This is a genomic window from Bordetella sp. BOR01 (assembly GCF_019218885.1).
Taxonomy (GTDB): domain Bacteria; phylum Pseudomonadota; class Gammaproteobacteria; order Burkholderiales; family Burkholderiaceae_B; genus Bordetella_A.
In genome coordinates this window covers 396,952-1,315,611 of record NZ_JAHUWT010000002.1, presented here as the reverse complement: position 1 = coordinate 1,315,611, position 918,660 = coordinate 396,952, and the positions used below count along the sequence as shown (strand labels likewise).

858 protein-coding genes, 3 tRNA genes, 4 pseudogenes and 2 riboswitches (2 of these 867 cut by a window edge) are annotated in these 918,660 nt (G+C 64.6%); of the genes and pseudogenes, 417 read left to right on the top strand and 448 right to left on the bottom strand.

From position 1 onward, the window contains the following. The 3 genes from KW845_RS13970 to KW845_RS13960 all read right to left on the bottom strand — a co-directional run. On the bottom strand, positions 1-1,290 hold the 5' portion of the coding sequence (locus tag KW845_RS13970; protein ID WP_218369813.1) for an FAD-dependent oxidoreductase. It extends 78 nt beyond the left edge of the window; 1,290 of the gene's 1,368 nt are visible here — the first part of the coding sequence; its start codon is at positions 1,288-1,290; its stop codon lies beyond the left edge, outside the window. Between the two features lie 102 nt (positions 1,291-1,392). After that, the gene (locus tag KW845_RS13965; RefSeq protein ID WP_218369812.1) at positions 1,393-2,364 is read right to left on the bottom strand and encodes a tripartite tricarboxylate transporter substrate binding protein; all 972 of its coding nucleotides are present in this window, start codon (positions 2,362-2,364) and stop codon (positions 1,393-1,395) included. Positions 2,365-2,394: 30 nt separating this feature from the next. Then, entirely contained in the window at positions 2,395-3,084 is a 690-nt protein-coding gene (locus tag KW845_RS13960; protein WP_218369811.1) for a GntR family transcriptional regulator, read from the bottom strand. Between the two features lie 169 nt (positions 3,085-3,253). On the opposite strand from KW845_RS13960, the gene KW845_RS13955 reads away from it, so the two are divergent. Together KW845_RS13955 and KW845_RS13950 are read left to right on the top strand one after the other, a co-directional pair. Further along, a complete protein-coding gene (locus tag KW845_RS13955; RefSeq protein ID WP_218369810.1) occupies positions 3,254-3,946 on the top strand; it encodes a GntR family transcriptional regulator in 693 nt (230 codons plus the stop codon). A 19-nt stretch (positions 3,947-3,965) separates the two neighbouring features. Beyond that, positions 3,966-5,327 carry an MmgE/PrpD family protein gene (locus tag KW845_RS13950; RefSeq protein WP_218369809.1) on the top strand — a complete coding sequence of 454 codons (1,362 nt, stop codon included), beginning with the start codon at positions 3,966-3,968 and terminating at the stop codon, positions 5,325-5,327. Positions 5,328-5,367: 40 nt separating this feature from the next. Here KW845_RS13950 and KW845_RS13945 read toward each other — a convergent pair whose 3' ends face one another. The 8 genes from KW845_RS13945 to acnA form a co-directional block, all read right to left on the bottom strand. Next, positions 5,368-6,363 carry a tripartite tricarboxylate transporter substrate binding protein gene (locus KW845_RS13945; RefSeq protein WP_218369808.1) on the bottom strand — a complete coding sequence of 332 codons (996 nt, stop codon included), beginning with the start codon at positions 6,361-6,363 and terminating at the stop codon, positions 5,368-5,370. 73 nt (positions 6,364-6,436) lie between these two features. Continuing rightward, positions 6,437-7,813 carry an MmgE/PrpD family protein gene (locus tag KW845_RS13940; protein WP_218369807.1) on the bottom strand — a complete coding sequence of 459 codons (1,377 nt, stop codon included), beginning with the start codon at positions 7,811-7,813 and terminating at the stop codon, positions 6,437-6,439. Continuing rightward, a complete protein-coding gene (locus tag KW845_RS13935) occupies positions 7,810-9,195 on the bottom strand; it encodes an FAD-binding protein (protein ID WP_218369806.1) in 1,386 nt (461 codons plus the stop codon). The genes KW845_RS13940 and KW845_RS13935 overlap by 4 nt, the downstream gene beginning before the upstream one ends. 18 nt (positions 9,196-9,213) lie before the next feature. Further along, complete coding sequence (locus KW845_RS13930; RefSeq protein ID WP_370628226.1) at positions 9,214-10,176, bottom strand: Bug family tripartite tricarboxylate transporter substrate binding protein; 963 nt, start codon at positions 10,174-10,176, stop codon at positions 9,214-9,216. A gap of 203 nt (positions 10,177-10,379) precedes the next feature. Then, positions 10,380-11,369: a GTP-binding protein gene (locus tag KW845_RS13925; RefSeq protein ID WP_218369804.1), complete on the bottom strand. Its 990-nt coding sequence runs from the start codon at positions 11,367-11,369 to the stop codon at positions 10,380-10,382. A 10-nt stretch (positions 11,370-11,379) separates the two neighbouring features. After that, on the bottom strand, positions 11,380-12,099 hold the full coding sequence (locus tag KW845_RS13920) for an isochorismatase family protein (protein ID WP_218369803.1): 720 nt from the start codon (positions 12,097-12,099) through the stop codon (positions 11,380-11,382). 34 nt (positions 12,100-12,133) lie between these two features. Continuing rightward, complete coding sequence (locus tag KW845_RS13915; protein ID WP_218369802.1) at positions 12,134-13,507, bottom strand: dihydroorotase family protein; 1,374 nt, start codon at positions 13,505-13,507, stop codon at positions 12,134-12,136. Between the two features lie 26 nt (positions 13,508-13,533). Further along, a complete protein-coding gene (gene acnA / locus KW845_RS13910) occupies positions 13,534-16,188 on the bottom strand; it encodes an aconitate hydratase AcnA (protein WP_218369801.1) in 2,655 nt (884 codons plus the stop codon). A gap of 244 nt (positions 16,189-16,432) precedes the next feature. Between acnA and KW845_RS13905 the strand changes: the two genes are divergently transcribed. From KW845_RS13905 to KW845_RS13865, 9 genes are all read left to right on the top strand, one after another. Continuing rightward, complete coding sequence (locus KW845_RS13905; RefSeq protein WP_218369800.1) at positions 16,433-17,329, top strand: oxaloacetate decarboxylase; 897 nt, start codon at positions 16,433-16,435, stop codon at positions 17,327-17,329. Between the two features lie 199 nt (positions 17,330-17,528). Further along, on the top strand, positions 17,529-18,578 hold the full coding sequence (locus KW845_RS13900; protein WP_218369799.1) for an alpha/beta fold hydrolase: 1,050 nt from the start codon (positions 17,529-17,531) through the stop codon (positions 18,576-18,578). A gap of 91 nt (positions 18,579-18,669) precedes the next feature. Then, positions 18,670-18,954 carry a hypothetical protein gene (locus KW845_RS13895; protein WP_218369798.1) on the top strand — a complete coding sequence of 95 codons (285 nt, stop codon included), beginning with the start codon at positions 18,670-18,672 and terminating at the stop codon, positions 18,952-18,954. Continuing rightward, complete coding sequence (locus tag KW845_RS13890) at positions 18,944-19,264, top strand: hypothetical protein (RefSeq protein WP_218369797.1); 321 nt, start codon at positions 18,944-18,946, stop codon at positions 19,262-19,264. The genes KW845_RS13895 and KW845_RS13890 overlap by 11 nt, the downstream gene beginning before the upstream one ends. Before the next feature lie 7 nt (positions 19,265-19,271). Further along, the gene (locus KW845_RS13885; RefSeq protein WP_218369796.1) at positions 19,272-20,885 is read left to right on the top strand and encodes a PepSY domain-containing protein; all 1,614 of its coding nucleotides are present in this window, start codon (positions 19,272-19,274) and stop codon (positions 20,883-20,885) included. Between the two features lie 4 nt (positions 20,886-20,889). Then, positions 20,890-23,016 carry a TonB-dependent siderophore receptor gene (locus KW845_RS13880; protein WP_218369795.1) on the top strand — a complete coding sequence of 709 codons (2,127 nt, stop codon included), beginning with the start codon at positions 20,890-20,892 and terminating at the stop codon, positions 23,014-23,016. A gap of 171 nt (positions 23,017-23,187) precedes the next feature. Next, a complete protein-coding gene (locus KW845_RS13875) occupies positions 23,188-24,153 on the top strand; it encodes a tripartite tricarboxylate transporter substrate binding protein (RefSeq protein ID WP_218369794.1) in 966 nt (321 codons plus the stop codon). Between the two features lie 286 nt (positions 24,154-24,439). After that, positions 24,440-25,471: a biotin synthase BioB gene (bioB, locus tag KW845_RS13870; protein ID WP_218369793.1), complete on the top strand. Its 1,032-nt coding sequence runs from the start codon at positions 24,440-24,442 to the stop codon at positions 25,469-25,471. Beyond that, a complete protein-coding gene (locus KW845_RS13865; RefSeq protein ID WP_218370033.1) occupies positions 25,468-26,325 on the top strand; it encodes an EamA/RhaT family transporter in 858 nt (285 codons plus the stop codon). The genes bioB and KW845_RS13865 overlap by 4 nt, the downstream gene beginning before the upstream one ends. 68 nt (positions 26,326-26,393) lie before the next feature. On the opposite strand, the gene KW845_RS13860 is transcribed toward KW845_RS13865, so the two are convergent. The 3 genes from KW845_RS13860 to KW845_RS13850 form a co-directional block, all read right to left on the bottom strand. After that, entirely contained in the window at positions 26,394-26,759 is a 366-nt protein-coding gene (locus KW845_RS13860) for a glyoxalase superfamily protein (protein WP_218370032.1), read from the bottom strand. A gap of 35 nt (positions 26,760-26,794) precedes the next feature. Next, the gene (locus KW845_RS13855) at positions 26,795-28,153 is read right to left on the bottom strand and encodes an MFS transporter (protein WP_218369792.1); all 1,359 of its coding nucleotides are present in this window, start codon (positions 28,151-28,153) and stop codon (positions 26,795-26,797) included. 78 nt (positions 28,154-28,231) lie between these two features. Beyond that, positions 28,232-28,735, bottom strand: a complete 504-nt coding sequence (locus KW845_RS13850) for a peroxiredoxin (RefSeq protein WP_218369791.1) — start codon at positions 28,733-28,735, stop codon at positions 28,232-28,234. Positions 28,736-28,927: 192 nt separating this feature from the next. Between KW845_RS13850 and KW845_RS13845 the strand changes: the two genes are divergently transcribed. Continuing rightward, positions 28,928-29,347, top strand: coding sequence for a hypothetical protein (locus KW845_RS13845; protein ID WP_255592597.1), 420 nt, complete (start codon positions 28,928-28,930; stop codon positions 29,345-29,347). A gap of 40 nt (positions 29,348-29,387) precedes the next feature. Here the strand turns inward: KW845_RS13845 and KW845_RS13840 are convergent, their stop codons facing one another. Both KW845_RS13840 and KW845_RS13835 read right to left on the bottom strand, forming a co-directional pair. After that, positions 29,388-32,852: a DUF748 domain-containing protein gene (locus tag KW845_RS13840; protein WP_218369789.1), complete on the bottom strand. Its 3,465-nt coding sequence runs from the start codon at positions 32,850-32,852 to the stop codon at positions 29,388-29,390. Positions 32,853-32,956: 104 nt separating this feature from the next. Further along, positions 32,957-33,853 (bottom strand): LysR family transcriptional regulator, encoded by an 897-nt coding sequence (locus tag KW845_RS13835; RefSeq protein WP_218369788.1) that lies wholly within the window; start codon positions 33,851-33,853, stop codon positions 32,957-32,959. 145 nt (positions 33,854-33,998) lie between these two features. Between KW845_RS13835 and KW845_RS13830 the strand changes: the two genes are divergently transcribed. Genes KW845_RS13830 through KW845_RS13820 form a run of 3 tightly spaced genes read left to right on the top strand, consistent with a single transcriptional unit; the run spans position 33,999 to position 36,846 of the window. Continuing rightward, positions 33,999-34,790 (top strand): creatininase family protein, encoded by a 792-nt coding sequence (locus KW845_RS13830; protein WP_218369787.1) that lies wholly within the window; start codon positions 33,999-34,001, stop codon positions 34,788-34,790. A gap of 29 nt (positions 34,791-34,819) precedes the next feature. After that, a complete protein-coding gene (locus KW845_RS13825; RefSeq protein ID WP_218369786.1) occupies positions 34,820-35,800 on the top strand; it encodes a tripartite tricarboxylate transporter substrate binding protein in 981 nt (326 codons plus the stop codon). A gap of 32 nt (positions 35,801-35,832) precedes the next feature. Further along, positions 35,833-36,846, top strand: coding sequence for an asparaginase (locus tag KW845_RS13820; protein ID WP_218369785.1), 1,014 nt, complete (start codon positions 35,833-35,835; stop codon positions 36,844-36,846). Between the two features lie 55 nt (positions 36,847-36,901). Here KW845_RS13820 and KW845_RS13815 read toward each other — a convergent pair whose 3' ends face one another. Beyond that, on the bottom strand, positions 36,902-38,224 hold the full coding sequence (locus tag KW845_RS13815) for an LLM class flavin-dependent oxidoreductase (protein ID WP_218369784.1): 1,323 nt from the start codon (positions 38,222-38,224) through the stop codon (positions 36,902-36,904). Positions 38,225-38,662: 438 nt separating this feature from the next. Between KW845_RS13815 and moaC the strand changes: the two genes are divergently transcribed. The 5 genes from moaC to glp are packed head-to-tail and all read left to right on the top strand — an operon-like array spanning position 38,663 to position 41,600. Beyond that, complete coding sequence (gene moaC / locus KW845_RS13810; RefSeq protein ID WP_218369783.1) at positions 38,663-39,151, top strand: cyclic pyranopterin monophosphate synthase MoaC; 489 nt, start codon at positions 38,663-38,665, stop codon at positions 39,149-39,151. After that, positions 39,132-39,383 (top strand): MoaD/ThiS family protein, encoded by a 252-nt coding sequence (locus KW845_RS13805; protein ID WP_218369782.1) that lies wholly within the window; start codon positions 39,132-39,134, stop codon positions 39,381-39,383. Before moaC ends, KW845_RS13805 begins: the two co-directional genes overlap by 20 nt. Continuing rightward, the gene (locus KW845_RS13800; RefSeq protein WP_255592671.1) at positions 39,380-39,868 is read left to right on the top strand and encodes a molybdenum cofactor biosynthesis protein MoaE; all 489 of its coding nucleotides are present in this window, start codon (positions 39,380-39,382) and stop codon (positions 39,866-39,868) included. Before KW845_RS13805 ends, KW845_RS13800 begins: the two co-directional genes overlap by 4 nt. After that, positions 39,865-40,386: a molybdenum cofactor biosynthesis protein B gene (gene moaB, locus KW845_RS13795; protein ID WP_218369780.1), complete on the top strand. Its 522-nt coding sequence runs from the start codon at positions 39,865-39,867 to the stop codon at positions 40,384-40,386. The genes KW845_RS13800 and moaB overlap by 4 nt, the downstream gene beginning before the upstream one ends. An 8-nt stretch (positions 40,387-40,394) precedes the next feature. After that, complete coding sequence (gene glp, locus KW845_RS13790) at positions 40,395-41,600, top strand: gephyrin-like molybdotransferase Glp (RefSeq protein ID WP_218370031.1); 1,206 nt, start codon at positions 40,395-40,397, stop codon at positions 41,598-41,600. Positions 41,601-41,771: 171 nt separating this feature from the next. Here glp and moaA read toward each other — a convergent pair whose 3' ends face one another. Then, on the bottom strand, positions 41,772-42,884 hold the full coding sequence (moaA, locus tag KW845_RS13785) for a GTP 3',8-cyclase MoaA (protein ID WP_218369779.1): 1,113 nt from the start codon (positions 42,882-42,884) through the stop codon (positions 41,772-41,774). A 39-nt stretch (positions 42,885-42,923) separates the two neighbouring features. After that, positions 42,924-44,003 (bottom strand): substrate-binding domain-containing protein, encoded by a 1,080-nt coding sequence (locus KW845_RS13780; RefSeq protein ID WP_218369778.1) that lies wholly within the window; start codon positions 44,001-44,003, stop codon positions 42,924-42,926. A gap of 162 nt (positions 44,004-44,165) precedes the next feature. Here KW845_RS13780 and KW845_RS13775 point away from each other — a divergent pair, with 162 nt between their 5' ends. The 8 genes from KW845_RS13775 (at position 44,166) to KW845_RS13740 (ending at position 55,647) form a co-directional block, all read left to right on the top strand. Next, a complete protein-coding gene (locus KW845_RS13775; RefSeq protein WP_218369777.1) occupies positions 44,166-44,732 on the top strand; it encodes a formate dehydrogenase subunit gamma in 567 nt (188 codons plus the stop codon). Then, positions 44,729-46,297, top strand: a complete 1,569-nt coding sequence (locus KW845_RS13770) for an NADH-quinone oxidoreductase subunit NuoF (RefSeq protein WP_218369776.1) — start codon at positions 44,729-44,731, stop codon at positions 46,295-46,297. Before KW845_RS13775 ends, KW845_RS13770 begins: the two co-directional genes overlap by 4 nt. Positions 46,298-46,314: 17 nt before the next feature. Beyond that, the gene (gene fdhF, locus KW845_RS13765; protein WP_218369775.1) at positions 46,315-49,191 is read left to right on the top strand and encodes a formate dehydrogenase subunit alpha; all 2,877 of its coding nucleotides are present in this window, start codon (positions 46,315-46,317) and stop codon (positions 49,189-49,191) included. A 16-nt stretch (positions 49,192-49,207) separates the two neighbouring features. After that, a complete protein-coding gene (fdhD, locus tag KW845_RS13760; RefSeq protein ID WP_218369774.1) occupies positions 49,208-50,038 on the top strand; it encodes a formate dehydrogenase accessory sulfurtransferase FdhD in 831 nt (276 codons plus the stop codon). Between the two features lie 5 nt (positions 50,039-50,043). Beyond that, the gene (locus tag KW845_RS13755) at positions 50,044-50,298 is read left to right on the top strand and encodes a formate dehydrogenase subunit delta (protein ID WP_218369773.1); all 255 of its coding nucleotides are present in this window, start codon (positions 50,044-50,046) and stop codon (positions 50,296-50,298) included. A 108-nt stretch (positions 50,299-50,406) separates the two neighbouring features. Then, positions 50,407-52,068, top strand: coding sequence for an OFA family MFS transporter (locus tag KW845_RS13750; protein WP_218369772.1), 1,662 nt, complete (start codon positions 50,407-50,409; stop codon positions 52,066-52,068). 366 nt (positions 52,069-52,434) lie between these two features. Then, entirely contained in the window at positions 52,435-53,565 is a 1,131-nt protein-coding gene (locus KW845_RS13745) for a class I SAM-dependent methyltransferase (protein WP_218369771.1), read from the top strand. A 171-nt stretch (positions 53,566-53,736) separates the two neighbouring features. Further along, on the top strand, positions 53,737-55,647 hold the full coding sequence (locus KW845_RS13740; protein WP_218369770.1) for a bifunctional UDP-sugar hydrolase/5'-nucleotidase: 1,911 nt from the start codon (positions 53,737-53,739) through the stop codon (positions 55,645-55,647). A gap of 38 nt (positions 55,648-55,685) precedes the next feature. Here the strand turns inward: KW845_RS13740 and KW845_RS13735 are convergent, their stop codons facing one another. Further along, the gene (locus KW845_RS13735) at positions 55,686-56,216 is read right to left on the bottom strand and encodes a chromate transporter (RefSeq protein WP_218369769.1); all 531 of its coding nucleotides are present in this window, start codon (positions 56,214-56,216) and stop codon (positions 55,686-55,688) included. Beyond that, complete coding sequence (locus KW845_RS13730; RefSeq protein WP_218369768.1) at positions 56,213-56,788, bottom strand: chromate transporter; 576 nt, start codon at positions 56,786-56,788, stop codon at positions 56,213-56,215. Before KW845_RS13730 ends, KW845_RS13735 begins: the two co-directional genes overlap by 4 nt. Before the next feature lie 201 nt (positions 56,789-56,989). Here KW845_RS13730 and KW845_RS13725 point away from each other — a divergent pair, with 201 nt between their 5' ends. The 3 genes from KW845_RS13725 to hutG all read left to right on the top strand — a co-directional run bounded on the left by KW845_RS13725 (position 56,990) and on the right by hutG (position 59,449). Then, complete coding sequence (locus tag KW845_RS13725; protein ID WP_218370030.1) at positions 56,990-57,832, top strand: EamA family transporter; 843 nt, start codon at positions 56,990-56,992, stop codon at positions 57,830-57,832. Between the two features lie 66 nt (positions 57,833-57,898). Beyond that, complete coding sequence (locus KW845_RS13720) at positions 57,899-58,603, top strand: SDR family oxidoreductase (RefSeq protein ID WP_218369767.1); 705 nt, start codon at positions 57,899-57,901, stop codon at positions 58,601-58,603. A gap of 51 nt (positions 58,604-58,654) precedes the next feature. Then, positions 58,655-59,449: an N-formylglutamate deformylase gene (gene hutG, locus KW845_RS13715; RefSeq protein WP_218369766.1), complete on the top strand. Its 795-nt coding sequence runs from the start codon at positions 58,655-58,657 to the stop codon at positions 59,447-59,449. Between the two features lie 188 nt (positions 59,450-59,637). Here the strand turns inward: hutG and KW845_RS13710 are convergent, their stop codons facing one another. From KW845_RS13710 to KW845_RS13695, 4 genes are all read right to left on the bottom strand, one after another. Continuing rightward, positions 59,638-60,465 carry an anti-sigma factor gene (locus KW845_RS13710; protein ID WP_218369765.1) on the bottom strand — a complete coding sequence of 276 codons (828 nt, stop codon included), beginning with the start codon at positions 60,463-60,465 and terminating at the stop codon, positions 59,638-59,640. Position 60,466: 1 nt separating this feature from the next. Continuing rightward, complete coding sequence (locus tag KW845_RS13705; RefSeq protein WP_218369764.1) at positions 60,467-60,982, bottom strand: sigma-70 family RNA polymerase sigma factor; 516 nt, start codon at positions 60,980-60,982, stop codon at positions 60,467-60,469. Between the two features lie 19 nt (positions 60,983-61,001). Continuing rightward, the gene (locus KW845_RS13700; protein ID WP_218369763.1) at positions 61,002-61,382 is read right to left on the bottom strand and encodes a hypothetical protein; all 381 of its coding nucleotides are present in this window, start codon (positions 61,380-61,382) and stop codon (positions 61,002-61,004) included. Between the two features lie 119 nt (positions 61,383-61,501). Further along, on the bottom strand, positions 61,502-61,984 hold the full coding sequence (locus KW845_RS13695; protein ID WP_218369762.1) for a YajQ family cyclic di-GMP-binding protein: 483 nt from the start codon (positions 61,982-61,984) through the stop codon (positions 61,502-61,504). Between the two features lie 151 nt (positions 61,985-62,135). Between KW845_RS13695 and KW845_RS13690 the strand changes: the two genes are divergently transcribed. Then, on the top strand, positions 62,136-62,603 hold the full coding sequence (locus KW845_RS13690; RefSeq protein ID WP_218369761.1) for a CopD family protein: 468 nt from the start codon (positions 62,136-62,138) through the stop codon (positions 62,601-62,603). Between the two features lie 153 nt (positions 62,604-62,756). Here the strand turns inward: KW845_RS13690 and KW845_RS13685 are convergent, their stop codons facing one another. From KW845_RS13685 to KW845_RS13650, 8 genes are all read right to left on the bottom strand, one after another. After that, positions 62,757-63,731, bottom strand: a complete 975-nt coding sequence (locus tag KW845_RS13685; RefSeq protein ID WP_218369760.1) for a tripartite tricarboxylate transporter substrate binding protein — start codon at positions 63,729-63,731, stop codon at positions 62,757-62,759. 68 nt (positions 63,732-63,799) lie between these two features. Next, positions 63,800-65,029, bottom strand: a complete 1,230-nt coding sequence (locus KW845_RS13680) for a pyridoxal phosphate-dependent aminotransferase (RefSeq protein WP_218369759.1) — start codon at positions 65,027-65,029, stop codon at positions 63,800-63,802. Positions 65,030-65,066: 37 nt separating this feature from the next. Further along, positions 65,067-65,417: a RidA family protein gene (locus KW845_RS13675; RefSeq protein WP_218369758.1), complete on the bottom strand. Its 351-nt coding sequence runs from the start codon at positions 65,415-65,417 to the stop codon at positions 65,067-65,069. Next, a complete protein-coding gene (locus KW845_RS13670; RefSeq protein ID WP_218369757.1) occupies positions 65,414-66,337 on the bottom strand; it encodes an NAD(P)-dependent oxidoreductase in 924 nt (307 codons plus the stop codon). The genes KW845_RS13675 and KW845_RS13670 overlap by 4 nt, the downstream gene beginning before the upstream one ends. Positions 66,338-66,381: 44 nt before the next feature. Next, on the bottom strand, positions 66,382-67,128 hold the full coding sequence (locus KW845_RS13665) for a GntR family transcriptional regulator (protein ID WP_218369756.1): 747 nt from the start codon (positions 67,126-67,128) through the stop codon (positions 66,382-66,384). 18 nt (positions 67,129-67,146) lie between these two features. Then, positions 67,147-67,935, bottom strand: a complete 789-nt coding sequence (locus KW845_RS13660; protein WP_218369755.1) for an amino acid ABC transporter ATP-binding protein — start codon at positions 67,933-67,935, stop codon at positions 67,147-67,149. After that, complete coding sequence (locus tag KW845_RS13655) at positions 67,932-68,597, bottom strand: amino acid ABC transporter permease (protein WP_218369754.1); 666 nt, start codon at positions 68,595-68,597, stop codon at positions 67,932-67,934. Before KW845_RS13655 ends, KW845_RS13660 begins: the two co-directional genes overlap by 4 nt. Positions 68,598-68,611: 14 nt before the next feature. Then, complete coding sequence (locus tag KW845_RS13650) at positions 68,612-69,466, bottom strand: transporter substrate-binding domain-containing protein (RefSeq protein WP_218369753.1); 855 nt, start codon at positions 69,464-69,466, stop codon at positions 68,612-68,614. 181 nt (positions 69,467-69,647) lie between these two features. Between KW845_RS13650 and KW845_RS13645 the strand changes: the two genes are divergently transcribed. From KW845_RS13645 to KW845_RS13630, 4 genes are all read left to right on the top strand, one after another. Next, positions 69,648-71,309 (top strand): thiamine pyrophosphate-binding protein, encoded by a 1,662-nt coding sequence (locus tag KW845_RS13645; protein ID WP_218369752.1) that lies wholly within the window; start codon positions 69,648-69,650, stop codon positions 71,307-71,309. Next, entirely contained in the window at positions 71,306-72,634 is a 1,329-nt protein-coding gene (locus KW845_RS13640; protein WP_218369751.1) for an FAD-binding oxidoreductase, read from the top strand. Before KW845_RS13645 ends, KW845_RS13640 begins: the two co-directional genes overlap by 4 nt. Positions 72,635-72,664: 30 nt before the next feature. Beyond that, positions 72,665-73,405, top strand: coding sequence for an aspartate/glutamate racemase family protein (locus KW845_RS13635; RefSeq protein WP_218369750.1), 741 nt, complete (start codon positions 72,665-72,667; stop codon positions 73,403-73,405). Positions 73,406-73,483: 78 nt separating this feature from the next. After that, positions 73,484-74,173 carry a GntR family transcriptional regulator gene (locus tag KW845_RS13630; RefSeq protein WP_370628214.1) on the top strand — a complete coding sequence of 230 codons (690 nt, stop codon included), beginning with the start codon at positions 73,484-73,486 and terminating at the stop codon, positions 74,171-74,173. Here KW845_RS13630 and KW845_RS13625 read toward each other — a convergent pair. After that, entirely contained in the window at positions 74,170-74,814 is a 645-nt protein-coding gene (locus KW845_RS13625) for a TetR/AcrR family transcriptional regulator (RefSeq protein ID WP_218369748.1), read from the bottom strand. The two genes, KW845_RS13630 and KW845_RS13625, sit on opposite strands and share 4 nt — an antisense overlap. 291 nt (positions 74,815-75,105) lie before the next feature. Between KW845_RS13625 and KW845_RS13620 the strand changes: the two genes are divergently transcribed. The 3 genes from KW845_RS13620 (at position 75,106) to KW845_RS13610 (ending at position 76,532) form a co-directional block, all read left to right on the top strand. Further along, positions 75,106-75,423, top strand: a complete 318-nt coding sequence (locus KW845_RS13620) for a DUF4148 domain-containing protein (protein ID WP_218369747.1) — start codon at positions 75,106-75,108, stop codon at positions 75,421-75,423. Positions 75,424-75,502: 79 nt separating this feature from the next. After that, entirely contained in the window at positions 75,503-75,838 is a 336-nt protein-coding gene (locus KW845_RS13615; RefSeq protein ID WP_218369746.1) for a DUF4148 domain-containing protein, read from the top strand. 121 nt (positions 75,839-75,959) lie between these two features. After that, entirely contained in the window at positions 75,960-76,532 is a 573-nt protein-coding gene (locus KW845_RS13610) for a TetR/AcrR family transcriptional regulator (RefSeq protein WP_218369745.1), read from the top strand. Positions 76,533-76,571: 39 nt separating this feature from the next. On the opposite strand, the gene KW845_RS13605 is transcribed toward KW845_RS13610, so the two are convergent. Beyond that, the gene (locus tag KW845_RS13605; RefSeq protein WP_218369744.1) at positions 76,572-77,153 is read right to left on the bottom strand and encodes a TetR/AcrR family transcriptional regulator; all 582 of its coding nucleotides are present in this window, start codon (positions 77,151-77,153) and stop codon (positions 76,572-76,574) included. Between the two features lie 137 nt (positions 77,154-77,290). Between KW845_RS13605 and KW845_RS13600 the strand changes: the two genes are divergently transcribed. After that, the gene (locus KW845_RS13600; RefSeq protein WP_218369743.1) at positions 77,291-77,941 is read left to right on the top strand and encodes an HD domain-containing protein; all 651 of its coding nucleotides are present in this window, start codon (positions 77,291-77,293) and stop codon (positions 77,939-77,941) included. 15 nt (positions 77,942-77,956) lie between these two features. On the opposite strand, the gene KW845_RS13595 is transcribed toward KW845_RS13600, so the two are convergent. The 5 genes from KW845_RS13595 to KW845_RS13575 all read right to left on the bottom strand — a co-directional run bounded on the left by KW845_RS13595 (position 77,957) and on the right by KW845_RS13575 (position 83,202). Next, the gene (locus tag KW845_RS13595; protein ID WP_218369742.1) at positions 77,957-79,105 is read right to left on the bottom strand and encodes an alpha-hydroxy acid oxidase; all 1,149 of its coding nucleotides are present in this window, start codon (positions 79,103-79,105) and stop codon (positions 77,957-77,959) included. A gap of 8 nt (positions 79,106-79,113) precedes the next feature. Then, on the bottom strand, positions 79,114-80,097 hold the full coding sequence (locus KW845_RS13590; protein WP_218369741.1) for a tripartite tricarboxylate transporter substrate binding protein: 984 nt from the start codon (positions 80,095-80,097) through the stop codon (positions 79,114-79,116). A 111-nt stretch (positions 80,098-80,208) separates the two neighbouring features. Beyond that, positions 80,209-81,132, bottom strand: coding sequence for a fumarylacetoacetate hydrolase family protein (locus KW845_RS13585; RefSeq protein WP_218369740.1), 924 nt, complete (start codon positions 81,130-81,132; stop codon positions 80,209-80,211). Beyond that, the gene (locus tag KW845_RS13580; RefSeq protein WP_218369739.1) at positions 81,129-82,007 is read right to left on the bottom strand and encodes a TauD/TfdA family dioxygenase; all 879 of its coding nucleotides are present in this window, start codon (positions 82,005-82,007) and stop codon (positions 81,129-81,131) included. The genes KW845_RS13585 and KW845_RS13580 overlap by 4 nt, the downstream gene beginning before the upstream one ends. A gap of 31 nt (positions 82,008-82,038) precedes the next feature. Then, on the bottom strand, positions 82,039-83,202 hold the full coding sequence (locus KW845_RS13575; RefSeq protein ID WP_218369738.1) for an iron-containing alcohol dehydrogenase family protein: 1,164 nt from the start codon (positions 83,200-83,202) through the stop codon (positions 82,039-82,041). A gap of 134 nt (positions 83,203-83,336) precedes the next feature. On the opposite strand from KW845_RS13575, the gene KW845_RS13570 reads away from it, so the two are divergent. The 4 genes from KW845_RS13570 (at position 83,337) to KW845_RS13555 (ending at position 87,306) form a co-directional block, all read left to right on the top strand. Next, positions 83,337-84,254, top strand: a complete 918-nt coding sequence (locus KW845_RS13570) for a LysR family transcriptional regulator (RefSeq protein WP_218369737.1) — start codon at positions 83,337-83,339, stop codon at positions 84,252-84,254. Between the two features lie 137 nt (positions 84,255-84,391). Next, the gene (locus KW845_RS13565; protein WP_218369736.1) at positions 84,392-85,387 is read left to right on the top strand and encodes a tripartite tricarboxylate transporter substrate binding protein; all 996 of its coding nucleotides are present in this window, start codon (positions 84,392-84,394) and stop codon (positions 85,385-85,387) included. A 2-nt stretch (positions 85,388-85,389) separates the two neighbouring features. Further along, positions 85,390-86,472, top strand: a complete 1,083-nt coding sequence (locus tag KW845_RS13560) for an NADH:flavin oxidoreductase/NADH oxidase (RefSeq protein WP_218369735.1) — start codon at positions 85,390-85,392, stop codon at positions 86,470-86,472. 258 nt (positions 86,473-86,730) lie between these two features. Then, a complete protein-coding gene (locus KW845_RS13555) occupies positions 86,731-87,306 on the top strand; it encodes a transposase (RefSeq protein ID WP_218369734.1) in 576 nt (191 codons plus the stop codon). 708 nt (positions 87,307-88,014) lie between these two features. On the opposite strand, the gene KW845_RS13550 is transcribed toward KW845_RS13555, so the two are convergent. From KW845_RS13550 to KW845_RS13525, 6 genes are read right to left on the bottom strand one after another with little or no spacing between them, the layout of a single operon-like run. Continuing rightward, entirely contained in the window at positions 88,015-89,256 is a 1,242-nt protein-coding gene (locus tag KW845_RS13550; RefSeq protein ID WP_218369733.1) for a nitrate/nitrite transporter, read from the bottom strand. Positions 89,257-89,287: 31 nt separating this feature from the next. Beyond that, positions 89,288-90,034 (bottom strand): peptidylprolyl isomerase, encoded by a 747-nt coding sequence (locus tag KW845_RS13545; protein ID WP_218369732.1) that lies wholly within the window; start codon positions 90,032-90,034, stop codon positions 89,288-89,290. Positions 90,035-90,047: 13 nt separating this feature from the next. After that, the gene (gene narI, locus KW845_RS13540) at positions 90,048-90,734 is read right to left on the bottom strand and encodes a respiratory nitrate reductase subunit gamma (RefSeq protein WP_218369731.1); all 687 of its coding nucleotides are present in this window, start codon (positions 90,732-90,734) and stop codon (positions 90,048-90,050) included. Then, positions 90,727-91,452, bottom strand: a complete 726-nt coding sequence (gene narJ, locus KW845_RS13535) for a nitrate reductase molybdenum cofactor assembly chaperone (RefSeq protein ID WP_370628213.1) — start codon at positions 91,450-91,452, stop codon at positions 90,727-90,729. The genes narI and narJ overlap by 8 nt, the downstream gene beginning before the upstream one ends. A 13-nt stretch (positions 91,453-91,465) precedes the next feature. After that, positions 91,466-93,016, bottom strand: a complete 1,551-nt coding sequence (gene narH, locus KW845_RS13530) for a nitrate reductase subunit beta (RefSeq protein ID WP_218369730.1) — start codon at positions 93,014-93,016, stop codon at positions 91,466-91,468. A 15-nt stretch (positions 93,017-93,031) separates the two neighbouring features. Next, the gene (locus KW845_RS13525) at positions 93,032-96,790 is read right to left on the bottom strand and encodes a nitrate reductase subunit alpha (RefSeq protein ID WP_218369729.1); all 3,759 of its coding nucleotides are present in this window, start codon (positions 96,788-96,790) and stop codon (positions 93,032-93,034) included. Positions 96,791-97,222: 432 nt separating this feature from the next. Between KW845_RS13525 and KW845_RS13520 the strand changes: the two genes are divergently transcribed. The 6 genes from KW845_RS13520 (at position 97,223) to KW845_RS13495 (ending at position 105,127) form a co-directional block, all read left to right on the top strand. Continuing rightward, the gene (locus tag KW845_RS13520) at positions 97,223-97,852 is read left to right on the top strand and encodes a TetR/AcrR family transcriptional regulator (protein ID WP_370628212.1); all 630 of its coding nucleotides are present in this window, start codon (positions 97,223-97,225) and stop codon (positions 97,850-97,852) included. Then, positions 97,849-100,395 carry a PEP/pyruvate-binding domain-containing protein gene (locus KW845_RS13515; protein ID WP_218369727.1) on the top strand — a complete coding sequence of 849 codons (2,547 nt, stop codon included), beginning with the start codon at positions 97,849-97,851 and terminating at the stop codon, positions 100,393-100,395. Before KW845_RS13520 ends, KW845_RS13515 begins: the two co-directional genes overlap by 4 nt. A gap of 231 nt (positions 100,396-100,626) precedes the next feature. Continuing rightward, positions 100,627-102,717: a TonB-dependent siderophore receptor gene (locus KW845_RS13510; RefSeq protein ID WP_218369726.1), complete on the top strand. Its 2,091-nt coding sequence runs from the start codon at positions 100,627-100,629 to the stop codon at positions 102,715-102,717. Between the two features lie 112 nt (positions 102,718-102,829). Continuing rightward, positions 102,830-103,180, top strand: coding sequence for a VOC family protein (locus KW845_RS13505; RefSeq protein ID WP_218369725.1), 351 nt, complete (start codon positions 102,830-102,832; stop codon positions 103,178-103,180). Positions 103,181-103,189: 9 nt separating this feature from the next. Then, the gene (locus KW845_RS13500) at positions 103,190-103,756 is read left to right on the top strand and encodes a GNAT family N-acetyltransferase (protein WP_370628211.1); all 567 of its coding nucleotides are present in this window, start codon (positions 103,190-103,192) and stop codon (positions 103,754-103,756) included. A gap of 78 nt (positions 103,757-103,834) precedes the next feature. Further along, on the top strand, positions 103,835-105,127 hold the full coding sequence (locus tag KW845_RS13495) for a hypothetical protein (RefSeq protein WP_218369724.1): 1,293 nt from the start codon (positions 103,835-103,837) through the stop codon (positions 105,125-105,127). A 52-nt stretch (positions 105,128-105,179) separates the two neighbouring features. Here KW845_RS13495 and KW845_RS13490 read toward each other — a convergent pair whose 3' ends face one another. From KW845_RS13490 to KW845_RS13480, 3 genes are read right to left on the bottom strand one after another with little or no spacing between them, the layout of a single operon-like run. Further along, the gene (locus tag KW845_RS13490) at positions 105,180-105,764 is read right to left on the bottom strand and encodes a hypothetical protein (protein ID WP_218369723.1); all 585 of its coding nucleotides are present in this window, start codon (positions 105,762-105,764) and stop codon (positions 105,180-105,182) included. Beyond that, entirely contained in the window at positions 105,761-106,348 is a 588-nt protein-coding gene (locus KW845_RS13485) for a hypothetical protein (protein WP_218369722.1), read from the bottom strand. The genes KW845_RS13490 and KW845_RS13485 overlap by 4 nt, the downstream gene beginning before the upstream one ends. Further along, the gene (locus KW845_RS13480; protein WP_218369721.1) at positions 106,345-106,956 is read right to left on the bottom strand and encodes a hypothetical protein; all 612 of its coding nucleotides are present in this window, start codon (positions 106,954-106,956) and stop codon (positions 106,345-106,347) included. Before KW845_RS13480 ends, KW845_RS13485 begins: the two co-directional genes overlap by 4 nt. A gap of 183 nt (positions 106,957-107,139) precedes the next feature. Here KW845_RS13480 and KW845_RS13475 point away from each other — a divergent pair, with 183 nt between their 5' ends. The 3 genes from KW845_RS13475 (at position 107,140) to KW845_RS13465 (ending at position 110,057) form a co-directional block, all read left to right on the top strand. Beyond that, on the top strand, positions 107,140-108,249 hold the full coding sequence (locus KW845_RS13475) for a nitronate monooxygenase family protein (protein ID WP_218369720.1): 1,110 nt from the start codon (positions 107,140-107,142) through the stop codon (positions 108,247-108,249). Between the two features lie 9 nt (positions 108,250-108,258). After that, positions 108,259-109,077 (top strand): AraC family transcriptional regulator, encoded by an 819-nt coding sequence (locus tag KW845_RS13470; RefSeq protein ID WP_218369719.1) that lies wholly within the window; start codon positions 108,259-108,261, stop codon positions 109,075-109,077. A gap of 104 nt (positions 109,078-109,181) precedes the next feature. Then, on the top strand, positions 109,182-110,057 hold the full coding sequence (locus tag KW845_RS13465; RefSeq protein WP_218369718.1) for a DMT family transporter: 876 nt from the start codon (positions 109,182-109,184) through the stop codon (positions 110,055-110,057). 28 nt (positions 110,058-110,085) lie between these two features. Here the strand turns inward: KW845_RS13465 and KW845_RS13460 are convergent, their stop codons facing one another. The 6 genes from KW845_RS13460 to KW845_RS13435 all read right to left on the bottom strand — a co-directional run bounded on the left by KW845_RS13460 (position 110,086) and on the right by KW845_RS13435 (position 114,250). Beyond that, a complete protein-coding gene (locus KW845_RS13460) occupies positions 110,086-110,616 on the bottom strand; it encodes a GNAT family N-acetyltransferase (RefSeq protein ID WP_370628210.1) in 531 nt (176 codons plus the stop codon). A 9-nt stretch (positions 110,617-110,625) separates the two neighbouring features. Further along, on the bottom strand, positions 110,626-111,201 hold the full coding sequence (locus tag KW845_RS13455) for a helix-turn-helix transcriptional regulator (protein ID WP_218369716.1): 576 nt from the start codon (positions 111,199-111,201) through the stop codon (positions 110,626-110,628). 64 nt (positions 111,202-111,265) lie between these two features. Beyond that, positions 111,266-111,652 (bottom strand): DUF488 domain-containing protein, encoded by a 387-nt coding sequence (locus KW845_RS13450; protein ID WP_218369715.1) that lies wholly within the window; start codon positions 111,650-111,652, stop codon positions 111,266-111,268. A gap of 22 nt (positions 111,653-111,674) precedes the next feature. After that, positions 111,675-112,661 (bottom strand): glycerophosphodiester phosphodiesterase family protein, encoded by a 987-nt coding sequence (locus KW845_RS13445; protein ID WP_218369714.1) that lies wholly within the window; start codon positions 112,659-112,661, stop codon positions 111,675-111,677. Positions 112,662-112,668: 7 nt separating this feature from the next. Beyond that, positions 112,669-113,331, bottom strand: coding sequence for a thiopurine S-methyltransferase (locus tag KW845_RS13440; RefSeq protein ID WP_218369713.1), 663 nt, complete (start codon positions 113,329-113,331; stop codon positions 112,669-112,671). Positions 113,332-113,353: 22 nt separating this feature from the next. After that, complete coding sequence (locus KW845_RS13435; RefSeq protein ID WP_218369712.1) at positions 113,354-114,250, bottom strand: alpha/beta fold hydrolase; 897 nt, start codon at positions 114,248-114,250, stop codon at positions 113,354-113,356. A 78-nt stretch (positions 114,251-114,328) separates the two neighbouring features. Between KW845_RS13435 and KW845_RS29475 the strand changes: the two genes are divergently transcribed. After that, on the top strand, positions 114,329-114,952 hold the full coding sequence (locus tag KW845_RS29475; RefSeq protein WP_255592592.1) for a CGNR zinc finger domain-containing protein: 624 nt from the start codon (positions 114,329-114,331) through the stop codon (positions 114,950-114,952). Positions 114,953-114,961: 9 nt separating this feature from the next. Here KW845_RS29475 and KW845_RS13425 read toward each other — a convergent pair whose 3' ends face one another. The 3 genes from KW845_RS13425 to KW845_RS13415 form a co-directional block, all read right to left on the bottom strand. Then, positions 114,962-115,423, bottom strand: a complete 462-nt coding sequence (locus KW845_RS13425) for a hypothetical protein (RefSeq protein WP_218369711.1) — start codon at positions 115,421-115,423, stop codon at positions 114,962-114,964. Then, complete coding sequence (locus KW845_RS13420) at positions 115,398-115,790, bottom strand: phage holin family protein (RefSeq protein WP_218369710.1); 393 nt, start codon at positions 115,788-115,790, stop codon at positions 115,398-115,400. Before KW845_RS13420 ends, KW845_RS13425 begins: the two co-directional genes overlap by 26 nt. A 69-nt stretch (positions 115,791-115,859) precedes the next feature. After that, positions 115,860-116,441, bottom strand: a complete 582-nt coding sequence (locus tag KW845_RS13415) for a YceI family protein (RefSeq protein ID WP_218369709.1) — start codon at positions 116,439-116,441, stop codon at positions 115,860-115,862. 191 nt (positions 116,442-116,632) lie between these two features. Here KW845_RS13415 and KW845_RS13410 point away from each other — a divergent pair. Continuing rightward, positions 116,633-117,361: pseudogene (locus KW845_RS13410) on the top strand (aldolase); the annotation flags it as partial. Between the two features lie 8 nt (positions 117,362-117,369). Here KW845_RS13410 and KW845_RS13405 read toward each other — a convergent pair. Continuing rightward, positions 117,370-118,836: an amidase gene (locus KW845_RS13405; RefSeq protein ID WP_218369707.1), complete on the bottom strand. Its 1,467-nt coding sequence runs from the start codon at positions 118,834-118,836 to the stop codon at positions 117,370-117,372. A gap of 348 nt (positions 118,837-119,184) precedes the next feature. On the opposite strand from KW845_RS13405, the gene KW845_RS13400 reads away from it, so the two are divergent. Next, the gene (locus KW845_RS13400; RefSeq protein ID WP_218369706.1) at positions 119,185-119,640 is read left to right on the top strand and encodes a GNAT family acetyltransferase; all 456 of its coding nucleotides are present in this window, start codon (positions 119,185-119,187) and stop codon (positions 119,638-119,640) included. Here KW845_RS13400 and KW845_RS13395 read toward each other — a convergent pair whose 3' ends face one another. Next, on the bottom strand, positions 119,641-122,115 hold the full coding sequence (locus KW845_RS13395) for an NAD-dependent epimerase/dehydratase family protein (RefSeq protein WP_218369705.1): 2,475 nt from the start codon (positions 122,113-122,115) through the stop codon (positions 119,641-119,643). 174 nt (positions 122,116-122,289) lie between these two features. Here KW845_RS13395 and KW845_RS13390 point away from each other — a divergent pair, with 174 nt between their 5' ends. Continuing rightward, positions 122,290-123,606, top strand: a complete 1,317-nt coding sequence (locus KW845_RS13390) for a M20/M25/M40 family metallo-hydrolase (RefSeq protein ID WP_255592591.1) — start codon at positions 122,290-122,292, stop codon at positions 123,604-123,606. Positions 123,607-123,637: 31 nt separating this feature from the next. Here KW845_RS13390 and KW845_RS13385 read toward each other — a convergent pair whose 3' ends face one another. Genes KW845_RS13385 through KW845_RS13375 form a run of 3 tightly spaced genes read right to left on the bottom strand, consistent with a single transcriptional unit; the run spans position 123,638 to position 127,698 of the window. After that, positions 123,638-124,678 (bottom strand): HlyD family secretion protein, encoded by a 1,041-nt coding sequence (locus KW845_RS13385; protein WP_218369704.1) that lies wholly within the window; start codon positions 124,676-124,678, stop codon positions 123,638-123,640. 6 nt (positions 124,679-124,684) lie between these two features. Continuing rightward, positions 124,685-126,199 (bottom strand): MFS transporter, encoded by a 1,515-nt coding sequence (locus tag KW845_RS13380; protein WP_218369703.1) that lies wholly within the window; start codon positions 126,197-126,199, stop codon positions 124,685-124,687. After that, on the bottom strand, positions 126,199-127,698 hold the full coding sequence (locus KW845_RS13375) for an efflux transporter outer membrane subunit (protein WP_218369702.1): 1,500 nt from the start codon (positions 127,696-127,698) through the stop codon (positions 126,199-126,201). The genes KW845_RS13380 and KW845_RS13375 overlap by 1 nt, the downstream gene beginning before the upstream one ends. Positions 127,699-127,787: 89 nt before the next feature. On the opposite strand from KW845_RS13375, the gene KW845_RS13370 reads away from it, so the two are divergent. The 3 genes from KW845_RS13370 to sodC all read left to right on the top strand — a co-directional run bounded on the left by KW845_RS13370 (position 127,788) and on the right by sodC (position 129,521). Next, positions 127,788-128,414 (top strand): TetR/AcrR family transcriptional regulator, encoded by a 627-nt coding sequence (locus tag KW845_RS13370; protein ID WP_370628209.1) that lies wholly within the window; start codon positions 127,788-127,790, stop codon positions 128,412-128,414. 62 nt (positions 128,415-128,476) lie between these two features. After that, positions 128,477-128,869 carry a VOC family protein gene (locus tag KW845_RS13365; RefSeq protein ID WP_218369700.1) on the top strand — a complete coding sequence of 131 codons (393 nt, stop codon included), beginning with the start codon at positions 128,477-128,479 and terminating at the stop codon, positions 128,867-128,869. 121 nt (positions 128,870-128,990) lie between these two features. Next, on the top strand, positions 128,991-129,521 hold the full coding sequence (gene sodC, locus KW845_RS13360; protein ID WP_218369699.1) for a superoxide dismutase family protein: 531 nt from the start codon (positions 128,991-128,993) through the stop codon (positions 129,519-129,521). A 178-nt stretch (positions 129,522-129,699) separates the two neighbouring features. Here the strand turns inward: sodC and lon are convergent, their stop codons facing one another. The 3 genes from lon to KW845_RS13345 all read right to left on the bottom strand — a co-directional run bounded on the left by lon (position 129,700) and on the right by KW845_RS13345 (position 133,733). Continuing rightward, positions 129,700-132,039 (bottom strand): endopeptidase La, encoded by a 2,340-nt coding sequence (gene lon, locus KW845_RS13355; protein ID WP_218369698.1) that lies wholly within the window; start codon positions 132,037-132,039, stop codon positions 129,700-129,702. Next, positions 132,036-132,443 carry an Hsp20/alpha crystallin family protein gene (locus tag KW845_RS13350; RefSeq protein WP_218369697.1) on the bottom strand — a complete coding sequence of 136 codons (408 nt, stop codon included), beginning with the start codon at positions 132,441-132,443 and terminating at the stop codon, positions 132,036-132,038. Before KW845_RS13350 ends, lon begins: the two co-directional genes overlap by 4 nt. A 252-nt stretch (positions 132,444-132,695) precedes the next feature. Then, positions 132,696-133,733, bottom strand: a complete 1,038-nt coding sequence (locus tag KW845_RS13345) for an aldo/keto reductase (RefSeq protein WP_218369696.1) — start codon at positions 133,731-133,733, stop codon at positions 132,696-132,698. A gap of 241 nt (positions 133,734-133,974) precedes the next feature. Between KW845_RS13345 and KW845_RS13340 the strand changes: the two genes are divergently transcribed. The 7 genes from KW845_RS13340 (at position 133,975) to KW845_RS13310 (ending at position 141,106) form a co-directional block, all read left to right on the top strand. Then, positions 133,975-134,931 (top strand): tripartite tricarboxylate transporter substrate binding protein, encoded by a 957-nt coding sequence (locus tag KW845_RS13340; RefSeq protein WP_218369695.1) that lies wholly within the window; start codon positions 133,975-133,977, stop codon positions 134,929-134,931. A gap of 196 nt (positions 134,932-135,127) precedes the next feature. Continuing rightward, positions 135,128-135,916, top strand: a complete 789-nt coding sequence (locus tag KW845_RS13335) for a class II aldolase/adducin family protein (RefSeq protein ID WP_218369694.1) — start codon at positions 135,128-135,130, stop codon at positions 135,914-135,916. Positions 135,917-136,041: 125 nt separating this feature from the next. Then, a complete protein-coding gene (locus KW845_RS13330) occupies positions 136,042-137,001 on the top strand; it encodes a tripartite tricarboxylate transporter substrate binding protein (RefSeq protein WP_218369693.1) in 960 nt (319 codons plus the stop codon). Then, a complete protein-coding gene (locus KW845_RS13325; protein ID WP_218369692.1) occupies positions 136,998-137,966 on the top strand; it encodes an NAD(P)-dependent oxidoreductase in 969 nt (322 codons plus the stop codon). The genes KW845_RS13330 and KW845_RS13325 overlap by 4 nt, the downstream gene beginning before the upstream one ends. 73 nt (positions 137,967-138,039) lie before the next feature. Then, positions 138,040-139,083: a LysR family transcriptional regulator gene (locus KW845_RS13320; RefSeq protein ID WP_218369691.1), complete on the top strand. Its 1,044-nt coding sequence runs from the start codon at positions 138,040-138,042 to the stop codon at positions 139,081-139,083. Between the two features lie 238 nt (positions 139,084-139,321). Beyond that, on the top strand, positions 139,322-140,311 hold the full coding sequence (locus tag KW845_RS13315) for a tripartite tricarboxylate transporter substrate binding protein (RefSeq protein ID WP_218369690.1): 990 nt from the start codon (positions 139,322-139,324) through the stop codon (positions 140,309-140,311). Positions 140,312-140,332: 21 nt separating this feature from the next. Continuing rightward, entirely contained in the window at positions 140,333-141,106 is a 774-nt protein-coding gene (locus KW845_RS13310) for an aspartate/glutamate racemase family protein (RefSeq protein ID WP_218369689.1), read from the top strand. 36 nt (positions 141,107-141,142) lie between these two features. Here KW845_RS13310 and KW845_RS13305 read toward each other — a convergent pair whose 3' ends face one another. After that, the gene (locus KW845_RS13305) at positions 141,143-141,394 is read right to left on the bottom strand and encodes a hypothetical protein (protein WP_218369688.1); all 252 of its coding nucleotides are present in this window, start codon (positions 141,392-141,394) and stop codon (positions 141,143-141,145) included. Positions 141,395-141,581: 187 nt separating this feature from the next. Next, positions 141,582-141,788, bottom strand: a complete 207-nt coding sequence (locus tag KW845_RS13300; RefSeq protein ID WP_218369687.1) for a hypothetical protein — start codon at positions 141,786-141,788, stop codon at positions 141,582-141,584. A gap of 150 nt (positions 141,789-141,938) precedes the next feature. On the opposite strand from KW845_RS13300, the gene KW845_RS13295 reads away from it, so the two are divergent. Genes KW845_RS13295 through KW845_RS13280 form a run of 4 tightly spaced genes read left to right on the top strand, consistent with a single transcriptional unit; the run spans position 141,939 to position 146,271 of the window. Next, the gene (locus KW845_RS13295) at positions 141,939-142,679 is read left to right on the top strand and encodes a DUF3348 domain-containing protein (RefSeq protein ID WP_218369686.1); all 741 of its coding nucleotides are present in this window, start codon (positions 141,939-141,941) and stop codon (positions 142,677-142,679) included. A 10-nt stretch (positions 142,680-142,689) separates the two neighbouring features. Beyond that, the gene (locus KW845_RS13290) at positions 142,690-145,014 is read left to right on the top strand and encodes a DUF802 domain-containing protein (RefSeq protein ID WP_218369685.1); all 2,325 of its coding nucleotides are present in this window, start codon (positions 142,690-142,692) and stop codon (positions 145,012-145,014) included. Further along, on the top strand, positions 145,011-145,658 hold the full coding sequence (locus KW845_RS13285) for an OmpA family protein (protein WP_218369684.1): 648 nt from the start codon (positions 145,011-145,013) through the stop codon (positions 145,656-145,658). Before KW845_RS13290 ends, KW845_RS13285 begins: the two co-directional genes overlap by 4 nt. Beyond that, on the top strand, positions 145,651-146,271 hold the full coding sequence (locus tag KW845_RS13280; RefSeq protein WP_218369683.1) for a DUF2894 domain-containing protein: 621 nt from the start codon (positions 145,651-145,653) through the stop codon (positions 146,269-146,271). The genes KW845_RS13285 and KW845_RS13280 overlap by 8 nt, the downstream gene beginning before the upstream one ends. Positions 146,272-146,287: 16 nt before the next feature. On the opposite strand, the gene ampC is transcribed toward KW845_RS13280, so the two are convergent. Genes ampC through KW845_RS13265 form a run of 3 tightly spaced genes read right to left on the bottom strand, consistent with a single transcriptional unit; the run spans position 146,288 to position 149,420 of the window. Further along, entirely contained in the window at positions 146,288-147,457 is a 1,170-nt protein-coding gene (ampC, locus tag KW845_RS13275; protein WP_218369682.1) for a class C beta-lactamase, read from the bottom strand. A 38-nt stretch (positions 147,458-147,495) separates the two neighbouring features. After that, a complete protein-coding gene (locus tag KW845_RS13270) occupies positions 147,496-148,149 on the bottom strand; it encodes a PQQ-binding-like beta-propeller repeat protein (RefSeq protein WP_218369681.1) in 654 nt (217 codons plus the stop codon). 53 nt (positions 148,150-148,202) lie between these two features. Further along, positions 148,203-149,420 (bottom strand): helix-turn-helix domain-containing protein, encoded by a 1,218-nt coding sequence (locus KW845_RS13265; protein ID WP_218369680.1) that lies wholly within the window; start codon positions 149,418-149,420, stop codon positions 148,203-148,205. Between the two features lie 121 nt (positions 149,421-149,541). Between KW845_RS13265 and KW845_RS13260 the strand changes: the two genes are divergently transcribed. Further along, complete coding sequence (locus tag KW845_RS13260; protein WP_218369679.1) at positions 149,542-150,318, top strand: DUF899 domain-containing protein; 777 nt, start codon at positions 149,542-149,544, stop codon at positions 150,316-150,318. Between the two features lie 8 nt (positions 150,319-150,326). Continuing rightward, a complete protein-coding gene (locus KW845_RS13255) occupies positions 150,327-151,136 on the top strand; it encodes a DUF2182 domain-containing protein (protein ID WP_218369678.1) in 810 nt (269 codons plus the stop codon). Positions 151,137-151,142: 6 nt separating this feature from the next. Here KW845_RS13255 and KW845_RS13250 read toward each other — a convergent pair whose 3' ends face one another. Next, the gene (locus tag KW845_RS13250) at positions 151,143-151,760 is read right to left on the bottom strand and encodes an NAD(P)H-dependent oxidoreductase (RefSeq protein ID WP_218369677.1); all 618 of its coding nucleotides are present in this window, start codon (positions 151,758-151,760) and stop codon (positions 151,143-151,145) included. A 106-nt stretch (positions 151,761-151,866) separates the two neighbouring features. Between KW845_RS13250 and KW845_RS13245 the strand changes: the two genes are divergently transcribed. Continuing rightward, positions 151,867-152,475, top strand: coding sequence for a TetR/AcrR family transcriptional regulator (locus KW845_RS13245; protein WP_218369676.1), 609 nt, complete (start codon positions 151,867-151,869; stop codon positions 152,473-152,475). Here the strand turns inward: KW845_RS13245 and KW845_RS13240 are convergent. Next, a complete protein-coding gene (locus KW845_RS13240) occupies positions 152,408-153,403 on the bottom strand; it encodes a LysR substrate-binding domain-containing protein (RefSeq protein ID WP_218369675.1) in 996 nt (331 codons plus the stop codon). The genes KW845_RS13245 and KW845_RS13240 overlap by 68 nt on opposite strands. Positions 153,404-153,548: 145 nt before the next feature. On the opposite strand from KW845_RS13240, the gene KW845_RS13235 reads away from it, so the two are divergent. From KW845_RS13235 to KW845_RS13210, 6 genes are all read left to right on the top strand, one after another. Continuing rightward, positions 153,549-154,553, top strand: coding sequence for a tripartite tricarboxylate transporter substrate binding protein (locus tag KW845_RS13235; protein ID WP_218369674.1), 1,005 nt, complete (start codon positions 153,549-153,551; stop codon positions 154,551-154,553). Between the two features lie 7 nt (positions 154,554-154,560). Next, positions 154,561-156,084, top strand: coding sequence for an altronate dehydratase family protein (locus KW845_RS13230; RefSeq protein ID WP_218369673.1), 1,524 nt, complete (start codon positions 154,561-154,563; stop codon positions 156,082-156,084). 32 nt (positions 156,085-156,116) lie between these two features. Beyond that, positions 156,117-156,923: an aldolase/citrate lyase family protein gene (locus KW845_RS13225; RefSeq protein ID WP_218369672.1), complete on the top strand. Its 807-nt coding sequence runs from the start codon at positions 156,117-156,119 to the stop codon at positions 156,921-156,923. A 417-nt stretch (positions 156,924-157,340) separates the two neighbouring features. Beyond that, positions 157,341-158,522: a YXWGXW repeat-containing protein gene (locus KW845_RS13220; protein WP_218369671.1), complete on the top strand. Its 1,182-nt coding sequence runs from the start codon at positions 157,341-157,343 to the stop codon at positions 158,520-158,522. A gap of 126 nt (positions 158,523-158,648) precedes the next feature. Beyond that, entirely contained in the window at positions 158,649-159,644 is a 996-nt protein-coding gene (locus KW845_RS13215; RefSeq protein WP_218369670.1) for a tripartite tricarboxylate transporter substrate binding protein, read from the top strand. Between the two features lie 32 nt (positions 159,645-159,676). Continuing rightward, positions 159,677-161,278, top strand: a complete 1,602-nt coding sequence (locus KW845_RS13210; RefSeq protein ID WP_218369669.1) for a gamma-glutamyltransferase family protein — start codon at positions 159,677-159,679, stop codon at positions 161,276-161,278. 16 nt (positions 161,279-161,294) lie between these two features. Here the strand turns inward: KW845_RS13210 and KW845_RS13205 are convergent, their stop codons facing one another. Next, the gene (locus KW845_RS13205; protein ID WP_218369668.1) at positions 161,295-161,795 is read right to left on the bottom strand and encodes a MarR family winged helix-turn-helix transcriptional regulator; all 501 of its coding nucleotides are present in this window, start codon (positions 161,793-161,795) and stop codon (positions 161,295-161,297) included. An 89-nt stretch (positions 161,796-161,884) separates the two neighbouring features. On the opposite strand from KW845_RS13205, the gene KW845_RS13200 reads away from it, so the two are divergent. After that, the gene (locus tag KW845_RS13200; protein WP_218369667.1) at positions 161,885-163,042 is read left to right on the top strand and encodes an FAD-binding oxidoreductase; all 1,158 of its coding nucleotides are present in this window, start codon (positions 161,885-161,887) and stop codon (positions 163,040-163,042) included. 90 nt (positions 163,043-163,132) lie between these two features. On the opposite strand, the gene KW845_RS13195 is transcribed toward KW845_RS13200, so the two are convergent. Genes KW845_RS13195 through KW845_RS13185 form a run of 3 tightly spaced genes read right to left on the bottom strand, consistent with a single transcriptional unit; the run spans position 163,133 to position 165,498 of the window. Continuing rightward, positions 163,133-164,095, bottom strand: coding sequence for a tripartite tricarboxylate transporter substrate binding protein (locus KW845_RS13195; RefSeq protein ID WP_218369666.1), 963 nt, complete (start codon positions 164,093-164,095; stop codon positions 163,133-163,135). Positions 164,096-164,143: 48 nt separating this feature from the next. Further along, positions 164,144-164,773 carry an RraA family protein gene (locus KW845_RS13190; RefSeq protein WP_218369665.1) on the bottom strand — a complete coding sequence of 210 codons (630 nt, stop codon included), beginning with the start codon at positions 164,771-164,773 and terminating at the stop codon, positions 164,144-164,146. A gap of 5 nt (positions 164,774-164,778) precedes the next feature. Next, positions 164,779-165,498, bottom strand: coding sequence for a PIG-L deacetylase family protein (locus KW845_RS13185; protein ID WP_218369664.1), 720 nt, complete (start codon positions 165,496-165,498; stop codon positions 164,779-164,781). A gap of 96 nt (positions 165,499-165,594) precedes the next feature. Here KW845_RS13185 and KW845_RS13180 point away from each other — a divergent pair, with 96 nt between their 5' ends. Beyond that, positions 165,595-166,299: an IclR family transcriptional regulator gene (locus KW845_RS13180; RefSeq protein ID WP_218369663.1), complete on the top strand. Its 705-nt coding sequence runs from the start codon at positions 165,595-165,597 to the stop codon at positions 166,297-166,299. A 66-nt stretch (positions 166,300-166,365) separates the two neighbouring features. On the opposite strand, the gene KW845_RS13175 is transcribed toward KW845_RS13180, so the two are convergent. The 8 genes from KW845_RS13175 to KW845_RS13140 form a co-directional block, all read right to left on the bottom strand. Beyond that, positions 166,366-167,382 (bottom strand): 2-hydroxyacid dehydrogenase, encoded by a 1,017-nt coding sequence (locus tag KW845_RS13175; protein ID WP_218369662.1) that lies wholly within the window; start codon positions 167,380-167,382, stop codon positions 166,366-166,368. A 42-nt stretch (positions 167,383-167,424) separates the two neighbouring features. Beyond that, entirely contained in the window at positions 167,425-168,504 is a 1,080-nt protein-coding gene (locus KW845_RS13170) for an Ldh family oxidoreductase (protein WP_218369661.1), read from the bottom strand. After that, positions 168,501-170,183, bottom strand: a complete 1,683-nt coding sequence (locus tag KW845_RS13165; protein WP_218369660.1) for an ABC transporter ATP-binding protein — start codon at positions 170,181-170,183, stop codon at positions 168,501-168,503. Before KW845_RS13165 ends, KW845_RS13170 begins: the two co-directional genes overlap by 4 nt. Then, positions 170,180-171,109, bottom strand: a complete 930-nt coding sequence (locus KW845_RS13160; RefSeq protein WP_218369659.1) for an ABC transporter permease — start codon at positions 171,107-171,109, stop codon at positions 170,180-170,182. Before KW845_RS13160 ends, KW845_RS13165 begins: the two co-directional genes overlap by 4 nt. Before the next feature lie 2 nt (positions 171,110-171,111). Continuing rightward, positions 171,112-172,026: an ABC transporter permease gene (locus KW845_RS13155; RefSeq protein WP_218369658.1), complete on the bottom strand. Its 915-nt coding sequence runs from the start codon at positions 172,024-172,026 to the stop codon at positions 171,112-171,114. An 81-nt stretch (positions 172,027-172,107) separates the two neighbouring features. Continuing rightward, positions 172,108-173,619: an ABC transporter substrate-binding protein gene (locus KW845_RS13150; RefSeq protein ID WP_218369657.1), complete on the bottom strand. Its 1,512-nt coding sequence runs from the start codon at positions 173,617-173,619 to the stop codon at positions 172,108-172,110. Between the two features lie 247 nt (positions 173,620-173,866). Continuing rightward, complete coding sequence (gene kdgD / locus KW845_RS13145) at positions 173,867-174,772, bottom strand: 5-dehydro-4-deoxyglucarate dehydratase (RefSeq protein ID WP_218369656.1); 906 nt, start codon at positions 174,770-174,772, stop codon at positions 173,867-173,869. A 63-nt stretch (positions 174,773-174,835) separates the two neighbouring features. After that, the gene (locus KW845_RS13140; RefSeq protein ID WP_218369655.1) at positions 174,836-175,585 is read right to left on the bottom strand and encodes a FadR/GntR family transcriptional regulator; all 750 of its coding nucleotides are present in this window, start codon (positions 175,583-175,585) and stop codon (positions 174,836-174,838) included. Between the two features lie 144 nt (positions 175,586-175,729). Between KW845_RS13140 and KW845_RS13135 the strand changes: the two genes are divergently transcribed. After that, positions 175,730-176,734 carry an ABC transporter substrate-binding protein gene (locus KW845_RS13135; protein WP_218370025.1) on the top strand — a complete coding sequence of 335 codons (1,005 nt, stop codon included), beginning with the start codon at positions 175,730-175,732 and terminating at the stop codon, positions 176,732-176,734. 109 nt (positions 176,735-176,843) lie between these two features. Then, positions 176,844-177,473 (top strand): LysE family translocator, encoded by a 630-nt coding sequence (locus tag KW845_RS13130; RefSeq protein WP_218369654.1) that lies wholly within the window; start codon positions 176,844-176,846, stop codon positions 177,471-177,473. A 40-nt stretch (positions 177,474-177,513) separates the two neighbouring features. On the opposite strand, the gene KW845_RS13125 is transcribed toward KW845_RS13130, so the two are convergent. Further along, positions 177,514-179,061, bottom strand: coding sequence for an argininosuccinate lyase (locus KW845_RS13125; protein ID WP_218369653.1), 1,548 nt, complete (start codon positions 179,059-179,061; stop codon positions 177,514-177,516). A 343-nt stretch (positions 179,062-179,404) separates the two neighbouring features. Here KW845_RS13125 and KW845_RS13120 point away from each other — a divergent pair, with 343 nt between their 5' ends. From KW845_RS13120 to KW845_RS13070, 11 genes are read left to right on the top strand one after another with little or no spacing between them, the layout of a single operon-like run. Next, positions 179,405-180,142, top strand: coding sequence for a GntR family transcriptional regulator (locus tag KW845_RS13120; RefSeq protein ID WP_218369652.1), 738 nt, complete (start codon positions 179,405-179,407; stop codon positions 180,140-180,142). Continuing rightward, a complete protein-coding gene (locus KW845_RS13115) occupies positions 180,139-180,903 on the top strand; it encodes an ABC transporter ATP-binding protein (RefSeq protein ID WP_218369651.1) in 765 nt (254 codons plus the stop codon). The genes KW845_RS13120 and KW845_RS13115 overlap by 4 nt, the downstream gene beginning before the upstream one ends. Beyond that, positions 180,900-181,721 (top strand): ABC transporter permease, encoded by an 822-nt coding sequence (locus KW845_RS13110; RefSeq protein WP_218369650.1) that lies wholly within the window; start codon positions 180,900-180,902, stop codon positions 181,719-181,721. The genes KW845_RS13115 and KW845_RS13110 overlap by 4 nt, the downstream gene beginning before the upstream one ends. 17 nt (positions 181,722-181,738) lie before the next feature. Further along, positions 181,739-182,734 (top strand): ABC transporter substrate-binding protein, encoded by a 996-nt coding sequence (locus tag KW845_RS13105; protein ID WP_218369649.1) that lies wholly within the window; start codon positions 181,739-181,741, stop codon positions 182,732-182,734. Between the two features lie 38 nt (positions 182,735-182,772). Further along, positions 182,773-183,777 (top strand): zinc-binding dehydrogenase, encoded by a 1,005-nt coding sequence (locus KW845_RS13100; protein WP_218370024.1) that lies wholly within the window; start codon positions 182,773-182,775, stop codon positions 183,775-183,777. 14 nt (positions 183,778-183,791) lie between these two features. Next, positions 183,792-184,214 carry a PaaI family thioesterase gene (locus tag KW845_RS13095; protein WP_218369648.1) on the top strand — a complete coding sequence of 141 codons (423 nt, stop codon included), beginning with the start codon at positions 183,792-183,794 and terminating at the stop codon, positions 184,212-184,214. Positions 184,215-184,230: 16 nt separating this feature from the next. Next, on the top strand, positions 184,231-185,787 hold the full coding sequence (locus KW845_RS13090; protein ID WP_218369647.1) for a class I adenylate-forming enzyme family protein: 1,557 nt from the start codon (positions 184,231-184,233) through the stop codon (positions 185,785-185,787). After that, positions 185,774-186,850 (top strand): ABC transporter substrate-binding protein, encoded by a 1,077-nt coding sequence (locus KW845_RS13085; protein ID WP_218369646.1) that lies wholly within the window; start codon positions 185,774-185,776, stop codon positions 186,848-186,850. The genes KW845_RS13090 and KW845_RS13085 overlap by 14 nt, the downstream gene beginning before the upstream one ends. Continuing rightward, entirely contained in the window at positions 186,847-188,142 is a 1,296-nt protein-coding gene (locus KW845_RS13080) for an acyl-CoA thioester hydrolase/BAAT C-terminal domain-containing protein (RefSeq protein WP_218369645.1), read from the top strand. The genes KW845_RS13085 and KW845_RS13080 overlap by 4 nt, the downstream gene beginning before the upstream one ends. Beyond that, positions 188,139-188,897, top strand: a complete 759-nt coding sequence (locus tag KW845_RS13075) for an ABC transporter ATP-binding protein (protein WP_218369644.1) — start codon at positions 188,139-188,141, stop codon at positions 188,895-188,897. The genes KW845_RS13080 and KW845_RS13075 overlap by 4 nt, the downstream gene beginning before the upstream one ends. After that, positions 188,890-189,705, top strand: a complete 816-nt coding sequence (locus KW845_RS13070) for an ABC transporter permease (RefSeq protein WP_218369643.1) — start codon at positions 188,890-188,892, stop codon at positions 189,703-189,705. Before KW845_RS13075 ends, KW845_RS13070 begins: the two co-directional genes overlap by 8 nt. Before the next feature lie 76 nt (positions 189,706-189,781). On the opposite strand, the gene KW845_RS13065 is transcribed toward KW845_RS13070, so the two are convergent. Continuing rightward, positions 189,782-190,714 carry a CysB family HTH-type transcriptional regulator gene (locus KW845_RS13065; RefSeq protein WP_218369642.1) on the bottom strand — a complete coding sequence of 311 codons (933 nt, stop codon included), beginning with the start codon at positions 190,712-190,714 and terminating at the stop codon, positions 189,782-189,784. A gap of 211 nt (positions 190,715-190,925) precedes the next feature. On the opposite strand from KW845_RS13065, the gene KW845_RS13060 reads away from it, so the two are divergent. Further along, positions 190,926-191,939, top strand: coding sequence for an aliphatic sulfonate ABC transporter substrate-binding protein (locus KW845_RS13060; RefSeq protein ID WP_370628225.1), 1,014 nt, complete (start codon positions 190,926-190,928; stop codon positions 191,937-191,939). Positions 191,940-191,973: 34 nt separating this feature from the next. On the opposite strand, the gene KW845_RS13055 is transcribed toward KW845_RS13060, so the two are convergent. Together KW845_RS13055 and KW845_RS13050 are read right to left on the bottom strand one after the other, a co-directional pair. Beyond that, positions 191,974-192,438: a YaiI/YqxD family protein gene (locus KW845_RS13055; RefSeq protein WP_218369641.1), complete on the bottom strand. Its 465-nt coding sequence runs from the start codon at positions 192,436-192,438 to the stop codon at positions 191,974-191,976. Positions 192,439-192,462: 24 nt separating this feature from the next. Further along, the gene (locus KW845_RS13050) at positions 192,463-192,726 is read right to left on the bottom strand and encodes a hypothetical protein (RefSeq protein WP_218369640.1); all 264 of its coding nucleotides are present in this window, start codon (positions 192,724-192,726) and stop codon (positions 192,463-192,465) included. A gap of 208 nt (positions 192,727-192,934) precedes the next feature. Between KW845_RS13050 and KW845_RS13045 the strand changes: the two genes are divergently transcribed. Together KW845_RS13045 and KW845_RS13040 are read left to right on the top strand one after the other, a co-directional pair. Then, entirely contained in the window at positions 192,935-193,381 is a 447-nt protein-coding gene (locus tag KW845_RS13045) for an SRPBCC family protein (protein WP_218369639.1), read from the top strand. A 314-nt stretch (positions 193,382-193,695) separates the two neighbouring features. Next, on the top strand, positions 193,696-195,264 hold the full coding sequence (locus KW845_RS13040; RefSeq protein WP_218369638.1) for a TerC family protein: 1,569 nt from the start codon (positions 193,696-193,698) through the stop codon (positions 195,262-195,264). Between the two features lie 74 nt (positions 195,265-195,338). Here KW845_RS13040 and KW845_RS13035 read toward each other — a convergent pair whose 3' ends face one another. From KW845_RS13035 to KW845_RS13025, 3 genes are all read right to left on the bottom strand, one after another. Further along, the gene (locus tag KW845_RS13035; protein ID WP_218369637.1) at positions 195,339-196,889 is read right to left on the bottom strand and encodes an amidase family protein; all 1,551 of its coding nucleotides are present in this window, start codon (positions 196,887-196,889) and stop codon (positions 195,339-195,341) included. A gap of 109 nt (positions 196,890-196,998) precedes the next feature. Then, on the bottom strand, positions 196,999-197,523 hold the full coding sequence (locus KW845_RS13030) for a DUF1801 domain-containing protein (RefSeq protein ID WP_218369636.1): 525 nt from the start codon (positions 197,521-197,523) through the stop codon (positions 196,999-197,001). Positions 197,524-197,617: 94 nt separating this feature from the next. Next, a complete protein-coding gene (locus KW845_RS13025; protein ID WP_218369635.1) occupies positions 197,618-198,490 on the bottom strand; it encodes a GntR family transcriptional regulator in 873 nt (290 codons plus the stop codon). 157 nt (positions 198,491-198,647) lie between these two features. Between KW845_RS13025 and KW845_RS13020 the strand changes: the two genes are divergently transcribed. The 6 genes from KW845_RS13020 to KW845_RS12995 all read left to right on the top strand — a co-directional run bounded on the left by KW845_RS13020 (position 198,648) and on the right by KW845_RS12995 (position 204,032). Further along, positions 198,648-199,490, top strand: a complete 843-nt coding sequence (locus KW845_RS13020; RefSeq protein WP_218369634.1) for an amidohydrolase — start codon at positions 198,648-198,650, stop codon at positions 199,488-199,490. A gap of 35 nt (positions 199,491-199,525) precedes the next feature. Next, on the top strand, positions 199,526-200,896 hold the full coding sequence (locus tag KW845_RS13015; RefSeq protein ID WP_218369633.1) for an aldehyde dehydrogenase family protein: 1,371 nt from the start codon (positions 199,526-199,528) through the stop codon (positions 200,894-200,896). Positions 200,897-200,930: 34 nt separating this feature from the next. Next, positions 200,931-201,344 carry a cupin domain-containing protein gene (locus KW845_RS13010; RefSeq protein ID WP_218369632.1) on the top strand — a complete coding sequence of 138 codons (414 nt, stop codon included), beginning with the start codon at positions 200,931-200,933 and terminating at the stop codon, positions 201,342-201,344. Positions 201,345-201,379: 35 nt separating this feature from the next. Further along, positions 201,380-202,444, top strand: coding sequence for an isocitrate/isopropylmalate dehydrogenase family protein (locus KW845_RS13005; RefSeq protein WP_218369631.1), 1,065 nt, complete (start codon positions 201,380-201,382; stop codon positions 202,442-202,444). Positions 202,445-202,512: 68 nt separating this feature from the next. Then, the gene (locus KW845_RS13000) at positions 202,513-203,490 is read left to right on the top strand and encodes a tripartite tricarboxylate transporter substrate binding protein (RefSeq protein WP_218369630.1); all 978 of its coding nucleotides are present in this window, start codon (positions 202,513-202,515) and stop codon (positions 203,488-203,490) included. A gap of 131 nt (positions 203,491-203,621) precedes the next feature. Then, entirely contained in the window at positions 203,622-204,032 is a 411-nt protein-coding gene (locus KW845_RS12995; protein WP_218369629.1) for a lysozyme inhibitor LprI family protein, read from the top strand. Between the two features lie 42 nt (positions 204,033-204,074). Here the strand turns inward: KW845_RS12995 and KW845_RS12990 are convergent, their stop codons facing one another. The 7 genes from KW845_RS12990 to KW845_RS12960 all read right to left on the bottom strand — a co-directional run bounded on the left by KW845_RS12990 (position 204,075) and on the right by KW845_RS12960 (position 210,049). Then, entirely contained in the window at positions 204,075-204,461 is a 387-nt protein-coding gene (locus KW845_RS12990; RefSeq protein ID WP_218369628.1) for a hypothetical protein, read from the bottom strand. Positions 204,462-204,525: 64 nt separating this feature from the next. After that, positions 204,526-204,870, bottom strand: a complete 345-nt coding sequence (locus KW845_RS12985) for a hypothetical protein (RefSeq protein ID WP_218369627.1) — start codon at positions 204,868-204,870, stop codon at positions 204,526-204,528. Positions 204,871-205,030: 160 nt separating this feature from the next. Further along, complete coding sequence (locus tag KW845_RS12980) at positions 205,031-206,194, bottom strand: Xaa-Pro peptidase family protein (RefSeq protein ID WP_218369626.1); 1,164 nt, start codon at positions 206,192-206,194, stop codon at positions 205,031-205,033. A 43-nt stretch (positions 206,195-206,237) separates the two neighbouring features. Continuing rightward, positions 206,238-207,029, bottom strand: coding sequence for an ABC transporter permease (locus KW845_RS12975; RefSeq protein ID WP_218369625.1), 792 nt, complete (start codon positions 207,027-207,029; stop codon positions 206,238-206,240). Positions 207,030-207,032: 3 nt separating this feature from the next. Further along, positions 207,033-207,923 carry an ABC transporter permease gene (locus KW845_RS12970; RefSeq protein ID WP_218369624.1) on the bottom strand — a complete coding sequence of 297 codons (891 nt, stop codon included), beginning with the start codon at positions 207,921-207,923 and terminating at the stop codon, positions 207,033-207,035. After that, positions 207,913-209,013 carry an ABC transporter ATP-binding protein gene (locus KW845_RS12965; RefSeq protein WP_218369623.1) on the bottom strand — a complete coding sequence of 367 codons (1,101 nt, stop codon included), beginning with the start codon at positions 209,011-209,013 and terminating at the stop codon, positions 207,913-207,915. The genes KW845_RS12970 and KW845_RS12965 overlap by 11 nt, the downstream gene beginning before the upstream one ends. Positions 209,014-209,026: 13 nt before the next feature. Further along, the gene (locus KW845_RS12960; protein ID WP_218369622.1) at positions 209,027-210,049 is read right to left on the bottom strand and encodes a polyamine ABC transporter substrate-binding protein; all 1,023 of its coding nucleotides are present in this window, start codon (positions 210,047-210,049) and stop codon (positions 209,027-209,029) included. A 175-nt stretch (positions 210,050-210,224) separates the two neighbouring features. Between KW845_RS12960 and KW845_RS12955 the strand changes: the two genes are divergently transcribed. Beyond that, a complete protein-coding gene (locus KW845_RS12955; protein ID WP_218369621.1) occupies positions 210,225-211,121 on the top strand; it encodes a LysR substrate-binding domain-containing protein in 897 nt (298 codons plus the stop codon). Between the two features lie 19 nt (positions 211,122-211,140). Here KW845_RS12955 and hutI read toward each other — a convergent pair whose 3' ends face one another. Next, entirely contained in the window at positions 211,141-212,388 is a 1,248-nt protein-coding gene (hutI, locus tag KW845_RS12950; RefSeq protein WP_218369620.1) for an imidazolonepropionase, read from the bottom strand. Positions 212,389-212,490: 102 nt separating this feature from the next. On the opposite strand from hutI, the gene hutC reads away from it, so the two are divergent. From hutC to KW845_RS29725, 7 genes and pseudogenes are all read left to right on the top strand, one after another. Beyond that, positions 212,491-213,243, top strand: a complete 753-nt coding sequence (gene hutC / locus KW845_RS12945) for a histidine utilization repressor (protein WP_218369619.1) — start codon at positions 212,491-212,493, stop codon at positions 213,241-213,243. Positions 213,244-213,264: 21 nt separating this feature from the next. Further along, positions 213,265-214,947: a urocanate hydratase gene (hutU, locus tag KW845_RS12940; protein ID WP_218369618.1), complete on the top strand. Its 1,683-nt coding sequence runs from the start codon at positions 213,265-213,267 to the stop codon at positions 214,945-214,947. Positions 214,948-214,987: 40 nt separating this feature from the next. Then, positions 214,988-216,763 carry a histidine ammonia-lyase gene (hutH, locus tag KW845_RS12935; protein WP_255592588.1) on the top strand — a complete coding sequence of 592 codons (1,776 nt, stop codon included), beginning with the start codon at positions 214,988-214,990 and terminating at the stop codon, positions 216,761-216,763. 40 nt (positions 216,764-216,803) lie between these two features. Further along, a complete protein-coding gene (locus tag KW845_RS12930) occupies positions 216,804-217,790 on the top strand; it encodes a tripartite tricarboxylate transporter substrate binding protein (RefSeq protein WP_218369617.1) in 987 nt (328 codons plus the stop codon). A 13-nt stretch (positions 217,791-217,803) separates the two neighbouring features. Next, positions 217,804-218,808, top strand: a complete 1,005-nt coding sequence (locus KW845_RS12925) for an ornithine cyclodeaminase family protein (RefSeq protein WP_218369616.1) — start codon at positions 217,804-217,806, stop codon at positions 218,806-218,808. Positions 218,809-218,817: 9 nt separating this feature from the next. Next, positions 218,818-219,633, top strand: coding sequence for a phosphate/phosphite/phosphonate ABC transporter substrate-binding protein (locus KW845_RS12920; protein WP_218369615.1), 816 nt, complete (start codon positions 218,818-218,820; stop codon positions 219,631-219,633). 174 nt (positions 219,634-219,807) lie between these two features. Next, positions 219,808-219,852, top strand: a pseudogene (locus KW845_RS29725) (antitoxin MazE-like protein); the annotation flags it as partial. Positions 219,853-220,015: 163 nt separating this feature from the next. On the opposite strand, the gene KW845_RS12910 reads toward KW845_RS29725, so the two are convergent. Further along, the gene (locus KW845_RS12910; protein ID WP_218369614.1) at positions 220,016-220,915 is read right to left on the bottom strand and encodes a LysR family transcriptional regulator; all 900 of its coding nucleotides are present in this window, start codon (positions 220,913-220,915) and stop codon (positions 220,016-220,018) included. Positions 220,916-221,036: 121 nt separating this feature from the next. On the opposite strand from KW845_RS12910, the gene KW845_RS12905 reads away from it, so the two are divergent. The 3 genes from KW845_RS12905 to KW845_RS12895 are packed head-to-tail and all read left to right on the top strand — an operon-like array spanning position 221,037 to position 224,141. Further along, positions 221,037-221,813, top strand: coding sequence for an enoyl-CoA hydratase/isomerase family protein (locus tag KW845_RS12905; protein WP_218369613.1), 777 nt, complete (start codon positions 221,037-221,039; stop codon positions 221,811-221,813). A gap of 47 nt (positions 221,814-221,860) precedes the next feature. Continuing rightward, a complete protein-coding gene (locus tag KW845_RS12900; protein WP_218369612.1) occupies positions 221,861-222,826 on the top strand; it encodes a tripartite tricarboxylate transporter substrate binding protein in 966 nt (321 codons plus the stop codon). Next, positions 222,810-224,141: a CaiB/BaiF CoA-transferase family protein gene (locus tag KW845_RS12895; protein WP_218369611.1), complete on the top strand. Its 1,332-nt coding sequence runs from the start codon at positions 222,810-222,812 to the stop codon at positions 224,139-224,141. The genes KW845_RS12900 and KW845_RS12895 overlap by 17 nt, the downstream gene beginning before the upstream one ends. Before the next feature lie 32 nt (positions 224,142-224,173). Here the strand turns inward: KW845_RS12895 and KW845_RS12890 are convergent, their stop codons facing one another. Then, entirely contained in the window at positions 224,174-225,100 is a 927-nt protein-coding gene (locus KW845_RS12890) for a LysR family transcriptional regulator (RefSeq protein WP_218369610.1), read from the bottom strand. A gap of 141 nt (positions 225,101-225,241) precedes the next feature. Between KW845_RS12890 and KW845_RS12885 the strand changes: the two genes are divergently transcribed. From KW845_RS12885 to KW845_RS12865, 5 genes are all read left to right on the top strand, one after another. Continuing rightward, on the top strand, positions 225,242-225,658 hold the full coding sequence (locus KW845_RS12885; RefSeq protein WP_218369609.1) for a RidA family protein: 417 nt from the start codon (positions 225,242-225,244) through the stop codon (positions 225,656-225,658). 96 nt (positions 225,659-225,754) lie between these two features. Next, on the top strand, positions 225,755-226,903 hold the full coding sequence (locus KW845_RS12880; protein ID WP_218369608.1) for a polysaccharide pyruvyl transferase family protein: 1,149 nt from the start codon (positions 225,755-225,757) through the stop codon (positions 226,901-226,903). A 1-nt stretch (position 226,904) separates the two neighbouring features. After that, positions 226,905-228,320: an FAD-dependent oxidoreductase gene (locus tag KW845_RS12875; RefSeq protein WP_218369607.1), complete on the top strand. Its 1,416-nt coding sequence runs from the start codon at positions 226,905-226,907 to the stop codon at positions 228,318-228,320. A gap of 167 nt (positions 228,321-228,487) precedes the next feature. Beyond that, positions 228,488-229,462, top strand: coding sequence for a tripartite tricarboxylate transporter substrate binding protein (locus KW845_RS12870; RefSeq protein ID WP_218369606.1), 975 nt, complete (start codon positions 228,488-228,490; stop codon positions 229,460-229,462). A gap of 32 nt (positions 229,463-229,494) precedes the next feature. Further along, positions 229,495-230,568 (top strand): tripartite tricarboxylate transporter substrate binding protein, encoded by a 1,074-nt coding sequence (locus tag KW845_RS12865; protein WP_218369605.1) that lies wholly within the window; start codon positions 229,495-229,497, stop codon positions 230,566-230,568. Positions 230,569-230,591: 23 nt separating this feature from the next. On the opposite strand, the gene KW845_RS12860 is transcribed toward KW845_RS12865, so the two are convergent. Further along, complete coding sequence (locus KW845_RS12860; protein WP_218369604.1) at positions 230,592-231,494, bottom strand: LysR family transcriptional regulator; 903 nt, start codon at positions 231,492-231,494, stop codon at positions 230,592-230,594. Positions 231,495-231,660: 166 nt separating this feature from the next. Between KW845_RS12860 and KW845_RS12855 the strand changes: the two genes are divergently transcribed. The 5 genes from KW845_RS12855 (at position 231,661) to KW845_RS12835 (ending at position 238,720) form a co-directional block, all read left to right on the top strand. Further along, positions 231,661-232,857, top strand: a complete 1,197-nt coding sequence (locus tag KW845_RS12855) for an aromatic ring-hydroxylating dioxygenase subunit alpha (protein ID WP_218369603.1) — start codon at positions 231,661-231,663, stop codon at positions 232,855-232,857. A gap of 2 nt (positions 232,858-232,859) precedes the next feature. After that, positions 232,860-233,252 (top strand): hypothetical protein, encoded by a 393-nt coding sequence (locus KW845_RS12850; RefSeq protein WP_218369602.1) that lies wholly within the window; start codon positions 232,860-232,862, stop codon positions 233,250-233,252. Positions 233,253-233,737: 485 nt separating this feature from the next. Further along, positions 233,738-236,191 (top strand): carbohydrate-binding family V/XII, encoded by a 2,454-nt coding sequence (locus KW845_RS12845; protein WP_218369601.1) that lies wholly within the window; start codon positions 233,738-233,740, stop codon positions 236,189-236,191. A 110-nt stretch (positions 236,192-236,301) separates the two neighbouring features. Further along, a complete protein-coding gene (locus KW845_RS12840; protein WP_218369600.1) occupies positions 236,302-237,675 on the top strand; it encodes a cytochrome ubiquinol oxidase subunit I in 1,374 nt (457 codons plus the stop codon). Further along, positions 237,668-238,720 carry a cytochrome d ubiquinol oxidase subunit II gene (locus KW845_RS12835; protein WP_218369599.1) on the top strand — a complete coding sequence of 351 codons (1,053 nt, stop codon included), beginning with the start codon at positions 237,668-237,670 and terminating at the stop codon, positions 238,718-238,720. Before KW845_RS12840 ends, KW845_RS12835 begins: the two co-directional genes overlap by 8 nt. A gap of 39 nt (positions 238,721-238,759) precedes the next feature. Here the strand turns inward: KW845_RS12835 and KW845_RS12830 are convergent, their stop codons facing one another. Next, complete coding sequence (locus tag KW845_RS12830) at positions 238,760-239,740, bottom strand: membrane dipeptidase (protein WP_218369598.1); 981 nt, start codon at positions 239,738-239,740, stop codon at positions 238,760-238,762. Positions 239,741-239,748: 8 nt separating this feature from the next. Continuing rightward, complete coding sequence (locus KW845_RS12825; protein ID WP_218369597.1) at positions 239,749-240,543, bottom strand: alpha/beta fold hydrolase; 795 nt, start codon at positions 240,541-240,543, stop codon at positions 239,749-239,751. A gap of 283 nt (positions 240,544-240,826) precedes the next feature. Here KW845_RS12825 and KW845_RS12820 point away from each other — a divergent pair, with 283 nt between their 5' ends. Both KW845_RS12820 and KW845_RS12815 read left to right on the top strand, forming a co-directional pair. Beyond that, a complete protein-coding gene (locus KW845_RS12820; RefSeq protein ID WP_218369596.1) occupies positions 240,827-241,783 on the top strand; it encodes a tripartite tricarboxylate transporter substrate binding protein in 957 nt (318 codons plus the stop codon). A gap of 44 nt (positions 241,784-241,827) precedes the next feature. Beyond that, a complete protein-coding gene (locus KW845_RS12815) occupies positions 241,828-243,207 on the top strand; it encodes an MmgE/PrpD family protein (RefSeq protein WP_218369595.1) in 1,380 nt (459 codons plus the stop codon). Positions 243,208-243,266: 59 nt separating this feature from the next. Here KW845_RS12815 and KW845_RS12810 read toward each other — a convergent pair whose 3' ends face one another. Next, on the bottom strand, positions 243,267-244,667 hold the full coding sequence (locus KW845_RS12810) for an aspartate ammonia-lyase (protein ID WP_218369594.1): 1,401 nt from the start codon (positions 244,665-244,667) through the stop codon (positions 243,267-243,269). A gap of 180 nt (positions 244,668-244,847) precedes the next feature. Between KW845_RS12810 and KW845_RS12805 the strand changes: the two genes are divergently transcribed. From KW845_RS12805 to KW845_RS12760, 10 genes are all read left to right on the top strand, one after another. Continuing rightward, positions 244,848-245,864, top strand: a complete 1,017-nt coding sequence (locus KW845_RS12805) for a LysR family transcriptional regulator (RefSeq protein ID WP_218369593.1) — start codon at positions 244,848-244,850, stop codon at positions 245,862-245,864. Positions 245,865-245,973: 109 nt separating this feature from the next. Further along, a complete protein-coding gene (locus tag KW845_RS12800) occupies positions 245,974-247,155 on the top strand; it encodes a S9 family peptidase (protein ID WP_218369592.1) in 1,182 nt (393 codons plus the stop codon). Positions 247,156-247,372: 217 nt separating this feature from the next. Beyond that, positions 247,373-248,521: an aromatic ring-hydroxylating dioxygenase subunit alpha gene (locus KW845_RS12795; RefSeq protein ID WP_218369591.1), complete on the top strand. Its 1,149-nt coding sequence runs from the start codon at positions 247,373-247,375 to the stop codon at positions 248,519-248,521. Further along, positions 248,521-249,501, top strand: coding sequence for a PDR/VanB family oxidoreductase (locus KW845_RS12790; protein ID WP_218369590.1), 981 nt, complete (start codon positions 248,521-248,523; stop codon positions 249,499-249,501). The genes KW845_RS12795 and KW845_RS12790 overlap by 1 nt, the downstream gene beginning before the upstream one ends. 18 nt (positions 249,502-249,519) lie before the next feature. After that, entirely contained in the window at positions 249,520-250,806 is a 1,287-nt protein-coding gene (locus KW845_RS12785) for an amino acid ABC transporter substrate-binding protein (RefSeq protein WP_218369589.1), read from the top strand. 64 nt (positions 250,807-250,870) lie between these two features. Continuing rightward, the gene (locus KW845_RS12780; protein ID WP_218369588.1) at positions 250,871-251,755 is read left to right on the top strand and encodes a branched-chain amino acid ABC transporter permease; all 885 of its coding nucleotides are present in this window, start codon (positions 250,871-250,873) and stop codon (positions 251,753-251,755) included. After that, positions 251,752-252,753 carry a branched-chain amino acid ABC transporter permease gene (locus KW845_RS12775; protein WP_218369587.1) on the top strand — a complete coding sequence of 334 codons (1,002 nt, stop codon included), beginning with the start codon at positions 251,752-251,754 and terminating at the stop codon, positions 252,751-252,753. The genes KW845_RS12780 and KW845_RS12775 overlap by 4 nt, the downstream gene beginning before the upstream one ends. Beyond that, entirely contained in the window at positions 252,750-253,493 is a 744-nt protein-coding gene (locus tag KW845_RS12770; RefSeq protein ID WP_218369586.1) for an ABC transporter ATP-binding protein, read from the top strand. The genes KW845_RS12775 and KW845_RS12770 overlap by 4 nt, the downstream gene beginning before the upstream one ends. After that, on the top strand, positions 253,490-254,275 hold the full coding sequence (locus KW845_RS12765) for an ABC transporter ATP-binding protein (RefSeq protein WP_218369585.1): 786 nt from the start codon (positions 253,490-253,492) through the stop codon (positions 254,273-254,275). The genes KW845_RS12770 and KW845_RS12765 overlap by 4 nt, the downstream gene beginning before the upstream one ends. A 42-nt stretch (positions 254,276-254,317) precedes the next feature. Further along, on the top strand, positions 254,318-255,361 hold the full coding sequence (locus KW845_RS12760) for a hypothetical protein (RefSeq protein ID WP_218369584.1): 1,044 nt from the start codon (positions 254,318-254,320) through the stop codon (positions 255,359-255,361). A 66-nt stretch (positions 255,362-255,427) separates the two neighbouring features. Here the strand turns inward: KW845_RS12760 and KW845_RS12755 are convergent, their stop codons facing one another. The 3 genes from KW845_RS12755 to KW845_RS12745 all read right to left on the bottom strand — a co-directional run bounded on the left by KW845_RS12755 (position 255,428) and on the right by KW845_RS12745 (position 257,805). Further along, on the bottom strand, positions 255,428-256,051 hold the full coding sequence (locus KW845_RS12755) for a TetR family transcriptional regulator C-terminal domain-containing protein (RefSeq protein ID WP_218369583.1): 624 nt from the start codon (positions 256,049-256,051) through the stop codon (positions 255,428-255,430). A gap of 105 nt (positions 256,052-256,156) precedes the next feature. Continuing rightward, a complete protein-coding gene (locus KW845_RS12750; RefSeq protein WP_218369582.1) occupies positions 256,157-256,720 on the bottom strand; it encodes a peptide deformylase in 564 nt (187 codons plus the stop codon). A gap of 167 nt (positions 256,721-256,887) precedes the next feature. After that, entirely contained in the window at positions 256,888-257,805 is a 918-nt protein-coding gene (locus KW845_RS12745; RefSeq protein ID WP_370628205.1) for a LysR family transcriptional regulator, read from the bottom strand. Positions 257,806-257,980: 175 nt separating this feature from the next. Between KW845_RS12745 and KW845_RS12740 the strand changes: the two genes are divergently transcribed. The 6 genes from KW845_RS12740 (at position 257,981) to KW845_RS12715 (ending at position 266,241) form a co-directional block, all read left to right on the top strand. Beyond that, positions 257,981-258,958 (top strand): tripartite tricarboxylate transporter substrate binding protein, encoded by a 978-nt coding sequence (locus tag KW845_RS12740; RefSeq protein WP_218369581.1) that lies wholly within the window; start codon positions 257,981-257,983, stop codon positions 258,956-258,958. A gap of 42 nt (positions 258,959-259,000) precedes the next feature. Next, positions 259,001-260,998 carry a hydantoinase/oxoprolinase family protein gene (locus KW845_RS12735; RefSeq protein ID WP_218369580.1) on the top strand — a complete coding sequence of 666 codons (1,998 nt, stop codon included), beginning with the start codon at positions 259,001-259,003 and terminating at the stop codon, positions 260,996-260,998. Next, positions 260,995-262,680 (top strand): hydantoinase B/oxoprolinase family protein, encoded by a 1,686-nt coding sequence (locus tag KW845_RS12730; protein ID WP_218369579.1) that lies wholly within the window; start codon positions 260,995-260,997, stop codon positions 262,678-262,680. Before KW845_RS12735 ends, KW845_RS12730 begins: the two co-directional genes overlap by 4 nt. Before the next feature lie 14 nt (positions 262,681-262,694). Further along, positions 262,695-263,369 (top strand): FMN-binding negative transcriptional regulator, encoded by a 675-nt coding sequence (locus KW845_RS12725; RefSeq protein WP_218369578.1) that lies wholly within the window; start codon positions 262,695-262,697, stop codon positions 263,367-263,369. 49 nt (positions 263,370-263,418) lie between these two features. Next, positions 263,419-264,963, top strand: coding sequence for an acetolactate synthase large subunit (locus KW845_RS12720; RefSeq protein ID WP_218370019.1), 1,545 nt, complete (start codon positions 263,419-263,421; stop codon positions 264,961-264,963). Between the two features lie 126 nt (positions 264,964-265,089). Continuing rightward, positions 265,090-266,241 (top strand): metallophosphoesterase, encoded by a 1,152-nt coding sequence (locus KW845_RS12715; protein WP_218369577.1) that lies wholly within the window; start codon positions 265,090-265,092, stop codon positions 266,239-266,241. Positions 266,242-266,258: 17 nt separating this feature from the next. Here the strand turns inward: KW845_RS12715 and KW845_RS12710 are convergent, their stop codons facing one another. Beyond that, positions 266,259-267,170, bottom strand: coding sequence for a LysR family transcriptional regulator (locus KW845_RS12710; protein ID WP_218369576.1), 912 nt, complete (start codon positions 267,168-267,170; stop codon positions 266,259-266,261). 143 nt (positions 267,171-267,313) lie between these two features. Between KW845_RS12710 and KW845_RS12705 the strand changes: the two genes are divergently transcribed. The 12 genes from KW845_RS12705 (at position 267,314) to KW845_RS12650 (ending at position 278,512) form a co-directional block, all read left to right on the top strand. After that, complete coding sequence (locus tag KW845_RS12705; protein WP_218369575.1) at positions 267,314-268,045, top strand: aspartate/glutamate racemase family protein; 732 nt, start codon at positions 267,314-267,316, stop codon at positions 268,043-268,045. Positions 268,046-268,272: 227 nt separating this feature from the next. Continuing rightward, on the top strand, positions 268,273-268,986 hold the full coding sequence (gene pxpB, locus KW845_RS12700; RefSeq protein ID WP_218370018.1) for a 5-oxoprolinase subunit PxpB: 714 nt from the start codon (positions 268,273-268,275) through the stop codon (positions 268,984-268,986). Further along, positions 268,983-269,921, top strand: coding sequence for a biotin-dependent carboxyltransferase family protein (locus KW845_RS12695; RefSeq protein ID WP_218369574.1), 939 nt, complete (start codon positions 268,983-268,985; stop codon positions 269,919-269,921). Before pxpB (KW845_RS12700) ends, KW845_RS12695 begins: the two co-directional genes overlap by 4 nt. A 34-nt stretch (positions 269,922-269,955) precedes the next feature. Continuing rightward, entirely contained in the window at positions 269,956-270,771 is an 816-nt protein-coding gene (locus KW845_RS12690) for a putative hydro-lyase (RefSeq protein ID WP_218369573.1), read from the top strand. Positions 270,772-270,860: 89 nt separating this feature from the next. Next, a complete protein-coding gene (gene dctP / locus KW845_RS12685) occupies positions 270,861-271,979 on the top strand; it encodes a TRAP transporter substrate-binding protein DctP (protein ID WP_218369572.1) in 1,119 nt (372 codons plus the stop codon). Positions 271,980-272,042: 63 nt separating this feature from the next. Then, positions 272,043-272,603 (top strand): TRAP transporter small permease subunit, encoded by a 561-nt coding sequence (locus KW845_RS12680; protein ID WP_218369571.1) that lies wholly within the window; start codon positions 272,043-272,045, stop codon positions 272,601-272,603. Continuing rightward, on the top strand, positions 272,600-273,874 hold the full coding sequence (locus KW845_RS12675) for a TRAP transporter large permease (protein ID WP_218369570.1): 1,275 nt from the start codon (positions 272,600-272,602) through the stop codon (positions 273,872-273,874). The genes KW845_RS12680 and KW845_RS12675 overlap by 4 nt, the downstream gene beginning before the upstream one ends. A gap of 81 nt (positions 273,875-273,955) precedes the next feature. Then, positions 273,956-274,624: an RraA family protein gene (locus tag KW845_RS12670; protein WP_218369569.1), complete on the top strand. Its 669-nt coding sequence runs from the start codon at positions 273,956-273,958 to the stop codon at positions 274,622-274,624. A 16-nt stretch (positions 274,625-274,640) separates the two neighbouring features. Continuing rightward, positions 274,641-276,035 (top strand): amidase, encoded by a 1,395-nt coding sequence (locus tag KW845_RS12665; protein WP_255592581.1) that lies wholly within the window; start codon positions 274,641-274,643, stop codon positions 276,033-276,035. Positions 276,036-276,055: 20 nt separating this feature from the next. Further along, complete coding sequence (gene pxpB / locus KW845_RS12660) at positions 276,056-276,736, top strand: 5-oxoprolinase subunit PxpB (protein ID WP_218369568.1); 681 nt, start codon at positions 276,056-276,058, stop codon at positions 276,734-276,736. Beyond that, positions 276,733-277,743 carry a biotin-dependent carboxyltransferase family protein gene (locus KW845_RS12655; RefSeq protein WP_218369567.1) on the top strand — a complete coding sequence of 337 codons (1,011 nt, stop codon included), beginning with the start codon at positions 276,733-276,735 and terminating at the stop codon, positions 277,741-277,743. Before pxpB (KW845_RS12660) ends, KW845_RS12655 begins: the two co-directional genes overlap by 4 nt. A 10-nt stretch (positions 277,744-277,753) precedes the next feature. After that, entirely contained in the window at positions 277,754-278,512 is a 759-nt protein-coding gene (locus KW845_RS12650; protein ID WP_218369566.1) for a LamB/YcsF family protein, read from the top strand. A 27-nt stretch (positions 278,513-278,539) separates the two neighbouring features. On the opposite strand, the gene KW845_RS12645 is transcribed toward KW845_RS12650, so the two are convergent. Both KW845_RS12645 and KW845_RS12640 read right to left on the bottom strand, forming a co-directional pair. Next, positions 278,540-279,253 carry a class II aldolase/adducin family protein gene (locus KW845_RS12645; RefSeq protein ID WP_218369565.1) on the bottom strand — a complete coding sequence of 238 codons (714 nt, stop codon included), beginning with the start codon at positions 279,251-279,253 and terminating at the stop codon, positions 278,540-278,542. 38 nt (positions 279,254-279,291) lie between these two features. Next, complete coding sequence (locus KW845_RS12640) at positions 279,292-280,281, bottom strand: tripartite tricarboxylate transporter substrate binding protein (protein ID WP_218369564.1); 990 nt, start codon at positions 280,279-280,281, stop codon at positions 279,292-279,294. 230 nt (positions 280,282-280,511) lie between these two features. Between KW845_RS12640 and KW845_RS12635 the strand changes: the two genes are divergently transcribed. Further along, positions 280,512-281,594, top strand: a complete 1,083-nt coding sequence (locus tag KW845_RS12635) for a flavodoxin family protein (RefSeq protein ID WP_218369563.1) — start codon at positions 280,512-280,514, stop codon at positions 281,592-281,594. 58 nt (positions 281,595-281,652) lie between these two features. Here KW845_RS12635 and KW845_RS12630 read toward each other — a convergent pair whose 3' ends face one another. The 7 genes from KW845_RS12630 to KW845_RS12600 form a co-directional block, all read right to left on the bottom strand. Further along, complete coding sequence (locus KW845_RS12630; protein ID WP_218369562.1) at positions 281,653-282,606, bottom strand: 2-hydroxyacid dehydrogenase; 954 nt, start codon at positions 282,604-282,606, stop codon at positions 281,653-281,655. Positions 282,607-282,645: 39 nt separating this feature from the next. Continuing rightward, on the bottom strand, positions 282,646-283,611 hold the full coding sequence (locus KW845_RS12625; protein WP_218369561.1) for a tripartite tricarboxylate transporter substrate binding protein: 966 nt from the start codon (positions 283,609-283,611) through the stop codon (positions 282,646-282,648). Between the two features lie 138 nt (positions 283,612-283,749). Then, positions 283,750-284,328, bottom strand: coding sequence for an amino acid synthesis family protein (locus tag KW845_RS12620; protein ID WP_218369560.1), 579 nt, complete (start codon positions 284,326-284,328; stop codon positions 283,750-283,752). Positions 284,329-284,399: 71 nt separating this feature from the next. Next, the gene (locus KW845_RS12615; protein ID WP_218369559.1) at positions 284,400-285,350 is read right to left on the bottom strand and encodes a tripartite tricarboxylate transporter substrate binding protein; all 951 of its coding nucleotides are present in this window, start codon (positions 285,348-285,350) and stop codon (positions 284,400-284,402) included. Positions 285,351-285,384: 34 nt separating this feature from the next. Continuing rightward, positions 285,385-286,272, bottom strand: a complete 888-nt coding sequence (locus tag KW845_RS12610; RefSeq protein WP_218369558.1) for an NAD(P)-dependent oxidoreductase — start codon at positions 286,270-286,272, stop codon at positions 285,385-285,387. Between the two features lie 195 nt (positions 286,273-286,467). Beyond that, positions 286,468-287,370, bottom strand: a complete 903-nt coding sequence (locus tag KW845_RS12605) for a LysR family transcriptional regulator (protein WP_218369557.1) — start codon at positions 287,368-287,370, stop codon at positions 286,468-286,470. A gap of 47 nt (positions 287,371-287,417) precedes the next feature. Further along, positions 287,418-288,365 (bottom strand): LysR substrate-binding domain-containing protein, encoded by a 948-nt coding sequence (locus KW845_RS12600; RefSeq protein ID WP_218369556.1) that lies wholly within the window; start codon positions 288,363-288,365, stop codon positions 287,418-287,420. A 183-nt stretch (positions 288,366-288,548) separates the two neighbouring features. Between KW845_RS12600 and KW845_RS12595 the strand changes: the two genes are divergently transcribed. From KW845_RS12595 to KW845_RS12570, 6 genes are all read left to right on the top strand, one after another. Further along, positions 288,549-289,547, top strand: coding sequence for a tripartite tricarboxylate transporter substrate binding protein (locus KW845_RS12595; protein WP_218369555.1), 999 nt, complete (start codon positions 288,549-288,551; stop codon positions 289,545-289,547). A gap of 68 nt (positions 289,548-289,615) precedes the next feature. Then, positions 289,616-291,178: an FAD-dependent tricarballylate dehydrogenase TcuA gene (gene tcuA / locus KW845_RS12590; protein ID WP_218369554.1), complete on the top strand. Its 1,563-nt coding sequence runs from the start codon at positions 289,616-289,618 to the stop codon at positions 291,176-291,178. A 19-nt stretch (positions 291,179-291,197) separates the two neighbouring features. Then, positions 291,198-292,463, top strand: coding sequence for a 3-isopropylmalate dehydratase large subunit (locus KW845_RS12585; protein WP_218369553.1), 1,266 nt, complete (start codon positions 291,198-291,200; stop codon positions 292,461-292,463). 10 nt (positions 292,464-292,473) lie between these two features. After that, on the top strand, positions 292,474-292,989 hold the full coding sequence (leuD, locus tag KW845_RS12580) for a 3-isopropylmalate dehydratase small subunit (protein ID WP_218369552.1): 516 nt from the start codon (positions 292,474-292,476) through the stop codon (positions 292,987-292,989). Then, positions 292,989-293,987, top strand: coding sequence for a tripartite tricarboxylate transporter substrate binding protein (locus KW845_RS12575; protein ID WP_218369551.1), 999 nt, complete (start codon positions 292,989-292,991; stop codon positions 293,985-293,987). Before leuD (KW845_RS12580) ends, KW845_RS12575 begins: the two co-directional genes overlap by 1 nt. Before the next feature lie 19 nt (positions 293,988-294,006). Beyond that, positions 294,007-295,164, top strand: a complete 1,158-nt coding sequence (locus tag KW845_RS12570) for a 2-methylaconitate cis-trans isomerase PrpF family protein (protein ID WP_218369550.1) — start codon at positions 294,007-294,009, stop codon at positions 295,162-295,164. A 23-nt stretch (positions 295,165-295,187) separates the two neighbouring features. Here KW845_RS12570 and KW845_RS12565 read toward each other — a convergent pair whose 3' ends face one another. The 3 genes from KW845_RS12565 to KW845_RS12555 are packed head-to-tail and all read right to left on the bottom strand — an operon-like array spanning position 295,188 to position 299,035. After that, a complete protein-coding gene (locus tag KW845_RS12565) occupies positions 295,188-296,357 on the bottom strand; it encodes a mandelate racemase/muconate lactonizing enzyme family protein (RefSeq protein ID WP_218369549.1) in 1,170 nt (389 codons plus the stop codon). A gap of 19 nt (positions 296,358-296,376) precedes the next feature. Then, the gene (locus KW845_RS12560; protein ID WP_218369548.1) at positions 296,377-297,348 is read right to left on the bottom strand and encodes a tripartite tricarboxylate transporter substrate binding protein; all 972 of its coding nucleotides are present in this window, start codon (positions 297,346-297,348) and stop codon (positions 296,377-296,379) included. A gap of 49 nt (positions 297,349-297,397) precedes the next feature. Continuing rightward, the gene (locus tag KW845_RS12555) at positions 297,398-299,035 is read right to left on the bottom strand and encodes a GMC family oxidoreductase (RefSeq protein ID WP_218369547.1); all 1,638 of its coding nucleotides are present in this window, start codon (positions 299,033-299,035) and stop codon (positions 297,398-297,400) included. A gap of 292 nt (positions 299,036-299,327) precedes the next feature. On the opposite strand from KW845_RS12555, the gene KW845_RS12550 reads away from it, so the two are divergent. Beyond that, positions 299,328-300,806, top strand: coding sequence for an aldehyde dehydrogenase (locus KW845_RS12550; RefSeq protein WP_218369546.1), 1,479 nt, complete (start codon positions 299,328-299,330; stop codon positions 300,804-300,806). A 58-nt stretch (positions 300,807-300,864) separates the two neighbouring features. Here KW845_RS12550 and KW845_RS12545 read toward each other — a convergent pair whose 3' ends face one another. After that, the gene (locus KW845_RS12545) at positions 300,865-301,833 is read right to left on the bottom strand and encodes a tripartite tricarboxylate transporter substrate binding protein (protein ID WP_218369545.1); all 969 of its coding nucleotides are present in this window, start codon (positions 301,831-301,833) and stop codon (positions 300,865-300,867) included. A gap of 34 nt (positions 301,834-301,867) precedes the next feature. Beyond that, positions 301,868-303,328: a sulfatase-like hydrolase/transferase gene (locus KW845_RS12540; protein WP_255592578.1), complete on the bottom strand. Its 1,461-nt coding sequence runs from the start codon at positions 303,326-303,328 to the stop codon at positions 301,868-301,870. Positions 303,329-303,427: 99 nt separating this feature from the next. Here KW845_RS12540 and KW845_RS12535 point away from each other — a divergent pair, with 99 nt between their 5' ends. Both KW845_RS12535 and KW845_RS12530 read left to right on the top strand, forming a co-directional pair. Next, complete coding sequence (locus tag KW845_RS12535; protein WP_218369543.1) at positions 303,428-304,207, top strand: GntR family transcriptional regulator; 780 nt, start codon at positions 303,428-303,430, stop codon at positions 304,205-304,207. Positions 304,208-304,442: 235 nt separating this feature from the next. Beyond that, positions 304,443-305,252, top strand: coding sequence for an enoyl-CoA hydratase/isomerase family protein (locus KW845_RS12530; RefSeq protein WP_218369542.1), 810 nt, complete (start codon positions 304,443-304,445; stop codon positions 305,250-305,252). Positions 305,253-305,364: 112 nt separating this feature from the next. On the opposite strand, the gene KW845_RS12525 is transcribed toward KW845_RS12530, so the two are convergent. From KW845_RS12525 to KW845_RS12430, 20 genes are all read right to left on the bottom strand, one after another. Continuing rightward, the gene (locus tag KW845_RS12525) at positions 305,365-306,045 is read right to left on the bottom strand and encodes an aspartate/glutamate racemase family protein (RefSeq protein ID WP_370628224.1); all 681 of its coding nucleotides are present in this window, start codon (positions 306,043-306,045) and stop codon (positions 305,365-305,367) included. A gap of 30 nt (positions 306,046-306,075) precedes the next feature. Continuing rightward, positions 306,076-307,587: an FAD-dependent oxidoreductase gene (locus KW845_RS12520; RefSeq protein WP_218369540.1), complete on the bottom strand. Its 1,512-nt coding sequence runs from the start codon at positions 307,585-307,587 to the stop codon at positions 306,076-306,078. A 253-nt stretch (positions 307,588-307,840) separates the two neighbouring features. Next, on the bottom strand, positions 307,841-308,740 hold the full coding sequence (locus KW845_RS12515; RefSeq protein ID WP_218369539.1) for a LysR family transcriptional regulator: 900 nt from the start codon (positions 308,738-308,740) through the stop codon (positions 307,841-307,843). A 119-nt stretch (positions 308,741-308,859) separates the two neighbouring features. Continuing rightward, positions 308,860-309,552: a hypothetical protein gene (locus KW845_RS12510; protein ID WP_218369538.1), complete on the bottom strand. Its 693-nt coding sequence runs from the start codon at positions 309,550-309,552 to the stop codon at positions 308,860-308,862. A 55-nt stretch (positions 309,553-309,607) separates the two neighbouring features. Beyond that, a complete protein-coding gene (locus tag KW845_RS12505; RefSeq protein WP_218369537.1) occupies positions 309,608-310,657 on the bottom strand; it encodes an NAD-dependent epimerase/dehydratase family protein in 1,050 nt (349 codons plus the stop codon). 9 nt (positions 310,658-310,666) lie between these two features. Beyond that, the gene (locus KW845_RS12500; RefSeq protein ID WP_218369536.1) at positions 310,667-311,164 is read right to left on the bottom strand and encodes a hypothetical protein; all 498 of its coding nucleotides are present in this window, start codon (positions 311,162-311,164) and stop codon (positions 310,667-310,669) included. A gap of 43 nt (positions 311,165-311,207) precedes the next feature. After that, the gene (locus KW845_RS12495) at positions 311,208-312,176 is read right to left on the bottom strand and encodes a tripartite tricarboxylate transporter substrate binding protein (RefSeq protein WP_255592577.1); all 969 of its coding nucleotides are present in this window, start codon (positions 312,174-312,176) and stop codon (positions 311,208-311,210) included. Positions 312,177-312,253: 77 nt separating this feature from the next. Beyond that, positions 312,254-312,979 (bottom strand): aspartate/glutamate racemase family protein, encoded by a 726-nt coding sequence (locus KW845_RS12490; RefSeq protein ID WP_218369534.1) that lies wholly within the window; start codon positions 312,977-312,979, stop codon positions 312,254-312,256. Between the two features lie 70 nt (positions 312,980-313,049). After that, positions 313,050-314,792 (bottom strand): FAD-dependent oxidoreductase, encoded by a 1,743-nt coding sequence (locus KW845_RS12485; protein ID WP_218369533.1) that lies wholly within the window; start codon positions 314,790-314,792, stop codon positions 313,050-313,052. A 77-nt stretch (positions 314,793-314,869) separates the two neighbouring features. Next, a complete protein-coding gene (locus KW845_RS12480) occupies positions 314,870-315,877 on the bottom strand; it encodes a tripartite tricarboxylate transporter substrate binding protein (RefSeq protein ID WP_255592576.1) in 1,008 nt (335 codons plus the stop codon). 14 nt (positions 315,878-315,891) lie between these two features. Then, positions 315,892-316,716 carry an SDR family NAD(P)-dependent oxidoreductase gene (locus KW845_RS12475; protein WP_218369531.1) on the bottom strand — a complete coding sequence of 275 codons (825 nt, stop codon included), beginning with the start codon at positions 316,714-316,716 and terminating at the stop codon, positions 315,892-315,894. Between the two features lie 348 nt (positions 316,717-317,064). Next, positions 317,065-318,054 carry an NADPH:quinone oxidoreductase family protein gene (locus tag KW845_RS12470; protein WP_218369530.1) on the bottom strand — a complete coding sequence of 330 codons (990 nt, stop codon included), beginning with the start codon at positions 318,052-318,054 and terminating at the stop codon, positions 317,065-317,067. Further along, positions 318,051-319,184 (bottom strand): CaiB/BaiF CoA-transferase family protein, encoded by a 1,134-nt coding sequence (locus tag KW845_RS12465; protein WP_218369529.1) that lies wholly within the window; start codon positions 319,182-319,184, stop codon positions 318,051-318,053. The genes KW845_RS12470 and KW845_RS12465 overlap by 4 nt, the downstream gene beginning before the upstream one ends. Further along, complete coding sequence (locus tag KW845_RS12460; protein WP_218369528.1) at positions 319,181-319,834, bottom strand: 3-hydroxyacyl-CoA dehydrogenase family protein; 654 nt, start codon at positions 319,832-319,834, stop codon at positions 319,181-319,183. Before KW845_RS12460 ends, KW845_RS12465 begins: the two co-directional genes overlap by 4 nt. Positions 319,835-319,839: 5 nt before the next feature. Further along, the gene (locus tag KW845_RS12455) at positions 319,840-320,715 is read right to left on the bottom strand and encodes a 3-hydroxyacyl-CoA dehydrogenase family protein (RefSeq protein WP_218369527.1); all 876 of its coding nucleotides are present in this window, start codon (positions 320,713-320,715) and stop codon (positions 319,840-319,842) included. Beyond that, positions 320,712-321,887, bottom strand: a complete 1,176-nt coding sequence (locus KW845_RS12450; RefSeq protein WP_218369526.1) for an acyl-CoA dehydrogenase family protein — start codon at positions 321,885-321,887, stop codon at positions 320,712-320,714. The genes KW845_RS12455 and KW845_RS12450 overlap by 4 nt, the downstream gene beginning before the upstream one ends. A gap of 43 nt (positions 321,888-321,930) precedes the next feature. Next, entirely contained in the window at positions 321,931-322,677 is a 747-nt protein-coding gene (locus tag KW845_RS12445) for an SDR family NAD(P)-dependent oxidoreductase (protein WP_218369525.1), read from the bottom strand. A gap of 3 nt (positions 322,678-322,680) precedes the next feature. Further along, the gene (locus tag KW845_RS12440; RefSeq protein ID WP_218369524.1) at positions 322,681-323,451 is read right to left on the bottom strand and encodes an enoyl-CoA hydratase/isomerase family protein; all 771 of its coding nucleotides are present in this window, start codon (positions 323,449-323,451) and stop codon (positions 322,681-322,683) included. After that, complete coding sequence (locus KW845_RS12435; RefSeq protein ID WP_218369523.1) at positions 323,448-325,154, bottom strand: class I adenylate-forming enzyme family protein; 1,707 nt, start codon at positions 325,152-325,154, stop codon at positions 323,448-323,450. The genes KW845_RS12440 and KW845_RS12435 overlap by 4 nt, the downstream gene beginning before the upstream one ends. A gap of 40 nt (positions 325,155-325,194) precedes the next feature. Beyond that, positions 325,195-326,442, bottom strand: a complete 1,248-nt coding sequence (locus tag KW845_RS12430) for a CaiB/BaiF CoA-transferase family protein (RefSeq protein WP_218369522.1) — start codon at positions 326,440-326,442, stop codon at positions 325,195-325,197. 144 nt (positions 326,443-326,586) lie between these two features. On the opposite strand from KW845_RS12430, the gene KW845_RS12425 reads away from it, so the two are divergent. The 4 genes from KW845_RS12425 to KW845_RS12410 all read left to right on the top strand — a co-directional run bounded on the left by KW845_RS12425 (position 326,587) and on the right by KW845_RS12410 (position 331,718). Next, positions 326,587-328,296, top strand: coding sequence for a sigma-54-dependent Fis family transcriptional regulator (locus tag KW845_RS12425; RefSeq protein ID WP_218369521.1), 1,710 nt, complete (start codon positions 326,587-326,589; stop codon positions 328,294-328,296). Between the two features lie 275 nt (positions 328,297-328,571). Then, a complete protein-coding gene (locus tag KW845_RS12420) occupies positions 328,572-329,795 on the top strand; it encodes an ABC transporter substrate-binding protein (protein WP_218369520.1) in 1,224 nt (407 codons plus the stop codon). Positions 329,796-329,809: 14 nt separating this feature from the next. Beyond that, a complete protein-coding gene (locus KW845_RS12415; RefSeq protein WP_218369519.1) occupies positions 329,810-330,793 on the top strand; it encodes a tripartite tricarboxylate transporter substrate binding protein in 984 nt (327 codons plus the stop codon). A 22-nt stretch (positions 330,794-330,815) separates the two neighbouring features. Further along, a complete protein-coding gene (locus KW845_RS12410) occupies positions 330,816-331,718 on the top strand; it encodes an NAD(P)-dependent oxidoreductase (protein WP_218369518.1) in 903 nt (300 codons plus the stop codon). A gap of 16 nt (positions 331,719-331,734) precedes the next feature. Here KW845_RS12410 and KW845_RS12405 read toward each other — a convergent pair whose 3' ends face one another. The 8 genes from KW845_RS12405 to KW845_RS12370 all read right to left on the bottom strand — a co-directional run bounded on the left by KW845_RS12405 (position 331,735) and on the right by KW845_RS12370 (position 341,442). Then, complete coding sequence (locus tag KW845_RS12405) at positions 331,735-332,661, bottom strand: LysR family transcriptional regulator (RefSeq protein ID WP_218369517.1); 927 nt, start codon at positions 332,659-332,661, stop codon at positions 331,735-331,737. An 87-nt stretch (positions 332,662-332,748) separates the two neighbouring features. Continuing rightward, the gene (locus tag KW845_RS12400) at positions 332,749-333,960 is read right to left on the bottom strand and encodes an FAD-dependent oxidoreductase (protein ID WP_218369516.1); all 1,212 of its coding nucleotides are present in this window, start codon (positions 333,958-333,960) and stop codon (positions 332,749-332,751) included. A 34-nt stretch (positions 333,961-333,994) separates the two neighbouring features. Beyond that, positions 333,995-335,275 carry a TRAP transporter large permease gene (locus KW845_RS12395; RefSeq protein ID WP_218369515.1) on the bottom strand — a complete coding sequence of 427 codons (1,281 nt, stop codon included), beginning with the start codon at positions 335,273-335,275 and terminating at the stop codon, positions 333,995-333,997. A 22-nt stretch (positions 335,276-335,297) separates the two neighbouring features. Further along, positions 335,298-335,864 (bottom strand): TRAP transporter small permease subunit, encoded by a 567-nt coding sequence (locus tag KW845_RS12390; RefSeq protein WP_218369514.1) that lies wholly within the window; start codon positions 335,862-335,864, stop codon positions 335,298-335,300. 16 nt (positions 335,865-335,880) lie between these two features. Continuing rightward, positions 335,881-336,945, bottom strand: coding sequence for a TRAP transporter substrate-binding protein (locus tag KW845_RS12385; protein WP_218369513.1), 1,065 nt, complete (start codon positions 336,943-336,945; stop codon positions 335,881-335,883). Between the two features lie 27 nt (positions 336,946-336,972). After that, positions 336,973-338,697, bottom strand: a complete 1,725-nt coding sequence (locus tag KW845_RS12380) for a hydantoinase B/oxoprolinase family protein (RefSeq protein ID WP_218369512.1) — start codon at positions 338,695-338,697, stop codon at positions 336,973-336,975. A 1-nt stretch (position 338,698) separates the two neighbouring features. After that, positions 338,699-340,780, bottom strand: a complete 2,082-nt coding sequence (locus tag KW845_RS12375; protein ID WP_218369511.1) for a hydantoinase/oxoprolinase family protein — start codon at positions 340,778-340,780, stop codon at positions 338,699-338,701. A gap of 212 nt (positions 340,781-340,992) precedes the next feature. Continuing rightward, positions 340,993-341,442: a PA2169 family four-helix-bundle protein gene (locus KW845_RS12370; RefSeq protein ID WP_218370016.1), complete on the bottom strand. Its 450-nt coding sequence runs from the start codon at positions 341,440-341,442 to the stop codon at positions 340,993-340,995. 218 nt (positions 341,443-341,660) lie between these two features. On the opposite strand from KW845_RS12370, the gene KW845_RS12365 reads away from it, so the two are divergent. From KW845_RS12365 to KW845_RS12345, 5 genes are all read left to right on the top strand, one after another. Further along, positions 341,661-342,299 (top strand): LysE family translocator, encoded by a 639-nt coding sequence (locus KW845_RS12365; protein WP_218369510.1) that lies wholly within the window; start codon positions 341,661-341,663, stop codon positions 342,297-342,299. A 406-nt stretch (positions 342,300-342,705) separates the two neighbouring features. Further along, a complete protein-coding gene (groES, locus tag KW845_RS12360; protein ID WP_209156792.1) occupies positions 342,706-342,993 on the top strand; it encodes a co-chaperone GroES in 288 nt (95 codons plus the stop codon). Between the two features lie 33 nt (positions 342,994-343,026). After that, the gene (gene groL / locus KW845_RS12355) at positions 343,027-344,667 is read left to right on the top strand and encodes a chaperonin GroEL (RefSeq protein WP_218369509.1); all 1,641 of its coding nucleotides are present in this window, start codon (positions 343,027-343,029) and stop codon (positions 344,665-344,667) included. A 175-nt stretch (positions 344,668-344,842) separates the two neighbouring features. Continuing rightward, positions 344,843-345,763 carry a YihY/virulence factor BrkB family protein gene (locus KW845_RS12350; protein ID WP_218369508.1) on the top strand — a complete coding sequence of 307 codons (921 nt, stop codon included), beginning with the start codon at positions 344,843-344,845 and terminating at the stop codon, positions 345,761-345,763. A gap of 87 nt (positions 345,764-345,850) precedes the next feature. Then, positions 345,851-346,921 carry a DUF481 domain-containing protein gene (locus KW845_RS12345; protein ID WP_218369507.1) on the top strand — a complete coding sequence of 357 codons (1,071 nt, stop codon included), beginning with the start codon at positions 345,851-345,853 and terminating at the stop codon, positions 346,919-346,921. A 17-nt stretch (positions 346,922-346,938) separates the two neighbouring features. Here the strand turns inward: KW845_RS12345 and KW845_RS12340 are convergent, their stop codons facing one another. From KW845_RS12340 to KW845_RS12275, 14 genes are all read right to left on the bottom strand, one after another. Beyond that, on the bottom strand, positions 346,939-349,134 hold the full coding sequence (locus KW845_RS12340; RefSeq protein ID WP_218369506.1) for a xanthine dehydrogenase family protein molybdopterin-binding subunit: 2,196 nt from the start codon (positions 349,132-349,134) through the stop codon (positions 346,939-346,941). Positions 349,135-349,145: 11 nt separating this feature from the next. Further along, complete coding sequence (locus KW845_RS12335) at positions 349,146-350,141, bottom strand: xanthine dehydrogenase family protein subunit M (protein WP_218369505.1); 996 nt, start codon at positions 350,139-350,141, stop codon at positions 349,146-349,148. 5 nt (positions 350,142-350,146) lie between these two features. Then, positions 350,147-350,656 carry a (2Fe-2S)-binding protein gene (locus tag KW845_RS12330; protein ID WP_218369504.1) on the bottom strand — a complete coding sequence of 170 codons (510 nt, stop codon included), beginning with the start codon at positions 350,654-350,656 and terminating at the stop codon, positions 350,147-350,149. Positions 350,657-350,727: 71 nt separating this feature from the next. Next, positions 350,728-351,786, bottom strand: coding sequence for an Ldh family oxidoreductase (locus tag KW845_RS12325; protein WP_218369503.1), 1,059 nt, complete (start codon positions 351,784-351,786; stop codon positions 350,728-350,730). Further along, positions 351,783-353,285 carry a mannitol dehydrogenase family protein gene (locus KW845_RS12320; protein WP_218369502.1) on the bottom strand — a complete coding sequence of 501 codons (1,503 nt, stop codon included), beginning with the start codon at positions 353,283-353,285 and terminating at the stop codon, positions 351,783-351,785. Before KW845_RS12320 ends, KW845_RS12325 begins: the two co-directional genes overlap by 4 nt. A gap of 4 nt (positions 353,286-353,289) precedes the next feature. Next, positions 353,290-354,501, bottom strand: a complete 1,212-nt coding sequence (manD, locus tag KW845_RS12315) for a D-mannonate dehydratase ManD (RefSeq protein WP_218369501.1) — start codon at positions 354,499-354,501, stop codon at positions 353,290-353,292. Positions 354,502-354,566: 65 nt separating this feature from the next. Then, positions 354,567-356,105, bottom strand: coding sequence for a UxaA family hydrolase (locus tag KW845_RS12310; RefSeq protein ID WP_218369500.1), 1,539 nt, complete (start codon positions 356,103-356,105; stop codon positions 354,567-354,569). Between the two features lie 34 nt (positions 356,106-356,139). Beyond that, positions 356,140-357,006: a fumarylacetoacetate hydrolase family protein gene (locus tag KW845_RS12305; RefSeq protein ID WP_218369499.1), complete on the bottom strand. Its 867-nt coding sequence runs from the start codon at positions 357,004-357,006 to the stop codon at positions 356,140-356,142. A gap of 51 nt (positions 357,007-357,057) precedes the next feature. Next, positions 357,058-357,804: an SDR family oxidoreductase gene (locus KW845_RS12300; protein ID WP_218369498.1), complete on the bottom strand. Its 747-nt coding sequence runs from the start codon at positions 357,802-357,804 to the stop codon at positions 357,058-357,060. Between the two features lie 31 nt (positions 357,805-357,835). Then, on the bottom strand, positions 357,836-359,239 hold the full coding sequence (locus KW845_RS12295) for a TRAP transporter large permease (RefSeq protein WP_218369497.1): 1,404 nt from the start codon (positions 359,237-359,239) through the stop codon (positions 357,836-357,838). 20 nt (positions 359,240-359,259) lie between these two features. Further along, the gene (locus KW845_RS12290) at positions 359,260-359,895 is read right to left on the bottom strand and encodes a TRAP transporter small permease (RefSeq protein ID WP_218369496.1); all 636 of its coding nucleotides are present in this window, start codon (positions 359,893-359,895) and stop codon (positions 359,260-359,262) included. A 59-nt stretch (positions 359,896-359,954) separates the two neighbouring features. Next, positions 359,955-360,929 carry a sialic acid TRAP transporter substrate-binding protein SiaP gene (locus KW845_RS12285; protein ID WP_218369495.1) on the bottom strand — a complete coding sequence of 325 codons (975 nt, stop codon included), beginning with the start codon at positions 360,927-360,929 and terminating at the stop codon, positions 359,955-359,957. Positions 360,930-361,000: 71 nt separating this feature from the next. Beyond that, entirely contained in the window at positions 361,001-362,032 is a 1,032-nt protein-coding gene (locus KW845_RS12280; protein WP_218369494.1) for an L-idonate 5-dehydrogenase, read from the bottom strand. Further along, positions 362,029-362,733: a FadR/GntR family transcriptional regulator gene (locus KW845_RS12275; protein ID WP_218369493.1), complete on the bottom strand. Its 705-nt coding sequence runs from the start codon at positions 362,731-362,733 to the stop codon at positions 362,029-362,031. The genes KW845_RS12280 and KW845_RS12275 overlap by 4 nt, the downstream gene beginning before the upstream one ends. Before the next feature lie 182 nt (positions 362,734-362,915). Here KW845_RS12275 and KW845_RS12270 point away from each other — a divergent pair, with 182 nt between their 5' ends. The 3 genes from KW845_RS12270 to pyrF all read left to right on the top strand — a co-directional run bounded on the left by KW845_RS12270 (position 362,916) and on the right by pyrF (position 365,730). Continuing rightward, on the top strand, positions 362,916-363,311 hold the full coding sequence (locus tag KW845_RS12270; RefSeq protein ID WP_218369492.1) for a diacylglycerol kinase: 396 nt from the start codon (positions 362,916-362,918) through the stop codon (positions 363,309-363,311). A 287-nt stretch (positions 363,312-363,598) separates the two neighbouring features. Next, positions 363,599-364,906, top strand: a complete 1,308-nt coding sequence (locus KW845_RS12265) for an NAD(P)/FAD-dependent oxidoreductase (protein WP_218369491.1) — start codon at positions 363,599-363,601, stop codon at positions 364,904-364,906. 5 nt (positions 364,907-364,911) lie between these two features. Further along, positions 364,912-365,730 carry an orotidine-5'-phosphate decarboxylase gene (pyrF, locus tag KW845_RS12260; RefSeq protein ID WP_218369490.1) on the top strand — a complete coding sequence of 273 codons (819 nt, stop codon included), beginning with the start codon at positions 364,912-364,914 and terminating at the stop codon, positions 365,728-365,730. 60 nt (positions 365,731-365,790) lie between these two features. Here the strand turns inward: pyrF and KW845_RS12255 are convergent, their stop codons facing one another. The 12 genes from KW845_RS12255 to KW845_RS12200 form a co-directional block, all read right to left on the bottom strand. Next, positions 365,791-366,360, bottom strand: a complete 570-nt coding sequence (locus KW845_RS12255) for a CinA family protein (RefSeq protein WP_218369489.1) — start codon at positions 366,358-366,360, stop codon at positions 365,791-365,793. Then, on the bottom strand, positions 366,357-366,896 hold the full coding sequence (locus KW845_RS12250) for a phosphatidylglycerophosphatase A (protein WP_218369488.1): 540 nt from the start codon (positions 366,894-366,896) through the stop codon (positions 366,357-366,359). Before KW845_RS12250 ends, KW845_RS12255 begins: the two co-directional genes overlap by 4 nt. Before the next feature lie 3 nt (positions 366,897-366,899). Beyond that, positions 366,900-367,865 (bottom strand): thiamine-phosphate kinase, encoded by a 966-nt coding sequence (gene thiL, locus KW845_RS12245; protein ID WP_218369487.1) that lies wholly within the window; start codon positions 367,863-367,865, stop codon positions 366,900-366,902. 41 nt (positions 367,866-367,906) lie between these two features. Next, a complete protein-coding gene (nusB, locus tag KW845_RS12240; protein WP_218369486.1) occupies positions 367,907-368,413 on the bottom strand; it encodes a transcription antitermination factor NusB in 507 nt (168 codons plus the stop codon). Beyond that, a complete protein-coding gene (gene ribH / locus KW845_RS12235) occupies positions 368,385-368,912 on the bottom strand; it encodes a 6,7-dimethyl-8-ribityllumazine synthase (RefSeq protein ID WP_218369485.1) in 528 nt (175 codons plus the stop codon). Before ribH ends, nusB begins: the two co-directional genes overlap by 29 nt. Next, a complete protein-coding gene (ribBA, locus tag KW845_RS12230; protein ID WP_218369484.1) occupies positions 368,909-370,099 on the bottom strand; it encodes a bifunctional 3,4-dihydroxy-2-butanone-4-phosphate synthase/GTP cyclohydrolase II in 1,191 nt (396 codons plus the stop codon). The genes ribH and ribBA overlap by 4 nt, the downstream gene beginning before the upstream one ends. A 68-nt stretch (positions 370,100-370,167) precedes the next feature. Next, the gene (locus tag KW845_RS12225; RefSeq protein WP_218369483.1) at positions 370,168-370,950 is read right to left on the bottom strand and encodes a FadR/GntR family transcriptional regulator; all 783 of its coding nucleotides are present in this window, start codon (positions 370,948-370,950) and stop codon (positions 370,168-370,170) included. A gap of 78 nt (positions 370,951-371,028) precedes the next feature. After that, positions 371,029-371,898: a fumarylacetoacetate hydrolase family protein gene (locus KW845_RS12220; RefSeq protein ID WP_218369482.1), complete on the bottom strand. Its 870-nt coding sequence runs from the start codon at positions 371,896-371,898 to the stop codon at positions 371,029-371,031. A gap of 57 nt (positions 371,899-371,955) precedes the next feature. Beyond that, positions 371,956-372,648, bottom strand: coding sequence for a substrate-binding domain-containing protein (locus KW845_RS12215; protein WP_218369481.1), 693 nt, complete (start codon positions 372,646-372,648; stop codon positions 371,956-371,958). Between the two features lie 28 nt (positions 372,649-372,676). Continuing rightward, positions 372,677-374,848, bottom strand: coding sequence for a molybdopterin cofactor-binding domain-containing protein (locus KW845_RS12210; protein ID WP_218369480.1), 2,172 nt, complete (start codon positions 374,846-374,848; stop codon positions 372,677-372,679). Beyond that, positions 374,845-375,321 carry a (2Fe-2S)-binding protein gene (locus KW845_RS12205; RefSeq protein WP_218369479.1) on the bottom strand — a complete coding sequence of 159 codons (477 nt, stop codon included), beginning with the start codon at positions 375,319-375,321 and terminating at the stop codon, positions 374,845-374,847. Before KW845_RS12205 ends, KW845_RS12210 begins: the two co-directional genes overlap by 4 nt. A 25-nt stretch (positions 375,322-375,346) precedes the next feature. After that, on the bottom strand, positions 375,347-376,330 hold the full coding sequence (locus tag KW845_RS12200; RefSeq protein WP_255592572.1) for a tripartite tricarboxylate transporter substrate binding protein: 984 nt from the start codon (positions 376,328-376,330) through the stop codon (positions 375,347-375,349). 244 nt (positions 376,331-376,574) lie between these two features. Here KW845_RS12200 and KW845_RS12195 point away from each other — a divergent pair, with 244 nt between their 5' ends. The 7 genes from KW845_RS12195 (at position 376,575) to KW845_RS12165 (ending at position 383,620) form a co-directional block, all read left to right on the top strand. Further along, the gene (locus tag KW845_RS12195) at positions 376,575-377,390 is read left to right on the top strand and encodes an HAD-IIB family hydrolase (RefSeq protein ID WP_218369478.1); all 816 of its coding nucleotides are present in this window, start codon (positions 376,575-376,577) and stop codon (positions 377,388-377,390) included. After that, complete coding sequence (locus KW845_RS12190) at positions 377,387-378,202, top strand: IclR family transcriptional regulator (RefSeq protein WP_218369477.1); 816 nt, start codon at positions 377,387-377,389, stop codon at positions 378,200-378,202. Before KW845_RS12195 ends, KW845_RS12190 begins: the two co-directional genes overlap by 4 nt. Before the next feature lie 164 nt (positions 378,203-378,366). Then, on the top strand, positions 378,367-379,371 hold the full coding sequence (phnD, locus tag KW845_RS12185) for a phosphate/phosphite/phosphonate ABC transporter substrate-binding protein (protein ID WP_218369476.1): 1,005 nt from the start codon (positions 378,367-378,369) through the stop codon (positions 379,369-379,371). A 2-nt stretch (positions 379,372-379,373) separates the two neighbouring features. Then, positions 379,374-380,144 carry a phosphonate ABC transporter ATP-binding protein gene (gene phnC, locus KW845_RS12180; RefSeq protein ID WP_218369475.1) on the top strand — a complete coding sequence of 257 codons (771 nt, stop codon included), beginning with the start codon at positions 379,374-379,376 and terminating at the stop codon, positions 380,142-380,144. Beyond that, positions 380,132-381,004: a phosphonate ABC transporter, permease protein PhnE gene (gene phnE / locus KW845_RS12175; protein WP_218369474.1), complete on the top strand. Its 873-nt coding sequence runs from the start codon at positions 380,132-380,134 to the stop codon at positions 381,002-381,004. The genes phnC and phnE (KW845_RS12175) overlap by 13 nt, the downstream gene beginning before the upstream one ends. After that, a complete protein-coding gene (gene phnE / locus KW845_RS12170) occupies positions 381,001-381,825 on the top strand; it encodes a phosphonate ABC transporter, permease protein PhnE (RefSeq protein ID WP_218369473.1) in 825 nt (274 codons plus the stop codon). The genes phnE (KW845_RS12175) and phnE (KW845_RS12170) overlap by 4 nt, the downstream gene beginning before the upstream one ends. A gap of 151 nt (positions 381,826-381,976) precedes the next feature. Then, positions 381,977-383,620: a CYTH and CHAD domain-containing protein gene (locus tag KW845_RS12165; RefSeq protein WP_218369472.1), complete on the top strand. Its 1,644-nt coding sequence runs from the start codon at positions 381,977-381,979 to the stop codon at positions 383,618-383,620. A gap of 25 nt (positions 383,621-383,645) precedes the next feature. On the opposite strand, the gene ftsY is transcribed toward KW845_RS12165, so the two are convergent. Beyond that, complete coding sequence (gene ftsY / locus KW845_RS12160; RefSeq protein ID WP_218369471.1) at positions 383,646-384,812, bottom strand: signal recognition particle-docking protein FtsY; 1,167 nt, start codon at positions 384,810-384,812, stop codon at positions 383,646-383,648. 81 nt (positions 384,813-384,893) lie between these two features. Here ftsY and rsmD point away from each other — a divergent pair, with 81 nt between their 5' ends. Genes rsmD through KW845_RS12140 form a run of 4 tightly spaced genes read left to right on the top strand, consistent with a single transcriptional unit; the run spans position 384,894 to position 387,552 of the window. Further along, positions 384,894-385,475, top strand: coding sequence for a 16S rRNA (guanine(966)-N(2))-methyltransferase RsmD (rsmD, locus tag KW845_RS12155; protein WP_218369470.1), 582 nt, complete (start codon positions 384,894-384,896; stop codon positions 385,473-385,475). 57 nt (positions 385,476-385,532) lie between these two features. Continuing rightward, on the top strand, positions 385,533-386,039 hold the full coding sequence (gene coaD, locus KW845_RS12150; protein WP_218369469.1) for a pantetheine-phosphate adenylyltransferase: 507 nt from the start codon (positions 385,533-385,535) through the stop codon (positions 386,037-386,039). A gap of 59 nt (positions 386,040-386,098) precedes the next feature. Continuing rightward, entirely contained in the window at positions 386,099-386,350 is a 252-nt protein-coding gene (locus KW845_RS12145) for a YfhL family 4Fe-4S dicluster ferredoxin (protein WP_218369468.1), read from the top strand. Further along, positions 386,347-387,552: a benzoate/H(+) symporter BenE family transporter gene (locus KW845_RS12140; protein ID WP_218369467.1), complete on the top strand. Its 1,206-nt coding sequence runs from the start codon at positions 386,347-386,349 to the stop codon at positions 387,550-387,552. Before KW845_RS12145 ends, KW845_RS12140 begins: the two co-directional genes overlap by 4 nt. Positions 387,553-387,591: 39 nt before the next feature. On the opposite strand, the gene KW845_RS12135 is transcribed toward KW845_RS12140, so the two are convergent. Further along, complete coding sequence (locus KW845_RS12135; RefSeq protein ID WP_218369466.1) at positions 387,592-387,978, bottom strand: MOSC N-terminal beta barrel domain-containing protein; 387 nt, start codon at positions 387,976-387,978, stop codon at positions 387,592-387,594. Continuing rightward, the gene (locus KW845_RS12130; RefSeq protein WP_218369465.1) at positions 387,975-390,491 is read right to left on the bottom strand and encodes an AsmA family protein; all 2,517 of its coding nucleotides are present in this window, start codon (positions 390,489-390,491) and stop codon (positions 387,975-387,977) included. The genes KW845_RS12135 and KW845_RS12130 overlap by 4 nt, the downstream gene beginning before the upstream one ends. A gap of 158 nt (positions 390,492-390,649) precedes the next feature. Here KW845_RS12130 and KW845_RS12125 point away from each other — a divergent pair, with 158 nt between their 5' ends. The 6 genes from KW845_RS12125 (at position 390,650) to KW845_RS12100 (ending at position 396,537) form a co-directional block, all read left to right on the top strand. Beyond that, positions 390,650-391,699: an adenosine deaminase gene (locus KW845_RS12125; protein ID WP_218369464.1), complete on the top strand. Its 1,050-nt coding sequence runs from the start codon at positions 390,650-390,652 to the stop codon at positions 391,697-391,699. Positions 391,700-391,782: 83 nt separating this feature from the next. Continuing rightward, positions 391,783-392,235, top strand: coding sequence for a MarR family winged helix-turn-helix transcriptional regulator (locus KW845_RS12120; protein ID WP_218369463.1), 453 nt, complete (start codon positions 391,783-391,785; stop codon positions 392,233-392,235). 1 nt (position 392,236) lies between these two features. Next, a complete protein-coding gene (locus KW845_RS12115; protein WP_218369462.1) occupies positions 392,237-394,396 on the top strand; it encodes a TonB-dependent receptor in 2,160 nt (719 codons plus the stop codon). A gap of 204 nt (positions 394,397-394,600) precedes the next feature. Continuing rightward, positions 394,601-395,176 carry a PadR family transcriptional regulator gene (locus KW845_RS12110; protein WP_255592655.1) on the top strand — a complete coding sequence of 192 codons (576 nt, stop codon included), beginning with the start codon at positions 394,601-394,603 and terminating at the stop codon, positions 395,174-395,176. A gap of 42 nt (positions 395,177-395,218) precedes the next feature. Then, positions 395,219-396,043 (top strand): siderophore-interacting protein, encoded by an 825-nt coding sequence (locus tag KW845_RS12105; protein ID WP_218369460.1) that lies wholly within the window; start codon positions 395,219-395,221, stop codon positions 396,041-396,043. A gap of 11 nt (positions 396,044-396,054) precedes the next feature. Continuing rightward, positions 396,055-396,537, top strand: coding sequence for an NUDIX hydrolase (locus tag KW845_RS12100; RefSeq protein ID WP_218369459.1), 483 nt, complete (start codon positions 396,055-396,057; stop codon positions 396,535-396,537). A 26-nt stretch (positions 396,538-396,563) separates the two neighbouring features. Here the strand turns inward: KW845_RS12100 and KW845_RS12095 are convergent, their stop codons facing one another. Together KW845_RS12095 and KW845_RS12090 are read right to left on the bottom strand one after the other, a co-directional pair. Further along, positions 396,564-397,556 carry a tripartite tricarboxylate transporter substrate binding protein gene (locus KW845_RS12095; RefSeq protein ID WP_218369458.1) on the bottom strand — a complete coding sequence of 331 codons (993 nt, stop codon included), beginning with the start codon at positions 397,554-397,556 and terminating at the stop codon, positions 396,564-396,566. After that, a complete protein-coding gene (locus KW845_RS12090) occupies positions 397,553-399,472 on the bottom strand; it encodes a CocE/NonD family hydrolase (RefSeq protein WP_218369457.1) in 1,920 nt (639 codons plus the stop codon). The genes KW845_RS12095 and KW845_RS12090 overlap by 4 nt, the downstream gene beginning before the upstream one ends. A 153-nt stretch (positions 399,473-399,625) precedes the next feature. On the opposite strand from KW845_RS12090, the gene KW845_RS12085 reads away from it, so the two are divergent. After that, complete coding sequence (locus KW845_RS12085; protein ID WP_218369456.1) at positions 399,626-400,585, top strand: LysR family transcriptional regulator; 960 nt, start codon at positions 399,626-399,628, stop codon at positions 400,583-400,585. Positions 400,586-400,615: 30 nt separating this feature from the next. On the opposite strand, the gene KW845_RS12080 is transcribed toward KW845_RS12085, so the two are convergent. From KW845_RS12080 to KW845_RS12055, 6 genes are all read right to left on the bottom strand, one after another. After that, complete coding sequence (locus KW845_RS12080; protein WP_218369455.1) at positions 400,616-401,917, bottom strand: four-carbon acid sugar kinase family protein; 1,302 nt, start codon at positions 401,915-401,917, stop codon at positions 400,616-400,618. After that, positions 401,914-403,188 (bottom strand): ribulose-bisphosphate carboxylase large subunit family protein, encoded by a 1,275-nt coding sequence (locus tag KW845_RS12075; RefSeq protein ID WP_218369454.1) that lies wholly within the window; start codon positions 403,186-403,188, stop codon positions 401,914-401,916. Before KW845_RS12075 ends, KW845_RS12080 begins: the two co-directional genes overlap by 4 nt. Beyond that, on the bottom strand, positions 403,185-403,724 hold the full coding sequence (locus KW845_RS12070; RefSeq protein WP_218369453.1) for a VOC family protein: 540 nt from the start codon (positions 403,722-403,724) through the stop codon (positions 403,185-403,187). Before KW845_RS12070 ends, KW845_RS12075 begins: the two co-directional genes overlap by 4 nt. A 28-nt stretch (positions 403,725-403,752) precedes the next feature. Further along, on the bottom strand, positions 403,753-405,657 hold the full coding sequence (locus KW845_RS12065; RefSeq protein WP_218369452.1) for a TRAP transporter large permease subunit: 1,905 nt from the start codon (positions 405,655-405,657) through the stop codon (positions 403,753-403,755). Beyond that, positions 405,657-406,691 carry a TRAP transporter substrate-binding protein gene (locus KW845_RS12060; RefSeq protein WP_218369451.1) on the bottom strand — a complete coding sequence of 345 codons (1,035 nt, stop codon included), beginning with the start codon at positions 406,689-406,691 and terminating at the stop codon, positions 405,657-405,659. The genes KW845_RS12065 and KW845_RS12060 overlap by 1 nt, the downstream gene beginning before the upstream one ends. Before the next feature lie 96 nt (positions 406,692-406,787). After that, a complete protein-coding gene (locus KW845_RS12055) occupies positions 406,788-407,588 on the bottom strand; it encodes an SDR family NAD(P)-dependent oxidoreductase (protein WP_218369450.1) in 801 nt (266 codons plus the stop codon). A gap of 161 nt (positions 407,589-407,749) precedes the next feature. On the opposite strand from KW845_RS12055, the gene KW845_RS12050 reads away from it, so the two are divergent. Continuing rightward, positions 407,750-408,787: a LacI family DNA-binding transcriptional regulator gene (locus KW845_RS12050; RefSeq protein ID WP_370628201.1), complete on the top strand. Its 1,038-nt coding sequence runs from the start codon at positions 407,750-407,752 to the stop codon at positions 408,785-408,787. On the opposite strand, the gene KW845_RS12045 is transcribed toward KW845_RS12050, so the two are convergent. After that, on the bottom strand, positions 408,784-409,461 hold the full coding sequence (locus tag KW845_RS12045) for an ankyrin repeat domain-containing protein (protein WP_218369449.1): 678 nt from the start codon (positions 409,459-409,461) through the stop codon (positions 408,784-408,786). The genes KW845_RS12050 and KW845_RS12045 overlap by 4 nt on opposite strands. Positions 409,462-409,556: 95 nt before the next feature. Between KW845_RS12045 and KW845_RS12040 the strand changes: the two genes are divergently transcribed. Next, a complete protein-coding gene (locus tag KW845_RS12040) occupies positions 409,557-410,438 on the top strand; it encodes a LysR family transcriptional regulator (protein WP_218369448.1) in 882 nt (293 codons plus the stop codon). On the opposite strand, the gene KW845_RS12035 is transcribed toward KW845_RS12040, so the two are convergent. Further along, positions 410,435-411,622, bottom strand: a complete 1,188-nt coding sequence (locus KW845_RS12035) for an amidohydrolase family protein (protein WP_218369447.1) — start codon at positions 411,620-411,622, stop codon at positions 410,435-410,437. The genes KW845_RS12040 and KW845_RS12035 overlap by 4 nt on opposite strands. Positions 411,623-411,896: 274 nt before the next feature. Between KW845_RS12035 and KW845_RS12030 the strand changes: the two genes are divergently transcribed. Next, positions 411,897-412,874 carry a tripartite tricarboxylate transporter substrate binding protein gene (locus KW845_RS12030; RefSeq protein ID WP_218369446.1) on the top strand — a complete coding sequence of 326 codons (978 nt, stop codon included), beginning with the start codon at positions 411,897-411,899 and terminating at the stop codon, positions 412,872-412,874. Between the two features lie 74 nt (positions 412,875-412,948). Continuing rightward, positions 412,949-413,806 carry a TauD/TfdA family dioxygenase gene (locus KW845_RS12025; RefSeq protein ID WP_218369445.1) on the top strand — a complete coding sequence of 286 codons (858 nt, stop codon included), beginning with the start codon at positions 412,949-412,951 and terminating at the stop codon, positions 413,804-413,806. A gap of 58 nt (positions 413,807-413,864) precedes the next feature. Here the strand turns inward: KW845_RS12025 and KW845_RS12020 are convergent, their stop codons facing one another. Together KW845_RS12020 and KW845_RS12015 are read right to left on the bottom strand one after the other, a co-directional pair. Then, the gene (locus KW845_RS12020; RefSeq protein WP_218369444.1) at positions 413,865-414,536 is read right to left on the bottom strand and encodes an HpcH/HpaI aldolase/citrate lyase family protein; all 672 of its coding nucleotides are present in this window, start codon (positions 414,534-414,536) and stop codon (positions 413,865-413,867) included. Between the two features lie 85 nt (positions 414,537-414,621). Beyond that, entirely contained in the window at positions 414,622-415,494 is an 873-nt protein-coding gene (locus KW845_RS12015) for a TauD/TfdA family dioxygenase (protein WP_218369443.1), read from the bottom strand. Between the two features lie 177 nt (positions 415,495-415,671). Here KW845_RS12015 and KW845_RS12010 point away from each other — a divergent pair, with 177 nt between their 5' ends. The 3 genes from KW845_RS12010 to KW845_RS12000 all read left to right on the top strand — a co-directional run bounded on the left by KW845_RS12010 (position 415,672) and on the right by KW845_RS12000 (position 418,730). Then, positions 415,672-416,565 carry a TauD/TfdA family dioxygenase gene (locus KW845_RS12010; protein ID WP_218369442.1) on the top strand — a complete coding sequence of 298 codons (894 nt, stop codon included), beginning with the start codon at positions 415,672-415,674 and terminating at the stop codon, positions 416,563-416,565. A gap of 46 nt (positions 416,566-416,611) precedes the next feature. Beyond that, positions 416,612-417,586, top strand: coding sequence for a tripartite tricarboxylate transporter substrate binding protein (locus KW845_RS12005; protein ID WP_218369441.1), 975 nt, complete (start codon positions 416,612-416,614; stop codon positions 417,584-417,586). Positions 417,587-417,761: 175 nt separating this feature from the next. Next, the gene (locus KW845_RS12000) at positions 417,762-418,730 is read left to right on the top strand and encodes a LysR family transcriptional regulator (RefSeq protein WP_218369440.1); all 969 of its coding nucleotides are present in this window, start codon (positions 417,762-417,764) and stop codon (positions 418,728-418,730) included. A 63-nt stretch (positions 418,731-418,793) separates the two neighbouring features. On the opposite strand, the gene ychF is transcribed toward KW845_RS12000, so the two are convergent. The 14 genes and pseudogenes from ychF to KW845_RS11930 all read right to left on the bottom strand — a co-directional run bounded on the left by ychF (position 418,794) and on the right by KW845_RS11930 (position 432,137). Then, on the bottom strand, positions 418,794-419,885 hold the full coding sequence (gene ychF, locus KW845_RS11995; protein WP_218369439.1) for a redox-regulated ATPase YchF: 1,092 nt from the start codon (positions 419,883-419,885) through the stop codon (positions 418,794-418,796). Positions 419,886-420,121: 236 nt separating this feature from the next. Beyond that, on the bottom strand, positions 420,122-421,015 hold the full coding sequence (locus KW845_RS11990; protein WP_218369438.1) for a LysR family transcriptional regulator: 894 nt from the start codon (positions 421,013-421,015) through the stop codon (positions 420,122-420,124). A gap of 49 nt (positions 421,016-421,064) precedes the next feature. After that, positions 421,065-422,534, bottom strand: coding sequence for an FAD-dependent oxidoreductase (locus tag KW845_RS11985; RefSeq protein ID WP_218369437.1), 1,470 nt, complete (start codon positions 422,532-422,534; stop codon positions 421,065-421,067). A gap of 54 nt (positions 422,535-422,588) precedes the next feature. Further along, entirely contained in the window at positions 422,589-423,383 is a 795-nt protein-coding gene (locus KW845_RS11980; RefSeq protein WP_218369436.1) for an SDR family NAD(P)-dependent oxidoreductase, read from the bottom strand. Then, on the bottom strand, positions 423,380-423,967 hold the full coding sequence (locus KW845_RS11975; RefSeq protein WP_255592567.1) for a cysteine hydrolase family protein: 588 nt from the start codon (positions 423,965-423,967) through the stop codon (positions 423,380-423,382). Before KW845_RS11975 ends, KW845_RS11980 begins: the two co-directional genes overlap by 4 nt. A gap of 124 nt (positions 423,968-424,091) precedes the next feature. Further along, the gene (locus tag KW845_RS11970) at positions 424,092-425,114 is read right to left on the bottom strand and encodes a tripartite tricarboxylate transporter substrate binding protein (protein WP_218369434.1); all 1,023 of its coding nucleotides are present in this window, start codon (positions 425,112-425,114) and stop codon (positions 424,092-424,094) included. 145 nt (positions 425,115-425,259) lie between these two features. Continuing rightward, a complete protein-coding gene (locus tag KW845_RS11965) occupies positions 425,260-426,021 on the bottom strand; it encodes a CPBP family intramembrane glutamic endopeptidase (RefSeq protein ID WP_218370013.1) in 762 nt (253 codons plus the stop codon). A gap of 5 nt (positions 426,022-426,026) precedes the next feature. Continuing rightward, positions 426,027-426,623, bottom strand: coding sequence for an aminoacyl-tRNA hydrolase (gene pth / locus KW845_RS11960; protein WP_218369433.1), 597 nt, complete (start codon positions 426,621-426,623; stop codon positions 426,027-426,029). A 152-nt stretch (positions 426,624-426,775) separates the two neighbouring features. Further along, positions 426,776-427,399 (bottom strand): 50S ribosomal protein L25/general stress protein Ctc, encoded by a 624-nt coding sequence (locus tag KW845_RS11955; RefSeq protein WP_218369432.1) that lies wholly within the window; start codon positions 427,397-427,399, stop codon positions 426,776-426,778. 136 nt (positions 427,400-427,535) lie between these two features. After that, positions 427,536-428,486: a ribose-phosphate pyrophosphokinase gene (locus KW845_RS11950; RefSeq protein WP_218369431.1), complete on the bottom strand. Its 951-nt coding sequence runs from the start codon at positions 428,484-428,486 to the stop codon at positions 427,536-427,538. A 130-nt stretch (positions 428,487-428,616) separates the two neighbouring features. Continuing rightward, a tRNA-Gln gene (locus tag KW845_RS11945) sits at positions 428,617-428,693 on the bottom strand. A 1-nt stretch (position 428,694) separates the two neighbouring features. Beyond that, a complete protein-coding gene (gene ispE / locus KW845_RS11940; protein ID WP_218369430.1) occupies positions 428,695-429,636 on the bottom strand; it encodes a 4-(cytidine 5'-diphospho)-2-C-methyl-D-erythritol kinase in 942 nt (313 codons plus the stop codon). Positions 429,637-429,643: 7 nt separating this feature from the next. Continuing rightward, complete coding sequence (gene lolB, locus KW845_RS11935; RefSeq protein ID WP_218370012.1) at positions 429,644-430,252, bottom strand: lipoprotein insertase outer membrane protein LolB; 609 nt, start codon at positions 430,250-430,252, stop codon at positions 429,644-429,646. Then, a pseudogene (locus tag KW845_RS11930) lies at positions 430,252-432,137 on the bottom strand (tetratricopeptide repeat protein). The gene lolB and the pseudogene KW845_RS11930 overlap by 1 nt, the downstream one beginning before the upstream one ends. Between KW845_RS11930 and mutM the strand changes: the two are divergent. The 4 genes from mutM to KW845_RS11910 all read left to right on the top strand — a co-directional run bounded on the left by mutM (position 432,136) and on the right by KW845_RS11910 (position 436,206). Then, a complete protein-coding gene (mutM, locus tag KW845_RS11925; RefSeq protein WP_218369428.1) occupies positions 432,136-432,963 on the top strand; it encodes a bifunctional DNA-formamidopyrimidine glycosylase/DNA-(apurinic or apyrimidinic site) lyase in 828 nt (275 codons plus the stop codon). The pseudogene KW845_RS11930 and the gene mutM sit on opposite strands and share 2 nt — an antisense overlap. 143 nt (positions 432,964-433,106) lie before the next feature. Beyond that, positions 433,107-434,060, top strand: coding sequence for an MBL fold metallo-hydrolase (locus KW845_RS11920; protein ID WP_218369427.1), 954 nt, complete (start codon positions 433,107-433,109; stop codon positions 434,058-434,060). Positions 434,061-434,303: 243 nt separating this feature from the next. Next, positions 434,304-435,983, top strand: a complete 1,680-nt coding sequence (locus tag KW845_RS11915) for an FAD-dependent oxidoreductase (RefSeq protein ID WP_218369426.1) — start codon at positions 434,304-434,306, stop codon at positions 435,981-435,983. Positions 435,984-435,996: 13 nt separating this feature from the next. Next, complete coding sequence (locus KW845_RS11910) at positions 435,997-436,206, top strand: DUF2783 domain-containing protein (protein ID WP_218369425.1); 210 nt, start codon at positions 435,997-435,999, stop codon at positions 436,204-436,206. Between the two features lie 222 nt (positions 436,207-436,428). On the opposite strand, the gene KW845_RS11905 is transcribed toward KW845_RS11910, so the two are convergent. Beyond that, positions 436,429-437,328: a LysR family transcriptional regulator gene (locus tag KW845_RS11905; RefSeq protein ID WP_218369424.1), complete on the bottom strand. Its 900-nt coding sequence runs from the start codon at positions 437,326-437,328 to the stop codon at positions 436,429-436,431. 97 nt (positions 437,329-437,425) lie between these two features. Here KW845_RS11905 and KW845_RS11900 point away from each other — a divergent pair, with 97 nt between their 5' ends. Genes KW845_RS11900 through KW845_RS11885 form a run of 4 tightly spaced genes read left to right on the top strand, consistent with a single transcriptional unit; the run spans position 437,426 to position 440,736 of the window. After that, positions 437,426-438,082, top strand: a complete 657-nt coding sequence (locus tag KW845_RS11900) for an HAD-IA family hydrolase (protein WP_218369423.1) — start codon at positions 437,426-437,428, stop codon at positions 438,080-438,082. Positions 438,083-438,101: 19 nt separating this feature from the next. Further along, complete coding sequence (locus tag KW845_RS11895; RefSeq protein ID WP_218369422.1) at positions 438,102-439,094, top strand: tripartite tricarboxylate transporter substrate-binding protein; 993 nt, start codon at positions 438,102-438,104, stop codon at positions 439,092-439,094. Positions 439,095-439,138: 44 nt separating this feature from the next. Beyond that, on the top strand, positions 439,139-440,287 hold the full coding sequence (locus KW845_RS11890) for a DSD1 family PLP-dependent enzyme (protein ID WP_218369421.1): 1,149 nt from the start codon (positions 439,139-439,141) through the stop codon (positions 440,285-440,287). A gap of 41 nt (positions 440,288-440,328) precedes the next feature. Beyond that, the gene (locus tag KW845_RS11885) at positions 440,329-440,736 is read left to right on the top strand and encodes a RidA family protein (RefSeq protein ID WP_218369420.1); all 408 of its coding nucleotides are present in this window, start codon (positions 440,329-440,331) and stop codon (positions 440,734-440,736) included. 5 nt (positions 440,737-440,741) lie between these two features. Here the strand turns inward: KW845_RS11885 and KW845_RS11880 are convergent, their stop codons facing one another. Continuing rightward, positions 440,742-441,650 (bottom strand): LysR family transcriptional regulator, encoded by a 909-nt coding sequence (locus tag KW845_RS11880; protein WP_218369419.1) that lies wholly within the window; start codon positions 441,648-441,650, stop codon positions 440,742-440,744. Positions 441,651-441,795: 145 nt separating this feature from the next. Between KW845_RS11880 and hmgA the strand changes: the two genes are divergently transcribed. Together hmgA and fahA are read left to right on the top strand one after the other, a co-directional pair. Next, positions 441,796-443,097: a homogentisate 1,2-dioxygenase gene (gene hmgA / locus KW845_RS11875; RefSeq protein ID WP_218369418.1), complete on the top strand. Its 1,302-nt coding sequence runs from the start codon at positions 441,796-441,798 to the stop codon at positions 443,095-443,097. Positions 443,098-443,106: 9 nt separating this feature from the next. Further along, positions 443,107-444,420 carry a fumarylacetoacetase gene (fahA, locus tag KW845_RS11870; protein ID WP_218369417.1) on the top strand — a complete coding sequence of 438 codons (1,314 nt, stop codon included), beginning with the start codon at positions 443,107-443,109 and terminating at the stop codon, positions 444,418-444,420. A gap of 44 nt (positions 444,421-444,464) precedes the next feature. Here the strand turns inward: fahA and KW845_RS11865 are convergent, their stop codons facing one another. Continuing rightward, on the bottom strand, positions 444,465-445,199 hold the full coding sequence (locus KW845_RS11865) for a FadR/GntR family transcriptional regulator (protein WP_218369416.1): 735 nt from the start codon (positions 445,197-445,199) through the stop codon (positions 444,465-444,467). Positions 445,200-445,326: 127 nt separating this feature from the next. On the opposite strand from KW845_RS11865, the gene KW845_RS11860 reads away from it, so the two are divergent. The 5 genes from KW845_RS11860 (at position 445,327) to KW845_RS11840 (ending at position 449,971) form a co-directional block, all read left to right on the top strand. Beyond that, on the top strand, positions 445,327-446,157 hold the full coding sequence (locus tag KW845_RS11860; RefSeq protein ID WP_218369415.1) for an NAD(P)-dependent oxidoreductase: 831 nt from the start codon (positions 445,327-445,329) through the stop codon (positions 446,155-446,157). Next, positions 446,154-447,044 (top strand): SMP-30/gluconolactonase/LRE family protein, encoded by an 891-nt coding sequence (locus KW845_RS11855; protein ID WP_255592565.1) that lies wholly within the window; start codon positions 446,154-446,156, stop codon positions 447,042-447,044. The genes KW845_RS11860 and KW845_RS11855 overlap by 4 nt, the downstream gene beginning before the upstream one ends. 98 nt (positions 447,045-447,142) lie before the next feature. After that, positions 447,143-448,129: a TRAP transporter substrate-binding protein gene (locus KW845_RS11850; RefSeq protein WP_218369414.1), complete on the top strand. Its 987-nt coding sequence runs from the start codon at positions 447,143-447,145 to the stop codon at positions 448,127-448,129. Positions 448,130-448,247: 118 nt separating this feature from the next. Further along, complete coding sequence (locus KW845_RS11845) at positions 448,248-448,697, top strand: TRAP transporter small permease (RefSeq protein ID WP_255592652.1); 450 nt, start codon at positions 448,248-448,250, stop codon at positions 448,695-448,697. Then, positions 448,688-449,971, top strand: a complete 1,284-nt coding sequence (locus KW845_RS11840) for a TRAP transporter large permease (protein ID WP_218369412.1) — start codon at positions 448,688-448,690, stop codon at positions 449,969-449,971. Before KW845_RS11845 ends, KW845_RS11840 begins: the two co-directional genes overlap by 10 nt. Before the next feature lie 18 nt (positions 449,972-449,989). Here KW845_RS11840 and KW845_RS11835 read toward each other — a convergent pair whose 3' ends face one another. After that, positions 449,990-451,405, bottom strand: coding sequence for an FAD-binding oxidoreductase (locus KW845_RS11835; RefSeq protein ID WP_218369411.1), 1,416 nt, complete (start codon positions 451,403-451,405; stop codon positions 449,990-449,992). A 183-nt stretch (positions 451,406-451,588) separates the two neighbouring features. Here KW845_RS11835 and KW845_RS11830 point away from each other — a divergent pair, with 183 nt between their 5' ends. Together KW845_RS11830 and pgi are read left to right on the top strand one after the other, a co-directional pair. After that, a complete protein-coding gene (locus KW845_RS11830) occupies positions 451,589-452,992 on the top strand; it encodes a phosphomannomutase/phosphoglucomutase (protein WP_218369410.1) in 1,404 nt (467 codons plus the stop codon). 18 nt (positions 452,993-453,010) lie between these two features. After that, positions 453,011-454,576, top strand: coding sequence for a glucose-6-phosphate isomerase (gene pgi / locus KW845_RS11825; RefSeq protein WP_218369409.1), 1,566 nt, complete (start codon positions 453,011-453,013; stop codon positions 454,574-454,576). Here the strand turns inward: pgi and KW845_RS11820 are convergent. From KW845_RS11820 to coq7, 10 genes are all read right to left on the bottom strand, one after another. After that, complete coding sequence (locus KW845_RS11820) at positions 454,573-455,706, bottom strand: glycosyltransferase family 4 protein (protein WP_218369408.1); 1,134 nt, start codon at positions 455,704-455,706, stop codon at positions 454,573-454,575. The two genes, pgi and KW845_RS11820, sit on opposite strands and share 4 nt — an antisense overlap. Beyond that, complete coding sequence (locus tag KW845_RS11815) at positions 455,703-456,863, bottom strand: glycosyltransferase (RefSeq protein WP_218369407.1); 1,161 nt, start codon at positions 456,861-456,863, stop codon at positions 455,703-455,705. The genes KW845_RS11820 and KW845_RS11815 overlap by 4 nt, the downstream gene beginning before the upstream one ends. Continuing rightward, positions 456,860-457,975 (bottom strand): glycosyltransferase family 4 protein, encoded by a 1,116-nt coding sequence (locus KW845_RS11810; RefSeq protein WP_218369406.1) that lies wholly within the window; start codon positions 457,973-457,975, stop codon positions 456,860-456,862. Before KW845_RS11810 ends, KW845_RS11815 begins: the two co-directional genes overlap by 4 nt. Next, a complete protein-coding gene (asnB, locus tag KW845_RS11805) occupies positions 457,972-459,900 on the bottom strand; it encodes an asparagine synthase (glutamine-hydrolyzing) (protein WP_218369405.1) in 1,929 nt (642 codons plus the stop codon). The genes KW845_RS11810 and asnB overlap by 4 nt, the downstream gene beginning before the upstream one ends. 29 nt (positions 459,901-459,929) lie before the next feature. Next, on the bottom strand, positions 459,930-461,078 hold the full coding sequence (locus KW845_RS11800) for a glycosyltransferase family 4 protein (RefSeq protein ID WP_218369404.1): 1,149 nt from the start codon (positions 461,076-461,078) through the stop codon (positions 459,930-459,932). Continuing rightward, positions 461,075-462,439: a murein biosynthesis integral membrane protein MurJ gene (gene murJ, locus KW845_RS11795; RefSeq protein ID WP_218369403.1), complete on the bottom strand. Its 1,365-nt coding sequence runs from the start codon at positions 462,437-462,439 to the stop codon at positions 461,075-461,077. Before murJ ends, KW845_RS11800 begins: the two co-directional genes overlap by 4 nt. Positions 462,440-462,451: 12 nt before the next feature. After that, entirely contained in the window at positions 462,452-463,477 is a 1,026-nt protein-coding gene (locus tag KW845_RS11790; protein ID WP_218369402.1) for an SDR family oxidoreductase, read from the bottom strand. Positions 463,478-463,486: 9 nt separating this feature from the next. Then, entirely contained in the window at positions 463,487-464,761 is a 1,275-nt protein-coding gene (gene tviB, locus KW845_RS11785; RefSeq protein WP_255592563.1) for a Vi polysaccharide biosynthesis UDP-N-acetylglucosamine C-6 dehydrogenase TviB, read from the bottom strand. A gap of 101 nt (positions 464,762-464,862) precedes the next feature. After that, positions 464,863-465,957 (bottom strand): glycosyltransferase, encoded by a 1,095-nt coding sequence (locus tag KW845_RS11780; protein ID WP_218369401.1) that lies wholly within the window; start codon positions 465,955-465,957, stop codon positions 464,863-464,865. A gap of 714 nt (positions 465,958-466,671) precedes the next feature. Beyond that, positions 466,672-467,349, bottom strand: coding sequence for a 2-polyprenyl-3-methyl-6-methoxy-1,4-benzoquinone monooxygenase (gene coq7, locus KW845_RS11775; RefSeq protein ID WP_218369400.1), 678 nt, complete (start codon positions 467,347-467,349; stop codon positions 466,672-466,674). A gap of 116 nt (positions 467,350-467,465) precedes the next feature. On the opposite strand from coq7, the gene KW845_RS11770 reads away from it, so the two are divergent. From KW845_RS11770 to KW845_RS11760, 3 genes are read left to right on the top strand one after another with little or no spacing between them, the layout of a single operon-like run. Beyond that, a complete protein-coding gene (locus KW845_RS11770; protein ID WP_218369399.1) occupies positions 467,466-467,906 on the top strand; it encodes an OsmC family protein in 441 nt (146 codons plus the stop codon). Between the two features lie 38 nt (positions 467,907-467,944). Then, entirely contained in the window at positions 467,945-468,916 is a 972-nt protein-coding gene (locus KW845_RS11765) for a thymidylate synthase (protein ID WP_218369398.1), read from the top strand. A gap of 39 nt (positions 468,917-468,955) precedes the next feature. Further along, positions 468,956-469,450: a dihydrofolate reductase gene (locus KW845_RS11760; RefSeq protein WP_218369397.1), complete on the top strand. Its 495-nt coding sequence runs from the start codon at positions 468,956-468,958 to the stop codon at positions 469,448-469,450. 11 nt (positions 469,451-469,461) lie between these two features. Here the strand turns inward: KW845_RS11760 and KW845_RS11755 are convergent, their stop codons facing one another. Continuing rightward, on the bottom strand, positions 469,462-470,874 hold the full coding sequence (locus tag KW845_RS11755; protein WP_218370009.1) for a PLP-dependent aminotransferase family protein: 1,413 nt from the start codon (positions 470,872-470,874) through the stop codon (positions 469,462-469,464). A gap of 191 nt (positions 470,875-471,065) precedes the next feature. Here KW845_RS11755 and KW845_RS11750 point away from each other — a divergent pair, with 191 nt between their 5' ends. The 12 genes from KW845_RS11750 to KW845_RS11695 all read left to right on the top strand — a co-directional run bounded on the left by KW845_RS11750 (position 471,066) and on the right by KW845_RS11695 (position 486,993). Continuing rightward, positions 471,066-472,391, top strand: a complete 1,326-nt coding sequence (locus KW845_RS11750; RefSeq protein WP_218369396.1) for an aspartate aminotransferase family protein — start codon at positions 471,066-471,068, stop codon at positions 472,389-472,391. A 4-nt stretch (positions 472,392-472,395) separates the two neighbouring features. After that, positions 472,396-473,883 carry a CoA-acylating methylmalonate-semialdehyde dehydrogenase gene (locus tag KW845_RS11745; protein WP_218369395.1) on the top strand — a complete coding sequence of 496 codons (1,488 nt, stop codon included), beginning with the start codon at positions 472,396-472,398 and terminating at the stop codon, positions 473,881-473,883. 693 nt (positions 473,884-474,576) lie between these two features. Further along, positions 474,577-476,088: a M81 family metallopeptidase gene (locus KW845_RS11740; protein ID WP_218369394.1), complete on the top strand. Its 1,512-nt coding sequence runs from the start codon at positions 474,577-474,579 to the stop codon at positions 476,086-476,088. An 80-nt stretch (positions 476,089-476,168) separates the two neighbouring features. Beyond that, on the top strand, positions 476,169-477,734 hold the full coding sequence (locus KW845_RS11735; RefSeq protein WP_218369393.1) for an ABC transporter substrate-binding protein: 1,566 nt from the start codon (positions 476,169-476,171) through the stop codon (positions 477,732-477,734). A gap of 13 nt (positions 477,735-477,747) precedes the next feature. Continuing rightward, entirely contained in the window at positions 477,748-478,689 is a 942-nt protein-coding gene (locus KW845_RS11730; RefSeq protein ID WP_218369392.1) for an ABC transporter permease, read from the top strand. A gap of 2 nt (positions 478,690-478,691) precedes the next feature. After that, positions 478,692-479,591, top strand: a complete 900-nt coding sequence (locus KW845_RS11725; RefSeq protein ID WP_218369391.1) for an ABC transporter permease — start codon at positions 478,692-478,694, stop codon at positions 479,589-479,591. A 4-nt stretch (positions 479,592-479,595) separates the two neighbouring features. Further along, entirely contained in the window at positions 479,596-481,287 is a 1,692-nt protein-coding gene (locus KW845_RS11720; protein ID WP_218369390.1) for an ABC transporter ATP-binding protein, read from the top strand. Between the two features lie 35 nt (positions 481,288-481,322). Beyond that, complete coding sequence (locus tag KW845_RS11715) at positions 481,323-482,798, top strand: M81 family metallopeptidase (protein ID WP_218369389.1); 1,476 nt, start codon at positions 481,323-481,325, stop codon at positions 482,796-482,798. Between the two features lie 176 nt (positions 482,799-482,974). Continuing rightward, on the top strand, positions 482,975-484,900 hold the full coding sequence (locus KW845_RS11710) for a DUF945 family protein (RefSeq protein WP_218369388.1): 1,926 nt from the start codon (positions 482,975-482,977) through the stop codon (positions 484,898-484,900). Positions 484,901-485,068: 168 nt separating this feature from the next. Continuing rightward, positions 485,069-486,064 (top strand): NAD(P)-dependent oxidoreductase, encoded by a 996-nt coding sequence (locus KW845_RS11705; RefSeq protein ID WP_218369387.1) that lies wholly within the window; start codon positions 485,069-485,071, stop codon positions 486,062-486,064. 37 nt (positions 486,065-486,101) lie between these two features. After that, on the top strand, positions 486,102-486,782 hold the full coding sequence (locus KW845_RS11700; protein ID WP_218369386.1) for a Crp/Fnr family transcriptional regulator: 681 nt from the start codon (positions 486,102-486,104) through the stop codon (positions 486,780-486,782). A gap of 19 nt (positions 486,783-486,801) precedes the next feature. Beyond that, entirely contained in the window at positions 486,802-486,993 is a 192-nt protein-coding gene (locus KW845_RS11695) for a hypothetical protein (RefSeq protein WP_218369385.1), read from the top strand. A gap of 20 nt (positions 486,994-487,013) precedes the next feature. On the opposite strand, the gene KW845_RS11690 is transcribed toward KW845_RS11695, so the two are convergent. The 6 genes from KW845_RS11690 to KW845_RS11665 form a co-directional block, all read right to left on the bottom strand. After that, positions 487,014-488,846, bottom strand: a complete 1,833-nt coding sequence (locus KW845_RS11690) for a nitric oxide reductase activation protein NorD (protein WP_218369384.1) — start codon at positions 488,844-488,846, stop codon at positions 487,014-487,016. An 88-nt stretch (positions 488,847-488,934) separates the two neighbouring features. Then, complete coding sequence (locus tag KW845_RS11685; RefSeq protein WP_218369383.1) at positions 488,935-490,359, bottom strand: cbb3-type cytochrome c oxidase subunit I; 1,425 nt, start codon at positions 490,357-490,359, stop codon at positions 488,935-488,937. A 3-nt stretch (positions 490,360-490,362) separates the two neighbouring features. Then, on the bottom strand, positions 490,363-490,803 hold the full coding sequence (locus KW845_RS11680) for a cytochrome c (RefSeq protein WP_218369382.1): 441 nt from the start codon (positions 490,801-490,803) through the stop codon (positions 490,363-490,365). A 111-nt stretch (positions 490,804-490,914) separates the two neighbouring features. Next, entirely contained in the window at positions 490,915-491,175 is a 261-nt protein-coding gene (locus KW845_RS11675; RefSeq protein WP_218369381.1) for a cytochrome C oxidase subunit IV family protein, read from the bottom strand. A gap of 2 nt (positions 491,176-491,177) precedes the next feature. Next, positions 491,178-491,762 (bottom strand): cytochrome c oxidase subunit 3, encoded by a 585-nt coding sequence (locus KW845_RS11670; RefSeq protein WP_255592560.1) that lies wholly within the window; start codon positions 491,760-491,762, stop codon positions 491,178-491,180. Continuing rightward, positions 491,746-492,561 (bottom strand): CbbQ/NirQ/NorQ/GpvN family protein, encoded by an 816-nt coding sequence (locus KW845_RS11665; RefSeq protein WP_218369380.1) that lies wholly within the window; start codon positions 492,559-492,561, stop codon positions 491,746-491,748. The genes KW845_RS11670 and KW845_RS11665 overlap by 17 nt, the downstream gene beginning before the upstream one ends. 239 nt (positions 492,562-492,800) lie before the next feature. Here KW845_RS11665 and KW845_RS11660 point away from each other — a divergent pair, with 239 nt between their 5' ends. From KW845_RS11660 to ccmI, 21 genes are all read left to right on the top strand, one after another. Next, positions 492,801-494,483 carry a cytochrome D1 domain-containing protein gene (locus tag KW845_RS11660; protein WP_218369379.1) on the top strand — a complete coding sequence of 561 codons (1,683 nt, stop codon included), beginning with the start codon at positions 492,801-492,803 and terminating at the stop codon, positions 494,481-494,483. A 58-nt stretch (positions 494,484-494,541) separates the two neighbouring features. Then, positions 494,542-495,135 carry a NapC/NirT family cytochrome c gene (locus KW845_RS11655; RefSeq protein WP_218369378.1) on the top strand — a complete coding sequence of 198 codons (594 nt, stop codon included), beginning with the start codon at positions 494,542-494,544 and terminating at the stop codon, positions 495,133-495,135. Positions 495,136-495,172: 37 nt separating this feature from the next. Then, on the top strand, positions 495,173-496,048 hold the full coding sequence (locus KW845_RS11650; RefSeq protein ID WP_218369377.1) for an ethylbenzene dehydrogenase-related protein: 876 nt from the start codon (positions 495,173-495,175) through the stop codon (positions 496,046-496,048). Positions 496,049-496,083: 35 nt separating this feature from the next. Continuing rightward, positions 496,084-496,422 carry a cytochrome c gene (locus KW845_RS11645; RefSeq protein WP_218369376.1) on the top strand — a complete coding sequence of 113 codons (339 nt, stop codon included), beginning with the start codon at positions 496,084-496,086 and terminating at the stop codon, positions 496,420-496,422. Next, on the top strand, positions 496,419-497,594 hold the full coding sequence (locus KW845_RS11640) for a cytochrome D1 domain-containing protein (RefSeq protein WP_218369375.1): 1,176 nt from the start codon (positions 496,419-496,421) through the stop codon (positions 497,592-497,594). The genes KW845_RS11645 and KW845_RS11640 overlap by 4 nt, the downstream gene beginning before the upstream one ends. Continuing rightward, the gene (locus KW845_RS11635) at positions 497,578-498,054 is read left to right on the top strand and encodes an Lrp/AsnC family transcriptional regulator (protein WP_218369374.1); all 477 of its coding nucleotides are present in this window, start codon (positions 497,578-497,580) and stop codon (positions 498,052-498,054) included. Before KW845_RS11640 ends, KW845_RS11635 begins: the two co-directional genes overlap by 17 nt. Beyond that, positions 498,051-498,560: an Lrp/AsnC family transcriptional regulator gene (locus KW845_RS11630; RefSeq protein WP_218369373.1), complete on the top strand. Its 510-nt coding sequence runs from the start codon at positions 498,051-498,053 to the stop codon at positions 498,558-498,560. The genes KW845_RS11635 and KW845_RS11630 overlap by 4 nt, the downstream gene beginning before the upstream one ends. Then, entirely contained in the window at positions 498,553-498,996 is a 444-nt protein-coding gene (locus KW845_RS11625; protein ID WP_218369372.1) for an Lrp/AsnC family transcriptional regulator, read from the top strand. Before KW845_RS11630 ends, KW845_RS11625 begins: the two co-directional genes overlap by 8 nt. Further along, positions 498,971-499,471: an Lrp/AsnC family transcriptional regulator gene (locus KW845_RS11620; protein WP_218369371.1), complete on the top strand. Its 501-nt coding sequence runs from the start codon at positions 498,971-498,973 to the stop codon at positions 499,469-499,471. Before KW845_RS11625 ends, KW845_RS11620 begins: the two co-directional genes overlap by 26 nt. Before the next feature lie 122 nt (positions 499,472-499,593). Beyond that, positions 499,594-500,778: a heme d1 biosynthesis radical SAM protein NirJ gene (gene nirJ, locus KW845_RS11615; RefSeq protein ID WP_218369370.1), complete on the top strand. Its 1,185-nt coding sequence runs from the start codon at positions 499,594-499,596 to the stop codon at positions 500,776-500,778. 47 nt (positions 500,779-500,825) lie between these two features. Further along, a complete protein-coding gene (gene cobA, locus KW845_RS11610) occupies positions 500,826-501,671 on the top strand; it encodes a uroporphyrinogen-III C-methyltransferase (protein WP_255592558.1) in 846 nt (281 codons plus the stop codon). Then, the gene (locus KW845_RS11605; RefSeq protein ID WP_218369368.1) at positions 501,662-503,146 is read left to right on the top strand and encodes a cytochrome D1 domain-containing protein; all 1,485 of its coding nucleotides are present in this window, start codon (positions 501,662-501,664) and stop codon (positions 503,144-503,146) included. Before cobA ends, KW845_RS11605 begins: the two co-directional genes overlap by 10 nt. 10 nt (positions 503,147-503,156) lie before the next feature. Further along, positions 503,157-503,834 (top strand): cytochrome c biogenesis heme-transporting ATPase CcmA, encoded by a 678-nt coding sequence (ccmA, locus tag KW845_RS11600; RefSeq protein WP_218369367.1) that lies wholly within the window; start codon positions 503,157-503,159, stop codon positions 503,832-503,834. After that, entirely contained in the window at positions 503,831-504,502 is a 672-nt protein-coding gene (gene ccmB / locus KW845_RS11595) for a heme exporter protein CcmB (RefSeq protein ID WP_218369366.1), read from the top strand. The genes ccmA and ccmB overlap by 4 nt, the downstream gene beginning before the upstream one ends. 47 nt (positions 504,503-504,549) lie before the next feature. Next, the gene (locus tag KW845_RS11590; protein ID WP_218369365.1) at positions 504,550-505,305 is read left to right on the top strand and encodes a heme ABC transporter permease; all 756 of its coding nucleotides are present in this window, start codon (positions 504,550-504,552) and stop codon (positions 505,303-505,305) included. Next, positions 505,302-505,481 (top strand): heme exporter protein CcmD, encoded by a 180-nt coding sequence (ccmD, locus tag KW845_RS11585; protein WP_218369364.1) that lies wholly within the window; start codon positions 505,302-505,304, stop codon positions 505,479-505,481. The genes KW845_RS11590 and ccmD overlap by 4 nt, the downstream gene beginning before the upstream one ends. Next, positions 505,478-505,942 carry a cytochrome c maturation protein CcmE gene (gene ccmE, locus KW845_RS11580; RefSeq protein WP_218369363.1) on the top strand — a complete coding sequence of 155 codons (465 nt, stop codon included), beginning with the start codon at positions 505,478-505,480 and terminating at the stop codon, positions 505,940-505,942. The genes ccmD and ccmE overlap by 4 nt, the downstream gene beginning before the upstream one ends. After that, positions 505,939-507,912 (top strand): heme lyase CcmF/NrfE family subunit, encoded by a 1,974-nt coding sequence (locus KW845_RS11575; protein WP_218369362.1) that lies wholly within the window; start codon positions 505,939-505,941, stop codon positions 507,910-507,912. The genes ccmE and KW845_RS11575 overlap by 4 nt, the downstream gene beginning before the upstream one ends. After that, the gene (locus tag KW845_RS11570) at positions 507,909-508,448 is read left to right on the top strand and encodes a DsbE family thiol:disulfide interchange protein (protein WP_218369361.1); all 540 of its coding nucleotides are present in this window, start codon (positions 507,909-507,911) and stop codon (positions 508,446-508,448) included. The genes KW845_RS11575 and KW845_RS11570 overlap by 4 nt, the downstream gene beginning before the upstream one ends. Further along, positions 508,445-508,927, top strand: a complete 483-nt coding sequence (locus KW845_RS11565; RefSeq protein WP_218369360.1) for a cytochrome c-type biogenesis protein — start codon at positions 508,445-508,447, stop codon at positions 508,925-508,927. The genes KW845_RS11570 and KW845_RS11565 overlap by 4 nt, the downstream gene beginning before the upstream one ends. Next, positions 508,924-509,760 carry a c-type cytochrome biogenesis protein CcmI gene (gene ccmI, locus KW845_RS11560; protein ID WP_218369359.1) on the top strand — a complete coding sequence of 279 codons (837 nt, stop codon included), beginning with the start codon at positions 508,924-508,926 and terminating at the stop codon, positions 509,758-509,760. Before KW845_RS11565 ends, ccmI begins: the two co-directional genes overlap by 4 nt. A gap of 52 nt (positions 509,761-509,812) precedes the next feature. Here the strand turns inward: ccmI and gcvP are convergent, their stop codons facing one another. The 3 genes from gcvP to gcvT form a co-directional block, all read right to left on the bottom strand. Then, on the bottom strand, positions 509,813-512,686 hold the full coding sequence (gene gcvP / locus KW845_RS11555; protein WP_218369358.1) for an aminomethyl-transferring glycine dehydrogenase: 2,874 nt from the start codon (positions 512,684-512,686) through the stop codon (positions 509,813-509,815). A gap of 64 nt (positions 512,687-512,750) precedes the next feature. Next, on the bottom strand, positions 512,751-513,128 hold the full coding sequence (gene gcvH, locus KW845_RS11550; RefSeq protein WP_218369357.1) for a glycine cleavage system protein GcvH: 378 nt from the start codon (positions 513,126-513,128) through the stop codon (positions 512,751-512,753). A 60-nt stretch (positions 513,129-513,188) separates the two neighbouring features. After that, positions 513,189-514,289, bottom strand: a complete 1,101-nt coding sequence (gene gcvT, locus KW845_RS11545; protein WP_218369356.1) for a glycine cleavage system aminomethyltransferase GcvT — start codon at positions 514,287-514,289, stop codon at positions 513,189-513,191. Positions 514,290-514,371: 82 nt separating this feature from the next. Continuing rightward, positions 514,372-514,489: riboswitch (glycine riboswitch) on the bottom strand. Positions 514,490-514,526: 37 nt separating this feature from the next. Continuing rightward, positions 514,527-514,625, bottom strand: a riboswitch (glycine riboswitch). Between the two features lie 198 nt (positions 514,626-514,823). Between gcvT and KW845_RS11540 the strand changes: the two genes are divergently transcribed. From KW845_RS11540 to KW845_RS11510, 7 genes are read left to right on the top strand one after another with little or no spacing between them, the layout of a single operon-like run. Next, complete coding sequence (locus KW845_RS11540) at positions 514,824-515,114, top strand: 4Fe-4S dicluster domain-containing protein (protein ID WP_218369355.1); 291 nt, start codon at positions 514,824-514,826, stop codon at positions 515,112-515,114. Beyond that, the gene (locus KW845_RS11535; RefSeq protein ID WP_218369354.1) at positions 515,111-515,413 is read left to right on the top strand and encodes a chaperone NapD; all 303 of its coding nucleotides are present in this window, start codon (positions 515,111-515,113) and stop codon (positions 515,411-515,413) included. Before KW845_RS11540 ends, KW845_RS11535 begins: the two co-directional genes overlap by 4 nt. Continuing rightward, positions 515,404-517,947, top strand: coding sequence for a nitrate reductase catalytic subunit NapA (napA, locus tag KW845_RS11530; RefSeq protein WP_218369353.1), 2,544 nt, complete (start codon positions 515,404-515,406; stop codon positions 517,945-517,947). Before KW845_RS11535 ends, napA begins: the two co-directional genes overlap by 10 nt. Positions 517,948-517,982: 35 nt before the next feature. Then, positions 517,983-518,762: a ferredoxin-type protein NapG gene (gene napG / locus KW845_RS11525; protein ID WP_218369352.1), complete on the top strand. Its 780-nt coding sequence runs from the start codon at positions 517,983-517,985 to the stop codon at positions 518,760-518,762. Next, positions 518,759-519,691: a quinol dehydrogenase ferredoxin subunit NapH gene (napH, locus tag KW845_RS11520; RefSeq protein WP_218369351.1), complete on the top strand. Its 933-nt coding sequence runs from the start codon at positions 518,759-518,761 to the stop codon at positions 519,689-519,691. Before napG ends, napH begins: the two co-directional genes overlap by 4 nt. After that, positions 519,688-520,143 carry a nitrate reductase cytochrome c-type subunit gene (locus KW845_RS11515; RefSeq protein WP_218369350.1) on the top strand — a complete coding sequence of 152 codons (456 nt, stop codon included), beginning with the start codon at positions 519,688-519,690 and terminating at the stop codon, positions 520,141-520,143. Before napH ends, KW845_RS11515 begins: the two co-directional genes overlap by 4 nt. 13 nt (positions 520,144-520,156) lie before the next feature. Next, positions 520,157-520,774 carry a NapC/NirT family cytochrome c gene (locus KW845_RS11510; protein WP_218369349.1) on the top strand — a complete coding sequence of 206 codons (618 nt, stop codon included), beginning with the start codon at positions 520,157-520,159 and terminating at the stop codon, positions 520,772-520,774. A 16-nt stretch (positions 520,775-520,790) separates the two neighbouring features. On the opposite strand, the gene KW845_RS11505 is transcribed toward KW845_RS11510, so the two are convergent. The 12 genes from KW845_RS11505 to fabG all read right to left on the bottom strand — a co-directional run bounded on the left by KW845_RS11505 (position 520,791) and on the right by fabG (position 532,554). After that, positions 520,791-521,684 carry a ZIP family metal transporter gene (locus KW845_RS11505; protein WP_218369348.1) on the bottom strand — a complete coding sequence of 298 codons (894 nt, stop codon included), beginning with the start codon at positions 521,682-521,684 and terminating at the stop codon, positions 520,791-520,793. A gap of 20 nt (positions 521,685-521,704) precedes the next feature. After that, on the bottom strand, positions 521,705-522,319 hold the full coding sequence (locus tag KW845_RS11500; RefSeq protein WP_218369347.1) for a superoxide dismutase: 615 nt from the start codon (positions 522,317-522,319) through the stop codon (positions 521,705-521,707). Between the two features lie 63 nt (positions 522,320-522,382). Next, a complete protein-coding gene (locus KW845_RS11495; protein ID WP_218369346.1) occupies positions 522,383-522,862 on the bottom strand; it encodes a hypothetical protein in 480 nt (159 codons plus the stop codon). Positions 522,863-522,995: 133 nt separating this feature from the next. Beyond that, a complete protein-coding gene (locus KW845_RS11490) occupies positions 522,996-524,213 on the bottom strand; it encodes an NAD(P)/FAD-dependent oxidoreductase (protein WP_218369345.1) in 1,218 nt (405 codons plus the stop codon). 162 nt (positions 524,214-524,375) lie between these two features. Beyond that, complete coding sequence (locus KW845_RS11485) at positions 524,376-525,191, bottom strand: enoyl-CoA hydratase/isomerase family protein (RefSeq protein ID WP_218369344.1); 816 nt, start codon at positions 525,189-525,191, stop codon at positions 524,376-524,378. A 38-nt stretch (positions 525,192-525,229) separates the two neighbouring features. Beyond that, entirely contained in the window at positions 525,230-526,360 is a 1,131-nt protein-coding gene (locus KW845_RS11480; protein ID WP_218369343.1) for a CaiB/BaiF CoA-transferase family protein, read from the bottom strand. A 26-nt stretch (positions 526,361-526,386) separates the two neighbouring features. After that, positions 526,387-527,124, bottom strand: coding sequence for an IclR family transcriptional regulator (locus KW845_RS11475; protein ID WP_218369342.1), 738 nt, complete (start codon positions 527,122-527,124; stop codon positions 526,387-526,389). Between the two features lie 65 nt (positions 527,125-527,189). Then, positions 527,190-528,365, bottom strand: a complete 1,176-nt coding sequence (locus tag KW845_RS11470) for an acyl-CoA dehydrogenase family protein (protein WP_255592557.1) — start codon at positions 528,363-528,365, stop codon at positions 527,190-527,192. Beyond that, on the bottom strand, positions 528,362-529,129 hold the full coding sequence (locus tag KW845_RS11465) for a citryl-CoA lyase (RefSeq protein WP_218369341.1): 768 nt from the start codon (positions 529,127-529,129) through the stop codon (positions 528,362-528,364). The genes KW845_RS11470 and KW845_RS11465 overlap by 4 nt, the downstream gene beginning before the upstream one ends. Beyond that, the gene (locus KW845_RS11460) at positions 529,126-531,285 is read right to left on the bottom strand and encodes an acetate--CoA ligase family protein (RefSeq protein WP_218369340.1); all 2,160 of its coding nucleotides are present in this window, start codon (positions 531,283-531,285) and stop codon (positions 529,126-529,128) included. Before KW845_RS11460 ends, KW845_RS11465 begins: the two co-directional genes overlap by 4 nt. After that, complete coding sequence (locus KW845_RS11455) at positions 531,282-531,758, bottom strand: MaoC/PaaZ C-terminal domain-containing protein (RefSeq protein WP_218369339.1); 477 nt, start codon at positions 531,756-531,758, stop codon at positions 531,282-531,284. Before KW845_RS11455 ends, KW845_RS11460 begins: the two co-directional genes overlap by 4 nt. A gap of 43 nt (positions 531,759-531,801) precedes the next feature. Continuing rightward, a complete protein-coding gene (gene fabG / locus KW845_RS11450; RefSeq protein WP_218369338.1) occupies positions 531,802-532,554 on the bottom strand; it encodes a 3-oxoacyl-ACP reductase FabG in 753 nt (250 codons plus the stop codon). 202 nt (positions 532,555-532,756) lie between these two features. Here fabG and KW845_RS11445 point away from each other — a divergent pair, with 202 nt between their 5' ends. Genes KW845_RS11445 through KW845_RS11415 form a run of 7 tightly spaced genes read left to right on the top strand, consistent with a single transcriptional unit; the run spans position 532,757 to position 539,990 of the window. Beyond that, positions 532,757-533,722 carry a tripartite tricarboxylate transporter substrate binding protein gene (locus KW845_RS11445; protein ID WP_218369337.1) on the top strand — a complete coding sequence of 322 codons (966 nt, stop codon included), beginning with the start codon at positions 532,757-532,759 and terminating at the stop codon, positions 533,720-533,722. Between the two features lie 25 nt (positions 533,723-533,747). Continuing rightward, positions 533,748-534,731 carry a tripartite tricarboxylate transporter substrate binding protein gene (locus tag KW845_RS11440; protein ID WP_255592556.1) on the top strand — a complete coding sequence of 328 codons (984 nt, stop codon included), beginning with the start codon at positions 533,748-533,750 and terminating at the stop codon, positions 534,729-534,731. Between the two features lie 45 nt (positions 534,732-534,776). Continuing rightward, positions 534,777-535,634: a MaoC family dehydratase gene (locus KW845_RS11435; RefSeq protein ID WP_218369336.1), complete on the top strand. Its 858-nt coding sequence runs from the start codon at positions 534,777-534,779 to the stop codon at positions 535,632-535,634. A 19-nt stretch (positions 535,635-535,653) separates the two neighbouring features. After that, positions 535,654-537,195, top strand: a complete 1,542-nt coding sequence (locus KW845_RS11430) for an acyl-CoA synthetase (RefSeq protein ID WP_218369335.1) — start codon at positions 535,654-535,656, stop codon at positions 537,193-537,195. A 20-nt stretch (positions 537,196-537,215) separates the two neighbouring features. Then, complete coding sequence (locus KW845_RS11425) at positions 537,216-538,367, top strand: acyl-CoA dehydrogenase family protein (protein WP_218369334.1); 1,152 nt, start codon at positions 537,216-537,218, stop codon at positions 538,365-538,367. A gap of 34 nt (positions 538,368-538,401) precedes the next feature. Then, on the top strand, positions 538,402-539,559 hold the full coding sequence (locus KW845_RS11420) for an acetyl-CoA acetyltransferase (RefSeq protein ID WP_218369333.1): 1,158 nt from the start codon (positions 538,402-538,404) through the stop codon (positions 539,557-539,559). Between the two features lie 2 nt (positions 539,560-539,561). After that, on the top strand, positions 539,562-539,990 hold the full coding sequence (locus KW845_RS11415) for a Zn-ribbon domain-containing OB-fold protein (protein ID WP_218369332.1): 429 nt from the start codon (positions 539,562-539,564) through the stop codon (positions 539,988-539,990). Here the strand turns inward: KW845_RS11415 and KW845_RS11410 are convergent. The 3 genes from KW845_RS11410 to KW845_RS11400 are packed head-to-tail and all read right to left on the bottom strand — an operon-like array spanning position 539,987 to position 542,675. Beyond that, on the bottom strand, positions 539,987-540,796 hold the full coding sequence (locus KW845_RS11410; RefSeq protein ID WP_218369331.1) for an IclR family transcriptional regulator: 810 nt from the start codon (positions 540,794-540,796) through the stop codon (positions 539,987-539,989). The two genes, KW845_RS11415 and KW845_RS11410, sit on opposite strands and share 4 nt — an antisense overlap. A gap of 5 nt (positions 540,797-540,801) precedes the next feature. After that, the gene (locus KW845_RS11405; RefSeq protein ID WP_218369330.1) at positions 540,802-541,665 is read right to left on the bottom strand and encodes a carbon-nitrogen hydrolase family protein; all 864 of its coding nucleotides are present in this window, start codon (positions 541,663-541,665) and stop codon (positions 540,802-540,804) included. An 8-nt stretch (positions 541,666-541,673) separates the two neighbouring features. Continuing rightward, positions 541,674-542,675 carry a dipeptidase gene (locus KW845_RS11400; RefSeq protein WP_218369329.1) on the bottom strand — a complete coding sequence of 334 codons (1,002 nt, stop codon included), beginning with the start codon at positions 542,673-542,675 and terminating at the stop codon, positions 541,674-541,676. A gap of 150 nt (positions 542,676-542,825) precedes the next feature. On the opposite strand from KW845_RS11400, the gene KW845_RS11395 reads away from it, so the two are divergent. Further along, positions 542,826-543,809, top strand: coding sequence for a tripartite tricarboxylate transporter substrate binding protein (locus KW845_RS11395; protein WP_218369328.1), 984 nt, complete (start codon positions 542,826-542,828; stop codon positions 543,807-543,809). A gap of 6 nt (positions 543,810-543,815) precedes the next feature. Continuing rightward, positions 543,816-545,066, top strand: coding sequence for an FAD-binding oxidoreductase (locus KW845_RS11390; RefSeq protein ID WP_218369327.1), 1,251 nt, complete (start codon positions 543,816-543,818; stop codon positions 545,064-545,066). 34 nt (positions 545,067-545,100) lie between these two features. Here the strand turns inward: KW845_RS11390 and KW845_RS11385 are convergent, their stop codons facing one another. Further along, positions 545,101-547,362 (bottom strand): arginine/lysine/ornithine decarboxylase, encoded by a 2,262-nt coding sequence (locus KW845_RS11385; protein ID WP_218369326.1) that lies wholly within the window; start codon positions 547,360-547,362, stop codon positions 545,101-545,103. 186 nt (positions 547,363-547,548) lie between these two features. Beyond that, on the bottom strand, positions 547,549-547,995 hold the full coding sequence (locus KW845_RS11380) for a hypothetical protein (protein ID WP_218369325.1): 447 nt from the start codon (positions 547,993-547,995) through the stop codon (positions 547,549-547,551). 259 nt (positions 547,996-548,254) lie between these two features. Here KW845_RS11380 and KW845_RS11375 point away from each other — a divergent pair, with 259 nt between their 5' ends. After that, on the top strand, positions 548,255-548,677 hold the full coding sequence (locus tag KW845_RS11375; protein WP_218369324.1) for a VOC family protein: 423 nt from the start codon (positions 548,255-548,257) through the stop codon (positions 548,675-548,677). Further along, complete coding sequence (locus KW845_RS11370) at positions 548,674-549,138, top strand: GNAT family N-acetyltransferase (protein WP_218369323.1); 465 nt, start codon at positions 548,674-548,676, stop codon at positions 549,136-549,138. Before KW845_RS11375 ends, KW845_RS11370 begins: the two co-directional genes overlap by 4 nt. Here KW845_RS11370 and dcd read toward each other — a convergent pair whose 3' ends face one another. The 4 genes from dcd to apbC form a co-directional block, all read right to left on the bottom strand. Next, positions 549,139-549,705: a dCTP deaminase gene (gene dcd / locus KW845_RS11365; protein ID WP_218369322.1), complete on the bottom strand. Its 567-nt coding sequence runs from the start codon at positions 549,703-549,705 to the stop codon at positions 549,139-549,141. A gap of 84 nt (positions 549,706-549,789) precedes the next feature. Continuing rightward, positions 549,790-553,401 (bottom strand): translocation/assembly module TamB domain-containing protein, encoded by a 3,612-nt coding sequence (locus KW845_RS11360; protein WP_218369321.1) that lies wholly within the window; start codon positions 553,399-553,401, stop codon positions 549,790-549,792. Beyond that, complete coding sequence (locus tag KW845_RS11355; RefSeq protein ID WP_218369320.1) at positions 553,398-555,344, bottom strand: autotransporter assembly complex family protein; 1,947 nt, start codon at positions 555,342-555,344, stop codon at positions 553,398-553,400. The genes KW845_RS11360 and KW845_RS11355 overlap by 4 nt, the downstream gene beginning before the upstream one ends. A gap of 3 nt (positions 555,345-555,347) precedes the next feature. Continuing rightward, the gene (gene apbC, locus KW845_RS11350; RefSeq protein WP_218369319.1) at positions 555,348-556,436 is read right to left on the bottom strand and encodes an iron-sulfur cluster carrier protein ApbC; all 1,089 of its coding nucleotides are present in this window, start codon (positions 556,434-556,436) and stop codon (positions 555,348-555,350) included. Between the two features lie 98 nt (positions 556,437-556,534). On the opposite strand from apbC, the gene KW845_RS11345 reads away from it, so the two are divergent. After that, complete coding sequence (locus KW845_RS11345) at positions 556,535-556,810, top strand: hypothetical protein (protein ID WP_218369318.1); 276 nt, start codon at positions 556,535-556,537, stop codon at positions 556,808-556,810. 264 nt (positions 556,811-557,074) lie between these two features. Further along, entirely contained in the window at positions 557,075-559,150 is a 2,076-nt protein-coding gene (gene metG, locus KW845_RS11340) for a methionine--tRNA ligase (RefSeq protein ID WP_218369317.1), read from the top strand. A 4-nt stretch (positions 559,151-559,154) separates the two neighbouring features. On the opposite strand, the gene KW845_RS11335 is transcribed toward metG, so the two are convergent. The 3 genes from KW845_RS11335 to KW845_RS11325 all read right to left on the bottom strand — a co-directional run bounded on the left by KW845_RS11335 (position 559,155) and on the right by KW845_RS11325 (position 562,116). After that, a complete protein-coding gene (locus tag KW845_RS11335) occupies positions 559,155-560,699 on the bottom strand; it encodes a phospholipase D family protein (protein WP_218370005.1) in 1,545 nt (514 codons plus the stop codon). 64 nt (positions 560,700-560,763) lie between these two features. After that, positions 560,764-561,519, bottom strand: coding sequence for a sulfurtransferase (locus KW845_RS11330; protein WP_218369316.1), 756 nt, complete (start codon positions 561,517-561,519; stop codon positions 560,764-560,766). A gap of 69 nt (positions 561,520-561,588) precedes the next feature. Further along, positions 561,589-562,116 carry an META domain-containing protein gene (locus KW845_RS11325; protein ID WP_218369315.1) on the bottom strand — a complete coding sequence of 176 codons (528 nt, stop codon included), beginning with the start codon at positions 562,114-562,116 and terminating at the stop codon, positions 561,589-561,591. Between the two features lie 362 nt (positions 562,117-562,478). On the opposite strand from KW845_RS11325, the gene KW845_RS11320 reads away from it, so the two are divergent. Then, complete coding sequence (locus KW845_RS11320; protein ID WP_218369314.1) at positions 562,479-563,288, top strand: response regulator transcription factor; 810 nt, start codon at positions 562,479-562,481, stop codon at positions 563,286-563,288. 4 nt (positions 563,289-563,292) lie between these two features. Here KW845_RS11320 and KW845_RS11315 read toward each other — a convergent pair whose 3' ends face one another. From KW845_RS11315 to tssJ, 6 genes are read right to left on the bottom strand one after another with little or no spacing between them, the layout of a single operon-like run. Further along, complete coding sequence (locus tag KW845_RS11315) at positions 563,293-564,792, bottom strand: hypothetical protein (RefSeq protein ID WP_218369313.1); 1,500 nt, start codon at positions 564,790-564,792, stop codon at positions 563,293-563,295. Positions 564,793-564,823: 31 nt separating this feature from the next. Continuing rightward, positions 564,824-565,528 (bottom strand): type VI secretion system-associated protein TagF, encoded by a 705-nt coding sequence (gene tagF, locus KW845_RS11310; protein WP_218369312.1) that lies wholly within the window; start codon positions 565,526-565,528, stop codon positions 564,824-564,826. Between the two features lie 14 nt (positions 565,529-565,542). Next, a complete protein-coding gene (gene tssM, locus KW845_RS11305; protein WP_218369311.1) occupies positions 565,543-569,157 on the bottom strand; it encodes a type VI secretion system membrane subunit TssM in 3,615 nt (1,204 codons plus the stop codon). Continuing rightward, a complete protein-coding gene (locus KW845_RS11300; protein ID WP_370628200.1) occupies positions 569,154-570,437 on the bottom strand; it encodes a DotU family type VI secretion system protein in 1,284 nt (427 codons plus the stop codon). Before KW845_RS11300 ends, tssM begins: the two co-directional genes overlap by 4 nt. A 12-nt stretch (positions 570,438-570,449) precedes the next feature. Beyond that, on the bottom strand, positions 570,450-571,784 hold the full coding sequence (gene tssK / locus KW845_RS11295; protein WP_218369310.1) for a type VI secretion system baseplate subunit TssK: 1,335 nt from the start codon (positions 571,782-571,784) through the stop codon (positions 570,450-570,452). A 58-nt stretch (positions 571,785-571,842) separates the two neighbouring features. Then, positions 571,843-572,388 carry a type VI secretion system lipoprotein TssJ gene (tssJ, locus tag KW845_RS11290; RefSeq protein WP_218369309.1) on the bottom strand — a complete coding sequence of 182 codons (546 nt, stop codon included), beginning with the start codon at positions 572,386-572,388 and terminating at the stop codon, positions 571,843-571,845. Between the two features lie 230 nt (positions 572,389-572,618). On the opposite strand from tssJ, the gene KW845_RS29465 reads away from it, so the two are divergent. Beyond that, positions 572,619-573,842, top strand: coding sequence for an FHA domain-containing protein (locus KW845_RS29465; protein ID WP_255592554.1), 1,224 nt, complete (start codon positions 572,619-572,621; stop codon positions 573,840-573,842). Positions 573,843-573,860: 18 nt separating this feature from the next. On the opposite strand, the gene tssH is transcribed toward KW845_RS29465, so the two are convergent. The 12 genes from tssH to tssA form a co-directional block, all read right to left on the bottom strand. Further along, on the bottom strand, positions 573,861-576,536 hold the full coding sequence (gene tssH / locus KW845_RS11280; protein WP_218369308.1) for a type VI secretion system ATPase TssH: 2,676 nt from the start codon (positions 576,534-576,536) through the stop codon (positions 573,861-573,863). Between the two features lie 34 nt (positions 576,537-576,570). Next, positions 576,571-576,957, bottom strand: a complete 387-nt coding sequence (locus KW845_RS11275) for a DUF2195 family protein (protein ID WP_218369307.1) — start codon at positions 576,955-576,957, stop codon at positions 576,571-576,573. Next, positions 576,947-577,468: a DUF2778 domain-containing protein gene (locus KW845_RS11270; RefSeq protein ID WP_218369306.1), complete on the bottom strand. Its 522-nt coding sequence runs from the start codon at positions 577,466-577,468 to the stop codon at positions 576,947-576,949. Before KW845_RS11270 ends, KW845_RS11275 begins: the two co-directional genes overlap by 11 nt. Next, complete coding sequence (tssG, locus tag KW845_RS11265) at positions 577,465-578,538, bottom strand: type VI secretion system baseplate subunit TssG (RefSeq protein WP_218370003.1); 1,074 nt, start codon at positions 578,536-578,538, stop codon at positions 577,465-577,467. Before tssG ends, KW845_RS11270 begins: the two co-directional genes overlap by 4 nt. 71 nt (positions 578,539-578,609) lie before the next feature. Then, positions 578,610-579,269: a DUF3540 domain-containing protein gene (locus tag KW845_RS11260; protein WP_218369305.1), complete on the bottom strand. Its 660-nt coding sequence runs from the start codon at positions 579,267-579,269 to the stop codon at positions 578,610-578,612. Between the two features lie 42 nt (positions 579,270-579,311). Beyond that, positions 579,312-581,216 carry a type VI secretion system baseplate subunit TssF gene (gene tssF, locus KW845_RS11255; RefSeq protein ID WP_218369304.1) on the bottom strand — a complete coding sequence of 635 codons (1,905 nt, stop codon included), beginning with the start codon at positions 581,214-581,216 and terminating at the stop codon, positions 579,312-579,314. Continuing rightward, complete coding sequence (gene tssE / locus KW845_RS11250; RefSeq protein ID WP_218369303.1) at positions 581,216-581,776, bottom strand: type VI secretion system baseplate subunit TssE; 561 nt, start codon at positions 581,774-581,776, stop codon at positions 581,216-581,218. Before tssE ends, tssF begins: the two co-directional genes overlap by 1 nt. After that, positions 581,776-582,585 carry a type VI secretion system accessory protein TagJ gene (locus tag KW845_RS11245; protein ID WP_218369302.1) on the bottom strand — a complete coding sequence of 270 codons (810 nt, stop codon included), beginning with the start codon at positions 582,583-582,585 and terminating at the stop codon, positions 581,776-581,778. Before KW845_RS11245 ends, tssE begins: the two co-directional genes overlap by 1 nt. An 83-nt stretch (positions 582,586-582,668) precedes the next feature. Further along, positions 582,669-583,154, bottom strand: a complete 486-nt coding sequence (locus tag KW845_RS11240) for a type VI secretion system tube protein Hcp (RefSeq protein ID WP_218369301.1) — start codon at positions 583,152-583,154, stop codon at positions 582,669-582,671. Between the two features lie 52 nt (positions 583,155-583,206). Then, positions 583,207-584,709: a type VI secretion system contractile sheath large subunit gene (gene tssC / locus KW845_RS11235; protein WP_218369300.1), complete on the bottom strand. Its 1,503-nt coding sequence runs from the start codon at positions 584,707-584,709 to the stop codon at positions 583,207-583,209. A gap of 18 nt (positions 584,710-584,727) precedes the next feature. Beyond that, positions 584,728-585,282 carry a type VI secretion system contractile sheath small subunit gene (gene tssB / locus KW845_RS11230; RefSeq protein WP_218369299.1) on the bottom strand — a complete coding sequence of 185 codons (555 nt, stop codon included), beginning with the start codon at positions 585,280-585,282 and terminating at the stop codon, positions 584,728-584,730. 44 nt (positions 585,283-585,326) lie between these two features. Further along, entirely contained in the window at positions 585,327-586,373 is a 1,047-nt protein-coding gene (tssA, locus tag KW845_RS11225) for a type VI secretion system protein TssA (RefSeq protein ID WP_218369298.1), read from the bottom strand. 342 nt (positions 586,374-586,715) lie between these two features. On the opposite strand from tssA, the gene KW845_RS11220 reads away from it, so the two are divergent. Together KW845_RS11220 and KW845_RS11215 are read left to right on the top strand one after the other, a co-directional pair. Further along, on the top strand, positions 586,716-587,720 hold the full coding sequence (locus KW845_RS11220) for a DUF4105 domain-containing protein (protein WP_218369297.1): 1,005 nt from the start codon (positions 586,716-586,718) through the stop codon (positions 587,718-587,720). A 119-nt stretch (positions 587,721-587,839) separates the two neighbouring features. Beyond that, entirely contained in the window at positions 587,840-588,172 is a 333-nt protein-coding gene (locus KW845_RS11215; protein ID WP_218369296.1) for a four-helix bundle copper-binding protein, read from the top strand. Between the two features lie 14 nt (positions 588,173-588,186). Here KW845_RS11215 and KW845_RS11210 read toward each other — a convergent pair whose 3' ends face one another. The 9 genes from KW845_RS11210 to KW845_RS11170 all read right to left on the bottom strand — a co-directional run bounded on the left by KW845_RS11210 (position 588,187) and on the right by KW845_RS11170 (position 599,410). Continuing rightward, positions 588,187-589,644, bottom strand: a complete 1,458-nt coding sequence (locus KW845_RS11210) for an amidohydrolase family protein (protein WP_218369295.1) — start codon at positions 589,642-589,644, stop codon at positions 588,187-588,189. A 54-nt stretch (positions 589,645-589,698) separates the two neighbouring features. Further along, positions 589,699-591,363 carry an ABC transporter ATP-binding protein gene (locus KW845_RS11205; RefSeq protein ID WP_218369294.1) on the bottom strand — a complete coding sequence of 555 codons (1,665 nt, stop codon included), beginning with the start codon at positions 591,361-591,363 and terminating at the stop codon, positions 589,699-589,701. Further along, entirely contained in the window at positions 591,360-592,268 is a 909-nt protein-coding gene (locus tag KW845_RS11200) for an ABC transporter permease (RefSeq protein WP_370628199.1), read from the bottom strand. The genes KW845_RS11205 and KW845_RS11200 overlap by 4 nt, the downstream gene beginning before the upstream one ends. Before the next feature lie 7 nt (positions 592,269-592,275). Beyond that, on the bottom strand, positions 592,276-593,217 hold the full coding sequence (locus KW845_RS11195; RefSeq protein WP_218369293.1) for an ABC transporter permease: 942 nt from the start codon (positions 593,215-593,217) through the stop codon (positions 592,276-592,278). 9 nt (positions 593,218-593,226) lie between these two features. Further along, complete coding sequence (locus tag KW845_RS11190) at positions 593,227-594,789, bottom strand: ABC transporter substrate-binding protein (protein WP_370628223.1); 1,563 nt, start codon at positions 594,787-594,789, stop codon at positions 593,227-593,229. Positions 594,790-594,898: 109 nt separating this feature from the next. After that, positions 594,899-596,146 (bottom strand): D-amino acid dehydrogenase, encoded by a 1,248-nt coding sequence (locus KW845_RS11185; protein WP_218369292.1) that lies wholly within the window; start codon positions 596,144-596,146, stop codon positions 594,899-594,901. A 9-nt stretch (positions 596,147-596,155) separates the two neighbouring features. After that, entirely contained in the window at positions 596,156-597,832 is a 1,677-nt protein-coding gene (locus KW845_RS11180) for a thiamine pyrophosphate-dependent enzyme (RefSeq protein ID WP_218369291.1), read from the bottom strand. Next, a complete protein-coding gene (locus KW845_RS11175; protein WP_218369290.1) occupies positions 597,829-598,491 on the bottom strand; it encodes a TetR/AcrR family transcriptional regulator in 663 nt (220 codons plus the stop codon). The genes KW845_RS11180 and KW845_RS11175 overlap by 4 nt, the downstream gene beginning before the upstream one ends. Then, positions 598,478-599,410, bottom strand: a complete 933-nt coding sequence (locus tag KW845_RS11170; protein WP_218369289.1) for a hypothetical protein — start codon at positions 599,408-599,410, stop codon at positions 598,478-598,480. The genes KW845_RS11175 and KW845_RS11170 overlap by 14 nt, the downstream gene beginning before the upstream one ends. 200 nt (positions 599,411-599,610) lie before the next feature. Between KW845_RS11170 and KW845_RS11165 the strand changes: the two genes are divergently transcribed. The 4 genes from KW845_RS11165 to KW845_RS11150 all read left to right on the top strand — a co-directional run bounded on the left by KW845_RS11165 (position 599,611) and on the right by KW845_RS11150 (position 601,208). After that, positions 599,611-599,799: a DUF3008 family protein gene (locus KW845_RS11165; protein ID WP_218369288.1), complete on the top strand. Its 189-nt coding sequence runs from the start codon at positions 599,611-599,613 to the stop codon at positions 599,797-599,799. A 108-nt stretch (positions 599,800-599,907) separates the two neighbouring features. Continuing rightward, positions 599,908-600,309, top strand: a complete 402-nt coding sequence (locus KW845_RS11160; protein WP_218369287.1) for a RidA family protein — start codon at positions 599,908-599,910, stop codon at positions 600,307-600,309. Between the two features lie 18 nt (positions 600,310-600,327). Continuing rightward, a complete protein-coding gene (locus tag KW845_RS11155; protein WP_218369286.1) occupies positions 600,328-600,984 on the top strand; it encodes a DNA-3-methyladenine glycosylase in 657 nt (218 codons plus the stop codon). Positions 600,985-600,986: 2 nt separating this feature from the next. Next, positions 600,987-601,208, top strand: a complete 222-nt coding sequence (locus KW845_RS11150; RefSeq protein ID WP_218369285.1) for a hypothetical protein — start codon at positions 600,987-600,989, stop codon at positions 601,206-601,208. A 13-nt stretch (positions 601,209-601,221) separates the two neighbouring features. Here the strand turns inward: KW845_RS11150 and KW845_RS11145 are convergent, their stop codons facing one another. Then, on the bottom strand, positions 601,222-601,911 hold the full coding sequence (locus KW845_RS11145; protein ID WP_218369284.1) for a hypothetical protein: 690 nt from the start codon (positions 601,909-601,911) through the stop codon (positions 601,222-601,224). A gap of 193 nt (positions 601,912-602,104) precedes the next feature. On the opposite strand from KW845_RS11145, the gene KW845_RS11140 reads away from it, so the two are divergent. After that, positions 602,105-603,826 (top strand): Hsp70 family protein, encoded by a 1,722-nt coding sequence (locus KW845_RS11140; protein ID WP_218369283.1) that lies wholly within the window; start codon positions 602,105-602,107, stop codon positions 603,824-603,826. Between the two features lie 28 nt (positions 603,827-603,854). Beyond that, positions 603,855-605,180, top strand: a complete 1,326-nt coding sequence (locus tag KW845_RS11135; RefSeq protein ID WP_218369282.1) for a TonB family protein — start codon at positions 603,855-603,857, stop codon at positions 605,178-605,180. 22 nt (positions 605,181-605,202) lie between these two features. Here KW845_RS11135 and KW845_RS11130 read toward each other — a convergent pair whose 3' ends face one another. The 7 genes from KW845_RS11130 to KW845_RS11100 all read right to left on the bottom strand — a co-directional run bounded on the left by KW845_RS11130 (position 605,203) and on the right by KW845_RS11100 (position 614,632). Further along, a complete protein-coding gene (locus KW845_RS11130) occupies positions 605,203-606,879 on the bottom strand; it encodes a GldG family protein (protein ID WP_218369281.1) in 1,677 nt (558 codons plus the stop codon). Positions 606,880-606,904: 25 nt separating this feature from the next. After that, a complete protein-coding gene (locus tag KW845_RS11125; RefSeq protein ID WP_218369280.1) occupies positions 606,905-607,894 on the bottom strand; it encodes an ABC transporter ATP-binding protein in 990 nt (329 codons plus the stop codon). Then, entirely contained in the window at positions 607,891-608,880 is a 990-nt protein-coding gene (locus KW845_RS11120; RefSeq protein WP_218369279.1) for an ABC transporter ATP-binding protein, read from the bottom strand. The genes KW845_RS11125 and KW845_RS11120 overlap by 4 nt, the downstream gene beginning before the upstream one ends. Further along, the gene (locus KW845_RS11115; RefSeq protein WP_218369278.1) at positions 608,880-609,770 is read right to left on the bottom strand and encodes an ABC transporter permease; all 891 of its coding nucleotides are present in this window, start codon (positions 609,768-609,770) and stop codon (positions 608,880-608,882) included. Before KW845_RS11115 ends, KW845_RS11120 begins: the two co-directional genes overlap by 1 nt. Then, complete coding sequence (locus tag KW845_RS11110) at positions 609,763-610,707, bottom strand: ABC transporter permease (RefSeq protein ID WP_218369277.1); 945 nt, start codon at positions 610,705-610,707, stop codon at positions 609,763-609,765. Before KW845_RS11110 ends, KW845_RS11115 begins: the two co-directional genes overlap by 8 nt. A gap of 14 nt (positions 610,708-610,721) precedes the next feature. Further along, a complete protein-coding gene (locus KW845_RS11105; protein WP_218369276.1) occupies positions 610,722-612,287 on the bottom strand; it encodes an ABC transporter substrate-binding protein in 1,566 nt (521 codons plus the stop codon). A gap of 98 nt (positions 612,288-612,385) precedes the next feature. Continuing rightward, positions 612,386-614,632, bottom strand: coding sequence for a penicillin acylase family protein (locus tag KW845_RS11100; RefSeq protein ID WP_218369275.1), 2,247 nt, complete (start codon positions 614,630-614,632; stop codon positions 612,386-612,388). A 167-nt stretch (positions 614,633-614,799) separates the two neighbouring features. On the opposite strand from KW845_RS11100, the gene KW845_RS11095 reads away from it, so the two are divergent. From KW845_RS11095 to KW845_RS11080, 4 genes are all read left to right on the top strand, one after another. Beyond that, a complete protein-coding gene (locus KW845_RS11095; protein ID WP_218369274.1) occupies positions 614,800-615,537 on the top strand; it encodes a GntR family transcriptional regulator in 738 nt (245 codons plus the stop codon). Positions 615,538-615,645: 108 nt separating this feature from the next. Further along, entirely contained in the window at positions 615,646-616,911 is a 1,266-nt protein-coding gene (locus KW845_RS11090) for an aminotransferase class III-fold pyridoxal phosphate-dependent enzyme (RefSeq protein ID WP_218369273.1), read from the top strand. An 11-nt stretch (positions 616,912-616,922) separates the two neighbouring features. Then, positions 616,923-617,795, top strand: a complete 873-nt coding sequence (locus KW845_RS11085) for a transketolase (protein ID WP_218369272.1) — start codon at positions 616,923-616,925, stop codon at positions 617,793-617,795. Beyond that, entirely contained in the window at positions 617,792-618,766 is a 975-nt protein-coding gene (locus tag KW845_RS11080) for a transketolase family protein (protein ID WP_218369271.1), read from the top strand. The genes KW845_RS11085 and KW845_RS11080 overlap by 4 nt, the downstream gene beginning before the upstream one ends. Before the next feature lie 64 nt (positions 618,767-618,830). On the opposite strand, the gene KW845_RS11075 is transcribed toward KW845_RS11080, so the two are convergent. The 13 genes from KW845_RS11075 to KW845_RS11015 all read right to left on the bottom strand — a co-directional run bounded on the left by KW845_RS11075 (position 618,831) and on the right by KW845_RS11015 (position 633,773). After that, positions 618,831-621,182 carry a molybdopterin cofactor-binding domain-containing protein gene (locus KW845_RS11075; protein ID WP_218369270.1) on the bottom strand — a complete coding sequence of 784 codons (2,352 nt, stop codon included), beginning with the start codon at positions 621,180-621,182 and terminating at the stop codon, positions 618,831-618,833. Further along, positions 621,179-621,646, bottom strand: a complete 468-nt coding sequence (locus KW845_RS11070; protein WP_218369269.1) for a (2Fe-2S)-binding protein — start codon at positions 621,644-621,646, stop codon at positions 621,179-621,181. The genes KW845_RS11075 and KW845_RS11070 overlap by 4 nt, the downstream gene beginning before the upstream one ends. 79 nt (positions 621,647-621,725) lie before the next feature. Further along, positions 621,726-622,946 (bottom strand): beta-ketoacyl synthase, encoded by a 1,221-nt coding sequence (locus tag KW845_RS11065; protein WP_218369268.1) that lies wholly within the window; start codon positions 622,944-622,946, stop codon positions 621,726-621,728. Beyond that, a complete protein-coding gene (locus KW845_RS11060) occupies positions 622,943-623,278 on the bottom strand; it encodes an acyl carrier protein (RefSeq protein ID WP_218369267.1) in 336 nt (111 codons plus the stop codon). The genes KW845_RS11065 and KW845_RS11060 overlap by 4 nt, the downstream gene beginning before the upstream one ends. A gap of 18 nt (positions 623,279-623,296) precedes the next feature. After that, positions 623,297-624,451: a fimbrial protein gene (locus tag KW845_RS11055; protein ID WP_218369266.1), complete on the bottom strand. Its 1,155-nt coding sequence runs from the start codon at positions 624,449-624,451 to the stop codon at positions 623,297-623,299. Further along, positions 624,448-626,940 (bottom strand): fimbria/pilus outer membrane usher protein, encoded by a 2,493-nt coding sequence (locus KW845_RS11050; RefSeq protein WP_255592552.1) that lies wholly within the window; start codon positions 626,938-626,940, stop codon positions 624,448-624,450. Before KW845_RS11050 ends, KW845_RS11055 begins: the two co-directional genes overlap by 4 nt. A gap of 17 nt (positions 626,941-626,957) precedes the next feature. Then, on the bottom strand, positions 626,958-627,686 hold the full coding sequence (locus KW845_RS11045; protein WP_218369265.1) for a molecular chaperone: 729 nt from the start codon (positions 627,684-627,686) through the stop codon (positions 626,958-626,960). A 340-nt stretch (positions 627,687-628,026) separates the two neighbouring features. Beyond that, positions 628,027-628,560: a fimbrial protein gene (locus KW845_RS11040; RefSeq protein ID WP_218369264.1), complete on the bottom strand. Its 534-nt coding sequence runs from the start codon at positions 628,558-628,560 to the stop codon at positions 628,027-628,029. Positions 628,561-628,604: 44 nt separating this feature from the next. After that, entirely contained in the window at positions 628,605-629,012 is a 408-nt protein-coding gene (locus KW845_RS11035) for a hypothetical protein (protein WP_255592551.1), read from the bottom strand. Between the two features lie 396 nt (positions 629,013-629,408). Continuing rightward, on the bottom strand, positions 629,409-630,599 hold the full coding sequence (locus KW845_RS11030; protein ID WP_218369263.1) for a S9 family peptidase: 1,191 nt from the start codon (positions 630,597-630,599) through the stop codon (positions 629,409-629,411). A gap of 51 nt (positions 630,600-630,650) precedes the next feature. Next, positions 630,651-631,622, bottom strand: coding sequence for a tripartite tricarboxylate transporter substrate binding protein (locus KW845_RS11025; RefSeq protein WP_218369262.1), 972 nt, complete (start codon positions 631,620-631,622; stop codon positions 630,651-630,653). A 23-nt stretch (positions 631,623-631,645) separates the two neighbouring features. Further along, the gene (locus KW845_RS11020) at positions 631,646-632,860 is read right to left on the bottom strand and encodes a BtrH N-terminal domain-containing protein (RefSeq protein WP_218369261.1); all 1,215 of its coding nucleotides are present in this window, start codon (positions 632,858-632,860) and stop codon (positions 631,646-631,648) included. 13 nt (positions 632,861-632,873) lie between these two features. After that, positions 632,874-633,773 (bottom strand): polysaccharide deacetylase family protein, encoded by a 900-nt coding sequence (locus KW845_RS11015; protein WP_218369260.1) that lies wholly within the window; start codon positions 633,771-633,773, stop codon positions 632,874-632,876. 389 nt (positions 633,774-634,162) lie between these two features. Here KW845_RS11015 and KW845_RS11010 point away from each other — a divergent pair, with 389 nt between their 5' ends. Then, positions 634,163-634,927: an IclR family transcriptional regulator gene (locus tag KW845_RS11010; RefSeq protein ID WP_218369259.1), complete on the top strand. Its 765-nt coding sequence runs from the start codon at positions 634,163-634,165 to the stop codon at positions 634,925-634,927. A gap of 181 nt (positions 634,928-635,108) precedes the next feature. Next, entirely contained in the window at positions 635,109-636,116 is a 1,008-nt protein-coding gene (locus KW845_RS11005) for an asparaginase (protein WP_218369258.1), read from the top strand. A 36-nt stretch (positions 636,117-636,152) separates the two neighbouring features. Here the strand turns inward: KW845_RS11005 and KW845_RS11000 are convergent, their stop codons facing one another. The 9 genes from KW845_RS11000 to KW845_RS10960 form a co-directional block, all read right to left on the bottom strand. Then, positions 636,153-637,241, bottom strand: coding sequence for an enolase C-terminal domain-like protein (locus tag KW845_RS11000; protein ID WP_218369257.1), 1,089 nt, complete (start codon positions 637,239-637,241; stop codon positions 636,153-636,155). A 53-nt stretch (positions 637,242-637,294) separates the two neighbouring features. After that, positions 637,295-638,050: an ABC transporter ATP-binding protein gene (locus tag KW845_RS10995; RefSeq protein ID WP_255592550.1), complete on the bottom strand. Its 756-nt coding sequence runs from the start codon at positions 638,048-638,050 to the stop codon at positions 637,295-637,297. Then, positions 638,040-638,804 (bottom strand): ABC transporter ATP-binding protein, encoded by a 765-nt coding sequence (locus KW845_RS10990; RefSeq protein ID WP_218369997.1) that lies wholly within the window; start codon positions 638,802-638,804, stop codon positions 638,040-638,042. The genes KW845_RS10995 and KW845_RS10990 overlap by 11 nt, the downstream gene beginning before the upstream one ends. Next, positions 638,804-639,736 (bottom strand): branched-chain amino acid ABC transporter permease, encoded by a 933-nt coding sequence (locus KW845_RS10985; RefSeq protein ID WP_218369256.1) that lies wholly within the window; start codon positions 639,734-639,736, stop codon positions 638,804-638,806. Before KW845_RS10985 ends, KW845_RS10990 begins: the two co-directional genes overlap by 1 nt. Then, the gene (locus KW845_RS10980; protein ID WP_218369255.1) at positions 639,733-640,605 is read right to left on the bottom strand and encodes a branched-chain amino acid ABC transporter permease; all 873 of its coding nucleotides are present in this window, start codon (positions 640,603-640,605) and stop codon (positions 639,733-639,735) included. Before KW845_RS10980 ends, KW845_RS10985 begins: the two co-directional genes overlap by 4 nt. Then, positions 640,598-641,761, bottom strand: a complete 1,164-nt coding sequence (locus KW845_RS10975) for an alpha-hydroxy acid oxidase (protein ID WP_218369254.1) — start codon at positions 641,759-641,761, stop codon at positions 640,598-640,600. Before KW845_RS10975 ends, KW845_RS10980 begins: the two co-directional genes overlap by 8 nt. A gap of 28 nt (positions 641,762-641,789) precedes the next feature. Next, a complete protein-coding gene (locus tag KW845_RS10970) occupies positions 641,790-642,959 on the bottom strand; it encodes an ABC transporter substrate-binding protein (RefSeq protein ID WP_255592548.1) in 1,170 nt (389 codons plus the stop codon). Positions 642,960-643,083: 124 nt separating this feature from the next. Further along, entirely contained in the window at positions 643,084-644,652 is a 1,569-nt protein-coding gene (locus KW845_RS10965) for an indolepyruvate oxidoreductase subunit beta family protein (protein ID WP_218369253.1), read from the bottom strand. Next, entirely contained in the window at positions 644,649-646,799 is a 2,151-nt protein-coding gene (locus tag KW845_RS10960) for an indolepyruvate ferredoxin oxidoreductase subunit alpha (RefSeq protein ID WP_218369252.1), read from the bottom strand. Before KW845_RS10960 ends, KW845_RS10965 begins: the two co-directional genes overlap by 4 nt. Before the next feature lie 174 nt (positions 646,800-646,973). Between KW845_RS10960 and KW845_RS10955 the strand changes: the two genes are divergently transcribed. The 5 genes from KW845_RS10955 (at position 646,974) to KW845_RS10935 (ending at position 651,668) form a co-directional block, all read left to right on the top strand. Then, a complete protein-coding gene (locus tag KW845_RS10955) occupies positions 646,974-647,906 on the top strand; it encodes a LysR family transcriptional regulator (RefSeq protein WP_218369251.1) in 933 nt (310 codons plus the stop codon). Between the two features lie 4 nt (positions 647,907-647,910). Then, positions 647,911-648,819: a LysR family transcriptional regulator gene (locus KW845_RS10950; RefSeq protein ID WP_218369250.1), complete on the top strand. Its 909-nt coding sequence runs from the start codon at positions 647,911-647,913 to the stop codon at positions 648,817-648,819. A gap of 113 nt (positions 648,820-648,932) precedes the next feature. Continuing rightward, positions 648,933-650,123 carry a mandelate racemase/muconate lactonizing enzyme family protein gene (locus KW845_RS10945; RefSeq protein ID WP_218369249.1) on the top strand — a complete coding sequence of 397 codons (1,191 nt, stop codon included), beginning with the start codon at positions 648,933-648,935 and terminating at the stop codon, positions 650,121-650,123. Between the two features lie 55 nt (positions 650,124-650,178). Next, positions 650,179-651,192, top strand: coding sequence for a tripartite tricarboxylate transporter substrate binding protein (locus tag KW845_RS10940; RefSeq protein WP_218369248.1), 1,014 nt, complete (start codon positions 650,179-650,181; stop codon positions 651,190-651,192). A gap of 77 nt (positions 651,193-651,269) precedes the next feature. Then, entirely contained in the window at positions 651,270-651,668 is a 399-nt protein-coding gene (locus KW845_RS10935) for a Rap1a/Tai family immunity protein (protein ID WP_218369247.1), read from the top strand. 19 nt (positions 651,669-651,687) lie between these two features. Here the strand turns inward: KW845_RS10935 and KW845_RS10930 are convergent, their stop codons facing one another. Further along, complete coding sequence (locus tag KW845_RS10930) at positions 651,688-652,536, bottom strand: LysR substrate-binding domain-containing protein (protein WP_218369246.1); 849 nt, start codon at positions 652,534-652,536, stop codon at positions 651,688-651,690. Between the two features lie 106 nt (positions 652,537-652,642). Here KW845_RS10930 and KW845_RS10925 point away from each other — a divergent pair, with 106 nt between their 5' ends. Both KW845_RS10925 and KW845_RS10920 read left to right on the top strand, forming a co-directional pair. After that, a complete protein-coding gene (locus KW845_RS10925) occupies positions 652,643-653,611 on the top strand; it encodes a tripartite tricarboxylate transporter substrate binding protein (protein WP_218369245.1) in 969 nt (322 codons plus the stop codon). Between the two features lie 6 nt (positions 653,612-653,617). Further along, a complete protein-coding gene (locus KW845_RS10920) occupies positions 653,618-654,703 on the top strand; it encodes an Ldh family oxidoreductase (protein ID WP_255592547.1) in 1,086 nt (361 codons plus the stop codon). Between the two features lie 31 nt (positions 654,704-654,734). Here the strand turns inward: KW845_RS10920 and KW845_RS10915 are convergent, their stop codons facing one another. The 10 genes from KW845_RS10915 to gabT form a co-directional block, all read right to left on the bottom strand. Continuing rightward, positions 654,735-655,148: a WG repeat-containing protein gene (locus KW845_RS10915; RefSeq protein WP_218369244.1), complete on the bottom strand. Its 414-nt coding sequence runs from the start codon at positions 655,146-655,148 to the stop codon at positions 654,735-654,737. 108 nt (positions 655,149-655,256) lie between these two features. Further along, a complete protein-coding gene (locus KW845_RS10910) occupies positions 655,257-656,564 on the bottom strand; it encodes an FAD-binding oxidoreductase (protein ID WP_218369243.1) in 1,308 nt (435 codons plus the stop codon). A 9-nt stretch (positions 656,565-656,573) separates the two neighbouring features. Further along, complete coding sequence (locus KW845_RS10905; RefSeq protein WP_370628198.1) at positions 656,574-657,650, bottom strand: ABC transporter substrate-binding protein; 1,077 nt, start codon at positions 657,648-657,650, stop codon at positions 656,574-656,576. Positions 657,651-657,725: 75 nt separating this feature from the next. Continuing rightward, a complete protein-coding gene (locus tag KW845_RS10900) occupies positions 657,726-658,517 on the bottom strand; it encodes an ABC transporter permease (RefSeq protein ID WP_218369242.1) in 792 nt (263 codons plus the stop codon). A gap of 9 nt (positions 658,518-658,526) precedes the next feature. Next, positions 658,527-659,414 carry an ABC transporter permease gene (locus KW845_RS10895; RefSeq protein WP_218369241.1) on the bottom strand — a complete coding sequence of 296 codons (888 nt, stop codon included), beginning with the start codon at positions 659,412-659,414 and terminating at the stop codon, positions 658,527-658,529. Next, positions 659,407-660,483 (bottom strand): ABC transporter ATP-binding protein, encoded by a 1,077-nt coding sequence (locus KW845_RS10890; protein WP_218369240.1) that lies wholly within the window; start codon positions 660,481-660,483, stop codon positions 659,407-659,409. Before KW845_RS10890 ends, KW845_RS10895 begins: the two co-directional genes overlap by 8 nt. A 37-nt stretch (positions 660,484-660,520) precedes the next feature. Next, positions 660,521-661,720, bottom strand: coding sequence for a CaiB/BaiF CoA-transferase family protein (locus KW845_RS10885; RefSeq protein ID WP_218369239.1), 1,200 nt, complete (start codon positions 661,718-661,720; stop codon positions 660,521-660,523). A gap of 29 nt (positions 661,721-661,749) precedes the next feature. Further along, positions 661,750-662,523 (bottom strand): enoyl-CoA hydratase/isomerase family protein, encoded by a 774-nt coding sequence (locus KW845_RS10880; RefSeq protein ID WP_218369238.1) that lies wholly within the window; start codon positions 662,521-662,523, stop codon positions 661,750-661,752. Then, positions 662,520-663,524 (bottom strand): aminopeptidase, encoded by a 1,005-nt coding sequence (locus KW845_RS10875; RefSeq protein WP_218369237.1) that lies wholly within the window; start codon positions 663,522-663,524, stop codon positions 662,520-662,522. Before KW845_RS10875 ends, KW845_RS10880 begins: the two co-directional genes overlap by 4 nt. Next, positions 663,517-664,890 (bottom strand): 4-aminobutyrate--2-oxoglutarate transaminase, encoded by a 1,374-nt coding sequence (gene gabT / locus KW845_RS10870; RefSeq protein ID WP_218369236.1) that lies wholly within the window; start codon positions 664,888-664,890, stop codon positions 663,517-663,519. The genes KW845_RS10875 and gabT overlap by 8 nt, the downstream gene beginning before the upstream one ends. A 135-nt stretch (positions 664,891-665,025) precedes the next feature. Between gabT and KW845_RS10865 the strand changes: the two genes are divergently transcribed. Continuing rightward, positions 665,026-665,712: a GntR family transcriptional regulator gene (locus KW845_RS10865; RefSeq protein WP_218369235.1), complete on the top strand. Its 687-nt coding sequence runs from the start codon at positions 665,026-665,028 to the stop codon at positions 665,710-665,712. Between the two features lie 90 nt (positions 665,713-665,802). On the opposite strand, the gene KW845_RS10860 is transcribed toward KW845_RS10865, so the two are convergent. The 5 genes from KW845_RS10860 to KW845_RS10840 are packed head-to-tail and all read right to left on the bottom strand — an operon-like array spanning position 665,803 to position 672,022. After that, positions 665,803-667,221, bottom strand: coding sequence for an aldehyde dehydrogenase family protein (locus KW845_RS10860; protein ID WP_255592546.1), 1,419 nt, complete (start codon positions 667,219-667,221; stop codon positions 665,803-665,805). Continuing rightward, positions 667,218-668,897 carry a thiamine pyrophosphate-dependent enzyme gene (locus tag KW845_RS10855; protein WP_218369234.1) on the bottom strand — a complete coding sequence of 560 codons (1,680 nt, stop codon included), beginning with the start codon at positions 668,895-668,897 and terminating at the stop codon, positions 667,218-667,220. The genes KW845_RS10860 and KW845_RS10855 overlap by 4 nt, the downstream gene beginning before the upstream one ends. Positions 668,898-668,925: 28 nt before the next feature. Further along, positions 668,926-669,900 (bottom strand): tripartite tricarboxylate transporter substrate binding protein, encoded by a 975-nt coding sequence (locus tag KW845_RS10850; RefSeq protein ID WP_218369233.1) that lies wholly within the window; start codon positions 669,898-669,900, stop codon positions 668,926-668,928. A 24-nt stretch (positions 669,901-669,924) separates the two neighbouring features. After that, positions 669,925-671,022 (bottom strand): histidinol-phosphate transaminase, encoded by a 1,098-nt coding sequence (hisC, locus tag KW845_RS10845; protein ID WP_218369232.1) that lies wholly within the window; start codon positions 671,020-671,022, stop codon positions 669,925-669,927. Between the two features lie 10 nt (positions 671,023-671,032). After that, positions 671,033-672,022, bottom strand: coding sequence for a Bug family tripartite tricarboxylate transporter substrate binding protein (locus KW845_RS10840; RefSeq protein WP_218369231.1), 990 nt, complete (start codon positions 672,020-672,022; stop codon positions 671,033-671,035). 125 nt (positions 672,023-672,147) lie between these two features. Here KW845_RS10840 and KW845_RS10835 point away from each other — a divergent pair, with 125 nt between their 5' ends. Then, positions 672,148-673,077 (top strand): LysR family transcriptional regulator, encoded by a 930-nt coding sequence (locus tag KW845_RS10835; RefSeq protein WP_218369230.1) that lies wholly within the window; start codon positions 672,148-672,150, stop codon positions 673,075-673,077. Here the strand turns inward: KW845_RS10835 and KW845_RS10830 are convergent. Beyond that, positions 673,074-673,781, bottom strand: a complete 708-nt coding sequence (locus tag KW845_RS10830) for a metallophosphoesterase (RefSeq protein WP_218369229.1) — start codon at positions 673,779-673,781, stop codon at positions 673,074-673,076. The two genes, KW845_RS10835 and KW845_RS10830, sit on opposite strands and share 4 nt — an antisense overlap. Positions 673,782-674,018: 237 nt before the next feature. Between KW845_RS10830 and KW845_RS10825 the strand changes: the two genes are divergently transcribed. Then, complete coding sequence (locus KW845_RS10825; protein WP_218369992.1) at positions 674,019-675,014, top strand: GlxA family transcriptional regulator; 996 nt, start codon at positions 674,019-674,021, stop codon at positions 675,012-675,014. 33 nt (positions 675,015-675,047) lie between these two features. Here KW845_RS10825 and KW845_RS10820 read toward each other — a convergent pair whose 3' ends face one another. The 4 genes from KW845_RS10820 to KW845_RS10805 form a co-directional block, all read right to left on the bottom strand. After that, positions 675,048-676,529, bottom strand: coding sequence for a catalase (locus tag KW845_RS10820; RefSeq protein WP_304502400.1), 1,482 nt, complete (start codon positions 676,527-676,529; stop codon positions 675,048-675,050). Positions 676,530-676,572: 43 nt separating this feature from the next. Continuing rightward, on the bottom strand, positions 676,573-677,214 hold the full coding sequence (locus KW845_RS10815; protein ID WP_218369990.1) for an HD domain-containing protein: 642 nt from the start codon (positions 677,212-677,214) through the stop codon (positions 676,573-676,575). Positions 677,215-677,450: 236 nt separating this feature from the next. Beyond that, positions 677,451-677,990, bottom strand: a complete 540-nt coding sequence (locus KW845_RS10810; RefSeq protein WP_218369228.1) for a chromate transporter — start codon at positions 677,988-677,990, stop codon at positions 677,451-677,453. A 1-nt stretch (position 677,991) separates the two neighbouring features. Further along, positions 677,992-678,561 (bottom strand): chromate transporter, encoded by a 570-nt coding sequence (locus tag KW845_RS10805; protein WP_218369227.1) that lies wholly within the window; start codon positions 678,559-678,561, stop codon positions 677,992-677,994. Positions 678,562-678,846: 285 nt separating this feature from the next. Between KW845_RS10805 and KW845_RS10800 the strand changes: the two genes are divergently transcribed. The 7 genes from KW845_RS10800 to KW845_RS10770 all read left to right on the top strand — a co-directional run bounded on the left by KW845_RS10800 (position 678,847) and on the right by KW845_RS10770 (position 684,087). Then, the gene (locus tag KW845_RS10800) at positions 678,847-679,797 is read left to right on the top strand and encodes a DMT family transporter (protein ID WP_218369226.1); all 951 of its coding nucleotides are present in this window, start codon (positions 678,847-678,849) and stop codon (positions 679,795-679,797) included. Positions 679,798-679,799: 2 nt separating this feature from the next. Then, complete coding sequence (locus KW845_RS10795; protein ID WP_218369225.1) at positions 679,800-680,471, top strand: haloacid dehalogenase type II; 672 nt, start codon at positions 679,800-679,802, stop codon at positions 680,469-680,471. Between the two features lie 127 nt (positions 680,472-680,598). After that, a complete protein-coding gene (locus tag KW845_RS10790; protein ID WP_255592544.1) occupies positions 680,599-681,045 on the top strand; it encodes a GNAT family N-acetyltransferase in 447 nt (148 codons plus the stop codon). Continuing rightward, entirely contained in the window at positions 681,042-681,665 is a 624-nt protein-coding gene (locus tag KW845_RS10785; RefSeq protein WP_218369224.1) for an FMN-dependent NADH-azoreductase, read from the top strand. Before KW845_RS10790 ends, KW845_RS10785 begins: the two co-directional genes overlap by 4 nt. A 79-nt stretch (positions 681,666-681,744) precedes the next feature. Beyond that, positions 681,745-683,166, top strand: coding sequence for a PLP-dependent aminotransferase family protein (locus KW845_RS10780; RefSeq protein WP_218369223.1), 1,422 nt, complete (start codon positions 681,745-681,747; stop codon positions 683,164-683,166). Between the two features lie 126 nt (positions 683,167-683,292). Beyond that, entirely contained in the window at positions 683,293-683,748 is a 456-nt protein-coding gene (locus KW845_RS10775; RefSeq protein ID WP_218369222.1) for a carboxymuconolactone decarboxylase family protein, read from the top strand. Between the two features lie 18 nt (positions 683,749-683,766). After that, positions 683,767-684,087, top strand: coding sequence for a multidrug efflux SMR transporter (locus tag KW845_RS10770; RefSeq protein ID WP_218369221.1), 321 nt, complete (start codon positions 683,767-683,769; stop codon positions 684,085-684,087). 37 nt (positions 684,088-684,124) lie between these two features. Here the strand turns inward: KW845_RS10770 and KW845_RS10765 are convergent, their stop codons facing one another. Next, positions 684,125-684,523 (bottom strand): Rap1a/Tai family immunity protein, encoded by a 399-nt coding sequence (locus tag KW845_RS10765; protein ID WP_218369220.1) that lies wholly within the window; start codon positions 684,521-684,523, stop codon positions 684,125-684,127. 118 nt (positions 684,524-684,641) lie between these two features. Continuing rightward, a complete protein-coding gene (locus tag KW845_RS10760; RefSeq protein WP_218369219.1) occupies positions 684,642-685,700 on the bottom strand; it encodes a DUF1963 domain-containing protein in 1,059 nt (352 codons plus the stop codon). Between the two features lie 193 nt (positions 685,701-685,893). On the opposite strand from KW845_RS10760, the gene KW845_RS10755 reads away from it, so the two are divergent. Continuing rightward, on the top strand, positions 685,894-686,487 hold the full coding sequence (locus KW845_RS10755) for a hypothetical protein (RefSeq protein ID WP_218369218.1): 594 nt from the start codon (positions 685,894-685,896) through the stop codon (positions 686,485-686,487). Between the two features lie 24 nt (positions 686,488-686,511). Here KW845_RS10755 and KW845_RS10750 read toward each other — a convergent pair whose 3' ends face one another. Together KW845_RS10750 and KW845_RS10745 are read right to left on the bottom strand one after the other, a co-directional pair. Then, entirely contained in the window at positions 686,512-687,615 is a 1,104-nt protein-coding gene (locus KW845_RS10750; RefSeq protein WP_218369217.1) for a DKNYY domain-containing protein, read from the bottom strand. Between the two features lie 65 nt (positions 687,616-687,680). Continuing rightward, the gene (locus KW845_RS10745; RefSeq protein ID WP_218369216.1) at positions 687,681-688,532 is read right to left on the bottom strand and encodes a hypothetical protein; all 852 of its coding nucleotides are present in this window, start codon (positions 688,530-688,532) and stop codon (positions 687,681-687,683) included. Between the two features lie 206 nt (positions 688,533-688,738). Here KW845_RS10745 and KW845_RS10740 point away from each other — a divergent pair, with 206 nt between their 5' ends. Next, entirely contained in the window at positions 688,739-689,536 is a 798-nt protein-coding gene (locus KW845_RS10740; protein WP_218369215.1) for a hypothetical protein, read from the top strand. 14 nt (positions 689,537-689,550) lie between these two features. Here the strand turns inward: KW845_RS10740 and KW845_RS10735 are convergent, their stop codons facing one another. From KW845_RS10735 to KW845_RS10725, 3 genes are read right to left on the bottom strand one after another with little or no spacing between them, the layout of a single operon-like run. Then, positions 689,551-690,345: an ABC transporter ATP-binding protein gene (locus KW845_RS10735; RefSeq protein ID WP_218369214.1), complete on the bottom strand. Its 795-nt coding sequence runs from the start codon at positions 690,343-690,345 to the stop codon at positions 689,551-689,553. Next, the gene (locus tag KW845_RS10730) at positions 690,342-691,184 is read right to left on the bottom strand and encodes an ABC transporter permease (RefSeq protein WP_218369213.1); all 843 of its coding nucleotides are present in this window, start codon (positions 691,182-691,184) and stop codon (positions 690,342-690,344) included. Before KW845_RS10730 ends, KW845_RS10735 begins: the two co-directional genes overlap by 4 nt. A 9-nt stretch (positions 691,185-691,193) precedes the next feature. Beyond that, positions 691,194-692,168, bottom strand: coding sequence for an ABC transporter substrate-binding protein (locus tag KW845_RS10725; protein WP_218369212.1), 975 nt, complete (start codon positions 692,166-692,168; stop codon positions 691,194-691,196). 263 nt (positions 692,169-692,431) lie between these two features. Here KW845_RS10725 and KW845_RS10720 point away from each other — a divergent pair, with 263 nt between their 5' ends. From KW845_RS10720 to KW845_RS10685, 8 genes are all read left to right on the top strand, one after another. Continuing rightward, positions 692,432-693,232 (top strand): class II aldolase/adducin family protein, encoded by an 801-nt coding sequence (locus KW845_RS10720; protein WP_218369211.1) that lies wholly within the window; start codon positions 692,432-692,434, stop codon positions 693,230-693,232. A 20-nt stretch (positions 693,233-693,252) separates the two neighbouring features. After that, positions 693,253-694,314 carry an NAD(P)-dependent oxidoreductase gene (locus tag KW845_RS10715; protein ID WP_218369210.1) on the top strand — a complete coding sequence of 354 codons (1,062 nt, stop codon included), beginning with the start codon at positions 693,253-693,255 and terminating at the stop codon, positions 694,312-694,314. 64 nt (positions 694,315-694,378) lie between these two features. Continuing rightward, complete coding sequence (locus KW845_RS10710; RefSeq protein WP_218369209.1) at positions 694,379-695,296, top strand: TauD/TfdA family dioxygenase; 918 nt, start codon at positions 694,379-694,381, stop codon at positions 695,294-695,296. Positions 695,297-695,303: 7 nt separating this feature from the next. Then, positions 695,304-696,734: an MFS transporter gene (locus KW845_RS10705; RefSeq protein ID WP_218369208.1), complete on the top strand. Its 1,431-nt coding sequence runs from the start codon at positions 695,304-695,306 to the stop codon at positions 696,732-696,734. A 19-nt stretch (positions 696,735-696,753) separates the two neighbouring features. Further along, a complete protein-coding gene (locus KW845_RS10700) occupies positions 696,754-697,560 on the top strand; it encodes a sulfurtransferase (RefSeq protein ID WP_218369207.1) in 807 nt (268 codons plus the stop codon). Between the two features lie 168 nt (positions 697,561-697,728). Further along, complete coding sequence (locus tag KW845_RS10695; RefSeq protein WP_218369206.1) at positions 697,729-698,601, top strand: TauD/TfdA family dioxygenase; 873 nt, start codon at positions 697,729-697,731, stop codon at positions 698,599-698,601. Positions 698,602-698,672: 71 nt separating this feature from the next. Continuing rightward, positions 698,673-699,692, top strand: coding sequence for an ABC transporter substrate-binding protein (locus tag KW845_RS10690; protein ID WP_218369205.1), 1,020 nt, complete (start codon positions 698,673-698,675; stop codon positions 699,690-699,692). 43 nt (positions 699,693-699,735) lie between these two features. Beyond that, a complete protein-coding gene (locus KW845_RS10685; RefSeq protein WP_218369204.1) occupies positions 699,736-700,644 on the top strand; it encodes an ABC transporter substrate-binding protein in 909 nt (302 codons plus the stop codon). 64 nt (positions 700,645-700,708) lie between these two features. On the opposite strand, the gene KW845_RS10680 is transcribed toward KW845_RS10685, so the two are convergent. The 5 genes from KW845_RS10680 to KW845_RS10660 all read right to left on the bottom strand — a co-directional run bounded on the left by KW845_RS10680 (position 700,709) and on the right by KW845_RS10660 (position 706,421). Next, a complete protein-coding gene (locus tag KW845_RS10680; RefSeq protein ID WP_218369203.1) occupies positions 700,709-702,121 on the bottom strand; it encodes an amidase in 1,413 nt (470 codons plus the stop codon). Between the two features lie 20 nt (positions 702,122-702,141). Further along, on the bottom strand, positions 702,142-702,960 hold the full coding sequence (locus KW845_RS10675) for an ABC transporter ATP-binding protein (RefSeq protein ID WP_218369202.1): 819 nt from the start codon (positions 702,958-702,960) through the stop codon (positions 702,142-702,144). 33 nt (positions 702,961-702,993) lie between these two features. Beyond that, positions 702,994-703,839 (bottom strand): ABC transporter permease, encoded by an 846-nt coding sequence (locus KW845_RS10670; RefSeq protein ID WP_218369201.1) that lies wholly within the window; start codon positions 703,837-703,839, stop codon positions 702,994-702,996. Positions 703,840-704,289: 450 nt separating this feature from the next. Continuing rightward, positions 704,290-704,976 (bottom strand): response regulator transcription factor, encoded by a 687-nt coding sequence (locus KW845_RS10665; RefSeq protein ID WP_218369200.1) that lies wholly within the window; start codon positions 704,974-704,976, stop codon positions 704,290-704,292. Next, positions 704,961-706,421, bottom strand: a complete 1,461-nt coding sequence (locus KW845_RS10660; RefSeq protein ID WP_218369199.1) for a HAMP domain-containing sensor histidine kinase — start codon at positions 706,419-706,421, stop codon at positions 704,961-704,963. The genes KW845_RS10665 and KW845_RS10660 overlap by 16 nt, the downstream gene beginning before the upstream one ends. A 145-nt stretch (positions 706,422-706,566) precedes the next feature. On the opposite strand from KW845_RS10660, the gene KW845_RS10655 reads away from it, so the two are divergent. Then, a complete protein-coding gene (locus tag KW845_RS10655; protein WP_218369198.1) occupies positions 706,567-708,735 on the top strand; it encodes a LamG domain-containing protein in 2,169 nt (722 codons plus the stop codon). A 19-nt stretch (positions 708,736-708,754) separates the two neighbouring features. Here the strand turns inward: KW845_RS10655 and KW845_RS10650 are convergent, their stop codons facing one another. The 7 genes from KW845_RS10650 to KW845_RS10620 are packed head-to-tail and all read right to left on the bottom strand — an operon-like array spanning position 708,755 to position 715,190. Next, positions 708,755-709,480, bottom strand: coding sequence for an amino acid ABC transporter ATP-binding protein (locus KW845_RS10650; RefSeq protein WP_218369197.1), 726 nt, complete (start codon positions 709,478-709,480; stop codon positions 708,755-708,757). 22 nt (positions 709,481-709,502) lie between these two features. Further along, complete coding sequence (locus KW845_RS10645) at positions 709,503-710,198, bottom strand: amino acid ABC transporter permease (protein WP_218369196.1); 696 nt, start codon at positions 710,196-710,198, stop codon at positions 709,503-709,505. Between the two features lie 2 nt (positions 710,199-710,200). Beyond that, positions 710,201-710,896: an amino acid ABC transporter permease gene (locus KW845_RS10640; protein WP_218369195.1), complete on the bottom strand. Its 696-nt coding sequence runs from the start codon at positions 710,894-710,896 to the stop codon at positions 710,201-710,203. 45 nt (positions 710,897-710,941) lie between these two features. Then, entirely contained in the window at positions 710,942-711,796 is an 855-nt protein-coding gene (locus KW845_RS10635; protein ID WP_218369194.1) for an ABC transporter substrate-binding protein, read from the bottom strand. Between the two features lie 21 nt (positions 711,797-711,817). After that, a complete protein-coding gene (locus KW845_RS10630) occupies positions 711,818-713,422 on the bottom strand; it encodes a rhodanese-like domain-containing protein (protein ID WP_218369193.1) in 1,605 nt (534 codons plus the stop codon). Continuing rightward, complete coding sequence (gene metC / locus KW845_RS10625) at positions 713,419-714,603, bottom strand: cystathionine beta-lyase (protein ID WP_218369192.1); 1,185 nt, start codon at positions 714,601-714,603, stop codon at positions 713,419-713,421. Before metC ends, KW845_RS10630 begins: the two co-directional genes overlap by 4 nt. Continuing rightward, positions 714,603-715,190, bottom strand: a complete 588-nt coding sequence (locus KW845_RS10620) for a hypothetical protein (protein ID WP_218369191.1) — start codon at positions 715,188-715,190, stop codon at positions 714,603-714,605. Before KW845_RS10620 ends, metC begins: the two co-directional genes overlap by 1 nt. A 142-nt stretch (positions 715,191-715,332) precedes the next feature. On the opposite strand from KW845_RS10620, the gene KW845_RS10615 reads away from it, so the two are divergent. Then, complete coding sequence (locus KW845_RS10615) at positions 715,333-716,196, top strand: LysR substrate-binding domain-containing protein (protein ID WP_218369190.1); 864 nt, start codon at positions 715,333-715,335, stop codon at positions 716,194-716,196. A 17-nt stretch (positions 716,197-716,213) separates the two neighbouring features. Here the strand turns inward: KW845_RS10615 and KW845_RS10610 are convergent, their stop codons facing one another. Then, the gene (locus tag KW845_RS10610; protein ID WP_218369189.1) at positions 716,214-717,014 is read right to left on the bottom strand and encodes an IclR family transcriptional regulator; all 801 of its coding nucleotides are present in this window, start codon (positions 717,012-717,014) and stop codon (positions 716,214-716,216) included. Between the two features lie 193 nt (positions 717,015-717,207). Here KW845_RS10610 and KW845_RS10605 point away from each other — a divergent pair, with 193 nt between their 5' ends. From KW845_RS10605 to KW845_RS10590, 4 genes are read left to right on the top strand one after another with little or no spacing between them, the layout of a single operon-like run. Next, positions 717,208-717,993, top strand: coding sequence for an aspartate/glutamate racemase family protein (locus KW845_RS10605; protein ID WP_218369188.1), 786 nt, complete (start codon positions 717,208-717,210; stop codon positions 717,991-717,993). 44 nt (positions 717,994-718,037) lie between these two features. Then, the gene (locus tag KW845_RS10600) at positions 718,038-719,024 is read left to right on the top strand and encodes a tripartite tricarboxylate transporter substrate binding protein (protein WP_218369187.1); all 987 of its coding nucleotides are present in this window, start codon (positions 718,038-718,040) and stop codon (positions 719,022-719,024) included. 32 nt (positions 719,025-719,056) lie between these two features. Further along, positions 719,057-720,112 (top strand): tripartite tricarboxylate transporter substrate binding protein, encoded by a 1,056-nt coding sequence (locus KW845_RS10595; RefSeq protein ID WP_218369186.1) that lies wholly within the window; start codon positions 719,057-719,059, stop codon positions 720,110-720,112. Positions 720,113-720,132: 20 nt separating this feature from the next. After that, positions 720,133-720,879: a hypothetical protein gene (locus tag KW845_RS10590; protein ID WP_218369185.1), complete on the top strand. Its 747-nt coding sequence runs from the start codon at positions 720,133-720,135 to the stop codon at positions 720,877-720,879. 63 nt (positions 720,880-720,942) lie between these two features. Here KW845_RS10590 and KW845_RS10585 read toward each other — a convergent pair whose 3' ends face one another. Beyond that, complete coding sequence (locus KW845_RS10585) at positions 720,943-721,929, bottom strand: AraC family transcriptional regulator (RefSeq protein WP_255592541.1); 987 nt, start codon at positions 721,927-721,929, stop codon at positions 720,943-720,945. Between the two features lie 205 nt (positions 721,930-722,134). On the opposite strand from KW845_RS10585, the gene KW845_RS10580 reads away from it, so the two are divergent. Continuing rightward, positions 722,135-722,869: an SDR family oxidoreductase gene (locus KW845_RS10580; protein WP_218369184.1), complete on the top strand. Its 735-nt coding sequence runs from the start codon at positions 722,135-722,137 to the stop codon at positions 722,867-722,869. 35 nt (positions 722,870-722,904) lie between these two features. Then, entirely contained in the window at positions 722,905-723,366 is a 462-nt protein-coding gene (locus KW845_RS10575) for a carboxymuconolactone decarboxylase family protein (protein WP_218369183.1), read from the top strand. A 27-nt stretch (positions 723,367-723,393) separates the two neighbouring features. Here the strand turns inward: KW845_RS10575 and KW845_RS10570 are convergent, their stop codons facing one another. The 3 genes from KW845_RS10570 to leuC are packed head-to-tail and all read right to left on the bottom strand — an operon-like array spanning position 723,394 to position 726,477. Continuing rightward, positions 723,394-724,452 carry a LacI family DNA-binding transcriptional regulator gene (locus KW845_RS10570; protein WP_218369182.1) on the bottom strand — a complete coding sequence of 353 codons (1,059 nt, stop codon included), beginning with the start codon at positions 724,450-724,452 and terminating at the stop codon, positions 723,394-723,396. Further along, complete coding sequence (gene leuD, locus KW845_RS10565) at positions 724,419-725,027, bottom strand: 3-isopropylmalate dehydratase small subunit (RefSeq protein ID WP_218369181.1); 609 nt, start codon at positions 725,025-725,027, stop codon at positions 724,419-724,421. The genes KW845_RS10570 and leuD (KW845_RS10565) overlap by 34 nt, the downstream gene beginning before the upstream one ends. A gap of 1 nt (position 725,028) precedes the next feature. Further along, complete coding sequence (leuC, locus tag KW845_RS10560) at positions 725,029-726,477, bottom strand: 3-isopropylmalate dehydratase large subunit (RefSeq protein ID WP_218369180.1); 1,449 nt, start codon at positions 726,475-726,477, stop codon at positions 725,029-725,031. A gap of 135 nt (positions 726,478-726,612) precedes the next feature. Between leuC and KW845_RS10555 the strand changes: the two genes are divergently transcribed. From KW845_RS10555 to KW845_RS10545, 3 genes are read left to right on the top strand one after another with little or no spacing between them, the layout of a single operon-like run. Next, positions 726,613-727,581: a tripartite tricarboxylate transporter substrate binding protein gene (locus KW845_RS10555; RefSeq protein WP_218369179.1), complete on the top strand. Its 969-nt coding sequence runs from the start codon at positions 726,613-726,615 to the stop codon at positions 727,579-727,581. A gap of 25 nt (positions 727,582-727,606) precedes the next feature. Further along, a complete protein-coding gene (locus KW845_RS10550; protein ID WP_218369178.1) occupies positions 727,607-728,791 on the top strand; it encodes a mandelate racemase/muconate lactonizing enzyme family protein in 1,185 nt (394 codons plus the stop codon). Positions 728,792-728,803: 12 nt separating this feature from the next. Next, positions 728,804-729,736, top strand: a complete 933-nt coding sequence (locus KW845_RS10545; protein WP_218369177.1) for a ketopantoate reductase family protein — start codon at positions 728,804-728,806, stop codon at positions 729,734-729,736. Between the two features lie 23 nt (positions 729,737-729,759). Here the strand turns inward: KW845_RS10545 and KW845_RS10540 are convergent, their stop codons facing one another. Next, on the bottom strand, positions 729,760-730,440 hold the full coding sequence (locus KW845_RS10540) for a TetR/AcrR family transcriptional regulator (RefSeq protein WP_218369176.1): 681 nt from the start codon (positions 730,438-730,440) through the stop codon (positions 729,760-729,762). Positions 730,441-730,691: 251 nt separating this feature from the next. Here KW845_RS10540 and KW845_RS10535 point away from each other — a divergent pair, with 251 nt between their 5' ends. From KW845_RS10535 to KW845_RS10515, 5 genes are all read left to right on the top strand, one after another. Beyond that, on the top strand, positions 730,692-732,809 hold the full coding sequence (locus KW845_RS10535; protein ID WP_255592534.1) for a hydantoinase/oxoprolinase family protein: 2,118 nt from the start codon (positions 730,692-730,694) through the stop codon (positions 732,807-732,809). Further along, entirely contained in the window at positions 732,806-734,557 is a 1,752-nt protein-coding gene (locus tag KW845_RS10530; protein WP_218369175.1) for a hydantoinase B/oxoprolinase family protein, read from the top strand. Before KW845_RS10535 ends, KW845_RS10530 begins: the two co-directional genes overlap by 4 nt. 77 nt (positions 734,558-734,634) lie before the next feature. Continuing rightward, positions 734,635-735,642, top strand: coding sequence for an ABC transporter substrate-binding protein (locus KW845_RS10525; protein WP_218369174.1), 1,008 nt, complete (start codon positions 734,635-734,637; stop codon positions 735,640-735,642). A 13-nt stretch (positions 735,643-735,655) separates the two neighbouring features. Beyond that, entirely contained in the window at positions 735,656-736,444 is a 789-nt protein-coding gene (locus tag KW845_RS10520) for an ABC transporter ATP-binding protein (RefSeq protein WP_218369173.1), read from the top strand. A gap of 4 nt (positions 736,445-736,448) precedes the next feature. Continuing rightward, entirely contained in the window at positions 736,449-737,225 is a 777-nt protein-coding gene (locus KW845_RS10515) for an ABC transporter permease (RefSeq protein WP_255592533.1), read from the top strand. 28 nt (positions 737,226-737,253) lie between these two features. On the opposite strand, the gene KW845_RS10510 is transcribed toward KW845_RS10515, so the two are convergent. The 8 genes from KW845_RS10510 to KW845_RS10475 form a co-directional block, all read right to left on the bottom strand. Further along, positions 737,254-738,024: a hypothetical protein gene (locus KW845_RS10510; protein WP_218369172.1), complete on the bottom strand. Its 771-nt coding sequence runs from the start codon at positions 738,022-738,024 to the stop codon at positions 737,254-737,256. Between the two features lie 35 nt (positions 738,025-738,059). Then, positions 738,060-739,034, bottom strand: coding sequence for a LysR family transcriptional regulator (locus tag KW845_RS10505; RefSeq protein WP_218369171.1), 975 nt, complete (start codon positions 739,032-739,034; stop codon positions 738,060-738,062). 40 nt (positions 739,035-739,074) lie between these two features. Beyond that, positions 739,075-740,082 (bottom strand): tripartite tricarboxylate transporter substrate binding protein, encoded by a 1,008-nt coding sequence (locus KW845_RS10500; RefSeq protein ID WP_218369170.1) that lies wholly within the window; start codon positions 740,080-740,082, stop codon positions 739,075-739,077. 175 nt (positions 740,083-740,257) lie between these two features. Next, positions 740,258-741,211 (bottom strand): tripartite tricarboxylate transporter substrate binding protein, encoded by a 954-nt coding sequence (locus KW845_RS10495; protein ID WP_218369169.1) that lies wholly within the window; start codon positions 741,209-741,211, stop codon positions 740,258-740,260. 9 nt (positions 741,212-741,220) lie between these two features. Further along, positions 741,221-742,648, bottom strand: a complete 1,428-nt coding sequence (locus KW845_RS10490; protein ID WP_218369168.1) for an amidase — start codon at positions 742,646-742,648, stop codon at positions 741,221-741,223. Then, entirely contained in the window at positions 742,641-742,862 is a 222-nt protein-coding gene (locus KW845_RS10485; RefSeq protein WP_218369167.1) for a hypothetical protein, read from the bottom strand. The genes KW845_RS10490 and KW845_RS10485 overlap by 8 nt, the downstream gene beginning before the upstream one ends. 29 nt (positions 742,863-742,891) lie before the next feature. Next, on the bottom strand, positions 742,892-744,223 hold the full coding sequence (locus KW845_RS10480; RefSeq protein WP_218369166.1) for an MmgE/PrpD family protein: 1,332 nt from the start codon (positions 744,221-744,223) through the stop codon (positions 742,892-742,894). A 7-nt stretch (positions 744,224-744,230) separates the two neighbouring features. Continuing rightward, entirely contained in the window at positions 744,231-745,199 is a 969-nt protein-coding gene (locus tag KW845_RS10475) for a tripartite tricarboxylate transporter substrate binding protein (protein ID WP_218369165.1), read from the bottom strand. 209 nt (positions 745,200-745,408) lie between these two features. On the opposite strand from KW845_RS10475, the gene KW845_RS10470 reads away from it, so the two are divergent. Beyond that, positions 745,409-746,323 (top strand): LysR substrate-binding domain-containing protein, encoded by a 915-nt coding sequence (locus tag KW845_RS10470; protein WP_218369164.1) that lies wholly within the window; start codon positions 745,409-745,411, stop codon positions 746,321-746,323. Between the two features lie 37 nt (positions 746,324-746,360). On the opposite strand, the gene KW845_RS10465 is transcribed toward KW845_RS10470, so the two are convergent. From KW845_RS10465 to KW845_RS10435, 7 genes are all read right to left on the bottom strand, one after another. Next, positions 746,361-747,197 (bottom strand): amidohydrolase, encoded by an 837-nt coding sequence (locus tag KW845_RS10465; RefSeq protein ID WP_218369163.1) that lies wholly within the window; start codon positions 747,195-747,197, stop codon positions 746,361-746,363. Beyond that, on the bottom strand, positions 747,194-748,132 hold the full coding sequence (locus KW845_RS10460; protein ID WP_218369162.1) for an oxaloacetate decarboxylase: 939 nt from the start codon (positions 748,130-748,132) through the stop codon (positions 747,194-747,196). Before KW845_RS10460 ends, KW845_RS10465 begins: the two co-directional genes overlap by 4 nt. Positions 748,133-748,189: 57 nt before the next feature. Then, positions 748,190-749,086, bottom strand: coding sequence for an oxaloacetate decarboxylase (locus KW845_RS10455; RefSeq protein ID WP_255592532.1), 897 nt, complete (start codon positions 749,084-749,086; stop codon positions 748,190-748,192). Between the two features lie 25 nt (positions 749,087-749,111). Beyond that, positions 749,112-750,137, bottom strand: a complete 1,026-nt coding sequence (locus KW845_RS10450; protein WP_218369160.1) for a tripartite tricarboxylate transporter substrate binding protein — start codon at positions 750,135-750,137, stop codon at positions 749,112-749,114. Positions 750,138-750,200: 63 nt separating this feature from the next. Continuing rightward, on the bottom strand, positions 750,201-751,589 hold the full coding sequence (locus KW845_RS10445; RefSeq protein ID WP_218369159.1) for an MmgE/PrpD family protein: 1,389 nt from the start codon (positions 751,587-751,589) through the stop codon (positions 750,201-750,203). Continuing rightward, the gene (locus KW845_RS10440) at positions 751,570-753,684 is read right to left on the bottom strand and encodes a hydantoinase/oxoprolinase family protein (RefSeq protein ID WP_218369158.1); all 2,115 of its coding nucleotides are present in this window, start codon (positions 753,682-753,684) and stop codon (positions 751,570-751,572) included. Before KW845_RS10440 ends, KW845_RS10445 begins: the two co-directional genes overlap by 20 nt. A gap of 15 nt (positions 753,685-753,699) precedes the next feature. Continuing rightward, entirely contained in the window at positions 753,700-755,439 is a 1,740-nt protein-coding gene (locus KW845_RS10435; RefSeq protein WP_218369157.1) for a hydantoinase B/oxoprolinase family protein, read from the bottom strand. Positions 755,440-755,644: 205 nt separating this feature from the next. Here KW845_RS10435 and KW845_RS10430 point away from each other — a divergent pair, with 205 nt between their 5' ends. After that, positions 755,645-756,556: a LysR family transcriptional regulator gene (locus tag KW845_RS10430; protein ID WP_218369156.1), complete on the top strand. Its 912-nt coding sequence runs from the start codon at positions 755,645-755,647 to the stop codon at positions 756,554-756,556. Between the two features lie 263 nt (positions 756,557-756,819). On the opposite strand, the gene KW845_RS10425 is transcribed toward KW845_RS10430, so the two are convergent. From KW845_RS10425 to KW845_RS10410, 4 genes are all read right to left on the bottom strand, one after another. Further along, the gene (locus KW845_RS10425) at positions 756,820-758,217 is read right to left on the bottom strand and encodes an acyclic terpene utilization AtuA family protein (protein ID WP_218369155.1); all 1,398 of its coding nucleotides are present in this window, start codon (positions 758,215-758,217) and stop codon (positions 756,820-756,822) included. Beyond that, positions 758,214-758,516, bottom strand: coding sequence for a DUF4387 domain-containing protein (locus KW845_RS10420; protein WP_218369154.1), 303 nt, complete (start codon positions 758,514-758,516; stop codon positions 758,214-758,216). The genes KW845_RS10425 and KW845_RS10420 overlap by 4 nt, the downstream gene beginning before the upstream one ends. An 85-nt stretch (positions 758,517-758,601) precedes the next feature. Continuing rightward, positions 758,602-759,594, bottom strand: coding sequence for a tripartite tricarboxylate transporter substrate binding protein (locus tag KW845_RS10415; protein ID WP_218369153.1), 993 nt, complete (start codon positions 759,592-759,594; stop codon positions 758,602-758,604). A gap of 117 nt (positions 759,595-759,711) precedes the next feature. Beyond that, positions 759,712-760,566, bottom strand: a complete 855-nt coding sequence (locus KW845_RS10410; protein ID WP_255592531.1) for an N-acyl homoserine lactonase family protein — start codon at positions 760,564-760,566, stop codon at positions 759,712-759,714. A gap of 107 nt (positions 760,567-760,673) precedes the next feature. Here KW845_RS10410 and KW845_RS10405 point away from each other — a divergent pair, with 107 nt between their 5' ends. Beyond that, positions 760,674-761,573, top strand: a complete 900-nt coding sequence (locus tag KW845_RS10405; RefSeq protein ID WP_218369152.1) for a LysR family transcriptional regulator — start codon at positions 760,674-760,676, stop codon at positions 761,571-761,573. A 37-nt stretch (positions 761,574-761,610) separates the two neighbouring features. On the opposite strand, the gene KW845_RS10400 is transcribed toward KW845_RS10405, so the two are convergent. After that, a complete protein-coding gene (locus KW845_RS10400) occupies positions 761,611-762,372 on the bottom strand; it encodes a GntR family transcriptional regulator (RefSeq protein ID WP_218369151.1) in 762 nt (253 codons plus the stop codon). Positions 762,373-762,497: 125 nt separating this feature from the next. Between KW845_RS10400 and KW845_RS10395 the strand changes: the two genes are divergently transcribed. Genes KW845_RS10395 through KW845_RS10375 form a run of 5 tightly spaced genes read left to right on the top strand, consistent with a single transcriptional unit; the run spans position 762,498 to position 767,662 of the window. Further along, on the top strand, positions 762,498-763,607 hold the full coding sequence (locus KW845_RS10395; protein WP_218369150.1) for an enolase C-terminal domain-like protein: 1,110 nt from the start codon (positions 762,498-762,500) through the stop codon (positions 763,605-763,607). A 36-nt stretch (positions 763,608-763,643) separates the two neighbouring features. Further along, a complete protein-coding gene (locus KW845_RS10390) occupies positions 763,644-764,612 on the top strand; it encodes a tripartite tricarboxylate transporter substrate binding protein (protein ID WP_218369149.1) in 969 nt (322 codons plus the stop codon). A gap of 21 nt (positions 764,613-764,633) precedes the next feature. Continuing rightward, positions 764,634-765,521 (top strand): fumarylacetoacetate hydrolase family protein, encoded by an 888-nt coding sequence (locus KW845_RS10385; RefSeq protein WP_218369148.1) that lies wholly within the window; start codon positions 764,634-764,636, stop codon positions 765,519-765,521. A 4-nt stretch (positions 765,522-765,525) separates the two neighbouring features. Further along, positions 765,526-766,485 (top strand): D-isomer specific 2-hydroxyacid dehydrogenase family protein, encoded by a 960-nt coding sequence (locus KW845_RS10380; RefSeq protein WP_218369147.1) that lies wholly within the window; start codon positions 765,526-765,528, stop codon positions 766,483-766,485. Positions 766,486-766,519: 34 nt separating this feature from the next. Next, entirely contained in the window at positions 766,520-767,662 is a 1,143-nt protein-coding gene (locus tag KW845_RS10375) for a mandelate racemase/muconate lactonizing enzyme family protein (RefSeq protein ID WP_218369146.1), read from the top strand. Here the strand turns inward: KW845_RS10375 and KW845_RS10370 are convergent. From KW845_RS10370 to KW845_RS10350, 5 genes are read right to left on the bottom strand one after another with little or no spacing between them, the layout of a single operon-like run. Further along, a complete protein-coding gene (locus KW845_RS10370; protein WP_218369145.1) occupies positions 767,659-768,753 on the bottom strand; it encodes an SDR family oxidoreductase in 1,095 nt (364 codons plus the stop codon). The two genes, KW845_RS10375 and KW845_RS10370, sit on opposite strands and share 4 nt — an antisense overlap. 7 nt (positions 768,754-768,760) lie before the next feature. After that, the gene (locus KW845_RS10365) at positions 768,761-769,732 is read right to left on the bottom strand and encodes a tripartite tricarboxylate transporter substrate binding protein (RefSeq protein WP_218369144.1); all 972 of its coding nucleotides are present in this window, start codon (positions 769,730-769,732) and stop codon (positions 768,761-768,763) included. 30 nt (positions 769,733-769,762) lie between these two features. Further along, complete coding sequence (locus tag KW845_RS10360; protein WP_218369143.1) at positions 769,763-770,680, bottom strand: SMP-30/gluconolactonase/LRE family protein; 918 nt, start codon at positions 770,678-770,680, stop codon at positions 769,763-769,765. Between the two features lie 17 nt (positions 770,681-770,697). Then, positions 770,698-771,018 (bottom strand): hypothetical protein, encoded by a 321-nt coding sequence (locus tag KW845_RS10355; RefSeq protein WP_218369142.1) that lies wholly within the window; start codon positions 771,016-771,018, stop codon positions 770,698-770,700. 2 nt (positions 771,019-771,020) lie between these two features. Then, positions 771,021-772,379: an acyclic terpene utilization AtuA family protein gene (locus tag KW845_RS10350; protein WP_218369141.1), complete on the bottom strand. Its 1,359-nt coding sequence runs from the start codon at positions 772,377-772,379 to the stop codon at positions 771,021-771,023. Between the two features lie 100 nt (positions 772,380-772,479). Between KW845_RS10350 and KW845_RS10345 the strand changes: the two genes are divergently transcribed. Together KW845_RS10345 and KW845_RS10340 are read left to right on the top strand one after the other, a co-directional pair. Then, the gene (locus tag KW845_RS10345) at positions 772,480-773,403 is read left to right on the top strand and encodes a LysR family transcriptional regulator (RefSeq protein WP_218369140.1); all 924 of its coding nucleotides are present in this window, start codon (positions 772,480-772,482) and stop codon (positions 773,401-773,403) included. Continuing rightward, positions 773,404-774,891, top strand: a complete 1,488-nt coding sequence (locus tag KW845_RS10340; RefSeq protein ID WP_218369139.1) for a YgcG family protein — start codon at positions 773,404-773,406, stop codon at positions 774,889-774,891. 31 nt (positions 774,892-774,922) lie between these two features. Here KW845_RS10340 and KW845_RS10335 read toward each other — a convergent pair whose 3' ends face one another. The 3 genes from KW845_RS10335 to KW845_RS10325 form a co-directional block, all read right to left on the bottom strand. After that, the gene (locus KW845_RS10335) at positions 774,923-775,267 is read right to left on the bottom strand and encodes a glycine zipper 2TM domain-containing protein (protein WP_218369138.1); all 345 of its coding nucleotides are present in this window, start codon (positions 775,265-775,267) and stop codon (positions 774,923-774,925) included. Between the two features lie 183 nt (positions 775,268-775,450). Continuing rightward, entirely contained in the window at positions 775,451-776,284 is an 834-nt protein-coding gene (locus KW845_RS10330) for a DUF2242 domain-containing protein (RefSeq protein ID WP_218369137.1), read from the bottom strand. Positions 776,285-776,386: 102 nt separating this feature from the next. Next, the gene (locus KW845_RS10325) at positions 776,387-777,412 is read right to left on the bottom strand and encodes a LacI family DNA-binding transcriptional regulator (RefSeq protein WP_218369136.1); all 1,026 of its coding nucleotides are present in this window, start codon (positions 777,410-777,412) and stop codon (positions 776,387-776,389) included. A 170-nt stretch (positions 777,413-777,582) separates the two neighbouring features. On the opposite strand from KW845_RS10325, the gene KW845_RS10320 reads away from it, so the two are divergent. The 4 genes from KW845_RS10320 to KW845_RS10305 all read left to right on the top strand — a co-directional run bounded on the left by KW845_RS10320 (position 777,583) and on the right by KW845_RS10305 (position 781,838). Beyond that, positions 777,583-779,139 (top strand): class I adenylate-forming enzyme family protein, encoded by a 1,557-nt coding sequence (locus tag KW845_RS10320; RefSeq protein ID WP_218369135.1) that lies wholly within the window; start codon positions 777,583-777,585, stop codon positions 779,137-779,139. Between the two features lie 67 nt (positions 779,140-779,206). Beyond that, positions 779,207-780,382 (top strand): thiolase domain-containing protein, encoded by a 1,176-nt coding sequence (locus KW845_RS10315; protein ID WP_218369134.1) that lies wholly within the window; start codon positions 779,207-779,209, stop codon positions 780,380-780,382. Further along, complete coding sequence (locus KW845_RS10310) at positions 780,379-780,777, top strand: Zn-ribbon domain-containing OB-fold protein (RefSeq protein ID WP_218369133.1); 399 nt, start codon at positions 780,379-780,381, stop codon at positions 780,775-780,777. Before KW845_RS10315 ends, KW845_RS10310 begins: the two co-directional genes overlap by 4 nt. 98 nt (positions 780,778-780,875) lie before the next feature. Then, on the top strand, positions 780,876-781,838 hold the full coding sequence (locus KW845_RS10305) for a tripartite tricarboxylate transporter substrate binding protein (RefSeq protein WP_218369132.1): 963 nt from the start codon (positions 780,876-780,878) through the stop codon (positions 781,836-781,838). 68 nt (positions 781,839-781,906) lie between these two features. On the opposite strand, the gene KW845_RS10300 is transcribed toward KW845_RS10305, so the two are convergent. Then, the gene (locus KW845_RS10300; protein WP_218369131.1) at positions 781,907-783,085 is read right to left on the bottom strand and encodes a M20 aminoacylase family protein; all 1,179 of its coding nucleotides are present in this window, start codon (positions 783,083-783,085) and stop codon (positions 781,907-781,909) included. A gap of 139 nt (positions 783,086-783,224) precedes the next feature. Between KW845_RS10300 and KW845_RS10295 the strand changes: the two genes are divergently transcribed. The 4 genes from KW845_RS10295 to KW845_RS10280 all read left to right on the top strand — a co-directional run bounded on the left by KW845_RS10295 (position 783,225) and on the right by KW845_RS10280 (position 787,110). Beyond that, entirely contained in the window at positions 783,225-784,172 is a 948-nt protein-coding gene (locus tag KW845_RS10295; RefSeq protein WP_218369130.1) for a LysR family transcriptional regulator, read from the top strand. A 184-nt stretch (positions 784,173-784,356) separates the two neighbouring features. Further along, positions 784,357-785,373: a tripartite tricarboxylate transporter substrate binding protein gene (locus KW845_RS10290; protein ID WP_218369129.1), complete on the top strand. Its 1,017-nt coding sequence runs from the start codon at positions 784,357-784,359 to the stop codon at positions 785,371-785,373. A 15-nt stretch (positions 785,374-785,388) separates the two neighbouring features. Then, the gene (locus tag KW845_RS10285; protein ID WP_218369128.1) at positions 785,389-786,114 is read left to right on the top strand and encodes an SDR family NAD(P)-dependent oxidoreductase; all 726 of its coding nucleotides are present in this window, start codon (positions 785,389-785,391) and stop codon (positions 786,112-786,114) included. Positions 786,115-786,135: 21 nt separating this feature from the next. Next, on the top strand, positions 786,136-787,110 hold the full coding sequence (locus KW845_RS10280; protein ID WP_218369127.1) for a tripartite tricarboxylate transporter substrate binding protein: 975 nt from the start codon (positions 786,136-786,138) through the stop codon (positions 787,108-787,110). 28 nt (positions 787,111-787,138) lie between these two features. Here the strand turns inward: KW845_RS10280 and KW845_RS10275 are convergent, their stop codons facing one another. From KW845_RS10275 to KW845_RS10215, 13 genes are all read right to left on the bottom strand, one after another. Continuing rightward, the gene (locus tag KW845_RS10275) at positions 787,139-788,008 is read right to left on the bottom strand and encodes a MaoC/PaaZ C-terminal domain-containing protein (protein ID WP_218369126.1); all 870 of its coding nucleotides are present in this window, start codon (positions 788,006-788,008) and stop codon (positions 787,139-787,141) included. Beyond that, positions 788,005-789,018, bottom strand: coding sequence for a tripartite tricarboxylate transporter substrate binding protein (locus KW845_RS10270; RefSeq protein WP_218369125.1), 1,014 nt, complete (start codon positions 789,016-789,018; stop codon positions 788,005-788,007). The genes KW845_RS10275 and KW845_RS10270 overlap by 4 nt, the downstream gene beginning before the upstream one ends. Positions 789,019-789,061: 43 nt before the next feature. Next, on the bottom strand, positions 789,062-790,285 hold the full coding sequence (locus KW845_RS10265; RefSeq protein WP_218369124.1) for a CaiB/BaiF CoA-transferase family protein: 1,224 nt from the start codon (positions 790,283-790,285) through the stop codon (positions 789,062-789,064). Positions 790,286-790,325: 40 nt separating this feature from the next. Next, complete coding sequence (locus tag KW845_RS10260) at positions 790,326-791,549, bottom strand: CaiB/BaiF CoA-transferase family protein (protein ID WP_218369123.1); 1,224 nt, start codon at positions 791,547-791,549, stop codon at positions 790,326-790,328. 21 nt (positions 791,550-791,570) lie between these two features. Then, a complete protein-coding gene (locus KW845_RS10255) occupies positions 791,571-793,274 on the bottom strand; it encodes an FAD-binding protein (RefSeq protein WP_218369122.1) in 1,704 nt (567 codons plus the stop codon). 8 nt (positions 793,275-793,282) lie between these two features. Then, positions 793,283-794,458 carry an acyl-CoA dehydrogenase family protein gene (locus tag KW845_RS10250; protein WP_218369121.1) on the bottom strand — a complete coding sequence of 392 codons (1,176 nt, stop codon included), beginning with the start codon at positions 794,456-794,458 and terminating at the stop codon, positions 793,283-793,285. A gap of 24 nt (positions 794,459-794,482) precedes the next feature. Further along, a complete protein-coding gene (locus KW845_RS10245; protein WP_218369120.1) occupies positions 794,483-795,511 on the bottom strand; it encodes a glycoside hydrolase family 88 protein in 1,029 nt (342 codons plus the stop codon). Continuing rightward, positions 795,480-797,117 carry a CoA-transferase gene (locus tag KW845_RS10240; protein ID WP_218369119.1) on the bottom strand — a complete coding sequence of 546 codons (1,638 nt, stop codon included), beginning with the start codon at positions 797,115-797,117 and terminating at the stop codon, positions 795,480-795,482. The genes KW845_RS10245 and KW845_RS10240 overlap by 32 nt, the downstream gene beginning before the upstream one ends. Before the next feature lie 5 nt (positions 797,118-797,122). Beyond that, positions 797,123-798,115: a tripartite tricarboxylate transporter substrate binding protein gene (locus KW845_RS10235; protein ID WP_255592529.1), complete on the bottom strand. Its 993-nt coding sequence runs from the start codon at positions 798,113-798,115 to the stop codon at positions 797,123-797,125. Between the two features lie 172 nt (positions 798,116-798,287). Beyond that, on the bottom strand, positions 798,288-799,067 hold the full coding sequence (locus tag KW845_RS10230) for an enoyl-CoA hydratase-related protein (RefSeq protein WP_218369118.1): 780 nt from the start codon (positions 799,065-799,067) through the stop codon (positions 798,288-798,290). 21 nt (positions 799,068-799,088) lie between these two features. Continuing rightward, the gene (locus KW845_RS10225; RefSeq protein ID WP_218369117.1) at positions 799,089-800,069 is read right to left on the bottom strand and encodes a tripartite tricarboxylate transporter substrate binding protein; all 981 of its coding nucleotides are present in this window, start codon (positions 800,067-800,069) and stop codon (positions 799,089-799,091) included. A gap of 205 nt (positions 800,070-800,274) precedes the next feature. Next, positions 800,275-801,159, bottom strand: a complete 885-nt coding sequence (locus KW845_RS10220) for a LysR family transcriptional regulator (RefSeq protein ID WP_218369116.1) — start codon at positions 801,157-801,159, stop codon at positions 800,275-800,277. Positions 801,160-801,398: 239 nt separating this feature from the next. Next, on the bottom strand, positions 801,399-802,349 hold the full coding sequence (locus tag KW845_RS10215) for a LysR family transcriptional regulator (protein WP_218369115.1): 951 nt from the start codon (positions 802,347-802,349) through the stop codon (positions 801,399-801,401). Positions 802,350-802,583: 234 nt separating this feature from the next. Between KW845_RS10215 and KW845_RS10210 the strand changes: the two genes are divergently transcribed. The 4 genes from KW845_RS10210 to KW845_RS10195 all read left to right on the top strand — a co-directional run bounded on the left by KW845_RS10210 (position 802,584) and on the right by KW845_RS10195 (position 806,055). Next, positions 802,584-803,552, top strand: a complete 969-nt coding sequence (locus KW845_RS10210) for a tripartite tricarboxylate transporter substrate binding protein (RefSeq protein WP_218369114.1) — start codon at positions 802,584-802,586, stop codon at positions 803,550-803,552. A 61-nt stretch (positions 803,553-803,613) separates the two neighbouring features. After that, positions 803,614-803,994: a cupin domain-containing protein gene (locus KW845_RS10205; RefSeq protein ID WP_218369113.1), complete on the top strand. Its 381-nt coding sequence runs from the start codon at positions 803,614-803,616 to the stop codon at positions 803,992-803,994. A 32-nt stretch (positions 803,995-804,026) separates the two neighbouring features. Continuing rightward, positions 804,027-804,959, top strand: a complete 933-nt coding sequence (locus tag KW845_RS10200) for a carbon-nitrogen hydrolase family protein (RefSeq protein ID WP_218369112.1) — start codon at positions 804,027-804,029, stop codon at positions 804,957-804,959. A 124-nt stretch (positions 804,960-805,083) separates the two neighbouring features. Then, positions 805,084-806,055, top strand: a complete 972-nt coding sequence (locus KW845_RS10195) for a tripartite tricarboxylate transporter substrate binding protein (protein ID WP_218369111.1) — start codon at positions 805,084-805,086, stop codon at positions 806,053-806,055. A 32-nt stretch (positions 806,056-806,087) separates the two neighbouring features. Here KW845_RS10195 and KW845_RS10190 read toward each other — a convergent pair whose 3' ends face one another. The 3 genes from KW845_RS10190 to KW845_RS10180 are packed head-to-tail and all read right to left on the bottom strand — an operon-like array spanning position 806,088 to position 808,475. Further along, complete coding sequence (locus KW845_RS10190) at positions 806,088-807,056, bottom strand: tripartite tricarboxylate transporter substrate binding protein (protein ID WP_218369110.1); 969 nt, start codon at positions 807,054-807,056, stop codon at positions 806,088-806,090. 34 nt (positions 807,057-807,090) lie between these two features. Next, positions 807,091-807,882 carry an alpha/beta fold hydrolase gene (locus KW845_RS10185; protein ID WP_218369109.1) on the bottom strand — a complete coding sequence of 264 codons (792 nt, stop codon included), beginning with the start codon at positions 807,880-807,882 and terminating at the stop codon, positions 807,091-807,093. Beyond that, on the bottom strand, positions 807,879-808,475 hold the full coding sequence (locus tag KW845_RS10180; RefSeq protein ID WP_218369108.1) for an amino acid synthesis family protein: 597 nt from the start codon (positions 808,473-808,475) through the stop codon (positions 807,879-807,881). Before KW845_RS10180 ends, KW845_RS10185 begins: the two co-directional genes overlap by 4 nt. A 106-nt stretch (positions 808,476-808,581) precedes the next feature. On the opposite strand from KW845_RS10180, the gene KW845_RS10175 reads away from it, so the two are divergent. Continuing rightward, complete coding sequence (locus tag KW845_RS10175; RefSeq protein ID WP_255592528.1) at positions 808,582-809,541, top strand: LysR family transcriptional regulator; 960 nt, start codon at positions 808,582-808,584, stop codon at positions 809,539-809,541. Between the two features lie 45 nt (positions 809,542-809,586). Here KW845_RS10175 and trxB read toward each other — a convergent pair whose 3' ends face one another. From trxB to KW845_RS10150, 5 genes are all read right to left on the bottom strand, one after another. After that, a complete protein-coding gene (gene trxB, locus KW845_RS10170; RefSeq protein WP_218369982.1) occupies positions 809,587-810,576 on the bottom strand; it encodes a thioredoxin-disulfide reductase in 990 nt (329 codons plus the stop codon). 15 nt (positions 810,577-810,591) lie between these two features. Further along, positions 810,592-811,572 carry a tripartite tricarboxylate transporter substrate binding protein gene (locus tag KW845_RS10165; RefSeq protein ID WP_218369107.1) on the bottom strand — a complete coding sequence of 327 codons (981 nt, stop codon included), beginning with the start codon at positions 811,570-811,572 and terminating at the stop codon, positions 810,592-810,594. A 57-nt stretch (positions 811,573-811,629) separates the two neighbouring features. After that, entirely contained in the window at positions 811,630-812,856 is a 1,227-nt protein-coding gene (locus KW845_RS10160) for a CaiB/BaiF CoA-transferase family protein (protein WP_218369106.1), read from the bottom strand. A gap of 78 nt (positions 812,857-812,934) precedes the next feature. Next, positions 812,935-813,531 carry a UGSC family (seleno)protein gene (locus KW845_RS10155; RefSeq protein ID WP_255592527.1) on the bottom strand — a complete coding sequence of 199 codons (597 nt, stop codon included), beginning with the start codon at positions 813,529-813,531 and terminating at the stop codon, positions 812,935-812,937. Positions 813,532-813,544: 13 nt separating this feature from the next. Continuing rightward, positions 813,545-814,645, bottom strand: a complete 1,101-nt coding sequence (locus KW845_RS10150) for a hypothetical protein (protein ID WP_218369105.1) — start codon at positions 814,643-814,645, stop codon at positions 813,545-813,547. Between the two features lie 155 nt (positions 814,646-814,800). On the opposite strand from KW845_RS10150, the gene KW845_RS10145 reads away from it, so the two are divergent. Beyond that, positions 814,801-815,709 carry a LysR family transcriptional regulator gene (locus KW845_RS10145; RefSeq protein WP_218369104.1) on the top strand — a complete coding sequence of 303 codons (909 nt, stop codon included), beginning with the start codon at positions 814,801-814,803 and terminating at the stop codon, positions 815,707-815,709. Between the two features lie 28 nt (positions 815,710-815,737). Here KW845_RS10145 and KW845_RS10140 read toward each other — a convergent pair whose 3' ends face one another. The 3 genes from KW845_RS10140 to KW845_RS10130 form a co-directional block, all read right to left on the bottom strand. Next, a complete protein-coding gene (locus KW845_RS10140; protein ID WP_218369103.1) occupies positions 815,738-817,771 on the bottom strand; it encodes a TRAP transporter fused permease subunit in 2,034 nt (677 codons plus the stop codon). 96 nt (positions 817,772-817,867) lie between these two features. Next, entirely contained in the window at positions 817,868-818,830 is a 963-nt protein-coding gene (locus tag KW845_RS10135) for a TAXI family TRAP transporter solute-binding subunit (protein WP_218369102.1), read from the bottom strand. A 167-nt stretch (positions 818,831-818,997) separates the two neighbouring features. Next, the gene (locus KW845_RS10130) at positions 818,998-819,936 is read right to left on the bottom strand and encodes a LysR family transcriptional regulator (protein ID WP_218369101.1); all 939 of its coding nucleotides are present in this window, start codon (positions 819,934-819,936) and stop codon (positions 818,998-819,000) included. A 126-nt stretch (positions 819,937-820,062) separates the two neighbouring features. Between KW845_RS10130 and KW845_RS10125 the strand changes: the two genes are divergently transcribed. The 12 genes from KW845_RS10125 to KW845_RS10070 all read left to right on the top strand — a co-directional run bounded on the left by KW845_RS10125 (position 820,063) and on the right by KW845_RS10070 (position 830,413). Next, positions 820,063-820,599, top strand: a complete 537-nt coding sequence (locus KW845_RS10125; RefSeq protein ID WP_218369100.1) for a thiamine pyrophosphate-binding protein — start codon at positions 820,063-820,065, stop codon at positions 820,597-820,599. Next, entirely contained in the window at positions 820,599-821,192 is a 594-nt protein-coding gene (locus KW845_RS10120) for a thiamine pyrophosphate-dependent enzyme (RefSeq protein WP_218369099.1), read from the top strand. The genes KW845_RS10125 and KW845_RS10120 overlap by 1 nt, the downstream gene beginning before the upstream one ends. A 68-nt stretch (positions 821,193-821,260) precedes the next feature. Next, positions 821,261-822,232, top strand: a complete 972-nt coding sequence (locus KW845_RS10115) for a tripartite tricarboxylate transporter substrate binding protein (RefSeq protein ID WP_218369098.1) — start codon at positions 821,261-821,263, stop codon at positions 822,230-822,232. Positions 822,233-822,296: 64 nt separating this feature from the next. Next, positions 822,297-823,253, top strand: a complete 957-nt coding sequence (locus KW845_RS10110; protein WP_218369097.1) for a tripartite tricarboxylate transporter substrate binding protein — start codon at positions 822,297-822,299, stop codon at positions 823,251-823,253. Positions 823,254-823,426: 173 nt separating this feature from the next. Further along, on the top strand, positions 823,427-824,005 hold the full coding sequence (locus tag KW845_RS10105) for a MarR family winged helix-turn-helix transcriptional regulator (protein WP_218369096.1): 579 nt from the start codon (positions 823,427-823,429) through the stop codon (positions 824,003-824,005). A 139-nt stretch (positions 824,006-824,144) separates the two neighbouring features. Further along, positions 824,145-825,644: a 4-hydroxyphenylacetate 3-hydroxylase family protein gene (locus KW845_RS10100; RefSeq protein WP_218369095.1), complete on the top strand. Its 1,500-nt coding sequence runs from the start codon at positions 824,145-824,147 to the stop codon at positions 825,642-825,644. Next, positions 825,641-826,372 carry an isochorismatase family protein gene (locus tag KW845_RS10095; RefSeq protein WP_218369094.1) on the top strand — a complete coding sequence of 244 codons (732 nt, stop codon included), beginning with the start codon at positions 825,641-825,643 and terminating at the stop codon, positions 826,370-826,372. Before KW845_RS10100 ends, KW845_RS10095 begins: the two co-directional genes overlap by 4 nt. After that, a complete protein-coding gene (locus tag KW845_RS10090) occupies positions 826,369-827,280 on the top strand; it encodes a polysaccharide deacetylase family protein (RefSeq protein ID WP_218369093.1) in 912 nt (303 codons plus the stop codon). Before KW845_RS10095 ends, KW845_RS10090 begins: the two co-directional genes overlap by 4 nt. Further along, positions 827,277-828,080: an aspartate/glutamate racemase family protein gene (locus KW845_RS10085; RefSeq protein WP_218369092.1), complete on the top strand. Its 804-nt coding sequence runs from the start codon at positions 827,277-827,279 to the stop codon at positions 828,078-828,080. Before KW845_RS10090 ends, KW845_RS10085 begins: the two co-directional genes overlap by 4 nt. Positions 828,081-828,094: 14 nt before the next feature. Next, positions 828,095-828,634: a flavin reductase family protein gene (locus tag KW845_RS10080; protein ID WP_218369091.1), complete on the top strand. Its 540-nt coding sequence runs from the start codon at positions 828,095-828,097 to the stop codon at positions 828,632-828,634. Positions 828,635-828,698: 64 nt separating this feature from the next. Beyond that, complete coding sequence (locus tag KW845_RS10075) at positions 828,699-829,700, top strand: tripartite tricarboxylate transporter substrate binding protein (protein WP_218369090.1); 1,002 nt, start codon at positions 828,699-828,701, stop codon at positions 829,698-829,700. Positions 829,701-829,912: 212 nt separating this feature from the next. After that, positions 829,913-830,413 (top strand): hypothetical protein, encoded by a 501-nt coding sequence (locus tag KW845_RS10070; RefSeq protein ID WP_218369089.1) that lies wholly within the window; start codon positions 829,913-829,915, stop codon positions 830,411-830,413. A 37-nt stretch (positions 830,414-830,450) separates the two neighbouring features. On the opposite strand, the gene KW845_RS10065 is transcribed toward KW845_RS10070, so the two are convergent. The 4 genes from KW845_RS10065 to KW845_RS10050 are packed head-to-tail and all read right to left on the bottom strand — an operon-like array spanning position 830,451 to position 835,300. Beyond that, positions 830,451-831,521: a tripartite tricarboxylate transporter substrate binding protein gene (locus KW845_RS10065; protein ID WP_218369088.1), complete on the bottom strand. Its 1,071-nt coding sequence runs from the start codon at positions 831,519-831,521 to the stop codon at positions 830,451-830,453. 56 nt (positions 831,522-831,577) lie between these two features. Beyond that, positions 831,578-832,783 (bottom strand): CaiB/BaiF CoA-transferase family protein, encoded by a 1,206-nt coding sequence (locus KW845_RS10060; RefSeq protein WP_218369087.1) that lies wholly within the window; start codon positions 832,781-832,783, stop codon positions 831,578-831,580. Then, positions 832,776-833,717: a CoA ester lyase gene (locus KW845_RS10055; RefSeq protein ID WP_218369086.1), complete on the bottom strand. Its 942-nt coding sequence runs from the start codon at positions 833,715-833,717 to the stop codon at positions 832,776-832,778. The genes KW845_RS10060 and KW845_RS10055 overlap by 8 nt, the downstream gene beginning before the upstream one ends. Beyond that, entirely contained in the window at positions 833,714-835,300 is a 1,587-nt protein-coding gene (locus KW845_RS10050; protein ID WP_218369085.1) for an acetolactate synthase large subunit, read from the bottom strand. The genes KW845_RS10055 and KW845_RS10050 overlap by 4 nt, the downstream gene beginning before the upstream one ends. 182 nt (positions 835,301-835,482) lie before the next feature. Between KW845_RS10050 and KW845_RS10045 the strand changes: the two genes are divergently transcribed. Continuing rightward, positions 835,483-836,424: a LysR family transcriptional regulator gene (locus KW845_RS10045; protein WP_218369084.1), complete on the top strand. Its 942-nt coding sequence runs from the start codon at positions 835,483-835,485 to the stop codon at positions 836,422-836,424. Positions 836,425-836,555: 131 nt separating this feature from the next. Here KW845_RS10045 and KW845_RS10040 read toward each other — a convergent pair whose 3' ends face one another. From KW845_RS10040 to KW845_RS10030, 3 genes are all read right to left on the bottom strand, one after another. Next, positions 836,556-838,196, bottom strand: coding sequence for a Hint domain-containing protein (locus tag KW845_RS10040; RefSeq protein ID WP_218369083.1), 1,641 nt, complete (start codon positions 838,194-838,196; stop codon positions 836,556-836,558). 562 nt (positions 838,197-838,758) lie between these two features. Further along, positions 838,759-839,361 carry an NADPH-dependent F420 reductase gene (locus KW845_RS10035; RefSeq protein WP_218369082.1) on the bottom strand — a complete coding sequence of 201 codons (603 nt, stop codon included), beginning with the start codon at positions 839,359-839,361 and terminating at the stop codon, positions 838,759-838,761. 72 nt (positions 839,362-839,433) lie between these two features. Further along, on the bottom strand, positions 839,434-840,168 hold the full coding sequence (locus KW845_RS10030) for an SDR family NAD(P)-dependent oxidoreductase (protein WP_218369081.1): 735 nt from the start codon (positions 840,166-840,168) through the stop codon (positions 839,434-839,436). A gap of 114 nt (positions 840,169-840,282) precedes the next feature. On the opposite strand from KW845_RS10030, the gene KW845_RS10025 reads away from it, so the two are divergent. From KW845_RS10025 to KW845_RS10005, 5 genes and pseudogenes are all read left to right on the top strand, one after another. Next, entirely contained in the window at positions 840,283-841,230 is a 948-nt protein-coding gene (locus tag KW845_RS10025; RefSeq protein ID WP_218369980.1) for a LysR family transcriptional regulator, read from the top strand. A 168-nt stretch (positions 841,231-841,398) separates the two neighbouring features. Continuing rightward, positions 841,399-841,914: a hypothetical protein gene (locus tag KW845_RS10020; protein WP_370628197.1), complete on the top strand. Its 516-nt coding sequence runs from the start codon at positions 841,399-841,401 to the stop codon at positions 841,912-841,914. Between the two features lie 370 nt (positions 841,915-842,284). Continuing rightward, a pseudogene (locus tag KW845_RS10015) lies at positions 842,285-842,608 on the top strand (transposase); the annotation flags it as partial. A 271-nt stretch (positions 842,609-842,879) separates the two neighbouring features. Continuing rightward, positions 842,880-843,524 carry an aspartate/glutamate racemase family protein gene (locus KW845_RS10010; protein ID WP_218369080.1) on the top strand — a complete coding sequence of 215 codons (645 nt, stop codon included), beginning with the start codon at positions 842,880-842,882 and terminating at the stop codon, positions 843,522-843,524. 203 nt (positions 843,525-843,727) lie between these two features. Beyond that, complete coding sequence (locus KW845_RS10005; RefSeq protein WP_218369079.1) at positions 843,728-843,997, top strand: hypothetical protein; 270 nt, start codon at positions 843,728-843,730, stop codon at positions 843,995-843,997. 310 nt (positions 843,998-844,307) lie between these two features. Here KW845_RS10005 and KW845_RS10000 read toward each other — a convergent pair whose 3' ends face one another. Continuing rightward, positions 844,308-844,718 carry a VOC family protein gene (locus KW845_RS10000; RefSeq protein ID WP_218369078.1) on the bottom strand — a complete coding sequence of 137 codons (411 nt, stop codon included), beginning with the start codon at positions 844,716-844,718 and terminating at the stop codon, positions 844,308-844,310. A 758-nt stretch (positions 844,719-845,476) separates the two neighbouring features. Between KW845_RS10000 and KW845_RS09995 the strand changes: the two genes are divergently transcribed. Beyond that, positions 845,477-845,839, top strand: coding sequence for a helix-turn-helix domain-containing protein (locus tag KW845_RS09995; protein ID WP_218369077.1), 363 nt, complete (start codon positions 845,477-845,479; stop codon positions 845,837-845,839). A gap of 321 nt (positions 845,840-846,160) precedes the next feature. On the opposite strand, the gene KW845_RS09990 is transcribed toward KW845_RS09995, so the two are convergent. From KW845_RS09990 to KW845_RS09970, 5 genes are all read right to left on the bottom strand, one after another. Continuing rightward, positions 846,161-846,231: transfer RNA gene (locus tag KW845_RS09990), tRNA-Gly, on the bottom strand. 81 nt (positions 846,232-846,312) lie between these two features. Beyond that, positions 846,313-847,302, bottom strand: coding sequence for a tripartite tricarboxylate transporter substrate binding protein (locus tag KW845_RS09985; protein WP_218369076.1), 990 nt, complete (start codon positions 847,300-847,302; stop codon positions 846,313-846,315). A 62-nt stretch (positions 847,303-847,364) separates the two neighbouring features. Continuing rightward, complete coding sequence (locus tag KW845_RS09980; protein ID WP_218369075.1) at positions 847,365-848,315, bottom strand: hydroxymethylglutaryl-CoA lyase; 951 nt, start codon at positions 848,313-848,315, stop codon at positions 847,365-847,367. Continuing rightward, positions 848,312-849,505: a CaiB/BaiF CoA-transferase family protein gene (locus tag KW845_RS09975; protein WP_218369074.1), complete on the bottom strand. Its 1,194-nt coding sequence runs from the start codon at positions 849,503-849,505 to the stop codon at positions 848,312-848,314. The genes KW845_RS09980 and KW845_RS09975 overlap by 4 nt, the downstream gene beginning before the upstream one ends. A 117-nt stretch (positions 849,506-849,622) precedes the next feature. Then, positions 849,623-850,522, bottom strand: coding sequence for a LysR family transcriptional regulator (locus tag KW845_RS09970; protein ID WP_218369073.1), 900 nt, complete (start codon positions 850,520-850,522; stop codon positions 849,623-849,625). Positions 850,523-850,674: 152 nt separating this feature from the next. Here KW845_RS09970 and trmB point away from each other — a divergent pair, with 152 nt between their 5' ends. The 5 genes from trmB to lysM all read left to right on the top strand — a co-directional run bounded on the left by trmB (position 850,675) and on the right by lysM (position 854,032). Then, positions 850,675-851,400, top strand: coding sequence for a tRNA (guanosine(46)-N7)-methyltransferase TrmB (gene trmB, locus KW845_RS09965; protein WP_218369072.1), 726 nt, complete (start codon positions 850,675-850,677; stop codon positions 851,398-851,400). After that, positions 851,401-852,342 carry a prolyl aminopeptidase gene (gene pip / locus KW845_RS09960; protein ID WP_218369071.1) on the top strand — a complete coding sequence of 314 codons (942 nt, stop codon included), beginning with the start codon at positions 851,401-851,403 and terminating at the stop codon, positions 852,340-852,342. Positions 852,343-852,352: 10 nt separating this feature from the next. Beyond that, positions 852,353-852,553, top strand: coding sequence for a sulfur carrier protein ThiS (gene thiS, locus KW845_RS09955; RefSeq protein ID WP_218369070.1), 201 nt, complete (start codon positions 852,353-852,355; stop codon positions 852,551-852,553). Positions 852,554-852,727: 174 nt separating this feature from the next. Beyond that, positions 852,728-853,447, top strand: a complete 720-nt coding sequence (locus KW845_RS09950; RefSeq protein ID WP_218369069.1) for a class I SAM-dependent methyltransferase — start codon at positions 852,728-852,730, stop codon at positions 853,445-853,447. Positions 853,448-853,585: 138 nt separating this feature from the next. Then, positions 853,586-854,032 (top strand): peptidoglycan-binding protein LysM, encoded by a 447-nt coding sequence (gene lysM / locus KW845_RS09945; protein WP_218369068.1) that lies wholly within the window; start codon positions 853,586-853,588, stop codon positions 854,030-854,032. 124 nt (positions 854,033-854,156) lie between these two features. On the opposite strand, the gene ffh is transcribed toward lysM, so the two are convergent. Further along, positions 854,157-855,563, bottom strand: coding sequence for a signal recognition particle protein (gene ffh, locus KW845_RS09940; RefSeq protein ID WP_218369067.1), 1,407 nt, complete (start codon positions 855,561-855,563; stop codon positions 854,157-854,159). 109 nt (positions 855,564-855,672) lie between these two features. On the opposite strand from ffh, the gene KW845_RS09935 reads away from it, so the two are divergent. The 4 genes from KW845_RS09935 (at position 855,673) to KW845_RS09920 (ending at position 858,072) form a co-directional block, all read left to right on the top strand. Next, a complete protein-coding gene (locus tag KW845_RS09935; RefSeq protein ID WP_218369066.1) occupies positions 855,673-856,515 on the top strand; it encodes an inner membrane protein YpjD in 843 nt (280 codons plus the stop codon). 1 nt (position 856,516) lies between these two features. After that, positions 856,517-856,768, top strand: coding sequence for a PP0621 family protein (locus tag KW845_RS09930; protein ID WP_218369065.1), 252 nt, complete (start codon positions 856,517-856,519; stop codon positions 856,766-856,768). Between the two features lie 91 nt (positions 856,769-856,859). Beyond that, a complete protein-coding gene (gene ampD / locus KW845_RS09925) occupies positions 856,860-857,438 on the top strand; it encodes a 1,6-anhydro-N-acetylmuramyl-L-alanine amidase AmpD (protein WP_218369064.1) in 579 nt (192 codons plus the stop codon). 13 nt (positions 857,439-857,451) lie between these two features. Beyond that, complete coding sequence (locus tag KW845_RS09920; protein WP_218369063.1) at positions 857,452-858,072, top strand: glutathione S-transferase family protein; 621 nt, start codon at positions 857,452-857,454, stop codon at positions 858,070-858,072. Positions 858,073-858,135: 63 nt separating this feature from the next. Here the strand turns inward: KW845_RS09920 and KW845_RS09915 are convergent, their stop codons facing one another. Beyond that, on the bottom strand, positions 858,136-858,627 hold the full coding sequence (locus tag KW845_RS09915) for a MarR family winged helix-turn-helix transcriptional regulator (RefSeq protein WP_218369062.1): 492 nt from the start codon (positions 858,625-858,627) through the stop codon (positions 858,136-858,138). Between the two features lie 139 nt (positions 858,628-858,766). Between KW845_RS09915 and KW845_RS09910 the strand changes: the two genes are divergently transcribed. From KW845_RS09910 to KW845_RS09900, 3 genes are all read left to right on the top strand, one after another. After that, on the top strand, positions 858,767-860,032 hold the full coding sequence (locus KW845_RS09910; protein ID WP_218369061.1) for a flavin-dependent oxidoreductase: 1,266 nt from the start codon (positions 858,767-858,769) through the stop codon (positions 860,030-860,032). Beyond that, positions 860,029-860,505, top strand: a complete 477-nt coding sequence (locus KW845_RS09905) for a DUF3237 domain-containing protein (protein ID WP_218369060.1) — start codon at positions 860,029-860,031, stop codon at positions 860,503-860,505. The genes KW845_RS09910 and KW845_RS09905 overlap by 4 nt, the downstream gene beginning before the upstream one ends. A gap of 64 nt (positions 860,506-860,569) precedes the next feature. After that, positions 860,570-861,535, top strand: coding sequence for a tripartite tricarboxylate transporter substrate binding protein (locus KW845_RS09900; protein ID WP_218369059.1), 966 nt, complete (start codon positions 860,570-860,572; stop codon positions 861,533-861,535). A gap of 16 nt (positions 861,536-861,551) precedes the next feature. On the opposite strand, the gene KW845_RS09895 is transcribed toward KW845_RS09900, so the two are convergent. The 3 genes from KW845_RS09895 to KW845_RS09885 are packed head-to-tail and all read right to left on the bottom strand — an operon-like array spanning position 861,552 to position 864,413. Then, entirely contained in the window at positions 861,552-862,232 is a 681-nt protein-coding gene (locus tag KW845_RS09895) for an aldolase/citrate lyase family protein (protein ID WP_218369058.1), read from the bottom strand. Between the two features lie 8 nt (positions 862,233-862,240). After that, entirely contained in the window at positions 862,241-863,230 is a 990-nt protein-coding gene (locus KW845_RS09890; protein ID WP_218369057.1) for a tripartite tricarboxylate transporter substrate binding protein, read from the bottom strand. Positions 863,231-863,243: 13 nt separating this feature from the next. Beyond that, complete coding sequence (locus tag KW845_RS09885) at positions 863,244-864,413, bottom strand: alpha-hydroxy acid oxidase (RefSeq protein WP_218369056.1); 1,170 nt, start codon at positions 864,411-864,413, stop codon at positions 863,244-863,246. 168 nt (positions 864,414-864,581) lie between these two features. Here KW845_RS09885 and KW845_RS09880 point away from each other — a divergent pair, with 168 nt between their 5' ends. After that, entirely contained in the window at positions 864,582-865,331 is a 750-nt protein-coding gene (locus KW845_RS09880; protein ID WP_218369055.1) for a GntR family transcriptional regulator, read from the top strand. A gap of 89 nt (positions 865,332-865,420) precedes the next feature. Here KW845_RS09880 and htpG read toward each other — a convergent pair whose 3' ends face one another. Next, positions 865,421-867,328 carry a molecular chaperone HtpG gene (gene htpG / locus KW845_RS09875; protein ID WP_218369054.1) on the bottom strand — a complete coding sequence of 636 codons (1,908 nt, stop codon included), beginning with the start codon at positions 867,326-867,328 and terminating at the stop codon, positions 865,421-865,423. A 258-nt stretch (positions 867,329-867,586) separates the two neighbouring features. Between htpG and azu the strand changes: the two genes are divergently transcribed. From azu to KW845_RS09810, 13 genes are all read left to right on the top strand, one after another. After that, positions 867,587-868,036 carry an azurin gene (gene azu, locus KW845_RS09870; RefSeq protein ID WP_218369053.1) on the top strand — a complete coding sequence of 150 codons (450 nt, stop codon included), beginning with the start codon at positions 867,587-867,589 and terminating at the stop codon, positions 868,034-868,036. Positions 868,037-868,212: 176 nt separating this feature from the next. Next, complete coding sequence (locus KW845_RS09865) at positions 868,213-869,526, top strand: cytochrome c (protein ID WP_218369052.1); 1,314 nt, start codon at positions 868,213-868,215, stop codon at positions 869,524-869,526. Then, positions 869,523-870,008, top strand: a complete 486-nt coding sequence (locus tag KW845_RS09860) for a (2Fe-2S)-binding protein (protein WP_218369051.1) — start codon at positions 869,523-869,525, stop codon at positions 870,006-870,008. Before KW845_RS09865 ends, KW845_RS09860 begins: the two co-directional genes overlap by 4 nt. Further along, complete coding sequence (locus KW845_RS09855; RefSeq protein ID WP_218369050.1) at positions 870,005-872,290, top strand: molybdopterin cofactor-binding domain-containing protein; 2,286 nt, start codon at positions 870,005-870,007, stop codon at positions 872,288-872,290. The genes KW845_RS09860 and KW845_RS09855 overlap by 4 nt, the downstream gene beginning before the upstream one ends. A 207-nt stretch (positions 872,291-872,497) precedes the next feature. After that, complete coding sequence (locus KW845_RS09850) at positions 872,498-874,636, top strand: NosR/NirI family protein (protein ID WP_255592522.1); 2,139 nt, start codon at positions 872,498-872,500, stop codon at positions 874,634-874,636. A gap of 43 nt (positions 874,637-874,679) precedes the next feature. Beyond that, positions 874,680-876,587: a TAT-dependent nitrous-oxide reductase gene (gene nosZ, locus KW845_RS09845; RefSeq protein WP_218369048.1), complete on the top strand. Its 1,908-nt coding sequence runs from the start codon at positions 874,680-874,682 to the stop codon at positions 876,585-876,587. Between the two features lie 7 nt (positions 876,588-876,594). After that, positions 876,595-877,890: a nitrous oxide reductase family maturation protein NosD gene (locus KW845_RS09840; RefSeq protein WP_218369047.1), complete on the top strand. Its 1,296-nt coding sequence runs from the start codon at positions 876,595-876,597 to the stop codon at positions 877,888-877,890. Next, positions 877,887-878,792 (top strand): ABC transporter ATP-binding protein, encoded by a 906-nt coding sequence (locus KW845_RS09835; RefSeq protein ID WP_218369046.1) that lies wholly within the window; start codon positions 877,887-877,889, stop codon positions 878,790-878,792. Before KW845_RS09840 ends, KW845_RS09835 begins: the two co-directional genes overlap by 4 nt. Next, complete coding sequence (locus KW845_RS09830; RefSeq protein ID WP_218369045.1) at positions 878,789-879,619, top strand: ABC transporter permease; 831 nt, start codon at positions 878,789-878,791, stop codon at positions 879,617-879,619. Before KW845_RS09835 ends, KW845_RS09830 begins: the two co-directional genes overlap by 4 nt. Further along, positions 879,616-880,167, top strand: a complete 552-nt coding sequence (locus KW845_RS09825) for a nitrous oxide reductase accessory protein NosL (RefSeq protein ID WP_218369044.1) — start codon at positions 879,616-879,618, stop codon at positions 880,165-880,167. Before KW845_RS09830 ends, KW845_RS09825 begins: the two co-directional genes overlap by 4 nt. A gap of 16 nt (positions 880,168-880,183) precedes the next feature. Next, positions 880,184-881,242 carry an FAD:protein FMN transferase gene (locus tag KW845_RS09820; RefSeq protein WP_218369043.1) on the top strand — a complete coding sequence of 353 codons (1,059 nt, stop codon included), beginning with the start codon at positions 880,184-880,186 and terminating at the stop codon, positions 881,240-881,242. A 49-nt stretch (positions 881,243-881,291) separates the two neighbouring features. Next, positions 881,292-881,376: transfer RNA gene (locus KW845_RS09815), tRNA-Leu, on the top strand. A 142-nt stretch (positions 881,377-881,518) separates the two neighbouring features. After that, positions 881,519-882,586, top strand: coding sequence for a site-specific integrase (locus KW845_RS09810; RefSeq protein WP_218369042.1), 1,068 nt, complete (start codon positions 881,519-881,521; stop codon positions 882,584-882,586). A 159-nt stretch (positions 882,587-882,745) separates the two neighbouring features. Here the strand turns inward: KW845_RS09810 and KW845_RS09805 are convergent, their stop codons facing one another. The 5 genes from KW845_RS09805 to KW845_RS09785 form a co-directional block, all read right to left on the bottom strand. Continuing rightward, the gene (locus tag KW845_RS09805) at positions 882,746-883,591 is read right to left on the bottom strand and encodes a DUF2971 domain-containing protein (protein ID WP_218369041.1); all 846 of its coding nucleotides are present in this window, start codon (positions 883,589-883,591) and stop codon (positions 882,746-882,748) included. 360 nt (positions 883,592-883,951) lie between these two features. Next, complete coding sequence (gene qatD, locus KW845_RS09800) at positions 883,952-884,671, bottom strand: Qat anti-phage system TatD family nuclease QatD (protein ID WP_255592638.1); 720 nt, start codon at positions 884,669-884,671, stop codon at positions 883,952-883,954. A gap of 20 nt (positions 884,672-884,691) precedes the next feature. Further along, positions 884,692-885,999: a Qat anti-phage system QueC-like protein QatC gene (gene qatC, locus KW845_RS09795; RefSeq protein ID WP_218369039.1), complete on the bottom strand. Its 1,308-nt coding sequence runs from the start codon at positions 885,997-885,999 to the stop codon at positions 884,692-884,694. Then, on the bottom strand, positions 885,996-886,610 hold the full coding sequence (locus KW845_RS09790; protein WP_218369038.1) for a hypothetical protein: 615 nt from the start codon (positions 886,608-886,610) through the stop codon (positions 885,996-885,998). Before KW845_RS09790 ends, qatC begins: the two co-directional genes overlap by 4 nt. A 141-nt stretch (positions 886,611-886,751) precedes the next feature. Next, positions 886,752-888,521, bottom strand: a complete 1,770-nt coding sequence (locus tag KW845_RS09785) for a P-loop NTPase fold protein (RefSeq protein WP_218369037.1) — start codon at positions 888,519-888,521, stop codon at positions 886,752-886,754. A 329-nt stretch (positions 888,522-888,850) separates the two neighbouring features. Between KW845_RS09785 and KW845_RS09780 the strand changes: the two genes are divergently transcribed. After that, positions 888,851-890,581, top strand: coding sequence for an ATP-dependent endonuclease (locus tag KW845_RS09780; protein ID WP_218369036.1), 1,731 nt, complete (start codon positions 888,851-888,853; stop codon positions 890,579-890,581). Then, positions 890,571-891,998, top strand: coding sequence for a UvrD-helicase domain-containing protein (locus KW845_RS09775; RefSeq protein ID WP_218369035.1), 1,428 nt, complete (start codon positions 890,571-890,573; stop codon positions 891,996-891,998). The genes KW845_RS09780 and KW845_RS09775 overlap by 11 nt, the downstream gene beginning before the upstream one ends. Before the next feature lie 351 nt (positions 891,999-892,349). Here KW845_RS09775 and KW845_RS09770 read toward each other — a convergent pair whose 3' ends face one another. The 3 genes from KW845_RS09770 to KW845_RS09760 form a co-directional block, all read right to left on the bottom strand. Next, entirely contained in the window at positions 892,350-893,285 is a 936-nt protein-coding gene (locus KW845_RS09770) for a hypothetical protein (protein WP_218369034.1), read from the bottom strand. A 324-nt stretch (positions 893,286-893,609) separates the two neighbouring features. Continuing rightward, complete coding sequence (locus KW845_RS09765) at positions 893,610-893,813, bottom strand: antitoxin VbhA family protein (RefSeq protein ID WP_218369033.1); 204 nt, start codon at positions 893,811-893,813, stop codon at positions 893,610-893,612. A gap of 3 nt (positions 893,814-893,816) precedes the next feature. Then, complete coding sequence (locus KW845_RS09760; protein ID WP_218369032.1) at positions 893,817-894,092, bottom strand: hypothetical protein; 276 nt, start codon at positions 894,090-894,092, stop codon at positions 893,817-893,819. A 1,111-nt stretch (positions 894,093-895,203) separates the two neighbouring features. Here KW845_RS09760 and virB5 point away from each other — a divergent pair. After that, the gene (gene virB5, locus KW845_RS09755) at positions 895,204-895,899 is read left to right on the top strand and encodes a P-type DNA transfer protein VirB5 (RefSeq protein ID WP_218369031.1); all 696 of its coding nucleotides are present in this window, start codon (positions 895,204-895,206) and stop codon (positions 895,897-895,899) included. A 252-nt stretch (positions 895,900-896,151) separates the two neighbouring features. Continuing rightward, positions 896,152-897,195: a type IV secretion system protein gene (locus tag KW845_RS09750; protein WP_218369030.1), complete on the top strand. Its 1,044-nt coding sequence runs from the start codon at positions 896,152-896,154 to the stop codon at positions 897,193-897,195. A gap of 1,645 nt (positions 897,196-898,840) precedes the next feature. Here KW845_RS09750 and KW845_RS09745 read toward each other — a convergent pair. Both KW845_RS09745 and KW845_RS09740 read right to left on the bottom strand, forming a co-directional pair. Next, positions 898,841-899,770 (bottom strand): TrfA, encoded by a 930-nt coding sequence (locus KW845_RS09745; protein WP_218369029.1) that lies wholly within the window; start codon positions 899,768-899,770, stop codon positions 898,841-898,843. A gap of 7 nt (positions 899,771-899,777) precedes the next feature. Next, positions 899,778-900,005, bottom strand: a complete 228-nt coding sequence (locus KW845_RS09740; protein ID WP_370628196.1) for a DNA-binding protein — start codon at positions 900,003-900,005, stop codon at positions 899,778-899,780. 179 nt (positions 900,006-900,184) lie between these two features. Here KW845_RS09740 and KW845_RS29720 point away from each other — a divergent pair, with 179 nt between their 5' ends. From KW845_RS29720 to KW845_RS29460, 5 genes are all read left to right on the top strand, one after another. Further along, entirely contained in the window at positions 900,185-900,334 is a 150-nt protein-coding gene (locus KW845_RS29720; RefSeq protein ID WP_218369028.1) for an HNH endonuclease, read from the top strand. Between the two features lie 976 nt (positions 900,335-901,310). Then, positions 901,311-902,330, top strand: a complete 1,020-nt coding sequence (locus KW845_RS09730; protein WP_218369027.1) for a hypothetical protein — start codon at positions 901,311-901,313, stop codon at positions 902,328-902,330. Between the two features lie 8 nt (positions 902,331-902,338). After that, complete coding sequence (locus KW845_RS09725) at positions 902,339-902,695, top strand: hypothetical protein (protein WP_218369026.1); 357 nt, start codon at positions 902,339-902,341, stop codon at positions 902,693-902,695. Between the two features lie 83 nt (positions 902,696-902,778). Next, on the top strand, positions 902,779-903,978 hold the full coding sequence (locus tag KW845_RS09720; protein WP_218369025.1) for a hypothetical protein: 1,200 nt from the start codon (positions 902,779-902,781) through the stop codon (positions 903,976-903,978). Positions 903,979-904,019: 41 nt separating this feature from the next. After that, a complete protein-coding gene (locus KW845_RS29460) occupies positions 904,020-904,553 on the top strand; it encodes a nucleotide pyrophosphohydrolase (RefSeq protein ID WP_255592521.1) in 534 nt (177 codons plus the stop codon). Between the two features lie 135 nt (positions 904,554-904,688). Here the strand turns inward: KW845_RS29460 and KW845_RS09710 are convergent, their stop codons facing one another. The 3 genes from KW845_RS09710 to KW845_RS09700 all read right to left on the bottom strand — a co-directional run bounded on the left by KW845_RS09710 (position 904,689) and on the right by KW845_RS09700 (position 907,756). Next, positions 904,689-905,198 carry a hypothetical protein gene (locus tag KW845_RS09710; RefSeq protein ID WP_218369024.1) on the bottom strand — a complete coding sequence of 170 codons (510 nt, stop codon included), beginning with the start codon at positions 905,196-905,198 and terminating at the stop codon, positions 904,689-904,691. Positions 905,199-905,410: 212 nt separating this feature from the next. Continuing rightward, positions 905,411-906,538 (bottom strand): aminotransferase class V-fold PLP-dependent enzyme, encoded by a 1,128-nt coding sequence (locus KW845_RS09705; protein WP_218369023.1) that lies wholly within the window; start codon positions 906,536-906,538, stop codon positions 905,411-905,413. Between the two features lie 294 nt (positions 906,539-906,832). After that, complete coding sequence (locus tag KW845_RS09700) at positions 906,833-907,756, bottom strand: LysR family transcriptional regulator (protein ID WP_255592636.1); 924 nt, start codon at positions 907,754-907,756, stop codon at positions 906,833-906,835. 131 nt (positions 907,757-907,887) lie between these two features. On the opposite strand from KW845_RS09700, the gene KW845_RS09695 reads away from it, so the two are divergent. The 5 genes from KW845_RS09695 to KW845_RS09675 all read left to right on the top strand — a co-directional run bounded on the left by KW845_RS09695 (position 907,888) and on the right by KW845_RS09675 (position 913,586). Further along, entirely contained in the window at positions 907,888-909,057 is a 1,170-nt protein-coding gene (locus KW845_RS09695) for a thiolase family protein (protein ID WP_218369021.1), read from the top strand. Next, positions 909,054-910,235: a thiolase family protein gene (locus KW845_RS09690; protein WP_218369020.1), complete on the top strand. Its 1,182-nt coding sequence runs from the start codon at positions 909,054-909,056 to the stop codon at positions 910,233-910,235. Before KW845_RS09695 ends, KW845_RS09690 begins: the two co-directional genes overlap by 4 nt. 11 nt (positions 910,236-910,246) lie before the next feature. Next, positions 910,247-910,699, top strand: coding sequence for a Zn-ribbon domain-containing OB-fold protein (locus tag KW845_RS09685; RefSeq protein ID WP_218369019.1), 453 nt, complete (start codon positions 910,247-910,249; stop codon positions 910,697-910,699). Positions 910,700-910,768: 69 nt separating this feature from the next. Continuing rightward, complete coding sequence (locus tag KW845_RS09680) at positions 910,769-912,367, top strand: AMP-binding protein (RefSeq protein WP_218369018.1); 1,599 nt, start codon at positions 910,769-910,771, stop codon at positions 912,365-912,367. A gap of 25 nt (positions 912,368-912,392) precedes the next feature. After that, on the top strand, positions 912,393-913,586 hold the full coding sequence (locus KW845_RS09675) for a CaiB/BaiF CoA-transferase family protein (RefSeq protein WP_218369017.1): 1,194 nt from the start codon (positions 912,393-912,395) through the stop codon (positions 913,584-913,586). Between the two features lie 30 nt (positions 913,587-913,616). Here the strand turns inward: KW845_RS09675 and KW845_RS09670 are convergent, their stop codons facing one another. The 5 genes from KW845_RS09670 to KW845_RS09650 all read right to left on the bottom strand — a co-directional run. Then, the gene (locus KW845_RS09670; protein WP_218369016.1) at positions 913,617-915,020 is read right to left on the bottom strand and encodes an MmgE/PrpD family protein; all 1,404 of its coding nucleotides are present in this window, start codon (positions 915,018-915,020) and stop codon (positions 913,617-913,619) included. Further along, on the bottom strand, positions 915,002-916,369 hold the full coding sequence (locus tag KW845_RS09665) for an MmgE/PrpD family protein (protein ID WP_218369015.1): 1,368 nt from the start codon (positions 916,367-916,369) through the stop codon (positions 915,002-915,004). Before KW845_RS09665 ends, KW845_RS09670 begins: the two co-directional genes overlap by 19 nt. After that, on the bottom strand, positions 916,366-917,424 hold the full coding sequence (locus KW845_RS09660) for a 2-hydroxyacid dehydrogenase (protein ID WP_218369014.1): 1,059 nt from the start codon (positions 917,422-917,424) through the stop codon (positions 916,366-916,368). Before KW845_RS09660 ends, KW845_RS09665 begins: the two co-directional genes overlap by 4 nt. A gap of 14 nt (positions 917,425-917,438) precedes the next feature. Further along, positions 917,439-918,398 (bottom strand): tripartite tricarboxylate transporter substrate binding protein, encoded by a 960-nt coding sequence (locus tag KW845_RS09655; protein WP_218369013.1) that lies wholly within the window; start codon positions 918,396-918,398, stop codon positions 917,439-917,441. 72 nt (positions 918,399-918,470) lie between these two features. Further along, a protein-coding gene (locus tag KW845_RS09650) for an amidohydrolase (RefSeq protein ID WP_218369012.1) crosses the window boundary here: on the bottom strand, positions 918,471-918,660 show its final stretch. The gene runs 830 nt beyond the window's last position; the window shows 190 of its 1,020 coding nt (coding positions 831-1,020); the start codon falls outside the window, past its right edge — the gene reads right to left on this strand; it ends in the stop codon at positions 918,471-918,473.

Sequence of the window (918,660 nt, the reverse complement as noted above, 5' to 3'; positions counted from 1 at the left end):
GGACAGGTACCCCTCGGGACGATCGCCCGACAGGCCTGCCGCCGAGCCGCCTCCGGCATAGAGGTTCGGGATCACCGAGCCGTCGGGGCGCCGCACGCGCGCGTGAATATCCACCACCAGGCCGCCCTGGGTATGCACCATGGCGCCGGTGATGACGGCGCCATGGAACGGGCCTACGGCAGGCACGGGCAGCCGGGCGCGCCCGAAGGGATCGGGCAAGTCCCCGCGGCACTGGGCAAAACTGTGCGCTACGGAAGACCGGGGCAGCTTGAACAGGGCGGCCAATTCTTCCAATGTAGGTGCCGACTTGATGGCGCCGGAGGACACGGTGTCCTTCCAATGGTCCAGCCGTGCCACGACATCGACCATGCGCTGGTCGAAGATCGCCACCGCGGTCTGGCCAGGCTGCGCCAGCACCACGCGGGCGAATTCGGAATAGCCTTGGTCTTCGCGGGCAAAGCGTTCGCCCTGGCGGTTCATGATCACGGCCCCCAGCTGGGGGATTTCCGGCACCAGGCGCGTGCCATAGCCGGCGCACACCAGGCCATGCGCCTGGTAGCCGCTCATGTGGGCGACGGCCGCGCCCAGGTCCATGCCCCAGCGGATGGCGTCGCCAGTGTTGCCCTGCACGCCGATCGAATCCACGCCACGCATGTCGGGGATGTAGCGCGCGATCATCTCTTGATTCGACCCGAAGCCGTCGCACGCCAGGATCGCGCGCCTGGCGCCCAGGCGCTGTCCGGCGTCGGCACCCGCCAGCACGCCGACCACCGCGCCAGCGTCGTCGACGATAAGCCCGGCGCCGGGCGTGCGGTCGGCATAGGTCACGTTATCCATTTGGCCGAGGGCGCTCCTGAGCGCCTGGATAAGCGGCGCCCCCGTGCGGCCGGGGCCGTTGTGCAGCCTCAGCGCCGAAAATCCATAGCGGCCCGTGTCCGTGTTGAGCTCCATGGCCACGCCCAGTTCTTCTTCGAACACCCGGATCAGTTCCGCCGAGCGTTCGCAGAGGGCACGCACGATATCAGGGTCGGCCTGGTTGCCGCTCTTGCGCAGGATGTCGCCGATCATTTGTTCGACCGAGTCCGACACGCCCGCGCGGTGCTGGTGCCCGGTGGGCGCGGCCGGGACCGAGCCGCTGGCGATCTCGGCGTTGCAGCCATGGCGGGAGTCCTTTTCCAGCAGGATCACATCCAGGCCCTGGCGACCGGCCCGGTATGCCGCCATCAGGCCGCATGCCCCGCCCCCCACCACGACGATGTCGGCTTGGTAATCAAACGCCTCGGCCTTCATGGTTCCTCGCTATGGCAATGCCACGAAAAATCCGCAGTGGCCAGGCGGCGGGCATGTCCGGATGCCATGCATCCGGCAGCCCCGTCGGGCATCTTTGCCGAATTACGGCGCGATCTTGATATTGGCCTGCTTGATGACGTCGCGCAGGCGCTCGTAATCGGTCTTCACGAACTCGGCGAACTGCCGGGCGTTCATGTCGGATGCCGGGTCCATGCCCTGCTTGACGAAACGATCGCTCAGATCGCCGGCCAGCGCCTGATTCACGGCTGCGTTCACCTTATCGATGACATCCTGGGGCGTGCCCTTGGCAGCGAAAATGCCGTACCAGGTGCCCGACGCATAGTCAGCAATGCCCAGCTCCTTGACCGTGGGCACGTCTGGCAGCGCGGCCGAGCGCTTGTCGCCGGTGACGGCCAGGATCTTGACGCGGTCGGACTCGATATGCGGCGCGGCATAGGCGATGTCGGCAAAGGCGAAGTCCACTTCTCCGCCCAGCACGGCGTTCATGGCCGGCCCCATCCCCTTGTAGGCGACCGGCAGGAACTTGATGCCGGTGGCGGCACTGAGCATTTCGCCCGCCAGGTGCGGCGCCCCCGCGACGCCCGAGGTTCCGTAGGTAATGGTGCCGGGCTTCTCGCGGGCCAAGTCCAGCAATTCCTTCAGCGACGAAACCTGGGTCGAGCGATGGGCCAGGATAGCGTAGGGTGTCTTGACCACCAATGCTACAGGCACGAAGGCCTGCTGGGGATCGATGCGCAAGTCATAGAGGTGCGGCGCGGCGACCATGGGGCCGGCTGCCGCGAAAAGCAGGGTATAGCCGTCGGGCGCCGCATTGGCGACGGCCTGGTTGGCGACGACACCATTGGCGCCTGGCTTGTTCTCGACGATGATGGTCTGGCCGAGGATCTTTTCCAGCACGGGGGCGAGCGGACGGGCCACGGAATCGCTGCCGCCGCCGGGCGCGAACTGCTGGACGAGGCGGATGGGCCTGTCCGGATAGGCCTGCGCAGCACCTCCGAAGGCCAATAGCGCCGTGCCCAGAAGGACCACTATTTTTTTGAGTACGGGGTGCATTGTTCGATCTCCTGCGAAAGGGAATTTCGCCTAAGAAACCTGGTTCTCGAGGGCAGCCGGCAGGCTTTGCAGCATGGCCATCCTGGCGATAGCCAGGTAATGCAGCATGGTCTGGGATGCTTTTTCCGCGTCGCCGGACTTCATGTCCTGGCAGATCTTTTCCATCGACTCCAGCACGACGATCTGCCGCTTGCGGTCGCCCAGGCTGAGAATCTGCAGCGAACGTACCAGACCGGCGTAGAGCTCCACCGCGGCGACCAGCCGCCGGTTCTGCACCAGGGCCAGCCAGGCGGCGCGGAAATCGTAGTTGGCGGAAATGAAACCTTCGTCGTCGCCGTCTCGCACGGCCCGCTTGGCGTGTTCGGTCGCTTCCTGCACACGCTTGATGCGCGAGGGTTGCTGCTCGACCGCGGCCGCCGCCATGCGCACGGCGTCCGTTTCGAGCAGGACGCGCAGGTGATAGATCTCTTCGATGTCCTCTTCAGTGAGCAAGGGCACGGCAAAACTGCGCCCCCGGTTTTCCAGGAAGCCCTCGCCGGCCAGGCGGGTGAGTGCTTCCCGGACTGGCGTGCGCGACACGCCCAGGCGCGCAGCCAGGATGCTTTCGCGCAAGGTCTCGCCCCATCGCACATTGCCCGACCAGAGATAGGACCGCAGTTGGCGGTAGACCCGCTCGCCGAGCAGGTCGATGCGTTGAATTTTTTCCAGGAAATCGTTCATGGTCCGGCATTCCACTGTGTACGGTACCCAATATACTAGATCCTGAATACGGTATACATTATTTGAAGGCAAGCTCTAAGATTGACACTTTTAGCGGCCAAACCCCTGTTCGGGGGCTAAACCCAGCAAAAGAGTTGACACTTTTCGGTGATCCTTCTACTGTTTCGGGATGACCGAAAAGTCCATTACCGCCATCGATAAAGACGGCATCGACGCCCCCCTCACCGATGTGGTCTACCGGCGCATGCTGGACGGCATTTACGCAGGCGGCCTGGTTCCCGGCAGCGTCATCAACGAAGTCGAGCTGGCTCGCGAATTCGGCGTCAGCCGGGGGCCAGTCCGCGAAGCCGTGCGCCGCCTGCAAGGCATCCAGATCGTGACGCGCGAGCCCTACATGAAGGCACGCGTGGTCAGCATGACAGCCGAGTCGGCGCTGGAATTGTTCCAGATACGCATGGGCCTGGAAGGCGTGGCCTGTTTCCTGGCAACGCAGCGCATGAGCGATGACGCGATCGAGCAGTTGCTGCGCGACATGGACGCGCATTACGAAAGCTGGACACGCCACGGCCACGCGCCCGGCGGCAGCGAACGCCGTTTCGACCTGCACGAGCGCATCGTCAAGGCCAGCGGCAACAAGCGCATCATCGCAGCCTTGTGCGAAGACCTTTATCACCTGCTGCGCATCTACCGGCGGCATTCGGGCTCGGTACTCGAGCGCAAGGACGACGCCTACGACGAGCACTGGCAGATCGTGCGCGCCATCCGCAGCCGGGACGCCAGGCTGGCCGAATCACTGATGCGCTCGCACATCGAACGCGCGGCCAACCACGTGGCCAGCCAGCTCAGCACGCTTGCCCACTGACCCCTTTTTGGAACACTCCATGCCTTCGAGCTTCGCCTCCGGATTGGCGGAAGTCTGCCAGTTCGCGTCATCGCTTACCTGGGATGCCGTGCCGGCCCCCATCCGCCAGCGTGCGATGGACGTACTTTGCGACGACCTGTCGGCCATGGCGGCCGGCGCGCGCGAGCCCGAGCTCGAGCGCTACGCCCGGATGCTGACGGCGCGTGCCGGCGCGCAAGAGTCGATACTGATCAGCCCGGCGCTGCCGCGGGCCGGGCGCATGGAAGCCGCGTCCTGGAATGCGCTGGCCGGCAACTGGTGCGAGCTCGACGAAGGATTCCGGCTGGCTATCTGCCATGCCGGCATCTATACCCTGCCCGCGCTGCTGGCCGAAGCCACGGCGACGCGCGCCAGCCTGCGCCAGGTACTCAGGGCGCTTACCGGGGCCTACGAACTGGTGACGCGCTGCGCCATGAGTTTTCATGCGATGCCCCCGCCCGTGCACGGCCACGCGCTATGGAGCGCCGTCGGCGCCGCCGCGGCAGTATCGCTGTTGCGCGGGCACGATGCCGCCACGCTATTGCGCGCCGTATCCGGTGCCATCACGACCGCCAGCATGGGGCCGCGATCCCACCTGATGTCGGGCATATTGATACGCAACGGCTGGGCGGCAGCCGGCGCGGTCAATGGCATACAGTGCGCCGATTGGGCCGAATGCGGATTCGGCGGCAGCGCCGAGAGCATGGAAGACGTCTGCACCGGCATCGTCAAGGCAACCCTGCGCGACGGGGAAATCACCCGCGAACTGGGCACCCGCTGGTCGCTGTCGTATGGCTACCAGAAACTGTTCTCGTGCTGCCAGCATGGCCACTCGGCGGTGCAGGCCTGCCTGGAACTCCAGGCCACGCAGGCCATCCCGGTGGCGAGGATCCGCGCGATCCGTCTTGCAACGCACCCGCTGGCCCTGACGCTGAATACCGTGCACCCGCAAACGACCCTGGGAGCACGTTTTTCCATGCCGCACATGATGGCGGCGGCGCTGGCGCGAGGCACGGGCGGCGCGCGCGCCTTCAGCCAATGCAGCCTGTCGGATCCGGACATTGCCGCGCTGCGCGAGAAAGTGCGCATGCGGCTGGCCGACGACCCGATGCAAGCGCCCCACGACAGGCCTGCCTGGGTGGAAATCGAATGCGATGACGGGCAGGTATTACGGGCCGAATGCCTGAGTGCGGTGGGCAGCCCCGACAACCCCGTCACGCGCGAACAGTTCGGCGACAAGCTTGCCGACCTGGCGGCCGATACGCTGCCGCAGCTGCCCATGGCCATCGAGCCTGCCGCGTGGCAGGCGGCGTTGGACCAGGAAACCGGCCAATGGCTGACGGAATTGGCACGCGCCCGCTGAACCCCCGCGGCGCGCGCAAGGCGCCTGGCCAGGCCAGGCGCTAGTTCAGCTTGATGTCCGCCTCTTTGATCACGCGGGCCCACTTTTCGGTATCGCTGCGGATAAGCGCCTGGAATTGCGCGCGCGTGGTGGGCGTGAAATACGCGGCCATCAAGTCCAGCTTTTCTTGCACCGGAGCAGTCTGCATGACCTGGTTGATGGCGCCATTCAGGCGCTCCAGCACGGCGTCGGGTGTGCCGGCCGGTGCGAACACGCCGAACCAGGTGGTGGCCTCGAACCCCGGCAGGCCGGTTTGCGCAATGGTCGGCACATCGGGCAATTGGGGGCTGCGGATGTCGCTGGTCACGCCCAGTGCCTTGAGCTCGCCGCGCTGGATATGCGGCATTGCCGAAGGCAGGTTGTCGAACATCAGTTGCAACCTGCCGGCCAGCAGGTCGATCATGGCCGGCCCGCTGCCCTGATAGGGCACGTGCGTGATGTGCGTACCCGCCATCGAATTGAACAGTTCACCCGCCAGGTGAGTCGTGCCGCCGTTGCCGGACGATCCGTAGTTGGTGGCGTCAGGGTGCTGGCTGGCATACTCGACCAGGTCGGTCACCGAGTTGACAGGCAGCGCGGCCGGCACCACCAGCACGTTCATCGACTGGCTTACCAGGCCCGCCGGCACGAGGTCTTTTTCGGCATCGTACGGCATGTTATTGAACAGCGACGGATTGATGCTGATATTGCCCGCGGCGCCAAACAGCAGGGTATATCCATCGGGCACCGCCTTCGCCACCAGGTTCGAGCCGATATTGCCGCCGGCTCCCGGCTTGTTCTCGACCACCACGCTCTGCTTGAGTACGCCCGCAAGCTCATGGGCCACCAGCCTGCCCAGCGTATCGGTAGCGCCTCCGGGCGCGAACGGCACGATCATGCGTATGGGCCGGGCAGGCCATGCCTCGGCCGCCGCGGCCGGGCCGGCGGCCAGGGAGCCGACGGCCATGATGCTGACTGTGGCCGCATGGCGCAGGGTGGTCAGGAAATTTTTTCTCATAGCGTTCTCGAGTGACACATTGGTTGTCCGGAACGCCACCCGGCGTTCCGTCGCGTGGGTACGGGCACGGCAATCAATACAGTTCGCGCAGCGGCCATGCGTCCAGGCGACGCAGCGACTGGATCAGGGCCTGCGGCCGCCCGGCGGGAAACACCAGGCTGAATGCCTCGTCTGCCTTGCTATCCAGCGCGGCATCGGACAGCGGAAGATCGGCCGAGCCCAGCGGATCGGATACCCATTCCGACAATTCGTCGCCCGATCGCAGGCGCAGCGTGACGCGCGCCGGCCCATATGCCGGATACAGGCGGTCGCATTCTTGCGTCTGTGCCACGCTGACGCACGCGGCCAGGGCATTGATGTCCGGCCGCGCGCGCGCGGCATCCGAGAACCCTGCCAGAACGACTTCGCCATCCAGGCAGGCCAGCGCCATCACCCATGGGAAGGAAAGCTGGGCGATCTCGAGCGTGTGCCAGGGCAGGCGGGCATGAGGCATCGCGGCGCCGTAGGTCTCGACCTCGATTGCCGCGATGTCGCCAGGCTGCCAGGCCGATCGTTGCTTGAGCGCGATGACGGCGTCGATTGCCGGATGAATATGGCGGCAGCACGGATAGGGCTTCAGATACGATCGGGCCACCGCCGGCAAGGCGCGTTCGCGCGCGCGGCTGCCGTCCCAATCCTGGATGCCGGCGAAGGCCTGCAGAATACCCGCACGGCCTTCGATGACACCCGCCGGCCCCTGGGCCGCGCCCTGCCGGGCCATCAGCGCGGCGCGCAACCCTTCGCGCGCCGCGTGGCCCGGATGGAATTTCTTGACGTTGCCGCCTCCGGCCAGATAGGCGAACAAGCCCCCGGACGCGCTGGCGGCAATGCCCATCGCGCTTTCGATGCCTGCGCTGTCCAGGCCGAGCAGCGTCGCGCAGGCGGCCGCGGTTCCCACCACGCCGGCGACGGGGGTCGTCTGGAACCCGCGCTGGCTGGCATGCGGGTGCAGGGCCTCGGCAATACTGACCGCCACTTCATAGCCAGCCACCACCGCCGCCAGGAACTCCAGATAATCGGCATCGCGCTGCCACGCCAGCGCAAGCGTGGCCGGCACCACGGTGGTGGCCGGGTGGATGGACCCTTCGCGGTTGCCATCGTCCATTTCCAGGGCATGGCAGGCCACCGCCATCAATCCCGCGGCCTCCAGGACCGTCCAACGCCCGGGGCCGCCGAATAGCGGCACATCGCCCGGCTGCGCGTTGATGCTGCGCTCGAGTTCGAGGCCAGCCCGTACCAGCGGCTGGCGCATCCCTGCCGCGCAGGCGGCGAGCGCATCCAGCACATGCCGCGCGCTTTCGCGCAAGACGGGTTCCGGCGGCCGCGTGGCAGCCAGGGCGCCGCACCAATCGGCCAGCGCCCGCGTGGGTGTGGAACACGCCATGAGCGTGCCTTCGAAAAATGGCGTCATGATTCGACCTCGGTAAGCTCGGCCGCGATTGCCTGGCCGATGCGGTAACCCAATCCCAATGCCGACAGCAGGCCATTGCCCGACATGTAGCCAAGGCTGCCCTGGTTGCCGCTGATGCCGCAGGCAGCTCCGCCTCCGGCCCACAGGCCCGCGATCGCCGTGCCCTGCGCGGTCAGCACGCGGCCATCGGCATCCACGCACAGGCCACCCTGGGTGTGGAAAATTGCCGGGCTGATGCGCGTGGCGGTCAACTGCGGGCCCAGTGCGCCCAAACCCCAGTGCGTGCGCCCGAAGGTGTCCTGGCTATCGCCGCGGGCATGTTTGCGCACAGCCTCCAGCGTGGCTTCCAGGCCCGCCGCGTCGATGCCCGTGCGTGCGCAGAGTTGCGGCAAGGCCTCGGCGAGCACGCCGCCGTGCGCGACCAGTTCGGCGTATTCTTCCTGCCCGGCCGCCGTGATGTCGCGCACCTGGGTATCGGCAATTACCCAGAACGGCCCGCCGCGCTGCAACTCCAGGGCGGCAAAAGCCGAGTAGCCCATGCTTTCGTCGCCAAAGCGCTGCCCCGAGCGGTCGACGATGATGCCGCCCTTCTCTATCACCGTCCATGTCACCAGCGAACCGTGCGGATCGGCCAGGCTCGCGTGGCCCTGGTACGCCTTCATGTTGGCCAGCGCCGCGCCGAGCGATTCGCCCCACACGATGGCCTCGCCTTCGCTACCGGTGCCCCCGCCATACGGCGCGGCGGCGACTTCCGGCACGAAACGCTGCAGCAAGGATTTGTTGGCGGCGTAGCCGTTGCTGGCCAGGATCACATGGCGCGCGCCGATGCGCGTGACCCGCCCGTCGGGGGTCGCGCACAGTACGCCCTGGAGCCGGCCTGCGTCGGATGCCAACCCGGTGACGGCGTTGCTCCACGCCACCGGGATGTCGCGGCGTTCGCACTCGCGCAGCAGGTCGTCCACCAGGTCGGCCCCGCGGCGCGACGGCGGCGAATGCAGCCGGTGCACCCGGTGGCCGATATGCTTGTACGAGTCCACCAGCGTGAGCCTGACGTGGGCATGATCGACCAGCCATTCGACCAAGCTGGCCGAGGTCTCGGTCAGCACCCGTGTCAAATGCATGGCTTCATGCTCTCCGGCAATGGTCAGCAGGTCTTCCTGGAACATCTGCGGCGTGTCGTGCACGCCGGCCTCTTTCTGGAAGCGAGTGCCCGCGGCGGGAATCGAGCCGCTGGACAGCACGGTGTTGCCGCAGGCGCGATCGGCCTTGTCCAGGACGGCGATGCTGGCATGCGGGTTCAGGTCGTGGATGGCGATCGCGGCCGCCAGGCCGCACCCGCCGGCGCCCACGATAACGGCATCGAATTCAGTATCGAATGACATGGCGATGTAATGGACTTGCTACTGCACGGTCGCGCCGGAGATCTTCACGGCCTCGGCCCAGGACGCGCGTTCGCGGTCGAGTTCGGCCTCGAAATCGCCCAGCGTGACCGGCATCGGCGTCAAGCCGAGGGTCTTCATTTTCTCGACGACATCGGGCGCGCCCATGGCCGTCTTGATATCGGCCGCGATTTTCTGCACGATGGGCGCCGGCGTGCCCTTGGGCACGAAAATGCCCGACCACGGCGCGGCGGCGAAACCCGGAAAGCCCTGTCCGGCGATGGTGGGATAGCCGTTTCCGCTGTAGTCCTTGTCGGTAGTCAGCGCGATGAGCTTGAGCTTGCCCGCCTTGACATGCGCCTCGGCCGACGGGAAACCGGTAATGCCGACCGGAACGAACCCGGCGATGATGTCGTTGATCAGCGGACTGGCGCCCTTGTACTGCACGGCCTCCATCGGGAACTTGCCTTGCTCGCGCAAGAGTTCCATCGTCAAGTGCGACGCCGTGCCGTTGCCATCGGTGCCGTAGACCTGGAACTTCGGATCTTTCTTGGCCAGCGCGATCAATTCCTGCAGGTTGTTCGCAGGAATGTCCGGATTCGCGATGATGGCATTCGGATAGATCACGACTTTCGAGACGGCCTCGAAATCGTTTTTCGGATCGTAGGACAGCTTGGGATACAGCGAGCCGGCGATCCCGTGCGAGCCCGTGACACCGAGCAAGAGCGTGTAGCCGTCAGGCGCGGCCTTGGCCGCGAAACCGGCACCGATCGTGCCGCCGGCACCGGCGCGGTTTTCGATCACCACGGTCTGCTTCCATGCCTTGCCCAGCGCCTCGCCCAGCACGCGCGCCGTGACATCGGTAGGGCCGCCGGGGGCGAAGGGCACGATCAGCGTCACCGGGCGATCGGGCCAGGCGGATGGTGCGGCCACGGCGCGCTGGGTGGGCAAGGCCGCCAGCGCGGTCAGTGCCACGGCCGCCATTGCGATCTGCCTGCGCGTCGTGAAACGCGCGGGGCGCGTCCGGGATTGGGGGGTTGCTTGAGTCATGATGGTTCCTTCAATGTTGACAGATTTGGCAGATAATCGGCCGCTACGCAAAAAATGCGAACAAAATCCGGCGCTTCAGGCAGGAATCTACCTTAATTCACAATAAGTGTTAACAGATTGAGCCCTAGTGTTAATACCTACGCGGTGTCATCCTGGCCAGGCTGCGCCAGGTACTGCACCGCCTGCATGACGTCGGCGCGATCGAGATCGCGCACGATGAAGACGAGCTTGCCCACGAGATGCGCCGGCGCATGGGGCAGCGGCTGCGGCGTGGAAAACACGTGGTGGACCGCGTGCACGGCCATCGTTCCCTGGCCGGAAAAAGTCAGGATGCCCTTGAGCCGCAGCAGGCGGTCGGCGAAAGTGCGCTGCACCGCATTGACGAACGCGGCCCAGGCCGGCCATCCGAGCGGATCGGGCACCTCGATCACAAAGCTGTGTATGCCGTAGGCCAGCAAGTGGTGCAATGCCGACGGTGGCCGCGTGCCCGGCGATGGCGCAAGCGGCCGCCTGTCCGCCGCGGGATCGAGCAGCACCTGCGCGAGCTCGGCGTCGGCCAGGCCGTTATCCAGTATGCGCGCGGCCGGGTTCAGCGCGGCAAGCCAGGCGGCCAGCTGCTGCGCGCCCGGATGCAGGTCGGTCTTGGTCAGCACCACCGTGTCCGACATCAGCAACTGGGTCTTGGCCTCGGCATAGGCCTGGACGTCGGCCTGGCCGAAACCCGCATCGAAGGTGCTGACAATGCTGCTGAACTGGTATTGCCGGCTGAGCGCCCCATCGCCGTAGACGGCGTTGATGATGGGCCCGGGCTCGGCCAGCCCCGATGTCTCGATCAGCACGCGGTCGAACCACGGGATCTCCCGGCGCAAGCGCCGGTAGTACAGCGAACCCAGCGTATCCTGGATGGCGCTGCTGGCCAGGCAGCACAGGCAGCCGGAATCCAGCAGTTGGATATCCCGGTCATCGGATTGGTCCACCACCAGTGCCTGGTCCAGCCCGACCTCGCCGAATTCGTTGATGATCACCGCGCATCCGGCAAAGCCGGGCTGGTGGATCAGCCGCCGCAGAAGGCTGGTCTTGCCGCTGCCCAGGAAACCTGTCAGCAAGGTGATGGGAATGGCGCTCATTGCCCGCTGCTCAACCCTCGCCGCGCACCGGCAGGGCCTTCAGGTAGTCGGCCACTTCTGCGCTGGGGATCACGTCGGCGTATTTGCAGTTCAGGTCGAACAGGCTCATGGCATGGCTGGACTGGAACCGATCGAACGACGCCTCTTCAGGAATGATGACCTTGAAGTTGTAGGAATAGGCATCGACCGTGGTCGCGCGCAGGCAGCCCGACGAAGTGCAGCCGACCAGGATCAGCGTATCGACGTCGAAGAAATTGAGATGGCTCATGAAGATCGTGCCGAAAAAGCACGACGGCTTCTGCTTGACGATGCGTATGTCCTGCGGACGCGGCGCGAGTTCTTCGACAGTCTGGGTGGCATGGGTATCGGCCAGCACCGTCTTTTCGGTGCCGCGATGGTTCTTGCCCACTTGCACGCCGCTGTCGAGCAGGTCGTTGCGGCGGCCGCTCTCGGTATAGAACACCGGCAGGTTCTTCTCGCGCGCCAGCTCGAGCAGCGGAACGATATGCTTGACGGCATCCCATGCCTCGGCGCCGCAGTGAGTGCGATACGTCTTCAGGCCTTCCAGGATGTCTTGCGGCGTATCGCCGCAGAAGTTGTACTGCACGTCGATGATGAACAAGGCGGGGCGTTTGCCGAAGCCGCCCCGCTTGCCGTAGCCGGCCGCCTTGAATACGGCCTTGTCCCGCTCGGTCAGGAACGCGTCCCAGATGCGCGTGGTTTCCGACATGATGATGTTCTCCTGTGGGTGCTGTGAATTTTGATCAAAGGCGCCGCAGATAACGCCCGTCCGGCGCCTGGCGCACGGCATCGACGATCTTGCCATCGAGTGCGACCGTGCGGCCGCGCACCAGTGTGCGCACCGGCCACCCCCTGAAGGCCATGCCTTCGTAGGGCGAATAGTCGGCGTGCGACTCCAGTTCGCCCGGGTTGACGGTTTTTTCGAGATCGGGGTCGACAATCAGCAGGTCGGCGTCGTTGCCCACCGCGATGCGCCCCTTGCCTGGCATGCCATAGATGCGGGCCGCGGTGCTGCTTGCCACCTTGATCAGCGTCTCGAGCGGAACCTGGCGGCGGTGATAGCCTTCGTGCAACAGAATCGGCAAGATCATTCCCGTGCCCGGGAAACCATTGCTGGCTGCCCAGATATCCTTGTCTTTGGTGGCGCGCTTGCGCGGCACATGGTCCGAGCCGATGGTGGTGATGGCGCCGTCGCATACGCCTTCCCACATGGCGTCGATATCGGCCGCCGAACGCACCGGCGGGTTCACTTTGGCATAGGTGCCCGCGGGGCTGCGATCGTCAAGAAACAGGTAGTGCGGGCAGGTCTCGACGTAGATCGGCGCGGTGCGGCCGTCGCCGCGGTGGCGGCGAACCTCGCGCAGGGCTTCGCGGCTGCTCAGGTGCACGATATTTACGGCGGTGCCCGTCTTGCCGGCGAAGTAGCAAACGCGGTGCACGTTCTCGGCTTCCAGGAAATCGGGGCTTTGCTCGTTCCAGGCGGCCAGGTCGTCGCGGCCGGCCGCGCGCAGCGGGTCGCGCAGCCACGGGATGACCTCGACGTTCTCGCAATGCACGCCCAGGATCGCGCCGGGGATGTCGCGCGTGGCCTGCAAGGCCCCCCACAACAGGCCGTCGTCGATATCGGTGAAACCCTTGGACAAGCCTGCCGCGCCCTTGTACATCATGTACAGCTTGTAGGAGCTTACGCCGAAGCGGCGCGAGATCTCGTCCAGCGTTTCCACATGCAGGCGGCTGGTAATGCCGAAATGAAAGCCGAAGTCGATGCAGCTCTGGCTTTCGGCCCGCGCCTTGGCGGCATCGAAGCTTTCGCGGATGTCGGCCGAACGGTGAAACGAAATGACGCTGGTCGTGCCGCCCAGCGCCGCGGTGCGCGATTCGGTCTCGAAGTCGGTTTCCGGCGACCCGAACCCGAAATGCACGTGCGGATCGATGACGCCCGGCAGCGTCCACAAGCCCTGGCAATCGATGACTACGCGCGCGGCAGGCATGTCTTGCCCGTGGCTGCCGATCAATGCGATCTTGCCGTCGGCGATGCCTATCGCCCCCGGCACCAGGCCCTGCCCTTCCAGGAACACAAGCGTATTGGTCAGGAGGGTATCCAAAGGTCTTGCCATGTTGGTTTCCTTGAGTCCAGATGGGATTACTGCAGATAATCTGCCAGCACGCTGGCCGGGATGCCGCCCTGGAACAGCAGTTCGCGTTCGGATTGCGTCAGCACTTGCGGGCGGACGGTGAATTCGATGGCGGCGCCGGCGCGCGTTGCCACGACCCGCACGGCGCTACCCTGGCGTATCCCTTCGGCCACACCATAGAACGCGAATGTCTCGCTGCCGTCCAGGCCCAGCTCTTGCCAACCTTCGCCGGGCTCGAACTGGAACGGCACGACGCCCATTCCCACCAGGTTGGCCCGATGGATGCGCTCGAACGATTTCGCCAGCACGGCGTGCACACCCAGCAAGGCCGTTCCCTTGGCAGCCCAGTCGCGGCTGCTGCCCGTGCCGTATTCCTTGCCCGCCAGGACGATGGTGGCCGTGCCGTCGGCCATGTACCGGCGGCTGGCGTCATAGAGGCTGAGCACGTCGCCACTGGGAAAGTGGCGCGTGCAGCTGCCTTCGGTGTCGGGCACAAGCAGATTGCGGATACGGATATTGCCGAACGTGGCGCGCGTCATGACCTCGAAATTGCAGCGCCGGGCCACGTAGCTATTGAAATCCTGTTGCGCCACGCCCAAGCCCAGCAAATACTGGCCGGCCGGGGTCTCGGCGGGAATCTCGCCGCTGGGCGAAATGTGATCGGTGGTCAGCGAATCGCCGTACAGCCCCAGCACGCGCGCCCCGCTCAGGTCCTGGCCGAACTGCCGCGCCGGCATCTTGAAAAATGGCGGCTCGACCAGGTAGCTCGATGCCGGGTCCCATTCCCAATGGTGCCCCGCCCCCGCCGCCAGTTGTTCCCACTGCGACGCGCCCTCGGGCTCCAGGTCCCATACCTTGCGAAAGCCTTGCGGAGACAGGGCCTGGTCCATCAGTTCGCGTACTTGCGCCTCGCTGGGCCACAGGTCGCGCAGCCACACGGCATTGCCCGATGGATCGACCCCGAGCGGCTCTTTGGAAAAATCGATGTCGACGCGCCCGGCCAGCGCGTAAGCCACCACCAGCGGTGGCGAGCCGATGTAGTTGGCGCGCGCCAGCTTGTGGATGCGCCCCTCGAAATTGCGATTGCCCGACAGCACCGCGCACACGACCCATTGATTGGCCGTGATGTCCTGCACCACTTCGGGCGACAAGGGGCCGGACTTTCCGCCACAGGTCGTGCATCCGTAGCCGATCACGCCGAAACCCAGGGCCTCCAGGTCGCCCAGCAAGCCGGTATGGCTGAGATAATCGGTGACCGTGCGCGATCCCGGTGCCAGCGACCGCTTGACCCACGGCGGCGGCACGATGCCGCGCTGGCGCGCGTGGCGCGCCACCAGCGCGGCGGTCAGCATGACCGAGGGATTGGACGTATTCGTGCACGACGTGATGGCGGCCACCACGATGCTGCCATGGCGCAACCCGGCGCTGCCTGCCGGGCGGGCCAGCGCGTCCGGCGCCACGCCGAATCCGCCTTCGGCAGGCGCCTGGGGCAGGCGCCTCGTGAAATCGTCGGCCAATTGGCCGATCGGCAGCCGGTCTTGCGGACGCCTGGGGCCGCTCATGCAGGGTTCGGCTTGTGCCAGGTCGATGGTGATGGTCCTGGCGTACTGCACATCGGCAGAGACGGGGTTGTCGCGCCAAAGATGGTTCGCCCGGGCATACGCCTCGATGGCCTCGAGGTGCGCCGCCGAGCGTCCGGTCAGGTGCAAGTAGCGCAAGGTCTGGCCATCGATGGGAAAGAAGCCGCAGGTGGCGCCGTACTCGGGTGCCATATTGGCGATCGTGGCCCGGTCGGCCACCGGCAGCGCGGCCAGTGCCTCGCCGAAGAACTCGACCATGCAGCCCGCCACCCCTGCGCTGCGCAAGCGCTGCGTGACCAGCAATGCGGCATCGGTCGGGGTGACCGGGTTGCGGAATGCGCCCTTGAGTTCGACGCCCACCACCTCGGGAATGGGAAAAGTGTATGCCCGGCCCAGCAGCGCCGATTCGGCATCGATGCCGCCCACGCCCCAGCCCAGCACCCCCAGGCCGTTGATCATGGGGGTATGGGAATCGCCGCCGATGACGAAGTCGGGGTATGCCCACTGCTGGCCGCCGTGTTCGCCCACGCTGACGACGGTTGCCAGTTTCTCGAGATTGACCTGATGGATGATGCCGGTTCCGGGCGGAAACACGCGCAGGCCGCCAAAAGCCTGCTGCGCCCACTTGAGAAAGCGGTATCGCTCTTCATTGCGGGCGAATTCGGCGTCCAGGTTCTTGCGCACCGCATCGTCGCAGCCCCAGGTATCGACTTGCAGGGAATGATCGACGATCAGGTCCACGGGCACGCGGGTATCGACCCCGGCCGAATCGCCCCCGCCCGCCCTGACGGCATCGCGCAAGGCGGCCAGGTCTTGCAGGACCGGCAGGCCGCTCGAATCGGGCAGGATCACGCGCTCGACGTGCAGCGAGATCTGCGTGGAAATATTGTGCTGCCATTGAACGGCCGCCTGGATTTCGGCCTGTTGCACCGGACGGCCCCAAAGCCGGTGGCGCTGCAGGTTTTCCAGCAGGGTGCGAATGACATAAGGAAGAGTTGCGACCTCGACCCCGTAGCGGCCCGCCACGTGCGCCACATCGGCGTAAAAGGTCGGGATACCCCCCAGGAGAAACGACGCTTTCATGAAAATCCCTTCTACTCAGCACTAAAAGAATAGGACGCCTGCGAAAAACTGTCAACACTAAAACCCAAGCAGCGCCCGACGGCTCGGTCCTCTGTGGAAATTTCCCTTTCGTTACGTAGTATCCAGGGATCCCGCACCAGCAGCTTTCCTAAAAGAGTTGACACTTTGGCCAGCCGAAATGAATAATACGGCCGAATCCGCACGCAAAGTGCCGCAATCTGCCGTCCAGAGGAACCAGACACCCATGACATCCGCCGCCAAGAAGTTTCGAGACCTTCTCAACACTGCCGAATTCATTGTCTCGCCGGGTGTCTACGATGGCTACAGCCTTCGCCTGGTGCAGGCCGCGGGGTTCAAGACGGCATGCACCAGCGGTGCCGCGCTGTCCAATGCCCTGCTCGGGATCGCCGATATCGGCGTCATGGGGCTGACAGAGAACGTCAATCACTGCCGCATGCTGGCCCGGTCGGTCGATATCCCGCTGACGGCCGATGCCGACACCGGATACGGTAACCCGGTAAATGTCTTCCATACCGTGCGCATGTTCGAAGAGGCGGGCGTGGCCGGCATCAACCTGGAAGACCAGGTCAGCCCCAAGCGTTGCGGCCACATGCCGGGCAAGGATGTGGTTCCCCTGGAAGAAATGGTGAAGAAAATCGAAGCGGCCTGCCTGGCCCGGCGCGACGACGATTTCGTCATCATTGCCCGTACCGACGCCCTGGCGGTCGAGGGTATCGAAGGCGCCGCGCGCCGTGCCCGGGCCTATGCCGCGGCGGGCGCCGATGTCATCTTCCCCGACGCGGTCAAGACGCCCGAAGATATTGGCCAGATCGTCGAGGCCGCCGGCGTGCCGATCACCATCAACATGGGCTTCGGCATCCGCCAGCGCCCCACCACGCCGCTGATTCCCATTCCCGTGCTCAAGAAGCTGGGCGTCAAGCGCATCAGCCTGCCGCGCATGCTGCCGGCAGCCGCGATCTACGGAATGCGCAACGCGCTTGAAGAAATGAAGAACGTCATCGCCACGGGCGAACCCGTTCATCGCCCCGACATGCTGGTGGGCATCGAAGACATCATGGAACTGATGGGCTACGAAGACATGCGCGCGCTGGAAAAGCAGTTGACGACGATCACGCCCTGATCAGGCCGGCCCGCCGCGCTGTATCGCACTGTATTGCCGCCCCGCGCCGATACGCACAGGTACGTGACAAGGCCGCAAAGGACAAGCTCCCGATACATGCAGCCGCTGTAATGCAAGCAGTCACGAAACGCAGAGGGTAGGCCGGCATCGCCTGGCCATGGCGACAAGCCCCCTCTACCAACCTTGTGGGAGCTTGCGCATGTCAGAACCGATCAACACGCGGCGCCGTCTTTTCCTGGGCACCACGGCCGCCAGCCTGGCCTGGGCCGGGCTGGCCCAGGCGGCGCCGGCCCGCGCTGCCGACCCGGCGGCGCAGGCGAACCGCCTGTCCGCCGCGGCGACGCCACCCGGCGCGTTTGCCCGCATCAAACAGATCGAAGCCGGCATGCTGGACATCGGCTATGCCGACGTGGGCCCCGCCCACGGCAAGCCGGTCATTCTGCTGCATGGCTGGCCCTATGACATCCACAGCTATGCCGAAGTGGCGCCGCGCCTGGCGGCGGCCGGCTACCGGGTGATCGTGCCCTACCTGCGCGGCTACGGGTCCACGCGCTTCCTGTCGGACGACACGATGCGCAACGCCCAGCAATCGGTGGTGGCGCTGGACATCATCGCGCTGATGGATGTGCTGCAGATCCGGCAGGCGGTGCTGGGCGGCTACGACTGGGGCGCGCGCACGGCCAACATCCTGGCGGCGCTGTGGCCCGAGCGCTTCACGGGCATGGTGTCGGTCAGCGGCTACCTGATCGGCAGCCCCGCGGCGAACCAGGCGCCGCTGCCGCCCGAAGCCGAATTGGCCTGGTGGTATCAGTATTACTTCGCCACCGAGCGCGGCCGCCTGGGCTACGAAGCCAACCGCAAGGAATTCGCCCGGCTGATCTGGCGCACCGCCTCGCCGAAATGGGATTTCGACCAAGCCACCTTCGACCGATCGGCACAGGCCCTGGACAACCCCGACCACGTTGCCATCACCATCCACAATTACCGCTGGCGCCTGGGCCTGGCCGATGGCGAACGCCAATACGACGCACTGGAAAAGCGCCTGGCCGTGCAACCGTCGATCACCATCCCCACCATCACCATGGAAGGCGAGGCCAACGGCGCGCCGCACCCGCCCCCGGCCGCCTATGCCAGGCGTTTCGTGGGCAAGTACAAGCACATCACCCTGGCGGACGGCGTGGGCCACAACTTGCCGCAAGAGGCGCCGCGGGCGTTTGCCCAGGCGATTGTCGAGGTGGATGGGCGCTGAACGCCGAGCGCTTCCCACGGCAAGGATTTACAGTGCGGTACTTATTAACTAGAATAGGAATAATTCGCATAATCAGTAAATAGTAAACCCCATGGCATTCCCGCTGATCAGCCTGCTGGCGCTTGCACTCGCCAGCATCCTGGCCAACCTGTCGACCAAGCGGGCCACGCGCCGAATCCGCGGTGCGCTGGGATGGCCGCTGACCGTCGCCTTGACGGCGTGCGCGGCCGCCATGCTGGCCAGCTTCCTGAGCCTGGCTGTGGCCATTGCGGTCGCCCTGCTCTACCTGATGGTCGGCATTCCGCTGGTCTCGGCCTTGCGCGGCTATCGCAACCGCTCCGTCCGTTCCGCGCGCCCGGCCCGCCATGACTGCTGAGGCACCGGGCCGGCGCCGGCGGGCAAAGCCCGGCCCCGTCCCGGAATCCTTGCTGCTGCATCATGGCCTGGTCAGTACCGTGCTGGGCTTTCCCCTGGCATTGCTGGCAAGCGGCTGCCTGAACGTCCTGCTCGGCATCGGACAAGACCCGGACCCGGCCCAATACCAGCTCGTCATGTGGAGCGTGGCGCCATTATGGGTGGCCATCGTTTCGGTGATGTTCCTGGCGCCCAGCCGGCGGGCATGCTGGCTATGGCTGCTGCTTGCCAATGCCATCGCGGCGTTGGTCTTTTACGGGGTAGCCAGGTAGCACACGCATGGGCATCAACACCGAGACCGTACGCAAATTCAAAGTCGTGCATACGTGGACGGGCATCCTGTCCAGCATCATGCTGTTCATCGCCTTCTATGCGGGCGCGCTGGCGATATTCAAACCCGAAATCACGCTGTGGACGCAGGCCGACAAACAGCTGCCCGCAGGCAGCGCCAATATCGACGCGCTTGCCGCCGCATTTTTTCACCCGGACACCCATCCGCCGGCCAGGGCGATGCTGGCCCTGCCGCACCGCGAAGACGCGGCGGCGCGCATCTACTACACAGCCGAAGGCGAGCACCGGCTGGCGTATCTGGATCAGGCGGGCCGGTTGCGGCACATCGGCAACGCGGCCGCGGGAACCGACCTGCGCAGCGGGCAGACGGTGGGTGACTTTGTCGACGACGTGCACCGCAAGGGCGGCCTGCCGATGGACCTGGAAACTTCCGAACCCATCATCGGCATCGTCAGCCTGCTGTACGCCGTGGCGCTGATTGCGGGCGTAGTGGTGCTGCTGCCCTCTTTGGTCAAGGACCTGTTCCTGTTGCGCATCACGCACAACGTCAGGCGCATGTGGCTGGATGCCCACAATGTGCTGGGCCTCACCAGCCTGCCATTTCATATCGTCATGGCGCTGACGGCAGTGACTTTCGGGCTGCACGACTGGATCTACTCGGCCCAGGGGAAAATGATCTACCCCGCCGGCAAGGACCCCTACGCCGCCGCGCTGGCAGCGCCCAGCCCGCCGCAGGCCCCTGATGCCATGCGGGCGCTGGCCCCGTCAGAGTTGCTTGCCCACCTGCGGCAGGCGGCGCCTGCCTTCGAGCCGCGCGCGCTGATCTATTCCACTGGCCGCGACGGCACGCAAAACCCCGAGGTGCGCGTGGCCGGCGCCGACGAGCGCCATTTCCTGCGCGATGGCCGCATCGGCTACGCCTTCATCGACCAGTTTTCCGGCCAGTTGGGCGAAACCACCTACCTGCCGGGCCACCAGACTGCGATGGCCGCTACCTTGAGCAGCTTCTTCGGGCTGCACTTTGGCAATTTCGGCGGCCTGCCGGTGCGGATCCTGTACGTGATCCTGGGGGTGCTGGGCGCCTTGGTGTTCTATTCCGGCAACTTGCTGTGGATCGAAGCCCGCCTGAAGAAAAGCCGCCCGGGGCAGCCCGCGGCCGTGCAGCCGCGCCACGTGCGCTGGCTTTCATCGCTGACCGTGGGCGCCTGCCTGGGCTGCGTGGCCGGGCTGTCGGCCGGCATCGTGGCGGCCCGCTGGCTGGCCAGCACCGCGGCAAGCCAGGCCAGCATTGCGTCTTATGCCTACTACGGGGTGTTCGTTGCCTATCTGGCCATGGCGTTCTGGCTGGGCGCCGCGCGTTCGTCGGCGGGCTTGCTGCTGGGCGCCGCGGTGGCCAGCGCACTGGTGCCGCTATCCAGCATCCTGTCCGTGTACTCGCAACCCGGCACGGCCTACCTGTCCGCCTATTTTTTCGTGGATGGCTTCTTCGCCATCGCGGCCGGCCTGCTGTGCTACCTGGCATACCGCGCGCAGCGCCGCTACCGGCAAGGCTCGCGCATGTTTCCCGCCCCTGCAACCCGCTTTCGCCCTGATCCCATCTGACCGCATGAACAAGACCGCGATCTCGCGCTACGCCGCACCTGCCATGTACGCATGGCTGTTCACGGCCATGACCCTGCCCGCATTCGCGATGGCGCAAACCGCGACCACCCTGTCGCCCATCACGGTGCAGGGCCAGATCGATCCCGAGGCGCTGCCGCCTGCCGCGCCCGGCGGCCTGGTGGCGACCGGCTCGCGGCTGGGCATACTGGGCAACCAGGACGTGATGGACACGCCGTTCAGCACGACCTCGTACACCTCGCAACTCATCCAGGACCGGCAGGCGCGCACCGTCGGAGAAGTGCTGCTCAACGATCCGTCGGTGCGCACCACGACCAACGCGGGCCACATGTACGAGCACTTCACCATTCGCGGCCTGCAGGTGGATGGCGCCGACATGGGCTTCAACGGGCTGTTCGGCGTCATGCCGTTCGCGCACGTGCCGATCGAATTCATCGAGCGGGTCGAAGTGCTGCGCGGCCCCAGCGCCATGCTGACGGGCATGGGCCCGATGTCCAGCCTGGGCGGCATGATCAACCTGGTGCCCAAGCGGGCAGGATCCGAACCCATTGCCGAACTGACCACGTCTTACGTCAGCAAGGGCTATGGCCAGGCGCATGTCGACGTCGGCCGGCGTTTCGGCGACGACCAGCGGCTGGGCATACGCTTCAACGGCGTCTACGGCAATGGCGAAACCGGCGTATCGGGCCAGCGCAAGGGCCGCGAACTGGGCGCGCTGGGGCTGGACTATGCCGGCGACGGCTGGCGCTTGTCGTTGGATGCCTACAGCAGCCGGGAAGATATCGAGAACGGCAGCCCCGCCATGTATGAAATGGCCAGGCTGGGCACGCTGGTCGCGCCGCCCGACAATTCGTCCAACCTGTTCCGTGGCACCAGCGGCGTGCAGCGCGATCACGGCTTTGCATTGCGCGGCGAGGTGGACCTGACCGACAGCCTGTCCGCCTACGCGGCCTTCGGCGGCTCGAATTCGCGGGGCCGCGGCTTGATGTTCGGTACCCGCACCGTGGTCACCGGCACAGACGGCTCTGCCATCGGGTATGTGTACAACGTCGACTCCACCGAGCAGAGCCGCGTCGGCGAGGTCGGCCTGCGCGGCCGCTTCCAGACGGGCGGCATTTCCCATGCGGTGACGCTGGCCGGCAACCTGGCCAGCTACGAGCAGGACGTCTACAACCGCGCCAACGCCGGCTTTCCACAGAATATCTATGATCCGGTCAGGCCGGTGTTTCCGGACAGCCCCGAACGCACGGGCGGCAATGGCTACGACAACCTGATGAGCTCGGTTGCGCTGTCCGATACCCTGGGCTTTGCGCAAGACAAGGTGCTGCTGACGCTGGGCGGGCGCTATCAACGGGTACGGCAGTCGCGCAACACCGACTACGATGAATCGAAGGTGACGCCCATGGCCGCCATCGTAGTCAAGCCATGGGGCGAGGACACGTCCTTCTATGCCAACTACGTCGAAGGACTGCAGCCCGGCCAGACCGTCGGCCTGGGCTACCTGAACGAGGGCCAGACATTCAAGCCCACCACTTCGAAGCAGATGGAAGCCGGCGTCAAGCTGCGCCGCGGCGGCTTCACCCATACCTTCAGCGCGTTCCAGATCGACAAGAGCTTCCTGGGCAGCATCGCCGAAGACAGCGGCAACCGGCTCGCCACCGGCAAGCAGCGCAACCGCGGCCTCGAATGGATAGTCAACGGCCAGTTGACGCGTACGCTGACAGTCCTGGGCGGCGTGTCGTACCTGACCGCCGAGCAGCGTTCATCGGTGGGCAACGGCAACCAGGGCAATGACGTGTTCGGCTCGCCGAACTGGCTGGCGAACCTGGGCCTGGAATGGGCGACCCCGGTCGAGGGCCTGAGCGTCAGCGGGCGGGTGATCTATACCGGTCCGCAATGGCTGGATTCGGGCAACGACGTGCGCATTCCCTCGTGGACGCGCGTCGATGTGGGCGCCAAGTACGCCACCCGGATCTCGGGCACGCCGGTCACGTTCTACGCCAACGTAGACAATCTGTTCGACCGGGATTACTGGGAAGGCACATTCACCGATGGCTTCGCCACGCTGTCGCCGCCCCGCACCCTGCGCCTGGGCGCCACGATTTCGTTCTGAGCGGCTGCGGCCCGGTGCCCGCCCGATGGCTGGGCACCAGGGCGCCGGCATCACTATTCAGCTCGTGAATTGAACCATCCCGTTTCTCCATTGGACCCTGCCCGATACGGTCCATAAGATAAATCGACCTGCCGGCAAACAGGCAGGCGCACCATTTATCTGGAGACAACCATGCCTATTCAGGTATGCCGTATCGCGGCCGCCCTGGCCGCGTCCTTGGTGGCCGCTGCAACCTGGGCCGCCTTTCCCGACAAGCCCGTCCATATCGTCGTGCCCTACGGGCCGGGCGGCGGCGTGGACACTTTTACCCGCCCCCTTGCCGCCGAGATGGGCACCCTTTCGGGCCAGACCTTCGTCATCGAGAACAAGGCTGGCGGCGGCGGCACCATCGGCACCCGGCATGTGGTGCAGGCGCCCGCCGATGGCTACACCGTGCTGTCCGGCGGCGTGCACCAGGCGATTGCCGAGGGCGTCTACCCGTCGCGCGGCTTCCAGTTGGCCAGGCAGTTGACGCCGCTGGTGATGACGGCCATCGTGCCGAACGTGCTGGTGGTCAATGCGCAGTCGCGCTTCAAGGACGTGCCCGCGCTGATCGCCTACGCGCGGGCCAACCCGGAACAGCTGAACTACTGTTCGTCCGGCGTGGGCACCGCGCAGCACCTGGTTGCCGAAATGTTCATGGAGGCCACCCAGACCCGGATGACGCATATTCCCTATACCGGTACCGCCGCGGCATTGGCGGACTTGCTGGGCGGGCACTGCGACCTGATGTTCGACGGGCTGGGCACATCGGCCCAGTTCCTGCGTTCGGGCAAGCTGCGCGGGCTGGCGTTCACCACCAAGACCCCATCGCCTTACTTTCCGGATATCCCCGCCATGAAGGCCGCCGGGGGCCCCGATATGGAAGCGTCGATCTGGTATGGATTCTGGGTATCGGCCGATACGCCGCCGGACAGGAAGGCGGCGTTGCAGCAGCTGGCCATGCGTGCGCTGCAAACCGATGCGGTGCGCAAGGCGTTCGAGACCCAGGGCGCCACCTTGTCGAGCCTGCCCGCCGCGCAACTGGATGGCTTTGTCGATGCCGAGATTGCCCGGTGGCAGAAGATCGTGCAGGCAACGGGCGCCACGGCCAAGTGACGGCAAGCGGCAAGTAGCAAGCGGCCCATGGCCGGCTAGCCAAGACATGGGTTGAGTTACAAAAAGACACTAAAAACAGGCCGGGCGAAGTGGCCGAAGATGGCGCGGGGTTAACGACACGACTGCGCCAAAAACGGCCATATCCATTCAATTACCAGTCAAGATCCAGTAATCGCCAGTCTTTTTGCCGAATTGCTTTTCTACCCCGCACGTCCCTACGATCCGCCGCTAAGGGCCAGGCCTCCGTTTTCCCGGCCTGGCCACATCGACTACGCGAAGGATCGCCATGCACACCTCGACCGTTGCTGTTTCCGACATCGCCAGGCCTGCCCGGGCAGTTGCCCAGGCCTGGCATGCCGACGACATCCTGGCGCTGTACGAATTACCCTTCATGGACTTGCTGTATCGCGCGCAGCAAGTGCATCGGCAGCACTTCGACGCCAGCGCCATCCAGCTATCCAGCCTGCTGTCGATCAAGACCGGGGGCTGTCCCGAAGACTGCGCCTATTGCCCGCAATCGGCCCACTACGACACCGGCCTGGCGGCCGACAAGCTGATGCCGCTGGACGAGGTGCTGCGCGCCGCCCGCACCGCGCAGGCCGGCGGCGCGCAGCGCTTCTGCATGGGGGCGGCCTGGCGCAGCCCCAAGCCGCACCACCTGGATGAAGTGGCCGCGATGATCCGCGCGGTGAAGGAACTGGGCATGGAAACCTGCGTCACGCTGGGCATGCTGCGCGACGGCCAGGCCGAACAATTGAAAGAGGCCGGGCTGGACTACTACAACCACAATCTGGATACCTCGCCCGAGTTCTACGGCCAGATCATTTCCACCCGCACGTATCAAGACCGGCTGGACACCCTGGACCGCGTGCGCGATGCCGGGCTGAACGTCTGCTGCGGCGGCATCGTGGGCATGGGCGAATCGCGCCGCGAGCGCGCCGGCCTGATCGCGCAACTGGCCAGCCTGGACCCCTACCCCGAATCGGTGCCGATCAATAACCTGGTGCAAGTGGAAGGCACGCCCCTGGCGGGCACCGAAGCGCTGGACCCCTTCGAGTTCGTGCGCAGCATCGCGGTGGCCCGCATCGCGATGCCGCTGGCGCGCGTGCGCCTGTCGGCCGGCCGCGAGACCATGAGCGACACGATGCAGGCGCTGTGCTTTCTGGCCGGCGCCAATTCGCTGTTCTGCGGCGACGTGCTGTTGACCACCGGCAACCCGCAGGTGCAGGCCGACGCACGCCTGATGGCACGCCTGGGCATGCATGCCGAAGGCACCCTGCCCCCTTCCGACCAGGCCGCCTCGGCATGTTCCCGCTGACGCCCGGCCTGCTGTACCTGCTGGCCAGCGTGGGCTTCAGCGTCAGCGTGGCGGTGCTGCTGAAGCTGGCCCGCCGCTATGGCATCGACGTCAGGCAGGCCATCGCCGCCAACTATGCGGTGACTGCGGCGCTCAGTTGGCTGATGCTGCGGCCGTCCGCCGCCCAGCTGGAATCGGCCAGCCAGGCCTGGGGCCTGCTGCTGGCGCTGGGGGTGCTGTTGCCCTGCGGCTTCATGGCCATGGCGCAATCCGTCCGTCACGCCGGCATCGTACGCAGCGATGCCGCGCAGCGGCTGTCGCTGTTCCTGCCCCTGCTGGCGGCGTTCCTGCTGTTCGGCGAGGCCATCACCCTGCGCAAGGCGGGCGCCATTGCCCTGGCCTTCACGGCGCTGTTCTGCGTGCTGCGCCGGCGCGAGCCGGCCGATGCCCAGGGCGCGGGTGAAAGCGCCTGGCTGTGGCCGCTGGGGGTATGGGTGGCCTACGGCGTGGTCGACATCCTGTTCAAGCAGGTCGCCAAGGCCGGCGCCGCGTTCTCGGGCGCGCTGCTGATCGCCTTTGCCCTGGCCGGCGTTTTCATGGCCGGCTATCTGCTGACGCGGCGCATCGCCTGGCAGCCGCGCCACCTGCTGGCAGGCGTGGTGCTGGGCGTGGCGAACTTCGGCAATATCGTCACCTACATCCGGGCCCACCAGGCCCTGCCGGACAATCCCGCGCTGGTGTTCTCGACCATGAACATGGGCGTCATCGCACTGGGCACGATGGTGGGCGCCCTGGCCTTTCGCGAACCGCTCAGCCACGTGAACCTGCTGGGGCTGGTACTGGCAGTGGCGGCGATTCTGCTGATGCTGCCCTGACGCATGCGATGGCTGGCCTAACCGCCGACCCGCACGTGCAGCGGTCCGTTCAACCCCGCCGCAAGCCCTTAGTTTTTGGCCCGCTCACAGAACCGGATCCGATTGCCGAATGGATCGGCCACTTCCAACACGCGTCCCCAGCCGGCGACTTCAATACCCGGCCTGGCGTAGGGATACGACTTCGTTGTCAGTTCGCGGTGCAGCGCATCGATGTCTTCGATCGGCACAAACGTCGTCGATCCCGGTGTCGCATCGCCGTGGTGTTCACTCAAGTGCAGGGTCAGGCCGGAGCGCTTGATCTCGGCATACAAAGGAAGGTCTTTCTCGAATCGATGCTCCCATTCGAGCGAAAAACCGAGGAAGCCAAGATAGAACTCCTTGGCCTTGTCCACGGAAAAGATGCGAATGATGGGTATGGCGGCAAGAAGTTTCATGGTGCTCCAGTGGTCGGCGGTCAGCAGTGCGTCGATCACGTTCCGGTGCGTGCCTGCGGTTCGGCACCGTCGGGCGACGGATCGATGATTCCGGGCGCCGGCCCGGGAGCCTGCGCCGCGGCCGGTTCGGGCGGTGCCATTTCCATGCTGACGTCGACTTCCAGATCGACCCGCGGGTCCAGTGCGGCGGCCGCGGGCGAGCTTTGCAGGTTGTCGGGCAGCGGCACGAAATGCACCGGGGCCTCGTCGACCTGGTGCGCGCCCGTGACGCGTGCCGGCCGCACCTGCCACACCAGGATCAACGCGCACACCGACACGAACACGTAATACATGCTGGGGCCGGCGCTGGACATCAGCACGCCCGCCACCATGGGGCCCATGCAGGCGCCCACGCCGTAGGTCATCAGCAAGATGGCGCTCAGGCCCACGCGGCGCTCGGGCTCGACGTGGTCGTTGGCAAAAGCGGCGCCCAGGGGATACAGGGTGAACTGCAGCACGCCGAACACGCACGACATCAGCAACAGCAGCCAGAACGGCAAGTTGAACCAACCCCACATCACGATGGGCAGCACCACCAGCAGGAACGCGTTGAAGCGGATCATCCCGGCGCGGTTGATGCGGTCGGACAGCCAGCCCATGGGCCATTGCGACAGCAGGCCCGCGGTGACGCCGGCCGCCACGAAAATGGCGGCCTGCGATGTGCTCATGCCGTACTTGGCCGCATATACGGGCGCCAGGCCGTAGAACGCGCCGGACAAATTGCCCGCCACGAACAGCACCGTCATCGACAGCGGCACGCGCTGGAAAAAAAAGCGCAGGTCCAGCGGAGCGGGCAGCGGCGTGGGCGGATGCGAGCGCGCCGTGACGGCAATGGGCACCAGGCACAGTACCAGGCTGGCCGCCACCAGGGTCAGGGGGCGCTGGTCCAGCGAGGCGTAGGCGGTCAAGGCCAGCTGGCCCAGCACCGTGCCCAGGCCGGACACCACCATGTACACCGAGAACACGCGGCCGCGCTGGTGGTTTTCGGTTTGTTCGTTCAGCCAGCTTTCGATGACCATCAGCTGGGTCACCATGACGATGCCGGCCACCAGGCGGAACACCAGCCACAGCGGCATGTAGTCGACCAGCATCTGGGCCAGGATCATGCTGGTGGAAATGGCGGCACAGGCAACGAAGGCACGGATGTGGCCCACGCGGATGATCAGCTTGTGGCCCATGCGGGCCCCGCAGACCAGCCCCAGGTAGTAGCCGGCGATCAGCGCGCCGATCCAGACTTCGCTGACGGATTCAGCGGTCAGCCGCAGCCCCATGTAGGTATTGAACAGGCCGGTGCCGATCAGCATCAGCAGCGTCGCCAGGTACAGCGACGAAAAGGAGGAAATCGTGGATAGCATGGGATGCGGGGGTTGCCGCCATGAAGGGCGGCACCGCGCAGGCGCCCCGTGCGCCCCGCGGCATGTCACGACAATACGCTAGATCTGCGACAACATGGTGGCGGCGTCGCTGACTTCGAACTTGCCGGGCGCCTCGATGTTCAGTTGCGCGACCACGCCGTCTTTCAGCAATACGGAATAGCGCTGCGAACGCACGCCCATGCCGCGGGCGTCCAGGTCCAGTTCCAGGCCCAGCGCGCGGGTCCAGTGGGCCGAGCCGTCTGCCAGCATGCGCAGCTTGCCGGCGGTCTTCTGGTCACGGCCCCAGGCGCCCATCACGAAGGCATCATTGACGGCCACGCACCAGATTTCGTCCACGCCCTTGTCTTTCAGGGCCTGGGCTTGCTCGACATAGCCCGGCAGGTGCTTGGCCGAGCAGGTGGGCGTGAAGGCGCCCGGCACTGCAAATACGGCGATGGTCTTGCCCTTGACCAAGTCGGCCACCTGGAAAGCGTTGGGGCCGAGCGAGCAGCCATTGGCTTCGGTCTCGAAAAACTCGGTCAGGGTGCCATCGGGCACGCGATCGCCGACTTTGATAGTCATTTATTCTCTCCAGGTACAGGCAAAGGCGCGGGCGGGAATCGCCCGGCAAACCGCCATCATAGTGCGACTCGCCAGGTTCGGGGGGAAGGCCGGGCATCCGCCCGCAGGCAGGTAAGAAACATGCACAGTCTGATACGACTCCACACCGCGCCGGGGCTGCCGACTTGGCAAGGCCTTGCCATAATGGAACCCATGCGCAATCTCCTGACCACTGCCCTGGCACTGGCCATGGGCCTGGCCGGCGCCCCTGCCGCCCAGGCCCAGATCCAGGCGGATTTCGAGCAACTGATCACCACCTCGGGGGCCACCAACGGCGCCGCCCAAGTGTGCGGCGCGGCGCCGCCCGACCTGGCGCGGCACAAGGCCACCGCGCGCGCCAACCTGCAACGCTACGCCACCGAATTCGGCTACCAGGCCGATCGCTTCGATGCCCTGTTCGAACAAGGCCGCCATGACGGCGAAACCATGATGCTGGACATGCGCAAGTCGGGCGTGGACGGCTGTGCGGGCATGATGGGCAGCTTCCAGCACGAGCGCGACATCGGCTACGACGAAATGAAGCAGGGCGTGGCCGAGATCACCGACGGCCTGCCCGAACCGCAAGACCCGTAAGCGCCGCGGCCCACCGTGGGCGCGGCGGGCCGCCACGCCATCACTGCAAGGCGAAATCCACCCGCGAGGGTTCGGCGTCGCCCTCGCCGGCCTCGCCATCCAGGCTGGATGCCACGATGAAGATGCGGTCGGCCGGGCCGCTTTCCTGCAGCTTCTCGTAGACCGCCTGGGCACGCGCATCGGCCAGTTGGCGCAAGTCGTCGTCGTTGACCGGCGCGGCCTGGCGCAGCAGGGTTTCCATCTGCTCGGCCGGCACCGACTTGGCAAAGCCGATGAAATTGCGCGGCTTGTCCTCGATATCGGTGTCGTCGTAGACCTCTTCCAGGTATTCGGCGCGCTCCGCATCCGATACCGTCACGCTGCGCGGATCGGGGTGCTTGCCCCGGCCGCCGGTATCGGCGGCCTTGGCCTTGCGTATCTGCAGGTCGACCCAGGCCTCGCGCAGGCCTTCGGTGTCGGTGGCAGGATCGGCCCGGCCGATGATGTCCAGCTTCAATGCGGGCCTGTCGTTCAGGGCCTTGGCCAGCGTGGCGATGCGCTCGTCGGCATCGGCGGCCAGCACCGCGCTGCCGGGCTCGAAGTTGATATACGACAGTTCTTCACCGCCGCCGAACGCCGACGCCAGCAGCGAGAATGGCGAGGTCACCGCCTTCACCACCAGGTTGACCAGCACGCGCACGATGATGCCGCCCACCGAGAACTGCGGATCGTCCAGCGAACCCGAGATGGGCAGGTTGATGTCGATATTGCCGCGGCTGTCTTTCAGCAAGGCCACGGCCAGCATGACCGGCAGCTTGGTAGCATCGGGGCTGTTGGTCTTGTCGCCGAAGGTAAGCTGGTTCAGCACCACATGATTGCTGGCCTGCAGGGCCCGGTCTTTCAGCTTGTACTCCAGGTCCAGCGACAGCTTGCCGCGCTTGATCGGATACCCGACGTACTTCGACGAATACGTGGTGAAGCGCGGCAAATCGACGCCCTTGGCCGAGGCCTTCAAGTCCAGCGCCAGGAATTCGGCGAACGGCTGCACGCTGCCGCTGATCGACAGCGGCGCCGTGCCGTACACCCGGCCGGTCACCTTGACCTTGGCCGGCTTGGGATTGCGCGACGACACGGCCGACAAGCCGCCTTCGATGCGCGACAGTTCGGCCGTGTAGTTCGGCTTGACGAAGCGGTCGGTGAACGTCATGCGGCCGCTTTTCAAGGTGACGCTGCCGACCGAGATATCGGGCAACCGGCCTGCCGTGTCCGGCGGGCGCGCGGTGCGGCCGCGCGTCTGGGTATCCTGGGTGATCGAGCCACCCGCCTGGCCTGGTTCGGCCACCAGGTCCATCACATTGAGCCGGCCCTCGGCGCTGAGCAGGATGCGGCCGTAGAAATCGTCGAGCGTGATGTCGCCCAGGTTGGCGGCAAATTTATCGCCATCCACCGACACCTGCATGCCTTCCAGGCCCAGGCGCTTCCATTTCAGGAAGTCGTCGCGGTTGACGCGGTCGGCCAGGTCCAGGCCGGTGACATCGACTGCTCCCTGCCAGCTTGCTTTCAGGGGCGCCCCGCCGGCGGCGGCCGCGAATGCCGCCTGGCCGCGCGCGCCGACCGTCACTGCACGCACGTTGGCGTTCAGGCTGGATGCGACATAGGGCGCCAGCGTGGCCAGGTCCAGGGCTTGCAGGTCGACCTGGGTTTGCAGCGCCAGGGGCTGCGGCGTCAGCGTGCCCTGCAGGGCCAACTGGCCATTGCCCTGGATGCCCGACGCCTGCAGCGTGAAGGGCGAGGGCTGGCCATCGAGCGCCAGCCGGTCGGCCGCCAGCGTCAACTGGCCCAGGGCCAGGTCCACCGCCGGCTTGACGGATTCGTCGCGTACCGCCAATTGCGACACCTCGGCCTTGACGCCGGTGGCCGACACCTGGGTGGCACCGCCCTGCTCGGCCACCTTGACCTGCGCTTGCACGCCCAGCAAACCGTCGAGCAACTGTACCGGTGCCTGGCTGCGCACAGCCGCGGCAAACGGCGCCAGCCCCAGGTGGCCGGCCTGCAAGTCCAGGTCCAGTGCCAGCGGGCTCAGGCGCAAGGGCCCCTTGGCGCGGATCCAGCCGCCATCGGCCGGGTTATCCATGGTCAGCCAAAGATTGATGGGCTGCTCGGGCGGCTGCGGGAACTGCACGTTTTCCACAGTGACCGCCATGCCGGCCAGGGTGTAGTCCAGGCCGGTGGGAGCATCGCGCAGGCGCAACCCGGCGTCATTGATATTGACGGCATCGACCGATACGCGCCAGCCATCGGCGGGCGGCGCGGGGGGGGAGGCGGGCTTGCCTGCCGTTGCCCCGGTGTCGCCTGTGCCGGCCTGGGCGGGCGGGGCGGCGGCCGCTTCCGCCTTTGCCGCATTCGCTTCGGCGGGCGGGGCCTGGACCGGCGGCGCTTCGGCGGGCTTGCCCCCGCCCAGCGCCTTGAGCTGGTCGATGACATGCAGCCAGTTCACGCGCTGGCTGGCGTCGCGCCGCGTCTGCGCCATCGGCGACCACAGTTCGACCTGCCCGATGGACAACTGGCGCGCGATGGGGTCCAACGCGATACGGCGCACGTCGAGCGTGCTCCAGCGGATCAGCGACTCGCCCGAGGCCTCGCGCACGTCGAGCTGGCGCAAGCCCAGGTCACCCACGACCTTGATCTGGGGCGCGGCGTCATGCGGCTGCTCGAACACGATCTGCAAATCGGAATCGAGCAAGGCGCGTTCAACCTTGATGGGCAACGGGGCCGGCCAGGCATCGGCCCATTTCTCGAGTTCCAGCCCCTGGAAAGCCACGTTCAGGGTCGAGGCCGGCACCACGTCGAAGGGCCGCGCCACGCCGTGCAGGTCGAAAGGGCTGCCGTTGATGCGCATGTGCACGCGCGGCTGCACATCGATATCGGTGGCATAGCCGAAAGTGGAAATGAAAGGCACGCCCAGCGCGATCTGGTCCACCTGTTGCTTGCGGCCGGTGACCTGGTCGTCCAGCGTGATGCTGCCGTCTTCCAGCACCAGGTTGTTCAGCGAAAACCGCGGCGGCCCGCTGTCGTCGGGTTGCTCGGGCTCGGGCTGCGCGGCGGCCATGTCCGCCAGCTTCTGCTGGATGTCGGAAAAATTGAAGCGCATGGCGTCTTCGCGCACCAGGGCGATGCGCGGGCTTTGCACCCGCACCGAATCGACCACCGGGGCGAACCAGAACAACGACATCCAGGATGCGCTGACATCGAGCTGCCCGACGTCGAGCAGGGGCGCGGCGCCGCCGGGCTGTGCCACCGACAAGTCGTGGGCCCGCACGGTAAGCGTGAAGGGATTGAAGCTGATCTTGCCCACCTGCACCGGCCGGCCCAGCAGGCCCGAGACGTCGTCGGTCAGCGCGCTGCGCAGCACCTTGGGCACTTGCCAGGCGGCTACGCCGAAGAGGATGAGGATGACAGCCGCAATGGCCAGTAGGATCTTTCCGAAACGCCGAGTCAATCTCAACCTGGGCATCCTGAAGGCCATGCGTGCTCTCCCTGGTACGGTCAGGCGGATTATCTCGCCTGAGGCATAGCGCGTCTATGATAGGACATCGGCGCGCCACTTTCGGCCTGTAGCCGCGCGCCCTTTCAATCGTTAACACTCTCGCGGCCCAGCACGCGGCCCACCACCTGGCACATGCCGGCGGCCAGCCCCGCTGCCGGACCGGGCATGCGCACCGTGCAGTACACCCGCGCGGGCAAGGGCGGCAACACCACCAGTTCGCGCAGCACGCCGGCCTTCAACTCGTCCTGGCAATAGGCGTGCGGCAGCGGCACGATGCCGAAGCCCGCCACCGCCAGGCTCTTGACGCCCGCCAGGCTGTTGCATGAGATCAGCTTGGGCATGGGCGCGTTGTTCTCGGCAAACCATTGCCGCACGGTGGTATCCAGCGTCGAACTGCTGGGTTGCAGGATCAGCGATGCATCGGCCAGGTCTTCCGGCCTGAGCGGGCCGGGGCCATAGGGCAGCGTCCGGCCGCACACCCAGACATTGCGGCTGATGAACAAGGGCGACACGACGCGCCCCGCGCACTGGGCCGACTTAGGCACGATCACGACATCGAGTTCGCCCTGGGCCTGCTCGCGCAGCAAGTCATCGGTCAGCCCGATGCGCGGCTCGAGCGCCACCCGCCCGTACTGGGCACGTATGCCTTCCAGCAGCGCAGTCAGCCAATTGGCGGCGATGAACTCGGTCATGCCGAAGCGGAACGTCCGGCCCTCGAAGGCCGGGCTGTGGGCGATGTCCAGCATGGCGTCGCGCCTGGCCAGCAGCTCGACCGCCACCGAAAGAATGGCGGCGCCGGTGTCCGTCAAGGCCAGCGACCTGCCGCCGCGGTCGAACAACGGCACATTCAGGCTTTGTTCCAGTTCCTGCAGGCGCTTGGATACCGCCGATTCGGTCGTGCAGAGCTTGCGCGCCGCGGCGGCGATGCTGCGCGATACCGCCACTTGGTGCAAGGCTTCGACCTGCTTGATAGTGATCACGATCCACCCCGAATAAAACGACAGCATCAATCAAATATATTTCGCTTTTTTTCCAGACACCGTGCGTGAGAGTATCCAAAAAATGGTTCGAGGCATAGCACTGCCCCAGCCCCTCGTTGTTGCCCACGCCACCGGATACGCGCCGATGAACAAGAAAACGTTTCTTCCCCACCTGACCAATGAAGAAGTCGCCGAAGCGGCGCAGCGCGGGGCCGTGCTGCTGCTGCCGATCGGCACCGTGGAAAGCAATGGCCCGCACCAATTGCTGGGCTGCGACTACCTGGTCAGCGAGCGGCTGGCGCAGGTGGTGGCCGAACGCACCGGCGCCCTGCGCATGCCCACGCTGCACTATGGGGTATCGGAACTGCACGACAGCCTGCCGGGCACCTTCGGGCTGACCGACGCGCTGTTCGGCCAATTGCTGGAAGCCTTGATGACTGCGGCCGCGCGCAATGGCTTCCAGCGGGCGCTGCTGTTCAATTGCCACCGCCACAATCACCAGCCGATCGAGATCCTGGCCCGGGCCATGCGGCGCGCCAAGCGCATCGGCATGGCGGTCATCGACCCCCTGGAAGTGGCGCGCGATCTTGCCGCGGCCGAATTCCGCGGCGACCCGCCCGGCGCCATCGGGCACGGCGGCGAGCCGCTGGCCTCGCTGATGTGCCACCTGTATCCCGATGACGTGCGGCTGGATCGCCAGGCGGGGCCCGACCTGGACCCGTTCCTGGGCCTGGCCGCGCTCAGTTCTACCCGGTTCCGCTACCAAGGCAGCAAGGTGGGGCTGTTTCCCGATGCCCGCGAGATCAATGCCAGCGGCGCCTGGGCCGATTTGACGCATACCTCGGGCCAACGCGGCGCCGTGGCATTCGAGCGGGTCTGCGATTTCGCCGAGGCATTCGTGCGCGACTTCGCGGCCATGCCCATCATGGCGCGGTAAGGTCCCTGCCGCCAACTAGGAGAACGCACATGTTCCTGCATCGCTGGCTTTCCTGTGCCGCGCTGGCACTGCTGGTATCCACAAGCGCCTGGGCGGCCGCCCCCTACCCGGCCCAGCCCGTGCGCGTGATCGTTCCTTTTGCGCCGGGCGGCAACATCGACGTCGCCACCCGCTTGCTGGCATCCAAGCTGGCCGAGCGGCTGGGCCAGCCCTTCATCGTGGAAAACCGGCCCGGGGCCGGCGGCGCCATCGGGGCCGAGGCGGTGGCGCGCGCCCAGCCCGACGGCTACACCCTGCTGTCGGGCTCGAACGGGCTGCTGGCGGTGAACCCGGCGGTCAACCCGTCGCTGTCGTACGACCCGCTGACCAGCTTCGCGCCGGTGGCCTTCCTGTCGCGCGTGCCGCTGGCCCTGGTGGTCAGCGCCAAGCTGCCCGTTCATGACCTGGAAGAACTGAAGGCCTATGCGGCAAAGTCGGGCAAAGGCATTTCCATCGGCAGTTCCGGTGCGGGCGGCGCCCAGCACCTGGCTATCGTCGAATTCGCCAGCAAGGCGGACATCCCCTTCGTGCATGTGCCTTACCGCGGCGGCAGCGCCATCCTGCCCGACCTGATCGCCGGCAACGTCGACGCGGCGCTCAACGAATTGCCCAACGTGCTGCCCAATCACCGCGACGGCAAGCTGCGCATCATCGCCATCGCCTCGGACCAGCGCTCGGCGCTGCTGCCCGACGTTCCCACGCTGCGCGAAGCCGGCCTGGCGGATTTCACCGCGTACAGTTCCAACGGATGGCTGGCGCCCGCGGGCACGCCGGCGGCGGTCATCCAGCAACTGAACCAGGCGCTGGTGCAGGCGCTGGCCGATACCGCGGTGCACGCCCGGCTGGAAGAAATGGGCCTGGTGGTAACCCCCCCGGCCGACGCCGGCGCGCAGGCGTACCGCACCTTGATGGAACGCGACCTGGCCAATGCCCGCGAGATTGCCGCCAAGCACCAGATCCGCGCCAACTAGGCCGAACCGTACGTATTCACACGGAAGCACAGATGTCCTCTACATCGGCACTACCCCGGGTTGCCCTGATCGGCTGCGGCGGCACCATGTCTTCATTGGGCACGTCATCGCTGGACCTGATGGACTATCCGGAACATGGCAGCAAGATCGACGCGCGCGAGATGCTGGCCCGCATTCCCGAGGCCAGCCTGGTGGCCCAGGTCGAGCCCGTTGCGTTCAAGTCGGTGGGCAGCACCGCCCTGACGCCGGCCGACTGGTTCGCCCTGCGGGCCGTCATCCGCGCCATGGCGCGCACCCACCCCGACCTGGCGGGCTTCGTCATCGTGCACGGCACGGCCACCCTGGAAGAAACCGCGTTCTTCCTGAACCTGACACTGGACATTGCGCAACCTGTCGTCCTGGTGGGGGCCCAGCGTCCGCTGAGCGCCGTGGGATCGGACGCCCCCATGAACCTGGTGCAGGCCTTGCGCGTGGCCGCTGCCGCCGAATCGCGTGGACGCGGCGTGCTGGTGGTGCTGAACGACGAAATCCATGCCGCGCGCGATGTCGTCAAGACGTCCACGCTGCGGCTGCAGACGTTCCGCTCGGCGGATTTCGGCGCGCTGGGCATCGTCGACCCGGACGGCCTGCACTACTACCGGCGGCCCGACCGCCCGCATGCACCCGATTGCGAATTCGCCGGCTTGCCCGACGACACGGTACTGCCGCGCGTGGACATTGTTTATTCCTATGCCGGTGCCGACAGCGTACTGATCCAGGCTGCCATCGACCACGGCGCGCGCGGCCTGGTGTCGGCCGGCCTGGCGCCCGGCATCCCGGCGCGCGGCGAACTGCCGGCGCTGGAAGCGGCCGCACGCGCGGGCATCGCCGTCGTGCAATGTTCGCGCGCGGGCGCCGGGCGCGTGGCGCGGCGCCGCTATCTGAACGATACCGGCTTCATCGGCGGCGAAGACTTCAGCCCGCAGAAGGCGCGCATCCTGCTGGCCCTGGGGCTGGCCAGCACAGGGCGCGCCGATGACTTGCGGCGCATGTTCGAGACCTACTGAGCCGGCGGCCGCCCCTCATCCCCAACGCTAGGCGGCGGTGAGCGCCGCCTAGCCATCAGGACTGGAAAAACCGGTTCCCCGGACGCGGCAGCCCCAGGTTTTCCCGTAGCGTCGCGCCTTCGTACTCGCGGCGGAAAATGCCGCGCCGCTGGAGCTCGGGCACGACGCCCTGCACGAACGCATCCAGGCCACCCGGCAGCCAGGGAAACATGACGTTGAATCCATCGCAGGCCTGGCTCTCCAGCCACTCTTGCATGTCGTCGGCGATGGAAGCCGGCGTGCCGACGAAGGCCAGGCCGCCATATCCACCCATGCGCCGCGCCAGTTGCCTGACCGTCAGATTCTCGGCGCGCGCCAGGTCGATGGCTCGCTGGCGGCCGCTCTTGCTCGCATTGCTTTCCGGAACCGGCGGCAGGGGCGCGTCCAGCTCGAACCTGGAGGCATCGTGTCCCAGCGTGATCGACAACGACGCAATGGCGCTGGCTTCATGCACCAGGCTATCCAGCTTGGCGTGGATATCGCGGGCCTGCTCCAGCGTTTCGCCCACCACGACCAGTGCACCAGGCAATATCTTCAAATGATCCGGCTGACGGCCGATACGACGCATCCTGTCCTTGATATCGGCATAGAAAGCGCAACCCGCGCTAAGCGAGGTAACCGCGGTGAATACCAGCTCGGCGGTCTCGGCAGCCAATTGCCGGCCGGGTTCCGAGGCGCCTGCCTGCACGATCACCGGCCAGCCCTGCACGGGCCGGGCAATATGCAACGGCCCTCGCACAGAGAAATGTTCGCCCCGGTGGGCCAGCGTGTGCAGTCGGTCCGGATCGAAATACAGGCCCTGGCCGGCATCCCGGACAAACGCGTCGTCGGCCCAACTGTCCCATAGACCAGTCACCACGTCATAGAACTCCCGGGCCCGCGCATAACGTGCGGCGTGGTCCATATGCTCTTCACGGCCGAAATTGCGGGCAGCGTCCGGATTCGAGGTGGTCACGATGTTCCAACCGGCCCTGCCCTGGCTTAAATGGTCGAGCGACGCAAAGCGGCGCGCCACGTGAAAAGGCTCGTCGAACGTGGTCGATGCGGTGGCCACCAGGCCTATGTGTTGCGTCGCCTGGCTGAGCGCGGACAGCAGCGTGAAAGGCTCGAACGAGGTCGCGGTATGGCTGCGCTTCAAGGCTTCGATCGGCATATTCAGCAAGGCCAGGTGATCCGCCATGAAGAATGCATCGAAGCGCGCGCGTTCCAGATCCTGGGCATAGCGCTTCAATGCCGGGAAATTGAAATTGGCGTCTTGCAGGGCGCCCGGATACCGCCATGCGCCGGTATGGATGCTGACCGGACGCATGAACGCACCCAGCTTCAGTTGGCGGCGCATGGATGTTCGCGCTTTTTGGCGGGCGCCAGGAAATCGGTTGCCGAGACGGCGAGTATGCGCCGCAAGGCCGCTTCCATGTCGCGCTGTTCTTTGAGCAGGCGCTGGGCTCTGGCCAGTGCACGCGACGGAAAGCGCGCAAAATCGCGGGGGAGAAAGGCCGGCCGGGCCGGGACCCTGGATAAAACGAATGAGGTTCGCATGGGATCAAGCGCACCGGGCGCTGTCTATCAGCATTTGCCCATCCTAGCGCCGCGCCGCTTCCGGCCGAACGATCCGATCGCGATATCTATATTTTCGGCGCCATCGGCATACGATATGAACCAGGATCGGCGCCTTGGTCGCGCCCCCGGCACAGCTCGTCTATCATAGGGTGCGAGCGAGGCGATTACAGTCCGCGCATCGCCCGCCCCGGTTCAATATTTGATAGCCCTGTATCCCATGTCTTCGTCTTCCCCCGCCCTTAGCCACCTGGACGAATCCGGCCAGATCCGCATGGTCGACGTCGGTGCGAAATCCGACAGCGACCGCATCGCCATCGCGCGCGGCGCCGTGCGCATGAACGCCCACGCCTATGGCCTGCTGACCCAGCCCGGCCAGGGCAAGGGCGAAGTCCTGAACACGGCGCGCGTGGCGGCCGTGCTGGCCGCCAAGCGCTGCGCCGAACTGATTCCCCTGTGCCACAGCCTGCCGCTGGCGTTCGTGGGTGTCGAATTCGCCCTGCATGACGACACCCACACGGTCGAGGTACGCACCACCTGCCGCACCCAATACAAGACCGGCGTCGAAATGGAAGCCATGATGGCGGCCAGCGTGGCCGCCCTTACCATCTACGACATGTGCAAGGCGGCCGACAAAGGCATCGTCATTGAACAAGTACGCCTTGAATACAAGGCAGGAGGCAAAAGCGGTGAGTGGCGCAACAATTAACCTGCTGTACTTCGCCCGCGTGGCCGAGCTGGTCGGCAAGCGCGACGAAGCCTGGCCGCTGGCCGAACCGGCCACCGGCGCCCAGTTGCTCGACGCGCTGCAGGCACGCTACCCGCAGCTCGAACCGGCCGCGCGCCTGAAGCTGGCCATCAACCAGACCCATGCCAAGCCGTCGGCGCCGATCCGGCCAGGCGACGAAGTGGCCATCTTCGAGCCGGTCACCGGAGGCTGAACGCCATGATCATCGTTCAGGAAGCCGACTTCGACAGCGCGGCCCTGCTGGCACGCCTGCGCGAAGAAGTGGGCGCCGAGGCCGGCGCCATTGTCACCTTCACGGGCTATGTGCGCGACTTCGCGCCCGGCCAGGCCACCGAGACCCTGTATCTCGAGCACTATCCGGGCATGTGCGAACGCGAGCTGGACGAAATCGCCGGCACGGCGCGCCGGCGCTGGAACCTGGCCGGCACGGTCATCGCCCACCGGGTGGGCGCGCTGTCGCGCAGCGCGCAAATCGTGTTCGTGGCGGCGGCCAGCGCGCACCGCGGCGATGCGTTCCGCGGCTGCGAATACATGATCGACGCCCTGAAAACCCGTGCACCCTTCTGGAAACGCGAAACCCTGTCCGGCGGCGGCAGTTTCTGGGTCGAGCAACGCGATGCCGACCACGAACGCACCGAATCCTGGGATGCGGGCAACACCCCCAAGGAACCCACATGAAAGCGCTGGAGAAGAAAATATCGCTGGCCTGCGCCGTACTCACCATCAGCGATACGCGCACCGCCGGCGACGACACGTCGGGCAACCTGCTGGCCGAAAGCCTGGCCCACGCCGGGCATAACTGCGTACGGCGCGACATCGTCAAGAGCAACCTGTACCAGATCCGCCGCGTGCTCAGCGACTGGATCGCCGACCCGGACATCCAGGTCATCCTGACATCGGGCGGCACCGGCTTCGGCCACGACCATGGGGTGCCCGAAGCCGTGCTGCCCCTGCTCGACCGCGAGATCACCGGTTTCGAGGCCCTGTTCCGCCAAGTCTCGTTTGCCGAGATCGGCAGTTCCGCGATCCAGTCGCGCGCCCTGGCGGGCATGGCCAACCATACCCTGATCTTCTGCCTGCCCGGCTCCAACAATGCTTGCCAGACAGCCTGGACGCACATCCTGCGCGAACAGCTCGACAGCATGCACCAGCCCTGCAATTTCGCGACCCTGTTCCGTAACACCGAATCCGAATGAAAGACGAACTGCTCGATTTCGACCGCGCCCAGGCGCTGCTGGCGCAAGCCGCCAAACCCCTCGACCGCCTGCAACTGGTAACGCTGGCCGACGCGATCGGGCGGGTGCTGGCCGTGGACATGTCGGCCACGCTGGACTTGCCGCCGGCCGACAACAGCGCCATGGATGGCTACGCCATCCGTCATGCCGACTACCAGCCCGAGGCCGGCCTGCCCATCCAGCAGCGCTGCTACGCGGGCGACATGCCGCAGCCGCAGCTGCCGGGCCAGGCCACCCGCCTGTTCACGGGCAGCCTGATCCCGCAGGGCGCCGACACGGTAGTCATCCAGGAAAACACCCGCGAGGCCGATGGGCAGGTGTACATCCTGCAAGCACCGGCGGCCGGCGAATTCGTGCGCAAGCGCGGCATGGACACCAGCGCCGGCCAGCCGCTGCTGGCACGCGGCACGCTGCTCGAAGCGGCGCACATCGCGCTGCTGGCCTCGCAGGGGCTGACGCACGTGCAGGTCTACGACCGGCTGCGCATCGGCATCCTGACCACCGGCGACGAACTGGTGCCGCCTGGCGCCGAGCGCGCGGCGCAACAGATCTACAACTGCAATGGCCTGATGCTGGCGGCCCTGGTGCAGAAAGCCGGCGCGCACGCGGTGCATGTGCTGCACGCACGCGACAACGAGCCCGACCTGCGCGCGGCGGTGCGCACCATCCTGGCCGACTGCGACCTGCTGCTGAGCATAGGTGGGGTGTCGGTGGGCGAGAAAGACCTGGTCAAGCCGGTGCTGGAATCGCTGGGCGGCAAGCTGGCGCTGTGGAAGGTGCGGATGAAGCCGGGCAAGCCGGTGGCGCTGGCGCATATCGAGGGCAAGCCGGTGGTGTGCCTGCCGGGCAATCCGGTATCGGTGTATGCGGTGTACGCCATGCTGGTCTCGCCGCTGGTGCGGCGCATGCAAGGGCGGGCCGTGCTGTTTCCGGCCGTCGGTGAGGCGCCGTTGCGCACGGAACGGCCGCGGCAGGACAGCCGGGAAGAATTCCTGCGGGTGCAGTGGCATCAAGAGACGGGCAAGCCGCCTGAACTGGTGCCCTATCCCAACCAGGACTCATCGGTGATCAGTTCGATGCCGTGGGCGACCGGCTTGGCGCGGCTACCCGCAGGCGTAGCCGTGCAAGACGGAGATGTAGTGCCCTACTACGACCTGGCGCATTGGTTGGCCTGACACAGGCACCGCCGCCGGGTTCGGGTGCCGGGTTTTGCCAGGTGTCTGGCTCCCGTCAGGGTGCCTGACACCGCTGTGGACAGAAAGTCTCGCTACATGTCGGTGTCTGACACCCCTACGGGGAGTCAGACACCTGGCAGCCTGGCAGAGCTGGCAGGACCAGTAGCGGGTTTATCCGCCGATATAACTCATTTCGACTTTGCGGTCGCCCTGCGCGGGCATGGGCACGCCTAGTCCGCGCTGTTCGGAATAGTGGTCGTCGCGTTGCGCCCAGATGCCTGCCACGGTACGGGCGATGTGTTCGTCGTCGGCGGCGCCGCGCAGCAGGTCGCGCAGGTCGTAGCCTTGCGAGGCGAACAGGCACAGGAAGACCTTGCCTTCCGGCGACAGGCGCATGCGCGTACAGCCGCCGCAGAAGGCGTGGGTAACGCTGGAGATCACGCCGATTTCGCCGCCGCCGTCGGCATAGGCCCAGCGTTCGGCCACCCGGCCCATGGTTTCCGTTTCCAGCGCCTGCAGCGGATGTGCGGCGCCGACCAGGCGCAGCACTTCGCGGCTGGGCACGACTTCTTGCAGGTTCCAGCCGTTGGTGGTGCCCACGTCCATGTATTCGATGAAACGCAGCACGTGGCCGGTATGGCGAAAGCGCTGCGCCATGGGCAGGATCTGGCTGTCGTTCAAGCCGCGGCGCACCACCATGTTGATCTTGACGGGCGCCAGGCCGGCGTCGGCCGCGGCGTCGATGCCGCGCAACACGTCGTCGGGGGTGAAGGTGCTGTCGCTCAGGCGCGCGAACATGTCGGCGTCGAGCGCATCCAGGCTGACCGTGACGCGCGTCAGGCCTGCCTGCTTCAGCGCGGCCGCCTTGCGGTGCAGCAGCGTGCCGTTGGTGGTAAGCGTCAGTTCCAGCGGATGGCCGGCCGGCGTGCGCAGTTCGGCCAGCATGGCAACCAGGGACTCGATGTTCTTGCGCAGCAGCGGCTCGCCGCCGGTCAGGCGGATTTTCTCGACCCCCAGTTGCGCGAACAGGCCGGCCAGGCGGGTGATTTCTTCGAACGACAACAGCGCCGACTGCGGCATGAAGGCGTAGTTGCCGTCGAACACTTCGCGCGGCATGCAGTAGGTGCAGCGGAAGTTGCAGCGGTCGGTGACCGAGATGCGCAGGTCGCGCATGGGCCGCGCGCGCGTGTCCAGCGCGGGTTGCCCCGCGGGCGGCAAAGACGCCCGCGGCAGTTGCTCGGCGCGCGGCGCGGAACGGTCGGCCAGGAAAATGACTTTGCTCATCGGGACATCATATCGCGCAATAACGTTGCCCGGGCATGATCAGCCAAAGGCCTCTTGCAAGGTTTGCAGCTTGCCCGTGTCGGTGGCGTCGTAGCCCACCAGCTGGCTGACATAAGAAAGGTATTCGCGGCCCCGCATGATGCCCAGCAATTCCTGCATGGCGGGCGTGTCCAGCGAGGTACGGCGGATGGCGAAAAAATAGCGTTCGCGCACCAGCGGAATGAAATCCAGGCCGAAGCGCCAGGCCGCCGTCTCGACCCCCACGCCCGTATCGGCCATGCCGCTGGCAATGTGCGCGGCGATCGCCATGTGGGTGAACTCGTTGGTTTCATAGCCTTGCACGTCGCTGATCGACACCCCGGCCTGCTCGAGCATCAGCCCGACCAGGTAGCGGGTGCTGGACCCGATCTGCCGGTTCACGAAACGCACGTCGGGCCGCGCCAGGTCGGCCATGCCGACAATGCGCTTGGGATTGCCCGGCACCACGAACAGGCCGGTGTTGCGCACCGCCAGGTGGATCAGCAGGTAATCGTCGGGCGCCAGCCACTGGGCGTAGCGCCCCATGATGGGCGCCTCGAAGGGGCCGCTGGGTACCTGGAAGCCCGCCAGGTCGCACTCGTGGCGTTCCAGAGACGCCAGCGCCTCGATGGCTGTGCGATAGCGCAATTCCAGCCCGGGCGGGTGGTGGCTCATGTGCTGCATCAGGGCCTCGACCGCGAAGCCGTGGCTGGCGTGCAGCCGCAGGTGCGGGATGGTCTCGGGCAGCAGTTTTTCCAGTTCTTCCTGCAATTCGGACGCCAGGCTTTCCAGCGTGGGCATCAGGCGCGCCTCGATGCGGCGGTTGGCCCACAACAGGCGCTGCGCGAACGGCGACAGCTCGGTGCCCTGGCGGCGCCGGGTGATCAGCAACTGCGTGCCGAACAGGTCTTCGAAGCGCCGCAGTACGCCCCAGGCATGCCGGTACGACAGGCCGCAGGCGCGGCAGGCGCCCGTGATATTGCCGGTGGCGTCGATGGCCGACAGCAGCGACAGCATGTCATGCAGCGGCTGCCCGGGCTGGTTGGCATCGCCCTCCAGCAGCCATTGGGGCCGCAGGCCAATGCGGAACTTATATGTCATTAATTTCCTATTGAGCCCGGCCAAATAGGCGTTTAGAGTACGCGCATCGAGCGAATTCGGCGCTTTAATATGTTTTAAATAGCATATTACCAAGCTCGCCGACCCGCAACAAGACAACCAGGCGCGCCCCGCCATGTCCGGGGCCGCCGCCAGGAGACTGCCATGCCGACCTCACAGGCAAAGCAAAATCCGCCCGGCAGCGGCGGCGCCCGCGGGGGCGCCCTGGCCCTGTCGGCCGCACGCCAATCGGATTCCGCGGCGATCGCCGTGGCCGCCCGTGCCGCGGCGCGCCTGCAAGACCAGCCGGGCGCACTGCTGCCCATTCTGCACGCCGTGCAAGATGAACTGGGCTGTATTCCGGCCGACGCGGTGCCCGCCATCGCCGAGGCCCTGAACCTGTCGCGCGCCGAAGTGCATGGCGTACTGACCTTCTACCCGCATTTGCGCACCGAACCAGCCGGCCGCCATGTGCTGGAAGTGTGCCGCGCCGAATCCTGTCAGGCCATGGGTGGCGATCGCCTGGCCGACCACGCGCGCCAGGCGCTGGGCTGCGACTTCCACGGCACCACGGCCGATGGCGCATTCACGCTCGAACCCGTCTATTGCCTGGGTCTGTGCGCCCAGTCGCCCGCCGTGATGCTGGACGGCCAGCCGCATGCGCGCGTCACCCCCGACAAGCTCGGCCGCCTGCTGGACCGCGCCACGCAATCCGACGAGGGCCAGCCATGAACGCCCCGGTCACCGTTTATCTACCGCGCGATGCCGCGGCCCTGGCCATGGATGCCGACGCGGTGGCGCAGGCCATCGAACACGAAGCGGCCCGCCGCGGCCTGGCCGTGCGCCTGGTGCGCAATGGCTCGCGCGGCCTGCTATGGCTGGAACCGCTGGCCGAAGTGGCAACGCCCGCCGGGCGTATCGCCTACGGGCCGGTGCAGCCCGAAGACGTGCCCGGCCTGTTCCAGGCCGGCTGGCTGCAAGGCGGCGAACACGCGCTGTGCCTGGGCCCGACCGAAGACATCCCGTACCTGAAAAAGCAGCAGCGCCTGACCTTCGCACGGGTGGGCATCACCGACCCGCTGTGCACCGGCGACTACCTGGCGCACGGCGGGCTGCAGGGCCTGCAGCGTGCGCTGGCCATGACGCCGCAGCAGATCGTCGACGAAGTCACCGCATCGGGACTGCGCGGGCGCGGCGGCGCGGCGTTTCCCACCGGCATCAAGTGGAAAACCGTGCTGACCACGCCGGCCGAGCAGAAATACATCGTCTGCAACGCCGACGAAGGCGATTCGGGCACCTATTCCGACCGCCTGCTGATGGAAGGCGACCCGTACGTGCTGATCGAGGGCATGGCCATTGCCGGGCTGGCCGTCGGCGCCACCTATGGGTATATCTATGTGCGCTCGGAATACCCCCACGCCATCGCCGCGCTTGACGAAGCCATTGCGCGCGCCCGCCGCGCCGGCTGGCTGGGCGGCGATATCCAGGGCAGCGGCCGAGGCTTCGACCTGGAAGTGCGCAAGGGCGCCGGCGCCTATATCTGCGGCGAAGAAACCTCGCTGCTGGAAAGCCTGGAAGGCAAGCGCGGCGTGGTGCGCGCCAAGCCCCCGCTGCCGGCCATCACCGGCTTGTTCGGCAAGCCCACCGTCATCAACAACGTCATCTCGCTGGCCTCGGTACCCATCATCCTGGCGCGCGGGGCTGCCTATTACCGCGACTACGGCGTGGGCCGCTCGCAGGGCACGCTGCCCTTCCAACTGGCCGGCAACCTGAAGCAAGGCGGCCTGGTCGAGGCCGCCTTCGGCCTGACCCTGCGCGAGCTGCTCTACGACTTCGGCGGCGGCAGCGCATCGGGCCGGCCGCTGCGGGCCGTGCAAGTGGGCGGCCCGCTGGGCGCCTACCTGCCCGAATCGCAATGGGACGTGCCGCTGGACTACGAAGCCTACGCCGCCATCTCGGCCATGGTGGGCCATGGCGGCATCGTGGCCTTCGACGACAGCGTCGACATGGCCCGCATGGCGCGCTACGCCATGGAATTCTGCGCGGTGGAATCCTGTGGCAAGTGCACGCCCTGCCGCATCGGCGCCGTGCGCGGGGTCGAGACGCTGGACAAGATCGCCGCGCGCGGCGCGCAGCATGAACAACAGGTGCACCTGCTGCGCGACCTGTGCGACACCATGCTGGGCGGATCGCTGTGCGCGCTGGGCGGCATGACGCCGTATCCGGTGCTGTCCGCGTTGAACCACTTCCCTGAAGACTTCGGGGTGGCCGCGCAAGCGGCCGCGCACCCGGCCTGATCAGAACGAGACCCGCCATGCTCGAAACCGTCATCAAGCGCGACCGCGACCTGGGCACGCCGGCCCGCGTATCCGAAAAACTCGTCACCCTGACCATCGATGGCCAATCGATATCGGTGCCCGAAGGCACCTCGGTGATGCGCGCCGCGGCCGAAGCCGGCATCAACATCCCCAAGCTGTGCGCCACCGACAGCCTCGAGGCCTTCGGCTCGTGCCGCCTGTGCCTGGTGCAGATCGACGGCCGGCGCGGCTATCCCGCATCGTGCACCACCCCGGCCGAAGACGGCATGGTGGTGGCCACCGAAACGCCCAAGCTGCACGAACTGCGGCGCGGCGTCATGGAACTGTACATTTCCGATCACCCGCTGGACTGCCTTACCTGCCCCGCCAACGGCGACTGCGAACTGCAGGACATGGCGGGCGTGGTGGGCCTGCGCGGCGTGCGCTACGGCTTTGACGGCGCCAACCACCTGAACGACCAGACCGACGCCTCGAATCCGTACTTCTCGTACGACCCGTCCAAGTGCATCGTGTGCAACCGCTGCGTGCGCGCCTGCGAAGAAACCCAGGGCACGTTCGCGTTGACCATCTCGGGCAAGGGCTTCGGCTCGCGCGTGTCCGCCGGGCAGGACCAGTCCTTCCTGGACAGCGAATGCGTGTCGTGCGGCGCCTGCGTGCAGGCCTGTCCGACCTCGACCCTGCAGGAAAAGACCGTCATCATGATGGGACAGGCCGAGCACTCGGTGGTCACTACCTGCGCCTATTGCGGGGTGGGCTGCGGTTTCAAGGCCGAAATGAAGGGCCAGGAAGTGGTGCGCATGGTGCCCTGGAAAGACGGCCAGGCCAACCGCGGCCATGCCTGCGTGAAGGGCCGCTTTGCCTGGGGCTACGCCACGCACAAAGAGCGCGTGCTCAAGCCCATGATCCGCCAGCAGATCACCGACCCGTGGCGCGAAGTGTCGTGGCAGGAAGCCATAGACTATGCCGCGTCCGAGTTCCGTCGCATCCAGGCTGAGCACGGGCGCGATGCCATCGGCGGCATCACGTCTTCGCGCTGCACCAACGAAGAAACCTGGCTGGTGCAGAAACTGGTGCGCGCCGCGTTCGGCACCAATAACGTCGATACCTGCGCGCGGGTGTGCCATTCGCCCACCGGCTACGGCCTGAAGCAGACCCTGGGCGAATCGGCCGGCACGCAGACCTTCGATTCGGTCATGCACACGGACGTGATCATCCTGATGGGCGCCAACCCCAGCAGCGCCCACCCGGTATTCGCCTCGCGCATGAAACGCCGGCTGCGCCAGGGCGCGCGGCTGATCGTCATCGACCCGCGCCGCATCGAACTGGTGGATTCGCCGCACATCAAGGCCGACTATCACCTGCCGGTGCGCCCGGGCACCAATGTGTCGCTGCTGAGCGCGCTGGCGCACGTCATCGTCACCGAACGGCTGGTGGACGAAGACTTCGTCGCCGAACGCTGCGAGGCCAAGGCGTTCAACGAGTGGCGCGATTTCGTGGCGCGCCCGGAAAACTCGCCCGAGGCCACCGAGGCCGTCACCGGCGTGCCGGCCGCGCACGTGCGCGGCGCCGCCCGCCTGTATGCCACCGGCGGCAACGGCTCCATCTACTACGGCCTGGGCGTCACCGAGCACAGCCAAGGATCCACTGCGGTGATGGCCATCGCCAACCTGGCCATGGCCACCGGCAACGTCGGGCGCGAAGGCGTGGGCGTGAACCCCATGCGCGGCCAGAACAACGTGCAGGGCTCGTGCGACATGGGTTCGTTCCCGCATGAACTGCCGGGCTATCGCCATGTGTCCGATTCCACCGTGCGGGCCCAATTCGAGGCCGACTGGGGCGTGACCCTGCAGCCCGAGCCGGGCCTGCGGATTCCCAATATGTTCGAGGCGGCCCTGGCCGGCAGTTTCAGGGGCCTGTACTGCCAGGGCGAGGACATCGTGCAGTCCGACCCCAACACCCAGCATGTGGCGGCCTCGCTGGCCGCCATGGAATGCATCGTGGTGCAAGACCTGTTCCTGAACGAGACCGCCAAGTACGCGCATGTGTTCCTGCCCGGTTCGTCGTTCCTGGAAAAGGACGGCACGTTCACCAATGCCGAGCGCCGCATCTCGCGCGTGCGCAAAGTCATGGAGCCCCGCAACGGCATGTCCGACTGGGAAGTGACCGCCGCCCTGTCGAACGCGCTGGGCTATCCGATGAACTACCGCCACCCCGGCGAGATCATGGACGAGATCGCGCGCCTGACGCCGACTTTCAGCGGCGTGTCCTACGCCAAGCTCGACCGCATGGGCAGCCTGCAATGGCCCTGCAACGATGCCGCGCCAGACGGCACGCCCATCATGCACATCGACGAATTCGTACGCGGCAAGGGGAAATTCATGATCACCAAGTACGTGCCCTCGGATGAACGCAGCACCCGCAAGTTCCCGCTCTTGCTGACCACCGGGCGGATCCTGTCGCAGTACAACGTGGGCGCGCAGACCCGCCGCACGGCCAACACGGCCTGGCACAGCGAAGACGTGCTCGAGATGCACCCGCAAGACGCCGAAGACCGCGGCGTATCCGAAGGCGACTGGGTGGGCGTGCAAAGCCGCGCCGGCGAGACCGTCCTGCGCGCCACCCTGACCGACCGCGTGCAGCCGGGCGTGGTGTACACCACGTTCCACTTCCCCGAATCGGGCGCCAACGTGGTCACCACCGACAGTTCCGACTGGGCCACCAACTGCCCCGAATACAAGGTGACGGCGGTGCAGGTGATGCGCGTGTCGCAGCCGTCGGAATGGCAGCGGCAATGGTCGCGCTTCTCGGATGTGCAACAGAAACTGCTGCGCGAGCGTGCCCGTGAAGCCGAGGCCACGCTCAGCGGCAAATAAGCCCGGGACATCCGCCATGGACCGCATGTACCGTCCCGCGCCCAGCCGCGCCGATTGCGCCGACACCGCCGTGCTGCGCGTGCGCGGCGGCACGGTCGGCGCGGCCGCGCAGATCGACCGCGTGGCCGAGGAAACCCCGGTGGCGCTGGAATACAACGGCATCAGCCACGCCACCATGCTGGCCACGCCGGCCGACCTGGAAGATTTCGCGCTGGGTTTCTCGCTGACCGAAGGCATCGTCGACAGGCCCGCCGACGTGCGCGGCATCGAGGTCGTGCCGCAGTTCAACGGCATCGTGGTGCAGGTGGAAATATCCAGTGCCTGCGCGGCGCGCCTGAAGACACGCCGCCGCGCCATGGCCGGCCGCACCGGCTGCGGCCTGTGCGGCGTGGAAACCCTGTCCGAAGTCTTGCGTCAGGTGGCCACGGTGGCCGATGCACCGGCGGTGCCGTTGCCGGCCGTGCTGCGCGCCATGCGCGCCATGCGGGGCAGCCAGGCGCTGCACGACATCACCGGGGCCACGCATGCGGCGGCCTGGGCCGACGCCGACGGGCAAGTGCAGCTGGTGCGCGAAGACGTGGGCCGCCACAACGCACTGGACAAGCTGGTGGGCGCCCTGGCGCGCCTGCCCATCGCGCGGCACGACGGCATGGTGCTGGTATCGAGCCGCGCCAGTTTTGAAATGGTGCAAAAATGCGCGGCCGCCGGCATCGGCATCCTGGCGGCCGTGTCGGCGCCCACGGCGCTGGCGATCCGCGTGGCCCAGAACACCAACGTGGCCTTGCTGGGTTTCGTACGCAATGCCGACGCCGCCATCTATTCGCATCCTGAACGCATCCAACCCTGATCGCCATGGAAATTTCCAACCTGATCCGCATGGCCAACCGCATCGGCGATTTCTTCGAGGCCCTGCCCGACCGTGAAGAAGCGCTGGAAGGCGTGGCCAACCATATCCAGAAATCCTGGGAGCCCCGCATGCGCACGGCGCTGCTGGACTTCCTGAGCCAGCATGCCGACGGACAGGCCGGCGATGTGCGGCTGCACGAAATCGTGCTGGAGTCGGTAACCCGCCATCGCGCGCGGCTTACCCCTGCCCAGCCAGCCTGAAACCCATCCCCGACCACAACCACAACACGTATCGCAGCGTCAATAGAGGCAGCCGCGGACGACCCGCGAGCGCCCATTCCGGCCAGTGCGCCGCCCTGAGGAGACAGCATGAGTAACGCCGCTACATTGGATTTGCCCGGCTCCAAGCCGGGATTCCTGGACAAGGAACGTACGATCGCCGGTTCCGGCTTCAATCGCTGGCTGGTGCCGCCGGCGGCGCTGGCCATTCATTTATGCATCGGCATGGCCTATGGCTTCTCGGTATTCTGGCTGCCCCTGTCCAGGTCGCTGGGCGCCGGCACGGCCACCTGCGCGGCCGACATGAGCGTGCTGGCCGAACTGTTCACCACCCAGTGCAACTGGCGCATCTCGACCATGGGCTGGATGTACACCCTGTTCTTCGTGCTGCTGGGCTGCGCCGCCGCGCTATGGGGCGGCTGGCTGGAACGCGCCGGCCCGCGCAAGGCCGGCATCGTGGCCGCCATTTGCTGGTGCGGCGGCCTGGTGATCTCGGCCATGGGCATCCACCTGCACCAGATGTGGATGATGTGGCTGGGCTCGGGCGTGATCGGCGGCATCGGCCTGGGGCTGGGATATATCTCGCCGGTCAGCACGCTGATCAAGTGGTTTCCCGACCGGCGCGGCATGGCCACGGGCATGGCCATCATGGGCTTTGGCGGCGGCGCCATGATCGGCGCGCCGCTGGCCGACATGCTGATGCGCCACTTCGCCACCCCGGCCGGCCTGGGCGTGTGGCAGGCGTTCCTGACGATGGCCATCATCTACGTCATCTTCATGGTGTCGGGCGCCCTGGGCTACCGCATCCCGCCCACCGGCTGGAAGCCCGAGGGCTGGACCGAACCGGTCAAGCACGCCAACAACGCCATGATCACCAAGGGCCACGTGCACGTAAAGCGCGTATGGGGCATCCCCCAGTTCTGGCTGGTGTGGTGGGTGCTGTGCCTGAACGTGACCGCCGGCATCGGCATCATCGGCATGGCTTCGCCGCTGCTGCAGGAAGTGTTCGGCGGCACGCTGATCGGGCAGCCCGAACTGCTGTACGGCCAGCTCGACAAGACCCAGTTGGCCGCCATCGCTGCCACCGCCGCGGGCTTTACCGGCCTGCTCAGCCTGTTCAACATCGGCGGGCGCTTCTTCTGGGCCAGCCTGTCGGACAAGCTGGGCCGCAAGATGACCTACTTCACCTTCCTGGTGCTGGGCTTCGTGCTGTATTCATCGGTGCCGTGGTCGGCGCACCTGGGCGCGCTGGCGCTGTTCGTGGGCGCGTTCTGCATCATCATCTCGATGTACGGCGGCGGCTTCTCGACGGTACCCGCCTACCTGGCCGACTTGTTCGGCACGCAAATGGTGGGCGCCATCCATGGCCGCATCCTGACGGCCTGGTCGGCGGCCGGCATCTTCGGGCCGGTGCTGGTGAACTACATCCGCGAATACCAGCTTTCCATCGGCGTGCCGCGCGCCCAGGTCTATGACATCACCATGTATATCCTGGCCGGGATGCTGGTGGTGGGCTTCCTGTGCAACCTGGCGATCCGGCCGGTGAACCCCAAGTACTTCATGAGCGAAGAAGAACTGGCGCACGAAAAGGCGCTGGCCCACGAACGGGCCGTGGCCGCCGAAGTGCACGGCGAATCAAGCTCGACCTTCAAGACGCCGCTGGCCTTGGTAGTCTTCGCCTGGACATGCGTGGGGGTGCCGTTGGCTTGGGGGATCTGGACTACGTTGGTCAAGACGGCTGTGTTGTTTTGAAGTGGTGGTTTGGTTTCTTGTGGCGTCGTGGCGGGGTGGCGTGGCCGCCTTGGCTTCACGGTGCCGTCGGGCGCCCTGCGCGCCCGGCCCGGCCCCGAGGCGCCACGGCGGCCACGCCACCCCGCCACGACTCGCAATGGATTCAACATCCCTACATCGCCAGGGACAGCTGGGTTTTTGCATGCCTGGCCAACGGCCTGGTTGAAGAAGAACATCGTGCAGGGCCGGCCCTGTACGCTTTTCTTCTTTTCAGACAGCATGCCCAAAAACGTAAGAACCCCAGCCGCCTCGACGACGTCATGAGAACAAGCATCGGCTCCAACCGGAAGCTGCTACATTGCGAGCTATCCGCTTCCAATCGCCTACATGTCTTCTTTGCCCCCCGTCCATTGGACCGAATCCGGTCAAGCCCACAACGCCTTGTGGCGCTCGGAATCTGGTGCACCGCCTCCCACCCGTATTGAGGTTGCCGACGACCGAATGCCTGCCGATGTTGCCTATCGGCTGATCTGTGCGGGCACGCACCTGTTATGGCGCGGCGATTTCCATAATGCACGGCAGTTGCTGCAGGCGCTGGGGCGGCGCATCGACAAGAAGCCGCGCAAGGCGGCCGACAGCCTGCTGGATGCCTTCAACCGGCATCGGCAGGCCCAGTCGCAGCGGGCGCGGCTGCTGGGCAGCTTGCTGCTGGCCATCGATGCCGACCATGGCATTGCCCTGCGCCGCGCGCCCGATGCCCGGCAGGCCTGCCTGGAGGCATACGGCCCGGCGTCCGGCCCCTACCTGGTCTCGCTGCGCGAACTGCAGGGCGTGATCGGGGCGCATGAATGGCGCAAGAAAGGCGTGCCCATTGCCGCCCTGGACGGCCGCATCCATCCGCACTACGGCGTGTTCTCGCCGGTGCGTGGCGAATACATCGAGCTGGTGGCGCGTGCCCCCTTGCCGGGCGGGCAACCCGCCCTGGCCTACGACATCGGCACCGGTACCGGCGTGCTGGCGGCGGTGCTGGCGCGACGCGGCGTGCCGCATGTCGTTGCCACCGACCAGGACCCGCGTGCCCTGGCCTGCGCGCGCGAGAACCTGGCACGGCTGGACCTGCAGGCGCAGGTGGACGTGGTGCAGGCGGACTTGTTTCCCGATGGGCGGGCGCCGCTGGTCGTGTGCAACCCGCCCTGGCTGCCGGCACGGCCCAGCGCGCCGGTGGAATACGCCATCTACGATCCCGACAGCCGCATGCTGCGCGGCTTCCTGCAAGGCCTGGCCAGCCACCTGGCGCCGCAGGGCGAAGGCTGGCTGATCATGTCCGACCTCGCCGAACACCTGGGGCTGCGCGCCCCGGATGAACTGTCGGCGTGGATCTCCGGCGCAGGCCTGCGCGTCATCGGCCGCCTGGACGCGCGCCCCTTGCATCCCCGCGTGTCCGATGCCGGCGATCCCCTGCACGCCGCGCGCGCCGCCGAGATCACCACGCTCTGGCGGCTGGCCGCGGCCGGTTGAGCCCCTCGCTGAAATCCCTTTTCCCGCTGCCGCCGCCACACGCGGCGGCATTGCCCCGCGTTCGCCGCGTTCCTTCGTTACACGCATTCATCATGCGTTCATCGCGCATTCATCGCGCCGTCATCTGCCTGCCTAATCATTCGGCTTCCAAAACCCGAGGCACGCGGCGCCATGAACAGCTGGAAGAAACATACGACGGTATTGATGATGGGCGGGCTTGCCCTGCTGGCGGGGTGCGGCAGCGGCAGCGATGACGACGATGATGCGCTGCCCCCGCCCGTGGCCAGCCGGCCCATGGACCTGACCATCCTGCACGTCAACGACCATCATTCGAACCTGGACAGCAAGGCCAAGACGCTTCAGCTGAAAAACGCCGCCGGAACCACGACCGAAGTCAGCGTGGACGCGGGCGGCTTTCCCCGTGTCACCGCCGCCATCGATGCGATGGCCCAACAGTCGGCCAATGTGCTCAAGCTGCATGCCGGCGACGCGATGACCGGCACGCTGTATTTCAATCGTGCCGGCGAAGCCGGCGAGGCCGACGCGGCCATGATGAACACGGTGTGCTTCGACGCCATGACGGCGGGCAACCATGAATTCGACAAGGGCGACAGCGGCCTGCATCGCTTCATCGAGTTCCTGCACGCGGGCGACTGCAAGACGCCGGTGCTGAGCGCCAACGTCACGTTCGCCGATGCCTCGCCGCTGAGCCCTGCGCGCGCGCCAGGCTGGGTCCAGCCCTCGATTACCCTGCAGCGCGACGGCCAGTCTATCGGCCTGATCGGCCTGACGATCGCCAACAAGACGCAGCAATCGTCCAGCCCGGATCCCGGCACCGTGTTCTCGGACGAGACCGAGGCCGCGCAGGCGCAGATCGATGCGCTGCGCGCCCAGGGCGTCAACAAGATCATCCTGATGAGCCATATCGGCTACAGCTACGACAAGCGGGTCATCGCCGGCCTGAGCGGCGTGGACATCGTGGTGGGCGGTGATTCGCACAGCCTGGTCGGCCCCGATTCGCTGTCGGACTACGGCGTGGGCACGCCGGCCGGCCCCTACCCCACCCAGTTGACCGACAAGGACGGCAAGCGCGTGTGCCTGGTGCAGGCATGGGAATACTCGCAGGTGGTGGGCGAACTGAAGGTCAGCTTCGACGCCAACGGCGACGTCACGCAATGTTCGGGGACGCCGCACGTGCTGATCGGCGACACGCTGACCGTGGGCGGCACGGCCCCCAACCCGGCTGACCAGGCCGCCATGCAAGCCGATATCGCCGCCAGCGGTTTCCTGCGCGTGCAGGCGCCCGACGACGCCGCCGTCGCGGTGCTGCAGCCGTACAAAGACCAGGTCGACACCTACAGCCGCAGCGTAGTGGCATCGGTGCCGCAAGAGCTGTGCTCGCGCCGCGTGCCGGGCGGCCCCGGTTCGGTCGACTACGGCCGCTCCAGTGCGGCGTGCAACGCCGAGGGCAGCGTCGATGCGCGCGGCGGCGATATCCAGCAACTGGTGGCACAGGCCTACCTGGAAGTGGCCAACGCGCAGTACGGCGGCGCCGACATCACGCTGCAAAGCGGCGGCGGCGTGCGCATCCCGTTGCAAGGCAACGTGACCGCAGCCAATGTGATCGAGGTGCTGCCGTTCGGCAACATGCTGTGGCGCCTGGACGTGACCGGCACCGAAGTGCGCAGCATGCTGGAAGATGGTTTGCAAGGCGTGTACGGCCCGACCGGCACCACCGGCCCGTACCCCTACACCGGCGGCTTGCGCTTCGACGTGGACAGCCTGCAGCCGGTGGGCAGCCGCGTGTCCAACGCCGAAGTGTGGGATGCGGCCGCCAGCAACTGGCAGCCACTGGATCCGGCCCGCACCTACAGGCTGTTCGTGCTGAGCTTCAATGCCACGGGCGGCGACGGCTATGCCACGCTGGCCAAGGTGCCCGCCGAGCGCCGGCAGGATATCGGCGTGCTGGACGCCGACGTGCTGCAGACCTACATCGACATGCAGGCCAGGAATGCCAGCGGCCTGCCGGAGCTGAACCGCCTGCCGGTGGACCTGTACAGCACCAAGAACTATATCGAGTAGGCCATGCGCCGCGCCTGGCCGGGCGCGGCCGGGCAGCCTCAGGGCTGCCCGATGCCGCTCAGCCCGATCAGCGCGCCGGCCGCCAGCATCCACAGCGGATGGACGCGCGTGAATACCGTGACCGCGGCGACCAGCACCGCGATGGCCGCCAGCATCCAGTTATGCACCGACGCTTCGGTGATCAACGATGCGCTGGCCGCCATCAGCCCCGCCGTCATCGGGAAAATGCCGGCCTGCACCACGCGGCGCCAGGGTTTGTCTTTGAAGCGTTCCCACAGGCCCAGGGCCACGGCGGTCAGCAAGGACGAGGGGCCGAATTTGGCAATCGAAGTGATCAGCGCGCCCTGCCAGCCGGCCACGTGCCAGCCCACCAGGGTCACGATCATCAGGTTGGGCCCGGGCGCGGCCTGGCTTAGCGCGAACAGCGCGCTGAAATCGGCGTCGGACATCCATTGGTGTATTTCGACTACCTGCCGCTGCATCTCGGGCAGGATGGTATTGCCGCCGCCGAATGCCAGCAGCGACAGCTGCGTGAAAATCAGGAACAGCGAGACCAGCACGGTGCTCATCGCATCAGCCTCCAGGTGACGAAGATGCTGATGGGTGTCAGTACCAGCATGGTGGGCAGCAGGGGCAGGCGCAGCACGGCAATGCATACGAAGCAGGCCACCGCCACGGCAATGGCCCCCCACTTGCCGCGCAGCGGCCGGGCGATCTTCACGGCCATCGAGATCAGCAGCCCGGCCGCCGCCGCGGCCAGGCCCGCGAACAAGTGCTGGATGCGCGGATCGTCGGCGTAGCGCTGGTACACCACGCCCAGCGAGATCACGATCACCGACGGCGCGGCGATCAGCCCCATGATGGCCGCGAAGGCCCCCTTGGGGCCGCGGAACTTCATGCCCAGCGCGACCGACATGTTGATGATGTTGCCGCCGGGCAGGAACTGGCACAGGCCCAGCAGCTCGGTGAAGTCTTCGGAAGACAGCCAGCGGTTCTTCTCGACCACCATGTGGCGGGCCAGCGGCAAGGCGCCGCCGAAGGCGCTCAGCCCCAGCCAGAAAAACCCGGTGAACAAGGCCCACGGGGTGGGGGGCGGCGGCTTGGGCGCAGTATCTGACGCGGAAGGAAGAGAGGCATTCATGGCAGGGGTCCGGTAACAGGGTCGAAAGCCTACTCCTGCCCGTGCCGGACTGCAATTGGCCGCGCCCGCCGCGGGCCTGCCCGCACGGGTACCGTAGAATGGCACCCACCGCCGGCCATCCACGGCCGGCCGTCGCGCAGTATGTCCACGCCCGCCTCGTCTTCGTCGCCGCTGTACCCCGTCTTGTTGCTGGTGATTGCCATGGTGTCCATGCAAGGCGGCGCCGCCCTGGCCAAGAGCCTGTTTCCGGCCGTGGGCGCGCAAGGCACGGCGGCGCTGCGCCTGCTGTTCTCGGCCGTGATGCTGCTGGCCTATTTCCGGCCCTGGCGCATCCGCATGCCGGCGTCGGCCTGGCGCCTGGTGGTGGCGTACGGCCTGTCGCTGGGCGCCATGAACCTGCTGTTCTACATGTCGCTGCGCACCATCCCGCTGGGCATTGCGGTGGCGCTGGAATTCACCGGGCCGCTGGCGGTGGCGCTGCTGTCGTCACGCCGGCTGGCCGACTTTGCCTGGATCGCCCTGGCGGCGGCCGGCCTGCTGCTGCTGGTGCCCCATGGTGCCGACGTGCATACGCTGGACCCGGCCGGCATGGCCTACGCGCTGGCCGCCGGCCTGTGCTGGGCGCTGTATATCGTGTTCGGGCGCAGCGCGGGCGTGCGCCACGGCACGCAAACCGTCGCCCTGGCCGCCTCGGTGGCGGCCCTGGCCGTGCTGCCTTTCGGCCTGGCACAGGCCGGGCCGGCCCTGTTCTCATTCGACCTGCTGCCCCTGGCCATCGGCGTGGCGGTGCTGTCCAGTTCGCTGCCCTACGCCCTGGAAATCACCGTGCTGGCACGCATGCCGGTGCGCATCTTCGGCACCCTGCTCAGCCTGGAACCCGTGTTCGCGGCCCTGTCGGGGCTGCTGTTCCTGGGCGAGGCCCTGACGCTGATGCAGTGGGCCGCGGTGGCCGCCATCGTGACGGCGTCGGCCGGCATCACCGCGGGCAGCGGCCGGCCGGCCAGGCGCCGGGCGGGCAAGCCGGCCGCCGGCAAGACGCCGTGACGGCGGGTTTATGATGATGCGGCAGGCGCGCCCGGGGCCGCCGCCTTACTGCAAAGGAACACGAACATGTCCACCGACAAAGTCGCACTGATCACCGCCGGCGGCAGCGGCATGGGCGCCGCCGCGGCGCGCAAACTGGCCGAAGACGGCTTTCGCATCGCCATCCTGTCGTCGTCGGGCAAGGGCGAGGCACTGGCGGGCGAGCTGGGCGGCCTGGGCGTCACCGGCTCGAACCTGGTGCCCGACGACATCGCCCGGCTGGTCGACAGCGCCATGCAGCGCTGGGGCCGCATCGATGCCGTGGTCAACAGCGCGGGGCATGGCCCCAAAGGCAAGCTGCTGGACATCCCCGATGCCGACTGGCAGCTTGGCATGGAGTACTACCTGTTGAACGTGGTGCGCATCACGCGGCTGGTGGCGCCGATCATGCGCCGGCAGCGCGCCGGCTCGATCGTCAATATCTCTACCTATGCCACCTTCGAACCCGAAGCGCTGTTTCCCACGTCCGGCGTGTTCCGCGCCGGCCTGGCAGCGTTCACCAAGGTTTTTTCCGATGAATTCGCGGCCGACAACGTCCGCATGAACAACGTGCTGCCCGGCTTCATCGACAGCCTGCCCGAAAAAGGCGACCGCCGCGAGCGCATCCCCATGGGCCGCTACGGCCGTTCCGACGAAGTCGCCGAACTGATCGCCTTCCTGGCATCGGACAAGTCGGGCTATATCACGGGGCAGAACATCCGCATCGATGGCGGCATCACGCGCTCTGTGTAGCGTGCCGTGCAGCGCTGCCAGCCCATTTCCCTTTCACGACACCCTGACCGCATGAATACGCTCTACACCCTTACCCGCGGCGATGCGCCGCTGGTAATCAATATCCCCCACGTGGGCACCTGGGTGCCCACCGAGCTGCGCCCCCTGATGACCGCCCCGGCGCTGGGCGTGCCGGATACCGACTGGCACGTCGACCGCTTGTACGACTTCGCGCGCGAGCGCGGCGTTACCCTGATGGCGGCCACGCACTCGCGCTACGTCATCGACCTGAACCGCGACCCTGACGGCGCGGCGCTGTATCCCGGCGCGTCCAACACCGAGCTGTGCCCCATCGGGCGCTTCGACGGCGGACCGGTCTGGAATGAAGGCACGGCCGATCACCCGCTGCTGGACGTGGCGGCCCGCCGGCGCCAGTATTTCGACCCCTACCATGCCCAACTGGCGGCCGAACTGCAGCGCGTGCACGCGCAGCACGGCTACGTCGTGCTGCTGGATGGCCACTCGATCATCTCGCAATGCGCGCGCTTCTTCGAGGGCCGCCTGCCCGACCTGAACCTGGGCACGGCCGATGGCGCCAGTTGTGCGCCGTCGCTGCAGGCCGCGGCCGCGGCCGCGCTGGCCACCGCCCCGGCCTTCAGCCACATCGTCAACGGGCGCTTCAAGGGTGGCTGGATCACCCGGCATTATGGCCAGCCGCAGCGCGGCTACCATGCGGTGCAACTGGAAATGGCGCTCGAGGCCTACATGACCGAGGCCGAGCCGTACAACTGGGATCCGCAGCGCGCCGAACCCCTGGTGCGCGTGCTGCGCACCCTGGTCGACGCCCTGCTGGCCTGGCGGCCCTGAGCCGCGGGCCCGCTCAGGTGTCAGGCATCGCAGGTGCCTGACACCATGGTGCGCCACCACTTTCTCAGTCGTATGGTGTCAGGCACCCTGACGGGAGCCAGACACCTGGCAACAGCCGGGAAATCACGGAACAGCCCTTAAGGTAGCGCCATGGGTGTCAGGCACCTGGCTACATCTGGCTGCCCCGTTCAGCCCGCCGGCGCGGCGTCGAGCTGGCGGTAGACTTCGGTCGAGATCCGCATCAGTTCGCCGCGGTCGACTTCGCCTGACAAGGCGTAGCCGAACCGGCCGTCCACCCAGTAGAACACCCGCACCGGGCCTTCCTGGGCAAACTGGAAGGCCGTCTTGTCGCCCGCGGCCTCGCGGGTCACGTACAAAGTCAGGCGCCGGCCCTCGGGCGAGGCATACATGAACTGGGCCACCGGCCCTTGCCCACCGGGCAGCAGGCGCCCGCCCACCAGCGTATAGCCGGCCGATGCCAGCGCGGGGGCCCGCACCGGGGCGCCCAGGCGCTTGGTCAGCCAGGTGACCAGGGCCTGCTCCTGGTCGGCGCCGATCTCGACCGGGCGCCGCGCATCGGCGGCGTACACGGCATGGGCAATGGCCGCACGGTGGGCGAACGCCGCATCGCCGGCCGCCACGCGGGCCGCGTGCACCGATGCCGCCAGTTGCCGGCCGTCGAGCGCGCCGCGCACGAACCAGGCCGCGACCGCACTGCATAGCGCCAGGACCAGCGCGGCCGCCAGCGCGGGCCAGCGGCGCGGCACAGCGGGCGGAGCCAGCGGCAGACACAGCGGCAAGGGTTCATCGGCCACCGGTGCCAGCCATTCGCGCAGGCGCCGGTTCTGTTCGCGCCAGGCCAGCACGCGCTGGCGCGCCTCGGAGTGCTGCTCCAGGAAAGCGGCAATTTCGGCGGCCCGCTCGTCAGGCAGCTGGCGGTCGACGTAGGCGTGCAGGTCGGCCTCGGTAACCGGGGCGCCGGGGCCGGGTGCGGCGTGCAGGGTCTTGTCGTTCATCTCATTTGACCCGGTGCAAGGTGGACGCGGGCACGGGCCGCGCCTGCAACAGGGCGCCCAGGCGTTCGCGGGCGCGCGACAGGCGCGACATCACGGTGCCTACCGGCACGCCCAGGGCCAGGGCCGCCTCGCGATAGCTGAATTCCTCGACGCCCACCAGCAGCAGTACCGCGCGCTGGTCGGGCGGCAATTGCAGCAGGCAGCGGTCCAGGTCGCGCACTTCCAGGGCATCGGCCTGGGTGGGGCGCACCGCGATCTCGGGCAGTTCGGCACCGGCCTGGGTATCGGCCTGGCGGCGCTGCGCGCGCACGCTGTCGATGAACTGGTTGTGCATGATGCCGAACATCCAGGCCCGCAGCTCGCCGCGCCGCTGCCAGCGCGAGTAGCGGCTCCAGGCCCGTTCGAGCGTGTCCTGCACCAGGTCGTCGGCGCGCTCGCGGTCGCCCGTCAGCCCGCGGGCATAGCGCCGCAGGCTGGGGATGCAGGCAACGATCAGCGCTTCGTCTTCGGCGCGCATGCGGCCGCCGGACGCCGCGTCAGGGCTGGATCACGTGCCAGACGCTCTTGACGTTGTCGCCCTGCTTGTCGCCGGGTTTGGTGTCTTTCACGAACAGGTACAGCGGCTTGCCCTTGTAGGCCCACTGCTTGGTGCCGTCGTCGCGGGTGATGATGGTGTAGTCGCCTTGCGGCTTGGCGTCGCCGGAGGCGGCCAGGGGCGGCCAGGCCTTGGCGCAGGGGCCATTGCAGGCGCTCTTGCCGCCGCTGTCGTTATCGAAGGTGTACAGGGTCATGCCGGCCTGGTCGGCCAGCACGCCGTCCTGTGTCTTGACGGGGGCCTGGGCGTAGGCGGCGCTGGCGAACAGGGCGCAGGCCGCCAGGATGGCGGCGTGGCGGACGGTGGCAATACGGACAGTCATGGTGGGCTCCTGGAAAAGGGGTACAGCACTGCTACAGACGTCTGCCGCGGCCGGTTTATTCCCCTGCCCCACACGATGGCGCGTTGGCGCCCTGGAACAGCCCAAGGCGGGCAGCCGGATCAGTCGCGGAAGTTCTGGAACTGCAACGGCAGGTCGACGTCGGTCTTGCGCAACAGGGCGATGGCCTCTTGCAGGTCGTCGCGCTTCTTGCCGCTGACACGCAGCTTGTCGCCGTTGATCTGGCTTTCGACTTTCAGCTTGGCGGCCTTGATGGCGGCGATCAGCTTCTTGGCCACGGGCTGCTCGATACCCTGGCGCACGGTGACCTTCTGGCGCGCGCCGCCCAGGTTTTCCAGCGGATCGGCGACCTCGAGGCAGCGCACGTCGATGCCGCGCGCCGACAGCCGGCCGCGCAGGATGTCGAGCATTTGTTTCAACTGGAAGGCGCTGGGCGCGACCTGGGTCACCACGAAGTCTTCGAGTTCGAACTTGGCGTCGGATCCCTTGAAGTCGAAACGGGTGGATAGCTCGCGGTTGGCCTGGTCGACCGCGTTGCTGAGTTCGTGCTTGTCCACTTCGGAAACCACGTCGAAACTGGGCATGGCTGCAACCTATGAAAAAAAGTGAATCAACGGCGGCCTCCCGCCACCGGTAATTCATGAAGTTTATGTCGATTTGCGCCCGCCCGCCGAGGCGGCGATATGATGCGGGCAGGACGGCCCCCTTCTGGCGCCGCCATCACCGGACCCGCCCATGCTCTACAACATCCTGAAGTTCGCGCACATCCTGGCCATCATCTTGTGGGTGGGTGGCATGATCTTCGCTTACTGTTTCCTGCGTCCGGCCGCGGCGGCGCTGGATCCGCCCCAGCGGCTGCAATTGATGCGCGATGTGCTGGGCCGTTTCCTGAACGCCGTGCTGTGGTCAGTGGCGGTTGCCCTGGCCAGCGGGGTGTGGATGATAGGCCGTTCGGCCCGCCAGGCCGCCGAATCGGGCGGCAGTTTCCACATGCCGCTGGCCTGGACGGTCATGGCCACCCTGGGGGTGGTCATGGCGGCCATTTTCGGGCATATCCGCTTTGCGCTGTACCCGCGCCTGGCCAAGGCCGTGCAGGCGGGCGAATTGCCCGCCGCCGCGGCCGCCATGGGGTCGATCAAGACCTGGGTGGCGGTCAACCTGGGGCTGGGCGTGCTGACCGTGGCGGTGGTGATGCTGGGCTGAAGAGCGCCGTCCAGACGTTCAGGTGTCAGGCTCCGCAGGTGCCTGACACCATGGTGTGCCGAGACTGTCTCAACGGTATGGTGTCAGGCACCTGTGGAGCCTGACACCTGGGTGCGCGCCTTTCACCTGGGCAGACGCCTGCCCGCGACGCGCTCAGTCGACCCGGGCGCCCGACTGTTTCACCACCTCGGCCCAGCGGGCGATATCCGCCTTGTGCACCCGCTCGAACGCGGCGGGGCTGGGGTCGACGGGCGGCGTGATGCCCTGCGAATCGATCAGCCAGCGCTGGAACTCGGGTTTGGACATTTCCTTGATGACCGCATCGCTGAAGCGCTTCTGGATGTCGGCCGGCAGGTTGGCGGGGCCGAACAATCCATACCAGGTGCTGCTTTCATAGCCGGGCAGCCCGCAGCCTTCGGCCACCGTGGGCACGCCGGGCAAGGCCTCGAGCGGCTTGGACGTCGTCACTCCCAGGGCCCGCACCTGGCCGGACTGCACCGCCGCGATGCTGGGCGCGCTCTGGTTGAAGAAGAAATCGACTTCGCCCGACAGCAGCGCGGTCATGGCCGGCCCCTGGCCGCGGTACGGCACATGCAGGATGTCGACCTTGCCCTGGTTCGTGAACTGCGCGCCGGCCAGGTGGCCCGAGGTGCCATTACCGGTGGATGAGTAATTCATCTTGCCGGGGTTCTTGCGCGCCAGCGCCAGCAGGTCTTTGCAGGTCTTGATGTCGGGATGCTTCTTCGGATTGACCAGCAGCACGTTGGGCACGTCGCCCAGCAACGCGATATGGCTGAAGTCTTTCCACACGTCGAAGCTCAGGCTCTTGTACAGCGCGGCATTGATGGCATGGGTGCCCGCCGTGCCGAACAGGAAGGTATAGCCATCGGGCTCGGCGCGCGACACGACGTCCGACGCCACATTGCCGCCCGCCCCGGTGCGGGCTTCCACCACGATGGGCACGCCCAGGGTCTCGGTCATGCCCTGGCCCAGCTTGCGCGCGTACAGGTCGACACCCGACCCATTCGGGAAGCCCCCGACAATGGTGATGGGCCGCGACGGCCATTTGTCTTGGGCGGCGGCCGGCATGGCGGCCGCCAGCGTGGCAATGCTCAGGATACGCAACATGGTTTATTCCCCTTGTGAAGTTGTGCTGCGATGAACCGCCCGCCAGGGCGGGCGGCGATTTTCCTGTGTCAGCTCAATTGCGCCACCGCGCGGCCGATGCGATCCAGGGCCGTCTGCAATTGCGCCTGCGAGGTGGCATAGCTGATGCGAAAGTATGGCGCAAGCCCGAACACCGTGCCCGGCACCACGGCGACGTCGTGGTCCTGCAGCAGGTACTGGCAGAAATCGGCGTCGGTCTCGAGGCGCTGGCCGGCCGGTGTGCGCCGGCCCAGCACGCCGGCGCAACTGGCATAGGTATAGAACGCGCCCTCGGGCTGCCGGCAGCTCAGGCCATCGATGGCGTTCAGGCCATCGACCACCAGGTCGCGGCGCACCTGGAACGAGCGGCGCCGTTCTTGCAGCACGTCTTGCGGGCCGTCCAGCGCCTCGATGGCGGCGGCCTGGCTGATGGAGCACGGGTTCGACGTGCTCTGGCTCTGCACCACCGCGATGGCGCCGATCAGTTCCCTGGGGCCGCCCGCGTAGCCCACGCGCCAGCCGGTCATGGCGTAGGCCTTGGACAGGCCGTTGATCGTCAGTGTGCGGGCCTTCAGGCGCGGCTCGACCTGCGCCATGGTGCGGAAGGCGAAATCGCCGTAGATCAGGTGCTCGTAGATGTCGTCGCAAAGCAGCCACACGTGCGGATGGCGCAGCAGCACGTCGGCCAGGGCGCGCAGGTCGGCCTCGGCGTAGGCCGCCCCGGTGGGGTTGGACGGCGAGTTCAGCATCACCCAGCGCGTGCGCGGGGTGATGGCCTGTTCCAGGTCGGCCGGCTGCATGCGAAAGCCATCGTCTTCGCGGCAGGGCACTTCCACCGTCTTGCCGCCGGCAATGGCGATCATGTCGGCATAAGAGGTCCAGTAAGGGACGCCGACCACGACTTCGTCGCCGTCGTCCAGCGTGGCCATCAGCGCGTTGTGGATCACTTGCTTGGCGCCGGCCCCCACCGTGATTTCGTCCAGGCCGTACGACAGGCCATTGTCGCGCTCGAACTTGCGCGCAATGGCCGCCTTCAGGGCCAGGGTGCCATCCAGCAGGGTGTACTTGGTGTCGCCGGCGCGCATCGCGCGGATGGCGGCTTCCTTGACATTGTCGGGCGTGTCGAAGTCGGGTTCGCCCGCGCCCAGCACGATGACGTCGCGCCCTTCGCGCTTGAGCTGCGCGGCGCGCGCGCCGATGCGCAGGATTTCGGACACCGCAATGCGGGCGATGCGGTTGGCGCGCCGGAAGACGGGCGCCTGGGAAATATCGGTAGACATGCTGAACCTTGAATCCGTATGAAGTAGCGGCTGGCGCCTACAGCGCCGCCGTGACCATGATCTCGACCAGGATATCGGGCGCCGCCAGCTCGACGGCGCCGCAGCAACGCGCCGGGGCCTGGCCCGGCACGATCCAGGCATCGTAGACCTCGTTCATGGCCTGGAAGTCGGCCATGCGCTGCAGCCAGATGGTGACGTTCAGCGCCTTGGACTTATCGGTGCCGGCGGCCGCCAGCATCTCGTCGACCTTGGCCAGCACCTGGCGCGTCTGGCCGGCCGCGTCGGCGCTGCGGTCGTCGGCCGTGTGGCCCGCCAGGTAGACGGTGCCGTTGTGGATCACCGCGCGCGCGCGGCGGGCATTCTGGTCCAGCCGGGTGATGGCGCTCATTGCTGTGCTCCCTTGCCCGAAATGCGGCGGCAGTGGTTCAACGCGGCCTGGATCAGGTTGTCGCTGGCCTCGGGCGTGCGGAAGGCCGAATGCGCCGACAGCGTCACGTTGTCCAGCCTGGTCAGGGGATGGTCTTTGGGCATGGGCTCGGTCACGTACACGTCCAGGCCGGCATGGCCCAGCTTGCCCGATTCCAGGGCCTCGATCATGGCGGCCTCGTCGACCAGCGCGCCGCGCGCGGTGTTGACCAGGATGGCGCCGTCGCGCATGCGCGCGATGCGTTCGCGCGAGATGATGTCGCGGGTTTCATCGGTCAGCAGCAGGTGCATCGACACGACGTGGCTGGCGGCCAGCAGTTCATCGAGTTCGACGAAGCGCACGCCCGGATGCGTCTTGGGGCTGCGGTTCCAGGCGATGACCTCCATGCCCGCGCCGCCAGCCAGCCGCGCCACCTCGGCCGCGATGCCGCCAAAGCCCACCAGGCCCAGCGTCTTGCCCGTAAGCTGCACGGCGTCCGAGCGCAGCCAGTTGCCCGCGCGCATGCCGCGGTCCATGCGGCCGAAGCCCTTGGCCGAAGCCCACATCAGGGCGAACGCGCATTCGGCCACGGCCGTGTCGCCATAGCCCTTGATGATGTGCACCTGGATGCCGGCCTCGGCCAGTTCCTCGGGATTCATGTACGAGCGCGGGCCGGTGCCCAGGAACACTACATGCTTCAGCCCGGCGCACTGGCGGGCGATATCGGTGGGCAGGTGGGTATGGTCGATGATGGCGATCTCGGCATCGCCCAGCACGCCCGGCAGTTGGTCCGACGTGATGTCGGGCTGGCGGTTGATGGTCAGCGGCAGGTCGTCGGCGCGGTGCAGGCGCTCGGCCACGGCCGACAGGGTGGGATTGGCATCGACAAAAATGGCTTTCATGGGGAAGGAATCCTGAGTGGAGGGTTCGATGGAAAGGGTCAGGGTCAAGGTGTGGTGGATACAGACTCGTTGCTGGCCTCGATGAAGCGCGATTCGGCGTAATCGGCCAGCGCGTTGCCCATGTAGATCTCGGCAAAGCCGGCGCGCGCCAGGTCGACGATGTGGTCCAGGTGCTTGTCGATATGCTGGCTCATCAGCGCCTGTACGGCGGCCACGTCGCGTGCCTGCAGGGCGCGCACGATATCGGGATGGTCGTTGCGGGTCTGGCTGCGGCGGGCCTTCAAGTCGATCCAGCGCGGAAAGCGGATGCGCTCGTTCAGCGAACGCACCGAGCGCAGGAATTCCGGGTTGCCCGCCAGGCCGGCCAGGTGTTCGTGGAAAGCCTCATCGCGCGACAACAGGCGCAGCGCCTGCGCGTCGGTATCGACCTCGTCGCGGCTGCCCTCGACGAAACAAGCCAGCTCGGCCAGCGCCCGGTCGGACGCCCGCGCACAGACCAGCCGCACCACGCCCAGTTCGACCGTGGCCCGATACTCGTACAGGGCCATCAGTTGCTGGGCATCCAGCGGCCGCACCGTGTAGCCGCGATTGGGCGTGGCCACCAGGAAACCCTCGGCGGCGATGCGGTTCAGCGCCTCGCGCACCGGCGTGCGGCTCACGCCCAGGTGGCGCGCCAGTTCCAGCTCGTTCACCCGCTCGCCCGGCCGCAGGCGGAAGGTGGTGGCCATGGCCTTGATGCGGTCGTAGACATGGCCGGGCGTGGTGGTCCGTATGGATGGTTCGGTAGTCATGCTTGGTTGCTGCAAAAGTCAGGCTGCCACGGCTGCTGGCAAGGCCAGTCCATGATGGAACCGCTGCAGGAAGGATTTCAGGCGCTCGTTGCGCGGATGGCCGAATATTTCGCCGGGCGGGCCGATCTCGGCCATGACGCCGTCCAGCATGAACCCCACCCGGTCGGAAACGTCGGCCGCGAACGCCATCTCGTGCGTAACCAATACCATGGTCATGCCCTCGGCGGCCAGCGCCTTGATGACGCCCAGCACCTCGGACACCAGTTCCGGGTCCAGCGCCGAGGTCACCTCGTCGAACAGCATCACATCGGGCCGCATGGCCAGCGCGCGGGCAATGGCCACCCGCTGCTTCTGCCCGCCCGACAGGCGGCTGGGATAGGCATCGATCTTGTCGGCCAGGCCGACTTTGGCCAGCAGCTCGCGCGCCAGCTCGGAAGCCTCGGCGCGCGACAGGCCCTTGACCTGCATGGGCGCCTCGATCACGTTCTGCAGCACGGTCATGTGCGGGAACAAGTTGAAGTGCTGGAACACCATGCCGATGTCGCGGCGCAGGGCCGCCAGGCTGGCGTCGCCGGGCTGCTTCTGGCTGGCGTCGAAGTCGAAGGCATGCACGCCCACCGACAAGCGGCCCGACTGCGGCATCTCGAGCAGGTTCATGCAGCGCAGGAAGGTCGACTTGCCCGACCCGCTTGCGCCTATCAGTGTCACGACCTCACCCTTGGCCACGTCCAGCGACACGCCCTTGAGCACATGGTTGTCGCCGAACGACTTGTGGATGGCGGCGGCTTGCAAGACGGAAGTACTCATCGATGCGCTCCCATGCGTGCTTCCACGCGCTGGGCGGCCAGCGTCAGCGGGAACAGCACGACGAAATACACGACGGCCACCACGGTATATGTTTCCAGCGGCCGGTAAATGGCGGCGGTAATGACCGACCCCTGGTACAGCAGGTCGCCCACCGCCACGGTGGATACCAGCGAAGTGTTCTTCAACTGCAACACCGTCTGGTTGATGAACGACGGGATCATCACCCGTATCGCCTGGGGCAGAATCAGGCGCCGGAAGATGCGGCCGCGCCGCATGCCCAGCGCCTTGCCGGCTTCCCATTGGCCGCGCTCCACGGCTTCGATGCCGCCGCGGAATATCTCGGCGTAAAACGCGCCCCCATACAGCGACAGCGTCAGGAAGCACGCCATGCCGGGCGACATCTCGACCTGGATCAGCACCGGCAGTGCGTAGTACATCCACACCAGTTGCACCAGCAGCGGCGTGCAGCGGAAGACCTCGATATAGGCCACCACCGGCACGTTGACCCAGCGTGGCGCATTGGTGCGCAGCACGCCGGCCACCAGCCCGATGGCCAGGCCGGCCAGCGCGGTGGTCACCGTGAAGACAATGGTGATCCACAACCCTTGCCACAGCAGGCCGGCATACGGCGCCAGCGCGCCGAAGTCCCATGCGTAATTCATGGCGCCCTTCCCGCTTAGAACTGCACTTCGGACGGGATGTCGTCTTCCTGGACGTCGAGCTCGGCCAGGCCCTGCAGGAACCAGTCGCGGGTCTGCGCCATCGAGCGGTTGTAGTCGGCCCACACGCTAAGGAAATCGCGCCAGCGCTTGTCGGATTCCTGGCGCACCGCGATATTGGTGGGCAGCGTCAGGATGGGGTGCGGAATGGCGATCTCGGCCAGGGCCGGATTTTTCTTCAGCATGGGCAGCGCCAGGATCGCCAGCACCACGTTGCAGTCGGCGCGGCCGGTGGCCACCGCCAGCACCGCCTCGTCGCGGGTCTTGAAAGCCAGGATATTGGCGCGCGGAGCGTAGCGCCGCGCGATCAATTCATGCGAAGAGCCCATGTCGACCGAGATACGCACCTCGGGCTTGTTCAGGTCTTGCCAGGTGGCCGGCTTGGGAAAGCCCTTGCGGGTGACGGCGGTAAACGAGTGCACCAGGATGGGCGTGGCGAAGTCCACCATCAGGGCCCGCTCCGGCGTGGGATTGACCGCGAAAGCCAGGTCGATCTTGTTCGACTGCAGGTCCAGGATCTGGTTGCCCCAGGTGGTTTCCACCGTCTGCACCTTGGCGTTCAGTTTCTGCGCGATGTCGGCGGCCATGCTCAGGCAGGCACCAGACCAGGTGCCCTCGGCCAGGTTCTTGGTGAAGTACGGCGCCTGCCCCACGATCACGCCCATGCGCAGCACGCCAGTCTTGCGCACGCGATCCAGCGTGGACTCGCCCGACGGTGCGGCCTGCGCCGATGCCCGCGCGGGCATGCCCACGGAGGCTGCCGCCGCGGCGCCCAACAGGGCGGTATGACTCAACATTTCTCTGCGCTTCATCGCTCTATCCCTTGAATAATCGTTGGCAACCGCGCTGGTCGGCGCGCCCAGGCCGGTATTTTTTGCATATCGAACTGTGCACATATCATGAATATTGTTTTGTATACAGTCAAGTGTTATGCTTGCGCCGGTCGGGACGCCACCCTGCGCGGCCCCCTCTTTCAAGACGAGACACAGTCCCATGAGCAATGGCTTTCCAGTCCGCACCGGCGGGCAAATCTTGATCGACCAATTGCGCTGCCAGGGCGTCGAGCGGGTCACCTGCGTGCCCGGCGAAAGCTACCTGGCGGCCCTGGATGCGCTGTATGACAGCGGCGTCGATGTCGTCATCTGCCGCAACGAGGGTGGCGCGGCCATGATGGCCGAGGCCTATGGCAAGCTGACCGGCCGGCCGGGCGTGTGCTTTGTCACCCGTGGCCCCGGCGCCACCAACGCCAGCCACGGCGTGCATATCGCCATGCAGGACTCGACCCCCATGCTGCTGTTCATCGGCCAGGTAGACCGGTCGATGCGCGAACGCGAGGCTTTCCAGGAAGTCGATTACCGCGCCATGTTCGGCTCCATCGCCAAATGGGTGGTGGAAATCGACCGCGCCGACCGCATTCCCGAACTGGTGGCGCGCGCCTACCGGGTCGCCATGCAGGGCCGGCCGGGGCCGGTCGTGATCGCGCTGCCCGAAGACATGCTGGTCGACACCTGCGCGGTGGCCGATGCGCCGCGCGTCGAGCCCGCCCAGGCCTGGCCCGCGCCGGCCGACCTTCAGGCGCTGCAAGGCCTGCTGGCACAAGCCCGCAACCCCATCGCCGTGCTGGGCGGCTCGGGCTGGGACGACGCCGCTTGCCAGCAGTTCGCCGATTTCGCGCAACGTGCCGGCCTGCCGGTCGCCACGTCGTTCCGGCGCGCCTCATTGTTCCCGGCCGACCATCCCTGCTACGCGGGCGACCTGGGCATCGGCCCCGATGCCCGCCTGAAAGCGCGCGTGGCCGAGGCCGACCTGCTGCTGCTGGTGGGCGGCCGGCTGTCCGAAATGCCCTCGTCGTCGTACACCTTGCTCGACATCCCGGTGCCGCGCCAGAAACTGGTGCACGTGCACCCGGGCGCCGAGGAACTGGGCCGCGTCTACCAACCCACGCTGGCTATCCATGCCGGGCCGCGCGCCTTCAGCGCCGCGCTGGCGCAACTGGCCGTGCCGCAAGCACCCGCCTGGCAAGGCAGCGCCGACCAGGCGCACGCCGACTACCTGGACTGGACCGAAACGCCGCGCACCCTGCCGGGCGATTTCCAATACGGCCAGGTGCTGGCCTGGCTGCGCGAGCGCCTGCCGCGCGACGCCATGGTGTGCAACGGCGCCGGCAACTACGCCGGCTGGCTGCATCGCCACCATCGCTTCCATACCTATGGCACGCAGTTGGCGCCCACCAGCGGGTCCATGGGCTACGGCGTGCCGGCCGCGGTGCTGGCCAAGCTGCAATTCCCGCAACGCCCGGTGCTGGCGTTCGCCGGCGACGGCTGCTTCTTGATGAACGGCCAGGAATTCGCCACGGCCGTGCAATACCAGGCCGCCATTATTGTCATCGTGCTGGACAACAGCCAGTACGGCACCATCCGCATGCACCAGGAACGCGACTACCCTGGCCGCATCGTGGGCACCCAACTGCGCAACCCCGATTTCGCCGCCATGGCGGTGGCGTTCGGCGGGCATGGCGAACGCGTCGAACGCACCGAAGACTTCGCCCCCGCCTTCGAGCGCGCGGTGGCATCGGGCAAGCCGGCCATCCTGCATTGCAGGCTGGACCCGCGCGCCCAATCGCACGCGCGCGACTTCGCGCCGTCGGCAGCATGAACTCGCCGGGCAGTCCCAAGGGCGAATACCGGCGTGCCGGGCGCGAAGGTACGCCCGCGAGCGCGCCGCGGCACGTCGTCGTCATCGGGGCCGGCGTGGTCGGCGCGGCGACGGCCGTGCAGGCCTTGAACGCCGGGTGGCGCGTCACCCTGGTCGATCCCGGCGAGCCCGGCGGCCAGCAGGCCGCCAGCTACGGCAATGCGGGCTGGCTGTCGTCGCATTCCATTTTGCCGCCCGCCGCGCCGGGGGTATGGAAGCAAGTTCCCCGCTGGTTGAAAGATCCGCTGGGCCCGCTGGCGATCCGCTGGGGCTACCTGCCGCGCGCCCTGCCCTGGCTGGCGCGCTACCTGGCTTCGGCCTGGACCTGGCCGCGCGTGCAGCGCACCGCCCAGGCGCTGCGCACGCTGCTGGCCGACGCCCCGGCGCTGCACCAGGCGCTGGCCAGCCAGGCCGGCGTGCCGCACCTGATCGGGCAGCGCGGCCTGCTGCATGCCTATGTGTCGGAACAGCAGTTCCGTGCCGACAGCCGTGCCTGGGACATCCGCCGCCAGGAAGGCATCGAGTGGCAAGAGCTCGATGCGCGGGCGCTGCGCGCGCTCGAACCCGACCTGCATCCGCGCTACACCTTCGGCGTGCTGGTGCCCGAGACGGGCCATTGCCGCAACCCGGGCGCCTACGTGGCGGCGCTGGTGCGGCTGGCGCAATCGCTGGGGGCCGAACTGCGCCGCACCCATGCCACCGGCTTCGACATCCAGGGCGGGCGCTTGCGCGCCGTGCACACCGGCGATGGCGACATCGCCTGCGACAAGGCCGTGATCGCCACGGGCATACGCTCGCGCGAGCTGGCCCGCCAGGCCGGCGACAGCGTGCCGCTGGCCGCCGAGCGCGGCTACCACGCGGTCATCAAACAGCCCGAGGCCAGTGCCCGCACGACCACCATGTTCGCCGACTGCAAAGTGGTGGTGAACGCCATGGAAGACGGCCTGCGCGTGGCGGGCCAGGTCGAGATCGCCGGCATCGACGCCGCGCCGGACTGGCGGCGCGCCCATATCCTGCGCGACCTGCTGGTATCGATCTATCCGGCGCTGCCTGCCCAATTGCCCGACGAACGCGTCGACTACTGGCAGGGCTCGCGCCCCAGCATGCCCGACGGCCTGCCCTGCATCGGCCCGGCCACGGCCAGTGCAGACATCGTGCATGCCTTCGGGCATGGACACGTGGGCCTGGTAGGCTCGGCCCGCACCGGCGAACTGGTAGTACAACTGATCCAGGACCTGCCGCCGGCCATCCCGCTGGCGCCGTTCGACCCGCGCCGGTTCCGCTGAACCGGCCCACCCCACCCGAAGGAACCCGTCATGTCCACGCTTTCTTCTTCTGGCCGCATCGCGCGCGGCGGCAAGTCGCTTTACGGCGCGCCGCTGGGCATCCTGATGCTGGACGCGCGCTTCCCGCGCATTCCCGGCGACATGGGCAACGGCCAGACCTGGCCTTTCCCGGTGCTGTACCGCGTGGTGCGCGGCGCCAGCCCTGAAAAGGTGGTGCTGCAAGGCGCGCGCGGCACGCTGGATGCCTTCATCGAAGCCGGCCGCGAACTGGTCGACCTGGGCGCGGAAGCCATCACCACCAACTGCGGTTTCCTGGCCATTTTCCAGCAAGAATTCTCGCAGGCGCTGGGCGTACCGGTGGCCACGTCGTCGATGATGCAGGTGCCCTGGGTGCAGGCCACGCTGCCTCCGGGCAAGCGGGTGGGGCTGGTGACCGTCAGCGGCGCAACACTGTCGCCCGCGCACCTGGCGGCCGTCAATGTGCCCGCCGATATCCCGGTGGCGGGCACCGAGCACGGCAAGGAATTCTTCCGTGTCCTGATCAAGGCGGAACAAGAAGACATGGACATCGGCCTGGCCGAGCAGGACATCCTGGACGCCGGCAAAGACCTGGTGCGGCGCCATCCCGACGTGGGCGCGATCGTGCTCGAATGTACTAATATGCCCCCTTATGCCGCTGCCCTGCAGGCCGCGACCGGGCTACCCGTCTACGACATCTACTCGATGATCACGTGGTTCCACGCCGGCCTGCGACCCCGCGCCTTCGGCTAGGCGCCAGCCGACCCACGAAGCGGCATGGCGCAACCGCCTGCCGCCGAACCCCGGGCGGCCTACCTTTTCGGAGATCCCGTGAGCGCCGCACCCGACAGCACCGTCGATCGTGTCTACAGCCAGCTTCGGTCCATGGCCATCGGCTACGAGTTCAAGCCGGGCGAGAAGCTCAATGAAGTCGCGCTGGCCAAGCGCCTGGAAGTCAGCCGCACCCCACTGCGCGAAGCCCTGAACCGGCTGGGCATCGAAGGCCTGCTGCGCTTCCAGCCCGGCAAGGGCTTCTTCTGCCGCGACCTGGACGTGCACGAGATCTTTCACCTGTACGAACTGCGCAAGGTCGTGGAAGTGGCGGGCGCGCGCCTGTCCATCGGGCGCGCGTGCGACGCAGACATCCACAAACTGCTCGACTTCCTGGATACCACCGGCCCCGAACCCGGCGAGCGCAGCGTGGCCGAACTGGTCGGCCTGGACGAAGCCTTTCACGAAGGCCTGCTGGCCATGTCGGGCAACACCGAAATGCTGCGCGTGCTGCATAACGTCAACGCGCGCATCCGTTTCGTGCGCTGGATCGACATGCGGCTGGGCGACCGCCGCAGCACCCAGCTCGAACACCGCCACATCCTGGAATCGCTGCTGGCACGCGACGAAGCCGCGTGCACGGCGCTGCTGGAAAAACATATCGACCGACGCCTGGACCAGATCACGTCGGCGATCCGGGAAGGCTACGCCCAGATCTACATGGGCATCCAGGCGCAGGCCGCCGCCTAAGGCCCCGCGCGCCGCGCCGTGCCGCCGACAGCCGGCCGGCTGCCCGGCACGCGTATGCCGTCCATCAGCAGGTCGGCGATGAATACCGCCAGGTCGCGGGTGTCGGCGGCGCTCTGTTCCAGCAACGCGTAGCGCTCGAGTATTCCCATGAAGGCCTGCGAAAGCCAGAACGGCGATACATCGCGGCGCAGCAGGCCCGCCTGCTGTTCGCCCTTGATCTTGGCGGCGATCAAATCCACCAGTTCATTCTTCAGCGCGTCGGCATTGGCCGATTGCTGGAAACCGATCTTGGTCAGGCTGGGATTGTCTTGCAGCGTGGCCAGCAGGCCCTGCACGCTGGTGCGTACCCGTTCATCCACCTGGTCCACGGGCGTGTCGTCGGGTATCGTGGCCTGTTCGACAGCCGCGCGCAGGCGCTTGGCGAAGAGTTCAACCAGTTCGTCGTAGATGGCCTTCTTGCTGCTGAAGTACTGGTAGAACACAGGTTGCGTCACGGCCGCCTTGGCCACGACATCGGATACGCGCGTACGTTCGTAGCCATGCCGCGCGAATTCCGCGCTGGCGATCTCAAGCAGCCGCTGCCGGGTGCGAGCGCCTTTTGTAGGGGGTCGTCGATGAACTGACGATGACTCAGTGGACACGTATGGATATAAGGCAGGAAAAGCGGAAATACCAGGGAATGGTACACGTTCGTATTGAGCCTGGCCGCCCCCAGTGTTGCCGGCCGCGGCATGCGCGGTGCAGATACAAATTTATACTAAAAGGACTTGACTCACCTATCTAGTAGTAGATAAGATACGTCTCATGGATGGGAAGCAAGCAGTCATTCCCAACCACCGCGCCGAAAAGCGCGTTTTTATGACCCCAGTTATCTACCTACACATAGATAGTTTTAATCGCTTCCCTTACCTTCTAACGATCAGGAACCCATCATGAAAACCCTTGCTTCCCTGCTGCTGATTTCCGCTTCCCTGGCCGGTACCGCCGCCTACGCCCAAGAACCCTCGGGCGAACTGGACTATCCGCCCGCCATCAGCCAAACCAGCTCGCTGACCCGCGCCCAGGTCGTTGCCGAACTGCAAGCCGCCAAGGCCGCCGGCCAAGTGACTTTCGGCAATATCGAAGAACCCGCCGCCCAGGTTGCCGCCAGCTCGCTGACCCGCGAACAAGTCCGCGCCGAAGCTGCCGATGCCCGCGCCCATGGAACGTACGCGTTCGGTGGCGAAGGCTACCCCAACACCGGCGCCTGAAATCGCTTTTTATTTCGACCGTTCACCTATCTATAAATAGATAGTCTTACATACCGCCACTATTTTCCGGAGCATTGCCATGAAGACCCTCGTATCCGCTGTGATGTTGTCGATGACCATGATGGGTGCCGCCTACGCCGGCGAACCCTCGGGCGAACTGGACTACCCGCCGGTGCAAAACACCGCCAGCAACGTCACCCGCGCCCAGATCCAGGCCGAACTGCAAGCGGCCAAGGCTGCCGGCCAGGTCACCTTCGGCGAACAGGAACAGCCCGCCGCGCATGCTGCCGGCCCCGTTCCCAGCCGTGCCGCCGTGCGTGCCGAAACGCAGGCCGCGCACGACAACGGTGCCGATGCGTTCGGCGAGCTGGACTACCAGGCCAGCTACAGCCTGGCCGATGCGTCGCGCGGCTAAGGACGGCGCATGTTTCGCCCTGCGGCGCCGCCCTGCCCTTCGGCACGGCGGCCCGCCTTGTTTCTTCTTTATCCAACAGGAGCCCTTCAGCCCCTTTTGACCACCCGGTAGCGTCCCGACCATGAACACCGAAACCACCCGCACACAGATCATGCAACATGCCCAGCGCCTGATCCAGGAGCGTGGCTACAACGGCTTCAGCTACCGCGACCTGGCCGCGCTGATAGGCATCAAGACATCCAGCATCCACTATTACTTTCCGCAGAAAGAAGATCTGCTGCTGGCCGTCGTGCAGCATTATCGGTCGCGCTGGCAGGCAGCCATGCAAGGCATCGACGCCGGCCTGAGCGCCGACGCCAAGCTGCGCGATTATGTAGACGTGCACCGGCGCGCCTTCTGCGGCACCGAACGCATCTGCCTGGCGGCCGCGCTGGCGGCCGACCTGGCGTCGTTGCCCGCCAGCGTGCGGCAGGCATTGCAGGATTTCTATCGCGCCAACGAAGACTGGCTGGCCCAGGTGCTGGACCAGGGCGCGCGCGAAGGCAGCCTGCGCGTGCCGGGCGACCTGCGCACGGCGGCGCGCGCGATGTTCGCAGCGCTGCAGGGCAGCCTAGTCAGCGCGCGGCTGTTCCAGAACAGCGACCGCGTGGAAGACCTGTTGCCGGCAACGGTTGGCTTGCGCGAACCCGCGTGAAGGAAACCGATAGCGGCCGCACTTGCCGGCGCATCGGCATCAAGCCGGACCGGGCTGGCCCTGGTCCGGCTGGCATTGCACCGAGGCCACGACGTCGTGCAGCCGTGCCTGGTTCTGGAACAGGCGCGAACCCATCAGGGCACCCTGGAATGCCGCGAACAGGCAGCGTCCGGCGGCTTCGGGGTCGCCCGGCCATTTCAGCGTGCCATCGCTCAGGCCATCGGCAATGACCTTGGCCAGCCAGGCCTCGTTCAAGCGGAAAAAAGCTTGCAGCGATAGTCGTGCGCGATCCGACAGCGAAGCGAAATCGGCAGCCAGCATGCCGCACAGGCAAACCCGGTCGGCCGGGGTGCCCTGGACCATCGCGGCATAGCGATCCAGCCGTTCCTTGGCGGGCAGCGTGGCGTCGATGGCCTGCACCCTGGCGGCTGCCTGGGCGCCATAGGCCTCGATCACCTGGATGAGCAGGTCGTCTTTGCAGGGAAAGTAATAGTGGATGCTGGCCGTTTTCACCCCTACCCGGTCGGCCAGATCACGATAGCTGAAGCCGTTGTAGCCTCGCTGCATGATGAGTGCCTGGGCATGGTCCAGGAGCTGTTCGCGGGTGGTGGCGGTAGTCATGCCTGGATTGTTACCTACTAGTAGATTGGGGGTCAAGGCGGGTCATCCCGCATCCTTGCCGGACGGGCCCGGCAGGCAGCGTATGCTTGCGGATTGCCCGCGCCGACGCGGGTTCTGTCCCCCTACAGGAACCATTCATGCCCGACCTTCTTGCCGCCTGGGCGCCCCGCCTGATCGCCATTGCCACGGCGGACAGCCAGAACGACGGCGCGCACGACCTGAACCATCTGCACCGCGTCTGGCAGTTGGCGCACACCCTGCTGGCCAGCCACCCGGAAGCCGACCCGCTGGTAGTCCAGGCCGCTTGCTATCTGCACGACATCGTCAATCTTCCCAAGAACCACCCCGAGCGGTCGCAGGCCTCGCGCATGGCCGCCGCCCAGGCGCGCACGCACCTGGCGCAGGCAGGGTTTCCCGCCGGCAAGCTCGACGCGGTGGCGCACGCCATCGAAGCCCACAGCTTCTCGGCCGGTATCGCGCCCACCACGGTCGAGGCCAGGGTCGTGCAGGACGCCGACCGGCTCGATGCGCTGGGCGCGGTGGGGCTGGCGCGCCTGTTCTACACGGCCGGCCGCATGGGGTCGGCCTTCGCCCACCCCGAAGACCCGCTGGCGCGCGCGCGGCCCCTGGATGACCGCGCCTATGCGCTGGACCATATCGAAGTCAAGCTGGCCACCCTGCCCGCCGCCATGCATACCGCTGCCGCGCGTGCCCTGGCCGAATCGCGCCTGGCCTGGCTGCGCGCGTTTCGCGCCACCTTCGTGCAGGAATGGGGCGCGGCGCCATAGCCGGCGCCGGCCGGGTCAGCCCTGGAACAGCAGGTCGGCGCCGATATCCGCCACCTGGCAGACACCGCACAATTGCATGGTGCGCTGCAGTTCATCGCGCAAGATGGCCAGGGCGCGCTCGGCGCCGGGCTGGCCCGCGGCCACCGCGCCCCATAGCGTGGCGCGGCCCACCAGCACGGCCTGCGCGCCCAGCGCGCGCGCCTTGAGCAAGTCGGCGCCGCGGCGCACGCCACCGTCCACCAGTACCGGCACGCGTCCGCCCACGGCCCGCACCACGCCGGGCAAGGCGTCCAGCGTGGCCGCGGCGCTGTCCAACTGGCGCCCGCCGTGGTTCGATACCACCACGGCATCGCACCCCAATGCCGCCAGGCGTTCGGCGTCGTCGGGACGCAAGATGCCTTTCACGATCAGCTTGCGCGGCCACGCATCGCGTATTGCCTGCAGGCGGGTCCAATCGAACGACGGGTCGTAGCTGCGCCCCACCGATGAGGCCAGCCGGGTCGCGCTGGCGGCCGGGGCCTCCAGGCCTTTCAGGTTTTCCATGACAGGCAGGCCGCGCCGCAGCACGCCCATCGCCCAGGCCGGCCGGCTGGCGAAATCCAGCAGGTTGCGGGCGGTATAGCGAAACGGAAACGACAAATGGTTGCGGGCGTCGCGCTCGCGCTTGCCCCCCACCGGCAAGTCCACGGTGATCATCAGCGCTTCGTAGTCGGCGGCGTGGGCGCGGGCGATCAATGTGTCCAGCAATTCGCGGTTGCGCAGGATATAGGCCTGGAACCACAAACGGCCGGGCGCGGCATCGGCGATCTGCTCGATCGAAGCGGTGGCCGATGTGGACAAGGTGTACGGCACGCCCGCCGCCGCTGCGGCGCGCGCGATGGCGATATCGCCGCCGGGGCGGCCATAGCCCACCGCGCCGGTGGGGCCCACGGCCAAGGGCAATGCAGCCGGGCCGCCCACCACCTGGGCCTGCGTCCGCACTTGCGACACATCCACCAGCGCGTGCGGCGCCAGGCGCAGCCGGGCAAAAGCCGCGCGATTGGCCGCCAGCGCCAGTTCATCTTCGGCGCCGCCATCGAAAAAATCGAAGATGGCGCGCGGCAGGCGGCGGCGCGCCGCGCGGCGCAAGTCTTCGATACTCTGGGCACGGCTTGCTGCAGTCATCGCACCGCCTATTGCGCCGAAATGCCCGCCGCCTTGATCACGGCGGCCCAGCGTTTCTGGTCTTGCACCAGGAAGTCATGGAACTGCTGCGGCGTGTCGCCGATGGGCAAGGCGCCCAGGTCTTTCATGCGCGACTGTATCTGCGGCTGTTCCAGCGCGTGCACCATGGCCTGGTTCAGCTTCTGCACGACCGCGTCGGGCACGCCGGCCGGGGCCAGCAGGCCGACCCAGGGCGCCGTGTCCTGGAAGTCGGGAAAACCGATGTCGGACATGGCGGGCACGCCCGGGAAATCGGCGCCGGCCTCGGGGCTGCCCTGCGCCAGCACCCGCACGCGCTTGGCCTGCACGTTCTCGGCCACCCCGATGATGGGATAGAACATGAACGACACCCGTCCCGCCATCACCTCGGTCAGCGCCGGGCCATTGCCACGGAAAGGGACGTGGATCATTTTCAGGTCGGCCATGGTGCCCATCATGGCCGCCGCCAGGTGGGCCGAGCCGCCATTGCCAGCCGAGCCATAGCTGATGCTGTCGGGCTTGGCGCGCGCCTGTTCGATCAGTTGCTTCATCGAGCGCAAGGGCGAATCGTAGGCGGTGACCGCCACCATGGGCAGCGATGCGGCATTGGAAATAGGCGCGAAACTCTTCAGCGGGTCGTAGCCTGCCTTCTCGCCCAGCAACAGCCAGTTGACGTTGTGCGACAACGAGGCGAACAACACCGTATAGCCATCGGGTGGGGCGCCCGCCACTTCGCGAGTGGCAATCAGCGAATTGGCGCCGGTCTTGTTTTCTACCACTACCGACTGGCCCAGCGTACGGCTCATGTCCTGCGCCAGCAGGCGCGCGATGACATCGGTGGGACCGCCCGCGGCAAAGCCGACGATCATGCGTACCGGCTGGGTGGGATAGCTGTCGGCCGCCGCTGAAACGGCGGGCAGCGCTGCTGCGGCAAACAAGGCGGCACAGGCCGCCCGGATCATGGGTCTCCTCATGGGTCTCTCCTTATCGGTTGTTGCTGTTATGGCGGTGCGCAAGCACCGGGGTACAACTTGGCAATGGGTCTTGGCGATATGTCCTGGTAATGCGCAAGCGCTTGCGTGGCCTTACGCGGTAATCGAATGCTCCAGCACGCCCACGCGCGACACTTCCATGCGCAGGCGGTCGCCCGGCTGCAGATAGACAGGCGGATCGCGGAAGGCGCCGATGCCGGCCGGCGTGCCGGTGGCCAGCACATCGCCGGGTTCCAGTGTCATGAAGCGCGACACGTAGGCAATCAGCGTGGCCACCGGGAACAGCATGTCGGCCGTGCTGGCGTCCTGCATCAGTTCGCCGTTCAGCCAACTGCGCACCGTCAGCGCCTGCGGGTCGCCGACTTCGTCGGCAGTCACCAGCCAGGGGCCCATGGGCGCGAAGCTGTCCATGCTTTTGGCAAAAGTGGTCTGGGCCGGCGACACATCGAACTGGAACTCACGCGCGCTGACGTCGTCCAGCACGGTGTAGCCGGCCACGCAGGCCAGCGCGTCGGCCTCGGCCACGGCACGCGCGGGGCGGCCGATCACCACCGCCAGCTCGGCCTCGAAATCCAGCTTGGCCACGCCGGCCGGCCGCGGCACGGCCCGCCCCGGCGCGCAGACACTGGAAGGCAATTTGCTGACGATACGGGGCTGCTCGAACGGAGCCACGCCGGTTTCCTTGGCATGGTCGGCGTAGTTGCGCCCCACCGCCACGATCTTGCCCGGACGGGGCACGGGTGCCAGCAATTCAAGGTCGGCCAGCCGCGCCGCGCCATCGGCGGGCTGGCGGCCGGCCAGGTGGCGTTGCAGGTCGGCCAGCGCCTGCGGGCCGCCCTGCAGCAGCCGCAGCATGCCGTGCGCGGCCGGCAGCAGGCCGGCCTGCGCCAGGCAGGCCTGCGTGGCGGGGTCGGGGCTTACGCCATCCAGCCAATCGGCCAGGTCGAGCACGCGGCCGTCCAGCACGGCCCCCACCGACGGGCGGCCGCCCCCGGCGCGATAACTGATCAGCTTCATGGCGCGGCCTCGCCGAAGTAGCGGTCGGCCATCACCTGGCAGCGCTTGATCAGCCGGTGTTCGTGCGGCGCATAGTCCGCCACCGCATTGTGGATGGTGCCCATGTTGTCCCACATCAGCACGTCGCCCACGCTCCACCGGTGCCGGTAGCGGAACTTGTCCTGCAACTGGTGCTGGAACAGGAAGTCCAGCGTGCGGTCGCTTTCTGCGGGCGGCAGTTCGTTGATGCGCATCGAATAGCCTGGGTTGGCGTACAGCACCTTGCGCCCGGTGATGGGATGCGTCAGGAAGATCGGGTGCGACACCGGCGGCTTGGCGCGGCGCTGCGCCTCGGTCAAGGGCGGGCGCGTGCTGCCCTTTTCCTGGCGCATGCGTTCCCAGAATTTGTTGAAATCGTGCAGCACTGTCATGCCGTCCAGTTGCTGCTTCAGTTCGTCCGGCAGTTCGTCGTAGGCCGCATGCATATTGCAGAACTCGGTGCAGCCCAGCGGCTCGCCATCGCGCATCGGGATCTCGACGCCATACAGGATATTCGTGAAGGCGATCATGCGGCTGTACGACATGTCGGTATGCCAATCCTGCCCGGCATCGGCCAGGCCTACCGGCTTGCCGTTCTCGACCCGGTTCGACAGGATCATCACTTCGGGCAGGTCCGGCTCTTGATAGCTGTTGGCCACATTGACCTCAAGCGTGCCGAACTGCTGCGCATAGGCTTTCAGTTGCGCCGGGGTCAGGTCCTGGCCCGGAAAACTCAATACGCCATGGCGGCCCAGCAACTGCTCGACCTGGCTGAAGGTATCCGGCGCCATGGGCTGCGACAGGTCCAGGCCTTCCACCCGCGCGCCCAGGCTGTATCCGCTTTCGACAATGTTCATTGCTCTCTCCATATATGACTGGCCGCTGCCGCTACCAGGCGGCATCCAGCAAGGTTTCAAGTTCGGCCGCCCCGCGCACCCGGCGCGGATTGCAGGCCAGGCCGCGCTCGTGCAGGGTGCGCCGGGCCGCCTGGGGCAGCACGTCGCGCGCGATGCCCAGGTCGCGCAGCCGTTGCGGCACGCGCAGCTCGGCCTGCAGCGCAGCCACCTGCTCGATGGCGGCCTGGGGCCGCGTGCCTGCCGACCAGGCCGCCGCCAGCGCGGCAAGCGGCTCGCGCGCGGCGGGCAGGTTGTAGCGCAGCGCATGCGGCAGGATCACCGCGTTCAGCGCCCCATGGGCCACGCCGGTGGTGGCCCCCAGCACATGGCACAGCGCGTGGTGCAGGCAACTGCGCGCCGAGGCCAGCACCATGCCGGCCATGTGCGCGGCCACCAGCAGTTCGCCACGGGCCGCCACATCGGCCGGCGCGGCGGCCACATGCCGCAAGGCGCTGCGCAGGCGCCGCGCGCCGTCCAGGGCCAGCGCGCTGGCGATGGGCGATCCATGAGTGGAATACAAGCCCTCGATGCAATGGGCCAGCGCGTTCATGCCGGTCTCGAGCATCACGGACGCGGGCATGGCGGCGTTCAATTGCGGGTCCAGCAGCACCACGCGGCTGGCCAGTTGCGCATCCCAGAACATCAGCTTCTCGCCCGCCTCGGTGCGAATGCCGAACGACGGCGTGACTTCGGCGCCGGACGCCGTCAGCGGCACAGCCACGATGGGCAGCTTGGTGCGCAGCAGCGGCGGCATGTGCACGCTGGCGGGCGGCGTGAATCGCGTGGCATGCGAGGCCAGTTCGCCGCCTTCGGCCGCCAGCAAGGCCGCCGCCTTGGCGGTGTCGGCCACGCTGCCGCCGCCGAAAGCCACCAGGCAATCGGCGCCGTGCCGGGCCAGGGCTTGCGCCACGGCCACCACCGTGCCGGGCGACGAATGCGCGGGCACGTCGCCGCTTTCCGCGCAATCCATGCCGGCCAAGGCCTCGCGCAGCCGAGCATGGGCCGGCATGGCACGCGAACGGCCGCTGGCCAGCAACAAGGGCCGGCTACAGCCCAGCGCGGCGATCTCGCGCCCCGCCTCGGCCAGCACGCCGGCGCCGAACACGAGGCGGGTGCGCATGGCCTGGTGGATGTAGCGGTTCGATTCAGTCTGCATGTCGGCATCAGCGGGATACGGAGCCGGCAACCGGCACCGGCAATCGAGGGGCAGTGTATCGACGCGCCCGAGGCCGGGATAGAATCGGAACGGGAATTTATCGTTTCCCAATTGAAAACAAACGGACGCCACCCATGGACAAGCTGCGCTGCATCGAAGTGTTCATCGAAGTGGCCCAGGGCCTGAGCTTCTCGGGCGCCGCGCAGCGCCTGGGCATGGCCAAGGGCAACGTGACCAAGCACGTGAACTGGCTGGAGCATCACCTGGGCGTGCAGTTATTGATGCGCACCACCAAAAGCGTCAGCCTGACCGAATCCGGGCTGGCCTTGCTTGAAAACGGCCGCGAACTGCTCGAACGGGTGGAAACCGTCGAAACCGCGGCGCGGCGCTCGGCCAAGGAACCCAAGGGCATGTTGCGGGTGGGCACGCCCCCGTCGTTCGGGGCCTTTCACCTGGTGCCGGTGATCACGGCGTTTTCCGCGGCGCATCCGGATATCCAGGCGGTGCTGTACCTGGACGATGGCCGCACCGACCTGGTGGCCGAAGGGCTGGACATGTCGGTGCGCATTGCCTCGGGCCTGAAAGACACCAGCCAGATGGCACACCGGCTGGCGGTGGCACCGCAGGTGCTGGTGGCCACCCGCGGCTACCTGAAGCGCCGCGGGCGCCCCGCCAGCGTGGCCGACCTGGCCGAACACGATTGCATGGTGCATGCGCTGAAGGCGCCCACCAATACCTGGACCTTCCAGGACGCCAAGGGCACGCCGCGCTCGGTGCGCGTGGGCGGCACCATCCGCGCCAATTTCGGCGAACCGCTGCGCCATGCGGCGCTGCTGGGCCATGGCATATCGATGCATCCCACCTACATGGTGGCCGACGACATCCGCCACGGACGGCTCGATATCGTGCTGCCGGCATACCGCCCCACCGGCCTGGACATCTACGCCGTGTTCCCCAGCCGGCGCAATCTGCCGCTGCGCGTGCGCACCTTCCTGGACTTCCTGAAAGCATGGTTCAGCCGGCCCGACTGGACCGGCATCGGGCCCGGATAGTTTCCACGCTGGAAACATCAAGTTCTTGATCCGGCCCTATGCCGGCGCCCGGCGCCTACCTATACTGCGCCCGGAACAGCGCCGGCCACAGGCGCGCAGGCCCCGGCATGGTGCCGGGGCTTCCAAGAGGAGCCAAGATGAATCTGCCATTCCCACGGCCGTGGGCCGCGCTGCTGCGCGCCTGCGCCTGCCTGCTGATTGCCGCCGGCGCTACGCTGCCCGCCGCCCGCGCCGCCTACCCCGAACATCCCATACGCATCATCGTGCCATTCTCGGCCGGCGCCACACTGGACCTGATGACGCGCGCGGTCGCCGAGCAACTGGCGGGCGAACTGGGCCAGCAAGTGATCGTGGAGAACCGGCCCGGGGCCAGCGGCATCATCGGCGCCGACGCCACCGCCAAGGCGGCGCCCGATGGCTATACCTACATGATGGCGCCCTTCAGCGTACTGGCCGTCAATGCCAGCCTGCACAAGAACCTGCCCTACGACAACCTGCGCGACTTCGCCCCGGTGGCCCTGGTGGCGGCGGCGCCGCACGTGCTGCTGGCCAGCGCTCAGTCACCGTTCAAGACGCTGGGCGACTTGATCGCCTACGCCAAGGCGCATCCAGGCGACCTGTCGTATGCGTCGGCGGGCGCGGGCAGTTCGGCGCACCTGGCCACCGAGGTGCTGCGCTACATGACCGGCATGGACATGACGCATGTGCCCTACAAAGGCACGGCCCCCGCCTACAGCGACCTGATCCCGGGCCGCGTCGCGGTGATGATCGACGGTGTCGGCGCCGCCTTGCCGCGCATCGAGTCGGGCCAGGTGCGCGCGCTGGGCGTGACCAGCCCCGAACGCGTGCCGGTATTGCCCGACGTGCCCACGCTGGCAGAAGCCGGCGCCCCCGGTTACGATGTGACGCCATGGTATGGCATGGTGGCGCCGCGCGATACGCCGGCCGCGGTGGTCGACACCATGAACCAGGCGGTCAATCGCGCCTTGCGCAGCGACGCGCTGCGCAAGCGCTTTGCCGACATGGGGCTGCAGCCGCGCGGCGGCACGCCGGCCGAGTTCGGACAATACCTTGCCAGCGAAACCGGGAAATGGCGCCAGGTCGTGCGCGATGCCCACGTTACTGTGAATTGAGCATGCCCAGCCTGTTGTTTACTCCGCTGCGATTGCGTGGCGTGTCGTTCAAGAACCGCATCGGCGTGGCGCCGATGTGCCAGTATTCCTGCCACGACGGCCTGGCCAGCAATTGGCACCTGGTGCACCTGGGCAGCCGCGCGGTGGGCGGCGCGGGCATGGTCATGGTGGAAGCCTCGGCCGTGTCGGCCGCGGGCCGCATCAGCCCGGCCGACCTGGGCATCTGGAGCGACGCGCACGCCGCCGCTCTGGCGCCCATTGCGCAGTTCGTTGCCGAACAAGGCGCGGTGCCCGCCATCCAGTTGGCGCACGCCGGCCGCAAGGGCTCGACGCAAGTTCCCTGGCAGGGCCGCCAGGCCGTGCCCTCGGAACAAGGCGGCTGGCCGGTGCGCGCGCCCAGCGCCGTGGCCTTCAATGACGCGTACCCGCTGCCCGGCGAGATGACCGAATCCAACATCACCCAGGTAGTAGACGATTTCGCCGCGGCCGCGCAGCGCAGCCGGGCCATCGGCATGCAGGTGGTCGAGCTGCACATGGGGCACGGCTACCTGATGCACCAGTTCCTGTCGCCCTTGAGCAACCAGCGCACGGATGCCTACGGCGGATCGTTCGACGCGCGCGTGCGAGCCCCGCTGCGGGTAGTGGCCGCCGTGCGCGAAGCCTGGCCCCAAGAGCTGCCCCTGTTCGTGCGACTGTCGGCCACCGACTGGCTGGAAGGCGGCTGGGACGTCGCGCAATCAGTGGAATTGGCGCGGCGCATGAAGGCGCTGGGCGTGGACCTGGTGGATTGCTCGAGCGGATCGATCGTGCCCGGATCGCAAGGGCAGGCCGAGCCAGGCTACCAGGTGCCTTTCGCCGACCAGATCCGCCGCGAGGCGGATATCGCCACGGCGGCGGTGGGCTTGATCACTCGCGCCGACCAGGCCGAAGCCATCCTGCAGCGCGGCCAGGCCGACATGGTGCTGCTGGCGCGCGAACTGTTGCGCGACCCGTACTGGCCCTTGCGGGCGGCGGCGCAGCTCGACGAAGAAGCGGGCTGGCCGGTGCAATACCTGCGCGCCGTATCGGCCACGGCCAAGTCTTGAAGTGAAAGAGTCCCACCCCCGAAGCGCTGCGCGCGTCTTGCTAGGCCCAGGTGTCTGGCTCCCGTCAGGGTGCCTGACACCATACGAATGAGACAGTCGCTGCACACTTTGGTGTCAGGCACCTGCGGAGCCTGACACCTGGGTCGGTCTTGCGCGGGCACGTCAGCTGCGCGCCCGCATTTTGGCCCGGACAAATCCGCCTCTACCAGCAACACACCAATCCGCCCAGGCACTATTGTCAGCACTGTTCTGTTTTCCATGCAGACCATGCCTCGACCACGTCGTATTCTTCTTGCGCACCAGCCCCACCACATCGTTCAGCGAGGCCATCGGCGCCAGGTGGTCTTCGAACGAGCCGTTGATTACCGTACTTACCTGCACGACTTGCAGTACCACGCGGCGCAGTTATCCGTGGCGCTACATGCCTGGTGTTTGATGCCCAACCACGTGCATCTGCTGTTGACGCCCGCAGCCGATCCCGATTCACTTTCCACCCTGATGCAACATCTGGCAGGCGGCGCTACCCGGCGATGGAATGCGCGCAAACAGACAACGGGATCGATCTGGGAAGCCCGGTTCAAGTCCAGGGTGATCGATGAAGAGCGATACCTGCTGGAATGCTGCCGATATATCGAACTGAACCCAGTGCGTGCACAAATCGTTGCGGCGGCAGAAAATTATCCCTGGTCGAGTTATCGTGAACGCATGGGAATGGCTCCCGCCACGATGCTGGACCTGCACATGCTGTATCTCGCCATGGGCAACGATGACGCGGCACGGCGCGACGCTTATGGCATCTATGTACACGCGGGCATCGCGAGCGGTCCCATCTGAGACGCGCCAGGCTGCGCTATTGCCGCGAGGGTGACTGGCACTGCACGAATGAGACAGTCGCTGCACACTTTGGTGTCAGGCACCTGCGGAGCCTGACACCTGGGCCGGTCCTGGGCGGCTGCTGCCAGGGGGCTGGCTCCCGTCAGGGTGCCTGACACCATACGATTGAGACAGCCTTGCCACACGATGGTGTCAGGCACCTGCGGAGCCTGACACCTGGGCCGGTCCTGGGCGGCTGCTGCCAGGGGTCTGGCTCCCGTCAGGGTGCCTGACACCATACGATTGAGACAGTCTTGCCACACGATGGTGTCAGGCACCTGCGGAGCCTGACACCTGGGTCGGTCCTGGGCGGCTGCTGCCAGGGGTCTGGCTCCCGTCAAGGTGCCTGACACCATACGAATGAGACAGTCGCTGCACACTTTGGTGTCAGGCACCTGCGGAGCCTGACACCTGGGTCGGTCCTGGGCGGCTGCTGCCAGGGGTCTGGCTCCCGTCAGGGTGCCTGACACCATACGATTGAGACAGTCTTGCCACACGATGGTGTCAGGCACCTGCGGAGCCTGACACCTGGGCCGGTCCTGGGCGGCTGCTGCCAGGGGTCTGGCTCCCGTCAGGGTGCCTGACACCATACGATTGAGACAGTCTTGCCACACGATGGTGTCAGGCACCTGCGGAGCCTGACACCTGGGCCGGTCTTGCGCGGGCACGTCAGCTGCGCGCTACTTCTCCCGAGATCTGCACCTTCTTCACCTCGGAGATATACATCACGATCAACGACACCCACACCACGCCATAGAGCAGCATGAAGCAGCTCGAGCGGATCTGCAGCAGGTCGGCCATGGCCCCGAACATCAGCGGCAGCAGGAACCCGCCCAGCCCGCCGGCCAGGCCCACGATGCCGGTCACGACCCCCATGTTGTCGGGGAAATCATCGGCCACGTACTTGAAGGTGGACGCCATGCCGAAGGCGAACATGGCGCCCAGCACGAACAACAGCAGGGTGAACAGCCAGATGGGCAGGTAGATGTGGAAAGCCTCGGGCCCGTGCAGCGTCTGTACCGTCAGCGTGGTGTTGGGGTACGACAAGATGAACAGGCAGACCCAGGCTACCCACAGGCACCACCAGGTCATTCTGTGTGCGCCGAAGCGGTCGGCCAGGCCGCCGCCCACGGCGCGCAGCACCGCGCCGGGCAATGAAAAGCCCGCCGCCAGCGCCGAGGCGGCCACCAGCGTCAGGCCGAACTCGGCCTGGAAGTACTGCGGAATCCACAGCGACAGGGCCGTGAAGCCCCCGAAAGTGATCGAATAGTACTGGCAGTAGCGCCATACGCGCGGGTTCTTCAGCACCTTGAACTGGTCGGCCAGCTTGCCGCCGGTTTTCCCGGCCCCCGGGTCGGGCGCGGCCACGAACCAGAACCCCACCGCCGTCGCCAGCAAGGCCACCGCGTAGATCTTGGGCACCATCCGCCAGCCGTAGGTTTCCAGCAAGATCGGCGTGATGAACAGGTTGACCGCCGCCCCCACCGTGCCGGCGCCGAAGAAACCCATGGCGAAGCCCTTGCGCTGGGCAGAAAAAAAACGCGACACATATGGCGTGCCCACGGCGAACGAAGCACCCACCAACCCCAGGAACAGCCCAATCAGCAGGAACTGCCAAAACGCTTGCGCAAAGCTGACCAGGTACACCGGAATCGCGCAGCCGGCCAGCAGCACCGTCATCACGACGCGCCCACCGTAGCGGTCGGTCCATAGCCCCAGGGGCAGGCGGAAGATGGCGCCCGTCAACACCGGAGTGGAAGTCAACAGGCCGAACTGGAAGGCACTAAGCCCCAATTCCTGCCGGATGCGGATACCGAGCACGCCGAACATCATCCACACCACGAAACACACCATGAAGGCAAACGTGCTGCTGTACAACACCGCATAGGCCCTGGGGCGGTTGTCGTTCATCGTGCTCTCCCGTCGACGAATAGGTATCGGCTTACTGCAGCAGCGGCGAATCGGCGCCGGGCATGTCCAGGCCCTCTATGCGGGCCTGCCCCACCAGCCATTGCAGGTACTGATGCGTGGCGCGGCGTTCGGAAGCCTGCGCCAGCCAGGCGGCGATGCGCGCGTGCACCGTGTCGAAGGCCATCAGCGTGCCATCGGCCTTGCGGCCCGTGCGCACGATGTGAAAGCCGTGGCGCGTCTGCACCAGATGGTCCAGCAGCGTGTGCGCCGGCATGGCGAACACCGCCTGCTCGAATTCAGGCAAGGTCTCGCCGCGGCCCACGTCGCCCAATCGCCCGCCTTCCTGGGCCGACATGCAATTGGAATACTGGCGCGCGTAGCCGGCGAACGCGTCGGGGGCCGCGCCATGCACTTCCTGCAGCACTTCGCCGGCGCGCGCGCGCAGGCGCTGCGGGTCGACGCGCGGCGTCAGCTGGAACAGGATGTGCCACACCTCGACCAGCGCGCCGCTCATGAATTGGCCGGGATGCTGCTCGTAGTAGCGGCGGCAGGCATCCAGGTCGGCTTCGGGCGTGCGCACCTCGGCCGCCAGCACGGCCTGCACGCAAGCCTCTTCGTCATCCTGGGCCACGCCCAGCGTGCGGGCCCGTTGCAGCAGCAGTTCGCGCAGCACCAGTTCATGGCCGGCGCTTTGCACGGGATCGGTTTCGTGCTGATGGCGGGCAAGCTCGGCCTGCAGGCGCGTGTCGTCGATGGTGATGCCATTTACAGAAATCATGTTCCCCCCGGAATCAGCGCGACCGGACCAGTTGCCAGGCGCGGGTCAGATAGCCCAGCGATGCAAAGCCGCTCCATACATGCACCAGCCGCGTGAATGGAAAGATCAGGAACAGCGTCATGCCCATCACCATGTGCCACTGATATACCCACGGCACGCCTTGCATGATGTCGGCCGCGCCGGAACGGAAGGTGACGATGCGCTGCGCCCATTCGCCCAGCAGCACCATCAGCGCGCCGTCTTCGTGCTTGGCCGAGGTCAGGATGGACAGCAGGCCCAGCGACAGCACGATCAGAATCCAGAACAGCGTCAGCCAATCGGAAAACCGCGATGTCGCGACCAGGCGCGGCTCGGACAGGCGCCGGTAGATCAGGATCAACAGGCCCGCCAGGCACACCACGCCCAGTATTGCGCCCACCATCACGGCCATCACCTGCTTGGCATGCGTGGACAGGCCCAGCGCGTGGTACACCGCCGGCGGCGTCAGCAGGCCGACCAGGTGCGTGAAGAACAGCGCGATGATGCCCAGATGGAAAAGATTGCTGCCCCAGCGCAGCGCACCGCGCTTCAGAAACTGGCTGGAATCGCTTTTCCAGGTGTACTGTTCGCGCTCGAAGCGTGCCAGGCTGCCGAACAGGAACACCGCCAGGGCAATGTAGGGATACACGCCGAAGAAGAAATAGTGCACATGATCAGCCATCTCGCTCTCCTTGCGCGGGCCCGGGCGCCGCCTGCGCCCGCCGGGGATCGGTTTCGTAGAAATGCACGGGCTGGGCCGCCTGGGTGCGGGCACGCAGCGCCGGTTCGGTGCCATCGGCGCCGGGGCCGAACGTCACCATGGTTTCTTCCATCTCGCCTTCCGGCGGTTCGGGCAAAGGCTGCGGCTGAGTATCGGTCAGGGTGCGCAGCACGCCGAACACGGCGGCATAGGGACTGCCGCCTTCGGCCAGCTTGCCGCCGATGCGCGCCAGCACATGAATGGCATCGCCCAGCAAGGCCGCCGCGTCGGCCGGCGCGATCTGCCCCAGGAACTCAAGGAACAGCGGCACATAGTCGGGCAGTTCGGACGTGTCCAGCAGCAGCCCGTGGCGCAGGTATTCTTCGCGCAGGTCCACCATGGCCTGGCCGCGGTCGCGCGATTCGCCGTGGATATGCTCGAACAGGTGCAGCGAGTGCGCGGGGCGCCGGTCGAACGTGGCGACGTACTGCTCTTGCAGGGCGATCAGGTCGCCGCTGCCGCCCAGCAGGGCGAACAGCGGCGCCAACTGCGCGCGCTGCCGCGCGTCCAGCGCGGCCTGCAGCTCGGGCAGCGCCGCCACCAGCTCGCTGTCCGGGTAGGACAGCAGGGCCGACAGCACGCCGTACACCGGCATGCCGGGCATTGCCGGGCCGGCTGGGGGGAAAGAAGCATTCGTCATGGCTGCCCTTTCCCTAGCCCGGCATCTTGTCGCGCTGCACTTCCATGAACACCACCTGCTGCGCGTTGCCGCGCGGCTTGCTGCCGAACAGGCTGCCTTCGGACACGCCGCCCGAACAGCCGTTGCCGAACGAGAAGCCGCAGCCGCCGCGCATGTCGAAGGCGTCCTCGGCATACTCGCGGTGCGAGGTGGGGATGACGAAGCGGTCTTCGTAATTGGCGATCGCCAGGTAGCGGTACATGTCCTCGACCTGGGCAGTGGTCAGGCCCACCTGCCGCAGGATGTCGGGGCGTTCTTCCCGGTCTACCGTGCGGGCCCGCATGAAGGCGCGCATGGCCAGCAGGCGTTCCAGCGCCAGCGCCACCGGCGCTTCATCGCCCGCGGTCAGCATGTTGGCCAGGTAGCGCAGTGGAATGCGCAGCGACTTCACGTCAGGTATCTCGCCAAAGGCGCCGACATGCCCGCTGTTGGCGGCCGACTGGATCGGCGACAGCGGCGGCACGTACCAGACCATGGGCAAGGTGCGGTATTCGGGATGCAGCGGGAAGGCAATGCGCCATTGCACCGCCATCTTGTAGGTGGGTGACTGGCGCGCCGCATCCAGCCAGCCCTGGGGCACGCCGTCGGCCAGCGCCTGGGCGATCACGGCCGGGTCTTCGGGATCCAGGAAGACCTCCAGCTGGGCCTCGTACAAGGCTTTTTCGTCTTGCACGGAGGCCGCCTGCTCGATGCGGTCGGCGTCATACAACAGCACCCCCAGGTAGCGGATGCGGCCCACGCAGGTCTCGGAACAGACCGTGGGCTGGCCGGCCTCGATGCGGGGATAGCAGAAGATGCACTTCTCGGCCTTGCCGCTTTGCCAGTTGTAGTAGATCTTCTTGTACGGGCAGCCCGATACGCACATGCGCCAGCCGCGGCACTTGTCCTGGTCGATCAGCACGATACCGTCTTCTTCGCGCTTGTAGATCGACCCCGACGGACAGCTCGCCACGCAGCTGGGGTTCAGGCAATGCTCGCACAGCCGTGGCAGGTACATCATGAAGGTGTTTTCAAACTGCCCGTAGATGTCTTTCTGCACGTCCTCGAAGTTGTAGTCCTGCGAACGCTTGGAAAACTCGCCGCCCAGGATCTCTTCCCAGTTCGGGCCCCATTCGATCTTCTCCATGCGCTGGCCGGTGATCAGCGATCGCGGCCGCGCCGTGGGCGCGGCCTGCAACTCTGGCGCATTGTGCAAGTGCTCGTAGTCGAAGGTGAACGGTTCGTAGTAGTCGTCGATCTCGGGCAGGTTGGGGTTGGCGAAAATATTGGCCAGCAGCCGCAGCTTGCCGCCCTGGCGCGGCTCGATCTTGCCCGAGGCGGTGCGTTTCCAGCCGCCGTTCCAGCGCTTCTGGTTTTCCCAGTCTTTGGGGTAGCCGATGCCCGGCTTGGTTTCCACGTTGTTGAACCACGCGTATTCCATGCCGCCGCGCGAGGTCCAGACGTTCTTGCAGGTTACCGAACAGGTATGGCAGCCGATGCACTTGTCCAGGTTCAGCACCATCGCAATCTGCGCACGTACTTTCATGGTTGTCTCCGGTGCTTAAACTTGGGTGGTGCTGGGTTGGGCCGCACGCGGCTTTTCCAGCCAATCGATCTGGTTCATCTTGCGCACGATCACGAACTCGTCGCGATTCGAACCTACCGTGCCGTAGTAATTCAGGCCGTACGACAGCTGGGCATAGCCGCCTATCATGTGGGTGGGCTTGAGTACGGCGCGCGTCACCGAGTTGTGGATGCCGCCACGCGCGCCCGTGATTTCCGAGCCCGGCATGTTCACGATCTTTTCCTGCGCGTGGTACATCATCGTCATGCCTTCCGGCACGCGCTGGCTGACCACCACCCGCGCCACCAGGGCGCCGTTGACGTTGTAGGCCTCGATCCAGTCGTTGTCCACGAGCCCGGCCTTGGCCGCATCCTTTTCCGATACCCACAAGATCGGTCCGCCGCGCGACAGCGTCAGCATGATCAGGTTGTCGGTATAGGTGGAATGGATGCCCCACTTCTGGTGCGGCGTGATGAAGTTCAGCACCACCTGCGGATTGCCGTTGCCGTAGCGTTCTTCCAGCATGGGCGTGATCGACTTGGTATCCACCGGCGGGCGGTACACGCACAGCGATTCGCCGAAGGCCCGCATCCAGGTGTGGTCCTGGTAGAGCTGCTGGCGGCCGCTCAGGGTGCGCCAGGGAATCAGCTCGTGCACGTTGGTATAGCCGGCGTTGTAGCTGACGTGATCCGATTCCAGGCCCGACCAGGTCGGCGACGAGATGATCTTGCGCGGCTGCGCCTGCAGGTCGCGGTAGCGGATTTTTTCGTGTTCGCGCGACAGCGCCAGGTGCGCATGGTCGCGCCCCGTCACGGCCGACAGCGCCTGCCAGGCCTTCACGGCCACGTGGCCGTTGGTCTCGGGCGCCAGCGTCAGGATGGTCTCGGCCGCATCGATGTCGGTGTCCAGGCGCGGCAGGCCCTGGCTGACGCCTTCGTCGGCCACCTGGTAGTTCAGTTGCCCAAGCAGGTCGCATTCTTCGCCAGCCTGCCAGTTGATGCCCTTGCCACCCACGCCCAGCTTGCGCGTCAGCGGTCCCAGGGACGTGAACTGCTTGTACAGGCCGGGGTAATTGCGCTCGACCACCGCCATCGACGGCATGGTCTTGCCGGGAATCATCTCGGCCTGCCCCTGCTTCCAGTCCCGCACGGCGTGGGGGTCGCCCAGTTCGGCCGGGCTGTCGTGCTGCAGGGGCGTCAGCACCAGGTCTTGCGCGGCGGGCAGTTCGGTTTCGGCGATGGCCGAGAACGCGCGCGCGATGCCCTTGTAGATTTCCCAGTCGCTGCGCGATTCCCACACCGGGTCCACGGCCGCCGACAACGGGTGGATGAACGGGTGCATGTCCGAGGTGTTCAGGTCGTTCTTTTCGTACCAGGTCGCGGTGGGCAGCACCACGTCGGAATACACGCAGGTGGTCGACATGCGGAAATCCAGCGTCACCAGCAGGTCGAGCTTGCCGCGCGGCGCTTCGTCGTGCCAGGCGACTTCCTGCGGCTTGTCCTCGCCGGCCTGGCCCAGGTCCTTGCCCTGCACGCCGTGCTCGGTACCCAGTAGGTGCTTCAGGAAGTATTCGTGTCCCTTGCCCGACGAGCCCAGCAGGTTCGAGCGCCACACGAACATATTGCGCGGGTGGTTGTCGGGATGATCCGGGTCTTCGCAGGACAGCTTCAGGCGCCCGTCGCGCAGCGCCTGCACGGCATAGGCGGCGGGCTCCTGCCCGGCCTGCCGCGCGTCGCGCACCACCTGCAGCGGGTTGGTCTGCAACTGCGGGGCCGACGGCAGCCAGCCCATGCGTTCGGCGCGCACGTTGAAATCGATCAGCGATCCCTGGAAGGCCGCCGGGTCGGCCAGCGGCGACAGGATCTCGGACACTTTCAATCGTTCGTAGCGCCACTGGTCGGTATGCGCATAGAAGAACGACGTGCCGTTCATGTGGCGCGGCGGGCGGCACCAGTCCAGCCCGAAAGCCAGCGTGGTCCAGCCCGTCTGGGGCCGCAGTTTTTCCTGGCCCACGTAGTGGCACCAGCCGCCCCCCGACTGCCCCACACAGCCGCACATCACCACCAGGTTGATGATGCCCCGGTAGGCCATATCCATGTGATACCAGTGGTTCAGGCCCGCCCCCAAGATCACCATGGACTTGCCCTGGGTCTTGTCGGCGTTCAGCGCGAACTGCCGTGCCACGGTGATGACATCGTCGCGCTTGACCCCCGTGATGCGCTCTTGCCAGGCCGGCGTGTAGGGCACGTCGTCGTCATACGAGGTTGCCACGTTGGCCCCGCCCAGGCCGCGGTCCAGCCCGTAGTTGGCCATCAGCAGGTCGTACACGGTAACGGCCAGCACTTCGCCTTCGGTGGTTTGCAAGCGGCGCGCCGCCATATTGCGCTCGAGCACCTCGGCATGGTCGGTGCCCTGGAAGTAATCGTGCTGGCGGCCGCCGAAGTACGGAAACGCCACCGGCACGACCTCATCGTGGCTGCCCACCAGCGACATGCGCAGCTTTACCGGATTGCCTTGCGCGTCCTTGGCATCCAGGTTCCACTTGCCCTGGTCGCCGCCTTCCTGCTGGCCCCAGCGAAAGCCGATAGAGCCCGTCGGCACCACGATCTGGCCGGTGGCGTCGTCATAAGCCACGGTCTTCCAGTCAGGGTTGTTGGCCTGGCCCAGCCCGTCGGGAAAATCGGAAGTGCGCAGCATGCGTTCGGGCACGTAGCGGTCGCCCTGGCGCACCAGGCGCACCAGGAACGGCATGTCGGAATACTGGCGGCAGTACTCGCGGAAGTATTCGCTCTTGCCTTCCAGGTGGAATTCCTTGAGGATCACATGCCCCATGGCCAGCGCCAGCGCGGCATCGGTGCCCTGCTTGGGATGCAGCCACACATCGCCGAACTTCGCGCCCTCGGCGTAATCGGGAAATATCGACACGATCTTGGTGCCGCGATAGCGCGACTCGACCATGAAGTGGGCGTCTGGCGTGCGCGTCTGCGGCACGTTCGAGCCCCACATGATGATGAAACTGGAGTTATACCAATCGGCTGATTCGGCTACGTCGGTCTGTTCGCCCCAGGTTTGGGGGCTGGACGGCGGCAGGTCGCAATACCAGTCGTAGAAACTGAGGATGGTGCCGCCCAGCAACGACAAGTACCGGCTGCCCGCGGCGAACGAGACCATCGACATGGCCGGGATCGGCGAGAACCCGATGATGCGGTCCGGCCCATAGCGCTTGATCGTGTAGACATTGGCGGCCGCCACCAGCTCGTTGACTTCGTCCCAGCCGGCGCGCACGAATCCGCCCATGCCGCGCATGTGCTTGTAGTCATCGGCCAGGCCAGGAGTGGTACAGATGTGTTCCCACGCGGCCAGCGGCGCCATGGTCTTGCGGGCTTCGCGCCACAGCCGCGCCAGGCGGCCGCGCAGCATGGGGTACTTGATGCGGTTGGCGCTGTACAGGTACCACGAATACGATGCGCCCCGCGAACAGCCGCGCGGCTCGTGGTTGGGCATGTCGGCGCGCGTGCGGGGGTAGTCGGTCTGCTGGGTTTCCCACGTGACGATGCCGCCCTTCACGTAGATTTTCCATGAACAGGAACCGGTGCAATTCACGCCATGGGTCGAGCGCACGATCTTGTCGTGCTGCCACCGGTCGCGATACGCCTTTTCCCAGCTGCGGTCTTCTTTGACTACGCTGCCGTGTCCATCTGCGAATGACTCTTTGGCACGGGTGAAGTACTTGAGGCGGTCGACGAGATAACTCACGGTCAGGCTCCTGATGGCGTTTTGTAGGGCTATAACGCGCTCAGGCGCTACGGCGGCCTGGGGAGCTTGCACTGGAGATATGCCATCGAAGTTCTTCCTTTTCGACGATCGACCCGCATGCAGTGTCCGCCTACCCTACAGGGTTGGCAAGATGCCGTCAATATTGGAAATATTCTTGGGATGTTGGAGTGGTTGTGTGACATCTTGGGGGTGATGCGGGGTGGTTCTTCTGGCGTCTGAGCGGTGTGGCAATACCCGGTATCGCCGGGACGCACGGGGTTCTTGCGTTTCAGCCGGCATTTTCTTGGGGGAAGAAAAAAGTGCGGGGCCGGCCATCGAGGCCAGCCCGCGCAGACGCCAGAAGAACAATCCCCAAACACAAAAAACTATACGATGTACAATTTTGAACATCGTATATTTATTGAACCCACCGTGACCGCGTCTTCACCAGCCCCCAACCGCCGCCACCGCAAACGCGAGCAAACGCTTGATCACCTCACCGACACGGCGCTGCGCCTGTTCGAGGCGCTGGGGTATGAAGCGGTCACCATGGAGCAGATCGCCGCCCAGGCCGACGTGGCCAAGGGCACCTTGTACAACCACTTTCCTGTCAAGGAAGCCCTGCTGGCCTACCACGTGCACCGCGACCTGGCCGGCCATGCGCCCCACCTGCTGGCCGCCATGCGGGCCCTGCCGCACTTCGCCGCCCGCATGGCGTATTTGCTGCAGGCCACCAGCCATTGGGCCGAATCGCATCGCGCCTATCTGCCGCACTATCTGCGCTTTCGCCTGGCCTACGCCGATATCGGCACGGATGCGCGCACGCCGCGCAGCGGGTTGGACCAGATCGTCGAATCCCTGATCCACGCCGGCCAGGAAGCCGGCGAAGTGCGCGCCGACCTGCCGCCGGCGCAGTTGGCGCACCTGTTCCAGTTCCTGTACCTGGCCACCATGACGCGCTGGCTCAATGGCCAGGCCGGCCCGCTGCGCCACGAATTCGAGGCCACGCTGGATGTATTCCTGCACGGCGTGGCCGCACCGGACCAGGGGCGCCGGCCATGAGCGCCCTGCTGCTCGACTGGCCCGCCGCGGCCCAGGCCGGCCCGGCCGTGGCGGGGGGCAAGGGTTGGCAACTGGGCCGCATGGCCTGCCTGGGCGTGCCCGTGCCAGCGGGCTTCGTCATCGCGGCGCACGCCGGCGGCCAGCGCCAGGCAGGCGACGCGGTGCCTGCCGCCGTACAGGCGGCGCTGGCCGACGAGATTGCCCGCCGCGGCTGGCAAGGCCTGCCGCTGGCCCTGCGCTCGTCGGCTTCCATGGAAGATTCCGCCGGCGCCTCGTTTGCCGGCATCTACTTGTCGCGGCTGAACGTGCGCGGCCACGCGGCCATGCTGCAGGCCGTGCGCGATATCTGGGATTCGGCCTTTACCACGCAGGCACAGGCCTATCGGCAGGGCCTGGGCATTGCTGCCGGCGACCAGGCCGGCATGGCAGTGGTGGTGATGCCCCTGCTGGCGGCCGAGTCGGCCGGCATCGTCTTCACCTGCGACCCGGTCTCGGGCCGGGACGACCATACCGTCATCCACGCCCACTGGGGCTTGGGCGAAGCGCTGGTCGGCGGCCAGGCCGAGGGCGACGAATACCGGCTGCAGGAAAACCGCGTCGACGGCAGCCTGCACCTGGTAGACCAGCGCCTGGGCGCCAAGGCCCGCTACAGCGTGCCGGCCGCCGCTGGCGGCACCGAGTTGCGCGCCCTGCCCGGCCAGCGTGCCACGCAACCCGTGCTGACACCGGCACAGGCGATTGAATTGGCCGGCATCGCCCACGATGCCGCCGCCGCGCTGGACTACGCCCACGGCGGCTACGACCTGGAATGGGCCTGGGATGGCGAGCGCTACTGGATCGTGCAGGCACGGCCCATTACCGCCCGCGCGCACCACACCTATCCCGCGCTGGCCGGCCAGCCCGCGTACTGGTCGCGGGGCAATGTCCGCGAAATCTTGCCCGACCCGCTGTCGCCGCTGGACTGGACCCTGTGCCGCGCCATGGCCGACCGCATGCTGACGCGCGGCTACGAACTGGCCGGTTATCGGATCTTGCCGGGTGCCGCGCATGCCGCCCTGTTCCACGGACGCCTGTACCTGCAGACCTCGCTGATGCAATGGGAAGGCTATGACGCGCTGGGCATACCGCCGCGCGACATGAACCGCCTGCTGGGCGGCGAACAACCGGCCATCGCCGTGCCGCCCCCGGCGCTGCGGGAACGCGGTGCCCGCGGCCTGCGCCTGTTGCGCTATCTGCGCGCGGCCGGCCGGCAGCGCCGTGCCGCGCCCGCCGTGCTGGCGCATGCCATGCAGCAGGCCGCGGCATGGCGCGCGCAGCCGCCGCCCGCCACGCTGGCCGACTGGGGCACGCGCCTGCGCGCGCGCTTTGCGGCGGTACGCGGTGCCGACGATCTGTTTTTCCTGCAGGGGTCGGGCGGCGGAACCCTGTTCAACCTGGTACAGCTCATCGACAAATACTGCCCGGGCCAGGGCCACGCCCTGGCGGCGGCCCTGATGGCCGGCGGCCCCCCCAGCGTCACGGCCGCGCAAGGCTATGCACTGCTCGAGCTGGCGCGCATCGCCGCTCATGACGGCCCCGCGCTGGCCTGGCTGCGCCAACCCGGCCGGCCCGGCACCGAATGGGCCCGCGCGCTGGCCGATGACAGCCCGTTCCGGCAAGCCTTCGACGCCTTCCTGCAACGCTACGGCCACCGCGGCCTGTACGAAACCTATCTGCGCAGCCCACGCTGGCGCGAAGCACCCGATTACCTGCTGGATCAGATCGCGGGCCTGGTCGGCCACGATGAGGCCGCCCTGCGCGAACGGCAGCGGCGGGCCAGTACGCAAGCATGGCAGCGCGTGCGCGGCGCCCTGCCGATCTGGCTGCGGCCGCTGGCGAGGCAACTGCTGAAGGCCGCGCAGGCCGACAGCAATCACCGCGAAGCGGCGCGCAGCGCCCTGGCCGCGTACCTGGAAGCGCTGCGCAACGACGCGCGCGCGCTGGCACCGCATTTCGGCGGCCCGGGCGGCCTGCAGCAGCCCGACGATATCTTCAACCTGACCGCAGCCGAGCTCTACGCGCTGGCCGAAGGGCGCCTGGCACCCGCCGCCGCCGCCCGCCGCGCCGCCGAGCGGCGCGCCCGCCTGCAAGACTGGAGCGCGCACACCGAACCCGCGGTCATCGCCGAACACGGCACCCTGCCCGCCATGGCCGCCACCGCCCCCGGACCGGCCGGCGCGCGGGCCGGCACCTGGCAAGGCACGCCAGTCAGCAGCGGCCAGGCGCAAGGCCGGATCCATATCGCGCACAGCCCGGCCGATGGCCTGGGCATGGCGGCGGGCGACGTGCTGGCCGTGCCGTCCACCGATCCGGCCTGGACGCCGCTGTTCCTGAAAGCCGGCGCCCTGATCATGGAAACCGGCGGCTATCTTTCGCACGGCGCCATCGTGGCGCGCGAATTCGGCATTCCGGCCGTGGCCAACGTGCCCGGCATTCTGCGGCAATTGCAGCCAGGCGAACCCGTGCAGGTCGACGGCACCGTGGGCCGCATCCAAAGGCTGTAAGCCCTCCGAAGCGCTGCGCGCTCCCCCCAGGGGGGCGCGACGCTGGGGGACCGGCGCAGCCGGCTCCGCGACGTCCCCGGTCTGGCTGCACCTGTTTCTTGCGAGGTGGCTGGCGCCCGGCCGGCCAGGGACAATCCTTTCTATATTTAAATAGTAATCAAAATCATTATCAGATAATATCCGTGGCGAATCGTCTCCAGACCCTTCCGGTTTCCCATGCGCCCTGCCCCTTTGCTTCTGACCCCTTTCGCCATTTGCGCCAGCACCCTGGCCGGCGTGGCCCTGGGCGCCGATGAGCCGGCCCCTGCCACCCTGGCTCCGGTGGTGGTGCAGGGCATCGATGCCAGCACGGCCACCGCGCCAGTGGCCAGCGGCGCGCTGGGGACGCGCAGTGCGCTGGATACACCGTTCTCGGTCAGGTCCGTTACGGCTGAAGAATTGGCCGATCGCCAGGTGTCGTCACTGGGGCAGGTGTTCGCGCGCGATGCCAGCGTGATCGCGGCGGGCAACAGCTACAACAGCCGGCCATCCACGCTGATCGTGCGCGGGCTGCCGCTGGACGCCTTCAACAGCTACAAGATCGACGGCGTTTCCATCGTCAACTATGGCGTGGAACTGCCGCTGGAACATTTCGAGCGGATCGATCTGCTGAAAGGCGCCACCGGCTTCATGTACGGTTTCGGTTCGCCGGGCGGCATTGTCAACTACATCACCAAAAAGCCCACCGACGAATTCCTGGCCACCGCCAGCGTGGGCTACCGCACCGACAGCGTGTTCCAGCAGCACGTCGACCTGGGCGGGCGCGTGGGCCCGGACCAGCGGCTAGGCTACCGCGTCAACTACACCCACGAACAAGGCGGCACGTACAACCGCGGCAATATCGACCGCGATTCGTTTTCGCTGGCGCTGGACCTGCGCCTGACGCCCGACCTGCTATGGACATTCGAGGGCCTGTACCAAGACCGCGACACGCGCGGCACCGTGCAAGCTATCGCCCTGGGGCCCCTGTTCAAGGGCAGCGGCGTACCCGACACCATCAATGGCCGCACGCGGCTGTCTACCGACGGCAGCGGCTACCGCGCGGTCAGCAAACTGGCCAAGACCGGCCTGCGGTGGAACTTCGCCCCGCAATGGACGGCTTCGGTGGACTACAGCTTCAGCCAGGCCACGCGCACGTACAAAGAAGAAACGCTGAACCTGCTCAACGATGCCGGCGACTACAGCGACAACATGTACGACCAGAAAAATCAGTATCGCTTCAACCAGTTGCAAGCCATGGTGCAAGGTGAATTCGCCACCGGCTTCCTGCAGCACGACGTGGTGCTGGGGGCCGCCACGCAGACCCAGGCCAACGACTTCAACACCAACAGCTTCTACGGGCCGATCGGCAACGGCAACCTGTTCGACGGCACGCGCCCGCCCCCGTACACGGGGTCGCTGACGCCGCAGATGTACCGTGGCGGCGAATTCGACCAGGACGCCCTGTTCGCCAGCGACACCATCAAGCTGGGCGAGCACTGGTCGGTGCTGGCCGGCGCGCGTTATATCTCGTACCGCCAGCGCAGTTTCCTGCCGTCGGGCCAAGCCAGCGGCGATACCTACAAGAAGCATCCCATTACGCCCACGCTGGCGCTGATGTACAAGCCGGGCGCGGGCACCACGCTGTACGCCAGCTACGTCGAGGCGCTGGAACAAGGCAGCACCGTCGGCAGCCAGTATGCCAACGCGGGCGAAATGCTGGCGCCGCTGAAAAGCAAGCAGTACGAGATCGGCATCAAGACCGAGCAGGCCGACTGGGGCGCGTCGGCGGCACTGTTCCGCATCGAGCGCGGCACGGGCTACGTGAATAACGCCAACGAATACGTGCAGGATGGCGAAGGCCGGCTGCAAGGCCTGGAACTGGCCGCCAATGCGCGCGTGGCACGCGACTGGTCGGTGCAGGGCAATGCCACCTGGCTGGACCCGGAATACAAGAGCGGCAATCCGGCCAATATCGGCAACCGCCTGCCGGGCGCCTCGCGCTTTGTCGCGGCGGGCCAGGTGGTCTACGATGTGCCCGCCGCGCCGGGCCTGAGCCTGGCCGCCGGCATGAGGTACGTGGGATCGGCCAAGCTGGATGCCGCCAACCGCCTGGACCTGCCCAGCTACTACACGGTGGACCTGGGCGCGGTGTATCGCACCCGCGTGGCCGGCAAGGGGGTCGTGCTGCGCGCCGCCATCGACAACCTGACCGACCGCCGCTACTGGTACTTCGTAGGCGAAAACAGCATTTTGCCGGCCCCTACGCGCACGGTCAGCCTGAACGCGCAGGTCTACTTCTGACCCCTCGGCGCGGGCTCCAGCCGGCCTGACTGCGTTATCGTACGCACACAGCCGGCCCGGCCACGACCGCGCTATTGCGTGCCGCGGCGTGCCCCGCCCCAGGAGCCATCCCATGCAAGTCAAGCGCATCGTCGCCAATATTCACGCCACCAATATCGCGGCCGCGCAGCGGTTCTACGGCGATGCGCTGGGGCTGGACATCCTGATGGACCATGGCTGGCTTGCCACCTACGGCGCGCCCCGCAGCATGAATGTGCAGGTCAGCATCGCCACGCAAGGCGGCTCGGATACGCCCACCCCGGATCTTTCCATCGAAGTCGACGACCTGGACGAGGCGCTGCGGCGCCTGCGCGCCGGCGGCTTCGCGATCGAATACGGCCCCGCCGACGAACCCTGGGGCGTGCGCCGCTTCTACGTGCGCGACCCGTTCGGCAAGCTGGTCAACATCCTGGTGCATCGCTGAGGGCACCTCGTGGACTTGCGGCCGTTCATCAGCGAGGGAGCACTGCCCGACGCAGGCACCCAGGGCCTGCGGCTGCGGCGCCTGCGCCAGCAGGATGCGGCCGACTGGCACGAGTACCTGCGCGATGAGGCCGTCACGCGTCATACCAGCTGGCAGTTGGCGGGCATAGCCGACCTGGACTCGTTGATCGCCCTGTACTTGTCCAGCCCCGGCAGCGGCTGCGTGCGGCTGGCCATTGCCGATGCGGCAAGCAACCGCCTGCGGGGCACGATCGGGTTCAACGAGATTGCCGCCGCGCACGGCCGCGCGGAAATCGCCTATGACCTGGCCCCGACCCTGTGGAACCGCGGCATTGCCTCGCGGGCCTGCGCGGCGGTCACCGGCTGGGCCCTGCAGTCGTTGGGCCTGTGGCGGGTGCAGGCCACGGTGCTGGATGCCAACCTGCCCTCGCGCCGCGTCCTGGAGCACTGCGGCTACCGGCCCGAAGGCCTGCTGGCCAGCTATCGCATGGTGCGCGGCCAGCCGCGCGATTTCTGGATCTACGCGCGGACCCGTGGCGACCTGGCCGCGCCCTGACATCCCGAAAAAAAAGGATACAGCGCCACGCCCCGGCTGCTTGCTAAGATCGCCGGTTCCATCGATAGGGAAACTGGAATGCAAGGGATCGCCGCGCCGTTTGCACTGACGTTTCGCCTGTGGCTGCGTTTCTGGCCGCAATTGATGGCCCTGGTACTGGCCGGCGTGCTGGCGCACGACCTGCTGCTGTTGCTGGCGGTACATATCGGTTTCGCCAACCACCTGGCCGGGCTGGCCGTGTTGACGCTGGTGGCCCTGGCCCAGCTCGTGGTGACCGTGACCATGTTCCAGGTGCTGCTGCCCGGGCTGCCGGCCCTGCGCGCCGCGCAAGCGGCCGCACGCGGCGACGGCGACGCGGGCCCCGCGCAAGAAGCCGGCTCGCGGCGCTTGCTGTCGGCCGTCACCATCGCCCTGCTGCCCTTCTTCGCCTACTACGCCGCCTGGGGTTTCCTGGGCAATACCGTGCGGCAATACTCGCGCCTGGCGCTCGACCTGGATCCGTTCGGCACGCACGGCAACATCCTGGACGCACTGGATTCCCGCTGGCTGCTGGTATCGGTGGCCGTGTCGTGGCTGGTGCGCAAGGTGGCCAAGCGGCTGCGCGAAAGCACGGGCCGCCCGATCTGGCAGGTGGTGGTGGTGTTGTGCGAAACGAACTGGATCCTGATCGGCCTGTATGTCATCAGCCGCTGGAAAAGCCATGCCTGGGACTGGCTGGTCAGCCACAACCTTTGGGAAAACCTGCGCGGCCTGCTGGACGTGATCGCCACGCCGATCTCGGCGGCCTGGGCGGCCGGGATGGTACCGGTCGAATCCCTGGTGGACACGCCGGGCAAGCTGCTGGTCAACCTGTTTTTCTATGCGCTGCTGCCGGTAGTGTGGCTGGTGATGGCCGCGCTGGTCTATGGCTACGATGTGCGCAGCGACGAGGAACTGCTGCGCATCCATCACCGCGTCGAGCGTTTCGGCGAACGCTACCGGGCCATCCCCAAATTCCTGCGCGACTTCATCACCCATTTCATCGGCGGCTACCGTTCGCGCTACCTGCCGGTGGCCAACGGCGTGCGGCTGACGCTGAATGCCGGCGTGGTGCTGCTGGTGACGCTGATCGTGGGGTATCGATTGATCGAGTGGGGCAGCGCCTGGCTATGGATAGGCGCCAGCCGCCTGATCGGGCCGCACGACCTGGACACCTGGCAAGTGCTGTCCCACGGGTTGACGCTGCTGTTTGGCAGCCCGTTCCGCGATTCGTCCACCGGCATCCTGATCGAACCGCTGCGCATCTGCTTCCTGGCCGCCGTGCTCGAAACCGCGTTCGGGCAACCGGCGCGCCGCCAGGCACCCGCGGAACCCGCCGGCCAGGCCGCCTGAGTCCGGCGGCTTATTGCCCTGTTGCGCTATCGCCCTTGCTATTGCCCTGCTGCTATTTCACCTGCACCCGCTGCGGAGGCTGCGCGAAGCGCAGATAGTACGGCTGCTGCGGCCCCAGCGTCACCGTGGCGCGCAGGGTATCGGCCGCCTCGCGCGGCACCAGGTAGGCCTGGCGGATGCGCAGCGTGTCGCCAGCCTGCGCCCCGGAATAGATCGACGCGATGCACTCGCGCGCGTCCGAGCGCGGCAGCCGCAGCACCTGTGTCGGAGTCCAGCGGCGCCCCTGCTCATCTTGCAGCGAAATCACGCAGCCCAGCCAGTTCTTGGGCAAATCGGCATCGTGGATTTCCACTCGGAAATCAGCCACCACGCCCATGGCGTTTTCCGGAACGCCGGCACTGGCGGGCAGCGGCGCCATGCGCAACGCATGCAGTCGCCAGCGCGCGCCACCGAAATCGGCCGTAGCGCCGGCCGCGATCTCGCGGGCGATCAGGTCGCGGCCCGTCCACCAGCGCTGCGCGCTGTCGTACGCGACCACGCCCGCCACCAGCGGCAGCAAGATCACCAGCAGCCCCAGGCTGCGCCGCCGCCACCGTTTTTCTTCCGCCGTCGCGCGGTCATCGGCACGCTCGTTCATGGCCTGCCTTCCTTGGCTCGATCGATCTCGAAAACATCCCTCAGCTCCAGCGCGCCGTCGGCCGAGCGCGGCACGGCATCCAGCGCGATGTGCGCCTCGGAATCCAGGCGCGGCGAAAAGCGCTCGGACAACCACAGCGTGGCACCTCCCACCTGGTCGGGACGTATCTCGAAAATGAACCGCACGCGCCTCGGCAGGCCCGGATCCAGCGCATGCGGCGGCTGATCCGGCGCCAGGCCCAGGCGATCCGACAACAGGTACTGCAAGCCCTGCGGCCCCACCCAGGCGGCCTGGCCCACATTGACCGACCGTGAACGCGCCTGCAGTTCGGCCGTGACGATGGCCCACACCCCCGACGTGGTAAGCACGGTCTGGCTGCCGAATCGCTCGTAGGCCAATTGCCGGGCGAACTCCACGCCCTCGACCTTGGCATCGAACAGCCGCGTGTGCACGGTCTGGCCCATGCGGCCGGCCACGGGAATCGGCCCGGTCAACTCGTCATAGCGCGGGCTGTTGCGCTGCATGGCGAACAAGATCGCGCCAGCCGCGACGATCAGCAGCAGCGTCGCCAGCCGGCGCTTCACGAGCCTTGCTCCGCCGCACCCGGCGGCGTGGCCGATGGGGTAGCCAACGCTTCCAGCGGCAAGGTCATCTGCCCCACGACCGCGGGGTTGAACCAGCCGGGCGTGCCGTACAGGTTGTCGATCGGCTTGAACGTCTTGGCCACCACGTCCACCTTCAGCGCCTCGGGCGGCGTGGCCGAATCCGGCACCCGCCAGACAAAGGCCACCCGCTCGCCCAGGCCGGGATGCAGCAAGGGCCCCAGCTGCGGGTCGCGCACCTGCGCGACCAGCGGTTGCTCGAGCGGAATCCCGGGTATGGGTTGCAGGCTGAAAAGCTTGGAATAGTCCCGCGTGGACATCCGCGTGCGATTGCTGAGATCGACCTCAAGCACCAGGGCCTGCTGGCCCGGCTTGAGCGGCACGTCGTAGACTTTCTGCCGGCTGACCCAGGCGCGTTGCGGCACCACGTGCCATTGGCCGGCGTCGATCTGGCTGCCCGCGGCGTACTGCGCCACGGGCGCCGGCGGCCCCGCACCGAAGATGCTGTAGAGCGCCGCGGTACCCACCGCGACTGTCGAACCGATCCCGGCGGCCAACCGGGTCTTCACCTTGCCGAATGCAGTACGCATCTGCGCTCCCGTGTCAACGCGCGTAGGGTGGGCAATGCTGGACAGCCGGGCATCGTAGCTGCCTGCCCCGATGGCGTAAATTGCAGGATTGTTTCGATACGTACCGCTTTGCCGGCCGCACCCTTTGCAGCCGACTCACATTCAAGTACCGTTGCTTGCAAATTCCGCGATTCAGGAACCGCCATGCCGCCCCCCCCTGCTGATACTGCCCGACCCCTGATGGCCCGCCTGGGCTTGTCCACCCCCATCATCCAGGCACCCATGGCGGGTGTCAGCACGCCGGCATTGGCTGCCGCCGTGTCCAATGCCGGCGGCCTGGGCTCGCTGGGGCTTGGCGCCGCCAACGCCGCGGGCGCGCGCGAGGCCATCGCCCAGACACGGGCGCTGACGTCCCGGCCCTTCGGCGTCAATCTGTTCTGCCATGTGCCCACCGCCAGCGACGCGGCCCGCCAGGCACGCTGGCTGGAATACCTGGCCCCCGCTTTCGCCGAGTTCGATGCCCAGCCGCCGGCCGCGCTGCGCGAGATCTACACCAGCTTCGTGGCCGACGATGCCATGCTGGACGTGCTGCTGGCCGAACGCCCGGCGGTGGTCAGCTTCCATTTCGGGCTGCCGGATGCCGCGCGCCTTGCCGCCCTGCGCCAGGCAGGCATTTACTTGATGGCCAGCGCCACCAGCCCTGAAGAAGCCGCGCACATCGCCGATGCGGGCCTGGACGCCATCATTGCCCAGGGCGCCGAGGCCGGCGGCCACCGCGGCATCTTCCAGCCCGGCGGACATGACGAGCACCTGGGCACCCTGGCGCTGACGCGATTGCTGGCCGCGCAGTGTCGGCTGCCTGTCATCGCGGCGGGCGGCATCATGGATGGCGCCGGCATTGCCGCGGTGCTGGCGCTGGGCGCCCAGGCCGCGCAACTGGGCACCGCTTTCGTATCCTGCCCGGAATCGTCGGCCGATGCCGCCTACCGCCAGGCACTGCTGGCGGGCCCGGTGTCCACCATATCCACCCTGGCGATCTCGGGCCGCCCGGCGCGCGGCATCGCCAATCGCCTGACCGCCCTGGGCGCCGCCGCCGATTGCCCGCCCACGCCGGGCTACCCCTACACCTACGATGCCGGCAAGGCGCTGCATGCTGCCGCCAAGGCACAGGGCAGCGCCGACTTCGCCGCGCAGTGGGCAGGCCAGGCGGCGGCCCTGTCGCGCGGGCTGCCGGCCGATGAATTGATGCGGCGCCTGCAAGACGAACTGACCGGCGCCGCGGGCCGCCTGGCCGCTTACGGCGCGCGAGGCTAGGGTCCCGTCATGGCGCGCGGCGATTTCCTGCGCGTGCCGTGCGCCATCGCCGGCGCCGATGCCATCGAGGCCGACACCCGCCACGCATTCGGCCGCCACACGCACGATCAGTTCGGCATCGGCCTGATCATCCGCGGGGCGCAGCGATCGCGCAGCGGCCGCGGCATGGTGCAAGCCGGCGCGGGCGATCTCATCACCGTCAATCCCGGCGAAGTGCATGATGGCGCGCCCATCGGCGATGCCGGCCGGCAATGGGCGATTCTGTATTTCGAGCCGGCGCTGGTGGCGCATGCGCTTGCCGACATCGACGAAGGCCGGCATGGCTGGCGGGAATTCGCGCGGCCCGTGCTGCGCGATGCGATGCTGGCATTGCGCTTTCACCGGCTGTATGCGGCGGCCACCTCGCCCAATGCAGGCGCCGGCACGCCGGCGCAAGAGTCCTTGCTGCTGGCGCTGCTGGCCGGCACCCTGGACCTGCCGTCCGCGGGCCGGCCCCCTATCGTGCCGGCCGCCATCGCCCAGGCCCGCATGCTGATCGATGACGATCCGGCCGCGCCGGTCTCGCTGGCCGACCTGGCGGGCGCCAGCGGCCTGAGCCGCTTCCAGGTGCTGCGCGGCTTCACCCGGGCCATCGGCCTGACGCCGCATGCCTACCAGGTACAGCGTCGCGCCGGGCTGGCGCGGCGCCTGATCCGGCAGGGAAGCGCACTGGCCCAGGCGGCCGCCGCCAGCGGCTTCGCCGACCAAAGCCACATGACGCATGTCTTCGTACGCCTGTATGGACTGACACCGGGCGCTTATGCGCAGCCATCCGCGCGGCAAGCCTGACACGCCTGGCGACCCTGGCTGCCGGGGCCGCCTGCAATAACGTACAAGACCGCGCCTTGCCCCTTGCCTAGGCTGCACGCACGATCCACACACACAGGCCGGCAATGACGCGACGCATACAGGGATATTGGTATCTGGCCTTGGCCATGGTCACGGTGGGCAGCACGGTGGTCGCCAGCAAGCTGATTGCGGCCGGCCTGCCGCCGTTCACCGCGACGGCCTTGCGCTTTGCGGTGGCGCTGCCGCTGTTCGTGGCTTTGATGGCTCTGACGCGCACGCCCTGGCCCCGGCCGGACAGGCGCGACGGGCTCGTCCTGCTGTTGCAGGCGGGAGCCGGCAGCGTGGGCTATACCGCGCTGCTGATCTCGGGGCTGCGCTACACCTCGGCCGCCGATGCCGGCATCATCATCGGCACCCTGCCGGTGGTATCCACTGCCGTGGCCATCGTGGTGCTGGGCGAACGGCCCCGGCCCGCCGCCCTGGGCGCCATCGGGCTGGCGGCGGCCGGCGTGTTCTTCATTGCCGCCCAAGGCAACCCGGGCCAGCCGCGATCCTTGCTGGGCAATGCGCTGATCTTCGGCGCCATCGTGTGCGAAGGCCTGTTCATTCTGCTGAACAAGCGCCTGCGCCAGCCGCTGCGTCCGTTGGCGCAGTCCACCTGGATGAGCGCGCTGGGGTTGGCGGTGGCCGCTGCCGCCGCGATGTTCGAGACGCCCTGGTCCATCGCCCTGGCACCCGGCGCATTGGCCGCTGTCGCGTACTACGCAGTGATACCCACGGTAGCGGGCTTTCTGCTGTGGTATGCGGGTGCCGAACGCGTCACCGGGACCGAAGCCTCGCTGTTCACGGCGGTGGCCCCCGTGTCGGCGTTGCTGCTGGCAGCCGGCGTGCTGGGTGAACCGGTCACGCCGCGACAGTTGATAGGCGTTGCATGCGTGCTGGCATCCGTGTTCATCCTGAGCCGGACCCGCCCCGCCTGACGCCCCGCCGGCACCGCTCGTGCAGCCGCTACAGCAGCTTGTACATGATGGTGGTGGAGTCCAGGCGCTGTCCCGCAACATCCAGGCAGAACTCGGGAATGACGCCGGCACGCCGATAGCCCAGCGCGGCATACAGCGGCTCGGCATGGTCGCCCGTGCGCGTATCCAGTGTCAGCAGGCGGCGCCGCGATGCACGTGCGCGCTGCTCCAGCTCGACCATCAATGCGCGGCCCATGCCCTGGCGCCGGTAGCGCGGATGCACCAGCAGCTTGCGCACTTCGGCCCGATGCGGCTGATTGAACGGCATATCGCAATCCAGCTGCACGGTGCCCGCGATTTGGCCGCCTGCCCGCGCCACCAGCAGCGTGCGCGTGCCCGCGCGCACGGCGGGCAGCACCTTGCCGGACCAGAATGCCTCGGCTTCGGCCGGCGCATGCGGCAGGATGAAGCCCAGGCTGGCGCCATCGTGCACGCAGGCATGCAGCAATGCGCCGAGCTCAGCCAAATGGCTGCCGGCTTCGTCGGGCGACAAGGCCGCAAGCAGGATTGGAGTTTCCACGGTCACCTCTCAGACGATGAACAATAAGTAGCGTGCCCCGCGGCGAGCCGGTGTCGTGAATGTGTTGGGGCCGGTCAATTGATAGCGCAGGCAATCGCCTGGCCGCAGCGTGTGCTGCCGGCCGTCCAGCGTGACCTGCAACTGGCCTTCCAGCAGCAGCAGGTGGTGCTCGAGCCCCGGCCGGGGCGGTTTTTCGTAATCGATGCGCGCGCCGGATGCCAGGCGGCATTCCAGCACTTCGCCAGCCAGGCGCTGGGCCGGCGGCGACACTGAGCGGCGCTCGAACCCCACGCTGGCGTCGGTCCAGACGGGTTGTGCATCGCGCGCGACCAGCGGGGCGTAATCGTCTTCCACCAGGCGCATCAAGCGCGACACGGTGATGCCATAGGCGGCGCACAGCTTGCCCAGCACGCTGGCGGTGGCGCTGACCGAGGCATTTTCCAGGCGCGACAGGGTCGCGCGGCTGACCTGGCTGCGTTGCGCCAGGTCATCCAGCGACCAGCCGCGCTCGGTGCGCAGCGCACGCAGGCGCTGCGCGATCTGGCGATCGATAGTGTCGGTTTCAGGTGCGCCGGCGTTTTCCATATTAGAGATATTCTCTCAAATATGGAAAACAGGCAAGCGGGAGGACCCACCTGCGGGGCACGCTTTACGCCAGCCTTGCCCCGCGTTCGCGCAACAGCTCGCGCAGCACGCTGCGGTGGCAGCGGTTCTCGTCATCGCAATAACAGCCCACCGAGAAATCCGCCGTGGCCGACAAGGCGGCCAGCACATCCAGTACCTTGCCCGCTTCGCCGTCGTGCAGTTCGGCGCGGATCTTGCGGGCCACGCCGCGCCATTCGGCATCGCTGGCCACTGCCTTGGCCTGGCTGACCAGTTCGGGGCTGGGCGACAACAGGGGCAGCCAGACATCGTAATAATCGCGCCGGGCGAAATCCGCCTTGGGCACGCCGCGCGGCGGGCGCCGCACAGTACCGATGCGCAGGCCCTCGCCGGGCACGCGGGGAGACCCCAGCTGGACAATACGGATACTCATGACTGCCTCTCGGGTTATGCCGTCAGGGTTGCCGGCCGCGCTTGATCCAGCGCGCCACGGCGACGATTTCGTCAGTATAGATACCGCCGGAATATCCTTCGGGCAGGCGCGCCCAGTCTTCTGCGGTATCCAGGCCCACCGAGAACCCGCCGCCATGATAGGGGCCCAGTACGTAGGCTTCGCTGCCCACGTTGTGCAAGCGCTGCTGCAGTCGATTGGGCCAGCCCCACAACCAGGGCGCGATGTTGATCGGCACGAAGACGGGCATGCGGGCGCAGGCAGCCGGCGTGATCCCCGCCCAGCCATACGCGGCATAGCGCAGCAGGCACGATCGCAGCAAGGCGCGCGACATCGCCTGCACGTCGGGCAGCCGCTGCCGGATGCGGCCGACCGGCAAGTCGCCGCCATACACCATCACCCGCTGCCGCGACGCGGCAGGCAAACCGGCCAGGAACGCCGCCAGCCGATCCCCTTCGGCGGGATCGTTGCTTTTCACGTTGACCAGGAAGCGGTGCCGCGGCAAGGCCTGCAGCACTTCGTCCAGCGCGGGCATCAGGCCGATGCCCTGGCCGCGGAATGGAAACGTCCTGCCTCCGTCGGCGGTGTACCCATGGCCAATATCCAGCGCCTTGAGCTGCGCCATGGAATGCTCGCGCGTGACACCATGGCCATCGGTACGGCAATCCAGCGTCCAGTCATGGAACACGGCGAAACGGCCGTCGGTGGTGGGATGCACATCGATCTCGACGATGTCGGCTCCTGCCTCGAAGCTGGCCCGCATCGAGGCCAGCGTGTTTTCCAGGTAGCCATGGCGCGGCGGCAGCATGCGCGCCGCCGTGCACGTATCGCGTTCGAGGTTGGCGGTATCGAAGCGCTGCGCAATGCCCCGATGCGCCAGCAAGGTCGGGCCGGTGCCCGGCGCGGGCGCGAGCCAGCTGGCGTTGGCCGCATACAGCCCCCCCAGCACCGCCAGGACGGCAAGCACGGCAACCCGGCGCCCGCCGCGCATCGCTGCGCTATCCCTGCCGGCGCTGCAGCCGGTACACCAGGGTGTCGAGCTGCGTCAGGCCGCGTTCGGCGAACTTGGGTTCCTTGGCCAGGATATCGCGCCGGTCGATCAGCACGGCGTCGGAATGGCCTGCGTAGACAGCCTGCACTTCGTCGTCGCGCACCGAAAAGGGCGGCCCTTCCATCTGGTCTTGGTCGTAGTCCAGGGTGATCAGCAGGCCGCGGTAGGCATCGGACAACTGGCCGTACACATGCGCGGCATAGCGCGCGCGCATGCCGGCCGGCAACGCCACCAGCGCGGCGCGATCGTAGGCGCCCACGCAATCGCCCAGCACGTCGGCACCCAGGTCGAAAATATCGCCGCAGTAGATCTCGATATCGCCGGCCGTGTAGTAGCGGCCCGGGCCGGCCTCGCGCACGTCGGCCCGCAGCTGGTTTTCGGCGAAGAATTGCTCGACGGCCAGCGGCGACAATTCAACCCCCAATACCCGGAAACCCTGCTGCGCCAGCCACATCATGTCGAGCGACTTGCCGCACAGCGGCACCAGCACCCGGCCGCCCGCCGGCACTTGCAGCGATGGCCAATACTTGGCCAATAGCGGTGTCACCCGCGCCTGGTGAAAATGGGTACGCCCGTCGCGCCAGCGCTCGAGCCAGAAATCCGCATCCATGCATTTGCCTCTATGGTTACGCCTACAGGTTCGAGCCGTATTGTAGAGATGCCGGCCCCGGCTGGGGCGCCGGCGGCGAAACCGCCGCCAGGAATTCCGACAGGTGCGCCACGATGGCCTCGGGCGCATCTTCCTGCATCAAGTGGCCCGCTTGCGGCACGGGCCGGAAATCGGCGCCGCGAAAGCGCTGCGCCAATGCGCGGCCCCGTTCGATGGGCAGCCAGGCGTCATCTTCGCCCCACAGAATCATCACCGGGCAATCGATCTCGCCGTAGCGATGCTCGATGTCATTGGTATAGCGCTGATCGGCTTGCCCGGCCTGGCGGTAGAACGCCGCCTGGCCGGTGGAACCTGTCCAGGGCAAGGTGTACAGGGCCATCACGTCGTCGGCCAGCGGCCGGTGGGCGGCGCCCTGGATATAAGCTTTCAGGATGGCGGCATGGACATACGGCGGCATGCCCGCGAAAGCGGCCTGGTGCTCGCGGGCATGCCGCGCAAAAGGCGACCCCCAAGGCGCCAACGCAACCGCGTCGATCAGGGTCAGGCTGCCGTAGGCGCAGCCTTCCAGTAGTGCGGCGCGCAACGCGGTGGCGCCGCCGAAATCGTGCGCCACCACGTCGGGCCGCGCCAGTTTCCAGTGGCGCAGCAGCGCGGCGAACAGGCGCCCTTGCGTGGCCAGCGAAACATCTTGCCCGTCGCGCTGTTCCGACTGCCCATAGCCCAGCAAGTCGTACGCATAGACCTGCCTGCCGCGCGCCAGCAAGGGGGCGATGCGGCGCCACACCACGGCCGAGAATGGCGTGCCGTGCAACAGTACCAGAGGCCGGCCCTGCCCCCATACCCCGTAGCGCACCGCTTGGCCTTCGAAATCGTAGCGATGCGCAAGCATGGGCGGCGCATTCTTGTTGACGGAACTCATGATAACCCTTTAAATGCGTTTTAACAGTTATGTCTCGACCACAGTAGACTAACCTTCAAAACACGTCAATACGGTTAAATGAATACCTCTTCGCCAACAGCGCGCTGGACACCCGATGCCTTTGTCGGCGGGCATTCCTACCTGGATTTCCTGAATACCGGCGGCGGCCCCGCCAAAGCCCGCGATGCGGCGCCCTTCGAGGGCTGGGCCGATGTCCTGGACTGGCTGGCCATGGCGGGCCTGCTGGCCGCCAATGAGCGCCGGCCCCTGCTGCGCCTGGCAAATGGCAGTGGCGCGCGCGCGGCGCTCAGCCGGCTGGCCACGCAGCGCGAAAGCGCCTACGCGGTACTGTCGGCCATCGCAGGCGACCGGACTGTGCCCGAAGCCCCGCGCCAACAGCTGGAAAATGACATCCGGCTGGCTTTGCGGCATGCCACGCTATCGTTGGTTCCCCACCGGCAAGGCGCCTGGTTGCTGGACGTTGCCGGTGCGGGCCTGGACCTGCCGCGCCACCGGCTGGCGCTGTCCGCGCAAAGCCTGATCGCCGATGGCCTGTTGCCGCGCCTGCATGAATGCGAGGGCTGCACCTGGCTGTTCCTGGATACCTCGCGCGGCGGCCGGCGGCGCTGGTGCTCGATGGCCACATGCGGCAATCGCGCCAAGGCGCGCCGCCACTACCAGGCCCGGCAGGCGGCCGGCTAGGTCCCGCCTTCAGCTTGCAGAGGGAGGCGCAGGAGACACCGGCGCTTCGGCCGCGGCTGCCTGCAGGGCGCGCAGGCGATGGACGTGCTCGTCGAGCTGGCGGCGCAATTGCTCGATGTCCCCGGGATCGGCCGAGCGTGCGGCCGATGCGCGCAGTTCGGCCACCAATTGCGCCAGGCGTGCAATCTCGGCATCGGGCAGCGGCGCGCTGGCGCGCCTTACATGGCGCCGCCGCAGCACCGAAGCCAGGCGGTCGCGCACCGCCACCATGGCCATGGCGCGCAGCGGCTTCTTCAGAAATGGCGGCCAACCCAGCGCGGCACCAGCGGCCAGCGCCGTGGTCGATGCCCACCCCCTGGATGCCTTGCCTGGCAATGCGGCGCGGCCGAATGCTTCGGCCAACTCGCACCGGTCGTGTTCCATCTTGGCCAACAGCGCCTGCTTGTCAGCCTGGGTGGTGGTCTTGGACATGATGGCTCCGGGCAGCGGCCGTATCCAGGCGTACCTGGCGGCTCAGTTCGGCAAAGGGGGATTCCCTGGGCGCATTCTTGTTGGCGATGGCCAGCGCGATCAGCGTGATCAGCAGCCAGGCGCCGGCCACCAGCCAGGCAGCCAGCAGGCGATACTCGGTATCCCAGAAACTGACCACGGCGGCCACCGATACGAATGCCAAAGTGCCCAGCGCGCAGAACAATAGCGCCACGCAACTGATCAGCGTGGTCACCAGGGCCGAACGGTATAGCGACAGCTCGATACCGGCCAATTCCAGGTAGTCGCCGCTACGGTCGGCCACGAATTCCGCAATATGGCGCAACCGCCGCAATCGTTCCGAAATCATGGCATCTCCTTCGTGGGGTGTGCCTGTGCAGCAAGTACCGTACCCGTATCCGCGCCCGGGCACCTGGCGCTAAGGCCGGCGCAGCGCCTCGACCTGGATTTCCAGCTCGACCTTGGGCTTGAAGCCCATGTCCAGGCCGAAATCCAGCCCGTAATCGCCACGATTGAACGATGTAGAAACGTCGGCGCCGCAGACCTCGCGTTTTTCCATCGGGTGCTGCATGCACTTGAAATCGTCGATGTCCAGCTTCAGGGTACGCGTGACGCCGCGCAGTGTGAACTCGCCCTCGGCTTCGTCGGGACGGTCGCCGTCGAACTTGGTGAAACGGCCCTTGAAGGTGGCCGTGGGGTAGCGCGCCGCGTCGAAGATATCGGCCGCCACCGCATGGCGGTTCATTTCGTCGTGCCCGAAATCGATGGAATCGATCTGCACCGTGATGTCGATGGTGCCGCTGTGCGCCGCGCGATCCAGCACGATCACGCCGGACGTCCGGTTGAACTTGCCGCGCCAGGTCGACAGCCCGCCCATGTGGTCGGCCTCGAAGCTGGGATAGGTATGCGAAGGATCGATATCGTAGGTGACGGGCGCTGCGACGGCAGGCAGGGCCAGGACAGTTGCGGCGGCGAACAACAACGGGGAAACCAACTTCATCGGACACTCCAGTAAAAGGCTGCGCGTGCCGGGATGCGTGCGCGCTATTGCATGGACCACGCAACAGAATTTCAGTTCATTGTAAGAAAAACATCCGCTTGCCGACGAGCCGCCATTGCGACCATGGGCATCGAGCGTACTGATTACCAGCGGCGCGAACTTGGTAGACTCTCGCCACCCAGTCCCCCACCCCATACGCCATGAACGCACTCTTTCATACGCCCGCGGTAGCCGCCTTGCGCCGCGACTTGTCGCTGGCCTTGCGCGCGGCCGCTCATCACGGCCTGGGCGAAGGCATCTGCAACCACTTCAGCGTGGCCCTGCCCGGCCAGGACGGCCTGTTCCTGCTGAATCCGCGCGGCCTGATGTGGGAAGAAGTGCAGGCCGACGACATCGTGCTGGTCGATGCCCAGGGCAGCAGACTGGCGGGCCGGCACGACGTCGAGCCCACGGCCATGTTCATCCACGCCGCCATCCATCGCATTGCCGGCAAGCAATGCGTGCTGCACACGCACATGCCCTATGCCACCGCGCTGACGTTGACCGACGCGCGTGCGCCGGACACCACGCTGTCGCAGAATTCCATGCGATACCACGGCAGGCTGGCGATCGATGCCCAATACAACGGCCTGGCGCTCGATGCCGCCGAGGGCGAGCGCATCGCGCACGCCATGGGCACGGCCGACATCGCCTTCCTGGGCAACCACGGCGTGGTCGTCTGTGCGCAACGCATCGACTACGCCTACGACGACCTGTACTTTCTGGAACGCGCCTGCCAGGCACAAGTGCTGGCGCATGCCAGCGGCCGGCCGCTGATGCCGGCCAGCCCCGGCATGGCGGCCAAGGTGGCCGAGCAAATGCAGTCAGAACGGCTGCAGGCCACCCTGTTCTTCGAGGCGCTGCGCCGCAGGCTGGGCTAGCGGCCTGCCTATTGCGCCAGCAGCGGACTGCGCATCCCGCTGTAGCCGCTGGCACGATCGTAGGCCAGGCCAACCTGCAACACGCCAAGGTCGCACTGGGCCGGCCCGATGATCTGGATACCGGCCGGCAACCCCCCTGCGCCGAACCCCGCCGGGACCGCCAGCGCCGGCAAGCCGGCCATGGTGGCCGGCACCACGGCTTCCATCCAGCGGTGATAGGTATCCATGTCGCGCCCACCCACGTGGGCCGGCCAGTCTTGTTCGACCGCGAACGGAAACACTTGCGCCGCCGGCAGCACCAGGAAGTCGAATTGCTCGAACAACTGCTGCACGGCACCGTGCCAGGCCGAGCGCACTACTGCCGCCTGGAATACATCCTGCCCCGACAGCCGCAGCCCGCGCTCGATTTCCCAGACGGCCTCGGGCTTGAGCAAACCGCGCGTCTGCGGATCTTGGTACAGGCGCGCATTGCTGCCGGCAAACGTGAAGCTGCGCAGATCCAGCCAGGCCCGCCACAACTGCGACAGGTCGAATGCCGGCTGGGCCGCTTCGACACGGCAGCCGATGGCCTCGAAGTGTTTCAACGCGCCTGCGCATACGTCCAGCAGGCCGGGCTCGGTGGCAAGATGGCCGCCCAGGTCGCCCAGCCAGCCGATGCGCAGGCCCGCACAATCGCGTTCCAGTGCCGTGACGAACTCGCGCGGATCGTCGCGCCGGCGCGTCAAGGGCAAGCGCGCGTCGAAACCCGCCTGTACCGACAACAGCAGTGCCAGGTCGGGCACGTTGCGCGCCATCGGCCCGCTGACGCTGAACTGCTGGAAGAACACTTCTTCGGTGGGGCCGTGCGGCACGCAGCCCGGCGTAGTGCGCAGCCCGTACACATTGTTGAAAGCCGCCGGCGTGCGCAACGATCCCATCATGTCGGACCCGTCGGCCACCGGCAGCATGCGCAACGCCACCGCCACCCCGGCGCCACCGCTGCTGCCGCCCGCCGAGCGGGCCGGGTCGAATGCATTGCGCGTGGCGCCATAGACAGGGTTGTAGGTGTGGCCGCCCAGGCCGAACTCGGGGCTGTTGGTGCGACCGATGAACAACGCGCCGCCCGCCCGCATCCGCTCGTACACGATGGCATCGGCCTGCGTTACCTGGCCCGCGTAGATGGGCGAGCCCTTGGTGGTGACCATGCCACGCACCGGCATGATGTCTTTGGGGGCTTGCGGAAACCCGTGCAGCGGCCCCAGGCAGGTGCCGCGCGCCAACTGCGCGTCGAGCTCGCCGGCCTGTGCCCGCAGGATGTCGCGGTCTTGCCCGGCCACCATGGCATTGACCGCCGGATTGAGGCGATCGATCTGCGCCAGATAGGCCTGCAAGACTTCCACGCACGACACCTGGCGCGCCTGGATCGCTGCCGACAATGCCACGGCATCCAGGTCTACGATGCCGGACGGTGTGCTGCAAGCAGGGGAGACAGTCATGGCAGGTCCGCGCAGAATTCGGAAGGCCCCAGTATATAAAGACGGCGGGATGCTGGGTGCGGCTGGACCCATTGCCGCAAGTTGCAAAGCCTTGCAGTTCCTGTATGCTGCTGCCCATGGATTACGCCATTGCCATTGCCATCGCCATCGCCATCGCCCCTTTCGCTTGCGCGATTTCGCGACGAACCTCTCGACGTCGACGTTGAGTGGCTTTGTGCTGTCCGAACACCCACCCGGTGTTTCCCCCGAAGGCCACGATTACCTCGTGGCCTTTTTGCATTTTCAGCCCTTTGTTGCCCGAGGCATTCGAACCGGCCTTCGTTTCTCCAGCTCTCAAAGGAACGAAGCATGACCCCACCCGCGCTTTCCATCCGGCCCTTCCAGCCATCGGATGCCCACGCCGTTGTACAGCTGTGGCATGACTGCGGCCTGACGCGCCCCTGGAACGATCCCTACAAAGACATAGCCCGCAAGCTCACGGTACAGCCCGGCCTGTTCCTGGTGGGCACCTCGGGCTATGCCGTCGTGGCCTCGGTCATGGCGGGCTACGACGGACATCGCGGCTGGGTCAATTACCTGGCGGTGGCGCCGGGCTATCAGCGCCGCGGTTATGCCACGACGCTGATGCAGGCCGTGGAACGCCAGCTGGTGGCCATCGGGTGCCCCAAGATCAACCTGCTGGTGCGCAGCGGCAACCACGCCGTGGTGGCGTTCTACGAAAAACTGGCGTTCCGCCAGGACGAGGTCATCAGCCTGGGCAAGCGCCTGATTCCCGACAGCGCCGCCACCGCCCCGGCCTCGTAGCTACAGCACCAGCCGGTCCCAGCGCCCATACGTACCCAGGATCTTGCCCCGCGGCACGGCCAGGCCGATCAGCGCCAGGCCGGCCGCCACGTTGGCGGCTATCTGCAGCAAGCTGGTGCCGTACACTGGCGTCACCACCAGCAGGCCGACGCCCAGCGGCACCAGCAGGAAGCGCGCCAGCCGGGCCACTTCGGCCGCGGCGATGGCCACCACGGTCAGCACCAGCGCCCCCACCAGATGGTCGGCGTTGGCCATGGTGCCCGTGGTATCCAGCGTCAGGCGGGTGCACATCAGCCACGCGCCGATCGCCGCCGCCAGCCACAAGGTCGGCGGCAGCGACACGCCGCCCTGCACGATATCGCGCAGCACCGCGGTGGGACGGCGATCGAACTCATCTACGGGTTCGGCGCGCGCGCCCTCATCGGTGTCGCCGAACAGGAACACGCGCAGCAGGCTCTTGCCCGCCTTGCGGCGGCGCTGCAGGAACTGGCAAGTGGCCAGCAGCTCGTCCAGCGAATACGGAATCTGCACCAGCATGGCGGCGGCGCCGATCAGGGCCAGCGTGCTCCAGGTACCGATCACGATGGGCTGGATGATGACGAAAGTGATGGACACGATACCCAGCGGCGCGATCATCAGCCCGAAGATCACTACCAGCCAGGGCATGGTGCGCCAGCGCGCGCGCGAGCCCACCACGCCGGTCAGGATTTCCAGCATGTAAGTATAGGCGCCCACGGCGGCATCGGGCACGGGCCAGGCGCGCGACACGCTGGACGTGATGATTTCCTCGGTGCCGTTGCGCGGATCATCGGCACTGCCGGCGAAGAAAGGTTCCCAGACGTGGCCGACCTGCTCCATCTGGTAGGCGGCAAGGTAGCGCGACACATACAGGCCCACCAGCGCCAGCGCGATGATGGGCACCCGCTGGGTCCAATCCGACGGGTTGTAGGTCCAGCCCGGCGGGGTCGTGGGCCCCGTCAGGCGGGCCAGCGGCGCCACACCCGGCTCGGGCTTCAGCCCCACCGCCAGGCCGAACGCCAGCCCGCCCACCAGCGTGTCCGACAGGTAGGCGGCTCCATTGGTGGTCCAGAATACGAATGGCGCGGCCATGATCAGCGCGCCCAGTCCCGCGCACACCCAGCGCGCGAAGGCCATCTGCCAGCCCAGCGACAAGAAGGCGAATATCACCAGCAGCGCTCCCAGCCCGATTTCAGCGCCGCGCAACAAGGGTTCCTGCACCCCCACCAGCGGCGGCTGGCATATCAGCCAGGTGCCCAGGGCAATGTTCAAGAAATGCGCCCAGCGGTTCTCGGCATGGGCGCTGCGGTACGACTGTGCCTGGCGGGCCCGGAACTGCTCGGCATCGTCCACCTGCCCGGCGCTGTCGCGCAGGAACTGCGGCGGCGACATGCCTTGCGCGCGATACCAGGCCAGCGGGTCGCGCTTCAGGTTGGCGATGATGGCCGGCAGGCTGCGCTTGAGCCGATGCCGGGGCCGCCATCCCAGCCAGTCTTCGGCGCGCGCCGTATCCAGCGCATAGTGGGCATCCGACATGGCGACCATGTAGGGCTTGATGAAGGGTTTTTCACCCTGGTCCAGCGCATCGGGCACCAGCGGCTCGAGCTTCTCGCGCATCCAGGTGCCGGTGGCGGCCACCGCCTTGGGCACGCGCAGCGTGGGCCAGTCTTCGGTGCCGTGGATCAGGCAGCCGATCTCGTCCTGCAACGCATCGTAGCCCAGCGCCTCGGTCTCGCCGATCAGCATTTCGGCGTCCGCCGGCAGCGTGGCGCGATGTTCCAGCGTCAGGCGCACCGCTTCGTGCAAGTCGTCCCGATGCAGCATCGATTGGCCTACCTGGTTCGAGGCCGAATAAAAATAGCTTTCCAGGTCGCGCTCGTAGATGCGCGCGATCTGTTGCGCCAGCGTGGGCACCACCGTCTGTTCGTCGTAGACGCCGGCCAGCCTCAGGATGGCGTACGGCATGTCGCCGTGTTCGCGGCGCACTACCTCTTCGGCCTGCAGCTTGGATTGCGGATACACGTATTCCGGCCCGAACGGCTGGTCTTCGGCTATCAGTTCACCCGGCTTGCCCGGCGCGTGGACCAGCATGGTGCTGGCATAGACAAAGCGTTCGACCTGGAACTGGTCGCGCAGCTCACGCAGCAGGCGGGCCGTGCCATCGACGTTCACCACGCGATACAGCGGATTGTCGGCCCCGGTGGAATCGAAATAGGCCACCAGGTGGATCACCGCGGCCAGCGTTGCGCCGTATTCCTGCCGCACGGTCTGCAAGGCCTGGCGCACCGACGCGTCGGCGCTGAGGTCTACCTCGAAGACCGGAAAGCCGGCATCCTTGCTCTTGCGGTCCAGGCCTACGATGCGATAGTCGGTTTCCAGATAACCGGCCAGCGACCTGCCCAGGTTGCCGGAAGCGCCCGTGATCAGGATGACGGGCCGGTCGGCAGTATCAAGCATGGGGGAACTCCAAAAATTACAAAACGCCGGCATCATGCGGACCGCCCGGATGCCACCGCCTTGCTGCAGCAAGCCACATGCCGCCCCGCGGCGCGCAAGGCCCTGAAGATTATTGACAAGACAAATAAACTCACCCACTGTTCAGACTCGCCTTCAACCCAAGGAGAGACAGCGATGTTGCAAGAGTTCCGGCGTGTTGCAGTTGTGTGGGCGGTGTCCATGGCATGCGCGGCGTCCCCCGCGCTGGCCAAGGAAGCGATTCAATCCAGCGCGGCGCACGACCAGGCCGTACAGAAAGTGTTGTCGTCGGACGCCTACAAGAAAGCGCTGGCCGTGCTCGATGAGCAGCACGGGCGCATCGTGGAAGATGGCATTACCCTGACCGAGATTCCCGCCCCGCCCTTCAAGGAAGAAAAACGGGCCCAGGCGTTTGCCGAACTGCTGCGCGCCAGCGGCCTGAAAGACGTCACGCTGGACGAAGAAGGCAATGTACTGGGGCTGCGCCCGGGCACCGCGGGCGGCGACCAGGTCGTGGTGGTGTCGGCCCATATGGACACGGTGTTTCCGGAAGGCACCGATGTCAAGGTCAAGCGCGAAGGCACGCGGCTGGCCGCGCCCGGCATCGGCGACGACACCATGAGCCTGGCGGTGCTGGCCGGCTACGTGCGCGCCATGGATGCCGCCGGCATCCGCACCCGCGACAACATCCTGTTCGTCGGCACGGTGGGCGAAGAAGGCCCGGGCGACTTGCGCGGCGTGCGCTACCTGTTCACGAAGGGCAAGTACCAGGGCAAGATCAAGGCCTTCTATTCGGTCGAATCGGGCTCGGTGGCGCGCGTCACGCACGGCGGCGTAGGATCCAAGCGCTATCGCGCCACCTTCCAGGGGCCCGGCGGACACAGCTTCGGCGCATTCGGCCTGGTCAACCCCATGTTCGCGCTGGGCCAGGCTGCCACGGCGTTCTCGACCATATCGGTGCCGGCGCATCCCAAGACCACCTACAGCATCGGCCGCCTGGGCGGCGGTACTTCGGTCAATTCGATCCCGGTCGATGCGTGGATGGAAGTGGACATGCGTTCGGAAGACGTCGACGCGCTCAAGCGCGTGGAAGATCGCTTCCTGACTATCGTGAAGGAAGCGGTGGCCACCGAGAATTTCGCGCGCTCGACCAAGGAAGGCGAAATCAAGCTCAAACTCGAGCCCATCGGCGATCGGCCCGCCGGCACCACGGCGGTCGATACCGACATCGTGCAGTACGCCATCTCGGCCATCAAGGCGGGCGGCTATGAGCCCAACCTGAACCGCAGCTCGACCGACTCGAACCTGCCCATGAGCCTGGGCGTGCCCGCCATCACCGTAGGCCGCATGGCGCCCGGCACGTTCGGCCGCTCGCACGCCCTGGACGAATGGCTGGATGCGGAAAAAGGCCCGATGGTGAAGGCCATGGGCACGACGCTGGGCACCATCCTGGTGACCACGGGCATGCAGTAGCAACGCGGCGCGGCGCAAAGCGCCGCCGATCTCATTCCTGATCGTCGTCGATATCGATCTCGGGCTGCACCGACATGCCCACGCGCAGCTTTTGCAGGGCCGGCTGCCCGGTGTCGAACGCAATGCGCACCGGCAGCCGCTGGACGATCTTGGTGAAGTTGCCCGTGGCATTGTGCGGCGCGATGGGGGCATAGGTCACGCCGCTGGCCGGCCCCAGGCTATCGACGCGGCCCGTCAGTTCGACGTCGGGCAAGGCATCGACCGCGATCCGCACTTGCTGCCCCGGCCGCACGCGTGCCAACTGGGTTTCGCGGAAGTTCGCCTCGACATAGAGTCGATCCAGGGGCACGATGGCCAGCAAGGGCTTGCCGGGCGCCACATAAGCCCCCACGCGCAGCGCCCGGTGCCCCACCACGCCGGCGATGGGTGCCGTAATGCGCGTATACGACAACTGCAGCTCGGCGGCCGCCTGCGCCGCCTGGGCCTGCGCCAGTTGGGCCTGGGCCTGCCGCAGCCCCGCGTCCAGCACATCGACTTGCCGCCGCGCCGCTTCCAGGGCCGCGGCATGCTGCGCGCGGCCCGCCTGCAGCACCTGTAGCTGCGACTGCGCCTGCTGGCGCTGCTGCACCGTGCCCGACCCCTCGGCGGCCAGCTTGCGATAGCGCGCCGCCTCGGCCCGCGCCAACATCAGCGAAGCATCGTCGCCATCCAGGACGGCAGCGGCCTGCCGTATGGTTGCCGCCTGGCGGGCCTGCTGGGCGCGCAGGCTGTCGATGGCGGCCTGCTCGCCAGCCACCTGAGCACGGGCGCTGGCCAACGCCGCCGCATAATCGCGGTCGTCCAGCGTGGCCAGCAAATCGCCTGCGGCAACGTGCTGGTTGTCTTCGACCAACACCTGTGCCAGCGTACCGGGCACGCGCGCAGCCACCTGCGTGAAATCGGCATGCACGTAAGCGTAGTCGGTGGATTGGCTGGCCGCCGCGCTTTCCGGGCGATCGAGCCACAATGCGCCGGCCAGCAAGGCCAGGGCCATCAAAATCACGCCGCCACGCGCGCGTCGGGAAAATGCCATGATGCTTTATCCAGGATGAGGGTGAGATTGTTCGGGCAACGAGGCAGGCGGTTGCCGGCGATGCAGGCTGAGCACCAGCGGAATCAGCAGCAGGGCCAGCAACCCGGCGGCGCGATAGACGTCGGCGGTGGCCATGACGAACGCCTGCTCGTGCAGCGGCGCGGCCAGCGATGGCGCATCGGTTCCGGGCAAGATGCCGGAAACCCGGCCCAGCCGGTCCAGCAAGCCTTCGGCATGCCAGCGCTCGCGCACCACCAGCGCCTGGCCCACGACCGTGCCGGCCAGCAGGCTGCCCAGCCCCCTTAGCGTGTTGATGGTGCCCGATACATAGGGCCCTTCCCGGGGCTGCACCACGCTGGTGGCCAGGAACAGCAAAGACACCACCGCCATGGGCTGGCCCAGGGCATTCAGGGCCTGCACCCATATGAATTGCTGCCAGACCCATGCCGACGTCAGGCCCGCGCTTTGCCAGCAGGCGCAGGCAATCAATACCAGGCCCAGGCTGAACATGATTCGCGCGTCGAGCCATTTGCGGTACAGCAGCGCGGCAACCGCCGGCGCCAGCACCAGTTGCGCCACGCCGATGATCAGCCCGATGGGCGCGCTTTGCAGCGCGCGATATCCCCACACCCGCCCCAGGTACCCCACCGGCAGCAGCGACGCGCACGACAGCAGCGTCAGCATGCAGACGAAGATCGTGAAGCCCAGCCCCAGGTTGCGCCGCGCCAGCAGCCGCAATTGCAGGAAAGGATCGGGATGCCGCCATTCGCTGTACAGGTACGCGGCCAGCAGCAGCAAGCCGGCATAAGTGCAGAACGCAATCAAGGGCGACTGGAAGCCGTCCAGGCGCACGGCCTGGTCCAGCGCCACCGCCAGCGCGCCCAGCGCGGCCGCGCCGCAGGCCAGGCCGATCCAGTTGCATTGCCGCCAGCGTTCGGGCCGGGCCGCATCGCGCGGCAGCCCCCAGGCCGACAGCGCCCCCGCCATTGCCAGCAGCGGCAATGACTGCCAGTACACCAGGCGCCAGTCCGCATAATGGTCGGTCCAGACGCCCACCAGCCAGATCGCCAACGTAGGCGCCAGTGTCGCCGTCAGCGAGTACAGCGCCAGCCCGTACAGCTTGACCGGCGCAGGCAGGAATTTCAGGGCCGCCATCATCAGCAAGGGGATCAGCGCCCCGCCCGCCAGGCCTTGTATCACGCGCAGCACCAGCATCCATTCCAGGCTGTGCGCCCACGGCACCAGCAGGCAGGCCGCCGCGCTCAGGGCGATGACCCACGACACGAAGCGCCGCATCGCCACCGTAATGGCGAACCAGGCGGAAAAAGGCATGGCGATCAGTTCGGCGGCCGCATGGGCGGTCGTCAGCCAAGAGGCCGCATCGAACCCGAAGCCCAGTGCGCCGCGCACATCAGCCAGCGCCAGCGTACCCATGCGGGTGGCCAGGCTGGTGGTGATCGCGGCCAGGAAAATCCCCAGCAGGCCCACCAGCCGCCGCAAGACGGAGACGTCCGCATCCATTACCGGGCCTCTTGCGCCAGGCTGGCGTCCGCCACGGGCGCGGGCCGGGCGGGCCAGCCGCCACCCAGGGCCTTGTACAGACCGACCACCGCCAGCGCCGCCGCCGTATCGGCGGCCTCTGCATCCAGGCGTGCCGACAGCATGGCTTGCTCGGCCTGCACGAGGGCCAGGCGGTCTGCGGCGCCGGCGCGATAGGTATCGCCTGCGTATTGCAGGGCCCGCCATTGTTGCGTGTAGGCATGCCGCAATGCATCCTGGCGCTGCCGCTGTGCCGCCCAGGCATCCAGGGCATCATCGATCTCGTGCCATGCCTTGAGCACCGTGCTGCGATACGCGATGGCAGCTTCCTGTTGATGGGCCTGGCTCAGGGCCAGGCGGGCCCGCAAGCGGCCGCCCTCGAATATGGGCAAGTAGATCACCGGGCCCAGGAAAAACTGGCGCGATGCCCAATTGCCCAGGTCGGCGCCATCGAAGGCTTCGGTGCCAAAGGCGCCGACCAGCTCGATACGCGGGTAGAAGTCGGCCTGCGCCACGCCGATGGCGGCCGTGGCCGCGCGCAGCCGGGCCTCGGCCTGCTGGATGTCGGGACGCCGGCGCGCCAGCTCTGACGGCAAGCCGATCGGCAGCGCCAGCATCCGGGCCGGTGCGGCCGCGCTGAGCGCAAGCTCGGCATCCAGGGTGCGGGGCGGCTGGCCCACCAGCAACGCCAGCGCGTTCAACAGGGCATCGCGGCGCTGCACGGCACGTGCCACGCGGGCGTCCATCGCATCGTAATGGGCCTGTGCCGCCGCCATGTCTTGATGCGTACTCACGCCATGATGCCGCCGGCTGCGAACCAGCGCCGCCCACTGCGCGGCGGTATCGCGCAGGCGGCCTGCCGTGTCGGCATCGGCCTGGGCGCCGCGCAAGCGGAAATAGGCCGCGGCCAGTTCGGCCGACACGGCGACCCGCACCCCTTCCTGGTCATACAGGCTGGCCTGCAAGGCGGCGCCGGCCCCTTCGCGCAGGCGGCGCACCCGGCCCCACAGATCGAGCTCCCACCCTGCATCCAGACCGGCCCGCCAGTATTCGTGCACGTCGGTGCCGGCCCCCATGGCCACCAGCCGGCCATTCTGGCTTGCGGCTTCGCGCATGACGCTGGCACCCGCCCCCACCCGCGGCAATGCCGCGGCATCCGCTATCCCGGCGCGCGCCCGGCTTTGCGCGATACGGCTGGCCGCGGCCTGCAGATCCAGGTTGCCCTGCGCCGCGCGCGCCTGCAGCTGGTTCAAAGTCTCGTCGCCGAACAGGCGCCACCACTGCTCAGGCACGGGCGCGGGAATCAAGGCGGCGTTGGCCACGCTGTCGTGGCGGGGCGCCAGGACGGCCGCCGACAGCGCATCTTCGGGCGCCTGGAAATCCGGCCCCACGGCGCATCCCGCCAGCAGGGCCAGCGCCAGCAGCGCCGGCCCGGCCTGGCGTGGAAAAGCGGATGCGGTCTTCAAGGAGGTAAGTGCCATGATTTATTGACTATACCGAACGGTTCGGTTCGATACATTATGGCGGCAATATGGTAATGTCAAGAAAAATCGAACCGATAGGTACAGATGTGAGTGACCCCATTTCCGCCCCACCGACGGCCAAGGCGCGCGCCGTATTGGCCGGCGCCCGCAAGGTCTTCCTGGCACAGGGATTCAGCGCGGGTTCGACAGACGAGATCCAGCGCGAGGCCGGCGTATCGAAATCGACGGTGTACGCCCATTACCCGACCAAAGAAGCCCTGTTCGTGGCAGTGGTGCAAGCCGAATGCGAAGTCTTCATGGACGCCGTGCGCAGCATTCCCATCCGGCCGGGCGCGCTGCCCGAAACCTTGAAGGCGCTGGCGGTGCGCTATCTGGAAGTGGTGCTATCGCCTGCCGCGCTGGCCCTGTTCCGCGTCACGGTGGCCGACGCACCGCGCTTTCCGCAATTGGCCCGCGCGCTCTACCTGGCGGGTCCGCACGTCATGACGATGCGTGTGGCCGAACACCTGGCGCAGGCAGTCGAGGCTGGCGAAATCGACCTGGCCGAACCCGGGCGCGACGCGGCCGCCAGCCTGTTCGTCAGCATGGTGCGCGGCGAGCCGCACCTGGAATACCTGACGCACCCCGAAGCCCGCCCGACGCAGGCGCAGATCGAGCATTGGGCGTCATTGGCGGTCAATACGTTCTTGCGCGCCTACGGGCGCGCGGGCTGACGCAACGACCAGGCACGGAACTTGCCGTCGCTGCCCATTTACGGAATCGTCCAGGAGCCCCCATGATCGACCATATCGGCATCACTGTCGCGAACTTCGAGGCCAGCAGGAAGTTCTACCTGGCTGCCCTGGCGCCCCTGGGCTTCGCCATCCGCAAGGAACACCCCGGCGTCGCCGGCTTTGGCGCGGGCGACCCGAACGACGGCGGCGACCCGGGCGGCGACTTCTGGCTGGCCCAGGGCGACCCCGCAACGCCGCGCATACACGTGGCCTTTCGCGCCAAGAGCGTGGAACAGGTACAGGCTTTTTACCAGGCCGCCCTGGCAGCCGGCGCGCGCGACAACGGCGCACCCGGGCTGCGCCCGGAATATCACCCCGACTATTACGGCGCCTTCGTGTACGACCCCGACGGGTACAACATCGAAGCCGTTTTCCACGGTGGCGTGGCGCGCTGACAAGCCATTTCTTGCGGCCAGCCGGAAAGCCTGTGTACGCTAGGCCTGTCCTGTGGTTTCGCAAGAACAGGCGGCCGCGCGGCCCTTCGCCGTCCGCCGGTTCTCTTTTCAGGAGGTAACCATGCAGCATCATCTGAAGATCACCTTGCTGGCCGGCGCACTGAGCCTGTCGGCCGTCGCCCATGCGGATGTCACCGCGCCGATGCATCTGGCCACCGATAAGGGCCCGGGCACCGACATCGGCTCGGTCAGCCTGGCCGAGAGCAAGTACGGCCTGGTGCTTACACCCAACCTGAAAGACCTGCCGCCCGGGGTGCATGGCTTCCATGTACACGAGAACGGCAGTTGCGATGCCAAGGAACAAGACGGCAAGACCGTGCCCGCCGGCGCCGCGGGCGGCCACTACGATCCGGACGGCACCAAGAAACACGGCACGCCCTGGGACGACGCCAACCATCGCGGCGACCTGCCCGCTTTGTATGTGAATGCCGATGGCACCGCCAACACGCCGGTGCTGGCACCACGGCTGAAGTTGTCCGACGTGCAGGGCCGCGCCCTGATGGTGCACGCGGGCGGCGACAACCACAGCGACCATCCCAAGCCATTGGGGGGCGGCGCTGGCCGCATCGCCTGCGGGGTGATTCAAAAATAGCCTAGGCTGGGGAGCGTTTTGGGCTGAGGGGTTTTTTTCTATTGGCCGTCGTCGCGGGGGCGTGGGGGTCTTGGCGCCTCGGGGCCGGGCCCGGGCGCGCTGGGCGCCCGGACGGCACCGTGAAGCCAAGGCAGTCACGCCACCCCGAGCCGACGCCAGTAGAACAACACCCCGCTAGCTAGGCCACAGTTTCACCCACCGGCACTTCCTGCCCATCAATGGCATAGCGAATAGCATCCTCGATGCGATCGAGCAGCACGAACTTCAGTTTCTCGCGCGCCTCGGCCGGTACGTCATCCAGGTCCTTGCCATTGCGACGCGGCAGCATCACCGTGGTGATCCCCGCCCGCAAGGCGGCCAGTGTCTTTTCCTTGACGCCGCCGATGGGCAGCACCAGGCCGCGCAGGCTGACCTCGCCGGTCATGGCCACGTCCGAGCGCACCGGGCGCCCCGACAGCAGCGACGCCAAGGCCAGGAACATGGCCACGCCGGCGCTGGGGCCGTCCTTGGGCGTGGCGCCAGCCGGCACGTGGATGTGCACGTCGATCTTTTCCAGCGAATCGCCGCTCCAGATCTTGGCCAGCGTCAGCGCCGTCTGTGCCGACTCTTTCATGACGTCGCCCAGTTGGCCGGTCAGGATCAGGCGCCCGTTGCCGGGTGTCTTGCTGGCTTCGATGAAAAGTATGTCGCCGCCCACGGGCGTCCAGGCCAGGCCGGTGGCCACGCCGGGCACGCTGGTGCGCAATGCCACTTCGCTCTCGAAGCGCTGCGCGCCCAATGCGGCCGGCAGGTCGGCGACATCGACCGTCACATGGGTGGCCTTGCCTTCGGCCACCTGCATGGCGGCGTGGCGCAGCACGGCGCCGATCTCGCGCTCGAGCTGGCGCACCCCGGCTTCGCGGGTATAGTCGCCGACGATGGACGCCAGCGCGGCATCGGTCAGTTCGGCCTGCTCGGCCGTCAGGCCGTTGGCCTCGAGCTGGCGGCGCACCAGATAGCGGCGCGCGATCTGGATCTTTTCTTCTTCGGTGTAGCCGGGCAGCTGGATGATCTCCATGCGGTCGCGCAGCGGCCCGGGAATCGTGTCGAGCATATTCGCCGTGCAGATGAACATGACGTGCGACAGGTCGAAATCCACGCCCAGGTAGTTGTCGCGAAACTTGTGGTTCTGCTCGGGGTCCAGCACCTCGAGCAGCGCGCTGCCGGGGTCGCCATGGAAACCGCCGGCTCCCAGCTTGTCGATCTCGTCGAGCATCAGCACCACATTATTGGTGCCCGCGCGCCGCATGGCCTGGATGATGTTGCCCGGCAGCGCGCCCAGGTAAGTGCGCCGATGGCCGCGGATCTCGGCTTCGTCGTGCACCCCGCCCAGCGCCACGCGCTGGAAGGCACGCCCGGTGGCCCGCGCGATGGATTGCCCCAGCGAGGTCTTGCCCACCCCGGGTGGGCCGGCAAAGCACAGGATGGGGCTGCGGCCCTGCGGGTTGAGCTTGCGCACCGCCAGGTATTCCAGGATGCGGCGCTTGATCTTGTCCAGGCCGAAGTGGTCTTCGTCCAGCACCTTGCGCGCCTCGGCCAGGTCGATGGGCGGCTGCGGCTGCTGCTTCCAAGGCAGTTCGGTCAGCCATTCCAGGTAGGTGCGCAGCATGGCCGATTCGCCGCTGGCTTCGCCCATGCGCTGCAACCGGCCCAGTTCCTTGCGGGCATGGCTGAGCACTTCGTCGGGCATGCCGGCGGCATCGATGGTTTCTTTCAGGCGCGCCACTTCGGCCGCGCTGTCGTCGATATCGCCCAGTTCTTTCTGGATCTGGCGCAACTGCTCGCGCAGCACGGTCTCGCGCTGGCGTTCGTCGAACTGCGCCCGCGTGCGGTCGCCGATCTCTTTCGACAGGCGCAGCACTTCGACGCGCCCGGCCAGCAGCTCGATGGACTTGTCCAGGCGGCCCGACAGGTCGAAGGTTTCGAGTATGTCTTGCTTCTGTTCGGGTTTGATGTCGATCATGTGGGTAACCATGTCGGCCAGCAAGCCCGGCGATTCAATACCACGCACCACGCCGATGAGCTCGTCGGGCACGTTGGGCAACAAGGTGATGGCGTCGATGGCCTGCTCTTTGAGCTGCAGGAAACGCGCCTCGGTCTGGCTGTCCTGGTCTTCGGCGGCCGGGATCTCGGCCACGCGCGCCACCAGGTACGGCCAGCCGGTCAGGAATTCCAGCACGCGAAAGCGCGACTGCCCCTGTACCAGCAGATGATGTGCGCCATCCTGCCCGGTGATGTAGCGGGCGATGGGCCCCTCGGTACCCACCCAGCGCAGGTCGTCAGGGCCGACCGCGTCTTTGGACGCGTCGCGCTGCAGCAGGAAGCCCACCGGGCGTTCGGTCTTGACCGCTTCCTGGGCGGCCGCCACCGACGACTCGCGCCGCACGGTAACGGGCGACAGTACACCGGGAAACAACACCGCGTCGCGCAGCGGAATGATGATGCGCGCGTCGTCGGGCAAAGTACGGGTGTCGCTCATGGAGCCTCCCTCAGTTTATTCAGGGTCAAGATCAGGCAGCCATCGGCCAGTTCGGACGATTCCGGTTCAAGCGCGTGCAGCGGTAGCGGAATGCGGCGGCGAAAGCGGCCGTACGGAATTTCGAATCGGTGAATGCGGGCATTGGCCGCGCAGGGCATCGGGCGCACGCCCGAGACCGTGATCCCGCCAGGGTCGAATGCCACCACCAGCGTGTCCGAGGGCACGCCGGGCAATGCCACGTAAACCAGCACGGCAGCAGGGGTTTCGATGACGTCCACCGGGGGTTCCCAGTGGGGCGCATCGGCGGGGCCGGCGCGCAGCAACTGACGATGCAAGCGCTCGGCGTGTTCCAGCAGCGACAACGCGTCGCCCCAGATCCAGGATGAAAAATCGCGCGATCTCATGAACTTGCCCTCTTGGCCATAGTTCGTATCTGGCGGCGAGTCGGCGTATTTCAAGCCATGCGTACAGGAGGCGGACAAGCCGCCGGCCGCGCCGCCGCGCCAGCCCGCGCAAATGCCCCGGGCCGGGCGGTTGGTACAGCCATGATGCGCGCGGGGCGCGGCAAGCGCAACCTTGGGGCGGGCGATCGCAGGTGTCAGGCTCCGCAGGTGCCTGACACCATGGTGTGCCACGCCTGTCTCAGTCGTAGGGTGTCAGGCACCTGCGGAGCCTGACACCTGGGCGGCCACCTCGACCGGGCGGCCGTAGAAGGGGTAGCTGGGGTCGTTGTAGCCAGGGGCCGAAGCATGGCCCGGCGTTACCCATGCGTTGACCATGGCCTCTTCCTGCGGCGTGATCTGCAGGTCGAGCGCGGCGTAGTAGTCCTGCATCTGCGCCAAGGTGCGCGGGCCGGCGATCACGCCGGTGATCAAGGGATTGGCCAGCACCCACGCGGTGGCGAAATGGCCCGGCCGCACCCCGCGCCCGTCGCAGTAGGCGGTGAGCTCGGCAGCGATCTGCAACGATTCTTCGCGGAATTCGGTGTCCAGGATGCGCTTGTCCCCACGTCCGGCACGGGTATCGGATGCCGGTGGCTGGCCGGGGGCATACTTGCCGGTCAGCACCCCTCGCGCGATGGGGCTGTACGGCACCACCCCCAGGCCATAGTGGCCGCAGGCCGGCAATATCTCGACTTCGGGCCCGCGGTTCAGCATGTTGTAGTACGGCTGGCACACCACGGGCTGCGGCACGCCCAGGTCGCGGCACAGCCGGATGACCTCGGCGATGCGCCAGCCGCGGAAGTTCGACAGCCCGAAGCTGCGCAGCTTGCCGGCGCGGATCAGGTCGCCTATGGCGCCAATGGCCTCTTCCAGATTCTCGTCATGGAAGTCGCGGTGCATGTAAAGGATATCGATGTAGTCGGTGGCCAGCCGGGCCAGGCTGGCATCGACGCCCTGCACGATCCACTGGCGCGAATAATGCGAACGGTTGGGCACGCGCGCCACGCCGTTGCCGATCTTGGTGGCCAGCACCCAATCGTGGCGCTGCCCGCCCAGCAACTTGCCCACGACCTCTTCCGAACGGCCCTGGTTATAGACATCGGCCGTATCGATGAAATTCAGCCCGGCGTCGCGCGCCGACGCGACGATGCGTTCGGCTTCGTCGAACGGAGTCTGTTCACCGAACATCATGGTACCCAGGCACAACGGGGAAACACGCAGATTGCTGGCACCGAGGCGGCGGTATTTCATGGATTGAAGTCCTGATCGGTTGGAAAAAAGAAGACTCCAAAGCGTACTGCGAATAGGGCAATGGCGCAGCCCCGGAGAACCGCCCGCGCTGCGCCATCGGCTTGCTGTCCACCCTGCGGCTGGCAGGCCCGGCGTCAAAAACCCTTAGCAAGCAGTTCAAATAAGTTCGCTATTCGTTCATGCCCTGCTGTGACTAGACTACCGCCCAAACGCCAATCAAGAAACGCACGGAGAGACAGTCATGCAGAGAAGAACATTCATGGGCGCGCTGGGTGCCGGTGCGCTGGCGGTGTCGGGCCTGGCCAAGGCCCAGGGCGCCACCACGCGCGTCATCGTCGGCGCCACGCCTGGCGGGGGAACCGACACCGTGGCACGCACGCTGGCCGCCGAGATGGGACGCGTACTGGGCGAGACCTTCATGGTCGACAACCGGCCAGGCGCGGGGGGCAACATCGCCGCGCAGGAAATCGCGCGGGCCAAACCCGATGGCCGCACATTGCTGATGTGCTACACCAGCCATGCCATCAACGCCACCCTGTACCCCAACCTGCCGTTCGATCCGGTGCGGGGTTTCACTCCGATTTCCCATGTGGCCAATGCCCCTTCCATCCTGGTGGCGCACCCATCGGTCAAGGCCGATGACATGGCCGAACTGATCGCGCTGGCCAAGGCCGAGCCAGGTGCCCTGAGCATGGCCCTGCCCGGCATCGGGTCGGCGGGCCACCTGGGCGCGGAAGTCATCAAGATGCAGGCCGGCGTCGACCTGCTGCTGGTGCCCTACAAAGGCACCGCCCCCGCCATGAACGACCTGATCGGCGGGCAGGTCAGCCTGATGTTCGCCGGGGCCGCGCTGGCCCAGGGCCAGTTGCAGGCCGGAGCCTTGAAGCCGCTGGGCGTCAGCAGCGCGCGGCGCATGGAAGAATTCCCCGCTATCCCGCCCATCGCCGACACCCTGCCCGGCTACGATTTCAGCGCGTGGTACGGCCTGCTGGGCCCGGCCGGCATGGACGCTGCGCAGGCCAAGCGGCTGTCGCAGGCCGCCGCCGGCGTACTGGGCGACCCGAAGATCCAGCGCCGCCTGCTCGATGAAGGGCTGATCGCCGTGGGCAGCACGCCCGCCGATTTCCAGCAGTTCCTGCAAACCGAGATCTCGCGCTGGGGCAAGGTGGTGCAAGCCTCCGGCGCGCGCGCCGGCTAGCCTGGGCGCCGCACGGCGGGCCGTTCCCGGCCCGGCCGCCCCTGCCGGCCGGGGTACGGTCCCTTGCCGGCACTTCACGAACGGTGAAGGCCTGTTTACGATTGGACACTACCACCAAACCGCCATCGCTCTTAAATTGGATGGTTCCCGATGGCGCCCTGGTGGGCCATATCACTCATTCATATAAGGGAAGGCCATGACCAAGAGCGGCGTGTTGCAGATTCCGTCCATGCGGGACCAATGCTCGGAAGCGGAATGGAAGGCGCGCGTCGACCTGGCCGCCTGTTATCGGCTGGTAGAGTTGTACGGCATGGCCGACATGATGGCCAACCATATCTCGATGCGCGTACCCGATGAAGAAAATGCCTTCCTCATCAATGCGTACGGCATGATGTACGAAGAGATCACGGCGTCCAGCCTGATCAAAGTCGATCTGGCCGGCAATGTGCTGGCCAAGCCCGATTTCGGCGAACTCGGCTATGGCATCAACAAGGCCGGCTACGTCATCCACAGCGCAGTGCACGCGGCGCGCCACGACGTGGACTGTGTCATCCATACCCATAGCTGGGCCTCGATGGCCGTGTCGTCGCTGGCCTGCGGGCTGGTGCCCTCGACCCAGACGGCGATGCGCTTCCTGAAGATCGGCTATCACGACTACCAGGGCGTGGTGCTGGACACCAAGGAACAGGCATCGCTGATCGAAGACCTGGGCAATGGCGAAGCGCTCATCCTGCGCAACCACGGCGCCCTGACGGTGGGCCGCACCGTGGGCGAGGCCTTCAACTGGATGCATCGCCTGGAACTGGCGTGCCGCACGCAATTGGCGGCCCAGGCCACGCAGCAGCCGCTGCAACAAGTCTCGCCACAGGTCCTGGAAGAAACCTGGAACAACTACCAGCCCGGCACGCGCCGCCCCTATGGCGTGATGGAATGGCCGGCGCTGTTGCGCAAGCTGGACCGCCTGGACAGCAGCTACCGCGATTGATCATGCGCCGCGCCACGGCGCGCGCCAGCAGCCGTAAGAAGTCTATGCGGCTGGCGAGCAACGGCCACGGGCCGTGTCCGCCAGCCGCAGTTCCGTGCATAACGATAAAGTGGAGAGAGACGATCATGAAGACAAGCTGCATTTCCATCGTGGCGGCGGGCATCCTGGGCCTGGCCGCAGCCCTGCCCGCCCAGGCGGCCTATCCCGAGCGGCCGGTCAAGGTCGTGGTGGCATTCACCGCGGGCGGCACCACCGACAAGCTCACCCGCAGCGTCAGCGAACAACTGGCGCAACAGTTGTCGCAATCGTTCGTAGTGGAAAACCGGCCCGGCGCGGGCGGCAACATCGGCACCGAATACGTGGTGCGCTCGGACCCCGACGGCTACACGCTGATCGTCGATTCGGTCGGCCCGATCGCCGTCAACCCCTCGCTGAACAAGCTCAGCTATGATCCGCTGACCGACCTGGCGCCCATCGTGCAGATCGCCACGGTGCCCAATGTGCTGGTGGTGCCGCCCGAGCTGCCCATCAAGAACTTCGACGATTTCCTGAAATACGCCAAGTCCAAGAAGAGCCTGAACTACGGCTCGACCGGCGTAGGCACCTCGTCGCACCTGTCCAGCTTCCTGCTGATGCAGGAAATCGGCGCGAAGGACGCCACGCATGTGCCCTACAAGGGCGCCGACGCCATCAACGACCTGATCGCCGGCCGGCTCGACTTCATGTTCGCCACCGCGCCTTCGGTCATGGGGCAGATCCGCGCCGGCAAGCTGCGCGCGCTGGCGGTCAGCACCAACCAGCGCTCGCCCTCGCTGCCCGACATTCCCACCGTCGCGGAATCGGGCTTCAAGGATTTCGACGCCGGCTCCTGGTTCGGCTTCTTCGCGCCCAAGAACACCCCGCCCGAAGTGATCGCCATCATCAACAAGGGAGTCAACGCCGCCCTGCCGGGGCTGCACGACCAATTGCTGAACGAAGGCGCCAACCCGGTGGGGGGCACGGCCGAGGAATTCGATAAATTCACGCATATCGAACACGACAAGTGGAAGAAAATCGTGGACCAAGCCGACGTGAAAGCACAATGACCACTGAGCAGCCCCTGCGCATCCTGTGCTCGGAACGGGAAGCCCGCACACTTGCCCCCGGCCTGCAAGGGCTGGGGCGCGACATCGTCCTGTGCCATCCGGGCGACCCGCAGTCCGTCCAGGCCGACGTCGCGTTCATATCGCGCGACATCACCGGGCGCTCGACCAAGTTCGAGATCCTGCCCGACACCGAGCGCTTCTATGCCGCCCTGCGGGCCACCCAGGGCCTGCAATGGCTGCATGTGCACTCGGCCGGGCTGGATCGCGATGTCTACCAGGAAATGCGCCAGCGCGGCGCCCGGGTCACGGCGTCGCATGGCGCCTCGGATGCCGTGGTCGCGCAGATGGCCATCACCGGACTGCTGGCGCTGGCCCGGCGCTTGCCCCTGCTGATGCAGGCCCAGCAGCGGCATGCCTGGGAACCGCTGCTGGATGACCGCATGCCGCGCGACCTGCAAGGGCAGCGCGCCGTCGTGGTGGGCTGGGGCGGCATCGGGCAACGCATCGGGCATCTGCTGCAGGCGCTGGGCCTGGAAGTGTCGGTAGCGCGCCATGGCGATACGCCGGCGGGCGACGGCATCCGCACGGTACGCTACGACGGCCTGCGCGAACTGCTGCCCGACACGTCATGGCTGGTGCTGGCCTGCCCGCTTACGGATACCACCCGCGGCCTGGTCAGCGCCGGCATGCTGGCGGCCCTGCCCGCGCATGCCTGCCTGGTCAACGTGGCGCGCGGCCACGTCGTCGACGAACCTGCGCTGATCCAGGCCTTGCAGGCAGGCCGGCTGGGCGGCGCATTCCTGGATGTGTTCCACCACGAACCCCTGCCCGCCGCATCGCCGCTATGGGACCTGGACAATGTCATCGTCTCACCCCACAGCGCGGGCTTCTCGGATGGCAATGCCGTGCGGGTCCGGCAGATATTCGTGGCAAACCTGAAGCGCTGGCTGCAAGGCTGTTTATGATAGGGCGCCGCCCCCGTCCGGGGCAGCGGCCCGTATCGGCGCCTGCGCGCCGCAACGCCCAGGTTGCCCCGCCATGCCCGTGCCCAGCCCGCCGAGTGCTTTCGACCACGACTTCAGCGACATCCCCGACTGGAACCTGCTGCTGACCTGGGTGCTTATCGTGCAAACCGGCACGCTGGCGCAGGCCGCCCGGCAACTGGGCATTTCGCGGGCCGCGGTCTCGCAGCGGCTGAAGCAGCTGGAAACGGGCCTGGCCACCGAATTGATCATTCACGGCATGCGCCCGGCGCAACCCACCATGGCAGGCACGGAACTCTACGAACATGCCGAACGCCTGCTGCGCCAGGCATCGATCATGCGCGAAGCCATGCGCGCCTTCCATGCCGAGAAGCGGCGCATCGTTCGCTTCGGCACCGTCGAGTCCTTCGCCGGTACGCTGGGCCCCTGCCTGTTGGCCGGCCTGGGCCAATCCGGCTTGCCCGAGATACGGCTGTCGTCGGGGTTGACGCCCGACCTGGAACGCCAGCTCGAGAAAGGCCAGGTCGACATGACAGTCACGACCAGCCCCGCCATCGGCAAAGGCTCGCTGCGCAAGCACGCCCTGTTCTCGGAACGCTACCTGCTGGTACTGCCCCGCGACGCCCGCATCGACCGCACATCCACGCTGGATGGCCTGGGCCGGGCCTTGCCGTTGATACGGTATAGCGCCCGATCGGTGATCGGGCACGATATCGATGTCTACCTGAACCTGCTGGGCGTACACATTCCGCGCACCAGCGAGTTCGACACGGCGGGGCCCATACTCAGCCTGGTGTCTTCGGGCATGGGGTTCGCCATCACCACGCCCCTGTGCCTCTGGGAAGTCCGGCACTTCATCCCGCTGGTGCAGATCCACTCCATGTCGTCGCTGCATTCCCGCAAAGGCCAGCGCCTGTCGCCCCCCGAGCGCACGTTCTACCTTGGGTACCGGGACAACGAGCCGCCGGCGATCCGCCGCCAGGCCGAAGGCGTCATCCAGCGCGCGGCCGAACAACTGATGAATGACGTGATCGGTCCGGCGCTGGCCATCGAGTCGGCGCTGCTGTGGCAATCGCACGCCGGCCAGGCCCGCGGATAAGCCCTCGCCCCCATCTTCCATGCCGTGCGAACCGCACTGGCGCTTGCGAAAAGTTAAGCGACGCTTAACGCCGCACTAGGGCTTACCCTGGCTCGGCATCGGAATGCCAGCCGGCGCGCGTGGCCGAGCGCCGCTTGCTTGCTAGGCTGTGTTCCATGGCTTGCACGCCATGAACAGCGCAGCACCGCCATGCAGGCACTCTGCCTGGCGGCACGGACAACAAAGCAAGGGGTAAGCAATGAAGGCTCTGCAGGCAATCACGCGCGTACTCGGGCAGGCCGCGCTGGCATCGCTGCTGGTGGCGGCCGGCGGCGCGGCCGCACAAAACACCTATCCGCAAAAACCCATCACCGTCCTCATCCCGTTTGCCGCCGGCGGCGCGCTGGACGCCGTTACCCGCCCGCTGGGCGAAGCCTACGGAAAAGCGTATGGGCAGTCGTGGATCATCGAGAACCTGGGCGGCGCAGGCGGCACCATCGCCACGGCAAGAGCTGTCAGGCAGTCGCCCGACGGCTACCAACTGCTGATGGCCAGCAGCGGCCAGGTGTCGGTCGCACCGTTCGTGTATCCGTCGCTGCCCTATGACCCATCGACCGATCTGGTGCCCATCGTGCATCTGGTGGACAGCACCGCGGTGCTCTACACCAGCACCAAGTCGCCCTACCGTTCGGCCAGGGACCTGGTGGCGGCCGCCAAGGCAGCACCGGGATCGATCGACTTCGCACATACGGGTAGCGGCAGCGTATCGCACCTGGCGCTGGAACTGCTGCAACACGAAACCGGAGCCAGGTTCGTGGCCATTCCATACAAGGGCGCTGGCATTGCCATCGGCGACTTGGCGGGCGAGCAAGTGCCCCTGCTTTTCACCTATGTCAGCACGGCCAAGCCCATGGTCGATGCCGGCCGCGTGCGGCCCTTGGCCGTGGCCTCGGAACAGCGCCTGGCCTCGCTGCCCGACGTACCCACTTTTGCCGAGCTGGGCATCAAGAACATCATCGCCAAGCTCTGGATCGGCCTGATGGCGCCGGCCGGCACGCCGCAAGACATCGTCGACACGTTGTCCCGGCAGGTGAACGCCGAGCTGGACAAGCCCGCCATGCGGGCCCGGCTTGAACCGCAAGGCCTGGAAATCAAGGGCGGATCGGCCCGGCAGTTCCAGGACATGATCGCCAGCGATACGGCCAGATGGCGCGAGCTGTCGCAGTCGGTGAACCTGGCAGTCCAATAACCTGAAACACAAGGAAGATGTATGACTTCGATTTCGCGCCATGCCACCGGCGGAAAAACCGTCTACGGTGCGCGTGTCGGCATCCTGATGCTGGAAACCAAATGGCCGCGCGTGCCCGGCGACACGGGGCATGCCGCCACTTGGCCGTTTCCCGTGCTGTACAAGGTGGTCAAGGGCACATCGGCCCGCGTCGTGGTGCATGAAAAAAGCAAAGGCCTGAAACAGGCCTTCCTGGACGCCGCGCGAGAACTGGTACGCGAAGGGGCCGACGGCATCACCACCACAGGCGGGTTCCTGGGCATCTTGCAACACGATCTGGCCGACTACGCCGGCGTACCCGTGGCCAGCTCGTCGCTCATGCAGATTCCGCTGGTGCAGGCCCTGCTGCCCCGGGGCAAGCGCGTGGGTGTGCTGACCGTGCAGGGCGCCCGCCTGGATGCCGAACACATGGCCGCGGTGGGCGCGCCACTGGACACGCCCATCGTCGGCACCGAGCACGGACAGGAATTCACCCGCGTCCTGCTGGGCGACGAAGATTCCATGGACTACGAAAAGGCCGAACAGGATGTCGTGGCCGCGGGCCACGAACTGATGCGCAGCCATCCCGACGTAGGCGCGCTGGTGCTCGAATGCCACAACATGGCACCTTATTCCTGGCGCCTGCAAAACGAACTGGGCGTGCCGGTATACGACGTCTATACCTTCGTGCGGTGGTTCCAGTCAGGACTGGAACCCCGCAATTTCGGGTACCCCAGCACCAGCACCCCCGCCTACGGGTGGCGCGAGCGTCCCTGAAGTGCTGCCCGGGCGGCCGCAGCCGCGGCCGGCCCCCTAGCCGTACAAAGGCTCGCCGCTCTGCGATACCGATTTGACCAGGCCCAGGATCCGGTGCGCCTCGCGCTCGGCATCGTCCTGCTCGATGTAGGGACTGGAATCCGGGGGATACCACACCCGTTCGACGCCCGATGGTCCGGCTTCCTCGGAGCGGGTCGCCAACCGGATGGCGAATCCGCCCTCGGCGGCCAGAATGACGTCGCAATAAACCCTGTAGCCATTCAGCGAAACACCTGTAGCGATGTTCATATGAGTTTCCTTGGAATTGCTGCAGCAGCCGAACAACGACGCGCGGATACACCGCTTGTTGCCGCGGGTACTAAATAGCGAACCTGCCCGGGAACGAATGGCACCGCGTACCCGGACTTCAGCAAATCCCGTGCCTAACACCTACGAAACATTACCGGATCTGTCCCGATAACGCTACTGCCTCGCGCTATACCGGGGCGATCCGCCCACCCGGCGGAGACAATTCGTGCAACAGGTCATCCAGGTACACCGCGATTTCGCTGGCGTCCAGGTCGGGAGGCAGGACCAGGTCGTGCATGCGCACCCGCTTTCCTCCCACTTCGCGGTAGGCCTCCCAACCGGCACCGGATCGCAGCACGATCAGTTGAAAGCGACCATAAATATCGAATTTCACGGCGTTTTTCCATAGTGTCCCCTGACAGTAACACTTCAACAGATTCAACAGAGCCTCACGGGGGAACGGGACGTAATATTCAGAAATACAGGTAACCGGGCATCCAATCCCCTCACACCCTGTAAACTGCCGGATTTTTGACTCTGAGGTATGGTGCAAGTACCCCGGCGCACAGGTGTCAGCGGGCCGACGCTAATTCGCTTGCTTGCTCGCCTGACAGACGCCGATATTCCTCAATCCAGGCAGTCGCTTGCCGACCGGCTCAGCCTATGGCTGGGCTGGACCGATGCCATTGCCCTGTCTACGGTGCTGGACGCCGGCCCCCCGGCCGTGGCGGCGAGCGCACGGATTTCCGACAGCGCCGAAAAGCGCGAGTACGAACGCGTGCGCAGCACGCTGGCGCACGCCATTGCCGACGACCGGCCGTTCATCGCGGCGCGGCCGCGCGCACCCGCCCTTGCGCAGCACGCCGCCCCGGGTGCCGAGGCCGGCTACGCTACCTACCGCCAGCGCTACCGGGCGGTGCAGCAGGCCATGGAAACCAGCATCGCCAAGCTGCGCGGCCGCCTGCGGGCCCTGCTGGCGGCACAGACGCCCGCCATGGCCCGCCTGGCCATGGTCGATGCCATCATGGAACGCTCGCTGAGCCTGCATGAGCGGCGCCTGCTGGGCACCATACCCGCCATGCTCGAAGCACACTTCGAGCGCCTGCGCCAGGCCGCGCAAGACACTCCCGAAGCCGATGCCCAGGCCGCCGAAGCGCCCGCCACGGCCGCCCCCGCGCCGTGGCTGATCGCCTTCCGCGCCGACATGCGCAGCGTGCTGCGGGCCGAACTCGACATACGTTTACAGCCGATCGAAGGCTTGCTCGCCGCCTTGCGCGCCAACTGACCCGGACACCATGACCCGATACCTCGTTCCTTTCGTTATCTTCCTGGCAGGCCTGGCCGTCGTGGGCTGGATCGGCACCGGCTACGTAGGCTCGAATACCCTGGCGCTGGCGGTCACCCTGTTGATCGGGGCCATCTACCTGGCTGGCGCCATCGAGCTGCAGCGCTACCAGCAAGGCACCGCCGGCCTGTCGCGCGCGGTGGCGAGCCTGTCCGATGCGCCGCCCAGCCTGGCGGCCTGGCTGGACCACTTGCCCGCCGGCCTGCGCAACACGGCGCGCCTGCGCATCGAGGGCGAACGCGCAGCGTTTCCCGGCCCCAGCCTGACGCCCTACCTGGTCGGCCTGCTGGTGCTGCTGGGCATGCTGGGCACCTTCCTGGGCATGGTCGCCACCCTGCGAGGCACCGGTGTGGCGCTGGAAAGCGCCGTCGACCTGCACGCCATCCGGGCATCGCTGGCCGCACCGGTCAAGGGGCTGGGATTCGCCTTCGGCACCTCGGTCGCGGGCGTAGCCACCTCGGCCGCGCTGGGCCTGCTCGCGGCGCTGGCCCGCCGCGAACGGATCCGGGCGGTGCAACAGCTCGATACCCAGATCGCCACCACGCTGCGTACGTATTCCCAAACCCACCAGCGCGAACAGAGCTTCCAGTTGCTGCAGCGGCAGGCCGACGCCATGCCCGTGCTGGTCGACCGGCTGCAGGCCATGATGGCCGCCATGGCGCAGCAAACCCAGGCGCTGAACGAACGGCTGGCCGCCAGCCAGGACGCCTTTCATGGACAGGCGGATGCCACCTACACCCGCCTGGCCGCCGCCATCGAGCAGGCACTGAAGCAAAGCGTGACCGACAGCGCCGCAGCCGCCGGCGCGGCCATCCAGCCGGCCGTCCAGGCCACGCTGGCCGGCCTGGCCCGCGAGACTTCCGCCTGGCAGGACACGCTGGCACAGGCCGTGCGCCAGCAACTGGACGGGCTGTCCGGCCGCTTCGAAGCCACCACCAGCGCCGTGGCCGATATCTGGACGACGGCCCTGGCGCAACACCAGCGCGCCGGCGAAACGCTGGCGCAAGACCTGGGCGCGTCTTTGCAGCAATTCAGCGACACGTTCGAACAACGCTCGGCCAGCCTGCTGGATGGCGTATCGACCCGCCTGGACGCCACGGCGGCCGGCATGGCCACGGCCTGGACCGGCGCACTGGCCCAGCAGGAGCACACCAGCGCCAGGCTGGCCGACGATCATCAGCGCGCGCTGACAGCGGCCACGGCCAGCCTGGAACAGCATTCGGCGGCACTGCTGCGCACCGTGAACCAGTCGCACGCCGACCTGCAGGCCGAGCTGGCCGCCCGCGACGAGCAGCGCCTGGCCGCCTGGCATGCCTCGCTGGACGGCATGGCCGGCACACTGCGCCAGCAATGGGAACAGGCCAGCACCCACGCCACCGAGCGGCAGCAGCAGATCTGCGACACCCTGGCGCACACCGCGCAAGATATCTCGGCGCAAACCCAGGCCCACGCCCGCGACACCATCACCGAAGTCGCGCAGCTGGTGCACGCCGCCGCCGAAGCTCCCAAGGCCGCCGCCGAAGTCATCGCCACCTGGAACGCCTCGCTGGACGACATTGCCGGCACGCTGCGCCAGCAATGGGAACAGGCCAGCACGCACGCCACCGAGCGGCAGCAGCAAATCTGCGACACCCTGGCGCACACCGCGCAAGACATCGCGGCGCAAACCCAGGCCCACGCCCGCGACACCATCGCCGAAGTGACGCAACTGGTGCAGACCGCCGCCGAAGCCCCCAAGGCGGCGGCCGAGGTCATTGCCGAATTGCGCCAGAAACTATCGGACAGCATGGCCCGCGACAACGCCATGCTGGAAGAACGCAGCCGCCTGATGGAAACGCTGGGCACCCTGCTCGATGCCGTGAACCATGCGTCGTCCCAGCAACGCACCGCCGTCGACGAACTGATCGCCACCTCGGCCGGCCTGCTGGACCGCGTCGGCACCCAGTTCACCGACAAGGTCCAAACCGAGACCGGCAAACTGGGCAGCGTGGCCGCGCAAGTCACTGGCAGCGCCGTCGAAGTCGCCAGCCTGGGCGAAGCCCTGGGCACCGCCGTGCAGTCGTTCGGCCAGTCCAGCGACAAGCTGGTTGATCACCTGCAGCGCATCGAAGCCGCCCTGGACAAATCCCTGGCGCGCAGCGATGAGCAACTGGCGTACTACGTGGCCCAGGCCCGCGAAGTGATCGACCTGAGCGTCATGTCGCAAAAGCAGATCCTTGAAGACCTGCAGCAATTGGCCAGCCAGCAGGCGCGCGCCGGCAGCGAGACAGCATGAGAGAAGACATCGACGCCGGCGTAGAGCCCACCGCCCCCGCCTGGGCGGTTTTCGGCGACCTGATGTCGGTGCTGCTGGGCGCCTTCGTGCTGATCCTGGTCAGCGTCATCGGCGTGCAGCTCGAGCTTTCGTCCCGGCTGGAAGCCGAAGTCAAGCAGCGGCAAGAAGAAACGCAGCGCCGCGTGGAACTGGAACACGCCCTGGCCGGGCCGCTGGCAGCGGGGCGGGTCACGCTGGTGGATGGCCGCATCGGCATCAGCGGCAGCGTACTGTTCGCACTGAACTCAGACCAGTTGCAGCCCGAGGGCCTGGAAGTGCTAAAGAGCCTGGTCGGGCCCTTGTCGGCCTATCTGCAAACGCGCAATGAAGTCCTGATGGTCAGCGGCTTCACCGATGACCAGCCGGTGCACGGCAACAACCGCCGCTTTGCCGACAACTGGGAACTGTCCGCCCAGCGCGCCCTGACGGTCACCCGCGCCCTGATCGAGCAAGGCATCGCGCCTTCGTCGGTGTTCGCGGCCGCGTTCGGCGCCGAACAACCGGTGGCCTCGAACGCCGACCCCGACGGGCGGGCCAGCAACCGGCGCGTGGAAATCGCGCCCATTGCCCGTCCGTCCGACGACCGGGTGCAGGCCGATGGGTGACGGCCGCGCCGCTGACATCCAGGCCACGCTCCAGGCCTGGCGCGAGCGCGGGGCCGATCGCGCAGACCCACTGCGCTTTCACCTGATTGCAGCGATGGCTGCGCGGGCAGCCCGCCATGACGGCGACGCACGCCGCGTGCTGGATGACCGGCTGGCCGAACTGGTGGGGCAGTATGAAGCGCGGCTTGCAGACACGGGCCTGGCGGGCAGCGTCGATGCCCAGGCGCCAACGCATCCGCCCGCGCCCGGCACGCTGGCCGCGCTGCTGGAACACATCGCGGCCCCCGTCGCGGCAGATGCGGCGTCCGACCGGCGCGGCCGCTATCCCGAACTGGACCTGCTGGACTACTTCCAGGCCACCTGGGCCCGGCTCAGCACCGACCGGCAATTGCGGCAATCGCAAGAACAAGTGCACGAGAACGCCGGGCCGCTCAACTCAAACCACCTGGTGCATCGCGCGCTGTCGCTGATGCGCGAACAGTCGCCGGGATACCTGCACCAGTTCCTGTCGTACCTGGATGCGCTGTCGTGGGTAGAGCAACTGAACAACAATGGCGGCCTGGCTGCCAAGCCCGCCGCGCGCGCCAGGAAAGGCGCACGCACGGCGCGCTAGCTGCGCGCAGGCACGGCTAGGGTGTGCGTCGACTCAATGCGGTGATGATGTCATAGGCCACCCGCACCCGCGCGTCGATCGGGAAATTCTTGTTGGCCAGCAACACCACGCCCAGCCGCTGCCGGGGCACGAAAGCCATGTACGCACCGAAGCCGTTGGTCGAGCCTGTCTTGTTGATCCAGGCATCGGCGCGGGGCGCCTGCGGCGGGTCGATGGCCGCCACCGCCGTGGGCTCGAAGATCAGCGCGGTGGCGTTGCCCGCCATCAGCGCCTGCAAGCTCACCGGATAGGGATACTGTTCCCAGATCAGGTCCTGCATCATGGGCCCGGCCTGGAAATAGGCCACGTGCGTCTCCGCGATGGCGCGCCGCAATGCCGGATCGAGGTCCAGCATGCCCATGTTGGCTTGCATGAAGCGCACCATATCGGCCGCCGTGGTCTTCACGCCGTACGCTTGCCGCCACAGCACGCCGGGCGCCAGCCGGATCGGCTTGCCCACTGTGGTGTAGCCCTGGGCATACGATGCCATGCCGCTGGCGGGTACATCGATGTACGTATGCGTCATGCCCAGCGCCGGAAACAGCCGGCCTTCGGCCAGCGTGGCGAAATCCTGCCCCAGGCTGCGAGCCGCCACCAGGCCCAGCGTGCCGATCCCCGGATTGGCGTAGGTGCGGCGCGTGCCGGCCGGATAGGCCGGGCGCCACGCCTTGAAATAATCCATCAGCCCCGCTTCGTCGCGGATCTGGTCGGGTACCTGCAAGGGCAGCCCGCCCGCGGTATGCGTGCCCAGGTGAAAGAGGCTGACCTTGCCGAACTCGGTGCCGCGCAGCTCGGGCAGGTACTTGCCGATAGGGTCCGACAGCGACAAGCGGTTCTGCGCCTGCGCCCAGGTGGCCAGCGTAGCCGTGAACGTCTTGCTCAACGAGCCGATCTCGAACAGCGTGCCGGCCGCCACGGGCCGGCCGGTTTGCAGCGACTGCACGCCATAGTTCAAGACCCGGGGTTGGCCCTGCACCACCAGGCCCACCGCCATGCCGGGAATCTGGTACTGCTGCATCAGGGGCAAGACGGCCGCATCCACCACGCGGCGGATTTCCGCCGGCGCCTTGCCAGCGGGTGCGGCGGCCACCGCGGTGCTTATCGCCAGGCCTGCGAACGCGGCGGCACGATAACTGCGGGACTTCATTGCTGGGGCTCTCCTGGTACTGCGCCGGAGCCGCCAGCTTAACGTGCTTGGGGTGCCGGGGATTGCGCGGGCCGGCGCACCACCCGGACTTTGCCGCTGGCACCCCCGCCGCAATAGAACTGCCCATGGCCATCGGACTCCAACCCCGACACGCCCGCGCCGGCCGGCATCTGCAGACTTGCCAGCACCTGGCCGGTGCGCGGATCGATCTGGCGCAGTTCGCTGGCGTCGTCTTCCCAGGTGCCATGCCACAGTTCGCCCTCGACCCAGGTCACGCCGGTGACATAGCGGTTGGACTGCAGCGTGTTCAGCACCTTGCCCGTGTGCGGATCGACCTGGTGAATCTTGCGGTTCTTGTAGTGCGCCACCCACAGCATGCCTTCGGCCCAGGCCAGCCCGGAATGACCGTCGCCTTCGGGCGTGGGAATGGTGGCCAGCACCTTGCCTGTGTGGGGATCGATTTTCTGGATACGGTTGCCGGCGATCTGGAACAAGACCTGTCCATCGAAGGCCGTACCCGCGTCGGCGGCGGCAGCGATACTACGGGTCACCTTGCCGCTTTCCGGATCCAGCGCCTGCAGCTTGTCGCCGGTGGCCAGCCAGACCTGCCGGCCGTCGAAGCTGACGCCGTGTACCTGGTCGATACCCGGGAACGGGCCATATTCGCGAATGATTTCAGCAGCTTGGTTCATGTCGGCATCCTGTCGGTTCGGCACCTTTCGAAAGCTCGGTGCATGCCTGCATCCTATTCGCTGAAGAACGGGCCGGGAAGTAACAAGCTTGTCGTGAATTCGGGCAGCGAAGCCGCCAACCAGCGGCGTGCCCGCCCATGGCCCAGGGGCTGCACCCGGCCCGCCTCCGCCAGCGCATCCAGGGCCCGCTGCACGGTACGCTGGCTGGCGTCCAGCGCCACGGCCAGCGCCGAACTGGGCCACGACTCGCCATCGGCCAGCAAGGCCAGCACCGCCGCGTGCGGTGTCTCGTCGGGCCAGGCCAGCACGGCCACACGATGCGCGCGAGGCGCCAGCACATAACCGCGCGCGGTGGCCTCGATACCGGCCAGCGCGCCCAGGGCCTTGCGCAGGCGCCCCATTTCTACTCGCAGACGCACCCGGTGCGACTCATCGGCATGGCGGGTGCGAAACACCCGGGCGATCAACGCGCCGCGGGGCACATCGCCAGGCCATGCCTCGCCCAGCGCACGCACCAACAGGAACAAGATGGGGCGGCGGGCCAGCACCGCCACGGTACGCGCATCGCGCACGGCATGACGGCAGGCATCCACTACCAGCGTTTCCGACGCCGCCAGGGATTCGACCTCGTCCAGCCTGACCAGGCCTTGCCGGCCGTTTGCCATCAGGCGTGCAACGGGCATGTCCAGCGCCTGCAGGGCCCTGTCGACCTCGGCCGTCAACGCGCCGATGCGCGCTCGCCGGGCGGCGCGCCAGGCCCGCGCCAACGCCGCGCGCGCGGCTTGCGCCTGCATGCGCCGCATGGCGATGCCCGCCGCCACCAGTGCATCGACCGCCTGCAAAGCGGCGGGCAGGGGCGCGTCGCCCGGTTGGGCCAGCATGCATTCAGCCTGCTTGAGCTTGCCCACCAGCAACAGCCGCCGCGCTTCGATGTAGTGCGCGTGCGCGGCGTTGACGCGGTCGCCCTGGCGTTCAAGCACCGTGCGCGCAGCATCGAGCGATGCTGCCGGCCAGCCCAGGTCGCGCAAGGCCAGCGCGATCTCGGCCTCGGCCACCACGCAACGGGCGCGGGCCAGGGCCTCGCGCGGGCCGAAGGCACGGGCCGCGCCACGCAGCAGGCCCCGGGCCCGTTCCAGGTCGCCCAGTTGCGCCATGGCGATGCCGCGCAGCGCCAGGGCGGGCGCGTCGTCGCGCAAGGCGACGCGGTTCAGCGCCCCCAGGACGTCACCGGCGGCCAGCGCGCGGGCCGCCGCCGTGATGAGCTGGTCCATAGGAATCCCGCCACATTTGTCACTCCCCCAGGAGCATGCGCCGATCCTAACCTATCAGCCAGGGTTCAACCAGGCGCCGCCCGGTTGCACCGCCAGCACACACTCAACGGAGGATCTCCCCATGACCGCACACACGATCGGAACGCGCGACGCCTGGCTGGCCCAGCGCCTGGCATTGCTGCAGGCAGAAAAAGACCTGACCCGGCGCAGCGATGAACTGGCCCGGCGCCGCCAAGCCCTGCCCTGGGTACGCATCGACAAGCCTTACCAGTTCGACACCGACGCCGGCCGCGCCAGCCTGGCGGCGCTATTCCAGGGGCGTACGCAACTGCTCATCTATCACTTCATGTTCGGGCCCGACTACCAGGCCGGCTGCCCCTCGTGCTCGTCCATCGCCGACGGCTTCAACGGCGTGGCCACCCATCTGGCCCATCACGACGTCATGCTGATGGCGGTGTCGCGCGCGCCGCTGGCCAAGCTCACCGCCTACAGACAACGCATGGGCTGGACGTTTCCGTGGGCCTCGTCGGCCGGCAGCGACTTCAATGCCGACTTCAACGTCTGGTTCACCGAAGCCCAGCAGCACGAAGGCGATATCGAATACAACTACCGGCGCGAACCCGAGGCCGCATGGCGGGAAGGCCAGGAAGGCGGGGGCCAGCAAGCCGAAGACCAGATCGCCGCCATGTGCGGCACCGACGCCGACACGTTCCAGCGCGACCGCCCCGGCGTCAGCGCCTTCGTGCGGGAAGGCGATACCGTCTATCACACCTATTCGGCGTATGCGCGCGGCCTGGACGGCTTGTGGGGCATGTACCAATGGCTGGACCGCGCCCCGAAAGGCCGCAATGAAACCGGCGTGTGGTGGCGCCGGCACGACGAGTACGGCGCGCGCTGAGAGCAGCGATGCACACCGTGCAAGCGCCCCCGGCAACCCTTGCCACGGCACGCCGGCTGCACGGCGCAAGCCTGGCCGGGCAAGCGTTCCCCTGCCTGATGGCGTTGCTCTTTGTCGCGGCGGCGGCCGCGACGGCCTGGCATTCGTATGTGCCCGCCCTGGACATGCTGCCCCTGTGCGGCCCCGCCATGCCTGCACCCGCTGCATGGCTGGCTGGCGCCGCATCTTTCGTGGGCATGTGGACGGTGATGACGGTGGCAATGATGCTGCCTGCACTGGCGCCCGTCTTGTGCCGCTACCGGCAAGCCATCAGTCCCGCCGGCGGGCTGCGCGCCAGCTTGCTGGCGGGGCTGGCAGGGATGGGCTATTTCTGCGCCTGGGCCTTGCTGGGCATGGCCATCTATCCAGTCATCGCGATACTGGCGCGCGCCCAGGCGCAATGGCCGGCGCTGGCCGCCATGGTCCCGGCGGCCAGCGGCGCGCTGCTGGTCGTGGCCGGCACCATCCAATGTTCGCGCTGGAAGGCACGCTACCTGGCGCTCTGCAGGCAAGATGCGCCCGTGGCGCCGCCGGCATGCCCCGCCCGCGCCTGGCGCCATGGCTGGCGCCTGGGCCGGCATTGCCTGTGCAGTTGCGCGGGCTACACCGTGGTGTTGCTGGGCACCGGCATCATGGACCTGCGCGCCATGGTGGCTGTCGCGGCGGCCATCACGGTTGAACGCCTGGCGCCGGCGGGCCCGCGCTGGGCAAGCGGCACGGGTGCGGCCGTGGCGGCAATCGGGCTGGCCCTGCTGGTGCAAGCCGGCGGCGCGGCCTGACACCTGTCAGGCCGCGGCACGCTCGCATGCGGCGCTGCCTGCGGATACGCGCTGGCCGATCCGCCGTGCCGCCTGCAACGTGGCCGCCGGGTCCGCTGTTTCAGAGTCCAGCAACAGTTCCGATACCTTCACACGCGCCCCGCAGTAGTCGAAGATGCCATGGTCGATCTGCGTGCGCATGGCGCCGGCATAGCCATGCCGGGCATAAGTGCCCGCATCGGCGCCCCCCACCCCCACCAGGTGCACCCGCAGGTGCTGCAGCTTCTTTTCCAGCGTGGCATCCGGGCTGAAATCGAAAGCCCAGCCGTTGGCGAACACGCGGTCTATCCATCCTTTCATCAGCCCGGGCATCGACCACCAGTACACGGGGTACACCAGCACCAGCGCGTCGGAGCGGTCGATGCGCGCCTGTTCGGCGGCCACATCGGCGGGCGGCGGCGCCTTGCGGCGGTGCACGGCAAGATCGGCCGCGTTGAATCGCGGATCGAATCCTTCTGCCGCAAGATCGGCAATCTCGAACGAACTGCCTGGGCAGGCCTGGGACATCCCCTGGCCGATCTCGGCCGCGACACCATGGCTCAGGGAAACCGGTTCGGGGTGGGCGACAACGATAAGCGCATGCATGTAGACACCTCTTGGGTCGGGTTGCGGCAGGAACAGGCGGCTTGTATAGTCGCCACAAGCTACGCTTAGTAATCTACTCTTGGTAAGTTACCTTTAGTACATTAACATGTCAAGCACCCATGATCCCGCTCCCGCCACGCCGCGTCGCCGCCTGTCCAGGGCGCAACGCAATCGCCAACTGCTGGATGCCGCCTGGCGTCTGATACGCATGGAAGGCACGGAAGCCCTGGCGCTGGGCCGGCTGGCCGAAAAGGCCGGCGTGACCAAGCCCGTGGTGTACGACCACTTCGGAACGCGTGCCGGGCTGCTGGCCGCCCTGTACCGGGAATACGACGCCAACCAGACATCGCTGATGACGGCGGCGCTGCAGGCCGGCGAAGCCACCCTGGCCAGCCGGGCGGCCGTGATTGCCTCGGCCTATGTGCAGTGCGTGTTGAGCCAGGGCCGCGAGATCCCGGGCGTGATCGCGGCCCTGGCGGGCTCGCCCGAACTGGACAAGATCAAGCGCGAATACGAAACGGCTTTCATGCAGGCCTGCCGCGAGGCACTGTCGCCGTTCGCGCCCGCGCGCAAGATCGCGTCGGCCGGACTGTGGGCCATGCTGGGCGCGGCGGAAGCCTTGTCGTATGCCGCCGCCACCGGGGCAATCAGCGCGGCGCAGGCGCAGGACGAGCTTTTCGAGACGATCGTGGCGATGGTCGCCAGGAACGCCTGAGCGCGGCCGCGGTATCGCGCAGGCATTGCAGCAGCTGCCGGCTGCTGGCCGACAACCTGGCCTCGCGCAACGTGATGATGCCCACGGGCGGCACCTGCAGGTCGAGTGTGATGCCGAGTATGCGGCACAGCCCCTGGTGTTCGAAACGCTGCGCGGCGGACCGGGCCAGGAAGCCCACCGCGCCGCGCTGCCCCACCAAGGTCAGCACGGCCAGATAAGAAGACGTTTCCATCAGGTCGGCCGAGGGTTCGACACCATGGCGATGAAACTGCTGTTCGAGCTTGACGCGCAGCGACGCCCAGGGCGGCGGCATGACGCAGGGCAAGGCCGCCACATCGGGCCAGGTGGGGCGACGCATCCGGGCAATGGCGCTGGATACGGCGGCGACGGCGACCATGGGCTCTTCGTACAAGGTCTCGGTAGCCAGGTCGGGCGCGGCATAGCCCGGCTCGAGCCGCCCGACGAAAAAATCCAGTTCGCCCAGGCGCAGTTTCGGCAACAGGTGTGTCAGGTCGCCCTCTTCCACCAGGACGGTCGCGCGTGGCGAGACAGCTTTCAGGCGCGCGACGGCATCGGCCAGCAGCACGGGCACGGCAACCGCCATGGAACCGACCCGTGTCTTGCCCGCCGCGCCGCTGGCGGCGGCGTCGATTTCATCGCGGGTGCGCTGGTACTGCGCCAGCACGCCGCGCGCAAAGCGGACCACAGGCTCGCCCGCTTCGGTGGGCTCGGTGCCGCGCGACGACCGTTCGAACAAGGCCAGGCCCAGCATGGCTTCGATTTCGGACAACATGCGCGACACTGCCGGCTGGCTGACGGCCAGGAATTCGGCGGTACGGCCCAGGTGGCGAAATTCGTCCAGCGCCACCACCAATTGCAGATGGCGCAGTTTCAGATTCGAGCGGAACACACGATCCAGATGAGCCATGCCAGACACCGCCACATAACAAATTGGTTATCTACAGATCCGCCTATTTTATTGGATTGTTATGGCCGTTGCCCTTCAGAATTAGCCACGGGCCACGCCCAGCCATTGCGCGGCCCCGATAAAAAAACCTGAAGGAGACAATCAAATGGAACACCATCCGCCCTTGAACCGGCAGCGACGCCAACTGCTGAGCGGCCTTGCCTGTGCCGGCGCGGCCGGCCTGCTGGCCCCTTGGCCCGCGCGCGCGGCCGATTACCCCACGCGGCCCATCACCTTCATCTGCCCCTGGCCGGTCGGCGGCACGGCCGACCAATCCATGCGCGCCTTGTGCCAGGTGGCCGCGGAAGTGCTGGGCCAATCCATCGTGGTCGAGAACCGCGCGGGCGCCTCGGGCATGATAGGCACCACGGCCCTGTCGCAGGCCAGGCCCGATGGCTACACGATCGGCCAGATCCCCATTTCCGTCACCCGCTTCTCGCAGCTGGGCATGCTGCACCTGGACCCGCGCAACGACCTGACCTACCTGGCGCGCACCTCGGGCCAGACCTTCGGCATCGCCGTGCTGGCAAGCTCGCCGTTCCAGACTCTGCAAGAGGTAGTCGCGCATGCCAAGGCGAACCCGGGCCGGGTGACCTACGGGCACGCCGGCATCGGCGGCGCCACGCATGTGGGCATGGAACAGTTCGCCATGGCGGCCGGCGTGCAGTTCAACGCCATTGCCTACAAGGGTGGCGCAGCGGCCCTGCAAGACCTGCTGGGCGGCCAGGTCGACCTGCTGGCCGATTCCAGTTCATGGGCGCCGCATGTCGAGGCCGGCAAGCTGCGCCTGCTGGCAACCTGGGGCGAGCAGCGCGCCTCGCGCTTCAAGAATGCCCCCACGCTGAAAGAGCTGGGCTACGACGTGGTGGTCGAGGCGCCCAACGGCATCGGCGCGCCCAAGGGGCTGGATCCGCAGGCGGAACAAAAACTGCGGGCGGCCTTTCGCAGCGCCGTGCAAAGCGATACTTTCAAACAGGTGGCCAGCCGCATCGATGCGCCGGTCATGTACCTGGACGGCCCGGACTACAAAGACTACGTAGCCACCGTGTACCGCCAGGAAACCGCGCTGATCGATCGCCTGAAACTGAAAGACATGCTGCAGAAAGGCTGATCGCGCAGTGAACTCCAACCCCTTGATCCGGCTGCACGCCCAAGACAACGTCCTGATTGCACGGCGGGTGCTGGCACTGGGCATGGCCGTCGCGGAACTGGGCCTGCGCATACGTGCGCAGGTGCCTGGCGGCCACAAGATCGCGGCCTGCCGCATCCCGGCCGGAACACCGGTACGCAAGTACGACACCGTCATCGGCGTCGCGGCCCGCGACATCGAGCCGGGCGAACACGTCCACACGCACAACCTGGAACTGGTCGACTTCGAGCGCGACCCCGGCTTCTGCCGCGACGCGCGCCCGGTGCAGTTGCTGCCGGATGCGCAACGCGCCACCTTCCAGGGCTATGTGCGGCTCGACGGCCGCGTAGGCACGCGCAATTTCATCGGCATCATCGCATCGGTGAATTGCTCGGCCACCGTGGTCAACCACATCGCGGCGCACTTCAGCGCCGAACGCCTGGCGGCATTTCCGCACGTAGATGGCGTCGCGGCGTTCGCCCAGACCAGCGGCTGCGGCATGTCCTCGCCCAGCGAACACTTCGACGTGCTCAGGCGCACGCTGGCCGGCTACGCGCGCCACCCGAACCTGGCCGGCGTGCTGCTGGTCGGGCTGGGCTGCGAACGCAACCAGGTCGCGGCGCTGGTCGAATCCCAGGGGCTGGCGCCCGGCACGCACCTGCGCACGCTGGTCATGCAGGATGACGGCGGCACGCGCGCCACCATCGCGGCCGGGATCCGCGCCATCGAAGACATGCTGCCCCAGGCCAACGCGGCGCGCCGCCAGGCGGTACCCGCCAGCCACTTGAAGATCGGCCTGGAATGCGGCGGCTCGGACGGATTCTCGGCCATCACCGCCAACCCCGCGCTGGGTGCGGCCATGGATATCCTGGTGCGCCACGGCGGCACGGCGATCCTGTCCGAGACGCCAGAAATCCATGGCGTGGAATACATGCTGACCCGCCGCGCGGCCACCCCCGAAGTCGGCCAGAAACTGCTGGACCGCCTGGCATGGTGGGAACGCTACGCCGCCGGGCAGAACGCGCAATTCAACGGCGTGGTCGGCCACGGCAACCAGCAAGGCGGGTTGGCCAACATCTTCGAAAAATCGCTGGGGTCGGCCATGAAAGGCGGCACCACGCCGCTGCAAGCCGTGTATGAATACGCCGAGCCCATCGACCAGCCCGGCCTGGTATTCATGGATTCGCCTGGCTACGACCCGGTGGCCGTCACCGGGCAAATCGCCAGCGGCGCAAACCTGATCTGCTTCACTACCGGACGCGGCTCGATGTTCGGATCCAAACCGGCGCCGACCCTGAAACTGGCCAGCAATTCGGCCATGTACGCGCGCCTGGAAGAAGACATGGACATCAATTGCGGCGCCGTGCTCGACGGCGAGCTGGACATCGGCCAGATGGGCCAGCGCATCTTCCAGCACATCTTGCGCGCGGCTTCCGGCGAACCCACCAAAAGCGAACTGCTGGGCCTGGGCAACCACGAATTCGTGCCGTGGCACCTGGGCATCGTCAGCTAGGCACATCACGTACCCTTGACTCCATCATCGCCATGCCCGCACACAACCCGTTCAAATCGGCCCTGGCCGCCGGCCGCCCCCAGGTGGGCCTGTGGCTGTCCATGGCAGACCCGTACCTGGCCGAAGTCTCGGCCACGGCTGGTTTCGACTGGCTGCTGATCGACGGCGAGCACGCGCCCAACGACCTGCGCAGCACGCTGTCGGCCATGCAGGCCATTGCCCCGCACCGCTCCCAGCCCGTGGTTCGCGTGGTGGCGGGCGAGACGCCGCGCATCAAGCAATTGCTGGATATCGGCGCGTGCAACCTGCTGGTGCCCATGGTCGATACCGCCGAACAGGCGCGCGCCATGGTGGCCGCCACGCGCTATCCACCGCGCGGCCTGCGAGGCGTGGGCAGCGCGGTGGGGCGCGCTTCGCTGTGGAGTGCGCGCACCGACTACCTGAAGGTGGCCGATGACGAAATCTGCCTGCTGGTGCAAGCGGAAACCGTCACGGCCCTGCACAACCTGCCAGCCATTTGCGCAGAACCCGGCGTGGACGGCGTGTTCATCGGCCCTGCCGACCTGGCGGCCTCGATGGGATTTCGCGGCAACCCCGGCGCACCCCAGGTGCAGCGCGCCATCGAGCACGCCATGCAGATCATCATCGATAGCGGCAAGGCCGCCGGCACACTCACGTCCGACCCGGCGCTGGCGCGCCGCTACCTGGACCTGGGATGTACCTTCGTGGCAACCGGCGTAGACGTGCTGCTGTATGCCGGCGCGGCTCGCCGCCTGGCCGCGCAATTCCTGGCGCCGCCCACCGATGCGCACCCTGCCGCACCGCCTGCCGCGTATTGATTTCGCCACATTCGGTCGATACATCGTTTACCGCGGCTTGCAATTGCATCGCTCGCTCGCGTCGGCCCGGGAAGGAACGGCGGCACAACACAACAGTCGGTCACGAATAAACGCTTTGGTCACGATTAAGTGATTTCGAAGCCATTACAGAACCGACCGCGGTCCCCCGCTCCATGCCTAAATGGGCGCGAATGCGCAGAATTGCCTGCGCATCGTTGAAGGAGCATCGCCATGAAAACGATCGCCGCAATGCTGGTCATGGCTGGCACGCTTGCCGGATGCATCGTCGTGCCCAGCCACCGAGGCCACTACCACTCGCGCCCCGTCTACGTACAACCTGGGCCCCCGGCGTATTACCACCCGGGGCCGCGCCACCATCGGCACCATCGATATTGATATTCCTGTCGGGAGATCGACATGAACACACTACTACGCCTGTCCGCCACCGTTCTGGCCGCCGGCGCGCTGCTGGCCACGGCCGCCGCGCCGCGGCCAGCCCTGGCCGACGTTTCCATCAGCATCGGCGTCAACGCCTGGAACGAGCCGCCGCCGCCCTTTCCCGACTACAGCCAACCCATGATTCCCGGGCCGGGCTACATCTGGACCCCCGGCTATTGGGCCGTGAATCATCACGGCTATTACTGGGTGCCGGGCGCCTGGGTACTGCCCCCCTACGCGGGCGCGCTCTGGACGCCAGGCTACTGGGCCTACATCGGCAATACCTACCGCTGGCACTCCGGCTACTGGGGCCGCCACGTGGGCTATTACGGCGGCATCGACTACGGCCACGGCTATGTCGGCCGGGGCTACGAGGGCGGCTACTGGAAACGCGACCGCTTCCACTACAACCGCGAAGTCAACCACATCAACGTCAAGCGCGTCACCAACGTGTACAGCCGCAAGGTCGTCAAGCATGATCATCGCCGCATCAGCTACCACGGCGGCAAGGGCGGCATCCAGCGCCGCCCCGACGCGCACGAGATCGCCGTGCAACGCGAACATCAGCGCCACCGCGCCGCGCGCGACGCCGACCACCGCAAGCGCGACGCGTCGCACGACCGTGCCCGCTCCCCCGACCAGCGGCCAGACCGCCCACACCGGGCCGATAATCGCCACGACCGCCAGCCCGACCGGCGCGACGTGCAGCAGCGGCCAGGCCCGGGCCGCGGTGATGCTGCGCGAAGGCCGGATCGCGCCGGCGAACAGCGCCAGCAGTTGCAAGCCCAGCAACGCCAGCGCGAACAGGCCGGCCGGCAGCAACAGCAACGGCACCAACAGCAGGAAAAGCAGCAGCAAGAGCGGCAGCAGCAGGACATGCAACGCCAGCAGCAGCGGCAGCAACAGCAGGTGCGCCAGCGGCAGCAGTCTGAGCAACAGCAGAGGCAAGCCACGGAACGCCACCACCAACAGGCGCGTCAACAACAGGCCCGTCAACAGCAACATCAACAGCAACAACAAGCGCGCCAGCAACAGGACGCCAGGCGACACCAGCAGCAAGCCCACCGCGAGGCCGCGCGCCCGGATCGCGGCGGGAGTGGCCGAGGCGGCGGGCGCCCGGACGGCGGCGAGCATGGCAACCGTGGCGGGCGCGACCGCTGACCTGGCATGCAGCGGGCCAGGTAGTTGACGTAGCAACGAAATGCCCGATATGATGCCCTGGTGAGGCCCACGAAGAATCGGCTCGGCCCTGTAGCCGGCATGGCCTCCGCGCCCAGGAGCGAATCTATGATCAGGCATGCCGGCAGTGCCCGCGTTTTGCGGGGAATATTTCAATGCTTGCTGGGCCTGGGGTTGTCGGCCGGCATATTGCCCGCGCACGCGCAGGCCAGCTTCCCCGCCAAACCCGTCCACCTGCTGGTGCCGGCGCCGCCGGGCGGCGCCGGCGACACCTCGGCCCGCGCCATTGCCCGCCACATGGCCCAGACCCTGAACCAGCAGGTCGTGGTCGAGAACAAGCCTGGCGCCGCGGCCACCATCGGCTTTCGCAGCCTGGCCAGCTCGGCGCCCGACGGCTACACCATCGGCCTGGTGCCGGTTGCCGGCACGGCCATCGCCACCGTCACCTATAAAGACCTGCCCGACATCGAGCGCGATTTCACCATCGTGGCCGGCATCGCCGACGCCCCGCACATGCTGGTGGTGCCGGCATCGCTGGGCATCAAAGACGTCAAGGGCCTGCTGGCCCTGCTGAAAAACCGTCCCGACTACTACAACTACGCCTCGCAAGGCGCCGGCTCGCTGTCGCATATCGAATCGGCGGTATTCCTGGCGGCGGCCGGCGTATCAGCCACCCATGTGCCCTACAAGGGCAGCTCCGAAGCCATACCGGGCCTGATCAGCGGGGAAACCAGCATGATGTTCGACAGCGTGACGTCGGTGCTGTCCCATGTGCGCGCGGGCAAGCTCACGGCCCTGGCCACCGCGGCCAGCAGCCGCGTGCCGCAATTGCCCGACGTCCCCACCATGGCCGAACTGGGCTACGACCTGAAGGCCGACAACGCCTTCGTACTGCTGGCACCCGCCAACACGCCGCGCGAAGCCATGCAGGTACTGACCGAAGCCGTGCGCAAGGCGGTACAAAGCCCCGAAGTCATCGCCACGCTGGAAAACACCGGCATCGTCGCCAAGTTCACCGCGCCCGACGCGTTCGGCACCGTCATCAGCCAGGAATTCGCCTTGTGGCCCGACCTGGCCAGGAAGCTGGTGGAACCGTCGCGCTAAACCCATAGACCCCCTTGCATCCGGATTCACCGATGGCCTCTTTCAATGGGTCCGACTGGACTTTTCCTTATACGTCGCAGCGCATGCCGGTGCTGGCCGAGAATATCGCCTGCACCGAGCAACCCCTGGCTACCCAGGCCGCCCTGCGCGCGCTGGCCGCGGGCGGCAACGCGGTAGATGCCGCGATCGCCGCGGGCATCACGCTGACCGTCGTGGCGCCCTGCATGAACGGCATCGGCGGCGATGTCTTCGCCATCGTCTGGGACGGCACGCAATTGCACGGGCTGAATGCCTCGGGGCGTGCGCCGCAAGCCTGGACGCCCGAGTATTTCTCCAAGTACGCGGCCATGCCAGCCCGCGGATGGGACTCGGTCACCGTGCCGGGCGCCGTATCCGGCTGGGTCGCCCTGTCCCGGCGCTTCGGCAAACTGCCTTTCGGCGACCTGTTCGAGGCGGCCATCCGCTACGCTCGCGACGGCTATATCGTCACGCCCATCGTCAGCCGCCAATGGGAAACCCAGATCGCCGACATCAGGCACATTCCCGGATTCGTGCAGGCCTTCGCCCCGGGTGGCCACGCGCCGGCGCCCGGGCAACGCTTCATCTGCCCGGGCCAGGCCGCCACCCTGGAAGACATCGCGCGCACCGAGGGCGCGTCGTTCTACCGCGGCGCGCTGGCCGAACGCATCGCGGCCTACGCCAGCGCCACCGGCGGCGCCCTGACGAAAGCCGATCTCGAAGCGCACGAAGCCGACTGGGTGGACCCGATATCCATGTCCTACCAGGACATCGCGCTGCATGAAATCGGCCCCAACGGACAAGGCATCGGCGCCCTGATGGCGCTGGGCATGCTGCAAGCCTTCGATGCCCATCGCTTGCCGCTGGACTCTACCGAATACTTCCATGCGCAGATCGAGGCCATGAAACTGGCGCTGGCCGACATGCAGCGCTACGTGGCCGACAGCCAGCACATGCAGGAAGTCGATGCCGACGCCCTGCTGAACCCGGCCTACCTGGCCGCGCGCGCACGCGACATCGATCCGGCCCGGGCCCGCTACCCCGGCCCGGGCCTGCCCCTGAAGGGCGGCACCACCTACCTGACCACGGCCGATGCCAACGGCATGATGGTGTCGTTCATCCAGTCCAATTTCAAGGGCTTCGGTTCCGGCCTGGTGGTGCCCGGGACCGGCATCGCGCTGCACAACCGGGGCTGGGGCTTCAACCTGGTGGCGGGCCACCCCAATCAGGTGGGCCCGCGCAAGCGTCCGTTCCACACCATCATCCCGGGCTTCCTGATGCGCGGCGGCAAGCCCCTGATGAGCTTCGGCGTCATGGGCGGCTCGCTGCAGGCCCAGGGACACATGCAGGTAGCGTCGCGCATCGCCCACGGACAAAACCCGCAGGCGGTCATCGACGCGCCCCGCTGGCGCATTCTTGAAGACAATGTCACCGTGCTGGTGGAATGGAATTTCCCCGAGACCGCCGTGGCGGGGCTGCGCCAGAAGGGCCACAAGGTCGAGGTGGCGCCGCGCTTTTCGGATGAGTTCGGCGGGGCGCAAGCCATTGCCAGGCTGGCCGACGGCTATGTGGGTGCATCCGACCACCGCAAAGACGGCCACGCGGGCGGCTGGTAACCGGGCCGCGCGGCGGCTAGCGGGCCTTGCCGCGCTCTTCGTGGGCTTCTTGCAGCAGGGTTTCGGCCTGGTGGATAAGCGTTTGCATGACCTTCTCGAAGGTTTCCAGTTCGCGGGGTCTCAGGCAACTGGCCAGGCGCTCTTGGCGTGCCAGGCTCAGCGGCATGCCCTGCCGGTACTTCGCGCGGCCGGCCGCCGTCATGCCCACCAGGATGCGGCGTCCATCGGTGCGGCTGGGGGTGGTGGCCACCAGCTTCTTGTCGAGCAATTCGGAAACCGCGCGGCTGACCTGGCTTTTGTCGTAGCGGCAGAAATCGGCGATGTCCTGCACAGACTGCGGGCCCGCATTGGCCACGCACAGCAAGACGCGCCATTGCCGTACCGACAAACCCAGGTGCGTATCCAGAATGACCTCGATGCCGCGATTCAGCAACTGGCTCAGCGTGAGCACGCGGTATGCGAGCAGGTTGGTCGGGTCGACGCCGGCTGTTGTTTTCTTTGTGCGGGATTGCGCCATGGCGGTTCCAACGGTTTCGACGCGTCGATGATACAGGCAATTGAGGGCGCACCCATGCGCCCAGACACCATGAAAACAGGAAGGAATCCATGTCCGGCATGCACATTCACGACTATCTGATCATCGGGGCCGGCATCGCCGGCGCTTCACTGGCGTATCGGCTGCGCGACCGTGGCTCGGTGCTGGTGGCGGACATGGAAAGCCAGGCTGGCTACCACACCACGGGCCGCTCGGCGGCGATGTTCATGGAAACGTATGGCACGCCCACCATCCAGGCCCTGACGCGCGCCAGCCGGGATTTCTACGAGCATCCGCCGGCCGGGTTCTGCGAACACGCCCTGCTGGCCGAACGGGGCGTGCTGTATATCGCCCGTGAAGGCCAGCAGCACCTGCTGGCACAGGCACACGATGCGCTATCGGCAGCGGGCGCGCGCATCCGCAAACTGTCGGCCGCCGAAGTGGTGGCGCAAGTACCGTGCATCAAGGCCGAAGGCCTGCTGGGCGCCATCGCCGAACCCGAGGCCATGGATGTAGACGCCAACGCGGTGCTGCAGGGGTTCGTGAAAGGAGCCCGCGCGGATGGCACGCAGTTCTTGTTCAAGGCCGGCGTAGTACACGCCGAAAGGCGCGATGGCGTATGGCAGGTAGCCCTGGCCAACGGGCAAACCGTGCGTGCCCGCGCCGTCGTCAACGCCGCCGGTGCCTGGGCCGACCAGATGGCGATGCTGTTCGGCGCGGCGCCGGTGGGCCTGACGCCCAAGCGGCGCAGCGCGTTCACCTTCAAGGCGCCCGAGACTGCCGACCCGGCCGAAGTCGCGCACTGGCCCGCCGTGGTGGGTATCGACGAAAGCTATTACTTCAAGCCCGACGCAGGCCAGTTGCTTGGCTCGCCCGCCAACGCCGATCCGGTCGAGCCGCATGACGTGGTGGCCGAAGAACTGGACGTGGCGCTGGGTATCGACCGCATCGAGACCGCCACCCATTTGTCCATCCGCCGGCCCACGCACACCTGGGCCGGCCTGCGCTCGTTCGTGGCGGATGGCGAATTCGTGATCGGGTGGGATACGCGCACCGACGGCTTCTTCTGGCTGGCCGGACAAGGCGGCTACGGTATCCAGACCTCGCCCGGGGCTTCATTGCTGGCGGCCAACCTGCTGCTGCAAGACCCGCTGGATGCCTCGTTGCAGCAATGGCAGGTGGATCCGCGGGTAGTGTCGCCGGCGCGGTTCGGCGCAACCCACGAATAAAAAAACCACGCCCGTCATGAAGACAGGCGTGGCCAAAGGACGGGACGCAGCCGATCGAAGCACGGGACGCGCTTGTATCGGCCCGATCGATCAATCGATCACGATCCCCGCCTCCTCGATCAATTGGGTCCATTTCTGGGTATCTTTGCGCACCAGGTCGGCCAGCTGCTGCGGGGTGCTGGATACGAACTCGACACCCTGCGAATCGAACTTCTCGTTCAACGCCGGGTTTTTCAGCGTCTGCACCACCGCGCGGTTGAGTTTTTCCAGCACCTCGGGCGGTGTGCCGGCCTTGGCGAACAGGCCATACCAGGTGGTGTATTCCACGCCCGGCAGCGTGTCGGAAAGCACCGGCAGCTTCGAGGTATCGGACCCGCTGCTGGGTGCCGTCATGGCCAGTGCCGTCACCGCGCCCTTGTCGATCATGGGCTTGAGCGACGGCATGCTGCTGAACAGTGCCTGCACCTGGCCCGAGGCCAGGTCGGTGATCACCTGCGAAGTGCCCCGGTACGGCACGTGCACCACATCCACCTTGGCCTGGCTCTTGAACAATTCCATGCCCAGGTGCGCCACGCCGCCCACGCCGGCCGAACCGAAGTTCACCTTGCCCGGATGCGCGCGCGCGTAGTCCACCAGTTCCTGCGTGGTGTGCACCGGCAGCTTGGCCGACACCACCAGCACATGCGGGCTTTGCGTCAGCAGGCTGATGGGCGCCAGCAGTTCCAGCACGTTCTTGTCCTGCATGACCTTGGACGGCACGGTCATGTTGCCGGAGGCCGGCATCAACAGCGTGTAGCCATCGGCAGGCGCACCCAGCACCTGGTTCAATGCCGGTACGCCATGGCCGCCGCCCGCGTTGACGACCACCACCGGTTGGCCCAGCGCTTCGCCGAACAAGATGGCGAATTCGCGGCCCACCATGTCGGCCGGGCCGCCCGCGGCAAACGGGATCACCATGCGGATCGGGCGGTCGGGATACTGCCCCGCGGCGTGGGCCAGCGGCAGCAGGCCCAGCACGAGCGCGGCCGCGCCCAGGAATTTCTTGTTCAGCATCGTGTTCCTCCTGAATGTTGTTGCTGTAGGTTTTATCGTTGCAGGCCGCTAGCGGGGCGGCCCCATGTCTATCGTGGCGCGGGCCAGGGCATCGTCGAGCCAGGCGGGGCGCAGTTCGCCCCGCGCGATGGCCTGCATGCGGGCGGCCTCGGCATTGCCCTTGGCCAGGGCCTTGGCGATCAGCGCCTGCGCTTCGGCATCGCCATAGGCCACCACGCCGTCATCGTCGGCCATGATCCAGTCGCCCGTGTGCACGGCCACGCCGCCGCAGCGCACGGGCAGGCCCACCGAACCGCCGCCCGCTTTGGTGGGGCCGGCCGGCGAGATATCCAGGGCGTACACGGGCAGGCTGCCGGCGCGCAGCTCTGCAACATCACGCATGGCGCCATCGACGATCACGCCCGCCACGCCGGCCGCGGCGGCCTGGGCGCACATGATGCCGCCCATCACCGCGCGGTTGCGGTAACCCTGGGCATCGACGACCAGCACCTCGCCGGGCCGGACCTGTGCCAGCGCGGCATGGATAGCCAGGTTGTCGCCCGCCGGTACGGACACGGTCAGCGCACGCCCGTAGACAATCCATCCGGCCTGCAGCGGCCGGATGCCGGCGCCCAGGGCGCGCGCGCCCACGTCGGCCAGCAGCGTGCTGCACAGTCCTTGCGGCAAGGTTTCGCGCATTTGCATTACTCCACGAATGCCGGCACCACGGCCGGGAAGATGCTTTGGTAGGCCTCGCCATACAGCGTGCCGGTGTTCTTGGCCCGGCGGCCCGCCTGCGCGCCGCGCTGCATCGCCACGCGCTCGTAATAGGCCCACAGGTTGCGCTGCGTGGGCATGGCTTGCATGGCCTGCCATTTCTGTTCCCACACGGCGGTGATATCCAGCAGCAGGTTGGGCTTGAAGCCGCACAATTCGGACTGGTGCGGCTCGAAGCAAAGCACCTGCGCAGGCACCACATGATCGGCGCCGTGTCCCGGCGCCATGGCCTGCATGCGGGCGCGCAACACCATTTCGTAGGTGCGGCAGTGATCCAGGTTGGACGGGTCGTGCTCGGGGTGCGTCAGCACGACGGCCGAACGTGTGGCTCGCATGGTCTGCGACAGGCGCTGCACCGCCTGCGGCGATTCGGGCATCGGGTAATCGCCTAGGTCGTGGAAATCGATCGATGCCGCCCCCAGGATGCCGGCGGCGGCCTCGGCCTCTGCGCGCCGCAACTGCTTGACGGCATCGCGGGCCACGTCGGCGCCGCCCTGCCAGGCGGCATTCGACTCGCCGTTCTCGCCATAGCTCAGGCACACCAGGTGCACGGCCACCCCGCGCCGCGCATGCAAGGCCATCGCCCCGCCGCAACGCCAGACGAAGTCGCCCACGTGCGCCGTCACCACCAACATCGAACCGGCCATCCTGCTCTCCCCGTTGAGTACGAGGCGATTATAATTTTATGAAACGTCGTTGTACTCTATACAATAACCCAACAACCAAGCTGAATGGAATGCCGCATGAGCAATGATGGTGTGATCGCGGTGGAACGCGCCCTGAGCGTGCTCGACTGTTTCAAGCCCGGTGCCGAGCACCTGTCCCTGGCGGATTTCGCCACCCGCCTGCCGCTGCACAAAACCACCATATTCCGGCTGCTGAATTCGCTGGCCCGCTGCGGATATGTCGTGCGCGAACCCAGCGGCAGCTATGGCCTGGGGCCGCGCGTGCTGTACCTGGCGCGCGTGTACGAGCGGGGGTTCGACCTGTCGGCCGTGGTCTTGCCCGTGCTGGAACACTTGTCGGCGCAAACCGGCGAAAGCGCCGCCTACTACGTCGAAGGCGGCGAGCCAGGGCAGCGCCTGTGCCTGTTCCGCCACCAGCCGCACGAAGGCCTGCACAGCCAGGTCATTGCCGGCAGCGTCATGCCGCCCGACCTGTCATCCACGGGCCGCGTGTTCGCCATCTGGGCGCAAGGCAAGCCGCGCGGCGACGAACGCCTGCCCTTGTTCTCGTGCGGGGCGCGCGACCCGTATACCTCGTCGTGGTCGATCCCCATCCTGGGCAGCGACGACCGCTTCGTGGGCGCGCTGACCATCGCCGGCCCGTCGGCGCGACTCAAGACCGTGAACGTCGCCCAATTCGAGGCGCTGGTCGTGCAACATGCCCAGGAATTATCGGCGCGGCTGGGCGCATCCAGCGACATGCGCGAAGCGCTGTACGGCTGACCGCCGCGCGCCGCCCTTGCCGGGTGCCATGGAAGAAGATGGGGCGTGCCGCGTCATTGCCAGGTGTCAGGCTCCGCAGGTGCCTGACACCTGGCAATACCCAGACACCGCCCCGCGGATCTGGTGCGCCAGCCCGCGCCCGGCCACGCACGCGTCCACATTGGCCGCCATCACCCGGGCGCGCCGCTTGATGGTGCCGTCGGTCCAGGCCGACATATGGGGCGTCATGACGACATTGTCCAGCCGCGCAAACGGCAGCCGCGAAGGTGCGGCCGCCTCGCCCGGCCGGGCGGGATACTGGTACCAGGTATCGATGGCGGCCGCGCCGATGCGCTTCGCGGCCAAGGCGTCGTACAGGGCCTGCTCGTCTACCACCGGCCCGCGCCCTACGTTGATCAACATCGCGTGAGCACGCATCTGCGCAAAGGCCGCGGCATCCACCAGGCCCTCGGTGGCCGGCAACAGCGGCAACGACACCACGATGAAGTCGCACGCGCGGTAGAACGGTTCCAGCGTATCCAGGCCGAACCATCCGTCGACCTCGCCCGACACCGGCACGGCGCTGCGATTGGCCGCCAGCACCCGCATGCCGAACGCCTTGGCGCGCCGGGCGATCGCCTGCCCGATATGGCCATAGCCCAGCAGCCCCAGCGTGGCCATGCCGATCTCGCCATGCAGCGCATCCGGCATGCCCGCGCGGTAGCGCCAATCGCCCCGGGCCAGGCAGGCATGGGCATCGGCCAGCGGCACGCGCTGGTTCAAGATCGCGGCCATTGCGTATTCGGCGATCGCGGGCTCGTGTCCATGGCAGTTGCACACCGCCGCCTGCGCCGGCAGCACGCCCAGGTCGATGCGGTCGTAGCCCGCCGCGCATACCTGGTACAGCCGGACACGGCGCGGCGTGGGCATGGAAGCATCCAGCCGGTTGCCGACAATGATGCCAGCCTGCTCGAACGCCTGGATATCGGCACGTTCGACGAGCGTCTCGGGCACGACCCGGATGCGGGCCTCGCCTGCAAGCGCCGCCTGGAAATCCCGCAGATACGTGGTGGCGTTCTGCCCGTGGAAAACAATATCGATCATCGCATTCTCAATAGCACCGCGGCCGCGATGCGCGGCCGGCCTTCAACCCTGCAAGGCCGGCGGCAATGGCACGGCCAGTTGCCGGATCCAGGCATCGAGCCCCGCGCGGATATCGGCGCTGATGCTGACGCCATCGCGGCGCTGGCGCGCGGCGCGGGCCAGCGCCGCATCGCCGGGCACCCGCACCGGCCGCGCCGGATCGATGGGGCGCGCGGCGCGCGTGGCATCGGCCAGGGCCTGCATCTCATCCAGGAATATCTCGCGGCCCGCGAAAGCATCCGGGTCGATCACCTGCAACAAGAAGCCCTGGGCCTTCTCGCCCGACAGGCGGCCCAGTCCGGGCAGGCCCAGCGACATGGCGCCCACCAGCATCGCGATGGCATAACCCTTGTAGCCATGATTCATGCCTCCCAGCGGCAGGATGGTGCCGGGCGGCTCGGTCGCCAGCGCGCCCGGATCGTCGGTCACCTGCCCGTCCGCGCCCAGCAGGGCCGGCCACGGCAGCCGCTCGCCACGCGCCTGCACCTGCTTGACGAAACTGTTGCTGGTCAGCGACGTCGTGGTGTCGATCAGGATGGGCGTGCCGCGCGTGGGTATGCCGGCGGCGATGGGCTCGCTGGTCACCACGGGGTCCAGCCCGCCGAAGGGCGCCACCGAACACACCTTGGTATCGGTGGCCCACAACAGGCACAAATAGCCGGCCTCGGTCAGGTCGGGCAGGTATACCTGCAGGGCGCCGATATGCTGGCTATGGCGCACGGCAATGCTGACCATGCCTTGCTCGGGCACGCGCTGCCGGGCCGCCTGGATCGCCTGGTCCAGCACCCAGTGGCCCGGCAGCATGCCGGCGTCCCAGAGCAGGCAACTGCCCTTTTCCGACAGGCGCTGGATCTCGCCGCGGCGCTGCGTGGCGCCCTCGGTGATCTCTTTCAGGTAGCGCGGCAACAGCGCCAGCCCGTGGGTGGCATGGCCATACAGGTCGGCGTCGACCACGCGCCGCGCCACCACGGCCGCGATGGGCGCGTCGACATCAACGGCCAACAGGCAGCGTTGGGTGAACTCAATCAGCGCCTCGTAGGCGTAGCGGGTATCGGGCATGGAAGAATCGGTACGGAGGGTCATGCCAGCCAGGTGCCAGCGGCCGGCGCGTGATCATCGGTGCGCAGCCACTTGGGCTGCGGAGTGGCCGCCAGCAGGCTGCGGGTGTATTCGTGGCGGGGCTGCGTGAAAATGGCCGAGGTCGGCCCCTGCTCGACGATCTTGCCTTGCTGCATCACCATGATGCGGTCGGCAAACTGGCGCACGATGGGCAGGTCGTGGGTAATGAACACATAAGACAACCCCAGCCGCGTGCGCAGGTCGGCCAGCAGATCGATCACCTGTGCCTGGATCGACACGTCCAGCGCCGATACGGCCTCGTCGCACACGATCAGTTCGGGGTCGCTGGCCAGCGCCCGGGCGATGGCGATGCGTTGCCGCTGGCCACCGGAAAACTGGTGCGGATAGCGTGGCGCGTGATCCGGCTTCATGCCCACCAGTTCCAGCAGTTCGGCCACGCGGGCGCGCCAGCGGGACTTGGCCAGGATGTCGCCATGGATGGCCCAGGGTTCCGAAATGATGTCGTGCACGGTCATGCGCGGGTTCATCGAACCGAACGGGTCCTGGAACACCATTTGCACCTTGCGGCGGAACTTGCGCATCTGCCGCTCGTCCATCCGGAAGATGTCCACGCCGTTGTAATAGGCAGCGCCCGAGCTTGCATCGAACAGCCTGAGCAGCATCCGGGCGACGCTCGATTTGCCCGAGCCCGATTCGCCCACGATACCCACTGTCTCGCCGCGGCACACCTCGAAGCTGACATCGTCCACCGCGCGCAGCACCCGCTTGCTGGCAAATGCACCCGACGCCAGCGGGTACTCCTTGACCAGGTTCTCCACGCGCAGCACCACGTCCTGCGCCACGACGCCCGAACGGCGGTTCGATACGTCGGCCTGGTCGCCATGCGGCAGCGCCGCCGTCAGCATGCGCGTGTAGTCGTGCCGGGGATTGGTGAACACTTCGCGCGCGTTGCCGGCCTCGACGATCTTGCCCGCCTTCATCACGATGACCCGGTCGGCCATCGAGGCCGCCACTTCCAGGTCGTGCGTGATCATGATCAGCGCCATGTGGTGTTCGCGCTGCAGGTCGCGCAGCAGGTCCAGTATCTGCGCCTGCACGCTGACATCCAGCGCGGTAGTGGGCTCGTCGGCGATCAGCACGTCGGGCTTGAGCGCGATCGCCATGGCGATCATCACGCGCTGGCGCTGCCCGCCCGAGAACTGGTGCGGGTAGAAATCGACGCGCAGTTCAGGCTCGCGGATGCCGACGCGGCGCAGCAGTTCGATGGTCTGCTCGCGCGCCGCCTTGCCGCTGGCGGCGCCATGGCTCTGGAAGACCTCGGCGATCTGCCTGCCCACCGTATACACCGGGTTCAGGTAGGCCAGCGGGTCCTGGAAAATCATGGCGATCTTGCAGCCATTGATGCGGCGGCGGGCATCTTCGCCCAGGCGGGCCAGGTCTTGCCCCTGGAACAGGATGCTGCCCTGGACGATATCGCCCGGCGGGCAGTCCACCAGCCCCATCACCGTACTGGTGCTGACGCTCTTGCCCGAGCCGCTTTCGCCCAGTATCACCAGTGTCTCGCCCGGATGCACATGGAAAGACACATTGTCGACCGCGCGCACCGGCTCATCGTCCGACAGGAAGTCCACCGTCAGCCCGTCGATGCGCAGGATGGGCTGTGTGCTTGCTTCGGTATTCATCGCGCCGCCTTCTTCAGTTTCTGCAGCCGCCAGCGCTGCTGCGGATCGGCCGCGGTGCGGGCCCAGCTCGACAGGATATTGAGCGACAGCGTGGTCAGCATGATGGCCAGTCCCGGCCAGAAAGCTATCCACCATGCGGTGGACAGGTAGCCGCGCCCATTGGCCACCATCGCGCCCCAGGTGAATTCGGGCGGCTGGATGCCCAGGCCCAGGAAGCTCAGCGCCGATTCGGCCAGGATCACCGTGGCGAAATCGATGGCCGAGATGGTGATCAGCGTGGGCATCACCAGCGGTGCGATATGGCGCAGCACGATGCGCGCCGAACTGGCCCCCATGGCGCGCGCCGCGCTGACGAACATGCGCTCGCGCAGCTCCAGCACTTCGGCCCGCGCCGTGCGCAGGTAGACGGGCATGCGCGTGATGGCCAGCACGATCACCAGGTTGGTGACGCTGGGCCCCAGCGTATACAGCACGATCAGCGCCAGCAGCAGCGACGGGAAGCTCATGATGATGTCGGCGCCGCGCTGGATGACATGGCTGTACCAGCTTTCGGTATAGCCGGCCACCAGTCCCAGCAAGCCGCCCACCAGCATCGAGGTGAACACGGCGGCCGCGGCGATGCCCAGCGTATTGCTGGCCCCCACCACCAGGCGCGGCAGGATGGGCCGGCCCAGGGTGTCGGCGCCCAGCACATACAGCCAGCCGGCATCGATATTGAATGGCGCCATGTTGCGATGGCGCAGTCCCAGCTTGGTGGCGGCATCGCCCATCAGCCACGGGCCCAGCAGCGCGGCCAGCACCAGGATGGCCAGGAACACGGCGGCGGCCAAGGCCAGCTTGTCGCGCTTGAGATAATTGAACAGCACCCGGGCCCGCGGCGGCTTGGGCACGGAAGTCGATGGCACCACGGACGAAATGACTGACATGATCAATACCGGACGCGAGGATCGAGCACCGCATACAGCAGGTCGATCAGGATATTCAGGATGAAGATCGCGGTCGCGGTGACCAGGATCGTGGACTGCACGACGGCGAAATCGCGCTGGATGATCGAATCGATCATCAGCTTGCCGATGCCGGGCCAGCCGAACACCGACTCGACGATCACCGCGCCATTGATCAGGCCCGTGGCCAGGTCGCCCGCCACGGTAATGACGGGCAGCAGCGAATTGCGCAACGCATGGCCGAACACCACAGTATGGCGGGCCAGGCCCTTGGCGCGCGCCGTCTTGATATAGGGCGAGGCCAGCGACGACAGCATGGTGCCGCGCACCACCTGCACCAGCAGGCCGAAGGGGCGCAGCATCAGCACGAAGATCGGCATCACCCAGAATTCCCAGCCGCCTGTGCCGGAAGTCGGCAACACACCCATGCCCACCGCGAACACCAGGATGGCCACGATGGCCACCCAGAAATCGGGCGCGCTGGCGCCCGCCAGCGACACCACGGTGGCGATGCGGTCGAACAGGCCGCGCGGCCGGGCAGCGGCCAGCGCCCCCACCACGATGGCCAGGGTCAGCGACAGCAGCATGGCCACGAAGGCCAGCTTCAGGGTCTGCGGGAAGGCTTCCAGCGCCACAGCCATGGCCGAGCGGTGCTGGCGCATCGACTCGCCGAAATCCAGCCGCAGCAGGTCGGCCAGGTAATTCCAGAACTGGATGTAGATGGGCTGGTCCAGCCCGTTCAAGTGGGCGAAGGCGGCGCGCGCCTCGGGGGTGGAATCCAGCGGCAGGTACAGCGCGGAAGGGTCGCCGGTCAGGCGGGTCAGGAAGAACACCAGGGTCAGCAGACCCAGCATCGAGATAACGCTATAGGACGCCCGTCGTCCAAGATAATGCAGCATGATCGGGTCCTTGGCTTGCTTGGAAGACAGCAACCGGAAACGCCGCCCTGAAGGCCCTGGCGGCGTTTCCGGAAGGAAGCATCAGTTCTTGAACTGGATGTTCGCGAGGGGAATCTCGCTGTTCGTGGTGATGTCCGGTTTCCAGTCCAGGCGGTTACCCACGCGTGTGTATCCGATCATGTGGAACATCGGAATATCCGGCACGACTTCCGTGCGCATCTGGCGGAAGATCTTCTTGAAACCGTCTTCGCGCGCCTGGCCGGTGGCGGCCATCGCGGCGTCGATCTCCTTGTCCAGGGCCGGGTCGCTCATCGACGCATACTGGCCGCTGGAACGATAGAAGATCGGAATGGTGAACGCCGCATCGCCCTTGTTGTTGTCGTGCATCATCTGAACCAGGTTGGCACCGCGTTCGGCCGGAAACGGCTTCTGCAAATAGCGCGTCCAGTCGGCCACGTCCAGCATCACCAGCTTGACGTTCAGGCCAGCCGCTTGCCACATGGTCATCATGGCTTCCATGGCCTCGGCGCCATTCGGATAGATGCCGTTGCGGCCGATCAGCTTGATCTCGGTATCGACCTTCACGCCGTCGGCCTTGGCCGCCGCCACCAGCTTCTTGGCTTCGGCGGCGTCGTACTTCCAGGGCTCGAGCTTGTTGTCGTGCCCGATGATGCCCGGCACCACCATTTGCGAGGCACGCTGGATGTCGTCGCCGAACAGTTGGGCCAGGCCGTCCCAGTCGATCGCCAGGTTCAGCGCCTTGCGAATCCGCACATCGTTCAGCGGGGCCTGTTCGGCGTCGATACGGATGGCGGTGGTTTCCGAATTCAGGTAGGCAAAATCGGTCTTGGGATTCGAGGCATCCTGGATGGCGATGGACGGAGTCAGGTCGGCTTCGCCGGTTTCCACCATGGCCGCGCGGATCGACGATTCCTGGCGCCACACGTAGGTAGCCTTGCTCACCACCGGTTTCTTGCCCCAGTAGCCGTCGAACGGCTCCAGCACCACGGTCTGCGGCGTGAAGGTCGCCAGCTTGAAGGGGCCGGTGCCCACCGGGTCGTTCACCGCCTTGTCGACCGGGGTCTTGGGCGACACCACCATCACCACGCTCAGCAGCGTGGGCAGGATGGGCTGGGGCCGGTCGGACTTGATCTCGACCGTGTAGTCATCCAGCGGCTTGACCGTCAGCTTGGCATTGCCGAACTTGGCCATGTTGTTGCAGGTCAGTTTGCCGCCGGTCATGCGCTCGATGGAAAACGCCACCGCCTTGGCATCCAGGTTGGTGCCGTCATGGAACTTGACGCCCTCGCGCACCTTGAAGTGCCACGTCGTGGGATCGATCTGCTTCCAGCCCGTGGACAGCTTGGGCGTGGCCTGGCCGGTCTTGGCGTCGATCACCGTCAGGGACTCGGTGATGTTCTGGTTCAGCACCTGGCCGACGTTGGTCATGATGCTGCCGCAGGGCTCCAGGTTGGCGGGCTGTTCGGGCAATACGATGCGGATGTCGTGGTTGGCGCCTTGCGCCAGCACGGGGCTTGCCGCGCCGGCCAGAATGGCCGCCGAGACAAGTGAAACGATGCCTGCTGGATTCATGTCTTCCTCCGTTGGGGGTTATGCAACAGTCCTGCGTTGTTCTTGTCGGACGATTGCCTGCGGCGGGCCGCGAGTACTGCCTAGCCTGTGATGCCCTGCCTATTGCCAGGTGTCTGACTCCCGAAGGGTGTCAGACACCATGCGATTGAGACAGTCTTGGCACACGATGGTGTCAGGCACCTGCGGAGCCTGACACCTGGCATTACCCGGCAAAGTGCTACTTTCACCTTGGGGTAGTGCCATGGGTTCAGCTATTCACGCGCGCGATCAGCGCCTTCAGCATGTCTTTCTCTTGCGGGGTCAGGTTGGTCAGCGGCGCGCGCACCGGGCCTGGCGTATGGCCGATGAGTTCCACACCCGCCTTGATGATGGACACCGCGTAGCCCTTCTGGCGGTCGCGGATCTCGGCGAACGGGAAGAAGAAGCTGTCCAGTATCCGCGCCATGGTGGCTTCGTCGTTGGCGTTCAGGGCCTTGTAGAAGCGCAGTGCCAGCTCGGGCACGAAATTGAAGACGGCCGACGAATAGGTGCTCAACCCCAGGCCCTTGAAGCCCTGCGCGTACAGTTCGTGGGTAGGCATGCCGCCGATGTAGCTCAGCCGGTCGCCCAGCTTGGCGGTAATGTGGCGCACCAGTTCGGTCTTGCCGGTGCCGTCCTTGAAGCCGACCAGGTTGGGGCAAGCATCGGCCAGGCGCGCCACGGTGTCGGCGGTGGCCACCGAATTCGAGCGGTTGTACACGATGACACCCAGGCCCGTCGCCTCGCACACGGCCTTGACGTGCTGGTAGATGCCTTCCTGGGGCACTTCCATCAGGTAGTGGGGCAACAGCAGCAGGCCGTCGGCGCCTGCCTGCTCGGCGCGGCGCGCAATGTCCTTGGCCAGCTCGGTGCCGTAGCCGCAGCCCGAAATAATGGGCATGCTGCCCGACGCTTCCTTGGCGGCGCGTGTCACGGCGCCGATTTCCTGCGGTGTCAGCGAGAAAAGTTCGCCCGTGCCGCCGGCGGCGAACAACGCCGCCGCCTCGAAACCCGACAACCACGAGACATGCTTCTGGTAGCTGGGCAGGTTCAGGCTGAAGTCGTCATTGAAATGCGTGACAGGAAACGACAACAGCCCGGACGCGATACGAGCCTTGAGTTCTTGGGGGGACATGCGTGCCTCTCAGTGTCATAGTATGTATTTCCGACAAATCATATTATGACTTTTGAAAGCCCGTCAATCACTTTGCGCCACGGCCGGGCGGCGCCGGGTCAGCGAGCGATAACGCTGGATACCGATCAGCAGGTGGCGCCGCATTGCGTCGCGCGCGCGGTCCACGTCGCTGGCGAATATGGCCTCGGCGATCTCGGCGTGTTCGGCCAGGATGGTGTGGTCGCGGTTGGGCAGCGGGTCGTATCCGCCCATCACCGTGCGGAACTTCACCCGCGGGATCATGCGCCGGCCGATGTGTTCCAGGAAGGTCTTGAAGCGGCTGTTGTTGGTGGCCGCCGCAATCGCCATATGGAAGCGGAAGTCGGATTCGTCGGTGGATTTGCCTTCGGCCATGAGCTGGGCGAAATGGTCCAGCTCGGCCTGGATGGCGGCCTCTTGGGCGGGCGAGCTGCGGGCGGCCGCCAGCCCGGCGGCCTCGACCTCGATGCCGATGCGCAGCTCGAGCTCTTCGATGATGTCGGATATCTTGTCGGTGGCGTGCGAGAACAGCGTCAGGGTCTCGTCCGACTGCTGCGGCCCCAGCACGAACACGCCCGCCCCCTGGCGGGATTCCAGCAGGCCGTCGGCGCGCAGGGTGGCCACCGCCTCGCGGATGACCGTGCGGCTGAATCCGAATTTCTCTACCAGCACCTGTTCGGTGGGCAGCTTGTCGCCCGCGGCGTACATCCCGCCCTCGATCCGGGATCGAAGCTCGTCCGCCACCTGCGAAGAAAGCGTCTTCTTTCTTGCCTGGGCGGGGGGAGGTGCTTTCATAGTGTTCTCCTGCGGCACGGCGCGTAGTGACTCATCATATCACTTAGCCTATCCATCATATGATTAAAGAGGAAGTGTGTGCTTGCTATCATGGACCCTTTTTTTGCCACGGAAGACAGGGAACATAGATCGATGACTTATCGCATGCGCATCAACCGCATTTTGACCGCCGCCAGCCTGGCCGTGGGAACCGCACTGAGCCTGAACGCCCATGCGCAAGCCCCCGCCTGCGAACTGGACAGGCCCATGAAATTCGGTGGCATGAACTGGGAATCGAATCTGATGCTGGTCGGCGTGCAACGCTACATCGTCGAGCATGGCTACGGGTGCCAGACGGCCGTCGAACAGGGCGACACGCTGCCCATGTTCGCCGCCCTGCAGCGCGGCGACGTCGACATCAATACCGAGATCTGGATCACGCAGATGCAAAAACCCTGGGATGAGGCCATTGCATCCGGCAAGATCAAGCAGGTGGGCAGCGTCTTTACCGGCACCGACGGCTGGTATGTCCCGCGCTATACGGCCGAGAAATTCCCGCAGTTGCGCAACGCGGCTGACCTGAAGGGCCTGCACGAGGCCTTCATCGATGCCGAAGACCCCGACAAGGGCCGCATCTATGGCTGCGCGGTGGGCTGGACCTGCGGCACCATCAACGCCAACCTGCTCAAGGCCTTCAAGCTGCAGGACGAATACCTGGTGTATTCGCCGGGCAACGCGGCCGCGCAGCGCGCCGCCATCAGCTCGGCCTACAAGCGCAAGAAAGACATCGTCTTCTACTACTGGACGCCCACCTCGCTGATCGGCTCGCTGGACTTGGTGAAACTGAAGCTGCCGCCGGTCGACGAAAAAGCGCTGGCCTGCATCACCGACCCGCAATGCCAGGACCCCCAGCCCACCGGCCTGGCTTCGTACCCGGTGGTCACCGCCGTCAACAGCGCCTTCGCGCAACGCGCCCCGCAACTGACGGCCTTCCTGGCCCGCGTCAACGTGCCCGAAGACGTCCTTACCAAGACCCTGGGCCACATGGAACGCGAGTCACTGGAAATCGAGGATGCCTCGCTGTATTTCCTGCAGCAGTATCCGCAGATCTGGCGCAAGTGGGTACCGGAAGACGTGGCCGCGCGCGTGCAGCAGGCGCTGGCCGGCTGAAGAAAGCCCGGGGCGGGATAGCCTGCCCATCCGCCCCGGCGCGCGGCCATTGCCAATCCAGGCGTCTCTGCGATAGATTGGGACTCCGTTTGCGCAGCAGAATACCGGCATGTCTTCCAGCATCAACCTGTATCTCATCCTGGCGGCCGCCCTGGTTGCCGCGGGCAGCCCCGGCCCGGCCACGCTGGCCATCGCCGGCACCTCCATGGCGCACGGGCGCCGCACGGGCCTGGCATTGGCATCCGGCGTCACCGCCGGGTCGCTTTGCTGGTCGTGCGTGGCGGCGTTCGGGCTGGGCGCGGTCATGCTGGCCCATGCCTGGCTGTTCGAGGCCGCCCGGTACCTGGGCGCCGGCTACCTGATCTTCCTGGCATGGAAGTCGGCCCGGCAGGCCCTGGCGCCGGCCACCCCGGCGATGCCCGGCCCGGCCGGCGCGCCCTCGGGCCGCCGCGCCTTCCGCCAAGGCCTGGCGCTGCACCTGACCAACCCCAAGGCCATCCTGTTCTTCGGGTCGCTGTACTCCATCGGCGTCCCCAAAGACGCCTCGGCAACCGACCTGCTGTGGATCATCGCGGCGGTCGGCATCCAGGGCGCCCTGGTGTTCCACGGCTATGCCCTGCTGTTCTCGAACCGCCGCATGATCAACTGCTACCTGCGCCTGCGCCGCGCGTTCGAAGCCGTATTCGCAGTGGCATTTGCCGCGGCAGGCATCAAGATCCTGACTACGCGCGGGTCCTGAGGCGTTGCGCCGCCCCGGCCACACGACCCGGCACCGCTAGCTAGCGCGCCTGCCCGCCGGCCACCAACTGGTCGAACTGCTTGTCCAGCTCGGCCAGCGAATTGCTGATGTGGGCGCGCCGTTCCTTGATCCAGGCATCCTGGGCGGCCAGGCGCTCGCGCGCTTCCTTCAGCATGCGCTGCATTTCCGTCGGCTGCGGGCCGCCCACCGTGGCGCGGTGCTGCACGATGGCCACCGGATCCAGCGTGGCGCGAAACTCCGCTTCGCTCATGGGCAGCTCGGCCGGATACTTCGATCCCTTGACGGCCTCTTCATAGATGCGGCGCGCCTGGTCGTAGGGGAAGTCCAGCGGCTTGATATTGTTGGCCTTGGCGTAGCTCACCACTTCAGAAGCAAAGTGGTGCCCGACACGGAACGGCAGCTCGTACTTGCGCATCAGCACGTCGGCCAGTTCCTGCGAGGCGGTCCAGTCGCTGTTCAGTTCTTCCAGCGCGCGCTCCGGGCTGATCACCATGGCTTTCAACACGCGGTCCCAGCGCTTCAGGACGCTGATGCCGCTGTCGACCATGGCGGAATTCTGCTTCACGCTCTTGGGGTCGCTCATGCCCGGCGTGATGTTGTGCGTCTGGATCACCGGCCCCATGGCCAGCGTCACGGCGGTCGACGCATCGCTGCGCGTGTCGTTCAACAAGCCCGGATTGCGCTTCTGCGGCATGGCGCTGGATACATAAGTATTGCCGCCGCCCTCTTCCAGCAGGATCCACGGACGCGATTGCGCATACTGGGTCATCACGTCTTCGACGAAGTTGCCGGTGTGCAGCGCGATGCTGGTCACGATGGACGCGACTTCCACCGGCTGGTCCATGGATGAAATCTGCGAGGCATCGTAGGCGTTGTCCACCAGCGCCGTGAAGCCCAGGTACTGGGCCATGCGCTTGCGGTCCAGCGGCCAGCTGGTGCCATTGAGCACGGTGGTGCCCATGGGCGACCGGTCGATGCGCGCGTAGGCTTCGCGGATGCGTTGCGCATCGCGGTCCAGTGCCGCGGCGTGGCCCAGCAGATAGTGGCCGTAGCTGTTGGGCTGCGCCGCCACGCCGTTGGTGTAGTTGGGCACCACGGTCTCGACATGCTTGGCGGCCAGGTTCACCAGGGTGGTGGACGTGGCATCGAGCTGGTCGGCCAGGTCCAGCAGCTTGTCGCGCAGGATCGCGCTGCGATAGGTGGCATGCATGTCCTGGCTGGAGCGGCCCGCGTGCAGCAGCGTCACGTCCTCGCCCGCCGCCTTGATCAGCAAGGGCTCGAACGTAATGACCGTGGCCGGCCGCTTGGCGCCGGGCCGGTTGCCGTCTTCGATCACCTTGGCCACGCCCGCGGCCAGGCGGGGCGCCATGGATTTGTCCAGCAGGCCCTCGTCGGTATTGATGACGGCGGTGGCCTTGTTGATCTCGCCCAGCCAGAAGAAGGCATCGCGGGGCGGCTGCTGGGCGGCGGCGGCCGGGCTCGCGGGTTGCGCTTGCTGGGCCTGGACGCCGGCGGCAATGAATGACAGGGCCAGCGCCAGGCCCAGGGCGGTCAGGGGATGTCTCATGGAATTCTCGTTATGTGGCGAAGCGGATAGTGTAGCGATGCGGCCGTCCGCCGGAAAGCGATGCGTCCCCCAGGTGTCAGGCTCCGCAGGTGCCTGACACCATGGTATGCCACCCCTGTCTCAACAGTACGGTGTCAGGCACCCTGACGGGAGCCTGACACCTGGCAAAGACCCCCGCCAGCTGAACCGCTCACTGAGCTGCCCACAAAAGGCATATGCATAGGAATTATTCTTCGTTCGCGATGGCGGTTGCCCTACCTAGAATGAATCGGTAGACGGATTTGTGCTGCGCACTGAGCTGCTCACCGCAGCCTGGCGCAGGCACCCGAAACCGGCAATCGGCATGAACGATACAACCACCCTCTCCTCTTTGCCCGCAGCATCCACGGCCCTCAGCCAGGGGGACGATGCCTATGCGCGCCTGCGCGGCGATGTGATCTCGTGCCGCCTGCCTCCGGGCGCCATCGTGACCGAACCGGAGCTGATGGCTGCGTACGACATCCGCAAGACAAGCTGCCGCATCGCGCTGACCCGCCTGGCGCAAGAGGGCTTTGTGCGTTCGCGGCCGCGCAAAGGCTATCAGATCGCACCGATCACCCTGCGCGACGTGGAAGAAGTGTTCCAGCTGCGCGCCCAGATCGAACCGCTGGCCGCGCGCCTGGCCGTGGGCCGGGTCGACCTGGACCACCTGCGCACCCTGGAAGCCGCCTGCCGCCTGCAGCACCCGGTGCTGCACCTGAACGACCAGATCGACGTCTTCATGGACGCCAACAAGGCTTTTCACCTGGCCATCGCGCAGGCCAGCGGCAACGAACGGCTGCACCGCCTGCTGGCCGGCCTGCTCGACGAGATGTCGCGGCTGGTGGCACTGGGCTTCGGCGTGCAGAAGACCAAGCCCGAGATCAAGCACGACCACAACGCGCTGATCGACGCCTTTGCGGAAGGCGATGCGCGCCGCGCCGAGCTGATCGCGCGCCGCCACATCGAGACCTTCCAGGCCATGACACTGGAAAAGCTGTATGCCAGCCTGGCCGAGACCGGCGCGGCCATTCCCGTGAAGGGCCCCGGGAGCTGGCGATGACTGCATCAGTGATCACACGCGCGCCCGTCGCGGCACGCGCGCCTGCCGCGGCCGCGCTGCAAGTCGACAGTGTGTCGCACCATTTCGGCAGCCTGGAAGTACTGCGCAACGTCTCGTTCAGCGTCGCGCCGGGCGAGATCGTGGCCTTGCTTGGCGCCTCGGGCTGCGGCAAGAGCACGCTGCTGAACCTGGTCGCCGGCCTGGAGCCCTTGCAGCAAGGCCAGATCGGCCTGCCCATGGCGGCGTCCCTGGGCTACATGTTCCAGGAAGACCGCCTGCTGCCGTGGCGCAACCTGCGCGACAACGTGGCATTCGGCCTGGAAACCTCGGGCCTGCCCAACGCGCAGCGGCGCCAGCGCGCGCTGGACACGCTGGCGCTGGTGGGCCTGGACGGCTTCGCCCAGGCCTGGCCGCACGAGCTGTCCGGCGGCATGCGCAGCCGCGCGGCACTGGCCCGTACGCTGGTCATGCAGCCCGACCTGCTGCTGATGGACGAGCCATTCTCCAAGCTCGATCCCCAGACCCGCTCGCAAATGCATGAAGAGCTGTTGCGCATCCAGGCCGCGCGGCGCGCCACCATCCTGTTCGTGACGCACGACGTGGAAGAAGCCGTGGTACTGGCCGATCGCATCGTGCTGCTGGCCCCGCGCCCGGGCCGCATCCGCGAGATCGTGCCGGTAGACTTGCCGCGCCCGCGGCAGCCCACCGATCCGGACGTGGCCGAGACCACGCGCCACCTGCGTCTGAAGGTGCAGCCATGAGCAGCGCGCCCCAATCCACCTTGCAACCGGCTGGCGTGGTGCGCCGCGGCGGCCCCCAGGGCAAGCCGGGCTGGCCTCGGCTGGTACTGTGGCGCGCCCTGCTGCTTGCCGCCTTCCTGGCCTGCTGGTATGCGGCGGCCAGCCGCAGTCCCGCCTTCATCCTGCCTGGCCCGGAAAAAGTATGGCAGGCGCTGCTCGGCTTGATGGCGGGCGAGCGCTTCGTGCACGACGTGGGCATGACGATGTACCGGGTCGTCATGGGATTCCTGCTGGCAGCACTGGTGGGCACGCCGCTGGGCCTGGCGCTGGGCGCGAGCCGCTGGCTGGCCGAAGTGTTCGAGCCGCTGCTGGCCGTGCTGAACACGGTGTCATCGGCCATCTGGGCGGTATTCGCCATTATCTGGTTCGGCATCTCCGACGCCACCACGATCTTCGTGGTGTTCATGACGGCCATGCCGCTGATCCTGACCAATGTCTGGCAAGGCGCGCGCAACGTCGACAAACAGTTGGTGGACCTGGCCCGTTCGCTGCGCCTGTCGCGCCCGCGCATCCTGCTGCGCATCCACCTGCCATCGATCCTGCCTTACTTCTTCTCGGGCGCGCGCCTGGCATTCGGCTTCGGCTGGCGCGTCAGCCTGGTGGCCGAAACGCTGGGCGCCTCCGATGGCATCGGCTACCGCCTGCGCCAGGCGGCCGACCTGGTGCAGACCGACCAGGTATTCGCCTGGACCCTGTTGCTGGTCGTCCTGATGCTGCTGCTCGAAGGTGGCGTGCTCAAACCCCTGGAACGGCACTTGTTCCGCTGGAAACCTCATTGACCCCGACGGAGTTCCCCATGTCCCTGAATCGATTGCTGCGGGTGGCCGCCAGCGCCGCCACGCTTGCCTTGCTTTTTACCGCCCCGACCGCTCATGCGGCCGACAAAGTCCGCATCGGATACTGGAGCAGCGGCGTCAGCCTGGGCTACGGCTCGGTGCTGGAAGCCACCGACTTCCTCAAGCAGCGCGACCTGGATGTCGAGTTCGTGCGCTTTCCCGACGTGAACGCGCCGCTGCGCGCCCTGGCCTCGAATTCGATCGACCTGGCCTTCGGCGCCCCGGCGGCCGGCGTGTTCAGCAGCGTGACCGAAGGCGTGCCCATCAAGGTATTCGCCGCCACCCAGCCGGCCGATGTGCAGTTCGTGGTGCCCGAAGGCTCGCCCATCACCTCCATTGACCAGTTCCGCGGCAAGAAAGTCGGCATGTCGCCGGCCGGCAGTTCGGTAGCTGTGATTGCCGGTGCCGTGCTGGCCGGCAACCACGGCATCGAATCCGGCGATTTCTCGCTGGTGGGCGGCAACGAATCGCGCCTGGTGCAGTTCCTGGCCCAGAAACAGGTGGATGCCGCGGCGCTGCGCTCGGTCACCGTGGCCCAGCTCGACGAGCTCAAGGTGCACTCGCTGGGTTCGTTCGCGCAAGAATGGCAGCGCCTGACCAACAGCGATTCGGTTCCCTACATCGGCATCGGCGCCGTGCACAGCGAATTCGTGGCAAAGCACCCGCAAGTGGTGGCGCGCGTGATCGCCGGGCTGCGCGATGCCGTCGACTGGGGCGGCGCGCATCCCGAGGAAGTGGCCGCCATTCTGCAGAAGTCGGCCAACCTGCCGGCGGCCGATGCCCAGGCCTACGCGGGGCAATGGAAAAACATGTACCGCGTGGCATTCGAGCCCGCCGACATCGCCACGCTGAAGCGCCAGCATGAAGTCTTCGCGGCCAGCGGCCTGATCAAGGGCAAGCTCGATCCGGCGCTTTTCGTCACCGGCCCGTACGAACAATCCAAGTCTTTGCATTGAATCGACTCATCTCTATAGGAAATCTCATGAGCAAAACCATGAAAGCGCTGGTGCTATCCGAACATGGCGGACTGGACCGCCTGCAAGTGGTCACCGACAAGCCCGTGCCCACGGCTACCGCCGGCCACGTGGTGATCCGTGTGCGGGCATCGTCGTTCAACTACCACGACGTGTTCACGGTACAGGGCATGCCCGGCATCAAGGTGCCCCTGCCGGTGGTCATCGGCCTGGACATGGCCGGCGAAATCGCCGAGGTCGGTGCCGAGGTCTCCGGCTGGAAAGCCGGCGACCGCGTGCTGGTCAACCCGCTGAACAAGTCGCGCGGCCTGATGGGCGAGATGCTCGACGGCGGCATGGCCGAATACTGCCTGGTGTCGCAAGACCAGCTCATCGCGTTGCCCGACGGCGTCAGCTTCGACGCGGCGGCCGCGCTGCCGGTAGCCTACGGCACCGCCCACCGCATGCTGATCACCCACAACACCGTCAAGGCCGGCGACAAGGTCCTGGTGCTGGGCGCCAGCGGCGGCGTGGGCACGGCCTGCGTGGTGCTGGCCAAGCTGCTGGGGGCCGAGGTCATTGCCTGCGCCGGCAGTGCCTCGAAGCTGGAAGCCTTGAAGGCGCTGGGGGCCGATCATCTGGTCAACTACCGCGACACCGATTTCTCGAAGTGGGCCATCGGCCAATACGGCAAGCCGCAGCGCCGCAATAATGAAGGCGGCGTAGACGTGGTGGTGAACTTCACGGGCGGCGACACCTGGGTGCCCTCGCTGAAATGCCTCAAGCGCGGCGGCACGCTGCTGGTGTGCGGCGCCACCGCGGGCCACGCCCCGGCGGAAGACCTGCGCTATGTCTGGAGCTTCGAACTCAACATCAAGGGCTCCAACAGCTTCTACGACGAAAACCTCAAGGCGCTGCTCGACCTGGTGGCCGAAGGCCGCATCCAGCCGCTGGTCGACCGCAGCGTGCCGCTGGAACAAGCCGCCGAGGGCCTGGCCCTGATTCGCGACCGCGAAGTGCTGGGCAAAGTCATCGTCAACCCCTGAACCGGATCATCACCATGAGCGAAAACGCCCCCCTGCCTACCGTCGAGGCCATCCAGGAACGCCTGCTGCGCGGCCCCTATCACCAATGGCTGGGCCTGGAAGTGGCTTCGGTCGCTGTCGGCGAAATCGAGCTGACCGCGCGCTGGCGCGAAGAATGGGTCGTGAACCCCGACAAGCGCTATACGCATGGCGGCATCCTGGCCGCCCTGGTCGACCTGGCGGCCGACTGGGCCCTGGTCTCGCAAACCGGCCGTGGCGTGCCCACCATCGACCTGCGCGTCGACTACCACCGCGCCGCAGCGCCGGGCGACCTGCGCGTACGCGGCAAGGTCATCAAGTTCGGTTCGCAGGTATCGACCGCCGAAGCGCACGTCTATGACGGCGACGGCAAGCTGGTGGCCAGCGGCCGCGGCGTGTATTCCACGCCGCGCGCCTGAGGCGGCGGAGCCGGCCATGGCCACGCCTGCAGAAAACCTGGGTACCGTGCTCGACGCCACCGTGGCGGCGGCGCCCGAGCGGATCGCGCTGATCGCCCTGGATACCCGGGAACACGCGCAGACCTGGACCTACGCGCAGTTGCATGCGGCAGCCGGCCGCGTCGCCACGGCGCTGCGCGCGCGCGGCTATGCGCCGGGCGAGCGCATCGCCATCCTGGCGGCCAACTCGGCCCGCTACCTGGCCGCCATGCTGGGCATCCAGCGCGCCGGCCTGGTTGCCGTGCCGGTGAACTTCAAGTTCCCCGCCGAGACGATTGCCTATGTCATCAACGACAGCGGCGCGCGGCTGGTGCTGCACGATGCCGCGCACACCGCCGTGCCAGCCGGCGTCGCGGCCCTGAATATGGACGGCCCGGCCTGGAACGGCCTGCCGCCCGATGACGGCCAGCCCGCGGCCGCCGTTGCCGCGCACGACCTGGCGCTGATGCTGTACACGTCGGGCTCCACCGGCCGCCCAAAGGGGGTACGCCTGACCCACGCCGGCCAGTACTGGACGGTGCGCATGCGGCAAGCCGCCACGCCGCTGGCCGACGAGCGCGCCCTGATCGCCGCCCCGCTTTATCACATGAACGCACTGGCGCTGGCATTGCTGGTGCTGGCCAGCGGCGCCAGCGCGGTGTTGCTGCCGCAGTTCACCGCGCCCGCCTATATCCGCGCCATCGAACGCTATCGGGCCACCTGGCTGACGGCCGTGCCGCCCATGATCGCCATGATGCTGCGCGAACACGCATTGCTGGCCGCCACCGACCTGTCGTCCGTGCGCGCGATCCGCATGGGGTCGGCGCCCGTCAGCGCCAGCCTGTGGCAACAGATCCATACCATGCTGCCCAACGCCCGGGTCATCAACGCCTATGGCACCACCGAGGGCGGGCCGGTCGTGTTCGGCCCGCATCCCGATGGACTCCCCACGCCGCCTACTGCGGTCGGCTATCCGCATCCTGCGGTGCAGGTCCGGCTGGCACAGGGGCCGCAGGACGCGCCCGACACCGGCATACTCGAATTGAAAAGCCCTGGCTTGATGCAGGGCTACCACCAGCGCCCCGACCTGGGTTCGCCGTTTTCCGAAGATGGCTACTACCGCACCGGCGACGTCTTCCAGCGCGATGCCGACGGCTTTTATACCTTCGTGGGCCGTCGCGACGATATGTTCGTGTCCGGTGGAGAAAACATCTACCCCGCCGAAGTCGAGCGCATGCTCGAGCGCCATCCCGCCGTGCAGCAGGCCTGCGTGGTGCCGGTCGAAGACGACATCAAGGGCACCAAGCCCGTGGCCTTCGTGGTGCTGCGTGCCGGGCAGGCCGCCGACGAGCCTGCGATCAAGCGGTTCGCGCTGGCGCATGCGCCGGCCTACCAGCACCCGCGCCACGTTTGGTTCGTGCCGGCGCTGCCCCTGGCCAGCACCAACAAGATCGACCGTGCGCGCCTGCTGCGCGAAGCCGGCGAACGTACCGGCCGCGCTGTCGCGCACAACGCAGCGTTATCCACCATAGGAAATTCCGATGCACATCCGTAATTTGACTCGCGGCCTCTGGTTCCTGGCGCTTGGCATGGCCACCACCGGCGCACACGCCGCCGACGACGTCACCGTGGCCCTGGCCATCCCCCCTGCCGTCCATGACGGCGCGCCCTACGCGGCCGCCGAGGCACTGGGCTATTTCAAGCAGGAAGACCTCAACGTCAAGACCATCGTCTTCCAGGGCGCCGGCGCGCTGCTGCCGCAGGTGGCCAGCAAGCGCGTAACGCTGGGCTATCCCACGTCCGAACCGGTGATCTCCAGCTACTTCAACAGCAAGGACCCGCTGCCCGTGCGTTACTTCTATAACGGCGTGCCGACCAACACGATGGAATTCGCGGTGCTGGCCGACGGTCCCATCAAGTCGCTGGCCGACCTGGAAGGCAAGAAGATCGGCGTAGGCGCCCTGACCTGGGGCACCATCCCCGGCGGACGGGCAGCCCTGCGCACCGCGGGCCTGCAGCCCGGCAAGAACGTCGAGTTCGTAGCCGTGGGCGCCCTGGCGTCCGGCTTCCAGGCCTTGCGCACCGGCCAGGTCGACGCGCTGAACTTCAACAGCAGCTGGCACGACATGCTGGAAATGTCGGGCACCAAGATCCGGCGCATTGCCTACCCCGCCGTCTTCAGCGAAACCGCCGGCAACGGCTTCATCACGCATGAAGATACCTACCGCGAACAACCCGAACTGCTGGTGCGTTTCGCGCGGGCCTACACCAAGGGCCAGATCGCCTGCGAAGCCAACCCGCGCTTCTGCGTGCAGGCCTACTGGCGGGCCCATCCGGAAACCCGCCCGGCCGGCGACCAGGCAGCCGAACTCGACAAGGCCGCCACGCTGCTGTCGCGCCGCCTGGCACGCGTGCTGCACAAGCCCGACGGCACCGCCCGCGTGCCCGGCCAGTACGACCTGCAGGCAATCCAGGCCGGCATTGCCGCCATGAGCAAGGCAGGCGAATATCCGTCGGCCGACGTCCCGGTCGATCGCATTTTCTCGAATGCGCTGATCGACCAGATCAATGACTTCGACGCGCAGGCGGTGCGCGCCCAGGCAAAGGAACAGCAATGAGCGCTGCGCAAGATCCCGGCCTGCGCATCACACCGGTCGATGCATTGCTCGATGTGCCGCGCCGCATCGTGGCGCGCGGCCTGCCGCCCGGCCCGGCAAGCGTGGCCGCCACGCTGCAGCACCCGGATGGCAGCCTCTGGCGCAGCCAGGCCGAGTTCGAAGTGGGCGCCGATGGCACACTGGACCTGGACGCCCAGGCGCCCGCCAGCGGCGACTGGAACGTAGCCGACGCCATGGCCACCGTATGGTCGATGCGCCGCGAGACCCCGCCCACCGCGCCGGAACTCAGCGAAGAAACCGCCCCGCTGGAAATCATGCTTGAACTGACGGCGGGCACGCTGCGCCTGCAGGGTACGTTCGTGCAGCGCTACGAAGGCGCGGGCATCGGGCGCACGGAACTGGCGGGCCAGGTCGTGGGCACGCTGTACACGCCTGCCACCCCCGGTCCGCATCCGGCCATCGTGGTGTTCAACGGATCGGGGGGCGGCATCCCCCGCCAACGGGCCGCCTTGTACGCCGCGCACGGCTACCTGGCGCTGGCGCTGGGCTATTTCAAGGCGCCCGGCAGGCCCGACCATATTTCCGAAACGCCGCTGGAATACTTCCAGCAGGCCCTGCAATGGCTGCGCCGCACGCATGCGCCGCGCCGCGGCTTTGTCGCGGTCACAGGCCAATCGCGCGGGGGCGAGCTGGCGCTGCTGCTGGGTGCGCGCTTTCCCGAGCTGGTCGACGCGGTCATTGCCTACGTGCCCAGTTCGGTGGTGCACGGCACGCTGCGGGCCGGCCGGCCCGGCCAGGCGCCCGATGGGCCGGTCTGGACCTGGCAGGGCCAGCCCCTGCCCAATGTATGGCAAGACAACCCGCGCGCGGACTGGGCCGCCTTCCTGCAGGCGCCGGCCGACGGTACGCCCGTGCGCCAGGAACCCGCCTTCCATACCCCGCTGGCGCATGCGCCCAGCGTGGCGGCCGCGCGCATCCCGGTCGAACGTATCGCCGGACCGGTCATGCTGGTTTCCGGCACCGACGATGGTTTCTGGCCGTCCACGCATTATGCCGAGCTGGTGGCGGCCACGCTGCACGCGCATGGGCATGCCTGGGCGATAGAACATGTGCGCTGCCAGGACGCCGGCCACGCCATCGGCCTGCCCCATGTGCCCACCACACTGATCGCCAAGCCGCACCCGGTGGCGGGGCTGGTGCTCAGCGGCGGCGGCAGCGCCAGCGCCAATGCCCGCGCCAACCGCGCCTCGTGGACAGCGGTGCAGCGCTTCCTGCGCGAGGCCACCGCATGAGCCTGGATTTGCAGCTGGACGCCGTGCGCCTGGTCTACCCCAGCCGGCGCGGCGATATCGACGCGCTGGGCCCCATCGACCTGGAAGTGCGCGCCGGCGAGTTCGTCGCCGTGCTGGGCCCGTCGGGCTGCGGCAAATCCACCCTGGTCAAGCTGGCCTCGGGCCTGATCGGCCCGAGCGCGGGCCAGGTACGCCTGGGCGGGCAGAACATTGTGGGCCCCAGCCGGCGCGCGGGCGTGGTGTTCCAGAAGCCCAACCTGCTGCCGTGGAAGACCGTGGCGCAGAATGTCGGGCTGCCGGCCCGCACGCTGGGCCTGCCGTCCGCATCGGCGCCGGCGCGCGTGCGCGAATTGCTGCAGCTGGTGGGCCTGGACGGTTTCGCCGACAACTATCCGCACGAATTGTCGGGCGGCATGCAGCAGCGCGTGGGTATCGCGCGCATGCTGATGTCCGACCCCGACCTGCTGCTGATGGACGAGCCTTTCGCGGCGCTGGACGCCCTGACGCGCGAATCGCTGACCCTGGAACTGCAGCGCATCTGGAGCCAGTCGCGCAAATCGGTGCTGTTCATCACGCACAGCATTCCCGAAGCCGTGTTCCTGGCCGACCGCATCGTCGTGCTGTCGCCACGGCCCGGCCGCATAGTCGAAGACTTCCGCCCCGGCCTGGCGCGCCCCCGCACGCCCCAGACACTGGGCCAAACCGATTTCAACGAAGCCTGCCAGCACCTGCGGCAGCATTTCCTACATGCCTGACATCCGTCCTCCATCGGCCAAGCGGGGGCCGCGCCTGCCCGCCCCGGTGTATCCGCTGATCAGCCTGGCCGTGCTCGTGCTTGCGTGGGAAATGGCGATCCGCGTGTTCGGCATTCCCGATTACCTGCTGCCGCCGCCCGGTACCGTGTTCCAGGCACTGGTGCAGGGTTTTGCCAGCGGCGCGTTGTGGCCGCACATCGGCACCACGCTGGCCGAGGCGGTATATGGCTACGTGCTGGGTTGCGGCCTGGCCGTGCTGTTCGGCGCGCTGCTGGCTGAATCCCGCACCTTCGAACGCTTCTGCTATCCGATCTTCATCGGCCTGCAAGCCATGCCCAAGGTCGCGCTGGGCCCCATCATCCTGGTGTGGTTCGGCTTCGGCATGAGTTCCAAAGTCGTGCTGGTGGCGCTGGTGTGCTTTTTCCCGCTGTTCGTCAACACAGTCAACGGCATCAAGCGTACCGACCCCGAACTGCTCGACGCCTGCCGCGCCTATTCGGCCAGCCGGGCCTATCTGCTGCTGCACGTGAAAATCCCGGCCGCGGCCGGCGACATTTTCTCGGGGCTGCAGATCGGCGTGTCGCTGGCCCTGATCGGGGCGGTGGTGGGCGAATTCCTGTCGGCGCAGCAAGGGCTGGGCTACCTGATCGCCTCGGCCTCGGTCAGCATGAGCCTGGCCACCATGTTCGCGGGAGTGTTCCTGCTGGCGGCCATCGGCCTGACCGGCTCGCTGCTGATGCGCCGGCTGCACCGGCGCGTCGTGTTCTGGGAAGGCGAGGCACGCCGGCGCGACGCGAACCAGGCGTAGCGGGCACCGGCAATGGTTTATGCCATCGCATCATAAGCAAGCTCGGTGCATCCGCGGCGGCCGCATCGGCGGCTGTTCAGTGGTTGTCCGTGCGCAGGGCCTTCTCGATGGCCGGCCGGGTCAAGGCAGGCACGAACATTTCAATGAAATCGAGCGCGTAGCCGCGCAGCCAGGCTCCGCGCGGCACCGCCAGGCGCGTGACGTTGATCTCGAACAGGTGCTGGGCGTCCAGGGCGTTCAGGCGCGCATCGCGCTCGGAATCCCAGGCCATCGAGGCGACAATACCCACTCCGATTCCCAGCTCGACGTAGGTCTTGATGACGTCGGCATCCATGGCCGTCATGATGACGTCGGGCTTGATGCCGGCGCCCGCGAACGCCTGGTCGATATGGGCCCTGCCGGTATAGCCCGGGCCGTAGGTGATGATCGGGTACCTGGCCAATCGCGCCAGGGTCAGCGCGCCGGCATGCGCCTCGAGCTCGTGCCCCCTGGGCACGATCACGCTGTGGCTCCATCGATAACAGGGCACGCTGATCAAGCCGGGGGAATCTGCGACCGCCTCGGTGGCAACGCCGATATCGGCTTCGCCCTCGAGCAGCATGCGCGACACCTGGTTCGGCGAACCCTGATGCAGGTGCACGACCACTTCGGGATAACGACGGCTGAAATCCCGGATGACCGGTGGCAGCTTGTAGCGTGCCTGCGTATGCGTCGCCGCGATCGACAGCACGCCCGCGCGGCTGTTGGCATATTCGGCGCCGGCATGGCGGATGTTTTCCGCGCACTGCAGAATCTGCGTCACCAGCGGCACAATCAATTCGCCCGGCGGCGTCAACCCGATCAGGCGCTTGCCTGACCGCACAAAGATATCGAAGCCGACTTCTTCTTCCAGTTCGCGGATCTGCCGGCTGACGCCCGGCTGCGACGTATGCAGGCTTTCGGCCACATCGGTCAAGTTGAAATCGCATCGCACCGCTTCCCGGACGGAGCGCAGTTGCTGGAAGTTCATAGGCCTTTCCCTGCCGCAACAGGGGAAAGCCGGCAGACGCCCGCTGCCCCATCTTTGCGAATCAAATATGTAGCGGCCCATTCTGAGGCAGTTGGCGAGCGGCGCGAAATACATCATCGGCATGTCGATATGAGTTTTCTGCGCGGAACCGCGAGCCTTCAATATTTTTATCCCTAATTTGTATTTGCCACGCCTGCCCGGCAAGCTGATGATGCCGAACACCCTATGCTGCTATCCCTCTATTCATATGGCATCCCAGTTCAAACCCTCGCGCCGTACGGCGTTGACCGCATTGGCCGGCGCGGCGCTGGCGGCCGGCTTGCCGCACCTGTCGATCGCCCGGCAAGCCAGGACGCTGCGCATCGGCTACCAGAAGTCGTCAACCCTGATCACCGTGGTCAAGCTGCAAGGCACGCTGGAAAAGCACCTGGCCGAACTAGGCGTCGCGGTGTCATGGCACGAGTTCACCAACGGCCAGCCGCTGCTGGAAGCCCTGAACGTCGGGGCGCTGGACCTGAGCGCGGATGTGGCCGATACCGTGCCCCTGTTCGCGCAGGCAGCCGGCGCCGCACTGACCTACTACGCGCGGGAAACCCCCGCGCCATCGGCGCAGGCCATCATCGTGCGCGAAGAGTCCCCCATCCGCTCGATCGCCGACCTGAAGGGCAAGAAAATAGGCTTTGCCCGCGCCGCCGGCGCGCATTACCTGGTCATTGCGGCACTCGAACACAATGGCCTGGCGGTGTCGGACATCCAGCCCGCCTATCTCACGCCCGCCGATGGCCGGGCCGCTTTCGACAATGGCTCGATCGATGCCTGGGTCATCTGGGATCCGTTCTACGCCGCCGCGCAACAACATACGCGCGTCAGGCTCCTGGTCGACGGCCGCAACGGGCTGGCAGACTACGCCCGCTATTACCTGGCCTCGACGCCGTATGTGCGCGACAACCCCCGCGTGGTGGCGCAGGTGTTCGATGCGCTGCGCACCGCCGGGATCTGGGCCAAGCAACACCCCGACGATGCCGCCGCCCTGTTGGCTCCGGCCTGGGGGTTGGACAAGAATATCGTGGCAGCCGCCAACGAACGGCGCACCTATGATGTGCGCCCCGTCTCCGTGCAGAATCTAGAGCGCCAGCAACAGATCGCCGACGTATTCCTGGCCAATAAATTGCTGCCCAAGCGTATCGACCTGAGCCAGGCGCAGATCTGGGCCCCCGCCGGCTAGCACCCGGACGCCCACGCGCCGAGCAGCCGTGCCCTCATGTTTTGGGGCTTGTGCTGGCGCGCGCCATCATCAGGCGATCCAGCGCATTGGCGAACGCGCGCCGGTCGGCCTGGCTGAAGGCCGACGGTCCGCCCGTGTCGATCCCGGCGCTGCGTAGTTCTTCCATCATGTCGCGCATCGACAGGCGCTCGCGTATCGTGTCGGCGGTATAGCGCTCGCCGCGCGGGCTGAGCACCAGGGCCTGTTTGTCCAGCGCCTGCGCCGCCAAGGGAATGTCGCCCGTGATCACCAGGTCGCCGGCCGCGGCATGGTCGACGATGTAGCTGTCGGCCACGTCGAAGCCGCGCGGCACCTGGATGGCACGGATCCAGGCCGATGGCGGCGTGCGCAACATCTGGTTGGCCACCAGCGTCAGCGGCCGTTGCCAGCGCTGCGCCGCCCGGAACAAGATTTCCTTGATCACGGCGGGGCAAGCATCGGCGTCCACCCAGATATGCATGGCTCCAGGTCCTGTCGACAGGCCCTAGGCCTTCAGGGCGTTTTCCAGCAGGGTATTGATCAGATCGTTGACAGGCACGCCGTCGGCATCCGCCTTGGCGCGCAGGGCCTCGATCAGCGGCTGGCGCAGCTTGACCGGAAACGCCACCAGGCCGGCCGCCTGGTCCAGGCGGCGCTGTTCGCGGCGGTCGGGCGCGGCGGCACCGGCATAGCGGCCCGGAGGCTGGGCGGCATTGAGCTTGCCCATCAACTTCAGGGCCTTGGTCTTTTCGAGGTCGGTTTTTTTCATGGTGGTCGGCGGGGAATCCGGGCGCTGGTTGTCCGGCGGCGAACGCGCCGGGTGCACGCTTGTACCATATTGCAGTTCTGAACCAGCGGTTTCGCCCGCTTGAACGCATCCACGGGTTATCCCTAGCCCGGAAAGTGTCGCAAAGATGTCGATTCCGGCGTCGCCGGATCGTCGTGCATATACACCCCCCTTCAAAGGCGAATACACCATGACTACTGGAACTGTACGATTGCACCGCGTCTTGCGCGCCCCCGCCGAACGCATCTACCGGGCGTTCCTCGAGCCCGATGCCATCGCCCGGTGGCTGCCCCCTTACGGGTACACCTGCCAGGTGCATCATATGGACCCCAAAGTGGGCGGTACCCACAAAATGTCGTTCCGCAACTTCGGCACCGGCCACAGCGAGTCGTTCGGCGGCGAATACCTGGAATTGGTGCCGTCCGAGAAAATCCGCTATTCGGACCAGTTCGACGATCCGAACCTGCCGGGCCAGATGCAGACCACGATTTCCCTGCGGCAAGTGTCCTGCGGCACCGAGATTTCCATCGTGCAAGAGGGCGTGCCGGAAGTGATTCCCACGGAAATGTGCTACCTGGGCTGGCAGGAATCGCTGCTGCAGCTGGCCAAACTGGTCGAGTCCGACATTCCGGACTGAGACATCGGCGGCTTTATCCAGAGACGGAACCCCCGCTTGCGTCACGGCCAGTCTGCGATATCATTCAGCTTTTAGTAAGAATTGGATGAGGCCTGAAGGTACGCGAAGCATCGCGGCCTCCAGGCCCCATCCTCGCCCATGACCACCGAACCTCCCAGTACCATCGCGCCGCGCGCTTGCCGCCCGCGGCGCTGCCTTCCCCAGGCCACCGCCTTGCCGGGGCCTGCCGTCCAGAGCGAAGCACCCCGCGACGCACCCGCCGTCGCTGCCCTTGCGCATCTTGATGCTGCTATCCCCTTCCTCTGGATTTCGACATGATTTTTGACTGGATGGCCGACCCCACCGCCTGGCTGGGCCTGGCGACGCTGGTCGTTCTAGAGATTGTGCTGGGCATCGACAATCTGGTGTTCATTGCCATACTTGCCGATAAACTGCCGCCGCACCAACGCAATCGCGCGCGCGTCATCGGCCTGACATTGGCCATGCTGATGCGCCTGGGGCTGCTGGCCAGCATTGCCTGGGTCGTCACGCTGACCCATCCGCTGTTCACGGTACTGGGTGCGCAAATCTCGGGCCGCGACCTTATCCTGATCCTCGGCGGCATGTTCCTGCTGTTCAAGGGCACGATGGAACTGCACGAACGCGTCGAGGGCCGGGCACATGGCGATTCGAATGCCAAGGTGCAGCACGCCGTGTTCTGGCAAGTGATTCTGCAGATCGTCGTGCTCGATGCCGTGTTCTCGCTGGACTCGGTCATCACGGCGGTGGGCATGGTGCAGGAACTGAGCATCATGATGATCGCGGTGGTCGCCGCCATGGCGGTCATGATGCTGGCCAGCCGCCCGCTGATGGCGTTCGTCGGCCGCCATCCCACCGTGGTCATCCTGTGCCTGGGCCTGTTGCTGATGATCGGCTTCAGCCTGGTGGCCGAAGGGCTGGGCTTCCATGTGCCCAAGGGCTATCTGTATGCGGCGATTGGATTCGCCATCGTGATCGAACTGTGCAACCAGCTGGCGCGCCGCAACCGCAGCCGGCGCAGCCACGGCTTGAGCGGGCGTCAGCGCACCGCGCAGGCCGTGCTGCGGCTGCTGCGCGGCAACAAGAGCGCAGGCGGCCTGCAGAATCCCGTGGAAGAAGTCGCCGCCCTGGTCGATGGCGCCGGCGACGACCCCGTTTTCGCGCCCGAGGAAAGCAGCCTGATCGAACGCATCCTGGCCATGGGTACTCGCGATGTCCGGGCGATCATGGTGCCGCGCAGCGAAATGGTCTGGCTGGACGTCAAGGACAGCGCCGATGCCATCGTCAGGAAATTCGCGTCCGGCCACGCCCGCCTGCCGCTGTGCGACGGCGATGCGGCCAACGTCATCGGCGTGCTGCATTTCAAGGACCTGCTGCCCAGGCTGCAGATGCGCGGCGCGATCGACCTGGTCGAACTGGCGCGCCCGCCGCACTACGTCAGCGAGACCACGCCGGTATTCAAGGTACTGGAAGTACTGCGCCAGTCGCGCGAACACATGCTGATCGTGGTCGACGAGCACGGCAGCGGCCAGGGCCTGGTGACTCCGCTGGATGTGCTGACAGCGGTAGGCGGGGAACTGCCCGAGCATTCCGGCCCGGCCCGGCAAGCCACCCGGATGGAAAACGGCGCCTGGATACTGGACGCAGGCATACCCATAGACGAAGCCCGCGTATTCCTGGCCAGCCCGGAATTGGCCCAGCCCACACCGGACGCCACGCTTGCCGGCGCGCTGCTGCGCGTGTGCGGGCGCCTGCCCGACGTCGGTGAAACCATCCAGTGGGACGGCTGGGCCTTCGAGATCACGCAGCGCGATGGCCTGCGCATCGGCCAGGTTCGCGCCGAACGGCTGGCCCAGCCGGCCTGAGGCAGGCACGCGCCACGCTGGGTAAGCTGATGCAGGGTTGTCCACACAGCCCCCGCACCATGCCAGCGGCCCTGTTATTTCAACGCAGGGGTGCTAAGGGGTGGCTTGCGCACGTGCGCGGCCTGCTCGAACGCGTAGGCGTATCCAAGCAGCGTGGCTTCGGTGTAGTCCCGCCCCAGCAGCTCCGCGCCTATCGGCACGCCGATCGGCGCGTCATCCGCAGGCTTGGAAAAACCCGCCTGGAAGGTCACGGCCGGCATGCCGGTGGCATTGGACAAGACCCCGTTTCGTTCGGGCTGGTCCTGCCGCCCGGCCTCGGTCACCAATATGCTTTGCATCGGATACAGGATGGCGTCGATGCCGAGTTCGGCCATTTTCGCGGCAAGCGCAATACGCAGCTTTTCGCGATTGAGCATATGCGTCTTGTATTCGTCGCTCTGCATGCCATCGACGATGGCGATTTCATTCTCCATGGCTTTTTGAATCGCCGGCGATGCCGACTTCGTGTCCACCAATTGCCTGAACGACTTTATCGGCGCGTCGCTGGGCAGGCCGGCGAAATACTTATCGAATGCGGCGTGGGCCTCGTACTTGTCGGTTGCCACCGCGCCAGTCAAATCCGCCAGGTCCGGCATATCGAAGCGCACTATCCTGGCGCCCCGATGCTGCATCGTGTCCGCGACGGCATTGACTGCCTGCGTTACCTCGGCGTGCCGCGCTTCGGTACCCAGCAGGTTGGTCAGCACACCGATGGTGGCCCCCTGCAACGCATTGGCGTCCAGGGCAGCGGTGTAAGTCTTGGGCGCCTTGCCCACACCCAGCGCCGTGATCGGGTCGGCCGGGTCATATCCCACCATGACGTCCAGCAGCTTCGCGGCATCCGTTACCGTGCGCGCGATGGGGCCGATTTCGTCCTGGGTGAAGCTGTTGGGCATCACGCCTGCCCTGCTGATCAGCCCGCGGGTCGGGCGAACGCCGACCAGGCTGTTGGCCGACGATGGCGAGCGGATAGACTGCCCCGTATCGCTGCCAGTTCCCACCAATGCCATGTTGGCGGCCAGCGCCGCCCCGGTGCCGCCGCTGGAGCCTCCGGGATTGCGGCTGAGGTCATACGGATTCAGCACCTGGCCACCCAGGCTGCTTATCGATACCCCACCGCGGGCGAATTCCTGAAGGTTCGACTTGGCCAGGATAAGCGCACCAGCCTGGCGCATTCTTGCCACCGTAAATGCATCTTTTTGGGGCCGGGAATCGCGCATGGCGACATTGCCGCTCGATGTCGGCATATCCGCGGTATCGAAATTGTCTTTCAAGACAATGGGTACGCAATGCAGGCTGCCAACGCCGGCAGGGTCGCTGGCGTACTTCGCGTCAAGGCTGCGCGCCAGTTCCAGCGCGTGCGGGTTCACGGTCAGAATGGCCCGCAGCGCGGGGCCCTTCAAGTTGTAGGCCTCGATGCGGGCAAGGTAAGCACTCACCAGTTGCTCGCAGCTCAATTGCTTCTGTTCGAACGCTTGCCGAACCTGCTGGATGGTGGCTTCTTCCACCGTAAAAGGCGCCGCGTGCGACGAGAAACTGCTGGCCAGGAATAGGGCGCCGGCCAATGCCGTGTGCTTGAAGGGCACGGTGATTTCCTTTGAACGATTAAGCGGACTTCGCCCTACCCGTCAAGCAAATTCCATACCATGCCCATTCTTCTTGCCTGATGCGACGAACCAGCGGATCGGGCCTGTGCTACGGAATCCAGCCGGGCTGCTCCGATGCCTGCCGGACCCAGCTCGCCAGCAGGTCTTCGTCGAACTCGTCGTGCTCGTAGATGTCCAGGTAGCGCGTGTTCGGATCCTTGGATGGCCCCGGAGGCAGCGGGCGCAGCGCGCGGCCGCGAAAGAACGCGACCTTGATGTACTTCGTCAGGCAATGGAACCCCAGGAACCAGCCCTGCCCTTCGATACCGTAGAAGGGCGAATTCCACCGTACCCCCTTGCGCGCGTTGGGTACGCTGCGCATGATCAGCGCATCCAGGCGGCGCCCGCGCTCGCTTTTCCAGCCAGGCATGGCGGCGATGTAGGCCTGCACCGGGGCATCGCCGTCGCCCTTCGGGATCTGGGGGTTGCCGCCGGTCAGCAGCACCGGCCCGGTGGCCGATGGCTTGGGGGCCGCCTTCCTGGCAGCGGCTTGCTTGGCAACAGCCTGCTTCGCTGCGGTTTTCTTGGTTGCGGTCTTCTTCGCTGCGGTCTTCTTCGGTAGCGTGCCGGCCATCGCGTTCCTCCGGTTGATGTGCCTGGCCGCGCAATGAGCGGCCGGAACCTGTTGTTGTACGCCGCGCGCGGGCCCGGACACAAGCCCGGCCAGGCTAAGCTTCGGCCTTTTTTTCGCGCGCCGCGTCACGCAGGTGCGTGCCCATCATTGTCGAGGCCTCATCGAGCTTGCCCGCCAAGAGCAGGTCGATCAGCACCAAGTGTTCGTGGCAGCGGCGCAGCGCCTGTTGCCGGTCGACCGCCTTGCGGTATTCCATCAAGCGGCGGATGCGATTGATGCGTCGAAGCGAATCCAGGATGAAAGTATTGCCCGAACACGCCGCAATGGTTTCGTGCAGCCGGGTATTGGCATCGAAGATCTGGGCGGGCGACACATTATTGATCTCGCCGTTGGCCAGGGCTTCTTGTTCCTGGCGGCATTGCCTCAGGCCGGCGTCATCGACGATGAAGCCCGGTTCCAGGATGGCGGCGGGTTCGACCAGGATGCGATAGCGATAGCTTTGCGCATAAGCCACCGATGAGGTCATGGCTTCGGTGAATGCCCAGCCATGGCCCGGCAGCCGTTCCATCCAGCCTTCGTTCGAGATGCGCCGCAAGATATCGGCCAGTTGGCTGCGCGTGATGTCGTAGCGGCGCATCAGCTCGTTTTCCGACACGCGATTGGGTAACTGGCCGTCCAGGCGTTCTTGCGCAATGCGCAGGTAGATCGCCTCGTCGGCGGATTCGCCGGCAAGCGCGGCGGGCTTGACCTGCAAGGCGCCCTGTCCCACGACAAAACCGCCATCGGGGTGCGGGTCGATCAACGCCTGGCCGGCCAGTTGCCGCAACGCGGTGCGCACCGGCGAGCGCGACACGCGCAGCGCCTCGGCCAGGCTGCGCTCGGACAAGCGCGCACCGACCGGCATCGACTGGACGTTGATGCGGTGAAGAATATCCGCGGCGAGCTGGGATTGCAGGGTTTGGGACATGCGCCAAGTAAGAGCCGGCAGGCGTTCGTATGGTATCGCAGGCCGTGCCTGGAAAACGGCCGCGGGCTTGTACGAGGCTTGCGCCTGAACTGGATTTAATGGTACTTTGAATTAACAAAAGACCATAATACGCTCCTGACCCACGCTTGGCGTTCTTATGTCCCCGTTTCATCTCGTACCAGCCGCCGATGCCTGCGACTGCCATGTCCATGTATTCGACCCGCAGCGCTTTCCGTATGCGCCGGCGCGCGCCTATACGCCTCCGCCCGCTGGCGTCGAGGCCTTGCAGAAGCTGCACGCGGAACTCGGCATCGGCCGCGCAGTGCTGGTGCAGCCCAGTTGCTATGGGTACGACAACCGGGCGTTGTGTGCCGCACTGCAGGCGCTGGGCCCTGGCCGGGCCCGCGCCGTGGCAGTGCTGGACGTGGACGCGGTGCCAGACGACGAACTGGCCCGCCTGCACGACATGGGGGTGCGCGGCTTGCGCTTGAACTTTCACGTGCACGGCGGGCGCGCAGGTGCACAACAAGCCTGCGTGGCTGCGGCGGCGCGTATCGGGCCCCTGGGCTGGCACCTGCAATTGCACACCGACCCCCAGACGCTTGCGCTGCTGGCGCCCGTGCTGTGCACATTGGCCACCCCTGTCGTGCTGGATCACTTCGGCGGCGGTCCGGCCGCTGCCGCAACGCTGGCCGGCCTGGCCGGCCAGCCGCACGTTTGGATCAAGCTGTCCGCGCCATACCGCGTCTGCCGCGACCCCGCCGAACTGGCCCCCCTGGTGCGCAGGCTGCTTGAGCAGGCCCACGACCGCCTGGTGTGGGCGTCCGACTGGCCCCATACCGGCGGAAGCGGCGGGCACGGCCGCTCGCCCACCGGCATCGAGCCGTTCCGGGCGGTGGACGTGGGTGCCACTCTGCGCGCCCTGCGCGGCTGGGTCGCCGATGAAGCGCTGTTCCATGCGCTGATGGTCGGCAACCCCGCGCGTTTGTACGGCTTCTAGGCCCGTTTTCATTTTTCCTTGCATCGAGACCCTGCATGATCCGCTCCATCAACCCGGCAACGGGACAAGAAATCGCCCGCTATGACACCCACGGCGCCGCCCAGGTCGAACAGGCCCTGGCATCGGCCCGCCACGCGCAGCAAGCATGGGCGAACCAACCCGTCGCGTCGCGCGCCGCGCTGCTGCGCGATGTCGCTGCCGCCCTGCGGCGCGGCAAAGCGGCGTTCGCGCAACTGATCACCACCGAAATGGGCAAGCCCATCGTCGAGGCCGAGGCCGAAATCGAAAAATCGGCCGTGACCTGCGAGTTCTATGCCGACGCGGCGCCCCGCTTCCTGGCCGATGCGCCGGTGGCCAGCAATGCCAGCGACAGCCGGGTGGTGTTCGACCCCTTGGGCGTCGTGCTGGCCGTGATGCCCTGGAACTACCCGTTCTGGCAGTTCGTGCGATTCGCCGCGCCCGCCCTGGCGGCCGGCAACGCCGCGTTGCTCAAGCATGCCAACAACGTGCCGGCCTGCGCCCTGGCCCTGGAACAGGTGTTCCGCGATGCCGGCACCCCGCCGGGCCTGGTCCGCACGCTGCTGATCGATGCGTCCGAGGTCGCCGGCGTGCTGGCCGACCCGCGCGTGGCGGCCGTGACCCTGACGGGCTCGACCGCGGTCGGCAAGCTGATCGCCGCGCAGGCCGGCAGCCTCCTGAAAAAGCAGGTGCTGGAACTGGGCGGCTCGGACCCCTACATCGTGCTGGCGGATGCGGACGTCGCCCTGGCGGCCAAGGCCGCCGTGCAGGCGCGCTTCTCCAACACTGGCCAAAGCTGCATTTCGTCCAAGCGCTTCATCGTGCAGGAAGCGGTGGCCGATCGCTTCGTGGCTGACTTCGCCAAGCACGTGGCTGCGTTGCGCGTGGGCGATCCGCTCGACCGGCAGACGCAGGTCGGCCCGCTGGCGCGCGAAGGCCTGCGCGCCGATATCGATTCGCAAGTGCGGCGCAGCATCGCGGCCGGCGCCAAGCTGGTGGCCGGCGGCAAGGCCGTGGAAGGCACGGGCTATTTCTACGAACCCACCGTGCTGGATCACGTAACGCCCGACATGGCGGCAGCCATGGAAGAAACCTTCGGGCCGGCGGCGGCCATCATCCGGGTAGCCGATGCCGAACAGGCTGTCGCCGTTGCCAACGCCACCGAGTTCGGCCTGGGCGCCGCGCTGTGGACGAGCGACCTGGCGCGCGCCGCCGCCCTGGCGCGCCGCATCGAGGCGGGCGCCGTGTTCATCAACGGCATCGTCGCCTCGGACGCCCGCCTTCCCTTTGGCGGTGTCAAGCAATCGGGCTACGGCCGCGAGCTGGGCGAATTCGGCATCCGCGAATTCGCCAACATCAAGACCCTTTGGATCGGGCCGGCGCGCTGACCCCGCCTGCCCCCACGATTTGAGAGAAACCGAAATGATCAAGACAGACTCCAGCGCAGTGCTGATCCAGCCCGAGACCATCCAGAAGCACGACCGTGGCGGCGGCGCCAGTACCACGCCGCTGGTCACGCGGGGGGTGGGCGCAACCGCCTTCATCACTGGCTACACCGAATTCCAGGGCGGGGCGCAGATCCCCTTCCATCACCACAACTGCGAAGAAAGCGTAATGCTGGTTGAAGGCAACGCCATCTTCGATATCGATGGCCAGGAATTCAGCGTAAAGCCGCAAGACGTCACCTTCATTCCGCCGGGCGTGCCGCACCGCTTTCGCAACGCCTCGGCAACCGAACCCATGAAAATCCTGTGGATCTACGGTTCGCAGAACGCCACCCGCACCCTGGTCGCCACGGGCGAGACCCGCCCCATCGCGGCCGAGCACGCCAAGTAAATCGGCATGAACCCCGCTATTCAGGTACCAAGACCATGAAATTCCTTGTTCTGCCCGGCGACGGCATCGGCCCCGAGATCGTCGCGGCCGCCGTCGATGTACTGAAAACCGCCAGCGAGCGCCATGGCCTGGACCTGGCCTTCGATCATGAAGACGTGGGCTTCGCCAGCCTGGAAAAGCACGGCACGACCTTGCGCGAAGACTTGCTGCAAGGCGCGCGCGCCTACGATGGCATCATCCTGGGCACGCAGTCGCATGCGGATTATCCCGCCCCCGAAAAAGGCGGACGCAATATTTCGGGGGCGTTCCGCGTCGGCCTGGACCTGTATGCCAACGTGCGGCCGGCGCGCACGCGCCCAGGCATTCCCAGCAATATGCGCGCAGGCAGGACGATGGACCTGGTCATCATGCGCGAGGCAACCGAAGGATTCTATGCCGACCGCAACATGGCGCGCGGCTGGGGCGAGATGATGCCCACGCCCGACATGGCCCTGTCGGTACGCAAGATCACGCGCCACTGCAGCGAACGCATCGCGCGCCGCGCATTCGAGCTGGCAGCCAAGCGCCGCAGGAAGGTCACCGCCATCCACAAGGCCAACAGCTTTCACATGACCGACGGGTTGTTCCTGGAATGCGTGCGCAAGGTCGGCGCCGAATTTCCCGACGTGGAACTGGAAGACCTGCTGGTCGACGCATCCACGGCCCACCTGGTGCGCAACCCCGAGCGTTTCGACGTGCTGGTCGCCGAGAATTTCTACGGCGACATTCTCTCGGACCTGGCCAGCGAACTGTCCGGCAGCCTGGGGCTGGCCGGTTCCATCATGGCCGGCGACACGCTGTGCTGCGCGCAGGCCCAGCATGGCTCGGCCCCCGATATCCAGGGGCAGGACAAGGCCAACCCCACCTCCATGATCCTGTCGGTGGCCATGCTGCTGGAATGGCTGGGCGATCAGCGCAAGCTGGACCGCTGCGCCCAGGCCGGCCGGGCCATGCATGCGGCAGTGGACCGGGCGCTGGCCGATCCCGCCACGCGCACCCGGGATATCGGCGGCACCCTGGGGACCCGGGCATTTGGCGCCGCCGTGGCGCGGCATCTGTAGTTCCACGCAGTATCCACTGACGAGAGGGGCGGCCCTGGCGCCGCCCCCGCTTACCGCAGGAGACAAACATGCTTTCCCCTTTCCGCAGCATGGCCTTGCTGGCCGCCCTGGGCGCGGCAGCGCCCGCCCTGGCCGGCAATGGCCCGGCAGGCTATCCCGCACGCCCGGTCACCCTGGTCGTGCCGTTCTCGCCGGGCGGCGGCAGCGACAACATCGCCCGCTATGTCGCTTCGCGCCTGAACGAGCGCATCGGCAGCAGCGTCATCGTAGAGAACCGCCCGGGCGCGGGTACCAATATCGGCAACGAGTTCGCCGCGCGCGCCCAGGCCGATGGCTACACCCTGCTCTTCGGACAGGTGACGCTGTCCATCAACCCCCATGTCTACCCCAAGCTGCGCTACGACGTGGCCAAGGACTTCACGCCCATCGCCCAGATCGCCAGTTCGCCCACCGTGCTGCTGGTCAATCCGGCCAGCGGCATCAAGGATGTAAAGGGTTTCGTGGCCTATGCACAGCAGCATCCCGGCCAGCTCAACTACGGCTCGGGCGGCACCGGCACCTCGGTGCACCTGGCGGGCCAACTGTTCGAGTCGATCGCCAAGGTGGAAATGACACATGTGCCCTACAAGGGCAGCAGCCCGGCCGTGGTCGACCTGATCGGCGGGCAGATCCAGGCCATGTTCGACACCGCGCCTTCCGCCCTGCCCCAACTGGCCGGCGGCAAGGTGGCGGCCCTGGCCGTGACCGGCCCGCAACGCCTGGAAGGCCTGCCGGATGTGCCCACCTTCTCGGAAGCCGGTTATCCGGCATTCGATGCACCGGTCTGGTACGGCCTGGTGGCGCCGGCGGGCACGCCCGCGCCCGTGGTGTCGTACCTGAACGAACAGGTGAACCTGATCCTGGACGAACCCGCGACGCGGCAGCGGCTGGCCCAGCTGGGATCGGTGCCGGCCAAGGGCAGCCCGCAGGCGTTTGGCGATTTCATGGCGAAGGAATCGAAACGCTGGCAAGAAGTGGTGCAAAGCGCCCGGGTCAGCCTGGATTGAGGGGTGCAAGGTCTCGCGCGCTAGAGCCAGGCCAATTAGTTTGATAGAGTCGCCATAGCGCGGCGCCGCTGCACCACGGCCCGCGCGCAGCGATACCCACCCATTCCGTTCAACCCACAGGAAGGCCTGCCATGCGTACTTTCATCGCCACTCTTGGCCTCGCGCTGCTAGCCCATGGCGCGCAGGCACAAGCCGCCCAGCCCGACTGCGCCAATGCGCAAGACCAGGCCAGCATGAGCGCATGCGCCGCTGCCGACTACAAGAAGGCCGACGCTGCCCTGAACGCTGCATACAAGCAGGCGGCCGCCCGGCTGAAAGACGACAAAGACCAGCATCAACGGCTGGTTGCCGCGCAGCGCGCGTGGATAGCGTTCCGCGACGCCGAATGCGCCTTCGCGACAGGCCTGTCGGAAGGCGGCTCGGCCTACCCCATGCTGCTCGCCCAGTGCCAGGCCACGCTGACCACGCAGCGCACGGCCGAACTGCAGGCGCACATGAAATGCGAGGAAGGCTCGCTGGACTGCGCCATACCCGCCAACTGAAAGCGCGCCCTGCCCGTCCGGCCCCGCGGCACGGCCAGGGCATCAATCCGCAGTCACCACCTGCGCAAAACAGCGCGCCAGGTCTTGCGGCGCACCCAGCTTGCGGGCCCAGGCGACCAGTTCCGGCATCTCTGAAGGGTCGGCGATGCCGCCCCATACTTCCTTGAACCCGGGCACCGCGCCCTGGTCCTCGAAAAAGAACACACCGGATTCATGGCCGGGAATATCCAGCCAGGCGGCGCTCCATGCGCCTGCCCGATAAAGCCTGTTCATCTTGATCGAAGCCGGCCTGACATGGCCCGTCAGGGCCTGCGCCGCGGCCGTGGCATAGGCATCGTGGTTCTGCGCGTTGACGGCCATGGCCAGGCCGTCGCAAGGATGCGCATGGCCCGCGCCGGCCCATGCCGAGATGGCAGCGCCCAGCAGCATCGCACCCATCCTGCGGCGTGCAAGCCCATCATGCACTTGTGATCTCCGGGCAGACGTGGGCAGGCTATGGAAGCCTGGAAACGATGAATGAAGTTTCATAATCGTGGCCCGGGTACTGAGTATTGACGCGTTGGACGAACTCTTGCTTCGTTATCTTGTGGCGATAGGTGTCGTGCAACAAAACCAGGAACTCATTTGATTCAGGCTTGGTGTCGATGGGAATACGCTTGTATTTCGGATCCGCTTCGATCTGGCTGACCAGCTTGTTGAACCAGTCGTAGAAAGGTTCATCTGCCACTGCCGCCTCGACTCGGGGATCCTGGCTGGACGCGCATCCCTGCACCAGGGGCAGGGCAAGCACAAGAGCGGTCAAGGCAGCAAGGCTGGCTTTCCTGAAACGAGTATTCATGCTGGCTCCGGGTGAGTAACTACCAAGACACTGCTGCACAGCACTTTAGCGACAAGCACCCTGATGGGCAACCTTCGGTACGAATTGAAACTCATGGGCAATGCATCGCCTTCAACACCAGCCGCCAGCGCGTCGCCCTGCCGAAGCCGCGGCGCCAGGCTCATACGCGCACGTCGTAGGCCGGCGTCAGGCGGGTCAGCACTTCCGGCGGACCGTTTTCGGCAACGACCAGCGTATGGCCCAGCGACATCGCCAGGTTGTGCGTCGTATCCATCAGGATGGCATGCAGGAACAGCACCATGCCAGGCTGCGCCAGGGTGCCGTTCTCGGCGAACAGCAAGGGCGGCACGTCCATCCAGCTGGGGCGGAAAGTGGCGCCCAGCGAATAGCCGCAAGCCGCCATGCGCGCGTGTCCATAACCGTGCTGGTCAAAGACGCGGCGGTGGGCACGATCGATATCGCCCAAGGGATTGCCGGCCACCGCGGCGGCAGTCATGGCGGCCAGGGCCTGCAGGGTGATATCGAACATCCGCGCCTGGCGCGCATCGTGCCGGCCAATAGCCACTGTGCGCATCAGGCAGGCACAGTAGTGCCGGTAGCTGGCCGCGAATTCCAGGGTGAGCTGGTCTTGCGCATCCAGGTGGCGGTACCCCGCGGCGGTGCGTACCAGCAAGGCACGCTCGCCCGAACCCAGTACCGGCCCTCCCGGTGGCGGGTCGCCGCCGCCGCGGAACTGCACCGCCGCACCGGCAGCGGCGATATCGCCCTCGAAAGCACCGGGTCGGGCCGCATCCAGCATCGCCACCAGCGAATCGTCCGCCAGCCTGGCGGCCTCGCGTACATAACGCAGCTCTTCAGCCGATTTCACCACGCGCTGGGCTCGCACCAGGTGCGACGCATCGCTCAGCGTGCACCAATCGGCCAGGCGCGCTTGCACCCGCGCATAGTTCTTGCCCACCAGGCCGAAATTATCGGTCTCCATGCCGACGCGCCTGCCGGCCAGGCCCAGTTGCTCGAGAATGGCCTTGAGATCCACACTGGGATCGGCACCTTCATCGTCATACCAGATGCGGATGTCTTCAACCACCGAAGTACGCTGCGCCTGCACCAGGTCTGGCCGCCGGGTCAGCAAGATCGGGGGCCGGTCGTCGGCCGTGATGATGGTGCACTGGAAGAACACATAGCCCGATGTATCGAAGCCGGTCAGGTAGTAATGGCTTTCCTGGGCGAACACCAGCAGCGCATCCAGGCCCTCGGCCTGCATGCGCTGGCGCGTGGCCCCGATACGGTCGAAAAATGTCTCGCGCGGAAAATGCAGCGCCATCGAAGTCTCCAGATAGAAAGTGGATAAGCAGTGATGGAATCCGTCAGCGGCGCTGCTGCAGCGCGCGGGCGGCCAGGGGCAGCGCCACCGAGACGACGATCAGCAGTGTGGAAATCGCCGCGATGGTCGGATCCACTTCGTCGCGCAGCGAATTGAACATCCGCTTGGTCAGCGTGGCGCCGGAGCCGCCGGCGATGAACAGGGCCACCACGACCTCATCCAGCGAAGTGATGAAGGCCAGGATGGCGGCCGCCAGCACAGAGAAGCGGATCTGCGGCAGCGTCACGCCGCAGAACGCCCGCAGCGGATGGGCGCCCAGGCTGCGGGCAGCCATCTCCTGGTTGAAGTCATGGCTTGCCAGCGCGGCGCTTACCGTGATGAAGACCAGCGGCAAGGCCAGGCAGGTGTGCGCCAGCACCAGGCCAAGCAGCGTGTTGTTCAAGCCCAGCCGGGCGTACAGCAGAAACACCCCTACCCCGCACAGGATTACCGGCAGCGCCATGGGCAACAGGAAAATCAGGCGCAGCCAGCGTCCCTGGCGCGCAGTGGCGCGCGCCGCTGCGTAGGCGGCCGCCAACCCCAGCGGGGTCGCCAGCAGCGTGGTGCCGAATGCGGCGCGCAGCGATACCCAAGTCGCCTCGCGCCATTCCAGGCTATGGAAATACTCCAGATACCAACGCGCCGACCACGCCTTGGGCGGAAAAGCCAGGAAGCGCGAATCGGAAAAACTCATGGGAATGACCACCAGGGTGGGCGCCACCAGGAAGAGCACGATCACGGCGCACAGCGGTGCCAGCCACCAGGGCGCGCGGGTATGCAGGGTGTCGTTTTGCATGGATTACCTGGCCAGCAATTTTTCCAGGCCGAAGACACGGGTCAACAGCCAGATGAACAACAGCGTCACCGCCAGCAGCACGACACCCAGCGCGCTGGCGGCGCCCCAATCGCCATACAGGGAAATATTGCGTTCGATCTGCATGGACCACATCACCACCCTGCCTCCGCCCAGCACGGCCGGGGTAACGTAGAAACCCAGCGACAGCACGAAGACCAGCACCGCGCCGGCAGCCAGCCCCGGCACCGACAAGGGCAGATAGACTTGGCGAAAGGCCTGCGCCGGGGTGGCGCCGAGACTGGCGGCGGCCTGCAGATAGTCCGGTGCAATGGCGCGCATGCTGGCGTATAGCGGCAACACCATGAACGGCAGCATGATGTGCGTCATGCCGATGGCGGTACCCGTAAAGTTGTGCACCAGCCGCAGAGGCGTGTCGATGATTCCCGTGTCGGTCAGCACGCTGTTGATGACGCCGCGCCGCTGCAGCAAGATCAGCCAGGCATAGGTGCGTACCAGCAGCGACGTCCAGAACGGCAGCAGCACGCACAGCATCAGCAAGGCGGCGCTTCGGGCAGACACCCGCGCCATCAAGTAGCACAGCGGATAGGCCAGCAATGCGCAGGCCGCCGTCACCAGCAGGGCAAGCTCGAAGGTGGTGCGAAAGCTGTACAGGAAAGCGCCATGCCACAGCCGCTGGTAGTGGGCCAGCGTCAGGCCGTCGGGGCCCACGAACGACAGCGCCGACAGCCATAGAATCGGCCCCAGCAATATCACGGCCAGCAACAACAGCGCGGGCGCGGCCAGCAGCAGCAGGCGCCATTGGCCGTAGCGGGCATGGCGCGCCAGCACGGCCGGGTCCATGGGCGCCGCCGGCAAGACAGTGTCAGCGGCCATCGCCATCCTCTCTGGGCAAGAGCACGGTATCCTCGGCGTGCAGAGACAGCGTCACACGCTGCCCTTGGCCCAGGCCAAGCTCACGGATCTGGGCCGGGCCCAGCCGCAGCGACACCTCCAGGCCGTCGTCCAGGCGCACATAAAGGCGCGAACTCTCGCCCTGGAAGACGCTATCGGTCACCACGCCTTCCAGCCTGTTGCGGCCCAGGTCGGGCGCGGCATCGACCATCAGGTTTTCCGGCCGCAGCATCAGCCAGGCGGACTCGCCCGACGGCACATCCTGGTCGGGCGGCAGCACCAGCGGGCGGCCAGCCAGGCAAAAGCCGCCGTCCCGGCGCTGCAGCGGCAAGAAGTGCGATTCCCCGATGAAGTCCGCCACGAAACGCGTGGCAGGCCGCTGGTAGATCTGGAACGCGCCGGCAACCTGCTCGATGCGCCCCTGGTTCATGACGGCCACCCGGTCCGACAGGGTCAGCGCCTCGCGCTGATCGTGCGTGACGTACACCGTGGTCACGCCCAGCCTGTCGTGCAATTGCCGGATTTCGCGCTGCATCTGCTCGCGCAATTGCTTGTCCAGGGCCGACAGCGGCTCGTCCATGAGCAGGATGGCCGGCTCGAAGACGATTGCCCGCGCCAGCGCCACGCGTTGGCGCTGGCCGCCCGACAGTTGGCTGACGCGGCGCTCGGCCACGCCCGGCAGCCGCACCAGTTCCAACGCCTCGGCGACCCTGGCGCGTATCTCTGGCTTGGAATGCTTGCGCAGCCGCAAGGGGTAGCCGATGTTCTCGCCCACCGTCATATGCGGAAAAAGCGCATAGCTCTGGAAGACCATGCCGATGCCGCGCTTGTGCGCCGGTTCAAGCACCATGCTGCGTTCGCCGAACCGCAGGTCGCCGGCATCTGGCTGTACAAAGCCCGCCAGCGCCATGAGCAGCGTCGTCTTGCCCGAGCCCGACGGCCCCAGCAAGGTCAGGAATTCGCCGCTGCGAACCTCCAGGTCGACCTGGTCGAGAACCTGCTGCGCGCCATAGGCTTTCGACACGCCCGCCACCGTGATGGGTAGGGCGCGCCGCGTCGCGACATCCACCATGCCTGTCATCCCGCTAGCGCTGCAACAGCAGGTCAAAGCGCTTGGACATGGCGTCGTAGTTCTTCGACCACCACTGCGTATCCAGTATCACCGCACCGTCGCGGTTGGCCGGCGAATTCGGCAGCTTGGCCGCCAGTTCCGGACTGATGATGCCGGTGTCGTAGGCCTTTTCATTGGCCGGTGCATAGTTGATCAAGGTCGACAGGCGCGCCTGCGTCTGCGGCTTGACCAGGTAGGCCAGCACTTTCATGGCGGCCTCTTTGTTCTTGGCGCCCTTGGGAATGGCCAGGCAGTCGTACAGCACAATCTGCTGGTTCCAGGTGAAGTCCATGCGTTCGTCTTCACGCATCAGGTCCTGGATGCGGCCGTTCCAGATTCCCGACATGTCCACTTCCTCGTTCTGCATCAGTTGCACTGACTCGGCGCCCGAGCCCCACCAGGCGCCGACACTGGGCTTGAGTTCGGCCAGCTTGCGGAAGGCGCGCTCTACATCGGGCGGGTAGATGTCCTTTGGCGCCACGCCGTCTGCCAGCAGTGCCGCCTCGATGTTGTACAGCGGCGAACGGCGCAGCGAGCGCATGCCGGGAAAATCGCGCGTGTTCCAGAAATCTTTCCAGTTCTGCGGCGGCGCGCCGTCCAGGGCCTGCTTGTTCCAGCCGATCACCACGCCATAGACCACGTCGGCGACCCAGTAATCCGACTTCATGTTGTCTGGAATGCCGGTGGTGTCGACGATGGCGGGGTCGAGCTTTTCCAGCAGGCCCTCTTGCTCCATCAACGGACATGACTGATTGCCCTGCTGCACGATATCCCAGGCAGGCTTGCCCGAGGCAACCTGGGTACGCACGTCGGCCAATCCTGAGGTCGTGTCTTCCCTGATGGTTATTCCAAGGGCCTTCTCGGCCGGCGTGAACCAGGCCTCGCGCTGCGCCTTCTGGAACGAGCCGCCCCAGGACGCCAACGTGATGCTGTCGGCGGCCTGCGCGCCCGCGGCGGCGCAAGCCAGAATGGCTCCGCCCAAAAACCTTGCCTTCATAGTTCCCCCTTGAAGTATGAATCGAGTGAAAGATTCCAGGCCCAGCCATCCAAATAAAATTCATATATGCTTTTATCTGTACGGCATAATCCTTGCGTTTTTTCCATGAAAATATAGAAGCTCGCGCAGAAAGATAGCTGATTGAAATTCAACAGATGAATTTTTTTATTCAATCATGAACCCCGATTCCGACGGCATCGACCCGCCGCTGCGCGCCATTCGCGCCTTTGAAGCCTTTGCCGAGCATGGCTCCATTGCCGACGCCGCGGCCCAGCTGAATATCACCCCTTCCGCAGTCAGCCATCAATTGCACTTGCTGGAAAGCTATATCCAGACCCCGCTGACCACGCGCAAAGGCCGTGCGCTCTGCCTTACGGACGAGGGGCGCGACTACTACCGATCCATCCATACCGCGTTCACGGTGTTGCGCAGCGCCACCCGCCAGGCCAAAGAGCGCGCCACGCTCACCCAGGTCACCGTGGGTGTCACGGGCCTGCTGGGCAGCAGTTGGCTTCTGCCACGCCTGGGGCGCTTCATGCAGGCCCACCCCGACGTCGGTGTCAATGTGGTTTATGCCATGCATGGCAGCTACCCCGGCGATTCGGCAGACCTTTCCATTCGCTTCGGGGCCGGACGCTGGCCGGGCCACCGCGTAACCCGCCTGCTATCGGGTGCGGTCGTGCCCGTGTGCACGCCTGCCTTCGCGCAGCAACACGGGCCGTTCCGCCATCCGCGCGACCTGGCGCATGCGCCGCTGGTGCACGACGGCGACCGCGCGCGCTGGGCGGCCTGGCTTACGCAGGCCGGCGTACGGCCCGAGCGGCTGGCGGGCCCGCTGCTCGAAGACGCGCAACTGACCCTGGCGGCCGTCACCGCGAACCTGGGGGCAGGCCTGCTGCGCCTGGCGCTCATCGAATGCGAGCTGGCCGCGGGACGCCTGGTCCAGATATTCGACCAGAAGCTCGATGTCGGGCTGGACTACTATCTTTGCGTTCGGCAGGAAGACCCGCCATCCGACGCGGCGACCCGGCTGTCCAGGTGGATACTGGCCGAAAGCGGCCACGCGGGCTGACCGCGCGCAAGCGGCGGGCTCAGGCCGGGCGCGCCATCCCTGCGCACAGCACGCGGGTCGGCACGTGGGTGCCGTAGCTGTAGCAAAGCTCGGCCAAATCGGGAACCTGCCAGAACACCAGATCGGCGCGCTTTCCCACCGCCAGGCTGCCGACCTCATCGGCCATGCCCAGGGCTTGCGCCGCCGCATGCGTCACGCCGTTCAGGGCCTCGGCGGGCGTCAGCCGGAACAGCGTGCAAGCCATGTTCAGCATCAGCAGCAATGAAGCAAACGGCGAGGTGCCTGGATTGCAGTCAGTTGCCACCGCCATCGGCACGCCATGCTTGCGCAGCAAGCCTATCGGCGGCGTATGGGTATCGCGCAGGAAGTAATAGGCGCCCGGCAGCAGCACCGCCACCGTGCCGGCCGCGGCCAGCGCCCGTGCGCCCGCTTCATCCAGGTGTTCCAGGTGGTCTGACGACAGGCCACCGTGGCGCGCCACCAGTTCGCTGCCGCCCAGGTTGCTGAGTTGTTCGGCGTGCAGCTTTACCGGCAGGCCGAGCGCGCCAGCCGCCTTGAAGATCCGTTCTACCTGGGCGGCATCAAAGCCGATGGTCTCGCAAAACGCGTCGACCGCATCGACCAGCCCCGCCTGGGCCGCCGCGGGCAGTATGTCGTTGCAGATAGCATCGATATAGGCATCGGCCCTGCCGGCATATTCGGGCGGCAGGGCGTGCGCGCCCAGGAAGGTGGTGCGCACCGTGACAGCCCCGGTTTCGCCCAGGCGGCGCGCGGCGCGCAGCATGGCCAATTCGGTGCCGCGATCCAGGCCGTAGCCCGACTTGATCTCGATGGTGGTCACCCCTTCGCGCATCAGCGCGCGCAGCCGTGGCCCGGCTTGCTCGACCAGGGCGGCTTCGCCGGCTTCACGGGTGGCACGCACCGTCGAGGCAATGCCCCCGCCCGCGCGGGCAATCTCTTCATAGCTGGCGCCATTCAGGCGCTGCGCGAACTCGCGCGCCCGCGAACCGGCATAGACCAGATGGGTATGGCAGTCGATCAGCCCCGGCATCACCCACTGGCCATGGACATCGATGACTGCCGCCTGCCGCCCCGGGGCCGGCACGTCGGCCGCGCGGCCGATCCAGGCGATGCGCCCCTGGTCGATCGCCAGCGCATCGGCGTCATCGGCCACCCCGTAGTCGCCGCCGCGCGCGGGCGCGAAGGTGGCCAACCGGGCGTTGATGATCAAGGTATCCCAGCCGCCCTGCGTTCCCGGATGCGTCATCGATCGGCTCCTTTCCGAATAAGCATAGGACGAAAGTTTACTTGACTATACTTGTATATCCAAGTTAAATCGACCCATCCGCAGCGCTTTGGAAGCACCGCCATGAATGCCGCAGCCAACGACCAGACCCTGGCCCCCTATGCCCGCATCAAGCGGCACATCATCGCGAACATCGAATCGGGCCGGTGGGCGGTCAATGAACAGGTGCCGTCCGAGAACCAGCTTGCCGCCCAGTTCGATGTGTCGCGCATGACGGCGCGGCGCGCCATTCTTGAACTCACCCAAGACGGCATGTTGGTGCGCAGCCAGGGCGTGGGCACCTTCGTGGCCGAACGCCGGCCCATGCTGCCCGTGCTGGAAGTGCGCAATATCGCCGACGAAATCTCCGAACGGGGCCACCGCTATAGCAACCGCATCATCCTGCTCGAACGGGAAACCGCCGCCGAGGGCATCGCCATCGCGCTGGGCATTGCGCCCGGCAATCCCGTCTTCCATTCCATCCTGCTGCACCTGGACAACGAGGCCGCCGTGCAGCTGGAAGACCGCTACGTCAACCCGCAGGCCGCGCCGGGCTATCTCGACCAGGACTTCAGCCGCGAGACCCCCAATGCCTACCTCAGCCGCGTGGCCCCCCTGTCGGCCGTAGAGCACACCATCGAGGCCATCCTGCCCAGCCCCGAGGTCGGCGCCTGGCTGGGCCTGGACGGTCCGCAGGCCTGCCTGCAGGTATTGCGGCGCACCTGGACATCCCCTCATATCGCCACCTTCGCCCGCCTGATCCATCCGGGCGAATCCTATCGGCTGAGCGGTTACGCCACCGTGCCCGTCCAGCCCGGCCAGACGGCCCGCAACTAAGAACCCTCACGGAGACAAACCATGAGCGACCTCACGCCCACCCGCCACGACTCCACCCGCACCATTCGCGCGCCGCGTGGCAATACCCTGAGCTGCAAGAATTGGCTGATCGAAGCCGCCTACCGCATGATCCAGAACAACCTGGACCCCGAGGTGGCCGAACACCCCCACGAATTGGTGGTGTACGGGGGAATCGGCCGCGCCGCGCGCAATTGGCCGGCCTACGACAAGATCCTTGAAGTGCTGCGCCGCCTCGAGGCCGACGAAACCCTGCTGATCCAGTCCGGCAAGCCGGTGGGCGTGTTCAAGACGCACACCGACGCCCCCCGCGTGCTGCTGGCCAACTCGAACCTGGTCCCGCACTGGGCCACCTGGGAACACTTTCACGAACTCGACCGCAAGGGCCTCATGATGTACGGCCAGATGACGGCCGGCAGCTGGATCTACATCGGTTCACAGGGCATTGTGCAAGGTACGTACGAGACCTTCTATGCAGTGGCCAACCAGCATTTCGGCGGCGATCCCAAGGGGCGCTGGATCCTTACCGCGGGCCTGGGCGGCATGGGTGGCGCACAACCGCTTGCCGCCACCATGGCCGGCTTCAGCATGATCGCCGTGGAATGCGACGAGTCGCGCATCGACTTCCGGCTGCGCACCCGCTACATCGACGTCAAGGCCACCTCGCTGGACGAGGCGCTGGCCATCATCGACAAGGCCCGGGCGGAACAGCGCGCCGTTTCGGTAGGCCTGCTGGGCAACGCCGCCGACGTGGTATCAGAGATGGTACGCCGCAACATCACGCCCGACTGCCTTACCGACCAGACCTCGGCGCACGACCCCCTGAATGGCTATCTGCCGCAAGGCTGGACCGTGCAAGCCTGGCGCGACAAGCGCCAGAGCGACCCCCAGGCCGTGGTGGCCGCCGCGCGGCAGTCCATGGCCGCCCATGTGCGCGCCATGCTCGAACTGAAGCAACGCGGCGCGGCCACGCTGGACTACGGCAACAATATCCGGCAGGTCGCGCTGGAAGAAGGCGTGGACAACGCCTTCGACTTTCCCGGCTTCGTGCCCGCCTATATCCGGCCGCTATTCTGCGAAGGTATCGGGCCGTTCCGCTGGGCGGCCCTGTCGGGCGACCCCGAAGATATCTACAAGACCGACGCCAAGGTCAAGGAATTGATCCCCGATGACAAGCACTTGCACAACTGGCTCGACATGGCGCGCGAGCGCATCGCCTTCCAGGGGCTGCCGGCGCGCATTTGCTGGGTGGGCGTGCGCGACCGCGCACGGCTGGCACTGGCCTTCAACGAAATGGTGCGCACCGGCGAACTGAGCGCACCCGTCGTCATCGGCCGCGACCATCTCGACTCGGGCTCGGTGGCCAGCCCCAACCGTGAAACCGAATCCATGCGCGACGGCTCGGATGCCGTGTCCGACTGGCCGCTGCTCAATGCGCTGCTCAACACCGCCGGCGGCGCTACCTGGGTATCGCTGCATCACGGCGGCGGCGTGGGCATGGGCTTCTCGCAGCACGCAGGGGTGGTGATCGTCTGCGACGGCACGCCCGAAGCCGACCGGCGCCTGGCGCGGGTGCTGCACAACGATCCGGCCAGCGGCGTGATGCGCCACGCCGATGCCGGCTACGAGACTGCCATCGACTGCGCCCGATCCGTCGGCCTGGACTTGCCCATGCTCAAGCCCTAGTTTCGCGCTCGCTTCGTTCTTCCACGCCCAAGGAGTCGTGATGCGTCACTCCGTGCGGTCCGCAGACCGCGCTTTACCGGCCCTGCCCCTGGCATTGCGCCGCAAGGCCTGCATCGCCCTGGCCTGCATGGCCGGCGCGTTGCTGTCACCCGTTATCCATGCGGCCGACACCTCTGTGGCAGCCCGGCCCGCCGCCGCGACCGACCGCGCACCGGCGCGGCAGGCGCCACTGGCGCTGGACGGCAAGTCGCTCACGGCGGCGCAAGTAGTCCAGGTCGCACGGCATGGCCGGCCGGTGGCGCCCACCGATGCCGCCTGGCAGCGCGTGGCCCGTTCGCACGAACTGTTGCTGGAATACGCGCGCCTGGGCCAGCCAGTCTATGGGCTGAATCGCGGCGTGGGGCAAAACAAAGACCAGACAATATTCTCCGGCGATACGATCTCGGACGAAGCGCGCACGCTGTCCCAGGCATTCAATCATCGCATGCTGCTTTCGCATACCGTCGCCTTTGGCGAGCCGGCCGCCGCCGACGCAGTGCGCGCCGCGATGGTGGTGCGCCTGAACACGGCATTGTTCGGCGGTACCGGCATGAGCCCTGCCCTGGTACGCCAGTACGCGGCGTTCCTGAACAAGGGCTTGACGCCCGTGGTGCTGGGCCAGGGCTCGGTGGGCGAGGCCGACATCGGCATCCTGCCGCAGATCGGCCTGGCCATGATGGGCGAAGGACAGGTCGAGGTCGGCGGCAAGCTCATGCCGGCGGCGCTCGCCATGCGCGGTGCCGGCATCGAACCCGTCCAGCCATACGCCAAGGACTCGCTATCCCTGCTAAGTTCCAATGCCTACGGCGCCGCGCTGGCCATCCTGGCCGCGCACGACGCCGAACAGCTGCTGGACCGCGCCGACGGCATCGCCGCCCTGGCGCTCGAGGGCCTGAACGGCAATATCGCGCCGCTGCTGCCGGCTGTGCAGGCGCAACGCCCCTATGCCGGGCAACAGCAGACCGCGCGCCGCATCCTCGACATGCTGGAAGGCAGCGCGTTGTGGCAGGTCGACGACAAGCGCCCGCTGCAGGATCCCTTGAGCTTCCGCACCGTCAGCCAGGTGCACGGCGCGGCCCGCGAGGCGCTGCAGGCGCTGGATACCCAGTTGCTCATCCAGATCAATAGCTCGGACGACAACCCCACCGTGGTGCTGGACGCGGCGCCGCCTGCCGGCGCCACCCCGCAAGAGGCCCGCTATTTCGTCACCCGGGGCGAGGTACGCGGCGCCATCGTACCCAGCGCCGGTTTCGACCCCACGGTGTGGGTCGTGCCGCTGCAATCCGTGGGCGTGGCGCTGTCGCATGTCGCGCAATCATCGGCGCAGCGCGTGCTGCGCCTGGGCGACCCCACCTTCACGCACTTGTCGCGCTTTTTGTCCCCCGACGACAAGACCCTGGCATACACCACCATCCAGAAACCCGTATCGGTCCTGGCCACCGAAATCCGCGCCCTGTCGCACCCCGTGTCGTCGGATGCGCTGGTGGTGGCCGGGCACATCGAAGACGTGGCCACCAACGCGCCGCTGGCGGCGCAGCGCGTGTGGCAGCAAGTGCAGCGGCTGCGCACGCTGCTGGGCATCGAATTGATTCATGCGGCGCAGGCTGTAGACCTGCGCACCCGCGCCGACCCGCAACGCCCCATCGGCAAGGGCACCGGCGCCCTGCTCGATGCCTTTCGCGCGCAGGTGGCGTTTTTATCGGAAGACCGGCGATTGGCCGACGACATCGCGCGCGCCGACCGCTTTCTTGAACAGCCCCGCGACGCCGCACAGTGAGCGCCGGGCCGACACAGCGAGACCTGCATAGGGGAAAATCATGAACTCGTCTCTCGCCATCCGCATGACCGGCGCCGTTCTGGCCGGCGCCTTGTCCGCCTCGCCGGCATTCGCCGCCGAGGCAAAGTACCCCAGTCAACCCGTCACCATCATCGTGCCGTTCGGCGCGGGCGGCATCGCCGATGCCTTGCCTCGCATCGTCGGGCAGCAGCTCGGCAGCAAATGGGGCGTGCCCGTCATCGTCGAGAACAAGGTCGGCGCTTCCGGCAACATCGGCATGGACTACGTGGCCCGCGCCAAGCCCGACGGCTATACGCTGGCGCTGGCACCCGCCGGCAACCTGACCGTCAATCCGCTGCTCTACACCAAGCTGCCCTTCGACACGGCCAAGGACTTCGCCCCCGTGACGATGCTGGCCACCTCGCCCAACGTGCTGGTGGTCAACGACCGCGTGCCGGCCAAGACCTTCAAGGAACTGGTGGACTACGCCCGCCAGCATCCCGACAAGCTCAACTACTCGTCGCCCGGGCCAGGCAGCGGCGCCCACCTGGCTGGCGAACTGCTCAACCAGTCGGCCGGCGTCGTGATCCGGCACATCCCGTACAACGCCATGGCCGCCGCGGTCAACGATGTGGTGGCGGGCAACGTCGACATGATGTTCGCAGGCGTGTCCACCGTGCTGCCGCAGATCCAGGCCGGCAAGCTGCGGGCGCTGGCGGTGGCCGGCCCCGAACGCCTGCCGCAGCTCAAAGACGTGCCCACCGTCGCCGAAAGCGGCTACCCCGGCTTCGACGTGACCTCGTGGTACGGCATCGTGGCCCCGGCCCAGGTTCCGCCCGCCATACTCGACAAGCTGCAGACCGACATCGCCGAGGCCGTGCAGCAAGCGTCCGTGCGCCAGAAGTTCATCGGCCTGGGCGTGGAGCCCGCCGGCTCGAGCCGGGCGGACTTCGCCCGCACGATCCAGGACGAGACCCGCAAATGGGCCGCCATCGTCAAGAAGGCCGGCATCCAGCCCATCCAGTAACCCAGGAGACACCATGCAGTCCATCGACATCACCTACCTGAACGGCCCCGACGTGCGCGCGCTGTCGCTGACCGACGCCGAGATCCTGGCCGCCGTGGAAAGCGCCCTGGACGCCCAGGGGCGCGGGCAGACCGTCATCGAGCCGCGCGTGCACCTGGTGCCGGAATCCTCGGCCAAGGGGCATTTCAATGTGCTGCGTGGCTATATCGCGCCGCTGCACATTGCTGGCGTAAAAGTCGTCAGCGACTTCGTGGACAACTACAAGGTCGACTTGCCGTCGGAAATGGCGCTGCTCAACCTGTTCGATCCCGTCAACGGCAAGCCGCTGGCCGTAATCGACGCCACCGCCATCACCGACATGCGCACTGGCGCGGTCACGGCCCTGGGCGCCAAGCACCTGGCCCGCAAGAACAGCAAGGTGCTGGGCCACATCGGCTCGCGCGGCACCTCGTACTGGAACGTGCGGCTACTGGACAGCCTTTTCGACTTCGACGAAATCCGCGTGCACTCCCGCCGCCCCGAAAGCCAGAAGGCCTTCGGCGTACGCCTTTCCCAAGACCTGGGCAAGCCGGTAAAGGTGGTGGACGACTGGGAATCGTGCGTGCGCGGCGCCGACATTGTGGTCGAGGCCTCGCGCCTGCCCGAACCCACCCCGCTGCTCAAGACAGAATGGATCAAGCCCGGCGCGCTGGTCATGCCCTACGGCACCATGAGCGCCGTCGAACTGAGCCTGACCGACATCATGAGCAAGGTCGTGGTCGATGACTGGGGCCAATGTCGCAAAGGCCTGCCGTATGGTTCGCTGCGCGCCCACGTCGACAGCGACCGCATCACCCAGGAAAACCTGCATGCCGAAATCGGCCAGATCGTGGCGGGCGTGAAACCTGGCCGCGAACGCGACGACGAGACCATTCTTTTCTGGCATCGCGGCCTGTCCACCACCGATATCGCGCTGGGTCACGCCATGCTCGAGAAGGCCGGCAAGATGGGCCTGGGACAAACGCTGAAATTCGCCTAGGCACGCATCATGGACCTGATCGCCTCGACCCGCATGTATGACGTGGCCCCCGCCGCGCGGGACGCCTGGCATGCCCTGCTGCGCGCCGCCCACGCGCGCGCCGGCCTGGATGTGCGGTTCGTCGAGCACGCCTGGCCCACGCCCATCGGCGAGCTCTGGGCCCGGCCCGGGCTATGCGGCGCATTCATGTGTGGCTGGCCTTACGCCGTGGCCCTGCAGGCGGGGCGCGCCTATGCCGCCCTGGCCTGCGCTGTGCCGGCCTGGCCAGCCTACCAGGGCCAGCCCCGCTATCGCAGCGAATTCCTGGTGCGCGACGACAGCCCCTGGGACACGCTCGCCGACACCGCCGGCAGCCGTTACGGCTGGATGGTGCGCGACTCGCAATCCGGCTGGAACGCGCCGCGCGCGGCGTTGGCCAAGATGGCGGGCGGCGGCGCGTGGTTCGGCGACTCCAAGGGGCCCCACGGCAATCCGCGCGGCCTGCTGCGCGCCCTGGCCGGCGGCGAGATCGACCTGACCGCCGTGGACGGCTGGTACCTGGACTTGATGCGCGTCCATGACCCCGATGCGCTGGCCGGCCTGCGCACCCTGGCCTATACGCCCTGGACCCCGAATCCCCTGCTGGTGGCAGGCCCCGACGTCGACAGCGCCACCGCGGCGCGCCTGGCGCAAGTACTGCTTGGCCTGCACGACGATCCGGAAGGCGCGCTGCTGCTGCGCGCGGCGCATGTCGCACGGTTCGTGCGGCCCGAGCCGGATCGCTACGCGCAGTTGATCGAAGCAGCGCACGAGGCCGACGCGAGCGGGTATCCCGAGATTCGTTGATGGTCGCCGGCGGCGCGAAGAACAGCCCTTGCGCCCGCAGCAGGCGATCGCGCCCTCCGCGCCGGCGTGTTGCATGTACCGGGCTCAAGGGGTACGTTGCTACAGGCAAAGGCAGCCATCGTATCCACCAGCAATGTGGACGTCCGCGTAGACAAGCACCGTACAGCTCTGCGCATGGCAGGGTTGCGGCCTGTCCAGATCTGGGTGCCCGATACTCGGCAGCCGAATTTCGCCGAAGTATGCCGTCGGCAATCCATCCTGGCCGCTGCGGGCGAAGCCGGAAATGTGCTCGCTGAACATGGGTTCGATGAACTTCTCCATACACCCCGCGGCAAGGCGCATCCCGAACGCGACGCGGTGGCTTTCTGATGCTTGGGGCCCCTTAAACCGCGATCTCCTGCCCGACCACGCGTCGCCAGGCTCCCAGGATGGCGCTTTCGGCTTCCGCCTTCAGCCAGGCGCCATGGACGACGGATTCCACCGTACTTTCCTCGATCACCGCAAAATGTACGTCGGGCAGCTTGGCGTTAGCCAGCGCCCGCGGCACCAGGGTGATGCCCATGCCCTTGGATACACAGGCCACCACCGTCAGCCAGTGCCGGACTTGATGCTGGATATCCGGATGGAAACCGGCAGCCAGGCAACGGGCGACCACCTGATCGTAATAGGACGGGGAAAAGGCTCGCGAAAACAGCACAAAAGGCTCGCTGCTGAAATCACTCAATTTCAACACCCGTTCGCCACTGGCCGGATGCGTTTTAGGCAGACATAGCAGAAACGGCTCGTGCAGCAGCTCGCAGGCGGCGATTTCTGCCGGCAGGGTCATGCTGTGGACAAAGCCGTAGTGGATCTGGCGTCCGAGCAATGCCGGGATCTGGTCAGATGTACTCAGTTCCAATAATTGCAAGGCCACTGAGGGGAACTCGGCCCGAAACCGATCGACCGCCCGGTCCAGTCCTCGATACAGCATGGATGCAAAGAAACCGACGCTGAGCACGCCGTCCAGTCCGCCATGGACCCTGGCCGCGATGTCGGCCGCCTGGCGCACCTGGGACAAGGCCTTGCAGGCTTCCCTGTAAAACGTCGTGCCCGCCGCGGTCAGCCTGACCTCGTGCGAAGACCGCTCCACCAGCGCAAAGCCCAGCTGCTCTTCCAACTGGCGTATCGATACGCTGAATGGGGGCTGCGATATATTGCAACGCTTGGCCGCGCGGCCGAAATGCAATTCTTCGGCAAGCGCCACGAAGTACCTGAAATGTCGGAGTTCTATACCTGTGGTCATTCGCGGGGCGTATCGCTCGTTCCGGGAAAGATATTGGACGCAAAGACTGGCTAGCGCACATTATGTCCCGATTCACGCCAGGGTGGCCCCAAAGGCCACCAGGCGGCCACAGGAGACGACAGTGGGCGAGTTCGTGCAGTACGAGGTCATAGAGGGCGTGGCGGAGATCACCATGAGCCGCGGCCCGGTCAACGCCATCGACATGCAGTTGGCGCGCGAAGTAGTCGACGCCTACCATCGAGCCCGGCACGACACCTCTGCCGGAGCGGTCATCCTGAAAAGCGCCCTGCCAACCGTGTTCTCTGCAGGGGTGGACCTGAAAATCGCGCTGGAGTTCGACGGCCAGGCCCTGCGCCGGCTGATTGAAGTTTTCTACTATGAGATGCATGAGGCGCTCTACCGCATGGGCAAGCCCGTCATCGCAGCGGTGAATGGACATGCGCGCGCCGCTGGCGTCACCTGGGCCGTATCCTGCGATATGGTGATCGCGGCAGAAGAGGCCAGGATGGGATATCCCGAGATAGACGTCGGGCTGCTGCCCGCCATGCATCTGGTGCACCTGCCGCGCCAGGCGGGACGCCATCGGGCAGCCCACCTGCTGTTCACCGGCGATATCGTCAGCGCCGAGGAAATGATGCGCCTGGGTGTAGTCAATGAAGTGGTGCCGCGCGACCAGGTGCTCGAGCGCGCCCGTACATTGGCGCGGCGCCTGGCGCGCAAGTCGCCGCTGGCCATGCGCCTGCTTCGAGACGCGTTCATGCGGGCCAACGACCTGGACTACCGGCGTTCAATGGAAAGCGTCGTCGAGACCATGTGCTTGTTGAAGGAATCGGAAGATTCGCGCGAGGCGTTGCTTGCATTCGTGGAAAAGCGCGACCCGGTATTCCGGGGCGTCTAGTTCCTCGCAGGCAGGCCGCACTTTAAAAGATAAAAAAGGAGACATTCATGGCTGGTAAATTCATGCCGCATATCGCGGCATTGCTCATGGCCACTTGCGCTGGACCCACTCTGGCAAGCGATACCTATCCCAGCAAGCCGGTGAAAATCGTAGTGCCGTTCACCGCGGGAACGGCGACCGATACGGTGACGCGCATTATTGCCGGCGCCCTCGCGAAGTCGCTGGGCCAACCCGTCATCGTGGAAAACCGCGCGGGCGCCGACGGCGCGATCGGCGCGGCCGAAGTGGCACGTGCCATCCCCGATGGCTACACCCTGCTGATGTCCACCAACGGTTTCTGCGCCGTGCCCTCGATGCGCAAGAATCCTCCTTATCATCCCATCAAGGATTTTTCGCGCATTTCCATGGTGGGGCGCTATTCATTCTTCTTGTATGTGAATTCGTCGGTACCCGTGCGTTCGCTGCAAGAACTGCTGGATTACGGCCGCGCCCATCCTGGCAAGCTGAACTATGCCACGGGCAACCCGACCGGTATCGTCGCCACCGGGCAGATGCTCTCGTTATCCAAGGTCAATATGCTGCAGGTGCCATACAAGGGCGAACCCGCCGGGGTCACCGACCTGGTTGCCAACCGCGTTCAGCTCATGTTCGCCACGCCCACCACGGCCGGCCAGTATGTTGCCCAGGGCAAGCTACGCATGCTGGCCACCACGCTGCCTATCCGCAGCCCGGCCTTCCCCGATATTCCCACCATGGAACAGGCTGGTGTTCCAAAATTCTCGGTGTCTTCCTGGGCCGCGCTGCAGGGGCCTGCCAACATGCCGGCAGACCGGATCGAACGGCTGTCTCGCGCGGTTGCACAGGTACTTGGGGAAACAGAGGTAGCGCAGCAATTGGCGCGCCAGAACTTCTTGCCCGCAAGCTCCACTCCGCCGGAACTGGAAGCCTTCATCAAAGACCAACTCGCCATCTATGCGCAAACCTTGAAAGAAGCGAATGTCCAGCCTGAATGACGCATTCCCCGCGGCCACCGGCCAGCGCGAGGCGGGTGCGCTCGCCGGCATCGTCGTGCTCGACTTGACGCGGATACTGGCAGGGCCATGGTGTACGCAGATGCTGGCCGATTTTGGCGCGGAAGTGATCAAGATCGAGCGCCCCGGCATGGGCGACGATACGCGAAGCTGGGGCCCGCCGTGGATGCCGGCCAATGACACCGCTCATGAGGCTGCCATCCATGCCAAAGCCGACGCGGAAGAAGGCGACGGTACCGGCGCACCGCGCAGTTCGACCTACTTCGCGGCTGCCAACCGAAACAAGAAGTCAGTGTCAGTGGATATTTCCCGCGTCGAAGGCCAAGAGATCGTACGCGACCTGGCCATGCGCGCTGACGTGGTGATCGAGAACTTCAAGGTTGGCGACCTGGCCCGCCATGGCCTGGATTACGCATCGCTGTCCGCCGCGCATCCCGGGCTGATCTATTGCTCGATCACCGGCTATGGCCAGACCGGCCCCTACGCAGCGCGTCCCGGATACGACTTCATCTTCCAGGGGGAAGGCGGCCTGATGAGCGTGACCGGCGAACGCGACGACCGGCCGGGTGGCGGGCCGCAGAAGGTAGGCGTAGCCATCGCAGACCTCGTGACCGGAATGTACGCATCAAGCGCGGTACTGGCCGCGCTGCACCGGCGCGAGGCTACTAGAAGAGGTCAGTACATCGATCTTGCGCTGCTCGACTGCATGGCGGCGTTCGGCGCCAATCTGGCTTTCAACCATTTGGTTACGGGAGATGTGCCCACACGCTACGGCAATGCGCATCCGGCCCTGGTTCCCTACGAAGTCCTGAGATCGCGCGACGGCCATGTCATCGTAGCCGCCGGGAACGATGCGCAATGGCAGCGTTTCTGCCAGGCGCTTGAACGCGCAGACCTGGCCACCGATCCCCGCTACACCACGGGTAGCGGACGCATCATCCATCGCGTGGCCTTGATTCCGGAAATCGAACGCACCTTCGCTGCGCACGAGTCGGCGTACTGGCTGGCGCGGCTGACCGACCATGGCATTCCGAACGGCAGCATCAATGACTACCAGGCAGTCTTCGAGCATCCGCAACTGCGGCATCGAGGCATGCGGGTCGAAATGCCCGGTAGTGATGGCCGTCCGGTCCCCGGCGTGGCAAACCCGGTAAGGTTCTCGGAATCCGCCGTGCGTTACCGGCACGGGGCGCCCAATTTAGGGCAACACACACAGGAAGTGCTGCGCGACAAACTGGGCATGGACGAGGCCGGCATCCGGTCCCTGGCGGCCCGGCGCATCCTGGCTACGCGCTGACACGCGCCGGGCCTGGAGCCGTCCAGCTGCAGTCATGCACCACTCGGGTCGGCGGCAGGCGCGTATTGCGCCATCAGCTCGACGACCCAATCGATGAATACGCGCAGCTTGGCACTGACATGCCGGTTGGGTGGAAATGCCACATACATCGGCATCGGATCCAGGCTCCAGCCTTCGAACAGGGGCAGCAGCTCGCCACGCGCCAGGTACTGCCCTGACATGTAGTCCGGCAGCCATAGCACCCCCAGGCCGGCCAGGCCCGCCGCAAGATAGGCATTGCCGTCATCGACCGCCAATACGTAGCGCCCCTGCACGGTGACGCTCTCGCCAGTGCCGTGCATGGCGTACGGAAAGGTCTTGCCGCTGCGTGCCCAGAGAAAACCCACGATGCGGTGGTGCGAGTCTTCCAGTTCGCGCGGATGGGACGGCCAACCGGCGCGCTCCAGGTAGCCCGGCGACGCGTACACCCCAAGCCGCAGGTCGGGCAGGCGTCGTGCCATCAACGATTGGTTGGTGATCTCGCCGCCGCGCACCACGCAGTCCACGTTCTCGTCGAGCAGGTCCACGATACGATCGCTGACGCCCATATCCAGCTGGATGTCAGGGTATCGGGCATGGAATGCCGGCAAAGCCGGTACCAGGATCATGCGCGCCAGCGGGCTGGGCACATCGACGCGCAGCCGCCCCCGGGGCAATGCCGACGCGCTGGACAGGCTGGTCTCGGCATCGTCCATGTCGGCCAGCAGCCGTATCACCCGCTCGTAGTAGGCCGCGCCGTCGGCGGTGACGTTGACCTTGCGCGTGGTGCGATTAAGCAGTCTGACCCGCAGCCGCGCCTCCAGCTGCTGCACCAGTTGCGTCACGCTGGTCTTGCTCATGTGCAGGGTTTCGGCCGCCTTGGTGAAGCTGCCGGTTTCCACCACGCGGGCAAATGCCTGCATTCCATCGAAACGGTCCATCGCGGCTCCAGATTGCTCGTGAATTGTTTGGATTCTACAAACAATGATGAACAAAGTTGCGCGTTTATCTGGACGGCCCGCCCCTCTACAGTGGCGTCATCGTCAATCGGGCCGGTGTCGGCCAACTCAAGGAGATCATTCATGGCAACGCGCAATGTCGTTTTCCCGTCTGGGCGCCAGGCAATCTACGAACGGGATCGTTATTCACCGGCGATCCGGTCCAACGGATTCCTGTTCGTGTCGGGGCAAGTAGGAAGCGACGCAGACGGTTCGCCCGAACCGGGCCTGGAGGCGCAGGTCCGGCTCGCATTCAACAATCTGAACAACGTCCTGGCAGCCGCGGGCAGCACGTTCGACGACGTGGTCGACGTCACCGTATTCATGGTCGATCCCGAATCGAAGTTCGAGACCATCTGGAAGGTCGTCCCTGAGTTCTGGGGCAAGGCGCCGTACCCGGCGTTGACCGCCGTCGGTGTGACGTGGCTGAACGGCTTCCAGTTTGAGATCAAGGTCATCGCGAAGCTGCCAGAGGCGGGCTTGCCACCCGGAAACGGCTGAAGCCGTCCGAGTCTTGCCGCCCCTGGTACGGCGCTTGCTGCTTAAAGGCCTGGCGCCGGGCCGTTCGCACGGCAGCGGCAAGACAAGGTAACAGCCATGAAGAAAAAACATTCCTTCCGTATCGGTATTTCCGGCTCCTACGGGGGGTTGAATCTGGGTGACGAAGCCATCCTGGAGAGCATCGTGATGCAACTGCGGGCGACCACGGCGGCCGAAATCACGGTGTTCTCCCGCAACGCCAAGGACACCGAGAAACGGCACCGGGTCGATCGCACCATCCCCGTGCGCGAACTCACCCGCGACGAGATCAGGGAAGAAGTGGCCCGCCTGGATGTGTTCATTCTGGGCGGCGGCGGCCTGCTCTACGACGGGGAGATCGACGTCTACCTACGCGAGGTGCAGATGGCCAACGAGCTGGGCGTGCCGGTCGTGGTCTACGCGGTCAGCGCCGGTCCCCTGGCGCGCTCGTCCAACCGCGAGTTGGTGCGCGAGGTCCTGACGCCGGCGGCATTGGTCACGGTACGCGACCGCCAGGGCTTGCGTCTGCTGGAAGACGTGGGCCTGCCCCAAGAGATACACATCACGGCAGATCCTGCCTTGCTGATGAAGGCACAAAGCCTGCCCAAAACCGCGCTGACGCGCGAAGGACTGGATTTGTCCCGGCGCCGGATCGGATTCTCGGTGCGCGAACCGGGGCCCGCCGCCCCCGGCATCGACGTGGACCACTACCACGACCTGCTTGCCAACGCAGCCGATTTCATAGTGCAACGGCTCGATGCCGACGTGGTGTTCATCCCGCTGGAGCGCGGCAACCGGGATCTGCAGCATAGCCATGCCGTGGTGGCGCGCATGCGCACCCCGCAGCGCGCCACTGTGCTCAAGGGCGAATACAGCGCCGGCCAGTTGATGACCATCATCGGAGGATTTGAATTCTGCGTCGGCATGCGCCTGCACTTTCTTATCTTCTCGGCGTTGCAAGAGGTGCCGTTCGTGGCCTTGCCGTACGCGTCCAAGGTAACCGGCCTGCTGCAGGATCTGGACATGGACACCCCGCCCCTGCATGACGTCAGCCCAGGACAACTGCTGGCTTCCATCGACCATTCATGGGATTTCCGCGCCAACATCCAGAAACGCATCCGGCGGCGCCTGCCCGCGCTGCAGGAACGTGCGCGCGAGACCAACCGGCTGCTCGTCGGCCTGCTCGACCGCCTGGCACCCAAAGCGGAAACCGGCGAAGGAAGCTGAGATGCCCGTACTTCAAAGGCCCGCCCGGATCCCGGAACTGATGCTGCCCCCGCGCAAGGCGGGATTGGCGGCCGAGACCGATGTCCTGGTGGTGGGCGGCGGCCCGGCCGGCATCGGCGCCGCGGTGGGGGCCGCGCGCGCCGGCGCGGACGTGATCCTGGTGGAACGGTATGGCTTCCTGGGCGGCAATGCCACGGCGGCGCTGGTCATGCCGCTGATGTCGTTCCACACCCAGCGCCCGACCTTCGAGAAACTGGGCGTGACCAACCTGCTGCCCGATGACCACGGCCCGGGGCATCCGGTCATCGCGGGCGTGCTCAAGGAACTGCTCGAGCGCCTGGTGGGTAGCGGCGGCGCGGTGGCGCCCTCGCTGGACACCGGCTATGTCGTTCCTTTCGATCCCGAAATCTTCAAGTCGGCCGCGCTGGAACTGCTGGACCAGGCCGGTGTGCGCATGCTGTTCCATTCCTTTGCCAGCGGCATATTTGGCGAAGGCGATGTCCAGGGTGTGGTGTTCGAGACCAAGAGCGGCCCCCTGGTCATCAAAGCCAAGGCCGTAGTGGACTGCACCGGCGACGGCGACGTCGCGGCCTTGGCGGGGGCCGGCTACGAAATGGGCCGCGAGGCCGACGGCCTGGTGCAGCCCATGACACTGATGTTTCGCATGGCCGACTTCAATCCCGCGGCTTTCCAGGAGTACGTCAGGCAGAACCCGGGCCAATGGCGTGGCGTGCATGGGCTGTGGGACCTGGTCCGGCAGGCTTCGGCAAACGGAGACCTGAACCTGGCGCGGGAAGACATTCTGTTCTTCGGCACGCCCCACGCCCACGAAGTCAGTGTGAATTCCACCCGCGTGACGCGGGTGCTGGGCACCGATGTCTGGGACTGGACCCTGGCGGAATGGGAAAGCCGGCACCAACTGAACCAGCTGATGCGCTTCCTGCGCAAATACGTGCCCGGCTTCCAGGACAGCTATGCCGTGCAAAGCGGCGTTCACGTCGGCGTGCGGGAAACGCGGCGCATCGTCGGGGAATACCAGCTAACCGCGCAAGACCTGCTTGGCGCGCGCAAATTTCCCGATGCCATAGCGCGGGGCTCATACCCGGTCGACATCCACAACCCTGCCGGCAAAGGCACCATACTCAAGCGTATCCCGGCCGACGATGCCTACGACATTCCGCTGCGGGCACTGATCCCGCAACGCATCGACAAAGTCATCGTGGCCGGACGATGCATATCCGGCACGCACGAGGCCCATTCTTCGTACCGCGTGATGCCGATCGCCATGGCGACCGGCCAGGCTGCAGGTATCTGCGCCGCCGCCGCCGCCCGCCGGAACATCGTGCCGCGCGACGTTGCGGCCCAGGAGGTCCGGGAAGAACTGATGCGCCAGGGTGCCAGCCTGGGCCAGCCATGACGCCCGAAGTACCCGAAATACCCTCCTGCGAAAAAATCGACTTTCACAGTCCTGAATTCCACAGATCATGCGCGATCCTGCATAACGAATATAGATCACCGACCATAGACCGCCCTGCGCCTCGCTCCTAAACTCTTCCACATAATTACCAAACGGGTGGCGAGACAATGCGTAATTCCATCGCTGGCATGGGTTTTCTCGTCGCCTGTATGGCGTGTGGCGCAGCCGGCGCGGCGCCTTATCCCGACCGCCCGATCAAGATGATCGTTGCCTGGTCCGCCGGAGGCGGCACCGACATACCGGCGCGGGTGACGGCGGATCACCTGTCAAGGCAACTCAAGGTTCCGGTAATCGTGGAAAACCGCGATGGCGCCAGCGGCATGATAGGCACCGAGTACGTGGCACGCGCCGCGCCCGACGGCTATACCATTCAGTACACCGTGGCCGACACGCACTCGGTCGCCCCCCATCTGTTTCCCGGCATCCGCTACGACGCCCTGCACGACTTCGTGCCCGTCGCCGTGGTCGGATACGGCCCCACCGTGCTGGCCGTCAATGCCAAGCTGGATCTCGATTCGTTCGACGAATTCATCAACTACGCCAAAGCGCATCCAGGCAAGCTGAGCTTCGCCAGCTGGGGCCTGGGCAGCGGCGGGCACGTCCGCATGGCGGCGATCACGAACGAGACGGGCATCGAACTGCTGCACGTGCCCTTCAAGGGTTCGTCGCCAGCATTGGAAGCCGTGATCGCCGGCCACGTCGACGCCATGATCGTGCCCGCCTCGATGGCCAGGCCACAAGCGGAATCGGGCAAGATCCGCATGCTGGCCATCGATACCCAGGAACGGGCCAGCATCGCCCCGGAAGTCAAGACTTACGCAGAACAAGGCTATGCCTACAACCTGCGCTTCTGGCAAGGTGTGCTGGCGCCGAAGGGTACGCCCCAGGCCATCGTCGACAAGCTGAATCGCGCGCTCGACACCGCACTGTCCACGCCCGAGGCCCAGGCCGACCTGGCCCGCGTGGGCATCATCCGCCTCAGTCCGGGCGACGGCAGCGCCGCCGCCGCCCAGGCGTACATGGAAGAAGAGTACGAGCGCTGGGGCAAGGTCATCAAGGCAGCCAACATCAACGTGCAATAGGGTTGCCGTCCATCACTATCACTGGAGCCGCGATGCCCAACGACGCTATCGCCATGGCCGGCCATCTGCCAGCGTCCCCCTGCTCCGCATCCCCTGCGAACCCACGCCAGGGGATATCGCGGCCCTGGGCCTTCGTCCGGGGCTGGGCGCTTGCCCCATGCCTGATCCTGGGCGCTTATGCGGCACCTGCAGCGGGCGGGGAACAACGCTACCCCAGCCAGCCCATCAAACTCGTCACGCCCGCGGCGCCGGGCGGCGCAACCGACGTCTTTGCCCGCAAGTTCGCCAACAAGCTCGAGGGCGTTCTGGGCGTATCGATACATATCGAGAACAAGGGCGGGGCCGGCGGCACGATAGGCACGGCGGATGTGGTGCGTGCGCCGGCGGACGGCTACACATTGCTGATGGGAACGACGGGCACCAACGTCATCAACCCCTTGACCATGCAGGTGCCTTTCGATCCCCGGAAAGACCTGCGGCCCATCGCCGTCGTCGGGCTGGTGCCGTTCTGCCTGGAAGTCTATCCGGGCCTGGGCGTCCACACCGTGCAGCAGTTCATCGACCTGGTCAAGAAGCATCCGAACGAGTATTCATACGCGACCAACGGCCCCGCGGGCTTCGTGCACTTGACCACGCTCATGTTCGCGAGCCAGGCGGGGCTGCAAATGACCGCCGTGCCCTATAAGGGCGGCACCCTCATGGTTCAGGACTTGATCACCGGCCGCGTGCCGATCTACTTCAATGTACTCAATGGCGCCATCGCCCTGCACAAATCGGGCCAGGCCAGGATTCTCGCGGTCACGGGCGCCCGGCGCTCCAGGGCCATGCCCGACCTCCCCACCGTGGCCGAATCCGGCTTGCCCGGTTTCGAATCCGAAACCGCTTTCATCCTGTCCGCCCCCGCGCAAACGCCCCAGGGCGTGATCGACAAACTGGTTGCCGCGACACGTACCGTCGTGGCGGACACGGCATTCCAGAAAGACCTGGATGACATGGCGGTACAGCCCGTGCTCGATTCCGACCCGGACAAAGCTGCACAATTCATACGCGGCGAATTCGTGAAATGGCAAGCGGTGGTGGCGTCGGTGCAACGGGACGGCAGCTAGTCATCCGGCCGACCTCGCCCGCCTTATCGATTCACGCCCTTGGCCGCCATGGTCAGGGCGGCGCGCAACCATCGATGCTCGGCATCCTTCTGGTAGCGCTCATGCCAATATGCCGCGTAACGTACCGGCGGCAACGATACAGGCGGCGCATAGACCCGTAGCGAACGCTCGTCGGCGTACAGCCGCGCCAGCATGCGCGGCAGTACAGCCACCAGGTCGGTGCCCACCAGCATTTCGGGAATCACCTGAAAGTTCTGGACCAGGAACGTCCAGGACGCCTTGTGCCCCTGTTTTTCCAGGGCCTGGTCGATGACGCGGCGGTTCGTGGTCTGGTTGTAGTTATAAGTGCGTACCATGGGCATGGTCAGAAGCTGGTCCAGCGTCAGCGTATCGCCGTGGCGGCGATCGGCCAGGCATACCAGCCGATCGTGCAGCAGCATCGTGGACCGCAGCGACGTGAAAGGCTCGGTAAGCCACGCAATGCGCAGGTCGAGCGTGCCGTTTTCCAGCATTTCGAATGCACGCTCGGGATCGGGCGCACGAATGACCAGCTTCACATGGGGTGCCTCTTGCCGCAAATAGCGCACCAGCGGCGGCATCAGCAGGCGCTCGGAAAACTCCGAGGCAGAGATCACGAAGGTGCGGCGCGATGTCGCCGGATCGAACTTCTGGGCGGGGCGCATGAGGCGATCGTGCTGCAACACGATATTGCGCACGATCTCGACGACCTCCAGGGCACGGCCGGTTGGCACCATGCCGGCACGCGAGCGGATCAACAAGGGATCCTGGAACCACGTGCGCAGCCTGGCCAGCAGATGGCTGGCGGCCGGCTGCGACAACCCCAGGCGTTCGGCGGCGCGACTGACATTGCGCTCGTCCATCAATACGAGGAAAACGCGAAACAGGCGTATTTCCGATGTCTCCATACCAGCCCCCCTGGGTACATCACCCGGCACGCAGTGTTATTCGCCATGCGGCATCTTCGACATGCTGCATTCGTATATAGCTCCAATTCAATGCCATATCTACACTGGTTTACACGCAGGGCACCGACGCGCTGTATCCCATCATCCATCTTCGCGACCCACCACCATGGCAGAAATCGAAACGAAATTCGCGGGCGACATGAGCCGGCTGCAAACCAGGATCCCGATGTATGAGCGCATGCAGCCGGAGTTCTACCAGCAGGAAGTCGAAAAGGTATTCCGGCGGGCATGGCTGGTGGCAGCCTGTACGACAGACATACCGATACCGGGCAGCTTTGTGCTGACCGAGATCCCGCCGCTCAGGCTGTCCATCTTGATCGTGCACTCCAACGACGGCAAGATACGCGCCTTCCATAATGTCTGCCGGCATCGCGGAGACAAGCTGGTGCACACGCCCAATGGCTGCGCCAAGGCATTTACCTGCGCGTTTCATGCATGGACCTACGCCACCGATGGGCGGCTGCTGAACATCACCGACGCCAGCCAGTTCGACAATGTGGAAAAAAGCCAGTACGGCCTGGTGCCCGTGCACTGCGAAACCTGGGAAGACGTCGTCTTCATCAATCTCGACCGCGAACCGCGCGAAACGCTGCGCGAGTTCCTGGGCGACATGTACGACCAGTACCAGGGCTTTGCCAAGAATCGTGTCAAGATCGCCGACCACCGCCTGGTGCTCAAGACGAACTGGAACCTGGCGACCAACGCATTCAGCGAGGGCTACCACAATCTCTACATACACAAGAACACCGTGCCGGACTACCAGGGGGGGCCGAACAATCCCGACCGCCATCGCGCCTACCTGGAAGTCGGCCGGCATTTCGGCCGCTATTCCACGCACGGCAACCAGAATCACAAGAAAACACCTACCGAAGAAGTGGTCTTCCGCTACTCGAAGCCGATGTTCCCCTGGTTTCCAAAGTTCGACTTCTCTACGCAACCGCCCGGCATCAACCCCTCGCGCTTTGACGAGTGGGGATTCGATATCGTGCATATCTTCCCCAACTGCGTGTTTGCCCCCCAGGCCAACACCCATTCATACATGACCTTCTGGCCGATCGACCATGGCCATACCGAGATCCGCAACTGGCGCTTTGCCTATGAATCTGACAATCCCGTCGATGCAATCGCCCAGGCCTATTCGGTAACCCGTGCGCGCGAAGTAATACGCGAGGATATGAACACCATGGAAACCAATCTGGTCGGCATACTGTCGGGCGCCATTCCGCATACGGTGCTGTCCAAGCAGGAACGGGTGATCCAGAACCATTACCGCGCCATCGATGACATGCTTGCAGAGGATTGAACATGGCCGACCAGACCCCCCCCCGCGAATCGGCGTTGCCGGACGAATTCGCCGACCTCGAACACTTCGTGCCAGACTGGGCATTGCCCTCGGAAGAAAGGCGCTTCCACAGGCTGCACTCCGTACGTCTGGAAGAGCTGCGCGGCTTCTACGATGCCATGCTCCCGCGCCTGCCCGCCATCCTGGACTATCTGGGCCGATGCAAACTCAGTGCGCTGCCCAGGCAGGCCCGCACGCTATTCGATCTGGCGATGACCTACGTCGAGACTTCGCATCCGATCGACCTGGGCTGGAAAGACACCGACTTCCCGGGCGCCTATCGGTGGCAGGCGTTCGAGTTCCGGTCGATCAGCCAACGCAGCCGGGCTGAATCTCATCCCGCCACGCTGCGGTAGCCGTTCGGAATTCTCGGCAGGCGCGCGCCGGCTAGGATGCCATTGGCCGCAGAGCGGTCGGCGCGTGGCGCCGCCACGCCGCCGCGCCGCTGCGATGTCCTGGAAGGCGGAGCGGCTTGGAAGATGTTGTTATCGGACGACGCCCATCATCAGCGCTGGACATTCCCCCGCGAAATAACATTAAATACCACAGCCATCTGGCCCCTATATCGCCCCCCGCACGCGGGGGTTGGATCACACGGCCGGGTTGCAAAGGAGGCGGTGCCCGTCTGACGGCCCCGCTTGCTGTGATGTGTATTTCGGATGCGGGCGTATTACCTTGCCTTCTGGCTCCCTTGGCGTAGCGGAGCCGCGCTGGACCTATTTGCACATCGCCGCGATTGTCTCCTGGAGATTGCCGCGCGAGGCGAGCGCGGCCATGCAACTTCCCTGAGTCGACGGAATTCCCGCGTGCATCCGCACGGCTAACTCATGGAGCGATTAGCATGGCAAATGCGAGGCCTATGGTGCGGGCGACCAAGATCGCGGCAGCATTATTCACGATGGCCCTGGCGGCCGGCGGCGGCGGCGTGCTTGCCGCGACTGCCGCGCCGCAACCGGCCCCGGCACAGCAGGCCGGCGGCAGCGCGGCACAATGGCCGCGCACGCTGGACTTCCACGGCACGCACTACGAGGTCTACCAGCCGCAGGTCGACACCTGGACAGGCAATCGCATCACGGGCCGCATGGCCATCGCGATAGGGCCCGCCAATGGCCAACCCACCTACGGCGTCGCCAATTTCAGCGCGGATGCCGATGTGGACAAAGCCGCCGGCGAAGTCCACCTGACGCAATTGCAGATCGCGCGCGTGCAAATCCCGACCGAACCGGACAAGGCGCAGGCCATACAGGAACAATTCAGCGCACGCCTGCCTGTCGAGATGACCTTGCGCCTGAGCGACCTGCAGCTCAGCTACGCCGCGTCCAGGCATGTGGCGGACTTGCGCGCAGTGCCGGTGAAAAACACGCCCCCGCGCATCTTTGTCCGATCCACACCCGCGGTATTGGTCATGATCGACGGGCAGCCTGTGCTCGGGCCAGTCAAGCAGGTCGAAGGCTGGCAGCGTGTCATCAACAGCCGCGCCCTGATCCTGCGCAGCGCCAATGGCACTTATCACTTGAATGCGGCCGGCTATTGGTACACGTCGCGGTCGCTGTCCGACGGGTGGCGCAGTGAAACGCCCTCGCGGGGCTTGCTGAATGTCGCGGCCGCGGCCGCCCGGCAGGCGCCGGTGGATCCGCTGCTGGCAAAGGGGGCTCCACGCGCCCCGCAGCCGCCCGCCATGCTTGTCTCGAGCGAGCCCGCCGAATTGGTGCTGTTGCAAGGGCCAGCCCAGATGCGGCCGGTGCAGGGCACCAATCTCCTGGCAGTCAACAATGCCGATCACGCCCTGTTCATGCTTCCGGCGGACAACCGCTATTACCTGCTGATTTCCGGGCGCTGGTTCAGCGCCGCGCAGCTGGATGGCACCTGGAAGTATGTTCCTGGCGACAAGCTGAGCCCCGACTTCGCCCGCATCGGCATCCACGACCCGCAAGCCGGTGTACTGGCATCGGTGCCCGGCACCCCGCAGGCCAAAGAGGCGGTTATCGCCTCGACCATCCCGCAGACAGCCACGGTATCGCGCAGCAAGGCGACCCTGCATGTGGACTATATCGGCGGCGCGCCCAAGTTCGACCGCATCGCGGGCACGAGCTTGCGCTATGCGACCAACACCGCGGTACCCGTCATCCAGGCCGACGGCGGCCAGTATTACGCCTTGTCGCGCGCCGTCTGGTTCACGGCGGATTCGGCGCAGGGCCCCTGGCGCGTAGCCGATTCGGTGCCTTCGGCCATCTACGGCATTCCCCCCGAATCGCCGCTGCATTACGTCACTTACGTACAGATCTATGGATCGACGCCGGACTCGGTCGTGGTCGGCTATACGCCGGGCTACATGGGCCTGGTCGAAAGCCCGGACGGCACGGTGGTGTACGGTACGGGCTATGTCTACCCGCCGGTGGTCGTCGATGATGCGTGGATAGGCTACCCGCCCACCTACGGCTATAACGCCGCACTGGACACCGCAGCGGGCTTCGCGTTCGGCTTCGCCATGGCCGACGCATGGGGGCCCGAGCCATATTGGGGCCCGTACGCCGGATTCCCCTACGCGCGGGGCGTCGACGTGAACCAGACCAACGTCTATGGCGCATGGGGCCGCGAAGGCACCGTGACCCGTACGGTAGGCTACAACGACTGGACCGGCAACGAATGGCGCACGGCCCACGCGCAGGGCTACAACCCCACGACGGGCCGCGGGTTCGAAGGCTCGCGCGGCGCCGACTACAACGCCTATTCCGGCAATTATGTCGCCGGGCAGCGCGACGCCTACAGGAATACCGGTACCGGCGTCAGCGGCGCCAGCCGCTCGGGTATCGAAGAAAACGACGATGGCCAATGGAACGCGGGCCGGCAGAGCGTACGCACCAATTCCGAGACCGGTCGCACCACCGTATCCGGCACCACGGCCAGCGGCACCGCCGGCGAGCACGACAGCAGCGTCGATCGTCGCGGCGTCGAGCACGACAGCCAGACCGGCAACAGCGTGGCCTGGAACAACGGCAATATCTACGGCGACCACGATGGCCATGTCTACCAGCACACGGCCGACGGCGGCTGGCAGCAGCACACCGCGTCGGGCTGGCAGCCCATGCAGCGCAGCGACTTCTCGTCCAGCAATGTATCCAGCTACCTGGACGGGCAACGTCAGGCACGCACCTGGAGCGACGATCGCTTTGCCCAGCAACGCAGCGATACGGGCTGGGGCGGAGATCGCTTCGGAGGCGACCGCTTTGGCGGCGGCGGCGGGGGCTGGGCAGGACGCGGCTTCGGTGGCCGGGGCTGGGGCGGCCGCCGCTAGCCGGCCCGGTATTCAGCGTAAACGCGTGGCGCAATAGCGCAGCCGCCCTGCCCTGTACATGCCGCGCAACGGCATGTACAGGGCGCCGAGACCACAAGGACGAGACACCCATGGAACTTTCACCGCTCTTGCTTGCCCGCATTCAGTTTGCGGTGAACCTGACGTTTCATATCCTGTTTCCCGCCATCAACATCGCGCTGGCCTGGATATTGCTGTTCTTCAAGCTGCGATGGCGGGCCACCGGTGATACGGCGTGGCTGGACGCCTACCGGTTCTGGATACGGGTTTTTGCGCTGTCGTTCGCCCTGGGCGTAGTGTCGGGGCTGACCATGAGCTTCCAGTTCGGCACGACGTTTCCCGGCTTCATGGAAAAAGCGGGCAACGTCGTCGGCCCGCTGATGGGGTATGAGGTCATGACCGCTTTCTTCCTGGAAGCCGGTTTCCTGGGCATCATGCTTTTCGGGCGCGGACGGGTGTCCGAGCGCATTCATACGCTGGCGATGTTCCTGGTGGCGTTCGGCGTGACCTTGTCGGCATTCTGGATACTGGCCGCCAACTCATGGATGCAGACCCCGGCAGGCGCCGAACTGGTCGATGGCAAGTTCTACCCGACCGACTGGATGAAGATCGTCTTCTCCGAATCGTTGCCGCTGCGCTTTGGGCACATGGTGCTGGCATCGGTGGTCACGGCGGCGTTCGTGGTGCTGGGCGTCTCTGCCTGGCAGGGCTTGCGCCGGCCCCTGCGCCCGGGCGAACGCAAGGCCTTCGTGACGGGGCTGGTGCTGGCGGCGGCCGTCATCCCGGTGCAAATGCTGGTCGGCGATACGGCGGGCCGCCTGGCCGCCAAGACGCAGCCGGCCAAGATCGCCGCGATCGAGGGCCTGTGGGAAACGCAGCGGGGCGCGGGCACTGTGCTGATCGGCTGGCCGGACGAGGCCACGCGCAGCAACAAATGGGCCATCACCCTTCCATACGGCGCCAGCCTGCTCATCACCCATAGCCTGGACGGCGAGGTCCTGGGCCTGAACGAATTCCCCAATGCCCATCCGCCAGTGGCGCCCGTATTCTTCGCCTTTCGCGTCATGGCCGGGGTGGGCGTGCTGATGATGCTTGCGTCCTGGGGCGGACTGTGGCTGCTGCGCGCACGCAAATGGAATCCCGACGCGCTGCCGCGCTGGGCCTTGCGCTTGTTGGCCGGCATGACATTTTCGGGGTGGGTGGCCACCGTGGCCGGCTGGTACACCGCTGAGATCGGGCGCCAGCCCTGGGTCGTGTATGGACTGGTCAGAAGCTCCGAGGTCGTGGCCGACGAGCCGGCGGCGGCGTTCGCGCTGTCGTTGACAGGCTTCTTGCTGCTTTATGCCTTCTTGCTGCTGTCGTACGTGGGCACACTGATCTACCAGGCAAACAAGGGCATCGCCCCCACTCTGCAACACGCGCCGGCCGCGGATTCCAGCCCGGCCCAAGGAGGCAATCATGAATAGCTTGGCGGCATACTCGGGTGGCCTGGCGGCCAACGATCCGGCATTCTGGCTGCCCCTGGTATTCATGGGCTTGATGGGCTTTGCCGTCCTGGCATACGTATTGCTGGACGGCTTCGACCTGGGAGTGGGCATTCTGCTGACGAGCGCGGCCGATGATGAACACCGCACCACCATGCTGGCGTCCATCGGCACCTTCTGGGACGCCAATGAAACCTGGCTGGTGCTCGGCATCGGCATCCTGCTGGTGGCGTTCCCGTTTGCCTACGGCGGAATCTTGCGAGAGCTGTATTTCCCCGTCACGCTGATGCTGTTCGGGCTTATCCTGCGCGGCGTCGCGTTCGACTTCCGGGCCAAGGCCCCCCCCGGCCTGCGCGTTCTCTGGACACGGCTTTTCTGCGTCGGCTCGGTGGTGGCGGCTTGGTCGCAAGGCTACATACTGGGCGGCGTGGTCACCGGCCACAACCATGGCATCGAATACCGGCTGTTCTCGGTTTTTGTCGGCGCCTGCGTGGTGGCAGGCTACGCCCAGCTGGGCGCCGCATGGCTCATCATGAAAACCGAAGGCGACCTGCAACGCCAGGCGGTACGCTGGGCGCGACGGGCGTGGTGGGGGCTGGCCGCCGGCATCGTCGCCGTGTCGCTGGTCACGCCGCTCATGGACCCGCAAATCTGGCTGCGCTGGACCAGCGTGACGGGGCTATACCTGGCCCCCCTGCCGCTGGCAACGCTTGCATGTCTGCTGACGCTGGCGGCCGTGCTGCGCACCCTGCCCCGGCCCATGGACAAGTTCTGCTGGGCGCCCTTCGCGCTGACGGCGGCGATCTTCACCCTGGCGTTCCTGGGCCTGGCGGTCAGCCTGTTCCCATGGCTGCTGATGGGCCGGATCACGCTTTGGCAGGGCGCCGCCGCGCCCGGATCGCTGAAACTGGTGCTGGTGGGCGCCTGCGTGGTGCTGCCCGTGATCATTGCCTATAACGCGTATTCGTACCGGGTGTTCTGGGGCAAGACGGCGACCGCGCTCAGTTATGACGGGCCGCCGCAGTAACGTTGCCAGGCAGCTGTGCAAGCCGCGGCCTGGCGCGGCTTAGTCGATGTTCTGCTCCAGAAAACGCAACCAGTTTTCTCCCAGCACCCGCCGTATGCGTGTTTCGCTCCAGCCCCGGCGTTCCAGGGCGTCGGTCAGCTTCGGATAGTCCGCCAGGGTATCCATGCCCTTCACCGTGGGGGCCTTGCCGCGGCCCGGATTCGCGCGACGGGCATAGCCTTTGTCTTGCCGCAGGTAGTCGAAGAACGCCTCGTCATGATCTTGCGTGAAGTCGGTGCCAATGCCGATGTTTTCCTCGCCGCAAACGTTGATCATGTATTCGAAGAGCTCCACGCAGTCGTCCAGGGTCGTGTCCGCACCCGACTTCATGAAGGGCGGATACGTGGCCACACCGACAAACCCGCCGCGATTGACGATCTCGCGCAATTGTTCGTCGGTTTTATTGCGCGCGTGATTGAACAGCCCGTAAGGCGCCACGTGCGTATAGGCGCATCCCCGTTGCGAATGGGCGATGGCGTCGGATGCGGTCTTCTGGCCCACGTGCGACAGATCGACCAGCAGGCGCAGGCGGTTCATTTCTTCGACGACCTCGCGGCCAAAGCCCGATAACCCGCTGTCGTTGGCTTCCCAGCAGCCCGCACCGACCAGATTCTGCGTGTTGTAGGTCAACTGGATGACGCGCAGGCCCATATCCTTGAACAACGGCAGGAAGTCGATGCGGTCTTCGATACCGGCGGTGTTCTGCCAACCAAGCAGAATACCCACCTTGCCCAGTTCCTTCGCCTTGCGTATATCGCCGGCCCGGCGGATGGGCATGATCAGGTCGCCATACTCATCAAAGTAGCGATTCCAGCGCGCCATGTTCAGCATGGTGTCGCGCGTGCCCTCCCAGATAGAGCAGGTGCAGTTGACGGCAGTCAGGCCGCCGCGCTGCATCGCTTCGAATACCTCCCGGCTCCAGCGGGACACGACCAATCCATCGATGACGATACTCGAGGTGTGCAGGGTTGATACGGCCATGGCGATTCCTATGCGTGTCGATTAAGAAAGGGAAGTACGGTGTGCAGGAATTCTTCGGTGCGCGAATCGAAGAACATGTGCCCGCCCTCGGAAATGGTGAACAACTGCGCGGCGGGTATGGCCTGGGCAGCCGCCTCGGCGAACCAGAAAGGCATGACCAGGTCGTCGCGCGCGCCGCATACCAGGGCCGGACAAGCGATTCGGGCGTACAACGGCCGGGCGTCGAAAGCCAGGATCGCATCGAGGCGGGCGGCGATGCTCTCGGCATCCTGCGCCTTGCCGATGGCTTGCCGGGCCATCTCATTGAATTGTTCCGCGTGAACGCGCCGATAAGGCGGGTAATACAGCAGTAGCGCGTTGAAATGCACGTAGTGTTCGGGCGCCATCGTGCGCGCCGCCGCCTTGCGCAGATTCTGCAAGGTGTGGAAATCCGCGTCGCCATGCGTCCATGGCGAGGCCAGCACCAGGCGCTCGACCCGATCAGAGTGATTGGCCGCCAGCACGGTCGCCTGCCCTGTGCCCGTGGAAAGCCCCATGATGCTGGCAGTCTCGAACTTCATCGCATCCATCAACGCCAGCGCGTCCTGCGCCAGCGTTTCCATGGAATCCCCCTGGGGCGCGGGATCTCCGCGGCCGGTGCCACGCGGGTCGAACGAAAGCACCGTGTGGTGCTTCGCCAGACCGTCGATCAGCGGTTGACGAGCTGCGGGACCGGTACCCTGCCCCGCAATGACGACAAGCGGCGGGCCGTCGCCCGTCAGTTCGTAATACAGGTGAATGCCATTGACCCTGAGTTTTGCCATGTGTGTTCCTTGCCTGCCTCGTGCCCTGCAGTTGCTGATGGTGCGCCGCGACAATCGCCGTTGCCGGAGCGCCGTCAGGCGGATGACCCCAGATTATCGTCAGAGTTGGCCCATGTACCTATGGAAAATCCCAAGTATTAGGCCTCGTGGTTGCCACAATTAACTGCATTGATGCATGCCAGGGATGCGTGGACTTCGACGTTTCGATGCTGCAGGATGTGCCCCACCAGTGTGGGTCGGCGATACCCATAAAACACCATCGGGCGATAGCCGGGGGGGAGACATGAAGCGTTTGTTGTATTGGATTCTGGGCGGACTTGTTGGCTGGCAAGGCGCGGCGTACGCGGCCTATCCGGACAAGCCGATTACCCTTATCGTGCCGTTTGCCGTGGGCAGCGCCACGGACAATATTGCCAGGGCGCTCGCGGCCAAGCTGTCACCCGAACTGAAGGTACCCATCGTGGTAGAGAACCGGGCGGGCGCCAACGGCCTCATCGGCACGGCAACTGGAGCCAAAGCCGATAACGACGGCTATACCGTCACGGCGGTCACTGGCACGACCATTGCGCAGAATCCCTGGATGTTCAAGCGCCTGAACTACGATCCGCTGAAAGACTTCCAGGCCATCGGGCGGCTGGGCGGGTTTTCGTTGGCCGTCGTCGTCCGCGGCGACAGCCCGTACAACACCTACGACGACCTCTTGAAAGCCATACGCCAGGGCACCGGCGAGATCTCCTACGCGACTGCCTACGGTATGCAGACGGTTTGCGGCGAAATGGTGGCGCATGACGCCGAAGGCCAGGTATTAAGCGTTCCGTACAAGTCGAGTCCCCAGGCGATTGTCGATCTGATGGGCGGGACACTGACGTTCGTCTGCGCTGACCTGGCGACGGGGCTTAGCGGAATTACCAGCAAGAAGATCAAGGCCCTGACAGTGCTGGTGCCCGAAGGATCACGCTATCTGCCAGGCGTGGAGCCAGTGCAGAAATCCTGGCCGGAGTTCCCCATCATGCAATCCTGGGTCGGACTGGTGGCGCCCAAGGGGATCGCACCCGACCGGCTGAAGATATTGAGCGACGCCGTGCGCACCGTCGCGCAGACGCCCGAATTCGCGCAATCGCTGGCGGCCGTAGGCTTCGAGCCGACCCCCATGGACGCATCGTCGTTCGACCGCTACATGAAAGACGAATACCAGCGCTGGGAAACGTTGATCAAGCAGGCGGGCATCGAGCCCCAGTAATGATCGACTTCGCCTAGGCCCTAGCCGTCATCGTGGAGCACACCATGGCATCCTTGACCCAGGCCGTCGCGGACTACGCCATCGGCCGAATGACAGTCCCGCCGAATATCGCCGATATCGTCAAATTCGGCTTTATCGACTGCACGGCGTGCATCGTCGCGGGTCGCCACAGCGTGGCGGTGGCGGCGACCCGCCGCTTCCTGCAAGAGAGCGGACGCCGCAGCACCGTGCCCGTGCGCGCACTGTCCAACGGCGTCCCGCGCGCCCCGGCCGACGTGGCGCTGCTGGATGGCACCAGTGCGCATGTCCTGGACTACGACGACGTCGCGTTGGCCAGCCACCCCAGCGCGGTGATGGTGCCGGCAATCCTGGCCGTGGCGCAAACCAGGCCGGGCTGCTCAGGCCTGGACGTTCTGCGGGCCTATGTAGTGGGATATGAAGTCTGGGCCGAGCTGTACGGCAGGGACCAGGATGCGCTGCACCAGAAAGGCTGGCATCCGTCTTCCACCCTGGGCCTGATCGCCGCCACGGCGGCGGTGATCAATGTGCTGGGGCTGTCATCCGATATCGCACGACACGCGGTGGGCATCGCCTGCAGCCGGGCCAGCGGTGTAACGGCCAACTTCGGCTCCGGGACCAAACCCTTGCATATCGGGCTGGCGGCGTCCGAAGCTATCATGGCCACGCAATTGGCCCAGGCCGGCATTACCGCGGCCGGGGATGCGCTGGAGCACCGGTCCGGGTTGCTGCATGCGCTTTCGCCGGCAAGAAGAGTAAACGTGGACGCCGGCGTCAAGCTGAGCGATGGATCCCACTACCTGGCCAGATCCGGCCTGGCCATCAAGCGCTACCCGGTTTGCTACGCATCGCACCGGGCGCTGGATGGAATACTCGAATTGACTACCCTGCCGGATTTCGAGTTGCGCAAGATCGACAGGATCAGGGTGCGCATCGGCGATACCCAGGCCAACATGCTGCGCGTCGATATACCGCAGACTGAAATGCAGGCCAAATTTGCCTTGAAATTCTGCCTGGCGGTGGCGGCGGTGAAGAAGCGATTCGGGCTTGCGGAATTGAATCCCCGTCTTATTGACGATCCCGACGTCGCCCATGTGTTTTCGCTGATCGAGGTCACCGAAGACCAGGCCAAATGCGATATTTATCCGTGGTTCGCCCCGGCGGATACTGTGACCGTGCAATTGATGGATGGCAGGACCCTGTCCAGCGGGCCGGTCCGTTTTGCGAAGGGCAACGCACACAATCCGATAGACGCCGGGGAACTGCTCGGCAAATACAACGATTGCATGGCCGGGCAAGACGTCATTGCCGCTGCATCGCTGTACGATGGCTTGTCCACGCTCGAAACGGTGGACGACATTGGCGGCCTGCTGCGAAGCGTCATCGTACCGCCATCAGCATCGTAGACCCGACTGGCGCAGCGGCTGCGCCAATCGGCGTTCGAGCGTATGGCTGATTGCCCCGCTCAATTTTCCGAAGGCACGACTCTCGCGGCCTGGCGCACCAATTCTCGCGCATCGTCGATCGTGATGAGTTGCTGCTGCTGCATCTCCACCAGGAATGACCGATTGTTCCGGGCGGCCTTCTTCACCACGGCTGAGACCGTGTTGTAGCCGAACTGGTCCAGGAACGAAGACGCGATCGCGGCGGAGTTCAGGACCACCGCCTCGCCCTGCGCGCTGTCGGCCTGCAGGTCGACAATGCACTTTTCGCGAAACAGGCGCGCGCCGTTTTCCAGCAGAGTCAGCGAATCGAACACCCGGGACAGCACAGCCGGTTCAAAGTGGTTGATTTCCAGCTGTCCCGCCTGGATGCATTGCGCCACGCAGGTATCGTTGCCGACTATCGCGAAACCCACTTGCACGACCCCCATCGGAATCACGGGGTTGACCTTGCCCGGCATGATCGATGACCCCGCCTGCACGGCGGGCAGGTGGATTTCGGCGATGCCGCCGTTCGGCCCGGAACTCAGCAAGATAAGATCCGCCGCGACCTTGCCCAGGGAAGTGGCCGCGGTACGCAATTCTGCCGAGACGCGGGAAAACGCGTCCATGTTCTGCATCGCGTCGAAGGGATCATCGGCCACGCTGAACTGGACGCCAGTAATGCTGGCCAGATGCGCGAAAACGGCCCTCTTGTAGCCCGGGGCCGATCCCAGGCCCGTGCCGATGGCCGTGGCGCCCAAGGGCAGCGGGATCAACTGCGACCGCACGGTGCGCACCGCCTCGGCCAGCCGGCGCGTCAGCGCCGTATAACCGCCGAATACCTGGCCCAGGTACATGGGCTGCCCATCCTGCAGGCAGGTGCGCCCCAAATGCAGCACTTCCTGGAACGCTGCCGCCTTGGCTGCGAAAGCGTCGGCCAGCGCGTCGAGTTCACTGATCACACCGGCCAGGCGGGCATGGACGGCGATTTTCATCGCGGACGGATAGACGTCGTTGGTCGACTGTGATCGGTTCACATGATCGTTCGGGTGGACCCGGTCATACTTGCCCAGCGGCATGCCCAGCAGTTGCTGTGCCCGGTTGGCGATGACCTCATTGAAATTCATGTTCGACGACGTTCCCCCGGAGCCTTCAAACAAGTCCACGACCAGGTGCTCGACATGCCTGCCGTCGATGATTTCCTGGCAGGCCGCAACGATGGCCTGGGCAAGGTCCGGCTGCAGGATGCCCAGGTCCCGGTTGGCCAGCGCCGCCGCCATCTTGCATTGCGCGAACGCCCGGGCGAACGCGGGCTCGTCGGCCAATGTGCGGCCGGAAAAACACAGGTTGTTCATCCCCCGCCAGGTATTGGCGCCATATAAGGTCTCGATCGGCAGGTAAACTTCGCCCAGGGTGTCGGTTTCAGCTCGGACTTGAGGCATGCTTTGCTCCACTTCTTTTCAGTCGGGCGTCGGCTTCGGTTGCATGACGCAATGCGGGCTCATGCTACGTCCTGAACGCGCAATCCGCCGCCTTCCATGGTGTGCCGTGATTTGCGTCATTAATGCAGGTAATGACGCCTACCGGCACTCGCTTGTTGAGCCCGAATGGTCGATCACAAGATGCCCAAGCAAATCCCGGAAGCGTTTTCGCTCATCTACAGCAAATCTCTCGAGACTTTTTTTGCTGTCTGCCAGCAACGCAGTTTCACCAAGGCCGGCGACGCCATAGGATTGTCCCAGTCGGCGGTTTCGCAGAGCATCTTGCGGCTCGAGGAAATGCTGGGCGTGACCTTGTTTGAACGCAACGTCCGGCCGATCGAACTGACCCCCGAAGCCCGCGTGCTCAAAGAGCAGATCGAAGCGCATGCGGCCGAGGTGGCCGGCACGATTTCGCGCATCCGCGAAGAAAACGCGCTCAAGCCCATCGTGCGCGCCGCAGTCATCGAATCGTTATCCCCGAATATCGCGCCTTCGCTGGTGCGATCGCTGGCGCGGCAATCCAACCGCATATCCATACTGACCGGCACCAGCGACAATATTATTGGCGGGCTGCTGCAGCATCAGGTGGACGTCATCGTATCCAGCACGCCGTTCAACGATATTGACGGGCTGAGCCGCTATTTCCTGTTCGAAGAGCCGCATGTGTTGATCATGCCCAAGGCATTGACGCAGCGGCAACGGGAATGGACGTGGCACGACCTGCAATATTGCGGGCTTCCGATCATTCGCTATCTGGGCCAGACGGCCTCGGGTTCCACGATAGAGACGTTCTTCCGAACGATGCGGCTGGAATTTCCCATGCGCTTCGAGGCCGATACCAGCCGGGTCGTTTTCTCGCTTGTGGCGGCTGGCGTCGGCTGGGGCCTGACCACGCCGCTGTGCCTGTTGCAGTGCGCCGACATCGTGTCGCAGATGGATATCCTGCCCGCGCCGGAACCGGCATTTTCCCGGGAGATCTACGTGATCACGCGCAAGGGGGAAAACCAGGGCCTGGCCGAGTCTGTCCTGAAGATCTGCGCCGGCGAGCTGCAGGACTCGATCGTGGAGCAATTGGTCAGAATCGCGCCGGGCTGCGGCCCAAACTTGAAGATTGCCGTCGAGAACTCCCTGGGCCGCCGGGCGGCCTGGGTGCAGTAGGACTGCCTGGCCCGGGTCTGCCGGGAAATGCGGGCAAGCGGCTTCGCTTTGTTGACACTCCCCGACTTTATTCAATAGTATAAAGTCATGCCAACCAAGGGGAGCCGGCATGGCGAACGCGCCGCATACGATCGATGCTGAATGGGTACATATCCAATTCAAAGACGAACGCAAGTTCGCCGAGACCTACGGATTTGCCGGCAACCAGGGAGCGGTGAACCTGGAAGGCATACGCCTGCGGCCGGCTGGCGTACCCTCGCGCACGCTGGTGCTGTTCATGCATCCTGCCTCTACCCTGCAATTGCTGCCAGTGCCACGCCGCCTGGCAGCAATGGGCCTGCATGTCCTGTGCGCGGCCAGCCGCTACGCCAAGAACGATAGCGCCCTCATCATGGAAAACGTGTTGGTGGACCTGGGCGCCTATATACGCCATGCGCGCGAACAGTGGGGCTACGAGCACGTCATACTGATGGGCTGGAGCGGCGGCGGCTCGCTGTCGTTGTTCTATCAATCCCAGGCCGAGAACCCCTCTATCACTGAAACCCCCGCCGGCGACCCCATCGATCTGTCCGCGGCCGGGCTCATCCCCGCCGATGCCGTGATCTGCCAGGCCGCGCACCTGTCGCGCGCCCGCATGCTCAGCGAGATGATCGATCCGTCGGTGCACGACGAACATGACCCGGACAAGCGCCGGCGGGAACTGGATATCTACGATCCGTCGAATCCCGCCCGCGCGCCCTACTCGGCGGACTTCATACAGGCTTTCCGTAGTGCGCAGCTTGCCCGGGTACGGCGCATCACGGCGCGCGTCAAGGAAACCCTGCATGAACTGCGTAGCCGGAATACGGGCGAAATGGAACGAGGATTCGTGACCCACCGCACCATGGCCGATCCACGATTCCTGGATCCCGCACTGGACCCCAACGGGCGCCGGCCTGGATGGTGCTATATGGGCAACCCCGAAACGGTGAACACCGGCCCGGTGGGCCTGGCACGCTTCTCGATGCTGCGCGCCTGGCTATCGCAATGGTCGATCGACGACAGCCGTGCCGATGGCCTGGCTTGCGCGAAGAACATCAGCGTTCCGTTTCTTGCGGTGGAACACGCCGCCGACGATTGTGTGCCGCAGCAGCACACGAACCTGATCTACAAGGCCGCGGGCAGCCAGGACAAGACGTTTCACGTTCTTGAAGGCGCTACCCATTACTTTGCCGGCCAGCCAGACCTGCTGGACCATAGCGCCGAGCTTGTGGCGGCCTGGCTGCGCGACCGGCAGTTGCTGAACGACTGATACCGTGCCCGCCCCCGGCTGGAAATTCCTTTCCGGGGCCGGCCTGTCGGACTGGGGTAATCCCCAAGGTATTTCTTCTTGATGCCACCGCGCGCTTTGTGGTCAACTTTAATTTATACGATCGTATAATAACAAGGCCAGTCTGCTGCAAGGCAACTCGATCGTGCGAGACCTTACGCGCGTTTCCAGGACGCAATCGCAATGGAGAGAATCAGGCATGAGTGCGCAGATGAAAGTCATTCAGTTGGTGTCCGCGGCAGAGATCGGCAAAACGCGTGCCGAACTTTCGCAAGCTCGCCACCTGCCAGGCGAAATCTACACATCGCCCCAGCTGTATGAACACGAAATGCACGAGTATTTCGAACGCGAGTGGCTGTACGTCGGCCGTGTGGAACAGTTTCCCGCTTCCGGCGATTACGAAGCGCGGCGTGTGCTGAACCGCCCGATCATCATCTCGCGCGACAACACGGGGGCCTTGCACGCGTTCTACAACATGTGCCGCCATCGCGGCGTGGAAGTCGCCGAAGGGCGCGGCAACACCAACTTCTTCAAATGCCCTTACCACGGCTGGAGCTACGACCTGACCGGCAAGCTGGCCGGCGCAGCCTATATGAAAGAGTCGGCCGGCTTCAATCCCGCTGAATGCCGCCTGCGCCACATCCACCTGGAAACCTGGCGCGGCAATATCTTCATCAATTTCGCCGCCGAGCCGCGCCCATTTGCGCAGGCCATGAGCGAGTTCGAGAAAGACTTCGCCATCCTGAATACCGAACAGTGCCAATTGGCCGACGTGACCTGTATGCAGCTCGACTGCAACTGGAAGTTCTTCCACGAAAACCTGATGGACTACTACCACGTGGGAGTCCTGCACGTGAAGACGTTCGGCGCGCGCTTTTCCTGGACACCGGACAATCTTCAACTGAAGGAAGATGGCGGCCTGACCATGCGGTACGCCGCCGCTCCATCGACCCCCGATGGGAAAAGCCTGTTTGGCAAGGCACCCTGGCTGGAACATGAAGAGAACAGTTTCGCGCTGACGGGCTTCATGCCCCCGAACCTGACGATGTTCGCCCGCATCGACATGGTCAAGTTCATCGTCGCGTGGCCTTTGGGCCCGGATAAATGCGAGGTGTTCATCTACCTGCTCTTTCCCCAGGAATTCTTTTCGCACCCGGATTTTGCGGAAAAAGTGGCTGTATACCGCGAGTATCAACAGGTGATCTACGAAGAAGACCGGTCGATGATCGAATCCATGCAGCGCAACATGGCCCTTCCCTTCTATGAGCCGGGCCGCATGTCGGTAATGGAAAAGCCGATTCATCATTTCCTGAGCAAGTATGCGGACCGCATGTTTGGGAAGCAGTGATGGAGCTTTCGGCCAGCCACGGAGCGTCGCTGCTTCTGCGGGTAGTTTCGACTGAACTCGAGACACCAGAGGTAGCGCTGATAGAGTTCGAGCATGCGCAGCGCGCGGCCCTGCCGCACGCGGCGGCGGGTGCCCATATCAATTTACTGCTCGGCGAACAGTTGGAGCGCTCGTATTCCCTGTGCGATACCACTTCCGGACACGGCACGTATCAGATCGCGGTCAAGCTGGAAGCACCGTCCCGTGGCGGATCTCGTGCCGCTCATGACCTGCGCCCAGGCGATACGGTTGTTGCGCGCGGGCCATTCAACGGCTTCCCGCTGGATGCCCAAGCCGGGCGGGTGATCTTGCTGGCAGGCGGCATCGGTATCACGCCGCTGCTGGCAATGGCGCGCGAGGCAAACGGCAATGGGCAGCCGTACACCCTGCACTACTTTGCGCGCACGGCCGGTGACGCGGCATTTCACACGCTGCTTTCCGCTGCCCCCCATGCGCCGCATGCACACTTCCATTTCGGCCTTGCCGGACAAGACGTCGCCGACCGCCTGCAGGCTTTGCTGGACGCGCCGCCCCCCGGTACGCATCTTTATATTTGCGGCCCGCGGATGTTCATCGACCTGGCGCGGCAGATTGCCTCACGGGCGTGGCCGGCCGCTGCCGTGCACTGGGAACTCTTTACTGCCGCCGGCGAACCCGCAACTGACGAACAGCAGGGCAGTTTCCAGGTGAAGCTGGCTCGCAGCGGCGGGGCATACGAAGTCCCGGCCGGCAAGAGCATTCTTCAAGTCCTCGGGGAAAACGGTGTCCAGGCCGATTACTCATGCCGGGAAGGAATGTGCGGCATGTGCATCGCGCGTGTTCTCGAGGGCGAGCCAGACCATCGCGATGAATTCCTCAGCGACGACGCCCATCAAAGCGGCGATGCCATTGCAATCTGCGTGTCGCGCTCACACAGTCCCGTCCTGATACTGGACCTGTAGCCGCCCAGCGGCCCTGCGATGTCAACGCGCCACGACTATGCCAAACTCAATCCAGAGGTAGAGCAGATGATGAACAAGAGACGAAGCTTCCTGAAGCAGGCCACCGGCCTCACGCTGGGCACGCTGGGTCTTCCCCTGATCAACGCCCGCGCGGCGGCCGCCAAGAACGTGCGCATCGGCGGCTCGCTGGGCATGTCGGGGCGTTACGCCGAAACCGGCCTGAACATCAAATTCGGGTATGAGACGGCGATCAAGTACATCAACGAAGAGTTGGGCGGCGTAGAGATCGACGGTACGCGCTATGCATTCATCCTGAACCTGGTTGACGATGCCAGCGACCCGGCGCGGGCCACGACGCTTATCCAGCGCCAGGTGGATGACGGCGTCGATTTCTTCCTGGGCTCGTACGGCAGCAATGTCGTGCTTCCCTGCGCGGCCATCACGGAAGCCGCCGGCAAGCCCATGATCCAGGTGGGCGCGTCTGCCGACCAGATCTACACGCAGGGCCACACCACGGTATTCGGCTTCTTTCCGCGAGCCAGCCGGGCCTGGGATTCAAGCGTATCGTTCTTCCGCGATATCGAGCCCCGGCCGCGCAAGATATCCATCATTGCCACCAACGATGCGTTTTCCCGATTGAACGCCCAGGCGGCGGCCAAGGGCTGCCGTGAAGCCGGCTTCGAGCTACTGGACATGTTCCAGTTGCCCGAGCAGGTCAGCGATGCCTCCAGCGTGCTGTCCACGCTGCGCGCCAGGACGCCGGACGTGCTCATCACGACAACGGTGGACCAGAACTCGCTGGTCATTGCCCGGCAGATGATTGCCACGGGCACCAATGTGCCGCTGCTGTATCAGTTCCTGGGTCCCCAGCTTCCCATGTATCGCCAGAGCCTCGGCGCACAGTCCAATGGGGTCTGTGCCCAGTTCTACTGGGACGATCGCGTCAATCTGGAAGACCCGGTATTCGGGAATTCGCAAAAGTTCGTCAGCTACTACCGGGAACATTTCAAGCGCCCGCTCAGCTACCATACCGCGGGCGCCGCGGCATGCATCACCACGTATGTACATGCCATGCAGCAGGCCGGCTCGCTGAAGCCGGACCGCGTGCGCGATGCCCTCGCGCAGACCGACATCTCGACACTGTTCAACCGGATCAAGTTTTCTCCGGAAGGCGACGGAGACTCGATCGTCATGGGTGCCAAGATCGGGCAGATCCAGAAGCAACGCTTCGAGATCGTTTATCCGCAAGCCCAGCGCACCGCCTCGCTGCTCTACCCCACGGCGCCCTGGGCGGAACGCTCATGATGCGGCGGCCCACGACCCCAACCTGGTTTTTCCACCACGCACCGCGGCTTGCCGGAGGCGCGCGATGAACGGCGCGTTGCTTGCGCAGACACTGGTCGACGGCCTGATCCTTGGCGGAATCTATGCCCTGTCCGCCGTGGGGTTCTCGCTTATCTTCGGCGTGCTGGGCGTGGTGAACCTGGCGCACGGGGTGTTTGTGCTGCTTGGCGCGTACGTCGGGCTGATGGTGAAGAACGCCTTCGGAATAGATCCGCTGATGGCCATTCCCATTGCTTTTGCCATTCTGTTCATATTCGGCGCCTTCTTCCAGCTATGGGTGGTTTCCACGGCAATACGGCGGGGATCCCTCATATCCAGCCTGCTTGTCACCTTTGGCGCCAGCCTGATCCTGAAAGACATCATCATCGTTTTCATCGGCCCGGACATCCACACCCTGGATTCCGCCTGGGTCCTGGGAACCCATAATGTGGGCGGCATCGTCATAGACGGCGCCCGCGCCACGGCGCTATTGGCCAGCTTGCTGCTGCTGGGCTTGCTTGCGCTTGTCCTGTACAAGACCGCGATGGGGCGCGCGATTCGCGCAACCGCGCAGCAGAGCTTCGCGGCGGGGCTGTGCGGCATCAACTGCCGGCGCATCTATGCGCTTACCTTCGGCGTGTCGGCCGGCTTTGCCGCCGCCTCGGGCGTGATCGTCGGCATCATCAATCCTTTCTCTCCCTCCGATGACGCCTTCTGGACCTTGAACGCGTTTGTCACGGTTGTGCTGGGCGGGATAGGCAGCCCTTTGGGCGCACTTCTCGGAGGGCTGCTGCTCGGTGAAATCAGCACGCTTTCGTCGCAGTACGTAGGTGCGACATTTCCCAATATCTTCATGGTCTGCACGTTGCTGCTGATGCTGCTGGTGCGGCCCAACGGCATCATGGGCAATGCCTACAAGGGGTCAGTATGACAACCGCCGCAACCGGCCGCCCGCAGGCGCGGCCGCCCTACGCCACCGTGGTGATCGTCCTGGCCGCGCTTGCCCTGCTGGCCATCCCCTGGCTGGCGGCCCCGTTCTATCTGCGCGTGGCGCAGCAGATATTGCTGTTCGGCGGCCTGGCCATTGCCTGGAGCATGCTGGGCGGCTTCACCAACTACTGGAGCTTCGGCCACACCGCGTTCGTGGGCCTGGGCGCATTCGCCGCGGGCCTGCTCGAACAGCAGATGGGCGCGGGCATCCCGGCGTTTGCCAAGATGTTGGCCGGCATGGGCTTCGCGATCGTGGTCTCGGCAGCCGTGGCGGTGGCGATCGCCATTCCCGTGCTGCGGCTGCGCGGCATCTACTTTGCCATCGGCATGCTGGCATTCGCCGAGATCCTGGGCGAAGCCTCGCGCAACTTCGATATCTTCCAGGGCGCCATAGGATTCACCTTTCCCGGCATAGCGGTGCCCGGCGTTTCCAAGGTGCAGCTTTTCTACTATCTGTTCCTGCTGCTGTTCGTGGTGAATGCGGTCATCTTCATCGTATTGCGCCGGTCGCGGATGGGCACCGGCCTGGTCTGCATCGGCCAGGATGAAGACACGGCGGCCATGCTGGGGGTGCCCACCGAGCGCTACAAGCTGGCCGCGTTCGTACTGAGCGCAGTACTGGCCAGCGCCGCCGGCGTACTGTACGGCCACAGCCTGGGGTTCATCACCGCCGGATCGGTGTTCCGGATCGACATCAGCCTGAATCTGATCCTGTTCAGCATGATAGGCGGCATCGGCACCCTGGCCGGCCCCGTCATCGGCGCAACGCTGATGATCATCCTGACGCAGGTGGTGCTGGGCGACCTGCTCGATTTCCACATGATGCTGACCGGTGGCCTGCTGATTGTCATCGTCCTGGCGGCGCCCAAGGGCATCGTCGGATTGGCGCGGCGCCTGCGTCGGCGCGTGCCCGGCCAAACAGGAGAGACCGCCGCATGAACGCGCCCGTCCAGACGTCCCAACCGATACTCTCGCTGCAATCGATCACGAAGCGCTACAAGGGCCTGACGGCCATCAACCAGGTGTCGATCGATATCGAGCCCGGCACGGTAACCAGCATTGTCGGGCCGAACGGCGCAGGCAAGTCCACCCTGTTCAATCTGATATCGGGCTACGTTCAGCCCAGCGAGGGACGCGTGCTGTTCCAGGGGCAGGACATCACCGGCAAGCCCACCTACGCCATCGCGCAGCTCGGCATTGCCCGGGCGTTCCAGATCGCCAAGCCGTTTCCCGAGTTGTCGGTGCAACGCAATATCCACGTGGGCGCGCTGTTCGGGCGCACGGGCCCGCGCGACCCGCAGGCATTGACCGAGCACGCGCTGGACATCTGTCGCCTGGGCCCGTGGCGCGATGCCGCCGCCTCGACGCTCAGCGTGGGCAACCTCAGGCGCCTGGAACTGGCCCGCGCCATCGCGGCCCGGCCGGCCTTGCTGCTGGCCGACGAGCCCTGCGCCGGGCTCAACGAAACCGAGACCGGCGAAATCATCGAAGTCATCGCCCAGATCTGCACCACCGGCATCACCGTGGTGCTGGTCGAACATGACATCAAGGCGGTGCGCCGCGTGTCGAAGCGGGTGGTGGTGATCGAGGCGGGCAGAACGATCGCGGACGGCACGGCCGAAACGGTTTTCTCGGACCCGGCGGTGATCACGGCATATCTTGGGACGACAGCGACATGACGGCAACAGTTTCCAGATCCGCGCCGCATCCCGCGGCGCCGGCAACGGCCAAGCGGCCACCCGCCCGCGAATTGCGGGTCGACGATATCAGCTACGCCTACGACGGCGCGCTGGCGGTCGACGGCGTTTCCCTGCGCGTCTCGGGCGGTGAAATCGTGGCCCTGCTGGGCTCCAACGGCGCCGGCAAGACCACCATCGCCAAGCTGATCGCAGGCGCGCTGCGGCCGCGCCAGGGCAGTATCCACTTTGGCGATATCGCCCTGGCGGGGCTGGCGTCGCACCAGGTGGTTCGCCACTCGATCGTGCTCGTCCCCGAAGGCCGCCTGGTATTCGCACAGATGACCATCCACGAGAACCTGCTGCTCGGGGCGCACAAGGAACGCCGGCGCGATCGTGTCGCTGAACTGCTCGAACGCAACTACACCCTTTTTCCGCGCCTGCGCGAACGGCGCGGCCAGTTGGCGGGCTCGCTCAGCGGCGGCGAGCAACAGATGCTGGCGATCGCCCGGGGCCTGATGGGCGAACCCCGCCTGCTGGTGCTGGATGAGCCGTCGCTGGGCATCATGCCCAAGCTCGTCGGCGATATTTTCACCCTGATTCGGCAGATTGCCGCCCAAGGCGTATCCGTTCTGCTGATTGAACAGAATGCGCGCGCCTCGCTCGAGATCGCCGACCGGGCGTACGTGCTGGAAAAAGGGCGGATCATTCTCGAAGGAAACGGCCGGGACCTGCTTCGCGATGATTTTGTCAGCAAGGCCTACCTTGGCGTATCGGGCGACTGATTGCCCTTGCCTTTTCCTCTTCAAGCGCTCAACGGACCTGCCATGACCCTACTTACGCCCACGCGGCTGCGCCGAGCCGCGCAATCTCTAGTCGTTGACCAATTTGCCGTCGCCCACGGCGAAGACGTGCTGATCACGGCTGATTCGCATACAGACACCTTGCTGGTGGACACGGTGGCGCAAAGCGTGGCGCAAGCCGGCGGCCGGCCCCTGGTGGCCGTCGCCCCCCGGCTGCCATATCAGGGCGGGCTTTCCGACCCGTACGTGACGGCGCCCTTGCGCGCGGCGGCCAGCGCCGCCGATGTCTGGTTTGATTTCTGCTTTCCGTACCATGCAGGATCCGGCGCTCATGCCGATGCCATGGCCGCGGGGCGCTGCCGGTACGCCTTGCTGGCCATGTCCAGTGCCGCCAGTTTCGAAAGGCTATACGGCGGCGTCGATTTTCCCGCACTGATGGATTTCAATATTGCGTTCATGGATTTCATCGCCTCGGCCGCGGGAGAAGAGGTCCGCGTGACGTGCCCGGCCGGCACCGATATCCGTTTCCGCCTGGATGAGGTCAAGCTCAAGCGCCCGCGGGTAAGAAACCGCCCGGGCATGGACACGGTGCCCGGTACGCAAAGCTTGTATCCGCTGCTCGATACGATCAGCGGCCGCATCGTCATACAAGCGCTTTTCGACGAAGAGTACCGGCGCCTGCGCCTGCCGATCACGATCAATGCGCAGGGCAGAATCCGCGACTTCACCGGCGGCGGCATCGAAGACCGCATCAGCTTTGATCGCGCATTGCGACGCGCGAGCGGCACGGACGGGTTCGGCTCGTTCATTCATTTCACGTTCGGCTTCCACCCGGGCACGCAATTGACGGGCACCCAGTTCATCGAAGACATACGCCTGCCCGGCAGCAATGCCATCGGCATGGGACTGCCCTGGTGGGAGCCGGGCGGCGGCGAGAACCACCCGGACGGCATCGTGTTCGACCAATCTTTGTGGGTGGGCGATACGAAAGTCTCGGATAGCGGCCGCTTTGTCGGGCCCCCGGAACTGCTGGAGCTGCACGCGGCGATGCGGCGGCGCCTGGACTGACCCGGAATCTATCGGCCGGCCCCGCCCCGCCGCCGGCTTCGGCCGGTATCTGGCACGACACGCTGCCTAGCGCAGCTTGCGCTGCAAGGCGGGCAGGATGTGCTGTACCAGCTTGGACGGATCGATCGTCTCGTCCGAAAGGCTCCATTCCAGCCACACGCCCTTCAGCAGCGCCGCAATGGCGAGCGTGAGCGTATCGCAGTCGACGTCGGCGCCGTTCTGTTTGGCGACTTTCGTCACCAGTCCGTGAAGCTGGCGCTCGAAGCGCTGGTAAATCTCGTTATGTACGCGGCGCACCGACTCATTGGTGTGAGACAGTTCCCAGAACAGGAAGCGCATGCGTACATAGTCGCGATTCAGGATCGACGGTTGAAAGCCCGCCGTGATAAGCGCCTGCAACTGGGCCATGGGGGCAGGATCGGCCTTGGAGAGCACCTGGTGGGTGTGCCCTTGCAGCTGCGTGGAAAGATGGCGGTACGTTTCGGCCAGCAACTCGTCTTTGGAGTTGAAAAGATGGCGCACCATGCCCAGGGAAAGGCCGGCTTCTTGTGCAATGGTGCGCACGCTGGTCTGGGAGACCCCGTCGCGGCACAGGCAACGGAATGTCGCATCGATAAGCTGCTGCCTGCGTACCTCCGGAGCCATCTTCATGAAGGTACGGCGTTGGCTGGAATCAGAGGCTTGGTCCATGAAGGGCGGTTACTTATCTCTTTTCATGCCGGGCAGACATGGCCCTCGGGCCACAAGGCCTGCACGATGCGCCGAGTATAAATGCAAAGGCGCGGGCCAAGAACGCTAGGCGCCGTCAAACTCGGCGGCCGAATAGGCATAGACACCGCCCTCGCCGCAGACTTCACTGGCAAATGCAAGCCGGCGCGGGTCTTGCAGGCGCATGGGATACAAGGTCCCGTCCAGGTGATCGCATTCGTGCTGCAGCAATGCGGACAAGTAGCCGCGCCTTTGCACCGATACCGGCTTGCCATCCGCCGTCACGTAATGAATGCGGATGTGCTTGAAACGGGATACTTGCGCGTACAGCCCCGGCAACGACAGGCAGCGTTCCCACAGGTCGATTCGTTCCTCGCCCAGTGGCTCCACGCGCGGGTTGATCATTGCGGTCCAGGGTTCTGGCGGCGTCTTGGCTTGTGCGGGAATCCGGCTGGCCGGCAACTGGAACAGCACGACGCGCAGCGCGGTGCCGATCTGCGGCGCGGCAAGGCCAATGCCGCCAACCGCCTCCAGCGTGTCGCGCATATCTTCCAGCAGGTCTCCGATCAAAGGCGCGGTCGGATCAGGGACAGGTTCGCTGGGGTGCAACAAGGCAGGGTTACCCATGCGCAGGATTTCGCGGATGGCCATATCGGATAAGTACCTCAGGTCTTGGGCAATGCGCCGCGCGACGTCCCACTGAGCGGGTGTCGGACGCAGGCCGTAAACTTTATACTATCGAATAATATTGATGACGGCAAATCCGTACGGCGACGCTTGAACCGCCGCTCTCGCCGCCGGTGCCAGGCGATGCGCAGCTACGGCAGGTTGCCCGCCGAGATATTCTCGAGCGCGGCGCGCCCGGCGATGGCATGCTCGTACAGCGCTCGCGCTGCCGGAGACAGGCTGCGCCCGCGGCGGCGCACAAGATGGATCTGGCGGGCCAGGCCCGGTACGTTCATGGGCCGCATCACCAGCCCGGGCCGCCGGAAATGGAACAGCGTCAGCGCGGGCACGACGGTGATTCCCATGCCTGCCTGCACCAGGCCCGCCACGCTGGCATAGTGCTGCACCTCGATCGTGCCCGCCAGCGGATTGGCCGGATGCAGGACGATATCCAGGTAGTGCCTGACGCTGCTGTGCCGGGCGATGTGAACAATGGGATAAGCCGCCACATCGTGTCCGCTGGCGCATTCGACGCCCGCCAGGGGATGATTGTTGCGGCACACCAGGAAGAACTGGTCCGTGCACAAATGCTGAGTTTCCAGATCGTCGGTCTCGCTGACCCCCGAGGTGATGGCGAAATCCACGTCTCCGGATCGCAGCAGTGCAACGCAAGCCTCTGACAAGGTGTCGATCACGGTCATCTCGATACCGGGATAGGCGTCCCGGTATTTGGCCATGACCCGGGGCAGCCACGACGCCACCAACGAAGGCAGCGCCGCCACCGCTACCCGGCCTTTCCGGCGGGCGGCATGATCGCGGAAATTCTCGACAACCTCGGAGAACTCGGTGTACAGGCGCCGCGCGGACTCCATGAACAGGGTGCCCTCGGACGTCAATTCGACCGAACGGGTGGTGCGGTCGAACAGGCGCGCACCCAGGGCCTGCTCGATGGCCGCGATGCGCGCGCTGTACGCCGATTGCGACAGGCAGCAGCGCGCCGCCGCGCGCGTGAAGTTTTTTTCTTCGGCCAACGCAAGGAATACCTCGAGGTCGCGGCTGGATATCTTCACACTATTTATCTAAAAACCAGGTTAATTGATTTTTTATTTCGATTGTACAGATGAGTAGCGGTGCCGGTAAAGTCGTCGGCAGCCTTCTCCTTCATCGCGCCATGACGGCAGCGCCGCGAGTGCCCTAAGGGCTCACAACGCACTTGCCGCCGTGCCCCTTCCTACCGACCCGGCCATGACGAATCTTCCCTCGAGACGACGATTTCTTGCAGCCTGTGGTGTTTCCCTGGCAAGCCTGCCCTACCGGGCACACGCGGCCGACGGGTTTCCCCGACGCCCGGTGACGCTGCTGGTTCCGTTCCCGGCCGGCGGCACCGCGGACGTGACCTATCGCGTCCTTGCCACCGCCACCGAACCCTATCTGGGCCAGCCCGTGGTCATCGAAAACCGGCCGGGCGCCAGCGCCACGCTGGGCGTCATGGCGATGCTCAACACACCGCCCGACGGCTATCGCCTGACTATCGTGCATTCGGCCGTGCTGCGCATGCAGCTCATGCAGAAGACGCCCTACGACGCACGCAAGGACATCACACCGATCATCGCCATCAGCGCCTTCAATGTAGGCCTCATGGTCAGGAAAGACTCGCCGTTCCGCACGTTCAAGGACTTCGTGGAAGCGGCTCGCAAGAATCCCGGCGGCGTCAGCTATGGCAGCAACGGCGCGGCCACCGCGCAGCATCTGGCGCTGGTCCAGGTCGCGGAGCAGGAAGGCGTGCAGTTCAATCACATTCCCTACAAGGGCGACGCCGAAGCGACCAATGCCTTGCTGGGCGGCCATATCGACGCCCATGCGGGCGGGACAGGCATGGGAGAACTGGTCGATGGCGGCAAAGCGCGCTGGCTAGCCCTGTTTTCGGATGAACGCCTGGCCCGCTGGCCCGATGTGCCCACCTTGTATGACCTGGGCTACCAGATTCCCGCCAGCAGTCCCAACGGCATCGTCGGCCCCGCGGGCATGGATCCATCGGTGGTCAGGACGCTGCACGACGCCTTCAAGCAGGCGTTGTTCAGCCCAAGTCACCGCCAGGCACTGGAACGTGCCGGACAAGCCGTGCAGTACCTGGACGGCGAAGATTTCGGCAAGCTGCTGGTCCAGCATTACGCGCTGGAGCACGAGCGCATCGCCAAGGCCGGGTTGCTGGCCGCGCCCTGATTCAACGCTTTCCATCAACGAGCTATCCACCAAGGGAACACCATGAAAGTTGGCGTAGAGATCGGAGGAACCTTCACCGATCTTGTCTGGCTGCAAAAAGACGGAACCGTCGTTACCGGCAAAGTACCGTCCACGCCTTCGGCGATTCACCAGGCAGTGATTGACGCGGTTCGCGCCGCGGACGTGACGCTGCCCAGGATATCGGAGTTTGCCCATGGCTCGACCGTGGCCACCAATGCGCTGCTGACGCGCCGCGGCGCATGCACGGGGCTGCTGGCCACCACGGGTTTCCGCGACATCATCGAGATCGGCACGCACGACCGGGTGGGCAATATCTACACCGCGTTCTACCACAAGCCGCGCGTACCGATTCCCCGCCGCCTGGTGCGCGAGATTCCTGAACGCATCGGCGCGGACGGAAGCGTGCTGCAACCGCTGGACGAAGACGCGGCCTGGCGGGAAGTGCAGGCGCTGATCGACGACGGCGCCGACTCCATTGCCATCTGCCTGCTGAACGCCTACCGCAACCCGGCGCATGAACGCCGGCTGGCCGCCTTGATTCACGAGCGTGCACCGCATGTTCATGTCTCGGCCAGCCATCAGGTGTCGCCGGAATTCCGCGAGTACGAGCGCACCGTCACCACCGCCGTGAACGCCTACGTCGGCCCGGTCGTCAAGGGCTACGTCGACAAGCTGGAAGCTGGCCTGCGCGACGACGGCTATCGCGGCGCGTTGCGCCTCATGCAATCGAACGGCGGCATCATGCCGGCGTCGGCGGCAGCCGCCAATGCGGTGCGCATGCTGCTGTCGGGGCCTGCCGCAGGCGTGCGCGCGGCGATCTGGTACGCCCAGCGCAATGATCTGCGCGACATCATTACGCTGGACATGGGAGGCACCAGCACAGACGTGGCGGTGGCCCCGGGACTGCAGGCACGGATCGTTCCCGAACTCTTCGTCGATGACCTGCCGATTCGCACCACCGCGGTGGATATGGCCACGGTCGGCGCGGGCGGCGGCAGCATTGCCTCGGTCGACCAGGGCGGCTTCCTGAATGTCGGCCCCGCCAGTGCGGGCGCCGTGCCGGGGCCGGCTTGCTACGACCGTGGCGGCATGCTGCCTACCGTCACCGACGCGCAGGTGATCGCCGGCATCCTGCGTCCGCAACGATTCTTCGGCGGGCGGATGGCGCTGCGCACCGACCTGGCGCGCCAGGCGCTGCAGTCGCTGAACCTGCCGGATGATGTGCACGGTGCGGCCGATGCCGTGCTGCGCATGGTCAACAGCAATATGGCGGCCGCGGTGCGCCTGGTGTCCACCGCGCGTGGCATCGATCCGCGCGACTTCACGCTGGTGGCGTATGGCGGCGGCGGGCCGGTGCACGGCGCCATGGTGGCCGACCAGGTCGGCATGCGTCGGGTGCTCGTGCCATGGGCGCCCGGCATCGGCAGCGCATTCGGCCTGCTGGTGGCCGACTTGATCGTCGATGTCGTCAAGGCCAGGGTAGAACCCCTGACCGACGCGTCGTTCGACACCAAGGCACGGCAGCAAATGCAGCAGATATGCGAAGAACACGCCGCGGCGTTGGAAATTCCCGCGGGCAGTTATGAGATCGAGATGGGCCTGGATCTGCGCTACGCCGGGCAGGGTTTCGAATTGACGGTGTGGCGCCAGGGCACGGACTGCACCGCGCAGGGCTTGCGGGAAGCATTTGAACAGTTGCACCGCCAGCAGTATGGCTACGCGCGGCAAGCGCTTGCGGTGCAGGTCGTGAACATGCGCGGGCGGGTCGTCCAGCGCAACCGCACCGAGCTGAAGACGCCTTTGGCCGCTTCGTCCGGCGCCAAGCCCGAGATCCAGGCCGTCATGCTCGACGGCCGCCGGCTGGGTGTCACGTTCCTGCCTCGCACCGACCTTCGGCCGGCCGAATCGATCGCAGGCCCGGCCGTCCTGGAAGAGGCAACCTCTACCGTCTTTGTGCCCGACGGCTGGCACTGCACCTGCCTGCCGACCGGCGACCTGCTACTGGAGAAGAAAGCATGACCACGGACCCGACGACGCTGGCCATTCTTGCCAACGCCATGCACGCCATCGCCGACGAGATGGGCGCCACGCTGGTGCGGTCGGCGTTTTCCACGATCGTGCGCGAAGCGCGCGATTGCGCTTGCGCGCTGCTGGACGCCGACGGAAACGTGGTCGCCCAGGCCGAAATGATCCCCATCCACAATGGCGGACTGAGCCTGGCGTTCAAGAAATCCGTCGCGCAATTGAATCTCGACCTGTCTACCGTCGGCCCGCAGCACGCCATCCTGCTCAACGATCCCTATGCGGGCGGCCAGCACCTGAACGACATCATCGTGTTCCAGCCCATCTTTCATGACGGCGAAATGATAGGCTGGGCCGGCAATACGGCGCACCATCTGGACATCGGCGGCGGCCGGGGCGCGGGTATCCATATCGACGCCAACGAACTCATCCAGGAAGGCGTGGTCATTCCCCCTTTGCTGCTGGAAGTCGAGCGCGATCTACGTGGCGGCCCCGTAGAGCGCCTGCTGTTCTCGAATGTGCGCACAGCGGAACTGGGGCGTGGCGATTTCTACGCGCAATTGGCGGCCAACCGGACCGGCATCGAACGCGTCCAGGACCTGGCCGCGCGCGTAGGAGCTTCCGTACTGCGCGAGGCAATGGCCGAAACGCTGGCGTATGCCGAACGCCGCATGCGCGCCGCCATTGCCGAAATCCCGGATGGCACATGGACGGGACAGGCATGCATCGACAATGATGTGCACGGCGATGAGCCACTGTATGTGCGGGTGAAGGTCAGTGTGGCGCAAGGAGGCATGACCCTCGACTTCACCGGCACGGCGCCCCAGGTCCGAAGCATGTTCAACAGTTCCGAGGCGTCGTCGCTGGCTTCGGCGATTTCCGCGGTGCGCAGCGTGCTGGCGGACAAGGACATCCCGGCCAACGATGGCTGCAACCGTGCCCTGACCATCCTGCTGCCACAGGGCTCCATACTGAATCCCGAGCCCGGCCGTCCGGTGCGTGCGCGCATTCTGGCGTCGTACCGCGTGCTGGATGCCGTGCACGATGCGCTGGCGCAGGCCATACCACCCAAAGTACCGGCCCAAGGATTCAATTCCACGACAGGGCTGTACCTGGTGCAGCGGCGCTCCGGCGGCGGCGTGCGCATCTACGCCGATGTACTGGGCGGCGGGTATGGCGCAGCACCCGACTACGATGGTGCGCACGCGCTTGCCGGCCTGCTCAGCTCCAGCCGCAACACGCCCGTCGAGGCCATCGAGCAGATCCACGATCAATTGCGCATGCTGCATTACCGGCTGGTGCCGGATTCCGCCGGCGCCGGACGGTTCCGCGGCGGCCTGGGCTTTTCCCGCGCCATCGAGGTGCTGGAAGAAGGGATCGAGCTGAGTTTCTATTCCGAGCATTTCCGCTACCCGCCGCGCGGCAAGGCCGGCGGGAAAGACGCCGCCTGCGCATCGCTGGTGGTGCGACGCGGCGGACAAGCCCTGAACCTGCCCAACCCGGGCGTCATGACCCTGCAGAAAGGCGACATCGTCGAACTGACGGTCGGCGGTGGGGCCGGCTGGGGCGACCCGGCCGAGCGCGGCGCCGAAGCGATCGCGGCCGATATCCGCGATGGGCTGATCACGCCGGCCTTCGCCGCGCGCCACTATCCGGCCGCGCGACTTCCTTCCCACTGAATCCAGGAGTACTTATGCTGTTCATTCCAGAGCGGTTTGCGTCATGGCCGCAGGCAGATGGCACACGGTTGGCCCAGCAATTGCGGTTCGGGCTGCTGGCCTCGGTGCTGGACGGAGAATTGCAGTTCTCGCACCTGCCCTTGCTGGTCGACGTACAGGACGAGCGTATCGTGCGCCTGCGCGGCCATTTTGCGCGCCAGAATCCGCACTGGCAGGCGCTGGCCCGGGATCCCCGCGCCACCATCGTCTTCAACGGGCCGAACGCCTACATATCGGCCCAATGGTTCAGCCCGGAATGCGAGGCCGCGCCCAGTTGGAACTATGTCGTGGTGCATGTGTCGGGCAAGGTTCGCCTGCTCGATACACCCGAGGAAACCGGCGCCATCATCGATGAGCTGGTTACCGTCAACGAGGCCGAACTGCCTCGACAATGGCAATTGTCCAACTACAACCCCGCCCGGCGCGCGCGGCTGCTGCCCCACATTCTGGGCTTTGCCCTGGACGTGGAGAAAGTCGAGCACAAGTTCAAATTGAATCAGCACTACGCGGATGCGGACAAACTGGGAACGGTGCACGGCCTGGAATCGCGCGGCACCGATGCGGCGCGCGCCATCGCGGCCTATATGCGCGCGTCGATCGGCCAGGCCGATACGCTGGGCGCCGATGTGACCCAGCATCTAGAGAAATGATGCCATGCACTCCCGCCATGCCGCCCCGCGCCCGGAGATTGCCGGCGCCATGACGGGCGCGGACGCGCTGTGCGCCACCCTGCTCGACCACGGTGTCGATACCTGCTTTGCCAACCCGGGAACATCGGAAATGCACTTCGTGGCGGCGCTGGACCGCCGCCCGGAAATGCGCTGCCTGCCGGGTTTGTTCGAGGGCGTCGTCACCGGCGCGGCCGACGGCTATGCGCGGATGGCGGGCAAGCCGGCCGCCACGCTGTTGCACATGGGGCCCGGCCTGGCCAATGGCCTGGCCAACCTGCACAATGCCAAGCGTGCCAGGACCATGATGGTCAACATCGTCGGCGAACATGCCACCCACCACCGGCCGTACGACGCCCCGCTGGCCAGCGATATCGAATCCCTGGCCAGGTCCGTGTCGCGCTGGGTGCGCACCATCCAGAGCGCGGATGACGTGGCGCGCGACACCGCCTGCGCCATCGCCCAGGCCAAGGCGCAGCATGGCATCAGCACGCTTGTCCTGCCCGCGGATTGCGCCTGGAATACAACTGGGCAACGGTCGGAACCGCTACCCGTGCCCGGTGCGGCCATGCCATCCGGCGCCACGATTGACGCCGCCGTCCGCGCCATTCGTTCGGGCCGGCCAACCCTGCTGTTGCTGGGCAACGGCGCGCTATGCGGCGAAGCCCTGGTAACCGCCGGCCGAATCGCCCAGGCTACCGGCGTGGCCATCATGGCCGACCCGCAGGCCGGCCGCATCGAGCGGGGTGCGGGACGCGTCCCCCTCGCCCGCCTGCCCCAAGGCGTGGACACCGCGATATCGGCACTGAAAAGCGTCGAGCAGCTGATCCTGGTGGGCGCCCGCGCACCAGTATGTTTTTTTGCCTATCCGGGCCGGCCCGGCCGGCCCACGCCCGAAGACTGTATCGTCCATACACTGGCGGCCCCGGCGGGTGCCGCCGCCGCGGCCCTGCAGGCCCTGGCTGCGGCCTTGGGGGTAGGCGCCCGTGCGCAACCGGAATTCCAGAAGCTGGACAGGCCCGCGGTGCCCGCCGGACGGTTGACCAGCGAGGCGGTCATGGCCACCGTGGCCGCCCTGATGCCGGAAAACGCCATCGTGTGCGATGAATCCATCACGGCCGGCCAACACTTGGAACGTCTCCTGCGCGGCGCTCCGGCCCACGACTACTTGCCGCTGACGGGCGGCGCCATCGGTATCGGCCTGCCGCTGGCGCTGGGCGCCGCGGTGGCCTGCCCGGAACGCAAAGTGATCTGCCTGCAAGCCGACGGCAGCGGCATGTACACCGTGCAAGCCCTGTGGACCCAGGCACGCGAAGGCCTGGACGTCGTGAACGTGATACTGGCCAATCGCTCTTACGAGATTTTGCGCGGCGAACTGCGCCGCGTGGGCGCGGGCGACCCCGGCCGCAATGCCCGCCGCATGCTTGATATCGACGATCCTGCGCTGGATTGGGTGTCGATGGCGCGCGGAATGGGCATGGAGGCCGCACGCGTAGAGACGCCGCGGGCCCTCGCCGACGTGCTGCGCTCGGCGTTCGGACGGGCGGGGCCGATGTTGATCGAAGCGCGCGTGTGATTCGGGCCCGGCAATCGGCATGGCGGCATCCTGCGGCAAGCGCGTAATATTGCACACTGTTTCAATCCTGCCGCCGCCCTTGCGCCCTTGCCCCTTGCAATGCGTGCAACGGCGCAAGCCCCGCCGATGTCCAGATTCTCGTTTGTCCTGCGCCTGATGGCCGTTGTCGCGGCCGCCCATGTCTATGTCGGCCTGCGCCTGATCCCCGACCTGGCCTTGCCCGGCAGCCAGCAATGGGTTGGCGTGATGGCCCTGGTGCTGTCCGGCATCCTGATGCCCGTGTCGCTGGTGATCCGCCCCTTTGCCGCGCGTCCCTGGGCCGACTGGGTTGCCGGTATCGGACTGGTGGTCATGGGCCTGTTTTCGTCCATCTTCGTGCTCACCCTGCTGCGCGATGTGGTGCTGGCCGCCGTGCTGACGGCGGGCACGCTGGCCTCTGCCAAGCTGCCCTTGCCCGCGCTCAAGGCCGACAGCGCGCTCGCGGTGCTGGTGCTGGCCTTGGGCGCCACCTTGCTGGGCGCCTTCAACGCCAGGCGCCTGGCGCGCGTAGTGCGTGTCGATGTGCCCATTGCCGGCCTGCCGCCCGCGCTGCACGGATTCACCATCGCCCAGATCAGCGATATCCATGTGGGGCCCACCATCAAGCGGGGCTATGTGCAGCATATCGTCCAGGCCGTCAATGCCCTGCGGCCCGACCTGATCGCCATCACCGGAGACGTGGTCGACGGCCCCGTTGCGCAACTGGCGCCGCACACCCAGCCACTGGGCGAACTGGCCGCGCGCCACGGCGCGTACCTGGTCACGGGCAACCATGAATACTATTCCGGCGCCGACCACTGGGTGGCAGAGTTTCGCCGTATGGGCCTGCACGTATTGATGAACGAGCACGTCGTGCTGCGCCACGACGGCACGCCGCTGGTGGTAGCCGGAGTCACCGACTACAGTGCGGGCGCGTTCGACCCCGCGCAAGCCAGCAACCCCGCGGCTGCGCTGGCCGGTGCACCGGCCGGCGCCATCAGCCTGCTGCTGGCGCACCAGCCTCGCAGCGCTGGCGCGGCCGCCGCGGCCGGCTACAGGCTGCAGTTGTCGGGCCATACGCACGGCGGCCAGTTCCTGCCCTGGAATCTTTTCGTGCGCTTTCAGCAGCCATTCACCGCCGGCCTGCGCCGCTTCGAGGACATGTGGGTCTACACCAGCCGGGGCACTGGCTATTGGGGGCCGCCCAAGCGCCTGGGCGCGCCGTCGGAAATCACCTTGCTGCGGCTGATCGCCGGCTGACCCGCGGCAGATACGCGTCAGGCCGGCTTGTTGCAGCGCTGGATCAATTGCGAATCCATCAGCGCCTCGCGCGCCATGTCGGCGATGCTCTCGGATACCCGTACATCGCCGATAAGCGGGAACGAGGCATAGATGGCCAGTGGCGGCACCGGTCGGTCGACCTCAAGAATGTCGATGCTGTCGTCAGCCAACTCGCGCCCCAGGATGGCCCGCGGCAGAATGGCCACTGCCGTGCCCGACATCACCAGGCGCAGCATGACCGCCAGCGAGTTGCATGAGTTGACGCGCGGAGGCGATACGCGCGCGCCTGCGAACCACGACATATTGAGCGCATGCAGCGCCGAAGGTGCCGGGACGGTCAGCACCGGCATGCGCGCGATGTCGGCCGCGGTCAGCGGCGCCTTCGGCCCGGCTTTTCCTTTCGCGCTTACCCAGATCATTTCGGATTCACCGAGCAGTACATCGCGGATATGCGGATGCGCCCCGGGATCGGTTGAAATGGCGAAATCCAGTCCGCCAGCACACAACCTTCCGCGCAGTATGGATCCGACATCGACGCTCAGCTCGACTTGCAACGACGGATAGCGCTGGCCAAGGCCGGCAAGAAACGCCGCCAGGCCGGACAGCGCGGCGGACTCGTTCGTGCCCAGCCGCAACAGGCCGCGCATGGGCGTGGCGTCGTCGGCCAGGACGTCATCGGTCAGGTCAAGCAGCCGGGTGGCCTTGTTCAGGAACGATGCGCCTTTCGGGGTCAGGGCCGCGCCTTTCGCATCGCGCTCGAAAAGCCGGTAGCCCAATGCGCTTTCCAGTTCGTGTATGCGCGCGGAAACCGTGGGCTGCGTCAGATGCAGATGCCGGGACGCCGCGTGGAAGCTCTTCAGGCGAGCAACCCAGTAAAAGGTCTCTATCTGGGTTAGGGAAATCTTCATGATAGAAATTGACCACGGCCCGCTTGAGAATTTTGATTACCCTCCCGCCGCACATGCCATATAGGATGGGGACAGCACTTGCACAAAAGTGTACCAAAGCGTTCACCGTTCACGGACGCAAGGACCGGACGGAGAAGATAGACATGGTTCCAAAGCGTATCGGCATTCTGATTCCTTCGACCAACACCTCGGTGGAAGCAGATTTTCAGCGGCTGCTGTCCGACGCGGTAACCGTGCATAGCGAACGCCTGTACATCCCGGATGGCACCATGACCGAAGCGTCTCTGGACCTGATGAATCGCGATCTCCAGGAAAAAGCGGCGCTGCTGGCCACGGCCAGGATAGACGTGATCGCCTACGCCTGCACTTCCGGCAGCTTTTATCGCGGGGCAAGCTGGGATGAACAAGTCAGGGATTCCATCGAACAGCGCACCGGCGTGCCATGCGTGACCACGAGCACGGCGGTATCAAGGGCGTTCCGGGCGCTGGACGTTCATGCCATCTCTGTCATGACCCCCTACCCGGACTGGACCAACCGGAAACTCGCCGCGTACTACGCCGCGCAGGGGCTGGACGTCAAGGCAGTACATGGCGACGCACGTGCCGCCGCGGACGGTCATCGGGCCATCAACGACCAGGACCCGGCGCAGATTGCGAAGTTCGCCCTAGACCATTTCGACCGCGATGCGCAGGCGCTGTTCTGTTCGTGCACCGCCTGGCGATCGCTGGAATGCGTACAAACGCTCGAAGCATCATTGAAAGTGCCCGTCGTGACGTCGAACCAGGCGACGATCTGGGCAACGTTGCATACCATCGGCAGCCTCGACAAGGCGAGACCGGCAGGCCGCTTGTTCTCGGTGCAGCCCGCCCAATGATGCAGCACGACATGCATGCCAACGGTGCGCAGGCGCCGCGGCCTGCACCATCCTGGCCCCGGAGACGCTGAACTGCGACATCAGGACGAATCAGTCTTCAAGGAGTAAGTATTAATAAATCCGTCGATGAACGGCGGAAAAGGGGAATACTTGTGACAACACTGGCGAACAACGCCGGCTGCAGCAGTGCGGCCGATGATAGCCGCAAGGCAGTACCCGCATGGCGCATGCAGCCCTGCGGCGACCGCTGCCTGGTCGTGGCGTTCGATGAAACAGACGTCGCGCTGTCGAACGCCGCCGCCTGCCGGTTGGCGAGCCTGCTGCTGGATGCGCAGTTGCCCGGCGTGGGCGACATCGTGCCATCCATGGCCGCGGTAGGCGTGCACTACGATCCGGCGGCCGTGGCGGTGAACCAGCCAGAAGCCCGCCCCTGGGATACCCTGGCGCGGCAGGTCGAAGCCCTGATGTCCAGCATGCAGCTGGCAGGCAATGCATCTGCCCGCGAGATCGTCCTGCCCGTCTGCTACGGCGGCGAATACGGCGAAGACCTGGAAGAGGTGGCACGCACCTGCGGCCTGACACCAGACCAGGTGATCGGCATCCATAGCGGCACGCCCGTCAGCGTCTTGATGCTGGGCTTTGCCCCGGGCCACCCTTATATCGGCATGTTCGACCAGCGCCTGTCCATCGGGCGACGGGCGACGCCGCGCACAGCGGTACCGCGTGGATCGATCGGCCTGGCCAACCGGCAATCAGTCATCTATCCCACGGTGCTGCCCGGCGGCTGGAGCCTGATTGGCCGCACTCCCCTTACGCTGTTCTCTGCCCATCGCGACGTACCCTGCCTGCTCAACGCGGGCGACCTCATCCGGTTCAAGCCGATCACGGCAAGCGAATTCGCCGCAATCGAACGCGAACAGCAACAGGAGGACGGGCAATGAGCATCCAGGTCATCAAGCCAGGCATGTACTCCACCTTCCAGGACCTGGGGCGCACCGGCTACCAGCGCTACGGCGTTCCCGTGAATGGTGCGATGGACGAGCGTGCCCACCGCATTGCCAATCTCTTGGTCGGCAATGCACCGCGCATGGCCACGCTCGAGCTCACCCTGATGGGCCCCACGCTCGTCTTTGACGCGGCCGCGACGATTGCCATAAGCGGCGCCGATCTCAGCCCGGCGCTGGATCGCGAGGCGGTGCCGATGAACCGCGCGGTGGATGTGCCTGCCGGCGCCACGCTGTCCTTCGGCCGCCGCCAGACGGGTTTGCGCGCCTACCTGGCCGTACATGGCGGCTACGACCTGCCCCTGGTCATGGATAGCGCCAGCACAAACGCCCGGGCGCGCTTCGGGGGGCTAGGAGGAATGCCGCTGCGCAAGAACGATGTCGTCGGCCTGGCCACGCCAGGCGTCCTGGCACCGCATGGTGCGGCGCCGGCCTTCCCCGACGATGTCGTTCCCGCGTGCGACGCCCCTGTGCGCGTGATGCAAGGACGGGAATGGTCGCAGTTTTCCAAGGCCGCGCAGCGCGGTCTGCTGGAAAACGGCTATGCGATCACCCCACAGTCCGATCGCATGGGCTACCGCTTGTCGGGACCGGCGCTGCGGCTGGCCGCGCCGCGCGAGATGCTGTCGGAAACCGTTGCGTTCGGCACGATCCAGGTCCCGTCCGATGGGAATCCCATCATCCTGATGGCGGATCGCGGAACAAGTGGCGGATATCCACGTATCGCCAACGTGATCACGGTCGACCTTCCCCGTCTGGCGCAAATGATGCCGGGCGAGATCCTGCGCTTTCAGTGCGTGAGCCTGGATCAGGCCCACGCGCTGGCCATACGCCAGGCCCGGCTGCTGCGCGACGCATTGCGCGCGGCTTGAAACCGGGCCCTTTCATCTACAGGAGGCGCAAGCCATGGACTTGCATAAGAATGTCATTCGGCTGCCGCAATGGGCAGCCACGCCCGCCGGCGTCCGAGCGCAAGCACGCCAAGGCCTGTTCAACGGCAATACCAGCGGCATGGCGCCTGGTTATGGCCAGGGCAACCTGGTGATCCTGCCCAAAAGCTGGGCAGAGGATTTCTACGGCTATTGCCAGGCCAACCCCACCCCTTGCCCCTTGATCGGCATGACCGAACCCGGCAAGGCCGCGGTGCCCATGCTGGGCAACGATATCGACCTCAGAACCGACCTGCCGCGCTATCGCGTATGGCGCGATGGCGAACTCGTGGAAGAGATCGATGACGTCACCGCGCTGTGGCAGGACGATTTCGTGGGTTTCGTGCTGGGATGCTCCCTGTCATTCGAGTATGCACTCGAGCAAGCCGGCCTGCGCGTACGGCATGTGGACGAAGGGAAGATTGTGCCGATGTTCCACAGCTCGATCCAGACCAGGCGTGTCGGCGTCTTCCATGGCCCCATGGTGGTCTCGATGCGGCCTTATACGCCCGAACAGGCCCGAGTTGCCTATGACGTTTGCGGCGGTCTTCCAGGAGCGCATGGCGCCCCTGTGCACATGGGCGATCCGGCCGCCATAGGCATCGCCGACGTGAATCGCCCCGACGAAGGCGAGCCCACCGAAATCCGGCCAGGTGAAGTGCCGATATTCTGGGGCTGCGGCGTAACCCCCCAGGCCGCGGCCATTCTTGCCAGGCCACCGATTGTCATTACCCACGCCCCGGGACACATGCTGATTGGCGATGTTCCGGTCGAACAATTGCGCCTGATTTAGGCCGTACACGGGCCCGTGGGCTCCCCGCTGTTATCACTTGGTTCCGCCGCCCTGCCTCGCGCACGCGGTTACACAACAAAGGAATGGAAATGAAGCAGACTCACAGACAACTTCTTTCTGCCGTGGCCGTGGCGCTTGCCGCACTGGCGACAACGGCTGTACGCGCGCAAGCCGATACCAAGGCCGAACTGATTTCCCTTGCTCAGGAAATGCAGCCGTTCTCGATGCGCGTCCTCGGCCCGCCGGTGGGCACCGCGGAATGGTCGTTCGTCGTAAAGCCCTTCTGGAACGAGACAGTCAAGGAACTCAGCGCCGGCAAGGTAACCGCCACACTGAATAGCGTCACCGACATCAACGCGCAACCCTCGGATGCGCTGCAACTGATCTCCCAGGGCACTTTCGACATGGCAAACATGGTCGCCAACTATGGTTCTGGCGACGTCCCGACGCTGGACGGCTTCGACCTGGCTGGCGTGGCCACTTCGATCGACAGCATCAAGAAGGTGCTTGCCGCCTACGAACCCGCTGCCGAAGCGGCCCTGCAGAAGCGCTACCGCGTGAACTTGCTTGGCGCCGGCATGTCGGGCGCGCAAACTTTCTTCTGCAAGGGCGACGTGAAAACCGTCGACGACCTGAAGGGCAAGAAGGTGCGGGTCAGCTCGAGCACGCTTTCCGAACTGGTGCAGGGCCTGGGCGCGGCCCCCGTCACCATGGCTTTCGGGGAACTGGTGCCAGCCCTGCAGCGCGGCGTGATCGACTGCGTGATCACGGGCACCATGTCCGGCAACACCGCCAAGCTGTACGAGGTTTCGGACACCATGTTTACCCTTATCGCAGGCTGGGCGCCCACCATCCAGGTCATCAACAGCAAGAGCCTGGCCAAGCTGGACGATGCCCAGCGCCAGTGGTTGACCAAGGCTGTCGATTACTACTATCGCAGCATCAGCGACGCGATCCAGGCCAGGAATGTCAATGAAGGGATCTGGTGCAATACCGCCGACAAGCGTTGCACGATGATCGGCCAGGCGGGGGTCACGCCGGGCGATATGAAACTTGTCGAGCCCAGCAGCGAAGACCTGGCCAAGGTGCGCGAAGTCGTGCAACAGAGTGTCTTGCCTCAGTACGGCAAGGCATGCGGCAAAGACTGCGCTGCCGCGTGGAACGACTCCGTCGGCAAGGTCGTCGACATGCAGATTCCTGTCCAGTAACCCAACGTCGAATTGCCCCCATTCCGGCAACGCATCGGAATGGCGGGCAGAACGGGAGTCATCATGCCTTTCATCACCAATGCCAGAACCCTGCTCGAGCGCCTTTCCCGCAATGTCGCCCTGGCTGGCCTGTATGTCTTGTTCGCTACGGCACTGCTGGTCAGTACCGACGTACTGGTTCGCAAGGTCTTCGGCATCGCATTCGTCGGCGCCGACGAGCTCGCGGGTTATGCGCTGGCACTGGCCACCAGCTGGGCCTTGTCGTACGCGTTTTTCGAGGGCAGCCATATACGGGTAAATGTTCTGCACATGACACTGGCGCCCCGCCCCAAGGCCTGGCTAGATCTCCTGGCCGTGCTGGTGACGGCGGTCCTGATCGGGATCCTGGCGTGGCAGGTCTGGATCATTGCCTTCGACTCGTGGACATTCGATGCGGTATCAAACACGCCGCTGCGCGTGCCCATGTGGATTCCACAGTTCATTTTCCTGGCCGGTGTCCTGCTTTTCTTTGTTTCCGCGGCACTGGTATTGCTGGAGAGCCTGAGTCTGGTCCTGCAAGGCAAGTATGAAGAGACGATAAAGCTCATAGAAGAAAACGAGCAGTCCGGGGAGTACACGCTATGACCATCGGTATCGCCTTCATATTGGGCGCGTTCATTCTTTTCTTTGCGGGCTTGCCCATCTTTTCGGTCATAGGCCTGGGCGCACTGGCGGTAGGACTGATATCTCCGGTTCCCATCGTGGATTCGCTGGGGATGACGGCCTGGGCCCAGTCGCAGAATTATGTACTGATCTCGGTGCCCTTGTTCATCATGCTAGGCGAGATCTTCGTGCGCAGCGGCATTGCCGGCGAAATGTACGACGCAGTGGCGCCGTGGCTGAACAAGATGCCCGGCAGGCTGATGCAGACCAACGTCGCCACCAGCGCCATCTTTGCCGCCACCTCGGGATCCAGCCTGGCCACGGCGGCCACGATAGGCTCGATCGCCATTCCCCAGATCAAACTGCACGGCTACAACGAAAGGCTGTTCCTGGGAAGCATCGCCGCCGGCGGCACGCTGGGCATTCTTATTCCGCCATCCATCAATCTGATCGTGTACGGCAGCATCACCAACACTTCGATCCCGGAACTCTACCTCGCCGGTATCGTGCCAGGGCTGATCTTGACGGCCCTCTTCATGTTGGTGACCACCGTGCTCTGCATCATGCGGCCGGAATGGAGCGGCGAAGAGATCAAGACCGATTGGCGCATGCGCATCGCCACGCTGCCGAAGCTGCTGCCGCCTTTGGGACTGTTCCTGGTGGTCGTGGGGTCCATCTATGCCGGTATCGCCACGCCAACCGAAGCGGCTGCGCTGGGCGTCATCGCAACCCTGGTCCTGGGGCTGGCAAGAGGCCGGATGTCGTTCAGGATCCTGAATTCGGCGCTGCTTGCCACGGCCAAGACCAACGCCATCCTGATGATCATCATCATCTTCGCGGCGCTGCTGAACTTCGCCCTGGGCTTGATCGGGTTCTCCCGGCTGCTCGAGAGTTTCGTGCTGGGACTGGAGCTCAGCACGTACTCTATCGTTCTCCTGGTCGTGCTGATCTACCTGATCCTGGGGTGCTTTCTGGAAGGCCTGTCGCTAACTGTGCTGACCGTGCCGGTGCTCGCGCCCATCATGGCCAAACTGGGCTTTGATCCGGTCTGGTTCGGCATCATGGTGATCCTGGTTACCGAAGCGGGCCTCATCACGCCGCCGGTCGGCATGAACTGCTACGTCGTGCAGGCAACGCGCGGCCGCGGATCGCTCATGGATGTCTTCATCGGCGTTTCGCCCTATCTGCTCGCCCTGCTTACGTTGGTGGGCATCATCATCGTGTGGCCCGAAGTCGCACTCTGGTATCGATAAACCGTCACTTACCAAGGAAGGCCAGCGGATGCGCGCATCGCTGGCCCCCGGATTCCTCACTTCATTCTGGAGACAGTTCCCATGTACCTGCTGAAATCCCTTCCGGAGCAAATCGCCCCCGAACGCATCGAATTGCTGGCCCGCGCCGAGCCCGCCACCATCGGCCATTTTCTTCACACCGGCTTCATGGACAGCGGCATCCGCGCCATGCTTGGACCCCAGCGCATTGCCGGCACGGCAGTAACCGTTCGCTATCCGGGCCCGGACGGCGCCATGGCGCATTACGCGGTGGGCCAGGCTCGTCCGGGCGACATCCTGGTGATCGACCGTTGCGGCGACCAGCGCCATGCCAGCCTGGGCGGTGCCCTGGCCTACGCGGCCCGCGCGGCCGGCGTCCTGGGCATCATCGTGGACGGTGTCGTGACCGACATCGAAGAGCTGCGGCGCTATGGCCTGCCGGTCTGGTCGCGGGGCCTGACAACGATTACCGTGAAGACGCTGGGCATCGGCGGGGAATTCTGCATTCCCGTCTCTTGCGGTGGCGTGGCGGTATCGGCCGGAGACGCCATCCTGGCCGACGAAAACGGCGTCCTGGTCCTCCGGCCCGAGCTTATCGAGTTTGCCGCCAACAAGGCCATCGGCCTGCAAACCGGCGAGAAGCAAACGCTGCAGCGCGTGGACGCGGGCGAGAAGTACCCGGACATCCTGGGTACCTCGGCGGTCATCCAGGAACACTTGGCGCAGCATTGAAAAAGGAACCCGAGCGATGTCATTGTCCAGTTCATTCATGACCGTGAAAGAGATATCTGCCGGGCTCGATGCCGGCAGCATATCGTCCGCAACGCTGGTGGAACATTATCTGCAGCGGATTGCAGACCGGGATTCCCGTCTGCACGCGTTTGTCGACACCTATGCCCACGAAGCCCGGCAAGCGGCGCGAAGCGCCGACCTTGCCCGCGATGCGGGATGCGCGCTCGGTCCATTGCATGGCATTCCCATCGCCATCAAGGACCTGGTCGAAATCCAGGGCCGTATCACGATGGGCGGATGCGCCGCCAACCGGGAGCGTCGCAGTGCGGTCACGGCGACCATCGTTCAGCGCCTTCGGCAACAGGGAATGATCATCCTGGGCAAGACACATACCGTTGAGTTCGCTACCGGCGGCTGGGGCACCAATACCCGCCTTGGCACGCCGCTGAACCCCTGGGACCTGGATGTGCCGCGCACCCCGGGCGGCTCGAGCAGCGGATCGGGAGTGGCCGTTGCCGCCGGCCTGGCGCCCTGGGCAATCGGTACGGATACGGGCGGTTCGGTGCGCCTGCCGGCATCGTGGTGCAACCTGACCGGACTGAAAGTCAGCACCGGACGCATCAGCACCCATGGCGTAATGCCGCTGAGCACGACACTGGATACTCCGGGCCCCATGACGCGCACTGTCGGCGATGCCCGGCTGCTCTACCATGCGCTGAGGGAACCTGAAGCCGTCGACGCCCATGGCGCCTGGCCCGCGCAACGCGCCGGCCAGGCGCGCCCGCGCACCGGCCTGGCCGGCCTGCGGCTGGCCCGCCTTCCCGAAAACGAACGTGCCGTGGCCACGCCGGAAGTGTTGGCCGCCTACGATGCATCCCTGGAAGTACTGCGCGCGGCCGGCGCCGATATCGTGGATATCGCGCTTCCCTACGGTTTTGCCGAAGTGGCCGAACTCAACAGCCTGATCATGAATGCCGAGGGCTACAGCTTCTATGCCCAGCTACTCGACGATGCGTCCCAACCCCTGGATGAAGACGTGCGCCCTCGCCTGCTGAAAGGCCGCGAGGTGCGGGCCGCCGACTATCTGAACGCACTTCGGCGCCGCCAGGCAATGCAGCGTGAACTCTACGCCATCTTCGGCCAGGTCGACGCGCTGCTGACCCCGACCACCGCAACGGCGCCGCTGCCCCTCACCGAGGTAGACCAGGCCGCCACGCCGGCCTACTACACCCGGTTCGCCAATTTCTTCAACCTGGCGGCGCTGGCCCTGCCCGGCGGAGCCACGCCCAGCGGCCTGCCGATATCGCTGCAGATCATCGGCTGCCCATATGGCGAGGAAGAAATCCTGGATATAGGCGAGGTGTACCAGGCGCGCACCCAGTGGCACCTGCGCACCCCTGCGGAAGGCTAGATGATCTCGCCCGACCGGAAATGACAGATTCCACCCCCGCTGCGCTGACCTGCACCCGGCAGGGTGAATACGCCATCCTGTGCGACCCTGGCCCAGCCGGCACCGGCGCCCCCGGCCTGGACGTCCAGCACAAGATCTGGGCGGTGTCGGCCAGCCTGTCGGCCCGCGAGGACGTGCTTGAAGTCGTTCCGGGAATGAACAACTGGCTGGTGATCTTCCGGCATATCCAGCACGATTTCGATGCTTGCCAGGCAGTCATCCGCGACGCATGGCAAGCTGCTCCGGCCGGCGCATCGCAAGGCCGCCAGATCGTCGTGCCGGTGGTGTATGGCGGACCACAAGGAGAAGACCTGGATCTTGTGGCGCGCTACGCGGGGCTGACCCGCCACGAATACATCGACCGGCATGCGCGGGCCAGCTATGTCGTCTATGCCCTGGGCAGCCAGCCCGGCTTTGCCTACCTGGGCGGCCTGGACTCCAGGCTGGCCGTGCCGCGGCGGGACACTCCCCGGCCGCGCGTCGAAGCCGGGTCGGTCATCATAGGCGGCAATCAGGCCGGCATTCTTTCCCGAACCACGCCGTCAGGCTGGCACATCATCGGCAAGACCGGGCTCGACTGCTTCGACCCTGCCCGGGAATGCCCGGCGCTGCTCGCGCCCGGCGACACAGTGCGCTTCGACGTGCAGGCGGTCTTGGCATGATCGAGATGACCCAGGCCGGCTTCTACAGCTCGGTACAGGATCTGGGCCGCCAGTCCTGGCGCCATCTCGGCGTTGGCCTGAGCGGTGCCATGGACCCCTTGGCGCTGTCTGTCGCCAATCTCATGCTGGGCAACGCCGTCGACGCGGCCGGCCTGGAGATCACCATGGGCCGGGCCAGCATGACTTTCCGGACCGACACCGAAATCGCCCTGGCCGGCGCCACCGTGGACGCCACCCTGGACGGGCGCAAGTTGCCCAACTGGTGGGCACTGAGCGTACGCGCCGGCCAAACGCTGCGGCTAGGCACCGTGAGCACGGGGGTGCGCAGCTATCTGGCGTTTCGCGGAGGGCTGGCCGTGCCACCGGTGCTGGGATCCGCCGCCACCGACCTGAAAGGCGGGTTCGGCGGCATGCAGGGCCGTATCCTCAAGAACGGGGACGTTCTTGAGCTGTGCCCGACGGCATCATTGCGCCGCCCCAATACCGGCTTTGGGCTGCCCGTGATGCAACTGGCCCCGTATGCGCATCGAGGCGACGGGCAGGACCGGCCCGCCCCGCAAGACGACGGCGCCGCCCCCGTCATGCACATCCTGCCCGCCGCGCAATGGGCCGACCTGGCTGCCGGGGCGCAGCAGCAACTGGTGGATGCCACCTGGCAGGTGTCCCCCCAGAGCAATCGCGTGGGGTGCCGCCTGGAAGGCCCTGTCCTGCAAACCCGGGTTCGGCGCGAGATGCGCTCTCATGGCATCGTGCCGGGCGTGGTTCAACTTCCCCCGTCGGGACAACCCATTGTCCAGCTGTGCGACGGCAACACCAGCGGCGGCTATCCCGTCATCGCCACCGTCATCCAGGCCGACCTGCACCTGTTTGCCCAGCTGAGCCCCAGGGGGCCGATGCGCTTTGCGCTGTGCGACGTGGCGTACGCGGCCGCGCTTTGGAACCGTCACCAGAAACTCCTGGATGACATTGCCCTGCGTTGCGAGCTGACACGCCACCGTTTCCAATGAAGGATGCACCATGAAAACCATCGATATCAATTCCGATCTGGGCGAAGGCTTTGGCGACTATGTCATGGCCGATGACGCCGCCATCCTGGAACTCATCACGTCGGCCAACGTGGCCTGCGGCTTCCATGCAGGCGACTTCATGACGATGCACGAGACCGCGGTGCTGGCGAAGAAGAATGGCGTCAGCATCGGGGCGCACGTCGGCTATCCGGACCGCCAGGGTTTCGGGCGCCGCCATATCGCCTATACCGCCAAAGAACTTGAACTGATGACGCTGTACCAGCTTGGCGCACTGAGCGCCATCGCCGAGCACGCGGGAACCCGGCTCACGCACGCCAACTTCCATGGCGCACTGGGCAATCTTTCCTTTGTCGATGACCAGGTTGCCCTTGCCGCGCTGCGCGCCTTCAAGGCTTTCGATCCCGGCCTGAAGTTCGTGGCGCTACCCCATACCGCCGCGTACAGGGCGGCCCAGAAACTGGGCCTGGACATCGTCGCCTCGTTCCTGGCCGACCGTGCCTATACACCCGATGGCGTGCTGGTCAGCCGCAAGACGGCGGGCGCCGTCATTCACGACCCGGCACTGGTACGCGAGCGTGTCCAGCGCGTGCTGCAGGAAGGCAAGGTTCGGGCCATTGACGGAACCGACCTGGACATGCCGGCGGACTCCATCCTGGTGCACAGCGACACACGCGGCGCCATCGAAATCGCCCGGACCATCCGCCAGGCCGCAGAGGACATCGGCTGCCGGATCGCGGCGTTTGCCTGATCGCGCCCGGCGTGCGCCAAGAAAGACTTACTCGTAGGCCTTCTTTTTCCACAGCTCCCACGGCCGGTTCATCACACCGGCCATCATCTCGTCGGCCAGCGCCGCCTCTTCCGGGCTCAGGTAGGTGATGTCGCCGTTCAAGCCTATGGCTTTTTGCTGAAGCGCCGCGTTCATCTCGGTATAAATGGCGCGATATACCGCCACCGGTATGCCGCCCCCTACCGCAACGAAGCCATGCCCGCGCATCAGCGAGATTTGCTTGTCGCCCAGCGTCTGCGCCAGCTCTTTGCCATGGTCGCGGTTGCGCACCAGCATGTCGGTATCCCCGAAGCAACAGCGGATGTCGAATATCGGCGCACCGCCCCCCAGAAAACCCGCCATATGGTAGACGGGCTGCAGGCGTACCGAAGAGCCCGCGAAAGGAATCACCGATGGCGAGTGGCTGTGCACCACGGCATGGACGTCGGGGCGCGCGCGGTAGATCTCGCCATGGATGTAGCGCTCCAGATAAGGCTTACGCTCGTCTTCGGTGGCCACCTCGGAGTCCATGCCGAACTCCATGATGTCGTCGGCCGTGACGAGCTCGGGTGCCAGTGAACGCGACAGCAGGAAGCGCTGCGCATCGTGCGGATGCCGCACGCTGACATGGCCGAACCCGTCCAGCACGCCGAAGCGCGCCAGTACGCGGTTGGCAACGACCAGGTCATCGATGCAGGCTTTGAGGTCCGGGGCAATGCTCATGGAATTTCCTTGGAACGAAGTCTGAAGATAAGGCCGCGTCATTCCAGCGTGATGCCGGATTGTTCAGCCAGCTTGCCGTACATGTCCAGGTCCTTGTCGATCTGGCTGGACATGGCCGCGGCCCCGGTTTTCTCGATTTCGTAATAGCGATCCCGGAATTCCTTCTGCACGGCGGGATCGGCCATGGTGGCCGTGATGGCCGCTTCGAATTTTTCCTTTACATCGGCAGGCAGGCCCTTGGGCGCAAGCACTCCGAACCATACGGAAATGTCCAGTGCCCCGAACGGCTTGGTCTCGGCGATGGCCGGCAAATCGGGCATGAACGAGACCCGCTTGGCCGAGGCCACGGCCAGCATGCGCAGCTTGCCCGATTCGGCATGCGGCGCCAGGTTTGGAATCGTGCTGAAAAGAATAGGTACCTGGTTGCCCAGCCCGTCGTTGACGGCCGGCGCGCACCCTTTATACGGCACGTGAACCATGTCGAGCTTGGCGGCCTGCTTGATGGACTCACCCGTGAAGTGCTGCGGCGTACCGTTGCCGCAAGAGGAATAACTGAGCTTTCCGGCATTCTGCCCGACGTAGTCGATCAGCTCGGGCACGGTCTTGGCCGGAACCGCCGCATTGACGCCCAATGCCACGGGCGCGATCACCAGCAAGGACACCGGCGCCAGCGCCTTGCGCACATCGGGCGTACCGCGCATGTCCAGGCTGGCATTGATGGTAAGCGTGCTGTTCGTGAGCAGGAAGGTATACCCGTCGGCCGGCGCGCGGGAAACCTGGGTGGCCCCGATATTGCCCGAGGCGCCCGGCTTGTTATCCACGATGACGGACTGGCCGCCCAATTGCGAAGGCAGTTTCGTGGCAAGCAGCCTGGCCACCACATCGGCACCGCCGCCCGCGGCGAACGGCACAACCAGTGTGATGGGGCGATCGGGATAGGAGCCGGCGGCATGGGCGGCAGCCGGGCCCAGCGCAAGGCTGAGCAACAGGGCGTGCGGCATCCGCCGCAGCAGCAAGGCTGTAGGCATGGCGATTGTCTCCGGTATTAGTTAGTTATTCGAATGAAGGCATTATCTGGCCGCCGCCATACCGGCTCAAATGAAATAATCTTATTATCCATAACGTGCTGCATATGGGTCGAGGGTCCCGGGGCGGATACTGCACCGCAACATACCCGTGAAGCCTCGACAGCCCCGATAAGCCCCTTGGGCACGCAGTTTGCGGCCTTGCCTGCCCCCATGCCCGCAGGCAGATTCCGATGACCGCACCCAAGCTCGAACTTCGTACCGGCCAATATCCAGGCCCGCTCACGCGCGAGGCATTTCGGCTGCGCTTCATGCGGCGCTTCTACGACCCTGCCTTCCAGGCCGAGCATGCGGCCTTGCAACGGCTCGAAGCGATCGCATGGGACGCTTACCAGGACGGCCGCAAGGCCCCCATCACGGTGAAGGCCGGTCCGGGCTATGCCGATGCCGATTACGACCTGTCGGTGGAATGGAAAGAGACTCGCGACCGACTGGCGCGGGCCGAGGCAACCCAGCGCGACCCGCATACGCATTCGCGCGTGCTGGTGGTCATCGGCGCCTCGCGCAACGACGGCACCTGTCCGGGCGAGGTCTCCAAGAGCTGGCGGCTGGCACAGATCGTTCGCCACGAAGTAGAGGCGGGCGGCATGCAGGCCGACATGCTCGACCTGAGCCGGCTGGTTTCGGAATACCAGTACCAGATCCACCCCTGCAAAGGGTGCGTGTCCACGGCGATGCCCCTGTGCCATTGGCCGTGCAGTTGTTATCCCAACCATTCCCTGGGCCAGGATAACGATGCAATGAACGGCATCTATGAACAATGGGTGGCGGCGCACGGCGTGATATTGGTCGCGCCCACCTACTGGTATCAATCGCCCAGCCCCCTGAAGCTGATGATCGACCGGCTGGTTTGCGCCGACGGCGGCAACCCCGACCCGACCTCGACCGGCGGCAAGGACGCAATGAAGGCCAAGAAGATCGAAATGGACGGCTGGCCCTACCCCAAGCACCTGGCGGGCCGCGCCTATGGCTTGGTGGTACACGGCGACGTGGCTGGCATCGAGGGCCAGCGGCGTGCGCTTGGCGACTGGCTGGACTGGATGGGCCTGGTCGATGCCGGCGCGTCGTCACGGCTGGACCGCTATATCGGCTACTACAGGCCCTATGCCACCAGCCACGCCGCGCTGGACGCGGATCGGGCGGTACAGGAAGAGGTGCGCAACGTGGCGCGGGCGGTGGTCAACTGCGTGCGGCGGCTGCGGGCGGGGGAACTGGCGCCGCCGGACCGGGGCCTGCGCGATCCGCGGCCGAAGTAACAGATGGGTGCGCCTGCATGCGGTGGAACGGCCCAGCCTCCGTGCCTGCGCGAATGCCTCACCACACAGGTGTCACCAACGGCTTGCCCGCATAGAAGCGCTCTGCGTTCTCGAGGAACTTGCGTACCGACATATCGATGGCCTGCGGCGAGATGCCGGCGATGTGCGGCGTCAATACCGCGTTGTCCAGTTCCAGCAGCGGCCCCGGCGGCGTGGGCTCGTTCTCGTACACGTCCAGGGCGGCCGCCATCAGGCGGCCCTCGCGCAGCGCGCCGGCCACGGCATCGGTGTCCACCACCGTGCCCCGGGCAATGTTCACCAGCACACCCTGCGAGCCGATGGCGTTGACGATGGCCTCGTCGACAAGGTGGTAGGTCTCTTTCCCGCCCGGCGCGGCCACCACCAGGAAGTCGCACCATTGCGCCAGGCTCTTCAGATCGTCGAAGTACTGGAAGTCCACGTCGTCGCGGCGGCGACGGTTGTGATAGCCGATTTCCATATGGAAACCCAACGCACGGCGGGCCACTTTCTTGCCGATCGCCCCCATGCCCAGAATGCCCAGCCGGCGGTACGACACATGGGGCGGGCGGGGGATATCGTCGCGCCACAGGCCGTGCCGTACGCCGCTGTTCAGAAAGGGCAGGCGCCGTATGGCGGCCAGCAGCAGCATCATCGTGTGGTCGGCCACGCAGTCGTCATTCGTGCCGGCGGCGTTGGCCACGGGGATCCCGCGCGCCTTGGCGTGCTCGACCGCGACGTTCTCGTATCCGACCCCCACGGTGCAGATCAGCTCCAGTGCCGGCAGGCGATCGATTTCGCTGGCCAGCAGGCCGTTCGTGCCGTTGGTCAGCACCACTTTGATCTCTTGTCCGCGCGCGGCGATCTGCGCCTCGCCATTGGCGCGGTCCTTGCCCAGATGCTCGTTGGGCGCATAGATCATGTCGAACCGCTCGCTCACCAGCGCGCGGTGTTCGTCCGACAAGAACACCAGGACCAGCAATACAGGTTTCATGCCTTTGACCTTTCTGAACTTCAGTGACCAGTTGAGTAACTATTCAATGCTTGCCCCCGATGATTTCACCAGATCGCCCCATTTCTTGATCTCGGTGCCGACCAGCGCACGGAAGGCTTCGGGGGTATCGCCCGCAGGCGTGGAACCTTGTTCGCGCAGGATTTTCTTCACCTCGGCGTCTGCCAGCACCGCATTGATGGCCCGGTTCATGCGCTGGATGACCGGCGCCGGCGTGCCCGCGGGCGCCCATACGCCATTCCACAGCACAACCTCGTAGCCGGGCAAGGCCTCGGAAACGGCAGGAACGTCCGGCAGGCGCGGCGACCGTTCCCGGGTCGTTACCGCCAATGGACGCAGCTTGCCGCTGTCGATGAATGGCAGGATCTCGACCATGGGCGAGAAAACCGCCTGGATCTGGCCTGCCAGCAGGTCGCTGTTGGCGGGCGCCCCGCCCTTGTACGGCACGTGCGTCATGCTGACGTCCGCCATCTGGCCGAACAGCGAACCCGACAAGTGCTGTGACGTGCCATTACCCGCAGAGCCATAATTTACCGTGTTCTTGTGCTTTTTCACGTAGGCAATGAAATCGTCCAGGTTCTGGGCCGGGAAATTCGTGTTCACCATCAAGACGTTCGGGATCAGGGACACGCGCGACACGGGCGCCAGGTCTTTCTGCACATCGAGCGGCATATTTTTGTACAGCGTCACGTTGGTGATCAAGGTGGTGGTGGACATCAGGAAGGTGTAGCCGTCGGGGCTTGCCTTGGCCACATAATCAGCGCCGATATTACCGCCGGCGCCGGCCCGGTTCTCGACTACCACCGGTTGCCCCAGTTCCTTAGGCAACTTCTGGGCGATCAGGCGTGCGGTGGCGTCGGTGCTGCCTCCGGGCGCCAACGGCACGACCAGCGTGATCGGGCGGGTGGGCCAGTTGTCGGCCCAGGCCAGGGGCGAAGCCATCAGGCAAAGCATGCTTGCCGCCGCGGCGGCGATAGCCTTGATCATTATTGTCTCCTTGTTGGCGCTCGTCGGGGCCCAGCTGCCCGCGCGGCGCCTATCGGTTATCGGAAATCAGGCGATTCGCCGCGGTCACGGCGAACCCCATTGCGCCATGCGCCAGCGCCACGGCCGGCGCATGGCGGCTTAGCGCTGGCCGTCGCCGACGGTCAGCTTGTCGGCACGCAAGCCGCCCAGGCGTTCGTGAACGCGGGATCCCGTGGATATGACCAGGGCGTACAGCAACTCGTCGGGGCGCGGGCTGTCGATGGCGCCCACGTCCATGGTGCTGAAGTGGCTGCGCACATAGCAGGCCTCGATATGGTGCAGCGGGATCTGCAGGCGGGTGCCCGCCGAGGCCACGACCTTGGCGGCGGGCACGATGGACTTTGCCTTGGGCAGCACGGCGCGCATCGTCCAACCGCCCGCCTCATGCCAAATGGCCCCATGCTCCAGCTCGCCGTTCAGCCCCACGATCGCGCCCTTGCCATAGGCCTCGACTTTTTCGGGGCCGCCCACCGCGGCCATGAGCTCGGGCACGATGTCCTTGGCCAGTAGTTTGGAATCCTCGACCAACTGCGACAGGTCTTCGACATAGCGGCCGGCATACGGGTTCTTGATCACTACGGCAATCGATGCCATCTTGACCGGCGTGTCGCGCGCAGGCCCGCCTTCATGGTAGATGGACTCGACGTTCAACAGTTTCTTGCGGATTTGAATGGCCATGCTGGTTCACTCCTTGATGTTCTGGATGAAAAATAAATGCCGGCGCCCATGACGCCGCGCGCGGGCCGACGCTACTGAGGCGTCAGGCCAGCGGCAACGAAGACCTTGCCCCATTTGTCGATGTCCGACGCGATCAATTGCTGGAACCCCTCGGCCGAGGAAGCCCGCACCGTCAATCCGTTAGAGGCGAACTGCTGCTGCAGCGACGACGACTGCAGGACTTTTCCCAGGGCAGCATTGACACGCGCTATCACATCGGCTGGCGTGCCGGCGGGCGCCGCCACGCCGAACCAGACATTCAGGTCGTAGTCGGGCAACCCCGCTTCTGCCAAGGTTGGCAGCTCTGGCGCCAACGGCGAACGCGTCTTGCTGGTCACGCCCAAGGCCGTGACCCGGCCGGCGCGCGACTGCTGCAAGCCGTTGACCATATCGGCAATGGTGAAGTCGAGCACGCCCGCCATCAGGTCCGTCATGGCCTGGGGCACGCCGCGATAGGCCACGGGCGTGGCAGTGAATCCGCCCATGGACACTACCTGGGCGCCGCATAACTGTGCACTGCCCGACCCGTAGCCATAAGACAGCTTTCCGGGATGCGCCTTGGCATAGCCGACCAGGTCTTTCACGCTGCCGACGGGCAGATCGCTGCGCGACACCAGCATGAAGGGCGCCTCGGCCACCAGGCCGATGGGCGCGAAATCCTTCAGTGGGTCATAAGGCAGGGATTTGAACGCGCTGACGTTGCTGGCTCCCGTACTGACGCCCACCATGAACAAGGTGTATCCGTCCGGCTTGGAACGCACGGCAGATGCCGTCCCCACGATACCGTTGGCACCGGCGCGGTTCTCTACCACCACGGACTGCCCCAGCTCGCCATCCAGGCCCTGGGCCAGCGCACGCGCCACGACGTCGGTAATACTGCCCGGCGTAAACGGCACGACCAGGCGTACGGGTTTGTCGGGATATGCCCCCCAGGCCAGCACAGGCAAGGCGCACAGCAAAGCAGCGAACAAGCGTCGCTTCATGACTCGTCTCCTGGTGTATCTTGTCGCGGCGCGATCACGCCGGCTTGGAGCCGAATTCAACCCCCGCCCATTGTTCGATATGCCGGATGGGGTACACGTTGTCGCGCGGGCCGTCGCCCTGCGTGATCGCGAATGCCAGGAATTGCCGGGCGGCAGGGTTCACCGACATGGGCACGCCCAGCTTCTCGGCTTCGTCGATACACATCTTGACGTCTTTATGCAGCAGTTCGGTCGTGAAGCGCACCGGAAAGCTACGGTCGAGCACGCATTGCGGAATGCGCTCCAGCGTCGCGAAAGAGCGTCCGCTGGACACATTGACCACGTCCAGCAGAGTCTTGGGGTCCAACCCGGCCTTCACGCCATACACCAGCGCCTCGCAACTGGCCACCATGCTGGTGGCGTACAGGGTATTGTTGATGATCTTCATGGTCTGGCCCAGGCTGGGATCGGCGCCCAGGTAAAACACATTCTTGCCGATCACGCGCAGCACGGGCTCGATTTCGTCGTACGCCTCTTTCGGGCCAGCCGCCATCACCGCCAGAGTGCCCTTTTCCGCCGCTACCGTGCCGCCGCTGACCGGCGACCCGACCATGGCGATGCCCTGCTCGGCCAATAGCGTTTGGACAGCATGGGTAACCGACGGGCCGGTCGTCGACAAGTCGAGCAGGATGCGCACGCCTTTTACTTTGGCGACCTGCGCGCCGACTTCGGCCACCACGGCCGGCATGGGCAGGCACAGCAACACGATGGGCGTCTGCTCGGCCAGCGCCTGCACGCTGCCGGCCCCCTGCGCGCCACGGGCAACGATGCGCTCTTGTGCCGCGGCCGACCGATCGTGCACGATCAGTTCATGGCCGGCGGCCAACAGGCGATTTGCAAAATGCTGGCCGATATTACCCAGGCCTATTAGTCCCAGCTTCATTGTTACCGTCTCCACAGGATTCACGATTCGCGCCGGCGCGTTGGCCTGGCGTCATAAGTGAAATCCTAGGGATTTGGACTGGACTGGGCGAGTGCTGATTCCGCAATGGGGTATAGCCTGACGTTAATCGCCAGGCCCGGATCGGCGCAATGCGCCGGATGCCGCAATGCAACACAGACTGGCCCTATGACACCTTCAGGGCGCGCGATCGCCGGCCTGCTCGCCCTTCAAGAGCAATTCGATGAACTTTGCCGCGTGGCTCTTGCCCGTATCGAACGCCGAACGCACGATGCTGGGGTTGAGCGGGATGTTCTCGGCCAGCGGCAGCACCTGGATATCGGGCCAGGCCATGCCTTCGACGGTGAACTGGTCCACCATGGCCACGCCGGCACCCGCGCGCACCAGGCTGCAGGCGGTGTCGGTCTGGTGAATGTAGACGGAAGCTTGCAGGCTGATGTTGGCTTTGTTGAATGCGGCCGAAACCAGTTGGCCGAATGGAATACTGGGGTGATGCGCGATCAGCGGATAACGCGCCAGGTCAGCGATGCCCACGCGTTCCAGCCCAGCCAGCGCGTGCCCGCGCGGCACCACGCACACCATGCGGCCTTCCATGAATGGCGTCACCCGCAGGTTGGGATGCTCGATCGGCAGCACGGAAATCGCCAGGTCCACCTTGTTGCCCAGCACGTCCTGCGCCATGCTGTTCAATAGCGTCAGGCAGTAGTTCACCTGGATATTGGGATAGTGCTGCACGAAACGGGTAATCGCCTTGGCCACCAGGCCACGGCTGAGCGCCGGGCTGCAAGCCAGGTTCAGCACTCCCGACGGTCCGCTGACCAGGCCGCGCGCGAAATCGTCGACACGCAGTACCTGCTGGTAGCACTGGTCGACCTCGCGGAACAAGGCCTCGGCCTCGGGTGTGGGTATCAGTTTCCCCTTTACCCGGTTGAACAAGGCCAACCCCAGCGTCAGCTCGGTATGCGCAACGATGCGGCTGAGCGCGGGCTGAGAGGTAAAGAGCAATCGAGACGCCCCCTTGATCGAGCCCGTCAGCATGACGGCCCTGAACACTTCCATCTGGCGCAGGCTGAATCGCATACTGGTGTCTCCGTTCTTGTTCCTCGAAGGCCTCGCCGGCCCGCGGTTCACTTTGTCGCGACCTTCGCGCCGCGCGCGCTCTGCATCGCGCTCATGACCACGTCGCGGGTCAGCTTGGGCGACAACATGCGAATCAGGTCGTAGGTGTAGTTGCGCAGGTAGTTGTTGGCGCGCAGCGAAACGGCGGTCATGCTCGGCGCAAACAGGTGTCCTGCCGCGATTGCCCGCAGGCCGGTGTCTTTGCGACGGTTGTACGAAACCGTGGTAACCACGGAAATACCCAGACCGAGCTCGACGTAGGTTTTGCCCACGTCTGCGTCCACCGCGCCGAAGATGATCTTGGGCGTGATGCCGGCCTGGGTGAATGCATCCAGCACCTTCCACCGCCCGCTGAATGAGGGATCGTGCGTAATGATGGGATAGCGGGCGATGTCCTGCAGGGACAGCTTTCTTACTTTGAGCAGCGGATGGCCGACCTTGGCGATGATGCAGCGTTCGAGTGGAAAGCAATCCAGCCTGACCAGCGTCGGAAACGGCCGTGTCGTCTCGGTTCCGATGGCAATATCTGCATCGCCTGCCTCGACCATTTCGCATATCTGCGTCGGGTTTCCCTGCCGCAAGTTGATGTCGACCTTAGGATGCCGCTTGATGAAGCGCGCGATGATGTCCGGCAGTACATACCGCGCCTGAGTATGCGTCGTGGCGATGGTAAGGGCGCCGCCCTCGCGTGCCGACACCTCTTCGCCGAGCCGCTTGAGGCTGTCGATGTCGTTGAGCACCCGCTGCGCGATCGCAATGACCTCTTCGCCCGGGTCGGTCAGGCCGACGATCCGGTTGCGCTTGCGCGTGAATATCTTGAAACCCAGTTCGTCTTCAAGCATCTGGATGTGCTTGCTGATGCCGGGCTGCGAAGTGTGCAGCGCCTCGGCCGTCTTGGAGATGTGGTTGTCATGCCGGAAGACTTCCAGGACATAGCGCAGGCGCAGCAGTTTCATGGAAAACCCAGTATGTATTTATCGAATACTAAGATAATACAATATTCTGGCAGGCTATTTATCACGCTGATACCATCCTCTGGACCGTCGACGCTGCAGTCGTCCGGCGGCGCACCGGCGCACTCGAGGCACCGGGCTGACAATGCAACGTACCGAGTACGTGTGCCCTCAAGGAGGAGGACCATGAATCAACGAGTATTCAAGGTGGTCAGCATGATCCTGGTTGCAAGCGCGGGGGCCTGTATGGCAAGCGGTGCGGCCCGCGCCGACACCGCTGCCGGCGCCGCCAACTTCCCCAACCATGCGCTGCAAGTGGTCTCGGGGTTCGCGCCGGGCGGTGCGACCGACGTGGTCGCCCGCCTGATCGCCCAAGGCATCGCGCAACAGCTGGGCCAATCCGTGGTGGTCGAGAACAAGCCCGGCGCGGCCGGCAATATCGGCGCCAACTATGTGGCCCAGTCGGCACCGGATGGCTACACCATGTACCTGACGAATGCCACGATCGCCATGCCGTCGCTGTTTTCCAGCCTGCCCTTCGACGTCAGGAAGGACTTCGCGCCAGTGGCCCTGATCGGCTACGGCCCGTCGGTATTCGCGGTGAACCCCAAGCTGCCCGTACGCTCGATCCAGGAACTGATCGACTACGCGCGGCGCAATCCGCACAAGCTCAATTACGCATCGGGCGGCGTCGGCAATATCACCCATATGGCCATGGAGCTCTTCATTGCCAAGACCGGGATCGACATCGTGCACATTCCATACAAAGGCGGCGCGCCCTCGACCCAGGCCGCGGTTGCCGGGGAAGTGCCGCTGCTGACCGCATCGATCACCTCGGCGCTGGGCCAGATCAAGCAGAACACCTTGGTGCCGCTGGCGGTTTCCACCGACAAGCGCCACCCGGCGCTGCCGGACGTTCCCACCATGCAAGAAGCGGGCGTGGCCGGCTATGACGCCAGTTCATGGTACGGCATCATCGTGCCGGCCAAGACGCCCAAACCCGTGATCGAAAAGCTCAACCAGGCCATTGCCGCCACGATGAAGCGCAAGGATGTGCAAGAGCAATTCATCGCGCAGGGCGTCATTCCCGCGCATGAAGGTCCCGGCCAGTTCGGGCAATACATAGACAGCGAGATAGGCAAGTGGGCCGAGCTGATCAGCAAGGCCCACGTCACCATTCAATAGACAGGTCCGCGCCTGCCTGCTGGCTTCAGGCGCGCAATATCCCAATTTGTGATGATGCAGGAGTTTCTATGAGTCTGGATGCGACGGTGCACGACGTCGTGGTGGTCGGGGGCGGCAACGCCGCGTTGTGCGCGGCAATCTCGGCCGCGCAACAAGGATCGAAAGTCCTGCTGCTTGAACGCGCCCCGTTCGAGCATCGCGGCGGCAACAGCACCTATACCGATGGCAAAGTCCGCTTTGCCTACGAAGGCCTGGATGACATTCTTGCCTTGTCTCACGACCTGACACCGGACGAGGTCGCGACCAGCGATTTCGGCTCGTACACGGAAAGCGATTTCTTCGACGACATGGCGCGCATCACCCAGCACCGCACCGATCCCGATCTGTGCGAGATCCTGGTGCGCCAGAGCAACTCGGTCATGCGCTGGTTGAAAGACAATGGCGTGAAATTCATGCCCAACTACGGTCGCCAGGCCTACAAATCGAACGGCCGCTTTACGTTCTGGGGCGGCGCGCCGCTGGCAACCTATGGGGGCGGACCAGGGCTGGTGGAAGCCTTGTACAAGGCCGCCGAAGACCAGGGCGTGACCGTCGTGTACGAGGCCTGGGTGCGGGATCTGATCCATGACGTGCATGGCGTAACAGGTGTCGTGGCACGCATCGGCGGTGCCATGTTGCGCATTCGCGCCCGCGCGGTGATCCTGGCTTGCGGCGGCTTCGAGGCCAATGCCGAGTGGCGCACCAAGTACCTGGGCAAGGGCTGGGACATGGCCAAGGTGCGCGGCACCAAGTACAACACCGGGGACGGCCTGGCCATGGCGCTGCGCATCGGAGCCCAGCCGTATGGGCACTGGTCGGGCTGCCACGCCGTGGGCTGGGAACGCTACGCCACGGACTTCGGCGATCCGGATCTGACACCGCACTTCCAGCGCCACAGCTACACCTTCAGCATCATGGTAAATGGCAACGGCGAGCGCTTCCTGGACGAAGGTGCCGATATTCGCAATTTCACCTATGCCAAGTACGGCCATCTCATCCTGGAGCAGCCCGGCCAGTTTGCCTGGCAGATCTACGACGACAAGGTCACCCATCTGCTGCTGGATGAATACCGCACGCGCCACGTCACCAGGGTGAAGGCCGATACGCTGGAAGAACTGGTGCAAAAGCTCGACGACGTGGATCCGGACCAATGCCTGCGGACCATCCAGGACTTCAACGCCGCGGTCGACCCGGACGTGCCGTTCGACCCGAACGTGAAGGACGGCAAGCGTACCCGGGGCCTGCCGATACCGAAATCCAACTGGGCGCTGCCCCTCGATACGCCGCCCTTCCACGCCTATGCCATCACTTGCGGGGTGACATTCACGTTCGGCGGGCTGCGGATCACCACCGACGGGCAGGTGGTGGACACCAACCACGAACCGATTGCCGGCCTGTACGCGGCCGGCGAGATGGTGGGCGGCATTTTCTATTTCAACTATCCCGGCGCCAGCGGGCTGACCAGCGGCGCCGTGTTCGGCCGCCTGGCCGGCCAAAGCGCAGGCCTGACGGCCCGCGCTGCCCACCGGGCGGCCCAGGCCGGCCAGGGGCAAGCTGCCGACCCGCGCGGCGGCGACGCGCACGCACAGTAACCAGACGAGGCGATGTCACATGGCACAGACAGTTGCGGAAAAGATACTGCAGGCACACCAGATCGACGATAGCCAGCGCGTGGAGCCGGGCAACGTCATCCGCGCCAGGGTGGACCTGGTCCTGCTCAACGATGCCAACGGCCCGGTGGCCTTCCGGCATTTTGCGAACATGGGAGGCAAGCGGGTCGCCATACCCGACAAAGTGGCCATGGTATGCGACCACTTTGCACCCGCCCCCAGCGCCGCCGGCGCGCGCATGCTGGGCGACATGCGGCGCTTTGCCCGCGAAAAGGGCATCGAGCACTTCTACGATGTGGGCAAAGGCGGGATAGAACATACCCTGATACCCGAGGTGGGCCTGATCGGCCCCGGCGACCTGGTTGCCGGCGGGGACTCCCACACCGGAACCGCCGGCGCCTTCAATGCCTTTGGCATGGGAATGAGCTGGTCGGGCATGGCAGCCATCATGGTGCTGGACGAAACCTGGTTCCGCGTGCCTGAATCGATGCGGTTCCATTTGCACGGCAAGAAAGCGCCGTACGTCACCGGCAAGGATGTCATCCTGCACATTCTTCAAGAAATCGGTGTCTACGGCGCCTTGTACCGATCCATGGAATTCGGCGGCCCCGGCATCGCCGAATTCAACATCGACGAACGCATGGCGATCTGCAATATGGTCGTGGAAGCCGGGGCCAAGACCGGCATCGTCGAGGCTGACGACTTCACGCGGTCCTGGGCGCAGGCGACCTGTAAGCGGCCGTGGAAAATGGTCAACGCCGATGCCGATGCCCAATATCATTCGCGTCACGACCTGGACCTGGCCCGGATGCAACCCATGGTGGCCAAGCCCTATTCCCCGGAGAACGTCGTGCCGCTGGACCAGGTCCAGGGTGTCCACGTCGACCAGGTCTACATGGGCAACTGCGCCAACGGGACGCTGACAGACCTGCGCCAGATCGCCAGCATCCTCAAGGGCCGCAAGATCGCCGCCGGCACGCGCGCCATCATCGTGCCCGCGACCCAGAAGATCTACATGGAGGCCATGGCCGAAGGCCTGATCGAACAGTTCGTCGAGGCCGGCGCCGCCGTCAGCACGCCCACCTGCGGTGCCTGTTTCGGCGGCCACAACGGCGCGCTGGACGACGGCGAGGTGGGTTTCGCGACCATCAACAGGAATTTCAAGGGCCGGGGCGGCCATGCAGGCGCCCAGGTGTTCCTGGGAAACTCGTACGTCGCGGCCGCCACCGCCGTGGCGGGCGAGATCATCGACCCGGCGAAACTATAAGGAGCCCATCATGATGCTGAAAGGAAATGTGCAAAAGCTGGGCCATAGCGTCGACACCGATGTCATGGTGCCCGGACGCTATCTGTCGCTGCTGAATCCCGCCGATATCGCCAAGCATATCTTTGAAGAGGTGGACCCCGATTTTGTCCAGCGGGTCAAGCCCGGCGACATCATCGTGGCCGGCGAGAACTTCGGCTGCGGCTCGGGGCGCGAACAGGCGCCCTTCGGCCTCAAGGCCCTTGGTATCGGCGGCATCGTGGCGGCCAGCTTCTCGCGCACTTTTTACCGCATGTCGATCGACCTGGGGCTGCCCATCCTTGAAAGCCCCGAGGTGGCCGCCGCCGCTGTCCAGGGTCAGGCGATCGAAGTCGATACCGCGAGCGGCCGCATCCAGCTCGATGGCACACCCTACCAGGCGCAACCGCTGCCCCGGTTCATCCAGGAGATCATCGACATGGGCGGCGTGACGGAGTGGGTCAAGCAAGAGCTGGCCCGCAGGCAGGCCGCCGCCCACGGAGACCGGTGATGGCGCAGCCCCGCATCGCCAGGCCGGCGCGGCACCTGATCGCGGCGTTGCTGTGGGCCGCCGCGCTCGGCCTGTTCTGGTGCGGCGTGGCCCAGGCAGCGGCGTACCCCGAAAAGCCCATCAGGATCGTCGTGGTCTATCCGCCGGGCGGGGGCATCGACTATGTGGCGCGCGAACTGGCCCGCGAGCTCAACAAGGCGTGGAACGTGCCGGTCGTGGTCGAGAACAAGCCCGGTGCCGGCACGACGCTGGGCACGGCCGCCGTCGCGCAGGCCGACCCTGATGGATACACGCTGCTGATGACCGATGTCAGTTTTTCCATCGCGCCCAGCCTGTACAAGACCTTGCCTTACGACGCCGTGTCCGATTTCGCTCCCGTGTGCCTGGTCAACACAGTGGCCGACATCCTGGTCGCCAATCCCGCCGTGCATGCCGACTCGGTACGGCAACTGATCGACCTGGCCAAGGCCAAGCCAGGTTCGCTGGTGTATGCGTCGGCGGGCAACGGCACGCTCAATCACCTGGCGCCCGAGATGTTGAAGGCCGCGGCCGGCATCGACATGGTGCATGTGCCGTACAAGGGCGCCATCGCGGCCATGAACGATGTAATGGCCGGCCGCGGCCAGGTTTACATCGGCGCGCTCATTTCGGCCGTGCCGCTGATCCAGGCCGGCAGGCTCAAGCCGCTGGCCGTGACAGGCGCTCACCGGTCGCCGCTGCTTCCCGAGGTACCCACCATGATCGAGTCCGGCGTGGCGGGTTACGACGTCGCATCATGGTACGGCTTGCTTGCGCCGGCCGGCACGCCGGCCGCCACCATCCGGAAAATCAATCGCGAGGTCGTCCGCATCGCGCAACAACAGGGGTTCCGCGACGCCATGACGCGCAATGGCAATGAAGTCGTGGCGAGCACGCCGGCCGAATTCTCGCGCTTCCTGCAAGGCGAAATCGACAAATGGGGCCAGGCGGTGCAGGCGGCCGGCGCTACCGTCGATTGAAGGCCCACGGAGGCAGCCATTGGCACAGTATCGACTTCCGGCCGTATTCATGCGTGGCGGAACCAGCAAGGGCCTGGTGCTGCATCGGCGCGACTTGCCCGACGACCGCAGGGAATGGGACAGGCTGTTCCTGGGGGCACTGGGCAGCCCCGACCCCTACGGCAGGCAGCTCGACGGCATGGGCGGCGGCCTGTCGTCGCTGTCGAAGATCTGCGTCGTCGGCCCGCCCAGCCGCGCGGATGCGGACATCGACTACACCTTCGCCCAGGTCATGATCGCCTCGTCCCATGTCGACTACCAGCCCTTGTGCGGCAATATGTCGTCGGTAGTGGGGCCCTTCGCTGTCGACGAAGGCCTGATTAGCGCCGACGGCGACCTGGCGCGGGTACGCATCCACAACACCAATACGCAGAAAATCATCGTGGCCACGTTCGGCCTGGAAGACGGCCGCGCCGCCGTGGACGGCGACCTGGAGATACCCGGCGTGGCCGGTACCGGCGCCCCGCTGCGCCTGGATTTCATGGATCCCGGCGGCGCCTCGACCGGCAGGCTGCTACCCACCGGCAAAGAGCAGGAATGGCTGGACGTGCCCGGCTACGGGCCGATCCGCGCTTCCATGGTCGATGCCAGCAACGCATGCGTCTTCGTCCTGGCCGCCGACCTGGGCCTGAGCGGCCACGAAATGCCCGCCCAACTGGATGGCGACACCGTACTCATGAACCGGCTCGCCGCCATCCGGATCGCGGCCTCGCTGCGCATGGGCCTGGCCACCGACGCCGGACAGGCGCGCGCGCAAACCGCCGTGCCCTTCATCGCCTTCGTAGCTCCACCCGCCTCGTTCTCGACCCTGTCCGCAAGCACGCACACGGATTCGGACGTCGACCTGATCGCGCGCGTCATCTCGAACGGGCAGGCGCACCGGGCCCTGCCGCTGGGCGTATCCATGTGCATGGCCGTCGCGGCGCGCATCGAGGGCACCGTGGTCCACCAGGCAGCACGGCAACCGCAGGCCGGCCCTGCCGACCTGCGCCTGGGCATGCCTTCCGGCGTGCTGCAGGTGGCGGCCACCGTCTGCCGCGAAGGCGGCGCGTGGCGGGCCGTCCAGGGCGGCTTCTACCGTACGCAGCGGCGCCTGTTCGAAGGCGCCGTGCTGGTGCGCGGCAGCGCATTGCGGTAGCCCTGGCGCGGCCCGGCCCCGGCTTACTTGACCGTGCCTTGCCAAAGCGTGTGTTGTTTCAGGCATGCTTCGTCCACGGTCACGCCCAGGCCATCTGCCATGGGCACCTTCACATGGCCGTCGCGCACGACGAAATCCGTTTGCGGGACCAGCGGGTCGGGCGCGGTGGTATTCAGCCCGAACAGGAATTCGCCCGCGCCCATCATGCGGCGGGCGGGAATGCTTGCATAGAAATGCGCGGCCGCGCTGGCCTCGAGCTGCGACTGGATTGCCAGGCCGCCGCAGTTCAACTGCAGGTTCGCGGCTTCTGCCACCGCCGCGATCTTGCGAGCCGATGTCAGCCCCCCCACTTTGTAGAGCTTGATGCATAACGCATCCACGGCGCCGGCCTCGGCCAGCGCGTAGGCGTCCTGCACGGTGAAAAGGCCTTCGTCGGCCATCAGCGGCACGCCCCTGCATTCGCGGCGGATCGCCGCCATGCCTTTCAGGTCGCGCCGCGCCACGGGCTGCTCGACATAGCTCAGTCCCATGGGGTGCAAGGCGCGGATGGCCTGGATCGAGTCGGCCACCGACCAACCGGTGTTGGGATCGACGCCGATCTCTATGTCATCGCCGACCGCCCGGCGCACGGCCTCGAAATTCTTGACGTCCTGTCTCCAGCCGCGCCGGTCGGCTGCTTTCAGGCACAGGACCCGGATGCCGAATTCGGATACGGCACGGGTGGCCTCGGCCACCATGACGGCAGGGTCATCAGCCAGGCTGACAGACCATTCCAGGGGGATATCGGGCTGGCAGCAGCCCCCCAACAGGCGATGCACGGGCACCTTCAACGCCTTGCCCATGGCGTCGTGCAACGCGATGTCCAGCACGGCGCGCGCGGCGGGATTGCCCGCCAGCCGCTGGTCGAAGCTCTCGTTGATGCTCTCGATGTCGAAGATCTGCTTGCCCAGCAACGCGGGACCATACACCTCGGTAATGGCGGCGATCACGCTCTGGGTCGTGTCGGCAACGAAATGGCCGGGCGAGATGGGCCGTATCTGGCCATAGCCCACGACGCCCTGCGCATGGATCTTGACCAGCACAGGCTTGCTCAACAAGGACGCCGACGGGCCGGTATCGTAGACGCCGCTGGAGAAGATGCGCTTGACTCTGACCGGGATTTCGGTGACATGGATTTCGATCTGCTCGATCATGGTGGAGGCTCCGATTGATTCATTCCGCGCTGAGATTCAGTTCCTTGATCAGGCCGCTCCATTTCACGTTCTCGTCGGCGATGAACCGCGTGAACTCGGCGGACGAATTGGGCACGATCTCGAACCCCATCTTCGTGTACTGCTGCCTGACCGCGGGCACCTTGAGCGCCGCGAGCACTTCATGGTTGAGGCGGTCGATAACAGGCTGGGGCGTGCCGGCCGGCGCCACCAGGCCAAACCAGGTAATCACCTCGAAGTCCGGATAGCCGGACTCAGCAATCGTCGGCACATCGGGCAGCAGCGGCGACCGCGTACGCCCGCTGACGGCAATCGGCCGCAGCTTGCCGTCCTGCACCCCGGCCAGCAGCCCCGAGATGCTCGACATCATCACGCTGACGCGCCCGCTCAGCAGGTCGACCTGGGCGGCGGCGTCACCTTTGTAGTGAACAGGCATGATATCGAGCCCGGCCGCCTTCTTGAACAACTCCATGGACATATGCGGCGAAGAGCCGATGCCGCCGGTCGCGAAATTCACTTTGCCCGGATTGGCCTTGAGATAGGCCACGAGTTCGGACAGGTTGTTCGCGGGCACCTCCGGGTTCACGACCATCAAGAGCGGGTTGTGCACGACCCGTACGATGCCGGTGAAATCCTTGATCGGGTCGTAGCCGACGTCCGGATACAGATACGGCGCCACGGCGTGCGTGGTCTGCACCGCAAGATACAGCGTGTAGCCGTCGGGATCCGATTTCGCCACGTAGTTTGCGCCGATCGATCCCCCCGCTCCGGCGCGCGTCTGCACCACGACCGACTGGCCCAGCTGCCGCCCGAGTTGCTGGGCCAGGATGCGGGCGGCCGAATCGGTGGGCCCGCCGGCCGTGAAGCCGACCACCAGGTTGATGGGCTTGGCCGGGTAATCGTCGGCGGCCTGCGCGGCGGCCTGCACAAACAGTGCCAGCACCGCGCCGCAAAAGAACCTGATTCTCCACATGTATCTGTCTCCCACCCATCGAGGGCACATTGCACGCTATCCGGTCGCTTCACGCCTGGTGGGCAGCCAGCAGGCGCTCTGCTCCTTTTTCCGCAATGGCGATCGTCGGGATATTGGTGCCCGACGACGGCAGCGTCGGGCATATGGATGAATCGATGACGCGCAGGTTGCCAATTCCCCGCACCCGCAGATCGGGGTCGACCACGGCCATATCGTCCACGCCCATCTTGCAGGTTCCGACCATGTGCCATGAGGTCTGCAGCGTTTCGCGCAGGTAGGCCAGCATGGCGGCATCGTTGGCCGCGTCCGGCCCAGGCCGGGTCTCGCGCACGATAAGCGGCTGCAGCGCGGGCATGGCGGCCACCTGCCGGGCAATGCGCATGCCCCGCAAGAACAGGCGCGCGTCCTCGTCGCGCGACAGGTAGCACGGGTCCATGCGCGCCTGCCGCAGCGGATCGGCGCTCTGGATATGCACCGTGCCCGTGGACGCCGGCTGCAAAATAGTGACCCCGAAGGTAAAACCGGAGAACATGTCCATGCCGGTACCCGGTGTGCGCGCATAGCGATCGCCACCCGAGAGCGGTTGCAGCCGCAGCACCAGGTCGGCCTGCCTGGCCTCTGCGCTACTGCGCAGGTTCATCTGCGCCGTTGACGACGATATGGAAAGCAGCCCATTGCGGCGCAGCAAGAACCGCAAGCCTTCCCGCAGCTTGCGGCGCGGGCTGCGCAGGACGTCGTTGATCGTGATGGGGCGCGCGCACTCGAAGGTCAGGCGCGTATTGGGATGGTCGCGCAGATTCTCGCCTACGCCCGGCAAATGGTGGACCACCGGTATGCCATGCGCGGCCAGCACGGCTTCATTGCCCACGCCGGAAAGCTCGAGGATCTGCGGCGTGGCCAGCGGCCCGGCGCTCAGGACCACTTCTTTGCGGGCGCGCAGCGCAAGCCTGGCGCCGTCTTGAATGATCTCGATGCCGGCGGCGCGGCGGCCGTCCATCAGGACGCGCGCGACGACGGCCCCCGTCAGTATCGTCAAGTTGCGCCGCTTGCGGGCCGGCTTCAGATAGGCCGCCGCGGTATTGTCGCGCAGGCCGCGGCGCGTGGAATACTGCAGGAAGAATGCGCCTTCGTAGCTGCCGTCGTTATAGTCGTTCAGGTAGCGATAGCCGGCCTGTCCACAGGCCGCCACGAACGCTTCAGACAAGGGATCGAACTTGTCCAGCCGCGTGCAGTGTATGGGGCCGCCACGCCCGCGCAGGTCCGGATCGCCAGGTGGGAAATCTTCCAGTCGCTTGAAGACAGGCAGCATATCCGCATACCCCCATCCCTGGCAGCCCAGTTCGCGCCAGTTGTCGTATTCGGCCGGGTCGCCGCGCGCAAACAGATTGCCGTTGATTGCGCCGGAACCGCCGATCACGCGGCCGCGGGTCCAGCGCTGGGGCTTGCCGTTCAGGTGCAGCTGGGGCTCGGTAAGATAGGGCCAGGTGACGGCCTGGTTGTTGATCAGGTTGACCACCAGCAACGGAACCCGGATATTCACATTGCGGTCGCGGCCACCCGCTTCGACAAGCAGGACCCGGTTGGATGCATCGGCAGAGAGCTTCTCGGCGACCACGCAACCGGCACTGCCGGCGCCGCAGACGATGAAATCGAACTCCGAATCATGGGGAACCGACTTGACATACATTGCCGCAACGCTCCTTACGGGACGAGCCGCCACGAAGGCAGACCCGCGGTTCACGTACGCATTACCGGCGGATGATGCATGAGCGAAACCATGACATCAAATAATGTTTGAATATTCTTCTATCAATAATTGGCATACTGAAAAACATGCCATCCGGGCCGTTTCTTCAGGGCTCCACTATTCCGATCTGGCCTGGAAACATTCATAAATATTATTTTTTCCCATAGCAGCGGCGGGCTATCCTCGGATGGATCAGGCGGATACGCCGCCGCTTCCATCCCTGGAGACCGACATGCACTCACGCTACCAGCTGTATATCGACGGGCAATGGCAAGACGGCGCGGATGGCGATACGTTCGCCGCCATCAACCCGTTCAACCAGCAAGAGTGGGCACGCATCCCGCAAGCCACGCCCGCCGACGTCCGCCGCGCCGTGGCGGCTGCCCGCAATGCGTACGAGACCGTATGGCGCAAGACCAACGGCAGCCAGCGAGCCGCGCTGCTGCACAACGTGGCGGGCCTGCTCGAAGACAACGCCGACCGGATGGCCAGGCTGGAAAGCACGGACAACGGCAAGACCATTCGCGAAACCAAGGCACAGATGTTCTACGTGGCGCGAATCTTCCGCTTCTTTGCCGGCTACGCCGACAAGATATGGGGATCGGTGATACCGCTCGACAAACCCGATGTGTTCGATTTCGTGGCGCGCGAACCCTATGGCGTCATTGCCATGATCACCGCATGGAACTCGCCGATCGCGCTGCTGGGCAACAAGCTGCCCGCCGCCCTGGCCGCGGGAAACTGCGTGGTCATCAAGCCTTCTGAACATGCCAGCGCCACGACGCTGGAGTTCTGCCGCCTGCTCGAGGCGGCGGGATTTCCGCCGGGTGTCATCAATGTCGTGACCGGCGCGGTGGACGTGGGCCGTTCGCTGGTGGGCGGCGGCGGAATCGACAAGATCAGCTTTACCGGCAGCGGCAGGGGTGGGCGCGAAATCGCCGCCGAGGCGGGCAGGCAGTTGATTCCCGTGGCGCTGGAACTGGGCGGCAAGTCGCCCAACATCATCTTCGATGACGCGGACCTGGACAAGGCCGAGGTCGGTGCGCTGGCGGGCATTTTCGCGGCGGCCGGCCAGACCTGCATCGCCGGCTCGCGCTTGCTGGTGCAACGCACTATCTACGCGCAGATCGTGCAACGGCTGGCCGCGCGGGCCGAGCGCATCGTGCTGGGCGATCCGCTGGACCCCGCCACTGAAATGGGCACTGCCGCCAACCAGCCGCAATTCGACCGGATCCTGCAGAGTATCGAGCACGCCAGGCAGGAAGGCGCCAGGCTGGTAACGGGGGGAGAACCCGCCCGGGAAGGTCCATTGGCCAAGGGACTTTTCATCAAGCCCACCATTTTCGCGGAAGTCGACAACGCCATGCGCCTGGCGCAGGAAGAGGTGTTCGGCCCGGTGCTTGCCGTGATTCCGTTCGATACCGAGGCGCAGGCGCTGCAACTGGCCAACGGCACCACGTTCGGCCTGGCGGCCGGCGTGTGGACACAGGACATCTCGCGCGCCATGCGCATGTGGCGGGAACTGCGCAGCGGCGTGGTCTGGGTCAATACTTACCGCATGGTTTCCGCACAGGCCCCATTCGGCGGCGTCAAAGAGAGCGGATTCGGCCGCGAGCGCGGCGAGCTCGGCCTGCTCGAGTTCACGGTCAGCAAGAATGTCATGATCGATTTCTCGAACGAGACGCGCGACCCCTTCGCCATCAAGGCATGAAGCACCCTGCGGCATGCCAGGCACCCCGTGCGAGTTCGCCCATGCCTGGACGGCAGCATCAGTCCGACTTGATCGCCGTCTTGCCAGCCACATCCTGGTAGCGGGCGCGTTCTTCGTCCAGGAACTTGGCGAATGCGGGGCCGCGGATGCCGCTGGGAACCAGCCCTGCATCCTGCAGGCGCTTCATCACATCGGGGTCCCTGGCCGCGGTTTCGAATGCTTGCCCCATCCGGTCGACAATCTCCTGGGGGGTGCCTTGCGGGGCGAAAACCCCCATCCAGTTGGTGAAGCGGAAGTCCGACAATCCCTGCAGCTCGGACACGGCCATCACGTCGGGCAGCACGGGCGAACGCTTCGACGAGGTCACGGCAAGCGCGGTCAGCTTGCCCGCCTTGATGTGCTGGACCAGCGGGGGCATGCCCGAGATGACGATCTGGATCTGCCCACCGAGCACGTCGTTGACCGCCGGCGCCGCGCCCTTGTATGGCACGTGCTGCCAGTCCAGCCCCGTCTCGGACTTGAGGGCTTCTCCGGCGAAGTTCATCGTGCTGCCGCGGCCCGGCGTGCCGTAGCTGAGCGTGAGCTGACCGGCCTTGGCACGCGCGATCAGATCCTTCAGGTTCCGTGCCCCGACCGAAGGATGCGCGACGATGGCCAGGGGCGTTTCACCGGCTAGCGCCACCGGTACCAGGTCCTTGCGGGGATCGTAGGACATAGGCTGGCCGGCGATGGCATTGACCATGACTTCCGCTGGCGACGACATCAGGAAGGTATAGCCGTCAGGTGCTGCCTTGGCCACGGCCTGGGCCCCGATGGCGCCCGATGCTCCGGAACGGTTGTCGATGATGATCTCCTGGCCGATGAGCCCGGCCAGGGCGGCGCCGTACACGCGCGCCACGGTATCGACGCCACCCCCCGCCGGGAACGGCACGATGAAGCGGACGGGCCGCTCGGGCCAGGAGGCAGCCCAGGACGGGCCTGCCACGGCCATTGAAGTCATGAGCAAGGCAATGAGGCCGCGTAGCATGGTTCTCTCCTTATCTTGGTGGTCTTCTTATGGCTTATTGGAAATCCGCGGCAACGCCCGGCGCAGGCGTGAAGCCGAGATCGCCACGGGCGATCACGGCCTCGCGACCGCCGTGCAGGGCAAGCAGCTCTGCCTGGCGTTTGCGCGCACGCGCGTCTACTTCGGCGGGATCCAGCATGGCGGTCAGCCTGGCACGGCAGGCTGTCAGGGCCTGGGCATAAGCGGGATCGGCACTGAGGTCGGTCAGCTCTTCGGGATCGGCATCCAGGTCGAAGAGCTGAGGCGCGTACTCGACGTAATGCACGTATTTGTACTGCCCCAAGCGGATCATGAAAGCGGCGCTTCTGGATCCCATGCCGTGGTATTCGCTTAGCACGCAGCGGTCCGGCGTGGCGCCGTTGGCAATTTCGGCCAGGTCCACCCCCGGGTGCGTGTCCTTGATTGCATCGAACGACTTCCCCGCCAGGTTCAGGATGGTCGGGAATACGTCGACATGGCTGACCGGCGTTTCCATCGTCGCGCCCTTGGGAAAGGATTCGCCGACGCAGATCAACGGGACACCGGCAATCTCTTCGTACATCGTCGATTTTCCCCACAGACCGCGCGACCCGAGGTTGTCGCCATGGTCGCTGGTGTAGATCACGTCGGTATCCTTCTCCATGCCCAGCTCGTCGAATACGGAAACGATCTTGCCGACCTGCTCATCCAGGAAACTCACCAGCCCGAAATAGCCGGACAACGCGCGGTGCACGTCGGCATCGGACTCGAAGTAATCGTCGTAGCAGAAGCTATTCCGATAGTCCGACAAATAGGGATGCTGCGGCCGCTGCTCGCGCGCGTACAGCTTGGGCATGGGCAGCTTCTGGTTGAAGTAGCGGAAGTAGTGCTCGGGCGGCGCGGTAAGCGGGAAGTGGGGGGCCACGAAAGAAACGAACAAGGCCCAGGGCCTGTCAGCTTCCTGCTGCCCACGGGTACGCAGCCAGGTCTGCGCGCGGGCACAGATGTCGCGATCGTAGAGCGTGTACGAAGACTCGCCGGGCCCGGCCATGCCTATCATCTTTTTGGCGCCGCCACGGCGGGGAAGATCATCGCGCACCAAGCCCATCAAGTCCCCTTTCCCTTCCAGGATGTGCATGGGAACCTGCTCCTCGGAGAAACCGTGGTCCTCGCCGGTCTTGTTGAAGTGCAGCTTGCCGATGGAGACGACCTGGTGCCCGGCGTCCCGCAAGATGTGATGCCAACTGGGCTGCGAACCATCGTAGGCGTCGGCGTTGTCCCAGAACCCGATCTGATGGATGTACTTCCCCAGCGCGAAGGCCGCGCGAGCCGGAACGCAGACCGGGCTCGTCGTGTAGGCCGCACCGAAGCACGTGCCCCGGGCCGCCAGGCGGTCGAGGTTCGGGGTGTGGATAACGGGATGGCCGGCGCACCCCATGACCTTGGGATTGTGCTCATCCGACATGATGACGATGACATTGCGTCCGCGCTTGCTCAACTCCGCTCTCCTTGTTGACTTACTAAATAGCTTTATTGCTATATAGTAATAACATGTCTGTACCTGGGCAAGCCCCTCTCGGCGCATAATCTGCCTCCTATGGATCTTGCCCAGCTATCTGCCCGCCTGAAGCGCCACCTCCGTCCCGGGGTGCCGAAATACGTTTCCCTCAAGGACGCCTTTGTCGAGGCCATCGCCACGGGCAGCCTGCAGTCGGGGGACAAAATCCCCAACGAGCAACAATTGGCCGCCACGCTGCCCATGAGCCTGGGCACCATCCAGCGGGCGATGCGGGAATTGGCCGATACCGGGGTGATAGACCGGCGCCCGGGACACGGATCCTTCGTCAAGGGCCTGGAGAAGGGACGCATGGCGCATCCCTTTCACTGCCGATTCATCAGCGACGACGGCCAGAGTTACCTGCCGGTATACCCGGAGGTACTGGGGCGCAACCTGCGGCCATCTGCCGGCCAATGGCAAAAGGACTTGCCATCGGCCAATGCCGTCGAGATCACCCGGCGCATTCGCATCGCCGACGAGTTCTACGTCTACATTGATTTCTATGTAGACGCCGACAGGGCGCCTGTTTTCAGCACCATCGAACTCCAGGACCTGGCGCATTCGAATTTCAAGGACATCATCTTCCAGGCCTGCGGCCAGGCGGTCACCACGACCGATCTGATGATGAAGCAGGAAATCCCCCCTGCCGGGATATGCAAGAAGCTGGAAGTGGCGGCCGGCACGGTGTGCACGGGCATTCGCGCTACCGGGCGCCTGCCCGGCGCCGACCCCGTCTATTACCAGCACATCTATATCCCGCCCTCAGAGCGGGAACTGCACATCGTCGCCGATTCGCGCGCGCCCGGTTTCGGGATGTAGCCACCGCCTTCGGGGGGTGTGTGCACGCCTTGAGTACACAAAAGACACTGGATGCTTTTTGCATGGTCAGTGATCTATATTCTCCGGCAGGCAAGGACACATTTCCTGGCCCTTGACTACAGGAAAGCGCTTTCAGAAACCCGGTTCCTACCTGGCACGGGTTTTGCGTGTTTTACCGGGTGAATGAATCCCAGCGCATCGAACCGCACCTGGCCATCTCCGACGGAAGGAAAAAATGACTGACCGCTATGCACGTTACGAACGACTCGCCTTTGACCGCCCCAACCCCAGGGTGCTGCGCATTACGATGCGATCGCCCCTGAAAATGGGGGCCATGGATGCCGTCATGCACCGGGAAGTGTCCGAGATCTGGCGGGATGTCGACGCCGACGACAGTGTGAATGTGGTCATCTTCACGGGGGACGGGAAGACATTCTCGGCCGGCGGCGACCTGAAGCATGAACGCAAAGTCTGCGACGACTACGCCCTGAGAATGCGGGCGCTGAAAGAGTCGCGCGACCTGGTCACCAATATGCTTGATTGCCGCAAGCCCATCGTCACCGCGGCGCGCGGCTGGGCAGTGGGCGCCGGGCTGGCGACACTGCTATTGGCTGATGTGTCCGTTGTGGCAAAAGACGCCAAGTTCTCAGATGGACACCTGAAAATCGGCGTGGCGGCGGGAGATCACGCCGCCATCATCTGGCCTATCTTGTGCGGCATGGCAAAGGCCAAGTACTACCTGCTGACGGCGGAAACTTTCACCGGCGAAGAAGCGGAACGCATGAACCTGGTCTCTCTGGCGCTGCCCGATGAAGAAGTAGAGGCTCGTGCGGTTGAGATTGCATCCCGCCTGGCCCAGGGCGCACCTGCCGCGCAACGTTGGACGAAAATGATGCTGAACCACTGGATAAAGCAGGCTCAGCCGATTTTCGACGCCTCTCTCGCGCTGGAATTCACCGGGTTCGCGGGGCCGGAAGGCATCGAGGGGATCGACGCTTTCCTGGAAAAGCGCAGCCCGAATTTCGACCCCAATTGTCCTTTCTGACACGCTGGCAAGCCGGGCAATAGCAACGGCCGGCATGCGGGCACAACACGGAAGCGGTGGCCAGGCAGGTAAACAGCGCCTGCCCGCCACCGCACGCCGTACCAGGCAGGAACTAGATCTGGCGCAGCAGCCGGCCATATCCCGGGATGGCGTCGGTTTCCCCGAGCATCCGTAATGCAGCCCAGATACTGACTTGCGTGGTAGACAGGACCGGCTTTCCGAGTTCTTGCTCCAGTTGTTCCAGCACGTCCATGGTCTTCCAGTTGGTGCAGGCAAGAACTATGGCCTGCGCCTGCGGGCTGTCGATATCGCGGGCCAGCTCAAGCGCACTGGTCCCGTCCAGCCGTCCGACAACCAGATTGTCAACCAGGCCCAGCCCCTTGGTGCGAACAACTTCGAAACCGTTGGCTTGCAGGAAGCTCCTGGCGATGCTGTTCACATGATCGTCATAAGCGGCACCCAGTGCCACTCTTGATATACCGAGTTCCTTCAACGCGTTGACCAGGGCCGTCGAGGTCGTGGTGGCTGGTTTGCCCGAGGCAAGCTCGATGCGTCGGGTGATCTCGACGTCGTAGCCCAGGCCTTTGAGAAAACTGGGCGCCGTGGCGCCCAGGACGAGGACATCCACATCGGCACTGGCCAGGTTGCGCGCCTGCGCCTCGATATCGCCCACGATGTTCTCGATGGAATCCGTTGCGATCTGCGTCAAATATAGCCGGGCGGCATGCAGCGTGACGTGCGGCGGCAAGGTGCGGTAGAACTCCGGTTCAATGGTGGTGTTTGAGGAAGGCACAAACAAGCCGATTCTGCTCATTTCGATTACTCACTGAGGTGGGTGGAAATCGGAGGGTGCTGCGGGTGACTGCGCCGCATTGCGGCCGGCGATACGGCCGGAGACAAAGGCCCAGCCCAGGTGATGCCCATGGCCTTCGAGCAGCAGGCCGCCCTGGCCTGCCGAGCCCGCCGCGTACAAGCCCGCAATAGGCTGGCCATCAGGGCCCAACACCTCCAGTTGTTCGCTTACCGACAGGCCTCCGTCGGTAAACACGACATAACTCTTGACCGGGCCGAGTGCGTAGTACGGCCCCGATCCCAGCGCCGGGCGGGCACCGCGATCGGTTGAGCTGTTGTACCCATCGATGGTGTCGCGCAATGCCCCAGCGGGAACCCCCATGCGGGCAGCGAGTTCCGGCAATGTGCTTGCTCGATGAAAGATGTCTGCCCGATTGCGCTGGTAGTCCTTCAGGTAGGCATACGCCACGCCGGGGGCGGTCGATATAAAGTACGGCCATTTTCTGAATTTGCCCGCAATCGCTTCGTCCATGACGATCCACGCGACCTTTTCGGGCTGCAGGGCAACATCCGCCGCGGGGCTGCCCAGTTCGTTGGTGAACCGGTGGCCAAGCTTGTTGATCAGCAGCCCTCCCTGGCGCATCAGGTCGGTGGAAGGCCCCAGCGCGGTAGTAAGGAAGCTCATCAGGAAGGGGCGCAATATTGCTTGCGGAAGATGCCCCATCGACCAGGCGATCGACCGGGCAACGAAGCGAGACGGGGGCAGCCGTTGAACAAGATTGCGGCGCGACGGAGGAATGAACCGCATGATCGGGCCACGGACGATATCTCCGTTGATCACGCGGGCTCCGATGGCAAGCGCCATTCTGTGGCCATCGCCTGTAGCGGTGGGATTCACCGGCTCGACCGGCACGACTGACGCCGAGGCAAGACTACCCTTGAGGTCCGCCGCACCGCTGTAATCGCCCGAAGCCAGAACCACGCCATGCCTGGCGATGAACCGCAACGGCCGGCCGTCCGGCCCCAGGGCCTGCACACCCCGTACGCGGCCGTTCTCGACAATAAAGCTGCTGGACGCGGTGCGGGTCAGGATTTCCACGCCCAGGGCCCTGCAGTGACGGGTCAGGTGATATGCAAACGATCTTGAGTTGGGCACGACATTGTGCATGCGCGCCACCCGATGCGGAGGCTCTTCCTGGGGTCCGACAAAGACAACACCCAGATCCATCAACCATTGCAGCATCTCGCTGCTGTTGTCGACCAGGATCCGCCTCAAGCGCAGATTATCTCGGTTGGCGAGTTCCCCGGCATGCAATGCAAGGTCTTCGAAATGGGCTTGGGCACTGTCCCGGATGCCGGCGGTTCGCTGGTGCGGCGTGTCGGCAGCCGTTACCGAACCCACTGACCACGACGTCGACCCGCCTGGCTGGGGATTTTTCTCCAGCACCACGACGCGCCGGCCAGCTTTGGCGGCCTCGTACGCTGCCGCCAAGCCTGCTCCGCCGGCCCCGATAACCAATACATCCGTAACCGTTTCCGTCATTCGCACACCGGGTTCCTTGCAGTGATATGTTCCGAGACTATTTCGCGGGCGCAATCAGAAGATGACGTCGACAGTTTGCGAGGTTCCACCGCGCGCGGCAATTTAGGAATGGCAAAGCACTGCTTTGGGATTTTTAAATTGCCGCCGGCGGCAGAAACGAAAGCGGAATCCGCTCGTTACGTACGCAAGAGAGGGAGATACCTACTTCCGCCGGACCCGGGGTTGTCCAGCGCGACGCTGCCGGGCGCGGTTATCAGTCGTTTTGCAAGATGAAATCTATCAGCTCGCGTGCGAATGCAGGCAGTTCAGCCTGCTTGCGAACGCAGATGCGCAGTTCGCGTGTCGCCCACTCATCGAGCAACTGCACGATCGAGATCCGTGCCAGCCTTGCGTGGCGGCGCGCCGCCATCTCGGGAAGCACCCCTATGCCGACACCCGCCTCGACCATGCGGCACATGGCGTCGTAACTGCAAACGTAAATGCGTTGATGCATGGCGCGCCCCAGCAGCTTCACCTCTTGCTGCAGGTACGAGTACGAGGCGCTACGCGAGTCGAGGCTGATGAACTCGTACTCGAGCGCGTCGGCGAAATGTATCGCCTGCGCCTGGGCCAAGGGATGGTTCTGTGGCGCCACGATGACCATCTGGTCTTTCTTGTAAGGCAGGGTTTCCAGCCCGTCGGCACGGACACGCGCCGAAATGACGCCGATGTCGGCAACACCTTCCAGCACGGCCTGCACGATCTCGGCGCTTAGCCGCTCTTGCAGGTCGATTGTGATGGCCGAGTGGATCTCGAAGAACCTGGCCAGGACCTCGGGCAAGAATTCACATATCGCCGTGGCATTGGCGAACAGGCGTACATGGCCGCGCACACCCGTGGAGAAGGGTTGAATTTCCCGTTGAAGCAATTCCACTTCGTCAAGCATGCGAAGTGCGTGCTCGAGCAGGACCTCGCCCGCGCGCGTGGGCGATACGCCTCGCTTGTTCCGATAGAGAAGCTGGGCACCCAGCCTTTCTTCGAGGCTCTTGATGCGCAGGCTGGCCGCGGCTACCGACAGGTACGATTTTTCCGCACCTTTGGTAAGGCTTTGGCTTTCCGCCACCATCACGAAAAGCCTGAGGTCAACCAAGTCGAAACGCGCGATGTTCGCCATTACCGTATTTGCCAACCTAAGAAGAGTTGTCGCGATAAAGCCGCGCCGGTCATTGATGGTCAAACGCTATCGCGCCCTGCGATGCGACACAGGCAACAGTATAAGGCCCGTGTTCATTTTCACCGGGAGGGCAAGTTCGCATGCACCCCGTACGTCAAACCGTAAATGCCCAGCTTCCCATCGCCGAACCCCAGTTTCTTGCCCGCGGGCCAGCCGCGTATCAGTTCACCTGCTGCCTGTGCATGCCTGCGGTCCGTTGCCTCGACAAGCAAGACCCAGGAAACCCGGGCGTCGTCGCTACCCGATTTCCGGTGGCGGTCATGAATATCACGGAACTCGGGCGCTTGCTGCAACAGATGCACAGCCACGATACCCTGTAGCGCCCGGAGCCCGGGAACGAGTTCCTCGGCAATCATCAGGGCCACCGCAGCGTCTTGCATGGATGAAGTGTCGGGCTGGAAACGCAGCGACAGCAAAATTCCGCCTTCTCCGGCGCCGGTGCTCTGCCGTACGTTGAAAGTATCGCGCACCACGTTGCGGAAAGCGTCGCGCATGCGTATGTCTGTCGCATCGACATTGCGTTGCAAGCGCAGGTAATCATCGGACACCAGATCTTCGGATTCCTGCACCTCGTACAGCGCCAGCGTCTCTGGCTGAGTAGCCTGTATTGCCTGGAACCGCCGTACCCGACGCCATCCCGGCACCGCGATACGGTCCGGGATATGGCGCCGAACATACCAGTCGTCGCATGCATCGCGCACCGCCGGGTCAATATCGATCCAAAGCGCCAATACTGCTTTTCCCTGCATCATGTGTTTTCCCTCAGGCGTGGCCGCCGATCTTCGGCGCTCGGTGCTCGGTCCTCGATCATGGAACGATCTTCCGGGTACGGTAGAAGTCGAAGCTATCCCGCCACATCCGCGTCGTGTCTATCTTTTCTGTAAACCCGTATTTCCTGGCCTTCTCCATGGAAGAGACGACATCCCATTGCGGTGAAAAAACATAATCCGCATAAGGCCATTGGACGACGGTGCGCAGATCGGAGCTGCGCAGGCCATGGCCGGAAACCATGCGGTTCCAGATGCCGGCGTGAGCATCCGGATAGGTGGCCATTGTCTCGGGTTCGCCGATACTCCAATCCATGCCGAAGTAATCCGCAATGTCCGGCCACAGCGTGCTCCAGGATCTTGCGTCGTCGTTCACGACATTGAATGCCTGGTTGGCGCAGTCCGGATCGGTGATCATCCATTCAATGGAACGTGCCAGCATTGGCAGCCAGGTAAATTGCGTTCTGGCCTCGAAGGCACGCCGGGTACCCGGAAATCGCAGCGGAAGGCCCTGCTCTTTCAGGATGGAAGCGTAGATGGCGACCAGAAGCGTGATGCTGCGGGGCTCTGCAACGTTCAAGTCGCAGAACGTATGCGGGCGCGAAATGCTCCAGTTCCATGCCCGCCCCTTGTTCTGCTGAATCAGCAAGTCTTGCTGCGGGTAGTAGAAAAGCTGCCCATCGTGGCGCTGCGCGTCTTCGCGATAAGGCACCGGGCGCGGCCCCAGAGTGTGCCCGTAGTATTTGGTTCCATGCACCAGGTGGACATGGCTCAAGCCGGGCCGGTCGCCGATTGCCGCAAGCAGGTTGGCAAGCATACGCAGGTTGGTATCCGCAGACTCTTGCTCGCCCCCTGTGTGGTCATGACGGGCGGCATACACAAGATGCGTAATTTCCGGCACGCCGGCCAGCTTCTCTCGGCAATCTGCGGCGTCAAGCATATCGACGGCAAGCATGGGAAACTCGCCGCCGCGTTGTGGCCTGCGCGACAGGCCTGCCAGGTTCCAGCCGCTGCGATCCAGGAAATGGCGCGCGACGCAGCCGCCAATCTGCCCCGTCGCGCCAGCTATCAAAACCAGTTTTTCAGCCATGGCGACTCGCTATAGTATGACCGGCTTGTAGATCGCCACCCCGGCCCGACGCGCGGGCGCCATATCAGACCTGGCCGGCACGGCAGCAATTCCGCGATACGGGGTGGACCGGTCCAGCCCGACGGCCCTGAGCCAGGAAAGATCGATACCAGGAAGCATCAGGTCGGGAGCGTCTCGATCGACCAGGTACAGCACGTGATCCGCGGGAACATCCGGTGCCGCGGCCATGCCCTCGAAAAGATTGCGCCGATAGAACCGTTTGTCGATGAGAGGCAGCCATTCGCCCATACCTCTTATCTTCTGGTAGTACGGATCCTCGAAAACTGCTGCGGAGTCCACCGAATACATGGCGAGCGACGGCGGATGAGCCGGGCTATCGGACTTGAACCGCCGTGTCGAGCGTATGCCGTTCACCGTTGCCATGATACGTAGATGTTCCACATACCAGGTGTCCCAATCGGCTTCCCGGGTACGATCAAGCAATCCGCTTTGACTCATGAAGATCATTGCAAGGCTCCGCCAAAAAAAAGAAATTTCCTGCTGACCCGGTTCAGTTGATCTGCAGGCCGGTGCGCTTGACCACCGGCCCCCACTTATCGAGTTCTTCCTGGATTTTCTTCGAGAAATCCTCGGGCTTGCCGCCTATGGGCTCGTACCCGACAGCAAGCAGGCGCTTGCGCATGTCCGGGTCGGACAGGACACTATTGAAAGCCTGGTTCAGGCGGGCGATTCTGTCGGGTGGCGTGCCCGCCGGGGCAAGTACTCCATTCCATGAGGTGACATCGTAGCCAGGCACACCCGACTCCGATATCGTCGGCAGGTCTGGCAGGCTTAACGAGCGCGCCTTGCTGGTGGTTGCAATGGCACGCAGTTTTCCTGCCTCGATATTGGCCAGCATCGTCGAGGGTTCCCCGAACACCATGTCGACCTCTCCGCTGAGCAATGCCATGGCGGCCGGCCCGCCCCCTTTGTAGGGCACATGCATCAGCTGGACATCCGCCATTGACGCGAACAGGTCTCCTGCCAGGTGGTTGATGGCGCCATTACCGCTGGAACCGAATCGCAGCTTTCCCGGCGATGCCTTTGCCAGGGCAATCAGGTCTTTTACGCTGTGCGCCTGGACCGATGCATTGACCGCCAAAAGCTGGGGTACCGAGGTCAGGAATATCACGGGGTCGAAATCATCCTGGGTGAACGGCATGCTCTTGTAAATATGCGGATTTATCGAGTGCGTTCCCGAGTAGGCAAAAACGATGGTATATCCGTCCGGCGCCGAATCGGCGGCCGCGCGGGCGCCGATGTTGCCTCCGGCGCCACCTTGGTTAAGGATAATGACAGGCTGTCCGAGTTCTTTCGAGACCTTGTCGCTGAACAGGCGGGCCACCACGTCTGCACCGCCACCCACCGGCCAGGGAACGATCCATTTGATCGGACGGTCGGGATAGCCTTGGGCCCACGCGGCCTGGGTGACCAGCACCGCCGCCAGCAGCAGCAATAGTTGCTTCCAGATTATTCTCATGATGTGTCTCCTTGGATTTGCGGATGCCGCATTGAATCGCGGCATGGCATTTTTTATTTCTTGGACTACGGTGACCGCTAACGGCTGGAAAGGCTGCGCAACAAACCTCCGCCGTCGGCGATCTGCGGATCGATATGCATCAAGTCATAGGCTTGCCAGGCAGACGCCTGGACAGCGCTATAAACAGGTTTACCCAGGTCGCGCTCAAGCATATCGATGACTTCAAGTGCGCGCAGTTGCGTGCACGAAATGAACACCGCCCCGGAATCCGGTGTGACGGTCTCCTTGACCTTTTTATATATTTCTTCAGGCAGGATCTTGGCGTGATCGAACATGTCAAGCATGTCGAACGTAGCCAATTTTCCAACCTGGATCCCATGCTCTTGCAAAAAGGCCTTCAGCCTGGAATTGGTAAGGTCTACATAAGGCGTGACGATATCGACTTTCTTGTGGCCGCCGGACTGCAATGCAGCAACCATGGCTCCGGCCGTGGTCACGGTAGGCGCCCCGGCTATTTCCGTCAGTTCTTCGCAGATCCGCTTGTTCCATGCCGGGCCTTCGAAGAAGCTGCCGCTTGTGCAGCCGTACACCACCACATCCGGCTCGATCATGGCTATTTCCGCGGCTGCGTGCTTGCTGGCGTTCTCCATGCTGCGCAGCTCGTCCGGCGTGCCATGGCGCCCGCCGGCGATTCGCGCGACGTGCACCGAGACCCCTTCAGGTACGGTTCTCCAGAATTCCGTTTCCATCGTGGTATTGATGGAAGGAACCAGCAGTCCGATTCTTCCTCGCCATCCGTACATGGGCTTTTCCTTTAGGTAATCAGACAGCGGTAGCTGTCCGCGGATTGGTTCATTCAATACAAGCGCATGCCTATTCAGGCATCAGGAATTCAGTTACCAGGACCACGAGTTCGCCCAGGCCCAGGACGGCGACGAGGCTGATGCCGGCGACAATCAAGGCAATTGGCAGCACGTACCAGGAAAGCAGCGGCCATCCCAATGCCACGACGACTGCCCCGGTGACCACGGCCGTTATCGCCGCCAGGGCCTTGCGGTGACGGGCAACCATGTTCAATATCGGAAAGCGAGCCAGGCCATGGACCCGATCGCCCTGGGCCGGCCTGGGCTCGACGGGCCGGTGCCCAGCCTCAAGATCGGTACTTGCTTGATTGGCTTCGGGGCGACTCACCGTGACGGACTTTCCCTCCAGGCAGGCAATGCGCTCGGCCGCCAACAAACCGAAGCAGCCCGCCTTTATCAGGCCTCCGATGTAGGTAGAACCCTTGCCTCCTTCCAGCCCGCCAGTCGTTGCGCCCGCGGCAAAGAGTCCGGGAATCGGCTGCTGGCGCGTGTCCAGCACCTGTGCGTGCTCATCGATGTCAATGCCGCCCATTGTGTAGGTAATGCCTGGACAGATGGGGATTGCCATCAACGGAAGATGCCTGATCGCATAAGGTTGCACCTTGCTCGACCGCGGGACTTCCAGGTCTTGCAGATTGCCCGCCTGGAGCGCCTGGTTGTATTCGTCCAACGTCTGCCCCAAGACGGCGGCCGGCACATTCATTTGCCCGGCCAGCTCCGCCACGGAATCCGCGCGCAGGATGGTTCCGCCCGCCCGTTCGAGCAGGGGGTTGGCCGGAATGCGCGCGGTGGTTCCAGGCCCGTTCCAGATCGACGCGTCGAAGACAGCGTACAACTTATCCTGGCCTTCGCGTGACGCCAGCTCGTTGGCCAGGCTGACCCCTGCCCTGCCCTCATCCACGCAGCGGCGGCCGGAGCCATCGACCACGATTCCCGCGGTCGCAATGGCGTCGATTTCCGGGTACGGCCAGACCTGGTCGTTGTGCCTGGCATCGCTGCAGAGCAAATGGCCGTAGAAGCGGCTGCAGTCTGTCAAGGCCGCGCCGGCCGCCTGCGCCATCCGCAGGCCGTCGCCACGGGCGTTACCCGCGCCGCGCTGGAATAGCGCCTGAAAGCGGGGCGCAATATATTGCTCTACCAATTGCGGGTTTGCCTGGAAGCCCCCGTCGGCCAGCACGCAATGCCTGGCCAGCCATTCGACCTGCTGGCCGTCGCATGCACCGCGCACCCCCACGCAATGTCCATCCTGTATCAGGAGCGCTTCGGCACGCGTGCGCAGTTGCAACTTTCCACCCAGCTCGACCAGGCTTCTTGCCAACTGGCGCAGCAACAGATCCGGTCCGCGCTTTTTCCAGTCTATGCCCGCACGCAATGCCCGTGGCGGCGCCATGCACCAGCGATAACCTTCCTGGGGATTGAAGCGCATGAATTTCGTTCCCTGCCCCTGCAACCATGAAACCAGCCGCGAACCCGTCTGCGCCAACGCCCGTGCGAGTTCGGGCTTGGCCGCACCGCCAGTCAGCCGCTCGATGATGTCGACGAGCTCTTGGCTGGGCCGGCAAGGATCATGGAAACCGATATGCAGGATGCCCCCCGACTGCCGCGAATTGCACGGGTAATCCTGGCCGTCACCCTGCTCCAGCACGAGCGGACGCAAACCCAGTTGCGCGGCGCGCACGCCTGCAGTGAGGCCGGCCAGGCCGCCGCCGACAATGATCAGGTCGGGAAGGAAGGTACTGGTACTCTTGTTCATGTTTCCTCTAGCCAAGCATCAGATCCGACGACATTGCCTGCGGCCGCAGGTCATTCTGCTGCGGGTGCCCGGTGCCGCTAGGACACCTGCAGATTCGACAGCCTGGCCATGCGCTTGATGTTCTGTGCATCCTTCACCATGAAATCCAGCCATTCTTTTGCGGTTCCGGGCATGGTCTCCATGCCCTGGCTCTCGATAGAGTCCTGGACTTCCTTGTCTTGTATGGCCTCTTGAGTAACACCGTTGAGCTGGTTGACGATGTCTGCCGGCATTCCTTGTGGGCCGACGAAACCAAACCAGCAAAGAAAGCCGAAATCCTTGTAGCCCAGCTCTTCAAAGGTAGGAATATCCGGAAGGATCTTCGATCGTTCCGGGCCACTGACCGCCAACGCCTTGACCTTTCCTGCCCGCAACATCGGCAGCGCGGAAGGCAAGGTTGGGAAATTGGCATCGACCTGTCCCGACACGGTGGCCACCACACTGTCGCCCGCCCCTTTGAACGGAACATGCAGCAGCTTGATGTCGGCCAGTTTGCTGAAATAATCTCCGCAGAGCTGGGTCGTGCCGGCGATTCCGTCCGATCCGTAACTGAACCGGTTTTCTTCCTGCCGGGCAAGCTTGACGAAGTCGCCCACGTTATTGGCCGGCACGGAACTATTGACAAGCATGACGACAGGAGCCTTCGTCACCGCCGCAATCGGCGTACACACGGCCAGGGGGTCGTAGCTGTCGCCGGCCTTCAATATTGAATGGATATAGGCGCCGCTGGCATTCATCAAGATGGTATATCCATCGGCTGCCGCCCGTTCCACCTGGCCTGCGGCCAGCGTGCCCGCCGCGCCAGGCTTGTTTTCCACCACCAGTGGCTGCCCGAACAAGGTCGACATCTTCTTCGAGACAATCCTGGCGGTAACGTCTGTTCCGCCACCCGGTGAAAACCCCACGATCACACTGACGGGGCGCGTGGGATAGCTCTTCGCGAACGAAATCCTGGGAATCGAGATCGCCGCCGTCGCGATGACGAAGTTTCTACGAGTTATCAATATTGTCTCCTCAAGATCTAGTCCATCCGTTCGAGTCGGCATCCCGCCAGAGGAACTTACCCTCGGCCGGTTTCTCTGGACATGTTGAAGTCTTCTTCGAGCAAGGCGCGGACACGTGCAATGCCAATGGATGCCGCGCCGCCATCCACGACGATTTCAGTCGCGTTGATATAACTTGACTCATCCGAGGCCAGGAACAGCACGGCCCGCCCCACTTCCATCGTCTCGGCCGGGCGCCCCGCCGGCATGACCCGCTCGTTGGCGTGTTTCCATCCGGCGGTGGATTCCGACGCCATCAAGGTGTCGGACACCTGCGCCGGGTGTACCGAGTTGACGCGTATGCCCCAGCTCAAGAGATCAAGGGCGGCGCTTTTCGTGATGCCGCGCAGCCCCCACTTGCTGGCTGAATAGGCAACGCCGGGATGCCCGATAAGGCCTGCCGTTGAAGAGATGTTCACGATCGAGCCGCCGCCTGACTCGCGGATCAGCGGCGCCAATGCCTGGATACCGAGCATGGGCCCTGTCAGGTTCACGTCGATTACGCGCTGCCACTCTTCCAGGAAAATGGCTGACACACCGGTACGGCTGACAATGCCCGCGTTGTTCACCAGAACGTGCAGCGCGCCAATTTCGCGCTTGGCCCAGTCCACCAGCAATGACCAGCTGGTGACGGACGCCACATCAAGCTGAACAAAGCGGGCCTGGCCGCCGCTACCCCTGATTGAAGCCGCGACGGCTTCACCCCGTTCGGAAGACACGTCGGCCACGATCACGGTGGCCCCCTCGAGCGCGAACATCTTTGCCTGGGTGCTGCCCAAGCCACCGCCAGCGCCGGTAACCAGCACGACCTTTCCTGTGAACCGGCCGTCGTCGCACTTCATGCGTTCTCCTGGTGAGTTGCCTGCGCGTCGATCAAGCCCCTGGATTACCCGGGATCGATGCGAGAACCTGCTTGGGCCCCTGATGAAGGGAAAGCGGCGCTTCTGCCCAGGACGCCTGGTCCACCTTGTCTGCGGCAGGCAGGATTTCGTAGCGCAGGGTACTGGTAGCATCGGGCATGTTCACCAATGCCGCAATTTAGATTTACCAAAGCGATCGTTTGTGATTGCAAAAAGGCCGGTTGCTTCCAGGAGCCCGGTGCAATAAAAATCGCCGGCGGACCGGCGATTGTTTTATGCCTGGCCTGCCGCGTGTTGCCCACGCAGGCTGGCCGCTACGACACCCGACGTTCAGGAAAGCTGCAAGACGTACTTTCCGCGCCCCTTGCCACTGGCCAGCACCCGCAAGGGTTCGGCAAACCTGGCCAACGGAAGTACTTCCGTGATTTGCGGGCGCAAGGCGCCCTTGGCATGCAAGGCGTACAGACGCTGCTGAACCTCGCGCACTTTCTCGGGCTGGCGGTCACGGTAGTCGCTCCATTGCAGCCCCGACACCGATATGTTCTTCACCAGTAGATAGTTGATCTTCAAGGTGGGAATACGTCCTGCCGCGAACCCGATACAAACCAGGCGCCCGCACCAGGCCACCGCCCTGATCGACGCGTCGAAGATATCGTCGCCCAGCGGATCCAGGACGACATCGGCCCCATGCCCATCGGTGCAAGCGAACACTTGCGCCCTGAGCGAGTCACGCAAGTCGGGCGCGGCCAGGTCGATGATGTGATCGGCGCCCAAGGCGCGCGCGGCCTCTGCCTGCTCGGGCCCCACGACGCCTGCCAGCGCCGTGCCGCCCAGTGCCTTGACCAGTTGAATGGCGGCGCCGCCCACGCCGCCGGCAGCGCCGTTTACCAGCACTGTCTCGCCTTTGTTGAACTGGCCACGCTCGACAAGTGCGAAATAGGCAGTCTGGTACACCAGGCCCATTGCGGCGGCGTCCCGGTCGGAAATACTGTCCGGCAATGGGTAGCAAGAGGCGGCAGGCGCGACCATGCGCTCGGCAAAGGCGCCGAACTCTACCTGGGCAACTACCCTGTCGCCCTTTTTCAGCCCGTCGACACCCGCCCCGACTGCAACGATGCTGCCGGCCGCGTCTTTGCCCGGAACGAAGGGGCGATCGGGAAGGTTCTGGTACTTTCCCGTCATGACAAGCATGTCGGGAAAGTTGATACCCGCGTGAGTCACGCTGATCAGGACTTCCCCTTTGCCAGGGGCGGGTTCCGGAATCTCTTCGACCCTGAGATCTTCCGGCTCGGCGAATTCATGAATGACGACGGCTTTCATCTGTTGTTGTCTCCATTTGTAATGCCCGCTATCTGATTCGTATGCTCGCCCAGCGCAGGGGCGGCGACTCGGACCTGGCCAGACCTGAATGGCGCGCACACTGGCACGGGAAGTGCTGGCATGGCTTGGCCGCTGCTGTTCACCACTTCGCGGTCGAAGATGCCGCGCGCCTTGAAGTGCGGGTCTTGCACGGCCTGCTCGATATTCACGGCTTCCGATACACATACATCGTGCCCATCGAACTGCTGCAACCAATAGGAAGCCGGCCGAGAGGCTATCAGCCGTGCCACTTCTGCACGTATGGCGTCTTCGTCGGTCTCGTCGGCAAGGGCTGGCGCACCGATCAGCGCCAGGAAATTGTTCCAGAAGCGGTCTTCCAATGGCGCCGCAGAAAGATATCGCCCATCTGAGGTGCGGTAGATGGCGTAGCGTGCCGACCCGCCCGTGACCAGCTCTTTACCTGGGCGCGGCCATTGCCCGTCGCTCCATCCATTGCCCAACGCCCAGTACATCAAGGTAAACAGGTTGTCGGTCATCGAAATATCGAGATGCTGCCCTTTTCCGTCCATGTCGCGCTGGCGTAAAGCAAGCAGTATGTTGACGACGGCGGGGTAAGCGCCCGCGGCAAGGTCGCCCGTGAGGGTGGGCGGCACGATGGGGGCGCCGCCGGAGTCCGCGGAAAGTGCCAGCATCCCGGTCTCGGCCTGGAAATTCAGGTCGTGCGAAGCCCGCAGCGCCTTGGGGCCATGTTGGCCGTATGTCGTGATCGAACAATAGATAAGCCTTGGATTGACCTGCGACAGCGTCTCGTAGTCGAGCCCCAGGCGCTGCATGACGCCGGGCCGGAATTGCTCGACCACGACATCGACATCCCGCACCAGCGCCAACACCTGCGCGCGATCCGCCTCGTTCTTGAGATCCAGGCAAATGGAACGCTTGCCCCGGTTGAGCAGCACGAAGTTCACACTGTCGGTACCGAACCTGGGGGCATAGCCGCGCATTTCATCGCCGGCGGCACGCTCCAGCTTGATGACATCGGCGCCTGCCTCGGCCAGGATCAGCGTGCACATCGGCCCCGGAAGCAATGTGCTGAAGTCCAGGACCTTGACTCCCGTAAGCGGCTGCGTCATGACGCGTCCTTTTGGTGGCGGGCCCACGCCACCTGCGCCCGGCGTGCGGGGGCATAAGGCTCCTGGCCCAGCGCCTGGTACAAGGCTTGCGAGACCCGGTAATGGTGATGCAGCCCGGTACGCTTCAGAAGCGAGATCGGGCCTTCCGGATAGCCCAGGCCCAGGCAGAGGGTCTTGTCCATGTCGGACGCGGTGGCCAGCCCTTCATCCAGGCGCCGCAAGGCGGCGTTGTAGTACGGGCGCACCAGGCGATTCAGGATGCGCCCCGGGAAATCATTGCAAACCACCACAGTCAGCCCTGCCGATTCGAAAGCTGCCCGCGCGGCCTGCAGCGCGGCATCATCGGTATAGGGCTTTCTTACCAGCTCCACCAACGCGGTGGGCGGATCGTCACCCAGGCGAAACCGGGCAAAGCCAACTACGTTGGCAGGGCCTTCGTCTTCGCCGGCATGCACGCCCAGGCATTCGGTGTCGAGTTCGATCGCGATGAAGGATCTTTCCGCTGCCCGCTCGACGCCCTGCTGCCATGCCTGGCCGGCTTCGCTGCCTATCAGCACCACGCCATCGCCCTGGCTCGAAGCCGCTGCCAAGAAAGAATGGTCGCCGGGAAAGGAAAGGCTATCGCCTTGCTGAATGATCTGATAGCTCATTGCCGTCATGCTCCGAAGATCTTGCTGTCGTCGTAGGTATGGAAGCCCGCTCCGCTTTTCCTGCCCAATTTGCCGGCGCCTATCATGCGCTTGACCAAGGGTGGGCACGCCGCCCTGGGTTCATGCGTAAGGCCATGCATCGCGTCAGACAGCAGCTTCTGGGTGTCCATGCCCACCATGTCGAGCAGTTCCAGCGGCCCCAGCGGATATCCCAGCGCGGTCTTGACGGCCAGGTCGATATCCGCCGGTTCGGCCACGCCTTGGTCGACCAGGTTGATGACGTCGTTGTGCCAGGGAATCAAGAAATAGTTCAAGATGAACCCCGGGGTATCGCGCGTTTTCACCGGCTTTTGCCCCAGGGCTACGCAGAAGGCCCAGGCCGTGCCGAAGGTTTCCTCGGATGTGGCCAGGCCGGGGGACATCTCCACCAGTTTCATGAGTTGGGCGGGCAGGCAGAAGTGCATGCCGACCACCCGGTCCGCGCGGCCGCTGCCACCGGCGATTTCGGTGATTGATATGGTCGAGGTGTTGGACGCGAAAATTGTGTGCGGCGGGCAAACCTGGTGCAGCTTCGAGAACAGGTCATGCTTGACCTGCAGATCCTCGAATACGGCCTCGATGATCAGATCGCATTCTTTCAGGTCTTCGATCTGCGTCGTACCCTTCCACTGGGCCATGATCGCCTCATCCTGCCCAGCCGCGAGCTTGCCGCGCGCGACAGACTTGGCCAGGAATGCGGCGGCTTGCTCGCGCGCCCGGTCGAGCGCGTCTTGCCGCGCATCCAGCACTATCGTTTTCAGGCCGGCGCGCGCCACGACGATTGCAATGCCGGTGCCCATGGTTCCGCTGCCGACAATGCCGACTGTCTTTATTGCGCTCATTTCTTTTCCTTGATCAGAAAGCTACGCCCGATGAGTTGCCGATGTATCTGGTTGGTTCCTTCCCAGATCTGGGTGATTTTCGCGTCGCGCATAAGCCGCTCGGCGCGGAAATCCTGGCAATAGCCATAGCCGCCATGCAGTTGGACGGCATCGGTCGTGATGCGCATGGCCAGGTCGGTTGCCTTCAGCTTCAGTATGGATGCCTCGACCCCCATGTCATCCACGCCCTGGTCTACCAGGCCGCCAACATGCCAAAGCCAGTTCTCGCATACCGCGAGCTCGGCCGCCAGATCCGCCACCATGAACTGCACCCCCTGGAACTCCAGGATGCGGCGGTTCGATTGGCGCCGGTCATTGATATACGCAATGGCGTCCTCGAACGCCGCGCGGGCTATGCCCAGCGCATGCGCCGCGACGCTGGGACGGGACTTGTTCAAGGACGCAAGCAGCACGGGCAAGCCTACGCCCGCGCCAGCCAGCAGATTTCCGCGCGGTATGCGGCATCCATCAAAGGACAGCGAGGCCGTGCCCGACGCGCGGGTGCCCATCTTGTGCTCGGTGCCCGTCACCGTCAGTCCAGGCGCGCCCTTTTCGATGATGACCGCGCCTATGGCTTCCTTGGCGCTTTCCACGCCGGCCCATTTGCCGAACACCACGTACACGTCGGCGACATCGCCATTGCTGATGAAGATTTTCTGGCCATCGATGACAATCTCATCGCCGTCCTCGCGAAACTGCGTCTTCATGCCCGTGGCGTCCGAACCCGCGGAAGGCTCGGTAATGACCAGGGATGCCAGCCCGCCCTGTGCAATACGGGGAAGAATGCGCGATTTGAGATCTTCGGAGCCGTACTGTATGACCGGCTTGATCGCGTGGAAGTTGGTGGCCCAGATGATGCCCGTCGATGCGCATGCCTTGGATATCTCGCGCACGCAAGCAAGATAGCAGCGATAAGACAATGGCATGCCACCGTATTCTTCCGGGATGAACATGGCGTTCAATCCCAGGGCATTGATCGCCTTGATGTTTTCCCAGGGAAACTCGCTATCTCGGTCATAGGCCGCCGCCCTGGGGGCCAGCTCGGCCACGGCCAGCTGCCGGACGGAATCGAGCAGCATGCGCTCTTCATCGGCGAAGGACAGCCCGGCGTCCAGGCGTTCCAGTATATTCACGGTCTCTCCTTCAGGCTTTCTTGGTCATGCGCCAGCGCACACGTCATATCGACACACTCTGCGCGCCATCGATGTAGATGGTTTCCCCGCTCAGGAACGCCATGCCTTCCTGGAACAGGGACGAAACCAGTACGGCGACATCTTTTGCCGCGCCGGGTTTTTTTCGTGGAATCCTCTTTTCAAGGTATTCCCGCAACGGGCCGCTTTCCATCGCTTCGCGGTTCAGGTCGGTTGCGATGTACCCAGGCGCAACATCGATGACCTGGATGCCATCCCTGGCCCATTCCACGGCAAGGCAGCGCGTGATGGCACCCACCGCCGCTTTCGAGGCGCAATAGGAAACGTTGCGCTTGACGCCCAGCTTGTCGTAGAAAGATCCGATGTTGACGATCAGGCCGCCGCCGTTTTCCTTGAGCAGGGGGTGTACGATCTGGCAGGCACGCAGCAGCGATACGGCGTTGATATCCATCAGCCGGCGGAACTCGTCCATGGGCAGGTCGATGGTGGGCACCTCGGTATGCAGGCCGGCATTGTTGACCAGCCCCCTGACCGGAATCCCCAATTCCCCGCGCAGCCTTGACATCGCATCTTTCAGTGCTTCGCCGTCCGTGATATCGCAAGCCGCGGTATGCCAGCGTGCCGCGGTTTCTTCGGAAACATCCCCGACATGCGGCCTGTCGCCCGAACGGGAAAGGCAACCCACCTGGAATCCGCGCTGGGCAAGTTCGTAGGCAATCATGGCGCCGATGCCACGGCTGGCGCCTGTCACGTAGATAAGTTCCGGGCTCATGCTTCAGCTGTCCTTGAAAGAGGGCGCGCGTTTTTCCACGAAGGCGCGCAGGCCCTCGGCCGCGTCCTGGCTGCGATAGGCCAGCGTGGAAAGGTCTCGTTCGATGCGCAAGCCGTCTTCGATGCCGACACGGCCGCCTCGTTGCACCGCCTCGCGCGCGAAGTACAGCGCGCAGAGGCTGTGCTTCAGATAGGGCTCGAGGAACCGCCTGCCGATTTCCAGGGGGCTTCCCTCGTTGTCGATGCGATTGAGCAGGCCAATGCGCTCACCTTCTTCGGCGGTAATGGTGCGGCCCGACATGATCATGTCGAGCGCACGCCCTTCCCCGATCAGCCTGGGCAGTCGTTGCGTGCCGCCATATCCGGGGATCAGGCCAAGCTTGACCTCGGGCAGGCCCATGCGCGCTCGATCCGTGGCGACCCGGAACGTGCACGCCAGGGCAAGTTCCAATCCGCCGCCGAAGGCGTAACCCTGTATGACCGCCACGGAAGGGATCTTCAAGCCGGCAATCTTGTTGAAAACCGCCTGCCCCTTGGCCGCCCCATCGAGTTCCTGCATGAGCGGCCGGTCCATCAGTTCCGGGATATCAGCGCCCGCACAGAAGGCCTTTTCACCCTCGCCCGTAACGATCAGTGCGCGGGCATCGGAATGGGCCACTTTTTCAAGCGCTGCTTCGATTTCCCCCAGCACCGCAAAACTGAGCGCATTCAGGACTTTGGGACGGTCGAGCGCAAGGTGCGCGAACTCGCCTTCGTATTCAAGCCGGACTGTCATGCCGATACCCCTTCGTTATTGAGCTTTTCCGCTGTCTTCCAGCGCACGGGCTCGGGCACTATCCGCCCGTCTTTCAGCCATTGGACCAGATCGCGCTTGAGTATCTTTCCGCTGGGCGTAAGCGGGAACGCATCCATTGCGATGAAATACTCGGGCATGTCATATTTGGACAACCCTGAGTCATGCAGGTGCTGCAATACCTGCCTGGCGTCAAGCGACGTACCCGGCGTGAAAATCACCGCCAGGCATGCCTTCTCGCCGAGCCGTTCATCGGGCACCGGAAACGCCGCCGATTTGATGATGGACGGATGGCGATGGGCCAGGTCTTCAATGCGAGACGGATAGATATTGTGGCCGCCGCGAATGATGAGGTCTTTCTTGCGGCCCATGACATGCAGACAGCCGCTTTCATCCAGCATGCCCAGGTCGCCGCTGAGGAACCAGCCGGATGAATTGAAGGACTTTTCCGTCGCGTCCTGATTATCGTAATAGCCCAGCGTCAGCACCCCGCCCTTTCCGCCGATTTCACCGGTTTCGCCTGGGGCAACCTCGATGTCGGGGTTCTCTTGGTCGAAGATCCGGATTTCATAGCCCTTGCATGCCCGCCCGCAGGTGGCCACGATGGTATTGCTGGCATCGCTGGGCAAGGTGTACTGGTGCGAACCGTTTTCGGTCATGCCGTATACATTCTGGGGCTTGATGCCCAGGTCCAGGAATCGCTGCGCGACTTCCCGGGGAATGGTCGAGCCGGCCATGTAGAACACATCCACATTGCCCAGGCGGCTGAGCCCGCGCTCGCGCAGCGCGGCCAGCATGTCCATGGCATGGGTGGGCACGCCCATCACGTACGTCGCGCCGGTTTCCAGCGCCCAATCCAGCGCGGAACGGTTGGCGGCCGGGTTGTGCAGAACCAGTTCCATACCGGCCACCAAGGATTGTTCCAGGGCAACGGTGCCTATGTGATGGCTCATGGGGCTAAGCGCCAGGACTATCGTCGAAGAGCCGTGTTTCCAGTCATTGACGAGGGCTCGGCCGTTGGCAAGCAGCGTATTGTCGCTGTGCATGACGCCCTTTGGCTCACCTGTGGTGCCGGACGTGAACGCAAGATAGACCACCTTGTCCGGGTCGAGCGCCGGAGCGCTTGTGATGCCCATTGCGCTGGCAAGGTCTGGAAACCGCAAGGCCCCTTGCGGCAGGGTGCCGGTGTCCGGTTCGACGCCTTGGGGCGCCAGGGCGTACAACTGCTTAAGCGTTGCAACGCCAGTCGATTCCTGGAATATCGAATAGCGGTCTGAGTCCGCCCCATAGCCTTGCTGCGCGAAAAGCGCCTTGCAACGGATGCGGGAAAGCAGCTTGACGATCTCGGCGTTCGTATAGTTCTGGTGCAACGATGGGCAGCAGACATAGCCATTGCGCGAGCATGCCAGGAAGATCAGCACCGATTCGATACGGTTCGGCAGCCAGATGGCCACCCGGTCGCCGCGCCGCAATCCTCCTTGGTACAGGTGCTCGGCGATGGTGTCGACGCTTGCGAGCACCTCGCGCCAGGTCAGGCGACGGTACGGATCGCGCACCGCGCAAGCATTGGGCCGTATGCGGGCATGCTCCTGCGCCAGGGAATACAGCGTGTCCTGGTGCCATACGCCGCTCAGGTAGTTTTCCCGCGCAGTCTGTGGATCATGCAAAGTCAGGATGGTGTTCACCACACTTCTCCGTGAATGTGATTCGATCGCTGCGCGGCGGTCATACCGCGCCCGCGTCTCTTAATTGCTTGATGCGGGCTGGCGATAGATCAAGCATTTCCCCAAGAATCGCATCGGTGTCCTCTCCCAGTACAGGTGGTGGCTTGCGATGCACCGAAGTCTTGCCGTCGATGGCAATGCCCAGGCCAACTTGCGGAACCGGCCCGTTTTCCGCTTGCGCCTGGTACAGGAATCGTTGCTGCAGCAGGTCGTCATCCCGGGCGACTTCGTCGAGCCGGTTGATGGGGCCGGCCGGTATCCTGTTCGCGCCCAGTATTTCCAGCCAGTCATCCCTGGACCTGAGTCGCAGGATCCCGGCGATTTTTTCGACGATCTCTGTCCGGTGCGCCCGGCGATCGGCATTGGACGCATAACGCGGATTCTCTCCAATTTCGGGCTGGCCCACGGCCACCCAGAAGCGGCGCCAGATCGCGTCGTTACCCAGCCCGAGCGAAATCTGCTTGTCGGACGTTTCAAACACCTGGTAGATGGCGATGACGGAATCCTTGCCACCGGAGCGCCTGGGCAATTCGCCAGAGCTCAGGTACGACACCAGGCGCGGCGTCATGAAGCGCGTCATGCTTGCCTGCATGGACACGTCGATCTGCGCCCCCCGCCCGGTCTGGGCACGGGCAGCGCAGGCAGCCAGCACGGCCATGGCGACGTCCTGGCCGGCGAGCAGGTCGGCCGCCGGCGTGCCGATCTTCTGTGGGTCATCCTGGGGTTCTCCTGTCAGATCCATGACACCTGAATAGCCCTCGGCAATAAGGTCATAGCATGGCAAATGGCTGCGCTTGCCCCGCAGCCCGAAGCCCGTCAGGGATGCATGGATAAGCCGCGGGAACTTCGGGGCCAGTCGCGCATAGTCTATTCCCAGCTTTTCCTGGACTCGAGCATTCATGTTCACCACCAGCACATCGGCCTGCAAGAGCAAGGTGTCCAGGACATCCAGGCCTTCGGGGCGGGTGAGGTCCAGCGTCAGGCTGTGCTTGTTCCGGTTGACGCTGAGATACCAGGGAGACTCGCCATTGATGAATGGCGGCCCCCAATGGCGGGCATCGTCACCTACGCCCGGCTTCTCGATCTTGATCACCTTCGCCCCCAGGTCGGCCAGCAACTGCGTACCGTATGGGCCGGCAATGGATGTGCTCAGGTCCAGGACACATATGCCCTGGAGCAGGGCGTGCCCCTGCCCCTGGCTGACTTTTGGCAATTCGGTGAATGGCAGGCCACCTGGTTCCTTCTGCATGTTTTCTACCTTGTCTCTGGCCTTGGATTTTTGGCTTCCGACTTTGTATCAAGCACAATTCATGCCAAGTGGCTCCCGCTACTGCCATTACAGGCATGAGTGGTAAAGTGTCCAAAAATTGTCCATGGTGTTTTGAGCGAAGACATGTACATGAAGAATGGCAGGCAAACCGGGGACACCAAGAACGGGGTTCTCGTACTCGATCCGGAAGGAACCACAGTCTTCGCCTCTGGGACCGGGCTGAACACCCATATCCAGGAGAAGCTTGGCACGTTGTGGAAGAACCGCGACCTGCGGCCCATGTCCGCCATGTTTACGCTCGAGGGCACGAGCGAATCGATGACCGTGGTTTGCTTTACGTCGGCTGGCACGGGCTGCTTCGTCCTGTACCGCCACGACGGCGGCGATCCGCTCTATGAATTCGTCAGCAGCGTCGATTTCTCGGCGGACATCCTGCGGCACTTCGTGACCGACCCTTACGAGGCCATCACAGTGATCGACGACCAGGCGCGCATCCGCTACATGAGCCCGGTTCACGAGAAGTTCTTTGGCATCCAGCGCGGCCAGGCGTCGGGGGCGGATGTCAATACGGTCATCGAGAACAGCCGCCTTGCCGCCGTGCTGCGCACCGGCAAGACGGAAATCGGGCAGATCCAGAAAATGCGGGGTACCAGCCGCGTGGTAAGCCGTACGCCTATCGTCAACCCCGAAGGCCGCATCGTCGGAGCCATCGGCCAGGTGATGTTCAAGAGCCCGGCTGCCGTGGAAGCACTGGGAGACGAAATCAAGCGGCTGCACCAAGAGATCAGCTTCTATCAGCGCGCATTGCCGCGCCTGCGTGGCAATGCGCAAGGAATGGATTCCATCGTCGGCGAAAGCGACGCCATCCGCAAGCTAAAAGAGCGCATCAAGAAAATTGCACCGCTCGATGTTTCTGTGCTGTTGGTTGGCGAAAGTGGCGTAGGAAAAGACCTTGTCGCCCATGCGATCCATCAGCTCAGCCCCCGGGAAAACAAGGACATGGTGCTGGTCAACGCCGCAGCCATACCCGGAAACCTGGTGGAAGCCGAACTGTTCGGATATGAGGGCGGCGCCTTCACGGGCGCGGAAAAGCGCGGCCGGACAGGCAAATTCGAGCAGGCGGACCAGACTACGCTCTTCCTGGATGAAATCGGCGATATGCCGCTGGATATACAGGTCAAGGTTCTGCGTACGCTTCAGGATGGCACCTTCCAGCGCGTAGGCAGCGGCACGCAACGCCGGTCGGACTTCCGCCTGATTTCGGCCAGCAACCGCGACTTCCAGCGCATGCTGGCCGTGGGCGATTTCCGGCTGGACCTTTTCTACCGCATCAGCGCTGTCACTATCCGGGTTCCGCCCCTGCGTGAAAGGCTGGAAGATGTGCCGCTGCTGGCAAAGACATTCCTGGATCGGTTCATGCTTCGCCACAACGTGCAGGGCAAGCGTTTCGGACCTGGCGTCATTGCTTATCTGCAATCACTGCCATGGCCTGGCAATGTGCGCCAGCTGCAACACACCATCGAGCGTGCCGCGATCTTTTCGGAACAGAACGAGATCACTTGCGAAGACTGCGAGGTCCCCCTCGAGGTGAATTCCGGGCCGAGCGTCGAAGAGATGAACGATACGCTGCGCGAGATAAGCGCACCGGACCGCGGTTTTTCACCCAAGGAACTGCCCAACGTGCACCAAGCCAAGTCCCGCATCGAACTGGGCATGATCCGGGAGGCGCTGCTGCGATTCGAGGGGAACAAGAAGAAGGCAGCAGAGTACCTGGGCATCTCTCGATCGCACCTGTACAAGCGGCTTGCCGAACTGGATTCGTCCACGGCGTAAGGCAGGCTACGCCCTTTGCGCCGCCTGGGCACCGGCAGCCGCAACCCCATGACTTTGTGTCCGGCATGGTGCCGCGCCACCGAAAAGTGTCTGCGCCGAAGACACTGGGCGATCCGAAGAACACCCTTTTGCGACGCCTGGCCCCGGCAACACCTCTTTTTATAAATTGGCATGAAAGTTGCTTGATGTTCTGGACGTGGACAACGCCACGACACGGCACGCACTGCCGACACGCGCCACGCCAAAGAAAAATGCCACTATAAGGAGGAAACACCATGAAGAAAGGAGTCTCACGCCTGGCAGTACTGACGGGCGGCTTGCTGCTTGCATTGACAGCCCATGCCCAGGATAAGCAGCCATTCCGCCTGGGAGCCATTGTGGACATGACCGGCGTCTATTCCGCCCATGGCGGGCCTGGCATGGTGACGGCGGTGAAGATGGCCGTGGAGGATTTTGGCGGCAAAGTACTGGACCGGCCGATAGAAGTCTTGTCGGCAGACTATCAAAACAAGGTCGACATCACGGCCACCCGGGCACGCGAGTGGTACGACCGCGAAAACGTCAGCGCCATCATCGAATCGACCGACTCGGCTTCGGCGCTGGCATTGCAGGCTTTGGGGCAAGAAAAGAAGAAAGTCACGATCTTCGCGGGGTCGGCCACTTCCAACCTGACAGGCAAGTCGTGCTCGCCATATGGTGTGCACTATGTGTATGACACGTACGCGCTGGCGCACGGCACGGGCCGGGCAGTAACGCGTGCCGGTGGGGACACCTGGTTTTTCATTACCGCCGACTACGCGTTCGGCCATTCTCTGGAACGTGACACCCGGGCCGTGATCGAGGAAAACGGCGGCAAGGTTCTTGGCCAGGTACGTGCGCCGCTTTCCAGCCCGGATTTTTCATCTTACTTGCTGCAGGCGCAGGCTTCCGGCTCCAAGGTCATAGGCTTGGCCAATGCGGGCACCGATACGCAGAACGCCGTGCGGCAAGCCTCTGAGTTTGGCATTACCCAAAGCGGGCAGGCGCTGGCCACGCTACTGGTGTTCCTGCACGACATCAAAGGCATGGGGCTGCAAGCGGCACAGGGGCTGCAGTTCACCACCGGCTTCTACTGGGACCGCAACGATGAGACCCGCAAATGGTCGCAACGCTATTTCGAGCGGCAGAAATCCATGCCCTCGATGGTGCAGGCCGGCGCGTACTCTGCCACGCTGCATTACCTGAACGCCGTGCAAGCCGTAGGCTCCGACGACCCCGACGCCGTGGTCGCCATGATGAAAAAGACGCCCATCAATGACTTCTATGCCAAGAATGGCAAGATCCGCGCCGATGGCCGCATGGTCTACGACATGTACCTGGCACAAGCCAAGACACCCGCCGAGTCCAAGGGAGACTGGGATCTGTTGAAGATCCTGGACACGATTCCGGGCGACGAGGCCTATCGTCCGCTGTCCAAGAGCGAATGCCCGCTGGTGACGGGCCAGGGCGCCACCAAATAAATCAAGGGACCTGCATGAAATTCGCCCGTACCATCAGCCTGGCATCGCTGCTGCTTGCCGCATACCTTCCCTCTCTGGCCGCGGCGGACGCAGCAGCCACCTTTCCCGACAAGCCAGTCCGCATGATCGTGCCCTGGCCGCCCGGGGGGTCGACCGACCTGATTGCGCGCATGATGGCCAAGAAGCTCAATGAGCAATGGAAGGTGCCCGTCGTCGTCGAAAACAAGCCGGGGGCAAGCGGCATCATTGGCTCCGGCGCGCTTGCGAAAGCGGCCCCGGATGGCTACACGATTGGCTGGATCATCAGCACTCACGCCGTCAATCCCAGCCTGCACAAGGAGCTTCCGTACGATTCCAGGAAGGACTTTGCCCCAGTCGCCCTCATCGCTTCGATGCCCGACTATCTGGTAGTGAATCCAAAGGTTCCGGCCAAGAACCTGCAGGATCTGGTCGTTCTCATGAAGAAGCAACCGGGCAAGATGACGTTCGCCTCGGCCGGCACGGGCACATCCACCCATCTCGCCGGCGAACTGTTCAAGCAGACGGCCGGGGTGGACATCATCCATGTTCCCTACAAGGGCGGCAGCCCTGCCATCACGGACCTTACCGGAGGCCAGGTGGATCTGATGTTCGCGAACTCCGGCTCTATCCTTCCGTTCATCCGGGGAGAAAAAGTACCAGCCCTTGCCGTCACCAGCGCCGCTAGAAATGCCGAGTTCACGGCGACCCCTACGGTTGCGGAGTCCGGTTATCCCGATTTTGAGGTCAATGAATGGTATGGCTTGGCCGCACCTGCCGGGACACCATCCGGAATCCTTGAAAAGATCCAGAAGGACGTACTGGCCGCAGCCAAGGATCCTGATTTCCAAAGCACCATCGCCAACCAGTTCGGCGGCGAGCTAACCTTGAAAGACCGGCTCGAGTTCGAGAAATTCATCGGCAAGGAAACCGAGCGGTGGTCCAGGGTCATCAAATCGTCGGGTATTGCCGCGCAATAGATCGGTGAATTTCCAGAATCAGATGATGACAGCAGCGGCAGAAGCAATCGGGTTCATCGGCCTGGGGCGTATGGGCAGCCCCATGGCGATGCGCCTGGCGCAGTCGGGGTTTCAACTGGTCGTATGCGATCTCGACCCCCTGGTACAAGAGCGATTTCGCGCCTCTGGGGCCAGGGTCGTCGATCACCCCGCCGCTGTGGCCGACGCGGCCCGGACAACGCTGCTTTGCCTTCCCGATCCCGGGGCGGTCCGAAGCGTGGTATTCGACCAGGATGGCCTGGTGCACGGCAAGCTGTCGCAGACCATTGTCGATCTTTCCACGATCGGCCCGGGCGAAGCCAGGGAAATTGCCCGCGGCTTGCAAAACAGCGGCAAGTCATACGTCGATGCTCCCGTCACGGGTGGCGTAGAGGGTGCCGGGCAGGGCAACCTGACAATGATGCTGGGTGCGACTGAACCCGTATTCCAGGCACTGCGGCCCGTCCTCTCGTGCATGGCTGCGCGCCTGATCCTGGCCGGCGCCGAACCCGGCAGCGGGCAATTGATGAAGGTGCTGAACAACCTGCTCTCGTTTGTCGCATTGGCGGCGACCTCCGAGGCAATGGCATTGGGCGTCAAGGGCGGGCTGTCGCCTGCGGCGATGCTGGATGCCTTCAATCACGGAAGCGGCAGGAATTCCGCGACGGAAGAAAAGTTTCCCCGGGCGGTGCTTACCAGGTCATTCGATTTTGGGTTTCCCGTCGATGGTGTCGTCAAAGACCTGGAACTGTGTCTTTCCGAGGGTGCAGCCCGGCATATCCCAATGCCGATAGGCCAAAGCGCGCTGCAACTCTGGAGAATCGCGGCGGCCGAACGCGGGAATGAAGACATGACGTCGATCATGAAGCTCTTCGAGCGTTGGAGCGGGGTCGAGGTTTGTGCTTGAGCTGGCGTGCTCGCTCTTATCCGGACTTTCCAGCCGACGTACTAATACCCGCTGCGAGTTCCTCGCACCTGTCGCGGCACACCTTTGCCGCCCACTTGGCCAACAGGCCTAGAGTCGGCGCGGACGGTCCGTCGTAATAGGCGGCGCAAAAAGTAAGCGGGGTCAGGGCCAGTTCGGTTTCCAGTTCGACCAACCGGCCCTTCGCCAGGGAATCCGATAGCGCGATCTTTGGCAGGGCCGCGATTCCCAGGCCCTTTTCCGCCAACAGGGTCGCCGCATAGAGAGAGGAAATCGCACTGAGCCGTGGCAGCACATTCGCGGCCTCGAGGTCTTTCTTCAGCATGCGATACGGTTCGGTGCTTCGATCGAACGACAGCACATTGCAGTCGTTGATATCCTGGTAGCGCAAGACGGACCGATGCAGCCCCAATGACGGCGATGCGGCGAGCACCATTTCGAACGTGCACAGGGGTTCGATGATAAGCGGACCGGATGCCGCCGGCCTGAGGATGAACGCGATATCCAACCGCTGGTTTGTCACATCCTCCAGCAACCGGGGAGAAGACGCGACGTGCAGATCAAAACAAATCCCGCTGTAGGCCGAGGACAATTCCGACATGAAATCGGGCACCCACGTATTTGCCATCGAGTCCGAGGCACCCAGGCGAATTGCATTCTGAGCGACACCGATGCCCCCAATGTCGGCCAGTGCCGCTTCTTTCAATCTCAGCAACCGCTCGACATAAGACAGGAATCGATGCCCGTCTATGGTCAGGACCGCACGGTATCCGCGCCTGTCAAAAAGCTTGGTTTTCATCGCCCCTTCCAGCGCCATAATGCGCGCCGAGATGGTTGGCTGAGTGGCATGCAACTGCTCAGCTGCCTTTTGAAACGAACCCAGGCTGGCGACCAGATAGAAACTGTGCAGTTGTTCAAACGTCATGGTGGCGGACAATCGGCCCCGAGCCGGGCTTCATCGCTGGAGCCCGGGCCTTTGCCGACTGTAGCAAGACAAGGTCGGATCGCTATGTTAGTCGATGGCCGCAACCAAGCGCCGGGCTGACGCCGCCGCGCAAGTCCACCCGAAGCCGCCGTGTCCGGTGTTTATATAAAGGCCCGGAAGACCCGTGTGCCCGATATAGGGGGCGGAAGCAGGCGTAACCGGCCGCAGGCCGGCCCAGCCCTTGGTACGCCCAGAGGCATAATCCGCCGCCGCGGGAAACCAGTCTTGGGCCACACGCAGAATTCGGTCGAGTTGAGGCCCACGGGCGGAAGACGATGAAGCCAGATAGGCCCCTCCGGTAATGCGGAACTGATTGCCCAGGACGCTGAATGCCACCGCCCGCCTGGCGTCGGTAATGGTGCCGCGCGGCCCCGCGCCTGAAAGCGGCAGGGTCACGCTGTAGCCTTTCAAGGGAGCCACCGGGAAGCGAGCCCGCAATGACCTTGGCAACAGCGCCCGCGTGCCGACTGCACTGGCCAGGACCACGATATCAGCGTCTATCACGCCTTCGCGCAGGCTCACGCCCTGAACCTTGCCGCGCGAACAAACAAGGTTCTCCGCCGCCGACTCATAGCGAAAGACGACACCTTGTTCCGCCAGTCGTTGCGCCAGCTTGCGCGTGAACACGGCGCAATTCCCAACGCTGGAATCCGATGCGTACACGCCGCCGGAAAACCGGTACTTCGAGCCGGCAAGCAAGGGCTCGATATCCTTGCATTCGCTTTCGCTTGCAACGCGAACGTCATAACCCACCCGGCGGCGCAGCTGCAGTAGCAGGTTTTCTGATTCCAGGGCATCGGGGGAATCGTACAGATAAAGCTTGCCGCAGTTCTTTCTATAGTCGAAATCCAGCGGGTGACGGCCCAGCAATGCGGCCAGCGCATCTACCGATTCATGGGCAAGGCGCAGCATTGCTTCACTGTTGCGCAGGAACGCATCGCGGCCGCAATTCTTCATGAACCCGGCCAGCCACCGTACATTTGCCAGGACGTCGCCCGGGCTCATTCCCACGCCCAGCCCGGCAAAGCTCTTTTTCAGGAAAGATGGCAAGAAACCGGGTGCCCCGAATGGCAGGCAGAACGCGCCGCACAACTGGCCTGCGTTTCCAGCGCTGGTCGAGGCCGCCGGCTCGCTATTGCGCTCCACGACGGTCACTGCATAGCCTTGGTCGCAAAGCGCTTCGGCGGTAACAACCCCGACGACCCCAGCCCCTATCACCACGACACGCCGCTGTCTCATGACTTGTACCTTGTCCAATGCATTCTGATTCGGGCTAGACCTTGTTCGGCAAGTAAAGCGCCACTTGCGGGTATATGACCAGGATGTAGAGCAGGACGAACATGGCCAGCACATACGGCAGCGCGCCCACCACGATATCCATGATGCTGCCCCGCTTGCGCACCCCCTGGACGACATATAGATTCAAACCCACCGGCGGCGTAATAAGCGCCATCTCGATCAATATGATCACCACCACGCCGAACCAGACCTTGTCGAAACCCTGCGCGAAGACAATCGGGGCCAGCACCGGCAGTGTGATGACCATCAATGACAGCGTTTCAATGAACATCCCCAATACGATGTAGATACAAAAAACCAGAAGCAGCGTCTCCAGCGCGGACAAATTCATGCCGGAAAACAGGGCTTCGATCTGTTCATTGATCCCCAGCGTGGACAGGACGAAGTTGAGAAAGTACGAGGCCAGCACGATGAGCATGATCATCGCGGTGGTACGCAAGCTGCCCAGGACCGCATCGGTGAACATGGCGATACTGAACGAACGGCCCGCCGCGGCAATGCCAACCGCGGCCAGCACGCCTATTGCGGCAGCTTCGGTCGGCGTCGCCAGGCCCGCATAGATGGATCCCACGACCACAAAGAACAGCAGGAACAACGGCATGAGCGAAAACAGCCCCACGATGCGCGTTTTCCAGTTGTACTTGGCGCGCTGGCCGCTTATCGATGGCTTGATGACGCTGCAGACGATGGTCACGAAACAGAACAGCGCTGCCAGCAACAACCCTGGGATGACCCCGGCGGCGAACAGTTTCGGAATCGACGTCTCGGTGAAGATACCGTAGATGATCAGGCTGATCGAAGGAGGAATCAGAATGCCCAGTGTGCCGCCAGCCGCCACCGCGCCGCTGAAGATTCCTTCGCTGTAGCCGAGCCTGCGTCCTTCCGGCAGCGCGATGGTGCTGATGGTGGCCGCCGTCGCCACGCTGGACCCGCTGGTGGCGGAGAACAGCACGGATGCGCCGATGTTGGCGTGGATCAGTCCGCCAGGCAGCCAGGACAGCCAGGCATCCATAATGGAGTACGCCTTGCGGGCGCTGCCACATCGAACCAGGATCTCGCCGATCAGCACGAACAGCGGGATCGCGATCAAAGTGTAGTTTTCGGAATTCGTCCACAAGACTTCGCCGGCGGCAAGATAGAACGGAAAATCCGAGTAAAAATATCCAAGGACAAAGGCAAGAATGATCAACGTGACGGCAACCGGAATCGTCGCGCACATCAATAGCAGCAAAATGACTATTGCCATGGTCAGCATAATGGTGGCTCCTCGGTCGGGCTTAGAAGTGTGCTTCTTCGCCGGTGCCGACGTAACGCACCATGGCGGGCCGGTCTTTCTTTAACAGCGCGATGGCGGCCCGGATCGTCAGCAGCCCCGCGCAGACAGAAAGCCAAAGAAAGCCCAATGCCCAGCTTCCTTGCGGTATCCATAGCGGAAGGCGCAATGTCGTATTTGAAACGGAATCGAACTCGACCGACTCGAGCGTCAGGCCAATGGCGCTCCAGGCCAGGAACGCCGCCACCAGGAAAAACAAGAACACTGACAGGGTATCCAGGAGGTTCTTGGTCAAATCAGACCGCTTTGTGTACAGGAAATCGATCCGTATATGGCCCTTCTGGAGCAAGGCATAGCTGCACGCCCACGAAATGATGCTGGCCATGACGTAGCCGGAATACTCGACCGAAAAACTCGTTGCGTACCCGGAAGAACGCGCCACCACTTCCAGCACGATGGCGAGAATCGCGATCAGGAACAGCAGCGCGAAGACCTTCAGGACGCCCAGGCTGGTTTTTTCCGCAATATGAATGGCCCGCTCGATGCCGCGCGGATGTGTCTGCTGAATCATGGCTGCCCCTCTATTATTATTTTTGGCCCTGGCCGTCATAGCGCAGGCCGGTGAATTCCCCGATCGTACGGTTCCATTCGTCCAGGTGCTCTTTGGATATACGGCCCGCCCAGCCCGGGATGATTTTTTCCTGCAAGATCTTCTTGGACAATGCCAGGTCTTCGGGCAATACAGGGCTCATCACCATTTTCCCGCTCTGCCCCAGCGGGCAAGCGCCCCGGCCGGTCAGGCAATCGATGCCGAGCTGAGCGTCCGCCTCTGCGCCCTTGAGCGCCGGCTCTTCGAACTTGGCCTTGATGCTGGCCTCGAGCGCCTGCCTATCGGTATCCGACAACGACTTCCATACTCGACCGTTCATGACGGTCATCGTATAGCCCCATCCTCCGACCGGAACCGGCAAGAAGTGCGTGGTCACCTCGTGCCAGCCCACCGCATAGGCGGACAGAATGCCCGTCGTCGCGCAATCCAGTGCCTTGCGTTCCAGTGCCGCGGTTACCTCGCCGAATGGCATGTTGATCGGCGAAGCGCCAAGCGCTTCGACAAACTCGGCCGATGTCCCGCCAGGCACCCTGATGCGCTTGCCTTTCAGGTCTGAGAGCCGCGTGATCGGAAAATTGCAGAACACCCCTTGCTGCGGAAACCGGCTGATCGCCAGGAGCTTCGTCCCGCGAAAGCGTTCCTGGAAGATCCGTTCCAGCTCGGGACGATACAGCTTGATAATCTGCCGTGAATCTTCGGGCGTGGTGACCAGCATGGGCAGGTCCACCCCTTCGAGTTCGGGCGCCGAGCCGATCGCATAGGCCGACATCGTCGTGCCGACATCGAACATGCCCTGGCTCAGCATCCGGAAAACCTCGCTGCCGTTCAGGCCCATCTGGTCGAAACTCGTGACGCTGACTTGCAGGTCGCGACCCAGGATCTCTTTTCCGGACGACCAATACGGCCTCTCGAAATCTTTGTATAGATTGATGCTGCTCCAGGTGCCCACATAGCGCATTTTCTCTGGCGCGGCCAGGACATTGATGGCGGCTGCACCAGCCAGCACGCCAAGGCATGCCACTGCGATGTTCTTGAATTTCATGTTGTCTCCTTTTTCTTGGTATCTGGATTAGTTGGAACGCAGCTTGTAGGTTTCGGCGTAGTCGATCTCCAGCTTTTTTCCCACGTTGCCGATCACCACCTTATACGCGGATTGTGCGCTCTCGATAGAGATGTTCCCGAGGCGGACGTCTTCAAGCACCTGGTCGACGGATCGTTCATGCGCCGGGCCGTAGCCACCTCCGCTGGCCATGTCATGGATGAACAGGTCTCCCTTGAAAACCGTGATGGGCTCTTTGAGCATGACGGGCAGGGTTTCTTTTTCTCCTGTCGCGCGCTGCAGGATATTCATCGAAGGCCGTCCGCCCATACCGCCGAATAGGCCATGCGGCGGGTATGCTCTTTTATCGGAGCGCACGTTCAGGGTGGCCGTCTCGGACAAGAACCTGTAAGAGCGGCGTATGGCCATGCCCCCACGATGGCGCCCGGGGCCGCCGCTATTGGATATGTATCCGTACTCCTCGATACGGATCGGATATGTCTGCTCAATCATCTCGACCGGGACGTTGGATTGATTGGCCCCGATGTGAGCCACCCCTTCCTGTCCGTCGCTGATAGCGGTTCCTCCGCCTGTTCCCATGAGCGTCTCGCAAAAGATCAGCGCCTTGCCGCCCACATACATGGAAATCGTCGGCAGCGTGGACCCACCCGAGCCATCGGCGGCGACCTTTTCCGGCAACGCCTGGGACAGGGCCCCGAACAGGCAGTCGATCTGCCGATATCCGGTGATGCCCCGCGCGCCGCAAGCGGCGGGCGACAACGGCCGTACCACGGTGCCTTCCGGGGCGTACACATCTATCGCCCGCGTGTATCCATGGCAATTCGGAATATCGGAGGCCATGACGGAACGGATGGCCGCGTACGCGCAGGCCTTGCTGAACGGAAAAGGCGAGTTGATGCCGCCAGCCACCTGGGCCGTGGTACCGGACCAATCGACCTTGATCCTGTTGCCGGACACCGTCACGGCCACCACCAGCGTGACGGGTTGCGGATTCTCGCCTATCCCGTCGATATGATCGGTGAACCGGTACACTCCGTCCGGGATCTCGAGCAGCTCTGCCTCGATAAGCGCCTGGGCATAATCGTGGAGATCGTCGAATGTCTGCTCGAGCCCCGATGCGCCATAACGGTCACACAGCCTTTTGAAAGACTTGTCGGCCGTGTGGCATGCCGCGACTTGCGCCTCGAGATCGCCGATCACCCACTCGGGAGTGCGCACATTGAGCTTGATGAGCTCGATCAGGGTCTGGTTGCGCCGCCCGGCGTCATACAGCTTGAGAATGGGGATCCGCAAGCCTTCTTGCCAGATTTCCGTCGCACCCAGCGCGTTGGAGCCCGCCACAATGCCACCCACGTCGGAATGGTGCGCCAGCGTGGCCGCCCACCCGACCAGGGCGCCGTCATAGTAAACCGGCTTTACCACGTAGATATCAGGCAGATGCTGCCCGGCCGCCGCGTACGGGTCGTTCATGATGAACACATCGCCATCATTAAAATTGGCCGACTCATTCTTGATAAGCAGCGCCAGCGCATCTTCGAAGGCGCCCATGTGCATGGGGGTGCAAAGCCCTTGCGCCAGCGTACGACCTTGCTTATCGCATACGGCTGTAGAGAAATCGAGGCTATCTCGAACAATGTTGGAATAGCCGGTGCGGATGATGGTAAGGGTGAGCTCCTCGGCGATCATCTCCAACGCGTTGCGAATGACCTCGAGCTTGAACTTTTCGGTACGCATACTATTGGTCTCCGTCCAGGTCGATCACGATATTTCCAATCTCATCGAGCGAAACGGATGCGCCAGGCGGAACCACCGTCGTGCCTTCGTATTCTTCAATAACCATGGGTCCGGCAAGTTTCTTGCCACGCAGGTATGCGCGATTGACCACCGGCGCCTCGCCGGCCTGGCCTTCGCCGAAATACACCTGCCTTTTCCCCAGCAACTGGCCGTCGGAAAGCTTCATCTGCAGGAAGGGCGGCGGCGTATAGGTTTCGTCCGCAATCGTCAGGCGCAACGCGACGATCTCGATTTCCGAGGAAGCATCGGGCTTGTGGCAGTACCTGACTTCATACTCTTGCATGAACCTGTCCACGATATCCGGGGCGCAATTCGCCGAGAAACTCGACTGGCCCAGGTCCACGGTGATCTCGAACGCCTGGCCCTTCGCCCTGAGGTCCAGTTGCATGAAACATGACGTCTGCCGCAGCGGCCGGCCGAGCAGCTTCGCGCCCTTGTTGTGCAATTCGGCGTACAGCTCATTGACCCGGCCTGCCTGCGCGGCACGCAGCGGAACCAGGTAGGCGGACGCCAGAGTGACCTTGCATTCGGCGACGGTCAGCCCGACCGCGCTGAACACGCCGGCGCAGACGGGGACAATCACGCGCTTGACTCCCAGGCTGCGCGCGATGCCCGCCCCGTGGATACCGCCGTTGCCACCGAAGGCGATCATTGCAAAGTCGCGCGGATCCCGGCCCCGGTAGGTGGTGACTGCCTTGATCGCCTTCACCATTTTTTCATTCGCAAGCATATGGATGCCGTAGGCCGTCTCTTCCACCGACGTCAGGCCCAGCCCCATCATGACCTTCGCCGTCAAGCAGCGATAGGAAAGGTCGCGATCGATCTTCACTGCGCCACCGGCCAGGTGGTGCGGATTCAGATAGCCGAGCAGCACGTTGGCGTCGGTCACGGTGGCATAGGCGTCCTGGACTCCATAGCAGGCCGGGCCGGGATGCGCGCCGGCGCTTTCAGGCCCGATTTTCAGCGCACCCGCCTTGTCGATGGATACGATCGAGCCGCCGCCGGCCCCCACTTCGGCGATATTGATCACCGGCAGCCGCAGCGAATAGCCGCCGCCGCCGGCGATCGTTCCCGAGTTGCTCATCGAAGAGCCGACTTCGTAGTCTTCCGAATACGTGAGCCGCCCTTTTTCGATCATCGAGGCCTTGGCCGTGGTGCCGCCCATATCGAATGTGATGACATTGGGCTCGCCCAACTGCTGGGCGATATATTGCGCGGCAATCACCCCGGCGGCCGGGCCGCACTCGACAATCTGGGCCGGCAGTTTTTTTACGGCGTCGCTATGCAGCTGGCCGCCCGAGGATTGCATGACATAAACGGGGGCATGGCTGCCTTTCTTGGCCAGCTCGCGGTCCAGTCCATCAAGATAGCTCTTGACCACCGGACCTACATAGGCATTGACTACCGTGGTCGACGTTCTTTCATATTCGCGGATCTGGGGCAGCACGTCCACCGACAGGGAAATGAACGCGTCCGGCAAGGCGCGGCGCAGTATGTCGCCTACGATACGTTCGTGCGTGTCATTGATGTACGAATGCAGCAAACATACCGCCACGGCTTCGATGTTCTGGCCCTTGAGCTGCTCGGCCAGCGCCTCGACATCGGCGCGCGATATCTGCTGGACGATCTCGCCCGAGGCGCCTATGCGCTCTTGCACTTCGAAGCGCAGGTCTCGCGGGCACAATGGCGCCGGCTTCACATACAGCGGCTCATAGAGCCTGGGCACACGTATGCGCCGAAGTTCCAGGACATCTTTGAAGCCCTTGGTGGTAATGAGCGCGGTGCGTGCGCCTTTGCCTTCCAGGATGGCATTGGTCGCCACGGTGCAACCGTGCATCACTTCCGTCAGCTCGCTGATCTTGTAGTTGCAGAACTCGGCCAGCGTCGAAATCCCGCTTGCCACGCCTTCGCCGTAGTTTTCCGGCAGCGAGGGCACTTTCGCGGTATGCAACACGCCATGTTCATCAACGTGGGCGATGTCTGTAAACGTACCGCCGACGTCCGAAGCCACTTGCCAATCCATCCTTGGTCTCCAGAAACACCTGTAAGGCGGGATTCTAGAGAGCGGACTTCATAAAAGATAACTGAATTTTTATATCGAAGATGATCGAGTTTTTTTATTGTTTTTGAGCACTTGCCTACAGCCGGCGGCAATCCCGGCCCTTGGCGGCACCCATCGCTTCTGCAGCGGCCAAAGGGCGCGGCAGAAGCGACGAATGTGACGACGCGACGCGGCTATGAGGTAGCCCGGTAGCGGTTGCGCAGGTCGCGGATCTGGTCGTGATTGCGCACTACGCCTTGGTACTGGCGTTCGACAACTGTCCGGACCTCGGCCGGAAGCTCTTCTTTCAGTGCATCCGCATACGCCGCCTTGGCGACGTCTTCGCCGCGTTCGCATTCCTCGAGAATTGCCACATCACTGCGGCCGGTAACCGCGGCCTTCAAATTGGCCCAGCCCCGGTGCACCGCGCCGGCAACGCTTCCGCTGTCCTCGGGCTTGCCGCCCAACTGGCTGACCACGGTTTGCAATTCGGCGGCGCCCGAGGCGCAATCGCGCGCACGGCTTTGGAATGCCTGTTGCAATTCCGGCGTCTTGGTGTCGCCCGCGGCAGCGGTGAAGCCTTTTTCGCCATTTTTCGAGGTCTCGATTAGATCATTCAGCAATTTGACAATACGATCGGCCATATCCGTCTCCTGGGTAGTCGATGGCCGCGCAGGCATTGCCTGCACGACCTTCGGGAATACGGTGTCGCATATATCGTGCCCAGCCATCGCCATGGCATGCAAGGGCCCAGCCAGAATGGCGGTGGGCGGCAGGCGCTGCCGGGCAAACGACCCCATGGCCAGGATGAGCTCAAGCCAGGAATACAATATTTGCCATCCCTGTGACGTAGCATCAGATCATGCCCAGCCTGCAAATGCTGTTGCTGTTCCTGGCCGCCGACATGGCGCTCAAGTTGACGCCGGGGCCGGACATGGCATTGACGCTGACGCGCGGCATGACGCAGGGGTTTCGTACCGCCTGGTTCAGCGTGCTTGGTACTTCCTCGGCTGGCTTCATCCAGATCCCGTTGGTGGTCTTTGGCCTGGCCGCCCTTTTTCAGCATTCGCCCACGCTGTACGCAGCGGTGAAGATCCTGGGCGCGCTGTATCTGGTCTACCTGGGCGTGCGCGCCCTGCGCCGCTGCGCCCGCCGGCATGACCTGGCGGTCGGCGCCCAGGCATCGTCGCTGCGCGACGCCTACTGGCAGGGCCTGTTCACCAATCTGCTGAATCCCAAGGTCTTCCTGTTCCTGGTGGCCTTCCTGCCGCAGTTCGCCGACCCCAGCCGAGGCCCGATCTGGGTGCAGATGCTGATCCTCGCGCTGATCTCCAAGATCCTGGGCCTGGCAACCGGTGCGACCTTTGCCTACGGCGCCTCGCGCATCCGGGGGTGGCTGATGCGCAACCCCTGGTTCTTGCGTGCGCAGGAAGGCGTGCTGGGCGCGGCCATGCTGGGGATTGCCGGCTGGCTTCTGTTGAGCCGCGACCCAGTGCGCTGAGTACGCGCTCTGGCCGCAGCGGAGTATCAGCGATGTCGGGGAATTGATCCTCCGGCCCAAGCGGCTCGTCTTTTCGCCATTGGGCCAGCAGCTCGACTATGTTCCTTGGTCCAACAATGGGCTCAATGATGAGTTTGGACCCCTTCCGGCGGATCAGCACGCGTTTCCCGCGCAACTCAAGCGTCGAGGTGATCATTGACGCCAACGCTAAAGCGCCTGGGCCTCGCGCTACGAAGAAAGCAGTTTGGCCATCGAATCGACAACCCAAAATGTAACAACACCCCTTCCCCCCCTTGAACCCTGCCGCATCATCCCTATAATTAGCACTCGCTGCCGCTGAGTGCTAACACCCTCTCGGCCTGAATCCGATCATTTCACCTTCTCTCTATAGAAACAGGAGTTCCTCATGGCCCTGCGTCCCCTGCACGATCGCGTGATCGTCAAACGCCTGGACAACGAGCGCAAGACTGCCTCGGGCATCGTTATCCCCGATAGCGCCGCTGAAAAGCCGGACCAAGGCGAAGTCGTTGCCGTTGGCCCGGGCAAGAAGACCGAAGACGGGAAAGTGCTGCCGGTTGACCTGAAGGCTGGCGACAAGGTTCTGTTCGGCAAGTATGCCGGCCAAGCGGTCAAGGTCGATGGCGAAGAGCTGCTCGTCATCCGCGAGGAAGAAATCCTCGCCGTGATCCAGTAATTACCTGAACCGAATTTTCGAAGGAAGCTCACAATGGCTGCCAAGCAAGTCCTGTTCGGCGATGACGCCCGCGTTCGCATCGTTCGCGGCGTGAATATCCTCGCCAATGCCGTCAAAACCACCCTCGGCCCCAAGGGCCGCAACGTTGTGCTCGAGCGTTCGTTCGGCGCCCCCACCGTCACCAAGGACGGCGTGTCGGTTGCCAAGGAAATCGAACTGAAAGACAAGTTCGAGAACATCGGCGCCCAGCTGGTCAAAGACGTTGCCTCGAAGACCTCGGACAACGCCGGCGACGGCACCACCACCGCCACCGTGCTGGCCCAGGCCATCGTGCAAGAAGGCCTGAAGTACGTTGCCGCCGGCTTCAACCCCATCGACCTGAAGCGCGGTATCGACAAGGCCGTGGCCGCTGCCGTGGCTGAACTGGTCAAGCAATCCAAGCCGGTGACCACCAGCAAGGAAATCGCCCAGGTTGGCTCGATCTCGGCCAACAGCGACGACTCGATCGGCAAGATCATCGCCGACGCGATGGACAAGGTCGGCAAGGAAGGCGTCATCACCGTCGAAGACGGCAAGTCGCTGGACAACGAGCTGGACGTGGTCGAAGGCATGCAATTCGATCGCGGCTACCTGTCGCCCTACTTCATCAACAACCCCGACAAGCAAGTTGCTGCCCTGGACGACCCGTACGTCCTGATCTTCGACAAGAAGATCAGCAACATCCGCGACCTGCTGCCCGTGCTGGAACAAGTTGCCAAGTCGAGCCGTCCGCTGCTGATCATCGCTGAAGACGTCGAAGGCGAAGCCCTGGCCACCCTGGTTGTGAACAACATCCGTGGCATCCTGAAGACCACCGCCGTCAAGGCGCCTGGCTTCGGCGACCGCCGCAAGGCCATGCTGGAAGACATCGCCATCCTGACGGGCGGCGTGGTCATCTCGGAAGAAACCGGCATGTCGCTGGAAAAGGCTGGCTTGCAAGAACTGGGCCAGGCCAAGCGCATCGAGGTGGGCAAGGAAAACACCACCATCATCGACGGCGCTGGCGACAGCAAGTCGATCGAAGCGCGTGTCAAGCAGATCCGCGTCCAGATCGAAGAAGCCACTTCGGACTACGACCGTGAAAAGCTGCAAGAACGCGTGGCCAAGCTGGCCGGCGGCGTTGCCGTGATTCGCGTCGGTGCTGCCACCGAAGTCGAAATGAAGGAAAAGAAGGCCCGCGTCGAAGACGCCCTGCACGCGACCCGTGCCGCGGTGGAAGAAGGCGTGGTGGCTGGCGGCGGCGTTGCGCTGCTGCGTGCCAAGCAAGCCATTGCCGGCCTGAAGGGCGACACGCCTGACCAGAACGCGGGTATCAAGCTGATCCTGCGTGCAGTCGAAGAACCCCTGCGCATCATCGTTACCAACGCCGGCGAAGAAGCCAGCGTGGTGGTCGACACGGTGCTCAAGGGCAAGGGCAACTACGGCTACAACGCCGCTACCGGCGAGTACACCGACCTGGTCGAACAAGGCGTGCTGGACCCCACCAAGGTGACCCGCACCGCCCTGCAGAACGCCGCCTCGGTGGCCAGCCTGCTGCTGACGGCCGAAGCCGCCGTGGTTGAACTGGTTGAAGACAAGCCCGCTGCTCCTCCCATGCCCGGCGGTATGGGCGGCATGGGTGGCATGGACTTCTAAGTTCGCGTCACTGCTGCGAGCATCCCCGGGTCGCTCCGGGGATACGCCAGACAAACACCCCCAAGGGTTCGCCCTTGGGGGTGTTTTACTTAGGGGCGCGGGCACGCGGCTTGCGAATTGTGGCCGGGCCAGGGCCCACCCTACAATGGAACATTCCGACTGCACGATGAGCGCCATGACTATTCCGCCCCGTTTGCTGAGAATGCTGCGTCCCTCGGAGATCTATGGGCTGCTGGCCGAGTCGGCCAAGCAGTGGTCGCGCCGCCGGGCTGCCAGCAAGGGCGCAGCCCTGTCGCTGTACATGGTGTTCTCGCTGGCCCCCATGCTGATCCTGGTGATTGCGGTGGCGGGCATTTTCTTTGGCGAAGCGGCGGTGCGCTCGGAACTGTTCGCCCAGGTACGCGAACTGACCGGCGCACGGGGGGCCGAGGTCATCCAGACGGTGCTGGCCAGCGCGCGCGAATCGGGTGGCGGCTGGCTGGCGGCGTTGCTGTCGGTTGCCGTGCTGATCTTCAGCGCCACCACGGCCTTTGCCGAACTGCAGGCCAGCCTGGACGAACTGTGGGACGCCACCGACCAGCGCAAGTCAGGCCTGCAAGGCATGGTGCGCAGCCGCATGGTGTCGTTCGGACTGGTACTGGTGCTGGCGCTGTTCCTGCTGATATCGCTGATGATGAACGCCGCGCTGGGCGGGGCCAAGGCCTATTACGGCGATTTGTGGACGAACTCGGCCTTCGCGACGCTGGCCGGGTGGCTGGCCAATCTGTTCTCGTTCGCGGTGGTCGCCGCCTTGTTCGCGGTGGTGTACAAGCTGCTGCCCAGCATCACCATTCCGTGGCGCGACGTGATTCCCGGCGCGATCGTCACCGCCGCGCTGTTCCTGGCGGGCAAGTGGGGCATCGGCCTGTACCTGGGCCGCGGGGGCACGGTGTCGGCCTACGGCGCGGCCGGCTCGCTGATCGCGCTACTGCTGTGGATCTACTATTCGGCGCAGATTTTCTTCTTTGGCGCGGTGTTCACGCGGCAGTTCGCCGAACGCTTTGGCAGCCGGCAAAAGCAGGCCCAGCCCACCGGCGCCGGCACGGGCACCGTATAGGAAGTAAGAGGTCTCACGGACAAGAACGGTCACACGGCCCGGGGCGAGTCCGTTTAGGATAGGGGCTTGCCATGCCACCCGCCGCCCATGCCCCGACTGCTATCGCCCGCCCCATCGCTACCTTCCCTTCCCCGCCGCTGGCGCCTGGTTGCGCTGGTGCTGGCCCTGGCGGCCGGACCGGCCTGCGCCGACACCGTATGGCTGGATAACGGCGACCGCCTGACCGGCACGATCCAGTCGCTGGACAATGGTTATCTGCTGATCCATACCGACTACGGCGGCGACCTGCGCATTGCGTTCGACCATGTGAAGACCCTGCAGAGCGACACGCCGCTGGTCATCCGCGACGCATCCATGGCACACGACTACCGCGCCAAGCTGGTCAGCGCCGAGCCGGGCACCGTCGTGCTCGATGGGGTGCGCCGCGAGGCCGATATCGTCCAGCCCGTGAAGGAGGATGTGCCGCTGAAGTCGCTGGAGAGCCTGGTGCGGCCACGTCCGTTCCTGCGCGAAACCTCGGTGACCGGGCACGTGGACCTGGCAGCCAATAAACGAACCGCCTCGAACGACACGCAGGACTATTCCGCTACCCTGAACACCACGATACGTCACGGCTGGTGGCGGCACCAATTCAATGGCGCCTACCTGCACAGCAGGGAAGACGACGGGGTCAATACCAACAACCTCGGCATGGATTACACGCTGGACCGCTTCTTGACCGAGAAGGCGTTCTGGCAAGTGCGGCTGATGCACCGGCGCGACTGGGTGGAAGACCTGAACCGCCAGACCGCCTACGGCACCGGGCCTGGCTACCAGTTCTGGGACAACGAGCTGGGAGCGTTCTCGCTGTCGGCCCTGCTGGGCCGGGTGCACTATGGCTATAGCGACGGCAGCAGCGATGCGGCCTATGCCGGCAGCCTGCGCTGGGACTATGTACGGTACTTCAGCGGCAAGGAATTCGAACTGTTCACCAAGGGCGAACTGATGCGGCCTTTCGAGGGCGATGCGCGAATCGCGATCAATGGCGAGGCCGGCGTACGCTACAACGTGAACAGCTGGATGTCGTTGTACTTGAAATATGCCCGCAGCCAAGTCAGCAGCACATTCCAGAGCCTGAACGAATCCATCTACAGCACCGGCCTGGGCGTGCACTGGTAGCTGCGCCCGGCACGCGCCTACAGCAAGTCTTCGATGCGCACCGGCAGGTCGCGCACGCGCACGCCGGTGGCATGATAGACCGCGTTGGTGATGGCCGCCGCGATGCCGGCCAGGCCGATCTCGCCGATGCCGCGTGCGCCGACCTCGTTCCAGATGTAGTCGGGGTAGTCCAGGAAGCTGACGTCCAGCCGGGGCGCGTCGGCATGCGTGGCAACGATATAGTCGGCCAGGTTGCTGTTGACGGGCGCGCCCGACCGGCTGTCGTAGTGCGTGTGCTCCAGCATCGCCATGCCCACCCCCATGACGATGGCGCCTTCGATCTGGTTGCGTCCGGTGCGGGTGTTCAGGATGCGCCCACCGTCGATCACGGTTACCACGCGCGATACCCGCAGCCGCACCGTGGCCGGGTGCCAGGCGATTTCGACGAAATGCGCGCCATAGGAATTGATCGAATACTGTTTTTTCAGCGCCTTGCCGCTGCCGGCGTGGCCATCGCCCGATACGCTGGCCACGCCGGCGGCCTTGAGCACCTGGGCCAGCGGAACACCGGCGTCGGCCCTGTCGGCAGCCACCCGGAGGCGGCCCGCCAGCACGGCCAGTTCCTTGGCTGACTTGCCGGCGTAGGGGCCTTGCGGACGCACGGCCAGCTTGCAGGCGGCCTGCACCGCGTTGCGGGTGGCCTCGAGTGCGGCGGGAATGAAGGAAGCCGTGGCGGCCGAACCGCCCGAGATCGGCCCCGGCGGCAACTGCGTATCGCCCAGGCCGACCTGGATGCGGTCGAGCCCGATACCGGTTTCGGCGCTGACCAGTTGCGCCAGCACGGTGTAGGTGCCGGTGCCGATATCCTGCGTGGCGCATACCAGGCGGGCCGAGCCATCGGCATGCAGCGTCACGGTGGCATCGGTAGGCATGCGCAGGGCCAGCCATGAACACGAGGCCATGCCCCACCCCAGCACCTCTTCGCCCTGCCGCATCGCGCCCACGCCGGCTTGGCGCCGCTGCCAGCCGAAGCGCTCGGCGCCTTGCTGCAGGCACTCGCGCAAGTGGCGCGAAGAAAATGGCAGGCCAACACCCTCATCGTGCTCGGGTTCGTTGCGCAGGCGCAGCTCTACCGGGTCGATGTCCAGCGCGACAGCCAGTTCGTCCATGGCCGATTCCAGGGCGTACATGCCCGGCACCGCGCCCGGGCCGCGCATCGAGGTGGGCGCGCCGACGTGGCGCCGCGCCAGGCCCCAGCAGACTTTGAGATTGGGCGTGCTGTACATGCGGGGCGTGGCTTCGCCGCATTTCTCGCGATACTTGTCCAGCATCGATACCTGGCTAAGGTAGTGATGCTGCAGGGATACCAGCCTGCCTTCGGGCGTGGCGCCCAGGCGTATGCGCTGCCGGGTGTACGGGCGATGGCCGGCGCTGTGGAAAGTCATGGCACGGCTGAGCACCAGCTTGACGGGCCGGCCCAGCAGGCGGGCCGCCACAGGCGCCAGCAATGAATGCGACCAGGGCCAGAGCTTGCCGCCAAACCCCGACCCCAGGTAGCGCGAGATCACGCGCACGTGCTCTTTGCCGGTGCCCAGCATCTGCGCGACCACGTCGCGGTGATTCACCACGCCCTGCGAGGTTTCATACAGCGTGTAGGCCTGGCCATCGTAATCGGCCACGCAGGCGTGCAGCTCGATCGAGTTGTGCGTCTCGACCGGCGTGGTGTAGACGGCGTCGAACTGCACGGGTGCGCTGGCATAGGCGGCGGGCGCGTCGCCGCGTTCGCTTTCCACGGTGGGCGTGTCTTCATCGGCGGGCGGCGAGACATCGGGCGCTTGCGCGTCGTAGCTGACCTGCACGGCGCTGGCCGCGGCCTGGGCCTGTTCCAGCGTGTCGGCCACGACCAGGGCGACATACTGGCCGTAGTAGCGGACGATATCGTCATCGAGCGGCGGCCGGGCTTCGTCGATCGAACCGCTGGCGGCGCGATACAGCGGCGGGCGGTTGCCCTGGTGCAGCACCGTATGCACGCCGGGCATGGCTTGCGCGGCTTCGGTGTCCAGGCCGGTAATGCGGCCATGGGCGATCGTGGCGCACACCGGCACGGCATAGAGCATGCCCGGCAGCATGAAATCGGCGGCATAGCCGGCCGCGCCGCTGACTTTGGCCGGACCGTCGATACGCGCATATGGCTGGCCTATGGCATCGGGATGAGACAAACGGGGATGATCCATGATGCGCTTCCTTACTGCGGCGGCAGGGTCGTGGAAAGGGCGTGGACCAGGCAACGGCGCGCCAGCTCGATCTTGAAGCCGTTCTCGCTTTGCGCCACCGCATCCTGCAAGGCGGCCTGCGCGGCTTGCTGGTACTGGCGGGCGCCGGGTACCTGCCCCACCAGCAGTTGCTCGGCTTGCGGGCAGCGCCAGGGCCGCGTACCCACGCCGCCCAGGGCAATGCCGGCCGACACGATGCTGCCGTCGCGGGCCTGCAGCACCACGGCGGCAGAGGCCAGGGCGAACTCATACGAGGCCCGGTCGCGCAGCTTCAAGTAGCTGGAACGGGTATCCGGCGCCAGGGGCGGCAGGCTGACATGGGTGATCAGTTCGCCTGCCTGCAGCACGGTCTCGCGCTGGGGGCTGTCGCCCGGCAACAGGTAGAAGTCTTGCAGCGCGATGTCGCGGGCCCCGCCGGGGCCTTGCACGTGCACCGTGGCGCCCAGCGCCATCAGCGCCACGTTCATGTCGGACGGGTTGGTGGCGATGCAGTGCGCGCTGGCGCCCAGGATGGCCAGGTTGCGATTGTGCCCGCCCAGGGCATCGCAGCCGCTGCCGGGACTGCGCTTGTTGCAACGGGCCGCGCGGTCGCGGAAATAGACGCAGCGGGTGCGCTGCAGCAGGTTGCCGCTGGTGGTGGCCATATTGCGTAGCTGGGCCGAGGCGCCGGCCAGCAGCGCCTGCGACAGCACGGGATAGTGCGCCGCGATGTGCGCATGGCGGGCCAGGTCGGCGTTGCGCACCAGGGCGCCGATGCGCACCTGGCCGCCGGGCAGGACTTCGACCTGGTCCAGCCCCAGGCCGTTGATATCGATGACGTGGGTGGGCGTCTCGATATCGAGCTTCATCAGGTCGACCAGGGTGGTGCCGCCTGCCAGGAAGCGCACCTGTCGTCCGGGCCCGGCAGGCGCGGCCAGGCGCATGGCTTCGTCGATGTCGGCAGCGCGCGCGTAGTGAAAGCTGTGCATGCTGCTTACCTTTTTCCGCGCACGTCCTGGATGGCGGCAATGATGTTGGCGTAGGCGCCGCAGCGGCAGATGTTGCCGCTCATCAGTTCGCGCACCTCGTCATCGCTGTCGCCGCACGGCTCGTGCAGCAAGGCGGCCGCCGACATGATCTGCCCGGCGGTGCAATAGCCGCACTGGTAGCCGTCGCGCTCGACAAAAGCGGCCTGCAGCGGATGCAGCGACTGCGCGCTGCCCAGGCCTTCGATGGTGGTGATGTCGCTGCCGCCGGCCGCGGCCGCCAGCATCAGGCAGGCGTTGACCCGCCTGCCTTCCACGTGCACCGTACAGGCCCCGCACTGGCCGTGGTCGCAGCCTTTCTTGGTGCCGGTCAGGTGCAGCGTCTCGCGCAGAGTGTCGAGCAAGGTGGCGCGGGGGTCCAGGACCAGCGCATGGCTTTCGCCATTGACACGCAATGTGATCGGTACGCCGCCGGCCTGCCCGGCCTTACAGGGTACGTCGCCAGAGGGATAAGACATGGGGAAAGCTCCTGCCTGCGAAAAAGGGATGGCGGCGGATGGGCTAGCAAGCGCCATGCCCGCCGAACCCGTCATGCAAGAGCGGGCGGCGGCGTGCGCAAGCGCTCGCTCCAGAGCAGGACTTCCTGCCACAGCCCGGGCTCGACGGGAATGCCATCGCGCAAGCGCTGCGCCTGGGCGGCTTGTTCCGGGTCGCCCGGCATGCGCGGCTGCCCAGGCTGGGCCGCCAGTTCACCGGCCATTTGCGCGACTGCCGCACCCAGCAACGGGCCACCGGCAAAGCGCGCGGGGTCGATCACAATGAAGAATGCACCCAATCGACGGGCGACGTCCAGTTGCTCGTACATGGGCGAGAGGTGCGGGCCGAACGGATTGCCGTTCAACGGCCCGCACAGCAATTCGATCATCAGCGCCAGGCCATAGCCCTTGTAGCCCTGCTGCGGGCCGCCCAGCGGACGCAGGGCGCGCACGGCCTGCGGGTCGGTAGCATCGCGCCCGGCTTCGTCCAGGGCCACCCCGGGGGGCAATGCATGGCCCTCGCGGCGCGCGTTCATGACGCGGTTCCAGGGAATGGCAGTGGACGCCATGTCCAGGCACACGGGCGGGCCATCCTGCCGCGGCACCGCCACCGAAATGGGATTGGTGCCCAGGAACGGAACATGGCCGCCGAACGGCGCGGCAATGGAATCGGAATGCGTGAACGCCAGGCCCACCAGCCCGGCGGCGGCAGCGGCGCGGCTGTACAGGCCCACGGCGCCGCAATGCGAGGAATCGCTGACCCCGACGGCGGCCACGCCGGTTTCGCGCGCAATGTCCATGGCCAGCCGGTTGGCGCGATGCGCCACCACGATGCCCAGGCCCTGCCCGCCATGCACTTGCGCGGTGGCGGGACCGCTGCGCACGATGCGCACGTCGGGCCGCGCCAGGATGGAACCGCGTGCCAGGCGGTTCAGGTAGTGCGGCAGGCGCGCGATGCCATGCGAATCCACGCCCCACAGGCTGGTCTGCACCAGGCTGTCGGCCAGGCAGGCGGCATCGGCATCGGGCACGTCCATGGCAACCAGGCAGCGCCGGCCCCAGTCACGCAAGGCAGGCGCAGCGCAGTGGCGCAACACGGTGGAGCCGGTCATGTGGCCTCTTGGGCTGCGGCGCGCGCGCCGCGCCGACGCAAGGCGGCGGCATGGCACGCCACCGCGGCGATGAATGGGTCGTGCCCGGCCAGGTCGCCGAACACGGGGGCATAGCCGACCAAGGCGCGCGCGCGCCGCAGATCGGCATCTTCGCCCTGGCCCGCGGCCGCCAGGCGCGCCTGCAATTCGCCGGCCAGCGGATCCTGGACGACATAGGCATCACCCTGTTCGTCATGGCCGCGCAGATAATGCATCCACGCAGCCACGGCCAAGGCCAGCCGGGAGCAGCCGGCGCCCGCGCGCAGTCGGTCGCGCACCGTGCCCAGCAGGCGCTGCGGCAGTTTCTGCGAGCCATCCATGGCGATCTGCTGGGTACGGTGCGGCAGCGCCGGGTTGGCAAAGCGCGCCAGCAGCCGCGCGCGCAGCGTGGCCAGGTCCACGCCCGGCACCGCGTGCAGGGTGGGCGCGATCTCCAGGCCGATCAGCGTATCCAGGTAGCCGCGCAGCGCCGGGTCGGCCATCGCCTGGCTGACGGTGGCCAGGCCCGCGGACGCGCCCAGGTAGGCCAGCGCCGAATGCGGGCCGTTCACCATGCGCAGCTTCAGGTGTTCGAAGGGCGCGGCGTCAGCCACGAAGCGCGCGCCGCCGGGTTGGTCCCAGGCCGGCCGGCCGGCGGCGAAGTGGTCTTCGATGACCCATTCCAGGAAGGGTTCGCCCACCACGGGCCACGCGTCTTCCATGCCCAGGTGCGCGGCAATGCGCTGCAGGTCGGCATCGGCAGTGCGCGGCACGATGCGGTCGACCATGGAATTGGGAAAGGTGCAGTGTGTTGCGATCCAGTCATGCAGGGCCGGGTTGCAGGCAGCGGCGAATTCCAGCACCAGGCCGCGCAGCGTGTCGCCATTGGACGGCAGGTTGTCGCAGGACAGCAGCGTCACGGGCGGCAGGCCAGCCCGATGGCGCCGCGCCAGGCCATGCACCAGCATGCCGATGGCACTGCGCGGCGCCCGCGGGTGCGCCAGGTCGTGCACGATGTCGGGATCGCTGTGGCGCAGGCGCCCGCTGGCCGGCTCGCGGCTGTAGCCTTTTTCGGTAACGGTCAGGCTGACGATGCGCGTATCCGGATGCGCGATCTGCGCCAGCACGGCATCCGGATTCTCGGCCGCCACCAGCACGCGCAGCACCGCGCCCACCACCGCCAGCGACTCGCGCGGTGCACCCACCGCATCGGCGTCGCGCAGCGACAAGGTATACAGGCCGTCTTGCGGCGCCAGCGCGTCGCGCGTGGCGGGGCTGCGCAGCGACACGCCCACGATGCCCCAGCGCAGGTCGCCGCTGGCGGCCAGCGCCAGGTCGGTAAGCGGCGCCTGGTGGGCTCGGTGGAAGGCGCCGATGCCCAGGTGCACGATGCCGGGCCGCAAGTGTGCGCGGTCGTAGCCCGGACGCCCTATGCCGGCCGGCAACCTCGCCAGGCCGGCGGCATTCAGGCGCGGCGCCATGGTGCTACCAATTCCACAGCGTGCCGTCGTGGGCCTGCCGGTTCACCGGCAGGTAGGCACGCTGGTAGGGGTACTGGGCGGCCAGCCGCTCGTCGATATCCACGCCATGGCCCGGGGCATCGCCCGGGTACAGCATGCCATCGGCAAAGGTATAGGCATGCGGGAACACGGCGTCAGTCTGGTCGGTATGGCGCATGTATTCCTGGATGCCGAAATTGGGCACCCACAAATCGAAATGCAGCGCCGCGCCCATGCACACGGGCGACAGGTCGGTGGCGCCGTGGCAGCCGGTGCGCACCTGGTACAGCGACGCCAGGTCGGCAATGCGGCGCAGGTGGGTAATGCCGCCCGCATGCACGACGGTGGCGCGGATGTAGTCGATAAGCTGGTTCTGGATCAGGTCTTTGCAATCCCACACCGTGTTGAAGATCTCGCCCACGGCCAGCGGCGTGACAGTGTGCTGGCGGATCAGCCGGAAGGCTTCCTGGTTCTCGGCGGGCGTGGCGTCTTCCATCCAGAACAGGCGATAGGGTTCCAGCGCCTTGCCCAGGCGCCCGGCCTCGATGGGAGTCAGCCGATGGTGTACATCGTGCAGCAAGTGGGTGTCCCAGCCCACAGCATCGCGCACGCGCTGGAACAGCCTGGGCGCATGGTCCAGGTATTTTTCGGTGGACCAATCGTGCTCGGACGGCAGGTCGGCATCGGCGGGCTCGTAGAACATGCGGCCGCGGCCCACGCCGTATACGGCATTCAACCCCGGCACGCCGCTTTGCGCGCGAATGGCGCGATAGCCCATGTCGCGATAGCGCAGCACCTCGTCGACGGTTTCGTCGATATCGCGGCCATTGGCATGGCCGTACGCCATGACGCCGGTGCGGCTTTTCCCGCCCAGCAGCTGGTACAGCGGCATGCCGGCCGCCTTGGCCTTGATGTCCCACAGCGCGGTATCGACCGCCGCGATGGCCGACAGGGTGACCGGCCCGCGCCGCCAATAGGCGCCGCGATACAGGAATTGCCAGATGTCTTCGATCTGGTGCGCGTCGCGCCCGATCAGGCAGGGCACCACGTGATCGGCCAGGTAGCTTGCCACGGCCAGTTCGCGGCCGTTCAGGGTAGCATCGCCGATACCGGCCAGGCCCTCATCGGTTTCGATTTTCAGGGTAACGAAGTTGCGGCCCGGACTGCAGACAATGACGCGTGCGTTGCTGATCTTCATGAAGAACCCATAAAAATGGACAAGGCCGCGGCCCCGCGCCGCGCGCCGGTGCGGCGTGAAATGCGCTACATCACCGCCCCCAACTGCCAGGGCACGAACTCGTTCTGCCCGTAGCCGTGGATCTCGCTCTTGCTGCGCCGGCCCGAGGCGGTATCCAGCATCAGCCGGAAAATCCGCTCGCCCATGGTTTGCACGTCGCTGCGGCCATCGACCACTTCGCCGCAATTGATATCGATGTCGTCGGCCTGGCGCCGCCACAACTCGGTATTGGTAGCCAGTTTCAGCGACGGCGAGGGCGCACAGCCGTAGGCCGAGCCCCGCCCGGTGGTGAAGCAGATCAGGTTGGCGCCGCCGGCCACCTGGCCGGTGGCCGATACGGGGTCGTAGCCGGGCGTATCCATGAACACCAGCCCCCGCGCCGTGACCGGCTGCGCATACTCGTAGACATCGACCAGGTTGGTGGTGCCGCTCTTGGCAATGGCGCCCAGCGATTTTTCCAGTATGGTGGTCAGCCCGCCGGCCTTGTTGCCGGCCGAGGGGTTGTTGTCCATTTCGGCATCGTTGCGCACGCAGTAGTCTTCCCACCAGCGCAAGCGTGCCAGCAACTTGTCGGCGACGGCCGGCGATACGGCGCGGCGCGTCAGCAGATGTTCTCCGCCATAGATTTCCGGGGTTTCGGACAGGATGGCCGCGCCGCCGTGGCGCACCAGCAAGTCCACTGCGGCGCCCAGCGCCGGATTGGCACTGATGCCCGAATAGCCATCGGACCCGCCGCATTGCAGGCCTACCGTCAGGTGGCTGGCCGGTACCGGCTGGCGCTGCGCACAGTTGGCATCTTCCAGCATCTGCTCGACCAGCTCGATGCCGCGCGCCACGGCGCGGCGCGTGCCGCCCGTGCCCTGGATGCTGAACGTATGCAGGCAGCCGCTTTCGTGCAGGCCTTCCTGTTCCATCAGGCCGTCTATCTGGTTGGTTTCGCAGCCCAGTCCCACCACCATCAACGCGCCGAAGTTGGCATGCCGCGCATAACCGCCCAGCGTCCGGCGCAGCACCCGCAGGGGCTCGCCATCGCTGCCGGTGGCGCAGCCCGCGCCGTGCGTCAGGGCCACCACGCCGTCCACATGGGGGTAGGCGGACAGCGCCTGCGGATGGATATCGCGCCGAAAGTGGTCGGCAATGGCGCGCGCCACCGTGGCCGAACAGTTGACCGAGGTCAGCACGCCGATGTAATTGCGCGTGGCCACGCGGCCATCCGGCCGCACGATGCCATCGAAGGTGGCCGGCTGGGCGATGTAGTCGGTGGCATGGGCGTCATGCCCCACGGCGTAGTCGCGCTGGAAATCCGAGAAGGCCAGGTTGTGTGTGTGCACGTGCTGGCCCGGCGCAATGTCTTGCCGCGCCACGCCGATGATCTGGTTGTAGCGGCGCACCGGCTGGCCTGCGGCAATGGCGCGCGCGGCCACCTTGTGCCCGGGTGGCACCAGGCCGGCCACGGTAATGCCCTCGGCAGGCAGCGGCGTGCCGCCCACCAGCTGGCGCCGCGCGATCACAACATTGTCGGCGGGGTGGATGCGGATGACGGGAGTATCGGTGGTGGCGTTCATGATCTGGCTCCGGAACGGCTGGGCCCGCGGGGGCCTAGCCGTCGATCAGTTCCGGGTTCCAGGCATGCACGCGCTGCTGCTGCTCGCCCAGGCCGGCAATGCCCAGGCGCATGGTGTCGCCGGGCTTCAGGTAGATGGCGGCCGGCTTCTGGCCCATGCCCACCCCCGGCGGCGTGCCGGTGCTGATCAGGTCGCCGGGGTACAGCGTCATGAAGCGGCTGACGTAGCTGACCAGCTCGGCCACGCCGAACACCATGGTACGCGTGCTGCCGTCCTGCATGCGCTGGCCGTTGACCTCGAGCCACAAGGCCAGCGCCTGGGGATCGGGCACTTCGTCGGCGGTGACCAGCCATGGCCCCACCGGGCCGAAGGTGTCGCAGCCCTTGCCTTTGTCCCAGGTACCGCCGCGTTCGATCTGGTATTCGCGTTCGGACAGGTCATTGACCACGCAATAGCCGGCCACGTGCGCCAGCGCATCGGCTTCGGACACATAGCGCGCGCGGCGGCCGATGACCACGCCCAGCTCGACTTCCCAATCGCTCTTGACCGAGTCGCGTGGCAACACGACCGGGTCGTTGCAACCGATCAGGGCGCTGGCGGCCTTCATGAAGATGACGGGCTCCTGCGGTACCGGCAAGCCGGATTCGGCGGCATGGTCGGCATAGTTGAGTCCGATGCAGACGAACTTGCCCAAGCCGGCCCAGGGCGGCGCGATGCGGCCCGGCTGCTCGACGATGGGCAGGCTGGCCGGGTCCAGCGCGCGCAGGCGGCCCAGCGCGGCTTCGGAAAGCGTGTCGGCGGTGATGTCGGCGATCGTGCCCGACAGATCGCGCACGCGCCCTTGGGCATCGATCAGGGCGGGTTTCTCGGCGCCTTTGGCGCCATGGCGCAACAGTTTCATGAATGCCGTGTCCTTGTCAGAAGTAAATGGAATCAGGCCTTGGGTGGCACGCTAATTGGACCAGCCGCCATCGATCACCTGGGCAGTGCCGGTAGTGAACGCCGATTCGTCGCTGGCCAGGTACAGCGCCAGGGCGGCGATTTCTTCGCTGCGGCCGATGCGCCCCATCGGCTGGCGCGCAATGAAGGCGGCCTCGACGGCTTGCTCGGCCTGGCCGCTGGCGCGTGCCTGCTCGGCGATGCGCTGGCGCAGCGAAGGCGATTCGACCGTGCCGGGGCAGATGGCGTTGCAGCGTATGCCCTGCCCCACGAAGTCGGCCGCCACCGATTTGGTCAGCCCCACCACGGCCGCCTTGGTCGTGCCATAGACGAAGCGGTTGGGCACGCCCTTCACGCTGGAAGCCGCCGACGCCATGTTGATGATAGAACCGCCGCCGCGCTCGATCATGCCGGGCAGGAAGGCGCGGATCAGCCGGTACATGGCGCGCACGTTCAGGTCGAACGAAAAATCCCACGCCTGTTCATCGCAGTCCAGGATGGTGCCCGCGTGCACGAAGCCCGCGCCATTGAACAGCACGTCGATCGGCCCGGCCTCGGCTGCCGTGCGCCGCACGGCCTCGGCATCGGTCACATCCAGCACCCGCGCCGCGCACCCTTCCAGGCCCAGCAGGGCCTGGGGGTTCACATCGGCAGCCACCACCCGCGCGCCCTCGCGCGCGAAGGCCAGCGCGGTGGCGCGGCCGATGCCCTGGCCGGCCGCGGTGACGAATGCGGCCTTTCCTTCCAATCTGCCCGCCATGCCCTGCCCTCCTTCTGTGATGCCACCCCGTTCAGCGCCCCCCGACCAGGTCGGGCAGCCACATGCTGACGCTGGGCACGTAGGTGATGATGATCAACGCCAGGAACAGCGGCACCAGCCAGGGCAGGATCGCCATGGTGGTGCGCTCGACCGACAACCTGGACACCCGCGCCAATACGAACAGCACCATGCCCAAGGGTGGATGCAGCAGCCCTATCATCAGGTTCAGGGTCATGACCAGGCCGAAGTGGATGGGGTCGATACCCAGCTTCAGCACCAGCGGCAGCAGGATGGGCACCAGGATGGTGATGGCCGCGATGGTGTCGATGAAGCAACCCACCACCAGGATCAGCAAATTGGCCAGCAGCAGGAACACCCATTTGTTCTGGGTAACCGCCAGGATCGCGTCGGTAAGCGTCTGCGCCGCCTGCGTGGTGGTCAGCAGCCAGGCGAACACCGAGGCCGCCGTCACGATGAACAGCACCGACGCGGTGGTCTCGATGGTGTCGAAGGTGGCCTTGGCCAGCGTGCGCAGCGTCATCGAGCGATAACGCACCAGGCCCAGGAACAAGGCCCAGATCACCGCCGCCACGGCGGCCTCGGTGGGCGTGAACCACCCCATGGTCATGCCGCCGATCAGGATCACGGGCGCCATCAGCGCCATCACCGCCGAGAAATCGAAATACCAGTCGGCCGCCAGCAACGCGGCGAAGGCGATCAGCGTGGCGACATTGGCCGACACACCGTAGCGGGTCATCAGCCAGATGCTCAGCGGGAACGCCAGCACCACCGCCACTTCCACCGATGCGCCGCCCAGGCGCTTCCAGTCGAACGGCACGTCGCCGCCCCAGTTGTTCTTGCGGGCGAAGTAAGCCACGGTGAACATCATCAGCAGCGTCAACACGGCGCCAGGCACCACGCCCGCCAGGAACAGCGACCCGATCGATACATTGGCCATCATGCCGTAGATGACGAACGGCAGCGACGGCGGCAAGATAGGCCCCAGCGTGGCCGACGCGGCCGTAACGCCCACCGCGAACTCGGTCTGGTAGCCATGGTCTTTCATGGCCTTGATCTCGATGGTGCCCAGGCCCGCGGCATCGGCGATGGCCGTGCCCGACATGCCGGCGAATACCACCGAGCCGATGATGTTGACCTGCCCCAGCCCGCCGCGCATCCAGCCCACCAGGGCCACGGCGAAGTTGTAGATGCGGCCGGTGATGCCGGCGATGTTCATCAAGTTGCCGGCCAGGATGAAAAACGGCACGGCCAGCAGCGGGAACGACTCGACGCCGGCGATCATGCGCTGCGCGACCACGACGTCGGGCACGCTGCCCGACCACAGCACGAAAAACAACGAGGCGCCGGCCATGGACACCGCCACCGGCACGCCGAAGATCATCAACAACAGGAAGGTTCCGATCAGAATTCCCATGTGGGCTCCTAGTGCGTGGCTCAGTCCAGGCTTTGATAGGCGGCGGGGTTTTCCAGCGACGAATAGCCCTGGCGCCAGTTCTGCACGCTGACCTGCACCGAGCGCACGAACATCATCACGAAGCCGGCCAGCGCCAGCCAGTACACGTAGGCCTTGTCCCACATGATGGTGGTCATGGGTTCCACGCCCACCAGGTCGATATAGCGGTACACCAGCCACACGGCGTAGCCGAAGAACAGCGTGCGCAGCAGGTCGATCAGCGTGGCCAGGACGCGGGCCGGCCTCTTGGGCAGGTAGCGGTACAGGAAGTCGACCTGGATATGGCGGCAGGCACGCACGCACATGGCCGACCCCATGAACACCACGCCGATCAATGCATAGACGGCCAGTTCTTCGGTCCAGGCGAAGGAATTGTTCAGCACGTAGCGCGTGAAGAACTGCAGGAAGACCAAGGCCCCCATGACCCAGAACAGGGCCAGGCAAAACCAGTCCTCGAACGCGTAGCCCGACAAGTCCACATGCTGGTGCTGGTCGGCCTCTTCGAAACTGTGGACGATGGACTCGACCGATGCCTGATGCGGCTCGGCGACGGCGCTTTCGCCATCGTTGCGGTATTGGGCCATGGCGGGCGAGCCGGCCCCGGTATTGACGTGCATGCGTTCTCCCTGTCGGTTGCTGACAGCCGGGGCCGCGCGCGGCGGCCCCGCCGGCCGGCCTACTTGACCGCCTGGATCGCTTCCCAGTCGGCCTTTTCGTATCCGTACTGCTCGAACGGCACTTTCTTCAGCACGATCTCGCGGAACGCCCCCGTATCGACCTCGGCCACGTTCAGGCCTTTCTTGCGGAACACTTCGACCAGGTCTTTTTCGCGCTTGGCCACTTCGACCGATGCGGTAGCCGCGGCCTGCTGGGCCACTTCAGCGAAGATCTTGCGGTCCTCTTCCGACAGGCTCTTCCAGAGCTTGCCCGAGATGACGGTATTCAGGTGGTCGACGATATGCCCGGTAAGCACGATGTTCTTCTGCACCTCGTAGAACTTCTTGGCCTCGATGGTGGTCAGCGGGTTTTCCTGGGCCTCGACCGTGCCATTCTGCAAGGCCAGGTAGACCTCGGCGAACGCAATGGGCGAAGTGTTGGCCCCGCAAGCGCGCGGCATGGCCAGGTACGCCGGCACGTCGGGCACGCGCATTTTCAAACCCTGCATTCCCTCGCAAGTAGTGAAGGCGCGGTTGGACGTGGAATGGCGTGTGCCGTAATAGGTGGTGGCCACGATGTGGTTGCCGCTTTTTTCTTCGTACCCCTTGGTCAGCGTCTTGTAGATATCGCTCTTGGTGTACGCCAGCAGGTGCTCGGGGCTGCGGAAAGTGTAGGGATAATAGGTGACGCCGATGCGCGGGAAGCTCTTGGCGGCAAAGCTGGAACCCGAAATGATCATGTCCACCGTGCCCAGCGTCAGGCCCTGGTTGATGTCGTTTTCCTTGCCCAGTTGCGATGCCGGGTACACATCGATGTGATAGCGGCCATTGGTGCGCTTCTCGATTTCCTGCGCGGCCCACACCGAGCTGGTATGGAACGGCTCGGAGGTCTCATACACATGCGCCCACTTCAGCTTGGTCTGGGCCAGTGCGCTGCCCGACGCGGCCAGGATGGCGGCGGCCAGTAGCGCCTTGACGGCATTGCCTTGCTTCATCGTTGTCTCCTCTCTTGAGGTTGAGCAGGTGGCGGCGTGTTTTTTATGGGTGCCGCTGCCTTTGGTGGTGGTCAGGATTCACATACAAGCTGCACCTTGGTACTGCGCGTGCGATCGGCCGCCAATTCGAAGGCCTCGGCCGCGCGTTCGAGCGGCAACTGCGCGCTCATCAACGGCCGTACGTCGACCCGGCGCGTGCGCAGGAACGAGACGGCCCAGTCGAATTCGACACCGGCGCGAAACGCGCCAACGAAGTCCAGTTCGCGCGCCATGATGCTGTTGGCGGGAAAGGGAATATCCTGGGCGGGCAGCGTGCCCACCTGCACGATGCGCCCGCCGCGGCGCACCGCGGCCAGGCAGGTATCCAGGGCGGCCGGACTGCCGGCAGCCTCGATGGCGATGTCGGCCAGTTCGGCCAGGTCGGCAGGCGCGGCCTGGTCGGACCGCACGGCCTCGTCGGCGCCCACCTGGCGGGCCATCTGCAAGGGGCGGTCGGCGATATCGGCCACCACCACGCGCGCCGCCCCGGCCAGCCGGGCGGCCATGACCGTCATGCAGCCGATGGTGCCGCCGCCTGTCACCAGCACGGTCTTGCCCAGCAGCGGGCCGGCACGATGCACGCCGTGCAGCCCGATGGAAAGCGGCTCGGCGCAGGCCAGTTCGCCCAGCGAGATGTCTTCGTGCACCGGCGTCAGCTGGCGCTGGCCCATGACAAAGCGTTCGCGGAACATGCCCTGCACGTGCGGATAGACGCTGGCGCTGCCCAGGAAGCGCATGGCGCGGCACAGGTTGTCGCGCCCGGCACGGCAGTAGTCGCAGTGGCCACAGGGGTGCGACGGATTGATCGCGACCTTCATGCCCGGCCGCAGGCGCGTGACCTCGCTGCCCACGCGCAGCACCACGGCCGAGGCCTCGTGCCCGGGGATCAGCGGTTCGCGGATGACGAAGGCACCGACGCGGCCATGCAGGTAGTAATGCAGGTCCGACCCGCAAATGCCCGCCGCGCCCAGGCGCAATTCGACCTCGTGCGGCGCCAGGGGCGCGTCGTCATCGGTTTCCAGGCGCAGGTCGCGGGCGCCATGGATCTTGCAGGCCAGCGTCATGCTTTCACCTTGTCGGAGGCCGGCGCCCAATTGGCGGTCAGGCGGTCATGCGAGCAGGACAGGTGATGCCGCATCGCTTCGCGCGCGCGCGCCGCATCGCCGGCCGCAATGGCTTCGATGACCCGCCCGTGCTCCAGGATGGCGGCCTTCCAGCTCGCGGGATTCTCGAAGTAGTCGCCCAGCTTTACCGACAGCGGGTTGTGGCGCTCGTCGAACAGTTCGCCCACCACCCGCAGCAGCACGGAATTGTTGGCGATTTCGGCGATGCGCAGGTGAAACAGCCGGTCGCCCTGGATGGGCACCTGGCCCGCCGCGGCTTCTTCCTGCATGGCCTGCAGCGCCTCGCGCAGGCCGTCTACCTGGGCCGGCTGGGCCAGTTCGGCCGCCTGGGCCGCCAGTTCGCCTTCAACCAGTTGGCGCGCGCGTATGGTTTCCAGCGGGCTTTCGGCCACCACGCTGTCGGCCGCATCGCGGCTGCGCACGTATATGCCCGAGCCCATGCGAACCTCGACCAGCCCTTCGACTTCCAGGGCGATCAAGGCTTCTCGCACGGACGGCCGCGACACGCCCAATTTCAACGCCAGGTCGCGCTCGGGCGGCAGGCGCGCGCCGACCGGGAATTCGCCGGCCTGGATCAGCAGCCGCAATTGGTCGGCGATCTGGCGGTACAAGCGGCGGGGCTCGATGGGCTGGAAGGGCATGGGGACAAAAGCGGCTAAAAGGTAAAGTGGCCTTACCACTTTGCCGCATCTTGCGCCTGGGATTGCAAGCCTCACAATTAGGGTTTCCGCTAGCATCCGGATGGGATGCGGCTGGACCGGCCCGCCACGGCAGCAACGCGAATCTGTTAAAAACGACGCGCCACATCCAGGTTCCCCTTTACATGCCCCATACCCCGCACCCTTCTCCGTATAAAAGCACAGGCGGTCTGCGCCGCATCCTGAACGCCCTGCGCTATTCGCTGCAAGGGCTGCGAGCCGCCATCAAATACGAAGCTGCCTTCCGCCAGGAACTGGTATTGGCGATCTTGCTGATCCCGGCGGCCTTCTTCCTGGGCCGCTCCACCGATGAAGTCTTCATCCTGATCGCCTCGGTGATCCTGGTGCTGGCGGTGGAACTGCTGAATTCGGCCATCGAGGCACTGGCCGACGCCCTGTCCGTGGAAACGCACCCCCTGCTCGGGCGCGCCAAAGACCTTGGAAGTGCTGCTGTCATGCTGATGTTGCTGTTTACGATTGCGGTGTGGGTTGGGGTGGCGATCAGTCGCTTTGTGCTTTGAGTAATAGGGGTTCGGGCGGGGGCGGGGTTTTGCTTCTGGCGTCGGATCGGGGTGGCGTGAGCGCCTTGCTTCACGGTGCCGTCGGGCGCCCTGCGCGGCTGAAAAAAGCCATACGCGTGATGGAATGCGTCGGTTTTTTGATTCAGGAATAGCGTGGGCCACAGCCATTGCGCCCATTTCCTACGCGGTTCGCGGCCAAGCCCCAACTTAACCGACCAAAGGCCGCCACCACCCGACGCCAGAAGAACACCCCCCATCCTCCAACGCCACCCTCTATACTTCAAGCCATGGCTAACGACCCCTCTCATCGTGTTGTGATTGTTGGCGGCGGCGCTGGCGGCCTGGAGCTTGCGGCCAAGCTTGGCCGCAAGCATGGCCCGCAGTGCGTCACCCTGGTCGATAGCCGCCCCATGCACATCTGGAAGCCCTCGCTGCACGAAGCGGCCGCGGGTACGCTGGACATCTACCAGGAAGGCCTGTCGTACCTGATGCTGGCCAACTTGTGCGGATTCACCTTCGCGCTGGGCGAACTGCAGGCGGTGGATCGGGCGCGCCGCGTCGTCACAGTGGACGAAGTGCTGGACGGCCATGGCGACATGGTGCTGCCGCCGCGCGAACTGCCGTACGACACCCTGGTGCTGGCGCTGGGCAGCGTATCCAATTTCTTCAACACGCCCGGCGCCGCCGAACATGCGGTCACGCTGGACACCACCGACAACGCCGAGCAGTTCCGGCTGACCATGCTCAAGGCCATGGTGCAGGTAGACCAGGCCAAGGTACGCGACCCGTCGGCCAGGCTGGACGTGGTGATCGTGGGCGGTGGCGCCACCGGCGTCGAACTGGCGGTCGAATTGCATGAAGCCGGCGGCATCGTGGCCGCCTACGGCCTGCCTAATTTCCGCGCCGACCGCGACCTGGCGATCACGCTGGTGGAAGGCGCACCGCGCATCCTGGCGGCGCTACCGGAAAAGATATCGCGCGCCGCCCATACGCGCCTGACCGAGCTGGGCATCCGGGTCGAAACCGATTGCCGCGTGGCCGAGGTGGCCGCGCGCAGCATCAAGACGGCCGACGGACGCGAGTTTGCCGCCGGCCTGTGCATGTGGGCGGCCGGCATCCAGGGCCTGCCCCTGATGGCCCAACTGGACATGCCCCTGAATCGCATCGGGCAACTGGTGGTCAATGGCCGCCTGGAATCGCCCGACCCGCACATCCTGGCGCTGGGCGACTGTTGTGCCGTGCCTCGTGGCGAAAACGGTACCGTGCCGGCCCGCGCGCAGGCCGCACACCAAGAGGCCAGCTACCTGGTGCGCAAGGTCACCGCGCGCATCCGCGGCACGGCCGAACCGCAAGCCCCCTACGAATATCGCGACCACGGGTCGCTGGTATCGCTGGGGCAGGACGCGGGCGTGGGCAGCCTGATGGGCAGGCTGGCCGGCCGCGGCCTGTTCGTCAGCGGTACACTGGCACGCGTGATGTACATGAGCCTGCACCTGATGCACCATCATGCCGTGCTGGGCACCTGGCGCACGGCCACCCTGGCCCTGGCGCGCCTGCTGATGCGCCGCACGCATCCGCGCGTGAAACTGCACTGATCCCCATGACCTTCATCCAACAACTCGAACAAGCCTGGACCGCCGGCAACACGCTGCTGCAAGTGGGCCTGGATCCCGATCCGCAGCGCTTGCCGCGCGAGCTCGGCGGCAAGCCCGACGCCATCTTCCAGTTCTGCCGCGAGATCGTCGATGCCACCGCGCCCTACGCCTGCAGCTTCAAACCGCAGATCGCGTATTTCGCGGCGCATCGCGCCGAAGACCAGCTCGAGGCCCTGTGCGCGCACATCCGCACGGCGCACCCGACCCTGCCCATCGTGCTGGACGCCAAGCGCGGCGATATCGGCAGCACCGCCGAGCACTACGCGCGCGAAGCCTACGAACGCTATGGCGCCCACGCCATGACGGTGAACCCCTACATGGGGCTGGATTCGGTCGAGCCCTACCTGGGCTGGAAAGATCGCGGTGTGATCGTGCTGTGTCGCACCTCGAACCCGGGCGGGTCCGATCTGCAATTCCTGAAACTGGACAACGGCGAACCGCTGTACCTGCACGTGGCCGGCCTGGTGGCCGACAAATGGAATGCCGACGGCCAATGCGGCCTGGTGGTGGGAGCAACCTTCCCGAACGAGCTGGCCGCGGTGCGCAAGCGAGTGGGCGAAGCCATGCCGCTGCTGGTGCCCGGCATCGGCGCGCAGGGCGGCGATATCACCGCCACGGTGAATGCCGGACGCAATGCGGCCGGCACCGGCATGATGATCAATTCGTCGCGCGCCATCTTGTACGCCAGCGGCGCCGACGACTGGCGCCAGGCGGCGGCCGATGCGGCGCGCGGCCTGCGCGACGCAATCAACGCGGTACGCTGAGCGCAGCGCTTTCTCGAGTGTGCCAGATGGAAGCGCGTAGCGCTTCGGGGGTGGGTTTCACTACGGCCGGCTGCGGTTGACGGGCTCGCCTATCAGTTCCAGCAAGCCGCGCAGCGCATACACCACCGCCCCCTGCCGCACCTGAGTGCGGTCGCCGGCGAATACCCGGGTGTCCGCCCGCGACGTAATGCCGTCGGCGCCGCGAATGGCAAAGCCAAAACACACCATGCCCACCGGTTTGCCCGGCGTGGCGCCGCCCGGGCCGGCGATGCCGGTGGTGGACGCGGCGATATGCACATCCGGGCTGGCCAGCAATACGCCATTGGCCATTTCCAGGGCGGTTTCTTCGCTGACCGCGCCGAAGCGGTCCAGGGTGTCGGCCGATACATCCAGGTCGGCCACCTTGGCCGCATTGCTGTAGGTGACGAAGCCGCGTTCAAACCAGTTGCTGGACCCCGCCACCGCGGTGGCGGCGCCCGCCAGCAGGCCGCCGGTGCAGGATTCGGCCGTACCCATGACCAGCCCGCGGCGCTGCAGGGCCGCCCCCAGGCGTTCGGCCAGGCCCAGGGCCTGGGCCTGCGAGAGCGAAGCTGGCGCCAGCCCTGGCACGGGCTTGTGCTGCGTATTCATGCGAAGACTCCCAGGCGCACGATGATCGCCATGACCAGCAAGGTATATGCCGCGGCCACGATGTCGTCCCACATCACCCCGAAGCCGCCCTTGATCTTGGCATCGAAATACTTGATAGGCGGCGGCTTGGCAATATCGAACAGGCGAAACAAGCCAAAAGCCACCAACTGCGCGGTGAAGGTGCCAGGGGTAAGCCAGAGCACCAGCCAGAACGCGACTATCTCGTCCCACACGATACCGACATGGTCGTCGACCTGCAATTCCCGGGCCACGCGGTGGCAGGCCCAGCAGCCATAAGCAAAGGCCAGGGCCAGGAAGATGGCCAGCGCCAGGTCGGAAGCGGCCGGCGCCGCGGCGGCCCAGATCAGCCAGGCCAGCAAAGTGCCCCAGGTGCCCGAGGCCGGACGCAGCAACCCGCTGCCGAAACCAAAGGCGATCAGGCGGCCCGGGTCGCGCGCCACCCAGCGCGGCGGCGGATAGGCCACGCGCACGCGGTTGCGTAGGGAAGCAGACGAAGAATCACTGGAAGATGTCATGGGTCAGGAGGCGGGAAAGTGGTCGAAGCCGCGTGGCAGCTCGGCCATCGGCTGGCCGTCGGCCCCCATGACCACGATACCGGGGCGCGGGTCGATAAAGCCGATGGAGGCCACGGGCACGCCGGCGCGTGCCGCGGCATCCAGCACGCGGTCGCGGTCGGCAGGAGACGCGGTGAAGCAGAGTTCGTAGGCATCGCCACCGCCCAGCACGGCTTGCGCCGCGGCGGCGGGCGACAGCCCCCGTACGGCGGGAGCCGCCGGCATGGCATCGTAATGCAGGCGCGCGCCCACGCCGCTGGCAGCCAGCACGTGGCCCAGGTCTTGCAACAAGCCGTCCGAAACGTCGATGGCGGCGTGCGCCACGCCGCCCAACGCCTGCCCCAGCGCCACGCGAGGCTGGGGCCATTCAAGCGCGCGGCGCGCCTGGGCCAGCCTGGCGGCATCGGCGGGCCATTGGCCGTCGAGCAGGCGGAAGGCCACGTCGGCCGCGCCCAGCGTGCCCGACACCCAGATCTGGTCGCCCGCGCGTGCGGCATCGCGGCGCAGGGCCTGGTCCGGCGCCACGGCGCCGAACACCGTGACGCTGATGGCCAGGTCGTGGAGGCTGCGGGTGGTGTCGCCGCCCATCAGCGGGCAGCCATGTTCATCGGCCAAGTCGTGGAACCCGCGCGCAAACGCCGCCAGCCAGGGCTCGTCGGCCCGCGGCAGCGCCAGGCCCAGCACGCAGCCGATGGGGCGCGCGCCCATGGCGGCAAGATCCGACAGGTTGACGGCCAGCGACTTGTGGCCCAGCGCCCGGGGATCGACATCGGAAAAAAAATGCCGTCCCTGGATAAGCAAGTCGGTACTGGTGGCGATCTGCATGCCCGGCGGCACCGGGAACAGCGCGCAGTCGTCGCCGACCCCCAGCATGCCGGCGGGCGCCGGCCGCGTGAAATAACGCGCGATCAGGTCGAATTCAGACGCCAAGATGATCTCCTGGCCGGCACCCGCGATGGCGCCGGCCGGCCTTAGCGGCGCTGCGACGGGGCTGCCTGCACCTCGGCCGCGCGTACATCGGCGGCCAGCTTGTCGAGTACGCCGTTGACGAACTTGAAACCGTCGGTACCGCCGAACGACTTGGCCAGTTCGACCGCTTCGTTGATGGCTACCTTGTAGGGCACTTCAAGGTGATGGACCAGTTCATAGCTGCCGATCAGCAGAATGCCGTGCTCGACCGGCGACAGCTCGTTTAGCGGACGGTCGATATAGGGCGTGAAACGCTCGCGCAGGCCGGCGGCTTCGCGCAGCACGCCATGCAGCAGCGTCTTGAACCATTGGGCGTCGGCTTCGGAGAAGTCGTCGGCGTCGCGCAGGTGCGCATCGATCTCGCCGGCGTCTTGCGTGCCCTCGCCGCCGCGCAGCAGCCAGGCGTACACCCCCTGCAGCGCGAACTCGCGGGCGCGGCGGCGCGCGCTGCGGGCGCTGGCGCGCGCCTGCGCCGCGCTATCAGCGGCGATCGGTTTTTTCGTCGTCAAAATCTTCGTCCTCGTCTTCGTCTTCGTCGTCTTCTTCTTCGGGTTCCAGCGCCGCCACCAGGTTGGCCATCTCGACCGCCACCTGGGCGCAGTCGCTACCCTTGCCCGCGGCGCGGGCCTGCGCCTGTTCGTCGGTATCGACCGTCAGGACGCCGTTGGCGACAGGAATGCCGGTTTCCAGCGAAATGCGGGAAATGGCGCGCGCCATTTCATTGCTGACCACCTCGAAATGATAGGTTTCGCCACGGATGACCGCGCCCAGGGCGATCAGGGCATCGAATTCGAACGTTTCGGCCATGTGCGACAGCGCCACGCCCATTTCGAGCGCGCCGGGCACGGTAACCACCATGACGTCGCGTTCGTCCACGCCCAGTTCGCCCAGTTGCTGCAGGCAGGCATCGAGTTCGGCCTGGCCGATCTCTTCGTTGAAGCGGGCGCGCACGATGCCGATGTGCAGCCCTTCGCCGTTCAGGTCGGGGGTGAGGATATAAGGATTCATGTGTCGGCCTTGGAAGGGGTGGCGGAGGTGGAGGGGTCGCAATCGTAACCCGTAATGGTGAGCGAAAAGCCCGTCATGCTGGGCATCTTGCGCGGACGGGCGAGCAGGCGCATCTGGCCGACATTCAGGTCGCGCAGGATTTGCGCGCCGATGCCATAGGTGCGCAACCCGTAGCGGTCGCCGTCGCGGGCGGCCTGCTGCGGGTCGGTACCTGCCCAGCCGGCGATCTGCTGGAACAGGTGCTCGGTGGACGACTGGCAGTTCATCAGCACCACCACGCCGGCCGGAGCCTGGGCGATGGCCTGCAGCGCACGCCCGACGCCCCAGCTATGGGCGGTGGCGCCGGTATCGAGCGCGTCCAGGATAGAGGCGGGCTCGTGCACGCGCACCAGGGTCTCGCGTTGCGGATCGATGGTGCCATGCACCAGCGCCAGGTGGGCCGAGCCGCTGGCCGTGTCCTGGTAGGCCACGGCGCGGAACTCGCCCCAGGCGGTCTGCATGCTGCGGTCGCCCACGCGCTTGACGACGGACTCGTGTTCGCTGCGGTATTGGATCAGGTCGGCGATGGTGCCGATCTTCAGGTTGTGCTGGCGCGCGAACTCGACCAGGTTGGGCAGCCGTGCCATGGTGCCGTCAGGGTTGAGGATCTCGCAGATGACGGCGGCCGGGGTCAGGCCGGCCATGGCGGTCAGGTCGCAGCCGGCTTCGGTGTGGCCGGCGCGCACCAGCACGCCGCCGGGCACGGCCCGCACCGGGAAGATGTGGCCGGGCTGGACCAGGTCGCCGGGCTTGGCGTCGCGTGCCACCGCCACCTGGATGGTACGGGCGCGGTCGGCCGCCGAAATGCCGGTTTCGACGCCGACGGCGGCTTCGATGGACTGGGTGAAATTGGTGCCGTATCGGGTACCGTTGCGGCTGGCCATGAGCGGCAGCTCGAGCTGGCGGCAACGGTCTTCGGTCAGCGTCAGGCAGACCAGGCCCCGGCCGTACGTAACCATGAAATTGATGGCCTCGGGCGTGACGAACTCGGCGGCCATGACCAGGTCGCCTTCGTTTTCGCGGTCTTCTTCGTCGACCAGGATGACGATACGCCCGGCGCGCAGTTCGGCGATGATCTCGGCAACCGATGCGATACCGAAGGATTCCGGAGCGGCGCCGGACGCAATAGAGGCAAGCGGGGCAGGCATGGGCAGAGGCGGGTGCGGGAAAACCTTGATTTTACCGCCCTTCAGAGGGGGTGGGGCGTGCCTGTTGCTCAGGTGCCGAACATGTTCTTGCGGATTTGTACCAGGTGTTCGGTGATCAGCCGGCGCGATTCGTGCAGGTCGCGGTTCTTCAGCGCCTGGACGATGGCGCCGTGCTGCTGCATGTACTGGCGGTGCCTGTCGGGGGTGTAGCTGCGCTCTTTCAGTACGCCCCAGCCGCCGTCTGTGCGCGCCTTGCCGACCAGGTCCATGATGTGGATGAACAGGGAATTGTGCGTGGCCACGGCAAACAGGCGATGCAGTTCGTGGTCGAGTTTCTCGAATTCGGCCATGGTCTGCGCTTGCTCGGCACGGCGCAGGCATTGTTCCATGGCGTCGAAATCGTCGGCATGCGCGTTGCGCACGATCAATTCCGGCATGACGGGTTCGAGGCAAATGCGCGCCTCGATCAGCTCGGCCGGGCTGGCCAGCTTGGGAATGCTTGACGGGGCGGCCAGGCCGGTGGACACCGGCTGCACGAAAGTACCGCTGCCGCGGATGCCGATGATGCGGCCCTCGGCCTCGAGTTGCTTGAGCGCACGGCGCACGGTTCCGCGGGATATGCCGAATTGCTCGGCCAGCAGGCGCTCGGCGGGCAGCCGGGCGCCCGGCGCAAGGCTGCCGCTGGACAGTTGCTCGCGCAGATACTGCGTGAACCGCTTGGCGGCCTTGGATCCCGGGGCCGGGGCAAGCGGTGCCGCGACGGACGCAGGATGCGCGGGGTCGATGGCTGCCGGGATGTCTGGTGTGTTGTGTTCTACAGGAACAGGCGAAAGCGCGTGGCTACTGTTCATGACGTTCACACAGGTGACTTGTTCTTTGCATGGGCGTGCCGCCGCGGGCAGGTGGGCGCCCGGGGCGGCGTAGGCACACTATACCTTGAACACGTTCTCGATGTGGCCGATGCCCTGGATCTCGACCCGGACGGTATCGCCGTTTTTCAGGAAGCGCGGCGGGTCCATGCCCATGCCCACGCCTGCAGGCGTGCCGGTGGCGATGACGTCCCCGGGGTATAAGGTAATGCCGCGCGAGCAGTTCTCGATGATGGTGCCTATATCGAAAATCAGGTCGCGCGTATTGGCCGACTGCCGCACTTCGCCATTGACCAGGCAGCGGATATCGATATTCCCGGCGTCCAGTTCGTCGGCCGTGACGATCCAGGGCCCCATGGGGCAGAACGTGTCGAACGACTTGCCCAGGTGCCATTGGCGATGCCGCTGCTGCACGTCGCGCGCGGTAACGTCGTTGACAATGGTGTAGCCGTAGATGTGGGCCAGCGCGTCGGCGCGGGCAATGTTCTTGCCCTGCTTGCCGATCACCACGCAGAGTTCGGCCTCGTAGTCGATGTCCGAAGAAATGCCTGCCGGCAGGAGCACGTCGTCGGCGGGGCCCACGACCGATTCGGGCACCTTCGAGAAAATGATGGGCCAGGCCTCGCCATCTTTGCTGTCCTTGAAGATGGAGCCGGACAGCTCATTGGCGTGCTCATGGTAATTGCGGCCCACGCAGAAGACGTTGCGCGAGGGCCGGGGCACCGGCGCGCGCAGGCGCACGCCGCTCAGCGGCTGGGCGGCCCCGGCCTGGCGCGCGAGATCGGCCAGGGGGATCGGCGCGGTGATCAGGGGCAGGATGCCTGCGTTGGCATCCACGCCGTCCAGATCCAGGGGCTGAATGGATTTGCCGTCATCCGACACGATACCGATACGGGCGACGCCCCGCTCTTCGTATGCTGCTAGCCTCACGTTGATTCCTTTTTCATTGAAGATGGTCGACGCCTTGCGCGGCATCGATGATTCGGTTCACACCTCGAATCCATGCGCGTTCTTGTAGGCGTCCAGGCTGCTGTCGGTCAGCGCGTCGATCAGCTTGCGCGCCAGTGGCGCCTGGTGGGCACCGGCCGTCACGGCGGCCGTGTACACCGTATCAAGTTCGCAGCCCTCGGGCAGCAGGCCCACGGCCTGAACGCCCGGGCTATACAGTATTTCGGTGATCTGGGTGCAGCCCACGGGGTGGCCAGCCGCGGCCGCCATGGCCTTCATGGCCGTGGCGCCGTTGGGAAACTCTTTGATCTTGGCCGCGATGTCATCCAGCACGCCCAGTTGCTGGAACACCCGCTTCATGTGTATGCCCGCCGTGGACCGCTGCATATCGGGCACATAGACGGCGTCGGCACCCAGCAAGGCCTGCCCGAACGCATCGGCGGTGTCCACCGGCACTGCCGGGTTGCCCGCCTTGACGCTGACGCCGGTGCTGACCACACCCAGGTCGCGGATGCTGTCGGGCAGTACCTGGCCGGCGCTGGCCAGGTCATCGACCAGCTTGCGCGACAGGATCACGATATCGCAGTCCGCGCCCGCCAGCAGTTTTTCTTTCATTGCTCCCACGGCGCCGAACTCGCCGGCGATCTGGCAGGCGGCCTCGGACTCGAAGCCCGCCCGCACATGCTCGACCAGGCCCAGGGCAGCGCCCCCACTCAGGATAAACAGCTTCATTCATGCTCCTTCACGTTGTACTTCATGCCTATGCCTCGATGGCGTGCGCGATATTTTCGAAATCCAGCGGCAGGACCGCGACACGCATGCCCATTGCATCGCGCACGGCGTTGCCGATTGCGCCAGCGGTCGGCCCCAGCGAGGGTTCTCCGGCGCCGGCCGCGGGCTGGTCGGGCCTGGACAGTATCCGCACCTGCACATCAGGAACATCGCTGAACCGCAGGATCGGGTACTTTTCCCATTCGTCGTCCACCAGCTTTTTGTCGCTGAACCGCGCCTGCTCGAGAATGGCCCAGGAACAGGCCTGGATGGCGCCGCCTTCTATCTGCTGCACCACGCCGTCCGGATTGATGACTTCGCCGACGTCGACGGCAATGAACAACTCATGCACGCGCACCTTTTCGGCCACGGACACCCGGGCAACGACGGCACAGTAGGCCCCCTTGTTCTTATAGCGCGCGTAGCCCATGCCCCACCCGGAATTATCGGCCCCCCCCTGCCTGCGGTTCCAGCCGCTCATTTCCCGCACGGCATCGATGACGGCGACGGCCCGCGCATCGGACAACATGCCCAGGCGGTAGTCCGCCGGATCGATGCCATGGTCGAGCGCAATATCATCGACCATGGCCTCGATGGCGAACACATTCGCGAATGCCCCCAGGCAGCGCAGCGAAGACGTGCGTATCGGCATGTCGATGACGCGGTGCGACGACAGCGCGCTGCACGGGATGTCGTAGCAGGGAATGATATTGCGCTCGGCTCCCCCGCCCGCCGCGATGGGTGCGTTGATGGCCGACAGCCTTGGGCTAGGATTTTCCTGATGCCAGCTGCCCAGCAGCGTAGGCGTGGGCGCCCGCCCGGGCCGCAGGCTATGGCCGGGGCCCCAGGCATCGGCACGCCAGTCCAGTATCCGGCCTTGCGCATCCACGTCCACTTGCAACTGCAGCGATATGGGCGGGCCCTGCGGTGCCCAGCACAGCTCATCGGCGCGCGACCACTGCACCCGTACGTTGCGTCCCGGCGCGTGCAGCGCAAGCCAGGCGGCATCGAAGGCGACGTCGTCGGCACCGTTCTGCCCGTAGCACCCGGCGCCCGGCACGTGTTCGACGATGATCCGCTCGTGCGCCATGGCCAGCGCGACGGCCAGGTCGGCCCGCAGGTTGTAGATGCCTTGCGCGTGCGTCCATACCTTCAGCACATCATCGTCCGTGCAGGCATACGCGCAAGACGGCCCGATGGAAGCGTGCTTGATGAAGGGCTTGAAATAATCGCCCGTGTACGTCTTTGCAACGGCCCTGCCCGATGTGTCGCCCGGCACCTGCTGGTTATAGGTCTTGGTGTCGCAAGCCTGGCGGCGCAGCCAGGCCGGCAGCTCGTGCTGGACGGGCAGGCAGGCCGCTTCGCGCCACTGCGCCGACGCCGCCAAGCGGTCTAGCGCCAGGCAAGCCACGTGCTCGTGTTCGGCCAGCACACCCACCAGCGAACCGCTTCTTACGACCTGGACCGCGCACGCCAGGCCCTGCACCGCCCCTGCATCCAGGTCCAGCAGTTCTGCATTGATCGAGGGCGGGCGCAGCATGCGGCCATGCAGCAGGTTCGGCGGCGACATATCGTGGATGAAACCAAAGCGTCCATGCACCTTGTCGGCCAGGCCCAGTGCCGGCGCGCCGGGCTGCATCGCTTGTCCCGCTTCGACCGCCAGCGGCGCCGCGCCACCCTCAGCGGATACGGGCTCGACCGGCACGTCCAGGTTCACCTGGCCTGCCAGGCTCCAGTAAGTGCCCTGCTCGGCCTGGGCGACCAGGAAAGCACCCTGGCGCACACGCACCGCCGCCATGTCCACGCCCGCCGCGCAGGCAACGTGCCGGGCGAACAGCCGCCGCACCTGTCCGCACACCATTCTGAGCGACATTCCCGAGTGCTGGATCGACAGGCTGCCTGATGTGATCGACTCGTCGGGACTGATGCCCGTGCGGACCGGCGCCATCCTGATGCGGTCCAAAGGCACCGCGAGCGCCTGCGCCGCAATCTGCGCCAGCGCGGTCAGGATGTTCTGCCCCAGTTCGACTTTGCCCGACCGGATGCATACGTAGCCGCCCTCTTCGGCATGGATGCTCAGCCACGTGGACAGCGTGGGGTTGTCTTTCAGGCTGACGGGCATGCCGTCATCGGAAGAGAGCGGCGCAAAGGCGTCTTTCATGATCCGCCCCCGTCGCCGCTATCGGCTGCCGCGTCGCTTATTGCGCGGATCACGCGCAAATGGCTGCCGCATCGGCACAGATTGCGGTCCATGTGCTCGCGTATCTGCCTGCCGTCGGGCGCAGGGCAGCGGGCCAGCAACCCTGCTGCCGCCACCACCATGCCCGACGTGCAGTAGCCGCATTGCGCCGCGCCGTGCTTGATGAAGGCGCGCTGCACCCGGGCGCCGGCCGGGTGCCGGGCCAGCCCTTCCACCGTCAGTACCTGCTTGCCGGCCACCGACCACAAGGGCGTGTTGCACGCATAGACGGGTACCTCGTCGACCAGCACCATGCAGGCGCCGCAATTGCCTGCGCCGCAGCCAAAGTGCGACCCCTTCAGGCCGAGCTCGTTGCGCAGGATATCCAGCAGCAAGCGTTGGTCTTGCGCATCGATCTCGTGCCGCGCGCCGTTGATATGGATGGCCGTTGACATCTGCTCGCCTCGTGTCATGGCCGTGTCAGGGCTGCACCATATTGGCGTCCAGGGCGATCTTGCGCAAACGCTCGATGTCCTGCTGCAGGTAGGTCTTGAAGGCCTGCGGGTCCATCACCATGGGGGCGACGCCATCCTTCATCCATTGCTGCTTGACCTCGGCGCTGCCGGCGATCTGGCTGATGGCCTGGTTCAGCTTGCTGACCACCTCGGGCGGCGTGCCCTTGGGCGCCAGCATCCCCAGCCAGATATTGGCCTCGTAGCCAGGCAGGCCGGCCTCGCTGACGGTGGGAATATCCGGGAATACGGGCGAGCGTTCCTTGCCGGTCGTGGCCAGTGCCTTCACGCGGCCGTCATCGACGAATGCCTTCATGGTGGCTGTCGCGTCGAACATGTAGTCCACTTCGCCCGCGGCGACACCTGTGCGGGCCTGGCCGCTGCTTTTGTAGGGAACGTGCTGCACATCGGTTTTCGCCATGGAGCTGAACAGCTCGCCGGCGATGTGGTACGGCGTGCCGATGCCCGAGCTCGCGTAATTGAGCGCGCCCGGCTTCTGCTTTTCGAGCGCGATCAGGTCTTTGACGCTGGATACGTCCAGGCCCTTCTTGGTGACCAGTACCAGGCTCGCCTCGTTGATCGGCGCGATGGGCTCGAAATCCTTCATCAAGTCATAGGGCTTGTCCTTGAGCAGGGTCTCGTTGACGGTCTGCGTATTGGACATGACAAGCAGCGTGTAGCCATCAGGCTGGGCGCGCGCCACAGAGGCCGTGCCGATGACCCCGCCCCCGCCCGGCTTGTTCTCGACCACTACGGACTGGCCAAACCGCTTCTGCAACTGATCGCCCAGGTAACGCGCATAGACATCGGCAGATCCACCAGCACCAAATGGTACAACGATGGTGATGGGCCGCTGGGGGTAATCTTTGGCGGCATCGGCAGCCGCCGCCTGCGTGGCAGCAAACCCCAGCTCGACCGCCAGAATGAACGATGTTAGGCGTTTTTTCTTCAAGATGTGTCTCCTCGATTATTAGAATCCTGGTGGCGCCGCGCCATGCGATGCACGGAAACAGAGCGTACCAATAAAGAACCAACTTGCAAATTTATTTTTGAATTGGTACCTATATTGGTTCACCAAAAACAGGGAAGAAAATCCCGGCCGCCGGCGTGCACACCACTACCCGATGTCTTGGCCCCGGTGCGCGAACGCTAAACTCCGCCCAGGAGAAACCCGCCAGAACTCAACAAGGATCCCCATGCAAGCACTTGCAGCCATGCCTGCTACCGTTGCTGCGGCGGTGCGCATCGTGCTCACCGATATCGACGACACGCTCACCACCGAGGGGCGCTTGCCTGCCGGCGCCTATGGGGCGCTGGAGCGGCTGGACGCCGCCGGCATCCAGGTCATACCCATCACCGGCCGTCCGGCCGGCTGGTGCGACCATATCGCCCGCATGTGGCCGGTGCGCGCCGTGGTGGGCGAGAACGGCGCCTTTTATTACGCGTACGACCGGGCCGCGCGCCGCATGAGGGCGCATTACTGGGCCGACGCGCAAACCCGTGCGCTCAGCCGCACCCGGCTGGATGCGATCCGCGATCGCGTACTGCGCGAGGTGCCGGGCGCCGCCGTGGCCAGCGACCAGGACTACCGGGTGGCCGACCTGGCGATCGACTTCTGCGAAGACGTACCGGCGTTGCCCGACACCGCCGTCAGCCGCATTGTGGAGATCTTCCAGGAAGCCGGCGCGCAGGCCAAAGTCAGTTCGATCCACGTCAACGGCTGGTTTGGCGACTACGACAAGCTCACCATGACCCGCACGCTGTTCGAGCGCGAACTGGACCTGGACATCGAGCAGGTCCTGGACAGCTGCCTGTTCATCGGCGATTCGCCGAACGACGAACCCATGTTCGCGTTCTTTCCCATATCGGTCGGCGTGGCCAATATCCAGGCGCTGCTGCACCGGCTGTCCCGCCGCCCGGCCTATGTGGCCGCCCACCATGGTGGCGGCGGCTTCGTCGAAATGGCCGAGCGCCTGCTGCAGGCCCGCGGCGCCACCGGAGGGCAACCATGACGGCCGCCAGCACGCCCGCACCCCGCCCCACCGATGGCCGGCGCAGCATCCAGTCGGTGGAAGTCGGCTTTCCGCTGCTGGCCGCCCTGGTCAATGCGGGCAAGCCGCTGACCCTGCGCGACCTGGCCAGTGCGGCCGGCATGACTTCGGCCAAGGCGCATCCCTACCTGGTCAGCTTCATCCGGGTCGGCCTGGTGCAGCAAGATGCCGTGACCGGCCAGTACGAGCTGGGGCCGTTCGCCCTGCAGATGGGCCTGGTCAGCCTGCAGCGGCTGGACCCGGTGCGCGTGGCCATGCCCGAGATCGCCACGCTGCAATCCAGCATCGGCCACACCCTGGGCATCGCCGTACTGGGATCGCACGGCCCCACCATGATCCACATGACCGAGGCCAGCTACCCGGTACACGTCAACATGCGCAAGGGCACGGTGATGTCCATGCTGCACACGGCCACCGGCCTGGTCTTCGCCGCCTGGCTGCCGCCCAAGGTCGCCGAGCACTATATAGACCGCGAAGAAGGCGACACGGCCGTCATCGCCGGCCAGCACCCGCCCCGCAAGGTTGCCTACGCCGACATCGAGGCCCGCCTGGCCGATATCCGGGTGCATGGCATGGCGCGCGCGATCGGCAACCCGTTGCCGGGGGTGGACGCCTTGTCGGTGCCGGTTTTCGACAGCACTGGCGGCATCGTGCTGGCCCTGACCAGCCTGGGCCCGTCGGGACTGTTCGATGTGGCCTGGGACGGCACCATCGCCAAACCCTTGCTGGCCTGCGCGCGGGAAATTTCCCGCAAACTGGGTTACCGCACATAAATACGCGGTTTTGCGCGAAACGAAAACAAATCGAAAAGAACGAAAGCGACACGAAAACAACGCGAAAACAAAAACAGGTGATTTCCCGGCTGGGCGGTTTCGTTTTTTTGTGTTTGAATATTTGAGTCCTGTCATATTCGAACACTCAAAAAGGAGACGCAATCATGCAAGCCCTGCGCCTGCTGCAAGCGACCGCCGCAATCGCCCTGGCATTCGGCCTTCAGTCCGCCCATGCCGCCGACACCTGCTCCAACCGGGGCGACCTCGACCAGATGTATTGCGACGCCAATAAAGACCTGGTCGCCGATACTCCCACCGACGCCGACAAGCTCAAGACGCCGTCCACGCTGGTGTTCACTTACACGCCAGTCGAAGACCCGGCCGTATACGCCAACATCTTCAAGCCGTTTACCGAATACCTGAGCGATTGCACCGGCAAGCGCGTGGTGTTCTACCAAGTGCAAAGCAACGCCGCCGAAATCGAAGCCATGCGCTCGGGCCGCCTGCACGTGGGCGGCTTTTCAACCGGCCCCACGGCCTATGCGGTGAACATCGCCGGCGCCGTGCCGTTCGCGGTCAAGGGCTATGCCGATGGCTTCCAGGGCTACAACCTGATCGTCATCGTCAAGAAAGACAGCCCCTACCAGAAGCTCAGCGACCTGAAGGGCAAGAAACTGGCCCACACGTCGCCTTCGTCGAACTCGGGCCACATGGCGCCCGTGGCGCTGTTCCCCAAAGAAGGCCTGGTGCCCGACAAAGACTACAAAGTCATTTTCTCGGGCAAGCATGACCAGTCCGTCATGGGCGTGAACTCGGGCGACTACGACGCCGCCGCCGTGGCATCGGATGTCTTCCATCGCATGGCCGAACGCGGCCAGGTCAAGGAAGAAGACTTCCGCATCATCTACACCAGCGAGAAATTCCCGACCTCGTCGTTCTCGTACGCACACGACCTGGAACCCAAATTCCGCGACCAGATGCTGAAGTGCTTCTACGACTTCCGCTTCCCCGCCGAAATGAAAGAAGCCTTCGATGGCGCCGACCGCTTCTATCCGGTCACGTACGAAAAAGACTGGGCCATCGTGCGCCAAGTGGCCGAATCGGGTGGCGAACGCTTCAACCGCGCCGCGTATGACCGCGAAGCCGCCAAGAGCAAGGGCAAGCAGTAAGCATGGCAACATCTCTACGCATTGCCGGCCTGGTCAAGGAATACCGGGCCGGCAGGCCGGTGCTCAACGGCATCGACCTGCACGTCGAAGGGCAAGGCCTGACGGCCATCATCGGCCCGTCGGGCACCGGTAAAAGCACGCTGCTACGCTGCGTCAACCGGCTGATCGACCCCACCCGCGGCGAAATCGTGCTGCAAACCGAGGCCGGCACGGTCGACCTGGCCGCCATCCGCGGCACGGCGCTGCGCCAGGCGCGGCGCCGCATCGGCATGGTCTTCCAGGAATACAACCTGGTCGAACGCCTGACCGTCATGGAAAACCTGCTGACCGGGCGCCTGGGCTACACCAGCGCCTTCAAGGCCTGGAGGCGGCGCTTCGAGCCCGACGACATCGAACGCGCCTACCAGTTGCTCGACGTCGTCGGCCTGGGAGGCTTCGGCGACCAACGCGCCGACGCCCTGTCGGGCGGCCAGCGCCAGCGGGTAGGCATTGCACGCGCCCTGATGCAGCGCCCGCAATTGCTGCTGGCCGACGAGCCCACGTCTTCGCTCGACCCCAAGACCTCGGTCGAAATCATGGAGCTGCTGGTCGCGCAAGGCAGCGCCAATGGCATTCCGGTGCTGGTCAACATCCATGACGTCGAACTGGCCCGCCGCTACGCCAGCCGCATCGTCGGCATGTCCGGCGGGCATATCGTCTACGACGGCGACGGCCAGGGCCTGGACACCGCCATGCTGAAGACCATCTACGGAGGCGAATCGTGGCTGCAGTAAAGCGCCGCCCGTTCGCCCTGTCGTGGCAGGCCAAGCTCTGCGCCGTGCTGGTGTTCGTGTACGCGCTGTACGCGGCCGGGCAGCTCAACTTCAGCCTGGACCGCTTCCACAGCGGCCTGGGGCACGCCGCCAACCTGCTGGGCCGCATGTTCCCGCCGCATATCCAGCAGCCCGACACGCTGCTGCAAGGCCTGACCGAAAGCCTGGAAATCGCCGTGCTGGCCTCGGTGCTGGGCATCGCGCTGGCCCTGCCCATCGGCCTGCTGGGTGCCCGCAACCTGATGCCGGCCTGGGCCTCGTGGCCCGCGCGCGCCATCGTGGCGCTGTGCCGTTCGCTGCATCCGGTGATCGTTGCCATCCTGTTCGTCAAGGCCGTCGGCTTTGGCGCGTTGGCCGGCATCCTGGCGCTGGCCGTGGCCTCGGTGGGCTTCATCGGCAAGCTGTTCACCGAATCCATCGAAGAGATCTCGCTCAAGCAGGTCGAAGCGGTACGCGCCACCGGCGCATCGTTCGCCAACGTGATCGTGTTCGGTGTGCTGCCGCAGGTGTTCGCCCGCTTCATCGGCTTTGCCACCTACCAGTTCGATTCGAACCTGCGCAATTCCACCATGGTGGGCATCGTGGGGGCCGGGGGCATCGGGGGCACGCTGTTCTCGGCCTTCCAGCGCTTCGACTACGACTTCGTGGCAGCCATCCTGATCACCCTGATCGCCATCATCATGCTGGGTGAACTGCTGGCGCGCTTCGTGCGGGCCGTGTTCCTCGACAACCTGGGCTTCGACACCATCCTGCAGCGCCGCTTCGACGCGGCGCGCGGGCTGGGCGGCAAGCCGCTGGCGCGCCCGGGGGCAGACGAATGACCGCGCACGCCACCGCGCTGGCCAGCGCCGGCTATCCGCGCACCTGGCAACGCTACACCATGGGGCAGCGGCTGCTGCGCTTCGCCCTTTACCTGCTGGTGGTGGCCGCCATCGTGCAGGCGGTGCGCAGTGTCGAGATCATCCCCGAGTTCCTGTACGACGCCCCCGAGCAGATGGCCGACCTGCTGGGCCGCATGTGGCCCATCGACTGGTCGTACTACTTCGAAGGCGTGCATGGCCCGCTGATGGAAACCCTGCACATCGCCACGCTGGGCACCATCCTGTCGGTGGGGCTGGCCGTGCCGGTGGGGCTGTTGGCGGCCAACAACCTGACCCCCAACCGGCTGGTGAACCAGCTTGCGCGGCTGATCCTGGTGTCCAGCCGCTCGGTCAACTCGCTGGTGTGGGCCCTGCTGTTCATCGCCATCTTCGGACCGGGCCCGCTGGCCGGCACGCTGGCCATCGCGTTCCGCTCGATCGGCTTCGTCGGCAAGCTGGTGGGCGAAGCCATCGAAGAGGCCCAGCGCGGTCCGGTCGAGGCCTTGACGGCCACCGGCGCCAGCAAGGGCTCGGTGCTGTGGTATGGCTACTGGCCGCAGATCCGGCCGGCGTTCTGGTCCATCGTGCTGCTGCGCTGGGACATCAACGTGCGCGAATCCGCCGTGCTGGGCCTGGTTGGCGCGGGCGGCATCGGCATGGCGCTGGACACGGCAATGAACCTGTTCCAGTGGGATCGTGTCGCCCTGGTGCTGGCCGCGATTTTCGCGGTGGTGGTGGTGGCCGAAGTCATCATCACGCAGGCGCGCAAGCAGATCCTGTAGGCAGGCCCATGGTGTCATGGCGCCCGCACAGCGCGGGTGCCTGACACCGCCGGCCGCCACGCCGCCGGCCTTGATGAACCTTTTATGACTAGTCATCAAATGGCCGGCCTGTCTTGGCTACTATCGATGGTTTCAGCGTCGGTCGTGGACCATGTCAGAACAAGAACTGAAATTGCATGTCCCGGCCGTGGCTCGCCGGGCAGTACAACAGGATATCCGCCAGGGCAATGCCAGCCGCATCCGGCTGCGCGCCCTGTATTTCGACACCCCAGGCCGTGAATTGGCGCGCGCGCGCATTGCGCTGCGGCTGCGCCAGGAAGGCCGCGACTGGGTGCAGACCCTGAAAATGCCCGGTGCCGACGCCATTACCCGCGTCGAGATCAATCACGCCCGGCCGGGTCCGGTGCTGGACTTGTCGGTTTATGCCGGCACCGAAGTCGAGGCACCGCTGTCGGCCATCAAGGGCGAACTGGGCCTGTGCTACGAAACCGACGTGCAGCGCCTGCTGCGCCAGGTGCGCAGCCGCCACGGCACCATCGAGCTGGCCTACGACACGGGCGTACTGCGCGCCGGCACGCTGGAACTGCCGATTTCCGAACTGGAATTCGAGCTGATGTCGGGCCGCCCTGCCGCCATTTTCGCTGTGGCGCGCCGTTGGCAGCAGCGCCACGGCCTGGTGCTGGACGCCCGCAGCAAATCCGAACGCGGCGATGCGCTGGCCAGCCTGGCCCGCGAACTGGCCGCGCTGGACGCCGACGATCCCGACGCCCAGGTTCGCCGCGGCACGGCCATCACGCGCTTCTGGGCACCGCGCGGCGCCGCCGCCGTGACGCTGGACGACACCCTGACGCCGGCGCAGGCCATGGGCCGCGTTGCCGCCGAATGCCTGGATCAGGTGGCGCGCAACGCCGCCGTGCTGGCCGAGGTGGATACCCTGGGGGTGTATCCCGCCGGCCAATCCGAACACGTACACCAGTTGCGCGTGGGCATGCGCCGCCTGCGCTCGGCCTGGCGCCTGTTCGATGGCTGGACGGCGCCTCCGCCTGCCACCGTGCTGCAAGGCGTGCGCACCCATTTCGCGGCGTTCGGCCAAAGCCGCGACCAGGATGTCCTGAACGAAACCGTCACCCCGGTACTGCTGCAAGCGGGTATGCCGGTGATCACCTTCGAGGCGCCACCCGTCGATATCGATGCCCAGGCGATCGCCGCGGGCAAGGCCTTCCAGGGCTGGCTGCTGGACGCGCTGGAATGGAGCCTGGACGTGCAACCACCCTCGCCGGCCAGCGCGCCAGAGCCCATGGCGGCATCCGACACGGCGCCCGAACCCGCGTTCCGGCTCGATGGCAGTGCCACCGCCCCCGCCATCACACCCACCATCATTCCCCTGGCTACCGAGGCCAAGCCCCAGCCGCTGCACAAGCTGCTGGGTAACCGCCTGCATCGCTGGCATGCCAAGGTGGCCGCGCAAGGCAAGGACTTTGCCACGCTGGACATCCCGGCGCGGCACGACCTGCGCAAGCGCGGCAAGCGCCTGCGCTACGGGCTGTCGTTCGCGGAATCGCTGTTGCCGAAGAGCCGGCTGCGCGGCTATCGCAAGCTATTGTCGGAAGTGCAAGACCGGCTGGGCGAAATCAACGACCTGGCCATGGCCAAAGACTATTACCAGGCATGCGTGGGCACGCATCCGCAGGCCTGGTTTGCGCTGGGCTGGATCAGCGCCCGGCTCGACAAACTGATAGCCGAAGCGCAACAGGCGTTCGACCGCCTGGCCGACACCAAGCCGTTCTGGAAATAGCCGGCGCGGGCCCGCGCCGGCCCGTTCAGTCGGCCAGCAGCGCGGCCGCGAATTCGTCGGCCATGAAGGGCTGCAGGTCTTCCATGCCTTCGCCCACGCCGATCCAGTACACCGGCACCGGGCGCACGCCCTGGCTGCCGGCAGCCACCGCGGCCAGCGTGCCGCCCTTGGCGGTGCCATCCAGCTTGGTCACCACCAGGCCCGTCAGGCCGATGGCGGCATCGAAGGCCCGGATTTGCGCCAGCGCGTTCTGGCCGGTATTGCCGTCGATCACCAGCAGCACCTCGTGCGGCGCGGCCCCATCGGCCTTGCCGATGACACGGCGGATTTTCCTCAGCTCTTCCATCAGGTGCAATTGCGTCGGCAAGCGGCCGGCCGTATCCACCATGACCACCCCCGCGCCGCGCGCACGGCCGGCATTGACGGCATCGAAGGCCACGGCTGCCGGGTCGCCGCCTTCCTGGGCGATGACACTGACGTTGTTGCGGCTGCCCCATTCGATCAGTTGTTCGCGCGCCGCCGCGCGGAAGGTATCGCCAGCGGCCAGCAGCACGCTGGCGCCCTGGCGCTGGAAGGTGTGCGCCAGCTTGCCTATGGAGGTGGTCTTGCCGGCGCCGTTGACGCCCGCAATCATCACCACCAGCGGATTGGCGCGGCGCAGGTCGAATGTACGTTCGAGCGGCCGCAGGTGGTCGGCCAGCACTTGGCGCAAGACCGATTTCACCTGGGCTGCGTCTTCGATACGTTCTTTGCGCACCCGCGCGCGCAGCGCGGTCAGCAGTTGTTCGGTGGCCTCGAGTCCGGCATCGGCCATGATTAGCGCCGATTCAAGTTCTTCGAACAAGTTCTCGTCGACCTTGACGCCTACGAACAGCCCACCCAGGCTTTGCCCGGTGCGCGACAAGCCTTGCTTGAGCCGGCCCAGCCAGGATGCTTTCTTGGCGGGTTCGGGGGCTGGCTCGGGTGGCGCCGCGGAGGGCTGGGCTACCGCGGGCTGCCCGGCGGCGGCATCGCCCCGGGGCTCGACCTCCGCAGGAACATCGGGAACATCAGGGGCCTCGGGGGCCGGGGCAGCCGGTACAGGGTCGGGAACAGGCGCATCGGCCGGGCCTGGCGGCGCATCCGCCTGCGGCGCGGCGTCGGGCTGCGCGGGGGTGGCGGGCGGGGATTTTTTCTTGAAGAAGCGGAACATGGGCGAGAGTATATTCCCATCGCCGCGCCGCGAGCCGGGCTTGCGCGGGCCGGCTACTATTCGCGCAGGAGGTCTGTTTTCTTGAAGAAACCCAACACGAGCAGCAAGCCTATCCGCATCGTGGCCGGCCAGTACCGGCGCACGCCCATCACCGTGCCCGACGTACCGGGCCTGCGCCCCACGCCCGACCGGGTGCGCGAAACCCTGTTCAACTGGCTGGCCCACCTGTGGGGTGGTGAATTCGCCGGCAAGCAGGTGCTGGACCTGTTCGCCGGCAGCGGGGCGCTGGGTTTCGAGGCGGCTTCGCGCGGCGCCGCGCAAGTGCTGCTGGTCGAACACGACCGCACGGCGGTAGCCGCCCTGCGCACGCTGCGCGACAAACTGGACGCGGGCACGGTGCGGGTGCACGCCGGCGAAGCCATGCAGGTCGTCCAGCGCATGGACGCCTCGCGCTTCGACCTGATCCTGCTCGATCCGCCCTTCGGCCAAGACTGGCTGGCGCGCCTGTGGCCGCTGTTGCCAGGCATCCTGACCGAATCCGGACTGGTCTACGCCGAGTCCGAGGCGCCCCTGGACCCGCCCGCCGATTTCGAGATCGTGCGCCACGATCGGGCAGGCGCCGTCCACTATGGATTGCTTCAATTTGCTGCAATGCGGAAATAAGTCAATAATCCGGAGTTCGGAGGAAGGTATACGCCAGTTACAAGGATCGGAGCCAGCATGATTACCGCCGTCTACCCAGGTACGTTCGACCCGCTAACCCGCGGCCATGAAGACTTGGTGCGCCGCGCCGCCTCGCTGTTCGACAAGGTGGTGGTGGGCATCGCCTACAGCCGCAACAAGAAGCCGTTCTTCAGCATCGAAGAACGCGTCGAAATCGCCCGGGAAGTCCTGGGCCACTACCCCAACGTCGAAGTGCAAAGCTTCGCCGGCCTGCTCAAGGACTTTGTGCGCGAGCAGAACGGCCGCGTCATCGTGCGGGGCTTGCGCGCCGTATCCGACTTCGAATACGAGTTCCAGATGGCCGGCATGAACCGCCACCTGCTGCCCGAAGTCGAAACCATGTTCATGACCCCGTCGGACCAGTACCAGTTCATCTCGGGCACCATCGTGCGCGAGATCGCGCAACTGGGTGGCGACGTCAGCAAGTTCGTGTTTCCTTCCGTCGAGCGCTGGCTGCAGGCCAAGGCCAAGGAACACCGCGAACAATCCTGGCCGGCAGGCTGAGCCGGCCGCCTTGGACGGCGGCGCTACAATGACAGCGATCCCGCCGCTATACCCTTGCCATGGCTCTGAAAATCACCGAAGAATGCATCAATTGCGACGTGTGTGAGCCGCAGTGCCCCAACGAGGCCATCTCGATGGGGCCTGACTACTACGTCATCGACCCCGATCGCTGCACCGAATGCGTGGGCCACCACGACGAGCCCCAATGCAAGGTGGTCTGCCCGGTCGAGTGCATCGAACTGCATCCCCAATGGCACGAAGGGCAAGATGCCCTGATGGCCAAGTACCGCCGGCTGACAGGCACCTCGTGAGCCCTCCCGAGGCCAGCCTTTCCGCGCCGCTGCGCCAGCCGCCCGCGCGCGACCTGTCTGTCTCGGCGGTGGTGGCCGGCCTGGTGGCCGTGCTGGTCAGTTTCGGCGGCACCGCCGTGCTGATGGTGCAGGCCGGCCATACCGCGGGCCTGGATGCCGCGCGCATCGGCTCGTGGCTGGGTTCGATCTGCCTGGTGCTGGGCCTGGGCGGCCTGGTCATCAGCGTACGCAGCCGCATGCCGGTGGTGCTGGCCTGGTCCACCCCGGGCGCCGCGCTGCTGGTCACGGCGCTGGCGGGCGTGCCGTTCGACCAGGCCGTGGGCGCGTTCGTATTGGCCTCGCTATTGACGCTGGCATGCGGCCTGTTCGGCTGGATCGACCCCATCATGCGGCGCGTGCCCGCCGAGATCGCCAGCGCCATGCTGGCCGGCGTGCTGCTGAACTTCGGCCTGGGCATTTTCACGCGCATCGGCGAACAGCCGGCCCTGGTGCTGGCCATGTGCGCGGCATACCTGCTGGGCATGCGCTGGGCACCCCGCTACGCAGTGCTGGCCGTCATGGCAACCGGACTGGGCGTGGCGCTTGCGGCCGGCCAGCTGCGGCTGGACGGCATCGACTGGCAATTGACCGAGTTTGTCTGGACCACGCCGGCATTTTCGTGGTCCGCCACGGTCAGCGTGGGCATTCCGATTTTCGTGGTGGCACTGGCCTCGCAGAACCTGCCGGGCCTGGCCATCTTGCAGGCGGCCGGCTACCGCCCCGCCGCATCGCGCCTGGTGGCCGCCACGGGCGTGCTGGGGCTGGTGGCCGCCCCGTTCGGCGCGCACAGCGTCACGCTGGGCGCCATCACCGCGGCCATCTGCACCGGCCCGCAAGCCCACCCCGACCCGTCGCGCCGCTATATCGCCGGGGTCACCTATGGACTGGCCTATGTGTTGCTGAGCGTGGTGGCCGGAGCGGTGGCGGTGTTTTTCCAGGCCTTGCCGGCGGCCCTGATCGCCGCCCTGGCCGGGCTGGCCTTGCTGGGCGCCATACTGGGCGGCCTGGCCGGCGCCATGGCCAACCCGCAGCGGCGCGAGGCCGCCCTGATCACGCTGCTGGCCACGGCATCGGGCTTCAGCGCCTGGGGCATCGGCTCGGCGTTCTGGGGACTGGCCGCGGGGCTGCTGGCCCATGCGGTGCTGGAATACCGGCGCCGCTAGGCGCCTATTGGCTGCCGCCCGGCTGGCTCGGGCCCGGACTTAGGCGGGCCACTGCACGGCGGCCATGTCGGGGTGCACTTTCAGCAGCCGGCAGGGTATTTGCAAGAAATTCGACACCCATGCCGCCGCCAGGTCGCCTTCGTCGACCACGTCCACCGTTTGATCGCCAATGCGGATCTGGTAGCGCACGCTGTCGTCGTCTTCGATGACATCCAGCGGAATATCCATGCGCAGCATGCCTGGCGCCTTCATGACCAAGTAGCCCAGCCGCAATTCGATGGCGATTTCGGCCAGCCGGGGGCACAGGTCGCGGTCGAGCCAGGTACCGGCATCGTTGGCCACCAGCCAGCGCTTTTGATACGGCTGCGCTTGCGGCTGCGAAGTTTCGCCGCATTCGGCGACAGGCTGGAATGCGGATGCGCTCATTTGCCCAGGAGTCCTTTCAGTGCGTTATCGAGTTGCGGGGCCAGCTTGGCATCGCCGGCCTTCTTGCTGGCAGCATCTTTGAGTTTTTTCTCGAGCCCGCGCTTGAGCGCTTCAGTGGCCACGCCACGCCATTGCACGGTGTAGGTCGGCTTGTCGAACGGACCGCTGACCAGCACGGGAATGGTGATGCCCTTGAGCTCTTCGAGGTCTGCGCCGTCTTGCCCGGTGCTGGTGTTGACCACGCGCACCTTGGCCACGAAATTCAGGGTCTTCTGGACGAAGTCGATGGCAGCCGGGTCGCCCTGCGACACGCGCAGCAGCGGCGATGCCATGTCGAGCCGCTTGGCATTGGCCACGCCCTTGACGAAAACCAGGTCGGCCTCGAGCGAGGTGAAATCGGTTTGGCGGGCCTGGTCGGCGGCCAGGGTGGGGTCTTGCGCCTGGCCGGTAAAGGCAGCCTTGAGTTCGCGCAAGGTTTGCGCAATATTGATGCCGCGCACCGCGCCATCGCGCAAGCGCAACTGCATGCTGCCGTTCAGGCCGGTGGTCAGTGTGTACGAATTGGAACCCGCGGTCTTCAGGTCCAGCGCCAGGCTGCCGGTGCCGGTCAGCGCGCTCTGCTTCACCAGATCGGACAAAAGCGGACCGATGGCAATGCCGGCCAGCGTCATCTTGGCCGCCACCTGGTTGCCTTCGGCGGCGTTGACCGACATGGTGCCGCCCAGCTTGCCGTCGTACAGCGACGCGGCCAGCGTGGAAATATCGAGCTTGCCTTTTTCGAGCTTGATCTTGGCGCTGAGTTCGCTGGCCTTCAGGCCGCGCACCACCAGTTGGCCGATCTTGATGGTGCCGTTGGCGGTGGGGCCCACCAGGGCGGACAGGTCGATCGAGCTGTCGGCCACCGAGGGCGTTTCGGCGGCGGGCTTGGCCGGCTGCTTGGCTGCGTCGGCTTGCTTGCCATCGCCGGCGGGCGCCTTGGGGGCGGCAACCGGTATGGGCGGCGCGAGCTTGTCCAGATCGAGCGTATCCACCGCCAGCGCGAACGTGATGTCGGGCACTTCGGACAATTTCTTGATGTCGGCCGTCAGGTCGAACTTGCCGCCTTCGAGCACCGCGTTGATCTTGGCGCCGCCCTGGTCTTTCTGCAGATTGGCGTTCATGCTGCCGATGACCGGGATCTGCAGGCTGCCCTTGGGCAGGCCCGGGTCGGTGATGTTGACATCGCCCTTCAAGGCCGACAGGCCGATGGCACGCTGCCACAGGTTGAAGGTGGCCGGCGACGTGAACATTGCCTTGACCACGCGCTCGCCCTGCGTCAGGGTGCTGTCGAGCTTGATTTCCTTGATGTCGAGTTCGCTGGCGTTGCCGCTGATGCCGTTCAGTCCGAAGCTGGCATCCATGCCCTGCAGGCGAACCCGGCCCGTCAGGGCCTGCCCGGTGGCCGAAGACGGCGAAATGTTCAGCGCCGGGGCATCGGCCGCGATCTCGAACGGCCCGCCGGGCAAGGCGCCCTTGGCCCGCACCGCCAGCTTTTCGATCTGCAGCTGCAGCTTGTGCGGGTCCAGCACCAGTTTCGGAACCGTTACGCTGGCCTCGACGTTCTTCATGGGCGTGGCCGGATCAGGCACGTCGCCCTGGAACACGATTTCCAGCCCGCCGGCATCCAGCGACGAAGTACGGCCGTTGAACGCCAGGTTGCCGCGCGCGGCCAGGCTCTTGGCTTCGGCGCCCAGCACGTTGCCATCCATGCGCACGTCGAGCTTCTGCGCCGCGAAGCGCTTGCCCAGCGGATCGAGCGTCAACAGCCCCTGCCCGGTAAGGTTGGCATCCACCCGCGGGTTGCCCCCTTCGATCTTGGCCGACAGGCTGACATCGAAGGGCTGGTTGTACGTGACACGCCCGGTATTGGCGGTGAGGTTGGTAACGGCCACCGCCATGCCCGAGATTTCGTCCTGCAATTGCAGTTCGCCCGCCTGCAGGTCCAGGCCGGCGATATCGATCTGCATGGTGGCGGGCGCCGACGCGCCGCCGGTAGCGATGGCCTGGGCGGCGCCGGCCATGGCGCCCACGGCGGCGGTGGCCGGCCCTGCCGGCTGGGCCGCATTGGCCACGCCGCCGCCCACCAGGTCTTCGAAATTCAGATGGCCGCTTTTGTCGCGCACCACGCGCGCCTTGAAGCCATTGATGGCCACGTGGTCGACCACCAGGTTGCTGGACAGCAGCGGCCACACGGCCACCGCCAGGCGCATGCTTTCGATGGAAGCGAAGGTATCGGTGCTGTTGACTTCCGACAGCGATACGCCCTGCACGCTCAGGCCGATGCGGGGAAACAGCGACAACTCGATTTCGCCGTCGATGGCCAGGGTACGGTGATAGCGATCCTGGACCAGCTCTTCGAGCTTGTACTTATAGGCGTTGGGATCGAACGTGAGCAAAAAGATGGCCAGGCCGACGACGGCCACGACAACCAATACCACCAGGCCTATCAATATGCGCTTGAACCACGTTTTCATTGCCGCCCCGCGGGTACCTCGACTGGAAATTGGAATTAACCGCGCGCCATTCCGGTAAGGTATGGGACGATTTCGCCGCTTGCGAGCCGGCGGCGTGGCAATATGGTAACAAACCGGGGGCCAAAACCGCCCCAATGCTGATATTTACGGTCCCTGTCATGGATACCCTAGCCGATTTTCCCCGCCAGAAGTTGCCCGCCCTGCTGCAGGCCATGCCCAAGGCCGAGCTGCACGTGCATATCGAAGGCACGCTGGAACCCGAGCTGATCTTCGCGCTGGCGCAGCGCAACAGCGTTGCCCTGCCCTATGACAGCGTGCAGGCGCTGCGCGCCGCCTACGCCTTCACGAACCTGCAGAGCTTCCTGGATATCTATTACGCCGGCGCCAGCGTGCTGCTGCACGAACAAGACTTTTTCGACCTGGCCATGGCGTATTTCCGGCGCGCGGCCGCCGACCGCATCGTCCATGCCGAATTGTTCTTCGACCCCCAGACCCACACCGCGCGCGGCGTGCCCATGCAAACCGTGGTGGCCGGGCTGGCGCGGGCCTGTGATGCCGCCCATGCCGAACTGGGCATCAGCAGCGCGCTGATCCTGTGCTTCCTGCGGCACCTGAGCGAGGCCGACGCATTCCAGGCCCTGGAACAGGCTTTGCCGTATCGCCAGCACTTCATCGGCGTCGGGCTCGACAGCGGCGAACGCGGCAATCCGCCGGAAAAATTCGCCCGCGTCTTCGCGCGTTGCCGCGAACTGGGTTTGCGCATCGTTGCGCACGCCGGCGAGGAAGGCCCGGCGCAATATATCCGCGATGCGCTCGACCTGCTGGGTGCCGAGCGCATCGACCACGGCGTCCGTTGCGTCGAAGACCCGCAACTGGTCGAGCGCCTGGCGCGCGAACGCATCCCCTTGACGGTGTGCCCGCTGTCGAACATAAAACTGCGCGTGTTCGACACGATGGCCGACCACAACATGGCCACACTGCTGGACGCGAACCTGTGCGTCACGGTGAACTCCGACGACCCGGCTTATTTCGGGGGCTACCTGAACCAGAACTTCCTGGAAACCTTCCGCGCGCTGCCGCAGCTCGATGCCCGCCACGCGGTGCAACTGGCCCGCAACAGCTTCGAAGCAAGCTTCGTCCCCGCTGACTGGAAAGCACGCTGGCAGGCCGACCTGGCACGCACCGTCGCGCAGCTTGGCCAGGCCTAGGGCCTGTCATTCCTGGCACAATGTTCCTTGGTGAGCGGCGCCTGGCGCCGCTTCATGCAACCCTCCCCGTCGGAGATCCAGCCTTGCCCAAAGAACAACAGGGCCTGCAGACTATCCAGCACCTGGGCCAGACCTACCGCGCCATGCAGGCCGCGTTCAGCAGCCGCGTGGGCCATGCACTGCCGCGGTGGCGAATCTTGCTGACCCTGCACGAGCACGGGCAGTGTCCGCAGAAAACGCTGGCCGAGCGCTGTCGCCTGGACCCGGCCTCGCTGACCCGCCTGCTGCAAGCCATGCAGCAGCAGGGCTGGATCACGCGCAGCGTCGACCCGCTCGACAATCGCGTCACCAACGCCGCCTTGACGGCGGCCGGCCAGGTCGTGGTGAACCAGGCCCTGCCGCGCCGCGCGGCATTCTTCGAAGAATCCCTGCAAGGCCTGTCCAGCCAGGACATCCAGACGCTGAACAACGTGCTAAGCATGCTGGAACGCAATTTTGCGCAGGCCGCCGTACCGCGGGCCGAGCCCGGCAGCTGACATGGGGCCGGCCCATGCGTCGTGGCGTAGCCTGGCCAGGCTATTGCAGCGCGCCGGCCAGTATGCGGCGTTCCCCCTGGCCGCGGCATCGGCCGACGCAGCCGACACCACGGCCACCCTGCCGCCCGTTCAGGTAACCAGCACCCAGATCGTGCAGCCTGCCTTCGATACGCCCGCTTCCGTCGATGTGATCGATGGGCGATCGATGCGCGACAGCCACTTGCAGGTCAACTTGTCGGAAAGCCTGGGCAGCGTGCCGGGCCTGCTTATCCAGAACCGCCAGAACTACGCGCAAGACCTGCAATTGTCGCTGCGCGGTTTCGGCGCACGCTCTACCTTTGGCGTACGCGGCGTGCGCCTGTATGTGGACGGCATTCCCGCCACCATGCCCGACGGGCAAGGCCAGACGTCCAACATCGACATCGCCTCGATCGATCGCGTGGAAGTGCTGCGCGGGCCATTCTCGGCGTTGCACGGCAATTCATCGGGCGGCGTGGTCAGCGTCACGACCGAAGACGGCGACGGACCCGCGCGCATCACGTCCAGCTTTGCCGCGGGCAGCGACGGGCAGCGCCGCTACGGGCTGAAAGCCAGCGGCTCGGCCGGCGACGCACCGCAAGACTTCCGCTACCTGCTCAGCACCAACCGCTACCTGACCGACGGCTATCGCGAGCACAGTGCGGCGCGCAAGACGCTGGCCAACGCCAAGCTGGGCATCGGCCTGGGCGCCGACAACGACCTGACGCTGGTGTTCAACAGCGTAGACCTGGCGGCCGACGACCCGCAGGGCCTGACGCGCCAGGAGTTCGAAGACGATCCGCGCAGCGCGGCGCCCGGTGCGCTGCGCTTCGACACGCGCAAGACCGTGCGCCAAACGCAGGGCGGCGCAGTCTATGAGCACCGCGTCGACAACCAGAATGCATTGCGCCTGATGCTGTATTACGGGCAACGCGATACCCGCCAGTTCCTGTCGATTCCGGTAGCGACGCAGGCCGCGCCCGGCCAGGCGGGCGGCGTCATCGACCTGCGGCGCGACTACGGCGGCGCCGACCTGCGATGGACCTGGCAATCGCAATTGGCGGCACGCCCGTTCACCATGGCGGCTGGCCTGGCCTATGACACCATGACCGAAGACCGCCGCGGTTACGAGAATTTTGTCCAGACCGCGCAGGGGCCGCAATTGGGCGTGCAGGGCAAGCTGCGCCGCAAAGAGCGCAACCGCGCCTGGAACCTGGACCCTTACCTGCAAGCCTCGTGGCAATTCGCGCCCGCCTGGACCCTGGAGGCCGGACTGCGCTACAGCACGGTGCGATTCGACTCGCAAGACCAATACATCACCCCCGGCAACGCCGACGACAGCGGCAGCGCGCGCTACCGCAAAGCCCTGCCCATGGCGGCCCTGCGCTACCAGGTCAACCCCGGCTTGAACCTGTATGCCACCGCCGGCCGTGGTTTCGAGACCCCCACCTTCAATGAACTTTCTTATCGCCCGGACGGCCAGCCCGGCCTGAACTTCGGGCTGCAGCCATCGGTGAACACCAGCATCGAGGCCGGCGCGAAGGCACACATAGGGCAAGGCACGTTGACCGCCGCGCTATTCCAGACCCGCACCGCCGACGAGATCGCAGTCGACACCAGCCAGGACGGCCGCACCACTTACCAGAATGCCGGCCGCACGCGCCGCCAGGGCGCCGAGTTGCGCTGGACCGCCACGCTGGCGCGCCACTGGCGGGCCGCGCTGGCCTACACCTGGCTGGACGCCCGCTATCGCGACGGCTTCCATGACGGCGCGCCCACCCCGGACAACCGCGTGGCGGCGGGCAACCGCATCCCGGGCATCGCGCAGCACGCCGCCTATGTCGCGCTGGCGTGGGCACCGCCAAAGGGCTGGCGGGCCGGTATCGAAGGCCGCTACCTGGGCGCCATGTATGCCGACGACCGCAACCAGCATCGCGCGCCTGGCTATTTCACCGCCGCGGTGCATGCCGGCTACGCCTGGTCGTGGCAAGACTGGCAGTTCGACGCCTTTGCTCGCCTGGACAATGTGTTCGACCGCCACTACGTCGGGTCGGTCATCGTCAACGCCGGGCAAGACCGCTACTACGAGCCGGCGCCAGGGCGGACCTGGATCGCCGGCCTGGGAGCCACCTACCAGTTTTGACAACCGCCCCGGATCGCTGCCGCGCTTGACAGCGATATAGCCTCGGTAATATCGTACGATACATCGTAAGATATGAAAGGACGCAAGATGCGCGCACGACACCACGATTTCCCCGGCTCGCGCCTGCCTGGCCCCGGCACGGGCCATTTCCCGCAACACCTGGGGCCGGCCGGCCATCGCGGCCGCCATGGCGGCCGCGGCTGGATGGGCAACGGCGATGGCATGGGCGGCGACAGCAGCGGCATGATGATGCGCGGCCGCAAGTTCGGCGCCGACGAACTGCAGCTGATGCTGCTGGCCTTGCTGGAAGAACAGCCCCGCCACGGCTACGAGCTGATCAAAGCACTGGAGACCCGCTCGAATGGCTTCTACACCCCCAGCCCCGGCGTCATCTACCCGGCCCTGACCTACCTGGAAGAACTGGACTACACCACGGTCGAGACCCACGGCAACCGCAAGCGCTACCACCTGGCCGCGCCCGGCCTGGCCCACCTGGATGCCAACCGCGAACGCGTCGAACTGCTGTTCGCCGGCCTGCAGCATGCCGCCCGCAAGATGGCCTGGATGAAACAGGCCTGGCAAGGCGAAGCCGGCGTGCAAGAGGCCGAACAGGCCAGCGGCTGGCTGCATGAATTCGTCGAGGCGCGCCGCGCGCTGCGCGAGGCCCTGCTGCGCCGTACCGACGTCGATGCCGCCGAACAGCGGCGCCTGGCAGCCATCCTGCAGCGCGCCACCGCCGAGATCATGGGCAATGCGCCAGGGCCCTGTGATCCGGCTTAGGGCCTGCAAACAGATCCTAAGCCGGCCAGACCAAGGACACTCATGCAAACTTCTCTTGTTTCCGATCGCCATGCCGTGCAGAAAGTGCGGCATACCCTCAAGGCGCGCCTGTTGCAGGTACGGCGCATACAACGCATCGGCCCCTATCTGCTGCGCGTGACCCTGGCGGGCGATGAGCTGGCCGGCTTCGTGTCGGCGTCATTCGACGACCACGTCAAGCTGTTCCTGCCCGTGGCCGACGGCATGCCTGTGATGCCCACCATCGGCCCCCAAGGCCCGGTATATGCGGACGACGCGCCGCGCCCGGTATCGCGCGACTACACCCCGCGCCGCTACGATGCCGACGCCGGCGAACTCGATATCGACTTCGTGCTGCATGGGCATGGGCCCGCCGCCAGCTGGGCGGCCCAGGCCGCGCCGGGGCAATACCTGGGCGTGGCGGGCCCGCGCGGCTCGTTCGTCATTCCCCACGACTTCGACTGGCACCTGCTGATCGGCGACGAAACCGCCCTGCCCGCCATTGCCCGGCGCCTGGAAGAATTGCCGCGGGGCAAGCGTGTGCTGGCCGTCATCGAGACGCGCCACCCTGCTGCCCGCATCGCCCTGCCTACCCAGGCCGACCTGAGCCTGCATTGGGTACATGATGCCGCCGAGCCCGAAGACGGCCCGCCCGTGCTGGAACGCGTGGTACGCCGCTTGCAGCTGCCCGACGGCGAAGGCTATGTATGGGCCGCGGGCGAGTCGGCTGCCATACGCGGCATACGCCAGTACCTGGTGCAAGAACGCGGCATCGACAAATCGCGCATCCGCGCCGCCAGCTATTGGCGCCGTGGCGACGCGGGCGCCCATGAAGTATTCGGCGACTGAGCCATGACTTCATGACTGCCCCCATCTTCCATCCCCCCGCCGCCGCGGCGTCCAGCCACGATCCGCAGCGCCCCATCGCCGCCACGATCGCAGCCGTGGTGCGCGATGGCCATGTGCTGCTGGTGCGGCGCGCGCATGCGCCCGACGCCGGGCGTTGGGCTTTTCCCGGCGGCAAGGTCGAGCTGGGCGAAACCGTGCGCGAGGCCGCCATGCGCGAACTCTACGAAGAGACCTGCGTGCGGGCGCAGGCCCTGCAGGTATTCGATGCCCGGGATGTCTACGATCGCGGCGCGCAGGGCGAACTCAGCAGGCACTACATCCTGATTGCCGTCCTGTGCCGCTGGATCGATGGCGAACCGGCGGCGGGCGACGATGCGCTGGACGCGCGCTGGTTTCCGATTGGCAAGCTGGCATCGCAGGACTTGGCCTTGAGCTTCGGCGTAGCCGACGTGGCGCGGCAGGCGGTCGAACTGGCCGCGGCCTTGCCAGGCTGAGCCGCGTCGCGCCACTGGCATCGGGCCTATTGCGGCTGGACCCCTGCCGCCGCTGCGGTCTTGTGCATGAAAACCGACTCTTCGACGACACGTTTGCCCAGCGCTTCGGCGCCGCCCGTCGCGGGTTGATATCCCAGCTCGCGCAGGCGCGTCACCGTCTGCGGCTCGGCCAAGGCGTGCTCCACGGCCGCCGTCAGCTTGGCCACGACAGGCGCAGGCGTGCCGGCGGGCGCGAAGATGGCATTCCAGACCGGAAACGTGCAATCGGGCACGCCTGTTTCGTTGCACGTGGGAACATCGGGCAGCGCCTGCAGGCGATCCGGACCCAGCACAGCCAGCGCGCGAAGCTTGCCCTGGCTGACCATGCCCGCGGCCTCGGCCGTTCCCAGTGTGAAATCGATCTGGCCGCCCAGCAAATCGGCGATGGCTGGTGCCCCGCCGCGATAGGGCACATGCAGGAAGCTGGCGCCGGTCTGGTTCTGGAGCATCACTGTAGCCAGGTGCACGGCACCGCCGACGCCCGTCGAACCGTAGCTCAGTTTCTGCGGATGCGTCTTGCCGTACTCAACCAGGTCGGCCAGCGTACGCATCGGTGAATCGGCATTGACCAGTACCACATAAGAAGTCGTGCCGATCAGCGCAATGGGCTGGAAGTCTTTCACGGGGTCGTATTTCATGTCCTTGATGACCACCGGCGCCACCGTGTGGGTAGAACCCGAACCCAGTAACAGGGTATAGCCATCGGGCGCGCTGCGCGCCACGGCGGCGGCTCCTATCGTGCTGCCGCCGCCGGCGCGGTTTTCCACCACGACCGTCTGGCCCAGTTCGTCCTGCATCTCGCGCGCTATCATGCGGCCCAGCGTATCGGCGGTGGCCCCGGCCGAGAAGGGAACAACCATCGTCAACGGGCGGGCGGGGTAGTCCTGCGCGGCCAGCGCGGGCGCGCCGCCGCATACTCCGGCGGCCAAGAGCGCCGCACTGAGCCGGCGGCGTACGGAAGAGGAAAAGAACAAATTCATGCCGAGATTCCTTCAGCGCTGATAGGTTGCAGGGGAAGCACAATATGCGAGGCCCGTAGACCGTCGACGAACAAGGTCTGCGTGGCCACCTGCGTATGCGTGTGCGCCCCCGGCGCCTCACCGGTATTGGGATTGAGGTCGTATTCGGGAAAGCTGGAACTGGAAATGTCCAGCCGAATACGGTGCCCGGCCTTGAACACATTGCTGGTCGGATTCAGTTCGACGGTGACCGCGTATTCGCGACCGGGCTCGATCAATTCGCCGGTGGCACGGTCGTCTCGATAACGCATCCTGAGTATGCCCTCGGACAACAGCAAGGCCACGCCGTCGGGAAAATCGGCGCTGGGCGGATAGATGTCGAGCAGCTTGGCAGTGAAGTCGGTGTCGGGCGCCGACGAGGCCACCCACAGCCGGACGGACAGCGGGCCGGTCACCTCGCAATCCTGGGCCAGGGGTTCCGTCTGGAAAACAAGCACATCCGCGCGCTCGGCCAAGGGCCGGTCGCTGCCGCGGCACGCCGTCAGCGTCGGGCGGCAACGCTGGTCGCGCGGGCCCGGCAGGACGAAGGCGGGGAAAGTCTCGCTTTGCAGGCTGCTTGCGCCGATACCCGGGCAGGGATCGGCAGGGTCATATCGATAACCCAGCGGCGCCGCGCCGACGGAAGGCCGATCGATACCGAGCCGGCCGTCTGCGTGCAGGTAATAGGGGGTGGCAAGAGTGGACGGCAACGGCCATTCGGCCGACTCTCGCCATTGCCCGCCGTGAAAGACACGCCCTTCGGCAGTCTTGTGCCCATCGCCCAGGCCCATGACGAAATAGCGCAAGGCAGGTTCGTCCCCCGCGCCGTTCTCGTGCCCAAGCACGAACCTGTCCAGCCAGGCCAGCCAAGCCGCGTGGATGGGGCCATGCTGCCCGGCAGCCGGGCCGAACTCGGCCTCGCCGGCCGAGGTGGCTTCCAGCATGGCCGGACTGTGCACCCAGGGCCCCATGACCAGCCGCACGGGCTGTTTCAGCCGGCGTCCGAGTTCGCGCAGTTTGTCGAGATTGGCGTTGGCATGGTGGGCGAACCAACCCGACACCATGAGCACGGCAACGTCATCGGGGTAGTCATCCCAGCGGCCTTCAAGCCGCACGGTGGGATTGTGCCAATAAGAGGTGTCGTCTGCCGTTTCCAGCATCGCGAAGTACACATCTTCATAATCGGGGGCCGAGGCCAGGGCAGATTGGCCGCGCCGCAAAGGCAGTTCGTCGGCCCACTGCGCCGAACGTTCGCGCATCGCCGTCAACGCATCGCGCACGCCGGCATCATCCCGGGCCTGCGGGCTTTGCAGGCCATGCTCGATCGCCCAAGGCAGCGCCACGCCGACATTGAACGCGCCGTGGTATCTGAACATGCGCTGCCGGTAATTCGTCCCGGCATCCCGCAGCACCTGTGCGCGCAAGCCCGCCGGCCGATGCAGCGCCATGGCCTGCTGGTTGGCCGCGCTGAATGAGCCGCCTACCGTGGCCAGGCGGCCATCGCACCACGGCTGGGCAAGCAGCCAGTTCCAGGTATCGATGCCATCCACGCCTTCGTCCGGCACATTGGTCATCATATGGAACCGCCCGCCTGAATCCCCGCGCCCGCGCACGTCCTGGATCATGAACACGTAGCCCGCCCGCGCAGCGGCCAGGCCGAAATCATGAAAGCGGGCCGATGCCCGTCCGTAAGGCGTGCGCTCCAGCACCACGGGCAGCGCGCCGCCGGCCGCCTCGCCCGGTGGCGCGGGGCAGTACACATTCGCGGTCAGAAGCGTGCCATCGCGCATGGACACGTCGATGCCGATGAACAGCAGGACGCCGATATCGATCTGCTGCACGCCTGCTGCGATGCGCCGCAACGCATCGGCCGGAGAAGCGCCGGGACCACCATGCATGTTCATTGCCTCGATTGAAAATAAATGCGCAGGCCATGGAACGGCCTGCGTGGTGAAGCATGGTAGGTAAGCAAACAGTGACCGTAAAGGGATGTTTTTTTGAGATTCAATAACCAAACGGTTATAAATCGATTTTGCTCCTGGCCATTTCTCATGTCTACGCCGTCGTCCTCCATTGTCAGCCGGCTGAAATTTCGCCACTTGCGCTTCATGCTGGCGCTGGCCGAAACAGGCAGCCTGGCACGCACCGCCGAGCGCCTGTCGGTCAGCTATCCCGCGGTCGTGAAGACGCGCCTGGAAATCGAAGAAACCCTGGGAGCCCGGCTGCTCGCCGGCCGGGGAGATGCGGCCGTCTTTACCGAGATCGGGACATGCCTGGTCCAGGCCAGCCGGCGCATCCTGGCCGAACTGGATTGCGCAGGCGAAGAAATCGCCGCGTTGCGCGACGGATTGCATGGCCACCTGGTGGTGGGCGTGCGCTCACCCGATGCCCTGCAATGGCTGACGCCGGCCATTGTGCAATTTCGCACCCATTTTCCTGGCGTCTCGGTGTCGCTGGTGGACGGCCTGCATGAAAGCATCGCTTGCGGCGAAGTCGACATCGGGTTCGCACGCGCCGGGCCCATGCACGGACCTCAAGACCTGGCTTTCCAGCCTTTGTTCACGATACGTTCGGCCGTCGTGGGCAGCGGCAGCCACGCACTGCCGCCCAGGGCCCGGCCCAACTGGCCCACGCTACTGGCCTTGCCTTGGGTCTTGCCGCCCACCGGTACGCCATTGCGTGACCGGTTCGACGAATTCCTGGCCATGCGCGGCTTGCAGGGGCCGGCCAATTCCATTGCAATCAGCGACGCGTCGGCGCAGATGGAAATGTTCCGCGCCGGCAGCTTCCTTGGGCTGTCATCCGAATCCGTTGCGCAACACCTGGTGGAACGCCGCATCGCCAGTATCGTCGTCGCCAAGCTGACTGCCCTGGACGACCATGTCGCCATGATCTGGCGTAACCATGTCCCTTTGCATCCGGTGCTACTGCAATTCAAGCAATTCGTGCTGGCCTATCAACAACAGGCCCGCAGTGCGCCGGGGCTGGCGCGCGCGACCGGCCTGCCTTGACCCCGGCCGCGACACCACGCGCGCGGCCCGCTAATCCGACCCGCGCAAGAACCGTTCGAACAGATCCACCGACCCCATCTGTCCGCCCTTGAGCATGACTTCCATGCCGTCCAGGGCCGGCACGTCGCTGTGCACGCGGCACAAGGCCACGCCCGGCTCGATGCGCGCCAGGTGCGACAGGCCCCAGGCATCCAGCGCCTGCATGGCCAGGCTGGAACTATCGCCGCCCGCCACGCCCATGCGGGCAATGCGCACCTGCCGCAGCACCGTGTCGAGCAGGCGCCCGCCTGCCCGGGCCAAGGCCTGGCTTTGCACGCCGGCAGTGCGCTGGCCCTGTGCGTTGTCGATCCAGGCCAGCACATGGCGCCCGTCGCGCAAGGCCTGTGCCAGTTCGGCCGCCGACGCGGCGCGATAGGCGCCGTCGTCGCTGGCCAGGCGCACCGGATCCAACCGGATTTTTTGATACGACCTGGCGGCCTCGACCTGTCGCGCCGTCACCGGCGACAGGCTGCCGGCCAGCAGCAGCACGGGCCCCTGGGCCGCCGCAAAAGCATCGGGCCGTGCCTTGGCGGCATTGCCCCATTGGCTGCCCAGCGCCTCGATCACGCTGCTGGCGCCCACCGCCAGCAGCGGCTCGGCCGCCGCCCACCCCGCCAGCACGGCGCCGATCGCCTCGAGATGCGCCGATTCGGCCACATCGAACAGCGCGGCATCCATGCCTTGCGCGCGCAGCGCCCGCAAGCGGGCCTGGATAGCGTCGTGCCCCGCCGCACAGGTGCGGTAATCAACCGACCCCACACGCCCCGCCCCCAAGTGGGCAAAGTGGCGCCGCAAATCGGCCTCGTGCATGGGCGTAACCGGGTGGCGGCTCATGGTGGGGTGCCGGTCGATGCGATGGACCTCGCCGTCGGCCGCCGCATACAACTGGGCGAACACGCAATAGCGCCCCAGGCTGGGCTGCCCACCGACAATGACAGGCCAGGGCTGGCGCATGGCAGCGCCCAGCACTTGCATCGCCACGGCAATATTGCCGACCTGGCCGGCACTGTCGAAGGTGGAGCACACTTTGTAGTGCACCACGCGCGGCTGCAGGCCGGCGAAGAACTGCGCCACCGGCTGCAATGCCGCGCGCATGGTGCCGGGGTCCATGGCACGCGTGGCGCCGGCAATACCCAGGCAGTCCAGCGGGCCGGCACGCTCGCGCTGCGCCGCCGTGGGTACGCCCAGGAACAACAGGCTGCGCAGGCCGGCGCGCGTGGCGGTGGCAAGCGCGTCGGTGGCTCCGGTGAAATCGTCGCCGTAGTACGCCAGGCGTGGCGCGGGCAGGCTCATCGCGCGCCGAAAAACGCCAGCGCGCGCGCCAGCTCGGGCGCCTGGCTGGCATACTCGGCCAGGCCGCGGCCGGCGCGCACCGCATCCCATGCCTGGCGGATACTGGCCACGCCGGCGGCCGCGCCGTCCGGATGCGCCAGGATGCCGCCGCCCGCCATGAACAGCAGGTCATCGCGGCCGATGGCCGCCCAGGTGGCCGGCACGGTGCCCGCCCACTGGCCGGACGAGAACGCCGGCATCACGGTGTCGTCATGCGCCAGCCCTTGCGCCAGCGGCGTGTAGCAGTCGCGCGCGCCGCTGATCACCTCTTCGTCGGGCTGCGAGAACTTGCCTTGCAGGCCATGCACGTGCATGTGGTCCACGCCCGCCAGCCGCCACAGGGTCTGGTAGGCCTGGAAGCCGATGCCCAGCAGCGGATGGCGCGACAGCGCGCCGAAACCGTTGCGATGGCCGTGCAGCACCAGCGGCGTATGGCGCCGCAGGGTCTGGATGGCCGAATAGCCGCAGGCATTCAGGCTGGCCATGACGCAAGTGCCGCCCTCGCGCTCGACCAGGTCGGCATGGCGCCGCATGGCGTCGGTCTCGTCGGTGATATTGAACGCCACCATCACGCGCTTGCCGGTGCGTTCGGCATGGGCGCGCACCACGCGCATCACGGCCGGCACGCGCTGTGCCAACGGCGCGTGTTCAGGGTCGGCGCAGACTTCATCGTCTTTGATGAAATCCACACCGGCCGCGCATAGCCGGCCAACCAGCTCGGCCGTGTCTTCGGCCGAGAACCCCACATTGGGCTTGATGATGGTGCCCACCAGTGCACCGGCCGGCACGCCGGCGGCGCGCCGCGTGCCGGCAATACCGGCGCGCGGGAAATCGAAGCGCGCGCGGTACTCGGCCGGCAAGTGCAGGGTTTCCAGGCGCAGCCCGGTGACTTCGCCCAGGTCGTACAGGTTGCCCGCCACCGTGCTGGCCAGCGTGGGCAGGTTCGCGCCGATGTTGGCCGGCGGAAAGGCAATATCCACGCGGGCGCGGCGCCACGGCCCCGCCTGGCGCCGCCGTTCCAGCAGCGCGTTGGGCAAGCTGGGCTGGCCGGTTTCATCCAGCAATTGCACCGCTTCCACCGTCGCGCGCGCGCGGGCGCGCAGCGCGTCGGTCTCGCCCGCCACCCGGGTGAAGGTGCCGCACGATTGCTCGCCCGCCATCACCTCGGCCACGGAAGCCGGGTCCAGCGGTGTCTCGATGACGTAGCTGGCCAGGATGCGCCCTGCGCTCATTGCGCCCCCAGGTTCGGAAACGGGCGCACCGGATCGCTGCCGTCCCAGCCGTCGGCGGCTTCGCGGATCTGCTGGAACATGCGCCCCTTCGGGCCCGCCACCTCGGACAGCTCGATCACGGTGCCCGGATGGAATTCGGTATCGAAGTAAATGAAGCGGCCGCGATCACCCACTTCGCCGCTCATCTTGGGCTTGAAGCCCTGGCCCAGCAAGCGCTCCAGGTCGGCATCGTAGTCTTCGGTCCAGTAGGCCACGTGCTGCAGCCCGGTACGGCCCGCCTGCTGGAAATCGCGATACATCGAGGGCACGTCGTTGCGGGTCTGGATCAGCTCGACCTGCACGTAGCCGGAATTGGCCAGCGCCACGGAATTGTGCGGCTCGTACGGCTGGTCGTCGTAGCGATAGTTCACGATGGGCACGCGCGGGTTGTAGAACCAGGGCCCGACGCCCAGCGTCTTGCTCCAATAGGCCATGGCGGCCTCGATGTCGGGCACCACATAGCCCAACTGGCGAATCTGGCCGAGGAATCGGCTCATGAAATGCTCCCGTGCGAAAAAGGGGTGATCAGTTGTCGAGAAAACCGATGGAAATCCAGGGAATGGCCGCCACCAGGACCAGGCCCACCAGCAGCGCGGCCATATAGCCCCAGATGGGGCCGATGCCCTCGTTGGGATCGACCTTGCCCACGGCGCAGGCCCCGTAGTAGCCCACTCCGAACGGCGGGGCGAACAGGCCCACGCCCATGGCCAGGATGACCACCATGGCGTACTGCACTTCGTGGATGCCCACGGCGCGCGCAATCGGGAACATCAGCGGCCCGAACAGCACGATGGCCGGTATGCCTTCCAGCACGCTGCCCAGCACGATGAACGCCACCAGCGACACGGCCATGAAGGTGTATTTGCCGCCGGGCAGGCCGCTCATGGCCTCGGCCAGGTCGTGCGCGAAGCCTGATTGCGTCAATGCCCAGGCCATGGCCGTGGCGCAGCCGATGATGAACAGGATGGCGCCCGACAGCGTCGCGGTCTCGATCAGGATGCCGGGCAGGCGCTTGACGTCGAACTGGCGATACAGCAGCAGGCCGGCAATCACCGAATAGGCGATGCCGATGGTCGACACTTCGGTGGCCGTGGCCACGCCCTCGACCACCGCCGCGCGTATCACAAAAGGCAATGCCAGGGCAGGCAGCGCCACCAGGAAGCTCTTGCCGATCAAGCCGCGCGATACGCGCGGGACGTTGCTCAGGTCTTCATGGCGATAGCGCCACCACACGATCACGCACAGCGCCAGGCCCAGCACCAGGCCGGGCAGCATGCCGCCGGTGAACAGCGCCGAGATCGACACGCCGGTCACCGAGCCGATGGTGATCAGCACGATGGACGGCGGAATGGTCTCGGTCTGCGCGCCCGTGGTCGACAGCAGCGCGATCAGGTCGCCCGGCTTGGCGCCGCGTTTTTTCATTTCCGGCAGCAGCACCGGCGCAATGGCGGCCATGTCGGCGGTCTTGGAACCTGAAATGCCCGACACCAGGTACATGCCGGCGATCAGCACGTAGTTCAGCCCGCCGCGCACGTGGCCCAGCAGGCTGGACAGGAACTGCACCATGGCGCGCGCCATGCCGGTCATCTCGATCAGCATGCCCAGCAGCACGAACAGCGGCACCGCCAGCAGGATCAGGTGCGACATGCCTTCGTCCAGCCGCCCCACCATCACCAGCATGGGCGTGCGCGTGGTCAGGGCCAGGAAGCCGAAGGTCGCCAACGCAAAAGAGAAAGCGATGGGCACCCCGGCGAATACGCAGGCGCCCACGACGCCGGCGAAGAAAATCAGCAAGTTCAGCTTGCCCAGCGTCATCAGCCAGGGCCCCGCCAGCCAGAACAGCAGCGTGATGGCCACGGCGGCGAGCAGTGCCGGCATCACGTGCCGCGTGTGCTCGGTACGCAGCAGGCGCACCACGCATACCAGCAGCATCAGCAAGGTGCCCACGGGCAGCGCGGCGGCGCGCCAGGCATTGCTGATCTCCATGGCGGGCGTGACGATGATCACTTCTTCGTAAGCGTATTCCCAGGCGGGATGAATCAGCAGCACCAGGAACACCAGGGCGGCGGCCAGCGCGAACGTCTCCAGGAAGGCGCGTGTGTCCGGAGCGCACTTGGCCACCACGGCCGTCATGCGCATGTGCGCGCCGCGCCGCAGCGCGATCACGGCACCCAGCATCGACAGCCACAGGAACAGGATCGAGGCCAGCTCGTCCGTCCAGACGATGGGCTCATGAAACACGTAGCGCGCCACCACGCCGGACAACAGCACGGCCACCTCGACCAGCACCAGCAAGGCCGCCGGCCATTCGGACACCACGCCCAGGGCGCGGTCCATCCAGGCCAGCAGGCCCGTGTCCGAACGCTGCCTGGCCGGCGCGGCCGGCAGCGGCCCGGCCACCCAGGCCTTGGTCTCGTGGCCCGCCGACATCAGGACACCTTGCCGACGGATTCTTCCAGCAAAGCCCAGGCCTGGTCGCCAAACTTCTGCTTCCACTCGGCATAGAAGCCGGCCTTGCGCAGTTGCTCGCGAAAGCTCTGTGCCTCGGCGGCGTTGAACTGCAGGCCCTTGGAGGTCAGTTCGTCCTGCAGGGTGGTATTGAGCTTGACCAGGTCATCGCGCTGCTGCAAGCCGGCTTCATTGAAGGCGCGTGCATAAATGGTCTTCAGGTCGTCCGGCAGGCCGCGCCAGGCGCGGCCGTTGATCACCAGGTGGTAGCCGTCCCAGCTGTGGTTGGTCAGCGAGCAGTATTTCTGCACTTCGTACAGCTTGGCGGTCTGCACGATGGCCAGGGGGTTTTCCTGGGCATCCACCACCTTGGTCTGCAGGGCGGAATACACCTCGCTGAACTGCAGGCTGGTGGGCGCAGCCGACAGGGACTTGAACAGCGATATCCCCATCGGGCTGACCGGCACGCGGATCTTCATGCCATCCAGGTCGGCGGCCGTGGCCACGGGCCGCGAGCTGCTGGTGATCTGGCGAAAGCCGTTGTTCCACATCTTGTCCAGCGTATACAGCCCCACCTTGGCGAACGCGGCGCGAATGCTGTTGCCCAGGTTGCCGTCGACCGCTTTCCAGACTTCTTCGTCGTTGGAAAACGCGAAACCCATGGCGGTGATCGCGCTGATGGGCGCCAGCGTCGCGATCACCATGGTGCCGGCATTGAACATGTCGATACCGCCGCTGCGCACTTGCGCCAGCATGTCGGTGTCGCCGCCCAACTGGTTGTTGGGGAACACCCGCACTTCCATGCGGCCGTTGCTTTCCTTGGCGACGCGGGCGGCGGCTTCCAGCGCCCGGATGTTCAGCGGATGGCTGGTCGGCAGGTTGTTGCCGTACTTGAACACGTATTCCGGCGCGGCGCTCGCGGCCAGCCGCGGCACGCCGATCATGGTGGCGGCCAAAGGCAGGCCTGCCAGGGTGCGCAGCGCACTGCGGCGCGTGAAGGTCTTGTTATCTGTCATGGCACTGTCTCCTGTGCACAGTTCGCCGGCTCGGGCCAGCGATGTTGGAAATTTCCGTACCGGCCCGCCCGCCATGGCGCCGGTTCCGGGCTCGAATCAGTTGCAGCGGGCGTGCATGCCTCCATCCACGAACAGCTCAACGCCATTGATGTAGCGTGCCTCGTCCGAAGCCAGGAACACCGCGGCGTGAGCCACGTCCCATCCATCGCCCATGCGGCCGGTGGGTGACAACTTATTGCGCGCCTGCACCATTTCCTGGGTGTTCTGGTAGAAGCCCGAGATCTGCTGGTAGATATGGGGCGTATCCATCACGCCGGGCAGGATGCAGTTGGCCCGGATGCCCTTGGCGGCGTACTGTAGCGCCACGCTCTGGGTAAAGGAATTCACCGCGCCCTTCGAAGCCGCGTAGGCACAATAGGCGTAGCCCGTCCAGCGCACGCCGCCCAGCGCCCCGATGTTGATGATGGCGCCGCTCTGGCGCGCTTCCATGTGCGGCAGCACCGCCTTGCAGGTCAGGAACATGCTCTTGACATTCACCGTCATGACGCGGTCCCAGACGTCTTCGCCGGTTTCCACCGGACCGCCCTGCGAAGTAATGCCCACATTGTTGTGCAGCACGTCGACCTGGCCATACAGCGACAAGGCATGGTCCACCACGCGCTGGATGTCGGCAAAGTTGGTGACGTCGGCCTGCACGCCCACGGCCTCGTGGCCCTCGGCGCGAATCGCGTCCTGGGTGGCCTGGGCGGCTTCCTGCACACGGTCCACCGCCACCACCCGGGCGCCTTGCCGGGCATACGCGGCCGCGGCGGCCTTGCCATTGCCCCAGCCTTCGCCCACCGAACCGGCGCCGAATACCAGGGCCACGCGGCCGGCCAACCTGCCTGTTGTCTCCATCTTTTTCCTTGTTTGCGCCCGGGGCGCTGCTGCAGATAGTTGCGTAGGATAGGGGCGCGGCCGGCAAAATCCCAAGCCCGTTTTTTGATGGCTTTTGAGGTTCACCTCGGCAATCCGTGTAAGGTATAGCCCGCAAGTTTCCGCAAATTGGGAGAAACCCGGTGCCCCAGGCTTTGCCCACCGTGATTGATATTGCGCGATTGGCCGGTGTCTCGCCGGCCACGGTCGACCGCGCGCTGCATCGTCGCCCAGGCGTGCGCCAGGCAACCCTGCAGCGGGTACTGAAAGCAGCCGCCGACCTGCAGTACCTGCCCCAGGCCGAACTGTATGCCGCCATGGCTCCGCCGCCGATGCGGCTGCTGTTCATCCTGCCCGACCGCAGCAGCCGCTTCCTGTCGATGCTGGGCGAATGGGTGCGGCACTCGCAGGAACACTGGGCGCCCTACAACGTCAGTTGCCGCGTGGCGCCGGTGGAAAGCTTCGACCCCGACGCGCTGACGCACATTCTGCGACGACGCGGCAAGCAATGCGACGGCGTGGCCTTCATGGCGCTGGAACACCCCAAGGTGCGCGAGGCGGTGGCCGAGCTTGCCGACCAGGGCATTCCCAGCGTCACGCTGGTCTCAGACCTGTCGCACTCGCGGCGCAGTGCCTATGTGGGCCTGGACAACCGCGCCGCCGGGCGCACGGCGGCGCACCTGATCGGCCGCTTCCTGGGGCCGGCGCGGCGCGGCGCCAAGGTGGCAATGCTGGCCGGGTCGCTCAGCTACCGCGCCCATGAAGAGCGCGAGGCGGGCTTCCTGCACTTGTTCGCCGAGCAGTATCCGCAGATGCGCGTAGTGGGGTTGCGCGAAGGCTACGACGACACCCAGACCAACTATCGCCAGACCCTGGCGCTGCTCAAAGAGCACCCCGACCTGGCCGCCATCTACAACATCGGCGGCGGCGCCGAAGGCATCGGCCAGGCCTTGAAAGAATGCGGCAAGCAGCACGACATCGCGTTCATCGGCCATGGCCTGACGCCGGATACGCGCGCGCTGCTGATCGACGGCGGGATGGATGCCGTCATCAACCAAAGCCCCCTGACGACCATCCTGAACAGCATCCGCATCTTCACCAACCTGCGCGAACATCGCAGCATGCTGTCGGGCGTAGAGGCCACGCGCACCGATGTGATCTTCCGCGAGAACCTGCCCTAGCCGCGCGCGCCGGCCTGCTGCAGGATGCGCACCATGTCGGCGTAGCCCGAGCGGCGCGCGTGCGCCAGCGCCGTCACGCCCTGGCCGTCGGCCAGGTCGACGTCGGCACCGGCATCGACCAGCAGTTGCACGATCTGCACGTGCCGGGGCCCGCCATCGCCCAGGATGACGGCCTCGAGCAAGGCGGTCCAGCCCAGGTTGTTGACGTGGTCCACCTCGACGCCGGCGGCGATCAGGGTGCGTACCGTCTGCACGTGGCCGCGCTCGGCAGCGGGAATCAGCGCCGTGCCGCCATAGCGGTTGGTGCTTTTCAGGTCGGCGCCGTGCGCCAGCGTCATGGCCAGGATCTCGTCGTGGCCGCGCGCACCGGCATATAAATAGGGGCTGTCGTGGATGGCGTCCTGCGCGTTCACATCGGCGCCGGCCTGCACCAGCGCCTGGGCGGCCGGCACGTTGTTGTGGTGCGTGGCAATCAGCAAGGGCGTGCGCCCCCGGCTGTCGCGCGCCTCGACCGCGGCCCCTTGCCGCAGCAAGGCCTGCACGTCTTGCGCGCTGCCCGTGGCCGCCGCCTGGCGCAAGCGGCTGTCCAGGGGCGCGCCCGTCGGCGTGGCGGCCACGCTGTGCGCCATGGCCAACGCCATGGTCAAGAAAATCGATAAGCGCTTGAGCAGCATCGGGATCCACCTCGGCATCGTTGCTGGCCGGCATTGCCGGCCCGGTCCGCACCATGATAAAAGTCTGGAGTCTTATCCAGAAGTTAAATATTCGAATGGCCACCAGTCAAAAATCGAATAGAGTGCTATTCGACCTGGACCTGCTCAGGGCCATGGTCGCCGTGGCCGAATGCGGCAGTTTCACCACCGCCGCCGCGCGGCTGCACTCTACCCAGTCCACCGTCAGCCAGAAGGTGCGCCGGCTGGAAGAACTGGCCGGCCATACCCTGCTCGACCGCGGCAACCGCGACGTGCGGCCCACCGAAGCCGGGCAGACGCTGCTGGGCTACGCGCGACATATGCTGGCCACCAACGAGCAGCTCGCCGAGGCGCTGTCGGGCGCCATGGTGGCCGTTACCATCCGGCTGGGGCTGCCGGAAGACTTCGCCACCGGGCCGACCACACGGGAACTGTCCGCCTTCAATCGCCGCCACCCGCACGTGAAACTGGAAGTCACCAGCGGCCTGAGCCGCGACCTGGGCACCGGGTACGACAACGGCGAACTGGACCTGGTGCTGGTCAAGCAACGCCGCCACAGTCGCGCGGCCGTGGCATGCCGGCCCGAGAGAATGGCCTGGGTCGACAGCGCCCGGTATCCCTGCTTCCAGATGGACCCCGTGCCGCTGGTTACCTTCCCGATGCGGGGCTTGTACCGCGACGACATGATCCAGGCGCTGGAAACCATGGGCCGGCGCTGGCGCATCAGCTTCACCAGTTCCAGCCTGGGCGGCATCCAGGGCGCCGTCGCCAACGGCATGGGCATCAGCCTGCTGCCGCGCCGCACCGTCACCAAAGACCACGCGATACTCAAGAAGAAAGGCGGCCTGCCCGATATCGATACGTACGAGATCGGCATCTTCCATCGGCCCGCCGCCGACCGCATGGTCAAGGAACTGGCTGGCGTGCTGGTACGGATGCTGGAGCGCGACGACGCCTAAGCATTGCCTGGCAAGCCCGCCGGGCCGTGGGCATGGCCCCGGCGGACCACCAGGCGCCGGGCAGGCACGGCGGCCACTGCCGCCGCGGCATTCGGCGCTTCAAGCGCCACGAACGTGGCGTCGTTGCCTACCTTCAGGCCATAGCCGCGCAATCCCAGCACCTCGGCGCCCGCTGCCGTCGCCATGTGCAGCGCAACCTCGAGCGATTCATCGGTGTAAAAGCCCGACCGGTAGCCCACCAGCATGGCCCGCTGCAGCATGTCGCCCGAACCGTAAGGCCACCAGGCGTCCTGGATATTGTCATTGCCGGTGAACACCTGCACGCCCGCTTGCCGCAGCCGCAGCACCGGCGGGAACGCCCGGTTGCCGGGCGCATTCGTCATGATGGCCGCGCCGGCCTGGGCCAATGCCGCGGCCACGCCATCCAGTACGTCCGGCTCGACGTCGCCCAGGCAATAGGCATGGCTGACCGCCACGCGTCCACCCAGCCCCGCCGCGCGGGTGCGCGCCGCGATGCCGTGCAGTTGCGACACGCCCTGCTGCCCCGGCTCGTGCAGGTGAATGTCTATCTTCACGCCGTGCCTTTCGGCGATGCCGAACACCACATCCAGCTGGCCATCGGCATCGCCGTCCAGCGTGGTCGGGTCGATGCCGCCGATCACGTCGGCGCCTTCGCGCGCGGCCGCCTCCAGCACCATGGCGGTACCCGGGCAGGACATGACGCCGGCCTGCGGGAAGGCCACCAGTTCGATGTCCACGATGCCGCGCCATTGTTCGCGCGCCTGCATGACGGCATGCAGGTTCGCCAGGCCGGTGGTGGCGTCGACGTCGACGTGGCTGCGCATGGCCACCGTGCCATATGCGGCGGCTTGCGCAATCAGGGCATGGGCACGCTCGACAATCGGCCGCGCATCGGCCAATGCCTGCTTCTCGATCGCCAGCCGTTCGCGCAGGCTGCCCGCTGGCTGGTGCGGATGCCAGCGGTCGCCCACGAAGCTTTTGTCCAGGTGGATATGGCCGTCCACAAAGCCGGGCAGCACCAGCCAGCCCTGCAGGTCCACCACTTCGGCGCTGCCGTATGCGGGCAACTCGGGGCCCAGGGATTCGATGCGGCCATCGGCCACTGCAATACAGATGCGCTTGCCATCACCGGCAATGCAATTTGTGAAGACACGTTCGATCATGACCAGGTTTCCAATGCGCTTCGAACCGCGGCCAAAATGGCCTTGAAGCATCCCGACCACGATAGCGGCCACACCACTTATTCACAAATTAAATATTTGAATTAATTGAATCCATTATTTGAATGACATGACAACGCCTGCAGGGCTGCGAACACCTTTTCCCGGTAGACTCAGTATTCGAAAAACGGTATTATAAATATAAGAATATAAAACAACATGCGAAGAGCGCGAACTTGTCCGGCACGCAAGAGAAGCACTCGTAGCAGGAGACAACATGGTCCGTAACGTCGCCTATGCAGCAATCGTGTTCGCGATCACCGCAATTTCCGGTCTCACTCAAGCCGGAGAGGCCGGCGATTATCCGAATCATGCCGTGAAGATTTCCGTACCTTATGGGGCGGGTGGCGGAATCGATTCCATTTCGCGCATCGTCGGGCAGAAACTCGCAGAGATGTGGCATCAACCGGTTGTCATCGAAAACCGTCCTGGCGCAGGTGCGATCATCGGGACCCAGGCGGTGGTCAATGCGCCGCCCGACGGCTATACGCTATTAATGACGGCGGGTACGCTGGCGGTCAGCCCCACCGCGTATTCCGATCTGCCCTACGACGTCGTCAAAGACCTGGCCCCCATCACACTGGTTGGCAGTTCACCGTATATCCTCGCAGTCAGGGCGTCGCTACCCGCTCAAAACGTGCAGGAACTGATCAACCTCGCCAAGGAAAAACCACAGGCGCTCAATTTCGGTTCGCCTGGCTTGGGAACGCTTTCGCACCTGGGTTTCGAACTGCTGCAATTCCGCACGGGTACCCGGTCGACCATCATCCACTACAAGGGTAGCCCGGCAGCGCTTAATGCCTTGCTAGCCGGACAGATCGACATGGTGCTGGACACGCCCGCCGCGCTGATGCCTCATATTCAAGGCGGCAAAGTCCGCGCGTTGGCCGTGACCGATGCGAGGCGTTCGGCTAGCTTGCCTGACACACCCACCATCATGCAGGCAGGTGTTCCGGATTACGAGGTCAATATCTGGTTTGGACTGATGGCGCCCGGCGGCACGCCACCCGCGGTGCTGGACAGAATCCACGCCGACACGGTCAGCGCGCTCGCCGATCCCGACGTACGCAAGCGGTTCGAGGCCCAGGGGATGGAACCGCAGACCCTGAGCAGGCGGCAATTCGCCGATCTCATCAATACCGACGTCAAGAAATGGGCCAACGTTGTACGCCAGGCCGGCATCGAATTCCAATGATCATTTCAGGCCTGCGTACAGTTCGCTGAACCCTGGCCGCGGACGCCATGCGAAGCCATCAAGGAGTCGACAGAATGAGTATGACCATCCAATATCCCGCGGGCCCGACCGGGGCCGAAATCCACGGCATCCGCCTCGACGGGAATCTGACGGATACCGAATTCGACCACATCAGGAAAACGGTTCACGAGCGCGGAGTCGCCGTGGTCCGGGACCAGGAGCTCAGCGAAGAAGACCACGTGGCGTTCGCCCGGCGTTTCGGCAACCTGCAGAAGATATTTTTGGCCGAGCACCTTTCTTCCCGATATCCGGAACTCTTCCTGGTGTCCAACATCCTGGAAAACGGCAAACCGATCGGGGCGACGGATGCGGGAAAATTCTGGCATACCGACGGCGCCTATCTTGAAAAACCGCACAACGTATCGCTGCTATACGCTCTGGAAGTGCCGCATCGCGAAGACGGACAACCATTGGGGGACACGCTGTTCGCCGGGATGGGCCCGGCCTACGAAGCACTGACGGAAGAATTCAAGGCACGCCTGGACGGTTTGCGCGCTTATCACGATCTGTATCATCGCTATGGCGAAAAAGAAGGCGCCACGGCAGAGATGGGCAAGCGCGCCAAAGAGTACCCCCCCGCGTCCCACCCGTTGGTTATCACCCACCCCGATACAGGAAAAAAATGCCTGTACTTGAGTGAAGGGTATACGACCCATATTGAAGGGATGACCAAAGAGCAAAGTTCGGCCCTGCTGGCGGAATTGTGCGAACACGTGGTTCGACCCGAGTTCCAGTATCGCCACCGCTGGGCGGTGGGGGACCTGCTGATCTGGGACAACCGGGCCACGCTGCATCGCGCCACGTTCGATTATCAATTGCCGCGGCGCCGGCTGATGCGCCGCGCCACGGTTGCGGGCCAGGCGATCGCGTAGCGGCCATAGCGGCCGGTTTCCGGACCGGCCCCCGCTTACCGAATACCGAATGCGCGCGTCACGCATCCAGCACGCGGTTGAACTGTGTAGTTCCGCCGGCGAGCAGTGTGTCAACATTGAGCAGCAGAAAGCGGACACCCTGCTGCAAGCGTAACTGCACCGTGTCGTAATCGACCAGCGCACCGCAGACGTGGTTCGAGTCGACGATAAGACGGATCGCATTGTCGATAACAGCCTGCACCTCGGGCCTGCTTGCTGCGCCGGGAAAACCCATGCGTTGCGCCAGATCGTTACCACCGATGAACCAGACGTCGATGCCATCGACAGTCAGCATTTCGGCCAGATGATCGACAGCTTCAGGCGATTCGATCATGCCGATGATAATCTTGCTTTCATGATCCGCATAACGCGCGTAGCGTACGTCGGCAACCAGCGCGCGCGCCGCATCCGCGTTGTCGATAGAGGCAATCATGACGCCGTCGGCACCGATGTCCAGCAAGCGGCTGATCAATCCCGCCTCGTTGGCCCAGGGCCGTACGATGGCCGGAATACCGGCCACCCGCGCGGCCCGGCACATATCCTCGATTCGCTCCATCGTGAAGCTGCGTTTTTCGCAGTCGATGAATGCGGCGTCAAAACCCAACGCACCGATACGCTCGACCAGGCCCGGTGCTCCGTACCGCATGCCGACCATGGCGACAGCCTCGCCCCTGCTCAGCTTTTCTTTCATTGCCGCACTCATTTTCAACTCCCGCAATCCATTGACACCGAAATGCCCCCGTGCCCGCACCGTTTCCGCCCTTCCGGCGGGAGGGCTAAACGGGTACGGCACCTTCGATCGTTGTACGGTGCATCAAGCGGCGCTGCGGAAGCGCATAATCGCCAACGGCATAATGCTGCGTGGAGCAATTATCCCAAAGCAATAGATCGCCCACCTCCCACCGATGCCGATAGATCATTTCTTCTCTAACGCAGATTGCATGGAGTTCATCGATGAGCGCACGGCTTTCCTCGTCGGATAGGCCATGAATGCGCAAGGTGGCCGCCTGGCTTACGTATATGCACTTGCGCCCCGTGGCCGGGTGAGTGCGAACAACAGGATGAGTCACGACTTTTGCCTGGCGCTCCGCCGACAAGGGCGCGCGCTTGGTGGCAGCATGTATACGCTTCATTGCCTGATAAACGGCCGCCAGGCTGTTATCTGCCCGCATGCCCTCCAATCGGCGCTTAAGCTCGAGGGGCAAGCTATCGTAAGCCGCCGCGGTACTCAGGAACCAGGTGGAACCCAGCGTACGACCTTGTTCATCCCTGGGTATCTCCAAGGCATAAAGCATGGAGTACATATTGGGACGCTCGTCGAAATGTCCATCGGTGTGCCATACCCTGCCCGCATCGATTAAACCGATCGGCTGATCGTTGTCGTCCAGGATGTTCGACACGCAAAGCAGGTCCTGGTAGCCCGGCACCAGGTACTGGGGCACGGCGTGGGGCTCGAAATTTCCAAACCGGCGACAGAACCCAAGTTGCTGTTCGGGAGAAATTCGCTGTTCGCGCAATACGACGACACCGTATTCATGCAACGCGTTCCGGATATCGATGAAGGTTTCTTCATCAACGCCCGCGCTGATGTCCACTCCGGTAATTTCGGCCCCTGCCGGGGCACCGCTACGAATGACTTCGATTGCCATATCCCTGCCTCCTGAAAGTCAGATGCATCCGCATGCGCGTTGACGCGACCATCCTATTTATTTATATTAAGTATATTGTTTTTAATCTACTATGTCCAAGGATGGCGGCCAGGAGGCTGGCTGCCCGGCAGCCCCGCCATCCGCCAGCGAGTTGCTGCTGCCAACCGGAGAGCCCACATGCAGGCCGTTGACCTATCTATGGATATCCACCCTTTATCGCCCGTGCTGGGCGTCGAGGTGAAGGGTGTCAATCTTGCCAACGCGATCGAGCAGAAAACGTTCGACGCAATCCGCGACGCGTTGCATCAGCATGCCGTCCTGCTGATTCGCGACCAGCACCTGACACCGCGCCAGCTTGTCGATCTGGCAAACCGGCTTGGCCCGCTGCGTACCTCTTTCTACAACCAGTACGCTGTGCCCGACCAGCCCGAGTTGACCGTCGTGTCCAATATCGTTGACCCCGTCAGTGGACGCGCCATAGGCATCGTCGATGCGGGCAGCCTCTGGCATACAGATGCGTCGTACTTGCGCACACCCGACATGTATACGCAGTTATATGCGCTTCAGGTGCCGCGCGACACGAACGGAACAGCCTTGGGCGACACGCTTTTCACCAATACGGCAGCTGCATACGAAGCCTTGCCCGCCGACGAACAGAAACGGTTGTTGGCCATGACCGCGGTCCATAGTTTCGAAGCCCACCTGGAAAAGAAAAACGCCAAAGCCCAGCTCAAGCGCGCTCCACTGACAGCGGAACAAAAAGCCAAGACACCAGACGTCAGCCACCCGATCGTGCGAACCCATCCGGTAACGGGCCGCAAGTCCTTGTTTGTCAGCGAGGGCCATACCGCGCGCGTCGACGGGTTGTCCGCAAGCGAAAGCCAGGCGTTACTGGAACAGTTGTGGGCGCACATCAAGCAGCCCCAGTTTGTATTCCGCCACCGCTGGGCCGAGAATGATTTGCTGATTTGGGACAACTGCAGTACCCAGCACCTGGCGACCATGGATTATCCGGCGAGCCAGCCGCGCCGCCTATATCGGGCGGGGGTGGCGGGAACCGAGCCGTATTGATTCAAAGCCGCAGCACCCGCACCGACAACAAGAAAAAGGAGGCATCATGGACAGGAGAGCGTTCGGCAAGGCCCTGGCCGCCGTGGCAGCAAGCGCCTTGGCGCCCGCCAGCTACGCAGCGGACTATCCGGACAGAATGGTGCGATTGGTCGTGCCATATACCGCCGGCGGCAATCTCGATCTTATTGCGCGCCTGGTGGCACACATGCTCAGCCAAGACTGGAACACGTCGGTCGTCGTGGAAAACCGGCCAGGCGCCAACGGCATCGTCGGAACCGCCTCCATCGCACAATCGGCGCCCGATGGATACAGCCTGGCGATGGTGTCGGCGGGGACCATGGCCATCAGCCCCCATCTCTATGCGAACATGGAGTTCGATCCCAACACGGATCTGACATGCGTTTCCCAGGTCGTCTCCGGCATGATGATCCTGAACGTATCGCCCAGACTGCCGATACGGTCCGTGCATGATCTCGTGGCCTACGCCAAGGCGAATCCCGGCAAGCTCAATTTCGGCAGCGGCGGCAATGGCACGCTGGCCCACCTTTCGCTGGAGATGTTGAAGACGAAGGCGGGAATCGACATTGTCCACGTCCCTTATCGCGGAACGTCGTTGGCATTGAACGACCTGCTGGGCGGTCAAATACAGGGCATGTTCGATACCCTCAGCACGACACTGCCGTACCTGAAATCCGGCCAGATTCGCGGACTCGCCGTCACAGGCGCGACGCGCTCCTCTCAAGTTCCGGAATTGCCCACGGTTCAAGAGGCCGGCATACCCGGCTATGTGGCCGACGCGTGGGCAGGCCTGGTGGGCCCGGCCGGCCTGCCGCGCGGTGTCATCGAGCGCCTGAGCCAGGCGATATCCCGCATGGCCGCCGATCGGGATTTTCGGGAACAGGTGCTGCGGACAGGCAATGAACCCGTCGGATCCAGTCCGGTTGCGTTTGCCCGCCAGGTACGCGAGGACTCGGCCAAGTGGGCCGAAATCGTGAAGATCTCGGGGGCGCGCGTCGATTGAATCGCCGGCCAATCCAGGCCGGGCGGGCGATCGCGATTTGCCCGCGGGTATAATCGTTGCGCGATCAGATTGGCGACGCGCGCCTTATAGCGAAAGGAACACGAGGCCTTTCCAACCCACCCGGATCGAATGAATGCCGCAGGTATCCACTGACCCGAAATCACCGGTGCGGCCTTTGACGACTTCAGGCGTCACGCTGCGTTTGCTGGAAGTTTTCGTGACCGTCGCCGAGACGGGCAGCATGAGCCTGGCCGCCGAGAAACTTGACTTTACGCAGCCGGCGATTTCGCTGGCGATCACCACGCTGGAACAGGCGCTTGGCGTCAAGTTGTTCGATCGTTCGGTGCGCCCGCCCGCGCTTACCCTGACGGGCAATTCCGTCTACGACCGCGCCCGCGAAATTGTCGTCAAAACGCAAGAACTTGGCGAAGCGGCGCGCTACGGCACAAAAGACCAGTTGTCGTTCCTGCGCATTGGCATCCTGAACAGTTTCGCCGCAACGGCGGGCCCCTTCATGATCAACCTGCTGCGCGACATCACGTCAGACTGGACCATCGTCTCGGGTTTTCGCGCAACGCAATTCCAGGCGCTGATCGATCGCCAAGTGGATTTCATCATCACTGCCGACGAAAACCCCGTACCGTCCAACGTCGATATCTATCCCATCCTGACCGAGCCATTCATGCTGGCGCTGCCCCGAAGCTACCACGCCAAGGTGGTCAATACCGCGACATTGGCCAGCGACCTGGACTTCATCCGTTACGGCCGCGAAGCGCATATGAGCCAGCGCATCGACGATTATCTGCAAGCAGCAAGCATGCAACCGCTGCGCCGGTACCAGTTCGATACGACCGATGCCGCGATGCGCATGGTGGGCAGCGGCTTGGGCTGGACCATTACCACCCCGCTCGTCTTCCTGAAGTCTTCCAACGCGGCCGAGACGATTCGCGTTCAAGCGCTTCCCGGCGCGCCCATGTCCCGTAAACTGGTCGTGGCCGCCCGCCGCGCCGACGGTTCCGAGATTGCGGGAAAGATCGCGGCCGCCGCAAAGGCTGCGTTAAGAGAAGTCGTACTGCCCGGCGTAGCCACGCTGATGCCCGAATTCGCGAAGAAAGTCATCGTGCCGAAGAAAGCCCGCGGGTGACAAAGGCCCGCGTGTAAGGCACAGCGCATTGTTGGCAGGCGTGCGGATCTTGTCGATCGCGTGTCAGACGTTGAACAAGAAGTTCATCACGTCCCCATCCTGCACGACATATTCCTTGCCTTCCGCCCGCATCTTCCCGGCTTCTTTCGCGCCCTGCTCGCCCTTGCAAGCAATATAGTCGTCGAAAGAAATGGTTTGCGCGCGGATGAAGCCGCGTTCGAAATCGGTGTGGATGACGCCGGCGGCCTGCGGCGCAGTAGCGCCGATAGGAACCGTCCAGGCGCGCACTTCTTTCACGCCCGCGGTGAAGTACGTCTGCAGGCCCAGCAGCTTGAAGGCGGCGCGGATCAGGCGGTTCAGGCCGGGCTCTTCCATGCCCATGTCGGCCAGGAACGCCTGGCGGTCTTCATCGGGCAGGTCGACGATCTCGGATTCGATGGCGGCGCAGATGGCCACCACCGGTGCGTTGCGCGACGCCGCGAATTCAGTCAGGCGGTCCAGCAGCGGGTTATCGGTAAAGCCATCGTCGCTGACGTTGCCCACGTACATGGCGGGCTTGGCGGTGATGAAGCAAAGCTGCTTGATCAACACGTTTTCTTCGTCGCTGAGATCGATGGAGCGCACCGGCTTGGCCTGGTTCAGCGCGGCCATGCATTTTTCCAGCGCGGCCACCAGGCGCTGTGCTTCCTTGTCGCCCGAGCGGGCGGTCTTGGAATGGCGATGCAGGGCTTTTTCAGCGGTTTGCAGGTCGGCCAGCGCCAGTTCGGTCTCGATGACTTCGATGTCGGCAATCGGGTCGACCTTGCCGGCCACGTGGATGACGTTGGGGTCTTCGAAACAGCGCACCACGTTGACGATGGCGTCGGTTTCGCGGATGTGCGACAGGAACTGGTTGCCCAGGCCTTCGCCCTGGCTGGCACCCGCCACCAGGCCGGCGATATCCACGAATTCCACCGTGGCCGGCAGGATGCGCTCGGGCGAGACGATATCGGCCAGCTTCTGCAGGCGCGGATCGGGTACTTCCACCACGCCCACGTTGGGTTCGATGGTGCAGAAGGGGTAGTTTTCCGCCGCGATGCCCGCGCGGGTCAGGGCGTTGAAAAGCGTCGATTTGCCCACGTTGGGCAGGCCGACGATGCCGCATTGCAGAGCCATGGAAATCCTTGATTATTCGGCACCGCCACGCCCGATGGGGGCATGACGCAAGCCGTTGATCCGCAAGCGATGGCGGGTCTAGAGCCTGGCAACCGCGTGCGGCCCGGGGGAAAACCGGGGCAAGCAGCCTGTTGCGTACCTGTTTTGTCCAAAAAGTTACGGGGAATTGTAGCGGTAATCGCCAGTTTTAACGGCGCGCCGCCCTGGGCGTACTGGCCGGGCCGGGCCCGCAATGGCTAAGGCCCGAAGCGATCGCACAGGAAATCCACGAAGACCCGCACTTTGGCGGGCAAATGCCGCCGGCTGGGGAACACGGCCAGCAGGTCCGGATCGACCGAGCCGAGGTGGGGAAAGATCCTTTGCAACCGGCCGGCGCGCAGATCGTCTTCCACGACGAAAAGCGGAGACCGGATGATGCCTATGCCGGCAATGCTGGCCAGCCGCAGGGTATTCGCATCGGTGGATCGCAAGCGGCCCGAGACGCGCACCGAACGCTCGCCCTCTGGCGTGCGGAACCGCCATTCGACAAGCTCGCCTCGGCTGGCGTACAGCAGGCATTCCCTACTGGACAGTGCTTCGATGGTTTGCGGCACGCCGTGGATCCGCAAGTAATCGGGCGACGCGCAGACCACCCGGTGCAGCGTGGTGATCTTGCGGCCCACCACAGACTGGCTCAGCGGCGGATGAAACTGCAGCGCAACGTCATAGTTTTCCTCGACCAGGTCGACCAGGCGCTCGCTCAGGTTGACTTGCACGTCAAGCTTCGGGTGCTGGCGCATGAACTCCGGCAGCACATTGGCGATACGCCATGTCCAGAAATGGATGGTCGAAGCCACCCGCAGCACCCCTTTCGCCTCGGTCGTACCGGCCGTGGCAAGCTGCCGGGTCTGTTCGATATCGGCCAGGATGCGCGAAAAACGCTCGAAGCAGGCCTCGCCCACTTCGGTCAGGCGATGGCGGCGCGTGGTGCGGTCGAGCAGCCGTGCTTCCAGGTGATTCTCGAGCAAAGCCAGATGGCGGCTGACGGCTGCCGCCGATATCTGCAACCGCTCTGCCGCCTGCGCAAGCCCGCCGGCATCGACTATCGTGACGAAGGTGCGAATCGCGGCAAACAGGTCCATGCCGGGCATGATAACGCCAGGGCGCGTCGACAAGGCGCGGCCCCGGCCATCCGGCGACTTAGCGCATCGCCGATACGCCGGCCTGCTGGGCGGCCTGCGTGCCGGCAATGCGGCCGAAGGTGGCGCCCCGCAATACGGATGTCGCGGCGGGATAGCGCCGGTAATAGACGCCTGTCATCGCGCCCGCGGCATACAAGCCAGCGATGGCATCGCCATCGGCGTTGAGCACTTGGGCGTTCGAATCGGTCTTGACCCCGCCAAACGTGATGATGCCTGACGGGATCAGCGGATACGCAAAGAACGGCGCCGTGTCGACACGGCGCGCCCAGTTGCTCTTGGGCGGGGCCAGGCCCGTCGTGGCCAGGCCGTCGGCCTTCGATGGAACGAACAGCCCAGGCTGGCAGGCGGCATTGAACGTCTGCAGCGTTTCCGCCAGGACGCGCGCGGGCACATCGAGCTTGCAGGCCAGGTCTGCCACGCTTTCCGCCCGTATCGGCGGCACATCGCTCAGCACCGCCCGCGCATAATTGGGCACGTCTTCGATCTTTGCATCCAGGATGGCGTAGCCGATGCTGTCGGGCTGCTTCTGGATCGCCCAGCAGATGCGGTCGTAGTTGTTGTAGTCGGCACCGCCCCCCTCGTCGCAGAAGCGCCTGCCCAGCCGGTTGACCACGATGCCGAACGGAAAAATAAGCACCTTGGCCTCGGCCCGGGCAGATCGTTCATCCACCGGCGTGGAATGGTAGGCGCCAAAGTCGCCAGCCGCCGCGGCGCCCACCTCGAATGCCATGCGTATCCCTTCGCCACGGTTATAGTGCGCGCCCCGCGCGACCGGGCGAATGCCGCTCGAACCCGCGCCCAGGTAGCGCGCCATCATTTCCGGCGACCCTTCGAACCCGCCGCTGGCCAGCACCACGGCCTTGGCCAGGAAATCGACCCGCCGGTTGCCGCGCGCAACGGCCTGCACGCCGGCGATCTCGCCGTCCTTCTCGATCAGGCAACGCCCGGTCGTTTCATAGAAGAATTCGACGCCTCCCCGGCGCGCCGAATTACCCAAGGCTTCCAGCATCGCCGCGCCGCCGCCGCTGGGCGTGATCATGGGCATGGGCCGCAGTGTGATCTGCGGCAGCATGGTGGGAATGAACCGCACGCCATGCGTCTTGATCCACTGGATGGTGGGGACCGCCTCGCGCGAGAACGTCGCCAGGTATTCCGTGTCGGTGACCGGCATGGACCGCACCACATTGCTCCAGGTGCCGGGCGGGCTGTCCATGTCGGCGATCAGGCCGGGATCGGGATTGGCGCCGGCGACTTCCGACATGGCTTCGTCGAAATCGTCGGACAGCTCGGTTTCGCTCTTCAGGCGCAGGAAGGCCTCTGTGTACCGGGTGCAGCCACCGCTTTCTTCCTCGGTTGCGCGCTCGAGCACGGCCACGCGCGCGCCCTGCTCCATTGCCGCCACCGCCGCGGACAAGCCCGCAATGCCGTGCCCAAGCACCACCACGTCGAACGTGTGCGTCTCAGCCATTGATCGATCTCCTGATAACGCCGCGCCGCGGGCGCGACGAACAATGAATACTGTTCAGCCGCGCGTGCGGCCCACCGTGGCCAGGTCGACCCCCGGCACCATGCCCGCGATACTGAAGCCCCCGTCGACGGGCAGCACCACGCCGGTCAGGAAGGACGCCGCCGGCGATGCCAGGAACAACGCGGCTGCCGCCACATCGTCCTGCGAACCGATACGGCCCAGCGCGGTTCGACGCCGCCGCTCTTCCCACCCGTTCGCATCCAGGTTCGAATTCGACATGGCTGAAGGAATGGCGGACGGCGCCAGCGAGTTGACGCGGATGCCCATGGGGCCCAGCTCCACCGCCAGCGCGCGCGTCATCGCGTCCAGGCCGCCCTTTACGGTTGCGTAGGCGCTGCTGTAGGCAATACCGGTCAGCGCGACCACCGACGAGATATTGATGACAGTGCCGCCACCCGCCTTGCGCATCGGCTCGACCGCCGCCTTGGTCATCAGCAAAGCCCCTTTCAGGCCCACGGCGAACATGCGGTCGAGTACATCCGTTGCCACTTCGGCAAGCGGCCCATATTTGGCGAATACCGCGCAGTTGACCAATATGCTCAACTTGCCGAACCGTGCTTGCGTGGCCTGCATCGCGGCTTGCACGCTGGCGACATCCGAGACGTCCAGGTGCACCGCCAAGGCGTCGCCACCGGCAACCGAGATTTCGGCCGCCACCTGCTCGGCGCCCGCCGCATTGATATCGGCGACGACGATGCGGCATCCGGAATTGGCCAGCGCCAATGCAATGGCGCGCCCCAGGCCCTGGGCGGCGCCGGTGACCAGCGCAACGTCAGACGACAGAGTCATGGTGCCGCTCCAAAACCGGTGTCATCGAAACGGGCAACCCGGCAGAACCTGGCCAGCGATTGAATCGAGTTGGCATGTTCTTCAGCGGAATGCGCGGCGCAGCAATCTTCGAACAGCACCACGTCGAAATCGCGGTCATGCGCATCGCGAACCGCGGCCTGGACCACCGCCTGGGTCGATACCCCCGAGCAATAGATGCGTTGCACCCGCAAGGCGCTCAATTGCGCCATGAGCGTGGTTGCATAGAACGGGCTGACCCGATGCTTGATGACGTGTATATCGGTTTCGCGCGCATCCAGGTCGGGATGCAGCTCCGCCCCCCGCGACCCCAGCTTGAAAAGCCCCGCGCGCGGCGCGCCGGAAAATAGGGGCGATCCCGCCGGGCATTCGTGATAGTTGCTGGAAAATCCGACGCGCACGAAGCCGACGGCAACGCCGGCATTGCGCGCGGCGCCGATCGCGCGGGCAGTCCGTTCGACGATGCCCCGGCCGCGCGCCTGTTCGGCCAGCGGATTGGATCGGCTGGCGTCTTCAGGGTTGACCAGGTCGTTCTGCATATCAAGGACAAGGTAGATGGAATTCAAGGAACAGTCCTTCTGGGTTCGATTCATGGGGTCGCAGCGTCCCGTGCAAGCGGGCGGCTTCACAGGGCCTTGCTTGAAAGAAAGCCCGCCGGCGCGGCGGAGCTTCGTGCTTGAAGCAGCGCTATCAGCCGTCCAGCTTGATATGGGCCTTGGAAATCACATCGCCCCAGCGCAGGGTCTCGGCATCGATGAAGCGCTTGAGCTCGGCCGGGCTCATGGGCCGATGCACGTCTACCCCCAGCGCCCGGAAACTGGCAATCGCGTCGGGCGACTGGATGATGGCGTCGATGGCGGCCGCGACACGCTGCACGATCGGGCCGGGTGTCTTGGCCGGAGCAACCACGGCAAACCAGTTGACGACATCGATGCCCTTGACGCCCATGTCTTCCAGGCTGGGCAGGTCGGGCATCACGAATGAACGTTCGCGGGTCATCATGGAATAGACCTTTACCTTGCCGTCGGCACTCAGCGCCTTGGCGCGGGCAACCGGCAGCACCATCAGGTCGACCTGGCCGGCCATCAATGCGTTGACGGCCGGTGCCTCGCCCTGGAAGGGCACATGCAGCATCTGCAGGCCGTCGCGGTCTTTCAGCATTTCCATGCCGATCTGCGATGTGCTGCCGATTCCCCAGGAGGCGAATGTCAGCTTGCCCGGGCTGGCTTTCGCCAGCTCGATGATGTCCTGCAGCGTATCGGCCTTCAGGTCGGGGCGGGCAACCAGGCTGAAGGGATTGACCGCAAAGGGAGCCACCGGCACGAAGGCCTTGACGGGGTCATAGGACAGCTTCGCATACACATGCGGATTGATGGCGTGGGTTTCGGCGCTTGCCACGAACAGCGTGTACCCATCCGGGCGCGCCGCCGCGGCGTAGTCGGTGCCGACCCGGCCGTTCGCCCCGCTGCGGTTTTCAACGACGATCGTCGTTCCCAGTTTTTCGCCCAGCCGGCTGGCCAGGATGCGGCTGGCCGCATCCGTCACGCCCCCTACAGGCCAGGGCACCACCAACCTGATGGGGCGGTCGCCGGGGTAGTCCTGCGCCAGGCTCATGCCTGGCGAGACCAGCGCCATGCCAGCGAACAGGCTCGCGGCCAGCCCGGCGAAAAAAGCCGCACCAGGCCTGGACAGGCGAAATGAATGGCTCCCCATGTTTGTCTCCGTAGGTGTAATCGTTGGAAGAGAGTCTCCCACTCTCACTCCGGCGACGAAAGCCTGTTTCGTGAGATGGATTCATACGCGTAACGTAAGAATCCATCGAACAAGGCTTGCCCAGGATGACAAAGGCGCCGTTGCGCTAGCTGCCCAGCCCCAGCACCAGCACGATCAGCAGCATCGGCCCGGCATTGAAGATGCTGTGCAGCGCCACCGCCGCGCCGATACCGCGCCGCACGCGGATCCAGCCCAGCACCAGGCCGGTGGCCCACTGCGGCAGCACCAGCAGCGGCAGCATCCAGTAGGCGGTATCGGCCAGCATGAAATTGTTCAGGTGCACGACCGCGAAGGCCAGCGACGACAAGTGATAGACCCGGCCGAAATGCATGAGATATTGGCGGCGCCAATCCATGCGCCAGCGCACCCGCGCCACCTTCTCGCGCCGCAGCGGCAGGCAGGCCAGCAGCACCACCGCGGCCGCCCACGCCACCGTCCAGCCGTGCACGCCCCACAGCAGCGGCGGCAGGACGGCCGGGCAGACCCACAGCGCCTGCCTGGGGCGGCGCAAGCCGTAGCGAAACAGCATTTCCTCGATCAGCGGCGCCCACAGGATCGCGGTCAGCCAGGGAATGGCGGACGGGTCGATGCGGTGCACGGCGCCGCCAGCGCCGGCCGCCGTCACCGCGATGGGGCCCAGCGCAAAGAAGTTCAAGCCCCATAGCACGGCCGCCCACGCCAGCAGCCGGCGCAGCGGCACATCGGGCAGCCAGTCGTTGCGCAGCCCGCTGCGCGAACGCCGGCCGGGCAGGCGGCGCAGGTCGGACTGGAACAAAAAGCGCCAGAAATCGGCCAGTTCGTCCCGAAAGCGCAGTTTGCCGGGCAAGGCCGCCGACGCCGCAGACATGCCGCTCAAGCCCCGTTGCCGCTGTGCAGCTGGCGTGTGGCCAGGGCGAAATCGCCATCCAGCATGGCCGGCACCACGGCGCGGCAGCGGTGGATGACGTCGTCGATCGCGCCTTGTTCGTCGCGTCGCGGCGGATGCAGCACGAAATCGGCCACCTGCTGGGCCAGGCCCAGTGTGCGGGGATGGCCGATGCCGATGCGCAGGCGCCAGAAGTTGGGGCTGCCCAGGGCCGCCTGGATGTCTTTCAGGCCATTGTGGCCGGCATGCCCGCCCCCCTGCTTCAACTTGACTTGCCCTGGCAGCAGGTCCAGCTCGTCGTGCAGCACCAGCACTTGTTCAGGCGCCAGCTTGTAGAAGCGCGCCAGCGCACCCACGGCCTGGCCGGAGCGGTTCATATAGGTAATGGGCTTGACCAGCAGCACGTTGTCGCCCGCATGGCGCGCTTTGGCCACCATGCCGAAGAAGCTTTTTTCCAGCGCGAACGTAGTGCGCAGGTCGTCGGCCAGGTGGTCGGCCAGCCAGAAGCCGGCGTTGTGGCGGGTGGTTTCGTAGTCGGGCCCCGGGTTCCCCAGGCCCGCGATCAGGCGGATGGCAGTAGACATGATGGGCATGTTTTAAACCAGGAAGGGCCCGGCTTGCTGGCCCCACGGAGTTTTTTTGCCTTGGGATGGCCCCAAAAGGCAAAAAACCCTGCGCATGCAACTCGCACGCGCAGGGTTTCGGCTTGGCGCCCGGGTGTTTCAGTACCGGGGGCTTAGGCAGCGGGGGTTTCCGCGGCCGGCGCGTCGCCTTCGTCTTCAACGGTAGCAGCGCCGCCGCCCTTGACCAGCGCCGAGGCCAGCACCGGATCGGCATCGCTGCCGTGGGCGACGTAGGTCACGCCCTTGGGCAGCTTGACGCTGGACAAGTGCACCGAACCACCGCCCAGCAGGTTGCCCAGGTCGACTTCGATGAACTGGGGCAGCGCGGCCGGCAGGCAGGTGATTTCCAGCTCGGTGACCACGTGGCTGATGACGGCGCTGCTGAGCTTGACCGCGGGCGAGGAGTCGCCGTTGATGAAGTGCAGGGGCACCTTGGTGTGCAGGGCCTGGTTGGCATCGACGCGCTGGAAGTCGATGTGCAGCACTTGCTGCTTGTAGGCGTGCCATTGAACCGCACGCAGCAGCACGGCTTCTTCCTTGCCTTCGTACTGCATTTGCAGGATCGAGGCGTGGAATTCTTCCTTGCGCAGGGCGTGGTAGATCTCGTTGTGGTCGAGTTCGATGTTCAGGGGGGCAGCCGTACCGCCATAAACGATGGCAGGAACGCGGCCCGCGCGGCGCAGGCGGCGGCTCGCACTCGAACCCTGGACGCTACGCGCAGTGGCAATGAATTTCATGGATGACTCCAGACAAGCTGGCAGCGGTAAGGCTGCCGGTTAAATTGCACGGCTCGCGACATGCGCGCCGTGTTTTTGCCCATCTGCCGCGACCAGCAGGCAGGCAAATACGGGAATTCGGGGCTGGCTCTCGGGCTTAGTCGACAAACAGCGAGCTGACCGATTCGGCATTGGAAATGCGCAGAATGGTCTCGCCCAGCAGTGCCGCGCACGAGAGCTGGCGGATTTTACCGCTGGCCTGGCCTTGTTCGGACAGCGGAATGGTGTCGGTTACGACCAACTCGTCGAGTTCCGACCCTTCGATGCGGTCGATGGCGCCGCCCGACAGCACGGGGTGCGTGCAATAGGCGTAGACGGCGCCGGCGCCGCGGTCTTTCAGGGCCTGCGCGGCCTTGCACAGCGTGCCGGCGGTATCGACCATGTCATCCATGATGATGCAGGTGCGTCCGTCGACTTCGCCGATGATGTTCATGACTTCGGAAACGTTGGCACGCGGGCGGCGCTTGTCGATGATGGCCAGGTCGGCCTCGAGCTGCTTGGCCAGCGCTCGGGCGCGCACTACACCGCCGATGTCGGGCGACACCACCACCAGGTTGGAGAAATTGCGGCGCCAGATGTCGCCCAGCAAGATCGGCCCGGCGTAGATGTTGTCGACCGGAATGTCGAAGAAGCCCTGGATCTGGTCGGCGTGCAGGTCCATGGTGAGCACCCGGTCGACCCCGGCCACCTGCAGCATGTTGGCCACGACCTTGGCCGAGATGGCCACGCGCGCCGAACGCGGGCGGCGGTCTTGGCGGGCATAGCCGAAATACGGGATGGCGGCGGTGATGCGGCCCGCCGAAGCGCGGCGCAGGGCATCGACCATCACCATGATTTCCATCAGGTTGTCGTTGGTGGGCGCACAGGTGGGCTGCAATACGAAAACGTCTTTGCCGCGCACGTTCTCGTTGATCTCGACCATGACTTCGCCATCGGAGAAACGGCCAACCGTCATCTTGCCCAGGGACATGTCCAGGTGGTTGACTACATCCACGGCCAGGCGTGTATTGGCCGTACCCGTGAAGATCATGAAGCTGTCGTTTGCCATGATGGAAGCTGCGATGGTCGTTTAGGACGCGAACGTGTGCTGCAGCCGGAAAACCGGCAAATAAAAAAAGCTGCTGAACCGTGGCCAGTGTCTGACAGGCGCGTTCAACAGCTTTTTTATTGATATTTGGTGGCTGGGGAGGAAGGATTCGAACCTTCGCATGCCGGAATCAAAATCCGGTGCCTTAACCAGCTTGGCGACTCCCCAACTATCTTGCGATCCAGTTCCGCAACGGATGCTCGGCCAACCCGGGACAAGCCCGCACTAACCGGAACCCTGGCTGCATGTGGCCGGTTGAATCACCAGCGACGCGCATTGTAGCGGTAATTTCTTGCTGAGCCAAAACGGCTTGCTGCACTGTAGCGTACTGGGCGAACAAGCACGCGCCAGACCCCGACATGCGAACGTGGATACCACGCCCCGAAAGCCACCGCGCTGCCTGTGATACTGCCACGTAGCGCCGGTAGACCACCGGTTCCAAGTCGTTTCTGCCAAAAAGAAACTGGGCAGAGGCTGCAACGCGTTTTGCAACAACCTTTGCACCAAAATCTTGCGAGGCAAGAAAGTCGGCTATTGTGACTGAAGGCGTGTTCCTTGTCAAATCGGGGTCGGAAAAAATGCCTGCCGTGGGCACGCTGGCATCGGGCTGGGCCACCAGGTAGCCGGCCGGGGGCAGGTCAAGCGGCGCCAGCACTTCGCCCACGCCTTCGGCGAAGGCCGACTGGCCGAAGACGAACACCGGCACATCGGCCCCCAGCGGCAGCGCCAGCGCCATCAGGTCGCGGCGCGACAGCCCGGTACCCCACAGGCGGTTCAGGGCGATCAGGGTCGAGGCGGCATCGCTGGAACCGCCCCCCAGCCCGCCGCCCTGCGGAATGTTTTTTTCCAGGGTGATGGTGGCGCCCTGCCGGGTGCCGGTAGCCTGCTGCAGGGCCTGCGCGGCACGCAAGGTCAGGTCGTGCCGGGCCGGTACGCCGGGCAGGTCGGCGGCACGTTCGATGCGGCCATCGGCGCGCGCGTCGAAATGCAGCGTGTCGCACAGGTCGATGAAGCGAAACACGGTTTGCAGCAGGTGGTAGCCGTCGGGGCGGCGGCCGACCACGTGCAGGAACAAGTTCAGCTTGGCCGGCGCGGGTACGTCGTACAGCATGGCGGGATCAGGGCTGGCTGACGGCCAGCCGCACCACGATGCGGCGCCCGGGTTCGGTACGCTGCAGCACCAGCAGGCCTGGCCCCTGGTCGTCGTAGCGCGACAGGCGGGCCTGCCAGCCATCTTGTTCGAATGCCACCGGGCGCCCCTGGGCGTCGCGCTGCAGTTTGTCGACCGGCGCATCGCCAGCCACCCGGCCGCGCAGCCAGTCACGCAGGCTGGATACCGGCACCGGGCCGCCCAGCGCCTCTTCGGCCAATGCGTCGGGGGTATCGGCCTGCAGCACGGTGCCGTCGGCCTTGGTCAGGGTGGCATGGCCGGGCTGGCCTGCCACGCGGGCCTCGGTCGAGCCCAGCGGATTGGTCAGGTCGAGCTGGTACTGCCCGCCATCGTCGCGCCACGTGAATCCGCCCTGTACGGCCTGCTGCTGGCCCGATACTTCGGTAACCGTGATGGCGAATCGGCCACTGCGCACGAAGGCGCCATCGGCCGTGCCTGGCGGCGCATCGGGCACGCTGGCGCACGCCGCCAGCAAGGCGCACAGCCCTGCCGCCAGCCAACCGCGCAGCCATGCGTGCCGCCGGGCCGCCCGGCCCACCGTGCCCGCGGCACCCATCACAGCGAGACCCCCAGCCGCTTCGCGGTGTCGATCAGGGTTTGATTCTTGGGGTCTTTCTTGAAACCGGCCTGCAAGAGTTCCCGGGCTTGCTGGCGCTTGCCTTCGGTCCAGAGCACTTCGGCAAGGTGCGCGGCAATATCAGCCTCGGGACGCTGCGCGTAGGCGCGCGACAGGTAATCGGCGGCGGCCTGGTTGTCGCCCATGCGGAATTTGACCCAACCCATGCTGTCCAGGATGAAGGGGTCGTCGGGCAACAATTCCAGCGCCTGGGTAATGAGGTCGAGCGCCTCGGGCAGGCGCTGTTTGCGGTCGGCCAGCGTATAGCCCAGCGCGTTGTAGGCATGGGCGTGGTCGGGGTCCAGCGCGATGACCTGGCGCAATTGCGTTTCGAGCTCGCCGTAACGGTTTTGGCGTTCATACAGCATGGCCAGTTCGTACTTGATCTCGACCGTATCGGGCTGGGCCTGGTTGGCGGCTTCCAGTGCAGCCACGGCCTGGTCGACCCGGCCGGCATCGCGCAGGATCTGGGCCTTGGTCAGCACGCCTTGCACCTGGTCGTCTTCGTCGTGCGGCTGCGCGGCGTCGATCATGGCCAGCGCATCATCGATACGGCCCTGCTTGGCGCGCAGGGCCGCCTGGCGCATCTGCGCCGAATAGCGCAGCGACGGGTCGTCGATCTGGCCCAACTGGGCAATGGCCTCGTCGTAGCGGCCCTGGTCTTCGGCAATGCGCGACAGCAGCACGCGCGCATCGGCCTCGGCCGCGCCGGCATCGGTGGCGCCCGGCGCGATGGCTTCCTGGCGCTGGTTCTGCACGTCCAGGTATTGCTGCAGCAGCGTGCGGGCCTGGTCTTTGCGGCCGGCCTTGTAGGCCAGTTGCGCCTGCATGAACAGCAGGTCGAAATCTTCGGGCGAACGGCGCGACATGGCCTGCAGTTCGGCCAGCGCGCTGTCGTAGTCGCCGCGGTCGGCCATATGGCCGGCCAGGGACAGATGCAGCTTGCGCGCGTCGGGGTGCTTGGCCAGGAAGGCGCGCGCCTCGGTCTCGGCGCGTTGCGGATCGGTGCGGGTGCCGTATTCCAGCACGCGCTGGGCGGCGGCTTCGGAACGCGGATCGGCCGCCAGCGCGGCGCGGGCCTCATCGGCAGCACGGGTGTAGTCGCCGGCCGCCTGCGCCACGTCGGCCAGGGCCAGGTGCGCCTCGGGCAACTTGCGTACCGCGGGGCTGAGCGATTCGTCGAGAATGCGCAAGGCCAGCCGGCGGTCGTTCAGGCGGCCCAGCACGCCCAGCGACTGGGCAATGGCGGTCGCTTTGTCGGGGGAAGCATCGATGCGCGCGCGCAGCGCGGCGGCCAGCCCGGCCGTCTGCCCATTGGCGGCGGCCAGGGCCAGTTCGGTCGACGAGGCCTCGATGTCGCCCGGGGCCAGCCGCGCCCATTCGCGCGCGGCGTCCAGGGCGCCGGGCAAGTTGCCGCCGGCAAGCTGGAATTCCAGGGCGCGCCGCGCCAGCCGCGGATCGCCGGTTTCGCGCGACAGGTTCACCAGGGTAGAGGCCGCGGTGCTGTACATGCCGCGCTGGGCGGCGATTTCAGAGGCCAGCACCCGGTAGAAGATATCGGCGGTCAACGACACCAGTGGTGTCTGCCCGGGACGCAGCCGGATGACTTGCGTTTCGGGGGTGCGCGACTGGGGCACCAGGCGGGGCCCGGTGGCATCGCCCGGAAGCCGGTCGGCCGCCAGGGCCGGCAAGGCCTGCAAACCCGCCAGCGCAAGCGCCAGCACTGTAACTACGGAATGAACTTGTTTAAGCGACGACTTCACGCGGCCTGTCCGGTTGATGGCACAATCACCTGTACACGATTGACCATCTTACACTGGCTCATGCCGGAACTCCCTGAAGTCGAAACCACCCGTCGCGGGATTGACGCCGTCATCACCGGCAAGACGCTGCGCCGCCTGGTCGTGCGCGAAGCGCGCATGCGCTGGCCCATTCCGCCCGACCTGCCCGGCCTGCTTTCGGACCGCGCCGTGCTCGAATGCGCGCGGCGCGGCAAGTACCTGCTGCTGCGCTTCGAGCATGGCACGCAGATCGTGCACCTGGGCATGTCGGGTTCGCTGCGCAGCGTGCCGGCCGGCGAAACCCCGCGCAAGCACGACCACGTCGACTGGATCTTCGACCATGCTGTCTTGCGGCTGCACGACCCACGACGCTTCGGCGCGGTGCTGTGGCACCCCGGCGATGCCGGGCCGGTAAGCGCCCATCCGCTGCTGGCGCGGCTGGGCATCGAACCCTTCGACCCGCGCTTTGACGGCGCCTGGCTGCACAGCCAGTTCCGCGGCCGCAGCATCTCGGTCAAGCAGGCCTTGCTGGCCGGCGATGCCGTGGTGGGCGTGGGCAACATCTACGCCTCGGAAAGCCTGTTCCGCGCCGGCATCGACCCGCGCACGCCGGCGCGGCGCATTTCGCTGGCGCGCTGCACCCGGCTGGCCGACATGGTGCGCGCCACCCTGGCCGACGCCCTGGCCTCGGGCGGCAGCACGCTGCGCGACTACGTGGGTGCCAGCGGCCAGCCGGGCAGTTATTTCGAGATCCATGCCGCCGTCTACGAACGCGCGGGCCAGCCCTGCCGCGTATGCGGCACCCCCATCCGGCGCCTGGTCCAGGGCCAGCGCGCCACGTACTACTGCCCTGCCTGCCAACGCCGCTAAGGCCGTCCGGCTCATAAGCGGCGCTTTCGGCCGCCCCAAAAATTCGTCTATAGCGAACGTATTGCATAAAAACGAACTGACCGCTATATTGGCCACATTGCCGCGGCGCGCCGCGGCCGTCCATTTACAGACCAGGAGACACCGTGAGCAAGCAATTCGCCTCGCAGGCCGACCTTGCCGACAAGGCCGTATCGTTCGACAAGCTGTCCGACAACGCCTACGCCTATACCGCCGAGGGCGATCCCAACACTGGCGTGATCATCGGCGACGAAGCCGTCATGGTGGTGGACACCCAGGCCACGCCGGTCATGGCCCAGGATGTCATCCGCCGCATCCGCGAAGTGACCGACAAGCCCATCAAGTACATCTTGCTGTCGCACTACCACGCGGTGCGCGTGTTCGGCGCGTCGGCCTACGACGCCCAGGAAATCCTGGCCAGCCGCGACACCCACGACCTGATCGCCGAGCGCGGCGAACAGGACAAGGCCAGCGAGATCGGCCGCTTCCCGCGCCTGTTCCGCAATGCCGAATCGATTCCGGCCGGCCTGGTCTGGCCCACCATGACCTTCCAGGGCGCCATGACGGTCAACCTGGGCAACCTGGAAGTCCACCTGCTGCAGGTGGGACGCGGCCACACCAAGGGCGACACGATTGCCTGGCTGCCCGAGCAGAAGATCCTGTTTGCGGGCGACCTGGTCGAATACCAGTCCACGCCGTACTGCGGCGACGCCTATTTCCGCGACTGGCCCACCACGCTGGATGCGCTGGCCAGGTTCGATGCCGAGAAAATGGTGCCCGGCCGCGGCCCGGCGCTGACGAACGCCGCCGAAGTGCGCCAGGGCCTGGCCGGCACGCGCGCCTTCCTGACCGACCTGTACGGTGCCGTCAACCGCGGCGTGGCGCAAGGCAAAGACCTGAAGACCCTCTACCGCGAGGTCTACGACTTCATGCAGCCGCGCTACAGCGACTGGGTCATCTTCGATCACTGCATGCCGTTCGATGTGTCGCGTGCCTATGACGAGGCCACCGGCCACGACCATCCGCGCATCTGGACCGACAAGCGCGACCGGGAAATGTGGCAGCAACTGGAAGGCTGAAGTGAAACCCCACCCCCGAAGCGCTATGCGCTTCCCCCTCAAGGGGGTGACGCTGGCGGACCGGCGGAGCCGGCTCCGCGGCGTCCCCAGTCTAGCCATACCTGTTTTCACTCCCGGGCGGGTAGCGCAGCGCGCGATGAAGCACTGACACCGCCCTCTCATAAGTTGTACAGGCCGCGCCAGCGCCCCGCAGAGGGCGCGGCGTGCCGTGGCGAGCCGCCGCTCGCTATCAGGAGACCATGCGTGACCGATATCGATTACCAGGCGCTGGAGTTCGCCTATCAGAAACACGCCGATCAATCGTGCCCGGCACCCGCCTCGCATCGCGTGGTGGTGGTGGGTGCGGGCCCGGTGGGGCTGACCACGGCTCTCGACCTGGCGCAGCGCGGCGTGCGCGTGGTGGTGCTGGATGACGACCATCGCTTGTCCACCGGCTCACGCGCCATTTGCTTTGCCAAGCGCACCCTGGAAGTCTGGGACCGCCTGGGCGTGGGCCAGCGCATGGCCGAAAAAGGCGTGTCATGGCATGTGGGCAAAGTGTTCTTTCGCGACCAGGAGGTCTGGCGCTTTGACCTGCTGCCCGAACCCGGCCATCGCCGCCCGGCGTTCGTGAACCTTCAGCAGTACTACGTCGAGGGTTTTCTGCACGAGGCCGCCTGCGCCCACCCACTGATCGACCTGCGCTGGAAAAGCAAAGTCGTGGGCGTGGCGCCGCGCCCCGATGGGGTGGACCTGTCCGTCGAGACGCCCGACGGCGCTTATACGCTGCAGGCCGAATGGCTGGTTGCCTGCGATGGCGCCCGTTCGCCGGTACGCAAACTGCTGGGCCAGGAAAGCCACGGTCGCGTCTTCAAAGACCGCTTCCTGATCGCCGACGTCAGGATGGCGGCGGACTTTCCGGCCGAGCGCTGGTTCTGGTTCGACCCACCCTTTCATCCCAACCAGTCGGTGCTGCTGCACATGCAGCCCGACCATGTCTGGCGCATCGACTTCCAGCTGGGCTGGAATGCCGACCCGGTCGAGGCCGTCAAGCCCGCCAACGTGCTGCCGCGCATCCGCGCCTTGCTGGGCGCCAACACCCAGTTCGAACTGGAATGGGTCAGCGTCTACACCTTTGCGTGCGAACGCATGGACGCCTTTCGCCACGGACGGGTGGTATTCGCCGGCGATGCCGCGCACCGCGTGTCGCCCTTTGGCGCGCGGGGCGCCAACAGCGGCGTGCAAGACGCCGAGAACCTGGCCTGGAAACTGCAAGCCGTGCTCGACGGCCTGGCGCCCGAATCCCTGGTTGATTCCTATGCGGCGGAACGCGAACAGGCGGCCGACGAGAACCTGCTGAACTCGACGCGATCCACCGATTTCATCACCCCCAAGAGCGCGGTCAGCCGCAGCTTTCGCAATGCCGTGCTGAACCTGGCGCGCGAGCATCCGTTTGCGCGCGGCCTGGTCAACAGCGGCCGGCTGTCGCTGCCCAGCACGTATGGTGCTTCGCCGCTCAACACGCCAGACACGGAACCCTACGCGGGCCGCATGATGCCGGGCGCGGTGGCGCTGGATGCACCGGTGCGCGATGCCCAGGGCAATGAAACCTGGTGGCTGTCGTACCTGGCTGGCGACTTCGTACTGGCGCTGTTCTGCGGCGGCCAGCAGCCCGACCGCGCCACGCTGGCGGCTTTGCGGGGCCTGGCCCAGGGCCCGGTGCCGGTGCGCATCGTGCTGGTCGGCGACGGCAGCGGCCCGCTGGATGCCCCGCCGGACTGCGCCGTCGCGCATGATCATCAAGGTTGCCTGGCACAACGCTACGACGCCCGCCCGGGCACCTGCTATTTGTTGCGGCCCGACCAGCACGTCGCGGCGCGCCGCCGCGCCTTCGACGCAGCCACCATGGCCGGCGCCCTGGCACGCGCGCTTGGCCATGCCTGAAGGAACCGACATCATGCCCCTGATCATCGAGCCCAACTTGCCGGCCCCGGACGCTTTCTACGAAGCGCTGATCGATACCCACCGCGACCTGAGCGACGCGCAAAGCGCCGAGCTGAACGCCGCGCTGATCCTGCTGCTGGCCAACCATATCGGCGATATGGACGTCATCAACGATGCCTTGGCGCGGGCACGCCTGTCGGTGTTGCCCGGCCCGGCCGACTAGTGCCTGCCCGATAGTTTGCCTTGGGCATTGCCGTAAGAAAATCCTGAGCGCGACCGTGCGCAGCGTCAAGAGCGGTGCCGCGGCCATTGAATGGGGGGCGGGCAAAGTGGCGCGAGCCGGCTTGGCCATCGACGACCTGGTGGAGGAAATCCGCGAGGTGGCCGCCATCGTTGCGGACAAGGCCGACAACATTGGCGAGCGGCTTAACGCCCATCCGCGGGGTCAAGCCGGATCGTCGAAACAAGCCAGCAGGGCCTTGACCCGCGCACTGCGGCCCTTGCGCCCCGGCACCAGCAACGTGACGGGCGCCGGGTCCAGTTGCCAGGCAGGCAGCACGCGCACCAGCGTGCCGCGCGCCACCGCGGGCCCGGCATCCCACTGCGAGCGCACCACCATGCCCAGCCCCTGTTCGGCCCAGGCGCGCGCCACATTGCCATCATTAGAGACATAGTCCGGCGTTACGCGCACGGTCTCGAAGGCTTTCTGTCCCGCGGCCCGCCGGCCGGGCCGGCGAAAGCGCCACAGCGTGACATCTTCATCGTTTTCGCGAATGCAGATGCAGCGGTGCTTGAGCAGGTCGCGCGGCTCGCGCGGCGCTTCGTGGTGCTGCAGGTATTGGGGGCTGGCGCACAGCCAGCGTTCGTTGGGGGCCAGGCGGCGCGCCACCCAGGAAGAGTCCCGCACCACGCCGATGTGCACGACGGCGTCGGCATCGTGGTGATCCGGCCAGGGGGTTTCGCGCAAGTCCAGTTGTACCCGCAAGCCGGGATGACGCAATGCCAACCGTGCCAACACCGGGGCAATGTGATGCCTGCCGTAGCCGAACGGCGCAGCGATGCGCAGCGTACCGGTCAAGCGGTTGTCGTCGCGCTGCAACGACTCGGGCAGCGCCTGCAGTTGCGCCAGCAACGCCGCGGCATCGCGGGCAAAGCGTTCGCCCTCGGGCGTCAGGCTCAGGCGGCGCGCCGTGCGCACCGCCAGCGCCAACCCCAGCGCGGCTTCCAGTTTGCGCAGCCGCATCGACAGCGCGGGCGGCGTCACGTTCAGCGTGCGTGCCGCGGCGCTTAGCGAGGGCGCCTGCGCCAAGGCCGCCACCAACTGCAGGTCCTCGATTTTCAACATTCAGTGCAGCTTAACGATTGATGAATAATCATTAAATCACGCAAGGGGCCATGAAGCCTATAGTCAAGCCGTTGTCTCTTCGATTCCGGATCCCACCATGCCTGCCGCACCCTCATCCTATCCCCGCGCCGTCCTGTTCGACCTGCTGACGGCGCTGCTCGATTCCTGGACGGTCTGGAATACGGCAGCGGGCTCCGAATCCGCGGGCCGGGCCTGGCGGGCGGAGTATCTGCGCCTGACCTATGGCTGCGGCCGCTATGAGCCCTATGAACAATTGGTACGCCAGGCGGCGCGGGCCTGCCATCTGCCCGACAGCGCTCCCGCCGCCCTGGAAGCCGGCTGGCACACGCTGCCCCCCTGGAGCGGCGCGCGCGAACTGCTGCTGGCCCTGCGCCCGCACTGCAAGCTGGCCGTGGTAACCAACTGCTCGCAGCGGCTGGGCCACCAGGCGGCCGCCCTGCTGGGCATCGAGTGGGACGCGGTCGTGACCTCTGAAGAGGCCGGCTACTACAAGCCGGACCCCCATGCCTACCGCATGGCGCTGGACAGGCTGGAGGTCGAGCCTGGCGGTGCCGCGTTCGTCGCCGGCTCTGGCTATGACTTGTTCGGCACCTCGCGCGTGGGCCTGCGCACCTACTGGCACAACCGCGTCGGCCTGGCCTTGCCGCAAGGCGCCCCCGAACCCGAACTGCAGTCACCCACCCTGGACGCGGCACTGCCGTGGCTGCGGGCGTTCGGGGCCGCACCCTACTGAACCCACTGGAGATACCGCCATGATCCGGTTTCGACGCTGTGCCCCCTCGCTCGCCGCCCTGGCCTTGCTGGCCGCGCCCGCCACGCCAGCGGGTGCCCAACAGGCCGCTTATCCGCAGCGCGCCATCACGCTGGTGGTGCCCTTCCCGGCTGGCGGACCCAGCGATGCCCTGGCGCGCGGTGTCGCGCAGTACATGGGCACAGCGCTGGGCCAGTCGGTCATCGTCGAGAACGTGGGCGGCGCCGGCGGCACGATCGGTCTGCAACGCGTGGCACGCGCCACAGCCGACGGCTATACGCTGGGCTTCGGCACGCTGGGCACCCATGTCGCCAATACGGCGGTCTATCCCAGGCTGCCTTACGACCCCGTGACGGACTTCCTGCCGGTGGGGCTGGCCGGCACGGCGCCCATGCTGCTGCTGGCACGCGCCGATTTCCCGGCCGAGAACCTGCCGCAATTTGCCGCCTGGCTGGCGGCCAAGGGGGACCAGGCCACTTATGGCAGCGCAGGCGTCGGGTCGATTTCGCATTATGGCTGCGTGCTATTGCTGGCGGCGCTGAAGCAGCCGGCCACGCATGTGCCGTATCGCGGCGTCGCGCCGGCCATCAGCGACTTGATGGGTGGCCAGACCGATTTCATGTGCGACCAGACCACCACGTCATTGCCGCAGATCGCCGGCGGCAAGCTCAAGGCCATCGCGGTACTGTCGAATACACGGCTGGCCCAACTGCCGGACGTGGCCACGGCGGCCGAGGCCGGCTACGCCCTGGACGTGCGTTCCTGGAACGCGATATTCGCGCCTGGCGGTACGCCCGCAACCGCCATGGCGCGGCTGCAGCAGGCGTTGCAAGCGGCCGCCGCCGATCCGGATTTCGCCGCCCGGATGCGGGCGGTGGGCGTAGACTTGCCGCAAGGCGCGGCCGCGGGGCCGCAGGCGGTGGCCACGCTGATCGAACGCGGCCTGCGCGACGATGTCCCGGCCTTGAAGGCCAGGCAAGAATTCCTGAACTAGTGCCTGCTTTACCCTGATCCCCGACGACGCAATCACAGCATCTCATGACCCTGCCATCGCCCTCCCTGCAAGACCTGGACACGCCCGCGGCCATCATCGACGTGGCGCGCATGCAAGCCAACATCGCCCGCATGCAGCAGCGCATCGACACACTGGGCGTCGCCCTGCGGCCGCACGTCAAGACCAGCAAGTGCACCCCGGTCGCACAGGCCCAACTGGCCGCCGGCGCACGCGGCATCACGGTATCCACGCTGAAAGAGGCCGAGCAGTTCTACGCGGCCGGCATCGCCGACATCCTGTACGCCGTCAGCATCATCCCGCATCGCCTGCCCGCCGCAATGGCGCTGCGCCGCCGCGGCTGCGACCTGAAGATCATCACCGACAACGTCGCCGCCGCGCACGCGATAGCCGCCTTCGGACGCGAGCATGGCGAAGCCTTCGAGGTATGGATAGAGATCGATACCGACGGCCATCGCTCGGGCATCAAGCCCGACGAGGCCGCGCTGCTGGAAGTGGGCGCGGCGCTGCATGAAGGCGGGATGAAGCTGGGCGGGGTCATGACGCACGCCGGATCCAGCTACGACCTGGACACCCCCGAGGCCCTGGCGGCCATGGCCGAGCAAGAGCGCGCCGGCTGCGTGCTGGCCGCCGAGCGCCTGCGCGCCGCGGCCCTGCCCTGCCCGGTCGTCAGCGTGGGCTCGACGCCGACCGCGCTGTCGGCCACGCAATTGGCGGGTGTCACCGAGGTGCGTGCCGGGGTCTATGTGTTCTTCGACCTGGTCATGCACAACATCGGCGTATGCCGCCCCGACGAGCTGGCACTGAGCGTACTGGCCACCGTCATCGGCCACCAGGCCGACAAGGGCTGGATCATCGTCGACGCCGGCTGGATGGCCATGAGCCGCGACCAGGGCACGCGCAAGCAGAAGCATGATTTCGGCTACGGCCAGGTGTGCACCCTGGCAGGCGAACCGCTGCCGGGCTTCACGCTCATCGGCGCCAATCAAGAGCACGGCATCATGGCGGGCAGCGAAGCCGCCAGCGGCAGCGACCTGGCGGCGCGGTTTCCGATTGGCTCGCGCCTGCGCATTCTGCCCAACCATGCCTGCGCCACCGGCGCGCAGTTCCCGCAATACCACGCCCTTGCTTCCGACGGCAGCCTGCAGGTATGGAACCGCAGCTACGGCTGGTAGGCCGCGCCCGCGATGACTGATTTTTCCGGATACCGCTGAACATGGCCGCTGAAGATTCCGCCCCGCGCTACCTGTCGCCCGAGACCTTGTCCACGCCAGGCGGGCACTACAGCCACGCCTGTGTGGCCAATGGCATGGTCTACATATCGGGCCAATTGCCGATCCGGCCCGACGGCACCCTGATGGGCGATGCGCCATTCCCGGCCCAGGCGCGCCAGGCGCTGGACAACGTCGCTGCGGCGCTGGCGGCCGCGGGCAGCGGCATCGGGCGCCTGGTGCAGGTGCGGGTATATATAGACAGCGTCGACAACTGGCCAGCCTTCAATACGGTGTACGCCGAATGGGCCGGCACGGCGCGGCCGGCCCGCGCCATCGTGCCCACCGGACCGCTGCACTACGGCTTCAAGGTGGAAGTCGAAGCCGTGGCGCTGGCAGCGCCCGGCACCTGAACGGGTCATGAAACGTCGGCGAAGGTATCCTGCACCATCGATCGCAACCACTGGTTGCCGCTGTCGCGATGGAAGCGCCGGTGCCAGTACAGGTTGGTTTGCAGGGCCGGCACCCGCACGGGCGGCGTCAGCATGCCCAATTGGAAGTGCGGCGCCGCACTGGCCGCCAGCTTGCGCGGCACGGTGGCCAGCAGGTCGGTGGTGCTGACGATATAGGGCACCGCCGAAAAATGCGGCACGCTGAAATTCGACTCGAGCGCCACGCCCGCTTTTTCCAGCGCCTGGTTCACCTGCCCATACGGCGCGGCGCGCGACACCACCAGGTGGCTCTCGGCGCGAAAAGCCTTCAGCCCCATGCCCTCGTGGGCCGTGGGATGTCCGCGCCGGAACAGCGTGGCGTAGCCCTGGCGAAACAACATGCGCTGCATGATGCCACTGCCCAGGTCTTCGAATGCGCCGATGGCCAGGTCGACCCGCCCGGCATCCATTTCGCGGCGCAGGTCGGCGCCCAGCAGCCGCAGCGAATCGATGCGTATCGCCGGTGCATGGCGCGCGCATTGCTCGATCAGGCGCGGCATGAAATGGATCTCGCCCACGTCCGACATGGCAATGCGAAAGCGCCGCTGGCTGTCGGCGGCACGAAAATCCTGCGTGGCATCGAGCGTGTGCGACAACAGCGCCAGGGCCTCGCCCACCGGGCCGCCCAGTCGTTCGGCCTGCGGCGTGGGCTGCATGCCCTGCGGCGTGCGCACGAACAGATCGTCGCCCAGGGCGGCACGCAGGCGTCGCAACGCATTGCTGACGGCAGGCTGCGACAGGTCCAGGCGCCGGGCCACGGCCGAAATATTGCGCTCTTCCAGCAAGTGCTGGAAGACCACCAGCAGGTTCAGATCGATGTTGCGTAGTTCAGCCATGGGCGGGTCCGGGCGTTGGGGGCATGCCTATTCATGAAATTTATAGTCGATATTCTTGTATTCCCATAGCCATGGGCGGGCATTTTGCCGAAAATACCGATTACATGCCGCGCGCCCCAAGACGCGCCCCCAAGAGAGAGACACCATGCCCCTGCAATACCAATCCGGGTTCGGCAACGACTGGGCGACCGAAGCCCTGCCCGGCGCGCTGCCATCGGGCCGCAATTCGCCGCAGCGCTGCGCCTACGGCCTGTATGCCGAGCAGCTGTCCGGCACGGCCTTCACCGCGCCCCGCGCCGACAACCGCCGCTCGTGGCTGTACCGCATCAGGCCCGCGGCGCAACATCGGCCGTTCCAGCCATTCGACGGCGCCACCCGCTGGCTCAGCGAGTTCGGCACCGGGCCGGTCACGCCCAACCAGTTGCGCTGGAGCCCACCGCCCATACCCGATGCGCCCACCGACTTCATCGAAGGCGTGCAAACCTGGGGCGGCAACGGCGGGCCTGGCGAACACGGCGGCGTCGGCATCCACCTGTACGCGGCCAACCGCTCGATGCAGGGCCGGTTTTTCTACAACGCCGACGGCGAACTACTGATCGTGCCGCAGCAAGGCCGACTGCGCCTGGCCACCGAACTGGGCATGATCGAGGTCGAGCCGCTTGAGATCGCCGTGATTCCGCGCGGCGTGCGCTTGCGCGTCGAGTTGCCCGACGGCCCGGCGCGCGGCTATATGCTCGAGAACTTCGGCACCGCGCTGCGCCTGCCGGAACTGGGGCCCATCGGTTCGAACTGCCTGGCCAACGCGCGCGACTTCCAGACCCCGGTGGCCTGGTACGAAGATGTCGAGGGCGACTTCGAACTGATCGGCAAGTTCACGGGCGGCTTCTGGCGCGCCCCCATCGACCATTCGCCGCTGGACGTGGTGGCCTGGCACGGTACGCACGCCCCCTATAAATACGACCTGCGCCACTTCAACGCCATAGGCTCGATCAGTTTCGACCACCCCGACCCATCCATCTTCACCGTGCTGACCGCGCCTTCGGACACCCCGGGCACCGCCAACATGGATTTCGCCATCTTCCCGCCGCGCGTGCTGGCCATGGAAGACACGTTCCGCCCCCCCTGGTTTCACCGCAACGTGGCCAGCGAGTTCATGGGCCTGATCCACGGCATCTACGATGCCAAGGCCGAAGGCTTCGCGCCCGGCGGCGCCAGCCTGCACAATTGCATGAGCGGCCACGGGCCCGACGCCGGCACATTCGAAAAAGCCACTGCCGCCGATACGCGGCAGGCGCATTACATCCGCGATACGATGGCGTTCATGTTCGAGACGCGCCGCGTCATCCGTCCCACTGCGCAGGCACTGGCCAGCGTGCAACTGCAAGACGACTATTACCAATGCTGGCAAGGGCTGAAGAAGCACTTCAATCCCGCCAAGCCCCACTGATCGCCGCCCATGACCACTCTGAACGAAACCCATGACGCCACCCTGACCAGTTGGGTGGCCAGCGCCAATGACGACGCCACCGGATTCCCGGTGCAGAACCTGCCCTATGCGGCGTTTCGCCGTCGCGGCACACAAGAAGCCTTTCGCCCCGGCGTGGCCATCGGCGACCATATCGTCGACCTGCCCGCCCTGGCGGGCGCAGGCGTGTTCGACGGGCTGGCGGCCGAGGCCCTGGACGCCTGCACCGGCGACAGCCTGAACGCCTTGATGGCGCTGGGCCGTCCGCACTGGAGCGCCCTGCGGCTGGCGCTGTCGCGTGCCCTGCGCAGCGGTTCGCCGCTGCAGGCGCGCATCGAGCCGTCGCTGGTGGCGCAGGCCGATGCCGAATACACCACGCCTGCCCGCATCGGCGACTACACCGATTTCTATATCTCGCTGTATCACGCCACCGCGGTGGGCAAGCAGTTCCGCCCCGACAACCCGCTGCTGCCCAACTACAAATGGGTGCCCATCGGCTATCACGGCCGGGCCTCCAGCGTGGGCGTAGACCAGCGGTTCCCGCGCCCGGTGGGCCAGACCCGGCCCGCCGCCGAAGGCGAGGCCCCGCAGTTCGGCCCCTGCAAGCGGCTGGACTACGAACTCGAGCTCGGTGTCTTCGTGGGCACGGGCAATGCGCAAGGCGACCGCATCGCGCTGGACCAGGCCGACGACCACGTATTCGGCCTGTGCATCCTGAATGACTGGTCGGCGCGCGATATCCAGGCCTGGGAATACCAGCCGCTGGGGCCGTTCCTGGCCAAGAATTTCGCCTCGACCATTTCGCCCTGGATCGTCACGCTGGAAGCACTGGAACCCTTCCGCGCTGCCTGGACGCGCCCCGCCGGCGAACCCCAGCCGCTGCCGTACCTGTCGTCGGACGCCAACCGCGCGCACGGTGCCTACGATGTGCAAATGCAAGTCTTGCTGACCACCGAGGCCTCGCGTTCCGCGAAGCATCCCCCGGCGCACTTGTCGGCCAGCAACTTCCGCGATGCCTACTGGAACATCGCGCAGTTGATCGCCCACCATACGGTCAATGGCTGCAACCTGCAGCCGGGCGACCTGCTGGGTACCGGAACATTGTCGGGCCCCAACCCCGACCAGGCCGGTTCGCTGCTGGAACTGAGCCAGGGCGGCAAGACGCTCGTCGACTTGCCCTGGGGCGAGCAGCGCACCTTCCTGCAAGACGGCGACCAGGTCATCATCCGCGCGCACTGCCACAAGCCAGGCTACCCACGCATCGGGTTCGGGGAATCTTCCGGTACGGTATTGGCGGCACGTTGATCGTCATGGCGGTGCCCCGCGCCTTGTCTTCGGGGGGCACCGCACTAGCGGTCCTGGGCGCGGCGCAGCCGTTCGCGGCTGTTCGACAGGTGGGTGCGCATGGCCGCGCGCGCGGCCTCTGGCTCTTGGCGCAGGATGGCTGCGTAGATGTCTTCGTGTTCCAGGTTGACGCGCGCCAGGTATTGCTCGCGGTCTTCGTGGGCGATGCGGGCCGAATTGATGCGCGTGCGCGGAATGATGGCCGATCCCAGGTGTGACATCAGGTCGGCGAAATAGCGGTTGGCCGTGGCCTGCGCGATCAGCAGGTGAAACCGGAAATCGGGCGTGATGGTGTCGCCGCCCGCGCCCAGGCACTTGCGAAACTCATCCAGCGCGCTGCGCATCTCGGCCAACTGCCCGGCGCTGCGCCGCTGCGCCGCCAGGCCCGCGGCCTCGCTTTCCAGGCAGATACGCAGTTCCAGCAGCACCAGCACGTCGCGCACCGTGGCGATATCGGCCGGATCGACCCTGAAATCGGCCCCGCCGCTGGCTTCCAGCGCATAAGTGCCGACGCCGTGGTGCGTCTCGACCAGGCCGGCGGCCTGCAGGCGCGACAGGGCCTCGCGCACCACGGTGCGGCTTACGCCGAATTGCCGCATGAGTGCGGATTCAGTGGGCAGTTTGTCGCCCGGCCGGATCCGCCCGCCGCGGATCCTTTCGGAGAAATCCTCGACCAGGCCCTGTGCCAGGTTGCGCGGCCGGCGCGGCGCAGGCGCAGGCGGGTCTGCGGAGTCGGTCATCAAGGGATATCCCGGGTAATAGTGTGCTTGACGTCGAAATTTTCGGGTCATTATACTGCCATCAAGTTGTACGATAACGTACCAGTAAGCCTCCTCTGCCGCTTGCCACACCTGCTGGAACCGCTGCATGAATTCCCCTGCCGAATCGTCTCTGGACACCCTGCGTTGCCACCATTTACTGGTTACCGGCGCAGCCGGCGGCCTGGGTACCGTGCTGCGCGAACGCCTGCGGCCCTATGCCGATATCCTCAGGTTGTCTGATATCTCGGCAATGCCGGCGGCCGGCCCGGGCGAAGAAGTCGTGGTGTGCGATCTGGCCGACCCGCAGGCCGTCATGGAACTGGCGCGCGGCACCGACGCCATCGTGCACCTGGGCGGCGTCTCGGTCGAACGCCCGTTCGAGGAAATCCTGCCCGCCAATATCCAGGGCACCTACAACATCTACGAGGCCGCCCGCGTGCATGGCGTGCGGCGCATCGTCTTCGCCAGTTCCAACCACGTTACCGGCTTCTACCGCCAGGGCGAAGTGCTGGATGCCGGCACGCCCGTGCGGCCCGATGGCTATTACGGCATCAGCAAGGCCTTCGGCGAGAACCTGTCGCGCTTCTATTACGACCGCTATGGCATCGAGACCGTTTGCCTGCGCATCGGCTCGTCGTTTCCCGAAGCGCGCGACCGCCGCATGCTGGTGACCTGGCTCAGCTACGACGACCTGGCTCAGTTGGTGGCCCGCTCGCTGTTCACGCCCAAAGTGGGCCATACGATTGTGTATGGCGCATCGGCCAACCGCGACAGTTGGTGGGACAACCACCTGGCCCAGCATCTGGGCTTCGTGCCCAAGGATTCGTCGGAACGCTTTCGCGCGGCGGCCGAAGCCCAGCCGGCGCCAGACCCGAACGATCCGGCCACCCAGTTCCAGGGCGGCGCCTTCGTCAAGGCCGGGCCGTTCGGGTCATGAACGCGCAACCGCGGACCGAGCGGCTGGGCGAGATGCTGTGCGCCGTGGGCGAAAGTCCGGTGTGGCGGGCCGCCGAGCAGGCGCTTTACTGGACCGACATCCCGGCGCGCCGCCTGTGGCGCTATGCGCCTGGCAGCGGCCAGGCACAACAGTGGCAACTGCCGGAAATGGCGGGCTGCATCGCCATGCATGGCGCGGGCTGGCTGGCCGCCATGGAGACCGGCTTGTATGCCCTGCCCGCGCTGGCGCCCGACGATGCCACCCCCGCGGCCGCAGCGCTGGCCCGGGTCGCGCATGACGCGCCCGGCATGCGCTTCAATGACGGCCGCTGCGACCGGCAAGGCCGCTTCTGGGCCGGCACCATGGCGCTGGACATGTCGCAAGGCCTGGACAGCGGCCGCCTGTACCGCTATGCATCGGGCGAACTGGCCATGCCCCTGTCCATCGCCCTGATCGTGCCCAACGGCATGGCCTTCAGCCCCGACGGCCGCACCATGTACCTGTCGGATTCGCACCCCGACCGCCAAACCGTCTGGGCCTTCGATTACGACACCGAGACCGGCCTGCCGCGCAACCGCCGCGTGTTCATCGCGCGCCTGCCCGCCGGCCGCCCCGACGGCGCGGCGGTCGACCAGGATGGCTGCTATTGGATCTGCGGCAACGACGCCGGCATGCTGTACCGCTATACGCCCGACGGCAGGCTCGACCGCAGCCTGCCCCTGCCGGTGGCCAAGCCGGCCATGTGCGCGTTCGGCGGTCCTGGCCTGGATACCTTGTTCGTCACCAGTATCCGGCCGGCCGCCGTGCCGGCCAACGCCCTGGATGGCGCCCTCTTCGCCCTGCGGCCCGGCACCCGTGGCCTGGAGGAACCGGCTTATATCGGTTAGCCCCCGAGCGGGCCGCCACCCCTGGCCCACGCCGCAGTCACGCAGAGATTTCCACAAGAGCCCTCATAACAGCCGTACTCCCAACCCGGAGGTAGACAATGCTGCGCTTCACCCTCAAACGCGCCACCCTGGCCGCGTCGGCCGCCCTGTTCCTGTCCGCGGGCGCCCCTGTCGTCCAAGCCGAAACCCTGCGCTCGGCCGACATCCATCCCGATGACTATCCCACGGTGCTGGCCGTGCGCTACATGGGCGAGCTGGTCAAGCAACGCACCAACGGACGCATCGAAATCAAGGTCTATGCGGGCAGCACGCTGGGCCGCGAGGAAGACTCGATCGAGCAGGTCAAACTGGGCGCGCTGGCCATGACGCGCGTCAGCAGCGCCGCCATGCACAACATCTGCCAGACCACGCGAGTGCCGTCGCTGCCGTTCCTGTTCCGCTCGAAAGAGCACCTGCACAAAGTGCTGGACAGCGATATCGGCGAGGAAATCCTGCGCTCGTGCGAAGACGCCGGATTCGTCGGCCTGGCCTGGTACGACAGCGGCGCGCGCTCGATGTACACGCGCGAGAAACCCATCAAGACGGTGGATGACGTGCGCGGCCTGAAGATCCGCGTGCAGCAATCGGACCTGTCGGTTGCGATGGTCGAGGCGCTGGGCGCCAACGCCACGCCCATGTCCATGGGCGAGGTCTACACCGCCCTGAAGACCGGCCTGGTCGACGCGGCAGAGAACAACTTCCCCAGCTACGAAAGCGCGCACCACTACGAGGTGGCCAAGTACTACTCGATGACCGAGCACACCATGACGCCCGAGATCCTGCTGTTCTCCAAGCGCCAGTGGGGCAAGCTGTCGGACGCCGATCGCAAGATCATCCGCGACGCCGCCCGCGAGTCGGTGCCCTACATGCGCAAGCTGTGGGCCGAACGCGAAGACAAGTCGCGCGCCCTGGTCGAAAAGGCGGGTTCGCAGATCATCGAGCCCGACAAGGCGTCGTTCCAGGCGGTCATGAAACCGGTGTACGAGCGGTATGTCACCACCCCCGAAATGAAAGACCTGGTGTCCCGCATCCAGGCCGTGAAATAAGGCGCCGGCCATGTCCGCCCAACTCATCCGACCGGCCGACGAAGGCGCGCCCGGCGGCGCACTCACGCGCGTACTCGATTGCTACGCGCGCGGCTGCGCCGCACTGGCCCGGCTTTGCATGGTGCTCAGCGTGGTCGGGCTGGTATGCCTGATCGTGGCGGTGTCCTATCAGATCTTCGGCCGGCACGTGCTCAACAGCACGCCCACCTGGGCCGAGAGCCTGTCGCTGCTGCTGGTGCTGTACGTCACCATGATGGGCGCCGCCGTGGCCGTGCGGGACGCCGGCCATATCGGCTTCGAGTCGCTGGCAGACTTGCTGCCGCCCGCCGGCCGGCGGCGCCTGCAACTGTTCGTGCACATGCTGGTGCTGCTGTTCGGCGCGCTGATGGCCTGGTATTGCGGCCTGCTGGCCGAATCCGTGCACAACTACAAGATCCCCAACCTGGGCTTGTCCGAAGGCTGGAAATACGCGCCGGCCACGCTGTCGGGCGCCCTTATCGTGCTGTTCTCGATCGAGCACATCATCGCGATCCTGCGCAACCAGAAGGTGGTTCCCGCATGGCATTGACCCTGCTTTCCATGACGTTCATAGGCTTCCTGGCGATCGGAGTGCCGGTGGCCTTTGCCATCGGGCTGGCCTCGATATCGGCCATCGTGTACGAAGACCTGCCTATCGCGGTGGCCTTCCAGCAGATGACCTCGGGCATGAATGCCTTTTCGTTCCTGGCCATCCCGTTCTTCATCTTCACCGGCGAACTGATGCTGTACGGCGGCATTGCCGACCGCATCGTCACTTTCGCCAAGTCAATGGTCGGCCATGTGCGCGGCGGGCTGGGCATGTCGAACGTGCTGGCCTGCACGCTGTTCGGCGGCGTATCGGGCTCGCCAGTTGCCGATGTGTCGGCCATGGGGTCGGTGATGATCCCGATGATGAAGCGCGAGGGCTACCACGCCGACTACGCGGTCAACGTCACCACGCACGCGGCGCTGGTGGGTGCGCTGATGCCCACCAGCCACAACATCATCATCTATACGCTGGCGGCCGGCGGCAAGGTCTCGATCGCGGCCCTGATCGCGGCCTGCGTCGTACCGGCGGCGATACTGACGCTGTGCAACCTGGCGGCTGCCTACCTGGTGGCGCGCAAGCGCGGCTATCCGGCCGGCACCTTTCCCGGCTGGAGCATCGTGCTGCGTTCGCTGGTGGCGGCCGCGCCGGGCCTGTTCGTGATCGTGCTGATCATCACCGGTATTCTCAGCGGGATATTCACGGCCACCGAATCGGCTGCGGTGGCGGTGCTGTACGCGCTGGCCCTGACGGCGCTGGTGTACCGTTCACTGACCTGGGACCAGTTCGTGCGCGCGGCCGCCAAGGCGGTCAAGACCACCGGCATCGTGCTGCTGCTGATCGGCATCTCGGCCACGTTCGGCTACTTGATCGGCTTCTATAGCGTGGCCGAGAAGACCGGCGAACTCATGGCCTCGATATCGACCGAGCCGTGGGCCATCTTCCTGATGGTGAACATCACGCTGTTCGTGCTGGGCACCTTCCTGGACATGGCCGCCACCATCCTGATCTGCACGCCGATCTTCCTGCCGATCTGCATGCAGTACGGCATGAGCCCGGTGCAATTCGGCGTGGTCATGCTGCTGAACTGCGCGCTGGGCTTGAACACGCCGCCGGTCGGCACGGTGCAGTTCGTGGGCTGCGCCATCGGCAAGGTCTCGGTAGGAGCCGTCATGCGCACCATCTGGCCCTTCTATGGCGCGCTGGTGGCGGCGCTGGGCCTGGTGACCTACGTGCCGGCGTTCTCGTCGTGGCTGCCCGACCTGCTGCTCAAGTAACAGGGGTCGGGTTTTGCTTCAGGTTTGCAATACCTTGCCGGGGTTCATCAGGCCCTGCGGATCGAGCGCCTGCTTCACGCGCTTCATCAGCGCCAGCTCCAGCGGATTCTTGTAGTGCGGCAGTTCGTCGCGCTTGAGCTGGCCGACGCCGTGCTCGGCGCTGATCGACCCGGCGTGCTCTTGCACACTGCGATGCACGATATCGTAGATGTCCTGCTGCAAGGCCAGCAGGTCGGCCTCGGTCTGGCCCGGCGCGCGCGCCACGTTGTAGTGCAGATTGCCGTCGCCCAGGTGGCCGAACACCACGTTGCGCACATTCGGGAAACGCTGCTGCAGTTGCGCGTTGGTCTTGTGCACGAAGCCGGCAATCGACGAAATGGGAATGGAGACGTCGTGCTTGACGCCCTTGCCCTGCTCAGCCTCGGCCAGGGGGATGCTTTCGCGCAAGTGCCACATGGCCCGGCTTTGCGCCACGCTGGAGGCAATGGCGGCGTCGGTGACCAGGCCGGCCTCGATGGCCGCGCCCAGCACGGCTTCGAAGCGTTCGCGGGCATGCGCTTCGCTTTCGCTGTCGGAAAGCTCCAGCAGCGCAAACCAGGGCGAATCGGCCGATTCGCCCTCAAAGGGCAGGCGCTGCTGCGGGAACAGGCGCACCACCGTCTGCAGGCAATCGCCGGCCATCAATTCGAAGCCGGTCAGCGAGGCGCCGAACCCGGCCCGCGCGCGCGACAGCAGCTCGACCGCCGCGTCGATGGAATCCAGCGTCAGCAGCGCCGTGCACGAGGCCACCGGCTGCGGATACAACTTCAGCGTGGCGGCCGTGATGATGCCCAGCGTGCCTTCGCTGCCGATATACAGGTCGCGCAGGTCGTAGCCGGTATTGTCCTTGCGCAGGCCGCGCAGGCCGTGCCAGATATCGCCTTCGGCGGTCACCACTTCCAGGCCCAGGGCCAGTTCGCGCGCGTTGCCGTAGCGCAGCACCTGCGTACCGCCGGCGTTGGTGGCCAGGTTGCCGCCGATGGTGCAACTGCCCTCGGCGGCCAGGCTCAGGGGGAACAGCCGCCCTGCTTCGGCCGCGGCCTGCTGCACGGCCTGCAGGACGCAGCCGGCCTCGACCGTGATGGTATCGTTGTCGGTATCGATGGCGCGCACCCGGTTCAGCCGCGCCGTGGACAGCAGCACGGCCTGGCCCGAGCCGTCGGGCGTGGCGCCGCCGCACAGGCCGGTATTGCCCCCCTGCGGCACCACCGGCACTCCATGCTGCGCGCACAGGCGCACGGCCTGGGCCACCTCTTCGGTCGAGCCGGGCCGGATCACCGCCCGGGCCGTGCCCCGGTAGCGGCGCCGCCAGTCTTGCAGGTAGGGTTCGGCGTCGGCGCCGGTCAGTACCTGGGCCGGGCCCAGCAACGACTGCAATGCGTTCAATAGAGTCATGGACGTAGGCACAGGTCGGGCCGCCCGGGTACGCCGGGCTGCGTTGAAGATAAGAGTATTGTAGGACGGGCCCGCTACTTGCGTGGGCGGTGCCCGCCCGGCCGGCGAATCGGGGATAATTCGGCTCATGCCCGCCCGCCGGCACACGGGGGGCCTTGTACGCCCTTTACCGGAGAAACCCGCTTGAACGACGCCGCCCGCTATCCCGAATCCGTCTTCAAGGCTTACGACATCCGCGGCACGGTGCCCGACCTGCTCAATGCCGCCTTCGCCCGCGCGCTGGGCCGCTGCCTGGCGGACCAGGCCAGGGCCCAGGGTGTCGGGGCCCTGGTGGTGGGGCGCGACGGCCGGCTCAGCAGCCCCGAACTGGCTCAGGCGTTGCAAGACGGCATTCTTGACGGGGGCATCGATGCCCTCGATATCGGACAGGTGCCCACCCCGCTGGTGTATTACGCGGCCCATACCCAGGGCACGGGTTCGGGCGTGGCCATCACCGGCAGCCACAACCCGCCGCAGTACAACGGTTTCAAGATGATGATGGCCGGCAAGGCGCTGTACGGGCCGGGCGTGCTGGCCCTGCGCGACACCATGAACGCCGCGGCCGCGGCCGGCGGTGCGCCAGCCGTGCCGGCGCGGGGCAGTCGCCGCGAACTGGACCTGGTCGGCGAATACATCGAGCGCATCGTGGGCGACGTCAAGCTGGCACGCCCGCTCAAGATCGCCATCGACTGCGGCAACGGCGTGGCCGGTGCCGTGGCGCCGCGGCTGTTCCGCGCCCTGGGCTGCGAGGTCGACGAACTGTACTGCGAGGTCGACGGCACCTTCCCCAACCATCACCCCGACCCGGCCGACCCGCACAACCTGCAAGACCTCATCGCCCACCTGGCCCGCACCGACTGCGAAATCGGCCTGGCCTTCGACGGCGACGGCGACCGCCTGGGCGTGGTTACCAAGTCCGGGCAGATCATCTGGCCCGACCGCCAATTGATCCTGTACGCGCGCGACGTACTGCGGCGCTGCCCGGGCGCCACCATCATCTACGACGTCAAATGCAGCCGTCACGTGGGCCTGGCCATCCAGGAAGCGGGCGGCCAGCCGCTGATGTGGCAGACCGGGCACTCGCTGGTCAAGGCCAAGCTGGCCGAGACCGGCGCGCCGCTGGCCGGCGAAATGAGCGGCCATATCTTCTTCAAGGAACGCTGGTACGGTTTCGACGACGGCCTGTATACCGGCGCGCGCCTGCTCGAAATCGTCTCGCGCCACGCCAATCCGTCGCAGCCGCTCGAATCGCTGCCACAGGCCTTGTCCACGCCCGAGCTCAAGCTTGAAATGGCCGAAGGCGAACCCTTCACGCTGGTACAGGCCTTGCGCGACCAGGGCAAGTTCGACGACGCGCTGCGCGTGATCACCATCGACGGCGTGCGGGCCGAATACGCCGACGGTTTCGGCCTGGCGCGCGCCTCGAACACCACTCCGGTGGTCGTGCTGCGCTTCGAGGCCGACACCCCTGAAGCCCTGGCGCGCATCCAGGACGATTTCCGCCAGCAATTGCAGCGGCTTGCCCCCGGCGCGACCCTGCCCTTCTGATATTTTCCCGTTCGACCCATGCCTACTTCCCTGCCGTTCAGCCCTGCCTGGCTGGCCTTTGGCCAGGCGGCACAAAGCGCCTCTCGCAGCGGCGACCGCCTGCGCATCATCGAAGCCGCCGGCCTGCGCATCGACCTTACCGCCCAGGCCCAGTCCGACGCGCTCGACAACGCTGCGCAAGGCCTGCTGGCGCAGCAGGATTTCGATGCGGCGCGTGCCCAGCTATACGACGGCGGCCAAGCCAACTGGACCGAGCGGCGCCAGGCCTGGCACACCGCGCTGCGGGCCGACAACCCGCCGCCCGCCGTGGCCCAGGCCATCCTGGCCGAACGCGAACGCGTGCGGCGTTTCGTGCGCGAAGTCGACCAGTCGGGGATGTATACCGGTGTGCTGCATCTGGGCATCGGCGGCAGCGACTGGGGACCGCGCATGGTGACGCGCGCCTTGCGGCACCACGGCCTGCATCGCGACATCCAGTTCGCCTCGAATGTCGATTCGCATGCGGTGGCCGACGCCATCGGGCAGCTAGACCCGCGACGCACGCTGGTCATCATCGCCTCCAAGTCGTTCACCACCACCGAACCGCTAGCCAACGCCGAAGTTGCCATGAACTGGCTGCGCGATGCCGGCGTGGAAGACCCCATCAAGCATGTGGTGGCCATTACCGCCAATGTCGATGCGGCCCTCGATTTCGGCATATCGCCCGACCGCGTGTTCCGCTTCTGGGACTGGGTGGGCGGCCGCTACTCATTGTGGTCTGCCATCGGCCTGCCCATTGCGCTGGCACTGGGCAGCGACACGCTCGACCAACTGCTGTCCGGCGCGGCCGCCATGGACCAGCATTTCCTGCAGGCGCCGCTGCGCAAGAACGCCCCGCTGCAAATGGCCCTGGCCGGCCTGGCCAACCGCAGCGTGCTGGGCTATGCCACGCTGGCGATCACACCATACGATTCGCGCTTGCTGCACCTGGTGCCATGGGCCCAGCAGCTTGAAATGGAATCGCTGGGCAAGGTGGCCACGCGCGACGGCACGCCGGTAGGCGTACCGACCGGCCCCGTTGTCTGGGGCATGCCGGGCACCGACTGCCAGCACACGTTCTTCCAGTGGCTGCATCAAGACACCACTGGCGCGCCGGTCGATTTCATCGTGTGCGAACAGCCCGACCACGCCTACGCGCGGCATCACAACATGCTGATCGCCAATTGCTTGGCGCAGCGCTCGGCCCTGCTGCGCGGCAAATCGTACGAAGAGGCGCTGCTGGAAACCCGCGAGCACGAGCCCGATGCGCGCCGCGCCGAGCTGCTGGCGCGCCATCGCGTCCACCCTGGCGGGCGGCCGTCCAACCTGATCGTGTTGCCGCGCCTGGATGCCTATTCGCTGGGCGCGCTGCTGGCGCTGTACGAGCACAAGGTCTTCGCGCAGGGCGCGTTGTGGGGCATCAACCCATTCGACCAATGGGGCGTCGAATTCGGCAAGCTGCTGGCCAAGCGCATCATCCGCGAACTGGATGCTCCCTCGGCCGACGCCGGCGGCGACCAAGACCCCTCGACCCGCTACTGGATCGACTCGCTGTCGCGGCGCTAGGGCTGCAGCAAGGCGCGATAGATATCCAGATGCTTGCGGCACACATCTTCGATATCGAACTCACGTTCGGCCAGGCGGCGCCCGGCCTCGCCCAATTGCCGCCGCAACGCGGCATCGGCCGCCAGGCGGGCAATGGCGTCGGCCAGCGCCCGTGCGTCGCGCGGCGGCACCAATAATCCCGTCTCGCCCGGTTCGATGGCATCGCGGCAGCCCGGTACATCGGTCGTGACGACCGCGCGGGCGCAGGCGGCGGCCTCGATCAGCGAGCGGGGCAGGCCTTCGCGGTACGAAGGCAGTACCGCCATGTGCGAACCCGCATACAAATCGGCAACATCGCTGCGTTCGCCCAGGGCCTCGATGCAGCCTTCTTGCTGCCAGCCGTCGACGTCGGCCTGCGTCACCGACGCCGGATTGCCCGGATCGATACCCCCAGCCAGCAACATGCGCACGCCCGCGCCCTGGCGTTGCAGCAGGCGGGCCGCTTCCACGAATTCAAGCACCCCCTTGTCGCGCAGCAGGCGCGACACCATCAGCGCGGCCACGGGCGGCGACGGCTCGGCCATGGGCGGATAGGCGGCCAGGTCGACGCCCGAGCCGCGGATCATTACCACCTGCTCGTCGCGCACGGCGCCCAGCCCGCGCAGTATTTCGTGGTCGTTGGCGTTCTGGAACACGATGCGGCTGTTGCGATGCCCCAGCGCCATGCGGTACAGCATGGCCACCACCTGCCGGATCACCGCGGCTTTCGCGCCGCTCGCCACGAAGACGAAACCCAGGCCGGAGATCGCCGACACCATGGCCGGCACACGCGCCAGCCGCGCGGCAATGCCGCCATACAGTACCGGCTTGATGGTAACCAGGTGCACCAGGGCCGGCTGCAATCTGCGGAACAAGCGGTACAGCGCCCACAAGGTGCGCAATTCCTGCAGCGGCTGCTTGCCGCTGCGTGTCATGGGAATGGCGTGGTGCGTCAGGCCATGCGCGGCGATCTGCGGCACGCTGTCGCCGTCCATGGTGGCCACGTGCACCTCGTAGCCCGCGCGCTGCGCGGCCAACGCCAGCGGCAGCCGGTGCGACAGGAAGAATGCGGGATTGTTCACGACGAACAGCAGGCGCTGCGCTTGGGTCATGCGGTTGCTCCGGCAATGCGCCGCCACACGGCTTCATAGGATGCCACCATGCGTGCCAGGTCGAATTCGGCCAGCACGCGGGCCCGCCCAGGCGCACCGACCGCCTCGCGGCCGCGCGCGGCTATGTCGTCCAGCGCGGCGGCCATGCCCTGCGCCAGCGCCTGGGATTGTTCGGGCGGCACCACCGGCGCCGTGGCGCCGACGATATGCGCCGCGTCGCCCACGTCGGTTACGACACAAGGGGTGCCGCAGGCCATGGCCTCGGCCACGACATTGGGAAACCCTTCGGCGCAGCTCGACAATACATGCAGGTCCAGCGCGTTCATCACGGCGGGTACGTCGTCGCTGGGGCCTGCCAGCAAGATCCGGCCGCGCAGGCCATGGCTGTCGATCAATGCCGCCAGGTCGGCATTGCCTGGCGACATGCCGCGCCCCACCAGCACGCACTGCAAGCCCCGGTCGCGCCCGCTCCGGACCAAGGACGCCACCGCGCCCAGCAAGTTGGCATGGTCTTTCAGCGGATCCCAGCGCGCCACGCAGCCGACCAACGGCGTGCCGTCGGCCACTTGCCACAATTGGCGCATGCGCTGTCCTGCCGGCGGGTCGGGCTGATAGCGCGAAAGATCGTAGCCATTGGCGATCACCACCAGGCGGTCGGCCCGATAGCCGTACTGTTCGTGCCGCACGGCAGCGTCGCGGGCCGCGCACACGATGGCCGCAGGCACCCGGCCCGACAGCAGCGCGCACAACTGCAGCACCAGGCGCGCCGAGCGGCTGCTGCGCTCGAGATGCGCGCCGGAATTGCGGATGCCCCACGCCAACGCACGCACGCCGGCCAGGCGCGCCGCCAGGCCTCCGATCAGGTCGGCGTGATACATCCAGGTCTGCACCGCGTCGGGCCGGTCTTGCGCCAGCAGGCGGCGCAATCCCAGGAAGCCATCGAGCGTCAGGCGCCCACGCGGCATGCCCAGCGCATGCACGGTGACGCCCGCGGCGCGCAAACGCGCCCCGTACACGCCTTCGTCGGTCAGCGACACCACGGTGTGGCGCACGCGCTGCTCTGGGTACGTAGCCAGGCGAAACAACACGGACTCGGCCCCGCCCTGCCCCAGGCCGGTAATGATGTGTGTCACGCGCAGGATGGCGGGCCGTGTCACGCCTTGCCTCGCACAGCATCGAACAGGGTGTCCCACTCGGCCAGCACGGCAGGCAGCGCGTAGCGGCGCCGCACCGATTCGGCCGCACGGGCGCCCAGGTCGCGCCGCAAGTCCGGGTCGCCCAGCACGCGTTGCAGGCCCGCGCGCAGTTGCGCACGGTCGCCCGCCGGCACCAGCACGGCGTCCTGGCCGTCGCGGGTCATTTCGCGCGGGCCGCTGGGGCAGTCGAAGGCCACGCAGGCCAACCCCAGGGCCATGGCTTCCAGCAGCACATTGGGAAAGCCTTCAACGGCGGAACTGAGCACGAAAGCCTGGCCCTTGGCCAGCTCGTCCCAGGGCTCGCCGGTGCGCCCCGGCAACTGCACGCGGTCTTGCAGCCCGGCGGCGGCGATGCGCGCCTGCAAATCGTCACGGCCCGGCCCCTCGCCCCAGATCCACAAGTCCCAGTCGGGAAACTCGTCCGCCAGTTCGGCGTATACATCCACCAGCAGATCGAACTGCTTGGCCGGAGCGAACCGCCCCATGGCCAGCAGACGCTTGCGCGGCACCGCCGCCTGCGCATCGACCAACGGCGCTTGCAACAATTCGGGCGGCAGCGGGTTGGGGATGACCTTCAATTGCTTGATGCCCGGCACCTGGCAGGCAAAAGGCTCGACCGTATCTTCGGCCTGCACGGTGACCATGTCGGCGCGGGGGTAGAACAGCCTGCGCAGCGCGCGCCATATCTTGCCGGTGCTACGCTCGACCACCGGATTGGTGCGTTCGCATACGATCAGCGGCACGTCGAGCCCGCGTGTGGCCAGGATGGCAGCCACGTTGACGTTGGTCAGGAAGGACACCACCACATCGGGGGCCTGCTCGCGGATCAGCGCGCGCAGGGTGCGCAGGCGCTGCCAGGCAGCCAACGGGCCGCTGCCGCGCGTGCCGGCGCGGTCGGCCAGCCAGACCAGGTTGACCGCATCGGACAAAGGATAAAAGCAAGTGCCCTTGGAAGAGTAGGTAGGCACCAGTGTCACGGTATCGCCGCGATCGGTCCAGGCATTGACCAGTGTAGCGGCGACCCTTTCGGCACCGCCCGCGTGCATGGAACTGACCAACAGCAATATTTTCATGTACCAGGATCCTTTTCGCCGGCCATGCCGGCGTGATAGCGGTCCAGCCAGGCCTGCATCATCAACACCCCCCAAAGGTGGCTGTCCCAGTTGCGGTGGCCGGACACATGTTCGCGCCATTTGCGCAGGATGGGCTCGGGTTCGAACCAGCCCTCCTGGCGCAGGCGAGCGGGTTCCAGCAAGGCTTCGGCCCAGTCGCGCAGCGGCCCGCGCAGCCAACTGGCCAGCGGCACGGCAAAGCCACGCTTGGGCCGATCTACCAACGCTTGCGGCACGTGGCGATACAGTACCTGGCGCAGCAGCCATTTCCCGGTATCGCCGCGCACCTTGTATTCAAAAGGCAGTTGCCAGGCGAATTCGTAAACGCGGTGGTCCAGCAAGGGAACACGGGTCTCCAGGCTGACGGTCATGGCGGCGCGGTCGACCTTGACCAGGATGTCGTCGGGCAGGTAGGTGACCGCATCCAGTTTCATCATCACGTCGAATGCCGTGCCGTCCATGGGCTGCTCGAACAACGATGGCGGCTCGACGCCGCCCTTGACCACGCGGCCTGGATCCGCCCAGTACGACACGAACAGGCGGTAGAAATCGCCACGCGTGTCCGCGCGCAGCAACTCGCCCAGCTTGAACAGCTTGCGGCGCCAGGCACCGCGGCCCGGCAGCATGGTCGACGCGCCCAGCAGCGCCCCCAGGGCATGGCGCGCGGGGCCGGGTACCCGCTCGCACTGGCGCCACCAGTCGCGCACGCGGAAGTAGCGCGAGTAGCCGCCAAACAGCTCATCGCCACCGTCGCCGGAAAGCGCCACGGTGACGTGCTGGCGCGCCATGCGGGTGACCAGCGAGGTGGGAATCTGCGACGAATCGGCAAACGGCTCGTCATACATGTCGGCCAGCGTGGGCACCACTGCCAGCGCATCATCGGCCGTGACGTAGAGCTCGGTATGGTCGGTGCCCAGGTGCTTGGCGACAGCCTTGGCGTGCTCGGCCTCGTTGTAGCGCTTTTCGTGAAAGCCGATGGCGAAGGTACGCACGGGCTGCCGGCTTTGCGCCTGCATCAAGGCCACGATGGTCGATGAGTCGATGCCGCCCGACAAGAACGCGCCCAGGCTGACGTCCGACAGCATCTGGCCACCCACCGCCTGAGACAGCAGCGCCTCGAGCGCGTCGGCAGCCTGCGCATCGGATGCGAAGCTGCGCGGTGCCCGCAGGCCCTGGTCGGCCATCTGCAGGGCCGACCAGTACACGCGCGGCGTGGCCACGCGGCGGCCGCGCATCTCGGCTTCGGAAATCTCGAGCCAGGTGCCCGGCGGCAGTTTGTAGATGCCTTCGTAGATGGATTGCGGCGCGGGAATGTAGTTGTGGCGCATCAGCGAGGCCAATGCCGGACGGCTGAGATCGCGCCCGAAGCCCGGGATGGGCATCAGGCCCTTGAGCTCCGAGGCAAACACCAGGTTGGCGCCGGTGTAGCCGTAGTACAGCGGCTTCTCGCCCATGCGGTCGCGTGCCAGGGTCAGCGTGCGCTGCTCGCGATCCCACAGCGCGATGGCATACATGCCCACCGCGGCCTGCAGCGTGGCCTCGACGCCCAGCGCCACGAAGCCGGCCAGCACGGTCTCGGTATCGGAATGGCCGCGCCAGTCGGGCGCCTGGCCCGCCTGCTCCAGGCGCGCGCGCAGGTCCATGTGGTTGTAGATCTCGCCGTTGAGCACCAGCACATACCGTCCGCAGGCCGATACCATGGGCTGGTGCCCGGCTTCGGTCAGGTCCAGGATGGCCAGGCGGACGTGCGCCAGCGCCAGGTCGGCGGCGCGGTCTTGCCATAGCCCGTGGCTGTCGGGGCCGCGATGGCGTATGCGCCGGCAGCTATCGGCCAGCACTTGCGCCTTGTCCTGCAAGGGCCCCCAGATTCCGGCTATTCCGCACATGATGGTGTCTTCCGCGCTTGTCTGAATGATTATGCCGGGTAGCGCCCCGACTTGCGCACGTCGTCAAAAAGTTCTTGCCACAGGCCCAGCACCCGCCGGGCCGAAAATCGCTCGCGCGCCTCGATGGCACGCTCGCCCATGGCGCGCCGGCCGGCCGCGTCGCCCATCAGGCCCGACAGGGCCGCTGCCAGCGCCGGCACGTCGCCGTTGGGCCGCACCAGCACGCCGTCGACGCCCTCGCGCACGACTTCGCGCGGACCGGTATCGCAATCGAAACACACTGCCGCCAAGCCGCTGGCCAGCGATTCCAGCAATGTATTGGACAACCCTTCAAAACGCGAGCTCAGCACATAGAGGTCGGCGTGGCCGTACCAATCGCCCACGTTGCCGACCCGGCCGGGCATCGTCACCCGTTCCTGCAGCCCGGCGCCATCCACCAGCGCCTGCAGGCGCTGCCGTTCGCCGCCCTCGCCCAGGATCACCAGATCCCAGTCGGGATGCTGGCCGGCAATTCGCGCGTAGGCCTGGACCAGCAGGTCGAAGCCCTTGTCCGGATGAAGCCGGCCCACGGCCAGCAGGCGCCGGCGCCCATCGGCGGCCGGCGGCGGTACTACCGGTTCGCCGCGGGACAGCGGCCAATGCACCGGATTGGGGATGACGGCCAGGCGCGAGCCGGGGACATGGCGTGCCAGCCAGTCGGCCGTGCCGCGCGTCAGGGCCACCACCCGCGCCGCGCGCGGGTAGGTCAGGCGCCGCAGGCGCTGCCACAGGCCCGACAGGGCCTGGGAAGGCGGATGCGTATGCTCGGTGGCGATGACCCGGCACGGCAGGCCCCATGCCGCCAGTACGGCCAGCACCGAGGCGGTGGTCATCATGCCCAGCACAATGTCGGGCTGAAACCGGCGCAATACCCGCCGCAGGGCAAGCACGCGCCGCACGTTGGCCAGCACGCCGCGCAGGCCGCCACCTTCACCGGCGGTATGCAATACCTGGCGCTGCACAGCGGGGTGCAACGTGTAGGCGTCGTCAGTGGCATCGACCTGGGTTGCCACCATCACTTGCCAGCCGGCCTGGGCCCAATGCGCGCTCAGGTCGGCAGCCACGCGTTCGGCGCCGCCGCCATGCAGCGAATGGATGAAAATCAGCACGCGCGGCGGCGTATCGTCGTGCCTGCTCATCGGGAAGCCTCTTTGGGTGCGGGCGGCTCGTGGGGCCGCCAGGCCACCACGGCATAGCAGGCGAACGACAGCGCATACATCAGGCTGGTGGCCAGCATGATGCCGGCCGTGCCCATGCGCGGCGCCAGCATGGCGTTCAGCACGACCTTCAACAGGAAGTTGGCTACTGCGATCAAGGCCATGACGCGGTAGCGATTCTGGCTGGCCAGCAATTGCACCAGGATCAGCACGCCAAAGTAGAACGGCAACTGCAGCAGGCCCCAGCGCAGCACGTGCGCAACGGCCTGGGTATTTTCCGCCGTGAATGCGCCGCGCTCGAACAGCAGCGCCACCCCCCAGGGAGCCAGCAGCCATGCCACGATCACGGCGGCGGCACCCGCCCCCACCATCAGCACCGACCATTTGAGCGCCATCGACCGCGCGCGCGCCGCATCACCGCGGCTTTGCACGTCGGCCAGCACCGGCAGCGCGGCGCGCCCCACCGATACCGCGCCTATACCCAGCAACAGCGACAACAGGCGGCTGGCATAACCCAGCGTGGCGTTGGCGTTGTCGCCCAGGTTGGCGGCCGTGTATTGGTCGAGCGGCCCGACGAAGCTCATGGCCACCTGGCCCACCAGCATGATGCCGGCCGCGCTCATCAGTTCGGGCCAATGCGGCGAACGCAGCGACAGCAGCGGCGCGCCCCAGAACCCCCTGTCGGCCCGCGCCGCCAGCCAGGCCAGCCAGGCGGCCTGGATGGCATAACCCACCAGGGTGCCCCACAACAGGGGGCCGACATCGTCGGCCGAAACCGCGGCCAGCATCACCCATGCCAGCGTGGTCACCGCCGGAACGCTATCGAGCAGCGTGTTGACGTGGCGCTCGTGCGAACGCAGGCGCGCCCCGCTGATGCCAGCGATCAACAGCAGCACGGTTACCGGCACGAAAGCGTAAAGCAGCTGGGTGCTCATGGCCGCCACCGGTGCCGACAGCCCGCTGCCCAGCCATTGCAGCACCCATGGCCAGGCCAGCGCGGTCAGTACGGCCAGCACCACCCCGCCCACCAGCACCGCGCCCTGCAGTTCACGCACGAACAGATTGCGCTCATGGCCGCCGGTACGCCGCAGCCGCACCAGCACTGGTATCAGCACCACCCCCAGCACACCCACGATCGTGACCGGCAACCAGTTGGTCATGGTCATGGTGAACTGATAGGCGTCGACGGCATCGCTGATGCCGTAGCGATACGCGACCGCCATTTCCTTGATGGCGCCGGCGGCCTTGCCCAGCACCAGGAAGATCGCCACCCGGAACGCACCCCTGAAAATACGCTGGTGGTCCGGGTGGATCGCGTTGAGTTTGCGGATGAGCGCTTTCAAAAACTTGGCGACTTAACGCAAGAACTGCTTGTACCAGGGCATGGCGGTTTCCAGCCCACGCAGGATGTCGTAGGCCGGCTGGTAGCCCAGCAGTTTGCCGGCCTTGCCGATGTCGGCCTGCGAATGGCGCACGTCGCCGGCGCGGAACTCGGTATGCACCGGCTGCTTGTCGTAGCGCACGCCCTGGCCACCCAGCGCCTGGGCCAGGTAGCGGTACAACTGGTTCAGCGTGGTACGGCCGCCATAGGCCACGTTGTAGACCTGGTTGACACCTTCTTCAGGCGCCAGCGCGGCCAGCAGGTTGGCCTGCACGGCATTCTCGACAAAACAGAAGTCCCGGCTGGTCTCGCCGTCGCCATTGATGACGACATCGTCGCCGCGGATCATGGCGGCCGTCCACTTGGGAATCACCGCCGCATATGCGCCCTCGGGGTCCTGGCGCTTGCCGAACACGTTGAAATAGCGCAGCCCCACGCTGGCCAGGCCGTACGAACGCGCAAACACGTCGGCGTACAGTTCGTTGACGTACTTGGTGACCGCATACGGCGACAACGGCTTGCCGATGGTGTCCTCGAGCTTGGGCAGGCCAGGGTGGTCGCCGTAGGTGGAACTGGACGCGGCGTAGACAAAGGTCTTGACCTTGGCGTCGCGCGCGGCCACCAGCATGTTCAGGAAACCGCTGATGTTGACTTCGTTGGTGGTGATGGGGTCATTCAGCGAACGGGGCACCGAACCCAGCGCGGCCTGGTGCAGCACATGGTCGACGCCCTGGGTGGCCTGCTGGCAGGCGGCCAGGTCGCGGATGTCGCCTTCCTGGAAGGTGAACCTTGCCCACTGATCCGGTTCCACCGAGTTGCGCACTTCGTCCAGGTTGTGCCGATGGCCGGTGGCGAAGTTGTCCAGCCCAACCACGGTCTGGTCGAACTTGAGCAGGGTTTCGAGCAGGTTCGACCCGATGAATCCGGCGCAGCCGGTAACCAGCCATTTGCGAGGCTTTTGTTGCAGTTCCTGCAGGGTGCTTTCGTAGCGGTTGGTCATGCCGGTTCCTTACAGGCGCAGATCGGACTCATCGGCCGACAGAACGTATTTCAAGTCGTACAGCACGTGCTTGGCCTTGCCCAGCTTGCGGATTCCGGCCGCACCCATTTCCACGAACTGATGATGCGATACCGCCAGGATGATGGCGTCGTACCTGCCGGCCTCGGCCTTGGCCACCGGCGTGATGCCATATTCGTGCACGGCTTCCTCGGGATCGACCCACGGATCGTAGACATCGACATCGACGTTGTATTCGCCCAGTTCATTCACGATATCAACCACGCGCGTGTTGCGCAGGTCGGGGCAGTTTTCCTTGAAGGCCAGCCCCATGACCAGCACGCGCGCGCCCTGCACATGGATGCGCTGCTTGGTCATCTGCTTGACCAGTTGCGACACCACGTAGCTGCCCATGGAGTCGTTCAGGCGGCGGCCCGCCAGGATGATCTCGGGGTGATAGCCGATGGCCTGCGCCTTGTGGGTCAGGTAGTACGGATCGACGCCGATGCAGTGCCCGCCCACCAGGCCGGGACGGAACGGCAGGAAGTTCCACTTGGTGCCGGCGGCTTGCAGCACGGCTTCGGTGTCGATACCCATTTTGTTGAAGATCAGGGCCAGTTCGTTGATCAACGCGATGTTCACATCGCGCTGCGTGTTTTCGATGACCTTGGCGGCCTCGGCCACGCGGATGCTGGACGCCTTGTGGGTGCCGACCGTGATGATTTCGTTGTACAGCGTGTCGACCAGGTCGGCGACTTCCGGCGTCGAGCCCGAGGTGACCTTCTTGATCGTGTTGACACGGTGTGCCTTGTCGCCCGGATTGATGCGCTCGGGGCTGTAGCCGGCGTAGAAATCCACATTGAACTTCAGGCCCGACACGCGTTCCAGCACCGGCACGCAGTCTTCTTCGGTAGCGCCGGGATACACGGTGGATTCGTAGATGACGATATCGCCGCGCTTGAGCACCGCGCCGATGGTCTCGCTGGCCTTGATCAGCGGCGTCAGGTCGGGCTGCTTGTAGTTGTCGATCGGCGTGGGCACCGTGACGATGTACACATTGGCCTTGGCCAGGTCGGCCCGGTCGGCCGTGTAGCCAAGGTGCTTGGCCTGCGCCAGTTCGGCGTCGTCGACTTCCAGCGTATGGTCATGACCCGCCTTCAGGGCGTCGATGCGCTTGGTATTGATGTCAAAGCCAATGACCGAGCGCTTCTTGCCGAATTCCACGGCCAGCGGCAGCCCGACATAGCCCAGGCCAACCACGGCAAGTTTTACCTCATCGATACGCAAGATAGCTCTCCCTTTGCCGCGCTACGTACACGGCATTTCAATTAGGAACGGGGAATTGTAACAACGGCCCCTCGACCCGTCGCGGGGCCGTCCGACAGGATTCAGTGGGTGCGCGGCAATAGCAGCCAGCCCGGACGGCGCCATGACACCAGCCGCACGTACAGCCAGATATACGCCGCGGCGAATACCGCCAGGCTCAGGCCGAGGACCCAGGCGTTGTCCCACCAGATGGTGGCCGGCACCAGGCCGATCAAGGCCAGTACCCACATGTAGGGCGAGGCCAGCGCATTGCACAGCGCCGGCACCGCATGGCGGCGGCCACGGCTGAAGGTCACGCGCACCAGCCGCCGGAATACCAGTTGATGCAGGTGCAGGGCATCGGGCTGGTCGACCGGAACGCCGCGCTTGAAGCGGCGCCGCCAGATGGAAAAACCGGTTTCGAAGACGGGATAGAACAACACCGCCAGCGCGTAGAACGGCGACACCGATGGATTGCGCACCACCAGCAGCACGGCCAGTTCGGCCAGCATGAAACCCAGGAAGTACGCGCCCCCATCGCCCAGGAACACCCGGCCGAAAGGAAAGTTCCAGACAAGGAAACCCAGCGTGGCCGAGGCCAGCGCCGCGGCGATCATGGAAATAGGCATGTCGCCCACCTGCAGCGCAACCAATGCGATCGACACCGCCATCAAGGTGGCCACCATGCCCGCCAGGCCATTCATGCCGTCGACGATATTCAGGGCGTGCGTACAGCCTCCCACCGCGAACATGGTGAACAACAGCGACACGGGCCAGAACGACAGCACCCAGTCGACCGGCGCGATGCCCACGCGACTGACCCCGCCCAACAACCACCAGGCAATGGCAGCCGACAGGAACGCCGCCAGCAGGCGCTTGCTGGCGCCGATGTCTTTGGTGATGTCTTCGAGCAGGCCCGCCACGAACACGGGCATCACCGCCACGAACAGCGCGGGCCACAGCCAGGTCAGGGTCATGTTGCTGGGCCCGAGCACCAACAGGCCCGCCAGCGAACCGGCCAGCACTGCCAGCCCGCCCACGCGGGGCGTGGCGCGCGTATGCGAGGCTTGTGGCTTGCTCAGGTCGCTATCGCCGGTAAAGGCGCCATGCCAGCGTTCCGACGCCACGATGAGTCCTCCCACCGTGAACGCCACCACGCAGATGTACAGCCAGGTCACGGAAGCACCTTAGTTGGGTCGAATTTCATGAAGCAGATCATTATCGAGAGCGCGTGTAACGGTCTTATATGCGAGACCTAAACAAGTGCAAGGCAGCCACACAGAACGTAACCGCAGCCATTGCCGTCACCCCGTGGGCGCCCACGCAGAAAAGCATTGTAATTCTTTCCATGGGGCTGCAGCAGCCGTATTTAAGGGTAAATACTAGGCGCAAGTCGTTGGGACAAGCCTGGCGTCATTACGTTGCATCTCGCTGCCGCCCAATAATTGGGGACACATTAAATACATCGAAAAAAAAGCCCGAGATCTTGCGATCTCGGGCTAAATCCACCAAAGGAGGAGGGTGGAGGAGACAACCGGGGCATGTTGGGGTGAACACTGCATCAGGTTCGACCGCTACGCATTCGGGGTAAACACCGCACCGACTGCGTCTTCAACATCCATGACTGAATCGTAGCGCATTGTTTTGTGCGATGCAAGATTTTTTTGAGGATGACTGCAGCGCGGGTATCGACGTTGTGGTTTCGCCGCAATAAGGCTGGCAACCGGCTTCACTATTGACTGTACGCTGCAAAGGGTTTTTGCGAAAAGGGTAAACCCTTGCGGGGTTACCCTATATTTTTCAATGACTTAGCTCGGTCGCGTTGAGGTATTCGGGCCACCGTTTGCACTTTTATTGTGCAGCGCACCACGTCTTGCACCAAGGCCGGGCATTCAAACCCAGTAGGCGGTGGAGGTCATGAGGCGCGACATGGCCCGCATGGCGCCGCGTACCGGCGCCGGCAATGGCACCCCGCCCGCCTGTTCGGCATTGCTGCGATGCTGGGCCTCGTCGGCTTTCATCTTGCCCACGATCTGGCGCGACCTCTGGTCGGTTTCGGGCAGGCTGCGCAAGTGGCCGTCGAGATGGGCCTCGACCTGGCGCTCGGTTTCGGCCATGAAACCCAGGTTGCGCGCGGTGCCGGCGCAACTGGCCAGCGCGCCCAGCGTGAACGAGCCGGCATACCACACGGGGTTGAGCAGGCTGGGACGGCTGCCCAGTTCTTCGAGGCGGCGCGCGCACCAGGCCAGGTGGTCGACTTCTTCGGCGGCGGCGTGGTGCAGCAGGCTGCGTACCGGTGCCTCGCGGCAGGCCGCGGCCTGCCCCCGGTACAGCGCCTGGGCGCAGACTTCGCCTACGTGATTGACGCGCATCAGGCCGGCGGCATGGCGCTTTTGCTGGTCGGACAGCGGCGGCACGGGCTCGGGCGCATCGGCCGGATACGCCCGCGCAGACGTGGCGGCACCCGACAGCACGCGCAGCGCACGATCGATTTCAGCGAACAGGGGATCGAACGGGCCGCGCCGACGCGAGAAAGGCGTAAAACCGGAAGACGTGGGGGCAACGGACATGGGGTGGGCTCCTGGATGGGCATCCCCGCCCTGCTGTGCGGCGGGGTTCTCCATCGGGAATTGTACGCAACGGGTATCATCGGAATTTGTTTGCGCTCAACGCTCAAGGAACCCGCATGGACTGCACGATCAACTGGGGCGGCCCCGACGGCATGCTCTTCGTGGCCAGCACCGGCAGTGGCCACGTTGCCACGATGGACGGCGCCGTAGATGGCGGCGGCCACAACCTGGCGCCCCGCCCCATGGAATTGCTGCTGGCCGGCACGGGTGGCTGCACCGCCTATGACGTGGTGCTGATTCTGAAACGCGGCCGCCATGCGGTAACGGGTTGCAGCGTCAAGCTGTCGGCCGAGCGCGCCGACGCCGATCCCAAGGTCTTCACCCGCATCCATTTCGCCTTCACGGTCACCGGCAAGAACCTGCCGAGCGCCGCTGTCGAACGTGCCGTGCAGTTGTCGCACGAAAAGTACTGCTCGGCCTCGGCCATGCTGGAAAAAACCGCGGAACTGACTTTCTCGGTGGACATCGTCGATACCCAGGACACGCAGGCCGCCTGACCCTGGCCCGCCACGCCCGCACAAGCGGGTACATCGCCATGAAACAATACCTCTCGCTCATCCAATCGATTCTCGACCACGGCGCGTGGCAGGAAAATCGTACCGGCATCCGCACCCTGTCGCTGCCAGGTGCGGCACTGCGCTTCGACCTGCAGCAGGGCTTTCCCGCGGTGACGACCAAGAAACTGGCCTTCAAGTCGGCCGTGGGCGAACTGGTGGGATTCATGCGCGGCGCCCGCAGCGCCGCCGATTTCCGCGCGCTGGGCTGCAAGGTGTGGGACCAGAACGCCAACGAAAACGCCAACTGGCTGGCCAACCCTTACCGCGAAGGGCCGGACGACCTGGGCCCGGTGTATGGCGTGCAATGGCGCCGCTGGCCGGCCTACAAGCTGCTGCCGCGCGCCAACGATGCACAGATCCGGCACGCCCGCGACCGCGGTTATGCGCAAGTGGCCGAGCTCGATGAAGACGGCGTGCCGCATGTGCTGCTGTACAAGGCGGTCGACCAGTTGCGCCAGTGCCTGGACGCCATCCATCACACGCCGCAAGACCGGCGCATCCTGTTCCACGGCTGGAACTGGGCGCAGATCGAAGAAATGGCGCTGCCGCCCTGCCACTTGCTGTATCAGTTCCTGCCCAACGCCACCACGCGCGAAATCTCGCTGTGCCTGTATATCCGGTCCAACGACGTGGGGCTGGGCACGCCCTTCAACCTGACCGAAGGCGCGGCCCTGCTGCACCTGGCGGGCAGGTTGACCGGCTATACGCCGCGCTGGTTCTCGTACTTCATCGGCGACGCCCACATCTACGAAAACCACCTGCCGATGCTGCGCGAACAGCTTACCCGCGAGCCCTACGAAGCGCCGCGCCTGGTGCTGTCGGACCGCATTCCCGACTACGCCGTCACCGGGCGCTACCAGCCCGAATGGCTGGAGCAGGTCGAGCCCACCGACTTCACGCTCGAGGGCTACCAGCACCATCCGGCCCTGACCGCACCGATGGCGGTCTGACCCCCAACGCCTTCCACAGCCCGTCGACTGAATTTGCCCATGCCCGCGCCACCCCGCCTGACCCTGGTCGTTGCCTATTCCGACAACCGCGTCATCGGACGCGAGAATGCCCTGCCCTGGAAATTGCCGGGCGACCTGGCGCATTTCAAGCGCACCACCCTGGGCAGCCCCATCATCATGGGCCGCAAGACCTGGGAATCGCTGGGCCGGCCGCTGCCCGGCCGAACCAATATCATCATTACCCGCAACCCGCGCTATGCGGCGAACGGCGCCGTGGTGGCACCCACGCTGCAAGCCGCCATCGAGGCCTGCGGCGATGTCGACGATGCTTATGTGATCGGCGGCGCGCAGATCTATGCGCAGGCCCTGCCGCTGGCGCTGCGCATCGTTGCCACCGAAGTGCATGCACAAGTCGATGGCGATGCCTTCTTTCCCTACCTGCCATCGTTTGCCTGGCGCGAAACATCGCGCCAGCCGCAACCCGCGGAAAACGGCTACGACTACGATTTCGTGGTCTACGAACGCAACACCTGACGCCGCAAGGCCTAGGGGCCGCATGCGCCGCGCAGGAAGCGCCACAGCTCGGGCCCCTGCGAATACGCCACGTTGAAGCGTATCCAGGCAACATCGGCCTCGCCCGGATCGAAGTACGAGCCGGGCGCCAGCCAGACACCGTCTTTCAGCGCAAGCTCGGCCAGGCCATTGGCGCCGCCAGCCTGCGCCGGCAAGCTGGCCCACAAGAACAAGCCCGCCTGCGGACGCGCCCAGACCTGCATGCCCAGGTCGTCCATGTGCTGGCCGACTGCGGCATGAGCCTGCGCCAGGCGTTCGCGCGTGCGCGTGATGTGGGCGCGATAACGCCCTTCGCGGATCACCTGGTGCACCACCCTTTCCATGATTTCCGGCGAGGTCAGCCCCACCGCCATCTTGGTGCGGGCGATGTCGCGTATCAGGTCGCGATGTGCCGCCACGTAGCCCACGCGCACCGAGGGGCTGATCACCTTTGAATACCCGCCCAGGTACACCACCCGCTGGGCGCCATCCAGCGCGGCCAGCAGTGGTGAGGCGCCGGGCATCAACTCGCGCGAGATATCGTCTTCCACGATCCAGAAATCATGTTGCTGGGCCGCCTGCAAGACGCGAAATGCGTTGGCCATGCTCATGACCGCCCCGGACGGATTCTGCAGGACGGTATTGACGAACAGGGCGCGCGGCCGGTGGTCGGCCGCCAAGCGATGCAGCGCGTCGCAGTCGAGGCCATCGGGTGTGCGCGGCACGCTGACCACCCGCATGCCCGCCAGGCGCAGCAGTTGCAGCAGGTTGGCATAGCAGGGCTGCTCGACGGCCACCGTGTCGCCCGGGCGCAGCAGGGTGCGGATCACCAGATCCAGGCCATGCGTGACGCCCTGGGTCAGCACCACCTGGTCAGCGGCGATGTCCAGACCATGGGCAGCCAGGCCGGCGGCCACGGTTTCGCGCAACGGCGCATAGCCGTACGGGTGCCCATAACCGGCGATGCGCAGGGCCGGCACGCGGCCCAGGTGCCGCAGCGCCTGATGCAGGCCCTCTTCGTTCAACCATTCGCCCGGCAGCCAGCCGCAGCCGGATTTAATGGGAATGGAATGATCGGCGTAGATGTCCGACAGCAACCAGCCGGCACTGCGCCGCGGCGGTTGCCAGGAGGCCGGCGCCGTCGCGGCAGCCGGCCGGGGCCGCGCCGCCACCCGGTAGCCGGCACCCGGCCGGGCGGCCAGCCAACCCTGGGCCACCAGCCGGCCGTAGGCACCGGCCACCGTGAACGTGCTGACCTGATACGTGCGCGCGAACTCGCGCACCGACGGGACGGCCATGCCGGGGCGCAGCTCCTGGGACTGGATGGCGCGCACGTAGGCATCGACCACCTGGTCCACCAGCGTGGGAGCCTGATTGCGCGTGCGGATAGGCTGGAAATCGAACATGGCGGGCGTAGGCAAGCCGTTTATCTATACAGTTTGCCAGTTTTTACCTATACAGTTAGCGAGCTTTACATGGATTGTATATTTTCATCCCGGCCCGGCGCGATCAGAATGACTGTAATCCTGCCGCTTGCGCCGCGTCCGGGCCGTACAGGCCGCCGGCCCGCCATGCAGGTCTTCCTGGAGTCCGTACCATGAATGCCCCCACCGGCCTGCCCGACCTGTCACACCTGTGGATGCCGTTTACCGCCAATCGGCAATTCAAATCCCAACCTCGCATGCTGGCAGGCGCCAAGGGCATGTACTACACCTCGGTCGATGGCCGCCAACTGCTCGACGGCACGTCGGGCCTGTGGTGCGTCAATGCCGGCCATTGCCGCGACGAAATCGTCCAGGCCATTGCGCGCCAGGCCGCCTCGCTTGATTACGCGCCGGGGTTCCAGCTCGGCCACCCACTGGCCTTCGAAGCCGCCTCGGCCGTTGCCGGCCTGATGCCGCAGGGCATGGACCGCATCTTCTTCACCAACTCGGGGTCGGAATCGGTCGATACGGCGCTGAAGATCGCCCTGGCTTACCATCGCGCCCGCGGCGACGCACAACGCACCCGCCTGATCGGCCGCGAGCGTGGCTATCACGGAGTGGGCTTCGGCGGCATCTCGGTAGGCGGCATCTCGCCCAACCGCAAGACTTTCTCGGGCGCCCTGTTGCCGGCCGTCGACCACCTGCCCCATACGCACAGCCTGGAACACAATGCGTTCTCGAAGGGCCAGCCGGCCTGGGGCGCGCACCTGGCCGACGAACTGGAACGCATCGTGGCGCTGCACGACCCATCCACCATCGCGGCGGTCATCGTCGAACCCATGGCGGGCTCGACCGGCGTGCTGGTGCCCCCCAAGGGCTACCTGGAGCGGCTGCGCGAGATCACGGCCAAGTACGGCATCTTGCTGATTTTCGACGAGGTCATCACCGGCTATGGCCGGCTGGGCGCCGCCACCGCCAGCGAATTCTTCGGCGTCACGCCCGACCTGATCACCATGGCCAAGGGCATCAGCAACGCCGCCGTGCCGGCCGGCGCCGTGGCAGTCAAGCGCGACGTGCACGACGCCATCGTCAACGGCACGCAAGGCGGCATCGAGTTTTTCCACGGCTATACGTATTCGGCCCACCCGCTGGCCGTCGCCGCCATCCTGGCCACGCTGGATCTCTACCAGCGCGACCAGCTCTTCACGCGTGCGCGCACGCTGTCGCCGGCTTTCGAGGCAGCGGCCCATTCGTTGAAAGATGCCCCCAACGTCATCGACGTGCGCAACATCGGCCTGGTAGCCGGCATCGAACTGGCCCCGCGCGACGGCGCGCCCGGCGCGCGTGCCGCGGAAGCGTTCCAGAAGTGCTTCGATATTGGCCTGATGGTGCGCTACACGGGCGACACGCTGGCGGTCTCGCCGCCGCTCATCATTGAAGAATCACAAATCGCCGAGATGTTCCAACTGATCGGCAAGGTCTTGAAGGAAATCGCCTGATCCCATGAAGAAGCTCTCTCATTTCATCGACGGCCGCGCCTACGAAAGCCGCAACGGCCGCTACACCGAAGGCTTCAACCCCGCCACCGGCGAAATCACATCCTCGATTTCGCTGGCCTCGGCCGACGACGTCAATATGGCGGTGGCGGCGGCCAAGGCGGCGTTTCCAGCCTGGTCGGAAATGCCCGCGCTCAAGCGCGCGCGGGTGCTGTTCAACTTCAAGGCACTGCTCGACAAGCACCAGGACGAGCTGGCCGGCCTGATCACGGCCGAGCACGGCAAGGTGTTTGCCGATGCCAAAGGCGAAGTGGCACGCGGCATCGAGGTGGTGGAATTCGCCTGCGCGGCGCCGCAACTGCTCAAGGGCCAGTACACCGACCAGATCGGCGGGGGTATCGACAACTGGAGCCTGCGCCAGCCGCTGGGCGTGGTGGCGGGCATCACGCCGTTCAATTTCCCCATGATGGTGCCGTGCTGGATGTTCCCGGTGGCGCTGGCCTGCGGCAATACCTTCGTGCTCAAGCCGTCCGAGCGCGACCCGTCGGTGGCGCTGCGCCTGGCCGAGCTGTTCAAGGAGGCGGGCCTGCCCGACGGGGTATTCAATGTCGTGCAGGGCGACAAGCTGGCGGTGGACGCGCTGATTGCGCATCCCGATGTCGAGGCGCTGTCGTTCGTGGGATCGACGCCGATTGCCGAATACATCTACGCCGAGGGCACGCGCCGCGGCAAGCGCGTGCAAGCGCTGGGCGGGGCCAAGAACCACATGGTGGTGATGCCCGATGCCGACCTGGACCAGGTCACCGATGCGCTGATCGGCGCGGCCTACGGGTCGGCCGGCGAGCGCTGCATGGCGATCTCGGTGGCGGTGGCGGTGGGCAGCGTGGCCGATGCACTGGTCGAGCGGCTGACTCCGCGGGTGCGCGCGCTGGTCATCAAGAACGGCATGGAGCCCGATGCCGAGATGGGCCCGCTGGTCACGGCGCAGCACCGCGCCAAGGTGGTCGGCTACATCGAAGACGGCTCGGCCGCCGGCGCGAAGCTGGTGGTCGACGGGCGCGAGCAGAAGATCGCCGGCAAGGGGTTTTTCCTGGGCGGCACGCTGTTCGATCACGTCACGCCGCAGATGAACATCTATCGCGAAGAGATCTTCGGGCCGGTGCTGTGCGTGGTGCGGGTGCCCGATTTCGCGGCCGCGGTCGAGTTGATCAATGCGCACGAGTTCGGCAACGGCGTGGCGTGCTTCACGTCCGACGGCGGCATCGCGCGGGCCTTCGCGCGCCAGATCAAGGTGGGAATGGTGGGCATCAACGTGCCCATTCCGGTGCCCATGGCCTGGCATTCGTTCGGGGGCTGGAAGCGTTCGCTGTTCGGCGACCATCACGCCTACGGTGAAGAAGGCGTGCGGTTCTATACGCGGTACAAGAGTGTGATGCAGCGGTGGCCGGACAGCATTGCAAAGGGGGCGGAATTCACGATGCCGGTGGCTAAGTAGATAGAAACCTAGTTTCGGTGTAAGGATATTGGTTCTGATGGCGCCGGAGCGGGGTGCTGGGAGTGCCTTGGCTTCACGGGGCCGTCCGGGCGCCTGCCGCCCGGACCCGGCCCCGAGGCGCCGCGGCGCTCCCACCACCCCGCCCCGACTCGCATTGAATCCGATATGCCACGCCGTAGGGGCGAGTTGAGTTCTTGCGTGCTTGGCTACGGTTTTTCGCGAGAAGAAAAAACGTACAGGGCCGGCAATCCCAGTCGCCCTGCGCGACTGGGATTGCCGTTCATACGAGTGCATGCATGGGCTGTTTGCTGAAATGACGCCAAGCCGCCAGATTACTGGCTGATTTCGCAGAGCTTAGAAGCGGCTGCGCTGAAACGCCCCGCATAGCAGCTCGCCCCTTGCACTGCAATCCACATTATCCCCACGCATACCGCAGTACGAATGGCAATCCCAGTCGCGCAGGGCGACTGGGATTGCCGGCCCCGCACATTTTTCCCTTTTTAGAAAAACCGAGGCCAAGCACGCAAGAACGCCACCCGCCCCAGCGGCGTCCACGCCATCCCGCCACGACGTCCAATAGAACAAGACCCCCGCCAAGGGCATAGCCGTATTGCCCAATGCGCATTTCTTCAGCAGAATCCCCCTATCCAGGTTTCTTCTATGTGAACGCAAGTCCTTGGGAGGATCGCTCCGATGCGCATCGGGATAGGCGGGTTCCAGCACGAAACCAATACCTTCGCGCCCTCGCGCGCCACTTGGGAAGAATTCGCCGACAAGGGCGGAGGCTGGCCCAAGCTGGTATCGGGGCCCGCCATGTTCGAGGCTGTGGCCGGCGCCAATATCCCTGTGGCCGGGTTCATCGAGGCCATGCATGAACATACGCTGCTGCCTACCACCTGGGCTGCGGCCAGTCCTTCCGGCCACGTCACCCGCGATGCCTACGAACGCATCAGCGGCATGATCCTGGACGGCCTGCGCCAGGCCCTGCCGCTGGACGCCGTCTATCTCGACCTGCATGGCGCCATGGTGGCCGAACATTACGACGACGGCGAAGGCGAGCTGCTGCGCCGTGTGCGCGCGCTGGTCGGCCCCGACATGCCCATCGTGGCCAGCCTCGACCTGCATGCCAATGTGACACGCGCCATGGTGGTGCATGCCGACAGCCTGGTCTGCTACCGCACCTACCCGCACATCGACATGGCCGATACCGGCCGGCGCGCAGCCCAGTTGCTCGAGCCCCGGCTGCACGGCATGCCGCGCCCGTACGTCGCCCTGCGCAGCATTCCCTACCTGATCTCGCTGTGCTGGCAATCCACCGACATCGAGCCCTCGCGCAGCCTGTACAAGCTGCTTGAAGACCTGGAATCGCGCGAGACAACCATCAGCCTGTCGTTTGCCACCGGCTTCCCGGCGGCCGACTTTCCCGAATGCGCCCCCACGGTATGGGCCTACAGCGACACCCAGGCCGATGCCGATGCCGCGGCCGATGCCATGGCACGCGCCGTGCTCAATGCCGAGGCCGACTTCGGCGGCAAGATCCATACCCCCGACGAAGCCGTGCAGGCCGCCATGGCCATGGCACGCGACAGCACCAAGCCGGTGATCATTGCCGACGTGCAAGACAACCCGGGCGCGGGCGGAAGTTCCGACACCACGGGCATCCTGCGCGCGCTGCTCGAGCAGCGTGCCTCGAACACGGCCATCGGCCTGATCGTCGATCCGGCCGCCGCGCTGGCGGCCCATCGTGCCGGCGCCGGCAACACCGTCAAGATCGCGCTGGGCGGGCATTCGGGTATTCCCGATGACGCTCCGCTCGAAGCCGAATACCTGGTCGAGAAAATCTCCGACGGACGCTTCGATACGCACGGTGCGTTCTACCGCGGCTTTCACATGGACCTCGGTCCCAGCGCGTGCTTGCGGCTCGATGGCGTGCGCATCGTGGTGGCTTCGAACAAGGTGCAGATGGCCGACCAGGAAATGTTTCGCTTCGCCGGCATCGAACCCACCCGCCAGGCTATCCTGGTGCTCAAGAGCTCGGCGCACTTCCGGGCCGATTTCACCGATATCGCCCATACCATTCTGGTGTGCGCGGCGCCAGGATCGATGTTGATGGATGCCACCCGGCAACCATGGACACGGCTGCGCCACGGCATCAGAATGGCGCCGTGCGGCCCGGCTTTTCCCGCCCGCCCGGCAAGCGCCTGACCCGGCGCGCCGCGGCGGGCGGCGCGCCGGACACTGCGGCGGCAATTATCGCCGCCCCATCGACTGAAAGGGGAATTTCCATGCTGAAGATTGTCCGTGTGGCCGTCCTGGCCGGTGCAGCGCTCTTGGCAGCCGGCGGCGCGCACGCAGAAACCGTCATCCGGGCGGTCATGCATTCGCCGCTGCGGCTTACCGACCCTCATGCCACCACCGCGTACATCACGACCTGGCATGGCTACATGATCTACGACACCCTGCTGGCCGTCGACGCCGACAACAAGATCCAGCCGCAGATGCTCGACAAGTGGGATGTCTCGGCCGACGGCAAGACCTACACCATGACGTTGCGCCCCGGCCTCAAGTGGCACGATGGCAAGCCGGTCAAGGCCGAAGACTGCGTGGCCTCGATCAAGCGCTGGGCCGCAGGCGACGGCATGGGCCGCACCCTGCTGAAATTCGTGGCAAGCATTGATGTCGTCGACGACAACACCTTCCGCATCGTCATGACCGAACCCACCGACCTGGCGCTGCGCGCCCTGTCCAAACCCACCGGCACGGCCGCCTTCATGATGCCCAAGCGCATCGCCGAAATCCCGGTGGGCACACCCATCACCGACATGACCGGTTCGGGCCCTTTCAAGGTGGCCGAATTCAAGCCCGGCGTCACTACCGTCTACGTCAAGAACACCGACTACGTGCCGCGCAAGGAGCCCGCCAGCGGGCTGGCCGGAGGCAAGGTCGTCAATGTCGACAAAGTCGTCTGGAACGTCATGCCCGACGCCCTGACCACCGCCAACGCGCTGATGGGCGGCGAAATCGACTATGTCGAGCAGTTCCCGTACGACTTGCTGCCCATGCTCGATGGCAATTCCGACTTCAAGGTCGAATCGCTCAGCCCGGTCGGCTACTTCACGATGTACCGCTTCAACTTCAAGTACCCGCCCTTCAACAACAAGAAAATCCGCCAGGCCGCCATGTACGCCATCGGCCAGGAAGACGTCATGAAGGCGCTGGTGGGCAATCCCAAGTACTACCAGACCTGCGCCTCGCTGTGGGGCTGCGGCACACCCTTCGAAAGCGACATCGGCAAAGACGTGGTGGTTCCGTCCAACATCGAGAAAGCCCAGGCCTTGCTGAAAGAAGCCGGCTACGACAACACGCCCATCCTGGTCATGCATGCCACCGACGTCGGCACGCTCAGCCCGCAGCCGGTGGTCATGGCGCAGGCCCTGCGCAAAGCGGGCTTCAACGTGAACCTGGCCGCCATGGACTGGCAAAGCGTCGTGGCCCGGCGGGCATCCAAGGCCGCGCCCGATGCCGGCGGCTGGAACATCCACAACACCAACTGGTACGCCACCGACATCATGGACCCGGTACGTTCGGCGCCGGCTTCGGCCAACGGCGAGAACGCCTGGTTCGGCTGGCCCGACTTCCCCGAGATCGAAGCCCTGCGCACCAAGTTCGCGCTGACGTCCGACCCGGCCGAGCAGAAGAAGATCGCCGACGAAGTGCAGCGCATCGGCATCGACGAAGGCCTGTATGTGCCGCTGGGGCAGATGTCGGTGCCCACGGCATACACGATCAAGCTCAGCGGGCTGGTGCACGCGCCCATCATGGCGTTCTGGAACGTCAAGAAAGCGCCGTAGGCCCGGACCGCCCATGCTGGCTTTCATCCTGCGCCGCCTGCTGGCCACCATTCCGGTACTGGTGCTGGTGGCCGTGGTCGTCTTCGCCATCCTGCGCCTGAGCCCCGGCGACCCCGCCGTCATCATGGCCGGCGATGGTGCCACGCCCGAACGCATCGACCAGATCCGCCAGGTCATGGGCCTGGACCAGCCCTTGCTCAAGCAGTTCTTCCTGTGGGCGGGACGGCTGGTGCAAGGCGACATCGGCACATCGCTGATGTCGGGCGTGCCGGTGCGCCAGCTCATCAGCCAACGGCTCGAGCCCTCGCTCAGCCTGGCGCTGCTGACCCTGGTGTTCACCCTGGTGGTCGCCATCCCGCTGGGCATCCTGGCAGCCTGGCGCCAGGGCCGGCTGCTCGACCGCATCGTCATGGGCTTCTCGGTGCTGGGATTCTCGGTACCGGTGTTCGTCACCGGCTACCTGCTGATCTGGGCGTTTGCCATCGAGCTCGACTGGTTCAAGATACAGGGCTATACGCCCTTGTCAGGCGGCTTCTGGCCTTTCTTGCACCGCCTGATCCTGCCCTCGTTGGCGCTATCCACCATTTATGTGGCACTGATCGCCCGCATCACGCGCACCAGCGTAATCGAGGTCATGGGCGAAGACTTCATCCGCACCGCGCGCGCCAAGGGCCTGGGTGAAACCGGGGTGCTGCTCGGGCATGCGCTGCGCAACGCCGCCGTGCCCATCGCCACGGTAGTGGGCGTGGGCATCGCGCTGTTGATCAGCGGCGTGGTGGTCACGGAATCGGTGTTCAACATCCCCGGGCTGGGCCGACTGGTGGTCGAAGCCGTGCTGGCGCGAGACTACCCCGTCATCCAGGGCCTGACGCTGTTTTTCGCCTTCGTCTACGTCTTCATCAATCTGGTCGTCGATTGCGCCTACACGCTGTTCGACCCGCGCATCAGGTACTGACCATGGCCACGCAATCGGACGCCATCGCCCAAGCCACCGACGCGCCCCCGGGCGATCCCCGCACCACCGCCTGGCGGCGCGTGCGCCACTCGCTGAAAAGCTGGCCGGTGCTGCTGGCGCTGGTCGTGCTGCTGCTGATCGTGGCGGCGGCGCTGCTGGCTCCCTGGCTGGGTACGGTCAATCCCACCTCGCTCGACCCGGGCAACCGCCTGAAACCCCCATTCGGCGGCTATCTGCTGGGCACCGACGCTTTCGGGCGCGACATCTGGTCACGCGTGGTGTACGGCGCGCGCGTGTCGCTGATCGTCGGCCTGGGCGCGGCCGCCATCAGCGTAGTCCTCGGCCTGGTCATCGGCCTGGTGGCGGGGTGGTTCCGCTCGCTCGACGGCTTCATCATGCGGGTCATGGACGCCATCATGGCGATCCCCGGCATCTTGCTGGCCATCGCGCTGGTATCGGTGACGGGCGCCAGCCTGACCACCGTGCTGGTGGCGGTCACCATCCCGGAAATCCCGCGCGTGGTGCGGCTGGTGCGCGGCCAGATCCTCAGCGTGCGCGGCGAGCCCTATGTCGAGGCCGCGCTGGCGCTGGGTACGCCGCTGCCCCTGCTATTGTGGCGCCACATGGTGCCCAGCACCGTGGCCCCCCTCACCGTGCAAGGCACCTATGTCTTCGCGTCCGCCATGCTGACCGAAGCCATCCTCAGCTTCCTGGGGGCTGGCATCCCCCCCGAGATTCCCTCATGGGGCAACATCATGTCCGAAGGGCGCATGTACTTCCGCATGCTGCCTGGCCTGATCCTGTTTCCCGGCCTGTTCCTGTCGCTGACCGTGCTCAGCGTCAATATCCTGGGCGACGCGCTGCGCGATGCGCTCGACCCCAAGATGGTGCGTAGGATCTGACGCCATGCCCTATTCCCCCCACCCTCCCGCGGGCGACACCACCGATGCCGTGCTGGCCATCCGCAACCTGTCGGTCGAAGTCGCCGGCGCCGGCAACCGGGTCGTGCGCAATCTCAGCCTGGACGTGCATGCCGGCGAAACCGTCTGCGTGGTGGGCGAATCCGGCTCGGGCAAATCGGTCAGCTCGCTGGCGGTGATGGGCCTGTTGCCGCCCGGCGTGCTGCTGCCCAGCGGCGCCGTGCGGGTCGAGGGCGAGGATGTCATCACCGCCTCGCCACGCCGCCTGCGCGAACTGCGCGCCACCCGCATGGCCATGGTGTTCCAGGAACCCATGACGGCGCTCAACCCGGTGCATACCGTGGGCCTGCAGGTCGACGAGGTGCTGCGCCTGCACCGCCGCATGTCGCGCGCGCAGCGCCGCGCCAAGGTGCTGGACATGTTCCGCTCGGTGCACCTGCCCGAAGTCGAACGCATCTACGATTCGTACCCGCACCAGCTTTCCGGCGGCCAGCGCCAGCGCATTGTCATCGCCATGGCGCTCATCCTCGAACCGCGCCTGCTTATCGCCGACGAACCCACCACCGCGCTGGACGTCACCACGCAAAAGCAGATCCTGGTGTTGATCAAGGAATTGCAGCGCAAGCACCGTACCGCCGTGCTGTTCATCACCCACGACTTCGGCGTGGTGGCCGAGATCGCCGACCGCATCGTCGTCATGAACCGCGGCGACCTGATCGAATCCGGCACGCGCGACGACATCCTGGCTCGCCCGCAGCAAAGCTACACACGACGCCTGGTGTCGTCTGTACCCAGCCTGGTGCCGGTGCGCCGCGACGCGCCGGCCGGCGACGCGGTCTTGCGCGTAAAGGGGCTGGGACGCACCTATACCGACAAGCGGCCATTCTGGGGCGGCAGCCGGCGTACGGTACTGGCCGCGAACGACGTCAACCTGACGCTGCGCAAGGGCGAGATCCTGGGCATCGTGGGCGAATCGGGCTCGGGCAAGTCCACCGTGGCGCGCTGCATCCTGCGCTTGATCGAACCCACGGCCGGCAGCATGCTGATCGGCGGCGACGATATCTCCACCCTGTCGGGCGCGGCGCTGCGCCCTGTGCGCCGCCGCATCCAGATCGTTTTCCAGGATCCCTACCGGTCGCTCAACCCGCGGCGCAAAGTGGGCGAGTCCATCATCGAGGGCTTGCTGAATTTCGGCGAAACGCGCGAGCGCGCGCTGGCCAGGGCAGCCGAAACAATGCGCGTGGTGGGGCTGGGCCCCGACGCCATGCAGCGCTACCCGCACCAGTTCTCGGGCGGCCAGCGGCAGCGCATCTGCATTGCCCGCGCCCTGGTCATGGAACCCGAAGTCCTGGTGGCCGACGAGGCCGTCTCGGCGCTGGACGTCTCGGTGCAGGCGCAGGTGCTCGAACTGCTGGAACAGATCCGCCAGCGCACCGGCGTGGGCGTGCTGTTCATCACGCACGACCTGCGCGTGGCCGCACAGATCTGCGACACCATCATGGTCATGCAGCGCGGCCTGGTCGTCGAAACCGGCGCCGCCGACGTAGTGCTGACCCAACCCGCACACGAATACACGCGCGCCCTGATCGACGCCGCTCCGGGGCGCGGCTGGGATTTCCGTAATTTCCGTCCGCTGAATGAAGCTCACCCCCGCAGCGCTGCGCGCTTCCCCGATTGAGCCGCACCTGTTGAATCCACCTGGAGCAAGACACCATGCGTTGGCTGCTGGCGATGATCAAGCACGAAACCAACACTTTCTCCCCGGTACCCACGCCGCTGGAGCGTTTTTTCCGTGGCAGCCCGGAGATCCTGTCCGGCGAACGGGCCATCCGCGCCTACGAAAACACCGACAGCGGCCTGGGCGGTTACATCGAGATCGCGCGGCGCGAAGGCGCCGAGATCGTCGTGCCAGTAGCGGCCGAATCCTGGCCCAGCGCCCCTGCCGATGCGGTCACCTACGAACGCCTGTGCAACCTGGTGCTCGACGAAGTGCGGCGCGGCGGCTACGACGCCATCCTGCTCGATCTGCATGGCGCCATGGTGGCCGAGGGCGTCGAAGATGCCGAAGGCCATCTGCTGCGCCGGCTGCGCGAGATCGATCCCGATACGCCGGTGGGCGTCACCCTGGACATGCATGCCAATATCTACGATGACATCGTGCGGCACGCCACTGTCGTCACGGGTTTCCACACCTATCCGCACGTCGACATCCGCGATGCCGGCATACGCGCGGCCAGCGTCATCGCCCGCGCCCTGAAGGGCGAAATACGCCCCATGATGACCTGGGCCAACAAGCCCATGCTGCCGCACATCATGTGCCAAGGCACTCATGCCGATCCCAACAAATCCCTGCAGGCACGCTGCCAGGCGCTGGAAACCCGGGAAGTGCTGGCGGCATCGGTATTCGTGGGTTTTCCGCACGCCGACATCCGCGAAGCCGGCCTGAGCGCGGTCATCTGCACCGACGCAGACCTGCCGGCGGCGGAACGCTTGCGCGACGAACTTCTCGAGACCGCCTGGAATGGCCGCGAACAATGGGTGTTCCATTGCGAACCGCTGGCCCCCGCCATCGCCCGGGCCAAGGCCATCGAGCAAGGCCCGGTCATCCTGCTCGATCATTTCGACAACACCGGCTCGGGCGGCACCATGGATACCACTGCCGTATTGGCCGAGATCCTGCGCCAAGAGCTCGACAACGTGGCGTTCTACGCGCTGTGCGATCCGCAGGCCGCGCAACAGGCTGCGGCCGCCGGCGTAGGCGCGGACATCACCCTGGAACTGGGAGGCAAGGTGCCCATGCCGGCGCTGAAGCAGCAAAGCCAGCCGCTGTCGGTCACCGGCCGGGTCAAGCTGGTGTTCGACGGCGTCTACCTGAACCGCGGCCCCATGTACCGCGGCGTGCGCAACGACACGGGGCTTACCGTCGTGTTCGATACCGGCCGCGTGCAGATCGTGATCGTGTCGCGTCACCAGGAACCCTTCGATATCAACTGCCTGCTGTCGGCCGGCATCGACCCGCTGCAAAAGCGCTATGTCGCGCTGAAGAGCCGGGTGCATTGGCGGGCGGGCTTCGCCGCCATGGCGACAGAGATCATCGAGTGCACGGGTGTGGGCGTCACCACCTCGGACTACAGTCAGGTCGAGTTCAAGCACGTGCGCCGGCCAATCTACCCGCTAGACCCGCTCTAGCCTTCTGGGCCAGACACTTGGCAGGCTTGGCAGCACCCGCGCGGAAACGTCTGGTAACGTCGCTCCGGCCACGGCACTACCTTGCGTCGTTATACTCGCCGCGGGTAATCACCCCAGCCCGGCCGGCCGCGCGATGCCCGCCGGGCCGCATCCATAACTGAAGTCGGACGGGTACGATGAAAAAGGCAGCGGGGATCACGGCGGGCGTGATTGTGGTATTGGCGGCAGGCTGGCTGGGCACTACCTGGTACACCGGCAAACGCATCGAGGCCGAGACGCCGGCCCGGTTGGCAGAAGTCAACCAGAAACTTGCCGATGCCTTCGCAGGCATGGGCTTCGGCCTTGAAGTCCGCCAACTAGATTACCAGCGGAATTTCTTCACCAGCCAGGCCCGCTACGGCGTCTCGCTGACCAAGACGGACAATGCGCCCAAGGGGCTGCCGTCAGGCACGGCGGAATTCGTGTCGCGCATCGAACACGGTCCGTTTCCCAAAGGAGCGCTCGCGCATGGCAAGTGGCTGCCTCAACTCGCGTTCGTACATGCCGAGCTGCTCGCCAACGAAGACCTGAAACCGCTGTTCGAACTGACCAAGGGCGCCACGCCGTTCTGGAGCGACACCGTAGTGTCATACAACGGCGACACCTCCGGCACGGCCGGCGTGGCGCCCATCGAATTGCGCAAGGACGGCGATGTGCTGACCTTCAGCGGTGCCCACGCAGAAGGGCAATACACTCAGGCCACGCGTAGCTCCACGGCAAAGATCGAGGTCGGGCAAGTTGCGCTGGACGCCAGCCAAAGCGAGCGCCCGGCCAAGATGAACGCCTCGGGCATCACCCTGGATATCGACAGCCGCCAGGGCCAGTTCGGCTTCGGCATCGGCAGCTCCAGCGCGCAAGTGCAGCGGCTGGACGTCGAAGACGTGGCCACCGGCACCAAGGTGGCCATGCAATCGCTGGGCTATACGGCCAGCCTGGCCGAAAGCGGCGCCAGCCTGAACGTGCATATGCACTACCAGGTAGGCCAATTGGACGTCAACGGCCGCAATTTCGGCCAGGGCCAGGCCACCCTGAAACTGGATCGCCTGGACGGCCAGGCCACCGCCGACCTGTCCAAGCTGTACAACGAAATCTTCACCGAAATCGGCCAAAGCGACGCGCCTGCAGCCGAGGTCCTGACGCCCGAGCGCCGCCAGGCGCTGCTGCAATACGGCAGGCAGATGCTGGCGGGCAACCCGTCGCTGCGGCTGGATCCCGTCACCTGGCAGACTGCCAAGGGCGAAAGCCACCTGGCGCTGGCGCTGGACCTGACCAAGCCGGCCGCCCTGGACACCGAACCGCCCGCCATCGACGACCCCCAGGCCCTGATCCAGCAAGCCATCAAGGCGCTCGATCTGAAGATCATCCTGTCCAAGCCAATGGCCCAGGATATGTTGGCGCAGCTTCTGCAAAGCCAGGGCCTGGATGCCCAGCAGGCCGCCACCGAAGCCGCAGACCAGGTCAGCGCCGCGGCCGGCATGGCGGAAATGCTGAGCATCGGCAAGAACGACGGCGACAACCTGGTGGGCGCTTTCCACTACGCCGACGGCGCGGCTACCCTGAACGGCAACCCAATACCGGTCGACGAGCTGTTCGGCAACTTGGTGGGCGACCTGGGCGACGACGACTCGGCCAGCCCCGACAGCACCCTGCTGGGCGCGCTGGACCCCGACCTGCTGGGCGAAATCCTGGACGAGGCGGGCTTTGCCTACCAGACCAGCGCAGCCACCGGCGGCAATCCCGTCATTGACATCGAACCGGGCGACAGCGGTGCCGAAAGCCTGCGCATCGAATTCAACGACTGCGACATCGAGATGACCTGCGCCGACCTGCTGCTGCGCGCCAGCTTCGCCTCCGGCCAGCCCGTGCCGCTCAACCTGCTGAACGACTGGAATACGCAGAATCGCTGGACCCGTGCCTACCTGGATACCAGCAACCAGGCCGTGCTCGAAATGGACGTGAATGCCTATGGCGGTATCGGCGACAACGGCGCCGACTTCCTGGTCAAGACCTTCCTGGCCTCAGTCCCGCAGTTCGCCGAAACATTGGCCAGCACGCCGCGCTGATGGCCTGTCTTAGTGTGAATAGGCCTTTATTCACATTCGGATGATTTTTCGCAAGGCGCCGGCCTGCCGGCCCGGCGCCTGATCCATGCGGCGGTCTTACACTGGGTGCCATCGCGCATCGTGGCCGGCCACACCGGCCAAGCACCCCAGGCGCGATGCCTGGCCGCCATGGAATTCCTTCCCCTCTTCCACTCCCTGCAAAGTCGCGTCGTCCTGCTGGTCGGCGGCGGCGACGTAGCGCTGCGCAAGGCGCGCCTGCTTTGCAGCGCCGGCGCACGGTTGCGCGTAGTGGCGCCTCGCATTCATCCCGAACTTATCCCTTTGGCCACCGAACTGCACCAGCGCAGCTACATCGGCGGCGACCTCGACGGCGTGGTGCTGGCCGTGGCCGCCACCAACAAAAGCCCGCTGAACGCCACCGTATCGGCCCAGGCACAGGCCCGCGGCATTCCGGTCAACGTGGTCGATTCGCCCAGCCTGTGCAGTGCCATCTTCCCCGCCATCGTCGATCGATCGCCCCTCATGGTGGCCGTCAGCAGCGGCGGCCATGCCCCCGTGCTGGCCCGGTTGGTGCGCGCCAAGCTCGAAAGCTGGCTGCCCGCCCGTTATGGCCAACTGGCCGGCCTGGCCAGGCAGTTTCGCAGCCAGGTCAAGACATGGCTGCCCAGCGTGCAGCAACGCCGCATTTTCTGGGAAGACGCCTTCCAGGGCCCGATAGCCGAAGCCCTGCTCGCTGGCCACCCCGGCCTGGCACACCGCCTGCTCGAAGCCAAGCTGGCCGGCGCGGCTCCCCAGCCATCAGGCGAGGTCTACTGGGTGGGCATCGGCCCGGGCGACCCCGACCTGCTCACCTTCCGCGCCCTGCGCCTGATGCAACAGGCCGACGCGGTAATCAGCGGCCCATCGATTCCTGCCACCATCGTCGACCTGTGCCGCCGCGATGCCGACCGCATCGCCCCGCGCCCCCCCGCCACCGGCAAAGAACCATGCTGTGCTCGGCAACTGATTGAACTCGCCCGGCAGGGCAAACGCGTGTTGCTGCTGGTGCCTGGCGATGGAGCAACCTGCAAGCGCGATGCGCTCGACGCGCTGGCGGTGCACGACATCCCCTGCCAGGTGGTGCCGGGCATCGCCAGCGCCCCCACACACCCAGAGCCCACCTGAAGCCTCGCACCACTTGTCCTGACCGCACTATTCCATCATGCAGCTCCACCGAGTCCATCACCAGATCCTTCGCAGCCATCATCTTTTCGAACCCCTGAGCGAAGCGCAACTCGACGCCCTGCTGCAAACGGCCCGGCTGCTCAACGTCGACAAAGGCGAAAAACTGTTCCACCAGGGCGAACCGGCCCATGCCTTCTTCTTTGTGATTTCCGGTACTGTAAAAGTCTATCGCCTTACGCCCGACGGTCAGGAAAAGGTCTTCGATGTCATCGGCAGCCGCCAGACTTTCGCCGAAGCCATGATGCTGATGGACACGCCCGATTACGTGGCATCGGCCCAGGCCATAGCGCCGTCCCAGCTATACCGGTTCTCGAACAGCACCTACATGGAACTGTTGCGGAACAACAGCAAACTGACTTTTGCCTTGCTGGGCAAGCTATGTATCCGGCTGCACCAGCGCATCAACGAGATCGAAACCCTATCGCTCAAGAACGCCACCCACCGCGTGGTGCGCTACCTGCTGACCCAATTGGCGCGACGCCCCGACAGCAACAGCTTTGAACTGCCCATGGCCAAACGGCTGGTGGCCGGCCACTTGTCGATCCAGCCAGAGACTTTCTCGCGCATCATTCGCCACCTGATCGACGAAGGCATCATCACCCAGCAGGGTAATCACATCTGCGTGCTGAACAGCCAGCGCCTGGAACTCTTCGAATAGCGCTCGCGCGCATACTGCCATGCCAGACTGCCTGTACTGCCAGCAAGCCGCACCGCCCGGGCTGCCAGACTGCCCGCATTGCGGCATGCCCTTGCCTGTGGCAGCCGAACGCATCCGCCTGCGTCGCCTGCGGCGCTTTCAATGGTTCTGTGCCGGCCTGGCCTTGTTCTGCGCCGTCATGATTTACTGGCTTCCGCGCAGCCTGGGCTAGCCATCAGCTATCGCGCGGCGTCATGGCTGCGTCAGTTGGCGGTACAACTGCGGCAAGCGGTACGGCAACTGTTGCGGCTGCCTTATCAGCGTATAGCAATGGGCGCCGAACATGTAGGGCAGATAGCTGCCGGCCTCGCGGTCGATGGTGATGCAAAACGGCAGCAAGCCCTGCCGCCGTGCCTCGATCACGGCCTGGCGTGTGTCTTCCACGCCATAGCGGCCCTCGTAGCGGTCCAGGTCGTTGGGCTTGCCGTCGGTAACCAGCAGCAGCAGCTTGCGCCGGGATGGGCTGGCCGCCAACAGGCGCGTGGCCTGCCGCAAAGCGGCGCCCATGCGCGTGTAGTAACCCGGGCGCAACGCCTGGATACGGCCCCGCGTTTCGTCACCATAGCGCTGGCGAAAGGTCTTCAATTCCAGCATGCGCACTTGCTGGCGGCGCAATGATGAAAATCCGTACAACGCAAACGGATCGCCCACCGCCGACAGCGCCTCGCCGAACAGCAGCAGGCTGTCCGCGATGACGTCGATGACGCGATGCTGGTCATCCAGGTGGGCATCGGTGGACATCGACAAGTCGGCCAACAGCAGGCAAGCCATGTCGCGGCGGGTTTGCCGGCGTTCCTGAAACCAGCCGCGCTCGGCACAATGCCCATGCTGGCGTTCGACTTGAAAATCGATCCACGCCTGCATGTCCAGCTCGGTGCCCAGGGGTTGCTGGCGCAGCCATTGGCGATCACTGCGCAGATGCTCGAATTGCCGGCGCAAGCGCCGGGCCAAAGATGCCAGCCGCAGCGGCAGCCCCGCGGGCGACGACTGACGCGGCGACATCATCTGCACCTGCACGAAATTGCCTTGCAGGCGCTGCCGCCGGTAATCCCATTCCGGCAAGGTCATGAGGCCGCCCAGCGGCAGGTCATCCACATCGGCGGGCGGCAGGTCCAGATCCAGCTTCAGGCCACCGCCCTGGCGCATGCGCCGCCGCGAGATCGCCAGTTCATCCAAGTCGTTCGCCGCCCGTGCGGCATCGGGATTCTCGCTGTCGTCTCCGCGTCGGTCCAGGTCTACGTGTTCGGACCAACTGAACAGGTTCTCCAGGCGTATCAGCAACAACCCGTCTTTACCGCTGTGATCGTCCACCCGGGAAGCGCGCTTGCGCGTTGCCGTGCTGGTGTTGGTGGAAGCCTGTTCTCCACCCGGCTCCGTATCCAGGTCGGTTGCCTGCGGCTGGCTGGCCTGCTGTGGCGGGTACAACCACATGGGGACCGGCCACGGCGCACGCTCGCTACGCGGAAAATCGGCAACGCTGCCGGGCTCGTGCAGCGCCTGGCGCACCGCGCGTTCCAATGCCGCCTCGTCGCGCCGCAAGCTCGACGGGTCGGGCCTCCATTGCATGTGGGCATCCACCAGGCGCCGGTATCTTGGCCGCAACGCCGGATACCGCTGCAACAAGGCATGCGTCCAGTGTTGGTTGTCACGGCCCCAGTGCCGCATGCCGCGTGCCTGCCCGGCCAGCAAGGCAAGCCAGCGATAAAGCTCGGCGTTCAGCGTGGCCTCGGGATACACCGCCAGGTGACTGGGCAGGCGCAATGTATCGGCATCGCACCAGGCCACCGCCCCTTGGCGGCCTGCGCCGGCGATGTGCTGCAACAGGCTGCGCCTTGATGTCAGGCTGCGATGATCGGCGGCCTCGAGGGCAACGCCTCCGGCACCACCCATGGCTCGAAACAGCACGGCCAGCGTGCGCTGCATGTCGGGCAACAAAACCCGCGCGGAGGGAAACTCGCGGCTGGCCTGACGCGTGATGAAGCGATGCCAGATTCCTCCAACCCATTCTTCCAGTTCGAAGCCCAAGCCTTTACCTTTCTTGCATGCCACATAAAAATGGAAAACGGCCCCGCGACCATGCGCCGGGCCGTTCCATGGATGTAGCGAATTCGCCTTAAGCGGCGCCGGCCAGGGCTTGCTGAGTGGCAGCACTACCGCGCTGCCGGAAGCTGAGCAAGTAGCACACCAGGCCTACCAGGAAGGTCACCCCGAACACCAGGCGCAGCCAGAAAAACAGCGCGAGCTGGTCCATGGTATTCATGAACGACATGGCTGCCGGGTCTGCAGGCAAACGCTGCAACCATACCTGCACCACGCCAGCCGCTGTCAGCAGTAGCGTGATCGCCAGCATCGAGATCGTCATCAACCAGAAACCCCACAGTTCCATGCGCTGCGCCGAGGCCGGCGGGGCTTCACCCAACCCGCGCAAGCGCGGCATGGCGTACGAGATCATGGTCAGCACGATCATGACGTAGGCGCCGTAGAACGCCAGATGGCCGTGCGCCGCGGTAAGCTGCGTGCCGTGGGTGTAGTAGTTGACCGGTGCGAGGGTATGGATGAACCCCCAGACACCGGCCCCCAGGAAGGCCGTGACCGTAGTGCCGATTGCCCAGTACGACGCGGCGCGATTCGGGTGTTGACGGCGACGCCGCTTCATCATGTTCCAGGCGAACAGCACCATGGCAAAGAACGGCAGGGGTTCCAGGGCCGAGAATATCGAGCCCAGCCACAGCCAGACGCCCGGCGCACCGATCCAGAAGTAATGGTGGCCGGTACCGATGATGCCCGTGATGAGTGCCATGCCGATGATGACATACAGCCATTTCTCGACCACTTCGCGGTCGACGCCGGTGATCTTGATCAGCACGAATGCCAGGATGGAGCCCATGATCAGTTCCCACACCCCTTCGACCCACAGGTGCACGACCCACCACCAGTAGAACTTGTCGCGCGCCAGGTTTTCGGGGTTGTAGAACGAGAACAGGAACAACACGGCCAAGCCGATCAGGCCCGTCATCATGACCATGCTGATGGCCGTCTTGCGGCCCTTGAGCATGGTCATGCCGATGTTATACAGGAAACCCAGGGCGACCACCACGATGCCGGCTTTGGTAATGGTGGGCTGCTCGAGGAATTCGCGGCCCATGGTGGGGAGCACGTCGTTGCCTGTGACAGCGGCCAGGCCTGCATACGGCAGCAGCAGGTAACCCAGGATGGTCAGCACGCCGGCGACGGCGAATACCCAGAACAGCACCAGCGCCAGCTTGGGGCTATGCAGCTCGCGGTCGGCCTCTTCGGGTATCAGGTAGTAGGCGGCCCCCATGAAACCGAACAGCAGCCACACGATGAGCAGGTTGGTATGCACCATGCGCGCGACGTTGAACGGAATGAGTGGAAACAGGAAATCGCCCACGACGTACTGCAGGCCCATGACTAGGCCGAACAGAATCTGCCCCGCGAACAGGATCAGGGCGAAAATGAAATAGGGCTTCGCAACGGCCTGCGAGGCGAACTTCAGATGCGGATTGACGGCGGTCATGATTCAGCCCTCACGGTTTGGTGGCCAGTTGTAGTTGTCGATCTTCGATGTCCATTTCAGGAACTCGGCCAGGTCGTTCACTTCCCGTTCGGACAGATGGAACTGAGGCATGGCGCGACGGCCCGGCACGCCCAGGGGCTGGGCGCTCATCCAGGCATGCAGGAACGAATTGAAATCCTGTTCGCCGCCGCGGCGCTCGAACACATTGCCGAGCTCGGGTGCAAAGTACGCGCCTTCGCCCAGTATCGTGTGACAGCCGACGCAATTGTTCTGCTCCCAGACGAGTTTGCCGCGCACGACGGCCTCGGTCATCTGGTCTTGGTTCGTACTTTCTGGAAAGTGTTTTTCGGTATGGAAAGTCAGGGCCAGGAATATCAGGATGAAGAACACACTTCCCCCGAAATAGATATTCCTGGCCATGCCTTTGGTGAAGGTTTCCTGCATGATGGCCCCTCTTGGCTATAGGTGGACATCATTCTAGAAAGCGGGCACCCCGGGCCCGCTTGACTGCAATCAAGAAACAAAAGTAGTCGCCGCGCCGCTGGCCGCCGGTCTTCAACGGCCGGGCAAGTACCCGGCCAGCAACACGCCCGCCGCCATGGCAAGCGGCCACGCCAGCAACAACAGGCGCCAGGCGCGCGGCGCGTGCCGCAGTTCCATGAACCCATCGATGACCAGCCATGCCTTGGCCACCGCCAGGGCAATCACCCAACCCTGCAGGGATGGCAGCGCCGCGCCGCCGGCTGCGCTGACCGTGGCCACGGTCAGCACTACCAGCCCCAGCCAATAGCACAGCAAGCGTACGGTTTCGCTCATGCTCAACCCAGCAGGTACACCACGGGAAACAGCAACACCCAGACCAGATCGACCATGTGCCAGTACAGCGCGCCCGATTCCATGCCGCGGCAATGGCCCGGCCCGTACGCTCCCGCCCGGCAGCGCCAGGCCAGCCATGCCAGTATCAGCATGCCAAGCAGCACATGCAGGAAGTGAAAGCCGGTCAGGATCCAGTACAAGGTGAAGAACGTGTCATGTTCCAGCCCCAGGCCAAGCCGCCCCAGGTGGCGGTACTCGTTCAGCTTCAACGCTACATAGCAGGACGCCGCCCCCAGCGCCACGCACAGCAGCGGCGCCGCGCCGCCACGGCCCTGCCGTACCCTGGCCACGGCCTGGGCGGCCAGCCATCCGGCTGTCAGCAGGCTCAGGGTCAGGGCCAACCCGATAGAGGTATCCAGCACCTGGCGGCCGGCATGGAACTGTTCGGCCTGCAACGCCTGGGCAACCACAAAGGCCAGCACCAGGATGCCAAACACGGCCAGTTCGGCCAGGATGAAAATCCACATCGCCAGGTCGCCTGGCAGGCGCCGGGCGGCATCCGGACTGGCCTCAAGCGAAGTGGACATCCACCACTTCCATCAGCGCCGCGACCGTCTGGGGGTCGTCGGACAAGGGTTCGGCCAGGCAAGCCAGGCAGGCGTCGCGCACGGACATGCCGCTGGCGATCATGCGGGCCGCAAAGATCAGCAGGCGGGTCGACGCCACTTCTTCCAGGTCGTGGTGTTCCAGCCGGCGCAGCGCCTGCCCCAGATCGACGATGCGGGCCGCCAGGCTTTCACCGACCTGCGCCTCGGCGGCCACGATACGGCGCTCTTCGGCCGCCGGCGGGTAGCCGAAGCGCAACGCCACGAAACGCTGGCGCGTGCTGGGCTTCATGCCCTTGAGCAGATTCTGGTAGCCCGGGTTGTACGACACCACCAGCATGAACCCGGGCGGCGCCCGCAAGGTTTCGCCGGTGCGCTCGACGTACAGCTCGCGGCGATCGTCGGCCAGGGGATGCAGCACCACGGCGGTGTCTTGCCGGGCCTCGACAATCTCGTCCAGGTAGCAGATGCCGCCTTCACGTACCGCCCGGGTCAGGGGGCCGTCTTGCCACCAGGTGCCGGCGGCGCCGATCAGGTGGCGCCCGACCAGGTCGGTGGCGCTGAGATCGTCATGGCACGCCACGGTGTACAGCGGCAGGCCCAGGCGATGCGACATGTGCTGCACGAAGCGGGTCTTGCCGCAACCGGTGGGGCCCTTGACCAGCACCGGCATGCCGTGCCGCCATGCCTGCTCGAACAACTGCGCCTCATTGCCCAGCGGCTGGTAATAAGGCGCGTCGGGCGCTGCCGGCGCAGGCTCGTAGGCCGCGGAGTTGACCATGCTGATTCCTGTGTTCTGTCCTGGATCAGGGGCCACCTTACCTGCTGGCCAACGCGCTTCTCAAGGCGCGTGAAGACAGGACTTGATTGCAGTCAACGCCGCGCTACCTCAATTGATTGCAGTCAAGCGTAGAGTCCAGGCGCTTCAGTACGATCCGGCCAAAGAGCGCACAGTTCCCTCGATCACCCACAACGCCGTGACCCGGAGTCGCAGCAAGCGCTTCCTAAGGAGAAGTACCTATGACCAGTCCAAAAAAGACCCTCCTGGCAAGCCTCATTGCCAGTATTTCGTTGCTGGGCACAGCGGGCGCTCTTGCCAATGCGCCGGCCATGACCGATGCCGAAAAAGAAACCGCCAAGCAAATCTATTTTGAACGCTGCGCTGGCTGTCACGGTGTCCTGCGCAAGGGTGCCACGGGCAAGAACCTGGAACCCCACTGGACCCAGACCCAGGCCGACGGTGCCAAGATCGAAGGCGGCACGCTGCAGTTGGGTACCAAGCGGCTGGAAAACATCATTGCCTACGGCACCGACGGCGGGATGGTCAACTACGACGACATCCTGACCGAGCAGGAAGTCAACCTGATGGCGCGTTATATCCAGCAAACGCCCGACGTGCCGCCCGAGTTCTCCTTGCAGGACATGAAAGACAGCTGGAAGCTGATCGTTCCGGTGGCCGAGCGTCCCACCAAGCAGATGAACAAGATCAACCTGAAGAACGTCTTTGCCATCACGCTGCGCGATGCCGGCAAGCTTGCCCTGGTTGATGGCGATACCCACAAGATCTGGAAGATCCTGGATACCGGCTACGCCGTGCACATCTCGCGCCTGTCTGCCTCGGGCCGCTATGTCTACACCGTGGGCCGCGACGGCCTGACGACCGTCATCGACATGTGGTTCGAAGAACCCACCACCGTGGCGACGGTACGCCTGGGCTCCGATGCACGCTCGGTCGACGTGTCCAAGTTCAAGGGCTACGAAGACAAGTACCTGATCGGCGGCACCTACTGGCCGCCCCAGTATTCCATCATGGACGGCGAAACCCTCGAACCCATCAAGGTAGTGTCCACCCGCGGCCAGACGGTCGATGGCGAATACCATCCGGAACCGCGCGTGGCATCCATCGTGGCCTCGCTGCAAAAGCCCGAATGGGTCGTCAACGTCAAGGAAACCGGCCAGATCCTGCTGGTCGACTACACCGACCTGAAGAACCTGAAAACCACCGCCATCGAATCGGCGAAATTCCTGCACGACGGTGGCTGGGATGCATCCGGACGCTACTTCATGGTGGCTGCCAATGCCTCGAACAAGGTTGCCGTGGCAGACACCAAGACAGGCAAGCTGGCTGCGCTGGTCGACACCGCCAAGATTCCCCACCCGGGTCGAGGCGCCAACTTCATGCACAAGCAGTTCGGTCCAGTATGGGCAACCGGCCACCTGGGCGATGAAGTGGTCTCGCTGATTTCCACTGCTTCCGACAAGCCCGAGCACGCCAAGTTCAAGGAACACAACTGGAAGGTGGTGCAAGAGCTCAAGATGCCGGGCGCCGGCAACCTGTTCGTCAAGACCCATCCGAAATCCAGGCACTTCTGGGCCGACGCTCCCATGAACCCGGAACGCGAAGTCGCCGAATCGGTTTACGTGTTCAACCTCGACGACCTGTCCAAGCCGCCTACCCGGCTCAACGTCGCCAAGGATTCCGGGCTGCCGGAAAGCAAGGCCATCCGTCGCGCCGTGCAACCCGAATACAACGAGGCGGGCAACGAGGTCTGGATCTCGCTGTGGGGCGGCAAGACCGATCAGTCCGCCATCGTGATCTACGACGACAAGACCCTGAAGCTAAAGCGCGTCATCACCGATCCGGCTGTTGTCACGCCCACAGGCAAGTTCAACGTCTACAACACCATGCACGACGTTTATTGATCGGCGCCGTTTTCCACCTGCCGGCGGTTCCCCTGCTCGGGGAACCGCCTAATCCACCATGACACACCCAAACGGCAAGAAAGGCATCTTCGCCCTGCTGCGTCGCCCCAGCAAAAGGTATTCGATCGCTACCCTGCTGCTGGCCGGCATCGTACTGGGCGTTGTTCTTTGGGGCGGTTTCAATACTGCCCTGGAAGCCACCAACACCGAGACATTCTGCATTTCGTGCCACGAAATGCGCGACAACGTGTACCCCGAATACAAGGAAACCATCCACTACACCAACCGTACGGGTGTACGCGCCACCTGCCCCGATTGCCACGTGCCCAAAGACTGGACCTACAAGATGATCCGCAAGGTCCAGGCATCGAAGGAATTGTGGGGCAAGCTGGTTGGCACCATCGACACGCGCGAGAAGTTCGAAGCCAAGCGCCTGGAAATGGCGCGCCATGAATGGCGGCGCATGAAGGCGTCCGACTCCCGCGAATGCCGGAACTGCCACAGCCTTGCCAGCATGAACAGCGAATCGCAGAAGCAGCGGGCGCGCAAACAGCACGAGATGGCTATCGAAGACAGCATGACATGCATTGATTGTCACAAAGGCATAGCTCATCACAAGCCGCAAGGCATGACCGACGAAGACGAAGAGTAGCGGCGCTGCCGCAAGCATGATCGACAAGGAACCTGGCATGAAGAACACCCTGTTGTCCGGCGCCGCTGGCGCCGCGCTCGCCCTGGCGGCCGTTGCCGCACAGGCCGGCGCCCCCGCCGATTGGAACGCCGTGAAGGCTACCGAGATCACCTTGTTCTACCCGGGAACATCGGCCGTGGAATGGATCACCAAAGGCACCGAGCACGGTGGCGCGCGCGCCCTGAAAAAAGGCGAAACCTGCGTCGACTGCCATTCAGAGGAAATCGCCAACATGGGCCAGTTGATCGTGGGCGGCAAAAAGCTCGAGCCCAGCCCCATTGCCGGCAAGGCCCCCTCGATCGATGTCAGGGTCCAGGCCACCCATGATGGCCAGCACCTTTACCTGCGCTTCAGTTGGGCCCAGCCCAAGGCTTCGGGCGCCGCAAAGCTGGACGCCGACAACCCCGTCAAGATCGCCTACATGCTCGAGGCCGGCGACAAGGTCGAACTGGCCCAGCCCGGCGGCTGCTGGGGAGCCTGCCATGGCGACGCGCGCACCATGCCCGGTGCAAACGACAGCAAGACCAAGTACGTCAAGGGCGGCTCGCTGGCCGATGGCATCTTCTACGACCTGAACCAGTGGCGCAGCGGCGAGAACAGGGCCTACGACGGCCATATCGCCACTGAGCGCGTCATGCAAGGCGGCCAGGCGCTGGTCGGGGCGCAAGGCAAGCTCGTGGGCGACACCTGGGTGGTGGAGTTCACCCGCAAGTTTTCCGGCGGCGAGGGCGATGTCCTGCTCGAACCGGGCAAGACCTACAACTTCGGCCTGGCCATCCACGACGACAACAGTGCCGGACGCTACCACCACGTATCGCTGGGCTATCACCTGGGCATCGACACGGCGGCCGACATTACCGCGGCGCGCCAGTAGCCCACCCGGCCTGCAAACGTCAACCGGCAAACTCCATGGCACGCCTCTTCCATACGGCAACCGGCCTGGCAGGCATCCTGATGGCCTGCTGCTTGCCGGGCGTCGCCCAGGCCGAGCCCGACATGCCGAGGCAAGGCCAGCTCGAGCACTTGCTGCGGCAAGACTGCGGTTCATGCCATGGCCTGCGCATGACCGGTGGCCTGGGGCCGCCACTGACCCGCCAGGCGCTGGCAGGCAAGCCGCGTGAACTCCTGATCGCCACCATCACCCTCGGCCGCCCGGGCACGCCCATGCCCAACTGGGACGCCCTGCTCGACGAGCAAGACATCGCCTGGCTGGCCGACCGGCTTCTGCAAGGATACCCCCCCAAATGATGCGCCCCCTGTTGATCCTGCTGGCCGGCTTGTTGCTGGCCGGCTGCGCGCAACCGCCGCTGCGCGGCACTGGCGATCTGGGCGTCGTGGTCGAACGCGGCACTGGCAGCCTGCAGATTGTCGAAAGCACCTCGCGCACCAGCCTCGGCCGCGTAGAAGGCCTGGGCGACCTGTCGCACGCCTCGGTCGTGTTTTCGCGCGACCAGCGCTACGCCTATGTATTCGGCCGCGACGGCGGCCTGACCAAGGTCGACTTGCTGACGCGGCGCATCGACCAGCGTGTCGTGCAAGGCGGAAACAGCATCGGCGGCGCCATCAGCCAGGACGGCACGCTGATCGCCGTGGGCAACTACGACCCGGGCGGCGTCAAGGTATTCGATGCGCGCACCCTGGAGCAGGTGGCCGATATTCCAGCCACCCTGATGCCCGGCGGCGATCGCCGGTCGCGCGTGGTCGGAGTGGCGGACGCTCCCGGCCAGCGTTTCATATATAGCCTGTTCGATACCGGCGAGATCTGGGTCGCCGACTTCAGCCAGGGAAGCGAGCCCATCGTCACCCGTCACACCGGCATCGGCAACCAACCGTACGATGCGTTGCTCACGCCTGACGGCCGCTACTACCTGGCGGGCCTGTTCGGCGAGAACGGCATGGCGCAACTGGATCTCTGGCATCCCGAGCACGGCGTGCGGCGGGTGCTCGAGCACTACGGCCGGGGCGAGCGCAAGTTGCCTGTGTACAAGATGCCGCACCTCGAGGGCTGGACGGTTGCCGGCGACCAGACTTTCGTGCCCGCGGTCGGCCACCATCAGGTGCTGGTCATGAACACCGGAAGCTGGCAACAGACCGCCGCCATCGACGTCGCGGGGCAACCCGTCTTCGTCATGGCCCGGCCCGACGGCCGGCAAGTATGGGTGAATTTCGCCTACCCCGACAACCACCTGATCCAGGTCATCGATACCGAAAGCCTGCGTATCATCACCACGCTGGAACCGGGCCCCGCCGTGCTGCACATGGAGTTCACCGCGCGCGGCGACCAGGTCTGGGTATCCGTCCGCGACGGCGAGGAAGTGCAGGTGTGGGACCCGTACCGGCTCGAACGCGTCGCCCGGCTGCCTGCCGCCAGTCCCAGTGGCATTTTCTTTTCCAGCCGTGCCCATGCAACAGGCTTGTGAGTCGATGCTCGACGACTTGTCGCTGCAAATAGCGAATGCCTACCAGCACGGCATGCCCTTATGCGCACGCCCCTACCAGGCAATGGCACAGGCCCTGGGCTGCGGCGAACCGCAGTTGCTGGACTGCCTGCACCGCCTGCAGGAAGCCGGCGTGCTGGGTCGCATCGGCCCGGTCTTCGAGCATCGCCAAGCCGGTGCCAGCACCCTCGCCGCCCTGCCCGTGGCACCGCACGAGGTGGAAACCGTCGCCGAACGCATCAGCCAGTATCCCGAAGTCAACCACAACTACCTGCGTGAGCACCGCTACAACCTGTGGTTCGTCATCACCGCGCCGGATCGCGTGCGCATCGACCAGATCCTGGCAGAGCTCGCCGCCGATACCGGCCTGGCGCCACTGGACCTGCCCATGGTCCAGGCCTACCGCATCGACCTGGGCTTTCCCCTTGAGGCCGCGCAATGACTCGACCTGCCGCGCTGGCGCCTGTCCAGGCAATACAACTGCGCCGGCTGCTCGAAGCCGGCCTGCCCCTGGCCGAGCGCCCGTATCAGCTATTGGCCGAACAGATCGGCGCCACGGAAACCGCCGTGCTAGCCCAGGTATTGCACTGGAACGACACTGGCCTGTTCCGCCGCGTAGGCCTGGTGCTGAATCACCGCGCACTGGGATTTCGCGCCAATGCCATGCTGGTGCTCGACGTCCCGGATCGCAAGGTCGACGAAGCCGGCCGGCGCCTGGGCCTCGCGCCCGGTATCAACCTTTGCTACCAACGCCCTCGTCGCCTGCCCGACTGGCCCTACAACCTGTTCTGCATGGTGCATGGCCGCCAGCGCGATGAAGTACGCCAGCGGGTCGACATGCTGCTGCGGCAACTGGGCCTGCACGCCCTGCCGCACCAGTTACTGTTCAGTACCCGGGCGTTCAAGCAATGCGGCGGCCGCTATGCCCCCGGAGACCGTCATGGATGAACTCGGCCGACGCTTGCTCGATTTGCTGCAGCATGGGCTGCCGCTGATACCCCGCCCCTGGGAGGCCATTGCCGGACGCCTGGGCGTGCCCCCGCGCGAACTGCGCGCGCGTGTGCAGGGCTGGCTGGAAGACGGCACGCTGACCCGCTTCGGCCCCATGTTCGATATCGAGCGTCTCGGTGGTGCCTTCACCCTCGCGGCGCTGTGCGTACCGCCGTCGCGCTTCGACGAGGTTGCCGCAATGCTGGCCGATATCCCCGAAGTGGCCCACAACTACCAGCGCGATCACGCGTGGAACATGTGGTTCGTGCTGGCCTGTAGCGCCCCTAGCGATATCCCACGCGTCATCGAGCGTATCGAACAACGCACCGGCCTCGATGTCCTCAACCTGCCCAAAGAACAGACCTACCATGTCGGCCTGCATTTCCCCGTCTGACGCCCTGTTGGCCGAGCGCCTGATCCGCCTGACCGAGGCCGGCCTGCCGCTGGTCGCCGACCCCTGGGGCTGGCTGGCCGAACAATTGGACCTGAGCCCCAATGCCGTCCTGGCCCTGCTGCGCCGCTTGCAAGACGCAGGAGCAATCCGCCGGATAGCGGCAGTCCCCAATCACTACCGGCTGGGCTACCGGCACAACGGCATGACGGTCTGGGACGTCGATGACGAGCGCATCGACCGGCTAGGTCCGCAAGTGGGCGCCCTGGCGTTCGTCAGCCATTGCTACAGAAGACCGCGACGCCGAGGCTGGCGCTACAACTTGTTCGCCATGGTGCACGGCCGCAGCGCCGAGGAAATCGACAAGTATCGCGAACACATCCGCACCTTGCTCGGCCGCGCCACCCTGGCCGACGACATGCTGGTCAGCACCCGCATCCTGAAGAAAACCGGCCTGCGCCTGCCCTCGCGACGCTAGCCCCTTGCGTGCCTTCGCCGAATCTTGTTCACGGTCAAGGCGCGCGATGCGTGCCTCAGCGATGCTGGCGGCATGCCCCAGCCGGGCCGAAATCATCGGCCCGCCGCGCCTAGAGAATTCCCATGTTGAGAATCAGCCACTACCTGCGCGCCCTCGTCCAGCCGGATGCCGCGCCGGTGCCTGGCACCCCTGGCATGCCCGGTCGCCGCCCTCCCGTCGTCATATGGAATCTGCTCAGGCGCTGCAACCTGACCTGTAGGCATTGCTACGCTACTTCGGCCGACAGTCCGTTTCGCAACGAGCTCAGTACCACTGAAGCGCTGCGCGTCATCGACGACCTGCATGCGGCCGGTGTGCGGGTGCTGATCCTGTCCGGCGGCGAGCCGCTGCTGCGCCCCGACCTGTTCCAGTTGGCCGGCTATGCGCGCGAACAGGGCTTTTTCGTGGCCCTGTCCAGCAACGGCACCCTGATCGACGAACGCAATATCGAGCGCGTCGCCGCGGCACAATTCGACTACGTCGGCATCAGCATCGACGGCCTGCAAGACGTCCACGACGCGTGGCGCCAGATGCCCGGCAGCTTCGCGGCAGCCATGCACGCCATAGACCTGTGCCGCCGCCATGGCATCCGCGTCGGCCTGCGCACCACCCTGACGCAGCACAATACCGAACAATTGCCGGCCATCCTGAGCCTGATGCACGATCATGGCGTGCAGAAGTTCTATCTGTCGCACCTGAACTACAGTGGTCGCGGCAAGCGCAGCAGCAAATTCGACGCCCACCACCAGATGACGCGCGATGCGGTTCACCTGCTGTTCGAGCGTGCCTGGGCCGACATCGGTGCCGGCCTGAACACCGACTTCGTCACCGGCAATAACGACGCCGATGCAATCCTGCTGCTGCAATGGGTACGCCAACGCATGCCCCAGCATGTCCGGCGCCTCGAAAACGCTTTGCGGGCATGGGGCGGGAACGCCTCGGGCAACGGCATCGCCAATATCGACAACACCGGCGACGTCCACCCCGACACCTATTGGTGGCAACACCAGGTCGGCAACGTGCGGCAACAGGCCTTCCGCGACATCTGGATCGACCGCCCGCAGCCCTTGCTGCAACAACTGCGCCAGCATCCGCGCCCCGTGGGCGGACGCTGCGCCACCTGTCAATGGCTGCCCATCTGCAACGGCAATACCCGCACGCGCGCCTGGGCGGCCGGCGACCTCTGGGGCGAAGACCCCGGCTGCTACCTCACCGATACCGAAACCGGGCAGTTGCCCGCATCCATCCCGGCCGGACAGCCGGCCTGAGGCCGCATCACCCGTAGCTCGCCAACATGAACCTTCCCGATTGCTCCATGCACAGTCCGATCACACTCCCCGCCACGCTGCAGCGCCTGTTCCGGCCTGGCGAAGTCGCCCTGGTCGGCGCCGGCCCGGGCGACCCCGGACTGCTGACCCTGGCCGCCTGGAGCCTGCTGCTGCAAGCCGACGCGCTGGTCTACGATCGCCTGGTCAGCCAGTCCCTGCTCGACCTGTTTCCGGCAACCTGTCGGCACTACTACGTAGGCAAGGCCAGTGGGCGCCATAGCCTGCCGCAAGACGAAATCAACGAATTGCTGCTGCGCCTGGCCCGCCATGGCATGCGGGTGGTACGCCTGAAAGGTGGCGATCCGTTCATTTTCGGCCGTGGCGGCGAAGAACTCGACTTCCTGCTGACGCACGGCGTCGACTGCCAACTGGTACCTGGCATCACCGCGGCCTCGGGCTGTACCGCCTACGCCGGCATTCCCCTCACGCACCGGGGCCTGGCGCATTCCTGCCAATTCATCACCGGCCACGTGCAACACAACGGCACACTCGCCCTGCCCTGGCACACCATGACCGACCCAGGCTGCACACTGGTGTTCTACATGGGGCTGGCCAGTCTCGAAGAGATCTCGCAGCGGCTCATTGCCGCGGGCCGGCCCGCCGACACACCGGCGATGCTGGTGGGCAACGGCACGCGGCATGACCAGCGCATCGTGCGCGGCACGCTGCGCACCCTGGGCGACATGGCACGCAATCAGCGGCTGGGTACGCCCACCCTTACTGTCATCGGCCAAGTCGTCGGCCTGCTGGCCGATCGCGACGTCGAGCATCCGGCAAGGTTGCGAGCAAACATCCGGCCGGTGCCCGCGCCCCAGGAGCAGCTATGCGGCTGAGCGCAAGTCTGCTTGCGATAGCTGCCTGGCTGGCGGCTGGCGTGGTAGTCGCGGACCCGGCAGCGCAGCTCTATCAACAACATTGTCAAAGCTGCCATGGCGCAGAACGCCTGGGCGGCACAGGGCCTGCGCTGCTGCCCGAAAGCCTGGCGCGCATCAAGCGCGCCGAAGCGCTGCAAACGGTGCAAAGCGGCCGGCCAGCCAGCCAGATGGCGGGCTTTGCCCAGGCTCTCGATGCCGGCCAGATCGAGGCGTTGGTCGACTACCTGTACCAACCCCCTGCCCGTCCGCCCACCTGGAACGAGGACGATATCCGCGCCAGCCATCGGCAGCTTGCCGACCTGAAGACGCTGCCGATCACGCCCCAACACGGCGCCGATCCGCTCAACCTGTTTGTCGTGGTCGAGGCCGGCAACCACCATGTCGTCATCCTGGACGGCGACCACTTCGAACCGTTGGCACGCTTCCCATCCCATTTCGCGCTGCATGGCGGGCCAAAATTCTCGCCCGACGGCCGCTTCGTCTACTTCGCATCGCGAGATGGCTGGGTAAGTCTCTACGACCTGCACAACCTGACCATGGTGGCGGAAATCCGCACCGGGTTGAACACCCGCAACCTGGCCGTCAGCAGCGATGGACGCTGGGTGCTGGTCGGCAACTACTTGCCGGGCGGCTTGGTGCTGCTCGACGCCCGCGACCTGTCGCTGGTGGGCCATATCGACACGCCGCTGGCCAACGGCATCGTCTCGCGCGTCAGCGCCGTATACACGGCACCGCCGCGCCAGAGTTTCGTGGTGGCATTGAAAGACGTGCAGGAAGTCTGGGAACTCTCCTACGCCGGCCAACCTGACTTCATCCCCCGCCAGATTCCCACCCACGACTTCCTCGACGACTTCTCATTCACGCCCGACTACCGCTATCTGCTGGCCACCTCGCGCAAGGCGCACGGCGGCCAGGTCATCGACCTGGATAGCGGCATGGCGGTCAACGACATCCCCTTGCCCGGCATGCCGCACCTGGGTTCGGGCATCTACTGGCAGCGCGGCGATGACTGGATATTTGCCACGCCCAACATCAGCAAGGGCCTGATATCGGTACTGGACATGCGAACCTGGAAACTGGTCAAGGAAATTCCCACCGAAGGGCCGGGTTTTTTCATGCGCAGCCACCGCAACTCGCCCTATGCCTGGACCGACGTCTTTTTCGGCCCCAACAACGACGCCGTACACGTGATCGACAAGCAGACGCTGGAAATCGCCCGTACGCTGCGCCCCATGCCCGGCAAGAACGCCGCCCATGTCGAGTTCACCCACGATGGGCGCCACCTGCTGCTCAGCGTCTGGGACACCGACGGCGCATTGCTGGTGTACGACAGCCGTACCTTGCAGGAAATCAAGCGAATTCCGATGAACAAGCCATCCGGCAAGTACAACGTGGGTAACAAGATCGAGTACGCCGAGGGCACATCCCACTAGGCGTCCCATCATGCACGACCAACCCGCTGCCTTGCTCGACACGCACCACGCGATTCCCGCCGTACTCAAGGCCGTAGACCTGGAATGTGAACGCGGCCAGCGTCGGCTTTTCAGGCGCCTGAACCTGCAACTGCGACCTGGCGACATGCTGCAGGTCAGCGGCCCGAACGGTAGCGGCAAGACCAGCCTGCTGCGCCTGCTGGCCGGCTTGATGCAGCCGGTGGCTGGCAGCATCCAGTGGCACGAGGCGCCGCCCACCTGGCACGAGGGCCGGCCGGCCCGCCACCTGCTCTGGATCGGCCATGCCGCCGGCATCAAGGGCCTGCTGACCGCCCAGGAAAACCTGTCATGGCTGGGCGCCCTGCACATACCGGCATCGCGCGCGGCCATCTGGCAGGCCCTGGAATCAGCCGGGCTGCGCGGCTTTGAAGCGGTGCCCTGCAATAGCTTGTCGGCCGGCCAGCAACGGCGTGTCGCGCTGGCCCGCCTATACCTGCCAAGCGCCGCTCGGCTATGGATCCTGGACGAGCCCTTCACCGCGCTGGACAAGCAAGGCATTGCCCAACTCGAACTACATCTGGCCGGCCATTGCAGCCGCGGCGGCATCGTCGTTCTGACCAGCCACCACCAGCTGGAACACCGGGCACCCACGTATCACGAACTTGATCTGGGACAGTACGCCGCATGACCAAGATCTTTATCCTCTTATTCATTCGTGAGCTGAATCTGCTATGCCGCCGTCCTGCGGAACTTGCCAATCCCCTGGTTTTCTTTTCTCTCGTCATCGCCCTGTTTCCCTTGGCGGTCGGCCCACAAAGCCAGTTGCTGCAACGCATGGCGCCCGGCGTTCTTTGGGTGGCGGCACTGCTGGCGGTACTGCTGTCGCTGGATGGCCTGTTCCGCAGCGACCTGGAAGACGGCTCACTGGAACAATGGCTGCTTTCCGCCCATCCCCTTCCTGTACTGGTGCTGGCCAAGGTGTTGGCACATTGGCTGTGCAGCGGCCTGGCATTGGTAGCGCTGGCACCGCTATTGGCGCTGATGCTGGGCTTGCCGGCGGCCAGCCTGGCGGTGCTGATGCTGTCGCTGCTGCTGGGCACCCCGGTGCTGAGCCTGCTGGGCGCGGTAGGCGCGGCGCTTACCGTCGGCCTGCGTCGCGGCGGGCTGCTGCTGGCCTTGCTGATCCTGCCCTTGTATATCCCGGTGCTCATCCTGGGCAGCGGCGCCGTGCAAGCCGCCCTGCAAGGCTTGCCCGCCGCCGGCCACCTGTTGTGGCTGGGTTGCCTCGCCACGATGGCACTTACGCTGGCCCCCTTTGCCATTGCAGCGGGCCTGTCCATCAGCATCGGCGAATGAAACCCGCATCATGTCCGCCCGATGACGACCTCTGACAAGCAACTGGCATGAACTGGACCTGGCTACACCGATGGGGTTCGCCCAAGTGGTTCTACAGCATGAGCGGCCGCCTGCTGCCATGGCTGACCGGCGCCAGCATCCTGCTCATCGCGGCAGGCCTGGCCTGGGGCCTGGCCTTTGCGCCGTCCGACTACCAGCAGGGCGACAGCTTCCGCATCATCTACATCCATGTCCCGGCCGCCATGCTGGCGCAGTCCATCTACGTGATGCTGGCCGCGGCGGGGGCGGCGGGGCTGATCTGGAAAGTGAAGCTGGCCGACGTGGCCCTGCGGCAAGCCGCCCCTATCGGTGCCTGGATGACCGTCATCGCGCTGGTCACCGGCGCTTTGTGGGGCAAACCCACGTGGGGTGCCTACTGGGTCTGGGACGCGCGCCTGACCTCGATGCTGATCCTGTTGTTTCTCTACTTCGGCATCATCGCGCTGGGCCAGGCCATCACCCATCGGCAGAGCGCGGCCCGGGCCTGCGCGCTGCTGGCCGTCGTGGGCGTGGTGAACATTCCCATCATCAAGTACTCGGTCATCTGGTGGAACACCCTGCACCAGTCCGCTACTTTCTCGCTGTCCCAGAAACCCGCCATGCCGCCGCAAATGTGGCTGCCACTATTGCTGGCGGTACTGGGCTTCTATTGCTTCTTCGGCGCAGTGCTGCTGGCACGCATGCGGCTTGAAGTGCTCAAGCGCGAAGCAGATACCCGCTGGGCCAGCAACGAGATCGCCCGCCTGATCAAGGGCCCGACATGAACCCATTTTCTTCGCTGGACGACTTCCTGGCCATGGGCAACCATGGCGTCTATGTCTGGAGCGCATATGGCCTATGCCTGGCGCTGCTGGCATGGAACGCCCTGCTGCCCATGCTGGCACGGCGCCGCTACCTGAAATCCCTGGCACGCCGCCTGCGTCGCGAGGATTCCCGATGACTCCGCAACGCAAGAAACGGCTGGCCGTGCTGGCGGCCCTGATCTGCGGGGTAAGCGCCGCTGTCGCGCTGGCACTGGCTGCCTTGCAGCAAAATATCAACCTGTTCTACTCGCCCAGCCAGATCGCGGCCGGCGAAGCGCCCCCGCATACGCGCATACGCGCTGGCGGGCTGGTGCAAGAAGGGTCGCTGCGGCGCTCGGCAGACAGCCTGGCGGTACAGTTCGGCATCACCGATGGCGCGCACCACGTGTTGGTGCATTACCAGGGCATCCTGCCCGACCTGTTTCGCGAAGGGCAAGGCATCGTCGCCCTGGGCAAGCTCGATACCCAGGGCATGCTGCAGGCCGACGAAGTGCTGGCCAAGCATGACCAGAACTACATGCCGCCCGAAGCGGCCCATGCGCTGGAACACAGCGGCGTCGCGTCGCACGGCAAGCACGACGCGGAGGCCCGGCCATGATCCCCGAACTTGGGCTGCTATCGATGGGACTGGCGCTGTGCCTGGCCATCGTGCAAGGCAGCCTGCCATTGGCCGGCGCGTGGCGCGGCAACCACCGCTGGATGGCGCTGGCCGCGCCCGCCGCCTGGGGCCAGTTTACATTCCTGTCACTGGCCTTCGCCTGCCTGGCCCATGCCTTCCTGACCAACGATTTCTCGGTCGCCTACGTCGCGCGCAACGCCAATAGCGCCCTGCCGTGGTACTACAAGTTCAGCGCCATATGGGGGGCCCACGAAGGGTCGCTGCTGCTGTGGGCCCTGATGCTGGCCGGTTGGACCTGCGCCGTTTGCCTGGGCTCGCGACAGTTGCCCCGCACCATGCTGGCCCGCGTGCTGGCGGTGATGGGCATGATCAGCGTCGGTTTCCTGCTGTTTCTGATCGCCACCTCCAACCCCTTTGAACGCCTGCTGCCCAACGTGCCCGTCGACGGCAACGACCTGAACCCGCTGCTGCAAGACTTCGGCCTGATCGTCCATCCACCCATGCTGTACATGGGTTATGTCGGTTTTTCGGTGGCCTTTGCCTTCGCCATCGCGGCGCTGCTCGAGGGCAAGCTCGATGCCGCATGGGCACGCTGGTCGCGTCCCTGGACCGTCCTGGCCTGGGCCTTCCTGGGCCTGGGCATCGCCCTGGGATCGTGGTGGGCGTATTACGAGCTGGGCTGGGGCAGTTGGTGGTTCTGGGATCCGGTCGAGAATGCGTCGTTCATGCCCTGGCTGACAGGCACGGCCCTGATCCATTCGCTGGCTGCCACCGAGAAGCGCGGCGTCTTCAAAAGCTGGACCGTGCTGCTGGCCATCGCCACTTTCTCGCTCAGCCTGCTGGGTACGTTCCTGGTGCGCTCGGGAGTGCTGACATCGGTGCACGCCTTCGCCACCGATCCGGCGCGTGGCGTATTCATCCTGGGCTTCCTGCTGCTGGTGGTGGGTGGATCGCTGGGCCTGTTCGCGCTACGCGCGCCCGCCGTGGCCAATCCGGTCGGGTTTGGCACGTGGTCGCGCGAGACCCTGCTGCTGGTCAACAACCTGCTGCTGTCCGTGGCCGCGGCCATGATCCTGCTTGGCACGCTGTATCCGCTGGTGCTCGATGCCTTGTCCGGCGCCAAGCTGTCGGTGGGCCCGCCTTACTTCAATGCCTTGTTCATCCCCCTGATGGCACTGCTGATGGCGGCGACCGCGGTAGGCGTGGCCGCGCGCTGGAAAGACACCCCAGTTCGGTGGCTGGCCGCAATGCTGGGCCCCGTGCTGGCGGCCAGCCTGGCGCTGGCGCTGGGCGCGGCCGCCCTGGCGGACTCGGCGCCCCTGGCGGTAGCGGTGGTCTGCCTGCTGGCTACATGGATCGTGCTGGGCGGCCTGCGCGACATCTTCGACAAGACCCGCCACAAAGGCCTGATAACAGGCTTGCCGGCGTTGGGGCGCAGCTACTGGGGCATGCAGTTGGCGCACCTGGGCTTCGCCGCGTGCGCATTGGGCGTGGTGCTCAACAGCGTAGGCAGCCTGGAACGAGACCTGCGCATGGCCCCGGGTGACGCGGTCGAATTGGGCGGCTACCAGTTCGTCTTCGACGGTACGGCCCCGCACGACGGGCCGAATTTCGTCGCCGAACGCGGCACGGTGCGGGTGCTGCGCGAGGGCCGCCAGGTCGGCCTGCTGCATCCTGAAAAGCGCGTGTACCACGTGCAGCAGGCCACCATGACCGAGGCCGCGATCAGCGCCGGCCTGACACGCGACTTGTTCGTCGCGCTGGGCGAGCCCCTGGCAGATGGCGCCTGGGCCGTGCGCGTGCACATCAAGCCCTTCGTGCGCTGGATCTGGATCGGAGCATTGCTGATGGCCCTGGGCGGCATGGTGGCGGCCGCCGACCGTCGTTATCGCGCCCGCACCGTCGCCCGTGCTCCGCAGGCGGCCGACCCGACCCAGGTACGAGCATGAAACGCCTGCTGCGAGTACTGCCGCTGATTCTATTCCTGGGCATCGCCGCCCTGCTCTATCGCGGCCTGTTCCTCGACCCCGCGCGCTTGCCCTCGGCGCTGGTAGGGCGCGAGTTTCCCGATTTCTCGCTGCCTTCGCTGAACGACACCGCGCGCACACTGACACGCGCGGATATCCTGGGCAAGCCGGCACTGGTCAACGTATGGGCGACCTGGTGCCCGTCCTGCCGCCAGGAACATCCCGTGCTGAACCAATTGGCACACGAAGGTGTGGTGATCTACGGCGTCAATTACAAGGACGAGCGACTTGCGGCCCAACACTGGCTGCGCACCTTGCACAACCCGTACCGCCTGAATATCGAAGACGCTGCCGGCAGCCTGGGGCTGGACCTGGGCGTGTATGGCGCTCCCGAGACCTTCTTCATCGATGCCCGCGGCGTCATCCGCGAGAAATTCGTGGGCGTGATAGACGAAACCGTATGGCGTGAAAAACTGGCGCCGGTTTACCGCAAGCTGGTCGAAGAGGCCGCGCAATGAAGCATTTTCTGGCCCTCGTCATGCTCGGCTGCGCGCTGCTGGGCACGGCCTGGTCGGCCATCGATACGTACGAATTCGACAACGAAGCGCAGCGCGCGCGCTATCGTCACCTGGCCGAGGTACTGCGTTGCCCCAAGTGCCAGAACCAGAATATTGCCGATTCGAATTCCCCGATTGCCAACGACTTACGAGGCGAGATCCACCGCATGTTGGGTGAAGGCCAGACCAACGAACAAATCATAGGGTTCATGGTGGCTCGCTATGGCGACTTCGTGCTGTACAAGCCGCCGCTCGACGCCCGCACAATGTTGCTTTGGCTGGGCCCGGCGGCATTGCTCTTGGCCGGCGCGGCCGTCCTGGCCAGTATCGTCATGCGCGGGCGGCGCGCACGGTTGGCCACGGGCGTACTGTCCGACGCCGAACGGCTGCGCCTGGCCGAACTGCTGCATGCCGTGGGCTCCGGCAAGGACACACCATGATCGAATTCTGGTTACCCGCCGCCCTGCTGCTGGCCGCGGCCCTGGCGTTCGTGCTGGTGCCGCTGCTGCGCGCCCGCGATCCGGCCATTGACGCCGACCGCACCGCCCTGAATGTGACGCTGTATCACGAACGCCTTGACGACTTGCGGACGCAGCACGAGCGGGGCACGCTTACCCCTGCACAACTCGAGGCCGCGCGCGCCGAGGCGGCACGCACGCTGTTGGCCGACACCGATGGCAGTCGCGGTGACCCCACGCGCGGCAAGCCCGGCACAGCCATCGCCTTGGCTGCGGCACTGTTGGTGCCACTGGCAGGCACCGCCGTATACCTGCATTGGGGAGCACTTGGCCAAGTCGTGCAGGCACGCAACTATGCCGGCCATACAGACCAAACCATCGAACAAATGACGGCACGCCTGGAAGCTGCCCTGGCTGCGGCACCCGATTCGTCCGAGGCCTGGTTTTTCCTGGGCCGTACCTACCTGGCCCAGGGCCGCGCGGCCGATGCGGCGCAGGCCTTCGAACGCGCCGCCACGCTGGCGGGCCGCCCGCCCGAACTGCTGGGGCATTGGATCCAGGCCCTGTATTTTGCCGGCAACCAGCAATGGACGCCGCAGTTGCAAGCCCTGACCGACGAAGCCCTGGCGGGCGATCCCAAAGAAATGACCAGCCTGACGCTGGCCGGCATGGCGGCCTTCGAAAGCGGCCGCTACGCCGAAGCCGTGGCTTACTGGGAACGCCTGGCGGCCGCCCTGCCACAAGACGACCCCACTCGCGACACCGTGGCCCAGGGCATTGCACGGGCCCGCGCGCTCAGCGCGCAACCCGGCTGACGGCCAACAGGCGCGGATGCGGCACGGCGGATGCCGCATCCGCGCCATGCGTTCAGGCGTAGGCCTCGACCGGCAGGCAGGCGCAAACCAGGTTGCGATCGCCGTAAGCGTTGTCGACCCGCGCCACCGGCGGCCAGTACTTGGCTTCGCGCAACGAGGCCACCGGATACGCGGCCTGCTGGCGCGGATAATCATGCAGCCAGTCTTCGGCCAGCAGCATCTGCGCAGTGTGGGGCGCGTTTTTCAGTACGTTGTCGTCACGGTCGCGTTCGCCGCGTTCGATCTGCGCGATCTCTTCGCGAATGGCGATCATGGCATCCACGAAACGGTCCAGTTCGGCCAGGCCTTCGGATTCGGTGGGCTCGACCATCAGCGTGCCGGCTACGGGAAAGCTCATGGTGGGGGCATGAAACCCGTAGTCCATCAGCCGCTTGGCGATGTCTTCCGCGCTGATTCCACTGCTGTCTTTCAGCGGACGCACGTCCAGGATGCACTCGTGCGCAACGCGGCCATTGCGACCGGCATACAGTACCGGGTAATGGTCGCGCAGGCGCGCGGCAACGTAGTTGGCATTCAAGATGGCCACTTCAGTGGCGCGGCGCAGGCCATCGGCCCCCATCAAGGCGATGTATGCATAAGAAATAGGCAAGATTCCGGCCGAACCGAACGGCGCGGCCGAGACCGGCCCCACTCCGGCCTCCAGGCTCGGCTTGCCCTGCGCATTGAGCACGGCCGGCAGGTACGGCGCCAGGTGCGAGCGCACCGCCACAGGCCCCACGCCCGGGCCGCCGCCGCCATGCGGAATGCAGAACGTCTTGTGCAGGTTCAGGTGCGACACATCGGACCCGAACTGCCCGGGCCGGGCCACCCCCACCATGGCGTTCATGTTGGCGCCATCCAGGTACACCTGCCCGCCCGCCTGGTGCACCAGGTCGCAGATCTGGGTGATGGCTTCCTCGAACACGCCGTGAGTGGACGGATAGGTGATCATCAATGCGGCCAACTGGTCGCCCACCTGGTCCAGCTTGGCACGCAGGTCGGCGAGGTCGACGTTGCCGTTGGCATCGGAAGCCACCACGACCACGTCCATGCCGGCCAGTTGCGCCGAGGCCGGGTTGGTGCCATGCGCCGAGGCCGGAATCAGGCAGACATTGCGCTGCGCCTGGCCGTTGGCACGGTGATAGCCACGAATGGCCAACAGGCCGGCGTATTCGCCCTGCGCGCCGGAATTGGGCTGCAGGCTGATGTCGTCATAGCCGGTGATTTCGCACAGGGCGGATGACAGGCGCTGGATCAGCTCGCGGTAGCCGGCGGTTTGGTCGGCCGGCGCATAAGGATGAATGAGCGCAAACTCGGGCCAGGTGATGGGGATCATCTCGGCCGTGGCGTTCAGCTTCATGGTGCACGAACCCAGCGGGATCATGCTGCGGTCCAGCGCCAGGTCTTTGTCGGACAGCTTGCGCAGGTAGCGCAGCATGTCGGTTTCGGACTGTACGCTCGAGAACACCGGGTGCGCCAGGATGGCGCCCTGGCGCCGCAGCGCCGCGGGAATGCCGCCGGAGGTCGCCGCGTCTTGCGCATCGATGTCCAGCGCCACGTCATCTTTCTGCAAGCCGGCTGCAAATACATTGACCAGGGCCTGTAGATCGGCCGGCGTCACGGTTTCATCCAGCGATACCGCCAGGCGCGCACCATCGACGCGGCGCAGGTTGATGCGCTCGCAATCGGCGGCCACCGCGATGGCGGGGGTAGCCACGCCGGTTTCCAGCAACAGCGTATCGAAGAAGGTGTCGTTGACCACCTTGATGCCCAACTGGCCCAGGGCGCTGCGCAAGATCGCCGTATAGCGCTGCACGCGCGTGGCGATGCGGCGGATGCCTTCGGGGCCATGCCACACGGCATACAGCCCCGCCATCACGGCCAGCAGCACTTGGGCGGTACAGATGTTCGACGTGGCCTTCTCGCGGCGGATGTGCTGTTCGCGCGTCTGCAAGGCCAAGCGCAGCGCCGGATTGCCTTGCGCGTCTTTCGACACACCCACCAGGCGGCCCGGCATGTTGCGCTTGTAGGCGTCCTTGCAGGCCATGAAGCCGGCATGCGGGCCGCCGAAACCGAACGGCACGCCAAAACGCTGCGACGACCCGACGGCGATGTCGGCGCCCCACTCGCCCGGCGGCACCAGCACTGCCAAGGCCAGCAAGTCGGTGGCGCAGGCCACCACCGCGCCCTGCGCATGCGCGGCCTCGGCCAGCGCGCGGTAGTCGGCCACGGCGCCCAGGCTGTGCGGATACTGCAGCAGCACGCCGAAGCAATCGGGCAGGCCCTGGGCCTCATCGCCCAGCACGATCTCGATATCCAGGCCTTCGGCGCGCGTACGCACCACTTCGATGGTTTGCGGATGGCAATGCGCCGACACGAAGAACGCCCGGCTGGCCGACTTCGAGCCGCGTCGCGCCAGCGTCATGGCCTCGGCCGCGGCAGTGCCTTCGTCCAGCAGCGAAGCGTTGGAGATGTCCAGCCCGGTCAGGTCGGCCACCATGGTCTGGTAATTCAGCAGCGCCTCGAGGCGCCCCTGCGAGATCTCGGGCTGGTACGGCGTGTAGGCGGTGTACCAGGCAGGATTCTCGAGCACGTTGCGCAACACCACGTTGGGTGTATGCGTGCCGTAGTACCCCTGGCCGATGTAGTTGCGGTAGACGCGGTTGCGCCCGGCGACGGCCTTCAGGTCGGCCAGCACATCGGGTTCGCTGCGCGAGGCGGGCAGCGCCAGGGGGGCCTGGCTGCGGATCACGGGCGGCACGACTTCGTGCAACAAGGCATCCAGGCTGCCGCAGCCAATGGCCGCAAGCATTTTTTCCTGGTCGGCCGGGGTGGGGCCGATATGACGGGGGATGAAATCGGTATGGGTGTCTAGGGCGCGCGACATGAGGTATCTCGGGTGCGGGGAAATAGCCGCGCGGGCATGGCCTGCCCGCGCGGCATCGGCCAGGTCAGCCGTTGGCGATGGCTTCGTAGCCAGCAGCGTCCAGCAGCTTTTCGACGTCGGCCGCGTTGTCCGGCTTGATCTTGAAGATCCAGGCCGTGAAAGCCGATTCGTTGATCAGGTTGGGCGTGCTTTCAAGCTCTTCATTGAAGGCGACGATCTCGCCCGACACGGGCGCATAGATGTCGGAAGCGGCCTTGACCGATTCGACCACGCCAGCGGTGGTGCCGGCCTTGAGCTTGGCGCCGACGTTGACGTCGCCGACGAAGACGAGATCGCCCAGTTGTTCCTGGGCGTTATCGGTGATGCCGACGACGAACACGTCGCCCTCGGCTTTGACCCATTCATGGGACTCGGTGTACTTGCGGTCGGTGGGCAGGCTCATGGAAGCTCCTATGGATTTTGCGCGCATGCGCCGGCACCCCTGCCGGCGCATGCTGGCAGTTTACGAGTGTTCGACCGCCTTGCCATGGCGCACGAACGGCAATTTGCATACCAGGGCGGGCACCCGCTTGCCGCGGATGTCGACTTCGACCGTCTGGCCGGGCTCCACGCCCAGCGGCACCCGGGCGAAGGCCACCGACACGCCCAGCGTGGGCGACATCGTGCCGCTGGTGGTTTCTCCGTCGCCAAGGGGCGTGTGCACCGCCATGTGGGCACGCATCACGCCGCGTTCTTGCAGCTTCAGGCCGACGAAGGCGCACGGCGCGGCGAACTGTTCCAGCGCGTCGCGGCCCACGAAACGGCGGGCCGCGTCTTTCAGCGACACCGTCCAGGTCAGGCCGGCCTGGTTCGGATGGGTGAGCTCATCCATGTCCTGGCCGTACAGGTTCATGCCGGCCTCGAGGCGCAGGGTGTCGCGCGCGCCCAGTCCGCAGGGGCGTACGCCCTGCGCGGCCATGTCATTCCACAGGGCCACGACCTGGTCGGCCGGCAGGACGATCTCGAAGCCGTCTTCGCCCGTGTAACCGGTGCGCGCCACCAGCGTGTCATCGGCCACCTGGGCCGCCACGAACGGCGTCAGCGGCTCGGTGGCGGCTTGCCAGGCGGGCCGGGCGGCCCACACCTTGGCACGGGCATTGGGCCCCTGCACGGCCACCATGGCCAGGTCGCGGCGCGGCGCGATGACCACGTCGAACCGGCCGGCGCCCGCCACGCGCCGCATCCAGGCGATGTCTTTGTCGGCCGTGCCGGCGTTGACGACCACGCGCCACTGGTCGGCGGCGAAGTAGTAGACGATCAGGTCATCGATGATCCCGCCCTGGGGATTGAGCATGCACGTGTACAGGGCCTTGCCGGGCACGGTCAGCCTGGCCACGTCATTGGCCACCAGGCGTTGCAGGAAGGCGATGGCGTCCGGGCCCTGGACATCGGCATTGAGCATGTGCGATACGTCGAACATGCCGGCATCGCGGCGCACCGCATGGTGCTCTTCCAATTGCGAACCGTAGGCCAGCGGCATGTCCCAGCCGCCGAAATCGACCATGCGGGCACCGGCCGCGACATGGGTTTCGGCCAACGGAGTGCGTTTTAGGAGGGCGGACATGGACAGGCTCCGGTGCGGCGGCATCGCCAGGGTTACGGAATATGCCGGCCTGGAAGCGGAAAGCGCCAGAACCGGCTGGATTTTCCGCCCCTCTGTCCTTTTGCCTGAGAGTTGCCCCGCAAGAGCGCGGGTTTGCACCTTCGGCGCCTGGGCTGCGCACGGCAATCGCCATGGCGCCAGGTCTCTCCAGAGTGCTGGTTCAGCCGTGCGCCCGGCGTAAAGCCAGGGCGGCAAGGCCGATGCACCGCGGTATGGGTTACCTGAGCGATTCCGGGCGAATTGCGCCTTCGGCGGCGACCCGGATAAGCCTGGGCCGCTCTCTCCCGCGACGTGCATGACAGCGGCGTGAAGCATACATCGAAAGCCCGCTCCGGCAAAGTTGGCGCTAACCCCAAGGTTGCCGCCAGCAGGAAGGGAACCCAAGCAATGTGGTTGACTCCTGTCAACCACCGCCCATGCCCGCTTGACGGCAGTCAAGCGTGATCCGTGCCCTCAATATCCATAATCCCTTACAGGTTTTACGGGATTTCAACCATGGGATTCACACGGCGCCAATTGCTGACCGGCCTGAAGGCGCATCCGCCCCGAGTCGGGCCGGATGCAGCCAACGACCTGCCATGGCGCGCCCAGGCCGGCACCGCCTGCCTGACGCACCGCGGCATCGAATGCCGCGTCTGCGGCGAAACATGCAGCACCCAGGCCATACACTTTCGCCCCCAGCCAGGGGGCCCCGCCCGGCCGCAGATCGATGCAGCGCGGTGCACCGGCTGCGGGCATTGCCTGCCGGCCTGTCCGGTGGCCGCCCTGGTCCCGGAGGCCGCATGAGAATCGTCAGCCTGGTCCTGCGCATCGCGCCGCCGCACCTGGATGTTGCCCGGCAAGCACTGGCCGATATCCCCGGGGTGCAAGTCCACGCCGCGGACGCGGCCACCGGCAAGCTGATCATCACGGTCGAAGACGGCCCGGATCACAGCACCGCCGATTCGATCCTGGCCGCACACAAGATTCCATACGTACTGTCGGCCACCCTGGCCTACGAATATGGCGAAGACGACGCGCCATCCGCCAACGAACCGTCATCCCCCCACCGACCCCCGGCACTGGGAGCCCCATCATGTCATTGAACCGACGCGAATTCATCAAGACCAACGCAGTGGCAGCCGCGGCCGCCACTGCCGGCATGGCCCTGCCGGCGGCAGCCCTGGCCCAGGCCGGCAGCCAGCCATTGCAGGTGCGCTGGGACAAGGCGCCATGCCGCTTCTGCGGTACCGGCTGTTCCGTGCTGGTAGGCGTGCAGAACGGGCGCGTGGTGGCCACCCAGGGCGATCCCGAAGCCCCCGTCAACCGCGGGCTGAACTGCATCAAGGGCTATTTCCTGTCCAAGATCATGTACGGCGCCGACCGCATGACCCAACCCATGCTGCGCAAGAAAAACGGCGCCTACGACAAGAACGGCGAGTTCACACCGGTCAGCTGGGATGAAGCCCTGGACACCATGGAACAGAAATGGAAGCAGGCGCTCGCCACTGGCGGGCCCGACGCCATTGCCATGTTCGGGTCGGGCCAATGGACCATATGGGAAGGCTACGCGGCCGCCAAGCTGTACAAGGCGGGTTTCCGCAGCAACAACCTGGACCCCAACGCGCGCCACTGCATGGCCAGCGCCGTGGTGGGCTTCATGCGCACGTTCGGCATCGACGAGCCCATGGGCTGCTATGACGACATCGAGCACGCCGATGCCTTCGTGCTGTGGGGCTCGAACATGGCCGAGATGCACCCCATACTCTGGAGCCGCATCACCGACCGCCGCCTGACCCATCCCGGCAGCGAGGTGCATGTGCTGTCCACGTTCGAGCACCGCAGCTTCGAACTGGCCGACAACGGCATGATCTTCGAGCCGCAAACCGACCTGGCCATCCTGAACTACCTGTGCAACTACCTGATCCAGAACGGCAGGGTCAACCAGGAATTCATCGAGCAGCACGTCAATTTCAAGACCGGCGCCACCAACATCGGCTATGGCCTGCGGCCCAATGACCCGCGTGAGCAAAGCGCCACCGCCAACGGCTATCCCGGTGCCGACGGCACCCCCAAGGGCGACCCGGGCGCATCCACGCCCAGCACTTTCGAGGAATTCGCCCAGTTCGTCTCGACCTACACGCTGGAATACACCGCCAAGCTGTCGCGCGTGCCCGCCGAGAAACTGCAGCGCATGGCCGAACTGTATGCCGACCCCGACAAGAAAATCGTCTCGTTCTGGACCATGGGGTTCAACCAGCACACGCGGGGCACATGGGTCAACAACATGATCTACAACGTGCACCTGCTGACCGGCAAGATCTCGCAGCCCGGTTGCGGCCCGTTCTCGCTGACCGGCCAGCCCTCGGCCTGCGGCACCGCGCGCGAAGTCGGCACCTTCGCCCACCGCCTGCCGGCCGACATGGTGGTTGGCAACCCCGCGCATCGCAAGCTGGCCGAACAGCTCTGGCAATTGCCCGACGGCACCATCCCGTCCAAGGTCGGCCTGCACGCCGTGGCGCAGAGCCGCGCGCTGAAAGACGGCAAGCTCAAGTGCTACTGGACGTCCACCACCAACAACATGCAGGCCGGACCGAACATCAACGATGAGATCTATCCCGGCTGGCGCAATCCGGAAGCCTTCGTGGTGGTGTCCGACCCCTATCCCACGGTGTCGGCGCTGTCGGCCGACCTGATCCTGCCCACCGCCATGTGGGTCGAAAAGGAAGGCGCCTACGGCAATGCCGAACGCCGCACCCAGTTCTGGCGCCAACAGGTCAAGGCGCCGGGCGAATCGCGCTCCGACCTGTGGCAATACATGGAATTTTCCAGGCGCTTCAAGGTGGAAGAAGTGTGGCCGGCCGAGCTGCTGGACAAGAAACCCGAATACCGCGGCAAGACGCTCTACGACGTGCTGTACGCCAACGGCGCGGTCAACCGCTACCCGCTGGCGGATGTTCCCGCGGTCAGCCAGCATGCCTTCGACGGCTACATGAACGACGAGTCGCAGCACTTCGGCTTCTATGTGCAGAAGGGGTTATTCGAAGAATATGCACAGTTCGGCCGTGGCCATGCCCACGACCTGGCTGACTTCGACCTGTACCACCGCGCACGCGGCCTGCGCTGGCCGGTGGTCGACGGCAAGGAGACCCTGTGGCGCTTCCGCGAAGGCTACGACCCCTACGTCAAGCAAGGCGAAGGCATCCGCTTCTACGGCAACAAGGACGGACGCGCCAACATCTTCGCCCTGCCCTACCAGCCGCCGGCCGAGGTACCCGACCAGGACTACAACCTGTGGATGTGCACGGGCCGCGTACTCGAACACTGGCATACCGGCTCGATGACGCGCCGCGTGCCCGAGCTGCACCGCGCCGTGCCGGAAGCCGTATTGTTCATGCACCCCGACGACGCCCAGGAACGCGGACTGCAGCGCGGCATGCAATGCAAGATCGTCTCGCGCCGCGGCGAAGTGCTTGCCAGCGTCGAGACGCGAGGACGCAACAAACCGCCCCGGGGGCTGGTGTACATGCCGTTCTTCGATGAAGGGCGGTTGATCAACAAGCTGATCCTGGATGCGACCTGCCCGCTGTCGAAGGAAACCGACTTCAAGAAGTGCGCGGTCAAGGTGCTGAAGGCCTGAAGCCACGTCGTCTTATTGCGCAGCGTACCTACACCATGACCGACCCCGCCACCGTCAACCCGTCCGGCCGCCGCCAGTTCCTGCAGCAGTCGGCGGCCGCCATCGGCGGCACCTGCGCCGTGGTGCTGGGCCTGGGCTTGTATGCGCGGCAGGCCGGTTCGCTGCCGGCCACTGCGCTGCGTCCGCCGGGCGCGCTGCCGGAAGCCGATTTCCTGGCGGCATGCGTGCGCTGCGGGTTGTGCGTGCGCGCCTGTCCCTACGACACCCTGAAACTGGCCACGCTGGGCCGGCCCGTTCCGTCGGGCACGCCGTATTTCGATGCACGCAGCGTGCCCTGCGAAATGTGCGAAGACATCCCCTGCGTCCCGGCTTGCCCTACCGGCGCCCTGGATCACGGCCTGACCCGCATCGAAGACGCGCGCATGGGCCTGGCCGTCCTCATCGACCAGGAAACCTGCCTGAACTTCCAGGGCCTGCGTTGCGATGTGTGTTACCGCGTATGCCCGCTGATCGACCAGGCCATCACCCTGGAACGGCAGCACAACCCGCGCTCGGACCGCCACGCCATGTTGCTGCCCACCGTGCATTCCGATCACTGCACCGGCTGCGGCAAGTGCGAACAAAGCTGCGTGCTGCCGGGTGCCGCCGCCATCAAGGTATTGCCGCACGCCCTGGCGCAGGGCTCGACTGCCGGCCATTACCGCAAGGGCTGGGAAGAGGCCGAAAAAGCCGGTGGTTCGATAATCGGCGAGCAGATCCGCCTGCCCGTGCGCGGCCTGGACGATGTGCCGCCCCCCGCTGCAGGCCGTCCATGAATACCCCCGCCACCAAGCCCAAGCGGCCGAATGTCGCGGGCCGCAATCCCACCGCCGCCGCCATCGCCGGCAAGGGTTGGCTGCGCGCCCACCGATGGCTGCTGCTGCGCCGCGCGGTACAGATCGGCCTGCTGGTGCTGTTCCTGGTGGGACCTGCCAGCCTGTGGCTGCTGCAGCAAGGCGTCATGCACCAGGCCTGGTGGCCGGTAACAGGCAATCTGTCATCCAGCCTGACGCTGGACTGGCTGCCCCTGACCGACCCTTACCAATTGCTGCAAAGCCTGGCAGCCGGGCATGTTCCCCTGCGCACGGGCGTGCTGGGCGCCGCCATCGTGCTGGGGTTCTACCTGCTGTTCGGCGGCCGCCTGTACTGCTCGTGGGTATGCCCCATGAACCCCGTCACCGACGCTGCCGCCTGGCTGCGCCGCAAGCTGAAGATCCGCCCGGCCGGGCGCACGCCGCCCAAGGCGCTGCGCCTGTGGCTGCTGGCCGGCACGCTGGCCGCATCCGCCGCCACCGGCACGATCGCCTGGGAATGGGTCAACCCCGTAACCATGCTGCACCGCGCACTGGTGTTCGGCTTCGGCGCCGTCTGGGCGCTGGTGCTGGGCGTGTTCTTGTACGACCTGCTGGTGGCGCCCCGCGGCTGGTGCGGCCACGTCTGCCCGGTGGGCGCGTTCTATGGGCTGCTGGGCAAGGCCGCGCTGCTGCGAGTGAACGCCGCCGGGCGCGACGCCTGTGACGATTGCATGGATTGCTACAGCGTCTGCCCCGAACCCCAGGTCCTGCGCCCCGCGCTCAAGGCGGCAGGCCAAAGCCATCCCGTCATCCTCGACGCCGACTGCACCACGTGCGGCCGCTGCGTCGATGTATGCCCCCAACAGGTATTCCGAATGAGCCACCGATTCCGCCACAGGAGTAAATCATGAAACGCGCCTTGCAAAAGACCGCCCTAGGCCTGCTCGCGGGCCTGCTGATCGGCATCCCGCCGGTCATGGCCAACGACCCCACCACGGTCAAGAGCCTGCGCCAGAACTCGGTGAGCAGCGTCGAACAGGAAACCACCCACTATCGCCAGGAGATCGACGTAGGCGCCACGCTGCCCCGCGACTTCGTGCAACAGCCGCCGCTGGTGCCGCATGCCAGCAGCAACTACCAGGTGACCATGAAGTTCAACAAATGCCTGGACTGCCATTCGTGGGGCAGGGCCCAGGCCACCAATTCCCCCAAGATATCCGTTACCCATTTTCGCGACGCACAGGGCCGCGAGCTGTCTTCCGTAAGCCCGGGGCGCTACTTCTGCATGCAGTGCCATGTCACCCAAAGCGATGCCAAGCCGCTGGTCGAGAATACCTTCCAGCGCGTGCCCGGCCTGAACTGAGCGAGCGTGCAGCATGAACCCGATCAAGTGGATTAGCACCCTGTCGCGACGAGCCTGGGCCCTGGTATTCAGCGGGCTGGGCGTGTCCTTCGTACTGGGCATCCTGTTCTGGGGCGGTTTCAATACCGTCATGGAATGGACCAACACCGAAGCCTTCTGCATTTCGTGCCACGAAATGAACCAGAACGTCTACCAGGAATACCGCAGCACCGTGCACTATTCCAACCGTACCGGAGTGCGGGCGGTGTGTTCCGACTGCCACGTGCCCAAGGAATGGGGGCCCAAAATGATGCGCAAGCTGTATGCGTCGAACGAGCTGCTGCATCATTTCCTGGGCACCATCGACACTCCCCAGAAGTTCGAAGCCAAGCGCGCGCAGTTGGCCCAGAACGAATGGCGTCGCATGAAGGCCAACAATTCAAAAGAATGCCGCAACTGCCACGACTACAGCTACTTCGACTACACCGGCCAAAGCCCGCGTTCGGCGCGCATGCACCAGCAAGGGCTGCAACAAGACGAAACCTGCATCGATTGCCACAAGGGTATCGCCCATAGCCTGCCGGCCATCGAGCAGTCGGTCGGACAGGCCAAGTCGCACGCCGTTCCCGCGCAGGTGCTGCACCCAAACTAGGCAAGCGGTGCCGCGGCTATGCCAGCGCGGTATCCAGCAGCATCATCAGCACGAAACCGATCATCAACCCGCAAGTGGCATATACCTCGTGCCCCTTGCGGTGCGATTCGGGAATGATTTCATGGCTGATCACGAACAGCATGGCGCCCGCGGCGAAGCCCAGGCCCCAGGGCAGCAAGGCGGCCGACCAGCCCACCACCACGGCGCCCAGCACCGCGCCCACCGGTTCGACCAGCCCGGACAGCATGCCCAGGGCCACGGAAAAACTACGGCTGTATCCGGCCGCCAACAGCGCCAGCGATACCACCAGGCCCTCGGGCACGTCCTGGATGGCAATGCCCGTGGCCAACGCACTGCCTTGCACGGGGTCGTTGCCCACATAGCCCACGCCAATGGCCAGGCCTTCCGGCAGGTTATGCAGCGCGATGGCGAACACGAACAACCAGGTGCGGCGCAGCCGGTGGACTTCGATGCCCTCTTTGCCCTTGATGAAATGCTCGTGCGGCAACAGGCGGTCCATCAGCAACAGCACTGCCGCGCCCAGCAACACCGCCGCGCCCACGATCAGGCCAGCGCCCCAGGGCCCATGGCCCAGCCCTCCGGCAGCCACGATGCCCGGCGCCACCAGCGAGAATGCGCACGCCGCCAGCATGACGCCGGCGCCAAAGCCGAACATGGTGTCCTGGACTTTCTCGGGCAGAGTCTGCGAGAACATCACCGGCACGGTGCCCAGGGCCGTCGCCCCGGCGGCCAGCAGCCCGCCAGCCAGCGCATCGGCCACATGCGGCGCGCGCGGCACCAGATAGGCCCACAAGGAGTGCGCCCCCAGGCAGGCCACCAATACGGTCAGCGTCCAGACGCTGATGCTGGTGGCCTGTGGGCGAACACGGTGGCGGCTGAAGGTATTCATCCTGGGCCTGTCAACAGGGCTCAGGCCGCGGCGGCCTCATGGCGACGCGCCACTTCGGCCCAGTCGATCACGTTGAAGAACGCGCCGATATATTCCGGCCGACGGTTCTGGTACTTCAAATAATACGCGTGTTCCCACACGTCCAGCCCCAGCACGGGCGTGTTGCCCTGCATCAGCGGACTATCCTGGTTGGCGGTGCTTTCGACGGCCAGTTTGCCCTGCGGGGTGACGCTCAGCCAGGCCCAGCCACTACCGAAGCGCGTCAACGCTGCCTTGGTGAAGGCATCGCGAAATGCCTCGATGCCACCCAGTTCGGCATCGATGGCGGCCGCAAGGCGCCCTTGGGGCTGGCCGCCGCCCTTGGGCGACATGACGGTCCAGAACAGGCTGTGGTTGGCGTGGCCGCCGCCATTGTTGCGCACCGGCCCGCGCACCGATTCCGGCAAAGTGTCGATGCGCGCCACCAGCTCTTCGACAGGCTGGTCGGACGACAGGCCGGCGCCGTCCAGGGCGGCGTTCAGATTGTTGATGTAGGTCTGGTGGTGCTTGGTGTAGTGGATTTCCATGGTCTGCGCATCGATGTGGGGCTCGAGCGCATCGTAGGCATAGGGCAGATCGGGCAAGGTATAGGGCATGCAAATCTCCTGTTCGGACTCCCGCGGGAGCAATTCAAGGTATCGGTACGACCCGCCAGGGGTTCAGTGCCGGGATTCGGCGTCATCGGTCCAGGGCAGTTCGGCGGCGCGCCGGGCGCGATCGTGGCCGGGATACCGCCGCAGGAACTGCATCAACTCGACATAAGTCATGCGGCCGTGACGCCACGCCGCTGCGCGCCAGCTTGGATCCAGCGTGGTATCGGCGGCCATTTCATGCAGCAACTCGTGTGCCCGGCAAACGTGCGCGCCGGCCACGTCGGCGCGCTCGGCGCGCTGGTGCAATTCGGCCAGATTGTGGTGCGACACCACCAGCGCGGCGACCGCCGTATCGGCATCGGCGGCGCGGCCCGGCAAGGCGTCGGCCAGGCTCAAGGCCGCGCGATACTGCGTCAGGGCGGCCGCGGCATCACCGCGCGCCAGCGCACGATTGCCGCGCAGCGTCACCCGCTGCCACGCATCCAGGCAAGGTTCGGTAGCGGCAGGCGGCACGGCGGCGGCGGACCTGAGCTGGATCTGGACCATCGCGGCTCTCCCATAGGAAAAACGTTGGACAAAAACAAAAGATAATTCAAATGATAGTCATTTCTATTTAATATCACAACCGGACGGGGCCCGTGCCCGTATCGCCAACTCGCCGAGTGCCCCGCTTGTTTTTCTACAGTGCGCGGCCGCAGGCCATGCCCGAGGCCCAGGCCCACTGGAAGTTGTAGCCGCCCAGCCAACCGGTGACGTCGACCGCTTCGCCGATGAAGTAGAGCCCCGGCACCGTGCGGGCCTGCATGGATTTCTGGTCCAGGCCCCGCGTATCCACGCCGCCGCGCATGACTTCGGCCTTCTTGTAGCCTGCCGTGCCGCTGGGCACCAGCCGCCATTCATGGATGCCCTGCCCCAGTACGCGCAAGGTCTTGTCCGGCGCATCCGCCATGCGCAGCGCGGGCAAGCCGGCTTGCCCGCCGTGCTCAGCCGCCTGCAGCCACTGGTCGGCCAGCCGGCGGGGCCAAAGCCCGCCCAGCACGGTATGCAGCTGCTGGCGGTTGCCCGGCTTGGCGGCGATCAGTTCGCCGGCCAGGTCGCGGCCGGCGGCCAGGTCGATCACGATCGGTTCGCCGGGCTGCCAATAGCTGGAAATCTGCAAGATCGCCGGACCGGACAGGCCGCGATGCGTAAACAGCAGGTCTTCCAGGAATTCGCCGCGGGCACGGCCAGCGCCAGTACTGGTACTGAGCGCAACTTCCAGGGCCACGCCCGACAGCACCGCAAATGGCCGCCATTGCACGGGGTCGAAAGTCAGCGGCACCAGGGCTGGCCGAGGCTCGATGACTTTCAGGCCGAATTGGCGCGCCAGCTTCAGGCCGAAATCGGTAGCGCCCATTTGGGGAATGGCCATGCCGCCAGTGGCCACGACCAGCTTGGCGGCGCGTAGTTCGCCCTGGCTGGTGCGCAGCACATAGCCCATGGCGTCGCGACCCACCTCGGCCACCCGGCATGGCATGCGCCACTGCACCTTGCCCGCGTCGCACTCGGCGCGCAGCATCTGGATGATGGACTCGCTGCTGTCATCACAGAACAATTGCCCGCGGTGCTTTTCATGCCAGGCAATGCGGTGGCTGCGCACCAGGGCCAGGAAATCTTGCGGCGTGTAGCCGGCCAGCGCCGAACGGCAGAAATGCGGGTTGTCGGACAGGAAATTGGCCGGCCCCGTTCCCACGTTGGTGAAGTTGCAGCGCCCGCCCCCCGATATGCGGATTTTCTCGGCCAGGCGTTCGGCATGGTCGACCAGCACCACCCGCAGGCCACGCTGGCCGGCCACCGCGGCGCACATCATGCCGGCCGCGCCGGCGCCGATGACGGCTACGTCGTAGGGCGCGGTCATGGCGTGGATGGACCGGACCGCACGCTTGCTGCGGCAAGTAGGGCAGCCTGGACAGGGGCCAGGCTGGAGCAGGGGCAGGACAAGGACAAAGGCATAACCCGCTATTTGACCAGATCGCCGCCCGGCAGGGGCAGCAGCGGCAAGGCGCGGAGCCGGGGCGGGCTATTCGGCTTCAGGTGCCGCCGGCCATTGATATAGCGGCGGATGCTTCTGCATGAACCGCGCCGCTGCTTCGCCATGGTAGGCGGTCGAGCGCGCGATGCCCTGCCCGGCGGCCTCCAGGTCCAGCATGGTGTTCAGGTCGCTGTTGAGCGATGCATTGAACAAGCGCTTGGTAAGGCTCAGGGCCGTCAGGGGAAGCTGGCTCATGCTGGCTGCCAGGGCCTGGGCCCGCTGGTGAACCTGCGATTCGGCATGGATCTCGAACACGATGCCCATCTTGCGGGCTTCTTCAGCGCCGAATTCCCGGGTCGAAAAGGCAAGCTCTTTGGCACGCTGCAGGCCGACAATGCGCGGCAAGGTGTAAAACACGCCGCAATCGGGCACCGCGCCCAGCCTCAGGAACGACAGGCAGAAGCGGGCCCGTGGCGAGGCCAGCAGCAGGTCGGCAGTCAGGGCCAGGCCCACGCCCGCGCCATAGGCCGGACCATCCACCACCGCGATGACCGGGCGATCCAGGTTGAGCAGGTCTGCGATGATGATCTGCAGATTCAGCATCCGGTCGCGCGCCCCGTCGGCGGCGGTGTCCGACATCATGGTGCTGATATCGCCGCCGGCGCAAAACGCACCGCCCGCGCCCTGGATGACCAATACCTTGATGCCGCGGTCGCGCCGGATGGCCGCCACGACCTCGCCCAGTTCTGCGCGCATCACTTGGTCCAGCGCATTGCGCTGCGCCGGCCGGTTCAGGGTCAGCGTGGCGACGTTGTCAGCCACCACGTACTGGATGGCCTGGTAAAGCTTGCTTGCTGCCTGCATGTTTTCTCCTTGCGTCGCGCAGGGCGCTTGCCGTGCATTCAGGCAATCGTGCCCGATTGCCGAAGGCGGACGATATCTTCGGCGGATCGGCCCAACTCGGCCAGCAATGCCTCGGTGTGCTGCCCAGGCTGGGAAATCGGCCCCGGCACGCCCTGCGTGCGGCTAAAGCGCGGCGCGGGCGCGGGATGCGTAATGCCGTCGGTTTGCACAAAGCCGTTCCTGGCGCGGTAATGCGGGTGGGCGCGGGCTTCGTCGAAGTCAAGCACAGGAGCGAAGCAGGCGTCCGTGCCTTCAAGCAACTCGCACCATTCGTCGCGCGTTTTCCCGGCGAACAACTTTTCCAGCTTGGCTCGCAGTTCCGGCCATTGCGCGCGGTCCCATTGCGCCTGGAAATCGGGATCGCGGATATCGCATAGCTGAAGAAGCAGCGCATAGAACTGCGGCTCGATAGCGCCGATGGAAACGAATTTGCCGTCGGCGCAGGCATAGCAACCATAGAATGGCGCGCCGCCGTCGAGCATATTCTCTTGGCGGCGCAGGCTCCATTTGCCGTTGGCCAGCATCCCGTGATAGGCCGTGGCCAGGGCGGAAACGCCGTCGCAGATGGCGGCGTCGACCACTTGCCCCCTGCCGCTCTGGCGGGCCTCGAACACGGCAGACACGACTCCCAGCGCCAGCATCATCCCCCCGCCGCCCAAGTCGCCCAGCAAATGCAAGGGTGGCGCGGGCGGCCGGTCGGCATGCCCCATGGCGTGCAATGCGCCCGTCACGGCGATGTAATTCAGGTCGTGGCCAGCCGCATGAGCCAGCGGCCCGGCCTGCCCCCAGCCTGTCATGCGCCCGTAGACCAGCCGGGGATTGCGCCCCAGGCAGACCTCGGGCCCCAGGCCCAGCTTTTCCATGACACCGGGACGAAAGCCCTCGATCAGCACGTCGGCAGAATCGGCCAGGTCCAACACGATGTCGGTTGCGCCCGGCTGCTTGATATCCAGCGCAATAGACCGGCGCCCCCGGTCCACAATGGTTCCGCCGCCCCCCAGGAAGCCGGCGGCCTTGCGATCGACGCGGATCACTTCCGCCCCCAGGTCGGCAAGCATCATGGCGCAAAACGGGCCTGGCCCTATTCCTGCCAATTCCAATACCCGCAATCCGTTCAATGGTCCCGGCATGTTTCCCTCTGGATGATCGATGGTTGTCAGGACTCGAAAAACTCGACCCTGGCCTTGAGCAGGATCTCGACATTGGCATCGAAGTTCTTCTCCATGCGCGAGGTCGGCCCCACCAGCGACATCGCGGTCAGCTGCCCGCCCACTCTTCCGGCAATGCCGATCGCGAAGACGCCTTCGTTGCCTTCGTCTCTGGTGTAGAAGTACTTCTTGTCGCGCGCCTGCAGGATCTGTTCGCGCAGTACGGCCTTGTCGACGATGCTCTTGCCGGTTACGGGCGTCATGGCAAGGCTATCGATGAGCGCGTCGCGTGCCTTGTCATCGAGGCTGCCCAGCAAGGCCTTGCCCAAAGCCGACGTGTGCACGTCTACGATGGTGCCGGGCTTGAGCACGTATCGCAATGCCCGCGGGCTTTCCTGGCACGCGAATATCTGCACGCGATTGCCGTCCAGGTGCGCGCACATCGACGACTCGCCCGATTGCCGGCTGAGAATCTCGAGCGCCTCGGAAGCGAATATCTGCATGGGGTCGGCTGCGGCGATGTCCTTGGCCACATCGAGCAGCCGCGCCGTGGGGTGGAAGAATCGGGTCTTGGGCGCCCGCAGCAGATAGCCGGCTTGCCGAAGCGTATAAAGCAGGTCGGAACAACTGCTGTCCGCCAGCCCGAGCAAGCGGGCCATCTCGGAATTGCTCAATGGCCGCCGCTCTCTGGCGTAGGCCTCGAACACCTGGAGCACACGTTGCGCGGTCGGAAGAATCTGGGGCATAGATATCGAGTGGTTGGCGGGTGAAATTCACAGTTCGGATAGCGGCATGCCTGGACTGCCCTTGGCTACTTCAAGGCCGAGACGCCCAGCACCGCCTGTGCAATCAATAGCGACTGGATCTGGTTCGTGCCTTCCGCAATGCTCAGGTGGCGTGCGTCGCGATAATAACGCTCGACCGGGAACAGGGCCGTGTAGCCCGCGCCGCCGTGCACCTGCATCGATAACTCGGCCACCCGCAAGACGGCATCGGTGGCGTAGCGCTTGGCCATCGAGCACAACATCTGGCTATCCGCAGCATTCTGGTCGAGCGCGCAAGCAGCCCGATAGCAGATCAGGCGGGAAGTCTCCACCAGCGTCAGCATGTCTGCAATCATATGCTGCACCAGCTGGAAACTGGCGATCGGCTTGCCGAACTGGACGCGTTCGCCGGCATAGCGCACCGCGGCCTCGCAGGCGGCCTCGGCAATGCCCAGCGCCGAGAACGCCACCACGCAGCGGCCGATGTTCAGGTACTTCTTGGCCAGCGAGAACCCGGCGCCTTCCTGGCCGACAAGATTGCCGCGCGGGATATCCACCTCGTCAAACAGCAGTTCTCCCAGCGGGCAGCTGTGCATACCCATCTTGGGGATAGGGCTGGCCGAGAATCCCGGCATGTCCCGCTCGAACAGCAGGCACGATACCTGCCGCTTGCCAGCCTCGCCGGTGCGCACGAACACCACCCCCAGTTCGCACACCGGCCCCAGGCTGATATAGAGCTTGCGGCCACTGACTTTCCAACCCTTGGCGGTGGCGGTGGCGCGCGTCTCGATATTCGCGGCGTCCGAGCCGATGTTGGGTTCGCTGAGCGCGAAACTGGCGATGGCCTCGCCGCTGAGGATGCGGGGCAGATATTTATCTTTCAGGGCGGGCGAACCGCCATCGGCAAGCACCGAGGCGGCCAGGTTGCTGGTGCTGACGATACTGCGCAACGACGGCCATACCCGGGCGACTTCGGCGATCAGCATGCCGTAGGTGGTCATGGGCAGCGCGAATCCCCCACTGGCCTCGGGCAGCAAGCCACCCAGCAGCCCGAAGTCGCGCATGGCGCGAACGATCTCGCCGGGCACCATGCGCGACTCGGCTTCATACGTATCGACAATGGGAGCGACCTCGGTACGCAGATAGCGGCGCAGGGCATCCTGCAATTCGACCTGGTCGGGCGACAACAAGAAATTCATCGGCATCTCGCGCACGGTGCTCATTTGCCGGTCTGCTCCGCATCCAGCACCAGCTTCCACATATTGGGCGCCACGGGGGTGTTTGCCTCTTCGATAATGTGCGCGATCAGGCCTGCGGTGCGGCCCACCAGCGCCAGCCCGCGCGCGGCCTTGGGGTCCAGCCCCATCTCGGCGGCAATGGCACCCATCGCGCCGGCGCCGTTGATCGGCAGGAGCTTGCCGAAGGCGGCCTGATTGACGCCGGCAATGGCATCGAGCAGCTTCCAGTGCCTGCCGTAGTAGCCGTTATCGCGCGACACGGTGCGCAGCGCCTGGACACGCGGGTCGCCATCGACATGAATGGGATGCCCCACCCCGGCGATGCGCTTTTTCTGCGCCGCATAACGGGTCAGCAGGTCGCGTGCCCGCGCCTCGAACTGGTCTGGCGGACTGTCGTCTGCCAGGCCATGGGTTTCATCGGACAGCATCTGCGCCACGTTCTGGGTGACGCCCAGGTATCTGTCGCCCGCCCCCAGCAAGCCCGCGGCCACCGCTCCCTGCAGCGACTCGGGGGCCCCCAGGAAAGTCAGGCGGCCCGCCATCGAGATGGGCGTGAACCCATGGTCGCAGGAAGTCACCAGGATGACGTTCATCATGCGCTTGAAGCGCGGCTCGGGATATCGCCCAAGAATGCACAGGCAGGCCATGTCGACAAAATCGGCGTTGGGAATGATCTCGGTCGACAGGTTCTGGCCACGCACGAAGATGTCTTGCGTGGTGGCGTACCCGATGGTCGTGCGGATGGTCATACGGTGGATTCCTTTGCGGTGGCAATGGGTTGTTCAACGCTGGCCGAAGTCGCGATCAGCGCATCCAGCGGCACAGCACCCTGGCCGGCCGGCCCTACCCATACCGGGTTGAGTTCCAGTTCAAGCAGCGTATCGGCATGGCTTTCGGCGAATGCGGACACCTTCAGGATCAGGTCTTCCAGCGCCGAAAGATCGCCGGGCGGCTGCCCCCGCACGCCTTGCAGGATCGCGGCATTGCGGATTTCGCGTATCAGGTCGTGCGCATCCTGCCGCTGCAGCGGGATCAGCCGGTGGGCCGCATCGCGCAGGGTTTCCACGAAGATGCCACCCAGCCCGAACGTCAAGACCAGGCCGAACGCAGTGTCTCGGTGCACGCCCACCAGGACCTCATGCCCGCCGGCAGGCAGCATGGCCTCTACCAGCACGCCATCGATGCGGGCATGGGGAGCGGCCTGCTGCACCGCGGCGCGAATACTGTCGAACGCCGCGGCGGCAGCGGCCTCGGAATTGATGTCCAGGCGCACTCCGCCGCACTCGGTCTTGTGGGCAATGTCGGGGCTGACGATCTTCATGACCACCGGGAAACCCAGGCCCGCCGCGGCGGCAGCGGCCTGCCGGGCGCTGGTGGCGATCTCGTTGCGAGGCATCGGCAAGCCCGCTTGCCGCAGCAGCGCCTTGGCCTGCGCCTCGCTGGTTTGCTGCCTGCCGCAGGCGTGGCCCGCGGGAACACTTGCCCCGGCGACGGTGGGCTGGTGTGCGCTTGCCGCTGCGGATGGCTTGCCGGACGGCGGCCAGATGCGCGACAAGGCGGCGATCGCGCCTGACACCGACAAGAACGGTTGCAGCCCATGCTGCTCCAGCAACTGGAAACCGCCGCCCATGCGGCGGCTCATCCACACCGGGATGATAGGCACGGGGGCGGACTTCGATACTTCGATGATGGATTGTGCGATACCGTCGGTGACTTCGCCGTAATCCATGGGAATGGGGAACAGCACGGCGCCGACATTGGGATCATTGCAGATCACCCGCAGGCACTCGTTGGCGGCATCCTGGTCGCGCAGGATATCGGCGGTGGTATCGACCGGATTGGCGATATTGGCGAAATCGGGCAGCAGCGACTTCAGCTTGGCATTGGTCTGGTCGGTGAACACCGCCATGGGCAGGTTTGCCATGCCCGCGATATCGGTGGTCAGTGCCGCAGTGCCGCCTGAAAAGGTGTAGATGCCCAAGCCGGTGCCAGGCTTGGGCGACCCCAGCGCAAGCAGCCGGGCCACGGCCAGCAACTGGTCCAGGTCGTCGACCTCGATGGCACCGAACTGCCGGAATACCGCGCTGTTGATCGCAGCGCTGCCGGCAATCGAGGCGGTATGCGACTGCGCCGCCCGGATACCGGCCTCGGAGTGCCCAATCTTCAGCACCACGACGGGCTTGCCGCGTTGACGCGCCATTTCCAGCGCGACGGTCAGGCGGCGGCCATCTTTGATGCCTTCCATCAACAGCCCGATCACCTTGATCTGCGGGTCCTGCGCCATGCAGGCGACGAAATCGGGAATTTCCAGGTCGACCTCGTTGCCGGCGGAAAACCACAGCCCCACGCCTTCGCCATGGGCAAGGCCCTGCAGCAGATTGCGCCCCAGCCCCCCGCCCTGGGTGGCCAGCCCGATGCTGCCGGCGTTCAGGTCGTGCCTGAAAGCAGGCGAAAACGTCATGCCGACGCGATCGCGCACATTGACGAACCCCGGGCAATTGGGTCCGTAGACATGCAGGCCGGTATCGCGGCACAGCTGCGCGATGTCCTGCTCCAGGGCGCGGCCGGCCTCGCCGGCTTCGGAAAAGCCCGACGACATGACGATGGCGTAGGGAATCTTGCGCTCGGCGCATTGGCGCAGGGTATCCAGCACGCGCGTGGCGTTGACGATGACCAGCGCAACATCGATAGCGTCGTCGGGCAGTTCGCGTACCGATGGCCAACAAGGCGCATCGCCAATTTGGGTGTAAGCAGGGTTGACGGCATACACCTTGCCCTGGATACGCGAATGGTGCACCAGGTTCTCGTACAGGCGGCCGCCCTGGCTCGACGGCCGGCCGGATGCGCCCACCACCGCCACGTTGACGGGATTGATGAAGCGGGCAAGATCGGCAAAGGGTTTCATGCGGCGGCTCCGGGTTGGCGCATCAGCATGGCGAAGTCGGCCTGCACCACGACTTCGCCGCGCTGGTTTACGGCCTCGCGCCGGAACACGACTTTGACGCGCCCGGGCTTGGCATCGGCCACGCAATCGGCCACGGTGACCCGCGCGTGGACCGTGTCGCCGATGAAGGTGGGCTTGGGAAAGCGGCAATTGAGGTCGATCAGTGCCATCACGTAGGGCTCCAGCCCCCGGTATGCCACGGTCTGGGTCGTCAGGCCGGACAGCACCGACAAGACGAGCAGGCCGTGTGCAATACGCTGCCCGAAGCGCGTGGACTTCGCGTACTCGGCATCGACATGCAGGCGGTTGAAGTCACCCGACAGGCCGGCGAACTGGACAATGTCGGCTTCCGAAATCGTACGCCCGGCCGATTCGAACGAATAACCCACGTCCAGAAAGGCAGGCAGCGCGGCCTGGCTTGAGGGGGAATGCATATCGTGCTGTCTCCTGTTTTTCGTATGGATGGCCCGTGGCGCTTCAACTCGAGTAGCGCCCCCCCGTAACGTGCAAGGTTTCGCCGGTAATGAAGCCGGCGCGCTCGGACGCCAGGAACGCGATCGCATCGGCGATGTCTTGCACCGACCCCAGGCGCTGCACGGGCTGGCGGGCCAGCGCGTTGGCCCGCAGCGTTTCGTAGGTGGACAGCGCGCGGATCAGATCGGTTTCAACGAACCCTGGTGCAATGGCGTTGGCCGTGATGTTGAACTTGCCCTGTTCATAAGCAAGCGAACGCGTAAAGCCGATCAACCCCGCCTTCGCGGCCGAATAGTTGGTCTGGCCGGGGTTGCCCAGGTGCGCGCGCGAGGCGATGTTGATCACCCTGCCCCAGCGTTTTTCCATCATGGAGGGCAAGGCTGCCTTGGTGCAGTAATAGGCGCCCTTCAAGATCGTATCCACCACCGCATCCCAATCTGCCTCGGGCATTTTCGTCAGGTACTTGTCACGCGTGAAGCCCGCGTTGTTCACCAGGATGTCGATCGACCCGAATTCGCCGACCGCCTGGTCGACCAGCGCCTGCACCTGCTGTTGATCGCAGACATCGGCCACGCCGCCAATGGCCTGGTAGCCCGCCTGCTGCAATTGCGCGGTGGCCGATTCGACCCCCTGCGGATTGATATCGGTGATGACGACCCGCGCGCCTTCGCGCGCCATGGCCAATGCCGCGGCATAGCCAATGCCGCGGGCAGAACCGGTAACCAGAGCGACTTTTCCGGTGAGTTGCAAATCCATTTTTTCCCCTTGAAGGCTGAACTGCCAAGACTGTTTGGCCCTGCGGGCCCGGCGCCGGACAGCCGGCGCTTACAAATCCGATATACGGTAGAAGTATACGTATACCCGGATTTCATTGCAATTAAATTCGGCATGTCGTTATAATCTACGACATGTCGTATTTATAGGCGGCATGCACTTATAAAAACTCAGGAGGTGACAAATGTCTGTTGTGAAGTTGTTGTCTGCGGCAGCGCTCGGCCTGGCATTGGCGGGCAGCCAGGCCGCCCATGCGCAATACCCCGACAAGCCGGTCAAGGTATATGTGGGCTTCGCGCCCGGCGGCGCCACCGACCTGCTGGCGCGCTTTTATGCCGAGCAGTTGTCCCGCAAGCTGGGGCAGCCCTTCATCGTCGAGAATCGCCCAGGCGCCGGGGGCAACGTCGCCATCCAGTCGCTGGCCCAGACCAAGCCCGACGGCTACACCATTGCAATGGGCGCGAATTACATCGCATCCAATGCGGCGCTCAAGCGCAATTCCTACGATTGGGACAAAGACCTCACCCCCATTGCGCTGATCGCCTCTACCCCCAACATGCTGGTGGTGCCACCGAACTCGCCCTACAAGAGCGTGGACGACATCATCCAGGCAGCCACCAAACCGGACTCTTTCCTTACCTACGGCTCGGCGGGTGTGGGGTCGTCCATCCACTTGTCCGGCGAGCTCTTCAAGGCCATGACCGGTGCCAAGCTGACGCATGTCCCCTACAAGGGCGTATCGCCCGCCGAAGTTGCGCTGATGGGAGGCGATATCGACATGATGTTCGGCAGCGTGTCGACCGAAGTGCCGCTGGTACAGGCCGGCAAGCTGAAGATCCTGGCCGTCACCGGCCTGCAGCGCATGAAGGTGTTCCCCGATGTGCCCACCCTGGACGAAGCCGGCCTGAAAGGGTTCAACGTGGGCGCTTCATACATGCTGGTCGCGCCGGCCAAGGTACCCGATGAGGTAGTGCAGCGCCTGAGCCGGGCCGTGGCCGAAATCAACGCGGGCACCGAGGCCCCGGCCTACACAGAGCGCCTGTACGCGTCACCCATGAAGGGTGGTCCGGCAGAAACCAAGGCCTTCCTGCGCTCGGAATACGAGAAATGGAACAAGCTCGTCGCCGACAACGCCCTCAAGCTCGACTAGCCGCGCCCTGGCAAAGGAGAACGAAATGAGACATATCAAGAGGGCTGTCCTGGCCCTGGGTGTGGGTGTGGGCATGGCAGCGGCCCTGGCCGTACCGGTCTGCGCAGCCCCGGATTTCCCGTCCAAGCCGGTTCGCATCATCGCCCCGAGTTCCGCCGGCGGCATTCTCGACCTGACCAGCCGGCTAGTGGGCGAGAAATTGTCGCGGCAACTGGACATACCGGTGGTCATCGAGAACATGCCCGGCGGCGGCGGCATCATCGGCATGCAGGGCATGCTCAATGCCGCCCCCGACGGCCATACCCTGGTCATGGGCAGCCTGGGCCCGAACGCGGCCAATTATTCGCTGTACAGCAAGCTGCCATACAAGATGGAAGACTTCGCGCCCGTCATCAGCGTCATCTCGATGCCAAGCGTGCTGGTGGTCAACCCCGCGCTGCCCGTGAAGGACCTGGCCACGCTGCAGTCGTACGCCAAATCAAAGAACGGCGACATCGCGATGGCCATTTCCACCATGGGCGCGTCCAGCCACCTGATCGGCGAGGTCCTGAAAAGAGAACTGGACATCTCGGCGATCAACGTGGTCTACAAGGGCGCGGCGCCCGCCATTACCGACCTGGTGGGCGGACAGGTCGACTTCATGGTGGACAACATGATCACGGCCAAGCCCATGATCGAGGCCGGCCGGCTGCGGGCACTCGCGGTGTTCAGCGAGGCGCGCAGCCCGCTGATGCCAGATGTGCCTACCGTGGCCGAACTGGGCTATCCCCAGCTTGCAGGCGGCACCTGGCTGGGCCTGTTCGTGTCGGCCAAGACGGCGCCGGACCAGGTCCAACGCCTGAACGAAGAACTGAACAAAGTGCTGGCCGATCCCGGCGTGCGCCAGGCGCTGATCAAGCAGGGCGGCAACCCCGTCGGCGGCACCAGCCAGGAATTCGACCGCTTCGTGCGCAGCGAGACCGAACGCTGGCGCGAGGTCATCCAGGCCGCCGACATCAAAGTGCAATAACGGCAGCCCGCGCCGGCCTGGCGCGGGCGACTGACGAGGATCACGATGGCCATACAGTACGAACGTTTGCGGAACTGGCATTTCGATGACCGGACCGACCACTACAGCACGCGCGACAGCATCCTGTACGCCCTGACGCTGGGCTATGGTGCCCAGCCCACCGATGCAGAAGACTTGCGCTTCGTGCACGAACAGGACACCCTGGCCGTGCCCACCCGGCTGGCGGTGGTAGGCGCGCCAGGCGCCTGGGCAAGCGACCCCGACACCGGCATAGACTGGGTGCGCCTGCTGCACGGCGAGCACCGCATGACCTTCCACGCGCCGGTACCCGCGCAAGCGGCGATAACCAGCAAGACGCGGGTCACCCATGTGGTCGACAAGGGGGCCGCCAAGGGGGCCCTGGTGGTCACGACCCGGGATATTTCCGATGCAGGCAGCGGACGGCCGCTGGCGACCGTCGAGCATGTGTCGTTCTGCCGGGCCGACGGCGGATTCGGGAAGGGCGATGAGCCGCTGCCCCCCCTGCCCGCCGTACCGGCCGGGCCGCCTCGCCACACTGTACTGGTACCCAGCCTGCCCCAGGCGGCGCTGCTGTACCGGCTTAACGGCGACTTGAACCCGATCCATGCACTGCCCGCCATGGCAGCCAAGGCGGGTTTCGACCGGCCTATCCTGCATGGCTTGTGCACCTACGGCATGGCGGCCCGGGCCTTGGTCAAGGCCTGCTGCCCGACCGCCCCATCCAGGATGCGCAGCTTTTCCGTGCGGTTCTCGGCGCCCATGTACCCCGGCGAAACCCTGCGGGTGGAAACCTGGCACGACGCGACGGCGGTGCATTTCCGTGCGGTGGCGCATGAGCGCGGCGCAGAGGTGCTCAGCAACGGCATCGCCACCATCGATTGAACTTCCAGGAGGGGCCAGCATGACTGCAATCGAGCGCCATGCGATCGACACACCCGATCGCATCGCCTACCGCATGATCCCGTCGGGCTATGCCGCGACCTGGGCCGAACTGGAAAGGCGCACACGCCAGTGTGCCGCCGCCCTGCTCGCCGCGGGGCTGAAGACCGGCGACTCGATCGCGGTATTCCTGGAAAACCATCCCTACTACTTCGAGATCCTGTGCGCCGCCCATCGCATCGGGCTGTACTACGTGACGGTCAGCCGCCACCTCAAGCGCGACGAAGTGCAATACATCGTGGACGACTCCGGCGCCAAGGTGCTGTTCTGCTCGCGCCAGACCCTGCAGGAAGTCTCGTACGATGCGTTTCGCCAACGCGGCACCACCTGCGTAATCATGGACGACGAGCGCGACGGGTTCGAATCCTATCCAAGCTGGATAGGCCGTTTTCCTGCCGACACGCCGCTGCCCGCCCTTCCCGAGGGAACGGACTTCTGCTATTCGTCGGGCACCACGGGCGTACCCAAGGGGATCAAGCGTCCGCTGGAAACGGCCAACGGTTTTTTCCGGGCCGACACCTCGGCCCGCAGCGCCTGGAAGGCATTCGACCGGGACACCGTCTATCTTTCGACGGCGCCCTACTATCACACCGCGCCGGTACGATGGAACATGGCCGTGCTGCGCGCCGGCGGCACGTGCGTCATGATGGAAAAATTCGATGCCGAACAGGCATTGCAGGCAATCCAGGATTACCGCATCACCCATTCGCAATGGGTGCCGACCATGTTCATCCGGCTGCTGCGCCTGCCCGAGGCACAGCGCAGCGCCTGCGACCTGAGTTCGCTGCGCTACGCCGTGCATGCCGCCGCGCCCTGCCCGGCCGAGATCAAAGAGGCCATGATCGCCTGGTGGGGCCCGATCCTGTATGAATACTACAGCGGCACCGAACTGGTGGGCCGTACCTCGCTGGACTCGCACGAATGGCTGCAGCATCGAGGCTCGGTAGGCATCCCCGAGTTCGGCAAGGTGCACATCGTGGGCGACAACGGCCAAGAACTCGGGCCACGGCAGGTGGGCGTCATCTACTTTTCCGGTGGCGGCAGTTTCCAGTACCACAACGACCCCGAGAAAACCCGTAGCGCCTACAACGAACGCGGCTGGGCCACTTATGGCGACGTAGGCTACCTGGACGAGGACGGTTTCCTGTACTTGACCGACCGCTTGTCCAACACCATCGTGTCGGGCGGCGTGAATATCTATCCCCAGGAAGCGGAGAACCGCCTGGCCCTGCATCCGGCCGTACAGGACGCCGCCGTGATCGGCGTACCCAACGAAGAATTCGGCGAAGAGGTCAAGGCCGTCGTGCAACTGGTCGACCCGCATGCGGCCAGCGAGGCGCTGGCCGACGAACTGATTGCCTTCTGCCGCGCACACCTATCGCACATCAAATGCCCGCGCAGTGTCGACTTCGTGGCCGACATGCCGCGCACCGAATCGGGCAAGCTGCTCAAGCGCCTGGTCAAGCAGCGGTATTGGCCGCAGAACGTCGGCATTGCCCATTGAATCAACCACCAGGAACAGCCATGGCAAATTCCGGCGCCAGCGTGCGGCAGGGGTTCAGCGCTGAACACGAAGAGTTTCGCAAGACGATAGCCCGCTTCATTCGCGACGAAGTCGCCCCCGGGCATGCGCAATGGGAGGCAGAAGGCCACGTCCCGCGCGACCTGTGGCGCAAGGCCGGCAAGGTGGGCATGCTGCTGACCAACATCCCCGATGAGTACGGCGGCGCAGGAGGCGATTTCCTGCACACCGTGGTGGTGCTGGAAGAAATCGCCACCTCGCTGGCCAGCGGTATCACCGGCTTTACCACGCATTCCGATATCGTGGCGCCCTATCTGCTGAACTTCGGCACCGAGGCGCAGAAACAGGCGTCCCTGCCCGGCATGGCACGGGGCGATATTGTCGGGTCGATTGCCATGACCGAGCCCGGCGCCGGCAGCGACCTGAAAGCCATACGTACCACCGCGGCCAAGACCGCGCATGGCTACCTGATCAATGGCCAGAAAACGTTCATCACGAACGGCCTGCATGCCGACCGGGTCATGATCGTGGCCAAGACCGACCCCGGCGCCGGGGCACGGGGCATCAGCCTGTTCTGGACCGACACCGCCACGCCGGGGTTCAAGCGCGGACGCCTGTTGGACAAGGTTGGCCAGAAGGCCCAGGACACCTGTGAACTGTTCTTCCAGGACATGGAGGTTCCTGGCGACGCGCTGGTAGGAGAACCGGGCCAGGGGTTCGGCTACTTGATGAAAGAGCTGGTGCGCGAGCGCCTGATGATCGCCGTGCGCTGCGCCGCCGCGCTCGAGGCGGCGCTCGAGTGGACGATCGACTACACCAAGGAAAGGCGCGCCTTCGACAAGGCCTTGATCGACAACCAGCACATCCGCTTCAAGCTGGCCGACATCAAGGCGCTCGCGGCGGCTACGCGCGCCTTCGTCGACAGCTGCATCGCGCGCTACATGGACGGCACGCTGGACGCGGCAGGTGCGGCCATGGCCAAGCTGTGGGCCACCGAGGCAACCCGTTCGATCGACGACCTGCTGCAGTTCTACGGCGGCTACGGGTACATGCGCGAATACCCCATCGGCCGCGCCTACACCGACGTGCGGCCCAACCGCATCTACGGCGGCTCGTCGGAGATCATGCGCGAGCTGATTGCCCGGTCGCTGTGACAGATAACGAACCAGACAAGAAGGGAAGCAATACATGCCTGATCATTTATCCGGATCCATTGCCATTGTGGGCGCTGCCGAATCCGACCTGGGCAAGGTGCCCGGCCTGAGTGCGCTGGAACTGCAGGGGCAGGCCGCCCAGCGTGCGCTGGCCGACGCCGGCCTGGCCCTGGCCGAGGTCGATGGCGTGTTCGCGCATACCGATGACCGCTTCTCGGGCCTGCAAGTCGCCGAATACCTGGGCATCCGCCCCCGCTACGTAGATTCGACCAATGTGGGCGGCATGTCGAACGTGCTGCACATCCGCCACGCGATGGCCGCCATCGCGGCGGGCATGTGCGATGTGGCGCTGATCACCTATGGCAGCACCCAGCTGTCGGATGGATCGCGCAAGCTGGGGGTCGCCGCGGAAGACATGCGCAGTCCGCGCGGGCAATTCATTACCCCGTACGGCCAACTGAGCCCCATCGGCTACTACGCCATGGTCGCCCGGCTGCATATGCACCGCTACGGCACCACCCCGCAGGCGCTGGCCGAAGTAGCCGTCGCGGCGCGCCAATGGGCCAGGCTCAATCCCAAGGCATACAAGCGCGATCCGCTGTCCATCGACGATGTGCTGGCCTCGGCCTACATCGCCGAGCCGCTGCGCCAGCGCGACTGCTGCCTGGTTACCGATGCCGGCGGCGCACTGGTTGTCACCGCGGCAGACCGTGCGCGCGACCTGGCTCGCCCGCCGGTCTATGTAAAAGGAATCGCCGAGGCGTTCTCGCACCATTACACACCGTTCAACACCACCGACTGGCTGGATACACGCGTGGCGCAAACGGCCGAACAGGCACTTGCCATGGCCGAGGTGTCTCGCGGCGATATCGACGTGGTGCAAATCTACGACCACTTCACCATTGGTGTCATCCAGTCGCTGGAAGAGCTGGGGTTCTGCCGGCGCGGCGAAGGCGGCGATTTCGTCGCGGGCGGCCGGCTGGGGCCCGGCGGCGGCTTTCCCATCAATACGTCGGGCGGCGGGCTTTCGTACAACCACCCTGGCATGTTCGGCATGCTGCTCGTCATCGAGGCGGTGAAGCAGTTGCGCGGTGAATGCGGCGAGCGCCAGATTCCCGAGGCCAGGCTGGCCATGGTGCATGCGCCCGGCCTGGTGTTCTCCGCCAATACCACCATGATTCTCGGAGTGTAAGCATGACATCGACAGCACGGCCCATTCCGCAGCCCACCGACATTACCCGGCCTTACTGGGACGCAGCGGCAGCCCGCCAACTGGTGATCCAGGAATGCCGCGCATGCGGGGCGCGCCAGTTCTACCCGCGCGGCTTCTGCATCGGCTGCCTGTCAAATGACTTGCATTGGCTGCCCTGCAGCGGCAAAGGCACGATCTACACCTTTACGGTGAACCACCGGGCCGCCAATGCCGCCTTGAAAGAGCACCTGCCGTATGTCGTGGCGGCCATCGACCTGGACGAAGGCATCCGGATGATCGCCAACATTCTGGATTCGCCACCCGAAGCCATCCAGATGGGCGCGCGCGTGCAGGTGATATTCGAAGCCTTGTCCGAAACCATCGCCCTGCCGCAGTTCCGCATCGACAGCCAGGGCCTGGACGGCCTCTAGGCCAGGTCGCGCCGTATTGCCCGCGCGCAATCCAGCACTTGCGGCGCCAGCTCTTCACGCGCCTTGTCGATACTCCAGCGGGGCGAGGGAACGGCGATGTTGACGGCGCCGACCACTTCCCGGTCGGCATTCAGGATGGGCGCCGCCACGGAAATATCGCCGATGAAGGCTTCCTGATTATTGATCACGTATCCGTCGCGGTGCACCTGTTCCAGCAAGGCCTGCAGTTCGTGCAGGTCGGTCACCGTATACGGCGTCATGGCCTGGCGCGGGGCGGCCAAGACCGACTGCGCCTGGCGCGCCGGCAAGAACGCCAGCATCGCGCGGCCGGCCGCCGTGCAGAAAGCAGGCAGCCGCGACCCGACATGCAGGTTGACGCTGACGGGATGGATGCTGGGGTAGCGCGATACATAGACGATCTCGCGGCCTTCCAGCTCCATCAGGTTGACGGTCTCGCGGCAGTGCTGGTTAAGGCGTTGCAGGTGCGGGTCGGCGACTTCTTTGACGGAATCGGTCGCCAGCACGGTATGGCCGAACTCGAGCATGCGGCTCGACAGCGAATAGGCGCGCGTTTGCGCATGCTGGCGCAGGTAGCCCAATTCGCGCAAGGTGTGGGCAAAGCGTTGGGCCGCGCTTTTTTCCAGGCCGGATAGCTGGATCAGCTCGGTCAGGGTCAACGGCCGTTGGGCGGCATTCAGGCATTCGAGCAACTGAAAGCATTTGCCTACCGACAAGACGAACAGCCGGTCGGCGGCAGGCTCGGCGGTGGTGGCAGCCCCGCTTTTATTGGAAGAGATGGGGTTCATGTCTCCTATTTGACCAGATCGGCATACAAATCGGGGCGGCGGTCGCGCCACCATGGAAAGGCGGCGCGGGCCCGATCGACCTCGTCCAGGGCGGCCTCGTGCACGATCAGTTCGGCGTCCTGGTCGCCGGCGCGTGCCGCGATCATGCCATAAGGATCGACCACCATGCTGTGCCCCAGATGATGGCGCGGCCCTTCGGTGCCGGCACGATTGGACGCCAGTACGTAGACGCCGTTCTCGTAGGCCCGGGCCCGCAGAGGGACTTCCCAGATGGACGCGCGGTGCTGCGGATCGCTGTACGTGGAAAAGGCGATCGGCATGACCAGCACTTGCGCGCCGCGCAAGGCCAGGGCGCGCGAAGCTTCGGGGTAAAGCCGGTCGTTGCAGATCTGGATGCCGATGCGCGTGCCGCACAGGTCGAACACCGGCAGGCCCTGGCCCGGCGCGAAATAGAACTTCTCGTAGCTGCCGGTGCCGCCCGGCCGTTCGTTGGGGAAATAGGCGGGAATATGCGTCTTGCGATACACCCCCAGGCTGTCGCCGCGTTCGTTCAGTACCTGGGCCGAATTGAAGTATCCGTCAGCGGCCCGCTCGGCAACCGGCAGCACCAGCGCCAGGCGACGCGTGGCGGCATGTCCTCGCAGCCGTCCGAGCAGGGGATCGTCCAGCGCCATGAAGTACTTTCCGTAGTCGGCCTCGAGCCCGCAGGCGAAGAACGGCGCCAGGAACAATTCGGGAAACACCAGCAATTGCGCCCCTTGCCCGCTGGCACGGTCGATCAGCGCGATGGCGCTATCCAGAATGGCGCCGCTGCCCGGCACCGACACCGGCCCCGTCTGGGCTGCAGCTAGACACAGCGTGCGTGGCATGATGCCCCCTAGCCCCAGATCGCGCGGAAGGCGCGCAGGAAATTGCCCCCGGCGATACCGTCGATTTCGCGTGCCGTGAAGCCGGCTTGCTCGAGCGCCTGGAGGATGGATGGGAACTGGCGCGGCGAGGGGGTTTCCTTCGGGTAGCGATCGGCCAACCGGTTGCCGAAAGCGTTGATGAACACGCCGGCCGGGCCGGGATAGTTGCGGCTGAGCTCGAGCACCGCATCGACCTGCGCCGGGTCCTGTACGCAGGCAAAGTCGGTGCCAATGCCGACATGCTCCAGGCCCACCAGGTTGCCCAGGTGCCGGACATGCGCGGCGAAGCTTTCCAGCGTGGGAGGCTGCGCAGGATCTCCGCTCCAGTTCAGGAAGCCATGGATGCTGGCACCGATGACGCCACCCGTTGCGGCAACCGCCTCGATCGACGCATCGGTCTTGTTGCGCACCCGGTCGTGCATGGACTTGGCATTGGCATGGGTCAGCAGCACGGGCTTGGCCGACAGTTTCGCCGCCTGCTGCACCGTGGCTTCGGAACAATGGCTGAGGTCGATGGCCACGCCCACCGCGTTCATTTCCGCCACGACAGCGTGGCCGAATTCCGTCAGGCCGCCGCCGCGCGCCTCGCCGCATCCGTCGGCCACGAAGTTGGCTTCGTTGTACGTCAATTGCCCCACGCGCAGGCCCATGGCGTGAAAGCCGCGGATGCGTTCCAGCCGGGACTCCAGCGGCAGCAGGTTCTGCCACCCCATGATCAACCCGGTCTGGCCATGCGCGTGCGCTTGTTCGATGTCATCGGCCCGCAGCACCAGGCGCCAGCCGGATCCGGGCTGCGCAACGTTGGCCAGCCAGCGCGACATGGCATCGAAGGCCGGCTCGAAACCCTGCGTATACGGGGCAACGGTAATGTTGGCGGCCGTCACGCGCCCGGTATGCAGCGGCTCGGGATTGCCGTCGCCGTGGAACACCAGCCCGTCGATAACGATGCGCTGGGCGGTTTGATCGCTCATGTCTTATCCCCTGTGATGCGCGGCGCCGGCCGCAGTTGAACTATTGCAATACGATAATCAGTATTGCATAACAACATCATATGGAATAACTTTTGGCTCGGCAATGCCTTTCATGCGTTGCCACATAAACCACAGCACAAGGGGATTCACATGATCAAAACGCTCGCAGCTTTCGGGTTGGCGCTGGTACTGGTACTGGCCATGTCGGCCGCGCCCGTCGTCCGCGCGGCCGACAGTTATCCTTCGCACCCGATACGCATCGTGGTGGCCTATCCGGCCGGTGGCAGCACAGATACAGCGGCGCGCTTGCTGGCCGATCGCCTGGGCAAGGTGCTTAAGCAGACCATCGTGGTCGAAAACCGGCCGGGCGCCGGCGGCGTGATCGGCGCGGCCTCTGTGGCCAAGGCCCAGCCCGACGGTTACACGCTGTTGTTCGCCGCCTCGCCCGAACTGTCCATCGCCGGCATCACCACCCCCAACCTGCCCTACGACCCCAACCGCGATTTCGCCCCCGTCACATTGGTGGGCCAGGTGCCTTTCATCCTGGTGGCCAATAATGATTTCCCCGCCAATAACGTCCAGGAATTGATCGCGTATGCGAAGGCGCACCCCGGCAAGGTGAATTTCTCGTCCTTCGGTACCAACACCTCCAACCACCTGGGCGGCGAGCTGTTCAACCTGCAAGCGGGCATCAACATGACCCACGTGCCGTATCGCGGCAGTTCGCCCTCGCTGACCGACCTGATGGGCGGCCAGGTGCAAGTGACGTTCGACACGGTGACGGCTGTGTTTCCCCTGATCAAGAGCGGCAAGATCAAGGCGCTGGCCATCGCCACCGCCAAACGCTCACCGTTGGCGCCGGACCTGCCTACCGTGGCCGAAAGCGGCGTGCCCGGCTACACCGGCGGCACCTGGTTCGGCCTGCTGGCCCCCTCGGGCACGCCGCCAGAGGTGATACAGCGGCTGTCCTCGGCCACGCGCACCATCCTGGAATCGGACGACATCCGGGAACAGTTCGCCAGCCGCGGCATCCAGCCCGCACCCGGCACGCCGGACGACCTGCGCACCTTCCTGGCGGCCGAAATCGCCAAATGGAAAGACGCCGCCCAGAAGATCGGCATCAAGACAAACTGAGCCACCATGCAGCAAGCGCAGCAGGACCAGGTCGCGATCATCGGCGCGGGCATCGTGGGCCTGTGCACGGCTTATGCACTGCGGCAGGCGGGCAGGGCCGTTACCCTGTACGACGCCAACCCGCCGGCTTCGCAATGCTCGGCGGGCAATGCGGGCGCGCTCTCATCGCGCTCGGTCGCGCCGCTGGCCATGCCCGGGGTGTTGCGCGGCGCGTTCTCCATGCTGCTGGACGCCGCCAGCCCGCTGCACATTCCCGCGGGCTATTGGCTGCGGGCCGCGCCATGGCTGGCGCGCTTTGTCGCGTCGGCACGGCCGCGGCGCGTGCGCGAAATTGCCATGGCGCTGGACTACCTGCTGGCAGGCGCGGTCGATAGCCACGCCCAGGTGGCCGCCGAACTGGGCTGCCCCGAACTGGTACGGCGCACGGGCCAACTGCACCTGTACCCTGATGTGCGCACACGCAGCCAGGATCGCAGCACCTGGGAACTGAAACAGGCACATGGACTACGGCTGGATACGCTCGACCGCCACGCCATCACCGACCTGGAGCCGGCTGTCGGGCCCGCCTATGCCGCGGGCGTGTTCCTGCCCGACGAAGGCTGGATGGCGGACCCCCTGCGCTACGGCCGCGCCCTGGCATCGAGGCTGGTCGAAATGCAGGCGGTGTTTGTGCCAGCCCACATCGCAGCCATGCAGCCCACTCCGCAAGGCTGGACCCTGTCCGACGGCAACCGCGACTGGCAGGCAAAGCAGATCGTGGTGTGTGCCGGCGCCTGGTCGGGCGCGCTGCTGGCGGCGCAGGGCTATCGTGTTCCGCTGGAGAGCCAGCGCGGCTATCACTTGCACCAGCCCGACCCGAATATCGCGCCCAGCCGGGTCGTGGTGCTGGCCGACCGAAAAGTCTTCATCACGCCGATGGAAACCGGCCTGCGCATGGCGGGTACCGTGGAATTTGGCGGCCTGCAGCAAGCACCGAACATGCGCCGCGCCATGCTGCTGGCGCGGCACGCGCAGGCGGGGCTGCCGCAATTGCGTATCGATGCGCCGCAGGTCTGGCTGGGACACCGCCCCTGTCTTCCGGATTCGCTGCCCGTGCTGGGCCCCGTGCCGGGCCGCGAAGGCCTGTGGTGCGCCTTCGGGCATGGCCACCTGGGCCTGACCGCTTCGGTCAATACGGGCCGCCTGATCGCCCGCGCAATGGCCGGCGACCTTGCCGCCGGCGCACTGGCGCCCTACTCGGTGACGCGATTCAGATAGCCTGGCCCCGCGCAGAGCCAGGTTTCCGTTTCCCCTAGTCTTCGATCAGGCAGTCCACGTAATACCGCTTGCTGCCATCCTGCGCGACATCGTCGGCCAGGCCGTGGATATAGGTTTCGAAGCCGGGGAAGCGTTCGTTGAACTCACGGGCGAACTGCAGGTATTGCACGATGGTGCGGTTGAAGCGTTCTCCCGGGATCAACAGCGGAATGCCCGGCGGGTACGGCGTCAACAGCACGCCGGTGACACGGCCTTCCAGTTGATCGACCTCGACGCGCTCGACTTCGCGGTGAGCCATGCGCGCGAAAGCGTCCGACGGCTTGAGCGCCGGCACCATGTCGCTCAGGTACATCTCGGTGGTCAGGCGGGCCACGTCGTTCGAACGATAGGCTTCGTGGATCTGCTGGCACAGGTCGCGCAGGCCCATGCGCTCGTAGCCGCGATGGCCGCGGCAGAAGTCCGGCAGGATGCGCCACAGCGGCTGGTTGCGGTCGTAGTCGTCCTTGAATTGCTGCAAGGCGGTCAAGAGCGTGTTCCAGCGCCCCTTGGTGATGCCGATGGTGAACAGGATGAAGAACGAGTACAGCCCGGTCTTCTCGACCACCACGCCGTGCTCGGCCAGGTACTTGGATACCAGCGCGGCCGGAATGCCGGTTTCGCCGAAGCTGCCCGACATGTCCAGCCCCGGCGTGATCACTGTGGCCTTGATCGGGTCCAGCATGTTGAAGTCGTTGGCCAGCTCGCCGAAGCCATGCCAGTGGTCGTTGGCCTCGAGTACCCAGTCGTCGCGGTTGCCGATGCCTTCGGACGCCAGGCGGTTGGGGCCCCACACTTTGAACCACCAGTCGTTCTTGCCGAACTCGGATTCCACCTTGCGCATGGCGCGGCGGAAGTCCAGGGCTTCGCGGATGCTTTCTTCCACCAGCGCCGTGCCGCCCGGAGGTTCCATCATGGCGGCCGCCACGTCGCACGACGCGATGATGGCGTACTGCGGCGAGGTGGAGGTGTGCATCAGGTACGCTTCGTTGAACACGTTGCGGTCGAGCTTGCGGGTCTCGGACTCTTGCACGATGATCTGCGAGGCTTGCGAAATGCCGGCCAGCAGCTTGTGGGTGGAGTGCGTGGCGAACACCATCGGCTGTTGCGGGCGCGGGCGGCCCTGGCCAATGGCGTGCATGTCCTGGTAGAACTCGTGGAACGACGCATGCGGCAGCCAGGCTTCGTCGAAATGCAGGGTATCGACGTAATCGCCCAACTGCTTCTTGATCATCTCGACGTTGTAGATGACGCCGTCGTAGGTGCTTTGCGTCAATGTCAGGATGCGCGGCTTCTTGTTGGCGGCTTCGCGCGCGAACGGATTGGCCTCGATCTTCTTCCTGATGTTCTCGGGGTCGAATTCCTCGAGCGGAATCGGCCCGATGATGCCCAGGTGGTTGCGGGTGGGCCGCAAGAACACCGGGATGGCACCCGTCATGGTGATGGCATGCAGGATCGACTTGTGGCAGTTGCGGTCCACCACCACCACGTCGTCGGCGGCGACGTTGGCGTGCCACACGACCTTGTTCGAGGTCGACGTGCCGTTGGTCACGAAGAAGCAGTGGTCGGCATGGAAAATACGCGCCGCGTTCAGCTCGGACTCGGCCACCGGGCCGGTGTGGTCCAGCAATTGGCCCAGTTCGTCGACCGCGTTACAGACGTCGGCGCGCAGCATGTTCTCGCCGAAGAACTGGTGGAACATCTGCCCCACCGGGCTCTTCAGGAACGCCACGCCGCCCGAATGGCCGGGGCAGTGCCACGAATACGACCCATCTTGCGCGTACTTGACCAGTTCGCGAAAGAACGGCGGCGGCAGGCTGTCGACATAGCTGCGCGCTTCGCGGATGATATGGCGCGCCACGAACTCGGGCGTGTCCTCGAACATGTGGATGAAGCCGTGCAACTCGCGCAGGATGTCGTTCGGGATGTGCTCGGACGTACGCGTCTCGCCGTACAGGTAGATGGGAATGTCGGCATTGCGAAAGCGCAGCTCGCCTATGAACGAGCGCAGCTTCTTGATGGCGCCGGCCACGTCTTCGGGCGAATCGACGTCGAACTCTTCGTCATCGATCGACAGGATGAACGCGCTGGCGCGGCTTTGCTGCTGGGCGAATGAGCTCAGGTCGCCATAACTGGTCACGCCGATTACCTCGACGCCCTCGGCCTCGATGGCCGTGGCCAGCGCACGAATCCCCAGGCCCGAGGCGTTCTCGGAACGATAGTCTTCGTCGATGATGAAAATGGGGAAGCGGAATTTCATGCGGGCGCTCCAGGGGGCGAGGCAAAACGGAGGCGAGTGTACTGCGAGTCTGGGACCGCAGCTTGACAAAGCAACGCCCCGGCGCGGGGGGCGTTGCGCGGAGGGGAATTGTAGGCCGCTTTGCGGGGCGGCGCTGGGGGTCGAGGCTGTGAGCGCGAAAGTGTCGCAGCCCAAGCCTGGCTGCGGTCACCGTATGGTGTCGGATGTGCGCGCTGTGACGGCGCGTACATAATGCTGGAAGAATTCCGGCAAGGTGTCGGCCGCGCCGTTGCGCAGCCGCCGCTCGACCTTGGAGATGGCGCATAGGCAGACCTCGAAGTCGGGCTCGCCGGTGACCAGCACCACGGGGTCTTCGTCGTCGCACACCTCGTAGAGTCCGCCGTAGTGGCGGCGGCCCACTTCGTACAGATAGGCGGCCGCGCCCACGGTTTGCATGGGCGTCAACGCCAGGCGGCCCTGATAGGCCTCTTCGAGCACGACATCCAGGGCCGCGATGCTCTCGATGGAATAGTCCAGTGCCGAGGTGTCCGGCACGGCGGCCAGGAAGGCTGCGGCCGCACCGTTGACGCGCTCGATGAACTCGTCTTGCGCCTCTTCGTCTACTTGCTGCGTGTGTTTGAGGAAACCGAACATTGTTGGCTCCTGCGCCGGCAACCCGCGCGATAAGGTAAGTCCATTATATTTGCCGCCGCTGGCGTCGCGCCTTGCACAGCCAAGGTCATTCGAGCCTGGTTACGAACGCGTACGGCGTGTCACGCCAGGCCGGCATGCGTCCCCCGCAGCAGTTCCCCCTGGGGCTGCGGCTTGTACGGCCTGCGCGACGGCGCCATACTGGACACTTCACGACACGCCTTTTTGTTGCGCAACCGCAACGCCCGGCGGCGGAGGCTGTATGCAAGTGCTGATCAATATCGATATCGACGACCTGGACCGGGCCATCCAGTTCTATCGAGACGCCTTCGGCCTGGAAGTCACGCGCCGCTTTGGCGAGGACGGCGCCGAGCTGCAGGGCGCCGGCGCGCCGATTTACCTGCTGCGCAAGGCCCAGGGCTCGCGCCCGGCCGGCACGGTGGCCGGCGGTCGCGACTACGCGCGCCACTGGACCCCGATACACCTGGATTTCGTGGTGGACGATGTCGATGCCGCGGTAAGCACCGCGGTGGCGGCAGGGGCCATACTGGAAGATCCGCCCCACACCCATGCCTGGGGGCGCATTGCCCATTTGTGCGATCCCTTCGGCCACGGCCTGTGCGTCCTGCAGTTTCTGGGCCAGGGTTACGATGCGATTTCCACAGTAGAGAACAACCCGCCATGACCGCCATCGACCTGGCCTATTGCGCCGTGGCCGAACACGATTTCGACGCGCTGGCCGACCTGCGGGCCGCCGCCATGCGGCCCAGCCTGGAACGATTGGGCCGCTATGATCCGCAGCGCTCGCGCGAGCGGTTACGCGCGACGTTCGTGCCGGCCGGCACCCGGGCGGTCGAGCTGGACGGTCGGCGCATCGGCTTCTACACCCTGCGCCACCTGGACGGCGCGCTGCGGCTGGATCACCTGTACCTGCTGCCGGCGGAATGCGGCCGCGGCCTGGGCAGCCGCGTGATGGCGCACATTATTGGCCAGGCGCAGGCGGCCGGCCTGCCCTTGCGGGTGGGGGCGCTGCGCGACAGCGATTCGAACCGCTTCTACCTGCGCCACGGTTTCGTGCAGACCGGCGAAACCGAATGGGATATCGAATACCAGCGCGATCACCCGCGGCCGCAGCCGGCCGGGTGATCAGGTGCGCGGCAGCGTGACGCCGCGCTGGCCTTGGTATTTGCCGCCGCGGTCGCGGTACGAGGTCTCGCACACTTCGTCGCTTTCCAGGAACAGCATCTGCGCGCAGCCTTCGCCGGCGTAGATCTTGGCGGGCAGCGGCGTGGTGTTGGAAAACTCGAGCGTGACGTGCCCTTCCCATTCGGGTTCGAGCGGCGTGACGTTGACGATGATGCCGCAACGCGCGTAGGTGCTTTTGCCCAGGCATATGGTCAGTATGCTGCGCGGGATGCGGAAATATTCCACCGTGCGCGCCAGCGCGAACGAGTTGGGCGGGATGATGCAGACGTCGCCCTTGAAATCGACGAACGATTTCTCGTCGAACTGCTTGGGATCGACGATGGTGGAATTGATGTTGGTGAAGATCTTGAATTCGTCGGCGCAGCGCACGTCGTAGCCATAGCTGCTGGTGCCATAGCTGACGATACGGCCGCCATTGGCGGTACGTACCTGGCCCGGCTCGAAGGGTTCGATCATGCCGGCGTCGGCCGCGGTGCGGCGGATCCAGCGGTCGCTTTTGATGCTCATGGTGAGGGTGCCCAGGTTGATTGTTGGCTATTTTATCGTCTTGCCGGGCCAGGCCAACGCGGTGCGGGATCAAGCCCGGACGGTTCAGTCCGCAAAGAAGGTGCGATATACCAGGGCGATGCCGTTGATGGTCCCCCCCTTCAGGTCCAGTGACAGCTTGCGCGACAGCCGGTAGCTGGCCCGGCCCACGGTTTCCGAGCCGGACATGGCCTGCTCTACGCTGAGCGTGATGCCATTGGCGAAGTGCTTGCTGGCCACCAGGAACTGGGTGGCCAGGTCGCTGTTGCTGTCCAGGTTGACCTGGCTGGCCACCGTGCGGTTGGGCAGCAGGCTGCCCGAACTGCCGATGGTGCCCGAACGGATGCTGATCTCGTCCAGCCCGAATTGCCGGTAGAACGGCTGCCCGCCGCCCAGCAGCGCGGTGCCCACCGACAACAGCAGGGCCGCGTCGCTGCCGCCCTCGTCGGGCCCGCGCCCCAGGATCAGCCACGACAGTTTCTCGACATCGCTGACCTCGGGGTACGACACCAGGTCGATGCGCGGGCGCTGTGCCGTGCCGCTGACCCTGACGCCAGCCTCGACCTGGTCGCCGGTGCGCAGGGCTTCGATGTCGAGCAAGGGATTGTCCAGCCGGCCCTGGAAGGTCAGGGTGCCGCGGCGCAGGCGCAGCCGTTGCCCGTAGGCCTCGATGCCCCCGCCGCGCGTACGCAGCGCGCCCACGCCGGTCAGGCGGCCATCGGCCATGTTGATCTCGATGGCGCCCAGCAGGCCGGCGTCCAGCCCCATGCCGGTAATGTAGAACCGCGGCCCCATGTCGAACTTCAGGTTCATGCTCATCTGCATGGGCGATTCGCGGGCCTGTTCGTCCTCGCCCGCCCGGATCACGCGCACGTCGTCATCCAGGCTGGGCACGCCCTGCAGGATTTCCAGGCTGAACCAGCCCGCGTCGGCGGTAAGATCGCCGGTGATCGAGATACGCGGCAGTTGGGCATTGATATCGACCGTGCCCGACACCATCGCGTACCGGTCGGAACGCTGCAGGGCCGGGAAACGGTGCAGTTTCAGGTGTACCGCCCCTTGCGCCTGCAGCAAGTCCCATTGGCCGGTGGCCTCGACGTAGCCATTCTTGGCATCGGGATTGCGGGTGATCCATTCGCGCGTGCGCCATTCATCGGGCATGACGCGCAACGAGGCCGGAAACCGCAGCGAATCCAGTACTACCCGGGTACCTTCCAGGTGAGCCGCCAGGGTGCCGTCGATAAGACGCACCCCGTCATCGATGCGCACCACGCGCAGCGCGTCTCCGCGTATCGTGCCGGAGGTATCCCAGGTACCGCCGGGCGTGCCTTGCGCACTGACGTTGGCCTGCAATTTGCCGCGCACTTCCATGGTGTCGCCGACGAACAGGTCGACCCACGTCAGGTCGGCAATATCGGCATTCAGGTTGACGCGCATGGGCCGGGCGGTATCCAGGGCCAGCGAGCCATCGGGTCGCGTGACCAGGGCGGCCGAGCCCGTGCCGGACAAGGTTCCCATTTTCTGCGTGCGCACGTCCAGCGTCGCGTCCACGCGGCTGCTGCGGCCGCCGGCAGGCTTGGCCACCAGGTCCAGCACCAGATTGGTCAGGCCCAGCGGAATGGGCGGATCGCCCGGGATGCGCAGGTCGCCATCGCGGCGCGCGACCCGGGCACGGCCCGAGAGGGCGCCGGCGAATTGCAGGTCCCATGAGACATCCAGGGCGATGCGGCGCTGGTTATCGGGCACCCGCGCGTTGACGCGCTGCTGGCGCTGCGCCGCGCGGGCCGCGGCCTGGGGGTCGGTGGCCTGCATGATCTGCCGCAGCATCGAGCCGGTAATGACCAGGTTGTCGGCCCGGCCGGCGGTTTCCCAGCGGCCTGGGCCGCCGCGCGACCCTTGGTGGGCGATCAGCACGCGCTGCTTGTCGGGCAGGGTCAGGGTCAGCTGCGTGGCGCCGGCCTGCCACTGCCAGCGCGGGGCGGCCGCGTCAGGCACGAACGCCAGCGTCATGGGCTGCAGGGCGGCAGCGAAATCCATCGAGCCGGCCGTCAGGCGTTCGATCCGGCCGCGCCAGCCGGGCAGGCCGCCCTCGGCCTGGTTATTCTGCCCGGGGCCCCAGCCGCCGGCAAAAGCGATCTCGGCCCGCATGGGCGCCCGGCCCAGCGTATCGGCACGCGTATCGGCGGGGGTATAGCGGGCGTTGAACTGGCCGCGGTGCTGTTCCAGGCGGCCTTCCAGCCGGCCCTGCAAGGTCGCCCCGCCAGGCAGGCCAGGCCAGAAGGCATCCAGCCGCGGGGTATTTGCATCCAGGGTCAGTGCGCCATCGCCCTGGCTGAGCTGGCCCTGCGCGCGCACACGGTTGGGGCCCAGCCTCAGGTCGAGCTTCAGGTCGCGCAACTGGTATCCCGCCAGCGGGTCGGACGGCGCGGCGGCGGGCCGGGATGGCGCCTGGGGTTGGGCCGGCACCGCCGCGGCGTCCAGGCGTCCGTTCAAGGTGCCGGACAGGGCCTGGCGGTTCCAGCGGCTGCCCTGGGCAATGGTGGCCTGGACGTTGGCCTGCCGCAGATCGTACGCGCCCGCGACCTGCGCATCGACCGCCATGCGCGCGCTCAGTAATGCGGGCGGAAGCATGTCGCCCAGCAGGCGCTCCAGGTCCAGGCGCTCGGCGTCCAGCGTTGCCACCACCCTGTCCACGCCGGGCTGCAAAGGTTGCGGCTGGCGGTCCAGCGTCACCACCAGGCCGGACTTGTCGGCCAGGCGCAAGGTCAGGTTGGCGGTGCGCACCGGGAAGGGATCGCCGAACGCCAGCCCGGCCTGCGCCAACAGCGTCAGGGCGCCGTCGGCGGTGGCGCCGTCCAGGCTCACGTCGAGCTGGTCGAACGAGCCTTCCGCGTCGACGCGCACAGTGGCCGCGCATATTTGACTGGCGGGCTCGCCGTCAGCGGCCGGCTTGGCCTTGCCTTTGCCGCGCGCCGGCTTGGCCGCCTGCTTGGCCAGCATGCGGCTGGCGCACAAAGGCGAATCGGGCCCCACGCCTTGCGCGGCAATATCCAGCCGGGCGCGCAGCGGCCAGGGCTGCGCCATCTGCAGCAAGTCGAACTGGCCCTGCAGTTCGGCAATGGCTTGTGCATGATCCAGGCGCAGGCTGGCCAGCCGCAGCTGGGCGTGCCGGGCATCGGCATCCAGGGCGGCGACCAGGTCGCTGATGCCCAGGGGCAATGGGGTGCCGTCGATCCGCACGTCCAGCGCCCCCAGCGCCAGGCGGTCCAGCGCCACGTCCACCGGCAGTGCGGGTAGCGCCAGGGGCTCATCGGAAGGCGGGGCGTCGGGATCGGAAGTCAATGCCACATGCAGGCTGCTGGCCGACAATTCGCGCACGTGCACCAGGCGCTGGCCCAGCGCGCGCCACTGCACGTCCAGGCGCAAATCGGCGATATCCAGATCGACACCGGGCAGCGCCAGTTGCAGTCGTCCGACTTCCAGGCCGCCCAATACGCTGCCGCGCACCTGTTCGGCGCGGCCGTCGAACTGCTGCGCCACGACCCCCATCAGCATGCGCGTGCCGGGCTGCGTGCCGGCCAGCCACAAGATGAACGCGCACAGCAGCACGAACAGCATGATGGGCAGGGGCAACCACCAGACCAGCAGGTGGCGCAGCACGGCGCGCAGGCGGTTCAAAAGGCGATCCCCAGCGAAAAGTGCAGGCGCAGGTCGCTCTCGCGCTGGCCGTATGCCAGGTCCAGGAACAAGGGGCCGGCCGGCGTGCGCAGGCGCGCGCCCACGCCGTAGCCGACGTTCATCCTCATTTCGCCGAACGACTCGGCCGCGTCGCCGGCATCGACGAACACCGCCATGCCCCAGCGGTCGTCGAAATAATGGTCGTATTCAATGCTGGCCACCGCGAGCGTGGGCGCGCCCACCACGGCATCGTCTCGGTCGACACCGATACTCTGGTACCGATAGCCGCGGATGGTGCGGGCCCCGCCGGTGCGGAAGCCGAAATCGTCCGGCACGCGGGTGGCCGAGTCGGACCATACCCGCCCGACTTCGCCACGTATGGTCAGTATGTCGCGCTGGCCCACCGGCCACCACTTCTGGCCGCGCAAGCGAGCCCGGAAGAACGGCTGCCCGCTGTCGAGCACCATGCCGACCCCGCCCCCCACGGCGATCAGGTTGCCTTCGCGCGGATCGTATTTATTGTCGACATCGCGGCGCAACCATTCGGCGGTGAGCGTGGCGCTGGGCAGGTCGAACTCGTCGCCGCCGTCGATCTTGACGTGATCGTGCGCCAGCAACACACCCCAGCGGTTTTCGTATTCGACGCGGCTATCGCCGGCGCCCCGGCGCTCGCGCAGTCGCGTGGCGCCCAGTGCAAACCGCCGCACATCCAGGCCCTGGATGTCGGAATGGTCGGCCAGCAGGCCGATGGAATCGCGCTGGCCCTTGGCGTCGGGCGGCAAGTGAAAGTCGAGGAACGCGCGCTGGCGCAGGCGGTCGACACCGACGCCGCTTTCAAGCGTGACGGGCACGCCGAACACCACGTTCTGCCGGTAGTTGACCTCGGCGCGCACGCCGGCATCGCTATCGACGCCCAGTGACGTGGCCACGCGCCGCGCCGGCGCCTCGACCACGCGCACATCCACGGGCAGGGTCACGACGCCATCGGAGTCGGGCCGCGGCGCCCGGCGCGCGTCCGGGCCGCCCGCCACTTGCGAGTCGCCCTCGGGCGTGGCCGCGGCCAGGCCCGACGACCCCGGTGCACGCGCGCGCTCGGATTGGGTGGCGGCCGGCTGCTCGGAGGGCGGCGGCGACTTCGATTCCGGGTCGGCTTCCGGGCCGGCTTCGGATTCAGACGCCGAGGAGTCCAGCGTGACGAATGCGCCGCGGAAGAACGAGGTGGACTGCAGGTCTTGCTGCCAGCCGTCGAGCCTGTCCTGACGATAGGGGTCGCCGGGGGTATAGCGCACATAGCGCTGCACCAGCGAATCGGGTACGCGCCGCAGGCCCTGCGTATTCAGCGGCCCCATGCGCACCTGCGGGCCACTGTCGATGGTGATCGACAGGTGCACTTCGGCAGTATCGGCATGCACCGCGGCATCCGAGGCGGTCATGTGCGCCAGCATGAAATCGCGCGAGGCCACGGCATCGAGCAGGGTCGATTTCGCCCGGTTCCAATCGCTGTTGATGAATGGCCGGCCCACGGGCAGCAGCCAGTTCTTGCGCAGGTCGGCGACGCGCTCGGCATATTCGGGCCGCGTGACGCGGCCGGTGAAATTCAGTTCGACCGACGCCACGTGGGCGCGCTCGCCGGGCTGGATGGAGATATCCCAGGTCTCGCCGCCCACGTCGGTGCCGGTTTCCAGCGTGACGGTGGGCGCAAAATAACCCTGGGTGGCCAGCGCGGCCAGCGTGGCGTCGCGCGCGCGGCGGCGCAGGCGGTCGATTTCGCCGCCGTCCTGGTCTTCGGCCAGCCGTGTAATGGCCCCGACGGCCTCGGTGATGGATTGCAGCGCGGCCGGCGTGACGCCGCCCGGGTCGATGATGACTTCGGGGGCCTGCGCGCGTGCGCCGGTCGCCACGCCCCAAAGGGCGGCCAGCAGCAGGGCGGCCCGTAACCGCATACGTCAGGTCGACGACTGGACGACGACAGGCGGCAACCGGCCGGCCATATCGCGTGGCAGTGCCGCCACGCCGGCGGCCAGCTTGCGTGCAATGTCGCGATAGTGCCGCGCGGCCTCGCCATCGGGGTCGGCCACGACAGTGGGCCGGCCCGAATCGGTCTGGGCGCGGATCTCCATGGCCAGGGGCAGGCTGCCCAGCCATGGCGCCTGGTACTGCTCGGCCATGCGCCGACCGCCGCCCTCGCCGAAAATGTGCTCGGCATGACCGCATTGGGTGCAGATGTGCACGGCCATGTTCTCGACGATGCCCAGGATGGGCACGTCGACCTTCTGGAACATGCGCAGGCCCTTGCGCGCGTCTTGCAGCGCCAGGTCCTGCGGCGTGGTGACAATGACGGCGCCCACCACCGGCACTTTCTGGGCCAGGGTCAGCGCCAGGTCGCCCGTGCCCGGCGGCATGTCGATGATCAGGTAGTCGAGGTCGCGCCAGTTGGTCTGGCGCAACATCTGCTCGAAGGCCTGCGTCACCATGGGACCGCGCCAGATGGCCGGGGCATCGGCATCGATGAGAAAGCCGATGGAATTGGCCTGCAGGCCATGGCCCTGGAGAGGCTCCATGGTCTTGTTGTCGTGGCTGGCCGGGCGGCCCGAGATGCCCAGCATGGTGGGCACGCTGGGGCCGTAGATATCGGCGTCCAGGATTCCCACCCGCGCGCCATCGGCAGCCAGCGCCAGCGCCAGATTGACCGCCGTGGTGCTCTTGCCCACGCCGCCCTTGCCCGAAGCGACCGCGACGATGTTGCGTACCGTGGGCAGCGGCTTCAGGCCACGCTGCACGGCATGGGTACCCACCGACCACTTCACGGCGACCTGCGCATTCTGCACCCCCGCCGCGGCCAGGCTCTGGCGGGCGGCTTGCTCGAGCTGCTGGGCCACGTGCGCGGCCGGATAACCCATGGTCAGGGTGACCGACACCGTCTCACCACCCAAACCAATGTCACTGTCTTTTACAAATGTGGCCAGTTCCTGGCCCGAAAATGGCTCTGTTACGGCCCGCAACGCCGCACGGACTTGCGCTGTCGTTATACTCATTACTCAGATTCCATAGGCAGGGCGGCTTTGCGCCGACCGCTACCCCCAAGGATAGCGGATACGCGGGAACCTTTTGTCCTGTTTTGCATCCGACCATCATGATCGACACTATCTCCCGATTCCTTCGTGCCGTTGCGTTCGCCGTGCTGGCTCTGTTCGGCATGGCCATGGCCCTGGTATTCATGATCTCGACCGCGATCGCGGTCGGCATCCTGTATATCGTGGCCAAGGTACGCGGCAAGCCGTTCGGCGTCCGCGCCTACTGGAGCCAGCGCCAGACTTCGCGTCCCGGCACTTTCCGCCCCGGGGCAACGCCGCCGTTCACGCCCGCGCGCGGCGACGTGATCGACGTCGAGGCCCGCGAAGTCCGCTAAGCGACGCGCAGCCGGCTTTTTGGCCGCCGGGCCGCCCCAAGGCACCAGCGCCCGCCCGGGGATGAGCCCGGACGCCTGGCGAATCCAGGCGGCTTCCCAAGGCGCAGCGTAAGGTCTCTTTCCCGCCCCTGCCCCGGCCCGGTCCGGCGCAGGGGCGCGTGCTTTTGCGCTACGCGCGCGTGTTCCCTTTTGCGCTTCGCGCGTGTTCCCTGCGGGGGCCGCTAAAATAGCCGGCTACCCCTTCCCTGAACCAACAATCACGATATGTCCCGCACCCTGTTCGTCACGACCGCGCTGCCCTACGCCAACGGATCCTTCCATATCGGCCACATCATGGAATACATCCAGGCCGACATCTGGGTTCGCTCGATGCGCATGGCAGGCCATACGGTGCATTTCGTGGGGGCCGATGACGCGCATGGCGCACCCATCATGCTCAAGGCCGAAAAAGAAGGTATTGCGCCGCAAGACCTGGTGGCCCGCTATGCGGCCGAGCGCCCGCGCTACCTGGACGGCTTTCACATCCGCTTCGACCACTGGCATTCCACCGATTCGGCCGAGAACGTCGCGCTGTCGCACGAAATCTACCGCGCCCTGAAGGCCGCCGGCCTGATCGAAACGCGCGCCGTCGAACAGTTCTACGACCCGGTCAAGGGCATGTTCCTGGCCGACCGCTACATCAAGGGCGAATGCCCCACGTGCCACGCCAAGGACCAGTACGGCGATTCCTGCGAAGTCTGCGGCGCGGTCTACGCCCCCACCGAGCTGATCAACCCCTATTCGGCACTGACCGGCGCCACGCCGGTGCTGAAGTCGTCCGAGCACTTCTTCTTCAAGCTGTCCGACCCGCGCTGCGTCGAATTCCTGCAACACTGGACGACCGGCAGCAACGCGGCCGGCACCCGGCATCTGCAACCCGAGGTGCAGGCCAAGACGCGCGAGTGGCTGGGCGGCGACGACGGCCAGGCCAAGCTGGGCGACTGGGATATTTCGCGCGATGCGCCTTACTTCGGCATCGAAATCCCCGACGCACCGGGCAAGTATTTCTATGTCTGGCTGGACGCCCCGGTGGGCTACCTGGCTTCGCTGAAGTCGTACTGCGCCCAGCAGGGCCTGGATTTCGACGCCCTGCTCGACCCGCAAGGCAACACCGAGCAAGTGCACTTCATCGGCAAGGACATCATCTATTTCCACGCCCTGTTCTGGCCGGCCATGCTGAAGTTCGCCGGACGCAAGACGCCGGACGCGCTCAATGTGCACGGGTTCATCACGGTCAGCGGCGAGAAAATGTCCAAGAGCCGGGGCACCGGCATATCGCCGCTGCGCTACCTGGAACTGGGCATGAACGCCGAATGGCTGCGCTACTACATCGCCGCCAAGCTCAATGCCCGGGTCGAAGACATCGACTTCAATCCCGACGACTTCGTCGCCCGTGTCAATAGCGACCTGGTCGGCAAGTACGTCAACATCGCCAGCCGGGCCGCCAGCTTCATCACCAAGCACTTCGATGGCGTGCTGGCGTACGAAGGCGACACCGCGGCGCTGTCGGCCGAATTCGCCACCCAGGCCGAATCGATCCGCGCGGCATTCGAGGCCCGCGAGTACAACCGCGCCATCCGCGAGATCATGGCCTATGCCGATGGCATCAACCAGGCCTTCGACACGGCCCAGCCGTGGGTGCTGGCCAAGGGTATCGGCACTGCCGATGCGGCGCAGAAAGCCCGGCTGCAAGACATCTGCTCGCGCTCGCTGGCGGGTTTCAAGGCCTTGTCCGTCATGCTGGCCCCGGTACTTCCGGCCTTGTCCGACCGCGTGGCGCGCGAACTGTTCGGCGCCGAGCAGCCGTATGCGTGGGGCGACGCGGCGGTGCTGCCGCAGCGCGTGGCGCCGTTCAAGCACCTGATGCAGCGGGTCGAACCCGCCATGCTCGACCAGTTGTTCGAGCCGCCGGCCGCGCCCGTCCAGGCCGCCCCCATGCCGGGCGGCGAAGCGATCGCCGACACCATCACCATCGACGATTTCGCCAAGATCGACCTGCGCATCGCCAAGATCGTCGATTGCCAGCACGTCGAAGGTTCGACCAAGCTGCTGCAGCTTACGCTGGACGTCGGCGAAGGCCGGCATCGCAATGTGTTCTCGGGCATCAAGTCGGCCTATCGCCCCGAAGACCTGGTGGGCAAGCTTACCGTCATGGTGGCCAACCTGGCGCCGCGCAAGATGAAGTTTGGCGTGTCCGAAGGCATGGTGCTGGCGGCCAGCCACGCCGACGACGCGGTCGATGCGGGCATCTACGTCCTGGAACCCTGGCCCGGCGCCCAGCCGGGCATGCGCGTGCGCTAGGCCGCTACAGCAGCGGCTCGATAGGCAGCAACGACAGCAACCAGATCAGCAGGCGCTGCCACCAGCTCGTTCCGGGCTCGGTGTCGTAGCGCTGCCGGCCGCCATCGCCATCGGCCGTCCAATACAGGTGGCCGTCATCCGCCAGGCCGACCCGATAGGCCTGGCGGGAAATGCCCTGCTCGAACGTGTCGGCCATCTGCCCGGCCAGCACCGGGCTGTCGATGACGAAGCCCAGCTCGGTATTCAAATGCATCGAGCGGGGATCGAAATTGAAGGACCCCACGAACACCCGCTTGCCGTCCACCGCAAAAGTCTTGGCATGCAAGCTCGAGCCGGAACTGCCGAACGGCCCCTGGCCCGGCGGCTTGGCCTGGGACTGGCTGCGCATCTCGTACAGTTGCACCCCGCCGCGCAGCAAGTCCTTGCGGCGCTTGGCGTAGCCTGAATGCACCACGGCGACATCCGTGGCCTCGTACGCGTTGGTCAATACCCGGACCTGGACGCCGCGCTGCACCATCTGCACGAAGGCATCCGTGCCGGCCGCGGTCGGCACGAAATACGGCGATACCAGCTCCAGGTGGCTGGCGGGCTGGCCCAGCACGTGTTGCAACTGGTCCGCCAGTGTCACGCCGTCGGGCGCCTGGCCCAGGGCTTTGGCGGGGTCGTCGCTGAGCATGCGCGCGGGCGCCCATTCGAACGGCAGTTGCCGGGCCAGCATCTGGCGGATGAACGGCAGGTCGCGCAGCGCGTTCATGTACGCCAAGGCCGCCGGGTCTTTTTCGAACCGCGACGCCGATCGATGCAGCATCGGCAGTTGCGCCGCATCGGGCATGTCCAGCAGCGCCGCGGCCGGATAGGCGGACTGGCTGGCCCAATAGCGATCGAAATCGGCAGAGACCTCGCCCACCACCTGCCCCGCCGCCAGCAGGTCCAGGTCGGCGAACAGCACATCGTCGGCGGCGCCGAAGTATTCGTCACCCACGTTGCGCCCGCCGATGATGGTGGCCTGGTTGTCGGCAGTGAGCGACTTGTTGTGCATGCGGCGGTTCAGGCGCGCGAAGTCGGTCAGGTAGCCCAGCATCTTGGGCCGGCGCACGGTGAATGGATTGAACAGCCGTACCTCGATGTTGGGATGCGTATCCAGCGCGGCCAGCACGTCGTCCAGGCCGGCAATCCCGTTGTCATCCAGCAGCAGCCGCACGCGCACGCCTCGTTCGGCGGCGTTGAACAACGCCTCGAGCAGCAGGGTGCCGGTCATGTCGCCGCGCCATATGTAGTACTGCACGTCCAGCGTCTTCTGGGCGGCCTGGATCAGCAAGGCGCGCGCCGCAAAAGCATCGTGGGCGTCGGCCAGCGCATGAATGCCGGACAGCCCTGGGTGGGCGTCGGCCAACGGGCCGATGGCCTGGCCCAGCGCCGTGGCGCGCGCCTGTGCGGCGGGCAGCGCGTGGGATACCGTGCGGTTCTCGGGCGGCGGCAAGGCGCATCCTCCTAGTAATGTCGTACCCAGAATGACGGCCGCCACACGCCGGGCCAGGCAGGCGGCAATACCTGGGCGGGCAGGCGGGCGCCCCGATGGCTGCGGGGGCGGGGATGCCGGCACCGCGCGCCCGTCAGGCAGCAGGCTCTGCAGGGCCGCGTGCCGGGGCCAAGGCCGGGTCCAGCGCCACGCGCTCGTCGAAAACGAAGCAATGGCCGTTGAATCCCTTGCCACCGGTTTCCTCGAAGTATTTCAGGATGCCGCCATCGAGCTGGTAGACGTGCTCGATACCCGACTCGGCCATATACAACGCAGCCTTCTCGCAACGAATGCCGCCGGTGCAGAAGCTGACCACCGTCTTGCCCCGCAGGCTGTCGCGGTGTGCCTGCACGGCGGCTGGAAACTGCGTGAAGCGCTCGATACGCCAATCGACGGCACCCGCGAACGTACCGGCGTCCACCTCGAAAGCATTGCGGGTATCCAGCATGACCACGGGCCGCCCATGATCGTCGGCCCCCTGGCCGAGCCAGCGCGCCAGCGTGGCGGGGGCGACGGCGGGCGCACGGCCGGCTTGCGGCTGGATGGCGGGATGATCCATGCGTATGATTTCGCGCTTGATTTTTACCCGAAGCCGGCGAAACGGTACCGCATCCGAAAAGCTGAACTTCACTTCAAGGTCGGCGAAGCGAGGGTCGGCACGCAGCCAATGCAATAATGTACCAATACCTGGTTCCGAGCCGGACAGAAACAAATTAATGCCCTCTCCGGCCAGCAAGACCGTGCCTTTCAGGCTGACGGCTTCGGCCTGTGCCAGGACATCGGCACGCAAATCGGCCAGATTGTCCAGGGAAACGAATTTATAAGCAGCAATGTTGACGACGGTGGACATGGTTGGCGACACGTGGGCGCGACGGGGCGCACAATATTAGTAAGCAAGTCCTTACCGGCCCGGGTACGATTACTGGGGCGTGGGGGGATCCTGCCGGCGCACGAATTCCAGTACTTCCCCGTCGCGGACATTGAAGCTCAGGTGGCGCGGCGCACTGCCGCTATCCAGCGTAAAGGTCCGGATATCGGCCAGGGCTTTCAGGTAGTCGGCCTCGAGCCGGGCCCGTTCGGGCGACGGGCAGGCCATTCGTGTGCTGGCAGGCGCCGAAATCGACAGTTTCCCCGCTTGCAGCTTGTAACTGCCCATATAGCGATTACAGCCCGAAAATCCGTTTACCCGGTATTGGCTGTCATGGGCCAGGAAGGTCAGTTGTATGGGTTCACCGTTATCGCCATGCGGGATGGTGCGCTGGACCCCCTTGGAGGTCGTCCAGCGGGTCAGTTCCCAACGGGTTTGGGCCAGCGAGTCGGCACTGGTGGCAGCATTTGCCGCGGCAGCACCCTGGGCAGTGGCACGGCCAGTGGTATTGGCGCAGCCGGCCACCCCAATCGCCACGACGGCAAGCAGCAAGCCGCGGGCAAGCGCAGGAATCGGCATGTCTGGTACTCCGCAGTCAGTACAAGGTGTCTACTGTACCGCGGCCCAGTGGATGTCCGAGGCTGAAAAGGAGGCGGCGATAATCGCCGCCAGGTCGAATTGTATCAATTTGGCGCCTATATTCACATAGATATACATTTGAGGTTAAATGAGACACAGGATTACACAACAACAGCAGTCAGACCTCGCTCCTGCCACCAACATCGATTTATCGTTGATCCCCGCGATTCGGGCGCCGGCCATGCATCGCCACGGCTTACCTTGCGCCACCACCCTTATTCAAAACACTTACAAACCGCGGGCCGCGGTATTGTCAGACGCGGCATGCCAGTTGCCCTGGTACCCCCATCCGGAAGGGAATCATGAATAAATCGTTGGATGTCCTCTTTTTAGCCGGAGACGACACCGCCCACCCGCAGCAGATCGCCGATCTGTCGCACCTGGGATTCCAGGTTCATCGCTATACGGAACTGGCCGACCTTTACACTCATGTGTCTCAGCACGCCGTTTCGCTGATTGTGCTGACGGGCTCGCTGCCCAAAATACATATCGCCGCGGCGCAATTGCGTGCCATGCGGCATACCTTGGGGATCATCGCGCTGGCAGGCTTTGCCGACAGCGAGGCGCGCGTGCGCACATTGCTGTGTGGCGCGGATGCCTGCCTGGATACCAGCGCCAGTGGCCTGGAACTGGCGGCGGTGTTCCAGTCGCTGCTGCGCCGCGTGGCCGACGTCGTCTCGGTCAAGGTGGCCGAGACCGTGGCCGTGCCGAACATGGTGCCCATTGAAAGCAGCGTGGGCACGGAGCCCATCGAGCCGGCCATCGCCGGGTGGCGGCTGGCCAGCAAGGGCTGGACGCTGATCGCGCCTGCCGGCCAGGAGTTGGCCTTGACCACGGCCGAACGCGGCTTCCTGCTGCGCCTGGTGCGTGCTCCGGACAAGAAAGTCAGCCGCGACACCCTGATCGCCGATGGCATGCAATCGGGTGAAGCCAGCGACGGCGAGCGGCGCGGCCGCTTTGTCGATGTCATGATCAGCCGCATGCGCCGCAAGGCCGCCGCCCACCAGATGCGCCTGCCCATCAAGGCAGTCCATGGCTGGGGCTATATGTTTACTGCCGATGTCGTCGAAGACGCCGGCGCGTCCGACGATGGTAGCGCTACCGGCGGCTGAATCTTTACTCGAACACGTGGGAAATCGACGCCGAACCACCGGCGCTGATATTGACGGTTGTGTTGTAGTCAGGCGCGGCAGGATTGCGGATAGTGACGCGATGCTGGCCCGGCGATAGCGTCAGTTGGGTCAACGGCGGACTGATGCCGCGCGAACGGCCATCGACCAATACTTCGCCCCATGGCTGCACATGGACGCGTACCGCCACCGATGCGGCGGGCGGGGGTTCTACAGGCGGAGTCTGGCCAGGCGCCGTCTCGGGCGGCACGGCACTTTCGTCCCCAGGCGCGCCGGCTGCCGCGGCCGGATCGGTTGAATCGGGCGCCATGCCCGGCGCGGCAAGCGCATCCGGGGCGGTCGTGCCCGCGGGGTCAGCCGAACCCGCTGGCGCGGGCTCGCCCGGCACGGAAGGCACCGCAGGGTCTGCGGGCGGCTGGGCATCCTGCGGCGACTGGGCGGGATCGGGCGGCGCTGAACCGGCCGGGGGCACGGCAGGATCCACAGGCGGCTGGGCCGTTGGCGGCGCAGCGCCCCCAGGAGGCGTGCCACCGGGCACCGCGGCAGGGCCCGGGTCCGATGGCGCCGGCACGGTATCTTCGGCGGGCGGCGCGGGCGGCGCAGCCGGATCGGCCGTCCGCGGCGTGCCCAGGTCGGACAACGCCGGGGGCGTCGGCACAGGCGGCTCGGGCTGGGCCGGCGCGGCTGCCGGCGGCGGCGCCGGCGGTGTGGCGCGGCTGGCCAATTGCGAGCTGGGCGCGCCCGGACGCAGCCACAGGTAAACAGCAAACGCCACGGCGGCCAATACGCTCAGCATGACCAGCAGCGGCACGCGCGGCCCCGGCCCGGGTTTCGGGGGCGCCGCAACGGGGGGCAACTCGGGCTCGCTGGCCGCCTGGACGGGCTGCGGCTCGGCCACGGGCTGCAACGAAAGGCCCAGGCCGACAAGCTGCGAGAAGACCTCGATATCCTGCGGGCGGGCCGCCGGCGTCATGGACAGGCCCCGGTCCACCGCCTGCAGGAACCCGGGGTCGTAGGCTCCCAGTTCGCGCCCGGCCAGCGGCACATACGTGTCTTTCACGCACCGGGCCAGCGCCCCCGGAGGGGCGGCCCCCACCAGCAGGCTGTGGGCCACCGCGCTCAAGGCGTAGATATCGGTCCAGGGTCCGCAAGGCCGTTCGGGGTCATCGGTATATTGCTCGAATGCCGCGTAGCCCTCCAGGCGTGCGCCGCCCTCGGCGTCGGCGGCGGGTTCCAGCGGCGGTACCAGCAGGTGCGCCTTGCCCGAGCTGTCCAGGCCGATGGTGCTCATGGCAATGGCCCCATGCACGCCGCCTTGCCTGTGCAGTTCGGCCAGCGGCGCAGCCAGGTCGGCCAGCACCCGGCGTATGCGCGCCTGCGGCACGCCGCCGCCGGCGGCCGCCGCGATCGCGCTCAACGGCCGATGGCCGGGCCCGGCACCGGTGGGCACGTCGCGATTGGGCAAGGTGGCGGAAGTTGTGCTCATACAGGGCTCCGGGCACGTAAGGGATTGCTGCCTAGCGCCAGGCCGGCAGCGACGCGAACAATCGAGTAAACAGCGCAGCGTTCAACGACCCGCCGTGCACGTAGGTTTGCAATGCCGCCCCGTCGACCTGGTTGGTCCACCAATAGCTGGTATGCGAACTGGGGTTGAAGCAGAACGGCAAGTCGGGCCAGGCGGCCAGGCTGCGCTGCGAGACCGGCTCGGCAGCAGTTTCCAGCCCGGCATTGAGAATGTCCATGATGTCGCTGCCGCTGGAACGCTCTACCGGCAGCACGGCGCCCGGCACGCGGATTTCCTGCAGTTCGCGGTCGAATTGCTCTGCGGCGCAGCCATGGCGCACCGCCGCAAGCATGCTGGCGCCGATCTGCCGGTAGTAGTCGGTGGCGCCGTCGAGCATGGTGCTGTGATAAGCGTCTTCCGGAATGGACATGATCACGCAAAGGGGGTAACCCCGCCCCACCCGGTCACGGCTGGGCGCGATGCAGCCCAGTTGCGCCCCGTTGCCGCTGGGCCCCGATGGAATGGCAAAGTTCCAGATCGGCGCGGTCGCGAAGCTGCGGGCCGCACTGTCATCGGGCGCCTGCTTCAGCGCCGTCAGGCCGTACTGCAGCCAGCGATCCCACCAGGCAATCAGTTCGCGCGGCAAGCGGCGATGCACAAAATCGCCCGAGGCAGGAATCTTGCCGTACCACCCCAGTTTCCCGTTTGCGTCGTCCATGGCGGATTCCGTCTCTAGCGGCCGGGGCAGGAGAACCCCTGCATCTCGGCAAGATGGAAAGGACTCTTCACACTACTGGCGGTGATCTCCAGCACGACCTTGCGGCCGTTGATGTCGAAGGTCGCGATGGTGATTTCGGGCGATGCCCCGCGCCGCAACTGCGCCTTGTCCAGCAAACGGTTCAGTGCCCACGGCCCCGATGCGGACATTCCGGCCGGACCGGTCTGGGGCGTCAATTCGATGCGCGCCTGGTTGCTGCCGCGCGGCCCCGGCCACTGCACGTTGGTGGCCACCTGCGGGCCGTGCGCATAGCGCACGGTCTGGCCGTCCACGTCCATCAGGAACTGGGTGATCTGCGCATCCATCTCGAGCGGGCGGATCGCCACGCGGTACGACGGCAGGGGGCTGCCCGCGGTGAAATACACGTCGCGGATCACGCCGGCGCGCTGGAACGAATCCAGGTAGGCGGCCTTGTCGCCCTGCTGCCCGTCGATGCCGGGCTTGAAGCGCCAGCGCGTTCCCGACACATCGATCTGGGTGGCCAAGTGCTTCTGGAAAAAATCATCCATCATGCCGTTGGGCCCGAACAGCCGCGCCATGTCGTTGGGCGCCACATCGCGCGACGAGCCGTTGGCGAACGGATAACGGCCCGCGATCGACTGCCGGCAGAACACCCCGATCGTGGCCGTCACGGTGTCGCCCATGCGTTCGCGGGTGGCCTCGGAGATCTCGCCCGACGCCTTGACCGACAGGGTGTTGAGCAGGTCGCGCAGCGGCTCGGGCAACCGGCCCGCCTCGGCGCGCAGCTTGGTGACCACGTCCGACCCCGGCGCGGGGCTGGCGCTGCGCAGCGCCGCATCGGCAGCGGTCAGGTATGTATAAAGCTCGTTGATCAGCCCGGTGGTGGCGGAAATGGCGGGCGGGCTGCCCTGGCCTTCGCTTTGGGCCAGCCGGCGATACGGCTCGAAATGCAGGTCGACGATACGTTCCAGCTTGTCGTCCGAGGCATCGGCGCGTACCGCGGAACTGGGCCCCGTGGGGCCGAACATCTGCTCCAGCGCTTCGCGCGTGCTGCTGACCCGGTTGCGCGCCTGGTCCATCAGCGACTGTCCGTCACCGGTATCGCGCAGCAGCGATGTCTCGCGCGCCACGCCCTGCACCAGCTTCACCAGCGGCGATTCGGGCGCCGACAGCGTGCGCGCCATCTGGATGTTCTGCAACAGCGAGGTCGTGGGCGCCAGTTGCAGGTCGTTCAGGTAGCCGTCCCATTGCTCGACATAGTCGTTCATGTACAAGCGCTTGATGTCCACGATCAACTGCTGCTGCGCGCGCTGGTCCAGGATGCCGGGCGCCTCGATGTTGAGCACCCATGCGTCGTCCTGGCGCAGCAGGTCGGCCACGCGCGTGACGCGCTGGTTGAATATTTTCCAGTAGCCGTCATAGCTGTACAGCGACGGGATGCCCTGGGTAAGGGGTTTGCCGCTCTTGCGCACGAACACGGCGCTGGCCTGCGGCCCGCCCAGCGTAATGGCAGTCTGTTCGGGCCCCTGCTCGCTGCTATTGGCCAGCATGCGGCGCAGCCGGCTGTAGGCGCGCTGCGCCAGGGTATAGCGCGCCAGCCGCTCGCGCGCCTCGTTGACCAGCTCGTCGTCGCGCGGGAAAGGCGAAGACAGCACGCGGCCCTGCACCAGGTTGCGCAAATGCAGCGACATCAGCTCGTACTGGCGGCGCGTGTAGCCCTCGGGCAAGGTTTTTTGCATATCCGACAGCAGCCAGGCGTGCATGAACTCGGCATCGTAGTGGTCGGCCTCGTAAAGCATCAGGTAGGCCCGCAGCGCCTCGTACGAGAACTCCAGGTCGCCCGGAGCCGCCGAGCGCAGCGCGGTTTCGACCCGGCGGGCGATCTGCGGCAGCAGCACTTGCTCCAGCGTGTCCCGGTAGACACCTTGCGAGGCCGCCTGCATCTTCTGGCCCTGGTACAGGCCGAACTGGTAGCTCAGGGGTGGCGCATCCAGTTCGAAGTTGGCGTGCCGCGGCAAATACCACAGGCTGTCCAGGAACGGCATCAGCCCAAGCACGTCGCCTGCCCGGGTGATCTTGATCTCGCGGCCCAGTTTCTCTACCGTGGGCACGCGGCGCGAGACTTCGGCCACGTAGGTCTTGTTGTTGCGGTAGCTCATCACCCAGCCCACCAGCAACGCCACCAGCAGCGCCGCGATCAGGCCATAGCCGGCCCAGTGCAGGCGGCGATAGCGGCGTTCCCAGCGCAGGTTGCGCCCGGCCAGTCCCGCTTCGCGGAAGATCACATCTTGCAGCAGGCCCTTCAGGAAGTAGCTGCGCCCGTCGCCCTCGCCCGGCACGCTGGCCGCCGGCGCCGGCCCGCCGTCGATGCGCAGGTAGCGCTTCAAGTGGCCCGTGACCTGGTCGAAGGTCTCGCCGCCTTGCGTGCCGCTGGTGAAGTACACCCCGCGCGGCACCAGCCGCGCCTCGTATTTCGAGGTGGCGAACACATCGCTCAGGAAGTGTCCCAGCACAGCCTGCAGGCCGGCGAACTGCTGCGGCAGCATGTAGGCCAGCGCGCGACGCGACGCATCGGTCTCGGCCGCCAGCACCTCGGGCAGCGCATCGTCCAGGCGGCGCTGCAGCAGCCGGTACTCGGCATGGAATGCCTCGTACAGATCGAAATCGGCTTCCTGGGTGCGCGTATAGGGCAGCGTAAAACCCCATACCTGCGACAGGTCTTCGCGATTGAACGACGCGAAGTATTCTTCAAAGCCCGATAGCAGGTCGGCCTTGGTGACCAGCACGTACACGGGGAACTGGATGCCCAGTTGCTCGCGCAGTTCCTGCAGCCGTCGCCGCAGCACCGCCGCGTGCTGCACGCGCTCGGCATCGGAGGCGGCCAGCAGGTCCTCGACACTGACCGTCAGCATCGCGCCGTTGATGGGCTGGCGCCCGCGGTATTTCGACAGCAACCGCAGGAAACCCTTCCATTCTTCCTCGTCGCCGGTGGCGTCGCTTTCATGGGTGGTGTAGCGGCCCGCGGTATCGAGCAGCACCGCATCGTCGGTGAACCACCAGTCGCAATTGCGCGTACCGCCCACGCCGCGCAGCGCCACCTTGCCGAAGCGGTCCGCCAGCGGGAAATTCAGGCCGGAATTCACCAGGGCCGTGGTCTTGCCGGCCCCGGGCGCACCGATAATGACGTACCACGGCAACTGGTACAGGTACTGCTTCGAGAAACGGTCCAGCGACAGGCGCCGCTTGCCGCCTTCAAAGCGTGTCTTGCGCAGCAGCTCGACCGCTTCGTTGAAGCGCTCTTCCAGTTGGCGGATCTCGGGATTGCCGGGTTCCGGCTCGACCTTCTTCTTGGCCGCGGGCTTGCGCAACTGGCCAAGCAATTGCGCATTCAGGCGCCCTTCGCGCCATTTTCGCCACAGGATGCGCAGCAGCCACAAGCCGAACAACACGGCAATCACGATGATGCGCGTCGTCTCGCTTTCCAGCGGCCGCGTCGTGCCGATGGCCAACAGCGGGCCGGCAATCCAGATCAGCAGCGCCAGCGCCACCAGGCCCAGGAAATTCCACAGGCCCCGGCTGAACAGGAAACCAAATACGTTATGGATCATTGCCGCGCACCCTCGACCGTCTCTTCCCGAGGCACCGGCGGCACCATCAGCGTGATTTCGACGCGGCGGTTACGCGAGCGCCCCGCCGCCGTATCGTTCGGCGCCACCGGATCGGCATCGCCACGCCCTTCCGCGCGCACTCGCTGCGGATTGTCCAGGCGCCCTTCCAGCAGTTCCTTGACTGCGTCGGCGCGCGCCTGCGACAAGTGCCAGTTCGATGGATAGCGGGCCCCGCGCATGGGAATGTTGTCGCTGTAGCCGCGCACCAGGATGTTGCCCTCGGTCTCGCGCAGGGCATCGGCCACGCGCGAGAGCACCGGCAGGTACTGTTCGCGCACCCCGGCCGAACCGGACTCGAACAGCCCATCGCCGCGCAGCACCACTACGCTGCGGTCGACCTCGTCGCGCACCGTGACCAGGTCGTCGCGGATCTCGGGCGCCAGGAAGACCGCCAGGCGCGGCGCGGGGGCGGGCCTGCGGGTGGGCGTGATCTGCACCGTGGGCGGCCTCAAGCCGCTGATTGCGGTGAACACCGCATCCGATTGCCGGCTCAGGCTCCAGGCCAGGGCCCAATAGATGGCCAGCGCCAGCACCGCGACCAGTGCGCCGAACACCCACAGCGGTATCGGCAGGCGCCGCAGCTGGGCCTGGGCCGGCACATCCTGCCAATGCGGCGACAAGGCGCGCGGATAATCGCCGCGCGCGCTGCGCAAGATGCGCAGCAGGCGCTGCCGCAGGGTCTCGAGCTGCGAACGGCCGTTGTCGGCCACCCGGTAGCGGCCCTCGAAACCCAGCACCAGGCAGTAGTACAGCAGTTCCAGCAGGTCCAGGTGCTGGCTGGGATTCTGCGACAGCTTGGCCAGCAACTGGAAGAATTTCTCGCCACCCCAGGTTTCGTTGTGGAATGTCACCAGCAGGCTGTGCGCCGACCAGACGCCATTGCCCCCCCAGGGCGTCAGCGCGGCCGCTTCATCCAGTGCCGTGCACAGGCAATAGCGCGCGCCCAGGATGGTTTCGTTGGGAATGCCCGCCTGCTGCGCGCGCAGCTCGAACTGGCGGATCTCGTCGAGCAAGTGCTCGCGCAGCATGGCCGGCGACGGATGCGAGGTCGTGGCGCGGATCTGCGGAATCAGGTCGAGCAGCGGATTGGCCGCCGCCACCAACGGATTCGAGCCGCTGATCACATATTCGTTGGGCCGCAGCCGGCTTGACGCCGAGGCGGCCCCTTCGGGAATGCCTCCGCCCAGCGGGCCGGGCATGGCGGTATCGGAAGCGTGCATGATGTCTCCGCCCTAGTCGCGCAAGGCCCAGAATTCCATGGACAGCCCAGGAAATTCGCCAGCCAGGTGCAACGCCAGCGCGCCAGTGCGCTCTAGCTGTTTCCAGAAATCGCCATCCTTGTCCAACTCGAAATACACGTGGCCGGCGCTGTAGGGAATCTGGCGCGGCGCCACGGCCAGCGCGCGCACGGTCACCCCGGGAAGCTGCAAGTGCACCAGGTCGCGGATGCGTTCGACCGGGCCGATCTTGACCTGCGCCGGAAAGCGCGAGCGCACCGTGTCCGAGGGCATGTCGGCGTGCACCGCCAATACGAAGCCGGCGGTGCGCAGCAGTTCCAGGTCGGGGATCTGCGCCACGCGCACTCCCTGGCCGCGGTCTTGCAGCGGAATCTGCAGCGCATGCTGTTCCAGCACCGCCGACAGCGACCGCCGCAGCTCGTTCATCAAGGTGCCGAAAGTGGTTTGCAGATCGTCGTGCTCATACTCGGGCAGCACTTCGGGGCGACGCGATGCCGCCGTGTACGTCGACAGGTCGCATGCCAGCATCAGCCAGTCGTGGAACAGGCGTTCGGGATGCAGCCATTCGGCCTGGCGCGCATGCCACAGCGCGCCGATGTAGCGATTCACCGTTTCCAGCAGCATGAAGTCCGACACTTCGGACACGCCGCCGCGGCCCGGTTGCGACAGGCGCATGGCCAGGGCCTCGCTGCGCGCATTCAGCAGGCCGTGCAGCTCTTGCACGAAGCCCAGCAGCAGCGGATGCGCGCCGGAGGCCAGCCACGGCGCAATATAGCGTTCGTCGAGCACGATACGGTTGTCGGCGCGGCGCTCGATCACCCTCACGACGCCCAGGCCCAGCCATTCGTCGCCCAGGTCGGTCTCGAGCATCAGCCGCAACCGCAGCCGGCCCAATTGCAGCAAGGCGGGCTCCAGGCCCATCGAGCCGGAATCCTCGACCTCGGCTTCTTGCACCAGGTAGCGGGCCAGCGAATCGGCTTCGTCTTCGTACTGCACGTCGGTGGCGCCCTGCCGGATGCGCGGCAGCGCCAGCATGACCCGCACGTCCTGCGCCTGTTCGGGCACCTCGAGTGCCGCGGGCGCGTCATCGGGATGCGAGAACTCGAACGGCGTGCCGTCGGGCAGCACGCCACTGGCCTGGGTCAGCACCAGCTTGCCTACCGCCAACGCATCGCGATCCAGGGCCAGGTGACTGAAGCCCCAGAAAAAGCCCTGCAGCGAGGCGGCGCGCTGCTGCAACGTTCCTTCCAGATAGCGCTCGAACTGCTGGAAATGCTGGGGACGCAGGAACATCCCCTCTGACCATACGACTTTGCTCTTCTCTGCCATGGCTATGCTTGCAATGAGTTTGCGGACAGGCACTGGCGGCCGGCGTGCCGGCCCGTGCCTAGAAAGGCCACCAGGAACGTTCCCGGTCGGTGACGGCCAGCCCATTGTCTTTCACCGACACCTTGATCGTCTCTTCGTTGGGCGAGAACTGCCATACCTTATAAATGTTGGTGTTCTGAGCTTCGGGTAGCGGCACGACCAGCCGCCAATGGCTTTTCTCGAGATCGCGGTAGGCTGCCACGACGCCTACCACGCGCGCTTCGGCACTGCCTTCGTACTGCAGGATCTTGGTCTCGCCCGGACGCAGGATGGCCTGGTCGGTGTTGAGCAGTTCCTTGCCCAGCGCAGCCTGCGGGTCGGATTGCAGCGAGAAGAAATCGCTCGACTCGAAGGTGCTGGAAGAACTGAGTTCGTAAATGGTGACCTGGACAGGTGACGGGCGTCCGTGCACGTCGGGATTCACCTTCGGATCAACGGTCAGCTCGATGGCGTAGGGAACGGGCACGCGCCGGGCGGTGGAAGAACAGCCCACCAGCAGAACCAGGGCGGCAAGGCTTGCGCAAAGCCCTCTGAAGATTAAAGTAGCGCTCTTGCGGAACACCATAATTCGCGGAATGCCCCCTGGGATTATGGAGAAAGCGTGTATGACAAGGGAAAAATAAGGACCTGTCGTGTAAATACAGGAATAGTTACTACTGTTACGGAACCGGCGAGAAATTCTCGCGCTTGGATATATTTTCCTAACGCACCGAAATCATTTCGCTCGACAACCGTGGCTATCATCGGGACGTTCGCATCCGCATCCATGCGCCTGCAGCATCGGAGATTTCCAGCATGAGACTCACCGTTCTGCCACACCGCGACAACCCGGGTTTGCCCCCCTTGTCGGCGGTATTCCAGGCTCCCGGCGGCACGCTGGGCCGCTCGGCCGACAATCACCTGGCGTTGCCCGACAGTGAACGCGGCATCTGCCGCGTGCAGGCCGCGCTGCGTATCAGCGATGGCGCCTGCTACCTGGTCAACCTGAGCAGCATGAGCCACGTCAGCATCAATGGCCGCACCATCACGCGCGACCAGGAAGTTCCCCTGGCGCCGGGCGACGAACTGGCCATCGGGCCGTACACGCTGAAAGCCGAAGACCCCGCGGCGCCGCAACAAAGCGCGGCCGCCGCTGGTGTCGCCGGCGTTGCCGGTGCGGCCGCGCTGCAGGCCGGGCCGGCCGAGCCCGACCCGCTGCTCGACGGCCCGCTGCTCGAGGGCGTAGACCTCACGCCTCCCGACACGCAAACAATCCATCAGGCTTCCTCCTCTTCGGTTCCGGCTGCGCCGGTGCCAAGCACCGGCGCCCTGGCCGCGCCCGCTTCCGCGGCGACGGCGCCTGGCGCAAACGAGCCGCCGGCCGCCAGCCCGGCGGAACTACCCCCGGTGGACATCCCCGCCACGCACCTGCCGGCGGCTGACCTGCCACCCGTGGCCCTGCAGCCCGAAGCGCAGCAAGCACCGCAAGCGCCAGACGCCCCACCGCCATCCCACCCCTTCCAGCCCGCCCAAGCCTCGCCGGACTTGCCATTCGACGACCTGGACCCGCCGCTGGCCGCCGAGCCGCAATCTGCACAAGCCGAACAGGTCGATGTGTTCAGCGACCTGTTCGGCCCGGGCACCCTGCCGGTGGGCAGCGTGCCCGATGTGTCGGCGCACCCGTTCGACCTGGAATCTGCACAGGGCCGCAACCCTGAAGACCCGCTGCGCCACCTGCCGCCCGGCGATGCCAATCTGCGCGGCCCGGCGCGCGATCCGCTGGACATGCTGGGCAGCCCCGACACCGACGATGCCCACAGTGTCTTCTCGGACCAGACACCTTCGACACTGCCCTCGCACGACCCGCTGGCTCCGCACCGTTCCGATCCGGTCACCGACACGCTCAATCCGCGCGAACGCGAAGAAGACGCCCGCGCCGCGCGGGACCACCTGCGCGAGTACGGCGGCTATCTGCGGCCCGCACGCGTCAAGCCCCAGGCAACGTCCGACAACGATTCCGGCAAGCCGCCGCGCAAATAACGCGGCGGCCAGCCGGCCCTATTCATACCGATAGCGGAAGTCGCCCTCAGCGGCTTCCAGCGTCACGGCGCGCACCGCGCGCCCGTCCATCGATGCCGTCAACAGTTCGCGGCTGACCTGCGGCAGCACGGTGTTGGTCAGGATGGCATCGACCATGCGGCCGCCCGATTCGACTTCGGTGCAGCGCGCCACCACCAATGCGGTGGCCTCGGGGCTGACTGTCAGCGCAATACCGTGGTTGTCCTGCAGCCGCTGGCGGACCCGCTCGAACTGCAGGTCCACGATGCGCGCCAGCATCTCGTCGGACAGGGGCAGGTACGGCACCGCCACCAGGCGGCCCAGCAAGGCGGCGGGGAATGCCTTCAGCAACGGCTCGCGCAATGCCGCCGCCAGGCCGTCGGCGTCGGGCATCAAGGCGGGATCGCGGCACAGGCTGGCGATCAGGTCGGTGCCCACATTCGAAGTCAGGATGATGATGGTGTTGCGAAAATCGATGTAGCGGCCCTCGCCATCTTCCATCGAGCCCTTGTCGAACACCTGGAAGAAAATCTCGTGCACGTCGGCATGGGCCTTCTCGACTTCGTCGAGCAGCACCACGCTGTACGGGCGGCGCCGCACGGCTTCAGTCAGCACGCCGCCCTCGCCATACCCCACGTAGCCCGGCGGCGCCCCCTTCAGGGTAGACACCGTGTGCGACTCCTGGAACTCGCTCATGTTGATCGAGATCAGGTTCTGTTCGCCGCCATACAAGGCCTCGGCCAGCGCCAGCGCGGTCTCGGTCTTGCCCACGCCGCTGGGGCCGCACAACAGGAACACGCCCACCGGCTTGTTGGGGTCGGTCAGGCGCGCGCGCGAAGTCTGGATGCGCCGCGCAACGGCCTCCAGGCCGTGCCGCTGGCCGATGACACGCTGCTCCAGCGTGTCGGCCAGGCGCAGCACGGACTGCGCTTCGTCGCGCACCATGCGGCCCACCGGGATGCCGGTCCAGTCTGCCACCACAGATGCCACCGCGGCCGCATCCACGGCCGGGTAGATCAGCGCCGATTCTCCCTGGCGGCGCGCCAGCTCGTCTTGCGCCTGCGCCAGGTCGGCACGCAGCCGGGCCGGGTCCTGCGCGGCATCCGGTCCTGGCGCCGGCACCGGAGCCGGCGCTTCGCCGGCATCGGCCGGCGGCGCGTCATCCTGGTCCAGCGCGCGACGCAGTTCGAATACCCGCGCGGCCAGCGCGCGCTCGGACTCCCAGCGCTCGGCCAGGTCGGCTTCCTGCGCACGTGCCTGGGTCAACCCCTGGGCCACCTGCGCCACCCGATCTTCGGCACCCGCGCCCAGGCGCGCTTCACGTACCGCGATGCGTTGCTCGATCTCCAGCGCCTCGATGCGCCGCCGGGCATCTTCCAGCGCCGCCGGCACGGCGTGCTGGCTGACCGCCACGCGCGCGCAAGCCGTATCCAGCAAGGCAACGGCCTTGTCGGGCAACTGGCGGGCGGGGATGTAGCGATGCGACAGCGACACTGCCGCCTCGATCGCCTCGTCCAGCAGCAGCACCTGGTGATGCGCCTCGAGGGTGGCGGCCAGGCCGCGCAACATGCCCAGGGCGCGCGGCTCGGCCGGCTCGTGGATCTGCACCACCTGGAAGCGCCGCGTCAGCGCGGGGTCTTTCTCGATGTACTTCTTGTATTCAGACCAGGTTGTCGCCCCTATGGTACGCAACTGCCCGCGCGCCAGCGCGGGCTTGAGCAGATTGGCCGCATCGCCCGTGCCGGCCGCGCCGCCGGCGCCGACCAGGGTATGGATCTCGTCGATGAACAGCACGATAGGGCTGGGGCTGGCCTGTACTTCGTCGATGACGCCGCGCAGGCGCTGCTCGAACTCGCCCTTCACCCCGGCGCCCGCCTGCAGCAGGCCGATGTCCAGCAAATACAGCGATACGTCGCGCAGCGGCGGCGGCACGTCGCCGCTGGCCAGGCGCAGCGCCAGGCCCTCGACCACCGCGGTCTTGCCCACCCCCGCCTCGCCCGCCAACAGCGGATTGTTCTGGCGCCGTCGCATCAGGATATCGACGATCTGGCGAATCTCTTCATCGCGGCCCGACACCGGGTCGATCTCGCCGGCCCGGGCGCGCCCGGTCAGGTCGACCGCGTACTTGGCCAGCGCCGAACCGCCCTCGGCGGACGGGCCGCCGCCCGGCTCGGTATCGACCGGCTGCGCCGTAGCGTCTTCGGGCGAGCCCTGCACGATGTCCCCGAGTTGTTCCAGCAGCACATCGGGCACGATGCGCGAAAACTGGTCGGACATGCCCAGCAGCACGTTGCGCAAGGCGTAGGTCTTTACCAGCCCCGCCATCAAGTGCCCGCCGCGGATCCGCCCGGCGCCATAGCGCAGCGAGCCCAGCACCCAGGCGCGCTCGACCGCATGGTCGATGTGCTCGGACAGGTCGGACACTGAACCGGCGCCGCGCGGCAATTGGTCCAGCGCACCGGTCAGGTCCGCCTGCAGCATGCCCATGTCCAGGTCGAAGCGCCGTGCGATGCGGTGCAGGTCGCTGTCTTGCGTATGGACGATCTGGTGGATCCAGTGCACCAGTTCCACATACGGGTTGCCGCGCAGCTTGCAGAAAGACGTGGCGCCTTCCAGCGCCTGGTACAGCAGCGGATCGAGTTTGCCGAAAAGATCGAGGCGGCCGATATCGGACATATTGTTATTGCGCTCAGCGTCAGGGAATAGGGAATCAATCGGGCGCGGCGCAGCCCAGCGACAGCACTACGTCGCGGTCGCCCACCAACTTTTCGTCGCTGGCCAGCGTCAGGGTGTGCGAGCCCGACTGCTTCACGCGCAAGGCACCGCTTTGCAGGAAGCTGCGGTGCCCGCCCTCGAGCTCGACCCGCGACGTATACGTGGCAATGGCCGATTTGCAGCCGCAACTGCCGATGGATTGCTTGACCTGCAGCCCGGCCTGCAGCAGCACTTGCCCATCGGTGGTGGCGCGCATGCCCGGCTGTACGTCCACGCAGGCGGCCAGCGCGTTCTCGAGCTTGATCGACCCGGACGCATGCGCCGCCGCGCCGCACAGCGCGGCCGCCAGCACCGCCGCCAGGCGCGGGAATTTATTCGACAAGCGTGCCTCCGTTGGTGGCGCGGCCGCCCGCATACTCGACCTTGATGACCATCGTCGCACGGCGGCCGCCGCGCGCATAGGTGCGCAGCAGCGGAAAGATGCGGCCTTCCACCTCGATGCAGCCGTGGCTGAACCCCTTGGTGGAATCGTGCAGGTAGAACCCGCCGCGAATTGGCGCGCAACGGTTGCGCGTGGCGGCGTCGGCGGGCTCGAGACGGGCACGGTTGCTGCCCCAGTTGACCCAGAACGCTTCGCAGTCGCCGGCGGCCGCGCCGCGCGGAATGGATTGGATGCCCCAGGCGGGCTTCAGGTTGCAGGCGTCGCGCCCGTCATCCTGCGCCGTGCCCTGGTCGGCCAGGTAGACCCTGTAGTAGCCGGGCGGCACCGGACCGCTGTCGGGCGTGCAGAATTCGCCTGGCACCTGGAACCCGGGCAAGCCGCTGGTGGCGCGGAAACTGCCGTGGCCGGGCCAGCTCAGCGACTGGCCGTCGTAGATCATGTCATGCGTCACGGGTGCATCTCCTGGGGTTGCATAGGGCGTGCCGCGCGGCGCGCGGCGCGGTCGCGGCTTTCGTAATCCAGCAGCAGGTCGCGGGCGTCGCCTTGCGCCTGGCGGCGCTTGCCCAGCCAGGACGACAGGCCCAGCGGCTGCTTGCCGCCCAGCTTCACGCCGCGCACGTCCTGGCGCTTGAGCACGGGCCGTACGTCCCACGCCAGCTCGACGCCGATATAGTCGCGCACCCAGTGCGTCAACTGCCGGGCGCGCTGGCCGCCGGGCAGGAAGCTGGCATAGTCGGCGCGACCGAGCGGACCGAGCTCGATGCGGAACTTGTGCTGCGCGTCGCGCACCGCCATGCCCAGGATGGTGTCCTGTCCCAGGCCCTGTGTGCCGCCCAGCCCCAGCCGCTGCGACGGCTCCAGGCGTATCCACTGCGGCACGAATTCGGCGATGCGCACGGGTATCGAGAAAAACGTCTGCAAGATCTGCTTCAGGCCCTCGGGATTGCGTGTCTGCCGGAGCAGGTGACCAGCCATGAAGTACTTGGCATGGTCCATCACCGTATCGCGCCGCCACATCGACGGCACGCCCATGTGCAGCAGGCTGGCCACGTAACGGGTAAAACGCTGCTCTTTGCGGTCCAGGCTGACCGTGCTCTGCGCATCGGCCCAGGCGCGGTAGAACAGCAGGATAAGACGGTGATGGAAGACGTCGGCGAACCCGGACAGGGTCTGGTCGCCATAATGGTGCATGCGCTCGCGGGCGTATTCGGTCAGGTGCAGGGGCAGCGGGCCATTCGGCCCGAACAGCCCGAAGCTGTAGATGGACAGTTCCGGCGGCCGCCCCGCGCGCGCGGGGCGCACCGAAGACAGCGTCGACGGCGCGAAGGCCATCGATGGCTCCTGGCGCACGCGCACGGGTTCGTTGCGCGCTACCGTGTCGCGCCCCAGCGGCAGGCGCGCGCCGGCGCGCGCGTCGATCCAGCGCAGCGTATTGAACAGGTCGTAGGCGTAGGGTTCCCGTTCCAGGGCACGCCAGAAGTCCGGCGGCAAGCCGGGCACCCCGGCGCCGGGCGCCGGCATGGCGGCATCCTGCCGCGCCTGCCCGGTGTCGGGCGCGGCCTGTGCCGGCTCGGTCGCTAGGCTGGCCACCCCTACCCCATGTGAATTTGCTTGGCGTCCACCTTCACCAGGTTTTCGCCGGTGACCATGGTATACGAAGCATGCAGCCGGGCGCTCTTGTCGGCACGGTAATCCAGCGAACCGGCGCGCACATGCTCGACTTCCTCGGCGGCACGGAAAGTCACGCGCGACAGGAACGACAACCGGTCCATCACGGCCTCGTACACCTTGCCCACCAGGCGCGTCGTGCCGATCGTGGCCGTTACCTCGGCTCCCAGGTATTTCATCTGCTCTGCCACGCAATGCACGTCTTTGGCCTGCAGCTTCAACGACGCCGTATCGATGCTGACCGCATCCTGGCCGGCCAGCCGTACGGCCTGCGCGCCCTCCAGCGACACACTGCCGGCGCGCGAACGCAGCACCATGTCGCCGGTGGTCTCGAGTTGCGCGCTGCTCGGGTCAGCCTGCTCGACCACGGCAATCAAGTAGACCCGCCTGGGGTCGGGGCCGCTGATCAATACCTGGTCACCGGTTTGCGGTGCCAACAGGCAGCTGGCGGCCTGGCGGGCCTGCCAGCTGCGGCCGTCGCAATCGACGACGAAGCTGCCGTCCGCCTCGCGGTGCGTGACAATGCCGATCAGGTGAATGGGATCGTAGGCGGGATACTGGCGGTTGGCCGCTGCGGTTTTCATGGAAAATTCCTTTCGATCTCTCGGCCCTGGGGCCTGTTTAGACTAAACGGCAGGCCGTGCCCCCATGCGGGGCTTCCAGCGGGCGATCTCGCCACGCTGCAATGTGGACAGCATCAATTCCGACATCATGTTGATGGATACGTGGCGCGAAAAAAACTGCTCGAGCACCGCGCCGAACAGATACGGGCTGATACCCGAGAACGCCGCCTCGTCCACTTGCAGGCCGATGCGCACGCCGCGCCCGTAGACAATGGGCCCCGGCACCGGCAGGCGGTGATGCATGGGTTCGGCAACCACGTGGCGCACGCCCGAAATATGCTTGCGCACGACGGGGTCGGCCAGGTTGCCGTACACATGCAGCATTTCGCGCAGCGTCTGCGCGCCCTGCTCGGCATCCAGGTCGACCAGGCTCAGGTAGTTCAGCCCCAGGTGGCTGATCAGGTGCCAGGTGGCCGCGTTCTCGGCCAGCGCCGTATGCGGCCGCGTGGGGCCGTGCAGCACCTTCACCGAGCCCACCGGCGCCGACACGCGCAGCGTCAGGTCGGTTTCGGTACCCAGCGGCAGCAGCATGGCCAGGTCGCGATTGGTGCACAGCGTTTCCAGGGTCAGGTGGCGCAACTGGCCCGAGAACGGCGCTTCATGGCGATCCACCAGCGACACAAAGGCTTCGCTGCCGGTATAGCCGGTGCGGGTGCCGTTGCGTTGGGCCTGGTCCGACAGCAGCCGGGGCTCGCGGCGCAGCGAATAGTACGCGCCGTAGTCATCGGGGTCGCTGCCCAGCGTGCCATAGAACGGCCGGAACTCCTGCTCGGGCCGTTCGGCCGAGGCATGGCCCAGCACGCGCGTCACCCCGAACACTTCGTAGTCCAGCGGCCGGGTGCGGTCCACCACCAAATGATATTCATTGGTGCGCGGCGTCACCGCGATGCGGTCGGCGCGCTTCGGGAACAGGTTGATCACCGGCGCGCAATGCAGCGCCAGGTGCTCGGCCGCGATGGCACCTTCCAGTTCGGGGGCCGCCACCGAAAAAAGCAGCGTCAAGTCGAATGACCGCGTTTCGCGGCGCGCGCCGCCCGGCAGCGGCGGCGTGCGCAGCCCGCGTTTGAGGTCGTTCAGGCTGAAGAACAGGTAGCGGCGCGGAAACGCAAAGTACTCCTGCAACAGGCGATAGCCCTGGAACACGCGCGTGTCGGCCGGCAGGAGCGCCTGATCGTCATCGAAGCCTTCGTGATGCACACTGGCCGGCGACAGCTTGTTGATCCAGCTCACCGGCCGCGCACTGTCATGGCCAAGCACGGCCACGGTGTGGCCCATGATGATTTCCAGCAGCCGCTGCATCTGCAGGTCCTGGCCCGCCAGATGGAACACGAGCTGGTCCAGGTCCATGTCTTCCAGGCGCACGCCGCCGCATACTTCGATGCGCATCCGCAATGCACTGAGCACGCGGCCGTTGCGTCCGCCGAAGCCCAGGCGGGTCAGCGGCAAGTCGGGCGGGGTGCCGGTGAACTCGGCTTCGGTAACACGCAGGGGCCACAATCGCACCGCATGCCCGGTCATGAACTCGCAAGGCGTCTGCTCGCCACGCGGCACTCTGCCGCGCAGCAAGGTGCCGCGCGGCAAGTCGAAGCCGCGCGCCAGCGTGCCTTCGTTCATGCTGGGCGAAAACTGCACCACCGCCATCGCCGGCGTCGGCGCCAGATAATTGGGGTACACCACTTCCAGCAGCCGCTGCGAGAAGCGCGGGAACTCGGCATCCATCTTCAAGTGGATGCGCGCGGTCAGGAAACTGAACCCCTCGAGCAGGCGCTCGACATAAGGGTCGGCCACCTCGGTGCCATGCATGCCCAGGCGGCCGGCCACCTTGGGGTACATCTGGGCGAACTCGGCGCCCATCTCGCGCATGTAGACCAGCTCGCGGTTGTAGTAATCGAGCAGGCGCGCATCCATCAGGTGGCCCCTCCCAGGTCGCGCAGATCCATATGCCCGCTTTCCAGATCGATGTCGGTACGGAACAGGAATTCCATGGGATGCGGCACGCACCACAGCATGCCCTTGATCTCCAGGCTGAGCACATTGTGATGCTCCAGCGTACCGGTGTCGGTCACGCAGCGCACTTCCACGGACGAATCCAGGATGCGCGGCTCGAACGACGCGATGGCATTGCGGATCGAATCTTCGACATCGACCCAGTCGATTTCCGACATGCGCTTGCCCGCCATTGCCCGCACTCCGAAATTCAAGGTCGAATCGGGCACGCAGCGGTATGGCGACAGGTCGTCAGTAGTCTGCAGGTTGACGGTATTGAGCAGCCAGCGCAGGTCGCGCAGCACGGCCATGCGCAGTTCGGCATGCGTCAGCATGGCGGACTCGCGCACTTCCTGGCGCTTGGACGGATCGCTGTCCATCAGGCGATCCAGCAGCGACGGCTGCAGGCGGTCCCGGGCCACGCGCTCGCTGCGCGGCAGTTGTTCCCAGGGGCGCAGGCTGGCCGTGTCGGATTGCGCCATCAAGCCAGCTCCAGCGTGCGCACATCCAGCAGCGCGTACTCGCCCTGGTCGGTGATCCACATTTTCTGGCCGACGCCCGCGTACGTATCCCCATGCAGCGGCTGCCAGTCGGTCATGCGGCCCAGCTTGGCCCCGTCGGCCAGATCGGCCAGCGCCGTGCCCACCGGCGCGGGATAGCGGGCCGGCACCAGTCCGTGCTGGGTGGCCCCGTCTTGCAGCGTGATCTCGGCCTGGGCCCACACCACATCGCACAGGCCCTCGGGGACCAGCAGGCGCACGGCGCGCAGGGCGCTGAACGGCAGCCAGCCGTAACGGCCGCCCGACAAGAACTCGAACACCGGCCCCAGCCGGCTATCGCCGTCGCTGATCCATTCGAATGCCGCGGGTGCCGCATCGGCCTCCAGCCGGCCGCCCCGTACCTGGGCGGCATCATAGGCGCGCGCGCGCAGTTCGGCTGCCTGCGCCGGGTCGGCGGCATCCAGGTGCAGCGCCTGCACCATATCGGCGAACCAATCGGGGGGCGCGCCGAAGTAGGCCGGCTCGCCCTGCCCGGCCAGCACGCTTTCGCGCTGGCGCTCGGCGGCGATGGCGTGTTCGTACACAACCGCCATGGGTTGCGCCTGAGAATTCAATTGGGCGCAGAGCTTCAACTGCTCTGCCGCCCGGGACCAGTCTCCTTGCACCACCATCAGCTGGAACAACTGCGCGCGCAAGTCGGCATCGGCCGGCTGGCGGCGTATCTGCGCCTGCACCGTATCCAGGTGCTGGGACAAGCTGCTTTCGCGCAGCGCAACTGCGGGTTTGGTCATGGCAAGGCACCGCGGAAAGAGACGGAAAGCCGGCGTGTGGCCCAAGGGCCACGCGCCGTCCGGAGAGAAGGCCGGCTACAGCCTCAGCCCACTTCCTTGTTTTGCTTGATATCCCAGGCGACCAGGCTTTCCGCGCCCTTGCCGCCCTGCTCCGTTTGCTCCCAGTACTGTTGCTTGACCTTGGCGGCCTGGAATGCGAAGTTCACCACCACGGATTCCGCGTTCAGCTCGCCCGACAGTTGCACCGACGACACCAGCACATCTTCCAGCGTGATCTTCGAATACTCGACCTGCTGGCCACCGGCCTTGCACACCGACAACTCGATCTTGCTCAAGTGCTTGCCGCTGGCGCAGTGCTTCATGACAGCCGGGGCTGCCTTGTCGATGCGCGCAACGACGTGCAGGTCGTTGAAGCTGGCTTTGCCGGCGCCCAGGCCACCACCGCTGGCCATGTTGCCGGGCTGGGTGGCGCCCCACGAAAACGAAATGATGTCCGTCCAGTTCTTGTGGTTGGCATCCTTCGACTCGCCATTGGCTCCGTCGATCTTCATGAACATGTCAACAGCCACTTCTCTCTCCTAAGTTGCAGTCACGGCACGACGTGCCCTGGAAAAATGCCCATCAACCGTCATTTTTCTTGAGCGACGGAAGCTTGGACACGAGGCGCAGCGACACCGTCAACCCTTCGAGTTGATAGTGCGGCCGCAAGAAAAATTTTGCAGAGTAATAGCCGGGGTTGTCTTCGATTTCCTGCACTTGAACCTCGGCGGCGGCCAGCGGTTTGCGGGCCTTGGTTTCCTGCGATGAATTGACGGGATCGCCGTCCACGTAGTTCATGATCCAGTCGTTCAGCCAGCGCTCCATGTCGTCGCGCTCGCGGAACGAGCCGATCTTGTCGCGCACGATGCACTTCAGGTAGTGCGCGAAGCGGCAGCAGGCGAACAGGTACGGCAGGCGCGCCGACAGCTTGGCGTTGGCCGACGCATCGGCGTCGTAGTATTCGTGCGGCTTCTGCAGCGACTGCGCGCCGATGAACGCCGCAAAGTCAGAATTCTTGCGGTGCACCAGCGGCATGAAGCCGTTCTTGGCCAATTCGGCCTCGCGCCGGTCGCTGATGGCGATTTCGGTGGGGCACTTCATGTCCACGCCGCCGTCGTCGGTGGGGAACGTGTGGCACGGCAGGTTTTCCACTGCGCCGCCGGACTCCACGCCGCGAATCGACGTGCACCAGCCATACAGCTTGAACGAACGGTTGACGTTGGACGCCATCGCATAGGCCGAGTTGGCCCAGGCATAGCGGTCGTGGTTGGCGCCGTCGGTGTCTTCCTCGAAGTCGAACTCGTCGACCGGATTGGTGCGCGCCCCATAGGGCAGGCGCGCCAGGAAACGCGGCATGGCCAGGCCGATATAGCGCGAATCTTCAGATTCGCGCAGGCTGCGCCAGGCGGCATATTCGGTGTTGGTGAAGATCTTGGTCAGGTCGCGCGGATTGGCCAGTTCCTGCCAGGAATCCATCTGCATCACGTTGGGCGATGCCCCGGCGATGAACGGGCAGTGCGCGGCAGCCGATATGCGCGCGATCTCGCTCAGCAGCTCCACGTCTGGGGGACTGTGGTCGAAGTGATAGTCGCCCACCAGGCAGCCTATGGGTTCGCCGCCGAACTGGCCGTACTCTTCTTCGTACACGCGCTTGAAAATGGGGCTTTGGTCCCAGCCCACGCCCTTGTGGCGCTTGAGCGTGCGGCCCAATTCCTTCTTCGAGATGCACATCACCCGGATCTTCAGCAGCTCGTCGGTTTCCGTATTGGTCACCAGGTAGTGCAGGCCGCGCCAGGCGCCTTCCAGTTGCTGGAAGTCGGCATGGTGCAGCACCAGGTTGATCTGGTCCGACAGCTTGCGGTCGATCTCGGCGATGATCGCCTGGATGGTCCGGTAGGCGTCGGCCGACACGGACACGCCGCTGTTTTCCAGGGCCTGGTGCGCCAGCGTGCGCACGGCGTGCTCTACCGCTTCGCGCGCCTGTTCGGTCTTGGGCTTGAATTCTTTCTTCAGCAGGGCCGACAGGCCATCTGCTTCCAGTGTTTCGGCAGTGCGGGCATCCGCGCGTTTAGCCACAGCAGTCATCGCGATCTCCGTTATGGTTTATTTCGCGGCCGGATCGGCTTCGGGCTCGTCCGCCTTGGGCGCCACCGCGTCCGGGTTGGGCGCGGCCGCCAGCGCGTTCATCAGCGCGGGGTTCTTCAGCACTTTGCCTATCAGTTCCTCGGCCCCGGTCTTGCCATCCATATAAGTGAGCAGGTTGGCCAGTTGCGTACGGGCATCGAGCAATTCGTTCAGCGCGCCGACCTTGCGCGCCACCGTGGCGGGCGAAAAGTCGTCGATGCTCTCGAAGGTGATGTCGACGTTCAGGTTGCCGTCGCCGGTCAGCGTGTTGGGCACCTGGAAGGCGGCGCGCGGCTGTACCGACTTCATGCGCTCATCGAAGTTGTCGATGTCGATGTCCAGGAACTTGCGCTCGGCCACGTCGGGCTGGGGCTCTACCGACTTGCCCGCCAGGTCGGCCAGCACGCCCATCACGAAGGGCAGTTGGATCTTGCGCTCCGCACCGTAGATTTCGACGTCGTATTCGATCTGCACGCGCGGCGCTCGGTTGCGTGCGATGAACTTTTGTCCGCTGCCCTTCAGTGTCGTTACCATGTGTGCTCTCCCTGTCCTGAAATCGGTGCGAATATCCGGGTGCCTCAAGCGCCAGGTCCGCCGTCGGCGTCCCTGGGCAGCCACGCCTCGAACTGCTCGAGGCCCTGCGGCGCCAGATTCTTCATAATGTCGTGGAAACTCAGCGCAATCAGTTGCTGCGCCCGGCGGATCAGATACGGTGCCGGATGGCTGGGCTCGTGCACTTCAAAATACGCGCACACTTTGGCCAGCATGGCGGCGGCTTCTTCGCGCGACTGGATTTGCGCGTCTTGCCAGCGCATCACCGGGGCGGCTGCAGCGGCCGGCGCCGAGGCCGCCGTGGCCGAGGCCGGCGCTGCGTCCCCGACATTTTCTTCGGCCGGCGCAACGGTGCCACTATCACCCAGGGCCTGCATCACCATGTCCAGTGTGCGCAGGATGCCCGCGTAATCCGGCACCCATTCCTGGCCCAGCTTGTCGGCCACCTGGCCCTGGACGCGGCGCAGGGCTTGCATGGCAGCGACCAAGCCGGCCAGATCGCCATCCTGTTGCAGCGATGCCTGGCGCAAATGCTCGACCAGGCGCGCGCGCCCGCCGGGATAGAAATCAGGATCGGAACGGCTGCCGTCCAGCACCGATTCAGCATCGCGCAGTGAAAGTTGCCCATGCACGCCGTTGACCAGCCGGCTCGAACGGGCGCTGCGCGCGCAGCCGCTCATATCGCCCAGCGAGGCCAGTGCATTGATGCGCGGCATGGGATCGTTGTCGCCCACGCTATCCAGGCGCGGGTGCACGGCATCCCAATAGCGGTCCAGGGTGTCGGCCACCAAGGTCAGCCCATCGGCGTAGCCCGGCAAACCGCGCACTTCGGTCCATGCCTGGGTCAAGTAACCCATGATGCGCACATCGCGCGTGCGCTCGAGCAAGCCGCGGGCGAGTTTCTCGACTTCGCGCCAATCGGGAGGCTGAGCCGGAATAATCGTCGAGCCGAACTGCTGTTCGCTGCGTTCGACTGCCGCCTGCTGCAATTGCAGGAACTCGGCGTCATATTCCAGGTCTTCTCCACATGGCAGACGAGGATCTAGAGCGGTCAGGATATCGGCAAATTCCATGGTGATCGGGTCATATCCGGGATTACCCGGAGCCTAAAACAGCCTATCTTCGCGTAACTGCCGCAGAAACTCGAATTCTAGGCAGAGCCGGTATTGATTCCGGTGACACCTAACAGCTACTGTTTTTTCTTACGTTTCATTAACAAATACGAAAAAATTTGCACATCTCGTCTACTAGTAAATTGATGATTTGAAACAAATCAGCCCGCCGCGTACGGCCCTTCCCTGCCTCGCGCCGGGCTGTTCCAGGTTAAGCCAGCCGCTCTTATATATAAGTAAGTAGACCGGACCGTTACCCTGTTGCTAGCATGCGCCTACCTTATTTCGCACCAGGGAGCGCATGTGCTTGGTCAGGTGGGCTTTGTTTTCATTACTGCCGCAGCTACCGCCTGGGGTGCGCTGGCCTTGTGGGTGCAACGGCCGGCAGGCGTCCCCTATACCTATGCGCTGATCGCCATTTGGGTACTGGTCGCGCTGGCCGCCAGCGTCCTGGTGTGCATGGGCCGATGGGCTGGCGCGGCCCTGTTCCTGGCACCGGCCGCCCTGCTGGCCGCCTGGTGGCTGACAATGCACCCCGCGCAAGACCGCGCTTGGGAACCCAGCGTGGCCCGCTTGGCGCAAGGCCAGGTCGACGGCGACGCCGTCACCGTGGAAAACGTGCGCAACTTCCAGTGGCGCGGCGCGCAAGATTACGACGTGCGCTGGGAAACGCGGCACTACAACCTGTCGGCCATTCGTTCCGTGGATATGGCACTGTCGTACTGGTCGCACACCGCCATCGCCCACACGCTGGTGTCGTTCGGCTTCGCCGACGGCGACCACCTGGTGTTCTCAGTGGAAATCCGCCGCAAGCAGAACGACAGGTTCTCGGAAATCGGCGGCTTTTTCCGCCAATACGAATTGAGCATCGTGGCCGCCGACGAGCGCGACATCCTGCAGGTGCGCACCAACGTCCGCCACGAAGACGGCTACTTGTACCGGGTGCAGATGGCGCCCGGCGACATGCGCGCCCTGTTCGTCGAATACCTCAGCCAGGCCAACCAACTGGCAAAACAGCCGCGTTTCTACAACACCCTGACCGCCAATTGCACCACGCTGGTATACCGCATGGTCAACCGCATCGTGACCGGGCTACCACTGGACTATCGCCTGCTGGCATCGGGCTACCTGCCCGAATACCTGTACGAACTGGGCGCATTTCGCGGCGCCGGCAGCCTGCAGGAATACCGGCAGCGCGGACGCTATACCGACCGGGCACGTGACGAGGCATCGGGCATGGCTTTCTCGCAGCGGATCCGCCTGGGCGTGCCCGGCATCGACCCCGACACGCCAGCGCCGGGGCGCTGACACCCTGGGGGAAACCAGCACCCGGCCCCTTCTCGCGAAGGCATGCCGCTTGCTGCGCTGCCGGTACCCGCTGTGCCTGCCGGCACGGCATCACACGGATATCCCAGGAGCACCCGGCCATGCATCCCCGTTCCCCTCAGCTACAGATCTGCATCGATGAATGCCTGAATTGCTACCAGGCCTGCCTGGGCATGGCCATGAGCCATTGCCTGGAAGAAGGCGGCCCGCACGTCGATCCGGCCCACTTCCGCCTGATGATGGCCTGTTCCGAAAGCTGCCGTGCCGCCGCGCACTTCATGCTGATCGGCGTGCCGCACCACCAGCACATCTGTGCCGATTGCGCATCGATATGCCGCCAATGCGCCGACAGTTGCGATGCGCTGGACGGCATGGACGACTGCGCCGCCATGTGCCGGCGCTGCGCCGATGCTTGCGAACGGATAGCAGGGTAAGCACCGGTCCAGCCCTAGGCTGCCGCCTGGCGCCGCAATACCCGCCCGGGGCGCAAGCCGCTGGCCTTGCCGTCGCGCCATACGACGGCGCCATTGACCAGCACCGTATCGATGCCGATCGACGGCGCGATAGGCTTGTCGAACGTGGCGGCCTCGTCCACCGTCTGGGCATTGAAAATCGCCAGGTCGGCAAAGGCGCCTTCGCGCACCACGCCCCGGTCGGCCAGCCCGAATCGCGCGGCCGTCAGGCCGCTCATCTTGTGCACCGCCTTTTCCAGCGGGAACAGGCCCAGGCCGCGGCCATAGTGGCCCAGCACGCGCGGGAAGGTACCCCACAGGCGCGGATGCGGCTGCTCGTCGTGCGGCAGGCCGTCGGACCCGATCATGGTGTCGTCGAACTGCAAGATGCGCTGCACATCGGCGTCGTCCATGCGGAAGTAAATCGCGCCGGCCGGCAGCAAGCGCGCCACCGCGTCTTCCAGCGAGCATCCCATGTCGCGCACGACATCGTCCAGGTCGCGGCCCGCGTACTGCGGCAGGCTCCTGGACCAGGTCACGATCGTGCGCGACGAGCCGGCCGCATGCTTGTAGGTCAGGATGGTAGATGAGGCCGAATACGGATAGCAGTCCAGGCAGACGGGCTGCTGCGCCATTGCCTCGCGAATGCGCTGCAGAGTCTGCACCGACCGGCCATGGTTGTTCACGCCGGCCAGCTTGTGGTGCGAGATCACCACCGGCACGCCCAGCTCGCGGCCGATGCGAAAGGTCTCTTCCAGCGACGCCATGATCTCGTCGCCTTCGTCGCGCATATGCGTGCAGTACAGGCCGCCATGGCTGGCCAGCGGGCGGCAGACGTCGATGATCTCCTCGGTGGGTGCGGCCATGGCCGGCGCATAGGCCAGGCCGGTCGAGACGCCAATGGCGCCCGAGTCCATGGCCTCATCCACGTGGCCGCGCATGGCGGCGATCTCGCCGGCCGTGGCCGGACGCGACAGGTCGTCCATGGTGATCACGCGCAGGGTCGAATGGCCCACCAGCATGGCGCAGTTGGTGGCGGCCGGCTGGGCCTGCAGGGCCTGGATGTAGTCGCCGAAGCGCGCATAGCGGTACCACTTGCCAGTGCTGTCCAGCAGATCCAGCGGCGGCGTGATGGTGGCTGGCGCGGGCTGCGGCATGGGAGCCAGCGAGATGCCGCAATTGCCGCCGATGACGGTGGTGACGCCCTGGCTGACCTTGGGCAGCATGTCGCCGGCCGACAGCATGACGCGGTCGTCGTGCGTATGGGCATCGATGAAGCCGGGCGCGGCCACCAGCCCGCGCGCATCGATCTCCTGGCGGCCGCGGGCACCGCCCAGGTCGCCCACGCGCGCGATGCGGTCGCCGTTGATGCCAATATCGCCGTCAAAGCGTGCCGCGCCCGTGCCGTCGACGATTTCGGCATGGCGGATCAGTACATCATAAGTGGGTTGCATGTAGGCACCTAGTCTGTGGAATACGTCGCGAGCGCCAGGGCCGCGGCCAGGGCACTAGGCCGCGGCGTCCTGCACCGGCCGGAAATGGCGAAAATCCCAGCCGCGGCCAGGCGCGGCATCGAGCAATGCCCGAGTGTACGGCTGGCTCGGCTGCGTCAGTACTTGGGCGGCCGGCCCCTGCTCTACCATGCGGCCGCGCTGCATGACCATGATCGAATCGCAGATCTGCGCCGCCACGCGCAGGTCATGGGTAATGAACAGCACCGCCACACCCGTACGGGCACGAATGTCGTCCAGCAGGGCCAGCACCTGCGCCTGCACAGAGACGTCCAGCGCCGACACGGCTTCGTCGGCCACCAGGATGTCGGGCTCGAGCGCCAGCGCGCGCGCGATGCAGATGCGCTGGCGCTGCCCGCCCGAGAATTGGTGCGGAAAACGCTGCAACGCGTTCGCCTCCATTCCCACCAGGCCCATCAGGGTGCGGGCGCGTTCCAGCGCCTGGCCGCGCGGCATGCCATAGTTGACCAGTCCCTCGATAATCGACTCGCCCACCTTGACGCGCGGATTCAGCGAACGATAGGGGTCCTGGAACACGATCTGCACGCGCTGGCGCAACGGCCGCAGGCTGCGCCCGCTGGCCTGCGCGATGTCGGTGCCATGGATATGGATCTGGCCGGAGCTGGGGTCTTGCAGCCGCACAATGCAGCGCGCCACGGTGGACTTGCCCGAGCCCGACTCGCCCACGATGCCCAGGATCTCGCCGCGCCGCAGGGTCAGCGCGATATCGACGGCGGCCGCCACCTCGCGCGAACGGCCGAACAGCCGGCGTTCGGCATAGGTCTTGTTCAGGCCCGACACCTGCAGCACGACCGCCTGCCCATTGGGTGTACGTGGCTCGGGAACCAGGCTGGGCACCGAGGAAACCAGCATGCGCGTGTAGTCTTGCGCCGGCGCCGACAGTATCTGGCGGCAGGCGCCCACTTCCACGACCTGGCCGCGGTTCATCACCACCACCCGGTCGGCGATCTCGGCCACCACGCCGAAGTCATGGGTGATGAACAGCACCGCCGTGTTGTGCTTGCCCTGCAATTCGCGGATCAGCGCCAGTATCTGCTTCTGTGTCGTGACATCCAGCGCCGTGGTGGGTTCGTCTGCGATCAGCAGCTTGGGCTCGAGAATCAGCGCAATGCAGATCACCACCCGCTGGCGCTGCCCGCCCGATAACTGGTGGGGATATGAATCGTAGATACGTTCGGGCTCGGGCAGGTGCACCGAGGCCATCATTTCCAGCACCCGGCGGCGGCGCTCGCGCTTATCGTAGCTGCGATGGATGCAGAGCACTTCGTCGATCTGCCGTCCCACGGTTTCCACCGGGTTGAGCGCGGTCATGGGTTCCTGGAAGATCATCGCCATGCGGGTGGCGCGCAGTTCGCGCAGGCGTTCGGGGCCGGCCCGCAATACGTCTTCGCCTTCCAGCAGGATGCGCCCGGCCGTGCAGCGCAGGCTGTCGGGCGGCAGCAGGCCCATCACCGAGAATGCCGTCACCGACTTGCCCGAACCCGATTCGCCCACCACGCAGACGGTCTCGCCGGGCCGTACGTCAAAATCCAGGCCGCGCACGACCTCGCGGCCGCCGCTTTCTGCCAGGCCTACCGACAGGCCCTCGATGCGCAGCACCGGCTCGGCGGCAACCACCGTTTTCTCTTGGAACGCGCTCATGATTTCTTCGCCATCTTCGGGTCCAGCACATCGCGCAGCACGTCGCCCAGCACATTGACGCTGAGCAGCGTCAGGGCCAGCACCACGCCCGGATACAAGACCAGGCCCGGCTGCAACTGGAAATACATGCGTCCGTCGGCCATCATGTTGCCCCACGAGGGAATTTCGGTGGGCAGGCCGGCGCCCAGGAAGCTCAGGGTAGCCTCGGTAAGAATGGCCGAGGCAAAGATGAACGTGCCTTGCACGATCAAGGGCGCCACCGTATTGGGCACCATGTGGCGCATCAGCAGGCGATGCAGGCGCGACCCCAGCGACACGGCCGCCTCGACATAGGGTTCAGAGCGCACGTTCAGGATCACGCCTCGCACCAGGCGCACCACGCGCGGAATCTCGGGCACGGTAATGGCCACCAGCACGGTGGTCAGCGTGCCGCCGGTCAACGACACCAGCGCAATCGCCAGCAAGATGCTGGGAATGGCCATGATGCCGTCCATCACGCGCATGATGATGGCGTCGGCCGCACGAAAGTAGCCGGCGATCACGCCCGTCACCAGGCCCAGCGCGATACTGGCCACCATGGCGCCCAGGCCGACGATCAACGATACGCGCGCGCCGTACAGCACGCGCGAATAGGTATCGCGGCCGAACGCATCGGTACCCAGCCAATGCGCGGCCGATATCCCGGCAAACCGCTGAGACGGATCGATGGCGATCGGGTCCACGGTGCCCAGCACGGGGGCCAGCACCGACAGCACCAACACGATGGCAAAGATCGCGAAAGCAATGAAGACCGGCGGGCTTTTCAGGGCCAGCCGCAATTGGGCCGCCAGCGCATCCTTGGCCGGCATCGGCAGGTCGGTCGGATCGCCGGCCAGCAGCCCGGGGCGGACAGGGTCGATATTCATGGGCGCCTCAGTATCGGATGCGGGGATCGAACACGGTGTACAGCACGTCCACCACCAGATTGATCAGGATGTAGGTCAGCGAAAACAGCAGGATCAGGCCCTGTATCACCGGGTAGTCGCGCGCCAGCACGGCCTCGACCACCAGCCGGCCCAGCCCGGGCAGGTTGAATACCGATTCGGTCACCACCACGCCGGTGATCAGCGAGGCCACGCCGATGCCGATGATGGTAACGATGGGCACGGCCGCATTGCGCAGGGCATGACGCAGCAAGATGACGCTTTCCTTGGCGCCCTTGGCCCGCGCGGTACGGATGAAGTCTTCATTCATGACTTCGATGATGCTGCTGCGGGTGATGCGGGCCACCAGGGCGATATAGATGCCACTCAGGGCCAGCGTCGGCAGCACCAGCCGGTGCGCGAAAGGCCAGAAGCCGTCGGCCATCGGCTTATAGCCCTGCACCGGAAACCAGCCCATCTTCAGCGACAGCAGATAGATGAGCAGGTAGCCGATCACGAACGTGGGCACTGAGAAACCGAATACCGACAGGCTCATCACCACGCGGTCCAGCAGTTGGCCACGCCGCCGTGCCGCGATGATCCCCATGGGCACCGCCACGATCACGGTCACGGCGATGGTCGCCAGCGCCAGTGCCAGCGTGGGCCCCACGCGGTTGCCTATCATGTCCAGCACCGGCGTGCCCGACAGCAGCGACACCCCCAGGTCGCCCTGCACCAGTTGCCCCATCCACACCCCGAACTGGGTCAGGATGGGCTTGTCCAGCCCCATGCTCTGGCGGATCTGCTCCAGTTGCGCCGCGGTGGCGTCATCGCCCGCCAGGATGGCCGCCGGATCGCCGGGGGTAAGCCGCAGCATGGCGAACACCACCACCGCCACCATCACCATGACGGGCAGTGTGGCCAGCAGCCGGCGGGCAATATAGGCAAGCATGTGCGTTCCTTACTTGGCCGATTTCTGGATGTTCCAGAACACCGTGACCGGCGATTCCATCACCCCCGAAAGCTTGGTGCTGTAGGCCGCGGGAATCGAGAACTGGCCCAGCGGCGCCACCACGCCTTCGTCGATGGCCAGTTTCTGGATCTGGGCCGTGATCTGCTTGCGTTCGGCCGGGTCGGTCGAGCGCGCGAACTTCAGGCGCAAGGCCTCGATCTCGGGCACATCGGGCCAGCCCGCCCACGACTTGCGGCCGGCCGCCGCCAGCGTGGTGTTGCCGAACGGGTCGCCACTGGTGGCCAGGATGCTGTAGGTCGAGAAAATGTTCCAGCCACCCTCGGCCGGCGGCTTCTGGTTACCCTGCTGGGTCACCACCGTCTGCCAGTCCATGGTCTTCATGTCGACCTTGAAGCCCGCCTTGCGCAGCGCGGCACCGATCACGATGGGCTGCGCCGCCAGCATGGCGATATCGGTGGGCTGCAGGATCACCACCGGCGTGCCGTCGTACTTGGCCTCTTTCAGCAATGCCTGGGCTTTCTCGATGTTCGATGGAATCACCCAGTCGGCGCCGTACGAATCGCCATACGGGTTGCCGCAACCCATGACCGCCGCGCAAGTCTTGTAGTACTGGGGATTGCCCACCAAGGCCTTCAGCACGTATTCCTGCCCCACGGCCGCGATGGCGGCCTGGCGCACCAGCTTGTTGTCGAACGGCGGATACAGGTGGTTGAAGCGGTAATAGGTCCATGCCCCCAGCTTGTCCAGCACCTGCACTTTCAGGTCATCGCGGTTTTCCACGATGGGCAGCAGGTCGAAAGGCACTTGCTGGATGAAATCGACCTCGCTGTTCTGCAGCGCGTTCAGGGCAGTCATCTGGTCAGGCATGCTGACCCATTCCACGCGGTCGACCTTGACCACCTTGCCGCCCGCCGTCCAGCTTGCCGGCTCGCTGCGAGGCAGGTAGTCGGTGTTCTTCTCGTACACCACTTTCAGGCCGGGCTTGAATTCCGATGCCACGAACTTGAACGGCCCCGAACCGATGTATTCGGTGATCGGCGTCGAGGCGGGCGTCGCGGCAATGCGCTTGGGCATCATGAAGGCCGGGCGCGAACTGAGCTTGGACAGGCCTTCAAGCAGCAGCGTGGTGGGTTCCTTCAATTGCACTTCGAAGGTATGGTCGCCGGTCACCTTGATGTGCTCGACCATCGGCATCAGCACCTGGCCGGTAGAATCCACCTGCGCCCAGCGCTGGATCGAGGCCACGCAGTCCTCGGGCTTGACCGGCGCGCCATCGTGCCATTTCAGGCCATCGCGCAAGGTGAAGGTGTACGTCTTTGCGTCATCGGATACCTGCCAGCTTGCCATCTGCGGCTGGATCTTGAAGTTGGCATCCACGCCCAGCAAGGTGTCATAGATCATGTAGCCATGATCGCGCGTCATGAATGCGGTGCTCAGGATCGGGTCCATGACCCGCAGTCCGGACTGCATCACGGCCGTCACGGTGATGGCGTGCGCGGGCGCCGCCAGCAGCGTCCCCGTCAGGGCTGCCGCCCCGCACAATGCACGCAGGCAATGCGGCAGATTCGTCTTCATTCTCATGATATTTACCCCCTGGTTCAGTCGTTGATGCGATCCTCGCCGCGGGCCGGCGCTGCGCGCCCGCCGGCGAGTGCCGGTACTACAAGGTGAAACTGTGCTGCCCGATCGCCGTGGCGCGCCCGGCGATGCGCTCGGCCAGCAGGCCGGCACTGCCCGCCGCCAGCGTAAAACCCAAGGCCCCATGGCCCGCGTTGATCCACAAGTTGCGGTAAGGCGTCGCGCCGATCACGGGCTTGCTGTCGGGACGCGCCGGCCGCAAGCCCGCCCAGGCCTGGGGCTCGCCAGCGGGCTCCAGGCGCGGCAGGTAGCGCGCCACCTGGCTCTTCAGGCTGGCGATGCGTCCCGCATCGATCGCCATCGAGCGGTCGCCGATATCCATCATGCCGGCCACGCGCAGGCGATCGCCCAGCCGGGCATACACCACCTTGTTGTGCACGTCGCTCAGGCTGGTCATGGGCGCGCGGCTGCGGGCGGTCAGCGCATAGGTCAGGCTGTACCCTTTCAGCGGGTAGATCAGCGGATTCATGCCGGCCTGGCGCGCCAGCCGCTGCGCGCCCACGCCATTGGCGATGACATAGCCATCGGCCTCGATCTGCCCGCCGGCCGTGTCCAGGGCCACCACGCGGCCCTGCTGCATGCGCAGGCGACGCACTTCGGTATTGAAATGGAAGCGCACCGGGTCGGCGCTTGCGGCCAGCGTGCGCTGCAACTCGGTGCACAGCTTCAGGCAATCGCCGGCATCCTCGGTGGGCGTGAAGATGCCGCCCACCACCCGCGCCGAAATATCCGCCAGCGCGGGCTCCAGGGCCAGGCAGTCGCGCGCGTCCAGGGCCCGCTGCTCGCACCCCAGCGATACCTGGTAGCGCATCTGCGCCAGCGCGCCGGCATAAGCGCCGGCGTCCTGGTACACCAGCAGCTTGCCCGACGAGCTGAAATTGAAATCCAGCTGTTCGCGCGCCACCAGTTGATGCATCAGCGTGCGGCTGTACAGGCCCAGCTGCAGCAGTTCCTCGGTGGTGCGCTGCGCGATGCCGTGCCGGCAGGCGCGCAGAAAACCCAGGCCCCAGCGCCACAGTTCCGGATCGGCCCGCAGGCGCAGCCGCAGGGGGCCATTCTTGTCGGTCAGCCACGAAGGCAGCTTGGGCAGCACGGCCGGATCGGCCAGCGGCGCCACGAAGCTGTAGCTGAGCTGCGCGCCGTTGGCCTGGCTGGTTTCCAGGCCAGGGCGGGGCCCGGACTCGACCACGCTCACCGCATGGCCCGCCTCGCGCAGGAAGTAGGCGGTCGTCATGCCGATGATGCCCGCGCCGATCACGACAATATGCATGGCCGGGCCTCAGGCGTGCGCCGCGGCGGCTCGGGCTTGCAACTGCCCGATGGTGGCCGCGGCCGAGATGTGCTGCAGGCTGGTGCGCACCGCCACGATCGCCGGGCGCCGGGCAGCCAGCGCCGCCTGCAAGGCAGCGTCGATCTGGCTGCTGTGCGTCGCCTCGAAACCCAGGGCGCCGTAAGTGCGCGCCAGCGCGGCGAAATCCGGGTTGTGCAGCGCCGTCGCGCTGACACGGGCCGGAAAGTGCTTTTCCTGGTGCATGCGGATCGTGCCGTACGAGCCGTTATCGGCCACGACCAGCACAGGGCTGGCGCCGCACTGCATGGCGGTGGCCAGTTCGTTGCCGGTCATCAGGAAGCCGCCATCGCCCACAAAGCACAGCACCTGCCGTTCGGGGCAGCGCAGGCTGGCAGCCACAGCCGCCGGCACCCCGTAGCCCATGGCGCCCGACGAAGGTGCCAGCATGGCGCGGCCGCCGCCAAAACGCATCAGGCGCTGCACCCAGCCGCCGAAGTTTCCGGAATCGATCGTCACGATGGCATCGTCGGCCAGGATGCGGTCGGCCGCCTGCACGACGGCGCCAAACACGGTGCCATCGTCGGCATCTGCGGGGCCATTCCAGGTACGCAGGCCCGCCGCGACCTGATGCAGGCGCCGGCTCCAGTGCGCGTGCGCATCCAGCGGCCGCGCGGGGGCCAGCGCCAGAAGGCCGTCCAGGAACGCCGTGGGGTCTGCCACCAGGCCCAGCGCCACGCGCCGCACATGGCCCACCGCGGCGGCGTCCGGCCACACGTGGATGACATCCTGGGCTGGCTGCGGTGCCGCGGGAAACGCATAGCCCTGCGTCGTGACATCGCCCAGGCGCGTACCCACGCCCAGCACCAGATCAGCCTCTTGCACGGCGCGCGCCAGCTCGGCCGGCGCCCCGTAGGCCAGATGGCCGGCATACTGCGGATGGTCGTTGGCCAGCAAGTCGGCATGGCGCACGGCAGTGGCCACCGGCACGCCATAAGCTTCGGCCACGCGCAGCAAGGCGACGCGCCCGGCCTCGTGCTTGAGCAGGCCGCCGGCGATGATCAGCGGCCGTCGCGCGGCCGCCACCATCGCGGCCACTCTCCGCAGGTCGTCCTGGCTGGCGCCGGCGCGCGGCAATGCCAGGGGCATGGCAGGCGTGCCGTCCACGCGGTCTTCCAGCATGTCTTCCGGCAATGCCACCACCACCGGCCCGGGCGTCCCGCTTTGTGCCGCATGCAAGGCCGTGGCCACGGTATCGGCCAGCCGCGCGGCGTCGCGGACTTCAACCACCCATTTGGCCATGGCGCCGAACACGCGCTCGTAATCGATTTCCTGGAATGCGCCCATGTGGCGGTGCGCGCGCTCGACCTGCCCCACGAACAACACCAGGGGCACGGCGTCCTGTTGCGACGAGTGCACGGCAATGGCCGCATTCATGGCGCCTGGGCCACGGCTGACGAACGCCACGCCGGCACGCCCGGCAAGGCGCGCGTCGGCCAGCGCCATGAAGCCCGCGCCGCTTTCGTGGCGCGCAGTCATCGCAGCAATGTCGGCGCGGCCGGCCAGGCTGTCCAGCACGCTCAGGTAGCTTTCGCCGGGCACGCAGAAGATGCGGTCCACCCCATGCGCCACCAGCGTATCGACCAGAAGATCGGCCGCTCGTTTCATGCTTCAGCGTCCTTCGGTGTCGAGGGGGGGCGCATGGCGGCTTCCAGCGCGGCAAGCGGCTCTTTCCTCAGGTTTTCGGGCAGGCTTTGCACCAGGGTTTCCAGCGCGGCATACAGGCGCGCCCAGCCCTCGTTGGTGCGCAGCGGCACGCCCAGGAAATGGCTTTCTGTCTTTGAACGCAGCATCAGGTACAGCACCCCGGCCAGCATGATGCTGACCATCGCGGGCACATCGGCGTCGCCGGTCAGGCCATCGACCCGGTCGATGAATCCGCGCGCCGCGCGTTCGCGCCGTTCTGCCAATTGCGCGGTCACCTCATTGCGCTCGATCAGTTCCCAGCGCCGCACCTCGCGCAGCGACTCATTGCCCGCCAGCGCCTCGATCTGCGCGCGCAGCATCGACAGGATCAAGTCGGACGGCGTGCGCTGGCTGGACTCGCCATCTTTCAGCAAGTCGGATCGCCCCGTCCAGAAGTCCTGCTCTTTCATCCATGCCAGCATCAATCCCGGCATGCCATCGAAATAGCGGTAGATCAGCTCTTTGCTCACGCCGGCCCGCTTGGCGATGACGTTGATGCCCACCCCGGCCATGCCGTTCTCGCAGATCTGCGCTTCCAGCGCCTGCAATATCTGGCGCTCGGTTTGTTCACGCCGCGACATCGCCGGCCCTCATCAGTATGGTGTGTTGTGCCGCGCCGGGCAGGGGATGCGCCATGCCCGCGGCCAGGTCGGCATACAGCTCGGTGGCGATCCGCCCCACTTTGCGCTCGCCTAGCCAGACTTCCGCTCCCAGGTAGATTGCCGTGCCGCGACGGTTGAGCATGGGCACGTGCGGATCGGCCGTCTCCAGCGCAACAATGGCGCCTGCGGCGTCGACCAGCACGCGGTCGCGCGCCGCCGGGCGAATGGCTACCGGCGCCCGCAGCGCCAGGAATTGCCAGCCCGCCGGCCGCCCCTGTATCTGCGCCCACGCCAGCTCGGCCAATGCATCGGCCAGGCCCTGCGGCACATAGGAGTAAATGGAATTGTGCAGCAAGGCCAGGCTGCCGCTTGCATCGCGGCGATGGGCCTCGCCCCGGTCGCTGCGGCGCGCGACCCGCGCACTATTGCCCCACCCCAGTTCGCCCCGTGCGCTGACCGCGACAAGCCCGGCATCCGCTTCGGCATTGGCCGCCAGCACGGCATCCAGCGCCTGCTGCGGCGCCTGTCCGGCAGCCAGCCGGGACAACACCGCCTGGTTCAGGGGCACGCCGTCCGCGCCCGGCCGGTTCGGCAGGCGATGTCCGGCAACCAGCCCCACCCCTTCGGCGCCAGGCAGGAATTGCACCAGGGGCTCGGGCCGGTCGGGGCCGCTGGAGATCGCCGCGGCCACGCTTGCATCCAGCCAGGCTTCGGGAATGGCCGCATGGCCGATGCCGCCGCGCTGCGTCGTGCAGTAGTGCGGCCGGCCGTGTTCGTCCAGCACGGCATAGACGGCAAAGCCGCCGATGGCGCCCCGGCCCAGCAACTCGGCGCCCAGCACGGCGGCACGCACGGCCGCACCGGCCCGTGGCCCGCTGGCGGCGATTCCTATGGTCATGCCTGGGTGTCCCTTCTTCCGGCCGGCACAAGGCGCCGACGCATCGATTCAAGCCAATGTGACCACATGGTCACATTCAGCGAATGCTACACCGCTGCCCACGCGGCGAACAAGGGCATCGGTATAGGGACAAACCCGGCCCGCCAGGCATGCGGCTTGCGTGCCCGGCCTGTCCATTTCACCCCCTACGGAGGCGAATCATGCCCGCGAAATCCCAAGCCCAGCAGAAAGCGGCCGGCGCCGCACTGGCCGCCAAGCGCGGCGAGCAAAAGAAAAGCGACCTGAAGGGCGCTTCAAAGTCCATGTACGAATCCATGGACAAGAAAGAACTGGAAAAAATGGCATCCACCTCGCAGCACGGCAAGCCGCAGCACAAGCGCGACTCGTAAGCCGGCCGGCGACGCGTGGCAGGCGAGGCCGGGGCATGCACGTCCCGGCCTCGTGTGATAGGGTTCGCATCATATTCGTGCGCCCCCTTTCCCAGCCGAGGTATCGCCATGTCACGCATCACCCGCCTTCCCAGTTCTTCGCCCTTGCCGCTGTCGCGCGCCGTGCTCGCCGGCGGCTTCCTGTTTGCCTCGGGCCAGGTTCCCATGGATGCATCGGGCCAGGTCGTGCGCGGCGACATCGCCACGCAGACCGAAGCCGTGTTCGACCGCATCACCGAGACCCTGAACAAGGCCGGCTGCCACCTGCAAGACGTCGTGCGCGCCACGGTGTGGCTGTCCGACCTGGCACTGTTCGGCGAATTCAACAAGGTCTATGCGGCGCGCTTCGGCCATACTTTGCCCGCGCGCTCGACGGTGCAGGCAAAGCTGGCGCTGGACGTTGACGTCGAAATCGAAGTGCAGGCCCTGCTGCCGGAACGCCGCCTCCCGGGCCCCGTTTCCGAAGCCTGAACCGGCTGCCCCGGCATCATGCGCGCAGCCGCCCCGCATCGCCTGACCACCCAGGAAGCGGTCGACCTGCACCTGCGCCAGCTCATCGAGCTGGATCCCCGGCTGCGGCCGATACACGATGCGGTGGGCGAGGTTCCGCTGCGCTCGCGCCCGGCAGGCTTTGCCGGCCTGGCGCGTATCGTCTGCGGCCAGCAGGTGTCCGTGGCCTCGGCCGACGCCATCTGGCGCCGCCTGGAAGCCTTGCCGGCGGCCACCACGCCCGCGGGCTTCCTGGCCTTGGGCGAACGCGGCCTGCAAGGCGTGGGCTTGTCCCAGGGCAAGTACCGCACCCTGGCCGCACTGGCAGCCGTGCTGGCGGCCGGCGAACTGGACCTGCCCGCCATCGAGGCCATGCCCACCGACGCCGCCATTGCGGCGCTGACCCGGCACAAGGGCATCGGGCCCTGGACGGCCGAGATCTACCTGATGTTCTGCGCCGGGCACCCGGACATCTTCCCGGCGGGCGACATCGCCCTGCAAAAAGCGGTGGGCGATGCGCTGACACCCGGAGAGTATCCGGACCGCACCCGCCTGATCGGCATCGCCTCGGCATGGGCGCCCTATCGCGCCAGCGCCGCGCTGCTGTTCTGGCGCTTCTATCGCACGACCCGCCGGCGCGACGGCGTAGGCCTGTAGGGATGCCTGCTGGACCCCTGCGTGGCGGCGCAGGCGCATGGCCTCGGGCCCGCGGCCATGCGCAATGCCGAGCATGTGCGGTGGCCGGTTGCCTGGCGCTGCAGCAAGCCCCCGTGCTGCAAGACCAGGGTTATCGCTGGGCCGAAATCCTGGTGCAGGGTCGCGGCCTGGACATCGACGCGCTTGCCGGCGTCCGTGCCGGCCCGGCCAGGCCCCAGCACTGAAGCAGAGGGCATGTCAAGGGCTGGCGTCCGGCGCGGGCCGGCCCAGCCCCTGCAATTCGCCCCGATAGTGCTCGAGCAGGCCGGGCGGGGCATCATCCTGGTAGGTATCCAGGAACCGTTGCAGCGCCTGGCGGTATTCCTGGCGGAATTCGGCATTGCCGGGGCTGGCGGCCAACTGCGCCTTCGCCCGCTCGACCGGCGCGCGTGCCTGCTGCACCAGGCTGCGCTTGCCGAAGGGGGATTCGTCGCGCATGATCGCGACGCTGCGCTCGAAGCCCGGCATGTACTTCACCACGAAACGTTCGCCCGTGGGCGGCAATTCGATCTCGTTGCGCACCGGGTACAGGCTGGCCGACATCGTATCGAAACTGATCTTCACATCGCGGCCGTCGGCCGTCTTCATCACGGCGTCGTACGCCCGGATATTCTGTTCATTCAGCCGCGAACTGGTTTCCTCGGCATGTGTGATGACGGCGCTGCCGTACGTGCCGAACGCATTCACGAAAACAGCGTTGGCCATGGCCCCGGTGAACACATTGACCATGCCCAGCACAAAGCCCACCGCGCCCAGTGCGTACCAGGCGCCATGCCGCAGCCACCTGGCCAGGCAGGCGCCCACGGCCACGCCCAGCAGTGTCAGCAGGGGCAGGCTCAGTATGGAATGCTGGCCCAGGAAATAGAAAATAGCGGCAAGTACGGTCATTTCTTGTCGGCTTCCAGAACGCCCCGTCGTTGAAATCTGGGCACAGCATACCGGACCCGGACAAGCTGCATTGCGGTGGCCCGCCCGCGGCGTATATAGTGCTGCATCCAGAATATGTGCAAACAATAGTCTGCGCCGGTCCCGCCAGGCATGCGGCGGGCCGCTGTGTCCGGCGCGAGGAACAGCGTGGTTCATGATAGTTGGCATCGATCTCGGCACCACCAACAGCCTGGTCGCATACTGGCACGATGGCCAGGCGCGGCTGATACCCAATGCCCTGGGCCAGGTGCTGACGCCATCCTGCGTCAGCCTCGATGACGACGGCAGCGTCCTGGTGGGCCAGGCGGCCCGCGACCGCCTGCAAACCCACTCTGATCGAACCGCGGCATTGTTCAAGCGCCACATGGGCAGCGACAAGCCATACCCGCTGGGCTCGCGCCAGTTCCGGCCTGAAGAACTGTCGGCCCTGGTATTGCGCGCGCTGAAAGAAGATGCCGAAACCGCCTTGGGCACGGCCGTGACCGAAGCCGTGATCTCGGTGCCGGCCTATTTTTCCGACAGCCAGCGCAAGGCCACACGTACCGCGGCGCAATTGGCCGGCCTGCACGTCGAACGGCTGATCAACGAACCCACCGCGGCCGCCCTGGCCTACGGCCTGCACCAGCGCGCCGCCGAATCGCAGTTCCTGGTGTTCGACCTGGGCGGGGGCACCTTCGACGTCTCCATCCTGGAATTGTTCGAAGGCGTAATGGAAGTCCGCGCCACGGCCGGCGACAACTTCCTGGGCGGCGAAGACTTCGCCAACGAAGTCGCGCACTGGTTCTGCCAGTCGGCCAATGTTCCCCGGCGGGCACGCGACGACAACGCCTTCATGCAACACCTGCGCGCCCGTGTCGAGGCCGCCAAGATCCGGCTGAGCGACGCTGCCTCGGCACCTATCGAAGTGCAATGGAAAGACCAGGCCTTTCGCCTGGAACTTACCGAAGAACACTACCGCTCGCTCTCGGAGCCCTTGCTGCAGCGCCTGCGCGCCCCGCTGGAACGCGCGCTGCGCGATGCCGGGCTGCGCAGCGGCGACATCCAGGAAGTGGTCTTGGCCGGCGGCGCCACGCGGACGCCGATGATACGCAACCTGGTCACCCGCATGTTCGGCCGCTTTCCGTCGATGGCGCTGAACCCCGACGAAGTGGTGGCGCAAGGGGCCGCCGTGATGGCCGGCCTGAAAGCGCGCGACGCCGCCCTGCGCGAAGTGGTCATGACCGACGTCTGCCCCTACTCGCTGGGCATAGAAACCACCCGCAGCCTGGGCGACGGCCGCCATGTCGATGGCCAGTTCTCGCCCATCATCGAGCGCAACACAGTCGTACCGGTCAGCCGGGTGCGCGAATACCTGCCTGTACAGGATGGCCAGAAAGAAATCTACCTGCCCATCTTCCAAGGCGAATCGCGCATGGTGCGCGACAACATCAAGATAGGCGAGCTGACCGTTGCGCTAGACCGCGGCACGCGCGCCGACGGCGCCATCGAGGTCCGCTTCACCTACGACGTCAACGGCATTCTCGAAGTCGAGGTCACGCGTGTCGCCACCGGCGAATTGCACCGGGCCGTCATCCGCAGCCACGCCAGCGAACTGACCGACCAGCAAATTGCCGAACGCTTCGCCGCCCTGGCCGAACTGAAGATCCATCCGCGCGACAAGCTGGAAAACCGCAGCGCCATGGCCGAGGCCGAACGGATATATGCCTTCCTGCGCGGCCACGCGCGCGAAATCATGGGCGACGAGATCAGCCTGTTCGAGGCCGCGCTGCTCGAACAGCACGAACGCAATATCGAAACCGCGCGTGCCCGCCTGCGCCGCGCCATCGAACACTTCGACCGCTACAACGTCTTCGATACCGATCCCGATCCGCTATAAAGCCGGGCACCCCCGACGACACGATTCCATGCAAGCGATCTTCTCCGTGCTCGGCATTGCACCAACCCGCGACACCAAGGCCATCCGGCGCGCCTACGCGCAGCGGCTGAAGACACTGGACCAGCACACTCAGGCTGGCGAGTTCGAGGAACTGCGCAGTGCCTACGAAACCGCCATCAACTGGGCGGCGCAGGCAGATACCGCGGACGACCTGCCCGACGCCGCAGTCCCGGCACCCTTTGCCGACGATGCCGCGGTGCCCCTTGCCGACGATGCCGCATTTCCCGGCCACGTCCCGCCCGAGCCACGGCAACCCCTGCACCAGGTGCCGCAGGATGCCGCCTTGCGCAGCGCGCGCGAGCGCCGGCGCGTCGTCGACACATGGGTCGATGAGCTCATGCATGCCCAGCCGCAGGATCTGCCCGCCACCTGGAAACGCCTGCGCGCCGACCCTGCGCTGGAATCGCTGGACAGCATGGCCGACCTGGGCGACCGGCTGCTGGAGGGCATCGCCGGACAGCCCGACGGCCAGTATGCGCTGTATTCCCTGGCCCAGCATCATTTCCACTGGGACCAGGCCGCGTATCGGCCGCGCGCGCCGCATGCGGCCCAATGGCTGCAACGCTATACCGAAGAACGCGAACTGTGGGAACAACAACCGCGCAAGCAGCGCCTGCGTTACGAACGCGCCATCGAGCGCATGCGGCGCCATCCTTCACCCAGTTGGCTGCAGGCCAGCCAGGCCGAACCGGCCATCCATCACGCATCGCGGCACATGCCTCTGTGGTGGAGCCTGCATGTACCCGCCGCGCTGGCACGGCAGTACACGCAGGCACTGCAGTCGCTCCCGCTGCTGGTGCGCGGGATCCGCAAGCTGCGCAGCATCGAGGTGCGCTGGCCCAAGTGGTATATCTGGCTGTTCGTCGGCATACTCGCCCATGGCTTGTCGCAATGGCTGAGCCCGCCGGCCTCATCGCCCGCACCTTCCAGCCAGGCCAGCCCGCAGGCGGCACCCGACCCGGCGAACCAGTTGCGGCAGGTGACCACCGCCGCCCACGACAAGCGCATCTACCTGATCACGGGCCCGGTGGCCGCCACCAGCCACAACGGCAACGTCCTGTTGGAAGTGCCGATCCCCGCCTACCCGAAAGATGCGCAGGATGCCCAGGGCACGGTGCAGGTCACGCTGACCCTGACCACGGGCGGCGAAGTCCAGGCCGCCGTGACGCAGAGCTCGGGCAGCGCCAGCCTGGATGCCGCCGCCCTGGCTGCGGCCCAGGCCGCGCAGTTTGAAGGCAAGCTGGCGTACGCGGTCCACGCCAGGCTGCCGTTCGCGTTCCGGGCTCCGCGTTGACCGGCCAGTACGCCCGGCGGATCTAGCCGCGCCCCAGAAACCGGTTCAGCACGTTTCGCGTCACGCCTTGGGTGTAATAGCAGTTGCGCGTCAATCCCATGACCCATTCGCAGCTGCCGGCGGTAAAGACCTCACCCTTGCCCCGTGTCATGGAAACGATCATGCCCGAGCCATATTGGTGGCGGGCAATCGATTCCGGGCTGGCGTCTCCGCTCAGGGCCTCGGCTTTGCGCGCCAGCCCGCCATCTTTCAGGTAGTACCGAAATCCCTCGCCATCGTGCATTTCCTCGCCGTACAGCGCGGGCGACATGGCAAGGATCTCGGCGCTTTCCGGCGCGCCGTCTTCATGCGTGGGGTATGGCAGCCCATGGCGGAAGGTGTATTCCAGGCCGTCGACCTCGTAGGCGAACACGCCCGCCTGGGCGCCCAGGACATCCCCATAGTGCATGTCCAAGCCGGTAAACGCCCAATGGCGCGGACGGTAAACCGTAAAGCCCCGGCTGGCGCGCGGCGCAAAGCCTCCCCATGACGAGTACACGCCCCGCATGCCGTTCACGCCGAACGTCGTCGCCCCGGGCCAGTTGACGGCCTGCTCTTCCCAGGCGCCCGTCAGGGTGGCGTGGTCGGGGCCGCCGGCCACCGGGTCTTCATCCTTGGCGCGCGCCTTGTAGCAGACTTGCCGCCGGCCTTCGTCTTCCAGGCGGATCTGCCACATGAAGTTCCCACCGAAACGCGCCACCTTGCCGCCCTGCTCGACGAACTGGTCGATCGTCTCGCGCATCTGCCGCGTCCAATACTCGTCGTGGCCGGCGATGACCACGGCATCGTAGCCGCGCAACAGTTCAGGCCGGTAATGCAGGTCGGTCTGCGTAATGGTATCGAAGGCATAGCCCTCGCGCTCGGCCCATACCGCGAAATGGCGTTCGAAATGCGCCCAGCCCGACGACGCATAGAACTGCGCAAAGCCATTGGTATAGGCCCATTCCTTGGTGGGATAGCGCGGCGCTTCCCACGGCTCGCGCGGCACCGGGTCGCACAGCCGCGGCGCGCCGGGCGGCAGCCAGACCAGGCCGCGCGTCCAGGGCCGCTGATTGCTCAGCACCGGCGAGAACTGGTCGCCTTGCGGCCCGTCGATCCCGTCGTAGGCGTTGGCGCCGCCCCAGTCGTTGTAGGCCATCCAGGTCGACGTGGACAGCAGGAACAGGAACCGGCCGGGCTGGGGTTGGGCCTGCGCATGCGGTCGCACCACGAAGAAATGGTGCTGCAGGAAGCGCGAGCCGTCGGGCCGGTCGCAATAGGCCGCCACGCGGTAGAACCCGCTGGCGGCATCCGCCGGCAGGCGCCAGCGCTGCGCGACCGGCCAACCGCAGCCATCGCGGTAGGCCGCCTTGGGCATGGGCGTGAATTCCCCGGCGATGCCGGCACAGTTGTGCACGCATTCGGGCTGCAATCCATCGCGCCATACCTCCAGTGTCCACTGGCCGGCGGTGCTGGACGCATGGAACGCCACCTCGTCGCCGGCCAGGTACGACATTGCGTCCGTGTAGACGTACACCTCGGGCTGGGCCGGGTCTTCGCGCGGCGCCTCGTACCAATGCGACAAATGCCACCCCTGGTCGGGGTGCATGATGCCGCTCGGGCGCGGGCGCTGGTTCAAGGGGCCGAACTCGGGGCGAGCGATGTGGGAAGCAGCGGACATGAATCGGGTTCCTATCTCGGCAATATCAGGGCCGCGGCGCGGCGGCCAGGGTTTCGTGAAAATGGCAGGCAACCTGCCAGCCTGGCTCGACCTCGCGCAGCAGGGGCTTTTCTTGCTGGCAGCGTGGCGCCGCGTGCGGACAACGCGGGCTCAGGCTGCACCCGGCCGGCTTGTTCAAGACACTGAGCAGCTCGCCCTTGATGGGCGGCGGCCGCACGCGGCCCACCACCGGACGCGGCACGGCTTTCAGCAGGGCCTGGGTATAGGGGTGCCGCGGCGCGGCATATAGCCTGGCCTTGTGGCCGATTTCCACCACCTCGCCCGCATAAAGCACCGCCACGCGATGAGAAATGGCCTTGACCACGGCCAGGTCGTGCGCAATGAACAGATAGCTCAGGCCCAGCCGTTGCTGCAAGTCCATCAACAGATTCACGATCTGCGCCTGCATGGATACATCCAGAGACGCCACGGCCTCGTCGCACACCACGAAATCCGGGTTCAGCGCCAGCGCCCGGGCAATGACGATGCGTTGGCGCTGGCCTCCCGAGAACTCGTGCGGAAAGCGCGTCGCAAATGCGGGCGGCAGGCCCACCATCTCGAACAGTTCGGCAATGCGCTCGGCACGTTCCTTGGGCGCGAGCGGGCGGGAAATGTCCAGCGGCTCGGCCACCGCATTGCCCACCCGCATGCGGGGGTTCAGCGACGAGTATGGGTCCTGGAACACGAACTGCAGCCGCTGGCGCACCGCCCCCAGGTTGCCGCGTCGCTGCGGTCCAGTAATCGATTTGCCGAATAGCTGGATATCGCCCGCCGAGGGTTCCAGCAAGCCCACCATCATGCGCCCGATGGTCGATTTTCCCGAACCGGACTCTCCGACCAGGCCGATCGTCTCGCCATGATGGATATCGAAGCTGACTTGATCCACCGCACGCAGCACGGCGCGCCGGCCGGCGCCCCGGCCCAGCTTGAAATCGCGGGTCAAGCCGCTGACTTGCACGATCGGGGTCTGGCTCATGCGGTAGCTTCCAGCTCGGCGGCGCGCGGCTGGCAACGCAATTTGCGCGCGCCGGGCAGATTGACGATATCGATCGGATGCGCCGCACAGGCCGGCTCCGCCAGCGCACAGCGCGCACTGAAACGGCAGCCGTGGGGCCAATTTCCAGAGGCTGGGATACTGCCCGGAATGGCGACCAGGCGGCCGCTATCGCTTTCCAGGTCGGGAATGGCGCGCATCAGCCCTTCTGTATAAGGATGCAGGGGACGGTCGAACAAGGGCGCCGCATCGGCTTCTTCGACGATGTGGCCGGCATACATGACAATGACGCGCTCGACGAATTCGGCCACCAGGCCCAGGTCGTGGGAAATCAGGATCACCGACATGCCGATCTCGGCCTGCAGCTCACGCAGCAATTGCATGATCTGGGCCTGGATCGTGACGTCCAGCGCGGTGGTGGGCTCGTCGGCGATCAGCAGGCGCGGGCGGCAGGCGATGGCCATGGCGATCATGACCCGCTGGCGCATCCCGCCCGACAATCGATGCGGATACTCGTCCACCCGCCGGGGCGCATCGGGAATGCGCACCATGTCCAGCAACTCGATAGCGCGGCGACGGGCGGCGGCCTTGTTCAGACCCTGGTGGATGCGCAGGGTCTCGCCGATCTGGTCGGCGACCGTCAGCACCGGGTTCAGCGACGTCATCGGGTCCTGGAAAATCATGGCGATATCGCGGCCGCGCACCTGGCGCAGCTGACGCTCGGGCAGGGCCAGCAGGTCCTGGCCGTCGTAGCGGATCGACGCCCCGGGCATGCGCGAAGTGCGCTTGTGGTGCAGCCGCAGGATAGACAGCGCGCAGACACTCTTGCCGCTGCCCGACTCGCCCACGATGCCCAGCGACCGGTTGGCCTCCAGCGCGAAGCTGACATTGCTGACGGCGTGCGTCCAGCCGCTGTCGGTCTGGAAATCCACGCTCAGGTTGTCCACTTCCAGCAAGGGATGGCTCATCACGATCCCTCCACTTTCAGGCGCGGGTCCAGGACATCGCGCAGCCCGTCGCCCAACAGATTGATGGCCAGCGCCGACAGGCTGATGGCCAGGCCCGGGAACAGCATGATCCACCAGGCTTCCACGGCATAGTCGCGCCCTTCGGAAATGATGTTGCCCCAACTGGGCATGGGCGGCGGCGGACCGATGCCCAGGAAGCTGAGCGTGGCCTCGGCCAGGATCGCGTAAGCAAAGATGAACGTCAGCGATACCAGCAACGGCGCCAGCGTGTTGGGAAAAATGTGACGCGCAATGATGCGCCGGGCGCTGGCGCCGCTGATGCGGGCCGCGTCCACGTAGTCCAGCCGCCGGATCACCAGCACGGCGGCACGCACGATGCGGGCGGTGCGCGGGATGTAGGCACTGGCCAACGCAATGATCACGCTATGGATCTGCGGCCCCAGCACGGCATTGATGCCGATGGCCAGCAATATGGCCGGGAACGCCAGCAACGCATCCATGATGCGCATCAGCAGCGAGTCCAGCCAACTGAAGTAGCCGGCTACCATGCCGATCAGCGAGCCGCCGACGGCCGCCAGCAGCGACACCATCAGCCCGATCCACAACGATAGCCGGGCACCGTACAGCACGCGGGTGAGCACGTCGCGCCCGTACATATCGGCACCGAAGGGATACTGCAGCGATGGCGGGTGGAAGCGGTTCGACACCTTCATGGCCATCGGGTCGCCCGAGGTGATCCACGGCGCCAGCAGCGCGGCCGCCACGATGGCCAGTATGATCACCGCCCCGATACGAAACGAACGATGCCGCCACAGCCGCTTGAGAACCCGCTTGCCGGCCGAGGGCGCGGGCGCCTGTTGCACGGCCGGTTCGATAGCAATATCAGTCATAACGCACCCGTGGATCCAGGAAGGTGTAGATCAGGTCGATCACCACGTTGACCAGCACGAAGGCAAAGCCCAGCAACAGCATCGTGCCCTGCACGGTCGGGTAATCGCGCGCCATGATGGCCTGCACCAGCAGGCGGCCGATGCCCGGCAGCGCAAAGACCTGCTCTACCACCACCGAGCCGCCGATCAGCAGGCTCAGGATGTAGCCGCCCACCGTCACTACCGAGACCAGCGTGTTGCGAAAGGCATGCTTGGCCACGGTCAGATATTCCGACACGCCCTTGGCGCGCGCGGTGCGCACGTAGTCCTGGTCCAGGATCTCCAGCATTTCCGAGCGCGTCATGCGTGCCAGGAACCCGATCTGGAACAGTGCCAGTACGACGGCCGGCTGGATCAGCGCGGCCAGCCATGCGCCGAACCCATCTTCCAGCGGCACATAGCCGGCCGAAGGCAGCCAGCCCAGGTTCACGCTGAAAAGGATGACCGACAGCGTGGCGATCCAGAAGTTGGGCACCGATACCCCCAGCAGCGCAAAGCCCATCACCGCCGAGTCGAGCCACGAATTGCGCCAGTACGCCGCCACGATGCCCAGGCCGATGCCGATAGGCAGCGTGATGGCGAAAGCCACCGCCGCCAGCGACAAGGTCACCGGCAGGCGTTCGCGCACGGCCGACAGCACGGGCTGGTTCAAGATGAGCGACTCGCCGAAGTTGCCCTGGGCCAGGTGCCTCAGCCACGTCCAGAGCTGCTCCAGCAGGGGTTTGTCCAGGCCCAGGCTGCTGCGGATGGCCTCGATGGCCTCCGGCCCCGCCTGGTCGCCGGCAATGATGACCGCCGGATCGCCTGGCAGCATGTGCATCAGGAAGAACGTCAAGATGGCCACGATCAACATGACCGGCAACGCCTGCGCGATGCGGGTGGAGACAATACGGAACATGGGCGGGGCGCGTCCTATTTGAGCCAGACGTTCCAGAAGTGGTTCATGTAGTACGGCTCGAAGCCGCCCACCTTCCGGGTATTCAAGACCTGCACATTGCCCCGGTCGGCCACCTTGATCATGTAGGCCTGGTCCAGCACGCGTTGCTCGATGGTCAGCCAGGCCTGCTTGCGGCCTTCCTGGTCGGCCGTCTTGTAGAACGTATCGTAGGCATCATCCAGCACCTTGTCGTCTTTGACGTGCGGGAAGTTGTAGATCATGGCCTGCCACTGCTGCGGCCCCAGGATGGGGTTCGAGCAGAAGCTGGTGGTCGAGACGTTCCAGTTGCCCTTGCCCGTCTGCAGGTTGGACGCATTGGTGGTCCAGTCTGTCATGTCGATCTTCACATTCATCCCGGCAGCCTTCAACTGCTCGGACAGCACCAGGATGGAATCGCGCATGTAGTCGTAATTGTTGTTGGTCTGCAGCACGATGGGCTCGTTGTTGTAGCCTGCCTGCTTCAGCAGCTCGCCCGCCTTCTTCGGGTCATTGCGGTCATAGTGGCCGTTGGTGGCCTCGCCACCGTAGTAGGCGCCATCCGGATAGACCATCGAGTGGTTCTTGCGCGAGGCGCCGATCACTTTCATGATGTCGTCCACATGCACGGCCTCGCGGATCGCCTGGCGCACCAGCGGCTGGTCGGTCGGCGCCTGTTGCGAATGCAAGATGAAATACTGCTGGCAGTACGGATACACCGTCACTTCCTGCAAGTGCTTCTGCCCTTTCAGCCGCGCTGCCAGCTCGGGCGGAATCGTCGAGGTGAACACCGCCTCGCCCGTCTGCAGGGCGGCCACGCGCGCATTCGCCTCGGGCACGAAGTTGAACCGCACGGCATCCACATAGGCCGTGCGCTTGCCGGCAAAGCCATCCGGACCATCGGCGCGGTCATCCGGCACGTAGTCGTCGAAGCGCTGCAGCACCAGGTGGCTGTCCTTGACCCATTGCCCCAGCTTGAAGACGCCCGTGCCGATGACGTCGATGCCGCGTGCCGGCTTGTCTTTCTGCTCGGCCGGCAGGATCACGAACGGGTACACCGGCGTCTTCAGCACGTCCAGGAAGGCCGAATTGACCTTCTTCAGGCGGATCACGAAGGTGTCCGGGTCGGGGGCCTCGTAGCTTTCCACGTCTTCCAGCACCGACTTGTTGGGACTGACGCGCGCATAGCGTTCGAATGTCGCTTTCACGTCATCCGAGGTCATGACCTTGCCGTTGTGGAACTTCACGCCCTTGCGTAGCAGGAAGGTGTACGTCTTCTGATCGTCGCTGACCTTGATCTCGCGCGCCAGCAGCGGCTTGGTGTTATAGGTACCGTCGATCGTAACCAGGCCTTCGTACAAGTGGTGGATGACTTCCAGGTCCACCATGCTGGCGGCGACCTGCGGGTCGAGAGTGCCGGGGCCCGACAGGCTGGCGTACACCAACGTGCCCCCCTGCTTGGGTGCGTCGTCGGCGGCGATGGCCGGCGCCATCGTGGCGGCCAGCAGCGCTGCGCCCAGTGTCATAACGCGTCCGATGCGCTGCAATCTGCGATTCGCGATCATCTTGTTCCCCTGTATGCATGGGTACCTTGCCGCGCCACGCGGCGCGGCCAACCCGGTTGAAAACGGCATGCCGGCGCGACAGGCACCGGCACGCAGCGCTACGGCGCCAATCCGGCGGGCGCCAGTGTCTGCCTGGAAACCACGCAAGCGTCCACCGCCGCGCGCGAAAATGGAGCGGGAACCAGTTCGCACCGCGCCCACAACGCATTCTGGTCGCTATAGTGGGCATCGCCGGGCACGCCCGACGCGCCATGGAACACTACCCAGCGGCTGGCATCCCAGTCGCCCACGTCGAACACATAGCGCGCCACCGGCCCATACGTGGCGGCCGGCCCGCTGGTTGGATACGCCCCGTGGGCGCTGACGCAATCGCCGTCGCCGCCCAGCTCTTCCGAACTGGGCGCCAGCGCCTGCGCCTGCGACGCGAATACCTCTGCCAGGGGATGCGCGAACACCGGCCTGTGCAACCGTCCCCATGGCTGTATCGGGCCGCTGCCCGCCACGGCGGCAAGAGCCTCGGCGATAACCTGGTTCCAGTCGGCGCCGTCCAGCAGGCTGGTGTCTTCGCGACGCAGCAGTTCGGGCAAGACCCACCACAACTGATTCACCGGGACCACACCCGGGGCGGCCATCGTGGCAAACAGGTCAGCCGCGGCCCGATCCAATCCCGAGCGCCGCGCCAGCACGCGCGTCATGGCCTGGCGCACCAGCATGTATGCCGACGGCGCCAGCTGATCTGCCGTCATGCGTCCATCCCAGGCGCGCAGCAGCCCGATCAGCCGGGCTGCGGCGCCTTGCACCGGCACCTGGCAGATGCGTGTCGCGATCTCAACCGCTCTTGCGCTATGCGTGTCGCCCAGCAGCGCTTCCATGTCGGCCACGCGCGCGGGGCCGATCTGATCCAGGCATGCGCTGATGCGCCGGGCGCGTGTCGAAGGATGGCAATCGGTGCACAGGTAATCGCCCTGGCCGTCCGGCACGATGCGGTTGTTGGCCGTCACCAGCTTGCCCGAGGCTGGATCCACCAGGCGCGGCATGCGTTCCCAGGGGATGAAGCCGCGCCATTCATGGCGTCCGGTCCAGCCGGGCACGGGCAGCCAGCCATTGCTGCGATCGCGCTCGGGCACGATGGCCCGCACATTCACGCTGATGTGGCCCGCGGTATCGGCCGACACCACGCTGTGGTCGATGACGCCCCAGGGACGGCACACCTCGTTGAACTCGCGCACGTCGCGCGCGCGCAGCATGGGCAACAGGCAATCCAGCGAACGGTCGACCGGATCGAGCTGCACCGAACGCAGCGCCACGCCGTAGCCTTCGGGCGCAATGTCGGCCAGCAGCGGGCCGTGGCGGGTCTGCACCGTGCGCACGCTGACGGCATCGGCGCCGCGCACGCTTATGACTTCATCGGCGCACAGCGCTGGCGCCCAGCCGATCTCGGTTTCGTAGCGCCGCGGGTCGGCCGGGTCGAACCGCTCCAGGTACAAGTCGTGGATGTCGGCGAACGCGTGGGTGACGCACCATGCCACGTGCTCGGTATGGCAGAAATGCGGAAAGGCCGGTACGCCCGGCACCGAAAACCCCAGTGCGTCGAAAGCGTCGCAACTGAGGTGCAGTTGCGAGTACATGCCGGGGATTTCGAAGATGCGGTGCGGGTCGCCGGCCACCAGCGGCCGGCCGCTGGCCGTGCGTGCGCCGGACACGGCCCAGTTGTTGGATCCGGCAATCGTTGCGTCGCGCGGCGCCAGCGCCAACAGCCCTTCGATCGCCGGCGTCAGGGCATCCAGCCCGGCGATCCAGCGACGCGCATCGGCATCGGACTGCGGCACCACGAAACGCTCGGTACCTCCATCGTCGTAGCGCAGCAGGCTGACCGCCTGCGGGCCGATGGTGCGCAATGCCGCGGCACGCCAGAGCTTGAACCAGATGGAACCCATCAGCAGTCCGCGCTGGCGCATCACCGCCACGCATTGCCAGGGTTCCCAGGGTTCGGGCTGCTGGTCCAGCAACTGGTACTCGACCGGCGGGGCCAGTTCGGCCATGGCCGCATTCGCCCCCTTGGTGTAGCAGTCCAGCATGCGCCGGGTTTCCGGGGCAAGCTGCGCATAGTCGCGGCGCGAGGCGGCCTCGACGCCCAGCCGGCGGGCCAGCGCATCGGCCGTCACGCCGGGCGGCCCGATCCATTCGGCATAGCGGCCGACGGCCCGGCGGCGCGCCGCGTCCATCTGCCACAGGCGGTCTTGCGCATGCACATAGCCGTTGGCGTAGAACAGTTCGTCTACGCTGCCGGCCCGGATATGCGGGATGCCCCAGCGGTCTCGCAAAACTTCAGGCGACGATGACATCCTGCGCTCCTCGTTTTACCCGGCGCCAGCCCTTTGGCTGGACACGATATATAATATATTATGTTGTCCAACAGGGGCTCCATATCCGTAGTTCTACCTAGACGGCTGCTTTTTCCTAAAATCAAGGCCCACGCCATTCGCCACGAGCCTTCGATCCACAATAAAACATGGCAACCCAGAAATTTTCTGTTGTTCGCGCCAGCCTTACCGGCCAGATCTACCGCACACTGCGCGACCGGCTCATGTCCGGCCGCTTCCAGCCCGGACAGCGCCTGAAAATCGGCGAACTGGCGGCCGACCTGGGCGTCAGCGAAACGCCGGTGCGCGAAGCCATCCTGTTGCTGACCAATGATGGCGCCATCGAAATGAAGGCGGGCTACTACTTCCTGACCCGCCGCCTGTCCCTGGCCGAATACATGGAAATCCGCCGCCTGCGGTTGATGCTGGAGCCCGTGGCCGCGGTCGAGGCGCTGCCGCACATCGACGATCCATTCATCGCCGAGCTCGAGCACATCCACGCCACCCTGTTTCGCGCCGAAAAAGAACACGACTATCCCCAAGCAGTGCAATCCAATTTCGATTTCCATTTCTCGCTGTATCGCCGTTCCGGCATGCCGCAACTGACGGATATCCTCGAGCGCCTGTGGGTCCAGGCGGGACCCTTGCTGAACTACCTGTACCCGCATGGCCATCCCACCTACCGGGGCGACCACCAGCACCTGCTCATCATCGCGGCGCTGAAGGCCCGCGATGCCAAGGCCTTGTCCACCGCGGTAGAGCAAGACCTGATCGAAGGCGGCCAACAATTCATCGCCTACCTTGAATCCATCGATCACGAAGAACCCGAACCGGTGAAAAAGTCCTCGGCGAAGTCAGTGCGGCGCGGCACGCGCCAGAAGCAATAAGCCCCTTGATGAACGCCTTTTCGCCACGCCCGCTTTACGACGCTTGAAAACATCATATATCATGTATCGTATTCATTCCAAGCACTGCATGCCCGGACAGGACCCAAGATGACCGCCATCCACCCGGTAGTAGATCTGGACCCACGCAGTAACAGTGTTCTCGAAGACACGCGCCTGCGGGCCCGCGCCAACAAAGTCATTCCCGGCGGCATGTACGGGCACCTGAGCGCCCGGGGGCTGCCTGCCGGCTATCCGCAGTTCTTCGCCCGTGCCGAAGGCTGCCGCGTCTGGGATGTGGACGGGCGCGAATACCTGGATTTCATGTGCAGCTGGGGCCCGGTCATCGCCGGCCACAAGCACCCCGTCATCGACGAAGCCGCGCGCAGGCAGGCAGCCCTGGGCGATTGCATGAACGGCCCCACGGCCCGGCTGGTGGAATTGTCCGAACGCCTGGTCGGCATGCTGCCGCACGCCGATTGGGCCATGTTCCAGAAAAACGGCACCGACGCCACCACGGCGGCGCTGATGGTGGCGCGCGCCGGTACAGGCAAGCGCAAGATCCTGCTGGCCAAGGGCGCGTATCACGGCGCCGTGCCCTGGTGCACGCCGTCGTTGGCCGGCGTCACCGCCGAAGACCGCGCCCACCTGGTTTATTTCACCTACAACGATATCGACAGCCTGACCGCCGCGGCCCGCAGCGCCGGCGACGACCTGGCCGCCATCCTGGTAGCCCCGTTCCGCCATGACCTGGGCGTCGCCCAGGAAATGCCCGACCCCGCCTTCGCACGCCAGGTCCGCCTGCTGTGCGACCGGCAAGGCGCGGCACTGGTCATCGACGAGGTGCGCGCCGGCCTGAGGCTATCGTTGCAGGGCAGTTGGGAAGCGCTGGGCGTGCGGCCCGATATCTGCGCCTGGAGCAAGGCCATCGCCAATGGGCATGCGCTGGCGGCCGTCACGGGCAACGACGCCTTCCGCAACGCGGCCCAGCAAATCTACATTACCGGCTCATTCTGGATGGGTGGTGTGGCCATGGCCGCGGCGCTGGCCACGCTGGATGTGCTGGAAAATAGCCAGGCGGTCAGCCACTTCGAGCAAATGGGCCAACGCCTGCGCGATGGTCTGCAACGCCAGGCCGACAAGCACGACCTGAAAATCAGCCAGACCGGGCCCGTGCAACTGCCGCTGGTGCTGTTCGAGCACGACCCGGATTTCGCCCAAGGCGCGCGCTTCGCCGCCGAGGCCATGAAACAGGGCGTATACCTGCATCACCGCCACAACATGTTCCTGAGCCTGGCGCACACGGCACAAGACATCGATAACGCGTTGCAGGTCACCGACCATGCCTTCGCCCAAGTCGCCGCGGCCGCGCATTGAAAGGAACGACCATGTCCACCATCACCTCCGCTTCCACCTTTGCGGCCGTCTTTGGCGCCACTCTCGAAACCGCCGAACTGTCGCGCATCGCGCTCGCCCTGCGCAAGCAAGTCGTGCGTATGGTGGCGCGCACCGGCCAGGGCTACGTGCAGCAAGGGCTGGGGGCTGCCGACCTGTTTACCGCGCTGTACTTTTCCGAACTGAACCTGCGGCCCGACGATCCGGCCTGGCCCGATCGCGACCGCTTCATTCTTTCCACGGCGCACAATACGGCGATCTTCTATGCCACGCTGGCCGCACGCGGCATTCTCGATGCACGCCGGCTGGACACCTACTGCGAAGATGGCTCCGAACTCGAGATCAACGCCTCTGAACGCCTGGGCCCCATGATCGAGGCCACCTGCGGTTCACTGGGCCAGGGGCTGTCGGTGGGCGTGGGCATGGCAGCGGCGCTCAAGCGAGCCGGCCGGGACAGCCGCGTCTATGTGCTGCTGGGCGACGGCGAGCTGCAAGAAGGCCAAGTCTGGGAAGCGGCCCTGGCCGCCGGCAACTGGCAACTGGACAATCTTTGCCTGATCATCGACGCCAACGGCATGCAGGTGGAAGGCCACGTCAACCAGGTGCAGCCGGACGAGCCCCTGGCCGATAAATGGCGCGCCTTCCGCTGGCGCACGCAAGACATAGACGGCAACGACATGGCCGCCGTCCTGGCCGCGCTCGAACAGGCGCGAAGCGTGCCGGGCCAGCCCCACTGCATCATCGCGCGCACCCGAGTGGGCCGGGGTGCGCCCTCGCTGGAAGGCATCCTGGGCCACAACCTGAAGCTGCCCCTGGACACCGCCGAGCGCGCCCTGCAAGAACTCGACCTGGAGGCACAGCGATGAATCGCCCGCAAGACAATCTTGCCGTCAATGACTTCACCGACCGCTCCAGCCAGCCGGCCGTGCGCCGCCTGTACGGCGAGGCATTGCTGGCCGCGGCCCGCAAAGATCCGCGCATCGTCGCGTTGACCGCAGACCTGAGCGGCCCCACGGAAACCGATCTGTTCCGCGACGCGCTACCCGACCGCTTCTACCAGGTCGGCATCGCCGAGGCCAATATGGTCGGCATGGCCGGCGGCATGGCACGCTGCGGCCATATCCCGTTCGTGCACACCTTCAGCGTGTTCGCCACGCGGCGCGCCTACGATCAAGTGGCCATGCAACTGGCCTATCCCGGCCTGAATGCCAAGGTGGTCGGCTTCATCCCTGGGCTGGATACGCTGCTGGGCGCCAGCCACCAAGCCATCGACGATGTCGCGCTGATGCGCGCCCTGCCGCGCATGCGGGTGCTGGAACCCGCGCCCGGCCAGGCCGGCGAGGCCGTGCAAGAAGCACTGGCCTACGACGGACCCGTCTATCTGCGCCTGGCGCGCGCCGGCGGCGCGAGCGCCGCCCACCCCTATCCGGCAGCCAGGGACGGGCTGGCCTCATTGCGCACCGGCAGCGACGGGCTGCTGCTGGCCAGCGGCCTGAGTATCCCGGTTGCGCTGGACGCCGCCGACGAACTGGCCCGGCGCGGCAAGCAGCTCAGCGTCGTCGCAGTGACCTCGATGAAGCCCCTGAATCCGCATATCGCCGATCTGGCCCGCAACGTGCCCACGGTCGTCACCGTCGAAAACCATTCCATCATAGGAGGGCTGGGGTCGGCGGTGGCCGAGTTGCTGATGGAGCAGAAAGTGGCGGTGAACTTCGCGCGCGTCGGCGTACGCGACACCTTTGCCTATGGCGCAACCACTCCCTACCTGATGGCGGAATTCGGCCTGGACGCCCCGGCCGTGGTGCAGACCTTCCTGGAACAAGCCCAGCGGGCCTAGCGTTTCCTGGAAAACCGGCGGCCTGGGCCCCCTGGCGGGCGGCCCAGGCCTTTGTCTCGCGCCCTCAAGCCTTGAGCTGGTCGCGGATGGGCAGGCTGCGAATGCGCTTGCCGGTGGCGGCGAAAATCGCGTTGCACAGTGCCGGCGCGAAGGGCGGCACCGCCGGTTCGCCCACCCCGCCCAACGGCACGTCGAAACCGTGCTCCACCAGATGTACCTTGATATCGCGCGGCGCCTCGGACATGCGGGTGACTTCATACTGGTGGAAGTTGGTCTGGTTGGTGCGCCCCTTCGAGAACGAGATCTCGCTGCGCGTGGCCAGGCTTAGCCCCATGATGCAGGCGCCCTCGGTCTGGGCCCGCACGCGGTCGGGATGCACCTGCGGCCCGCAGTCCACGGCCACGTGCACCTGATGCACCACCAGGCCGCCGTCCTTGGCGACCTCGACTTCCACCACCGTGGCGATGTAGGTCACGAAGCTGTAGCTTACCGCCAGGCCCAGCCCGCGGCCCGGCTCGAGCTGGCGTCCCCAGCCCGCCTCGCGGGTGGCGACCTCGATGACATGGCGCATGCGCGCCGTATCCAGCGGATAGACGACGGGCGATTCGCCGTAGTTCCAGTCATCGGACATATCCGCCGGCGAGATCTTGCGCGGCGGCCCGATCAGTTCCAGCAGGTAATCGCGCGGATCCCGCTTGAGCGCATGCGCCATTTCGGCCACGAAGCTCTGCACCGCGAAGACGTGCGGGATGTTCGACACGGAACGGAACCAGCCTATACGCGTATGGGCAGGCACCGGCACCGATTCGACCCGGAAATTGGCGATGGCGAACGGGATGTTCACCGCCGACATGCCCAGCTCGAAGGGCTGCTGGCCCTGCGCGTTGGCAACAAAGGTAGATCCGATGGTGGGCGCCGCGGTGCGGTGCAGCCACGCCACGGCCTTGCCCTGGGCATCGACACCGGCTTCCAGGCGCTCGACCGACACGGTATGGAAATAATCGTTGGTAATGTCGTCTTCACGCGACCAGGTCACCTTGACCGGCTTGCCGTCCATGGCGCGCGACAGCAAGGCGGCCTCGACGGCGAAGTCCGATTTCGACTTGCGCCCAAAGGCGCCACCCAGCAAAGTCTGGTGCACGGTAACGGCCGCGATGTCCAGGCCCAGGTGCTTGGCCACGTTCTCGCGCGTGCCGTAGGGCGACTGCACGCAGGCCCAGACTTCGCACTTGCCGCCGGCCACGCGCGCAGTGGCCGCGGGCGGCTCCATGGAAGCGTGCGCCAGATGCGGCAGATAGTATTCGGCCTGGATACGCTGGGCCGCCCCCGCCAGCGCCTGCATGGCGTCGCCGTCATTGCGCACCGCCTTGGCAGGCTTGTTCGCCCCTTCGCTCAAGGTCTTGTGAAAGGCTTCGGAATCGTAGCTGGCGTTGGGGCCGTCGTCCCATTCGATCTCGAGCGCCTGGCGGCCCTTGAGCGCGGCCCAGGTATCCTTGGCAATCACGGCCACGCCGCCCAGCGGGGCGAACACCGGTGGCGTGGGGCCGGCCGGGATCTCGACCACCTTGACCACGCCCGGCACCTTCATGGCGGCATCGGCGTTATAGCGCCTGACCTTGCCGCCCAGTACCGCCGGCCGGGCAACCGATGCATACAGCATATCGTCCAGGCGCGTATCGATACCGAAATGCGTCTTGCCCGTGACGATGTCCTGGATATCGACGCTGCGCGTGCTCTGCTTGCCTATATAGCGGAACTGCCCGGGCGTCTTCAGCCGCAGTGCGTCGGCAGCCGGCACCGGCAGCGCCGCCGCCGCCTCGGCCAGCTCGCCGAAACCCAGCTTGCGCCCGGTTTTCTCGTGCACGACCTCGTGATTGCGCGCCACGACCTCGTCGGCCGGCACGCCCCATTGCTTGGCGGCAGCCGCCTCGAGCATGCCGCGCGCGGCCGCGCCCACGCGCCGCATGGGCTGGAAGAAATGACGGGTGCTGCGCGACCCGTCGGTGTCCTGGTTGCCATAGCGGGGCTCGTCGCCCGGTGCCTGGATGACGCGTACCTTGCTCCAGTCGGCGTCGAGTTCGTCGGCCACCACCATGGGCAGGCCGGTGCGCACGCCCGTGCCCATTTCGGCGCGGTGCGCGATGATGGTCACGATGCCGTCCGTGCCGATCGACACGAACACGTGCGGATCGTCCACCGTGCCATGCGGCATGCCGTCTGCGCCGTATTTCTTTTCTGTGCCGGCCGCCTCGGCCGCGCGCACGATACCGCCGGCGCCTACGGAAAGCACCAGGCCGGTCAGGGCGCCGGCCGCCTTCAGCCAGTCGCGGCGAGCCGGCGAAAGCGGCGGCCCGTCCATCGATCCGGGCGCAGAAGCGGGCGGAACCTGGGAGAACATCCGTGAGAATTCGCTCATTTGGCGGCTCCCCGGGCAGTGGCAACTTGCTTGATGGCGGCACGTATGCGCGGATAGGTGCCGCAGCGGCAGATATTGCCGCTCATGGCCGCATCGATGTCCGCGTCGGTGGGGGCAGGATTGCTTTTGATGAGCGCCGTGGCCGACATGATCTGGCCCGATTGGCAGTATCCGCATTGCGGCACGCCGATGTCGGTCCATGCCTGCTGCACGGCGCGGCCCACGTCGTCTTCGCCCACGGCCTCGATCGTGGTGATCTGCTTGCCGGCCACCGCCGAAAGCGGCGTAATACAGGAACGGATGGGCTCGCCGTCCAGGTGCACCGTACAGGAACCGCACATGGCCATGCCACAGCCGAACTTGGTTCCTGTCATTCCCAGGCGGTCCCGAATGACCCACAACAGGGGCATGTCATCGGGGGCATCTATCTCTTGCGGCTTGCCGTTGATCGTCAAACTGGCCATGGGGGCTCCTTAGGCTAGGAAAGTCAACGCGAGGATGACGCCCATACTAGCGCAGCGCGCCCCGGCAAGCTACTCCCCGCTAAGCCGCCCTGCGGAAGGCCAGCACCGCGTTATTGCCGCCCATGCCGAACGAGTTGCTCAGCGCCAGCCGCAGCTCGGGCAGGTGCCGCGCCCCCTCGGGAACATAGTCCAGGTCGCATTGCGGATCGCCGCGCTCGAAGAACAACGTGGGCGGAGCAATTCCCTGCTGCACCGCCATGGCGGTAATGGCCGCCTCGATGGCGCCGGCCGCCCCGATCGTGTGCCCCACGGCCCCTTTGATGCTGCTGACCGGCAAGTGGCCGGCCTGGGCGCCGAACACCTGCTTGATCGCGGCGGTCTCGATACGGTCGCCCACCAGCGTGCCGGTGGCATGGGCATTTACGTACCCGACATCCCGGGCAGCCAGCCCGCCATCGGCCAGGCAGCGGAACATGGCCAGGGCCTGGCCCCTGGGATCGGGTCGCAACGGATGGGTGCCATCGTTGCTGACCCCATAGCCGCAGATTTCCGCGATAACCGTCGCGTTGCGGGCACGCGCATGGCTGGCCGATTCCAGCACGAGCATGGCGGCGCCTTCGGCCAGGGCAAACCCCGTTCGCCTGTGGCTGAATGGGCGGCACTGCCCCACCCGTCCGTCGGCGGGTTCGGCGCACAAGACGTGCAACTGCATCCAGGCTGCCATGAGCGTGGGCGAGAACATGGATTCCGTCCCACCCGCGATCGCGACATCCAGGTAGCCGTCGCGAATACGCCGGAAGGCCTCGCCGATCGCGACAGCTCCGGCCGAACAGGCCGTGGCATAGGTTTGCGCCTCGGCGGTCGAGGCCAGTTGTTGTGCGATCTGCGCGGCCGCCGCCTGGGGCATCACGGCGGGAACCACCAGCACGGGGCGCTTGGGCACGACGCCATGGTATGCCTCGACCGCTTCGCACAGCGTAGAGACCCCACCGATGCCAGTACCGACGAAGACGCCGCACTCGGCCTGCTGCCCGGCCCCCAGGCCGGCCCGCTCCAGCGCCTGATTTGCCGCATGCTGGCCCATCAGCGTCATGCGGTCCAGCATCCGGACCTGGCCGGGATGCACGCCCTCGGCGATGTCTTCCTTTACGCAACCCACGCTCTTGTCGATACGAAAGTCAGGATGCCTGCCTATGCCGCAAACGCCGGCGTTGATCGCGTCGAAGGTCTGCTGCGCCGTTGCCCCGCCCACCGGCGAAACGATTCCGATAGCCGTGATAACCACTTTCCTGCGCGTCATTGGGCCGCTCCTGCATCTTGGTTCAGCGGCAAGGCCCGGCGGGCCATCACCTCGTGCATATAAACAATCAGGGCGCTCAGGTTTCCGGGGAACACACTCATGACCTCTTGCGCACCCATCTCATGGTTGGTAGGCAACATTTCGTCGGTTGTCAGGCCGAATTCGGTCTCGATTTCCAGCAAGATCTCCAGGATGGCCAGCGAGTCGAACTGCGTGATCACCTCGGCGAACTCCTGGTCTTGCAGCAGGGATGCGGATTCGCAACGGCACGTCCTGGCGATGATGGTGGCCAGCTGTTCACGAAGTATTGGCGTGTCGGGCAGCGTTTGCATAATGGCGTAGTCAGATCGTCAGATGTAGGTAAATTTCACGGTGGCGGTTGCCCGCACCCTTCCCGCAGTAATGGCGGCTCCGGTGGGCGCATAGCTCGCGCCCACCTTGAATTGCCAGCGGCGCGAAGGCAGGGCTTCGATGGCAGCGCCGATGCCGTTCTGGGCTTGCCCGAATGTCGGGGCGCGATACGCGCCCGTCGCGGGGTCATGCAGCCACACCTGTATGCCCACGCCGCTGGCCGCATTCATGCCGGCTTCCTGGTTCGTCAAGATGCCATTGCCCCCGTCGCCGGGGATGTACTGATTCGCCGTGAGCGTTATGGTGGGAGACGAATCGCTCGGAGAACTGCACGCCACATCCAGCGTCGTCGCGGTGATGTCCCTGCCTTCTCCGCGCATCAGCATATGGACGGGCACGCCGGGCAGCCTGATGGTCAGTGCAGTGGGATTGCTGATGTCGCAGGTCGGCGGCGTAACCTGGACTGGCGTCGCCAGGTACACGCGGTACAGCGGCCCGGAAGCGCTGGTGCCGGAAGTATTGCTTACCGTCGCCTGGCCGTAGATATTGGCTGGCAGCAAGGTTCCCGGACTGATCGGCGCACCGGTTGCCACGAACTCGATGCGCGCCTTCAGGTTGCCTCCCAGCTGGGGCGATCCATTGAACGGGAACACCAGAGCGCCCGATCGAAAAGTATTGTCGTACCTGACGGGCGCGAGCACGTATTCGGAATCGCTGATGTAGTAGTAATAGACACGGTACGCGATACCGGCAACGCCTGACGAATACAGGTTCTGGTGGCCGGCGACCAGCGTACCGCCACCGCGGAATTCCTCGACCGCCCCCGTGCGGCAGTCGTACAACGGCGAAGCCCTGCCTTGCCCGGAACCGCCCCCGAAGTTGGGCAGCATCGTTTCGGACACGAATAACACCTCTCCAGGCGTCGGGTAGGCGGGCAATGCGAAGGTCGTACGCCCGGCAGGCACGGCGATCTGCATGCTGTTGCTGTCGTATGCATCGTACCGGTTGCCATTGCCACTGGTGCCCCCGGTATTGCGGCTGCAGGCCAGGGCGGAACTCGTCCCCCCGATCAGCCACAACGCCACCAGGCCGATGCCCACATACCGCCATTCACGCCGGCGCCAGCGATACGCCGCGCTGGAAACTTGCTTCATTCGGCGCATATCAACTCCTTTGCCTGCTCGGTGGCACCCTGCCAGGCAGACACATCAATCTCGAAACGGCACTGCTGGTTGCCGGGCCCGCCCCATTTAACGGTGAACTGGCTGGCACCCTGCAGCCCAGTCAACCAGGCACGCCCCACGGGTCCGACAATGCCGCGCTGCTGGCCGTCGTCGCCATAGACCTGGGCGCCAAACGGCAGCACCATGCCTGACGGCTCTTTCAGCACGGCAAGCACGGTCCGCCCGATCTCGGTGTCGAACTTCGCCACCACAATAGCGCCGCGGGTCGGCACCACCGTCTGGACGTTCTGCTTCAGGTTCGCACCGTCCAGCCCGTCACCGGCATCGAGCGAAACCCGGTTTTCCCGGTACGGACTGGCATAGGGAACCAAGGCTCGTCCCGAAGCATTGGTGCGCACCCCGGGAAGCGCATCGATGGCGACGCCAGCCGCGCCAGGCGCGTCGACAATAATTGCCGTTTCGCCCAGCGATTGCCCCAGCAGCATACCCTTGCTGTCCGCCAGGATCGCGCCGCTAATATCCAGGTAAGTGTTCGACGAATTGCGCGCATAGGCATGGCTGGCAGTGGCCAGGCCTACCGGCGAGGCGTATCCCAGCGACGCATATCCCTCGCTGCCGTTGTCACGGTCGGCTCCCCGAGTGACACCCGCCTGCAATGCATAGGTGAGCGAGTAGTCGTCAAGCATCGCGCCGCTCAGGTTGGCGCTATGGTTAGTGCTCTTGCTGTTCGTGCGGTTCATCGTATAGCTGGCGGTATGGCTGCCGCCCAGCGGGATGCTGAGCGTGAGCATCACCGTCGACTCGCGCGAATCCCAGGGGCTGCGGCTGACGGCATAGTTCAGCGAATAGCCGACCCGGCCCAACGAGCTCGAATAGCCCAACTGCGCATACCTGGCGTTCCGGGGTGCATTCCGGTATGAAATGCCGTAGTAGTTGAACGACAGCGACCCCATGGTGCCCAGCCGCTGCAACACCGACAACTGGTACTCGTGCTCGCGGCTGTAGCCAAGATAGCCTTGCTTCTCGGCGCGGTCGCGCACCGCATCGTTCAGGCTGCGGTAGCCTGTAGAGTTATAGCGATAGCTGGCAAGCGTAAAATCGGTGCCGCTGCCCGGAAATGATTTGGCGTACTGTATGCTTGCGGCCGAACCCACCTGCGTGTTGCCGCGAGCATCCCGGGAACGCGAGGTGGTGATATCGGTCGACACCGCCCCCAGTTCATGCAAATTGGCGGCCAGCCCCAATGCGCCGGCGTTATAGCCTTGCTGGGCAGTGGTCCAACCGCCATAGGCGGTCAATCCGTAGGGCAGGCCGTAGGCCAGCGTCAACTGCCCCATCAAGGGGCGCTCGGCATCGTAATCGTGACGGTGCTCGCCCACCATGAAGTTGTAGTTCCAGATGCCTTCCCGCATCATGGTCGGCAGCGCCGAGAATGGCTGGAAGAAGCGCGTGGTACGCCCGCCCAGTTCCTCGACTTCGATTTCCAGGTCGCCGCCGCCCGGCGTGGAATACAAGTCGTCGATCAGGAAGGGGCCGGCCGGCACGAAAGTCGTATAAAGCACATTCCCGTTCTGGCGCACGGTCACCCTGGCGCTGCCGGGCGCCACGCCGCGTATCACCGGCGCGTAGCCGCGCTGGCTATCGGGTAGCATGCCGTCGTCGGACCGCAACTGTATGCCGCGAAAGCGCACCGAGTTGAAGATGTTTCCCTGCGTGGCGCTGTCACCCAGGCGCAGCCTCCCACGCCAGGCCACGATGTCGCGCTCCGCGTACAGATCGCTCCAGTCCCAGCCGGTATTGCGGCCGTTTTCGTAATAGCTGCCATTGCCGCGCAGTCGCCATACGCCCAGGTTCAGGCCGTTGCGAAAGTTGAGATAAGTCGTATGGCTGCTGCGCCGCTCCGGTCCGCCGGCAAGCCGCATCTGGTTGTACGACAAACGGTAAGACGACCAGATGGCAGTCGTTCCCGAATCCCATTGCTCGACAGGCACGGCGCCCCGCGCCTTGCGATCCAACGCCGCCTGCGGAATCGACACGGCCAGGACGTTGCTGTCCTGGTCGTAACTGGCCCGGGCGGACGGGATGGCCGCCAGCGCGCCGCACTCGCTATCGTCCATTTTCTGCAGTTGGGGAAAGGCCTCGATTTTGACGTCCAGTTCGCGCAATCCGGCAACCGAATAGCAGGGTTGTGCCTCGTCGCTACCCGGCATGGCAACGAACTTGATCTCGCGCATGCCGATATCTCTGCCGTTGAGCTTCAGCAGCACCGAATTCACGCCAGGCAGCACGCGACTGGAATAGGCAAAGACCGACAGATCGGCCGCGGATTGACCATTGGGCCGATGCAGGAAGCTCTCATCGAAAACGGCGGCGGGGCCAGCCGGTTCTTGTGCCAGGCTCGCACCGCCCGGCACAAGAAACAACATCACCGACACGCCCGCGCTTGCAGCCCGGTTCATGGAACGATGTACCATGATCACTGGGCACTGCTTGCTGCGGGCGACACGGGCACTGCGGGCCAGGCTTCGGACACGCCATAATCGTTGACCACATGTGGCGTCGCCATCAGGTCCGTGGCGGCCGGGCACTCGCGCAGAGCGATGTGGGTGGTTGCCAGCGGCGTGCCAACGACGGCCCGGCCGAATCCGGCCCCTTCGCCCGCGATGTCGATGCGCGCGAAATTCACCGTAAACGCCGACGCATTCTCGATCGCCAGCCGGCAGGTCTTGCCGTCGCGCACCAACATCCATTTCAGCAACTCGGGACCGCGGGGCAGTTTCTGGATGGCCGCGGGCCGATAGAACAACTTGATGCGCGTATGCATGGCCAGCGCCAGGTTGTTTTCCCCCGGATTTTTCTTCTGGGGAATCTCCAGCACATTGATCCAGTAGTAAGATTCGCGGTCATCCGGCAGCCCTTGCCCGACCCGGGTGATGCTCAGGCGGCGCTCCGCATTGCCATCGAAGCGGCTGAGAGGCGGGGTAACGAAGAATGGCGTATCCATTTCTTCGGCCACGCCGTCGATCCAGGCCTGGACCACATAAGGATCGGTAGACAGGTTTTTCGCGAAGACCGAGACGTGCCGCTGGTCTTCGTTCATAATCACTCGCGTGCTCGAGAGCTGGATGGCCGCCTGGGCGGCGCCGCCGGCCAGCGTACTCGCCATCGTGGCGGTCAGGAACAAATGCTGCAGGAGATTTTTCATGTGACTGGCCGCCGGTCCACCGGAGCGAACCGTCAATGGCCTCGGTGACGGATATAACTGCCAGGAACAACTACCCGGGACACAGCCGCAGCAATGCGGCAACCATTTGTGAAATGGTCACCGCCGCACAGCTGTCAAACGTGTTGGACTCGTACTCCGGAAGGCGCGGGGCATGAAATGCCTGCCGCGCGAAGTGCGTCATCCATGCAGGCCGCCCCACTGCCGGGGCAAGCTTGCACGAATACTCTCCATGCATGGCGCCGCTTGTGGCAGCCGCCTGCGATCTACAGGAGTGAAACCAGGTCTCATGGACTTGGTACCGGGCCCAATGCCCGGTTATTTACGAGTAGGTGACTTCGAACACGGCGCGAGCGTTGGCGGAACCCGCCGTCACGGTAGCAGCCGTTGCTTCGTAGAATGCCTTGAAGCGCAGGATGTTGGTGCCCTCGATCAGGTTGTAATCGCCCGCGGCGCCGCCCACGACGATGGCGGTGCCGCCAGCCGTGGCCAGCCCGACAGCCACACCCTGGGCGCCAGCACCGTTCTCTAGGCTGAGCAGGCGGGAATCGACCACGCTGCCCGCGCCCGGACGGAACGCGATGTGGGCCGTATCGGCGACGCTGGTGTCGCAGCCGAGCAGGCTGATCGTGAAATCTACCTCGGGGCTCTTGGAGCCCAGGCCGCTGAACATGTTCGTCGAGATGTTGCCCATCTGTACAGTCATGTCAGTGCCGAGCTGGCCGCCGCCAATCGAGCACGCAGAAGTGGTGATCTCGCCGATGAACGAGATGTCGCCCGTATCGGCGGCAAGGGCAGTACCCGCCATTGTGGCCAGGCAACCGGAAACCAGAGCATTGAGGACTATTTTTTTCATGATGTTGGAACCTAATGAAAACGGAAGTGATGAACCATGTGGATCTAGCGGCCTGTGCTTTGCCTGAGCGAGGGCGTGGCGAGCGGGCGAAAGCCATGACGCAGCAGGAATGCGCAACGACCCAGCAGCCAGTTGCCAGGCCAGAAGATGCCGCGACGCACCAGCCAGCCCCGCCAATGACGGCGTGCGTTGATTCCTTGCTGGTATTTGATGTCGGCCGCCATCCAGCGAACCGCGACGGCCAGGCTGCGTGCCAGCACCGGATACCTGCGCATCAGGTTCAGGCACGGTATCGCCCACAGCCGATAGCCTTGATAGGTGGTAGGTGAAAAGGTCTTTCTGCAATCGCTCGCGTCAAGAACCCAATCGCCGAACGAGATCAGATCTTGCCGGCGCAACTCGTTGCACACGATCTTCTGCTCGTAGTCCACCCAGATTCCCAGCTTGCTCATTCAAATTACTTGGTAGTTGATCCACATGACGAACGGCTGTCTGCCGTTGCCGCTTCCAGTCAAGAAAGCGAGCGAACGCCATGGTATGGGCCTGCATGCCTTAGTAATTTGATATTTCGCACATTGAAGACAATTCAACAGCCAATTGCTGATTTGTCGACTACGCGAGTCAAAATTTTTCTGATAGAGTCGGAAACAATTTGCCCAAACGAAACAGTTTTACGAATTGGGTCTTCCCGGCTAGCGCATACCCGCACAACTGGCGAACGCAAGGGCAATGGCATATCCGGCGACGGCGAACTGGCTCGGTACACCGGGCACGGGCAGGCCGGGCAGCAACCCCCGCACAACTCTCGGGGCCGGCTATCCGGCCTGCTTCAGCGGTGCCAGGCGGTATCAGCCCGGATAAAACGCCAGCCGCGTCTGGTCTATCTTGAAGATATCGGCCAACCAATCCAGCATCAATTCCTGCCCCAGGGTGGGGTTGTCGTGCTGGCAATGTTCGGCGCCGGTTTCTTCTTCGCTGGTCAGGCGCAGCGTGGCGTTCACGCCATGGCGGGTGGCGTAGTCATGCACCTTCTTCACTGCCTCCACGCCCAGCACGTCATGCCCGCCATGGATGATCAAGTACGGGCACTTCATGTGCTCGAGCACGCCGTCCAATGTGAATGGCTTGGATATCTCGGTGGCCTCGGCCATGCTCTTTGCACCGAACACCCACTTGATATGCCCGGCCAGCCCGTGGCTGTCGTCCCGGGTCTTCCAGCGTTCATGGATATCCCACATCGCTCCGTGCGAGATGCACGCGGCCAGCCTGGGCTCCATCGCGCCGGCCCTTGCCGCGTAATAACCGCCCAGGCTGGAGCCGCTGAGCGCGATGCGCGAGGCGTCCACATCGCTGCGCTGCTCGAGCCAATCGATGCATTTGCCGATCGGCACTTCATAGTCATGCCGCGTCACCAGCCCATGCCGGCGCAATGCGCCACCTTGGCCCGGGCCGTCGACCAGCAGCACCGACATGCCGCGCTGCAAGGCGCCGCGCCCGGTCATGAACCACAATTCATCCTTGAACGAATCCAGGCCGCCCACCGATATCAGCACCGGCTGGCGATCGCCGCCGTTGGCCGAACGGATGAAATAAGCTGGCAGCGGCTTACCGGGTTCATACGGGATATCGACGATCTCGGCCTTGGGCGTCAGTTGCCCCAGGAACTTGTGCGTAGCCTTCTCGCAGCGATCGAAGGTGGCCATCCGCCGCGGATCGTCTGCGGCCAGCCAGAATTCCGCCTCGCGAAAATAATTGGCCGCGCGCAGCCAGCAGTTCATGGCGCTGCGCACATGCTTGCTCGCGAACTCTTCGTCGCCGCGACGATCATTGCGCTCGGCAATATGTGTCCATTCGCGGTACCAGCTTTCAAAATCGTTGGCGACGATCTTGCTGCCGGCCTGGAATACTTCGCTGACGGCCCCGCCGCCTTCCTGGGTTTCCCCCAGTCCACGCCGGAACTGGTATGACATCCAGAAATCGTTGTGCCAGTGATGCCAGCCGAAAGGTTCGTAGCTGGGTGCTTTAGCAGTCTCTTTCATATCATCCTCTGTCGAAGTGCCATGCAATTGCGGGTATGGGTGTGTTCACGCTTACTGCGGCTGATAACCGATTTCCGAGACCAGCTTGCCAAACTTCTCGTTCTCGCTCTTGAGTAGCCTGGCAAAGTATTCGGGCGACTCCGTCACCGGAATCAGTCCCAGGGTGCTCATGGTTTTCTGCAGATTCGGCTGCTGCAAGGCCCGGTTGATCTCGGCATTGAGCTTATCGACGATCTCCGGCGGCGTGCCGGCCGGTGCCACGAAACCGAACCACCCCACCGAGCTGTATCCCTTCACCGACTCGCCGATCGTGGGCAGTTGCGGCAGCTTGGGGTCGCGGCTGGGATAGGTGATGCCCAGCAAGTTCAGCCGGCCCGCTTCGATCAGCGGCGCACTGCTGGTGTAGGACGTGACCCCCAGGTCGATGCGTCCGCCCGTCAGGTCAGCCGCGATCGGCCCGTTGCCCTTGTACGGAACGTTCATGAACTTGATACCCGACATGTGCGCCAGCAACTCGAACGACATGTGGGGCAGGCCGCCCATGCTGGTGGTGCCTATTTGCAGCTTGCCCGGGTTGGCCTTGGCCCAGGCGATCATCTCGGGCACCGTCTTGAACGGTGCATCCGGCCGCGACACCAGCGCCAGGTAATTCATGGTTGCCAGGGCCACGGGCGTGAAGTCCTTCAGCGGGTCGTACGGCAGGTCCTTGTAGGTATGGCTGGCCAGCGCCAGGTTGGTTACCAGGCCGACACCCAGCGTATAGCCGTCCGGCGGCGCCTTCGCCGTCAATGTCAGGCCGATCTGCCCGCTTGCGCCGGCCTTGTTCTCGATCACTACCGACTGGCCCATGCGCTGGCCGATTTCCGCGCCGACCAGGCGGGCAATGACGTCGGGCCCGTCGCCCGGTGTATAGGGCACGATGATCGTGATCGGCCTGTTGGGATAATCCTGGGCAGCGGCGGACCATGGCGTAGACAACGCGGCAAGCAGGGTCGCCAGCCCGGCGATCAGTTTCGTCTTCATCAGCAGCCTCCTTCGGGTTGCAGTTAAGTCAGGTCGAGTTGCCGTACGCTTGCCCAGCCGTCCTTCATGGCGGACAAGGCAGCGAGTTCGGCAGCGGCAATTTGCCCGACCAGCAAGCCGGCCTTGCGCATGTCGCTTTCGTAGCGCAGTTGCCGGAACAACGTCGATGACTGATCCATCAGTTCGGCCGCGCGGCTGACAGGCGTCGCGTCGAACCCGCGTCCGCCAAGTTCGGATGCCACCCGCCGCAGGTAGCCCGACGCCGCGCGCCGCCCCAGGACACCGTGATTCGGGATACTGCCGTTCACAAACAACGGCTTGCGTTCGCCTGTGGGCGACAGCGGATCGCACACCTGGCCCGCCAGTACGGCTTCGGCGAAGCGGGCCATGCCGGGTGCGCCGGTCTCCCAGTGGGGAATCTGCCATTGATTGCCGAACAACGCGTACGGCTTTGGATAGTCGCCATTCAGTATCTTCAAATTGCGCCGGTAGCTGTCGCGAATGGCAGCCGCGATATTCCAGTCGGGGTCGCGCCCAGGCTCTACCCACACCATCAGGTATGGCCCATAGCCATCATGCAAGCTCCACTGCCCGCCCCAGGGATGATGATGCGGCCAGGCGCGATATTGATCGCCGGTGCGCAGCGAGGCCTGCTCCCAGGCCTGCCGGAACACGTCGACGGGGCATTCATAGCGTGCATGTTCGGCCAGGTCGTTGGGCTCCCACAGCGTGACGACCTTGCGCTGCAGGTCATACCCCGCCACCACCACGTGATGCCCGAATCCGGTGTCCTGCATGATGGATTTCATGAAGGCCAGCCGCGGCGACGACGCCGCGCCATAAGGCAACAACAGGCTGTAGTGCAATCCGACCTGCACCGGAACACCTCGATCGATCAGCGCGGTCAATTGCGCGAAAGCCTCGTCGAAGCCGCCCTCGGGATCTTCCGTCCAATGGCTGCGATAGCCCAGGATGCGCGGCGTGTACTCCCATATCTCGTGAAAGGCGCCCTTGCCGCCATTGAATGCCGGCGCCCCCCAGGCCGGACACCAGCGGAACGAGAACCCGTCGCCGCTGGTGCCATCGGCAAACAGCGCATCGCTTTCGCCGACATGATTCAGCATGCCGATCACGCCGGTGAAATAGCACCGGCCGGCATTCCCGTTCTCGGGATAGCCTTTGGGGCCCAGCCAGGTCATCGAGTAGTAGCTGGACGCGTAGGTACTGATCTCAGGCATAGGACCCCTCCTTTCATTTCGCCGCGGCGGTCTCCGACTGGTACCAGTCGAGAATCTGCTCGCCCGTCCACATCACGACCCCCTCGTGCCCCAGGATGTAGTCGTAGAGTGCTTCCAGGTATTTGATCCGGTGCGGCACGCCGGTCAGGTAAGGATGGATGGAGATCGCCATCACACGGGGCGTACGCGTTCCTTCCAGATACAGCCGGTCGAACTGGTCACGCCCTCGTCTCAGGATCTCGTCGGACGGCAACTGCTGCACCGCGCTGATGACCACGTCGTTCAACTCGACGGTGTAAGGTACCGACACCACCCGGCCGGCACGCGTGCGCAATGGCACGGGCTGGTCGTCCAGCACCCAGTCGGCCACGTACTCGATGCCAGCCTCGGCCAGCAGGTCGAGGGTCTGGTCGGTTTCGGTCAGGCCCGGGCTTTCCCAGCCGCGCGGCGGCTTGCCGGTGAAATCACGGATGGCCCCGATGGTGTCGGCAATCGCCGCCGCCTGGTCGTGCACAGTGTGCATGGGCTGCTGGATATGGCCATGGCCGATGAATTCCCACCCGGCCGCCAGCGCGGCCTGGCACATCTCGCGATACAGCGAACACACGGTGCCGTTGAGCGCCAGCGTCGCTTTCAAGCCACGTGCCTGCAGTGCTTCCAGGAACCGCCAGAAGCCGACCCGCATGCCGTACTCATGCCACGCCCAATTGGGAATATCGGGCAGCAATGGCCGTCCCATCGGCGGCGGCAGCACCGCACGCGGCATCGCCGAAGCGGGGCTCCAGTTCTCAAGGTTGACTATCGTCCAGACGGCAACACGGGCACCATCGGGCAAGGCAAGCGGGCGCCGGTTGTAAATGGATTCGTACACCAGTCGATCGCGCACACTACTGCCGATCAGTTTCTCGGTCATGCACTGCCTCCGGAACTCGGGCGCCTCTGCACGGGGTACCGAACCGCATGCCAGACTGCGCTTGGGTCAACTTGAAAGTGTCGATAAATCCTAGTGCCGGCGTTCAAGGCAGGTCAAACAGATTTCTTATTTATCCCAACTATTAATAATTTCTAGGGAAAACGATAAGGCCGCGGATGTCCGGCTCGGGATTTGCAGATAATGCTGGCAGATCGAATCTTATATTGATATAAAAAGAGAAAAATAGTGTCTTGTCCAGTTGAAAGGCGCTGGAAATTGGCGGCGAGCGGGCCGTTTCCAAGCATTTCCGCTTCGATGTTTTTTATTTTTTCTCATTTAATGATAAATAAATCGACTCTCTATCCGCTACCCAAGTGAAGGAACCGACTTTGACGAATTCGACTTCCGCGGCACAGACTGTCGGACGCGCAGTCCTGTTGCTACGCCTGGTGGCATCCAGCCAATCGCGCAACTTGCGCCTGATCGACATTGCCGAGATGGCGTCGCTGGACAAGTCGACGGCACATCGCCTGCTGCAGCGCCTGGTCCAGGAACGCATGCTGGTACGCGATGCAGGCCAACGTGGCTATCGCCTGGGGCCGCTGCTGCACGAACTGGGGCTGGCCGCCCTGCCCGAATCCAACCTGCGCGATGTGTCCGAGCCCGCGCTTCGGCATCTTGCGCAAACCACGGGGGATATGGCTTTCCTGCTGATCCGCAGCGGCTTCGATACGGTTTGCCTGAACCGCATTGCAGGCAATTTCGAGATCCAGACCATGACCCGCAACGTCGGAGACCGCCACCCATTGGGCGTAGGCGCGGGTGGCCTGGCTTTGCTGGCCGGCCTGGGCGACGGCGAAGTCAATATCGTGGTCAGGGAAATCGCGGCACAGCTGCGGCGTTACCACCTGACCCCGGAATCACTGCTGGAAAGAGTCAGGCAAACCCGCGAACGGAACTTCGCCCTGGACGAGGGAACCGCGGCGCTGGATATCACCGCTCTGGGCAAAGCCATTCGCGATCGCACGGGAACACCCATGGCTGCCGTATTCGTGGCGTCGATCAGCAACCGCATGATCGAAAGCCGCAAGCGCCAGGTACTGAAGAGCCTGGCCGAATGCGTGGCCACGATCGAATCGGCCCTGTCCCGTTGATGCCGCTCCAAGAACACCTGCATGCGTATCGGCCTGCACAGCATGTCATTCTGCGACGAATGGAGATGCAATCGTCCAACTGCTACGCCGGCTCTACTTCGACGGCCTGGTATCCGAGCCCCAGACATTGCGTTATCTTCAGCAACTCGGCACCGCACTTGGGAAAAGGCAAAGGATCGCTATGAACAAACCTCGCATAAAAGTACTGGCACTGGGCGGCACCATCGCCATGACCCGCAGCGACACCGGCGGCGTCGTGCCCACGCTGACCGGCGCAGCGCTGGTCGCGGCCGTACCCGGCCTGGACGCAGTCGCCGACATCGAATCGCATTCGTTTCGCCAGTTGCCCGGCGCTCACCTGGGATACGACGACCTGCATGCATTGGCGGCCGAGATCGCGCACCACGCCCAGGCCGGCGTGGATGGCCTCGTCATCACGCAAGGCACGGATACCATAGAAGAAACCGCCTTCGCGCTCGACCGCCTGGTGACGCCCGGCATGCCGGTCGTCGTGACCGGCGCCATGCGCAACCCCACCGTGCCGGGAACCGACGGGCCGGCGAACCTGCTGGCCGCGGTACAGGTCGCGGCCAGCCCGCAGGCACATGGGCTGGGCTGCCTGGTGGTGCTGAACGACGAGATCCATGCCTCCCGGTATGTACGCAAAGTGCACACCAGCAGTCCGTCGGCGTTCTCGTCGGGGCAGGCGGGGCAATTGGGCTGGCTGGCCGAAGGCACGGTCCGCATCGCCAATCGCCTGGAACCCATGCCGGGCGTCGCCCTGAGCGAACATCCACGCCAGGTGCGGGTGGCGCTGCTGACCATTGCCCTGGGCGATGACGGCGCGCTGATCGACGCGGTGGCTGGCGGCGGCTTCGGCGGCCTGGTTGTGGAAGGCACGGGCGGCGGCCATGTGCCCGCCAGCGTTGCCGATGCGCTGGAACGCGCCGCGCAGCGCATCCCCGTCATATTGGCCTCGCGCACCGGCGCGGGCGAAGTGCTGGCACGCACCTACGGTTTTACCGGCGGCGAGATCGACCTGCAGCGCCGCGGCCTGATCCGGGCCGGCTGGCTGGACGGCGTGAAGGCCAAGGTGCTGCTGACCCTGCTGCTGCGTCACGGTGCCGCGACGCGGCAGGACATCGACCGGGCGTTCCAGCCCTGGGGCGGAGGGGCGGATCCGGCTTGAACCGTTCGCGCCATGTCCTCTCGTCCGGCCGCGCCGCTAGCCGGCCACGGCATAACGCTCTACGGCGTCCTCGTCCCATGCCAACCCCACGCCCGGGGCATCGCCGATCTGGGCGCAGCCGTCACGGAACACCAGGGCTTCGCGCAGGATGGGCGCCGCCAGGTCCATGCGTTCCAGGTAGTGCGCACCCGGCGTTACCGCCAGCATGTGGGCGCTGAATTCCTGGAAGATATGGCTGGATACAGGAATTCCATGGGCTTGCGCCAGTGCCGAGGCACGCTGCCAAGCCGTGACGCCGCCTATCTTCATGATATCGGGCATGGCCAGGTCGCAAGCGCCCGCCAATAGCGCCTTGTGCATTTCGTCCACGCTGCACCAGTTCTCGCCCATCTGGACGGGAATATGGCTTTGCGCGCGCAAGCGGGCGTGCCCGGCGTAATCTTCCTGCAGCGTGGGTTCCTCGATCCAGGCCAGCCTCTCGTCGCGCAGCGCATGCAGGCGCTGTCCGGCCTCGGCCGTATTCAGCCCCTGGTTGTAGTCGGCCATGATTGCCACGCCGTAGCCCACCACCTTGCGCAACGCACGCAATACACGCAGATCTTCGTCTATGGACGGATAGCCGATCTTGGTCTTGATCGCGCGAAACCCTTGTTCCATCGACACGGCGGCTCGCCGCACGCCCAGGTCGATGCCGTCCATCGCATGGCTGTCGTAGGCTTGCACAGGCGCAAGAGAACCGCCCAATAGCCGCGCAAGCGGCTGACCGTGGCTAACCGCGAGTGCGTCCCAGGCCGCCATGTCCAGCCCCGCGCATGCCATGCCCGCCAGGCCGGTACGGCCCAACAGGCGCAAGCGCGAGCTCAGCAAGCGGTCAAGGTCGGCGGGCGCCAATGGCTGGCGTTCCAGCACCTGCCCCAGCTGCCGCACCAGCAGGCAGGTGGGCAACAGTGCCAACGGTGTGTACGTGAACAAATACGAACGCCCGACGATATTCTTGTCGGGGGTGTGCAGATCGATCAGCACCAGCGGTGCTTTGTCGACGACGCCCACGCTGGTGCGCACCGGATGTTCCAGGGGCACCAGCACGGCGCGCGCTTGAACCGAGGTAACGTGCAGATCGCTCATGAGGTTTCCCATCCGTCTTCATGATGCCGCTCGCGGCAAGGTGTGCCGCCAAACTATAGACCCAGGTACGCCTGCATGACACGCGCATCGTGCAGCAGATCTTGCCCGGTACCCGATACCGTGATGCGCCCGACTTCCAGCACATACGCGTGGTCTGCCAACGCCAATGCGGCGCGGGCATTCTGCTCGACCAGCAAGATCGGCATATCCAGGTCGCGCAATCGCTCGACGACACCCAGCACCTCGCTGACCAGCAAGGGCGCCAGCCCCATCGACGGCTCGTCCAGCAGCAACACGCGCGGCCGGCTCATCAGGGCGCGCGCAATCGCCAGCATTTGCTGCTGCCCGCCCGACAGGGTTCCCGCGGGCAGCATGCGCTTCTGCTTCAATACAGGAAACAGCGCGTACATTTCCTCTATGCGTTCGCTGGCCGCCCGGCCCCTGACATAGCCGCCCAACAGCAGGTTGTCTTCTACCGACAGCGGCCCGAACACCTGCCGTCCTTCCAGTACCTGGGCCAGCCCGGCCCTGACCCGCCGGTCTGGCGCATGGCGGCTGATATCGCGGCCCATCAGAATGACGCTGCCCTCGCGGGCCGGCACCAGGCCGGACAGGGTGCGCAGCAGGGTGGTCTTGCCCGCGCCATTGGCGCCCACCAAGGCCACCAGTTGCCCGCGTGGCAGGTCCAGGTCGATGCCGTGCAGCACCTGGATCCGTCCATACCCCGCCTTCAGGCCGCGCACCGACAAGGCCATGGCGTGCGGGTCCGGGGCCTGCCCGGTATCGTCGGCCAAGCGGCTAGTTTGCATCGCAGGCATAGTCGGCTCCCAGGTAGGCCTCGATGACCTTGGTGTTCTCCCGAACCTGCTGCGCCGTGCCTTCAGCCAGTTTCTTGCCATGGTCCAGCACCAGTATCTGATCCGAGATCCCCATGACCATGTGCATGTCGTGTTCCACCAGCAATACGGTAATGCCGGACTCCGCGATGCGCCGGATCAGCGCGGTCAGTTCGGCGGTCTCGCTGTCGTTCAGCCCGGCAGCGGGTTCGTCCAGCAGCAACAGGCGCGGTTCGCCCGCCAGCGCACGGGCAATCTCCAGCCGCTTCAACACGCCGAACGATAATTGCGAAGCATGATGCCCGCCATAAGCGCCCACGCCAGCCATTTCCATCCATGCCTGCGCCTGATCGGCCAAGCGACGGTCGGACGGCCGTGTCAGGGCCAGCAGGCCCGCCGTCAGGCCCCCGCGCTGGCGCAAGTGTGCCCCCAGCATGACGTTCTCGCACGCCGTCATGTTCATGCAGACCTGCAGGTTCTGGAACGTGCGGCTGACGCCGCGTCGCGCCAGCCGGTCGGGCGTCAAGCCGCCGACATCCCGCCCGTCGAGCAGTACCCGCCCCGCACTGGGCGTATACACACCACTGATCAAATTGAACAGCGTCGTCTTGCCCGCGCCGTTGGGGCCTATCACCGCATGGACATCGCCCGCGCTGACCGTGAAGCTAACGTCTTGCACCGCGGCGACACCTCCGAAGAAACGTGTCAATCCCTGGACTTCCAGCATCATTTTCTCCGGTGCAGCGCTTCCGCCAAAGTGGGCACCAGTCCCTTGGGCAGGAAGATCATGGTCAGCATCAGGATCAGCCCGAAGCACATCATCTCGTACTCGTGCAGGCCTCCCAGTGCCTGCGGCAGCACCGTCAGCAATGCCGCGCCCAGCACCGCGCCGAAGGTGGAAGCCATGCCGCCCAGCACCACCATGGTGGCCAGCTCGACCGAATAGGTGAACCCCGACAGCGACGGCGTGATGAAGCCCAGATAGTGGGCGGTAAGACAGCCCGCCAGCGACGTGAAGACCGCCGAGGCCACGAAGGCGCGCACTTTGTAGGAAACCACGTCCACCCCCGTGGCCCTGGCGGCCACTTCCGATCCGTGCAGGCCGCGCAGCGCCCGGCCGGCCGGCGACGAATAGAGATTCAGCGATAGCAATACCGCAATGAAAAGCAGCACCGCCACCAGGGCGTACCACGTCGCCATTCCCTCTACCGCATGGCCGAAAACCGCCAGGGGCTCGACCGGCATGCCGTCCGGGCCGCCGGTCCACTGGACCTCGTTGATCAGCACCATATTGACGATGATGCCCAGGCCCAGCGTGGCCATCGTCAGCGAATGGCCGCGCAGCCGCAATATCGGCCGCGCAATCAGGTACGCGACGACGGCGGCGCCCAGTACGGCAGCCGCCATGGCCGCCAGGGGCGGCCAGTTCAGCTTCGAGGTCAGGATGCCCACGCCGTAGGCGCCGATGGCCACGAATGCCGCGTGGCCTATGCTGACCTGGCCCGCGAACCCCATCAGCAGGTTGAGCCCGATGGCCGCGATGGCGGCCAGGCCGATGCGCACGGCCAGGTCCATCAGAAAGTTGTTGGTCAATGCCAGCGGCAAGACGGCAAGCACCACCGCCAGCACACATAATGAAGGGCGCACGGGAAATCTCATACGCGCTCCGTGCTGCGCTTGCCAAAGATCCCCTGGGGCATGACAAGCAAGATGACGATGATCAGGACGAAAGGCACGGCATCTTTGTAGGCGGACGACACATAGCCGGCCATGAATGCTTCCAGCAGTCCAACCAGCAACCCGCCCACAATGGCACCCACCCCGCTACCCAGGCCGCCCAGCGTCGCGGCCACGAACCCCTTCATGCCCAGCATCAGGCCCAGGTCGTAGACTGTGGTCGTGATGGGCGCCGCCACCGCCCCGGCCACCGTGCTCAATGCGGCCGCGATGCCGAAAGACAGCAACAGCATGCGCGACGTGCTGATTCCCACTGCCTGCGACGCCAGTCGGTTTGCCGCGACTGCCAACATGGCCTTACCGGTCAGTGTCAGCTTGAAGAAGCAGGCGCACCCGATCATCAAGACGATAGACACGCCCCAGACCCACAGGCTTTGCGGCAATACGTAGGCCCCGAACCAGGACAGCGCGTCATCGCCGCTGAATGCCGGCAAGGTGCGCTGGTTCTTGCCCAGCACCAGTTGCACCGCCCCCTGTATGAACAACGATGCGCCGATCGTGATGATGATCAGCGACAGGATATTGGCATTGCGGGCCGGCCGTATCGCCAGCAGGTAAAGCAGCAGGCCTGCCGCCACGCCGACGATGACCGCCAACAACACCGCGGCCGATAGCGGCACCTGCGCGCCAACCAGGGTAGCGGCCACCATGCCGCCCAGCATCAGGAAATCGCCCTGCGCAAAGTTGATGACGCCGCTGGCGTTATAGATCACCGAGAATCCCAGGGCGGCAAGCGCGTAGATGGCGCCCGTCGTCAGCCCCGCAAACACGAATTGCGCAAAATCAGCCATCAAAGCCTCGCCTGTCTGAAAAGGGATCCTGAGCGCACAAATGGGTCCGGCCGAAATCACCAGGACGCGGCGCGCCCACCAGCGTCATGGTGCGCTCCAATTCGGCGCAGAGCAGCGCCAGCACCTTGCCCACCCCTGCCTCGCCGCCGGCCGCCAGCCCATAAGCGACGGGCCGCCCCAGGAATACGCCGTGCGCACCGCAGGCCAGGGCCTTGGCAATATCAGAGCCTCGCCGAAAGCCGCCATCGATGAACACAGGCGCCTTGCCGTCCACGGCATCGCGGATGCGCGGCAACATACTTATCGTGGATGGCGCGGCATCCAGTTGGCGCCCGCCATGGTTCGACACGATGATGCCGTCCATTCCCATGGACACCGCACGACGCGCATCATCCGGATGCAGCACACCCTTGATCAATAACGGCCCGTTCCAGATTGACCTGAGCCAGGCCAGGTCGTCCCAGGCGAGAGAACGGTCCATGGCACGCGACAACAGCGCGGCCTGCGCCTGCGGCGACGCGTTACCCTGGGCGGGAGCCAGGTTCACGAACTGCGGCGCACCGGCGCGCGCCATGCGTGCCAGCCATCGCGGATGGGCCAGCATGTCCCACATCATGGCCGGGCCGGGCCTGAACGGCAGCGCAAACCCATTGCGCACATCGCGCTCGCGGTAACCGCTGACGGGTACGTCTATGGTCAGCACCAGGGCATCGAACCTGGCCTGCCGCGCCCGCTGGACAATCTGTTCGGCCAGCTTGCGCTCTTGCATGACATAGAGCTGCATCCAGCAAGGCCCCGTGGTTGCCGCGCGTACCTCTTCCAGGCGGCTGTTGGATGCCGTCGACAAAATGAACGGCAGCCGCGCCGCGCCCGCGGCGCGCGCGGCCAGTATGTCGCCGCCAGGACGCATCAGGCCATTCAGCCCAACCGGCGCCACGCCCAGCGGCGCGGCCCAATGCTGCCCGAATACCTGCTGGCTGGCATCGATCTGCGTCGTGTCGCGCAGCACAGTGGGCAACAACCCCAGACGCTCCAGATCGTGCGCATTGCGGCGCAGGCAGCGCTCGTCTTCGGCACCGCCTTCCAGGTAGTCGAACACGAAGCGGGGCAGCGCGCTGCGCGCACGCGTCCGGAAATCCGCCACATTCAATTGCATGCCAGCCCTCCGCCTTGGTCAGTTCGGGTCAACGCAATTCATTGAAGGTGCCGTCACGCACTTCCACCATTCGAAACGCGGAAGAATCTAGCCCCATGTGGTCTTCGGGCGTCATCGTATAGATGCCGCTGACGCCCACGAATCCCTTGGTCTGTTCCAGCGCCTGGCGAACCTGTTCCTTATCGGTGCCGCCGGCACGTTTCATGGCGTCGGCCAGCATCAGCAGGCCATCATGGGCATAGCCACCGAACGTCGACACCTCGACCTTGTACTTGCCCTCGAAGGCGTCTGCGTAGGCAACGCTGACATCGCGTTGCGGATCGGCCTGGGGCAACGCGCGCGCCACCTGCAGGGCCGGCGTCGGCATGCGTATGCCGTCGGCAGCCTCGCCCGCCAGGCGCACGAACTCCATCGAGGCCTGTCCGTGGCTGGTGTACAGCGGGATCTTCATGGCCAACTGGCGATAGTTGCGGGCAATAATGGCGGGAGCCTGGCCGGTTCCGAATACGAACACGGCCTGCGCATTGCTGGACTTGATACGGGTAAGCTGCGGCGTCATGTCCGTGTCGCGCTCGCCGTATTGCTGGTCGTCGAGCACCTCAATGCCCATCTCCTTCGCCAGCTTCAGCGTCTCGACACGGCCCGATTTACCGAACCCGCCCGTGTCCGACAGCAGCGCCAGCCGGGTCCAGCCATTTTTCTTCATGTCGTCCAGCACCTTGGCCGCCGCCATGCGGTCCGAATGCGGCATCTTGAAGATCCAGGGCTTGACGGGCTCGACGATGACGCTGGCCGCCGCCAGCGAGATGAAAGGGATTTTCGCGCCTTGCACTTGCGGCGCCATTGCCATGGTCGACCCTGTGGTCGAGCCGCCCACGATGGCATCCACCTCGTCCTGCATGATCAGGCGCCGCGCGAACGCGTTGGCCTTGCTGGCATCGCTGGCGTCGTCATAGATCGTGAGTTCCAGCTTGCGCCCCAGCAAACCGCCCTGGCTGTTGATCTTGTCCACGTACAACTGCAGTGTCTTCTGTTCCGGGTCGCCCAGGAAAGATGCCGGCCCGGTCGCCGACACCACGGCGCCCACTTTGATCGGCTCTTGCGCGGCATGCGCGGGGCCTGCCTGCAGCAAGGCGGCCGCGGCACAGGCCAGGGCCACACGTACCGTGCCGGCGCGCGATAGGGTCATACGCTTCATTGTTGTCTCCTCGGTCCTGTTTGCGGACTTCTAGGGTTCACGCCGGCCGCCGTATGCGGCAGCGCTGGTACAGCAAAACCTGGGCTGGCATCGCCGCGCCGGGCGGCGATGCCGGCTGGGTGCATCAAGACGACGCGGCACGCCGCACGAATCGGACCGGGTGCGCAACCAATTCGGGAGCCGGCAAGTCCAGCGCCTGAGCCAGCGCCTGGCCTTGCGGGTCGGCCAGAGCAGCCTTGCGCGCCTTGGCAATGCGCCCGACCAGCATTCCCGAGACATCGCCAGCAGCGGCGCCCGGCTGGCCCTCCAAGTGCGCCTGCACGTCATCCAGGATCGCGCGCAGGCTGCGATGGCCGCGCTCGCTGGTCTCGCCGTATCCCTTGACCACATTGCCGCATAGCGCCAGTTCGAATGCCGCCCGCGGTTCATGGGCCAGCAGCCCGCGCACGGCAGCAAGCCAGCGCCCTATCATTTCTTGTTCGGCCGCATAGCGTTCGGTGCGCGGGCGCCAACGCCGCAGGCTGCGCAACACGCATAGCATCGCAAAGCCGCTGACCGTGGAAGTGCGAACGTGCAACCCGACGCCCAGCTTGCCGGCGCGCCCGGCCAGGCGGCGGCGCAACCACCCGGCCAAGGCCGGCGGCAACACGGAACACAGCTCATCCAGGCCCGGTTTCAGGAATTCGGTAAGGTGCAGCGGATCGCCGCTGGCCGCGCCCACTTCACGCCGCACCCGCTCCAGGCGATCGCGGCGCGTCTTCAGGTCGGCCACGCGGATCACATCCTCGTAGCTCATCCACAATGCCAGGAAACGCGCGGTTTCACGCGTGACATCCAGCGGCTGGCCGGCATGTGCCTGCTCGCCCTGCAAAATGAGTTCGACCCGGTCCAGGTACAGGTCGGCATAGGCCGCGCCCTGGTAGTCCATCACTTGAGCGACCCCCGCGGCCACCACGTTCTGCACGCCGGACGGCAAGGCGGCCACACGTGCCGATGCGGGCTGGATGGAGCCAGCCACCGATTTTGGCTCAGGCGCCAGCGCAGCAGGCTGGCCCGATACGAGTGCCCGGGCCTGCTCATATCCGGCCGCGAACCCGGCCAGGCTGGCATCCACGGCCTTGCCCGCCTGGCGGATGGCCTGCTCGCAGGCTTCTCGGCTGAACGGCAAGGCACCGCTACCTGCCATGGCGCCGAACAGCACGGTATTGATGACCGTGCGATGGCGCGCCGCCAGGGTCGCCATATCGAACAGAATGGCCTGCTTCGACAAGGCGGCGGCGGCTTCCAGAACCCGCCCGTCCTGGTATCGTCCGTCTCCCATGGCGACTTTTTCCGATACGGCGAACTCGCGGTGCGTGGACGCCGCCAGCACCGTCTTCTGCGGATTGACATAGCCGTTCTGCAGCATGCGGCCGGCCTCGACCAGTTCGGAGGCGGCCACGATGCTTACATCGCCAGGGCAAGGCACCAGCGAAAAGACCGGGGCGCGCCCTTGTAGCGCGGCATGCGGCACGGGCAGGATTTCCAGGTAGTAATTCGTGGCGCCGGTGCGCTGCGCCACGCCAGGCACCGATGTGCTTTGAACGGGGAACCCTTGTGCCGACGCGGCGGCGATGATCCAGTCGGCCAGTACACCGCCGCCTTCGCCGCCCAGCGCTGCAACCAGGATCTTGACGGGCTCGGTGGCCTTCATGCGCGGGCTCCCTGGACAACACGCGGGCGCCCGGCCATCGCGTGGATGATGCGCCGCCGCCAGCCATCCACGCGCCGTTCCCACCGGCCGGCGTTCTGCACGATCTCGGCCTTGAAGAACGAGGGGCAGAGCTGCGCCGCGTGCGCCACTTCGCCGCACAGGCCGCAGCCCACGCAGCCCTGGTTGACGGTGGCCACCGGATCGGTACGCAATGCGCTGGGATTGGGCTTGATGGACAAAGACGGACAGCCCGACAGACGAATACAGGAATGGTCGCCCGTACAGACGTCATCATCGATACCGAAGCGGGTGCGCACCACGCGCTGGCCGTCTTTCAGTTTCTGCGCATTCAGGGGCTTGATGCGGCGCTGCCTTTCAAGCTGGCATTCGCCATCGGCGATGATCACCTTCAACCCGCCTTCCGGGGTAGTCATGGCCTCGTCCAGGGTGCGCTTCATATCGGCAACCTGGTAGCTGGGTACTTTACGCAGCCATTTCACGCCCACGCCGCGCAGCGCCGCCTCGATATCCAGCGTAAGCGGCTTGGTGGCGGGCTGCGAGGGCGACGACGGAATGGCCTGGGTGCCGGTCGCCGAGGTATAGCCATTTTTCAGGATCACCAGCACCGAATCCTGGTTGTTGTACATCGCATTCACCACGCCGCTGGTGAACCCGTTGTGCCAGAATCCACCGTCGCCCATGACACTGACCACGCGCTTGTCCATCAGCGGCGCGATACCCGACGAACTGGCCAACCCCAGGCCGTAGCCCAGCACAGTGCTGCCGATATTGAACGGCGCCAGCGTGCCAAACGTGTGGCAGCCTATATCGGCGCTGACATGCAGCGGCCCGAGCTTTTGCTGAACCATCTTGATGGCGGAAAACACCGGCCGCTCGGGGCAGCCCACGCAGAACCCGGGCGGACGATTGGGCACGGGCTCGCCCAGTGCCTGGGCCGCGGCCTGCTTATGGCCCGTCAGCCCCTGCGTGACCTGGCGCAGCGCATCGCCCGCGGGCGTTGCGGGCCTTGCCTGCTGCAGGTATTCCGAGATGCCGCGCAGCATGGTCTCGCCCGTATACTCGCCTGCCAGCGGGAACACATCCTTGCCGTGCACCCGTGCCGACAGCCCGGCCGTGCGCAGCATGGCGTTCAGCGATTCCTCGATGTAGTTCGGCTGGCCTTCCTCGACCACCAGGACGGCCTCCTTGTCCTGGCAGAACGCCTGCAATTCGTCGGGCACCAGCGGATACACCACGTTCAGCACATAGATGGGCACGTCGCTATCGCCGAACACATCGGCCAGGCCCAACTGCTGCAGCGCGCGAATGACGCCGTTGTACAAGCCGCCGGGCACGACCAGCCCAAGGTTCGAACGCTTGCCCGGGAACTGCTCGTTCAGGCGTGCGCGCCGGATATAGTCCAGCGCCGCCGGCCAGCGCACCTGCACTTTCTGGCGTTCGTGTTCGTAGGTCGATGGCGGCAGGTTGATCTTGGCGTAATCGAATTTTCCGTCGCGCAGCCCCAAACGGGTCGACACCGCAGGCGCGACGTTGTCCTTGCATACAAAACTGCCGTGCACATGGCAGGCGCGTATCCGCAACTGCATCATCACCGGCGTCTGGCTGGCTTCCGATAGCTCGAACCCGCGCTCCACCGAATCCACGATCGAGGCCAGGTTGGGTCGCGGGTCCATCAGCCAGATCTGCGACTTCATGGCAAACGCATGCGTACGTTCCTGGATGATGCTGGATCCATCGCCGTAATCTTCGCCCAGGATGATCAGCGCACCGCCCTTGACGCCCGCCGAGGCCAGGTTGGACAGCGCGTCCGACGCCACATTGGTGCCCACGGTGGACTTCCACGTCACCGCGCCCCGCACCGGGTAGTGGATCGAGGCACCCAGCATGGCGGCGGCGCCGGCCTCGGATGCACTGTTCTCGAAATAGATGCCCAGGTCCCGCAGCAGGCCTTGCGCATCGCCCAGCACATCGATCAGGTGCGACACCGGCGCGCCCTGGTAGCCGCCTATATAGCTGACCCCGGACTGCAGCAACGCCTTGGTCACCGCCAGGATCCCTTCCCCGTGGAAGGTCTGCCCGGCGCCGAGCGAAAGGCTGCCGACCTCGCGCGCAAATGAACGCTCCATGAATCCGTCTCCCTGGGCTGCTCCGCTGGCTTGCGACGCGGGCGCCAATGTCATCAATGTGGAGCGATATTAGGAGTGGAACTACAATCCATACAATCGATGATTAGTATGTTTCATATCGATGTGATCGATACATAAACACAACGGCCGGCCCACCGCCAACGGAGAGACATCATGGCAATTGCCTTGCCCGAACCCAGCCATGCGCATCGGCTGGACCTGAATCTGGTGCGGCTGATGGTGGCGGTATTCGAAACCGGCAGCGTCAGCCAGGCGGCCGACCGCCTGGCGCTTACGCAGCCCACCGTCAGCTACGGACTGGCGAAACTGCGCCAATCGTACGGCGACGCGCTGTTCGTGCGCGATGGCCGCGGCATGGCACCCACGCCGCGCGCCGAGCAGATCTATGCGGCGTTCCAGGAAGCGCTGGCCTGTATCGACAGCACCCAGGAACTGGCCGGCCCGTTTGATCCCGCCGTCACCACGCGCCGCTTCCGGGTCGCCATGTCGGATATCGGCGGCCTGTGCTTCCTGCCGCCGCTGGTTGCGCACCTGCGGCGCGTGGCGCCGCTGGCAAGCCTGGAAGTGCTGCAAGTACCTGTGGACACGCTGATCGAGCACCTGGCCTCGGGCAAGATCGACGCCGCCGTCGGAAACCTGCCGATGCTGCATGAAAAGCTGCGCAACCAACTGCTGTTCCGCGAACACTACGTGTGCCTGATGGCGCACGACCACCCTGCCGCCGCCGCAGGCAACCTGCCGCTGGATGCGTTCCTGGCCACGCCGCACGTACTGGTCTCGTCGCCGTTTTTTGCGCACCAGCATGTGGAAGACACATTGCGTGCCCAGGGCATTCATCGCAAGATCGGATTGCGCATCCCCTACTTCACGGTATTGCCTGGCTTGATCGCGCAAAGCGACCTGATGGCCACGCTGCCCTCGCGCGTGGCCCGCGTATTCGAATCTTATGGGCGCCTGCAATCGATGCCGCTACCCGTCGCAATCCCGGAATTCGAAGTTCGCGTGCACGTACATGCCTATCACGCCGCGCAGCCCGCGGTGCACTGGCTCACCAAGCAGATCGTGCTGGCCCTGCAGGACCTGTAACGTCATGAGCACTCTGTCCCAACTCGATGTCGCCGCGCTGCGACTGTTGATCGCCGTGGCCGACAGCGGCAGCATCAGCGCGGGCGCCGCGCGCAGCCATGTATCGGTGGCCGCGGCCAGCAAGCGCATCAGCGACCTGGAAATGCGGGTCGGCGTGGCGCTGCTGTTGCGGCACCGGCGCGGCGTCAAGCCCACGCCCGCGGGCGAGATTTTCGTCGCGCACGCGCGCCGCATGGCAGGCCTGGCGGGCGCGATGGAAGAAGACCTGCGCGACTATGCGCATGGCATTGAAGACCGCGTGCGCATGGTGGCGAATTCGGCCTCGATCGTGCAGTTCCTGCCCGAAGACCTGAATGGCTTCATGCGGGGAAACCCGCGCGTGCGCATCGAACTGGAAGAACATACCAGCCGTTCCGCCGTCGAGATGCTGCAGACAGACCGGGCCGACCTGGGCCTGTTCGATGGCGGGTATACGGTGGGCAATGTGCATTGCCGGCCCTATCGCACCGATACGCTGGTCTGTGTGATGCATCCGCGGCACAGCCTGGCGCGCCATCGGCAGGCGCTGCGCTTTGAACAAACGCTGGCGCACGACCAGGTCGGCCTGTACCGGGGCACAGCGATCCTGACGCAGATGGAACGTGCGGCCACCGAGGCCGGCCGCGCCTTGCGGTTGCGCATCCAGGTCACCAGCTTCGATGCGGTCTGCCGCATGGCCGAAAGCGGAATAGGCGTGGGCATCGTCCCTGAACGTGTGGCCCAGCCCTACGTGACGCTGCGCCGCCTGCACCTGGCGCATCTGCGCGATGCCTGGGCCACGCGGCAGCTCATGCTGGGATGGCCCCAGCAACGCGAACCTTCGCCAGGCACGCAAGGCTTGATCGCGCACCTGCTGGACGGCGCCTTGCCATGATGCTTTCACGTTTCTCGAAAGCTGCTTGAGAAAAACTCGATTGCCGTCCGTGCATCGGCAAACCTATAACCGGGACAACGCGGTTATAGCCGAACGAACCCACGGAGACATTCATGCACCACGAAACACGTGGCGCCCTGGCGCACGACCTGAAGATCGAGCGTGTCCAGGCCATCCCCCTGAACATCGAAGTCGCCATGCAGGTCCCGGGCGGGACAAAGCAGAGCGCCCTGTCCTGTGTGCTGGTCCGCATCGACACGGCTTGCGGCCTGACGGGCTGCGGATTCACCGCGATCACCGAAGAAGAAGTCGTGGCGGCGGCTATCGAGCACATCGCGGCCGACGCGATCGTGGGCGAGTCGGCGCTGGATACTGAAAAACTGTGGGAGCGCCTGTATTGGCTGCTGTCACCCCGCGGCCAGAGCGGCTACGCGGCCCATGCCATCGCCGCGGTGGATATCGCGCTATGGGACCTGAAGGCCCAGCGGCTGGATCTGCCATTGTGGCGGCTGCTTGGCGGCGCCCGGCCCAAAGTGCCCGTCTACGCCACCTTCGGCTTCAACTTCCTGGACCGTGCCCAGCTTGCCGAAGCCGCCGCGCAATGGGTGGCACGCGGCTTTTCGCGCCTGAAGATGACAGTGGGCAACCATGGCCTGCAACGCAAGGACGAGCCCCGACCGCTGTCAGACCTGATCCGCGAAGACGAGGCGCGCGTTCGCGCCGTACGCGACCGCGTAGGCCCTGGCATCGAACTGTGCATCGACGCCAATTGCAGCCTGGATCCTTACCACGCGCGCACATTGGCCGCGCGCCTGGCCGATTGCGGTATCGCGTTCTTCGAAGAGCCGATCACGCAGAACGATGCGCGTGCGCTGGCCGACCTGCGCAGGCGGGCGCCCATGCCGCTGGCCGGCGGCCAGAATGAAGGGCTGGCATCGCGCTTTGCCGATTTCTTCCAGGCCGGCGCGCTGGACATCGCCCAGCCCAATGTCGCCATCACCGGCGGCTACACCCAATGCCTGCGCATCGCCGGCATGGCGCAGGCCTGCAACGTTGCCATCGCCAATGGCGGCGCCTGGCCATTCCACAACATGCCTCTGCATGCCGGCCTGGCCCACGGCGGCTTCATCGAATACCACAGCGTCGCGGTACAGGTCTGCGAACAGATCTTCACCGGCCTGCCCGTGCCCGAGGCCGGCTGGCTGCCCTTGCCCGAGACACCGGGGCTGGGTTTCGCGCCGGACTGGGCCGCCATCGGCGAGATTGCCAGGCGCCCGCTCTCGCGCGGGCACGGCAAGCACTAGCCAGCTGCATCCATCCCCCAAACCAGAACCGCGCATGACGCGGCAGGAGACAACGATGAGAATAGTCCGCCCCCACGCCACCGCACGCCGCCGGCACCTGGCCGCCGCCTTCGCGCTGGCCTGTTGTACCTCGCTTGCAGGCCTGGCCGGTTCGCCGGCCCGCGCCGCCCAATGGCCGGCGCAGCAGCCGATCAGACTGGTGGTGCCCGCGCCCGCCGGCGGCTCTCTGGACATCCTGTCCAGGCCCCTGGCCACCAAGCTGAGCGCCATCCTGGGCCAGACCGTCGTGGTCGAGAACCGGGGCGGGGCCGGAGGCATGGTGGGCGCAGACTACGTGGCCAAGTCCACACCTGACGGCTATACCTTCCTGATGGGAGCCATACACCATGCCATAGGCGCCACCGTGAACCGCAACCTGGTATTCGAGCCGGGCAAGGAGCTGGTTGGCGTCGCCAACATCGGCACCACGCCCAACGTCGTGATCGTGAACAACCGCTTGCCGGTGCATACGCCGCAGGAACTGATGGCCTGGCTGAAGCAACAGGGCGACAAGGCCAACTACGCCACCGGCGGACCGGGCACCTTGCAGCACCTGAGCATGGAATGGTTCAAGTCGCTGGTCGGCGTCAAGGCCATGGCCGTCCATTACCGGGGCAGCTCGCCCGCCATGAGCGACTTGCTGGGCGGCCAAGTCGACCTGATGTTCGAAACCATGCCGCTGGCCCTGGCCCAGACACGTGCCCATGCGGTCCGGGCCATCGCGGTAACCAGCCAGGAACGCTCGCCCGCCCTGCCCGACCTGCCCACGCTGAACGAAACGGTGGCACCGGGCTTCGCAGTATCGAGCTGGTACGGCGTGATGGCGCCCGCGGCCGTGCCCCAGCCCATTTTGCAGCGCATGTATCAGACCATCGAGCAGGCGCTGGCCATGCCCGATATCGTGCAAACCTGGCAATCGGCGGGCGTGCAGCCGCAACCCATGTCGCAAGCCGAGTTCCAGGCCTTCTGGCTAAGCGAGATCACCCGCTGGGGCAAGATCGCCAGCGAACACGACATACGGATCGAATGACAGGGTATCCCGGGCGGCCGGATCACGCCTGGCCGCTGATAACATGGCCGCTTGTCCCCAGCAACAGGAACCCGGCCATGAACCCGCCCGCACGCCGTACCGGCCCGCCCCGTCTTGTCGCCGCGCTGGCGTTTGCCTTGGCGACAGGCGCGGCAATGGCCCAGCCGCCTTCCCCGTACCGTCCGATCACGGCCCAGGAACTCTACGCCGGCATCATGGACGGCGGCCTGGCTTCCTGGGTGCAAGACCCCGCCCAACGCACCATGCTGTCCACGCTGATGGCAACTTCGTACATCCTGGGCATTGCCGACACCACCAACGGCAAGCAATGGTGCCCGTCATCGACGCTGGACATGGAGGCAATGCCGGCACCGGTGCTCGATTACCTGGCCCACCTGCCCGAGGAGCGCCGCGCCGAAGGTGCCGCCGGCATCGTGATCGAGGCCCTGGCCCGCGCGCATCCCTGCCCGAAGTAGGCGGCCGGGCGGCAATCGCCTACAGGCTCAAGTCGCCCAGCGAATCGAACACCCGCTGGGCCACGCTGTTGGCGCTGACCGGGCTCAAGTACAAGCGGAAATTCACATCGGGCAGGCGTGGCAGGGCTTCGGCCTCGCCCATCACCCGCAAATCGCTGCCCAGCATCTCGACGCTGCGCGCGGTCACGCCCAGGCCCGCGCGCACCGCGGCGCGCACGCCCACCACGGTGGGCGAGGTATAAGTAATGCGCCACGGAATGCCCGCCCTATCCAGGTGCTCGACCGCAATGCGCCGGAACTGGCTGGATTCGGCCGCGACGATCAGCGGCAGGGGCTGTGCCGGGTCGTGGCGATACCGCGCGGCGCACATCCACACGACGGGCGAGGTGCGCAGTGTGATCTGCCGCAATTCTGGCGCGTCCAGCCCCGCCACCGTCATATCGATATCGCCCTGCCGCAGGGCTTGCAGCAAGTGCGGACTGCGCCCGACGTGAATCGCGATGCGCAGGCCGGGAAACGACCGGGAGAAATGCGCCAGCAAGTTCGGCAGGATACTGTCGGTAATGTCGTGCGGCGCGCCCAGCCGCAGTTCGCCGCTGACCGCGGTCGATGCCATGGCGGCGCAGGTTTCATCATGCAGCGCCAGCAGGCGCCTGGCGTAGTCCAATAGACGCACGCCGTCCTGCGTCAATTGCTTGCCGCGCCCCACTCGCTGGAACAGCCGCTTGCCCAGCACGGACTCCAGGCGGCGCATCTGCTGAGTCACGGCCGATTGGGTGCGCAGTACCTCGGCTGCAGCGGCGGCGAACGATTCGCGCTCGACCACCGCCACGAATGTCCGAAGCTGATCGATGTCCAGGCTTTGCATCTCAGTTAAGCGTTTCTAATGTATTTGGATGGAAAACGCGGGGTTTCGCGCCAGGGCGCCTGCTTATAGTCCTACCGCTGTTCATAAGGACTTTCTGGAGACAAGCATGAAAACCCTGTACCGCGGCGCCGTGGCCGCACTTCTTGTATTGGCGGCCGGCCAGCCTGCCTGGGCGGCCGACTACCCCAGCCGGCCCATTCGCATGGTAGCGCCATTCGCACCGGGCGGCGGCTCAGACGTGGTGGCCCGCCTGGTCGCCGAAAAGATGGGCCCGATCCTGGGCCAGACTGTCGTGGTGGAGAACCGTCCGGGTGCCTCGGGCATCATCGGCGCCGACCTGGTCGCCAAGGCCGACCCCGACGGCTACACGATCCTGATGGCCAACAGCGCGCTGACCAGCAACCCGGCGCTGTACAAGAAGCTGCCCTACGATACCGAGCGCGACCTGACCCCGGTCATCGACTTGGCCAGCTCGCCCACGCTGCTGGCCGCGCACCCATCGGCCCCGTTCGATACCCTGCCGCAACTGGTGGAATACGCCAAGAAACATCCCAACACCGTGTCGGTAGGCACGCCCGGCGCGGGCCAGATGTCGCACCTGGCGGCCGAAATGGTCAGCCAGGCCAGCGACACCGAATTGATGATGATCCACTACAAGGGCACGGCCAACTCGCTCAATGACCTGGTGGGCGGCACGATCATGATGTCGTTCGGCACCGTGCCGGGCTTCATCAACTTCATCAAGGGCGGCAAGCTCAAGCCCATTGCCGTCGCCAGCCGCGAACGCCTGGCCGCCCTGCCCTCGGTGCCCACTGTCGCCGAGACCTATCCGGGCTTCGAGATGAACGTCTGGTTCGGCGCCTTCGTGCCGGCTGGCACGCCAGCGCCCATCATCGAGAAACTGCACCAGGCCATCGCCCAGGTCCTGACCGACCCCGCCATCCGCGCGCGCTTCGCCGATGAAGGCCTGGAACCCGGCGGCATGTCCCGCGACAAGTTCGACGCGCTGTTCCATGCCGACCTGGCACGCTGGCATACGTTCATCAACGAGCGCGATATCCACCTGGACAACTGACGCACCATGCACATGCCTTCCATCACCGAGCTCGCCCAGACTCCCCTGGCTGCGCAAGACCTGCAACTATTCGCCGCCGCGGTCTACCGGCAGGCGGGGGTGCCGCCGGCCGATGCCGAACTGGCCGCCGATGCGCTGGTCCAGGCCGACCTGTGGGGCCATCAATCGCACGGGCTGCTGCGCCTGGGCTGGTACTACGCCCGCTTGCGCTCGGGCGCCATGAAGGGCCGGACGCACGTGCTGACCGCTACTGACGCCGGCGCGATCGCGGTGCTGGATGGCAACGACGGTGTCGGCCCCGTGGTCGCACAGCAGGCTACGCAAGAAGCCGTGCGGCGCGCGCGCCTGCATGGCGTGGGCATCGTGTCGGTGCGCAATTCGAACCATTTCGGCACCTGCATGTACTTCACCCGCATGGGCGCGCAGCAAGACTGCGCCATGCTGATGATGAGCAACGGCGGGCCGAACATGGCCCCGTGGGGCGGGCTGCAGAAGAAGATCGGCACCAATCCGTGGTCGGTGGCGGTGCCGGCCGGCCGCCATGCCCCCATGGTGATGGACATCGCGAACTCGGGCGTGGCGCGCGGCAAGATCTACCTGGCCGACAACCGTCACGAGCCCATTCCGCCGCATTGGGCCGTCGACGCCCAGGGCAATCCCACCACCGACCCCAAGGAAGCCTTGAAGGGCTTCATCCTGCCCATGGCGGGCCACAAGGGCTATGCCATAGGCGTGATGGTGGACGTGATGTCGGGCGTGCTGTCGGGCAGCGGTTTCCAGGACCAGGTGCACGGCCCCTATGACCCCGTGAACCGCAGCCGCGCGGGGCATTTCATCATGGCGCTGGACATCGCCGCCTTCCAGCCTGTGTCCGAGTTCCACGCGCGCATGGAAAGCTATATTGCCTCGCTCAGGAGCGTGCCGGTGGCCGTCGGCCACGACAAGGTCTATTACCCGGGCGAAATCGAGGCCGAAGCCGACCAGCGCCATCGGGGCGCTGGCCTGCTGCTGCCGGCCGACACCCTGGCTGGCCTGGAACGGGTCGGCCAGCAGGCGGGCGTGCGCTGGCGCGATTTCGTCCGGCCGGCTTGAACCCGCACCCCTGCGCAGGCCACCAGTGCGGCTACGGCTGGGGCTCGCGCAGGCCGCCGCGATGGTCTATGTACTGCCAGGCCTGGCAGTACACGGACGAATGCTCGCCTTCCCGGACGAATCGGCAGTTGCTGCCGGTCTTGGCCGCGCCGTCCTGGAACGGGAAGGCAAACTCGTATTTGGCGGGAATGACGATATTCAGCGCTTCATCGTGAAAACCGATCTTTCCGTCCTGCACGAACCGCGCCAGCCCTTCTTCGAAATAGTCGGGGCCGTTGTCGAAGAGGTAGGGCCGCAGAACGGAATGCCCTGCGCGGTCGATGTAGACCCAACCCCGCTCGTCCTGGACCAATGCGTGGCCGTGGCGGTCGTAGTCTTGCGCGAGCGCCGGGCCTGCGGCAATGGCCAGTAAAGCGAAAGTGCAGATGGCGGAAAGTTTTTTCATGGAGCAAGTTATCGATGCCAGCGCAGCCGGCAATGGCGCGCCAGCATGCGCATCGCGCGGCACAGGGAATGCGGGCGGCAGGCACATGGCGAGCGCCCGCGTTCCATTCTAGCGCTCGGCGCCCGCCTTGCGCCGCTCCATTGCCAGCACCGACGCCACGCCAACCGCGCGGAACGGTTCGGGTGGAATCCAGTTGGGATGGTGCAGCTTCAACTGGTCGGACAGCAAGTCCGAATCCTGCCCGCACATCAAGTCTGCCAATAATCGCCCCTGGGTACTGCCGCGCAACACCCCCGCCCCATTGCAGCCTACCGACGCGTACACACCCGGGCGGACTTGCCCGAAGAATGAGCCTCCGTTAAGAGTCACAGCGGTAGCGCCGCCCCAAACATGCTCGAACTCGAACGAAGCCATGTGGGGAAACCGGTTTCGATACAGGCCAGACAGCATGGCGTGCACCTGCGGCGTCGACAGCTCTTTCTCGTAGGAATAGCCGCTACGTACCATGAAGCGCCCACCTTCGGACAGCCGCAGGGTGCTGCCCAGGCGGTGCGCCGGGATTACTCCCCACTTCCGTTCGACCCCCAGCTTGCTTCGTTCTTCTGGCGACAGCGCTGCCGTCAGGCCCGCGTAGGTATAGATGGTGAACATCCGGTCGCGCAGCAGGCCCAGCATCCTGGCGAACCCGTTGTTGGCGATCACCAGCCGGTCGCATTCATATACCGCACTACGCGTGTGCACCCTGCTGGAACGTCCGTGCTCAAGCCGCAGCACGGGTGTTTGCTCGGCCAGCCTGACGTTGCGCGGCAGGCTGTCGGCCAGGCCGCGGATCAGGGCAGCCGGCTGCACGAACGTATTGCGGGGTGCGTAATAGCCGAACTGGTAGTAGCCGGTGCCGATGCGCATGCGCAGCGCGTCGCGATCGAGCTGCTCGCAGTCCACGCCCCAACGGCGGAACTTCGCCAGTGTTCCCTTCAGCGAGGCCGCGCCTGCCTCGGTGGCGGCCGCGCTGAAGCGAGGCGACTGCTCGTCCCAGTCGCAATCGATGCCATGCTGTTGCACCAGGTCGCGCAGCCAGGCCGTGCCGGCTTGGTAGATACGCATCTGGCGCCAGGCCTCGTCTTCGGCGCTGCCGTGCGGGCCGGCCCTGGGCCGCTTGGGCATGCTGCTCAAGAAGCCCGAGTTGCGCCCGCTGGCGCCCTCGCCCACGCATCCTGCCTCGAGCACCAGCACTTCCTGGTCGGGTTCGAGTTCGGCCAGCCGGCGCGCCGTGGCCAGGCCGGTGTAGCCGGCGCCCACCACGATGGTTCTGGCGCGCGGCGAGCCCGGCAGCTCTTGGCGCGGTGCGCGCGCGGGCAGCAAGGCATGCCATCCCGAACCGCTGTGATAGACCGGATACGTGATCTTGTTGAACATGACCGGTTCCTAGCGCTCGATCGTCCGGTTCCAGCGGGCATTCCATGCCTGCCGGTTGGCGTTGATCAGGGCCCAGTCGAACACTGTGGCGGTCTTCTGGAAGTCCTGGTTCATGGCCAGGTAGGCCTGGATCTCGGGGTCCACCGCCTTGACCGTCAGGTTCGAGGGGATCTGGCTGCCGTTCTCGAGCGCCAGCGATTGCGCCTGGGCCGACAGCAGGAACTGCGCCAGTTGATGCGCCAGTTCAGGTTCCGAATTATTGGCGATGACGCACTCGGCCACCATCAACATGCCGGTGCCTTCGGCCGGGGCGACAAACTCTACGGGCACACCGCGCTTTTGCAGCCTTTGCACGCCAGTCACGTTGATGGGAAAAACTGCCGCCTCGTCGGTCTGGATCATTTCGGCCAGCTTGGCCGACGACGGGATGTATTCCAGCACGTTGGGGCCTATCGTGTCGCGCCATGCCTTGAAGCCAGGCTCGACATTGGACTCGTCGCCGCCCAGGATCCGGTTGTACAGCAGGAAGGCATGCAGCCCGAACGTGCTGTTCGACGCCGATTGGAAGACCACCTTGTTCTTGACCTTCGGGTCGGCCAGGTCTTTCCAGGACGTCGGTGGCTGCCATCCCTGCTTTTCGTACATGCGCTTGTTGTAGCCCAGTCCCGTCAGGCCGATGGTGAAGCCCACGGCCAACCCATCGTCCATGCGCGCATTGGGATGCAGCTCTTTCATGACCGGGGTGTCTTCCATCTTCTCGCACAGTCCCATGGTGGCGGCGCGCTGCATGACGCCATCGTCCAGGAACATCACATGCATCTGCGGCTTGTCGCGGAACGCCTGTGCCTTGGCCAGGATATCCGACGAGCCGCCCGGCACCACTACGATCTTCACATTGTGCTGCTTCTCGAATACGGGGAATACATGCTGCGTGAAGGTGCGTTCCATGTCGCCGCCATTCATGCCCAGATAAAGCGTTTTCTGCTGCGCGCAAGCCATCGTGCTCATACCCAGCATCAGCGCCAGGCCGACAGCCCACTTTGCCGTGCTACGCGGCTCTACCATTGCAAAGGTACCGTACTTCATGCTGACTCCTTGTTTCGTTGTAGGAATAAATGGAGGCTGGGAAGCCGGCCCTCCAGGACCGCATTCCCATGCTCTCTAGCGGCCGACCAGGATACGGTCCAGGCCGTAGATCTTGTCCAGCACATACATCGCGGCGGCGGTCAGTGCGATCACCAGCGCCGATACGGCGGCCATCAACGGATCGATGGACTCGCTGGCGTACATGTACATGCGCACCGGCAAGGTCACGGTCGAAGGCGAGGTAATGAACACCGACATGGTTGTTTCGTCGAAACTGTTGATGAACGCCAGCAGCCAGCCGCCCGCCACGCCCGGCAAGATCAAAGGCAAGTTGACCCGCAGGAAGACAGTCGCGCGGTTCGCGCCCAACGACAGTGCCGCGTGCTCAAGGCTGCGGTCAAAGCCGATCAACGACCCCATGACCAGCCGGATCACATAGGGCGTAACCACGACCACATGGCTGAGCACCAACCAGGCAAAGCTGCCGGTGTAGCCCATCAGCGCGAAAAAGCGCAGCAATGCCACGCCCAGCACCAGGTTGGGAATCATCAAGGGCGACAGGAACAATGCATGCAAGGCATCGCGGCCGCGAAAGGTGTGGCGGGTAATGACGAGGGCCGCTGGAATGGCCAGCACCGCCGCCAGGCTGGCGGCATAGGTCGCCAGCCAGACGCTGTTCTTGAATGACTGGATGAAGTCGCCATGTTCGAACACCGCATGGAACCAGCGTAGCGACCAGGACGTCGTGGGCACGCTCAGCGTCGCCTCGGGCGTGAACGCCACCAGGCAGACAATGACCAGCGGCGCCATCACGAAGGTAATGACGAGCAGGTTGAAGCACAGTGCGATGGGTCCGTTCTTGAGCATTGGCTTCCCCTATCCCAGGCTGCGTTTGTAAGACCGCTCGACCACGCGGTTGTAGCTCAGCATGATGGCGACGTTGGCCAGCAGCAGGAAGATGGCAATGGCGGCGCCCAGGGGCCAGTTCAGTTCGCTGAGAATCTCGTCATAGACCAGCGTGGACACCACCTTCAAGCGTCGCCCGCCCAGCAGCGCCGGCGTGGCGAACGCGCTGGCGGTCAGCCCGAACACGATCAGGCTGCCCGACAGGACACCCGGCATCGCCTGCGGCAGAATCACCCGCCACAGCGCCAGCGGACGCGATGCACCCAGCGAGTACGCTGCGTGCTCCACCGACGGGTCCAGCTTCTGCAGCGAGGTCCAGACCGGGATGATCATGAAGGGCAACATCACATGGACCAGGCCGATGATGACCGAAGTGGGGGTGTACAGCAGTTGGTCGATGCCCACGGCGGCCGCGGCGATACCGACCGGGCCATTGGGCCCCAGCAGCAGGCTCCAGCCGAAGGCCCGCACCACCGTCGACACCAACAGCGGCGACAACACGACCAGCAGGAAGATCGAACGCCAGCGCGGCGTCATGCGGGTCAGGATGTATGCCTGCGGCAATCCGATGGCCACGCAGATCAGGGTGGTCAGGGCCGAGAACCACAGCGTGCGCCAGAAAATTTCCAGGAAATAGCTGTCCCGGACAATCAGGGCGAAGTGTTCGAGCGTAAAGCCCGGCTGGATGCCCTTGGCATAGTCGAACTGCCGGAAAGACAGGTCGACCACCAATACGAGCGGCACCAGGATCATCACCAGGAATACCAGTGACAGCGGCACCACACCCAGCAACGATGCACGCGCCCCGCGGCGCGCCGCCGGTGCACTGGCGGCAGGGGACACGACCGCGTCATCCATCGATGTGCTCCACGGCGGACTCGGCGGCAAGCACGCGCACGGCGGCGGGCGACCAGTCCAGTCCTGTGGACTCTCCCTCTTCCAACGGATCGGCGCCATCGTTCGGAGTCACCAGGATCAAGCGGCCCAGGGCGCTGTCCAGCTCATAGAGCCATTGGCTGCCCAGGAAAAACCGTGCGTATACGCGCGCGTCGAGCTTGCCGCCACCGGCCGGCGCAAGCTGCAGCTTCTCGGGCCGCAACGATATCTGTATGTGCTCGCCATGGCGCAATGCCGTGCCGTCGATCGCGAATTCCAGCTCGCCATGGACAAACTGCGTGCGCCCTTGCTGTACGCTGACGGCGCCCGGCACCAGGTTGGTCTTGCCCACGAACTGCGAGATGAACTGAGTGTCGGGATATTCGTAGATCTGATAAGGCTTGTCGATTTGCGTGGCACGGCCGTCGTGCATCACCACCACACGATCGCTGATGGACAAGGCCTCGGACTGATCGTGGGTCACCAAGATGGTGGTCGTGCCGGTGTGGCGCTGGATGCGGCGCAGTTCATATTGCATCTCTTCGCGCAGTTTGGCGTCCAGGTTGGACAAGGGCTCATCCAGCAACAACACCGGCGGCTTGATCACCAGCGCGCGTGCAAGCGCCACGCGCTGGCGCTGCCCGCCCGACAGCTCGCGCGGGAAGCGGGTGCCGTGCGCATCCAGCTTGACCAATTCCAGCGCGGCACGGGTACGCGATTCCAGTTCGACGCGCGGCACCTTGCGCACGCTCAGCCCGAAGGCCACATTGTCGAACACCGTCATGTGGGGAAAGAGCGCATAGCTCTGGAACACCACGCCCAATCCGCGGGTGTTCGGCTTGGCATGCGTGATGTCGCGCCCGTCCAGTTCGATCGTGCCCGCACTCACTTCCGCGAACCCGGCAATCATCTGCAGAGTCGTGGTCTTGCCGCAACCCGATGGCCCAAGCAGCGAGACGAACTCGCCTTTTTCGATGGCCAGGTCGATGCCACGCACGACCTGCAGGGCTCCGTAGTTCTTGGATACCCTATTCAGCTTAAGAAATGACATCTTCTCCCCTTCTTGTCTCGGTTGCCGTGCTGGCGTCTTATTGCAGCGCGCCACGCGCCCGCATCGCGTCGATCTGCTTATCGTCCACGCCGAAGCGGCGCAAAGTTCTTGCCGTATCCTGCCCCAAAGTGGGCGCCGCCTTGCGCAGCGAGGTCGGCGTCTTGGAAAACTTGGTGGGCGTACCCAGTGTTTGCATGCGACCGAGCTTGGGATGGTCGATTTCCTGGATCATGCCGCGCGCCAGGAAATGCGGATCTTGCATCGCCTGGGCGAAATTGTTGATTGGTCCGCAGGGCACGCCCGCCTGCTCGCAACGCGCGATCCAGGTCGCGGCGTCGGCGGACTGGAAGGCCGCTTCCAGCACCTGTTCCAGTTCGTCCACGTGTTTGATGCGGTCGTCATTGGTGACGAAACGGGCGTCTTCGATCAGGTCGGGACGGCCGACCACATCGGTGCACAGGCGCTCCCAGCTACGCTGGTTCGCCGCGCCCACGACGATATACCCGTCGCCCGTGCGAAACGCCTGGTAGGGTGCCGACACGCGGTGCCGGCTGCCGGTAGGAGCCGGAATGGTGCCATCGGCGAAGTAGGCCGCCGATTCCCACACGAACCAGGGCAAGCCGCATTCGGCCAGGGCGATGTCGATGTGCTGGCCTTCGCCCGTTTTCATGCGATGGATTACCGCGGCAAGAATGGCATAGGTGGCTGTCAGGCCGGCGCCCACGTCGTAGACGGCAATGCCCGACTTCAACGGAGCCCCGCCCTGTTCGCCGGTCATGCTCATCATGCCGGTCAAGCCCTGTACCACCAGGTCGAACCCGCCTTTGCGCGAATAAGGGCCTGTCTGGCCATAGCCCGATATCGAGCAATAGATCAGCGCGGGGTTGATCCTGGCCAGGGTGGCGTAGTCCACGCCCAGGTTCTGCGTGACGCCCACCCTGAAGTTCTCTACGACCACGTCGGCCCACTTGACCATTTCATAGAAGACTTCGCGCGCCTGCGGATCTTTCAGGTTGAGTGACAGGCCATGCTTGTTGCGGTTGATGTGGGCAAAGCAGGTCGATTCGCCATTGACGTAAGGCCCCATTTCGCGTGCGTCGTCGCCCGTGCCGGGCCGCTCGATCTTGATGACTTCGGCCCCGAGATCGCCCAGCACCATCGTGCAATAGGGACCCGCCATGATCTGGGACAGATCCAGGATTTTCAGGCCGTCCAGCGGGGAAACTGCTTTCTGCATGAGTGTGCTACCTGTTCAATACTTGAGTGTCATTGACCCGAAAAAGTTGGCTTCATCTTGTTCATGAAGGCCTTTCGTCCCGTGGCGTAGTCCTGCGTGTCGAAGCAGCTGTAGCTTTCATCGACGTCTTCCGGTGTCAGCGGATGGGCATCCTTCAGCCGGCGCACGAATTTCTTGTGCCAGCGGTTGACCAGCGGTGCACCGCTCGCGATCGATGCCGCCACCTCGAAGGCCCGCCGCGCGACGTCGGCATCTTCGACCACTTCGGTGACTACGCCCTTGGCAAGCGCGTCCTTTGCGTTGAACAAGCGGCCTTCCAGCAGGATTTCCAGCGTCGGGCCACTGCCGATCGCGCCGATCAGGTCGGCCAGTTCGCGATAATCCAGCGTCAGCCCCAGCCGGTTGGCCGGAACACCGAAGCGGCTGCTTGCGCCGCAGATGCGGAAATCGCACAAGGTGGCGATTTCCAGGCCGCCACCCACGCATGGGCCCTCGATGCACGCCACGGTTGGATGGATCGAATCGCGCAGGCAATCGGTCATCGACAGGGTGAAGTCGGCATATCCGCGAGCCCGCTCGCGGTCTTCCCGCCCATCATCGAAGCCGCCGATGTCGCTGCCGGCGCAGAATGCACCGCCGGCGCCGCGCAACACGATGCAGCGCACTTCCAGGTCGTCGTCCAGCGCGCGCAAGGCCGTGCCGAACTCGCCGTACATCTCCAGGGTAAATGCGTTGCGCTTTTGCGGGCGGTCCATCCACACCGTCACGATGCCCCCTGCGCCACGCTCTACTTTGATGCTCATACCCATACTCCGGTCATACCCGTCGAATCTGTTTGTCCTACTACGACCTTGCCATCCAGGTGCAATTCGGCGCCGGTCAGGATCGTGTCGTAATGCGCGGCCGCTTTCACTGCGCCGCCGATATACAGGCTGCTGCCCAGGGCCAGTTGAATGGCGCCATGCACGCTTTCATCGGACAGCATGGTTCCATCGATCTCGCAGCAAGGATTCATGCCCACGCCCAGTTCTCCCAGGTTGTAGACCAGGGGGTCGTCGAAGCCTTGCAGCAGGCGCCGGAACGCCTCGGCTTCGGCGCCGCCTTCGATGGCCACCGCCATGCCATGCTCGATGCGGATCCTGACGGGCTGCGCGGCGATGCGCGCCACGCCAGGAATACTGGCGTTGACCACGATGACGCCATTGGCCGAGCCTTCGACCGGCGCCAGGCTGGCCTCCAGGCAATAACCCGCGGAAATGTCCCGGGTGTTGGCGAATCCGTGCAGCGCCCGGCCACGCCGTCCGTCGATGCGCATGGTGATATCCGTACCCTGGTGCGAGACCACGCGCGCCGTACTCGCCTGCGTCAGCGCATCGGCCAGCGCCTCGATAGTGGGACGCAAACCGGTAAAGTCGGCATCCCAGCCCCTGGCCAGGAAAAAATCGGGGCGGTCGGACTCGGGCAGCACGATCACCCCTACCCCGGCCTGCGTCGCCGCCCGGCGCGCATCGGTATGCGTGATGTTGGCGCGCGTGATCCCGATGACCAGGTCGGCCTGCTGCATGGCCGCCGCCGCGGCATCCGGCAACGGCCGGCCGTGGGCGGCGCTATGGTCGATCTGCATCGAGCTCAGCACGGCCCCGCAGTCGGCCACCGCCGCTTCCAGCAGGCGCGCGTTGGCTTGGGTATGTGCGTCGCACAGCACCAGTACCCGCGTGCCCGGCCTGGCGGCGCCCAGCAGTTCGACTACCTGGCGGGCATTGCGCCGCGCATCCGCCGGCACGGGGCTGGCTGCATCAACCATGATGGACCGCGCCGGCTTCACCGGCGACCTCGGCCAGCGCAATACCCAGAATATCCAGGCCCTGCTCGAGCTCTGCCGGGTCGATCGACAGCGGTCCCAGGAAACGGATCACGTTGCCATGAAAGCCGGCTTTCACCAGGATCAGGCCACGTTGATAGCACGTCTCGACGATGCGGGCGGCCAGTGCGGCTGCCGGGGCGTGCGTCAGCTTGTTCTCTACGACTTCGAAGGCAACCATGGCGCCCACGCCGCGCACGTCGCCAACGATGTCCAGGGCCTGCGCCCAACGGTCGAACCGGTTGCGCAGCAAGCGCCCGACTTGTTCGGCCTGCGCGGGATAGTTCTCTTTTTCCATCACGTTGATGGCGGCGAGCGCGGCCGCGCAGGCCAGCGGGTTGCCGGCATAAGTACCGCCCAGGCCCCCAACCACGGGGGCATCCATCAATTCGGCGCGCCCAACCAGTGCAGCGATGGGCAAGCCGCCGCCCATCGACTTGGCCAGCGTGTAAAGATCGGCCTGGACTTCGCTGTGTTCGGTGGCAAACCACTTCCCGGTGCGGCAGAAACCGGACTGGATCTCGTCGGCGATCAGCACGATGCCATGTTCGTCGCAATAGCGCCGCAGGGCATGCAGGTACGAGGCCGGCGCCACATTGAAACCGCCCTCGCCCTGCACGGGCTCGATAATGATGGCAGCCACTTGCCGAGCACCGATCTCGGTTTCGATCTGGCGGCGCAGGTCGGCGAAAGCGGCGCGCGAGGCCGCTTCGGCATCGGCGTGCCCGGACCGGTACAGCGTGGGATACACCGCGCGGTAGATGTCCCCGGGAAACGGGCCGAATCCGTCTTTGTACGAGGGGCCCTTGGCAGTCAGGGCCAGGGCCATGTAGGTACGGCCATGGAATGCATTCTGGAACGCGACAATGGCCGAGCGCCCGGTAGCCCGGCGCGCCACCTTGATGGCGTTTTCCACGGCCTCCGCGCCGGTGGTCTGCAGCATGACTTTCTTGGGCCAGTCGCCGGGCACACGCTCGGCCAGCTTCTCGGCCAGCTCGATGTAGCCGGGATACATGACGATATTGAAGCAGGTGTGCAGGAACTGGTCGGCCTGCAACTTGACCGCTTGCACCACTTCGGGATGGGCATGCCCGACATTCAGGGTGCCGATGCCGCCGGCAAAGTCGATGTACTGGTGCCCGTCCAGGTCCACCACCGTGGCCCCCTGGCACCACGCGGCGAACACCGCGGCGCCATTGACCACGCCATTGGCAACCACCGCCCGGCGCCGTTCCAGGAAGTCGGCGCAACGCGGGCCGGGCCTTGCCGTAGCTGCCGCGACCGGCGGTTGCGATTCGAGAAGACTCAAGGTGAACCTCGCACATTGCAGTGTCGTTAACAATGTGGAATATATAGCACACAATTCAGAAGACTATCAATAACACAATATTGTGTACAATATTTCGTGCAATACTTGTTGTTTTCCAGAACACCATTTTTCCCCATGCCAGCGACCTCGCCATCCAAGCCCTCCGCCCCCGCCGTCAAGAAGCTGAGCACCGCCGATGTCGTGAGCGATCTGCGGCACCGGATCGCTTCGCACAACCTGCTGCCCGGCACCCACATGCCGGAAGAAGACATCGCCCTTACCTACAATATTCCGCGGGCCAAGGCGCGCGAGGCGCTGGCCACGCTGGAAGATCGAGGGCTGATCGTTCGTATTCCGAACAAAGGCGCGGTGATCGTGTCGATCGACATGGCGTCGACCTACCAGTTGTACCTGGTACGGGAAGCGCTGGACGGCCTGGCGGTGCGGCTGGCCACGGAAAACACCCAGGCTGACGACTGGCGCGACATCGAGGCGCTGTTCGGCGAGCCCTTTGAAGCCAGCCTGCGCAATGGCGATATCGACGGCCACATTGCCACCATCGAGACCTTCCGCGGCCGGGTCAAGGAAGCGGCCGACAACCCCGCGCTCAGCGACATGATCGACCGCCTGCACGACCGAACGGCCATGACGATCCGACGGGTTGCCCTGCTGCCCGGACGTGCCGAAGAAGGCATCCGCCAGTACCGGGCCGTGATAGCGGCCATGCGCCAGGGCGACGCCGAACAGGCCGAGGCGCGCATCCGCGAACTGAATCGCAGCGCGCGCGACTACATCAAGAAGTACAAAGACTACGTGTTCTAGCCGCGCCCATGGCCGGCATCGGCGGCCGGCGGTACGACATCGATACAAGCCGTTTGCACCTTGCTGGCCGAACTCCGCATAGGTGCCAATTCACCCCGCGCCGTGCAAGGACCGGAAGGCCAGCAGGTCTTCGATGCCGAACCTGCCGTTCTCGCGGCCAAAGCCGGACAGCCCCCAGCCGCCGAACGGCGTCGCCAGGTTCTGGGCAGCGCCGTTGATCACCACTTGCCCGGTCTTCATGCGCCGGGCAAACGACAGGGCGCGTACCGGGTCGGCCGCCCAGACAGCGCCCGACAATCCGTAACCCGATGCATTGGCCAGGTCGGCGGCCTCGTGCTCGTTGTCGTAGGTCATCAACGCCACCACCGGGCCGAAGACCTCTTGCCGGGCAATCTCCATTTCCGGTTGCACGTTCGCGAACAAAGTCGGCGTCACGAAATAGCCGCGGGCCAAGGGCGCGGGGCCGCCCACCACGCAGCTGGCCCCCTGCTCTGTTGCGCGGGCGATCATCCGGTTCACCCGGGCGTACTGCGCGGCAGTGGCCACCGGCCCCAGGCGGGTGGCGGGATCCAGGGGATCGCCCAGCACCCAGCCTGCGGCCGCCTGCCTGAACCGCGCAATCACCTCGTCGCGCAGATGCCGCGGCACCAGCAGCCTCGATTGGCTGACGCAGGCCTGGCCCGAATTGGCCAGCCCCATCCGGACAATCACCGGAATCGCCGCCGCCAGGTCGGCATCATCAAGCAGCACGGCCACCGACTTGCCACCCAGCTCCAGCGTGACAGGCGTAAGGCTGGTGGCGGCGCTGGCCATGATGCGCTGGCCCACTGCGGTCGAGCCCGTGAAGCTGATCCGGTCCACGCCGGCATGCGTGACCAGGTACGCGCCAGCCTCGGCATCGCCCCACACCAGGTTGACCACGCCCGCTGGCAGCCCCGCATCGTGCACGGCCTGCATGAAGGCCCAAGCCGCTCCCGGAGCCGCTTCGCTGGGCTTGAGCACGACACTGCAACCCGCCGCCACGGCCGCCGCGACCTTGGCCACGATCTGGTGCACCGGAAAATTCCAGGGCGTGATCGCGGCGACGACGCCGCTGGGTACGCGTTCGACCAGTCCGTTGCCGATGCGCTCTTCCCACGCGATCTGCGACAGGCCTTCGATGGCGCAATCGATGCCCTTCAAGGGCATCGGCATCTGCATCAAACCCGCCAGCCATACCGGGCAGCCCATCTCGGTAGCAAGCAGCTGCGATATCTCGCCCGAGCGCTGCTCCAGCGCGGCCTTCAGGCGCTGCAGCGCCGCCCCGCGCTCGCCCAGGCTGCTGTGGCGCCAGGCATCGAAACCCCGTCTTGCGTGCTTGATCGCAAGATCGACCTCGCCGTGGCCGCACAGCCATACGTCGGCGCAAGCCACCTCTTTTGCGGGATCCACAACGGTATGGCGGCCGGGGCCCTTGACGGGAATGATGCTGCCGCCCGCATAGAAGTGGTCGTAGCGAATCATGGTCATGCCTCATCCAGGGGGTTGGCCGGTGCCGCCGGCCCCGTCATTCCTTTCATCGGCTGCAGGCGCAGCAAGTGCCAGGGGCTGGGCACCACGCCGATCCGCACTTCGATCATGGCCGGCCCGCGCGCCGCCAGCGTGGCCTTCACCGCCGCGCCCAGCGCTTGCGGAGTATCGACCTGCTCGAACGGCACCCCGAAAGCGCGTGCCAACAGGGCAAAATCGGGATTGGCCAGCTCTACCGCGACTTCGGCGCCGAACTCGCGCTTCTGGATCGCGCGCACATTGCCGTAATGGCCGTCATTGAAGACCACCAGGGTCACCGGCAGGCCGTAGCGCTGCGCGGTGGCCAGCTCCTGCAGATTCCAGCCAAAGCCGCCGTCGCCGGTAATGGATACTACGCGGCGCCCCCGCCCGCCCACCGCCGCGCCCAGGGCCACCGGGAAGCCATAGCCCAGCGTGCCCTGGTAACCCGGCCCGATATACGTGCCAGGCCCATAGACCGGCAACGCAATGCGCGCCAGATAGCCGATCTGCGTCAGTTCGTTCACGAAGATGGCGTCGTCGGGCATGGCGGCGCGCAACTCGGCGACGTAGGCCGACTGCGGCATGACCGCATCGACCTGGGCCTGCGCCCACGCCTTTACGCGCAGGGCATCGCGTTCGGCCAGCGCGACGCGCGGGCTGAGCCGCTCGGCCAGTTGGGCCAACGCCGACGCGGCATCGGCAACGATGGCCACATCGGGTGCCCGGGGCGGCGCCAGGTCGGCTGCGTCGATATTGATGTGGATAAATCGCAGCCCGGCCTTGGCCGGCCAGGATGGCGTCGGCGTCAATGCATCGATAAAGCGGCTGCCCACCACCAGCACGGCATCGGCATGCTGGAACACGGCCCGGCCGGCCAGCGCGTTCATCGCCAGCGGATGGCGGTCGCTGAGCGCGCCTCGGCCGTTGTCGCTCATGACCACGGGTGCGCCGATGCGTTCGGCAAGTTCCTGCAGCGCAGCGCATCCGCCGGGTTGGAAAATGCCGCCGCCCACATAGATCACGGGCAGCCGTGCCGCATTCAGGATGGCTGCGGCCCGCGCCAGGACGGCATCATCCAGCGCAGGGGCGGCGTCCATGGAAGAGGCGTGGCGGGCTTGCCGCGCGGCGGGCTTGTCCAGCGAGGCGCTTAGATAATCGTGGGGAATCTCGATACCCACGGGCCGAGGCCGGCCGGCGTGTACCTGCGCAAACGCCTCGTCCACCGCATCGCCGATCTGTTGCGGCGCATTGACGAAGGTATTCCATTTTGTCAGCCCCCCCACGAAACCGGTCTGGTCCTTGATCTCGTGCAGCAGGCCCAGGCCCTTGCCGACGCCTGCCGAATGGATTTGTCCGGTCACGAACAGCACCTTGGAATTCGACGCATATGCCGTCGCCAGGCCCGCTCCCGCATTCAGTGCGCCAGGCCCGGGCACCACCATGGCCGCGCCGACCTGGCCGCACGCGCGGTAATAGCCATCGGCCATATAGGTCGTGGCCTGCTCGTGGCGAGGCACGTATAGCTTGATCTCGCCGCTATGCTGGCGCAGTGCGTCGACAGCCCAATCGAGCTGGATGCCGGGGATCATGAACAAATCGCTGACGCCGTTGCGAATCAAGCCGGCCACCAACGCCTGGCCTCCCGTGTTAGTCATGCAAGGTACTCCTGGTTATGCGTTGCGCTCATTGGCGCGAGACAGATATCGACTGCAAAAGCTGCCCCCACCGTTGGGATTCCGCGCGAGTGAAGGCAGCGAAGTGCTCGGCGTCGGCATAATCGGGCTCGGCGGCCAGGCCGATCACTTGTTGCTGAACAGCCGGCTTGCCCAGCGCTTCGCGCACGGCATCGGCAACCTTGTTGGCCACGGCGGGCGGCAGGCCGGCCGGCCCGAACAAGCCCATCCATGCCGGTGCGTCATAACCGGCCAGGCCGCCTTCAGCGATGGTCGGCAGGTCGGGCGCAACCTTGGTGCGCTGCGCGCTGGTAACGCCCAATGCAATCAGCGCGCCGCTCTTCACATGCGGATATGCCGAAGTCAGGTCCACCACAGCCAGGCCGATCTGGCCACCCAGCACATCGGTAACCGCGGGACCGCTGCCGCGATACGGCACGGCGCTCATCTTCATGCCCGCCATTTCACCGATCAGCTCACCGGCAAGATGCTGCGCGGTGTACTGGCCAGGCGTGCCGTAGATCAGCGCCTCACCCGGCTTTGACCCGGCCTTCTCGAACAAGGCCTTCAGGCTGGCATACCCCGTAGCCTTGCCGGCGACCATTACCAGGGGGACATTGGCCAGCTTGGCCACCGCAGCAAGATCCTGGTCGGGCTTGAGCGGCGAGGCTCCCGGCAGGTGCGGATTCACGGCAATGGCACCGGTAGCGCCCAGCCCCAACGTGTAGCCATCGGGCTTGGCATGGGACACCACTATCAGGCCCACCGCGCCGCCGCCCCCGGGTTTGTTCTCGACCACGACGGGCTGCCCCAGCGATGCCGACATGTCCTTGGCCAGCACACGCGCAATGCCATCGGCCGAGGCCCCCGCGGCAAACGGAACGACCAGCGTGATGGGCCTGGCGGGATACGACTGCGCACAGGCCGCATGGGCCACCAGCAAGGCTGCCAGGCCCAGGACCCGGGCCGTGAAATAAGCGGTCATCGTCTCTCCTGTTTATATGTCTAGTTATTGAAGCTCTTGCTCGAGCGCGGCCAGCAACCGCGCATTGTTCTCGCGGGTGCCGATCGAGATACGCAGCCAGGCCGGCAGCCCATAGCCGGCGACCGGCCGCACGATCAATCCATGGGTTTCCAGGCGCCTGGCCAGGGCGCCACCGTCGCCGACGTGCGCCAGGACGAAATTTGCCGAACTCGGCAAGTACTTCAACCCCAGTCGATCGAACCCCTGGTAAAGCTGGCTGCGGCCCTGGGCATTCATTTGCAGGGATTCCGCCAGAAAGCCGCGGTCCTGCAGCGCTGCCACCGCCGCGGCCTGCGCGGGGTGGGTCACCGAGAACGGTGCCCTCAGGCGATGCAGCAAAGCGCAGACGGCGGGCTGCGCAATGCCGTAGCCCACGCGCAGGCCCGCCAGTCCGTAGGCTTTCGAGAACGTCCGCGTCACGATCAGGTTCGGATAGTCCCGTACCCATTGCAGCGAGTCGCCCGCCTCTTCAGGGGGCAGGTATTCGCGGTAGGCCTCATCCAGCACGACCGCGACGCGGGATGGCACCCGCGCGAGAAAAGCGGCAATAGCCGCCGGCGGCAGGCGGGTGCCCGTGGGGTTGCCGGGGTTCGCAATGTAGATGACGCTGGTGGCGGGCGTCACTGCCGACAGCAGCGCATCGAGATCGACGATGTATTCGGGCGCGGCCACCACCACCGGCTCGGCACCCACGCGCTGCACCGCATTCACGAAGGCCTGGAACGAGTAGGCGGAATAAACGGCCGACCGCCCCTGGGACAGCCAGGCCGAGGCCGCCATGCCCAGAATGCTTTCCGAACCGGCGCCCACCACGATCCAGTCTTTCGGCAGGTCCAAAGCCTGGCTTAGCGCATCCACCAGCAGCGTGCAGTCATTGTCGGGGTAGAGAGAAACATCGATGGCCGCCTCGGCCAGGGCGCCGATCGCCATGGGGCTCGCCCCCAGCGGGTTTTCATTGGATGCAAGCTTGGCAATGCGGCTGGCCGGCATGTCCAGCCGCCGGGCCAGGTCATCGATGGGCAGCCCAGGAACATACGCCTTGAGTGCCGCGATATGGGCGGGCACGTTCGGTGTGTAAGACATGTGTGTCGCTCTACTGATCTGGACTGAAGCCGGAATCGCGAATGATGGGCGCCCACAGGCGCAGTTCATCTTCTTGCAGGCGGGCAAAGTCCGCGCTGGGCAGATAGGCCGATTCGATGACCAGCTTGTTCATCTTGTCGATGAAAGCGGGCTCGGACAAGGCCTTGCCGATCGCTGCGTCCAGGCGCTGAACCATGCCAGGCGGTGTTCCCGCAGGCGCATACGCGCCAAACCAGCCTTGCACGTCCAGCCCCTTGATGCCCTGCTCCTGCAGCGTGGGAACCTCGGGCGCCAACCGGTAGCGCTGGGGGCTGAACGTGCCCAGAATGCGCAACTTGCCTGCCCTGTGATATTCGATGTGATCGATCAAGGTGTCGACGCCGGCAATTACATGGCCGCCCAGAATGGCATTCAACAGCGGCGCGCCGCCCTTGAACGCCACGTGCGTCCATTCCACATTGGCCGATTTCGCATACATCAGGCCCGCGAAATGAGACATCCCGCCGGCGGAAGAAGAGCCGTAGTTGGCCTGCTCGGGATGCGCCTTCAGCCACGAGGCCAGTTCAGCCGGGGTCTTGATTCCAGACGCCGCGCTGACCGACAGCGCGATCGGGTAGGCAATCAGGCGCGATACCGGGGCAAAGTCCTTGCGCATGTCGTATCCGAGTTTTCCCGCATACACCAGCGTCTGGATCGTGGTCAGCGCATTAGGCGCGATCATGACCACGCTGCCGTCAGGCGGCGAATTCTTGACGATGCCGGCCGCGATGCGGCCGCCCGCGCCGGGACGATTCTCGACAATGACGTTGGCGCCCAGGTTTTCCGCCAACGGCTGCGCCAGCAACCGCGCCACCGTGTCGACGCTTCCCCCTGGGGGGTACCCCACGATCAGCTTGATCGTCTCGGGCACCGACCCCGTGGCGGCAATGCACAGGCTGCTGCTGGCCAGCAGCGCGCCAAGCGCTCCCAGAGCGCGGTAAAACCGGCTTATCTTGGACATGCGACTTCCCTTTTTGTTATTGATACAGTCTGGACCGACTGCTGGCGGTATCATCACGACGCGCCCGCCAACTGGTCAATGGCACTTTCGACATCGCGATTCCTCCAAGGAATCGCCCAAGCCGCATGACACTTCAACAGCTTCGAGACTTCATTGCCGTCATCGAACATGGAGGCTTCCGTGCGGCGGCGCGCGCCCTCAACGTTTCGCAGGGCGGGCTTACCAAAAGCCTTGCCAGGCTGGAAGACGACCACGGCGTCAGCCTGCTGGCCCGCGATGCCAAGGGCCTGGAACTGACCCGGCATGGCCAGGAATTCCTGCACCTGGCCCGGGCCACAGTGCTCGAGGCCGACCGTGCATCGCAATGGCTGTTCACAACCGGCGCACAGCAGCGCCCCACCATCGCCATCGGCATATCGATCGATCCCGCGTTGCGCCTGGCACCCACGGTGCTCAACGACTTCCGCAGCAAGAATCCTGACGTGTCGCTGCAGATCACCCAGTCCGTGGCCAGCGATCTGCTGCTGCAAGTGCGCGACAACCGCATCGAAATCGCGCTGGTGCGCATCCCGGCCGACCTGCAGTCCGATGATCTGCATATGGAAGTGCTGTACCAGGCCAGGCCGGCCATTCTTGCCCGGGCAGGGCACCCGATGGCCAAGGCGCGATCGGTCGGCGAACTGATCCAATGCGACTGGATCGTGGTGGGATCGGCGCCGGACCGGGGCACCGAAGACGCCAGCCTGACCGAACTCTTCGACGACGCCCAACTCGGACGGCCGCGCATAGCCGCCTATTCCTCGTCCTTGTTCGACACGGTCTCGATGTTGATGGAATCCGACTGCCTGGCCCGCCTGCCCCAGGTGGTGCTGGATCACCCCCTGGTGCAGGGCCGGCTGGTCGCCATACCGGTGCAAGACCCGCCGCGCCCGTATCGCATAGGCATCGTGTACAAATCCGGACGCCGCCTGAGCCGGGTGGCGCAAATGCTGTGCGCCATGATCGCCTCGTACGCGCGCATAGACCGCACGCGCATCAGTGTGAACAGGCCCTAGCCGGCTGCCGGTGCAGCCGCCGGGTATGGCCACGCCTGCAAGGTACCCAGGTTCAAGAAAGTGAAATAGCCGGACGCCCAGCCCTGGGTATCGATATGGTAGACGTTGCCCAGTATCACGGGCTGCGATACGGGCGTGTGCCCGGCCACCACTGCCCTTACCCCGGCCACGACAGAGACGTCCTGTTGTGCCAGCCTGTCGCGCGACCATTGGCAATGCGAGCGGGTACGCCGGTAGTGATCGCGCAGCCTGGCCTCCAGGTTCGCCCAGTTCCGTACCGGGCAGTCGGCATGCACCAGGCCCACTGGCCCGGCTTCGGTAGGCACTTCAATCACCACCGGCAACTGGGCGAACGCATTCGCATACACCTGTTGGCGCTCGGACGGCAGGTCCAGGAACCAGCCGCCGCCATACTGGCGCCAGTTCTCGACATCGACCTGGCCAGTGCGCACATGGCGGATCGCGTAGTCTTCATGATTGCCTTGCACGGCATGGAACCAGGGCTGCTTCAGCCACTGCATGAACGACTCGCTCTCATGGCCACGATCAACCAAGTCACCGACCGAGAACAGGCGATCCCGCGTGGAATCGAAACCCAGCTGGTCCAGCGCCCGGCGCAGCCGGGTGAAATGGCCATGGATATCGCCCACGGCAAAGTCGCGGCCGGTGGTGTTGGCCGGCATGCGCAAGAAAGGCTGGGTCATGGTGCTGGCGCCTACGGGAAGCGGCTCGGGAAACGATCACGATAGCAAGTCCTGTGCCGTCGTGCTGGCAATGCCCGGTGCCAGGTACCAGGCATGGGGCGCTGGCGCCAGCGACTGCAACTGATCGCGGCCTTGCGCGAACTGGCGGGCGGGCGTAGCGTACGAAGGCCTGGGCTACGAGTCCGTCACCGCGTTCAGGGCCAGGCCGGGCAACCAACCAGCGAGCTCCCGATGACGATACGAACCGTGGCGATTGCCATTCACGACGGTGTCCAGGCGCTGGACGTCGCCGGGCCCGTGGATGTCTTCCACGAAGCCAACGGCTATCTGCCCAAGGCAGACCAGTACCAGACCGTGCTGGTCGCCGCCGAGCGCCGCCCCCTGCGTGCATCGAACCGGATGCAGATGCTTGCCGACCTTGCCTTCGAGGAAGCCAGCGGCGAATTCGACATCCTCTTGGTTGCCGGCGGTCCGGACCTGCCCGACACGGCGCCTGAACCCAGGTTCATCGAATGGATCCGCACGGCCCCGCGGCGTGCCGGCGTCTACGGGTCTATTTGCACCGGCGCGTTCGCCCTGGGCCATGCCGGGCTGATCGACCAGCGCCGCGTCACGACGCACTGGCAGAATGCTGCCAAGCTGGCCACGCGCTTTCCGCAGGCTCAGGTCGACCCCGATGCAATCTACGTATGCGACGACAGGCTGGTCACCTCGGCCGGCGTAACAGCCGGCATAGACCTTGCCCTGGCACTGGTCGGGCAAAACCATGGGCCGCAGGTCGCCGGCATGGTGGCCAAGCGGCTGGTGGTCGTGGCGCAGCGCCAGGGCGGACAATCGCAGTTCAGCCCCTACCTGACGGCACCGGCCGACGCGGGCTCGCCCGGTGCCCGCATCCAGGCCCACGTCATGGCCCACATCGGCCAGCGGCATACCCTGGAATCGCTTGCCGCCGAAGTCGGCATGAGCCCGCGCAACCTGGCCCGCTATTTCGTGCGGGAAACCGGCATTACGCCGTATGAATTCGTGCAGCGCGCGCGCATCGACGCCGCGCGCATGATGCTGGAAGCCGGCGACCGCCCGCTGAAAACCATTGCCTACGACTGCGGCTTCGGCACGGTCGACCGGATGCGCATTGTTTTCAGCGAGCGGCTGGGTGTCACGCCGGCCCAATACCGCGCCAGCTTCCGCCAGCACGCAGCGCCGCCGGCCATGGCGCCACGGGCACGACCATAGCTGGCCATGCCCGTGGCGCCAGGCCGGCGCGGCTCAGGCCGGCTTGGCAGGCGGCAAGCCCAGGGCCTTGGCGACGCCGGCGCCGTACGCCGGGTCCGCCTTGGTACAGTTGGCGATATGGCGCTGCTTCACTTCGTCGCGCGCATCGCCCATGGCACGGGCCGTGTTGTCGAACAGCAATTGCTGCTGCGCTGGCGTCATCAGGCGAAACAGGTTGCCCGGCTGCTCGTAGTGGTCTTCGTCGACGCGATGGTCCCAGTGGTCGGCCGCGCCTTCCAGGGCCAGCGGCGGCTCTTTCAGCGCGGGGTCATCGCCGATCCAGGCATCTTTGCTGTTGGGCCAATAGCTCGGCGTTCCGCCCAGGTTGCCGTCGGTACGCATGGCACCGTCGCGGTGGTAGCTATGGAAGGGGCACTGCGGCGCATTGACCGGAATGTGGTTGAAATTCACCCCCAGGCGGTAGCGTTGCGCATCGCCGTACGAGAACAGCCGGCTTTGCAGCATCCGGTCGGGCGAAAAGCCGATGCCCGGCACCACGTTCGCCGGCGAGAACGCCGCCTGCTCGACTTCCGCGAAGAAGTTGTCCGGGTAACGGTTCAGTTCCATGACCCCGACTTCGATCAAGGGATAGTCGCCCTTGGGCCATACCTTGGTCAGGTCGAACGGATTGTGCTTGTGGGTACGGGCCTGCGCTTCGGTCATGACCTGGATGAACAGCTTCCAGCGCGGAAAATCGCCGCGCTCGATCGCGTTGAGCAGGTCGCGCCCGTGGCTCTCGCGGTCGTTGGCCACCGTGGCGGCGGCGTCCTGGTCGGACAGGTTCTCGATGCCCTGCTGGCAGCGAAAATGAAACTTCACCCAGACACGCTCGTTGGCCGCATTGATCATCGAAAACGTATGGCTGCCAAAGCCGTGCATATGGCGCAGGGTCTTGGGAATGCCACGGTCCGACATCACGATGGTCACCTGGTGCAGCGCCTCGGGCAGCATGGTCCAGAAATCCCAGTTGCTGTCGGCCGAGCGCAGCCCGGTACGCGGATCGCGCTTGATGGCGTGGTTCAGGTCCGGGAAACGCATCGGATCGCGAAAGAAAAACACCGGCGTGTTGTTGCCGACGATGTCCCAGTTGCCTTCCTCGGTGTAGAGCTTTACCGCGAAGCCGCGGATATCGCGTTCGGCATCGGCCGCGCCGCGCTCGCCCGCCACCGTGGAAAACCGCATGAACAGCGGCGTTTCCTTGCCAACCTGGGAAAATATCTTGGCCTTGGTATAGCGCGAGATGTCGTGCGTAACCGTGAAAGTGCCATGCGCGCCCCACCCCTTGGCATGCATGCGGCGCTCGGGAATCACTTCGCGGTCGAAGTGGGCCAGCTTTTCGAGCAGCCAGATATCCTGCAACAGCGCCGGGCCGCGCGGACCGGCCGTCATCGTGTTCAGGTTGTCAGCCACCGGCGCGCCGGTGGCATGAGTCATGGCTGGAAGCGCTTCTTTCTTGGGCGATCGCGTATCGGTCATTTCCACACTCCAATAATCCGGGACTCGGCCACTGGCAATCACGTCAATTCGGCCAGGCCGAGTTCAAGATGATAGAGCAGAAGTTCATCCGCTTGTAGCCGGCGGCTTTCAATGCCAATACATCGGCCTTGACGTTGCCAAACGTCGTCGACGGCTTGTGCTTGATACCGCCGGCAAAGTGGTCGATGATGTTTTCCTTGAAATTCGTCTCGCGCGGATGATGCTCGCAGACGTGGCAGCGCTGCTCGTGCGTGAAGTCGTGATAGGCAATACCCAGCACGTCCATCTCGACTCCCGCGGTCACCAGGGCGATGGTGGGGCGCATATGTTCCGGGATGCCAGGCGTCGTGTGCAGCGCAATGGCCGTCCAGACGTCCTCGATCTCGCGGTCCTGCACCCCATGGCTTTTCATGAAGTCGCGCGCCGCGTTGGCGCCGTCGACCTCGAAGCGCAGGTCCGGGCTGGAATGGGGCGCGGTCAGGCCCATGTCGTGGAACATCGCCCCCAAATAGAGCAGTTCGGCGTCGTAGTCCAGGCCGCGGCGCTCGCCCGTCAGGGCGCCCCAGCAGAATACACGGCGGCTGTGGTGGTAAAGCAGGTCGTCCTCGGTATCGCGAACGAGCTGGGTCGCGGCACGCGCAATGGCGCTGTCGGGAATCCGGATACCGGCAATGGTTTCGGCCATGGGAATGCGCTCCTGGATCTGCCCTGGGCGGTGGGTAAAGCGCGATGCCAGGGCGCGGTTGTAGGGGCCCGGTGGCCCTTGCTTTTGCAGGCGGCAAGGCCATCGTGGCGTGTGCATGGATTTCAGCATCCGGCACCAGGCCGGACAAGAAACACGCCACCGCGGATCAGGACAACAAGACATCGTTTTGCGCCAAAGGGCTCAAGCTGCCCGCGGGCGCGTGGAAACCTGCGAAATCAGGACAGCAAACCAGCCAATTGCGCGACACTGAGCACGCCCGCGCCGCACACGATCAGCAGCAGCGGGTTCAAGCGCGACCGGGTCATCAGCACGGTTGCCACGACGGCAATGCCGCGCGCCCACCATCCGCCTTCCAGCGACATGAACAGCACGTAGACGGCAGCCAGGATCATGCCGGCCGCGATGGGCCGCAGCCCGGCCTCGAGCGCAAGCTGCCAGCGCGCGCCGGGGTGGCGGCGCCACAGATAAGCAACGCCATAGATCAGGAAGGCCGTGGGCGCGAAGATCGCCAGGGTGGCGACCACCGCCCCCCAGAAGCCCGCCACGTTCCAGCCGATCAGGGTCACCAGCAGCGATCCCGGCCCTGGGGCCAGCCGCGCAATGGCAAACGTATTCAGGAAGTCCTGCGCCGTCATCCACTGGTGCACATCCACGACCTGCCGATGGATCTCGGCAACGGTAGTCTGGCCGCCGCCTATCGTCACCAGCGATAGCGGGGCGAATACGGCCCACAGGCTCCAGAGCGCGCCGCCCATCTCAGGCCTTGTCCATCAGGCGGCGGTATTCGATCCCCACGCTCAGCACGGCTTGCACCAGTACCACCCACAGCAGCGGCCACTGCAGCAGGCCGACCGTCACAAAGGTGGTAACCAGGAACGCCAGGGGCAGGATACGCCGCGGCACGCGGCGCGCGGCAGTGATGGCCATGCTGGCCGACAGGCCGATAGCCGCCGCGGCCGCGCCCGCCAGCGCAATATTGGTCAGCGGATACTGGGTAAAGGCAGCAAACACGGCCGCCAGCATGACGATGAAAATCGCCGGCGGAACGATGATGCCCATGAAACCCGCAACCGCGCCGGGGGCGCCCGCCAGCCGGTAGCCGATCCAGATGGCCATGTTCTTGACGTTCACGCCGGGCAGCGCCTGCGACAGCGACAGGCCGTTCAGGAATTCCTCTTCGCTCATCCAGTGCCTGTCCTGGACAAACTCGCGAAACAGCCATCCGCTGAGCCCGCCGCCGAAGCTGGTCAGGCCAATGCGGGAAAAAATAAGAAACAGGCCCCATGCCGTGGGCGCTGGCGCCCCTACCCCGTTTTCGTGTTGCATGACCCCGTCGCCGGAAACTGCACGGGCCGCACCGTACAACCGGCCGGCCCGTGCGTGGTGGATGTTTTCCAGATTATGGCGCGTCTTGGGTAACAAAAACCTGTCAAGGCCTTCCCTTCGGCAGTCGACTAGAACGTCTGGCGGATCCTGGCCACAGGACCCAGCCATGCTTCAAGAACGAGTCATTTGCAATTTTAGATCGATTGATTTAAAACAGCCGCAACCTACCTTTGGTGGCACTCCCAGGAACTCATTTGTTGTTTTCTCTTTCGGCGAGCGGCAATCGTGACATCTGACCAGGCATCCGCAACAGGCGTGGGATGGGTGCGCGGCCTGGCCTTTGCATCGGCTTCAGTGCTTATATTTTCTGGCTGGTTCGTCGTTACCCGATTCACCGTGACGCATCAATTGCGTGTCTGGGATGTGGCCGCGCTTCGATTCGGCGCAGGGGCGGTACTGCTTGCGCCGATCCTGCTCAGGCAACGCTTGCCGGCAGGCGCCTGGCTGGAGGGGCTACTTTATGCCGTGCTTTGGGGCGCGCCATTTGTGCTGCTGGTGGCATTGGGGCTGCAAAGAACGACCGCCGCCCAGGCCTCGTCGATTGTGCCCGCGCTGATGCCCGTTATCGCGGGGCTGATCAGTTGGTACCTGACCAGGCAACGTCCCCCAATCTCTACCGTCCTGAGCTACCTAGCCATTCTGACAGGGCTGATCGTTCTGGTGGCCAGCCGGCCTACCGCCGGAACGACCGTCGATATCGTGGGATATGGGGCGCTAGTGCTGGCAGCCTCGACCTGGGCGGTCTATTCCGTTCGCTTTCGTTCAAGCCGGCTCACGGCACTCGAGTCAGCAGCCTTGATCTGCTTCTGGTCTGCGATTGTCTTCCTTCCTGTCTATGTGGTTGGGGGGCTTTCCCGGCTGAGCCAGGCATCATTCCAGGAGATTGCTTTCCAACTGGTATATCAAGGCATATTGATGAGCTGCGTTGCGCTATTTGCCTATAACCGGGCAATCGCGGCACTGGGCTCTGGCGCAGCCGCGGCAATGATGGCACTGGTTCCCGTACTGGCCACGCTACTGGCAATTCCCGTATTGCATGAATATCCATCCATACTTGGTACGATGGCAATCATCGTCATCGCCATCGGCGTTGTCGTGGCGGCGAAGCCTGCCCCCCGTCCTGCTGCCGTCGCCAAAACCGCGCAGCGTGCCGTTCACCCCTTGCCCTCGGAGTGAGCATGGCCCCTACGAAAGCCATCGTCTTTGACTTGTACGGCACACTGTTTGACGTGCATTCGGTCGTCCAGGAATGCGACAAGTGCTTCCCCGGCAAAGGTACAGAGATCAGTAGCCTGTGGCGCCACAAGCAATTGGAATACACCTGGCTGCGCAGCCTGATGGGGCAATACATTCCATTTGAACAGGCCACCCGAGACGCACTGATCTACGTCGCACGGCACCTCGAGCTTGATCTGGACGCCGCGACCACCAAAGCATTGTGTGATGCCTACCTGAAGCTCTCGCCTCATCCAGAGGTTCCGCAAACCCTGCAGCAGCTGAATCGCACGAGCTTGCCGCTTTGTATCCTGTCGAACGGCTCTGAGTTCTCTATTCGAAGCGTGGTCGAGGGGGCGGGCCTGGCCCGGCATTTCAGCCATCTGCTCAGCGTAGACGAAGTTGGCGTGTTCAAACCCGACCCCCGTGTCTATACGCTGGCGTGCCGCGCATTGGGCGTAGCGGCGGGCGAGATCCTGTTCGTTTCGTCGAACGCGTGGGACGCATCGGGCGCCGCTCACTTCGGATTCAATGTTTGCTGGGTAAACCGGCAGAATGCCGCATTCGACGAACTCGGTGCGTCCCCCGCGATCATCGTCAAGAGCATTGGGGAATTACCCAAGCTCATGGCCTAGTCAAAATTTCAAATTATGGCTCTTCTTATTGAGTCATATTGTCTCTAGCATAGTCACGTGATACAGCCGGGTCGGACAGGCGAAATGCTTGCCGGCCGTTGCGTTTCTTTGCCAGGAGCATCCTCAGTTGGACAATATAGAAATTCGACACGCCGATACCCAGGAAGACCTGCGCGCGTGCTTTCGCGTCATGCAGCAACTGCGGCCCCATTTGCAAACGCACGAAGACTTTGCCCAACGTGTGCAGCGCATGTCGGCAGAGCGGTATCGCATACTGGGCGCGTGGGACGGCCCGGCATCGCTGGCCGTGGCCGGATACCGCCTGCAAGAGAACCTGATCTACGGCCGCTTCCTGTATGTGGACGATCTGGTAACCACAGTAGCCAGCCGGGGCCGCAATCTTGGCGCCAGGCTGCTCGACGGGCTAAGCGACATCGCGATGCGGCAAGACTGCGAAAAGCTGGTGCTGGACACGGGGCTCTCGAATGCGTTGGCCCAAAGGTTCTATTTCAGGCAAGGCCTGGTCACCGGTGCCATCCGCTTCTCGAAATCCATCGACAAGGAAGAACAATGAAGAAAATCCTGCGTCTCATCTGCAGCCCACGCGCGCAAGCCTCGGAAAGCTACCGCCTGTCTGAGATGATCGCCAGCCACTTGATGCAGCGCTATCCCGAAGCCGACCTGCTCGACCGCCAGCTCTCGGCCGGCACAATTGCCCATGTGGACACGGATTACGCCGCTGTCCTGGGTGGCATGAAGCCGCCCACGGGCATCGATCACCTGGGCAGCCTGGCTGAATCCGAAATGTTGATACGCGAACTGGAGCAGACCGATGGCTTGATCATCGGCACGCCCATGCACAATTACACCGTCCCTTCGGCGCTGAAAGCCTGGGTCGACCATATCGTGCGTGTGCACCGCACGTTCCAGCCGACCCGCCAGGGCAAGATCGGCACCCTGCGCGACCGCCCTACTTTCATCGCCATTTCGTCCGGCGGCACGTATGCAGGCGAGCCGCCGCGCCAGCCAGACTTCCTGACGCCGTATCTGACCGCCATACTCAATACCGTGGGCATACGCGACATCACGTTCTTCTCGATGCAGGGGTCGGCCTACGGCGCCGACGCTGCGCAGCAAGCCAGGACGGCTGCCTACGCAAGCGTGCAAGAACATTTCGCGGCGGTCAGTACGTAGCGAAGGCGGCAATCAACGTGGCCGTGCACCTGTCGCTCCCGTATAATTTTTCGGAACACTACGCACAGGTGGCCACGCCATGGCAGTCGCTAAGGCCGGCAGTATCTCGCCGCTGGACCCAAGCGCGGCACAGCCTTTTTATCGGCAGATCTACGATCGGTTTCGCGGTGCCATTACCAGCGGGCTCCTGAAACCGGCCGAGCGCATTCCTTCGGCGCGCGCGCTGGCCAAAGAGCTGGGCCTGGCGCGCGGCACGATCGAAGCGGCCTATTCCCTGCTGATGGCCGAAGGGTACATACAGGCCCGCGGCCAGGCCGGAACCGTGGTCGCATCGGGCATCAAGCCGCGCACGCCCTTGGCCGGCGCCACGCCCCAGGCCGATGGCAACGCGCTCACCAGCGGTTTCCGTCCCGATTCGATACGCCCATTCCAGATGGGCCTGCCCGCCCTGGATGCGTTTCCCCGCAAGATCTGGGCGCGCCTGGGGGCACGTTGCGTGCGCGCCATGCAGCCCCTGGACATGGTGCACCCGCCAATCTATGGCCTGCCGGCCCTGCGCACCGAGATCGCCGCATATCTGCATGTGGCGCGCGGCATCGAGTGCTCGCCGTCGCAGGTGTTCGTCACGTCGGGATATCGCCACAGCATCGAACTGGTCAGCCATGCGCTGCTGAAAAAAGGCGACTGCGCCTGGCTTGAAGACCCGGGGTATCCACCCACGCGGGAATTGCTGGCGCTGATGAACATCACGGCCATGCCCGTGCCGGTGGACCAGGAAGGCATGGTGGTTTCGGACGGCATCAAGAGCGCGCCACGGGCGCGCGCCGCCGTGGTGACGCCCGCGCACCAAAGCCCGCTATCCGTGTCCTTGTCCTTGCCCAGGCGGCTGGCATTACTGGACTGGGCCACGCAGAATTCCGCGTGGATCATCGAAGACGACTACGACGGCGAATACCGATACATAAGCCGCCCCCTACCGGCCTTGAAAAGCCTGGACCGCGATGGGCGAGTAATTTACGCGGGCACATTCAGCAAAGTGCTTTTCCCCAGTATCCGGCTGGCCTATCTGGTAGTGCCCGCCGCGCAGGTCGAGCGGTTCGAGCAGATCATCCAGGCCTTTGCGGGGGGCAGCCCCCAGCTTACCCAGGCCGTCGTCACGGCGTTCATTACCGAAGGACATTTCGCCCGGCATATCCAGCGTATGCGCAAGCTTTATGCCGAACGGCGGCAGGCAGCCATGGCCGGCCTGGAAAGCGTGCTGGGCAAGCACATGCGCATCGATCCCCAGCCAGGCGGCATGCACCTGATCCTGCGGCCACGGGGCCGGCAATCAGACCGGCAGCTGGTTGCGCGCATGCGCGCAGACGGCCTGTACGCGGAAGCCCTGACCGACTGGACCCAGGGCGCCAAGGGCGCGCCTGCCGTGTTGCTGGGGTTCACGAATATCGATTCCCAGGGCAGCGCCGAGAAGCTGGCAAGGCGCGTCCTGAAGCTGATGTAATAGCAGGGCGTCAACCCGGGGCCGTAAAAATCATGGATCAGTACTTAATGCATATCATGGCTCTTCCTGGGTAGGCCATGATGAGTCATGATGGAGCCTCTGAACCAACCCATCCAAGGACACATCATGAGCAAGCGCCTGGACTATGCCAAGGTTTCACCCGAGGGCTACAAGGCCTTCGGCGGCGTATACGCCTATATTCAAAAATGCGGCCTGCCCAAAGAACTGGTCGACCTCATCTACCTGCGCATCTCGCAGATCAACGGCTGCGCCTATTGCATCGACATGCATTCGCGCGACTTGCTCAAGCAGGGCCTGGCGGTGGAAAAGCTTGTGCTGGTGCCGGTATGGCACGAATCGGGCGATGTATTCAGCGCCCGCGAACGCGCCGCGCTGGCCTGGGCGGAAACCGTGACCAACGTCGCCAGCACCGCCATTCCCGATGCCGACTATGCCGCCGCAACCGCCGAGTTCAGCGAAAAAGAACTGGCCGACCTGACCTACGCCATCGGCTTGATGAATGCCTTCAACCGGCTTGGCGTCGGGTTCCGCATGGCGCCGGCGGCCGCGGGCAAGGCTTGATGAACGGGTCTATCCATCATGGCATGGCTATTGCTTGGTATTGCGGGCGTTTTCGAAATTGCATTCGCCTTCGGCATGAAGGCCTCTGAAGGCTTCACGCGCTTGACGCCGGCGATCTTCACCGTTGTGACGGGCCTGGCCAGCATCGTGCTGCTTTCGTTTTCACTGCGCACGCTGCCTGTGGGAACCGGCTACGCCGTATGGACCGGCATCGGCGCGGCGGGTACCGCGATCCTGGGCATGATCTTGCTGGGCGACTCTACCGCTCCGCTAAGAATCCTGTGCATCGCCTTCATCCTGGCGGGCGTCATCGGGCTGAAGCTGGTCTCGGGAAATTAGGGTTTGCGGCCGCTATTTTGCCCGGCGGCCGGCTTGCCTATTGCTTGCACGGGTGCGCTTTACCCAGTGCCTCGGTGACAATCACCGAGGCATTCTCCGACAGCCTGGCCTGGGGAAGATCGGCCAGATAATTCAGCACGGCCTCGGACATCACCCTGCCGTCGAGGTCCGGCGCCGGGCACCACTGCTTACCCTTGGCGCCGTCGGCCGCGCCCAGGATATACGACGTGGCCATGTACGTGGAAAGCGCGGTACGCTGCACCGGGTCTTGCACCCATGACGCCAGGCCACCTTCCATGATGCCCGCATAGAGATCCCTGGCCGTGACCGGCCGGTAGATTTCGGCCTGCTGCGCAGCGGCGGGGGCCGCGGCCAGCACCAGCGCAAGCGCGGCCAGGTGGCGATGGAAGGCCGGACGACACGCATGCAGAGCCATGATGCGATTCCTCGTTTCCGATTAAAAGGCCTTGATATTATCAGCCGAGCAGATCCGGCTTGTGTTACAGGCTTCAGCGCCCGAACGGGGGTCCGTAATATGGCGCGGACGCGGGCGATCATGTCTGCTGATACACCGCCACGACCTGGTCGAAACGCCGTGCGGTCAGATCCCGCTCACGAATCAGGAAATACACGGTGCCTTCGCCAAAGCCGCCACCGCTCCAGTCCGCCAGATCGACCTGCAACAGCAAACGCCATTCTTGCGCCAACTGATCGATGCGACTGCGTTCGCGCTGCCATGTCTCGCGATCCAGGAACTCTTTGCCGAATTCCATAACCACGGCCGCTTGATAGCGAGGGTCGTCCTGCTCTGGCAAGGGGCTGCCCAATAGCCGGTGGCGCTTCCATCCAGGAGACGGGTAGGCCTCGCCCAAGTCGTTGCGCATGGCGTCGTACGCGCCGGCGAAATCCTCGGCGGCAGCGTCGTGCGGCTCGCCATGATAGTAGGCGCGCAACACCGGCAAGGCCTCGATCTCGAGCGAAGCCGGAGCAGGTGTGCTGACGATGGCGCGCAGCGACATGGGTTTGGGCGGCGCGTCGTAATTGGTGCCCAGGGGCTGGCCAGGCAAGGGCTGCTTGTACTGGACAAGAATCGCCTCGCGTTCGCGGCGCTCGTTTGCCGCCGCCTGGGCCAAGTCGGCCGACATGGACAAGGGCCGCAAAGCTGCGCGCGGCGTATCGTCCCAGGCGACATGGGCGGTACGCGTACCGGATTCCCAGGGGCCGACCGATAGATCGTAGAAGAACAGCAGCCGGCCGCGTTCGGGCAGCACGGCGGCGATCGGGCCCAGCGCGCGGGCTTCTTCAAGATCGATCTGGCCGATGAAGGCGTAGGGCAGATTCTTTTGCAGGTGCGCGCGCATTTCTTGGGCGGCATCCTCATTGCCGCGGCTTGCAATGGCTTCGGGGTCTCGGGGTACCGGCGGACGGGGCCAGGCAGCACCCGCAGGTAGATCGGGCAAGCCTCCCAGGCGCGTCGAACCGGAATCGCCGGCAGTTCCCGCCACGGGCCGCAGTTCGATCGCGGGCACCAACGCCTGCGCCACCAACTCGACACGGTGGGGTTCGAAGAACTTCTGCATAGCCTGCACGGCGTCGGCTGGGGAATCGAACATGAACTGGTCTCCTCGGATGAAGCCTTGCAGATCGGCGACAGTCTAGCCCGGCAACCATCGGATTCCAATGCCAGGCACAGCGCCATCGTGCAATACAGTTGCAGTTTTAATATCTTGCATCATCGTCTCGTGGCATGATGGCTCGGCCCCGACCCCAGGCAAAGGTCATCCCCGCATGAAACACACATTTCTTATGATGCGCCTTACCCGGCACGCCGTTGCAGCGGTGTTTGCCATGCTGACCTTGCAGGCGCAGGCTGCGGAAACGCTGCCTGCCCCCGTCAACGGCATCACCTTCGAGGAATGGACGGCAGGCAACGCGCGCCTGGCCAATAAGCAGCCGCTGGATGGCGTGCTCGACACACTGCAGGTCAACGAAGCGAAATGGAATGAGGCCAACGCGGCTTTCATGAAAGCGCTTCAGGAAGGCGACCCGCGTTCCTATACTTTCCGCCGGTACGGCGAAGTTTTCGCCAATCCCGCGGTTGGACGCTTCGCAGGCAAGAATGACTCGCCGCAGGTCCGGGGCAAGCTGGCCACGTTCGAAGACTACGCGCGCGTACAGGCGCATCTTACGGTGGCAACCGAAGCAGGCAAGGACCCCCAGGAAGTCCTGGAAGAGCACGACCTCAATGTCTATGAATTCTCGCAAGAAGCGCGCCCCTGGGTGCAGGAAACGGCTCGCGCCGCGGCAGGCGGCGATATCGAGGACATGAATCGTATCCGCGAAGAATTCGAAGCGGAATATCGCGCGCGCTACGGGCTGGCCGCGCCGGACAAACACTGATAGGTGCCACCGATACGCCTGGCGCTAGCCGCGCCGGGCGGCCTCCCGGTGCCACCACCAGTCCCGCAGATCGGTATGGAACTCGAAGAACGCGCGCCAGGATTCGAACGCGTGATGCGGATCCTGCGGTTCGCCACAAACATAACTTCGCAACCGATCGGTCGCGCCATGGTGGCGCCCCGCATAAGGTTCGCCCGGCACGGGAACGCGAAACGTCGCGGCGTCGGCGCCTTCGATGCGCAGCTTGTCTTCGTGGTACCAGACGCCCTGCCCGTCAGTGCTGTAGCCGTCGCCCACGACACGAAACCCCGCGGGGTCCGCCCCTCGTAGCCGCACGCCGTAGAAATAAACGTACTCGGCATCCCGCGCAAAGGCGCTGGTGTCCACTAACGGATCCAGGCTTGCATCGCGAAAGTTCAGGCGCACCTCGGGCACAATCTCGAAGGCTGCCGGGCTCTTGGTGCGCAGGGTCTTGTTGGTGATGTAGTACGCGCGCAAGGCATCCTTGGCATAACCCAGATTCAGCGGGGTGAAGCTGGCGCGGTCCGCCCCTTCGACGATGTACCAGAACCGCTTGGCGTTTCCTTCCCCGACTTGGCCCTGGCCGTAGACATGAAGATCGTCGCACAGCCACCGCCCGCCCAGCCAGCGAAAACTGGCCGGATCGGCGCCCAGCGGCTGGCCGTTGCGGCGTGTCAACGGCTCGCCCGCGAAATAGACTTGCTTGCCGTCGTGGCTGTAGTAGCACGCGCGCATGTCGGGATGCGTCGCGATATGCACGGCCACCCAATCTACCTGTTCGAATGGGCCAATATGCGGCCGGGCCAAGACGGCCTGCCCGATATGCCACTTCAGGCTGTCGAACGAAACCTGCTGTCCGGAAGGATCGGACCAGCGCGGCGCCAGCAGCCGTTGGACAATGGCGGCATCGTCCAGGCCGCCAAAATAAGGTCGATACCGCGTCTCGTGCCCGCCGAGCTGGGCGTATACCTCTTCCAGGGTGCTCCATTGCACGTCGTCGAGGCCGACCCGGGCCAGCACTGCTTCGCGGCTTCGCCCCGTGGACAGGAAAAACCGCGCCGCCGCGTAGACGTCATAAGGCAGGATGGGGGGGTGGTCATGCCGCATATGGCCAGCCGAGATTCAAGATTGTTCGAGTATGCACCGATCCGGCCTGCCCATGGATGGGCCCGTCATCCGCCAATCAGGCGCCGGAACGTAAACACAGGTTGCCACACCCACCCCAGCGACTGCACCAGCTCGGCAACCTGGTCGCTACGCGGGCCGCGCGGCATGGTGCGCCACCAGTACTTGAAGAAATCGAAACGGTGTCCCAGGGACCGCGCCCATTGCGCCGATCCGCCAGACAGCGCCCGCACGACGTTACCGTTGCCGTCGAACTGCAGGCGCAGTTGCTCGACCCAGCCTTCGCCGGCGCGCTCGAACACCAGTTCGCCGTCAGCGCGGACACTCGCCGATACCCCTGGGAAATCGAGCGCGAGCAACCGGCTGCGCAGGTCGGCTTCACCGGCGGCCGGGACATCGGGCAATGGTGGCCTGCGGGCGGCCCAGGCCAGCGTCCGGCTGGCCAACAGAATAAACAACAGTGCATAGCCTAGTATGCCGGCAACGAATCCCCACAGATGCCGGTCCAGCATAGCGGCGACCCCGCTCCGCTCGGCGTTCGGGGCAATGAAGGGCACCGCGGCGATTGCCTGCTCGAGCGCGGCATCATCGGGCGCCGCGACCACAAGCACATACCGGCCAATGGCCAGGATCAGGCCATGCTCATCGCCGGCACGCGCCCGGTAGCGGTGCACGCCAGGCATGCTGCTGGATGAAGAGGTGGAGATGGATTCCAGCGTGCGGCGCGCCGCAGTGCGGGCGGCGGCATCGTCGGACAGACTGCGAACCATGGCACGGCCGCCGGCGGGAAGTACCTGGCCCGCCCGCCATTGCGCATCGGGCTCGGCAATCAGCCGGTAGGGGGCCGGTGCATTGAACAATGCCAAAGCCAGGGCGCCAACAGGCAGCGCAAAAGCCACGATCAAGACTAGCCATACGAAGAGCCATCGTTTATTCATCGGCGTAGAGGAAACAATTCCAACAGGCCTTCATGATAGGCCATGCACTCCAGGGAAGCATGCGCATTCGGGCGAATTTCCCCGTACGCATAAACATATAGGATTATGGCGTTTCCCAACGAGCCAGGCCTTCAATAGAATCCAGATCTTCCGGTGGATGACGCCATGTGGTCCGCCCTATGTTTGAAAGAGCGGAATTCTCCATGGGCACAGATTACGCGCAACGCCTGGTCAATGCAGCGCTTCCATACTGGGAAGCCGAGGCCGAAATCGCCAGGCGGTTCTTTGCCGGCGACCCGTCACAAGACCAGCAAGCGCTTTGGCTGCGCGCGATGATCTGGAAAGAGCTGAACCCCGTTGACGGCTACTTCAATGGCTTGCATCGCGAGCTTAGCCAGTTGGCACAGCAGTTTGACGAAATAGACCGAACCTTCAGCCGCCACGAATTCGGCGACCTCCTGACCCAATTATCAGAGGAATTCCAGCATTACGTCGCATTTGCCGACGTGCTGGAATACGTGCTTGAACGCCCTGTGCAGGTTGAAGACCGTATCCAGCTTTCCGAAGAGAAAAACCTTCAAGCCCTGCGCAAGGATTATGTGGAATCCGGTTCGGCGCTGCAGCGGGCGGCGGTCTTGTTCACCGAGGGCGGCGGAGCCCGCATTTTCCGCGAAGGCGCGAAACTGTCCGGCAGCGAGCTGCAGATCCGCATCGCCCAGGCGATGAAACGCATCTATGACGACGAGAAAGATCATTTCCTGGAAGCAGCGCGGCAGGTCAACGATCAGATCAAGTCGGAACAAGACGCGCAGGTAGTCATTGACGCCATCATCGCGATCAGCAGGCAACGGGTGCAGATGCGCTCGGAAATGTTCAGCCACCCCATCGCGCCGGCTGAACTGGACGGTTTCATCGACAGAATCAACGATGACATTGCCGCTGGCAAGGCCATCGAGACCGTGTAGGTATTCCCGGCGATTCAATGGCTGCCAGCGGCGGTGGCCATCACGTCCTTCTCGATCAGGTTCCAGATCCTGTCTACGTACGCGACGAACTCAGGGCTGCGCTTCTGCTTCAGCAATCTGGGCCGCGGAAAAGGAATGTCGATGTCCGCAGCAATGCGGCCCGGATGCGAACTCAGCACAAGCACGCGGTCGGCCAGGTAGACGGCCTCGTCGATCTGGTGGGTGATGAACACCACGGTCTTCTTCTGCTGGGACCAGATGTCGAGCAGTTCGCGTTGCATGATTTCGCGGGTCTGGGCGTCCAGGGCCGAGAACGGCTCGTCCATGAGCAGCAGGTCGGGATCCACCGCCAGGGCGCGCGCCAGATTGACGCGCTGGCGCATGCCGCCGGACAGCTCGGCGGGAAAATGCCCACCGTAGCCTCGCAGCCCGACTCGGCGCAACAGGTCTTCGCCCGCAGGAAGACTGTGCTTGCGTGACACGCCCTGAACCTGCAGGCCGAACAGCACGTTGTCGATCACCGTGCGCCACGGAAACAGGGAATCGTTCTGGAATACGAAACTTCGATCCTTGCCGGGCCCGGTCACTACCTTGCCGTTGAACACGATGTGTCCATGCTCGGCCGCAATCAGGCCGCCTATGGCACGGATGAGCGTGGTCTTGCCACTGCCGCTGGCACCGACGATGCAGACGAACTGGCCACGCGGCACGGTCAGGTCGATATTGTCGAGTACCCGGCGGACAACCCCATCGCGGCCGGTGAATGACTTTCCCAGGCCTTGTATGTCGAGCGCGGTTATGTCGTTCATTCTTGCTCCAGAGCGAGCTTGCGCCAGGGCGCCACACGACGTTCGAGCCAATCCACGGTCTTCATCAGCAGCACGCCGAACAAAGAGAACACCAGCACACCCATGAGCAGTGTGGGCGTATCGAAGCTCTGTCCGGCCTGCGCGATAATATGGCCCAGGCCCGCTTGCGAAGCGAACAACTCGCCGACCACCACGCCCGTCAGGCCGCGGCCGATACCCAGGCGCAGGCCCACCATAATGTACGGCAGCGATGCAGGCAGCAGTACATAGGTGAACAACTGCCGCCGGTTGCAATCGAAGGCCTGCGCGACCTCTACGAAATTTTGGTCGACCGAACGAATGCCGGTCGTGGTATTGAGCAGGATGGGAAACACCGCCACCGTGAACACAATCGCCACCTTTGAACTGATGCCGATACCGAATACCAGGATGTAGAAGGGCATCAGGGCGACAAGCGGGCTGGAATACAAGAACGACACCCAGGGGTCCAGCAGATCGCGCGCCCATCGACTCGCCGCCATCAGCACCCCGATCGAGACACCCACTAATCCGGCCAGGCCAAATCCCAGCAGGAACTGCAGCATGCTCAGGCGGATATGTGCCAGCAGGTCGTCATGCAGCAGCATTTGCATGCCGATACCTACCACCTCGGAAAATGGCGCGAACAGGATTTTGCTGGTGACCACATAACGGCCGACGATTTCCCAGAGCAGAAACCCGCCGGCCAGGGACAGCGTGGTACGCGAGCACAGATGCTGCCAGAGCTTGCCCGCCCACCGCGCACCGCGGCCGCGCGCCGGCCCCATGCCAGCAGACAGGGATTGGGGTGGTGAAGGCATGGGTAAGCCTTACTGCAAGCCGGTCAAGGCCTGCGCTCGATAGCGCAAGTCCAGAAATGCGTCCGGGCCCAGGGGCCCGCCACCGCGCAAATCGAGATATGCCTGAATATGCTGTGGCTCGATGGCGGCGTCGCGGGCCTGGATCGCCCTGGATCCGAAGAAAAGGTCGTAAGTCTTCGCGGCATCTTCCGACGTCGCAGTGCGTGCCCGGACCAGTACATCGATGGCCTGTTCGCGATTGGCAGGATCGAACAGCCAGCGCGCACTGCGGATCGTGGCCCGCAAGAACGCGGCGACAAGGTCGGGATTTTTCTCGGCCCAGTCGCTTTGCACCGTGTACACCATGTAGGGATTTTCGAAAACCTCGTACAAGTAGCCCAGGCGCTGGGCGCCGATCTCCGATTCAGCACGGAAATCCAGCGGCGGCGACAGGAAAGTGGCGTCAATCGCCCCCTTGATCAGGCCGGTCATCCGGTTGCTGTTGCCGCCCAGTTGGATGATGTTGTATTCGCCGGGCAGTACGCCATGCTGCGCCAGCAGCTTGCGCAGGATGGTTGCGCCAGCCTCGGCGAGCTGCGAGACGGCGATGGTCTTGCCGCGTAGTTGTTCGTAGCCGTCGATGTCCTTGCTGACCACGAAGGAAAAGTGCGGCCTGGCGGTTTCGGCGCCGATGATGGCCAGCCCCGCGCCTTTCTCGATTGCCGAGATCGCGACCTCGGCCGGCAGTGAGGCTAGGTGTACCGCACTGGTCACCAGGCCCTGCGCGGCCTTGCTGCCTGTATCGATGCTGGTGATCTTCAGGTCGATGCCCGCATCGCGATAGTATCCCAGCGCCTGCGCCGCGAAGATATCCCAGTAGGTGGCGCTGGCCCCGCCCACGATGGCGATGTCCAGGGATTTGAGATCCCGGCCTTGCGCGCCCGCCCGCAATGGAATGGCCAAGAACAGAATGGACAGAATGGCGAGCAGCTTGGCAAATCTCATGGCTTTTCGATTTCCTGGGGCCGCGATGGTGGCCACACACATAAACGGATGATGTTAGGGAAGTCCGCAAGAAATCGGAAATTGGCAATAGTGATAACCAAATGCCTCGCCAGCTCAAGGTCATCGCAACGGCCCTGGCATGAGCAAATAAGCAATCTGTATGCCGAAACGGGCATGCATCGCATTTCGCGCTCCTATAATTTCTGCTCATCGCCTATCTGTGCCTGTTCACCTCCAGCTGCACCCTACGCGCATTTCACGCCATGTCCGATTCCACGCTGCTCGATCCGGTCGCCGCCACATCCCACGCTCAGCCCGCAGGCATCAGCCTGGCCGAATGGCAGGCCCGTATCGAGCTGGCCGCCTGTCATCGCTTGATGGCCGCGGCAGGCGTCAACGACCTGACCTACAACCACTTATCGGCGCGTGTGCCCGGCGAGCCCGAGCACTATCTCGTCAAGAACGAGCGTCACTTCTTCGACGAGGTAACGGCTTCGTCCCTGCTCAAGTACCATGTGGACGGTACCAAGCTGAGCAATGATCCGGGCAATGGCAGCAAGGGCAGCCACATCATCCACGGCGGCGTCCTCAAGGGCAGGCCCGACGTGATGGCCGTATTCCACACACATACGCCGGCCAACATCGGCGTATCGGTGCAGCGATTCGGGCTGCTGCCGATTTCTCAGCATGCCTTCCGGGTCCATTCCCGTACGGCCTGTCATCCCTTTTCCGGATTCGAGTTCAGCCCCGAGCACACCGTGCGGTTGCTCGAAAGCCTGGGCGACAAGGCCTTTTTGCTGATGCGCAACCACGGCGTACTGATCACCGGCAAGACGATCCCCGAGGCCTACGTCGAACACCACAATTTCGAACTGGCCTGCAAGGCGCAGATAGCGGCCCTGTCAGCTGGCAGCGTCGACGATCTGGTGCTGCCATCCGAGGACGTGCAGGCCTACACCAACGAGCAGGTCGCCCGGCACCTGACGCGCATTACCGCCGACGGCAAGGACTGGGGCGCGCTGCTACGACAGGCCGAGCGGCAGTTCCCCAGCTACAGGACCTGAGCCCGGGCAGCCGTACATTCATGGCTTCGGCACCTGGCCTCATGCGCCTGCCCGAACGACGTGTCGCCATCTGGCACGACGAGGGTCTGGCTGAAACCTTCGACAATATCGCAGAGAAACTGCATGCGCGGGGTGTGGAAGTCGTGTACGGCCCAGCCCAATTCGACGCGACTGCGCCAGCGCCGGCCTGGCTGGCCACGGCGGGGGCCATGCTGGTCAGCTCGCGCTTTCGTGTCGAACCGGCCCTGCTGGACACCGCCGCGAGGCTAGCCGGTATCGTCTGCGCCAGCATTGGGACCGAGAACATCGATGTTGGCCATGCCACGCGGCGCGGTGTGCTGGTCGGCCATGGCGCCACACCGGAGAACGTCATTTCCATGGCCGAAGCTACGGTGCTACTGATCCTGATGCTGCTCTACGATCCCCTGGCCAGCATGCAGGTCATGCGCAGCGAGCGCAAGCGGCCCAGTCCCTCCGCCCGCTGGGCGCGCACGCTTTCGGGCAAGACCGTGGGCCTGGTCGGCTTCGGCCGAATCGGGCGCGCGGTAGCGCACCGCCTGCAGGCCTTCGGCTGCCGCGTCCTGGTGGCAGCCCACGGACGCCTGGACACCGCCATCGCCGTGCCCGGTATCGAGGTGGCGCCGCTGGACGACGTCCTGCGTCGTAGCGACATTCTCAGCCTGCACACTACCGTGCGCGCCGGCGAACCGCCCGTGATCGACGCGAGCGCTCTCGCGTTGATGCCGCCGCATGCCTGCCTGGTCAATACCGCACGTGGCGCGGCAATCGACGAAACCGCGCTGGCCCGTGCCCTGGCATCACGGCGCCTGGCGGCTGCCGCCCTGGACACCTTCGTGACGGAGCCCCTTCCCGCCGACAGCCCACTGCGCCGAAGCGAGCATGTCATCCTCACTCCGCACCTTGTCGGCCACACTCGCGAAATGGCGGACTCGTTCGAGGACGCCGCCCTGCGCAACTTACTGAACCTGCTGGAAGGTCGACCGCCTGGCCACTGGAGAAACCCGGAGGCCGAGTTTGCCTGGCGTGCCCGCTGGCACAGCGCATCCGCCATAAGCAAATGAAGAGATATTGGTTGGCGGTACGCCCTACTGTATCTAGGATTTCTCTTTGCCTGGAAGATCCCGAATGAGCGCCGCCCCCCTGCCACTGCACCAACCCGCCGATACCGACCGGCACCAGCCCAGGGTATTGGACTCGGCGTGGCTGCACCACGAGCCGCAAACGTACGAAGGCATCACCGTGACGCCGTACTCGCCCGTCGTGGGTGGCGTCGTACAAGGATTTCACCTGGCGCCCGGGAAAGACGTGCCGCCCCCTGTGCAGCACTTCCTGTACCAATCGCTGCTCAAGCATGGCTTCCTGTCGTTCGTGCCAGGCTCGCTGGCGCCCGAAGACTTCGAACAATTCGCCCGCCTGTTCGGGTCGCCCCAGTTCGCCGGAAATCCGCAGGCGCCAAGGGTCGGCGGCGAAACCAATGCGATCGATTCGGCCAGCAAGAAGACCCGCACCAATTACATCTGGCACATCGATCAGGCCTACCGCCAGCGGCCACAGAAGTTCACCGCCCTCTATTGCGTCCAGGCGCCTGGGTATGGCGGCGGCACCGTATTCTCGAACGCCACCGCCGCCTACGCGCTGATCGACCCGGCGCTGGCCAACTACCTCGATACGCTCTCGGTGATCCACAACCCCGACCAGATGGGCCTGGTCTCGATGTCGTTCGGTGACGCCGAACGCCTGGCGCAGGCTCGGCTCGACCGGCAGCCACTGGAAGTTCCACTGGTGCGCGAGCATCCCGAAACCGGCGCCAAGCAGCTGTTTGCCTGCGAACTTTACGCACAGCGCGTCCTGGGCGTGCCCCGCGGCGTCAGCGACAGCCTGCTGAGCATTGTCTTCGAGTTCCTGCGCTCACCAGAAGTCTGCGCGGAATACCATTGGCGGGACGGCGCAGCGCTGATCTGGGACAACCGCATCGTGCAGCATCGTGGCGTGTACAACTACGGGGGCCAGCGCCGCTTGCTTCACCGCGCGGTCATCGACTGAGATGGCGATGTCCGCAGTGCATACCCAGGGCACGCCAACACTTTCGGGCAGTACCCGGCGCGTGGCGTGGATCGTCTCGGCAGTCTTCTTCATCGAGCAACTGGATGCCACCATCATTGCGCCCGCGCTGCCGGCGATGGCGGCCGACCTGGGCACCGACGCGGTCGCGCTAAGCGGCGCCATCACCGCGTACTTGCTGGGCCTGACGATGCTGATTCCGCTGAGCGGGCGGCTGGCCGACCGCTACGGTGACCGGCGCGTGTTCGCACTGGCCATCTTCGCCTTCCTGGCCAGCTCGGCCGCCTGCGGCCTGGCCCAGGACGCCGAGGTGCTGATCGCCTTGCGCTTCGTCCAGGGCCTGGCCGGCGCCCTCATGGCTCCGATAGGACGGCTGATCGTGCTGCGCAAGGCCGACACGCACGAATTGGTCGAGGCCATGGCGCTGGTGATACTGCTGGCCATGATCGCGCCCATGGTAGGGCCTTTCCTGGGGGGCCTGCTTACCACCTATCTGGGCTGGCGCTGGATTTTCTGGATCAATATCCCGCTATGCCTGGCGACCCTGCTGCTGGTTTGGCGCTTCCTGCCCGCGCAACCTGGCCGGCCAGGCGCACGCTTCGACGCGCTGGGCGCCGGGCTGACAGGCCTGGCCTTCGCTGGCCTGGTGTACGGACTGATGGCCCTGGGTGAGCGCGGCGCAGCCGAAGGCGCGTGGCATTCGGCCATCGTGGCGCTGGCCGGCGGCCTGGTGCTGCTGGCGATATACGTGCGCTATGCGCGGCGGCACCCCGAACCGGTGTTGGCGCTGGCACTGTTGTCTATCGTCAGCTTCCGCGACGCCATGGCCGGCAGCACACTGTTCCGCATCGCCGTAGGAGGCGTCCCGTTCCTGTTGCCGCTCATGCTGCAAGAGGTCTATGGATACAGTCCCCTGGCTGCCGGGCTTATCGTGCTGGCGCCGGCCGCCGGCGGATTCGTCATGAAGTTCTTCAGCACACGGTTGCTGCGCCGCCTGGGCTATCGCACCGGGCTGTTGCTGCACGGCCTGCTGGCTGCGCTGTGCCTGGCGCTGGCGGCCGTGCTCGACCCTCGCGAAGCCTTCATCGTCTACGTGCTGGCGCTGTTCGGTTTCGGCTGGGCGCGTTCGCTGCAGATGAACGCCTACGGCACGCTTGCCTACGCCGACGTCGGCAAGCCGAAGCTTGCCTCGGCCACCAGCTTTTTCCTATCCGTGCAGAACCTGTCCGTGGCGCTTGGCGTGGCTCTGACCGCCGTGCTGCTGCGCGCCTTGGAAACCCTGGGCGATGCCACTGCGGCGCATAGCTACCTATGGGCTGCATTGGTGCTGGGCACGCTATGCCTGCTCAGTGCCCTTCTGTGTTTCTCCATGCCCGCGGGCTCCGGCGGCCATCTGCTCGTCCGTAACGCCCGCTCTTAACTTCCGAATCGAGGTCGCCATGACGCAAGCCCATTCCGCTCCCCCGACATCGCCATTCATCAGCGCGGCCGCGCTGGCCGGCCGGCTGGCCGATACCGATCCGCCGGCGCTGCTGTTCGTGTCGCCCGAACCCACTGATCCCACCGTCACCATTCCCGCAAGCCACGTCTCGGACCTGGCGTCGCACTATGCCGGTGCAGGCGGCGGCGAAAAAGGCCGGCGCCCCCTGCCCGAACCGCAATCGGTGCGGCACTGGCTGGCAGGCCTGGGAATTGGCGAAGACGATGAAATCGTGGTCTATGACGATACCGGCGGCACCAGCGCCAGCCGCGCCTGGTGGGTACTGCGCTGGATTGGGCGGCCACGCGTGCATATCCTGGATGGCGGGTTGGCCGCCTGGCAGGCACGCACGGCGACCGAGGCACCGCAGCCGGCGGGTGCCGCCCCAGGCGGCAGCTTCGAGGAAATCGATACGCCCACCCTGGCACGCGATCCCTCGGCTTTCCTGTTGATCGATGCGCGCGGCAAAGCCGCGTTCGACGGCCCGGGCGACGGCCCTTCGCATTTGCCGGGCGCGCTGAACAGTCCGGCTGCCGCATGGCAGGACTCGGAAGGCCGGCTGCTGCCTCGCGCCGAACGCCAGGCCCTGGCCCAATCGTTGGGCCTGCTCGATGGCGATCGCCCGGTAGTGGCGTATTGCGGTTCAGGGGTAGCGGCCACTTACCTGATCGCCGCCACCCAGGACCTGGGCGTCAAGGCTACGCTCTACGCGGGTTCCTGGAGCGCCTGGTCCGCCGACCCCGCACGCGTGGCAACCCATCGCTGAGGGCCGCTGTACCGCACCGATGCCTTCGGACACGAAGCGCAAATGCGGCATAAGGAAATGAGTGAGGAGTCGTTCCGTTGGCGCGCCAACACCGCTACCATTTTCCGACACGCTTACGTCAGCGGAACATCCAGCCATGTGCTGGCACCTTTATCCGTCGCAACTGCCATGCCTACCCTTGCCGCTTCTGCACCGACTCGCACGCCGCCCCTGGCCGCTTCAGCCCTGCCTGACATCGAGCGTTGGAAGCCCGCGCTCGGGGCGCAGGTCCGCCGCTGGCGCTATGAAGGCGGGTCGCTGCCGCAGCAGACTCGCGCAGCCCTGCGTGACGCGCTTCGGGAATACGGCCTGCTGATCTTCGAACCGGGCTCCGTCACGCCCGAGAGCTTCACCGACCTGCTGCAGGCTTTCGGCGAGGTGGTGCTGTACAACGGACCGAAGACGCCTGCGGTGTCCGCCAATACACGGGCCAATGTGGTCGATTCCAGCGACAAGCGCCAAGCCCGCAACTTCCTCTGGCATATCGACCAGGCCTTTCGGCCGAATCCTCCAAAGCTCACAGCGCTATACGGACAGGAAGTGCCGGCGTTCGGCGGCGACACGCTGTTCAGCAATGCCATCCTGGCCTACGAAAGGCTAGACCCGCACTTCGCCGCCTATCTCGAGACCCTGACGGCAGTCCACTACTGGGATGCCACGGGCCACATGGCCGACCGCTTTCCCGACCCCGACGAGAACGCACGGCAACGCGCGCTGGCCGCTCCGATCGAAACCCCGCTGGTGCGCGCACACCCCGATACGGGCAGAAAGCAGCTCTTGGTCAACGAGTCTTACACCACCTATATCAAGCACGTCTCGCGCACGGTCAGCCAGAACCTGCTGGCAATCCTGTTCGAGGAGATCAAATCGCCCGAGGTACAGGCTCGCTACAGCTGGGAGCCAGGCGCCCTCATCCTGTGGGACAACCGCGTGGTCCAGCACCGCGGCATCGGCGACTTCGGCGGGCAGCGACGCGTGTTCTACCGGGCCTGCGTGGTGTAGAAACGGCCGCGGCACCCTTTATTTTCCCTCGCATTACCGGTCTACGACCCGACCCAACCTACGGACAGTCGATGCTTTCAATCCCCGTTTTTTCGCGCCTGCTCGCCCGAGTGCAGGCCGTTTCCCGCCCCACCGGCCGTGCTGCCGCGCAAGCGCTTTTGCTGGCCCTGGCGGCAAGCGCCGCACTGCCCGCCGCGGCCCAGACCAAGGTCAAGATCGGCCTGATCGGTACCAATGAATCGCAGCTTCCCATCGTGGTCGCCATCGACCAGGGCCTGTTCAAGGCCGAGAATATCGATGTCGAGACCGTGAATTTCCGCGGCGGCGGCGTTGCCGTGCAGGCACTGGTGGGGGGATCGGTCGACCTTGCCGCGTTCGCGACCGATCATGTGCTCAGGCTGAGCAACCGGGGCGTGCAGGCGCGCTACCTGGTGGGCATCGACCGCTACATCACGCACATCCTGGTCGTACCGTCGAACAAGGACTACAAGAGCCTGGCCGACCTGCGTGGCGGAAAGATCGTGGTCTCTGCTCCGGGCAGCTACTCCGACAATGTGCTGCGCTGGACCATCAAGGGGTTGGGGCTGGACCCGGACAAGGACTTCACCATCATCGGCACGGGCGGCGGCGCCGCCGGGCGAGCCGGCCTGGACTCGGGGCAAGTCGACGCCATCATGTCGACAACGCCCGACTTCATCAACGATGAACTGGAGTCTCCTGGCAAGTACCGCATCCTGTACGACTGGCGGAAAATTCCGCATTCGGGGCAGGCGGTGGTTGCCAAGAAGGACTGGATAGACGATCACCCCGAGGCAGCCAAGGGCATCGCGCGCGCCGTGCTGAAAGCCGAGCAAATCATACAGACCGATCCGGCTGCGGTCGAACGTGGCGTCAGGACACTGTTTCCCGAGCGCAGCGACGTCTTCGTCAAGCAATTTGCAGCGGTCGCGCCGAACATCATTTCACCCGACGGCCGGATTTCCGAATCCGGATTCTTGAAGATGGTCGAGATCCTGCGCTCGGTAGAGCCCGATCTCGAACCCATCGATCAGGCAGACGTGGATTTGACCAACACCTTGCTGGAACGCTGACCCGCTCCAGCGGATGTCGTTTTCCCACAAACAGGAGTCGATAATGGCAAGCAAGAAGATAGTCAACGAAATTTCCGGCACGATCTTTTCACTGCCGTGGCTGGTCGCGCGCGACGAAGGCCTGTTCCAACAAGCCGGCCTGGACATCGAATTCGTGAAGGCTCGTCCCCTGGAAGGGTACGAATTCGTGGCCGACCATCGCGACGTGCCCTCCATCGGGCCGCATCGGCCCTTCGAGGAAGGCCAGGCCGCGGTCTACCGGGCATGCGAGTGGGGCCAGGTGCGCCGCGCCCATGACAGCGAGCGGGGCGGCCGCATCATCGGCAAGCGCTCGGCGATCGGCGTCCAGGCCATTCTCTCGGCGCCCGGTTCCCAGTTCACACATCCGCAGACGCTGCGCAACCAGGTCATCGGTGTGGGCTATCACACCGGCACCCACTACGCCACGCTGCAGATGCTCGAGGGCTATCTGGCGCGCGACGAGATCAAGGTGGTGAACGTCAGCCCGCGCGAGGGCTATGAAGCGGTTCGCGACGGCCGGCTGGCCGCCGTCACGCTGATGGATCCCTGGTTGAGCCTGGCCGAAAAGAATGGCTTCCAGAAAGTCATCGAGGCGCACTACACGGGCTCGGAAATCGCCTCGCCCGAAGTCGACGCGCAGACGTGGCAGGAAATTACCGTCGTTCTCAAAGAGGCCGTCAAACGCATCAACGCCGACAAGCGAAAGTACCTGCATTACCTGATTGATGCACTACCCGATGACTACCGCCAGCAACTCACGCCCGACGACTTCCACCTGCCGCGCTTGCGGTACATCGACCCGACTCCGTACGATCGCGCGGAATTCCAGTCTACGTACGACTGGCTGGTCGGGTGGGATCTGATTCCGCCCAACCTGGGTTTCGAGCAGCTGGTAGACAACCGCACCGTTCGCACCGCGGTCGCCGCGTAGGCATCTCTTCCCCGAAGCTCGATATACGCGGCCCGTCCTGCAGCCACAAGGGCGGGCCGCATTGCTATCTGGGATCGATGGGCATGACCGTACACAGGTTCGCCGGCTCGATAGACTGGGCCGCGTGAATCAAGTTTTCCTCGTGGAACCGCCGCCCTACCAACTGGACGCCCACGGGCGCGCCGCCGGCCGTGCCGGCGGGTAGCGCCAATGCGGGCAAGCCCAGCAGGGCCACCGCCAGCATGGGATGCTGGTCGCGTACAAAGCGGTGCATCTGCAGCGCGCCGCCCTGGTCGTAGTCCACCGGCACGGGCCGCCGGAACGACAACGGTAACAGCAGCAAGGGATGCTCTTGCAACAGCAGGCTCCACAGCCGCGCCAGCGCATGGCGCCGCCCCAGACCCTGGATGTATGCCTGGAAATCCAGTGTGGGAACACTGCCGCGCGCGTTGCGCCGGGCCGTCCGCACGGCCTCGTCGCCATACGCCTCGATGGCCTTGCTGCGGTCCTGGGCCTCTTCGGCCGAGGCCAGTTGGCGGAACAGCGTCGCAAGCTCTTCGAATGCGGGCAGCTCGACTTCACAGGTCTCGTAGCCGGCGTTCTCCAGCGCGGTGCGCGTCCTGGCCAGCGCCTGAGCGACTGCCGGATCCACATCGTATGCGTCGAATGCCATTGCGACCCCCACCTTGCCGCGTGGCGCCCCAGGTGCCCGGTAGAAAGGAGCCGCCACATGCCAGGGATCGCGCGGGTCGGGCGCGGACAGCGCCGCCATTCCCAGGCGCAGATCGGCCGCGTGACGCGCGAACAGGCCAGGCACGCCCGTGATCTGCGAGGTCAGCCCGGGCGGCGTCCTGGCCGTGCCGTTGTATACCGGAACCCTGCCAAACGAGGCCCGCAGGCCATACACCCCGTTGACGTAGGCCGGATAGCGGACAGAACCGGAGCGGTCGGTGCCGTGGGCCAGCGCCCCGATACCGACTGCGGTTGCAACCGCGGCTCCACCGCTGGAACCGCCAGGAGTCACCGCGCGGTTCCAGGGGTTGTAAGTGCGGCCGTGCAGGTCGTTGTCGGTGAAATAACGAGCGGTGAAGGCCGGAACATTGGTGCGCCCGATGATGACCGCACCCGCGCGCCGCAGATTGGCGATGGCCGGCGCATCTTCCACGGCGATCTGTTCGCGGTAAGCCACCACGCCGCGGGTCGTCGGCCGGCCCGCATAGTCAGTATCGATCTTGACCGTGACCGGAACGCCGTGCAGGCTGCCGGCCGGCAGGCCCTGGCGCAAGGCCTGGTCGGCCCGGCCGGCGGCTTCGCTGGCCTCGTCGTACAGGATATCGACGACAGCGTTGACGGCAGGGTTCACTTCGGCCAGGCGCTCGAAAGCGCTCTGAACGGCTTCGCGGCTGGAAATATCCCGGCGCGCAATGGCCTCGGCCAGTTCGGTCGCACTCCAGCCCCACAGGGGCTTCGATGGCATGCCGGGGGCTCCGCCGCTGCTCAGTCGCGTACCGACTCTGACATGATGTCGCTCCAGATACTGTCCACGTACTGGTGAAAAGCCGCAAGCTTGCGTACGCCGCGGGAATCGCGCGGACGTGGCAGGTCGATCTGGTATTGCGCCTTTATCCGCCCCGGCCGGCCAGTCATGACGACCACCCGATCCGAAAGGCTGACAGCCTCTTCGATATCGTGGGTAACGAATATGATCCCCTTGCGAAACCGGCTCCAGATGCTCAGCAACTCTTGGCCCATCAGCAGTTTGGTCTGTGCGTCCAACGCGCCGAAAGGCTCGTCCATCAGGTAAATGTCGGGTGCGTAGGCAAGAATGCGGCCCAGCGCCACGCGTTGCCGCATGCCGCCCGACAGGGTGCGCGGATAGGCATCGCCGAATTGGGATAGGCCGATGAAGGCCAGCAGTTCATCGATGCGCCGCTCGCGCTCGCTGCCGGCCGGCAGGCCGGCACAATCGAGGCCCACGGCAATGTTCTCGCGCACAGTGGCCCAGGGCAGCAGGGCATCGCGCTGGAACATGAAACCGATGCCTGGCGGCGTGCCTTGCACAGGGCGGCCCCGTACGATGACCTGGCCCGCGGCCGGCTGGGCCAGCCCCGAAATCAGTTTCAGCAGCGTCGACTTGCCGCAGCCGCTGGGGCCGACGATGGACAGGAATTCGCCTTCGGCCAAGGTCAGGTCGATATCGGCCAGCGCCAGGACGGCGCCGCCATAATCCATGGCGACGTTCCTCAGCTCTACTGCAGGTTCGGCCACCAACCTGGACAGGGTGGCAATGGAGGGGTCCGAGACAACGTCATTCATGTGTGGCCATCCGGGCAATGAAAAATGCCGCGGTCAGCGGCGGTTGCGCATCAAGCGGTTTTCCGCCAACTTGACCAGCTCGTTGAGCAGGATGCCCACAATCATCAGGATGACCAGGCCTGTGAATACACCAATGACGTCGATACGGCCCGCGGCGTGCTCGACGTACCAGCCCAGTCCGCGGTTCGACCCCAGCAATTCGCCCACCACCGAACCGATCAGTGCCAGCCCGACGCCCACCCGCACCGAGGCGAACAGCCACGGCACGATGGAAGGCAGCATCACCTTGCGCAGGATGTATGAGCGCGACGCCCGCATGGCCTTCATCATGTCGATCAGCTCGCGGTCCACACCGCGCATGCCTTCATAGGTATTCATGATCACCACGAACACCACCAGCGAAAAAGCCATGACCACCTTCGACATCGGGCCAATGCCGAACCAAAGAATGAACAGCGGCGCGAGGGCAATGCGCGGAATGCTGTACAGGCCCAGGAAGAAGGGTTCCAGCACGCGCTCCACGAACTTGCTGGAGGCGAACAACAATCCGACCGGGATGCCTACCAACAGGCTGAGCAGCAGGCCCGCCGCCGCATGCAGTACCGTAGGGACGGCATGCCAGAGCAGGTCGTTGGATACGATCAGTTTCCAGAGCCGCTCGGCGATCTTGCTGGGCTGCCCGATCCAGAACGGGTCTACCAGCCAGCGTGCAGCCACCTCCCACAGCGCGACCGTAAGCACCGCGAAAATGATCCGGGAAATGATGATGGTTTGGCGAGTGGGATCGCCGGCATGGGGCCGGGCCCGCTTCAGCGGCGGTTCGCCGGCGGCCTGCCGCAACGGCCGGCCGCCCGGCGCCAACAATGTCGATTGGCTCATGTCGTACGTGGTGCCTTGTGATGGTCGCGACTACCGGGACCGGTGCCTGCGCAACGCGGGTGCGAAGGCTGCCGATCCTGTGCATGTCGAAGAACTGAAAAGCGTAGAGCCTTCTTGCCTGTCGATGAACGATTAATTTCAAATATCCAAATGCACCTCTCGCTCTGGGCGAATATCGGGGCGAGGTCCTGGAAGACGCCCCGCCCGCCGAGTTTTTCTCGCATCCTTGCCATGATCGCGCCAGGAAGTTCCTGGCGGACATCCTTCACTGACAGCCGCAGCCCGGCATCCCGGGCCGACGCCGGCTGCAGTGGCCTTGGCAGGCAGGGCCGGCAATGCCGGCCCTGTGCATATACAACGATTGATTCGGTATTTCCCAATGGGCCTGGCTCTCTCCACGGCTTGCTCATTGGCGTAGCGGCCCGATCTTGCGTCCAGCGCGTGGGGCCGTCATCTTATGATGACCGGGGCGGTAAATGTATAGCCCACGCCATAGATTGCCTTGATGGGCACGGGAAGATCGGCTCGATCTCCTATTTTTCGGCGCAAGCGGCTGACGACGGCATCGAGATGCTGGCTGTCGAAATGTGTCTTGGGCCGAGCCAGCGTATCCACCAGCTTCTGGCGTTCGCAAACATCGCCACCATGCCTGCAAAGCAGGTTCACCAGGGCAAACTCGGTTGCCGTCAGGTTGATCGAGCGCTGGTTCGGTGCGGTCAGGGCCCAGTTCCTGCTGTCCAGCACCCAATTATCCCTAGCAGCAGTGGCGTGATTTTCGGTGCGCCGCAGCAAGCTGCGGATGGCGGCTTCGATTTCCCGCAACGAGCTGTACTTGACAAGATAAATGTCAGCGCCGCTTTCGAACCCGCGGATGCGGTCATCGCTGCCGCCGAATGCCGTAAGCATGATGATCCCGCCGCGATAGCGCGGGCGGATTTCCGCGGCCAGTTCAAACCCATTGCCATCGGGCAGCCCGACATCGAGCACGATGACATCGGGCGAATCGCCATCTGCCAGCGCCTGGCGCAGGCCTGCCGCCGTTGCCACACCTGCCGCGGCAAGGTCGCACAGCGCCAGGAATTCAACCAGGTCCCTGCGCAGTTGCGGTTCATCCTCGACGATCAGTACACGTGCCAAGTCCTCGTCTCCGTTGGCTCGGCCTGCCTTGCCGCTTTACTGGCCAGCGGCACGCGCACGACGGCCATCGTTCCCGGCCCTGCGTTAGGAAGCAGTTCCAGCAAGCCATCATGATAGGCCAGAATTCTACGAGAGGAATACAGGCCAAGCCCGGATCCGGTGCCGGCCAGGGTGTTGGAAGCGCGGAAAAAGCGGCGGCCTATCTTGTGCTGCTCGGCTCTCGGTATGCCAATACCGCTATCGCGAACCTGGATGACCAAATTGCCGTCCTTCGTTCGAATATCGATATGGATAGGTTGATCCTCTGGCGAATACTTGAGCGCATTGTCCACGAGATTGATGACGACAGTGGCCAGCATGTCCGGATCGGCATGAATCGAACTGGCATGGTCATCCATGTTGAAATGCAGGCGCGCGCTCAGCCCGACCATCTCGAAATGCAGTTGCACATTCGTCATCAGGTTCGCGATCGGTATCAATTCCGGTTGAAAGCCATGGTCTCGATCGCTGGTCAAGAAACGGTCAACCAGGGAAAACAGCCGGTCCAGCGCCTGGCCCATGCTCGCAAGCCGTTCCCGGGTGGCCTGGCTTGCCTTGCCGCCGGTCAGTTCGATCATGTCGGCCGCGTTGCGGATGACCGCCAGCGGGGTGCGAAACTCGTGGCTGACCAACCGCATGAGGTCGGCCTGCTCTTCGCGCAAGGTACGCTCGGCCTCGAGGCTGGCATGCAACCGGCCCGCCAGTCGTTGGCGTTCCAGAACCTCGCGCGACAGGGCCATATTTTTTTCGCGCAGATCGGCAGAAAGCCGCCAACTGACCATGAAGAGCAGACAGGCGAACAAGCCAATCAAAAAAAGTACGCCCTGCAACAAGTACCAGGCGTTGCGATTATCCAGAATCGTGATGCCCTGGACGGTTGCTGGCGCCCAAAATTCAAGGCTGCTTTGAACCATGCTGGCTGCCATGTACTCGACCAGCAGGCCTATCGTTATCCAGCGCAAGTACCAGGGTTGTGTTCGATCGCGCCCAAGCGCCAGGCACATCACTGACATCATGACCACGGTAAAGAAAGTCGACGCATGTACACGGATGGCAAGATCGTTCGGATTGACGGCAAGGGCAATGCTCCACGCCACGACCTGGAAAACCAGCAACGAAATGCCCACCCAGGTATAGCGCGGCTGGCCCAGAAAGCGCGCCAGGCCTTCGGCCAGCAGAACCAGCCCCAACTTGATGACCGTGTTGTGCAGCACGACGGCCCATGCCGCGGGCTGCTCGCCCCGCAGAATCATCATGAGCACCCCCAGGGCAATCGCCGTGAACCCGGCGGCGAGGAACTTGAGTTCGTAGAGATGGCGCCACGCCCGCCATACACAGATCCAGGCAATCGCCTGCAGGCTGGCAGTTGCCAGCGTCACGATCAGCACGGTCTTGAGGTCAAGCATTTGCCCGCATCGCCGAGGTCCCTGTTGTTACAAAATGTGCAGCACTCCGCAAGATTTTGCCAGAATTCAGTAGTTTTGATCGGTGGACGTAAAGGCGGCGAAGGTCCTATCGTGGATCGCAAACCCACTCAATGGATCGACCGACATGAACAACTATCCCTATGCCAGCACGTTGATCATGAGCCTGTCGGGGCAACAAGGACACGCGTTCGCCACGGCGGCCTCGAGTCTGTTGCCATTCTTTACTGGTCACAATTCCTACACCCTGCAAGCCTGGGTCCGATTCGGCGATCTCAGCGGCGATCAAGTCATCGTGGCAGCGAGCGGGGCAAACAGCGCTGCGCCCCTACTGGCCCTGCAAGGGGGCAGCTTTCTCGGTTCCCGCGGCATCGATTCCACGCTGACCTCGACGACCCAGCCAGAGCAGGGGCAATGGAATCACGTAACCCTGGCTTACGATGGCCAATCGCACCTGTTGAATCTGTACATCAATGGTTTCCTGGAAGCGGCAACGCACGACTACGCGAGCGCGGATTCGGCCGCCCAGGCCCTGTTGATTGGCGGACAAATGAATACTGACGCCACGGTGGCGTCATTGAACGGCAGCGTTCGATCAGTAGCGGTATGGAGCGTTTGCCGTACGCAGGACGAGATATGGCAAGACATCAACAGCCCGCCACAGCCACAAGATGGGCTGCAAGCATGGTATGGCTTTGAACAGAACCCGGTCGCCGATATTTCCGGCCACGCCTGCCAGATTTCGATCACCGGTGTGCTCAGTCCGCAGGTAGAGACCACCTGCCTGCAGGCGCTGGGCGACGGCTACGGCGATTGCGGGCCCTCGGACAATCTGAACTTCGTCGGCCAACAGCCGTTTACGCTGGAAGCACTGGTCAACCTTAATCAGATAACGCTGCAGGATTTCATTTCCCGCTACCATTTGGGCGTCGGGCAATACAGCCTGGGAACCGGCTCGGAAGCAGACCACACCATGGGAAGCGCAACGACGCGGTACTTCGACTCTTATTGTTCCAACCCGTCGGTCTGGTGGATATTTTCCACCACCGCGCCTCAAGTCCAGCAGTGGTATCACGTGGCTACAACTTACGACGGCCAGACGCTCAGTCTGTATGTGGATGGCCAGCTGCAAAGATCCACCAGTTGGGGCGGGCCGAATCCCGACCCGAATAACAACACCTTGATCGGAGCACGCTTCGATGCGAACGGCACGCCGCAAATACAGTTCAACGGGCGCCTGGCCTATGCCCGCATCTGGAATGTCTGCCGGACCGCCGAAGAGATCCAGGAGAATATCAACACCAACCCGCTCAATGCCGAGGGCCTGGCCGCGAATTTCGATTTCGGTTCGATGACCGATGCGCCTGAGCCGGCAGCGCAGGAAGTTCCGCGCCAAGACCTGACGTACCAGAACGCTGTCACGCTGAAAGGCAACGCGGCAATCACCACGTTCATCCAGCCCATCACGCTGGAATCGACGCAGCAGGTGCCACCCACCCCGGATACCGACCAATTCACCACCTATGAACCGCCAGAGATAACACCCGAGCTTTGGGCAGATTTCTCCAGATTGGCGTCGTCGATAAACCCGAAAACGTCCGGCGATCCGCTGGGCGACGCGAACCTGCAAGCATTTCTGGATGAATACAACGCTGCCCTGCCCGCCGATATCAGTGCGGAACAGCGCCAGCAAATGCAGGTGGCTTATCAGCAGAAAATCACCGACCTGTTCGCGAAGGCCAGGCAGGAAGGGTTGGACGGGATTCGCGGCGATCGCTATGTCAAGTGGGTCAGCGAAGGGGATCAACAAGTCCTGCGCTATTACGAACCGGGAGCAAGCCACGAAGTGCTGCGAGTCGCGTCGCGCGATGTCACGCCGCAAGAGATGTGGCTGCTGGAGTTTCTTGCCACCTTGATCGTCGGGTTTCTTTCAATTCTGGGTATTTATGTAACCGGTGGAGCCATGGCCAAATTGGCGAAATTTCTTGTCAAGGAAGCCAAAGTCGTCACAACGATCATGTCCATCATTGGAAGCGGCGTGGCCATCACCGCCGCGTCCATTCTGGAGGTAGTGGACTACTTGTTCGTCTCGGGATACCTGAAGAAGATCATCTTGATTGTCGCCAAGCTGAGTTTCTGGACGCTGAGCGCATTCCTGTTGAGCCTGACCGTGACAATCTTCGCGCCCGAGGCCAGGGTACCTCAGATGCTCGCGGCATTCGCGTTGCTGGCTGTTCATCTGGTCGTCCTGGCGTTGGAGTATCCGACAGACAACAAGGCCACCGCGCCGAGCTGACGCCTTTCCCGCAGGCCGGTCAATGGATGATGTCCGCCAGGAACTTCCTGGCGCGATCATGGCAAGGATGCGAGAAAAACTCGGCGGGCGGGGCGTCTTCCAGGACCTCGCCCCGGTCCATGAACCAGACCCGGTCGGCCACTTCGCGGGCGAAATTCATCTCGTGGGTGACGCACACCATGGTCATGCCTTCGGCGGCCAGGCTCTTCATGACGCTCAGCACTTCTCCTACCATTTCCGGGTCCAGCGCGCTGGTGGGTTCATCGAAAAGAAGCAGTGTGGGCTTTTGCGCCAGCGCCCGCGCGATGGCCACCCGTTGCTGCTGGCCGCCGGACAAATTGGCCGGCATCGCGTCGAGCTTTTCACTCAGCCCCACCTTGTGCAACAGTTCCTCGGCCAGCGCGTAGGCTTCCTTGCGCGCCATGCCGCCCACCTTCACCGGCGACAGCGCGATATTGTCTTTCACCGACAGGTGGGGAAACAGGTTGAACTGCTGGAACACAAAACCGATCTTGGCGCGCAGGTGGTTGATGTCGACCTTGTCGCCGCAGATACTCTCGCCCTGCACCCGGATGGTGCCGCTCTGGATTTCCTCGAGCTTGTTGATCGTGCGGATCATGGTGGACTTTCCCGACCCTGACGGGCCGCAGACCACCAGCACTTCTCCGGTGCGCACTTCACCGCACAGGTTGTTCAGGGCGTGGTATTTCTTGTACCACTTGTTCACGCTTTCGAATTGGATCATCTCTCTCTCCGTGAGCGCCAGGCTATACCGCCAGCCCCAGGCGCTTGTTTTGCAGGTGCAGCTCCAGCCGCTTGGCCAGTTTCGACAGCAGCGCGCACAGCAAGAAGTAGAACAGGGCCAGCACCAGGTAAGTACGCAGCGCGCCCGTCAACTCGATACTGTTGATCTGCTGGGCAGAGAATGCTGCTTCCTGCACGCCGATGATATAGACGATCGATGTCGCCTTGATCGTCGAGACGAACTGGTTCACCAGCGAAGGAATCATGTTGCTCAGCGCCTGGGGCAGCTGCACCGACCATAAGGTCTGGAAATATCCCAGCCCCACTGCCCTGGCGGCCTCGACCTGCCCCGCGGGTAGCGACTGGATGCCGGCGCGCACGATTTCAGCCAGGAAGGCCGATTCGTAGATGACGATGGCAGCCAGGGCGGTGGCGAACGGCGGCACCTCGAACCCGATCAGCTCGGGCAGCAGGAAGTACGCCCAGAACACGATCATGATCAAGGGAATCGACCGGAAAGTGTGCACCCACGCCGCAGACACCCATTTCGTGGATCGCTTGTCGCTGGTGCGTGCCACGCCTATCAGCAACGCGATCGGAAAAGCGCCCGCCAGGCCCAGGGCCGCCAGGATCAAGGTTCCGGCGAAACCGCCTATCGGGCCGTTGGGCCACGACCCCACCAGGAACATCATGCCATAGGTATGCAGGAACTCGATCATGCTCAACTCTTGAAACTGGCGGGATACTTACGTGCAAGATGCGCGCCCAACGCCGAGATCAGCAAGGCCATGCACAGGTAGATCAAGGTAGAGATCAGGAATATCTGGAACGTCTGGAAGGTGGCATTCTCTATCCGCTTGGTCTGGTATGTCAGGTCGGTAACGCCGATCACCATCGCCAGGCTGGTGTCCTTGAACAGGATGATGGACCGATTGATGATAGGCGGAACGGCGTAGCGCACCGCTTGCGGCAGCACCACATAAAAGAGGGCCTGCACGGCCCCCAGGCCTATCGACCGGGCCGCCTCGATCTGCGTAGCCGAGATCGCCCGGATACCTGATCGGATATCCTCGTAGTAGTACGCACTGACGTTCAGCGACAACGCAATCAAGGCGAACGAGAATTCCGTGTTGCCCTGGTTGATCCATGTACGGATGGATTCGGGCAAGATCTCTGGCATGCCAAAGTACCAGACCAGGATCTGCACCACGGTCGGTACATTGCGGTGGTATTCCACATACAGCGCCACGACCGCGCGCACTACGCGCGACGGAATCAGGTTGACGCCGGTCAGCACCAGCGCAAGCACGAATCCCCCCGCCAGCGCACCTGCGAACAGCCGCAACGTGATGGACACCCCCTTCATGAGCATGCCCATGATCTCGGGGTCGGACAGCATAGAAAAAGAAAAATCCATGGGACTGGCGAGGGCGCGCCGCGCCCTCTTGCTCCGGTTGCCTGATTACTTCGCCGCGTCGGCCTGCGCTGCCGCCGCGGTGGGCTCTACCTTGAAGTCTCGCTTCATCTTGTAGATCGACTCGGCCCCCATCCATTTGTCATAGATACCGGTCAATTCGCCCGACTTGTCCAATGCGGCGATGGCCTGGTTGATCTGGGCCAGCAAGGCCGGTTCCCCCTGCTTGACGATGATGCCTATGTGCTCGATATAGGTCGGCTCATCGAGCAGCGCGGTAGGCTTGCCCTCTTTCTGGGAATCGTTCAGGAAGCGGCGCAACACCAGTTCGCCGGCGGTCATGGCCTCTACCTTGCCGCTTTGCAGGCCCACATAGCATTGCGAGATATTCTGGAAGGTCAGTACATTGGCCTCTGGCAGCACTTTCTGCGCGATAGCGGCGGAACTGGAGCCGGACGAGGCGCATACCTTCTTGCCTTTCAGGTCGCCCAGCGCCTTGATGCCCGCGTCCGCCTTGACCAGTACCTTGATGTAGCCCTGCAAGTATTGATCGCTGAAATCGACCTGTTCGGCGCGCTTGGGCAACCATGCCACTGCGCCGGCCATCATGTCGACCCGGCCCATCTTGACTTCCGGGATGCGGGCCTCGGTGGACACCGGCTTGTGCTGCAGCTTCAGTCCCATTTCCTTGGCGATGGCCTTGCACATATCGACGTCATAGCCCACGTACTCGCGCTTGGCCGGATCCTGGAAACCATACGGCGAGCTGGCATTCTGCGTGCCGCATACGATCGTGCCCCGGGCCTTGATGTCGTCCCACTGGTCGGCCTGGGCCTGGCCGGCCCAGCTTGCCGACAGAATGATCGTACCCAACGCCAGCGTGGTTCTTAACTGGTAATGCATGTCTCTTCTCCTGTGATGGGGCTAGCCGCCCACTGAGAACGTCTTGCGTTCCTGTTCATCGATCTGGGCTACCAGGTTGGTTTCCCATTCCAGATACTTGCGCGCCGCGGCTTTGTTGCCGTCATGGCGGTCGTGTACAAAAAACAGATAATCGATGCATGCCTCGTCCGGCAACGCAGGAGCGGCGGCCATGGGCAGCGCGGATGCCTGCAGCGCGGCATCATCGACGACGCACAAATGGATATCGCGATAGCCGGCCTGCTCCAGGTCGCCAGCCAGCAATGCCAGTTTTTCCCTGCTGTCGCCCAGCAACAGCACAGGACCCACCGGCCGGTTCGCGAGTTGTTGCATGAGCGTCGGGCGTATCGTCCACCGCGCCCCCTGGAGGCTGCCCTTGCGGAACTGCGCACTGGGCCTGGCGTCCAGGATCGCCGCGTCCGGATGGGCCGCGACGAACGCCGTTAGCTGCCCGGCAGCCAGGTATTGCGTATGCGACAGCACCGGCGCATCGACCGGCCTGGCCGGCAAGTCGCCCAATTGCCGGGGGTTTTCCAGCAGGCTGACGTTCCAGCCCAATTGCTTCAGCCAGCTTGCTACCACCGGCGCGCGTATGCCATCCGTGTCGCATAGCACGATACGCGCCTTGCGCACGCCGATGTACTGGTCCGTGGCCTGGATCAACTGGCCGCCCGGCGTGTGCTGCACCTGGGCAGGCAAGCCGTCCTGGCAATACTCTTCTTCGGTGCGCACATCGCACAGGAATACGTTGCACGCCTCGTCATCCAGCCATGCGCGCAGCTGCGCCGCATCCACGATGGGTACTGCGAACTTCTCGCGCAGCCGGCGCGAACGCTGGCGCAGGCTATCGAGGCCCTGTGCCGCCACCTGTTCCGGATACACCCGGCTGGACTGGTGCTCCAGCGGCAAATCGGCCAGATACCAGCCCTGGGTGCCGTTCTCCAGCGCATAGACTTCGTTGGGGATCCCCAGGTTGATCAGCGTCTGCGCCCCGATGATGCTGCGCGTGCGGCCGGCGCAGTTGATGATCACCTTGGTGCGCGGGTCTGGCACCAGTTCGCCGATGCGCAGCGCCAGTTCGCCGTTCGGGCAGCAGATCGCGCCCGGGATATTCATCTTGCGGTACTCGGCCACAGGGCGGCCGTCCAACACGACAATGTCTTCGGCCGCGTCATTGAGCATGTCGTGCAGTTTGCGGGCCGACACACTGGGCGTATGATAAACGTGTTCGGCGATTTCACCGAATGTCTTGCTGGGCAGGTTGACCCCCGCGAACGTGGCGTAGCCGGCATCGCGCCATGCCTGGATGCCGCCGCGCAGCACATGCACTTGGCTGTATCCCAGGCCCTCCAGCGCGTGAGCGGCGGCCTGCACGGCGGGCCCGGTATCGGCGTCCCCGTAGATCACCGTGCGGGTGCCCACGCGCGGCACCAGCCGCGCAATGTGCAATTCCAGCTCGCTGTACGGCAGCGGCACCGCAAAAAACAAATGGTTCTCGCCGAATTGGCCATGTTCGCGTACGTCCAGCAGCGCCAGTTCCGCCTCATCATGTATCCACGCTTTCAATTCACGCGCATCGACATACCGCGGGGTCGAATCTCTCATCATGCAATCGCTTGTTGTTGTGACAGGCTGGGCAGGGCGTCGAGCAAGCTGTCCAGGTCTTTTTTAAGATCGGCCGGGTCTTCCAGGCCTATGTGCAGGCGCAACAGATAGCCGGGCGCAGCGGCCTGCGCCGCGAACCGTGTGCACGCCGGATCCACGGGTAGCACCAGGCTTTCGTAGCCGCCCCAGGACGATCCGATGCCGAACAGGCGCATTTGATCCACGGCCTCTTCTATCTGGGCCCGGGAGAGCTGCGGGTTGAACTCGACGGTCAGCAGGCCGTTGCTGCCCGAGGCATCGCGGCGCCACAAAGCGTGGTTGCGGTCGCTCGGCAAGGCCGGATGGAACACCGACTTGATGGCGGGCTGTCCGGCCAGCCAGGTGGCGACACCCAGGGCGCTTTGCGCATGGCGCTGCATCCGCAATTCCAGGGTGCGCAAGCCGCGCAGCACCAGGAAGGCGTCTTCGGCCGCCACAGTCTGGCCCAGGTTGATGCTGACATTCTCGATCGCATCGAAATGTGCCGGGCCGGTGGTCACCGAGCCCATCATCACGTCGGAATGGCCGCCCAGGTACTTGGTGGCCGCGGCCACCGATATGTCGCACCCCAGGGCCAAGGGCTGGTAGGCCAGGCCCGAGCCCCAGGTGTTGTCGGCGCAAAGCAGGATGCCGCGGGCACGGCAGACCTGGGCCATGCCCGGCAGGTCCAGCATGTCGTACAGCAGCGAGCCGGGCGATTCGGCATACACCATGCGTGTCTCGGGCCGCAGATGGCGCTGCCAGTCGGCATCGTGGGCGCTGAAGTAGCTGTAGCTGATGCCGTAGTGCACCAACTGCGTCGCGCACAGGCGCTTCACGGGTTCGTACACCCCTTCCGAGACCAGCACATGATCGCCCGCCTTCAGGCAGGCAAGCAGCGTGGAAGCAATGGCGGCCAGCCCGGTGGGGAACAGCTTGCTGCGATAGCCTCCTTCGAGCTCGGTTACCGCGTCTTCCAGCGCATACACCGTCTCGTTGCCTCGCGCGCCGTACGACAGCACACGCTGCGTCTCGCGCTGCTTGCGCGTGCCGCGCCACTGCGCGAGGTTATCGAAAAGGTAAGTGCTGCCCTTCACGATGGGCGTGTTCGCCCACCCGGAAGCGGGCCGGCCCATGTGCGCCAGCCGTGTCGACTTGGCGTCCATCACGCGCTCCGGCGCGTCTTCACACCCACGGACATGACCTTGCAGGTATTGTTTTCCATGTCGTAGGCCAGGCGTTGATCCAGTTTTTCCAGCGCCAGCCCGTACATGTGCAGATGCCGGATGGTGTCGTCCTCGATGCGCACGGCGTGAATATCATCGGCCAGCAAGGCAATGCCCTGGCCCGGGGCCACCAGCTTCACCCCGGTTTCGCGCAGGGTCGCGTGGCCCGGCTGGTTGCCATCATCGGTGCGTTCATACAGGTAGTTGCTTTCGGTGCCTTCCACCGCGGCAATACAGGCCCAGGTCGTGTGGTTGTGGGGCACGATCTTCTTGCCCGGCTTCATCACGTTCAGGTAAAGCGCATACGTGCTGTCGGGCTCTTCGTGGATCAGGTAGCGGGCTTGCAGCTCGTCGCCTTCCGGCGCCGGATAATCGTGTTCCGACCACCATTGCGGCTGCGAGGCAATATCGACCAGCGCGCGCAGCACGAGGTCAAGATCCTGGCGGCCGACGTCGCCGCCGGTGTGCTGTTTTGCGGTATCGATGAAGCGGGCAACGGCTGCCTGCCTTTCGTGGGTTTCGGTCATGTTCGTCTCCTGTAACGAAAACGACTATAGGTGCCGGCCCCCTGGCCCACAAATTAATTGTTATAAGAAACACATAAGCAGCCTTAATATTTTCTCTATGAAAACGCCGCAATGCCCGCATGGCCCGGCAAGGGTAATCCCTATGAAAAATCTTGACCTGGACCTGCTCCGCACCCTGGTAACTGTGGAGAAAGCTAATACATTCTCGGGCGCGGCCCAGGCCCTGTTCAAGACGCAATCGGCCATCACGCAGCAGATGCAGCGGCTGGAAAGCCAGATGGGCTGCCCGTTGTTCCAGAAGAAGGGCCGGCGCCGCATACTGACGGCCCAGGGCCAGCAATTGGCCGACTATGGACGCCGGCTGCTGGCCATCAATGACGAAGCCTTGCGCAGCATCGGGCGCAACCAGATGGAAGGCCAGATAAAGCTGGGCGCGCCGCTGGACGTCGCGGACACCATCCTGCCGCCGGTGCTGACGCACATCGCGCGCCACGCCCCCAAAGTGCGGATGGAAATCCGGGTGGACCGCAGTCCCTTCCTGATGGATGCCCTGCAATCGGGCGACATCGACTTGACGATCTCTACGCGCACCAGCCCTGAACTGACCGGTTTTGCGCTGCGGACTTCGCCCACTGCCTGGATATGCGCCGCCGATTATGTCTACAACCGGCGTGCCCCCCTGCCGCTCATCCTGGCCGACGAGCCCAGCATCTTCCGCAGGACCGCCCTGGAAGCGCTGGCGCAAACGCGGCTGACTTGGCGCATCAATTACGTTGCGCCGACGCTGGTGGGCATCAAGGCGGCGGTGCGCGCCGGCCTGGGGGTGACGGCACGCAGCGTGGAATTTCTGGGCGCCGACATGCGCGTGCTGGGCGAGGCCGATGGCCTGCCGCCGCTGCCGCCCATGACCTACATGCTATGGACGCGTGGCGACACCATCAGCCCCCTGACGATTGCCATCTACGAGATGCTGAAGGCGCAGTTCGAACAGCAGAAGGCGGCATGAGCCAGGGCCAGGGCGGCTTAACCGCGCCCTGATTGCCAGAACGTGTAGGCGTTGCCCTGCAGTTGCTCTGAAAGCTCGGCCGCGCACTGGTGCAGAACGGCCAATTGCGCCGGCCGGGGCGGCGACGGGATGTTCTGCATCGAGCCCACGACCGCGAGCGCGCCGGCCAGCATGACGCCGTCGCGAAAGATCGGCACGGCCACCGTATTGACGCCAAGCAGCACTTCGCCGTCGCTATGGTCGTAGTAGCGCTCACGCACTTGCGCCAGGCGCTGCCGCACCGCGTCCGGGTCGACCAAAGAACGCGGGGTTTCCGCCATCAACGGCTTGGCCAGTATTTCATCTTGCACATGCGGGGACGAGAACGCCATGGTCACCCGCCCCAGCGCCGAGCAATGCGGCAAGGGGCGATTGCCTGGTTTCACGCTGATGGTGATGCGTGCGTAGATATTGTCCAGGTTGGCCACCACCATGGGTTGCCCGTTGACGGGCACGGCCAGCACCACAGTCTCGTGCAGTTCGTCGCGGATCCGTGTCAGGTAGGGTTCAGCACGCTTGCGCAGGTCAAACTGCGTGCCCGCCGCCTCGCCCAACTGAAACACCCGCCATCCCAGGCGATAGCGCTCCGAGCTCTGATCCTGCTCGATGACGCCCGTCTCTTTCAGCGTAGACAAATGGCGGTGGATGCGAGGCTTGGTCTCGCCCAGGGCCTCGGCCAGCTCTGTCACCCCCATCGCCCGGTTGGCCAGGGCCAGCTCGTCCAGGATCCGCACGGCGACGCGCACCGCTTCCACCGAATTGGATTTCTTGTCTTCCATCGCCTACGCGCCGCCCAGCGCCGCCAAATTGTCAACGGACAGAGGATACCAATTTGCTCACCATTTCGTTACGCCTAGCGTTATTTTATTTCGGGTGATAGTATTTTGCGAAATTCAATATCGATAGACGTAACAACCTGGGCCACGAATTTTCACCAACTGAGGCCGCTTTATGCGAATCTGGTACCAAAGCATGACCCGTCCTTCTGCATGGCCGGCGTACAACGAGGCCCTGCGCGAGGTTGCCTGCGCCGCGGCCGACAGCGGCACCACGCTGACATTCCACGGCATCGAAAAGCGCGGCGGCGTGGGGGATCAATACCGCGCGCTTGAATTCATCGAAACGCAGGAAGTGCTGGAAAACGTCGAGCGCGCCAGCGCCGAAGGCTACGATGCCTTCCTGATCGGAAACATCTGCGATCCGGGCCTGCGCGAAGCGCGCGAATTGGCCGACATGCCGGTGCTCGGGCTGGGCGAGACCTCGTTTCACCTCGCCAGCATGATGGGTGCGGACTTCGCCCTGGTTACCGGCAGCCCCAAGCACATACCCAAGATCGTCGAAAACGTGCGCCGCTACGGCCTGGCGCAACGGCTGCACAGCGCGCGCTCGATCGAGGTCGAGCGCCTGGTCGACCTGGACAAGGGTTTTTCCGACCCGGCCGTGGCCCAGGCCCTGATCGCCCGGTTCCAGCGCCAGGTCGATGACGTATCGGCCAGCGGCGCCGAAGTCGTGATACCGGCGGTGGGAGTCTTCATGGTGCTGCTGGCACGGGCCGGCGTGCGCTGCACTGCCGCCGGTGGCGTGCCCATACTCAATGGAGTGCAAGGCCTGGTGAAAATGGGCGAGACCGCCGTCAGGCTGCGCGCGCTGATGGGAGGCGCCTGGACGTCCCGCCGCGGCATGTACCAGCAACCGCCGGCCAGCCAGCTGGCCGAACTACGCGATTTCTATGGGCCCGTCTATCGCAGCCTGGCCTGACCCGACTTCATTTGTGCTGTCCAACTTCTGACAAGAACGGTGCCATGAACTTTTCACTTGCGCGACTTGCCCGGCCGGCGGCCATCGCTGCCCTCGCCACTTTACCGGCCTTTGCGTCCTCGGCGCCGGCGTCCGATTATCCCAACCGCCCTATCCAGATTGTGGTGCCCTACGTAGCCGGCGGCAGCGTCGATGCCGTGGCCCGCACGCTGGCCCAGGCGCTTTCCGAGCGCCTGGGCCAGAGCGTGGTGGTCGAGAACCGCAGCGGCGCGGGCAGCAATATCGGGTCGAACTACGTTGCCCAGTCGGCCGCAGACGGCTACACCCTGTTGCTGATCTCGCCGGGCAATGCCATCAACGTCAGCCTGTACGAATCGATGCCGTACGACATGCGCACCGATCTCGCGCCAGTGGCCATTGTCGGCAACGCGCCTGGCATCCTGTTGGTCAACCCCGCTTTCCCCGCGAACACCTTGAGCCAGTTCGTGGATATGGCCAAGGCTACACCCGGCAAGTTGAATTTCGGCTCGGGAGGCTCGGGCAGCTCTGAACACCTGGCGGGCGAGATGTTCAAGTCCGTGGCAGGTATCGATCTCGTGCACATTCCCTACAAGGGTGGCGCCGCGGCCATGAGCGACGTGCTGGCGGGCCGGGTCGAGGCCGCTTTCACCAACCAGGCCAATGTGATCGGCCAGATCAAGGCCGGGACGATCAAGGTCCTGGCCGTGGCGGCCGACAAGCGCAGCGAGCTGCTACCCGACGTGCCGACATTTGCCGAACAAGGCTATCCGGCCCAGAAAGTTTCCGTGTGGTGGGGTATTGCCGCGCCGGCAGGCACACCCGAGCCTATCCTCGATCAGCTAAGCGCGGCGATCCTCGCCGCCGGCGAATCCGAGTCGATGCGCACGCGGCTGGAACAAATGGGTGCCCAACCCATGCGCACCACACGCCAAGAAGCCACCGCTTTCGTCGAAGAAGAAATCGTGCGGTGGGGCGAGACCGTGCGCAGTTCCGGCGCCAAGGTCAATTGACCAGACCTCGGACCAATCACCAGGAAAGACTGATGAGCTTCCATCCCGACACCCCTGCACCGCCGCAATCTTGCGGCGCGATCAATCGTTTGCGCCGCCACACGCTGGCGGCCATGGCCTCGATCGTCGCCGGCCTGGCATTGCCGGGTGCCCCTCTTCTGGCGCAACAGTCCCCCGCTTCAACGGGATGGCAACCCCAGGGACCGGTGCAGTTGATCAACGGCTTCAGCGCCGGCGGCGCGGGGGATTCGCTATGCCGCATCCTGGCCGAAGCCCTGCAGCCCTTGCTCGGCCAACCCGTCGTGGTCGAGACCCGCCCGGGCGCAAACGGCTTCATAGGCGCGCAGGCGGTGTCTCGCGGCGCGCCAGACGGCCGTACCATCGGCATGGCCACCATGAGCATGCTGACCATCTCGCCGCAGTTGCCCGGCCTGACCCTGCCCATCGACGCACGCAAGGATCTCACCCCCATTGCGACGCTGGCCGACATTTATTCGATGCTGGTGTCCTCGCCTGACGCCCCCTTCAGCACCGTGCAGGAACTCATCGAATATGCCCGCCAGCATCCCGGCCGCATCTCTTATGCATCGGCGGGCATCGGTTCCGCGCCGCACCTGGCCGGCGAGCTGTTTCGCCGGCAGGCCGACATCGATATCGTTCATGTGCCCTACAAAGGGGGTGCCCAGGCCATGGTCGACCTGCAGGCCGGCCGCGTACAGATGCTGATCGGCAACATGCCGGACTTCATGGGCCAAGTGAAGACGGGCGCACTGCGAGGCATAGCCTTTGGCGGCGACGAAGCCGCGCCGGCGCTGCCGGAGGTCCCGCTTATCAAACAATGGCTGCCCAACTACAGTTTCAGCAATTGGTTCGGCATCGTCGGGCCAGCCGGCATGCCCCCAGAGGTGGTGCAGGGCCTGAACACCGCCATCCAGCAGGCACTGTCCCAGCCAGGCGTACGCGCCCAGATAGCGACACTGGGCGCACAGGTGGTGACCGGTGACACCGCGGCCTTCCAGGCGCTTATCGAGCGCGACCGGAAACGTTGGGGCGAGATCATCCGCGACGCCAATATCCGCATCGAATGATGACAGCAGCAGGAGCTCACATGTCTACCCCGTCCCGCCTGCCTAGCCCCGCAGAGGTCAGGCAACGCCTGGATGCCTTTCGCGCCCGCCGCGGCTACCTGCTGCCTCACCAAGGTGCCATGGCCGCCGCCCTGCCCGACTTGCAGGACGTCTACGGCGTGGTCTACAAGACCCTAACCCTGGATCCGCACCACCTGGATGCCTTCGAGCGCGAATTCGTCTGGCTGGGCCTGCTTGTAGCTGCGCGCGAACATGTCGGTACCCATCACGTCGATCTGTTCTTTCGCACGGGCGGCAACGACGCCCAGGCCGATACCGTCTTCCGCCTGGTGGCGTGGGCGCAGGGCCATACTGCGTACGAGTTCCTGGCCGAGTCCTGGCAGGCCTATTTTCCTGCCTCGCCCGCGGGTTCATCGTATATTGCCGGGCTGACGGACCTGCTGCGTTCGAACCCGGACGTCGAACCCGGCCTGGCAAGGCTGACGCTGGCCGCCTGCCATGCGGCCCTGGGCCACCACTGGCCGCTGCGCGTGGTGCTGCGCGACTGCTATGCCCACGGCGTCGCCGAAGCCAAGATCGCCGAAGCCCTCAGCCTTGTGCTGTGGCCCTGCGGCATCAACCGGTTTCTTGAAGCCTGCGATGTCTGGCTGGACCTGATGCGCTCCGGCGAAGTGCAACCCTCGCCCGCCTTCCAGGCGTGGGCTGATACACCAGACCAGGACGGCTTCAAGCTGCCGCCGCGCACGACTGTCGCTGGCACGCCTTGAATGCCGCGCCCTGCCAAGGGCGTGCCACAGACAGCTGCACTATGCCGCCACCCTGGGGGATCCTTACGCCTGATCCATCGACACCGTGCCCACGCTGCTGAAACGGCGCAAATACCCTTCGGGATGCACCGCCGGCGGCGCCAGCGCCAACACCGCTTTCAAGCTGCGCACCTCTTCGGTCGGGGTCCGGCCGAACAAGCGCTTGAACTCGCGGCTGAACTGCGACGGGCTTTCGTAGCCCACCTGCTCACAGGCGCTGGCCGCGCTCATGTCCTGGCGCACCATCATCAGCCGCGCTTGATGCAGGCGAATGGCCTTGATGTACTGGATAGGCGTGGTGGCAGTCACCGACTTGAAATGCACGTGAAAGGCCGGCACGCTCAGGTTGGCCTCGCTGGCCAGCATGGCCACGTCCAGGCTGCGCTCGTACTGCGTGTGAATGCGCCGCAGCACCTTGGCGATCCGGCCGAAACTGCCGCCTTGCTGCAGGGCGGCGCGCAAGCCGCCCCCCTGCTCACCCATCAATACCCGGTAAGTGATCTCGCGATAGATGGCCGGGCCCAGCAGCTTCGCCTCCACCGGCGACCCCAGGGCCTCAAGCATGCGCAGCGTGGCGTCCTCGAGCTTGGCGTCCATGCGCGTGGAGTACATGGTCACCGCTCGGGATTCAGGTTGCTGCCCCGCTTCGTCCACGCCGATGGCCAGTTCGGCCGTCATCGTCGGGTCGATGCGCAGCGCTAGTCCCAATAAGGGTTCGGCCTCGCTAGCCTCGGTCTCGATATTGAACGGCAGCGGCACCGACAATACCAGGTAGTGCTGTGCGTCGTAGACGTACATGGCGCCGCCATGAAAACCGCGCTTGCGGCCCTGGGCCACGATCACGATGCTCGGTTCATACAGAGCCGCCGTGCACGCCAGGGGACCATTCGAACGCATGAAGGTCACTCCGTCCAGCAACGACCGGGTATAGCCCTCGGTCGGCGCCAGATGCTTCAGCAGCGCAATCATGCGGTCCTGCTGGGGCGAGCGGCCCTGAGTGTCTGTTTCCATGGATAGCGCTCCGGCTGGCATGGCAATAGGCCAGAAGATACCAAGTTACCGGTGTATCGGGGGGACTTTCCAATATTTTTAGGCAAGCATCGAATAGGAACAGGTCTTAGCGCGGGGGTTGCGCACCCCTAGCATGGCAGCCATGACGGAACGCCCCGTCGGCGGCCCGGCTTGCCCTTCCCCCTCTTGTTCAGGAAGTTTTGCGATGTCTACGATTACCCGAGAAAAAGTCATCCTCGTCACCGGCGCCAGCAGCGGCATCGGTGAAGCTACCGTCAGGCTGCTGGCCGACCGCCGCCACCGCCTGGTGATCGGCGCGCGCCGCACCGATCGCCTGAAGACGTTGGCCGACGCACTGAATGCGGAAGGCGGCCAGGTGCATTACCGCGCACTGGATGTCACCCAGCATGAAGACATGCAAGCCTTCGTCGATTTCGCGCTGCAGACCCATGACCGCATCGACGTCATCGTCAACAACGCCGGCGTCATGCCACTGTCGCCCATGGCATCGCTGAAAATCGACGAATGGGATCGCATGATAGACGTCAATATCCGCGGCGTACTGTACGGCGTGGCTGCCGTGCTGCCCACCATGCAGCGGCAAGGCAGCGGGCAGATCATCAACGTCTCATCGATCGGCGGGCTGTCTGTGGTGCCGACCGCCGCGGTGTATTGCGCTACCAAATATGCGGTACGCGCCCTCTCCGACGGCTTGCGGCAAGAGAATGACAAACTGCGCGTGACCTGCGTGTATCCCGGCGTCGTCGAATCGGAACTGGCCGACACCATTACCGACCCGGCCGCCGCCAAAGCCATGGAAAGCTATCGCCAGATCGCCCTCAAGCCCGAGGCCATCGCCACGGCCATCGCGCACGTAATCGATCAGCCCGCCGACGTGGACACCAGCGAAATCGTGGTGCGCCCGACCGCCAGCCAGTAACGAGTTTCCCACCGGGACCTTCAAAGGAGAATGCGATGAACCGAGTGCAATCCGCCCTGGCCTGCCTGCTGCTGGCCACTCTTGCCGCCCCCGCGCTGTCTCGCGCATCGACGACCGAGGCACGCGCCCAGCGCGGCGCTGAAGTCATACGTGAACTGAATAAGGGCAAAACCCAGCCCAACCTGGAAGACATGCGGCGTGAGTTCCCTTTCCTGGCCGAGGCCACCGAAGCCTATGCGCTGGGCGATGTATGGAGCCGGCCTGGCCTGGACAACCGCACCCGCCAACTGGCCGCGGTGGCGGCCATGGCGGCCCTGGGCGAAACAGGCATGATGCGGGTCCATGCCGGTTATGCGCTGAATATCGGCGTGTCGGAAGACGAGCTCAAGGAAGTCATCTACATGGTTACCGTGCCAGCGGGCTTCCCGCGCGCCATCGCCGCTTCGCAGGTTCTGGGGCAGTTGTTGCAAGAGCGGCGCGATGCTGCGGGCCAGTAAGCACCGTGTGCCTCATGGAACACGCGGCTATTCCCGCCACGGCCGGGTAGAGCCGCGCACGGTAAGCGACGCGGGAAACCGCGAAGCCGAGGCGGTCGAACCTGAAAACTGCACGTGGCCATCGATCTGCGCCAATAGCGAGCTGATGGCATAAGTACCCATCGCCTGGACCGGTAGCGAGACCGTGGTCAAGCCATCTCCTACCAGATCGAACCACTCTGGATCGCCGTACCCCACCAGCGACACGTCGGCGGGCGCGGACAAACCCAAGCTGCGTAAAGCTTTCAGGGCGCCTATGGTCAGGCTTGAACTACCGATGACCAACCCGGTGGGGCGATCCGCGCGGCTCATCATCGCATGAACGGCATGGTGCGCGAACTCGGGGCGCGGCAAGCCCACGGAAATGAAGTCCTGATTCAAGCCATTGGCCTGAAGCGCGGCAGTGAAGCCGCTTAGACGGTCGACGCCGCAGCTGAAATCGGTAGTCGTTCCCACATAGCCGATACGGCGATGGCCGTAATTGATCAAGTGCACCGCGGCGGTCCGGATAGCCGAGGCGTCATCGATCACGACCGCCTCTTTTTCTATCTCAGGATGGCATCGCACCAATTGTGCCGCGCGCATGCCAGCCAACAACGCCAACGTCTCGGGCTTGGGTGTCGCCGTGGGAGTAATGATTATGCCGGCAGCCCGCGACACGACAAACGCGCGCAGATCCTGCAGTTCGCGCGCGGGGTTGTCTTCCGTCACGCTGAGCGCAAGCTGCAAGCCGCGCTCCATTGCCGCATCGCCCACGATCTTGGCGATGGACGCGTAAAAACTGTTCTGGATATCCGGGATAAGAAGGCCGACCACCGGGCTCTGCATGTTCTTCATGTTGCGCGCCGGCCCATTGGGCACATAACCCATTGCCCGCGCCGCCTCATGCACGCGGGCACGGGTATCCGAACTGATCTTTGGGTGATCGGCCAAAGCACGCGAAACTGTGCTGTACGCAAGCCCGAGGCTATTGGCGATATCCTTGATCGTGACGTTGGCGCCGGCGTCGCGATTCAGCCCAACCGAGGATTTGTTCTTCGTTGCCATACTTCGAAAATATCGATCGATTCACGCTGGGTCAATGTGGCGGCAATATCGTCTTGCCCGTCAAGAAGGGACCGGCGCCGCCCTGCATCCATCGTGAAATCATAAACCATGCCGTCCGGCCCGGTCAGTTGGTTCGATTCGAGGTCAACGGCAAGCCCACTGCCGTCGCCGGCCAATGCTTGCCCGATCAGGCCGTTGACTTTGTCTTCTGCGAGTACGACGGGCAGCAAGCCATTCTTCAGGCAATTCTCGTAGAAAATCGAACCATAGCTGGGCGCCACGATCGCGCGTATACCGTAGTCCAAGTGAGCCCAAACCGCATGTTCCCGTGAAGAACCACAGCCATAGTTCGAGCGGGCAACGATGACCGAAGCATTTGCGTATTCGGGTCGGTTCAAGATGAAATCCGGATGGTCGCGGCCGGCTTCGTCGTAGCGCCAACTACCGAACAACCCTTTGCCCAGGCCCTTTCGCTCTACGGTAATCAACCAGCGCTGGGGCACGATGGCGTCAGTGTCGACGTTGTCCCGATCGATGGGCAGCATGATTCCATAGTGGCTGCGAAACGCTTGCATGTCAGGTCAGCTCCCGGTGGTCCACGATCGCGCCGGCAATGGCGGCAGCGGCGGCGCTTGCTGGACTTGCCAAGTGCGTTCTCGCCCCCGGACCCTGCCTTCCTTCGAAATTCCGGTTGGAAGTAGACACGCACCGCTCGCCCGGGGCAACGCGGTCGGCGTTCATCCCGACGCACATCGAACAGCCCGATTCCCGCCATTCGAAGCCGGCTTCGGTAAATATCCGATCCAAACCCATTTGTTCCGCCTGGCGTTTGACCTGCTGCGAGCCGGGCACCACCAATGCCTTGACATTGGCATGTACTTTGCGGCCCTGGATCACCCCGGCCGCCAACTCCAGGTCCGAGAGGCGCCCGTTGGTACAAGACCCGATAAACACGCGTTGCACCGGCTGGCCCCGCAATGGGGCTCCTGGAACCAGCCCCATGTACTCGAATGATCGCTGCATGACTTGCCTGGCCTTCGCGTCGGCGGCGGCGTCCATCGATGGTAGCGACTCGTGGACCCCCACCGCTTGGCTGGGATTGGTCCCCCACGTGAATTGAGGTGCGTCCAGGTCGATTTCCAGAGTCTGCTCGGTATCGTAAGTGGCACCGCTATCCGAACCGGCATCGCCCAATCGTTCAAGCGCGGCGACATCCTGCTCCAGGCCCGGTATGCGTGCATTCAAGTAAGCCAGCGTTTTTTCATCTGGCGCCACAAACGCGGTGCGCGCGCCGCATTCGATTCCCAGGTTGCACAACGTCATGCGTGCTTCCATGGACAAATCCCTGACAAGCTCGCCCGCCAGTTCAAGAAAGCCCACTGCCGCTCCTTGCACGCCGATACGGCGTACCACGTGCAAAGCCAGGTCCTTCGCCCCGATGCCGCCGTGCAGCCGACCGCGCAGGGCAAGGCGCATCGACCGCGGGCGATGCATCACGAGCGTTTGCGTGGCCAGTACGTGCTCGACTTCCGAGGTACCGATTCCCCACGCCCACGCCCCCAGCGCCCCCAGTGTGCAGGTATGGCTGTCGCCACACACGACCGTCATGCCGGGCACGATCAAGCCGAGATCGGGCGCCGTCACGTGCACGATACCCTGCTCGGCGTCGCCGATTCCAAAATGACGAATCCCGAAGCGCGCAGCGTTCCGGCGCAGGGCCAGGATCATTTCCTTGCCGCCCGGCACCGTGTCCTCGGAGCGGCCTGGCTCAGTCGAAACGATATGGTCGGCCATGGCAAACGTCCGCTCAGGACTCCGGACGGTACGCCCCCCTTCCACCAACCCGGCGAACGCCTGCGGGCTGGACAGATCGTGAACCAGATGGCGGTCGATGAAGATTATCGATCGGCCGTCCGGCATATCGCCCACATGATGGGCCTGCCACAGCTTGTCGAATGCGGTTCGGCGGCGTCCCGCAGTGGCAACCCGGCTGGCATCTTCCAATGAAATCCCGTTGAAATGCATACGTTTGCCCTTTGGAGATTGATCCTATCTGCATTTTTTGCCCATGATATCTGAAATTCATTGCCTAGCTGCCGAATTTCGACGTACATTAATGCAAACGTGTGCATTAACTATAACGATACTCGGGAGACTGTCATGAAGCTGATTGCCAAATTGGGTTTAGCACTGATCGCCGTCACGGCGGGGGCCACCTGCGCCACTGCGGCGTCAACTTATCCCGACAGGCCAATCCGCCTGATCGTGCCCTTTTCGGCCGGCGGCACCAGCGACGTACTGGCGCGTGCGGTCGGCCAGAAGCTGGCAGAAGCCGTGGGCCAACCCGTCGTGGTCGAAAACCGGCCCGGCGCCAACGGCAATATCGGCAGCGACGCGGTAGCGAAAGCCGCACCCGACGGCTACACACTGCTATTGGCCGCCGACGGAACCATGGCCATCAATCCCACCCTGTATCCCGACCTGCCCTTCTCGCCAGAGCATGACTTCGCACCGATTACCCGGGTTGCCGTCGTCCCGCTGGTAATCGTTGCCACCCCCTCCTTGAAGGCCAATACCATCCCGGAACTGATTGAGCTGGGCAAGACGCAGGAACTGGACTTTGGCTCGGCGGGCGCGGGCAGCATGGGGCATCTGTCGGGCGAACTGCTGGCGCACAAGACTGGCATGAAGATGATCCACATCCCGTACAAGGGCGGCAGCCAGGCAGTCGGAGACGTAGTGTCCGGCCAGATCCCGCTACTGATCACCGCCATGCCCGTTGTCGATGGCCTGCTGAAGGACGGCAAGCTCAAGGCTATCGCCATGACATCGGCCCAGCGGTTCGCCGGTACACCGGATATTCCCACAGTTCAGGAGGGCGGCGTTGCTGGCTATGACTCCCCCAGCTGGTACGCCATCATGGCGCCGGCCGGCACGCCAGCCCCGATACTCGACAAGCTTCAGACAGATCTGGGCAGAATCCTGGGCGAGCCCGCCATGAAGGCGCGCTTGCAAGATCTGGGTGCCATCGCGGTATCGGACAAAAGAGAAGATTTCGCCAAACACCTGAGTACGGACATAGCCCGCTGGGCCGAGACCATCAAGGCAACCAACATCACGATCCAGTAGCCGCGTCAGCCAGGAGCAGCCAGTCATGCGTATCACCCGGGTGCGAGAACTTTCCGTCCTGCTGGAAGGGAACATCGCGAATTCACTGGTCAACTTCTCGGAACACACCATCTCGCTGGTGGCGGTCGCCACCGATGCCATGCGCAACGGCAAACCGGTAGTCGGCTACGCCTTCGATTCGATTGGCCGTTATGCCCAGCCGGGTTTATTGCGAGAGCGGTTCATTCCCCGGCTGCTTGCCGCCAAACCCGCGGACTTGCTGGATGAAGGCGGTACGCGCTTCGACCCCGCCCGGATATCGAAACTTCTGATGCGCAATGAGAAGCCGGGCGGACACGGCGATCGCGCCGCGGCCGTTGGCGCTCTGGAGCTGGCCTTCTGGGACTTGAACGCCAAGCTGGCCGACGAGCCCGCCTGCCGGACACTGGCGCACGCGATCGGCCGGGAACTTCCGCCGACGCCAGCCGATATCCGCGTACCGGTGTACGCCGCGGGCGGCTATTACTATGGCGATGACGGCATCGACCGGCTTCAGGCAGAGTTCCGAGGCTACCAGGACGCCGGGTTCACCAAGTTCAAAATGAAGATTGGCGGCACGTCCTTGCCAGACGATCTCAAGCGCATCGAAGCCGCGATCGCCGTGGTGGGATCGGGGACTGCGCTGGCCGTGGATGCTAACGGCCGCTTCGACCTGCAAACCGCGCTGGACTATGCCAAGGCCATCGAGGCCTACGACCTGCGATGGTACGAGGAAATCGGCGACCCGCTGGACTATGACTTGAACCGGCGCGTCGCCGAAGCCTATACCGGCCGGATCGCCACCGGCGAGAATCTGTTTTCGGCACAAGATGTGAAGAACCTGGCGCTGTTCGCCGGCATGCGGCCATCCCTGGACATATTCCAGATGGATCCGGGCCTGGCTTACGGTGTCACCGAATTCCTGGGTATGATCGGCACCCTGGAATCGCACGGGTTCGGTCGCAGCCACATGCATCCCCACGGCGGCCACTTGATCAACCTGCATATCGCCGCGGGACTTGGGCTGGGGGGATGCGAAGCGTATCCGGGGGTGTTCCAGCCATTCGGTGGCTACCCTGATACTTGCCGCCTGGGCGAGGGCTATGTCAGCCCCACCGATGCCCCGGGCTTTGGGCTGGAGCAGAAAGTCGAATTGGCCCCATACCTCAAGCAGCTCGATACAAACAATTAGCCGAGGCACACAATGAAAATCGCAATCATCGGTTGTGGCGCCATGGGATCCGTCTACGCAGGCTTGCTGGGTAGCCGCGGCAATGACGTTCTAGTCGTCGACCACTGGGCGGAACATATCCAGGCCATGGCGGACAAAGGTTTGCACCTCACTGGAGCCAGCGGCGACCGGCAGGTAACGTTGCGTGCCTATTCCGACGTTCCGCAAGAAACCGTGGACTTGGTCATCATCGCCTCGAAAGCGGCTCAGGCCGGCGCGGCCGCGCGCCAGGCCCGTCCGCTACTGGGTCCATCGACCGTCGTCCTGACGATCCAGAACGGGCTCGGAAGTGCCGATGACGTGGCCCAGGCCGTGGGCGCGGAACGCCTGGCCATAGGCATCGCCGCCGCATTCGGCGCCTCGCTGCCCCAGGCGGGCCACGCGCACCACAATGGCATGGCGGCGGTACGCATGGGTGCATACGCTACGCTCGGCACCGCCTCGCTGGAACGCGTGGCCGCGGTATGGCAAGACGCGGGTTTCAATGCGGAGCCCGTTCAAGACGTAGCCGCGATGCAATGGGAAAAGCTGATATGCAATGTCGCCTATAGCGCCCCCTGCACACTAAGCGGCTTGACCGTCGGCCAGGTGATGGCGGATACGCATATCTCGGGCGTAAGCCAGGCTGCCGCGACAGAGGCCTGGCAAATCGCCAGGGCGCGCGGCATCGCGTTATCGGTCACCGATCCCATCGCCCATGTCCAGGCATTCGGTGCCCGCATTCCGGATGCCAAACCCTCGGTGATGCTCGATCACGAGCGTGGCCGTATCAGCGAAATCGACTATATCAATGGCGCCATCGCCAAAGAAGCCGGGAAATGCAGCAAGGCCGCGCCGGTCAATGCAACGCTAACCGCCCTGGTGAAGCAGCGCGAGTCCTCGTTCACGACGGCCCGTACGCGTTGACGCGCATAGCCCGACCACCGAAATCAGGCTGACCGAATGCCCTGCGCCTCGCCCAGGTCGCACAAATAGCTCATCACCATGTCCGGGATATGCTTCATCCGGCGTATCTGCCGCTCGGACGACCCCAGGTCCACGTCCAGTACGTACGACAAGGTGTAGCGGTTCGAGATAGCGTACGAACCCAGGCCCGAGATCGACACGTACAGGTCGATCCAGTCCGCATCCTGGCGGAACACGCCCTTGGTTTTCCCTTGTTCCAGGATGTTGTCCAGCGCAGTGCGCAGCGGGTTGAAAATTACCGGAATCACGCTCGACTTCTTGATGTGCGCGGCCTTGTACAGGTTCTCGGTGGCCAGCAACTGGATGAACTCGGGCTGCTCGATAAAGTGCTGGATGGTCTTTTCCACCAGCACACGCATATCCGCCACGGGGTCGTCGCCGGTCAGCGCCAGTTCGTTCTGGCGCTTGCGCATGGCGCCGTAGGCGCGCTCCATGACCTGCAGGAACAGGTCTTCCTTGCTTGAGAAATAGTGATAGATCAGGTTCTTGCTGATCTTGCAGCGGGCCACGATGGCATCGACGCGCGCACCGTCGTATCCGCGCGCCGCGAACTCTTTGAAAGCCACGTTCAGGATACGTTCTTTGGTCAGCTGCGCATTGCGCGACGTGGGCTTGCCGGCATCAGGCGATTTCTTGGCGGGCATGGCGGAATCTACAAGTATTGGGGGTGGATCTCAATAAGGATTCTAGCTTCCCAGGCATTTGCAAGGTACTGGGATATTAAGGGAAAACCTCTAGAAAATCCGTATTGACAGCATTTACCATGCTTTCTACCATGCCTTTAATTGTGCTAACCAGTTAGTTAGTTAATGCAAGAAGGCAGGCTACGGGAGCGCCCCGGCGCGCGTGGCGGCGCCAACCATCCGGCGCATCGACTCCCGGCTTCGGAGAAACAATGGATACGGTTCTGGCATCAAACCCCGGCGTGCGCGTCGGATGCGACATCGGCGGTACCTTCACCGACATCGTCCTGGCCACGCCCGACGGGCGGATATTCGTCAACAAGACCTCGACCACGCCGGACAACCTGGGCCAGGCCATCGTCCAGGGCCTGGAAGCGCTGATCGAACAAGCCGGGGTGCAACCGGGCGACATTACCGAGATCGTGCACGGCACGACCACGGCGTCCAATACGATCCTGCAGAAGGTCGGCGCGAAAACCGGTGTGCTGGCCACCGAAGGGTTCCGCGACGTGCTGGAAATCGGCCGGATCCGCACCCCCACCATGTTCGACCTGGCCTGGCGCAAACCCGACCCCTTGGTGCCGCGCCGCTACCGGCGCGGCATCCACGAACGTATCGATGCGCGCGGCGAGATCGTCACGGCACTGGATGAACAGGAAATCCGCACGGTGGTCGCCGAACTGGCGGCCGAAGGCGTGGAATCCATCGCCATCTGTTTCTTGAACAGCTATATCAACCCCGACCACGAAATCGCCGCCAAACGGCTGATCGAGGCCGAGTTCCCCCAACTGCTGGTCAGTGCCTCGTGCGACGTGCTGCCCGAGATCAAGGAATATGAACGGACCAGCACCACGGTCGTGAACGCGTACATCCTGCCGGCCATGCGCACGTACCTGGCCCGCCTGAGAACCGACCTGGCGGCCATGGGAGTCAAGGCGTCGCTGCAGGTCATGGCATCCAACGGCGGCATGATGGGCGTGGCGTCCGCGTCAGAGAAACCCGTGTTTGCCGTGGCCTCGGGCCCGGCCGGCGGGGTGGCCGGCGCCGCACTGATCGGCGCGCTGGGCAACGAGCATGAACTCATCGTATTCGACATGGGTGGCACCACGGCCAAGGCGTCCATCGTGACCGACGGCACACCCTCGCTGACCACCGAATACGAATTCCGCGACGGCATCAGCGCGCCCAGCCGCTTCGTCAAGGGCGGGGGCTATGTGCTGAAGGTTCCCGCCATCGACATTGCCGAAGTGGGCGCCGGCGGCGGCTCTATCGCCAGCATCGATTCGGGCGGCCTGCTGTGTGTCGGCCCGGAGTCGGCCGGTGCCTACCCCGGCCCCGCATGCTATGGCAATGGCAACGACCGGCCCACCGTCACCGACGCCAACATGGTGCTGGGCTACCTGAACCCCCGCGCCCTGGCTGGCGGCAGCCTGAAGGTGCAGCCGCGGCTGTCCAAGGCGGCGGTGCTGAAGCACGTGGGCCAACCGCTGGGCCTGGATGCGATTCGCGCCGCCCATGGCATGCGCCGCGTCGCCAACGTCAACATGGCGCGCGCGATCCGGGCGGTCACGATAGAACGCGGCCGCGACCCCCGCGACATGACCATGATCGCCTTCGGCGGCGGCGGCCCGCTGCATGCCGTCGAGGTGGCGCGGCTGCTGGGCGTGCGGCGCGTCATCGCCCCCATCATGGCCGGCGTGTTCTGCTCGGCCGGCATGCTGTCGGCCGACGCCGAGCACAATTTCGTCAAAGCCATTCTGCGGCCCCTGGAACAGTGCGATGGCGCGGTGCAGGCCGCTGTCGAGAAGCTGCGGGCCCAGGGCCTGGAGGTATTGCAGTCCGAAGGCTACCCGGCACACAGCGTGGACATCACCGCCATGGCCGACCTGCGCTACCTGGGCCAGAGTTCGGAACTGACTGTGCCCGTTACCGGTGCTTTCGGCCAGGCCGGCACCCTGGAAGCGCTGGGCCGCGACTTCAATGCGCTTTACGAGCGCACATTCGGCTATAGCAGCGACGAAACCCTGGAACTGGTCAACGTGCGCGTGTTTGCATACGGACGCAGCGACCAGCGCCTGAACTTCCGCACCAGCGGCGTGGATACCAGCGCATTGCGGGGCGAGACCGGCGAACGCCTGGTCAGCTTCGATCCCGAAGGCGAACCTTGCCTGACCAGGCTGCTGCCGCGCTCGGCCATGACCAGCCAAGCCGTCGATGGCCCGCTGATCATCGAATCGTACGACACGACCATTGTGGTCCCGCCCGACGCGCGCGCATGGGCGGACCCCACCGGCAACATCGTCATCGAACTTCTTCCGGAGACCGCATGAACACCATCGCCCTGGCCAACGAGCCGGCCAGCACCATCGATCCGGTCACCTTCGCCGTGGTGAAGAACGCCATGGACGCCATCGTCGACGAAGTCGCCTACACTGTGCTGCGCACGGCGCGATCCGAGATCGTCAAGGACGTGATGGACTATTCGGCGGCCATCTGCGACCGGCACGGCCGCATGGTGGCGCAGGCCAAGACCATCGCGCTGCACCTGGGCGCCATTCCCGAAGCCATGGAAGCGGTGCGGCAACGCTACGGCGCCACCCTGAAGCCGGGCGATGCGGTCATCCTGAACGACCCCTATGAAGGGGGCATGCACCTGCCCGACATTTTCATGTTCGTGCCCTTCTTCTATAAAGATGAGATCGAGGGCTATTGCGTGGTGATCTGCCACCACACGGACGTGGGCGGCCGCGTGCCCGGTTCCAATGCCAGCGATTCCACCGAGATCTACCAGGAAGGCATCCGCATCCCGGTCGTGAAACTATACGAAGAAGGCCGTGTCAACGATACAGTGGAGCGTATCGTGGCGCGCAACGTGCGCGTGCCCGATCGCGTGCTGGGCGACCTGCGCGCCCAGTATGCCGCCGCCAAGGTAGGCGTGCGTGAACTGACGTCGCTGTTCGACCGCTACGGCCGCGAACCCACCCGCGCCTACTTCGCCGAGTTGCTGGACTACGCCGAGCGCCTGACCCGTGAAGAGATCCGCCGCTGGCCCAAGGGTACCTTCAAGTTCATCGACTATATCGACGACGACGGTCTCTCGCCCGACCCCATTCCGATCAACGTGGCGCTGACCGTGCACGACGATCACGTCAGCGTCGACTACAGCGGCTCGTCACCGCAGGTGCGCGCCGCCATCAACTCGACGCTGTCCTACACCAAGTCGTGCACTTACTTGAGCGTACGCTGCGCCTTGAACGGCGATGTGCCCAACAATGCGGGCGTGTTCCGCTGCGTGGATATCCACGTGCCGCCCGGCACCGTCCTGAATCCGCTGGAACCGGCGGCCGTCGCCGCGCGCGCGCTGACCGGCTACCGCGTCTTCGACGCCATGCTGGGCGCCTTGGCGCAAGTCGTACCGGCCCGCATCCCGGCGGCCGGCGAAGGCGGCAACACTGTGGTCTGCCTGTCCGGCAAGGATGTCCAGCACAAGCCCTACATCATCGTCGACATGATCTGCGGCGCCTGGGGCGCCCGCCCCGATGCCGACGGCATCGAAGCCATCACCAATGCCTCTCAGAACCTGTCCAACACCCCGGTCGAAGTCCTGGAAGCCCAGCATCCCGTGCGCGTCGAAGCCTACGAGCTGGAACCCGACTCGTGCGGCGCAGGCCGTTATCGCGGCGGGCTGGGCATACGACGCAGCTACCGGGTACTTGCCGACGACGTGCTCATGCAACTACGGGCTGACCGCATGAAATTCCAGCCCTACGGCCTGGCCGGCGGCGGCCCGGCCAAGGCGGCGGCCAATATCCTGAGCACCGACGGACAACCCGACCGGCAGCTACCGAGCAAAGTCAACATGACCATTGCGCGCGGCGATACCGTCACGCACGTCCAGCCCGGCGGCGGCGGCTTTGGCGATCCGATGCAACGGGATCCGGCCGCGATCGAGCGCGACGTCTGGAACCACAAACTCACGCCCGCCTATGTGCGGCAGCACTACCGCGTGGTGGTGGATCCCGCCTCTGGCCGGGTGGATGCCGCTGCCACTGCGGCGCTGCGCGCCGACGCCGCCTAAACTAGCCCGCACCGCACGGGTGCTCACCCATCCGCGCGGTTTCTCATCAAGGCAGGTTGATTCTGAAGGGGAAAAAGATGATCAAGCAGCTGTCACCCGCCCGCAAATGGCCCGCATTGCTGGCCGCCGCGGCACTATCGATATACGCCTGGGCCGCGCCGACCGCCGCGGCTGAAGACTTGAAAGTGCGCATGGATTTCTCGCCCTGGGGCCTGCACGCCGCCATGCATCTGGCCACGCAAAAAGGCTGGTTCGAAGAGGCGGGCCTGAACGTCGAAGTACAGGACGGCACCGGCTCTATCAACACCCTGCAGCTGATCGGAGCCGGCCGCGTGGACGTGGGACAGGTATCGGTGGGCACCATGGCCGTCGCCATGGAAAGCGGCCTGGACTTGATCTCGATTGCCGGCTTCGCGCGCACCGGCGACCTGGCTGTCATGACCGACGCCAGCCAGAACGTGAAAACGCGCCAGGACCTGCGCGGCAAGAAAATCGTCTGTTTCACCACCAGCCCCTGGGCGCCGTTCATCGACCCCTTCCTGAAAGCCAACAACCTGAGCCGGGGCGACGTAAACATGGTCATGGTCTCGCCCAGCGCCATGATCTCCACCTACGCGTCGGGCAATAGCGACGCGTTCATGTCGCAGGCTCCCTTCGGCATGCCCATGGTCGGCAAGGCTCGCCCCGCCACCGCCCTGCTGCTGGCCGATAGCGGCATCAGCTTCCCCAGCTACGGCCTGGTGGCCACCCCCGACACGCTGAAGCAGAAAGGCGACGCCCTGCGCAAGTTCGTGCAAGTGCAGGTCAAGGCCTGGCAATATATCTACGACGGCCACATCGAGGAAGCCGTCAAGGCCGTCCTGGCGCAGCGCCCCAACGCGAACCTGAACGCCGATGTGCTGCGCGGCCAACTGGAAGCCTACCGCCCGTTCTTCGACAGCCCCACCGTCAAGAACGCCCCGTTCGGCCAGCAGTACGACAGTGACTGGGCTGCGGCGATTCATTCCATGGAAAGTGCCGGCATGATCAAATCCGGCCGCAAGCCTTCGGACTTTTACACCAATGCGCTACTGTCCAACGACTGATACGCCACCCCCGATGACGAGCACGCCGCAGCCCGGCTTCCTGGAAATCGCGCAGGTCAACAAGATCTACGAGACCGAACGCGGCCGTCTGCAAGCCCTGAAAGACATCAGCCTGTCGATCGGACAGGGTGAGTTCATCAGCATCGTCGGCCCCAGCGGCTGTGGCAAAAGCACCTTGCTGAAATGCATCGCGGGCCTGGAATCGATATCCAGCGGGCAACTGGCCCTGCAGGGCCAGCAGATCATCGCCCCGCCCCAGAACATGGGTGTGGTGTTCCAGCGCGACCTGCTGCTGGAATGGCGCAACATCCTGGACAACGTACTGGTGGCCGCGGAATTCCATGGCCTGAAGCGGCGCGACCACGAGCCGCGGGCGCGAGAACTGCTGTCGCTTTTCGGCCTGGACGGCTTCATCGAGTGCTTCCCGCGCGAATTATCCGGCGGCATGCGGCAGCGCGTATCCATTTGCCGTGCCCTGCTGCTGGACCCGCAGCTGCTGCTGATGGACGAACCCTTCGGCGCGCTGGACCCTTTCACGCGCGACGAACTGAACGCCGAGCTGCAGCGCACCTGGCTGGCCACCAAGAAGACAGTGGTCTTCATTACCCACTCGATTCCCGAAGCCGTGTACCTGGGCGGCCGGGTCGTCATCATGGCGCGCGCCCCGGGCCGCATCGAAGAGGTCGTTCCCATCGACATTGCCCGGCCGCGCGGACTCGACGTGCGAGAAACGCCGCAGTTCGTGGCATACGTCAAGCGCATCCGCGACAAGTTCCGCGACCTGGGCATCTACAAGGGGTAGCCACATGAAGTACGTCTGGAACACCGTGACGCGCCGCTGGGAGGTCCTGGCCACGACCGTGGTCTTGCTGCTGCTGTGGGAACTGTGTGTGCGCGCCTTCGCCGTCCGCAGTTTTCTGCTGCCGGCGCCCAGCCTGGTCATTACCCAATTCTTCGCGGCGCCGGCCTACCTGCTGAAGGAAAGCCTGGACACGATGATCACCACCTTGCTGGGCTTCGGCCTGGCCGTGGTGCTGGGGGTGGGCGCGGCCATTGGCATCGTGTATTCCCGCTTCCTGGACCGTACCCTGTACGCCCTGCTGGTTGCGCTGAACGCCGTGCCGAAGGTTGCGCTTGCCCCCCTGTTCGTGATCTGGCTGGGCACGGAAGAGGCGCCCAAGGTGGCAATCGCGATGCTGATCGCGATTTTTCCCATTCTGATCGATACCGTGCTGGGGCTGAAATCCACCGACCCCGACATGCTGGCCATGGCGCGGGTGAATCAAGCTTCGCGCGCCAAAGTGCTGTGCAAACTGCGTTTCCCCAACGCCCTGCCCAGCATTTTTGCCGGCATGAAGGTAGGGATCTCGTTCGCGCTGGTGGGAACCATCGTGGGCGAGTTCGTCGCCGGTGGGTCGGGGCTGGGCCACGTCATCCTGGTGGCACAGGGCAGCTTCGACACTCCCACGGTATTCGTGGCATTGGGCTTGCTATGCGTGCTGGGCGTGCTGTCGTTCAAGGCGATCGAAATGGCCGAGGCACGGCTGCTGAAGTGGCATGCGTCGCAGTTGATCGCACATTAGGCCAATGAAGCTGCGGGATCGACCTTGCCTAGTCGTTCCCGCAAGCGCGCACCCCTAGCTCCAGCCCGTCCTGGCTGGGCATGGCGGCCCAGGCCTGGAACTGCGGCGAGGCATTGACGCGGCCCGACCGCACCAGTTCCAGCCAGACGCCCGCCGCGTCATGAAACGCATTGGCCCCGCAGGGCCATAGCGCCACGCTCATGGCCTCGGCCATGCTGGCTTCGGGAATACCCAAGCCATAGCAAGCCTGCAGCTCGGCCGCGACGCCCCATTTCGACTTTGCCCCGCTGTGCGCCGACAGCAGCGCCAGGTGCGCCCATTGCGGCGTGACACCCTCAAGGCCTGCGATCAGCGCGTCCACGCCGTCCAGATAAGCTTGCTGCGCCGGCACCCGGGGAAAGAACGGCTGCCAGTTCTGCTCGACGAAAGTGAAAGCGCCGGCGCCGTTCACCCAGGCGGCCAGCCGAAAGGCCGCGCGCGCCTGCGCATCGGTGCCGCCATGCTCGAAGAACAGCTTCAGGTGGTGCGAGCCCATTTCACTCGCCACGCACAGCAGCACCAGCCAGACGAATTCCTTTTCCAGCGGCGCCAGGTGCTTCTCGTCCAGCACCAACGCCTTGTAGAACACGCGGTAACCGTCGAACACAGCCGGCAGGGCTGCCGCCATCGGCCCCTGCTGCGGATTGACGTAGCCGCGGCGCGCGCGGAACTCGTCCAGGCGAGCCGTCAGCTCGGCGGGCGTGGCCAACTGGCCACCGGTCAGCGGCCGGGACAAGGGTTGATCGGTGGACGATGCCATGCGCGTATCTCCGTGATGAATGTCGTGGCGATGCCTTAGCCAGCCCGGCTGGCCGAGCGCACCCGTATGTGCTGCCAGGCCCGCGGACGCGGCCGGGCCTGAAGCGTGTCGAGCAGGAAATCGATGAAGGCGCGCACCTTGCCCGGCATGGCGCGCGTGCGTGGCGTGACCACGTAGAACGACTGCAATCCCGCGCTCCAGTCGGGGCAATATGGCACCAGGTCGCCCGCCAGCATATGTGTGGTCGCGAACAGGTCCGCCACCCGCACCAGCCCCGTGCCCGACAGCGCCGCGCCGATCAGCGCCTCGCTGCTGTTGAAATGCAAGGGCCCCTGCGGCCGCACATCGACCCGCGCGGTGCCGCGCTGCAATTCCCACGGCACGGGCGTGCGCTGGCCTTCGCGCAGCAGGCCCAGGCACACCTGGGGATCGAGCTTGGCAGGATGCTTCGGCAGGCTGTCGACCAAGGCCGGCGTACCGCACAGGACGAAGCGCGCCTGGCAAAGCGGCCGGGCGACCAGGTCGATCTCGCTGATCTCGTCCATGCGTATGGCCGCGTCGATGCCGCACTGGATCACATTGCGTGGCTGGTTGGTCAGCGTTACCGCCACCGACAGCCTGGGATTGCGCGCGGCAAAATCGCTGAGCGCGGGACAGATCAGCGCCTGCCCAATGGCAATGGGCATCTCTACCGTCAGCGTGCCGCGCAGCTCTTTCAGGCGGGTCTCGACATCGGCCTCGGCCAGGTCCACGGCCTCGAGGATATCCTTGCAGTGCTGCAGAAAGCGCTTGCCCGGATCGGTCAGCGAGATAAAGCGCGTATTGCGATTGATCAGCGTGACACCCAGATGCTTTTCCAGCTTGCGCACACAGGCCGTGACGGTAGGGTTGGCCAGGTCAAGCGAAGCGGCTGCACGAGCGAATCCACCCGATTCGGCCACGCGCACGAACACCTGCATGGCCCAGAGACGGTTCAGCTTCGCATTGTTCTTCTCGCCGAAAGTCGTCATATTCGCCTTTAGCCCAGCACGCGCGTCCTTGGCCACGGTCTCAGTCCGTAGCCAGGCCTGCCGCCTTGACGGTTTTATCGATCAGGGGCTGGCTGCTCTCGAGCATAGACCGAAACGCCGCTGAACGGCTGCCTATTGCCTGGGTACCCAGCTCTTGCAGCGCCTTCAGGATATCCGGGTCGCGCGCCGCCGCCACCGCCGCAAGCTCCAGGCGTTCCATCACGGCTGGCGGCGTGCCGGCTGGCGCGAACAACCCCGTCCAGGACGTGGACCGGTACCCCGGCACGCCGGCCTGTTCCATGGTGGGCAGGTCAGGCAAAAAGGGCGAACGCTGGTCGGCACCGACAGCCAGCGCACGCACCTGTCCCGCCTTGATCAGCTCGAGCACCGCCGGCATATTCTCGATTTCCAACTGCAAGACGCCGGCACGTAGATCCGTGATCGCCTGCGAGGTGCCGCGATAAGGCACGTGCGTCATCTTGACATCGGCCAGGAACTCGAACATCTCGGCGCTAAGGTGAGAGATCGAGCCAATACCGGCGCTGCCGTAGTTGATGCTGCCCGGCTTGGCGCGAGCCGCCTCGATCAGCTCGGGCACCGATTTCCAGGGAGTCTGGCCATTGACCACCAGCACCATGGGGCTGTCCGAGAACTGCGAGATGGGAGTGAAATCTTTGTACGGGTCGTATTGCACCGGCTTTATTGCCGGGTTGATCTGGACCGTGCCGGGGGTGCCGAACATCAGGGTATAGCCATCGGCAGCGGCTCGGGCAACCTGTTGGGCACCGATGATGCCGCCGGCCCCGGCGATGTTGTCGACGACGACAGGCTGGCCCAGGGTCTGGGAGATGGACTTGGCAAACAGGCGCGCCAGGATGTCGGTGCCGCCACCGGCGGAAAATGGAACAACCAGGTGAATGGGGTGGGTGGGGAACTGCAGTGGGCTATCGGCTGCCTGCGTCGGTGTGGCCAGGCATAGGCTGGCGGCAGCGGCCAGCATGGTGGCCAGCAAGGCGCGGCGGCGGCTGGCCGGGGGGCGGGGGCACATGGCTTGTCTCCGTTTTCTGTCATCGACGGATAGTCTGGCAAGCGCGCCGTGCCAACCGTCGCAAGATGCACGAGGCGCTCAAGAGTGATAGCGTGCGCCTTGAGAACGGTATTGACGATAGGGTGCGGGCGAACAGGCTATTCAATTTATGTGAATAACACTGCCCTGCCCGCCATCAGTCCAGCCTGGCGCCCGACGCCTTGACCAACTCTTTGTACATTGTCAGCTGCCGCTCGATCTGCGCGCCGAATTCGGCGGGCGAGTCGCCGACCGGCATCATGCCCAGCGCCACAAACCGTTCGCGCACGTCCGGCTCTTGCACAATGCGCACTACTTCGCGATGCAGTTTTTCTACCACCGCATCCGGCGTCTTGGCAGGTGCCAACAGGCCGATCCAGGTGCTGATATCGAAGTCCTTGAAACCTGCCTGCTGCATGGTCGGAACATCGGGCAGGCCCGCCCAGCCCACATCGGTGGTCATGGCCAGGGCGCGCATCCGGCCTTCCTGCACATACTGGATCACCGACGGCAGCGTCGCGAAGCTGAGGGCAACGCGTCCGGCCAGCAGGTCGGTAGTAACGGCGCCGCCTCCCTTGTATGGCACATGCACCATGTCTAGATTGGTGGCCAGCTTGAACATCTCGCCGGCCAGATGCGTGCCGGTGCCCACGCCAGCCGAAGCATAAGACAAATGATTGGCCTTGGCGTAAGCCACCAGTTCGGCCACGGTCTCGACAGGCATCGAAGTGGGTACTACCAGCACGTTGGGTAGCAGGGCCGGGTGCGAGATTGGCCGGAAGTCATTCACGGCGTCGTACGAGATTTTCGTATACAGGCTGGGGTTGATCACGAACGCGCTGCTGGTCAGCAAAAGCGTGTAGCCGTCGGGTTCGGCGCGCGCCACGGCTTCCGCTCCAATGTTCCCGCCCGCGCCAGGGCGATTCTCTACCACCACCGACTGGCCTAGCGATGCGGTAAGTTTCTGGGCCAGGATGCGGCCGACCATATCGGCGCCGCCACCCGCAGAAAACGGCACTATCAACGTCAGCGGGCGCGCAGGATAGTCCTGCGCATAGGCCGTCGAACTGATCGCCAGGAAAAAAGCAGCGAACATGCGAAGAATAGGCATTTGTCCCTCTTAGATTGTTGGAATGATGGGCGCCCGGGTGTGCCAATCGGTTGCGCGTTGGTACGCGTCTGCCACCCGCAGCAGCAGGCCTTCGGAAAACGGACGGCCCACCAGCTGGAAGGCGATGGGCAGCGCTTGCGGCGTGAAACCCGCTGGCACCGAAAGCGCCGGCATGCCCAGGGTGCTGAATGGCCGCGTGCAGCGCGCAGTGCGTGCCAGCAGCGGGAACACCTCAGATGACGCCACCGGCGATACTTCTTCGAGCGTGGGCGCAGCCATGCTGATCACCGGAACGTGCAGCACATCGGCACATGCGAATACCGCGGTAGCGAACTCCCGGGCCAGGCGGGCCCGTGCCGACAACGCCCCCAGGTAGTCCACCGCCGGCACATAAGCCCCGGACTGCATGCGAGTCTTCAGCACCAGCGGATACTCATCGCCGGCACGCTGCACCAGGTCGGCATGAATGGCAGCCGCCTCGACCTGGCTGATCAAGTTGCCCAGCTGGTACAAGCGGGCCGGGTCCGGAACCGACACCTCCACCACGCGCGCACCCAGTCCGGCAAGCACGCCCAGGCTGCGCTCCAGGCCTTGCCGCACCTCGGGCGTAGTTTCGTCATAGAAATAATTGACCGGCACCGCGATGCGCAGGCCTTCAATACTGCCGGTCAGCTGCTCTTCGTAGTCGGGAACGGGCAGCGAACTGGCGGTCGCGTCCTGAGGATCTGCCCCGGCTATGACACCCAGCAGCCGCGCGCAGTCGCGGGCCGTGCGGGCCAGCGGGCCGACGGTGTCCATGCTCCAGGTGCGCGGCAAGATGCCATAGCGGCTGACACGGCCGTAAGTGGGACGCAGGCCCACGACGCCATTCAGGGCGGCCGGCATGCGGATCGACCCTCCGGTATCGGACCCCAGCGAACCGTAGCAGGCGCGCAGCGCCACAGCCACCGCCGAGCCGCTGGAAGACCCTCCGCTGATCCGGGTGCGATCCCAGGCATTGCGGCAGTCGCCATAAGACGCGTTCTGCCCGATCGGGTTGGCAGCGAATTCGGCCATGTGCAGCGCACCCAGCCAGATCGCGCCGGCATCCTGCAAGCGCTGCGCCACCGTTGCCGTAATAGTGGGGCGATAGTCGGCCAGCAGCTTGCTACCCCCCGTGGTGATGCGTCCCGCACGGTAGAACATGTCCTTGTGCGCCAGCGGCACGCCGTGCAATGCGCCCGGCGCCTTGCCACAGGCGACGGCCCGGTCGGCCACCCGGGCATCTTCCAGTGCCTGCTGCTCGTCGATGGCAATAAAGCAGTTCACCTGCGGTTGTACGGCGCGCGCACGCGCAAGCGCCAGGCGGGTCAAAGCTTCCGACGAGACCTCGCCGACCCGGATGCGCCTGGCTGCCTCGCACAAATCAATGTCCAGCAGTGCCGGCATATCACGCATTGCCAGCCTCGTCCGGTCCGGCCAAGCCGTGCAGCGTCGCCGAAAAACGGCTGGGCTCGTCGTCGAAGGCGTTGTCCAGCGCCGCGCGCCGCGCAGCCTGCACGATGGTGCGTACTTCGCCCACCAAGTCGGCCATGCGTTGCGGATCTACCTGGCTGGCTTGCGGCCACACGGCCGCAAGCAGGTCATCGAGATCGGGAACACTGTCTGTCATGCGTCACCTCGGGCATTGTGCCGGCCCGCTCAGCCGGCCAGGGTATCGGCCAGCGCAGCGACGTCCGGGCTGGCTTCGACGGCCCAGCATTGCTGCAACACTTCTTCGATACGGCCGGCGGGCAGCGACTCGGCGGCCAGGGCGCGAAACTTCGCGGACAGATCGCCTTCCGACATCGGCCGCTGCATGCTGCCCAGCGCATGGGCCACATACGCCTCGCGTTGGCTGCCGTCGCGCAGCGCCACAATGGCGCGCGCCGCATCCGGACGCATGCCTTCCTGCACTTGCACCCGCACCCGGTCGCGCAACGCTGCCACGCGGGTGTCGGCCACGCAGGCTTGCGAGAAATGCGAATGCCGGCTGGCACCGTCGATCAGTGTGGCTGCTGCGCAATGAAAGACGCTGAACTTGGCTTCCAGCCCCGTGGTGGGCGATGGTTTTCCAGTCAACTCGACCACCAGCGGGTGCACATGCAGCACCACCTCGGTGATGGCGTCCGGCGGCACGCCCTGGCCGGCTATCTCGCGGCACGCATCGATCACCGGATGGATGACGAGCCCGCAAGCATAGGGCTTGAAGGTATTGGCCGAGGTCTCCCATGCGGAACCCAAGTCCTGCAGGATGCGCGCCAGCTCGGGCTGGCTGGACATCACGCGGGCCATGCCGCGCGGCGCCTCGAGGGCCTGATCCGAACTGGTGAACCCGGCCTGGGCCATCAGGGCGGCCGATAGACCATTCTGCGCGGCTCGCCCGGCGTGCAGGCTCTTGCACATCGAGCCGAACATCTCGCGCAACCCGGCGGCCTGTGTCGCGGCTATGCCCAACGCCCAGCCCATGCCACGAGTATCCAGCCCCAAGGCCCGGCCAGCTGCGACGGCCGCGCCGCACACCCCAGCCGTGCCTGTCACGTGCCAGCCAGCGTCGTAATGCGCCTTGCCCAGCCCAAGGGCAATGCGGCATTCGGCCTCGATACCCAGCACCGCGGCATCGATGAAGTCTTTGCCGGTAAGCGGCTGATGCTGCGCCAGCGCCAGCAACGCGGCAAGTACTGGCCCGCTGGGGTGCACCAGCGTTTCCAGGTGTGTGTCGTCGAAATCCAGTACATGCGAGCTGACGGCATTGAGAAATGCCGCGTGCAGCACGTCGACTTTGTCCGCATGGCCGATCAGCGTGGCCCGCGGCGGCCCCATGAAAGGCCGCAAGGCATTCCGCGCCGCCAGCACGGTTGGGTCGTACGCGCCGCCCAAGGCGCAGGCTACCCAGTTGACCATGGTGCGCACCGTATGCTGCCGCACATCGGCGGGAATTGCGCTTGAAGGTGTTGCTGCCACGAATTCTGCAAGCTCGCGGGTGATACGCATCCTGGGTTTACTCCGGCTGTACGTTGGCCGCTTTCACGACATCGGCCCATTTGGGGATCTCTTCCTTGATCAGGTCTCCCAGGTGGCTGGCCGGCTGGCCGCCCGCGTCTGCACCCAGCGCCGCCAGCCGTTCCTGCACATCGGGGCTGCGCAGCGCGGCGGCCACGTCGGCATTCACCTTGCCAACTACTGCCGGCGGCGTGCCGGCCGGCGCCACCAGGCCCCACCACTGCAGCACCTCGTAGCCCGGAAACCGCTGGGCCAGCGCAGGTACGTCGGGCAGCGCGGCAAAGGGCTCCAGTGAGGTCACCGCCAGGACCTTCAAGGCACCGCTCTTCAGGTGCGGCATTACCGTCGGCACGGGCGCGAACATCACCTGCACCCGGTTGGCCAGCAGGTCCGTCAAGGCTGGCGCCGTGCCCTTGTACGGAACATGGGTCATCTTTGCGTGCGCCATCTGATTGAATAATTCCCCCGCCAGGTGTGGCGAACTGCCTACGCCGGCCGATGCAAAATTGATGGCCCCCGGCTCTTGCACCTGCTTCACGAAATCGTCCAGCGTTTGGATGGACCCCTGGGCTGGCACCACCAGCGCCAGCGGGCCGGACGCCACCAGCACCACCGGATCGAAATCCTTCACGGCATCGAACGACAGGTTCTTGTACAGCGCGCCGTTGATCGTGTGGCTGGGCGAAGCCATCAGCAGCGTGTACCCGTCGGGCGTGGCGCGGGCCGCGTGCGCGGAACCCACCGAGCCGCCTGCACCTGCGCGGTTTTCCACCACGACAGACTGGCCCCACACAGGGCCCAGCTTCTGGCCCAGCAGTCGGGCCAGGATATCGGCACCGCCGCCCGCCGCGTACGGCACGAGGATGGTCACGCTTTTTTCGGGATAACCCTGAGCCTGCGCGGCGGCTGCCGGAGCCAGGGCGCAGGCGGACAGGAACAGGGCAAGCAGGTGTGCGGTTTTTTTCATATTGAGTCTCCAGCCGGGATAAGCACGTGGCAAGCTTCGCCGCAATCGGCAGCACGGGCAATTTGTTTTCTATGGCCAGACAGTTCACCAACGCTTAAGAAGCCCGCCAGCCGTTGTCCACAGGCGGGCCATGCAAGTAACATGGGCTGCGCGACCGGCCGATATGGCGTCGTCCTGCCCCCTTTTTTTCATAGAGCCCACCCCAGACGATGCGTTTCGACTACGGCCTTACCGATCTGCGACTGATCGTCAACGTCGTCGACACGGCCAGCCTGACTCGCGGCGCCGAGCGCACGCACATGTCGGCGCCGGCCGCTAGCGCACGTTTGAAGAAAGTGCAGGAATCGCTGGAAACCCAGTTGTTCTATCGCACCACCCAAGGCCTGGTGCCCACCACGGCGGGCCGCAACTTCGTACGCCATGCCCGCACGGTGCTGGAAGAACTGCATCATCTGAACGAAACGCTGCGATCGCAGGCTGGCACCCTGGATGGTTGCATCCGCCTGTTCGTCAATACCTTGTCGATGGGCGACACGATTCCGTCGGTAATCGAGGGATTCCTGCTGGCCCATCCCCGCATGAATATCGACCTGCACGAACGGCCGTCGGGCGAGATCGCCCGCGCGCTGAAACAAGGCGCCGCCGACATCGGCATCCTGACCACGGATGTACCGGATGAATCGCTGATATACCGCGCCTACCGCACCGAGCGGCTGGTGCTGGCCACGCCCGGCGAGCATCCGCTGGCCGGTGCCGACGCAGTGGAATTCGCCGCGACGCTGCAATACGACTATGTCGGCATGCCCGAGCACGCCCCGCTGCAAGTATTCATGCTGCGCAAGGCCGCCGCCGAAGGAATCCCCATGCGGCTACGTATACAGGCCAATAGTTTTTCCGCGGTATGCGGCCTGGTCGAATCCGGCGTGGGCATCGCGGCAATCCCCCATTCGGTTGCCCTCAGGCAGGCGCGCACCATGCAGATTTCGATTGTGCCTCTGGCGAATTCCTGGGCCAGCCGCGAGCTACGCATCGGGGTGCGTGACATGGCCGCGTTGACTCCGGCGGCCACGGCGCTGATCGAAGCCTTGGCCGCTGACGGGGCCAGCGACCAGGACGCGCGCTGAACCCTGCGCCTGGCCAGCGCCAATAGGCCCCGGGGACTCAATCCGGCAGAACCGGGTGGGCAAACCCGAACACCCGCGCTGGCGTATCGCACAATATGACCTTGTGCGCTGCCTCGTCCGGCACCCAATCCGCCAGCCATTGCAGGCAACCGGCAAAGGTCGGTCCGCCCAGATAGTCTTCATGGCTAATCCACGGGAAATCGCTGCCCCACATCAGTTGGCCTGGTCCGCCGGCCTGCAGCAGGGCGTCGACGTAGCGGCGCGGGTCTACGCTCCCAAGCCGATACGGGGCAGACAGCTTCACCCAGGCCCGGCCAGATGCCACCGCGCGCAGCACCTGTGCAAAACCCGGCCCTTTCACGCCTTGCACCGGGTCGGGCGCCCCGAAATGGTCGATTACCACGACAACACCATGGTCCAGCAGGCGCGGAATGATGGCGGCGCCATGCGCGTCCTCGACGAACAGCTCGACATGCATACCCAGCTTGCCCAGTTTCTGGAACAGGCCGGTGTACTCGGCGCTGTCCACATCAGGCAGGCTGGCCCGACGGGTCCAGTTCAGGCGTATTCCCGCCATCCCGCGACTGCGCATGTCGCTCAAGCTGGCCTCGTCGATGGCGGGGTCGACGATGGCGGTGCCGGCCAACCGTCCGGGAAATGCATCCAGCGCCTGCAGCAACAACGAATTGTCCGTGCCCAGAAAACTCGGCGCGGTCAGCACGCCGTGCGACAAGCCGTTGGCGTCCAGCAAGCCGATATATTCCCGGGCCGTCACGTCGCGCCGGGGCGCCGAATGGCGTTCGCCGACCAGTCTGGCCGATACGCTCATCACGTGGGCATGCGCGTCGATGCCCGTGACCGGCCTGCCAGTCATCGAACTGCTCCCGTGGTCTCGCTACCATATTTGGCACGATACTGTGCATCGGTCAGGAAGCGCTTTTCGAGCTCATCGGCCTCGTGAATGCCGATGATGTCGTGCAAGACCTCGAACGACGCGCATGCATCTGGCCGGTCGACGCGTTGGCCGCTGTCCAGCGATTGCCGGAACAGGCCCAGTCCACTGATCATGCCTTGCAGAGCGCTACCAGTCAGCAGGCGTGGGTAGATCGCCACGCGCACGCCCAGGTCCTGCAGTTCGCGAGACGACAGCAGCGGCGTGGTCGGGCGCTGGCGTATGCCGAAGCCCATGTTCACGCACAAGGGCTTGCTCAGGTTGGCGGCAAGCACCTTGATCTGCTCGACCGTCATTACCGCATCAGCAAACAGCAGGTCGGCACCGGCCTCGGCATACAAGTTCAGGCGCTTGACTGCCTCGTCCAGGCCATGGGTGGCCAGCACGTCAGTGCGCGACTTGATGATGAAGTCCGGGTCTTCGCGCGCTTCGGCGGCGGCACGCAGCTTCTGGACCATTTCCTGCGCATCGATGACTTCCTTGCCCTTCATGTGTCCGCAGCGCTTGGGCCAGGCCTGGTCCTCGAACATGACGCCGCCGGCTCCGGCGCGCTCGAAGGCTCGGGTCGCATGGTAGACATTCACGGCGTTGCCGTAACCCGTATCACCATCGGCCAGTAACAGCAGGCTGCTGCAGGAAGTCATTGCGCGCACGGCCGCCACGTTTTCTTCCAGGCCCATGATACCGACATCGGGCTGCCCCAGGCGGCTTTCCGAAATGCCACTCCCGGTAATGAAGGCTGCCTCGAAACCCGAATGCTCGACCAACCGGGTAGAAAAACCGTCGAATACACCTGGCAGTGCCAGCAGGTCAGGCGCCTCGATCAACTGACGAAGGCGTGCTCGATTGATAGCCATGTAGTCTCCTTGAAGTCTTGAGTATTCGTGCGGAAAGCGCATGCCACCGGAATGCCGTCATTTCGACGCGTGCCTGCGCTGGACTACACGTTCAACCAGATTGCGTTCATAGGCATCAGCCTGGTCCAGGCCGATCAGCTTCTGGCGTTCGCCGAAGGTCATCATTCGATCCAGCAAGCTTTGCGTCGTACCCTTGGAACGCAACACCGACAGGCCTTCCCGGATGGCATACGCCCCCAGGTAGAGCGCGGCGTTGGCATAAAGAATGATGCGAAACCCCATCTCGGCCAGATCCGCCGTGGGCAGCAAAGGCGTCTTGCTGCGTTCGACCATGTTCGCCACCAGTACCTCGCCGGCGAACGCCTGCCCCACTCGGCGCAGCTCTTCCACGCTTTGCGGTTGTTCAAAGAAGATGGCGTCCGCGCCCATTTCCCGGTACAGGTGGGCACGCTCCAGCGCGGCATCGAATCCTTCCACCGCACGGGCATCAGTGCGGGCGATGATGAGGAAATCGGGATCGGTGCGGGCATCCAACGCCGCCTGCAGCCGGTAACACATATCGAGGGCGGGCACCACGGCCTTGCCCTCGAAATGACCGCAGCGCTTCGGAAACACCTGGTCTTCGATATGCAGGCCCGCCGCCCCGGCGCGCTCGTAGGCCCGAATGGTGCGCTTGACATTGGCCACACCGCCGAAACCGGTATCGCAGTCGGCAATCACGGGCACCGATACGGCCTCCGCAATACGCTCGACTTGGCTGGCCAATTCGTTCAGGGTTACCAAGCCGATGTCCGGGCCGCCCAGGTAAGTATTGGCGGTGCCCCCCCCGGTCACGTACACCACCGGGAAACCGGCCTCTTCGATCAGCCTGGCCGTGAAGCAGTCGGTTGCGCCGGGTACGGCGCCAGGTCCGCCTCCGGCCAGTATGCGGCGTAATTCGGTGGTGCGTTTCATCATCGGATCCTTGCAACGGGAGAACTTACTTGATCAGTCCGAGCGCCTTCGCAACGTGCTCCATTGCCGCGTACTCGTCGTCCATGGTCTTGCGCATTTCCTGTGCCGACGTACCCTCGACATCGATGCTCTGGCTGGCCAGGAAGGTCTTGAATTCCTGGGTTTGCGCCGCCTTGCGAAAAGCATCTTCCAGAATTTTCAGGCGATCGGCGGGCACGCCCTTGGGCGCTATGATGCCGTGCCACAGCAGGGTCTGCTCTTCAGGAATGCCCAGGTCGGTCAGGCTGGATGCCTGCGGGAGGGCCGCCACGCGATTTACCGAACTCAGAATCAGGCATTTGACGCTTTTGTCTTTCACATAGGGCATGATGGGCGCAATCGACCCACCGTAAACATCGATCTGGTTGCTGAGAAAGCTCTGCAGCGTCTGGCCCGCGCCCGCGAACGGCACTGAACGCAGCTTGATACCCAGTTTGGTGAAAATGCGTTCCGAGGCCAATTGGATGGTGGCGCCCACCCCATCCGTGCCGTAGGTCAGCTTGTCCGGGTTCTGCTTTGCGTATTCGACAAATTCCTTGCCGCTATTGGCCGGAAAATCCGCCTTGGTGCACAGCACGATCGGCGCCGAGTCGGATAGCGATACCGCAACGTAGTCGCTGGGCGCGTACTGCGCCTTCAGCGTGTGCGGCGTCATGGTCAGCGGGGCGTTCCAGATACCGCCCAGGGTGTAGCCGTCCGGGTCGGCGCGCACGATAGCCGACGTTCCGATCATGCCGCCGGCCCCAGGACGATTCAGGATGACGAACGGCTGCTTCAGGATTCCGCTGGTAATCTCGGCCAACTGCCGGATCACCGTATCGGTACTGCCGCCTGGTGAAGTCGGCACGATGATAGTAATGGCGCGCGCCGGGTACGGGTCCTGCGCATGTACGGGCATGGCGACACCCAATGCCAGTACCGCCGAGGCGGTGGCCAGCAAGCCCTGTCTTGAATGCGGACCGGTCGACAATCTGAACCAGCCCGTGGTGAAACATAGCGTGTTTTCGCGCATTTTTGTCTCCTTGGTATGGCAGGCCCTGTATCGAGCCCTGGTCTGAAATGTTTCCCTGCCCGGTCAATGCCGGCGCGCCTGGCCCACGGCCGATGCGGCTGCCGTCACTAGTGTCGATATCGAGGCCGCCTGGCCCAGCCCGTCCACGGCCTCGAACAAGGCCTGCGCCAAAGGCCGCGGCACGCCGGCTTCCTCGCACAGCACACCGGACATCTGCTGTGCGGTCTCCCAGGTCATCTGGTAGGCATCGCTGCCTGATGTCTCTTTTTGTTCCCACGTCACGCCAGCGTCGTCCACGGCAACGATCTTCGGTTGATACCGGGCGATGGCCGGATCCGACACGACTTCGATAAGGGGGATAAGGCCCAACACCCGCACGTCGTCGTAGCGGTGCATCCCCCGGTAGCCGACCTGGCCATGCACCCAGGCCAGCGCCGCGCAGAACGGCGCGCTCATGAAAGTCTGTGAAAACTGGTGGAACGGCCCCACATAGCGCACTCCCACGAAATCCGCTTCGAATGGGTGCATGTGAATCGCCATACGCCGCAACCGGGCCAGCGGCACCCGCCGGCGCAGCGTCAGGACACTGCCGACCACGCTGCGATGGAACTGGCAGGTGGGATAGGGCTTGTATGTCACCTGCAGGAACTCGAACTCATCGCCCAGCCCTTCGGCCAGGCGCCGCGCATAGCTGCCATCGGCCTGGCCATAGCTGCGAAAAAACCCCGCATCACCCTCCAGGCTGGTGGCCGCCGCGCCAGTCCCCGCGCGCGCGCAAGCGGCCGCGCTGATCCCGTTGCGCGCCGCATAGCCAGCATGCAGCGGGTATTCCTCGCTGCCGGCATTGACGAACTCGCGCAGCCCGCACGCGACGCTGGCGGCCATCGCCAGGGCGTCCCGGGTGCGATCGGCCGGCAACTGCATCAAGCGTGCGGCCGCGGCCGCGGCTCCGAAGCCGCCATAAATAGAGGTAGTGCGAAACCCTCGCTCGCTGGCATCGGCCGCATGGTCACGGCCGATGCGCAACGCAGTCTCGTATCCGGACACGACGCTGCACAGCAACCGGGGACCGGAGGCTGCCACCTGCTCTGCCACCGCCAGGGCGGCCGGCACTACCACCACCCCCACGTGCCCGGCCGGATGCGCATCTTCCTGCACCCGCGAATGCATCAGCACACCGTTGGCAAAAGCGGCCGCTCCGGCCGGCAAGCGACGGCCGTCCAATAGCCGGGTAGCGCCGCCACTGCTGCCTTCATATTCCCAATCCAACGCGGCAGCCGCCGCACGCGGTGCCTGTGCACACACCGCGGCAATACCAACGGAAAGACCATACAGCACACAGGCCTGCGCCTGGCGCAGGACCCGGGGCGGCAGCGCATCTTCGCTGGTGCCTGCCGCGAAGTCCGCAAGCGCCGTCAGGCCGGCGGCCGGATCAATCATCGATGGCTTCATGGCCAATCTCGATCACGATATTGCCGTGCACATCCAAAGACACACTGCAGTTGGGCGGCACCACCACGCTGGTATCGTATTCCTGCACGATCATCGGGCCCGGCCAGGCCTGGGCCGCCAGCTCGGCACGCCGCAGCACCCGCGTGCTGCGATGCCCATGCCGGGATCCGAAGTAAGCCATGCGCTCTCGCGCCATGCCGTCGCCCCCCGCGTCGGCCGCCCACCCGCCTGAGTGTTCCGCATGCCGCGACACCGAAGCCACCAAGCGCACCGTAACCAGTTCGAACTGTTTATGCGGCGAGCGGTGGCCATAGGTTTTCTCGAATTCATTCTCGAAACGCTGCTCCACGGCGCGCAACCCGCGTGCAGTCAGCGGCAACTCGTCCAGCGGCACGGTAATCTCTGACGATTGCCCTCTATAGCGCAGATCAGCGAATGAAGCGGTGCTGACTCGGCTGGCGGCATAGCCTTCTTTCACCAGCACTCGCGTCAGCTCGTCATGCATCTCGTCGATGATGTCATTGACCTTGTCCAGTTCGGGATTGGCAGTGGATGTCAGTACGGTACGGGCCGCATGCTGCTCCACGTCGGCGCGCAACAGGCCGAAGGCGCTGAACACACCCGGCGCCGGTGGCACGATCACCCGCTTGATGCCCAGCTCCCGCGCCACGCCCACGGCATGGATGGCCCCCGCTCCCCCGAACACCATCAGCGCAAAATCGCCCGGATCCCGGCCGCGCTCCACGGATACCGACTTGATCGCCCGTACCATGTTCGAATTGGCAATCAGATGCACACCATAGGCGGCTTCCAGCAAAGACAGATCGCTCTTGGCGGCAATGTATGCCGCCACGGCCTGTTCGGCCAGGCCGCGGTGGATGCTCAACGAGCCGCCAGCCAACGAATCATCATTCAGGTAACCCAGCACCAGGTTGGCATCCGTGACCGTGGGATACTCATTCCCCTGCCCGTAGCAGGCAGGGCCGGGCATCGCTCCCGCGCTGCGCGGCCCCACCCGCAACGACCCGCCCGCGTCGATAGCGGCAATACTGCCGCCGCCCGCTCCCACCTCGGAGATATCGATCACGGGAATGCGCAGCACATACCCGTTGCCACGCATCAGCCGGCTGCTGATCGACACCGCTGATCCGACCTCGTATTCGGTGGCGCGCAGGATTTCGCCCTGTTCAATGATGGACGCCTTGGTGGTGGTACCGCCCATGTCCAGCGTGATCACATCGGCATACCCGCAGTCGCGCGCCAGTCGGGCCGCGGCAATTACCCCGGCCGCCGGGCCGGATTCGATGATGGTCACGGGCTTCGCCCCCGCCACCGTGGCACTGATCAGGCCGCCGTTGGACTGCATTACCAGGATCGGCGCCTTGCTGCCCAGCTCATCGCAGCGGTTGCGCAGGGTCTTCAAGTAGCGGGCGATCAACGGCGCCACATAAGCATTCACCACGGTGGTACTGGTGCGCTCGAACTCCAGGATCTCGGGCAGCACATCGTGCGACAGCGAAACATAAAGATCCGGCAGCTGCGCGGCCAGATAGTCGCCCACCGCCTTCTCGTGCGCGCCATTGCGATATGAATGCAGAAAGCAAACCGCAACCGCCTCGATACCGTCCTGGCGCAGCTTTTCGGTGGCATCCCGCAGGCTTTCCATATCCAACGGAGTCAGCACATTGCCATGCTCGTCCAGCCGTTCGCCAATTCCCAGCCGCCATTCCCGTTCCACCAGGGGCGTGGGTTTTTGCCAATCCAGGTCGTACGACATGGGAATGCGGATTCGGCGCAGTTCCAGCACATCGCGAAAACCCTCCGTCGTCAGCAAGGCCGTGCGCGCGCCCCGCCGTTCTAGGATGGCATTGGTCGCCACCGTCGTGGCATGCACAATTTCTTCGATGCGCGCCGGCGAATAGCCATTACCGGCGCAGAAATCGGCAACTCCCCGTGTGATGGCAAGCGAATAATCCGCAGGCGTGGTGGGCACCTTGCGCTTATGGATCACCCCGTCCGGGCAAACAAACACCAAGTCCGTGAAGGTTCCTCCAATGTCCGCACCAACTCGCAGCGATTGCGGTACCGCATTCATCTTGTCTTCTCCAGGTTATTTCTTTGGATGGGCCGAGCGGCGCAGCACGTTGGTGACGGCTTCATCTATGCGCCAGGGCGCGTCCAGCACCTGCACGCCATATTCACGCCGGGCGGCCTCGGCCGACACTTTGCCGTTGCGCACATCGTGCAGCACTGCCTCGGGACTTCGTTCAAACGGGTCGCCGTAGCCGCCCCCGCCTGCCGTGGTGTGCCGAAAGCGCTGCCCGCCTGCCAGGCTGATCGTGAACTTCGTGGGCAACTGACGCCAGCCGTCTTCAGACTCGATCAAATTGTTCGACCCCGCCCCCGCGCGGCCCGCGTGCAATCCAAAGGGCGGATGCTTGCGCCGGTCCGACCGCAGCTGGAAAGTGGCACGCTGCCCCAGAAAGCGTAGCTGGCGTTCAATCGCAAGGCCCCCCCGCCAGGTACCAGCACCGCCGCTGTCCGTAATCAGTTCATAGCGCTCTATGCGTACCGGCGCCGTGTTCTCTACCATCTCGATCGGCGCATTACTGATATTGGCCGCCGGGTTCGCAACGCCATCCACCCCCTCGCGCCGATAGCCGCCGCCCCACGCGCCCATCAAGGCTTCGCGAAACAACACGAACCGGCCCTGGGCATCGATACCTCCTATGCTGTAGCTGGTAGTGCCACCCTCGCCCGCCGCACGCGGCTTGCGCGGCACCGCTTGCGCCAGCGCCCCGAAAATCGCATCGATCAGGCGAAACCCGCTAACCCCGCGCGCCGCCACAGCGCCAGGCCGGCGCGGATTGAAAATGCATTCCTGGGGTGCCAGGACATGGATGGGCTTGATGAAACCCGCGTTATTCGGCGCGTCGGAATCCATGATCGAACGCATCGCGAAATAAACCGCCGACTTGGCAAACGACAGGGTCGAATTGATGGCACCGCGCACCTGCGGCGAACTGTCCGCCAGATCGGCTGTCAGTTCATCGCCCTTCACATGCAGCGTGACGGCAATCTTTACGGGCTGCGTCGGATCGATGCCGTCATCATCGATATGATCGACATAGCTATAAGACCCATCCGGGATCGACGTAATAATCCGGCGCGCCTCGCGCTCGGAATAGTCCAGCAACGCATCGAAGCATCGTTCCAGCTCTTCCACGCCATAACGTTCCGCCAGTTCCAGCATGCCCCGCTCGGCAATGCTGCACGCGGCTTCCTGGGCATGCAGGTCGCCCAGCACCGTATCGGGCACGCGCACGTTGCGGGCAATCAACTTCAACAGTGTCTGGTCCGGGACTCCCCGCGAATGCAGCTTCAGCAGCGGAATCTGCAAGCCTTCCTGGAATATCTCGGTAGAATCCGCCGCGCTGGAGCCCGGCACCCGGCCGCCCATGTCGTTATGGTGTGCCACCAGCACGCCATAACCCAGCAGATGGTCGCCCACGAACATCGGCTTGAACATGAAAATATCCGGCAAGTGCATACCGCCCTGGTACGGGTCGTTGGTAATGACAATATCGCCGCGTTGCAGCGTATTGCCGAACTCCGCCCGCACCGCATCCATGGCGTCCGGAATCGACCCCAGGTGCAACGGCAGGCTGAGCCCTTGTGCGATCAAGCGCCCGTGGCGGTCGCAGAACGCGCTGGACATATCCATGGTGTCTTTCATGATCGACGAATAGGCGATGCGCACCACCGTGAGCACCATTTCGTCCACCACCGATCCGATGGCGTTCTTGACTAGTTCCAGGCGAACCGGATTGATCGCTGCTGCGCTTGGCATGCTGTCTCCTTACTTGCGGCGCCGCGCTGGCGTCGGCGCCGGCCAGCTTTTTGTCCTGGAACTCATCCTATAGAGTTAGAATTCCCGTATCCAATTAATGTTTTGGCGCAAAAAAATAAGAATTCCTTATAAAAATGGGCGTGGCAGGCTCTTGCCGGGCGAATAGCTACCTTCGGCGTACGGCCGGCCTAAGCAGGAGACAACAATGCGACGCTATACCCTGGCCCAGCTCGAAGCGCTGCGCTGCGTGGTGGTCTTCCGTGGCTTCCAGGCCGCCGCCGACCACCTGAAAGTGACGCAGCCCACCATTTCCCTGCGCATCCGCGAACTTGAGTCCATCGTCGGGTATTCGCTGCTGCGCCGGTCTGGCGGCCGGGGCGAGCTCACCGCCGAAGGCACGGTGTTCTACCAGTACGTAGAACAGCTGACCAAGACCCTGAACGAAATGGACCGCCGCGTCCGCACCCGCGACCCCTTGCGGGGCGTACTAAGAATGGGTGCGTCCGATACCTTCGCAATCGGATGTTTGCCTGATCTGCTGTCGAAAATGGACACCATCTATCCGGACTTGCGGGTAGAACTCACCATCACGCGCAGTACTACCCTGGCCGAGCTGCTGAACACCAGCCAACTGGATATCGCTTTCATGGCGGAAACGCCGCTGGATCCGCAGATACGCGTGTACCCGCTAGCGTATTGCCGCATGGCGTGGTTTGGGCGTACGCAGGGGGGCCGCAATTCCCGGCCGCTGAGTGCCGCCGACCTGGAAGGCCAGCGGCTGATGACACTGCCGGTAAATTCCCCGCTGCATAGCTTGATGGTCCAGTGGTTCGAAGCTGCGCAGCATCCCCTGCCGCCCTTGAGTATCTGCAACAGCCTGGCGATTATCCTGAGGTTGATCAACGCGGGACATGCGTGGAGCATCCTGCCTGAGTGTTTCACGCTGTCGAACGAGAACAGCAAAGTGTCGGCGCCGGTAGTGGTGGCGCCCGAACTGCCGATGTTGAAACTGTGCGCGGCCTATCGGGCGGAAAGCAATGTGGATACGCTGTTGCCGGTGGTGGACTTGGTGAAGGGGATATTGATCAGCAAGCCGGGATTGTTGCCGTTGGAATAGAACTCTCCGAACCCGTCACGCCTGGTCCGCCGCGGCCACCGCCGGCTACCGGTCCTCCATGAACAACTGGGCAATCACGCCTCGCAGCCAGCGCGTGCCCCTGGACAAAAATCTGGTCAGGCGTGCTGCGGCCCATGCCACTGCGGATGGACTGGCGGTCTTGGTTCATGCTGTCTCCTGCCCCTTTTGAGTGGAGCCTGTCGGGGACGTGGGCCCATGGAATGTACTGACAGACTGACTTGCGATACCGCCAGGCTGGCGCGCTACAACTGTTCCACCGTCACCGGAAACAGCTCATCGAGCCGATCCGTTTCCATGATGTGGTAGACGCTGAACTGATACGCCGTGCCCACCGAAACCTCTGGCGGCGTGAACGGAAAGGCCAGGTTGCCTCCTGTAGACAGCCGGCCTTCGTAGCCGAAATGCAGCAGATACTGCTTCATCGTCCGCATTACCTCGGAAGCCCGGGCGGCGGTGGGCGCAATGCACTCGATCAGCAGGAATATCTCTGCCGGCAACGGCGTATCGGGCAGCCTGGCCGTCGCTCCGTCGACGCCATAGACACGCCAGTACAGCGAATAATCTTCCTCGGTGTCTTCGCATACCAAGTCGCGCACTACGACCGAGATACCCCGCATGATCTCTTCGCGCTTCTCGATAAAGCGGGGATCGGCGGCCGCGCAAAGCACCACCGCCCGTTCACCCACGCGCCGGGCGCCTTCGATCTTGATCGTGTGTTTGGGCGCCTCTACCCACTTCGCTCCGCTGACGCGCGTGCGCCGCTCGTCGACTTCTTCGTACTTCGCCTCATGCAGTTCCGCCCGACCCTCCGGTTCGATGATGACGTAGGGGTCATTCTGTTCGTAAAGACTGTGCGCGGCCACCGAGATCGGTGTGGCACGGCGCTGGGGAGCCATGCTTTCCAGCGTGAAACCCTCATCGTCCAGCGTGGCCAGGATCGAATCGCGGCCACCCGGCAGGCAGCACAGGGACGCGCATTCGATGATCTTGGCCATGTGCACCGACAGGCCCACAGGAAAGCCCAGCATCACCGGCAAGGTCGAGAAGATGGCCGTGTCGCAGGCCCGGCCGGCGATCAGCACATCGATGTCGGCCTCGAATGCCTGGCGAAACGAGCTCATGCCCATCTGGCCCACGATCTGCGCAGAGGCCTCGACGTCATTGACAGTGAGATCGGGCATTCCGTCGATACCACGTACACCACCGGCGCGCACCGCGTCGACCACGATGTCCTTGGGGATATCGCCCGGGATGAACGCCAGGCGGAACTTCAGGTCTTGCTCGCGGGCAATTTCCCGCACCAGCTCCAGCGTCTGCTTCAGATGCGGCGCGGCGCCGGCCGAACCCGCCGAGCCGATGACCAGCGGAATATCGTGCTTGCGCGCGGCAACCAGCACCTTACGCAGGTCACGCTTGGTGGATTCTCGCGCAGTCGCCATACTGCCGCTGCCCAGATAGTACGGCCCGATGTCGATCGACCCCATGTCGCAGCCGATCAGGTCCGGCTTGCGCTCCAGCCCGGCGTTGAACGCCGGGCTGGGTATGCCATAGCCCAATTGCCCCGACGCGCCCAGCAGACGCAGCGGGCGGCGCCCGGACGATGAAGAAAACTCTTTCAGGATGCGGCCGGTCGCGCTCATATTTCCACCTTGAACAAACGGGCGTGCTGCTGCGCGCCATACACATCCCGGTCGCCCGGATCGCCCGCGGTTATCTTGCGAGGAATGGCGATCTTCAGCGCGCGCGACATGGGGTATTCAATAATCTTCACGTCGCCTTCCGGCATCTCGTAAAGCCGGGCGATCAGCGCGGCGTTGATCGCGTTGGACTGCACTACTTTCTGGTAGTCGGCATCGTTGTTGAACATGATGTCCAGTGTGGTGCAGCGTGGCCCGGCATTCTTGCTTCGTATGACCTTGGCAATGTCTTGCAGATACATAAGAACTTCCTGGTAAGTCGGTGCATGGATGGGCTGCCGTGCGAAACACGCATGCGCCCGGTGACGGCCGGAGCCTGCCTGGCGCCTAATTGACAGAAGCGCCTGATTCCCTGACAACCTTGCCCCAGCGCTCGACGTCCTGTTTCAGCACGTCTGCAAAGGCAGCAGGCGTGGCATCGGTCTGGACTTTCCCGCCGTCCTGCTCGTATCCGGCCTGCAACTCCGGCGACTGCAATGCGGTCAATGCCGCCTTGCTCAGCGTATCGACGATATCGGCTGGAGTCCCCTTGGGCGCAAACAACGCGATCCAAACGGAAATCTCGGCGTTCTTCATACCCAGTTCGGCTACGGTGGGCACATCGGGCATCTGCTTCGAACGCTCTTCGGACGTAATCGTCAACGCCTTCAGCTTGCCGTCCTTCACGTATGGCAATACAACCGGCACATTGCCGAAAATCATGTCGACCCGGCCCGACAGCACATCCGTCATTGCCTTGGATGTTCCCTGGTAGGGAATGTGCAGCAGCTTGATGTCCGCTGCCTGCCCCAGCAATACCGCGGACAGATGCGCCGTGGTACCCACGCCACCCGAACCGTAGGTCAAGGGCTGGCTTTCCCGTTTCTTGGCCAAGTCAACCAACTGCGCCAGCGTATTCACCTTCAGCGAGGCTGGAACCACCAGGACGTTCGGAAAAGTCGTGACCCGCGTGATCGGTTCGAAGTCGCGTATCGGGTCATATGCCAGATCCTTGTACAGGGCCGAGTTCATCGCGTGCGTATTCAGGGTTCCGGCCAACAAGGTATAGCCGTCGGGCGCAGCCTTGGCCACATACTCGCTGCCAACCGCACCGCCCGCGCCGCCCCGGTTTTCGATCACAATGGATTGCTTCAATACGCCCGCCATGCCCTGCGCGACGCGGCGGGCGGAAATATCAGCGGCCGTGCCTGCCGGGAACGGCACCACCAGCTTGATGGGCTTGTCGGGATAAGCCGCCCAGGCGGGCGCGCCCACCCATGTGCCGGCTGCCCCCAATAATCCCAGGGCCGCATACTTGAACAGAATTGCCACGCGTTTCATAAGTGTCTCCCTTGTGCTTTTTGTCTTCGTCACTGAAGGCCTGGCGCGCAAAGCGCGCAGGCAATACTTGCCCGTGCCGGCTTCGGACAAAAGCCGGTTTCAATAGTTCGATCTGTGCTAGCGCCCTTGCGGGCCGTGTGGAGCCTGGTGCAACTTCACGGCAATGCCTTCCAGCGGCGCACTGGCCGGCGCATAACGTTGCATCACCAGCGGGTCATGGCCGGGCACGATGTGCGCATCGCTATCGGCCAACGCACGCAGGCGGTCGAATCCCTCGAGCATCTGCCCGACATGGAAAGCCGAGGAAAACGGCCGGCCTTGCTCGAAATTCTCGTAGAAATGACTAACATCGGAAGCCAGGACGATCCAGCCCCGCCTGGTATGGATGCGCACGAACTGCAACCCCGCCGTGTGGCCGCCGGCGAAATGCACGCTGACCCCTGGCGCGACCTGCCCGTCGCCATTGTGAAACAGGACGCGCTGCCTGTAATTCAACCGCACCAGCCCGCAGACATCATCGACTTCGAATGAGTGCGACAGGCGCGGATACTGCATATAGCGGCCGGTGGCGTAATTGAGCTCGGCTTCCTGCAGGTGGAATCTGGCAGCCGGGAAACGGTCGAAGTTTCCGGCATGGTCATAGTGCAGATGGGTCAGGATCACGTCGCTCACGCCATCCGCCGCAATATCCAGCTGCTGCAGGGCCTGCACAGGACAACGCAGATAGGTCCGGCCGCCTCGGCGGCGCGACACTTCCTCGGTGAATCCGGTATCGATTACGATGGTGCGACCAGCGCCTACCGCGACCCATATAAAGTAGTCCATGGGCATAGGGCCATCGTGAGGATCGCCGCCAACGAAATGATCCCGCCGGCGGCCGTCTCGGGTCGCATAGCGCAAGGCATAAACCTCGTATTCTGGGATGGGGTCCGGCATGTCTCTGGGCTGGTTTTTTTGAAGCCCGCCACGCATGGCGGTTGTTGGCGACCTGCAAGGTTCGCATGCAAAAAAGTATACGCGGCACGACAGCGCATTTCGCGCCATCCCAGGGTTAAAACTTTCGTTCCTTACGGTTAAAAATGGCCCAACCGGCAGATTCCTCTTTCTTTCTCGCCATCGTCAAGCACGGCTCGATCTCTGCCGCGGCTCGGGCGCTGGGAGTGTCTCCGCCCGCGCTGTCAAAGCGCCTGGCGCAATTGGAAGAACGGCTTGGCGTTCAACTGTTGCATCGCAATACCCGCGCGATGAATCTTACCCAGGAAGGCCAGCTTTACTACGACAGGACGTCGCAGCTGAATGCGGAATTCGATAAGCTCGAACAAGACGTCATGAACCGCCGCTTCGAGCCAAGCGGCGTGCTGCGAGTCAACGCGCCCCTGAATTTCGGCCGGGTGCGCGCCGCGCCCATGATTTCCGCGTTTGTCCGTGCCTATCCGAAGCTGGAAGTGGAACTGATCCTTTCGGATCATCCGTACAGCCTTATCGAAGGCGGTTTCGACGCCGCGATCAGGTTCGGCGCCATGCCCGACTCCGGCATGCGGGCCCGCCGCATCGCGACGAACCGGCGCCATCTGTGGGCGTCGCCGGCCTATCTGGCTGAATACGGCACGCCGACCTGCCCGAAAGACCTCATCCAGCATCAGTGCATTGTTGTATTGCGCAGCGACGATACCTACGGCGTGTGGAATTTCACCCGCGGCGACATCATGGAGAACGTCAAGATCCACGGATCGCTTCGATGCAACGACAGCGAAGTGGCCCTGGCATGGGCACTGGAAGGACAAGGGATTCTCATGCGGTCGGCCTGGGATACCGGCCGCTACGCGCGCACCGATGAACTGCGCATCGTGCTGGAAGATTACGCCCTGCCCAATCGCGACCTGTATGTGGTCTTTCCAGACGGCGCCGCCATGTCCGCCAAAATGCGGGCCTTTATCGATTTTGCGGTGGAACATTTGTCCGATGTAGGCAGAACGTAAGCGTCTGGACGAGATCCTCTGCCCAGGGCGGAACGGCTCAGTGATCCTGCATCAGCAATTGCCGCTCATTTGGCGGTATATAGGCATGCTGGAAATAGATGGCATTGCCGTTCTGGTCGGTAGCCACGATATCCAGTCGCACCCCCACCGTGTTGCGGGGCAGTTTCAGCCCCTGGGCGACGAAGGGCGGCAGTCTGCGGATGCTCATGCGTTCGGTATACGAAGCTTTCGACTGGCCATATTTCCGGGATAGAAGATCCTTGAAGCTCACCCCGTTGAGCTCGGCGGTATCCACCGAGGCCAGTTCTGGAATCCGGATACCGCAGAAATAGATCTGCACGTAGACCGAGAATTCGTTATTGATCGAAAATTCGCGATCGATACAAACCACCTTTTCGCTCTTCAGAAGGTCGTGCCATGGCCCGCCTTTCTCGACGACGAAGCGCCTCAGGACGCGCGTGTATATGGGCAGTATGCCCTCGCCCGTGTCGTCGACAAACCGGAAATGCTGGAACGGCCCACCCATGGGATACCGGCGTTTGGCCACGTAAGTGCCGGAGCCATGGCGCCTGATCAGGACGCCGTCGTCCACCAGCATCCGCAGGGCGCGCTGCACAGTCCCCAGGCTGAGTCCCGCCGCCTCTACCAGCAGATCTTCCGCGGGCAATTGATCGCCAGGTTCCCAGCGCCCGGCGGTGATTTCCTGGGCAAGCGCGTTCTTCAACTGCAGATATTTAGGAAGGCCATCCGGACCGGCCAGGCGAATTTTGGGTAGAGGGCGAGAAGCGTTTTTGGGCATCGCGACAGTTTATCTCCAAGCAAACCCGTTAAGTCCGGCGTTGCCCTTGACATCGCCAACCGTCTGCAAGACACTTAGTCCTATACAGGACTATAGTACTAATTTTCCTCACCCACGGAACTCTCATGAAGATTGTCGACGTCACGCTTACGCTTTTTGCCTGGGACGATATTCCGCCCACCAGTTATGCCGCCCATACCGGCAAGTTCGCCGGCGCCAGCAAGATCGGGCTATTGAAGATAGAAACCGACGATGGCATAACGGGCCATGCCTTTCTGGGTTCGGCCTACTACGGCGGCGATCTGGACGGCCCCAACCTGATCAAGTATCTGAAGCCCATCTTGATGGGGCAGGATCCGCTCGATCGCGAGCGCCTTCACCAGGCGCTATGGCGGCGCGCCCGCACCACCACGGTGCGCACCATAGGCGCCTGCGACGTCGCATTGTGGGATATCTGCGGAAAAGCGGCGGGCCTGCCCATCCATCGCCTGCTGGGTTCCTACCGCGACCGCGTCAAGGCCTACGCAAGCTCCATGATCCTGGACAGCCCTCTGGCCTATGCCGAAGAAGCGCTGCATTACAAGTCGCTGAACTGGGCGGCATACAAGATCCATCCGCCCCACCCCTGGCGGGAAGATATCAAGGTCTGCCAGGCCGTGCGGGAAGCAGTCGGAGACGACTACCTTGTCATGCTGGATGCGGCATGGAGCTATCAGTACCCCGAGGCGGTCAGGGTGGGACGCGCATTGCAGGAACTCGATTACTACTGGTACGAGGATCCCTTGCACGATGCCGATGTCTACAACTATGTGAAGCTGAAGCAGCAACTGCACATTCCGCTCATGGCAACGGAATTCCCGGCGGCGGGACTGGACTCGTATGCACCGTGGGTACTGCAGCAGGCTACCGACTTCCTGCGCGGCGACGTGGCGTTGAAAGGCGGCATCACCACCATGATGAAGACCGCCCACCTGGCCGAGTCTTTCCGCATGAACTACGAAGTGCATCACGGCGGGAATTCGCTGAACAACATAGCCGGGCTGCACGTCATCATGGCGATAAAGAACACCGAGTTCTTCGAAGTGCTGCTGCCCGATGGCGCGCAAAAGTACGGCCTGGCGAAGGACATCCAGGCTGACGCGGACGGCTATGTGTACGCGCCTACCGAACCGGGCCTGGGTGCCGAGATCGACTTCGACCTCATCAAGCGAAAGCACGTCGCAGTGCTGTCATAGGCGTTCAATCGCCATATACCAATACAGGAGGAAGACATGCGTGGTTTGAAAAAGGGAATTTTCCCCGCGGTGCTCGCGGCATTGGTACTTTGCTCGGGCACCGCCATGGCAGCGTATCCGGCACACAGCATCAACATCGTCGTGCCGTTCTCGGCAGGAGGCAGCACCGACATCGTGGCACGCATCCTGGCCCGGGATCTTGCGACGGCCATGGGCCAGCCAGTCGTGGTGGAGAACAAGCCGGGAGCCAGCGGCAACATCGCCGGAGACTACGTCGCGCGATCCAGCCCCGACGGATACACCCTTTTCATGGGAACCAGCACATCGATCGCCAATATTGCGCTGTTCAAGAAGTTGCCGTTCGATATTCTGGCCGATTTCATCCCGATCTCGCAGATAGCCAACACACCGCTCGTGCTTGTCGCCAACAACGACCTCCCCGTGGACGATGTGGCCGGACTCATCAAGCTGGCCAAGGAAAAACCGGGCAAGCTGAACTACGGGTCCGGCGGCCCGGGCACATCCCAGCACCTGGGCGGGGTCATGTTCTCGAAAATGGCGAACGTAGAGATGACGCACATCCCCTACAAAGGCGCCGCCCCGGCGATGACCGACCTTATGGGCGGCAATATCCAGATCATGTTCGCACCGCTCATAGACGCGTTGACGTTCATTCGGGGCGGCAAAGTCAAGGCGCTTGGCATAACGACGGCCAAGGCGGCGCCTCAGGTTCCAGATGTGCCGCCTATCGCGAAAACCCTGCCGGGTTTCGAGATAGCAACCTGGAATGCGGTCTTCGTGCCCGCCGGCACGCCGCAAGCCGTGGTCGACACTCTGTCGCGAAGCATAACTGCCGTCACCCGCAGCCCTGAAATGCACAAGGCCATCGAAAACCAAGGGTCGGAGGCGATAGGCAGCACGCCGAAGGAATTCAAGGCCTTTCTTGACCGGGAGACCGTGCTGTGGAAGGGCCTGGTCAAATCGTCCGGCGCATCCGCCGACTGAACGGCCCTGGAATCCATAGCCATGCGCTTCGTCACCTTCGAACATCAAGGCCAGGCACGCGCCGGTGTGCTGGTTCCGCACGCCGCGGGCCGGGCTGCCAGCCTGATCGATGGCGCGCATCCCGCCCGCCCGATGCCACTACGGCAGCTATCCCCGTCCATGACGGCCTGGATCGAATTCGGCTTGGTCGAGCTGTCTGTGGCGCTGAAAGACTCGGCCCCGGAACAAGAATGCCTGCTTCCCTTGTCGGCAGTACGCCTGCTGGCGCCATTGCCGTGCCCGGGCAAGATTGTCGGCGCGGCCTTCAATTATCGAGATGGGCTGGCAGCCAGCAGCCGGCCGGCGCCCGACCAGCCTGTCATCTTCATCAAGTCCCGCTCGACCGTTATCGGCCCCGATGAGCCCATTCACCTTGCTGCGGGCAACCAGGTGACCTACGAGGCCGAGCTGGCGGCGATCATCGGCAGGCCGGCATTGAAAACAAGCACCGATGCCGCTTCAGCGCACGTATGCGGATATGCCATTTTCAATGACGTCAGCTACACAAATATGGTCCGGGACGACGGCGGCTTCGTACGGGGCAAGAACCAGCCCACGACAGGGCCGCTGGGTCCGTGGATCGTTTCGGCCGACGATATCGTCGACCCCCACGACCTTGCAATCGAGCTGGAGATCGACGGCGTGGCACTGCAGTCTTCCAGCACATCACAAATGCTGTTCCGCATCGACGAACTGGTCGCCTACGCATCCGCGCAAATGCCGCTGGACCCAGGCGACGTTATTGCGACGGGAACGCCCGCCGGGGTGGCCGCCAACCACCAGCCCGCGGCCTGGCTGAGACATGGCCAACGCACCACCCTGCGCATCAGCGAACTGGGCGAACTCAGCAATCCTGTCGTGGAGACCTAAGCGTATGAAAACCGGCATTCCCAATATCTTGCTGACCAACGCCATCCAGCAAGATGAACAGGCCCGCCTGGCGCAGAACGGACACGTGGTCGTCGCGCCCAATGCCCAGGCGGACACCTTGCGCGAGCTCGTCGCCCACGCCGACGTGCTGGTCGTCAGGGCCAAGTTGCCGGACGATATCTTCAATCACCAGAAGCGGCTTAGAGGTGTCGTGCGCCATGGCGTCGGACTGGACATGATTCCGATGCAGCACGCCACCGCGTTGAAAATTCCCGTCGCCAACGTGCCGGGATCAAATACGGCGTCTGTGGTGGAGTACTGCCTTAATGCCATGTTCTACCTTCAAAGGAATATGCAGGCACTGGCTCTGCTGCATCCCGTCGATGATTGGCTGCCGAAGCGGGCACGGGCCGATCGCGCGCTCGAACTGCATGGCCAGACGCTGGGTATCGTAGGGGTCGGCGCCATCGGCGGCGCATTGGCAAAGGTCGCGCTTGCCATGGGGATGACAGTCATTGGCCTGGCGAGACGACCCGGCTCCCTGCCTGCCGGCATGAACCCGGCCGACCAGCAAACCCTGTTTTCGACCGCGGATGTGGTCGTACTTACCTGCCCACTGACTGCCGAGACACGCGGCATGGTCGACGCGCCGGCATTGGCTCTGATGAAGCCCGAAGCCTTGCTGATCAACGTATCTCGCGGGCCGGTGGTAGATACGGCCGCATTGGTCGAGGCGCTGCAAAAGGGACGCCTGGGCGGCGCGGCACTCGATGTGCATGACACGCAGCCCATTCCCCAGGGTCTTTATCCATCTGGATTGCAACGGCTTCTTCTGACACCGCACGTGGCCGGCATTACGCACTCGAGCATGGCACGCATGAGCCGGGGGGCCGTGGACGAGGTACTGCGGCTGCTTCGCGGCGAACGCTTCGTCAATCTGGTCAATCCACAGATCTTTCAATAACCATCCACGAGCAAACGGTAAACGGTAAATGGCCATGAAAATTACGCAACTCCGCGCCTACCCCATTTCGGTACCTGTTCCTGCCGATAAGTCCGTAACCCTGGGCATCGGCCGTAGTGTCAAGCGCGATGCCGTCCTGGTGCGCGTTGACACCAGCGATGGCCTTGTCGGTTGGGGCGAAGCACATCATGGGCGATGCCCTGGCGCCATTGCGCGCCTTGTCGACACCACGCTGCGAGAACTGGTGACGGGAATGGATCCCATGGACGTCTCCGGCGTCTGGACGCGCGTCTACAAGATGCAAATCGGCAGCCATGGAATGGGCACCGCGGCCGCATTGGCACTCAGCGGCCTGGATCTCGCGCTATGGGACCTGCGCTGCCAGGTGGCCGGGTTGCCGCTCTATTCCTTGCTGGGTGGCAAGAATCGCCCCATCAAGGCCTACGCGGGCGGCATATCCCTGGGCTGGCAGCCGCCCGGATCCCTGGCGCAAGAGGCCGCAAGCTATGTCGAGCAGGGCTATCGCGCCGTGAAACTGCGCGTCGGCGACACAGTCGCCCGCGACACTGCTCGCGTCCTGGCGGTACGCACCGCGTTGGGCGACGATATCGACATCCTGGTCGATGCCAATACCAGCTACACCCTGGATGACGTGCGGCGCGTTCTTCCCGTCTATGACGAATTGAATGTGGGCTGGCTGGAAGAACCCTTCCCCGCGCATGACCTTGCACTGTACCGTCGCGCATCGAAACTGGGTCGCACGCCGCTTGCAGCAGGAGAAAATCATTACACCCGCTATGAATTCGATCCGCTGCTGGCATCCGAATCCATCGGCTTCGCGCAGCCCGATCTGTCAAAAGCCGGAGGCATCACCGAAGCGTTGAAAATTGCCGCGATCGCGAGCGCCCGGCGCATCAGCGTCAACCCGCACACCTCGGCCACCGCGATCAACATGGCGACGTCCATCAGCTTTCTATGTGGCGTCGACAATCCCGGCTATTTCGAGGCAGACCTGACACCATACAACCCATTCCGGGACGAACTGGCCGACAAGTTTCCTTATGCGCTGGACGGCGATGGGTGTGTCAGTGCGCTGGAAGGGGTGGGTATAGGCTTGCGCATCGACGAGCACTTCGTTGCCGCCCATCCGCTGATCGAAGGGCCTTGTTATGTTTAAGAAGGAACTGACAATGGAATGATCTTTCTTTCCATCAACACCGTCAGCCAGTGCTTCACGCATTCTTCGGTGTCGCACACCTGCGTGAAGCCCGCCTGCTTGACCTTCACCGTGCTGACAAACGCGGGCGCGGGCGCCGCCTTCAAGCCATATCCAAACCGCGCATCCGCCGAATAATGCGACTGGCCCAGCAGTTGCGCCATGCTCATCGGCCGCAACCCGTGTTGCTTGACGATGCCCGCCCACGCGTCCGCGCGGCTGGGCAAATATTCGGCCAGGCACAAAGGCTGGTCCGGGCCCGGCTCGACATGCAGGAACTCTGCCAGGCCTGGCCATAGATCGCGCCAGCTGAAGACTTCACCGTTGGTCAGGTTGTAATGTTCGCCCCGGGCCTGCGGATTATCGGCTGCCCATACGGCTGCGTTGCCGATCAGGCGCGCATCCACCGCCTCACGCGGATATGAAATATGGCCCGGATAGCAAAACGCCTTGCCTTCCGCCCGGCACAGCGCGGCATAGATCCCGATGACCGGTATGGTATTCATGGCCACGCCCACGTTCGGGCCCAGCACGATGGTAGGACGGAAGATCGTCCAACCGAAGCCGCACTGCGCCGCCTTTTCCCGGATGTAGTCTTCCTGAAACCAGTACGAGTTCGGATGATCGTCGCGAGGCTCGCGCTCGCGCGCGGGCGTGCGTATGGGATGCAGGTGAACGCCATACGCCTTGGTGCCCTGCAGCAGCGTCACGTGCTGCAGGCCGGCACCCTGGACCAGGGGCTCGATCACGTTCCTGATCATGGCCAGGTTGGTGGCCATCTGCTCCGGGTCTTGCCAACCGGCGATCAGCGTGGGCTTCTCGTAGACCGCGGCGTAGACCACGTGGGTCACCTGGGGCAGGTCCTGGAAGGCCTGGCGGCAGGCTGCGGCATCCTGCAGGTCGACGGCCAGGTGCGTGAACGGCCTTTCGCTGGAAACCTCGGGCCGCCGCCGCGAAATCGCGATGACATCCCAGCCGGCATTCAGGAACGAGTCTACGGCCGCCGTGCCGACTAGTCCGCTGGCACCTGTAATGAGTACGGTACGTGGCATAACGGCATCAATCCATGACCAGGTTGATCTGCTTGAACAGCTCTTTGAAGCGGGCAAATTCATCGGTCATGCGCTTGCCGAATTCGGCGCGCGTATCCGAAGCGGCAACAATGCCCAGGTTCGAGAACTTCTCTTGCACATCGGGGCTGCTGACGGCCTTGGCAATTTCGTCGTGCAGGCGATCCAGGATCTCGGTGGGCGTGCCGGCCGGGGCCACGATGCCATACCAGGCCACGCTTTCAGCGCCAGGCAGGCCGGCCTCGGCCACGGTGGGTACATCGGGCAACAGCGGCGAGCGCTTGTCGTCGGCCACCGCAATCGCGCGCAGCTGGCCCGATTTCACGAAGGCCAGGATGGGCGGCACGCCGCTGATGACCATCGAAGTACGGCCCCCCAGGGTGTCGGTGATAGCTTCGCTATTGCCCTTGTAAGGCACATGCAGGATGGTGGTTTTCGACAAGTGCTGGAACAGTTCACCCGCGATGTGGCCGCTGGTGCCCATGCCGGCCGACGCAAAGCTGACCTTGTCCGGGTTGGCCTTGATATAGGCGATCAGCTCTTTCAGGTTGTGCACCGGCAGCGACGGGTTCACCAATATGACGTTGGGGCCCGTGGCCACCAAGGCAACCGGCACCAGGTCTTTCATAGAGTCATACGGCATCTTCGCGCGGGCGTTCGGATTGACCGTGATCGGCCCGGCCGAGGCAAAGCCGATGGTGTAGCCGTCTTTGTCGGCCTTGGCGATGATGTCGGTGCCCAGGTCGCCGCCCGCGCCCGGCTTGTTCTCGACGATCACAGGCTGGCCCAGTTGCTCGGACAAGGGCTTGGCCACCAAGCGGGCAATGATATCGATGGAACTGCCCGGGCCATAGGTGGCGATCAGGCGGATGGGACGCGAGGGCCAGCTTGAAGCCGCCTGGGCGGCGGTCACGGCGGCCAGGCCCAGGGCCAGGCCGGCTATCAATCGCTGCAGGGTCATGATGTTGTCTCCTGATGGATATGTTTCTACTTAGTTGGTGTGGGAATACATCGGCTTGCCGGGGTGCGGCAGGCGGGCACGCAGAATGACGCCTTGATCGGCTTCGGTGATGTAAAGGCTGCGCCCGTCATCCCCGCCGAAAGCGACGTTGGTGGTGCGCAGGCCTGCGCACGAACGGATGCGGTACAGCGGTTCGCCCAGCGGGCTGAACAGCCAGACCGTGCCGGCCTGGGCATGCACAATGGCCAGGTTGCCGGCTTCGTCCAGCGCCAGGCCGTCCGGCCCGGCCGTGCTGCCGGACAACTGGATGAAACGGCTGGCCTTCTTCATGGTGCCGTCCGGCTCCAGCCGCAAGGCGTAAATAGCGTTGTCGTGGGTAATGGCAACGTACAGCACGTTCTCGGCCTTGTTCAGCACCAATCCGTTGGGCCCGGCCAGGCCGTCCATCAACAAGTCCACGGTCTTGCCGTCCGCGCGCAGGCGAAACACACGGCCCGTGGGGTTGTTCAGGGCGCTCTCGCCCTGGTCGGTGAAGTACAGGTCGCCATTGGACGCGAAGAACAGGTCGTTCAGGCCCCGCAGCCCTTCGCGCTGCACATGCTGCAGGTAGGGCCGTATGGTCTTTGCATGGGGATCGACCAGCATCAGGCCATGCAGGTGGTCGGCCACGAATATTCGCCCGTCCTGATGGATCTTCAGGCCATTGGGTTCGCCTGCGTAGCTGACGATCACCTCGAAGTTGCCTGCAGGGTCCACACGCAGGATGCGCCCATGCGCCAGGTCCACGCACCACAGATTGCCGGCACGGTCGAAAGCGGGCCCTTCAAGAAACGAGTGCATCTTCGCATGGCGCGCGGCCAGCCAGGTGGATGGCTGGTCAGTCAGCTGCAACGATTCCGGCAGCCGGGCAAAGACTTCGGTCTGCAGCGGTTCGGCGGGGGGATACATATCGGCCTCTCTCAGAGTTACGGCTGGCCGTCAGGCAGCTCGATGCCCAGCATCAACGCGCTCAGCGACTTGCCATGCGGGTCCAGGCGCAGCGAACGGGTCACCCCGCCGGCCAGCACATCGGGAATGACGAAGTTCAGTGCCTTCAGGCTTTCGACCTCGTAGCGCCGGACCGGCCCCGCCCCCAGGTGCGCGAACGCCTGCGCGACCCGATCGGCGGTCAGCGCGCGGCGCAGCACTTGCCAGCCGGCATCGTCGTAGGCAATGACGGCGATGCTCGACGTATTGCCCTTGTCGCCGGCGCGTGCGTGCGCCAGGTCGTAGACCAGGGTTGCCATGGCTATGCTCCTATGGTGATCACTTGCGGGTTGACCCAGTCGCGGGGAATCAGCACCGCGTCCACGGCAATGACCTCTTTGGCGCCCAGGTTGACCGGGCCGCCGGCGCCGTAAGGGCCTTGCATGTTCAACTGCCGCACGTGGTCGCCCAGCAGGTGGGCGCTTTTCTTGTCGGGGCAGCGTGCCGCAACACGCAGGCGCACCTCGTAGGGATTGCCGGCCATGGATGCCGGATGGTTGCCATGCAGGCTGCTGATGCCGATCAGGTCGACCTGTAATTCGCTGGCCACGCCGCCGTCCAGCCGGAAACGCTCTTTGACGGTCTCAGCCGCCAACTGGGCACGCGCAATCGCGTTGACGCCGGCGTAGGCGACTTCGCCCGTGCCGATCCAGCCATCGAAGTAGCCGACCACCACCTTGTAGCTATCGGTGCGCGGGCGGGCGCTAATGCCCCGCACCGCCACGCGGTCGGGCGTCAGCTCGTCAAAATGCAGGCCCTGCAGCGACAGCACGCAATCGGGAGTGATGTAGGCGTTGGGGTCGTGGATTTCGTACATGGCCTGCTCGGTGCAGGTCATGCGGTCCAGCCGGCCGCCGGAGCCGTCGGGCTTGCCGATGAACAGTTCGCCATCGCTGTAAATGTCGGCATAGGGGTAGGGCAGTTCGGCCAGCCGCGGCACATCCTTCTTGCCCGGATCGGCAAAATAGCCGCCCGTAACCTGGGCCGAGCATTCCAGCAAGTGCCCCATGATCGTGCCGGCGGCCAGGCGCGGCACATCATCATATGCCCAGCCGTGATGATGCAGCGCCACGCCCAGGAATAGCGACGGATCGGCCACCCGGCCCGTCATCACGACATGTGCGCCGGTAGCCAGCGCGTCGCGCACGATGTCGGCGCCCAGGTAGGCATTGGCCGACGCCAACCGGGGCAGGATTTCTTCCAGCGGCAGATGGCGGTCCGTCAGTTGCAGTTCGGGGTGTGCCCGCACGCGGTCGATCACGTCGTCGCCCACCACCGCAGCGCATTGCAGGCCGCGCCATCCCAATTCCCGGCCGATATCCAGGGCCGCCTGTGCCGCGCCGACCGGGTTGGCAGCCCCCATGTTGGACACCAGCCGCACACCCTTCTGCTGGCACAGGGGCAGGAAACCGCGCATGCGCTCATCCAGCATCGGGTTATAGCCGCGCGCCCCATCATGCCGGCGCGTCAGCGTTTCCCGCGCGATCGTGCGTTCGGCCAGGCATTCGCACACCAGGTAGTCCAGGTCGCACTGTTGCAGCAGTTGCAGCGCCGGGCCGATGCGATCGTCGGCCATGCCTGCCCCCACCCCGATGCGCAGTCGTGTGCGCGGCTTGTCCATGCTTGTCTCCGTGTGTGCTCGCCTGCGCCCAGTATGAGCAGGATTTTCTAATGCTCAAAATGATATATTTACATCTCGGTGATAACTTAATTGCATTGCCATGACCAGTACGCGGCTTACCCTGACCATCTCCGAACTGGAAGCCGTGCTGCTCGTGGCAGAAACGCGCAACTTCCGCATGGCGGCCGAACACGCGCACGTGTCCCAGCCCGCCCTTAGCCGGCGGGTCCAGGCGGCCGAGCACAAGCTCAATGCCAAACTCTTCGATCGCGACAAGCACGGCGTGGCACTGACCGATGCCGGAACAGAACTGGTACCTATTGCGCAGCGCATGCTGTCCGAGTTCCGCGATTCCCTGAGCGACCTGTCCGAGTTCATTGCCGGCCGGCGCGGCAGCGTGAACATCTGGGCGCTGCCCTCGGTGGCGGCCGCCCTCTTGCCAGCGACCGCCCGGGCGCTTCAGCAGTCGCATCCGCAAGTGCGTCTCGTGATCCAGGCGGCCTCGGCACGGCAGGTGACGCAGGCCGTGGCGGAAGGCAAGGCGGATCTCGGCATTTCCGTCGCCATTGCCAACCAGCCGGCCGACGTGATGTTCACCCCGCTACTGAAAGAGAACTTCGTGCTGATCTGCCCCGTCGACGACCCCTTGGCACGAAAGAAAAGGGTGGACTGGACCGTGTTCGCCAGCCGGCCGTTCGTTGCCAGTGGGCCGGCCAGCAGTATCCGGTTGGTAACGGACCGGATACTGGCGGCTTCGGGGCGTATGCCGGACGCGAATTACGTGGCCGACAATATATCGGTCGTAGGAGCCATGGTGGCCGCGGGGGTGGGCGTGGCGGCAGTGCCCGAATTGGCGCTGCGCTTGATGGACACCACGCGCTTGCGCAGTGTGGCATTGCATACGCCTGCGGCAACGCGGGAAATCGGCATCCTGGTGCAAAAACGCCGGTCCCTGTCGGCAGCGGTATTGCGGTTCATGGAGACCTTGCAGCAGGTCAGCGCCGGAATCATCGACGGAAAATAAATGCACAAGAAGCTCGCTTGCGTGATAGCCGCCCTGGCCGGCTTGGCCTGGTGCCTGAATGCCTATGCGCAGTATTCGGTCCAATCCATTCCCAATCCGAAAACCCAGGGAAACGACCACTACGTCAGTGACCCGGACGGCAATTTGAGCGGCAGTACCCGCGCACAACTGGACGCAATCAGCACGGGCATCGAACACGCCAACGGCAGCGAATTCGCCGTGGTCGTAGTGAACGACTACCAGGGCGACAGCGATTTCAGTTTTGCCCTGGATTTGTTCACCCATTGGGGCATAGGCAAGCAAGGAAGCGACAACGGCCTTCTGCTTTTCCTGGGCATGGACAGGCGCGAGTACCGCTTCATCAGCGGCTATGGTGTAGAAGGTGTTTTTCCCGACGCCTTGCTGAAGCAGATCGGGGAAAACTACCTGGTTCCGTACCTGAAAGCCGGCAACACGGATATGGCGGTATTGGCTACCGCGAAAGCGGTCGAAAGCGTATTCCTGTCGCCCGCACATGGACTTGAACTGGCCGGCTTGCAAGCGTATCGGCCTACTTTCTGGAACCGGCATGCCGCCGCGCTGGAACAGACCCTGTATGTGCTGGCCGTATTCGCCGTCGGATTCGGCTGGATAAGCCTGGCACGCAAACGGGTGCTGAAAAAATACGCCGTCAAGCGCACGGAATATAAGCAGCATTCCCTCTGGTATGCCCTGTTTCTTTTCTTGTTCTCGTTGTTCCTGAGCCTGTTCGTGTTCCTTTTCATGGAAGTGATCGAGCGCGTCTACCAATTCAAGAATCTGCCGTATTTCGCGGCCGCTTTTGGAACATTCCTGCTGCTCTTTCACTATTACGGATGCAGGGAATTCCTCAAGAAAAGCACCCGGGACAAGAAAACCAGCCTGGACATGCAGGTTTCGTTTACTCGCCTGAGCCTGGTGCCACTGCTGCTGTCGCCGTTTACCTACAAGGCCTATTACGACCTGGGCAAGAACAGCAAGAATGCCCGCCTGCGGGCAATCCCCCCGGCAACAGCGGGCAAATGGTCCCGAGTAAATCGCGACGCATTCAAGCGCGCAGATCTGAAGAAGTACCTGAATGAGCTGCAGATGCGGGAAGAAGCGCTTGGCGCCAAGGCCTACGAAATCTGGCGGGATCCGGATACCGGAAAAACCCGGATCATCGAATTTGCCGGCGACAAGGCCGCGCGATATATGGCTTGCCCAAAATGCCACGGGCGAACCCTGCAGAAGCCAGAGATAAAGGTGCGCAAACGAGCCACCCGTACCCAGACCGGGACAGGGGAGCGCATGCAAGAGTGCGCCTTTTGCGACTACGCAATATCGCTTGGGATGGTGACGCTTGCCAAGCTGCAGGGCAGCTCGTCCTCTTCTGGCGGTTCCAGTGGCGGGGGAAGCAGCAGCAGCAGCAGTGGAGGCAGTTTTGGCGGAGGGTCCAGCGGCGGAGGCGGCGCGGGTGCCCGATGGTAAAGCGCGGGCCAGGCCCGCGCTTACTCAAGGGTTAATGGCGGTGATGCTTGTGGCGGTGCTTGCCGCCTCGATGCTTGTCGTGGCCCCGGTAGCTTGCCCGCTTGTAGTCGCGGTCGCGGCCGCGGTCGCGGTCCCAATGGCGGCGTCCACCACGGTCGTCGTCATCGGTGATGACGTGCCCCAACACCCCGCCGGCAGCCGCGCCACCCAGGGTCAGCCAGGGGTCGCCATCTGACAGCAGCGCACCGGCCACACCGCCAAGCCCGGCACCGATCACGGTGTTGCGTCCCTGTTTGTCGGCCAGTGCCGTCGTGCTGATACCCAAAGCCAGCACACCGGCAAAGACAGCTTGAATCAGTCGTTTGTTGATCGTCATCGTTGTTCTCCTGTAGCGGGCTATCCCTGCGATGCAGCCCGACATAGGTTCGAGTGGGAATAGGAAATCACTCGCCTGGAAAACAAGTTAGCAGTTCAGCTATGTTTCAGTCTCGCAGACAGGGATACGGTACGTATAAGCTGTTTCAGTCGCTTTCTTGCCCGATATACGATGAATCAGCAATCAGGGCGGCGTGGTGGGCGCGGCGGGGGGTGCTTGCGTTGCGTTGTCGCCGGCGGGCGCGGGGAGGGAACTTGGCGGTGACGGCTGCGCTGGTTGGCTGGTTGGGCGAGGTTGGGCGGGTTGGCCCGAGCCAGCCGGGCTGCCGGCAGTTGGCGCCGGGGCCGCCGGCTTTTCCGGGGGGGTAGCCGTCTGCGGCTTCTGTGCCTGCGGATTCTGCGCCGGCGTCGTGCCCGAGTTGATTGCGGCTTTTGCCGACGACAGGTTCTGTTTCAGTTGTTCGAAGAACCCATCGTAGAACGCACCGCGCGATATCGTTTCGCTGGACGTCTTGACCAGCGAATCGTCGCTGGCCCCCACCGGCATGGATACCGCGCCCAGCACGCTCAGGCCCACGCTGGCCGAGTTGCTGGACTTCTTCATCGTATACAGCTCACGCAGTGCGCTGACGTAGACAATGGCGTCGCCATTGCCCCGGGGGGTGCAGTCCACGTTGAAGATGATCTGCGCATGCTGGTTGTCGTTTTGCTGGTCCTGGTAGTTCTTGTGTCCGCTGACCCGATTAGGTTCGGCCTTGTCGATAATGTACCCCTGGCCCAGCAGCGAACGCCGCCCGGCCTCACAGGCCGCCTGGCTGGAACCCGAGAAACTGCGGGAATACGTGTTCCCCTGTGTGAAGGAATCACGCTCGTCTATGGTCGGCGTGACCGTGCAGGCGGCCAGCAGCACGACCGAGGCCAACAGGCCGGCGCGTGTTGCGGGCAAAGAATACTGGGTGGGTAGGGATCGGGTATGCGTAAAACGCATGGGGCGCACCCCCTTGCAATCGATAATCATCCATTATTTCCGATCGCCGGGCTCGGGCCTGAATCCAAGCGTATATAGGTTGCTATGTTTGTTACTGCGGTTTGCCGCTCTGCTGCGACCCAGCCTCAGGCTCTACCCTGCTCGGTTCCCTGGAGCCGGACCGCAGGAACTGCCCAGAATCAGGTCGGAAGGAATGATCACGGTGCGCGCCTGCGGCGGCACGGTTCTCTCGATGCGTTCCAGTATCAGTTGCACGACGGCCCGGGCACTGTCCTGGAAGTTATAGCGCAGCGCGGTAACGGGGGGGTACATCAGTTCTAGTGTCTGCATCGTGCCAATCGCCACCACCGACATATCGCGGGGGATGTCCATTCCCGCTTCGCGCACCACATGCACAGCCCCGGACAGCAACTGCGTGCCCACAGCGATGATTGCGGTAGGCGGCGTGTCCAACTGCAGCATGCGCTGCATGGGCTGGCGCGCTGACTCGAGCGACGAGTCGGTCAAGTACACCAAGCTGTCATCGAAGGGCAACCCAGCCGATTCCAGCGCAGCGCGATAGCTTCGCAGCTTCGCCCTGCCCGGGCGCAACTGGCTGCCGATGGCAAACAGGGCGATCCGCCGATGGCCCAGGCTCAGCAGGTATTCCATGACCTGGCGCATGCCGGCTTCGTGGTCTATCAGCACGGCGTCGAAATCGGGGCCCATGTCGCGGTCCAGGATCACCGTGGGCAGCTTGGTGGTCGCGAAAGGCGAGGCCGCCACAGGATCGTACTCGTGCGCAGGCAAGGCGATGATGCCTTCCAGGCGCCGGTTCTCGAAGAACGCCACCAGCTCCTTGTCGCGCGACCGATGCTCCGAACTGCCTACCAGCAGGGAATAGCCTGCGGCCTGCGCCAGCCGTTCGACCTCGCTCAGGAGGATGGCGACGAAGGGATTCGCAATGCTGGGCAACAGGCAACCGATCGTCCGGCTGTGGCCGGTGCGCAGGTGGCGTGCGGCGTAGTCCGGCTCATAACCCAGCCTGGCGACGGCCTGCTGCACACGAATGCGGACATCGGGGCTGGCATAGCCCGAGTCGTTGAGCACGCGCGAAACACTGCTGATGGAAACGCCGGCTTCATGCGCGACCTCGCGCACGGAAATTCTTTTTGTCATGGTTTTCCTGGATGAAAACGTTCCACATTATTGCCTGGTATCTTGCTTCAAGCGTAGCATCATAAATAGGGAAACGTTTCCTTATTGTCGTAGCCGCCCAAAGGAGCAGCGGCTCAAGACGGGCGTCCGGTTCGCCCGTGCGGCATCTGATTCGCGCTCCGGAGACAACCATGCAATTGATCGATACCTTCGATCGGGGCGCCGGCTACGGCCTGGCCGCACCCTGCTTCATCGAGCCAGGCGGGCGAACACTAAGCTACGGCCAGGTACAGGAAATGTCGTATCGCATTGCCAACGGCCTGCGCGCAGCGGGCCTGGGCAGCGACAGCAAGGTTGGCATGCTGTCGGCCAACCACTTGCTCACCTTTGCCACTGTGCTGGGCACTGTCCGCTCCGGCTATATCTGGCTGCCCGTCAACGCGCGCAATGCCGAAGAGGAAAATGCCAATATCCTGGCGCGCGGCGGCTGCGACTTCCTGTTCATCCACACCCAATTCGCCTCGCAACTGCCAGGCCTGCTCAAAGCCCTGCCCAATCTCAAGGGCATCGTCTGCATCGACGGCGCACTGCCGCAGGCCCCGTCCCTGGAAGACTGGATGGCCGGCCAGTCCCCCGAACCGATCCGTAGCGGCGCACAGATTGACGACGTAGTGGCCATCCGCGGTACCGGTGGCACCACGGGCCTGCCCAAGGGAGTGCTGGTCACGCATCGCAACTACCTGGCACTGCTGGCGAACTGGTACGCCGCCATGCCGGTGCTCGAGCGGCCCGTGCACCTGGTCGTGGCGCCGCTTTCGCATGCCGCAGGATCGGCCACCTTCGCCGCTTGCGGCTATGGGGGATGCAATGTGATCCTGCCCTCGGCGGATCCCGCCGCGATCATCGAAGCCATCGGCCACTACAAGGTGACGCAGGTATTCCTGCCGCCGACTGCGATCTACAAACTACTGGCGCATCCGGACGTGCGCCAGGGAAACTATTCGTCGCTGCGGTATTTCCTGTATTCAGCCGCTCCGATGTCAGTCGACAAACTGCGCGAAGCGCTGGACATATTCGGCCCCGTGATGGTCCAGGCCTACGGACAGGCCGAAGCGCCATTCATGTGCACCGCCCTGACCGCCGCTGAACACGCCCGCATTCTGGACGACCCTGCCTTGCTGCACAGGCTGGCAAGCTGCGGCCGCCCTTCGCCGTTCGTGCGCATGGGCATCATGGACCCGCAAGGGCAGCTGCTGCCGGCAGGAGAACGCGGCGAGATCGTGGTCCAGGGCGACCTGGTGGTCAAAGGGTACTACCAGGACCCCGCCAAGACCGCCGAGACATTCCAGCACGGATGGCTGCACACGGGCGACGTCGGGTACCAGGACGCCGACGGCTATCTGTATATCGTCGACCGCATGAAAGACCTGATTGTCTCGGGCGGATTCAATATTTCGCCCAGCGAGATCGAGCAGGTGCTGTGGGCTTATCCGGCGGTAAGCGATTGTGCGGTAGTGGGCGTGCCGGACGACCACTGGGGCGAAGCCGTCAAGGCGGTGGTAGAGCTCAAGGCAGGCGTGCCGTGGGACGCGGAGCAGGCCATGGCCTATTGCCGCGAGCGGCTGGGCAGCATGAAAACCCCCAAGACGATCGAAGTGTGGGAACAGTTGCCACGCAGCTCTGTCGGCAAGGTACTCAAGCGCGAGATCCGAGAGCGCTACTGGAGCGGACACGCCCGGCGGATCTAGGCGCAGGCGACCTGCCTGCTGGCACCCACCCCGCAATCCCCGGGGCTTTCATCGACTGGATAACGACATGGCATTTCACCATCCCGCCTTCGTGGCAGGGGCATTCGAACACCCTACCCGCCATGCGCCGGACAAGTCTACGGCGCAGTTGCACGCCGAATGCGCGCGCGGTGCCCTGAGCGACGCCGGCCTTTCATTGGAAGATGTGGATGGCTATTTCTGCGCGGCGGATGCCCCAGGCGGCATTCCCGCGCTGATGGCCGACTATCTGAACTTGCGCAAGCTACGCCACGTGGACGGCACCGAATCGGGTGGTTGTTCCTATATCGCGCATGTCGGCCACGCGGCGGACGCGATCGCGCAAGGTAAATGCTCGGTTGCACTGATCACTCTGGCCGGCAAGCCGCGCAGCAGCGGCCAGGCCACCGGCACCGAGATCCGGCAGATCCCGCCCGAACGGCCGGCCGCCGCCTTCGAGCAGCCCTACGCATGGACAGTGGCTGGCATGTACGGCCTGCTGGCGCGCCGCCATATGCACGAATACGGCACGACCATGGAGCAGTTGGCGTGGGTCAAGGTCGCGGCGTCGCATCACGCCCAGCACAACCCCCATGCCCTGCTGCGCAAGGTCTACACCACCGAAGATGTGCTGAGCTCACCACTGGTGGCAGACCCGTTGCGCCGGATGGACTGCTGCGTAATCACCGACGGTGGCGGCGCGCTGGTCCTGGTGTCTCCGGAGATCGCCGCTTCATTATCGCGCCCCAGGATCGGCGTCAGAGGCTACGCCGAAACCATCCGCACCCACGAAGCCGGCCGGCTGGACCTGCTGCAAACCGGGGCGGCCGTCACCGGTCCGCGCGCCTTCGAGATGGCCGGGCTTACACCGGCCGACGTGAAATACGCATCTGTCTACGACAACTTCACCATCATGGTGGCCATGCAGCTGGAAGACCTGGGCTTTTGCGCGAAAGGCGATGGCGGCAGGTTCGTGGCGGACGGCAACCTGATCTCGGGCACTGGGCGCCTGCCCTGGAACACCGACGGCGGCGGGATGTGCAACAACCACCCGCAGAACCGTGGCGGAATCACCAAGGTGATCGAAGCCGTGCGGCAATTGCGCGGCGAGGCACACCCCGCAGTGCAGGTACCCGCCTGCGACATCGCACTGGCTACGGGGCCTGGCCTGGTGATGGGCGCCGGCCATGCCCACGCAACTGTGCTGCTGGAGCGCGTGCAATGACATCGACCGAAATCTCCCAGGATCCTTACGTCGCGGCCTTTCCGGAACTTGCGCCGTTCTGGCAGGCAGCCGCTCGCGGCACCTTGCTGTTGCCGTACTGCCAGGAGTGCGGCCAGACGCACTGGCATCCCCGCGCATTCTGCCCGCATTGCGGGTCCGGCCAGTTGCATTGGCAGCCAGCCTCCGGCGCCGCCACGCTGCACACTTTCTCGATCATCCACAAGGCACGGGAACCTTCCTACGTGCTGGCCTATGTCCGGCTCGATGAAGGGCCATTGGCATTGACCAACATCGTGGGCGCCAATACCGGGGACTTGCGCATAGGCATGCCGCTGCGCGTGGCGTTTCGCCAAACAAGCGAAGGGCGCCATGCGCCGGTGTTCGAACCCATGTGAATCCCGCGCCATCGCCAAGGTATCCAAGCAGCAGAACGCTCACCGGCCGCAGTCATGGCTGCGGCCAGCAAGCGCAAACCATAATGACAGGAGACATCATGAACCGACGTTTGTTTCTGGCCGCCGCCTTGCTGAGTTCGCTCGCCACGCCTGCGGGGGCGCAACAAAATGAATATCCCACCCGGCCTGTACGCCTGATCGTGCCGGCCGCGGCCGGCGGCGCAACGGATCTTGTCGCCCGGCTGATCGCACAGCACCTGAGCCAGTCATGGCCACACCCGATGGTGGTGGAAAACCGGCCGGGCGGAGGCGGCGTGATAGGCACCCAGGTGGTAGCACGCGCACCGGCCGACGGATACACGCTGCTGATGGGCGCGATCAACCACACCATCAACGCCAGCCTGGTCAAGAACCTGCCCTATGACACGGTGGGCGATTTCACTTTTATCGCCGGAGTCGTCTCGATTCCGAACGTACTGGTGGTGAATCCCAAGGTACCGGTACACAGCGTGACGGAGTTCATCCGCTATTCGCAAACCCACGACGACCTGACATTCGCCTCGTCGGGCAACGGTACGTCGCAACACTTGTCGGCCGAAACCTTCCGCATGGCCACTGGCGCCAAGTACCAGCATGTCCCGTACAAGGGCTCGGCGCCCGCGGTCACCGATCTGCTGGGTGGCCACGTAGACCTGATGTTCGACAACCTGCCTTCGGCGGCACCGAACATCAGGGCCGGCAAACTGCGCGCGCTGGGCGTAACCAGCGCCCAGCGCAACCCCGCCTTCCCCGACATTCCAGCCATCGCCGAGACGGTGCCAGGCTTTGACGTGAAGTCGTGGTTCGGCCTCATGGGGCCTGCCGGCCTGCCCCGCGAAGTGATCGACAAACTGCACGTCGAGATGGTGCGCGTATTTGCGCAGAATGACGTGCAACAGTGGCTGGACAAGATGGGAGCGCAGGCACAGGTAACCGATCCGGCCGCCTTCGATGCGTACGTACACCAGGAAATCAAGCGCTGGGCGGAAGTGGTAAAGGCTTCGGGCGCGACGGTGCAGTGATGCCATCGACTACCGCGCCGGCGATTGGAAAAAAGCGCTTGGCGCTTCGCCGGCACGCTGGTGCGGCCTTACCAGGGGCCGCTACTTTGCCGGGTTTGCATGGCCAATGCAATCCAATAAGCGGCGCCAATTGGCAAAGCGTCATCATTGAAATCATAATAAGGATTATGCAAGGGCGGGTCATTATCGCCACGTGCCGTACCAAGCATGATGTACGCGCCCGGGCAGGCCTGTTGCATGAAACTGAAATCCTCCGATCCCATGCGGGGCCGGCAATTCGCGTCCACATTGGTATTCCCTGCCAATTCCCTGGCCGCGCGAATTGCCCGCTGCGTAGGCGCAGGGGCGTTAACAGCGACGGGATACCCCTCGCGGTATTCAAGTTCGATACGGGTGCCGCTGCTCAGCGCAATTCCACGGCAAATCGTCTCAATACGTGCTCGCGCCATCTTGCGCACCTGGGGCGTAAATGACCGGCATGTTCCGCGAAGCAAGGCATCGTGCGGCAGAACATTCCAGGTATCCCCTGAGATGAACTGGGTAACACTTATTGTGAGGGTTTCCAATGGATCCACATTCCGGCTTACCACGTTCTGCAAACAGCCCACCACTTGCGACGCGGTTACGATGGCATCTGCACCCGTGTGTGGAAGCGCCGCGTGGGCGCCTTTTCCCACAACTCTGATTTCAAAGAAATCAGATGCGGAAAACATCGCACCTTCACGTATGCCGAAGAAACCAAACGGCATTTGGGGAGTGTTATGCAACCCGAACACCGCATCGCAGGGAAACTGCTCGAATAGACCCTGCTCCACCATCTGCTTACCACCGCCTTCATTTTCTTCCGCAGGTTGAAATATGAAATGCAAGGTGCCTTGGAAATGCTTGTTTTCACTAAGGTAATGAGCTGCGCCCAGCAGCATGGCGGTATGCCCATCATGGCCACAAGCGTGCATCTTGCCGGGATAAGACGACGCGTGTAAGACATCGCCCCTCTCTTCCATGTTCAAAGCATCCATGTCTGCCCGAAAACCCAAACGCGGCCCTTCGCCATTGCATAGCGTGCCAACCACCCCGGTCTGGGCCAGGCCCCGGCTAACTTCCATCCCCATGGCGGCAAGCGCGGCTGCCACAGCGTCCGATGTTCGATGCTCTTCAAAAGCGGTCTCTGGATGGGCGTGCAGGTCCCGGCGCCACGCAACCATTCTTTGAAGCAGGGAAGAAGAAATAACGTCTGAGACGGGCATGCATTCACCTTTCCACCAAGATTCTTCGATTACGGCATGCCAATTCTCCTATCGCCTCCCGACTGCAACAATGACAATGCCAAGCAATATCGTTGCAAATTCAGCAACGATAGCCCGTGCTGACAAGAACGGAGTTTTCATGCAAAAAATGTTCAATGCACAGCGCCTCCAGTATTTTCTTCAGGTGACGGTTTCTGGTTCTTTGCGAGGCGCAGCAGAAACCCTGGACGTCGATCCCTCCTCGATCAGCCGCGCCATTGCCCAGCTGGAACGCGAGACCGGCCTACGCTTGCTCGAACGCAAAGGGCGCGGCGTAGTTCCATCAGAAGCGGGCAACATGCTCGCGCGCTACGCACGTCGTCAGCTCGAAATTCTTGAAGACTTTCACAATGACTTGAGGCAATCGAGGGATGCCACGCGCGGGCACATAGGCGTGGGCCTGGGAGAAGGCATGTTGCATATCTTCTTCCACCCTATCATCACCGATTACATGCGAGACCATCCGCACATAACACTGGACCTGGCGGTTGCGAGCGTTGATCAGAATGTCAGCAACATCGTGGAAGACAAGGTAGATATTGCCATGCTCTACCACGGATTCAACGATGTCCGCCTACGACATCATTTCAGTATGTCGTGCTCGCCCATACAAGTTATTGTCCGAAAATCCCATCCGCTGGCGGAAATCGACCGCCCACTGAGGCTCAAAGACCTTTCTCCATACAAAGGTGCAGCACTGCACGAGAACTTTGGACTGAGACAGTATGTGCGCGCGGCCGAAATCAGCGAACAAGTACAGCTCAAGCACGTGCTCACCACGTCTTCTTTCCGGGCCCTCTGGCAATTCGCACAGGCCGATCTTGGCTACACGCTATGCCCGACATCATTCGCGGCGTGGTTCAACATGCCGGACCTCGTAGCCCTTCCGCTAAGCAACCCCATTTTCAACCAAGGCGGAATAACGATCGTGACTCGAGCAGGCCGCCATATTTCGGCTGCGGCCACCTCATTATTGAAGTATCTGGCTACGCGCGTGCCGCACCTGTCCATGCACAGCCAGGCTGTCCCGGGCGCAAGGCAATCGTGATGTATCGGCGTACCCGCGGCCGGCACTCTTGCGCCGGCGCACGCCGGGTCTGGACTGTTGATAAATTCGCATGCGTTTCGGCCCGGGATAGTCATTGTTCGCATGCCGGTTGGCGAATAGCCTAGTGCCCTGAGACAAGCTCCGCATACGCGAAGATCATTATTGACCACCATAAGGCATCAAAATGAAAAGAAAACTGGCTGACGCCACACGCGCAATCGCAGCGTTATTCGCATTCTTCACCTGTGCATTTGCGCTGCATGCGCCGGCAGTAGCGAACACAGTGGCGGCTTACCCCCATGCGGGCCCTGTTTCTCTGGTTGTTCCATATCCTGCCGGCGGATCAGCCGACGCATCGGCGCGCATATTCGCCGGACCAATCGCGGAATCTCTGGGCCAGAACGTAGTCGTCGAAAACATAGGCGGCGCGTCCGGCACCATAGCAGCCAAACGACTGCTCAATGGGAAGACGGATGGATACACCATTTTCTTTGGATCGCCAAGCGAGCTGATCCTTCCCACATTGGTCAACAAGGCCATTACATTCAAGCCGGAAGATTTTGCGCTTATCCAACCAATTTCCACCGCCACCATCGTGTTGCTGACCCGATCCGATCTAGGTGTCAAGACTCTGGATGACTTCATTCGCCTGGCTCAAAAGAAAGACTCGGCACCTCTTACATATGCCAGCATCGGTATGGGATCCATGTATCACCTGATCACCGACCGTCTTGCCAAGGAAATGAATCTTAACGTGCAGCATGTGCCTTATAGGGGGGCCGCCCCGGCATTGATAGACCTTGCAGGAGGCCAAGTGGACTTCGCCGTGCTGGCGTTTCAAACTTCCATGATCGGCCTGCAGAACGAGGGGCGAATCAAAATACTGTCGACGCTGGGCAGTAAAGCACCAGAACCCTTGAAGGACATTCCCAAGGTTACCGACAGCAAGCTGCTCAAGGATTTTGACTACAGCATCAGCGCGGGATACTTTGTAAAAAAAGGGACAAGCCAGCAAGTCGTTGAAAAATTACGCCAGGCTGTGAGCTTCGCGCTTGAAAAGAAAGACGTCCGCGAAAAACTGGAGATCGAAGGACGCATTGTTCTCGATCCGATGAGCACACAAGACAACGAGGCTTTCTGGCAGCAGCAGATCAAGAGTTTGCGCGATCTAGTCGACATAGTCGGATACGAGCCCATTTGATCCGAGGAAATCACCATGAAAGACCCCGCAGTCGTTGTAACCGGCGGCAGCGCCGGAATCGGCCTGGCAATTTGCCGCCAGCTTCTGGATGAAGGTGGCACAGTCATCAACCTGGACCGCAGCACCTGCGCGTTCACACATCCGAAGCTGCACAGTGTCCAGATCGACCTGACGGATTCAGCCGAGTTGCGGGCAACGGCTGCCGAGCTTGCGCAACAATACCGCGTGACCCGCACCGTCAATAATGCCGGCACCAACCGATTGGCGCTGGCGGAAGACGCAGCGTTGGATGACCTGGACCACGTGGTAGCCCTGCACCTGAAAGCGCCGCTGATCCTGCTACAGGCGTTCCTGCCGGCGATGCGGGCGGCCAGCTTCGGGCGCATCGTCAACATCGCCACGCGCGCAGTGTTGGGGCGTACGCATCGCAGCGTCTACGCAGCCACCAAATCCGGCATGATCGGCTACACCCGCACCTGGGCGCTGGAACTGGGCCGCCATGGCATCACTGTCAATACGGTGGCGCCGGGCCCCATTGCCACGGAATTATTCGACGCCAGCAATCCTCCGGGAAGCGCCACGCGCGAGAACCTGACGAACATGGTGGCCGTCAAGCGCCTGGGCACCCCGGAAGACTTGGCACGCGCCGTGTTGTTCTTCCTGTCCCCCGACAACGGTTTTGTTACCGGACAGACGCTCTACGTCTGTGGCGGCAGCAGCTTGGGCGCGATGCCCCTCTGAAGTCTGGCTTGGAAGATGAACATGCAACGCAGAGAACTTCTTGTTGCGGCGGCAACCATCGCGCTGGCCACCGCCACCATGCCTGTTTTTGCGAAGGGCCCCTACCCGAACCGGCCCATCCGCTTCATCGTGCCGGCCGGCCCCGGCGGCATCACCGACGTGCTGGTACGTGTGTTCGGCCAGGAAATGTCCGAAGCCTGGGGGCAGCCCGTCATTGTGGAAAACAAGGCCGGTGGCGGCGGCATCATTGCTTCGCTGGAACTGCTCAAGGCGCCAGCCGATGGATACACACTTACCCTGGGCATCCTGTCGCACGTCATCAATCCGATGATCATGCGCGAGGTACCCTTCGACTTCGACCGCGACTTCGTTCCGGTGGCGATGATGGCGCGCGTGTCGAACGTGATCTCGGTACACCCTTCCGTTCCGGCGCACGACTTGCAGGAACTGGTGGCCCTCATCAAGGCAAATCCCGGAAAGTATTCGTACGGTTCGTCGGGTAACGGCCAATCCACTCACCTGGCCGGCGAGCTGTTCAAGCATTTTGCCGGTGTCGATATGACGCACATACCGTACAAGGGGTCGGCACCCGCCATGGCGGATGCGCTGGGCGGGCAGATCCCGGTGCTGATCGACAGCGTACTCACCACGGCCCCGCAGGCACGCGCCGGAAAGCTGCGCGCGCTTGCGGTAACAGGGCCGAACCGATCACCAGCATTGCCGGACGTTCCCACTGTTGCCGAGGCCGGCTTTCCCGGCTATGAAGCCTCGGGTTGGATCGGGCTTATCGTGCGCGCCGGCACGCCGCGCGAGATTGTCGGCAAGCTGGCCACCGAAATCGCCCGCATCGCCAAGCTGCCTGAGGTTCAGCAGAGGTTAAGCGAAGCGGGAGCCGATCTCTTCACGAATTCGCCTGAAGAATTCGCTAGCTACATCCACAGCGAACGACTCAAGTGGGCACCTGTGGTCAAGCGGGCGAACATGCAATCGGATTAGCCGCCTGCCGCATCGACGTTTCCCGCAGTCAGTCCACGACTTGCGCTCGCCCATGAGACAGCACGACGATATTGTCGCGTTCCTGCACAATCGCCCGGAAACGCACCTCGCTTCCATCCTGCCAGACTTCGGTGCGGATCACTTCGCCAGGAAATACCGGACTGGAAAATCGGCAATGCATGCGGGTCAGCCGCCGCGGGTCATAGCCGGCGCACAAACGCATCAATGCCCACGCTGCCACACCGAAAGTGCACCGCCCATGCAGAATCGGCCTGGCGAAGCCGGCTTTGGCAGCAACGGCCGGCTCGACATGCAGCGGATTCGGATCGCCACTTAGGCGATAGATCAATGCGGCTTGCGGCAACGTAGCAGTGTCGCAGACTTTATCGGGTTGACGCGCGGGAAAAGGTGGCTGAAAAGGGGCATGCCGCGCCGTGCCCTCAAAACCGCCGTTGGCGCGCGCGAGCGAGGCAGAATGCAAGGTCGAAACCAGCGTACCGCTTGCCGTATCGACTATCTCGCATCGTGTGCACAACAGAGCACCGACTCGAGCACCTTTGTCCTGGATCGCCGTTACGCGAGTCGTACCGCACACTTTGCCCTCAATGGGCACGGGTGCATGATTGTGAAACCCCATCTCGGCATGCACCACGTTCACTAGATCGATGCCGATTCCGGGCTGCGCGTACCAGAGAAACGGGTAGGCAAGCGCGGTCGGAAACGATGGCAGCGCCTGCAGATTCCGCTCGTACACAAACTGCAGCTCATCGGCGCTCAGCGGATCAGCTCCCAACCCGATCCCCAACGCGTAAAGCATCGTGTCCTGTTTCGAGTACACGCGTACGACGTCTGGAATGACCCAGCTACGTAATCGTCCGGCGTCAAAACTCTCGTTCATTCTGCCTTGATGCCCGCGGCCTCGATAACTTTTCCCCAACGTTCAGTTTCGCTCTTGAGCAGCACAGCCAATTGACGTGAATCGCCAGGTGCCGCTATCGCGCCGCTGGCTTCCATGCTTTTGCGTACCTCCGGTTGGCCTAGCGCCCGCACAATGGCGCGGCTGAGTATATCGACGATCTCCGGCGGTGTACCCGCCGGCGCGGTGACCGACGCCCAGGATGACATCTCCAGCTCCGGATGGCCAAGCTCGCCGACGGTCGGCACATCTGGCAAGGAAGGTAGCCTCGTCGAAGATGTCACGGCGATCGCCAGCAACTCGCCGGCCTGGATGTGTGGCAAGGAGGCGGCGACCTGATCGAACATCATGTCGACCTGTCCACCAAGCACGTCCATCAACGCCGGGCCATTGCCCTTGTACGGGATATGGTTCATCCGAACTTTGGTGCTGTATTGGAAAAGTTCGGCTGCCATGTGGCTCGAGGCGCCATAGCCGCCGGAGGCAAATGTCAGTTTTCCGGGTGCATCTCGCGCCCGTGCGATCAAATCGTCCAACGACTTTATGTTCCGGTCTGGCCTAGCCTCGGCTACCAGCGGCGTATCGAAGACTTTGGCTACCGGGACCAGATCGCGCTCGACGTTCAGCCGCTGGTTACGGTAGATATGCGGATTCATGACTAACGTGCCCATTGAGGTAAACAGCAGCGTGTAGCCGTCCGGCGCCGAACGGGCCACGGCTTCGGCGCCGATGCTGCCATTGGCGCCGCCTAGGTTCTCCACGATGACTGGCTGCTTCAGGCTCGTCGTAAGCGCCTGAGCCAGCACCCGAGCCCCGGAATCGGTCGCACCGGGCGGAAAGGGAACGATCATGCGTATTGGCTTGGTCGGATAATCCGCCGCGGCACCGGCACCGGCACCGGCACATACAGTAAAGCCGGCAATGGCAAGCAGGCAGCACCATATCGCCATGCGGCGAGACGACTTTACAGGCGCAGCGTTCATCGGAATCATTTGATCTCCTCGATTTTGTATTTTTCTTTCATTCAATCTCTAGCTAACCAACGGGCCTTTCCCTCTGGGGAAGGGCAGCAGGCGGAACAAGCACGATCCCGCGTGTATGCAAATCGGCGATACGCTCGGCGTCCAATCCCAGCGAGGCCAGTATCTCCGCCGAGTGCTCACCCAGGGCCGGTGCATGACGCCGGATCGCCGCGGGCGCGTGCATCATCCGGATCGGTGTGGACAGCAAATGCGTATCGCCGGCGACGGGGTGGCAGTGAGGCACCAGGCACTGGCGCGACTGGACCTGCTCGCTTCGGGCAGCCTCGGCCACGGTGAGCACGGGACTAATGCAGACTTCCTTGTCCTTCAACCGCTCGAACCACTCGTCTCGCGTGCGCGTCATGAAGATATTGCGCAGTTCAACGCGGATTCGTTCCTGCTGTCCGTCGTCCGCGTACTGCAATTCGGACCATTCCGGTCGACCCAATGCTTCGCAAAGATTGCGATAAAAGTGCGGCTCTATCGCCGAGAGCGTGATGAATCCGCCATCCGCCGTTTCATAGATGTCCGACCATGGGTATCGACCGTTGTGACGCTCCTCGCCGCGTGATGGGGCAGTGCCGCTACCGACGTACGTCGACAATGCAGTAATCGCCAATGAAAAGGCGCTATCGAACAACGCGATATCGATGTATTCGCCCAGTCCGGTGCGCTCTGCCCCTCGCAATGCCAGCAATATTCCGATAGTCGCCATGTTCGCAGCCGCCAGATCGGAAATCTGGGGCCCGCTCATTGCAGGCGGGCCGTCGCGCCGCCCCATCAAGCCCAGAATGCCACTGATGGACAGATAATTCGGATCATGCGCGACGACATCCCGCAGCGGCCCATGTTGTCCAAAGCCCGACAGCGCGCAATAGACAATCTTCGGATTCACTGCACGCACTGCTTCGTAATCGATGCCAAGCCGCTGAACCACGCCCGGGCGGAACTGTTCGAAAACGACATCGGAACGCTTGGCCAAATCCAGGAATATCGCGCGACCTTCCGGCGACTTCAAGTTGATCGCCAGGCCGCGCTTGTTACGGTTGATCATCATGTGGCGTGCCGAAACACCATTCAAATGCGGCTCGACACGGCGGAAGTCGTCGCCGTTATGCGTATCCTCGATCTTGATGACGTCCGCCCCGAAGTCGGCCAGAATTTGCGTGGAAACGGGGCCAGGCAGTTGTCGCGACAGGTCCAGCACCACGACGCCCTCGAGAGGCAGCGATTGCATGTCAGAAGTCCCCCTTAAGAGTGATGGTATCGGTCGGCACTCAGTTCGGCTTCATGCCGGCTATGACGCCGGCGTTCAGTAGCCGATCGACTTCGTCGCGCGCGAAGCCGTATTCGTCCAGGACTTCGAGCGTGTGTTCACCCAATCGCGGCGCGGGGCGGCCATAGTGCGCGGGGGTACCATGAAAATTCACTGGTAACGCCAACATCTCGAATCGGCCGGCCGTGGGATGCTCGACTTCGATAAGCGTTTCGTTATGCTTTACCTGGGGGTCGTGCCTCAGCGCGTGAGCCAGGTCTTGCACGCGCGCGGCTGGCACATTGAACCGCGCAAACAAAGCCAATAGTTCCTCCCCGTCGCGCTGATCGAATTCGGCCTGCAGTTGCGTATCTACGAAATCCCGGTTGGCGCAACGCGCGACATTCGTGAGGCTGCGTGGATCGCAGGCCAGGTCGCTCCGCCCCAGCGCCTTGCATAGCGACGACCAGAATTTCTCGGTGAAGCACGCAAGAAAAAATGCCACGCCATCATTGCTGCGGTAGTTGCGATACGGGCAAAAACTCGGGTGGCCGCTACCCAGCCGAGGCGGCGCATTGCCAGTGACCAGCGTCTCGCCATCGCGTGGCACTGTGCCGAATATGGTCGCCCCAAGCAAAGACAAATCAAGGCGCTGGCCTTGCCCGGTGCGTTCGCGATGCAACAACGCCGCAGTGACGGAAAATGCCAACAACGCGGCGGCGTTGAAATCCGGCATGGGCGTACCGACGCGCGCCGCACCGGATTCCGGGTGCCCGGTCATCTCCATCACCCCGCTCAGCGCCTGGATGATTGGGTCGTTGGCGGGCAGGTGCGCGTAAGGCCCATGCTGTCCAAAGGCCGAAATGCTGGCGAACACGATGCCCGGGTTGACCGCACGTACCGCGTCATAGCCGATGCCTAGTCGGTCCAGAGTGCCTGGGCGAAAATTTTCCGTGATCACATCGGCGCGGGCGGCCATGCGCAAGAACGTTTCGCGGCCTTCCGCCATTTTCAAATCCAGGCGTACACTGCGCTTATTGCGATTCTGCGAAAGAAAGTTGACGCTTTCCTCACCGATATACAAGGTACCCATGCCGCGCGAGAGTTCGCCCTTATGCAGTTCCTCGATCTTGGTGACCTCGGCACCGATGTCTCCGAGCATCATCGTGCCCAAAGGACCCGCGGTCATGACCGTGAGATCCAGTACGCGGTACCCTGAAAGCGGCTGCTTCGACGATTGGGCCATGATGGCTCCCGAATAAGTGAATCAATAGTCAAGACGACGCAACACCGGGCCGCCATCGCCACGCCGCAGGATGTAGCTGTGGGCCAGAGACGGATTTGTCTCTGGATAGTCCAGGCGGTAGTGCGCGCTTCGCGTCTCGTCTCGATTTAGGCAGGCGCTCAGCACGAGTTCGCTGGCCTGTGCCATGTTGCACAAGCCGAGCGTGTCGAGCAGCGTGTCTGGTGTTGCCCCGATCCGTTCGGCGATTTCGACCTGAACAGCGCGCACCGTGCGTAACGCGGCTCTCAGGCCATCGGCGCTTTTCTCCACCAGGCATTCGCGCTGCATGACGCGGCGAACGTCCGCCGTCAGCGCGGCCACATGGGCCGATGCCGGTTTGCGCGCCAGCAAGCCACCAAGATCCTGCAGCGTGCCCTCTAGCGTGGCCGGTAGCGCGCGCGCCTTTCTCGCAACCCGCAATGCGCGCTGAGCTGCCGCGACGCCACTGCGGTGGCCGAACACTTGCCCTTCGGCAAGCGAATTACCGCCGGGACGATCCGGTCCGCGCACACCACCCGCCAGTTCACCGATAACAAAAAGACCAGGCACGGTACTTTGCGCATTGGCATCCGTCATTCGGACACCGCCGTTCATGCACTGGAACGCGACACCGACCTCCAGCATGTCTCGTGCCAAGTCTATGCCTCGGTCGCCAAGCCAATTCATGGTGTTCGGCAGCACGCGAGCCAGCGCATCGGCGCTTACGTTCGCGAATGAAAAGAACACACCGCCGTGCGGTGATCCACGCCCTTCTCTCACTTCATGTGCCATCGCAATGTCGATATAGCGCGACACGTTGGTCGCCGTAAACGGAAAGCCCTTCTCTTCGTAGACGGTGTGCGCGTCTATATCCGGTGGCAAATAGTCCCTGAGAAACTCGCGCCCTTGCGAGTTCAGCAGCCTCGGACGCAGCCGGAACGACGATCCGCTGAACAACTGCACATAAGGATGCACCAGTGCCGGCCCCACTTGGTGGAATTCCAGATTGACCAATTCTGCTCCGTGGCGGTAGCAGATCGCCTGGCCATCGCCGGTCATCTCGGCGGTCGAGACCTGTAGTTCGAATGCACTGTGCAGACCGCCGGTCCCGAGAACCACGGACGGCGCGTCGTAGTGCACCAGTGTGCGCGATTTGGCGTCGTATCCCAGCACGCCAGCGACGGAACCGTGCGTATCGCGGATCAAGTCGACGAGCGCGATGCCTTCATCGACCTGCACCCCGGCGCGCAGCAACTCCCGCGACAGCGCCTGGACGAATGCCTTGCCGGTTCTTCCGCCCACGCCCAATGCGCGGGCATGACTGCCAAAATCGCTCTTGATCAGTTTTGGGCCCACGCCTTCCTGGTCGAACGGCACGTTCAATGCCATCAGGTCGCGGATACGATCGGGCGCTTCCTCGGCCAGCACGCGCACCAGCGGCTCGTCGATGAAGCCGCGTCCCGCGCGCATCGTATCGTCGAAATGTTTTTGCCGACTATCGTCGGCCACCCCAAAGCCGGCCGCACCCATGCTCATGATTTCGCTTGCGCCGTGCACCGTGCTGCCACCGGCCTGGAAGGCGGCCTTGGTTAGCAGGCGCACATCGGCGCCCCGCTGTCGTGCCGACAACGCTGCGCGGCTCGCCGCGCCACCGCCACCAACGACCAATACATCGGCACTGCGTTTGACGACATTCGGTATACGCATATCGGGCCTCAAGACAGCAATTCCCGCGCGACGATATTGCGCAAAATTTCGCCCGTACCGCCAAGAATCTGGAAGACCTTGGCCTCGCGGAAGTGACGCTGCATGGCGTATTCCATCGAGTAACCGTTGGCGCCCATGATCTGCAACCCTTCCAGTGCGACCTTCATATAGGTATCGCCGGCGAAGAACTTGGCCTGAGCCGATTCGACGTTGCAGGGCTGGCCCGCGGCCAGAAGGCTCGCGCCGCGATACGCTAGAAGACGAGCGCAGTCGATTTGCGTCTGCAATTCCACCAATCGGTGGTTGATAGTCTGAAACGACGCAATCGATCGGCCAAACTGTTTGCGCTCTTTTGCATACCCCAACGCGAGATCCAGCGCAGACTGCGCCGCACCGACCACGATCGCCGATAGAGCGATCCGCTCTTTGCCCAGCACACCCATCAATTGCTTCCAACCACTGTGCAAATCGCCGATCAGCTGTGTCGCCGGCACGCGCGCGTCGATGAAGTTTATTTCGCAAGATCGCACCATGTGCCCACCCAGCAAATCGATCGGACGCACCTCCATGCCGGGAGTCGGATTGGGCACCAGCAACAAGCTGATACCTTCGTGCTTACCCTCGCCCTTGTCGGTGCGGCATGCCAGCAGCACATGATTGGCCTGGACGGCACCCGTGATCCACATCTTCGTGCCATTCACGACGAAGTCATCGCCGTCGCGGACAGCAGCCGTCTTCAGGCTGGCGGCGTCGGAACCAGATCCGTTCTCGCTGAGCGCGAAAGAGAAAAAGGTCTTGCCTTCGCTCAGCAAAGGCAACAACTGCTCCTTGATCGTCGGTGGAGCAAGTTGTACGAGTGCCCCGCCAACCATATTGACATTGATATTCCAATAGCGTGCCAGCGTGCTGCTGTGATAGCCCATCACTTCCAGCATGCCAATCATGTCCATGTAGCCACCGACACCGCCGTACTCTTCGGGCAGCGTCACGGCGAACCAGCCCTGTTTTCCGATCAGCTCGACCAATTCCGTCGGAAACTGTTTCTGTTCGTCGTGCCTACGCAGATAGTCCGGTGTGGCATGCTGCGTCAAGGCACGATGCACGCTCTCGCGAAACTCGAATTGTTCCGGATTCAGATACTGCGCCAGCTCGCGGCGACCCATTAGTTTTTCCAGATTTTCCATGAAGCGATCTCTCCTTCGACTCGTTCAGCGGAGGTCAAGCGACCGTACGTTCATGTCGCGTACGTTCACGCCGGCCGCCACCAGCGTATACAGACTGGCGAGAAAGCCTTGCCCATATGGGTTGGCCGAACTGAGGTAACGTGGGTTCGGGCTAGCGACGTTCACGATCAGCGGCCCCTTCTGCTGGTGATGCAGCGTGCCGTCGCGCAAATCGAAGTGATGACGCAGGACATATTCCAGCGCACGGATACCAGCCTGTTCGTAAGTCTGGTCCAGCAGACCCAGCTGCCAGCCCTTGACGAAGCCGTAGCCGATCATCACCGTCGCGCTGCTGTCGATCAACGAATACGAATCGTCCACCGTGGCCCGCCAGAAACCATCTTCTTGCAGAGCAAGTAGACTCTCACAACTCTTGCGGAACATCGCAAGCAACTTGTCGTCGGCCGGCATCACCTCCAGCGTATCGACTACCCCTGCAAGCCACCAGCCATTGGCACGACCCCAGGCGGTACCGTCGATCCAGACGTCGATCTTGCAGTAGCTGTCTTCTTCCGGTACTGATGCATTGAGCACATGGCGGATCAAGCCCGACGGCGTCGCCAGCAGCTCGTACGTCCGCGTAAGATCCGATTGCGCCTTTTTGACTTCGCCCATGATCGCCAACGACGGTGGCACCATGTAGGCCGTGTCGGCGAAGATCCAGCCCGGGGTGCTTGGCGCCGTGGAGAACACCGGCGTGCCAGCCACTTCGACGCGTTCCTTCAGGTAAATTGGCAGCGCCTCGCGTGCCTCTTTCTCGTAACCGGCCAATACCAGCGGCCGGATGCGCGACATCGAATCGCTGATATTCGGATGGGCGACAATGCGTCCTATGGGATTCTTGCTGCGAGGAATGTTGCCGGTGCCAGCGAGAGTATGTTGCAACTGCTCGTCAAGCATGTCGGTGTGCCCCGACAGATGCATGCCATTGAGCATGGCAGCATGCTTGCCGCCTGTGTCGATAGGCTCGCGCAGGCCACGTTCAAGCATCTTTCGGACGATGATTTCCGGCATTGATAAGACTCCTGGGACAAAGTGAAAACTGCATAGGTTCGGCTTTGAAAAGGCGAGCATCCATCGCTCGGCAATCGGGTGCGACGCGCAGCGCGAAACCGACATGGGGCCGGATCTGTGTGTCGATGTCGATCCCGGGTGCGACTTCGATCAGCACCAGGCCGTGCTCATCGAGGGCGAAAACACAGCGCTCGGTGATGACTCGCATATGCGCACCCCGGGCAAAGGCGGTAGGCCCGTGCAGGTTGATCTGCTCAATGGCCAGGAGTAATTTCTTGTGGCGGCCCTCATGCTCAATGCGCAGCCTTGGCACCCCGGCGGCGTCGGCCTCGATGGCGACCGCCAACGAGCCGCTCGTCAGCGTGCCGCACAGAAGAAGCTTGCGCGTACGGAAAGTAATGTCTACAAAACCGCCGGGACCGCGGATCGCCCCGTTGAAGCGGGCCACATTGACGCTGCCGGATCCGTCGATCTGTGCAAATCCGAGCAGAGTCGCGTCCAAACCACCGCCGTGATAGAAGTCCAGCAAATCGGCCGAATCCATGATGGCCTGCGGACTGAAGTGCGCGCCGAACGCCCCCGTCTGACCTGGAACACCCATTGCCGGCACGCCGCCCAGCGCACCATGCTCGACGCTGAAAGTCAGCGAGTCCAGAAAGCCTTCCTCGGCAGCGATGGCCGGCAATTGCGAACCGATTCCCACGCCGAGGTTCACGACATCGCCTTCGGCGAGCTCCATGGCCGCGCGCCGCAAAATGATTTTTTGATGATCCAACGGCATCGGAAGCGGATTGGGCGCACGTTGTCGTGCATTGGTAAAAGCAGGCTCGTATCCGATCTGTGTCTGGATCGCGCTGTCGTCGACCACAACGGCGTCGACCCAGATCCCGGGAATTTCGACCTGCCGTGGCGGTATTGCACCGCGCCCCACCCTACGCTTTACGACGGCAATCACACGACCGCCGCAGGTATGGGCGGCAAGCGCCATGTGACGGACGCCACCGTCGATGGGTTCGTCTTCGAGGCTGATGTTTCCGTCTTCGTCGGCCACCGACCCCCGAACGATCGCGACATCGATTTCCATACTGCGGACGAAAAGACATTCTTCACCGGCCAGATCGACGCGCCGCACCAGATTTAGCAGTTCGGCGTCGGGATGCGCGCGGATGTCACCCGCCTGGGGCGAGGCTGGATCGAAGTACGTCTCCATGCCTACTCGCGTCAACAGACCTGGCGAGCGCGCGGCGCATTCGCGCATCCAACGGAACATGACTCCCATCGGCAGAACATAGGTCTGAATGTCGTTGACCATGGCTGCGCCGATCAGCTTGGGCGTATCGCGCACGTTGTGCGAAGAGGCGATCAGTCGCCGCACCATGCCTTTGCCGGCCAGGTGTTCCAGGCCCGTCGTCGCCCCGGCCGCGGACCATCCTGTTCGACATGGGCTGATCACCGTCAGGTCGCGCGGCGTCCCATCGGTGCCGAAACGTGCTTCGAGCGCGGCAAGAACGGCCTCGGTCGAAAGTAGCGAAACCACACCGCAGATGGCGACCGTGTCGCCCGAGTTGACCAGTTGCGCGGCTTTCGCCGCCGTCACGACATTCATGATGTTCAGTTCTGCTCAATCTTTGCCTGGCGTACGACCTCATGCCAACGCGTAATCTCGCTACAGATAAAGGCGTCGAAATCGCGCGGGCTATTAGGAGAGAATTCGGCTCCAAGGTCTTGCATACGTTTCTTGACTTCGGGCAGATCCATGATTCTGGTGATTTGCGCATTCAGGCGTTCGACGATTGGCCCCGGTGTTCCCTTGGGAGCAAGCAGTCCCGCCCATGCCACGGCGGCGTAGCCAGGAACGCCGGATTCGGACACGGTCGGCAAATCAGGGGTAGTGGGGGATCGCCGCTCGGAGCTGACGGCCAATGCCCGCAAACGCCCCTGCTTGACCTGCGGCAGCACGGAAACCATCGAAGCGAACATCATGTTTACCTGGCCGCCAAGCAGATCAACTTCGGCCGGCGCACTGCCTTTGTAAGGCACATGCACCAAATCCAGGCCGGCCATACTGGCAAACATCGCGGCCGCCAGATGCTGTGACGATCCCGTTCCACCCGACGCATACGTCAACACCCCAGGTGCCGACTTTGCCAGCGCCACGAGTTCGCCTACGCTATTGGCAGGTACAGATGGATGGACTACCAGGATGCTCGGCTGCGTCAGTAGCAGCATGATGGGTTCGAAGTCGTTAACCGTATCGTAGGGAAGTTCCTTGTACAAAGAAACGTTGCTCGCATGGCCTGGCGCAACGATGACCAACGTGTAGCCGTCCGCCGCCGCGCGCGCCGCGGCTTGCGATCCCACGATGCCATTCGCGCCGGCGCGATTTTCAACGATCACCTGGGTGTTCAATGCCGGTCCCAGGTACCGCGCGATCATGCGCGCGGCAATGTCGGTCGTGCCGCCAGCAGCGAAGGGAACGACTAGCGTGATGGGCTTGGATGGCCACGTTGACTGTTCGGCAGTTGCGGCGCCTGGCAATACGGCGATTGCCAGCACTCCCAAGAAGATAGAAAGAAATCCAACCCGCCGCATGCCTGTCTCCATCCATATTCTCGAATCTTGCGCATCGAAGTAATGCGTGGATGCGAAGTGAAGAAATCTTATAGAGGGGGACTATGCGCGACAATTGCCGATATGACTGCTTCCTATGTCTTGTTGTTAATTTCGCATGCGCGAAACGGCTTGTGATTAACGTCGCCGATACAAAAATTAAAGACTATTCGCCGGTGAACAGAGGCGTGCGTTTTTCGATGAACGCCGCCATGCCTTCTTTCTGGTCGCGTGTGGCGAACAAGAGATGCAACGCGCGCGTCTCCAAAGTAATTCCGGCATCCAGAGGCATGTCCATACCGCGAAGCACGACATCCTTTAGCAGTTGCACCGCCAGTGGCGGCATGGCGGCGATTTTGCTGGCCATCGAGACAGCCAGCGGCTCGACATCCTCATCGGCCACGACTTCGCTGACCAGTCCCATAGCATGCGCGTCGCGCGCACTGAAAACTTCGCCCGTAAGCAGGTAGCGCAGAGCTTTGTGCTTGCCTATCGCCGCGGTCAGCCGTTGAGTGCCGCCGCCGCCCGGAATGATACCGATCTTGATCTCTGGCTGTCCGAAGCGAGCGGACTCCCCCGCGATGATGATGTCGCACAGCTGCGCCAATTCGCAGCCTCCGCCCAGCGCATAGCCACGCACCGCAGCGATCATCGGCTTGGGACAGTCCGCGGTCGCGCGCCATAGGTCGAGCACGCCGCGCTTCATCATGTCGACCGTGCTCGCGCCGGCCATCTCTTTGATGTCCGCGCCGGCGGCGAAGGCACGCTCGCCGCCGGCCAACACGATGCAACGTACGGCTGGAACGCGTGCGCACTCACCAATATATGCAGCAAGCAGCCGGCGCACGGTCATGCTCAGTGCATTGCGCGCCTCGGGTCGATGAATGCGCAGCAGTCGCACCCCTTCTGCGGGCGACTCCATGCGCACCAAATTTTCTTCGCTCATGCCATTTGGAATTATTACTGATTACTTGGTGACGGCTGCCAGCGGCTTATCAGTGGCGGAACTGCTCAGTGCGGCTGCAATGCCGTTGGACATTTTTCGCATCGCCTCGCCGAACGTTGGTCCATTCATGTACTGCACCTCGAAGTTGCTGCGTTGGACCGCAGTCTTGAAGGCTTGCGTCTGCATTGCCTGCCGCAAGTGCTCATTCAAGTAGGCATAAATGTCATCTGGAAGCCCCGCCGGTGCGACGATACCCTTCATATTTTCAAGATAGATGTCGTAGCCTAGTTCTTTCAGCGTCGGTACATTTGGCAAGCCGGGATAGCGGTCATTCGAGGACAGCGTCAGCGGCGTCATCTTGCCGCTGTCGATCCACGGCTTGAGTTGATCCGGCGAGCCCAGCGCAATTTGGATCTGGTCGCCCAATAGCGCGGTCATCACGTCTGCGTCACCCTTGTACGGCACGTGGAAAGTGTCGATGCCGACGGCCTTGTTGACCATCAGCATCATCGAATGAGTCAGGCTGCCGACGCCGGACGTTCCATACGACAACTTGCCAGGATTGGCCTTGGCATAGGCAACCAGATCGGCGAACGTCTTGATCGAGCTGTCGCCCTTGACCGCCATCATCGTTCGCAGACGGATGACATGCGCCACTGGGCGAAAGTCTTTCGCCAGGTCATACGGCACTTTCTGGTGATTCGGTAATGAGGTGCTTTCACTGCCGCCGGCAACCAGGAGGGTATACCCGTCTGGCTCGGCCCGCGCGACTTGGTCGGCAGCGATAACACCTGAGGCTCCTGGCCGATTGACTACCACGATGGGCTGGGGCATGACGTCCTTGGCGCCGGCCGCGATTGCCCGCGCAATGACGTCGGTACCGCCGCCCGCGCTGAACCCGACGATGAGCTGGATGGGTTTGACCGGTTCCCACGCGTAGGCATGAGTCGATATGGCCCCGCAAACTAGCAGGCAGGTGCCGATGAGTTTCAGGCGCTTCATATTGTCTCCTTCAATTTTTTCGAGATGTTCCCGGCAGGCGAACCGGAGCAGCGCCTCAGAGAGAGGTCGTGCCTCGAACAATTGCTATACATTCGACGGTGCGTCGCCATCCAGCAACATTGCCATTTGACGAATGATAGGGAGATGGAACCCGGCTGTCCTATGCCATTTCGGACTCGGGGTATAGCTACTTGTTAAGCGGCAGTCAGCCGTGCAGTTCCGTCAATATTTCGATGAACTTGTCGACGTGCGTAATGGGCCGTCCAAAGACAGAACGCACGATGCTGGGCGCCAATGGTATTTCCTCGGCCAGCGGACGCACCTGCAGGCCCGGCCATGCTCCGCCGCGCGCGGTATATTCGTCCACGATCGCGGTTCCGATTCCGGCGCGTACCAGCGAACACGCGATTTCGGTCTGCAGCACAGTGATACGACGCGTGAGTTGCACGTCAGCCGCCTCGAACGCGGCCGTGATCATCCGGCCGAACTGAATGCTCTCGTGATGGGTGATAAGTGGATACTTGACCAAGTCGGAGACGCTGACCACTTCCAGCGCCGCGAGCTCATGGCCATCAGGCACGACGCACACCATGCGCCCCCTGGCGAACGACTCGACCTTCAGATTCGGGTGTTCGAGCGGCAATACGGCGACCACCAGATCCACCTTGTTGCTCAGGACTTCCGCTGCCATAGTGTGCAGCAACGACGTATGGTAATTGATGCCGATGCGTGGATAACGTTCGGTAAAGCGGGCGATAGCGGTGGGAACCATCGAATAGCTCAGGCCCGGGCTGGATGAAAGATTCAATGTGCCGGTCGGGCCCATGGAAAGATCGGTTGCGAAATCGTCTACGCGCATGGCGTTCTGATAGAGCGCATCCACTTCACGAAACAGCGCCTCGCCTTCGAACGTGGGAATTAGCTTACCCTTCGTACGATTGAACAGCTTGAAGCCCAAAGTCTGCTCGGTATGCGCAATCATGCGGCTGACGGCTGGCTGTGAAACGAACAGCATCTTGGCCGCCCCATTTATCGAACCGGCCACCATGACCGCGCGAAAAACTTCCATCTGGCGCAAGCGGAATTTCATGTTATTGACTCGACGAAAGGTGCCGGTCTCAAACGGCCGACTTTATGTGGTCACAGCTTGAGGTAACGCATCAATAGAATTTCGCATCGTAACACCGCGCAACGTGTGGACCTGGCTACGGCAGGAATATCCCGTCGCCGTCTTTCAACACCAGCATTCGATAGAACTAGCCACTCTCGTATACCGCAATGAACGTGTACGCCCCTGCCAGCTGAGCGGCGGGCGAATATGAAATTGGATTAATTGCCTGCTCGTCCGTTTCCTCGTGCGCACCACTGGACTTGATCTGCCTGCCTGAATGGCTGCACGCCTGGAACCGTATCGCGCGCGCACTGCACAAACGCCCGCGCGACAGACGAGACATGCCCACGTGGCCATGTCAACCATACTTCGACCTGTTCGGCCACATCGCTCAAGGGCACGTAGCAGACCGAGCGGATCGACAGCCTGCGCAACGAGGCCGGCACCAGCGCGACGCCAATGCCGGAACTGACCAGCCCCACCGTGCTTTCTATCTGCTCGACTTCTTGGGCTATCTTGGGCTCGAAGCCGGCTTTGCGGCACAAATCCAGCACCTGCTGGTGCAAGCTTGGTGCCGGACTGCGCATCAGCGTGATGAACGGCAAGGGCGCGAGTTCGGCCAACGCCAGTGCCTCCCTGCTTGCAAGGGGGTGCCAATCGGAAATCGCGCATACGAACGGCTCGAAAAACAGCCGTACTGTCTCCAGCTGATCGTTTTCGGGCTCCACGCGCACAAAGCCCACATCGATGTCTCCCGCGATGATGGCGGGGATTTGTTCGCGCGTCGTCATCTGGCGTATGCGCAGGTCCACCAGTGGATAGGTGTGCTTGAACATGCGAATGATGCTGGGCAGCAGTTCATACACGGTGGAGCCGACATGCGCGATCGTCAATTGCCCGGTGGCGCCGTCCTGCGCACGCCTGGCCCGGCGCGCGCCCAGCTCCAGCTCCTGCAGCGCCACCTTGGCGGCCTCGCAGAACAGCCTGCCGGCGGGAGTGAGTTCGGCATTGCGCGTATTGCGGATCAGTAGCGTCAGGCCGAGTTCGCGTTCCAGTGTCCTGATGGCGCGGCTGAACGGCGCCTGTTCGATATGGCAACGCGCTGCCGCCCGAGTGAAATTCAGCTCTTCGGCCAGCGTCACGAAATAGCGGACATGCCGCAGATTCATCCGACTTCTCCAGCGATCTTTCCGGCCTGGACCAAACTGGCCAGTATGCGGCCCCGTCCCAGTGTCATCCATACGGGGAAACCTTACACCCCGGACACATGCCGCCTGCGCCGCATCGGCGGGCCATTCATACCGAAACGGTCCGAATCACGACCAATTTGGCATCAATCGCCAGCGGCATGGCCGATAGCATGCCTTTCAGCAGTTATCGCAATCCACATCGAGGGGAAGCCCATGTTGAAGGTGCCTGTTCTTGCGGGAATATTCATCGCCGCCCTGGCCACGCCCGGAGCACAAGCCGGCACCTATCCCGAACAGCCGATAAAGCTGGTGGTGGGATGGCCGCCGGGCGGCGCTACCGACGGCAACGCGCGCCTGCTGGCCCAGGCCCTGGGCAAACGGCTGGGCCAATCCGTGATCGTCGAGAACCGGCCGGGCGCCGGCGGCTCGATTGGCGGCGCGGCGGTGGCCAAGGCCACGCCCGACGGCTACACCTTGGCTTACATCTCCAGCAGCAACGTGATCACATCACTGCTGCTCAAGCAGCCCTCTTATGGCGCGGGCCGCGACCTCGAGCCCGTCTCGCTGGTGGCCGCCGAGCCCCTGGTCCTGCTCGTCGGCGCATCGTCGCCAACCCGCACCCTGGCGGAATTCATCGACCAGGCCCGACGCAAGCAGCAGGGCCTGAACTACGCCACCACCGGCAAGGGCGGCATCCTGCACCTTGCCGGCGCCGCGCTGGTGCGTAATGCGGGATTGACCGCCGTGGACGTTCCCTACAAGGGCACCTCGCCGGCCATGACGGCCCTGATGAGCGGCCAGGTCGACTTCCTGTTCGGCACCTTCAGCGACGCGCTGCCCATGATCCAGGGCGGGCGGGTCAAGGCTCTGGCGATCGCCGCCGAATCGCGCTCACCGTTGATCCCGGATGTGCCGACCCTTACCGAAGCCCTGGGCCAACCCGACGCCGAGCGCGGCACGTACCAGGCCGTGCTTGCACCCAAGGGCACGCCACAGGCCATCGTGCAGCGCCTGTCGGCCGATATCGACACCGTACTCAACGACGCCTCGATTCGCGAACGGCTGGCCGACCGCGGCGTTACCCCCGTGGGCGGACCGCCGCAGGTGCTGGGGCAGCGGATCGAAAGCGAACTGGACCAGCGCGGCCGGCTTATCGGCGAGCTGGGCATCAAGGCCAACTGAACATCAACGTGCGCGCCATCGGCACTGACCGAAGCCATCGCACCCAACTGCAGGAGCCCGCATGGCCAAACTCGCCGATGGCACCCACTTGTATCCGGTCAGGAAGCGCCAGCGCTACGGCGAACGACCCGGGTTCAAAATCACCGAGCTGATCCTGGAATCCGGCCAGGAGGTGCCATGGCACCGGCATACCACCGTCATCGACACGTTCTATGTGATCGAAGGCGCCCTGCGCGTGGCCGCCACCGAGCCGCAACAGGAGGTCGTGCTGGGCCCGGCCCAGACCTTCCAGGTGCGAGCCGGGCGACCGCACCGAGTCACCAACGCGGCCGACACGCCGACGAAATTCCTGGTGATCGGGGACGCACAGGGAGCCGGCCTCTACGACTTCGAGCCGGTGGCTGCGCCCGGCGACACACCCTGGCTCGCGCCGTCGCGCTGAGCCCGATTCATTACCAACCATACGGAGCCACCATGACCACACATCGAATAGCCGTCATCCAAGATGGACCGGTGCCTGGCGACGCCATGGCTACTGCTGAGAAAATGGGCCGGCTGGCCGCCACGGCAAAAGCACAGGGTGCCGAGCTCGCACTTTTTCCAGAGGCCTTCGTAGGCGGCTATCCCAAGGGAGCCGATTTTCATATCTTCCTGGGCGGGCGTACGCCCCAGGGACGCGCACAGTACCAGCGCTACGCCGAAACCGCCATTGCCGTGCCCGGCCCAGTGACCGAACGCATCGGGCAGATCGCTGCCGAACTGGAGATCTTCATCGTCGTCGGCGTGATCGAGCGCGACGGCGGCACGCTGTACTGCACGGTCCTGTTCTTCAGCCATGAAGGCGAACTACTGGGCAAGCACCGCAAGCTCATGCCCACTGCCCTGGAGCGCCTGCTGTGGGGCTTTGGCGACGGCTCGACCTTTCCTATATTCGACACGCCATTGGGCAAGCTGGGAGCGGTGGTCTGCTGGGAAAACTACATGCCGCTGCTGCGCATGGCCATGTACAGCAAACAGATCCAGATCTATTGCGCACCCACGGCCGACGACAAGCCCACCTGGGTATCCAGCATGCAGCATGTCGCCCTGGAGGGACGCTGCTTCGTCCTGTCCGCCTGCCAGCACTTGCGCGGCAAGGATTTTCCGCCCGAGTTCCACAACGCCCTGGAAATCAACCCCGATACCGTACTGATGCGCGGCGGCAGCTGCATCGTCGACCCGATGGGGCAACTGCTCGCCGGACCCGTCTACGATGAAGACGCCATTCTGCTGGCCGACATCGACCTATGCGCCATCACCCGGGGCAAGATGGATTTCGACGTGGTCGGGCACTATGCACGCCCGGACATTTTCTCGCTGACCGTGGACGAACGGCCCAAACCCCCAGTCACCACGCTGAAGGGTTGAATAGCGCGAGCTTGCCTCGCCCCCCTGCGTAGTGCATGGCTGGAATGTCCGGTACCATGCAGCGTGGCTGGCGCCGCGCGCATAGGGCAGCCGCGTCCAATCGACAACGAAAATGGGGCAATCCGTGAAACGCTACACCGGCATCCTGCTCGGCATCTTCCTGCTCGCGCCTTCCGCGGCCACCATGGCCGCCGATCAGTGGCCCACGCAGCCCATCCGCTTCGTCGTGCCGTTTCCGCCAGGCGGCCCTACCGATCTCATGGCACGGCTGATTTCCAAGCCGCTGTCAGAGAAACTCGGCACCAGCGTCATCGTCGAAAACAAAGCCGGCGCCGCCGGCAATGTCGGTTCGGCTCAGGTGGCCAAGGCCGCGCCCGACGGCTACACCATCCTGCTGGCGGCGAGCGGCAACATGTCGGTGAACCAGACGCTGTTCAAGAACCTGCCGTACGATCCCATCAAGGATTTTGCATCCATCATCCAGATATCCAGGTTCCCGCTGGTGCTGGAAGTGAACCCGGCGTCCGGCATCAAGACGGTGCCCGAGTACATCGCCTACGCCAAGGCCAATCCCGACAAGGCCACGTTCGGCTCGGCCGGCAACGGCTCGCCACAGCACCTGGGCGGAGAGCTTTTCAAGACACTGACGCAGGCGCCGCTGCAACATATCCCCTACAAGGGCGCAGGCCCGGCGCTCAACGACCTGATCGGCGGGCAGATCCTGAGCATGTTCGACATTCTCGGCAGCTCGATCCAGCACATCAATAGCAAGCGGCTTACGCCGATCGCCATCACGACCAAGGCGCGCTCACCGCTGCTGCCCGACGTGCCCACCATCAGCGAGTCCGGTTTGCCGGATTTCGACTATTACGCGTGGCACGGCATCGTCGCGCCAGCGGGAACGCCGCCCCAGGTGATCATGCGATACAACACGGCGCTCAACGACATCTTCGCCGATCCGGCATTCCGCGCCCGCTGGGAAGCCATCGGCAGCGATGTGGTGGGCGGCACGCCCGATCAATTCGACGCACTGGTGCGCTCCGAGGCTGAACGGCTGGGCGGGCTGGTGCGCGCGCTGGATATTCAGCTCGACTGACCCCGGTCGACATGAATCAGGCCCCGAACGCATCAAGCCGCGTCGATGCTGACCCGTCCCGATTGCACCAGTTCCGATATCGCCTTCACCTCGGCGACCAAGCTCTTTTCCAGATTGCCCGGCGTACCACCAACCGGCACGAAACCTTGTTCCACCAGTTTGCCGCGCACATCGGCATCGGTCAGCGCCTGGTTGATGGCGCGATTCAGGTCCGCCACCACCTCGTCCGCAGTACCCGCGGCTACGTAAGTGCCGAACGCGATCTCGGCCTCGAAACCTGCGAAACCCGCCTCGTCCGCCGTGGGCACATCGGGTAGCCGTTCCAACCGCCCGGCGCTGGTCACCGCCAGCGCCCGCAGGCGGCCCGACTTCACGTGCTGCTCGGCCGCCGCGACCGTGGCAAACACCACCTGGATCTGCCCGCCCAGCAGATCGGTCATCATCGGCCCCGTGCCGCGATACGGCACATGCAGCATGTCGATGCCTACCTGGCTGCGGAACCGCTCCGTCGCCAGATGCTGCGGCGTCGCATTGCCCGGCGACCCGAAAGTCAGCTCGCCGGGCGAGCGCTCGGCCAATTGCACCAGTTCCTGCAAAGTCTTGGCAGGCACCCCGGGATTGACCGCCACCAGGTACGGCGAACGCGCGATCATGCAGACAGGCTTCAATTCATCATCGATCTGCGACAACGGACGGCTGTAATACCGGACCGACGGCACCAGCCCCGAGAACAGCAGCGTATTGCCGTCCGGCGCCGACTTGGCTACATACTCGGCGCCCACGATGCCGCTGGCACCGGGCTTGTTCTCCACCACCGCCGTGCGGCTCATCTGCTGTTCCAGGCGAAAGCCCAGCGCGCGCCCCAGCACATCCGTGCCGCCGCCCGGCGGAAACGGCACGATCACATGCAGCGGCACGCCCGATGCCGACGCGCGCGCCGCGCCCAGGCTGGCCGACGCCCCCAGCGCTATCAGCGCGGCAAGCATTTGTCTGCGTTCCATAATTTGTCTCCTCTCGTTTTGTCGTGTGGACGGATCACGCTGCCCGATCGCCAGCACCTTCACCCAGGAATGCTTTGAGCGCGCCAGCCACTCGCGACGCGTTCTCCACCGGCAGCATGTGCTTCTGGTCCGGCACCACATCCACCACCGCGCGCGGAATGGCTGCCGCCAGATCTGCCGCCATGCGCGGCGTCGAACCGGGATCGAGCGCGCCCGTCATCACCAGCGTCGGACACGCAATGAGCGGCGCGGCCTCTGGCAATATCTCGTCGCCCGACGCGAACAGGCGGTAAGCCGCCAGGAAATCCTGCTGCCGATTCGCCAGCAGCCGCTGCGTGAAAGCGGCCACGCGTCCGGGCCGCGCCTGCCCGAACGCCGGTGAAAACCAGCGCTCGATGGAACCCCGCGCCGCGGCCTCGCGGTCAACGCCCTCGGCCTGCCGCAGGCGCGACTGCACCGCCTGGCGTTCAGCCGCGTCGCGCTGGAACACCGTGCTCATCAACACCAGCCGACTCACCTGGGCGGGATGACTTGCCGCAAAGCACCCTGCCACCAGCCCGCCCATCGAGTAGCCGATCACGCAGGGCCGCCGCAGCCCCTGGCCTTCGATCACCGCGGCCAGTTGCGCCACATACGCGTCCAGGCCGGGCTGTCCATCCGGCAGCGGCGTCGCGCCGTGGCCCAGCATGTCGTAGCGGATTACTTCGCAGGCACCATCCAGCGCCTGCGCCAATTCGTCCCACATGCCCAGGTCCAGGCCTACCCCGTGGATCAACACCACCGGTTCGCCCGACCCGCTGCGTGCCACACGCGTCGGTATCGTCATGCCTTCCCGCCAGGCTGCGTGCCCAGTTCCTGCATGTCTTGATAGCGGTCGCCGATGCGATGATGCGGCCGCCCTCCCACGCTGGCACCCAGCGCCACCACGATCTCGCCGGCGGCAGGCGCATCGGCAATCGTGGCCTGGACAGTGAGGTAATGCGATCGCATGCCCTCGTCATTCTTATGCATCATCGGCACCACGATCGGGCAACCCATCGGGCCCCGCGAATTGGTGAAGCTCAGGTAACTGGTGCCGCCCACGGCATCCCGGTACTTGTTGCCGAACCTCAGCGTGTGGATCAGCGCCGACGCGTGTTCGACCTCGCCATCGGCTCCCACCACCGCGGCCTTGCCATACCCTTCGACCCGCTCGGCCGATCCGGCGTGGCGCAGGACTTCGCGGACGAGCAAATCGCCCAGCGGCGGCGCGATGCGCAAGATCCCCGGCCGCAGGTCTTCCGTGAACGGCACGCCCGCCCACGGGTTCTTCACCACGGCGGCGCACAGGACCATCAACAACGGCCTGGCTGCCGCCTTGCCCCCTTCAATGTGCGTTTCCTCGATATAGGAAACGACTTTGCGTACTTCCAATGCCATGCGGCCTCCCTGGTTTATAGGGTTATGGTCGGGCGCGAGGAAAGTTTTGGCAAACCAAATTAATCGAAATAAAATTTAGAAAACCCAAATTCATGGCCGGCCCATCATGGAACCCTTCAAGATCCAGCACCTGCGGCAATTTGTCTCCGCGGTCGACAGCGGCAGCTTTCTGGCGGCGGCGCGCGCCACCTTCCGTTCCCAGGGCGCCGTCTCGGCCGCCATGGACGACCTGGAACGCCAAGTAGGCGCGCCCTTGTTCGAACCCGGCAAGCGCGCCCTGCCCACGCCGCTGGGCCAGAGTTTGCTGCCGCTATTCCGCGAATTGCTCGCCGTGCACGACCGCGTTCGACTGGAAGCCAACGAGCTCGCGCAAGCGCGGCAGGGATCGGTCGCCCTGGCCGTGATGCCATCGCTGGCCGACGAATGGCTGCCCGACATCCTGGACCGCTACGCGCGCCAATGGCCGCAAGTACGCCTGCGCGCCGTCGACATTCCATCGCAGGCAGTGCGCCAGATGGTGCTGAGCGGCGAGGTCGACATCGGCATCGCCGGCCTGCTGGCCGACGACCCACGGCTGAACTTCCGGCCTCTGGTGCATGACGAATTCGGCATCATCTGCCCCGCGTCGCACCGGCTGGCCGATCTGCCGCAGCCGGTGGATTGGGAGGCGCTGCAAGGGGAACGCCTGATCGGCAATGCCACCTTCGAGGCGCTGCGCCATCCCGGCATACCGCCCTGGGTCACCGACCCCAACATGGTGGTCACCAATCGCGCCTCGCTGATTGCCAGCGTGCGCTCCGGGCTGGGCGTCACTATCCTGCCCATCCTGGCGCGGCCAGCGGCCAGGTACGAACTGGCGTTCGTGCGGCTGCATCAGCCGGTTATTGCAAGAACGGTGGGATTGGTGACCAGGCCGGGCCAAAGCCTGTCGCCGGCAGGGCAGTCGATGTATGGGTTGCTGGTGGAGCTGATGGGAGCGTTGGCGCGGGAGCGGGGCGGGAAAGTGGTGGACAGCTTTGGAACGCAGGAAAAGAAGCTCAATAAACAGAGAAAATCTGATTCATGAATTGAGCAGCTACCGGGACCCAGCCCGCAGCAGGGATCCGTCGAGCTACGCCGATTCCAGCCGCTTGCCCTCGCCACTACCCATCAAGCCTTCCAGCCATCGCTGCGCATCCAGCGCCGCCATGCACCCCGTTCCCGCGCTGGTGATGGCTTGCCGGTACACACTGTCCTGTACATCCCCGGCGGCGAACACTCCCGGCACAGAGGTTTGTGTCGCCAGGCCCTGCGCGCCGCCCTGGGTCTGGATATATCCATTTTCCATAACCAGCTTGCCCTGAAGAATGCCGGTGTTGGGCTTGTGCCCGATGGCAATGAACACGCCATCGACATCCAGCGTCTCTTGCGTGCCGGTCTGCGCATGACGCAAGCGCACCCCGGTGACCCCGGACGCATCGCCCAGCACCTCGTCCAGCTCATGGAACAGCTTCAAGCGAATGGCGCCCGCCGCCTGCCGGCCCAGCAACCTATCCACCAGGATGGGTTCGGCGCGGAACTTGTCGCGCCGGTGCACCAGGGTAACGCTGCGGCATAGCCCGGCCAGATACAGCGCTTCTTCCACCGCCGCATTGCCGCCGCCCACCACGATTACATCCTTGTTCCGGTAAAAGAATCCATCGCACACCGCGCATCCTGACACGCCGCGCCCCATGAATTCCTGCTCGGACGGCAAACCCAGATACTGCGCGGCCGCCCCGGTGGCAACAATCAGCGCATCGCAGGTATAGCTGGCCCCGCCATCCCCCTTCAGCAAGAACGGTCGCCGGGACACATCGACCTCGACAATATGGTCCAGGACGACCTCGGTATCCAGGCGCTCGGCATGCTCTTGCAACTGCTGCATCAATTGCGGCCCCTGTATGCCTGCCCCATGGCCCGGCCAATTCTCGACATCGGTCGTGGTCATCAACTGCCCGCCCTGGGCCATGCCGGTAATCAGCATCGGCCGCAGATTGGCGCGCGCCGCATAGATGGCGGCACTGTAGCCAGCCGGGCCGGAACCCAGGATCAGAACCTTGGCATGCTTGCTCACGCGTATCCTCCAGAACCCTGTTTATGCCTGTGGTTGAATATGCGCGGCTTTCACAATGACGCCATACCGCTCAGACTCGGACTGGCAGAACGCCGCGAAACTCTGCTGCGATCCGCCCAGCGGGTCCGCCCCGGCCTGCAACAGCTTTTCCTTCACGGCCGGGTCGGCCAGCACCTTGTTCAGTGCCTCGTTCAGCTGGGCAACGATGGCGGCGGGCGTACCGGCCGGCGCCCACACCCCATACCAGGTCGTGATGGCGAAGCCCTTCAAGCCAGACTCATTCAAGGTGGGCAGTTCCGGCGCCACTGCCGACCGGACCGTCGACGTCACGCCCAACGCCCGCAACTTGCCGGTACGCACGAAATTGATGGACGAAGGCGCGCTATCGAACATCATGTCCACCTGTCCGCCGATCAAGTCTGTCAGTGCCGGCGCGCTGCCGCGGTAAGGCACATGCATCAGGCGCACGCCCGCCATCTGGCCGAACAACTCGCCCGCCAGATGACCCGGCGCGCCCACGCTGGACGAGGCGAAGGTCAGCGGGTCATTTGACGTCTTGGCCTGTTGAATCAGCTCTGCCAGCGAGTTCGCCTTGATCTTGGGCGACACCACCAGTATCTGCGGCGTGGACGCCAGGCCCACGATGGGCACGAAGTCTTTCAGCGGGTCGAAGGGCAGGTCCGTCTTCAGATACGGGTTGATCACATGTCCGGAATAATTCAGCAACAGCGTATAGCCGTCGGCCGGCGCGCGCGCCACCTGGCCCGCGCCGATCACACTGCTGGCGCCCGGCTTGTTATCGATGACCACCGTCTGGCCCAGGTCTTCGGACAGCTTCTGCCCCACGACGCGCGCCACGATGTCGGTCGGCCCCCCCGCCGGAAACGGCACGATCAGGGTAATCGGTTTGTTCGGATAGGCCGGCGCGGCGGATACCGGCACGGCCTGCACAGCGGCCGCCCAGCCCAGCAGCAGGCCCGCCGCGAATTTGATGGCTTTCATGTCTCGCTCCTTTGAAGGCTATGGTTATGGTGTTGCGCCTGCTCAGCGGGGTCGGGCTTAACTACATGCCACGACCCGCTGTTCAATCAATCGGTCGATCTCGGCCGGCGTCATGGCCAGCAACTCACCCAGCACCTGCCGCGTATCCTGTCCCAGCCCCGGCGGCGCATGACGGTATTCCACCGGCGTGCGCGACAAACGAATCGGGTTCGCCACCGAGGGCACATCCCCCTTCTCTGCCGACGCAATCGACACCTGCGCCTGCCGGTGCACCACCTGCGCATCCGCAAAGGCCTGGGCTATGGTGTTGATCGGTCCACACGGCACACCGGCCGCTTCCAGGGTTTCTATCCAGTAAGCCGTGTCGTGCCGCGCGATGGCCCCGGCGATCAGGGCGACCAGATCGTCGCGATGCGCGATCCGCGCCGGGTTGGTGGCAAAGCGCGCGTCGTCCGCCCATTGCGCCTGACCGCAGGCCTGGCAGAAGCGCTTGAACTGCAGATCGTTGCCCACCGCCAGGATCATGTAGCCATCGCGGGTCCGGAAATCCTGGTACGGCACGATATTGGGATGCGCATTGCCCAACCGGCCCGGCGCCTTGCCGCCCACCAGGTAATTCATGGCCTGGTTGGCCAGGCTGGCGATCTGCACATCCAGCAGTGCCACGTCCAGATGCTGCCCCTGTCCGGTGGCCCGGCTTTCCATCACGGCGGCCAGGATGCCGGTGGCGGCATACATACCCGTCAGCAAGTCCGTCAGCGCCACCCCCACCTTCTGCGGCCCCGCGCCCGGCAACCCGTCGGGAACGCCGGTAATGCTCATCAGCCCGCCCATGCCCTGGATCAGGAAGTCGTACCCGGCACGCTGCGCATAAGGCCCTTGCTGCCCAAAACCCGTAATCGAGCAATAAACCAGGCCAGGGTTCAAGGGCGCCAGGTCTTCATGCGACAACCCGTAGCGGGCCAGGCTGCCCACCTTGAAATTCTCGATCAGCACATCGCAGCGGGTCGCCATATCGCGCACCAGGGCCGCGCCTTCTGGCCGGGAAAAATCCACCGCCACCGACTTTTTGTTGCGGTTCGCGCTGAGAAAGTAGGCCGAATCCTGCTCGACGCCAGACGGCGTGCTGCGCCAAGGTGGACCCCAGGCTCGGGTATCGTCGCCCATGCCGGTACGTTCAACCTTGACCACCTCGGCCCCCAGGTCCGCCAGCGTCTGCGCGCACCAAGGCCCGGCCAATACCCGCGAAAGATCCAGCACCCGTAATCCGGATAGCGCGCCCATGCCCTGCCCTCGCCCATGAACCCAAGTGGATGAAACCTGCCGTGCCGGCCGCACCGCCTGCGCGGCACAGCCAGGCAGTCAATCGGGCGTTCTATGGGATTCCAGGTATTCCAGCGCCGCGCCGCTTTGCGAGCCCTGCCATATCGCCTGCGCTTGCGGCAGAATCTGCGACACACGGTGCGCCACTTCTTCCATGGTGATCGAACTGACCGGATGCGCAATGATGATGGGCTCAAGCTCATGCATGCCCAGGGCTTCGCGCGTCAGCACTGTTTCTTTCACGAACTCGGTAGTCACGATCACCGCCGTCGGCACGCCCTGCTGTTCCAGCGCAATCGCATCGCGCAGGCAACCAGATGTGCAAGACCCGCAATCGCCGATGGCGGTCAGCACGATGTCGTTTTCCGCGATGATCTGCTCGATCAATTCCGGCGCCGCGTCTTTCGAGAAGCTGTGTTTCACGTAGTAATTCACCGCCGCGAAGTCGATTTCGCTGCGCAGCGCCTCGATAGAGCCGCGCAATAGCTTGTTGGCGTTCCACTTCGAATTGTCCAGCACCCCCAGCCGCAAGCCATCCAGGCCCTGGCGCCGCTTGGCCGTGGGCAGCGCCACCGAACGGATCACCCCGCGCGGATCATAGACACGAACCTGGCCGTTTTCTGCTTTCATCAACATGGTGGTCTCCCGATTAGAGTGAGCAAGTACCGCTGGAGCAGTCCGGGCCTTCCGGCGCGGCCGCAACGTCCACCGGCCGAAGCACCGGCGTACTCATGTGCCCCCACCCTGGAATCACCGCCGAGAACCGCCCCGCCTCGCCGCCCATCACGAACAAATGGATGTTGTCCGGGCTGTGAATAATCGGAATACGCGTGTCATCCTCGCGCTTGTACCACTTGGGCAGATTGCGGTTGTAGACCTTGCCGTAGCGATGGCCGTAAGCCAGATCGATGAACCGGTTGCCGTGGTTCATGAAGATGTAGTTGCGTATATCCGCCCGGTTCCAGCCGTGCTTTGCGATGGTGCGGGCGTGCTCCAGCCCCAGCGCCACCGCCATATGCCCGCCCAGCACTGCCGTGTTGGAAGCAATCGTGCTCATGGCCGAGCAGATCGTGTCCAGGATTCCTTCGGGGTCATTGGACACATGGTTGGTGGCGCTATGCGGCGCCTCTGCCGCAATTGCAAATACCGTGGATTCTTCCGGCTTGTAGCCGTGCTCTACGTGATACGGGGCCAGCGGGCTTTGTGCTTCGTTCTCGGCCACGCAGTAGGTGTACTTGCCCGGATGCCCCAGCGTGCTCTTGTCCAGGTCCCCCGGCCAGGCTCCGCCCACGTTCAACATCATCAGCCGCACTGCCCGGCCTATCGTTGCATTGGCCCGGTTGCCCGACCCAAAGGCATTGGCGCCGCCGTTCATGCCCAGGGCCTGGGCGATGGGCCCATTCACCACGATCAAGGGCGAGGCCACATGCGTGGTGGCCTGCACGCCGTTCAGGTTGAACGCCGCATCCGTCAGGGCCAATATCGCGGCGCGCACCACTGGCGCGTATTCCGGCTTGCAGCCCGCCAGTACCATATTGATGGCCAGCACCTCGCGCGTCAGTTCCCCCCAGCGCGGGGCGACCTTGCATTCCACGAACTCCGGATCGCCGCCCAGCGCCTGCACCACGGCGTCGATCTTTTCCTGGGTCGGCGGCACTACCGGCAGGCCATCGCTAAAGCCCTGTTCGTAGTAGTACTCCACCAGGTCTACGTTCCCATCGACCCGGCTTTCCTGCATGGCTGCGCTCATTTTCCTGCTCCTTGAAGGGAATGAGCTGATCTTAAAGATTCGATTTATTATTTCCAATCTGAATCTATTAACCAAGATAATTGTCGAACCGACATAAATAGGTCGCGCTGCTGGGGCTGCCATTCGTCATCGACTTTGCTTTGCGAGCCATCGCCATGATCCATCCAGACCAGTTAGATCTCAGCGCCAGGGAACTGCTTGCGGTGAAAACCGTGGCCGACTACGGCAGTTTCAACGCCGCGGCCATCGCTCTGCAGATGTCCCAGCCAGTCCTTACCCGCACCGTGCAGCGCGTAGAGCGCCTGGTGGGCCTGACCCTGTTCAATCGCACCACCCGCAGCGTGGAAATCACCGAAGCGGGCAAAGAGTTCGTCGCCCTGGCCGAGCGGGTGCTGAACGATATGCAGATCTACCTGAAGGCCGTGCAGGGACGTTCTGCGCAGCAGCGCGGGCAAGTGGTGATCTCATCGGTGATGTCGGTGGCGTGCACCGTGCTGCCTTCCATCGTGGCGCGCTACAAGCACGAGCATCCGGGGGTGGATATACACGTCTATGAAGGTGTGCATGGAAACGTGATCGAGAGCGTCAGGTCTGGGGTGGCGGATATTGGCTTGACGTATCTGGACGATATTGCTTCGATCTTTACCCAGAAGCCGTTGAGCACACAGTATTTTCACGTGGTGCTGCCAAAGGGGCATGCGCTTGAAAAACACAAGCAGGTGTCCTGGAGTGCCGTTCAGAACCAGCAGATGGTGTCGTTACCGTCGGATTCGCGAACGAGGCGGTTGATTGATGCGACGGCGGTGACGGCGGGGCTGGACCTGGCGCACACAATTACGGTGACGCAGTTCACGACGATGATGCAGTTTGTGGCGAAAGGGGTCGGAATCGCAATCGTGCCAGAGGGAACGTTGGCGGATGCGCTGAGCTTGGGGTTGTCGGTCAGGCCGTTGATTCGGCCCAGGGTCAGCCGCGTGTTGGGGTTGGTGACGTTGAAGGCTAGGGAGCAGACGCCGGTGGTACACGCCATGACTGGCCAGATCGAGCAGGAATGGCGGCGCTGACACCTTGACTGATCCGTTCCCCCGCAACTCAGGCCACGGCCCGGGGCGGCGTGCGGCTTCGCCGCCAGTGGCAGGCCAGTGCGATCAGCACCAGGCCGAACCCCACCCCATCGGCCAGCGCGCCCGGATACACCAGGGCAAATCCGGCAATGCAAAGCAGAACGCGCTCGAACACCGTGGCGCGCACCAGCAACCACCCTTGGAAGCCCACGGCCAGCGCGAAAATGCCCACGGCGGCCGTTATCGTCACTTCCGCAATCGACCACCAGCTCGCGGCCGCCAGCGCCTTGGCCGAGCCCATCAGCAGCAGCCCCTGGCCGCTGGGGTCCAACACGAAAATGAACGGCACCAGAAATGCCGGTATCGTGTATTTCCAGCATTGCATGGTGGTCTTGTATGGATCGCCACCCGTAATTGCCGACGCCGCGAACGGCGACAATGCGGTGGGCGGCGACACTTCCGACAATACCGCGTAGTAGAAAATGAACATGTGCGCGGCGAAATCGGGCACGCCCAGCTTGATCAGTGCGGGCGCGGTAATAACGGCGCAAATAATGTACGAGGCGGTCACCGGAACCGCCAGGCCTATCACCCATACCACCAGCGCGGTATAGATGGCGGTCAGCAGCAGCGAGCCACCCGCGTAGTCGATGACGATGCCGCTGAATTTCAGGCCCAGGCCCGTCAGTGTCACTACGCCCACGATAATGCCGGCACCTGCGCAGGTCGTGCCCACGCTCAGCATGCCAGTCGACCCCGCTTTCAGCGCCTGGATCAACGGCGACTGGAAAAAGAGCTTCGATATCGACCCCTTGCCGCGAAACAGGTCATAGGAAACCATAGCCGTGTCGGGACGCAGGAAGCTGGTCAGGAAAGACACGACGGTGGCCCAGAACACCGACATGACAGGCGAAAACCCCCACATCATGAATGCCACGATGGAAATCAGCGACAGAAAGTGGAACCAGTAATGCCTGGTCAGGTTCCATACCGTGTCGACCTTCTCGAAGATCACGTTGCCCATGCCGTACTTGCGTACGTCTATCCCGACCATAAAGAACAGCGCAAGATAAAACAGCGCGGTCGGGATGATTGCCATCAGCAGCACATCCAGGTACGAGATCTTCAGGAACTCGGCAATGATGAACGCAGCCGCCCCCATGACCGGCGGCGAAATTATCGCGCCCAGGCCGCCCGCGGCCAGCAGCCCTCCTGCGGCGTTGCGCTCGTAGCCCACCTTGGCCAGCATCGGCCACGCCACCGTGCCCAGCGTGACCGTAGTGGCCACGCCCGAGCCTGACGGCCCACCCAGCAAGAACGACGCCAACACCACCGTGCGTCCTGCGCCGGCGGGCTTGCCGCCCATGGCCGAGAACGAAAAATCGATGTAGAACTTGCCCGCGCCCGAATAGTGCAGGAACGCCCCGAAAATCGTGAACAGAATAATCAGCGAAGACGACACGTCCACGGCAACGCCGTATATGCCCTCAAGCGTCATGTACATAAAGCCGACGATGCGGTCGATACCGTAACCCTTGTGCGTCCAGGGATGCGGCAGGTATTTCCCAAGCACCGCATAGGCCAGGAAGCAGATCGAGATAACGGGCAATATCCATCCGATCGTGCGGCGCATGCACTCCAGCACCAACAGGATCAGCGCCGCGCCGAATACGATGTCCCAGACATTGGGGCTGGTATTGCGGTCGGTGAATTCATCTCCGCCCATGATCAGGTACACCGCCACGGCAACCGCCAGCAGCGCCGCTGCCCAGTCCCACCACATGATGCGATGCCGGAACCGCTTGCTGACGGGGAACATAAGGAAGGACAGGAACAACACGAATGCCACGTGTATGGGACGCAGCATCTGCGTCGGCACGATGGCATAAGCGGCATACATGTGGAACAACGACATGGCCACCGCCACGGCGGCCAGGAATATGCCCAGCCGGCCGCCCAGGTGATTGGCGGCGCCCTCTTCTTCTTCGATGTATTGCTCGGCCTTGCGCAAGGCCTCGTCGCTGACGGCGGCCGTGGAGGTCGGTTCCGCAGATACGTTCATGCTGGGGTCCCCTGGATGGAGTTCGGGCTTTGCGTGCCTTGCATTGCCGTGGGGCGAGCCATGTAAAAACCCCAACCGCGCGGGTTGGGGCAAGGCTTAATCGAGCTTGACGCCTTTCTCGGTGAAATACTTGACGGCGCCCGGATGGAACGGAATCGGCGAAGCCGCCGTCTTCTGGTTCTCGAGCTTGAATTCGGCCGTATCCTTGTGCACCGCAATCAGGTCGTCGCGACTTTCGAAGATGGTCTTGACGATGTTGTACGCGGTCTGGTCGCTCATTTTCTCGTTGGCAACCAGGATATTCATGACCGTGGCCTGCTTGTTGTCCTGGTCCATGCCGCGGTAGGTGGCCTTGGGAATCGTATCTTCTATATACAGATCCCCATACTTCTTGTTCATGGCCCCGACCAGGTCCGCGTTGTCTATCATCTTTATCTTGGTGCCCGGTGTATTGGCCAGGTCCGTTACCGCCGCAGTAGGCAGGCCGCCCACCCAGAAGAAGGCGTCGATCTTGTTGTCCTTCACGGCGTTGACCGACTCGGCAACGCCCAGCCGTTCGCGCTCGACGTCCTTGTCCTTGTCCAGCCCCGCTGCCTCCAGCATGCGAAAAGCCATGACTTCGGTCGCGCTGCCGGGCGATCCGGTGGAAATGCGCTTGCCCTTCAGGTCGGCAATCTTCTCGATGCCCTTCCCATCCACCGTTACCACATGCATGCGGTTGGGATAAAGAATCATCAGAGTGCGCAGAGGCACCTTGTGGTCCTTGAATTTGTTCTCACCCTTGTAGGCATCTTGCGCGGCATCGGACATGGTCAGCCCGATATACGAAATATCTCCGTCGATCAGCTTCAGGTTATCCACCGATCCGCCGGTCACCTCGGCAGTGGCCTCCATGCCGGGTACCTTCTTCGATAGCATCGAAGCAATACCACCGCCTATCGGGTAATAGACGCCCCCGGTGCCGCCAGTGGCGATCGAGATATTCTCGGCCGCCGCGGATTGAAAAAGCCCTGAACACAAACACAGCAGGAACGCGAAACGTCGTATTGAAGTATTCATTCTGTCTCCTGGGTACGCTTTTTGATGTTGCGCTGCGATTGCGAAACGATTTTTATGATGCGATCAGGTGCTGCGTATACCTCGGGGTGTAACCCGCGTAGACAGATACGTCAATCAGAGTTTCCTGCTAGTACCCGGCGCATTCAAGCCAGGGCGTGGCTTGACGATTACCCCTCAGCCCCCCGCCACCGCCCCTCCATCCAAGCCCCCGAGGCCACCGCCTTGCGCGCCTCGCCGACCAGCACATCCACCGTGCAACGAACCGCCCGTGTCGTCGGCCGGTTCGTCGGCAATGCCAGGACAATAGTGCGCGTAATATCCGGGTCAGCCAGGGGTGCGCCCTTCAGCTGGTGCTTGCGAAGATCGTCCGCCACTGCAATCGGCGGCAGAATCGTCAACCCGTGGCCGCCCAGCACCAAACTGCGCTGCACGCTCAAGGCATTGGTCTCTACCGAAACATCCAACGTGACATGAGCCACGGCGCACGCATGCTCGACCAGCGTGCGAATGCCATGCGGTGCACTGGGCAGCACCAGCTTTCGGTTGGCCAGGTCAGCCAGCGGCACTGGCCGATCCGGACGCAGCGGGCTGTTCTTCGGGCCTATCACCCATAGCGGCTCTTCGATCAATGGCACGGTCTGGATATCGGCCGTGCGTTCGGCACCGTACAGCAAGGCCGCATCCACCTCGCCCATGACCAGCCAGCGCTGCAGCGTGCCCGCATAACCCATTGCGATGCGAACCCGTATGCCGGGATACGCCGCCGCCACGGCAGAGGCCAGCGGACTGGACAGCATGTCGATGCTGCTGGGCAGCAGGCCCAGCGTGACCAGCCCGGTAACGCCTTGCCCGACACCGCCGATCTCGACGCGAGCCCGATCCAGTTCCAGCAAGGCCCGGCGCGCGTATCCGACCAGGACTTCGCCAGCTTCGGTCAACACCATGCCGCGGCGCTCTCGCTCGAACAAGGGCGTGCCGATGTCTTCCTCCAGCAAGCGTATCTGGCGCGACACGGCCGGCTGCACCAGGTTCAAGACCTCGGCCGCCCGTGTCACGTTGCCCATTTCGGTCACGGTCAGGAAAGCACGCAGCTGCTTCAAATCCATCTTGCTATGCCTCGATCAAGAAGTGTGATGGAACCATGCAAATTCTCTATTTCAGATAACTAGCCATCACATTTTATGATTTATCGGTCCTTTAATACATGCCCTTGAACCTACTGCGATTCAACCATGAGCCAACCATCAGCTACGGCTCCTGCCTGGCAGGAAGCTGTTTTCAAAGTACTCAAGCAAGGCGGTGTCAGGCAGATTGCCTACGTGCCGGATGCGGGCCATTCCCATGCCATCCGCAGTGCCATCGCCGACCCCGACATCGAAGACATCGTGCTGACCACCGAAGAAGAAGGTGTCGCCTTGACCTGCGGAGCCTGGCTGGGTGGCCAGCGGGCCGTACTGCTGATGCAAAGCAGCGGCGTGGGCAACTGCGTCAACATGTTCTCGCTGCTGCAAGCCGCTGATTTTCCGTTCTTCACGTTGGTCACCATGCGCGGCGAGTATGCCGAGTTCAATCCCTGGCAGGGCCCCATGGGCAAGGCCACGCAGGCCGCCCTGGAACTGATGGGCATCCACGTGCTGCGCGTATCCCATCCGGACGAAACCGAGGAGATCGTCAGCGCCGGTTTCGACGCTGCATTTGAGGCCGGCGAGAAAGTCGCCGTGCTGCTAAGCCAGAATCTGATCGGGCGAAAGAAATGGGAGCGCAATTGATGAACCAGGCAACACAACGGCGAGCCGATCGCCGCGAATTCGTGGCCCGGCTGTTGGCGGGCGTTCCCGATGCGCTGGTGGTCACTGGCCTGGGTTCGGCGTCATATGACGTGTTCGCCGCCGGCGACCGCGACCACAATTACTACCTGTGGGGAGCAATGGGCGGCGCCACGCCCGTGGGACTGGGCCTGGCACTGGCCCAGCCCGACAGGCCCGTACTGGTCATCACAGGAGACGGCGAACAACTGATGGGCGTCGGCAGCCTGGCAACGATCGGTGCCAAGCAACCGAAGAACCTCACCGTTGTCGTGCTCGACAACGGTCACTTCGGCGAAACCGGCATGCAGCGCAGCCATTCCAGCCTGGGTACCGATCTGGTGGCGGTGGCCAAGGGATTCGGCATTGCCGACGCCTTCGCCACCGACTCGTTGGCGGGCTGCGATGACGTCATTCGCCGGATCCAGGCACGCACCGGCCCGGCTTTCGTGCAGGTCTTCATTGAAGCTGACGAACCGCCCCGCGCACTGCCGCCGCGCGACGGCCCCTTCATCAAGAACCGTTTCCGGGCCGCCCTGGGGTTGCAGCCGTTCTGATCCCCGCGGCCCTGGCACGGCCTTATTCAAAAGAGCATCGCCACGATGCCTAATCAGGAGACAAAACCATGAAACCGACCATGCGCCGGCTACTGTGCACGTTCACGGCAGCCGCTGCCCTATCCGCAACTGCGCCCGCCCTGGCGGCCTATCCCGATCAGCCAGTCAAGCTGATCGTTCCCTGGCCGCCCGGCGGCTCGGGCGATGCGGTTGGCCGGCAAGTGGCCGAAGCGCTGTCGGCCGGCCTGGGCCAGACCGTGTATGTGGAAAACCAGGCTGGCGCGTCCGGCACGATAGGCGCCGCCAGTATGGTGCGCGCGCAGCCCGACGGCTACACATTGTTCCTGGCCAGCAGCTCGACCAACTCTGCCGCCCCCAACCTGCTTGCCAAGCTGCCTTACCACCCCGTCGACGACTTTGTGCCGATCACCTTGGCCTCGGTCGTACCCAGCGTACTGATCGTCTCGGCCAAATCGCCCTACCAGTCGGTCAACGATTTGATCAATGCAGCCAAGGCCAGGCCCGGCCGGATGAGCTATGGCTCGGGGGGGATGGGCAATTCCGGCCATTTGTCGGCGGCGCTGTTCGCATACACCGCGGGCATCCAGGCCATGCATGTTCCCTATAAGGGAAACGCGCCGGCCACGGTCGATCTGCTGGGCGGACAGATCGACTTCATGTTCGACAATAACCCGGTGGCGCTGGTGCAAGGCGGCAAGGCGCGTGCACTGGCCACCACGGGCGAGAAGCGCAGCGCGGTCTTGCCAGAAGTTCCGACATTCGGCGAGCTGGGCTTGCCGGGCGTGCACCTGGTTACTTGGTTCGGCCTGGCGGCGCCCAAAGGGACACCCAAGGCGGTTGTCGACAAGATCTACACAGCGCTGGAAAGTGGTTTGGCGAAAACGGACGCCGGCAAACGCCTGTCGAGTCTTGGTGTGGAAGTCGAGACCCAGCCACCCGCGAAGTTCCAGGTTTTCTGGAAATCGGAACTGGATCGCTACCGAGATCTCATCAAAATGAGCGGTGCGAAGGCGCAGTAGGCACTGAAGGGGCGACCGCACCCCAAGCTTCACCCCACCCTATAACCACCCAGGAGACAAACCCATGGGAAAGACGCTCGGCAGTGTCATGCTCGTATGTGCTGGCATGCTGTCGCAGACAGCGATGGCGGCGTGGCCCGACGACAAACCAATTGAGCTGGTGGTCGGCTTCGCCCCAGGCGGCGGCACGGATGTGATGGCCAGGAATCTGGCCCGCTTCATGGAAAAGCGGCTGGGTGAATCGGCCCGCATCGTGGTGGTCAACAAGCCCGGCTCGGGCGGCGAGATCGCGGCCAACTATATCCAGCATGCCAAACCCGATGGCTATACCCTGGGCATGATCAACGTACCTGGGTATATTTTCCTGCCTATGTATCGCAAGACGTCTTATCAGCCCGACCAGATCCGCCTGATCGCGCGCATTGTCGATGACCCCGCCATGCTGGTGGCCAATCGCGACGCAGGCAAGCCCGTCACGCTGCAAGACTTCATCGCGCAGTCCAAACAGACAGCGTTCTCGGTGGGCCATTCGGGCGACGGCACCACGGGGCATCTGGGCATGTTGGAACTCGGGCGGGATGCCGGATTCCAGTTCACATCGATTCCGTTCAAGGGCAATGGCGAAGCCAAGGCTTCGCTGCTGGGCCAGCATGTGGACTACGTCATGATGACCACCGGCGAAGCGCTCGAGGTCGGGCAACCGGGCACCCCGCTGGTGGGCGTAGCGCTGTGGGGTGCGAAACGCGCCGCCAATGGCGTGCCCACACTGGCCGAGCAAGGCTACAACCTGCAGATATCGTCCGAGCGCGGCATCGGCGGGCCGCTCAATCTGCCTGACGATATCGCGAAGCGCGTCCAGGATGCGGTGCAGGCAACCATGAAAGACCCTGAATTCCTGAAGGCAGGGAAGGCCGATGCCCCGGTGCTGGCCTTTCTACCGGGCGCGCAGTGGAATCAGCAATTGCAAGAGCTGGGCAAGCGGATGAAGGCCCTGGTGGATTTGATGGGGTCGGCGAAGTGAATGTTGTCTTGCTTCGGCGGGCTCGTCCATGGCCGCGGCATGGCGGGGCCTCGACCCCTTATACTGTGGCCCAATGTCTGCCAAGGTGACACCGCCAGTCATGGTCATTTCGCACAGCCCCTATTCCACGCCGGCCGCGACCGCCGCCCACGCCGCCCGCTGCCCGTTTCGCAATGGCCACGAGTAAAAAGAAAGGCGCGGCCGCGGCCCAGGCACTACCCCTTACCGCATCGAAACCGGAACTGCTGGTCGACGGGTCGGACCAGACCCTGCGCCGACTGACGCTGGGCTTTGCTGTACTGGGCTGGCTGCTCACCGACGTGCGCGAGGGTTTCGCCAAGCTTTTGGGCATTTCGCCCTTCCAATATGTGGCGCTGCAGGCCATTGCCCGCGTCCAGTCCGACGAACCCTGGACCACCCGCTCATTGGCCGCACACTTCCGCGTCACGACGCCGTACGTCAGCATGGAGCTGCGCCCCTTGATTACCAAGGGATACCTGTCGGCACAGGCCTCGCCGCTCGACCGCCGGTTCAAGATCCTGTCGGTCACCCCCGAAGGCGCGGCATTGCTGACACAGCTCGCCCCGATCCAGCAGCAGGTCAACAACACCCTGTACGGCCAGTTCGACCAGGCCGGCCTGGTCAAGCAATCCGAGACCATCGAACGCATGATCCGCGACGCCGAGGCGGCGGATGCCTTCCTGAAGCAGACGCTGTTGTCGCGGCAAATCAATCCGGCCGGCAAGCCCTGACCCGCACCGGCGCGGGCGCAGATGCGTTCCAGCCGCGCCGTCCGGTCGATACCGCATCCCGTCAAAAAAAACTTTGCACCAGATCAAATCGAGCCATATAATTAATTCACTTACTTAATTATATGAAAGCGGAGGCGCCATGCTTCGATCCGGTGACGAATACCTGAAAAGCCTGCAAGACGGCCGCACCATCTATATCGGCGACGAGAAGGTGACCGACGTCACGACGCACCCGGCGTTCCGCAACTCGGCCCGCAGCTACGCCAGGCTGTTCGATTACAAGCGCAACACGCCGGGCATGTGGTTCGAGGAAAACGGCGAGCGCTTCAGCTACTACTACCGCCAGCCGCGTAACGTGGAAGACCTGGCCTTCCGCAAGCGCGGCCACGCGCTGCTGGGCGACAGCAGCTACGGCCTGCTGGGCCGTTCGCCGGACCACGTGGCGTCGTTCGTTACCGGCATGACGCTCAAGCCCGAGGTCTTCGACGTGCCCGGGCAGGGCTTCCGGGACAACCTGCTGCAGTACTACGACTACCTGCGCCGCAACGACCTGTACGTCACGTACGCAGTACACCCGCCGGCCGGCGCCAAGAACTGGAGCGCCGATGCCCGGGGGTCTCTGTTCGATTCGCCGTCGCTGCAGGTCATCGCCACCGACGAGGCGGGCGTGACCGTGCACGGCATGAAGATGCTGGCCACTGGCGGCGCGTTCGTCGACGAGATCTGGATCGGCAATCTGACGCCGCTGGCGCCGGGCCGCGAAAAAGAGGCGATCACCTGCGCCATTCCGGCCGCCACGCCGGGCGTGGCCCTGTGGTCGCGCAAGTCGATGGAAGCCAGCGCGGAAAGCGAGTTCGACAATCCCCTGTCGTCGCACTTCGACGAGTCGGATGTGATGCTGTTCTGCGATCATGTGAAAGTGCCCTGGTCGCGGGTGTTCACCATCGGCAACGTCAACCTGTCGCGCGCCATCTACGTGGATACGGCCGGGCATTGCTTCGGCAACCACCAGTCGAACATCCGCTTCCACTCGAAGCTGCAATTGATCGTCGGCCTGGCCAACCGCATTGCCCAGTCGGGCGGCGTGCGCGGCATCGCGGCCGTGCAGGACACGCTGGGCCGGCTGGCTGCGCTGGAGGCCACGCTGGGCGGCATGATAGAAGGACAGGTAGCCGCCTGCGAGCCCATCGGCGACGGCTACTGCATGCCCAACCGACGGTTCATGTATGCGGCGCTGAACTGGTGCCAGGAAAACTACGTGCCGATCTGCACCGCGGTGCGCGAACTGATGGGCGGCTCGGTATTCCAGATGCCCGCCAACATCACGGTCACGCGCGACCCCCAGCTCAACGCCATCTTCGAGCAGTTCTGGGCCACGGAAACCGAGACCGCGGTAGACCGGATGAAGCTGTACAAGCTGGCCTGGGACCTGCTGGGGTCCGAATTCGCCAGCCGCCACCTGCAATACGAGAACTTCTACGCCGGGCCATCTTTCGTGGTACGTGCCTACAGCCTGCGCTGCGCGCCCTGGCAGCGATTCGACGGCATCGTGACCGGCCTGATGGCGAGCTATGCCGCCCCCTACGCCCCCCCGGCGCCGGACGCCGGCCAGCAGGCCCTCCAGGAGAAAATGATATGAGCACTCCCACGCAGGCGCATGGAGCGCCGCCCCCATGGCACAACCTGGTCGGCGGCGCCGAGCAGGCCATCTACGCGGCGGCTGGTTTCGGCGGCGCCAGCGGCATCGGCAAGCGGCCCGCGCTGCTCGTCATCGACATGCAGTATCGAACCATGGGCACGGTGCGGGCCCCCATCGCCGAATCGATGAAGGAATTCGCCACCTCTTGCGGCGAAGCCGCCTGGGCCGCGGCCGACCGCGTACTGCGCCTGATGGCGCTGTTCAGGGAAAAGGGCTGGCCGGTCATCTACCCCCACGTCGCGCCCAAAAACGGCAACGAACTGGGCCGCCTGGCCGCGAAAACCCCATCGATGTGGGGCATCGCCCAACGCGGCTACGAATTCTTCGAGCCGCTGGCACCGCGGGCTTCCGACATCCTGGTGCCGAAGAAGCATCCCAGTGCGTTCTTCGGCACCAGCCTGGTCAGCCACCTGGTGGACCTGGCGGTCGATACGTTGGTGATGGTGGGCTGCACCACGTCGGGTTGCGTACGCGCCAGCGTGGTCGACGGCTTTTCCTATAACTATCGGGTGGCGGTGCCCTACGACTGCGTATACGACCGCAGCGACACCGCGCACCGCATCAACCTGTTCGACATGGCGCAGAAGTACGCCGACGTAGCGCCATCCGCCGTCCTGATCGAGCAACTGGCGCGCATCCATCCATCCACTTCCGGCAGCCCATCATGAAAAAATTCGACACCAAGCTCGACCGCTATCCTTTTTCGGCGATTGTCGACCGGCCCACCTATCGCTGGAAGAACGGCGCCGGCCTGGCGGTGTACTTCGCACTGAACATCGAGGCGTTCGAGTTCGGACGCAACCCCGGCAACGACTTCACATCGATGCCTTCCGCTCCGTTTCACCGCGGATACGCCTACCGCGATTACGGCAACCGTGTCGGTGTGTGGCGGATCAAGAAATTGTTCGACCAGTTCCAGTTCCCATTGGCGGTGCTGGCCAATTCGTCCGTCTATGACGTCTATCCGCGCGTGCTCGAGGCGTTCCGCTCCCGCGGCGACGAGTTCGTCGGTCATGGCCGCACCAACTCGGAACGACAGATCGACATGGACGCCGAGACCGAGCGGACCATGATCGCGGAAGTGGCCGGCCGGATGAAGCAAGAGGAAGGCCAGGCCCCGCAGGGGTGGCTGGGCCCCTTCATTTCCCAAAGCCCCCGCACGCCGGAACTGCTGAAAGAACTGGGCTTTAGCTACATGCTTGACTGGTACTTCGACGAGCAACCGGTCTGGTTCCGCACCGACAACGGGCAGATCCTGGCCGTGCCGTATCCGTCGATGGAACTGAACGACCTGCCCGCCTATGTCAATCGTGGCGTCAGCGACACCGACTTCCGCGACATGATGATCGACACCTTCGACGAACAGCTGGCGGAATCCGCCGAACGTCCGCTGGTGTACTGCGTGTCGCTGCACACTTTCCTGACCGGCCATCCCCAGCGGATCCGGCACCTGCGGCAGGTGCTCGAACACATCGCCGCGCACCAGTCGGACATCTGGTTCACGACACCGGCGGAGATCGCCGCGCACGTTGCGACGCTGCCCGTGGGAACCGTTCCCGGAGACGAAAGATCATGACGCCCAATACTTCCTCCACACCACCTGCCGGCGGCAATGGCGAACGCGAGTATGGTGTCCGCGGCCTGTTCGGCATTGCCGTGCCGCAGGCCAATCCCATCGTCGAGCCGGAATTCGGCGCCCTGCTGCCCCCGGGGGTCAGCACCATCGCCACGCGCCTGCAGGGCAGCCGCACCGACTCGTCGAACCGCCTGGTGCAATACCTGGACAACCTGGGCACCAGCCTGGATGCCTACGACACGGCCCGGCCGGACGCGCTGGGGTACGCATGCACCGGTTCCAGCTACCTGGTCGACCCCGCGATGGAGGCCCGCTTGCTGGCGGAACAGGAAAGCCGCGTGGGGTACCGGATCGTCACGGCCGCAAGCGCCATCCTGCAGGCGCTGCAGCACCTGGGCGCCGCGCGCGTGGCGCTGCTGGCGCCCTACCCGGAATGGCTCATGAAGGCGGGTAGCCGCTACTGGACCGCGCATGGCCTGGCGGTGGTCGCAGAATCCCGCAGCATGATCGAATCGGACGATACCCGCCACGTCTACGGGATCCGGTCGCATCAGGTGGAAGCCGCCGCCCAGGCGCTGGACATCGGCAACGCCGACGCCGTGTTGATCTCAGGCACGGGCATGCCCACATTGCGCGCCATCCCCCGAATCGCGCTGCGTACCGGCAAGCCGGTCGTATCGTCGAACCTGTGCCTGGCGTGGGCACTGCTGAAGGCGCATGGCGCCGACTTCCCTGCCCCCCGGCACGACCGCGGCGAGACCCTGATCGGCGGCTGGGCCGACCGGGCCGCCCTGCTCTGATACCAAGGTAGACCATGCAAGCCATCAACACCGCTACCCGCTCCGTCGCGACAGCTGGCCAGATTTCCGACAGCCGGACCCTGCGGCGCTGCCTGGGCTCGTTCCCCACCGGGGTCGCCGTCGTGACGGCGCTGAGCGACACGGGCGCGCCCATCGGCGTCACGGTGAATTCGTTCGCCTCTGTGTCGCTGGACCCACCGCTGGTGCTGTGGAGCCAGGCCCAGAACAGTCCGACGCATCCCTCGTTCCTGCAGGCCGGCGCGCTGATCATCAACATCCTGGCCGACGACCAGGCCGAGCTGTCAATGCAGTTCTCGCGGCCCGTTCCGGACCGGTTCCATGGCGTCGAATGCGTGCCCGGCCTGGCTGGCGTGCCGGTGCTGCAAGGGTGCGCCGCGACCCTGCAATGCCGCGTCGCCGACAAGTACTACGGCGGCGACCACATCATTTTCCTGTGCCGCGTAGAACACTATGAAAGCCACGAGAGGCGGCCGCTCATTTTCTCGAAGGGGTCATACCTGAAGATCCCTCCTGAATCGTCCCAACCGCACTGAAGCGCGGATGGGCACAGCACTGTGAAGTTCATGTCCTGGATCATCCCACCAAAGGAATCGCACCATGAATCACGCAGCAACCCGCGCCTCGCGGCTGGTTCTCGCCAGCCTGGCGCATCTGCTCCCGATCGCCCTGGCAACGGCGGCAGCGCCGGCCATGGCCGACACCTACCCGTCGCGCCCGATAGACATCGTCGTGCCGTATCCCCCGGGCGGCACCAATGACGTCATTGCACGCGTCATCGCCGACGGGCTCGCCAGCACGCTGAAGCAGAAGGCTATCGTGCTGAACAAGCCCGGCGCCAGCGGCTCGATCGGATCCAGCTTCGTTGCCCGGTCGGCGCCGGATGGCTACACGCTGCTGCTCGGCAGCCAGGGCACGCATTCGGCCAACCCCTATTTGCTCAAGTCCCAGACATACGATCCGCTGAAGGACCTGGCGGGCGTGGCCCTGGTCGGGCGCGTCAACAACGTGCTGGTGGTAAACGACCGGCTACCGGTGAAGACGATTTCCGAGTTCGTGTCGTACGCGAAGGCGCATCCGGGTACGGTCAACTTCTCGCACGCCGGTGTCGGCACATCCATGAACCTGGCCGGCCAGCTGTTCATCCTGAAGGCCGGCACGGAGATCGTGCCGATCCCCTACCAGGGATCGGCCCAGGCCACCATGGCGGTGGTGTCAGGCGAAGTGGGATCGATGTTTGCAAACACGACCTCGGTGGTCGAGTTCATCAAGGGCAAGAAGCTGCGCGCGCTGGGCGTCACCGGACTGGACTCGGACCCTCTGCTGCCCGATGTGCGGCCGATTGCGGAACAGGGCGTGCCGGACTTCGAAATGCAGTCGTGGTTCGGCCTGTTCGCGCCGGCCGGCACACCGCCCGACGTGCTCGACAAGCTCAATCAGACTGTCCGCTCCATCCTGGACAAGCCGGACCTGAAAGAGAAATTCGAATCGGTGGGACTAGTGCCCGGCAGCCTGGATACGGCACAGTTCAACGCATTCGTCCGCACCGACAACGCGCGCATCGGCGAACTGATCCAGCAAGCCGGCATCCAGCCGAACTGAGCTGGCAGCCATGCTTCCCCAAGCAAAAAAAGCCAGCATTGTGCTGGCTTTTTCCTACCTGCCGCTGATGTCCTTAGGACTACAATTGCAGCCATGGCGCGTGACGAAACCCCTCTCTTGCGCAGGGCGAGCTGGACTTTCAAGAACCTTTACCTTGGCAACCCGTCGCGGCCGCGGGGCTGCGGACAAACGAATCCAGGAGCAATACAGCAGTGAATGACACCCCAATGCCGGATACTGATATACCCGAAGACCACAAGATACAAGAGCCCAGGCTTTGGCGTGATGACGGCTGGACCGCCCGGGTCATCAAGAACGAAGACGACGACGGCTGGGCCGTGGAGATGACCATGGACGGACAAGCCGAGCCGGCCCTGGTAGGCCCCTGGACCATGGGCCGCGACAAGAAGAACCCCAAGCCGCTCGATTCCCCCGCCTTCTTCACCCTGGTCAAAACCGCCAACGAAGTCCTGCGCCGTCACGAACAGCAATTGCATGCAACGCTGCACAAGAGCGTGAAGATCGATGCCCCCGCCGGCCGCCTGACCATCAAGTTGGATATCGTTCCCGACGAAGACGAGCCATATGCCGTGCTAAGCGCCTACGATGACTCTGGCGAACAACTGGCCCAAGTCCACGTTGCACCCACGTACAAGCTAAGCGTACAGCGTGCATCGGAGTGGGCCTGCGGCGGTTTCGGGAAGCATGGCTGACACACCAAAAGTTGGCGGCTTGCGACCGGCGCTTGCTTCATTGCGTCTTTATGTCATTTACCTCGATGAATTTCCCCCATCGAGCCATTTCGCCGTCGATAAACGCCTGAGTCTCAGACGGGCTTGTCCCCCCGAGATTCAGGCCCACCAATTTTTCGCGAATCGCCGGCATCTTCAGTACATCAGTAACTTCCTTGCTGATCGCCTTTACCACTGAATCAGGCGTCCCATAGGGTGCCACCAAGGCATACCATTCCTCGACAATTACGTCGGGATAACCCAGTTCTTTGAACGTTGGAACCTCCGGCATGGACACATCGCGCTCAGCGGCAGCGATAGCCAATGCCCGTACCGTACCGCCCTTGTAATGCTGGTAAATGGTCGAGATAGTTGAAAACTGCAGCGGAATCTGTCCGCCTAATAAATCATTGAGGGCGGGTGCCCCCCCTTTGTAGGGAACATGAAGCAACTTAAGCCCTACAGACTCATTGACCAGTTCACCTACCAAGTGGGTCATCCCGCCCGCACCGGCCGAACCGTATGCATAGCTGTTGGGATCCGCCTTGGCCTTTGCGACCAAGTCGCCAAAAACATGGATATCTGATTTTGCGCCCGTCAGAAGCACCGTCGGTGCCCGGGCCAGCATTGTCACCGGAACCATGGGGAACTTGGGATCGTAGCCCAGGTCTTTTTTAAGCGATGGATTGGTTGCGTAAGTGCTGATGACCATCGCCAGCGTATAGCCGTCAGCAGGCGATCGTGCCACCGCGCCTGCGGCAATTGCCCCGCTGGCACCCGGCTTGCTCTCAACAATGACAGGTTGCCCCCAGCGTTCCTGCAACTCCGCCGCCATCATTCTTGTCATGTTGTCCGCCAGGCCTCCGACCGACACTCCAATGATGATGCGGACGGGCTTGCCGGGAAACGTATCAGCCAGAGCAGGGCTGGAGATCAATGCCGAAGCCACCAGACCCGCGAATACTCGTCTGAACGACGACCGTAGCAAACGCCATGTCCCTGGTTCCTTTGACGGTGAGGTCCACATGAAAGAAGCAGCCTTGGTGCAGATCCTTGATAGGCAACCCTGCGAAGAAATAATCGAATCCATATCGGTCTCCTTTGTTATGTTCTTGAGCAAACAAGATGGGCTTTTCACGCCCTTGCTTAGATAATGCCGTTTTTCTCCAGATCGGCGATTTGGTTATCAGACAATCCCAGCAGTCCCGAGTACACGGCCTGATTATGTTGACCCAGATCTGGCCCTAGCGTCCGGACATGGCCGGGCGTTTCGGACAGGCGGGGAACAACATTGGGAATAATCACTTCGCCTTCGGTGGGATGCTGCATCTTGATCAGCGTTTCCCGTCCCTGGACGTGCGGGTCGGCAAAAAAATCGGCAATGTTGTTAACCGGGCCAGCTGGGACGTTCCCTTCTTCCAGACGGAAAAGAATGTCATCCCGATCCTGCGCGATCATCCAATCGGCCACGATCTGGTTCACCTCTTCGCGCCTTTCGATCCGCGCGTCTATCGAAGCAAGCCCGCCAGACTCGACAAGGTCGCAGCGCCCCATCACCTTTACCAGCCTCGCGAACATCTTGTCGCTGGAACACGCCAGCGCAATCCAATGTCCGTCCCGGCTTTGATAATGGCTGTGGGGCACCGCATTAACAGTGTCGGCACCCATGCGTTCACGCACAAAGCCATGCTTCGCGTACGCTGGCGCGAGTTCATCCAGCATGCGAAAGATTCCTTCGTACAAGGAAACGTCCACTGTCTGCCCCACCCCCCATTTCTGGCGACTGATCAAAGCCATGAGTCCGCCAATGGTGGCGTACAAGCCCGCGATATAGTCGCCTAGTGACGTGGATCCTGGCACCACAGGCGGGCCGTCGGGATCTCCCGCGAGAAAGCTCAATCCGGCGTAGGCATGTGCGACCCGGGCATAACCGGGCTTGTGGCGATATGGTCCAGTCTGCCCGTACGCAGAGACCCGTATCATCACCAGATCGGGCCTGACCCTCTTTAGCGCTTCGTAGCCCACTCCCCAGCGCTCCAATGTTCCCGGCCTGAAGTTCTCGACAACGATGTCGCAATGTGTCGCCAGATCCTTGAGAATTTCTGCCCCTTCTGGCTTGCGAAGATCGAGGGTGATCGATAGCTTGTTCCTGGACTCGTTGATGAAGTTCAGTGTGGACCCGGCACCTGTCATGGTTCCAAAGGAACGAAACGGATCCCCGCCGCCTGGCTGTTCGACCTTGATCACTTCAGCACCAAATTCGCCCAGAATCGATGCACAAAATGGTGCTGCGATCATCGTGGCAAGATCCAGCACACGCACACCCTCTAAAGGAAGGCGCTGGTCAGCCATGGGTGACACCTCGCGCGATTTCTTCAGCCTGACGCGCACGGGCAAGAATTCGTTGAGCACGCATCGCCACGGGGGTGTCGATCATTCGCCCCTGATGGCTAACCGCGGCGCGGCCTTCGGCAAGCGCCGCTTGAAAGACTTGATCGACCTCGCGCGCCCACGCGATCTCAGCTTCCGTTACGCCGAATGCCGCATTGAAAATCGGAATCTGCTTTGGGTTGACTGCGATTGAGCCCGTGAATCCAAGCTGCCTGGATGCCACTGCGACGGTACTCAAGAGCTCCGATTCGGAGATCTCAACGATCGTCCCCGCTACCCCCCATGCCGCCAACCCGTTTGCCCTGGCAGCAATGGCAAGAAGCTGGGCCGGCACGGTCATGGCTTCAGGAGTCGGACGTACCCCCAGCAGCGCGCTGTAGTCTTCAGAACCAAATACCAGGGCCACGACAGAAGAATGGGCTCGCGCCAGATCTGCCACTTGGTGGATTCCCAACGGAGTCTCGACCAATAGGGCCAGCGCCGGCGGCGTTTCAATACCTGCGGACCGGGCACGCTGCGCCAGGTAAGCCGCTACCTGGCGGACTTGATCAGGGCTCTCTGCCTTGGGTAGCAAGACGCCCGTTACCGACTGGACGACGCATGTGGCCAAGTCGGCATCAAGGTGTTCCGGAGTGTTGTTGACGCGGACGTAAACGGGCAAGTACTTCGCGATCCGCGTAATGACTTCCGGCGCCGCACGTCGCGCCTCTTCTTTCAGATCTGGAGGAATTGAATCCTCCAGGTCGACGATGATCGCATCGGCGCCTCTGGTGTGAGCCTTGGCAATATACGCCTCGGCCAGGGCCGGCACGAACATGATGGACCGGATGTCCAAGGCATCGGAAAGGTGGCTGACTTGCATGGCTATCGATTCTCTTGAGATTAAATTGTTCAAGCACGCTCTTTTGCGTTCAGGCGCGCCTCGATCAAAACAGGCCGGCCAACGGCCAGGGCGCCAGAGAGACACGATTCGAACTCTTCGGCTGTCTCGGCAACCATGGCTTTCACGCCCAGCGATCCGGCCAAGGCTGCCCAGTCAATTGCAGGTTCCGTCAGATCGAACATCCGCGCGCCCTTGGGGCTCATGGGCGGAATCCCGTGGCGTTTCACTTCGTGGTCCAGAATCGCGTAGCGATCATTTCGCAGGATCACATTGACCACATGAAGCTGCTCGCGCGCCTGAGTCCATAACGACTGGATCGTGTACATGGCGCCGCCGTCCCCTTGCATGGCAACCACGACAGCGTTTCGGCGAGCAAGGGCCGCACCCGTCGCCACGGGAATGGCTTGTCCTATCGAACCGCCAGTGATATTCATCCAGGTATGGCTTGCGGCGTTGCGCATGGCCTCGTCGGCGCCAATGGAGGTAACACCCGACTCATCCGAAATGATCGCGTCCTGGGGCAGTTGCCTGTTCATGGCAGCCCAGATCGCCTTGGCGTTCAGGCGCCCAGATATAGGATCCACGCGCACGCGAGGCTCGGCGCGAGCCGCGGCGGTGGCCTCGACTGCGCCCGCCAGGGCGGCCAGGGCACCGATCGTAGAAGTGCGCTCGTCCAACGCCAAGATATCGGTGTCCGGCCGCGTCAGCGGGCTGGGCTCGTCCGGGCTTGCGAAAAAAGCAACGGGTGGCCGACTGCCCAGCAGCACAACGGTGTCGAACGCCGCCAGCTTCGGTACAGCGTGTTCCCGAAAATAAGGCAACCGCTCCAGGTACGGCCGCCCTGCTCCACGGTCATGCGCAGCGTTGAAGGTTTCGCAAAAGACTTTGCAACCCGTCGCCCGACCTATTCGGTCGGCAAGTTCCACCCCCTTTGAGCTCAGGCCGGTGCCACCGATGATAAGCGCCGTTGACGAACCTTTTCGAACGGCTTCGGCCAGTGCGCCAATCTGATCCATGCTTGCGGTGCTGGCATCAGATTCGATGCAAGGCGGATCGGCCTCGCTCGCCTTCATTGCGGGCGACCACATCACATCGACATTCGCAACGATCACCACCGGCCCCGCGGGTGCCGTTATGGCCTCGCTTACCGCCTCGTCCACCGTACTCGCAATCTCGCTCGTTAAACGCAAGTCGAATACTTTCTTGGCGGCGTATCGCGCCAGTGATGGAAGGTCGCTGTTGAGCGGTGTGTCGAAAGAAAGATGCTCGCGGGCGTGCTCGCCCACCACGACGATCATTGGAGAACGAGCTTTCCTGGCATTGTGCAAATTGGCCAGGCCATTAGCCAGGCCGGGTCCCAAATGCAGAAGAACAGCTGCGGGACGCCCACTTGCCCTCGCAAAACCATCGGCCGCGCCCGTCGCCCCGCCTTCGAACAGGCACAGCACTGGCTTTGCTTCGGGATGTTGGTCGATTGCAGACACCAGGTGTACCTCAGACGTACCTGGATTCATGAAAAATGTATCCACGTTGCGCCTGACAAGGGCATCGACCACCAAATGCGCGCCCCATCTTTGAATTTCGTATTCGTGCATTCCGGTGTTTGTCTCCACTCTATGATGACTGACTGGCGACCAGGTAGTCGCGAAGCCTCGAGCAGGTTGGAATGCTAGGACGCCTGGGGTGGTTTGTGATTCATAAATCTTATAAAGCAGATATATTTATATCTGATACCCATGACTGCGGACTGCCACCTGGCGGATAAACGGACTCCAATATGCAAAGCCCCACGCCTCCATCTCCGATTACTACACGTTGGAAAATCTTCGCGCGGGTCGCCCAGCTAGGCAGTCTTACCAAGGCCGCGACTGTGATGGATATGCAGCAGTCCGCGATCAGCATGCAGCTCAGTACGCTTGAGCGCGAGTGCGGGGAAAGGCTCTTCAGCCGGACAGGAAGAGGTGTTGTCCTGACCTCATTGGGAGAAAGGGTCTTCACCAGGGTCCAAGGCCTTCTCAACGAAGCAGACCATCTGGTCGAGGATATTCTTGCCTCTTCGCACGTGCCGACGGGATCAGTCCGCGTGGGTGTGGTCTCTTCGCTGGCCCATCCGTTTGTCAGCAGGCTCTTTAGAGCTTCCCTCAGCCGGCACCCGCGCGTTCGCCTGGAGATTTCCGAGGGATTCAGCGGCCAGATAGATGAATGGGTAAGTACCGGTGTCGTCGACATCGGCATTGTTCATCGTTATGGAAAGCAGCATCCCGCGGGCGCGGAAAAGCTCTTTGACGGCCCGTCCTGCTTGGTCAGCAAGGGAAAATCGGCCAGTCAGGCCATGCCGCTCGTTCCCTTCACCGAATTGAATATGCTGCCTTTGGTGTTGCCTGGCCTACCGAGTGGCTTGCGAATGCAGTTAGAGCAACATGCCAAACGCAAGAAGATTGCCTTGAATATCGTCATGGAAGCAAATTCCCTGGCCGTCGTAAAAGACGTCGTCAGCGGGGGAGGCTTTTATACGATTCTTCCGTTCCAGGCCGTCCATCGCGAGGTCGCCACAGGACTGCTGAAGGTTGCCAAAATCACGACACCCTCAATCACGCGAACCGCAGCATTGCTGACAACCACCCAAAAGCCACTTTCATTTGCAGCTCGCGAGACCATGAAGCTCGTTCGAGAGACGGCTCAGGATCTCGTCATCTCGGGCCTTTGGGACAAGCGCTGAGCTAGAACGAGCGCGCGCTTCAACAGATGGATGTTTGTCCGGCATCTCTGTACACCAATCCGCACCCCTGGCTGCAGCCCGGGCTTCGGCAAGAGGTTTAGCGGGCAGTATTGGAAGGACCAGGGCTTCCTTTAAGCTACGCGCCGCTCTTTTTCCCAATAAGAATAAGTCCGCAGCACGTGCAACTCCAGCACCGCCTGGCCACGCGCACAATGCAAGGCCGCCGGAATGCGCGCGTCGCCATTGGTCCAGCGCATCACCGCGCCGTACACATCTTGTGGCGCATGCATGCCGTCCAGCCGCGTGTCGAGCAGATCCAGGTCGCGGCGGCCGATTTCGTCTTCGATGGTGATACGCACCAAACCCACGCCGACTTGCCGCAAGTCGCGGTTGGCGCGTGCGGTGGTCTCGCGCACGACTGCGAAGCGGGAACGGATGCGCAGGTCCCCGTGCGTGGCGCCCGTGGGCAAGGCGAAGCGCAGGACACCTTCGTGCTGGCCGGCTTGCTGGGCGTATATTTGCTGGCCGTCGATTTCGATGTAAAGACCGGGGTCGGTGATGCGCACTGATTGAGTCAGCGTCTGGGCGCGGGCCAGCAGGCGTTTGCGTACGGCTTCGACCGTGGGGCCAGCGCGCAGCACTTTGATGCCGTCGATGACTGGTCGCCCGGTAGAAGGGCCGAAGTCCGGGTGCAGGACAACGGTGTCGGCGTTCTGGAACATGGCGCGGTTGCCGGTGTCGACATACGACTCTGCCGGCAGGCCCTCGGCGAGGAGGATGTCGAACTGTTCCAGCTCGACATGGAAGTATTCGAAGACAGGCACGTCGAATTGCTGGATGACGGTGCGTCCATTGACCAGCAGCATGGCGGGGATGAGCGCGCCGTCGAAGTACACGTGGTGTCCGGGGGACAACAGCAGATCTCGATGGGGCACATTGTCGGCAATCGCACCCTGCTTGAAGAGAATGGGGAAGGCGCGGATTGCATTCTTTGCGGGGATGCGATGTTTGTGCAGGGTACGGTAGCCCAGCCATTTGACGGTGGCGACGCCCCCGCTGGCAGTGCAGACCTGGTCGCCTGCGGCGAGGTCTTCGATCTTGGTTTCGCCGCCCGGGGTAGCGATGTGCGTGCCTTTCAGGTAGCACGCGTAGGTCATGGTGTCGCCGTCCATTTTCAGCCAGTCGGGGTCCAGGTCTGGCGCATGCAGACGGCCGACTTCAAGGCCTTGATCGGTGCGAAAGATCAGAACGTTATTCTCGTAGTTGACGTTCTGGGCGCCCGGGACTTGAATCTGGTCGCCCATGGACATGCCGGTAATGTTGGGCGGCACGCGCAGATCGTAGGCGATATTGCCCGGATCGTACACCAGCGTCGAGGCACCGGCGTCACTGAAATCGACGTTGATCGTGACGACCGGGGCCTGGCCCAAGTAGCCCAGCGCGGTATCGACAAACTGCTCCGTCATTTCCAGCTTGCCGTTGCCGACCAGACCGTAGTTATAGGTAGGATTGTTTGCCGAGCCGTCCAGCCCGACCAGCCTGACGCTGGCGTTGTCCAGCACGTTCAACGAAAAGGTGGACGACAGTATCGCGTCAATGGTTTGCTTGACGTCCAGCGTATAGGGAAGGTCCGTCATGTTCCCGACGTTCAGTGTCGTGTTGGAGTCGTGGTAGAACGCGTTCAGCTCGGTGTCGGCGTCGTACTGGTCCATATCGACCAACACGTCATGGGGGTTGATCCCGCCGACATGTATCACTGCTTCGGTAGCCATTCATCACCTGTCATGAAAGTTTTCAGGACACGCGAAATCCGCTTGATCGAGCGAACACATGGCAAGGCGGTGCGCGCCGGTTGCCATCTCGCTGATCAGGTTCGCGAGAGACTTACAGAAAGATTCAACGTAAGAATCAGGGCGTTTACTGGGCGGGGCAACTTTTTTTCGACGAAATGAGCGTTTTGCTCGATGAAATGGCATCCGGCTGGCAGGCCTGGGGCCCTACTTCTAGCAAAGACGGCCCCAAGAACCCACCATCTTTGCATAAATCGTCATATATGAACCTTTATGCAGTGAATCAAATTCATATTTGATTTTCCATGAGCAGAGCTATGCTGGCTCTGGTCATTTTGTCCGAGGTGTACGCGGCAGTTGTGAACTGGCGACAGATCGCTCCGCAGCCCCGAGGTCGGACTGCATGCGTACGGCATTACTGAGTGGTTTTCGGCAGATTTTTCGAATGCGGATGGCCGCGCCGATGCCACGTGACCCTCCGGTGAATAGCAATGATCCTGCCTGTAGGGTGATCACGATCTTGCCGTGGTGGTCATTACATCGCTCACGGCTCCTTCTTGAACAGGTCCTGGAAGATCAAAGGCCCCCAGATCTTGTCCCGCGCGTGCACAAGCGCGCCCCCCTCTTCGAGCTTCCCAAGATTGACGGGTGCGAAACCGAGCCGCTCGGCGAGAGCCGCCACCGGCGCTGCTGCGCCGTCATCGTCGCTCGCCAGGAACACGACTCTCCTGCCACCATGTACGGCCGGATCTTGGTTAAGGACGGCAGCGACCAAATGGTTGAAGCCCTTAACCAATTTTCCACCAGTGAAAGCCTGCGCGACGGCCTTGGAAGAAGGCTGTCCTCCCAGTTCCTCAGGGGACACGCCGTAGGTATTGGTCACGTCAATGATGATCTTTCCCTTCCAGGTCGGCAGCGCCTTCGCGACATCCCGGTGCGACTCGTAACGGACCGCCAAAAAGACGATGTCCGCCTTGACGGCTTCCGCCAGTGTTTTGGGAATGATCTCGGGTCCGATCGCGGCCGCGGCGGATGCAAAGCTTTCCGGGTCGCGAGTGGTTGCAACGGATACTTCGATGCCGCTTCGGGCAAACGCCTTGGCAAGAGCCTGGCCGATCTCGCCGAAGCCAATAATTGCGTAGTTCATATATTGTCCTTTGGTTTGCCGCGCCCTGCGGGTTCCGAATCTCGAATGGAGTGGCCGGTAGAGCGTGGCGCGTCAGATTTGCGCCAGGCCGCCGTCGACGGCGACCTCGCTGGCGGTCATGAAGCTGCTGTCCTGCGATGCAAGAAAGGCGGCCACCGCTCCGAGCTCCGCCGGTTCGGCCATGCGCTGAAGCGGATTCATCGAGGCGAAGACCTTCATGCCCTCCTCGCCTAGCGCTTCCTTCGCGAGTTCGGTCGCAGTCGGCCCGGGCGACAGCACGTTTACCCGGATGCCGGTGCCCTTCAGGTCCTCCGCCCAGGTCCGCGCGAGGTTGCGCACTGCCGCCTTGCTGGCGCTGTAGGCGCTGAATGCCGGGGCGCCCGTGGTGCCGGCGCTCGATCCGGTCAGGATGATCGAGCCGCCCTGGCCCATCAGCGGCAGCGCCTTCTGGACCGTGAAGATCGAACCCTTCACATTGGTGTCGAAGATTTCGTCAATGTGCTCGGCGGTGATCTTGCCGAGCGGAAGCTGGCTTCCCGCCCCGGCATTGGCGAAGACGATGTCGAGGGTTCCGCGCTCGGCCTTCACCGCCGCGTAGAGTCGGTCGAGGTCGGCCAGGTCGGAGACCGAGCCCTTCACCGCGCGCGCATTGGGTCCGAGGTCGGCCACAGCGGCATCGAGCGCTTCCTGCCGGCGGCCGAAGATGAAGACGAAGGCGCCCTCCTCGATGAAGCGCTTTGCTGCGGCGCGGCCGATGCCGGTAGCGCCGCCGGTGATCACGGCGGTCTTTCCATTCAGTCTGTTCATGATGTGTCGCCGGGTCGGCGTCCTTTATTGAAACTAGAAAAGCAGTCTAGGCCCCTTGACACATCAAGACAATTGACGAAAAATCGATTGATTCAATCTATTCTTTAGATGAACATGCTCGACAATGTCACCATCAACCAACTGCGTGCGTTCGTTGCGGTATGCGATCAGGGAAGCTTTTCGGGCGCGGCGCGGAAACTCAGGCGCGCACAGTCAGCCATCAGCCATGCGATCAAGGCGCTAGAAAGCGCATTTGATGTCGAGTTGTTCGAGCGAAACACAGGGAAGGCGCAGCTCACTGCGGCGGGGCACAGCCTCTTGCCGGACGCGCGGGCGGTGATCTCACGCACGGAAGAGATGAAAAACCGCGCCAGCTCGATCGCCAAAGCCGGGGCGCCACAGGTTTCAGTTGCGATCGATGCCTACTTCCCGCGCGCCCACCTGATCGACTGCTTGTGGGCACTGCAAGCGGAGTTCCGCACCGCAGTGATCGACCTGCGAATCACGACCATGCAAGGCGGTGAGAACCTGGTGCTCGGAAGAGTGTGTGCCCTAGCTGTCACGATCGAGAACGTACCGGAGGTGAACCCGGATGCCATGGAACGCCACTGGCTGTGTGAGGCCGAGATGGTGACGGTATGCGCGCCGTCCCACCCCCTCGCTTCGACACCGAAACCCATCCCGATGGACGAGTTTGGTAGACATGTTCAGATCGTCGTTACGGACAACCAACCGGGAGCGGAAAAGACCCAACAGGGCGTCGCCGGCAAGCGCCAGTGGCTGGTCAATGATCTGGGCGCCAAGCGTGATCTTCTCAAGGCCGGCCTCGGCTGGGGGCACTTGCCGCGACACCTCGTTGGCAAGGATCTGGCGAGCGGACAGCTCGTCGAACTTGAACGCCGAGCCTGGCACATCGGTTCGCTCACGTTCATGATCTCGCAGCGACGGGGCTATGACCTGTCTCCATGCGAGTTGCGAATGGTCGAGCTCCTTGGCAAACCTCAGTGCATCCCAAAGAAAGACGGGCGGCGCTCCGTCTCAGGTAAAGGCGCAAAAGCCTGAAGACCCCGTGCGTAAGTAACAGCCCATATCGCTTACTGCTCATGGACGAACGTCTGCAAAGTAGATCAACGGTAGTCTGCTTTCGGGGATGAGCTATGAGCGCTTAGGGTCGGATAGCGACCCTAAGCAGGTGCACACTAATCTCCCTTTACTCGAAAGGAGATTGTCATGGAATCCGAAAATGCCACCGTTGGCCGTCGTGTGCCATGGAACAAAGGCAAACTCACCGGGCAGAAGCCGCCGCTAAAACTCCGAGAAATTTGGGCAATCCGAACGAGACTTCAGATGGCGTCGAACGCCCGGGAAATCGCGATGTTCAATCTCGCAATCGATAGCAAGCTTCGAGCGTGCGATCTCACGCGATTGCAGGTGCAGGACGTCCGTCACGGAAGCCACGTGACCACGAGAGCCACCGTCATGCAACAAAAGACCCAGCGGCCAGTCCAACTCGAGATCACGGAGCAAACCCTTGAGAGCTTTGAAGCATGGATCGAGGCGCGAGGACTAAAGGCAGCGGATTTTCTGTTTCCGAGCCGGTTGCATACATCTTCGGGCGGTACAGCTGCTGCTCGGGCACTGCCCCTGGAACTTAACCCGAGTGCGGGCGCTTGCCGGAATTTTTCTTGTGGTGGGTATGCGGGCCACGCTCCAGGCTCACACGTTGGCCGCGGCCTTGTGTCGTAAAGGTCACGCCCTTGGGAGCGGCGGGAGGGGGAGTGCGCTTGCGGTCGGCTTCAGTAACGATTTTGGTGCCCATGGAAATCTCTCTAGTTTGGTTAAGCTGGCTATTGTTCCACATTCGCTCGGTTTATTCTTGGCAGCAGGAAACAGGCAGCGGATATGCCCGGCAAAGCCTTAATTTGCATAGGCGTTGCGGAACGGTCGGATCATCACGGAATCCTAGCGTTTAGTCGATCAAGAAGCGAGCATCGCGATGATGGGTCAACAAACGGGCGTGCAGGATAGGCTCTTTTAATCCTTCAACCTTAATGATCACGTGCCCCCGACGCACTTATTGTTCGGCATTGATCGCTTTTTTGATTTGGGTAATTTGCGCGCAGGCATCACCAAAGCGGACACAATTATCTACCGATCTGCCCAATCTGATTGCACCACCTGTCCGCAGAAAGGCCAATGCTGCCCAAACACGCCAACGCGTAAAATTGCTCGTAGCATCTATGAGGCCGAGTGGAATGTGGCTCGGGCCATTGCCGCAACGCCTGAGTACCATCAGTCACGCTGCGATCGAAAGAAGGTTGAGATGCTATTTGCTCATCTTAAGTGCATCTTGAAGCTTGATCGTTTGCGACTACGAGGGCTCTCCGGGGCACAAGATGAGTTTTTGCTGGCGGCGACTGCGCAAAACTTACGACGGATGGGTGCTGTATACCTGCTTTACATCGACTTGCGACAGTCGCAGATCGGCCAATTTCTGCCGTTCATCTCGAACGGTGCTCGGCTCCCCTATGTTCTTGCTAAAAGCTTGCGACCAGATTGAGGACAGCCTTTCCTGATCTTGCCTGACGCATCAGCGCTACGCGATCCATATAGGGGGAGAACTGTCGATACCAGTATTACCAATGGCCTTCTTATAGGACGAAGCCAATAGAACAATCCGCTTCGAACCTTACTTCGAAAGGATTGGCCACATGAGAATCTCGTTTTTGCACACGATCGAAAGTAACAAAGCGGTCTTTGGACTCGCGGCGATGAAAGCCGGTTGGTCAACAGATCAAATTCGTCATGCGACTCGCGAGGATCTTCGGCAGGCAATAGCGCAACAGTCGGCGACAAGCTGCGGCGCGCACGGTCTGGTCCACGAAGCGCTACGGAGCTTGATGGCCGAGGCCGACGTGGTAATCGTGACGTGCGCGACGCTCGGCCCTGCAGTCGACACCATGGGAGAACCCTCCGTTCCCATCATCCGGGCAGACGCGGCCCTGGCTAAAGCGGCGTCGCGCGCCGGAAGAAAACTTGCCGTGCTCTGTGCGGTCGAATCGAGCGTTGCACCGAACCGGGAACTCTTCGAGCACCATGCGGCCGCCACCGGCGCTAGTGTGACGGTTCAATTGATCCCCAGAGCCTGGGCGCTTTACGAAGAAGGCAAACAAGCAGCATGCATGGCGGCATGTGCGCAGGCGGCGAATGAGGCGTATGCCCAAGGCTTTGATGTCGTGGCCTACGCTCATCCATGGATGGCGGAATCCGCGGAGTTGGTGGGAAACAAGTACCGACCGATCCACGGCGTACAAGCGGCGCTGGACGCGGTCCGCGCCGTACGGGAGGGAGGCTGACGCCTCGCCTATATCGCCCTGTCCATTAATTGAATGCGCCGGATTGGCGGAAGCCCTGCTCGTCCAGCCGCTTCCGGCCAGGAGCTGACATTGCAGGAGGAATCCCTAAGCGGATATCCGCCACCAGCATGCCGTATGCTACGCAGGTAGTCCGAAAACAAGGTTAGATACGACCCCGGTTACGACCACGTCGAGGAAAAGCCATGGACAGTGATCTTGAAGGAATGTCGCACGAGCAGTTGGTGGCTGAAATCATCAAGCTGCGTCAAGGCATTCGCAGCCACCGTGACAGCAGTGGCCACGAACTATGCTGGCACCACCCTGCCCTTTGGGCATTGTTGCCGGAGCGAACCGATCCGCAACCAGTCGTGCCCGAGTGGCCCCAATTCATGCGTGGCTGCATCCGGTATCGGCAGTCACTTGATGAGCAACTGCCCAATGCACTTCGCACAGTCAATCCATACGACAAGTAGCATCGCAGCTGGCGGTTCATTCAAACCGAACCCGCTTCGCGGGTCGGCTTAGCTCAGACATTCCGCCGAAGCCGGTGACGGCAACGGGTCGGAAGCGGACAGTCAACAGCGAGGCCACTCGGCAAACCAGCGCTGCTGATTCTTCCGTTCGAAGCCGTACCCTCGCTTCAATCCAACAGCATATTGAAGTAAACGTCCAAAACTGGACTTCACGCAGGGCCTGAAGTATCTGCTGCCGGTGCGCTGATCAATCACAAAGAGCGGACAAGTCGCCAAATCATCGGGTGCGTGCGAAACGGACAGTCTCGCTCTAGATCGCAGGCCCCTTCAGCTCGATTTGATTTCCGTCGGGATCGAAGCAATAGATCGAAAGCCCATCGCCTTCCGCACCGTATCGCATCACCGCCTTGTCCGTGGTGATTCCGAAAGCTAGTAGATGATCGAGGATGGCAGTTTCATCGAACGGATCGACCCGCAGACAAAAGTGGTCGAGGTTACGTCGGTCTTTCCCTGGGGCTTCCCCGCCAGCGGCACCCAAGGGCCCCTGCACATCGACCAGATCGATCATGGATCCGCCGGCGCTCAGATGAATCATGGCGTATTTATCATTCTTCTTCTTGATGGAACAGCCTAGCACCTTCGTATAAAAGTCCACACTACGTGCCAGGTCCCGAACCCTGAGGACGACATGGTCCAGGTGCTTAATCTGAAATACCGACATGATTATCCTCCTGGGGCGAGACAGATTTGGTGCAAGAGGCCGGGCCGTCAACGACTGCTCAGGGTCGGAAGCCTAGATGCCGTGGGACTTCGCTAAGCCCATTGCCAAACCCTGTGGAGCTCTTAGCTATCGAGAGGCGCAGCCCTGCAATGATCGAGTCCCATTATTGGAGCCGAGCTGAGGAGCGACCTGGCTTGGCTCAAAAAACATCGTGCATATCGCAGGTGGCCTGAGAAACAACAAGTTCTATTTGAGCGTAGGCTAATGCTTGTTGCTTTTCAAGTTCGTTCACTGCTGGAACGTCCGAAAGTGAATGACCGGGCTCGCAACGCTAGCATGTCGGTGCTGCGTTTCAAAAAGATCGGCGACCCACCATTCATGGTCACCGGCGCTGGTTGGCCTCATGAGAGGTTCGATATGGACCAACCTGAGCCTGCAGCTCTCTCGGCCCTTGACGTGTGCAATCAGCTGATTCACTACTACTGGATGGAGACTTGGTCGGAGAAACGGACCTTTGCTTCAATACTGGCCTTCTCGGACTACATGCGCCATAAGTGGGCATATAAATTTCAAATCGAAGATTTTTGCAGTTGTTCAGTGTGTCGGTAGCGATTCTTCTGCCGTCGTGGGAGCTAAATCGAAATGGGACGACAAGAAGCAAGACGACGTCGTCACGAAAGCTTGGGGCCCAGGCGCACAAAATCATGATTTCACGCTATTATGGACAAATAATACATATATAGACCATAATAGCGAACATGCCACGCAAGCCGCCTATCGTCTTCCCTCAAGAGCAGCGTCTCCTGTCCGCACTGGGAGAGCGGCTGCGTCTTGCCCGCAAGCGACGCAAGCTAAGCAATGCCGTCGTAGCGCAACGAGCAGGAATCTCAAGGACCACCTTGTACAAGGTTGAGGCGGGTGATCCAGGGGCCACGCTGGGGTCCTATGTTCGGGTTCTGGCCGTACTAGGTCTTGAGGGCGACCTCAATCAGCTTGGGGCCGACGACAAAGTTGGTCGGAAATTGCAGGACCTGGAGCTTGAACCAACTCCCAAGCGCCGCACGGCCGCCCGTGCCAAGGCGATCAAACCCTCGTCCTCAAACAGCGAGGAATCGACATGAGCGCGCAGGGCAACAGGGTGTACGTTTTCCCCGTTGCCTTTGCGTTACGAACATGCAAATCAGTAAGCGCCATGCTTCAACTCCAAATCCCAGATTAGACGGGAGATGCGTCATGATGGCTGCTCCAGCGGCACCCCAATAGCAACAATGCGGTACGCCAGCCCACCCTATTGATGGACTGGAAAATGTACTTATTTGGAGTGGCTGTAGGTGGATTTCCCTGGATGTCAGTGGACACCCTTCAGAAGGAAATTCCCTTTTGGATCAAAAACTTGATCACTCAGTGGACGTCCATGGCTTTCCTTGGCCGTCAGTGGAGTGAGCGGGTGATGGGAATCGAACCCACGCTTGAGGCTTGGGAAGCCGCCGTTCTACCATTGAACTACACCCGCCTGGGTGTCGTACCGCGCCCCGAGGGGCGCGGCAGAGTAGTGAAATTATAGCCAGGTTTTCCCCCGGCTTTCGGGAACCGCTCAGTTCCCCTTGATATCCGCAGCCTTCACCACCTTCCCCCAGCGGTCATACTCTTCCTGCGTGTACTCTGCCAGCTTCGCCGGCCCCATGAACTCCGCCTCGGCGCCCTGCTCGGCCGCCTTCTTCTTGAACTCGGGGGTCTTCATGATGCCTTCAATCGTGCCGGCCAGCTTGTCCACCACCGCCTTGGGCGTATTGGCCGGCGCATACATGGCAAACCACGACGACACCAGCAGGTCCGGGTAGCCCGCTTCCGCGGCCGTCGGCACGTCCGGCAGCGAATCCAGGCGATTCGGCCCGGTCACAGCCAACGCCCGCAGCTTGCCGGCCTTGATGTGGGGAATCAGCGGCGGCGGGGTGGTGATGGTCAGGTCGACGGCACCGCCCAGCAAGTCAGTCAACGCGGGACCGGTGCCCTTGTACGGGATGTGGGTCATTTTGACGTCGGCCATCTGCTTCAGCAGCTCGGTGGCCACATGCTGCAGCGCGCCGTTGCCCGACGAGGCGTAGTTCAGCTTGTCGGGGTTGGCCTTGGCGTAGGCCACCAGTTCTTTCAGCGAATGGACCGGCAGGCTGGGCCGCACCACGATGACCTGCGGGGCGGACAGGATGTTGGCGATGGGGGCAAAGTCCTTGATCGGATCCCAGCCTTGAGGGGGCTGCACGTGCGGGGAAATGGCGTTGTAGCCGGAATACTGCAGCAACAGCGTGTAGCCGTCGGGGGTGGCCTTGGCCACGGCCTGCGAGGCAATGGCGCCCGACGCCCCCGGCTTGTTCTCTACCACCACGCTTTGGCCCAGGGCCTCGCCCAGGGGCTGGGCGATCAGGCGGGCGGCCAGGTCGGTGGTGCCGCCGGGCGCAGCGGGTACCAGCAGGGTGATGGGACGATCGGGGTAATCGGCCAGGGCGACGACGGGGCCGGCGGCGGCGGCCAGCGTGGCGGCGGCCAGGCAGGCGCGCAGCGGCTTGCTTAGGATGGGGATGCTCATGAAAGGAGTCTCCTGTGGCTTGTTATGAGTAGTGGGAACAAAACGCCTGAAGAATGCCTGGGTCAGGTCGGCCCGAACCGCTCGGCCAGCCAGGCTGGCGGTGCGTGCGTGGCCAGCCGATGCCCGGCGGCCAGCAAGGGGGTGGAAAACTCGCGCTGTACCAGTTGCGGCAGGCCACGCACGATAGCCAGCAGGGCTTGCAGGTCGACGCCGGTGTGCACGCCCATGCACTGGAACATATGCACCAGTTCTTCGGTATTCACATTGCCGCTGGCACCCGGCGCGTAGGGGCAGCCGCCCAGACCGCCCGCGGCGGCGTCAAAGCGCACCACGCCGGTCTGCCAGGCCGCGATGGCGTTGGCCAATGCCATGCCGCGGGTGTTGTGCAGGTGCGCGGTCAGGGCAATGCCGGACAAGGCACGCGCCACTTGTTCGCACACGTCGGCCACCTGGTTGGGGTAGGCCATGCCAGTGGTATCGCACAGGGTGATGCCGGTGGCGCCGGCCTCGACCAGGCTGCCCGCCAGGCGCAGCACGTCGTCGACCGGCACGTCGCCGTCGAAGGGACAGCCGAATACGGTGGACAGGGACACGTTGCAGGGCACTTGCGCTGCCTGGGCCGCTTGCAGGATGTTGACCAATTCGGCCAGCGACTGGTCGCGCGTCATGCGCAGGTTGGCACGGTTGTGGGTTTCACTGGACGACATGACCAGGTTCAGCTCGTCGGTACCGACTTCCAGGGCGCGTTCCAGGCCGCGGATATTGGGCACCAGTGCGGTGTAGATCACACCGGGGCGGCGGCGGATGGCGCGCATGACTTCCTGGGCGTCGGCCAGGGCCGGGATGGCTTTGGGCGAGGTGAAGCTGGTGACTTCGATGCGGGCGTAGCCGCAGTCGGACAGCGCGTCGACGAAGGCGATTTTTTCTTCGGTGGGAACGAAGGCTTTCTCGATCTGCAGGCCGTCGCGCGGGCCGACTTCGTTGATTTCGATTTGGGGGGCGCCGGTGTTCATGCAATGACTCCGCGTTCGCGCAGTTGGGCGCGTTGTTCGTCGGTCAGGCCGGCGGCGGCCAGGACGGTGTCAGTGTGCTCGCCCAGGGTGGGCGCGCGGTCGTGGATGGCGCCGGGGTTGGCCGACAACATGGGGAAGACGGCCGGCATCTCGACGCGTACGCCGCTGGCGCCCTGGATTTCGGCGATAGCGTTGCGGGCGCGGTAGTGCGGGTCGCGGGCGATGTCGGCAACGTTGTAGATGCGGCCGCTGGGCACGCCGGCTTCGCGCAGGGCGTCCAGCACGTCATCGATGCTGCGTTGCGAGGTCCAGGCGCCGATGGCGGCATCGATCTCTTGCACGCGGGCGGCGCGGCCGTCGTTGTGGGCAAGATCCGGATCCTTGCCCAGGTCGTCGCGGCCGATGCGGGCCATCAGGCGCGTATAGATGGCGTCGCCGTTGCCGGCGATAAGCACATAGCCATCCTTGCACAGGTAGGCGTTGGACGGCGCAATGCCCGGCAAGGATGCGCCCGCGGGTTCGCGCACGGCGCCGAAGGCGGTGTATTCGGGCAGCAGGCTTTCGGTCAGGTTGAACAGGCTTTCGTACAGGGCGGCGTCGATCACCTGCCCCACGCCGCCACGGGCGTCACGCTGGTACAAGGCCAGCAACACGCCCAGGGCGCCATGCAGGCCGGCAATGGTGTCGCCCAGCGACAGGCCGGCGCGCACCGGGGCGCGCCCGGGTTCGCCGTTCAGGTAGCGCAGGCCGGCCATGGCTTCGCCGATGGCGGCGAAGCCCGGTTCGCGGGCCTTGGGGCCGGTCTGTCCATAGCCCGAAATGCGCAGCATGATCAGGCGCGGATTCAGGGCGTGCAGGGCTTCCCACGACAGGCCCCATTTTTCCAGGGTACCGGGGCGGAAGTTCTCGATCAGCACGTCGGCCTGGGTGGCCAGCAGGCGGATGATTTCCTGGCCTTCTTGCTGGCGCAGGTCTACGCATACCGATTGCTTGTTGCGCGACTGGGCTTCCCACCACACGGACGTGCCTTCGTGCAGCAGGCGCCATTTGCGCAGGGGGTCGCCCAGGCCCGGAGGCTCGATCTTGACCACTTGCGCGCCGAAATCGGCCAGTGTCTTGGCGGCGAACGGCCCGGCGATCAGTTGGCCCAGTTCCAGCACGCGTATGCCGGCGAGAATCTGCCCTGCCATGCCTGCTCCATACATTCATATGAATAATGATGGCTGGCAGTGTGCGCGAAACGGCGGGGCACCGGAATGTTTATTGCGGGAAACGGGGGTTTCCCAAACGAGAAAGCCCCAGCCGGCTTAGCCGCCGTCGCTGCGCAAATGGGCCAGCAGCAGGCGTGCAGCCACGGTCAGCGTGTCGATATCGCGCACGCCCAGCAGTAGCCAGCGGTGCGCCCAGTCGTCCTCCAGCGGGATCAACCGGATTGACATCGAGCGCGCATGCGGTTCGGCGGCCAGGCGCGGCAAGATGCCCACGCCCCCGGTGGCCACCACCATGCGACACATGGCATCGAAACTGCGCACCTGGATGCGCAAGCGCATGGCCTTGCCCAGGCGCAGGCTTTCGTCATTGAGCCGCGTGGCCAGCGAGGTCGCTTGCGGCAGGCTGATGTAGGCGTAGTCCAGCGTATCCGAGAACGCCACCCGGGGCAGGTTGGCCAGCGGATGGCGCTGCGGCGCGACCAACACCAGTTCGTCGGGGCGGTACGGCACGGTCAGCAGCCCGTCGGCCGGGGTACGGTCGGCAAACACGCCGATGTCGGCGCGGTTTTCCAGCAAGGCGGTGACGATCTCGGTGCTGTTCTGCTCTTCCAGGTCGACCCGCACCGCCGGGTGCTCGTCCATGAAGGCAGCCAGGTCTTCGGGCAGGAACTGCGTCAGCGCCGATGTGTTGGCGGCAATGCGCACCTGGCCACGCACGCCCTGGGCGAAGTCGGACAAGGTGCCGGCCATCTGCTCGACTTCTTGCAGCACGCGCTGGGCATGGGCCAGGCAGGCCTGGCCGGCGTCGGTCAGATCTACCCCCGCCGTGTTGCGATACAGCAGCGGCGTGCCCAGCGCCGCTTCCAGGTCGGAAATACGCTTGCTGGCCGCCCCCACCGCCAGGTGCGACTGGCGCGCGCCGGCAGAAATACTGCCGGCGCGCGCCACGGCCACAAACAGCGCCAGCGTGGTCAGGTCGAAACGGGCGAAATTCATGCGGCAAATGCTACCCCACAAACGGAAGGTGTATGGGGGTAGCGTGCCCGGGCCGCGCCCCGGCGGCCGGGCATATCGGCCCCCGGTTGGAGCGCCAGAAGAACCACGCTCCCCCCTGCCCACCACCCCCGCCGCCCACTACAATCCAGCCTATGAACACGAACACCCCCGAACCCAAGGACGGCGCCCCGGCGTCGCCCCCCTTGTCGGACGCCACCCATATCCGCAGCTTTGTCCACCGCCGTGGCCACATCACGCAAGGCCAGCGCGAAGCACTGGAACAACTGCTGGACAAATGGTCCTTGCCGTACGCCGACCGCCGCCTGGACCTGGCCGCCACCTTTGGCCGCGACGCCCCCACCGTGCTGGAAATCGGCTTCGGCATGGGCGAGACCACCCAGAAAATCGCCCTGGCGCGGCCGGGTGACAACTTCCTGGGTGTGGAAGTCTTCAATGCCGGCGTGGGCGCGCTGTTGCGCCGTATCGAGGAATCTGGCCTGCAGAACCTGCGCATCGTGCAGCACGACGCCGTCGAAGTGGTGCGCGACATGATCCCCCCCGACACGCTGGCCGGGGTGCATGTGTATTTTCCCGACCCGTGGCCCAAGAAGCGCCACCACAAGCGACGCCTGATCCAGCCGCCGTTCGTGGCGCTGCTGGCCAGCCGCATCGCGCCGGGCGGCTATCTGCATTGCGCCACCGACTGGCAGGAATACGCAGTGCAAATGCTGGAAGTGCTTGGCGCCGAGCCACTGTTGCGCAATACCGCGGCCGACTACGCGCCGCGGCCCGACTATCGTCCGCAAACCAAGTTCGAAACGCGCGGCCTGCGCCTGGGCCATGGCGTATGGGACCTGATCTTCCAAAGGATCGCCTAGATGCTGTACCCCGCCATCGAGCCCTATCGCCACGGCATGCTGGATACCGGCGACGGCCACCATATCTACTGGGAACTCTGCGGCAACCCGCAGGGCAAGCCGGCGGTATTCCTGCACGGCGGCCCGGGCAGCGGCTGCTCGCCCGTGCACCGGCAATTGTTCGACCCGCAGCGCTATAGCGTGCTGCTGTTCGACCAGCGCGGCTGCGGCCGTTCCACGCCGCACGCCAGCCTGGACAACAACACCACCTGGCACCTGGTTGCCGATATCGAACGCCTGCGCACGGAAATCATGGGCGCCGATCGTTGGCTGGTGTTCGGCGGATCGTGGGGCTCGACGCTGGCACTGGCCTATGGGCAGGCACATCCCGGGCACGTCAGTGAAATGGTGCTGCGCGGCGTCTTCGGGCTGCGCCGCGCCGAACTGCAATGGTTCTACCAAGATGGCGCGTCGTGGCTGTTTCCCGACCGCTGGGAAGCCTATGTCGAACCCATTCCGCCCGCCGAGCGCGGCGACATGATCGCGGCCTATCACAAGCGCCTGACCGGGTCCGACCCGGCCGAGCAACTGCGCGCGGCCAAGGCCTGGAGCAAATGGGAAGACAGCACCATCACTCTGCTGCCCAGCCCGCGCCACCAGCAAAGCCATGCCGCCGACCGAGCGGCGCTGGCGTTCGCGCGCATCGAGAACCACTACTTCATGAACAACGGCTTCATGGAAGAAGGCCAACTGATCCGCGACGCCCACAAGCTGCACGGCATTGCCGGCACCATCGTGCAGGGCCGCTATGACGTCTGCACGCCGGCGCGCACCGCCTGGGATCTGCATCGCGCCTGGCCCCAGGCCCAGTTCCACCTGGTGCCCGATGCCGGCCATGCCTTCGACGAACCCGGTACCCTGGCCAGGCTGATCGAGGCCACCGACGGCTACGCCGCACAGTAAGGACATCATCATGCACATCACGCTGAACGGAGACGCGCGCGAGTTTCCGCTGGACACCACCGTAACCGAATTGCTCCGGACCCTGGGCTACGAAGGCAAGCGGGTGGCCGTGGAGCGCAACGGCGAAATCGTGCCAAAAAGCCAGCACGGCGCCACCGTGCTGCGCGACGGCGACCAGGTCGAGGTCGTGGTCGCCGTGGGCGGCGGCTGATCCCGCTCGGGCATTCGCCACACAATGTGAAATTTATCAACGGTGCGCTACCCAACCCGGTGATGCGGCTTGCATCAGCCGATTCGCGTAGTACCCTGACGCCTGTTGCTTGACGCCGGCACGCGGCAACAGGGTATTCCGCGGTAAGCCGGCCCCCAGCCAGGAGCCCCCTGCATGCCGCCTAAAGTCCTGACCGGAGATCTTTCCGGCCTGCCCTTCGGATCACTATTGTTTCGCGTGGCCGGCGCTGCCGGCCGGGCAACCGGCCATGCCGCCAGCCGCGTCGCGCGGCAGTCGTGGGTAGCGGAACGCGTTCGCTTCCTGCGTGCCTGGCGCGCCAATCCCAAGGGCATAGGTGCCATCTGGCCATCGAGCTCGCGCCTGGCTGCCGCCATTACGCGCGGCATCGATCCCGCCTCGGGCCCTTGCCTGGAACTGGGCGCGGGTACCGGCGCATTCACGCGGGCGCTGGTGGCACGCGGGCTCGACCCGCACCAACTGGCATTGGTGGAAATGGACGCCCAGTTCGCCCAGCAACTGCGGCGCGACTTTCCTGGCGCATACGTGCACCAGGGAGACGCGGCCAAGCTGGCCGGGTTGTCCTTGTTCGTGGACGGGTTGGCCGGCGTTGCGGTGTGTGGCCTGCCCCTGCTGAACATGCCCGTAAAGCAGCAAATCGGCATTTTGCGCAGCACGTTCGCGCAACTGCGCCCGGGTGGCGCCGTGCACTTGTTCACCTATGGGCCGCGCTGTCCGGTGCCGCAGCGCGTGCTCGACCGCCTGGGGCTGCGTGCGCGCCGCATCGAAACCGTACTGGCCAATGTTCCGCCGGCCCACGTATGGAAGCTGACGCGCCGCAAGACGGCAGGCGCCCTGCATACGCCAGCGCCGTAAATGGCTTGTTACAACTTACCCCCGACCCATGGCAGCGCCCTGCACATAATCGGCCCATAATCGGCCTGCAGTAGGCGAAATTCCGCCATCTTCTTCTTTTGCGTGCTTAACGTTTCTTAACAGCCAAAAGGACAAACCATGGGTCTGCTCAGCTTTATCAAAGACGTCGGCGAAAAAATCTTTGGCGCCAGCGAAGCCCAAGCGGCATCGGTCGACGAACTGAAGAAGGAACTGGACAAGCATGGCCTGAACGCCGACGGCCTGGACATCAAGGTCGACGGCGACAAAGTCACCGTATCGGGCCAGGCAGCGTCAACCGAAGAGGCCGAGAAAATCAGCCTGGCACTGGGCAATACCGTGGGCGTGGCCCAGGTCGACAACCAGCTCACCGCCAAGCAGGCAGCGCCCGAAGCGCAGATGTACACGGTCAAAAAGGGCGACAACCTGTGGAAGATCGCCGAAGCTCACTACGGCGCGGGCCAAGGCGCCAAGCACACGGTTATTTTCGAGGCCAACAAGCCCATGCTGACGCACCCCGACAAGATCTACCCCGGGCAGGTGCTGCGCATTCCGCCCCTGAACTGAACCGCACAAACCGGCAAGCCCCGCAGCGTTTGCCGGTTTGCATCGGGGCGAGCCCTCCCCGTTCGCTCCGATCAACTCGGCCAGGTCAATGCCTGGCCGTTTTTTTGTGCAGATCGCTGGCCTTTCAGCGTAAGCCGCCGAAGCGGCCCAAGCCTTTGCCGCCCATGGCCCGCATCATCTTCGACATGCCGCCTTTTTTCATCTGCTTCATCATGCCCTGCATCTGCTCGAACTGAGACAGCAGGCGGTTGACCTCTTGCACGGGCACGCCCGAGCCGGCCGCGATACGGCGCTTGCGCGACGCCTTGATCAGTTCGGGTTTCGCGCGCTCGGCCGCCGTCATTGAATTCAGGATGCCTTCGGTGCGGCGCAACTGCTTTTCCGCCTGGCCGCCCTGCAACTGGCCGGCGGCCTGCTGGAACTGCGCCGGCAGCTTTTCCAGCAGCGACCCCATGTCGCCCAGCTTCTTGACCTGGCCCAATTGCTCGCGGAAGTCGTTCAAGTCGAACTTGTTGCCCGACTTGATCTTGGTGGCCAGCTTCTGGGCTTCGGCGATGTCGATGTTCTTCTGGGCCTGCTCGACCAGCGACACGATGTCGCCCATGCCCAGTACCCGCTGGGCCATGCGGTCGGGGTAGAAGGGTTCGATTCCATCCAGTTTTTCGGAAACGCCCACGAACTTCAAGGGCTTGCCGGTTACGTGTCGCACCGACAGCGCCGCGCCGCCGCGGGCATCGCCGTCCAGCTTGGTCAGCACGACGCCGGTCAGGGGCAGGGCATCGGCAAAGGCGCGCGCGGTATTGACCGCGTCCTGGCCTTGCATGGCATCGACCACGAACAAGGTCTCGACCGGCTGTACCAGGTCGTACAGGGCACGGATCTCGCGCATCATGGCCTCGTCTATGCCCAGGCGGCCGGCCGTGTCCAGGATCAGCACATCGTAATGATGGCGCCGTGCGTGGTCGACGGCATTGCGGGCAATGTCTTCGGGCTTCTGGCTGGGGTCGGACGGCAGGAAATCGATGCCGGCCTGCTCGGCCACGGTCTTCAACTGGTCGATGGCGGCGGGGCGGTAGACGTCGGCGCTGACCGTCAGCACTTTCTTCTTGCCGGTATTGCGGCCATTCTGGACGTGGTTGCCCTGCGCCAGCCAGCGGCCCAGCTTGCCGGTGGTGGTGGTCTTGCCCGCGCCCTGCAGGCCGGCCATCAGGATCACCGCCGGCGGCTGCACCGCCAGCGACAGGTCGCCAGCCCCGGCGCCCAGGTCGCCGCCCATCAGGGCCGTCAGTTCTTTGTTCACCACGCCGACCAGGGCCTGGCCCGGGCTGAGGCTGCCGACCACGTCCTCGCCCAGCGCTTTTTCTTTGACGCGCGAGACGAAATCGCGCACCACGGGCAGGGCGACGTCGGCCTCGAGCAGCGCCATGCGCACTTCGCGCAGCATTTCCTGCGTGTTGGCCTCGGTCAGGCGGGCTTCGCCGCGCAGCGTCTTCACGACGCGCGACAAACGTTGAGTCAGGTTATCGAGCATGAGAGGCGTTTCCGCTTACACTAGTTGATTGAACAGTGGCCCGTGCAGGGGCTTTGCGCCTGCCGGCGACGAGCGCCCGCAAAGGGGCCCCATCCAGACAACGGTTTTTATGTCATTAGGCATTGTATTTCACGCCGTGGCCGCCCTGGCCTACGCCGTGCTTGCCGCGGCGCTTTGGCGGCGCCTGCAGGGCGCGGGCAGCGTCGAAAAAACGGGCCGCTTCGCCCGGGTCTGCCTGCTGGGCGCACTGGTGCTGCATGGTATCGGCCTGCAACAGGCCATGCTGGGCAGTTCCCATCTGTTCATAGGCTGGGCCCTGGCCCTGTCGGCGGCGGTGTGGCTGGGCCTGGTGGTCTTCTGGCTGGAAAGCCTGCTGGTGCGCATCGATGGCCTGCAATTGCTGCTGGTACCCGCCGCCACCCTGGTCTGCATCATGGCGGCGCTGTTTCCCCAGGGCCAGTTGGTTCCGCATGCCGAAAACGGCTGGCTACGCCTGCATCTGCTGATCGCCCTGGCCGCCTACGCCCTGATCACCGTGGCCGCGCTGCATGCCCTGCTGATGGCCCTGCTCGACCGCCACCTGCACCGCCCGCTCGAAGCGCCGGCCGAGCGCAGCATCGTGGGCCGCGTGCTCGATGCCCAGCCGCCGCTGCTGGTGCAGGAACAACTGCTGTTCCGGGTGATCTGGATCGGTTTCGTGGTCCTGACCGCGGCGGTGGTATCGGGCTCGATCGCGTCCATGCAGCTTACCGGCAAGGTACTGCCCTTCGACCACAAAACAGTATTCACGCTGCTGTCATGGCTGACCTTCGGCGTATTGCTGCTGGGCCGCCACATCCGCGGCTGGCGCGGCCGCGTGGCACTGCGCTGGACCCTGACCGGATTCGCCTTCCTGATCCTGGCCTATACCGGCAGCCGGTTCGTGCTGGAAGTCATTCTTCATCGGAGCTGATGTGGGCAAGCTGTTACTTTGGGTCATCGTCATCCTGGTGATCATGATGGTCGCCCGCATCGCCGCCGCGCGCGCCAGCAACCGGCGCAACGCCCCCAAGCCCGCGCCCCCTGCGCGCCAGCCGGGCGGGCAGCCCGTCGAATCGATGGTGCGCTGCGCCCATTGCGGCATACACCTGCCGCGTTCCGAGGCCGTATTGCTTGAAGGCAAGGTCTGGTGCAGCCGCGACCACGCGCGGCTGGGCGAACGCTAGGCCCTGCCGGCCTGTCTTCGCCGCCGGCCGGGCCCTGCCGGCAAGACAGGCATAATGGGGGTTACGCTTCCCCTTTCGATGAGCCGCATTCATGTTTCTACAGCTTGATCGACACGGGTGGCTGGCGCCCGCGCCGGGCGTGCGCCTCCTGCCGTCTCCCAATTGCGATGCCCGCCCCGCCGGACTGCCGGTCTCACTGCTGGTCATCCACAACATCAGCCTGCCGCCGGGCCAGTTCGGCGGCCCCCACGTAGCGGGCCTGTTCCTGAACCGCCTGGATTACGCCGCCCACCCCTGGCTCGAGCGCCTGCGCGGGCTGCGCGTGTCGGCGCATTTCTTCATCAACCGCCAGGGCGAGGTCGTGCAGTTCGTGTCTACCGAGGCACGCGCCTGGCATGCCGGTGTGTCGCGCTTCGGCAGGCGCGAACGCTGCAATGATTTTTCCCTGGGCGTCGAACTGGAAGGCACCGATACGCTGCCCTACACCGATGCCCAGTACACTGCGTTGGCCAAACTGGCCCGCATGCTGCGCGCCCGCTACCCCTTGCGCGCGGCCTGGGGGCACGAACATATCGCCCCTGGCCGCAAGACCGACCCCGGGCCCGCTTTCAACTGGACGCGTTTCGGCCGCCTGGCAGGCATGCCACGGCGCCTGCTGGCGCCATGCTAATCAAGGAATCATCATGCTGAAGATCTGGGGACGCCCAAGCTCGGTAAACGTGCAGAAAGTTTTGTGGGCGGTGCGCGAACTGGCTTTGCCGCATACCAACGAGCACGTGGGCGGGCAGTTCGGCGGGCTGGATACGCCCGAGTACGGCAAGATGAATCCCAACCGCAAGGTGCCGGTCATCGACGACGGGGGCCTGATATTGTGGGAATCCAATGCCATCGTGCGCTACCTGGCCGCGCGCTACAGCGAAGGCGGGCTGTGGCCTGCCGATGTGTCCGTACGTGCGCAGGCCGATCGCTGGATGGACTGGACCGCCACCGAATGGCAGCCTGCCATGGTGCCCGCCTTCCTGGGCCTGATCCGCACGCCTGAAGCGCAGCGCGACGCGGCAGCCATCGCCGCCTCGGCGCAGAAAGCCAACAAGCTGGGCATGATGCTGGAAGACGCCCTGCAGGGGCGCGACTACATCGCCGGCAGCCATATCACCATGGGCGATATCGTGCTGGGCTGCGTGGCGCATCGCTGGCTGGCCATGCCCATCGAACGGCCGGCCACGCCTGCCATGTCGGCCTGGTACCGGCGGCTGATGATGCGCCCGGCCACGCAAGGCGTCCTGACGCTGCCGCTGTCCTGATCGCCGCGCGCGCCGACGCGCCTGCCAGGGCCTGGCGACGGCGCGGGCGCTGCCGCCGTGCTTCTAACCCAGTCGCCCAAGCAACGCGATCAACCGCGTGCGCTCGCTGGCGCTCAGTTGGGCGCTGATGCGTTGATCATGAGCCTGCACGGCCTTGGTAATGTCGGCATGGGCGCGCCGCCCTGCCGGCGTCAGCACCAGCGAATACGCCCGCTTGTCTTGCACCGCTTCCTGCCGGGTCACATAGCCCATTGCCTGCAGGTGGTCTACCAATTGCACCGCGCCTGACCGCGCAATACCCAGAATGCGCGCCAGCTCGGTCAGCTTCAGCCTGGCATTGGCCGCAATCAGCGTCAATGCAGAGAACCGCTGCGGCGTGATATCCCAGGGTTCCAGCGCGGCCAGGAAGTCTTCGTAGATCAGGATCTGCGCCCGCCGGATGGCATACCCGACCAGCGAATCGAGCGCGCCGTATTCGATACCGGCGACATGCGGATCGAAATGCTCGCCGCGGGCCAAGGGCCGGCGCGGCCGGAACGAAGAAGCTTTGGGCATGGCAAAAGCCGGGGGCAAGGGGACTACACACTACCCCAGACCGGCCACCCGCGCCACCCGCCCCCCGGGTTAGTCCCAGTGTGGGCCGCCAGGCCATTTTGTTATGGTACATAACAAATAAAAACGGCCTGGAGAGACTATGGAGATCATCGTTGCCGGCGCCGGCATCGGCGGGCTGACGCTCGCCCTGATGCTGCACCGGCGCGGCATCGGTTGCCGCGTCTACGAAAGCACGCAAGCGCTGCGGCCTTTGGGTGTGGGCATCAACCTGTTGCCTCATGCCGTCAATGAACTGGAACAACTGGGCCTGCTAGACCAGTTGGCGCGGCAAGCCATTCCCACGTCTGCCCTGCATTACTACAACAAGTTCGGCCAGCCCATCTGGCGCGAACCGCGCGGCCTGCAAGCAGGCTATCCGCTACCCCAATTCTCGATACATCGCGGCGAATTGCAGATGCTGCTGGCCGACACCGTGCGCGCCCGGCTGGGCCCGGATGCCATCGTGACCGGCATGGCGCTCGAAGCCGCGGACCAGGGTGACAAGCAGGCATGCGCATATTTCCGCAGCCGCGCCGACGGGACGCTGCACACCGCCACGGGCGATGCCGTGGTGGGCGCCGACGGCATTCACTCGGCCCTGCGCCAGCAGCTCTATCCATTGGGCGACGAGCCACGCTTCTCGGGCCGCATGTTATGGCGCGCCGTCACCGAGGCGCCGTCGTACCTGGATGGCTGCACCATGTTCATGGCCGGCCACCAAGACCAGAAATTCGTTTGCTATCCGATATCGGCGCCATTGCGGCAGGCGGGCAAGTCGCTGCTCAACTGGATCGCCGAGCTGGCCGTACCCGATGCCACGCTGCCAGCCACTGACTGGAACCGCCGCGTCGACAAATCGGTCTTTGCCGAGCGCTTTGCCAGCTGGCGCTGGGACTGGATCGATATTCCCGCGGTGATCGACGGCGCGCAGGCCATCTACGAATTTCCACTGGTCGACCGCGACCCGCTGCCGCGCTGGACCCGCGGCCGCTTGACACTGCTGGGCGATGCCGCCCACCCCATGTACCCCATCGGATCGAACGGGTCGGCGCAAGCCATCCTGGATGCCCGCTGCCTGGCCGACTGGCTGTCGCAGGCCTGCCAGGGCCAGGTACGCGCCCTGGAAACCGCCCTGCTCGAATACGAAGCCGAACGCCTGCCCCGCACCGCCGGCATTGTGCTGCGCAACCGGCTCAACGGCCCTGAACAAGTCATGCAGATGGCCGAAGAGCGCGCCCCGCAAGGCTTTGCCGACATTGCCGAGGTCATTCCCGAACACGAACTGCAAGCCGTATCGCTGCGCTACAAGCAGCTTGCCGGCTTCGACCCGGCCGCCCTGCGCCGCCCCCCCCAAGGAAAGCCATGACCACCAGCGCCCCTCCCGCACCACCCCGGCTCGAGCATGTTGCCACGCTGCACGTGCAGGTCGGCCCGCCCCAGGAAGTGGGCGAAACGCCGCATGGCCGCCGCCGCGTCATTCCGATCCTGGGCGGCCGCGTGGAAGGCGCGCAGCTCGACGGCATCATCCTGCCCGGCGGTGCCGATTTCCAGTCCATACGCTCGGCCACGTTTACCGACATTCATGCGCGCTATGTCATCGAAACCTCTGATGGCCATCGCGTCTACGTCGAAAACACGGGCATCCGCACCGGTACTGCCAACGACATCGCATGCCTGGCGCGCGGCGAACCGGTGGACCCGGCGCGCATCTATTTTCGTAGCTATCCGCGCTTTGAAACCGCCGCGCCACGCCTGGCGTGGCTGAACGAGCAATTGTTCATCGGCACCGGCGCGCGCTTTCCCGACCGCGTCGAATTGTGCTTCTACCGCATCTGCTGAATCTCAGACCCATTATTCGCAACCGCCGGCGATGTACTGGCGGCCCCACCCAGGAGACAACCCCATGCAATCGCCCTTGCGCCGCCTGATAGCCACCACCCTGCTGTGCCTGCCCCTGGCCGCCTTCGCGCAGTACCCCGACGCCCCCATTCGCCTCAATGTTGGATTCCCGCCCGGCACCGGGCCCGACATCGTGGCGCGTACCCTGTCCCAGCAATTGGGCGAACGCCTCAAGCAGAGCGTGGTGGTGGAAAACCGTGCCGGGGCAGGCGGGCAGATTGCCGCCCAGGCCGTGGCACGCAGCCCGGCCGACGGCTATACGCTGCTGCTGGGCGAAGTCGGATCGATCAGCATCTCGCCCGCTACCTACAACAACCTCAACTACGATCCGGCCAAGGATTTTGCGCCGATCTCCGAAGTGGTACGGGCTGATTTTGTACTGGTGGTACCAGCCAGTTCCCCCTACCAGGACTTGGCGGCTTTCGTGAAAGCCGGCAAGGCCGCCAGCGATCGCGTCAACTTCGGTACCTTCGGTGCGGGCACGCCGGGCCATTTCGGCGCCGAATTATTCGCCCGTGAAGTCGGCATGAAGATCGAGCCAGTGCACTACCGCTCGACCGGCGATGCAGTCTCGGCCCTGATTTCGGGCGGCGTCCAAGGCGCCTTCGTTACCACGGCACTGGCCGCGCCGCAGGTAAAGGGTGGCAAGATGCGTGCCTTGGCCGTAACCGGCGCGCAACCTTCCGCGGCCTTGCCCGGCGTTCCCACCTTCGCCCAGGCGGGCTACGGCAAAGTCGACTTCGGCGCCTGGTTCGCCTTATTTGCCCCGGCCGGCACACCCGCCGCCATCCTGGATCGCCTGCAGGCCGACAGCGCCGCCGCCCTGCGCGCCCCCGATGCCGCACGCACGCTGGGCGACGCGGGCTTTACCGTGGTGGGATCCAGCCGGCAAGATCTGCAGCGCCTGCTCGATTCGGAAACCCAGCGCTGGTCGGCGATCGTCAAGGCAACCGGATTCAAGGCCAATTGACGATCGCGCACGCCTGTCAGTCCGCCAACGGGCGCTCTAATGCCTGGAATCCGGACTGGACCAGCCAATCGAGCGAGTAATACAAGAACGTGGCGCCACGACGCCGGAATTCCGGTAGCTCTGCCAGGGGGCCAGGCATGCCGAAGCGCTTGCCTTGTGCCCGCAGGCGCGTGCACACATCATCGATGGCTGCGCTGATCGTGGGGTTCTTCGCGCCGCGCTCGCCGCACAAGTCGTATGCCAGATCGTTCGGCCCTATCAAGTAGGCATCCACGCCCGGCACCGCCGCCAGTTCGTCCAGGTTCTTGATGGCCAGGGCAGTCTCGATCTGCACCACCAGCAGCTTGGACGCCGCGGCCTTGCCGCAGGCGTAGCGGATGACCTCGGCTGCTGCCGCGGCTTCGTGCGCGGAGTTCACATGCGGAATGACCAGGCCATCCGCGCCACGATCCAGAAAGCGCACCAGCTCGGCCTGCTCGGCCGTGTGCGTACGCACGATCGCGGGCAATTGGGCAGCCTTGGCCGCAAACAGCAGTTCGGCCGCGCTATCCAGGCCGATTCCCGAGCGCTCGCAGTCGATGAATGCCAGGTCGGCACCGAACTTGGCCAGCGCAGCGATAACGTCGGGGTTGCGCCCCCCTACGTTGACGGCAATGACAGTCCGGCCCGCGGCGAGTTTCTCTTTGACGGTGATCATATTGAATGTCAGCTCAGTCGAATATTGGCGCGCTTGGCAATCTCGGTGAATTCAGCCACTTCCTTGATCATGCGTTCCTGCAACTGGCCAGGCGACAGATCCGAGGTGGTCACGTAGTTCTGCTTCATCCACGCTTGCGCCTCTGGCGTCATCATGGCTTGAAGGCAGGCTTTGTTCAAGGCATCGGCCACCGCCGGCCCGGTGTTGCCTTGCGCCAGAATGCCGATGGATACCGACAAGTCGTAGCCCGCGACTCCCAGTTCTTCAAGCGTACGCAGTTCGGGCAGTGCGCTGATGCGGTCCTTGCTGGTGGCGGCCAGCGGACGCAATCGCCCGTCCTGGAAGTAAGGCAGGCCCAGCGATGTGGCCAGGAACATTGCGTCGATCTGCCCGCCCAGCAAATCGGTCAGTACAGCGGCGCCGCCTCGGTAGGGTACCGGCGTGACCTTGATGCCCGCGGCGGTGGCCCAGCGTTCCAGCGCCAGGTGGAACGCGCTGCCGGTGCCCTGGATGCCAAAGCTGATCTCCCCCGGATGTTGCTTGGCGAAGTCGACCAGCTCGGCATACGTCTGGAACCGCGATTTGCCATTGACCGCCAGGATGCAGGCGCTGACCACAGGGATTGCAATGGGCTTCAGATCGGCCAGCACATCGAAGCCCACTGGCACCTGCAGGGCTTTGGCAACGGACAGGGCTTCGGGAATCATGCACAACAGCGTGGCCCCGTCGGCGGCCCCTTTTGCGACCTGGCCAGCGGCAATCATGCCCGCCGCGCCCGTCTTGTTTTCCACTGGCACCGTCATCCCCCAGGCCTGGGACAGCCCCTTGGCGACGATGCGCGCCGTACCGTCGCCCAACGCCCCGGCCGGGTAGGCGCAAATCATCGACGGGTGCCCGGCGGGCTTGTATGGCTGGGCCCGGCCGAGCTTGGGCGCGGCGCTTCCTATTACGGCCGCGGTCCCGGCCAGGATGAGAGAACGACGGGAAATACGGTGCATGGTTGTCTCCGGTTCATTTTTTTGAGTAGATGTGGTGCGGGCCAAGATCATCGACGGTGTTGCAGCCCAGATAGGCCATGACCCGGTCAAATTCGCTGGTCAGCATGTCGATGGCCCTGGCGGCCCCTTCCTTGCCCGCCGCGCCTATGCCCCACAGCGCGGCGCGGCCCACCAACACGGCATTGGCGCCAAGCGCGATGGCCTTGGCGACATCGCTGCCGCGCGTCACGCCGCTGTCCAGCAGCACGGTGATACGCCCCTGGATGGCTTCGACGATGGCGGGCAGCGCTTCTATGGACGAGATACTGCCGTCCAAGGTGCGGCCGCCATGGTTCGATACGATGATGCCGTCGGCGCCGCACTCCAGCGCGGCCAGGGCGGCCTGCTCGGACAGCACCCCCTTGACCACCAGCGGCCCATCCCACATGTCGCGCAGACGGCGGATGTCGTCCCACGAATTCGCCTCGTGCTTGGGTACCTTGACCCCATCGCGCTTGCCTATCTTGCCGCGCAGGTTGGTCTTCAGCGCCGCGGGATAGTTGGCGAATTCTGGCAAGCCAGGCCCGAATACATAGCGCCCCATGACGCCCAGCGTCCAACGCGGATGCAAGGCGCCGTCCAGCACATTGCGCGGCGTCAGCCGCATGGGCACGGTAAAACCGTTGCGTCGATTGTGTTCACGATTCGAATCGACCACGCTGTCGATCGTCACGATCAGCACCTTGAACCCGGCCTTCTTGGCGCGCTCGACCAGTTCCCAGGACATGTTGGGGTCTTTCCACATGTTCAACTGAAACCAGGGATGGCTGTCCGAATGCTTGACCACCTCTTCCAGGGGCGCAATGGACGCCGTGGACAACGCGAAGGGAACACCCGCCGCCGCCGCGGCCTGCGCCAATTGCACCTCGCCCTGGAACCAGAGCATGCCGGCCAGTCCGGTAGGGCCGATGCAGACCGGCGAACGATAGGTATGCCCGAACAGATCCACCTGGGTAGACCGGTGCGAGATATCGACCAGCGGCTGCGGCAACAGGCGTATCGCGTCGAAAGCCTGGCGATTGCCGCGCAGTGTGACTTCTTCTTCGGTTCCCCGGTCCACATAGTCGAACAAGCCTTTCGGCAACCGGCGGCGCGCGGCCAGGCGCAGGTCGGCAATGTTATGGACGTTCAGCTGCTTGGTCATAGAGCCCACAAAATGGGGACGGCCTTTCCCGGCACTGTGCCGCAAGGAAAGTCGCATATTATTCAAATGTTCGAACATTCGAATTTTCTTTCTGAATCGTGTCGATGTCAATGCCTGCCGACCGGTAAAATGCGGCGGATGAAAAGAACCCGAGTCCAGGCGGATACAGTGCAAACGGACGGGTGGACGCGGCGCGCCCGCCTGTCCCCCGCCGTGCTGGCGCAGCTTCTGGAAGGCGATATCCAGAACGGGCGATACAAAGTCGGCGATCGCCTGCCCACCGAGCTGGAATTGCAGGACAAGTACGGCGTCAGCCGCTACTGCGTACGCGAAGCCCTGCAGCAGCTGAAAAATGCGGGCATGGTGGCGGCCAGGGCCGGCATCGGCCACGCCGTGGCGGCGTCGCGGCCCATGGAACCGCAGCGCTACATGCGCAGCGCCATCACCCTGCCCGAACTGGTCCAATCAGCCAACACGCGCCTGGGGCTGCTGCAAACCCAGACCCTGCGCGTCGATCACGAGCTGGCATCCCGCACGGGTTTCCCGGAAGGAATCGAGGTCATACAGGTCAAGGTGCTGCGCAACAAGCTAGCCCAGGCCCTGCCCACGGCGGTCCTGACTATTTATCTGCTTCCCGAACACGCCATCGTGATCGACAGCATCGATGGGCAGTCCGAGGCGTTTCACGTCATGCTGGAACGACTTTGCGGCGTAACGATCCAGGAAGTGCGGCAACGCATTCTGGCGGTCAACGCAACGGGTACGGATGCCAGCGCGCTGCAGGCCACGGAAGGCCAGGCCAGCCTGGAAATCACCCGCCAGTTCCTGGATGCCACGGCGCGGGTGATCTTCGCCTCGATCGGCGTCTACCCCAGCGACCGGTTCAGCCACGACACGTCGTTCCAGGTGGTTCGCTAGCCGGCGTCGGGCGCGCCTGCCTTGCCATGTAAAAAAGGCTACCCGCGATGAGCACGCGGGTAGCCTTCAGGACCGCGCCAACAGGCCGGTCAAGCCTTCAACAACAAGGCGTTCAGGCGCTTCACGAAGGCCGCCGGATCGGCAATCTGCGCGCCCTCGGCCAGCAGCGCCTGATCCAGCAGCAGCCGCGCCCATTGTTCGAACTCGGTGTCATCGGCATCGCGCACTCGCGCAATCAGCGCATGCTCGGGGTTGATCTCGAGCACCGGCTTCACATTGGGCGCCTCTTGGCCGGCGGCCTTCAACATGCGCAGCAGATGGGGGCTCAGTTCGTTCTGGCCAACCACCACGCACGCCGGCGAATCCACCAGGCGCAGCGTCACCCGAACTTCCTTCACCTGGTCTTCCAGTGTGTTTTGCAGGCGCTCGACCAGGGGCTTGAACGTTTCGGCCACTTCCGATTGCCGCTTCTTCTCGTCTTCATCGGCCAGTTCGGCCAGGTCCAGCCCGCCCTTGGCCACCGACACCAGCGGCTTGCCGTCGAACTCGCGCAAGTAAGACAGCATCCATTCGTCCACACGATCGGACAGCAGCAAGACCTCGATGCCCTTCTTGCGGAAAATCTCCAGGTGCGGGCTGTTGCTGGCGGCCGCAAAGCTGTCGGCGGTGACGTAGTAAATCTTGTCCTGCCCTTCTTTCATGCGCGACGCGTATTCGGCGAAAGGCACTGTCTGCGCCGCGTCGCCCGAATGGGTCGAGGCAAAGCGCAGCAGCTTGGCAATGCGTTCCAGGTTGCTGGCGTCTTCGCCCGCGCCCTCTTTCAGCACCTGGCCAAACTCGGTCCAGAACCCGGCGTACTCTTCAGGCTTGTTTTCGGCCAGGTCTTCCAGCAGCGACAGCACGCGCTTGGCCGAGCCCTCGCGTATGGCCCGCACATCGCGGCTTTCCTGCAAGATCTCGCGCGACACGTTCAGCGGCAGGTCGGCCGAATCGATCACCCCGCGCACGAAGCGCAGGTACGACGGCAGCAGCTGTTCGGCGTCGTCCATGATGAACACGCGCTTCACATACAGCTTCACGCCGCGGCGGCCTTCGCGGTCCCACAGGTCGAAGGGCGCGTGCTTGGGCACATACAGCAGTTGCGTGTACTCGCTACGCCCTTCCACCCGGTTGTGGGTCCAGGCCAGCGGGTCGTCGTAATCGTGCGATACGGTCTTGTAGAACTCGCGGTATTGCTCGTCGGTAACCTCGCCCTTGCTGCGCGTCCACAGCGCATTGGCCTGGTTCACGGTTTCCTGTTCGTCGCGCTTGACCTGCTCGTTCTTCTCGGCGTCCCACTCTTCCTTGGCCATGCGGATCGGCAGCGAGATATGGTCGGAATAGCGGCGCAGAATCTCGCGCAATTTCCAGCCATTGAGCAGTTCATCCTGGTCTTCACGCAGGTGCAGCGTCACGTCGGTGCCGCGCGAGGCCTTTTCGGCGGCCACGATCGTGAATTCGCCCTGGCCGTCCGATTCCCAGCAGATGGCCTCGCCCGGCTGCGCGCCGGCCCGCCGGCTTAGCACCGTTACCTTGTCCGCCACGATGAACGACGAATAAAAGCCCACGCCGAACTGGCCGATCAACTGGGCGTCTTTCTGCTTGTCGCCCGTCAGTTGCGAAAAGAACTCGCGCGTGCCCGAACGGGCAATGGTGCCCAGGTTGGCAATTGCCTCGTCGCGCGACAGGCCGATGCCGTTGTCCGAAATCGTGATGGTGCGCGCGGCCGTGTCGTAATCGACCCGGATGGCCAGGTCGCTGTCGCCCTCGAACAGATCCGGCTGGTCGATCGCCTCGAAGCGCAGCTTGTCGCAGGCATCGGACGCATTGGATACCAGCTCGCGCAAGAAGATTTCCTTGTTGCTGTACAGCGAGTGGATCATCAGGTGCAGCAGTTGCTTCACCTCGGCCTGAAAGCCCAGGGTCTCGGGCGCGGAGGACGTAGCGGATGAATTCATAGAATGGCGAATAAAAGTAAGGGAATAAAAACCGGGACAGAGCCGCGACCGAAGCCGTGGCGCGAAACCTCGAAGTTATAGGGGCACCGGCCCAAAATTTCAAGGCCAGTGCTTAACACCTGCTCTATCATGTAGTTCTGATCTGCGTCATTGTTTTCGATCAAGGCCACAGCAAGCACCCCTGGCTAAACTTCCATCTTCAGCGACACCTTGCTGGCATTGGCCGGTATGCCCGTCGCCCTGTTACTGGAGATCCCCATGCTGGTCAAAGTCACTCTTGCCGTCCTGCTATCCGCCGCCAGCCTGCCCGTGCTGGCAGCGCAATGCGAGACCACCGTCGAAAGCAACGACGCCATGCAGTTCAACACCAAGGAAATCGTCGTCGACGCAAGCTGCAAGCAGTTCACCGTGCACCTGAAGCACGTGGGCAAGATGGCCAAGGCCGCCATGGGCCATAACTGGGTCCTGACCAAAGAAGCCGACATGCAGCCTGTCGCCACCGACGGCATGACCGCCGGGCTGGCCAACGACTACGTCAAGGCTGGCGATGACCGCGTCATTGCACATACCAAGCTCATCGGCGGCGGCGAAGCCGATTCCGTCACCTTCGATACCGCCAAGCTCACCGCGGGCGACAAGTACGCCTTCTTCTGCTCCTTCCCCGGCCACTGGGCCATCATGAAGGGCGTGCTGAAGCTCGGCAGCTAGCCCCTGGCGTGTCCACCCCGGCCCGCTGCACCTTCCACATGGGCCGGCGCCTGAAGTAGTGCCGCCGCCCGTAGGCGTAACATCGTAGCCTGCACATCAGGCTTGGCTTCAGGCTTGAGTCAGAACCGTCCATTACCATCGTATTGCATACGCGTACACAAACCCGCGGAGGCTGGATGAGCAGGACAGGAAGAATCGCAGGGGCGGCGGCCGTCGTGGTCGTTGCTGCGGCGGCCGTTGGCTATTACGCGTGGCAGCCCGCCATCGCACCGCTGGACAGCCCACCCCCCATCAGCGAAGATCGCGCGCTGCTGGCCCAAGGCGCACGCCTGGCCGAACTTGGCGACTGTATGCATTGCCATACCGCCCAAGACGGCAAGCCCTATGCAGGCGGCCTGCCGCTCAACACGCCATTCGGCACGATCTACAGCACCAATATCACCCCCGACGTCGATACCGGCATCGGCGCCTGGTCGCAAGAAGCGTTTGCGCGCGCCATGCGCAGGGGCGTCGCGCGCGATGGCAGCTTGCTGTATCCGGCGTTTCCCTACGTGCATTTCACGCGCGTAACCGATGACGACATCGCCGCGCTGTACGCCTACCTGATGGCACGCAGGCCAGTGCACGCACCGGCGCCGGCCAACGAACTGACATTCCCGCTGAACTTCCGGCCGCTGGTGGCCGGCTGGAACCTGTTGTTCCTGGATGCCGGCGAGCTTCCCGCGCCGGCCAAGGCACAGTCCAAGGACTGGCTGCGCGGTCGCTACCTGGTCGAAGGCCTGGGCCATTGCGCGTCCTGTCATACGCCCATGAATGCGCTGGGCGCCGAAAAAAGCGGCCAGCCGTACGCCGGCGGCCTGATCGACGGCTGGGAAGCACCGCCACTGAACGCGCTGACGCGGGCCCGCCGGCCCTGGACGCACGAACAGCTCACGTCCTACCTGCACACGGGGCTGGCGACTGAACACGGCGCCGCGGCCGGCCCCATGCTGCCCGTGACGCAGCACCTGGCCAATGTGCCGCTGTCCGATGTCCAGGCCATGGCCACCTATCTGATGTCGATGCAGCCCGAACCCCAAGCCAGCCCGCCGCCCACCCCGCCTGCCGCACCGCCGCCCGCACCGCCGGGCACCCCGGCGGCCGACGACGCGCAGCGCATGGAACGTGGCGCAGCGACCTTCAACGCGTCCTGTGCCAGTTGCCATGGCGCGTCCGCCCCGATGCACACCGTGGGCGGGCGCCCCTTGCTCGAACTGAGCACCGCGCTCAATGCCGACAGCCCGCGCAACGCCATCCAGCTGGTACTGAGCGGCAATCCCTGGACCGGTTCGGCGTCGGCCCACTACATGCCGCCGTTCGCCGCCACGCTGACCGACGAACAGATCGCCGACGTGCTGGCCTACACACGGGTCCAATACGCCCAGCGGCCAGCCTGGAAGAATATCGCCGGCAGCGTTGCCGCGATACGCAAGGAGAATCCGCAGCCATGATCACGCTCAGCGTCAACGATGTCGAGCACGTCCTCGACATCGATCCTTCCATGCCATTGCTGTATGCGCTGCGCAATCACCTGCAGCTCAACGGCGCCAAGTACGGCTGTGGACTGGGGCAATGCGGCGCCTGTACCGTCATTGTCGGCGACCAGCCCGTGTTCTCGTGCTTGATGCCGGTGTCTGCCGTCGGGCTGAAGCCGGTGCGCACCATCGAGGGCCTGGGCACCGAAGACCAGCCCTCTCCGTTGCAGCAGGCATTCATCGACAAGCAGGCCGCGCAGTGCGGCTACTGCATCGCCGGCATGGTCATGCGCGCCCAGGCCTTGCTGGACCAGCGCCCTGGCGCCACTGAAGACGAGATCCGCGCGCACTTGCAGCCCAACCTGTGCCGCTGCGGCACCCACATGCGCATCGTCGCCGCCATCGTGCAGGCATCGCAAGCCCTGGACGGCAAGCAGGCCACGAAGGCCCCGGCATGAACACGCGCCACCGCCACCACGACAGCATCCCGGCCGACCCCGCCCGCCGCCGTTTCCTGGCCGCGGGTTCGCTGACGGTAGGCTTCACCCTGTTGCCCGGCGCCACTGCGCTGGCCGCCCAGAGGTCCACCGAAGACGCCGCGCCCACCGCCGCCAGCGCCACCTCGACCAAGCTGCCTGGCAACCTGGGCAGCACGCCGCTGCTGGACGCCTGGATCAAGATAGACGAACAGGGCCGCATCACGGTCTGCACTGGCAAGGCCGAACTGGGCACAGGCATCCGCACCGCGTTCATCCAGATCGCCGCCGAAGAACTGCAGGTCGGCCCCGAAGACATCCACCTGGTCACGGCCGACACCGGCCTGACGCCCAACGAAGGCTATACCGCGGGCAGCCATTCCACCGCCGACAGCGGCACCGCCATCCTGAACGCGGCTGCGCAGGTGCGCCAACTGCTGCTGCAATCGGCGGCCGGCAAGCTGGGCGTGGACGTGGCCTCGCTGCAGGCCGCCAACGGCATCATCAATGCGCCCGATGGCCGCAAGATGGACTACGGCCAGGCCGTCAGCGGCCTGGACCTGCATCGCAACGCCGAGCCTACCTCGCCCCTGGTCGATCCCGCGCGGCACCGGGTCATCGGGCAATCGATGCCCCGGGTCGACATCCCCGCCAAGGTCACTGGCGGCACCAGCTATGTGCAAGACCTGCGCCCACTCGACATGGTGCACGCGCGGGCCGTACGGGCGCCTTCCTACGGCGCGCGCCTGGTCTCGGTCGACAGCGCCGCCATCGAGAAGATGCCGGGCGTGATCAAGGTGGTGCGCGATGGCAGCTACCTGGCGGTAGTCGCCCACGATGAATGGCAGGCGATCCAGGCCATGCGCGCACTGGCTGTCGCAGCCAAATGGGAAGAATCCGCGGTGCTGCCGGCGCCGGACGCGCTTTACGACACCCTGCTGAAAATGCCCGCCCGCGAAATCCACGTGGGCGAGCGCCACGGCGCGGCCCAGCCAGCCGTGCGGACGCTGCAGGGACGCTTCACCAAGCCCTACCTGGCGCACGCCGCGATGGGGCCGTCGTGCGCGGTGGCCCACATGCAGCAGGGCAAGCTCACCATCTGGACCCATGCCCAGGGCGTCTTTCCGCTGCGAGGCGGGCTGGCCGAGATGCTGGGCATGAAGCCCGAAGACATCCGCTGCATCCACGTGCCGGGCGCCGGCTGCTACGGCCACAACGCCGCCGATGACGCGGCGGCCGACGCCGCCCTCATCGCGCGTGCCGTGCCCGGCCGGCCGGTGCGCGTGCAATGGATGCGCGAACAAGAACACACCTGGGAGCCCTTCGGGCCGGCCATGGTCACCGACGTCAAGGCCTCACTGGACGCCTCCGGACACATCGTCGACTGGCAATACGAAATCTGGAGCAATTCGCACAACCAGCGCATCGACAACGCCGGGCGCCTGATACCGGCAACCTTCCTGGCCCAGCCCTTCACGCCGGCCCCGCCCAAGCCCATTCCCATGCCGGAAGGCGGCGGCGATCGCAACAGCGTGCCGCTGTACAACTTCCCCAACTTCAATATCCAGCACCACTTCCTGCCCGACATGCCGGTACGCGTGTCGGCCATGCGCGGGCTGGGCGCGTTCATGAACGTGTTCACCATCGAGAGCTTCATGGACGAACTGGCCTCGGCGGCCGGCGCCGACCCGGTGGAGTTCCGGCTGCGCCACCTGGACGACCCGCGCGGCCGCGACGTAGTGCAACTGGCTTCGCAACGCTTCGGCTGGGACCCGCAGCGCAAGCGCCAGCCGGGCCGCGGCGTGGGCTTTTCGTTCGCGCAATACAAGAATCTGATGAGCTACCTGGCGATCGCCGTCGAACTGGACGTCACGCCCGAGACTGGCGCGGTGCGCATCCTGCGCGTCGTGGCGGCCGTAGACTGCGGCCAGATCGTCAATCCGGACGGCGTGCGCAACCAGATCGAAGGCGGCATCCTGCAGTCGGCCAGCTGGACCCTGTACGAGCAGGTGCGGCACGATCGCACAGGCATCCGCAGCTACGACTGGAGCACCTATCCCATCATGCGCTTTTCCGACGTGCCGCTGAAAGTCGAAGTGCATCTCATCGACCGGCCCGGAGCGCCTTTCCTGGGCGCGGGCGAAGCCTCGCAGGGGCCAGCCTCGGCGGCGCTGGGCAATGCCATCGCCGACGCCACCGGCCAACGCCTGCGCAACCTGCCGCTGGCGGCCGGCCAGCGCCTGCGCGAATACGCCCAGGCCTGACCACGGCCCCGGCTCCCCACATCCAGGCGCCCCTTCCGGGCGCTTTTTTTTTGCAATCTTGACTCTGGGCAAGGCATGCCCCAAGACGCCTGCTTACCATGCACGCAGGCGAGTTAAACGAGTTGTCGCATGCCAAGGCACGCTGTTCCCGCAGGGCCCGTCCGACTATGCCGGGCCCTTTTCTGTTTCGTGCTGGCCTGCGCCTCCATGCTGGCGCTGCCGGCGCAGGCACAGCGCCTGGCCCACTTCCTGTCTGCCTTCCCCCCGGCCGAACTATTTCCTGGCGCCGATCGCCTGGGCCCACCCGAAGGCAAGCCGCTGGCCGCCCGGGCCTATGCCGGCAGCCAGCCCCTGGGCCATGTCTACCTGACCACCGACGTGGTCAACACGCGCGGCTATTCCAGCAAGCCCATCGACGTCATCGTCGGGCTGGCTGATAACGGCCGCATCACCGGCGCCCGGCTGGTGGAACACCACGAACCCATCGTCCTGATCGGCATTCCGCAGTCCAAGGTCGACGCCTTCATCCAGGGCTACGTGGGCCTGAACTTCATCGAATCGCCGCCTCGCCATGGCACACCGCCGCCCGTGGACATCATCAGCGGCGCCACCGTGACGCTGATGGTCATCGGCGACAGCATCACGCGCTCGGCCATCGCCGTCGCACGCGCGCACGGCATCGGCGGGCCGCCCCAGGGCGCTGGCGCCGTCGCGGCTGGCGCGGCAACGCCGCCAGCCCGCCAGGTCGACGACACCCTGGGCCCGGCCCAGTCCTGGCAGGCCCTGCTGGACAACGGCGCCGTGCAGCGCCTGCACCTGTCGGTGGCCGACGTCAACCAGGCCTTCGCGCAAACAGGCCGGGCCGACGCCGCCTCCCGCCCCGAAACCGACGACCCGGCCGATACCTTCATCGACCTGTACGCGGCCCTGGTCAGCGTGCCCACCATCGGCCGCAGCCTGTTGGGCGATGCAACCTGGCAGCATCTGGCGGGCCGCCTGCAGCCCGGCCAACAGGCCGTGCTGGTCGCGGGCAACGGGGCCTATTCGTTCAAGGGCTCGGGCTACGTGCGCGGCGGCATCTTCGACCGCATCGAAGTCATCCAGCAAGAAAGCAGTTTCCGGTTCCGCGACCGCAACCACCAGCGCCTGGCCGACGTGGCCGCCGCCGGGGCACCATCGTTTGCCGAAGTGGCCCTGTTCGTCGTGCCCGAAGACGCCACGCTCGATGCCGCCGCCCCCTGGCGCCTGCAACTCATGGTGCAGCGCGTACTCAGCGTGCAAAACAAGGCCTTCGTCACTTTCGACCTGCCCTATGAACTGCCGCTGGCTTACATGCGGCCCATGGCCAGTGCATCCGGGCCAGCCGACGACGCACCGCCCGCTCTCTGGAAGCAGATCTGGCACGCCAAGCAAGGCCAGGTGGCCATCCTGGCCATCGGCCTGGCCGTACTGGTGGGCATTTTCTTCTTCCAAGACCAACTGGCGCGCCGGCCCCTGATGTACGACCGCCTGCGGCTGGCGTTCCTGGCATTCGCGCTCTTCTGGATCGGCTGGTACGCCCAGGCGCAGCTATCCGTGGTCAATGTTCTGACCTTCACCACGGCGCTGCGTACCGAGTTCCGCTGGGACGCCTTCCTGATGGATCCGCTGGTGTTCATCATGTGGTGCGCCACGGCCATTTCCATGGTGTTCTGGAACCGCGGCGCGTTCTGCGGCTGGCTGTGTCCGTTCGGCGCCCTGCAAGAACTCTCCAACCGCCTGGCCAAGCGCCTGGGCGTCAAGCAGATAGCCGTGCGGCATGGCGTCAACCAGCGCCTGGCCACCTTGAAATACGTCATCTTCCTGTTGCTGTTCGGCTTCTCGCTGTACGACCTGGCATTCGCCGAGCGGCTGGCCGAAGTCGAACCCTTCAAGACCGCCATCATCCTGCGTTTCGTGCGCGACTGGCCCTTCGTGGTCTTCGCCGTGGCGCTGCTGGTGGCGGGCCTGGTCATCGAACGCTTCTTCTGCAGGTACCTGTGCCCCCTGGGCGCGGCCTTGGCCATCCCGGCCCGCCTGCGCATTTTCAACTGGCTGCGCCGCTACCACGAATGCGGCAATCCTTGCCAGCGCTGCAATATCGAATGCCCGGTGCAGGCCATCGAGCCCACCGGCAGCATCAACCCGAACGAGTGCATCCAGTGCCTGCATTGCCAGATGCTGTACCACCACGAAGGCAAATGCCCTCACCTGATCCAGAAAAAGGCCAAACGCGAGCGCCGCCGCGCACCACCCCAGGAAGCTGTGCTGAAACGCATGCCCAGCCCCAAGACCGATGCAACGCCCTCTCCTTCCTCCAATTTCTGACCTTAGCAAAGGCGCCAGCGCCATTCCAACCAAGGAGTTAGCCATGTCCGATCAGAAACCAGACCGAACCGGACTTAGTCGCCGGGGCTTCCTGGGCACCGCCGCATTGTCCGGTGCCGCAGGGCTCGTCGGCGGTGCGCACCTAAGCGGCGCGCATGCCAAAGACAACAAGGCAAGCGGCCAGTCCGGCCATATCGCCCCGGGCGAACTCGACGAATACTACGCCTTCAACTCGGGCGGCCAATCGGGTGAAGTCCGCATCCTGGGCTTGCCGTCCATGCGCGAACTGATGCGCATCCCGGTATTCAACCATTGCAGCGCCACCGGCTGGGGCGTTACCAACGAAAGCCGCAAGATCCTGACCGACGGCCTTACGCCTGAAACCCGCGCGTTCCTGAAAGACAAGGGTGGCGTGTACCTGAATGGCGACGCGCACCACCCGCACATGTCGTTCACCGACAACACGTACGACGGACGCTACATCTTCATCAACGACAAGGCCAACAACCGCGTTGCGCGCATCCGCTGCGATGTCATGAAGACCGACAAGGTCATCGAGATCCCCAACGCCTCGGGCATCCATGGCCTTCGCCCGCAGCGCTATCCACGCACGGGCTACGTCTTTGCCAACGGCGAGCACATCGTTCCGCTGCCCAACGACGGCATCGTCACCGACAACCCCAAGGAAAACTTCTTCGCCATCTACACCGCCATCGATGGCGAGACAATGAAGATCGCCTGGCAAGTCCTGGTCGACGGCAACCTCGACAACGGCGACGCCGACTACCAGGGCAAGTACGCCTTCGCCACCTGCTACAACTCCGAAAAGGGCCTGACAGTCGAAGAAGCGTCGGCCAACGAACAAGACTGGGTGGTGGTGTTCAACATCAAGCGCATCGAAGAAGCCATCAAGTCCGGCGACTTCAAGACGATGGGCGGCGTGCCGGTGGTCGATGGCCGCCATGGCTCGAAGTACACGCGCTACATTCCCGTGCCCAACTCGCCGCACGGCTGCAATGCCGCCCCCGACGGCATCCACGTGGTGCTCAACGGCAAGCTCTCGCCCACCGTTACCGTGCTCGACGTGCGCAAGCTCGACGACCTGTTCAACGACAAGATCAAGCTGCGCGACGTGGTCGTGGCCGAACCGCAGCTTGGCCTGGGGCCCCTGCACACCGCCTTCGACGGCCGCGGCAACGCCTACACCACGCTGTTCATCGACAGCCAGATGGTCAAGTGGAACCTCGACAAGGCCCGCCGCGCCTACCTGGGTGAAAAGGTCGACCCCATCATCCAGAAGCTCGACGTGCACTACCAGCCCGGCCACAACCACAGCACCATGGGCGAAACCCGCGAGGCCGACGGCAAGTGGCTGGTGTCGCTGAACAAGTTCTCGAAAGACCGCTTCCTGAACGTCGGCCCGCTCAAGCCCGAGAACGACCAGCTGATCGACATTTCCGGCGACGAAATGAAGCTGGTGCACGACGGCCCCAGCTTCGCCGAGCCCCACGACATGCTGCTGGTGCACCGGTCCAAGGTGCATCCGCTCAACGTCTGGAAGCGTGACGACCCCATGTGGGAAGACGCGCGCCAAATGGCCATGAAAGACGGCGTGGTGTTGGAAGATGCCGCCAAGATCGTGCGCGACGGCAACAAGGTGCGGGTCTACATGATCGCGGTCGCCCCCATGTTCAGCATCAAGCAATTCGAAGTCAACCAGGGGGACGAAGTCACCGTCGTCGTCACCAACATGGAGGTCATCGAAGACCTTACCCACGGTTTCACGCTCGAAGGCCATGGCATCGCCATGGAAATCGGCCCGCAGGCCACCGCCTCGGTCACTTTCACGGCCGACCGCCCGGGTCTCTACTGGTACTACTGCCAGTGGTTCTGCCATGCGCTGCACATGGAAATGTCCGGGCACATGATCGTGCGGCCCAGGAAGGCCTAGGTTCCGCATGCAGCATGCCTCACCCGCGTCGGTACGCGGCGTCGCTGGCCTTGGCGCGCTGCTGGCTGGGCTTGCCCTGGCCGGCGGCGCGGCCGCGGCCGTCGTCGACGTACCGGCCGGGGCAGGCCTGCAGCAGGCGGTGACCGCGGCCGCCGCCGGCGACGTGCTGCGCCTGGCACCCGGCGAATATCCGGGCAACCTGGTCATCGACAAGCCGCTTACCCTGGAAGGCCCGCCCGACCGCTCTGCCATCATCATGGGCGAACGCAGCGGCCGCACCATATGGGTACGCGCCGCCGACGTCACCCTGCGCCGGTTGAGCATCCGCCATTCCGGCCTCAGCCTGCCCGACATGGACGCCGGCGTGTTCCTGGATCGTACGGCACACGGCGCGCTGATCGAACACAACGACATCCTCGACAACCTGATGGGCGTGTACGTCTGGGGCCCCAACGCCGCCCTGGTGCGCGCCAACCGCATCGTCGGCAACACCGAATTGCGCGTGGCCGAACGCGGCAACGGCGTGTCCGTATGGAACAGCCCCGGCACCCAGGTGCTGGACAACGACATATCGGCCGGCCGCGACGGCATTTTCTCGAACACCAGCAAGCACAACCTGTTCCGCGGCAACCGCTTCCGCCAGCTGCGCTATGCGGTGCACTACATGTATACGAACGACAGCGAAGTCAGCAACAACGTTTCTGAAGACAACGATATCGGCTATGCCATCATGTATTCCCACCGGCTGGTGGTACGCAACAACCTGGCGGTACGCAGCAACGACCAGGGCATGATGTTCAATTACGCCAACGACGCCGTCATCACGGGCAACGTGGTGCAGGGCGGCGCCAAGTGCGTGTTCCTGTACAACGCCAACAACAACCGCTTCGAGTTCAACCACTTCCAGGGCTGCGATATCGGCATCCACTTCACGGCCGGCTCCGACGGCAATGCCATATCCGGCAATGCCTTCATCCAGAACCAGAACCAGGTCAAGTACGTGGGTACGCGCGTCATCGAATGGTCGCGCGACGGGCGTGGCAACTACTGGAGCGACAACACCGCGTTCGACCTGGACGGCGACGGTATTGCCGACACGGCGTACCGCCCCAATGGCATCGTCGACCAGGTCCTGTGGCGAGCTCCCGCCGCCCGCATCCTGCTGAACAGCCCCGCGGTGTCCATCGTGCGGTGGGCGCAATCCCAGTTTCCGGCACTGCTGCCGGGCGGTGTCATCGACAGCGCCCCCTTGATGCGCGCGCCCGACCTGCCGGCCGCGACTGTCACGGGGCCATTGCAATGATCACCACTCAAGTCGCCCTGGCGGGCGCCAGCAAGCATTATGGCCAGCACCGGGCGCTGAACGGCGTCGACCTGGAACTGCGCGCCGGCGAATGCGTGGCGCTGGCCGGGCACAACGGCGCGGGAAAAAGCACGCTGATCAAACTGGTGCTGGGCCTGATCCGCCCCACCCATGGCCGGGTCTTGCTACTGGGACACGATGCCGACAGCCGCCAGGCCGCACGCCTGCGGCACGATATCGGCTACCTGCCCGAGACCGTGGCCTTGTACCCCGCCATGACCGGCGCCGAAACCCTGGACTTCTACGCGCGCCTGAAGCGCCAGCCGCTGGCGCGCAACGCGGCGCTGCTGGAACGCGTCGGCATCGCCGACGCTGCCAGGCGCCGGGTGGGCGGTTATTCCAAGGGCATGCGGCAACGGTTGGCGCTGGCCCAGGCGCTGCTGGGCCAACCACGCATCCTGCTGCTCGACGAGCCCACCACCGGCCTGGATCCGGCCTCGCGCCTGATGTTCTACGAGATCGTGCGCGAACTGCGCAGCACCGGCACCACCGTGCTGCTCAGTACGCATGCGCTGGCCGAGATCGCCAACCACGTCGACCGCGTCATCGTCATGAAGCACGGCCACAAGATCGCCGACGGCACGCTGGCGCAACTACGCCAGTCCATCGGGGTGCCCGTGCGCATCGTACTGACGCTGGCGCAACCCGTACCCGCCACGGCGCTGCCCGCCCCCTGGCAGCACCTGGGCCCGGCGCGCTTTGAACGACTGTGTCCCGAAACCGACAAGGTCGGTGTCATCCGCGACCTGGGCAACATCGGCCTGCCCATCGCCGACATCGACATCCATACCCCCAGCCTGGACGAGATCTACGCCCACTTGCTCGAACGGAAAACCCCATGAACGCCGTCCTGACCATCATCGGCAAAGAAATCCGCGACGGCCTGCGCAACCGCTGGGTACTGGCCACCGCGCTGCTGCTGGCCGGCCTGGCCTTGTCGTTGGGCCTGCTGGGCAGCTCGCCCACCGGCGCCGTCAAGGTCGACCCGCTGACGGTTACCGTGGTCAGCCTGTCCAGCCTGTCGATCTTCCTGGTGCCGCTGATTGCCATGCTGCTGGCCTATGACGCCATCGTCGGCGAAATCGACCGCGGCACCCTGGCCCTGTTGCTTAGTTACCCGGTGTCGCGTTGGCAGGTCATCATCGGCAAGTTCGTCGGCCACCTGGCCATCCTGGCCCTGGCCACCACCGCGGGCTACGGCTTTGCCGGGCTGACCCTGCAATGGCTGCACGGCGGGGCCGATGCGGCCGCCTGGCGCCCCTTCACCCTGCTGATCGTGGCCAGCGTGCTGCTGGGCGCCAGCTTCCTGGCCATGGGCTACCTGATCAGCACGCTGGTGCGTGAACGCGCCACCGCCGCCGGCATTGCCATTGCGGTGTGGCTGTTCTTCGTCGTCATCTACGACATGGCATTGCTGGGCCTGCTGGCAGCCGACCAGGGCCGCACCGTCACGCCCGGCCTGCTCGACACCCTGCTGCTGCTCAACCCGTCCGACGTCTATCGCCTGATGAACCTGACCGGCTTCGAGAACATCTCGATGTACGCCGGCATGGCCGGCGTCAGCGGCCAGGCCAGCCTGGGGTTGCCCGCCCTGGCACTGGCGCAGTTGCTGTGGATCGCCGTGCCCTTCCTGCTGGCCGCGGCCTGCTTCCAAAGGAAATCCCTATGAATCCGCTACCCGCCTGGCGCCGCCATGCCAGGCGACTGGCCGGCGCAATGCTGCTGGCCACCCTGGCGGCCTGCGGCGGCGACGAGCGTCATGCCGCCGCGCCGCCCGCACCGCAAATCGTTACGGCCGAAGCCGTGGGCCACTACTGCGGCATGGCCTTGAACGAGCACACCGGCCCCAAGGGCCAGATCTTCCTGACCGGCCGCGACACACCCGTGTGGTTCTCGACCATAAAGCAGGTGTTCGCCTATACCGTACTGCCCGAAGAACCCAAGACCATCAGCGCCATCTACGTCAACGACATGGCCGGCGCCGAGCGTGGCCAACAGCCCGATCCGGCCGCCTGGATCGATGCCCGCCGCGCCTACTACGTGATCGAAAGCCGCTACATCGGCGGCATGGGCGCCGAAGACGCCATGCCGTTCGCCCAACTTGCCCAGGCCGAGGCTTTTGCCCAGATCCATGGCGGACGCATCGCCGCTTTCAACGAAGTGCCGGAAAGCTACATCTTTTCGCAAGCCTCGCCCACGCCTGCCCCTGCCTCTTGATCGCCCGGACACCGCCATGACCACATCCGTCCGTACCCGCCGCCGCTTCATCGGCATTACCGCCGCCGCATCCACCCTGGCCATGATGCCAGGCGCACTACGACTGGCCCGGGCCGGCACCCCGCCCCCCGGTGCCATCGAACCCCTGACCTGGCGCGGCATCGCCCTGGGGGCCGATGCGGAACTGCGCCTTTATCACCCCGACCCACACATCGCTAGGCGCTTGCTGGCCCAGTCCCTGGCAGAACTGCAGCGCCTGGAAGGCCTGTTCAGCCTGTATCGCGAAGACAGCGCACTGGCCACCCTGAATCGCCAAAGCTTCCTGGACGAACCGCCCGCCGACCTGCTGCGGCTGCTAAGCGAAAGTCTCCATTACAGCCGCCTGACCCACGGCGCCTTCGACCCAAGCGTACAACCCCTGTGGCGGTTGTATGCCGACCACTTCTCGCGCGCCGATGCGAACCCCGCCGGCCCTTCGCCCGCGGCATTGCGCGACACACTGGTACGCATCGGCTACGCCGCCATCCAGGCAGACCCGCAACGTATCCAGTTGATGCGGCCCGGCATGGCACTGACACTGAATGGCATCGCCCAGGGCTACATCACCGATCGCATCACCGAACTGCTACGTGTAGGTGGGTTGGATCGGGCCCTGGTCGACCTGGGTGAAATCCGCGGACTGGACGCTCGTCCCAATAGTGGTGCGCCTGCGTGGCGGGTAGGGCTGGCCCAGCCGCAAGCGCCCGACCAGGTCTACACCACAGTAGATATCCGCAACCAGGCCCTGGCCACCTCTGGCGGCTACGGCACGCCCCTGGACCCGGCCGGCCGCCATACGCACCTGTTCGACCCGTGTACCGGCATCGCCCAGCCGCGTTACCGCAGCGTGTCGGTGCTGGCCGGCACCGCCACCATGGCCGACGCGCTGTCCACAGCCTTCTCGAACATGGCCCTGGCAGAGACCGCGCCGGTGGTCCGGCAATTGGGCTTGCGAGTGTGGTTCGTGCTGCCCGATGGCAGCGTGCGGCAGCAAGCTGCCCAGGCTCCAAGCGAGAACTTGGAAGTCCGCATATAATGGCGAACTTTCCGCCAGCCAACCCATTTTCGGGTTGCGCGCCTGCCCTGCCCGGGTGGTGAAATTGGTAGACGCAGGGGACTCAAAATCCCCCGCCGCAAGGCGTGCCGGTTCGATTCCGGCCCCGGGCACCAGTCTAAATTTCCTCGTATTTACAGGTATTTAGCTGGATTCGAAGCCTAACCCTGACACCAGGGGATTTTCCAAGTTTGTGAGCCAGGTACAGTTTCGGTACAGTGGCGAAGCACCGAGCGTACTTTCGGAGCTTTTACACGCATGGCTACTATCGTTAAGACACCATCAGGGACATGGAAAGCCGTCATTCGGAAGACGGGCTGGCCGACTTCGTCTAAAACATTCAGAACCAAACGCGACGCTGAGGACTGGGCACGCCGCACGGAAGATGAGATGGTGCGCGGGGTCTACATTCAGCGAGCGCCCGGTGAACGCATGACACTCGAGTCGGCACTGACACGCTACCTACGGGAAGTCACGCCCTCCAAGCGGGAGTCGACGCGCGCCTCTGAGCACAAAAAAGCCCAGCCGCTGCTAAAGCACCTTGGGAAGTACTCATTAGCCGCCCTGAGCGCCGATATCGTGGCGCAGTACCGCGACATGCGCCTGACGGGCGACCCAGACGAGAACGGCAAACTGGTTCCGCGCAGCAATAACACTGTCCGCCTGGAACTCGCGTTGCTAAGCCATCTGTTCACCATTGCGATTAAGGAATGGGCGTTGGGCCTGCCTTTCAATCCCGTGTCCCAGATTCGCCGCCCGGCTCCCGGCGCTGGCCGTAATCGTCGACTAACGCCTGCGGAGAACAAGCAGCTGTTGGCCGCTGTGGATGCCTACTCCAACCCGATGTTTAGCTGGATCGTACGAATCGCCCTGGAAACGGGGATGCGGCTGTCTGAAATCGGCGGTCTACGTCTTGGCCAGGTTGATTTGCAAAAACGCGTTGTACGGCTGGATATCACGAAGAACTCTTCACCACGCACCGTGCCGCTGACGAAGGCCGCTACGACTGCATTTCAAGCTGCTATGGACAACCCGACTCGGCCACCTGAAACAGACCTGGTGTTCTTTGGTGAACCTGGTCGTGATGGCGTGCGACGCTCATATCTATTCGACAAGGCTTGGACTGACGCCAAGAGAAAGGCGAGGCTAACGGATTTCCGGTTCCATGATCTCAGGCATGAGGCAGTCAGCCGGCTAGTGGAGGCCGGGCTATCAGATCAGGAAGTAGCCGCAATCAGCGGGCACAAGTCTATGCAGATGCTAAAGCGGTATACGCATCTGCGGGCCGAGGATCTGGTGGGAAAGCTGGACAAGCTAGATCACTAAACGTCTGCTTTCGACCCTAAGCAGACATCGAGTATAAAAGCTCAAGCGATGGTTCTGAATCGAAGCCATTGAGTATTTCGACTAGGCCTGCTCAGGCAAATTGTGGTTATCAGGTGAGGAGTTCTCTCGAATGGTGCCGGTTGTAGCGGGCCAGAAGCTTCACAACTTTGTAGGATTCATTCGGTACATGTGTCGATCATGTTCCATTTTGAATAGTGGTATTTCCCTTTGACAGCATACCTCTTTAATTTTTTCCTCATTAGCTTTAGAGATGTGCGAGCCACAAAAGACAGCAGTGGGCTTCGGCATACCCCAGGGGCGCGGCGTTTCCATTACTCCATTGGCAAACACCAACCTCCACTCCTTTTCATACGACCAGTCTGATGCTTTGTATAGCGCAGCCAAGTTAAGATACAGATTATTAAAGCGCTTGCTTTTAACAAGTTTCATGAGCTCCGTGGCATCAAACACATCGTCGCTATAAACAACAGGAAACATAAAGCGAGACGTCAGCTGGTGCACCTCTGGTCGTGTGACGTCGTATTCGATGCAAAAGCCCTGATGATTGTAGGAGTAGTGTGCCCACATGAGAGTTGAGTCAACACGCTCAGAAAACGAACAAAGCCGTATACCATCTTTGATCTTATCCCCAGCCTTTTGGAACTCAGAAATAACGCCCTTAGACCTCTTTATCAGAGAGTCGTGCATGATTGGCGTAAGTAATTTTCTTAAACCATCCGGCAAGTCTTTTGCAAATACATCAAGAAGGCTTTCATAATTGATGTAATGGTGACAGTCATAGGGATCGTTAAAAGTCAGCGGATCGGCAATCCAAACCGTATCCTCCTCTAAGTTTTTCAGGGACCGACCATCCTCATCAAACGAGCGGTACTTATAAAGGCTCTTTGGTATGTTTTTGTTTTTTAGATTAAAACCAGCCTCTATATCAAGGCCTTCCCGATTCAGAGGAAACACAAGTTTGTGAAATTCTTCAATCCAACTCATAACAGTCTGCTCTCCACACCACTTAATATTTTTATTCTAAAAGAACGAGCGTTTGAAGGCGTTCAGTTAAAGTGCTTGTTAAGACCGCAGAACCCTCGGCGTTTCCTAGACATCCGATATTTCGCCTGTGCTGCGGGTCTGAACGTCTACTTTTGGCCGAGAGCGGACATTAGTGAGCAATACCAAGGCGATCCGGATCTCGACCGCACCTTGCTGCCACACAGGTTTAGTCCATCCATGGCTTCGGATTCACGCGTAATGCTGGCGTTTCCGACGGTGGCACGTCGCTGCAAAACGCCATTTAGTTGCGATCGAAGCAACGCTGTGACATCTCAACCAGCTAAGTCACCTTTAGCACCACTACAACAAGACAAGCTCTCTCAGGTTCTCCAAAATTTGATCGGAAGCACCTTCCGCCGATACGCCCCAAGCTTGGGACAGATGTTGAACGACCACGCCGCACTCGGCTGGCGCTAGGACCCGTCCACGCATTTTTGCAAAGGGACCATCTGTCTCAGTAAGAACGCGCTCGGGCGGCATAAGCCTCACAAGTTCACGGCCCTTCGCTCCGCTGACCATCGCGCAGCCAACAGAGAACCAGCAGTCCATTTCCACGGCCCTAGCCAATTCTTGCTTAGTTCCCGAGAACCAATGAAGTATCGCGACGCCAAAACCTTTGTGCTGCTCCAAAGCATCCATCACCTCCGTCGCGGCGTTACGGCTGTGGATGGTCAAGATTCTTCCACCGTGGTCAGCACACGATTGCAGGATATGGTGAAACACCTCCACCTGCTGGCTCCAGAACTCGCTGCAGTCGGCCCCGCCATCCAAACCCACCTCTCCAACGTATCGAGCCTCAGGCAAAAGGCGGTCAAACAGGTGGAGCTCCCCAATGCGCTGCCCTGCCAACTGAGGATGGAGTCCCAAGGCAGTCTTTATTCGAGGATACCGGTTCGCTAACGCACGCGTTTTGAGCCAAGCGGAAGGTGTAGTAGTGACCGACAAAACATAGGCACCTCTATTCCCCACTCTCTCGATCTCCACCCCAGGATCGGGATAGAGATCGAGATGGCAATGCATATCTACAGATGGAGCCGGCATCAGAACTTGACTTGAGACTTGAGATAGTTCTCAACCTCAATCATTCCACGCCGCACCGCATCCACACGAGAAACACGGTCCACTGCAGACAGCGGCATCGGTCCTGTCTGTGCAACCCACTTCCCAATGTCGGTCGTAGGAAGCCGCCTAGCCGCCAGCAACATCGCCATCAAATCATCGGAGTCGGTTCCATGATCCAAAAAGTGCTGGAGAACTTCCCCCTCGGGTTGATAGTCCGTTCCGTCCTTCATGCCAGCGCTATGGTATGCGGCGCGGCGGATTAGACATGGCACGCATCGGCCGCACTGGACTCTCTTGCGCTTCCACTTTCCGCAAGAGACAGTCCTGTCTGCAATCTGTCTCAGACGGACTTGGTCCAGACAACCCATTATCATTTCGCCCTTGCTCTTACTCGCATAGGGATTCTCGATGTCGACCAGCAAGCCAACCTGGTCACAAACCTTCTGTAGGAGGTCTAGGTAGTACGGATGCGTTGTTCTAGTACTAAGAGCACCAATCCGGCGAGGGGTTAACGGCGGATTCAACGCGATCAAACCATTTTCCGGTACGAATAGAGTCCGGCGATTGTTATCAAACCCTACCAAAGCGGAAGCCATCAAGACCCCCATGGCTAGGAAGTTGAAGCTACGAGTTCGCATTTGAACATCGTGACCTACCGCCAACCAGCCGCGCGGATTTGCTTGTGCACCAAACCTGACCAAACCGCCGCCCAACATCTTGAGAATTTCGACTTGGCGCTGAGCGTCATGCGTGTAGGCGTGGCTTACAAGAAAAGGATTACGGCCTTTGCTGAGCAGATCCAGCATCCCTATGGCGCTATCCAAACCACCTGAGAACAAGCATGCACAGTCGCAAGGCTTTGGGTCGATCACCAGCCTAGATCGCACCTTGAAAACGGGTGGCGGGGCACCGCCTCCCACAAAATTGATAGACCAAACATCTCCACTCAGGAAATTAAGCGCACGCGTCAACAGGGGCTGCACCGGGATCCAGCGAGCAGGATCAACCAGCGCCACTGTGAGTTGAATATCCCTAGCCCATCCATCGGCAGCGTCATCACGATTGACGAATGTATCCGACGCAGTGACAGCCATTGATAGTGAAAGAAAATCAAAAGCAACGGGGTCGACGGGAGCCTTCAGACGGGTCAACCGATTGTAGAGGCCAAGCCCGATCGCAGCCACTCCTTTCTTGCTCGGGGTGCTGCCATATAAGTGGACCGGAATTACATCCGACTTGGGAGCTGGGAGTTTAATCAGCTCGGGGTGAACGAAGACAGCGGTCATGGCTGGTATTCCTCCCACTCTTTCCAAACTTCCTTGATGGCCGCAAGTTGCACGACTTGCATTTCGTTGGTGGTCAGCTGCGAAATATTCCCCGAGAGCAAGGGCTTCATATGCTTGTCAGTAACAACCTGAACAAGTTGCATCAGTTCCTTTTCCGCTCGCTCTACCGTCTCTGGTGTGCTCCCCTTCGTAAACGCCTTATCCGAATCCATTACAACTGCTTGGAAAATCGATAACGTCGTGTAGGCCACCATCAGGTTTATAAGAATCTCGTCTGTGATGCTAGCAAAGTCGAACGCTGACACCCCATCCAGGCAGACGGAGAGGGCCTCATTGAGCACCGTCCGGATCCGGTCAGCGTCGCCATTTTCTGGCACCAGAACATCAACCAAAGCATCGATGACTTCACGCGTTGGTCTACCAGCCAGAGCAGCGAGCTTGACTGAAACGCCTGGTAAGTTTGTTCGAAGCTGATTTAGTGTTCCGAACAGGCCGGCACCTGCTTGGGCGATCGCACCGAATCGTCTCGGACCTACGGAAGAGCCTCCGGTAGAGGAGCGGGCATAGCAGTTGAGCGCCTTGCTCAACTGCTGGCCATCGCCGGTCGCCACAAACCTGCCAAGATGGATCCGGAAGGACCGAAAGCGGTTGTCCTCTGGATCCGGCCCAGGCCCTTGCCCGTCTACATCCGCCCATGGTGGCACGAGGGGGCTGCGGTTATTCGCCCCCCTACTTGATGTTGATGTTCCCATTTACGCTATTCCCTTAGCCCATGCCTTATCACCTAAGAGCGCCTTCAACCATGGTGATTTCTTTCCTTGCAGGCCTCCTAAGAACGCACCAAGCTGGCGACCAGCCTCTACATCCGCATCAGCCAGCAGAACCGCGCCATTTATCGCGTCTGGACGGTCACTCCAATCCGCATGCCCTCGTAGAGAAGCCAAAAGTTCTCGCATTACGGCCCCATGCTCTCCTGGAGCAATCCCGGCAATTGCCATTGCGGCAGCGGGTGACGAGAGTGTCTTCACATTGACAAGCCGTAGAACTGCGTCAGCAGACGACTGAGACATGTCGCCGGCAACGGAACGAAGCACGGCCGTTTCCTTACTTAGATAGACGAGCGGTCTCAAATCAATTCCGCCCAAAACGGGCTTCAATCCAAGCCAGTCATGGAGAAAAGTCAAGCTCTTACGCCACTCGTCGGGACAAGCTTCTTCAAACCTCTTGGGGTCATCTGCTAGCTTTTCCAAAGTAACTATCAGCTCAGGCTTTCCTTGAGAGGCCTCATTTATGAGCGCGTAAAGCTTCCTAACAGCTACTGGATCAACACAGCGCTCAAACAAAGCAAATTTCGCAACCATCGCCTCATCGACCGGCATGCCGCGCCGCGCTGCTATGCGGGCTCGCAAACGCACAACATTGAGAAGTCGTTTGACGATCCGTGGATTTCCCTCTACGAACGAGGAATTCGCCAAGAGAGCCGACATACGCTCGGCTATGTCAAAGCTTATTCTTATAGCCGCGTCGCCACCTACCAGCTTTGAGGCTGCCTCTACCGCTATTGGCGGTTCTTTCCAACTGGCACGCAGATTCTGCTCGAGAGAAGTTCGCAGCTTGTCCAGCTTGGCCTTGTCGACCTCGCTGGCCTCCGCAAACAGCATAAAAAGATAGGCGCGGATTTCTGTAACGCCGAGCCTCGGCACTCGCACTGGGATTTGGATGAGCTTATCCAAGTAATCCGTTACGTGCCGCTCATTGGCGCCATCGAAATGTTGACTCACCGAGTGGCGCACCATGTCTTCGTCGGCTGCCACAACAAAGGCAGATTGCTCCATGAAGAGGAACAGACGCAACGCCTCAAGCGTATGGATAGTCTGCTCTGGCAAACAGCGATCTAAATTGTCTACGAAGACCACTAGCGTCTTGTCTAACCCAATGAGTAACTTCTGAAATTCCTGGCGAAACGCGTCAACATGCTCAGGCGGGCTCTTCGTCTTTGCCGGGTCTACCAATCCGGCCACAGCTTTCACCCCGTCAGCTACTGCTTGAGTATCTTCGGCTTCTGAGGTTTCAGCGAACAACTTGTTAATGCCAGCCACTGCTTTGGAGCCCACTCCCATCAACGGCAGCCCATGCAAGGCGGCAACTACTTCTATTCCCAGCCCTAGGGTGCGTATTGTGTTCACACGTGCCAGCAAGCTTTTAGCAAGCCCCAGCAATCCTGCATCCTTCTTCGCGGCCTCATACAGCCGGCGTGCTATCACATCCATCAGTGCTGCGCGTGCATCGTCGTAGCCCTGATAGAGCCAGGCGTCGAACCGGATGATGATCACCTTGTCCTTTGCATCATCCTGCAATCGGTCTTCTATTAGGTTGAGCAGGCTGGACTTTCCTGTTCCCCACGTCCCGAATACGCCAACGGACACTGGCCGCATGCTAGGGTTGAGCAACACCTCCGATACAACTTCAGCTAGCTCAAGGTAGTTGAGGTAATCACGTTTTGTTTCGATATCAGACCACATATCTTCCCCTTGAGTCCCTTCCCTTGGTCGGTAGAGCCATTCTTATCTTGTGCCGGCGCGCCAGCGTCTCAATTGGCAGATTAACAAATTTCGGAAAATTTGGTAATCTTTAGTACTAAATCATTGCGCATGAATATAGATTAGGCACATAAGCATCGTGATTCTGCACGACGGGTCAAATGCCTGCTTTGGTTCGGAAGCCGCCGGTGGCAATGGGCCATTCGCGACCGGTTGCTGTCGTCCGGGCCTCGTCAAATAATGTTCTCTTCGCAAGACGCTGGCGCGAGTGTCAGATTTGGCAGAAAACAATATTCAACCGCGGGAGGATCATGGCGCGCATCCGACGGCTAGAAATCCGCAACTTTCGCTCAATCAAAACACTTGACTGGGCGCCCTCGGCGGGCATCAACTGCCTCATTGGCCCAGGCGACAGTGGCAAGTCGACCATTCTGGACGCTGTAGACCTATGCCTGGGCGCGCGGCGTAGCGTGGGCATCGCCGACACGGACTTTTATGGGCTTGTGGTCACCGAGCCCATCGTAATCGCGGTGACCCTGGGTGGCCTGTCGGACGAACTGTTGAGCCTGGAGGCCTACGGGGAATTTTTGCAGGCGTATGACGCAGCGACTGGGCAGATCGAGCCCGAACCCAGAGCTGAGATCGAGACTGCGTTGACGGTACGCCTGGAGGTAGGCGCGGACCTGGAACCGTCGTGGCGACTGTATTCGGAGAGAGCGCAGGAGCAAGGGCTGGAACGCGGCCTCGTCTGGAAGCATCGCGCCGCGCTGGCACCTGCACGCATCGGTAATTACGCCAGCGCCCATCTGTCCTGGAGCCGTAGTTCCGTGCTCAACAAGCTGACTGACGAACGACCTGATCTAGGCGCCGAGTTAGCTCGTGCTGCACGGGACGCGAGGACAGGATTTGGCAACCAAGCCGGTGCTCAATTGGCAGAGACCCTTCAGGTCGTGACGCGCACTGCCGTGGCCTTGGGCGTGCCAGTAGGGCAAGTCCAAGCCATGTTAGACGCGCATGCGGTCTCCGTTAGCGACGGTGCGATCGCGCTGCACAGCCAATCCGGCATCCCGCTGCGCTCGCTTGGGACGGGATCCGCACGCCTGCTCATGGCCGGGCTGCAGCGCGAGGCCGCTCAGGCAGCCACTATTGCGCTTGTGGACGAGGTCGAGTTTGGTTTGGAGCCTCACCGGCTCAAACGCCTGTTGGACTCCCTAGGAGCTAAGGACGCTACCCTCCCCCTTCAGGTATTCATGACAACACACTCGCCCGTTGCTCTACGCGAGCTTTCCGGGAGCCAGCTGTTCATCGTCAGGAGTGAAGGTGAGCGCCATGTGGTTCGCCCCGCAGGCGTTGCCGATCAGGTACAAAGCATTCTGCGCACAGACCCAGAAGCCTTTTTGGCGAGATCTGTCCTGGTCTGCGAAGGAGCCAGTGAGGTTGGACTTGCTCGAGGGCTCGACCAATATCGCGTGGAGGACCACAACCAGACGTCGTTCTTCGCCCTGGGAGGTGCATACGTCAATGCAGGCGGCAGCACACCGGACCTCTGCCTAGAGAAGGCGCTCGTCATGCGCCGGCTGGGCTACAACGTGACTGCATTTATTGATGCGGATAAGGCGCCGACGCCGGCGCTGCTTGAGACGGTTGCCGCCGAGGGCGTTGGTCTGCTCACTTGGCGAGCAGGCCGTGCGCTCGAAGATGAACTATTCATCTGCATGACGGACGCAGCGATCGACTCACTGCTCGGCTACGCCATCGAACGTATCGGCCGCGACGATGTGGCCGAACACATTCGATCCAAGTCTGACGGTCGGCGGACCCTCGATGCCATTGAGACTGAAAGAGCAGCGCACGGCGTCTACTCGGTGCCGACACGTGAGCTCTTGGGCCGTGCAGCCCGGGTCAGCAGGAACGGCTGGTTCAAGTCCGTATCTGCCTATCAGCACGTCGGCCGCAGGATCGTCGGCCCACATCTGCAGAACGCGGAACCAGGATTCCTCGATGTAATCAATCAGCTATGGACATGCACCCATGCCGCCTGAGCTCGACCTATTCGCAGTCGCCCGCGGGTCGATCACCGCGCCGGCGGGTTGCGGTAAGACACAGCTCATAGCCGATACGCTGACGGAGCATACGGGCAGCAAACCCATCCTCATCTTGACTCACACCAATGCCGGTGTCGCGGCATTGCGAGCTCGCATGTCTAGGGCGGCCATCCCTAGCTCAGCCTACAGAATTTCCACGATCGACGGGTTCGCGATGCGGCTTGTTGGAAAGTTTCCTCTGCGTAGTGGCCTTCCTGCCCAGACGCTGGAACTGGCCAATCCAGGTCAGGACTATCCAGCGATTCGGGAAGCCGCGGCTAATTTACTGCATGCTGGACACATCAATGCGTCGCTGCGGGCTACATACGCAAGGCTCTTGGTCGATGAATACCAGGACTGCAATGCGACACAGCACCGCATTGTCGCGTGGACTGCGGAGACGCTGCCAACGTGTGTACTCGGCGATCCCATGCAGGCAATTTTCGGATTCGGTGGCAATCGCCTGGTCAATTGGCAATCCGATGTCGAGACACAGTTTCCTTCGGTTGGCATGCTGCAGACACCTTGGCGGTGGCGGCTGGCTGGCACCGAGGAACTTGGGCAATGGCTGCTGAACGCGCGGATGCTGCTTCAGGCAGGCCTGTCTGTGGAACTGCAGGGAGCGCCAGTTGCAGTGCAATGGGTGCAGTTGAATGCAGCGACGGCCGAAGAGCAGCGCAGGGGCGCGGCTAGGACGCGTGGGCGCAACGCGGAGGACAGCGTGCTCATCATCGGCGACGCGATGAATGTCCGCGGGCGTTACCAGTTGACCAGCCAGACACCAGGGGCGACAGTTGTCGAGCGCGTCGACCTTGTCGAGTTCATCCAGTTCGCACGGACTTTCGATCCCGCGGGGGCCAATCCGCTGGGACAAGTAGTCGAGTTCGCCGCGAGCCTGATGACCGGCGTAGAAGCAACCGCGCTCCTGCAACGTGTACAGGTTCTGCAGTATGGCAGGCCTCGCAATCCTCCGACGCCGATCGAAGCTGCAGCCTTGGCGTTCGCGCAAGGTCCCAGTGTTGCCGCAGCGTCTCGTCTGCTGCAGGCTTTCGCCCGGCAGCCTGGTACCCGCGTATACCGTCCCGAGGTTCTTCGCTGCTGTCAGACCGCGATGCAGGTAGCCGCTCGTGGCACCTGCACATTGCACGCTGCAGCACTCCAGGAGCGCGAGCGTCAGCGTCACATGAGCCGGCCGGTTGCACGACGCGCCGTCGGCAGCACGCTCTTGCTTAAAGGACTCGAAGCGGATGTAGTGGTCGTGCTCGAGCCGCAGGCCATGACGGCCCAACACCTCTATGTTGCGCTGACACGTGGTGCGCGCCAAGTCATTGTGTGCTCGCCCACCAGCACTCTGACGCCGCGCGCGGGCGGTTGAAACGTTGACGTTTAACGTATGCCACGAATGAATGGACAGCGGGGAGTGCTGCAAAGCAAAGTTGAACACCTGCTTCGGGCTAACGATTTCAGCACGCTGTAGAACAGTGGCGGGGGGGGGGTGACGCGACTGTCGCGGCGCGCGGGACCGGATGCTCGTGCAGGCACGGTGCTTTCAACGCAGTTGAACGACTGTTGCCGAGGGTGGAGTTTTCTATCGAGGCCAATAGCATGCGATGGCCGGTGTTCGTGGTTGCCGTCACTCAGCCCCTGGCTTGTGAATGACCCTGATCAGTCTCAAGAGGCCATTCTGGACGCACGGGTAAGGGGCGGCTTCTCGTCGATAGCGGACCTACTCCCATTGCCCCCAACCCCAATCACGCGAATTTATGACAACGAGCATAGTTGCACAGATCGCCACGCCTATTGAGGCATAGTTCGAATAATGATGAGCGTCGGCTTTAGATATCTGGGGAATGTTGAGGTAGCTCAACGTATCAAGGATGGTCTTCTGGCGCCGTAGGGACGCGTAAAGTGAAGGAGATTCGGGCAAGGGGAAGTGTTGCGTGTGCCCTTCGTCGATAACTTCCTCGAGGCTTTCCGCCGCAGCTTTGAGGATGCTGGATTTGCTTTCATGCAATACGGCAAATGGGGCCAACTTCTGCTGGACCGAACTAGTCCATTCCGGGAACCGAGAATGGTCAATTCGAGTTCGAAGCTGTGTCACTAGGGAGCAGAAATATGGGTCATGAGCCAGCATGATCTCTTGATAGACGTTCGGGCTATCAAGGTGCTGCTGCTCAAATACCTGCCTAAAGTTTGAGCCCAATAAGTTCTTCTCGGCGGGATCAAGGTCAAATTCGATCTGGCTTACTCGATAAATACGCATCGAGATATTGAGCCCCGTTTGCCAAGCAAGCTGGCCTTTGAATGCGTAAAACACCATTTCCGCACACTCAAGGAGCACATGACGCAATGGACGCTCCGATGTGCCGGGGGAGCGCTGAGTATCGAACCTATCAACGAGTTCGACAATCTCGGTCAGAGTACTGCCAGCCAATTCGGCCAAACTATTGAGATGCCCTCTATTTGCTTGTCGGCTTTCTCGTAATGCTTGACGATAGACTTGATGGTGCTCTGCCAAGTGTGCGCGATAGCTATTGTGAGATGCAAAATCAGCAGAGCGGCTCTGCCGCTTCGCATAGACCGCGCTAATGATTGACACGATAAGCGCGCCCGTAGCTATGTAATCTGAAGTTGAAAAATCTAGCACAAGATGGGTACTCATCGACCGGTCGGATGCGTGACGTCAGCTCTTCACGTCTAAAGCAACCTGATTCTACTGTATGACAGTTGTCGTCCAGAGTGACAAACTTAATGCTCAGCGCGTTCGCTCAGCACCATGTATAACGTATATCAGCCCCTTGTTCTCACAAGCCATACCTGTCGCGGGATACGGAGTGCTGCCCGCCCAAGCGGGCACCAGGCCTGCCGCCCCGGCTCCTACCACGACACCCACTAGTCCCCCGGACTAGTGGGCTCCGGGCAACATGGCTTCCATACGCTGGATGAGTTATCGACGGCTGTGATTGGTCTACAGAGAGACAAGCAGTCAAGTGACGATGTCTTTGATTGCTGCGATATGCTCATCACCAGTCAGCTCACCATTAATAAAGCGACGATTAATCTCTTCAACTTCTGCTGATAGAACAAAACCCTCGAAACGAACGCTACCGCGAGCGAAGTTAATAGCCCGCAAGCGTGCGTCGCGCTCCTCATCATGGCTGATTACCTTACTGCCTGTAGAGACATTCATGCTTCACTCCTCGACCGGCGATTCGCCTATGTCCCATTTCTCCATGTCCACCATCACACGCGTAATCCCAACTGATCTCAGATAACGCATGCACGTTGCCCAGGATTTAAAGGTCCGGATGGTTCCTCGAACAGTCATCAACGGCAACGGCTCAGACCCCATAAACGAAATCATTACTTGAAAGCCATCAGCTGTTGCGCGTACTTCAGTAGAAAATACTGCGCCCGTTTTGGCAATCCCCACCAAAACCTTTGGGGTCAATATCATTGGTGCATCCATAGAACGTTTTCATCCACAAACCATATGAAAATGAATGATCAAAATATGCTATTTTGCGGCATTTTTCAACAGGAATTTTGATCATTTTTCTAACTTTTGTAGTTATGCAGTGCTTCCATAGCCATGCCTTGGCAATATTGCGTAATGCTTTGCTGTGATGTTGAACCAACGTTATCGGTGCTTGCCAAGCTGTACCGTCATCCGCTGCGATCTCTACACGCCGTTCATCTTTAGTGCAGCTTCAAGTCCACCATAGCAAGGCATTCCAGAAAAAAACAGGCAGTCAAAATCGGAGCTTGTATTACATTTGGCACCGAAAAGCCTATCCTGCCCTAGTAACTGCCCCAAAGGACTCTCAACACCCCAGAGGCACGCTTTCCCATACATAAAGCGAACAATATTAGGACTACGTGCGTACATCTTCAGTACGCATCCGAGACTATCCAAGACACATTCAAGACATACTCAGTACATGCAGCGGTCACTTCCAAGACACTCTGCGTACGGCTAACTGAGACGCGCCCCATTTACCGTCGATTTCTCTTCGAATGAACCTCGCATAAACAAAATGCCGAGCAGCTTCTTCCTGCATTTCGAACATTCATATTTAGGTGATTTATCTATCGAAATATGATATTTTGATTATCAAAATAGTATATTTTGACAAGCGAAATCGCTTGTCAACTTCATTCATACAGAAGGAGTCGAACGATGAATGAGTCCAGTCTTGATCTAGAAACACTCGCCAGCACTATCGGGTTTGCGCTGATTTCAACGTTCTTCGTCATAGCGCAAGTTCACCGGGCAGTGAAGATCGGTCGAACTCTAATTGAGAATGGTGGTGTGGACGCTTTACTCACGCCTAAGTCCGCAAACTATTTCGTCATACACGCTTGCCTATTCTTGGCATTGCTCTTTGTTTTTCATACAGGAGCAGAAATCATTTTCTACGGGGAGCAACTCCGTACCCTCGCCGGACCCGGTGCCGTGCTTGGCGGTCTAGTAGCACTGTCCTTGCGAATGAGTACCTCAACTGCTGGCCGACAGGGCACTGCCCACTCATAGCCATTTTCGCGCCCGCGAAAACTCACTCGTTAACATGGAGCTAGGCATGAAGAGGAAAACTCTAGCGCAGTCCCTGGTCCTGATTATGGTTCTATCCGCAGGGCAAAGTGCCTTTGCTGGTGGTATCCCAGTAATCGACGCATCGAATCTCGCCCAAGCAATGCAGCAAGTCGAAGCATGGGGAAAACAGTTCGAGCAAATGCAGCAACAACTCCAGCAATTGCAGCGTCAGTACACCAGTCAGAACGGGTTGCGCGGCATGGCGGACCTAGTAAACAACCCGGAGTTACGCAACTACCTTCCCAGTGAGTACCAACACGCGCTCAGTGGCCAGAACATGGAGGGACTTGTGGAGTCAGCAAACGCCATCCGCCAGGCGGCAAGTCTGGTCGATGCTGACAATGCCGGGCTCACCACGGGAAGCGACATAAACCAAGCATTTATCAACACCCAAAACCAGAATGCCCTTAATAGGGCGATGGGCGAAGAAGGATATCGCCAAGCAAGCAAAAGATTTACTGCGATTCAAACTTTGCTCGATAAAGTGAATGATGCGCCTGAGCAAAAGGATATTCTGGATTTGCAAGCCCGCATTCAGGCCGAACAAGCCATGTTGGCCAACGAGCAAAACAAACTCAACACAATCGCTTTTCTGGCACGAACGCAGCGTGATATTCAGCATCAGCAGGCCCGAGAAATCGCGATAAAAGCTGCTCAACCTTCATTGCCTAATGGCTGGTAGAAGGACGATGAAAGAAATGGAAATAAAGTCTGTTGCAGCCGCAATGCTACTGGCTCTTCTATCAGCGTGCTCTGATCAAGTACCGAGCGTCGCAGATCCCCACCATCCCAACGTGGATGGCGTAGCCACAACCCCTAGCGCATTTCTTGAGAAGTACTGCGTAGGAAAAATAGATAACGCAACGTGTGAAAAAGTGCGAACGGCAAGTTCACTTGATGCCGCACAACCCCGCCTACCAAAAGGATGGTGACCATGGCTGCCGATTTTCACTTTTATGAGCGGATACTCTCAGAGCTCAATGGCGCGTTATCCGGATACGTGACGGACGTTGCCACTGATGTGATTGCGTCGATCACGCCAGTGACAACTACCTTGCTCATGATCTACGTCATGCTGTGGGGCTGGTCAATGATGCGCGGCATGATCTCGGAACCCGTGATAGATGGCACAACCCGACTAATCAGGCTATCGGTTATATGCGCTTTTGCTCTGACGATCGGAAACTATAACGGCGTCATCGCGGACTTCTTGTGGCAGAGTCCAGAAGCGTTGGCCAATATCGTGTCCTCGGGTAATGCAGAAAGCACAGGAAACGTCCAATTCTTAGATTCGCTTATGTCTCAGATATACGACTTCGGAAATACCTATTGGGCAAGCGGCAACGCCAGTGGACGATTTCTCCCCGATCTGGGCAAACTAGGTATCGCCCTCGCCATATGGGGTGCAGGCCTTGTCGCCACTGCCTACGGCGCGTTCCTACTCATCCTGTCGAAGCTCGCGCTATCTATTCTGCTAGGGATCGGCCCGATCTTCATTTTGCTATTGATATTTGACGGTACGAAGCGTTTCTTCGATTCGTGGATCGCCCAAACACTCAATTATGTTTTCATGGCCGTAATGGCCGCTGGCGCTGTAAGGCTAATTTTGACCATATTGCAAACGTACCTCACCGCTGCCAGTACAGCAGATGGCGTGGCGGATGTGGCAATAAGTGCCGCGTTGCCCGCTGTCGCACTCTGCGTCATCGGCGCACTGGTCATGATGCAGCTTTCTTCAATCGCTTCCGCGCTGGGCGGCGGCGTGGCCATCAGTACTCTTGGTGCCGTCGCTTGGGCCTATGGAAATACTAAGGGCGGATTAACGTCTATGCGGCCAACGAACCTCAAACGTGGCATCAATAAGATGCGTGCTGATGTCCGCATTGCAAAGAACGCAGCGGTATCAACGGCAACGGCACCATTGGCGGTATATCGAAAAATCACTACGCCAAGGGCAAATCGAGTGGCTCGGGGCTAGAACGTGTCGCAGCTAAATTGTGCCGAGCACTGCTCGGCTTTTTTTTGTACCGGGCCCGGATGAATAATTCCCATGGGATGAAGAACTCCCGGGATGAACAACTCTCATGGAAATTTTCTGCTCACGTAAATCTATGTCTAGTCGTTGTCACCAGTGGATGGCGGGTCAAGGGGTTGGTGCGGCCCGCAGCCCGGAACGGGCGAGGACTCGGCCCCTTGACGCGACAGGAGCGATCTACGCTTGTGACAAGGATCAGAGGATGGGGTAGGCCAATGGCCATCCTCTGGTCCCTTGACGACAGAGGGCGACTCGCTCCCCTCGCGTGCGAGGGGCGGGGGGGAGGTGTACGGCGTATCGATCAAGCCAGCGGTTGAAAATGCGAAGCTATGCTTGGAGACCAACAGACTAGGCGTTCAACGGCTACTCGTCACGTTAAGACCCTTTCACGGGAGTAGCAAAGCCCTGCGCTGGAAAATTTTTTAATTGGTGCCCGGGGCCGGACTCGAACCGGCACGCCGATTATGGCGGGGGATTTTCGTACCACTTCGGCTTTCGCCGCCATCGCTCGAAAGCGACGTTCGTGGTCTGGAGCACGCCTTCACCATAGCCTTTCGACTTTAGGTGTCCGCCGTCTGCTCTCTACACCTTCTTGGAATTTTAAGGCTCCAAGCTTGGCTCGGCATTAGCTCGGACAAGTGTCCAGGGCCTTCACCGAGTTTGACGGACTTCACCCCGAGGATTTCTCCACGAGGGCTCAAATCTCTATGAGTCCCCTGCGTCTACCAATTTCACCACCCGGGCACAAACTCTGACGTCACGACAAAATGCTGTCGATAAATCGACGGACGACTCGCGATTCTCGACCATTTCTTAATTTTGGCATGGCTCCATTAATGCCGATTCTTTGATGGCGTTCAAGATACCGTTGTTTCACCGAGTCAGCAGTAAGAAGATCGTATCTAATCTTTTTAATTACGCTGGATTACTTTTATTTTGCTTAACAACACGCTTTTAGGTTTACTGCGGCAAACGCAGTATGTCTGGGATCTGCGTACAGAAAAATCTGCGTTCGCATGCCTCGGTAATCTCCAGATCTGAAATCGTAGCCCGTCTGCTTTCAGCGTCAGCCTGCCTAGCTCCGCCATGAACAACAACCAAACCATCACCACTAACGAGCATATCCACACGTGTTTCTGATAGAAAGAAGATAGAAGAAAGATAGAGAACAAGACGCTGCCTGGAAAGCCTTGTCCTGCAACGGTTTCCAGAACAGAGGTGGAACGTAACAACGAGTTTATGGAACGCAACAACGCTAATGTGGAACCTAACAACGACAGATGATGGAACGCAACAACGCTAAAATTTTGGACTTATCCACAGGCCTGCTCCGACTGGCGAAGATAGAAGTGGGGAGCAAAAGCTGCTGGATGATCTTGCGACACAGCTGATTTCTCGCTGCAAGGCGTGTCAAGGCCATATCTCGTTGCCTCTCACCCCATCCTCAGCCGATGGAGGACTAAGCGAATGGAACGCAACAACGATAAATTTTTAATGTTTCCATGACCTTGTACTGATAACTTCAAGGCAAGATGAAATCATCAACATCTTCAGTGACAGACAAAGGCCAGCGACAAGAGCCACACAGTCATAACTTGATCCAGACAGCTTGCTCAGCGCCTTTAAGACTCCTCTCAATCCGACCCTCCGCGATCACGTCAAGCCTCTCCAGCTCTCGCATGGCTGGCTCCAGTGCATTCTTACGAAACTTACTCATATGGCTGCCATACTGCGCACGTTTCTTTAGGAACTCCAAGCCATAACGCTGCACCCTATCCGAAGAGACAGAAACAAGGCGTTGTAAGCTCTTGGCCTGATACTGACGCTGCCCCATTCGCAAACGTTTTTCCCAATCAACCAAGCCATACTCGCGATTCGCGAAAATCTCTCGCCAACGGGGGTCCATGCAGAGGCGGTACTCGCGAGCACTAGCGCAGTAATCAAACCCGTCCAGCATGTGCATGACTCGGCTCGATGCACGAGTCCCGATACTGAATTTTGGGATACCGTCTGCCGTGCGCGCTTCGATGGCTATGGTGAAAGTGCTTAAAGCGATGACACCACGATGTAACCAGTCATATGCATATCCTCCCGAATGGCGCCCCAAATCTTGCAAGAATCTCCACCGGGAAATCCTAACCGCCTGCCCCATGGGCGCTTTCGAGCATAGGTACAGAGCATGAAACCAAATATCGGCGACATCCTCTGTCAGTTGCCGGCCCCAACCTTTCAATGTCACTTTCTCGCTGCCATCGATCAAGTCCGAACCCTCGTACATCTGCCTTTTTTCCCATGCAACCGGGGCGAACAGCCGCGAGCGACTTAGATAATTCGGCATAGCACGCATGTACTTGTCCATACCTGGAATAAACAGCATCCCTGGCTTGTTGGCTTCACCTTCGGCACGTTTCTTCGCCTGTATTTGCGCCTCTAGCGCCCGCTGTTGAATTCTTTCCCAAGCGGAAGACTGTTCTAAGGCTCGAGCGGCACTCTGCGGTCGACAAAGTACAACTTTCACGACCGACTCAGGCTTCATCGATGAGCTGAGCGATCGACGAAACCCTGAAATAGACCCGGCGACCAATTTTGAGCTTGCAAGAACGCAGCAATTGAGCCACGTCAGTATTCCCACTCATGGTGATACGTAAGCCTTCGGGGCTTCTGTGCAGAATCTCTGCCACCTGTTGAGTAGACAGCAAGGGAGATCCGCCGAAGCGGTCCAACAACATCTTTTCAGTTGTAGTGACTTCCATCTTGTATCCCTATCAATTTACAAGTACAGATGAAAGATTACGGTTCCCCTGCTAGAATTTGGGAATCATTTTTTCAGAAAATATGATGAACTCCACTCCCAGGAAACTGCAGCCGTTCGTTCGATACTTGGTGAAGTGGGACTTGCTACATTTGGCCGAAACCTGGAACCTGCCGGCTAATGCACACGAGTTGGATCCTTCGGAGATACAACATCACGAACGAGAACAGGCCAGCGACGACCCTCTATTCCTCATTAAGAAAAAACTCCAGCTTAGAGAATGCCATAGCACTCTGCCCTAATTGCCATCGACAACGCCACTTCGGGTGACCTAGCCTAGATTGAGGACACGAAGTACTGTACTGAATTTCAGTACAGTACCGGTACATGCATCAGCTTTCGCCAATTTCACAAAATTTCGCTAACCTACTGATTAGAAATTACTTTCACCTACTTCAACCTACGCTCAGCTTCACCCCACTTCCCTAAACAAACACCTTCGCACGCCGACTCAAAATCCCCCGCCGCAAGGCGTGCCGGTCCGATTCCGGCCCCGACATCAAAAATCCCCAGTATTTACAAGCGTCTAGCGCGATTTTTCGTCTTCTTGCCCTGGCACCAAGGGATTTTTCAGTTTTGCGAGCCAAGTACAGTTCGGTACCGTGGTAAAGCGCAACTGGGCGGATGACCTTCCGCCTCACTCCGACCCACTCAGCCAAGCCTTCAGCCTCACCATCATGGAATGGGGCATCAACGAAACAGCGACCTCGGCACACCGATTATCAAGCGTCTGGTATTGCGCTCTGGTTGTGGCATCGGATGGGGAGAGTCTGGACAAGGCTGAAAGCCGGACAACTCATCGAACTTGGCCTTTCCCGCGTGCTGACGCGCGGCAACAACTTATTCACGGTTCGCTATCTCTGCCCTTGTATGGCCTGCCTCGTCGGGCACAAAGCCATGCACTCGCGTTACCCAGCTATAGTCACTCGTCCATTCGTGCAATGAACGTTGCTCCCACTGGACCATGGCATCCTTCGTTGCTTGTTCGGCCTGTATTCGGGACCAGCTATTAATCGTCATCAGACGACGCAAGGTCTCTTCTTCACCGTACGATCAGTTCAAACTACCCCTATGCTGTATACGGTTGTAAAGTACTGCCGCAGGCAGCCCCCGGTCGTTCCATGACTGATCCAAAGCGGCCCTGCCAATTTTCCGCAATAACCTGAGGCATATGAGTCAGCAAAGGGGCAGTACAGTCCGAAATTCTGCGACATCGCGATGGCAAGCGGTGGCACCGATCGCGTCGGTGATCATCGTTCTTCTTGTTGGCTCGCGAATTCCCGTGCCCGGCATCGATACCGCTGCCCTGGCCGAGCAACTGGCCTACTCGCCTAACGGAGCGATGGCGCGGTTCTCCATCTTTGCCCTTGGGGTCATGCCGCTCCTCGCGGTGTTCGCTTATGCGGAAATCGCGAAACTGGCCTTTCCCTCTTTCGCGCGCTGGCAGATGGCTTCTTCGAAAAATACGTTTCGGACGAGCCTGGTCATCAAGGCCATCATCATCGTTCTCACCGCCATACAGGGATATGGCGTCATGAGCGCACTTTCTGCCATGGGCCTCGTGGATGACGCTCCTGGCGTGACGGGCGCTGGAGTGGTGTCATTCGTCGGCGCTTCTGCGGTGATGATCTGGCTGGCCGACATGGTGCGTGTGCCCAATTTGGGGAATGGCATCTGGTTGCTGCTGGCGATTCCTTTGCTTGGCGCATTGCCGCGTGAATTCGCCACATCGATTGAACTGACGCGCTTTGGCGCGGCCACCTTCATGGACTGGCTGGTGACCAGCCTTGCGATCATCCTTGCCGTCGTGATGATTGTTGTCGCCAACCGGCTGCTGTCCGGGAAGGACGGCGAAGATGGGCAACCCATTTCACTCGCAGTTCTGCTCTGGCCGCCCATTCTCGCCAATACCGTTGCGGGCTATTTCTTCATCATCCCCATGGTGCTGGCCCCGGAGTTGTTTTCCGATGCGCCCGGGTTGTTGACCATGGCGGCTCTGGCCTTGTCCGCCATTCTGATGCCGCTTTTCGTCTGCGCCTATTATCGACTTATCCGGATCGTGCGGCCGGATATCGTACGCAGCGATATCAGGGCGATCCTTCTGGCTGTGGCTGGTATCCAGGTTCTTGTCTGCGTAGGAATGGGCCTTCTGAAACAGGCGACTTCTTTTTCGTTCATCCCCAGCGGCGGGATGCTTATTGCTTGCGTCACGGTCGTACTGGCTCTTATAGGGTCATTCGGCGGGCGCTCCGGGCTGGTGCCGTGATAGCTGTCGTGCGGATCATGCTGGGATTTGCGTTGTCGCCTCTTGCATCAGGAGTGCTGCAAATCTTCTTCATGAAAGGTTTTCGAGGTTTTCCGATCATCATGATCAGTTATCCTCTTGCGTTAGTGCTCGGCATCCCCGCATTTTTTGCCGCCCGGCATTTGGGATGGCTGAGCTTGAAGGCTGTGCTTCTTGGCGGCGCTGGACTTGGATTCTTCGCGGGTTGTGTGCTGGTAGCGCTTGATGGTGGATATCACGAAGGCCCGGTGTGGATTGTTCTTGGCTTTGCAGCGATGGCGGCTCATGGCGCCGTTGTCGCAGGGCTGTTTTGGATCATCGCCTTATCGCAGAGCAACAGAGCTTGAGTTCAATTTCCGCTAACCAGGATTCCCCTCCAGCAAGCATCCCGAGCCCCCCACAAAACAGTGCAGGAAAACGAACCAATCTTATGAAACATCCCTTTTTACCCGCTTGCCTGATTGCTGCATTTCTGGCCGCAAGCGTTCCGTCCTTGGCCGACACACTAGAAAAACCTATTCAAGATGCGTTTGAGGCGATGGCGTCTGCCCAAAGCGAAGAAGCATTCTATGGCGCAGCGCGTACCGTGGTCGCGCTTGGAAGCGATGCTCTGCCGGATCTGACTAAACGTCTGGCTGCAGCGAAGGATGACGATGAACGCCTCAATATCACCTATGTGCTTGCCAATATTGTTGGTCAGATGAAACTCAAGCGGGAAGCAATCGAGTTGCCGCCCGAACTGGTCTCTCTTACCGGAAAACTGCTTCTTGAGACGAGAAATACGCAACTTGAAGCCAATCTTGCCAATTTCAGCGTTGTGGCTCCCCACCCGGCAGAGTTCGGTCCCGGATTGCTTGCACTGCTGGAACGAACGGAAGACCAGGCCTTGCGTGCCACGGCATCCGCTGCGATCGTTTATCAGGGGGCAGAGGTTTTGCCGCTCGTGCAGGACGCTTTCTACCGCAGCACCAACGACAGGTTTACCGGCGATTTAGCCAGGGTCCTCTATGATACGGAACTGAGCGAGCAGTCGATCGCGAAATTGCAGGATTTGCTTAAATCCGACAACTCCGAAGCCCGTCAGTTAGCGGCACGAACACTAGACAAGGCGGGTATAAAAAGCAGCGATTTGCTGGAATCCGCCTTGAAAGATCTCGCTTCGGCCAGAACGGAAGTCGAACTGAGTTTTGCTGCCAGCAAAGTCAGGAAACACACGGACCTCAGCGAGCGCGTCGCCGCCGCTCTTGCCAGCGCATTCGAACGGGCTCACAGGATCGAGGAGCGGGTCGAGCTTGTGTCCGCACTGCTAGCGACCGGCGAGCCCGGGAAAACACAGCTTTTTGCCGTGCTGCAGGCCTCGAACGATCCGGAGGAAATCGGTGATCTGACAAGGGTCACCAACACCCGCCTTCAAGACGACCCACGCTTGTCGGCCGCATATATCGCCATACTAAAGCGCACCGACGACGAAAAGGTCAGCGAGGCTGCGATCCATGGTCTTGTGATGGCACGACAGCCCGGCCGGGAAGCTATAGAGGCGGCATTGAAAGAGCAGCCGGCCGATGAGCGTTTGCGTCGCAGGCTCACAAAGGCGGCCAGTTTCTTCACACCGCGCACGGCGTCAGACTGATAAACGACTGCTGCAATTTCACCGGCAAGCCGCAGTTCGGCATGACGGGACGGCCGATGCCGGGCGCACGTGCGCCGCCCGGCCCATCAGCAACAATCTGTGCGAAAACGCGATTAGGTGGCGACCTGCAAAAGAGTGGTCTTGACAGCGTCGTCGGGTGTACCGGTATCCGCAGGCTTGGCCAATCACGAGTGCAACCCGCCGCCGAGCAAGCTATCATCCATTCCTGCAACCTCACCCGGGAAAGGCAGGAAATGGATCAAGTCATTCAGCGGCTGCGCCAGTTCCGCGACGAGCGAAACTGGCAGCAATTCCACAACCCCAAAGACTTGGCCATGGCGCTCAACATCGAGGCCAGCGAACTGCTGGAGGCTTTTCTATGGAAAGCCCCTGAAGCCGCCGACCCTGAGAAGGTGAAGGAAGAGCTTGCCGATGTCCTGGCCTATGCACTGCTACTGTCCGATGCTTACAACTTCGACATAGAGAAGATCATTCTAGAGAAAATCGACAAGAATGAAGAAAAGTATCCAGTGCACAAGGCAAAGGGAACCGCAAAAAAATACACCGAGCTATGAGTCCGGTGCAATACCGAGCTCAGGCCTTCGGGCTTTAGCTTCTGATCGTCCAACTTCTGGGGGTCAGTTCACAACGCAGAGCGGCTTTTTGTTTGACCGAGTCAATGCGTCAAATACAGTTTCGGGTTCTTCCCCTCAGGTCGTAGACTCTTTCGAATACCAGTTTTGCGGCATCTCGAAAAGACCGTCATCTCGTCTTGCACGCAGGTACTGAAGGTCCTTCGGCGGTATGACCATCTGCAACCATTGGCCATCGCCCGCCAGATCTAGACCCGGGCCGTCGTTGTTGTACAGCACGGCCTTCAAAAAGCCCAAATCACCGGAGTTCATTATGTTCCACTTGCAGCGCAGCAGCGGACGCGTGGCATAGATTTTCAGGATCGTCCGCTTGGCGCTGCTGTCCAGCCATGGATTCCTCGCCTCGCCGGTAAGCAGGCTGACCATCTGAGCAAAGCGCGACTGGCGCGCACGGGCTGGCGCAGTCGCTTGTTCGGAGCCCCAGTGCGGCAGCTTGCCATTCATTTTTGCGACATAGAACCCTCGACCGATCTGCCCCGTTGGCGGCAGGAACCGCTCCTGGATTCCTACAGTGAGAATATTTACGGCCGACGCCTCGCTCGTGCCGTGATAGCCGATGAAGTACATGCAGATCCTCCACTTTGCGTTGGATAGGACTGGCTCTGCGGCATTGTCAGACTCGTCAAACCGGTCATTCCAACAAACGATGGTTTGATGGACGCCTCCATGATCAGGACATATCGCGGCGCCTCATAAAAGACGTCCGGAATCGGCCTCCATCGTTCAACGTTTGACTATACTGGATTTTCATGGGCCAAACGGGTATTCGTGGACGCCCATCAGGACATGGCGTCCAGTGCCTGCTTCAGGCTACCCACCGTACGATCCAGATTGTGCAGCTTATCCAGCCCGAACAAACCCAACCGGAAGGTCTTGAAGTCGCTGGGCTCGTCGCACTGCAATGGCACACCCGCGGCCGCCTGGATGCCTACCTTGGCGAATTTGCGGGTCGAATGTATGTCATCGTCGTCGGTGTAGCTGACCACGACGCCAGGCGCAGCAAAGCCGTCGGCCGCAACACTCTTGAAGCCCCTTTCCCTTAGCAAGGCGCGCACCGCATTGCCCAGCGCCTGTTGTTCAGCGCGCACTTTGTCGAAACCGTACGCCTCGGTTTCTAACATGACATCGCGCAATATTCTTAATGAGTCAGTAGGCAAGGTAGCGTGGTAAGCGTGGCCGCCGCCTTCATAGGCTTCCATGATTTGCAGCCATTTGCGCAAGTCGGCCGCAAAGCTGGTGCTGACCGTGTCGCCGATACGTTGACGGGCCGAATCACCCAGCATGACCAGGCCGCAGCATGCCGATGCCGTCCAGCCCTTCTGGGGAGCGCTGATCAGAATATCGACGCCGACCGCCTTCATGTCGACCCATATCGTGCCCGATGCAATGCAGTCCAGGACGAAGAGCCCGCCCTCGGCGTGCACTGCATCGGCCACTTTGCGCATGTAATCATCGGGCAGAATGATGCCTGATGCGGTTTCGACGTGCGGTGCGAACACCAGGTCGGGTTTATGCTGCTTGATGGCCGCAACGACTTCGTCCACCGGTGGCGGAACGAAAGCCGCCTGCCTACCGGGGTCTTGGGGGCGCGCCTTGAGCACGACCGTTTCTGAGGGAATGCTGCCCATGTCAAAGATTTGCGTCCAGCGATAACTGAACCAGCCGTTGCGGATAACCAGGCAGCGCTTGTTCGTGGCGAACTGACGCGCGACGGCTTCCATGCCGAAGGTACCGCTGCCCGGCACGACGATGGCGGACGAGGCGTTATAGGTTTGCTTCAGCACCCTGGAAATGTCTTTCATCACGCCCTGAAAGGCGTTCGACATATGGTTGACGGCACGATCGGTGTACACCACCGAATATTCCAGCAAACCATCCGGGTCAACGTCGAGCAACAGACTGGGCATGTCTTCTCTCCTAAGTGTTGTATTAGCGTCGCCCCCGAACAGCAGTCAGGGCGTCTGGCTTTTGGCCCAGTTTATACCGACCTCGCCATGCTCGCGCAGCCAGTCACTGACCTTGCGGAAGTGGCTGCAGCCGATGAAGGACCGTAGATTCCTAATGGACCAAGCGGACCAAGCACCAATTTTGAAGGCTGTCTCTGTTTACGCAGGGACGGCCTTTTTTGTTTCACGAATTTCCTGCAGTCAAATCTGATCTCCCCGGGCCTCTCCAGGCTGCGAATACCTATCCGCGAACATCTAGGCTTGCGTGGCACCTGCCATTCCCGAAAATGTCGAAATTGCCACCGCCATTTTCACGATGTGCTTGATGGTCGACTGAGCCTGTTCAGTATTCCAGGCCACCACGAACTCCAGCTCGGGCTCGGGTAGCTTCGGGCAGAGCAGCTCGAGTTCGCCGCGCGCCAGATGTTCTTGGACCAACACGCGCGGCAACAGGGCGATGCCACAGCCATTGACGATCATCTTGACGATGCTGAGCATGTTGTCGCTGGTGTCGATGCTATCGGCCTCGACGCCGAATTCCCGCAGGGCAGAAGTCGTCATCGGAAAAATCGCCGATGGCCGATGCAGGGACCACACAGGAAATGCCGCCAATAATTCGCCGGGCGCGAGTTTGCGTTCCGCCACCGTGGCTTTCAAGGCCGGGGCGATGGTCCAGCACATAGGCACCGCTCCCAGGGATATCGAATCGATCTGGTTCAGTGCAATAGGCGCGGCAACGATCGCGATGTCGATCTGCCCGTTCTCGAGCCGATGCCGCATGTTCACGGTAAGGTCCACCTCGATCTCGTAGGTCACTTTCGGCATCAGGGTTTTCAATTGCCCGACCAGCGTGGGCAGCCAACTCAGCGCCACAATCTCGCCCGCACCGATGCGCACAATGCCGCTGGCGGCTGCTGGGTTGTCCAGCGACACCAGGGCGTCATCGAGCGACCTGAGCAGGGGCTCGACTTTGCGCACGAGTTCCCTGCCTTGAATCGTCAGGACCATACGGCGCCCCTGCCGCTGAAACAACGCAACGCCGACGGCATTTTCCAGATCGCGGATGCGCCCCGAGATGGTGGGCTGGGTGGCGTTCAAGTGCGATGCCGCCGCCTGGAAAGTCCCTAACCGGGCGATGCAACACAGCGTATCCAAGCTTTGTAGGTTGACGTGTTTCATCAAAAAAACCGATTAATAAATATAAAAAAAGACGTCTTTTTATTATGTTTCACGCCCACTACATTTGCAATCCTGAATGCGCCGCAAGCGATTCCCTGCTTGGAGTGCCAACGATAAGAGGCGAGAGACGGATGAAAACAGCATTGCAGACCGGCATGATTGGATGCGCCTTTCATACCCCCCGGTACCACGATACCGCATCGCTTGAAGAAGCCTTGCATCAAGTCACCCGGAATGCCCTGCTGGACGCCGGACTGGATATCGCAGACATCGACGGCATCGTCGTCGCGGCAAACGATCAATACGATGGCCGAGCCATTGCCATCATGGCGGCATCCGGATCGGTGGGCGGTGTCGGCCGCGATATTCTTTCTACACCCTCCTGCGCCGAACATGCTTTCGTGCTGGGTAGCCTGCGCGTGGCATCCGGCCAGTTCCGCACGCAACTGATCGTGTCCTGGAGTCCGTTGGAGACCGCAGCGCTAAACGATGCCCAGCGCCTGGGAACCGATCCTTACTTCCATCGCCAGCTTCCCCTGGACGACCTGTCGTCGCACGGGCTGCAAGCCAACGCGCTGGAAGCGCGCGTACCCGGCATTCGCGACGCAGCGATCGCGATCGCCGAGAGCAATCGCAAGCATGCCGCCATTGCCTATCCCGAGTTCTCGGCCCACCCTGTCGAGCCTGAGATCATTGCCAGCGGCCGCGTCGTACGCTGGCCTTTGACCGAAGGCATGGTCAGCAAACCGGCTTTCGCCGCGGTGGCCCTGGTGCTGGCCAGCGATGAATTCATTGCCGAACGCAATATTGCCAATCCTGCCTGGATCCAGGGCATTGGCTGGGCCACCGAGCCAGGCTTCCTGGGAGACCGCGACCTTGCCGACCTGCCTTCGCTGCGATCGGCGGCTCGGCAAGCATACGAAGCTGCCGGCATCAAGGACGCCGCCACATCATTCGACCTGGCGGAAGTGGCCGATGCCACCCCATATCAAGAACTGATTGCGCTCGAAGCCCTGGGCCTTTGCGAAGCGGAGCAATGGAGTGCAAGGATCGGCCGAGGCGACTTCAAGCGCGGCGGCGCGCTCCCGGTCAATCTCTCCGGCGGAGCGCTGTCATTCAACCCGGTGTTCTGCACTGGATTGCTGCGCATCGCCGAAGCCGCAAACCAGGTGCGGGGATGCGCCGGACGGCACCAGGCCGACCGCGCCAACAAGGCGCTGGCACACGGTGCCAGCGGCTTTGCCATGCAATACAACACCGTTGTCGTATTTGGACGCGACCCTAAAGAGGCTCAGCAATGAAGGCACCCCGTGTCGGAATCATCGGAATCGGACAATCTGACTATAAATCGCGCCGAGACGACGCGAACTATCCCGAACTTGTGCGCGAAGCCGTCTCGCTGGCGTTGAACGACTGCCAGCGTTCGTTGGAAGACATGGAGGCGGTGGTCTACTCGCTGGCGCCCGATGCATTGCTGGGCATCGGCAACGCCGAACGCCTGGGCGTGGATGCGGTCGGTGCGCACAACAAGCGCTTCATGCGGATCAACACCGGTGGATCTACCGGTATCTCCTCCGTGGCTGCCGCGCACTCGCACGTCGCGGCAGGCGTCTGCGACATCGTGCTGGTGGCCGGCGCAGACAAAGTCGGCGAATGCGGTGACTCGCAGACCATCATGAACAAGATCTGGGACCCCACCTACGAAAGATCACTGCCCCTGGGAACCATCACCATGCTGGCCATGTCGGCGCTGCGGTACATGCACAAGTACGGCATGACCCAAGAAGACATGGCACGCGTCATTGTTAAAAACCGCGCCCACGCGGCCTTGAACCCCCGTGCCCATTTGCGCAAAGAGACCACCATCGAAGAGGTCATGGATTCACGCATGATCTCGTGGCCGATCAAGCTGTTCGACTGCTGCCCCCAATCGAGCGGAGGCTGCGCCATGGTGCTGGCCTCGGAAGACTACATCCGTGCCAACAATCTGGAAGCCGTGTGGATCACCGGCGTGGCGCATTCGTCCGAGAGCTACTACCTGGGCGACCGCATGGGCAAAGGCTTCACCGCCGACCATGCCGATGCGCATGCGCTGGGCGAATCGTTCCAGCGGTCGTACAAGATGGCCGGTATTACCGACCCCGTACGCCAAGTCGACGTGGCCGAGCTGTATGCGCCTTTCAGCAACACGGAATTCCACGCTATCGAGGCCGCCGGACTGGCGCCGCTTGGGCAGTCTCCCCGCATGCTCAAGGAAGAAGACTATTTCAGGATAGGCGGCCGCCTGCCCGTAAATCCTTCGGGCGGCACGGTCTGCTCGAACCCGATCGCGGTGACCGCAATGATCCGCGTGGCAGAGGCCGCGCTGCAGGTATGGGGACGCGCAGGACAGCACCAGGTACCAGGAGCAAAAGTGGCCATTGCCAGCGGCAATGGCGGTGACCATCAGTTCTTCGGAACGATGGTCGTAGAGGCTTGACGGAGAGGACGATGGAACTATTGAAGCGAACCGAAAACTGGAACATCACCTACGAACACGCGCTGGGCGAGACCGCCAGCTGGTTCTATACCAAGATCCGCGATGACGCCGAGATTTACGGCCGGCGCTGCCCCAAGTCTGGGCGGGTGCTGGTGCCGCCGCGCGCCTTTTCGGACCAAACGCTGGAGCCCACGACCGATTGGGTCAAGGTGGGCCCGGCAGGCGTGATCGAAGCTTTCACTATCGTCTATGACGCATTCAAGAACCTGCCTCCTCCCCCCTATGCCTTCGGCTACGTGCTGCTCGAAGGCGCCGACACCGCTATCGGCGGCTACTTCAAGAACGTGGATCTGAGCAACCCGGCCGAAGCCGCCGAGAAGCTGGCGATCGGCACGCGCGTCATGACTCACTTCGCCAAAGAACGCACCGGCGACGTGCTCGATTTCTGGTTCGAACTCGCCTGACGAGAACAGCAACAACAGCGGCCGCTCGCGGTGGCGGCCTGTAGCCTGCAACAGGAGAAGAAACACAAAATGGCCGCATCACTCCCCGCGGGCAAGACCTTCCCGGCCTTGCTCGCAGAACAAGCGCTGCGCTATGGGCCAAGAGAGGCCGTAGTCGGGTCCGGGCAACGCCTGACCTATGCCGAACTGCACACCGAAGTCCTGCGCGTTGCGCGCGGCCTGTTGAACCTGGGCGTACGTCGCGGAGACCACGTCGCCATCCTGATGAATAACCGGCCCGAGTGGATCGTTTCGTTTCTGGCGATCCACCAAGTCGGCGCCGTGGTGGTCGCGCTGAACACCTGGGCCACGCCACGCGAACTGGAATATGCGCTGCATCATGCCGATGTCACGATACTGCTCGCCATTGAAGGCATCCGCAGCCACGATTACCGGCAGACGCTGGCCGACGTCCGTCCGCGCCTACCGTTGCTGCAGCATGTGGTCTGGCTGGGCGCCGCACAAAACGCCAGCAACAGCGACTATCGATGGAACGATTGGAGCACGCTGCTGCGAGGCGTCAGCGTGGCACAGGCCGAGGCGCGCGGCCGGGAAGTCGGTGGCGAAGATGTCGCATTCTTGTTGTATAGCTCGGGCTCGACAGCCGCGCCTAAAGGAATTCTGCTGCGCCATCAGGCTTCGATCGAGAACGGGTGGAACATCGGCGAACGCCAGCACACCACGGCAGATGACCGAATCTGGCTGGTAGTATCGCTGTTCTGGAGCTTCGGCAGTGTGAACGCCACCGCCAACGTGCTGACACATGGCGGTTGCCTGTGCCTGCAGGAAAAGTTCGACGCCGGCGAGGCGCTTGCCCTCATCGAACGCGAACGCTGCACGCTGTTCTACGGCACTCCCAATATGGCGTATGCGCTGCAAGACCATCCAGATCGCCCGCAACGCGACCTGTCGTCCCTGCGCAGCGGAGCCACCATAGGCACGCCGGAGCAGCTCAAGCGCATCATGGACCTGGGCGTGCACCAGATCTGCAACGTCTACGGTCTAACTGAGACCTACGGCAACTGCGCGGTGACCGATGTCGATGACTCGCTGGATATGCGCCTGCACTCGGTCGGCATGCCGCTGCCCGGTGTGCACGTGCGGATATGTGACCCGGAAACCGGGCACGAGCGAGACACCGGCGAGATAGGCGAAATCCGTATTAAAGGCTATTTGTTTGCCGGCTACTACAAGGATGAGGCCAAGACCCGCGAAGCCTTCGATCACAAGGGATACCTGCGTTCCGGAGACCTGGGCCTGACGGATGCATCCGGCCGGTTGTTCTACCGCGGCCGTATTACTGAAATGGTCAAGAGCGGCGGTATCAACATCGCGCCTATCGAAGTGGAAGAGACCTTGATGCGGCACCCCGATGTCCACGCCGCCTACGTGGTGGGCGTGGCAGACCCGGTGGTGGACCAGGTCCTGGCCGCGGTGGTGGTCACTCACGGCGACACCGCTCCCAGCGTGGCGGACCTTACCGCGCTGTGCCGACGCGATCTGGCGGCCTACAAGGTGCCCGCCCTGTATCGCTTCGTCCGGCAGGAAGACTTGCCCCTGACCACGACCGGCAAAGTGCAGAAACTGAAGCTGCCTTCGCTGTTCATGGATGAACCCCCTGGCGCCTGAAATGGCGTATCCCAAAGGCGCAAACATGCATTCCGACCCCACCGCGCCGCAGGCACTGGCCGGCATCCGCATCGTCGATGCCAGCCGGCTGTTGCCCGGGGCGCTTTGCACGCAAATGCTGGCGGACCTGGGCGCAGACGTCATCAAGGTCGAGGCCCCGGGGCGCGGCGATTACCAGCGCGACTTCGCGCCGATCAACCGGCAAGACTCGGGCACCTTCCTGCTGTGTAATCGCAACAAACGCAGCTTGACGCTGAACCTGAAGAGCCAGGCTGGCAAGCAGGTCTTCATGGCGATGGCGGATCGCGCCGACGTCGTGCTTGAAGGGTTCCGGCCCGGCGTGATGCAGCGCCTGGGCCTGGACTACGAAGCGCTGTCAGCGCGCAATCCGCGCCTGATCTATTGCGCGATATCCGGCTTTGGCCAGGACGGACCGTACAAGCACCTGCCCGGCCATGACTTGAACTATATGGGGCTGCAAGGCGCCCTGCAGATGTTCGGCCGGGGCGGAAGACCGGCGGTACCGGGCACCCTGGTGGCCGACATCGGTGGCGGCTCGTTGATGGGCGTGTTCGGCATTCTGGCGGCGATCGTGGCGCGCCAGACAACCGGACGGGGCCAGATGGTCGATGTATCGATGTTCGACGGCGCGCAATCCTTCCTGGCCTACCACGCTGCCGAGCCGCTGTTCGCGGGCCGCGAGCCCCACGGCGGCGAATACCTGAACCTGGGCGGTGCGCCCTGCTACAACGTCTATCGCTGCCAGGACGGCAACTACCTGGCGCTGGCCGCGTTCGAAGAACATTTCTGGATGCGGTTCTGCGAGGTAACCGGCCTGGTGCAGTGGAAGGATCAACAATGGCCTGAAGGCCAGGCCCGCGATGCCCAGCAGCAATCGCTGGCGGCGCTGTTCACCAGCCGAACGCGCGACGAATGGTGCCGCTTCCTGGCGGGCCACGATCTACCTGTGACGCCGGTCAACACCATGGGCGAAGCCCTGGCCGACCCCCACGTGACCGCTCGCGGGCTGATCCAGCACATGGACCACCCCGTGGAAGGCACGATCCCGCAGTTGGGCTTCCCGGTCAAGTTTTCCGACACCCCGGGCCAGTTGCGCCGGCCGCCGCCGACGCTGGGCGAACATTCGAATGAAATCCTGGCCGAACTGGGCTATGACGCCGCGGCGATCGACCACATGCGGGCCAGCGGCGTCGTCTGAGATCCCGGCCGGCATACTGCCGGCGCCCTCCTACGCGGGTGCCTCTTCCGGCACGCACAGTGCCATCAGTTGCCGAACCGACTGGTGCTCGAGCTGGCCAACCGCCTGCACAATGGCGTCGACGCGTTGCTTGGGCAGGCACAGGCTGGCATTGGCCGAGAATTTGGCCAGCACATCGGCGCGGCTCATGGGATTCTCGGCGCTGCCACGAGTATGCGGCACGATTTTCTCCCGCCGGCCATCTTTCGTCTGGACGATCACCCAGCCTTTGTAGGCCCGGCTATCGGGTGCAGCATCGTCGACTGCATGCTCGATTCGATCCGCCAGCGCCAGGATGGCAGGGTCCGCCATGTTGGCCGGCGAATAACTTCCCGCGTCCAGCCGGCCGGTACATAGTGCCTCGGCCAGCGAATACTGCAAGCTGGTGCGGGCCTGCGCTTCGCCCAGCGGACGACGCTTCTCATCGGCAGGAGCGCACACGATACGCACCATGTATTCTGCGATGGGGCACACCACGCGCTCGACATCTTCCGCGCGCAGCCCTTGGCGCCGCATTTCAAGGATGGCATCCAGGAACGGATGGATCACGTGGGCGCATGGATATGGCTTGAAAACAATATGCCGCCCCTGCCAATCTTCGCCCAGGCCGTCGGTTATGCGTGTGAAATCGGGTTGGAAATCATCGCGCTGGATGTGAGTGCGAAACAAGCCGAAACGCCCCTCGAATACCGTGCCAGGCCCCGAGTAACCGCTCTTGGCCAGCGTTGCCGCCGTGATCCCGCTGTGGGCGGCCCAGCCGGGGTGCATGATCTGCGCCCAAGTGCCGTCTGTCCAGCTTTCATTGATTCCGCCAGCCATGCTGCCAGCGATACCGGCGGCATGGCCGGTACGCGCGGCATCCAGGCCGTACAGCCGGCTGGCTGCATAAGCACAGCCGAACGGCCCGGCAATCGCCGTAGGCTGGAAACCCGCAACGTGAAAACCGCCCTGTGCCACCAGGCCGATGCGGCAGGCCAGCTCGGTACCGCCGATAAGGGCCAGCAGCAATTCCTGCCCCGTGGCCCCGACTTTTTCCCCTGCGGCCAAGGTTGCCGCCAGCAAAGGGCTGGTGGGATGAACGATCGAAGCGCTATGGGTGTCGTCGAAGATCAACGCGTGCGCCAGCATGCCGTTGGCCAGGGCGGCCCAGGCCGGACCTGTGGTGAGGTGCATGCCCAGCACCCGGCAAGGCCCCGGCTGTTCGAAATCGGCCACGGCGCGGCCCATGACATCGCCATATTGCTGCGCACTGGCCGCCAATGCCACGCCCAGCGTATCCAGTATCCGCAGCTTCGCGCTGGCGACCAGGTCAGCGGGGATCTGATTCCAGGCCAGTGCCGACATCCACTGGGCGGCAACTTGGTTGACGGTAGGTGTCATGTCTGCTTGCCGCATGGGCGGCCCTCCAGCGATTCACACAGTGGGGCGGCCGACGCCAGGCCGTCAAGGCCCAGCACCATGCCGATGACGTGCTCGGTCGTCTCGGCCGACAAAGACACACTGGCGCACGACTCGAACTTGGCAATGATGTCGCTGTCGGCCAATGGCCGGCTGGATCCCCCCGGTGGCACATCGCGCCGCTCTACCCAGGTGTTGCCATCCTGGGTTTGCACGCGCAATTCAGCGGGAAACTCGCCATTGTCAGGAAGACCGTCAGCCATCTCGATGGCAGTCGCTTGCATCAAGCGCGTCAACGCCGGATCGCCGAGCACGCTGTCATCGAACTGCCGGAATGTCAGTTCGCCGTAAAGCATCGCGGCCGCAACGCAATAACGCATGTTCACCCGCGCTTGCAAGGTATTGCATGGCTCTTCCTCGCGCAGTGTCATGGCGTTCCAGGGATGCACCAGGCAAGTGATATGCGTGATCCGCGCGGCGTCGAATCCCGGCCGGGCGCGCAGCGCCAGCGCCGCGTCCACGGCGGCATGCGTCGGTGCACCAGAAGGATAGGGCTTGAAAGTAATGCCCGAGGCCATCAATTCCAGCGGCCGGCCGAAGTCTGGAGGCACGAAGGCGTGCGGCGAGAAGGTGGGGAACAGGCCGTACTTTCCGTCCAGCCCGGCCGCATCCGCGCTCATGCCGGATTGAGCCAGCAATGTGGCGTGCACCGCGTCGCGCGCCGTCAGCCCCACATGCAAGCCCATGGTCATGGTGCCGAAGTTCTGCCGCAGGCCGCTGGCCATGGTGGCGGCAATACCCAACGCCGCCACCGTGCGCTCGAGCGGCAGGCCCAGCAGCCGGCAACAGGCGGCGGTCGCGCCGACAACCCCCAGCACACGGGTCACGTGCCAGCCTTTTTCGTACAGCGCGGGATTGGCCGCCCGCCCCAGTGCCACACCGACCTCGAAGCCGACACTGTAGGCCTCGATCAGGCTGCGGCCCGGCAGATCATGCACCTGGGCCAATGGCAGCAGCGCCGATACCAGCGGTGAACTGGGGTGGGCAATCATGGGCACGCTATTGTCGTCGAACAGCTCTGCGTGCGCCGACGTGCCATTGATCAGGGCGGCGCTCAGAAGATCAGTCTTGCCGCCCATGCCGTGGATCGAGGCCGCCGGCGCCGCGCCGCGCGCCAGTTCGATATCGGCGACGATGCGCGGGCCATCGAGCCGGGAACCCAGCAAGGTCACGGCCAGCGTATCCAGAAATGCCCGTTTCACCAGGGCAACGGCCGGCGGCGGCAATATCTCGATCGAGAATCCGGCACTCCATTGCGCAATTCGGTTGCTCAGCGTGTCGTTCATGGTGTGTTCGATGCCGACACTTCAGCCAGCGCCTCATGGATGGATTTGAAAATCACGTCTATCTCGCTCAACACGCCAGATCGTGCCCCGCCGGCAAAATGGGGGGTCAAGATGACGTTATCCAGTTTCGAGAAGCGATCATGCGCCGGCCGCGGTTCGATTCGATGCGTATCCAGCCCGGCGCCCGCAATACGGCCCGTTGCCAGGGCGTCATACAGTGCATCTTCGTCTACCAGGCGTCCGCGGCTGACGTTGATGAAGAATGCCTGCGCACGCATGGCCGCAAAGGCCGCCGCACCGATCAAATTGGCGTTCTGCGGCGTGTTGTCGACATGCAGCGACACAAAATCGGATGCCGCCAGCAGATCGTCCAGGGCGGCATATTCGATGCTCAGCGCGCTTTCCTGGCCAATGGACACGCGGTTCCGCTTGTAATACAGCACATGCATGCCAAACGCGTGCCCCAGGCGCGCCACCAGGGTACCCACCTCGCCCAGGCCTATCACCCCCAGCGTGCTACCGTGCAAACCGGTAGAGCCAACCAGGTTCGCCCAGTTGTACGACACGTTCTCGATGGGATGCACGTGCGCGGCGTCATAGCGGCCTTCGCGCACCGCGCGGTCGGCCGGCAGCAAACGGCGCGCCAGCGCCATCATCAGCAGCAAGGCATGTTCGGCGGTATAGCGCAGCGTACGGCGCGGCACACACACCACGTTCACTCCGGCAGCCTGCGCCGCGGCAATATCGACACCATCGGCGCGCTCGCCCAGGCGAACGATCAGCCGCAGGGCGGGGTTGGCGGCCAGCACCCCGGCATCCACCAAGCCACGGCGATAGACGATGATGTCGGCGTTGCGCACCGGCCCCGACGCCAATTCGACCGTGGATCCATCCGCGCTGGTGATACCGCGCGCAGAGTGGCGGACGACCGACAAATCGGCCAGTTCGGGTGCAAAGAAATCACGGACCCATGGGTCGTCATGACGATTCAGCAGCACATAACGGGCGATGCGTATGACAGGGTCATCGTCCAGGAAAACTATCCGCGGATGCATTGCGCAACTCCTTATCACTGAGGCTGAATGTTCGCCTTGCGCAGCGCATCCGTCCAGTACCGGGTCTGCTCATGCAGCAACTTGTTGAACGCCTGCGGCGTGTCGCCCACGGGCTGCAAGCCCAAGGTCTCGAAGGACTTGCGCAGGTCGGCCGAGGCCAACGCCTTGACGGTCTGTTGATGCAGGAACTCGATGATCTCGGGCGGCGTGCCCTTGGGCGCGGCCAGGCCAAACCAGTTGCCCCCTACGTAATCCACACCCTGTTCTTTAATCGTCGGGATGTCCGGGAATGTCTGCAAGCGCGCTTGGGACGACACCCCCAGCACGGTGATTTTTCCGCTGGCCAGTTGGCCGGCTGCAGTGGGCAGCGCGGTCAGCATCAGCTCGACCGACCCGCCATACAGGCCGACCAGCGCATCGCCCATGCCTTTGTATGGAACATGCGACAACTCGATGCCGGCCGCTTGTGCAAACAGATGGGTGGCCGCATGGTTGGCGCTGCCGATGCCCGCCGAACCATAGTTGATCTTGCCCGGCTCGGCCTTGGCCGCCGCCACCAGGTCACCCACGGTCTTCATCTTGGAATCAGCACTGGTGATCAGGGCATAAGGCGTTTCGGATGAACGCGTGATACCCACCAGATCTTCGTCGATATTCCACGGCAGCTTGGCGTACAGGCCGGGATACATGTTGTATGACGTGTCGATCGCAACCAGGGTGTAGCCGTCGTTATCGGCCTTGGCCACGTAGTCGTAGCCGATGCGGCCACCCGCTCCGGTGCGGTTCTCGACCACGAAGGGCTGCCCCGTCTGCTCGGTCAGCTTCGTGGCCAGCAGGCGGGCAGCGCCGTCGCCGATGCCGCCCGGTGCAAACGGGACCACAATACGCACCGCTCTTGCCGGATAGCTGGCGGCAATCGCCTGGCCACTTGCGGCAGCCAATGCAACAGACAAAATAACAGTCCAAAATTTCATGTTGTCTCCAGATATGTTATCGACCGCCACGCCAATTGCGGCGGAAGTGTTCGTCAATGACAGGTCAAGCCTTCATTGGCCCGCGCGAGGCAAATTCAGGCGATACACGCGCGCGGCCGTCTGGTGGAACAAACCTGCCCTATCGGCGCTTGATGTCCCGGCGGCCAGTTTTTTGTAGGCATTCCACAGGACGCGATAGCCAAGCATCGCCTTGTCGACTGGAAAGTTGCTTTCGAACATGCATCGCGACGCGCCAAAGTCC

Coding starts and splice junctions, on each gene's coding strand:
- KW845_RS13965 (WP_218369812.1), bottom strand. CDS start 2,364: ATGCACCCCGTACTCAAAAAAATAGTGGTCCTTCTGGGCACGGCGCTA.
- KW845_RS13960 (WP_218369811.1), bottom strand. CDS start 3,084: ATGAACGATTTCCTGGAAAAAATTCAACGCATCGACCTGCTCGGCGAG.
- KW845_RS13955 (WP_218369810.1), top strand. CDS start 3,254: ATGACCGAAAAGTCCATTACCGCCATCGATAAAGACGGCATCGACGCC.
- KW845_RS13950 (WP_218369809.1), top strand. CDS start 3,966: ATGCCTTCGAGCTTCGCCTCCGGATTGGCGGAAGTCTGCCAGTTCGCG.
- KW845_RS13945 (WP_218369808.1), bottom strand. CDS start 6,363: ATGAGAAAAAATTTCCTGACCACCCTGCGCCATGCGGCCACAGTCAGC.
- KW845_RS13940 (WP_218369807.1), bottom strand. CDS start 7,813: ATGACGCCATTTTTCGAAGGCACGCTCATGGCGTGTTCCACACCCACG.
- KW845_RS13935 (WP_218369806.1), bottom strand. CDS start 9,195: ATGTCATTCGATACTGAATTCGATGCCGTTATCGTGGGCGCCGGCGGG.
- KW845_RS13930 (WP_370628226.1), bottom strand. CDS start 10,176: ATGGCGGCCGTGGCACTGACCGCGCTGGCGGCCTTGCCCACCCAGCGC.
- KW845_RS13925 (WP_218369804.1), bottom strand. CDS start 11,369: ATGAGCGCCATTCCCATCACCTTGCTGACAGGTTTCCTGGGCAGCGGC.
- KW845_RS13920 (WP_218369803.1), bottom strand. CDS start 12,099: ATGTCGGAAACCACGCGCATCTGGGACGCGTTCCTGACCGAGCGGGAC.
- KW845_RS13915 (WP_218369802.1), bottom strand. CDS start 13,507: ATGGCAAGACCTTTGGATACCCTCCTGACCAATACGCTTGTGTTCCTG.
- acnA (WP_218369801.1), bottom strand. CDS start 16,188: ATGAAAGCGTCGTTTCTCCTGGGGGGTATCCCGACCTTTTACGCCGAT.
- KW845_RS13905 (WP_218369800.1), top strand. CDS start 16,433: ATGACATCCGCCGCCAAGAAGTTTCGAGACCTTCTCAACACTGCCGAA.
- KW845_RS13900 (WP_218369799.1), top strand. CDS start 17,529: ATGTCAGAACCGATCAACACGCGGCGCCGTCTTTTCCTGGGCACCACG.
- KW845_RS13895 (WP_218369798.1), top strand. CDS start 18,670: ATGGCATTCCCGCTGATCAGCCTGCTGGCGCTTGCACTCGCCAGCATC.
- KW845_RS13890 (WP_218369797.1), top strand. CDS start 18,944: ATGACTGCTGAGGCACCGGGCCGGCGCCGGCGGGCAAAGCCCGGCCCC.
- KW845_RS13885 (WP_218369796.1), top strand. CDS start 19,272: ATGGGCATCAACACCGAGACCGTACGCAAATTCAAAGTCGTGCATACG.
- KW845_RS13880 (WP_218369795.1), top strand. CDS start 20,890: ATGAACAAGACCGCGATCTCGCGCTACGCCGCACCTGCCATGTACGCA.
- KW845_RS13875 (WP_218369794.1), top strand. CDS start 23,188: ATGCCTATTCAGGTATGCCGTATCGCGGCCGCCCTGGCCGCGTCCTTG.
- bioB (WP_218369793.1), top strand. CDS start 24,440: ATGCACACCTCGACCGTTGCTGTTTCCGACATCGCCAGGCCTGCCCGG.
- KW845_RS13860 (WP_218370032.1), bottom strand. CDS start 26,759: ATGAAACTTCTTGCCGCCATACCCATCATTCGCATCTTTTCCGTGGAC.
- KW845_RS13855 (WP_218369792.1), bottom strand. CDS start 28,153: ATGCTATCCACGATTTCCTCCTTTTCGTCGCTGTACCTGGCGACGCTG.
- KW845_RS13850 (WP_218369791.1), bottom strand. CDS start 28,735: ATGACTATCAAAGTCGGCGATCGCGTGCCCGATGGCACCCTGACCGAG.
- KW845_RS13845 (WP_255592597.1), top strand. CDS start 28,928: ATGCGCAATCTCCTGACCACTGCCCTGGCACTGGCCATGGGCCTGGCC.
- KW845_RS13840 (WP_218369789.1), bottom strand. CDS start 32,852: ATGGCCTTCAGGATGCCCAGGTTGAGATTGACTCGGCGTTTCGGAAAG.
- KW845_RS13830 (WP_218369787.1), top strand. CDS start 33,999: ATGAACAAGAAAACGTTTCTTCCCCACCTGACCAATGAAGAAGTCGCC.
- KW845_RS13825 (WP_218369786.1), top strand. CDS start 34,820: ATGTTCCTGCATCGCTGGCTTTCCTGTGCCGCGCTGGCACTGCTGGTA.
- KW845_RS13820 (WP_218369785.1), top strand. CDS start 35,833: ATGTCCTCTACATCGGCACTACCCCGGGTTGCCCTGATCGGCTGCGGC.
- KW845_RS13815 (WP_218369784.1), bottom strand. CDS start 38,224: ATGCGCCGCCAACTGAAGCTGGGTGCGTTCATGCGTCCGGTCAGCATC.
- moaC (WP_218369783.1), top strand. CDS start 38,663: ATGTCTTCGTCTTCCCCCGCCCTTAGCCACCTGGACGAATCCGGCCAG.
- moaB (WP_218369780.1), top strand. CDS start 39,865: ATGAAAGCGCTGGAGAAGAAAATATCGCTGGCCTGCGCCGTACTCACC.
- moaA (WP_218369779.1), bottom strand. CDS start 42,884: ATGAGCAAAGTCATTTTCCTGGCCGACCGTTCCGCGCCGCGCGCCGAG.
- KW845_RS13780 (WP_218369778.1), bottom strand. CDS start 44,003: ATGACATATAAGTTCCGCATTGGCCTGCGGCCCCAATGGCTGCTGGAG.
- KW845_RS13775 (WP_218369777.1), top strand. CDS start 44,166: ATGCCGACCTCACAGGCAAAGCAAAATCCGCCCGGCAGCGGCGGCGCC.
- KW845_RS13770 (WP_218369776.1), top strand. CDS start 44,729: ATGAACGCCCCGGTCACCGTTTATCTACCGCGCGATGCCGCGGCCCTG.
- fdhF (WP_218369775.1), top strand. CDS start 46,315: ATGCTCGAAACCGTCATCAAGCGCGACCGCGACCTGGGCACGCCGGCC.
- fdhD (WP_218369774.1), top strand. CDS start 49,208: ATGGACCGCATGTACCGTCCCGCGCCCAGCCGCGCCGATTGCGCCGAC.
- KW845_RS13755 (WP_218369773.1), top strand. CDS start 50,044: ATGGAAATTTCCAACCTGATCCGCATGGCCAACCGCATCGGCGATTTC.
- KW845_RS13750 (WP_218369772.1), top strand. CDS start 50,407: ATGAGTAACGCCGCTACATTGGATTTGCCCGGCTCCAAGCCGGGATTC.
- KW845_RS13745 (WP_218369771.1), top strand. CDS start 52,435: ATGTCTTCTTTGCCCCCCGTCCATTGGACCGAATCCGGTCAAGCCCAC.
- KW845_RS13740 (WP_218369770.1), top strand. CDS start 53,737: ATGAACAGCTGGAAGAAACATACGACGGTATTGATGATGGGCGGGCTT.
- KW845_RS13735 (WP_218369769.1), bottom strand. CDS start 56,216: ATGAGCACCGTGCTGGTCTCGCTGTTCCTGATTTTCACGCAGCTGTCG.
- KW845_RS13730 (WP_218369768.1), bottom strand. CDS start 56,788: ATGAATGCCTCTCTTCCTTCCGCGTCAGATACTGCGCCCAAGCCGCCG.
- KW845_RS13725 (WP_218370030.1), top strand. CDS start 56,990: ATGGTGTCCATGCAAGGCGGCGCCGCCCTGGCCAAGAGCCTGTTTCCG.
- KW845_RS13720 (WP_218369767.1), top strand. CDS start 57,899: ATGTCCACCGACAAAGTCGCACTGATCACCGCCGGCGGCAGCGGCATG.
- hutG (WP_218369766.1), top strand. CDS start 58,655: ATGAATACGCTCTACACCCTTACCCGCGGCGATGCGCCGCTGGTAATC.
- KW845_RS13710 (WP_218369765.1), bottom strand. CDS start 60,465: ATGAACGACAAGACCCTGCACGCCGCACCCGGCCCCGGCGCCCCGGTT.
- KW845_RS13705 (WP_218369764.1), bottom strand. CDS start 60,982: ATGCGCGCCGAAGACGAAGCGCTGATCGTTGCCTGCATCCCCAGCCTG.
- KW845_RS13700 (WP_218369763.1), bottom strand. CDS start 61,382: ATGACTGTCCGTATTGCCACCGTCCGCCACGCCGCCATCCTGGCGGCC.
- KW845_RS13695 (WP_218369762.1), bottom strand. CDS start 61,984: ATGCCCAGTTTCGACGTGGTTTCCGAAGTGGACAAGCACGAACTCAGC.
- KW845_RS13690 (WP_218369761.1), top strand. CDS start 62,136: ATGCTCTACAACATCCTGAAGTTCGCGCACATCCTGGCCATCATCTTG.
- KW845_RS13685 (WP_218369760.1), bottom strand. CDS start 63,731: ATGTTGCGTATCCTGAGCATTGCCACGCTGGCGGCCGCCATGCCGGCC.
- KW845_RS13680 (WP_218369759.1), bottom strand. CDS start 65,029: ATGTCTACCGATATTTCCCAGGCGCCCGTCTTCCGGCGCGCCAACCGC.
- KW845_RS13675 (WP_218369758.1), bottom strand. CDS start 65,417: ATGAGCGCCATCACCCGGCTGGACCAGAATGCCCGCCGCGCGCGCGCG.
- KW845_RS13670 (WP_218369757.1), bottom strand. CDS start 66,337: ATGAAAGCCATTTTTGTCGATGCCAATCCCACCCTGTCGGCCGTGGCC.
- KW845_RS13665 (WP_218369756.1), bottom strand. CDS start 67,128: ATGACTACCGAACCATCCATACGGACCACCACGCCCGGCCATGTCTAC.
- KW845_RS13660 (WP_218369755.1), bottom strand. CDS start 67,935: ATGAGTACTTCCGTCTTGCAAGCCGCCGCCATCCACAAGTCGTTCGGC.
- KW845_RS13655 (WP_218369754.1), bottom strand. CDS start 68,597: ATGAATTACGCATGGGACTTCGGCGCGCTGGCGCCGTATGCCGGCCTG.
- KW845_RS13650 (WP_218369753.1), bottom strand. CDS start 69,466: ATGAAGCGCAGAGAAATGTTGAGTCATACCGCCCTGTTGGGCGCCGCG.
- KW845_RS13645 (WP_218369752.1), top strand. CDS start 69,648: ATGAGCAATGGCTTTCCAGTCCGCACCGGCGGGCAAATCTTGATCGAC.
- KW845_RS13640 (WP_218369751.1), top strand. CDS start 71,306: ATGAACTCGCCGGGCAGTCCCAAGGGCGAATACCGGCGTGCCGGGCGC.
- KW845_RS13635 (WP_218369750.1), top strand. CDS start 72,665: ATGTCCACGCTTTCTTCTTCTGGCCGCATCGCGCGCGGCGGCAAGTCG.
- KW845_RS13620 (WP_218369747.1), top strand. CDS start 75,106: ATGAAAACCCTTGCTTCCCTGCTGCTGATTTCCGCTTCCCTGGCCGGT.
- KW845_RS13615 (WP_218369746.1), top strand. CDS start 75,503: ATGAAGACCCTCGTATCCGCTGTGATGTTGTCGATGACCATGATGGGT.
- KW845_RS13610 (WP_218369745.1), top strand. CDS start 75,960: ATGAACACCGAAACCACCCGCACACAGATCATGCAACATGCCCAGCGC.
- KW845_RS13605 (WP_218369744.1), bottom strand. CDS start 77,153: ATGACTACCGCCACCACCCGCGAACAGCTCCTGGACCATGCCCAGGCA.
- KW845_RS13600 (WP_218369743.1), top strand. CDS start 77,291: ATGCCCGACCTTCTTGCCGCCTGGGCGCCCCGCCTGATCGCCATTGCC.
- KW845_RS13595 (WP_218369742.1), bottom strand. CDS start 79,105: ATGACTGCAGCAAGCCGTGCCCAGAGTATCGAAGACTTGCGCCGCGCG.
- KW845_RS13590 (WP_218369741.1), bottom strand. CDS start 80,097: ATGAGGAGACCCATGATCCGGGCGGCCTGTGCCGCCTTGTTTGCCGCA.
- KW845_RS13585 (WP_218369740.1), bottom strand. CDS start 81,132: ATGAAGCTGATCAGTTATCGCGCCGGGGGCGGCCGCCCGTCGGTGGGG.
- KW845_RS13580 (WP_218369739.1), bottom strand. CDS start 82,007: ATGAACATTGTCGAAAGCGGATACAGCCTGGGCGCGCGGGTGGAAGGC.
- KW845_RS13575 (WP_218369738.1), bottom strand. CDS start 83,202: ATGCAGACTGAATCGAACCGCTACATCCACCAGGCCATGCGCACCCGC.
- KW845_RS13570 (WP_218369737.1), top strand. CDS start 83,337: ATGGACAAGCTGCGCTGCATCGAAGTGTTCATCGAAGTGGCCCAGGGC.
- KW845_RS13565 (WP_218369736.1), top strand. CDS start 84,392: ATGAATCTGCCATTCCCACGGCCGTGGGCCGCGCTGCTGCGCGCCTGC.
- KW845_RS13560 (WP_218369735.1), top strand. CDS start 85,390: ATGCCCAGCCTGTTGTTTACTCCGCTGCGATTGCGTGGCGTGTCGTTC.
- KW845_RS13555 (WP_218369734.1), top strand. CDS start 86,731: ATGCAGACCATGCCTCGACCACGTCGTATTCTTCTTGCGCACCAGCCC.
- KW845_RS13550 (WP_218369733.1), bottom strand. CDS start 89,256: ATGAACGACAACCGCCCCAGGGCCTATGCGGTGTTGTACAGCAGCACG.
- KW845_RS13545 (WP_218369732.1), bottom strand. CDS start 90,034: ATGATTTCTGTAAATGGCATCACCATCGACGACACGCGCCTGCAGGCC.
- narI (WP_218369731.1), bottom strand. CDS start 90,734: ATGGCTGATCATGTGCACTATTTCTTCTTCGGCGTGTATCCCTACATT.
- narJ (WP_370628213.1), bottom strand. CDS start 91,452: ATGACGAATGCTTCTTTCCCCCCAGCCGGCCCGGCAATGCCCGGCATG.
- narH (WP_218369730.1), bottom strand. CDS start 93,016: ATGAAAGTACGTGCGCAGATTGCGATGGTGCTGAACCTGGACAAGTGC.
- KW845_RS13515 (WP_218369727.1), top strand. CDS start 97,849: ATGAGCGCCCTGCTGCTCGACTGGCCCGCCGCGGCCCAGGCCGGCCCG.
- KW845_RS13505 (WP_218369725.1), top strand. CDS start 102,830: ATGCAAGTCAAGCGCATCGTCGCCAATATTCACGCCACCAATATCGCG.
- KW845_RS13495 (WP_218369724.1), top strand. CDS start 103,835: ATGCAAGGGATCGCCGCGCCGTTTGCACTGACGTTTCGCCTGTGGCTG.
- KW845_RS13490 (WP_218369723.1), bottom strand. CDS start 105,764: ATGAACGAGCGTGCCGATGACCGCGCGACGGCGGAAGAAAAACGGTGG.
- KW845_RS13480 (WP_218369721.1), bottom strand. CDS start 106,956: ATGCGTACTGCATTCGGCAAGGTGAAGACCCGGTTGGCCGCCGGGATC.
- KW845_RS13475 (WP_218369720.1), top strand. CDS start 107,140: ATGCCGCCCCCCCCTGCTGATACTGCCCGACCCCTGATGGCCCGCCTG.
- KW845_RS13470 (WP_218369719.1), top strand. CDS start 108,259: ATGGCGCGCGGCGATTTCCTGCGCGTGCCGTGCGCCATCGCCGGCGCC.
- KW845_RS13465 (WP_218369718.1), top strand. CDS start 109,182: ATGACGCGACGCATACAGGGATATTGGTATCTGGCCTTGGCCATGGTC.
- KW845_RS13455 (WP_218369716.1), bottom strand. CDS start 111,201: ATGGAAAACGCCGGCGCACCTGAAACCGACACTATCGATCGCCAGATC.
- KW845_RS13450 (WP_218369715.1), bottom strand. CDS start 111,652: ATGAGTATCCGTATTGTCCAGCTGGGGTCTCCCCGCGTGCCCGGCGAG.
- KW845_RS13445 (WP_218369714.1), bottom strand. CDS start 112,661: ATGCGCGGCGGGCGCCGGGTTGCCGTGCTTGCCGTCCTGGCGGTGCTG.
- KW845_RS13440 (WP_218369713.1), bottom strand. CDS start 113,331: ATGGATGCGGATTTCTGGCTCGAGCGCTGGCGCGACGGGCGTACCCAT.
- KW845_RS13435 (WP_218369712.1), bottom strand. CDS start 114,250: ATGAGTTCCGTCAACAAGAATGCGCCGCCCATGCTTGCGCATCGCTAC.
- KW845_RS29475 (WP_255592592.1), top strand. CDS start 114,329: ATGAATACCTCTTCGCCAACAGCGCGCTGGACACCCGATGCCTTTGTC.
- KW845_RS13425 (WP_218369711.1), bottom strand. CDS start 115,423: ATGTCCAAGACCACCACCCAGGCTGACAAGCAGGCGCTGTTGGCCAAG.
- KW845_RS13420 (WP_218369710.1), bottom strand. CDS start 115,790: ATGATTTCGGAACGATTGCGGCGGTTGCGCCATATTGCGGAATTCGTG.
- KW845_RS13415 (WP_218369709.1), bottom strand. CDS start 116,441: ATGAAGTTGGTTTCCCCGTTGTTGTTCGCCGCCGCAACTGTCCTGGCC.
- KW845_RS13405 (WP_218369707.1), bottom strand. CDS start 118,836: ATGACTGTCTCCCCTGCTTGCAGCACACCGTCCGGCATCGTAGACCTG.
- KW845_RS13400 (WP_218369706.1), top strand. CDS start 119,185: ATGACCCCACCCGCGCTTTCCATCCGGCCCTTCCAGCCATCGGATGCC.
- KW845_RS13395 (WP_218369705.1), bottom strand. CDS start 122,115: ATGCTTGATACTGCCGACCGGCCCGTCATCCTGATCACGGGCGCTTCC.
- KW845_RS13390 (WP_255592591.1), top strand. CDS start 122,290: ATGTTGCAAGAGTTCCGGCGTGTTGCAGTTGTGTGGGCGGTGTCCATG.
- KW845_RS13385 (WP_218369704.1), bottom strand. CDS start 124,678: ATGGCATTTTCCCGACGCGCGCGTGGCGGCGTGATTTTGATGGCCCTG.
- KW845_RS13380 (WP_218369703.1), bottom strand. CDS start 126,199: ATGGATGCGGACGTCTCCGTCTTGCGGCGGCTGGTGGGCCTGCTGGGG.
- KW845_RS13375 (WP_218369702.1), bottom strand. CDS start 127,698: ATGGCACTTACCTCCTTGAAGACCGCATCCGCTTTTCCACGCCAGGCC.
- KW845_RS13365 (WP_218369700.1), top strand. CDS start 128,477: ATGATCGACCATATCGGCATCACTGTCGCGAACTTCGAGGCCAGCAGG.
- sodC (WP_218369699.1), top strand. CDS start 128,991: ATGCAGCATCATCTGAAGATCACCTTGCTGGCCGGCGCACTGAGCCTG.
- lon (WP_218369698.1), bottom strand. CDS start 132,039: ATGAGCGACACCCGTACTTTGCCCGACGACGCGCGCATCATCATTCCG.
- KW845_RS13350 (WP_218369697.1), bottom strand. CDS start 132,443: ATGAGATCGCGCGATTTTTCATCCTGGATCTGGGGCGACGCGTTGTCG.
- KW845_RS13345 (WP_218369696.1), bottom strand. CDS start 133,733: ATGAAATACCGCCGCCTCGGTGCCAGCAATCTGCGTGTTTCCCCGTTG.
- KW845_RS13340 (WP_218369695.1), top strand. CDS start 133,975: ATGCAGAGAAGAACATTCATGGGCGCGCTGGGTGCCGGTGCGCTGGCG.
- KW845_RS13335 (WP_218369694.1), top strand. CDS start 135,128: ATGACCAAGAGCGGCGTGTTGCAGATTCCGTCCATGCGGGACCAATGC.
- KW845_RS13330 (WP_218369693.1), top strand. CDS start 136,042: ATGAAGACAAGCTGCATTTCCATCGTGGCGGCGGGCATCCTGGGCCTG.
- KW845_RS13325 (WP_218369692.1), top strand. CDS start 136,998: ATGACCACTGAGCAGCCCCTGCGCATCCTGTGCTCGGAACGGGAAGCC.
- KW845_RS13320 (WP_218369691.1), top strand. CDS start 138,040: ATGCCCGTGCCCAGCCCGCCGAGTGCTTTCGACCACGACTTCAGCGAC.
- KW845_RS13315 (WP_218369690.1), top strand. CDS start 139,322: ATGAAGGCTCTGCAGGCAATCACGCGCGTACTCGGGCAGGCCGCGCTG.
- KW845_RS13310 (WP_218369689.1), top strand. CDS start 140,333: ATGACTTCGATTTCGCGCCATGCCACCGGCGGAAAAACCGTCTACGGT.
- KW845_RS13305 (WP_218369688.1), bottom strand. CDS start 141,394: ATGAACATCGCTACAGGTGTTTCGCTGAATGGCTACAGGGTTTATTGC.
- KW845_RS13295 (WP_218369686.1), top strand. CDS start 141,939: ATGGTGCAAGTACCCCGGCGCACAGGTGTCAGCGGGCCGACGCTAATT.
- KW845_RS13290 (WP_218369685.1), top strand. CDS start 142,690: ATGACCCGATACCTCGTTCCTTTCGTTATCTTCCTGGCAGGCCTGGCC.
- KW845_RS13285 (WP_218369684.1), top strand. CDS start 145,011: ATGAGAGAAGACATCGACGCCGGCGTAGAGCCCACCGCCCCCGCCTGG.
- KW845_RS13280 (WP_218369683.1), top strand. CDS start 145,651: ATGGGTGACGGCCGCGCCGCTGACATCCAGGCCACGCTCCAGGCCTGG.
- ampC (WP_218369682.1), bottom strand. CDS start 147,457: ATGAAGTCCCGCAGTTATCGTGCCGCCGCGTTCGCAGGCCTGGCGATA.
- KW845_RS13270 (WP_218369681.1), bottom strand. CDS start 148,149: ATGAACCAAGCTGCTGAAATCATTCGCGAATATGGCCCGTTCCCGGGT.
- KW845_RS13265 (WP_218369680.1), bottom strand. CDS start 149,420: ATGGACCAGCTCATCACGGCGGCGGCCCGCGCGCTGGCCGCCGGTGAC.
- KW845_RS13260 (WP_218369679.1), top strand. CDS start 149,542: ATGACCGCACACACGATCGGAACGCGCGACGCCTGGCTGGCCCAGCGC.
- KW845_RS13255 (WP_218369678.1), top strand. CDS start 150,327: ATGCACACCGTGCAAGCGCCCCCGGCAACCCTTGCCACGGCACGCCGG.
- KW845_RS13250 (WP_218369677.1), bottom strand. CDS start 151,760: ATGCATGCGCTTATCGTTGTCGCCCACCCCGAACCGGTTTCCCTGAGC.
- KW845_RS13245 (WP_218369676.1), top strand. CDS start 151,867: ATGTCAAGCACCCATGATCCCGCTCCCGCCACGCCGCGTCGCCGCCTG.
- KW845_RS13240 (WP_218369675.1), bottom strand. CDS start 153,403: ATGGCTCATCTGGATCGTGTGTTCCGCTCGAATCTGAAACTGCGCCAT.
- KW845_RS13235 (WP_218369674.1), top strand. CDS start 153,549: ATGGAACACCATCCGCCCTTGAACCGGCAGCGACGCCAACTGCTGAGC.
- KW845_RS13225 (WP_218369672.1), top strand. CDS start 156,117: ATGCCCGCACACAACCCGTTCAAATCGGCCCTGGCCGCCGGCCGCCCC.
- KW845_RS13220 (WP_218369671.1), top strand. CDS start 157,341: ATGAACACACTACTACGCCTGTCCGCCACCGTTCTGGCCGCCGGCGCG.
- KW845_RS13215 (WP_218369670.1), top strand. CDS start 158,649: ATGATCAGGCATGCCGGCAGTGCCCGCGTTTTGCGGGGAATATTTCAA.
- KW845_RS13210 (WP_218369669.1), top strand. CDS start 159,677: ATGGCCTCTTTCAATGGGTCCGACTGGACTTTTCCTTATACGTCGCAG.
- KW845_RS13205 (WP_218369668.1), bottom strand. CDS start 161,795: ATGGCGCAATCCCGCACAAAGAAAACAACAGCCGGCGTCGACCCGACC.
- KW845_RS13200 (WP_218369667.1), top strand. CDS start 161,885: ATGTCCGGCATGCACATTCACGACTATCTGATCATCGGGGCCGGCATC.
- KW845_RS13195 (WP_218369666.1), bottom strand. CDS start 164,095: ATGCTGAACAAGAAATTCCTGGGCGCGGCCGCGCTCGTGCTGGGCCTG.
- KW845_RS13190 (WP_218369665.1), bottom strand. CDS start 164,773: ATGCGCGAAACCTTGCCGCAAGGACTGTGCAGCACGCTGCTGGCCGAC.
- KW845_RS13185 (WP_218369664.1), bottom strand. CDS start 165,498: ATGGCCGGTTCGATGTTGGTGGTGACGGCGCACGTGGGCGACTTCGTC.
- KW845_RS13180 (WP_218369663.1), top strand. CDS start 165,595: ATGAGCAATGATGGTGTGATCGCGGTGGAACGCGCCCTGAGCGTGCTC.
- KW845_RS13175 (WP_218369662.1), bottom strand. CDS start 167,382: ATGATCGATATTGTTTTCCACGGGCAGAACGCCACCACGTATCTGCGG.
- KW845_RS13170 (WP_218369661.1), bottom strand. CDS start 168,504: ATGACCCTCCGTACCGATTCTTCCATGCCCGATACCCGCTACGCCTAC.
- KW845_RS13165 (WP_218369660.1), bottom strand. CDS start 170,183: ATGAATACCGAAGCAAGCACACAGCCCATCCTGCGCATCGACGGGCTG.
- KW845_RS13160 (WP_218369659.1), bottom strand. CDS start 171,109: ATGTCAGTCATTTCGTCCGTGGTGCCATCGACTTCCGTGCCCAAGCCG.
- KW845_RS13155 (WP_218369658.1), bottom strand. CDS start 172,026: ATGCTGCATTATCTTGGACGACGGGCGTCCTATAGCGTTATCTCGATG.
- KW845_RS13150 (WP_218369657.1), bottom strand. CDS start 173,619: ATGAATCCAGCAGGCATCGTTTCACTTGTCTCGGCGGCCATTCTGGCC.
- kdgD (WP_218369656.1), bottom strand. CDS start 174,772: ATGTCCCCCCAAGAACTCAAGGCTCGTATCGCGTCCGGGCTGTTGTCG.
- KW845_RS13140 (WP_218369655.1), bottom strand. CDS start 175,585: ATGAAAGCACCTCCCCCCGCCCAGGCAAGAAAGAAGACGCTTTCTTCG.
- KW845_RS13135 (WP_218370025.1), top strand. CDS start 175,730: ATGCGCATCAACCGCATTTTGACCGCCGCCAGCCTGGCCGTGGGAACC.
- KW845_RS13130 (WP_218369654.1), top strand. CDS start 176,844: ATGTCTTCCAGCATCAACCTGTATCTCATCCTGGCGGCCGCCCTGGTT.
- KW845_RS13125 (WP_218369653.1), bottom strand. CDS start 179,061: ATGAGACATCCCCTGACCGCCCTGGGCCTGGCGCTGGCCCTGTCATTC.
- KW845_RS13120 (WP_218369652.1), top strand. CDS start 179,405: ATGAACGATACAACCACCCTCTCCTCTTTGCCCGCAGCATCCACGGCC.
- KW845_RS13115 (WP_218369651.1), top strand. CDS start 180,139: ATGACTGCATCAGTGATCACACGCGCGCCCGTCGCGGCACGCGCGCCT.
- KW845_RS13110 (WP_218369650.1), top strand. CDS start 180,900: ATGAGCAGCGCGCCCCAATCCACCTTGCAACCGGCTGGCGTGGTGCGC.
- KW845_RS13105 (WP_218369649.1), top strand. CDS start 181,739: ATGTCCCTGAATCGATTGCTGCGGGTGGCCGCCAGCGCCGCCACGCTT.
- KW845_RS13100 (WP_218370024.1), top strand. CDS start 182,773: ATGAAAGCGCTGGTGCTATCCGAACATGGCGGACTGGACCGCCTGCAA.
- KW845_RS13095 (WP_218369648.1), top strand. CDS start 183,792: ATGAGCGAAAACGCCCCCCTGCCTACCGTCGAGGCCATCCAGGAACGC.
- KW845_RS13090 (WP_218369647.1), top strand. CDS start 184,231: ATGGCCACGCCTGCAGAAAACCTGGGTACCGTGCTCGACGCCACCGTG.
- KW845_RS13085 (WP_218369646.1), top strand. CDS start 185,774: ATGCACATCCGTAATTTGACTCGCGGCCTCTGGTTCCTGGCGCTTGGC.
- KW845_RS13080 (WP_218369645.1), top strand. CDS start 186,847: ATGAGCGCTGCGCAAGATCCCGGCCTGCGCATCACACCGGTCGATGCA.
- KW845_RS13075 (WP_218369644.1), top strand. CDS start 188,139: ATGAGCCTGGATTTGCAGCTGGACGCCGTGCGCCTGGTCTACCCCAGC.
- KW845_RS13070 (WP_218369643.1), top strand. CDS start 188,890: ATGCCTGACATCCGTCCTCCATCGGCCAAGCGGGGGCCGCGCCTGCCC.
- KW845_RS13065 (WP_218369642.1), bottom strand. CDS start 190,714: ATGAACTTCCAGCAACTGCGCTCCGTCCGGGAAGCGGTGCGATGCGAT.
- KW845_RS13060 (WP_370628225.1), top strand. CDS start 190,926: ATGCCGAACACCCTATGCTGCTATCCCTCTATTCATATGGCATCCCAG.
- KW845_RS13055 (WP_218369641.1), bottom strand. CDS start 192,438: ATGCATATCTGGGTGGACGCCGATGCTTGCCCCGCCGTGATCAAGGAA.
- KW845_RS13050 (WP_218369640.1), bottom strand. CDS start 192,726: ATGAAAAAAACCGACCTCGAAAAGACCAAGGCCCTGAAGTTGATGGGC.
- KW845_RS13045 (WP_218369639.1), top strand. CDS start 192,935: ATGACTACTGGAACTGTACGATTGCACCGCGTCTTGCGCGCCCCCGCC.
- KW845_RS13040 (WP_218369638.1), top strand. CDS start 193,696: ATGATTTTTGACTGGATGGCCGACCCCACCGCCTGGCTGGGCCTGGCG.
- KW845_RS13030 (WP_218369636.1), bottom strand. CDS start 197,523: ATGGCCGGCACGCTACCGAAGAAGACCGCAGCGAAGAAGACCGCAACC.
- KW845_RS13025 (WP_218369635.1), bottom strand. CDS start 198,490: ATGTCCCAAACCCTGCAATCCCAGCTCGCCGCGGATATTCTTCACCGC.
- KW845_RS13020 (WP_218369634.1), top strand. CDS start 198,648: ATGTCCCCGTTTCATCTCGTACCAGCCGCCGATGCCTGCGACTGCCAT.
- KW845_RS13015 (WP_218369633.1), top strand. CDS start 199,526: ATGATCCGCTCCATCAACCCGGCAACGGGACAAGAAATCGCCCGCTAT.
- KW845_RS13010 (WP_218369632.1), top strand. CDS start 200,931: ATGATCAAGACAGACTCCAGCGCAGTGCTGATCCAGCCCGAGACCATC.
- KW845_RS13005 (WP_218369631.1), top strand. CDS start 201,380: ATGAAATTCCTTGTTCTGCCCGGCGACGGCATCGGCCCCGAGATCGTC.
- KW845_RS13000 (WP_218369630.1), top strand. CDS start 202,513: ATGCTTTCCCCTTTCCGCAGCATGGCCTTGCTGGCCGCCCTGGGCGCG.
- KW845_RS12995 (WP_218369629.1), top strand. CDS start 203,622: ATGCGTACTTTCATCGCCACTCTTGGCCTCGCGCTGCTAGCCCATGGC.
- KW845_RS12990 (WP_218369628.1), bottom strand. CDS start 204,461: ATGCTGCTGGGCGCTGCCATCTCGGCATGGGCCGGCGCGGGCCATGCG.
- KW845_RS12985 (WP_218369627.1), bottom strand. CDS start 204,870: ATGAATACTCGTTTCAGGAAAGCCAGCCTTGCTGCCTTGACCGCTCTT.
- KW845_RS12980 (WP_218369626.1), bottom strand. CDS start 206,194: ATGGCGCTGCATTTTCCGCGCGAGACATTTTTCGACCGTATCGGGGCC.
- KW845_RS12975 (WP_218369625.1), bottom strand. CDS start 207,029: ATGCAAAACGACACCCTGCATACCCGCGCGCCCTGGTGGCTGGCACCG.
- KW845_RS12970 (WP_218369624.1), bottom strand. CDS start 207,923: ATGGCCGCTGACACTGTCTTGCCGGCGGCGCCCATGGACCCGGCCGTG.
- KW845_RS12965 (WP_218369623.1), bottom strand. CDS start 209,013: ATGGTGGATGTCGCGACGCGGCGCGCCCTACCCATCACGGTGGCGGGC.
- KW845_RS12960 (WP_218369622.1), bottom strand. CDS start 210,049: ATGAAGGCAAGGTTTTTGGGCGGAGCCATTCTGGCTTGCGCCGCCGCG.
- KW845_RS12955 (WP_218369621.1), top strand. CDS start 210,225: ATGAACCCCGATTCCGACGGCATCGACCCGCCGCTGCGCGCCATTCGC.
- hutI (WP_218369620.1), bottom strand. CDS start 212,388: ATGACGCATCCGGGAACGCAGGGCGGCTGGGATACCTTGATCATCAAC.
- hutC (WP_218369619.1), top strand. CDS start 212,491: ATGAATGCCGCAGCCAACGACCAGACCCTGGCCCCCTATGCCCGCATC.
- hutU (WP_218369618.1), top strand. CDS start 213,265: ATGAGCGACCTCACGCCCACCCGCCACGACTCCACCCGCACCATTCGC.
- hutH (WP_255592588.1), top strand. CDS start 214,988: ATGCGTCACTCCGTGCGGTCCGCAGACCGCGCTTTACCGGCCCTGCCC.
- KW845_RS12930 (WP_218369617.1), top strand. CDS start 216,804: ATGAACTCGTCTCTCGCCATCCGCATGACCGGCGCCGTTCTGGCCGGC.
- KW845_RS12925 (WP_218369616.1), top strand. CDS start 217,804: ATGCAGTCCATCGACATCACCTACCTGAACGGCCCCGACGTGCGCGCG.
- KW845_RS12920 (WP_218369615.1), top strand. CDS start 218,818: ATGGACCTGATCGCCTCGACCCGCATGTATGACGTGGCCCCCGCCGCG.
- KW845_RS12910 (WP_218369614.1), bottom strand. CDS start 220,915: ATGACCACAGGTATAGAACTCCGACATTTCAGGTACTTCGTGGCGCTT.
- KW845_RS12900 (WP_218369612.1), top strand. CDS start 221,861: ATGGCTGGTAAATTCATGCCGCATATCGCGGCATTGCTCATGGCCACT.
- KW845_RS12895 (WP_218369611.1), top strand. CDS start 222,810: ATGTCCAGCCTGAATGACGCATTCCCCGCGGCCACCGGCCAGCGCGAG.
- KW845_RS12890 (WP_218369610.1), bottom strand. CDS start 225,100: ATGGACCGTTTCGATGGAATGCAGGCATTTGCCCGCGTGGTGGAAACC.
- KW845_RS12885 (WP_218369609.1), top strand. CDS start 225,242: ATGGCAACGCGCAATGTCGTTTTCCCGTCTGGGCGCCAGGCAATCTAC.
- KW845_RS12880 (WP_218369608.1), top strand. CDS start 225,755: ATGAAGAAAAAACATTCCTTCCGTATCGGTATTTCCGGCTCCTACGGG.
- KW845_RS12875 (WP_218369607.1), top strand. CDS start 226,905: ATGCCCGTACTTCAAAGGCCCGCCCGGATCCCGGAACTGATGCTGCCC.
- KW845_RS12870 (WP_218369606.1), top strand. CDS start 228,488: ATGCGTAATTCCATCGCTGGCATGGGTTTTCTCGTCGCCTGTATGGCG.
- KW845_RS12865 (WP_218369605.1), top strand. CDS start 229,495: ATGCCCAACGACGCTATCGCCATGGCCGGCCATCTGCCAGCGTCCCCC.
- KW845_RS12860 (WP_218369604.1), bottom strand. CDS start 231,494: ATGGAGACATCGGAAATACGCCTGTTTCGCGTTTTCCTCGTATTGATG.
- KW845_RS12855 (WP_218369603.1), top strand. CDS start 231,661: ATGGCAGAAATCGAAACGAAATTCGCGGGCGACATGAGCCGGCTGCAA.
- KW845_RS12850 (WP_218369602.1), top strand. CDS start 232,860: ATGGCCGACCAGACCCCCCCCCGCGAATCGGCGTTGCCGGACGAATTC.
- KW845_RS12845 (WP_218369601.1), top strand. CDS start 233,738: ATGGCAAATGCGAGGCCTATGGTGCGGGCGACCAAGATCGCGGCAGCA.
- KW845_RS12840 (WP_218369600.1), top strand. CDS start 236,302: ATGGAACTTTCACCGCTCTTGCTTGCCCGCATTCAGTTTGCGGTGAAC.
- KW845_RS12835 (WP_218369599.1), top strand. CDS start 237,668: ATGAATAGCTTGGCGGCATACTCGGGTGGCCTGGCGGCCAACGATCCG.
- KW845_RS12830 (WP_218369598.1), bottom strand. CDS start 239,740: ATGGCCGTATCAACCCTGCACACCTCGAGTATCGTCATCGATGGATTG.
- KW845_RS12825 (WP_218369597.1), bottom strand. CDS start 240,543: ATGGCAAAACTCAGGGTCAATGGCATTCACCTGTATTACGAACTGACG.
- KW845_RS12820 (WP_218369596.1), top strand. CDS start 240,827: ATGAAGCGTTTGTTGTATTGGATTCTGGGCGGACTTGTTGGCTGGCAA.
- KW845_RS12815 (WP_218369595.1), top strand. CDS start 241,828: ATGGCATCCTTGACCCAGGCCGTCGCGGACTACGCCATCGGCCGAATG.
- KW845_RS12810 (WP_218369594.1), bottom strand. CDS start 244,667: ATGCCTCAAGTCCGAGCTGAAACCGACACCCTGGGCGAAGTTTACCTG.
- KW845_RS12805 (WP_218369593.1), top strand. CDS start 244,848: ATGCCCAAGCAAATCCCGGAAGCGTTTTCGCTCATCTACAGCAAATCT.
- KW845_RS12800 (WP_218369592.1), top strand. CDS start 245,974: ATGGCGAACGCGCCGCATACGATCGATGCTGAATGGGTACATATCCAA.
- KW845_RS12795 (WP_218369591.1), top strand. CDS start 247,373: ATGAGTGCGCAGATGAAAGTCATTCAGTTGGTGTCCGCGGCAGAGATC.
- KW845_RS12790 (WP_218369590.1), top strand. CDS start 248,521: ATGGAGCTTTCGGCCAGCCACGGAGCGTCGCTGCTTCTGCGGGTAGTT.
- KW845_RS12785 (WP_218369589.1), top strand. CDS start 249,520: ATGTCAACGCGCCACGACTATGCCAAACTCAATCCAGAGGTAGAGCAG.
- KW845_RS12780 (WP_218369588.1), top strand. CDS start 250,871: ATGAACGGCGCGTTGCTTGCGCAGACACTGGTCGACGGCCTGATCCTT.
- KW845_RS12775 (WP_218369587.1), top strand. CDS start 251,752: ATGACAACCGCCGCAACCGGCCGCCCGCAGGCGCGGCCGCCCTACGCC.
- KW845_RS12770 (WP_218369586.1), top strand. CDS start 252,750: ATGAACGCGCCCGTCCAGACGTCCCAACCGATACTCTCGCTGCAATCG.
- KW845_RS12765 (WP_218369585.1), top strand. CDS start 253,490: ATGACGGCAACAGTTTCCAGATCCGCGCCGCATCCCGCGGCGCCGGCA.
- KW845_RS12760 (WP_218369584.1), top strand. CDS start 254,318: ATGACCCTACTTACGCCCACGCGGCTGCGCCGAGCCGCGCAATCTCTA.
- KW845_RS12755 (WP_218369583.1), bottom strand. CDS start 256,051: ATGGACCAAGCCTCTGATTCCAGCCAACGCCGTACCTTCATGAAGATG.
- KW845_RS12750 (WP_218369582.1), bottom strand. CDS start 256,720: ATGGCCATCCGCGAAATCCTGCGCATGGGTAACCCTGCCTTGTTGCAC.
- KW845_RS12740 (WP_218369581.1), top strand. CDS start 257,981: ATGACGAATCTTCCCTCGAGACGACGATTTCTTGCAGCCTGTGGTGTT.
- KW845_RS12735 (WP_218369580.1), top strand. CDS start 259,001: ATGAAAGTTGGCGTAGAGATCGGAGGAACCTTCACCGATCTTGTCTGG.
- KW845_RS12730 (WP_218369579.1), top strand. CDS start 260,995: ATGACCACGGACCCGACGACGCTGGCCATTCTTGCCAACGCCATGCAC.
- KW845_RS12725 (WP_218369578.1), top strand. CDS start 262,695: ATGCTGTTCATTCCAGAGCGGTTTGCGTCATGGCCGCAGGCAGATGGC.
- KW845_RS12720 (WP_218370019.1), top strand. CDS start 263,419: ATGACGGGCGCGGACGCGCTGTGCGCCACCCTGCTCGACCACGGTGTC.
- KW845_RS12715 (WP_218369577.1), top strand. CDS start 265,090: ATGTCCAGATTCTCGTTTGTCCTGCGCCTGATGGCCGTTGTCGCGGCC.
- KW845_RS12710 (WP_218369576.1), bottom strand. CDS start 267,170: ATGAAGATTTCCCTAACCCAGATAGAGACCTTTTACTGGGTTGCTCGC.
- KW845_RS12705 (WP_218369575.1), top strand. CDS start 267,314: ATGGTTCCAAAGCGTATCGGCATTCTGATTCCTTCGACCAACACCTCG.
- pxpB (WP_218370018.1), top strand. CDS start 268,273: ATGCAGCCCTGCGGCGACCGCTGCCTGGTCGTGGCGTTCGATGAAACA.
- KW845_RS12695 (WP_218369574.1), top strand. CDS start 268,983: ATGAGCATCCAGGTCATCAAGCCAGGCATGTACTCCACCTTCCAGGAC.
- KW845_RS12690 (WP_218369573.1), top strand. CDS start 269,956: ATGGACTTGCATAAGAATGTCATTCGGCTGCCGCAATGGGCAGCCACG.
- dctP (WP_218369572.1), top strand. CDS start 270,861: ATGAAGCAGACTCACAGACAACTTCTTTCTGCCGTGGCCGTGGCGCTT.
- KW845_RS12680 (WP_218369571.1), top strand. CDS start 272,043: ATGCCTTTCATCACCAATGCCAGAACCCTGCTCGAGCGCCTTTCCCGC.
- KW845_RS12675 (WP_218369570.1), top strand. CDS start 272,600: ATGACCATCGGTATCGCCTTCATATTGGGCGCGTTCATTCTTTTCTTT.
- KW845_RS12670 (WP_218369569.1), top strand. CDS start 273,956: ATGTACCTGCTGAAATCCCTTCCGGAGCAAATCGCCCCCGAACGCATC.
- KW845_RS12665 (WP_255592581.1), top strand. CDS start 274,641: ATGTCATTGTCCAGTTCATTCATGACCGTGAAAGAGATATCTGCCGGG.
- pxpB (WP_218369568.1), top strand. CDS start 276,056: ATGACAGATTCCACCCCCGCTGCGCTGACCTGCACCCGGCAGGGTGAA.
- KW845_RS12655 (WP_218369567.1), top strand. CDS start 276,733: ATGATCGAGATGACCCAGGCCGGCTTCTACAGCTCGGTACAGGATCTG.
- KW845_RS12650 (WP_218369566.1), top strand. CDS start 277,754: ATGAAAACCATCGATATCAATTCCGATCTGGGCGAAGGCTTTGGCGAC.
- KW845_RS12645 (WP_218369565.1), bottom strand. CDS start 279,253: ATGAGCATTGCCCCGGACCTCAAAGCCTGCATCGATGACCTGGTCGTT.
- KW845_RS12640 (WP_218369564.1), bottom strand. CDS start 280,281: ATGCCTACAGCCTTGCTGCTGCGGCGGATGCCGCACGCCCTGTTGCTC.
- KW845_RS12635 (WP_218369563.1), top strand. CDS start 280,512: ATGACCGCACCCAAGCTCGAACTTCGTACCGGCCAATATCCAGGCCCG.
- KW845_RS12630 (WP_218369562.1), bottom strand. CDS start 282,606: ATGAAACCTGTATTGCTGGTCCTGGTGTTCTTGTCGGACGAACACCGC.
- KW845_RS12625 (WP_218369561.1), bottom strand. CDS start 283,611: ATGATCAAGGCTATCGCCGCCGCGGCGGCAAGCATGCTTTGCCTGATG.
- KW845_RS12620 (WP_218369560.1), bottom strand. CDS start 284,328: ATGGCCATTCAAATCCGCAAGAAACTGTTGAACGTCGAGTCCATCTAC.
- KW845_RS12615 (WP_218369559.1), bottom strand. CDS start 285,350: ATGAAGCGACGCTTGTTCGCTGCTTTGCTGTGCGCCTTGCCTGTGCTG.
- KW845_RS12610 (WP_218369558.1), bottom strand. CDS start 286,272: ATGAAGCTGGGACTAATAGGCCTGGGTAATATCGGCCAGCATTTTGCA.
- KW845_RS12605 (WP_218369557.1), bottom strand. CDS start 287,370: ATGCGATTCAGCCTGCGCCAGATGGAAGTGTTCAGGGCCGTCATGCTG.
- KW845_RS12600 (WP_218369556.1), bottom strand. CDS start 288,365: ATGAAACTGCTGCGCCTGCGCTATGTCCTGGAAGTCTTCCGGCATGAC.
- KW845_RS12595 (WP_218369555.1), top strand. CDS start 288,549: ATGAATCAACGAGTATTCAAGGTGGTCAGCATGATCCTGGTTGCAAGC.
- tcuA (WP_218369554.1), top strand. CDS start 289,616: ATGAGTCTGGATGCGACGGTGCACGACGTCGTGGTGGTCGGGGGCGGC.
- KW845_RS12585 (WP_218369553.1), top strand. CDS start 291,198: ATGGCACAGACAGTTGCGGAAAAGATACTGCAGGCACACCAGATCGAC.
- leuD (WP_218369552.1), top strand. CDS start 292,474: ATGATGCTGAAAGGAAATGTGCAAAAGCTGGGCCATAGCGTCGACACC.
- KW845_RS12575 (WP_218369551.1), top strand. CDS start 292,989: ATGGCGCAGCCCCGCATCGCCAGGCCGGCGCGGCACCTGATCGCGGCG.
- KW845_RS12565 (WP_218369549.1), bottom strand. CDS start 296,357: ATGATCGAGCAGATCGAAATCCATGTCACCGAAATCCCGGTCAGAGTC.
- KW845_RS12560 (WP_218369548.1), bottom strand. CDS start 297,348: ATGTGGAGAATCAGGTTCTTTTGCGGCGCGGTGCTGGCACTGTTTGTG.
- KW845_RS12555 (WP_218369547.1), bottom strand. CDS start 299,035: ATGTATGTCAAGTCGGTTCCCCATGATTCGGAGTTCGATTTCATCGTC.
- KW845_RS12550 (WP_218369546.1), top strand. CDS start 299,328: ATGCACTCACGCTACCAGCTGTATATCGACGGGCAATGGCAAGACGGC.
- KW845_RS12545 (WP_218369545.1), bottom strand. CDS start 301,833: ATGCTACGCGGCCTCATTGCCTTGCTCATGACTTCAATGGCCGTGGCA.
- KW845_RS12535 (WP_218369543.1), top strand. CDS start 303,428: ATGGATCTTGCCCAGCTATCTGCCCGCCTGAAGCGCCACCTCCGTCCC.
- KW845_RS12530 (WP_218369542.1), top strand. CDS start 304,443: ATGACTGACCGCTATGCACGTTACGAACGACTCGCCTTTGACCGCCCC.
- KW845_RS12520 (WP_218369540.1), bottom strand. CDS start 307,587: ATGACGGAAACGGTTACGGATGTATTGGTTATCGGGGCCGGCGGAGCA.
- KW845_RS12515 (WP_218369539.1), bottom strand. CDS start 308,740: ATGGCGAACATCGCGCGTTTCGACTTGGTTGACCTCAGGCTTTTCGTG.
- KW845_RS12510 (WP_218369538.1), bottom strand. CDS start 309,552: ATGATGCAGGGAAAAGCAGTATTGGCGCTTTGGATCGATATTGACCCG.
- KW845_RS12505 (WP_218369537.1), bottom strand. CDS start 310,657: ATGGCTGAAAAACTGGTTTTGATAGCTGGCGCGACGGGGCAGATTGGC.
- KW845_RS12500 (WP_218369536.1), bottom strand. CDS start 311,164: ATGATCTTCATGAGTCAAAGCGGATTGCTTGATCGTACCCGGGAAGCC.
- KW845_RS12495 (WP_255592577.1), bottom strand. CDS start 312,176: ATGAGAATAATCTGGAAGCAACTATTGCTGCTGCTGGCGGCGGTGCTG.
- KW845_RS12490 (WP_218369534.1), bottom strand. CDS start 312,979: ATGTACGGATGGCGAGGAAGAATCGGACTGCTGGTTCCTTCCATCAAT.
- KW845_RS12485 (WP_218369533.1), bottom strand. CDS start 314,792: ATGAACAAGAGTACCAGTACCTTCCTTCCCGACCTGATCATTGTCGGC.
- KW845_RS12480 (WP_255592576.1), bottom strand. CDS start 315,877: ATGCCGACTCGAACGGATGGACTAGATCTTGAGGAGACAATATTGATA.
- KW845_RS12475 (WP_218369531.1), bottom strand. CDS start 316,716: ATGAAGTGCGACGACGGCCGGTTCACAGGAAAGGTCGTGCTGGTTACC.
- KW845_RS12470 (WP_218369530.1), bottom strand. CDS start 318,054: ATGAAAGCCGTCGTCATTCATGAATTCGCCGAGCCGGAAGATCTCAGG.
- KW845_RS12465 (WP_218369529.1), bottom strand. CDS start 319,184: ATGACGCAGCCGCTTACGGGAGTCAAGGTCCTGGACTTCAGCACATTG.
- KW845_RS12460 (WP_218369528.1), bottom strand. CDS start 319,834: ATGAGCTATCAGATCATTCAGCAAGGCGATAGCCTTTCCTTTCCCGGC.
- KW845_RS12455 (WP_218369527.1), bottom strand. CDS start 320,715: ATGAGCGCAATAAAGACAGTCGGCATTGTCGGCAGCGGAACCATGGGC.
- KW845_RS12445 (WP_218369525.1), bottom strand. CDS start 322,677: ATGAGCCCGGAACTTATCTACGTGACAGGCGCCAGCCGTGGCATCGGC.
- KW845_RS12440 (WP_218369524.1), bottom strand. CDS start 323,451: ATGACAGTCCGGCTTGAATACGAAGGCGAGTTCGCGCACCTTGCGCTC.
- KW845_RS12430 (WP_218369522.1), bottom strand. CDS start 326,442: ATGCAGAAGGAACCAGGTGGCCTGCCATTCACCGAATTGCCAAAAGTC.
- KW845_RS12425 (WP_218369521.1), top strand. CDS start 326,587: ATGTACATGAAGAATGGCAGGCAAACCGGGGACACCAAGAACGGGGTT.
- KW845_RS12420 (WP_218369520.1), top strand. CDS start 328,572: ATGAAGAAAGGAGTCTCACGCCTGGCAGTACTGACGGGCGGCTTGCTG.
- KW845_RS12415 (WP_218369519.1), top strand. CDS start 329,810: ATGAAATTCGCCCGTACCATCAGCCTGGCATCGCTGCTGCTTGCCGCA.
- KW845_RS12410 (WP_218369518.1), top strand. CDS start 330,816: ATGATGACAGCAGCGGCAGAAGCAATCGGGTTCATCGGCCTGGGGCGT.
- KW845_RS12405 (WP_218369517.1), bottom strand. CDS start 332,661: ATGACGTTTGAACAACTGCACAGTTTCTATCTGGTCGCCAGCCTGGGT.
- KW845_RS12400 (WP_218369516.1), bottom strand. CDS start 333,960: ATGAGACAGCGGCGTGTCGTGGTGATAGGGGCTGGGGTCGTCGGGGTT.
- KW845_RS12395 (WP_218369515.1), bottom strand. CDS start 335,275: ATGCTGACCATGGCAATAGTCATTTTGCTGCTATTGATGTGCGCGACG.
- KW845_RS12390 (WP_218369514.1), bottom strand. CDS start 335,864: ATGATTCAGCAGACACATCCGCGCGGCATCGAGCGGGCCATTCATATT.
- KW845_RS12385 (WP_218369513.1), bottom strand. CDS start 336,945: ATGAAATTCAAGAACATCGCAGTGGCATGCCTTGGCGTGCTGGCTGGT.
- KW845_RS12380 (WP_218369512.1), bottom strand. CDS start 338,697: ATGCGTACCGAAAAGTTCAAGCTCGAGGTCATTCGCAACGCGTTGGAG.
- KW845_RS12375 (WP_218369511.1), bottom strand. CDS start 340,780: ATGGATTGGCAAGTGGCTTCGGACGTCGGCGGTACGTTTACAGACATC.
- KW845_RS12370 (WP_218370016.1), bottom strand. CDS start 341,442: ATGGCCGATCGTATTGTCAAATTGCTGAATGATCTAATCGAGACCTCG.
- KW845_RS12365 (WP_218369510.1), top strand. CDS start 341,661: ATGCCCAGCCTGCAAATGCTGTTGCTGTTCCTGGCCGCCGACATGGCG.
- groES (WP_209156792.1), top strand. CDS start 342,706: ATGGCCCTGCGTCCCCTGCACGATCGCGTGATCGTCAAACGCCTGGAC.
- groL (WP_218369509.1), top strand. CDS start 343,027: ATGGCTGCCAAGCAAGTCCTGTTCGGCGATGACGCCCGCGTTCGCATC.
- KW845_RS12350 (WP_218369508.1), top strand. CDS start 344,843: ATGACTATTCCGCCCCGTTTGCTGAGAATGCTGCGTCCCTCGGAGATC.
- KW845_RS12345 (WP_218369507.1), top strand. CDS start 345,851: ATGCCCCGACTGCTATCGCCCGCCCCATCGCTACCTTCCCTTCCCCGC.
- KW845_RS12340 (WP_218369506.1), bottom strand. CDS start 349,134: ATGGATCATCCCCGTTTGTCTCATCCCGATGCCATAGGCCAGCCATAT.
- KW845_RS12335 (WP_218369505.1), bottom strand. CDS start 350,141: ATGCACAGCTTTCACTACGCGCGCGCTGCCGACATCGACGAAGCCATG.
- KW845_RS12330 (WP_218369504.1), bottom strand. CDS start 350,656: ATGTCTTATCCCTCTGGCGACGTACCCTGTAAGGCCGGGCAGGCCGGC.
- KW845_RS12325 (WP_218369503.1), bottom strand. CDS start 351,786: ATGACCGGCTCCACCGTGTTGCGCCACTGCGCTGCGCCTGCCTTGCGT.
- KW845_RS12320 (WP_218369502.1), bottom strand. CDS start 353,285: ATGGCGCCGCGCCTGAATGCCGCCGGCCTGGCGAGGTTGCCGGCCGGC.
- manD (WP_218369501.1), bottom strand. CDS start 354,501: ATGAAGATCAGCAACGCACGCGTCATTGTCTGCAGTCCGGGCCGCAAC.
- KW845_RS12310 (WP_218369500.1), bottom strand. CDS start 356,105: ATGAACGCCACCACCGATACTCCCGTCATCCGCATCCACCCCGCCGAC.
- KW845_RS12305 (WP_218369499.1), bottom strand. CDS start 357,006: ATGAAACTGTTGCGCCATGGCGCCAAAGGCGCCGAGAAACCCGCCCTG.
- KW845_RS12300 (WP_218369498.1), bottom strand. CDS start 357,804: ATGGCGGGCAGATTGGAAGGAAAGGCCGCATTCGTCACCGCGGCCGGC.
- KW845_RS12295 (WP_218369497.1), bottom strand. CDS start 359,239: ATGGGAATTCTGATCGGAACCTTCCTGTTGTTGATGATCTTCGGCGTG.
- KW845_RS12290 (WP_218369496.1), bottom strand. CDS start 359,895: ATGCACGTCAATACCGGGGCCGGCTCGCCCGCCATGGCCCAATACCGC.
- KW845_RS12285 (WP_218369495.1), bottom strand. CDS start 360,929: ATGAAGCAAGGCAATGCCGTCAAGGCGCTACTGGCCGCCGCCATCCTG.
- KW845_RS12280 (WP_218369494.1), bottom strand. CDS start 362,032: ATGACGCTGGCCTGCAAGATCCATGGCGCCCGCGACCTGCGCCTGGAA.
- KW845_RS12275 (WP_218369493.1), bottom strand. CDS start 362,733: ATGCCCTTCCAGCCCATCGAGCCCCGCCGCTTGTACCGCCAGATCGCC.
- KW845_RS12270 (WP_218369492.1), top strand. CDS start 362,916: ATGCCCCATACCCCGCACCCTTCTCCGTATAAAAGCACAGGCGGTCTG.
- KW845_RS12265 (WP_218369491.1), top strand. CDS start 363,599: ATGGCTAACGACCCCTCTCATCGTGTTGTGATTGTTGGCGGCGGCGCT.
- pyrF (WP_218369490.1), top strand. CDS start 364,912: ATGACCTTCATCCAACAACTCGAACAAGCCTGGACCGCCGGCAACACG.
- KW845_RS12255 (WP_218369489.1), bottom strand. CDS start 366,360: ATGAATACGCAGCACAAGCCCGTGCCAGGGCTGGCGCCAGCTTCGCTC.
- KW845_RS12250 (WP_218369488.1), bottom strand. CDS start 366,896: ATGACATCTTCCAGTGATTCTTCGTCTGCTTCCCTACGCAACCGCGTG.
- ribH (WP_218369485.1), bottom strand. CDS start 368,912: ATGAATCCTTATATCCTCACCCCCGACCTGAACGGCGAAGGGCTGCAC.
- ribBA (WP_218369484.1), bottom strand. CDS start 370,099: ATGCCTGCCCCGCTTGCCTCTATTGCGTCCGGCGCCGCTCCGGAATCC.
- KW845_RS12225 (WP_218369483.1), bottom strand. CDS start 370,950: ATGAACAGTAGCCACGCGCTTTCGCCTGTTCCTGTAGAACACAACACA.
- KW845_RS12215 (WP_218369481.1), bottom strand. CDS start 372,648: ATGAAGCTGTTTATCCTGAGTGGGGGCGCTGCCCTGGGCCTGGTCGAG.
- KW845_RS12210 (WP_218369480.1), bottom strand. CDS start 374,848: ATGAAAGACGCCTTTGCGCCGCTCTCTTCCGATGACGGCATGCCCGTC.
- KW845_RS12205 (WP_218369479.1), bottom strand. CDS start 375,321: ATGTCAACGGCCATCCATATCAACGGCGCGCGGCACGAGATCGATGCG.
- KW845_RS12195 (WP_218369478.1), top strand. CDS start 376,575: ATGCAAGCACTTGCAGCCATGCCTGCTACCGTTGCTGCGGCGGTGCGC.
- KW845_RS12190 (WP_218369477.1), top strand. CDS start 377,387: ATGACGGCCGCCAGCACGCCCGCACCCCGCCCCACCGATGGCCGGCGC.
- phnD (WP_218369476.1), top strand. CDS start 378,367: ATGCAAGCCCTGCGCCTGCTGCAAGCGACCGCCGCAATCGCCCTGGCA.
- phnC (WP_218369475.1), top strand. CDS start 379,374: ATGGCAACATCTCTACGCATTGCCGGCCTGGTCAAGGAATACCGGGCC.
- phnE (WP_218369473.1), top strand. CDS start 381,001: ATGACCGCGCACGCCACCGCGCTGGCCAGCGCCGGCTATCCGCGCACC.
- KW845_RS12165 (WP_218369472.1), top strand. CDS start 381,977: ATGTCAGAACAAGAACTGAAATTGCATGTCCCGGCCGTGGCTCGCCGG.
- ftsY (WP_218369471.1), bottom strand. CDS start 384,812: ATGTTCCGCTTCTTCAAGAAAAAATCCCCGCCCGCCACCCCCGCGCAG.
- coaD (WP_218369469.1), top strand. CDS start 385,533: ATGATTACCGCCGTCTACCCAGGTACGTTCGACCCGCTAACCCGCGGC.
- KW845_RS12145 (WP_218369468.1), top strand. CDS start 386,099: ATGGCTCTGAAAATCACCGAAGAATGCATCAATTGCGACGTGTGTGAG.
- KW845_RS12135 (WP_218369466.1), bottom strand. CDS start 387,978: ATGAGCGCATCCGCATTCCAGCCTGTCGCCGAATGCGGCGAAACTTCG.
- KW845_RS12130 (WP_218369465.1), bottom strand. CDS start 390,491: ATGAAAACGTGGTTCAAGCGCATATTGATAGGCCTGGTGGTATTGGTT.
- KW845_RS12125 (WP_218369464.1), top strand. CDS start 390,650: ATGGATACCCTAGCCGATTTTCCCCGCCAGAAGTTGCCCGCCCTGCTG.
- KW845_RS12115 (WP_218369462.1), top strand. CDS start 392,237: ATGGGGCCGGCCCATGCGTCGTGGCGTAGCCTGGCCAGGCTATTGCAG.
- KW845_RS12110 (WP_255592655.1), top strand. CDS start 394,601: ATGGGCAACGGCGATGGCATGGGCGGCGACAGCAGCGGCATGATGATG.
- KW845_RS12105 (WP_218369460.1), top strand. CDS start 395,219: ATGCAAACTTCTCTTGTTTCCGATCGCCATGCCGTGCAGAAAGTGCGG.
- KW845_RS12100 (WP_218369459.1), top strand. CDS start 396,055: ATGACTGCCCCCATCTTCCATCCCCCCGCCGCCGCGGCGTCCAGCCAC.
- KW845_RS12095 (WP_218369458.1), bottom strand. CDS start 397,556: ATGAATTTGTTCTTTTCCTCTTCCGTACGCCGCCGGCTCAGTGCGGCG.
- KW845_RS12090 (WP_218369457.1), bottom strand. CDS start 399,472: ATGCATGGTGGTCCCGGCGCTTCTCCGGCCGATGCGTTGCGGCGCATC.
- KW845_RS12085 (WP_218369456.1), top strand. CDS start 399,626: ATGTCTACGCCGTCGTCCTCCATTGTCAGCCGGCTGAAATTTCGCCAC.
- KW845_RS12080 (WP_218369455.1), bottom strand. CDS start 401,917: ATGAGCCTGCCCGCGCCACGCCTGGCGTACTACGGCGACGATTTCACC.
- KW845_RS12075 (WP_218369454.1), bottom strand. CDS start 403,188: ATGAGCGCAGGGCGCATCCTGGCCAGCTACGTCATCGAGACACCGCTG.
- KW845_RS12070 (WP_218369453.1), bottom strand. CDS start 403,724: ATGAGCCGATTCCTCGGCCAGATTCGCCAGTTGGGCTATGTGGTGCCC.
- KW845_RS12065 (WP_218369452.1), bottom strand. CDS start 405,657: ATGTCGGCGGGCCACGAGACCAAGGCCTGGGTGGCCGGGCCGCTGCCG.
- KW845_RS12060 (WP_218369451.1), bottom strand. CDS start 406,691: ATGACAGATAACAAGACCTTCACGCGCCGCAGTGCGCTGCGCACCCTG.
- KW845_RS12055 (WP_218369450.1), bottom strand. CDS start 407,588: ATGGAGACAACAGGCAGGTTGGCCGGCCGCGTGGCCCTGGTATTCGGC.
- KW845_RS12045 (WP_218369449.1), bottom strand. CDS start 409,461: ATGCTGCTCAAGCGCTTATCGATTTTCTTGACCATGGCGTTGGCCATG.
- KW845_RS12040 (WP_218369448.1), top strand. CDS start 409,557: ATGGCCACCAGTCAAAAATCGAATAGAGTGCTATTCGACCTGGACCTG.
- KW845_RS12035 (WP_218369447.1), bottom strand. CDS start 411,622: ATGATCGAACGTGTCTTCACAAATTGCATTGCCGGTGATGGCAAGCGC.
- KW845_RS12030 (WP_218369446.1), top strand. CDS start 411,897: ATGGTCCGTAACGTCGCCTATGCAGCAATCGTGTTCGCGATCACCGCA.
- KW845_RS12025 (WP_218369445.1), top strand. CDS start 412,949: ATGAGTATGACCATCCAATATCCCGCGGGCCCGACCGGGGCCGAAATC.
- KW845_RS12020 (WP_218369444.1), bottom strand. CDS start 414,536: ATGAAAGAAAAGCTGAGCAGGGGCGAGGCTGTCGCCATGGTCGGCATG.
- KW845_RS12015 (WP_218369443.1), bottom strand. CDS start 415,494: ATGGCAATCGAAGTCATTCGTAGCGGTGCCCCGGCAGGGGCCGAAATT.
- KW845_RS12010 (WP_218369442.1), top strand. CDS start 415,672: ATGCAGGCCGTTGACCTATCTATGGATATCCACCCTTTATCGCCCGTG.
- KW845_RS12005 (WP_218369441.1), top strand. CDS start 416,612: ATGGACAGGAGAGCGTTCGGCAAGGCCCTGGCCGCCGTGGCAGCAAGC.
- ychF (WP_218369439.1), bottom strand. CDS start 419,885: ATGGCTCTGCAATGCGGCATCGTCGGCCTGCCCAACGTGGGCAAATCG.
- KW845_RS11990 (WP_218369438.1), bottom strand. CDS start 421,015: ATGCCCGGCATGGACCTGTTTGCCGCGATTCGCACCTTCGTCACGATA.
- KW845_RS11985 (WP_218369437.1), bottom strand. CDS start 422,534: ATGGCTGAGACGCACACGTTCGACGTGGTGGTGCTTGGGCACGGCATT.
- KW845_RS11980 (WP_218369436.1), bottom strand. CDS start 423,383: ATGACTCTGTCGTCTGACGTTGCGCTGGTCACCGGCGCCGCCCAGGGC.
- KW845_RS11970 (WP_218369434.1), bottom strand. CDS start 425,114: ATGGGGAGCCATTCATTTCGCCTGTCCAGGCCTGGTGCGGCTTTTTTC.
- KW845_RS11965 (WP_218370013.1), bottom strand. CDS start 426,021: ATGTCTGCGGCGTCGGCGGCCTTGCCCGGCAAACTGCGCTTTCGGGAC.
- pth (WP_218369433.1), bottom strand. CDS start 426,623: ATGTCTACTGCCATCCGCCTGATCGCGGGCCTGGGGAACCCGGGGCCC.
- KW845_RS11955 (WP_218369432.1), bottom strand. CDS start 427,399: ATGAAATTCATTGCCACTGCGCGTAGCGTCCAGGGTTCGAGTGCGAGC.
- KW845_RS11950 (WP_218369431.1), bottom strand. CDS start 428,486: ATGGCAAACGACAGCTTCATGATCTTCACGGGTACGGCCAATACACGC.
- ispE (WP_218369430.1), bottom strand. CDS start 429,636: ATGCTGTACGACGTACCCGCGCCGGCCAAGCTGAACTTGTTCCTGCAC.
- lolB (WP_218370012.1), bottom strand. CDS start 430,252: ATGGGTGCCGCGGGCACGGTGGGCCGGGCGGCCCGGCGGCACGCATGG.
- mutM (WP_218369428.1), top strand. CDS start 432,136: ATGCCGGAACTCCCTGAAGTCGAAACCACCCGTCGCGGGATTGACGCC.
- KW845_RS11910 (WP_218369425.1), top strand. CDS start 435,997: ATGCCCCTGATCATCGAGCCCAACTTGCCGGCCCCGGACGCTTTCTAC.
- KW845_RS11905 (WP_218369424.1), bottom strand. CDS start 437,328: ATGTTGAAAATCGAGGACCTGCAGTTGGTGGCGGCCTTGGCGCAGGCG.
- KW845_RS11900 (WP_218369423.1), top strand. CDS start 437,426: ATGCCTGCCGCACCCTCATCCTATCCCCGCGCCGTCCTGTTCGACCTG.
- KW845_RS11895 (WP_218369422.1), top strand. CDS start 438,102: ATGATCCGGTTTCGACGCTGTGCCCCCTCGCTCGCCGCCCTGGCCTTG.
- KW845_RS11890 (WP_218369421.1), top strand. CDS start 439,139: ATGACCCTGCCATCGCCCTCCCTGCAAGACCTGGACACGCCCGCGGCC.
- KW845_RS11885 (WP_218369420.1), top strand. CDS start 440,329: ATGGCCGCTGAAGATTCCGCCCCGCGCTACCTGTCGCCCGAGACCTTG.
- KW845_RS11880 (WP_218369419.1), bottom strand. CDS start 441,650: ATGGCTGAACTACGCAACATCGATCTGAACCTGCTGGTGGTCTTCCAG.
- hmgA (WP_218369418.1), top strand. CDS start 441,796: ATGCCCCTGCAATACCAATCCGGGTTCGGCAACGACTGGGCGACCGAA.
- fahA (WP_218369417.1), top strand. CDS start 443,107: ATGACCACTCTGAACGAAACCCATGACGCCACCCTGACCAGTTGGGTG.
- KW845_RS11865 (WP_218369416.1), bottom strand. CDS start 445,199: ATGACCGACTCCGCAGACCCGCCTGCGCCTGCGCCGCGCCGGCCGCGC.
- KW845_RS11860 (WP_218369415.1), top strand. CDS start 445,327: ATGAATTCCCCTGCCGAATCGTCTCTGGACACCCTGCGTTGCCACCAT.
- KW845_RS11855 (WP_255592565.1), top strand. CDS start 446,154: ATGAACGCGCAACCGCGGACCGAGCGGCTGGGCGAGATGCTGTGCGCC.
- KW845_RS11850 (WP_218369414.1), top strand. CDS start 447,143: ATGCTGCGCTTCACCCTCAAACGCGCCACCCTGGCCGCGTCGGCCGCC.
- KW845_RS11845 (WP_255592652.1), top strand. CDS start 448,248: ATGGTGCTCAGCGTGGTCGGGCTGGTATGCCTGATCGTGGCGGTGTCC.
- KW845_RS11840 (WP_218369412.1), top strand. CDS start 448,688: ATGGCATTGACCCTGCTTTCCATGACGTTCATAGGCTTCCTGGCGATC.
- KW845_RS11835 (WP_218369411.1), bottom strand. CDS start 451,405: ATGACTCTATTGAACGCATTGCAGTCGTTGCTGGGCCCGGCCCAGGTA.
- pgi (WP_218369409.1), top strand. CDS start 453,011: ATGCCTACTTCCCTGCCGTTCAGCCCTGCCTGGCTGGCCTTTGGCCAG.
- KW845_RS11820 (WP_218369408.1), bottom strand. CDS start 455,706: ATGACCCAAGCGCAGCGCCTGCTGTTCGTCGTGAACAATCCCGCATTC.
- KW845_RS11810 (WP_218369406.1), bottom strand. CDS start 457,975: ATGAAAATATTGCTGTTGGTCAGTTCCATGCACGCGGGCGGTGCCGAA.
- asnB (WP_218369405.1), bottom strand. CDS start 459,900: ATGTGCGGAATAGCCGGAATCTGGGGGCCCTTGCAGGACAAGGCGCAA.
- KW845_RS11800 (WP_218369404.1), bottom strand. CDS start 461,078: ATGAGCAGGCACGACGATACGCCGCCGCGCGTGCTGATTTTCATCCAT.
- KW845_RS11790 (WP_218369402.1), bottom strand. CDS start 463,477: ATGACCAACCGCTACGAAAGCACCCTGCAGGAACTGCAACAAAAGCCT.
- coq7 (WP_218369400.1), bottom strand. CDS start 467,349: ATGTCCGTTGCCCCCACGTCTTCCGGTTTTACGCCTTTCTCGCGTCGG.
- KW845_RS11770 (WP_218369399.1), top strand. CDS start 467,466: ATGGACTGCACGATCAACTGGGGCGGCCCCGACGGCATGCTCTTCGTG.
- KW845_RS11765 (WP_218369398.1), top strand. CDS start 467,945: ATGAAACAATACCTCTCGCTCATCCAATCGATTCTCGACCACGGCGCG.
- KW845_RS11760 (WP_218369397.1), top strand. CDS start 468,956: ATGCCCGCGCCACCCCGCCTGACCCTGGTCGTTGCCTATTCCGACAAC.
- KW845_RS11755 (WP_218370009.1), bottom strand. CDS start 470,874: ATGTTCGATTTCCAGCCTATCCGCACGCGCAATCAGGCTCCCACGCTG.
- KW845_RS11750 (WP_218369396.1), top strand. CDS start 471,066: ATGAATGCCCCCACCGGCCTGCCCGACCTGTCACACCTGTGGATGCCG.
- KW845_RS11745 (WP_218369395.1), top strand. CDS start 472,396: ATGAAGAAGCTCTCTCATTTCATCGACGGCCGCGCCTACGAAAGCCGC.
- KW845_RS11740 (WP_218369394.1), top strand. CDS start 474,577: ATGCGCATCGGGATAGGCGGGTTCCAGCACGAAACCAATACCTTCGCG.
- KW845_RS11735 (WP_218369393.1), top strand. CDS start 476,169: ATGCTGAAGATTGTCCGTGTGGCCGTCCTGGCCGGTGCAGCGCTCTTG.
- KW845_RS11730 (WP_218369392.1), top strand. CDS start 477,748: ATGCTGGCTTTCATCCTGCGCCGCCTGCTGGCCACCATTCCGGTACTG.
- KW845_RS11725 (WP_218369391.1), top strand. CDS start 478,692: ATGGCCACGCAATCGGACGCCATCGCCCAAGCCACCGACGCGCCCCCG.
- KW845_RS11720 (WP_218369390.1), top strand. CDS start 479,596: ATGCCCTATTCCCCCCACCCTCCCGCGGGCGACACCACCGATGCCGTG.
- KW845_RS11715 (WP_218369389.1), top strand. CDS start 481,323: ATGCGTTGGCTGCTGGCGATGATCAAGCACGAAACCAACACTTTCTCC.
- KW845_RS11710 (WP_218369388.1), top strand. CDS start 482,975: ATGAAAAAGGCAGCGGGGATCACGGCGGGCGTGATTGTGGTATTGGCG.
- KW845_RS11705 (WP_218369387.1), top strand. CDS start 485,069: ATGGAATTCCTTCCCCTCTTCCACTCCCTGCAAAGTCGCGTCGTCCTG.
- KW845_RS11700 (WP_218369386.1), top strand. CDS start 486,102: ATGCAGCTCCACCGAGTCCATCACCAGATCCTTCGCAGCCATCATCTT.
- KW845_RS11695 (WP_218369385.1), top strand. CDS start 486,802: ATGCCAGACTGCCTGTACTGCCAGCAAGCCGCACCGCCCGGGCTGCCA.
- KW845_RS11685 (WP_218369383.1), bottom strand. CDS start 490,359: ATGACCGCCGTCAATCCGCATCTGAAGTTCGCCTCGCAGGCCGTTGCG.
- KW845_RS11680 (WP_218369382.1), bottom strand. CDS start 490,803: ATGCAGGAAACCTTCACCAAAGGCATGGCCAGGAATATCTATTTCGGG.
- KW845_RS11675 (WP_218369381.1), bottom strand. CDS start 491,175: ATGAGCGAAACCGTACGCTTGCTGTGCTATTGGCTGGGGCTGGTAGTG.
- KW845_RS11670 (WP_255592560.1), bottom strand. CDS start 491,762: ATGTCCACTTCGCTTGAGGCCAGTCCGGATGCCGCCCGGCGCCTGCCA.
- KW845_RS11665 (WP_218369380.1), bottom strand. CDS start 492,561: ATGGTCAACTCCGCGGCCTACGAGCCTGCGCCGGCAGCGCCCGACGCG.
- KW845_RS11660 (WP_218369379.1), top strand. CDS start 492,801: ATGACCAGTCCAAAAAAGACCCTCCTGGCAAGCCTCATTGCCAGTATT.
- KW845_RS11655 (WP_218369378.1), top strand. CDS start 494,542: ATGACACACCCAAACGGCAAGAAAGGCATCTTCGCCCTGCTGCGTCGC.
- KW845_RS11650 (WP_218369377.1), top strand. CDS start 495,173: ATGAAGAACACCCTGTTGTCCGGCGCCGCTGGCGCCGCGCTCGCCCTG.
- KW845_RS11645 (WP_218369376.1), top strand. CDS start 496,084: ATGGCACGCCTCTTCCATACGGCAACCGGCCTGGCAGGCATCCTGATG.
- KW845_RS11640 (WP_218369375.1), top strand. CDS start 496,419: ATGATGCGCCCCCTGTTGATCCTGCTGGCCGGCTTGTTGCTGGCCGGC.
- KW845_RS11635 (WP_218369374.1), top strand. CDS start 497,578: ATGCAACAGGCTTGTGAGTCGATGCTCGACGACTTGTCGCTGCAAATA.
- KW845_RS11630 (WP_218369373.1), top strand. CDS start 498,051: ATGACTCGACCTGCCGCGCTGGCGCCTGTCCAGGCAATACAACTGCGC.
- KW845_RS11625 (WP_218369372.1), top strand. CDS start 498,553: ATGGATGAACTCGGCCGACGCTTGCTCGATTTGCTGCAGCATGGGCTG.
- KW845_RS11620 (WP_218369371.1), top strand. CDS start 498,971: ATGTCGGCCTGCATTTCCCCGTCTGACGCCCTGTTGGCCGAGCGCCTG.
- nirJ (WP_218369370.1), top strand. CDS start 499,594: ATGTTGAGAATCAGCCACTACCTGCGCGCCCTCGTCCAGCCGGATGCC.
- cobA (WP_255592558.1), top strand. CDS start 500,826: ATGCACAGTCCGATCACACTCCCCGCCACGCTGCAGCGCCTGTTCCGG.
- KW845_RS11605 (WP_218369368.1), top strand. CDS start 501,662: ATGCGGCTGAGCGCAAGTCTGCTTGCGATAGCTGCCTGGCTGGCGGCT.
- ccmA (WP_218369367.1), top strand. CDS start 503,157: ATGCACGACCAACCCGCTGCCTTGCTCGACACGCACCACGCGATTCCC.
- ccmB (WP_218369366.1), top strand. CDS start 503,831: ATGACCAAGATCTTTATCCTCTTATTCATTCGTGAGCTGAATCTGCTA.
- KW845_RS11590 (WP_218369365.1), top strand. CDS start 504,550: ATGAACTGGACCTGGCTACACCGATGGGGTTCGCCCAAGTGGTTCTAC.
- ccmD (WP_218369364.1), top strand. CDS start 505,302: ATGAACCCATTTTCTTCGCTGGACGACTTCCTGGCCATGGGCAACCAT.
- ccmE (WP_218369363.1), top strand. CDS start 505,478: ATGACTCCGCAACGCAAGAAACGGCTGGCCGTGCTGGCGGCCCTGATC.
- KW845_RS11575 (WP_218369362.1), top strand. CDS start 505,939: ATGATCCCCGAACTTGGGCTGCTATCGATGGGACTGGCGCTGTGCCTG.
- KW845_RS11570 (WP_218369361.1), top strand. CDS start 507,909: ATGAAACGCCTGCTGCGAGTACTGCCGCTGATTCTATTCCTGGGCATC.
- KW845_RS11565 (WP_218369360.1), top strand. CDS start 508,445: ATGAAGCATTTTCTGGCCCTCGTCATGCTCGGCTGCGCGCTGCTGGGC.
- ccmI (WP_218369359.1), top strand. CDS start 508,924: ATGATCGAATTCTGGTTACCCGCCGCCCTGCTGCTGGCCGCGGCCCTG.
- gcvP (WP_218369358.1), bottom strand. CDS start 512,686: ATGTCGCGCGCCCTAGACACCCATACCGATTTCATCCCCCGTCATATC.
- gcvH (WP_218369357.1), bottom strand. CDS start 513,128: ATGAGCCTGCCCACCGACCGCAAGTACACCGAGTCCCATGAATGGGTC.
- gcvT (WP_218369356.1), bottom strand. CDS start 514,289: ATGTCCGCCCTCCTAAAACGCACTCCGTTGGCCGAAACCCATGTCGCG.
- KW845_RS11540 (WP_218369355.1), top strand. CDS start 514,824: ATGGGATTCACACGGCGCCAATTGCTGACCGGCCTGAAGGCGCATCCG.
- KW845_RS11535 (WP_218369354.1), top strand. CDS start 515,111: ATGAGAATCGTCAGCCTGGTCCTGCGCATCGCGCCGCCGCACCTGGAT.
- napA (WP_218369353.1), top strand. CDS start 515,404: ATGTCATTGAACCGACGCGAATTCATCAAGACCAACGCAGTGGCAGCC.
- napG (WP_218369352.1), top strand. CDS start 517,983: ATGACCGACCCCGCCACCGTCAACCCGTCCGGCCGCCGCCAGTTCCTG.
- napH (WP_218369351.1), top strand. CDS start 518,759: ATGAATACCCCCGCCACCAAGCCCAAGCGGCCGAATGTCGCGGGCCGC.
- KW845_RS11515 (WP_218369350.1), top strand. CDS start 519,688: ATGAAACGCGCCTTGCAAAAGACCGCCCTAGGCCTGCTCGCGGGCCTG.
- KW845_RS11510 (WP_218369349.1), top strand. CDS start 520,157: ATGAACCCGATCAAGTGGATTAGCACCCTGTCGCGACGAGCCTGGGCC.
- KW845_RS11505 (WP_218369348.1), bottom strand. CDS start 521,684: ATGAATACCTTCAGCCGCCACCGTGTTCGCCCACAGGCCACCAGCATC.
- KW845_RS11500 (WP_218369347.1), bottom strand. CDS start 522,319: ATGCCCTATACCTTGCCCGATCTGCCCTATGCCTACGATGCGCTCGAG.
- KW845_RS11495 (WP_218369346.1), bottom strand. CDS start 522,862: ATGGTCCAGATCCAGCTCAGGTCCGCCGCCGCCGTGCCGCCTGCCGCT.
- KW845_RS11490 (WP_218369345.1), bottom strand. CDS start 524,213: ATGACCGCGCCCTACGACGTAGCCGTCATCGGCGCCGGCGCGGCCGGC.
- KW845_RS11485 (WP_218369344.1), bottom strand. CDS start 525,191: ATGCAGGCAGCAAGCAAGCTTTACCAGGCCATCCAGTACGTGGTGGCT.
- KW845_RS11480 (WP_218369343.1), bottom strand. CDS start 526,360: ATGCCGGGACCATTGAACGGATTGCGGGTATTGGAATTGGCAGGAATA.
- KW845_RS11475 (WP_218369342.1), bottom strand. CDS start 527,124: ATGCCCCAGATTCTTCCGACCGCGCAACGTGTGCTCCAGGTGTTCGAG.
- KW845_RS11470 (WP_255592557.1), bottom strand. CDS start 528,365: ATGAGCACCGTGCGCGAGATGCCGATGAATTTCTTGTTGTCGCCCGAC.
- KW845_RS11465 (WP_218369341.1), bottom strand. CDS start 529,129: ATGACCATCCGCACGACCATCGGGTACGCCACCACGCAAGACATCTTC.
- KW845_RS11460 (WP_218369340.1), bottom strand. CDS start 531,285: ATGAAACCCTTTGCCGATCTTGCCCGCTTCATCAATCCCGTCAACGTG.
- KW845_RS11455 (WP_218369339.1), bottom strand. CDS start 531,758: ATGCATTCCCCCTCAAGCCAGGCCGCGCTGCCTGCCTTTCTGGACGTG.
- fabG (WP_218369338.1), bottom strand. CDS start 532,554: ATGGATTTGCAACTCACCGGAAAAGTCGCTCTGGTTACCGGTTCTGCC.
- KW845_RS11445 (WP_218369337.1), top strand. CDS start 532,757: ATGTCTGTTGTGAAGTTGTTGTCTGCGGCAGCGCTCGGCCTGGCATTG.
- KW845_RS11440 (WP_255592556.1), top strand. CDS start 533,748: ATGAGACATATCAAGAGGGCTGTCCTGGCCCTGGGTGTGGGTGTGGGC.
- KW845_RS11435 (WP_218369336.1), top strand. CDS start 534,777: ATGGCCATACAGTACGAACGTTTGCGGAACTGGCATTTCGATGACCGG.
- KW845_RS11430 (WP_218369335.1), top strand. CDS start 535,654: ATGACTGCAATCGAGCGCCATGCGATCGACACACCCGATCGCATCGCC.
- KW845_RS11425 (WP_218369334.1), top strand. CDS start 537,216: ATGGCAAATTCCGGCGCCAGCGTGCGGCAGGGGTTCAGCGCTGAACAC.
- KW845_RS11420 (WP_218369333.1), top strand. CDS start 538,402: ATGCCTGATCATTTATCCGGATCCATTGCCATTGTGGGCGCTGCCGAA.
- KW845_RS11415 (WP_218369332.1), top strand. CDS start 539,562: ATGACATCGACAGCACGGCCCATTCCGCAGCCCACCGACATTACCCGG.
- KW845_RS11410 (WP_218369331.1), bottom strand. CDS start 540,796: ATGAACCCCATCTCTTCCAATAAAAGCGGGGCTGCCACCACCGCCGAG.
- KW845_RS11405 (WP_218369330.1), bottom strand. CDS start 541,665: ATGCCACGCACGCTGTGTCTAGCTGCAGCCCAGACGGGGCCGGTGTCG.
- KW845_RS11400 (WP_218369329.1), bottom strand. CDS start 542,675: ATGAGCGATCAAACCGCCCAGCGCATCGTTATCGACGGGCTGGTGTTC.
- KW845_RS11395 (WP_218369328.1), top strand. CDS start 542,826: ATGATCAAAACGCTCGCAGCTTTCGGGTTGGCGCTGGTACTGGTACTG.
- KW845_RS11390 (WP_218369327.1), top strand. CDS start 543,816: ATGCAGCAAGCGCAGCAGGACCAGGTCGCGATCATCGGCGCGGGCATC.
- KW845_RS11385 (WP_218369326.1), bottom strand. CDS start 547,362: ATGAAATTCCGCTTCCCCATTTTCATCATCGACGAAGACTATCGTTCC.
- KW845_RS11380 (WP_218369325.1), bottom strand. CDS start 547,995: ATGTTCGGTTTCCTCAAACACACGCAGCAAGTAGACGAAGAGGCGCAA.
- KW845_RS11375 (WP_218369324.1), top strand. CDS start 548,255: ATGCAAGTGCTGATCAATATCGATATCGACGACCTGGACCGGGCCATC.
- KW845_RS11370 (WP_218369323.1), top strand. CDS start 548,674: ATGACCGCCATCGACCTGGCCTATTGCGCCGTGGCCGAACACGATTTC.
- dcd (WP_218369322.1), bottom strand. CDS start 549,705: ATGAGCATCAAAAGCGACCGCTGGATCCGCCGCACCGCGGCCGACGCC.
- KW845_RS11355 (WP_218369320.1), bottom strand. CDS start 555,344: ATGCGGTTACGGGCCGCCCTGCTGCTGGCCGCCCTTTGGGGCGTGGCG.
- apbC (WP_218369319.1), bottom strand. CDS start 556,436: ATGAGTATAACGACAGCGCAAGTCCGTGCGGCGTTGCGGGCCGTAACA.
- KW845_RS11345 (WP_218369318.1), top strand. CDS start 556,535: ATGATCGACACTATCTCCCGATTCCTTCGTGCCGTTGCGTTCGCCGTG.
- metG (WP_218369317.1), top strand. CDS start 557,075: ATGTCCCGCACCCTGTTCGTCACGACCGCGCTGCCCTACGCCAACGGA.
- KW845_RS11330 (WP_218369316.1), bottom strand. CDS start 561,519: ATGTCCACCGTCGTCAACATTGCTGCTTATAAATTCGTTTCCCTGGAC.
- KW845_RS11325 (WP_218369315.1), bottom strand. CDS start 562,116: ATGCCGATTCCTGCGCTTGCCCGCGGCTTGCTGCTTGCCGTCGTGGCG.
- KW845_RS11320 (WP_218369314.1), top strand. CDS start 562,479: ATGAATAAATCGTTGGATGTCCTCTTTTTAGCCGGAGACGACACCGCC.
- KW845_RS11315 (WP_218369313.1), bottom strand. CDS start 564,792: ATGAGCACAACTTCCGCCACCTTGCCCAATCGCGACGTGCCCACCGGT.
- tagF (WP_218369312.1), bottom strand. CDS start 565,528: ATGGACGACGCAAACGGGAAACTGGGGTGGTACGGCAAGATTCCTGCC.
- tssM (WP_218369311.1), bottom strand. CDS start 569,157: ATGATCCATAACGTATTTGGTTTCCTGTTCAGCCGGGGCCTGTGGAAT.
- KW845_RS11300 (WP_370628200.1), bottom strand. CDS start 570,437: ATGCACGCTTCCGATACCGCCATGCCCGGCCCGCTGGGCGGAGGCATT.
- tssK (WP_218369310.1), bottom strand. CDS start 571,784: ATGGCAGAGAAGAGCAAAGTCGTATGGTCAGAGGGGATGTTCCTGCGT.
- tssJ (WP_218369309.1), bottom strand. CDS start 572,388: ATGGTGTTCCGCAAGAGCGCTACTTTAATCTTCAGAGGGCTTTGCGCA.
- KW845_RS29465 (WP_255592554.1), top strand. CDS start 572,619: ATGAGACTCACCGTTCTGCCACACCGCGACAACCCGGGTTTGCCCCCC.
- tssH (WP_218369308.1), bottom strand. CDS start 576,536: ATGTCCGATATCGGCCGCCTCGATCTTTTCGGCAAACTCGATCCGCTG.
- tssG (WP_218370003.1), bottom strand. CDS start 578,538: ATGCCGGCGCCCGGCGCCGGGGTGCCCGGCTTGCCGCCGGACTTCTGG.
- KW845_RS11260 (WP_218369305.1), bottom strand. CDS start 579,269: ATGAAAACCGCAGCGGCCAACCGCCAGTATCCCGCCTACGATCCCATT.
- tssF (WP_218369304.1), bottom strand. CDS start 581,216: ATGGATGCGCGCCTGCTCGATTACTACAACCGCGAGCTGGTCTACATG.
- tssE (WP_218369303.1), bottom strand. CDS start 581,776: ATGGCGCAATCCGACACGGCCAGCCTGCGCCCCTGGGAACAACTGCCG.
- KW845_RS11245 (WP_218369302.1), bottom strand. CDS start 582,585: ATGACCAAACCCGCAGTTGCGCTGCGCGAAAGCAGCTTGTCCCAGCAC.
- tssC (WP_218369300.1), bottom strand. CDS start 584,709: ATGACTGCTGTGGCTAAACGCGCGGATGCCCGCACTGCCGAAACACTG.
- tssB (WP_218369299.1), bottom strand. CDS start 585,282: ATGGTAACGACACTGAAGGGCAGCGGACAAAAGTTCATCGCACGCAAC.
- tssA (WP_218369298.1), bottom strand. CDS start 586,373: ATGGAATTTGCCGATATCCTGACCGCTCTAGATCCTCGTCTGCCATGT.
- KW845_RS11215 (WP_218369296.1), top strand. CDS start 587,840: ATGCATCCCCGTTCCCCTCAGCTACAGATCTGCATCGATGAATGCCTG.
- KW845_RS11210 (WP_218369295.1), bottom strand. CDS start 589,644: ATGCAACCCACTTATGATGTACTGATCCGCCATGCCGAAATCGTCGAC.
- KW845_RS11205 (WP_218369294.1), bottom strand. CDS start 591,363: ATGAGCGCGTTCCAAGAGAAAACGGTGGTTGCCGCCGAGCCGGTGCTG.
- KW845_RS11200 (WP_370628199.1), bottom strand. CDS start 592,268: ATGAATATCGACCCTGTCCGCCCCGGGCTGCTGGCCGGCGATCCGACC.
- KW845_RS11195 (WP_218369293.1), bottom strand. CDS start 593,217: ATGCTTGCCTATATTGCCCGCCGGCTGCTGGCCACACTGCCCGTCATG.
- KW845_RS11185 (WP_218369292.1), bottom strand. CDS start 596,146: ATGCATATTGTCGTGATCGGCGCGGGCATCATCGGCATGACGACCGCC.
- KW845_RS11180 (WP_218369291.1), bottom strand. CDS start 597,832: ATGAAACGAGCGGCCGATCTTCTGGTCGATACGCTGGTGGCGCATGGG.
- KW845_RS11175 (WP_218369290.1), bottom strand. CDS start 598,491: ATGTCGCGGCGTGAACAAACCGAGCGCCAGATATTGCAGGCGCTGGAA.
- KW845_RS11170 (WP_218369289.1), bottom strand. CDS start 599,410: ATGACCATAGGAATCGCCGCCAGCGGGCCACGGGCCGGTGCGGCCGTG.
- KW845_RS11165 (WP_218369288.1), top strand. CDS start 599,611: ATGCCCGCGAAATCCCAAGCCCAGCAGAAAGCGGCCGGCGCCGCACTG.
- KW845_RS11160 (WP_218369287.1), top strand. CDS start 599,908: ATGTCACGCATCACCCGCCTTCCCAGTTCTTCGCCCTTGCCGCTGTCG.
- KW845_RS11155 (WP_218369286.1), top strand. CDS start 600,328: ATGCGCGCAGCCGCCCCGCATCGCCTGACCACCCAGGAAGCGGTCGAC.
- KW845_RS11150 (WP_218369285.1), top strand. CDS start 600,987: ATGCCTGCTGGACCCCTGCGTGGCGGCGCAGGCGCATGGCCTCGGGCC.
- KW845_RS11145 (WP_218369284.1), bottom strand. CDS start 601,911: ATGACCGTACTTGCCGCTATTTTCTATTTCCTGGGCCAGCATTCCATA.
- KW845_RS11140 (WP_218369283.1), top strand. CDS start 602,105: ATGATAGTTGGCATCGATCTCGGCACCACCAACAGCCTGGTCGCATAC.
- KW845_RS11135 (WP_218369282.1), top strand. CDS start 603,855: ATGCAAGCGATCTTCTCCGTGCTCGGCATTGCACCAACCCGCGACACC.
- KW845_RS11130 (WP_218369281.1), bottom strand. CDS start 606,879: ATGTCCGCTGCTTCCCACATCGCTCGCCCCGAGTTCGGCCCCTTGAAC.
- KW845_RS11125 (WP_218369280.1), bottom strand. CDS start 607,894: ATGAGCCAGACCCCGATCGTGCAAGTCAGCGGCTTGACCCGCGATTTC.
- KW845_RS11120 (WP_218369279.1), bottom strand. CDS start 608,880: ATGAGCCATCCCTTGCTGGAAGTGGACAACCTGAGCGTGGATTTCCAG.
- KW845_RS11115 (WP_218369278.1), bottom strand. CDS start 609,770: ATGACTGATATTGCTATCGAACCGGCCGTGCAACAGGCGCCCGCGCCC.
- KW845_RS11110 (WP_218369277.1), bottom strand. CDS start 610,707: ATGTTCCGTATTGTCTCCACCCGCATCGCGCAGGCGTTGCCGGTCATG.
- KW845_RS11105 (WP_218369276.1), bottom strand. CDS start 612,287: ATGATCGCGAATCGCAGATTGCAGCGCATCGGACGCGTTATGACACTG.
- KW845_RS11100 (WP_218369275.1), bottom strand. CDS start 614,632: ATGTCATCGTCGCCTGAAGTTTTGCGAGACCGCTGGGGCATCCCGCAT.
- KW845_RS11095 (WP_218369274.1), top strand. CDS start 614,800: ATGGCAACCCAGAAATTTTCTGTTGTTCGCGCCAGCCTTACCGGCCAG.
- KW845_RS11090 (WP_218369273.1), top strand. CDS start 615,646: ATGACCGCCATCCACCCGGTAGTAGATCTGGACCCACGCAGTAACAGT.
- KW845_RS11085 (WP_218369272.1), top strand. CDS start 616,923: ATGTCCACCATCACCTCCGCTTCCACCTTTGCGGCCGTCTTTGGCGCC.
- KW845_RS11080 (WP_218369271.1), top strand. CDS start 617,792: ATGAATCGCCCGCAAGACAATCTTGCCGTCAATGACTTCACCGACCGC.
- KW845_RS11075 (WP_218369270.1), bottom strand. CDS start 621,182: ATGAGCGAATTCTCACGGATGTTCTCCCAGGTTCCGCCCGCTTCTGCG.
- KW845_RS11070 (WP_218369269.1), bottom strand. CDS start 621,646: ATGGCCAGTTTGACGATCAACGGCAAGCCGCAAGAGATAGATGCCCCC.
- KW845_RS11065 (WP_218369268.1), bottom strand. CDS start 622,946: ATGACGCGCAGGAAAGTGGTTATCACGGCTATCGGAATCGTTTCGCCG.
- KW845_RS11060 (WP_218369267.1), bottom strand. CDS start 623,278: ATGCAAACGCTGCCCGACACGCCAATACTTCGTGAACAGCTGGCCACC.
- KW845_RS11055 (WP_218369266.1), bottom strand. CDS start 624,451: ATGAAGCAAGTTTCCAGCGCGGCGTATCGCTGGCGCCGGCGTGAATGG.
- KW845_RS11050 (WP_255592552.1), bottom strand. CDS start 626,940: ATGAACCGGGCTGCAAGCGCGGGCGTGTCGGTGATGTTGTTTCTTGTG.
- KW845_RS11045 (WP_218369265.1), bottom strand. CDS start 627,686: ATGAAAAATCTCCTGCAGCATTTGTTCCTGACCGCCACGATGGCGAGT.
- KW845_RS11040 (WP_218369264.1), bottom strand. CDS start 628,560: ATGAAAAAAATAGTCCTCAATGCTCTGGTTTCCGGTTGCCTGGCCACA.
- KW845_RS11035 (WP_255592551.1), bottom strand. CDS start 629,012: ATGAGCAAGCTGGGAATCTGGGTGGACTACGAGCAGAAGATCGTGTGC.
- KW845_RS11030 (WP_218369263.1), bottom strand. CDS start 630,599: ATGAAAGAGACTGCTAAAGCACCCAGCTACGAACCTTTCGGCTGGCAT.
- KW845_RS11025 (WP_218369262.1), bottom strand. CDS start 631,622: ATGAAGACGAAACTGATCGCCGGGCTGGCGACCCTGCTTGCCGCGTTG.
- KW845_RS11020 (WP_218369261.1), bottom strand. CDS start 632,860: ATGCCTGAGATCAGTACCTACGCGTCCAGCTACTACTCGATGACCTGG.
- KW845_RS11015 (WP_218369260.1), bottom strand. CDS start 633,773: ATGACCGAGAAACTGATCGGCAGTAGTGTGCGCGATCGACTGGTGTAC.
- KW845_RS11005 (WP_218369258.1), top strand. CDS start 635,109: ATGAACAAACCTCGCATAAAAGTACTGGCACTGGGCGGCACCATCGCC.
- KW845_RS11000 (WP_218369257.1), bottom strand. CDS start 637,241: ATGAGCGATCTGCACGTTACCTCGGTTCAAGCGCGCGCCGTGCTGGTG.
- KW845_RS10995 (WP_255592550.1), bottom strand. CDS start 638,050: ATGCAAACTAGCCGCTTGGCCGACGATACCGGGCAGGCCCCGGACCCG.
- KW845_RS10990 (WP_218369997.1), bottom strand. CDS start 638,804: ATGCTGGAAGTCCAGGGATTGACACGTTTCTTCGGAGGTGTCGCCGCG.
- KW845_RS10985 (WP_218369256.1), bottom strand. CDS start 639,736: ATGAGATTTCCCGTGCGCCCTTCATTATGTGTGCTGGCGGTGGTGCTT.
- KW845_RS10980 (WP_218369255.1), bottom strand. CDS start 640,605: ATGGCTGATTTTGCGCAATTCGTGTTTGCGGGGCTGACGACGGGCGCC.
- KW845_RS10975 (WP_218369254.1), bottom strand. CDS start 641,761: ATGCAATTGAATGTGGCGGATTTCCGGACGCGTGCGCGCAGCGCGCTG.
- KW845_RS10970 (WP_255592548.1), bottom strand. CDS start 642,959: ATGAAGCGTATGACCCTATCGCGCGCCGGCACGGTACGTGTGGCCCTG.
- KW845_RS10965 (WP_218369253.1), bottom strand. CDS start 644,652: ATGAAGGCCACCGAGCCCGTCAAGATCCTGGTTGCAGCGCTGGGCGGC.
- KW845_RS10960 (WP_218369252.1), bottom strand. CDS start 646,799: ATGGAGCGTTCATTTGCGCGCGAGGTCGGCAGCCTTTCGCTCGGCGCC.
- KW845_RS10955 (WP_218369251.1), top strand. CDS start 646,974: ATGGCAATTGCCTTGCCCGAACCCAGCCATGCGCATCGGCTGGACCTG.
- KW845_RS10950 (WP_218369250.1), top strand. CDS start 647,911: ATGAGCACTCTGTCCCAACTCGATGTCGCCGCGCTGCGACTGTTGATC.
- KW845_RS10945 (WP_218369249.1), top strand. CDS start 648,933: ATGCACCACGAAACACGTGGCGCCCTGGCGCACGACCTGAAGATCGAG.
- KW845_RS10940 (WP_218369248.1), top strand. CDS start 650,179: ATGAGAATAGTCCGCCCCCACGCCACCGCACGCCGCCGGCACCTGGCC.
- KW845_RS10935 (WP_218369247.1), top strand. CDS start 651,270: ATGAACCCGCCCGCACGCCGTACCGGCCCGCCCCGTCTTGTCGCCGCG.
- KW845_RS10930 (WP_218369246.1), bottom strand. CDS start 652,536: ATGCAAAGCCTGGACATCGATCAGCTTCGGACATTCGTGGCGGTGGTC.
- KW845_RS10925 (WP_218369245.1), top strand. CDS start 652,643: ATGAAAACCCTGTACCGCGGCGCCGTGGCCGCACTTCTTGTATTGGCG.
- KW845_RS10920 (WP_255592547.1), top strand. CDS start 653,618: ATGCACATGCCTTCCATCACCGAGCTCGCCCAGACTCCCCTGGCTGCG.
- KW845_RS10915 (WP_218369244.1), bottom strand. CDS start 655,148: ATGAAAAAACTTTCCGCCATCTGCACTTTCGCTTTACTGGCCATTGCC.
- KW845_RS10910 (WP_218369243.1), bottom strand. CDS start 656,564: ATGTTCAACAAGATCACGTATCCGGTCTATCACAGCGGTTCGGGATGG.
- KW845_RS10905 (WP_370628198.1), bottom strand. CDS start 657,650: ATGAAGTACGGTACCTTTGCAATGGTAGAGCCGCGTAGCACGGCAAAG.
- KW845_RS10900 (WP_218369242.1), bottom strand. CDS start 658,517: ATGCTCAAGAACGGACCCATCGCACTGTGCTTCAACCTGCTCGTCATT.
- KW845_RS10895 (WP_218369241.1), bottom strand. CDS start 659,414: ATGGATGACGCGGTCGTGTCCCCTGCCGCCAGTGCACCGGCGGCGCGC.
- KW845_RS10890 (WP_218369240.1), bottom strand. CDS start 660,483: ATGTCATTTCTTAAGCTGAATAGGGTATCCAAGAACTACGGAGCCCTG.
- KW845_RS10885 (WP_218369239.1), bottom strand. CDS start 661,720: ATGCAGAAAGCAGTTTCCCCGCTGGACGGCCTGAAAATCCTGGATCTG.
- KW845_RS10880 (WP_218369238.1), bottom strand. CDS start 662,523: ATGAGCATCAAAGTAGAGCGTGGCGCAGGGGGCATCGTGACGGTGTGG.
- KW845_RS10875 (WP_218369237.1), bottom strand. CDS start 663,524: ATGGTTGATGCAGCCAGCCCCGTGCCGGCGGATGCGCGGCGCAATGCC.
- KW845_RS10865 (WP_218369235.1), top strand. CDS start 665,026: ATGCCAGCGACCTCGCCATCCAAGCCCTCCGCCCCCGCCGTCAAGAAG.
- KW845_RS10860 (WP_255592546.1), bottom strand. CDS start 667,221: ATGACCATGATTCGCTACGACCACTTCTATGCGGGCGGCAGCATCATT.
- KW845_RS10855 (WP_218369234.1), bottom strand. CDS start 668,897: ATGACTAACACGGGAGGCCAGGCGTTGGTGGCCGGCTTGATTCGCAAC.
- KW845_RS10850 (WP_218369233.1), bottom strand. CDS start 669,900: ATGACCGCTTATTTCACGGCCCGGGTCCTGGGCCTGGCAGCCTTGCTG.
- hisC (WP_218369232.1), bottom strand. CDS start 671,022: ATGTCTTACACACCGAACGTGCCCGCCCATATCGCGGCACTCAAGGCG.
- KW845_RS10840 (WP_218369231.1), bottom strand. CDS start 672,022: ATGTCCAAGATAAGCCGGTTTTACCGCGCTCTGGGAGCGCTTGGCGCG.
- KW845_RS10835 (WP_218369230.1), top strand. CDS start 672,148: ATGACACTTCAACAGCTTCGAGACTTCATTGCCGTCATCGAACATGGA.
- KW845_RS10830 (WP_218369229.1), bottom strand. CDS start 673,781: ATGACCCAGCCTTTCTTGCGCATGCCGGCCAACACCACCGGCCGCGAC.
- KW845_RS10820 (WP_304502400.1), bottom strand. CDS start 676,529: ATGACCGATACGCGATCGCCCAAGAAAGAAGCGCTTCCAGCCATGACT.
- KW845_RS10815 (WP_218369990.1), bottom strand. CDS start 677,214: ATGGCCGAAACCATTGCCGGTATCCGGATTCCCGACAGCGCCATTGCG.
- KW845_RS10810 (WP_218369228.1), bottom strand. CDS start 677,990: ATGGGCGGCGCGCTCTGGAGCCTGTGGGCCGTATTCGCCCCGCTATCG.
- KW845_RS10805 (WP_218369227.1), bottom strand. CDS start 678,561: ATGCAACACGAAAACGGGGTAGGGGCGCCAGCGCCCACGGCATGGGGC.
- KW845_RS10795 (WP_218369225.1), top strand. CDS start 679,800: ATGGCCCCTACGAAAGCCATCGTCTTTGACTTGTACGGCACACTGTTT.
- KW845_RS10785 (WP_218369224.1), top strand. CDS start 681,042: ATGAAGAAAATCCTGCGTCTCATCTGCAGCCCACGCGCGCAAGCCTCG.
- KW845_RS10780 (WP_218369223.1), top strand. CDS start 681,745: ATGGCAGTCGCTAAGGCCGGCAGTATCTCGCCGCTGGACCCAAGCGCG.
- KW845_RS10775 (WP_218369222.1), top strand. CDS start 683,293: ATGAGCAAGCGCCTGGACTATGCCAAGGTTTCACCCGAGGGCTACAAG.
- KW845_RS10770 (WP_218369221.1), top strand. CDS start 683,767: ATGGCATGGCTATTGCTTGGTATTGCGGGCGTTTTCGAAATTGCATTC.
- KW845_RS10765 (WP_218369220.1), bottom strand. CDS start 684,523: ATGGCTCTGCATGCGTGTCGTCCGGCCTTCCATCGCCACCTGGCCGCG.
- KW845_RS10760 (WP_218369219.1), bottom strand. CDS start 685,700: ATGTTCGATTCCCCAGCCGACGCCGTGCAGGCTATGCAGAAGTTCTTC.
- KW845_RS10755 (WP_218369218.1), top strand. CDS start 685,894: ATGATGCGCCTTACCCGGCACGCCGTTGCAGCGGTGTTTGCCATGCTG.
- KW845_RS10750 (WP_218369217.1), bottom strand. CDS start 687,615: ATGCGGCATGACCACCCCCCCATCCTGCCTTATGACGTCTACGCGGCG.
- KW845_RS10735 (WP_218369214.1), bottom strand. CDS start 690,345: ATGAACGACATAACCGCGCTCGACATACAAGGCCTGGGAAAGTCATTC.
- KW845_RS10730 (WP_218369213.1), bottom strand. CDS start 691,184: ATGCCTTCACCACCCCAATCCCTGTCTGCTGGCATGGGGCCGGCGCGC.
- KW845_RS10725 (WP_218369212.1), bottom strand. CDS start 692,168: ATGAGATTTGCCAAGCTGCTCGCCATTCTGTCCATTCTGTTCTTGGCC.
- KW845_RS10720 (WP_218369211.1), top strand. CDS start 692,432: ATGTCCGATTCCACGCTGCTCGATCCGGTCGCCGCCACATCCCACGCT.
- KW845_RS10715 (WP_218369210.1), top strand. CDS start 693,253: ATGGCTTCGGCACCTGGCCTCATGCGCCTGCCCGAACGACGTGTCGCC.
- KW845_RS10710 (WP_218369209.1), top strand. CDS start 694,379: ATGAGCGCCGCCCCCCTGCCACTGCACCAACCCGCCGATACCGACCGG.
- KW845_RS10705 (WP_218369208.1), top strand. CDS start 695,304: ATGTCCGCAGTGCATACCCAGGGCACGCCAACACTTTCGGGCAGTACC.
- KW845_RS10700 (WP_218369207.1), top strand. CDS start 696,754: ATGACGCAAGCCCATTCCGCTCCCCCGACATCGCCATTCATCAGCGCG.
- KW845_RS10695 (WP_218369206.1), top strand. CDS start 697,729: ATGCCTACCCTTGCCGCTTCTGCACCGACTCGCACGCCGCCCCTGGCC.
- KW845_RS10690 (WP_218369205.1), top strand. CDS start 698,673: ATGCTTTCAATCCCCGTTTTTTCGCGCCTGCTCGCCCGAGTGCAGGCC.
- KW845_RS10685 (WP_218369204.1), top strand. CDS start 699,736: ATGGCAAGCAAGAAGATAGTCAACGAAATTTCCGGCACGATCTTTTCA.
- KW845_RS10680 (WP_218369203.1), bottom strand. CDS start 702,121: ATGCCATCGAAGCCCCTGTGGGGCTGGAGTGCGACCGAACTGGCCGAG.
- KW845_RS10675 (WP_218369202.1), bottom strand. CDS start 702,960: ATGAATGACGTTGTCTCGGACCCCTCCATTGCCACCCTGTCCAGGTTG.
- KW845_RS10670 (WP_218369201.1), bottom strand. CDS start 703,839: ATGAGCCAATCGACATTGTTGGCGCCGGGCGGCCGGCCGTTGCGGCAG.
- KW845_RS10660 (WP_218369199.1), bottom strand. CDS start 706,421: ATGCTTGACCTCAAGACCGTGCTGATCGTGACGCTGGCAACTGCCAGC.
- KW845_RS10655 (WP_218369198.1), top strand. CDS start 706,567: ATGAACAACTATCCCTATGCCAGCACGTTGATCATGAGCCTGTCGGGG.
- KW845_RS10650 (WP_218369197.1), bottom strand. CDS start 709,480: ATGATCCAATTCGAAAGCGTGAACAAGTGGTACAAGAAATACCACGCC.
- KW845_RS10645 (WP_218369196.1), bottom strand. CDS start 710,198: ATGATCGAGTTCCTGCATACCTATGGCATGATGTTCCTGGTGGGGTCG.
- KW845_RS10640 (WP_218369195.1), bottom strand. CDS start 710,896: ATGGATTTTTCTTTTTCTATGCTGTCCGACCCCGAGATCATGGGCATG.
- KW845_RS10635 (WP_218369194.1), bottom strand. CDS start 711,796: ATGCATTACCAGTTAAGAACCACGCTGGCGTTGGGTACGATCATTCTG.
- KW845_RS10630 (WP_218369193.1), bottom strand. CDS start 713,422: ATGATGAGAGATTCGACCCCGCGGTATGTCGATGCGCGTGAATTGAAA.
- metC (WP_218369192.1), bottom strand. CDS start 714,603: ATGGACGCCAAGTCGACACGGCTGGCGCACATGGGCCGGCCCGCTTCC.
- KW845_RS10620 (WP_218369191.1), bottom strand. CDS start 715,190: ATGACCGAAACCCACGAAAGGCAGGCAGCCGTTGCCCGCTTCATCGAT.
- KW845_RS10615 (WP_218369190.1), top strand. CDS start 715,333: ATGAAAAATCTTGACCTGGACCTGCTCCGCACCCTGGTAACTGTGGAG.
- KW845_RS10610 (WP_218369189.1), bottom strand. CDS start 717,014: ATGGAAGACAAGAAATCCAATTCGGTGGAAGCGGTGCGCGTCGCCGTG.
- KW845_RS10605 (WP_218369188.1), top strand. CDS start 717,208: ATGACCCGTCCTTCTGCATGGCCGGCGTACAACGAGGCCCTGCGCGAG.
- KW845_RS10600 (WP_218369187.1), top strand. CDS start 718,038: ATGAACTTTTCACTTGCGCGACTTGCCCGGCCGGCGGCCATCGCTGCC.
- KW845_RS10595 (WP_218369186.1), top strand. CDS start 719,057: ATGAGCTTCCATCCCGACACCCCTGCACCGCCGCAATCTTGCGGCGCG.
- KW845_RS10590 (WP_218369185.1), top strand. CDS start 720,133: ATGTCTACCCCGTCCCGCCTGCCTAGCCCCGCAGAGGTCAGGCAACGC.
- KW845_RS10585 (WP_255592541.1), bottom strand. CDS start 721,929: ATGGAAACAGACACTCAGGGCCGCTCGCCCCAGCAGGACCGCATGATT.
- KW845_RS10580 (WP_218369184.1), top strand. CDS start 722,135: ATGTCTACGATTACCCGAGAAAAAGTCATCCTCGTCACCGGCGCCAGC.
- KW845_RS10575 (WP_218369183.1), top strand. CDS start 722,905: ATGAACCGAGTGCAATCCGCCCTGGCCTGCCTGCTGCTGGCCACTCTT.
- KW845_RS10570 (WP_218369182.1), bottom strand. CDS start 724,452: ATGGCAACGAAGAACAAATCCTCGGTTGGGCTGAATCGCGACGCCGGC.
- leuD (WP_218369181.1), bottom strand. CDS start 725,027: ATGCAAGCGTTTCGCAGCCACTATGGAATCATGCTGCCCATCGATCGG.
- leuC (WP_218369180.1), bottom strand. CDS start 726,477: ATGCATTTCAACGGGATTTCATTGGAAGATGCCAGCCGGGTTGCCACT.
- KW845_RS10555 (WP_218369179.1), top strand. CDS start 726,613: ATGAAGCTGATTGCCAAATTGGGTTTAGCACTGATCGCCGTCACGGCG.
- KW845_RS10550 (WP_218369178.1), top strand. CDS start 727,607: ATGCGTATCACCCGGGTGCGAGAACTTTCCGTCCTGCTGGAAGGGAAC.
- KW845_RS10545 (WP_218369177.1), top strand. CDS start 728,804: ATGAAAATCGCAATCATCGGTTGTGGCGCCATGGGATCCGTCTACGCA.
- KW845_RS10540 (WP_218369176.1), bottom strand. CDS start 730,440: ATGCCCGCCAAGAAATCGCCTGATGCCGGCAAGCCCACGTCGCGCAAT.
- KW845_RS10535 (WP_255592534.1), top strand. CDS start 730,692: ATGGATACGGTTCTGGCATCAAACCCCGGCGTGCGCGTCGGATGCGAC.
- KW845_RS10530 (WP_218369175.1), top strand. CDS start 732,806: ATGAACACCATCGCCCTGGCCAACGAGCCGGCCAGCACCATCGATCCG.
- KW845_RS10525 (WP_218369174.1), top strand. CDS start 734,635: ATGATCAAGCAGCTGTCACCCGCCCGCAAATGGCCCGCATTGCTGGCC.
- KW845_RS10520 (WP_218369173.1), top strand. CDS start 735,656: ATGACGAGCACGCCGCAGCCCGGCTTCCTGGAAATCGCGCAGGTCAAC.
- KW845_RS10515 (WP_255592533.1), top strand. CDS start 736,449: ATGAAGTACGTCTGGAACACCGTGACGCGCCGCTGGGAGGTCCTGGCC.
- KW845_RS10510 (WP_218369172.1), bottom strand. CDS start 738,024: ATGGCATCGTCCACCGATCAACCCTTGTCCCGGCCGCTGACCGGTGGC.
- KW845_RS10505 (WP_218369171.1), bottom strand. CDS start 739,034: ATGACGACTTTCGGCGAGAAGAACAATGCGAAGCTGAACCGTCTCTGG.
- KW845_RS10500 (WP_218369170.1), bottom strand. CDS start 740,082: ATGTGCCCCCGCCCCCCGGCCAGCCGCCGCCGCGCCTTGCTGGCCACC.
- KW845_RS10495 (WP_218369169.1), bottom strand. CDS start 741,211: ATGCCTATTCTTCGCATGTTCGCTGCTTTTTTCCTGGCGATCAGTTCG.
- KW845_RS10490 (WP_218369168.1), bottom strand. CDS start 742,648: ATGCGTGATATGCCGGCACTGCTGGACATTGATTTGTGCGAGGCAGCC.
- KW845_RS10485 (WP_218369167.1), bottom strand. CDS start 742,862: ATGACAGACAGTGTTCCCGATCTCGATGACCTGCTTGCGGCCGTGTGG.
- KW845_RS10480 (WP_218369166.1), bottom strand. CDS start 744,223: ATGCGTATCACCCGCGAGCTTGCAGAATTCGTGGCAGCAACACCTTCA.
- KW845_RS10475 (WP_218369165.1), bottom strand. CDS start 745,199: ATGAAAAAAACCGCACACCTGCTTGCCCTGTTCCTGTCCGCCTGCGCC.
- KW845_RS10470 (WP_218369164.1), top strand. CDS start 745,409: ATGCGTTTCGACTACGGCCTTACCGATCTGCGACTGATCGTCAACGTC.
- KW845_RS10465 (WP_218369163.1), bottom strand. CDS start 747,197: ATGACTGGCAGGCCGGTCACGGGCATCGACGCGCATGCCCACGTGATG.
- KW845_RS10460 (WP_218369162.1), bottom strand. CDS start 748,132: ATGGCTATCAATCGAGCACGCCTTCGTCAGTTGATCGAGGCGCCTGAC.
- KW845_RS10455 (WP_255592532.1), bottom strand. CDS start 749,086: ATGAAACGCACCACCGAATTACGCCGCATACTGGCCGGAGGCGGACCT.
- KW845_RS10450 (WP_218369160.1), bottom strand. CDS start 750,137: ATGCGCGAAAACACGCTATGTTTCACCACGGGCTGGTTCAGATTGTCG.
- KW845_RS10445 (WP_218369159.1), bottom strand. CDS start 751,589: ATGAAGCCATCGATGATTGATCCGGCCGCCGGCCTGACGGCGCTTGCG.
- KW845_RS10440 (WP_218369158.1), bottom strand. CDS start 753,684: ATGAATGCGGTACCGCAATCGCTGCGAGTTGGTGCGGACATTGGAGGA.
- KW845_RS10435 (WP_218369157.1), bottom strand. CDS start 755,439: ATGCCAAGCGCAGCAGCGATCAATCCGGTTCGCCTGGAACTAGTCAAG.
- KW845_RS10430 (WP_218369156.1), top strand. CDS start 755,645: ATGCGACGCTATACCCTGGCCCAGCTCGAAGCGCTGCGCTGCGTGGTG.
- KW845_RS10425 (WP_218369155.1), bottom strand. CDS start 758,217: ATGAGCGCGACCGGCCGCATCCTGAAAGAGTTTTCTTCATCGTCCGGG.
- KW845_RS10420 (WP_218369154.1), bottom strand. CDS start 758,516: ATGTATCTGCAAGACATTGCCAAGGTCATACGAAGCAAGAATGCCGGG.
- KW845_RS10415 (WP_218369153.1), bottom strand. CDS start 759,594: ATGAAACGCGTGGCAATTCTGTTCAAGTATGCGGCCCTGGGATTATTG.
- KW845_RS10410 (WP_255592531.1), bottom strand. CDS start 760,566: ATGCGTGGCGGGCTTCAAAAAAACCAGCCCAGAGACATGCCGGACCCC.
- KW845_RS10405 (WP_218369152.1), top strand. CDS start 760,674: ATGGCCCAACCGGCAGATTCCTCTTTCTTTCTCGCCATCGTCAAGCAC.
- KW845_RS10400 (WP_218369151.1), bottom strand. CDS start 762,372: ATGCCCAAAAACGCTTCTCGCCCTCTACCCAAAATTCGCCTGGCCGGT.
- KW845_RS10395 (WP_218369150.1), top strand. CDS start 762,498: ATGAAGATTGTCGACGTCACGCTTACGCTTTTTGCCTGGGACGATATT.
- KW845_RS10390 (WP_218369149.1), top strand. CDS start 763,644: ATGCGTGGTTTGAAAAAGGGAATTTTCCCCGCGGTGCTCGCGGCATTG.
- KW845_RS10385 (WP_218369148.1), top strand. CDS start 764,634: ATGCGCTTCGTCACCTTCGAACATCAAGGCCAGGCACGCGCCGGTGTG.
- KW845_RS10380 (WP_218369147.1), top strand. CDS start 765,526: ATGAAAACCGGCATTCCCAATATCTTGCTGACCAACGCCATCCAGCAA.
- KW845_RS10375 (WP_218369146.1), top strand. CDS start 766,520: ATGAAAATTACGCAACTCCGCGCCTACCCCATTTCGGTACCTGTTCCT.
- KW845_RS10370 (WP_218369145.1), bottom strand. CDS start 768,753: ATGCCACGTACCGTACTCATTACAGGTGCCAGCGGACTAGTCGGCACG.
- KW845_RS10365 (WP_218369144.1), bottom strand. CDS start 769,732: ATGACCCTGCAGCGATTGATAGCCGGCCTGGCCCTGGGCCTGGCCGCC.
- KW845_RS10360 (WP_218369143.1), bottom strand. CDS start 770,680: ATGTATCCCCCCGCCGAACCGCTGCAGACCGAAGTCTTTGCCCGGCTG.
- KW845_RS10355 (WP_218369142.1), bottom strand. CDS start 771,018: ATGGCAACCCTGGTCTACGACCTGGCGCACGCACGCGCCGGCGACAAG.
- KW845_RS10350 (WP_218369141.1), bottom strand. CDS start 772,379: ATGGACAAGCCGCGCACACGACTGCGCATCGGGGTGGGGGCAGGCATG.
- KW845_RS10345 (WP_218369140.1), top strand. CDS start 772,480: ATGACCAGTACGCGGCTTACCCTGACCATCTCCGAACTGGAAGCCGTG.
- KW845_RS10340 (WP_218369139.1), top strand. CDS start 773,404: ATGCACAAGAAGCTCGCTTGCGTGATAGCCGCCCTGGCCGGCTTGGCC.
- KW845_RS10335 (WP_218369138.1), bottom strand. CDS start 775,267: ATGACGATCAACAAACGACTGATTCAAGCTGTCTTTGCCGGTGTGCTG.
- KW845_RS10330 (WP_218369137.1), bottom strand. CDS start 776,284: ATGATTATCGATTGCAAGGGGGTGCGCCCCATGCGTTTTACGCATACC.
- KW845_RS10325 (WP_218369136.1), bottom strand. CDS start 777,412: ATGACAAAAAGAATTTCCGTGCGCGAGGTCGCGCATGAAGCCGGCGTT.
- KW845_RS10320 (WP_218369135.1), top strand. CDS start 777,583: ATGCAATTGATCGATACCTTCGATCGGGGCGCCGGCTACGGCCTGGCC.
- KW845_RS10315 (WP_218369134.1), top strand. CDS start 779,207: ATGGCATTTCACCATCCCGCCTTCGTGGCAGGGGCATTCGAACACCCT.
- KW845_RS10310 (WP_218369133.1), top strand. CDS start 780,379: ATGACATCGACCGAAATCTCCCAGGATCCTTACGTCGCGGCCTTTCCG.
- KW845_RS10305 (WP_218369132.1), top strand. CDS start 780,876: ATGAACCGACGTTTGTTTCTGGCCGCCGCCTTGCTGAGTTCGCTCGCC.
- KW845_RS10300 (WP_218369131.1), bottom strand. CDS start 783,085: ATGCCCGTCTCAGACGTTATTTCTTCTTCCCTGCTTCAAAGAATGGTT.
- KW845_RS10295 (WP_218369130.1), top strand. CDS start 783,225: ATGCAAAAAATGTTCAATGCACAGCGCCTCCAGTATTTTCTTCAGGTG.
- KW845_RS10290 (WP_218369129.1), top strand. CDS start 784,357: ATGAAAAGAAAACTGGCTGACGCCACACGCGCAATCGCAGCGTTATTC.
- KW845_RS10285 (WP_218369128.1), top strand. CDS start 785,389: ATGAAAGACCCCGCAGTCGTTGTAACCGGCGGCAGCGCCGGAATCGGC.
- KW845_RS10280 (WP_218369127.1), top strand. CDS start 786,136: ATGCAACGCAGAGAACTTCTTGTTGCGGCGGCAACCATCGCGCTGGCC.
- KW845_RS10275 (WP_218369126.1), bottom strand. CDS start 788,008: ATGAACGAGAGTTTTGACGCCGGACGATTACGTAGCTGGGTCATTCCA.
- KW845_RS10270 (WP_218369125.1), bottom strand. CDS start 789,018: ATGATTCCGATGAACGCTGCGCCTGTAAAGTCGTCTCGCCGCATGGCG.
- KW845_RS10265 (WP_218369124.1), bottom strand. CDS start 790,285: ATGCAATCGCTGCCTCTCGAGGGCGTCGTGGTGCTGGACCTGTCGCGA.
- KW845_RS10260 (WP_218369123.1), bottom strand. CDS start 791,549: ATGGCCCAATCGTCGAAGCAGCCGCTTTCAGGGTACCGCGTACTGGAT.
- KW845_RS10255 (WP_218369122.1), bottom strand. CDS start 793,274: ATGCGTATACCGAATGTCGTCAAACGCAGTGCCGATGTATTGGTCGTT.
- KW845_RS10250 (WP_218369121.1), bottom strand. CDS start 794,458: ATGGAAAATCTGGAAAAACTAATGGGTCGCCGCGAGCTGGCGCAGTAT.
- KW845_RS10245 (WP_218369120.1), bottom strand. CDS start 795,511: ATGCCGGAAATCATCGTCCGAAAGATGCTTGAACGTGGCCTGCGCGAG.
- KW845_RS10240 (WP_218369119.1), bottom strand. CDS start 797,117: ATGAATGTCGTGACGGCGGCGAAAGCCGCGCAACTGGTCAACTCGGGC.
- KW845_RS10235 (WP_255592529.1), bottom strand. CDS start 798,115: ATGGAGACAGGCATGCGGCGGGTTGGATTTCTTTCTATCTTCTTGGGA.
- KW845_RS10230 (WP_218369118.1), bottom strand. CDS start 799,067: ATGAGCGAAGAAAATTTGGTGCGCATGGAGTCGCCCGCAGAAGGGGTG.
- KW845_RS10225 (WP_218369117.1), bottom strand. CDS start 800,069: ATGAAGCGCCTGAAACTCATCGGCACCTGCCTGCTAGTTTGCGGGGCC.
- KW845_RS10220 (WP_218369116.1), bottom strand. CDS start 801,159: ATGAAATTCCGCTTGCGCCAGATGGAAGTTTTTCGCGCGGTCATGGTG.
- KW845_RS10215 (WP_218369115.1), bottom strand. CDS start 802,349: ATGAATCTGCGGCATGTCCGCTATTTCGTGACGCTGGCCGAAGAGCTG.
- KW845_RS10210 (WP_218369114.1), top strand. CDS start 802,584: ATGTTGAAGGTGCCTGTTCTTGCGGGAATATTCATCGCCGCCCTGGCC.
- KW845_RS10205 (WP_218369113.1), top strand. CDS start 803,614: ATGGCCAAACTCGCCGATGGCACCCACTTGTATCCGGTCAGGAAGCGC.
- KW845_RS10200 (WP_218369112.1), top strand. CDS start 804,027: ATGACCACACATCGAATAGCCGTCATCCAAGATGGACCGGTGCCTGGC.
- KW845_RS10190 (WP_218369110.1), bottom strand. CDS start 807,056: ATGGAACGCAGACAAATGCTTGCCGCGCTGATAGCGCTGGGGGCGTCG.
- KW845_RS10185 (WP_218369109.1), bottom strand. CDS start 807,882: ATGACGATACCGACGCGTGTGGCACGCAGCGGGTCGGGCGAACCGGTG.
- KW845_RS10180 (WP_218369108.1), bottom strand. CDS start 808,475: ATGGCATTGGAAGTACGCAAAGTCGTTTCCTATATCGAGGAAACGCAC.
- KW845_RS10175 (WP_255592528.1), top strand. CDS start 808,582: ATGGAACCCTTCAAGATCCAGCACCTGCGGCAATTTGTCTCCGCGGTC.
- KW845_RS10165 (WP_218369107.1), bottom strand. CDS start 811,572: ATGAAAGCCATCAAATTCGCGGCGGGCCTGCTGCTGGGCTGGGCGGCC.
- KW845_RS10160 (WP_218369106.1), bottom strand. CDS start 812,856: ATGGGCGCGCTATCCGGATTACGGGTGCTGGATCTTTCGCGGGTATTG.
- KW845_RS10155 (WP_255592527.1), bottom strand. CDS start 813,531: ATGTTGATGAAAGCAGAAAACGGCCAGGTTCGTGTCTATGATCCGCGC.
- KW845_RS10150 (WP_218369105.1), bottom strand. CDS start 814,645: ATGAGCGCAGCCATGCAGGAAAGCCGGGTCGATGGGAACGTAGACCTG.
- KW845_RS10145 (WP_218369104.1), top strand. CDS start 814,801: ATGATCCATCCAGACCAGTTAGATCTCAGCGCCAGGGAACTGCTTGCG.
- KW845_RS10140 (WP_218369103.1), bottom strand. CDS start 817,771: ATGAACGTATCTGCGGAACCGACCTCCACGGCCGCCGTCAGCGACGAG.
- KW845_RS10135 (WP_218369102.1), bottom strand. CDS start 818,830: ATGAATACTTCAATACGACGTTTCGCGTTCCTGCTGTGTTTGTGTTCA.
- KW845_RS10130 (WP_218369101.1), bottom strand. CDS start 819,936: ATGGATTTGAAGCAGCTGCGTGCTTTCCTGACCGTGACCGAAATGGGC.
- KW845_RS10125 (WP_218369100.1), top strand. CDS start 820,063: ATGAGCCAACCATCAGCTACGGCTCCTGCCTGGCAGGAAGCTGTTTTC.
- KW845_RS10120 (WP_218369099.1), top strand. CDS start 820,599: ATGAACCAGGCAACACAACGGCGAGCCGATCGCCGCGAATTCGTGGCC.
- KW845_RS10115 (WP_218369098.1), top strand. CDS start 821,261: ATGAAACCGACCATGCGCCGGCTACTGTGCACGTTCACGGCAGCCGCT.
- KW845_RS10110 (WP_218369097.1), top strand. CDS start 822,297: ATGGGAAAGACGCTCGGCAGTGTCATGCTCGTATGTGCTGGCATGCTG.
- KW845_RS10105 (WP_218369096.1), top strand. CDS start 823,427: ATGGCCACGAGTAAAAAGAAAGGCGCGGCCGCGGCCCAGGCACTACCC.
- KW845_RS10100 (WP_218369095.1), top strand. CDS start 824,145: ATGCTTCGATCCGGTGACGAATACCTGAAAAGCCTGCAAGACGGCCGC.
- KW845_RS10095 (WP_218369094.1), top strand. CDS start 825,641: ATGAGCACTCCCACGCAGGCGCATGGAGCGCCGCCCCCATGGCACAAC.
- KW845_RS10090 (WP_218369093.1), top strand. CDS start 826,369: ATGAAAAAATTCGACACCAAGCTCGACCGCTATCCTTTTTCGGCGATT.
- KW845_RS10085 (WP_218369092.1), top strand. CDS start 827,277: ATGACGCCCAATACTTCCTCCACACCACCTGCCGGCGGCAATGGCGAA.
- KW845_RS10080 (WP_218369091.1), top strand. CDS start 828,095: ATGCAAGCCATCAACACCGCTACCCGCTCCGTCGCGACAGCTGGCCAG.
- KW845_RS10075 (WP_218369090.1), top strand. CDS start 828,699: ATGAATCACGCAGCAACCCGCGCCTCGCGGCTGGTTCTCGCCAGCCTG.
- KW845_RS10065 (WP_218369088.1), bottom strand. CDS start 831,521: ATGGATTCGATTATTTCTTCGCAGGGTTGCCTATCAAGGATCTGCACC.
- KW845_RS10060 (WP_218369087.1), bottom strand. CDS start 832,783: ATGGCTGACCAGCGCCTTCCTTTAGAGGGTGTGCGTGTGCTGGATCTT.
- KW845_RS10050 (WP_218369085.1), bottom strand. CDS start 835,300: ATGCACGAATACGAAATTCAAAGATGGGGCGCGCATTTGGTGGTCGAT.
- KW845_RS10045 (WP_218369084.1), top strand. CDS start 835,483: ATGCAAAGCCCCACGCCTCCATCTCCGATTACTACACGTTGGAAAATC.
- KW845_RS10040 (WP_218369083.1), bottom strand. CDS start 838,196: ATGGCTACCGAAGCAGTGATACATGTCGGCGGGATCAACCCCCATGAC.
- KW845_RS10035 (WP_218369082.1), bottom strand. CDS start 839,361: ATGAACTACGCAATTATTGGCTTCGGCGAGATCGGCCAGGCTCTTGCC.
- KW845_RS10030 (WP_218369081.1), bottom strand. CDS start 840,168: ATGAACAGACTGAATGGAAAGACCGCCGTGATCACCGGCGGCGCTACC.
- KW845_RS10025 (WP_218369980.1), top strand. CDS start 840,283: ATGCTCGACAATGTCACCATCAACCAACTGCGTGCGTTCGTTGCGGTA.
- KW845_RS10020 (WP_370628197.1), top strand. CDS start 841,399: ATGGAATCCGAAAATGCCACCGTTGGCCGTCGTGTGCCATGGAACAAA.
- KW845_RS10010 (WP_218369080.1), top strand. CDS start 842,880: ATGAGAATCTCGTTTTTGCACACGATCGAAAGTAACAAAGCGGTCTTT.
- KW845_RS10005 (WP_218369079.1), top strand. CDS start 843,728: ATGGACAGTGATCTTGAAGGAATGTCGCACGAGCAGTTGGTGGCTGAA.
- KW845_RS10000 (WP_218369078.1), bottom strand. CDS start 844,718: ATGTCGGTATTTCAGATTAAGCACCTGGACCATGTCGTCCTCAGGGTT.
- KW845_RS09995 (WP_218369077.1), top strand. CDS start 845,477: ATGCCACGCAAGCCGCCTATCGTCTTCCCTCAAGAGCAGCGTCTCCTG.
- KW845_RS09985 (WP_218369076.1), bottom strand. CDS start 847,302: ATGAGCATCCCCATCCTAAGCAAGCCGCTGCGCGCCTGCCTGGCCGCC.
- KW845_RS09980 (WP_218369075.1), bottom strand. CDS start 848,315: ATGAACACCGGCGCCCCCCAAATCGAAATCAACGAAGTCGGCCCGCGC.
- KW845_RS09975 (WP_218369074.1), bottom strand. CDS start 849,505: ATGGCAGGGCAGATTCTCGCCGGCATACGCGTGCTGGAACTGGGCCAA.
- KW845_RS09970 (WP_218369073.1), bottom strand. CDS start 850,522: ATGAATTTCGCCCGTTTCGACCTGACCACGCTGGCGCTGTTTGTGGCC.
- trmB (WP_218369072.1), top strand. CDS start 850,675: ATGAACACGAACACCCCCGAACCCAAGGACGGCGCCCCGGCGTCGCCC.
- pip (WP_218369071.1), top strand. CDS start 851,401: ATGCTGTACCCCGCCATCGAGCCCTATCGCCACGGCATGCTGGATACC.
- thiS (WP_218369070.1), top strand. CDS start 852,353: ATGCACATCACGCTGAACGGAGACGCGCGCGAGTTTCCGCTGGACACC.
- KW845_RS09950 (WP_218369069.1), top strand. CDS start 852,728: ATGCCGCCTAAAGTCCTGACCGGAGATCTTTCCGGCCTGCCCTTCGGA.
- lysM (WP_218369068.1), top strand. CDS start 853,586: ATGGGTCTGCTCAGCTTTATCAAAGACGTCGGCGAAAAAATCTTTGGC.
- ffh (WP_218369067.1), bottom strand. CDS start 855,563: ATGCTCGATAACCTGACTCAACGTTTGTCGCGCGTCGTGAAGACGCTG.
- KW845_RS09935 (WP_218369066.1), top strand. CDS start 855,673: ATGTCATTAGGCATTGTATTTCACGCCGTGGCCGCCCTGGCCTACGCC.
- ampD (WP_218369064.1), top strand. CDS start 856,860: ATGTTTCTACAGCTTGATCGACACGGGTGGCTGGCGCCCGCGCCGGGC.
- KW845_RS09920 (WP_218369063.1), top strand. CDS start 857,452: ATGCTGAAGATCTGGGGACGCCCAAGCTCGGTAAACGTGCAGAAAGTT.
- KW845_RS09915 (WP_218369062.1), bottom strand. CDS start 858,627: ATGCCCAAAGCTTCTTCGTTCCGGCCGCGCCGGCCCTTGGCCCGCGGC.
- KW845_RS09910 (WP_218369061.1), top strand. CDS start 858,767: ATGGAGATCATCGTTGCCGGCGCCGGCATCGGCGGGCTGACGCTCGCC.
- KW845_RS09905 (WP_218369060.1), top strand. CDS start 860,029: ATGACCACCAGCGCCCCTCCCGCACCACCCCGGCTCGAGCATGTTGCC.
- KW845_RS09900 (WP_218369059.1), top strand. CDS start 860,570: ATGCAATCGCCCTTGCGCCGCCTGATAGCCACCACCCTGCTGTGCCTG.
- KW845_RS09895 (WP_218369058.1), bottom strand. CDS start 862,232: ATGATCACCGTCAAAGAGAAACTCGCCGCGGGCCGGACTGTCATTGCC.
- KW845_RS09890 (WP_218369057.1), bottom strand. CDS start 863,230: ATGCACCGTATTTCCCGTCGTTCTCTCATCCTGGCCGGGACCGCGGCC.
- KW845_RS09885 (WP_218369056.1), bottom strand. CDS start 864,413: ATGACCAAGCAGCTGAACGTCCATAACATTGCCGACCTGCGCCTGGCC.
- htpG (WP_218369054.1), bottom strand. CDS start 867,328: ATGAATTCATCCGCTACGTCCTCCGCGCCCGAGACCCTGGGCTTTCAG.
- azu (WP_218369053.1), top strand. CDS start 867,587: ATGCTGGTCAAAGTCACTCTTGCCGTCCTGCTATCCGCCGCCAGCCTG.
- KW845_RS09865 (WP_218369052.1), top strand. CDS start 868,213: ATGAGCAGGACAGGAAGAATCGCAGGGGCGGCGGCCGTCGTGGTCGTT.
- KW845_RS09860 (WP_218369051.1), top strand. CDS start 869,523: ATGATCACGCTCAGCGTCAACGATGTCGAGCACGTCCTCGACATCGAT.
- KW845_RS09855 (WP_218369050.1), top strand. CDS start 870,005: ATGAACACGCGCCACCGCCACCACGACAGCATCCCGGCCGACCCCGCC.
- KW845_RS09850 (WP_255592522.1), top strand. CDS start 872,498: ATGCTGGCGCTGCCGGCGCAGGCACAGCGCCTGGCCCACTTCCTGTCT.
- nosZ (WP_218369048.1), top strand. CDS start 874,680: ATGTCCGATCAGAAACCAGACCGAACCGGACTTAGTCGCCGGGGCTTC.
- KW845_RS09840 (WP_218369047.1), top strand. CDS start 876,595: ATGCAGCATGCCTCACCCGCGTCGGTACGCGGCGTCGCTGGCCTTGGC.
- KW845_RS09835 (WP_218369046.1), top strand. CDS start 877,887: ATGATCACCACTCAAGTCGCCCTGGCGGGCGCCAGCAAGCATTATGGC.
- KW845_RS09830 (WP_218369045.1), top strand. CDS start 878,789: ATGAACGCCGTCCTGACCATCATCGGCAAAGAAATCCGCGACGGCCTG.
- KW845_RS09825 (WP_218369044.1), top strand. CDS start 879,616: ATGAATCCGCTACCCGCCTGGCGCCGCCATGCCAGGCGACTGGCCGGC.
- KW845_RS09820 (WP_218369043.1), top strand. CDS start 880,184: ATGACCACATCCGTCCGTACCCGCCGCCGCTTCATCGGCATTACCGCC.
- KW845_RS09810 (WP_218369042.1), top strand. CDS start 881,519: ATGGCTACTATCGTTAAGACACCATCAGGGACATGGAAAGCCGTCATT.
- KW845_RS09805 (WP_218369041.1), bottom strand. CDS start 883,591: ATGAGTTGGATTGAAGAATTTCACAAACTTGTGTTTCCTCTGAATCGG.
- qatD (WP_255592638.1), bottom strand. CDS start 884,671: ATGCATTGCCATCTCGATCTCTATCCCGATCCTGGGGTGGAGATCGAG.
- qatC (WP_218369039.1), bottom strand. CDS start 885,999: ATGACCGCTGTCTTCGTTCACCCCGAGCTGATTAAACTCCCAGCTCCC.
- KW845_RS09785 (WP_218369037.1), bottom strand. CDS start 888,521: ATGTGGTCTGATATCGAAACAAAACGTGATTACCTCAACTACCTTGAG.
- KW845_RS09780 (WP_218369036.1), top strand. CDS start 888,851: ATGGCGCGCATCCGACGGCTAGAAATCCGCAACTTTCGCTCAATCAAA.
- KW845_RS09775 (WP_218369035.1), top strand. CDS start 890,571: ATGCCGCCTGAGCTCGACCTATTCGCAGTCGCCCGCGGGTCGATCACC.
- KW845_RS09770 (WP_218369034.1), bottom strand. CDS start 893,285: ATGAGTACCCATCTTGTGCTAGATTTTTCAACTTCAGATTACATAGCT.
- KW845_RS09765 (WP_218369033.1), bottom strand. CDS start 893,813: ATGAATGTCTCTACAGGCAGTAAGGTAATCAGCCATGATGAGGAGCGC.
- KW845_RS09760 (WP_218369032.1), bottom strand. CDS start 894,092: ATGGATGCACCAATGATATTGACCCCAAAGGTTTTGGTGGGGATTGCC.
- virB5 (WP_218369031.1), top strand. CDS start 895,204: ATGAAGAGGAAAACTCTAGCGCAGTCCCTGGTCCTGATTATGGTTCTA.
- KW845_RS09750 (WP_218369030.1), top strand. CDS start 896,152: ATGGCTGCCGATTTTCACTTTTATGAGCGGATACTCTCAGAGCTCAAT.
- KW845_RS09740 (WP_370628196.1), bottom strand. CDS start 900,005: ATGGAAGTCACTACAACTGAAAAGATGTTGTTGGACCGCTTCGGCGGA.
- KW845_RS29720 (WP_218369028.1), top strand. CDS start 900,185: ATGCACACGAGTTGGATCCTTCGGAGATACAACATCACGAACGAGAAC.
- KW845_RS09720 (WP_218369025.1), top strand. CDS start 902,779: ATGAAACATCCCTTTTTACCCGCTTGCCTGATTGCTGCATTTCTGGCC.
- KW845_RS29460 (WP_255592521.1), top strand. CDS start 904,020: ATGACGGGACGGCCGATGCCGGGCGCACGTGCGCCGCCCGGCCCATCA.
- KW845_RS09710 (WP_218369024.1), bottom strand. CDS start 905,198: ATGTACTTCATCGGCTATCACGGCACGAGCGAGGCGTCGGCCGTAAAT.
- KW845_RS09705 (WP_218369023.1), bottom strand. CDS start 906,538: ATGCCCAGTCTGTTGCTCGACGTTGACCCGGATGGTTTGCTGGAATAT.
- KW845_RS09700 (WP_255592636.1), bottom strand. CDS start 907,756: ATGAAACACGTCAACCTACAAAGCTTGGATACGCTGTGTTGCATCGCC.
- KW845_RS09695 (WP_218369021.1), top strand. CDS start 907,888: ATGAAAACAGCATTGCAGACCGGCATGATTGGATGCGCCTTTCATACC.
- KW845_RS09690 (WP_218369020.1), top strand. CDS start 909,054: ATGAAGGCACCCCGTGTCGGAATCATCGGAATCGGACAATCTGACTAT.
- KW845_RS09685 (WP_218369019.1), top strand. CDS start 910,247: ATGGAACTATTGAAGCGAACCGAAAACTGGAACATCACCTACGAACAC.
- KW845_RS09680 (WP_218369018.1), top strand. CDS start 910,769: ATGGCCGCATCACTCCCCGCGGGCAAGACCTTCCCGGCCTTGCTCGCA.
- KW845_RS09675 (WP_218369017.1), top strand. CDS start 912,393: ATGCATTCCGACCCCACCGCGCCGCAGGCACTGGCCGGCATCCGCATC.
- KW845_RS09670 (WP_218369016.1), bottom strand. CDS start 915,020: ATGCGGCAAGCAGACATGACACCTACCGTCAACCAAGTTGCCGCCCAG.
- KW845_RS09665 (WP_218369015.1), bottom strand. CDS start 916,369: ATGAACGACACGCTGAGCAACCGAATTGCGCAATGGAGTGCCGGATTC.
- KW845_RS09660 (WP_218369014.1), bottom strand. CDS start 917,424: ATGCATCCGCGGATAGTTTTCCTGGACGATGACCCTGTCATACGCATC.
- KW845_RS09655 (WP_218369013.1), bottom strand. CDS start 918,398: ATGAAATTTTGGACTGTTATTTTGTCTGTTGCATTGGCTGCCGCAAGT.